859 protein-coding genes, 18 tRNA genes, 1 other RNA gene and 2 riboswitches (2 of these 880 running past the window's edge) are annotated in these 922746 nt (G+C 60.5%); of the genes, 480 read left to right on the top strand and 398 right to left on the bottom strand.

Annotated elements, in window-relative coordinates:
- From ABM428_RS12600 to ABM428_RS12570, 7 genes are all read right to left on the bottom strand, one after another.
- Positions 1-406, bottom strand: partial view of a 3-hydroxyacyl-CoA dehydrogenase NAD-binding domain-containing protein gene (locus ABM428_RS12600; RefSeq protein WP_353627990.1) — the 5' portion only. 1796 nt of this gene lie to the left of the window's left edge; the window shows 406 of its 2202 coding nt (coding positions 1-406); its start codon is at positions 404-406; its stop codon lies off the left edge, out of view.
- A 27-nt stretch (positions 407-433) separates the two neighbouring features.
- Entirely contained in the window at positions 434-733 is a 300-nt protein-coding gene (locus ABM428_RS12595; protein WP_005849467.1) for an acetyl-CoA acetyltransferase, read from the bottom strand.
- On the bottom strand, positions 733-1944 hold the full coding sequence (locus ABM428_RS12590; protein ID WP_353627989.1) for an acetyl-CoA C-acetyltransferase: 1212 nt from the start codon (positions 1942-1944) through the stop codon (positions 733-735). Before ABM428_RS12590 ends, ABM428_RS12595 begins: the two co-directional genes overlap by 1 nt.
- Positions 1945-1962: 18 nt before the next feature.
- The gene (locus tag ABM428_RS12585; RefSeq protein ID WP_074634677.1) at positions 1963-2601 is read right to left on the bottom strand and encodes a glutathione S-transferase family protein; all 639 of its coding nucleotides are present in this window, start codon (positions 2599-2601) and stop codon (positions 1963-1965) included.
- A 301-nt stretch (positions 2602-2902) separates the two neighbouring features.
- Entirely contained in the window at positions 2903-3115 is a 213-nt protein-coding gene (locus ABM428_RS12580) for a hypothetical protein (RefSeq protein ID WP_005849464.1), read from the bottom strand.
- A gap of 54 nt (positions 3116-3169) precedes the next feature.
- Entirely contained in the window at positions 3170-4951 is a 1782-nt protein-coding gene (locus ABM428_RS12575; protein ID WP_132997735.1) for an acyl-CoA dehydrogenase C-terminal domain-containing protein, read from the bottom strand.
- Between the two features lie 88 nt (positions 4952-5039).
- The gene (locus ABM428_RS12570; RefSeq protein WP_037944722.1) at positions 5040-5441 is read right to left on the bottom strand and encodes a MerR family DNA-binding transcriptional regulator; all 402 of its coding nucleotides are present in this window, start codon (positions 5439-5441) and stop codon (positions 5040-5042) included.
- A gap of 232 nt (positions 5442-5673) precedes the next feature.
- Here ABM428_RS12570 and ABM428_RS12565 point away from each other — a divergent pair, with 232 nt between their 5' ends.
- Both ABM428_RS12565 and ABM428_RS12560 read left to right on the top strand, forming a co-directional pair.
- Positions 5674-6420, top strand: coding sequence for a LuxR family transcriptional regulator (locus tag ABM428_RS12565; protein WP_132997734.1), 747 nt, complete (start codon positions 5674-5676; stop codon positions 6418-6420).
- Positions 6421-6518: 98 nt separating this feature from the next.
- The gene (locus ABM428_RS12560; protein WP_005849460.1) at positions 6519-6764 is read left to right on the top strand and encodes a hypothetical protein; all 246 of its coding nucleotides are present in this window, start codon (positions 6519-6521) and stop codon (positions 6762-6764) included.
- 119 nt (positions 6765-6883) lie between these two features.
- Here the strand turns inward: ABM428_RS12560 and ABM428_RS12555 are convergent, their stop codons facing one another.
- Positions 6884-7261, bottom strand: a complete 378-nt coding sequence (locus ABM428_RS12555; RefSeq protein WP_005849459.1) for a MerR family DNA-binding transcriptional regulator — start codon at positions 7259-7261, stop codon at positions 6884-6886.
- A 114-nt stretch (positions 7262-7375) separates the two neighbouring features.
- On the opposite strand from ABM428_RS12555, the gene ABM428_RS12550 reads away from it, so the two are divergent.
- From ABM428_RS12550 to ABM428_RS12540, 3 genes are read left to right on the top strand one after another with little or no spacing between them, the layout of a single operon-like run.
- Complete coding sequence (locus ABM428_RS12550) at positions 7376-7798, top strand: PaaI family thioesterase (RefSeq protein WP_005849458.1); 423 nt, start codon at positions 7376-7378, stop codon at positions 7796-7798.
- Positions 7795-8307 carry a PaaI family thioesterase gene (locus ABM428_RS12545; RefSeq protein ID WP_064217103.1) on the top strand — a complete coding sequence of 171 codons (513 nt, stop codon included), beginning with the start codon at positions 7795-7797 and terminating at the stop codon, positions 8305-8307. Before ABM428_RS12550 ends, ABM428_RS12545 begins: the two co-directional genes overlap by 4 nt.
- Positions 8300-9664, top strand: a complete 1365-nt coding sequence (locus ABM428_RS12540; RefSeq protein ID WP_132997733.1) for an MATE family efflux transporter — start codon at positions 8300-8302, stop codon at positions 9662-9664. The genes ABM428_RS12545 and ABM428_RS12540 overlap by 8 nt, the downstream gene beginning before the upstream one ends.
- Before the next feature lie 67 nt (positions 9665-9731).
- On the opposite strand, the gene ABM428_RS12535 is transcribed toward ABM428_RS12540, so the two are convergent.
- Genes ABM428_RS12535 through ABM428_RS12525 form a run of 3 tightly spaced genes read right to left on the bottom strand, consistent with a single transcriptional unit; the run spans position 9732 to position 11550 of the window.
- Positions 9732-10775 (bottom strand): quinone-dependent dihydroorotate dehydrogenase, encoded by a 1044-nt coding sequence (locus tag ABM428_RS12535; protein WP_132997732.1) that lies wholly within the window; start codon positions 10773-10775, stop codon positions 9732-9734.
- Positions 10772-11203 (bottom strand): DUF1330 domain-containing protein, encoded by a 432-nt coding sequence (locus ABM428_RS12530; RefSeq protein WP_005849454.1) that lies wholly within the window; start codon positions 11201-11203, stop codon positions 10772-10774. Before ABM428_RS12530 ends, ABM428_RS12535 begins: the two co-directional genes overlap by 4 nt.
- Complete coding sequence (locus ABM428_RS12525; RefSeq protein ID WP_009825146.1) at positions 11203-11550, bottom strand: DUF952 domain-containing protein; 348 nt, start codon at positions 11548-11550, stop codon at positions 11203-11205. Before ABM428_RS12525 ends, ABM428_RS12530 begins: the two co-directional genes overlap by 1 nt.
- A gap of 169 nt (positions 11551-11719) precedes the next feature.
- Between ABM428_RS12525 and ABM428_RS12520 the strand changes: the two genes are divergently transcribed.
- Positions 11720-13276 (top strand): bifunctional UDP-sugar hydrolase/5'-nucleotidase, encoded by a 1557-nt coding sequence (locus ABM428_RS12520; RefSeq protein WP_037944716.1) that lies wholly within the window; start codon positions 11720-11722, stop codon positions 13274-13276.
- A 98-nt stretch (positions 13277-13374) separates the two neighbouring features.
- On the opposite strand, the gene ABM428_RS12515 is transcribed toward ABM428_RS12520, so the two are convergent.
- Both ABM428_RS12515 and ABM428_RS12510 read right to left on the bottom strand, forming a co-directional pair.
- Positions 13375-13731, bottom strand: a complete 357-nt coding sequence (locus ABM428_RS12515) for a hypothetical protein (protein ID WP_005849451.1) — start codon at positions 13729-13731, stop codon at positions 13375-13377.
- A gap of 108 nt (positions 13732-13839) precedes the next feature.
- Complete coding sequence (locus ABM428_RS12510; RefSeq protein WP_037945092.1) at positions 13840-14733, bottom strand: LysR substrate-binding domain-containing protein; 894 nt, start codon at positions 14731-14733, stop codon at positions 13840-13842.
- 98 nt (positions 14734-14831) lie between these two features.
- Between ABM428_RS12510 and ABM428_RS12505 the strand changes: the two genes are divergently transcribed.
- Entirely contained in the window at positions 14832-16055 is a 1224-nt protein-coding gene (locus ABM428_RS12505) for an acyl-CoA dehydrogenase (RefSeq protein ID WP_005849449.1), read from the top strand.
- Between the two features lie 45 nt (positions 16056-16100).
- On the opposite strand, the gene ABM428_RS12500 is transcribed toward ABM428_RS12505, so the two are convergent.
- The 9 genes from ABM428_RS12500 to ABM428_RS12460 form a co-directional block, all read right to left on the bottom strand.
- Entirely contained in the window at positions 16101-17333 is a 1233-nt protein-coding gene (locus ABM428_RS12500) for an enolase C-terminal domain-like protein (protein WP_340241611.1), read from the bottom strand.
- A gap of 63 nt (positions 17334-17396) precedes the next feature.
- Positions 17397-18488 carry a zinc-binding dehydrogenase gene (locus tag ABM428_RS12495; RefSeq protein WP_132997729.1) on the bottom strand — a complete coding sequence of 364 codons (1092 nt, stop codon included), beginning with the start codon at positions 18486-18488 and terminating at the stop codon, positions 17397-17399.
- Positions 18489-18586: 98 nt separating this feature from the next.
- The gene (locus tag ABM428_RS12490; RefSeq protein ID WP_132997728.1) at positions 18587-19795 is read right to left on the bottom strand and encodes a TCR/Tet family MFS transporter; all 1209 of its coding nucleotides are present in this window, start codon (positions 19793-19795) and stop codon (positions 18587-18589) included.
- A 25-nt stretch (positions 19796-19820) separates the two neighbouring features.
- Positions 19821-21146 carry a lyase family protein gene (locus tag ABM428_RS12485; RefSeq protein WP_353627988.1) on the bottom strand — a complete coding sequence of 442 codons (1326 nt, stop codon included), beginning with the start codon at positions 21144-21146 and terminating at the stop codon, positions 19821-19823.
- A gap of 3 nt (positions 21147-21149) precedes the next feature.
- Positions 21150-21860, bottom strand: a complete 711-nt coding sequence (locus ABM428_RS12480; RefSeq protein ID WP_278425566.1) for an alpha/beta fold hydrolase — start codon at positions 21858-21860, stop codon at positions 21150-21152.
- Positions 21853-22641 carry a 3-oxoadipate enol-lactonase gene (gene pcaD / locus ABM428_RS12475; RefSeq protein ID WP_353627987.1) on the bottom strand — a complete coding sequence of 263 codons (789 nt, stop codon included), beginning with the start codon at positions 22639-22641 and terminating at the stop codon, positions 21853-21855. Before pcaD ends, ABM428_RS12480 begins: the two co-directional genes overlap by 8 nt.
- A 21-nt stretch (positions 22642-22662) precedes the next feature.
- Positions 22663-23634 (bottom strand): threonine/serine dehydratase, encoded by a 972-nt coding sequence (locus ABM428_RS12470; protein WP_341205480.1) that lies wholly within the window; start codon positions 23632-23634, stop codon positions 22663-22665.
- Entirely contained in the window at positions 23631-24455 is an 825-nt protein-coding gene (locus ABM428_RS12465; RefSeq protein WP_304950908.1) for an alpha/beta fold hydrolase, read from the bottom strand. The genes ABM428_RS12470 and ABM428_RS12465 overlap by 4 nt, the downstream gene beginning before the upstream one ends.
- Positions 24455-25141: a haloacid dehalogenase type II gene (locus ABM428_RS12460; protein WP_132997722.1), complete on the bottom strand. Its 687-nt coding sequence runs from the start codon at positions 25139-25141 to the stop codon at positions 24455-24457. The genes ABM428_RS12465 and ABM428_RS12460 overlap by 1 nt, the downstream gene beginning before the upstream one ends.
- A gap of 183 nt (positions 25142-25324) precedes the next feature.
- Here ABM428_RS12460 and ABM428_RS12455 point away from each other — a divergent pair, with 183 nt between their 5' ends.
- Both ABM428_RS12455 and ABM428_RS12450 read left to right on the top strand, forming a co-directional pair.
- Entirely contained in the window at positions 25325-25753 is a 429-nt protein-coding gene (locus ABM428_RS12455) for a peptidylprolyl isomerase (RefSeq protein ID WP_005849439.1), read from the top strand.
- A gap of 96 nt (positions 25754-25849) precedes the next feature.
- A complete protein-coding gene (locus ABM428_RS12450) occupies positions 25850-26962 on the top strand; it encodes a class I SAM-dependent RNA methyltransferase (RefSeq protein WP_132997721.1) in 1113 nt (370 codons plus the stop codon).
- 116 nt (positions 26963-27078) lie between these two features.
- On the opposite strand, the gene ABM428_RS12445 is transcribed toward ABM428_RS12450, so the two are convergent.
- From ABM428_RS12445 to fabA, 3 genes are all read right to left on the bottom strand, one after another.
- The gene (locus tag ABM428_RS12445; RefSeq protein WP_005849437.1) at positions 27079-27870 is read right to left on the bottom strand and encodes an enoyl-ACP reductase; all 792 of its coding nucleotides are present in this window, start codon (positions 27868-27870) and stop codon (positions 27079-27081) included.
- Between the two features lie 9 nt (positions 27871-27879).
- Positions 27880-29109: a beta-ketoacyl-ACP synthase I gene (gene fabB / locus ABM428_RS12440; protein WP_132997720.1), complete on the bottom strand. Its 1230-nt coding sequence runs from the start codon at positions 29107-29109 to the stop codon at positions 27880-27882.
- Positions 29110-29286: 177 nt separating this feature from the next.
- On the bottom strand, positions 29287-29796 hold the full coding sequence (gene fabA / locus ABM428_RS12435) for a bifunctional 3-hydroxydecanoyl-ACP dehydratase/trans-2-decenoyl-ACP isomerase (protein ID WP_132997719.1): 510 nt from the start codon (positions 29794-29796) through the stop codon (positions 29287-29289).
- Between the two features lie 193 nt (positions 29797-29989).
- On the opposite strand from fabA, the gene irrA reads away from it, so the two are divergent.
- Positions 29990-30409, top strand: coding sequence for an iron response transcriptional regulator IrrA (gene irrA / locus ABM428_RS12430; protein ID WP_005849434.1), 420 nt, complete (start codon positions 29990-29992; stop codon positions 30407-30409).
- 42 nt (positions 30410-30451) lie between these two features.
- On the opposite strand, the gene ABM428_RS12425 is transcribed toward irrA, so the two are convergent.
- Positions 30452-31327, bottom strand: a complete 876-nt coding sequence (locus ABM428_RS12425) for a glycosyltransferase family 2 protein (RefSeq protein WP_132997718.1) — start codon at positions 31325-31327, stop codon at positions 30452-30454.
- A gap of 114 nt (positions 31328-31441) precedes the next feature.
- Between ABM428_RS12425 and miaB the strand changes: the two genes are divergently transcribed.
- The 8 genes from miaB to metK all read left to right on the top strand — a co-directional run bounded on the left by miaB (position 31442) and on the right by metK (position 39311).
- Positions 31442-32761 (top strand): tRNA (N6-isopentenyl adenosine(37)-C2)-methylthiotransferase MiaB, encoded by a 1320-nt coding sequence (gene miaB / locus ABM428_RS12420; RefSeq protein WP_005849432.1) that lies wholly within the window; start codon positions 31442-31444, stop codon positions 32759-32761.
- Positions 32762-32981: 220 nt separating this feature from the next.
- Positions 32982-33557: an OmpA family protein gene (locus ABM428_RS12415; RefSeq protein WP_005849431.1), complete on the top strand. Its 576-nt coding sequence runs from the start codon at positions 32982-32984 to the stop codon at positions 33555-33557.
- Positions 33558-33572: 15 nt separating this feature from the next.
- Positions 33573-33884 carry a hypothetical protein gene (locus ABM428_RS12410; RefSeq protein WP_005849430.1) on the top strand — a complete coding sequence of 104 codons (312 nt, stop codon included), beginning with the start codon at positions 33573-33575 and terminating at the stop codon, positions 33882-33884.
- A 154-nt stretch (positions 33885-34038) separates the two neighbouring features.
- Positions 34039-35028 carry a PhoH family protein gene (locus tag ABM428_RS12405; RefSeq protein WP_009825126.1) on the top strand — a complete coding sequence of 330 codons (990 nt, stop codon included), beginning with the start codon at positions 34039-34041 and terminating at the stop codon, positions 35026-35028.
- 67 nt (positions 35029-35095) lie between these two features.
- Complete coding sequence (gene ybeY, locus ABM428_RS12400) at positions 35096-35620, top strand: rRNA maturation RNase YbeY (RefSeq protein ID WP_286759920.1); 525 nt, start codon at positions 35096-35098, stop codon at positions 35618-35620.
- Positions 35621-35640: 20 nt separating this feature from the next.
- The gene (locus ABM428_RS12395; RefSeq protein WP_005849427.1) at positions 35641-36549 is read left to right on the top strand and encodes a hemolysin family protein; all 909 of its coding nucleotides are present in this window, start codon (positions 35641-35643) and stop codon (positions 36547-36549) included.
- Positions 36549-38066 carry an apolipoprotein N-acyltransferase gene (gene lnt / locus ABM428_RS12390; RefSeq protein ID WP_353627986.1) on the top strand — a complete coding sequence of 506 codons (1518 nt, stop codon included), beginning with the start codon at positions 36549-36551 and terminating at the stop codon, positions 38064-38066. Before ABM428_RS12395 ends, lnt begins: the two co-directional genes overlap by 1 nt.
- A gap of 8 nt (positions 38067-38074) precedes the next feature.
- A riboswitch (SAM-SAH riboswitch) is annotated at positions 38075-38122 on the top strand.
- Between the two features lie 4 nt (positions 38123-38126).
- The gene (metK, locus tag ABM428_RS12385; RefSeq protein ID WP_005849425.1) at positions 38127-39311 is read left to right on the top strand and encodes a methionine adenosyltransferase; all 1185 of its coding nucleotides are present in this window, start codon (positions 38127-38129) and stop codon (positions 39309-39311) included.
- A gap of 65 nt (positions 39312-39376) precedes the next feature.
- On the opposite strand, the gene ABM428_RS12380 is transcribed toward metK, so the two are convergent.
- On the bottom strand, positions 39377-40987 hold the full coding sequence (locus tag ABM428_RS12380) for a BCCT family transporter (RefSeq protein WP_132997716.1): 1611 nt from the start codon (positions 40985-40987) through the stop codon (positions 39377-39379).
- A 55-nt stretch (positions 40988-41042) separates the two neighbouring features.
- Complete coding sequence (locus ABM428_RS12375; protein WP_340269510.1) at positions 41043-41189, bottom strand: hypothetical protein; 147 nt, start codon at positions 41187-41189, stop codon at positions 41043-41045.
- On the opposite strand from ABM428_RS12375, the gene trmB reads away from it, so the two are divergent.
- From trmB to ABM428_RS12335, 8 genes are all read left to right on the top strand, one after another.
- Positions 41188-41889: a tRNA (guanosine(46)-N7)-methyltransferase TrmB gene (gene trmB / locus ABM428_RS12370; RefSeq protein WP_235183805.1), complete on the top strand. Its 702-nt coding sequence runs from the start codon at positions 41188-41190 to the stop codon at positions 41887-41889. The two genes, ABM428_RS12375 and trmB, sit on opposite strands and share 2 nt — an antisense overlap.
- 92 nt (positions 41890-41981) lie before the next feature.
- Positions 41982-43334 carry a 3-phosphoshikimate 1-carboxyvinyltransferase gene (gene aroA / locus ABM428_RS12365; RefSeq protein WP_353627985.1) on the top strand — a complete coding sequence of 451 codons (1353 nt, stop codon included), beginning with the start codon at positions 41982-41984 and terminating at the stop codon, positions 43332-43334.
- Positions 43334-43948, top strand: coding sequence for a d(CMP) kinase (locus ABM428_RS12360; protein ID WP_005849417.1), 615 nt, complete (start codon positions 43334-43336; stop codon positions 43946-43948). Before aroA ends, ABM428_RS12360 begins: the two co-directional genes overlap by 1 nt.
- Before the next feature lie 92 nt (positions 43949-44040).
- Positions 44041-44418: a rhodanese-like domain-containing protein gene (locus ABM428_RS12355; RefSeq protein ID WP_260003470.1), complete on the top strand. Its 378-nt coding sequence runs from the start codon at positions 44041-44043 to the stop codon at positions 44416-44418.
- A 315-nt stretch (positions 44419-44733) separates the two neighbouring features.
- Positions 44734-46410, top strand: coding sequence for a 30S ribosomal protein S1 (gene rpsA, locus ABM428_RS12350; RefSeq protein ID WP_235183804.1), 1677 nt, complete (start codon positions 44734-44736; stop codon positions 46408-46410).
- A 275-nt stretch (positions 46411-46685) separates the two neighbouring features.
- Positions 46686-46970, top strand: coding sequence for an integration host factor subunit beta (gene ihfB, locus ABM428_RS12345; RefSeq protein ID WP_005849411.1), 285 nt, complete (start codon positions 46686-46688; stop codon positions 46968-46970).
- Entirely contained in the window at positions 46970-47320 is a 351-nt protein-coding gene (locus ABM428_RS12340; RefSeq protein ID WP_005849409.1) for a LapA family protein, read from the top strand. Before ihfB ends, ABM428_RS12340 begins: the two co-directional genes overlap by 1 nt.
- Positions 47321-47354: 34 nt before the next feature.
- Complete coding sequence (locus tag ABM428_RS12335) at positions 47355-47999, top strand: phosphoribosylanthranilate isomerase (protein WP_353627984.1); 645 nt, start codon at positions 47355-47357, stop codon at positions 47997-47999.
- Between the two features lie 18 nt (positions 48000-48017).
- Here the strand turns inward: ABM428_RS12335 and kdsA are convergent, their stop codons facing one another.
- The 5 genes from kdsA to ABM428_RS12310 form a co-directional block, all read right to left on the bottom strand.
- Positions 48018-48851 carry a 3-deoxy-8-phosphooctulonate synthase gene (kdsA, locus tag ABM428_RS12330; RefSeq protein ID WP_005849405.1) on the bottom strand — a complete coding sequence of 278 codons (834 nt, stop codon included), beginning with the start codon at positions 48849-48851 and terminating at the stop codon, positions 48018-48020.
- The gene (locus ABM428_RS12325; protein ID WP_353627983.1) at positions 48848-50557 is read right to left on the bottom strand and encodes a capsule biosynthesis protein; all 1710 of its coding nucleotides are present in this window, start codon (positions 50555-50557) and stop codon (positions 48848-48850) included. The genes kdsA and ABM428_RS12325 overlap by 4 nt, the downstream gene beginning before the upstream one ends.
- Positions 50535-51194 carry an ABC transporter ATP-binding protein gene (locus ABM428_RS12320; RefSeq protein ID WP_005849402.1) on the bottom strand — a complete coding sequence of 220 codons (660 nt, stop codon included), beginning with the start codon at positions 51192-51194 and terminating at the stop codon, positions 50535-50537. The genes ABM428_RS12325 and ABM428_RS12320 overlap by 23 nt, the downstream gene beginning before the upstream one ends.
- 202 nt (positions 51195-51396) lie before the next feature.
- Positions 51397-52299, bottom strand: coding sequence for a cation diffusion facilitator family transporter (locus tag ABM428_RS12315; protein WP_353627982.1), 903 nt, complete (start codon positions 52297-52299; stop codon positions 51397-51399).
- A gap of 12 nt (positions 52300-52311) precedes the next feature.
- On the bottom strand, positions 52312-52668 hold the full coding sequence (locus ABM428_RS12310) for a metalloregulator ArsR/SmtB family transcription factor (RefSeq protein WP_184581641.1): 357 nt from the start codon (positions 52666-52668) through the stop codon (positions 52312-52314).
- Between the two features lie 126 nt (positions 52669-52794).
- Between ABM428_RS12310 and ABM428_RS12305 the strand changes: the two genes are divergently transcribed.
- Genes ABM428_RS12305 through ABM428_RS12295 form a run of 3 tightly spaced genes read left to right on the top strand, consistent with a single transcriptional unit; the run spans position 52795 to position 55633 of the window.
- On the top strand, positions 52795-53382 hold the full coding sequence (locus ABM428_RS12305; RefSeq protein ID WP_353627981.1) for a uracil-DNA glycosylase family protein: 588 nt from the start codon (positions 52795-52797) through the stop codon (positions 53380-53382).
- Positions 53375-54160 (top strand): SseB family protein, encoded by a 786-nt coding sequence (locus ABM428_RS12300; RefSeq protein ID WP_353627980.1) that lies wholly within the window; start codon positions 53375-53377, stop codon positions 54158-54160. Before ABM428_RS12305 ends, ABM428_RS12300 begins: the two co-directional genes overlap by 8 nt.
- Positions 54161-54211: 51 nt before the next feature.
- Positions 54212-55633 (top strand): FAD-binding oxidoreductase, encoded by a 1422-nt coding sequence (locus ABM428_RS12295; protein ID WP_180827971.1) that lies wholly within the window; start codon positions 54212-54214, stop codon positions 55631-55633.
- Positions 55634-55650: 17 nt separating this feature from the next.
- Here the strand turns inward: ABM428_RS12295 and ABM428_RS12290 are convergent, their stop codons facing one another.
- Positions 55651-56181 (bottom strand): adenine phosphoribosyltransferase, encoded by a 531-nt coding sequence (locus tag ABM428_RS12290; RefSeq protein WP_074634648.1) that lies wholly within the window; start codon positions 56179-56181, stop codon positions 55651-55653.
- A 214-nt stretch (positions 56182-56395) separates the two neighbouring features.
- On the bottom strand, positions 56396-57268 hold the full coding sequence (locus tag ABM428_RS12285) for an S-methyl-5'-thioadenosine phosphorylase (RefSeq protein WP_009825108.1): 873 nt from the start codon (positions 57266-57268) through the stop codon (positions 56396-56398).
- 168 nt (positions 57269-57436) lie between these two features.
- Here ABM428_RS12285 and ABM428_RS12280 point away from each other — a divergent pair, with 168 nt between their 5' ends.
- Positions 57437-59098 carry a SulP family inorganic anion transporter gene (locus tag ABM428_RS12280; RefSeq protein ID WP_005849385.1) on the top strand — a complete coding sequence of 554 codons (1662 nt, stop codon included), beginning with the start codon at positions 57437-57439 and terminating at the stop codon, positions 59096-59098.
- A 79-nt stretch (positions 59099-59177) separates the two neighbouring features.
- On the opposite strand, the gene ABM428_RS12275 is transcribed toward ABM428_RS12280, so the two are convergent.
- Positions 59178-59783: a flavin reductase family protein gene (locus ABM428_RS12275; RefSeq protein ID WP_168592508.1), complete on the bottom strand. Its 606-nt coding sequence runs from the start codon at positions 59781-59783 to the stop codon at positions 59178-59180.
- A gap of 37 nt (positions 59784-59820) precedes the next feature.
- Between ABM428_RS12275 and ABM428_RS12270 the strand changes: the two genes are divergently transcribed.
- Together ABM428_RS12270 and ABM428_RS12265 are read left to right on the top strand one after the other, a co-directional pair.
- The gene (locus tag ABM428_RS12270; protein ID WP_009825105.1) at positions 59821-60354 is read left to right on the top strand and encodes a GNAT family N-acetyltransferase; all 534 of its coding nucleotides are present in this window, start codon (positions 59821-59823) and stop codon (positions 60352-60354) included.
- 53 nt (positions 60355-60407) lie between these two features.
- On the top strand, positions 60408-61172 hold the full coding sequence (locus ABM428_RS12265; RefSeq protein WP_005849379.1) for an EcsC family protein: 765 nt from the start codon (positions 60408-60410) through the stop codon (positions 61170-61172).
- Here the strand turns inward: ABM428_RS12265 and modC are convergent.
- The 3 genes from modC to modA are packed head-to-tail and all read right to left on the bottom strand — an operon-like array spanning position 61169 to position 63668.
- Complete coding sequence (modC, locus tag ABM428_RS12260; RefSeq protein WP_005849377.1) at positions 61169-62257, bottom strand: molybdenum ABC transporter ATP-binding protein; 1089 nt, start codon at positions 62255-62257, stop codon at positions 61169-61171. The two genes, ABM428_RS12265 and modC, sit on opposite strands and share 4 nt — an antisense overlap.
- The gene (modB, locus tag ABM428_RS12255) at positions 62254-62943 is read right to left on the bottom strand and encodes a molybdate ABC transporter permease subunit (protein ID WP_074634645.1); all 690 of its coding nucleotides are present in this window, start codon (positions 62941-62943) and stop codon (positions 62254-62256) included. The genes modC and modB overlap by 4 nt, the downstream gene beginning before the upstream one ends.
- The gene (gene modA, locus ABM428_RS12250) at positions 62940-63668 is read right to left on the bottom strand and encodes a molybdate ABC transporter substrate-binding protein (protein WP_132997706.1); all 729 of its coding nucleotides are present in this window, start codon (positions 63666-63668) and stop codon (positions 62940-62942) included. Before modA ends, modB begins: the two co-directional genes overlap by 4 nt.
- 108 nt (positions 63669-63776) lie before the next feature.
- On the opposite strand from modA, the gene ABM428_RS12245 reads away from it, so the two are divergent.
- The 12 genes from ABM428_RS12245 (at position 63777) to ABM428_RS12190 (ending at position 75947) form a co-directional block, all read left to right on the top strand.
- Positions 63777-64235, top strand: coding sequence for an NUDIX hydrolase (locus tag ABM428_RS12245; protein WP_243250566.1), 459 nt, complete (start codon positions 63777-63779; stop codon positions 64233-64235).
- A gap of 57 nt (positions 64236-64292) precedes the next feature.
- Entirely contained in the window at positions 64293-64766 is a 474-nt protein-coding gene (locus ABM428_RS12240; RefSeq protein ID WP_132997704.1) for a DUF1178 family protein, read from the top strand.
- 161 nt (positions 64767-64927) lie between these two features.
- On the top strand, positions 64928-66166 hold the full coding sequence (locus ABM428_RS12235; protein WP_037966259.1) for an aspartate kinase: 1239 nt from the start codon (positions 64928-64930) through the stop codon (positions 66164-66166).
- Positions 66167-66327: 161 nt separating this feature from the next.
- Positions 66328-68589 carry a phosphoenolpyruvate--protein phosphotransferase gene (gene ptsP / locus ABM428_RS12230; RefSeq protein ID WP_005849365.1) on the top strand — a complete coding sequence of 754 codons (2262 nt, stop codon included), beginning with the start codon at positions 66328-66330 and terminating at the stop codon, positions 68587-68589.
- A gap of 257 nt (positions 68590-68846) precedes the next feature.
- Positions 68847-70007, top strand: coding sequence for an iron-containing alcohol dehydrogenase (locus ABM428_RS12225; RefSeq protein WP_353627978.1), 1161 nt, complete (start codon positions 68847-68849; stop codon positions 70005-70007).
- Positions 70007-70450, top strand: a complete 444-nt coding sequence (locus ABM428_RS12220; protein ID WP_005849361.1) for a thioesterase family protein — start codon at positions 70007-70009, stop codon at positions 70448-70450. The genes ABM428_RS12225 and ABM428_RS12220 overlap by 1 nt, the downstream gene beginning before the upstream one ends.
- Positions 70451-70607: 157 nt before the next feature.
- Positions 70608-71768 carry a glutamate 5-kinase gene (proB, locus tag ABM428_RS12215; RefSeq protein WP_009825097.1) on the top strand — a complete coding sequence of 387 codons (1161 nt, stop codon included), beginning with the start codon at positions 70608-70610 and terminating at the stop codon, positions 71766-71768.
- A gap of 137 nt (positions 71769-71905) precedes the next feature.
- A tRNA-Cys gene (locus ABM428_RS12210) sits at positions 71906-71979 on the top strand.
- Positions 71980-72177: 198 nt separating this feature from the next.
- Positions 72178-72831, top strand: a complete 654-nt coding sequence (locus tag ABM428_RS12205; RefSeq protein WP_005849328.1) for a protein-L-isoaspartate O-methyltransferase — start codon at positions 72178-72180, stop codon at positions 72829-72831.
- A gap of 57 nt (positions 72832-72888) precedes the next feature.
- Positions 72889-74328 carry a TolC family outer membrane protein gene (locus tag ABM428_RS12200; protein WP_132997415.1) on the top strand — a complete coding sequence of 480 codons (1440 nt, stop codon included), beginning with the start codon at positions 72889-72891 and terminating at the stop codon, positions 74326-74328.
- A 74-nt stretch (positions 74329-74402) separates the two neighbouring features.
- Positions 74403-75452, top strand: coding sequence for a hypothetical protein (locus ABM428_RS12195; RefSeq protein WP_132997414.1), 1050 nt, complete (start codon positions 74403-74405; stop codon positions 75450-75452).
- Positions 75453-75611: 159 nt separating this feature from the next.
- Entirely contained in the window at positions 75612-75947 is a 336-nt protein-coding gene (locus tag ABM428_RS12190; RefSeq protein ID WP_037945089.1) for a DUF1992 domain-containing protein, read from the top strand.
- Positions 75948-76246: 299 nt separating this feature from the next.
- Here the strand turns inward: ABM428_RS12190 and ABM428_RS12185 are convergent, their stop codons facing one another.
- Positions 76247-76567: a DUF6280 family protein gene (locus ABM428_RS12185; protein ID WP_005849321.1), complete on the bottom strand. Its 321-nt coding sequence runs from the start codon at positions 76565-76567 to the stop codon at positions 76247-76249.
- A 220-nt stretch (positions 76568-76787) separates the two neighbouring features.
- Between ABM428_RS12185 and efp the strand changes: the two genes are divergently transcribed.
- A complete protein-coding gene (efp, locus tag ABM428_RS12180) occupies positions 76788-77351 on the top strand; it encodes an elongation factor P (RefSeq protein WP_009825091.1) in 564 nt (187 codons plus the stop codon).
- A gap of 214 nt (positions 77352-77565) precedes the next feature.
- On the opposite strand, the gene ABM428_RS12175 is transcribed toward efp, so the two are convergent.
- Positions 77566-78309, bottom strand: a complete 744-nt coding sequence (locus ABM428_RS12175; RefSeq protein ID WP_132997413.1) for a folate-binding protein YgfZ — start codon at positions 78307-78309, stop codon at positions 77566-77568.
- A 66-nt stretch (positions 78310-78375) separates the two neighbouring features.
- Between ABM428_RS12175 and ABM428_RS12170 the strand changes: the two genes are divergently transcribed.
- A complete protein-coding gene (locus ABM428_RS12170) occupies positions 78376-79050 on the top strand; it encodes a TIGR04283 family arsenosugar biosynthesis glycosyltransferase (protein ID WP_132997412.1) in 675 nt (224 codons plus the stop codon).
- Positions 79051-79070: 20 nt separating this feature from the next.
- On the opposite strand, the gene ABM428_RS12165 is transcribed toward ABM428_RS12170, so the two are convergent.
- Positions 79071-80930, bottom strand: coding sequence for an ABC transporter ATP-binding protein (locus tag ABM428_RS12165; RefSeq protein ID WP_132997411.1), 1860 nt, complete (start codon positions 80928-80930; stop codon positions 79071-79073).
- A gap of 149 nt (positions 80931-81079) precedes the next feature.
- Here ABM428_RS12165 and ABM428_RS12160 point away from each other — a divergent pair, with 149 nt between their 5' ends.
- A complete protein-coding gene (locus tag ABM428_RS12160) occupies positions 81080-82288 on the top strand; it encodes an aminotransferase class V-fold PLP-dependent enzyme (RefSeq protein WP_353627977.1) in 1209 nt (402 codons plus the stop codon).
- Here ABM428_RS12160 and ABM428_RS12155 read toward each other — a convergent pair.
- Together ABM428_RS12155 and ABM428_RS12150 are read right to left on the bottom strand one after the other, a co-directional pair.
- Complete coding sequence (locus tag ABM428_RS12155; protein ID WP_353627976.1) at positions 82285-82467, bottom strand: hypothetical protein; 183 nt, start codon at positions 82465-82467, stop codon at positions 82285-82287. The genes ABM428_RS12160 and ABM428_RS12155 overlap by 4 nt on opposite strands.
- A gap of 53 nt (positions 82468-82520) precedes the next feature.
- Entirely contained in the window at positions 82521-83624 is a 1104-nt protein-coding gene (locus tag ABM428_RS12150) for a pyridoxal phosphate-dependent aminotransferase (protein WP_353627975.1), read from the bottom strand.
- 137 nt (positions 83625-83761) lie between these two features.
- Here ABM428_RS12150 and ABM428_RS12145 point away from each other — a divergent pair, with 137 nt between their 5' ends.
- A complete protein-coding gene (locus ABM428_RS12145; RefSeq protein ID WP_353627974.1) occupies positions 83762-84553 on the top strand; it encodes a crotonase/enoyl-CoA hydratase family protein in 792 nt (263 codons plus the stop codon).
- A 207-nt stretch (positions 84554-84760) separates the two neighbouring features.
- On the opposite strand, the gene ABM428_RS12140 is transcribed toward ABM428_RS12145, so the two are convergent.
- On the bottom strand, positions 84761-87697 hold the full coding sequence (locus ABM428_RS12140) for a valine--tRNA ligase (RefSeq protein WP_353627973.1): 2937 nt from the start codon (positions 87695-87697) through the stop codon (positions 84761-84763).
- A gap of 194 nt (positions 87698-87891) precedes the next feature.
- Here ABM428_RS12140 and ABM428_RS12135 point away from each other — a divergent pair, with 194 nt between their 5' ends.
- Positions 87892-90189, top strand: coding sequence for a xanthine dehydrogenase family protein molybdopterin-binding subunit (locus ABM428_RS12135; RefSeq protein ID WP_165934329.1), 2298 nt, complete (start codon positions 87892-87894; stop codon positions 90187-90189).
- 44 nt (positions 90190-90233) lie between these two features.
- Here the strand turns inward: ABM428_RS12135 and ABM428_RS12130 are convergent, their stop codons facing one another.
- Positions 90234-90719, bottom strand: coding sequence for a PaaI family thioesterase (locus ABM428_RS12130; RefSeq protein WP_132997405.1), 486 nt, complete (start codon positions 90717-90719; stop codon positions 90234-90236).
- Positions 90720-90792: 73 nt separating this feature from the next.
- Positions 90793-91659, bottom strand: a complete 867-nt coding sequence (gene metF, locus ABM428_RS12125) for a methylenetetrahydrofolate reductase [NAD(P)H] (RefSeq protein ID WP_005849299.1) — start codon at positions 91657-91659, stop codon at positions 90793-90795.
- Positions 91660-91755: 96 nt separating this feature from the next.
- On the opposite strand from metF, the gene ABM428_RS12120 reads away from it, so the two are divergent.
- Positions 91756-92661 (top strand): LysR family transcriptional regulator, encoded by a 906-nt coding sequence (locus ABM428_RS12120; RefSeq protein WP_037963802.1) that lies wholly within the window; start codon positions 91756-91758, stop codon positions 92659-92661.
- Between the two features lie 12 nt (positions 92662-92673).
- Here the strand turns inward: ABM428_RS12120 and ABM428_RS12115 are convergent, their stop codons facing one another.
- The 3 genes from ABM428_RS12115 to ABM428_RS12105 form a co-directional block, all read right to left on the bottom strand.
- Positions 92674-93171 (bottom strand): RES family NAD+ phosphorylase, encoded by a 498-nt coding sequence (locus tag ABM428_RS12115; protein ID WP_005849296.1) that lies wholly within the window; start codon positions 93169-93171, stop codon positions 92674-92676.
- Positions 93168-93674 carry an antitoxin Xre/MbcA/ParS toxin-binding domain-containing protein gene (locus ABM428_RS12110; protein ID WP_037963804.1) on the bottom strand — a complete coding sequence of 169 codons (507 nt, stop codon included), beginning with the start codon at positions 93672-93674 and terminating at the stop codon, positions 93168-93170. The genes ABM428_RS12115 and ABM428_RS12110 overlap by 4 nt, the downstream gene beginning before the upstream one ends.
- A gap of 128 nt (positions 93675-93802) precedes the next feature.
- Complete coding sequence (locus ABM428_RS12105; protein ID WP_005849292.1) at positions 93803-94843, bottom strand: NADP-dependent oxidoreductase; 1041 nt, start codon at positions 94841-94843, stop codon at positions 93803-93805.
- Positions 94844-95003: 160 nt separating this feature from the next.
- Between ABM428_RS12105 and ABM428_RS12100 the strand changes: the two genes are divergently transcribed.
- Positions 95004-95789, top strand: coding sequence for an inositol monophosphatase family protein (locus tag ABM428_RS12100; protein ID WP_005849287.1), 786 nt, complete (start codon positions 95004-95006; stop codon positions 95787-95789).
- A gap of 62 nt (positions 95790-95851) precedes the next feature.
- On the opposite strand, the gene ABM428_RS12095 is transcribed toward ABM428_RS12100, so the two are convergent.
- The 3 genes from ABM428_RS12095 to putA all read right to left on the bottom strand — a co-directional run bounded on the left by ABM428_RS12095 (position 95852) and on the right by putA (position 100452).
- Positions 95852-96223, bottom strand: a complete 372-nt coding sequence (locus ABM428_RS12095; RefSeq protein WP_064216588.1) for a GFA family protein — start codon at positions 96221-96223, stop codon at positions 95852-95854.
- Positions 96220-96963, bottom strand: a complete 744-nt coding sequence (locus ABM428_RS12090; protein ID WP_289081221.1) for a rhomboid family intramembrane serine protease — start codon at positions 96961-96963, stop codon at positions 96220-96222. The genes ABM428_RS12095 and ABM428_RS12090 overlap by 4 nt, the downstream gene beginning before the upstream one ends.
- A 69-nt stretch (positions 96964-97032) precedes the next feature.
- Positions 97033-100452 (bottom strand): bifunctional proline dehydrogenase/L-glutamate gamma-semialdehyde dehydrogenase PutA, encoded by a 3420-nt coding sequence (gene putA / locus ABM428_RS12085; RefSeq protein ID WP_353627972.1) that lies wholly within the window; start codon positions 100450-100452, stop codon positions 97033-97035.
- A gap of 128 nt (positions 100453-100580) precedes the next feature.
- Between putA and ABM428_RS12080 the strand changes: the two genes are divergently transcribed.
- The 3 genes from ABM428_RS12080 (at position 100581) to ABM428_RS12070 (ending at position 102573) form a co-directional block, all read left to right on the top strand.
- On the top strand, positions 100581-101036 hold the full coding sequence (locus ABM428_RS12080; RefSeq protein ID WP_005849280.1) for an Lrp/AsnC family transcriptional regulator: 456 nt from the start codon (positions 100581-100583) through the stop codon (positions 101034-101036).
- A 97-nt stretch (positions 101037-101133) separates the two neighbouring features.
- Positions 101134-101220: transfer RNA gene (locus tag ABM428_RS12075), tRNA-Leu, on the top strand.
- 117 nt (positions 101221-101337) lie between these two features.
- Positions 101338-102573, top strand: a complete 1236-nt coding sequence (locus ABM428_RS12070) for a GAF domain-containing sensor histidine kinase (protein ID WP_353627971.1) — start codon at positions 101338-101340, stop codon at positions 102571-102573.
- A gap of 100 nt (positions 102574-102673) precedes the next feature.
- On the opposite strand, the gene metG is transcribed toward ABM428_RS12070, so the two are convergent.
- Both metG and ABM428_RS12060 read right to left on the bottom strand, forming a co-directional pair.
- Positions 102674-104386 (bottom strand): methionine--tRNA ligase, encoded by a 1713-nt coding sequence (gene metG, locus ABM428_RS12065; protein ID WP_132997402.1) that lies wholly within the window; start codon positions 104384-104386, stop codon positions 102674-102676.
- A 55-nt stretch (positions 104387-104441) separates the two neighbouring features.
- On the bottom strand, positions 104442-105671 hold the full coding sequence (locus ABM428_RS12060; RefSeq protein WP_005849273.1) for an MFS transporter: 1230 nt from the start codon (positions 105669-105671) through the stop codon (positions 104442-104444).
- A 166-nt stretch (positions 105672-105837) separates the two neighbouring features.
- Between ABM428_RS12060 and ABM428_RS12055 the strand changes: the two genes are divergently transcribed.
- Genes ABM428_RS12055 through ABM428_RS12035 form a run of 5 tightly spaced genes read left to right on the top strand, consistent with a single transcriptional unit; the run spans position 105838 to position 110728 of the window.
- A complete protein-coding gene (locus ABM428_RS12055) occupies positions 105838-106878 on the top strand; it encodes an aldo/keto reductase (protein ID WP_132997401.1) in 1041 nt (346 codons plus the stop codon).
- Positions 106879-106920: 42 nt separating this feature from the next.
- Positions 106921-107829 (top strand): 3-keto-5-aminohexanoate cleavage protein, encoded by a 909-nt coding sequence (locus ABM428_RS12050; RefSeq protein WP_114865376.1) that lies wholly within the window; start codon positions 106921-106923, stop codon positions 107827-107829.
- Positions 107826-108323 (top strand): lipocalin family protein, encoded by a 498-nt coding sequence (locus ABM428_RS12045; RefSeq protein ID WP_353627970.1) that lies wholly within the window; start codon positions 107826-107828, stop codon positions 108321-108323. The genes ABM428_RS12050 and ABM428_RS12045 overlap by 4 nt, the downstream gene beginning before the upstream one ends.
- Positions 108320-109795: a carnitine 3-dehydrogenase gene (locus ABM428_RS12040; RefSeq protein WP_353627969.1), complete on the top strand. Its 1476-nt coding sequence runs from the start codon at positions 108320-108322 to the stop codon at positions 109793-109795. Before ABM428_RS12045 ends, ABM428_RS12040 begins: the two co-directional genes overlap by 4 nt.
- Positions 109796-109810: 15 nt before the next feature.
- Entirely contained in the window at positions 109811-110728 is a 918-nt protein-coding gene (locus ABM428_RS12035) for a DMT family transporter (protein WP_353627968.1), read from the top strand.
- On the opposite strand, the gene ABM428_RS12030 is transcribed toward ABM428_RS12035, so the two are convergent.
- Both ABM428_RS12030 and ABM428_RS12025 read right to left on the bottom strand, forming a co-directional pair.
- Positions 110725-111420 (bottom strand): NUDIX hydrolase, encoded by a 696-nt coding sequence (locus ABM428_RS12030; RefSeq protein ID WP_009825059.1) that lies wholly within the window; start codon positions 111418-111420, stop codon positions 110725-110727. The genes ABM428_RS12035 and ABM428_RS12030 overlap by 4 nt on opposite strands.
- A 48-nt stretch (positions 111421-111468) precedes the next feature.
- Complete coding sequence (locus tag ABM428_RS12025; RefSeq protein WP_132997396.1) at positions 111469-111873, bottom strand: DUF983 domain-containing protein; 405 nt, start codon at positions 111871-111873, stop codon at positions 111469-111471.
- A gap of 213 nt (positions 111874-112086) precedes the next feature.
- Here ABM428_RS12025 and ABM428_RS12020 point away from each other — a divergent pair, with 213 nt between their 5' ends.
- The 5 genes from ABM428_RS12020 to ABM428_RS12000 all read left to right on the top strand — a co-directional run bounded on the left by ABM428_RS12020 (position 112087) and on the right by ABM428_RS12000 (position 114862).
- Entirely contained in the window at positions 112087-112734 is a 648-nt protein-coding gene (locus ABM428_RS12020) for an EF-hand domain-containing protein (protein ID WP_037944628.1), read from the top strand.
- 55 nt (positions 112735-112789) lie between these two features.
- Positions 112790-113392 carry an RNA polymerase sigma factor gene (locus ABM428_RS12015; protein WP_373276847.1) on the top strand — a complete coding sequence of 201 codons (603 nt, stop codon included), beginning with the start codon at positions 112790-112792 and terminating at the stop codon, positions 113390-113392.
- Positions 113379-113741 (top strand): hypothetical protein, encoded by a 363-nt coding sequence (locus ABM428_RS12010; RefSeq protein ID WP_235183798.1) that lies wholly within the window; start codon positions 113379-113381, stop codon positions 113739-113741. The genes ABM428_RS12015 and ABM428_RS12010 overlap by 14 nt, the downstream gene beginning before the upstream one ends.
- Before the next feature lie 3 nt (positions 113742-113744).
- Complete coding sequence (locus ABM428_RS12005; protein WP_132997395.1) at positions 113745-114254, top strand: periplasmic heavy metal sensor; 510 nt, start codon at positions 113745-113747, stop codon at positions 114252-114254.
- A 113-nt stretch (positions 114255-114367) separates the two neighbouring features.
- Positions 114368-114862 (top strand): hypothetical protein, encoded by a 495-nt coding sequence (locus tag ABM428_RS12000; RefSeq protein WP_005849249.1) that lies wholly within the window; start codon positions 114368-114370, stop codon positions 114860-114862.
- A gap of 59 nt (positions 114863-114921) precedes the next feature.
- Here the strand turns inward: ABM428_RS12000 and ABM428_RS11995 are convergent, their stop codons facing one another.
- The 3 genes from ABM428_RS11995 to ABM428_RS11985 are packed head-to-tail and all read right to left on the bottom strand — an operon-like array spanning position 114922 to position 117460.
- Positions 114922-115482: a TadE/TadG family type IV pilus assembly protein gene (locus tag ABM428_RS11995; RefSeq protein ID WP_132997394.1), complete on the bottom strand. Its 561-nt coding sequence runs from the start codon at positions 115480-115482 to the stop codon at positions 114922-114924.
- Positions 115482-116021, bottom strand: coding sequence for a TadE/TadG family type IV pilus assembly protein (locus ABM428_RS11990; protein ID WP_005849245.1), 540 nt, complete (start codon positions 116019-116021; stop codon positions 115482-115484). Before ABM428_RS11990 ends, ABM428_RS11995 begins: the two co-directional genes overlap by 1 nt.
- Positions 116018-117460 carry a TadE/TadG family type IV pilus assembly protein gene (locus tag ABM428_RS11985; RefSeq protein ID WP_132997393.1) on the bottom strand — a complete coding sequence of 481 codons (1443 nt, stop codon included), beginning with the start codon at positions 117458-117460 and terminating at the stop codon, positions 116018-116020. Before ABM428_RS11985 ends, ABM428_RS11990 begins: the two co-directional genes overlap by 4 nt.
- 344 nt (positions 117461-117804) lie before the next feature.
- On the opposite strand from ABM428_RS11985, the gene ABM428_RS11980 reads away from it, so the two are divergent.
- From ABM428_RS11980 to ABM428_RS11950, 7 genes are all read left to right on the top strand, one after another.
- Entirely contained in the window at positions 117805-119235 is a 1431-nt protein-coding gene (locus tag ABM428_RS11980; protein ID WP_005849243.1) for a Glu/Leu/Phe/Val dehydrogenase, read from the top strand.
- 254 nt (positions 119236-119489) lie between these two features.
- Positions 119490-119798, top strand: a complete 309-nt coding sequence (locus ABM428_RS11975) for a hypothetical protein (protein ID WP_005849241.1) — start codon at positions 119490-119492, stop codon at positions 119796-119798.
- 171 nt (positions 119799-119969) lie between these two features.
- Positions 119970-121943: a DNA primase gene (gene dnaG, locus ABM428_RS11970; protein WP_009825049.1), complete on the top strand. Its 1974-nt coding sequence runs from the start codon at positions 119970-119972 to the stop codon at positions 121941-121943.
- 134 nt (positions 121944-122077) lie between these two features.
- On the top strand, positions 122078-124060 hold the full coding sequence (rpoD, locus tag ABM428_RS11965) for an RNA polymerase sigma factor RpoD (protein WP_005849238.1): 1983 nt from the start codon (positions 122078-122080) through the stop codon (positions 124058-124060).
- A gap of 140 nt (positions 124061-124200) precedes the next feature.
- Positions 124201-124611: a hypothetical protein gene (locus tag ABM428_RS11960; RefSeq protein ID WP_132997391.1), complete on the top strand. Its 411-nt coding sequence runs from the start codon at positions 124201-124203 to the stop codon at positions 124609-124611.
- A 17-nt stretch (positions 124612-124628) separates the two neighbouring features.
- Positions 124629-125027 (top strand): hypothetical protein, encoded by a 399-nt coding sequence (locus ABM428_RS11955; protein WP_132997390.1) that lies wholly within the window; start codon positions 124629-124631, stop codon positions 125025-125027.
- A gap of 34 nt (positions 125028-125061) precedes the next feature.
- Entirely contained in the window at positions 125062-125475 is a 414-nt protein-coding gene (locus tag ABM428_RS11950) for a secondary thiamine-phosphate synthase enzyme YjbQ (RefSeq protein ID WP_132997389.1), read from the top strand.
- Between the two features lie 2 nt (positions 125476-125477).
- Here ABM428_RS11950 and ABM428_RS11945 read toward each other — a convergent pair whose 3' ends face one another.
- Positions 125478-126149, bottom strand: a complete 672-nt coding sequence (locus tag ABM428_RS11945) for an SDR family oxidoreductase (protein WP_005849231.1) — start codon at positions 126147-126149, stop codon at positions 125478-125480.
- A gap of 193 nt (positions 126150-126342) precedes the next feature.
- Here ABM428_RS11945 and nrdR point away from each other — a divergent pair, with 193 nt between their 5' ends.
- Complete coding sequence (gene nrdR / locus ABM428_RS11940; RefSeq protein ID WP_005849229.1) at positions 126343-126810, top strand: transcriptional regulator NrdR; 468 nt, start codon at positions 126343-126345, stop codon at positions 126808-126810.
- Between the two features lie 2 nt (positions 126811-126812).
- A complete protein-coding gene (ribD, locus tag ABM428_RS11935) occupies positions 126813-127916 on the top strand; it encodes a bifunctional diaminohydroxyphosphoribosylaminopyrimidine deaminase/5-amino-6-(5-phosphoribosylamino)uracil reductase RibD (protein WP_132997388.1) in 1104 nt (367 codons plus the stop codon).
- A gap of 81 nt (positions 127917-127997) precedes the next feature.
- Here the strand turns inward: ribD and ABM428_RS11930 are convergent, their stop codons facing one another.
- The 3 genes from ABM428_RS11930 to ABM428_RS11920 form a co-directional block, all read right to left on the bottom strand.
- Positions 127998-130034: a capsular polysaccharide biosynthesis protein gene (locus tag ABM428_RS11930; protein ID WP_132997387.1), complete on the bottom strand. Its 2037-nt coding sequence runs from the start codon at positions 130032-130034 to the stop codon at positions 127998-128000.
- 9 nt (positions 130035-130043) lie between these two features.
- Positions 130044-131129: a polysaccharide biosynthesis/export family protein gene (locus tag ABM428_RS11925; RefSeq protein WP_005849224.1), complete on the bottom strand. Its 1086-nt coding sequence runs from the start codon at positions 131127-131129 to the stop codon at positions 130044-130046.
- Between the two features lie 167 nt (positions 131130-131296).
- Positions 131297-132589 (bottom strand): capsule biosynthesis protein, encoded by a 1293-nt coding sequence (locus ABM428_RS11920; RefSeq protein WP_132997386.1) that lies wholly within the window; start codon positions 132587-132589, stop codon positions 131297-131299.
- Between the two features lie 135 nt (positions 132590-132724).
- On the opposite strand from ABM428_RS11920, the gene ABM428_RS11915 reads away from it, so the two are divergent.
- The 5 genes from ABM428_RS11915 to nusB all read left to right on the top strand — a co-directional run bounded on the left by ABM428_RS11915 (position 132725) and on the right by nusB (position 136169).
- A complete protein-coding gene (locus ABM428_RS11915; RefSeq protein WP_132997385.1) occupies positions 132725-133312 on the top strand; it encodes a riboflavin synthase in 588 nt (195 codons plus the stop codon).
- Positions 133309-133878 (top strand): hypothetical protein, encoded by a 570-nt coding sequence (locus ABM428_RS11910; protein ID WP_132997384.1) that lies wholly within the window; start codon positions 133309-133311, stop codon positions 133876-133878. Before ABM428_RS11915 ends, ABM428_RS11910 begins: the two co-directional genes overlap by 4 nt.
- 136 nt (positions 133879-134014) lie before the next feature.
- A complete protein-coding gene (gene ribB / locus ABM428_RS11905) occupies positions 134015-135139 on the top strand; it encodes a 3,4-dihydroxy-2-butanone-4-phosphate synthase (RefSeq protein ID WP_132997383.1) in 1125 nt (374 codons plus the stop codon).
- A 5-nt stretch (positions 135140-135144) separates the two neighbouring features.
- Positions 135145-135693 carry a 6,7-dimethyl-8-ribityllumazine synthase gene (locus tag ABM428_RS11900; RefSeq protein ID WP_132997382.1) on the top strand — a complete coding sequence of 183 codons (549 nt, stop codon included), beginning with the start codon at positions 135145-135147 and terminating at the stop codon, positions 135691-135693.
- Positions 135690-136169: a transcription antitermination factor NusB gene (gene nusB / locus ABM428_RS11895; RefSeq protein WP_005849213.1), complete on the top strand. Its 480-nt coding sequence runs from the start codon at positions 135690-135692 to the stop codon at positions 136167-136169. The genes ABM428_RS11900 and nusB overlap by 4 nt, the downstream gene beginning before the upstream one ends.
- A 277-nt stretch (positions 136170-136446) precedes the next feature.
- Here the strand turns inward: nusB and ABM428_RS11890 are convergent, their stop codons facing one another.
- Both ABM428_RS11890 and ABM428_RS11885 read right to left on the bottom strand, forming a co-directional pair.
- A complete protein-coding gene (locus tag ABM428_RS11890; protein ID WP_184581690.1) occupies positions 136447-137214 on the bottom strand; it encodes a hypothetical protein in 768 nt (255 codons plus the stop codon).
- Positions 137211-138539, bottom strand: a complete 1329-nt coding sequence (locus ABM428_RS11885) for a hypothetical protein (protein ID WP_353627967.1) — start codon at positions 138537-138539, stop codon at positions 137211-137213. Before ABM428_RS11885 ends, ABM428_RS11890 begins: the two co-directional genes overlap by 4 nt.
- Before the next feature lie 93 nt (positions 138540-138632).
- Here ABM428_RS11885 and ABM428_RS11880 point away from each other — a divergent pair, with 93 nt between their 5' ends.
- Positions 138633-139100 carry an MmcB family DNA repair protein gene (locus ABM428_RS11880; RefSeq protein WP_353627966.1) on the top strand — a complete coding sequence of 156 codons (468 nt, stop codon included), beginning with the start codon at positions 138633-138635 and terminating at the stop codon, positions 139098-139100.
- A gap of 91 nt (positions 139101-139191) precedes the next feature.
- Here ABM428_RS11880 and ABM428_RS11875 read toward each other — a convergent pair whose 3' ends face one another.
- The gene (locus ABM428_RS11875; protein WP_005849205.1) at positions 139192-139392 is read right to left on the bottom strand and encodes a DUF6324 family protein; all 201 of its coding nucleotides are present in this window, start codon (positions 139390-139392) and stop codon (positions 139192-139194) included.
- A gap of 148 nt (positions 139393-139540) precedes the next feature.
- On the opposite strand from ABM428_RS11875, the gene ABM428_RS11870 reads away from it, so the two are divergent.
- Positions 139541-139617, top strand: a tRNA-His gene (locus ABM428_RS11870).
- A gap of 89 nt (positions 139618-139706) precedes the next feature.
- Here the strand turns inward: ABM428_RS11870 and ABM428_RS11865 are convergent.
- Positions 139707-139991 carry a DUF6476 family protein gene (locus ABM428_RS11865; protein WP_037944608.1) on the bottom strand — a complete coding sequence of 95 codons (285 nt, stop codon included), beginning with the start codon at positions 139989-139991 and terminating at the stop codon, positions 139707-139709.
- On the opposite strand from ABM428_RS11865, the gene ABM428_RS11860 reads away from it, so the two are divergent.
- The 4 genes from ABM428_RS11860 to ABM428_RS11845 all read left to right on the top strand — a co-directional run bounded on the left by ABM428_RS11860 (position 139990) and on the right by ABM428_RS11845 (position 143504).
- A complete protein-coding gene (locus ABM428_RS11860) occupies positions 139990-141024 on the top strand; it encodes an RluA family pseudouridine synthase (protein WP_132997377.1) in 1035 nt (344 codons plus the stop codon). The genes ABM428_RS11865 and ABM428_RS11860 overlap by 2 nt on opposite strands.
- A 166-nt stretch (positions 141025-141190) precedes the next feature.
- Positions 141191-142087, top strand: coding sequence for an RNA polymerase sigma factor RpoH (gene rpoH / locus ABM428_RS11855; RefSeq protein WP_005849199.1), 897 nt, complete (start codon positions 141191-141193; stop codon positions 142085-142087).
- Between the two features lie 129 nt (positions 142088-142216).
- Complete coding sequence (locus ABM428_RS11850; RefSeq protein WP_132997376.1) at positions 142217-143182, top strand: Gfo/Idh/MocA family protein; 966 nt, start codon at positions 142217-142219, stop codon at positions 143180-143182.
- A gap of 52 nt (positions 143183-143234) precedes the next feature.
- A complete protein-coding gene (locus tag ABM428_RS11845; RefSeq protein WP_005849195.1) occupies positions 143235-143504 on the top strand; it encodes a DksA/TraR family C4-type zinc finger protein in 270 nt (89 codons plus the stop codon).
- 102 nt (positions 143505-143606) lie between these two features.
- Here ABM428_RS11845 and ABM428_RS11840 read toward each other — a convergent pair whose 3' ends face one another.
- The 5 genes from ABM428_RS11840 to ABM428_RS11820 form a co-directional block, all read right to left on the bottom strand.
- Complete coding sequence (locus tag ABM428_RS11840) at positions 143607-145427, bottom strand: M3 family oligoendopeptidase (RefSeq protein WP_005849193.1); 1821 nt, start codon at positions 145425-145427, stop codon at positions 143607-143609.
- 72 nt (positions 145428-145499) lie between these two features.
- Entirely contained in the window at positions 145500-147098 is a 1599-nt protein-coding gene (locus tag ABM428_RS11835; protein WP_132997375.1) for an ATP-dependent DNA ligase, read from the bottom strand.
- The gene (locus ABM428_RS11830; RefSeq protein WP_132997374.1) at positions 147095-148114 is read right to left on the bottom strand and encodes a ligase-associated DNA damage response exonuclease; all 1020 of its coding nucleotides are present in this window, start codon (positions 148112-148114) and stop codon (positions 147095-147097) included. Before ABM428_RS11830 ends, ABM428_RS11835 begins: the two co-directional genes overlap by 4 nt.
- Positions 148115-148228: 114 nt before the next feature.
- On the bottom strand, positions 148229-149173 hold the full coding sequence (locus ABM428_RS11825; RefSeq protein WP_064215649.1) for an alpha/beta fold hydrolase: 945 nt from the start codon (positions 149171-149173) through the stop codon (positions 148229-148231).
- 1 nt (position 149174) lies between these two features.
- Positions 149175-149465, bottom strand: coding sequence for an SCP2 sterol-binding domain-containing protein (locus ABM428_RS11820; protein WP_037944601.1), 291 nt, complete (start codon positions 149463-149465; stop codon positions 149175-149177).
- 75 nt (positions 149466-149540) lie between these two features.
- On the opposite strand from ABM428_RS11820, the gene ABM428_RS11815 reads away from it, so the two are divergent.
- The 5 genes from ABM428_RS11815 (at position 149541) to ABM428_RS11795 (ending at position 154653) form a co-directional block, all read left to right on the top strand.
- A complete protein-coding gene (locus tag ABM428_RS11815) occupies positions 149541-150107 on the top strand; it encodes a tetratricopeptide repeat protein (RefSeq protein ID WP_074634787.1) in 567 nt (188 codons plus the stop codon).
- A gap of 18 nt (positions 150108-150125) precedes the next feature.
- A complete protein-coding gene (locus tag ABM428_RS11810; RefSeq protein WP_132997373.1) occupies positions 150126-153053 on the top strand; it encodes a helicase-related protein in 2928 nt (975 codons plus the stop codon).
- Entirely contained in the window at positions 153054-153440 is a 387-nt protein-coding gene (locus ABM428_RS11805; RefSeq protein WP_005849182.1) for an RNA-binding S4 domain-containing protein, read from the top strand.
- Positions 153441-153492: 52 nt separating this feature from the next.
- Positions 153493-153831, top strand: a complete 339-nt coding sequence (gene fdxA, locus ABM428_RS11800; protein WP_005849180.1) for a ferredoxin FdxA — start codon at positions 153493-153495, stop codon at positions 153829-153831.
- 306 nt (positions 153832-154137) lie between these two features.
- Complete coding sequence (locus ABM428_RS11795; protein WP_009825020.1) at positions 154138-154653, top strand: CarD family transcriptional regulator; 516 nt, start codon at positions 154138-154140, stop codon at positions 154651-154653.
- A gap of 79 nt (positions 154654-154732) precedes the next feature.
- Here the strand turns inward: ABM428_RS11795 and ABM428_RS11790 are convergent, their stop codons facing one another.
- Together ABM428_RS11790 and ABM428_RS11785 are read right to left on the bottom strand one after the other, a co-directional pair.
- A complete protein-coding gene (locus tag ABM428_RS11790; RefSeq protein ID WP_005854327.1) occupies positions 154733-156670 on the bottom strand; it encodes a cation:proton antiporter in 1938 nt (645 codons plus the stop codon).
- 45 nt (positions 156671-156715) lie between these two features.
- Positions 156716-157174: an Lrp/AsnC family transcriptional regulator gene (locus ABM428_RS11785; RefSeq protein ID WP_005854326.1), complete on the bottom strand. Its 459-nt coding sequence runs from the start codon at positions 157172-157174 to the stop codon at positions 156716-156718.
- A gap of 133 nt (positions 157175-157307) precedes the next feature.
- On the opposite strand from ABM428_RS11785, the gene hppD reads away from it, so the two are divergent.
- A complete protein-coding gene (hppD, locus tag ABM428_RS11780) occupies positions 157308-158402 on the top strand; it encodes a 4-hydroxyphenylpyruvate dioxygenase (protein ID WP_037944596.1) in 1095 nt (364 codons plus the stop codon).
- Between the two features lie 66 nt (positions 158403-158468).
- On the opposite strand, the gene ABM428_RS11775 is transcribed toward hppD, so the two are convergent.
- Positions 158469-161129 (bottom strand): hypothetical protein, encoded by a 2661-nt coding sequence (locus ABM428_RS11775; protein ID WP_132997372.1) that lies wholly within the window; start codon positions 161127-161129, stop codon positions 158469-158471.
- A 224-nt stretch (positions 161130-161353) separates the two neighbouring features.
- Here ABM428_RS11775 and ABM428_RS11770 point away from each other — a divergent pair, with 224 nt between their 5' ends.
- Positions 161354-162052, top strand: coding sequence for an SIMPL domain-containing protein (locus ABM428_RS11770; protein ID WP_240790822.1), 699 nt, complete (start codon positions 161354-161356; stop codon positions 162050-162052).
- A 93-nt stretch (positions 162053-162145) separates the two neighbouring features.
- Here ABM428_RS11770 and ABM428_RS11765 read toward each other — a convergent pair whose 3' ends face one another.
- The 3 genes from ABM428_RS11765 to ABM428_RS11755 all read right to left on the bottom strand — a co-directional run bounded on the left by ABM428_RS11765 (position 162146) and on the right by ABM428_RS11755 (position 164770).
- The gene (locus ABM428_RS11765) at positions 162146-163438 is read right to left on the bottom strand and encodes an O-acetylhomoserine aminocarboxypropyltransferase/cysteine synthase family protein (RefSeq protein ID WP_074634557.1); all 1293 of its coding nucleotides are present in this window, start codon (positions 163436-163438) and stop codon (positions 162146-162148) included.
- 122 nt (positions 163439-163560) lie between these two features.
- A complete protein-coding gene (locus ABM428_RS11760) occupies positions 163561-164565 on the bottom strand; it encodes a hypothetical protein (protein ID WP_132997371.1) in 1005 nt (334 codons plus the stop codon).
- Between the two features lie 121 nt (positions 164566-164686).
- Positions 164687-164770, bottom strand: a tRNA-Tyr gene (locus tag ABM428_RS11755).
- A gap of 127 nt (positions 164771-164897) precedes the next feature.
- Here ABM428_RS11755 and rlmB point away from each other — a divergent pair.
- From rlmB to ABM428_RS11740, 3 genes are all read left to right on the top strand, one after another.
- Entirely contained in the window at positions 164898-165674 is a 777-nt protein-coding gene (rlmB, locus tag ABM428_RS11750; RefSeq protein ID WP_037944591.1) for a 23S rRNA (guanosine(2251)-2'-O)-methyltransferase RlmB, read from the top strand.
- Positions 165675-165684: 10 nt separating this feature from the next.
- The gene (locus ABM428_RS11745; RefSeq protein WP_132997370.1) at positions 165685-166002 is read left to right on the top strand and encodes a hypothetical protein; all 318 of its coding nucleotides are present in this window, start codon (positions 165685-165687) and stop codon (positions 166000-166002) included.
- A gap of 231 nt (positions 166003-166233) precedes the next feature.
- The gene (locus ABM428_RS11740) at positions 166234-166701 is read left to right on the top strand and encodes a CoA-binding protein (protein WP_132997369.1); all 468 of its coding nucleotides are present in this window, start codon (positions 166234-166236) and stop codon (positions 166699-166701) included.
- 50 nt (positions 166702-166751) lie between these two features.
- Here ABM428_RS11740 and ABM428_RS11735 read toward each other — a convergent pair whose 3' ends face one another.
- The 3 genes from ABM428_RS11735 to hisA form a co-directional block, all read right to left on the bottom strand.
- Positions 166752-167057 (bottom strand): phosphoribosyl-ATP diphosphatase, encoded by a 306-nt coding sequence (locus ABM428_RS11735; protein ID WP_132997368.1) that lies wholly within the window; start codon positions 167055-167057, stop codon positions 166752-166754.
- Positions 167054-167815 carry an imidazole glycerol phosphate synthase subunit HisF gene (gene hisF / locus ABM428_RS11730; RefSeq protein WP_064215639.1) on the bottom strand — a complete coding sequence of 254 codons (762 nt, stop codon included), beginning with the start codon at positions 167813-167815 and terminating at the stop codon, positions 167054-167056. Before hisF ends, ABM428_RS11735 begins: the two co-directional genes overlap by 4 nt.
- Before the next feature lie 90 nt (positions 167816-167905).
- Positions 167906-168622 carry a 1-(5-phosphoribosyl)-5-[(5-phosphoribosylamino)methylideneamino]imidazole-4-carboxamide isomerase gene (gene hisA / locus ABM428_RS11725; protein WP_132997366.1) on the bottom strand — a complete coding sequence of 239 codons (717 nt, stop codon included), beginning with the start codon at positions 168620-168622 and terminating at the stop codon, positions 167906-167908.
- Between the two features lie 143 nt (positions 168623-168765).
- Between hisA and ABM428_RS11720 the strand changes: the two genes are divergently transcribed.
- Positions 168766-169155 carry a DUF2147 domain-containing protein gene (locus ABM428_RS11720; protein ID WP_005854302.1) on the top strand — a complete coding sequence of 130 codons (390 nt, stop codon included), beginning with the start codon at positions 168766-168768 and terminating at the stop codon, positions 169153-169155.
- 130 nt (positions 169156-169285) lie between these two features.
- Positions 169286-169678 carry a DUF2147 domain-containing protein gene (locus ABM428_RS11715; RefSeq protein ID WP_132997365.1) on the top strand — a complete coding sequence of 131 codons (393 nt, stop codon included), beginning with the start codon at positions 169286-169288 and terminating at the stop codon, positions 169676-169678.
- Positions 169679-169693: 15 nt separating this feature from the next.
- On the opposite strand, the gene hisH is transcribed toward ABM428_RS11715, so the two are convergent.
- Together hisH and hisB are read right to left on the bottom strand one after the other, a co-directional pair.
- Positions 169694-170332, bottom strand: a complete 639-nt coding sequence (gene hisH, locus ABM428_RS11710; protein WP_005854298.1) for an imidazole glycerol phosphate synthase subunit HisH — start codon at positions 170330-170332, stop codon at positions 169694-169696.
- A 2-nt stretch (positions 170333-170334) separates the two neighbouring features.
- Positions 170335-170922, bottom strand: a complete 588-nt coding sequence (gene hisB / locus ABM428_RS11705) for an imidazoleglycerol-phosphate dehydratase HisB (RefSeq protein WP_132997364.1) — start codon at positions 170920-170922, stop codon at positions 170335-170337.
- Between the two features lie 150 nt (positions 170923-171072).
- Between hisB and ABM428_RS11700 the strand changes: the two genes are divergently transcribed.
- Entirely contained in the window at positions 171073-171312 is a 240-nt protein-coding gene (locus ABM428_RS11700) for an Lrp/AsnC ligand binding domain-containing protein (protein WP_005854294.1), read from the top strand.
- Positions 171313-171413: 101 nt separating this feature from the next.
- The gene (locus ABM428_RS11695; protein ID WP_235183796.1) at positions 171414-171644 is read left to right on the top strand and encodes a hypothetical protein; all 231 of its coding nucleotides are present in this window, start codon (positions 171414-171416) and stop codon (positions 171642-171644) included.
- A 2-nt stretch (positions 171645-171646) separates the two neighbouring features.
- Here ABM428_RS11695 and ABM428_RS11690 read toward each other — a convergent pair whose 3' ends face one another.
- Complete coding sequence (locus tag ABM428_RS11690) at positions 171647-172591, bottom strand: PleD family two-component system response regulator (RefSeq protein WP_132997363.1); 945 nt, start codon at positions 172589-172591, stop codon at positions 171647-171649.
- A gap of 252 nt (positions 172592-172843) precedes the next feature.
- Between ABM428_RS11690 and ABM428_RS11685 the strand changes: the two genes are divergently transcribed.
- A complete protein-coding gene (locus ABM428_RS11685; protein WP_132997362.1) occupies positions 172844-173569 on the top strand; it encodes a hypothetical protein in 726 nt (241 codons plus the stop codon).
- A 678-nt stretch (positions 173570-174247) separates the two neighbouring features.
- On the opposite strand, the gene ABM428_RS11680 is transcribed toward ABM428_RS11685, so the two are convergent.
- The 4 genes from ABM428_RS11680 to ABM428_RS11665 form a co-directional block, all read right to left on the bottom strand.
- Positions 174248-174322 (bottom strand) — tRNA-Gly (locus tag ABM428_RS11680).
- Between the two features lie 237 nt (positions 174323-174559).
- A complete protein-coding gene (ctaD, locus tag ABM428_RS11675) occupies positions 174560-176233 on the bottom strand; it encodes a cytochrome c oxidase subunit I (RefSeq protein ID WP_005854284.1) in 1674 nt (557 codons plus the stop codon).
- A 307-nt stretch (positions 176234-176540) separates the two neighbouring features.
- A complete protein-coding gene (gene lipB / locus ABM428_RS11670; RefSeq protein ID WP_353627965.1) occupies positions 176541-177218 on the bottom strand; it encodes a lipoyl(octanoyl) transferase LipB in 678 nt (225 codons plus the stop codon).
- Between the two features lie 36 nt (positions 177219-177254).
- Positions 177255-177926 carry a DsbA family oxidoreductase gene (locus ABM428_RS11665; protein WP_348656338.1) on the bottom strand — a complete coding sequence of 224 codons (672 nt, stop codon included), beginning with the start codon at positions 177924-177926 and terminating at the stop codon, positions 177255-177257.
- A gap of 173 nt (positions 177927-178099) precedes the next feature.
- On the opposite strand from ABM428_RS11665, the gene ABM428_RS11660 reads away from it, so the two are divergent.
- Positions 178100-178185 (top strand) — tRNA-Leu (locus ABM428_RS11660).
- Between the two features lie 68 nt (positions 178186-178253).
- On the opposite strand, the gene ABM428_RS11655 is transcribed toward ABM428_RS11660, so the two are convergent.
- Positions 178254-179402, bottom strand: coding sequence for a PLP-dependent transferase (locus tag ABM428_RS11655; RefSeq protein ID WP_353627964.1), 1149 nt, complete (start codon positions 179400-179402; stop codon positions 178254-178256).
- Between the two features lie 254 nt (positions 179403-179656).
- On the opposite strand from ABM428_RS11655, the gene purB reads away from it, so the two are divergent.
- The 3 genes from purB (at position 179657) to ABM428_RS11640 (ending at position 182694) form a co-directional block, all read left to right on the top strand.
- Entirely contained in the window at positions 179657-180961 is a 1305-nt protein-coding gene (purB, locus tag ABM428_RS11650) for an adenylosuccinate lyase (RefSeq protein WP_005854277.1), read from the top strand.
- A 179-nt stretch (positions 180962-181140) separates the two neighbouring features.
- Positions 181141-181665 (top strand): hypothetical protein, encoded by a 525-nt coding sequence (locus ABM428_RS11645; RefSeq protein ID WP_341205443.1) that lies wholly within the window; start codon positions 181141-181143, stop codon positions 181663-181665.
- 126 nt (positions 181666-181791) lie between these two features.
- On the top strand, positions 181792-182694 hold the full coding sequence (locus tag ABM428_RS11640; protein ID WP_306285024.1) for a lysophospholipid acyltransferase family protein: 903 nt from the start codon (positions 181792-181794) through the stop codon (positions 182692-182694).
- A gap of 28 nt (positions 182695-182722) precedes the next feature.
- Here ABM428_RS11640 and ABM428_RS11635 read toward each other — a convergent pair whose 3' ends face one another.
- The gene (locus tag ABM428_RS11635) at positions 182723-183421 is read right to left on the bottom strand and encodes a thioredoxin family protein (protein ID WP_037944578.1); all 699 of its coding nucleotides are present in this window, start codon (positions 183419-183421) and stop codon (positions 182723-182725) included.
- A 234-nt stretch (positions 183422-183655) separates the two neighbouring features.
- Here ABM428_RS11635 and acnA point away from each other — a divergent pair, with 234 nt between their 5' ends.
- From acnA to ABM428_RS11620, 3 genes are all read left to right on the top strand, one after another.
- The gene (acnA, locus tag ABM428_RS11630; protein WP_037963926.1) at positions 183656-186430 is read left to right on the top strand and encodes an aconitate hydratase AcnA; all 2775 of its coding nucleotides are present in this window, start codon (positions 183656-183658) and stop codon (positions 186428-186430) included.
- Between the two features lie 298 nt (positions 186431-186728).
- Entirely contained in the window at positions 186729-188552 is a 1824-nt protein-coding gene (locus tag ABM428_RS11625; protein WP_168593271.1) for an autotransporter assembly complex family protein, read from the top strand.
- A complete protein-coding gene (locus ABM428_RS11620) occupies positions 188549-192706 on the top strand; it encodes a translocation/assembly module TamB domain-containing protein (protein ID WP_240790821.1) in 4158 nt (1385 codons plus the stop codon). Before ABM428_RS11625 ends, ABM428_RS11620 begins: the two co-directional genes overlap by 4 nt.
- 109 nt (positions 192707-192815) lie before the next feature.
- Here the strand turns inward: ABM428_RS11620 and ABM428_RS11615 are convergent, their stop codons facing one another.
- Positions 192816-193334, bottom strand: coding sequence for a flavin reductase family protein (locus ABM428_RS11615; protein ID WP_051577585.1), 519 nt, complete (start codon positions 193332-193334; stop codon positions 192816-192818).
- A 281-nt stretch (positions 193335-193615) separates the two neighbouring features.
- On the opposite strand from ABM428_RS11615, the gene ABM428_RS11610 reads away from it, so the two are divergent.
- Positions 193616-194131 (top strand): DUF992 domain-containing protein, encoded by a 516-nt coding sequence (locus tag ABM428_RS11610; protein WP_037944573.1) that lies wholly within the window; start codon positions 193616-193618, stop codon positions 194129-194131.
- 62 nt (positions 194132-194193) lie between these two features.
- Here the strand turns inward: ABM428_RS11610 and acs are convergent, their stop codons facing one another.
- Entirely contained in the window at positions 194194-196149 is a 1956-nt protein-coding gene (gene acs, locus ABM428_RS11605) for an acetate--CoA ligase (protein ID WP_132997357.1), read from the bottom strand.
- 380 nt (positions 196150-196529) lie between these two features.
- Here acs and dctP point away from each other — a divergent pair, with 380 nt between their 5' ends.
- From dctP to ABM428_RS11590, 3 genes are all read left to right on the top strand, one after another.
- Positions 196530-197546, top strand: a complete 1017-nt coding sequence (gene dctP / locus ABM428_RS11600; protein WP_005854249.1) for a TRAP transporter substrate-binding protein DctP — start codon at positions 196530-196532, stop codon at positions 197544-197546.
- Positions 197547-197627: 81 nt separating this feature from the next.
- Positions 197628-198257, top strand: coding sequence for a TRAP transporter small permease subunit (locus ABM428_RS11595; RefSeq protein WP_005854247.1), 630 nt, complete (start codon positions 197628-197630; stop codon positions 198255-198257).
- 2 nt (positions 198258-198259) lie between these two features.
- On the top strand, positions 198260-199660 hold the full coding sequence (locus ABM428_RS11590) for a TRAP transporter large permease (RefSeq protein WP_005854245.1): 1401 nt from the start codon (positions 198260-198262) through the stop codon (positions 199658-199660).
- Here the strand turns inward: ABM428_RS11590 and ABM428_RS11585 are convergent.
- On the bottom strand, positions 199646-200743 hold the full coding sequence (locus ABM428_RS11585; protein ID WP_132997356.1) for an AI-2E family transporter: 1098 nt from the start codon (positions 200741-200743) through the stop codon (positions 199646-199648). The genes ABM428_RS11590 and ABM428_RS11585 overlap by 15 nt on opposite strands.
- Positions 200744-200991: 248 nt before the next feature.
- On the opposite strand from ABM428_RS11585, the gene ABM428_RS11580 reads away from it, so the two are divergent.
- Together ABM428_RS11580 and ABM428_RS11575 are read left to right on the top strand one after the other, a co-directional pair.
- On the top strand, positions 200992-201984 hold the full coding sequence (locus ABM428_RS11580) for an iron ABC transporter permease (protein ID WP_132997355.1): 993 nt from the start codon (positions 200992-200994) through the stop codon (positions 201982-201984).
- The gene (locus ABM428_RS11575) at positions 201981-202739 is read left to right on the top strand and encodes an ABC transporter ATP-binding protein (protein ID WP_132997354.1); all 759 of its coding nucleotides are present in this window, start codon (positions 201981-201983) and stop codon (positions 202737-202739) included. The genes ABM428_RS11580 and ABM428_RS11575 overlap by 4 nt, the downstream gene beginning before the upstream one ends.
- Here ABM428_RS11575 and ABM428_RS11570 read toward each other — a convergent pair.
- Positions 202736-203104 (bottom strand): peptidoglycan-binding domain-containing protein, encoded by a 369-nt coding sequence (locus tag ABM428_RS11570; protein WP_240790820.1) that lies wholly within the window; start codon positions 203102-203104, stop codon positions 202736-202738. The genes ABM428_RS11575 and ABM428_RS11570 overlap by 4 nt on opposite strands.
- Positions 203105-203488: 384 nt before the next feature.
- On the opposite strand from ABM428_RS11570, the gene ABM428_RS11565 reads away from it, so the two are divergent.
- Together ABM428_RS11565 and ABM428_RS11560 are read left to right on the top strand one after the other, a co-directional pair.
- Positions 203489-203812, top strand: coding sequence for a 2Fe-2S iron-sulfur cluster-binding protein (locus ABM428_RS11565; protein WP_005854231.1), 324 nt, complete (start codon positions 203489-203491; stop codon positions 203810-203812).
- Complete coding sequence (locus tag ABM428_RS11560) at positions 203812-204564, top strand: VCBS repeat-containing protein (RefSeq protein WP_353627963.1); 753 nt, start codon at positions 203812-203814, stop codon at positions 204562-204564. The genes ABM428_RS11565 and ABM428_RS11560 overlap by 1 nt, the downstream gene beginning before the upstream one ends.
- A gap of 87 nt (positions 204565-204651) precedes the next feature.
- Here ABM428_RS11560 and purD read toward each other — a convergent pair whose 3' ends face one another.
- A complete protein-coding gene (gene purD, locus ABM428_RS11555; RefSeq protein WP_353627962.1) occupies positions 204652-205917 on the bottom strand; it encodes a phosphoribosylamine--glycine ligase in 1266 nt (421 codons plus the stop codon).
- 84 nt (positions 205918-206001) lie between these two features.
- Here purD and xseA point away from each other — a divergent pair, with 84 nt between their 5' ends.
- Positions 206002-207537, top strand: coding sequence for an exodeoxyribonuclease VII large subunit (gene xseA / locus ABM428_RS11550; RefSeq protein ID WP_353627961.1), 1536 nt, complete (start codon positions 206002-206004; stop codon positions 207535-207537).
- A 3-nt stretch (positions 207538-207540) separates the two neighbouring features.
- On the opposite strand, the gene ABM428_RS11545 is transcribed toward xseA, so the two are convergent.
- Both ABM428_RS11545 and ABM428_RS11540 read right to left on the bottom strand, forming a co-directional pair.
- Complete coding sequence (locus ABM428_RS11545; protein WP_353627960.1) at positions 207541-207936, bottom strand: hypothetical protein; 396 nt, start codon at positions 207934-207936, stop codon at positions 207541-207543.
- 32 nt (positions 207937-207968) lie between these two features.
- Positions 207969-208982, bottom strand: coding sequence for an alkane 1-monooxygenase (locus ABM428_RS11540; protein WP_353627959.1), 1014 nt, complete (start codon positions 208980-208982; stop codon positions 207969-207971).
- 170 nt (positions 208983-209152) lie between these two features.
- Between ABM428_RS11540 and ABM428_RS11535 the strand changes: the two genes are divergently transcribed.
- Positions 209153-210865, top strand: a complete 1713-nt coding sequence (locus tag ABM428_RS11535; protein WP_132997347.1) for an NAD(P)H-dependent oxidoreductase subunit E — start codon at positions 209153-209155, stop codon at positions 210863-210865.
- A gap of 30 nt (positions 210866-210895) precedes the next feature.
- Here ABM428_RS11535 and ABM428_RS11530 read toward each other — a convergent pair whose 3' ends face one another.
- Complete coding sequence (locus tag ABM428_RS11530; protein ID WP_353628352.1) at positions 210896-211747, bottom strand: lytic transglycosylase domain-containing protein; 852 nt, start codon at positions 211745-211747, stop codon at positions 210896-210898.
- 144 nt (positions 211748-211891) lie between these two features.
- On the opposite strand from ABM428_RS11530, the gene ftsY reads away from it, so the two are divergent.
- The 8 genes from ftsY to ABM428_RS11490 all read left to right on the top strand — a co-directional run bounded on the left by ftsY (position 211892) and on the right by ABM428_RS11490 (position 220879).
- Positions 211892-213088 carry a signal recognition particle-docking protein FtsY gene (gene ftsY / locus ABM428_RS11525; protein WP_132997345.1) on the top strand — a complete coding sequence of 399 codons (1197 nt, stop codon included), beginning with the start codon at positions 211892-211894 and terminating at the stop codon, positions 213086-213088.
- 22 nt (positions 213089-213110) lie between these two features.
- Positions 213111-214013 (top strand): DMT family transporter, encoded by a 903-nt coding sequence (locus ABM428_RS11520; protein ID WP_005854206.1) that lies wholly within the window; start codon positions 213111-213113, stop codon positions 214011-214013.
- A gap of 12 nt (positions 214014-214025) precedes the next feature.
- Positions 214026-214631, top strand: coding sequence for an inner membrane-spanning protein YciB (locus tag ABM428_RS11515; RefSeq protein ID WP_132997344.1), 606 nt, complete (start codon positions 214026-214028; stop codon positions 214629-214631).
- A gap of 263 nt (positions 214632-214894) precedes the next feature.
- The gene (locus ABM428_RS11510) at positions 214895-216079 is read left to right on the top strand and encodes an aminotransferase class V-fold PLP-dependent enzyme (RefSeq protein ID WP_132997343.1); all 1185 of its coding nucleotides are present in this window, start codon (positions 214895-214897) and stop codon (positions 216077-216079) included.
- A 93-nt stretch (positions 216080-216172) separates the two neighbouring features.
- Complete coding sequence (gene folE2, locus ABM428_RS11505) at positions 216173-217261, top strand: GTP cyclohydrolase FolE2 (protein ID WP_037944553.1); 1089 nt, start codon at positions 216173-216175, stop codon at positions 217259-217261.
- Positions 217262-217488: 227 nt separating this feature from the next.
- The gene (locus tag ABM428_RS11500) at positions 217489-217725 is read left to right on the top strand and encodes a hypothetical protein (RefSeq protein ID WP_005854202.1); all 237 of its coding nucleotides are present in this window, start codon (positions 217489-217491) and stop codon (positions 217723-217725) included.
- Positions 217726-217838: 113 nt separating this feature from the next.
- On the top strand, positions 217839-219287 hold the full coding sequence (locus ABM428_RS11495) for a TrkH family potassium uptake protein (RefSeq protein ID WP_037945061.1): 1449 nt from the start codon (positions 217839-217841) through the stop codon (positions 219285-219287).
- Between the two features lie 44 nt (positions 219288-219331).
- Positions 219332-220879: a 5-guanidino-2-oxopentanoate decarboxylase gene (locus ABM428_RS11490; protein ID WP_240790825.1), complete on the top strand. Its 1548-nt coding sequence runs from the start codon at positions 219332-219334 to the stop codon at positions 220877-220879.
- A gap of 73 nt (positions 220880-220952) precedes the next feature.
- Here ABM428_RS11490 and ABM428_RS11485 read toward each other — a convergent pair whose 3' ends face one another.
- Positions 220953-222782, bottom strand: coding sequence for a serine protease (locus tag ABM428_RS11485; RefSeq protein ID WP_353627958.1), 1830 nt, complete (start codon positions 222780-222782; stop codon positions 220953-220955).
- Positions 222783-222939: 157 nt separating this feature from the next.
- On the opposite strand from ABM428_RS11485, the gene ABM428_RS11480 reads away from it, so the two are divergent.
- The 8 genes from ABM428_RS11480 to glmM all read left to right on the top strand — a co-directional run bounded on the left by ABM428_RS11480 (position 222940) and on the right by glmM (position 233401).
- Complete coding sequence (locus ABM428_RS11480; protein WP_353627957.1) at positions 222940-223878, top strand: glycine--tRNA ligase subunit alpha; 939 nt, start codon at positions 222940-222942, stop codon at positions 223876-223878.
- A complete protein-coding gene (locus tag ABM428_RS11475; protein ID WP_064215613.1) occupies positions 223875-224396 on the top strand; it encodes a DUF6446 family protein in 522 nt (173 codons plus the stop codon). Before ABM428_RS11480 ends, ABM428_RS11475 begins: the two co-directional genes overlap by 4 nt.
- A 98-nt stretch (positions 224397-224494) precedes the next feature.
- The gene (glyS, locus tag ABM428_RS11470) at positions 224495-226615 is read left to right on the top strand and encodes a glycine--tRNA ligase subunit beta (protein WP_353627956.1); all 2121 of its coding nucleotides are present in this window, start codon (positions 224495-224497) and stop codon (positions 226613-226615) included.
- Positions 226616-226719: 104 nt separating this feature from the next.
- Positions 226720-229242: a putative PEP-binding protein gene (locus ABM428_RS11465; protein ID WP_278425958.1), complete on the top strand. Its 2523-nt coding sequence runs from the start codon at positions 226720-226722 to the stop codon at positions 229240-229242.
- Between the two features lie 128 nt (positions 229243-229370).
- Positions 229371-230006 carry a cell wall hydrolase gene (locus ABM428_RS11460; RefSeq protein ID WP_353627955.1) on the top strand — a complete coding sequence of 212 codons (636 nt, stop codon included), beginning with the start codon at positions 229371-229373 and terminating at the stop codon, positions 230004-230006.
- A 108-nt stretch (positions 230007-230114) separates the two neighbouring features.
- Positions 230115-231038, top strand: a complete 924-nt coding sequence (locus tag ABM428_RS11455) for a dihydroneopterin aldolase (RefSeq protein ID WP_237279549.1) — start codon at positions 230115-230117, stop codon at positions 231036-231038.
- A gap of 3 nt (positions 231039-231041) precedes the next feature.
- Positions 231042-232058 (top strand): dihydropteroate synthase, encoded by a 1017-nt coding sequence (gene folP, locus ABM428_RS11450; protein WP_353627954.1) that lies wholly within the window; start codon positions 231042-231044, stop codon positions 232056-232058.
- Positions 232055-233401 (top strand): phosphoglucosamine mutase, encoded by a 1347-nt coding sequence (gene glmM, locus ABM428_RS11445; protein WP_037944541.1) that lies wholly within the window; start codon positions 232055-232057, stop codon positions 233399-233401. Before folP ends, glmM begins: the two co-directional genes overlap by 4 nt.
- Before the next feature lie 120 nt (positions 233402-233521).
- Here the strand turns inward: glmM and ABM428_RS11440 are convergent, their stop codons facing one another.
- Complete coding sequence (locus tag ABM428_RS11440) at positions 233522-234448, bottom strand: DMT family transporter (RefSeq protein ID WP_132997336.1); 927 nt, start codon at positions 234446-234448, stop codon at positions 233522-233524.
- A 104-nt stretch (positions 234449-234552) separates the two neighbouring features.
- Complete coding sequence (ilvC, locus tag ABM428_RS11435) at positions 234553-235575, bottom strand: ketol-acid reductoisomerase (RefSeq protein ID WP_009824953.1); 1023 nt, start codon at positions 235573-235575, stop codon at positions 234553-234555.
- 135 nt (positions 235576-235710) lie between these two features.
- Here ilvC and ABM428_RS11430 point away from each other — a divergent pair, with 135 nt between their 5' ends.
- Genes ABM428_RS11430 through ABM428_RS11420 form a run of 3 tightly spaced genes read left to right on the top strand, consistent with a single transcriptional unit; the run spans position 235711 to position 237801 of the window.
- The gene (locus ABM428_RS11430; protein ID WP_132997335.1) at positions 235711-236166 is read left to right on the top strand and encodes an Lrp/AsnC family transcriptional regulator; all 456 of its coding nucleotides are present in this window, start codon (positions 235711-235713) and stop codon (positions 236164-236166) included.
- The gene (locus ABM428_RS11425) at positions 236163-236624 is read left to right on the top strand and encodes an Lrp/AsnC family transcriptional regulator (protein ID WP_005854186.1); all 462 of its coding nucleotides are present in this window, start codon (positions 236163-236165) and stop codon (positions 236622-236624) included. The genes ABM428_RS11430 and ABM428_RS11425 overlap by 4 nt, the downstream gene beginning before the upstream one ends.
- A 49-nt stretch (positions 236625-236673) precedes the next feature.
- On the top strand, positions 236674-237801 hold the full coding sequence (locus ABM428_RS11420) for an aminotransferase class V-fold PLP-dependent enzyme (RefSeq protein WP_132997334.1): 1128 nt from the start codon (positions 236674-236676) through the stop codon (positions 237799-237801).
- Positions 237802-237819: 18 nt separating this feature from the next.
- Here the strand turns inward: ABM428_RS11420 and ABM428_RS11415 are convergent, their stop codons facing one another.
- Positions 237820-239022: a UbiH/UbiF family hydroxylase gene (locus ABM428_RS11415; protein WP_132997333.1), complete on the bottom strand. Its 1203-nt coding sequence runs from the start codon at positions 239020-239022 to the stop codon at positions 237820-237822.
- A gap of 9 nt (positions 239023-239031) precedes the next feature.
- Positions 239032-239679, bottom strand: a complete 648-nt coding sequence (locus ABM428_RS11410) for a pyrimidine 5'-nucleotidase (protein WP_132997332.1) — start codon at positions 239677-239679, stop codon at positions 239032-239034.
- A gap of 98 nt (positions 239680-239777) precedes the next feature.
- On the opposite strand from ABM428_RS11410, the gene ABM428_RS11405 reads away from it, so the two are divergent.
- Positions 239778-240431, top strand: a complete 654-nt coding sequence (locus ABM428_RS11405) for a GntR family transcriptional regulator (protein WP_005854182.1) — start codon at positions 239778-239780, stop codon at positions 240429-240431.
- Here the strand turns inward: ABM428_RS11405 and ABM428_RS11400 are convergent.
- Together ABM428_RS11400 and carA are read right to left on the bottom strand one after the other, a co-directional pair.
- On the bottom strand, positions 240428-242344 hold the full coding sequence (locus ABM428_RS11400; protein ID WP_240790819.1) for a glycosyltransferase family 2 protein: 1917 nt from the start codon (positions 242342-242344) through the stop codon (positions 240428-240430). The genes ABM428_RS11405 and ABM428_RS11400 overlap by 4 nt on opposite strands.
- 97 nt (positions 242345-242441) lie before the next feature.
- The gene (carA, locus tag ABM428_RS11395) at positions 242442-243602 is read right to left on the bottom strand and encodes a glutamine-hydrolyzing carbamoyl-phosphate synthase small subunit (RefSeq protein WP_005854180.1); all 1161 of its coding nucleotides are present in this window, start codon (positions 243600-243602) and stop codon (positions 242442-242444) included.
- Between the two features lie 199 nt (positions 243603-243801).
- Here carA and ABM428_RS11390 point away from each other — a divergent pair, with 199 nt between their 5' ends.
- Positions 243802-244260, top strand: coding sequence for a GatB/YqeY domain-containing protein (locus ABM428_RS11390; protein ID WP_005854179.1), 459 nt, complete (start codon positions 243802-243804; stop codon positions 244258-244260).
- Between the two features lie 3 nt (positions 244261-244263).
- On the opposite strand, the gene ABM428_RS11385 is transcribed toward ABM428_RS11390, so the two are convergent.
- The 3 genes from ABM428_RS11385 to ABM428_RS11375 all read right to left on the bottom strand — a co-directional run bounded on the left by ABM428_RS11385 (position 244264) and on the right by ABM428_RS11375 (position 248682).
- Positions 244264-244746, bottom strand: a complete 483-nt coding sequence (locus ABM428_RS11385) for a DUF2244 domain-containing protein (RefSeq protein WP_005854177.1) — start codon at positions 244744-244746, stop codon at positions 244264-244266.
- Between the two features lie 104 nt (positions 244747-244850).
- The gene (locus ABM428_RS11380) at positions 244851-245237 is read right to left on the bottom strand and encodes a VOC family protein (protein ID WP_132997331.1); all 387 of its coding nucleotides are present in this window, start codon (positions 245235-245237) and stop codon (positions 244851-244853) included.
- A 4-nt stretch (positions 245238-245241) separates the two neighbouring features.
- Positions 245242-248682 carry a pyruvate carboxylase gene (locus ABM428_RS11375; protein WP_132997330.1) on the bottom strand — a complete coding sequence of 1147 codons (3441 nt, stop codon included), beginning with the start codon at positions 248680-248682 and terminating at the stop codon, positions 245242-245244.
- 349 nt (positions 248683-249031) lie between these two features.
- On the opposite strand from ABM428_RS11375, the gene ABM428_RS11370 reads away from it, so the two are divergent.
- On the top strand, positions 249032-251452 hold the full coding sequence (locus ABM428_RS11370) for a UvrD-helicase domain-containing protein (RefSeq protein WP_353627953.1): 2421 nt from the start codon (positions 249032-249034) through the stop codon (positions 251450-251452).
- 220 nt (positions 251453-251672) lie between these two features.
- Here the strand turns inward: ABM428_RS11370 and ABM428_RS11365 are convergent, their stop codons facing one another.
- Positions 251673-251885, bottom strand: a complete 213-nt coding sequence (locus tag ABM428_RS11365) for a DUF1127 domain-containing protein (RefSeq protein WP_005854169.1) — start codon at positions 251883-251885, stop codon at positions 251673-251675.
- 513 nt (positions 251886-252398) lie between these two features.
- Here ABM428_RS11365 and ABM428_RS11360 point away from each other — a divergent pair.
- From ABM428_RS11360 to mraY, 8 genes are all read left to right on the top strand, one after another.
- Positions 252399-253469, top strand: coding sequence for an Mrp/NBP35 family ATP-binding protein (locus ABM428_RS11360; RefSeq protein WP_353627952.1), 1071 nt, complete (start codon positions 252399-252401; stop codon positions 253467-253469).
- A gap of 768 nt (positions 253470-254237) precedes the next feature.
- Entirely contained in the window at positions 254238-254741 is a 504-nt protein-coding gene (mraZ, locus tag ABM428_RS11355; protein WP_081781250.1) for a division/cell wall cluster transcriptional repressor MraZ, read from the top strand.
- 5 nt (positions 254742-254746) lie between these two features.
- On the top strand, positions 254747-255739 hold the full coding sequence (gene rsmH / locus ABM428_RS11350) for a 16S rRNA (cytosine(1402)-N(4))-methyltransferase RsmH (protein ID WP_037945057.1): 993 nt from the start codon (positions 254747-254749) through the stop codon (positions 255737-255739).
- Positions 255736-256089, top strand: coding sequence for a hypothetical protein (locus ABM428_RS11345; protein WP_005854161.1), 354 nt, complete (start codon positions 255736-255738; stop codon positions 256087-256089). The genes rsmH and ABM428_RS11345 overlap by 4 nt, the downstream gene beginning before the upstream one ends.
- Entirely contained in the window at positions 256086-257873 is a 1788-nt protein-coding gene (locus tag ABM428_RS11340) for a penicillin-binding protein 2 (RefSeq protein ID WP_005854159.1), read from the top strand. The genes ABM428_RS11345 and ABM428_RS11340 overlap by 4 nt, the downstream gene beginning before the upstream one ends.
- A gap of 16 nt (positions 257874-257889) precedes the next feature.
- Positions 257890-259371 carry a UDP-N-acetylmuramoyl-L-alanyl-D-glutamate--2,6-diaminopimelate ligase gene (locus tag ABM428_RS11335; RefSeq protein WP_132997326.1) on the top strand — a complete coding sequence of 494 codons (1482 nt, stop codon included), beginning with the start codon at positions 257890-257892 and terminating at the stop codon, positions 259369-259371.
- Positions 259368-260804 (top strand): UDP-N-acetylmuramoyl-tripeptide--D-alanyl-D-alanine ligase, encoded by a 1437-nt coding sequence (murF, locus tag ABM428_RS11330; RefSeq protein ID WP_353627951.1) that lies wholly within the window; start codon positions 259368-259370, stop codon positions 260802-260804. Before ABM428_RS11335 ends, murF begins: the two co-directional genes overlap by 4 nt.
- 31 nt (positions 260805-260835) lie before the next feature.
- Positions 260836-261918, top strand: a complete 1083-nt coding sequence (mraY, locus tag ABM428_RS11325) for a phospho-N-acetylmuramoyl-pentapeptide-transferase (RefSeq protein ID WP_005854153.1) — start codon at positions 260836-260838, stop codon at positions 261916-261918.
- A 160-nt stretch (positions 261919-262078) separates the two neighbouring features.
- Here mraY and ABM428_RS11320 read toward each other — a convergent pair whose 3' ends face one another.
- Complete coding sequence (locus ABM428_RS11320) at positions 262079-262990, bottom strand: glutaminase (RefSeq protein WP_289091200.1); 912 nt, start codon at positions 262988-262990, stop codon at positions 262079-262081.
- Between the two features lie 46 nt (positions 262991-263036).
- On the opposite strand from ABM428_RS11320, the gene murD reads away from it, so the two are divergent.
- Entirely contained in the window at positions 263037-264440 is a 1404-nt protein-coding gene (murD, locus tag ABM428_RS11315) for a UDP-N-acetylmuramoyl-L-alanine--D-glutamate ligase (RefSeq protein WP_353627950.1), read from the top strand.
- A gap of 260 nt (positions 264441-264700) precedes the next feature.
- Here the strand turns inward: murD and ABM428_RS11310 are convergent, their stop codons facing one another.
- The 3 genes from ABM428_RS11310 to ABM428_RS11300 form a co-directional block, all read right to left on the bottom strand.
- Positions 264701-265204: a hypothetical protein gene (locus ABM428_RS11310; protein ID WP_353627949.1), complete on the bottom strand. Its 504-nt coding sequence runs from the start codon at positions 265202-265204 to the stop codon at positions 264701-264703.
- A 12-nt stretch (positions 265205-265216) separates the two neighbouring features.
- The gene (locus ABM428_RS11305; protein ID WP_240790818.1) at positions 265217-266218 is read right to left on the bottom strand and encodes a YHYH protein; all 1002 of its coding nucleotides are present in this window, start codon (positions 266216-266218) and stop codon (positions 265217-265219) included.
- A gap of 175 nt (positions 266219-266393) precedes the next feature.
- Complete coding sequence (locus ABM428_RS11300) at positions 266394-266939, bottom strand: TetR/AcrR family transcriptional regulator (protein ID WP_132997321.1); 546 nt, start codon at positions 266937-266939, stop codon at positions 266394-266396.
- A 126-nt stretch (positions 266940-267065) separates the two neighbouring features.
- On the opposite strand from ABM428_RS11300, the gene ABM428_RS11295 reads away from it, so the two are divergent.
- The 4 genes from ABM428_RS11295 to ABM428_RS11280 all read left to right on the top strand — a co-directional run bounded on the left by ABM428_RS11295 (position 267066) and on the right by ABM428_RS11280 (position 270324).
- Entirely contained in the window at positions 267066-267746 is a 681-nt protein-coding gene (locus ABM428_RS11295) for a cupin domain-containing protein (RefSeq protein ID WP_132997320.1), read from the top strand.
- Between the two features lies 1 nt (position 267747).
- Positions 267748-267936 (top strand): hypothetical protein, encoded by a 189-nt coding sequence (locus tag ABM428_RS11290; RefSeq protein ID WP_353627948.1) that lies wholly within the window; start codon positions 267748-267750, stop codon positions 267934-267936.
- Positions 267936-269021: an FAD-dependent oxidoreductase gene (locus ABM428_RS11285; RefSeq protein WP_353627947.1), complete on the top strand. Its 1086-nt coding sequence runs from the start codon at positions 267936-267938 to the stop codon at positions 269019-269021. Before ABM428_RS11290 ends, ABM428_RS11285 begins: the two co-directional genes overlap by 1 nt.
- Before the next feature lie 100 nt (positions 269022-269121).
- Positions 269122-270324: an MFS transporter gene (locus tag ABM428_RS11280; RefSeq protein WP_353627946.1), complete on the top strand. Its 1203-nt coding sequence runs from the start codon at positions 269122-269124 to the stop codon at positions 270322-270324.
- Between the two features lie 218 nt (positions 270325-270542).
- Here ABM428_RS11280 and ABM428_RS11275 read toward each other — a convergent pair whose 3' ends face one another.
- Positions 270543-270926, bottom strand: coding sequence for a nuclear transport factor 2 family protein (locus tag ABM428_RS11275; protein WP_037964042.1), 384 nt, complete (start codon positions 270924-270926; stop codon positions 270543-270545).
- A gap of 171 nt (positions 270927-271097) precedes the next feature.
- Entirely contained in the window at positions 271098-272279 is a 1182-nt protein-coding gene (locus ABM428_RS11270) for an NAD(P)/FAD-dependent oxidoreductase (RefSeq protein ID WP_353628351.1), read from the bottom strand.
- Between the two features lie 113 nt (positions 272280-272392).
- On the opposite strand from ABM428_RS11270, the gene ABM428_RS11265 reads away from it, so the two are divergent.
- The 17 genes from ABM428_RS11265 to ABM428_RS11185 all read left to right on the top strand — a co-directional run bounded on the left by ABM428_RS11265 (position 272393) and on the right by ABM428_RS11185 (position 291290).
- Complete coding sequence (locus ABM428_RS11265; RefSeq protein ID WP_005854133.1) at positions 272393-272920, top strand: redoxin domain-containing protein; 528 nt, start codon at positions 272393-272395, stop codon at positions 272918-272920.
- A 111-nt stretch (positions 272921-273031) separates the two neighbouring features.
- A complete protein-coding gene (ftsW, locus tag ABM428_RS11260) occupies positions 273032-274201 on the top strand; it encodes a putative lipid II flippase FtsW (protein WP_353627945.1) in 1170 nt (389 codons plus the stop codon).
- Positions 274198-275298: a glycosyltransferase gene (locus ABM428_RS11255; protein WP_132997314.1), complete on the top strand. Its 1101-nt coding sequence runs from the start codon at positions 274198-274200 to the stop codon at positions 275296-275298. The genes ftsW and ABM428_RS11255 overlap by 4 nt, the downstream gene beginning before the upstream one ends.
- Positions 275295-276710 carry a UDP-N-acetylmuramate--L-alanine ligase gene (gene murC, locus ABM428_RS11250; protein WP_074634492.1) on the top strand — a complete coding sequence of 472 codons (1416 nt, stop codon included), beginning with the start codon at positions 275295-275297 and terminating at the stop codon, positions 276708-276710. Before ABM428_RS11255 ends, murC begins: the two co-directional genes overlap by 4 nt.
- Positions 276711-276742: 32 nt before the next feature.
- The gene (locus tag ABM428_RS11245; RefSeq protein WP_289082251.1) at positions 276743-276994 is read left to right on the top strand and encodes a DUF2484 family protein; all 252 of its coding nucleotides are present in this window, start codon (positions 276743-276745) and stop codon (positions 276992-276994) included.
- Positions 276991-277251 carry a DUF2484 family protein gene (locus tag ABM428_RS11240; protein WP_037944515.1) on the top strand — a complete coding sequence of 87 codons (261 nt, stop codon included), beginning with the start codon at positions 276991-276993 and terminating at the stop codon, positions 277249-277251. The genes ABM428_RS11245 and ABM428_RS11240 overlap by 4 nt, the downstream gene beginning before the upstream one ends.
- On the top strand, positions 277248-277529 hold the full coding sequence (locus tag ABM428_RS11235; RefSeq protein ID WP_009824920.1) for a hypothetical protein: 282 nt from the start codon (positions 277248-277250) through the stop codon (positions 277527-277529). The genes ABM428_RS11240 and ABM428_RS11235 overlap by 4 nt, the downstream gene beginning before the upstream one ends.
- A gap of 68 nt (positions 277530-277597) precedes the next feature.
- Positions 277598-278527 carry a UDP-N-acetylmuramate dehydrogenase gene (gene murB / locus ABM428_RS11230; protein ID WP_373276846.1) on the top strand — a complete coding sequence of 310 codons (930 nt, stop codon included), beginning with the start codon at positions 277598-277600 and terminating at the stop codon, positions 278525-278527.
- Between the two features lie 89 nt (positions 278528-278616).
- A complete protein-coding gene (locus ABM428_RS11225; RefSeq protein ID WP_353627943.1) occupies positions 278617-279537 on the top strand; it encodes a D-alanine--D-alanine ligase in 921 nt (306 codons plus the stop codon).
- Entirely contained in the window at positions 279525-280412 is an 888-nt protein-coding gene (locus ABM428_RS11220) for a cell division protein FtsQ/DivIB (RefSeq protein WP_005854115.1), read from the top strand. Before ABM428_RS11225 ends, ABM428_RS11220 begins: the two co-directional genes overlap by 13 nt.
- 4 nt (positions 280413-280416) lie before the next feature.
- Positions 280417-281751, top strand: a complete 1335-nt coding sequence (gene ftsA, locus ABM428_RS11215) for a cell division protein FtsA (RefSeq protein WP_037944512.1) — start codon at positions 280417-280419, stop codon at positions 281749-281751.
- 172 nt (positions 281752-281923) lie between these two features.
- Positions 281924-283564 (top strand): cell division protein FtsZ, encoded by a 1641-nt coding sequence (ftsZ, locus tag ABM428_RS11210; protein WP_037953765.1) that lies wholly within the window; start codon positions 281924-281926, stop codon positions 283562-283564.
- Positions 283565-283913: 349 nt separating this feature from the next.
- Positions 283914-284837, top strand: coding sequence for a UDP-3-O-acyl-N-acetylglucosamine deacetylase (lpxC, locus tag ABM428_RS11205; protein ID WP_037945053.1), 924 nt, complete (start codon positions 283914-283916; stop codon positions 284835-284837).
- Between the two features lie 211 nt (positions 284838-285048).
- On the top strand, positions 285049-285921 hold the full coding sequence (locus ABM428_RS11200; RefSeq protein ID WP_005854107.1) for an outer membrane protein assembly factor BamD: 873 nt from the start codon (positions 285049-285051) through the stop codon (positions 285919-285921).
- Positions 285922-285959: 38 nt separating this feature from the next.
- Entirely contained in the window at positions 285960-287621 is a 1662-nt protein-coding gene (gene recN / locus ABM428_RS11195) for a DNA repair protein RecN (protein WP_353627942.1), read from the top strand.
- A gap of 79 nt (positions 287622-287700) precedes the next feature.
- Entirely contained in the window at positions 287701-289386 is a 1686-nt protein-coding gene (locus ABM428_RS11190) for a chloride channel protein (RefSeq protein ID WP_005854103.1), read from the top strand.
- A gap of 143 nt (positions 289387-289529) precedes the next feature.
- Positions 289530-291290: a calcium-binding protein gene (locus ABM428_RS11185; RefSeq protein WP_353627941.1), complete on the top strand. Its 1761-nt coding sequence runs from the start codon at positions 289530-289532 to the stop codon at positions 291288-291290.
- 58 nt (positions 291291-291348) lie between these two features.
- On the opposite strand, the gene ABM428_RS11180 is transcribed toward ABM428_RS11185, so the two are convergent.
- The 5 genes from ABM428_RS11180 to ABM428_RS11160 all read right to left on the bottom strand — a co-directional run bounded on the left by ABM428_RS11180 (position 291349) and on the right by ABM428_RS11160 (position 297470).
- The gene (locus ABM428_RS11180) at positions 291349-291693 is read right to left on the bottom strand and encodes a DUF427 domain-containing protein (RefSeq protein ID WP_005854099.1); all 345 of its coding nucleotides are present in this window, start codon (positions 291691-291693) and stop codon (positions 291349-291351) included.
- A 40-nt stretch (positions 291694-291733) separates the two neighbouring features.
- Positions 291734-293524, bottom strand: coding sequence for an aminopeptidase P family protein (locus ABM428_RS11175; protein ID WP_132997304.1), 1791 nt, complete (start codon positions 293522-293524; stop codon positions 291734-291736).
- Positions 293525-293581: 57 nt separating this feature from the next.
- Positions 293582-295459 carry a cobaltochelatase subunit CobT gene (cobT, locus tag ABM428_RS11170; protein WP_132997303.1) on the bottom strand — a complete coding sequence of 626 codons (1878 nt, stop codon included), beginning with the start codon at positions 295457-295459 and terminating at the stop codon, positions 293582-293584.
- A gap of 155 nt (positions 295460-295614) precedes the next feature.
- Positions 295615-296619, bottom strand: a complete 1005-nt coding sequence (gene cobS, locus ABM428_RS11165) for a cobaltochelatase subunit CobS (RefSeq protein WP_009824910.1) — start codon at positions 296617-296619, stop codon at positions 295615-295617.
- 224 nt (positions 296620-296843) lie between these two features.
- The gene (locus tag ABM428_RS11160) at positions 296844-297470 is read right to left on the bottom strand and encodes a J domain-containing protein (RefSeq protein ID WP_005854091.1); all 627 of its coding nucleotides are present in this window, start codon (positions 297468-297470) and stop codon (positions 296844-296846) included.
- A 75-nt stretch (positions 297471-297545) separates the two neighbouring features.
- Between ABM428_RS11160 and ABM428_RS11155 the strand changes: the two genes are divergently transcribed.
- Positions 297546-297803, top strand: a complete 258-nt coding sequence (locus tag ABM428_RS11155; RefSeq protein ID WP_005854089.1) for a BolA family transcriptional regulator — start codon at positions 297546-297548, stop codon at positions 297801-297803.
- Positions 297804-297824: 21 nt separating this feature from the next.
- On the opposite strand, the gene ABM428_RS11150 is transcribed toward ABM428_RS11155, so the two are convergent.
- The 4 genes from ABM428_RS11150 to ABM428_RS11135 form a co-directional block, all read right to left on the bottom strand.
- Positions 297825-298394: a hypothetical protein gene (locus tag ABM428_RS11150; protein ID WP_353627940.1), complete on the bottom strand. Its 570-nt coding sequence runs from the start codon at positions 298392-298394 to the stop codon at positions 297825-297827.
- A 46-nt stretch (positions 298395-298440) separates the two neighbouring features.
- Positions 298441-298908 (bottom strand): thioesterase family protein, encoded by a 468-nt coding sequence (locus ABM428_RS11145; RefSeq protein WP_064215581.1) that lies wholly within the window; start codon positions 298906-298908, stop codon positions 298441-298443.
- Between the two features lie 80 nt (positions 298909-298988).
- Complete coding sequence (gatB, locus tag ABM428_RS11140; protein ID WP_005854083.1) at positions 298989-300500, bottom strand: Asp-tRNA(Asn)/Glu-tRNA(Gln) amidotransferase subunit GatB; 1512 nt, start codon at positions 300498-300500, stop codon at positions 298989-298991.
- Positions 300501-300622: 122 nt separating this feature from the next.
- Positions 300623-301936: a hypothetical protein gene (locus tag ABM428_RS11135; protein WP_353627939.1), complete on the bottom strand. Its 1314-nt coding sequence runs from the start codon at positions 301934-301936 to the stop codon at positions 300623-300625.
- A 207-nt stretch (positions 301937-302143) separates the two neighbouring features.
- Between ABM428_RS11135 and ABM428_RS11130 the strand changes: the two genes are divergently transcribed.
- Entirely contained in the window at positions 302144-302986 is an 843-nt protein-coding gene (locus tag ABM428_RS11130) for a transglycosylase SLT domain-containing protein (protein ID WP_353627938.1), read from the top strand.
- 32 nt (positions 302987-303018) lie between these two features.
- Here the strand turns inward: ABM428_RS11130 and ABM428_RS11125 are convergent, their stop codons facing one another.
- Entirely contained in the window at positions 303019-303480 is a 462-nt protein-coding gene (locus ABM428_RS11125) for a hypothetical protein (RefSeq protein ID WP_353627937.1), read from the bottom strand.
- Positions 303473-306025 (bottom strand): aminopeptidase N, encoded by a 2553-nt coding sequence (gene pepN, locus ABM428_RS11120; protein WP_353627936.1) that lies wholly within the window; start codon positions 306023-306025, stop codon positions 303473-303475. Before pepN ends, ABM428_RS11125 begins: the two co-directional genes overlap by 8 nt.
- 116 nt (positions 306026-306141) lie before the next feature.
- Here pepN and ABM428_RS11115 point away from each other — a divergent pair, with 116 nt between their 5' ends.
- The 5 genes from ABM428_RS11115 (at position 306142) to ABM428_RS11095 (ending at position 310319) form a co-directional block, all read left to right on the top strand.
- Positions 306142-306438 (top strand): hypothetical protein, encoded by a 297-nt coding sequence (locus tag ABM428_RS11115; protein WP_005854072.1) that lies wholly within the window; start codon positions 306142-306144, stop codon positions 306436-306438.
- Positions 306439-306550: 112 nt separating this feature from the next.
- Complete coding sequence (locus ABM428_RS11110; RefSeq protein ID WP_132997297.1) at positions 306551-306709, top strand: DUF2256 domain-containing protein; 159 nt, start codon at positions 306551-306553, stop codon at positions 306707-306709.
- A gap of 106 nt (positions 306710-306815) precedes the next feature.
- On the top strand, positions 306816-308957 hold the full coding sequence (locus ABM428_RS11105) for a malate synthase G (protein ID WP_132997296.1): 2142 nt from the start codon (positions 306816-306818) through the stop codon (positions 308955-308957).
- 85 nt (positions 308958-309042) lie between these two features.
- Entirely contained in the window at positions 309043-309468 is a 426-nt protein-coding gene (locus ABM428_RS11100) for a heme-binding protein (protein ID WP_005854068.1), read from the top strand.
- 74 nt (positions 309469-309542) lie between these two features.
- Positions 309543-310319, top strand: coding sequence for a gamma-glutamyl-gamma-aminobutyrate hydrolase family protein (locus tag ABM428_RS11095; RefSeq protein WP_132997295.1), 777 nt, complete (start codon positions 309543-309545; stop codon positions 310317-310319).
- A 4-nt stretch (positions 310320-310323) separates the two neighbouring features.
- Here ABM428_RS11095 and ABM428_RS11090 read toward each other — a convergent pair whose 3' ends face one another.
- Entirely contained in the window at positions 310324-310542 is a 219-nt protein-coding gene (locus ABM428_RS11090; protein ID WP_132997294.1) for a hypothetical protein, read from the bottom strand.
- A 49-nt stretch (positions 310543-310591) separates the two neighbouring features.
- On the bottom strand, positions 310592-311344 hold the full coding sequence (locus tag ABM428_RS11085; protein WP_005854063.1) for an SDR family NAD(P)-dependent oxidoreductase: 753 nt from the start codon (positions 311342-311344) through the stop codon (positions 310592-310594).
- 246 nt (positions 311345-311590) lie between these two features.
- Here ABM428_RS11085 and ABM428_RS11080 point away from each other — a divergent pair, with 246 nt between their 5' ends.
- From ABM428_RS11080 to ABM428_RS11065, 4 genes are all read left to right on the top strand, one after another.
- Positions 311591-313165, top strand: coding sequence for a Re/Si-specific NAD(P)(+) transhydrogenase subunit alpha (locus ABM428_RS11080; RefSeq protein WP_005854062.1), 1575 nt, complete (start codon positions 311591-311593; stop codon positions 313163-313165).
- 13 nt (positions 313166-313178) lie between these two features.
- Positions 313179-314612, top strand: a complete 1434-nt coding sequence (locus ABM428_RS11075) for an NAD(P)(+) transhydrogenase (Re/Si-specific) subunit beta (RefSeq protein ID WP_037944491.1) — start codon at positions 313179-313181, stop codon at positions 314610-314612.
- A 124-nt stretch (positions 314613-314736) separates the two neighbouring features.
- Positions 314737-315636, top strand: coding sequence for an MBL fold metallo-hydrolase (locus ABM428_RS11070; protein ID WP_132997293.1), 900 nt, complete (start codon positions 314737-314739; stop codon positions 315634-315636).
- Positions 315637-315757: 121 nt separating this feature from the next.
- A complete protein-coding gene (locus ABM428_RS11065) occupies positions 315758-317041 on the top strand; it encodes a DUF3422 domain-containing protein (RefSeq protein WP_353627935.1) in 1284 nt (427 codons plus the stop codon).
- 2 nt (positions 317042-317043) lie between these two features.
- Here the strand turns inward: ABM428_RS11065 and ABM428_RS11060 are convergent, their stop codons facing one another.
- From ABM428_RS11060 to ABM428_RS11045, 4 genes are all read right to left on the bottom strand, one after another.
- Complete coding sequence (locus tag ABM428_RS11060) at positions 317044-318078, bottom strand: YeeE/YedE family protein (protein WP_132997291.1); 1035 nt, start codon at positions 318076-318078, stop codon at positions 317044-317046.
- A 164-nt stretch (positions 318079-318242) separates the two neighbouring features.
- On the bottom strand, positions 318243-319241 hold the full coding sequence (locus tag ABM428_RS11055; protein ID WP_005854057.1) for an ABC transporter permease: 999 nt from the start codon (positions 319239-319241) through the stop codon (positions 318243-318245).
- A complete protein-coding gene (locus ABM428_RS11050) occupies positions 319234-320301 on the bottom strand; it encodes an ABC transporter permease (RefSeq protein WP_009824889.1) in 1068 nt (355 codons plus the stop codon). The genes ABM428_RS11055 and ABM428_RS11050 overlap by 8 nt, the downstream gene beginning before the upstream one ends.
- Positions 320302-320439: 138 nt before the next feature.
- The gene (locus ABM428_RS11045; RefSeq protein WP_005854055.1) at positions 320440-322161 is read right to left on the bottom strand and encodes a peptide ABC transporter substrate-binding protein; all 1722 of its coding nucleotides are present in this window, start codon (positions 322159-322161) and stop codon (positions 320440-320442) included.
- Between the two features lie 309 nt (positions 322162-322470).
- Here ABM428_RS11045 and ABM428_RS11040 point away from each other — a divergent pair, with 309 nt between their 5' ends.
- From ABM428_RS11040 to ABM428_RS11020, 5 genes are all read left to right on the top strand, one after another.
- Positions 322471-324303: an ABC transporter ATP-binding protein gene (locus ABM428_RS11040; RefSeq protein ID WP_132997290.1), complete on the top strand. Its 1833-nt coding sequence runs from the start codon at positions 322471-322473 to the stop codon at positions 324301-324303.
- Between the two features lie 12 nt (positions 324304-324315).
- Entirely contained in the window at positions 324316-325476 is a 1161-nt protein-coding gene (argE, locus tag ABM428_RS11035; protein ID WP_132997289.1) for an acetylornithine deacetylase, read from the top strand.
- A gap of 131 nt (positions 325477-325607) precedes the next feature.
- Positions 325608-326954 carry an FAD-binding oxidoreductase gene (locus ABM428_RS11030; protein WP_132997288.1) on the top strand — a complete coding sequence of 449 codons (1347 nt, stop codon included), beginning with the start codon at positions 325608-325610 and terminating at the stop codon, positions 326952-326954.
- A 21-nt stretch (positions 326955-326975) separates the two neighbouring features.
- Positions 326976-328139 carry a M20 aminoacylase family protein gene (locus tag ABM428_RS11025; RefSeq protein ID WP_037944485.1) on the top strand — a complete coding sequence of 388 codons (1164 nt, stop codon included), beginning with the start codon at positions 326976-326978 and terminating at the stop codon, positions 328137-328139.
- A 67-nt stretch (positions 328140-328206) separates the two neighbouring features.
- On the top strand, positions 328207-329370 hold the full coding sequence (locus ABM428_RS11020) for a M20 aminoacylase family protein (RefSeq protein ID WP_064215565.1): 1164 nt from the start codon (positions 328207-328209) through the stop codon (positions 329368-329370).
- Between the two features lie 34 nt (positions 329371-329404).
- Here ABM428_RS11020 and ABM428_RS11015 read toward each other — a convergent pair whose 3' ends face one another.
- The 3 genes from ABM428_RS11015 to moaA are packed head-to-tail and all read right to left on the bottom strand — an operon-like array spanning position 329405 to position 332761.
- Complete coding sequence (locus ABM428_RS11015; protein WP_132997287.1) at positions 329405-330466, bottom strand: glycosyltransferase family 4 protein; 1062 nt, start codon at positions 330464-330466, stop codon at positions 329405-329407.
- Positions 330463-331746, bottom strand: a complete 1284-nt coding sequence (locus ABM428_RS11010; RefSeq protein ID WP_132997286.1) for a 3-deoxy-D-manno-octulosonic acid transferase — start codon at positions 331744-331746, stop codon at positions 330463-330465. The genes ABM428_RS11015 and ABM428_RS11010 overlap by 4 nt, the downstream gene beginning before the upstream one ends.
- Positions 331747-331753: 7 nt before the next feature.
- Entirely contained in the window at positions 331754-332761 is a 1008-nt protein-coding gene (gene moaA, locus ABM428_RS11005; protein WP_005854034.1) for a GTP 3',8-cyclase MoaA, read from the bottom strand.
- Between the two features lie 85 nt (positions 332762-332846).
- Here moaA and ABM428_RS11000 point away from each other — a divergent pair, with 85 nt between their 5' ends.
- Positions 332847-333356, top strand: coding sequence for a hypothetical protein (locus ABM428_RS11000; RefSeq protein WP_037944481.1), 510 nt, complete (start codon positions 332847-332849; stop codon positions 333354-333356).
- A 74-nt stretch (positions 333357-333430) separates the two neighbouring features.
- On the opposite strand, the gene ABM428_RS10995 is transcribed toward ABM428_RS11000, so the two are convergent.
- Genes ABM428_RS10995 through glmU form a run of 3 tightly spaced genes read right to left on the bottom strand, consistent with a single transcriptional unit; the run spans position 333431 to position 337352 of the window.
- Positions 333431-334180 carry a DNA alkylation repair protein gene (locus tag ABM428_RS10995; RefSeq protein ID WP_353627934.1) on the bottom strand — a complete coding sequence of 250 codons (750 nt, stop codon included), beginning with the start codon at positions 334178-334180 and terminating at the stop codon, positions 333431-333433.
- Positions 334177-335997, bottom strand: coding sequence for a glutamine--fructose-6-phosphate transaminase (isomerizing) (gene glmS / locus ABM428_RS10990; protein WP_064215561.1), 1821 nt, complete (start codon positions 335995-335997; stop codon positions 334177-334179). Before glmS ends, ABM428_RS10995 begins: the two co-directional genes overlap by 4 nt.
- Before the next feature lie 2 nt (positions 335998-335999).
- A complete protein-coding gene (glmU, locus tag ABM428_RS10985) occupies positions 336000-337352 on the bottom strand; it encodes a bifunctional UDP-N-acetylglucosamine diphosphorylase/glucosamine-1-phosphate N-acetyltransferase GlmU (protein WP_005854026.1) in 1353 nt (450 codons plus the stop codon).
- 118 nt (positions 337353-337470) lie between these two features.
- Here glmU and ABM428_RS10980 point away from each other — a divergent pair, with 118 nt between their 5' ends.
- A complete protein-coding gene (locus ABM428_RS10980) occupies positions 337471-338142 on the top strand; it encodes an HAD-IA family hydrolase (protein WP_005854024.1) in 672 nt (223 codons plus the stop codon).
- A 1-nt stretch (position 338143) separates the two neighbouring features.
- Positions 338144-339349: an aminotransferase class I/II-fold pyridoxal phosphate-dependent enzyme gene (locus ABM428_RS10975; protein ID WP_353627933.1), complete on the top strand. Its 1206-nt coding sequence runs from the start codon at positions 338144-338146 to the stop codon at positions 339347-339349.
- Here the strand turns inward: ABM428_RS10975 and ABM428_RS10970 are convergent.
- Together ABM428_RS10970 and ABM428_RS10965 are read right to left on the bottom strand one after the other, a co-directional pair.
- On the bottom strand, positions 339346-339747 hold the full coding sequence (locus tag ABM428_RS10970; RefSeq protein WP_132997280.1) for a VOC family protein: 402 nt from the start codon (positions 339745-339747) through the stop codon (positions 339346-339348). The two genes, ABM428_RS10975 and ABM428_RS10970, sit on opposite strands and share 4 nt — an antisense overlap.
- Positions 339748-339886: 139 nt before the next feature.
- Positions 339887-340357, bottom strand: a complete 471-nt coding sequence (locus tag ABM428_RS10965) for a pyridoxamine 5'-phosphate oxidase family protein (protein WP_132997279.1) — start codon at positions 340355-340357, stop codon at positions 339887-339889.
- Positions 340358-340503: 146 nt separating this feature from the next.
- Here ABM428_RS10965 and ABM428_RS10960 point away from each other — a divergent pair, with 146 nt between their 5' ends.
- From ABM428_RS10960 to ABM428_RS10795, 34 genes are all read left to right on the top strand, one after another.
- Positions 340504-341667 (top strand): isovaleryl-CoA dehydrogenase, encoded by a 1164-nt coding sequence (locus tag ABM428_RS10960; RefSeq protein WP_005854015.1) that lies wholly within the window; start codon positions 340504-340506, stop codon positions 341665-341667.
- Positions 341664-342155 carry a lysozyme inhibitor LprI family protein gene (locus ABM428_RS10955; protein ID WP_009824872.1) on the top strand — a complete coding sequence of 164 codons (492 nt, stop codon included), beginning with the start codon at positions 341664-341666 and terminating at the stop codon, positions 342153-342155. The genes ABM428_RS10960 and ABM428_RS10955 overlap by 4 nt, the downstream gene beginning before the upstream one ends.
- Complete coding sequence (locus ABM428_RS10950) at positions 342155-343678, top strand: AMP-binding protein (RefSeq protein ID WP_132997278.1); 1524 nt, start codon at positions 342155-342157, stop codon at positions 343676-343678. The genes ABM428_RS10955 and ABM428_RS10950 overlap by 1 nt, the downstream gene beginning before the upstream one ends.
- Positions 343679-343730: 52 nt before the next feature.
- Complete coding sequence (locus tag ABM428_RS10945) at positions 343731-345335, top strand: carboxyl transferase domain-containing protein (RefSeq protein ID WP_005854009.1); 1605 nt, start codon at positions 343731-343733, stop codon at positions 345333-345335.
- A gap of 156 nt (positions 345336-345491) precedes the next feature.
- A complete protein-coding gene (locus ABM428_RS10940; protein ID WP_353627932.1) occupies positions 345492-347426 on the top strand; it encodes an acetyl/propionyl/methylcrotonyl-CoA carboxylase subunit alpha in 1935 nt (644 codons plus the stop codon).
- Positions 347427-347437: 11 nt separating this feature from the next.
- Positions 347438-348103: a glutathione S-transferase family protein gene (locus ABM428_RS10935; protein ID WP_005854006.1), complete on the top strand. Its 666-nt coding sequence runs from the start codon at positions 347438-347440 to the stop codon at positions 348101-348103.
- Between the two features lie 53 nt (positions 348104-348156).
- Positions 348157-349014 (top strand): hydroxymethylglutaryl-CoA lyase, encoded by an 858-nt coding sequence (locus ABM428_RS10930; RefSeq protein ID WP_037944468.1) that lies wholly within the window; start codon positions 348157-348159, stop codon positions 349012-349014.
- Complete coding sequence (locus ABM428_RS10925) at positions 349014-349799, top strand: crotonase/enoyl-CoA hydratase family protein (protein ID WP_353628350.1); 786 nt, start codon at positions 349014-349016, stop codon at positions 349797-349799. Before ABM428_RS10930 ends, ABM428_RS10925 begins: the two co-directional genes overlap by 1 nt.
- 56 nt (positions 349800-349855) lie before the next feature.
- Positions 349856-350755 (top strand): NAD(P)-dependent oxidoreductase, encoded by a 900-nt coding sequence (locus ABM428_RS10920; protein WP_353627931.1) that lies wholly within the window; start codon positions 349856-349858, stop codon positions 350753-350755.
- A 170-nt stretch (positions 350756-350925) separates the two neighbouring features.
- Positions 350926-351291, top strand: a complete 366-nt coding sequence (locus ABM428_RS10915; RefSeq protein ID WP_005854000.1) for an NADH-quinone oxidoreductase subunit A — start codon at positions 350926-350928, stop codon at positions 351289-351291.
- Positions 351282-351818, top strand: coding sequence for an NADH-quinone oxidoreductase subunit B family protein (locus tag ABM428_RS10910; protein ID WP_005853998.1), 537 nt, complete (start codon positions 351282-351284; stop codon positions 351816-351818). Before ABM428_RS10915 ends, ABM428_RS10910 begins: the two co-directional genes overlap by 10 nt.
- Positions 351819-351827: 9 nt before the next feature.
- Positions 351828-352433: an NADH-quinone oxidoreductase subunit C gene (locus ABM428_RS10905; RefSeq protein ID WP_037944466.1), complete on the top strand. Its 606-nt coding sequence runs from the start codon at positions 351828-351830 to the stop codon at positions 352431-352433.
- Between the two features lie 8 nt (positions 352434-352441).
- Entirely contained in the window at positions 352442-352606 is a 165-nt protein-coding gene (locus tag ABM428_RS10900; protein ID WP_005853995.1) for a hypothetical protein, read from the top strand.
- On the top strand, positions 352606-353829 hold the full coding sequence (locus ABM428_RS10895) for an NADH-quinone oxidoreductase subunit D (protein ID WP_005853993.1): 1224 nt from the start codon (positions 352606-352608) through the stop codon (positions 353827-353829). Before ABM428_RS10900 ends, ABM428_RS10895 begins: the two co-directional genes overlap by 1 nt.
- A gap of 78 nt (positions 353830-353907) precedes the next feature.
- The gene (locus tag ABM428_RS10890; RefSeq protein ID WP_132997273.1) at positions 353908-355218 is read left to right on the top strand and encodes an NADH-quinone oxidoreductase subunit E; all 1311 of its coding nucleotides are present in this window, start codon (positions 353908-353910) and stop codon (positions 355216-355218) included.
- A gap of 13 nt (positions 355219-355231) precedes the next feature.
- Positions 355232-356248 (top strand): endonuclease, encoded by a 1017-nt coding sequence (locus ABM428_RS10885; RefSeq protein WP_132997272.1) that lies wholly within the window; start codon positions 355232-355234, stop codon positions 356246-356248.
- Positions 356249-356269: 21 nt separating this feature from the next.
- Complete coding sequence (locus ABM428_RS10880; RefSeq protein ID WP_132997271.1) at positions 356270-356497, top strand: DUF5337 domain-containing protein; 228 nt, start codon at positions 356270-356272, stop codon at positions 356495-356497.
- 11 nt (positions 356498-356508) lie between these two features.
- On the top strand, positions 356509-357804 hold the full coding sequence (nuoF, locus tag ABM428_RS10875; RefSeq protein WP_009824861.1) for an NADH-quinone oxidoreductase subunit NuoF: 1296 nt from the start codon (positions 356509-356511) through the stop codon (positions 357802-357804).
- A gap of 6 nt (positions 357805-357810) precedes the next feature.
- Positions 357811-358218 carry an MAPEG family protein gene (locus tag ABM428_RS10870; RefSeq protein WP_037944459.1) on the top strand — a complete coding sequence of 136 codons (408 nt, stop codon included), beginning with the start codon at positions 357811-357813 and terminating at the stop codon, positions 358216-358218.
- Between the two features lie 131 nt (positions 358219-358349).
- Entirely contained in the window at positions 358350-358637 is a 288-nt protein-coding gene (locus ABM428_RS10865; RefSeq protein WP_009824859.1) for a hypothetical protein, read from the top strand.
- 117 nt (positions 358638-358754) lie between these two features.
- Positions 358755-359156, top strand: a complete 402-nt coding sequence (locus ABM428_RS10860) for a DUF5333 domain-containing protein (RefSeq protein WP_005853978.1) — start codon at positions 358755-358757, stop codon at positions 359154-359156.
- 4 nt (positions 359157-359160) lie between these two features.
- Complete coding sequence (gene nuoG / locus ABM428_RS10855; protein WP_353627930.1) at positions 359161-361176, top strand: NADH-quinone oxidoreductase subunit NuoG; 2016 nt, start codon at positions 359161-359163, stop codon at positions 361174-361176.
- An 11-nt stretch (positions 361177-361187) separates the two neighbouring features.
- Entirely contained in the window at positions 361188-361556 is a 369-nt protein-coding gene (locus tag ABM428_RS10850) for a hypothetical protein (protein ID WP_005853975.1), read from the top strand.
- Positions 361557-361562: 6 nt separating this feature from the next.
- Positions 361563-362603, top strand: a complete 1041-nt coding sequence (gene nuoH, locus ABM428_RS10845) for an NADH-quinone oxidoreductase subunit NuoH (protein ID WP_005853973.1) — start codon at positions 361563-361565, stop codon at positions 362601-362603.
- A gap of 1 nt (position 362604) precedes the next feature.
- Positions 362605-363099: an NADH-quinone oxidoreductase subunit NuoI gene (nuoI, locus tag ABM428_RS10840; RefSeq protein WP_005853971.1), complete on the top strand. Its 495-nt coding sequence runs from the start codon at positions 362605-362607 to the stop codon at positions 363097-363099.
- On the top strand, positions 363096-363497 hold the full coding sequence (locus ABM428_RS10835) for a carboxymuconolactone decarboxylase family protein (RefSeq protein WP_005853969.1): 402 nt from the start codon (positions 363096-363098) through the stop codon (positions 363495-363497). Before nuoI ends, ABM428_RS10835 begins: the two co-directional genes overlap by 4 nt.
- On the top strand, positions 363494-364096 hold the full coding sequence (locus ABM428_RS10830) for an NADH-quinone oxidoreductase subunit J (RefSeq protein ID WP_005853967.1): 603 nt from the start codon (positions 363494-363496) through the stop codon (positions 364094-364096). The genes ABM428_RS10835 and ABM428_RS10830 overlap by 4 nt, the downstream gene beginning before the upstream one ends.
- 180 nt (positions 364097-364276) lie before the next feature.
- Positions 364277-364582, top strand: coding sequence for an NADH-quinone oxidoreductase subunit NuoK (nuoK, locus tag ABM428_RS10825; RefSeq protein ID WP_005853964.1), 306 nt, complete (start codon positions 364277-364279; stop codon positions 364580-364582).
- Positions 364583-364586: 4 nt separating this feature from the next.
- Positions 364587-366698, top strand: a complete 2112-nt coding sequence (gene nuoL, locus ABM428_RS10820; protein ID WP_353627929.1) for an NADH-quinone oxidoreductase subunit L — start codon at positions 364587-364589, stop codon at positions 366696-366698.
- On the top strand, positions 366698-368254 hold the full coding sequence (locus tag ABM428_RS10815; protein ID WP_009824853.1) for an NADH-quinone oxidoreductase subunit M: 1557 nt from the start codon (positions 366698-366700) through the stop codon (positions 368252-368254). Before nuoL ends, ABM428_RS10815 begins: the two co-directional genes overlap by 1 nt.
- A gap of 11 nt (positions 368255-368265) precedes the next feature.
- On the top strand, positions 368266-369711 hold the full coding sequence (nuoN, locus tag ABM428_RS10810; RefSeq protein WP_005853955.1) for an NADH-quinone oxidoreductase subunit NuoN: 1446 nt from the start codon (positions 368266-368268) through the stop codon (positions 369709-369711).
- 7 nt (positions 369712-369718) lie between these two features.
- Complete coding sequence (locus ABM428_RS10805; RefSeq protein ID WP_081781252.1) at positions 369719-370510, top strand: biotin--[acetyl-CoA-carboxylase] ligase; 792 nt, start codon at positions 369719-369721, stop codon at positions 370508-370510.
- A gap of 21 nt (positions 370511-370531) precedes the next feature.
- Complete coding sequence (locus ABM428_RS10800; protein WP_009824851.1) at positions 370532-371305, top strand: type III pantothenate kinase; 774 nt, start codon at positions 370532-370534, stop codon at positions 371303-371305.
- A gap of 4 nt (positions 371306-371309) precedes the next feature.
- Positions 371310-372977, top strand: a complete 1668-nt coding sequence (locus tag ABM428_RS10795) for a ribonuclease J (protein WP_005853949.1) — start codon at positions 371310-371312, stop codon at positions 372975-372977.
- A 172-nt stretch (positions 372978-373149) separates the two neighbouring features.
- On the opposite strand, the gene ABM428_RS10790 is transcribed toward ABM428_RS10795, so the two are convergent.
- The 3 genes from ABM428_RS10790 to ABM428_RS10780 form a co-directional block, all read right to left on the bottom strand.
- Positions 373150-374769 (bottom strand): DEAD/DEAH box helicase, encoded by a 1620-nt coding sequence (locus ABM428_RS10790; protein WP_353627928.1) that lies wholly within the window; start codon positions 374767-374769, stop codon positions 373150-373152.
- Positions 374770-374906: 137 nt separating this feature from the next.
- Positions 374907-375851 (bottom strand): glycosyltransferase family 2 protein, encoded by a 945-nt coding sequence (locus ABM428_RS10785; RefSeq protein WP_132997266.1) that lies wholly within the window; start codon positions 375849-375851, stop codon positions 374907-374909.
- Between the two features lie 42 nt (positions 375852-375893).
- The gene (locus tag ABM428_RS10780) at positions 375894-377513 is read right to left on the bottom strand and encodes a peptide chain release factor 3 (protein ID WP_132997265.1); all 1620 of its coding nucleotides are present in this window, start codon (positions 377511-377513) and stop codon (positions 375894-375896) included.
- Between the two features lie 130 nt (positions 377514-377643).
- Here ABM428_RS10780 and ABM428_RS10775 point away from each other — a divergent pair, with 130 nt between their 5' ends.
- Positions 377644-378003, top strand: a complete 360-nt coding sequence (locus tag ABM428_RS10775) for a nuclear transport factor 2 family protein (RefSeq protein WP_132997264.1) — start codon at positions 377644-377646, stop codon at positions 378001-378003.
- Here the strand turns inward: ABM428_RS10775 and ABM428_RS10770 are convergent, their stop codons facing one another.
- Positions 378004-379017, bottom strand: a complete 1014-nt coding sequence (locus tag ABM428_RS10770; RefSeq protein ID WP_132997263.1) for a Hint domain-containing protein — start codon at positions 379015-379017, stop codon at positions 378004-378006.
- 183 nt (positions 379018-379200) lie between these two features.
- Here ABM428_RS10770 and ABM428_RS10765 point away from each other — a divergent pair, with 183 nt between their 5' ends.
- The 3 genes from ABM428_RS10765 (at position 379201) to ABM428_RS10755 (ending at position 382639) form a co-directional block, all read left to right on the top strand.
- Positions 379201-379980, top strand: coding sequence for an SDR family oxidoreductase (locus ABM428_RS10765; RefSeq protein WP_132997262.1), 780 nt, complete (start codon positions 379201-379203; stop codon positions 379978-379980).
- 153 nt (positions 379981-380133) lie between these two features.
- On the top strand, positions 380134-381492 hold the full coding sequence (locus ABM428_RS10760; protein WP_353627927.1) for a sodium:proline symporter: 1359 nt from the start codon (positions 380134-380136) through the stop codon (positions 381490-381492).
- Positions 381493-381535: 43 nt separating this feature from the next.
- Positions 381536-382639: an ABC transporter ATP-binding protein gene (locus ABM428_RS10755; protein ID WP_353627926.1), complete on the top strand. Its 1104-nt coding sequence runs from the start codon at positions 381536-381538 to the stop codon at positions 382637-382639.
- 49 nt (positions 382640-382688) lie between these two features.
- On the opposite strand, the gene ABM428_RS10750 is transcribed toward ABM428_RS10755, so the two are convergent.
- The gene (locus ABM428_RS10750) at positions 382689-383342 is read right to left on the bottom strand and encodes a YafY family protein (RefSeq protein WP_243250373.1); all 654 of its coding nucleotides are present in this window, start codon (positions 383340-383342) and stop codon (positions 382689-382691) included.
- A 219-nt stretch (positions 383343-383561) separates the two neighbouring features.
- On the opposite strand from ABM428_RS10750, the gene ABM428_RS10745 reads away from it, so the two are divergent.
- Genes ABM428_RS10745 through ABM428_RS10730 form a run of 4 tightly spaced genes read left to right on the top strand, consistent with a single transcriptional unit; the run spans position 383562 to position 386160 of the window.
- Positions 383562-383798 (top strand): twin-arginine translocase TatA/TatE family subunit, encoded by a 237-nt coding sequence (locus ABM428_RS10745; protein ID WP_005853930.1) that lies wholly within the window; start codon positions 383562-383564, stop codon positions 383796-383798.
- A 6-nt stretch (positions 383799-383804) separates the two neighbouring features.
- Entirely contained in the window at positions 383805-384443 is a 639-nt protein-coding gene (gene tatB / locus ABM428_RS10740) for a Sec-independent protein translocase protein TatB (RefSeq protein ID WP_353627925.1), read from the top strand.
- The gene (gene tatC, locus ABM428_RS10735) at positions 384440-385324 is read left to right on the top strand and encodes a twin-arginine translocase subunit TatC (RefSeq protein WP_005853927.1); all 885 of its coding nucleotides are present in this window, start codon (positions 384440-384442) and stop codon (positions 385322-385324) included. Before tatB ends, tatC begins: the two co-directional genes overlap by 4 nt.
- Positions 385321-386160 carry an ATP-binding protein gene (locus ABM428_RS10730; protein ID WP_132997257.1) on the top strand — a complete coding sequence of 280 codons (840 nt, stop codon included), beginning with the start codon at positions 385321-385323 and terminating at the stop codon, positions 386158-386160. The genes tatC and ABM428_RS10730 overlap by 4 nt, the downstream gene beginning before the upstream one ends.
- A gap of 77 nt (positions 386161-386237) precedes the next feature.
- Here ABM428_RS10730 and ABM428_RS10725 read toward each other — a convergent pair whose 3' ends face one another.
- From ABM428_RS10725 to alr, 11 genes are all read right to left on the bottom strand, one after another.
- On the bottom strand, positions 386238-387494 hold the full coding sequence (locus ABM428_RS10725) for a LysM peptidoglycan-binding domain-containing protein (protein ID WP_132997256.1): 1257 nt from the start codon (positions 387492-387494) through the stop codon (positions 386238-386240).
- Positions 387495-387570: 76 nt separating this feature from the next.
- Entirely contained in the window at positions 387571-388230 is a 660-nt protein-coding gene (locus ABM428_RS10720; protein WP_005853921.1) for a protein-L-isoaspartate(D-aspartate) O-methyltransferase, read from the bottom strand.
- On the bottom strand, positions 388227-389012 hold the full coding sequence (surE, locus tag ABM428_RS10715; RefSeq protein ID WP_005853919.1) for a 5'/3'-nucleotidase SurE: 786 nt from the start codon (positions 389010-389012) through the stop codon (positions 388227-388229). Before surE ends, ABM428_RS10720 begins: the two co-directional genes overlap by 4 nt.
- A 72-nt stretch (positions 389013-389084) precedes the next feature.
- On the bottom strand, positions 389085-389735 hold the full coding sequence (locus tag ABM428_RS10710) for an SDR family NAD(P)-dependent oxidoreductase (protein ID WP_353627924.1): 651 nt from the start codon (positions 389733-389735) through the stop codon (positions 389085-389087).
- Positions 389736-389807: 72 nt separating this feature from the next.
- The gene (locus tag ABM428_RS10705; protein WP_005853915.1) at positions 389808-390074 is read right to left on the bottom strand and encodes a hypothetical protein; all 267 of its coding nucleotides are present in this window, start codon (positions 390072-390074) and stop codon (positions 389808-389810) included.
- 219 nt (positions 390075-390293) lie between these two features.
- Positions 390294-391778: an amidophosphoribosyltransferase gene (gene purF / locus ABM428_RS10700; protein WP_037944446.1), complete on the bottom strand. Its 1485-nt coding sequence runs from the start codon at positions 391776-391778 to the stop codon at positions 390294-390296.
- Positions 391779-391964: 186 nt separating this feature from the next.
- Positions 391965-392519 carry a CvpA family protein gene (locus tag ABM428_RS10695; protein ID WP_005853908.1) on the bottom strand — a complete coding sequence of 185 codons (555 nt, stop codon included), beginning with the start codon at positions 392517-392519 and terminating at the stop codon, positions 391965-391967.
- Between the two features lie 28 nt (positions 392520-392547).
- Complete coding sequence (gene radA / locus ABM428_RS10690; protein WP_132997254.1) at positions 392548-393915, bottom strand: DNA repair protein RadA; 1368 nt, start codon at positions 393913-393915, stop codon at positions 392548-392550.
- A 60-nt stretch (positions 393916-393975) separates the two neighbouring features.
- Entirely contained in the window at positions 393976-394743 is a 768-nt protein-coding gene (locus ABM428_RS10685; protein WP_132997253.1) for a DNA repair protein, read from the bottom strand.
- Positions 394744-394908: 165 nt separating this feature from the next.
- Positions 394909-395382 carry a paraquat-inducible protein A gene (locus ABM428_RS10680; protein WP_353628349.1) on the bottom strand — a complete coding sequence of 158 codons (474 nt, stop codon included), beginning with the start codon at positions 395380-395382 and terminating at the stop codon, positions 394909-394911.
- Positions 395372-396406, bottom strand: coding sequence for an alanine racemase (gene alr / locus ABM428_RS10675; protein ID WP_353627923.1), 1035 nt, complete (start codon positions 396404-396406; stop codon positions 395372-395374). The genes ABM428_RS10680 and alr overlap by 11 nt, the downstream gene beginning before the upstream one ends.
- Before the next feature lie 237 nt (positions 396407-396643).
- On the opposite strand from alr, the gene ABM428_RS10670 reads away from it, so the two are divergent.
- Together ABM428_RS10670 and ABM428_RS10665 are read left to right on the top strand one after the other, a co-directional pair.
- A complete protein-coding gene (locus ABM428_RS10670; protein WP_353628348.1) occupies positions 396644-397960 on the top strand; it encodes a dienelactone hydrolase family protein in 1317 nt (438 codons plus the stop codon).
- A gap of 12 nt (positions 397961-397972) precedes the next feature.
- Entirely contained in the window at positions 397973-398698 is a 726-nt protein-coding gene (locus ABM428_RS10665; protein ID WP_353627922.1) for a sterol desaturase family protein, read from the top strand.
- Between the two features lie 45 nt (positions 398699-398743).
- Here the strand turns inward: ABM428_RS10665 and ABM428_RS10660 are convergent, their stop codons facing one another.
- The 4 genes from ABM428_RS10660 to ABM428_RS10645 all read right to left on the bottom strand — a co-directional run bounded on the left by ABM428_RS10660 (position 398744) and on the right by ABM428_RS10645 (position 403289).
- Complete coding sequence (locus ABM428_RS10660; protein WP_005853895.1) at positions 398744-400246, bottom strand: replicative DNA helicase; 1503 nt, start codon at positions 400244-400246, stop codon at positions 398744-398746.
- A 157-nt stretch (positions 400247-400403) separates the two neighbouring features.
- Positions 400404-401084, bottom strand: a complete 681-nt coding sequence (locus ABM428_RS10655) for an orotate phosphoribosyltransferase (RefSeq protein WP_005853893.1) — start codon at positions 401082-401084, stop codon at positions 400404-400406.
- A 96-nt stretch (positions 401085-401180) separates the two neighbouring features.
- Complete coding sequence (pyrC, locus tag ABM428_RS10650; RefSeq protein WP_353627921.1) at positions 401181-402218, bottom strand: dihydroorotase; 1038 nt, start codon at positions 402216-402218, stop codon at positions 401181-401183.
- Positions 402219-402287: 69 nt separating this feature from the next.
- Positions 402288-403289 carry a phosphoadenosine phosphosulfate reductase gene (locus ABM428_RS10645; RefSeq protein ID WP_353627920.1) on the bottom strand — a complete coding sequence of 334 codons (1002 nt, stop codon included), beginning with the start codon at positions 403287-403289 and terminating at the stop codon, positions 402288-402290.
- 213 nt (positions 403290-403502) lie between these two features.
- Here ABM428_RS10645 and ABM428_RS10640 point away from each other — a divergent pair, with 213 nt between their 5' ends.
- Both ABM428_RS10640 and ABM428_RS10635 read left to right on the top strand, forming a co-directional pair.
- A complete protein-coding gene (locus ABM428_RS10640; protein WP_037944437.1) occupies positions 403503-404414 on the top strand; it encodes a MoxR family ATPase in 912 nt (303 codons plus the stop codon).
- Between the two features lie 76 nt (positions 404415-404490).
- Positions 404491-405753 (top strand): VWA domain-containing protein, encoded by a 1263-nt coding sequence (locus tag ABM428_RS10635; protein WP_353627919.1) that lies wholly within the window; start codon positions 404491-404493, stop codon positions 405751-405753.
- Here the strand turns inward: ABM428_RS10635 and purL are convergent.
- Positions 405750-407909: a phosphoribosylformylglycinamidine synthase subunit PurL gene (gene purL, locus ABM428_RS10630; protein ID WP_005853882.1), complete on the bottom strand. Its 2160-nt coding sequence runs from the start codon at positions 407907-407909 to the stop codon at positions 405750-405752. The genes ABM428_RS10635 and purL overlap by 4 nt on opposite strands.
- 252 nt (positions 407910-408161) lie before the next feature.
- Positions 408162-409067, bottom strand: a complete 906-nt coding sequence (locus tag ABM428_RS10625) for a LysR family transcriptional regulator (RefSeq protein ID WP_005853880.1) — start codon at positions 409065-409067, stop codon at positions 408162-408164.
- A 261-nt stretch (positions 409068-409328) separates the two neighbouring features.
- Between ABM428_RS10625 and ABM428_RS10620 the strand changes: the two genes are divergently transcribed.
- From ABM428_RS10620 to ABM428_RS10575, 10 genes are all read left to right on the top strand, one after another.
- Positions 409329-412745: an indolepyruvate ferredoxin oxidoreductase family protein gene (locus tag ABM428_RS10620; protein ID WP_132997246.1), complete on the top strand. Its 3417-nt coding sequence runs from the start codon at positions 409329-409331 to the stop codon at positions 412743-412745.
- Positions 412746-412833: 88 nt separating this feature from the next.
- The gene (locus ABM428_RS10615; protein WP_240790815.1) at positions 412834-413733 is read left to right on the top strand and encodes a lysophospholipid acyltransferase family protein; all 900 of its coding nucleotides are present in this window, start codon (positions 412834-412836) and stop codon (positions 413731-413733) included.
- A gap of 12 nt (positions 413734-413745) precedes the next feature.
- Complete coding sequence (locus ABM428_RS10610; RefSeq protein ID WP_005853874.1) at positions 413746-414555, top strand: glutamate racemase; 810 nt, start codon at positions 413746-413748, stop codon at positions 414553-414555.
- Between the two features lie 36 nt (positions 414556-414591).
- Positions 414592-415620, top strand: coding sequence for an N-acetyl-gamma-glutamyl-phosphate reductase (gene argC, locus ABM428_RS10605; protein WP_005853872.1), 1029 nt, complete (start codon positions 414592-414594; stop codon positions 415618-415620).
- Positions 415621-415626: 6 nt separating this feature from the next.
- Entirely contained in the window at positions 415627-416070 is a 444-nt protein-coding gene (gene ccmE, locus ABM428_RS10600; protein WP_132997245.1) for a cytochrome c maturation protein CcmE, read from the top strand.
- 80 nt (positions 416071-416150) lie between these two features.
- Positions 416151-416762, top strand: coding sequence for a holin-associated N-acetylmuramidase (locus ABM428_RS10595; RefSeq protein WP_074634384.1), 612 nt, complete (start codon positions 416151-416153; stop codon positions 416760-416762).
- A complete protein-coding gene (locus ABM428_RS10590; RefSeq protein WP_132997244.1) occupies positions 416753-417328 on the top strand; it encodes a holin family protein in 576 nt (191 codons plus the stop codon). Before ABM428_RS10595 ends, ABM428_RS10590 begins: the two co-directional genes overlap by 10 nt.
- A gap of 92 nt (positions 417329-417420) precedes the next feature.
- The gene (locus ABM428_RS10585) at positions 417421-419382 is read left to right on the top strand and encodes a heme lyase CcmF/NrfE family subunit (protein ID WP_353627918.1); all 1962 of its coding nucleotides are present in this window, start codon (positions 417421-417423) and stop codon (positions 419380-419382) included.
- The gene (locus ABM428_RS10580) at positions 419379-419849 is read left to right on the top strand and encodes a cytochrome c-type biogenesis protein (RefSeq protein WP_243250358.1); all 471 of its coding nucleotides are present in this window, start codon (positions 419379-419381) and stop codon (positions 419847-419849) included. Before ABM428_RS10585 ends, ABM428_RS10580 begins: the two co-directional genes overlap by 4 nt.
- A 72-nt stretch (positions 419850-419921) precedes the next feature.
- Positions 419922-420698, top strand: a complete 777-nt coding sequence (locus tag ABM428_RS10575; protein WP_132997241.1) for an enoyl-CoA hydratase-related protein — start codon at positions 419922-419924, stop codon at positions 420696-420698.
- Between the two features lie 5 nt (positions 420699-420703).
- Here ABM428_RS10575 and ABM428_RS10570 read toward each other — a convergent pair whose 3' ends face one another.
- The 3 genes from ABM428_RS10570 to gltX all read right to left on the bottom strand — a co-directional run bounded on the left by ABM428_RS10570 (position 420704) and on the right by gltX (position 424171).
- Positions 420704-420997 carry a hypothetical protein gene (locus tag ABM428_RS10570; RefSeq protein ID WP_005853859.1) on the bottom strand — a complete coding sequence of 98 codons (294 nt, stop codon included), beginning with the start codon at positions 420995-420997 and terminating at the stop codon, positions 420704-420706.
- Between the two features lie 363 nt (positions 420998-421360).
- Positions 421361-422656, bottom strand: a complete 1296-nt coding sequence (gene gltA, locus ABM428_RS10565) for a citrate synthase (RefSeq protein WP_037944428.1) — start codon at positions 422654-422656, stop codon at positions 421361-421363.
- 114 nt (positions 422657-422770) lie between these two features.
- Positions 422771-424171, bottom strand: coding sequence for a glutamate--tRNA ligase (gene gltX, locus ABM428_RS10560; protein WP_037944427.1), 1401 nt, complete (start codon positions 424169-424171; stop codon positions 422771-422773).
- 126 nt (positions 424172-424297) lie between these two features.
- Between gltX and ABM428_RS10555 the strand changes: the two genes are divergently transcribed.
- Positions 424298-426346, top strand: coding sequence for a ComEC/Rec2 family competence protein (locus ABM428_RS10555; RefSeq protein ID WP_353627917.1), 2049 nt, complete (start codon positions 424298-424300; stop codon positions 426344-426346).
- 6 nt (positions 426347-426352) lie between these two features.
- Here ABM428_RS10555 and lexA read toward each other — a convergent pair whose 3' ends face one another.
- From lexA to ABM428_RS10520, 7 genes are all read right to left on the bottom strand, one after another.
- A complete protein-coding gene (gene lexA, locus ABM428_RS10550; RefSeq protein WP_184581900.1) occupies positions 426353-427051 on the bottom strand; it encodes a transcriptional repressor LexA in 699 nt (232 codons plus the stop codon).
- Positions 427052-427113: 62 nt separating this feature from the next.
- On the bottom strand, positions 427114-428286 hold the full coding sequence (gene glp / locus ABM428_RS10545; RefSeq protein ID WP_353627916.1) for a gephyrin-like molybdotransferase Glp: 1173 nt from the start codon (positions 428284-428286) through the stop codon (positions 427114-427116).
- Positions 428283-428756 carry a cyclic pyranopterin monophosphate synthase MoaC gene (gene moaC / locus ABM428_RS10540; RefSeq protein WP_037944424.1) on the bottom strand — a complete coding sequence of 158 codons (474 nt, stop codon included), beginning with the start codon at positions 428754-428756 and terminating at the stop codon, positions 428283-428285. Before moaC ends, glp begins: the two co-directional genes overlap by 4 nt.
- On the bottom strand, positions 428756-429580 hold the full coding sequence (gene trpC / locus ABM428_RS10535) for an indole-3-glycerol phosphate synthase TrpC (RefSeq protein ID WP_009824807.1): 825 nt from the start codon (positions 429578-429580) through the stop codon (positions 428756-428758). Before trpC ends, moaC begins: the two co-directional genes overlap by 1 nt.
- A complete protein-coding gene (locus ABM428_RS10530; RefSeq protein ID WP_132997238.1) occupies positions 429577-430245 on the bottom strand; it encodes a uracil-DNA glycosylase in 669 nt (222 codons plus the stop codon). Before ABM428_RS10530 ends, trpC begins: the two co-directional genes overlap by 4 nt.
- Positions 430242-431261: an anthranilate phosphoribosyltransferase gene (gene trpD / locus ABM428_RS10525; protein ID WP_180827812.1), complete on the bottom strand. Its 1020-nt coding sequence runs from the start codon at positions 431259-431261 to the stop codon at positions 430242-430244. Before trpD ends, ABM428_RS10530 begins: the two co-directional genes overlap by 4 nt.
- Positions 431258-431839 carry an aminodeoxychorismate/anthranilate synthase component II gene (locus ABM428_RS10520; RefSeq protein WP_005853838.1) on the bottom strand — a complete coding sequence of 194 codons (582 nt, stop codon included), beginning with the start codon at positions 431837-431839 and terminating at the stop codon, positions 431258-431260. Before ABM428_RS10520 ends, trpD begins: the two co-directional genes overlap by 4 nt.
- 158 nt (positions 431840-431997) lie before the next feature.
- On the opposite strand from ABM428_RS10520, the gene ABM428_RS10515 reads away from it, so the two are divergent.
- Positions 431998-433635, top strand: coding sequence for a divergent polysaccharide deacetylase family protein (locus ABM428_RS10515; protein WP_353627915.1), 1638 nt, complete (start codon positions 431998-432000; stop codon positions 433633-433635).
- Positions 433636-433700: 65 nt separating this feature from the next.
- Here the strand turns inward: ABM428_RS10515 and ABM428_RS10510 are convergent, their stop codons facing one another.
- The 6 genes from ABM428_RS10510 to fabI all read right to left on the bottom strand — a co-directional run bounded on the left by ABM428_RS10510 (position 433701) and on the right by fabI (position 440805).
- Positions 433701-434741: a succinylglutamate desuccinylase/aspartoacylase family protein gene (locus tag ABM428_RS10510; RefSeq protein WP_184581908.1), complete on the bottom strand. Its 1041-nt coding sequence runs from the start codon at positions 434739-434741 to the stop codon at positions 433701-433703.
- 2 nt (positions 434742-434743) lie between these two features.
- A complete protein-coding gene (gene trpE, locus ABM428_RS10505; protein WP_132997235.1) occupies positions 434744-436255 on the bottom strand; it encodes an anthranilate synthase component I in 1512 nt (503 codons plus the stop codon).
- 12 nt (positions 436256-436267) lie between these two features.
- The gene (locus ABM428_RS10500; protein ID WP_353627914.1) at positions 436268-438112 is read right to left on the bottom strand and encodes a peptidyl-prolyl cis-trans isomerase; all 1845 of its coding nucleotides are present in this window, start codon (positions 438110-438112) and stop codon (positions 436268-436270) included.
- A gap of 67 nt (positions 438113-438179) precedes the next feature.
- A complete protein-coding gene (locus ABM428_RS10495) occupies positions 438180-439346 on the bottom strand; it encodes an aminotransferase (protein ID WP_132997233.1) in 1167 nt (388 codons plus the stop codon).
- A gap of 135 nt (positions 439347-439481) precedes the next feature.
- Complete coding sequence (gene gpt / locus ABM428_RS10490; protein WP_005853828.1) at positions 439482-439994, bottom strand: xanthine phosphoribosyltransferase; 513 nt, start codon at positions 439992-439994, stop codon at positions 439482-439484.
- Positions 439995-439998: 4 nt separating this feature from the next.
- Positions 439999-440805, bottom strand: a complete 807-nt coding sequence (fabI, locus tag ABM428_RS10485) for an enoyl-ACP reductase FabI (RefSeq protein WP_005853827.1) — start codon at positions 440803-440805, stop codon at positions 439999-440001.
- Between the two features lie 219 nt (positions 440806-441024).
- On the opposite strand from fabI, the gene pdxH reads away from it, so the two are divergent.
- From pdxH to ABM428_RS10460, 5 genes are all read left to right on the top strand, one after another.
- Entirely contained in the window at positions 441025-441630 is a 606-nt protein-coding gene (pdxH, locus tag ABM428_RS10480; protein ID WP_037945043.1) for a pyridoxamine 5'-phosphate oxidase, read from the top strand.
- Between the two features lie 72 nt (positions 441631-441702).
- The gene (locus ABM428_RS10475; protein WP_174226609.1) at positions 441703-442251 is read left to right on the top strand and encodes a cold-shock protein; all 549 of its coding nucleotides are present in this window, start codon (positions 441703-441705) and stop codon (positions 442249-442251) included.
- A gap of 35 nt (positions 442252-442286) precedes the next feature.
- Complete coding sequence (locus ABM428_RS10470) at positions 442287-442715, top strand: DUF192 domain-containing protein (RefSeq protein WP_132997416.1); 429 nt, start codon at positions 442287-442289, stop codon at positions 442713-442715.
- Positions 442716-442789: 74 nt separating this feature from the next.
- Positions 442790-442866 (top strand) — tRNA-Pro (locus ABM428_RS10465).
- A gap of 640 nt (positions 442867-443506) precedes the next feature.
- Entirely contained in the window at positions 443507-447160 is a 3654-nt protein-coding gene (locus tag ABM428_RS10460) for a vitamin B12-dependent ribonucleotide reductase (protein ID WP_132997232.1), read from the top strand.
- 163 nt (positions 447161-447323) lie between these two features.
- Here the strand turns inward: ABM428_RS10460 and ABM428_RS10455 are convergent, their stop codons facing one another.
- Positions 447324-447794 carry an Lrp/AsnC family transcriptional regulator gene (locus tag ABM428_RS10455; RefSeq protein WP_005853822.1) on the bottom strand — a complete coding sequence of 157 codons (471 nt, stop codon included), beginning with the start codon at positions 447792-447794 and terminating at the stop codon, positions 447324-447326.
- 118 nt (positions 447795-447912) lie between these two features.
- On the opposite strand from ABM428_RS10455, the gene ABM428_RS10450 reads away from it, so the two are divergent.
- The gene (locus tag ABM428_RS10450) at positions 447913-451329 is read left to right on the top strand and encodes an indolepyruvate ferredoxin oxidoreductase family protein (RefSeq protein ID WP_353627913.1); all 3417 of its coding nucleotides are present in this window, start codon (positions 447913-447915) and stop codon (positions 451327-451329) included.
- 99 nt (positions 451330-451428) lie between these two features.
- Here the strand turns inward: ABM428_RS10450 and ABM428_RS10445 are convergent, their stop codons facing one another.
- Positions 451429-452136 carry an endonuclease/exonuclease/phosphatase family protein gene (locus tag ABM428_RS10445; RefSeq protein WP_353627912.1) on the bottom strand — a complete coding sequence of 236 codons (708 nt, stop codon included), beginning with the start codon at positions 452134-452136 and terminating at the stop codon, positions 451429-451431.
- Positions 452133-453497: a phosphatidylserine/phosphatidylglycerophosphate/cardiolipin synthase family protein gene (locus ABM428_RS10440; RefSeq protein WP_184581919.1), complete on the bottom strand. Its 1365-nt coding sequence runs from the start codon at positions 453495-453497 to the stop codon at positions 452133-452135. Before ABM428_RS10440 ends, ABM428_RS10445 begins: the two co-directional genes overlap by 4 nt.
- Between ABM428_RS10440 and ABM428_RS10435 the strand changes: the two genes are divergently transcribed.
- Positions 453474-453821, top strand: coding sequence for a hypothetical protein (locus ABM428_RS10435; protein ID WP_132996503.1), 348 nt, complete (start codon positions 453474-453476; stop codon positions 453819-453821). The two genes, ABM428_RS10440 and ABM428_RS10435, sit on opposite strands and share 24 nt — an antisense overlap.
- 47 nt (positions 453822-453868) lie before the next feature.
- Positions 453869-454477, top strand: a complete 609-nt coding sequence (locus ABM428_RS10430) for an outer membrane protein (protein ID WP_037944410.1) — start codon at positions 453869-453871, stop codon at positions 454475-454477.
- A gap of 151 nt (positions 454478-454628) precedes the next feature.
- Here ABM428_RS10430 and ABM428_RS10425 read toward each other — a convergent pair whose 3' ends face one another.
- On the bottom strand, positions 454629-455807 hold the full coding sequence (locus ABM428_RS10425) for a pyridoxal phosphate-dependent aminotransferase (protein ID WP_180827800.1): 1179 nt from the start codon (positions 455805-455807) through the stop codon (positions 454629-454631).
- A gap of 225 nt (positions 455808-456032) precedes the next feature.
- On the opposite strand from ABM428_RS10425, the gene cysS reads away from it, so the two are divergent.
- The 3 genes from cysS to ABM428_RS10410 all read left to right on the top strand — a co-directional run bounded on the left by cysS (position 456033) and on the right by ABM428_RS10410 (position 459992).
- Entirely contained in the window at positions 456033-457496 is a 1464-nt protein-coding gene (gene cysS, locus ABM428_RS10420) for a cysteine--tRNA ligase (RefSeq protein WP_353627911.1), read from the top strand.
- 106 nt (positions 457497-457602) lie between these two features.
- Positions 457603-459219 (top strand): citramalate synthase, encoded by a 1617-nt coding sequence (gene cimA / locus ABM428_RS10415; protein WP_132996506.1) that lies wholly within the window; start codon positions 457603-457605, stop codon positions 459217-459219.
- A 5-nt stretch (positions 459220-459224) separates the two neighbouring features.
- Positions 459225-459992, top strand: a complete 768-nt coding sequence (locus ABM428_RS10410; protein WP_005853814.1) for a squalene/phytoene synthase family protein — start codon at positions 459225-459227, stop codon at positions 459990-459992.
- A gap of 2 nt (positions 459993-459994) precedes the next feature.
- Here ABM428_RS10410 and ABM428_RS10405 read toward each other — a convergent pair whose 3' ends face one another.
- Positions 459995-461218 carry an MFS transporter gene (locus ABM428_RS10405; protein WP_037944406.1) on the bottom strand — a complete coding sequence of 408 codons (1224 nt, stop codon included), beginning with the start codon at positions 461216-461218 and terminating at the stop codon, positions 459995-459997.
- Between the two features lie 75 nt (positions 461219-461293).
- Between ABM428_RS10405 and ABM428_RS10400 the strand changes: the two genes are divergently transcribed.
- The 4 genes from ABM428_RS10400 to ABM428_RS10385 all read left to right on the top strand — a co-directional run bounded on the left by ABM428_RS10400 (position 461294) and on the right by ABM428_RS10385 (position 464141).
- Positions 461294-462052 (top strand): precorrin-6A/cobalt-precorrin-6A reductase, encoded by a 759-nt coding sequence (locus ABM428_RS10400; RefSeq protein ID WP_132996507.1) that lies wholly within the window; start codon positions 461294-461296, stop codon positions 462050-462052.
- The gene (locus tag ABM428_RS10395; RefSeq protein ID WP_132996508.1) at positions 462049-462681 is read left to right on the top strand and encodes a DNA-3-methyladenine glycosylase; all 633 of its coding nucleotides are present in this window, start codon (positions 462049-462051) and stop codon (positions 462679-462681) included. Before ABM428_RS10400 ends, ABM428_RS10395 begins: the two co-directional genes overlap by 4 nt.
- Positions 462678-463343, top strand: coding sequence for an alpha/beta hydrolase (locus ABM428_RS10390; protein ID WP_132996509.1), 666 nt, complete (start codon positions 462678-462680; stop codon positions 463341-463343). Before ABM428_RS10395 ends, ABM428_RS10390 begins: the two co-directional genes overlap by 4 nt.
- A 213-nt stretch (positions 463344-463556) precedes the next feature.
- Positions 463557-464141, top strand: coding sequence for an HNH endonuclease (locus ABM428_RS10385; protein WP_005853809.1), 585 nt, complete (start codon positions 463557-463559; stop codon positions 464139-464141).
- Positions 464142-464167: 26 nt separating this feature from the next.
- Here ABM428_RS10385 and xth read toward each other — a convergent pair whose 3' ends face one another.
- Positions 464168-464950 carry an exodeoxyribonuclease III gene (gene xth, locus ABM428_RS10380; protein ID WP_243250331.1) on the bottom strand — a complete coding sequence of 261 codons (783 nt, stop codon included), beginning with the start codon at positions 464948-464950 and terminating at the stop codon, positions 464168-464170.
- Positions 464951-465299: 349 nt separating this feature from the next.
- On the opposite strand from xth, the gene ABM428_RS10375 reads away from it, so the two are divergent.
- Together ABM428_RS10375 and ABM428_RS10370 are read left to right on the top strand one after the other, a co-directional pair.
- On the top strand, positions 465300-465530 hold the full coding sequence (locus ABM428_RS10375) for a hypothetical protein (protein ID WP_037964297.1): 231 nt from the start codon (positions 465300-465302) through the stop codon (positions 465528-465530).
- A gap of 56 nt (positions 465531-465586) precedes the next feature.
- Positions 465587-466678 carry a DUF6902 family protein gene (locus ABM428_RS10370; protein ID WP_353627910.1) on the top strand — a complete coding sequence of 364 codons (1092 nt, stop codon included), beginning with the start codon at positions 465587-465589 and terminating at the stop codon, positions 466676-466678.
- 83 nt (positions 466679-466761) lie between these two features.
- On the opposite strand, the gene ABM428_RS10365 is transcribed toward ABM428_RS10370, so the two are convergent.
- Positions 466762-467085 carry an iron-sulfur cluster assembly accessory protein gene (locus tag ABM428_RS10365; protein ID WP_009824761.1) on the bottom strand — a complete coding sequence of 108 codons (324 nt, stop codon included), beginning with the start codon at positions 467083-467085 and terminating at the stop codon, positions 466762-466764.
- Positions 467086-467169: 84 nt separating this feature from the next.
- On the opposite strand from ABM428_RS10365, the gene ABM428_RS10360 reads away from it, so the two are divergent.
- The 7 genes from ABM428_RS10360 (at position 467170) to ABM428_RS10330 (ending at position 473961) form a co-directional block, all read left to right on the top strand.
- Positions 467170-468312, top strand: coding sequence for a deoxyguanosinetriphosphate triphosphohydrolase (locus ABM428_RS10360; RefSeq protein ID WP_353627909.1), 1143 nt, complete (start codon positions 467170-467172; stop codon positions 468310-468312).
- 63 nt (positions 468313-468375) lie between these two features.
- Positions 468376-470118, top strand: a complete 1743-nt coding sequence (gene argS, locus ABM428_RS10355) for an arginine--tRNA ligase (RefSeq protein WP_353627908.1) — start codon at positions 468376-468378, stop codon at positions 470116-470118.
- A 135-nt stretch (positions 470119-470253) separates the two neighbouring features.
- Positions 470254-471198: an SPOR domain-containing protein gene (locus ABM428_RS10350; RefSeq protein ID WP_005853801.1), complete on the top strand. Its 945-nt coding sequence runs from the start codon at positions 470254-470256 to the stop codon at positions 471196-471198.
- Entirely contained in the window at positions 471198-472202 is a 1005-nt protein-coding gene (nagZ, locus tag ABM428_RS10345; RefSeq protein ID WP_353627907.1) for a beta-N-acetylhexosaminidase, read from the top strand. Before ABM428_RS10350 ends, nagZ begins: the two co-directional genes overlap by 1 nt.
- Positions 472195-472980 (top strand): ScpA family protein, encoded by a 786-nt coding sequence (locus ABM428_RS10340; RefSeq protein WP_005853799.1) that lies wholly within the window; start codon positions 472195-472197, stop codon positions 472978-472980. The genes nagZ and ABM428_RS10340 overlap by 8 nt, the downstream gene beginning before the upstream one ends.
- Before the next feature lies 1 nt (position 472981).
- The gene (gene scpB, locus ABM428_RS10335) at positions 472982-473635 is read left to right on the top strand and encodes an SMC-Scp complex subunit ScpB (protein WP_037964310.1); all 654 of its coding nucleotides are present in this window, start codon (positions 472982-472984) and stop codon (positions 473633-473635) included.
- 83 nt (positions 473636-473718) lie between these two features.
- A complete protein-coding gene (locus tag ABM428_RS10330; protein WP_005853797.1) occupies positions 473719-473961 on the top strand; it encodes a hypothetical protein in 243 nt (80 codons plus the stop codon).
- Positions 473962-473986: 25 nt separating this feature from the next.
- Here the strand turns inward: ABM428_RS10330 and ABM428_RS10325 are convergent, their stop codons facing one another.
- From ABM428_RS10325 to ABM428_RS10290, 8 genes are all read right to left on the bottom strand, one after another.
- Positions 473987-475066, bottom strand: coding sequence for a 2'-deoxycytidine 5'-triphosphate deaminase (locus tag ABM428_RS10325; protein ID WP_132996514.1), 1080 nt, complete (start codon positions 475064-475066; stop codon positions 473987-473989).
- Positions 475067-475130: 64 nt separating this feature from the next.
- A tRNA-Pro gene (locus ABM428_RS10320) sits at positions 475131-475207 on the bottom strand.
- A 69-nt stretch (positions 475208-475276) separates the two neighbouring features.
- Positions 475277-476287 carry a MerR family transcriptional regulator gene (locus ABM428_RS10315; RefSeq protein ID WP_132996515.1) on the bottom strand — a complete coding sequence of 337 codons (1011 nt, stop codon included), beginning with the start codon at positions 476285-476287 and terminating at the stop codon, positions 475277-475279.
- A gap of 4 nt (positions 476288-476291) precedes the next feature.
- A complete protein-coding gene (gene ihfA, locus ABM428_RS10310) occupies positions 476292-476594 on the bottom strand; it encodes an integration host factor subunit alpha (RefSeq protein ID WP_005853794.1) in 303 nt (100 codons plus the stop codon).
- A gap of 97 nt (positions 476595-476691) precedes the next feature.
- Positions 476692-477663: a beta-ketoacyl-ACP synthase III gene (locus tag ABM428_RS10305; protein WP_037944395.1), complete on the bottom strand. Its 972-nt coding sequence runs from the start codon at positions 477661-477663 to the stop codon at positions 476692-476694.
- The gene (gene plsX / locus ABM428_RS10300) at positions 477660-478736 is read right to left on the bottom strand and encodes a phosphate acyltransferase PlsX (RefSeq protein WP_037944394.1); all 1077 of its coding nucleotides are present in this window, start codon (positions 478734-478736) and stop codon (positions 477660-477662) included. Before plsX ends, ABM428_RS10305 begins: the two co-directional genes overlap by 4 nt.
- A gap of 42 nt (positions 478737-478778) precedes the next feature.
- Positions 478779-478985, bottom strand: coding sequence for a 50S ribosomal protein L32 (gene rpmF / locus ABM428_RS10295; RefSeq protein ID WP_005853791.1), 207 nt, complete (start codon positions 478983-478985; stop codon positions 478779-478781).
- A gap of 195 nt (positions 478986-479180) precedes the next feature.
- Complete coding sequence (locus ABM428_RS10290) at positions 479181-479735, bottom strand: DUF177 domain-containing protein (RefSeq protein WP_074634824.1); 555 nt, start codon at positions 479733-479735, stop codon at positions 479181-479183.
- 91 nt (positions 479736-479826) lie between these two features.
- Between ABM428_RS10290 and ABM428_RS10285 the strand changes: the two genes are divergently transcribed.
- From ABM428_RS10285 to ABM428_RS10275, 3 genes are all read left to right on the top strand, one after another.
- The gene (locus ABM428_RS10285) at positions 479827-480291 is read left to right on the top strand and encodes an outer membrane protein assembly factor BamE (RefSeq protein WP_037944392.1); all 465 of its coding nucleotides are present in this window, start codon (positions 479827-479829) and stop codon (positions 480289-480291) included.
- A gap of 9 nt (positions 480292-480300) precedes the next feature.
- Entirely contained in the window at positions 480301-481050 is a 750-nt protein-coding gene (locus ABM428_RS10280; RefSeq protein WP_132996516.1) for a GNAT family N-acetyltransferase, read from the top strand.
- An 84-nt stretch (positions 481051-481134) separates the two neighbouring features.
- On the top strand, positions 481135-482946 hold the full coding sequence (locus ABM428_RS10275) for an ABC-F family ATP-binding cassette domain-containing protein (protein WP_132996517.1): 1812 nt from the start codon (positions 481135-481137) through the stop codon (positions 482944-482946).
- A gap of 42 nt (positions 482947-482988) precedes the next feature.
- Here ABM428_RS10275 and tyrS read toward each other — a convergent pair whose 3' ends face one another.
- Positions 482989-484239, bottom strand: a complete 1251-nt coding sequence (gene tyrS / locus ABM428_RS10270) for a tyrosine--tRNA ligase (protein WP_132996518.1) — start codon at positions 484237-484239, stop codon at positions 482989-482991.
- 65 nt (positions 484240-484304) lie between these two features.
- Here tyrS and ABM428_RS10265 point away from each other — a divergent pair, with 65 nt between their 5' ends.
- Both ABM428_RS10265 and ABM428_RS10260 read left to right on the top strand, forming a co-directional pair.
- The gene (locus ABM428_RS10265) at positions 484305-485450 is read left to right on the top strand and encodes an anhydro-N-acetylmuramic acid kinase (protein ID WP_132996519.1); all 1146 of its coding nucleotides are present in this window, start codon (positions 484305-484307) and stop codon (positions 485448-485450) included.
- A 333-nt stretch (positions 485451-485783) separates the two neighbouring features.
- Positions 485784-486464, top strand: a complete 681-nt coding sequence (locus tag ABM428_RS10260) for a hypothetical protein (protein WP_132996520.1) — start codon at positions 485784-485786, stop codon at positions 486462-486464.
- 90 nt (positions 486465-486554) lie between these two features.
- On the opposite strand, the gene eno is transcribed toward ABM428_RS10260, so the two are convergent.
- Both eno and ABM428_RS10250 read right to left on the bottom strand, forming a co-directional pair.
- The gene (gene eno, locus ABM428_RS10255) at positions 486555-487832 is read right to left on the bottom strand and encodes a phosphopyruvate hydratase (protein WP_132996521.1); all 1278 of its coding nucleotides are present in this window, start codon (positions 487830-487832) and stop codon (positions 486555-486557) included.
- Between the two features lie 69 nt (positions 487833-487901).
- Positions 487902-488771: a DMT family transporter gene (locus tag ABM428_RS10250; protein WP_037944386.1), complete on the bottom strand. Its 870-nt coding sequence runs from the start codon at positions 488769-488771 to the stop codon at positions 487902-487904.
- A 134-nt stretch (positions 488772-488905) separates the two neighbouring features.
- Between ABM428_RS10250 and ABM428_RS10245 the strand changes: the two genes are divergently transcribed.
- Positions 488906-489949, top strand: a complete 1044-nt coding sequence (locus ABM428_RS10245) for an AbrB family transcriptional regulator (RefSeq protein WP_132996522.1) — start codon at positions 488906-488908, stop codon at positions 489947-489949.
- Between the two features lie 317 nt (positions 489950-490266).
- Positions 490267-491568, top strand: coding sequence for a DEAD/DEAH box helicase (locus ABM428_RS10240; protein WP_005853776.1), 1302 nt, complete (start codon positions 490267-490269; stop codon positions 491566-491568).
- A gap of 160 nt (positions 491569-491728) precedes the next feature.
- Here ABM428_RS10240 and ABM428_RS10235 read toward each other — a convergent pair whose 3' ends face one another.
- From ABM428_RS10235 to ABM428_RS10220, 4 genes are all read right to left on the bottom strand, one after another.
- Positions 491729-492964, bottom strand: a complete 1236-nt coding sequence (locus ABM428_RS10235) for a multidrug effflux MFS transporter (protein ID WP_132996524.1) — start codon at positions 492962-492964, stop codon at positions 491729-491731.
- A 90-nt stretch (positions 492965-493054) separates the two neighbouring features.
- Positions 493055-493537: an adenylyltransferase/cytidyltransferase family protein gene (locus ABM428_RS10230; protein WP_132996525.1), complete on the bottom strand. Its 483-nt coding sequence runs from the start codon at positions 493535-493537 to the stop codon at positions 493055-493057.
- Between the two features lie 115 nt (positions 493538-493652).
- Positions 493653-494294 carry a DsbA family protein gene (locus ABM428_RS10225; RefSeq protein ID WP_009824740.1) on the bottom strand — a complete coding sequence of 214 codons (642 nt, stop codon included), beginning with the start codon at positions 494292-494294 and terminating at the stop codon, positions 493653-493655.
- The gene (locus ABM428_RS10220) at positions 494291-495805 is read right to left on the bottom strand and encodes a class I adenylate-forming enzyme family protein (RefSeq protein WP_353627906.1); all 1515 of its coding nucleotides are present in this window, start codon (positions 495803-495805) and stop codon (positions 494291-494293) included. The genes ABM428_RS10225 and ABM428_RS10220 overlap by 4 nt, the downstream gene beginning before the upstream one ends.
- Before the next feature lie 64 nt (positions 495806-495869).
- Here ABM428_RS10220 and ABM428_RS10215 point away from each other — a divergent pair, with 64 nt between their 5' ends.
- Positions 495870-496493 (top strand): helix-turn-helix domain-containing protein, encoded by a 624-nt coding sequence (locus ABM428_RS10215; RefSeq protein WP_039912303.1) that lies wholly within the window; start codon positions 495870-495872, stop codon positions 496491-496493.
- A gap of 91 nt (positions 496494-496584) precedes the next feature.
- Here ABM428_RS10215 and ABM428_RS10210 read toward each other — a convergent pair whose 3' ends face one another.
- Positions 496585-498303, bottom strand: a complete 1719-nt coding sequence (locus ABM428_RS10210; protein ID WP_353627905.1) for an extracellular solute-binding protein — start codon at positions 498301-498303, stop codon at positions 496585-496587.
- A gap of 411 nt (positions 498304-498714) precedes the next feature.
- Between ABM428_RS10210 and ABM428_RS10205 the strand changes: the two genes are divergently transcribed.
- Both ABM428_RS10205 and ABM428_RS10200 read left to right on the top strand, forming a co-directional pair.
- Positions 498715-499500 carry a 3-hydroxybutyrate dehydrogenase gene (locus ABM428_RS10205; RefSeq protein WP_289081053.1) on the top strand — a complete coding sequence of 262 codons (786 nt, stop codon included), beginning with the start codon at positions 498715-498717 and terminating at the stop codon, positions 499498-499500.
- Between the two features lie 54 nt (positions 499501-499554).
- Complete coding sequence (locus ABM428_RS10200; RefSeq protein WP_005853766.1) at positions 499555-500586, top strand: patatin-like phospholipase family protein; 1032 nt, start codon at positions 499555-499557, stop codon at positions 500584-500586.
- Here the strand turns inward: ABM428_RS10200 and ABM428_RS10195 are convergent.
- The 4 genes from ABM428_RS10195 to ABM428_RS10180 form a co-directional block, all read right to left on the bottom strand.
- Positions 500579-501325 carry a DUF502 domain-containing protein gene (locus tag ABM428_RS10195; protein WP_051577588.1) on the bottom strand — a complete coding sequence of 249 codons (747 nt, stop codon included), beginning with the start codon at positions 501323-501325 and terminating at the stop codon, positions 500579-500581. The genes ABM428_RS10200 and ABM428_RS10195 overlap by 8 nt on opposite strands.
- Before the next feature lie 86 nt (positions 501326-501411).
- The gene (locus tag ABM428_RS10190; protein WP_132996528.1) at positions 501412-502326 is read right to left on the bottom strand and encodes a pseudouridine-5'-phosphate glycosidase; all 915 of its coding nucleotides are present in this window, start codon (positions 502324-502326) and stop codon (positions 501412-501414) included.
- The gene (locus tag ABM428_RS10185) at positions 502323-503207 is read right to left on the bottom strand and encodes a PfkB family carbohydrate kinase (protein ID WP_037964353.1); all 885 of its coding nucleotides are present in this window, start codon (positions 503205-503207) and stop codon (positions 502323-502325) included. The genes ABM428_RS10190 and ABM428_RS10185 overlap by 4 nt, the downstream gene beginning before the upstream one ends.
- A gap of 57 nt (positions 503208-503264) precedes the next feature.
- Positions 503265-504080: a DUF4198 domain-containing protein gene (locus ABM428_RS10180; RefSeq protein WP_132996529.1), complete on the bottom strand. Its 816-nt coding sequence runs from the start codon at positions 504078-504080 to the stop codon at positions 503265-503267.
- Between ABM428_RS10180 and ABM428_RS10175 the strand changes: the two genes are divergently transcribed.
- Positions 504079-505404: a HupE/UreJ family protein gene (locus ABM428_RS10175; protein WP_132996530.1), complete on the top strand. Its 1326-nt coding sequence runs from the start codon at positions 504079-504081 to the stop codon at positions 505402-505404. The two genes, ABM428_RS10180 and ABM428_RS10175, sit on opposite strands and share 2 nt — an antisense overlap.
- A 16-nt stretch (positions 505405-505420) precedes the next feature.
- Here ABM428_RS10175 and ABM428_RS10170 read toward each other — a convergent pair whose 3' ends face one another.
- Positions 505421-506041, bottom strand: coding sequence for a thiamine phosphate synthase (locus tag ABM428_RS10170; protein ID WP_009824730.1), 621 nt, complete (start codon positions 506039-506041; stop codon positions 505421-505423).
- Positions 506042-506197: 156 nt separating this feature from the next.
- Here ABM428_RS10170 and ABM428_RS10165 point away from each other — a divergent pair, with 156 nt between their 5' ends.
- The 4 genes from ABM428_RS10165 to ABM428_RS10150 all read left to right on the top strand — a co-directional run bounded on the left by ABM428_RS10165 (position 506198) and on the right by ABM428_RS10150 (position 510116).
- Entirely contained in the window at positions 506198-506950 is a 753-nt protein-coding gene (locus ABM428_RS10165) for an RNA methyltransferase (protein WP_005853757.1), read from the top strand.
- Positions 506951-507005: 55 nt separating this feature from the next.
- On the top strand, positions 507006-508157 hold the full coding sequence (gene ctaA / locus ABM428_RS10160; RefSeq protein WP_037944373.1) for a heme A synthase: 1152 nt from the start codon (positions 507006-507008) through the stop codon (positions 508155-508157).
- Positions 508157-509632: a carboxypeptidase M32 gene (locus ABM428_RS10155; protein ID WP_168592013.1), complete on the top strand. Its 1476-nt coding sequence runs from the start codon at positions 508157-508159 to the stop codon at positions 509630-509632. Before ctaA ends, ABM428_RS10155 begins: the two co-directional genes overlap by 1 nt.
- A 142-nt stretch (positions 509633-509774) precedes the next feature.
- Positions 509775-510116, top strand: coding sequence for a hypothetical protein (locus ABM428_RS10150; RefSeq protein WP_037944371.1), 342 nt, complete (start codon positions 509775-509777; stop codon positions 510114-510116).
- Positions 510117-510257: 141 nt separating this feature from the next.
- Here the strand turns inward: ABM428_RS10150 and gyrA are convergent, their stop codons facing one another.
- Complete coding sequence (gene gyrA / locus ABM428_RS10145) at positions 510258-513014, bottom strand: DNA gyrase subunit A (protein WP_037944370.1); 2757 nt, start codon at positions 513012-513014, stop codon at positions 510258-510260.
- 239 nt (positions 513015-513253) lie between these two features.
- On the opposite strand from gyrA, the gene ABM428_RS10140 reads away from it, so the two are divergent.
- Complete coding sequence (locus tag ABM428_RS10140) at positions 513254-514315, top strand: DUF2855 family protein (RefSeq protein ID WP_353627904.1); 1062 nt, start codon at positions 513254-513256, stop codon at positions 514313-514315.
- An 18-nt stretch (positions 514316-514333) separates the two neighbouring features.
- On the opposite strand, the gene ABM428_RS10135 is transcribed toward ABM428_RS10140, so the two are convergent.
- A complete protein-coding gene (locus ABM428_RS10135; RefSeq protein ID WP_353627903.1) occupies positions 514334-515281 on the bottom strand; it encodes a radical SAM protein in 948 nt (315 codons plus the stop codon).
- A gap of 177 nt (positions 515282-515458) precedes the next feature.
- Here ABM428_RS10135 and zwf point away from each other — a divergent pair, with 177 nt between their 5' ends.
- The 3 genes from zwf to pgi are packed head-to-tail and all read left to right on the top strand — an operon-like array spanning position 515459 to position 519182.
- The gene (gene zwf / locus ABM428_RS10130) at positions 515459-516928 is read left to right on the top strand and encodes a glucose-6-phosphate dehydrogenase (protein WP_064216451.1); all 1470 of its coding nucleotides are present in this window, start codon (positions 515459-515461) and stop codon (positions 516926-516928) included.
- Positions 516925-517596, top strand: coding sequence for a 6-phosphogluconolactonase (gene pgl, locus ABM428_RS10125; RefSeq protein WP_132996534.1), 672 nt, complete (start codon positions 516925-516927; stop codon positions 517594-517596). Before zwf ends, pgl begins: the two co-directional genes overlap by 4 nt.
- Positions 517593-519182 carry a glucose-6-phosphate isomerase gene (pgi, locus tag ABM428_RS10120; RefSeq protein WP_132996535.1) on the top strand — a complete coding sequence of 530 codons (1590 nt, stop codon included), beginning with the start codon at positions 517593-517595 and terminating at the stop codon, positions 519180-519182. The genes pgl and pgi overlap by 4 nt, the downstream gene beginning before the upstream one ends.
- An 86-nt stretch (positions 519183-519268) precedes the next feature.
- Here the strand turns inward: pgi and ABM428_RS10115 are convergent, their stop codons facing one another.
- Both ABM428_RS10115 and ABM428_RS10110 read right to left on the bottom strand, forming a co-directional pair.
- Positions 519269-519721, bottom strand: a complete 453-nt coding sequence (locus ABM428_RS10115; RefSeq protein WP_132996536.1) for a GNAT family N-acetyltransferase — start codon at positions 519719-519721, stop codon at positions 519269-519271.
- 36 nt (positions 519722-519757) lie between these two features.
- Positions 519758-520237, bottom strand: coding sequence for a thioesterase family protein (locus ABM428_RS10110; RefSeq protein ID WP_132996537.1), 480 nt, complete (start codon positions 520235-520237; stop codon positions 519758-519760).
- Between the two features lie 88 nt (positions 520238-520325).
- Here ABM428_RS10110 and ABM428_RS10105 point away from each other — a divergent pair, with 88 nt between their 5' ends.
- Complete coding sequence (locus tag ABM428_RS10105; protein ID WP_353627902.1) at positions 520326-521951, top strand: long-chain fatty acid--CoA ligase; 1626 nt, start codon at positions 520326-520328, stop codon at positions 521949-521951.
- Between the two features lie 606 nt (positions 521952-522557).
- Here ABM428_RS10105 and queF read toward each other — a convergent pair.
- The 6 genes from queF to ABM428_RS10075 all read right to left on the bottom strand — a co-directional run bounded on the left by queF (position 522558) and on the right by ABM428_RS10075 (position 526375).
- Positions 522558-523019, bottom strand: a complete 462-nt coding sequence (queF, locus tag ABM428_RS10100; protein ID WP_005853736.1) for a preQ(1) synthase — start codon at positions 523017-523019, stop codon at positions 522558-522560.
- A gap of 18 nt (positions 523020-523037) precedes the next feature.
- Complete coding sequence (gene queE, locus ABM428_RS10095; RefSeq protein WP_180827763.1) at positions 523038-523748, bottom strand: 7-carboxy-7-deazaguanine synthase QueE; 711 nt, start codon at positions 523746-523748, stop codon at positions 523038-523040.
- Complete coding sequence (gene queD, locus ABM428_RS10090) at positions 523745-524098, bottom strand: 6-carboxytetrahydropterin synthase QueD (RefSeq protein ID WP_037944358.1); 354 nt, start codon at positions 524096-524098, stop codon at positions 523745-523747. The genes queE and queD overlap by 4 nt, the downstream gene beginning before the upstream one ends.
- Positions 524098-524799, bottom strand: a complete 702-nt coding sequence (gene queC, locus ABM428_RS10085) for a 7-cyano-7-deazaguanine synthase QueC (RefSeq protein WP_132996541.1) — start codon at positions 524797-524799, stop codon at positions 524098-524100. Before queC ends, queD begins: the two co-directional genes overlap by 1 nt.
- A gap of 233 nt (positions 524800-525032) precedes the next feature.
- Entirely contained in the window at positions 525033-525629 is a 597-nt protein-coding gene (locus ABM428_RS10080; RefSeq protein WP_132996542.1) for an SDR family oxidoreductase, read from the bottom strand.
- A 71-nt stretch (positions 525630-525700) separates the two neighbouring features.
- Complete coding sequence (locus ABM428_RS10075; protein WP_037944355.1) at positions 525701-526375, bottom strand: type 1 glutamine amidotransferase domain-containing protein; 675 nt, start codon at positions 526373-526375, stop codon at positions 525701-525703.
- Positions 526376-526605: 230 nt separating this feature from the next.
- Between ABM428_RS10075 and ABM428_RS10070 the strand changes: the two genes are divergently transcribed.
- The 4 genes from ABM428_RS10070 (at position 526606) to ABM428_RS10055 (ending at position 532286) form a co-directional block, all read left to right on the top strand.
- A complete protein-coding gene (locus ABM428_RS10070; protein ID WP_353627901.1) occupies positions 526606-527841 on the top strand; it encodes a glutathionylspermidine synthase family protein in 1236 nt (411 codons plus the stop codon).
- A 43-nt stretch (positions 527842-527884) separates the two neighbouring features.
- Positions 527885-528466, top strand: coding sequence for a DUF1190 domain-containing protein (locus ABM428_RS10065; protein WP_005853722.1), 582 nt, complete (start codon positions 527885-527887; stop codon positions 528464-528466).
- Between the two features lie 111 nt (positions 528467-528577).
- Positions 528578-529954 (top strand): NAD-dependent succinate-semialdehyde dehydrogenase, encoded by a 1377-nt coding sequence (locus ABM428_RS10060; protein WP_353627900.1) that lies wholly within the window; start codon positions 528578-528580, stop codon positions 529952-529954.
- 235 nt (positions 529955-530189) lie between these two features.
- On the top strand, positions 530190-532286 hold the full coding sequence (locus ABM428_RS10055) for an ATP-binding protein (protein WP_184581992.1): 2097 nt from the start codon (positions 530190-530192) through the stop codon (positions 532284-532286).
- 107 nt (positions 532287-532393) lie between these two features.
- Here the strand turns inward: ABM428_RS10055 and ABM428_RS10050 are convergent.
- Positions 532394-532470, bottom strand: a tRNA-Ile gene (locus ABM428_RS10050).
- A gap of 136 nt (positions 532471-532606) precedes the next feature.
- Between ABM428_RS10050 and purM the strand changes: the two genes are divergently transcribed.
- From purM to rnd, 3 genes are all read left to right on the top strand, one after another.
- Positions 532607-533653, top strand: coding sequence for a phosphoribosylformylglycinamidine cyclo-ligase (gene purM, locus ABM428_RS10045; protein WP_168592030.1), 1047 nt, complete (start codon positions 532607-532609; stop codon positions 533651-533653).
- Positions 533650-534246, top strand: a complete 597-nt coding sequence (gene purN, locus ABM428_RS10040) for a phosphoribosylglycinamide formyltransferase (protein WP_005853715.1) — start codon at positions 533650-533652, stop codon at positions 534244-534246. Before purM ends, purN begins: the two co-directional genes overlap by 4 nt.
- A gap of 73 nt (positions 534247-534319) precedes the next feature.
- The gene (gene rnd / locus ABM428_RS10035; RefSeq protein WP_005853713.1) at positions 534320-535477 is read left to right on the top strand and encodes a ribonuclease D; all 1158 of its coding nucleotides are present in this window, start codon (positions 534320-534322) and stop codon (positions 535475-535477) included.
- A 37-nt stretch (positions 535478-535514) separates the two neighbouring features.
- Here the strand turns inward: rnd and ABM428_RS10030 are convergent, their stop codons facing one another.
- The gene (locus ABM428_RS10030; RefSeq protein WP_132996549.1) at positions 535515-536036 is read right to left on the bottom strand and encodes a hypothetical protein; all 522 of its coding nucleotides are present in this window, start codon (positions 536034-536036) and stop codon (positions 535515-535517) included.
- A 120-nt stretch (positions 536037-536156) separates the two neighbouring features.
- On the opposite strand from ABM428_RS10030, the gene ABM428_RS10025 reads away from it, so the two are divergent.
- The gene (locus ABM428_RS10025) at positions 536157-536567 is read left to right on the top strand and encodes a SufE family protein (protein WP_132996550.1); all 411 of its coding nucleotides are present in this window, start codon (positions 536157-536159) and stop codon (positions 536565-536567) included.
- 61 nt (positions 536568-536628) lie between these two features.
- On the opposite strand, the gene ABM428_RS10020 is transcribed toward ABM428_RS10025, so the two are convergent.
- Together ABM428_RS10020 and ABM428_RS10015 are read right to left on the bottom strand one after the other, a co-directional pair.
- Positions 536629-537282, bottom strand: a complete 654-nt coding sequence (locus ABM428_RS10020) for a DUF1638 domain-containing protein (RefSeq protein WP_373276845.1) — start codon at positions 537280-537282, stop codon at positions 536629-536631.
- Between the two features lie 50 nt (positions 537283-537332).
- Positions 537333-538031: a B12-binding domain-containing protein gene (locus ABM428_RS10015; RefSeq protein WP_132996551.1), complete on the bottom strand. Its 699-nt coding sequence runs from the start codon at positions 538029-538031 to the stop codon at positions 537333-537335.
- Positions 538032-538233: 202 nt separating this feature from the next.
- Between ABM428_RS10015 and ABM428_RS10010 the strand changes: the two genes are divergently transcribed.
- Positions 538234-539319 carry a PA0069 family radical SAM protein gene (locus tag ABM428_RS10010; protein ID WP_132996552.1) on the top strand — a complete coding sequence of 362 codons (1086 nt, stop codon included), beginning with the start codon at positions 538234-538236 and terminating at the stop codon, positions 539317-539319.
- Here ABM428_RS10010 and bmt read toward each other — a convergent pair.
- Complete coding sequence (gene bmt / locus ABM428_RS10005; RefSeq protein WP_005853702.1) at positions 539316-540329, bottom strand: betaine--homocysteine S-methyltransferase; 1014 nt, start codon at positions 540327-540329, stop codon at positions 539316-539318. The genes ABM428_RS10010 and bmt overlap by 4 nt on opposite strands.
- 224 nt (positions 540330-540553) lie before the next feature.
- On the opposite strand from bmt, the gene purC reads away from it, so the two are divergent.
- Genes purC through ABM428_RS09980 form a run of 5 tightly spaced genes read left to right on the top strand, consistent with a single transcriptional unit; the run spans position 540554 to position 545401 of the window.
- Positions 540554-541315 carry a phosphoribosylaminoimidazolesuccinocarboxamide synthase gene (gene purC / locus ABM428_RS10000; RefSeq protein ID WP_005853701.1) on the top strand — a complete coding sequence of 254 codons (762 nt, stop codon included), beginning with the start codon at positions 540554-540556 and terminating at the stop codon, positions 541313-541315.
- Between the two features lie 51 nt (positions 541316-541366).
- Positions 541367-541597 carry a phosphoribosylformylglycinamidine synthase subunit PurS gene (gene purS / locus ABM428_RS09995; RefSeq protein WP_064216464.1) on the top strand — a complete coding sequence of 77 codons (231 nt, stop codon included), beginning with the start codon at positions 541367-541369 and terminating at the stop codon, positions 541595-541597.
- Complete coding sequence (purQ, locus tag ABM428_RS09990; RefSeq protein WP_005853697.1) at positions 541597-542265, top strand: phosphoribosylformylglycinamidine synthase subunit PurQ; 669 nt, start codon at positions 541597-541599, stop codon at positions 542263-542265. The genes purS and purQ overlap by 1 nt, the downstream gene beginning before the upstream one ends.
- A 36-nt stretch (positions 542266-542301) precedes the next feature.
- Entirely contained in the window at positions 542302-544062 is a 1761-nt protein-coding gene (locus ABM428_RS09985) for an ATP-binding protein (protein WP_005853695.1), read from the top strand.
- Between the two features lie 4 nt (positions 544063-544066).
- The gene (locus ABM428_RS09980; protein WP_009824697.1) at positions 544067-545401 is read left to right on the top strand and encodes a sigma-54 dependent transcriptional regulator; all 1335 of its coding nucleotides are present in this window, start codon (positions 544067-544069) and stop codon (positions 545399-545401) included.
- A 22-nt stretch (positions 545402-545423) separates the two neighbouring features.
- On the opposite strand, the gene ABM428_RS09975 is transcribed toward ABM428_RS09980, so the two are convergent.
- The gene (locus tag ABM428_RS09975; protein WP_168592038.1) at positions 545424-545708 is read right to left on the bottom strand and encodes a hypothetical protein; all 285 of its coding nucleotides are present in this window, start codon (positions 545706-545708) and stop codon (positions 545424-545426) included.
- Positions 545709-546275: 567 nt separating this feature from the next.
- Here ABM428_RS09975 and ABM428_RS09970 point away from each other — a divergent pair.
- Positions 546276-549203 (top strand): Rne/Rng family ribonuclease, encoded by a 2928-nt coding sequence (locus ABM428_RS09970; protein ID WP_353627899.1) that lies wholly within the window; start codon positions 546276-546278, stop codon positions 549201-549203.
- Positions 549204-549302: 99 nt separating this feature from the next.
- Here the strand turns inward: ABM428_RS09970 and ABM428_RS09965 are convergent, their stop codons facing one another.
- On the bottom strand, positions 549303-549530 hold the full coding sequence (locus tag ABM428_RS09965; protein ID WP_037945031.1) for a sulfurtransferase TusA family protein: 228 nt from the start codon (positions 549528-549530) through the stop codon (positions 549303-549305).
- Between the two features lie 104 nt (positions 549531-549634).
- On the opposite strand from ABM428_RS09965, the gene ABM428_RS09960 reads away from it, so the two are divergent.
- From ABM428_RS09960 to ABM428_RS09945, 4 genes are all read left to right on the top strand, one after another.
- On the top strand, positions 549635-550387 hold the full coding sequence (locus ABM428_RS09960) for a cytochrome c biogenesis CcdA family protein (protein WP_037945030.1): 753 nt from the start codon (positions 549635-549637) through the stop codon (positions 550385-550387).
- Between the two features lie 56 nt (positions 550388-550443).
- A complete protein-coding gene (locus tag ABM428_RS09955) occupies positions 550444-551670 on the top strand; it encodes a hypothetical protein (RefSeq protein ID WP_353627898.1) in 1227 nt (408 codons plus the stop codon).
- Positions 551667-553019, top strand: a complete 1353-nt coding sequence (locus tag ABM428_RS09950; protein ID WP_353627897.1) for a cytochrome P450 — start codon at positions 551667-551669, stop codon at positions 553017-553019. The genes ABM428_RS09955 and ABM428_RS09950 overlap by 4 nt, the downstream gene beginning before the upstream one ends.
- 69 nt (positions 553020-553088) lie before the next feature.
- Entirely contained in the window at positions 553089-553982 is an 894-nt protein-coding gene (locus tag ABM428_RS09945; protein WP_064216469.1) for a fructose bisphosphate aldolase, read from the top strand.
- A gap of 48 nt (positions 553983-554030) precedes the next feature.
- Here the strand turns inward: ABM428_RS09945 and ABM428_RS09940 are convergent, their stop codons facing one another.
- The 9 genes from ABM428_RS09940 to ABM428_RS09900 all read right to left on the bottom strand — a co-directional run bounded on the left by ABM428_RS09940 (position 554031) and on the right by ABM428_RS09900 (position 560341).
- Positions 554031-554264, bottom strand: coding sequence for a hypothetical protein (locus ABM428_RS09940; RefSeq protein ID WP_005853679.1), 234 nt, complete (start codon positions 554262-554264; stop codon positions 554031-554033).
- 9 nt (positions 554265-554273) lie between these two features.
- Positions 554274-554507 carry a ribbon-helix-helix domain-containing protein gene (locus ABM428_RS09935; RefSeq protein ID WP_064216470.1) on the bottom strand — a complete coding sequence of 78 codons (234 nt, stop codon included), beginning with the start codon at positions 554505-554507 and terminating at the stop codon, positions 554274-554276.
- Complete coding sequence (locus tag ABM428_RS09930; protein ID WP_005853675.1) at positions 554504-554680, bottom strand: DUF4169 family protein; 177 nt, start codon at positions 554678-554680, stop codon at positions 554504-554506. The genes ABM428_RS09935 and ABM428_RS09930 overlap by 4 nt, the downstream gene beginning before the upstream one ends.
- Positions 554677-556071, bottom strand: coding sequence for a class II fumarate hydratase (gene fumC / locus ABM428_RS09925; protein ID WP_005853673.1), 1395 nt, complete (start codon positions 556069-556071; stop codon positions 554677-554679). Before fumC ends, ABM428_RS09930 begins: the two co-directional genes overlap by 4 nt.
- 113 nt (positions 556072-556184) lie before the next feature.
- Entirely contained in the window at positions 556185-556655 is a 471-nt protein-coding gene (locus ABM428_RS09920; RefSeq protein WP_005853671.1) for an SspB family protein, read from the bottom strand.
- Positions 556656-556727: 72 nt separating this feature from the next.
- Complete coding sequence (gene chrA / locus ABM428_RS09915) at positions 556728-557984, bottom strand: chromate efflux transporter (protein WP_132996557.1); 1257 nt, start codon at positions 557982-557984, stop codon at positions 556728-556730.
- A gap of 155 nt (positions 557985-558139) precedes the next feature.
- Positions 558140-558958 (bottom strand): glycosyltransferase, encoded by an 819-nt coding sequence (locus ABM428_RS09910; RefSeq protein WP_132996558.1) that lies wholly within the window; start codon positions 558956-558958, stop codon positions 558140-558142.
- Between the two features lie 262 nt (positions 558959-559220).
- Positions 559221-559567: a transfer-messenger RNA gene (gene ssrA / locus ABM428_RS09905) on the bottom strand.
- Positions 559568-559597: 30 nt separating this feature from the next.
- Positions 559598-560341 carry a FadR/GntR family transcriptional regulator gene (locus ABM428_RS09900; RefSeq protein WP_132996559.1) on the bottom strand — a complete coding sequence of 248 codons (744 nt, stop codon included), beginning with the start codon at positions 560339-560341 and terminating at the stop codon, positions 559598-559600.
- A gap of 189 nt (positions 560342-560530) precedes the next feature.
- On the opposite strand from ABM428_RS09900, the gene acuI reads away from it, so the two are divergent.
- The 10 genes from acuI to ABM428_RS09850 all read left to right on the top strand — a co-directional run bounded on the left by acuI (position 560531) and on the right by ABM428_RS09850 (position 570773).
- Positions 560531-561523, top strand: coding sequence for an acryloyl-CoA reductase (gene acuI, locus ABM428_RS09895; RefSeq protein ID WP_132996560.1), 993 nt, complete (start codon positions 560531-560533; stop codon positions 561521-561523).
- A 134-nt stretch (positions 561524-561657) separates the two neighbouring features.
- The gene (locus ABM428_RS09890) at positions 561658-563079 is read left to right on the top strand and encodes a deoxyribodipyrimidine photo-lyase (RefSeq protein WP_353627896.1); all 1422 of its coding nucleotides are present in this window, start codon (positions 561658-561660) and stop codon (positions 563077-563079) included.
- A 77-nt stretch (positions 563080-563156) separates the two neighbouring features.
- On the top strand, positions 563157-564365 hold the full coding sequence (locus ABM428_RS09885) for a cyclopropane-fatty-acyl-phospholipid synthase family protein (protein ID WP_353627895.1): 1209 nt from the start codon (positions 563157-563159) through the stop codon (positions 564363-564365).
- Between the two features lie 32 nt (positions 564366-564397).
- Positions 564398-564838, top strand: coding sequence for a TrgA family protein (locus ABM428_RS09880; RefSeq protein WP_184582015.1), 441 nt, complete (start codon positions 564398-564400; stop codon positions 564836-564838).
- Between the two features lie 4 nt (positions 564839-564842).
- Positions 564843-565976, top strand: a complete 1134-nt coding sequence (locus ABM428_RS09875; RefSeq protein WP_353627894.1) for an NUDIX domain-containing protein — start codon at positions 564843-564845, stop codon at positions 565974-565976.
- A 14-nt stretch (positions 565977-565990) separates the two neighbouring features.
- A complete protein-coding gene (locus ABM428_RS09870; protein ID WP_005853660.1) occupies positions 565991-567025 on the top strand; it encodes a cysteine synthase A in 1035 nt (344 codons plus the stop codon).
- Positions 567022-569364: a DUF3772 domain-containing protein gene (locus ABM428_RS09865; protein WP_353627893.1), complete on the top strand. Its 2343-nt coding sequence runs from the start codon at positions 567022-567024 to the stop codon at positions 569362-569364. The genes ABM428_RS09870 and ABM428_RS09865 overlap by 4 nt, the downstream gene beginning before the upstream one ends.
- Positions 569361-570080 (top strand): alanyl-tRNA editing protein, encoded by a 720-nt coding sequence (locus ABM428_RS09860; protein WP_353627892.1) that lies wholly within the window; start codon positions 569361-569363, stop codon positions 570078-570080. Before ABM428_RS09865 ends, ABM428_RS09860 begins: the two co-directional genes overlap by 4 nt.
- 82 nt (positions 570081-570162) lie before the next feature.
- A tRNA-Ser gene (locus ABM428_RS09855) sits at positions 570163-570252 on the top strand.
- 65 nt (positions 570253-570317) lie between these two features.
- Positions 570318-570773 carry a YqaA family protein gene (locus tag ABM428_RS09850; RefSeq protein WP_132996566.1) on the top strand — a complete coding sequence of 152 codons (456 nt, stop codon included), beginning with the start codon at positions 570318-570320 and terminating at the stop codon, positions 570771-570773.
- Positions 570774-570855: 82 nt separating this feature from the next.
- Here ABM428_RS09850 and ABM428_RS09845 read toward each other — a convergent pair whose 3' ends face one another.
- Positions 570856-571401 carry a YcbK family protein gene (locus ABM428_RS09845; RefSeq protein WP_373276844.1) on the bottom strand — a complete coding sequence of 182 codons (546 nt, stop codon included), beginning with the start codon at positions 571399-571401 and terminating at the stop codon, positions 570856-570858.
- A gap of 379 nt (positions 571402-571780) precedes the next feature.
- On the opposite strand from ABM428_RS09845, the gene ABM428_RS09840 reads away from it, so the two are divergent.
- From ABM428_RS09840 to ABM428_RS09825, 4 genes are read left to right on the top strand one after another with little or no spacing between them, the layout of a single operon-like run.
- Positions 571781-573367: a L,D-transpeptidase family protein gene (locus ABM428_RS09840; protein ID WP_353628347.1), complete on the top strand. Its 1587-nt coding sequence runs from the start codon at positions 571781-571783 to the stop codon at positions 573365-573367.
- A gap of 27 nt (positions 573368-573394) precedes the next feature.
- Positions 573395-574492: a UDP-3-O-(3-hydroxymyristoyl)glucosamine N-acyltransferase gene (gene lpxD, locus ABM428_RS09835; RefSeq protein ID WP_132996567.1), complete on the top strand. Its 1098-nt coding sequence runs from the start codon at positions 573395-573397 to the stop codon at positions 574490-574492.
- 35 nt (positions 574493-574527) lie between these two features.
- On the top strand, positions 574528-574785 hold the full coding sequence (locus tag ABM428_RS09830) for an acyl carrier protein (RefSeq protein WP_009824672.1): 258 nt from the start codon (positions 574528-574530) through the stop codon (positions 574783-574785).
- 3 nt (positions 574786-574788) lie between these two features.
- On the top strand, positions 574789-575997 hold the full coding sequence (locus ABM428_RS09825) for a beta-ketoacyl synthase (RefSeq protein ID WP_037964468.1): 1209 nt from the start codon (positions 574789-574791) through the stop codon (positions 575995-575997).
- Between the two features lie 85 nt (positions 575998-576082).
- Here the strand turns inward: ABM428_RS09825 and ABM428_RS09820 are convergent, their stop codons facing one another.
- Positions 576083-576721 carry an invasion associated locus B family protein gene (locus ABM428_RS09820; RefSeq protein WP_240790771.1) on the bottom strand — a complete coding sequence of 213 codons (639 nt, stop codon included), beginning with the start codon at positions 576719-576721 and terminating at the stop codon, positions 576083-576085.
- Between the two features lie 523 nt (positions 576722-577244).
- Between ABM428_RS09820 and ABM428_RS09815 the strand changes: the two genes are divergently transcribed.
- Positions 577245-578795 (top strand): helicase HerA-like domain-containing protein, encoded by a 1551-nt coding sequence (locus ABM428_RS09815; protein ID WP_132996568.1) that lies wholly within the window; start codon positions 577245-577247, stop codon positions 578793-578795.
- Positions 578796-578866: 71 nt separating this feature from the next.
- Here ABM428_RS09815 and ABM428_RS09810 read toward each other — a convergent pair whose 3' ends face one another.
- From ABM428_RS09810 to ABM428_RS09780, 7 genes are all read right to left on the bottom strand, one after another.
- Positions 578867-580171 carry a branched-chain amino acid ABC transporter permease gene (locus ABM428_RS09810; protein WP_340269833.1) on the bottom strand — a complete coding sequence of 435 codons (1305 nt, stop codon included), beginning with the start codon at positions 580169-580171 and terminating at the stop codon, positions 578867-578869.
- On the bottom strand, positions 580168-581178 hold the full coding sequence (locus ABM428_RS09805) for a branched-chain amino acid ABC transporter permease (RefSeq protein WP_005853635.1): 1011 nt from the start codon (positions 581176-581178) through the stop codon (positions 580168-580170). The genes ABM428_RS09810 and ABM428_RS09805 overlap by 4 nt, the downstream gene beginning before the upstream one ends.
- Entirely contained in the window at positions 581178-581606 is a 429-nt protein-coding gene (locus ABM428_RS09800) for a hypothetical protein (RefSeq protein ID WP_037964480.1), read from the bottom strand. The genes ABM428_RS09805 and ABM428_RS09800 overlap by 1 nt, the downstream gene beginning before the upstream one ends.
- 21 nt (positions 581607-581627) lie before the next feature.
- Positions 581628-582449 carry an ABC transporter ATP-binding protein gene (locus ABM428_RS09795; RefSeq protein ID WP_081781256.1) on the bottom strand — a complete coding sequence of 274 codons (822 nt, stop codon included), beginning with the start codon at positions 582447-582449 and terminating at the stop codon, positions 581628-581630.
- Positions 582450-582460: 11 nt separating this feature from the next.
- The gene (locus tag ABM428_RS09790; protein WP_184582029.1) at positions 582461-583027 is read right to left on the bottom strand and encodes a hypothetical protein; all 567 of its coding nucleotides are present in this window, start codon (positions 583025-583027) and stop codon (positions 582461-582463) included.
- Positions 583024-583803 carry an ABC transporter ATP-binding protein gene (locus ABM428_RS09785; RefSeq protein WP_005853630.1) on the bottom strand — a complete coding sequence of 260 codons (780 nt, stop codon included), beginning with the start codon at positions 583801-583803 and terminating at the stop codon, positions 583024-583026. The genes ABM428_RS09790 and ABM428_RS09785 overlap by 4 nt, the downstream gene beginning before the upstream one ends.
- A gap of 90 nt (positions 583804-583893) precedes the next feature.
- A complete protein-coding gene (locus ABM428_RS09780; protein ID WP_184582030.1) occupies positions 583894-585084 on the bottom strand; it encodes an ABC transporter substrate-binding protein in 1191 nt (396 codons plus the stop codon).
- A 159-nt stretch (positions 585085-585243) separates the two neighbouring features.
- Between ABM428_RS09780 and ABM428_RS09775 the strand changes: the two genes are divergently transcribed.
- Positions 585244-586353, top strand: coding sequence for a PQQ-dependent sugar dehydrogenase (locus ABM428_RS09775; RefSeq protein ID WP_184582032.1), 1110 nt, complete (start codon positions 585244-585246; stop codon positions 586351-586353).
- Here ABM428_RS09775 and ABM428_RS09770 read toward each other — a convergent pair.
- Entirely contained in the window at positions 586350-587354 is a 1005-nt protein-coding gene (locus ABM428_RS09770) for a GlxA family transcriptional regulator (protein WP_180827738.1), read from the bottom strand. The two genes, ABM428_RS09775 and ABM428_RS09770, sit on opposite strands and share 4 nt — an antisense overlap.
- Before the next feature lie 204 nt (positions 587355-587558).
- On the opposite strand from ABM428_RS09770, the gene ABM428_RS09765 reads away from it, so the two are divergent.
- A complete protein-coding gene (locus ABM428_RS09765) occupies positions 587559-588929 on the top strand; it encodes a class II 3-deoxy-7-phosphoheptulonate synthase (protein WP_039912024.1) in 1371 nt (456 codons plus the stop codon).
- Positions 588930-589026: 97 nt separating this feature from the next.
- Here ABM428_RS09765 and ABM428_RS09760 read toward each other — a convergent pair whose 3' ends face one another.
- The gene (locus tag ABM428_RS09760) at positions 589027-589686 is read right to left on the bottom strand and encodes a PAS domain-containing protein (RefSeq protein ID WP_353627891.1); all 660 of its coding nucleotides are present in this window, start codon (positions 589684-589686) and stop codon (positions 589027-589029) included.
- 229 nt (positions 589687-589915) lie between these two features.
- Here ABM428_RS09760 and ABM428_RS09755 point away from each other — a divergent pair, with 229 nt between their 5' ends.
- The 10 genes from ABM428_RS09755 (at position 589916) to phoB (ending at position 599375) form a co-directional block, all read left to right on the top strand.
- The gene (locus ABM428_RS09755; RefSeq protein WP_132996573.1) at positions 589916-590806 is read left to right on the top strand and encodes a YicC/YloC family endoribonuclease; all 891 of its coding nucleotides are present in this window, start codon (positions 589916-589918) and stop codon (positions 590804-590806) included.
- Positions 590807-590809: 3 nt separating this feature from the next.
- Positions 590810-591451: a guanylate kinase gene (gene gmk, locus ABM428_RS09750; protein WP_005853615.1), complete on the top strand. Its 642-nt coding sequence runs from the start codon at positions 590810-590812 to the stop codon at positions 591449-591451.
- A complete protein-coding gene (locus ABM428_RS09745; protein WP_184582038.1) occupies positions 591448-591969 on the top strand; it encodes a gamma carbonic anhydrase family protein in 522 nt (173 codons plus the stop codon). The genes gmk and ABM428_RS09745 overlap by 4 nt, the downstream gene beginning before the upstream one ends.
- A 2-nt stretch (positions 591970-591971) precedes the next feature.
- Positions 591972-593015, top strand: a complete 1044-nt coding sequence (locus ABM428_RS09740; RefSeq protein WP_009824654.1) for a cell wall metabolism sensor histidine kinase WalK — start codon at positions 591972-591974, stop codon at positions 593013-593015.
- Positions 593016-593167: 152 nt separating this feature from the next.
- Positions 593168-594208 (top strand): substrate-binding domain-containing protein, encoded by a 1041-nt coding sequence (locus ABM428_RS09735; RefSeq protein WP_132996574.1) that lies wholly within the window; start codon positions 593168-593170, stop codon positions 594206-594208.
- A 108-nt stretch (positions 594209-594316) separates the two neighbouring features.
- On the top strand, positions 594317-595816 hold the full coding sequence (gene pstC, locus ABM428_RS09730; RefSeq protein WP_184582040.1) for a phosphate ABC transporter permease subunit PstC: 1500 nt from the start codon (positions 594317-594319) through the stop codon (positions 595814-595816).
- The gene (gene pstA / locus ABM428_RS09725; RefSeq protein ID WP_132996576.1) at positions 595813-597153 is read left to right on the top strand and encodes a phosphate ABC transporter permease PstA; all 1341 of its coding nucleotides are present in this window, start codon (positions 595813-595815) and stop codon (positions 597151-597153) included. The genes pstC and pstA overlap by 4 nt, the downstream gene beginning before the upstream one ends.
- A gap of 17 nt (positions 597154-597170) precedes the next feature.
- Complete coding sequence (pstB, locus tag ABM428_RS09720; RefSeq protein WP_005853603.1) at positions 597171-597968, top strand: phosphate ABC transporter ATP-binding protein PstB; 798 nt, start codon at positions 597171-597173, stop codon at positions 597966-597968.
- A 5-nt stretch (positions 597969-597973) separates the two neighbouring features.
- The gene (phoU, locus tag ABM428_RS09715; protein WP_009824650.1) at positions 597974-598681 is read left to right on the top strand and encodes a phosphate signaling complex protein PhoU; all 708 of its coding nucleotides are present in this window, start codon (positions 597974-597976) and stop codon (positions 598679-598681) included.
- A gap of 4 nt (positions 598682-598685) precedes the next feature.
- Positions 598686-599375 (top strand): phosphate regulon transcriptional regulator PhoB, encoded by a 690-nt coding sequence (gene phoB / locus ABM428_RS09710; protein ID WP_005853599.1) that lies wholly within the window; start codon positions 598686-598688, stop codon positions 599373-599375.
- A gap of 5 nt (positions 599376-599380) precedes the next feature.
- Here the strand turns inward: phoB and ABM428_RS09705 are convergent, their stop codons facing one another.
- On the bottom strand, positions 599381-600220 hold the full coding sequence (locus tag ABM428_RS09705) for a fumarylacetoacetate hydrolase family protein (protein WP_353627890.1): 840 nt from the start codon (positions 600218-600220) through the stop codon (positions 599381-599383).
- A 286-nt stretch (positions 600221-600506) separates the two neighbouring features.
- On the opposite strand from ABM428_RS09705, the gene ABM428_RS09700 reads away from it, so the two are divergent.
- Both ABM428_RS09700 and aroQ read left to right on the top strand, forming a co-directional pair.
- The gene (locus ABM428_RS09700) at positions 600507-600905 is read left to right on the top strand and encodes a rhodanese-like domain-containing protein (RefSeq protein ID WP_237279266.1); all 399 of its coding nucleotides are present in this window, start codon (positions 600507-600509) and stop codon (positions 600903-600905) included.
- A 60-nt stretch (positions 600906-600965) separates the two neighbouring features.
- Positions 600966-601403, top strand: a complete 438-nt coding sequence (aroQ, locus tag ABM428_RS09695) for a type II 3-dehydroquinate dehydratase (RefSeq protein ID WP_353627889.1) — start codon at positions 600966-600968, stop codon at positions 601401-601403.
- A gap of 88 nt (positions 601404-601491) precedes the next feature.
- Here aroQ and tsf read toward each other — a convergent pair whose 3' ends face one another.
- The 5 genes from tsf to ABM428_RS09670 form a co-directional block, all read right to left on the bottom strand.
- Positions 601492-602367: a translation elongation factor Ts gene (tsf, locus tag ABM428_RS09690; RefSeq protein ID WP_005853593.1), complete on the bottom strand. Its 876-nt coding sequence runs from the start codon at positions 602365-602367 to the stop codon at positions 601492-601494.
- 126 nt (positions 602368-602493) lie between these two features.
- Positions 602494-603363, bottom strand: a complete 870-nt coding sequence (rpsB, locus tag ABM428_RS09685; protein ID WP_005853591.1) for a 30S ribosomal protein S2 — start codon at positions 603361-603363, stop codon at positions 602494-602496.
- A gap of 188 nt (positions 603364-603551) precedes the next feature.
- Positions 603552-604406, bottom strand: coding sequence for a 1-acyl-sn-glycerol-3-phosphate acyltransferase (locus tag ABM428_RS09680; protein ID WP_132996578.1), 855 nt, complete (start codon positions 604404-604406; stop codon positions 603552-603554).
- Positions 604403-605167 (bottom strand): GNAT family N-acetyltransferase, encoded by a 765-nt coding sequence (locus ABM428_RS09675; protein ID WP_074634896.1) that lies wholly within the window; start codon positions 605165-605167, stop codon positions 604403-604405. The genes ABM428_RS09680 and ABM428_RS09675 overlap by 4 nt, the downstream gene beginning before the upstream one ends.
- 99 nt (positions 605168-605266) lie before the next feature.
- Entirely contained in the window at positions 605267-605470 is a 204-nt protein-coding gene (locus tag ABM428_RS09670; RefSeq protein ID WP_132996579.1) for a DUF3553 domain-containing protein, read from the bottom strand.
- Between the two features lie 54 nt (positions 605471-605524).
- Here ABM428_RS09670 and ABM428_RS09665 point away from each other — a divergent pair, with 54 nt between their 5' ends.
- Positions 605525-606127, top strand: a complete 603-nt coding sequence (locus ABM428_RS09665; RefSeq protein WP_353627888.1) for a histidine phosphotransferase family protein — start codon at positions 605525-605527, stop codon at positions 606125-606127.
- On the opposite strand, the gene ABM428_RS09660 is transcribed toward ABM428_RS09665, so the two are convergent.
- From ABM428_RS09660 to ABM428_RS09615, 10 genes are all read right to left on the bottom strand, one after another.
- A complete protein-coding gene (locus ABM428_RS09660; RefSeq protein WP_005853583.1) occupies positions 606124-607401 on the bottom strand; it encodes a glutamate-5-semialdehyde dehydrogenase in 1278 nt (425 codons plus the stop codon). The genes ABM428_RS09665 and ABM428_RS09660 overlap by 4 nt on opposite strands.
- A 79-nt stretch (positions 607402-607480) precedes the next feature.
- Complete coding sequence (proB, locus tag ABM428_RS09655; protein WP_353627887.1) at positions 607481-608590, bottom strand: glutamate 5-kinase; 1110 nt, start codon at positions 608588-608590, stop codon at positions 607481-607483.
- On the bottom strand, positions 608578-609615 hold the full coding sequence (gene obgE, locus ABM428_RS09650) for a GTPase ObgE (RefSeq protein WP_353627886.1): 1038 nt from the start codon (positions 609613-609615) through the stop codon (positions 608578-608580). The genes proB (ABM428_RS09655) and obgE overlap by 13 nt, the downstream gene beginning before the upstream one ends.
- A 27-nt stretch (positions 609616-609642) precedes the next feature.
- Positions 609643-610179: a GNAT family N-acetyltransferase gene (locus ABM428_RS09645; protein WP_005853576.1), complete on the bottom strand. Its 537-nt coding sequence runs from the start codon at positions 610177-610179 to the stop codon at positions 609643-609645.
- Between the two features lie 2 nt (positions 610180-610181).
- Positions 610182-610784 carry a LysE family translocator gene (locus tag ABM428_RS09640; protein ID WP_132996583.1) on the bottom strand — a complete coding sequence of 201 codons (603 nt, stop codon included), beginning with the start codon at positions 610782-610784 and terminating at the stop codon, positions 610182-610184.
- The gene (locus tag ABM428_RS09635; protein WP_132996584.1) at positions 610781-611377 is read right to left on the bottom strand and encodes a GNAT family N-acetyltransferase; all 597 of its coding nucleotides are present in this window, start codon (positions 611375-611377) and stop codon (positions 610781-610783) included. Before ABM428_RS09635 ends, ABM428_RS09640 begins: the two co-directional genes overlap by 4 nt.
- 98 nt (positions 611378-611475) lie before the next feature.
- Positions 611476-611745: a 50S ribosomal protein L27 gene (gene rpmA, locus ABM428_RS09630; RefSeq protein WP_005853571.1), complete on the bottom strand. Its 270-nt coding sequence runs from the start codon at positions 611743-611745 to the stop codon at positions 611476-611478.
- Between the two features lie 12 nt (positions 611746-611757).
- Positions 611758-612471, bottom strand: coding sequence for a 50S ribosomal protein L21 (locus ABM428_RS09625; protein ID WP_005853569.1), 714 nt, complete (start codon positions 612469-612471; stop codon positions 611758-611760).
- 223 nt (positions 612472-612694) lie between these two features.
- Positions 612695-613504 (bottom strand): hypothetical protein, encoded by an 810-nt coding sequence (locus ABM428_RS09620; protein WP_132996585.1) that lies wholly within the window; start codon positions 613502-613504, stop codon positions 612695-612697.
- Between the two features lie 2 nt (positions 613505-613506).
- Entirely contained in the window at positions 613507-614349 is an 843-nt protein-coding gene (locus ABM428_RS09615) for a DUF2059 domain-containing protein (RefSeq protein WP_037964520.1), read from the bottom strand.
- 147 nt (positions 614350-614496) lie between these two features.
- Here ABM428_RS09615 and ABM428_RS09610 point away from each other — a divergent pair.
- Positions 614497-614586, top strand: a tRNA-Ser gene (locus ABM428_RS09610).
- 122 nt (positions 614587-614708) lie between these two features.
- Here ABM428_RS09610 and ABM428_RS09605 read toward each other — a convergent pair.
- From ABM428_RS09605 to ABM428_RS09580, 6 genes are read right to left on the bottom strand one after another with little or no spacing between them, the layout of a single operon-like run.
- Positions 614709-615173: an HAD family acid phosphatase gene (locus ABM428_RS09605; protein WP_243250173.1), complete on the bottom strand. Its 465-nt coding sequence runs from the start codon at positions 615171-615173 to the stop codon at positions 614709-614711.
- Positions 615170-615718 (bottom strand): histidine phosphatase family protein, encoded by a 549-nt coding sequence (locus tag ABM428_RS09600; protein WP_353627885.1) that lies wholly within the window; start codon positions 615716-615718, stop codon positions 615170-615172. Before ABM428_RS09600 ends, ABM428_RS09605 begins: the two co-directional genes overlap by 4 nt.
- Entirely contained in the window at positions 615715-616731 is a 1017-nt protein-coding gene (locus ABM428_RS09595) for an MBL fold metallo-hydrolase (RefSeq protein ID WP_254794805.1), read from the bottom strand. Before ABM428_RS09595 ends, ABM428_RS09600 begins: the two co-directional genes overlap by 4 nt.
- Positions 616732-616782: 51 nt before the next feature.
- Positions 616783-617826, bottom strand: a complete 1044-nt coding sequence (locus ABM428_RS09590) for an ABC transporter ATP-binding protein (protein ID WP_353627884.1) — start codon at positions 617824-617826, stop codon at positions 616783-616785.
- On the bottom strand, positions 617814-619517 hold the full coding sequence (locus tag ABM428_RS09585; protein WP_132996590.1) for an iron ABC transporter permease: 1704 nt from the start codon (positions 619515-619517) through the stop codon (positions 617814-617816). Before ABM428_RS09585 ends, ABM428_RS09590 begins: the two co-directional genes overlap by 13 nt.
- Positions 619517-620485 (bottom strand): ABC transporter substrate-binding protein, encoded by a 969-nt coding sequence (locus ABM428_RS09580; RefSeq protein WP_132996591.1) that lies wholly within the window; start codon positions 620483-620485, stop codon positions 619517-619519. Before ABM428_RS09580 ends, ABM428_RS09585 begins: the two co-directional genes overlap by 1 nt.
- A gap of 169 nt (positions 620486-620654) precedes the next feature.
- Between ABM428_RS09580 and ABM428_RS09575 the strand changes: the two genes are divergently transcribed.
- A complete protein-coding gene (locus ABM428_RS09575; protein ID WP_132996592.1) occupies positions 620655-621422 on the top strand; it encodes a DeoR/GlpR family DNA-binding transcription regulator in 768 nt (255 codons plus the stop codon).
- A gap of 3 nt (positions 621423-621425) precedes the next feature.
- On the opposite strand, the gene ABM428_RS09570 is transcribed toward ABM428_RS09575, so the two are convergent.
- The 5 genes from ABM428_RS09570 to ABM428_RS09550 form a co-directional block, all read right to left on the bottom strand.
- Positions 621426-622208, bottom strand: coding sequence for an amino acid ABC transporter ATP-binding protein (locus ABM428_RS09570; protein WP_353627883.1), 783 nt, complete (start codon positions 622206-622208; stop codon positions 621426-621428).
- The gene (locus ABM428_RS09565) at positions 622205-622879 is read right to left on the bottom strand and encodes an amino acid ABC transporter permease (RefSeq protein ID WP_005853555.1); all 675 of its coding nucleotides are present in this window, start codon (positions 622877-622879) and stop codon (positions 622205-622207) included. Before ABM428_RS09565 ends, ABM428_RS09570 begins: the two co-directional genes overlap by 4 nt.
- A gap of 6 nt (positions 622880-622885) precedes the next feature.
- Complete coding sequence (locus tag ABM428_RS09560; RefSeq protein ID WP_005853554.1) at positions 622886-623638, bottom strand: amino acid ABC transporter substrate-binding protein; 753 nt, start codon at positions 623636-623638, stop codon at positions 622886-622888.
- A 321-nt stretch (positions 623639-623959) separates the two neighbouring features.
- Positions 623960-624178 carry a DUF1127 domain-containing protein gene (locus tag ABM428_RS09555; RefSeq protein ID WP_009824624.1) on the bottom strand — a complete coding sequence of 73 codons (219 nt, stop codon included), beginning with the start codon at positions 624176-624178 and terminating at the stop codon, positions 623960-623962.
- Between the two features lie 83 nt (positions 624179-624261).
- Complete coding sequence (locus tag ABM428_RS09550) at positions 624262-624429, bottom strand: RSP_7527 family protein (protein WP_235183784.1); 168 nt, start codon at positions 624427-624429, stop codon at positions 624262-624264.
- A 377-nt stretch (positions 624430-624806) separates the two neighbouring features.
- Between ABM428_RS09550 and ABM428_RS09545 the strand changes: the two genes are divergently transcribed.
- Together ABM428_RS09545 and ABM428_RS09540 are read left to right on the top strand one after the other, a co-directional pair.
- Entirely contained in the window at positions 624807-625133 is a 327-nt protein-coding gene (locus ABM428_RS09545; protein ID WP_132996594.1) for a TfoX/Sxy family protein, read from the top strand.
- Between the two features lie 93 nt (positions 625134-625226).
- Positions 625227-625643, top strand: coding sequence for a DUF4112 domain-containing protein (locus tag ABM428_RS09540; protein ID WP_132996595.1), 417 nt, complete (start codon positions 625227-625229; stop codon positions 625641-625643).
- A gap of 91 nt (positions 625644-625734) precedes the next feature.
- On the opposite strand, the gene ndk is transcribed toward ABM428_RS09540, so the two are convergent.
- Entirely contained in the window at positions 625735-626157 is a 423-nt protein-coding gene (ndk, locus tag ABM428_RS09535) for a nucleoside-diphosphate kinase (protein WP_005853549.1), read from the bottom strand.
- 104 nt (positions 626158-626261) lie between these two features.
- On the opposite strand from ndk, the gene ABM428_RS09530 reads away from it, so the two are divergent.
- The 3 genes from ABM428_RS09530 to ABM428_RS09520 are packed head-to-tail and all read left to right on the top strand — an operon-like array spanning position 626262 to position 629449.
- Entirely contained in the window at positions 626262-628124 is a 1863-nt protein-coding gene (locus tag ABM428_RS09530; protein ID WP_037945024.1) for an ABC-F family ATP-binding cassette domain-containing protein, read from the top strand.
- Between the two features lie 53 nt (positions 628125-628177).
- The gene (locus ABM428_RS09525) at positions 628178-628813 is read left to right on the top strand and encodes a MarC family protein (protein ID WP_009824621.1); all 636 of its coding nucleotides are present in this window, start codon (positions 628178-628180) and stop codon (positions 628811-628813) included.
- A 51-nt stretch (positions 628814-628864) separates the two neighbouring features.
- Positions 628865-629449, top strand: coding sequence for a TIGR02281 family clan AA aspartic protease (locus tag ABM428_RS09520; RefSeq protein WP_132996596.1), 585 nt, complete (start codon positions 628865-628867; stop codon positions 629447-629449).
- Between the two features lie 17 nt (positions 629450-629466).
- Here ABM428_RS09520 and ABM428_RS09515 read toward each other — a convergent pair whose 3' ends face one another.
- Positions 629467-629925 (bottom strand): DNA polymerase III subunit chi, encoded by a 459-nt coding sequence (locus tag ABM428_RS09515; RefSeq protein ID WP_009824619.1) that lies wholly within the window; start codon positions 629923-629925, stop codon positions 629467-629469.
- A gap of 5 nt (positions 629926-629930) precedes the next feature.
- Positions 629931-631403: a leucyl aminopeptidase gene (locus tag ABM428_RS09510; protein WP_132996597.1), complete on the bottom strand. Its 1473-nt coding sequence runs from the start codon at positions 631401-631403 to the stop codon at positions 629931-629933.
- Between the two features lie 139 nt (positions 631404-631542).
- On the opposite strand from ABM428_RS09510, the gene lptF reads away from it, so the two are divergent.
- Genes lptF through rsmA form a run of 6 tightly spaced genes read left to right on the top strand, consistent with a single transcriptional unit; the run spans position 631543 to position 638972 of the window.
- Positions 631543-632673 carry an LPS export ABC transporter permease LptF gene (lptF, locus tag ABM428_RS09505; RefSeq protein ID WP_132996598.1) on the top strand — a complete coding sequence of 377 codons (1131 nt, stop codon included), beginning with the start codon at positions 631543-631545 and terminating at the stop codon, positions 632671-632673.
- Positions 632670-633767: an LPS export ABC transporter permease LptG gene (gene lptG / locus ABM428_RS09500; protein ID WP_037944279.1), complete on the top strand. Its 1098-nt coding sequence runs from the start codon at positions 632670-632672 to the stop codon at positions 633765-633767. The genes lptF and lptG overlap by 4 nt, the downstream gene beginning before the upstream one ends.
- Before the next feature lies 1 nt (position 633768).
- Positions 633769-635883: an LPS assembly protein LptD gene (locus ABM428_RS09495; protein WP_353627882.1), complete on the top strand. Its 2115-nt coding sequence runs from the start codon at positions 633769-633771 to the stop codon at positions 635881-635883.
- Positions 635884-635888: 5 nt separating this feature from the next.
- Positions 635889-637106 carry a peptidylprolyl isomerase gene (locus ABM428_RS09490; RefSeq protein ID WP_353627881.1) on the top strand — a complete coding sequence of 406 codons (1218 nt, stop codon included), beginning with the start codon at positions 635889-635891 and terminating at the stop codon, positions 637104-637106.
- Complete coding sequence (gene pdxA, locus ABM428_RS09485) at positions 637103-638089, top strand: 4-hydroxythreonine-4-phosphate dehydrogenase PdxA (RefSeq protein WP_353627880.1); 987 nt, start codon at positions 637103-637105, stop codon at positions 638087-638089. The genes ABM428_RS09490 and pdxA overlap by 4 nt, the downstream gene beginning before the upstream one ends.
- 40 nt (positions 638090-638129) lie before the next feature.
- Positions 638130-638972, top strand: coding sequence for a 16S rRNA (adenine(1518)-N(6)/adenine(1519)-N(6))-dimethyltransferase RsmA (gene rsmA, locus ABM428_RS09480; RefSeq protein WP_009824612.1), 843 nt, complete (start codon positions 638130-638132; stop codon positions 638970-638972).
- Positions 638973-639049: 77 nt separating this feature from the next.
- On the opposite strand, the gene ABM428_RS09475 is transcribed toward rsmA, so the two are convergent.
- The 3 genes from ABM428_RS09475 to prfA all read right to left on the bottom strand — a co-directional run bounded on the left by ABM428_RS09475 (position 639050) and on the right by prfA (position 641844).
- On the bottom strand, positions 639050-639733 hold the full coding sequence (locus ABM428_RS09475; protein WP_289081105.1) for a DUF4167 domain-containing protein: 684 nt from the start codon (positions 639731-639733) through the stop codon (positions 639050-639052).
- Positions 639734-639949: 216 nt separating this feature from the next.
- Positions 639950-640792 (bottom strand): peptide chain release factor N(5)-glutamine methyltransferase, encoded by an 843-nt coding sequence (prmC, locus tag ABM428_RS09470; protein WP_353627879.1) that lies wholly within the window; start codon positions 640790-640792, stop codon positions 639950-639952.
- On the bottom strand, positions 640789-641844 hold the full coding sequence (gene prfA, locus ABM428_RS09465; RefSeq protein WP_132997179.1) for a peptide chain release factor 1: 1056 nt from the start codon (positions 641842-641844) through the stop codon (positions 640789-640791). The genes prmC and prfA overlap by 4 nt, the downstream gene beginning before the upstream one ends.
- A 62-nt stretch (positions 641845-641906) precedes the next feature.
- Here prfA and ABM428_RS09460 point away from each other — a divergent pair, with 62 nt between their 5' ends.
- Positions 641907-642212 carry a hypothetical protein gene (locus tag ABM428_RS09460; protein WP_180827699.1) on the top strand — a complete coding sequence of 102 codons (306 nt, stop codon included), beginning with the start codon at positions 641907-641909 and terminating at the stop codon, positions 642210-642212.
- Here ABM428_RS09460 and ABM428_RS09455 read toward each other — a convergent pair.
- From ABM428_RS09455 to ABM428_RS09445, 3 genes are all read right to left on the bottom strand, one after another.
- Positions 642153-642584, bottom strand: coding sequence for a DUF1499 domain-containing protein (locus ABM428_RS09455; protein WP_132996603.1), 432 nt, complete (start codon positions 642582-642584; stop codon positions 642153-642155). The two genes, ABM428_RS09460 and ABM428_RS09455, sit on opposite strands and share 60 nt — an antisense overlap.
- A 72-nt stretch (positions 642585-642656) precedes the next feature.
- Positions 642657-643634, bottom strand: a complete 978-nt coding sequence (gene speB, locus ABM428_RS09450) for an agmatinase (RefSeq protein WP_132996604.1) — start codon at positions 643632-643634, stop codon at positions 642657-642659.
- A 1-nt stretch (position 643635) separates the two neighbouring features.
- A complete protein-coding gene (locus ABM428_RS09445) occupies positions 643636-644805 on the bottom strand; it encodes a M20 aminoacylase family protein (RefSeq protein WP_132996605.1) in 1170 nt (389 codons plus the stop codon).
- A 62-nt stretch (positions 644806-644867) separates the two neighbouring features.
- On the opposite strand from ABM428_RS09445, the gene mazG reads away from it, so the two are divergent.
- The 5 genes from mazG to ABM428_RS09420 all read left to right on the top strand — a co-directional run bounded on the left by mazG (position 644868) and on the right by ABM428_RS09420 (position 649570).
- The gene (mazG, locus tag ABM428_RS09440; protein WP_132996606.1) at positions 644868-645692 is read left to right on the top strand and encodes a nucleoside triphosphate pyrophosphohydrolase; all 825 of its coding nucleotides are present in this window, start codon (positions 644868-644870) and stop codon (positions 645690-645692) included.
- A gap of 72 nt (positions 645693-645764) precedes the next feature.
- The gene (locus tag ABM428_RS09435; RefSeq protein ID WP_132996607.1) at positions 645765-646706 is read left to right on the top strand and encodes a nucleoside hydrolase; all 942 of its coding nucleotides are present in this window, start codon (positions 645765-645767) and stop codon (positions 646704-646706) included.
- Positions 646703-647152 (top strand): N-acetyltransferase, encoded by a 450-nt coding sequence (locus ABM428_RS09430; RefSeq protein WP_005853523.1) that lies wholly within the window; start codon positions 646703-646705, stop codon positions 647150-647152. Before ABM428_RS09435 ends, ABM428_RS09430 begins: the two co-directional genes overlap by 4 nt.
- A 42-nt stretch (positions 647153-647194) precedes the next feature.
- On the top strand, positions 647195-648607 hold the full coding sequence (locus tag ABM428_RS09425; RefSeq protein WP_132996608.1) for a YdiU family protein: 1413 nt from the start codon (positions 647195-647197) through the stop codon (positions 648605-648607).
- 141 nt (positions 648608-648748) lie between these two features.
- A complete protein-coding gene (locus ABM428_RS09420; RefSeq protein ID WP_132996609.1) occupies positions 648749-649570 on the top strand; it encodes a DUF533 domain-containing protein in 822 nt (273 codons plus the stop codon).
- Positions 649571-649621: 51 nt separating this feature from the next.
- On the opposite strand, the gene mfd is transcribed toward ABM428_RS09420, so the two are convergent.
- Together mfd and ABM428_RS09410 are read right to left on the bottom strand one after the other, a co-directional pair.
- On the bottom strand, positions 649622-653110 hold the full coding sequence (mfd, locus tag ABM428_RS09415) for a transcription-repair coupling factor (RefSeq protein ID WP_132996610.1): 3489 nt from the start codon (positions 653108-653110) through the stop codon (positions 649622-649624).
- 31 nt (positions 653111-653141) lie between these two features.
- Positions 653142-653669, bottom strand: coding sequence for a hypothetical protein (locus ABM428_RS09410; protein ID WP_005853514.1), 528 nt, complete (start codon positions 653667-653669; stop codon positions 653142-653144).
- A gap of 153 nt (positions 653670-653822) precedes the next feature.
- Between ABM428_RS09410 and hemB the strand changes: the two genes are divergently transcribed.
- Entirely contained in the window at positions 653823-654821 is a 999-nt protein-coding gene (gene hemB, locus ABM428_RS09405; protein ID WP_132996611.1) for a porphobilinogen synthase, read from the top strand.
- A gap of 143 nt (positions 654822-654964) precedes the next feature.
- A complete protein-coding gene (locus ABM428_RS09400) occupies positions 654965-655531 on the top strand; it encodes a YSC84-related protein (RefSeq protein ID WP_005853509.1) in 567 nt (188 codons plus the stop codon).
- Positions 655532-655576: 45 nt separating this feature from the next.
- Here ABM428_RS09400 and ABM428_RS09395 read toward each other — a convergent pair whose 3' ends face one another.
- Positions 655577-656449 carry an NAD(P)-dependent oxidoreductase gene (locus tag ABM428_RS09395; RefSeq protein WP_353627878.1) on the bottom strand — a complete coding sequence of 291 codons (873 nt, stop codon included), beginning with the start codon at positions 656447-656449 and terminating at the stop codon, positions 655577-655579.
- A 98-nt stretch (positions 656450-656547) separates the two neighbouring features.
- Here ABM428_RS09395 and ABM428_RS09390 point away from each other — a divergent pair, with 98 nt between their 5' ends.
- Both ABM428_RS09390 and ABM428_RS09385 read left to right on the top strand, forming a co-directional pair.
- On the top strand, positions 656548-659016 hold the full coding sequence (locus ABM428_RS09390) for a penicillin acylase family protein (RefSeq protein WP_288960162.1): 2469 nt from the start codon (positions 656548-656550) through the stop codon (positions 659014-659016).
- Positions 659013-659576: a pseudouridine synthase gene (locus ABM428_RS09385; RefSeq protein WP_037944262.1), complete on the top strand. Its 564-nt coding sequence runs from the start codon at positions 659013-659015 to the stop codon at positions 659574-659576. The genes ABM428_RS09390 and ABM428_RS09385 overlap by 4 nt, the downstream gene beginning before the upstream one ends.
- A 75-nt stretch (positions 659577-659651) precedes the next feature.
- Here ABM428_RS09385 and ABM428_RS09380 read toward each other — a convergent pair whose 3' ends face one another.
- From ABM428_RS09380 to trkA, 5 genes are all read right to left on the bottom strand, one after another.
- Positions 659652-660053 (bottom strand): DUF2177 family protein, encoded by a 402-nt coding sequence (locus ABM428_RS09380; protein WP_132996613.1) that lies wholly within the window; start codon positions 660051-660053, stop codon positions 659652-659654.
- Positions 660054-660164: 111 nt separating this feature from the next.
- On the bottom strand, positions 660165-661403 hold the full coding sequence (gene hflX / locus ABM428_RS09375; protein ID WP_132996614.1) for a GTPase HflX: 1239 nt from the start codon (positions 661401-661403) through the stop codon (positions 660165-660167).
- 56 nt (positions 661404-661459) lie between these two features.
- Complete coding sequence (gene hfq, locus ABM428_RS09370) at positions 661460-661699, bottom strand: RNA chaperone Hfq (protein WP_005853497.1); 240 nt, start codon at positions 661697-661699, stop codon at positions 661460-661462.
- A gap of 141 nt (positions 661700-661840) precedes the next feature.
- On the bottom strand, positions 661841-663376 hold the full coding sequence (locus ABM428_RS09365; RefSeq protein WP_005853496.1) for a TrkH family potassium uptake protein: 1536 nt from the start codon (positions 663374-663376) through the stop codon (positions 661841-661843).
- 34 nt (positions 663377-663410) lie between these two features.
- Positions 663411-664787, bottom strand: a complete 1377-nt coding sequence (gene trkA / locus ABM428_RS09360; protein WP_005853494.1) for a Trk system potassium transporter TrkA — start codon at positions 664785-664787, stop codon at positions 663411-663413.
- A gap of 153 nt (positions 664788-664940) precedes the next feature.
- On the opposite strand from trkA, the gene ABM428_RS09355 reads away from it, so the two are divergent.
- Positions 664941-665411 carry a hypothetical protein gene (locus ABM428_RS09355; RefSeq protein ID WP_132996615.1) on the top strand — a complete coding sequence of 157 codons (471 nt, stop codon included), beginning with the start codon at positions 664941-664943 and terminating at the stop codon, positions 665409-665411.
- A gap of 9 nt (positions 665412-665420) precedes the next feature.
- Here the strand turns inward: ABM428_RS09355 and ABM428_RS09350 are convergent, their stop codons facing one another.
- The 5 genes from ABM428_RS09350 to dusB form a co-directional block, all read right to left on the bottom strand.
- On the bottom strand, positions 665421-666833 hold the full coding sequence (locus tag ABM428_RS09350) for a sigma-54 dependent transcriptional regulator (protein ID WP_037966344.1): 1413 nt from the start codon (positions 666831-666833) through the stop codon (positions 665421-665423).
- Entirely contained in the window at positions 666826-669048 is a 2223-nt protein-coding gene (locus tag ABM428_RS09345; protein ID WP_132997180.1) for a PAS domain-containing sensor histidine kinase, read from the bottom strand. Before ABM428_RS09345 ends, ABM428_RS09350 begins: the two co-directional genes overlap by 8 nt.
- 132 nt (positions 669049-669180) lie before the next feature.
- Positions 669181-670554 (bottom strand): response regulator, encoded by a 1374-nt coding sequence (locus ABM428_RS09340; RefSeq protein ID WP_005853488.1) that lies wholly within the window; start codon positions 670552-670554, stop codon positions 669181-669183.
- A gap of 2 nt (positions 670555-670556) precedes the next feature.
- Positions 670557-671648, bottom strand: coding sequence for a nitrogen regulation protein NR(II) (locus ABM428_RS09335; protein ID WP_005853487.1), 1092 nt, complete (start codon positions 671646-671648; stop codon positions 670557-670559).
- Positions 671648-672634, bottom strand: a complete 987-nt coding sequence (gene dusB / locus ABM428_RS09330; RefSeq protein ID WP_132996616.1) for a tRNA dihydrouridine synthase DusB — start codon at positions 672632-672634, stop codon at positions 671648-671650. Before dusB ends, ABM428_RS09335 begins: the two co-directional genes overlap by 1 nt.
- A 182-nt stretch (positions 672635-672816) precedes the next feature.
- Here dusB and ABM428_RS09325 point away from each other — a divergent pair, with 182 nt between their 5' ends.
- The 4 genes from ABM428_RS09325 to ABM428_RS09310 all read left to right on the top strand — a co-directional run bounded on the left by ABM428_RS09325 (position 672817) and on the right by ABM428_RS09310 (position 676255).
- The gene (locus ABM428_RS09325; RefSeq protein WP_132996617.1) at positions 672817-673959 is read left to right on the top strand and encodes a bifunctional 2-C-methyl-D-erythritol 4-phosphate cytidylyltransferase/2-C-methyl-D-erythritol 2,4-cyclodiphosphate synthase; all 1143 of its coding nucleotides are present in this window, start codon (positions 672817-672819) and stop codon (positions 673957-673959) included.
- On the top strand, positions 673956-674453 hold the full coding sequence (locus tag ABM428_RS09320) for a phosphatidylglycerophosphatase A (protein ID WP_132996618.1): 498 nt from the start codon (positions 673956-673958) through the stop codon (positions 674451-674453). Before ABM428_RS09325 ends, ABM428_RS09320 begins: the two co-directional genes overlap by 4 nt.
- Positions 674446-674913, top strand: a complete 468-nt coding sequence (locus ABM428_RS09315; RefSeq protein WP_132996619.1) for a CinA family protein — start codon at positions 674446-674448, stop codon at positions 674911-674913. The genes ABM428_RS09320 and ABM428_RS09315 overlap by 8 nt, the downstream gene beginning before the upstream one ends.
- Before the next feature lie 160 nt (positions 674914-675073).
- On the top strand, positions 675074-676255 hold the full coding sequence (locus tag ABM428_RS09310) for an ammonium transporter (protein ID WP_132996620.1): 1182 nt from the start codon (positions 675074-675076) through the stop codon (positions 676253-676255).
- A 52-nt stretch (positions 676256-676307) separates the two neighbouring features.
- On the opposite strand, the gene ABM428_RS09305 is transcribed toward ABM428_RS09310, so the two are convergent.
- Positions 676308-676763 carry a type II toxin-antitoxin system RatA family toxin gene (locus tag ABM428_RS09305; protein WP_005853481.1) on the bottom strand — a complete coding sequence of 152 codons (456 nt, stop codon included), beginning with the start codon at positions 676761-676763 and terminating at the stop codon, positions 676308-676310.
- 67 nt (positions 676764-676830) lie between these two features.
- Here ABM428_RS09305 and hpt point away from each other — a divergent pair, with 67 nt between their 5' ends.
- Together hpt and ABM428_RS09295 are read left to right on the top strand one after the other, a co-directional pair.
- Positions 676831-677367, top strand: coding sequence for a hypoxanthine phosphoribosyltransferase (gene hpt / locus ABM428_RS09300; RefSeq protein ID WP_037944251.1), 537 nt, complete (start codon positions 676831-676833; stop codon positions 677365-677367).
- Positions 677364-677537, top strand: coding sequence for a hypothetical protein (locus ABM428_RS09295; protein WP_005853479.1), 174 nt, complete (start codon positions 677364-677366; stop codon positions 677535-677537). The genes hpt and ABM428_RS09295 overlap by 4 nt, the downstream gene beginning before the upstream one ends.
- 141 nt (positions 677538-677678) lie before the next feature.
- On the opposite strand, the gene lipA is transcribed toward ABM428_RS09295, so the two are convergent.
- Both lipA and ABM428_RS09285 read right to left on the bottom strand, forming a co-directional pair.
- Entirely contained in the window at positions 677679-678626 is a 948-nt protein-coding gene (gene lipA, locus ABM428_RS09290; protein ID WP_005853478.1) for a lipoyl synthase, read from the bottom strand.
- 114 nt (positions 678627-678740) lie between these two features.
- A complete protein-coding gene (locus ABM428_RS09285; RefSeq protein WP_132996621.1) occupies positions 678741-679835 on the bottom strand; it encodes a DUF6456 domain-containing protein in 1095 nt (364 codons plus the stop codon).
- A gap of 192 nt (positions 679836-680027) precedes the next feature.
- On the opposite strand from ABM428_RS09285, the gene ABM428_RS09280 reads away from it, so the two are divergent.
- Entirely contained in the window at positions 680028-680465 is a 438-nt protein-coding gene (locus ABM428_RS09280) for a DUF6477 family protein (protein ID WP_327565527.1), read from the top strand.
- On the opposite strand, the gene ABM428_RS09275 is transcribed toward ABM428_RS09280, so the two are convergent.
- Positions 680372-681910 (bottom strand): trimethylamine methyltransferase family protein, encoded by a 1539-nt coding sequence (locus tag ABM428_RS09275; RefSeq protein ID WP_005853475.1) that lies wholly within the window; start codon positions 681908-681910, stop codon positions 680372-680374. The two genes, ABM428_RS09280 and ABM428_RS09275, sit on opposite strands and share 94 nt — an antisense overlap.
- Positions 681911-682110: 200 nt before the next feature.
- Between ABM428_RS09275 and guaA the strand changes: the two genes are divergently transcribed.
- The 8 genes from guaA to ABM428_RS09235 all read left to right on the top strand — a co-directional run bounded on the left by guaA (position 682111) and on the right by ABM428_RS09235 (position 690397).
- Complete coding sequence (gene guaA / locus ABM428_RS09270; protein WP_005853474.1) at positions 682111-683673, top strand: glutamine-hydrolyzing GMP synthase; 1563 nt, start codon at positions 682111-682113, stop codon at positions 683671-683673.
- A gap of 73 nt (positions 683674-683746) precedes the next feature.
- The gene (locus ABM428_RS09265; RefSeq protein ID WP_306284846.1) at positions 683747-684610 is read left to right on the top strand and encodes a DMT family transporter; all 864 of its coding nucleotides are present in this window, start codon (positions 683747-683749) and stop codon (positions 684608-684610) included.
- A gap of 143 nt (positions 684611-684753) precedes the next feature.
- Positions 684754-685869 carry an OmpP1/FadL family transporter gene (locus tag ABM428_RS09260; protein ID WP_037944246.1) on the top strand — a complete coding sequence of 372 codons (1116 nt, stop codon included), beginning with the start codon at positions 684754-684756 and terminating at the stop codon, positions 685867-685869.
- Between the two features lie 161 nt (positions 685870-686030).
- Positions 686031-686885: an ATPase gene (locus ABM428_RS09255; protein ID WP_168592110.1), complete on the top strand. Its 855-nt coding sequence runs from the start codon at positions 686031-686033 to the stop codon at positions 686883-686885.
- Positions 686886-686968: 83 nt separating this feature from the next.
- A complete protein-coding gene (gene metA, locus ABM428_RS09250) occupies positions 686969-687901 on the top strand; it encodes a homoserine O-succinyltransferase (protein ID WP_005853468.1) in 933 nt (310 codons plus the stop codon).
- A gap of 1 nt (position 687902) precedes the next feature.
- Positions 687903-688865: an alpha/beta hydrolase gene (locus ABM428_RS09245; RefSeq protein WP_353627877.1), complete on the top strand. Its 963-nt coding sequence runs from the start codon at positions 687903-687905 to the stop codon at positions 688863-688865.
- Positions 688866-688917: 52 nt separating this feature from the next.
- Entirely contained in the window at positions 688918-689787 is an 870-nt protein-coding gene (gene ppk2, locus ABM428_RS09240) for a polyphosphate kinase 2 (protein ID WP_132996626.1), read from the top strand.
- Entirely contained in the window at positions 689780-690397 is a 618-nt protein-coding gene (locus ABM428_RS09235) for a TetR/AcrR family transcriptional regulator (protein WP_005853462.1), read from the top strand. The genes ppk2 and ABM428_RS09235 overlap by 8 nt, the downstream gene beginning before the upstream one ends.
- On the opposite strand, the gene ABM428_RS09230 is transcribed toward ABM428_RS09235, so the two are convergent.
- The 4 genes from ABM428_RS09230 to ABM428_RS09215 form a co-directional block, all read right to left on the bottom strand.
- A complete protein-coding gene (locus tag ABM428_RS09230; protein ID WP_009824573.1) occupies positions 690394-691383 on the bottom strand; it encodes an LLM class flavin-dependent oxidoreductase in 990 nt (329 codons plus the stop codon). The genes ABM428_RS09235 and ABM428_RS09230 overlap by 4 nt on opposite strands.
- 177 nt (positions 691384-691560) lie before the next feature.
- Positions 691561-692061, bottom strand: coding sequence for a 30S ribosomal protein S9 (rpsI, locus tag ABM428_RS09225; RefSeq protein WP_005853459.1), 501 nt, complete (start codon positions 692059-692061; stop codon positions 691561-691563).
- 2 nt (positions 692062-692063) lie between these two features.
- On the bottom strand, positions 692064-692525 hold the full coding sequence (gene rplM, locus ABM428_RS09220) for a 50S ribosomal protein L13 (RefSeq protein ID WP_005853457.1): 462 nt from the start codon (positions 692523-692525) through the stop codon (positions 692064-692066).
- Positions 692526-692688: 163 nt separating this feature from the next.
- Positions 692689-694119: a PLP-dependent aminotransferase family protein gene (locus ABM428_RS09215; RefSeq protein ID WP_353627876.1), complete on the bottom strand. Its 1431-nt coding sequence runs from the start codon at positions 694117-694119 to the stop codon at positions 692689-692691.
- Between the two features lie 98 nt (positions 694120-694217).
- Between ABM428_RS09215 and ABM428_RS09210 the strand changes: the two genes are divergently transcribed.
- Positions 694218-694448, top strand: coding sequence for a DUF1127 domain-containing protein (locus tag ABM428_RS09210; protein ID WP_005853453.1), 231 nt, complete (start codon positions 694218-694220; stop codon positions 694446-694448).
- Between the two features lie 87 nt (positions 694449-694535).
- Here the strand turns inward: ABM428_RS09210 and ABM428_RS09205 are convergent, their stop codons facing one another.
- The gene (locus ABM428_RS09205) at positions 694536-694955 is read right to left on the bottom strand and encodes a PaaI family thioesterase (protein ID WP_005853451.1); all 420 of its coding nucleotides are present in this window, start codon (positions 694953-694955) and stop codon (positions 694536-694538) included.
- Between the two features lie 63 nt (positions 694956-695018).
- On the opposite strand from ABM428_RS09205, the gene ABM428_RS09200 reads away from it, so the two are divergent.
- The 3 genes from ABM428_RS09200 to gluQRS all read left to right on the top strand — a co-directional run bounded on the left by ABM428_RS09200 (position 695019) and on the right by gluQRS (position 698282).
- Complete coding sequence (locus ABM428_RS09200) at positions 695019-695798, top strand: enoyl-CoA hydratase (protein ID WP_009824570.1); 780 nt, start codon at positions 695019-695021, stop codon at positions 695796-695798.
- Positions 695799-696096: 298 nt separating this feature from the next.
- Positions 696097-697449 carry a methylenetetrahydrofolate--tRNA-(uracil(54)-C(5))-methyltransferase (FADH(2)-oxidizing) TrmFO gene (trmFO, locus tag ABM428_RS09195; protein ID WP_132996629.1) on the top strand — a complete coding sequence of 451 codons (1353 nt, stop codon included), beginning with the start codon at positions 696097-696099 and terminating at the stop codon, positions 697447-697449.
- Positions 697446-698282: a tRNA glutamyl-Q(34) synthetase GluQRS gene (gene gluQRS, locus ABM428_RS09190; RefSeq protein WP_353627875.1), complete on the top strand. Its 837-nt coding sequence runs from the start codon at positions 697446-697448 to the stop codon at positions 698280-698282. The genes trmFO and gluQRS overlap by 4 nt, the downstream gene beginning before the upstream one ends.
- A 3-nt stretch (positions 698283-698285) precedes the next feature.
- On the opposite strand, the gene hisI is transcribed toward gluQRS, so the two are convergent.
- Positions 698286-698651: a phosphoribosyl-AMP cyclohydrolase gene (hisI, locus tag ABM428_RS09185; RefSeq protein WP_353627874.1), complete on the bottom strand. Its 366-nt coding sequence runs from the start codon at positions 698649-698651 to the stop codon at positions 698286-698288.
- 75 nt (positions 698652-698726) lie between these two features.
- Between hisI and ABM428_RS09180 the strand changes: the two genes are divergently transcribed.
- Positions 698727-699182: an iron-sulfur cluster assembly scaffold protein gene (locus ABM428_RS09180; protein WP_005853441.1), complete on the top strand. Its 456-nt coding sequence runs from the start codon at positions 698727-698729 to the stop codon at positions 699180-699182.
- A 270-nt stretch (positions 699183-699452) separates the two neighbouring features.
- Here ABM428_RS09180 and ABM428_RS09175 read toward each other — a convergent pair whose 3' ends face one another.
- From ABM428_RS09175 to ABM428_RS09155, 5 genes are all read right to left on the bottom strand, one after another.
- Positions 699453-699581, bottom strand: coding sequence for a hypothetical protein (locus ABM428_RS09175; protein ID WP_005853439.1), 129 nt, complete (start codon positions 699579-699581; stop codon positions 699453-699455).
- Positions 699582-699679: 98 nt separating this feature from the next.
- The gene (gene recG, locus ABM428_RS09170; RefSeq protein WP_353627873.1) at positions 699680-701770 is read right to left on the bottom strand and encodes an ATP-dependent DNA helicase RecG; all 2091 of its coding nucleotides are present in this window, start codon (positions 701768-701770) and stop codon (positions 699680-699682) included.
- Complete coding sequence (gene ligA / locus ABM428_RS09165; protein ID WP_132996633.1) at positions 701767-703887, bottom strand: NAD-dependent DNA ligase LigA; 2121 nt, start codon at positions 703885-703887, stop codon at positions 701767-701769. Before ligA ends, recG begins: the two co-directional genes overlap by 4 nt.
- Positions 703888-703972: 85 nt before the next feature.
- Positions 703973-704692, bottom strand: a complete 720-nt coding sequence (gene ctrA, locus ABM428_RS09160) for a response regulator transcription factor CtrA (RefSeq protein ID WP_005853432.1) — start codon at positions 704690-704692, stop codon at positions 703973-703975.
- A 97-nt stretch (positions 704693-704789) separates the two neighbouring features.
- Entirely contained in the window at positions 704790-705068 is a 279-nt protein-coding gene (locus tag ABM428_RS09155) for a DUF1153 domain-containing protein (RefSeq protein ID WP_037944233.1), read from the bottom strand.
- Positions 705069-705235: 167 nt separating this feature from the next.
- Between ABM428_RS09155 and mnmA the strand changes: the two genes are divergently transcribed.
- Positions 705236-706378: a tRNA 2-thiouridine(34) synthase MnmA gene (gene mnmA / locus ABM428_RS09150; RefSeq protein WP_005853429.1), complete on the top strand. Its 1143-nt coding sequence runs from the start codon at positions 705236-705238 to the stop codon at positions 706376-706378.
- A gap of 148 nt (positions 706379-706526) precedes the next feature.
- On the opposite strand, the gene lpxB is transcribed toward mnmA, so the two are convergent.
- From lpxB to pyrH, 13 genes are all read right to left on the bottom strand, one after another.
- Positions 706527-707678: a lipid-A-disaccharide synthase gene (lpxB, locus tag ABM428_RS09145; RefSeq protein WP_240790774.1), complete on the bottom strand. Its 1152-nt coding sequence runs from the start codon at positions 707676-707678 to the stop codon at positions 706527-706529.
- Positions 707675-708466 carry an LpxI family protein gene (locus tag ABM428_RS09140; protein WP_132996635.1) on the bottom strand — a complete coding sequence of 264 codons (792 nt, stop codon included), beginning with the start codon at positions 708464-708466 and terminating at the stop codon, positions 707675-707677. Before ABM428_RS09140 ends, lpxB begins: the two co-directional genes overlap by 4 nt.
- Positions 708466-709248 (bottom strand): acyl-ACP--UDP-N-acetylglucosamine O-acyltransferase, encoded by a 783-nt coding sequence (gene lpxA / locus ABM428_RS09135; RefSeq protein WP_005853423.1) that lies wholly within the window; start codon positions 709246-709248, stop codon positions 708466-708468. The genes ABM428_RS09140 and lpxA overlap by 1 nt, the downstream gene beginning before the upstream one ends.
- Positions 709248-709706: a 3-hydroxyacyl-ACP dehydratase FabZ gene (fabZ, locus tag ABM428_RS09130; RefSeq protein WP_005853421.1), complete on the bottom strand. Its 459-nt coding sequence runs from the start codon at positions 709704-709706 to the stop codon at positions 709248-709250. The genes lpxA and fabZ overlap by 1 nt, the downstream gene beginning before the upstream one ends.
- Before the next feature lie 69 nt (positions 709707-709775).
- A complete protein-coding gene (locus ABM428_RS09125; RefSeq protein WP_037944231.1) occupies positions 709776-710327 on the bottom strand; it encodes an OmpH family outer membrane protein in 552 nt (183 codons plus the stop codon).
- Between the two features lie 7 nt (positions 710328-710334).
- Entirely contained in the window at positions 710335-712605 is a 2271-nt protein-coding gene (gene bamA / locus ABM428_RS09120) for an outer membrane protein assembly factor BamA (protein ID WP_353627872.1), read from the bottom strand.
- A 250-nt stretch (positions 712606-712855) separates the two neighbouring features.
- Positions 712856-712978: a hypothetical protein gene (locus tag ABM428_RS09115; RefSeq protein WP_005853414.1), complete on the bottom strand. Its 123-nt coding sequence runs from the start codon at positions 712976-712978 to the stop codon at positions 712856-712858.
- Between the two features lie 120 nt (positions 712979-713098).
- Positions 713099-714451 carry an RIP metalloprotease RseP gene (gene rseP / locus ABM428_RS09110; RefSeq protein ID WP_132996638.1) on the bottom strand — a complete coding sequence of 451 codons (1353 nt, stop codon included), beginning with the start codon at positions 714449-714451 and terminating at the stop codon, positions 713099-713101.
- 4 nt (positions 714452-714455) lie between these two features.
- Positions 714456-715628, bottom strand: a complete 1173-nt coding sequence (gene dxr, locus ABM428_RS09105) for a 1-deoxy-D-xylulose-5-phosphate reductoisomerase (protein WP_132996639.1) — start codon at positions 715626-715628, stop codon at positions 714456-714458.
- Between the two features lie 10 nt (positions 715629-715638).
- A complete protein-coding gene (locus ABM428_RS09100; RefSeq protein WP_064216563.1) occupies positions 715639-716433 on the bottom strand; it encodes a phosphatidate cytidylyltransferase in 795 nt (264 codons plus the stop codon).
- Positions 716434-716456: 23 nt separating this feature from the next.
- Complete coding sequence (uppS, locus tag ABM428_RS09095) at positions 716457-717200, bottom strand: polyprenyl diphosphate synthase (protein WP_005853406.1); 744 nt, start codon at positions 717198-717200, stop codon at positions 716457-716459.
- A 63-nt stretch (positions 717201-717263) separates the two neighbouring features.
- On the bottom strand, positions 717264-717827 hold the full coding sequence (gene frr, locus ABM428_RS09090) for a ribosome recycling factor (RefSeq protein ID WP_005853404.1): 564 nt from the start codon (positions 717825-717827) through the stop codon (positions 717264-717266).
- Between the two features lie 99 nt (positions 717828-717926).
- Positions 717927-718655 carry a UMP kinase gene (gene pyrH, locus ABM428_RS09085; RefSeq protein WP_074634962.1) on the bottom strand — a complete coding sequence of 243 codons (729 nt, stop codon included), beginning with the start codon at positions 718653-718655 and terminating at the stop codon, positions 717927-717929.
- 99 nt (positions 718656-718754) lie between these two features.
- On the opposite strand from pyrH, the gene miaA reads away from it, so the two are divergent.
- From miaA to ABM428_RS09060, 5 genes are all read left to right on the top strand, one after another.
- On the top strand, positions 718755-719645 hold the full coding sequence (gene miaA / locus ABM428_RS09080; protein WP_132996640.1) for a tRNA (adenosine(37)-N6)-dimethylallyltransferase MiaA: 891 nt from the start codon (positions 718755-718757) through the stop codon (positions 719643-719645).
- Between the two features lie 103 nt (positions 719646-719748).
- The gene (locus ABM428_RS09075) at positions 719749-720537 is read left to right on the top strand and encodes an AraC family transcriptional regulator (RefSeq protein WP_037944226.1); all 789 of its coding nucleotides are present in this window, start codon (positions 719749-719751) and stop codon (positions 720535-720537) included.
- Positions 720538-720798: 261 nt separating this feature from the next.
- Entirely contained in the window at positions 720799-721884 is a 1086-nt protein-coding gene (locus ABM428_RS09070) for an ABC transporter permease (protein WP_132996641.1), read from the top strand.
- A gap of 13 nt (positions 721885-721897) precedes the next feature.
- On the top strand, positions 721898-723322 hold the full coding sequence (locus ABM428_RS09065; protein WP_353627871.1) for an ABC transporter permease: 1425 nt from the start codon (positions 721898-721900) through the stop codon (positions 723320-723322).
- A gap of 97 nt (positions 723323-723419) precedes the next feature.
- Positions 723420-725507, top strand: a complete 2088-nt coding sequence (locus tag ABM428_RS09060) for an ABC transporter ATP-binding protein (protein ID WP_353627870.1) — start codon at positions 723420-723422, stop codon at positions 725505-725507.
- A 73-nt stretch (positions 725508-725580) separates the two neighbouring features.
- Here ABM428_RS09060 and ABM428_RS09055 read toward each other — a convergent pair whose 3' ends face one another.
- Together ABM428_RS09055 and ABM428_RS09050 are read right to left on the bottom strand one after the other, a co-directional pair.
- A complete protein-coding gene (locus ABM428_RS09055; RefSeq protein ID WP_353627869.1) occupies positions 725581-726108 on the bottom strand; it encodes a hypothetical protein in 528 nt (175 codons plus the stop codon).
- Positions 726109-726281: 173 nt separating this feature from the next.
- Complete coding sequence (locus tag ABM428_RS09050; RefSeq protein ID WP_064215715.1) at positions 726282-726866, bottom strand: lytic transglycosylase domain-containing protein; 585 nt, start codon at positions 726864-726866, stop codon at positions 726282-726284.
- A 220-nt stretch (positions 726867-727086) separates the two neighbouring features.
- On the opposite strand from ABM428_RS09050, the gene ABM428_RS09045 reads away from it, so the two are divergent.
- On the top strand, positions 727087-727611 hold the full coding sequence (locus ABM428_RS09045) for a single-stranded DNA-binding protein (RefSeq protein ID WP_005853386.1): 525 nt from the start codon (positions 727087-727089) through the stop codon (positions 727609-727611).
- 85 nt (positions 727612-727696) lie between these two features.
- On the opposite strand, the gene aroB is transcribed toward ABM428_RS09045, so the two are convergent.
- Both aroB and ABM428_RS09035 read right to left on the bottom strand, forming a co-directional pair.
- Positions 727697-728812: a 3-dehydroquinate synthase gene (gene aroB / locus ABM428_RS09040; RefSeq protein WP_353627868.1), complete on the bottom strand. Its 1116-nt coding sequence runs from the start codon at positions 728810-728812 to the stop codon at positions 727697-727699.
- A complete protein-coding gene (locus ABM428_RS09035; RefSeq protein ID WP_009826981.1) occupies positions 728812-729402 on the bottom strand; it encodes a shikimate kinase in 591 nt (196 codons plus the stop codon). Before ABM428_RS09035 ends, aroB begins: the two co-directional genes overlap by 1 nt.
- A gap of 80 nt (positions 729403-729482) precedes the next feature.
- Between ABM428_RS09035 and ABM428_RS09030 the strand changes: the two genes are divergently transcribed.
- From ABM428_RS09030 to ABM428_RS09020, 3 genes are read left to right on the top strand one after another with little or no spacing between them, the layout of a single operon-like run.
- Positions 729483-729632 carry a hypothetical protein gene (locus ABM428_RS09030; RefSeq protein ID WP_005853380.1) on the top strand — a complete coding sequence of 50 codons (150 nt, stop codon included), beginning with the start codon at positions 729483-729485 and terminating at the stop codon, positions 729630-729632.
- Positions 729629-731197: a hypothetical protein gene (locus ABM428_RS09025; RefSeq protein ID WP_353627867.1), complete on the top strand. Its 1569-nt coding sequence runs from the start codon at positions 729629-729631 to the stop codon at positions 731195-731197. Before ABM428_RS09030 ends, ABM428_RS09025 begins: the two co-directional genes overlap by 4 nt.
- Positions 731197-732171 (top strand): site-specific tyrosine recombinase XerD, encoded by a 975-nt coding sequence (locus ABM428_RS09020; protein WP_353627866.1) that lies wholly within the window; start codon positions 731197-731199, stop codon positions 732169-732171. The genes ABM428_RS09025 and ABM428_RS09020 overlap by 1 nt, the downstream gene beginning before the upstream one ends.
- Here ABM428_RS09020 and ABM428_RS09015 read toward each other — a convergent pair.
- A complete protein-coding gene (locus ABM428_RS09015) occupies positions 732108-732935 on the bottom strand; it encodes a metallophosphoesterase family protein (RefSeq protein WP_353627865.1) in 828 nt (275 codons plus the stop codon). The two genes, ABM428_RS09020 and ABM428_RS09015, sit on opposite strands and share 64 nt — an antisense overlap.
- Before the next feature lie 64 nt (positions 732936-732999).
- Here ABM428_RS09015 and ABM428_RS09010 point away from each other — a divergent pair, with 64 nt between their 5' ends.
- Positions 733000-734304 carry an HlyC/CorC family transporter gene (locus ABM428_RS09010; RefSeq protein ID WP_005853373.1) on the top strand — a complete coding sequence of 435 codons (1305 nt, stop codon included), beginning with the start codon at positions 733000-733002 and terminating at the stop codon, positions 734302-734304.
- 9 nt (positions 734305-734313) lie between these two features.
- Here ABM428_RS09010 and ABM428_RS09005 read toward each other — a convergent pair whose 3' ends face one another.
- Positions 734314-735675, bottom strand: a complete 1362-nt coding sequence (locus tag ABM428_RS09005; protein ID WP_037944216.1) for a DUF2254 domain-containing protein — start codon at positions 735673-735675, stop codon at positions 734314-734316.
- 173 nt (positions 735676-735848) lie between these two features.
- Here ABM428_RS09005 and ABM428_RS09000 point away from each other — a divergent pair, with 173 nt between their 5' ends.
- Positions 735849-736451: a nucleotidyltransferase family protein gene (locus ABM428_RS09000; RefSeq protein WP_353627864.1), complete on the top strand. Its 603-nt coding sequence runs from the start codon at positions 735849-735851 to the stop codon at positions 736449-736451.
- A gap of 115 nt (positions 736452-736566) precedes the next feature.
- On the opposite strand, the gene ABM428_RS08995 is transcribed toward ABM428_RS09000, so the two are convergent.
- Entirely contained in the window at positions 736567-742257 is a 5691-nt protein-coding gene (locus tag ABM428_RS08995) for a Hint domain-containing protein (protein WP_373276843.1), read from the bottom strand.
- Positions 742258-743519: 1262 nt separating this feature from the next.
- On the opposite strand from ABM428_RS08995, the gene ABM428_RS08990 reads away from it, so the two are divergent.
- The 7 genes from ABM428_RS08990 to ABM428_RS08960 all read left to right on the top strand — a co-directional run bounded on the left by ABM428_RS08990 (position 743520) and on the right by ABM428_RS08960 (position 751340).
- A complete protein-coding gene (locus tag ABM428_RS08990) occupies positions 743520-744551 on the top strand; it encodes a LacI family DNA-binding transcriptional regulator (RefSeq protein WP_289081141.1) in 1032 nt (343 codons plus the stop codon).
- A 114-nt stretch (positions 744552-744665) separates the two neighbouring features.
- Positions 744666-745967: a sugar ABC transporter substrate-binding protein gene (locus ABM428_RS08985; protein ID WP_037944212.1), complete on the top strand. Its 1302-nt coding sequence runs from the start codon at positions 744666-744668 to the stop codon at positions 745965-745967.
- 118 nt (positions 745968-746085) lie between these two features.
- On the top strand, positions 746086-746952 hold the full coding sequence (locus ABM428_RS08980) for a carbohydrate ABC transporter permease (RefSeq protein ID WP_005853360.1): 867 nt from the start codon (positions 746086-746088) through the stop codon (positions 746950-746952).
- Between the two features lie 10 nt (positions 746953-746962).
- A complete protein-coding gene (locus ABM428_RS08975; RefSeq protein WP_005853358.1) occupies positions 746963-747793 on the top strand; it encodes a carbohydrate ABC transporter permease in 831 nt (276 codons plus the stop codon).
- Between the two features lie 12 nt (positions 747794-747805).
- Positions 747806-748810, top strand: a complete 1005-nt coding sequence (locus ABM428_RS08970; RefSeq protein ID WP_064215727.1) for an ABC transporter ATP-binding protein — start codon at positions 747806-747808, stop codon at positions 748808-748810.
- Positions 748811-748860: 50 nt separating this feature from the next.
- Positions 748861-750417 (top strand): mannitol dehydrogenase family protein, encoded by a 1557-nt coding sequence (locus tag ABM428_RS08965; RefSeq protein ID WP_353627862.1) that lies wholly within the window; start codon positions 748861-748863, stop codon positions 750415-750417.
- Positions 750414-751340, top strand: coding sequence for a carbohydrate kinase (locus ABM428_RS08960; RefSeq protein WP_353627861.1), 927 nt, complete (start codon positions 750414-750416; stop codon positions 751338-751340). The genes ABM428_RS08965 and ABM428_RS08960 overlap by 4 nt, the downstream gene beginning before the upstream one ends.
- Before the next feature lie 171 nt (positions 751341-751511).
- Here the strand turns inward: ABM428_RS08960 and ABM428_RS08955 are convergent.
- A tRNA-Leu gene (locus ABM428_RS08955) sits at positions 751512-751595 on the bottom strand.
- Between the two features lie 123 nt (positions 751596-751718).
- Between ABM428_RS08955 and ABM428_RS08950 the strand changes: the two genes are divergently transcribed.
- Together ABM428_RS08950 and ABM428_RS08945 are read left to right on the top strand one after the other, a co-directional pair.
- Complete coding sequence (locus tag ABM428_RS08950; protein WP_009826966.1) at positions 751719-752297, top strand: YqaA family protein; 579 nt, start codon at positions 751719-751721, stop codon at positions 752295-752297.
- Positions 752297-752764 carry a disulfide bond formation protein B gene (locus ABM428_RS08945; protein ID WP_353627860.1) on the top strand — a complete coding sequence of 156 codons (468 nt, stop codon included), beginning with the start codon at positions 752297-752299 and terminating at the stop codon, positions 752762-752764. The genes ABM428_RS08950 and ABM428_RS08945 overlap by 1 nt, the downstream gene beginning before the upstream one ends.
- Positions 752765-752782: 18 nt before the next feature.
- On the opposite strand, the gene ABM428_RS08940 is transcribed toward ABM428_RS08945, so the two are convergent.
- Positions 752783-753220, bottom strand: a complete 438-nt coding sequence (locus tag ABM428_RS08940; protein ID WP_037944188.1) for an Lrp/AsnC family transcriptional regulator — start codon at positions 753218-753220, stop codon at positions 752783-752785.
- 111 nt (positions 753221-753331) lie between these two features.
- On the opposite strand from ABM428_RS08940, the gene rocF reads away from it, so the two are divergent.
- The gene (rocF, locus tag ABM428_RS08935; protein ID WP_005853343.1) at positions 753332-754252 is read left to right on the top strand and encodes an arginase; all 921 of its coding nucleotides are present in this window, start codon (positions 753332-753334) and stop codon (positions 754250-754252) included.
- A 21-nt stretch (positions 754253-754273) separates the two neighbouring features.
- Positions 754274-755323: an ornithine cyclodeaminase gene (locus ABM428_RS08930; RefSeq protein WP_009826963.1), complete on the top strand. Its 1050-nt coding sequence runs from the start codon at positions 754274-754276 to the stop codon at positions 755321-755323.
- Between the two features lie 24 nt (positions 755324-755347).
- Here the strand turns inward: ABM428_RS08930 and ABM428_RS08925 are convergent, their stop codons facing one another.
- Together ABM428_RS08925 and dksA are read right to left on the bottom strand one after the other, a co-directional pair.
- Positions 755348-756517: an FAD-dependent monooxygenase gene (locus ABM428_RS08925; RefSeq protein WP_132996656.1), complete on the bottom strand. Its 1170-nt coding sequence runs from the start codon at positions 756515-756517 to the stop codon at positions 755348-755350.
- A 113-nt stretch (positions 756518-756630) separates the two neighbouring features.
- A complete protein-coding gene (gene dksA / locus ABM428_RS08920) occupies positions 756631-757053 on the bottom strand; it encodes an RNA polymerase-binding protein DksA (RefSeq protein WP_037945012.1) in 423 nt (140 codons plus the stop codon).
- A gap of 163 nt (positions 757054-757216) precedes the next feature.
- Here dksA and ABM428_RS08915 point away from each other — a divergent pair, with 163 nt between their 5' ends.
- The 6 genes from ABM428_RS08915 (at position 757217) to ABM428_RS08890 (ending at position 762443) form a co-directional block, all read left to right on the top strand.
- Positions 757217-758056, top strand: a complete 840-nt coding sequence (locus ABM428_RS08915; RefSeq protein WP_037945011.1) for a MoxR family ATPase — start codon at positions 757217-757219, stop codon at positions 758054-758056.
- A 335-nt stretch (positions 758057-758391) separates the two neighbouring features.
- Positions 758392-759756 (top strand): DUF2927 domain-containing protein, encoded by a 1365-nt coding sequence (locus tag ABM428_RS08910; RefSeq protein WP_353627859.1) that lies wholly within the window; start codon positions 758392-758394, stop codon positions 759754-759756.
- Positions 759757-759774: 18 nt separating this feature from the next.
- The gene (locus ABM428_RS08905; protein ID WP_005853331.1) at positions 759775-759948 is read left to right on the top strand and encodes a hypothetical protein; all 174 of its coding nucleotides are present in this window, start codon (positions 759775-759777) and stop codon (positions 759946-759948) included.
- 3 nt (positions 759949-759951) lie between these two features.
- On the top strand, positions 759952-761139 hold the full coding sequence (locus tag ABM428_RS08900) for a VWA domain-containing protein (RefSeq protein WP_306284814.1): 1188 nt from the start codon (positions 759952-759954) through the stop codon (positions 761137-761139).
- A gap of 83 nt (positions 761140-761222) precedes the next feature.
- Positions 761223-761648, top strand: a complete 426-nt coding sequence (locus ABM428_RS08895) for an OsmC family protein (protein WP_009826959.1) — start codon at positions 761223-761225, stop codon at positions 761646-761648.
- 111 nt (positions 761649-761759) lie between these two features.
- Positions 761760-762443: a M48 family metalloprotease gene (locus ABM428_RS08890; RefSeq protein ID WP_009826958.1), complete on the top strand. Its 684-nt coding sequence runs from the start codon at positions 761760-761762 to the stop codon at positions 762441-762443.
- On the opposite strand, the gene ABM428_RS08885 is transcribed toward ABM428_RS08890, so the two are convergent.
- The 5 genes from ABM428_RS08885 to ABM428_RS08865 form a co-directional block, all read right to left on the bottom strand.
- Positions 762440-762985 (bottom strand): RSP_2648 family PIN domain-containing protein, encoded by a 546-nt coding sequence (locus ABM428_RS08885; RefSeq protein ID WP_037944182.1) that lies wholly within the window; start codon positions 762983-762985, stop codon positions 762440-762442. The two genes, ABM428_RS08890 and ABM428_RS08885, sit on opposite strands and share 4 nt — an antisense overlap.
- Positions 762985-764211, bottom strand: a complete 1227-nt coding sequence (locus tag ABM428_RS08880) for an RSP_2647 family RNA methyltransferase (RefSeq protein ID WP_353627858.1) — start codon at positions 764209-764211, stop codon at positions 762985-762987. The genes ABM428_RS08885 and ABM428_RS08880 overlap by 1 nt, the downstream gene beginning before the upstream one ends.
- A 57-nt stretch (positions 764212-764268) precedes the next feature.
- Positions 764269-764886 (bottom strand): DUF6778 family protein, encoded by a 618-nt coding sequence (locus ABM428_RS08875; protein WP_005853320.1) that lies wholly within the window; start codon positions 764884-764886, stop codon positions 764269-764271.
- Between the two features lie 148 nt (positions 764887-765034).
- Positions 765035-765307 carry a hypothetical protein gene (locus ABM428_RS08870; RefSeq protein WP_243250103.1) on the bottom strand — a complete coding sequence of 91 codons (273 nt, stop codon included), beginning with the start codon at positions 765305-765307 and terminating at the stop codon, positions 765035-765037.
- Complete coding sequence (locus ABM428_RS08865) at positions 765304-768117, bottom strand: bifunctional [glutamine synthetase] adenylyltransferase/[glutamine synthetase]-adenylyl-L-tyrosine phosphorylase (protein WP_353627857.1); 2814 nt, start codon at positions 768115-768117, stop codon at positions 765304-765306. The genes ABM428_RS08870 and ABM428_RS08865 overlap by 4 nt, the downstream gene beginning before the upstream one ends.
- 227 nt (positions 768118-768344) lie before the next feature.
- On the opposite strand from ABM428_RS08865, the gene ABM428_RS08860 reads away from it, so the two are divergent.
- The 3 genes from ABM428_RS08860 (at position 768345) to ABM428_RS08850 (ending at position 770159) form a co-directional block, all read left to right on the top strand.
- Positions 768345-768752: a DUF2852 domain-containing protein gene (locus tag ABM428_RS08860; protein ID WP_260002320.1), complete on the top strand. Its 408-nt coding sequence runs from the start codon at positions 768345-768347 to the stop codon at positions 768750-768752.
- Positions 768753-768823: 71 nt separating this feature from the next.
- The gene (locus ABM428_RS08855) at positions 768824-769270 is read left to right on the top strand and encodes an RDD family protein (RefSeq protein ID WP_005853312.1); all 447 of its coding nucleotides are present in this window, start codon (positions 768824-768826) and stop codon (positions 769268-769270) included.
- Between the two features lie 67 nt (positions 769271-769337).
- Positions 769338-770159 (top strand): arginyltransferase, encoded by an 822-nt coding sequence (locus ABM428_RS08850; RefSeq protein WP_132996663.1) that lies wholly within the window; start codon positions 769338-769340, stop codon positions 770157-770159.
- A gap of 98 nt (positions 770160-770257) precedes the next feature.
- On the opposite strand, the gene ABM428_RS08845 is transcribed toward ABM428_RS08850, so the two are convergent.
- The 3 genes from ABM428_RS08845 to ABM428_RS08835 form a co-directional block, all read right to left on the bottom strand.
- Complete coding sequence (locus tag ABM428_RS08845) at positions 770258-772612, bottom strand: TRAP transporter large permease subunit (protein ID WP_005853308.1); 2355 nt, start codon at positions 772610-772612, stop codon at positions 770258-770260.
- 15 nt (positions 772613-772627) lie between these two features.
- Positions 772628-773596, bottom strand: a complete 969-nt coding sequence (locus ABM428_RS08840; RefSeq protein WP_005853306.1) for a TRAP transporter small permease subunit — start codon at positions 773594-773596, stop codon at positions 772628-772630.
- A gap of 141 nt (positions 773597-773737) precedes the next feature.
- Complete coding sequence (locus tag ABM428_RS08835; RefSeq protein ID WP_005853304.1) at positions 773738-774826, bottom strand: TRAP transporter substrate-binding protein; 1089 nt, start codon at positions 774824-774826, stop codon at positions 773738-773740.
- Between the two features lie 260 nt (positions 774827-775086).
- Here ABM428_RS08835 and ABM428_RS08830 point away from each other — a divergent pair, with 260 nt between their 5' ends.
- The 4 genes from ABM428_RS08830 to ilvN all read left to right on the top strand — a co-directional run bounded on the left by ABM428_RS08830 (position 775087) and on the right by ilvN (position 779909).
- The gene (locus ABM428_RS08830) at positions 775087-776490 is read left to right on the top strand and encodes a cache domain-containing protein (protein WP_348655767.1); all 1404 of its coding nucleotides are present in this window, start codon (positions 775087-775089) and stop codon (positions 776488-776490) included.
- Positions 776491-776523: 33 nt separating this feature from the next.
- Positions 776524-777186 (top strand): response regulator transcription factor, encoded by a 663-nt coding sequence (locus ABM428_RS08825; protein ID WP_132996665.1) that lies wholly within the window; start codon positions 776524-776526, stop codon positions 777184-777186.
- 334 nt (positions 777187-777520) lie between these two features.
- Positions 777521-779272: an acetolactate synthase 3 large subunit gene (locus tag ABM428_RS08820; protein ID WP_353627856.1), complete on the top strand. Its 1752-nt coding sequence runs from the start codon at positions 777521-777523 to the stop codon at positions 779270-779272.
- Between the two features lie 76 nt (positions 779273-779348).
- Positions 779349-779909, top strand: coding sequence for an acetolactate synthase small subunit (gene ilvN, locus ABM428_RS08815; protein WP_005853297.1), 561 nt, complete (start codon positions 779349-779351; stop codon positions 779907-779909).
- 43 nt (positions 779910-779952) lie between these two features.
- Here the strand turns inward: ilvN and ABM428_RS08810 are convergent, their stop codons facing one another.
- Positions 779953-780297 carry a hypothetical protein gene (locus ABM428_RS08810; RefSeq protein WP_064215740.1) on the bottom strand — a complete coding sequence of 115 codons (345 nt, stop codon included), beginning with the start codon at positions 780295-780297 and terminating at the stop codon, positions 779953-779955.
- Between the two features lie 209 nt (positions 780298-780506).
- Here ABM428_RS08810 and ABM428_RS08805 point away from each other — a divergent pair, with 209 nt between their 5' ends.
- The gene (locus tag ABM428_RS08805) at positions 780507-781289 is read left to right on the top strand and encodes a helix-turn-helix domain-containing protein (RefSeq protein WP_005853292.1); all 783 of its coding nucleotides are present in this window, start codon (positions 780507-780509) and stop codon (positions 781287-781289) included.
- Between the two features lie 3 nt (positions 781290-781292).
- Here ABM428_RS08805 and ABM428_RS08800 read toward each other — a convergent pair whose 3' ends face one another.
- The 5 genes from ABM428_RS08800 to ABM428_RS08780 form a co-directional block, all read right to left on the bottom strand.
- Entirely contained in the window at positions 781293-782705 is a 1413-nt protein-coding gene (locus ABM428_RS08800; protein WP_353627855.1) for an amidase, read from the bottom strand.
- A 116-nt stretch (positions 782706-782821) separates the two neighbouring features.
- On the bottom strand, positions 782822-783946 hold the full coding sequence (prfB, locus tag ABM428_RS08795) for a peptide chain release factor 2 (protein WP_009826942.1): 1125 nt from the start codon (positions 783944-783946) through the stop codon (positions 782822-782824).
- 102 nt (positions 783947-784048) lie between these two features.
- A complete protein-coding gene (locus ABM428_RS08790) occupies positions 784049-786601 on the bottom strand; it encodes a penicillin-binding protein 1A (RefSeq protein ID WP_132996667.1) in 2553 nt (850 codons plus the stop codon).
- A gap of 128 nt (positions 786602-786729) precedes the next feature.
- On the bottom strand, positions 786730-787944 hold the full coding sequence (locus ABM428_RS08785) for an N-acetylmuramoyl-L-alanine amidase (RefSeq protein ID WP_132996668.1): 1215 nt from the start codon (positions 787942-787944) through the stop codon (positions 786730-786732).
- A 68-nt stretch (positions 787945-788012) separates the two neighbouring features.
- On the bottom strand, positions 788013-789155 hold the full coding sequence (locus ABM428_RS08780; RefSeq protein WP_132996669.1) for a pyridoxal phosphate-dependent aminotransferase: 1143 nt from the start codon (positions 789153-789155) through the stop codon (positions 788013-788015).
- Positions 789156-789294: 139 nt separating this feature from the next.
- Here ABM428_RS08780 and ABM428_RS08775 point away from each other — a divergent pair, with 139 nt between their 5' ends.
- Positions 789295-790038 (top strand): DsbA family protein, encoded by a 744-nt coding sequence (locus ABM428_RS08775; protein WP_037945007.1) that lies wholly within the window; start codon positions 789295-789297, stop codon positions 790036-790038.
- A gap of 1 nt (position 790039) precedes the next feature.
- Entirely contained in the window at positions 790040-790522 is a 483-nt protein-coding gene (locus tag ABM428_RS08770; protein WP_132996670.1) for a disulfide bond formation protein DsbA, read from the top strand.
- 3 nt (positions 790523-790525) lie between these two features.
- On the opposite strand, the gene ABM428_RS08765 is transcribed toward ABM428_RS08770, so the two are convergent.
- The 5 genes from ABM428_RS08765 to hemA all read right to left on the bottom strand — a co-directional run bounded on the left by ABM428_RS08765 (position 790526) and on the right by hemA (position 796094).
- Positions 790526-791065, bottom strand: coding sequence for a GIY-YIG nuclease family protein (locus tag ABM428_RS08765; RefSeq protein WP_037944166.1), 540 nt, complete (start codon positions 791063-791065; stop codon positions 790526-790528).
- On the bottom strand, positions 791062-792216 hold the full coding sequence (locus tag ABM428_RS08760) for a DNA cytosine methyltransferase (RefSeq protein WP_132996671.1): 1155 nt from the start codon (positions 792214-792216) through the stop codon (positions 791062-791064). Before ABM428_RS08760 ends, ABM428_RS08765 begins: the two co-directional genes overlap by 4 nt.
- A 60-nt stretch (positions 792217-792276) precedes the next feature.
- Complete coding sequence (gene ispG / locus ABM428_RS08755; protein WP_074635003.1) at positions 792277-793410, bottom strand: flavodoxin-dependent (E)-4-hydroxy-3-methylbut-2-enyl-diphosphate synthase; 1134 nt, start codon at positions 793408-793410, stop codon at positions 792277-792279.
- Positions 793411-793508: 98 nt separating this feature from the next.
- Entirely contained in the window at positions 793509-794753 is a 1245-nt protein-coding gene (locus ABM428_RS08750) for a helix-turn-helix domain-containing protein (protein ID WP_132996672.1), read from the bottom strand.
- Positions 794754-794870: 117 nt separating this feature from the next.
- The gene (hemA, locus tag ABM428_RS08745; RefSeq protein WP_132996673.1) at positions 794871-796094 is read right to left on the bottom strand and encodes a 5-aminolevulinate synthase; all 1224 of its coding nucleotides are present in this window, start codon (positions 796092-796094) and stop codon (positions 794871-794873) included.
- Positions 796095-796431: 337 nt separating this feature from the next.
- On the opposite strand from hemA, the gene ABM428_RS08740 reads away from it, so the two are divergent.
- Entirely contained in the window at positions 796432-797808 is a 1377-nt protein-coding gene (locus tag ABM428_RS08740) for a M20/M25/M40 family metallo-hydrolase (RefSeq protein ID WP_037944162.1), read from the top strand.
- Positions 797809-797882: 74 nt separating this feature from the next.
- On the opposite strand, the gene ABM428_RS08735 is transcribed toward ABM428_RS08740, so the two are convergent.
- The 10 genes from ABM428_RS08735 to ABM428_RS08690 all read right to left on the bottom strand — a co-directional run bounded on the left by ABM428_RS08735 (position 797883) and on the right by ABM428_RS08690 (position 806587).
- Positions 797883-797959 (bottom strand) — tRNA-Asp (locus ABM428_RS08735).
- Positions 797960-798175: 216 nt separating this feature from the next.
- Positions 798176-798252, bottom strand: a tRNA-Asp gene (locus ABM428_RS08730).
- Positions 798253-798438: 186 nt separating this feature from the next.
- Complete coding sequence (locus ABM428_RS08725; protein WP_005853264.1) at positions 798439-798798, bottom strand: Na+/H+ antiporter subunit G; 360 nt, start codon at positions 798796-798798, stop codon at positions 798439-798441.
- Positions 798791-799060 carry a K+/H+ antiporter subunit F gene (locus ABM428_RS08720; protein WP_005853262.1) on the bottom strand — a complete coding sequence of 90 codons (270 nt, stop codon included), beginning with the start codon at positions 799058-799060 and terminating at the stop codon, positions 798791-798793. The genes ABM428_RS08725 and ABM428_RS08720 overlap by 8 nt, the downstream gene beginning before the upstream one ends.
- Positions 799057-799548 (bottom strand): Na+/H+ antiporter subunit E, encoded by a 492-nt coding sequence (locus ABM428_RS08715; RefSeq protein ID WP_037966473.1) that lies wholly within the window; start codon positions 799546-799548, stop codon positions 799057-799059. The genes ABM428_RS08720 and ABM428_RS08715 overlap by 4 nt, the downstream gene beginning before the upstream one ends.
- A gap of 1 nt (position 799549) precedes the next feature.
- Positions 799550-801196 (bottom strand): monovalent cation/H+ antiporter subunit D, encoded by a 1647-nt coding sequence (locus ABM428_RS08710; RefSeq protein WP_353627854.1) that lies wholly within the window; start codon positions 801194-801196, stop codon positions 799550-799552.
- Positions 801193-801570, bottom strand: coding sequence for a Na+/H+ antiporter subunit C (locus tag ABM428_RS08705; RefSeq protein WP_005853256.1), 378 nt, complete (start codon positions 801568-801570; stop codon positions 801193-801195). The genes ABM428_RS08710 and ABM428_RS08705 overlap by 4 nt, the downstream gene beginning before the upstream one ends.
- Before the next feature lies 1 nt (position 801571).
- Positions 801572-804433, bottom strand: a complete 2862-nt coding sequence (locus ABM428_RS08700; RefSeq protein WP_132996676.1) for a monovalent cation/H+ antiporter subunit A — start codon at positions 804431-804433, stop codon at positions 801572-801574.
- A gap of 250 nt (positions 804434-804683) precedes the next feature.
- Positions 804684-805472 carry an RlmE family RNA methyltransferase gene (locus tag ABM428_RS08695; protein ID WP_005853253.1) on the bottom strand — a complete coding sequence of 263 codons (789 nt, stop codon included), beginning with the start codon at positions 805470-805472 and terminating at the stop codon, positions 804684-804686.
- The gene (locus ABM428_RS08690) at positions 805472-806587 is read right to left on the bottom strand and encodes a Ppx/GppA phosphatase family protein (protein ID WP_005853251.1); all 1116 of its coding nucleotides are present in this window, start codon (positions 806585-806587) and stop codon (positions 805472-805474) included. The genes ABM428_RS08695 and ABM428_RS08690 overlap by 1 nt, the downstream gene beginning before the upstream one ends.
- A gap of 261 nt (positions 806588-806848) precedes the next feature.
- On the opposite strand from ABM428_RS08690, the gene ABM428_RS08685 reads away from it, so the two are divergent.
- The 4 genes from ABM428_RS08685 to ABM428_RS08670 all read left to right on the top strand — a co-directional run bounded on the left by ABM428_RS08685 (position 806849) and on the right by ABM428_RS08670 (position 811344).
- Positions 806849-807145, top strand: coding sequence for a virulence factor (locus ABM428_RS08685; protein WP_005853250.1), 297 nt, complete (start codon positions 806849-806851; stop codon positions 807143-807145).
- A 48-nt stretch (positions 807146-807193) separates the two neighbouring features.
- Entirely contained in the window at positions 807194-808123 is a 930-nt protein-coding gene (locus ABM428_RS08680) for a methylenetetrahydrofolate reductase (RefSeq protein WP_132996677.1), read from the top strand.
- Between the two features lie 16 nt (positions 808124-808139).
- Entirely contained in the window at positions 808140-809216 is a 1077-nt protein-coding gene (locus ABM428_RS08675) for a methyltetrahydrofolate--corrinoid methyltransferase (RefSeq protein WP_005853246.1), read from the top strand.
- Positions 809217-809517: 301 nt separating this feature from the next.
- Positions 809518-811344: a histidine kinase N-terminal 7TM domain-containing protein gene (locus ABM428_RS08670; RefSeq protein ID WP_132996678.1), complete on the top strand. Its 1827-nt coding sequence runs from the start codon at positions 809518-809520 to the stop codon at positions 811342-811344.
- Between the two features lie 40 nt (positions 811345-811384).
- Here ABM428_RS08670 and ABM428_RS08665 read toward each other — a convergent pair.
- From ABM428_RS08665 to ABM428_RS08615, 11 genes are all read right to left on the bottom strand, one after another.
- Positions 811385-811461, bottom strand: a tRNA-Arg gene (locus ABM428_RS08665).
- 58 nt (positions 811462-811519) lie between these two features.
- Positions 811520-812740: a cysteine desulfurase gene (locus ABM428_RS08660; RefSeq protein WP_132997184.1), complete on the bottom strand. Its 1221-nt coding sequence runs from the start codon at positions 812738-812740 to the stop codon at positions 811520-811522.
- Positions 812733-813332: a Yip1 family protein gene (locus tag ABM428_RS08655; protein WP_132996679.1), complete on the bottom strand. Its 600-nt coding sequence runs from the start codon at positions 813330-813332 to the stop codon at positions 812733-812735. The genes ABM428_RS08660 and ABM428_RS08655 overlap by 8 nt, the downstream gene beginning before the upstream one ends.
- Complete coding sequence (locus tag ABM428_RS08650) at positions 813329-813814, bottom strand: YIP1 family protein (RefSeq protein WP_132996680.1); 486 nt, start codon at positions 813812-813814, stop codon at positions 813329-813331. The genes ABM428_RS08655 and ABM428_RS08650 overlap by 4 nt, the downstream gene beginning before the upstream one ends.
- Positions 813814-815097 (bottom strand): Fe-S cluster assembly protein SufD, encoded by a 1284-nt coding sequence (gene sufD, locus ABM428_RS08645; RefSeq protein WP_132996681.1) that lies wholly within the window; start codon positions 815095-815097, stop codon positions 813814-813816. Before sufD ends, ABM428_RS08650 begins: the two co-directional genes overlap by 1 nt.
- Entirely contained in the window at positions 815097-815852 is a 756-nt protein-coding gene (gene sufC / locus ABM428_RS08640; RefSeq protein WP_005853235.1) for a Fe-S cluster assembly ATPase SufC, read from the bottom strand. The genes sufD and sufC overlap by 1 nt, the downstream gene beginning before the upstream one ends.
- Positions 815853-815943: 91 nt before the next feature.
- Entirely contained in the window at positions 815944-816750 is an 807-nt protein-coding gene (locus tag ABM428_RS08635) for a polysaccharide pyruvyl transferase family protein (protein WP_353627853.1), read from the bottom strand.
- A 31-nt stretch (positions 816751-816781) separates the two neighbouring features.
- Positions 816782-816973 carry a hypothetical protein gene (locus ABM428_RS08630; protein WP_037944148.1) on the bottom strand — a complete coding sequence of 64 codons (192 nt, stop codon included), beginning with the start codon at positions 816971-816973 and terminating at the stop codon, positions 816782-816784.
- 5 nt (positions 816974-816978) lie between these two features.
- On the bottom strand, positions 816979-818517 hold the full coding sequence (sufB, locus tag ABM428_RS08625; RefSeq protein WP_132996683.1) for a Fe-S cluster assembly protein SufB: 1539 nt from the start codon (positions 818515-818517) through the stop codon (positions 816979-816981).
- A gap of 29 nt (positions 818518-818546) precedes the next feature.
- Complete coding sequence (locus tag ABM428_RS08620) at positions 818547-819671, bottom strand: aminotransferase class V-fold PLP-dependent enzyme (RefSeq protein ID WP_342579907.1); 1125 nt, start codon at positions 819669-819671, stop codon at positions 818547-818549.
- 51 nt (positions 819672-819722) lie between these two features.
- Positions 819723-820193: an Rrf2 family transcriptional regulator gene (locus tag ABM428_RS08615; protein WP_132996685.1), complete on the bottom strand. Its 471-nt coding sequence runs from the start codon at positions 820191-820193 to the stop codon at positions 819723-819725.
- Positions 820194-820366: 173 nt separating this feature from the next.
- Here ABM428_RS08615 and ABM428_RS08610 point away from each other — a divergent pair, with 173 nt between their 5' ends.
- The 8 genes from ABM428_RS08610 (at position 820367) to typA (ending at position 827316) form a co-directional block, all read left to right on the top strand.
- Complete coding sequence (locus ABM428_RS08610; protein WP_005853224.1) at positions 820367-821020, top strand: alpha/beta hydrolase; 654 nt, start codon at positions 820367-820369, stop codon at positions 821018-821020.
- Positions 821020-821253, top strand: a complete 234-nt coding sequence (locus tag ABM428_RS08605; RefSeq protein WP_005853222.1) for a hypothetical protein — start codon at positions 821020-821022, stop codon at positions 821251-821253. The genes ABM428_RS08610 and ABM428_RS08605 overlap by 1 nt, the downstream gene beginning before the upstream one ends.
- Positions 821254-821256: 3 nt before the next feature.
- Positions 821257-821838 carry an HD family hydrolase gene (locus ABM428_RS08600; RefSeq protein ID WP_132996686.1) on the top strand — a complete coding sequence of 194 codons (582 nt, stop codon included), beginning with the start codon at positions 821257-821259 and terminating at the stop codon, positions 821836-821838.
- Positions 821839-822011: 173 nt separating this feature from the next.
- Positions 822012-823229, top strand: a complete 1218-nt coding sequence (locus ABM428_RS08595) for an NADP-dependent isocitrate dehydrogenase (protein ID WP_353627852.1) — start codon at positions 822012-822014, stop codon at positions 823227-823229.
- Between the two features lie 147 nt (positions 823230-823376).
- The gene (locus ABM428_RS08590; protein ID WP_005853215.1) at positions 823377-823985 is read left to right on the top strand and encodes a YitT family protein; all 609 of its coding nucleotides are present in this window, start codon (positions 823377-823379) and stop codon (positions 823983-823985) included.
- A 92-nt stretch (positions 823986-824077) separates the two neighbouring features.
- A complete protein-coding gene (locus ABM428_RS08585) occupies positions 824078-824407 on the top strand; it encodes a multidrug efflux SMR transporter (protein ID WP_005853213.1) in 330 nt (109 codons plus the stop codon).
- A gap of 114 nt (positions 824408-824521) precedes the next feature.
- The gene (locus ABM428_RS08580) at positions 824522-825394 is read left to right on the top strand and encodes a mechanosensitive ion channel family protein (protein ID WP_243251808.1); all 873 of its coding nucleotides are present in this window, start codon (positions 824522-824524) and stop codon (positions 825392-825394) included.
- A 104-nt stretch (positions 825395-825498) separates the two neighbouring features.
- On the top strand, positions 825499-827316 hold the full coding sequence (gene typA, locus ABM428_RS08575; RefSeq protein WP_074635017.1) for a translational GTPase TypA: 1818 nt from the start codon (positions 825499-825501) through the stop codon (positions 827314-827316).
- A 179-nt stretch (positions 827317-827495) separates the two neighbouring features.
- Here typA and ABM428_RS08570 read toward each other — a convergent pair whose 3' ends face one another.
- The 3 genes from ABM428_RS08570 to recA all read right to left on the bottom strand — a co-directional run bounded on the left by ABM428_RS08570 (position 827496) and on the right by recA (position 831652).
- The gene (locus ABM428_RS08570; protein WP_009826907.1) at positions 827496-827783 is read right to left on the bottom strand and encodes a DUF1330 domain-containing protein; all 288 of its coding nucleotides are present in this window, start codon (positions 827781-827783) and stop codon (positions 827496-827498) included.
- A 3-nt stretch (positions 827784-827786) separates the two neighbouring features.
- The gene (gene alaS / locus ABM428_RS08565) at positions 827787-830447 is read right to left on the bottom strand and encodes an alanine--tRNA ligase (protein WP_353627851.1); all 2661 of its coding nucleotides are present in this window, start codon (positions 830445-830447) and stop codon (positions 827787-827789) included.
- 134 nt (positions 830448-830581) lie between these two features.
- Positions 830582-831652 carry a recombinase RecA gene (recA, locus tag ABM428_RS08560; RefSeq protein ID WP_005853202.1) on the bottom strand — a complete coding sequence of 357 codons (1071 nt, stop codon included), beginning with the start codon at positions 831650-831652 and terminating at the stop codon, positions 830582-830584.
- 206 nt (positions 831653-831858) lie between these two features.
- Here recA and ABM428_RS08555 point away from each other — a divergent pair, with 206 nt between their 5' ends.
- Positions 831859-832452: a gamma-glutamyl kinase gene (locus ABM428_RS08555; protein WP_289080448.1), complete on the top strand. Its 594-nt coding sequence runs from the start codon at positions 831859-831861 to the stop codon at positions 832450-832452.
- Between the two features lie 12 nt (positions 832453-832464).
- Here the strand turns inward: ABM428_RS08555 and ABM428_RS08550 are convergent, their stop codons facing one another.
- From ABM428_RS08550 to guaB, 3 genes are all read right to left on the bottom strand, one after another.
- The gene (locus tag ABM428_RS08550; protein WP_353627850.1) at positions 832465-834750 is read right to left on the bottom strand and encodes an ATP-binding protein; all 2286 of its coding nucleotides are present in this window, start codon (positions 834748-834750) and stop codon (positions 832465-832467) included.
- 114 nt (positions 834751-834864) lie between these two features.
- Positions 834865-836025 carry an RsmB/NOP family class I SAM-dependent RNA methyltransferase gene (locus ABM428_RS08545; protein WP_243250078.1) on the bottom strand — a complete coding sequence of 387 codons (1161 nt, stop codon included), beginning with the start codon at positions 836023-836025 and terminating at the stop codon, positions 834865-834867.
- 38 nt (positions 836026-836063) lie between these two features.
- Positions 836064-837512: an IMP dehydrogenase gene (guaB, locus tag ABM428_RS08540; RefSeq protein ID WP_064215768.1), complete on the bottom strand. Its 1449-nt coding sequence runs from the start codon at positions 837510-837512 to the stop codon at positions 836064-836066.
- 240 nt (positions 837513-837752) lie between these two features.
- Between guaB and ABM428_RS08535 the strand changes: the two genes are divergently transcribed.
- The 3 genes from ABM428_RS08535 (at position 837753) to ABM428_RS08525 (ending at position 840539) form a co-directional block, all read left to right on the top strand.
- A complete protein-coding gene (locus tag ABM428_RS08535; RefSeq protein WP_132996693.1) occupies positions 837753-839789 on the top strand; it encodes an ASKHA domain-containing protein in 2037 nt (678 codons plus the stop codon).
- Positions 839790-839878: 89 nt separating this feature from the next.
- Positions 839879-839952, top strand: a tRNA-Gly gene (locus ABM428_RS08530).
- Positions 839953-840116: 164 nt separating this feature from the next.
- Positions 840117-840539 carry a lysozyme inhibitor LprI family protein gene (locus tag ABM428_RS08525; RefSeq protein WP_289084777.1) on the top strand — a complete coding sequence of 141 codons (423 nt, stop codon included), beginning with the start codon at positions 840117-840119 and terminating at the stop codon, positions 840537-840539.
- Positions 840540-840560: 21 nt separating this feature from the next.
- Here the strand turns inward: ABM428_RS08525 and ABM428_RS08520 are convergent, their stop codons facing one another.
- Complete coding sequence (locus ABM428_RS08520) at positions 840561-841889, bottom strand: ATP-binding protein (protein ID WP_037944103.1); 1329 nt, start codon at positions 841887-841889, stop codon at positions 840561-840563.
- 45 nt (positions 841890-841934) lie between these two features.
- Here ABM428_RS08520 and ABM428_RS08515 point away from each other — a divergent pair, with 45 nt between their 5' ends.
- The 4 genes from ABM428_RS08515 to ABM428_RS08500 all read left to right on the top strand — a co-directional run bounded on the left by ABM428_RS08515 (position 841935) and on the right by ABM428_RS08500 (position 845887).
- Positions 841935-842846: an MBL fold metallo-hydrolase gene (locus tag ABM428_RS08515; RefSeq protein ID WP_353627849.1), complete on the top strand. Its 912-nt coding sequence runs from the start codon at positions 841935-841937 to the stop codon at positions 842844-842846.
- Between the two features lie 81 nt (positions 842847-842927).
- A tRNA-Asn gene (locus ABM428_RS08510) sits at positions 842928-843002 on the top strand.
- Positions 843003-843119: 117 nt separating this feature from the next.
- Positions 843120-845180: a site-specific integrase gene (locus tag ABM428_RS08505; protein WP_353627848.1), complete on the top strand. Its 2061-nt coding sequence runs from the start codon at positions 843120-843122 to the stop codon at positions 845178-845180.
- A 158-nt stretch (positions 845181-845338) separates the two neighbouring features.
- Positions 845339-845887, top strand: coding sequence for a hypothetical protein (locus ABM428_RS08500; RefSeq protein ID WP_353627847.1), 549 nt, complete (start codon positions 845339-845341; stop codon positions 845885-845887).
- A 337-nt stretch (positions 845888-846224) separates the two neighbouring features.
- On the opposite strand, the gene mcrC is transcribed toward ABM428_RS08500, so the two are convergent.
- The 7 genes from mcrC to ABM428_RS08465 all read right to left on the bottom strand — a co-directional run bounded on the left by mcrC (position 846225) and on the right by ABM428_RS08465 (position 858343).
- Complete coding sequence (gene mcrC, locus ABM428_RS08495; protein WP_353627846.1) at positions 846225-847286, bottom strand: 5-methylcytosine-specific restriction endonuclease system specificity protein McrC; 1062 nt, start codon at positions 847284-847286, stop codon at positions 846225-846227.
- Positions 847286-849094 (bottom strand): AAA family ATPase, encoded by a 1809-nt coding sequence (locus tag ABM428_RS08490; protein ID WP_353627845.1) that lies wholly within the window; start codon positions 849092-849094, stop codon positions 847286-847288. Before ABM428_RS08490 ends, mcrC begins: the two co-directional genes overlap by 1 nt.
- A gap of 1448 nt (positions 849095-850542) precedes the next feature.
- Positions 850543-851730, bottom strand: coding sequence for a GIY-YIG nuclease family protein (locus tag ABM428_RS08485; protein ID WP_353627844.1), 1188 nt, complete (start codon positions 851728-851730; stop codon positions 850543-850545).
- Entirely contained in the window at positions 851720-853765 is a 2046-nt protein-coding gene (locus ABM428_RS08480; protein ID WP_353627843.1) for a DEAD/DEAH box helicase, read from the bottom strand. The genes ABM428_RS08485 and ABM428_RS08480 overlap by 11 nt, the downstream gene beginning before the upstream one ends.
- Complete coding sequence (locus ABM428_RS08475; protein ID WP_353627842.1) at positions 853762-854175, bottom strand: hypothetical protein; 414 nt, start codon at positions 854173-854175, stop codon at positions 853762-853764. Before ABM428_RS08475 ends, ABM428_RS08480 begins: the two co-directional genes overlap by 4 nt.
- Before the next feature lie 104 nt (positions 854176-854279).
- Complete coding sequence (locus ABM428_RS08470) at positions 854280-855596, bottom strand: PD-(D/E)XK nuclease family protein (protein WP_353627841.1); 1317 nt, start codon at positions 855594-855596, stop codon at positions 854280-854282.
- On the bottom strand, positions 855593-858343 hold the full coding sequence (locus ABM428_RS08465; protein WP_353627840.1) for a DNA methyltransferase: 2751 nt from the start codon (positions 858341-858343) through the stop codon (positions 855593-855595). The genes ABM428_RS08470 and ABM428_RS08465 overlap by 4 nt, the downstream gene beginning before the upstream one ends.
- A gap of 1146 nt (positions 858344-859489) precedes the next feature.
- Here ABM428_RS08465 and ABM428_RS08460 point away from each other — a divergent pair.
- The 5 genes from ABM428_RS08460 (at position 859490) to ABM428_RS08440 (ending at position 872774) form a co-directional block, all read left to right on the top strand.
- Positions 859490-861784, top strand: a complete 2295-nt coding sequence (locus ABM428_RS08460) for a hypothetical protein (protein WP_353627839.1) — start codon at positions 859490-859492, stop codon at positions 861782-861784.
- 75 nt (positions 861785-861859) lie between these two features.
- Entirely contained in the window at positions 861860-862666 is an 807-nt protein-coding gene (locus tag ABM428_RS08455; protein WP_353627838.1) for a hypothetical protein, read from the top strand.
- 238 nt (positions 862667-862904) lie between these two features.
- Positions 862905-864734, top strand: a complete 1830-nt coding sequence (locus tag ABM428_RS08450) for a hypothetical protein (protein WP_353627837.1) — start codon at positions 862905-862907, stop codon at positions 864732-864734.
- 110 nt (positions 864735-864844) lie between these two features.
- Positions 864845-866107 (top strand): hypothetical protein, encoded by a 1263-nt coding sequence (locus tag ABM428_RS08445; RefSeq protein WP_353627836.1) that lies wholly within the window; start codon positions 864845-864847, stop codon positions 866105-866107.
- A 1123-nt stretch (positions 866108-867230) separates the two neighbouring features.
- Positions 867231-872774, top strand: a complete 5544-nt coding sequence (locus ABM428_RS08440) for a RecQ family ATP-dependent DNA helicase (protein WP_353627835.1) — start codon at positions 867231-867233, stop codon at positions 872772-872774.
- A gap of 671 nt (positions 872775-873445) precedes the next feature.
- Here the strand turns inward: ABM428_RS08440 and ABM428_RS08435 are convergent.
- Complete coding sequence (locus ABM428_RS08435) at positions 873446-875221, bottom strand: hypothetical protein (RefSeq protein ID WP_353627834.1); 1776 nt, start codon at positions 875219-875221, stop codon at positions 873446-873448.
- 624 nt (positions 875222-875845) lie between these two features.
- Here ABM428_RS08435 and ABM428_RS08430 point away from each other — a divergent pair.
- The 7 genes from ABM428_RS08430 (at position 875846) to ABM428_RS08400 (ending at position 886453) form a co-directional block, all read left to right on the top strand.
- Positions 875846-876709, top strand: a complete 864-nt coding sequence (locus ABM428_RS08430) for a hypothetical protein (RefSeq protein WP_353627833.1) — start codon at positions 875846-875848, stop codon at positions 876707-876709.
- 459 nt (positions 876710-877168) lie between these two features.
- The gene (locus tag ABM428_RS08425) at positions 877169-877750 is read left to right on the top strand and encodes a hypothetical protein (RefSeq protein ID WP_353627832.1); all 582 of its coding nucleotides are present in this window, start codon (positions 877169-877171) and stop codon (positions 877748-877750) included.
- Between the two features lie 245 nt (positions 877751-877995).
- Positions 877996-880056 carry a hypothetical protein gene (locus tag ABM428_RS08420; protein WP_353627831.1) on the top strand — a complete coding sequence of 687 codons (2061 nt, stop codon included), beginning with the start codon at positions 877996-877998 and terminating at the stop codon, positions 880054-880056.
- The gene (locus ABM428_RS08415; RefSeq protein ID WP_353627830.1) at positions 880053-881105 is read left to right on the top strand and encodes an OmpA family protein; all 1053 of its coding nucleotides are present in this window, start codon (positions 880053-880055) and stop codon (positions 881103-881105) included. Before ABM428_RS08420 ends, ABM428_RS08415 begins: the two co-directional genes overlap by 4 nt.
- A complete protein-coding gene (locus tag ABM428_RS08410; RefSeq protein WP_353627829.1) occupies positions 881102-882460 on the top strand; it encodes an EH signature domain-containing protein in 1359 nt (452 codons plus the stop codon). The genes ABM428_RS08415 and ABM428_RS08410 overlap by 4 nt, the downstream gene beginning before the upstream one ends.
- The gene (locus tag ABM428_RS08405; protein ID WP_353627828.1) at positions 882453-885569 is read left to right on the top strand and encodes a DEAD/DEAH box helicase; all 3117 of its coding nucleotides are present in this window, start codon (positions 882453-882455) and stop codon (positions 885567-885569) included. The genes ABM428_RS08410 and ABM428_RS08405 overlap by 8 nt, the downstream gene beginning before the upstream one ends.
- Before the next feature lie 23 nt (positions 885570-885592).
- The gene (locus ABM428_RS08400; RefSeq protein WP_353627827.1) at positions 885593-886453 is read left to right on the top strand and encodes a hypothetical protein; all 861 of its coding nucleotides are present in this window, start codon (positions 885593-885595) and stop codon (positions 886451-886453) included.
- Positions 886454-886986: 533 nt separating this feature from the next.
- Here ABM428_RS08400 and ABM428_RS08395 read toward each other — a convergent pair.
- Positions 886987-889299, bottom strand: a complete 2313-nt coding sequence (locus ABM428_RS08395) for a xanthine dehydrogenase family protein molybdopterin-binding subunit (protein WP_132996697.1) — start codon at positions 889297-889299, stop codon at positions 886987-886989.
- On the bottom strand, positions 889292-889762 hold the full coding sequence (locus tag ABM428_RS08390; protein WP_037962516.1) for a (2Fe-2S)-binding protein: 471 nt from the start codon (positions 889760-889762) through the stop codon (positions 889292-889294). The genes ABM428_RS08395 and ABM428_RS08390 overlap by 8 nt, the downstream gene beginning before the upstream one ends.
- A 323-nt stretch (positions 889763-890085) precedes the next feature.
- On the opposite strand from ABM428_RS08390, the gene ABM428_RS08385 reads away from it, so the two are divergent.
- Positions 890086-890631, top strand: a complete 546-nt coding sequence (locus tag ABM428_RS08385; RefSeq protein WP_064215780.1) for a YaeQ family protein — start codon at positions 890086-890088, stop codon at positions 890629-890631.
- Positions 890632-890691: 60 nt separating this feature from the next.
- On the opposite strand, the gene ABM428_RS08380 is transcribed toward ABM428_RS08385, so the two are convergent.
- Both ABM428_RS08380 and ABM428_RS08375 read right to left on the bottom strand, forming a co-directional pair.
- Positions 890692-891072, bottom strand: a complete 381-nt coding sequence (locus ABM428_RS08380) for a VOC family protein (RefSeq protein WP_037944097.1) — start codon at positions 891070-891072, stop codon at positions 890692-890694.
- A gap of 54 nt (positions 891073-891126) precedes the next feature.
- Positions 891127-891516, bottom strand: a complete 390-nt coding sequence (locus ABM428_RS08375; RefSeq protein WP_132996698.1) for a nuclear transport factor 2 family protein — start codon at positions 891514-891516, stop codon at positions 891127-891129.
- Between the two features lie 97 nt (positions 891517-891613).
- Here ABM428_RS08375 and ftrA point away from each other — a divergent pair, with 97 nt between their 5' ends.
- Positions 891614-892588, top strand: coding sequence for a transcriptional regulator FtrA (ftrA, locus tag ABM428_RS08370; protein ID WP_240790777.1), 975 nt, complete (start codon positions 891614-891616; stop codon positions 892586-892588).
- Positions 892589-892712: 124 nt separating this feature from the next.
- Positions 892713-893873 (top strand): amidohydrolase, encoded by a 1161-nt coding sequence (locus tag ABM428_RS08365; protein ID WP_132996700.1) that lies wholly within the window; start codon positions 892713-892715, stop codon positions 893871-893873.
- A gap of 33 nt (positions 893874-893906) precedes the next feature.
- Here the strand turns inward: ABM428_RS08365 and ampC are convergent, their stop codons facing one another.
- A complete protein-coding gene (gene ampC / locus ABM428_RS08360; protein WP_132996701.1) occupies positions 893907-895073 on the bottom strand; it encodes a class C beta-lactamase in 1167 nt (388 codons plus the stop codon).
- Between the two features lie 208 nt (positions 895074-895281).
- On the opposite strand from ampC, the gene ABM428_RS08355 reads away from it, so the two are divergent.
- From ABM428_RS08355 to bioB, 9 genes are all read left to right on the top strand, one after another.
- Positions 895282-896196 (top strand): ABC transporter substrate-binding protein, encoded by a 915-nt coding sequence (locus ABM428_RS08355; RefSeq protein ID WP_132996702.1) that lies wholly within the window; start codon positions 895282-895284, stop codon positions 896194-896196.
- An 11-nt stretch (positions 896197-896207) separates the two neighbouring features.
- Positions 896208-897380 carry an ABC transporter permease gene (locus ABM428_RS08350; protein ID WP_132996703.1) on the top strand — a complete coding sequence of 391 codons (1173 nt, stop codon included), beginning with the start codon at positions 896208-896210 and terminating at the stop codon, positions 897378-897380.
- Positions 897377-898312: an ABC transporter ATP-binding protein gene (locus ABM428_RS08345; protein WP_132996704.1), complete on the top strand. Its 936-nt coding sequence runs from the start codon at positions 897377-897379 to the stop codon at positions 898310-898312. The genes ABM428_RS08350 and ABM428_RS08345 overlap by 4 nt, the downstream gene beginning before the upstream one ends.
- Positions 898309-899043, top strand: coding sequence for an ABC transporter permease (locus tag ABM428_RS08340; protein WP_132996705.1), 735 nt, complete (start codon positions 898309-898311; stop codon positions 899041-899043). Before ABM428_RS08345 ends, ABM428_RS08340 begins: the two co-directional genes overlap by 4 nt.
- Positions 899044-899119: 76 nt before the next feature.
- Positions 899120-899770 (top strand): DUF1007 family protein, encoded by a 651-nt coding sequence (locus tag ABM428_RS08335; RefSeq protein ID WP_353627826.1) that lies wholly within the window; start codon positions 899120-899122, stop codon positions 899768-899770.
- Positions 899755-900687 carry a hypothetical protein gene (locus tag ABM428_RS08330; RefSeq protein WP_353627825.1) on the top strand — a complete coding sequence of 311 codons (933 nt, stop codon included), beginning with the start codon at positions 899755-899757 and terminating at the stop codon, positions 900685-900687. The genes ABM428_RS08335 and ABM428_RS08330 overlap by 16 nt, the downstream gene beginning before the upstream one ends.
- 45 nt (positions 900688-900732) lie before the next feature.
- Positions 900733-901401 (top strand): GntR family transcriptional regulator, encoded by a 669-nt coding sequence (locus ABM428_RS08325; protein ID WP_353627824.1) that lies wholly within the window; start codon positions 900733-900735, stop codon positions 901399-901401.
- Between the two features lie 83 nt (positions 901402-901484).
- Complete coding sequence (locus ABM428_RS08320) at positions 901485-902042, top strand: biotin transporter BioY (RefSeq protein WP_005853098.1); 558 nt, start codon at positions 901485-901487, stop codon at positions 902040-902042.
- The gene (gene bioB / locus ABM428_RS08315) at positions 902039-903022 is read left to right on the top strand and encodes a biotin synthase BioB (protein WP_005853096.1); all 984 of its coding nucleotides are present in this window, start codon (positions 902039-902041) and stop codon (positions 903020-903022) included. Before ABM428_RS08320 ends, bioB begins: the two co-directional genes overlap by 4 nt.
- Before the next feature lie 76 nt (positions 903023-903098).
- Here bioB and ABM428_RS08310 read toward each other — a convergent pair whose 3' ends face one another.
- Complete coding sequence (locus ABM428_RS08310) at positions 903099-903902, bottom strand: thioesterase family protein (RefSeq protein ID WP_037944080.1); 804 nt, start codon at positions 903900-903902, stop codon at positions 903099-903101.
- 195 nt (positions 903903-904097) lie between these two features.
- Between ABM428_RS08310 and ABM428_RS08305 the strand changes: the two genes are divergently transcribed.
- The 3 genes from ABM428_RS08305 to arsJ are packed head-to-tail and all read left to right on the top strand — an operon-like array spanning position 904098 to position 907195.
- Entirely contained in the window at positions 904098-904940 is an 843-nt protein-coding gene (locus tag ABM428_RS08305; RefSeq protein WP_353627823.1) for a helix-turn-helix domain-containing protein, read from the top strand.
- 6 nt (positions 904941-904946) lie between these two features.
- Positions 904947-905945 carry an ArsJ-associated glyceraldehyde-3-phosphate dehydrogenase gene (locus ABM428_RS08300; RefSeq protein WP_132996712.1) on the top strand — a complete coding sequence of 333 codons (999 nt, stop codon included), beginning with the start codon at positions 904947-904949 and terminating at the stop codon, positions 905943-905945.
- A complete protein-coding gene (gene arsJ, locus ABM428_RS08295; protein WP_132996713.1) occupies positions 905942-907195 on the top strand; it encodes an organoarsenical effux MFS transporter ArsJ in 1254 nt (417 codons plus the stop codon). Before ABM428_RS08300 ends, arsJ begins: the two co-directional genes overlap by 4 nt.
- Before the next feature lie 36 nt (positions 907196-907231).
- On the opposite strand, the gene ABM428_RS08290 is transcribed toward arsJ, so the two are convergent.
- Both ABM428_RS08290 and ABM428_RS08285 read right to left on the bottom strand, forming a co-directional pair.
- Positions 907232-909169, bottom strand: a complete 1938-nt coding sequence (locus tag ABM428_RS08290) for a TRAP transporter fused permease subunit (protein WP_353627822.1) — start codon at positions 909167-909169, stop codon at positions 907232-907234.
- A 101-nt stretch (positions 909170-909270) separates the two neighbouring features.
- Positions 909271-910461 carry a TAXI family TRAP transporter solute-binding subunit gene (locus tag ABM428_RS08285; protein ID WP_037944075.1) on the bottom strand — a complete coding sequence of 397 codons (1191 nt, stop codon included), beginning with the start codon at positions 910459-910461 and terminating at the stop codon, positions 909271-909273.
- A gap of 560 nt (positions 910462-911021) precedes the next feature.
- A riboswitch (TPP riboswitch) is annotated at positions 911022-911121 on the top strand.
- Positions 911122-911188: 67 nt separating this feature from the next.
- Here ABM428_RS08285 and thiD point away from each other — a divergent pair.
- The 10 genes from thiD to ABM428_RS08235 are packed head-to-tail and all read left to right on the top strand — an operon-like array spanning position 911189 to position 918634.
- On the top strand, positions 911189-911995 hold the full coding sequence (thiD, locus tag ABM428_RS08280; protein WP_353627821.1) for a bifunctional hydroxymethylpyrimidine kinase/phosphomethylpyrimidine kinase: 807 nt from the start codon (positions 911189-911191) through the stop codon (positions 911993-911995).
- Positions 911992-912987: an FAD-dependent oxidoreductase gene (locus ABM428_RS08275; RefSeq protein ID WP_353627820.1), complete on the top strand. Its 996-nt coding sequence runs from the start codon at positions 911992-911994 to the stop codon at positions 912985-912987. The genes thiD and ABM428_RS08275 overlap by 4 nt, the downstream gene beginning before the upstream one ends.
- Positions 912971-913168 (top strand): sulfur carrier protein ThiS, encoded by a 198-nt coding sequence (gene thiS / locus ABM428_RS08270; RefSeq protein WP_005853074.1) that lies wholly within the window; start codon positions 912971-912973, stop codon positions 913166-913168. The genes ABM428_RS08275 and thiS overlap by 17 nt, the downstream gene beginning before the upstream one ends.
- A 1-nt stretch (position 913169) precedes the next feature.
- Positions 913170-913943 carry a thiazole synthase gene (locus ABM428_RS08265; protein WP_132996718.1) on the top strand — a complete coding sequence of 258 codons (774 nt, stop codon included), beginning with the start codon at positions 913170-913172 and terminating at the stop codon, positions 913941-913943.
- Entirely contained in the window at positions 913940-914536 is a 597-nt protein-coding gene (locus ABM428_RS08260; protein WP_132996719.1) for a thiamine phosphate synthase, read from the top strand. Before ABM428_RS08265 ends, ABM428_RS08260 begins: the two co-directional genes overlap by 4 nt.
- Complete coding sequence (locus ABM428_RS08255; RefSeq protein WP_132996720.1) at positions 914515-915537, top strand: ThiF family adenylyltransferase; 1023 nt, start codon at positions 914515-914517, stop codon at positions 915535-915537. The genes ABM428_RS08260 and ABM428_RS08255 overlap by 22 nt, the downstream gene beginning before the upstream one ends.
- Positions 915524-916462: an ABC transporter substrate-binding protein gene (locus ABM428_RS08250; protein ID WP_005853063.1), complete on the top strand. Its 939-nt coding sequence runs from the start codon at positions 915524-915526 to the stop codon at positions 916460-916462. The genes ABM428_RS08255 and ABM428_RS08250 overlap by 14 nt, the downstream gene beginning before the upstream one ends.
- Positions 916459-917142 (top strand): thiaminase II, encoded by a 684-nt coding sequence (gene tenA, locus ABM428_RS08245; RefSeq protein ID WP_064215803.1) that lies wholly within the window; start codon positions 916459-916461, stop codon positions 917140-917142. The genes ABM428_RS08250 and tenA overlap by 4 nt, the downstream gene beginning before the upstream one ends.
- The gene (locus ABM428_RS08240) at positions 917139-917864 is read left to right on the top strand and encodes an ABC transporter ATP-binding protein (RefSeq protein WP_353627819.1); all 726 of its coding nucleotides are present in this window, start codon (positions 917139-917141) and stop codon (positions 917862-917864) included. The genes tenA and ABM428_RS08240 overlap by 4 nt, the downstream gene beginning before the upstream one ends.
- Positions 917861-918634 (top strand): ABC transporter permease, encoded by a 774-nt coding sequence (locus ABM428_RS08235; protein WP_353627818.1) that lies wholly within the window; start codon positions 917861-917863, stop codon positions 918632-918634. Before ABM428_RS08240 ends, ABM428_RS08235 begins: the two co-directional genes overlap by 4 nt.
- A gap of 12 nt (positions 918635-918646) precedes the next feature.
- Here the strand turns inward: ABM428_RS08235 and ABM428_RS08230 are convergent, their stop codons facing one another.
- Positions 918647-919456 carry a crotonase/enoyl-CoA hydratase family protein gene (locus ABM428_RS08230; RefSeq protein ID WP_317938030.1) on the bottom strand — a complete coding sequence of 270 codons (810 nt, stop codon included), beginning with the start codon at positions 919454-919456 and terminating at the stop codon, positions 918647-918649.
- Between the two features lie 370 nt (positions 919457-919826).
- On the opposite strand from ABM428_RS08230, the gene ABM428_RS08225 reads away from it, so the two are divergent.
- A tRNA-Val gene (locus ABM428_RS08225) sits at positions 919827-919902 on the top strand.
- Between the two features lie 194 nt (positions 919903-920096).
- Here ABM428_RS08225 and ABM428_RS08220 read toward each other — a convergent pair.
- On the bottom strand, positions 920097-920462 hold the full coding sequence (locus tag ABM428_RS08220; RefSeq protein ID WP_132996724.1) for an HU family DNA-binding protein: 366 nt from the start codon (positions 920460-920462) through the stop codon (positions 920097-920099).
- A 160-nt stretch (positions 920463-920622) separates the two neighbouring features.
- Positions 920623-922746: the 3' portion of an endopeptidase La gene (gene lon, locus ABM428_RS08215; protein ID WP_005853049.1), read on the bottom strand. 288 nt of this gene lie beyond the right edge of the window; 2124 of the gene's 2412 nt are visible here — the last part of the coding sequence; the start codon falls outside the window, past its right edge; it ends in the stop codon at positions 920623-920625.

Raw genomic sequence — 922746 nt, 5'->3', positions numbered from 1 at the left:
GCGTGGCCAGCGGCAGTTCAAGCCCGATGCCCGCGGCAGTGCCGGGCAGGGCAGAGGCAATCGGCTTGCCGCCCTTGTTGGTCTTGGCGTCCATGCCCGCGCGTTCGATCTTGCGCAGCAGGGCGTGCATTTTCATCGTGCCGTCAAACAGCCCCTGTGCGGGGTCATCGCCCGCGTCTTCGCGCATCTTGGCGAGCAGGTTCAGGTCCATACCACCGGCAAAGGACCCGTCCTTGCCAGAGGTGATCACGGCCCCCTTGATGGCGTCGTCGGACAGGACCGTTTCGATGATGCTGTCCAGCTCGGACAGGCCCTCGATCGACATGACGTTCATGGATTTTCCGGGCACGTCCCAGGTGATGATGGCGACGCCGTCGGCGTCTGTCTTCATGGTGAAATCGGTCATTTAAATCTCTCCCTGATTTGGAGTGTGTTACGAGCGCTGAGGCGTATAGTCAGCGAATTTTTCAAGCAGTGAGCGGATCAAGGCGATGGTGGCTTCGGGGCCTTTGTCGCAGTCTTCCTCGCTTAGCAGTATCCGTTTGAAGTCCTTAAAGCGCTCGCGGTCATAGCTGTCGCTTGGATCGTTGCGATGCTTGAAGAACAGCGGCGGCGTGGCCTGATACAGGCGCACATATTGCCCCCCGCGTTCTTCTGCGAGCTTAAGGTCCCTCAACCCACGCCGCGCTGCCAGATCGGCCACGGCGTGGAAAGGATGCGGCTGGTCGCCCATCAAACGCGCTCGATGATGGTGGCGGCACCCATGCCGGAGGCGATACAAAGCGTGGCCATCCCGACTTCCTTGTCCGAACGCTCAAGCTCGTCCAGCAGCGTGCCGATGATCATCGCGCCGGTGGCCCCCAAGGGGTGACCCATGGCGATCGACCCGCCGTTCACGTTGACCTTGCTTTCATCAACGTCGAACGCCTGCATGAAGCGCATGACCACGGCGGCAAAGGCCTCGTTGACCTCGAACAGATCGATGTCGTTGATGTTCATGCCATTGTCGGCAAGGATCTTTTCGGTCACAGGAACAGGGCCGGTCAGCATGATGGTCGGGTCGGTCCCGATCTTGGCGGTTGCACGGATGCGCGCGCGTGGCTTGAGACCGTATTTCTCGCCGAATTCCTTGTTCCCGATAAGGACAGCCGCCGCACCGTCCACGATGCCCGAGGAGTTCCCCGCGTGGTGGATGTGGTTGATCTTCTCGAGGTGCGGATATTTCATCAGCGCGACCTTATCAAAACCCGGCATGACCTCGCCCATTTGCTGGAACGCAGGGGTCAGCGACCCAAGCGACTGCATGTCGGTCTGGGGGCGCATGTATTCGTCATGGCTGAGGATCGACAGACCGTTCTGGTCCTTGATCTCGATCACGGATTTATCAAAGCGCCCTTCGTCCCAGGCTTTCTTGGCACGCTGCTGCGACTGCATCGCCAGCTTGTCTGCCTCGTCACGCGTAAAGCCGTATTCGGTCGCGATGATGTCAGCCGAGATGCCCTGCGGCACGAAATACCGCTCCATCGCGAGCGAAGGGTCAACGGCAATCGCAGCACCGTCGCTGCCCATGGCCACGCGGCCCATCATTTCAACGCCACCGGCGATATAGCCCATGCCCGCGCCGCCGCGCACTTGGTTGGCGGCAAGGTTCACAGCTTCCATGCCAGAGGCGCAGAAACGGTTGATGGCAAGGCCGGGGATGCGTTCATCCAGATCAGATGCGAGCACGGCAGAGCGCGCCAGACAGCCGCCCTGTTCCATCACCTGGGTCACGTTCCCCCAGATCACGTCCTCGACGGCGTGGCCTTCAAGGTTGTTGCGCTCTTTCATCGCATTGAGCGTCAGCGCGGACAGGCGCAACGAAGTCAGCTCGTGCAGGGCGCCGTCTTTGCGACCCTTGCCACGCGGGGTGCGCAGGGCGTCGTAGATATATGCTTCGGTCATGTGGTGTCTCCCTTTGGGTCAGGCGCGGTCAGCAGGGCTGCCGGGCATCAGGTCGTAGGGGGCTTTCCAGCCCGGTGTGTCGCTCAGACGCGTGAGCCACGCGTCGATATGGGGCCAGTCCTTGCGGACAAAGCCGAAAGGCTCGGGGTAATACAGATAGCCGCAGCAACTCAGATCGGCGTTGGTGATCCCGTCGCCGACAATCCAGTCGCGGCCGTTCAGATGGTCGTTCAGCACGGCATAGGCAGCAGACAAACGCCCCTGCATAAAGCCGATGACTTCTTTGGGCTGCTTGTCTTCGGGCAGGAAGTTCATCAAAAAACGCGTCATACCGGCGTTCGAGCTGAGCTTGTGGTTGTCCCACAGCACCCACCGCAGGATCTCTCGGCGCTCTTCGGGATTGCCCCCGCCGAATTTGCCGGATTGCTCCGAGACATAATCCTGGATCACGCCGGATTGGGTCAGACGGATGTCACCATCAATCATCACTGGCGCTTCGCCCATGTTATTGATCGTCGTGCGGTAATCCTGCGTGCGGGTTTCGCCGCCGAAGAAATCAACTTTCACCGGCTCCCAGTCGAGCCCCGACAGCTGCAGCGCAAGCGCCGCCTTATAGGCGTTTCCGCTTTCGCCGAAGCAATGCAGTTTGATGGTCATCTGAACCCTCCCTCAAGTCCTGTGTGTCGATGGTCGTCCCGTGGGGGGTTCACACCCCCACACCCCCGTGGAGTTTATCCGGCAAAATGAAGATGCGCGGGTTTGCGTTAATCAGTTACTAATCATCCTGTCGTATTCAACCCCCGCGCGGCAGGCTGGAGAGCTGAGCCGCGTGCAAAGTGAAGCCCTGCTCTGGTCGTGCGGGTCGCAGGATCAGGGCAGGGTGTTTGCGCTTCATTTTGCCCCTTAAACTCTCCCCGAAGGGTCGGGTTCGGCAGGGCGTTCGGGGTGTGGTGGTGTGCTACCTCTTTCGTCCGTCCAGTTCCGCGTTGAACAGCCGCAGTCGCGCGGTCAGGTTCTCTTCGTCGATCACGCTGTTGAAGTTCTCGAAGAGAAACGACAGCGCTTCGCCTTCATCCAATCCGGCCTCTGCCGCGAATTTCTTCAGGCGGCGGTAGCCGTCTTCGGTCATGGCGACAGGGAAGCGGCGGGTCAGGCGGAAACGTTTGGGCATCGGGCGTCCTTTCAGTCAGCATCGGGGTGGGGGATGTCCCCACCCCGGTGCAACCTAGAAGTTTGCCGCGTCCAGCGCCATCACAGTATCCGCGCCGGTTTCGATCCGCTTGAGGTGCAGCGCCGTCGCGGGCAGTTGACGGGCCATGTAGAAACGGCCGGTTGCCAGCTTGGTCTCGTAGAAGGACGCGTCGCCGGTGCCATCTTTCAACGCCCTCTTCGCGGCCAGACCCATTTTCGCCCACATCAGGCCCAGACAGACATGCCCGAACATATGCATGAAGTCATTCGACCCCGAGAGCGCGTTGTTGGGGTTCTTCATGCCGTTCTGCATGAAGTACATGCCCGCCGATTGCAGATCTTTGCTGGCAGCCTTCAGCGGCTCCATAAAACTGGCGTCGAATTCGGCGTCCTGGCCTGCGTTTTCCTTGATGAAGGTCTTGACCATATCAAAGAAGGCCATGACGTGTTTGCCACCGTCCTGCGCCAGTTTGCGGCCCACGAGGTCCAGCGCCTGAACGCCATTGGCCCCTTCGTAGATCATGGCGATACGGGCGTCGCGGGTGAACTGGGACATGCCCCATTCCTCGATATAGCCGTGGCCGCCATAGACCTGCTGCGCCTTGACCGTCATGTCATAGCCGATGTCGGTCAGGAAGCCTTTGATGACGGGGGTCATCAGCGAGACAAGCCCGTCGGCATCCTTGTCATCCGCGCGGTGTGCCGCGTCGATCAGGCTGGCTCCCCAGAGGATGAACGCCCGGGCCCCTTCGACAAAGGATTTCTGCTCCATCAGGCTGCGACGGATATCGGGGTGGACGATCAACGGATCGGCAGGCTTGTCGGGGTGCTCTGTCCCGGTGACGGCACGGCCTTGCAGGCGGTCCTTGGCGTAGGCCAGCGCGTTCTGATAGGCCACATCGGCCTGCGCCAGACCCTGCATGCCGACGCCCACGCGGGCTTCGTTCATCATGGTGAACATCGCGCGCATGCCTTTGTGTTCGTCACCCAGCAGGTAGCCGACCGCGCCATCATAGTTCATCACACAGGTAGAGTTGCCGTGGATGCCCATCTTCTCTTCGATGGAGCCGACGGACACCGCGTTGCGTTCGCCAAGCGAGCCGTCTTCCTTGACCATGAACTTGGGCACGATGAAGAGCGATACGCCCTTGATGCCTTCGGGGCCGCCTTCGATCTTGGCCAGCACCAGATGGATGATGTTACCGGCCATGTCGTGTTCACCGGACGAGATAAAGATCTTCTGGCCGGTGATCTTATAGCTGCCGTCTTCCTGTGGCGCTGCCTTGGTGCGCATCAGGCCCAGATCGGTGCCGCAGTGGGGCTCTGTCAGGTTCATGGTGCCGGTCCATTCGCAGGACACCATGTTGGGCAGATATGTATCCTTTTGGGCGTCAGAGCCGTGGGCGAGGATCGCCGAGGCCGCACCGTGGGTCAGGCCCTGATACATGGTGAACGCCTGGTTGGACGCCGAGAACATCTCGCCCACGGCGGTGCCGAGGATATAGGGCATGTTCTGGCCGCCGTATTGCTCTGGCATGTCCAGACCGGTCCAGCCGCCTTCCTTGACCTTCGCAAAGGCGTCCTTGAACCCTTTGGGGGTGTAGACGACGCCGTTCTCCAGACGGCAGCCTTCCTGATCACCCACCGCGTTCAGCGGAGCGAGAACTTCGGAGGTCAGCTTGCCTGCTTCTTCCAGAATGGCAGAGGTGAAATCCGCCTCAAGCTCGTCGTAACCGGGGGTGGACGACGCGGTGACGTTCAGCACGTCGTGCAGGACGAATTGCATATCCTTGATCGGGGCGGTGTAGCTCGGCATGTGGTGTTCTCCCTTGGCCATCTGGCCGTCGTTTGGTCAGTATATCTAGGTCGGTGTATCAGGTGTTCGGGTGCGCCGGACTGCGGGCCTATTCTGCCGCGTTGCGGGCGCTGTTGATGGAGGCGATCATTTTCTCTCCCCATTTCAACTGGTTTTGCAGGTCGTCGATGGCGTTGTTCAGATCCTCGCGCTGTGCTTCGAGGTCGGCCAGACGTTCGCGCGCGATGTCATAGGTGCGCGCCAATTGGGTCTGCTGCTGATCGCCCATGTGGTACAGGTCCAGCAACTGGCGGATTTCTTCGAGGCTGAAGCCAAAGCGCTTGCCACGCAGGATCAGTTTCAGCCGCGCACGGTCCCGTTTGGTAAACAGGCGCTTTTGTCCCTGACGTTCGGGGAAAAGCAGTTCTTTCGCTTCGTAGAACCGCAAGGTGCGCGGGGTCACATCGAAGGCGGTGCACATCTCGCGGATGGTCATCGTAGTGTTGGACATATCAGTTACTCGCTATTCTATCACTGCTGTAGAACGGTCAACTTCACCTAAACTGGGAGCGGTATAACCCAGAAACAAGCTTACGTAACTTGGACGCTACGTCAAACATTTGCTTTACGTTGAGTAAATCTGCGTAACCCCGCGGGGATTTTCCCAAGACGGTCATTGATCGGTATCTCGCGCCGACTAAGTGGTGTGGGGGAGCAAGTTTTATCGGCCGGGGGGAGGTGATATGTCCGAGGATATGGATCCGCGATTATTCACAGAGTGTCTGCGCGAGGTCAGCAGCGTTTCGGCGCTATGGCTGCTGGTGCAACGCTTTGCCAAAGCGCAGGATTTTCGCACGGTCACATATCACAGTATTGATGTGCAATCGCTTGGTGACTCCAGCTTTGGGGCTGTCGCGATCGGTATCCCGGCAGAGTTTCACCGGATGTATACCGAAGAGCACCTGTATCTGGACGATCCCTTTCCCCCCTTCGCGGCCTCACAGATCACCCCGTTCTTCTGGCGTGACCTGCCGCAGCTGACCACCTTGACCGAAAAGCAGAAAGCCTATCTGAACAGAGCGAGAGAATTCGGCTTTGCCGATGGCCTGGTCTGTCAGGTCTTTGGGCCACAGGCGCGCAATGCTTTGGTCAGTATCGGCTTCCACCACGGCAGGCCGCGCCCGACAGATGCAGAGGTTCTGGACCTGCACGTCGCCAGCCAGTTTGCCCATATGCGGTTTTGCGCGCTTGTGGCAGGCCCTGCTGCACCCAATCGGCGCTTGTCCCCGCGCGAGCTTGAATTGCTCCGTTGGATCGCGCGCGGCAAGAGCAACACCTCGATCGCGCAGATCATGGGGGTGTCGCGGCACACGGTCGATACGATCATGCGGCGTCTGTTTGGCAAACTGGACGTGACCGACCGGACTCGCGCGGCGGTGCGGGGCCTGGCCTTTGGCCTGATCGACCCGTCGCTGGATAACCTGTCGTAATGCAGGGAACGTGACCGGATGTCGCGCACTTACGGGACGTGCGCATCACCTGTCGGACGCATAGTCGTGGCGAATTCTCAACTGTAAGTGGACAGGCCGTGGCGCAGAACAAACCCCCGAAACCCTCAACAACACCGAATACCTATGATCTTGCACAAGGGCCGGTGATTTCCGCGTCTTCTGCATCGCGGGGGCTCAAGGATGCGGCCAAGCTTGTTGAAGACGTGGCGTATGAATTTGCTGCCTGTCTCGACGCTGATTCACTGTCGGAGCTGATTGTGACAGCCGCAGATCTTACCCGTCTTTCCGATGTGATGGGTCGGATGGCCGCGCGGCAGGCGTAAGCCGGCCCGCATCGCATCGGTTTCTCATACCATCGCTCGACGCTGCCAACGACGGCGTCATCCAGCCAGCGGTTGTCAGTTGTGGTAGCGCCCCGTAAACCCAAGGCGCTACGCAAATATCAGTCGCGCTTGGCCAATGCGGCCTCTGTATCGTCGCGCGATTTTTGCAGCTCTTCGATGGCTTCGTCCAACTGCTTGCGCTGTTCTGCCAGCTCTCCCAACTGGCGGTCCGCGCTCACGACCCACGCCCGCATTTGCGCTTCGGTGCCTTCGTTTTCATAGATCAGCAGCCACTGGCGGATGCCTTCCAGCGAATACCCGAACTTGCGTCCCCGCATGATCAGCTTCATGCGGGCGATTTCCCGCGCGCCATAGCTGCGCGATCGGCCTTCGCGTTCGGGGTGGAGCAGTTCAATGTACTCGTAATAGCGCAACGTGCGCGGCGTGACGTCAAACTCCGCACACATTTCTTTAAAGTTCAGGCGTTTGTCTGTCATCTTGGTCTCCTCAAGTTCGGAAACTATGCGGTTCACTTTCCAAGCGCAACACTGGGGTTGCTCTTGCTTGGCCGCTCGGTTGATATGGAGGGAATAACGCCAAGGAAGTAAAAAATGTCAGACAAACTTCGCATCGCCAAGCAGTTCATCGCGGCGCTGCCTTACAGCGGTGCCCTGGGGATGGAACTGCAAGAGCTGGACGGCGGCGTCGCCGTGATCGACATGCCGTATGATGAACGGCTGATCGGCGATCCGCGCACAGGTGTCTTGCATGGCGGGGCCGTGTCGGCGTTGATGGATACCTGCTGCGGGGCCGCGGTGATGAGCCACCCCAGCAATCCTGGTGGGACGGCGACGATTGATTTGCGCATCGAATATCTGCGCGCGGCTGTCCCCGGTCAACGGATCACGGCGCGGGCGGAATGTTATCACGTGACGCGGAATGTCGCCTTTGTGCGCGCCACGGCACAGGACGAAGAAGACGGCAGCCCGGTCGCCACCGCCACCGGCAGTTTCACGGTGGAGGGCAAACGATGAGCACACGGAGCAAACCCGAGGCGGTACAGGTCGTCAAAAAGCGTCGCGATGCGGCGCTGCGCGCGCTGGTGGACGGGGTGCCCTACATCAGCTTTCTGGGGATCGAGTTCGACCGCCGTGGCGACGAGTTGACCGGCGTTCTGCCGTTTTCCGACAAGCTGATCGGCAACCCGCTGTTGCAGGCGCTGCACGGTGGGGTCACGGCCTCGTTCCTTGAGGTAACGTCGATCATCACGCTCAGCTGGGAATACCTGTGGGAGGATCTTGAATCCGGTGCGCTGGCCGTCGACAAGATGGATGCGACGCATTTGCCACGGCTGCCCAAGACCATCGACTTTACCGTCGATTACCTGCGCTCGGGCCTGCCGCGCGATGCCTATGCGCGCGCGCGGATCAACCGGTCGGGGCGGCGCTATGCCTCGGTGCATGTCGAGGCATGGCAGGACAACCGCAGCAAGCTTTTCGCGCAGGCAACGGGCCATTTTCTGATGCCCCAACGCCGTGACTGACGCGATCCCCAAGGGCGAAGTCAGCGCCGTCGCCCAAGGCAAACTATCCGCGAAAGAGGTGGTGACCCACCGCCGCGTGCTGAATATCGCCATCCCGATTGTTATCTCCAACGCCACCGTGCCCATCTTGGGCGCGGTGGATACCGGCGTCGTCGGGCAGATCGGGTTGGCGGCCCCGATCGGAGCCGTGGGCATCGGCGCGATCATCCTGTCATCGCTTTACTGGGTATTCGGATTTCTGCGGATGGGCACCGTCGGGCTGACCGCGCAGGCGGCAGGCAACAACGACGCGGCAGAGGTCGCGGCACTGCTGACACGCGGGCTGCTGATCGGCGGGCTGGCGGGCCTTGCGCTGGTGATGCTGCAGATACCGCTGTTCTGGGCGGCGTTTCAGGTTTCTCCGGCCAGCGCAGAGGTCGAAAACCTCGCCCGGTCCTATATGGGGATCCGCGTCTGGTCCGCCCCGGCGGCGATTGCGATATACGCGATCACCGGCTGGCTGATCGCGCAGGAACGCACCCGTGCGGTGCTGGTGGTGCAACTGTGGATGAACGGGCTGAATATCGCGCTGGATCTGTGGTTCGTGCTGGGGCTCGGCTGGGGTATCCAGGGCGTCGCCATCGCGACCTTTCTGGCTGAATGGTCGGGTGCGGCGCTTGGGCTGTGGTTCTGCCGTGCGGCGTTTGGAGTGCCCGCATGGCGGGACTGGGCGCAGGTGTTCGACGGGCCGCGCTGGATCAACATGATGAAGGTCAACGGCGATATCCTTGTGCGGTCGCTTCTGTTGCAGGCGGTGTTCGTCTCGTTCCTGTTTCTGGGATCGGGGTTGGGGGACGTGAAACTCGCCGCCAACCAGGTGCTGCTGCAATTTCTGATGATCACGGCCTTTGCGCTTGACGGTTTCGCCTTTGCGGCCGAGGCGCTGGTCGGGCGGGCCATGGGCGGCAAGCAGCGTGATGTCCTGCGGCGCGGCGCGGTGCTGACCAGCGGCTGGGGTCTGCTGGCCTGTGCCTTGATGACCGTGGGCTTCGCGTGGGGCGGGGGCATGATCATCGACCTCATGACCACGGCCCCGCTTGTGCGCGCAGAGGCGCGGGTGTTCTTGCCCTATATGGTCGCGGCCCCGCTGCTGGGGTGGGCGTCATGGATGCTGGACGGGATCTTTATCGGGGCCACGCGGTCGCGGGACATGCGCAACATGATGGCGGTGTCTTTTGTGATCTACTGTGCAAGCGCGGCGCTGCTGGTGCCGTGGCTGGGCAACCACGGGCTGTGGATTTCGCTATTGGTGTCCTTTGTCGCGCGTGGGGTCACGCTGGCGCTGCGCTACCCCGCGTTGGAGCGTGCGGCGGGATAGGCCCCGCGCGCGCAAGGTCGGGGTGAAGTCGCGCGGATCGCGCCCCGATCTGCGCCGGGGCGTCCTGTCAAAGCCAAGAGCTGCGGTTGCTGCCCACGGCATCGGCCACGGTATCGAAGCCGTCCTGCTTCAGCAGTTTGTCGAGCCCCTTGGCGATATCCGCTGCCAGTGACAGCCCGCCATAGACGAGCGCCGTATAAAGCTGCACCGCCGAAGCGCCTGCGCAGATTTTGGCATAGGCATCCTCGGCCGAGCTGATGCCCCCGACGCCCACCAGCGGAATATCGGTAAGCGTCGACAGTCGCGCCAGCACGCGCGTGGATTTTTCGAACAGGGGCGCGCCCGACAGCCCGCCCGTCTGGTCACGCTGCGCGCTTTTCAGGCCGGCGCGGTCCAGCGTTGTATTCGTGGCAATGATCGCGGCCACATCTGCGTCATTGGCGACCTCGGCCACATCGGCGATTTCCGCCTCGGTGAGATCGGGGGCGATTTTCAGGAACACGGGCGTATCGCCGCGCACCTCCATCACGCCGGCCAGAAGTGCTGCGAGGGCGGCCTTGCCCTGCAGATCACGCAGCTTTTCGGTATTGGGCGAGGATACATTGACCGTGGCGAAATCCACGTGATCGCGGGCAAGCTCCATCACGCGGGCGAAATCGGCGGCGCGGTCGGTGCTGGTCTTGTTGGCCCCAAGGTTGAGCCCCACGGGCACGCCCGCGCCACGGCGCGCCAGACGCGTGCAGATCGCCTGCATGCCTTCGTTGTTGAAGCCAAAGCGGTTGATCGCCGCGCGGTCCTCGGTCAGGCGGAACAATCGGGGTTTGTCATTGCCGGGTTGGGGCAGGGGCGTGGCGGCCCCGACCTCGATAAAGCCGAAACCCGCGTTGGACAGCGGCGCGACGGCGGTAGCGTTCTTGTCAAACCCTGCGGCAAGGCCGACAGGGTTGGGCAGGCTCATCCCGGCAAGCGAGGTTTTCAGCCGTTTCGATGTGACCGGACCGGGTGTAGGGGCCAAGCCAAGCCGCAGTGCGGTGATCGCCAGACCATGGGCCGTTTCGGGGTCAACCTGATGCAGGGCGCGCAGCCCCAGCTGCTCGGCCATGCGCTTCATGCAAATTCATCCGTCAGGGGCAGCGGTGCGCTGCGGATCAGGCGCGATGTCACAACCGCGGCCTGACGGTGCACCACCGCCTGTTTGTACCGCGGGTCCGAGATCATCTGCAAAAAGGCGTGGGCGTTGGGGTATTGCGCGATGAACATCACATCCCAATCCTCGTCCGAGGGGCCGATCAGCGTCACCTCGAACTGGCCGCGCCACAGGATCGATCCGCCGACATCCGCCAGCACCGGACCGCTTTCGGCACCGTAGTTCTTATAGGCTTGCGCCCCTGTCAGCGCCTTGGCGGCCAGCGCGTGATCGTCGGGGTAGGCGGCCTTGTCGCGTAGTTTGACAAGGTTCACCATATTCAGCGGCGTGTCGCGGTCCAGCCCCTTGAAGGCGTCGAACTGTGCGCGATCCGGGTCGATATATCCTGTCATCATTGAGCTTCCTTAAAGCCAGCGGGAAAATCATGCGCCCCGTTCAGCAAGGGCAGGGGCTGGGCCCAAACCACATCCTCTAGCATAAGCATGCGGTACAGATGCGGGAACTCGGCGCCGCCGCGCGACACCTCCCATTTCAGTGCATCACCAAGGCGGTCGGTCTCTACGGCCAGAAGAAACAGGTCTGCCTCACCGGCAAAGTGTTTCGCAGCCGTTTCAGCCGCTTGTTCAGAGGTCGAGAAATGCACATAGCCATCGGCGACATCAACCGGCGCGCCCGTGGTAGAGCCGTCGCGGCGCAGGGCCTGCCATTCATCGGAGCGGAAAATTTTGTAAATCAACATAGCCGCTGTGATGCCTTGGTCGGTGCAAACGGTCAAGGGCTGTGCGCTTTGCGGCAGTGTAGGGCGGTGACCTTGGGGAAGGGCGGGTTTGCGCTCAGATGGTCTTTGACAAGGGGGCAAACTGGGGGTCACCATAGGTGCATAATTCAACCCAAAGGGGGGACCCATCATGAAACGATTCCTGACAGCCACGGCAGCGCTTGCGCTGACCTCGGGCATGGCAGCGGCGGATTATAGTCTGACCATCCTGCACACCAATGATTTCCACGCGCGGTTTGAACCGATCAGCAAATACGATGGCCCTTGTTCCGCCGAGGACAATACCGCCGGTGAATGTTTCGGGGGCACCGCGCGGCTGGTCAACGCGATCAAGGATGCCAAGGCCCGCACCAACAACTATGTGCTGGTCGACGGTGGGGACCAATTCCAGGGCTCGCTGTTCTACACCCACTACAAGGGCAAGATGGCAGCCGAGATGATGAACATGCTGGGCTATGACGGCATGACTGTGGGCAACCACGAATTCGACGATGGCCCCGAAGTGCTTGCCGGTTTCATGGAAGCGATCGACTTTCCCATCCTGATGTCGAATGCCGATGTCTCTGCCGAACCGCTGCTGGCGGACAAGCTGGCGAAATCTGCCGTGATCGAGCGTGGCGGTGAAAAGATCGGCCTGATCGGACTGACCACCGAAGACACCCACGAACTGTCGAGCCCCGGAGACAACGTTGTCTTTACCGATTCCGTGGCTGCCGTACAGGGCGAGGTCGATCTGCTGACCGCGCAGGGTATCAACAAGATCATCGTGCTCAGCCACTCGGGCTATGGGGTCGACCAGATGGTCGCCGAGAATACCACAGGCGTTGATGTGATCGTCGGGGGGCACACCAATACGCTGCTGTCCAATACCGATGAAAAAGCCGAAGGGGCCTATCCGACGATGGTCAAGGATACGGCGATCGTGCAGGCCTATGCCTACGGTAAATATCTGGGCGAGCTGAACGTGACCTTCGATGACGAGGGTAAGATCAAGGAAGCCTCGGGCGATCCGATCCTGATCGACGCAGGCGTCGCAGAGGATGAAACCACCGTCGCCCGTATCGGCGAGCTGGCCCAACCGTTGGAAGAACTGCGCAGCAAGGTCGTCGCCGAAACCACCGAGCCGATCGAGGGCGACCGGTCGGTCTGCCGCGTGCAGGAATGTCAGATGGGCAACCTCGTCGCCGATGCGATGCTGGCCCGTGTGGCGGATCAGGGGATCGAGGTCGCGATCCAGAACAGCGGCGGCTTGCGCTCTTCCATCGACGCCGGAGAGGTGACCATGGGCGAAGTGCTGGCAGTGCTGCCGTTCCAGAACACCCTGTCGACCTTTCAGGTCACCGGTGCGGCATTGGTAGAGGCGCTGGAAAATGGCGTGAGCCAGATCGAAGAGGTCGCAGGTCGTTTCCCGCAAGTGGCGGGGATGACCTTTACCGTGGACACCAGCGCCGAACCGGGCAGCCGCATCAGCGATGTCACCGTATCCGGCATGCCGCTTGATCCCGAAAAGACCTATGGCGTCGTGTCCAACAACTACGTGCGCAATGGCGGCGACGGCTATGCGCCGTTTACCTCTGCGCAGAACGCCTATGACTACGGTCCCGATCTGGCGGATGTGACGGCTGAATTCATCGCCGCCAACGGGGCCTATACGCCCTATACCGATGGCCGCATCACGGTGAAGTAAGCCACATCGCCATATTAACGCGAAACGGCGCGCCGCTGGAAACAGGGGCGCGCCGTTTTTATTTCAAGCACCTGCGACAAGCGCAGGGATGGACCCGATCACTCGCTCAGCGGTGCGGGGTCAAAGCTGATCTCGCCGGAGTAGCTTTTGGGGTTTTCCCCAAGCGACGTGCCGATAAAGGTCACTTGGCTGTTTGCCTCTACCGTTTGGCTAAAGCTGCTGCCGGTTTCCAGCGTGCCGGATGACCACGATCCGTCGCCCGCGCTGACGTTGCGCGCGGCGCTGGCGTTGTTGACAAAACGCAGTTCGTCCCCGGCGTCGACATAGATCACGGCAGGAAAGAAGGCGTCGTCAAAGATCACGACGTCGTGGGTTTGCGCGGTCGCTGCGGTGGCAGCCGCAAGTGTGACCGCTGTCGCGCCCGCAGAAATGAGTTTGGTAAGTGAAATTGGCATATCCATGCTCCCTTTCAAAAGGGGCCCCCCCCTAAAACTGATGAAGGGTGTGCTAATGCAGGATTGCGGCGGAAATAGGGCGGATATGCCTCAGAACCTTGGCCTATGCTAAAGAACCTGACCCGTTTGCCCGTCGAGCCACGTCTTGAACGACTGCAAGGCCGCGGTTTCGGCACGGTCCTCGGGCCAGACGAGGTAGTAATTCCCGATGCTCTGTGTCGTCTGCGTTGATGCCAGCACAAGCTGCCCGTCGCGCAGATAGGGCTCGGCGGAAAAGGTAGGAAGCAGCGCCACGCCTAATCCGTGCACCGCCGCCTGCGCCATGGTTGAGAACTGGTCGAACATCATGCCGGCTGGGGGTTCTTGCGTGACACCAAGCGCGCTCAGCCACCGCGACCAGCCGCGCGGGCGGGTATCCAGATGCAGCAGCGCATAGCGCAGGATCTGGCTGGGATCCTCCAGCGGTTCGGTGAGCAGCTCGGGCGCGCAGACGGGGACCACCGTCTCGGGCATCAGCGGCAAATAGCGCACACCGGGCCAGTCTTCCTTGCCAAAATGTATTGCAGCGTCAAAGGGGCTGTTCTGGAAGGAAAACGGATGTAGCCGCGTGCTGAGGTTCACCGTCACCTCCGGGTGGGACTGGGCAAAGTCGCGCAGCCGCGGGGCCAGCCAATGCATCCCGAACCCCGGCAGAATGGCAAGGTTCAGCGCCCCCGCAATCGGGTTCGTGCGCGCGGTGATGGAGGCCTGAGCCAGCCTGTTCAACACGTCACGCACCTGAATTACATAGCTTTTTCCCGCCTCTGTCAGTACCAGCTGACGCCCCTGGCGATCCAGCAGCGCCACATTCAACTGCGCCTCTAGCGTCTTGAGCTGCCGGCTGATCGCGCTTTGCGTCAGGGACAGTTCCTGCGCCGCCAATGTGGCGCTGCCCAGGCGTGCCACTGCCTCGAATGCGAGCAGGGCGTTGACCGACGGAAGGAAGCGACGCGGGGCGATCATATGACTTTGACTCATAGGTTCAGGAGTAACCAGCGATAGTCATTGCTGCCGGGCTTTGCAATACTGCGCCCAAATCCGAACCCCGAGGAGGACATACCATGAGCACCGAATTGCCCGTATTGAAAGCCAAAGACGCCCCCGACATGGGCAGCTTTGATTGGGCGGATGCGTTCCGCCTGAACGAACAGCTGACCGAAGACGAACGCATGATCCAGGAGAGCGCGCGCGCCTATGCGCAGGAAAAGCTGCAGCCCCGCGTGATCGACGCTTTCGCCAATGAAACCACCGACCCCGCGATCTTCCGCGAGATGGGCGACATGGGCCTTCTGGGTGTCACCGTGCCCGAACAATACGGCGGCTTGGGCGGCAACTATGTCTCTTACGGTCTGGTCGCGCGCGAAGTGGAACGTGTGGACAGCGGCTATCGGTCGATGATGTCCGTGCAGTCCAGCCTCGTCATGTACCCGATCTACGCCTATGGCTCTGAAGAGCAGCGGATGAAGTATCTGCCCAAACTGTCCAGCGGCGAATTCATCGGCTGCTTTGGCCTGACAGAACCTGATGCGGGCTCTGACCCTGCGGGCATGAAAACCCGTGCGGTGAAAACCGCCAACGGCTACAAGCTGACCGGCTCCAAAATGTGGATTTCGAACGCGCCGATCGCGGATGTCTTCGTGGTCTGGGCCAAGTCCGAAGAGCACGGCGGCAAGATCCGCGGCTTCATCCTCGAAAAAGGCATGAAGGGTCTGTCCGCGCCAAAAATCGGCAACAAACTGTCGCTGCGTGCCTCGATCACAGGCGAGATCGTGATGGACAACGTCGAAGTCGGCGAAGATGCCCTGCTGCCCCATGTCGAAGGTCTGAAAGGCCCGTTCGGCTGTCTTAACCGCGCCCGCTATGGCATCAGCTGGGGTGCACTGGGGGCGGCTGAATTCTGCTGGCACGCCTCGCGTCAATACGGTCTGGACCGCAAACAGTTCAACAAGCCGCTGGCGCAGACGCAGCTGTTCCAAAAGAAACTTGCCGACATGCAGACCGAAATCGCGCTTGGCCTGCAGGCTTCGTTGCAAGTGGGCCGTCTGATGGACAACGCCAACGCCGCACCGGAAATGATCTCTATCGTCAAGCGCAACAACTGCGGCAAGGCGCTGGACATCGCCCGCATGTCCCGCGACATGCACGGCGGCAACGGCATCAGCGGCGAATTCCAGGTGATCCGCCACATGATGAACCTTGAGACGGTGAACACCTATGAAGGCACGCACGACGTGCACGCGCTGATCCTGGGCCGCGCCCAGACCGGCCTGCAGGCGTTCTTCTAAATCTCTGGCAGAGGGGGCTTCGGCCCCCTCATACCACCGGACCCGTCAGGATTTGACCGACGGTGCCCCCCCTTCAAACGCATTCCCGTTGACGTAATCACAAGGCGCTTCCTGCATTTCCAGGTGCAGCCCGTTGCCGGTATACGGATGCGCGCGGGCCAATGCCTCGTCCACCTCTATGCCCAAACCGGCTGCGGTGGGGGCTGTGATGAACCCGTCCTCCACCTTGATCGTGCTTTTGATCAACTGGTCGTGGAAGGGCGTCTCGATACATTCGCACATCAGGATATTGGGGATCGACGTGGCCAGATGGATGTTGGCCGCCCATTCCACCGGGCCCGCATAAAGATGCGGCGCAATTTGCGCGTTATAGACCTCTGCCATGGCGGCGATCTTCTTGGCTTCCCAGATGCCACCGACACGGCCCAAGGCAGGCTGCAGGATCGCGGCTGCCCCAGACCGCAGCACCGGCGCGAACTCGGCCTTGGTGGTCAGCCGCTCTCCGGTCGCGACAGGGATCGGCACGGCCCGCGCCACGGCGGCCATCTGCTCCACGGCATCTGGCGGGATTGGCTCTTCATACCACAGCGGGCTATAGGGCGCGATGGCGTTCCCCAAACGGATTGCGCCTGCGGTGGTGAATTGCCCGTGGGTGCCGAACAGCAGATCGGCCTTGTCGCCAACGGCCGCGCGGATCGCTTTGCAAAAGGCGACAGATTGCGAGATGTCGGTCATCGCCGGCATATGCCCGCCGCGCATGGTATAGGGCCCTGCCGGATCGAACTTGATCGCGGTATAGCCCCGCGCCACACAGTCCAGCGCCGATTCCGCCGCCATCTCGGGCGAGGTCCAGAAAGCGGTCATATCGTGATGCGGCAGCGGGTATAGATAGGTATAGCCCCGCACGCGTTCGTTCATCCTGCCGCCGATCAAGGCATAGACCGGACGATCCCGATCCTTGCCCAGAATATCCCAGCAGGCGATTTCCAGACCCGAAAATGCGCCCATGACGGTCAAATCGGGTCGCTGGGTAAAGCCTGATGAATAGGCGCGGCGGTACATCAGCTCGATATTTTCGGGATTCTCGCCCTGCATATGCCGTGCAAAAACATCCTCGATCACCGCGCGCATGGCCTGCGGCCCAACCGACGCCGCATAACATTCGCCCCATCCCACAATGCCGGTATCCGTGGTCAGCTTGACCAATATCCAATAGCGCCCGCCCCAACCGGGGGCAGGGGGCGCTGTGACGATAACCTCAAGATCTTGCAATTTCATCGCGTGATCCTCTTTTCCAAATGGTTCAAAATCCCGGGGGTACGGGGGCTGGCCCCCGTGGCGCTAGTGGTCAAACAGGATGACATTGCGCCGCGCGGCACCGGTCTTGGTATCCTCGATTGCGTCGTTGATCTGCTCCAGCGACCACCGCCCCGAGATCAGCTCGTCCAGTTTCAGCCGTCCTTGGGCATATAGATCGACCATCCACGGAATATCGCGCTGGATCACCACATCGCCCATTTTGGAGCCGACCGTGCCCTGACCCATTGCGGCGAATGTGCCGGGGTCATAGGTCGCGCCGTCGCCGATATGAGGCATGCCGACCATGACCACACGCCCGCCCGCGGCAAGGTATTTCGGCGCGTCATTATAGGCAGGGATCGCCCCAACGGTCACGATCACCGCATCCACGCCCTTGCGGCCAATCGCCTGTTCCAACTGCCCCCAGGGTTTGTCTTCGGTGCCAAGGATACCATCGGTGGCCCCGAACTCCTTGGCGATCTCCAGCTTCTCCGCGCTCATATCCACGGCGACGATGCGGCGGGCCCCGGCGATGCGCGCGCCCTGAATGGCGTTCAGCCCGACGCCACCGGCACCGATGACCACGACGTCCTGACCGGCCCGTAACTGCGCAGCATTGACCACGGCACCGACGCCGGTGATCACCCCGCAGGCGATCAGGCTGGCGGCATCCTTGGGAATATCGGCGCTGATCCTGACGACCTGCGCCTGATCCACAACGACTTTTTCGGCAAAGGCACCGGATGCCATGGCCTGATGCAGCTTGCCGCCGTCCTTGGTTTTCAGCGGGCCGGTGTCGCCGTCATAGGGGGTTTCGCAGATCACAGGTCGACCGCTGGCGCAGTTGGGGCAGCTGCCGCAAGCGCGGATCAGCGTGACCACGACGCTATCCCCGACCGAGACGCCGCTTACCCTGTCGCCCACAGCGGTCACCCGTCCCGCGGCCTCGTGACCATAGACCGCGGGCAGCGATCCGCCCCAGCCCCCACTGGCAAAGGAAATGTCCGAATGGCAGATCGCTACGGCATCCAGCGTCACCTCGACCTCGGCCCCCTCGGGGGCGCGGAGTTCTACGTCTTCGATTTTCAGGGGAGCACCAAATTCATGGCAAACGGCGGCTTTGATCAACGGCATAACGGGTCCTTCCGGGCGCGTGAATTTAGGGAAGGGTGGCAAGCTCTGCCCCGTCCCGCAAGCCTATATGCGCCGCGCTGCGTCAGGCTTACGTTATGTCAGTCCACATGCGCGGGATTTATACGCACGCGCCGGAAGAGCACCAAGGCGACCACCGACAGGATCATCGACAGCACAAAAGGCGCGCCCGCAAAATAGACAGGGGTCGAAGCGCTGGTGAAGGCGGCAAAGACGGATGTCATAACCAAGGGGGCGACCACCATCGCCAGCGCCGATGCCGAGGTGAGCAGCCCTTGCAACGCGCCTTGCCGCTCGGGGGTGACGCGGGCTGACATCAGTGCCTGTAGCGCAGGCGGGATCACGCCCGCGAGTGCGGCAAGCGGGGTCAGGATCAGGATCGCGCTGCCCCATGTGACTGTTGCGATCAGCCCGAAAGTGGTGATGGAGCAGGCAAAGCCGATCAGCACGGTGCCGCGTTCGGCAAAGCGGTGCAGCACGGGCCGGATCAGCCCCCCCTGAACCACGGCCATCGCCGCGCCGAACAATGCCAGCGACCCGCCAATCATCGCAGGGGACCAGCCGAATTGCGCCTTGCCGAAATAGCTCCAGACCGACGGGTAGACGGCAAACGCAAGGTGATAGAGGAAATAGACAAGCAGCAGGCGCGACACCCCGGGCAGATCGCCCAAGGCCCGCAGCGCCCCCAAGGGGTTCGCGCGCCGCCATGACAGGGGCGCAGCGCTGCGGGTGTTTACGGTTTCGCGCAGGACGATCCAGCCAAAGATCACATTCCCCGCCGCCAGCACCGCCGCCGCCCAAAAGGGGGCACGTGTGCCAAACTCGGCCAAAAAACCGCCTGCTACAGGGCCCAGCACGAACCCGGCCCCGAAACCCGCGCCGATCATGCCGAAGGCGGCGGCGCGTTTCTCGGGTCTGGTGATGTCGGCCATATAGGCGCTGGCTGTGGCCCCCGTGGCTGCCGAGATACCACCGATCACCCGCCCCAAAAGCAGCAGCCAGATCGACCCCGCCAGCGCCATCAGAACATAGTCCAGCGCCATCACGCTCAGCGAGGTCAGCAGCACCGGCCTGCGCCCGAAGCGGTCGGACAGGCTGCCCACCAGCGGGCTGAACAGGAATTGCATCACCGCGAATGTCGTCGCCAACACACCGCCCCACAGCGCGGCGCGTGACAGATCGGCGGATTGGACCTGCGCGATCAGGTCCGGCATCACAGGGATGATCAGACCAATGCCCATGGCATCGATCATGACGGTCAGGATGATAAATATGACCGCCGGACGCATGGGCTATTGCGCGCCGGTTGCGCGGTTACAGCGCACGCGCACGGGCCACAAAAGCGGCTGCATCTGCGGGGGCCTGTCCCATCTGGGTTGACGGGTCAAAGAGGGTCTCGGCCAAGTCGGGGTAATCCGCGTGGACCAGATCGGCCAGCGGCACCTGTTTGGCCAGCGCATCCTGACAAAGCTGTTTGGTGATCTTCTGGGCCTCGGGGCGGGGCATCGTTTCGGCTAGGGCAAAGCTCAGCGCTTCGGCGTGGATCAGGCCCAGCCCGTCTGTCAGCGCGCTGCGCATTTTCACAGGGTGCGGCGTCAGCCCCGCGACAAGGCTTTTTGTGTGGTTCAGCGCGGCGGCAAGGCTCAGTGCCAGCTGAGGCACAGCCATCCATTCCGCGAACCACGCGCCGCCATCACGCTGATGCTGATGCGCCGCGGCGGCCTGTAGCGTGGCGCGCTGGCCGGTGAACTGGTGCCCGAGGGCGACAATCGCCGAGGGCCCCACGGGGTTCTGTTTTTGCGGCATGGTCGACGACGCGCCTGCCGCCCCAAGGGCAAGCTCGGCGGTTTCGGTCATGGTCAGCGCCAGCGTGCTTTGCGCGATATGCGCCAGCGCTGCCATCACGCGGCCCTGCCAATCGGCGATGCGCAGCACGGGGCCGCGGTCCACATGCCAGCTGCGCCCGGGGTCGTGCAGCCCAAGCGCTTGGGCGAGCTGCGCGCGGGTCTCGGCAGCCTTGGGGCCAAGGGCAGAGCCCGTCCCCGCCGCCCCTGACAGGGACACGAACAACGACCCTTCGCGTAGCGCCTCAAGCTGGTCGAGCGCATCGCACAGTGGCATGCCCCATTCCGCCAGCACCGCGCCCCAGCTGGTGGGGGTGGCGTGCTGGCCATAGGTGCGGGCAGGCATCGGCAGGGATTGGTGCTGTTCGGCCCCTGCCGCAAGGGCCGCGATGATCTCGCGCAGATCGGTTTCCGCCAGCTTGAGCGCCTGACGCAGGCGCAGCATCAGCGCGGTATCGATGATGTCCTGACTGGTCGCGCCCCAATGCACGTGCTGGGCAAATTCCGGTGCCTGCATCTCGGCGCGGAACTGCGCCAGAAGCCCCGGCACGGACACGCCGTTTTCTCCGGTAGAGGCGGCAATCGCCCCGGGGTCGACCTGAATCTCGAGAGAGGCGCGGTGGATCGCGGCGGCGCTCATCTCGGGGATGATACCAAGGCTGCCCTGCACCTTGGCCAGCGCCCCTTCGACCAGCAGCATCGCGCGGATCGCAGCGCTGTCCGAGAACAGGCGGCCTGCGTCACCGGTGTTGAAAAGCTGTGCGAACAGGGGGCTGTCAAAGACGCTGGCGGCCATGGGTTACCTCGGGATAATGTCGTCAATGATCCGCGCCAGACCGGCGGGATCGGTAAAGAAGGGTGAATGCCCGCAGGCCATCTCATGAACATCCGCGCTTGGCCAGTCTTTCGTCATCGTGACCTGATAGGCGGGCGGGATGGTGCGGTCGTCCATACAGCGGATATAGCTGCGCGGCATGGCGTCCGCACGGGCAGTATCTGGCAGAGGCTTGATCGTCGGGGCCACGGCCTGCGCGCAGAGGCGCGGTGCGGCAAAACCTGCGACATCCGGCGGGCAGTCGTGATAGAACAGCGCCTCTGTCATCGCGGGATCAAGGGTAAAGCTTTTGCCATCCGGGGCGAGGCGCACAGCGGGCATCAGCGGTTGCGACGGGGCTTGTTTGCGCATCTCGGCCAGCGATAGCCCCGCCGCAGGGACGTAGGCACATAGATAGATCAGCCGCGCCATGGCGCTTGGATCTTTCTGTGCCGCCGCCCCGATGGCAAAACCGCCCATCGAATGACCCACCACCACCGTATCGGGGGTAGAGGCCGCAAGCACCGCATCGGCATAGCTGTCGAGCGTGACCGCGTTGACCGGCGTCGTGTCGTCGCCGTGGCTGGGCAGGTCAATCGCACGGGGGCTGTGGCCCAATTCTTGCAACGCAGGGATCAGATCACGCCAGCACCACGCGCCGTGGCACGAGCCGTGGACCAAAAGGATGTCAGACATGGCCAACGCTTTGCAAAAATTCGGTCAGCAGCGCTGCATATTCCTGCGGGTGTTCGACGCAGGGCAGGTGGCCGGCCTTGCGGATGATCTTGAACTTAGATCCCGGGATCAGGTCGATGGTCTCGCGCACCAGATCAGGGGGCGTGGACCCGTCTTCGGAGCCCGCAATCCCCAGCACAGGCAGGCGCAGCGCCGCCGTGGGCGTGTAGAAATCCGTCCCCGAAATCGCGGCAGAGCAACCGGCATAGCCTTCGGCCGGTTGGCGTACGACCATATTGCGCCAAAGATCAAGCTCAGGCGTGGCGCGGAAGGGGGCGGCGAACCAGCGTTCCATGATGGTATCCGCCATCGGTTCGATCCCGCTGTCTTGCACGGCGCGCACCCGGTCTGCCCACATATCCTTGGTGCCGATCTTGGCGGCGGTATTGGACAGCACCATGGCGCGGATCAGGTCCAGCCGCTTGGTGGCGAGCCCTTGGGCGATCATCCCGCCGATGGACAGCCCGACAAAGACGCAGCCCTTTACGCCCAGATGATCCAGCAGCTTTTCCGTATCACCAATCAGCGCCCCCATCGCATAGGGCGCAGGTGGGCAGGACGACAGCCCATGCCCGCGTTTGTCAAAACGAATGATGCGCAGACCCTTGGGCAGCAGCGGCAGGATCGGATCCCACAGGCGCAGATCAGTCCCCAGTGAATTGGCAAAGACCACAGGCGCACCATCCTCGGGGCCATCCACACGGTAATGCAGACGCACGTCGCCAGTATCGAAAATCTTCATGTCAGAACCTCCTGTGGGGCGTCAGTCAAGCGTGGCAAGCGCCCGCGAGAAAATATCACTGTCTACATTCCCGCCCGAGATGGTGACGATCACATCGTCGCCGTCGATCTCGTCTTGCCGGAACAGCGCGGCGGCAAGGGCCACAGCCCCGCCGGGTTCGGCCACAAGTTTGAGACGGTTGAACGCATGGCCAATCGCCCGTAGCGCTTCGGTGTCGCTGACCACAAGGCCGGGGCCGCAAAGCCGCTTGAGGATCGGAAAGGTCAGATCGCCCGGTTGCGGCGTGACGATGGCATCGCAGATCGACCCGCCAAGGGCGGCGTTGCGCGTGATCTCTCCTGCGGCGAGCGACCGCGCGGCATCGTCAAAGCCTTCGGGCTCGGCGGTACGCGCACGCAGCCCCGGTGCCTCGGCTTCAAGCGCCAGCGCGATGCCAGAGGTCAGCCCCCCACCACCACAGCAGGCAATTACATCGGCACGGGCGATCCCCGCGTCGGCGGCCTGCTGCGCGATCTCGAGCCCCGTTGTCCCCTGACCGGCGATCACCAGCGGGTCGTCAAAAGGCTTGATCAACGTCAATTCGCGTTCCTCCGCCATAGCCGCGCCGATGGCGTCGCGGTCCTCCGTCATGCGGTCATAAAGTACGACTTCGGCCCCAAGCGCGCGGGTGTTGGCGATCTTCAGACGGGGGGCGTCGGCGGGCATAATGATCACCGCAGGCACCCCGTGCAGCTTGGCCGCATAGGCAACACCTTGGGCGTGGTTGCCACTGGAAAAGGCGATGACCCCCTTGGCGCGCACGGAGGGCTCCAGTGCCGACACCGCCGACCAGCCGCCGCGAAACTTGAAGCTGCCGGTGTGTTGCAGGCACTCGGGCTTGACCCAAACGCGCCGCCCCGCGATGTCATCCAGAAACGGAGAGTTCAGCAAAGGCGTGCGCCGCACGTGCCCCTCCAGCCGCCGCGCTGCCGCGCGGATCATGTCGATATTCATTGCATCTTCCCGATCCATTCGTTCAAGGCCGCAACCGCCTCAGGTTCGTCCAGAAACGGAATATGCCCACGTCCCGGCACCCGCGCGACCACCATATCGGGGCGGCGGCGTTCCATCTCTTGCAAGGTTTCCTCGCTCAGCAGATTGGACGCCATGCCACGGATGCAGGCAATTGGCAGCCCGTCAAGCGCGTCAAAGAACGGCCACAGGTCGGGGGAGGGGGCAGAGAACGCCTTGGCCACCGCATCGCGCAGGTGCTTGTCATACGTGATCTGCAAGCCGCTTTCGGTCTGGGTGTAATGCTTTTGCGCTTCTTCCATCCAACGGCTGTCGGGCACGTCGTCAAATTCGGGAAACACACGCGGCATGGCGGCGGCGGCCTCGGCATGGGTCTTGGCAGCAGGATTGCGGCCGATATAGCCCATGATGAAATCCAGCCCCTGCGGGTCAATATGCGGGCCAACGTCGTTAAAGGCGACGCCCAGCAACCTATCCTTGGCCCCTTTGGCCAGCCCCAATGCATTCAGCCCCCCGCGCGAGGTGCCAAGCACGGCGGCCTTGTCGATGCCCAGATGATCCAGCAGCTCCAGCGCATCACGACATTCAATAGGGGGGGAATAGTGTGACCAGTCAGGGTCGAAGTCAGAGCGCCCGCGCCCGCGATAGTCCATCTTGATCAGACGCACGTCTTCCAGATGGGGGGTGACATAGTCGAAATCCGCTGTGGTCCGCGTCAATCCTGCAAGACAGAGAATCGGCAGACCCGCCCCTTCGTCGGTGAAATAGAGCGATAGCCCGTCGGATGTGGTGAAATGAGCCATTATACGCCTGCCAGTTCTGGGATGCCGTTGAGGTCCTGCAGCACATGGGCCGGTTGCCACGGCAGCCGGTCCATCGGCTCTCCCGCGCGGTTGACCCAAGCGGTGGTAAAGCCAAAGCCTGTCGCCGCTGCTGCATCCCATCCGTTGGACGAGACAAACAACACCTCGGAGGTCGCGCAGGCAAAGCGCTGTCCGACCAGTTCATAGACTTTCGCATGTGGTTTGAAGACGCCGACGCTCTCCACCGACAGCACCGTATCCAGCGTGTCACCCAGACCGGCGGAGGAAACCGCACCGTCCAGCATGGCTGGTGATCCGTTCGACAAGATCGCGGTATTCAGCCCAGCTTCCTTTAGCGTTTTCAGCATCTTGGGTACTTCGGGGAAGGCCTGAAGTTCCCAGTAAAGCGCCAGCAGGCGTTCGCGCAGGGCGGGGTCGTTGTCGTTTCCGGTCTTTTCCAGTGCCCAGTCCAGACCCTCTTGGGTGACCTGCCAGAAATCGTCGTGGGCCCCGGTGACAGCGCGCAGCCAGGAATAGCCAAGCTGCTTTTGCCGCCAATGTTCGGCGACCTGCGGCCAGCTGTCTTTTATCGCTGCAAAATCCGGCTCTGACGCGGCTTGCCGTGCGGCGGCGGCCACATCGAACAAGGTGCCATATGCGTCGAACACGCATGTTGTAATCGCCATGATTTCCCCCCTGAATATTTCTTCCGCAAGACTGTCACGACCCGTCACGACAGAAAAGGCCGAAAAACTGGCCTCATGGGGGTTTACGACGGGACGCAGGCTTGAAACACTGCGCGCCGAACCCGGAGCACCCGCGCAGATACGCGGCCTCCTGTATTTTCCCTTTATGGATCGGAGCTTTCTATGACGCAGGTTAAATCCGGCGATACTGTTGCTATTCACTACACTGGTACCCTGCTTGACGGCAGCACCTTCGACAGCTCGGAAGGGCGCGAGCCTTTGGAGTTCACGGTCGGGTCCGGCCAGATCATCCCCGGCCTCGACAGCGCGATGCCCGGCATGGAAGTCGGCGACAAGAAAGTCGTCAAGATCGGCAGCGCAGAGGCCTACGGCGATGTGAACCCCGAGATGCGTCAGGCTGTGCCACGCGAAGGCATCCCTGCGGATATCCCGCTGGAAATTGGCACGCAGCTGCAGATGCAAACCCCGGACGGGCAGGCGATGCCGGTGATGGTTGTCGAGGTTGACGACGCCACTGTGACCCTTGACGCCAACCACCCGCTGGCGGGCAAAGACCTGCAGTTCGACATCGAACTGGTAAAAATCGCCTGAACCAGGCCCATACAGTCCGGCGCTTTTGATCGCGCCGGACTGTCTTGCTCCAAGAAACCGCTCGAAACCTCGCGCGCCGCGCAGTAAGCAGCGGTTATGGACAGTCAAAACACCTTCGACATTTTTATCGTGGCCACCCCCGGTCTGGAAGACATGCTTCTCGCCGAGGTGACAGAAAAAGGCTTTGCCAATCCTGTGGCCTCGCCCGGCGGGATCACGGTGCAGGGCGGATGGCCCGAGGTCTGGCGCGCGAACCTGCAACTGCGCGGAGCCTCGCGCGTGCTGGCGCGGATCGGGTCCTTCATGGCGTTCCATCTGGCGCAGCTGGACAAACGCGCGCGCAAGTTCCCCTGGGGCGATGTGCTGCGCGCCGATGTGCCGCTGCGGGTGCAGGTGACCACGAAAGCCTCTAAAATCTATCACGCCGGTGCCGCGACCCAGCGGATTGAAACCGCCTTGCGCGAAAGCCTCGGGGTTACGATCTCGCCCGAGGCGGCTCTCGTGCTCAAGGTCCGGATCGACGACAATGTGGTGACCATCAGCCTCGATACCTCGGGCGATGCGCTGCACAAACGCGGCCACAAGGAAGCCGTGGGCAAAGCGCCGATGCGCGAAAACCTGGCCTATTTGATGCTGCGTCAGGCGGGGTACACGGGCACCGAGACGGTGGTCGATCCCATGTGCGGCTCAGGGACCTTCGTGATCGAGGCGGCCGAGATCGCCATGGGCCTCAACCCCGGCCGCTCGCGCCATTTCGCTTTCGAAGACCTCGCGAGCTTTGACGCTGCCCAATGGGGTGCCATGCGCGACACCCCCACCACATCCACGCCACTGCGTTTCTATGGTTCTGACCGTGACGCGGGTGCCGTCCGGATGAGCCGTATGAATGCCGAACGGGCAGGGGTGGCCGATGCCGTAACCTTCGAAAACCACGCCGCGGGGGAGCTGTCCCCGCCCGATGGCCCCCCCGGCCTTGTCATGGTGAACCCGCCCTACGGCGGGCGCATCGGCAACAAGAAACTGCTTTATCCGCTTTATGGTACGCTCGGGCAAACGCTGCTGACCCGCTTTAAAGGCTGGCGCGTCGGCCTTGTCACGTCCGAGCCGCCCTTGGCCAAAGCCACCGGCCTGCCGTGGAAACCCCAAGGTCCCGCCATCGCCCACGGCGGCATGAAGGTCTGGCTCTACCAAACCTCGCCCCTACGCTAAACGCGACGGCCCTTTCCAGACGCGCCGCGCCATTTCCAAATGGTCTGAAATCCCGGGGTCCGGGGCAGAGCCCCGTAAATAGAACTTTGTGGCAGCGCCCCGGTCCGCCAGTACCGTTAAAGGTTCTCCGCCTGCGGCATCCCCAGCACATGGAACCCGCCATCCACGCGGATAATCTCGCCCGTTGTGCAAGCACCGGCATCCGAGGCCAGATAGACCGCGGTCCCGCCAACCGCTTCCAGTGTCGCATTGGCGCGCATGGGGGCGTTTGTGTCGGTGTGTTTATAGGTCTTGCGCGCCCCGCCAATCGCGGCACCGGCAAGCGTTTTCATCGGGCCGGGGCTGATCGCGTTGACGCGAATGCCTTCTGGGCCCAGATCATTCGCCAGATAGCGGGTGGCGCTTTCCAGTGCGGCCTTTGCCACGCCCATGACGTTGTAGTTGGGCGTCACGCGGTTTGATCCCATATAGGTCAGCGTCAGCAGGGTGCCGCCATTCTCGACCATCAGCGGATGCGCACGGCGGGCGATCTCGATGAAGGAATAGGCCGAGATATCCATCGAGTTCTTGAAGTTCGCGCGGCTGGTGTTCAGGAAGCGGCCAGTCAGCTCGGACTTGTCGGAAAAGGCGATGGCGTGGACGACGAAATCGATCGTGGGCCAACGCGCGCCCAACTGCTCGAACGCGGCATCAAGCGAGGCGTCGTCGGTGACATCGACATCGACCATGAAGTCCGACCCGACACTCTGCGCCAGAGGTTCGAGACGCTTCCCAAAGGCCTCGCCCTGATAGGTGAATGCCAGTTCCGCACCGGCTTCGGCCATCGCCTTGGCAATGCCCCAAGCGATGGAGCGTTCGTTCGCGACACCCATGATCAGGCCGCGTTTTCCTTTAAGCATGTCTGACATCTGCTGCCCTTACTCTTGGAATTTGGAAAGGATCATCGATCCGTTGGTGCCGCCGAACCCGAAGGAGTTGGTCATCACCGAATCCAGACCGGCATTGTCCACACGTTCCAGAGCGATTTCGGACGGGTCCAGTTTCGGGTCCAGATCAACGACGTTGATGGATTTGGCGATAAAGTCATTCTTGAGCATCAGCAGGCAGAAGATCGCCTCGAGCGCGCCGGCAGCGCCTTGGGCGTGGCCGGTCATCGACTTGGTCGAGCTGACGGGGGGCGTGGTGCCCTGGCCAAAAACGCGACGGACCGCTTCGATCTCGCCCACGTCGCCGACAGGTGTGGAGGTACCATGCGCGTTGATATAGCCGACCTTGCGGCCCTCGGGCAGGGTTTCCAGTGCCAAGCGCATGGCGCGTTCGCCGCCCTCGCCGGACGGGGCCACCATGTCGTGACCGTCCGATGTCGCCGCATAGCCAGTGACTTCGGCATAGATCGTGGCACCGCGCGCCTTGGCGTGCTCTAGCTCTTCGAGCACCAGCATGCCGCCGCCGCCCGAGATGACGAACCCGTCGCGGTTGGCGTCAAAGGCGCGGCTCGCGGTTTCGGGGGCGTCGTTGTATTTGCTGCTCATCGCGCCCATGGCGTCGAACAGGCAGGACAGCGTCCAGTCAAGCTCTTCGCCGCCGCCAGCGAACATCACGTCCTGTTTGCCCAGCATGATCTGTTCCGCCGCGTTGCCGATGCAATGCAGCGAGGTAGAGCAGGCCGAGGTGATGGAATAGTTGATGCCCTTGATCTTGAAGGCGGTGGACAGGTTCGCGCTGACGGTGGAGGACATGCATTTCGGCACGGCAAACGGTCCGATCCGCTTGGTCGCGCCGGTGTCGCGCACCACGTTATGCGCAGTGAACAGCGCCGATGTCGACGGCCCGCCAGAGCCCGCCACAAGGCCGGTGCGCGGGTTGCTGATCTGGTCTTCGCTCAGGCCCGCATCCGCGATGGCCTGCTGCATGGCGATATAGGCATAAGCCGCACCGCCGCCCATGAAACGCAGCGCGCGTTTGTCGATGTGGTCGGCCACATCAATCTTGAGCGTCCCTGCAACGCGGCTGCGAAAGCCGTGCTCTGTCATTTCGGGGCTGGCGACGATGCCGCTGGTCCCGTCTTTCAGCGATGCCAGAACTTCTTCTGCATTGTTTCCGATGGACGAGACAATTCCCAATCCTGTGACGACGACGCGGCGCATGGGCTGCACTCCCTTGATCTGTGTGGGGCGGGTGCCCTCTTGATGCTGCGCGGCCCGCACGCTTGTCGCGGGGCCGCACGTTCGTTTCCCGTTTGCCGCCTATGGGGCGACAAATCAAGCCATCAGTCTGTCTGGATGATCAGCAAGGTGATCCGAGCGATGATCTGACGGGTGGGCTTAGCTCTCGCTCAGCGCGACCTTCATGTCCTTGACCTGATAGATCACCTCGCCGTCGGCTTCGACGATGCCATCGGCAACGCCCATGGTCAGGCGGCGGGTCTGGATCGCTTTTGTAAAGTCGATCTTGTAGGTCAGCATCTTGCGGTCAGGGCGTACCATGCCGGTCAGCTTCACTTCGCTCACGCCAAGCGCATAGCCGCGCCCCTGCCAGCCGCGCCAGCCAAGGTTAAAGCCGGTCAGCTGCCACAGACCATCCAGGCCAAGGCAACCGGGCATGATCGGGTTGCCGGGGAAGTGGCAGTCAAAGAACCACAGGTCGGGCGTGATGTCGAATTCGGCCGTGATGTGGCCTTTGCCATGGGCACCGCCATCGGCGGAGACGTCTGTGATCCGGTCCATCATCAGCATCGGCGGGGCGGGCAGCTGCGCGTTGCCTTCGCCGAAAAGCTCGCCACGGGCGCATTTGAGCAGGGCTTCTTTGTCAAAGCTGGTGGGGTAGTCGGCCATAATATCGCGGCTCCTGAGGGCTGAATTTCAAATCCCGGCAGGTTTAGCATTGCGCGCCGCAGGCCCGCAAGGGCGCAGGCACACGACATTTACGCGACGGCGAAAGGCGGCGCTGGCAAGAGTTTCCGGATTTCCGTTTGAAAACCGCCCCCATTGCCCCTTATATATAGCACATGAGAGGTACTTATAGCCAATGACCCAAACAACACAGCAGATCAGTTCTGAGTGGCTTGCCAAGGCGGGCCTGCGCCCCACGCGGCAGCGCATGACGCTGGCGCATCTGTTGGTGGGCGACGGTCAGCACCGCCATGTCACCGCCGAAAGCCTGTTTGACGCGGCCAAGGGGCAGGGCGATGCCGTGTCGCTGGCAACCGTCTACAACACACTGCGCGCCTTTTGCGACGCGGGGCTGATGCAGGAAGTCACGGTTGACGGGTCCAAAAGCTACTTCGATACCAACACCCATGATCACCCCCATTTTTTCTGGGAGGACGAGGCACGCCTGTCTGATGCGCCCTCTGACCAGTTGGTGATCGCGCAGTTGCCCGACGCACCCGAAGGGGCCGAGATCGCCTCGGTCGATGTGGTGATCCGTCTGCGCCGCAAGGGCTAGGGTTGTTCGGTCTGGGGCACGGTTTTTTCCGGTCCCCTGCGTTCAGAACCACTGCCCCGGTTCCATCAACCCCAGATCCAGCAGTTGGCGAGAATGCCATTCAAACGGCGCGGAGTTGTGCCATTTGAAGCTGGCGATACTATCCCTGCTGCCCGGGTTGGACTTGAGCGCCTTGGCCGTGCGGAAAGAACAGATCGACGCCGTGATATTGTGGTGCCACGGGCAGGCGTAGGTGTTGTATTCTTCAACCGTGAAGGTGTGATCGTCCCGCATCCGCAAGCCGGGCTTGGCGCGGAACAGCGAGATACGGTCGATCTTGCGCCGCGCGGCGGGCACATGTTCCTCGAACCGCCAACGCAATCCGCCAAAGAAATCAAGCTGCCGTTCTTTGGGGTGGTTGTCCGGCGTGCCGTCAGGCCGCGCCAGCGCGTAATAGCCGGACCGGTCCAGAAAGGCGTTGTCCAGCGATACCGCGTTCGGGGCGGCACCTAGATCATCTGCATAAAGATCAACGACATAGGTGAGCATCGCATCGCGGCGCTCTTCCGTGTGAAAGGCCAGCAACTCCCCCACGGTGCGCGTTTCGCAGAAAGGGTAGAACAGATATTCGGCGTTGTAGCAGGTATAAAGCCATTGCCCCGGTGCGGCCTCGATCACGGCGTTTACGGCATTTTCCAGCGCGCCCTCGCGGTCCATGTCGTAGTCCACGCGCAGCACGCCTTTGCTTTCGGCGACATCACGGGCCAGCGCGAAGCTGGCGGGCATAAACGCGACAGCGGTGGCAAAGCCAAGCTGCTGGTGGTGGCGCAGCGTCGTCTCGATCTCTATCGCGTCCTCGACCATGATGAGGGCAATGGGCCCCTTGCTCAGCACCGCTTTGCTGTCACTGATAAAATGGTGAAGACTGCGGTACTGCATGACACCTCGGCTCTATTTGTACTGTGCCTTAAATCTGTCAAATCGGGACGCATTGCAAGAGAACGCTGGCGCTGTTAGACCGCGCTTTTGCACCTTTGATCAACGGACCCTGCCATGACCGCGCCAAAAAAGCTGTTCATCAAGACCTACGGCTGCCAGATGAATGTCTACGACAGTGAACGTATGGCCGAGTCTCTGGGCGACAACTACGTCGAGACAAAGACCGCAGCTGACGCCGATATGATCCTGCTGAACACCTGTCATATCCGTGAAAAGGCAGCAGAAAAAGTCTATTCCGAACTGGGCCGCCTGAAGCCTCTTAAGGAACTGAACCCCGATCTGAAGATTGGCGTCGCAGGCTGCGTGGCGCAGGCCGAAGGGGCAGAGATCATGCGCCGTCAGCCGGCCGTTGATCTGGTCGTGGGGCCGCAATCCTATCACCGCCTTCCCGCGATGGAGGCGCGCGTGCGCTCTGGCAAAACCGCGCTTGATACGGATTTCCCCGAAGAGGATAAATTCGAAAAGCTGAAAGGCCGCGGCAAAGCGACGCGTGCGCCTTCTGCGTTTCTGACCGTGCAGGAAGGCTGCGACAAATTCTGCGCCTTCTGCGTGGTGCCCTATACCCGCGGGGCCGAAGTCTCGCGCCCCGCGACCCGCGTGCTGACCGAAGCGCGCGAACTGGTAGAACGCGGCGTGCGCGAAGTCACCCTGCTGGGTCAGAACGTCAACGCCTATCACGGCGTGGGGGAAGAGGGGGCGGATTACACGCTTGCCCGCCTGATCAAGGAGTTGGCCAAGATCGACGGGCTAGAGCGTATCCGCTACACCACCAGCCACCCCAACGATATGGACGACGCGCTGATCGCCGCCCATGGCGAGATCGACAAGCTGATGCCCTATCTGCACCTGCCCGTGCAATCCGGCTCGGACCGTATCCTCAAGCGGATGAACCGCAGCCACACCGCCGAAAGCTATCTGCGGCTGATCGAACGCATCCGCGCCGCGCGCCCCGATATCGTGATGTCGGGTGATTTCATCGTCGGCTTCCCCGAAGAAACCGACGCGGATTTCGAAGCCACGATGGAGCTCGTCCGCGAGGTGAAATACGGCTACGCTTATTCGTTCAAATACTCGACCCGTCCCGGCACCCCCGCCGCCGAACGCCCGCAGGTAGAGCCCGCCATAGCCGACGAACGCCTGCAGCGCTTGCAAGGGCTGATCACCGGTCAACAGCGCGAGATCCAGAACAGCATGGTGGGGCGCGATGTTTCTGTTCTTGTCGAAAAAGCGGGCCGCGAGGCGGGGCAGATGGTGGGGAAATCCGAATACCTCCACTCTGTGCATATCGACGAGGCGCAGGCCGAAATTGGCGACGTTGTTCGCGTCAGAATCGTTGATGCCAAAACCAATTCGCTGACGGCACGTCAGATTTAGGTGTCACCGGTCGCGATTTGCCCGCAATGATTGTAGACCAAAACGACTGCAATGGCCGGAAAATGGCGTAAGTGTGGCAGTAATATAGTAAATATGGCCGCATTCGCGCTTCACAGAAGCGCGTTTACCTCTTAATCTCACAACATATAGCGGACGACCGTGGTGCCTGGGGTATCTGTGGGTCTTCCGACTGGGGGACAGTAAGAAAAGGACGAGGGCTGTGTTTAATACAATTTCCAAGGGGCTACGGCTGTTTGCGGGCACGATGATTGCCGCAACATTCGTGCTTCAGGCATCTGCTGCCGATGCACAAACAAGATCTCAACAGGGCCGTGACAAGGGCCAGTATATTCCAACGATCTGGGTTGACCCCGATGGGTGTGAACATTGGGTCATGGATGACGGTGCCGAAGGCTATATGACACCGCATGTCACCCGTCAGGGTATTCCGGTCTGCCGCCGGGGTAACGTCTGCGGCGTGATGAATACGGACCAGTTCTTCAACACCGACAGCTACCGTGTGCACCCGCAGGGCCGCGCCCGTCTGGCTGAATTCTTCAAGACTACGGGTGCCGTGTCCTATATCATCAGCGGGCACACAGACAGCCGCGCGTCGGATGCCTATAACATGAAGCTGTCGCTGAACCGTGCCAATGCGGTTGCCAGCATCGCCCAGCAATCGGGGGCCCGCATTGCGGATGTCCGCGGCTATGGCGAACGGATGCCAGCGGCGTCCAATGGCACAGCGGGCGGTATGGCCAAGAACCGCCGCGTCGAAATCATCTGCATTCGCTAAGGGGACAGTAACGTGATGAAAGCTAAGATTATGATGGTCACCGCCTGCGCCCTGACACTGGGTGCCTGCGCTGACTACGAAGGCCGGGGCTATCCCGCCGATAAAACCGTCGACCGTGGCTTTGACAAAAAGCACCTGAGCCAGCTTCAGGCCGGCATCTGGGTCGATCCCAATGGCTGCGACCACTGGATCATCGACGACGGCGTCGAAGGCTACCTGAGCCAGCGACTGGACAAATACGGCAAGCCGGTCTGCTCTGGCGTGGCCCAGCCCACATATACGGCGGGCGACTTCAAAGGCGGCTCGCGCGTCCGAGATCCCAACTGATCTTGCGACCACTCCTGCACATAGGATCGGGCCGGCGCGTTTTACGCTCCGGCCCGTTTTTGTCGGCTCAAAGGGGTACATAGTTTGAATATGGGACCCATATTAATCCAAAGACACCTCCAATTAGGAAAACGCTTTGCCATCTAGTGACACAATGACGCCTCCCGCTTCTCATGCGCAGCAGCTTGAATTTCCGGACAACCGGCTTCTGATCGATCTCTGCGGCCCCTATGACGCCAACCTGACCGCCGTAGAGACGGCGCTTGAGGTCCAGATCGTGCGCCGGGGCAACCACCTGTCGGTGATGGGAGAGGAAGACGCGACCACCCGCGCGGCCTCTGTGCTCGAAGGGCTTTACGCCCGACTGGAAGGCGGGCGCAGTGTGGAGCCCGCCGATGTCACCAGTTTGCTACGCATGGGCGATTCAGCGGCTGGGACGGGGGTGCGCCCGGGCGACCAGATCGAGATGCCGAATTTGGGCGGCGTCGAAATCCAGACCCGCAAGAAACGCGTCGAACCCCGCACGGCCGCGCAGAAAGCCTATGTGCAATCACTGTTCGACAACGAACTGGCCTTCGGCATCGGCCCTGCCGGTACGGGTAAAACCTATCTTGCGGTGGCCGTCGGCGTGTCGATGTTCATCGGGGGCCACGTGGACCGCATCATTCTGTCGCGCCCTGCCGTGGAGGCGGGGGAGAAGCTGGGCTACCTGCCCGGTGACATGAAAGACAAGGTCGATCCCTACATGCAGCCCCTTTATGACGCGCTGAATGACTTCTTGCCCGGTAAACAACTGGCCAAGCTGATCGAAGAGAAAAAGATCGAGATCGCGCCGCTGGCCTTCATGCGCGGGCGGACCCTGTCCAACGCCTTTGTTGTGCTGGACGAGGCGCAGAACGCGACCTCGATGCAGATGAAGATGTTCCTGACGCGTCTGGGCGAAGGCTCGCGGATGGTGATCACCGGTGACCGGACCCAGATCGACTTGCCACGCGGCGTGCCATCGGGCTTGCAAGACGCGGAACGGCTGCTCAAGACGATCCCCAAGATCAGCTTTAACTACTTCACCTCGAAAGACGTGGTGCGCCACCCGCTCGTGGCCGCGATCATCGAAGCCTATGAAGCAGATGCAGGCCACGCGTGATGGCCGGCTGCTTCATTTTGCCAGATAAACTCCGGGGGGCCGGGGGCTGGCCCCCGGTGGGGCGCTGATGCAGGCGCTTGACGTGATAGAGGAAGACCCCCGTTGGGCCGGTCTGGACCTTGATACCCTATGCCCCCGCGCGATGCGCGCCACATTGGCGCATCTGTCGCTGGATGCCGACACCGCCGAGGTGACGGTGCTGGCCTGCGACGATGCGCATATCGCCACGTTGAACGCAGATTTCCGCGACAAGCCCACGCCGACAAATGTGCTCAGCTGGCCCGCCGACGAACGCGGAGCCGCGCGCGACGGCGAACTTCCGCTGCCGGTCACGCCGGGGTTCGACAATATGCTGGAACTGGGCGACATCGCAATTTCATATGACACCTGCCACGCCGAGGCAGAGGCCGCAGGCCGCCCGATGGCCGATCACGTGACCCATTTGATCGTGCACGGGCTGCTTCACCTGTTGGGGTATGACCACGAACGGGACGGGGATGCGACCCTGATGGAACGGTTAGAGGTAGAAATACTTGGCAAATTGGGGTTGGATGACCCATATAGAGACGACGCAGTGCAACCGCCTGCCTAAACACATAAAGACAGGACCCGATGGGCGACACAGACGGATCATCTGAGGCGGCGCAGAGCGCGCAGTTGGAAGACATCATACCGGCCTCCGAGGCCGAAGAAACCGAAGACACCCCGAAATCCGGTGGCTTCTTTTCCCGGGTCATGGGCGCACTTAGCGCGTCGGACAACGAGGAAGAGGAGGAGATCACCGCGGCACAGGCTGACAGGCTGTCGACCCGCGGCATGATGAACCTGCGCCGGATGCGGGTGGATGATGTGGCGGTGCCCAAGGCGGATATCACCGCGGTGCCGGTGACCTCGACGCTGGATGAGCTGGTCGGCGTGTTCAAGGACAGCGGTCTGACGCGCCTGCCGGTATATGACGGCACGCTCGATACCCCCGTTGGCATGGCCCACCTCAAGGATCTGGCGCTGACCCACGGCTTTAACGGCCGAAACACCGAATTTGACCTTCAGGCGATGCTGCGTCCCTTGCTGTTCGTGCCGCCGTCCATGACCATCGGCGTCTTGCTGACCAAGATGCAGGCCGAACGGCGCCATATGGCGCTGGTGATTGACGAATACGGCGGGGTCGACGGGCTGGTCACAATCGAGGATCTGATCGAACAGGTCATCGGCGAGATCGAAGACGAACACGACGTGGACGAAGGCAAATATTGGACGGTCGAAAAACCCGGCTGCTACCTCGCGCTGGCCAAGACACCCTTGGATGACTTCGAGGCCGAGATTGGCCATTCGCTGACCGACCACGATGATGTTGACGAAGAAGAGATCGACACCCTTGGCGGGTTGGTCTTCATGCTGTCGGGACGGGTGCCGGCACGTGGCGAAGTGGTCGTGCATCCCGATGGCCCCGAGTTCGAGGTGATCGACGCTGATCCGCGCCGGATCAAGCGTTTGCGCGTGCGTATGGCCGGATCTCACTGATGACTTTGCGCAGTGCCGCTTGGATGCGGTTCGGGGCCGCGGTGCTTGCGGGCGTTGTCGCGGCCTTTGGGCAGGCACCCTATGATTTGCCGCTGGTCTTGATGGCTGCACTTGCGGCTGTTCTGTTGATCTACCGCGCTGCTGCAACGCCCCGGCAGGCCGCAGCCCTCGGCTGGGGCTTTGGCTTTGGCTATTTCTTGCATGGGTGGTCGTGGCTGATATCGCCCTTCATGGTCGACCCCGAACGCTATGCCTGGATGGCACCTTTTGCTGTGGCGGGGCTGACGGGCGGTTTGGCCTTGTATTGGGCTTTGGCGTTCTACGTGTCCCGCCGGTTGTCGGCACAGGTCTGGCCGCTGATCTTCGTCCTGCCCGCCGCCGAAATGCTGCGCGGTTATCTGTTCACCGGCTTCCCGTGGGGGATGTTCTCTCAGTCTTTGGTCAACCATTGGCCGGGGCAGGGGCTTGCGCTGGTGGGGCCCTACGGCATGACCCTTGCCTTTGTAGCGCTGGCTGTGGCGGTGGTACAGCGCGCGCGGGGCACATTGGTGCGGCAGGGCGCTGTCTGGGGCGCGCGGGTCTTGGGCGTGGCGGCGTTGACGGTACCCTTTTGGGGGGGCGACGCTCCGGTTACCGACCATATGATCCGTATGGTGCAGCCGAATGCGGCGCAGAAAGACAAATGGGACCCCGTCAAAATCCCCGAATTCTTTGATCGTCAGCTGGCGCTGACCGCTGCGCCGCCTGCGCAGGGGGATGCGGCGCCTGATCTGATCCTCTGGTCCGAAACCGCCATCGCGTGGCCGCTTGATTTGGCCCATGGCGCGCTGACCTATATCAGCGAAGCCGCAGCCGGTACGCCTGTGGTTCTGGGGGTGCAGCGGCGCGACGACATGGCCTATTACAACTCGGCCGTGTTGCTGGGGCCGGACGCCGAGGTTGTGCAGACCTATGACAAGCACCACCTCGTGCCCTTTGGCGAATATATCCCCTTTGGCGATCTGTTGGGCCGTATCGGTCTGCGCGGCATGGCGGCGCAGTTTGGCAGTGGGTTTTCCTCGGGTCCGGGGGCAGATCTGATGGATCTGGGGCCCTTGGGCCAGGCGCTGCCCCTGATCTGCTACGAGGCCGTCTTTGCGCGGGACGTCAACGCTGCACCTGCGCGGCCCGCGTTCTTGATGCAACTCACGAATGACGCGTGGTTCGGCAAGGGGCAGGGGCCGTTGCAGCATCTGGCTCAGGCCCGGATGCGCGCGATAGAGCAAGGCCTGCCCATGGCACGCGTCGCCAACACGGGCGTTTCGGCGATGATCGACCCCTGGGGCCGCGTCACAAAGAGTCTGGCCCTGAACGAGGCAGGCTTTCTGGATGCCCCTTTGCCCGCACCACGCCCTGCGACACCCTATAGCAGATGGGGCGAATGGCCGTTTCTTTTCATCACTTTGGCGGGGTTTGCCCTTGTTATCCTGCGCCGACGACGCAACTTAAAGTTTGACCAAAGGGGCAGGCAAAGCTAAGCCCCGTTAATCGGCCACAACGGCTTCCTGACGTGGCTAAGAAATCTATTGGAGCACTAAATGTCCCGCAAAAACTACACGTTCACTTCGGAATCCGTTTCCGAGGGCCACCCGGATAAGGTCTGCGACCGGATTTCCGACGCCGTACTTGATGCCTTTCTGACCGAAGAACCCGAAGCGCGTGTCGCAGCGGAGACCTTTGCCACCACCAATCGCGTGGTCATCGGCGGCGAGGTTGGCCTGTCGAACAAGGACAAGCTGGATGAATACCTTGGCAAGATCGACGGCATCGCCCGCGCCTGCATCAAGGACATCGGCTACGAGCAGGATGAATTCCACCACGCCACCTGCGAGATCACCAACTTGCTGCACCCGCAGTCGGCGCATATCGCGCAAGGCGTGGATGCCTCAGGCGACAAGGAAGAAGGCGCAGGCGATCAGGGCATCATGTTCGGTTTCGCCACTAACGAGACGCCAGAGCTGATGCCGGCGCCGATCCACTATGCCCATGCGATCCTGCGCCGTCTAGCCGAAGTGCGCAAAGACGGGACAGAGCCGACATTGCGCCCCGACGCCAAAAGCCAGCTTTCCGTGCGCTATGAAGACGGCAAGCCTGTTGGCGTGTCCTCTATCGTCTTGTCGACGCAACACGCCGATGCAGGCCAGACCAGTGCCGACATCCGCGACATCGTCGAACCCTATATCACACAGGTTCTGCCCGAAGGCTGGATCACCCCCGACACCGAATGGTGGGTGAACCCGACGGGGACCTTTGTCATCGGCGGCCCTGACGGCGACGCGGGCCTGACCGGGCGCAAGATCATTGTGGATACTTATGGCGGCGCGGCACCGCATGGGGGCGGCGCGTTCTCGGGGAAAGACCCGACGAAGGTTGACCGCTCTGCCGCCTATGTGGCGCGCTATCTGGCGAAAAACGTCGTGGCTGCCGGTCTGGCCGAAAAGTGTACGATCCAGCTGAGTTATGCCATCGGCGTGTCCAAACCCCTGTCGATCTACTGCGATACCTATGGGGGCGACGCGGATGTCACGGATGCGGCGATTGAAAAGGCGATCCGCCAGATCATCGACCTGACACCGCGCGGCATCCGCGAGCATCTGCAGTTGAACCGCCCCATCTTTGAACGCACCGCGGCCTACGGTCACTTTGGTCGGGCGCCCGAAGCGGATGGCGGCTTTAGCTGGGAAAAGACCGATCTGGTCGATGCGCTGAAGGCCGCGCTGTAAACACTGCTTCTTGGTACAACAAAGGGCAGCCCCGATGGGCTGCCCTTTTGCGTTGATGGGGGCTGCTATAGATCCCCTAGGCCGGGGCGTTTGCCGATAGAGACGTGGTCGATATCTTCGGTCCGGAACCCCTTGATCAGCGAAGGGATCATCGCAAAGACCAGCAGGAAGATCGGCAAGCCGACGACCGTGATCACCTGTTGCAAGGCGGTCAGCCCCAGATCGCCTGCAAGGATCAGCAGCATCGCGGCGACCAGCCCTTCGGACACGCCCCAGAACACCCGCTGGCGGGTGGGGCCGGGTTCGGGCGAACCGGTGCATAGCATGTCGACAACCAGCGACGCGGAATCCGAAGATGTTGCAAAGAAGATCGCCACCACCAGCACGGCGATACCCTGCACGATATCGGCGAAAGGGAAGCTTTCGAAAAACGCGAACATGGCAAGCGGGACTGAGTCAGCCACTGCGACGCTCAGCGAACCGGCCTGCGCGCCAAGAGCCGTGCGCGCGGCGGTGCCGATGCCGTCAATCTCCATCGCTTGCCAGCCGAAGATAGAGAACCAGATCAACGTGAACAGCGACGGGGCCAGCAGCACGCCAAAGACGAACTCCCGTATCGTGCGCCCCCGCGAAATCCGCGCGACGAAAAGCCCGATGAAGGGCGACCATGTGACCGTCCAGGCCCAGTAGAACACCGTCCAGCTGCCTTGCCAGCCCCAATCCCCATTCGCGGGATTGGTATCGGCAAGCATATCATTCCAGAAGGCGAGCCGTGGCAGGTTGCTTAGGTACAGGCCAAAGGTCTCGACCATGCCGCGCAGCAGGAACAGGGTCGAACCGGTCACCAGCACAAAGACCATCAACGCCACGGCCATGCCGATATTGAGGTTGGACAGCAGCTTTACCCCCTTATCCAGCCCCGCCACGATAGACACCACGGCAACGGCGGTCAGCGCGGTCAGGATGCCGACCTGCAGCGGCACGCCGTCGTTCCACCCAAACAGCGCCGACAGACCCGCTGCGATCTGCGATGACCCCAGCCCAAGCGAGACCGCGACGCCGAACAGCGTGCCGAGGATCGACGCAATGTCGATCGCCTTGCCCCAAGGGCCGTGGATGCGCTCTTTCAACAGCGGGTAAAAGACCGAACTGACCCGCACGGGTAGATCATAGCGGTTGATGAAATAGGCAAAGGCCAGACCGGGCAGCGCGAAGATCGTCCAGGTGTGCAGCGCAAGGTGGTATGTGGCGATAGAGATGGCGTCTTGTGCGGCCTGTTCCGTGAAAGGTTCAACGCCGGGCAGGGGCGGGTCCGAAAAATGACTGATCGGTTCGGCCACGCCCCAGAACATCAGCACGGTGCCGATGCCGCCCGCGAAAAGCATGGTGAACCACGACAGGTTTGTATACTCGGGCCGGCTGTCGCGCGGGCCAAGGCGGATATGGCCGTGACGGCTCATCGCGGCCCAGATCAGAAAGCCCAGCCAGACGTTGACGCCAAGAATAAAGAACCAGCCCAGATGCGATACGATCCAGGCGCGGCCTGCGGCGAAAGCATCCCCGATCGGTTCAGGGGCAAGGACAAGAGCCAGTACAAATAGGGCGGTACACAGGGCGGAAACAAAGAATATCGTAGGATCCGTTCGTAGTCCTAGTCGGCTTGCCAGTTCCCGCATTCGCATGTCCTCCGCTGCATTATGATCGGTTCTTGGTCAGGTAGAACCCTGTAGCTCAACGTAAAGTCCCCGTGATCGTTCCGGTTTTGCTGCGCTTCACAGGGGCGGCACCGCCGTTGCGCATGGGGCGCGTGGGCTTTTGCGGCGCAGGGTTACGCGAAATGTTGCGCCCGTGCCCCGCGCAGGCTAAAGCCAGCGCCATGACACATCCTGAACGCCCCCGCCGCAATTTCTACGGTCGCCTTAAAGGCAAATCGCTTAAGCAAAGCCAGAAAGGCTATATCGAAGAGGATCTAGAGGCGCTGTCGCCCGGTCCTGTCGATTGGGACGCGAACCCCGACCGTACACCGCTGGACCTGCCGACGCTGTTTGGCGGCAAGCCCGTCTGGCTGGAGGTCGGTTTTGGCGGCGGCGAACATATGGTGCATCAGGCGGCGCAAAACCCTGACGTGGGCATCATCGGCTGCGAACCTTACATCAACGGGGTCGCGATGCTGTTGGGCAAGATCCGCCGCGCGGGTGTCGATAACGTGGCGATCCATCCGGGCGATGCACGCGATATCTTTGACGTGCTGCCAGAGGCGTCGATTGACCGCGCTTTCCTGCTGTACCCCGATCCGTGGCCGAAAACGCGCCACCACCGTCGTCGCTTTGTGACGCCGGAACACCTTGAGCCGCTGGCCAAGGTGCTCAAGCCCGGCGCGATCTTTCGCGTTGCCACGGACATCGAAGACTATGTGCGCCAGACGCTTGAGCAGGTGCCACGCCACGGGTTCGAATGGCTGGCGGAACGCCCCGGCGACTGGAAAGAACCCTGGGGCGATTGGATTTCTACCCGCTACGAACAAAAAGCCCTGCGCGAGGGGCGCGTGCCGCACTATCTGACTTTCCGCAAGACCTAAGCGGGCGGGCGCGGGCCAAGAACGCTGGCAATGGACGGGGCGGGATCGCTGGTTTAAGACGGGCTTTCAGGAAGTTTTTTTGAGGGTTATCCATGTCCAGCCACGCCACGCCCGTCCCGATGACCTCTACCGCTTGCGGCCCGCTGTCCGGCGTGGCCGAGGTGCCGGGGGACAAGTCGATCTCGCACCGGTCCTTGATTTTGGGCGCGATGTGCATCGGCGAAACCACCATCAGCGGATTGCTTGAAGGCGACGACGTGCTGGACACGGCCAAGGCGATGCAGGCCTTTGGCGCGGAAGTCACCAATATGGGCGGCGGCAACTGGTCTGTGCGCGGTGTGGGCGTGGGCGGTTTCGCAGAACCGGACGGGGTGATCGACTGCGGAAACTCGGGCACGGGGGTGCGCTTGATCATGGGGTCAATGGCGACCTCCCCCATCACCGCGACATTCACCGGCGACGCCAGCCTGAACGGCCGCCCCATGGCACGGGTCACCGATCCGCTGGCCTTGTTCGGCACGCAATCTGTCGGGCGCAAGGGCGGACGCCTGCCCATGACCATCGTGGGGGCGGCTGACCCTGTGCCCGTGCGCTACACGGTGCCAGTGCCGTCCGCACAGGTGAAATCCGCCGTGTTGCTGGCAGGGCTGAACGCCCCCGGCAAGACCGTCGTGATCGAGGCCGAGGCCACGCGCGACCATACGGAGCGGATGTTGGCGGGCTTCGGTGCCGAGATCTCGGTGGAAGACACGGATGAGGGCCGTGTGATCACTCTGACCGGCCAGCCGGAGCTACAGGCCCAGCATGTGGATGTGCCGCGCGATCCGTCCTCGGCTGCGTTTCCGGTCTGTGCTGCCCTGATCGTGCCGGGATCCGACGTGCTGGTGCCGGGGATCGGGCTGAACCCGACACGGGCGGGGCTGTTCACCACGCTGCGCGAGATGGGGGCCAATCTGACCTATGAGAATGAGCGGATCGAGGGCGGCGAGCCCGTCGCCGACCTGCGCGCCAAATTCTCGCCCGACCTCAAAGGGATCGAGGTGCCGCCAGCGCGTGCGGCGTCGATGATCGACGAATATCCGGTGCTTTCTGTCGTGGCCGCCTTTGCGCAGGGCCAGACCATGATGCGCGGCGTGAAAGAGCTGCGGGTCAAAGAAAGCGATCGGATCGACGCGATGGCCAAGGGGCTGCGCGCCAATGGGATCGAAGTGGACGAGGGCCCCGATTGGTGGGCGGTCACCGGACGGGGGCACGGGAACGTGCCGGGCGGGGCCACCTGCGCCAGCCAGCTGGACCACCGCATCGCGATGTCCTTTATGATCCTTGGCATGGCCGCAACCTCGCCTGTCAGTGTGGACGACGGGTCGCCGATCACCACGTCCTTCCCGATCTTCGAGCCGCTGATGAAACGCCTTGGCGCGGATGTGACGCGGGGGGGTGCGTGATGCTGGGCTTTACCGTTGCGATTGACGGGCCGGCTGCGGCGGGCAAGGGCACTGTCGGGCGCGCAGTTGCGGCGCATTTCGGCTTTGCGCATCTGGACACCGGCCTGCTCTATCGCGCCGTAGGGGCGAAAGTGCTGGAGGGCATGACCGCCGAAGAGGCCGCCCTGACCCTGCAAGCCGATGATCTTGAGAATGACCAGCTGCGCACCAACGCCGTGGCAGAGGCCGCGAGCCGCGCGGCTGCGATCCCCGCTGTGCGGGCCGCCTTGGTCGATTTCCAGCGCAGCTTTGCCATGCGGGCAGGGGGCGCGGTGCTGGACGGGCGCGACATTGGCACGGTGATCTGCCCCGATGCGCCGGTCAAGCTGTTCATTACCGCCACGCCCGAGGTCCGTGCACAGCGCCGCTTTGCCGAGCTTAGCGCCAAGGGGGCCGAGGTCACGCTGGAAGGGGTGCTGGCCGATGTGCAGGCCCGCGATGCCCGCGACAGCACCCGCGCCGAGGCACCGTTGAAGCCCGCCGAGGATGCAGAGCTGATGGATACCTCGACCATGGATATCGAAACAGCCGTGGCCCGCGCCATCGAACTGGTGGCCGCACGTCGACGTGACTAAACGCGGCGGAACGAATGTCGCTGCCTGACGTTGGTCTGGGACGTGTCTGGCGATAGGCTGGGCACGATAGGAATAAACAAGAGGTGCTGACTATGAAGACCGCTCAAGACTATCTCGACGATGCGAATGCCGTTGTCCCCAAGATGGACGCCAAGGACGCGATTGCGAAACATGCCGAAGGCAAGGGCGTCTTTATCGACGTGCGCGATTCCGGCGACATCGCTAAAAGCGGGACCATCAAGGGCGCGCATCGTGTGCCGCGCGGCATGATCGAATTCCGCGCCGACCCCAACAAGGAAGAGATGTATAACCCGATCTTCGAAAAAGACGCAGAGATTTACCTGATCTGCGGCGCGGGCGGTCAGGCCGCGCTGTCGGGTAAGACGCTGCACGACATGGGCTATACGAATGTCACCAACATCGGCGGTTTTCCCGGCTGGAAAGAGGCGGGCGGCCCGACTGAAAGCTGATACCACATTGCGCGGATGACGGAATGGACAAGGGCAGGCTGCGGTCTGCCCTTTTTGCTGACATCGCCCTGTATGAACCTGTATGAACAGGGGATCACCTGTGCCAGCCCTTGCCTTTGCCCCGAAACAGGGCTATACGCGCGACTGTCTAAGGGGCGGATACACGTTTCGGGCGCGAGATATCAGGCAGGGTCGGTTTCATCCGGCCCTCTTTGTTTTGCGGATCGAATCCCATCGCGGATGACAATTTTAACCACAGACCGGCGGAGACAACCGCGCGGCCAGAAACCAAATGCTAAAGGAAAATCAAGCTACATGGCTATGAACTCAATGGAAGACTTCGAAGCACTTTTGGAAGAAAGCTTTGAAATGGACACGCCCGAAGAGGGCTCTGTTGTCAAAGGCAAGGTTATCGCGATCGAAGCGGGCCAAGCTATTATCGACGTAGGCTACAAGATGGAAGGCCGCGTTGAACTGAAAGAATTTGCCGAGCCTGGCGAAGCACCCAAAGTGGAAGTCGGCGACGAAGTCGAAGTATTCCTGCGTCAGGTCGAAAACTCCCGTGGTGAAGCTGTCATCTCGCGCGAGATGGCCCGTCGCGAAGAAGCCTGGGACCGTCTGGAAAAAGCCTATGCCGCAGAAGAGCGCGTTGAAGGCGCGATCTTTGGCCGCGTTAAAGGTGGCTTTACCGTTGATCTGGGCGGCGCAGTTGCCTTCCTTCCCGGTTCTCAAGTCGACGTGCGCCCCGTGCGCGATGCCGGCCCTCTGATGGGTCTGAAGCAGCCGTTCCAAGTTCTGAAAATGGACCGTCGTCGTGGCAACATCGTTGTATCGCGTCGTGCAATCCTTGAAGAATCCCGTGCCGAACAGCGTGCCGAAGTGATCGGCAACCTGACCGAAGGTCAGGAAGTTGACGGTGTGGTCAAGAACATCACCGAATACGGTGCCTTCGTTGATCTGGGCGGTGTTGACGGCCTGCTGCACGTCACAGACATGGCATGGCGCCGTGTGAACCACCCATCCGAGATCCTGTCGATCGGCGAAACCATCAAGGTTCAGGTCATCAAGATCAACAAAGAGACGCACCGCATCTCCTTGGGTATGAAACAGCTGCAAGAAGATCCATGGGATCTGGTTCAAGCCAAGTACCCGCTGGAATCCACGCACACTGGCCGCGTCACCAACATCACCGATTACGGTGCATTTGTTGAGCTGGAGCCAGGCGTTGAAGGTCTGGTTCACGTTTCCGAAATGTCCTGGACAAAGAAGAACGTACACCCCGGCAAGATCGTTTCCACCAGCCAAGAAGTCGAAGTCATGGTTCTGGAAATCGATGGCGCCAAGCGTCGCGTTTCCCTTGGTCTGAAACAGACCATGCGCAACCCATGGGAAGTGTTTGCTGAAACACACCCAGAAGGCACCGAAGTCGAAGGCGAAGTCAAAAACATCACCGAATTCGGTCTGTTTGTTGGCCTGCCAGGCGACATCGACGGCATGGTTCACCTCTCTGACCTGAGCTGGGACCAGCGCGGCGAAGAAGCGATCCAGGACTACCGCAAAGGTGACACGGTTCAGGCCGTTGTTTCCGAAGTTGACGTGGAAAAAGAACGCATCAGCCTGTCGATCAAAGGTGTGGGCGGCGACAAGTTCGCAGAAGCAGTGGGCGGCGTGAAGCGCGGTTCCGTTGTGACTGTGACCGTGACCTCCATCGAAGACGGTGGCATCGAAGTCGAATACGAAGGCATGAAAGCCTTCATCCGTCGCTCCGATCTGTCGCGTGACCGCGCCGAACAGCGCCCCGAGCGTTTCTCGGTCGGTGACAAGGTTGACGTACGCATCACCAACGTTGACGCGAAAGCGCACCGTCTGGGCGTGTCGATCAAAGCACGCGAAATCGCAGAAGAGAAAGAAGCAGTCGAGCAGTATGGCTCCTCTGACTCCGGCGCATCCTTGGGTGATATCCTGGGTGCCGCTCTGAAAGGCGACGAATAAGCCTTAGCGCTTGTTGCACAGATCAGGGGCCTCGCAGTGCAGACTGCGGGGCCCTTTTTCGTTGCGAATCGCAATCTGTGGCGAGGGGCAGGGAAGGGCGGCTGGCGGCGCTGTTCCGGGTGGCTGCGTGAAATGTGACTAAAAAATGACTGGAAAACAGCGACTTCCCGCTACTTAATCGCAATAATAGAAATATGCATGACTTCACGAACGCGTTTGGTTTGCTATAGTCCCATCTAGTTAAGACATTAATTGCGCACCTCGGAGGACGTTAAATGATCCGGTCAGAACTGATCCAGAAGATTGCCGACGACAATCCCCATCTCTATCAGCGCGACGTGGAACGGATCGTAAATACCATCTTCGAAGAGATCACCGGCGCGATGTCCGACGGTGATCGGGTAGAGCTGCGCGGCTTTGGTGCCTTTTCAGTGAAAAAACGTGACGCCCGTGTGGGCCGGAACCCTCGCACTGGGGAAACGGTTCATGTAGAAGAAAAGCACGTGCCGTTCTTCAAGACCGGTAAACTGCTTAGAGATCGTTTAAACGGGAATTCCTAATGCGTTATGTTCGCTACCTCTGCATCGCAATCTTCGCCATTGCACTGATCGCGGTTGCCTTGGCCAACCGGTCTATGGTGTCGCTGAAGTTGCTACCGACCGAGGTATCGGGCTGGTTCGCGTTGAACCCTGAAATCCAGGTGCCGCTGTTCCTTGTTATTCTGGGCAGCATCATCGCCGGTCTGCTGGTGGGTTTCGTCTGGGAATGGATCCGCGAATACGGCCAGCGTGCCGAAGCCGCACGTCAGGCCCGCGAAATGCGCCGTCTGGAACGTGAAGTCGCACGCCTGAAGGGCGAGAAATATCAGGACCAGGACGAGGTTCTGGCGCTGCTGGATCAAGCAAGCTAAGCGGGCCTATGCCCCTTAGCGCAGGAACCATCCGATGACCCAAAATTTGCACGTGAAATTCTGCGGATTGCGCAGCACGCAGGATATTGCGGCGGCCGCTGCGGCCGGTGCGCGCTATGTCGGCTTTGTCTTCTTTGAAAAATCCCCCCGGCACGTCACGATTGATCAAGCCGCTGAACTGGCCATAGAGGTGCCAACGGGGCTGTGTAAGGTCGCGTTGACGGTCAACGCGGATGACGCCTTTCTGGATGCGCTGACGGCGGCTGTGCCTATTGATATGCTGCAGCTACACGGCAAGGAAACGCCCAAGCGTGTCGCCGAGGTCAAGGCGCGCTATGGGCTGCCGGTGATGAAAGCAGTCGGTGTGGCCGATGCAGATGACCTGCCACAGATTGATGCCTATATGGCCGTGGCGGACCAGATCCTGATCGATGCGAAACCGCCCAAAGGGGCAGCGCTGCCCGGTGGCAATGGATTGTCGTTTGACTGGCGCCTGATCGCAGATCGCACATGGGACAAGCCGTGGATGCTGGCAGGGGGGCTGACCCCCGACAATGTGGCTCAGGCCGCCCGTATGACCGGCGCACGGCAGGTAGATGTCTCTTCCGGTGTGGAAAGCGCGCCGGGTGTAAAGGACGCAGGGCTGATCGCGGCATTCGGAAACGCCGCGAAGGTCTAGTATTGGCAGGATGGCCCCTTAGAAGGTGAGGGGGTATTCCTTGGCCAGCGCGTCGAATTTCATCAACGACGCAACCAGTGCAGGCATCTGATCCAGATAGATCATGTTCGGCCCGTCCGACGGTGCGTTGTCCGGGTCTTCGTGGGTCTCGATAAAGACCGCGCCCACGCCAATCGCGACCGCTGCACGGGCCATGACGGGGGCGAACTCGCGCTGTCCGCCGCTGGAGCCACCTTGCCCGCCGGGCTGCTGGACTGAATGGGTCGCGTCCATCACGACAGGGTATCCGGTTTGCGCCATCTGCGGCAGGCTGCGCATGTCAGCGACCAGCGTGTTGTAGCCAAAGGAGGTGCCGCGTTCGGTCAGCAGGATACGCTTGTTGCCGGTGGATTCGATCTTGGCGACGACATTGGGCATATCCCACGGGGCCAGAAACTGACCCTTTTTGACGTTCACAACCTTGCCCGTATTGCCCGCGGCCAGCAGCATATCGGTCTGGCGGCACAGGAAGGCGGGGATTTGCAGGATGTCGACAGCCTCGGCCGCGATGGCGCATTGCGCTTCGGTATGCACGTCGGTCAGGACGGGCACGCCGATGGATTTGCCCACCGATTGCAGCACAGCCAGACCTTCGTCGATGCCAAGCCCGCGTTTGCCACCAAGGGAAGTGCGGTTGGCTTTGTCATAGCTCGCCTTGAACACGAACTGGGCGCCCACGGCATCGCATGCCTCTTTCATCTGGCCGGCGATCATCTGGGCGTGGGTTTCGCTTTCCAGCTGGCAGGGGCCTGCGATCACCGTCAGCGGGCGATCATTCCCGATGACGACATTTCCAACGGTGACTTGGGTCATTTTGTTACCTGTTCTTTCAGAATGGAGGAGGTCAGCGATAGCATGAGGTAGATGCCCGCAAAGATCAGGAATGTCAAAATCGTGTTCTCGAACTTGCGTGGGTATGAGGCGCTTTGCGACGCCACCGGACGCACCGCGACGGTCAGATATCGGACCTGACGGCTGGCCTCTGTGCGGGCTTGTTCCATCTGGGTCTGGGACGCCTGCAAGGCGGCATCTGCCGCGGCCAGATCGGCCTGCGCCAGTTGCAAGCTGACCGCTTGTTGTGCAAGCGAGTTGGTGCCCTCGGTCGCGCTGTTCATGCGTTCGTTCAGCTTGTCCAGCTGCGCGCTAAGCCGGCGCACGTCGCCTTGGGCACCGTCCACCTTGGCGCGGTTCGGGCGCGGGTTGTCGAGCAGGGCGGCAAGTTCAAGCTCTTTTTCCAGCAGCAAGGTTTCATAATTGGTGATCTGCCCGCGGATCGACGCGATGACTGCCTGCGGGTCCACCCCGTTGTCGACCTGCAGCTTGATCAGCGCTTCCTGCGCCTCGCGGCGTTTGGCGACCGTCTGCTCATAGGCTTCGCGGGCGTCGCGCATGCCGTCTTCGCGCTTTTGCTGCGACAGGGCGTTCACGCGTTCTTCGGCATATTCCAGCAGGTGTTCGGAAAAGTCTTTCGCGACCTCGGGATCGGCGGCAATCACCTCCATCCGGATCATGCCTTCGGTCGGGTCGTAGCCGATTTTGACGTTGTCCTTATAGTGTTTATACGCTTCCTCGTTCGACGCGTCAGGGTTCATCCGCTGGATCGGGTCGATCGCGGGGTCCGAGAAATGCTTCATAAAGCCGACATCACGGTCCAGCCGCAGCATCGCGTCTTTTGACTGGAGGTAGCTTTGTGTCGCGATACTATCGGCGGAGTTGGCAAATTGCGTCGGCAGCAGCCCGCCAAGGGGGCCAAGCCCGCCTGTGCCTTCGTTCTGGATAATCAGGAACTGGCTGTCTGTCGCATACATCGGCGTGGCGATGTTGTAGAAATAATACCCGCCCATGATTGTGGGTAGCCCGACAAAGAAGGCCAGACGCACCATAAGCAGCCCCATCTTGCGACGGCGGCGCTTGGTGATGTCGCGCTGGATGTCCGAGATCTCGCGCATGCGGCGTTCCATCGGATTAACGTCGGTCGAGGGCAGATTGCGCCCCCCGGCAGGGACTGTCTGGGGAAGCTGGATGCGCCCTTTCTGCAGTGCCGTGCCGGTGGATTGCTTGTCCTGAGGAACGACCAGTTCCAGCATGTTGGAACGTTGGAACGGGTCGATCCCTTCGGCGCGCAGCAACCGCACCGCATCGAAGTCAGAGGTCGGGGCAAGCCCGTGTTTTTGCGCCACGCGACGGGCCATGCGCAATTGGCGGCCGGTCAGCCCTTCGCGGCGGATCGCGTCGATGTCCTGCTCTCCGCTGACTTCGGTCGCCGATGACACCTCGCCGCTGCGGGCGTCGGAGGGCGGGGTCGGGCGCGCAGCGGAGGCAGCGGCAGCTTGGCTGGGCGCTGCAGCTCTCGGTGCTTCGCCGCGCGATGCAGCCGCAGCGCGTGGGGCGTCAGGGGCCTGCGGCTTTGGCGTGGCTGACGCGGGGGCATCACGTTCGACCGCATCGTTCCCCTTGGGGGCCGCAGCGGGGGTCGCACGTTTGATGCGGAATTTTCTAGCCTTGGGTTTCGTAGTCATAAAGCTGTTTGGCCTCTTCCAAGGTGTCGAAGATATGTAGCTTTCCGCCAAGCAAGACAGCAGCGGACCGCGCGAATTGTTCCAACGTCTCGGCTTGGTGCGAAACGATGATGATCGTCGTCGTGCGCAGCCGTTCTTGCAGAATTTCGCCCGCCTTGCGGTTGAACTCCACATCTGTGGTGCTCGGCATGCCTTCGTCGATCAAATAGATGTCGAAATCAAGCGCAAGCAGCAGTGAAAACGAAAACCGTGATTTCATCCCGGCCGAATATGTCCCGACGGGCTGGTCAAAATATTCCCCCAACCCACACAGCCAGCGACAAAAGCTTTCGACGTAGTCAGGGTCCAGCCCATAGAGACGGGCAATATAACGGGCATTCTCTACCGCGGAAACCTTGTTGACGACACCGCCCATGAACCCCAGCGGGAAGCTGATGTTGCAGCCGCGCCTGATTTCACCTTCGTCCGGCTTTTCCAGCCCTGCCATCATATTGATAAGGGTCGTCTTGCCGGTGCCGTTCGGGGCGAGGATGCCAAGGGAATGCCCCAAATCCACACGAAATGACACATGGTCGAGAATGACCTTGTGTTGCGTGCCAGTCCAAAAGGACTTGGAGACGTTGTCGAATTCCAGCATGCCTGCTCCGATTGGTGCTGTTGCGGGTATGTCGCGCCCTGTTTCCCGAGCCTTGGGCGGTGTCTAGCCCTCTATTTTGACTATATTATGTCGTAGTTGAGGCCGAATTTACAAGGAGCCAAAACGACCCACGCGCCCGAAGGCGGTGCCATCGGCGATGGTTTGCAGGGCGCGCTATACGAAAGGTCGAGGGGTGCGGGTGTTAGTGACCGATCACCTTGGCATCGTGGCAATGGGCATCCTGGGTCTCAAGCTCCAGCGTGACGTGGTTCAGATCGAACTCGGACTTCAGGTAGGATTTCAAGGCTTGACGCAGGGCGCTTGGGTCGGTGCCTAGTTCGGCGACGATATGGGCGTCAAAGGCAGCGCCGTGTTCCTCCATCAGCCACAGGTGGACATGATGAACGTCTGTAACGCCAGGCTGGTCGCGCAGTGCCGCGATCACGTCTTCGGTGCGCAGCGCATCGGGCGAGGCAAGCATCAAGATCCGCGCCACCTGCGGCAGTTCGGTCGCGGATTGCCAAAGGATGTATCCTGCAATCAGCAGCGTGGCCAATGGGTCCACCCAAGCCCAGCCGAACAGTATCATCAGCGTCCCCGCCACGATCACGGCAACCGACCCCAAGGCATCGGCCACATTGTGCAAAAAGGCCGCGCGGATGTTCACGCTGGATTTCGATGCGCGAAAGGTCAACGCGGCGGTGCCCAGATCCACCAGCAAGGCGATGCCAGCGACGATCACCACGATCCAGCCCGCCACGGGTTCGGGATTGGCAAAGCGCATCGCGGCCTCATAGACCAGATACAGGCCGATCACGATCAAGGTGGTATAGTTGATCAGCGCCGCGACCGCCTCGATCCGGCCGTAACCAAAGGTCATATCTGCATTGGCCGGACGGCGGGCGATCTTGCGTGCGGCAAAGGCGATGATCAGCGCGATGGCGTCGCTGAAGTTATGCAGCGCATCGGCGATCAGCGACAGGCTGCCCGCGACGATCCCGCCGATGACCTGCGCGACCGTGAGGCCGAGGTTGATCGCCACCGCGAGGGCAATCTTGCCGTCGCCGCTGTCGGGATCGACGTGATGGTGGTGACCGTGTGACATGGGCGGCTTTCGCTATCTGTGGTGTGAACTGTGAGGATGATCAGGGCAGGGGACCGCGGCGTCGGCGCAACACTCTGTCATCAGGAACTCGGATAGATCCTGTACCGCATCATGGGATACCGCCGCGCAGATGATGCTGCGCCCCTGCCGCTGCTGGCGCACCAGCCCCGCGGCTACAAGCAGTTTCAGATGATGGGTCAGCGTGGACCCGGTGATGCCCGCGCGATCACCCAGCGTGCCAATGGTCAGCCCGTCAGGGCCCGCGCGCACCAGCAAACGGAGAACTTGCAACCGTTGCTCTGACCCGAGCGCGGCAAAGCGCGCAGCAGCCAAGGCAAGGTCATGGGGGGAGGCGGGATTCATTTTCATGTTTTTAGAAATATAGAAATGATTAGCTGCGTCAAGCTCATTTCGAAAGGTTTCGAAATGAGTGCTGGACACCACCGCGTCACCGCCCCCTTTGAAACCGGCGCGCCACCGCTTAGGTCTACCCCCATGACCGACATCCGCCCCGAACTCAGCCAATGCACCCTCTGCGCCGACCGCTTTGCGGCTACGGCGACGGGGCACCGGCCCAATCCGGTGGTCTGGTTCCAACCGAGCGCGCGGCTGCTGATCGCCTCGCAAGCGCCGGGGTTGAAAGTGCACGAGGCGAACACCCCCTTCTGGGATGCCTCGGGCAAACGGCTGCGCGACTGGTTGGGCGTGGACGAGACGACCTTTTACGACCGCAGCCGCGTGGCGATCATCCCCATGGCCTTCTGCTTTCCGGGCTATGACGCCAAGGGCAGCGATCTGCCGCCTCCGCCGATCTGTGCGAAAACATGGCGGGCCCGGGCGCTGGATACCGTGCCCGATGTCCGGCTGACCGTGTTGATCGGGGCCTATGCCATGCGCTATCACCTGCCCGGGTTCACCACAGTCACCCGCGCCGCCGCCGATTGGCAAAACCACCCCAAGGGCGTCTTTGCCTTGCCTCATCCCTCGTGGCGCAATACCGGTTGGCTCAAGAAAAATCCGTGGTTCGAGGAGGACGTGCTTCCCCGGCTCCGCGCTGCTGTAAGGAATGTACTGGATGACTGAAGCGACGCCCCTGGACATCGCCCATGCCGCCATGATGGCCGATGAAAGCGATGACGCTGCCCGCCTGCGGTTCTATGAACGCATGGCCGATGTGGAGCTTTTCCTGCTGCTCGAAGCCGAACCGGACGCCGATCAGGTCAGCCCTGTCCTGCTTGAGGACGCCTATGTGCTGGTCTTTGACCGGATCGAACGGCTTGCGGCCTATGTCGGGCAGCCTGCGCCCTATGTGGCACTGTCGGGGCGCGCGATTGCGGGGATGCTGGATGGCCAACCGCTTGGCATGGCGGTGAACCTAGATGTCGCACCTTCGGCGATCCTGCTGCCCGACAGCGCCGTGGCTTGGCTGCGCGACACACTCGCCCATGAAGCCGGAGAGGTCGAGGCGCGCATCGACCGTGTTCTGCCGCCCAAGGGCCTGCCCGAAACGCTGATTGCCGCGATTGATGCCAAGCTGGCGACCGCCACAGGCATGGCGGCAGGGGCGTGGCTGGTCGGGGTTGAATATGCCGGCGGCGGGCGCGGGCATCTGCTGGGCTTTGTCGGGGCCATCCCGCGCGCACAAGACGCGCTGGTTCGTGCCGCTTCCGAGGCGCTGACATTCTCGGGTATCGATGCGGGGGCGATGGATGTGGGCTTCTTCGCGCCCTCTGATCCGACGGTTGAAAAACTGTCGAAAGTCGGGCTGCGTTTTGATCTGCCCCAGATGGACCCGCTGGAAAAAACCCCGCGGATGGAGGCCCCCGGCTCTGACCCGTCAAAGCCGCCGATCCTGCATTAGCGAGGACCAAAGCCGCTTGCATCCCGCCCCGCTTGGCGCGATCAATAGGCCATGACATTGAACCCCGCCGATCCCGCATTCGAGGCCGCGCTGCGTGCCGATCTGTCGCCCGACGTCTTTCGCGCGGTCGAACCCCGATATCTGGAAGAACCCCGCGGGCTTTATGCCGGAAAATCGGCCGTGCTGGCCCTGCCACGCACGGTCGAAGAGGTCGCGATACTGATCCGCCATGCCAATGCAGCACGGGTCGGCGTAATCCCCTATGGCGGTGGTACCGGACTTGTGGGCGGCCAGGTGGCAGACTCTGGCCCCGCTCCGCTGATCCTGTCGCTGGAACGCATGAACAAACTTCGCGCCGTCTACCCCGATGAAAACGTGCTGGTGGCCGAAGCGGGGATGATCCTGTCCGACGTGCAAGACGCCGCCGAGGCGGCGGATCGCCTGTTTCCCCTGACCCTCGCGGCACAGGGTTCTGCCCGAATTGGGGGGAACCTCGCGACAAATGCGGGCGGCACCGGCGTGCTGCGCTATGGCAACGCCCGCGATCTCTGTCTGGGGCTAGAGGCCGTGCTGCCCGATGGCCAGATATGGAACGGCCTGACACGGCTGCGCAAGAACAACACCGGCTATGATCTGCGTCACCTGCTGGTCGGTGCCGAGGGCACGCTTGGCGTTATCACCGCCGCGGCGCTCAAGCTCTTCCCGCGGCCCGCCAAGACGGGGACCGCGCTGCTGGTCGTGAACTCTCCGGCGGCGGCGCTGAAGCTGCTGTCGCTCGCGCGCAGTCAATTGGGCGAGATGATCAGCGCGTTCGAGATCATGAACGGCGTCGGGCTGGATTTCCTCACCGAAAAGATGCCCGAACTCCGCCAGCCCTTCGACACCCCGCCAGAATGGAGCGTGCTGATCGAATTGGGCCTCAGCGGTGATCTGGACCCGATGGCGGCGCTCGAGACGCTGTTTGCCGCCGCCTTCGAGGCGGATCTGGTGACAGACGGGCTTATCGCGCAAAGTCAGCAGCAGTCCGAAGATTTCTGGGCCGTCCGCGAGATGATGCCCCACGCCAACCGCCAGATCGGGTCGATCTCCAGCCACGATATCTCGGTCCCCTTGGGCGCGCTGCCCGAATTTATCATCCGCGCGGGGGAAAAAATCGGCGCGCTGGGCGATTTCAGGATCAATTGTTTCGGCCATGTGGGCGACGGCAACCTGCACTACAACGTTTTCCCCGTGCAGGGCCGAAGCCGCGAGGATCATCTGGAGGATCGCTTGCCCATCAAGACGGCGATCCATGATCTGGTGCACGAGCTCGGCGGCTCTGTCAGTGCGGAGCACGGGATCGGGCGGCTCAAGGTCAAAGACCTCGAACGTTATAGCGATCCGGCGAAGCTCTCTGCGTTGCGCGCGATCAAGGCGGCGCTGGATCCGAACGGGATCATGAACCCCGGCGCGATGTTCCCCGCGCCGGAATAAAGTCTCGGCAACGCGGTTTATGCGCCGTCAAAGGCACAAAGCGCGTTGACCTCCATCCCCATCGCTTCCAGCCGCTTGCGCCCGCCAAGTTCCGGCAGGTCGATGATAAAGGCGCAGGACACGATCTCGCCGCCCAAACGCTGGATCAGCTTGATCCCCGCCTCGGCGGTGCCACCGGTGGCCAGGAGATCGTCGACAACCAACACCTTCTCACCGGGCTGGATCGCGTCGTCGTGCAGCTCCACAATCGCCTCGCCGTATTCCAGCTTGTAATCCTGAGAGATGGTGCGACCGGGCAACTTGCCCTTCTTGCGGATCGGCACAAAGCCGACGGACAGCTGATGCGCGATCGCGCCCCCCAGAATAAAGCCGCGCGCCTCAAGTCCGACGACCTTGTCGATGTCGATGCCGGCATAGGGGTGCAGCATCTGGTCGATGGCCATACGGAACCCGCGCGGGTCGGCGAAAAGCGTGGTCACATCGCGAAACATGATCCCTTCGTGGGGGAAATCGACAATGGTACGGATGTAATCTTGAACCTGTTTCATGCAGTGCTCCGGTCGTTGGGCTTTGGTCGGTCGCCACACCAGCGCAACAACCGCGCCACAGCGTTAAGCGACCCGCCCCCTGTCAGCAAGCATCTTCCACAGCGCGGCCCCGCGGGGCATCACATCAAAACCGCAAGGCCCCGCTTCATTTTGCCAAATAAACTCACCTGCCACAGCATCCGCCACGGGCGCTGCGTCAGCGTTTGCAGTGCGCCTAAAGCACGCGCCCCGCGACGGCATCCAGCTTGGCCACCAGTGCCGCGTCGCGCATTTCTGGCTGGGTCATGATCGCATATTCCAACGCACGGTCGCAGCCATGCGGGCAGGGGGCGCGGTCGGCTCCTAGCAGTTTGGGCAGGCGCGCGACCAGTTGACGGCCCTTGTCGGCATTGCCCATCAAGGTCTCGATGATCTTGGTCACATCGACCTCGCCGTGGTCCGGATGCCAGCTGTCGTAATCCGTGATCATCGCGACCGAGGCATAGCAAAGCTCTGCCTCGCGGGCCAATTTCGCTTCGGGCATATTGGTCATGCCGATCACATCCGCGCCCCAGCTTTCGCGGTACATCTTGGATTCCGCCAATGTGCTGAACTGCGGCCCCTCCATCGCAAGGTAGGTGCCGCCGCGGTGCACGTTAATGCCCGCGTCGCGCGCAGCGGTTTCGCAGGCGTCGCCCAAACGCGGGCAGGTGGGGTGCGCCACGCTGACATGGGCCACGCAGCCGGTGCCGAAGAAAGATTTCTCCCGCGCGATGGTGCGGTCGATGAACTGGTCCACGATCACGAAATCTCCCGGTGCCATTTCATCGCGGAACGACCCGCAGGCCGAGACGCTGATCACATCCGTGCAGCCGAGCCGTTTCAGCGCATCGATATTGGCACGGTAGGGAACGGTAGAGGGCGCATGCACATGTCCGCGCCCGTGGCGCGGCAGAAAGGCCATCTCTACCCCGTCGAGCGTCCCGGTCAGGATCGCATCGGAGGGCGGGCCCCAGGGGCTTTCCACGGTAAGCCATTCGGCCCCCTCCAGCCCGTTGATGTCATAGATGCCGGAGCCGCCGATCACGGCAATTTTCGTCTGAGTCATGAAGTCGCCCTTGGATTGAGTTGTGCGCAGAGTATCAAGCTTGGCCCATAGGAAAAGCCTTGAATCCGGCCCGCGCCGTCGCGTGCCTTCCATTTTGTTCACGTTTCAGCTAGGAGGCCGCAAAGACCTTTCCGACTTATTGATGCGATTTGACCCGAAGGATGCCCGATGGCGCGTACCACGTTCCGTAGTTTTACCAAAAATCTTGATGTGACCGACCTGAGATGGATGCCGGGAGAGGGGTTCTCTCCGTCGCGGCTGCGCATCGAATTGCTGTCGGGGCTGACCGTCGCCCTGGCCCTTGTGCCCGAAGCGGTTGCCTTTGCCTTTGTCGCGGGGGTCCACCCGTTGGTGGGTCTCTATGCGGCCTTTCTGGTGGGGTTGATCACCGCGCTGATCGGCGGGCGTCCGGGGATGATCTCGGGGGCGACGGGTGCTTTGGCGGTTGTGATGGTCGCATTGGTCGCGCAGCACGGTGTTGAATATCTTTTCGCCACGGTCGTGCTCATGGGGCTGATCCAGATTTTCGCGGGTGTCATGCAATGGGGCAAGTTCATGCGGCTGGTGCCGCACCCTGTTATGCTGGGGTTTGTGAACGGTCTGGCCATCGTGATCTTCCTTGCCCAGATGGGCCAGTTCAAAGTGCCGGGCACGATGGTTGATACAGGTCACGGCATGTCGGGTGGCGAATGGCTGTCGGGTGGGCCGCTTTACCTGATGCTGGCGCTTGTCGCCGCGACGATGGCGATCATCTGGGTCATGCCACGCATCACCAAGCTGATCCCCGCACCGCTGGCAGGCATCGGTATCATCGCCATTCTGGTGATCGCGACGGGCATGGATGTGCCACGGGTCGGCGATCTGGCCTCGATCGAGGGCGGCTTTCCGACGTTCCACATGCCGTTTGGCGAAGGTGTCGGCCTGTACGGCACCGCCTTGGCACCCTTCACGCTCGAGACGCTGTATATCATCCTGCCCTATGCGGTGATTCTTGCGGCCATCGGCCTGATTGAATCGCTGCTGACGTTGAACCTTGTCAGCGACTTGACCAACACCCGCGGCGGGGCCAGCCAGGAATGTATCGCGCAGGGCGTGGCCAATACCGTGACCGGCTTCTTTGGCGGTATGGGCGGCTGCGCCATGATCGGTCAGTCCATGATCAACGTGAAATCCGGCGGGCGCACGCGGGTTGCGGGGATTGCGGCTGCGGTGTTTTTGCTGCTGTTCATTCTGGTCGGCGCGCCGCTGATCGAACAGATCCCGCTGGCAGCACTGGTCGGGGTGATGTTCATGGTCGTGATCGGCACCTTCGCGTGGAACTCCTTTGGGATCCTGCGCAAAGTGCCCCTGACCGATGCCTTCGTGATCCTGCTGGTTACCGTCGTCACCGTCTACGAAGACCTTGCGGTCGCGGTGGTCGTCGGTGTGATCGTGTCGGCGCTGGCCTATGCGTGGAACAATGCGCGTCGCATCCACGCCAAGACATACACCACACCTGAAGGGGCCAAGGTCTACCAGATTCAGGGGCCGCTGTTCTTTGGGTCGTCCGAAGGTTTCGCCGAGCTCTTTAACGTCAAGGCCGACCCCAGCGAGGTGATCGTCGATTTCGAGGACAGCCGCGTTGTGGATCAATCGGCCCTGCAAGCGATCGAGACGATTGCCGCGAAATACGAAGGCGCGGGCAAGCGCATCCAGCTGCGCCACCTCAGCCGCGATTGTCACCGTTTGCTGAAGAAGGCCGGGCACCTGATGATCGATAGCGACGATGATCCCGATTACGAGATCGCGGCGAACTATCAGGTCCGTACCGGCATTCTTGGCGGTCACTAAACCGCCCGACCGACTGACACGAAAAAGCCCCCGATGCAGTCCGCATCGGGGGCTTTTTGCTTTTCGGGATGGGGCGGGATCAATCGTCGGGGCGGATGATCTCGAACACGTCGGTCACGCGGGCGTAATCACGGTAGCCCAAGCGGGACAGCGGTTGGTAGGTCGTCACGTCGAACCGCCCGTCCTTGATGCAATCGTCGCGCATATGGACGCCGACGACCTCGCCGAAGACGACAAAGTTATTCTCTCCCTCGATCTTGACCATCTGGGTCATGCGGCATTCCAGGCTGGCAGGGGCGGTCGCCACACGGGCGCAGTTGATCTGGTCGCAGTTCGCTTTTTCGATGCCAGCGTGGCCGAATTCATCCGCGCCATGGGGCAGCGTCGCAGAGGAGGCGTTCATCGCGTCGCGCATCGCGTACTCGACAATGTTCACGCAGAAGACGCCGGTCTCGCGGATGTTGGCCATGCTGTCCTTGGTCCCGTCCACATCGGCCTTGGTCCCGGTAGAGGCAAACATCACCTGCGGCGGCGTATAGGCGACCCCGTTGAAAAACGAATAGGGGGCCAGATTGTCGTTCCCGTCCGCGTCTCGGGTGGAAATCCATCCGATCGGGCGTGGGGTGACAATCGCGTTGAACGGGTTATGGGGCAGGGGGTGGCCGTCTTGCGGGCGGTAGAACATCAAACTCTCCTCATGGTTTGCACCTATGGCTAGCGCCATGATAAAGGCAGCGCCACAGGAAAACCGTCCAGAGGGCCACGCCTTGTATCATATTACCCCCGAGACGGCTGCCGATCACTGGGAAGTCGAAGCGTTATACGATACCTGCTTTGCGCCGGGACGCGAGGCGTTGTCGTCCTACCGCCTGCGCGATGGAGTGCCGCCGGTGGCAGGGCTGAACCATGTGGCACGTGACGCGGGCGGTATCCTTGCCGGGGCCATACGCTATTGGCCGATCTGTATCGGTGCCCATGCCGCGCTGTTGTTGGGCCCCGTTGCCGTGCACCCGACGCGGCAGGGCGAAGGCTTGGGTGCCTTGCTGATCGAGGGCAGTCTGGCGCAAGCGGCCCCGCTGGGGTGGTCGCGCGTGATGCTGGTGGGGGATGCGCCTTACTATAACCGCTTCGGCTTTACCTTGCTGACCGATGTGGTGATGCCGCCGCCAACGAACCCTGAACGGGTGTTGGGCCGTGCGCTGGTCGATGGCGCGTGGGAAGGCATCGCGGGCGATGTCACCGCTTGGCCACATTGAAAGCGGCGGCGGGATGGCCCACATTCTAGCCAAACAGGCGGAGGCCCCACCCCATGCAGATTGAAAGCAACCTACCCAGCACCATTGACGTAGAGGCACGGCTGGACCAGATCGCCAAGCGCTACAAAAGCGCGGGCGGTGTGGGTATCAATGTGTTGAACGTCATCGGCGGCAGCGCCGAGGGGTTGATCGACAAGCTTCCCTCGCCCGTGCGCCGCAATCTCGAAAGCGCCACCGTCAAGGCATTGGGCCAGGCGATGAAGGCAGCGACGTCGACGCGGTCGATGGTGCCGGACCAGAAAAGCTGGCTGAACCAGGCGGTCAGCGCGGCGATGGGGGCGGCGGGCGGCGCAGGTGGCCTGCCCACGGCACTGGCAGAACTGCCGGTGACGACGACCTTGTTGCTCCGCGTTATTCAGGGGGTAGCAGTGGAACACGGCTTTGATGCCCATGCCGAGAATGTGCAGTTCGATTGCGTGCAGGTGTTCAGCGCCGCGGGGCCCTTGTCAGAAGATGACGGGGCCGATCTGGCGTTTCTGTCGGCGCGGGTCGCGTTAAGCGGGCGCGCCATGCAGGCGGTGATTGCCAAAGTGGCTCCGCGTCTGGCGCTGGTCTTGGGGCAGAAGCTGGCCGCGCAGGCGGTGCCGGTGCTGGGGGCGGTGGCCGGTGCGGCGACCAACTATGCCTATACCAGCTATTACGAAGATATGGCCCATGTGCATTTCGGGCTGCGCAAGCTGGCGATTGATGCGGATGTCCCCCACGAAGAACTGGTCGAGCGGCTGCGCGCCAAGGTCGGGCTGCGCAAGATCGCCTAGCGCCCGATACTGCCCGGCGCGACCGTGGTGGCCTTGAGGATCGCATAGCAGGTCATGCCCGGTGTCAGACCAAGCTCGGCGACAGCGCGGGCCGTCACACGGCTGAGCAAACGGTCACGCCCCGCACGCAGGGCAATGGCCGCGCCCGGACCGTCGCCGGGATGAACCGCCTCGACCGTGACGGGCAGCACGTTGACCGAGCTTAGCCCCTCGGGGCGGGTCAGGGACAGGATCACATCTTGGGCCAGCACCCGCAGCCGCACGCGGGCACCGGCATCGGCGTGCACGCCGGGCAGCTCAAGCTCTCCGGCGCTGATCCGCAGGGTCGTGATCCCGTCATTCCCATGCTCGAGGACATCCGCCTCGATCACGGCACCCGCCTCGCGGACACCAAGCAGGGGCACGGCGGCGGGATCGGCCATGACATCGAACAGCGGGCCCTGCGCCTGAACCTTTCCGTTCTGGATCAGTACCAGCGTATCGGCCAGCCGCGCGATCTCGTCCACTGCGTGGCTGACATACAGGATCGGCAGCCCCAGCGGCCCGTCGCGCAGCCGTTCGAGAAAGGGCAAAATCTCTTGCTTGCGGGGCCCGTCCAGACTGGCGAGCGGTTCATCCATCAGCAACATGCGCGGGTGGCTCAGCAAGGCGCGGCCCAAGGCGACGCGCTGCTTTTGGCCGCCTGATAGCGTGGCAGGCGCGCGGTCAAGCAATGTCTCTAGCCCAAGCAGTGCCACCACGTCGCGTTGAGACGGGCCGCTGCTGCCCCGCGGCGCATAGCGGGCACCGAACATCAGGTTTTGCGCCACGCTGAGATGCGGGAACAGCCGCGCGTCCTGAAACACGGTGCCAAGGCGGCGCTTGTGCGGGGGGACGTAGATGCCGCCTTCGGTATCCAGCAGCACCTCGTCCTCGATCACGACGCGCCCGCGGTCGGGGTGGAGCAAGCCACCAACGGCGTTGATCACGGTGGATTTTCCGGCCCCCGACCGGCCAAACAGCGCGGTGATGCCGGGCCCGGCCTCAAGCGCGAGGTCCAGCGCGAAGCCGTCAAAGCGGTGCGACAGGGACAGGGAAAGCGTCATGTGCCCGCGATCCTTTTGGCAACGCGGCGGGCGAGCAGCTCGGACAGAAGCACGGCGCTGACCGCGATGGCCGAAGACATAAGCACCATCGCCACCGCCTGACCCTCGCCACCGGGTATCTGCAAGGCGGCCCAGATGGCGCTTGGCAGGGTTTGCGTCTGGCCGGGGATATTGGCGACAAAGGTGATCGTGGCGCCAAATTCGCCCATGGCTTTGGCAAAGCCCATCACGGTCCCCGCCAGCACACCGGGCAAGATCAGGGGCAGGGTGACACGGGCGAAAACCGCCGCGCGGGGGGCACCGAGCGTGGCAGCGGCGTCTTCAAGCTTGGGGTCCACCGCCTCTATCGCGAGGCGCATGGCGCGGACCATCAAGGGGAAGCCCATGATGATCGCCGCCAGCACCGCGCCGGACCAGTGGAACGCCAGTTGCAATCCGATGGCGTCCAGTGCGCGGCCCAAGGGCGCGTTCCGCCCGAATGCCATCAGCAGCAGATATCCCGTGACCACAGGCGGCAAAACCAGCGGCAGATGCACGGCGGCATTCAGCAGCGCCTTGCCCCAGAAATCCCGCCGCGCCAGCAGCCACGCCACCCAAAGCGCCAGCGGGATCGCCAGCAGCGTCGCCCAAACTGCAACCCAAAGCGACAGACGCAGCGCGTCCCAGGCGGCGGCGTCTGCGGTCATTCGGGCAGCGGCTTGAAGCCGTGGCGGGCAAAGACCGCGCGGGCGTCGTGGGACTGCAGATGCGCCATGAAGGCCGCGCCGCTGTCAGTAAGCGCGGCGGCGGGGTAGGTGATCGGGCTGTGTGTCTCCTGCGGGATATCGTAAAGGATGCGGACCTGTGGTTCGGCCAAAGCATCGGTGCGGTAAACCACGCCCAAAGGCGTCTCTGCCCGTGCGACCAAAGCCAGGGCGCTGCGCACGTTATCCGTCTCTGCCAGATGCGGGGCGATCGCCTCCCATTGTCCGGTAACCTCAAGCCATTCGCGCGCATAGATACCGGCGGGCACGGCGTCCCGTTGACCCGTCGCTAACCGCGCATCGCCAAGGGCACCCGCCAGATCGGCGGGGTCCGGGGCGATATTGCTGTCGGCGGGGGCGATCACCACAAGCGAATTGCCCAGCAGATCAACCACCGCGTCAGCCTCGATCGCGCCTCGATCCCGCAGCCATGTCATCCAGACCGGTGCGGCCAGCAAGACCACATCGGCAGGGGCACCCGCATCGATTTGCCGTGCCATCGTGCCGGACCCGCCAAAGGACAGCGCCACATCGCCGCCGTAGCCGCGCGCGACCTCGTCCAGGGCACCGCGCAGGCTGGCGGCCGCAAAGACCGTCACCGAAGGCTGCTCTGCCAGCGCGAGGGGGGGCAGCAGCGCTGCAAAAATGAGCGGCAAAAAACGTTTCATTGCCGCAGTATCCGCCATGCCGTAGGGGCGTGCAAGGGCGACTGGTCTTGTCATCACGGCACGGGTAGGCTTTTGTTGCCGTACCACCCCGGAGACAGAATGCCCCGCATGAAACAGCTGCCCATATCACTGCAAGGTGCCCGCAAGGGAGAGGTGCGAACACAGTTCGCCGCGCTGTGTTACCGCGTGCGCCAAGGCAAGGTGCAGGTGCTGTTGATCACGTCTCGGGGGGCGAAACGCTGGATTGTGCCGAAAGGCTGGCCGATGGATGCCAAAACCCCCGGTGCCGCCGCTGCGCGCGAGGCATGGGAAGAAGCGGGCGTGCGCGGGCGGGTCACGGGCGGCTGCCTTGGCGTCTATTCCTACACAAAGGAAATGGACGGTGGAGAGATGTTGCCGGTGGTGGCCATGCTCTATCCCGTAGAGGTCAAGATCACCGCCGATAAATACCCCGAAGCCGGCCAGCGGCGCCGCAAGTGGATGTCGCGCAAGAAGGCCGCCAAAATGGTGTCAGAGCCCGAGCTGGCGCGTATGATCCGGGACTTCGATCCGCGCGGGCGGAGTTGAGCCGCTTGACGGGACCGGCTTGCGCCCCCATTTTTAACATATCTTAACGACGAGAGGATGCCTGCGGGCGCGATGATCAAGTTTTCGCTGAAATGTGATCAGGACCACCAGTTTGAAAGCTGGTTCAAATCTGCCGCCGCTTTTGATGCGCTGGCGCAGGCGGGGCATCTGACCTGCGCGCTGTGTGGGTCGACCAAGGTGACCAAGGGCATGATGGCCCCCCGTGTCACAACCGGCGAGCGCCGCGAGAACCGCGGTGAGGATGGTCAAAAGCCGGACGCCGCAGTACCGGTGCTATCGAAACCTCAAAGCGCGTTGGAAGAGGCGCTGAAAGCGCTGCGCAAAGAGCTCGAAACCTCCTCGGAATATGTGGGCGATGATTTCGTGCGTGAAGCCCGTGCCATCCACATCGGGGATGCACCCGACCGCTCGATCTATGGCGAGGCGAGTCTGGACGAAGCCGTCGCCCTGATCGAAGAGGGTATCCCGCTGACGCCGCTGCCGTTTCGGGCCAAGCGCACCACGTCATAGACGGCGGGTCGCAGGCGACCCTGGGCGGGCGGATACCGCGCCGCGTCACCTTGCAACTTACGGTTCATACATAATTTCTTTGCGTTACGACAGCGGCCTGCGGGCTTGCTAAGGGCGGCGCTTGCGCGTACACCGCGCCGGAGTTTTGCAACGGGGGACATATGCCTGTTCTGGTGATGAAGTTTGGTGGCACGTCGGTGGCCACCTTGGACCGTATCCGCCGCGCGGCCAAACGCGTGGGCGTTGAAGTGGCCAAGGGCTATGACGTGATCGTCATCGTTTCCGCCATGTCGGGAAAGACGAACGAGCTGGTCGGCTGGGTGAACGAAACCTCTCCGCTATATGACGCGCGCGAATATGACGCTGTCGTCTCCTCGGGGGAGAATGTCACCGCGGGTCTGATGGCGCTGACCTTGCAGGAAATGGACGTACCGGCGCGCAGTTGGCAAGGCTGGCAAGTGCCGGTCAAGACGACCTCCGCGCATTCCTCGGCCCGGATCGAGGAAATTCCGCCTGCAAACATCATGGCGAAATTCGGCGAAGGCATGCGCGTCGCGGTTGTCGCGGGCTTTCAGGGCGTCTCCCCCGAGGGCCGGATCACCACGCTGGGGCGTGGCGGGTCGGACACCACCGCCGTTGCGTTTGCCGCTGCCTTTGATGCAGAGCGTTGCGATATCTACACCGATGTGGACGGGGTCTACACCACCGACCCGCGGGTCAGCGCCAAGGCGCGCAAGCTCGACAAGATCGCCTTTGAAGAGATGCTGGAACTGGCGTCGCTGGGGGCCAAGGTCCTGCAAACCCGGTCGGTCGAACTGGCCATGCGGTACAAGGTCAAGCTGCGCGTGCTGAGCAGTTTTGAGGAACAATCAGACGAGGCTGGAACGCTGGTCTGCGCCGAGGAGGAAATTATGGAAAGCAATGTAGTATCCGGTATCGCGTTTTCGCGTGACGAAGCAAAGATGACGCTGGTATCGGTCGCGGATCGCCCCGGCATTGCCGCCGCGATCTTCACCGCGCTCAGCGATGGTGGCGTGAACGTCGATATGATCGTTCAGAACATCTCGGAAGAGGGGCGCACCGATATGACGTGGTCCTGCCCCGTCGATCAGATCAAACGCGCGGAAGTCGCGATTGATGCCGCGAAAAAATCGGGCGAGCTGAATTTCGACGATCTGATCGCGGACACAGATGTGGCGAAAGTGTCGGTCGTGGGGATCGGCATGCGCAGCCACACCGGCGTTGCGGCGAAGATGTTTCAGGTGTTGTCGAACGAGGGTGTGAACATCAAGGTCATCACCACCTCCGAGATCAAGATCTCCGTTCTGATCGACCGCAAATACATGGAGCTGGCCGTTCAGGCGCTGCATGACGCGTTCGAGCTGGACAAACCCGCCTAATTCCCGGGCACCCCACCTGCGAAGATCACAGCGTTTTCCCGCAACAGGGGAAAACGCATCTTCCAGCCTCGGGGAGCAGATGATAGATGTCAATGATATCAGGCGTTTCAATTTTGGGACGCCTGTGATCTAAGCTGGCATCGCCGGGGGGAAATGATCACATGGCTGATGGGATAGAGACAGAAAGCCGCAAGCTGTTGGGTCGCTTACGCGATGCCATGGCCAGTGATGATGCAGGGCAGGCGCGGCTGGACAAGATCACGCATCTGATCGCGTCCTCTATGGGCTGCGAGGTCTGCTCTATCTACCTGTTCCGCGATGAAGACACGCTAGAGCTTTGCGCGACCGAGGGGCTGAAGGCCGATGCGGTCCACGAGACGCGCATGAAGATGGGCGAGGGGCTGGTCGGGCGCGTCGCCAAACGCAAACGCATTATCAACACGCCCAATGCCCCGCAGGCCCCCGGTTTCCGCTTTATGCCGGAAACGGGCGAAGAACTGTATTCAAGCTTTTTGGGTATACCGGTGCAGCGCTTGGGCGAGATGCTGGGCGTTCTGGTGGTGCAATCCAAGGCCGCGCGGGAATTCTCGGCTGACGAGGTCTATGCGCTGGAAGTGGTCGCCATGGTACTGGCCGAAATGACCGAGCTGGGGGCCTTTGTCGGTGAGGGTGCCGCGATGTCGGCGCGGCACAGTCAGGCGGTTCTGATCCGCGGCACCGTGGCGCAAGAGGGCGTTGCCGAAGGCCACGTCTGGCTGCACGAGCCGCGCGTTGTTGTGTCAAAGCTTGTCGCCGATGACCCTGCCAGTGAAACCGCACGCCTGAACGAGGCGGTCGATGATTTGCGCGTCAGCGTGGATCAGATGATGGCGATGGCGGGGGGGGACAAGGACCAGCAACAGGTGCTTGAAGCCTATCGGATGTTCGCCAACTCCAAAGGCTGGTTGCGCCGGATGGAGGAAGACATCGGCCGTGGCCTGTCTGCCGAAGCGGCTGTCGAGAAAGAGCAGTCTCTGGCGCGCGCCCGTATGGGGCAGGCCGCCGACGCCTATCTGCGCGAACGTCTGTCCGATCTCGATGACCTCAGCAATCGCTTGCTGCGCATCCTGACAGGGCAGGGGTCGAACACGGGGGCCGAGATGCCCACCGACCCTATTCTGGTGGCGCGCAACATCGGACCGGCTGAGCTGTTGGAATACGGCCGCTCTCTGCGCGGTATCGTGCTGGAGGGCGGGTCGGTTGGCAGCCATGCCGCGATTGTCGCACGGGCGCTGGCGATCCCGCTGATCGTGCACGCCAGCCGCGTGACCAATGATGCGCTGAACGGCGACCGGATCATGGTGGACGGCGAACAGGGTGTGGTGCATCTGCGTCCCGAGGAAACCGTTGCCTCTGCCTTCCGCGACAAAATCGCGATGCAGGCCGAGGCGCAGGAACGCTATGCGTCGATCCGCGACAAACCGGCGATCACCAAATGCGGCACGCGGGTCGGGCTGCATATGAACGCGGGTCTCATGGCGGATCTCCCCTCGCTTGACGGGTCTGGGGCCGAAGGGGTGGGGCTGTTCCGCACGGAGCTTCAGTTCCTTGTGCGCAGCCAAATGCCGAAACGGTCGGAGCTGTCCGCGCTTTATAGCCGTGTGTTGGATGCCGCGTCGGGTAAACGTGTGGTGTTCCGGACGTTGGATATCGGGTCGGACAAGGTGCTGCCCTATATGAAGCCCAACGACGAACCCAACCCCGCTTTGGGCTGGCGTGCGATCCGTGTCGGGCTGGACAAGCCGGGCATGATGCGGATGCAATTGCAGGCGTTGATCCGTGCGGCGAACGGGCGCCCCCTGTCGGTGATGTTCCCCTTTGTCGCGCAGTTCGAAGAATACCGCGCCGCCCGTGCCGAGATGGACAAGACGCTCGCCCGCGAGGCGCGCTTGGGCCATGTGCTGCCGTCGCAAATCGAAGTGGGCGCGATGCTGGAGACCCCATCGCTGGCCTTTGCCCCGACGAAGTTTTTCGAAGAGGTCGAATTCCTGTCGATCGGGGGCAACGATCTGAAGCAGTTCTTCTTTGCCGCCGACCGCGAGAACGAGCTGGTGCGCCGCCGCTATGACACGTTGAACGTCAGTTTCCTGACCTTCCTAGAGAATATCGTGGACCGTTGCCGCGAAACCGGTACGCCACTGTCATTCTGTGGCGAGGATGCGGGCCGCCCCATAGAGGCGCTGTGCTTTGCTGCCATCGGGATCACGACGCTGTCCATGCGTCCCGCGTCCATCGGGCCGGTCAAAAGCATGTTGCACCGCTCTGATCTGGGGGAAATCCGCGAGGTGATCCACGCCGCACGTGATCGCGGGGATCAATCTGTTCGCCCCGCGGTGATGGAGTATCTGCGCAGTCAGACCAACGAAGTCCGCCGCTTGCCCTGAAGGGCCCGACGGCTTGTCTGATTTGTCAAACGCGCCCGATTTATCCACGTGGGCGCTGGATGCCGCGTTGAAAAAGCCAATCGCGCAGGGCGGTTATGCACATAGGTTGCGTAGCGGGCCAAGCTCTTACCTCAGTTTCGCAGAGCGAAAAAAGTAACCGAAATAACGGCTATGCGCGTGCAGGATAATTCCCTTTAATGCCCCCAAGTCGCAGCGCGGAGGAACGCTGCAGCCAGCTATGGGAGAGGCGCGGGCATATGAACCCTTTTGTATTCAACACCACAAAATCCGTCGTATTCGAAAACGGGGCCGCCGAGCGTATCGCCGCGCTGGCAGGCGGGTTGCTGGGCAAGGCGTGCCTGTTGATCACCGACCCCGGTTTGCGCAAACTGAGCCTGTGCGACCCTTGCATCGATGCGCTTGAGAAAGCCGGTCATCAGGTCACCGTCTTCGATGATGTAGAGGCCGACCCCTCGCGCGAGACATTGATGCGCGCGGTAGAGGCAGGGCGCAGCGCGGGTGCGACCGGAGTCATCGGCTTTGGCGGCGGGTCATCGCAGGACGTGGCCAAGCTTGTGGCGCTTTTGCTTGGCTCTGACGAGGATCTGGATGCCGCTTGGGGGGTAGGGCAGGCCAAGGGGCCGCGCCTGCCGCTGGTGTTGGTTCCTACCACCGCTGGCACCGGGTCAGAGGTCACGCCTGTGTCGATCATCACCGTCGGGGCAGAGGAAAAGCGCGGCGTATCCTCGCCCGTGATCCTGCCTGACATGGCCATTCTGGACGCCTCCCTCACCGTCGGTCTGCCCGCGTCGATCACTGCGGCCACAGGCGTTGACGCGATGGTGCACGCGATCGAATCCTATGCCTCGGTCAATGCCAACAACAACCCTGTGTCCAAGCTACTTGCCCGCGAGGCGCTGCGCCTGCTGGGGGCCAATATCGAAACCGTTGTCGCAGATGGCAGCAACCTTGAGGCCCGCGGCGCGATGTTGCTGGGGTCGATGCTGGCGGGGCAAGCCTTTGCCAATGCCCCCGTCGCGGCGGTACACGCGCTGGCCTATCCCATCGGTGGCACCTTCCATATCCCGCACGGGCTGTCCAACGCGCTGGTGCTGCCCCACGTGCTGCGCTTCAACGCGCCCCAAGCGGGCAGTGTCTATGCCGAGATCGCTGCCGATGCCTTCCCCGAACTGGCAGAGGTCGAAGGCGGTCAGGCCCGCACCGCCGCCTTCGTTGATGCGCTGACGGATCTGTCCAGGCGGCTTGGGTTGCCGCCCCGCCTGCGCGATGTCGATATCCCCCGGTCCGCGATCCCCAAGATGGCCGAAGACGCGATGGTGCAGGCCCGTCTGCTTGTGAACAACCCGCGCGAGGTGACACAGGCCGATGCTCAGGCAATCTACGAGGCGGCTTGGTAATGGCCGCCCGCGCACCTGCCGCCACCCGTGCCGATTTCGCGGATTTCTATCCATTGCAGACGCGATGGAACGACAATGACACCTATGGGCATATGAACAACGTCGTGCACTATGCGCTGTTTGACACGGCCGTAAACGGCTGGCTGATCGAACGGGGGCTGCTGGACCCGCAGACCAGCCCCGCCTTCGGGCTCGTCGTGGAAACCGGTTGCCGCTATTTCGGAGAGATGGCCTTCCCCGACCGCGTGACAGCGGGGCTGCGGGTGGCGCAGCTTGGCAAAAGCTCCGTCCGGATGGAGCTGGGCCTGTTCCGGAACGACGAGGAAAACGCCTCTGCCGAAGGGTTCTTTGTGCATGTCTATGTGAACCGCGACGACCACCGCCCGACCGAGATTCCCACCGCGACCCGTACCGCGCTAGAAGGGCTGAAAACCACGGCCTGAGCGTGGCGTAATCCCGCGCGCCCTAGCTTGGCGGTTGCAAATGCTTGGTGTCCACATGTTATACATCCCCGAATCACAGCGTTTTTCTGCGTTGCGGCATTCTGTGTCGCGCGGGATGACGCGTTGAAATTTAACAATAAACCGGAGAAATCTCCCCGTGTCCAAGAAGAAACGTATCGTCGTTAAAATCGGATCCAGCCTGTTGGCCAATGAAGAAAAGCTGACATTGCGCTATGCTTTCATGAACGGTCTCATGGCGGATTTGGGGGACCTTCAGGACCAGGGATACGAGATCATCCTGACCTCGTCAGGCTCGGTCGCGCTTGGCCTGAACATGATCGGGAAACGCCCCGAAGAGGCCGGTATTCTGGACAAGCAAGCGGCGGCGGCCTGTGGTCAGCCCCTGCTGATGAACGCCTACCGTCAGGTTGCGAATGAATACAATTTTGACGTGGCGCAAATGCTGGTGACCGTCGAAGACATGGAAGAGCGTCGCCGCTTTCTGAACATCAAGAACACCATGCTGCGGCTGTTTGAAAACCAGATCTTGCCCATCATCAATGAGAACGATTCCATCGCCACACGCGACCTGAAAGTGGGCGACAATGACCGTCTCTCCGCCAAGGTGGCCCAGATGGTCGAGGCCGATCACCTGATCATCCTGACCAGCGTCGAAGGTCTGTATGACCGTGACCCCTCCGAACCCGGTGCCCAGTTCATCGAGGAAATCGAAGATGTGTCCGAACACCTCGAATCCACCAAAAGCATCAGCGAATTGGGCAGCGGCGGCATGCTGACCAAGATGCTGGCGGCCAATATGGCACAGAACGCCGGTGTCGAGACGATCATCGCCGACGGTATCATCGAACGCCCGATTTCCTCGGTACTGAACAACGAACGCCGCCACACCCGTTGTCTGGCGTCGGGCAAGGCCGCGTCGCCGCTGATGATCTGGCTAAGCAACCGTTTGCAGGTTGCCGGAACGCTGGTCGTCACGGACGAGGCTGTTCGCGCGATCACAGCCAAGGAGCGCGGCTTACAGCGTGATGATCTGGTGTCGATCCAAGGCGAATTCTCCAAAGGTGACGTATTGCACGTCTATGACGAGCAGGGGAACGAGTTCGCCCGCGGGCTGACCAACTTCTCGTCCGAAGAGACGATCCTGATGGCGCGTAACCCCGAGATGGAGATCGAAGACGTCATCGGCTACAAAACCAAAAGCGCGGTTGTGGGGGCGGAAAACATCCTGATCCTCGAAGATCACCACCTGCAGCTCGACGCGCCCGAAGAAGACGACAAGCCCGTCATTTCCCTGTAATTGTCCATTTCACGGCGGGAGATATTTTTCCCGCCGTTTTGCTTTAAACTGGGCTAGACATTTCCCGAGAAAATCGGGATAAGCGCCAAACGCATAGGGGCCAGCGGCCCATGTGCCAGCCGCGTCATCGCGGCCGAGGCGAGTTGGCGGAGTGGTTACGCAGCGGATTGCAAATCCGTGTACAGGAGTTCGATTCTCCTACTCGCCTCCACTATATTTCCCTCTCTAAATTACGTTTCTCACAGGCTGGTCGCGCGTGGCATGCGTCGTGGCTATGGCATCCTCTATGTTTTAACCGTATTATCCGCCAAACACGGAAAATTGCGCCTATTGACCCGACTGGCCGTTGCCCGGCGGGCGGTGATGTGGCATCTCACGAGACAAATAACTGAACGAAAGAGTTTAGCTGATGACAGATTTCACAGCCCGCCGCACCATGATGGTTGATACTCAGGTGCGCCCTTCGGATGTTACCAAGTTCCCGATCATTGATGCGATGCTCAAGGTGGCGCGCGAGGATTTTGTGCCGGTGGCCCGCCGCGAGGCAGCTTATCTGGGCGAAAACATCAGCTTGGGCGAAGGGCGCGTGCTGCTTGAGCCGCGGACGCTGGCCAAGATGCTGGACGATCTTGGGGTCGAGAATGACGAGCTGGTGCTCGATATCGGCTGTGGCTACGGCTATTCCTCTGCCGTGATCGCACATATGGCCGAAGCGGTCGTCGCCGTCGAGGATGACGAGCAGATGGCGAAAGAAGCGCAGGAAACCCTGATCAACGCGGATATCGACAATGTCATCGTGCACCACGGCCCGCTTGCCGAAGGGGCGCAGCAACATGGGCCCTATGATGTAGTAATCGTGCAAGGCGGCGTGGCTGACGTGCCCGAAGCGCTGTTGGCGCAGCTCAAGGATGGCGGGCGGATCGCTTGCCTGTTCATGGACGGCCCCCTGGGCGAGGTGCGTTTGGGCTACAAGAGCGAACGTGGCATCAGCTGGCGCAAAAGTTTCAACGCCGCCGCACCTGTCCTGGACGGGTTTACCCGCGCGAAAGAATTCCAGCTTTAAGCTATCAGAACTGCTGCAGATGACGGCAGATGCAGTGACACCGATGGAGTGTGAAATATGATGAATACGGGCAAGATGCGGTCCGTCCGCAGCATGATCGCGGCGTCCTGCGTCGGTTTGGGGCTGCTGGCACCGATGGCCACACAGGCAGAGACATTGGCCGATGCGCTGGTCGGGGCCTATAACAACTCGGGCCTGCTGGACCAGAACCGCGCCGTGTTGCGTGCCGCAGACGAAGATGTGGCGATCGCGAAATCCGCGCTCAAGCCGGTGCTACAGTGGACGGGAAACCTGACACAATCCTATAACCGGTCGGTCAGCGGGGGCACCAGCACTATCCCGGCGGGTTTCAGAAGCTCTACCGATTCACTGACGACATCGGTGAACCTTGTGGCGTCGCTGTTGGTCTATGACTTCGGGTCGTCGCGCTATTCGATCGAGGCGGCAAAAGAAACCGTGCTTGCCACGCGCGAAACGCTGGTCAGCGCCGAACAGCAGATTCTGCTGCGCGCTGTTGATGCCTATATGACCGTGATCCAGACGCAGCAGCTTGTCTCTCTGGCGGAGAATAACGTGCGGGTTCTGACGCAGGAGTTGCGCGCCGCCCGTGACCGTTTTGAAGTGGGGGAGGTGACCCGCACCGACGTATCGCTGGCTGAAGCAGAACTTGCCGCCGCACGCAGCAATCTTGCCGGTGCGCAGGGCGACTTCATCAGCGCGAAAGCCTATTACAAGGTGGCCGTGGGGCGTGAGCCCGGTCGTCTAAGCCCGCCACCAAGCCTGCCGAAGCTGTCCAACAGCATCGCGACCGCCAAAGCACTGGCGGTGCGGCAGCATCCCGATATCCTGACCGTCCAGCACCAGGTCGCGGCTGCCGATCTGCTGGTACGCAGCAACGAAACCGCGCTGAAGCCCAATGTCTCGGTGCAGGGGTCTTACGGTCTGACCGAGACGTTTGATTCCCAAGCCTCGACACGCAGCGGGTCGATCGGCTTTCAGGTCGGGCAAACGATCTATCAAGGCGGAGCCTTGTCGGCCGGTGTTCGCAAAAGCCAGGCGCAGCGCGACGCACAGCGCGGCAATCTGCATGTTGTGGTTAAAGACGTGGAACGCGCGGTCAGCGATGCCTATGCGGGGCTTGCCTCCGCCCGGGCGCAGATCGAAGCCTCCCAGCGTCAGGTTCGCGCCGCACAGATCGCCTTTGACGGTATCCGCGAGGAAGCCAGCCTTGGCGCGCGCACTACACTTGATGTGCTGGACGCAGAGCAATCCTTGCTCGACGCCCGTTCTGCCCGTGTGTCAGCGCAATCGCAGCTTTATGTTGCGGCCTATTCCGTGCTCTCCGCGACGGGTCAGCTGACCGCGCAGGACCTGAAACTGCCGGTGCAGATCTATGACCCATCCGCCTATTACAATATGGTCAAGGACGGCCCGACAAAATACTCCAAAGAGGGGAAGCAGTTGGATCGTGTGCTGAAGGCGCTGCAAAAAGACTGACATTTTCACCACCCCCATTGTGAGAAGCCAACCTTCGGGTTAGACTATTCGCGAAGAACGAGTGGTGATTAAATATGTCCGAAACCGTCACAAATGCAGAGGTCGAAGACGTTCTGTCTTCGATCCGCCGTCTGGTCTCAGAGGATCGCAAACCGGCGCAGAAGCCGTCGGAAGCGCCTGCGATTGAAGAGAAACTTGTGCTGACGCCGTCCTTGCGCGTGTCGAATGACGCGCCTGTGGCCGCCCCTCGGAAAGAGGCGACGCCAGAGGCGGTTCAGCCCCGGTCGGCGTCCTATCAGGATGCGATGCAGGACATGGATGCGGACGTTGAGACGGGCGAGGCGGCGGATTTGTCCGCCTCGGATCGCAATCAAGTTGCCGAAGATTTTAAGTTTATTTCCGGCCGCGAACCGCGTTTTCGCGCCCAGTTTGCTACGCCCGCAGGGGATGGCAAGCCGCAGGATACGACCGAGCCGCCGCGCAAGTTGGCCTTTAGCGCGCCACGTGCCGCGGCATACTCCACCGATATGCTCAACCTTGGCTCTTCCGAGCTGGTCGATGACGTGCCACCGACGCCGGACCGGTTGAGCGCGAAAATCGCTGCCCTCGAAACAGCGATCAGCCGCATTCCCGAAAACTGGGAACCTGACGAGCCCGGCAAAAGCGATTACTCCGGCAGCGAAGACCCCGCGATGGCCTGGGAAGACGACGTTGAATTCGACGCCACCGGCGCGCCTGTGTCCGATGTCACCCAAAACGATGCGGAAGAGGCCCTGCTGGACAAGGATTTGGGGTGGCACGATGCTGTCAAGTCCCATGCACCCCAAGAGCGTGCCGAACCCCAAGATCGTGTTGTGGACGGCCCCTTTGCCACCCGTGTGACCGCAGCAGATGCGACTGTGACCGATACCACCGACGCCCCTGCCGAAACGGCGCAGGATGATGATGCGACGCTTGGTTTCGGGCCGGATGAATATCTGGACGAAGAGATGTTGCGTGATCTGGTGTCCGAAATCGTCCGCACAGAGCTGCAGGGGGCCTTGGGTGAACGGATCACCCGCAACGTCCGCAAACTGGTGCGCCGTGAAATTCACCGCGCCCTGACGTCGCAAGATCTGGAATAAAGAGCTTTTGGCGCGAACGCGCATCTTAGTGGATAAAGGGGCAGGGCGTCACGCAAGCCCCTTGCCAGATGTGTTGCAGATCAGGCCAAGACGCCGCCGCCGCAACGTCCGCTTCGAGCCCGTAGTATCCGTTACCTTAACACTGTGCTATTGGTCAGCATGATCCGAAATCTTCAGAGACTCATCGAGCGCCAGATACAGAAGGCGAAGCTACAAGGTCAGCTTAAAGGTCTTGAAGGCGAAGGCAAACCACTGCCTGATCGCTCAGCAGATGCTTTTGTGGATGCGGGAGAAGCTGCGGGGTTCCGGATTATGGCTCAAGCCGGTGTCGTGCCCGAAGAAATCGAACTCAAAAAGAAGATGGCTGCGCATCAGAGCCATCTTGCCACGCTTGCGAACGGGCCTGAACGGAAGGAAGCGATGGCTGAACTCGCTCGCCTTGAACTGCGATACAATATCGCTCGTGAAGCTCGCCAGAAGTTCATGCGCAGATAAATTCTACTACCCAGCTTTTTTGGAAAGCAGCGCGAGCACTTTTCCTGATCGCGCACCCTCAGCGAACGCCAGCTTCGTCGCTACAACCTAGATTCAAGAACCCAGCACTCTCGCAGAAATCCGCCACTATCGGGGCTTTACCGTTTCGGCGCAACGCATCAGGTAGGGGGCTCGGGTGTCACACCTTGCCCTTTATCGCATCAAGCGGGCGAAACGCTTTCCGGCAGAACACAATCGCATTTAGCCAAAAAAAACGCGGCCCGTGAGCCGCGTCTTTTTGTTCAAACTTTTGGCAGTCTTCAGGCAGCTTCAGCCTGTTGTGCAGCGTGGCGACGCTCGGACTCTTCGCGGGACAGGGCGACAGAGGTACGGACACCTTTGCCAACAAAGTCCATCAGACCTTCGACAACACGCTCGTTGGGGTCGATGCCCGCGCAGCTCAATACTTCGCGGCCATCGCGGGAGCGGGCCCAACGGGCAATCTGTTCAGGACCGTTGCCGTATTTCTTGTCATCGGCAATCGCATCGTCCAATGCAGCCAGTACCACAGCTGCGAAAAGTTTGCGGGCACGGTTACCTTGTTCATTGTTAAAGGCAGTGCCATCAACGAAATCTTTCATCTCGTCGTCCTTTCTATTATTCTTGCTCTTGTCATTTAGGCGTGGGGTTCCTTATGACCGAAAGAGCTCGATTCGGATACACCTTTATTGCATAACACTCATGCATTTACTGCATGGCTTTCGCGGTTGCAGCATCGGGTGCGCTGTCTTGCGGGGGTCGACGTTGATATATATAGGTCGGTCCAATCTCTCTTCAACTTCATTGCTATGGTGCTGATACATGCCAAAGATTAACGGGAACGAAATTCGGCCAGGAAATGTGCTCGAGCATAACGGTGGTCTCTGGGCAGCGGTCAAGGTCGATCATGTCAAACCGGGCAAGGGCGGCGCCTTTGCTCAGGTCGAAATGCGCAACCTGCGCAACGGGTCGAAACTGAACGAACGCTTCCGCAGCGCCGACAAGGTTGAAAAGGTCCGGCTAGAGCAAAAAGACCAACAATTCCTGTATGAAGACGCAGGTATGCTGGTTCTGATGGACACCGAAACATACGAGCAAGTGCAGCTTTCAGCCGAGCTTCTGGGAGAGCGTCGCCCCTTCTTGCAGGACGGTATGATGGTCGTGGTCGAGTATCACGAAGAAGAGGCGCTGAACGCGTCCTTGCCACAAAAAGTAACCTGTAAAATTGTCGAAACTGAACCGGTCGTCAAAGGCCAGACAGCGGCGAATTCCTTCAAGCCAGCGGTGCTTGATAACGGCGTCAAAGTGATGGTGCCGCCCTTCGTCGGACAGGACGAAGAGATCATCGTGAACACCGAAACGATGGAATATTCCGAACGCGCGTAAGCTGTGGTGTGACGCTACGTCATAGCTTCGCTGCAGTGCAGAGCCCCGGTGAATGCCGGGGCTCTTTTGCGTTGCGGGGCTGCGGGGTATCGGATTTGGGAGCCTCAAAACTCCCCAATCACGGGTATTTGTTGCCGATATGCAACTTTTCCGACGGGCTGCGCACGCTGTCATCTTGGCCTGCCTAATATTTGCGCAGGGCCGTTGCGGGGCCTTAGCCGTCCGTCACCATGGTCACCGTGGCATCCCCCGCCTGCATCGCCGCCTTGGCGCGGTCATACCGCAGATAGGCCAGTGCATGGGTGCCGGTGCGGGTAAAGATCGTACCAGCAGGTTTGCCATCGGCGGTGATGTCCGTGCCGGGTTCTACCGGCGCACTGATCTCGACCTGGGCCAAGCCTTTGCGCAGTTCGGTCTTGTGCTTCATGCGGGCCGTTACCTCTTGTCCGACATAGCAGCCCTTGCGAAAATCCACGCCGTTCAGCCGCTCGAACCCCATTTCGAGGATGAAGCTGTCCGGGGTAAGCTCTGCCCCGGTTTCGGGGATCATATAGGTCACCCGCAGCGCGTCCCAATCGGTGGTGTCATCGGTTTGCGGCGTGTTGCGATAGGCGCGCCAGCCCATGCGGGCATCGCGGGGGTCGCTATAGGCATCGTCCGGTGCGCTCTCTAGCCCGCGGTGCAGATGCAGGCCGGTCGCGTCTATCGTGACATCAGCCCGCAGCTTGTACATGGTCAGACGTTGCACCAGCGCGTCGGCATCCGCCTCGGCCACGTCCAGCAAAACGCTGTCCCCGTCGGCGGACAGGAAGAAATCGGTGATGAATTTGCCTTGGGGCGTCAGGATCGCGGCATAGATCGGGGCCTGATCCAGCTTGCGGATATCGTTGGTCACAAGGCCCTGCAGAAACTCGCGGGTGTCGGGGCCTGACAGTCTGAGGATGCGGCGGCTGGTCATATCGCTTGTCCTTTCAATGGTTAACATGACATATAGCAGCGCAGTTCGAAGCTGAAAGGGGCAACCATGCGCGCGCCTATATCTGTTGTCATTCCGACCTTGAATGCCGAAGCGCCCCTGACCGGTTGCCTAACCGCCCTGATGGAGGGGCTGGAGGCGGGGCTCATCCGCGAGCTGATCATCAGCGACGGGGGATCAACCGACATGACCCTGACATTGGCAGAAGCATGGGGCGCAGAGATCGTCAGCGGTCCGGCATCGCGGGGCGGACAGTTGCGGCGCGGCTGTGCGAAAGCGCAATCCGACTGGCTGCTGGTATTACACGCCGATACGCGGCTGGCACCGGGGTGGACGGGGCCCGTCACCGCGCATCTGCAGGGGCAGAAAGCGGGCTGGTGCCAGCTTCAATTTGACCAAGGCGGCATGGCCGGCAAAGCGGTGGCCGCTTGGGCGAACCTGCGTAGCCGTTTGGGGCTTCCCTATGGGGATCAGGGGCTGCTGCTGCCACGTGCGCTGTATCAATCGGTTGGTGGGTATCCTGATCAGCCGCTGATGGAGGATGTAGCGCTGGCGCGTGCCCTGCGCGGCCATCTGCTGGGGCTGGAGGTCACCGCGGTGACGTCGGCCGACAAATACGCGCGGCAGGGCTGGTTGCGTCGCGGGGCGCGTAACCTATGGACATTGATCCGCTATTTCGCAGGGGTGGCCCCGGCCAAGCTGGCCGAGGGCTATGCCAAGTGACCCGCGTGCCGGGTGTTGGCCTAGTTGCCGAACAGCCGGAGCCCGATACGTTGCAGCAGGTTCGGCTCGACAGGTTTGAGGCCGCGTTCCATGCGCCGCATCGCCGCTAGATTGCGCCCGTCGCTGACGGTTTTTCCATCCTCGAACTGAAGCCGATAGAGATCGGCATAAATGCCGCCACGGGCCAGAAGGTCTTCGTGTTTGCCTTCGTCCATGACGCGACCACGGTCCATCACAACGATCTTATCCGCGCCGCGGATGGTAGACAGACGGTGGGCGATGACCAAGGTGGTGCGCCCCTGCGAGAGACGGTCCAGCGCTTGCTGCACGACTTTCTCTGACTGCGCGTCCAGCGCGCTGGTGGCTTCGTCCAACAGCAGGATCGGCGTGTTGCGCAGCAGGGCGCGGGCGATCACGACACGTTGGCGCTGCCCCCCCGACAGGGCAGAGCCGCGCGGGCCGACGCGGGTTTCAAGCCCGCGTTCAAGTTTGGGCAAAAAGTCCGACACATGCGCCGCATCCAGCGCGCGCTGCAGCTCTTCGTCAGATACATTCTCGCGGCCCAATACGATATTCTCGCGCAGGGTTTCATCAAACAAAAGCGCCTCTTGCGTCACGACAGAGAACAAGCCGCGCAGCGCGGGGATGTCCATCTCTGTCAGGGGGACGCCCGCGATGCTGACGTTGCCCTCTTGCGGGTCGATCAGACGGGTCAGCAGGTTGAATATCGTCGATTTCCCCGCGCCAGATGCGCCGACGAGCGCCGTCGTCTCGCCTGCCGCCGCATGCAGCGTGAGATTGTCCAGCACCTTGGCATCCCCGTAAGACAGGCTCACCCCTTCAAGCGCGATATGCGGTGGGGTGGTGGGCACAGGCGTGGGTTTGGCGGGCGAGGTGAGGTGTACCGGCTCGTCCATCAGCTCTTTCAGACGTTCCAGCGCGGCAGCAGCCGTCTGCCACAACCCGCTGATCGCCCCCAGACGGCGCAGCGGGTTAAAGGTGAACCCCATCGCGGTAAAGAAGGTCATGAACTGACCGATGGTTTTCTCGCCCTCGATGATTTCGTTGCCGCCATAAAGGATCACGGCCATGAACCCGAGGCCCGAGATGATGTCGATCATCCCCGGAATGGCCGAGTTCCCGAAAGAGGCACGTACCTCGGTACGGATATAGGTTCTGGTCAGGTCGCGGTATTGCTTGGCCTGATACTTCTCAAGCGCGTTGAGCTTAATTTGCACGATGCCGTGGAAAACCTCGTCCAGCCGTGTCGACAGGGTCGCGCCCAGATCCCGTGCCTCGCGCGACCGCGCGCGCACAAAGCGCTGCGCCAATGCTGCGGGCATGACCATCAGGGGCAAGCCAATGCAGGCCAGCAGCGCCCAGACCGGGTCGATAGAGATCGCGACGCCGAGCAACACGATCAGCCCGATCAAGTCGCGACCGGCACCGGTGATCACCGCCTGCCATACCGACCCGATGGCATTCACATCCGATTGCACGCGCTGGATCAGAAAACCCGGGGGGTTTTGTTGGTGAAAGGCCCCGTCTTGCACCATCATCCGGTCCAGCAGATCGATCCGCATATCAGCCGCCGACTTCTGCTTGATGCGTGTCAGCAGCACCTTTTGCACCACACCCGACACGGCGCGCAGGACGAAAATGCCCACCAGCATCAGACCAACCCACAGCAATGCGCCTTTCTCACCAGCGACGAAGACCTGATCGAACATCGGCTGCATCAGCTTTGCCAACCCGCCCATGGTCGAGGCCTCGATCGACATGAAGATGATCGCGACAAGCAACACCCACATATGCTTTTTCAGATAGTCGCGCCAAAGCCAGGTCAGCAGTTCGCGCGAGGTATAGGTCACATCACTCATATAAAGGCCGGTTCCTTTGGGCATATACAGCTACGGGTTTACGCAGCCCTTGGGGGCAGGGCAAGCTGCCTGCGCGCTTTGTGTGATTGACGCGGCGCTGGCTGCGGATAAGTTGCAAGAGATTTTTCCTGCTGAAGGGCCCCCGTGTCATGCCGAAACTTCCCAACCTGTCACAAGGGCGCGGCTACCTCGCGATCCCCGGTCCGTCGGTCATGCCCGAGGCTGTGTTGAACGCGATGCACCGTCCGGCCCCCAATATCTATGCCGGTGAGATCGTCGATATGATGCCGCCGTTGATGGAAGATCTGCGCCGTATCGCGGGCACGCAGCATCATGTGGCGATGTATATTGGCAACGGCCACGCCGCCTGGGAGGCATCGCTTAGCAATGTCGTAGCCCCCGGTGACAAGGTGCTGGTGCCCGCGACAGGACGGTTCGGTCACGGCTGGGGCGATGCCGCCACGGGGATCGGGGCAGACGTCGAGGTGATGGATTTCGGCCTGCAATCCACAATGGACATCGACCGGATCGCCGATCGTCTTGAGGCGGACACCAACCACGAGATCAAAGCCGTGCTGGCTGTGCATGTGGATACCTCGACCTCGGTGGTCAATGACATCGCCGGTCTGCGCGCGGCGCTGGATGCGGCGGATCACCCCGCGCTGCTGATGGTGGATTGTATCGCGTCCTTCGCCTGTGACCGCTTCGAGATGGACAATTGGGGGGGCGATGTCATGGTCACCGCCTGCCAGAAGGGGCTGATGGTCCCGCCCGGCGTGAGCTTTGTCTTTTTCAACGACCGTGCGGCTGCGGTGCGCGATGCGATGCCACGGGTCAGCCGTTTCTGGGACTGGATCCCGCGCGCCAATCCCGAGGAGTTCTACCAGTACCACTGCGGCACGGCCCCCACGCACCATATCTACGGCCTGCGCGCGGCGCTGGATATGATCCACGACGAGGGGCTGGAGGCCGTCTGGCAGCGTCACGAGACCTTGGCGCACGCGGTGTGGGCGGCCTGTGACGCGTGGGGGGCAGAGGGCGATCTTTCCCTGAACATCGCCGATCCCGCTTTGCGCAGCCATGCGGTGACAGCGCTGCGGCTCAAGGCCCCACAAGCGACAGAGCTGCGCGACTGGGTCGAAGGCAACATCGGCCTGACCCTCGGCATCGGTCTGGGCATGGCCCCCAAGGGCAGCCCCGAAAGCCACGGTTTCTTCCGTCTGGGCCACATGGGGCACGTGAACGGTCAGATGATCATGGGGATGCTCGGCGGGATAGAGGCCGGGATGTCCGCACTCGGGATCAAACGCGGCTCCGGCGCGCTAGAGGCGGCGGCGAAGGTGATCGGCGGGGCCTAGCCCCGTCGCGCGGCTATGCGATCGATCATGGCATTGACGGCCCAGCCCGACAGCACCACCGCCAACAAGCCCCATAGCGCCCAGATCACAACGAATAGCCACAGGATATTGACGCCGAACATCACGACACAGGCGCTGGTATAGTTAGGGGCCGATTGGCCGCGGTCGGAAGAGCGCATGATGCCACCTCGCAACTGGATCATGGCCCAGCATAGGCGGGATATGCGCTACGTCAGCCTTTTTTCGCATCCTCAAGGGCACCCGGCAACGCCGCGGCAAAGGCATCAAGGTTTTCTGCCGTGCCGCAGCTGACACGAATACAGCGGTTCTGCGGCGCAGCGAAGGGCATGCGCACAAAGACGCCGCGCGCCACCAAACCGTCCAGCACCGCCTTGGCAAAGCTGCCGTCCGCCCCGCAATCAATCGCCACGAAATTCGCGGCAGAGGGAAGGGCGATCAACCCGTTATCCGCAGCGATCTGCGCAATCCGGTCCCGCGCCTCAGCGATTCGAGCCTGCACATGGGCCAGCCAGTCGCTGTCCTGCAAGGCCGCAAGCGCCCCGGCCTGGGCCGCGCGGTTCATCCCGAAATGGTTGCGCACCTTCCCAAAGGCTGTGATCAGATCCGGTGCGCCGATGGCATAGCCGACCCGCGCCCCCGCCAGACCATGGGCCTTGGAGAAGGTCCGCATCCGGATCAGACGCGGGTCATCGGCGACAAGATCGGGGGCGGTGCCCTCGGGGGCGCAATCGATATAGGCCTCGTCCAGCACCAGCAGACAGCCCTTCGGCAATGCCTCTAGCGCGCTGGAAATGACGGGCCCTTCATGCCAGCTGCCCATGGGGTTGTCGGGATTCGCCAGATAGACCAGCTTGGCATCTACCTCGGCAGCTTTGGCAAATAGGGCCGCAGGATCCTCGTGATCACCGGCATAGGGCACCTTATGCAGCACACCGCCAAAGCCTGCCACGTGATAATTGAATGTCGGATAGGCCCCGTCCGAGGTCACGACCGCGTCCCCCTCCGTCACCATGAGCCGCACCAGATAGCCCAGCAACCCGTCGATCCCTTCGCCCACGATGATGTTGGCGGGCGAGATACCATGATGCGCCGCAAGTGCTGCACGCAGGTCGTGGCTTTCCGGGTCGCCGTACATCCACTGCTGGGCCTGCGCCATCGCCTCTATCGCGCGGGGAGAGGGGCCAAAGACGTTCTCGTTCGCCCCCAACCGCGCATCAAAGGCGCGCCCCATGGCGCGCTCCTGCGTTTCGGGGCCGACAAAGGGCACGGTAGAGGGCAGGGCGTCGGCAAGCGGGGTGAGGCGATACTGTGTCATGGGGATCAGCTACTGCATCTGCCATGCTTCGGGCAAGTGACATCAGCATGCCCGCGCGCGGTTTTGGGTGCCGTAGCGTTTCGCTTTGCAACACGCGGGCTTCGTGCCCAAACTCACGAAAATTCAAGGAGGACCCAATGAGCCGCGTTTCCGTTACCTATGACAATCACATCGCCCATGTGCGCCTGACCCGCGCCGATAAAATGAACGCCGTTGATCAGGATATGATCGACGCCGTAATCGCCGCCGGGAACGAGGTCGCTGCATCGAACGCGCGTGCCGTCGTGATCTCGGGCGAGGGCCGGGCGTTCTGTGCAGGCATCGACATCGGCAATATGGGGGCGCTGGCGGGCGGCGACCCGACGGAACGGATGATGACGCGCACCCATGGCGACGGCACCACCAACCAGTGGCAAGAGGTCGCGATGGTCTGGACCCGCGTCGGCGTGCCAGTGATCGCGGCGCTGCATGGCAAGACCTACGGCGCGGGCCTGCAGCTCGCGCTCGGGGCCGATATCCGCATCGCGGCCCCTGATACCGAAATGGCGGTAATGGAGATGAAATGGGGCATCGTCCCGGACATGGGCGGCATGGTCCTGCTGCCCAAACTGGTGCGCGGCGACGTGCTTCGCCTGATGACCTATACCGCCCAACCCATCGGGGCAGAGCAAGCCGAACGCTGGGGGCTAATCACCCAGATCGCCGAAGACCCGCTGGCCGCCGCGATGGCGCTTGCCACCACCATCGCGGGCAAAAGCCCAAGCGCCATCAAGGCCGCCAAACGTCTGACCGCCTTGGCAGAGACGGGAACCGAAACAAAGGTTTTGCGCGCGGAATCCCGTGAACAGGCGGCGCTGCTGGGACGCCCGCACCAAATGGAAGTCATCGCCGCCGAGTTCGGCAAACGCCCCGCGGTCTTCAAAGACTAGCGCCGCAAAAAAGTCAGCCCCGCCTGATCGCTCAGACGGGGCCTTCCAAATGGACGATCTTTGCTTCCCAGCGAGGACCGCAGGCGTATCTTGCGCCGGTATTCGTTTCCAAATGGTAAAAAAATCCTCGCCGAAGGCATCTTTTGGAGCGTCAAAAGAGATTTTTGCCTTCGGCGAGGATTTAAAGCCATTTGGAAGCGGTGCTGATTATCCCAGCTCGGCCAAACGGTTCAGAGCGGCCTGAAGCTGGTCTGCTTCTTCCTGACGCGCATCAAGGTTGCTTTGGGCTTCGGCGACGACCTCCGCCGGGGCGGAGGCGGCGAATTTGGGGTTGTTCAGACGCCCCTTCAGACCACCGATTTCTTTACCCAGCTTGTCGAGCGACTTTTGCAGACGGGCTTTTTCCGTGTCGATGTCGATCAGCCCCGCAAGCGGGAGGCCGAAGCTCGCGCCCGGTGCGGCGATGGAGACGGTGCCTTTGGGGAAGCTCTCTGTCTTCTCAAGGGTTTCGACCCGCGCCAGACGTTTGATCATCGCCTCGTTGCGGTCCCATGCGGTTTGGCCGGCGTCGTCCATATCGGTATAAAGCATAGGCACTTTGAGCCCCGCAGGCACATGCATCTGTGCCCGTGCCGAACGGATGGATTCGATCAGGCCGATCACCCAGTTGAGTTCGCGGTCGGCATCGGCATCCAGCATCTCGGCGGTGCTGTAGGTCGGCCAGTCGCCATGCACCAGCATCTTGGAACGGGTCGCCGTGGTCTGCCACAGTTCTTCGGTGATGTAGGGCATGATCGGGTGGAGCAGCACAAGGCATTGATCCAGCACCCAATTCAGCGTCTGGCGAGTCTCGGCGGCCTCTGGCGCGTCGTCTTGCAGCAGGGGTTTGGAGAGTTCAACGTACCAGTCGCAGACCTTGCCCCAGACAAAGGCATAAAGCGCATTGGCCGCGTCGTTGAAACGGTAGTTGTCCAATGCGGCGTCGACCTCTTCGCGGACGCGGGCGGTTTCGCCGATGATCCATTTGTTCAGCGTGTGATAGACTTGGGTGTGGCTGGTATAGGTCACTGCCGCGACGCTGTCCTCGAACACGCCGTTCATCTCGGCGAAACGGTGGGCGTTCCACAGTTTGGTGCCGAAGTTGCGGTAGCCGGCGATGCGTGCGGTCGACAGTTTCAGGTCGCGCCCCATGGCGGCCATTGCCGTCAGGGTAAAGCGCACCGCATCCGCGCCGTATTCATCGATCAGGTCCAGTGGGTCCAGCACGTTGCCAAGCGATTTGGACATCTTTTTGCCCTTCTCGTCGCGCACCAGCGCGTGGACATAGACTGTATCAAACGGCTTTTGATCGACCACGGCGTATTGCATCATCATCATCCGGGCGACCCAGAAAAAGATAATGTCAAAGCCGGTGATCAGCACTGAAGTGGGGAAGTATTTCGCCAGCTCATCCGTCTGTTCGGGCCAGCCGAGCGTGCCGATGGGCCAAAGGCCCGAGGAGAACCACGTGTCGAGAACATCAGGGTCGCGGGTGAGCGTCTTGCCGGGGGCCATCGCCTGCGCTTCGGATTCGGTTGCCGCGCAGTATTCCTTGCCCTCGTCGTCGAACCACACAGGGATCTGGTGCCCCCACCATAATTGGCGCGAGATGCACCAGGGTTCGATGTTTTCCAGCCAGTTGAAATACACCTTGCGGTCCTGTTCGGGCAGGATCTGTACCTCGCCGTTGCGCACGGCGTCGATGGCGGGTTGCACGATCTTCGAGGTCTCGACAAACCATTGATCGGTCAGCATCGGTTCGATCACCACTTTCGACCGGTCGCCGAAAGGTTGCATGATCTTTTTGGGCTCGACCAGTGGGACCAGCGTCTCGTCCCGCTCTTCGCCGCCTTCTTCGGGGGCGAGGGGGGCTTTGACGGGTTTGCCAAGGCGTGGATCGGTTGGCGGCACCATGACGGCCAATCCTTCGGCGGTGATGTCGGCAATGACCTTGGTGCGCGCCTCGAACCGGTCGAGGCCGCGGTATGCGTCGGGGACGAGGTTGATTTCTGTCGCGTCCGCGGGCGCGTCTTCGCGGCCTTCAGCGATGGCGGCCGCGCGTGCGGCGGCGGCGTCATAGGGCAGGCCGTCGGCGCGCATGGCACCGCGGGTGTCCATCAGCGCGTAGAGCGGGATATTATTACGTTTGGCGACGCCGTAGTCGTTGAAGTCATGCGCGCCGGTGATCTTGACCGCGCCCGAGCCGAAATTCTTGTCGGGGTATTCGTCTGTGATGATCGGGATACGGCGGCGCTGCGCCTTAGGGCCGACGGGGATTTCACACAGCTTGCCAACGATCGGCGCATAGCGCTCGTCAGAGGTGTGAACCGCGACCGCGCCATCGCCCAGCATCGTTTCAGGGCGGGTCGTCGCGATAGAGATATAGTCGCGTTCCTCGGAAAGCGTCACGTTACCGTCTTCGTCTTTCTCGACATAGGTATAGGTCGCGCCATCGGCCAGCGGGTATTTGAAGTGCCACATGTGCCCGTCGACTTCGGTGGATTCGACTTCGAGGTCGGAAATCGCGGTCTCGAAATGCGGGTCCCAGTTGACCAGACGCTTGCCGCGATAGATCAGGCCCTTGTTGTACATATCCACGAAGACCTTGATCACGGCGTCGTGGAAGTTGCCTTCCTCGCCCGCCGGCGCGCCGGGGGCACCGGACATGGTAAAGGCGTTGCGCGACCAATCAAGCGAGGTGCCAAGGCGTTTGAGCTGGCCGATGATCGTGCCGCCGGACTTCTGCTTTTGCTCCCACACTTTGGCGGTGAAATCCTCGCGGGTGAAATCGGTGCGGCGTTTGCCGTCTTTGGCAAGTTCGCGTTCCACCACCATCTGCGTCGCGATACCGGCGTGGTCCTGACCGGGTTGCCAGAGCGTGTCAAAGCCGCGCATCCGGTGCCAGCGTACCAGAATATCCTGCAATGTATTGTTGAACGCATGGCCCATGTGCAGCGATCCTGTCACGTTGGGCGGCGGGATCATGACCGAAAAGGTTTCCTTGCGCGAGGCATTGGCACCGGCCTTGAAGGCACCGGACTCTTCCCATGCGGCATAGAGGCGGGCTTCGGCCTGGGCGGCGTCAAAATTCTTGTCGAGGGCCATGATCAGCGTCCTTCTATTCACGTAGCGCTTTGAGCTTTGGGATGATCTAGCCGAGCGGGGCGTAAAGGGGAAGGCTGGGGTGCCGAAAACTTGGCGTAGCAGCGCCAGCTTTCGCCCCGCATCGTATGGACATCGCCGGTTTGGCGCTTAAGGTCGGGCGCAACACCAAGATGATGATCAAAGGATGCCGCCAGATGGAAAAATTCGGGAAAAGCCAACCTGTCAAACGGGTCGAGGATGTGCGGTTTCTGACCGGCGAGGGGCGCTATGTGGATGACATCGCGCCAACCGACGCGCTGCATGCCTATTTCTTCCGCTCGCCCGTCGCACATGGGGTGATCACGACGCTGGATGTCACAGATGCGGCCGAGGCAGAGGGCGTGCATGCGGTGCTCACGATCGAGGATCTGGAAGCGGCGGGGATGGATATCTCTATGGCGGCGACCGTGTTGCAGAACCGCGATGGCACGGAAGGGGCCAAGCCCTTGCGCCCGATGCTCGCCAAGGGGCGCGTGCGCTTCGTGGGGGAGCCCGTCGCGGTGGTGATTGCCGAGACATTGAACCAGGCGCGCGACGCGGCGGAGCTGATCGCATTCGACGTTGACGATCTGCCCACCCATATGACGTTGGAACGGGGCGGAGAGATGCTGCACCCCGAAGCGCCGGACAACATGGCGTTCGACTGGGGCATGGGCGACGAGGCGGCGACGCAAAAGGCATTTGATGCCGCAGCGAAAACCGTCAGCCTTAACGTGGGCGACAACCGTATCATCGTCAACGCGATGGAGCCGCGCGGCTGCTATGCGGAATGGAACGACGGCAAGGTGCATCTTGCGAACAACGGGCAGGGCGTCTGGGTGCACAAGGGCAACCTCAAGCGCGTTTTCGGGCTGGATGATGACCATGTGCAGGTCACAAACCCGGACACAGGCGGCGGTTTCGGCATGAAGGCAGCGGCCTATCCCGAATATTTCTCGGTCGCGCAGGCGGCGCGGGCCTTGGGGCGTCCGGTGCGCTGGATGTCGGACCGGACCGAAGCCATGCTCAGCGACAATGGCGGGCGCGATCTGACGTCGCTTGCGGAATTCGCCTTTGACGAAAACAACAAGATCACGGCCTACCGCGTCCGCACCAAATGCAACCTCGGGGCCTATAACAGCCAGTTCGGCCAGCCCATCCAGGCGCTGCTGTTCAGCAAGGTCTTGATGGGTGTCTATGATGTGCAGACCACGTGGCTGCAGGTCGAAGGCTACTACACCAACACGGTGCAGACCGATGCCTATCGTGGTGCCGGCCGACCCGAGGCGATCTATGTGCTGGAGCGCTTGATGGACCGCGCCGCGCGCGAGTTGGGCATCGACCCGTGGGAGCTGCGCCGGATCAACTTTATCAAGCCCGAGCAGTTTCCCTATACCTCTGCCACAGGCGAGCTTTACGATGTGGGCGAATTCAACCGCTTGCTGACCCGCGTCGCCGTCGAGGCGGATCATGATGGCTTTGCAGCGCGCAAGGCGGCGGATGCGGCCAAGGGGCTGCTGCGCGGGCAGGGGCTTTGCTATTACATCGAAAGCATCCTTGGCGATCCGGCAGAGGGGGCCAAGGTCGCGTTCAACGAAGACGGCACCGTGTTCATCTATGTTGGCACTCAATCGAACGGGCAGGGGCATGAAACCGTCTATGCGCAATTCCTGTCGGATCAGACCGGGATCCCGGCTGAATTGATCCATGTCATTCAAGGCGATAGCGATCTGATCAAACAGGGCGGCGGGACCGGCGGCTCGCGCTCTGTCACCACGCAAAGCACGGCAACGCTGGCGACGGTGGCCAAGATGACCGAAGCTTTCACCGCCTTTCTGTCTGACGAAATGGGCGTGCCTGCGGCGCAGATCAGCTTTGACGACGAACGCTTCCGCGCGGACGGGTCGAACATGACCCCCACCATGCTGGAGGTCGCCGAGATGGCCCGCCAGAAAGGCCGCGACGATCTGCTGGTGCACCACGAACGGGCAACCCTACCGGGGCGCAGCTATCCCAACGGGGCGCATGTGTCAGAAGTTGTGATCGACCCCGAAACAGGCGTTGTGACCGTTGATCGCTATACGGTGGTGGATGATTTTGGCAATCTGATCAACCCGATGCTGGCCGAAGGTCAGGTGCATGGCGGGGTGGTGCAGGGCATCGGCCAAGCTATTCAGGAGCATGTGGTCTATGACGAAGACGGCCAGCTGCTGACGGCCTCTTTCATGGATTACGCGATCCCGCGCGCGGCGGATGTGCCGTTCGTGTCCTTCAACTCCGAACCCGTGCCATCTACGGCGAACCTGATGGGGATGAAGGGCTGTGGCGAGGCGGGAACCGTGGGCGCACTGGCGGCCGTGTCGAACGCGGTACAGGATGCCCTGTGGGAGCGTGGCGTGCGTCAGGCCGACATGCCGTTCACGCCGCATAAAGTCTGGGCCTTGCTGAACGACAGCGCCATCGCGGCAGAGTGAGTTTGGCATGTCTCGGGGCGCATCACCCGCCCCGAGACAGGGGGTTAGCCCGCGATCTTCATCACGATGCAGGTGGTTGAGCCGGTGGCATACAGCTTGCCATCCTCGACCCCGCGAATCTCGCCATGTGCGACACCGGTAGAACGACCCACGTGATCGGTCGTGCCGATGCAGTCGATCTGCATGCCCAAGGGGATCGAACGCAGAATGTTAATCTTGTATTCTAGGGTCGTATAAACCGACCCGCGCGGGACTTTGGTCATCACGGCGCAGGCCATCGCGGAATCGAGCAAGGTGCCGTACCAGCCCCCATGCACGGTCCCCATCGGGTTGGTCACGTTGAACTCGGGCGTGCCGCGAAATACCGCGCGGCCCTCGGACACGTCATGCAGCGCATAGCCCAAGGTGCCGCCAATGGGCGGGCCGGGGTTGGTGCCGTCCAGAATCTTTTGCATGAATTCCAACCCGCTGAGAGAGAGCGCTTCGGACTGGCTCAGCAAATCTTCGGGTGTTTCGGCGAGGCGTGGCATAAAAAATCTCCGGCAGTTGAATGCCGGAGAAGACTGTTCTGTTCTTGACCCAAGGGCAAGTTGTGCGGTGGTTTTACGCCACGTCGGACAACGATGTTTGCGCCGTCACCCCAAGGGCACGACAGACGGCGCGGGTCAGCTCGGGCCGGTTGAGCGTGTAGAAGTGCAGGTTCTCGACACCTTCCGACACCAGCTCGCTGCACATTTCGGTGCAGAGCGCGGTGGACAGCAGATCGTGGCGGTCATCGCGGATCGCGGCGGCATAGGCTTCGTCCAGTGCTGCAGGCACGCTGGCCCCGCAGCGGGTGGCAAAGTTGCGCGCCGATTTCCAGTTTGTCACCGGCATGATGCCCGGGGTGATCGTCTTGGTGATCCCCGCCGCGGCACAGGCGTCACGGAAGCGCAGGAATGTTTCGGTCTCAAAGAAGAACTGGGTGATCGCCTCGTCCGCGCCAGCGTCGAATTTGCGTTTCAGCCATTCGACGTTCTGCGCCTGATCATGGGATTCAGGGTGCGGTTCGGGGTAGGCCCCGACGCGCAGGGTGAACTTGCCGGTCTTTGCCAGCGCCTCGATCAGCTCGACACTGTCGGCAAAGCCGTCCGCGTGGGGCGTAAAGGTCGGCGCACCGTTTTCGGGATCCCCGCGCAGGGCGACAATATCGGTCACCCCGATCTCGGCAAAGCTGTCGGCGACCTCAAGCGTCTCGGCCTTGCTGGCCCCCACGCAGGTCAGATGCGCGGCAACCGGCAGGCCAGAGGTGCGGCGCAGCACATGAGCAGAATCATGGGTCAGGTCGCGGGTAGACCCGCCCGCGCCGTAGGTCACGGAAAAGAAACGTGGGGCCAGCGGTGCCAGGGCCTGCGCCGTGTCCCAAAGACGGAACGACGCGTCCACGGATTTGGGCGGGAAGACTTCGAATGAAACGGCGGGACTGGTCATTTTTACGATCCTGTTTTTAGCTTTCGTCTCTTGTCGCACAGATGCGGTTGTGAAACAAACTCATAACTTTCATTTTCAACATGAGGAACGCCTCATATGCATATCGAGTTCCGTCACCTGCGCACCATTCAGGCGATCCACGAAGCAGGCGGGCTGGCCCGCGCGGCAGAGACGATGAACATCACCCAATCAGCCCTGTCCCATCAGGTAAAGGGGTTGGAGGATCAGGCCGGCGTGGAACTGTTCGTGCGCCGGTCCAAGCCGCTGAAGCTGTCGCCCGCCGGGTTGCGGCTGCTCAAGCTGGCGCAGCAGGTCTTGCCGCAGCTTGAAGCAGCGCAGGCCGAATTCATGGGGCTGCGCGCGGGCAGCACAGGGCGCATGCATATCGCGATCGAATGTCACGCCTGTTTTGAATGGCTGTTCCCCGTGCTCGAACAATTCCGCAAAAGCTGGCCCGATGTGGATGTGGATATCCGCCCCGGTCTGGCCTTTGACGCCTTACCTGCCTTGCTGCGCGAAGAGGTCGATCTGGTGGTGTCTTCCGACCCCGAAGAGCTGCCGGGCGTAAAATTCGTCGAGCTGTTTGATTACAAGGCGGTCTTTGTCGCCTCCAGCACGCATCCCTTGGCGCAGAAGCCCTTTGTTGAAGCGGCGGATTTCAGGGGCGAGACGCTGATCACCTATCCGGTGGAACGGACCCGTCTGGATGTGTTCAGCCAGCTCTTGATCCCCGCCAAGGTCGAACCGCTGGCGATCCGGCAGGTGGAGCTTACGGCGGTGATCCTGCTGCTGGTCGCGTCGAACAGGGGCGTGTCGGTGCTGCCCGATTGGGTCGTGCGCGAGGTGAAATACAGCAATGATTACGTCACCCGTCCGCTGACCGAGAACGGCATCACCCGCAGGCTTTATGCGGCGGTGCGCGAGGATGATCTGGAGAAACCGTTTATGACCAAGCTCTTGGGGTTGGCAGGGGAAGAGGCGCGCAAACTGCAGCGGGCCTGATCGCTGCTGCCCTTAGCGGTGCAGCCGCGGGTCGAGCGCGAAGTCTTCCTGTACCACATCGTCGTAGTGATCGGCTGCCTTTTGGGCGTCAAAGATCAGGTTCCAGCTGTGCCGCGATACCGTTGACGGGATCAGCACAAACAGGTGATCGCGCAGCAGCGCGTCGCCAAATCCCTTTTGCCCCGCACCATGGGCACCGGGCACCAGCCAGTTCGGGTTGGGGACATCCGCGGCTTGCACCATATGCACCGTCGTCGGGTCGATCACACGGCCCGATGTCAGCACGTGATGTGCGGTGTCCAGCGCCTTGAACCCCTTATGCACCGCAACCTCGAGGATCGCGGTGGCAGGGTCGAGCGCGGTATAGACCGCCCGCACACCGCTGCTGTTCCAGCGTCCACCGACGCGGTAAGCCCCTTCGCCGCTGTGCCATGTGGGCGCATGCTGCCGCTGATCCAGCCGCCAAAACCGCAGCTCGCCCGTCCCAAGCGGCGGGGGCAAAGGGGTCAAGCGTAGACCCCGTACTCCATCCGGGTGAGCGCGTTTTCAACGGCTTCCGCCCCCGCTGCCGACGACAGCAGGTCAATTGGACGGCGGTTATCAAGGCCGATGGCAGGGGCCAGCATCCATGCCTCTGCGGCGTCCTGATCGCCCAAGACATCCGTCGCCTGTGCCAGCAGCTCGGCAAAGCGCCACGCACGGCTGCTTTGTTCGGGGGACAGGCGGTCCTTGCCCTTGTCGGCTTTCTTGCGCTGAAGCGTGCGCAGGCTCATCCCGATCGCCTTGTTCAGCGCATCGCCCGAGGACAACACCGACACGGTATCGACCAGATGCAGCAGCGCTTTCGAGGAAATGCCTTTGACGATCACATCATGCGCATCAAGCGAGTTGCGCACCGTCTGGTTGATCACCTTGCGCCCGCCCAGCAGATGAAAGGCACGCACGGCGTCCTCTGCATCCACGTCGATCAGGGGGATAGCACTGCTGTCGGATTGAAAGGCCGTCGCACCCATGGCTGAACTCCTTTTCGTCATGTGTCGTCAAATATATGACACGTGTCGCGATGTTTTTCAAGGGGCGGGGGGAGGCTCGCATTCATGCGATGAAGGGCAGGGGCGCGCACGCCCCCGCCGGTAGGGTGTTAGCCAACCTTGACGATGGCCTTGCCTTGGTTGCCACCGGTCAACAGGTCCATGAACGCTTGTGGCGCGTTTTCCAGACCCTCGGTAATGTCCTCTTTCACCGCGATGGTGCCGTCGGCGACCTTGGGGGCGACTTCCTTGAGGAACTTGGGGAAGTTGTTCCAGTGGTTCGAGATGATGAAGCCGTTCACGCTGAGGAAGTTCACAAGGATCGTGCGCCAGAGCTTCGGCGCGGTCAGCGCCTCTTCGGCGGCACCAGCACCCAGACCACCGGCGTTATACCAAGCGATCATACCGCAGATCGGGATACGCCCATGCGGGTTCATCATCGGGATCACGGCTTCAAGCACTTTGCCACCGACGTTTTCAAAATAGATGTCGATCCCCTTGGGGCAGGCGTCTTTCAACGCGGCGCGCAGGGATTTCGCGTCGTCATAAGCGCGGTGGTCGATGCATTCGTCAAAGCCAAAGTGTTCCTTGGCCATGGCGCATTTGTCCGCGCCGCCTGCAATGCCCACGACGCGCAGCCCGTGTGACTTGGCGATCTGGCCGACCATCGAGCCGACCGGACCCGTTGCCGCCGCGACGACGAGTGTTTCACCCTCCTTCGGGCGACCATATTCCATCAAACCTTGCCAGCCGGTAAATCCGGGCATGCCCAGAACACCAAGCGACGTGGTGATCGACACCTGATCCGGATCGACCTTGCGCAGTTGGTTCGCTGGCAGCACGCCATGTGTGGCCCAGCCCAACATCCCGAAGGCATGATCGCCGGGTTTGAAGTCGGGGCTGTTGGAGGCGATGACCTCCCCGACCGAACCGCCCTCCATCGTGCCGCCGACAGGCACCGGGGCCGCATAGGATTTCGCGTCGTCCATGCGGCCACGCATGTAGGGGTCAAGCGACATGTATTTCACACGGACCAGCACTTCGCCGTCGCCGGGGGTGGGTACGGGCCCTTCTTCAAGGCGGAAGTTATCGGCGGTCGGGGCCCCGTCAGGGCGCGACGCAAGCACAATTCGTTTCATCTGGTCGGACATTTTGCTTTCCTCCTTAGCAATGTTTCTGGCACGTTATATGGAAATCGAAGGCAAGCAAGGCAACCGCGCGCGCCACGTTGCGTCAGATGCCGCTGCCCCCTTGGCAAATGCGGCATGGGGGCTTATACGCACGGCCTGATCCATCAAAGGACACGGAAATATGGTTGGCAGTGCAAATCTAAACATCATGATCAAGGCGGCCCGCCGGGCGGGACGCGGGTTGGTCAAGGATTTCCGTGAGGTCGAGAACCTTCAGGTGTCCATGAAGGGAGCCGGCGACTTTGTCAGCCGCGCCGATATTCAGGCGGAAAAGACGCTCAAGGCAGAACTAATGGGCGCACGCCCGACCTATGGCTGGCTGGCCGAAGAGGGTGGCGAGGAAGAGGGGCAAGACCCCACACGCCGCTGGATCGTCGATCCGCTGGACGGGACAACAAACTTTTTGCACGGTCTGCCCCACTGGGCGGTCTCCATCGCGCTGGAGCATAAAGGCCAGATCGTTGCGGGCGTCGTCTTTGATCCCGCCAAGGACGAGATGTTCTTTGCCGAAAAAGGCACGGGTGCCTGGATGAACGAAGGCCGTTTGCGCGTCTCGGGCCGTTCGCGGATGATTGAATCGGTTTTTGCCACCGGTCTGCCCTTTGGCGGTCGCGGAGATTTGCCGGACACCCTGCGTGATCTGGGCCGCATCCTGCCTGTCTGCGCCGGTGTGCGTCGCTGGGGCTCTGCCGCGCTGGATCTGGCCTATGTGGCCGCCGGTCGCTATGACGGCTACTGGGAGCGCCGGTTGAACAAATGGGATCTGGCAGCGGGCATGTTGATCGTGCGCGAAGCAGGCGGCATGGTCGAGCCACTGAACCCCGAAGGCAACATTCTGGACGATGGCGAGATCGTCTGCGCCAATGAGGCGTTGTTCAGCGGATTTTCAAAAATCGCACGCGGGTGATCCTGTGGCCGAGGGCGGGATGCCTTCGGCGAGGATTTAAACCATTTGGAAGCGCCCGTCGGCTATTTGTCTGACGGGTGGTTGATCCCGTCGGTGTAGGGGATCGGTTCCTGTGTCCAGGGCGCGGCCCCGTCGATACACCCCAGATTGACGCCGCATTGCGCGGGGTCTGAACGACGCTGGTGGTACATGTAGATGCCACAGATCCTGCAGAAATAATGTTTCGCCGTATGGGTGCCCCAGGTGTAGAGCGTCAGATGCTCGGCCCCTTTGGTCACCTTGAGCGTGCTGGTGAGCGCCGTCACCGCCGGTGCCGCGCGGCGGCGGCAAAAGGAACAGGTGCAGCGTGTGGCAGAGGAGAGCCCCTCCGGCAGGGTGGCGGTCAGGGTGACGCTGCCGCAGTGACAGGTCGCGCTATGGGTGCTGGCGGTCATTTTCGTTTCACTTTTGGGATCCGGCTGGCGGAGGTGGGGTAGGTCGCTTGCGGGTGCGGCGGGTGGCCATCCGTGGCCGACCAGAAGCGCGGCCCGCCCAAGCGCAGCCACAGTGGAATGGTCAGTACCATGCCTACGATAAACCCGCCCGCGTGCGCCCAATAGGCGACGCCGCCCACGGTCGGGTCCGCCCCGACGCCACCGATAAACTGCATCCCCAGCCACAAGCCCAGCATGATCCATGCGGGGATCGGGAAGATGCGGAAGAACACGATAAAGATGATCAGGATGTCGACCTTGGCTTTGGGGTAAAGCAACAGATAGCCGCCCATCACCCCCGCAATCGCGCCCGATGCCCCGACTGTCGGGACCGGCGAATAGGGGGCAGAGATCACATGGGCCAGCGCCGAGAGCAGCCCGCAGGCGAGATAGAACAGCAGATAGCAGCCGTGGCCCATCTCGTCCTCTATATTGTCGCCAAAGATGTAGAGAAACAGCATGTTACCCGCGAGATGCATCCAGCCGCCATGCAGGAACATCGAGGTGAGGATGCCGGTATAGCCATCCCCCGTGGTGACGCGGCCGGGGATGAGCGCCCAGTCGAAGAAGAAGATATTGAGCGCGCGGTCGTCGCTGAAAAGCCCGACATAGCTGAGGAAAACGCCGATATTCACCGCCATCAGCAGATAGGTGACATAGGGCGTGCGGCCGGACGGGTTGTGATCGCGAATGGGGAACATGGGCTGACCCTTAGCCATTGCGCGGGTGTGGTCAAGGGCGGGCGTCGGAACGCCCGCCCATGTGGCAGATCAGCCGGCAGCCCCCAGCAGCTGCGCATTCCCGCCAGAGGCGGTGGTGTCAACGCAGACATGGCGTTCGGCGCGGACGCGGGCGGTATCTGGAAGCCCGCGCAGCAGCGGGATGATCGGCCCGTCGCGTTCAGATAGGGCTTGTTCCAGTTTGCGCGCGGTCGCCTCGTCACCCCACCAGAGCACACCACCATAGGCTGGCCCATCGGTCAGCGCGGTCGCGTCGATGCTGCCCGACAGCTCCACCGCATTCCCGCCAAGGGCCGTAACCGCGCGGGCTTGCTCGGCTGCGGTGTCCTTGCCCGGCCCCATGCACAAGAGCGCCGGACGCGGCAGGGTGCTGAGCCGGTTGGATTCGCCCGTGGGCCCCGGCAGCGTGATGGTTTCAAGGAAGGCCCCACTGTGGCCGGGCAGCTTGGGCAGGTCTTTCTGCGTGCTGTCCCATGTGTCTTCCACCACCTTGAGGTCAGGCGCGCTGAAACGCGGGAGGTAGTTCGGACCGCCCGCTTTCGGACCTGTACCCGACAGGCCTTCGCCGCCGAAGGGCTGGCTGCCGACAATCGCGCCGATCTGGTTGCGGTTGACGTATATGTTGCCCGCCTCGATCCGTTCAGAGACATGCTGCACCCGGTCATCGATGCGGGTGTGCAGCCCGAAGGTCAGCCCGTAGCCCGTGGCATTGATCGCGTCGATGACCTTGTCGAGCTCGGTCGCCTTGAACGTGGCGATGTGCAGGACGGGGCCGAAAATCTCGCGCTCCAGATCCGCGATCCCGTTCACGCGGATCATGGTCGGCGCGATGAAAGTGCCGACGGTTGGGGCGGTCAGCTCGGCGATGATCCGGCCCTCGGCGCGGGCGGTCTCGATATGCTCGGCGATGCCTTTTTGCGCGGTCTCGTCGATCACGGGGCCCACGTCGGTCGAGATGTCCCAAGGGTTGCCCATGACCAGAGCGTCCATCGCGCCTTCCAGCATCTCGATCACATCTTCGGCGATGTCTTCCTGGATATAGAGGCAGCGCAGGGCAGAGCAGCGTTGCCCGGCAGATTGGAAGGCGCTTTCGACAACCGATTGCACGGCCTGTTCGGGCAGGGCGGTGCTGTCAACGATCATGGCGTTCAGCCCCCCGGTTTCCGCGATCAGGATCGCACCGGGGTCACAATGTTCAGCCATCGCGGACCGGATGCGCAGCGCTGTGGCGGTAGATCCGGTGAAGGCCACGCCGTTGATCCGTTTGTCCGAGGTCAGCGCCGCGCCGACCTCGCCACCGCCGGGCAGCAATTGCAACGCGTGACGGGGCACGCCCGCATCATGCAGCAAGGTCACGGCAAGGAAGGCGATCAGCGGGGTCTGTTCCGCCGGCTTGGCCAGCACCGCATTGCCCGCAGCCAGTGCCGCGCTGACCTGCCCGCAGAAGATCGCCAGCGGGAAGTTCCACGGCGAGATGCAGGTAAAAATGCCAGCGGGGGGCGTGTTGGTCGCCTGCTGTGCGTAGTAGCGCAGGAAGTCCACCGCCTCGCGCAATTCTGCCACGCAGTCGGGCAGGCCTTTGCCGGCCTCGCGCGACAGCAGGGCGAAAATCTCGCCGTAGTGCGATTCCAGCATATCGGCTGCGCGCAACAGGACCTCGCGGCGTTCCTCTAGCGGGGCGTCCCAGACGGCGGCATTGTCCAACGCTTTGGCGACATCAGCCTCGGACGCATTGCGCACGGTGCCGGGGCTGCGGCCAGAGGCAGCAGGGTTCATCAGGCGTGCCGATTTCTTGGGCTTTGCCTCGCCGTTCAACAGTGGCACGGCGGCCCAACGGTGGGCTTTCCACGGCGCGCGGGCGGATTCGATCACGTCCAGCGTCGGCGTATGCATCAGATCGAATCCCATCGAGTTCACGCGCGCAGGGGCATAAAGCTCGGGCCCGGTGGGGATGTGCAAACCGCTTTCCGCGAGGCTATCGAAGGGGTCGGCAGCAACGACCTCGGGTGCGACGTCTTCGTCGACGATCTGGTTCACAAAGCTTGAGTTCGCGCCGTTTTCCAACAGGCGTCGCACAAGATAAGCCAGCAGATCGGCATGTGCGCCCACGGGGGCGTAAACGCGACAATGGGTGCCGTGCTTGTCCATCACGATGTTATGAAGGGTTTCGCCCATGCCGTGCAGACGTTGGAATTCGAACTTCTCTTTATCCTCGGCCATATGCAGTACGGCGGCGACCGTATGCGCGTTATGTGTGGCGAACTGCGGATAGATCCGGTCGGTCATGTTCAGCAGTTTGCGCGCGTTGGCGATATAGGACACATCGGTCGCGGCTTTTTGGGTGAAGACGGGGAAACCTTCGACACCTTTGACCTGTGCGCGTTTGATCTCGGTGTCCCAGTAGGCGCCTTTCACCAAGCGGACCATTATCTTGCGATCATGACGGATCGCCATGTCATACAGCGCATCGATCACCACACCAGCGCGGGGGCCATAGGCCTGCACCACGATGCCGAAACCATCCCAACCGGACAGCGCAGGTTCAGAGAGCACTTTTTCGATGACATCCAGCGACAGGCCCAGACGGTCGGCTTCCTCGGCGTCGACGTTCAGCCCCATGCCGGCGGATTTCGCCAGCAAGGCAAGCGCCCGCAGACGCGGCACCAGATCACGCATGACGGATGCTTCTTGCGCGACCTCATAACGCGGATGCAGGGCCGACAGCTTGACCGAGATGCCGGGGTTCTTGCGGCTGTCCTTGTGCACGCAGGCCGTCGCGATGGCAGAGATCGCGCGGCTGTAGCTTAGGTGATAGCGTTTGGCATCGCTTTCGGTGCGCGCGGCTTCGCCCAGCATGTCATAGCTATAGGTATAGCCCTTCTTCTCCATGCCCTTGGCGCGTTCCATCGCGGCGTTGATGTTCTCGCCCAGAACAAACTGGCGGCCCATTTCCTTCATCGCGCGGCTGACGGCGGTGCGGATCACCGGTTCGCCCAGACGTTTGATGGCTGCGCGCAGGTGGCGCACGGGGCCGGGTTGGTCATCGTCCAACACGCGACCGGTCAGCATCAGGGCCCATGTGGACGCGTTCACCAGCGGCGAGGTGGAGTGCCCCATATGGCGGCCCCAGTCAGAGGGCGCGATCTTGTCCTCGATCAAGGCGTCGATGGTCTCGGCGTCAGGCACACGCAGCAGCGCTTCGGCAAGGCACATCAGCGCGACGCCTTCGTCGGTGGACAGACCGTATTCGGCCAGAAACACTTCCATGATACCGGGGGAGGTATGGCCGCGGATATCGCGCACGATCTGCGCCGCGTCTTGCGTGATCTTGACCCGTTCCTCTGGCGACAGATGCGCATTGCGCACCAGTTCACGCAAGACGTTGTCTTGGTCGGTGTAGGTGCCTGCGTCAATCTGGTGGCGCAAAATAGGGGAAGAATCGCGTGCCATGAGGTACTCCAACTGATAATTGCGCTAGAATAGCTCGGGAATAGTAGTATTAGTTCCTGATTCCGGCCAGTTTGGTGGGTAAACCGCTTTATTATTGGGCCTCTTGCGTGACAAACGACGACTTTAAAATGGACCGCTTCGATGCGGCGATTCTGACGGTACTGGCCGAAGACGGGCGCATCAGCATCACTGACCTCGCCAAACGGATCGGGCTGTCCAAATCCCCCACCCAAGCGCGGCTAAGACGGCTTGAGGATAGCGGCGTCATTCTGGGCTATCGCGCCCTGCTGGACCCGATCCGTCTGGGGCTGGATCACGTGGCTTTCGTAGAGGTCCGTTTGGAAGACACCCGCGAGGTCGCCCTGCGCGCCTTTAACGAGGCCGTGTCCCGTGTGCCTGAAATTGAACAGGCCCATATGATCGCAGGGAACTTTGATTACCTGCTTAAGGTGCGCACCCGTGACATGGCTGCCTACCGTCGTTTTCTGGGCGAAACGGTGACCACGCTGCCCTATGTCGCCAACACCTCTACCTATGTGGCGATGGAAGCGGTCAAGGAAATCATGCTCGCGGACATGGCGTAAGCCGCGAAGGCGCGCGGGGCCATTCGTGATTTTGATGCCGGCTGCCCTGCATCTGACCATTTACACCGCCCGCAACCTAGCTATTGTGCGCGGCACTGCGGGCGTGATGGAATGGTAGACATACCAGACTTAAAATCTGTTGGGCCTTGTGCCCGTGTGGGTTCGAGTCCCACCGCCCGCACCACTCATCCCTCCACTTAAATCCAGTCTCCGAAAAGCGTGACAGGCCGGTTATCATGGCATTGTCGTTGCTCGTGGCTGTGCATATGGTAGCGGATGCGAAACAAATGGGGGATATCGGGTGGACGACAAAACGAACATGCGCGCGATCATTCAGGATCATGAGGCCTACCTGGCCGGTGCGCATGATTTCCAGTCAGATATCGAAATGCTCGCGGCAAGCGAAACTGTGGGGACGTTGCTGGAAACGGTAATGCTGGCGACAGATATGCGCTTTGCTGCTGTGGCGCGGGTGACGACCGATCGCTGGGTCGCCTGTCGCACGGTGGACGAGGTGAACTTTGGCTTGTCCGAAGGCGACGAGATCGGGATCGACCAGACCTTCTGCCAATCGGTGCGCGAGACCTCCGAGAAGGTGATGTTCAACGATGTCGCCACGGATGATGTCTATCGTAATCATCCGATTGCCGCGCAATTCGGCATCGTCAGCTATGCCTCCATCCCGATCTTCCGCAGCAACGGGTCGTTCTTTGGCACCCTCTGCGCCATCGATACCGAACCGCGCGACGTCAAACATCCCCGCGTTGTTGCCATGCTCGAGATGTTTGCCGATATCATCGGGCGCAGTCTGGAAACCGAAGAACGGCTTGAGGCGCAGGAGCGACTGGTAGAGCACGAACGCCAGATGGGCGCGGTGCAAGAGGAGTTCGTCGCCGTCTTGGGCCACGACCTGCGCAATTCGGTCGCCGCGCTGAACGCGGGTGTGCGCCAGCTCGACAAGGAGCCGCTGTCAGACAAGGCGCGGAAAATTCTGCCGCTGATGGGGACCTCTATCCACCGGATGAGCGAGCTTATCGACAATATCATGCTGCACGCTAAATCGCGGTTGGGCGGCGGTATCCGCATCTCGGCCACGCCGGACGCGGGGCTGGAGGATGCGTTGAACCACGTGGTGGAAGAGGTGCGCGCCGCAGCACCCGATCACAAGATCACCGTCGATCTGGACTTTGACCGCCCCGTGAGCTGCGATGCCGCGCGCGTGGCGCAGGCGGTGTCGAATCTGTTATCGAACGCCGTGCGCTATGCCGATGACGGCAGCGAGGTCACGGTGCGCGGGCGCGTCAGCGGGGCGGAGGCCGTGATTTCCGTTGCCAACCGCGGCGCGCCGATCCCCGAAAGCCTGAAGCAAAAGCTGTTCCAACCCTACCAACGTGGCGACCAGACCAAGGGCGAGGGGCTAGGGCTTGGCCTGCATATCGCATCCTCGATCGCGGTGGCGCATGGCGGTCAGATCGACGTGACCTGCGATGACGGTCTTACCACATTTGCGTTCCGTGTGCCGTTGCTGGCGGCCTGAACGCCGTTCAGGGTTCTCTGGTGGGACTAAATCAAAGGCCAGCGCGATGCGCAGGCCTTTGATCGTTTTCGGAGTGGTCAGACGGCGGAGCCTTGGCAGATCAGCTGCGCCCGCCTGCGAATTTTTCGGCCCATTCGTCGCGCTGGTCGTCGGTGATTTTCGCGAACAGCACCTCTGGCACCTCGAAGGTGTGACCGGGGGCCAGTTGGGCCAAGGCGGCAGGCACATCATCCGGCCATGCGGCGTTTTCAACCTTCATACTGTCAAGCATGCTGGCGGCGGCCGTCGGGATGAATGGTGCAGACAAGACCGCGTAAAGCGGGATTAGGTTCAGCGCCAAACGCACCTGAGCCGCGGCTTTGTCGGGGTCTGTCTTGAAGGTCGTCCAAGGGGCCTGTGCTTGCAGGTATTCGTTACCCGCAGCCCAGATCGCCCGCAGTTCGGCGGCGGATTTGCGGACTTCCATCGCCTCCATCGCGGTTTGATAGCGGGCTACCCGTTCAGTCAGATCCGCGATCAGCGCGTGTTCTTCGGGCCCGTATTCGCCCGCCGCTGGCACGTCTTCGCTGAATTTCGAGCGGCAGAATTTGGTGATGCGGCTGATAAAGTTGCCCAAGACATCCGCCAGATCCTTGTTCACGGAGGACTGGAAATTCTCCCACGTGAACTCCGCATCCGAGGTTTCGGGCGCATGGGACAGCAGCCACCAGCGCCAGTAGTCCGCCGGCAGGATTTCCAGCGCCTGATCCATGAATACCCCACGCCCGCGCGAGGTCGAGAACTGGCCGCCGTCATAGTTCAGATAGTTGAACGATTTGATGTAATCGACCAACTTCCACGGCTCTTGCGAACCCATGATCGTTGCAGGGAAGCTGAGCGTGTGGAAGGGGACGTTGTCCTTGCCCATGAACTGGGTATAGCGCACATCTTCGGCGCCTTTGTCGGTGCGCCACCAGCTTTCCCAGTCCGATCCCTTGCCCGCATCGACCCATTCCTGCGCGCAGGCGATATATTCGATGGGGGCATCGAACCAGACATAAAAGACCTTGCCCTCCATCCCCGGCCAATCGGCGTCGCCGCGTTTGACAGGCACACCCCAGTCCAGATCGCGCGTGATACCACGGTCCTGCAGACCGTCACCGTCATGCAGCCATTTCTTTGCAATAGAGGTGGTCAGCACTGGCCAATCGGCCTTGCTGTTGATCCATTCGTCCAGCTTGTCCTTCATCTGCGATTGACGCAGGAACAGATGCTTGGTCGCGCGCATCTCGAGGTCGGTAGCACCGGAAACGGTTGATCGCGGGTTGATCAGGTCTTCGGGGTCTAGCTGTTTGGTGCAGTTGTCACATTGGTCGCCGCGGGCATCCTCGAACCCGCAGTTAGGGCAGGTGCCTTCGACATAGCGGTCGGGCAGGAACCGCCCGTCAGTCTCGGAGTAGATCTGGCGCTGTTCCACTTCCTCGATCAGGCCCTGCTCATAAAGCGCTGCGGCAAAATGTTGGGTCAGCGCCTTGTTCTGCGCACTGGAGGATCGGCCAAAGTGATCGAAGGACAGGCCAAACCCTTCCGCGATGCGGGCCTGAACCTCGTGCATCTCGGCGCAGTATTCCGCCACCGGTTTACCTGCTTTGGCAGCAGCCAGTTCAGCGGGCGTACCATGTTCATCCGTCGCGCAGAGAAACAATACCTCCTGGCCGCGCCCGCGCTGATAGCGGGCGTATAGATCGGCGGGCAGCTGGCTGCCCACAAGGTTGCCCAGATGTTTGATCCCGTTGATGTACGGAATGGCGGAGGTGATAAGGTGGCGCGTCATGACTTGGACCCCGAAACTGCTTTTGCACGTCTCTAGCGCAGCGGCGGGGCAAGGGCTAGGGGGCGTCGCGTTCGCGGCTGCGGCGCATCAGTCGGCCAATGGTAAAGGATGTGCGCGGCGCATAGACATAGGGGGTGCGTTTTGTCGCCGTAGGACGGGCGCGCATCCGCGTCAGCCCAAAAAGCACCAGCACCCCGTGCCCGACCGAGATCATGGTAAACAGCGCCGCGGGGCCAAAGCCTTCGATCAGCACCGAGGCGATGTAGGGTGCAAAGATCGCCCCGACCGCGAACCAGAACATCAGCGCCGCCGAAAGCTCTACCCGTTCCGAGCTGCTGGCAAAGTCATGGGCGTGGGACGCCGCCACGGAATAGATCGGAAAGGTCGTGAGGCCAAAGAAGGTCGCGGCGAGGAAGATCGCCTGCGTGCCCATGCCCGCCGACATCACGGTGACCGCACAGCTAAGCATTGATGCAGCCGACAGCCAGATCAGCACCCAGCGGCGGTCGAATTTATCGGCCAGCCAGCCCACGGGGAACTGCGCCAGCGCGCCCCCCAGCACGAAAGCCGACAGGAACCACGCGATCTGACCGGCGGTCAGCCCGACCTCTTGCCCATAGATCGGCCCGACCATCCGGAAGGACGCGCTGGACAGGGCCGCGACAACCACGGCGGCGACGGCCAGCGGGGATCGATCAATCGCGAGCTTGGGGCGCAGCCGCCCTTTTTCGGGGGTTTCGGGTTGGGGCAGGCGGGTCAGCACCAGCGGGATCAGCGCGGCACAGCACAGGATCGCCAACAGGTTGTAGGACACGTAGGACGCAGGCGCGAGCACGCCGATGATCATCTGCGCTGCCAATGACCCGCTGGTATCAACCACACGGTAGGCCCCCATGGTGCGGCCCCGCGTCTCGTTCGTGACCTTGGCCTGCAACCATGCTTCGACCACCGTATAGCATCCGGCGACGCAGAACCCGGACGCGACCCGCATGAGAGCCCAGGCATAGGGATCCAGCACCATCATATGCGACAGCAGCCCAATCGCGCCCGCAGCGGTAAAGGCGGCGAAGGCGCGGCTGTGCCCGACAGTGCCCAAAAGGCGCGGCGCGCCCCAGCAGCCCAGAAAAAAGCCGACGAAATGCGCCGAGCCCAAAAGACCGATCTGCTGGTTGGTGAACCCCAGTTGCGTGCCCGACAACACGTCCAACGGCCCCACACCGCCTGACGACAGTTGCAGCAGAATGACGGAAAGAAACAGGGCGGCGAAGGAAATGAGAAGGCGCATATCGTGGTACTCTGTGCCCATTTTCGGGCAAGACCAATGGCCAAAGCGACAGTCACGCGAAAATTTTTACCCTTCGGCTTTTGCACGGCACGGCTGCCCGGAAAATGCGCTTGCGGTGACGTGGCGGAACAGAAAGGGTAGGCGCAAATCTAAACGAGGAATTCCAATGCAAAAGAACACGCTGGGTCACACAGGTATCGAAGTGACTGATTTCTGTCTGGGCTCAATGACTTGGGGCACGCAAAACACCCCAGAGGAAGGCCATGCGCAGATTGAACGCGCCCTTGATGCGGGGATCAACTTTATCGACACCGCCGAGATGTATCCGGTTAACCCGATCAAGGCGGAAACCATTGGCCGCACTGAAGAGATCATCGGTCAGTGGATCGCCAAGACCGGACGGCGCGACGACTTTGTGTTGGCGACGAAGCACTCAGGCGCGGGGGCTCCGGTGCGTGACGGCGCGGGGATTTCGCCCGATACGATCCGCAGCACGCTTGAAGGATCGCTGAAGCGGCTCAACACCGATTATGTGGACCTCTACCAGTTCCACTGGCCCAATCGCGGCAGCTACATGTTCCGCAAGAACTGGGAATATGACCCCTCGTCGCAGAACCGTGCCGAGACGATGGCGCATATGGAAGACTGCCTTGGCGCGCTGGAAGACGAGGTGACCCGCGGCACCATCCGTGCCTTCGGGTTGAGCAACGAAAGCGCTTGGGGGCTGACCCAATGGGTGAATGCCGCCGAACGCACGGGCGGCCCACGTGCCGTTTCTGTCCAGAACGAATATTCGCTGCTGGCACGCATCGCTGATACCGACGTGGCCGAAACATGCCACAACGAAGATATCGGGATGCTGTCGTATTCTCCGCTGGCGGCGGGGCTGCTGACCGGCAAATACCAGAACGGCGCGCTGCCCGAAGGATCTCGCATGGCGATCAACGGGGATCTGGGCGGGCGCAAGACGGACCGCGCGTTCGATGCGGTGGACGCCTATCTGCAGATCGCGCAGAAACACGGGCTGGATCCGGTGCAGATGTCCTTGGCCTTCACGCGCCAACGGCCCTTCATGACCTCGGTGATCTTTGGCGCGACCTCGCTTGACCAGCTCGAGGTGATCCTCGGCGGGATCGACCTGCATCTGGATGACGAGGTGATGGCCGATCTGGATGCCGCGCATAAAGCGCATCCGATGCCGTTCTGACCCTTCAAACGCCACGCCGGCCCTGAACCCAAGGAGATTTAGATGCCTCTCACCATGAACAAGGACGTATTTATCACCTGTGCGGTCACGGGGTCGGGGGGCAGTCAGGACCGCAGCCCCCATGTGCCACGGTCGCCCGCACAGATCGCCGACAGCGCGATTGCGGCGGCCAAGGCGGGGGCTGCGGTGGTCCATTGCCACGTACGCGACCCCGAAACAGGCGCGCCGAGCCGTCGGCTTGATCTGTACCGCGAGGTGACGCAGCGCATCCGCGAGGCAGAGGTGGACGTGATCCTGAACCTCACAGCGGGGATGGGCGGCGACATCGTCTTTGGCTCGACCGAGCAGCCACTGCCCCCTGTGGCCGGGACCGATATGATCGGCGCGGCGGAACGGGTGCAGCATATCAAGGAATGCCTGCCCGAGATTTGCACCCTTGATTGCGGCACGATGAACTTTGCCGAAGCCGATTACGTGATGACCAACACCCCCGGTATGCTGACCGCCATGGGCCGGATGATGACCGAGCTTGGCGTGAAGCCCGAGATCGAGGCCTTCGATACGGGCCATCTGTGGTACGCCAAACAGCTGGTCAAGGACGGTGTGCTGGATAGCCCTGCGTTGGTGCAGCTATGCATGGGCGTGCCTTGGGGCGCCCCCGATGATCTGAACACCTTTATGGCGATGGTGAACAACGTGCCGGACGATTGGACCTTCAGCGCCTTCGGGCTGGGGCGTCACCAGATGGCCTATGTCGCCGCCAGCGTTTTGGCGGGGGGCAATGTGCGCGTGGGGCTCGAGGATAACCTCTGGCTCGACAAGGGCGTTCTGGCGGAAAACTGGCAGCTGGTCGAACGCGCCGGAACGATCATAGAGAATATGGGCGCACGGGTCATCGGCCCGGCGCAGGTGCGCGAACAGCTTGGCCTGACCAAACGGGCCGCCGCATGAAGCGCGCGCTGCTAGCGCTGGTGCTTCTGGCCGGATGCGGGGCTCAGGCCCTCGATACCGCGCAGGGCCTGCGGGATAGCAAAGCGCTGATTGGCGCGACCAGCCGCTATGACGCGGCGCGCTTCAAAGGACCGTGGCTGGTCCGCGACAGCTTTGGCGACGGCGTGGCGCAGGTGGCCTTGGTCGAGACGACGCAGGGCCCCGCGTTCCAGTTGTGCACACAGGTCGGCTGTGGCGACGGGGGGACGCTGTGGTTGGCGCAGCAGCAGGGGCAGGGGCGCTATGCGCTGTCGCGCCCCGATGGCAGCACGCGCACGCTTTGGGTGCTTTGGGTCGACGAAGGGTTCCGCACCGCGGTGGTCGGCAATCCCGCCGGCGACTTTGGCTGGATCCTTGACCGCAGCGCCAGCGGCGGCGCGGACCGGATCGCGGCCGCGCGCGAGATATTGGACTTTAACGGCTATGACACGGACCAGCTGAGGATACGACAATGACCAAAATCGCAGCAATCATCGGCGGTGGTGTGATCGGCGGCGGATGGGCCGCGCGTTTTGCGCTGAATGGCTGGCAGGTACAGGTGTTCGACCCCGACCCGCAGGCCGAACGCAAGGTGGCCGAAGTTCTGGCAAACGCCCGCCGCTCCATGCCCGGTCTGACCGATGTCGCCCTGCCCGCCGAAGGGGGGCTCCGGTTTTGCACCAGCATCGCCGAGGCGGTGGAGGGGGCCGTGTGGATACAGGAAAGCGTGCCCGAACGGCTTGAGGTCAAACACAGCACGCTCGCCGAAATCCAGGCCGCCTGTGATGCACAGGCGGTGATCGGATCGTCGACATCGGGGTTCAAACCGTCAGAACTGCGCGCGGGCAGTACGCGCCCCGATCAGATCATGGTCGCCCATCCCTTCAACCCCGTCTACCTAATGCCGCTGGTCGAGCTGGTCCCGGCCGAGGGGCAGGACGGCCCGCTGGTAGACCGCGCCAAGGAACTGCTGACGGGGCTTGGGATGTACCCGCTGCATCTGCGCAAAGAGATCGACGCCCATGTGGCAGACCGTTTGCTCGAAGCTGTCTGGCGCGAGTCGCTCTGGCTGGTCAAGGACGGCATCGCCACCACGGAAGAGATCGACGACGCCATCCGCTATGGCTTTGGCATCCGGTGGGCGCAGATGGGCCTGTTCGAGACGTATCGCGTTGCCGGTGGCGAAGCGGGGATGAAGCATTTCATGTCGCAGTTCGGTCCGGCATTGAAATGGCCCTGGACCAAGCTGATGGATGTGCCCGATTTTGACGAGACCCTTGTTGATCTGATCGCGGGGCAATCGGACGCGCAGTCGGGGGCCTATGGCATCCGCGACCTTGAACGCATCCGCGACAATAATCTGGTCGCGATGATGCGGGCGTTGAAACAGCAGGATTGGGGCGCAGGACGGTTGATGAAACAGCACGAGGCGGCCTTGCGCGCAGGCACCGTGCTTGAGGCGAGAGCGGCGGATATCGACGATCCGTTCCAGCCGGTGCCCACCGTCCATCGTGCCGTGCCGCTGGACTGGACCGATTACAACGGCCACATGACCGAGGCGAAATACCTTCAGGCCTTTGCCGACGCGACCGACCGTTTCATGGAGCTGATCGGCTGCGACGCGGCGTATATTGCCTCGGGCGGGAGCTTTTTCACTGCTGAAACCCATATCCGCCACGTGGACGAAGTGCATGCAGGCGCGGTGATCGACATACGCACCCGTGTGCTGCTGGGAGCGGGAAAGAAAATGCATCTGTGGCACGAGATGTACGAAGGCGACCGGCTGCTCGCCACGGGGGAACACTTTTTGCTGCATGTCAGCCTTGAAACCCGCAAACCCTCTGATCCGTCTCCGGAGATCGCGGCGGCGTTGACGCGCTTTGCCCAAGCCCATGCGGCCTTGCCGATGCCCGAGGGCGTGGGCCGCTTTGTGGGCGCGCCGCGGTGATCGGGGTCCGCGCCCATGGCTGACACGCTGCCGGATCTGTGGATCCTCGTGACGCTGGCCGCGGCGGTCTTTCAGACCGGACGGTTCATGCTGCAAAAATACCTCGCGACCGCGACCCTGTCGGCGGCGGGGGCGACATTCTCGCGGTTTCTGTATTCCGCGCCCTTCATTCTACTGGGGCTCGCGGCTTATCTGGCGCTCAGCGCGACCCCCCTGCCGCCGCTTGGGCCGGGGTTCTGGGCGCATGGGGTGGTCGGAGGCACGGCGCAGATCCTTGCGACGGTCTGTGTGGTGCTACTGTTCAAACAGCGCAACTTTGCCGTGGGCATCACCTTCAAGAAGACCGAAGTCATCCTGACGGTGCTGGTGGGTTGGATCATTCTGGGCGAGGGCGTCAGCGCCACCGGTTTCGCCGCGATTGCCCTTGGCGTGATCGGGTTGTTGCTGCTGTCCGGCGGGGCAGAGGCCAAGGGGTTTCACCTGCGCGACCTGCGCAATCGCGCGGCGGGGCTGGGGATTGCGTCAGGCGCGCTTTTCGCGGTGTCAGCCGTGTCCTACCGCGGGGCGTCGCTGGCGGTGGAGACCGATCTGCCGGTGCTGCGCGCAGGCGTGACCCTCGCGGCGGTGGTGACGATGCAATCGTTGATCATGGCGGTGTATCTGCGGTTGCGCGAACCGGGGCAGATCCGCGATGTCTGGCGCGCGCGCCGGGTCGCGCTCTGGATCGGGCTGACCTCGATGGGCGGATCGCTGTGCTGGTTCATCGCCTTCACCTTGCAGAACGCAGCCTATGTCAAAGCCCTTGGTCAGGTAGAGCTGATCCTGAGCGTCGCCGCCTCCACCCTGTTCTTCCGCGAGAAAATCAGCCCCCGTGAGGCGGCAGGCATGGCGGTGCTGATCGCGTCGATCCTGATGCTGGTGATGGTCGCCTAGCTTGGCATCGGGCGCCCGCGCAAACGCAGGAACAGGCTTTCTTCGTCGTTATTCTTGAAGAACGGAACCGAGGCGGGCGGGTCAAGCTGCCGCGCGCGGGCCTCGACTTCGGCCAGCACCACCTCGGTGATGAAGGGCATGTCGAATTTGCGCGCGTCCGACAGGGCCACCCATTGCAGATGCGAAAGCTCGTCACAGGCGTCGTCGAAATTGTCGAGATCGGTGGCGATATCCTCGGCATCGACCAGAAAGAAACGCGCGTCAAAGCGGCGCGGACGGCCAGGAGGCGTCAGCGCGCGGAAAACGAATTGCAGCGGGGCCGCGTGGGGGAGATAGCCGCGCTGTGCAAAGGTCAGCCAATCGGCAGGGGGCGTGCCCTCCCATGCGCCTTTCTGGCCAAGGATCAGGCCGGTCTCTTCCCAAAGCTCGCGGATCGCGGCTACCACCAGGGCATGTGCAAGGCTGCCATCGGCGTCTTCGGCCAGACGGTTCTGGCAGGTTTCATCGACCATGCTGGCCAGCGGCACCTGCGCATCGCCCAGATCGACCGCGCCGCCCGGAAAGACGAATTTATTGGGCATGAAGGCCGCTGTCGCGCCACGTTGCCCCATCAGGATCCGCGGCGCGGTATGCCGGTCGCGGATCACGATCACCGTGGCTGCGTTGCGGATTTTACTTTTGTCGATGGTCATCGCCTTGCCCCATATCCTGTTGTTCTAGCGGGGCTTTTGGGGTGCCGGTCAGCTGGTGCTGCCGAACCCGCCCATGCGCTTTGCCCATTGGAAGCCGATCATGGCTCCTTTCAGTCTGGGCAGAAGGTAGAGGGACAATCCGACGCAGCCAACCGAAAAGATTGTAAACAACGTCAGCGGCTCGGGTCGCCAGACCACAAAGGCGATGTGCAGCCCCGGGGCCAGCAGGTGCCCGACAAGCAGGATCGTCAGATAGGCCGGACCATCATCGGCGCGGTGGTGGAACAGTTCTTGGCCGCAGACGGTGCAGGTATCATTGACCTTCAGATAGCTTTTCAGCATCGGACCGGCCCCGCAGTTGGGGCATTTACGCCGCCAGCCGCGCAGCAGGGATTTCCTCATGCTGCGTTCATCTGTGTCTACGTGAGGCATATTTACGGTCTGGTCAGTCATCTGGGCTTCCTTGTTCCCATCCTACATGCGGCCAAAACGCCGCGAAATAAAGGGATCTCGGGGCAGTTGCGTCGCCATGTCGCAAAGCCCGCGCGGGGGTGCCCAAAACTTTTTCACATTTTTTGCGACGGAATGACGGGTGGCTGTCGTTTGAACCGGTATCGCCACGCTGAAAACGGCGGGCGTTAGATAGATCACCTAAGGAAGAAACAGATGACAAAACGAGCAAATCTTCAGATCGCACTCTTGAGCGGGTTGATCGCATTGGGCGGCACGACACTGGTCGCGCAGAATGCGGATAAGGCAGAGGGCGGCAAGCAAAGCCACTTTGTCCAGTTGGACACCGATATGAACGGTGAAGTCACTGCCGAAGAAATGAAAGCCCATGCCGCGGCACGTTTCGCTACTGCTGACGCGGATGGAGACGGCTTCCTGACACAGGATGAACTGGCCGCCGCAGCCAAGGCACGCCACGCCGAGCGCAGCCAGCGCATGCTGGAGAAGCTGGACACCGACGGCAACGGATCGCTTTCCGCGACCGAGCTTGAAGCCATGGGCAAAGGCAAAGGCGACCGGATGGCCAAGCGCCACGACAAGATGATGAAACGCATGGATGCCAATGAAGACGGCAAGCTGTCGATGGAAGAAATGGCCGGGCGTCACAGCCCCGAGCAGATGATCGAGAAGCTGGACACCGACAAGAACGGATCGCTGAGCGCGGAAGAGTTCGCTAAAGCCCGTATGGGTGGCAAGCATCACGGCAAACGCGGTGGTCATGACGGCAAGGACGGGCACGGCAAACCCGGCAAACACATGAAGCACGACAAGTCCGATGACGGCGACGCGGCTGCAACGGAATAAGGCAAGCATGCGGGCGCGCTTGAACGGCGCGCCCGCAAAGGCTACCTCCGGTTTGATGGATATGCACGATACGACGGATGCCGACGGGGTGGATGACCCCGAACGCGCCTTGCTGCACCGCTATGTGCAGGGGGATGCGGCGGCGGCACGGCTGTTGACGCTCCAATTGACACCGCGCATCTTTGGTCACGCCTTCCGCATTCTGGGCAACGCGGCCGAGGCTGAAGACGTGACGCAAGACGCGCTGATGCGCCTGTGGAAGATCGCTCCGGACTGGCGCGATGGCGAAGCGAAGGTGACCACCTGGCTGTACCGTGTGACCGCCAACCTGTGCACCGACCGCCTGCGCAAACGCGGCCGTGGTGTCCCGCTTGAGGACATCGCGGAACCCACCGATCCGGCGGAGAGCGCCGAGGCTCGGCTGCAGCGCACGGCGCGCGAGGATGCCTTGCAAGCGGCGCTGGACAGATTGCCCGAGCGGCAGCGGCAGGCGGTGGTGCTGCGCCACATAGACGGGTTGGCGAACCCCGAGATCGCCACCATTCTGGATGTCGGGGTCGAAGCGGTTGAAAGCCTGACCGCACGGGGCAAAAGGGCTTTGGCGAAACTTTTGGGCGCAAGACGTGACGCCTTGGGATACGATGATGACAAAACGTGAAACAGATACGCTAGAGGCGCATTTCGAACAGGCGCGGGCGACCCCGCCGCAGATGCCTGCGGGCATGATGGACCGGTTGATCGCCGATGCGCTGGCGGCACAGCCCGCCCCTGCGATAGGGGGCTGGCGTGGGTTCTGGCGCGCCATCGGCGGCGCACCTGCCTTGGGCGGGCTGATCACGGCAACGGCTGTCGGGTTCTGGATCGGGGTCGCCCCGCCAAGCGGCTTGCCGGATGTCGCGACGCAGATCATCACCGGCGGCGACGATTACATCGTCGCCGATGCGACATCGCTGGACACCTATACGTCAGATCTGACGGCGTTCGGCTGGGACTTGGACGAGGGATAGAAAATGGCAGGCTTTGCATTCAAAAGCACGAAGACACTGCGGTGGGCCTTGGGGCTGTCGCTGGGGGTGAATCTTCTGGTGCTGGGGCTGATTGCGGGGGCGGTCTATCGCTTTGACGGGCCGCATGGTGGCGCGATGCGGCACATGCGCGACTATGGCACGCCCTACGTCATGGCGCTGCCCGAAGAACGCCGCCGCGCCGTCTTTGCCGATGCGCGCAAGGGGCGCGAGGATAAATCCGTCAGCCGTGCCGCACGCCGCGCATTGTATCAAGAGGCGCTGACCGCCATCCGCGCGGAGCCCTTCGACCCCGCAGAGGCCCGCCGTGTGCTAGACCTGCAACGCGACGCCACGCTGACCGTTCAGCAGACCGTTCAAAACGCGTGGCTGGCCGAGTTGGCCGAGATGTCGGCGACCGAGCGTGCAGCCTATGCCGACCGTGTCGAGGAAATGCTCAAGCGCGGCAAAAAGGGCAAACGCGACGGCGCAAAGCCTCCGAAAGCCGGTCAATAGGCTGGCAACTGGCCCAAGCGGTCAGGGCCTGCCGTGCGGGATTGCGCGGCGCGGGCTTGCCAAATGCGCGCCCGGCGCGGTAGGCAAAGCGACCTTAACGAAAGTCGCGCCCCATGCTCCCTGAATTCAACGATCCAAACGAAGTTCTTGCCACCACGCGTGCCTCCTCTGGGCGGCGGGCCATCGGGCTGACGGCGCTTGGGATATTGGGGCTGTTCCTGATCTACGTCGCGTTCACCTCGTCGCCCGGTCTGGGCTGGCAGGTGTTCTTGCTGGCAATGGGGGGGCTGGCGCTTTGGATGGCTGACAAGATGCGCCGCGCAACCGCGGGCGCGATCGAGCTGACCGCCACCGAATTACGCGACAGCGACGGTACGGTGATTGCACGGGTCGAAGACATCATCGGGCTGGATCGCGGCGTTTTTGCGTTCAAGCCGTCTAACGGTTTTCTACTGCGCACCAAGCCGGGTACAGGCGGTGACCGCATCTGGCGCCCGGGCCTGTGGTGGCGGATTGGCCGGCGCATCGGTGTCGGCGGCATGACCCCCGGCAGTCAGACCAAGTTCATGTCCGAGATCATCTCTGCCATGATGGCAGAACGATCCTAAGCAAAAGGCCCGCAGGCAGATCGCCGCGGGCCTTTTCTGTTTATCGTGATCGTCAGCTTTTACGCGCCGTCCGAGTACAGCACCCAAGGGGCGTAGCGCGGGCGGGTAAAGACGAAGTTCTTCACCTCTTGCACCGGCAGCCCGATGTTGAAGGGCGGGGAGAATGACGTCCATGTCTCGGTGACGGTGATATATTCACCATCCTCCAGTTCCGGGATTTTATCCGTCCAGCCGGTCACATCCGCTTGGGTCGCGTCGCTCAGGCTGCCGCGGGCGCGGGACCAATGCAGCAGGAACCGTTTGTTCTTCTGATCGTATTTCGCCGAGGTGATGCGCACTGTCGTTTCACCCGAGGAACGGGTCATATAATCCAGTAGATCCTGAATGCCGTCCATATATTCGGTGTCCATTGGCAGCGTCTCGCGCGAGATCATATCGCCGATGGTATAGGCCGCTTTCTGGTTGGTGTAATATTCCTGATAGGTCTGGAAGAATGTAAACATCGCCAGATAGACCCAGAAGACCATCGGCATCATGATCACCGCTTCGATCGAGGCGCTGCCGTCCTGATCGCGCAGAAAGCGCGCCAGTACACGGCGTTTGAGATAAGTGATAACCATTAGCTTGGCTCCTGCACAAAGGAGGATACGGCGTACATGCTGCCCTGTCCCGCGCCATCAGTTTCGAACTTGAAGCCCATAGCGCTGCCCGGCAGCATCGGATCGAACTTGACGCAGGCCCGCAGCAGCATCAGCTGGTGCTGCGCCCCAAGGGTAAAACCGCGTTCCTGTTTGACGGGCAGGGATTTGTCCACGCAGTCGGGCGAGGCGTTCATCGCGGCGAAGTTGCGCGGGTTCACCAGCACCATCTCAAGGCGCAGGGTATCCTTGCAGTCGCCGATATAGCCCACGTTGTCACAGATCATCGTTTTGATCATGTCGTGGGTGATCGTCGTGCGTGTGTTCAGCCGGATATACCGTACTGCCGTTTCCAGCCCGCGGTTCAGGTGGAACTGCCGCAGGGAATAAAGGCTGACCTCGACCGACGCGAGGAACATGCCGAAGATGACCGGAAAGAGGATCACGAACTCGATCAGGACAACTGCGCCATCCTCACCCCGGCGGAACCGGCGCAGCGCTTGTGAAATGCGGGCGATCATTGGGTCAATCTCAACTGGTTGATCTGGCGGGCGATGGCGCGGAAGGCTTCGGAAAGCTCGACGCCTTCGACACGGAAGAAGTGGCTGGGCGAGGAGGCGCAATCCTGCATCGCGGGCACGTCCTCGTCATCGACCTCGAACCCGATGGACCAGATCACGATCCGCTTGGCTTTGGCGGCGTCGCAGATATTCGACAGCAAGGTGTTGCCCAGCGATTTGTTGTACTTCTGATAATAGAAGTAGCCCCAGTAGCGCGAGTTTACCTCGCGGCGTAGATACCACCAAAGGTTGTACCTATTCCAGTGAACATACTCGCTATCTTCGTTGTAGTACGTATTGCTGATGCGGAACGAGTTATCATTCGCGCCATCTGTCATAAGGATAACAGTCTTAAGCGTTTCTGAATCGGTATAGCTCGCGGGGCGGTTATAGAATTCACGGTCGACATGACCGGCATTCACCAGCGAGTTGTTGATGTCCCGGAACGCCGGATCAAGCATCGCCGCGGCCCATTTCATGCCAAGGAAGATCGACGTACCAGCGCGCGGTACAAGATCATCAATCTGGTTCTTCAACGTGCGTTTGTTTTGTGAAAACGGGGTAATACGCTCGTAATCGTAGCGCGGGCAAACCGTATCGTCACGGTAGTTGTTGCGGCCGTCGTAGTTCCACTGGAAGTGCTGCATCTGGTTATACCGTGTGCTGCTATTCATCGCGATCGAATCAAAGTCACCATTGTCGAAATCGATGCAGTGGGAATAGTCGTGCTTTCTGTTCACGTTCATACGGTCCATGATCAGCGGGCCCGCGTTCACTTGTTCCGAGTAGGGGACCAGGGAGACTGAAATCAGGTCTTCGTTCTCGTCCTTCAGCACGGTGTCCAAAAAGATATCGGCGGCATTCTGTACTTCGCCCAGACGGTTATTGGTGGCCATCGAACCCGAGATATCGAGCACGAGCGAAATTTCGACCTTTGCAACGCGTTCTTCCGCCTGACTATGGGCGGGCACTTCGAGCGTGGGGAAACCAAAGCGGCCAATAAACTGGGTGTCCATGTCCTTGCTTGCGTCGACCGTCACGGTGCGAAAGTTCAGACCGTCATCCACCACGACATTCGACAGAAACTCGGTCATGCCCGATTTGGCAAAGTAGTCTTCCACCACCGTTTTGGGGTCACGCATCTGATCCAGATCGGCTGCGGCCAGAACGGCACGGTCCGACACAGCTTGCAGACGCGAGCGTTCCATCTCGTGGCGCATGAAATCTAGCTGGATGCCACCCACGGCGATCATCATCATGATCATGAAAAGCGCGAGGATCGTCACCAACCCGTCGTCTTCACGGGCGAACCGCGTCAGCCGCTTGCGCAGGGGGAGGGTTACCCATTTACTCACTGTATCGTTCACCGGCATTTCCATGTCCTTATTCGTGCGACCCATGCGACAGACGCATTTCGGGCGGATCGGCGTTGCCAGCAGATATGCGGGGTGAAGTTGGCCGAAATAGGGCGAAATACGTTTAAAAAAGTGTATACTCAGACCGTTTTTGGGGCAGATCCCGCCGGAGCAGCCGGACTGTCCCCTGTCAGGAAACTTCGCGCAGGACTTGTCTTGTGTGCCGTGACTACTCGCTTTGGGCGATAAGTTTTTAAACTGATTAAAATTTGTGCGAAAACTTCGAAATATGGTGATTTACAGCTTTGCTTGACGCAGGTGCCATGTTCAAAAGGCGAGGCGATGAACCGGCCCGCATCAGGGTCGCAGAGCCAATTTAGGAGCGTAGAATGAACCCCGGAACCGAACCGAGCTTTCGCGATAGCGTCGACATCATGTTTAACCGGGCGGTGGCCCTGATGGACCTGTCGCCGGGTCTGGAAGAGAAGATTCGCGTGTGCAACGCGACCTACACGGTGCGTTTCGGCGTGCGCCTGCGCGGCGGTATCCAGACCTTCACCGGCTATCGCTCGGTCCATTCCGAACACATGGAGCCGGTCAAGGGCGGCATCCGGTACAGCCCCGGCGTGAACCAGAATGAGGTAGAGGCGCTGGCGGCGTTGATGACCTATAAATGCGCACTGGTCGAAGCGCCGTTCGGGGGCTCCAAAGGCGGGCTGTGTATTGATCCGCGCGACTATGATGAACACGAGCTGGAATTGATCACCCGCCGTTTCGCTTACGAGCTGATCAAGCGCGATATGATCAACCCCGCGCAAAACGTTCCCGCCCCCGACATGGGCACGGGCGAGCGCGAGATGGCCTGGATCGCGGATCAGTACAAGCGCATGAACACCACGGACATCAACGGGGTTGCCTGTGTGACGGGCAAGCCGATCAACGCGGGCGGCATCCATGGCCGCACCGAAGCGACGGGCCGCGGTGTGCAATATGCGCTGCACGCGTTCTTCCGCGACACCAAGGGGATGGAAAAGGCTGGTCTGGGCGGCGAGCTGGACGGTAAACGCGTCGTGGTGCAGGGCTTGGGCAATGTGGGCTACCACGCCGCCAAGTTCCTGAGCGAAGAGGATGGCTGCAAGATCACCGCGATCATTGAACGCGACGGCGCTTTGTTTGATGACCGTGGTCTTGATGTGGAAGAGGTACACCGCTGGATTTCCATGCATGGCACGATCAAGGGCTATCCCGATGCGCCCCTTGAAGAAGACGGTGCTAAGCTGCTGGAAGCGGACTGTGACATCCTGATCCCTGCGGCGCTGGAAGGGGTGATTAACCTGACCAACGCGCATAACATCAAGGCCCCGCTGATCGTCGAAGCCGCCAACGGCCCCGTAACCGCCGGTGCCGATGATATCCTGCGCGCAAAAGGCGTCGTGATCATCCCTGACATGTATGCCAACGCCGGCGGTGTGACGGTGTCATATTTCGAATGGGTCAAGAACCTGAGCCACATCCGTTTTGGCCGTATGCAGCGCCGCAACGAGGAAAGCCGCCACCAGCTGTTGGTGGACGAGCTGGAACGTCTGAGCGCCGATAGCGGTGTCGGCTGGCAGCTAAGCCCGAACTTCAAGGATAAATACCTGCGGGGTGCCGGGGAGCTTGAGCTGGTCCGCTCCGGTCTTTACGACACGATGAGCGACGCCTACCGATCCATGGCGGAAGTCTGGCACAGCCGCGACGATGTCGAAGACCTGCGCACCGCCGCCTATCTGGTGAGCATCGGCAAGGTCGCCGCCAGCTACCGCGCAAAGGGGCTGTAACCTCGCGCGGGCCCTATGCTGCGCCCCTGAAAAGTTCCCCGAAAGCCGCTGTGATAGCGGCTTTCGGCAAAGACGCGCCAAACCGCCAAGCGCGTACTGCGGAAAACCGCTCTGTCACTTGTATTCCAACGGGGGTTGGCTAGGTTCCTGCGCCATGAGCACCCGCTCTGGTGTCCTCTGCAGCCTTTAACTTTAAACGGCGCAGGCAGTGGAAGGGCGGCGGGCTTGCAAAGAAACATTTAGGAGATGTGACGATGAAATTTGGTAAACTCATGATTGCCGCAGCACTGGCCACGTCCAGCGCGCCTGTCTTCGCCGCCACCAGCGCTGAAACCGATTGCCAGTATCAGGCAGATGTCGTGCAGGCCGTCCGGCAAGCGCGCATCGACCGCGTGAAAGAGCGTGACGTGCCGGATCACATCGCCTCCAAGAACCCAGAATGGCCCGATCGCTATGACGCGGTTGTCCCGCTGGTCGCCCCTTGGGTCTATGAAATGAAAATGCGCGACGTGAAGGGCAACGACCTTTCTGCCGCCTGGAACGAAATGTGTTTGGGCCAATGACGCCCGCGCGCGTCGTTTGATCGTGCCGTAATCTCTGTCGGGGCGGTAGGACGGGGGCCAGCCCCCATCGCCCTGACGGACGATCCCCCCGGAGTTTATCCGGCAAAATGAAGCCCGTCGCGCAGGCTTTGGGTGCTGGACTTTGGCCCTGCCGACCCAATATAAAACAGTATGAGCCTGCCCCCTGGATTTTTGGATGAACTGCGCAGCCGTGCCAGCCTGTCACAGGTGGTGGGGCGCAAAGTGATGTGGGATCCGCGCAAGTCCAATCAGGGCAAGGGCGATATGTGGGCTCCGTGCCCGTTCCATCAGGAAAAATCCGCCAGCTTCCACGTCGATGACCGCAAGGGATTCTACTATTGTTTCGGGTGTCACGCTAAGGGGGACGCGATCTCTTTCGTGCGAGAGACCGAGAATGTCAGCTTTATGGAAGCGGTAGAGATTCTGGCGCGTGAGGCTGGGATGCCCATGCCAAAACAAGACCCGCGCGCGCAGGAGAAGGCGGATAAGCGCACGCAACTGGCCGAGGTGATGGAACTGGCGGTGCAGTACTTCCGGCTGCAACTGCGCACCGCTGCGGCAGGGGCCGCGCGCGACTATCTTGCCGGGCGCGGGCTGACGCCGCAGGCCTTGGAACAATGGGAAATCGGCTTCGCGCCGGACCAGTGGCAAGGGCTTTGGGATCACCTCAAGGCCAAGAATGTCGAGGATGCGTTGATCCTTGGGGCGGGGCTGGCCAAGCCTTCGTCCAAGGGCGGGCGGCCTTATGATACATTCCGGGGCCGGATCATGTATCCGATCCGGGATGCGCGGGGGCGGGCGATTGCCTTTGGCGGGCGGGCAATGGACCCGAATGACAACGCCAAATATCTGAACTCCCCCGAGACGGAGCTTTTTGACAAAGGCCGCAGCCTCTACAATGTGCGTGATGCGCGGACAGCGGCAGGGCAGGGCAAGCCGTTGATCGTGGCCGAAGGCTATATGGATGTGATTGCATTGGTGCAGGCCGGTTTCGGCGCGGCGGTGGCCCCCTTGGGCACGGCGATCACCGAGAGCCAGCTACAGATGTTGTGGCGCATCTCGCCCGAGCCGATCATCACGCTGGACGGGGATGCGGCGGGTCAACGTGCGGCCATGCGCTTGATCGATCTGGCGCTGCCGCTGCTTGAGGCGGGGCAATCCTTGCGTTTTGCCGTGATGCCTGACGGTCAGGATCCGGATGATCTGCTCCGCGCGCACGGGGCGCCGGCGTTGCAAAAGTTACTGGATAACGCGATGCCGATGGTGCGTCTGCTCTGGCAGCGCGAGACCGACGGCCGCGTTTTCGACAGCCCCGAGCGTAAGGCAGGGTTGGACAAGGCGCTGCGCGAAAAGATCATGATGATCAAAGACCCGTCGATCCGCAGCCATTATGGTCAGGAAATCAAGGATCTGCGCTGGCAGCTCTTCCGTCCGCAAAAGGCCAAGAGAGATTTTAGCCCCGTCGCGCGCGCTTCCGGTGGTGGCAAATGGGCCCCCGCGCCGCAGGGGCCGTCCCCGAGTGCGAAATCCTCTATTCTGGTGACCGCAGCCGGGCTGGGAGCGACGGAGCATCTGCGCGAGGCGGTGATCCTGATGGCCCTGCTGGGCTGTCCGCAGCTGGTGGAAGAGTTCGAGAACGGGCTGGCCGCGATGCGCTGTCAGGACCCGGATCACGGACGTATCCGCGATTTGATGTTGCGCCATGTGCATCACGATCCGGCGGTGTTGCGCGAAAAGATTTATGACGCAGTGGGGGAGTACACCCTTGAAAACATGCTGTCGCAGCGCCACGTAGCCATCACGCCCTGCATCCGAAGCCCTGGCAACCTGGAAAAGACGCGCATGACTGTCGCCGAAGAACTGGGCAAGCTGGAAGCCGTGCGCGGGCTGGACGAAGAGATTGCCGATGCGGTCGAAGATCTGACCGGCACCGCGGATGAAGGGCTGACATGGCGGTTGGGCGAAGCGGCACGCAACGCTGATCGCGCACAGCGCAGCGGGCAGGAAGATACCGCAGAATACGACATTGCCGAGAACGGTGCCCACATCAGCCGGGACGAACGCAGCGCTTTTGACGCATTGCTGGGGTCGATCCTGAAGGGTGATGCGAAAGACAAAAAATGAACCCGGCGTGGCTTTTTCGCCGGGATGTTTAACAAAATACAGGGTAACGGGTTTAAGAATCACCCAGAACCCCGCATGATTCGAACAACCGAATCACGTCACGTGATTCGCACCCATTCGCTGGAGGAAATTTCATGGCCGCCAAAGACACGAACGAAGACGCGAAGTCTGACGACCAGGATGCCGGCCATTCGCTTGATATGAGCCAAGCCGCCGTCAAAAAGATGATCGGCGAAGCCCGTGAAAAGGGCTATATCACCTACGATCAGCTGAACACCGTTCTGCCCCCTGACCAAGTCAGCTCGGAGCAGATCGAGGATGTGATGTCGATGCTGTCCGAAATGGGCATCAACGTGATCGAAGACGAAGAAGCCGAAGAAGAAGACGCCAAGGGCGGGACCGAAATTGCGACCACGGAAAGCAACCGTGATGTGGCGCTGTCCTCTGGCACGTCCGAAAAGCTGGACCGCACGGATGACCCCGTTCGCATGTATCTGCGCGAGATGGGATCGGTTGAACTGCTGAGCCGCGAGGGCGAGATTGCCATCGCCAAGCGGATCGAGGCAGGGCGCAACACGATGATCGCGGGGCTGTGTGAAAGCCCGCTGACCTTCCAGGCGATCACGATCTGGCGCGACGAACTTTTGTCCGAAGACATTTTGCTGCGCGATGTCATCGACCTCGAGGCGACATTCGGCACCCAGATGGGCGACGAAGAGGAAACGACTCCGGTCGTGCCAACCGCGGGCACCGAGACAAAGCCCGCCGAAAGCACAAGCGAAGTTGACGCCGACGGCAACCCGATCTCGAACGATGACGACGACGAGGATGACGACGAACAGGCCAACATGTCGCTGGCCGCGATGGAAGCCGCGCTGAAGCCGCAAGTGCTGGAAGCGCTCGACATCATTGCCGATGACTACGTCAAGCTGAGCCAAATTCAGGACAGCCGGATTTCGGCCACCCTGAACGAGGACGGCACCTTTTCGAAGACCGATGAGGAAGAGTACCAGCGCGTCCGCTCCGAGATCGTGGCTTTGGTCAACGACCTGCACCTGCACAACAACCGTATCGAAGCGCTGATCGACCAGCTTTACGGCATCAACCGCCGCATCATGCAGATCGACTCTGCGATGGTGAAGCTTGCCGACCAAGCGCGCATCAACCGCAAGGAATTCGTCGACGCCTATCGCGGCTATGAGCTGGACCCCAACTGGATGGAGCGGATGGCCGAGAAGTCCGGTCGCGGCTGGCAGATGTTCATCGAACGGTCCTCTGACAAGGTGGACGAGCTGCGGGCCGATATGGCGCAGGTGGGGCAATACGTCGGTCTTGATATCTCTGAATTCCGCCGCATCGTGCAGCAGGTTCAGAAGGGCGAGAAAGAGGCCCGTCAGGCCAAGAAAGAAATGGTCGAGGCGAACCTGCGTCTCGTGATCTCGATCGCCAAGAAATACACCAACCGTGGCCTGCAATTCCTTGATCTTATTCAGGAAGGGAACATCGGTCTGATGAAGGCCGTCGACAAGTTCGAATACCGTCGCGGCTATAAATTCTCGACCTATGCGACATGGTGGATCCGTCAGGCAATCACCCGTTCCATCGCGGATCAGGCGCGCACCATCCGTATTCCGGTCCACATGATCGAGACGATCAACAAGCTGGTTCGGACCGGCCGTCAGATGCTGCACGAGATTGGCCGCGAGCCGACGCCGGAAGAGCTGGCCGAGAAGCTGCAGATGCCGCTTGAGAAAGTGCGCAAGGTGATGAAGATCGCCAAGGAGCCGATCTCCCTCGAAACGCCTATTGGCGACGAGGAAGACAGCCAGCTTGGTGATTTCATCGAGGATAAGAATGCTGTGCTGCCGCTCGACAGCGCCATTCAGGAAAACCTCAAGGAGACCACGACACGGGTTCTGGCCAGCCTCACCCCGCGCGAGGAACGTGTGCTGCGGATGCGCTTCGGCATCGGCATGAACACCGACCACACGCTGGAAGAAGTCGGCCAGCAGTTCAGCGTGACCCGCGAACGTATCCGTCAGATCGAGGCGAAGGCACTGCGCAAGCTCAAGCACCCAAGCCGGTCGCGCAAGCTGCGGTCGTTCCTCGATCAGTAAGCGCGTGATCGCGAGAGTTTTGAAAGGCGGGTGTTCAGGCACCCGCCTTTTTTCATGGCTGAAGCGACGATCTCGAAGCTGTGAATTTAAAATCCCGCCGCGCAGCCTATCTGTGAACCACGCACCAAACAGGAGCCGCCATGAAACGTCTTGCCCTTGCCGCCATTCTCTCTGCCGCCCCGCTCGCCGCGTTTGCGCAATCCTTTACCGCGGTAAACGAGCTGCAGGTCATCCCGCTGTCGGGCGCATCCTTCGAGGTGATCGAGGATCATGGCGAAGGAGCCAGGGGCATGTGGTGTGCCGCCGCCGAATTTGCCGAGGAAAGGCTGGGCACGCCAAGCGCTGCTGAGATCTACGTCAAGTCGCCGCGCGGGCCATCTGTCAGCGGGGTAGGGCGCACGGGCGTCGCCTTTACCTTGAATGATGCAGAGCTGTCAGAGCCTGCGTTCAAATCCTATTCGGTATCGGTGCGCAACGCGGGGCAGGCCCTGCCCGTGGGCCACGCGATCCAGTTCTGCAAGGACTACATCCTTGAACTTAAAGACTTTTGAAAATTAGGAATACCACGATGAAAACCCTGACCACCGCTTTCGTACTGGCCGCATTGGCAACGACCCCGGCCTTCGCACAGGCCTATGTGCCGAATGACCGTCTGACTTTCACACCGACCGAGGGCGGCGTGCATATCAGCGGCAGCACCGGCTTTGGTGCGCGCGGGCATTGGTGCGCCGCGGCGGATTATGCGCTGCGGGAAATGGGCGCGCAGGACAGCCAAAAGCTGTATGTAAGCGAGCCGCGCGCGCGTGGTTTTGGCGGCGATGGTGGTGTCACCTTCACGCTGGATCCCGCGGGGCTGACCCCATCGCCCGTCGTTATCCTGGGCGGATCCTTGACCAAGGCCGGGTCGGCCATGACCATCAGCCACGGGATCACGCTCTGCGGTGGTTTGCAATCGCCCGGGCGTTGAGGCTAGCCTGACCCATCAGCACAAGGCGGGCGGAATGAATAGCGAGTTTACGGTCAAGACCGGCGGGCAGGGGCTCTACGAGGTGACGGATCAGGTGCATCGGGCGCTATCGGGGCACCGTTCTGACGGGTTGGTGACGCTGTTTCTGCGCCATACCTCCGCCTCGCTGCTTATTCAGGAAAACGCGGACCCGGATGTGCAGCGCGATCTGCTGGCCTATTTCTCGCGTCTGGTGCCGCCTGCGGATGACCCGTCAATGTCCTACCTCCGGCATACGCTGGAAGGACCAGATGACATGCCCGCGCACATCAAGGCGGCAGTGCTGCCCGTTACGCTCAGCATCCCCGTGGTTGCAGGCCGCATGGTGTTGGGCACATGGCAAGGCATCTATCTGTTCGAACACCGCGACGCGCCCCATAGCAGACGCATCGCGGTGCATTTCGCCTGACCTCAATCCACCGGCATCAGGTGGATCTCGCGCACGGCTGCGTGGGCCGGTGCCTCTAGCGCGTGCATCACGGCCGATGCCACGTCTTCTGGTTTCAGCTTGTCGGGCTTGGCTTCGTCAAAGAACGCCGTGTCCACCATCCCGGGGGAGACAACCATACAGCGCCCGCCCCATTCCGCCATTTCGTCGGCGAGGTTGCCCGCAAAGCCGTGGATAAAGAACTTGGTCGCGCCGTAGATCGACCCCTTGATGTGGCGGCGTCCTGCGGCGGAACCGGTCACAACATACTGCCCCGTGGTCTTGCGCAGATATGGCATCGCGGCATGGGCCGTATACAGCGCGCCCATCACGTTCAGATCGATCATCGATTTCCAGTCGTCCGGGTCACCCTTTTCGGTGCCGCCCGGCGATGTCCCCCGTCCTGCATTGGCAAAGACAGCATCGATTTGCCCGAACTTCTGCGCAAGGCGGCTCATGGCCTGTTCTTGGTCATCGTATTGCGTGGCATCTCCGGTCAGCACCAGCGCCTGATCCCCGATCTCGCGCGCGAGATCTTTCAGCTTGTCTTCGCTGCGGGCGAACAGCCCGACGTTCCAGCCGGCCTTGGCAGCAGCGCGGGCGGTGGCTGCGCCGATCCCGCTTGAGGCTCCGGTGATGAAAAGCGTCTTGGTCATAGTGAATTCCTTTCAGATCAGTCGTCTTGCAGGGACAACGCATGGTATCAGGCAAAGTTCAGGGCAGTTTTCCCCGCTACAACATATAGATGGGCATTTCGCCCCTACCCAAAACCTCGCGTTGGTCCTATAGTTTTGGGGAATGGGGGTGTTTCACCCCCTATTGAGCAGGTTTAAGATAAGGGGACCGGCCATGCGCTGCCCGTTTTGCGGAAATATCGACACCCAAGTTAAAGACAGCCGCCCGGCCGAGGATCACGTTTCGATCCGCCGCCGTCGTTTCTGTCCCGCCTGCGGGGGCCGGTTTACCACCTACGAACGGGTGCAATTGCGCGATCTGGTTGTCGTCAAAACCTCGGGCAAGCGCGAGGATTTCGACCGTGACAAGCTGGAACGCTCCATCCGGATCTCGATGCAGAAACGCCCGATTGATCCCGAACGGATCGATCAGATGATCAGCGGCATCGTGCGCCGTTTGGAAAGCATGGGCGAAACCGATGTCGGATCGAAACAGATCGGCGAGATCGTGATGGAGGCGCTGGCCCGCATCGACACCGTCGCCTACGTCCGCTTTGCCAGCGTCTACAAGAACTTTCAGGCGGCAGATGATTTCGATAAATTCGTGCAGGAACTGCGGCCCGACACCCCTGCGGACGAATAAGTATGTCTGACGACGCGCGCTTTATGGCGCTGGCCTTGTCGCTGGGCCGGCGCGGGCAGGGGGCTGTCTGGCCCAATCCCGCCGTGGGCTGCGTCATCGTGCAACAAGGCCGCATTGTCGGGCGCGGCTGGACCCAGCCGGGCGGCAGGCCCCATGCAGAACCCCAAGCGCTGCGTCAGGCCGGACCTGCGGCACAGGGGGCGACGGTCTATGTCACCCTCGAACCCTGCGCCCATACCGGCAAGACGCCGCCCTGCGCCGATGCGCTTGTCGCCGCCAAGCCTGCGCGCGTGGTGATCGCCTGCACCGACAGTGATCCACGCGTCAGCGGCAAGGGCATTGCGATCCTCCGTGCGGCGGGCATTATCGTTGACGTGGGCGTGCTCGAAGATGAAGCCCGCGCGGATCATCTGGGCTTTTTCCTGCGTGTCGACGAAGGCCGCCCGATGGTGACGCTCAAGCTCGCGAACAGCTTTGACGGTCGCATTGCGACCGCGTCGGGCGAAAGCCAGTGGATCACAGCCCCGCCCGCCCGCCGCGTGGTCCATGCCATGCGCAGCCGCCATGACGCGGTCATGGTGGGCGGTGGCACGGCGCGGCAGGATGACCCCAGCCTGACCGTGCGCGACCTTGGCACCACGCGCCAGCCGACACGGATCGCTGTGTCGAACGGGCTGGACATCCCCCTGAATGGCACGCTCGCCAGAACCGCCAATGACATCCCCCTGATCCTTTGCCACGGCCCCAAGGCCCCGGCAGAGCTGATCGAGACGTGGGAAAGCCTTGGCGCGACGCTGATCTCTTGCGCACCAAAGATGGGCCAGATCGACGCCGATGACATGCTCCAGCAGCTTGGCCGCCACGGTCTGACACGCATCTTCTGCGAGGGGGGCGGCGGACTGGCTGCGACGCTGCTAAAGGCGGATCTCGTGGATCAACTCGTCGGGTTTACGGCGGGTCTGGCCCTTGGCGCGGACGGCTTGCCCGCCATCGCGCCGCTGCAGCTTCCACGTCTGGCACAGGCCCCGCGCTTCACCCTGACCGAAACTTCGCGCATCGGCCCCGACCTCCTCCACATCTGGGCTCGCAGCAACACGCCCACCTAACCCCTTCCAAATGGCTTAAAATCCCGGGGGCGCGGGGGCTGGCCCCCGCCTCTGATCTGCACATGGGCTGGCCCCGCTGTGCTATCGCCGCCGCCACAAATGCGCCTGTGTGGCAAACACCCCCTGCAGCTTCGCCAGCACCCGGTTCGCCACCCCGCGCCGCGGCAGATCACCCGAGGCCAACCGCTCCACCACCACCTCGACCGGGCAGGCGGTACCGCTGCGCGGATCAAAGTAGCGCGGATAATCGATCAGGGCGGCATGGGCCAAACCTTCGATAGATACCTCCGCGCTGCGACGCGCCGGGATATCGCCGCGGTCTTCCGTCAGCCCCCAGCCCGCGTAGAAGGGGGCACCTAAGGTCACCACCTTGACGCCGCGCAGCAGGGCCTCGAACCCCAGCAGCGATGTCATGGTCCAAACCTCATCCACATGCGCCAGCAGGGCGATGGGGTCGGCATCGGTCAGCACTCGGTCCGCCAGCCCGCCTGCGTCAATCGCGCCAAGGCGCAGCCCGGCCTCTACGTCGGGATGGGGCTTGTACAGGATCACGGCGTCGGGATGCGCGGCGCGCGCGGCTTGTAGCAGCGCCAGATTGGTGGATACCGCATCGGTGCCCGCACGGATGGAGGCGTCGTCCTCCACCTGACCCGGTACCAGAATGCGCCGTCCGGCGGGCAGGGCGTCCAGATCGCCACCGCCGCCAAGGTTATACTTGCTCAGCCCCGCGTCGCGCAGCACCGCAATCAACCGTGCCGCGCGGCGCGACTGGTCGGGGCGCATTTTGGCGCGCGACGTGATCAACTGTTCCAGCCGGCTGGGGCTGCGCGGGTCATAGTAGATACCCAGATCATCGCAGACCAGCGACAGGGGCGGCACCAGATCGGCCCCCAATCCGCGCGAGCGCAGGAAACCGTCCTCGACCCGCAGGGCACCGGCATGGGCCTGCGTCGCTTTCGAGGCCCAGACCATCCAGGGCTTGCCTGTGGCGCGGGCGGCTTTTGGATCATTCTGGTAGGTCACCGGCGACCAGCGGCCAAAGAAACGCTGCAAGGGCTGACGTTTCCACAGGCGCATGTCAGAGGCGACCCAGCCCCGGTGGTCTTCGCGCCAGGCCCGGGTCTGCGCGGCCATCGCCTCTATCACGGTTTCCAGATCACACAGGCAGTCACGGTGCGGATCGTACCATTTTGGATAAAGGATCATCGCCCCCGCAAAAAGCTGCGCACGGGTCAGCACACGTTGGCGCCGCTGCACGGGGAATTCGTCTTCGGTCAGGCCCCATCCCGCATAGAAGGGCTGCCCGAAGACCCGGGGCTTGTGGCCTGCAAAGATCGCCTCGAACCCCATTTGCGAAGACACGGTATAGACACGCACAGCCCCTTCAAACAGGGTCCAGGGGCTGATGGGGGCGGTCAGCAGGGTGATGCGGCCGTTGGCGTCCTCAGGCCCGAAATGACCGCTGCGATAGCCCTTTGCGGTTTCCGGATGGGTCTTGATGATGATCCGCGCGCCGGGGTTCTCTTGCTGGGCAAAGACCAGCATCTCAAGGAACCGCGACCGGTCCGCGCCCGAGGCCGCGACCGACGCATCACCCAAGGTCTGGTCGATCACCAACACATAGCCGGGATCCGGCGCGGGGTGCGCGGTGTCGAACCCGCTGTATTTGGTCAGATGCGCCTCGGTGATGCGGTGGATGGCACCGCGCGCACGGTCCAGCAAAGCCGTGTCATCCAGCGGGTGGCTGGTCAGGATGTCCTCAAGCTCGGAGGGCTGTGTCGGGTCGAAATGCAGCCCCTTGTGATCGACCAGCAGCCCCAGCGGCGGCTCGCCTGCGCGACCGGGAAACAGCGACCGCAGCATCGCGTCTTCGACGCGGACAACGGGTAGCCCTTTTTTGGATGCGACGGCCAGCCCACGATGCGCGGTGCCAGCATTGCCCCAGACAGCGATGGCATCCCCGTCGCTCGGCATGCCCAGATGCAGGCTATAGCCCGACAGCTGCAAGATGCGCCGCACCCGCCGGTTGGTGATGAAGCCGCCGTTAAACACAAAAAGCCGCCGGTCCCGTGGGGAACCGGCGGCGGGTGTGTCGTATATTTCCGGCCCTAAAGCCATCGGCCCAGATCAGTTGCTCGACGCGAGCGACGACAGGTTGTTGACCGAGCTGGCCGACCCCGTGATCGAGGAGATGACCTTGCTCCACTGGGTGAAGGGGGCTTCGGTGACGTAGAGCGTATCACCATCACGGATCACGAAATCGCGGGCCATGAACATGCCGTTGGGCTTGGTCAGGTCAAGCACATAGACCATGCGCTGTGCGCCTTGCAGGTCATTGCGGCCCAGAACCTGTGCCACGACCGCTTCGGGTTCGTTGCGGAAGACGAAAACACCTGTCGGGTCAGCGGTGCCCGCGTTCAGGCCGCCCACCTGTGCGATGCCTTCAAGCGCCGACAGGTTCTTGGTCTCGAACGGGACTTTCTGCTGCGCGCCGGTGGCACCAAGGGCCACAAAGGACCGTGTGTCTTCCTCGATCAGGATGCGATCCCCGCCGCGCAGGGCGATGTCGAGCTCTGGGTGGCTGTAAAGATCTTCAAGCCAGATTTTGCCCCGCTGATTGCCACGCAGCACGGTGACCTGCGCGATCTGGGGGGTGATGGTCACACCACCGGCACGCGCCAGCATGGTGGCAAGCGTGCGCGTGGGGCGTTCAATCGCATAGACACCCTGTGCACCGACAGAGCCGACAAGCGACACGGTCGCCCCGTCACCGGCCAGACGGCGCACCTGAACCTGCGGGTCCGGCGTTTGTTCGGACAGTTTGTTGGTGATGATGCGACGGATCGCTTCGGGGGAATTGCCAGCGGCCTTGATCCGGCCCGCGTAGGGCACAAAGATGAACCCCGATCCGTCGACCTGCACTTCTTCCAGCACGGTGGCGTTGGCCCCTTGGGCGGCCAGCAAGCCATCATCGACGTTTTCCCAGATCGTCAGCCCCAGCGTATCACCGGGGTTGATCGTATCCGACCCAAGCTGACCGGCGTTGATGAACCCCGGGCTAAAGCCAAGCGCGGGGGCGACGGCGGTGGCGCGGGTTACACGGTCGTTGACGGCGACAACAAATGCGTCGCCTTCCTTCTGGACCGATCCGGCAAAGATCTGACGTTTGTTCGGGCCAACCTGCGGAAGGCCACATGAAGATACCACGGCCATAGCCGCAAGTAATGCGATGGGACGCGCCCACCGGAAGGGTACGGATTTCACTGCCCGGTCTCCTCGACCTGTTCTTGTTCTGCCTCGAATTCGCCGATTTTTTCGGCGTAATTATCATCGGCTTAGCGCAGATTGGATCGAAAAGCTACTGTCTGGGCGAAAAACGCTCAGGTGACGGCCCGCAACTGTTGCCTTGGTGCCGCGGTTCCCAGCTCTAGCGCGTCGTAGGGGTCTTCGGGGGCAAGCATCATATCGACCACTTGCCGCATCAACTGCGTGCGCGCGCGTGCCGCATAAAATCCGCCCGGCACCTGCGAGGTTTCCAGCAAATACCGGCGATAATCCTTGTAGGCCTTGTTATCGGGGCGCGAGGCGGCGGCAAAGAATTGCGCCAGCGGCTGGTCCGAGACGAATTCGGGTTTCGCATAGACGGCGCTGCCAAACACCTTGAGCGGAATTCCGCGCCACAGCACCTGCTGACCGGCGGTGGAGTTCACGGTAACGGCGGTGCGGGCATCGTTGAGCAGCTGCGCCAGCTTGCCGCCGCGCACGAAATGCACCCGGTCCGCGACACCCAGATCCCGCGCCACCTGTTTGACCACGCGGCGCAGAGGTGCGCGGCCGTCTTCCAGCGGGTGGGCCTTCACAACTAGATGATGGTGGCGCGGCGCGCCCTTGGCGAAGCCTTCCAGCACCACGGTCAGGAAATCGGTCATCGTCTCGAAGGGGGAGTGTTCCTGGAACGAGCTGTCGTGCTCTAGTTGCAGCAGCGCCAGATGGTAGGGGAAGCCGCCGAGCCGGATACGCAGCGTTGCGATCAGCCGGTCCAGCGCCAGCGCGGGCATCAGCAGCAGCCGCTTGAGGTACAGCTTGAACTCCTTGGTCACCGGCAAGCTCCGATGCGGGCGGAAGTTGCGGTAGTCGCCGTTCCGGAAGAGCACAAACCAGTGATAGAGCGCGCCATAGAACACATGCTGGCGCATATCACCCCAATGACCGGGGGGGAGGGGGGCCTCCATATCCGAATTGGCCAGTGCTGCCTGCATCTGTTCGATGGTCATGTCCATCAGCCGGGAATTGCCGTTGGACCCGCCGCGTTCATAGGTGACCCAATAGGGGCGCATGTAGCCTTCTTCAAAGACATGCACGGTCAGCCCGCGAGCCTTGGCCTCGGCCACGGCTTGGGCGTGGATCGGGCGGGTGTCGCCATAAAGCACGATATCTGTGACACCCTTGTCGGCGAGCAGCGCAACAAAGGTGTCTTTCCACGTGTCAGCTGTTCCGCGAAACGGGATATAGCTGCGCGGGTGGAACCAGAAGGCCCGATCGCCTGCGTTGAACCCCACACGCCAGACCTGCGCCCTCGCCAGACGGAGCATCTTGCCCAGACGGTTGAAGAAGGGGCCATGCGGCCCTTGCAGGAAAAGGAAGACCCGTTCACGGGGTGCTGCGGCGTTCATCGGTTGCTTTCGGTTTATCTTGGTCATCGGGCAGACAAACACCGGATACCGGCGAAAATGTGGCGTGTCTGTGGACTTGTCATGCTGCGGGCAGAGGTCTACTTCGGTAGCGACCAGTATAGAAGAGGCAGGCGCATGTTTACAGGCATTATCACGGACATCGGAAAGATCACCAAGCTTGAACAGCAAGGCGACCTGCGCGCGCGGATCGAAACGGGCTATGATACCAGCGGCATCGACATGGGGGCGTCTATCGCCAGTGATGGCGTGTGCCTGACCGTGGTGGATCTGGGGGCCGATTGGTACGAGGTGCAGATCAGCGCCGAGACCGTGGCCAAGACCAACCTTGGCGCATGGGAGGTCGGACGCCGTCTGAACCTTGAACGCGCGCTGAAGGTCGGGGACGAATTGGGCGGGCACATCGTGTCGGGCCATGTCGATGGCGTGGCCGAAGTGGTGGCGCTGCGCGACGAGGGCGACAGCACCCGCGTGACCCTGCGCGCGCCCGAAGACTTGGCGCGTTTCATTGCCCCCAAAGGCTCTGTCGCGCTGAACGGCACCTCGCTGACCGTGAACGAGGTCGACGGCTGCGACTTCGGCATCAACTTTATCCCCCACACCAAAGAGGTGACCACATGGGGTGATGTCGCTGTCGGGGACCGCATCAACCTGGAGATCGACACATTGGCCCGCTATGTTGCGCGGCTGGCGGAAATGTCATGATCGCGGGGATCGGACATAATCAGGGCCCCAGCCTTGAGCGCGGCCAGAAGTGGCGCGCTTTCCAGTGGCAAAAGGCACGCGAGGCGGCGATGCCTTCAGCGATCCCGCTGATGGTCGTCAAGATGCGCGTGGCGCGCGCCCGCGAGCTGGGGTTGGACTACAAGGCCTATGCCGCGATCCGTCAGGCCACCGGGCGCGATATTCTGGCGCTGCTGTTCTCGTCCAATGCGCTGCGGGTGGTCCGTGCGGGGGCACCGCATATCCCCCTGCGCGAGGCCGAGGTGCTGGACAAGGTGCAGCGCGCCCAAAAGCTGGCGCTGGTACATCGCCCGCTGCGGCCCGACAGTGTGGCACAGGCGAATCCCGCGCTGGATCACGTGGCCGAGGCCCCCAAGTTCACCGACAGCTGGAGCGCGATGCGCGATCATCTGGGGCAGGTGGTTCAAGGGCGCAAGCTGGTCGGCGATCAGGTGCTGATCATCGGCGACACCGGATTGGAACGGGACTGGGCCACTGCAAGCAAGGCGGCGGGCTATGTGGAGGCCGCGCGCTATTTTGGCGCTTAACGCGGACCGCCGCGCGCGGTGACGGTGCGGAATTGAGTTTATTTGGCAAAATGAAGCAGGGAGGGGGGCGGCCCTGCTCTGGCAAAGGCGCGTGGGGTGGGGTATGTGCCAGAGCAGCAAAGAGTGAGGTGACCCCATGCAATTTGAAACGCCCGGACCGGTCGAGGCTGAATTGGCGGATGCCATCGCGCCCATCGAAGAGATCATCGAAGAGGCCCGGCAGGGTCGCATGTTCGTGCTGGTCGACCACGAAGACCGCGAGAACGAAGGCGATCTGGTAATCCCTGCGCAATTTGCGGATGCGGATGCGATCAATTTTATGGCCACCCACGGGCGCGGGCTGATCTGTCTGCCGATGACCGAGGAACGGGTCAACACGCTGGGTCTGCCGATGATGGCGGTGAATAACTCTGCCCGCCATGAAACAGCCTTTACCGTATCGATCGAAGCACGCGAGGGGGTGACCACCGGTATTTCCGCCGCCGACCGTGCGCTGACCGTCAAGGTCGCCATCGACGAGGATAAAGGCGCGGTGGATATCGCCACGCCGGGGCATGTGTTTCCGCTGCGCGCACGCGATGGCGGTGTCCTGGTCCGCGCGGGCCACACCGAGGCTGCCGTCGATATCTCGCGCCTTGCGGGGCTGCATCCGTCGGGTGTGATTTGCGAGATCATGAAGGAAGACGGCACCATGGCCCGCCTGCCGGATCTGGTTGCATTCTGTCAGCAGCACGACATGAAGATCGGTACAATCAGCGATCTGATCGCCTATCGCCACAAGCATGACAACCTGCTGGTGGAGCGCGACAGCCGCACCGTGACCTCTGCCTATGGGGGCGATTGGAAGATGCAGATTTTCACCGACGAGATCAGCGGCACCGATCATGTGGTCCTGTCCAAGGGCGATATTGCCACAGAGGCTCCGGTTCTGGTTCGCACCCATGCGATCAACGCGCTTGAGGATATCCTCGGCCTCGGGCCAAGCCCCGCCGACGAATTGCCACGCGCGATGCAGATCATCGCGGACGAAGGCCGTGGCGCGGTGCTGTTGTTCCGCGATCCCGACCCGCGGTTGCGTTTCGAGGACGAAGAGGATGATCGCCCCCGTACCGTCAAACGCACCGGCCTTGGGTCGCAGATCATGGCGAGCCTTGGGTTGCACAAGCTGATCTTGCTGACGGATAACCCCGATACGCGCTATCTGGGGCTGGACGCCTATGACCTTAGCATCGTGGGCACGCGCCCCATCACGCAGGAGTAAATGCAATGGCTGCTGGAAATCATACGACGCTGACCACACCGCGTTTTGACACGCCGGTTAAGGTTCTGATCGTCATTTCGCCCTATTACTCGGACATCGCCGAGGGCTTGCTGAAAGGCGCCAAGGCAGAGCTCGAGGCCGCCGGGGCTGAATGGGACGTGGTAGAAATGCCCGGCGCGCTGGAAATCCCGACCGCCATCGGTATCTCTGACCGCAAGAGCAATTTCGACGGCTACGTGGCGCTTGGCTGTGTCATCCGCGGTGAGACCACCCATTACGAGACCGTGTGCAACGACAGCAGCCGCGCCTTGCAGTTGATGGGGTTGCAGGGCGTCTGTATCGGCAACGGCATCCTGACCGTCGAGAACCGCGAACAAGCCGCCGTGCGCGCCGATCCGGAGGGGCAAAACAAGGGCGGCGGTGCGGCAGCTGCGGCCTTGCATCTGATCGCGCTGAGCCGTAAGTGGGGCGACATTCGCAAAGACATCGGTTTCAAGCCGCGCTCGGATGAATATCTGATGGCGGGCGACAATGACGGACCCAAGACAGCATGACATCCTCCGCCGGCCTTTCGGGCAATCAAAAACGCAAGATGAAATCAGCTTCGCGGCTTTATGCCGTGCAGGCCCTGTTCCAGATGGAGCATTCCTCGCAAAGCTTTGACACCGTGCGCAAGGAGTTCCTTGAGCACCGCTTTGGTGCGAGCTACGACGGTCAGGAAATGATCGATGGTGACATCCGGCATTTTGCAGACCTGCTTGAGACGGCGGTGAACTATCAGGCCGCGATTGACCAGATGACCGACCGTGCGCTGGTGGCTAAATGGGCCATCGCGCGGATCGACCCTACTTTGCGTGCCTTGTTCCGCGCTGCCGGTGCCGAGCTGCGCGCGCAGGAAACGCCGCCGCGGGTTGTGATCAACGAATATGTCGACGTGGCCCGTGCCTTCTTTGAGGGGGGCGACGAGCCGAAGTTCGTGAACGCCGTTCTGGATCATATGGCCCGCGAAGCCCGTCCGGAAGAGTTCTGATCCGAAAAGGCTCAGCTCATCGTCTTTGGCCGACAGCGACAGACCAGCGAAAAACCGGATATTTTCGGGGAAGTGTGACGGGACCACCGCTGCCGTTCTGTTCTATATTCCCGAGGACCTGTATGTACAGGTGGGCGCCAGATAAACGAACCAGGGCTCGAACAGAGCCAGCTCCCTCGGATTTGCTTAAGGCCACTGGAATGTAACTTTTACAAACAGGGCAGAACCCGTCACCCCCGTTAAGTAGGCGCGACAATAGCCTGCGACAAGGGGTATTCTAGCTTGGCTCGGTGTTTTCGACAAAGCGGTAGCGGGTCAGCTCTTCGGGCAGCAGCAGATAGATTTCATCGGGCGGCGTGACCAGCGCGTGCTGCATGACCAGCGGGTCGATGCCCATCTGATCCAGATAGGTCATGACCTCGCCTTGGCCGCGCTGGATGTCCTCCACCGCGACAAAGGCGGGGAGCAGGGTGCTTTCACCGAAAAAATGCTGGTGCACCCCGACAGAGGCATCCTCCGGCACGTCGCGGCTGGTGCCTGCGGCCAATAGATAGGGGCAGGCGGAATAGCAGATATCGCCGCTGCGCAAGGCGGTCGTGAGCTCAGCATCCCGCAGATACCGCCCCAGACGCAGCGCGTCGCTGACCGACCCACCGGGCGAATTCAGGATCACGCCCTCGGGTTGGGGATCAAGCGCGGTGATCTGTTTCTCGATGCGTTCGGCATCACCCGCCATGATGCCCCCTTCCAGCAGCACGCGCGTGCCACCTTCGACAACGGTCAGGGTCAGCCGTTCGGGCAGGGGTGTATCCGGCATGGGGCGACCGCCGGGGCGGGCGCGGTCGGGTTGAAACCGGCGGGTCTGGTCGCCGGGGCGCGTGGGTTCGGTAAGCCCCGGGGCACGCGGGCCAAAGCCGGGCAGGCGCAGCCCCTCGTCCAGATCACCCCAGAAAAGCAGCCCCGCCAATCCCAGCTGAAAGATCAGAACGCCGCCCAGAACCCGTGCCACGGGAGGGCGTTTGGAAGGATCACGTCGCAGTTTCATGTGGTTTTCGAAGGCGTGCTAAGGGCAGGATTCTCGGTCACGATATCATGGGGCGCGCTTTCATCGCGGTCATTATGCGCGTCCTCATCAACAGATGTGCCCTTCATCGCCGCATCCATGTCACGCATTGCCAGCACCGCGGCCCGCAGTTCGGCAAGGGTGAGTGTTTCCTCGATCGCGCTGCCCTCGCGGCCTTCGCGGATCGCCCCTTGGGTGATGGCGAGAATGAAGACCAGCACGGCGGGCAACAGATCAATGGCAATCGCGCCAGCCCAGGAGGGCACGAAGTTGCGCGCGTATTTGATCACCGCATCGGCGCTGGAAATCGGGGTGTAGGTCGTCTCTGTTGGCGGGGCCATGGCCAGCACGTCTTGGGCCGCACGCTCCAGTGTGGCGGCACGTTGGGCCAGAACCTCAAGCACGGCACTGATGGTCGAGGCCTGATTGCCCCGCACCTCGACACTGCTGCCATCCAGTTCGGGCAGCACGACAGAGGCCGACAGATCCTGCGCGGCGCGTTCGACCAGCGGGGCGACCGACAGTTGCCGCAAGCGCGTGATCAACCCGGCAAGCCGTACCGCCTGTTCGGAAAATTCGACCGATCGCGCTTCCACCGGACCGGGCTCGACCGTCAGCGCGCGCATCCGGCTAAGGATCTGGTTGCCCTCGACAAAGGCGTCGTTGACCAGCGGGGTCTGGGTGGCGATCTGCGCCTCCAGCCCCGATAGCTCTGCCGATTTCTGTCGCAGCACGCGGAACACGGCGCCACGCCCCGCCAAGCCCGACAGCCCGCCCGTGGCCTCCTGTTCGCTCAGATCCTCGAAGCTTTGACGCACACGGGCAACGTCCCGCTCCAGCCCTTGGGCGGAAAGGGTGATCTCATGCGCGCGCTCCAAGGAGCCTTGGTAATCCTGCACGGTCTCGGCCAGATGCTGTTCCACCGCTGCAGATCCGGCAAGGGCGGCGGCGTTCAGCCAGCTCGACATCGCGATGATCGCGACGCTTCCCAGCGACATGGCCCCCAACAGCCCGACCCGCGCACGGGCGCTGCGCACCGCTGGAAACAGGCGCAGCATATAGGACCAGAACACAAAGATGCCCACGGAAACAGCAGCGGAATAGGCGATCGCGGCAAAGGCCGACATCGCCCCGTTGTCATCCAGCAAGGACGACACCCCAAGATAGGTGTAGATGCCCGACGCCACCGCCAGCACCCCAAGCGCTGTGCCCGAAAACGTATCGAGCCAGCCTAGATGCCCTTCAAGTTCGCGCGCATAGCGGATGCCGCGCTGTTGATGTGTCGAGTTTTCGCCGTCGCGCGCCATATGCCCACCCTGTTTTCTTTTGAACTAGATAGGTTGCGCGCTGCGGATTACCAAGCGCTTGCCTGATGTTCATGAATTGTTCATATTGCTCCCATGACCCAGACCGACCTGATGACCGCCCCGACCTTGCAACCCGGACAGTTGATTGCCCGTGGTGTGACCCGCCAGCTTGCCGCACTCGGTTTCGCGAGCGTTGAGGAACTGGTGCCCACGCGCGGCCTGCGGGTAGATGTGATGGCGCTTGGCCCCAAGGGGGAGATCTGGATCGTCGAATGCAAATCCAGCCGCGCCGATTTCATGTCCGACAGCAAGTGGGAAGGGTACCTCGAATGGGCCGACAGGTTCTTTTGGGCGGTGGATGCGGATTTCGACGTCGACCTGCTGCCCGAGGACACCGGCCTGTTTGTCGGCGACAGCTACGGGGCAGAGCTGGTGCGCATGGGACCGGAAACCCGACTGGCTGCCGCGCGCCGTAAAAAAATGACCCATCTCTTTGCCACCCATGCCGCGCGCAGGCTGCATATGTTGCGCGACCCGCATGCCATGCCGCAGTGGGGCTAGGGTACATCAGTATTCCAAATGGAAAATATCCCGGGGGTGCCGCGCAAAGGCGCGGCGGGGGCTGGCCCCCATCCCGACCGGGCAACATGCGTTATCGCTTGTTCTTGCCAGCTTTGCCCGCACGATGGGCGGCGGCCATAATCTCTTCCGCGATTTCAACGGCTTCATCCGTGGTGAAATCCATCGGGATCTCGATCCCGCCTTCCGCTTCGATGAACAGCCGGACCATGCCCTTATCGGTTGGCCCGATTTGCAGGTTGGCTTCAATGTCGCGTTCTGTGTCGATGCCCATGAGGTTTCTCCGAAACTGTGTCAGGTCCCGTACCCTGCGGCGGTGGAAATGGCAAGTTTTGCCATTCTCACCTGCGACAGGACAAATCGAAGTTTGCGACGGATATGTGCTTGCATTCCTTTTTCATGAACGCTAGATCGACCGCAGTGCCGCCTTAGCTCAGTTGGTTAGAGCGCCTGATTGTGGATCAGGAGGTCCCTGGTTCGAGACCAGGAGGTGGTACCACTCCCCCCCCCGAAAAAAGACCACATGTCTGATGGGCGTGATGTTTTCGTGCGCCGTGTCTCGGCACTGTGGCGCATAGGCTGCGCGCGTTACTCGATCGTAACGCGCTGCCGCAGCTCGCCTGTCATCCGGTCAAAGATCAGAATCACATCTTCCTGTGTCACCACAGCATACCAGTCGGGGCCTTGGGTGAAGGTCACCGCTTTTTCGCCGTCGGGCAGGGTGATAGAGGCCGGTAAATCGGGGCTCTTGTTCGAGAAGCGGATGACAAGTAGCCCGATCACGACTAGAAGGCCGAAAATCATTGTGGCGGTCAGCACCGTCACCAGCCGCCGCAGGAATTTGATGTTCGGGGGCTCGGAAGGATCAGTCATGTCGCACCGTCAAATTACGTTTACCATCGCGGACAGCCCGCCACCTCGCCTTGATAAGGCGCTTGCGCGCGATGTGCCAGAGGATGCGAACCTGTCGCGTACACGGCTGGGGCGTTTGCTGGAACAAGGTGCCGTGCGTGTCGACGGGGCAGTGGTAACCGATCCCCGCAGTCGCGCCGAAGCGGGGCAGCAGATCACCGTCGATGTGGAAGAGGCCGAAGACAGTCATATCCTCGCCGAGGAAATCCCGTTGGAGGTCGTCTTTGAAGACGCGGATTTGATCGTGATCAACAAGCCCGCAGGCATGGTGGTTCACCCTGCGCCGGGCAGCCCGTCGGGGACGTTGGTCAATGCGCTGCTAGCGCATTGCGGCGATGACCTGTCGGGGGTGGGCGGCATGAAACGTCCAGGCATCGTGCACCGGATCGACAAGGATACCTCGGGTCTGCTGGTTGTCGCCAAGTCTGACGCAGCCCACCACGGGCTGGCCAAACAGTTCGAGAAACACACCGTTGAACGCTATTATCAGGCCTTGGTCTACGGCGTGCCGGATGCCAACGATCCGCGCTTACGGGGGGTGAAGGGGGCCAGCTTCGAGCCGGGCAATATCCTCAAGCTCACCACGCAGCTGGCGCGTCACCGTACCGACCGTCAGCGTCAGGCCGTGTTCTTTCAGGGCGGCCGCCACGCCGTGACCCGTGCGCGCACCGTTGCGCGGCTTGGCAATCCAGAGGTTCTGGCGCTGATGGAATGCTGGCTTGAAACCGGCCGTACCCATCAGATCAGGGTGCATATGGCCCATGCCGGTCACGCATTGGTGGGCGACCCGACCTACGGTGGCAAACGTAAACTAGCAAAAGGCGCGGTCTCGGACGCCGCCGCCGAAGCGGTGCGTAGCTTTCCGCGCCAGGCCCTCCATGCGGCAGTATTGGGGTTCGACCATCCGGTCACGGGCGACTACGTTCGCTTCGAAGCGCCGCTGCCCGGTGACATGACCGACCTGCTCGAGGCCTTAGGCTACGACCTGGCCTAGTGCACAGTTGTGTGATCGACCTGTAGTAAAACGGTTTTTTAAGGATTATTGGGCCCAATTCACCGTCCCATGCGTTAGGCTGGGCACTTGAAACGGAGCGGGGCCCTCTCCATATCTATGTTAATCCAAATAACATGGGCCCCGGAAATTGGGGAAAGGGACAAAGATGGCTAATTACGCAAATCTGCCAGCGCCAACACCGGAAGGCGGATTGAACCGCTATATGCAGGAAATCCGCAAGTTTCCCCTGTTGGAGCCGGAAGAAGAATACATGCTCGCCAAACGGTGGGTCGAAGAACAAGACACCGAAGCCGCGCATCGCATGGTCACCTCGCACCTGCGTTTGGCGGCCAAGATCGCCATGGGCTACCGCGGCTACGGTTTGCCGCAGGCAGAGGTGATTTCAGAAGCCAACGTCGGCCTGATGCAGGCGGTCAAACGCTTCGACCCCGAAAAAGGCTTTCGTCTGGCGACCTACGCCATGTGGTGGATCCGCGCCTCGATCCAGGAATATATCCTGCGATCCTGGTCGCTGGTGAAGCTGGGCACGACCTCGGGCCAGAAGAAACTGTTCTTCAATCTGCGCAAGGCCAAGAACCGCATCGGCGCGCTGGAAGAAGGCGACCTGCACCCCGATAACGTCAAACGTATCGCGACGGACCTTGGCGTGACCGAAACCGAAGTCATCTCTATGAACCGCCGTATGTCGGGCGGTGATGCGTCCTTGAACGCCACTGTCGGCTCCGAAGGCGAGGGGACGATGCAGTGGCAGGACTGGCTGGAAGACGAAGACGCCGACCAGGCCACCGATTACGAGGAACGGGACGAGCTGGAAACCCGCCGCGAGATGCTGGCGGAGGCGCTGGATGTGCTCAATGACCGCGAGAAAGACATCCTGACCCAACGTCGCCTGTCGGACCAAACGGTCACGCTCGAAGATCTGAGCAGCCAGTATGACGTCAGCCGCGAGCGTATCCGCCAGATCGAGGTGCGTGCCTTTGAAAAACTGCAAAAACGCATGCGTGATCTGGCCCGTGAAAAGGGTCTGATGGGCACCGCCTGATCGCCAGCCACGGTTTTGAACATCGATCCCCGCAAGGCGCGTCGCTTTGCGGGGATTTTTTATGCGCCCCTTGATGATCTGCCGCGGCTCCCCCTACAGTCGCGCGACACCAAACATCAGGGGATCACGATGAAAACGCTACGCTGGGGCATCCTCGGGGCTGCCCAATTCGCACAAGAACAGATGGCCCCGGCTATCCACGCGGCGAAAGGGGCCGAACTGGTTGCCCTCGCCACATCTCATCCTGACAAAGCCGCGCCCTTTCAGGCATTTGCCCCGCAGCTTGCCGTGCACAACAGCTACGAGGCGCTGCTTGCCGATCCAGATATCGACGCGGTCTATATCCCGCTGCCCAACCATTTGCATGTGGAATGGACGCTCAAGGCGCTGAAGGCGGGCAAACATGTCTTATGTGAAAAGCCGATGGCGATGCAGGCGCAAGACTATGAGCAGTTGATCTCCGCACGCGATTCCACGGGCCTGCTGGCGGCCGAAGCCTTCATGATCGTCCATCACCCCCAATGGATACGCGCCCGAGAGATCGTGCAATCGGGCAGCCTGGGCCGTCTGCGCCACGTGGCGGTCAACTTCTCGTTCTTCAACGACGATACCGGCAACATCCGCAACGACCCCAAGGCCGGTGGGGGCGGGCTGCCGGACATCGGTACCTATGCCTTCGGCTGCACCCGTTTCGTCACGGGGCAAGAACCGACCGCGATCTCCCATGCCAAGATCGACTATGAAAACGATGTCGATGTCTTCGCGCAGGTCGCGGCCCGCTTCGACGGGTTTGACCTTTCCGCAACCGTGTCCATGCGCATGTTCCCGTTTCAGCAGGTCGTTATTCACGGCGAAAAAGGTATCCTGCGTCTGACCTGCCCGTTCAACCCGACGGTCTATTCCCAAGCCGAGCTGCATCTTGAGACCGCACAGAACAGCACCACCGTCGAACGCTTCCCCGGCGTCAACCATTATGTGCAGCAGGTCGAAAACTTTGGCGCGTCAGTGACCGAGGGCGCGGGCTATCCCTGTCCGCTTGAGTTCAGCCGCGGCACCCAACGCATGACGGATATGGCCTTTGCCGCCGGGGGTTGAGCCTTGGCACTTGCGACCTACCTATAAGGGGTAACACTCAAGGGGGATGATCATGGCCGGAGGATGGGCGAAAGACGGCGCTGTCAGTGAACAGATCGAAGCGTCGATCAACGATGAGCTGGCCCGCCTCAAGGCGCGCAAGGCCCCTCAGGGCGAAAGCCGCACCCATTGCGCCGAATGCGAAGAACCGATCCCCGAGGCGCGCCGGCAAGCCTTGCCGGGCGTAAAGCTCTGCATTGATTGCGTGCGCGAACGGGACGGTCTGGCGCAGGCCCGCGGTGGCATCAACCGGCGCGGCAGCAAAGATAGCCAGCTGAAATAGCCAAAAGCAAAACGGGGCGCTGCATCTGCACCGCCCCGACCAATTTCCAAATGGTCTTAAATCCTCGCCGAAGGCATTAAACTCTTACGCCTTCACGCCGGATCAATCCTCCATCGCTTCCAGTTCATCAATGAAACCCGAAATCATCGACAGGCCCTTATCCCAGAACGCGGGGTCAGAGGCATCAAGCCCGAAGGGGGCCAGAAGCTCCTTGTGGTGCTTTGATCCGCCCGCTTTCAGCATATCGAAATACTTGTCCTCAAAACCCGGCTCGCCTTCTTCGTAGACCGCATACAGCGCGTTTACCAAGCCGTCGCCGAAGGCGTAGGCATAGACATAAAAGGGCGAATGGACGAAGTGGGGGATATAGGCCCAGAAGGTCTCGTAGCCGTCCATGAATTCAAACGCTGGCCCAAGGCTCTCGCCCTGCACCGACATCCACAGCGCGTTGATATCGTCTGGTGTCAACTCTCCACCACGGCGGGCGTCGTGCAGTTTGCATTCGAAATCATAAAAGGCGATCTGGCGCACGACCGTGTTGATCATATCCTCGACCTTGCCGGCCAGCAGCACTTTGCGCTCGGCATTAGTTTTGGCGCCGTCCAGCATCTTGCGGAAGGTCAGCATCTCGCCAAAGACAGAGGCGGTTTCGGCCAAGGTCAGCGGTGTGGAAGATAACATCTCGCCCTGACCTGCGGCCAGCACCTGATGCACGCCGTGGCCCAGCTCATGCGCCAGCGTCATCACGTCGCGCGGTTTGCCCAAGTAGTTAAGCATCACATAAGGGTGCACGTCGGTCACGGTGGGGTGGGCAAAGGCACCGGGGGCTTTACCCGGTTTGACGCCTGCATCGATCCATCCTTCGGTAAAGAAGGGGGCCGCGATTTCGCCCATACGGGGATCGAAGGCGTTATAGGCGTCCATGACGGTCTTTTCGGCCTGTTCCCAGCTGACGGTTTTGGGATCTTCCATCGGTAGGGGGGCGTTGCGGTCCCAGACCTGCATGGTGTCGAGGCCCAGCCATTTGCGTTTCAGCTCGTAGTAGCGGTGGCTGAGCTTGGGGTAGGCGTTGACCACCGCATCGCGCAATGCTTCGACCACCTCGGGCTCAACGTGGTTTGACAGGTGGCGGCCGGTTTGCGGTGTGGGCATCCCGCGCCAGCGGTCGATGACCTCTTTTTCCTTGGCTTGCGTGTTATGCACGCGGGCAAAGGTCCGGATATTGGCCTGAAACACATCTGCCAATTCGCGCGCCGCGGCTTCGCGCAGATCACGCGACGGGTCGGTCAGCAGGTTCAGCACGCCTTCGATGTTCAGCGGCTCGTCGTTTACCTCGAATTCCAGGCCGGCGATGGTCTCGTCAAACAGACGTTCCCATGCGTCGCCGACGACGCCCAGATCATGCAGGAACTTTTCCATCTCGTCGGAAAGCTGGTAATCTTTCATCGCGCGGATACGGTCGAACACCGGCTTATACCGCGCCAGATCCGCTTTTTGGCTCAGCAGGTTGGCAAGGTGATCATCCTCCAGCCGGTTCAGCTCCAGCGTGAAGAACACCAGCGGCGTGGTAAAGTTGGTGATCTTCTCCTGCGCGTCCGACATGAATTTTGCACGGCCGGAATCGGTGGTCAGCTGGTAATAGCGCAGCCCCGCGTAAGACATGATGCGCCCGGCGATCTGGTTGATCTTCTCATTGCGCAGCACACAGTCCAGCAATTCGTTCGCATCCAGTTCGGCCAGTTTGCCTTCGTAATCTTCGGCAAAGCTGCGGCAGGCCTCTTCAAGCCAGTCCAGATCGCGCTTGAGCTCGGGGGCGTCTTCACCGGTGTACAGATCGTCAAGATTCCACTCAGGCAGCTTGCCGAAGGCAGAGGCCCCGGAACCGGCGTTGGCATCAAGGACGGGGACGGGCAGTTGAAACATGAAAAACCTCTTTTTGACGTTAAATCTACCTAAGCACGGGTCCGCGGCAAAGCAAGGCGATGGCAGCGCGGATTAGCCGTAAATCCGCAGCATTTCTTCAAGATCGGCCAATGTGTTGGCGTCTTGCAGGGGCTTGTCCTGCCGCCAGCGCAGCATCCGCGGAAAGCGCAAGGCGACGCCTGATTTATGCCGCGTGCTGCGCTGGATGCCTTCGAAGGCGATCTCGAACACATGATGCGGGGTGACCTTGCGCACGGGACCAAACCGTTCGAGCGTATTCTTACGCACCCAAGCCGTGATCTTGCGAAACTCGGCATCCGTCAGGCCGCTATAGGCTTTGGTAAAGGGCACCAGATCATTGCCGTTCCAGACCGCAAAGGTGAAGTCTGTGAACAGGTTGGCGCGTCGTCCTGATCCGGATTGGGCATAGATCATCACCGCATCGATGGTCAGCGGGTCCAGCTTCCATTTCCACCAATCGCCCTTCTTACGCCCCGCCAGATAGGGGCTGTCGGCACGTTTCAGCATGACCCCTTCGGCCTGCGCGTCGCGTGCCGTGGCGCGTTGGTCGGCCAGCGCATCCCATGTGGGGAAGGTCAGTTGCGGCGACAGGCGGATCGGCGCATCGTCGGGCAGGGCGGCGCAGGCCTGTTCCAGCAGCGCACGGCGCTCGGCGAAGGGGCGGGAGCGAATATCTTCGCCCTGCCATTCCAGCAGGTCGTAGGCGTGCAGCACCACCGGGGCTTCGGCCAGCAGTTTCTTCGGCACGGTCTTGCGGCCAATGCGGGCTTGCAGCGCATTGAAGGAGGATGGCGCAGGCTGTCCGTCAGGCCAGACCAGCAGCTCGCCGTCCAGAACTGTGCCGTCGGGCATGAAGTCCACTGCACGGGCGAGCTCGGGGAAGCGGTCGGTCATCAACTCTTCACCGCGCGACCAGACGAAATAGGCACCGTCCCGCAGGATCAACTGGCCGCGGATGCCGTCCCATTTCCATTCGGCACGCCAGTCTTGCGGATCCCCCAGCTCTTGCGGCCCGGCTTCCAGCCCATAGGCCAGATAGAAGGGATAGGGGCGCGATGCGTCGGCAGAGGCATCCTCTGCCTCTACCAGCCCATGCCATGTGGTATCGTCGGGGTGCCAGTTGCCCATGAGGCGATGCGCAAGCTCGGGTTCGGGTTTGCCCGTGGCACGAGACAGGGCGCGGGTCATCAGCTTTTGGCTGACGCCCACCCGAAACCCGCCGGTGATCAGCTTGTTGAAGATAAATCGTTCGGTCCCGCCAAGCGTCGCCCATGCGTCAAGGACAAAGGCTTTTCGGGCCTCTTCATCCTGCGTGTAAATCTCGCGCAGTGCCGCTATCCACGCGGCAAGCGGTTGATCATCCTGCGTCGGGTTGGGGGGCAGAACGAGCGTGATCGTCTCGGCCAGATCGCCAACGATGCTGTAGCTTTCCTCGAACAGCCACAGGGGGATGTTCGCGCGCTCGGCGGCCCATTCGCGCAGCTTGGTGGTGGTGACGGCGCGTTTGGGGCGGCGGCCGGAAAACAGGGCGATGGTCCATAGCCGGTCGTCATCCGGTGCCGCGCTAAAATAATCGGCCAGTGCGGCGACTTTCACTGTCGTCTTGGTGCTTTGGTCGATGGCGTTGAACAGCGCGGCAAACCGTTTCATTCGCTTGCGTCCTTATCCAGGGATTCTCCTTCGAACTGGGTGGGAACGACCTGCGCTTGCCAACCGCTATCGGCCAGAAACCGGCTGAAGACATCGGTGTAACCATGTGTCACATATATGTTTTCGGCTTCGGTTGCTCTGATCGCGGACAGCAGCCCATCCCAGTCCGCATGGTCCGAGATGATAAAGCCGCGATCACCCGCACGGCGTCGACGTACACCTCGCACGGCCATCCATCCGCTGGCAAAGGCGGTTTCCTGCGGGCCGAATTTCTTGGACCATGCACTGCCCAAGGCACCGGGTGGGGCCAGCACAATCGCGCCGGGGTGATCCTTGGGCTTCAGATCCGCATCGGCGAGGATCGTGTCGGGCAGGGTGATCCCCTGATCACGCATGACGCGGTTGGTGTTCTCGGTCGCCGTGTGGGTCAGGATCGGGCCGATGTCGGGGTCGAGCATCGATAGCAAACGTTGTGCCTTACCCAAGGCATAAGCCCCTAGAAACGCCGTTTTGCCCTGCGCCGCGCAGCCTGCCCACCATGCGTTGATCTCTGCCGCCACGGCAGTTTGCTCGGCCCAGCGAAACACCGGCAGGCCAAAGGTGCTTTCGGTGATGAAGTGATGACACCTCACCGGCTCGAACGGGTCGGACAGCCCGTCATCGACCACCTTGTAATCGCCCGAGGCAACCCAGACCTCGCCGTCGACCTCAACGCGTATCTGGGCGGAGCCGGGGACGTGGCCGGCGGGGTGAAACGATACCTGCGCCCCGCCGATCTGCCGCACCTCGCCATATGCGATGCCGTCAGCGGTAATATCGCCCAAACGATGGCGCATGACGGGCAGGGCGATGTCGGTGGCAAGGTAACGGTTCATGCCCCAGCGGGCGTGATCGGAATGCCCGTGGGTGATCAGAGCGCGGTCCACAGGCCGCCACGGGTCGATATAGAAATCACCCGCGGGGCAATAAATGCCGTTTTCGTTGAATGTCAGAACAGGTTGCTTGGCCATGCGCATAAGCTAGCGGGGCGCGCGCGTTTGAACAGGGTGAGCAAGAAAATCCTCGCGGATGCCAGGTTTTACGCTTAAATAACAGTAGGTTGTACGCGGAAGTTCATCTCGCGATCCGCGCTACTTTTTGGCGTTTCCAAAGAACAGGGCCGCCATCTCATCCACCGCTTTGTCGCGGGTGGCGGGGATTTCCATCAGCACTTCGTGCTCTGCGCCGTCAATGATATGCAGCTTGCCGCCTTTCCAAGTCTCCATACGGGCGTGGATGCGGCCCTTGTGCACGATACGTTCGTTGGACCCGAGGAATGTGGCGCAGGGCAGGCTAGGGGCAGCGCGCAGGGACAGATGCTTGGTCTCGGATAAAGCCTCGCGCAGCCAGATAAAGCTGGGCCCGCCCAAAGACAGGTCGGGATGGGCCGCCAGTTGCGTGCGCATCATCTCGTACATCTCGGGGTCGGTGGTGAGCATGTTGTTCTCGAACGGCGCGGTCGAGATATAGGATGCCGCCTGCGTGCCCATGGGCAGCTTGTAGCCCTGACCGATGCGCGGCATCAGGTTGGACAGCCCCGCGGCCACCAGACGCATATGCGGCGCGATATGGATCCCCCACATCGGCGCGGTAAAGGCGGCGGCCTGCACCGACAGACCCTCCATACAGGCGCGCAGGCCGATGGCCCCGCCCATGGAGTGCGCCAGCAGGAAATACGGGCGCGGCAGTTGCAAGGCGCGGGCTGTCCGCATCATGGCCGCCACGTCTTTTTGATAGTCAGAGAAGACATCGACATGGCCGATGTTACGGTCGGGGATCAACCGGTCCGACAGACCTTGCCCCCGCCAATCGATCGCCATGACCGCCAGCCCCTTTTTCGCAAAGGCGCTTGCGGTCATCGCATATTTTTCCACGTATTCGGTGCGGCCGGGGAAAAGCAGCACGGTGCCCTTTGCCCCGTCCAGCGGCCAATGCGCGACGCGCAGCTTTTTACCATCCGATGTCTCGGCCCAATGCGCCTGACCCGTTTCGGGCAGCGGCGCAATGTCGGTGAAAAAGGGCGCGGTTTCCAGCATATTAGGAGAGGACGGACGCCAGCTTCATCGCCATGCCCATGTCGCCGTCAATCTTGAGCTTGCCGCTCATGAAGGCACCGGTCGGGTTGGTGTCGCCGGACAGGATCGCCTGGAAAGTTTCTGCGTCAGCAGAAAGGGTTACATCCGCTTCTTCATCCGCGGCGCGTGCGCCGGTCGAATCCATCATGACAGTGCCTTCGTCTTCGATGTCGAACTTGGCTGTGCCGTCAAAGTCGGCCCCCGCCAGTTTTTCGTTCAGCACTGTTACAGCTTGGTTCACAATATCGCTCATCATAGGCCCTTTTCTTGGCAAATGGTGCCGACACGTCTGGAATTGTGGCGGCAGCCTGTTACATTCACTCTTGTTATGGGCAACCGCATCGTCAACCTCAAACATACCGTCGCGGCACTTGGTCTCTGGGTGTTGCTTGGGGGTATAAGTTTCGCGCAAGTGTCGCCCCCCGCGGCGGCGGAATTGCTGCAGGATTTACGCGATGCCCCCGCGGCAGAGGCGGCGCGAATCGAACGTGATGTGCAGCGCGCTTGGGCGCGGTCCGGCTCGGCCGCGATGGATTTGCTGTATTCCCGTGGCCGCGATGCCATGTCAGAGGGGGACACCACCTTGGCGATCGCCCATCTGACAGCTCTGACGGATCACGCCCCTGATTTTGCCGAAGGCTATCATGCCCGTGCACAGGCCTATTTCGCCGCAGGTCTCTATGGCCCTGCAATCGATGATCTGGAAACGACGCTTGCCTTGAACCCGCAGCAGTATAACGCCATCTTCGGTCTGGGGGCGATCCTGCAGGAGTTTGGCGATCTGCGGGCGGCTGCCGATCTCTATCGCCGAGTGTTAAGCATTAACCCTCACCATGATAACGCGCAAAGGGCGCTCGACGGGCTGCGGCGCGACGGCATCGGGCGCACGCTTTAACGATCTAAGGAATTTCTGGTGGCAGGTGACAGCAGGGTCGTGGCCGTTTTGGGCCCGACCAATACAGGCAAGACGACCTATGCAATCGAACGGATGTTGGCGCATCGCACGGGGGTGATCGGGCTGCCGCTGCGTTTGCTGGCGCGCGAGGTCTATGACCGCATCGTTGCCCTGCGTGGCCCGTCCATCGTGGCACTGGTCACGGGCGAGGAACGGATCGTGCCGCCACGCACCCAATATTGGGTCTGCACCGTCGAGGCGATGCCCGAAGGCATGGGCGCTGATCTGGTTGCGGTCGATGAAATCCAGCTTTGTGCGGATCCAGAGAGGGGGCATGTCTTTACCGACCGTCTTTTGCGTGCGCGCGGTCAACACGAGACGCTTTTCATGGGGTCCGACACCATGCGCGGCTCAATCGCGGCGCTGGTGCCAGAGGCGCAGTTCATCCGGCGTGAGAGAATGTCCGAATTGATCTATTCTGGTCAGAAAAAGATAAGCCGGATGCGTCCGCGCAGTGCGATCGTCGGGTTTTCGGTTGAGAATGTATATGCGATTGCAGAGCTGATCCGGCGTCAAAAGGGCGGTGCGGCGGTGGTTATGGGCGCGCTCAGCCCGCGCACACGCAACGCGCAGGTCGCCATGTATCAAAATGGCGAGGTCGACTATCTGGTGGCTACGGATGCCATCGGGATGGGGTTGAACCTTGATGTGGACCACGTCGCTTTCTCGGCACTCAGCAAGTTTGACGGGCGTCGGATGCGACCCTTGGCCCCGAACGAACTGGCGCAGATTGCCGGACGGGCAGGGCGCGGGTTCAAGAGCGGTACATTCGGTGTCACGGGCGATGCGTCTCCGCTTGATGATGGTGTCGCGCGGGCCATTATGGATCATCAGTTCACACCGCAGAACAAGCTCAACTGGCGCAACCCCGCGCTGCAGTTCGGGTCCATTGACCGGCTGATCCAGACGCTTGAAATGTCGCCGGACAATGAGCGGTTGTTCAAAGCGCGCGAGGCGGATGATCTGCGGGCGCTCAAGAATCTCGCCGTTGATGCCGAGATCGCGGCGCGCTGTACCGATGGGCCATCGGTGCGCCTATTGTGGGATGTCTGCCGGATTCCCGACTTTCGTGGTATAAGCCATGCAGAGCATGCCAGCCTGCTGGAGCAGATTTTCAACTTTTTGCATCAGCGCGGTTCCATCCCCGACGACTGGCTGGCGCGGCAAATTAAACGCATAGATCGAACCGATGGCGACATTGATGCGTTATCCAAACGATTGGCGTTTATTCGCACCTGGACCTACGTGACACAGCGCAAAGGCTGGACAGGTGACGAAAGCCATTGGCGACACGAGGCGCGTGTCGTAGAAGACAGACTGTCGGATGCGCTGCACGAGCGTCTGACCCAAAGATTTGTAGATCGGCGCACATCCGTGCTTTTGCGCCGGCTAGGACAGAAGGAAGCCATGGTGGCCGAAGTAAACGAGACCGGTGAAGTAACCGTTGAAGGCGAATTTGTTGGCAAGCTGGACGGGTTCCGCTTTCGCCAAGACAAAGGCGCAGGCGTTGCCGAAGATAAAACGATCAAAGCTGCATCGTTGCAGGCGCTGGCTCCTCAGTTCCATTTGCGGGCGGATCGTTTCTACAACGCGCCTGATACAGAGATTGATTTCACAGAGCAGGGCGGCCTCATGTGGGGCAGCTCTGCCGTGGGTAAATTGGTTGCGGGCTCCGATCCGCTGAAGCCCGGTGTCGAGGTCTTCGTCGATGACGTTGCGGGCCCCGAGGTCGCGCAAAAAGTGCAGCGCCGTTTGCAGCATTTCATCGATCGCAAGGTCGCAGCCCTGTTCGAGCCACTGATCGCCCTGTCAAAGGATGAGGCGCTGACTGGTCTGGCCCGTGGCTTTGCCTTCCGCATGGTTGAAAACCTTGGTATTTTGCCCCGCGCTGATGTGGCGGACGAGGTGAAAGCCCTGGATCAGGACGCCCGTGGCGCGCTGCGCAAGCATGGTTTGCGTTTTGGTCAATTCACCATCTTTATGCCGTTGTTGCTCAAGCCCGCGCCGACCCGTTTGCGTCTGGTGCTGTGGTCGATTTCCAAGGGGCTGAACGAATTCCCTGAATCGCCGCCCCCCGGTCTGGTCACCATCCCCGTAGACACCAGCGCGCCTGAAGGTGCTGCGACGATGGCTGGGTACCGCAACGCGGGTGAGCGCGCGATCCGTATCGATATGCTGGAACGTCTGGCCGATATGCTGCGCTCCGAAGATTCGCGCGGCGGGTTCGAGGCGAAGGCCGATATGCTGTCGATCACGGGCATGACGCTTGAACAATTCGCCACGTTGATGGAAGGTCTGGGCTATAAGGCCGAAAAGGCCGAGCGCACCAAGGTGAAAGCCGTTGATACCGTCGTGCCTCACGATGGTGCACCGATGGCTGCCGACAAAGGCGCAGATGCCGAGACGCCCGTGATGGATGTAGCGGACAAGCAACCAGCCGGTGGTATCGTCGAAGATCCGGCGGCTGCTCAGGCGGATGACATCGTGCCCGCAACTGCCGATATGCCCGACGACGGGATCGCCCCGATGGTCGAGGAACTGGCCGAGACACCAGAGGTCGACGACCACATCCCCGACACCCCTGCCGAGGAAAACCCCCAAGGCACAGCGCCTGACGCCGATATCGCGGGTGCCGAGCTTGAGACATATTATGTCTTTACCTGGGGGCGCACGCCCCGTGGCAATGCCCAAGGCCAGCGACGCGGCGGCGGGGATCGTCCACAAGGGAAGGGGAAACCCGGACCGCGTGGCAAGAAGGGTGCACCGCGTGGTGACAAGGGCGGCAAAGCGCAGAAGTTCAGCAGCAAGCCCGCCCGTGCCGAAAAGCCGATCGACCCCGACAACCCATTCGCCGCTGCGCTGATGGGGCTGAAAGACAACAAGTAATTGTCCGAAGCGCCGACAAAGCTGCGGCTTGATAAATGGCTGTGGCATGCGCGGTTTTATAAAACGCGTTCTCTGGCGGCTGCCCGCGTGCAAGCGGGGGCCGTCAGGGTCAACGGCAGCGTCGCGCAAAAGCGTGCGACACTGGTTGTGGTTGGCGACGTGCTGACCTTTGCCATGGGCGACGATGTGCGGGTGATCCAGATAGAGGGCATCGGCACCCGCCGTGGTCCGGCCCCCGAGGCGCAAACGCTTTACACCGATCTGTCCCCGCCGGTCCCCCGATCCGAGAAAAAACAACCTGAAAATCCGGCATTTGAGGGAAAAGGGCGCCCCAGTAAGCGTGATCGCCGCGTGCTTGATCTTTCTCGGGCGCGCCACCTTGAATGATACGCTGTGCTGACGTATCTCCTGCGTTAAACCTGCCATAAAAGATGATGTTATGACCTATATCGTTAACGATGCCTGTATCGCCTGCAAATACACTGACTGCGTTGAAGTATGTCCGGTGGATTGCTTCTATGAGGGCGAAAACATGTTGGTCATTCATCCAGATGAATGCATCGACTGCGGCGTTTGCGAACCTGAATGCCCCGCCGACGCGATCCGCCCCGATACAGAGCCGGACATGGAGAAGTGGGTTGAATTCAACCGCAAATACTCCGAACTGTGGCCCGTGATCATCACCAAGAAGGACCCGCTGCCCGAGGCAGAGGAACGCGATGGTGAAGAAGGCAAGCTCGAGAAGTATTTCTCTGAAGCACCCGGCGAAGGCGGCTAAGCGATTCGCACTTGGATGCATGGGGTCATCACTGCGCGTGACGCCACGTGATCCCCTTTATTTATTCGATTAACACGTATTTGATCGAATCTATGCGGCCCCCCGCTTTCGGGGGGGCTAATTTTGTGATATACCTTGTCGCAAATGATGATACCTACGCGCCAAATCTCAACCGTTTTGTACAGGTTGAACCAGAACATCTGAAGTTATGAAATGAGGCTGACGGCTCTTTGGGCCGGTCGGCCTTTGTCGTTGTGACAGCATATTTACCCATGCGGGCCGTCCCCGCGCCCAAGGAGCCACTGTATGAGCAAGTCGAAGAAGCTAGATTTCCGCCCGAATGAATTCGTTGTTTATCCGGCGCATGGCGTTGGTCAGATCATCTCGGTCGAAGAGCAGGAAGTCGCGGGCATCTCGCTGGAGCTGTTCGTGATCGCGTTCGAGAAAGACAAGATGACGCTGCGGGTGCCCACCCATAAGGCGACAGAAATTGGCATGCGCGCGCTCAGCAGCCCTGACGTGATCAGCCATGCGATGAAAACCCTGAAGGGTAAGGCCAAGGTCAAACGCGCCATGTGGTCGCGCCGTGCGCAGGAATATGAGCAAAAGATCAACTCCGGTGATCTGATCGCCATCGCCGAAGTCGTACGCGACCTGCACCGCACCGACGACCAGCGCGAGCAAAGCTATTCCGAGCGTCAGCTGTATGAAGCCGCGCTTGAGCGTCTGACCCGTGAAGTTGCCGCCGTCGCCGGTGGGGACGAACTGGCGGCCTCCAAGCAGGTCGGTGATGTGTTGGAAAGCCGCGTCGCCGCGGCCTGATCGCAACTGTTAAATTTAGAAAAGCCGCGCCTGATATCATATCGGGCGCGGCTTTTTGGTGTCTGAAGGGCGAGGGGGGCTACGACCCTTGGGTCTTATCCTCTTGGTCAATCCGGTTCAGGAACGCGGTTTCCAGATCCTTTTGCAGCTCTTTCGCGCGCGCCACATAGGCTTTGTTCTCGCTTGGCGGGATGTCAGGGCGCCACAGGGCCGCCAGCTCGCGCACAGACGCACGGTCGTGCGAATAGAACATCCGCTGCGCCTCTGCCGCCTCGTAGTCAGAGAGCCCGAGGTTTTCCAAAACATAGCGCCCCGCCCGAAGCGAGCTGTCGAACATTTCGCGCACGATGTCATTCGCGCCGGCCTGGTATTGTTGGTACACATCCGTTCGGTCATGGGCACGGGTTACGATATGCAGGTCGGGCCGTTCCTTGCGGGCATAGGCGATAAGCTGCAAGGCCGACTTGGGATCATCCAGCGCGACAACCAGAACCTTGGCATCGCGCAGACCGGCCTTGCGCAGAATATCAGCGCGGGTCGGATCGCCCAGAAACGCCTTGAAGCCAAAGCGGCGCATAACGGCGATGGTTTCGGGGTTGTGGTCAAGAACGACGGTGCGAAAGCCACTGGCTTGCACCAGACGGTTCACAATCTGCCCGAAGCGCCCGACACCCGCGATGATCACGGTGCCCTGCTCGTCAATCTCGTCCGCAACGATGGGGCCGGATTTCGTATCCATCCGTTTGCTGATCTGGTCATAGGTGATGAACAGCAGCGGTGTGATCAGCATCGATAGGGCGACGACCAGCAACAATGTCTCGGCCACGTCATTGGGCATGACCCCCGTGGCGACCGAGAAGCTGACCAGCACAAAGCCGAATTCACCCGCCTGCGCCAGACCAAGCGCAAAGAGCCAGCGGTCGCGCCCTTGCAGCTTGAACAGGGTGCCAAGCCCGTAAAGGATCAGGCCCTTCACCAGAATGACCAGCAGCGCCATCCCGACGATGATGATCGTATCGGCGAACAGCAGGTCAAAGTTGATACCCGCCCCCACGGTGATGAAGAACAGCCCCAGCAGCAGCCCTTTGAACGGCTCGAGGTCGGTTTCCAGTTCGTGCCGGAATTCGCTGCTGGCCAGCACCACGCCCGCAAGGAAGGCCCCAAGCGCGGGCGACAGGCCCACCAGCATCATCAGAAAGGAAATCCCGACGACGATCAGCAGGGCCAAAGCGGTATACATCTCGCGCAGCTTGGCAGCGTGGATAAACCGGAAAACGGGGCGGGTGAAAAACACGCCGGTGATGATGATCCCGGCAATGGCACCCAAGGTGACCAGCGTTATGGCCCAGCCCGGCAGACCCTGCACCAGTGAAATCGCCGCCTGCGCGGTTTCCGCACCATGACCCGCCGCCGCAGGACCATGCCCCGAGGCTGCTTCTGCCCCGTGGGCGGCATCCTCGGGGTTCACCGAGATCGATCCGTCGGGCCGCATTTGCGCGGGCAGCTGCGCCACAAGCAGCGGCAGGAACGCGAGGATCGGGATCACCGCGATATCCTGCGTCAGCAGCACCGAAAAGACGGACCGTCCGCCCGCTGTTTGCATCAAACCCTTTTCTGAAAGGGTTTGCAGCACGATCGCGGTGGATGACAGCGACAGCGTGAGACCGATCGCAATCGCCACACCCATCGGCTGGTCATAGGCCATCGCGATGCCCATCAGCGCCGCAGCGCTGAGCACGACTTGCATCCCGCCAAGCCCCAGCAGCCGGTGGCGCATGTTCCACAGGGCGCGGGGTTCAAGCTCTAGCCCGATGAGGAACAGCATCATCACCACACCAAATTCGGCGAAGTGCTGCAAATCCTTGGTTTCCGATCCGACCAGCCCGAAGGCCGGCCCGATCAGGATCCCCGCGGCGAGATATCCCAGCACCGACCCCAGCCCCAGACGCGATGCGATGGGAACCGCAATCACCGCCGCAGCGAGATAGATCGAGGCTTGAAACAGGAAACCTTCCATAAGGGGCATACTTTCTTTGTGTCGGGCAGGCCCCGAGCGGGTCAATCAGGTGGGCAAGGGCCCGTCTCGTTTAAGCTGATCCATAACGATCTGGCTATGCACTTTTGCGACAGCACCATGGGGGAGCAGCACATCATGGATGAGGCGGTTCAGGCTGGGCAGGTCTGCACAATAGACGCGCAGCAAATAATCCGCATCCCCCGTCATCGTCCACGCGCTAACGATTTCGGGGCGGGTGGCCAAAAGCCGCGCAAAACTGGCGGAATGTTCGGGCCCGTGGGTACCCAGATGGACCTGCACAAATCCCTGTACCGTCAGCCCCAACCGTTCGGGGTTGAGCCGGGCCGTATAGCCTTGAATATACCCTTCGGTTTCAAGTCGTTGCCGCCGCCGACCTGCTTGGGACGGGGATAGGTGCAGCTTCTCTCCCAACTCTTGAGCAGTGAGATGCGCGTTCTTTTGCAGCGCCGCCAGCAGGCGTTTATCGATATCATCTAATGTCATGCGGTATTCTCACATAGAATGATAAAACCATGCGTCAACCCCGCGCGAATAGCTAGTCACACTTGTATGTTTGCGCAAAGATAGCGTGGTTCCGGCGATAGACTGCGCACGAACGCTATCAAAGGAGCATCTTATGGGTCCGTTTCCGCATGACGCCGAAAAATCCAAAATCACCGATGAAAACCCGGCCGGCACCGACGGGTTCGAATTCGTCGAGTTCGCCAGCGCCGACCCGCAGGAGCTTCGCGATCTATTTACCCGTATGGGGTATGCCCATGTGGCGAACCACAAAACGCAGAAAATCGAACTCTGGCAGCAGGGGGACATCACATATGTGCTGAACGCCGACCCTGACAGCTTTGCCGCAGGCTTTGTGGCCGAGCATGGCCCCTGTGCGCCGTCGATGGGCTGGCGGGTTGTGGATGCGCAAAAGGCGCTGGATCACGCTGTTGCCAAAGGGGCGGAGGAATATACAGGCGCAGGCAAGGTGCTGGATGTGCCCGCGATCAAGGGGATCGGCGGGTCGTTAATCTACTTTGTGGATCAGTATTACGACACGTCGCCCTATAACGAGGAATACGACTGGATCGCGCAATCCAAACCCGCTGGCGTCGGTTTCTACTATCTCGATCACCTGACGCATAATGTCTTTAAGGGGAACATGGACGTCTGGTTCAAGTTCTACGGCGATCTGTTCAATTTTCGCGAGATCCGGTTTTTCGATATTGAAGGCAAGTTTACCGGCCTTACCTCGCGTGCGCTGACATCTCCCTGCGGCCGCATCCGTATCCCGATCAACGAGGATCGCGACGAGAAGGGGCAGATCGTGGCCTATCTCAAGAAATACAACGGCGAGGGGATCCAGCACATCGCCGTGGGCGCGCGGAACATCTATGATGCGACAGATGCCATTGCGGACAACGGGTTGAAATTCATGCCCGGCCCGCCCGAGACCTACTATAAGATGAGCAAGGATCGCGTCACCGGCCACCAAGAGCCGCTTGATCGGATGAAAAAACACGGCATCCTTATTGACGGGGAAGGGGTCGTCGATGGCGGCGAAACCCGCATTTTGCTTCAGATATTCTCGAAAACTGTCATCGGGCCGATCTTCTTCGAGTTTATCGAGCGGAAAGGGGACGACGGTTTTGGCGAAGGGAACTTCAAGGCGCTGTTCGAGAGCATCGAGCAAGAACAAATCGACAGTGGCGAGCTGAGCGAAGCCTGAAACGACAGAAAGCCGCATCTTCGGATGCGGCTTTTTCATGTAGCGAGCAGTCAGATCTTGCGGGGCTTAGCCGCGGGGCATCTTAAGCACGACATCGCGCCCGCGGCGGTTATACCGCAATTCGGCCTCGCCAATCGCGGAGACGCGGCCGCCATCCAGACGATCCCCGACGGCAACCTTTTGGTACCGCCCGTTGCTCAGCCGGATCAAGGCGCGGCGGCTTGAGGGTTTGCCGTAGACCCCGATCAGATTGATTTGACGCAGTTTGATCGCATTTTTCACAGTTGCCTGCTTCGATACGGAGGCTTTCGACGGCACCGAAGGCTGTACCACCTGTGGCGTGACCGCAGCCGGCGCACTGGCGACCGTCACAGGCGCAGGCTGCGCCCGTTCGGCCCGACGTACGATGCGCGAAAAGTTACCGGGGCGCGTGTCTGGTCGCTTGGACACTTCTGTCGCGTATTGCGTCGCGTTGTTCACGGGCTCTTGCGGCAAGGCGGCTTTGATCGCGGCGGCTGCGGCCTCTGCTGCGGCGTCAACCTCGGCTTGTTTGGCTGCAGCGGCAGCCTTGATGACGTCGGCGCTGCGCAGGGTCGGGCGGAACGCGGCAAGCTCGTTGCGGGTCACCCCGCCCAGATTGGCGCGCTCGTTCTGTTCGGGCAGATCCTCGGGGCGCAGCTTGGGGCGAAAGCCGAGCAGGGCGGCAACAACCGTATCCTCAACCTCTTCCTCTTCGACCGCACCGGGGCGGGCGAGGGTCGCCGGGGGCACACGGGCCGGTTGCCCGGCGAAAACCAAAACCCCATCCGCGTTCAACGTGCCATTCGGACTTGGAACAACCAGACCACGATCATCCAGCGTGAACGACGTGCCCGCCGCCGCCGGAGGGGCCGAACTGATATCGACCGTATCCCCGCCAAAGGACGCGAGCGTCGGCAGTGCAACAGCGTCATTCGAGGTGCTGACGGGATCGATGCTGGTCATGAACAGATCATCCAGCGTCACCATCGACGGCGCTTTTGGTGTCTTTGGCGCGATGGCCCAGATGCCGGTTGTCGCGTATTTCGCTTCGATTTCCTGCGCGGTCAGCTCGCGTGGTTGCAGCTGCTGTGGCACGCGCATCGCGTCCAAAACCGCACCGTCCTCATCGCTGAGCGTGGGATCAAGCGCGGCGACAGTGGTGTCAGCCGTGTTCTCGGGCGGGGTCTGCGGTACGATGGGGTCCTCGCGGCTTTCCACCTGCTGTTTGACCACCGGCTCCGGTGGGGCAGAAGCGGTCTGCGTGGTGTCACGACTGCCAAAAAGCCGCGAAAGCGCTAACCCATCATCAAGGAAGACAGACGCCCAAGCTGCGACGCCCGCGAGGAACACCAGCAAAGCTGCGGTCAGAACCAGCCCCAAAAAGCGCGGCTTGCCTCCGATGGACTGCTCTTTGCGGGCCCCGAAAACGGTCATCTGGTCGACTTCGCTGGCCCCCGTGGCAAGGGCCTTGCCGGGAATGGGGGCCGCTTTTGCGGCAATTGGTTTGGGCGGAGGTGGTGTCGCGCGGGGCTTGCGGCGTTTCAGAAAGCCGAAAGGCGACGACTTGGCAGGTTGTGTGTGTTTGGCACCGGTTAACGAACTGCTATCGGGGACCGGCCCGCCCGTGTGCGACAAGGGCTGCACGCTACCGCGCGCGGCGGCACCCGTAACGATGGGCGCGCTGCGTCGGCTGGAAAAATCCGCGGGGGCTTTCGGTGCGGCAGGTGCCGCGGGCGGGGCTTTGGAGACGGCGGGCGCGGGCTTGGGTGCCGCTGCCGCATTTTTTTCAACAGATGGGGCGGCTGGTTTCTGTACCGCGGGGGCCGATGCCTTTCCAGCTGACGCTTCGGGCGTTTTGGCGCGGGCGGGGGCCGACGCCTTGCTTGGCGGGGGCGTCACCGATGGGGACGCGGGTGCAACGCGAGGGGCGTCAAGCTTTACCGCTTTGGGCGCGGGGGCGTCTGCTGGTTTCTGGCTTGCAGGCTGAGGCGCATCAGCCGTCTTTGCTTCCGGCTTTGCAGCATCAGCCGCCGGAGCATCCAACGTGCTGTCACCCTCCTGCGACGCATCCGCCGTCACATCATCGGCCTTCCCGGGGCTTTCCGTCTCAGCAGCCGTATCATCTTTCGGGGGCGAAGTATCCTCCGGCGGCAGCTCCACATCGCCCAGGATAACGAAAGGCCCTTTGTCACGCTCCACAGAATCGCCCGGCTCCAACCACTTGGGGGCGGAGTCTGTTGGGCCGAAAAACGCCTCGCCGGTAAAATCATGATCGTCGGACTGGGCGGCAAAGCTGACGGGGTGAAAACGATGCTCGGTCGCGAAGGCTTCGGCCTCGGCCAGTGTTTCGCGGGCGACGGCGGCGATATGCGTGCGGGGGCCGTCATTGCTGATGTCAAAGACCAGATCTTCGACGGCATAGGGCGTCGCGCCATCAAGCGCCACCTCGGCCTGTTCGCGCCGCGCCTGATCGCTAAGCCCCGCGGTGTCGATCGTCATGTATTTGATTTGATCGTTCGGAATCAGCAGCTTACTGCGCAGGCCGCTCGGCTCTAGCGCGGTGGCGGTGCTGCGCAAGGCGGCTAGTTGGGCGGCCATATCCTCGGCGTCGACGGCCACTTCGCCCACCTGCCGCCATCCATCAGGGGCGCGGTGCAGTAGGCGAATACCTTCGAAGGAGAGAGACAGTGCAAAATTGGGCTTCATTGGAACGCTTTTGACTAGAGGCATTGGGACGGTGGGACATTCGGACGGCAGCAGATTGCCAATACCATGCGGATCGCCTGCAAAACAGAGCGCCCGTTCACAGCAAAAGAATAGAGCAGTAGTTTGCTCATGAAAAGAGTGGAGCGCAGAGGAGGCTTGCGGCAACTTAGGCGGGAGGTCACATATGTTGCCAAGGAATATCACAGTAAAAAAAGGTCATGAATATGCGAATGTTGAAAATTGCCGCGATCGTCTGCGCCGGTTTCGCGTCAGGGGCGTTGGCGCAACAAACGCCGCAGGGGATCACCGTGAATGGCGAGGGCATTGTATCGCTTGCCCCTGATACCGCGACGATCCGCTTGGGCGTGAGCGAGCGGGCGGCCTCTGCCTCGGACGCAATGGCGCAGACGTCTGAAAAAGTGCGCGGCATTCTAGACCAATTGGACACATTGAAGATCGCGGGCCTCGACCGTCAGACCAGCGGGCTTTATCTGCGGCCCGTCTATGACAATCGCCCCCGCGAAGATGCGTCCCCGGTGGAAGTATCGGGCTATGAGGCGGGCAACACCGTCAGTGTGACGGTTCGCGATCTGAGCAAACTTGGGCAACTTCTGGACGCGGTCGTGGCCGAGGGCGCGAATGATTTCAACGGCTTGCAATTCGGATTGCAGGATAATGCAGCGGCGCTGGCCAAGGCCCGAGAGAGGGCCGTTGAGGATGCGATGGCGCGTGCGCAGCAGCTTGCTGATGCCGCTGGCGTTAAGCTTGGTAAACTCACCAGCATGTCCGAATCGAGTCAGGGTTTCCGCCCGATGGAAATGCGGGGTGCCCAGATGAAAACTATGGATATGCCCATAGAGACCGGAGAGATCGACATCAGCGCGCAAGTCACGCTGCAGTTCGAAATCGCCGAGGCTGACTAACCCTCTGCTGCCTCGCGGCATTTGAAGGTTTGAATGGGTAAACATACCCCCGCCGAAGGGTTGCTTTGGCGGGGGTCCTTTATAGGTCGTAGCTTAAGCCGTCGCTTTGGACAGCGCTTGATCTAGATCGGCGATCAGGTCGGCGGCATCCTCTGTCCCGATGGAAACGCGCACAACATTCGCGCCGGCGCCCGCGGCTTCTTGCTGCTCGGGGCTAAGCTGACGGTGCGTGGTGGAGGCAGAGTGGATGATCAGCGACCGGGTGTCGCCAAGATTTGCGACATGGCTGAAAATCTCCAACGCATTTACCAATTTGACGCAGGCGTCGTATCCGCCCTTCACCGCAAAGGTGAACAACCCGCCGGCCCCTTTGGGGCAAACGCTTTTCGCACGCTCGAAATAGGGCGAGGATTCCAGCCCCGCATAGGTGACATAGTCGACGCGGTCATCATTCTCGAGCCAAGCCGCGATTTTCTGGGCGTTTTCTACGTGGCGTTCCATGCGCAGCGAAAGTGTCTCTGTCCCCATCAGCGTGTAATGCGCAGCCTGCGGGTTCATCGTCATGCCAAGATCCCGCAAACCGATGGCGATGCCGTGGAAGGTAAAGGCCAAGCCGCCAAAGGTCTCGTGAAAGTTAAGACCGTGGTAAGCAGGTTCCGGTTGGCTCAGCGACGGGAATTTATCATTCGCGGACCAATCGAACTTGCCTGAATCCACAATACAGCCGCCTGTTACCGTGCCGTTGCCGGTCAGGTATTTCGTCGTCGAATGTACCACCAGAGTCGCGCCAAGTTCGATTGGGCGGCACAGGTAGGGTGTCGCGGTTGTGTTGTCGATGATCAGCGGAACGCCTGCCGCATCCGCCACGTCGGCAATGGCACGCACGTCCATGATGTAGCCGCCAGGATTGGCAATGGCTTCGCCAAAGATCGCACGGGTATCGTCGTCAACCGCTGCTTTCACGGCATCAACGTCGTCAAAGTCGACAAACTTGCAAGACCAACCGAAACGTTTGATCGTTTGGCTGAACTGCGTCACCGTGCCCCCATATAGACGGGTAGAGGCGATAATATTTTTGCCCGGCCCCATCAGCGGGAACAATGCCATGATCTGTGCCGCGTGCCCGGAAGAGCAACACACGGCACCAACGCCCCCCTCAAGCGTGGCGATGCGTTCCTGCAAGACAGCAACGGTCGGGTTCGTCAGGCGGGAATAGATGAACCCCACCTCTTGCAGGTTGAACAACGCCGCCGCGTGGTCCGCATCGCGAAACACATAGGCCGTGGTCTGGTAGATCGGCGTCTGCCGCGCACCGGTCGCCGGATCAGGTTTGGCCCCTGCGTGTATCTGCAGGGTATCAAAACCATAGTTGGGGCTATCTGTCATCGTTGTTCTCCCTAAAATTGTCTTCAATATGGTTAGGTGAACCGATGTGAACGCACAAGCTGTAGGTCGCTTCTGTCACGCTTAGGAGGTTGTTTACCGACTCGGATGAAATGCGGTCGACGCTACCGCATCCAGTAGCCGTTTGATTTCAAACGATTCCGAATAGCCTGCTCTTTGCGCGGCAAGTTGTCCTGATCAAAGAGAGCCCGCGCCTTGCGACCGCGGCCTTGATAGACCATCCGCTTGATCGGCTCCGAACCCTTTAAAACTTTCTTCAGTTTATTTGGTGCTGCAATCGTTTCTAAAGTGTCAACGACGTGGTCCGGTTCGCGTGCGTAAAGCAACGGCAGCAGGCGATAGTGGCAGCTAACAGACCCGTCAATCAGCCCGTCGGGCAAGGTATCGCGCCCCCCACCAAGCGCATGAATAACCAGCGGCAACGCGACTTGGTCAAGCCAAGGGTCAAAAGACTGCGCGCACAGCTCTTCCGGCGCGTCATCGCGGATCGCCAGCGCATAGTGTAAAAACTTTTCACCAAATTCGTGAGGGCAGCGATAGAAAAAGAAGCCCGCGTTGAAATACAGATACCGTTGCCAATAATCGTCGGGTTGAGACAGGTCGAGGCTGCTGTCAAAATCTAGGTCAAACTTGTCATAAAGGGATTTCCACAGACCGGCGTATTGTGGTCCGTACAGCTGGGGAACAGGCCATGTGTTTGTCCGCCGCATGGATGCCATCGGGCGGTCAAAGTCGAAGGGAACCGACATCAGGTCGCCAGTGATCAACGTGTCCGTATCGAAGAAAACGAAGGGCTCAGCTTTTGGAAGCGCATTGAGCATTTCGATTTTATTTCCATATGGATAGCTCTCGCCGAAGTGCTTTGTGTCAAACGGGATCACCTCTGCGCCAAGGTTGTGGAGCGCGCTGATAACATCGGGGTTCTTGATTCGTGGATCATGCGACCAAAGCGGGCCGGGCTGAGGCTCCATCACATAGAGGTTGCCCGAAAAATGGGGGCTGTGGTGGCGCAGCGATGCGGCAAACAACAAAGCCTCATAAGCCAGCCGCCCGTGTTGCCCGACGATCGCGATGTTGAAAGCCTGATCCGGCCGGGAAGCATGGGACACGGGTCACCCCTATCATTTCGTATGCGTTCTAAATGCATAAGATGTGTCACAAATTCACATCGGAACACAATGTATCAAACGGCTGTGCCGCTATACTTGAGGATAGTCGAAAAGGGGAAAGTGGTGGGCGACCCTGGAATCGAACCAGGCGTGCGTCTCCGCGAGGGAGTTACAGTCCCCTGCCACACCTTGCGGCCTGTCGCCCACTTTCACCCTGTGCATTGCACCGGATGTGAAGGCGTGATTACAAGCGGGCAGTATAGGCGTCAAGGCGAAAACCGGCGCGAAATGCAGGGAATTTTACCTTGCGATGAAAGATAGAAGGTTCGGCGATGAAAAAACCTAAGTGGGTTGTGCAAAAAGAGCAGGAAAAGAAGGCGGATGCGAACCAAACAGTTTGGTTGTTTGGCCTTCATGCGGTGCGCGACGCGCTGGAAAATCCCGCGCGTGAAAAGATTAAGCTGATGGTGACGCCGAATGCTCAGATCAAGCTGGAAGAGGCGATTGCCAAAGCCGGCATTGAACCAGAGGTCGTTGATCCGCGAAAATTCCGCCCGCCGCTGGACCCCGGGTCGGTGCATCAAGGAGCCGTACTAGAGGTCAAACCTCTGAGTTGGGGGGCGCTCAAGGATGTCTGCATCGGGGCTGAAGCACCACGCGTGTTGCTGCTGGATCGGGTGACAGACCCCCATAACGTTGGTGCAATTCTGCGGTCCGCAGAGGTATTAGGCGCATCGGCGGTTGTGGGCATGCGTCATCACGCTGCGCCCGAGACCGGGGCGCTTGCGAAAACAGCGAGCGGCGCGCTGGAGCGGCAGCCGTATTTGCGTGTCCGGAACCTAGCCGACGCGATCAAGGAGCTGCAATCGATGGGGTATCTTGTTCTTGGTCTGGACGGCGAAGCCGATATGACCGTCGAATCTGCACTGGAGGGGAAGCGCGACCGTCCGGTGGCGCTTGTGCTGGGGGCCGAAGGGCCAGGTCTGCGTGAAAAAACCAAAGAAACCGTCGATGCGCTGGTCCGAATCGACGCAGGGGGTGGGTTCGGTTCGCTAAACGTGTCAAATGCAGCGGCAATCGCGCTATATGCGTCGCGGGATCACAGCTGAGCATAATTGCATGAATTACCCGACAAAAATCGCGACATGCTGTTTTTGCGGCAGCAAGGCAGCGCTGACATTGGGGGCAGGGCGGCACGAGCTGGCTTGCGCACAATGCGGCGCACCATTGCATGATCTGAAACAAATTCCGCTCCCTCGCGATTCTGAAAAGCCCAATACCAGCGGCAGGCCTGCGGCGGGGCTGCGGAAATTTGCACATGCCCAAGCGACAGCTGCTATTCGCAAGCCTAAGCATCGAAAAGTGAAGAAAAAGAAAACCTGGATCACAAAGATCGCGAGTGAGGTCGCGGATGTGATCGACGATATATTTGACTAGTTTACGCTGTCAGAAGCGAGATTCGGCGGAAAATGGCTGGCGCATTCATCGTTTCTTCACGGATTTGTCACATGCTCTTTGAATGGAGCAAATCGTTCCTACCTATCGTGTATGACGGCGAGTTTGGAACTCTCGCCGATCACCTAACTGTCCCTCGTTCCATACCTTTGCGCCCTCACGTTTATCGTCGAGGGCGCTTTTTTTTGAACCGTTAGAGGTTTAGTAAGAAGCATGACCTACACCGATACCCAATTGAAAAATATTCTGACGCAGACGAAGCGGATCGCGGTCGTGGGGGCTTCGTTGAACCCGGTTCGGCCAAGCTATTACGTCACGCGATATTTGAAGACCAAGGGCTACGATATTGTTCCGGTAAATCCGGTGCATGCGGGGAAGACGCTATTGGGGGTAACGGTGGTTTCGCAGCTGTCAGACATCGAAGGTGGCATTGACATGGTCGATATTTTTAGACGGTCAGAGACTGTGCCAGAAATCGTTGACGAGGCATTACAGGTGTTTCCTGATCTGGCGACGATCTGGATGCAAATCGGGGTGCAGCATCTTGAAGCTGCCGAAAAAGCGGAAGCAAAGGGCGTGACCGTTATTCAAAACAGATGCCCAAAGATTGAATATCAGCGCCTTTTCGGCGAATTGCGCATGGGAGGCTTTGCAACGGGAATAATCTCTAGCAAGCTTTGACCCCAGTTTGCTACGCATCACGAAATATACTGTGGTAAACGCGCCCCATGTTAGCGGGCGGCTTTTTCAGCGAGGCCACTTTGCGCCTGTCGGCGGCTCAGTTCACCCAGTACATCTGACAGCGCGACGTCGCGGGATGCGAGCATGACAAGCAGGTGGTACAGCACATCTGCGGCTTCCGATGTAAGACCAGCTTTATCGTCCTTCACGGCCTCAATGATCGCTTCGACCGCTTCTTCACCGAATTTTTCGGCGCATTTTTCGGGACCTTTTGCCAAAAGCTGCGCCGTCCAACTGCTTGATGGATCGGCATTTTTTCTTGATTGGATTGTTTCAAATAGATCGTCGAGCGTCATGAGAGCCTCATTGGGATACCGGCATCAGCCATGTGTTGTTTCGCCTGAGCGACCGTAAATTCGCCGAAGTGAAAGATCGAGGCTGCGAGCACCGCTGAAGCGCCGCCCTGAACGACGCCATCGACAAGATGATCCAGCGTTCCGACACCGCCAGAGGCGATGACAGGCACAGAAACCGCGTCGGAAATCGCGCGCGTTAGCGGAATGTTAAACCCTTGCTTGGTACCGTCACGATCCATGGAGGTAAGCAGAATCTCTCCCGCGCCTTTCTCTGTCACCGTCTTTGCGAATTCGACGGCATCTATGCCCGTGGGTTTGCGGCCACCGTGGGTAAAAATCTCCCATTTCCCGGGGGCGACGGTTTTCGCATCGATGGCACAGACGATGCACTGGCTGCCGAATTGGTCTGCTGCCTGCGCAATAATGTCCGGATTTGCCACCGCGGCAGAGTTAAAGCTGACCTTGTCGGCGCCAGCCAAAAGCAGGGCGCGAACATCTGCAACGGTGCGTACACCGCCACCTACAGTAAGCGGGATATAGCAGTGTTCGGCTGTGCGTGTGACCAGGTCGAACATGGTACCACGGTTTTCGTGTGTGGCGTGGATATCAAGAAAACAGAGCTCGTCCGCCCCTGCAGCGTCATATGCGATCGCTGCGTCAACCGGGTCACCGGCATCGCGCAAGCCAACAAAATTAACGCCTTTGACAACGCGACCATCGGCGACATCGAGGCAGGGAATAATACGGGTCTTAAGCATGTCTTCTTTCTCGCGACGGGGCAGCGGAAAAACCCGTTGGAGGGCTGTCTGCCCTCCAAACCACCCGAGGATTTGAAACCATTTGGAAACTCAGGCGAGGGCCTTCAAAGCTTCGCTCAGGTCGATCGCGCCATCATAAAGCGCCCGGCCGGAAATGGCACCGGATATCACGCCAGTTTCTTTCAACGCCTCAAGGTCAGCAAGGGAGCTGACGCCCCCGGAGGCGATGACAGGAATATTGACGGCACGCGCCAAAGCGGCGGTGGCGTCAATGTTTGGACCGCCCATGGCCCCGTCTCGCATGATATCGGTGTAGATCAGCGCCGCGACACCTGCATCTTCGAAAGATTTAGCGAGATCTGTAACCATTACGTCGGTTTCCTCAGCCCATCCCTTGGTTGCCACGCGACCATTTCTGGCGTCAATGCCGACCGCGACCTTGCCTGGAAAAGCTCGCGCTGCTTCACGCACCAAAGCGGGATTTTCGACCGCGACAGTGCCCAGAATGACGCGTGCGAGACCCTTGTCCAGCCAAGCTTCGATCGTCGCCATATCGCGAATGCCGCCTCCCAACTGGGCGGGGACGTTGCAAGACTTCAAAATCGCTTCCACCGGGGAGGCATTGACCGGCGTCCCTGCGAAGGCACCGTTCAAGTCCACCAAGTGAAGCCAAGTGCAGCCCGCATCCACAAACTCACGGGCCTGCGCCGCGGGGTCATCGTTGAAAACAGTGGATTTTTCCATGTCGCCGTGCACAAGACGGACGGCTTGGCCGTCTTTAAGGTCAATAGCGGGGTAGAGGATCATAGTGTTGCCCTTGGCATTGGGGGAGTTGGTTTCAATTGCCACGGCGGGCGGGTTTTTGCAACGCGGCAGAGGTGTCCCCTACGTCAAGCTTGCCTGAATCGTCGTATTCGCTTCAATCTGAGAGCATATCGGGAGGATATATCATGAAAAGAACGATTATTGCGGCCATCGTTGGCATTGGTTTTGCAGGAACAGCCATGGCTGCTGACCCGGCGGTTGGCGTTTGGAAAACGCAACCGGATGACGGGGCTTATGCGCATGTCAAAATGACCCCCTGTGGTGGGGCGATCTGCGGTACGATTCAGCGGACGTTCAACGCGTCGGGCGAATATAAGTCCGAAAATATCGGAAAGCAGTTGGTCATCGACATGAAACCTGACGGGAGCGGCAAATATGCAGGTAAGGTTTGGCGACCTTCAAACAACAAAATCTACATCGGCAAGATGACCGTCGCCGGTAACAGCCTGAAACTGTCGGGCTGTGTCGCGGGCGGGTTGCTGTGTTCAAAGCAGGACTGGCAGCGGGTCCAGTAACCTTCATTTCCATCCCAAATGAGTGGGATTTGCGCGAATCGGGACGCGGGTGTAGAATATGCCCGCGCCTTGGTTTTTTGGTGCGTTGCTAAAAAGCTGTAAGGCATGTGTCGCTTGGGGGAGTGATACGATGTTTTTAACAAAATATATTTTCTATGCTGCTATTTTTGCAGCTTCTTCGACGACTGTATTTGCTGATGTAGTTGAAGGTGTCTGGAAATCTGCGCCGGATGTTAACGGATTGGTTGTTCACGTACGGGCGAAGCCCTGCGGGCCTGCGTTATGCGGCACCGTCGAGCGTGCCAAGGATCGGCGTGGATATGACAAACGCTCTACAGCGGTTGGCAAACGGGTCTTCTGGGATATGAAGCCGCAACCTGACGGGAGCTATGTCGGCACGTTGCTGGAGCCTTCTGCATCGAAGAAATATAAGGCGAAGATGTTGGTCGACGGCAATGCGATGCGGTTACAGACCTGCACAGGAAATGCTTGCGACGAAATGATCTGGACCCGCCTTCGGTAGAAGGCGGTGCCCGGTTCAGGGGCGCCAGTTCAGAAAGTTCGCAATCATACGAAGGCCGGTTGTCTGGCTTTTTTCCGGGTGGAATTGCATGCCGATCATGGTGTCACGGCCGATAACAGCAGTGACGTCACCAGCATAATCGACATGCGCCAACCGCTCGGACTCGTCCTGTACATCCATATGGAAACTATGGACAAAATACGTGTGATCCCCGGTTTCGATTCCGTCGAAAACGGGGTGAGGGTGGTCTATGACAAGGTCGTTCCATCCCATATGCGGTACTTTTAGGGATGGGTCGCGTGGCGTGATCTTGGTCACTTCGCCACTGATCCAGCCCAGGCCTGCTGTGTCTTCATACTCGCGCCCCATGGATGCCATCAACTGCATGCCCACACAGATCCCGAGGAAGGGGCGGCCCTTGTCGACGGCGGATTCAACCATGGCTGCGTATATGCCGCTTTGGCCTTTCAGAGCGGCCATGCAGGAGGGGAATGCGCCGTCGCCAGGCAGGACAAGGCGGTCGGCGCGCGCCACGACATCGGCGTCAGCGGTGACAACTACATCGCCAGCATTACACTCACGCGCCATCCGTTCGAACGCCTTATGCGCCGAATGAAGGTTGCCCGATTCGTAATCGATAATCGCAGTTAACATCGTTACAGCGCACCCTTGGTCGAGGGGATATCAGAAGATTTCCGAGGGTCGGTTTCTACCGCTTCGCGCAGGGCGCGGGCGACAGACTTAAAGACGGCCTCGGCGATGTGGTGGCTGTTCAGGCCATGCAGCATATCAATGTGCAAGGTGATCCCGCCATGCGTGCTGAGCGCCTGGAAAAACTCCCGTACCAATTCGCTGTCGAACTTCCCGATTTTTGCAGTCGGCAGGTCCACATTCCAGATCAAGAAGGGCCGCGCCGACAGATCAAGCGCGGTACGCACCAAGGCATCGTCCATTGGGAGCAGGCACGCGCCGTATCGGCGAATGCCGCGTTTGTCGCCCAATGCGGTGCTTAGCGCTTGGCCCAGCGTGATGCCTACGTCCTCGACGGTGTGGTGATCATCAATGTGAAGATCGCCGTTTGCGCTGATTTTCATATCGATCAGCGAATGACGCGCCAATTGATCCAGCATGTGATCGAAGAACCCGATGCCCGTGTGGTTGGCGTAGGACCCTGTCCCGTCGAGGTTGATTTCGACGCTGATCTCGGTCTCTGCGGTCGAGCGATTGATGGTGGTCTGGCGCATATGAATATCTCCGTCTTTCGGGCTCTTATAGCAGGGCAGGCCGTCGCGCCAAGACAAAGCGTTTCGCTGCCGATCGGTCCCAATCAGCGATTGCGGCTGTTGCCCCCTTATGTCAGCTTGGACGTGTTGTAACCAGCCTAAGGCCTGTCCATGTCTACCTGCGTTTTTATCCAGATCCGGTGCCGGCCCGGCAGTACGTATCGCGTTGCCGAAGAGGTCGCGCTGCGGGAAATACACTCCGAGCTGTATTCAACCTCTGGTGATTACGATCTTTTGATGAAGCTTTATATTCCTTCGGGAAAAGATATTGGCGTTTACATCAACGATAACCTTCTGGACATCGAAGGGATTGAACGTTCGCTTACAACGATGACGTTCAAAGCGTTTTGAGGCTCCTGCTTTCTGCGCTTCTTTGCGGATCTGTTCTTTGGGGGCCAGCGCATGCGCTTACCTATGAAGGGGAAGAGGCTGCGGCGCTGCGCTGCGCCAATATGATCGCCTATACGGCGGTGACCTTGGCGCGTGCGGACATGATCGGTGAGGATGAGAAGACCATCATGCTGGGCGTAACGGTCCTGATCCTAGAACGCCATGTGAGCGGCACACGGGCGCAAAAGAAATCGGCCATGGGAAAAATGCGCGACCGCCGCTCGATCGATCAGACGCTAGAGGATTACCGCAAACATGCGGCGCAGTGTCTGGTGCAATTCCCGATCAACTAGGATCAGGCGGCGGCGCATTTGCTCGCATAGCGCATTTCAGCCCGCGATAGCGCCCGTTCGAAGGTCTTTTTCACCCGTTGCGTCCGGTTCGCATTCGGCGCAATGGGCGTGCCGACTGACAGGCTGATGCTCTCTTGCTTCAGATCATCGCTCAGCAAGTCCAGCGCATCCAGCTTGGCCTGTAGGCCAGCCTCCATCCGGTCCCATTCGGGCAGGTTCGGGTCGCGCGTGATACACAGGAAGGCACCGTTGCCTTCGTAGGACATCAGCAGATGGGGGCAAGTGATAAGGTCGGTCAGGGTCTCAGCCACGCTGGTGAGGATATGAAGGAACCCCTGTTGTGACGTTTCTTCGAAAATACGTTCCGCATCATCAATGGACACGCCGAAAACCTGATAGTTGTCCAGTTCGCTCCGATCGAGCTGCGTAATGTAGTTCCCAAGGGAGAATGACAGGATCAGCCTGCCGACATTCGCCAAAAAGACCTTGTCGGCCAGTGTGATATCTTCAGCTACCTGTGTGCCTTCTTTGGACAGGTCGCTCGCGTCGATGCGCTTGATGGTCTTGGACGACACCAACAGGCGTTCGGCCACGCGAATGCGGTTGTAGATGTCCTTCAGGTTAAATGGCTTGGCGATGTAGTCATTCGCACCGGCGGCAAACGCTTTCTCGATAGAGATCGAATCTGTCTTCGCCGTCAGCATTAATATCGGTTTGTCCTCATACCCGGGGACAGTGCGGATTCTTCGGCAAAGCTCGATCCCGTCCATTTCCGGCATATCGACGTCCAGCAGCATGCAATCGAATGGCACCTTCTGAGCTTTGATCATGTCGAGAGCAGCCGGACCCGAAGGGGCCGTGTGCAGATCGTTCAGGTCTGCCTGTTCAAACATCGCGGGAAGGAGTTCTAGAATGAATGGATCATCGTCGACTGCTAGAATTTTCAATGTGGTCTCCTTCCAAGATTTGCTTCGGGGCTCCGAGGCAACCTATGTCGAACTCCCTAAACGATAGTGAACAAAACCGGCAACAATATGACTTTTTAAAAAATTCACGCTGTGCGGGAACTATGGGCATTTGTGGCACGAAGGTGAATAGATAAACGTTAACGTCGGAAAACTTCATGGCGAACATGCCGTAAAATCGGCATAATTTTCGTCTATTGGTCGCGAATACGCCTAGCTCAACGGATCCATGTAATGAAAACCACTGTTCTAACGATTTCCCTCGCCGCTGCCGTTCTTGTTTCAGGATGTGCTGCGCCCACTGCCGATCGCGCTGCGCAATTCGGCCCTTCGTCCGGCAAGCTAAGCTTCAAGGAAAACCGTGAGAATGACGCCGGTATGGTGGAGCAAACCGCCGCGCTTGACGCGTTGATGCGCGATATTGTCCGCAACTCCACAATCAAGCATGCCGCGGTTGGTGCCGCGGTGGGCTGCGGTATCTCGGTGCTTGCCGCATCCGATGCCTCGGGCTGCCTGCGAGCCGCTACGGCCGGTGGCGTTGTTGGTGCGGTGAGCGGGAATCTCGCCGGAAAACGAGAAGTCGCCCAACGGATGGAGCTGGTTTCCGCGAATGACCTCGTGCGCAGTATCCGCAAGTCCAATGACCAGCTGGATGATATCACGACACATCTTCCCCAGATGCTCGCACAGCAGCAAGAAGATGTGGCGACGTTGAAACAGCTCAAGGCCTCAGGGGCGATTTCGGAGGATGCTTATGACGCGCAACTTGCCGATATACGCACCAGCCGCGCAGAGGTCGCCGAGGCGTTGGTTCTGTCGGCCGACCAGGCGAAGCTGGCGCAGAACAACTTGGCCGAAGCGGCCGATCAGGGTCAAACCGGTTTGGAGTGGCACATTCGCGCCATCGAACAGATGGAACGTGAAACCCTATCAGCACGATCGACGATATCTCTTCTTTGAACAGACAATAATTGCGTCACCGGCGTTTGCTGCATGGCGGTCGTGTTCGTAGTGCCATCATTCGAACGGGTATAAGCCGGCGCAGGCGGGTGCTTTCAGCGCCCGCTTTTTTCTTTTGATAACAGCGGTCTTTGACTGACGCTAGGCGTCGGCAGAAACTCGTTGGGTGCCATATAGAAACGTGCTCTGTGTTTGGCTCTGGCGCACGCGCCTGGGGCGTTTGATCCAACTCATCAGCGATGATCCACAAGGACAGCAGAGCGCGTAGAGCCTCGCGAATATCCACTTGTCCCAGCTTCGTTGGTACAGGCCTGAGACACCTCAGGTGCTCTCGTAGCAACGGGGGAGGGGTATCGGGCCTGTTGTGCTGCTGCCCTCAGAGAGTGGCCTAGGGAACCCTTGTAGGCCGCAGAGTGAGGGCATTCAGCGGTGAAAGCTTTGTCACGTGCCGCTTGGGCGTATCATTGTGGCGACAGTATATTTTGCGCCGTAGCCGTGCTTGCTTCAACCCTGATCGGAGTTCTAGACTGGGCACCAATGAACGGACCGTTGTCCGAACTGGTAAGTGTGCTGGCCCTTTGTAGGCCTGTGAGCAGTTTCATTGTTTTAGGGGCCCGGAACAGCAAAAGGCCACCCGAAGGTGGCCTTGCTGTCCTGCTGGGTAAGCAGAGAACCAGTTGGAGCGGGCGAGGCGATTCGAACGCCCGACCCTAACCTTGGCAAGGTTATGCTCTACCCCTGAGCTACGCCCGCATCCTCTGGTAGGGCGTGGAATACCCATAGCGGCGGTGAGCCGCAAGAGGAAAAATAACATTTTTCGAAATTAATTTCAGACAATTTTGGGAAGCCCTTATTTTACTGGGGGACGCGGTAAGATTTTGGCTAACCGCCGATAAACATTCGTCTTTATGAAACTGTACCGAGAGCCCGGGTAGAACGAAAAAAGGCCCCAACCGCCGTTGGAGCCTCTCATTTCAATGTTGTGCTAGCTTAGTGGCTAGGCTGTTTGTCCCATTCTTCCTGCTTGGGAAGAATTTCGAACGTATGCTCTGGTGGGGGGCTTGCCAGCGTCCATTCCAGAGTGTCCGCATATTCGTTCCAAGGGTTCGCAGCTGGGCTGCGGGCCCCACGTGTCAACGTGTAGAACATAACACCGAAGAAGAAGATAAAGGACGCAAAGCTGAGGAACGCGCCGATCGACGACCACAGGTTCCAATATGCAAACGCATCAGGGTAATCGATATAGCGACGCGGCATGCCCTGACGGCCTAGGAAGTGCTGTGGGAAGAACGTCAGGTTCGCGCCAATGAACATCGCCCAGAAGTGCAGCTTGCCAGCCCATTCAGGATACATGCGGCCCGTGAACTTCGGCAGGTAGAAATAAATACCGGCGAAGATCGCGAAGACGGCACCAAGGCTCATCACATAGTGGAAGTGCGCAACCACATAGTATGTGTCGTGGTAGTAGCGGTCCACAGCTGCCTGCGAGAGAACGATACCTGTCACACCGCCAACGGTGAAAAGAAACAGGAAGCCGAAGGCCCACAGCATAGGTGTTTTGAATTCAACCGAACCACCCCACATGGTCGCAATCCAGCTGAATACCTTAACGCCCGTCGGCACCGCGATAACCATGGTGGCCAACATGAAGTAAGCTTGTTGGTTCAGAGACATACCAACGGTGTACATGTGGTGCGCCCAAACGACGAAGCCCAATGCGCCAATCGCGATGATCGCCCAAACCATCGGAAGATATCCGAAGATAGGCTTGCGGCTGAAGGTCGCGATGACGTGGCTGATGATGCCGAAGCCTGGAAGAATAATGATATACACTTCGGGGTGACCAAAAAACCACAGAATGTGCTGATACAGAACCGGATCACCACCGCCTGCTGGGTCAAAGAATGCGAATCCGAAGTTGCGATCCATCAAAAGCATGGTGATGGCACCGGCCAAAACGGGCAGGGACAGAAGGATCAACCAGCTTGTAACAAAGATGGACCAGCTGAACAGCGGCACTTTGAACAACGTCATGCCAGGGGCGCGCATGTTGAGGAATGTTGTGATCATGTTGATCGCACCCAGGATCGACGATGCGCCGGATACGTGCACAGCGAAAATCGCGAAATCCATCGACATGCCGCCTTCACGAACAGAGAGCGGCGGATAGAGAACCCAGCCCACACCTGACCCAAGCTGGCCGCTGCCGCCGGGTGTCAGCACGGAGCAGACTGCAAGCGTTGTGCCGCCGACATATAGCCAGAAAGAGAGGTTGTTCATCCGCGGGAACGCCATGTCAGGCGCGCCAATTTGCAATGGCATCAAATAGTTACCGAAACCACCGAACAAAGCGGGAATAACCACGAAGAACATCATCAAGATGCCGTGCGCGGTAATCAGAACGTTCCACAGGTGGCCGTTTGGCGTACAGGTCGCTGCGCTATCAGCGATAAACCGCGCGCCTTCCATACACATATATTGCACGCCTGGGTGCATAAGCTCCAAGCGCATATATATGGTGAAGCATACAGAGATGAAGCCAACGAGGGCCGAAACGATCAGGTACAATAGCCCGATGTCTTTGTGGTTTGTGGACATGAACCAGCGCGTGAAAAATCCGCGCTCGTCGTGATGGTCTTGCCCGTGAATGGCTGCGTCTGCCATGCGGTGCCTCCTGAGATTGGGTTGTCAACTCACGCCCCGACAGGGGGCGCGCATTGAATTAAGGTTCGTTCTAGTGCGGCTTGCCAATATGGGCAATGGCCGCCTTTGACGCAGGGCACGAAAAAAGACAGATCATTTATCAAACTGTGTCGGAGGTGCACAGCCTCGTAGTGACGGGGGTAAGAGGTGTCAGAAGTGCTCATCAGGATCATCATGCTGAGTGACATACGCCTCTAGCGATGAAGAAACCGTAAAGCAGCGGCGGAAATAGCACAGGCGCAGTGAAACGTTTGAGCGGCGAGGTACATTATCCGTCTTTGGGCGCGTATTCAGACAGCGGAGGGAAAACCGTGTCGAACTGCGCTTTCAGGGCGATATCAACGTCTTCCATCGTAACTGGTATGCCAAGGTCAACTAAAGACGTAACGCCATGTTCTTGGATCCCACAGGGGACGATCCCGGAAAAATGCTCAAGATTTGGATCAACATTTATGCTGATTCCGTGAAAGCTGACCCATTTTCTAAGCCGGATACCGATCGCCGCGATTTTATCTTCGCGAATGCCGCCTTGCGCCGCGAGCGGTTTCTCGGGACGTTCCACCCAGACGCCGACGCGCCCCTCCTTGATCTCGCCTTTGATGGTAAAGCTTGCAAGGGTCGCAATCACCCAATGTTCAAGGTCTTGAACAAAACGTCTGACGTCCCGGCCTCGTTTACCGACGTCCAGCATTACATAAACAACCCGCTGCCCCGGCCCATGGTATGTGTATTGTCCGCCGCGGCGCGTTTCATATACCGGAAACCGATTGGGGTCGGTCAAATCTTCCGATTTTGCTGAGGTGCCGGCAGAATATAGCGGAGCATGCTCTACAAGCCAGACGCATTCATCGGCATTCCCCGCGGCGATAAGGGACGCGCGTTCCTCCATCCATGCTTCGGCTTCCCGGTAATCGACAAGCCCCTTGGAGGTGATCCATTCAACCATTCTGTGCGCACCGTTGAGCCGAGGTAAACGAAACAGTCATTCCGCGGCGCTTACCTCTTGAATTACTTTTTGGATAATTTGCACATAGTTATCGACACCCTGCGCACCAGTCACAAGGTATTTGCCTGCGAAGATCATGGAAGGCACACCAGAAATTCCCTGCGATGTCCAAACCGATTGGCGTTCGCGAACACGTTCTACATGGCTGCCGCTGTCGAGAACGTCCTGCGCAGAACTACGATCCAATCCGACATCTGCAGCGACATCAACAAGAACACTTTGGTCTGAAACATCCAATCCCTTCGTAAAATGTGCTTCAAACAAAGCAAGCTTAAGTGGGTGCTGCAGGTTCTGATCTTGAGCCCAATCCAGCAATTGGTGTGCAGCAAAGCTGTTGACGATGCGGCTATCGGCGTTGAAATTGAAGTCGATTCCAAGTTCAGTGCCAAGCTGCACAAGATGCGCGCGGTTTTGCGCCGATTGCTCAGGCGATGCACCATATTTTTCGGCAATATGTTCGGTCAGGTTCTGTCCTTCGGGGCCCATTTGGGGGTTAAGCTCGAAAGGGTGCCAGCGGATGAACGCGCCGATATTCAAGGCGGCTAACGCCTGCTCTAGCTGGCGGTACCCGACAATACACCAAGGGCACATTACGTCAGAAACGATGTCGATCTGCAGGGCAGGGGGATCTATGGGCGCTTGGGTCATATTGTTCCTCGATTCATATCCTCCTTTAAGTTTACGTCTTCGCACTGTTTTTCAAGCCACCCCGCCCGATTGAATGATAAATCACACGAATCTGAACAACGACTTAATCTGCGCAATTTTGCTCTTCACTTTGTGAAAGAGTTTGTCTAAACGACCCTCACCAACCATGGCGTGCGGTCGTGGCGGAATGGTAGACGCGCAGCGTTGAGGTCGCTGTGGGGTAACACCCGTGAGAGTTCGAGTCTCTCCGACCGCACCACTGGTTGTATCCTTCAAATCATCTTCGAAAGACATGGGGTCCCGGGGCGCGAGCGCCCCGAAGTATCTTTACGCATCAAGCGCTTGGCTCAAGTCGCGTTTTAGATCTTCGATATCTTCAATCCCCACCGATAAACGCAGCAACCCTTCGGGAATCCCGGTGTGGGGTTCGATCGTGTGGCGGTGTTCGACAAGGCTTTCGACCCCGCCCAAAGACGTTGCGCGATGGAAAACTTCCAGCTTGCCGACAACCTCCAGCGCCGCTGCGCCGCCACCCTTTACAATGCACGACAAAAGCGACCCAAACCCTCCTGACATTTGCCGCGTCGCCAATTCGTGGCCTGTATGTGAGGCAAGACCCGGATAGAGAACCTTTTCAATCTTCGGGTGATTTTGCAAAAGTTCTGCCAATTCCATGGCGTTGCACGACATTTGCTTGGCGCGCAGGGGCAGGGTGCGCATCCCGCGGACCAGCAACCATGCTTCAAACGGGCCGATAACCGCGCCTGCATCATGCCGGTCCGCTTTGATATCTTCCCACACGCGGCCCGTGACGTCATTGGTCGCCAGAACGCCCGCCAATACGTCCGAATGTCCATTAATGCCCTTTGTGGCAGAATGCATTACAACGTCGGCACCGTGTTTAAGCGGCTGTTGCAGAATCGGCGTCGCGGCCGTGCTATCCACCACGAGCAACCCACCCGCGCTATGCACCGCATCAGCCGCAGCTTGGATATCGACCACGCGAAGCCACGGGTTTGATGGTGTTTCGATGAGCGCCAAGGTTGGTCTAAAGCTCTCGCAGGCGGCGGCAAACGCCGCCATGTCAGAGGCTTCGACCTCTCGCAGTTCAATGTCACGCCGGGTGCAGAAATCTCGAATCCACTTGGTGGTGCCCCAGTAAATCTGGCTTTGCACCAGCACGCGCCCGCCATTTGGGACGGTACGGAAGACGGCGGCAAGCGCTGCCATGCCTGACGGGAACAGCAGCGATTCTTTCGCCCCCTCCAGTTGAGAGAGCACTTTTTCTGCAACGCGTACAATATCGCTCTGATCGCGCAGATAGATGTTGTCTGCACGCAGCGGTTGGTATGCTTCATCCCGCAGATAGGTCGTGGCCATAGGCAGCGCCGGGACCACCCCGCCGGTTTGCGCATCAACCGCTCCCGCTGCTTGGGCAGCAATCGTAGCGGGGCTTAAGCGAGACGTATCAGACATTTCTTAGCGATTCCCTAATGGCGTAATATATTCAATTTGCGGCACCTTTGCCTGTCCGAAGGTAAACTGCCAGACCTGAATGGGACAAACCCGCCCCTTCTTCATTTTGCTCTGAAAACTCCCGCCGGAGGTGCCTATCGGCGAGGCAGCAAGCGTCCCTGCCTTGGTGGCGCAAGGGTTCAGACTTGTTCTTTACCCCCCCGCGGTCTATCCCGCGCGTACATCAAAACACCCCAAAACAAAGGTATCACCACATGATTCCCCGTTATTCCCGCCCCGAGATGGTTGCGATCTGGTCCCCCGAAACCAAGTTCCGCATCTGGTACGAGATCGAGGCGCATGCCTGTGACGCTATGGCCGACCTTGGGGTGATCCCGCGCGAGAATGCGGAGGCGGTTTGGAAAGCCAAAGATGTCGAGTTCGACGTCGCGCGGATTGACGAGATTGAAGCCGTTACAAAACATGACGTTATCGCGTTCTTGACGCATCTGGCAGAGCATGTGGGTAGCGACGAGGCGCGTTTTGTGCACCAGGGGATGACCTCTTCTGACGTATTGGACACCTGCTTTAACGTGCAATTAACCCGCGCAGCGGATATTCTGATCGAAGACATGGGGTTGCTGCTGGCCGCGCTGAAACGCCGTGCCATGGAACATAAAAATACTGTGCGCGTGGGGCGCAGCCACGGGATCCACGCTGAACCCACAACGATGGGCCTTACCTTTGCGCGCTTTTATGCAGAGATGGACCGCAACCTGACGCGGCTGAAAACAGCACGCTCCGAGATTGCTACCGGTGCGATTTCCGGCGCTGTGGGGACATTTGCGAATATCGATCCGCGGGTCGAGGAACATGTCTGCGAAAAACTGGGCCTGTCGCCCGAACCCGTGAGCACGCAGATCATCCCCCGTGACCGTCACGCGGCATTCTTCGCAGCACTTGGTGTGATCGCCAGCTCTATCGAGAACGTTGCGACCGAAGTGCGGCACATGCAAAGGACCGAAGTCTTGGAAGGGGCTGAGTTTTTCTCGGCAGGTCAGAAGGGGTCTTCGGCGATGCCGCACAAGAAAAACCCTGTGCTGACCGAGAACCTGACCGGCTTGGCCCGTACAATTCGCATGGCTGTGATTCCAGCGATGGAAAACGTCACCATGTGGCATGAACGCGATATCTCCCACTCCAGCGTTGAGCGTGCGATCGGCCCCGACACCACCATCACCCTTGACTTCGCGCTGCATCGTTTGACCGGCGTCATCGACAATATGCTGATTTATCCTGACAACATGCTGGCAAATATGAACAAGTTTAGCGGTCTTGTGATGTCGCAACGTGTTTTGCTCGCGCTCACGCAGGCCGGCGTGAGCCGCGAAGACAGCTACAAGCTGGTTCAGCGCAACGCCATGAAGGTCTGGGAAGACGGCAAGGATTTCAAGACCGAGCTGCTCGCTGACGAAGAGGTTCTGGCCGCACTAAGTGCAGAAGAGATCGAAGAAAAATTCGATCTGGGTTACCACACCAAACATGTTGATACGATCTTTAAGCGCGTCTTCAAGGACTGATACACGCGCAGGCATTCAGGGCTGCATCGCTTGACGGCGGTGCAGCCTTTTTGATTCAAAAGCTGCGTATTCCGGCCCTATCTCGCGCTACATCGAGACGGTAGGTTTGAACCTAGTGCTTTACCTATGGCGTGGATCGTCTAACATCAGCCGTGTATTTAGTTCAGGAGTGTTTGAGTATGCGTGTTGTGTTTGCGTCCATCCTGTCATTGGCTATTCCTTTCGCGGCCTTTGCCGCTGGCTCCAATGATACGTCCCCACCGAAGCCCGTTGTGAAATGCGAAGACGGGCAGGTGTATGACAAGAAGTCAAAGACCTGTATCGATGCAAAGGATAGCCGGTTAACACCGGATGACCTTTATCAAACTGTTCGTGAACTGGCCTATGCAGGCGAATACTCGGATGCGCAGATCGTACTTGCCGCTATGCCTGAGCAGGACGATCGTCGATTGACCTACATGGGGTTCACGTCGCGCAAAATGGGCGACCAAGCTGGCGGAATGGCGTTCTATGCGCGTGCGCTGGCAGTCAACCCTGCGAATGTTCTCGCGCGGTCCTATCGCGGGCAAGCTTTGGTAGAGCAGGGCGATATCCCCGAAGCTTTGGCCGAACTTCGTGCCATTCGCGCGCATGGCGGGGCAGGGACATGGGCCGAAACCTCCTTGCGGACAGCGATCGCAACCGGTCAGACGTTTAGCTATTAACCAGCCGCTGTTGCACCCGGTGGCGCATTGCCGCCTGGGTGAAACACGCTTGTTGCGCGGGGCCCTGCGCGGTATGAACGGCAGGCCCCGCCCCGTAGGGGCGCTTTTCCTTGCAGGCAGATGCGCATGGCCAGTCCCAAATATCCCAAGAACGTTCGATTTAGCCGACGTGCAGGGCACTACCTGACCAATGCCTTTATCGTCGGCCTTATTCGACTGGCCTTGGTGCTGCCCTATAAAACGCGCATAGCGTTCGTCGGCTGGGTTGTTCAACATGTGATCGGGCCGGTAGCGGGATATCGGGCGCGGGCGCTTGAAAATCTTGCGATGATTTGGCCGCAGATGCCGCAAGAACGGCGCGCAGAAATTGCTTCAAAGTGCCTTAACAACGTGGGGCGCAGCTTTATCGAAAACTATTCAGCGCGCGACTTCCCCAAGCGTATGGCAAAGAATACGCCGACCGGCGCAGGCGTCGCGGCGCTGGAAAAAGCGGCAGAACAAGGCAAACCGGTCATTCTGGTGACGGGCCACTATGGCAACTACGAAGCGATGCGTGCCTGTCTTGTGGCGCGAGGGTATGACATCGGCGGGCTCTACCGCAACATGAAAAACCCTTATTTCAACGCGCATTACGTCCAAACGATGGAGGCTTTCGGCGGCCCTGTCTTCCCGCAAGGCCGACGCGGCACGGCGGGTTTCGTACGGCATCTAAAAGAGGGCGGGCAGCTGGTACTGCTGTTTGATCAACACGTCTTTGGCGCGCCGGCGCTCGATTTCTTGGGGCAACCTGCCAATACGGCGCTTTCTGCCGCCGAGCTGGCACTGCGCTATGATGCGCTGTTGATCCCGTTCTACGGCATTCGGCAAGCTGATGGGGTGTCATTCGACACGGTGCTGGAGGCACCTGTGCCACACAGCGATGCTGTCACGATGACCCAGGCTTTGAATGACAGTCTTACCGCACGGGTCAAAGCGGATCCCGAGCAATGGTTCTGGGTCCATCGTCGCTGGCGCATCCACGACAATTAATGCCTAAACATCTAGGTGTTTTGAGTGACTACTTGATCCGCGCCGCTGCCACGATCGGCCCTGCATTGCTGCGCTGCACCAGCACAACCACCGGCATATCGCCGGTGATGGCGGCAGAGAGTGATAGCGGCGCTTGCCCGTCCCACTGATCAACCGTCTGCCAGCCTTCGACGATGTTATAATTCTCGAACGTGTGGCCCGCGTTTTCGCCGCGTTTGACCTGCGTGACCGCCATCGGGTGATAGCGCAACATGTGCACGTCAAACGGTCCGGCGGCACCCGATACGGTATGTGCGTTAATGCGCAGGGTTTCCCCGTCGCGTGCGATAGATAGGTCGACCTGCGGGGCGTCTTCTTTGTGCTTGTTGATCGCCTCCATCAGCTTCATGGGTTTGGCACCGACCACATCGGACTGGCCGTTGACGATCATCTCGGGCGTGTAAATCGACGTCCGCCCACCAGTCAGCGCATAGGCGCGCTGGCGTTCGGCGTGCTCAGGCGCACCAAAGGGGTCTTGCCAGCCGATATAGTCCCAATAATCCACATGCAGCGCCAGCGCGATCACGTCGTCCCGTTTGGACAGCTCGGCAAACATCTCGTCAGCAGGAGGGCAGGAAGAGCACCCTTGCGAGGTATAGAGTTCGACGACAACGGGGCGATCCTGAGCAAAGGCGGGCGCTATGGACAGCAGGCCAGCGGCGATCAGGGACGTAAACAGGCGGGGCATCGCAGGGTACTTTCGGTTTGGATGCACAATTCGTAGACTGCACCCGTTGTAATTACCACTCAACCTTTGTTGAGGCGCTGTAACGTCACGGGATTGCGTATGAAATGCCTCAATCCAGTACACAACGGTATACAAAAGCGCCAGAAGCGCGTGTTTGCAGTTGAAACGACCCGCGCAATAAGGCATTTAGACCCCAAGTCACCGACCTTTTTTAACCCATAAAGGGAGCCATCCATGACCATCTTCGTTGGCCAGGACACCGCCAAAACCCGCAAAACTCTATCTTCGGGCAGCCAATCCATCGCTTATTATTCGATTCCTGCAGCGCAGGAAGCCGGTCTGGGTGATTTCTCCAATTTGCCAGCCGCGCTTAAGGTGGTGCTTGAGAACATGCTGCGTTTCGAAGATGGCAAAACTGTCACCGTCGATGACATCAAGGCCTTCGCCGAATGGGGTGCAAAGGGCGGCCAGAACCCGCGCGAGATCGCTTACCGTCCCGCACGCGTGTTGATGCAGGATTTCACCGGTGTTCCCGCAGTTGTCGACCTTGCGGCGATGCGCGACGGGCTGGTTGCCTTGGGTGGCGATGCCGACAAGATTAACCCGCTGAACCCTGTTGATCTTGTCATCGACCACTCGGTCATGATCGACGAGTTCGGCAACCCGCGCGCGTTCCAGATGAACGTTGACCGCGAATACGAGCGCAACATCGAACGCTATACCTTCCTGAAATGGGGTCAGAAGGCGTTTAACAACTTCCGCGTTGTACCCCCCGGCACCGGCATCTGCCACCAGGTGAACCTTGAATATCTGGCGCAGACCGTTTGGACCGACAAAGACCAAGACGGCGTCGAAGTCGCATATCCTGACACGCTCGTCGGGACCGACAGCCACACCACAATGGTAAACGGCATGGCCGTTCTGGGCTGGGGCGTTGGCGGGATCGAGGCCGAAGCCGCGATGCTGGGTCAGCCGATTTCGATGTTGATCCCCGAGGTGATCGGCTTTGAACTGACCGGTGCCATGATGGAAGGCACCACCGGGACCGATCTGGTACTGAAAGTGGTCGAAATGCTGCGCGAAAAGGGCGTGGTTGGTAAATTCGTTGAATTCTACGGTGCTGGCCTTGATAGCCTGCCTCTGGCGGACCGCGCGACAATCGCCAACATGGCCCCCGAATACGGTGCGACCTGTGGTTTCTTCCCGATCGATGCCGAAACCCTGCGTTACATGCGCACCACCGGCCGTGATGAAGACCGCATCGCGCTGGTCGAAGCCTATGCCAAGGAAAACGGCATGTGGCGTGGCGATGACTATGCGCCGGTTTACACCGACACACTGTCGCTCGACATGGGCACCATCGTGCCTGCGATCTCGGGTCCGAAGCGTCCGCAAGACTACATCGCACTGACCTCGGCACACACTGCATTTGCAGAATACGTGAAGGGCGTGCGCGAAGGTAAAGACACCACAGCCAACGCCGAAGTTCGTTGGGAAGGTGAGGGCGGCCAGCCCGAGCCACGCGACATCCCCGGTGACGAGGGCAACCACAAGCGTGGCTACGTCCAGACCGAAGATGGCAACTACCAGCTGCATGACGGGTCTATCGTCATTGCCTCGATCACATCCTGCACCAACACATCCAACCCCTATGTGATGATCGGTGCGGGTCTTGTGGCGCGTAAAGCCCGTGCCTTGGGCCTGACACGCAAGCCTTGGGTCAAGACGTCGCTCGCGCCCGGTAGCCAGGTTGTGTCCGCCTATCTTGAGGCCGCAAACCTGCAAGAGGATCTGGACGCCATCGGCTTCAACCTCGTCGGGTATGGCTGCACCACCTGTATCGGTAACTCCGGCCCGCTCGAAGCACCGATCAGCAAGGCGATCAACGACTACGACCTGATCGGGACATCGATCCTCTCGGGTAACCGGAACTTTGAAGGGCGGATTTCGCCTGACGTGCGCGCCAACTATCTGGCGTCGCCTCCCTTGGTCGTGGCATACGCGCTGGTCGGTGACATGAACGTCGATCTGGCCAACAGCCCGCTGGGTCAGGACAAGGACGGCAATGACGTCTATCTGAAAGACATCTGGCCAACATCCAAGGAAGTCGCTGATCTGGTCGAGCAGACCGTGACCCGCGAAGCCTTCCAGGAAAAATATGCCGACGTCTTCAAGGGCGATGAAAAGTGGCAGTCCGTCGAAACCACCGACGCCAAGACCTATGACTGGCCACCAACCTCGACCTATGTGCAGAACCCGCCCTACTTCCAGGGCATGTCGCCAGAGCCGGGTGTGATCACCAACATCGAGAACGCCAAAGTGCTTGCCGTTCTGGGTGACATGATCACGACCGACCACATCTCGCCTGCCGGTTCCTTCAAGGAAACCACGCCAGCGGGTCAGTATCTGGTGGAACGTCAGGTGCCTGTGCGTGAATTCAACTCGTACGGTAGCCGTCGTGGTAACCACGAGGTCATGATGCGCGGCACATTTGCCAACATCCGTATCAAGAACGAAATGCTGGACGGTGTTGAGGGCGGCTATACCAAAGGCCCCGATGGCGAACAGACCTCGATCTTTGACGCGGCTATGGCGCATCAGGAAAACGGCACGCCGCTGGTCATCTTCGGTGGTGAACAATACGGCGCGGGTTCGTCCCGTGACTGGGCGGCCAAAGGCACGGCGTTGCTGGGCGTCAAGGCGGTCATCGCCGAGAACTTTGAACGTATCCACCGCTCCAACCTGGTTGGCATGGGGGTTATCCCGTTCGAATTCACCAACGGCGACACCCGCAAGAGCTTGGGCCTGACCGGCGAGGAAACCGTTTCGATCAGTGGTCTGGACACCATCAAGCCGCTGCAAGAAGTGCCTTGCACGATCACAATGGCAGATGGCTCGGTCAAAGAGATCATGATCAAATGCCGGATCGATACCGCGATCGAGATTGAATACATCGAACACGGTGGCGTTCTGCACTACGTGCTGCGCAACCTCGCGAAATCGGCCTAACCACCGGCCACTGGCCGTTTCGCACGGCCTTGAAAAGAACGTCCGTCAGGTTCCCCCTGGCGGGCGTTTTGCATACACGCCCCCATTTTCACGGCAAACTTCCGCCTGCTTGCGTAAAATGACATAACCGGATGTGTTTTGCGGTTCACAATCGCGATTTTGGCCAACAGACTGTTTGCCGATGGCAGGCGCTTTCCGCTATGCACAAGGGAATAATAAACAAGTTTGCTGACGTTGCGGTCGCGCGCTCTATGTCTCACCCAACGGCACGTCGTTCTATGAGTACAGGGAGCACCGCATGGGGCATTTTCAATCAGACAGTTTTGCAAAGTTCTTGCGGGCGTCTACGGCCGCGGCAGCTTTGGTCTGGGGAGGATGCACGGCGGGTTTTGCGGCGACGCTCGACATCACCGGCATCGATAAGGACTCTGATCTATACGAGACGGTGCTCGGCGGATCGCTTCTGCGCGAACAAACAGACGAAGATGCAGACCCCACCACGCAAGAGCTTTTGGCCGCCGCGCAGGCCGATTATGCCCGCCTTCTGGCCGTGCTCTATGACGAAGGGTATTTTGCTGCGGTCATCAAGATTACCATCGACGGTGTAGACGCCTCTGCCATCGCGCCGGTCGCCCCGCCGCGCCAGATCAACCGCGCTGTGATCAATATCGAAACCGGTCGCAAGTTCAGCTTTTCCAAAGCCGAAATCGCCCCTGTCGCCCCCGAAACCGAGCTGCCCGATGAATTCGCCGCAGGTGAAACCGCAAGTCTCGGCGTCATGAAAGAGGCCGTCGCCGCCGGTATCGAAGGCTGGCGCGATCAGGGCCACGCCAAAGCCGAACTGGCCGACCAGCAGCTGACCGCCCGCGTGCCCGATGCCACGCTGGCGGCAACCCTGCGTCTGCGCCCGGGACCGCGCCTGCGTTTCGGAGAGTTGACGGTAAAGGGAAAAAGCGATGTGCGCCTGCGCCGGATCGTCAAAATCGCCGGCCTGCCCACCGGAGAGGTCTATTCACAAGAGCAACTTGATCTGGCCGCCACACGGTTGCGGCGCACGGGCGCTTTCAGCTCTGTCGCGATGATCGAGGCCGAACAGATCACCGCGCCCGATGTTCTGCCGATTACAGCGCAGATCACTGACGCGCCCAAGCGGCGCTTTGGTTTCGGCGGGGAACTGTCGTCGCTTGAAGGGCTCAGCGTCAGCACCTACTGGCTGCACCGTAACCTGCTGGGCGGGGCCGAAAGCTTACGCGTCGAAGGCGAGGTGTCGGGGATCGGCGGCGAGTCCGGCGGCACGGATTATCGCCTTGGCACCCGTTTTGAACGCCCTGCGACCTTTAATGCCGACACGAATTTCTACGCGCTGGCCGAGATCGAACAGCTTGACGAGGTGAACTATTTCTCGCGTCAGCTCGACCTTGAGGCCGGGATCGAACGCATCGCCAGCGAGGAACGGACCTATACGCTTGGCGTCGGTTTGCGTACCGCTGAAACCCGCGACGCTTTTGGCGAGAACAAATATACCTTGCTGACGCTGCCCCTAAGCGCGGAACATGATTACCGCGACAATCGGCTTGATGCGAAAGACGGCTATTATGCCAAGGCCAGCGTGACGCCTTTTGTGGCGCTGTCGGGGTCGGATAACGGCGTGCGCACCTACATCGACGTGCGCGGCTATAAAACCTTTGGCACCACGCGGCCCGTCACCTTTGCCCTGCGGGGACAGCTTGGGTCGGTCTATGGCCCGACACTGGCTGAATCGCCCGCGGACTATCTGTTCTATTCCGGCGGCGGCGGCACCGTGCGCGGGCAACCCTACCAATCGCTTGGCGTTGATCTGGCCAGTGGCGATACAGTAGGCGGTCGCAGCTTTGCTGGCCTGTCCGCAGAGGCGCGTTGGCAGGTACGCGACAAGATCGGCGTCGTGGCCTTTGCCGACGCGGGCTACATCGGTGCCGAGGAATTCTACGACGGGTCAGGCACTTGGCAGTCAGGTGCAGGGCTTGGTCTGCGCTATGCCACGGGCATCGGCCCCATCCGCGTGGACCTCGCGGTGCCTGTGTCAGGCCCCGAAACAGATGAGAATTTTCAAGTTTATATCGGTATTGGACAATCGTTTTGATCCACTTCATGCGCAGCTTTCTGGTTTTCGCCCTGATCTTTGTCGGCTCTGTCGCTTCGGCCCAAGAGGATGACAAAGGCTTCCTGACCCGCACGATCCAAGACGCCCTGAGCGGCGCGGGCCGCACGGTCAGTATTGACGGTTTCGCTGGTGCGCTCAGCTCGCGCGCGCGGTTCGACCGGATGACCATCGCCGACGACCAAGGGGTCTGGCTGACGCTGGAAGAGGTGGAGCTGGACTGGAACCGATCCGCACTGTTGCGCGGTCGGCTGGAGGTGCAGGCCCTGACCGCAAAGCGGCTGAGCGTGCCGCGATTGCCCGTGGCGCAGGAAGAAACGCTCCCCGATCCCGAGGCGAAACCCTTTACCTTCCCGGCGATCCCCGATCTGCCCGTCGCCATCGACGTGGCTGACTTTTCGGTCGAAGAGATCAATCTGGGCGCGCCAATTCTGGGCGAAGCGGCCACACTGACCGTTCAAGCCACGGCGCTGTTGAATGACGATACGGCGACGGTCGATATTCTGGCCGCGCGCACCGATGGCAAGAAGGGCGAGTTCAAAATCACCGCTGATCTGGATCGCAATGACAGCCTGCTGGACATGGCTGTAACCCTTTCCGAGGAAGCCAAGGGCATCATCTCGCGTACGTTGAAACTGCCTAATGAGCCGTCCGTCGATCTGGTGATTGCCGGGCAGGGGCCGCTTTCGGATTTCGCGACGGATATCAACCTGTCGACCGACGGGGAACAACGGCTCGCCGGTCAGGTTATCGTTGCCGCCCAAGGCGATAGCGCCGCGCCCAACCGCCGTATTCAGGCCGATCTGAACGGCGACGTGACTGCGCTGATCCTGTCGCAATACCGCGAATTTTTTGGCCCCGATGTCGCGCTGACCGTGGATGCTTTGGTACAGGCTGAAGGCGGTGTCGAGGTCAGCGATTTTGCCCTCAAGGCGCAATCCGCGGAACTGCAGGGCAAGGTCACACTGAACAGCGACAATTGGCCCAGCCTGATCGACATCACGGGCACTGTCGCCAGTGCCGATGGCACTCGCGTTTTGCTGCCAGTGGCCGGAGGCGATACTTACGTGCGGCGCGTCGGGCTTGATGTGAACTATAACGCGCAAGATGGCGATGCGATTGACGCCACCTTCGACGTGACCGAACTGGCCACAGACGCGCTGGCGATTGACGCGACACAACTGAAGTTGAATGGGACGTTGCAAGGTGCGGCAGGGACCGTCGGCGAATTCATGGGCGATCTGGCATTCTCGGCTGACGGGCTGACGCTGACCAACGCCGCGGTTTCCGAAGCGGTCGGCCGGTCCATCAAGGGGCGTACAACCATCGCCTATACCGAAGGCACACCGGTTCAGATCACGGGGCTTGATCTTTCTGGCGCGGATTATGGTCTGACCGGGGATGTCACGATTAGCGGGCCAGCCGATAGCTTTCTTACCCAGTTGAAAGCCCGCCTTGAAGCCACTGACATCAGCCGCTTTTCCGCTCTTGCCGGACGCGAGATGGACGGGGCCGCGAATGTAGAGATCGCGGGGCAGATCACGCCACTGGACGGGACATTCGACCTGAATATTTCTGGCCTGACGCAGGATTTGAAAGTGGGGATCGAACAGGCGGACGCATTGCTGGCCGGCGACACGACGCTAAGCCTTGGCGCATCGCGTGACGAGACGGGCACCTTCGTGCGTGACCTGCTGCTGGAAAATGACGCATTGACCGCCAGCGGTGGCGTCGAGCTGCGCAGCAATAATTCGCAAGCGCGGTTTGATGCAAAGCTGAACGACATCGCGACCGTGCTGCCGCAATATTCCGGTCCCATCACAATCAAGGCCGAGGCCGAGCAGAACACCCGTGGCTGGACTGTTGATGCCGTGACAGACGGCCCCTACGGTGCCGCGCTGACCGCCAAAGGGCTGGCAACGGGCGAGAATGCGGTGCTCAACTTCACCGCCGATGTGCCCGAACTGCGTGACTTTGTGCCCGACGCGCCGGTCGAGGGCCCTATCGCGTTGGATGGCGTGCTCCGCCAGACGCCGGGCGGGTGGCTGGTCGACACCAAAGCCTCCGCCCCCGAAGATGTGACCGCCTCTGTCCAGGGGCTGCTGACGCCGCTGGATCTGGACTTTAGCGCCTCGATCCCGCGGGTAGAGGCTTTTGCACCTCAGGTGACCGGCGCGGTAGAGGCGTCGGGCAACCTCAAGCAGTTGGAAGAAGGGTTCCAGATCGACGCGAAAGCCAGTGGCCCCTACGCCGCGCAGGTTGCCGTTCAGGGGATGTTAACACCTATGGTCGATATCTCTTTCGACGCATCGGTCCCGAATCTTCAGGCGGTGGTGCCACAGGTGAACGGGCCACTTGCGGCGACAGGGACCGTGCGTCAGACGGAAAAGGGGTTCTTCGTCGATACCAACGCGACAGGCCCATATGGCGCGCGCGCGATGGTGGAAGGCTTGGCCACTGGCCCCGATATGTCGCTGACGTTTGACGTGTCGGTGCCAAATGTACAGCCGCTGGTGCCGGGCGTGTCCGGCCCGCTGGCGGCAAAAGGATCGGTGCGGCAAACGCCCGCCGGCATCGCCGTAGATACAAACGCGACGGGCCCCTATGCCGCCCGGGCGTCTGTGCAGGGCGTTGTCACGGGGGATGCGCCCGCGCTGAATTATGATGTCACGATCCCCAATCTGGGGGCCGTGGTGCCAAAACTGTCCGGCCCGCTGAATGTGACCGGTACCGCACAGCAGGAAAGCGCTGGCTGGCGGGTCAATACGAACGCCACCGGACCAGCGGGCACCCGTGCCACGATCGCGGGGCTTGTGGGCAGCGATGGCAATCTGAACCTTGACGTGAACGGGAACGCGCCATTGGGGCTGTCCGCCCCGTTCATTGCGCCGCGGAGCTTGCAAGGTCAGGCACGGTTCGATTTGACGGTGAACGGCCCGCCGGCACTTGGGTCGGTCAACGGGAGCATTCAAACCTCTAACGCGTCGCTGTCCGCCCCCAACCTTCGGGTGACACTTCAGGACATCGCAGCGGATATCCGGCTGGCCAATAATCGCGCGCAAATCGACCTATCTGCGCGCAGCGCGGACGGGGGGCAGATCAAGGCGGGCGGGGCGGTGACCCTGACCGGATCACTGCCCGCCGATATCCAGATCGGATTGAACAACCTCGTGCTGATCGATCCATCGCTGTATCGCACGTCGCTTGATGGCACCCTGCGTCTTGCGGGACCGCTTTCGGGGGGGGCGAATATCAGCGGTCAGATCGACGTGGGCGAGACCGAGGTAAGCGTGCCGTCAACCGGTATGACCAGCATCGGTGATATTCCACAGATCGATTTCATCGGCGCGCCAGCAGATGTTGTAGCGACCCGTCGCAAGGCCGGTTTGACCGGTGCCGACGCGGGCACGGATCCCGCGGCAAGTGGCGACAGCGGGCCGGGGTTTGGCCTGAATGTTCGCATCAATGCGCCACGGCGGATTTTCGTGCGCGGCCGTGGTCTGGATGCGGAACTGGGCGGTAGCCTTTTGCTGACGGGATCGACCAATCGCATCATCTCTGCCGGTCGCTTCGACCTGATCCGTGGTCGTCTGGATATTCTTGGCAAACGGTTCGAGCTGGACGAAGGGGCCGTGCGCTTCCAAGGCGATCTGGTGCCCTACCTGAGGTTTGTAACCTCGACGACCACCAACACAGGCGAGGTTCGTATCGTGATAGAAGGCAAAGCCACATCGCCCGAGGTTTCCTTTGAATCGACCCCCGATGCACCGCAGGACGAGGTGCTGGCGCAGCTTCTGTTTGGGCGAAACATCTCTGAAATCTCGGCGTTTCAGGCGCTGCAACTCGCCAGCGCGGTGGCGACACTTGCAGGACGCGGTGGTGCGGGGGTGATCTCTAATCTGCGCACGGGGTTCGGGCTGGACGATCTGGATGTGACCACCACCGACAGCGGTGCCACGGCTGTCCGCGCGGGTAAGTACATTTCCGAGAATGTCTACACCGATGTGACCGCCGCCTCTGACGGGACAGCGGATGTGTCTATCAACCTTGATCTGACCAAGAACCTGACGGCGAAGGGGACGGTAGGGTCCGATGGGAACACCGGGATCGGTATCTTCTTTGAGAAGGACTATTGATCCGCCATTAAGCGCTTTGTTCTGCGGTTCAGCTAGGATGGGGGCCAGCCCCCGTCCCGGCGATGCCGGGACACCCCCGGGATTTTGACCATCTGGAAAGGCTTACGGGCTATTCCGTTAGCGGTGTAAAACGGCCATAGCGGCCTTGGTCATACATCAGGCCCGCAACGCTGTCATCTGGGTCATAAGCGGCGTGCGTGACCTGCCCGAGGACAATGGAATGGTCACCCGCCGGATGCACGCCGTAGGTGTCACAGTGGAAGCTGGCGAGGCAGCCTGCCAGTGTCGGCGCGCCATTGGGGCCAATCGTCCAGTCGAATTGGTCAAACGCGTCGCCAGAGACAGCAAAGGCATCTGCCAGTGCCCGCTGACCGCTACCCAGAATATGCACAGCGAACTGCGCCGCGTTGGTAAATGCGTCATGACGTTTGGAACTGAGCGCAGGGGACCACTGCACCAAGGGCGGGTCCAGCGAAACCGAGGAAAAGGAGTTCGCAGTCATCCCCAATGGGCCATTCGCGGTCTGCACCGTCACAATCGTGACCCCTGTGCCAAAACGGCCAAAGGCGCGGCGAAGCTCGACTGTGGCATCGGGCAGGGGAATGAAGTGGTGCAAAGGATCAGCCATGCCGCAGCGGTGCCACGGGGAGCCGGATTTGTCCAGACAGCAAACCCCGGCCCGTTGCGGCACGCCCTCTGCGGGTGGCGATGGTGGTCGCTAAATAATGCTGTGTGGAACCGAATAGCGCCTGCCGTGTTGTTCCCCCACTGAGAGGCATGACCGCGAAATTTCGGACTGCCTGTCGGAGAAGGGGTGTTGGGATATGAGGTTCCAGCTACCGCCAACAGGCACCCGAATGCCGACGCTCACGACTGTTATTGGCGGGTTTCCCGCCGGAAGGATTAACTATGACACTGAATCGTTTTGCCCCCATCAAGCTGACTGTCGCAGCCCTTGTCACCGGTGCTGCTTTGTCCACGCCTGCACTGGCCGACGACGGCGAGACTGTGGACCACACCGAGGTCGGCTCGCTGAGCTGTGACGTTGGTGATGGCACGGGCTTTATCTTCGGGTCTACCCGTGAACTGACCTGCACCTTCAATCCTGTGCAAGAGGGTCTGGCTGACGAGACATACATCGGCGACATCAAACGCTACGGTATTGATATCGGTAAGACCCAGAATGGTCAGATGTCCTGGTTGGTGCTGGCACCAACTGAATCTGAATATTACGAAGGCGGGTTGAACGGCGACTATCAGGGTGTTTCTGCTGAAGCCACTGTTGGTGTTGGCCTAGGTGCCAATGTCATGGTCGGCGGTTCGGAAGACACGCTGGCGCTGCAACCGGTGAGCGTCAACACGCAGAACGGCGTAAACTTTGCCATTGGCGTGGGTGAAATTACACTGCAACGCGTCGAAGGCTAATTCAGGCCAATAGATCGATATGCAAAAGGGGCACCATTTGGTGCCCCTTTCGCGTTATGTGGTCAGCGGTTCATCCGGTTCGCGATCAGATCGTCGACAACCTCGGGCTCTGCCAGGGTAGATGTATCACCAAGCGTGCCATAGTCGTTCTCTGCGATCTTGCGCAGGATGCGGCGCATGATCTTGCCTGAACGGGTTTTGGGCAAGCCGGGGGCCCATTGGATCATATCGGGCGAAGCGATCGGGCCAATCTCCGAGCGGACCCAGTTGCGTAGCTCGGCCCGCAGGTCCTCGCTCGGGCTTTCGCCGCTCATCAAAGAGACATAGCAATAGATACCCTGTCCCTTGATATCATGGGGGAACCCGACGACCGCGGCCTCTGCCACCTTAGGGTGCGCGACCAAAGCGCTTTCGACTTCGGCCGTGCCCATCCGGTGACCGGAGACGTTGATCACGTCATCCACGCGGCCCGTAATCCAGTAATCGCCATCCGCGTCCCGGCGGCACCCGTCCCCGGTGAAGTAGTAGCCCTTGTAGTCGCTGAAATAGGTCTGCTCGAACCGCTCGTGATCGCCCCAGACCGTGCGCATCTGGCCTGGCCAGCTGTCAGCGATACACAGAACCCCCTCGACGTCATTGCCCTCGATCTCGGCACCGGTGGTGGGTTCAAGTACGACCGGTTTGATCCCAAAGAAGGGCTTCATCGCGGCGCCGGGTTTGGTGGCGTGGGCACCGGGTAGCGGCGTCATCAGGTGACCGCCGGTTTCCGTCTGCCACCATGTGTCCACGATGGGGCAGTTCCCTTTGCCCACAACGTCATTGTACCAATTCCAGGCTTCGGGGTTGATCGGCTCGCCCACGGTGCCAAGCAGTTTCAGGCTGCTCAGATCGCAACCGTCAACAAAGGCGCGCCCTTTGCCCATCAGCGCGCGAATGGCGGTCGGGGCGGTGTAGAACTGATTTACCTTGTGTTTTTCACATATCTGCCAAAAGCGGCTGGCGTCGGGGTAGGTGGGCACGCCTTCGAACATGAGCGTTGTCGCCCCGTTGGCAAGAGGACCGTAGACGATATAGCTGTGGCCCGTCACCCAGCCCACATCGGCCGTGCACCAATAGACATCGCCATCGTGGTAATCAAACGTGACCTCGTGGGTCAGCGCGGCATAGACCAGATAGCCACCCGACGTATGCACGACCCCTTTGGGCTGACCGGTCGAGCCAGAGGTATAGAGGATGAACAGCGGATCCTCGGCGTTCATCACTTCCGGCGCGCAAGTGTCAGAAGCCTCTTTTTCAAGCGCGGTATAATCCACGTCGCGCGCATCATTCCATGCCACATCACCGCCAGTGCGCCGCACCACCAGACATTTGACCGATGGATCGCAGCCTGCCAAAGCCTTGTCCGCATTGGCCTTCAACGGTGTCGCCTTGCCCCCGCGGGGCGCATAATCTGCGGTGATCACAACCTTGGCGTCCGACCCCTGTACCCGTGCCGCCAGCGCATCCGGAGAGAACCCGGCGAAGACGATCGAATGGATCGCACCGATGCGTGCGCAGGCCAGCATGGCATAGGCGGCTTCGGGGATCATCGGCATGTAGATGATAACCCGGTCGCCTTTGCCGACGCCGATATCGCGCAGGATATTGGCCATTTTACAAGTCTTGGCATGCAGGGCGCGATAGCTGATGTGCTGCGCGTCTTCGTCCGGGCTGTCCGGCTCCCAGATGATCGCGGTCTGGTCGCCGCGCGTCTCAAGATGACGGTCGATGCAATTGGCGCTGACGTTCAGCGCACCGTCGGCAAACCAGTTGATCTTGACCTGACCGAAAGTGAAATCGACGTCCTTGACCTTGGTAAACGGCTTCATCCAGTCGATGCGCTGCGCCTGCTCCAGCCAGAACCCTTCGGGGTCCGCGATAGAGGCATGATACATCGCGTCGTATTTCGCGGCGTTCACATGGGCATTGGCCGCCATGTCGTCGGATGGCGGATAGGTCTGTGTGGCGACGTTGGACATGGTTCCTCCCTCAGAACTCTGTTCGTTTTCTGCCGCTCGGACGCATGGGCGTGGCGGCTCTCCCTTGGCAGATCATAACGGGAAGTGAAAAGAAGGAAATAAGCATATGGAAACACGCGGTTTGTCTGTAAATATTTTTCCGTCTGCTGCGCGGACTAGTAAATTTCACTGACAACCCTGCCAAAACCCTAGGAAACAGCACCGATTGCCTGTTAACGGGGCTGATCGCGCGCGGGGCATGGTTCCAAATGGTGAAAAATCCTCGCCGAAGGCTCCCACAGGGGCAATCAAGAGATATGTTCAGGGGTTGGCAGCAAGTTGCCCTAAGGATAGTATTTCGCCCAAGCGGGCCCCAAACAGCCCGCATAAGGGAGATATCAATGAACAATCTACTGAACGGCGCAGCTGTCTGCGCTTTGACTTTCGCTTTTGCCTCGCAAGCGGCCGCAACGGAATGGAACGCCTCTGTCTGGGGTAAACGTCGTGCCTTCACAGAGCATGTCGAAAAGATTGCCGAGCTTGTGTCCGAAAAGACCAATGGCGAATTCACCATCAATGTCAGCTATGGCGGTCTTTCCAAGAACTCTGACAACCTCGATGGTATTTCCATCGGTGCCTTCGAGATGGCGCAATTCTGTGCTGGTTACCACGCCGACAAGAACCGCGCGATCACCGTGCTAGAACTGCCCTTCCTCGGGGTTCAGAACCTTGAAGAAGAAGTCGCCGTATCCCGCGCTGTGTATGCACACCCCGCCGTGGCCAAAGAGATGGCACAGTGGAACGCCAAGATGCTGATGACCTCGCCAATGCCGCAGTACAATCTTGTTGGCACGGGCGAGCCTCGTGATACGCTGGAATCCTTTGACGGCATGCGCGTGCGTGCGACAGGTGGTCTGGGCAAAGCCTTCGAAACCGTGGGCGCTGTGCCGACCTCCGTGACCTCCTCCGAGGCATATAACGCAATGGAATCCGGTGTTGTGGATACCGTGGCTTTCGCGCAGCACGCACACTTGAGCTTTGGTACGATCAACAAGGCCGATTGGTGGACCGCGAACCTCAACCCCGGCACGGTGAACTGCCCTGTTGTGGTGAACATCGATGCCTATGAGGCCCTGTCGGACGCGGAAAAAGAAGCGCTGGACGGTTCTGTCGACGAGGCGCTGGATCACTATCTGGCGAACTATGGCGAGCTGCTGAACCGCTGGGACGCCGTGCTGGAAGAAAAAGGCGTTGAAAAAGTGATGTTCACGCCCGAAGTTCTGGCCGAGTTCAAATCCAAGGCAGCTGACCCCGCGCGTGAAGCCTGGATCAAGGATATGGAAGCCCAAGGCATCCCTGGCCAAGAGCTTTATGACCTGGTCGTCAAAACGCTTGAAGAAAAACGCGCGTCCAACTAATTGGCGCGGGGAGGGGGCTTGCCGATGCAGGCCCCCTTTGTTTGTACGATCTCCCTCCCACTCATTTGAAAGGAAAGCATCATGGCCGGTTCCTCCGCCGTGCTCGAAGACGGCAGTCTGCTTAGCCGTATCGACAAAGGGCTTTTACGCCTTGAAACCGTGTTTGCTCTGGTCTCTGGTATTGCCGTTTTCATGCTGATGGTGCTTGCCGTCTGGTCCGTTGGCGGCCGCAAGTTCTTTGGCACGCCGCTGGCAGGGTATGTGGACTGGATTGAATTCGCCATGCCGCTGATCGCGATCATGGGGATTTCCTATACCCAGCGGAACGGCGGCCATGTGCGCATGGACATCCTGATCGGCCAGCTCAAAGGCCGCGCGCTATGGGCCGCCGAGACATTCTCGGTCGTGCTGATCTTTATCCTTATGCTGGCGCTGATCTGGGGCTCTTGGGCGCATTTCCAGCGCAGCTTTGACTTCGCCGCCCCGATGTGGAGCCGTGACAGCTCCATCGATATCGGTCTGCCGATCTGGCCTGCGAAACTGATCGTGCCAATGGCCTTTACGGTGCTGGCTCTGCGGTTGCTGCTGCAGATCTGGGGCTATGGGCGGGCCTTCGTATTGGGGTTGGAAAACCCCGTTGCTGTACCCTTGGTACAATCCGCGGCCGAACAGGCGATGGCGGAAGCTGAACATCTAGACGGGCGGGACTGATTATGGATCCTATTGAAATTGGCCTATGGGTCTCGGGCGGGCTGCTGCTTATGGTGGTGCTCGGTATGCGCGTGGCTTTCGCCGCGGCAATGGCGGGTCTGGTCGGCCTGATCTGGATCTTTTGGTCCAAGAAAGGCATGCAGTGGTCCGAACTGGACTGGGCGCTGACGGTCGCGATCAAGACCGCGGGGCAGGTGCCACACTCCAAAGTGTCGAGCCAGACGCTAAGCTTGATTCCCACCTTCATTCTGATCGGCTTTCTTGCCTATTACGCCGGTCTGACCCGCGCCTTGTTCGAGGCCGCAAAACGCTGGATTGCGTGGCTGCCCGGTGGTCTTGCTGTGTCGACCGTCTTTGCAACCGCGGGCTTTGCAGCGGTTTCCGGTGCTTCGGTCGCGACGGCAGCGGTTTTTGCCCGTATCGCCATCCCCGAGATGCTGGCGATTGGGTACAACAAGAAATTCGCGGCGGGCGTCGTGGCGGCCGGGGGCACTTTGGCCTCGTTGATCCCGCCGTCAGCGATTCTTGTCATCTATGCGATCATCGTTGAACAAGACGTGGGCAAGCTGCTTCTGGCGGGCTTTATCCCCGGTGCGTTTTCGGCCATCGTCTATGCCGTCCTGATCGTGGGCATTGCGACCATCTGGAAAAGCGTCGGCCCCCCTGTAAGCGGCTTTACCTGGAAGCAACGGTTCGCGTCTCTCCCTGCCGCCATGCCGATCTTTGCGGTTGTGATCATCATTATTTTCTTTGTTTACAATCCCTTCGGCGACGCATGGGGCACCCCGACCGAGGGCGGGGCCGTGGGCGCGTTTATCGTGTTCCTGATGGCGCTTTATCGCGGCATGCGGTGGGCCGAGCTCAAGGACGCGCTGCTTGAAACCGCGAAGCTGACGGTGATGATCTTTACCATCATTTGGGGCGTGCTGATTTATGTTCGGTTCCTGGGCTTTGCCGATCTGCCGGGCGCGTTCGCCGACTGGATTTCGGGGCTTGAGGCCTCGCCGATCCTGATCCTCGTGTGCATCCTGCTGGCCTATGCGGTGCTGGGGATGTTCATGGATGCGATTGGCATGCTGCTTCTGACACTTCCGGTCGTCTATCCTGCCGTCATGGCGCTGAACGGGGGCGAGTTCGTCTCTGCCGCGGATAGCGCCTTTGGCATGTCGGGGCCGATGTGTGCGATCTGGTTCGGTATCTTGGTGGTGAAGATGGCAGAGTTCTGTCTGATCACGCCTCCCATTGGCCTCAACTGCTTTGTGGTTGCAGGGGTACGCCCTGACCTGAGCGTTCAGGACGTGTTCAAGGGCGTGACACCGTTCTTTATCGCGGATGCCGTTACAATCGCGCTGTTGGTGGCCTTCCCGTCCATCGTGTTGTGGCTGCCATCACTCGCTGGCTGACATGACTTCCTGATCCTTCATATCATCGGGTTTAACCTGCTCTGCGGACAGGAAATTCCCGATGGTATGAAGCGGTTCAAAGTTCTCGCAAACGACTTTGAACACCACAAGAAAGGGCACCGCGACCAATGCGCCGGGGATGCCCCATAGCCAGCCCCAAAACACGACCGTTAGAAATACCGCAACGGTATTCATTTCTAACCGGCGCCCGACCAGCCACGGGGTGATAATCTGCCCCTCTAAAAGAGTCAGCGTCAGGTAACCGATCGGGGCCAGCATCGCATAACCGATGGTATCAAACGTCACGAGAGAGAATCCCGCGACCAAGAGCACCCCCGCAAACCCGCCGATATAGGGCAGGAAGTTCAGCATGAACGCCGCGATCCCCCAGATATAGGCCGACGGCAAGCCCAGCACTGTCAGATAGGTCCCGACTAATATGCCGAGCACGGCATTGATCGTGGCAATCGTCAGCAGGTAGCGCGACACCCGCTTCTCCACGTCATAGACCGTATGCAGCGCACGTTTCTTTTCCGTTAACGTCGGCATGGATTGCACAAGTTTTAAGTAGAACAGCTCGCCGGAGCCAAGTAGGAACAGCGCCAGAATCAGGATCACCGCCAGCGACGCCCCTGTTTTGCTCACCGTATCCATCGCGGTATCGAGCAATCCAGGTTGGCGCACGACGACCTCTTGCGGTTTGCCGCCGGTTTCGGTGCCCAGTTTCTCTACCTCTTCCGAGGCAGATCGCATCGTTTCGACCGCATTGCTCACGCCGCTCAGCTTTATCTGGATCTCGCGGCCCATTTCCGGGATCTCGTCGCTCCAGATCGCCACGGTGCCGGCGGACAGTAAAACCACGGCAGCAATCACCAAGCTCGTCGCGGTCACCAGCAAAAAGGCCGACACAGGATGCGGCACGCCGATGCGATAAAGCGCACGGCCCACGGGCGACAGGGTCAGGGCAAGCAAAAAGCCCAGAACAATGGGCAATATCAAGTCCTTGGCGAAATACGCGGTGACGAAAAAGGAAATCAGGACCAGCAACTGAAGCGAGCGCCGGATTGAGGGCAGATGTTCCAAATATGGCTCCAGCAGCTGAAGGATTTAAACCTCAACGCCGTAGCGCGTGGAAAAGTTCACGGGTGTGTGAGCTTATATTCGGGCAGTATCCAAACGCCCCTCGAGGGTTGCGCGGAACTGTGATGAGACTAGGAGGGTCGGGTATAAATTATGAGCGGAACGATGAGCATATCCATTCACCCAATGTTAAGTGTTGCGCCCTATGCAGTGGGGCAAATGAAGTGCCTAAGTGCCCGGGGCGCTTGCTGATGGGGCGGTCAGCGGTCCTGGCGCTTGGTCTCGGCAGCCTTGTGGGTGTGTTATTTGTCGGGTCGCTGTTGATTGGCCCGTCCAGCGCTTCCGTGGGCGACAGTTTGAACGCGTTGGTCACCGGGCAGGGCGGCTCGCTGGCCACCGTCATGCGCGAGATACGGCTCCCGCGTGCGCTATTGGGCGTGATGATCGGCGGTGCCTTGGGGCTTTCCGGGGCTGCGATGCAGGGCTATCTGCGCAACCCCTTGGCGGATCCGGGGTTGATCGGGGTCTCGGGCTCTGCAGCGTTGGGGGCTGTGCTGGCGATACAGACCGGACTGGCCGCGCTTGCAGCGCTCGCGCTTCCCGCAATGGCGCTTGGCGGTGCGCTGCTGGGGGTGTTGTTGGTGCTGCTGTTGGCAGGCCCTCGGGGCACGTCACTGGCGCTGATCCTCGCTGGTATCGCAATATCGGCCTTTGCTGCGGCATTGACCTCGCTGGTGCTGAACCTGTCGCCGAACCCCTATGCGGCGAATGAGATCGTATTCTGGATGATGGGCTCCCTGGCGGACCGGTCCATGACCCATGTCTGGATCGCGATGCCCTTTCTGCTTGGGGGCGGTGTCCTGTTGGCGACCCTCGGGCGCGGGCTTGACGCGCTGACCTTGGGCGAAGACGCGGCAGAGGCGATGGGGATCAACCTATTCCGGCTTCGCCTCACGGTCATTATCGGTACGGCGGCGGTCGTTGGTGCCTCTACCGCCGTGGCGGGGGCGATCGGGTTTGTGGGGCTGGTCATACCGCACCTGCTACGTGGCTTTGTTGGCGCGCGACCGGGGGCGCTGCTATGGGCCGCGACACTTGGCGGCGCGGCGATGATCCTCGCATCGGATATCCTTGTGCGCCTTGTGGTGCCCGACCGTGATCTCAAGCTTGGGGTTGTGACGGCATTGGTGGGCGCGCCGCTGTTTCTCCACCTGATCTATCGCACGCGGAGGGAAGGGTTATGACCCTGCTATCACTGCAAAACCTCTCTGTTCATCGGGGGCGGAAAACCGTTTTATCCGACATCAACCTTACCATACGTGAAGGCGAGGTCGTAGGCCTGGTCGGGCCGAATGGTGCCGGCAAGACCACCTTGATGCGCGCGGCACTGGGACTGATCCCCGCTGAGGGCCAAAGTTCAATCGCCGCACTTGCCCCGCGCATGCGCGGGCGCGCCGCCGCGTGGATGCCCCAATCGCGCGAGATTGCATGGCCGGTCACGGTTGAAACGATCATCCGACTGGGCCGCACACCCCATCTACGGGGCGGGGAGAAAATACAGGCAGAAGATCAGGCTGCCGTAGATCGTGCCATTGCGCAGATGGGTTTGGACACCTTCCGCAATCGTCCCGCCACGCAGCTATCGGGTGGGGAGCAGGCGCGCGTGCTGATCGCCCGTAGCCTCGCGCAAGAGGCACCCTTGCTGATCGCAGACGAGCCCACCGCCGGGCTAGACCCCGCCCATCAAATCGCCGCGATGGAAAGCTTTTCCAAAGCAGCGGGCCAAGGGCGTGGGGTGCTCGTCTCGCTTCATGATCTGGGATTGGCAGCGCGGCATTGCACAAGGTTGATCGTGTTGCACAACGGCGCAGTTGTCGCAGACGACGTGCCACAGGTGGCGCTGACGACAGAGATTGTCAAAGCCGTCTTTGGCATTACTGCGTTCAGTGAAGTCACCGAAAAAGGGTTTGTTTTCCAACCGCTTGAGGTCGTTTCTTAACTGCTGCTGTCCCGAGAAACACCGGGGATGTCCACTGCGATGACACCCAATGATCGCGCGGTGGCCAGTGCAAGAACGGGGCTATCGGGCCCGCCAGTGCTGATCTGATACGCCCGCATTGCCCGCCGTGTCGCGTCGTCGAGCTCAGAATTAATGGCCCCGCCATAGAACCCTCGCGCCTCTAACGCGCGTTGCAGCGTTGCGATCACGTCGGGCGTAAGCGCGCTGGTGCAGGGGGTCTCGAACCAATTGTCCACACGGGGGGAGACGATCTTTTGCCGTGTTTCCGTGCGGTAGATCGGCAGCGACTGGATCTCGCCGGTAGAGCTGATCTGCGCCGGCTGCACCTGTACCTGCTCCGTCACCGTTTCGATCACTGCAGGTGATACGGTCCGCCCCCAACAGCTGCCCGGTGCAGCCCCTGCCGGGCCCTTGGTTGTCGCCTCGCGAACGCCAGGCTCGGGTGACTCTGCGTCTTGGGAGGCGGCATTACACGCTCCGAGCGAGACGAGAACCGTAAATGCGCAGGCAAATTGAACTAAATGTGATCGGGAGAAATACTGCACAGCCGGGCCTTGCGGGTCAAAGGGTCCGTCGCAGGCTAGCGGCTTTTCGCAGCAATGCCTAGATCATAGGCCCATAGGGATGTGAATAATGCCATCCCCTTGCCTGAGCCGTGAAAAGGGGCTGGCGAAGCCGCGGGCTGCTGTTTACATATGTCGAAATTCTAAATTCGAAGGGGCATTCAGATGGCCAAGATCACTTATGTAGAACACAATGGCACCGAACATGTCGTCGATGTGGCCAATGGCCTGACCGTCATGGAAGGGGCCCGTGACAATAACATCCCCGGGATCGAGGCCGACTGCGGCGGTGCCTGCGCATGCTCCACCTGCCACGTCTATGTGGATCCCGACTGGGTCGAAAAAGTGCCCGCCAAGGACGACATGGAAGAAGATATGCTCGACTTCGCGTTCGAGCCCGATCCCGCCACGTCCCGCCTGACCTGCCAGATCAAGGTCACAGACGCGCTGGACGGCCTGCGCGTGAAAATGCCCGAAAAGCAAATCTGATGCGACGGCTGGCGCGACATATCTCGTCGCGCCTTTTGCCGATCGTTGCGGCATGCGTGATCAATGCGCTGCCCGCTTCTGCGCAAGACATCGCCCGCGCTAGCTTTGGTGATCCGACCACACGCTATGATCACGGCGTATTGGGCGATGCGGTCGAATGGGGCAGCCTGACGCTGGGCTTGGCTGACGGCACCAGCCGCCGCATAATCTTGCCCCAAGTCCTTGTATTCGAAGACACATCGCCCCGGATTGCGGATCTGGATGGTGATGGCCAACCCGAAGTGATCGTGGTTGAAAGCCATCAGTCCAAAGGTGCGCGGCTTGCGGTCTATGGCGCGTCCGGGCGCATCGCGCAGACGCCTTTTATCGGGCGGAAAAACCGCTGGCTTGCCCCGATTGGTGCTGCGGACTTCACCGGCAATGGGCGGCTCGAGATCGCGATCGTCGTCACCCCGCATCTGTCCGGTTCGGTGCAGCTGCTCGCTTACGATAACAGCGGCCTCACCGTCATTGCTACGGCAGAGGGGTTCACCAACCACCGCATCGGTGATCCGGAAATCGCGGGGGGAATCCGCACATGCGGCCCACACCCCGAATTGATCCTTGCGCAGATGCCGTGGCAGCACAGTGCGCCATCGCAAATGGTGGCCCTTCAGCTTGACGGCAAAACGCTAAGCCCGCGAAGCTTCGACGTGCCCTTCACCGCCGGCAATATCGCCGCCGCCCAAGCCTGTACGCTCAGCCCAAACTAAGCACAGACCTGCTTCCAAATGGTTAAAAATCCTGGGGGTCCGGGGGCGAGCCCCCGGTCCGTCGCGTCAAACCAGCAGGCCGCGCCCTCAGGACAGCGCACGCCAGCCGATATCGCGGCGGTAGAACCCGCCCGGCCAGTCAATTGCCTCGACCATCTCATAGGCGCGTGCCTGTGCCTCGGCCAGGGTGTCGCCGCGCGCCGTGACGTTCAGTACCCGTCCGCCGATGGCCGTTATCGCCCCGTCTTTCTTGGCGGTGCCCGCATGGAACACCATGTTGCGGCTGTCTTCGGGGAGGGCATCCAACCCTTTGATAACGCTGCCCTTGTCATAGCTTCCGGGATAGCCTTGCGCGGCCATAACGATGGTGACAGCGTGATCGTCGGCCCAGTTCACGCGGGCCTCGTTCAGCCGCCCTTCGGCGGCGGCATGCATCAGGTCAAAAGCCTGCGCGCCAAGACGCATCATCAGGACCTGACACTCAGGGTCGCCAAAACGGGCGTTGTATTCGACCAGACGGGGGGCACCGTCCTTGATCATCAAACCGGCATAAAGCACCCCTTGGTAGGGCGTGCCGCGCTTGGCCATTTCGGCCATGGTCGGGCGGATTATTTCTGCCAACGCACGTTCGGCGATCTCGTCGGTCAGCACCGGCGCGGGCGAATAGGCCCCCATGCCGCCGGTGTTAGGGCCGGTATCGCCGTCGCCGACACGTTTGTGGTCTTGGGCTGTGCCGATCGGCAGTACGGTGTCGCCGTCACATAAAACAAAAAAGGACGCTTCTTCGCCGTCCATAAACTCTTCGATCACCACCTCTGCGCCCGCGTCGCCGAAGGTGCCGTCGAACATCGTATCGACGGCGGCCAGCGCCTCCGCATCGGTTTCGGCGATGATTACGCCTTTGCCCGCTGCAAGGCCGTCGGCCTTGATCACGATCGGAGCAGGGTGGTCGGCCAGATAGGCCCGCGCAGCCTCTGCGTCGGTGAAATGCCCATAGGCGGCAGTGGGGGCGTTTGCGGCGTCGCAAATCTCTTTCGTAAAGGCTTTGGAGGCTTCCAGCGCCGCGGCCGCTTTTGACGGGCCAAACACCAATACGCCGGCAGCGCGCAGATCATCGCCAACGCCTGCGGCAAGGGGGGCTTCTGGCCCGATGATGACGAAATCGATGTTGTTTTCATCGACAAAACCGACCACCGCCGCCCCGTCGTTGATGTCGAAACTGGCGCAATCCGCGATGGCGGCGATTCCGGCATTGCCCGGTGCCACGATCAGCTTGTCGCATTTAGGATTTTGCAATACGGCCCAGGCCAGGCTGTGTTCGCGCCCGCCGCTGCCCAGAATGAGGATGTTCATGGTTGCACTCCCTTGGCCTTGGTTGCTGCGCGTTCTAAGCTGGGACTGAGCCCGACACAAGATAAACACGGAAAGACACCGCTGATGGATCTGATCGACGACCCGCGCGAGGGGCAGAACAGCCCCGAATTCACCGTGACCGAGCTTTCGGGCGCGATCAAACGGGTGATCGAGGGCGAATTTGGCCATGTGCGGATTCGCGGCGAGGTGGGGCGTGTCAGCCGGCCACGTTCGGGGCATATCTATCTGGACCTCAAGGACGACAGTTCGGTTATTTCCGGTGTGATCTGGAAAGGCGTGTCAGCACGGCTTGAAACCCAACCTGAAGAGGGGATGGAGGTGATTGCCACGGGGCGCATCACCACCTTTGGCGGGCAGTCGAAATACCAGATCGTGATCGAGGATATCAAACCCGCGGGCATGGGCGCGCTGATGGCGTTGCTGGAAAAACGCAAGGCGGCGCTGGCGGCCGAGGGGCTGTTCGCCCCTGAACGCAAACGCCCGCTGCCCTACCTGCCAGAGGTGATCGGCGTCGTGACCTCGCCCTCGGGGGCGGTGATCCGCGATATCCTGCACCGTCTGCGCGACCGGTTTCCGCGCAAGGTGCTGATCTGGCCCGTCGCCGTGCAGGGGGCGAAATGCGCGCCAGAAGTCGCGCGGGCCATTGTGGGGTTCAACGCGCTGACCCCGGGGGGTGCCCTTCCACGGCCTGATCTGTTGATTGTGGCGCGCGGCGGCGGTTCGGTCGAGGATCTATGGGGGTTCAACGAAGAGATCGTCGCTCGGGCAGCCGCAGCATCCGACATTCCGCTGATTTCGGCGGTGGGGCATGAAACCGATACCACGCTGATCGACTATGTCTCTGACAAGCGCGCGCCGACACCGACGGCGGCGGCCGAACTTGCGGTGCCTGTGCGCCATGAACTTGTCGCCCTGCTTGATGGGCAGGAGGCACGGATGACCCAAGCGCTCAGCCAGGGCCTTGCGCGCCGCGACCAGCGGTTGCGCGACATGGCGCGCGCGTTGCCTCGGCCCGACAGCCTGCTTGATGGTCCGCGCCAACGGCTCGATATGCGCGGCGCCCGTCTGGGTCCGGCGCTGACCGCGGGTGTGCAGAAACGCAAGGTGCATCTCTCTGACATCTCTGGCGCGTTGCGCCCTGCCACCCTGCGCCGCAGTATTCAGGCAGAGCAACGCAGGCTGGCCGCCCTGGCCGATCGCTTCCGCCCCGAGGCATTGGGCCGCGAGCAAAAGCGCCGTCTTGAGGGTTTGATCGCCCGTTTCCGCCCCGACGCGTTTGAGCAGGACCGCAAGCGGAAAGAGGAAGCCTTTCAATCGCTTGCGCGGCGACTTTCAGATGCCGGGCAACGGCAGACCCAAGGCTGGCACAAACAGATTGCAGGGCTTGACCGTCTGCATGAAATGCTGAGCTATAAATCGACGTTGGCACGGGGGTACGCCGTGGTGCGCGGCGACGGGGGCGTGGTGACAACCAAGCAGGCGGCGCAGGATGCTTCGGCGCTCGAGATTGAATTTATCGACGGCAAGATGAAGATCGGCGGCGGGGCGGCGCCCAAAAAGACCCCCAAGAAAGCGCCCGAACAAGGCAGCCTCTTCTAGGTCTTAGACCCCTACTTTCGGGCCGAGGCAGGTGAAATCCTGACCGCTGTCTTGCGCCTCGTAAAGCTCGGTGGTGGTCGGGTCGTTTTCGAACTGCGCGATCAACCCGGACGCCCCTTCGCGAAAGCGCCAACACTGGGGTGTCGGGTTCTCGTCATAGGTAAAGCAAATCTTTCCCGTATCTTCGTACCAGCTGCCTGACTTGCATTCACCGTCCAGAAAGGACCATTCGACGCGCCGGTTGCTCAGATACCGCTCCGCACCGTAGGTCTCTCCGTTTTGGGCGTAGAACAGGGTTTTGCCCCGTGTATAGGCGTCAAATTCTGCCGCCGACATCATGGATTGCGCGGCCAGAGGGGCGGCCTGTGTCAGGGCGAGGATCAGGGCAAGCTGTTTCATAGCCGCAGCGTGCCAGAAACCCGAGGCGTGATCTAGTCTTGATCGCGAACCGGCTGCCAACGCGCAACACGGCGGTCCATCACCCGACGCCACAGCGGTGGGACCAGCGCCAGCACTGCCATCACCGGCAGGGATCGTGGTAGCATCGGCATGGTGCCAGGTGTCAGCTTTAGCGCCGGAAAGGCGCGCGAGGGGCGCATGTGATGGTCCGAATGGCGCGGCGCATTCAGCATCATCGCCGAGGAATACCACGCAGGCGCATTCCAACTATGCTGCGGGCCCACGGGCTCGGGCTTGCCATTTTCGGATATTTTGCGGCGCAGGCCATAGTGTTGCACATAGTCGGAAAGCAACAGCTGCATTTGCGCATAGACCGCCAGCGCCAGCATCGCAACGACCCCGCGTGCTCCGGCCACTGCAAAGCTGGCGGCGAGGGTGATCAACGCACCGGCGACATAGGTGACATAAGGGTGTGACAGCAGGTGCCGTTTTCCACGCCGCTGCCGCGTATCAGCCCGTAGCCCGGCCATAAACTCGCCTTTTAGGGCGCGCAGGGCATAGGTATAGAAGCCTTCGCCCAATCTGGCCGAATTCGGATCATGCTCCGTTGCGACGTAGATGTGATGCACGCGCAGGTGGGCCGACACGTGATGGCCGTGCAAAAGGCTGCAATAAATTGCGGTGCCGATCCGTCGGGGCCATTTCGATGCGGCGTGGATCAGCTCATGCGCGTTGGAGTTCGAGATCTGGCCAAGAAACAGACCAAGCCCGATATAAATCAACAGCTTGTCGGTCACCTTCAACGCGTCGCTTGCGCCCAGCGCCCAGACCCCAAGGGGTAAAAGCGTGAAATGCACAGCGCCCAGTGTCAGGCTTAGAACACGACCCGAAGAGTTTCGCACTGGCAGTCGGCGAGATAGCCTATCAAGGCAAAACACGACCACAGTGATCGACAGCAGCGCGATCAGGGGCCAGGGGCCGCCGCGTAGACAGGCGAGAAACAGAAATATCGCTGGGGTCAGGCTGGCGATGCTGTACCAGAACATAGGGCGGCTCCGCTGGGGACCCGTGTTTCTTATACGCGAAACGGCGCGTGGAAAAGGGCCTAGGTCGCCGCAGGTACCGCGTAAAGTGCTGCGGATTGGTCGCTTTTACTCTGCGCAAGCTGATGCGGCTTTGATAGCGTGATGCGAAAGCGATACAAAAGGGCAGCCCGATGGCGTTGGATAATCATGATACCTCAGATGCAAACGCACCGCGCAAAGGTGTGTGGAAATCCGGCAAGGGTAAGGGGCGTAGCCACACCAAGGGGCGCCAGCTGCAAGAGGACGCGTGGGATGAGGTGCGCGCCCTATTGGCGGATAAACCGCGACGCGCCGATCTGCTGATTGAGCATTTGCATCTTATTCAAGATAAATTCGGGCATCTTTCTGCGGCGCACCTACGCGCTTTGGCCGAAGAAATGCGCATGAGCATGGCCGAAGTTTACGAAGTCGCAACGTTCTATGCCCATTTTGACGTGGTGAAAGAGGGGGAAACACCACCGCCCGCGTTGACCATACGGATTTGCGATTCTCTGTCCTGCGAATTGGCCGGTGCGCAGGCGTTGAAAACCGCACTGGAAGATGGGTTGGACGCGTCAGAGGTGCGTGTCGTGCGTGCGCCTTGTATGGGGCGTTGTGATACGGCACCGGCGCTTGAGATCGGGCATAACTTTGTCGACCACGCAACGTTGGAAAAGGTGAAGCAGGTCATCGCGGCAGGCGATACCCATGTGCATGTGCCCGACTACGAAGCTTTCGACGCCTATGTCGCTGGCGGGGGGTATGAGGCGCTCAAGAAACTGCGCCGTGACGGCGATTGGGAGGACGTGCAGCAAAACCTGCTCGACGCTGGTTTGCGGGGCCTTGGCGGCGCTGGTTTCCCGTCGGGCAAGAAATGGGGGTTCGTGCGGGATAATGCGGGCCCGCGCTATATGGCGGTCAACGGCGATGAGGGGGAGCCCGGCACCTTCAAGGATCGCTGGTACCTGGAACGCGTCCCACATCTTTTCCTAGAGGGGATGCTGATCGCTGCCTGGGCCGTAGAGGCAGAGAAAGTGTTCCTCTATATGCGGGACGAATACCCGCAGGTGCTCGCGCTCCTTCGGACAGAGATTGCGGCGCTCGAGGCTGCAGGCATTGTTCCCGCAGGATACATTGATCTGCGGCGCGGTGCGGGGGCTTATATCTGCGGTGAAGAATCCGCGATGATTGAAAGCATCGAGGGCAAGCGTGGGCTGCCGCGGCACCGTCCCCCCTATGTGGCGCAGGTGGGTATCTTTGGTCGGCCCACCTTGGTGCATAACGTTGAAACCCTGCATTGGGTGGCGCGCATCTGCCGCGAAGGGCCCGAGGTGCTGAGCAGCACGGAAAAGAACGGGCGTAAGGGCCTGCGCAGCTATTCGGTATCCGGGCGCGTTGCCAAACCGGGGATGTATGAACTGCCTGCGGGATCCACGATCACCGATGTCATCGAGGCTGCGGGTGGCATGGCCGACGGGCACCGGTTCAAAGCCTATCAACCGGGTGGGCCATCCTCGGGGCTGCTGCCCGCTGCGATGGATGATATACCACTCGACTTTGATACATTGCAGCCGCACGGGTCTTTCATCGGCTCTGCAGCTGTCGTGGTGCTGTCGGACCAAGACAGCGCCAAAGCCGCAGCGTTGAATATGCTACGTTTTTTTGAGTATGAAAGCTGCGGGCAATGCACCCCCTGTCGCGTGGGCTGCGAAAAGGCCGTCAAGCTGATGCAGGCGGACCGCTGGGATAAATCCCTGCTGGAAGAGCTCTCGACCGCTATGGTCGATGCCTCTATCTGCGGGCTGGGGCAGGCAGCGCCGAACCCGATCCGCCTAGTGATCAAACACTTCGCGGACGAGGTTTAGAACGGGATAGCCACCGCGCCAGAGGGGGAATTAGTTCTGCACCACCAAACAGGTGCACCCGGTTGCGCGCATGCTGTCGCACAGGCGCTGGGCGTCGGTGCGGGTGTTGCTGCCGTATTGCCCAAAGTAGAATCCCTTGCGGCGCGACACGCGGTTTTTCTTGAACAGGAAATCCAGACGCCGTCCTTTCACCGCGCTGCGACAGCTTGCTGTCTGGGCATTGGCTTTATCCCGCGCGCGGTCCTTGCTGGTCCCGAAGGATACCTGAACCCCCCAGGGTTTGATCACCGGGGCAGGGGGTGTCACCTTTAGGGCGGTCACCCGACGATTGCGTGCCATCTCGTAGCAGGCGGAAAGGAAAGGTTGCGTTTTCGATAGCCGGAAATCGGGCGTTTTGGGCGGCGCATCGCGCCATTGCTCGGCGTCCAGACCGGTGATGATGGGGACATAGGCGACCGTCTCGGGGGCGAGCCCCTTGCCGTCCAGAAACCCCTCTGCACGTCGTTCGCCGCCATTGTAGCCGATCGCGGCCAGCCCTTCGTTCCCGTATTTCTGCGTCATTTCAGCCAGATACTGGGCAGAGTGTTCCAGTGCGTCAGCTGGATTATACGGGTCTTTCAGCCCGCGCAACGCGGCGGTGGAGGGGATAAACTGCGCAATGCCGCGCGCATTGGCGTGGCTCAAGGCGTTTTGGTCAAACCGGCTTTCTTGCCAGATGAGCCGCGCGAAAAATCCGCTGTCCAGCCCGTGCCGCTCGGAAAAGACCTTGGTCGCGTTGCACGTGTCATACACGAAATGCGCAGGGCGGATGCAGTGGGCATGGCCCCATTTGGTGCTGGAACAGTAACGCTGGTCCGGCTCGGCCTGCGCCGCCCCAGCCATCAGTATCACCCAGAGCACCCATAAAAACCGCATGCAGACTTGGTGCGCGACGGGCACCTTGCTGTCAATTGCTCTTGTCGCCCTTCCATCCCGCGGGTCGAGCCTATAGATCATAGAAAACGCCTGACAATTCGGAGAGCGCGCTTGGCCTTTTTTCAAAAGCTGAAATCCAAAATGTTCAAATCCTCGTCCAAGATCGACGAGGGGCTTGAGGCGATTGTCGAAGATGGCGGGGCGACGGATACCCCTGAAACGGTGGATGAAGTTCCCGTCGATCAGGTGATGGATGCGCCGCAGGCCGCGGCCCAAGCATTGCCCGAAGCGGTGGATGATGAACCCGCACCGATGCCCGCGGATGAAGAGGATACGCCCGCGCCCGTGCCGCTGCGCGAGACGATGACCCCCGTGGCCCCCGATCTGGTGCCCGCAACCCCTGAGCCTGCACCGGCCAAGCCCGGTCTGATGGGCCGCTTGATGGGACGCAGCGCCGCGGCCCCTGTTGTGCGGCGTGTGCTGGATGACGAGATGCTCGAACAGCTCGAAGAGCTGCTGATCTCGACCGATATGGGCGTGGATACGGCCCTGCGCGTCACCGCGAATATGGCTGAGGGGCGCTTTGGCAAGCGTCTGTCTGTGGACGAGATCAAGCGCCTCATGGCGACAGAGGTCGCGCGGATCATGGACCCGATTGCCAAGCCCTTGCCGATCTATGCCAAGACACCGCAGGTGGTGCTTGTAGTGGGGGTAAACGGGTCGGGCAAGACGACCACAATCGGCAAGCTGGCCAGCCAGTTCAAAGCCGCGGGCAAGAACGTCGTGATCGCCGCCGGTGACACATTTCGCGCCGCCGCTGTTGAACAATTGCAGGTCTGGGGCGACCGTGCCGACGTGCCGGTATTGACCGCAGGGCAGGGGTCTGACCCGGCGAGCCTTGCGTTTGACGCGATGACACAGGCGGAGCGTGACTGCGCTGATCTGCTGCTGATTGACACGGCCGGGCGATTGCAGAACCGCGGCGACCTGATGGAAGAACTGGCCAAGATCGTGCGGGTCATTCGCAAGAAAGACCCAAGCGCGCCGCATAATACTCTGTTGGTGCTGGATGCGACGACAGGGCAGAATGCGCTCAACCAAGTGAAGGTTTTTCAGGAAATTTCAGATGTTTCCGGTCTGGTCATGACCAAGCTGGACGGCACGGCCAAGGGCGGTGTGCTGGTGGCGCTTGCGGATAAGTTCGGGCTGCCGATCCATGCCATCGGCGTGGGCGAGCAGATCGACGATCTGCAGCCCTTTGACCCGCAGGAGTTTGCGGATGCCTTGATGGGGCTGGACCCGCAGTGACGCAGCATAAAGGTTCGGCGACATGACCGAATGGATCAGCCAGATTGAAGGCACCGCAGCGGGGCACCAAGCGGCGCTTTGGCTTGCGCTGGCCGCGGCTTTTCTGCACGCCGTTTTTGGCGCGCTTCAGAAAGGGCGGCATGATCCGTGGTTGACCCGCGGGGCGATCGACTTTTCCTATTGCCTGATGGCAGCCCCCTTTGCACTGTTTGTCGTGCCGTGGCCCGAGCCCCATATGTGGGTCATTTTTGCCGGGGCTTGGGCGATCCATATTGTGTACAAGCTGTTACAGGCCTGGGCCTACACCAAGGGGGCCTATACGGTCGTCTACCCTGTGGTGCGCGGCACGGGGCCCTTGTTCACCGTGATCGGCGCCTACCTCATTTTTGGAGAGAGCTTTTCGGGCGTGCAATGGTTGGGCGTTGCGGTGCTGGTGGCCGGCATCTTCGGGCTGGCGCTGTATAACTTTGTCTACCTCGTGTCCGAACGCGATACGCTGAACGCGGCCCTTGGGCTGGCGGTGCTGACGGGGCTTTTCGTGGCGCTTTATACCACGTTCGACGCCTATGGCATCCGCGCGACGGACAACCCGTTTACCTTTCTGGCGTGGTTTTTCATGATCGACGGGTTGGTCATGCCCGTGATCGCCGCGCGCCGCTGGCTGCGGATGGAGGATCGCCCCGAGCTTGGCCCGTTGATGACCCGTGGCGTGGCCGGTGGCTTTGTCGCCTTTTTCAGCTTTGGCTCGATCATGCTGGCGACCCGTCTGGACAAAGTGGGCGAGGCCGCGGTGCTGCGTGAAACCTCGACCGTGTTTGCGGCGCTGATCGGATGGTTGGTGCTGAAAGAAACCGTAGGCCCGCGCCGTATTGCCCTGATGGCGCTGATCGCGCTTGGCGCGGTGATCGTCGAAATGGGCGGATAACTGGAGAGCAAGATGAGCACGACACGCGAGATAAACCCTTTCGTCAAATCGGCGCTGGAATACGGGCCGGTGCTGATATTCTTTGTCGCCTATCTGCGCTTCAAGGACGAGACCTTCACCCTGTGGGGCACTGACTACAGCGGCTTTATCGTGGTCACGGCGGCCTTTGTGCCGCTGTTGATCCTCTCGACGGGCGCGCTGTGGGCGCTGACGGGCAAGATCAGCCGCATGCAGGTTGCCACAGTCATTCTGGTGACATTGTTCGGGGGCCTGTCGGTTTGGCTGAATGACGAGAGGTTCTTTAAAATGAAGCCGACCGCCATCTACCTTTTGTTTGCAGTGCTGCTCGCGATCGGTCTGGCGCGGGGGCAATCCTATCTCAAGTTCGTGATGGAGGAGATGATGCCTCTGAATGACGCCGGCTGGATGATCCTGACCAAACGGCTGATGCTGTGCTTTTTCGGTCTGGCGCTCGCGAACGAGCTGATCTGGCGCTTTGCCAGCACCGAGACTTGGGTGTATTTCAAGACATTCGGGCTGACGGCGGCGGTGTTTGTGTTTTTCATGACGCAAGGGCGGCTGTTCCAGACCTATGGTTTGGAAAAAGACGAAAACTAGGACGGGGGCCAGCCCCCGCTGCCCCGTATGGGGCAGCACCCCCGGGATTTACGGCCATTTGGAAGGCGGCTTTCTGTTAGAGTTGACGCGAGCGGGCGAGGGGCGTAGCAGATGACATGTGGCGATTTGATACCGGATTGCGGGCCACGGGCAGAGTAACCTGCCAAATTCCGCTAAAAGGTCAGGATGAAAGCCCCCTTTCGCTTGACCGCGTCTGGGGTTTTTTTACGCCCGCTGCACGGCGGGACAGGAAGGATGAGAGAATGAGCGTTGATTGGAAACCACGGACCAAGGCTGTTCACAGTGGCACCCGCCGCAGCCAGTATAACGAAGTGTCCGAGGCCGTGTTCCTGACACAGGGTTTTGTCTATGACAGCGCCGAACAGGCCGAGGCGCGGTTCCAGTCGCTGGGGGATGACGAGTTTATCTATGCCCGCTATGGCAACCCCACGGTGCGCATGTTCGAGGACCGGATCTCGGGCCTTTTGGGGTATGAGGATTGTTTCGCCTGTACCTCTGGTATGGCGGCGGTCAGCGGCGCGCTGACATCGCTGCTGAAAGCAGGCGATCACGTGGTCGCCGCGCGCGCCCTTTTCGGGTCGTGCCTATATGTGCTGGAGGATATCCTGGCGCGTTTCGGGGTCGAGGTGACCTTGATCGACGGCACGGATAACGCGGCCTGGGATGCGGCCATTCGCCCTGACACGACCATGGTCTTCTTCGAGAGCATTTCGAACCCCACCCTGGAAGTCGTTGACATGCGCCATGTGGTGAAAGCGGCCCATGCCGTCGGCGCGCTGGTGCTGGCGGATGACGCGATGGCGACGCCGGTATTTTCCTATGCCAAGGAATGTGGTGCGGATATCGCCATTATCTCGACCACGAAACATGTGGACGGGCAGGGGCGTATGCTGGGCGGTGCGATTTGCGGCCCCAAAGAGCTGATCCGCGGACCCGTCGAAGCCTATATGAAACACACCGGCGGCGCGATGAACCCGTTTACCGCCTGGACCCACCTCAAGGCGCTTGAAACCATCGACCTGCGTGTGCGTGCCCAAGCGGATGCCGCCTATAAGATCGCTGATGCGCTGAACGGGCACCCCAAGCTGAGCGCTGTGCGCTATCCGACGCACCCCAGCCATCCGCAGCACGCGCTCGCCACGTCTCATGCGCCGTCGGCGGGGACCGTCTTGGCGGTAGAGGTCAAGGGCGGTAAGGACGCGTGTTTTGCATTCCTTAATGCGCTCGAGATTATCACCATCTCGAACAACTTTGCCGATGCGAAATCCATCGCGACCCATCCGGCGACCACCACGCACCAGCGTTTGCCGGATGACCAGAAGGCCACGCTGGGGATCAGCCCCGGCCTTGTGCGCTTGTCTGCGGGGCTTGAGGACGTGGATGATCTGATTGCCGATATCCGTCAGGCGCTGGACACATTGAAGTGATCACTCGGGGGCTTTGCCTGCTTGGCTGGACGGAGCATTGGTAAAGCCCCCGATATCGCCTATATAGGGGGCAACTTGCGAAAGGGCCTTGCTATGAATATCGCCGCGACAGTGATACCGGACCGTGATGACGCGGTTGCCGCACTTGATACGTTGCGGGCCTGGGCGCGCAAGGCCAGCACCGCCGAGATTGAGACGCTGGACCCGTCGCTGGCCCGTCTGCTGCAAAGCGCCGAAAGCTACCCCCAGTTCAGCCGCGATTACCCCAGTGATTTCGCCGTGGGTGACAATTACAAGGCCACGCTACCCGATCTGCAAAACGGCCCGTCGAGCCTGATCCGTGGTGCGAAACAGCAGATCCAGCATGTGGGGATATCGAACTTCCGGTTGCCCATGCGGTTTCACACCCGAGAGGGCAGCGATCTGACGCTCGAGACATCGGTCACCGGATCGGTCAGCCTTGAGGCGGATAAGAAGGGCATCAACATGTCCCGCATCATGCGCAGTTTCTATAAACATGCGGATGAGGTGTTCAGCTTCGAGGTGATGGAAGCTGCGCTGGATGATTATAAGTCCGACCTCGAAAGCTATGATGCCCGCATCCAGATGCGGTTTTCCTTTCCGGTGCAGATTGATAGCCTTCGGTCGGGCCTGTCGGGCTACCAGTATTACGACATTGCGCTTGAGCTGGTCGAGGCCGAAGGCGCGCGCAAGAAGATCATCCACCTTGATTACGTCTATTCCTCTACCTGTCCCTGTTCGCTGGAGCTGTCCGAGCATGCCCGTGCGACACGGGGGCAGCTTGCCACGCCGCATTCGCAACGCTCTGTCGCGCGGATCTCGGTCGAGGTGAACTGCGAGGAAAGCTGCCTGTGGTTCGAAGACCTGATCGACGCGGCGCGGCGCGCGGTGCCAACAGAGACCCAGGTGATGGTCAAACGCGAGGACGAACAGGCGTTTGCCGAGCTGAACGCCGCTAACCCGATCTTTGTCGAAGACGCGGCGCGGCTGTTCTGCGAGCAGTTGCAAGCCGAACCGCGGGTGCGCGATTTTCGCGTTGTGGCCAGCCACCAGGAAAGTCTGCACAGTCATGATGCGATCTCTGTTCTGACGCAGGGCGATACCTTTGCGGCTCAAAGCATCGACCCCAGACTGTTCAGCACGCTGTTTCACGTCGGCTGATCTTCGCACGGTTTTAGGGCAGTTACTCTGACATGTTTTCATTCTGCGTATTTATTGCGCGGAGGTTTGTGGTGCTTGCTTGAAACATGCACAAAGCCATGCTGCGATGCGGCATCTTCGGGATGCTGCTATGCAGAAACGTCGGTTCTCATTGCGGATTGCTTCGTTATATTAAGAGGCAGAACAAGGTAACCGGCAGAAATGCCAAGATAAATCGAGAGTTTATTATGGCTTACAACAGCACAATTTCGCAAAGCAACGTCCCCACCATCAAAGCCCCCTTCGCCGTCATCGGCGGGTTTTTTGCTGCCATCTGGAACGGTTTGATCGCAGCGGGTGCGAATTCGGGCCGGATGCGTCAGGTGACATTCCTGCAGTCCAAGACCGACGAAGAGCTGGCCGCGATGGGTATCAAACGTGATGACATCGTGCACCATGTTTTCCGCGACACATATTACGTCTGATCGGTTCACAGGTTGAGTATTGACGGCCCGGGTGTGTCTTGCCCGGGCCGTTTTGCGTTTTACCGCAGGGCGCGTCCTTGACACCGGCGCGCCGCCGCGCCAACGCTGCGCAGATGTTGGATTTGCGCCCAGTTGGATATGTCATCGGCCTGTTGGTGTCGGTGCTTGGCATTGCGATGATTGTGCCAATGTTGGTCGATATTGCCGAAGGGCGCGGCCATTGGCCCGTCTTCGTCGAGGCCGGGCTGATCACCATGCTGGGGGGCAGCATGATCGCGCTGGCCTGTGCCAACGGGGTCAGGGAAGGGCTGACGATCCAGCAGACCTTTTTGTTGACGACGGCCGTGTGGCTGATGCTGCCGTTGTTCGGCGCGCTGCCGTTCATGCTGGGCGCGACAGAGGCGCGTTTCGTCGATGCGGTGTTCGAGGCCATGTCGGGCATGACCACCACCGGATCAACGGTGTTTTCCGGGCTTGATGATCTGCCCAAGGGGCTATTGTTGTGGCGTGCGATCCTGCAGTGGCTGGGCGGCATCGGTATCATTGTTGTGGCGATGGTGTTCCTGCCCGAGCTGCGCGTCGGTGGTATGCAGATTTTCAAGTCGGAAGCTTTTGATACCTTTGGTAAAATCCTGCCGCGGGCCGGGCAGATCGCCAGCCAGATCTCGGTCATATATGTCTGGCTGACCTTTGCCTGCGCGCTGACCTATCTGACCTTGGGAATGAACGTCTTTGACGCGACGGTCCACGCGCTGACCACCGTGTCTACGGGCGGGTTTTCAAACTATGACGCCTCTTTCGGGACCTTTAGCGGCAATGCGGAATATGCAGCGTCGATCTTCATGGTGCTCGCGGCGCTGCCTTTCGTGCGCTACGTGCAACTGCTGAACGGCAACCCTTTGGCCCTGCATCGTGATCCGCAGGTAAAGGGTTTCTTGCTGACGATTGCGGTGCTGGTGGGCCTGATCTTTATCTCTATCCAGTCGGTCTTTCCGCATCATTGGGAGCAATCCCTGCGCGAGGCGCTGTTCAACATCACTTCAATCATTTCGGGCACGGGCTTTGCCTCGGTCGATTATATGACCTGGGGGCCGTTTCCCGTGGCGCTGTTTTTCTTTACGGGGCTGATTGGCGGCTGCGCGGGGTCCACCGCCTGTTCGATCAAGATCTTCCGCTATCAGCTGTTGTTCGCATCCATTCGTGCGCAGTTGCAGCGAATCCGGTCACCCCACGGCATCTTTACCCCGCGCTATGACGGACGCCCGATCAGCGGCGATGTCATGATCTCGGTCATGTCGTTTTTTATGTTCTTCACGCTGACACTAGGGCTGGTGGCCGTGGCGCTCAGCATGACGGGGCTGGATTTCGTGACCTCGATCTCGGGGGCGGGGGCGGCCCTGGGGAACATCGGGCCGGGTCTGGGCAAGATCATCGGGCCGGCGGGTAATTTCAGCACCCTTAACGACACAGCCAAATGGATCCTGACCGCCGCAATGCTGGTCGGGCGGCTGGAGCTTATGGCGGTATACGTCATTCTGACATTCAAATTCTGGAGAGCATAATGAGCGCAGTACAAACCCGTCCTTTGGGGGCACAGATTTCTCATATGCTCAAGTCTCGCGGGGTAGAGGTGATCTTTGGCATCCCCGGCGTGCATAACCAAGAGATGTACCGCGGGATCGAGGAAGCAGGGCTGACCCATGTGCTGGCGCGGCACGAACAGGGGGCGGGCTTTATGGCAGATGGCTATGCCCGGGCAACAGGCAAGCCGGGGGTCGCCTATGTGATCACCGGCCCGGGGTTGTGCAATGTGATGACGCCGATGGGACAGGCCTACAGCGATTCCGTGCCGGTGCTGGTGTTGTCCTCCTGTCTGGATGAAACGGCGGCGCGTAAGGGGCAGCTGCACCAGATGAACGATCAGCGCGCGGCGGCCGAAACCGTGTGCGATTGGTCCGAAATGGCGCTGACGGCGCCGGCGGCCTACCAGCTGATCGACCGTGCCCTGACCGAATTTTCCACCAGCCGCCCGCGGTCCAAGCATATTTCTGTTCCCATTCACCTGCTGGAGGCAGAGGCCGCCCCCGCGCAGGCCCTTGCCGTCAGCGCGACCTTGCCGGCGGTGCCCTCTGCGCAGATCGACCTTCTGGCGCAAAAGCTGGCCGCAGCGCAAAAGCCGCTGTTCATCTTTGGCGGCGGTGCCGTTGGCATTCAAAACGTTGACGCCCTGCTGGCCCGCTGGCAGGCGGCGAGCCTGACGACTTATGCCGGACGCGGCATCGTCTCGCCCGGAGCGCCGCTGCATTTCGGGGCCTATCTCGCGCGGGAAAGCAGCGTGGATGTGATCGCGCAGGCGGATCTTGTGATCGCCGTCGGGACCGAGCTGGCAGAGGTGGACCTCTGGCGCGATCATCTGGGCCATTCAGGCGAGCTGGTGCGCGTTGATATTGATCCGTCGGTTCTGGCGGACCCGCAGGCAGCACCGTTTGCCATCCTTGGGGATGCGGTACAGGTAATGACCGCGCTTGACGCTGCCTTGCCGGACGAACGCACAGCAGCGGGTTGGAATGCGGCCGAGGTGGCAGGCTGGCGCAAACGCTGGCGGTCTGAGGTGGATATGGAACGTCCGGGCATCCTTGCCGTGGTGGAGGCGGTCAAGGCTGCGACGCCCGAAGGCACGATGATCTACTCGGACATGACCCAATTCGCCTATGCCGCGACAGAGGTCTGGGAGATGGACCGCCCCGGATATTGGCATCATCCTTACGGGTTCGGCACGCTTGGCTACGCAACACCTGCTGCGATTGGTGGGGCCATTGGCCGCCCCGGACTGCCGACCATGGCGATCATCGGGGATTATGGCTTTCAGTACACAGTGCAGGAACTGGGGGCTGCTGTAGAGCTGGGGCTGCCCCTGCCGATCATCCTGTGGGACAATGGCAAACTGGGCGAAATCGAAGACAGCATGACCCGCGCGCAGATCGCGCCAAATGCGGTCATCGCTCACAATCCCGATTTTTGCAAACTGGCCGAAGCCTATGGAGCCTATGCCGCGGCACCGAAATCGCTGGAGGAGCTGCCAGAGGTCTTGGCGCAAGCCTTCAAGGCCGACCGCCCGACGTTGATCTATCTGACACCCCAGACCGCAGTCTGATCAAGGGCGCTGCCCGAAGCGGTTCAAACGACTGACCCCGATCCCCCGTTAAACGGGAGATCGGGGGTTTTCTTTATTCCCAACAGCTGACCAGTACGGTCATGCCCTTGGCTTTTTCACGCAGGTCCTGCGGCTTGATCGTGGTGCTGCTGGCCGTGGTATCCACGGTGACACCGGCCTTTTGCGCAAGCTCTGCGATGACCTTGGATTCAACCGCAAACGCGACATCTTCGGGCAATTCGCGTGCGCCATTGGCACGGGGCAGCAACATGCCCAAGACCCGCCCGTCACGATCCAGAATCGGACCACCCGCGTCACCGCTGCGGGCTTCTAGCGCAAGGCGGGCGATGTTCTCTTCGCCTTGCAGCCCACGCACATCGGCCAGCGTGCCATAGGTCACGGTTGCAGATCCAAGCACGCCTTCATAGGGGAAGCCCGCAACCGCGATTTCGGATTGCAAACGGGGGGGCACGGTGTTGAACGCCGCCACATCCAATGGCGAAAGCGCTGCGCGGGGTTTCAGCAGGCTGATCCCGCTGGCCGCATCATCAACAACCACATCAAGCTCTGTCTCGTCGTCCAGCGTCAGCCGACCACAGCTTTGCACCGCCTCGGATGTGGTGGCAACAGTACCGCGCCCATCAATGAAGAAGCCCGAGCGCGAGATTTTCGGCGACCGGATTTGCAAACCCGACACCAGATCGACAGCCTGACGGTCGCCCCCCCCCGCTGCGGCATCCAGCGTACCGGGCAGGCGGGTGAAGGATTTCGTCATCTCGGCAATCACGCGGCGGCGGCGGTCTTCGTCCCCGGCGGGCCAGATGAGGGTGAAGCCCTTGATCTCGCCATTCTGCAGCGACACCTGCGTCTGGCTGACGATGCGGCCGTTCTCGCCGATCAGCTCGAAACTGTCGGATTTCCGCTCGCGCGGGCCTTCTTCGGGGACGATTTCAAGGGTCTGCATGATGTCATACAGGCCAAAGAGCGTATCCTGATCGCCCGCCTGACTGATCAGCAGAACCCGCGCGTCGATGTCGCCGGTGCCATTGTAATGGGCGAAGGGGGGCTCGAACCGGTCAAACCCCACGATCTTGGTCGGCATCACCATCTCGATCCCGGCGTCGGCGTTGCGCACGACCTGCAGGCCCAGACCTTCGAGCACGGCGTTATATTGTTTCAGAAGGGCGGCGCGTTGCAGCGTTGTCAGCACGCCGGTGGCGTCATAGCCGTTGGCCCCTTGCCAATCGGCCATAGACCCCCGCGTACCCCGCCCGAAGGCACCGTCGATAGAGGCATTGTAAAACCCGGCCCACTTCAGCGCGACCTGCAGCTGTTCGCGCGCCTCGCGGTCAAGCTCCCGTTCGCTGGCGCGCGCTTCGGCCAGGGTTTCGTCACGTGGTGGTTCGGGCAGGACGGGGACTTGCGTGGTTTCTGCCTCTAAGGTGGCGGTGTTCTCTTGCTCCAGCGCTTCGCTGGCGGGGGGCAGGGTGGTTTGCGTGATCTCACTGTCTGTCTGCGTATCGGTGGGGGATGCAGGGTCAACCGGTGCGATCAGCGGAATGTTCAGGACGTTCGCGCCCACGGGCCAGAACTGCTGCTGGAACCTTTCAGAAAGCTGGATAAAGCTGTCGCGCGGAATCACCCCGTCGCGGCGGTAGCGGCGCAACAACAGCTCTGCGTCATCACGACGATAGGGACCGACCGCGATTCCATACCAGCTGCCGCCCAAGGCAAAGCCGTTCACATCCTCAAGATTGGCGCTATAGGCACGTGCGCGATCTGTCGCCGCGGCCAGATTGGGCTGGGCTTCGACCTGTATCCAAACCACATCATCGGCAGACTGTGCAAAGGCAAACGGGGCAATAAACAAGGCGGCGATCAGGGCCGCAAACAGTCGCGTCATAGGTATGGGTGCTCTCAAGGATTTAAACTTGCAGTAGATAAGCAGGAACCTGTGCAAAATACCATGCTTGAGACAGCGCAAATCATCACAAAGCTGCCAATTGACCCTACCGCGACAGCACCTTAGGAAAGGCGCGCAGCAGCAAAGGCAAAATCTTATGTCCGACCCGGTCCAGCGCCCCCGTTCATTTCAGGAAATCATCCTCGCCCTACAGTCCTATTGGGCACGTCAGGGCTGTGCGGTCCTGCAGCCCTACGACATGGAAGTCGGTGCGGGTACGTTCCACCCGGCCACGACCCTGCGCGCGCTTGGCACCAACCCTTGGGCCGCCGCCTATGTGCAGCCCTCGCGCCGCCCGACCGACGGGCGCTATGGGGAAAACCCCAACCGTCTGCAGCATTACTACCAGTTTCAGGCGCTGATCAAACCCAGCCCGCCCAACCTGCAAGAGCTTTACCTCGGATCGCTTGAGGCGATCGGGATCGATATGGCGCTGCATGACATCCGCTTTGTCGAGGATGACTGGGAAAGCCCCACTTTGGGCGCATGGGGACTGGGCTGGGAAGTCTGGTGTGACGGCATGGAAGTGTCGCAGTTCACCTATTTCCAGCAGGTCGGCGGCCATGATTGCCATCCTGTATCGGGCGAGCTGACCTACGGGCTCGAGCGTTTGGCGATGTATGTTCTGGGCGTCGATCACGTGATGGACATGCCCTTTAATAGCCCCGACGCGCCGATCCCGCTGACCTATGGTGATGTGTTCAAACAGACCGAGGAAGAATACGCCCGCTGGAACTTTGATGTCGCCAATACCGACGTGCTGCTGGACCACTTTGTCGAGGCAGAGAACGAGTGCAAGGCGATCCTTGCGCAAGATGCCTTGGACCCCAAGACTGGCAAGCGCATCGTGATGGCGCACCCCGCCTATGACCAATGCATCAAGGCGAGCCACATCTTCAACCTGCTGGACGCACGCGGTGTCATCTCGGTGACAGAGCGTCAGGCCTATATCGGGCGGGTGCGCACCCTTGCCAAAGCCTGCGCTGACGCCTTTGTTCAGACACGGGCCGGCGGTTGGTCGGAAGACGCGGCATGAACGGTAAAATTGTAGGAGGCGTCATCTTGGTTGCAGCAGCCATTGCGGGTCTCGCGCTTTATTATCTACAGGTCTACGGCTACTATCACGAGGCACCGGCACCGGATGAGGGCGTCTCGCTGGTGTCGATCTCGAGCAATGCGTCCGAGCCGATCCTGACCGACAATTTCCGCGCCATCGACGCCGACAGCTCGCCCATCCGCTACCGCGCATGTTTCGACACCTCGCTTAGCCTCGCCATGCTGTCCGAAACCTATGTCGTCAGCGACGAGGTCACGCCGCGCAATGCACCGGGCTGGTTCGACTGTTTCGACGCCAAGGCCATCGCAGAAGAGATCGAGGCAGGCACGGCGCTGACCTTTCTGGGGCAGAAGAACGTGCATTTCGGCGTTGACCGTATCGTTGCGATCACTTCGGACGGGCGCGGCTATGTCTGGCACGAGCTGAACGATTGTGGCGACAAAGCCTATGATGGCACCGTGGTGGGCGAAGCTTGCCCGGAACGCCCCGCCGATTGATCCGCCCCGGATCGACCGGCCCTTTGACATAAGCGCTGTTTGCGCGACACATATTTAACCGCACCCAAGCGACACGCGGCCCCGAAAGGTACGAACCCATGCCCGACCTCCTGATAGAGCTTTTCTCGGAAGAAATTCCCGCCCGCATGCAAGCGCGCGCGGCGGATGATCTAAAGAAACTGGTGACGAACGGTCTGGTGGATGCGGGGCTGACCTATGCCTCTGCCGCGGCCTTTTCGACGCCGCGTCGCCTGACCCTGACGATCGAGGGGATGCTGGACGCCAGCCCGTCGCTGGTCGAGGAACGCAAAGGCCCCAAGGCCGACGCGCCGGAAAAAGCCATCGAAGGGTTTCTGCGCGGTGCGGGGCTGACCCGCGACCAGCTGGAAGAACGCGACACGCCCAAGGGCAAGATCCTGTTTGCCATGATCAACAAGCCGGGCCGCCCCGCAGCCGAGATCGTGGCAGAAGTGCTGGAAACCACCATTCGCAATTTCCCTTGGCCCAAATCCATGCGGTGGGGCAGTGGCAGCTTGCGGTGGGTGCGCCCGCTGCATTCGATCCTGTGCATCCTGTCGGCCGAGGATGGCGCGCAGACTGTGCCCTTGACCATCGACGGGATCACCGCAGGCGACACCACGCGCGGGCACCGCTTTCTGGCCCCCGATACAATCACCGTCAGCAGCTTTGACGACTACAGCGCCAAGCTGAAACGCGCCTTTGTCGTGCTCGACCCGGCAGAGCGGCGCGATACGATCTGGAACGACGCGACCAATATGGCCTTTGCCAATGGGCTTGAGGTGGTCGAGGATGCGGGCCTGCTGGCAGAGGTCGCAGGGCTGGTGGAATATCCCGTCGTGCTGATGGGGCAGATTGGCGATGACTTCCTTGGCCTGCCGCCCGAGGTGCTGCAAACCTCGATGAAAGAGCACCAGAAGTTCTTTTCCGTGCGCAACCCCAAGACAGGCCGCATCGAACGCTTTGTCACCGTCGCCAACCGCACCACCGCCGACGATGGCGCGACCATTCTGGCGGGCAATGAAAAAGTGCTTTCTGCGCGCCTGTCGGATGCTAAATTCTTCTGGGAAAACGATCTGCGCATCGCGCAATCGGAGGCCGGGATGCAGACCTGGGTGGACCGCCTGTCCAACGTGACCTTCCACAACAAGCTGGGCACACAGGCCGAGCTGATCTCGCGCATGGAGGCGCTGGCTGGGGAACTCGCCCCGATGGTCGGGGCCGACGCAGAAGAGGCCCGCGCCGCCGCCCGTTTCGCCAAGGCCGATCTGTCGTCCGAAATGGTCTATGAGTTCCCCGAGCTTCAGGGCCTTATGGGCAGCTACTATGCCAAAGCCGCCGGCAAGTCCGAGGCCATTGCCGCCGCCGCCCAAGACCACTATGCGCCGCTGGGGCCATCCGACGACGTGCCAACCGCGCCCGTGTCCATCGCCGTGGCGCTGGCAGAGAAAATCGACAAGCTGACCGGCTTCTGGGCGATTGACGAAAAACCGACCGGGAGCAAAGACCCGTTCGCGCTGCGACGCGCGGCCTTGGGCGTTATTCGGATATTGGTCGAGAATGATGTGTCAATGAAACTGCATGACACCATCCTTGAGCATTTGTCTCAAGCCCCTGCACCGGCTGCTGGAAGCGCCGAAGAGACGGCAGAAAACCTCCTCTCCTTCCTCCATGATCGCCTTAAGGTCTACCTCAAAGACCAAGGCGTCCGTCATGACATCATCGACGCTTGCATCAGTTCTTCTGATGGCGCACCTGCTGGTGCGACGGACGGCAACGACGACCTGACCCTGCTGGTCAAACGCGCCAAGGCGCTGAGCGAGACGCTGAAAACCGACGATGGGGAAAACCTGATCCAGGGGTTCAAGCGCGCCAACAATATTCTCAGTCAGGCCGAGGATGCGGATGGGGTGGAATACTCTTTCGGGGCGGATATCAAATTTGCCGAGACGGAAGAAGAGCGCGCGTTGTTTGCCGCCCTTGATACCGCAGAGGCGCAGATCAAACCGGCGATGGAGGCACAGGATTTCGGCACAGCCATGTCCGCGATGGCGTCCTTGCGCGGCCCGATTGATGCGTTCTTTGATGCGGTGCAGGTGAACGCGGACAATGCGACGGTCCGGCGCAACCGGTTGAACCTGCTCAGCCGTATCCGCACGATCTGTAGCTCGGTCGCGGATCTGACAAAAATCGACGGGTAACGCAGCAGACCCGACACGTGGGCAAGGCGATCACGCCTTGCCACACCACGGCGAAAGCCTATGCTGCGCAGGAACCAAAAGGTGCCGCAGTGCAGAAAACCGCCATGACAACCCTTGTGACCCAAACCGCCCCCATCGCGAATGATACGCATGGAGGGCGTGCGAAATGTCTGCAACGTCTGGTCCGTCTTGATCTGCCGGTGCCGCGCACCGTGGCGCTGCCCTTTGATGTCGTGCTCGAGATCGCGCAGGGGCAGATCCCCGATCTGCAAGCGGTCGCTGATGAATTCCCCCACGACGCGCTGCTATGCGTGCGCCCCTCTAGCCAGGACCCGGATTGGGGCGGGCCGGGGGCGGTGATGAACATCGGCATGAACGATGACCGCTATGCCGATTATTGCGAACGCATGGGCGAGGGGCCCGCATCGGCGCTTTATACCCGTTTCGTGCAATCCTATGCCGTCAATGTGGCGCGTTTGGACCCCGATATGTTCGACGACGTCGAAGGTGACGGGCGCGAGGCGCTGCTGCAATCCTTACGCGCCTACGAGCTTGAGACCGAAGAAAGCTTCCCCCAGGACCGTGTGACCCAGTTGACCGCCGTGCTCAGTTCCATGGCGCGGGCGTGGGAGGGTACCTCGGCGCGGCTGTTACGCCAGGCCAAGGGGGCACCTGCGGATGCGGGGCTGGGCCTGATCGTGCAGCAGATGGTGTTCGGTGTGGGCACGGGGATTTGCGGCTCGGGCGTGCTGCAGCTGGTGGACAGCACCACCGGCTTGCCACAGATCACCGGGCGGTACCTGAGCCAGTCGCAGGGGCGCGACGCCTTGCAGGACACGGCCGATGCGCTTTACCTGACGCGCGATCCACGCGGCCCGTCGCTTGAGGAGCACGCCCCCGAAGCTTTCGAGATGCTCAAACAGCACGCGGCGCTGATGCGGGTGCGGCTGCGCGCCGAGATGCAGGTGGAATTCGTCATCTCTGACGGAGAGTTGTTTATCCTTGATGGCGTGCGCGTGTCGCGGTCCTCGCGGGCGGCGGTGCGTATCGCGGTGGCGCTGGCGGACGAAGGGATCATCCCCCGCGAAGAGGCGCTGATGCGTGTCCAGCCCCGCACCCTGACAGAGCTGTTGCACCGACAGGTTGATCCACGGGTGAAACGCGATGTGATCGGGCGCGGCATTGCCGCCAGCCCCGGTGCCGCCACCGGCCGGATCGTGTTCAACGCGAATGACGCGCAAGCCAGTGCCGCACGGGGCGAGAAATGTATTCTGGTGCGCCGCGAAACCTCGCCCGAGGATATTCGCGGGATGCATGCCGCCCAAGCCGTGCTGACCGAACGCGGTGGCATCACCAGCCACGCCGCGGTGATTGGGCGGGGCATGGGCTTGCCCTGCGTCGTCGGTGCCTCGTCGATGCGGTTCGATCTCGTCAAGGGGGTGATCACGGCCCCTGACGGGCGGATGTTCAAGGCAGGCGATGAAATCACCCTCGACGGCACCTCGGGAGAGGTGCTGTGCGGGGCCGCGGATATGCTTGAGCCGCTGCTGGACGCGACCTTCCAAAAGCTCATGTCCTGGGCCGAAGACGCTGCCGACATCGGGATACGTGCCAACGCTGACACCCCTGCCGACGCGCAAACCGCGCGCAATTTCGACGCGCAGGGGATCGGCCTGTGCCGGACAGAGCATATGTTTTTTGACCCCAGCCGCCTGACCGTGATGCGCGAGATGATCTTTGCCGATACCAGCGAAGGCCGCCGCGCCGTGCTAGAGCGGTTGCTTCCTATGCAACGCGATGATTTCATACAGCTTTTCCGCATCATGCAGGGTCAGCCCGTGTGCATCCGTCTGTTCGATCCGCCCTTGCACGAATTCCTGCCCTCGACCCGCACTGGTCAACGTGATCTGGCCGAGGCGCTGGATTTGCCGCTGTCCAATGTGACCCGCCGGATCGAGGCGATGACCGAATATAACCCGATGCTCGGCCTGCGCGGCGTGCGTCTTGGCGTGACGGTGCCCGAAATCTACGAGATGCAGGCCCGTGCGATCTTCGAGGCTACGATCGAAGCCAGCCGCGATGGCGACCCCGTGGTGCCCGAGATCATGATCCCGCTTGTTTCGGCCAAACGCGAGGTTGAACTGATCAAAGCCAGCGTCGACAAGATCGCAACGGCGGTGAAATCCGAACGCGGCGCGAGCTTTACCTACCGTTTGGGCGTGATGGTCGAAACACCCCGTGCCGCCCTGCGCGCCGGAGAGATTTCGCCCCATTGTTCCTTCCTCAGTTTCGGGACAAACGACCTGACGCAGATGACCTATGGGTTGAGCCGAGATGACGCGGGACGGTTCATGTCGACCTACGTGCAGCAGGGCGTTTTCCCCGAAGATCCGTTCCATATGCTGGACCGTGATGGCGTCGGAGAGCTGCTTCAGCTTGGTGCCGCGCGGGGGCGGGAAGCACAACCTGGGATTACCTTGTCGATCTGCGGAGAGCACGGCGGCAACCCCGAATCGATTGCTTTTTGCCGTGCAGCGGGATTTGACTACGTTTCTTGCTCACCTTTCCGTGTTCCGGTCGCCAGATTGGCGGCGGCTCAACTCGCAATCGCGGACAAGATCGGGTAGTTTTGCGCGGCTGATCGCCTAGATGTTGTTTTCCTGTGCGGGTTCCCGCGCAGGCGGTTTCGGCAGGGTTTACGCTTGGGGCCAGTTTGGGTAGGGGGCGCTGTCCGAAACTACTTGCGAGGCGCTCAATGCGTTCTTTTCAGAAATTCTCGTCCTGCGCCCTGCTGGCGCTGTCTTTGCTTGCTCCTGCCGTGGCGACCGCCAGCCCGCAACAGGCCAAAGCACTGGCTGACATCGAAGCCAAAGGGCTGCGCTCTGTCGGGTCGGAACGTCTGGAAAGCATGATCGCATCGAACAACGCAAGCGAGGTGGAGTTCACCCGCGCATGGCTGGCTGAACAGCCGAAAGCATCGGGCGGCGAACAATGGCGCTGTCTGGCAGAGGCGCTGTACTTTGAAGCGCGCGGCGAGACGGTCAAGGGCCAGTTCGCTGTGGCCGAAGTGATCATGAACCGTGTGAAATCCGCGCAGTTTCCCGGGTCTTTGTGCAGCGTGATCAATCAGGGAACAGGTCGCAAGTACCAGTGCCAGTTCACCTACACCTGCGACGGCAATGCCGAAGTGATATCAGAGCCGCGCGCCTATGCGCAGGTCGGCAAGGTCGCGCGGGCGGTGCTGGACGGCAAGGCACCATCGCTGACAGGGGGGGCGACGTATTATCATACCACCGCCGTGAGCCCCCGCTGGTCGCGCGTCTTTACCCGCACCACCAAGATCGGCGTGCACATGTTCTATCGCGACGGCGTTCAGACCGCGTCGAACTAAGCGGCGTTTCTGTCGTCTTTGACGGCTGGCCAGCCGTGTCTGGCTTTGGTACATCCGCGCAAACGGTCTAGGATCGTTTGCGAGTGAGACAAGCAAAGGCCCAAACCCATGACAAGTGACACGCGGCTTGCCTTTGCGCACCCGTCCGAACGCGCTGCAGCGACGGCGGGGCCTGAACCTCTGGACCGAATTTCCCTGCGCGATCATATCGTTGAGGTCGAGATCGGCGCCTTTCAGGCCGAACGTGGTGTAACGCAGCGCATCTGTTTCAATGTCGTCGTCGAGGTGCAGCCGCTGACCGGCCCCGTGGATGACGATGTGGACCGTATCCTGTCCTACGACCGCGTGACCGAGGCCATCGCCTATGAGCTGTCGGACGAACGGCTGAACCTGCTCGAGACGCTGGCCGAACGGGTCGCGGATCGTATCCTGCTGGAACGGCAGGCGATGCGGGTGTTTGTGCGCATTGAAAAGCTGGACCGTGGCCCCGGTGCTTTGGGCGTCGAGATCGTGCGCGCCCGTGATGATACCCCCGACAGTCAGGCCGAAGCGCGCGAGGTGCCACACCCCGAGCTGGTCTATCTGAGCAATGATGCCATCGCCTCGCCGCATCTGGCGGGGTGGCTGGACCAGTTGCACCAGATGGGGCGGCCCCTGATCCTCTGTGTCGGCGCATCGGACACCGCCGCGCCGCAGGTCGGGCATAAAATGGCGCAGCGTCGCATTGATCTGCTGGCGATTGAACAGAACGCTTGGGTGCTGGCCGCAAAGGATGATCGCTGCGTTGTGGTGGCGACGCGGACAGAGCTGGATTGGGCAATGAAGAACGGCCAGACGAGCGTTTGGGCCCCGTCGAAGATCGTGCTTGATAGCGTTGATACCCCGTCGGCGCAACCGCGCGATGCCGTGGCCTTGGCCGCGTGGTTCGCCGCCAGCTTCGACGCGACAGAGATGTTGGTGATCGGGGCGGACCTGCCGGCTGACGCCTCTGTTCCGCTGCGCGCCGTAGCGGTGGACCAGGACAGGCTGTGAGTCATGACCGATTATTTTCGACCTCTCGTCCAGATCGGCCCCGCGCGGCCTGATACTGCGCTGCCTCTCGCGGGGGGGTGGGGCTGGTTCACCCATGCCGAGGTCTTGTCGCGTTACGCGCCGCCCCGTTTTGTGCCCGCGGCCGATATCCCGGCAAGCGTGATGGCACGGCTGACCGCGCCCAGACCCGCGATGGCAGGGCTGACGCTGGACCGCCCGCGCATCATGGGCATTCTGAACACGACGCCCGATAGTTTCTCGGACGGGGGGCAGCATAATGCCGTGCCCGATGCGCTGCGCGTCGCACAAGAGATGGTGACAGCCGGCGCGGATATTCTGGACATTGGCGGCGAGTCCACGCGCCCCGGCGCGGATTTTGTGCCCGTTTCCGAAGAGATCACGCGCACCGCTCCCGTCATTGCCGCACTGCGGGGTGCGGGGCTGCACACGCCGATCTCTATCGATACCCGCAAGGCCGCCGTTGCCGAGGCCGCGGTCAGCGCTGGTGCCAATCTGGTAAACGACGTGTCGGGGTTCACCTTTGATCCCGCCCTCGGGCCCCTGTGTCAAAAACTGGCGCTGCCGGTTTGCGTTATGCATGCCCAAGGCGATCCCGCGATCATGCATCTGGACCCACAGTATGATAACGTGCTGCTTGATGTTTTTGACGCGCTGGAGCGGCAGATCAGCATGCTGGAGGCATCAGGCATCCCGCGGGGGGCCATTCTGGCGGACCCGGGTATCGGGTTTGGCAAGACGCAGGATCACAATCTGGCTCTGCTGGCGCGGCTGAGCCTGTTTCACGCTTTGGGGACGCCTATTCTGCTAGGCGTTTCGCGCAAACGGTTTATCGGAACGATCGGCAACGCGCCGCAGGCACAGGACCGCGCGCCGGGGTCGATCGCCGTGGCGCTTGCAGGATTGGGGCAGGGTGTGCAAATGATCCGTGTGCATGACGTGGACGACACCCGCCAAGCGGTCGCTCTGTGGCATGCCGCATATTTTGGGAGCATTTTATGACAAAATTATTTGGAACAGACGGTATTCGCGGAAAGGCCAATGTGCATCCGATGACAGCCGAGGTCGCCCTGAAAATCGGGGCCGCTGTGGGGCGCTATTTTAGCGCGGGTCGTGATGGTGTGCACCGTGTGGTGATTGGTAAGGACACGCGGTTGTCGGGCTATATGTTCGAAAACGCGCTGACGGCGGGGCTGACGTCCTCGGGGATGAATGTGCTGCTGCTGGGGCCGGTGCCCACACCTGCGGTCGGGCTGCTGACGCGGTCGATGCGGGCTGATCTGGGGGTCATGATCTCGGCCAGCCACAATCCGGCGACGGACAATGGCATCAAGTTCTTCGGCCCCGACGGGTTCAAGCTGAGCGACGCTGTGGAGGCCGAGATCGAGGCGTTGATCGAAGGCGGCGTGGAGTTGAACCCCGCCGACAAGATCGGCCGTGCCAAGCGGATCGATGACGGGCGGTTCCGCTATGTCGAGCGGGTGAAGTCATCGTTCCCGCGCCAGATGCGTCTGGATGGGCTGAAGGTCGTGATCGACTGTGCCAATGGGGCCGCACACCGCGTCGCTCCCGAAACCCTGTGGGAGCTCGGGGCCGAGGTGATCGAGATTGGCGTGTCGCCGAACGGCTTCAACATCAACGAGAATTGCGGCTCGACCCACCCCGAACGCGCCGCAGCGGCGGTGGTAGAGCACGGTGCCCATGTGGGCATTTGTCTGGATGGCGACGCGGACCGCGTGATCCTGATTGACGAAACCGGCAAGGTCGGTGACGGGGATCAATTCATGGCCCTTATGGCGTCCCGTTGGGCGGCCGAAGACCGGCTGGCCAATGGCGCCTTGGTTGCCACCGTGATGAGCAACCTTGGCCTTGAACACTTCTTGCAGGGCAAGGGGCTACGGCTTGAGCGGACGTCCGTCGGCGACCGCTATGTGGTCGAGCGGATGCGCGAAGGCGGCTTCAATCTGGGCGGCGAGCAATCGGGCCATATCGTCATGACCGACCACGCCACCACGGGTGACGGTTTGATGGCGGGGCTGCAGTTTCTGGCAGAGATGATCCGGTCGGAAAAGACCTCGTCCGAGCTGCTAAACAACTTTGAACCCGTGCCGCAACTGCTTAAGAACGTAAGGTTTTCTGCCGGTCAGGTGCCGTTGGAAGACGCGCAGGTGCAAGGGGCCATTGCACAGGCCGAAGCCGATCTGGCTGGTCAGGGGCGTTTGCTGATCCGCAAATCCGGCACCGAGCCGCTGGTGCGTGTGATGGCAGAACATGAAGACGCGCAGCTGATGGAACGCGCGGTCGATTCCGTCGTGGATGCGGTCACAGCGGCTGTCGCACCTTAAGCTGATCGCAGGGCTGCTGGCGGGGATGTCCTGCGCGGCGGCCCTGCCTTGCCCTCGCGGGACGCGCCGCCTGCGGTGGCTGTGGGATGCCTTCGGCGAGGATTTAGGGCCATTTGGAAGCTAGGCGCGCGTGCGGGTGAACAGCCGGCGGAACGCGCCATACTGGCTGAGTGCGACGCCCGAGAGGATCAGCCCCATCGCGTAGAGCAGGGATGGCGGCAGCGGTTCATTCAGCAAGAGCGCGCCGAGGCAGACGGACCAGACGGGGACTTGGTAGTTCACCAGTGACATAAACACCGGGCCAGCACTGCGGATCACCAGCACGCGCAGGAAGTTTGCGGCGGCGGTGGGGATCAGGCCCAGAAACGCCAGCGCCGCGAAGATGGACGGCGAGGGGCGGGGCGGTAGACCTTCGATGATGATCGCCATGGGAATGGTGATGCAGGTGGCTATGATCAGCAGGATGGTCGCAAGGCCGATCGCATCCACCGCGGGCAGGCGGCGCATGATGATCGAGCTGGTGGCGTAGCATCCCGCCGCACCCAGGCAGGCCAGACGCCCCTGGGTTTCAAGCGCGGTGCCGGTGCTTTCAAAGGCTTGCGCGCCGATCAGGATGACAACGCCGACAAAGCCCAAGGCAAACCCGATCACCTTGCGTGGGCTCATCGCTTCGCCCGGCACGAAGAAATGGGCGAGCGGCAGGATGATCAGCGCCGTCGCCGCCATGGTCACCCCCGCGAATCCCGAGGTGACATATTGCTGACCCCATGCGAGCAGGCTGAACGGCACGGCAGAGCTGGCGGCACCGATAAAGATCACGGCCGCAATATCGCCGCGAGTGGGGGATTGGGTAAATAGCCGAAACCCGCGCAGACCCCAGATAACCACCATCACGGTGGCCGCGAACCCGACACGTGTGGCTGCGATCCAGAAGGGTGGCATTTCAGTCAGGGCGATTTCGGTCACCAGAAACGTGCCTCCCCAGATGAAGGCAAGCAGCAGGATCATCAGCCAGCTGGATTTGGTGATCTGGGGCGCGTCCGGCATGACATATCCTGTGGGAAAACTCGGCCCGCCAGATGTGACAGCCGGTTGCGCAAAAGAAAAGGCCCGGTGCAGAACCGGGCCTTTCCACATCGCTGCAATGGCGATCAGTTCTTGGATTTGTCGACCATCTTGCCGGCAGAGATCCAGGGCATCATTTCGCGAAGCTTGCCGCCGACGACTTCGATCTGATGTTCGTCATTGGCGCGACGCGAGGATTTCAGCGTGGGCTGACCGACGGAGTTTTCCAGCATGAAGTCACGCACGAATTTGCCCGACTGGATGTCGCTGAGAACGGCTTTCATGCGCGCTTTGGTCTCGTCGTAGGGCAGGATGCGCGGGCCGGAGACGTATTGGCCGTATTCCGCTGTGTTCGAGATCGAGTAGTCCATGTTGGCGATGCCGCCTTCATAGATCAGGTCAACGATCAGCTTGGTTTCGTGCAGGCATTCGAAATAGGCCATTTCGGGCTCGTAGCCAGCTTCGACCAGTGTTTCGAAGCCGCAGCGGATCAGTTCAACGATACCGCCGCACAGAACAGCCTGTTCGCCGAACAGATCGGTTTCACATTCTTCGCGGAAGTTGGTTTCGATGATGCCGGACCGGCCGCCACCGATGGCGGAGCAGTAGGACAGGCCGATTTCCAGCGCTTTGCCGGTGGCGTCGGTGTCTACCGCAACCAGGCAAGGCACGCCGCCGCCTTTGGTGTATTCGCCGCGCACAGTGTGGCCCGGGCCTTTGGGGGCCATCATGATCACATCAACGCCGGGTTTGGGTTCGATCAGGCCAAAGTGGACGTTCAGGCCGTGGGCGAATGCGATTGCAGCGCCTTCGCGGATGTTATCGTGCACGTATTTCTTGTAGGTTTCAGCCTGCAATTCGTCGGGCATGGTGAACATGATCACATCGGCCCAAGCCGCAGCTTCGGCGATTTCCATGACTTTCAGGCCTTCGCCTTCAGCTTTCGCTTTCGAAGCGGAGCCTTCGCGCAGCGCAACGACGAGGTTTTTCGCACCGGAATCACGCAGGTTCAGCGCGTGGGCGTGGCCCTGGGAGCCATAGCCGAGGATGGCAACTTTCTTGTCCTTGATCAGGTTCACATCGCAGTCACGGTCGTAATAAACGCGCATTGGGGCGTCCTTTCGGGTTCGTTAAAATCTAGGGAGACCATATCGAAGCTAGTGCGAGATGCTATTGCGGAATTGTGAGTTTATTTGGCAAAATGAAGATGGTAATGCGCGGTATGCAGTAAAAATGGAAAAATCATGCTTGATGATATGGATCGACGACTTCTGCGCCACTGGCAAGCGGATGCGGGGTTGTCGCCGGCGGAGCTGGCCGACCTTACGGGGCTGACAGCGGGTAAGGTGTCGCGGCGGATCACGCGCATGCAGGAAGCCGGTATCGTTCAGGGGGTGGCGGCTGTCGTCGATTGGGCGGCATTGGGCTACACGGTCGAAGTGTCCTTGCGGATCACCTTGGACAAGACGCAGGGCAATGCCTTTGACCGCTTTCTTGAAGAGGCACGCCAACTGCCTGAGGTGATCGAGCTCCAGACCTTTCTAGGGCGGGTGGATGTGCGCCTATCGGTAATTGCACGGGATATGGCGCATTATCAGCAGATTTACCGGGAGGGTATTCTGACCTTGCCGCATATTGCCGATATCGAGGCGCTGATGCATGTGGCGCGGATCAAGTCAGATGAGGCGTTGCCGCTATGATCACGCTCGATGAGGTGGACCACCGGCTGATCCGGTCGCTTGCCCGGGATGCCACACAAAGCGCCGGTGCCCTGGGGCGTCATCTGGGGCTGTCGCAGCCTGCCACTTGGCGGCGGATCAAACGGTTGGAGGAGGCAGGCATCCTGCGCGGCAAGAGGTTGCGCTTGAACCGGGAGGCATTGGGGTTCGGCGTCACCGTCTTTCTTGGCGTCAAGCTTGCGACCAAAGGGCGGGTTAGCCTGGAGGATTTCGAACGCGCCGTCAGTGCCATCCCCGAGGTCCAAACGGTGGAGCATGTTCTGGGGCTATATGACTACCGTTTACGGGTTGTTGCGCGGGATCTGGCGGATTTCGAACGGGTGCTGCGGCGGCGGATCATGACCCTGCCAGGGGCGGGGGCCGTCGAGGCAAATGTGCTTCTAAGCGAGGAACGACTGACCGGACCATTGGGCCTGTGACTTTACCACGCGAGCGGCTATGTTCGCGCGAAACCATCAGGAGGATATCATGCCCGCTTTGCTAAATTCAGTTGACCCGGAAGGGCTTGAAGAGTTTTCGGTCGTGTTCACCGACCGGTCCTTGAACCATATGAGCGCCGTGTTCCAAGAGGTCATGCGCGACATCAGCACTCTGCTCAAAGACGTATACAAGGCCGATGCCGTGGCTGTCGTCCCCGGGGGCGGCACCTACGGGATGGAGGCAGTCGCCCGTCAGTTCGCACGGGGGGCCGAGGTGCTGGTCGTGCGCAACGGCTGGTTTTCCTATCGGTGGAGCCAGATCATCGAGAGCGGCGATCTGACCGGCAATGCCACCGTCATGAAGGCGCAGATGCAGGGCAACAGCACGCCCGCGCCCTTTGCCCCGAGCCCGATTGATGACGTTGTCAAAGCAATCGAGACGCATAAGCCGCAGGTGGTTTTCGCACCTCATGTGGAGACCAGTGCGGGGGTGATCCTGCCCGATGACTATATCAAGCAGATGGCAGACGCGGCCCATGCCGTCGGCGCGCTGGTGGTGCTGGATTGCATCGCGTCGGGCTGCGCATGGGTGGATATGAAGGCGCTTGGCGTCGACGTATTGCTTTCAGCGCCGCAAAAGGGCTGGAGCGCATCGCCCTCTGCTGGGCTGGTCATGATGTCGGACCGCGCTGTTGCACGCATGGGAGAGACGACATCGGACAGTTTTGCCATCGATCTGGCCAAGTGGCATAGCATTATGAGAGCCTATGAAGATGGTGGCCACGCCTATCACGCGACCATGCCGACCGATGCGCTACGGCAATTCCGCGATACCATGCTTGAGACGAAATCCTACGGCTTTGACCGTCTGAAAGAGGCGCAGTGGCGTCTGGGGGATTCCGTGCGCAAGATGTTGGCGGAGAGGGGCGTTACCTCTGTCGCGGCGGAAGGTTTTGGCGCGCCGGGGGTGGTGGTGAGCTATACTGCGGATCCCTCCGTGCAAAACGGCAAGGCCTTTGCTGCCGAAGGGATGCAGATCGCCGCTGGCGTGCCCTTGATGTGTGACGAGCCGGAGGATTTCCAGACCTTCCGTCTGGGGCTGTTCGGTCTGGATAAGCTTTACGACGTCGATGCCACGCTGGCGCGGTTGGCAGCCGTGGTCGATAAGGTACTGTAAATAAAGGCGCGCGGCAGGTCAGCCCTGCCGCATGCCCAAGCCCATCTCCATCAACATGCGCCGTACGGGGGGCAGGGCATATAGCGCGCTGAGCCCTTTGGCACGGGCATCGCGGGCCAGTGGCGTTGTCGCCTGACTGGCGCGGTTCAAGAGGTCGATGCCGCGCAAGCGCAGCTGAATATCGCCAAAACGCGCCTTGTGGTAGGCGTCCAGCATGGGCTGGCTGCCCAGATCAGCGCCGTGCTTTTGCGCCAGTTCCAGCAGCGTTGCGATGTCTTGCAGCGACATGTTCAACCCCTGCGCGCCGATGGGGGGCATCACATGGGCGGCTTCTGCAATCAGGGCGATGCGTTCGGCAGAGAGACGCGCGGCATGCTGGCTGATGATCGGCCAGATCGCCCGTTCGGAGGCCAGCGTCAACGGGCCGAGCACATGGGCACTGCGGTCGGTCGCGGCTTGGGAAAACGCATCTGCGTCAAGCGCCATCCGCGCAAGGCAGGACGCGCCGTCATCCATCCACACCACGGCAGAGCAGGGCAGACCGTCGCGATCGGGCAGGGGTACAAGGGTGAAGGGGCCCCCGCTGCGGTGCACCTCGGTCGACACGTTTTCATGCGGGATCGGGTGTGTCACGGCAAAGGCAAGCGCCTTTTGGCCATAGCTTTGGCGGGTAACCTCAATGCCGGCGGCGTCGCGCATGGGGCTGTCGCGCCCGTCTGCGGCAATCACGAGCTTTGCCGAAATTTTCGTGCCATCGCTGAGGCTTACGCGTGCGCCGGTGGTGCGGGTGAACAAGCTGGTGGTTGCGGTGCCGGGGCGGAAATCGACGTTCGGCAAAGCCTCTAACCGCTCCAGAAGCGCGCGCCTTAGCAGCCAGTTCGGGAAGTTCCAGCCGAAAGGTTGGTCCGAGATATCGGCAGCATCAAAAGCGCGGCTGGTCACCGGTGCATCGCCGTCACCGCCCGCATCCACAATACGCATCACCTGCAAAGGTGCGGCATGTTCTTCCAGATGGGCCCAGATGCCCGCTGCCTCAAGCACGCGGCGCGCCGGTTGCAGCATCGCGGTAGAGCGCATGTCGGCCCCTTTCGCCGCACCATCGGTGACGGGGGGCGTGGGGTCGACGCAGACCACGTTGAAACCCGTGGTGCCGAAAGCCGCTGCCGCCGTCAAACCGGCAATACCGCCGCCCGAAATCAAGATATCACATGCCATGGTCATGCCCGTCAGTTAGCCCGTGATCTGTGCAAGAAAAGCCGAAAGATCAGCGGTGTGGAAATGGATATGCGGCGCGGGGGCGGGGTGCTCGGCCACATGGACGGTGCCCATCCCCATGTCATGCGGGGCGATTAGGTTGCGGGGGTCGTCCTCGAACATCACGGCGGTGGTTGGCGTCAATGCGTCGGCGGCAAATATCAGGTCGTAGGCCGCGCGTTCGGGTTTGGGTAAAAATGACGCGTGTTCAACGCCGTAGATGGCATCGAACAGGCCTGAAAGCCCCCGTGCGGCAATGACTTTTTCGGCGTAGGGGGCAGTGCCGTTGGTATAGATGATCCGGCGCCCCGGCAGGGCGGCGATGCGCGCGGCAAGCAGAGGATCCGGGATCAGCGCGTCAAAGGAGATCTCGTGCACCTCGTGCAGATAGGGGCCGGGATCAAGGTCGTGTTCGCGCATCAGCCCGGCCAGCGTGGTGCCATAGGTGTGCCAGTAATGTCTGCGCAGATAATCCGCGCGCTGCTCATCGACGTTCAAGGCGGTCATCACCCAGTGCGTCATCCGCTGTTCAATCTGGTCGAACAGGCGGGCTGATGGCGGGTATAATGTGTTATCAAGGTCAAAGACCCAAGTATTCACATGAGAAAAAGAGGCGTGTGGCATGGGGACTTGCTACGCTGACCAGATGATCTGCGCAAGATCACGGGGTTGCGCAATTGGACGCGGGGGCTAAGGTGCCGGAGCCTTTTGAAAGAGAACCAATGACGACGCCACGCTCCGGACCCACAGACGCCTATTCCATGATCCTGGACGCGATTGACGTGGGCACCTATCGCCCCGGTGATCGGTTGGTGGAAAGCGAATTGGCCGAACGCTTCGGTGTCTCAAGAACGCCGGTTCGTGAAGCATTACAACGGCTTGAGACGCAATCTTTGCTCGCGCGGGACGGGCGGAGCCTGATCGTTGCATCGTTGGACCACAATCAGGTGGCCGAACTTTACGTTGTACGCGGCGAGTTGGAGGGGTTGGCCGCGCGGCTTGCCGCCCGTCACGCCACCGCTGAAGAAGTCCGTGTATTGCGCGAAATGGTCGAGGAAGACGACGCATTTCGCGACAATCCAGCGGCGCTGGCGCGTGCGAACCGCCGATTTCACAAACAAATTCATCTCGCGTCCCACAACCGGTATCTGGTGCAGCAACTTGATCTGGTACACCGGTCCATGGCGCTGATGGCGACATCGTCGTTGGCCGTGGATGGGCGCGGTGCGATCGCGCAGGATGAACATGACCGCATTGTTCAGATGATCGAACAGCGTGACGAAGATGGTGCGGATGAAGCATTGCGCACGCATATTTCTGTCGCCTTCATGACGCGGCTCAAGCAAGAAGCGGCACAGCGCAAAGACGAAGGCTAGGGTGGACGAAGTGGTGGCACCTTAGAACCGATGGGGCTGGATTTATGTGGTACGCCATGTTCGGTCTTGTCCCAATAGAACGGCGTGACCACGAATTCGTATAGCGCCTTATAGGCCGCGAAAGAGCCGAGAATAAAGTAAAACGGCAGGGTGATCGCCCAGGGTATAAGGTGGCGATGCAGCGGACCCGAAACCGCCGTCATCGCGACAGATATATTGAGGATTTCCGCGAAGAGGAAATATCCGAAAAGCCCGTAGAACACGTCAGCGCCCAGTGTTGTCTGGACAGGATGTGCTGCGCCGAACAGCGGTAGGCAGAAAGACCAGAGCAGGGGGGCAAAGATGAACTGGCAGAACGTCGCGAGGAACAATACCTGCACGCCCAAAAACCGAATAAGCCCGACATCACGGATCAGCCGGAGGGGGGCACGGCTGTGCACGACCCATGTGATCAAGAAGCCTTTCAGCCATCGTGACCTTTGTTTGATCCACGGCCACGCACGGAAATTGGCCTCTTCGTAAGTGACAGTCGGCAGCAGGTCGGTTTTATACCCATGCCGTGCGAGGCGGACGCCAAGATCTGCATCTTCGGTGACGTTATGGGAATCCCAGCCCCGCAGTTTCTCCAAAGCGGCGCGGCGGAAAAATAATGTGGTGCCGCCGAGGGGAATGATCAGCCCCAGATGCGCGACACCGGGTAGGATCACGCGCCACCAAGTCGCATATTCCAGTGTGAAACAGCGCGAGATCCAGTTGGTGCGCGCATTATAAAAATCCAGAACGCCTTGCACACAAGCGACGTTTTTGTGCGCCTGATCAAAGTGTTGTACAACGCGGTTGATCTGGTCGGCCTCCGGCGCGTCCTCGGCATCCCACACGCCGATAATACTGCCGCTGCAAAATTCCAGCGCATAGTTCAGGGCACGGGGTTTGGTGCGCAGTTTGCCTGCTTGCGGTACTTCGATCACGTCGAACCAAAAGGGCAGTTCGGTTCGCGCGATGGTGTCACGGGTCATTTGATCGCCTTCCTCCAGTACCAGCACGACCTGCAGCAGCGCCTTGGGATAGCTGAGCTGCGACAGGCGTGCGATCAAGGCGCTGGCAATCTCCTCCTCGTGGAGAAGCGGGACAAGAACCGATACCTTTGGCCATCGTGTCGGGGGCGATGGCGCGGCGGGGTCTGAAGGAAGTGGTGTGTTCCCCCACAGGCAGCGCGCCAGAAAGGCCGATAATCGTAGCGTCATGATCATAGTACTGCAGAATAATGCCCATAGAACAAACGCCGTAAACGTCACCGCGGGGAGTAACGCGAACAGCATGCCCGCGACAAAAATGACACCGGCGGCCCAAATACGCCGACGCGGACCGGCAACCCGCCATGTTCGGCAGCTTTCATGAGAGGGCACACGCTCCGCCGCGCGTTTGGCCAGCTCGGACCCGTAAAGTGCGGTGATCTGACGGTTGATCTGCGCGGGTTCTGCCAGCACCGGTACGATGTCCAGATCGCTAGTACCGAAGGCGTCGCGGGTAAGGGTATGAAGGGTATCCGGCCGGCTGGTAGCTACAAACAGCGTTTGTCTCATCCGCCGCCACGGCACAATCTTATGGTGCAAGCTGGCTTCGGCAGACAGATGGCGCGCAAGCATCGGTTTGGGCGGGTCTGCGTTAAGGTCGACCTGCTGGATCTGATGTTGCAGCGCCAGTGCTTTGGTCACCTCACTGCGCGAGACAAGCCCTTGAGCCAGAAAGATTTCCCCAAGCGGTGCATTCAGACCGCGCTGCGCTTCAAGCGCGTGCACGAGATCGGCCTGATCGATCAACCCTGCGTCGACCAATATGCGCCCCAAGGGACGATAGCGCCCGCGCACACGCGCGGGACTGGGTGCTTTCAGCTCTAATCCAAGGTTGCTCAACGGGCGAATCCCTTCCTGTCGGAATAGGACCACCTTGGGAGAGATGCCTTAATGGGACGTTAATTGCGAATGAAGAGAACGCCCGCAATTATCAGGTTTAGCTGGCCCGCTCTGCCATCGCCGCGGCAAAGCGTTCAAACAGATAGAAACTGTCTTGCGGGCCGGGGCTCGCTTCGGGGTGGTGCTGAACGGACCAGACGGGCCGCCCCTCCATCCGGATGCCGCAGTTGGAGCCGTCAAACAGCGACTGATGCGTTTCAACCACTCCGCTTGGCAGGCTTTGCGCATCGACGGCAAAACCATGGTTCATCGAGGTGATTTCGACCTTGCCGGTATCAATGTCCTTAACGGGGTGGTTCGCACCGTGGTGACCGTGACCCATCTTGACCGTCTGCCCCCCAAGAGCCAGCGCAAGCATCTGGTGGCCAAGGCAAATGCCGAAAACCGGAAGCTCTGTCTTTTCGATGACATCCTTGATCATCGGCACGGCATACACGCCGGTCGCCGCCGGATCGCCGGGGCCGTTCGACAGGAAAACACCGTCAGGATTATGCGCCATCACATCTTCATACGTGGCAGAGGCGGGCAGCACCGTGACATCGCAGCCGGCCGAGGCAAGGCAGCGCAGGATGTTGCGCTTGGCACCGTAGTCGATCGCGACCACTTTATGAGGTGCGTTTTCCTGCGCAGTATAGCCGTCGGGCCATGCCCACCGCATTTCATTCCAGCGGTAGGATTGTTTGCAGCTGACATCTTTCGCCAGATCCATGCCTTCCAGGCCCGCGAAACCGCGTGCCGCAGCGACCAGCGCTTCGACGTCGAAAACGCCGTCAGGATTATGCGCCAATGCCGCGTGAGGGGCCCCTTGCTGCCGGATGGCGCGGGTCAGGCGGCGTGTATCAATACCACCAATCGCGATGCGCCCGCGCGATGCCAGCCATTCGGACAACGGCTGGACCGAACGCCAGTTGCTCGGGTCGGTGGGCATCCATTTGACAACCATCCCCGCTGCGACCGGATCGCCGGTTTCGTCATCTTCGGGGTTGGTGCCGGTGTTGCCGATGTGGGGGAAGGTAAAGGTCACGATCTGCCCCGCGTAGGACGGGTCGGTCATGATTTCCTGATAGCCCGTCATCGCTGTATTAAAGCAAAGCTCGGCCACGGTCTCTCCCGTTGCGCCAAAGCCCATGCCGTAGAAAATCGATCCGTCCGCTAGCGCCAGGCAGGCAGTCGGACGAGGTGATGTGGTCGCGGTCATGTCGGGGGCCTCCAGCGGCAGGTATATGGAGCTAAACGGTGGCAACCTAAAGCCGCAGTTCGTCGGGGTCAATAGCAGGTTGAAAATGAAATATCGTTAATTTCCAGTGGGTTGCGCGAGGGTTGTGGCATTGCCTGCGCCGCGCAATATCTCTATGTTGCACGGCTTAATACCCCCTAGGGTCAAAAGGACGATGGTAATGGTACTGCGCACTCGCATCTCGGATGCACTGAAACAGGCAATGAAAGACAAGGCGGCGGACCGGCTGTCGACCCTGCGGCTGATCAATGCGGCGATCAAGGATAAAGACATCGCGGCGCGTGCCGATGAAGGCGACACGGGTGTTGGCGATGCCGAAGTGCTCGCGATTTTAGGTAAAATGGCGAAACAACGTATGGAATCCGTACGCGCCTATGAAGAGGGCGGGCGGCTTGATCTTGCGGATCGCGAGCGTGAAGAGATCGCCGTGATCGAAGAGTTTCTGCCCCGTCAGCTGACCGAAGAAGAAACCGCCAAGGCCGTCGATGCCGCCATTGCCGAAGTGGGTGCGACATCGATCCGTGACATGGGCAAGGTGATCGGCCTGCTTAAAGGTAAGTACACGGGGCAAATGGATTTTGGCGCGGTTGGCCCCAAAGTGAAAGAGCGGCTGAGCTAAGGCTCAGCGCATCAGCGAACGGTTCAGCTCGTCATAAAGGGCGATCCGTTCTTCTTCGCTCAGGAAGGTCCCGATTTCGACCTCGCGGCCCATGCCGCGCAGGGTCACGTAATGGGGTACGGGGCCGTCTTTTTCATATTTCGTCACGACGGCCCAATGCCGGTTGCACTGCCATTCTTTGACCTCTCCGCGCGCGGTGCGATGGGATAAATGTGCTGTATTGTGGTCGAGCGTAAACACTTCTTCAATCTGTCTGGCCTTATGGTTGCGCTGTAGCGCCCAATACATCGCCGCGACGGCGGCCAGCATGAAAGGAAGAAGCCCCCACAGCAAAACAGTCCCCAACAGTGGTAGAACGGGGATCAGAATTAGGACGAACGTGACAAGGATAAAACTGGCGAATCCCTTTGCCGGCAGGGATTGGTGCGGCCGCAGGCAAAGAACCTGCGTCGAGGCGTCGGGTCGTGTTTTCCATTCGTAGGGCATGCGGGGTGTCCATCTGTCGTGCCAAGCCTGAACGTAGCAGCAGAACGGGCCTGATCAATGCGGCAGAATGCATCCGGCCCCAAGTGTCAGGGCCGATGTTTTTTCTAGGGGGTCGTGCGCGGTTCAATCAGATCCCAGCGATGGCCGAAAACGTCGCGGAACACGGCGACAGTGCCATAGGGTTCATGGCGGGGGGCTTCTTCGAATGTCACGCCCCCAGCCAAAAGTCGGGCATGGTCGCGGGCAAAATCCTCGGTCTCTAGAAACAACCAGACCCGGCCCGCACCTTGGTTCCCAATCGCTGCACGCTGAGTATCGTCGCCCGGTTCGGCGAGGATAAAGGCGGTGCCGCCACCCGAAGGGGTGACGCGCACCCAGCGTTTATGCCCCTGGTCCTCGTCCTGTGTCAGCTCGAACCCCATCGTGCCACAGTAAAAGGATATTCCTTCGTCGTAGCTGGGAACGATCAAAGTCAGGGCAGAAAGGCGCATAGGATCACTCCAGCTCGACCAGCAGATCCTTGGCGTCGATCTGGCCACCCGGCGTGACATGAACCGCTTTGACCACAGCATCGCGGTCCGCGTGGATACCGGTTTCCATTTTCATCGCCTCGATGGTCAGAAGCAGGTCGCCGGATTTGACCTTTTGACCCACCGTCGCCCCGACCGAGGCAACAACCCCCGGCATCGGTGCTCCGATGTGATTGACGTTACCAATCTCTGCCTTGGGACGCTGTGCAGTCGTCGCTTTGACCATCCGGTTGGGCACGCGCACCACGCGCGGCTGACCATTCAGTTCAAAAAAGACCTTAACGTCGCCGTCTTCATTGGTCTCGCTCAGGGCTTGCAGACGAATTTCCAGCGTCTTGCCCGGGTCGATTTCCGCGGTGATCTCTTCGCCCGGTTCCATCCCGTAGAAGAAGGTGCGCGTCGGCAATACACGGACAGGGCCGTAGGTCCGGTGACGGCCCATGTAATCCAGGAAAACCTTGGGGTACATGAGGTACCCCGACAGGTCATCGTCTTCAACCTGAGCCCCTTCCAGAAGGTCGCGCAGTTCCTTGCGTGTCGCTTCAAGATCGGCAGGGGGCAGATGGGCACCGGGGCGTTCCGTGTTCGGTTTTTCGCCTTTCAGGATTTTGTCGACAATCGCGTCAGGGAACCCGCCCGGAGGCTGGCCTAGATTGCCGCGCATCATGTCGATCACGCTGTCAGGAAAGGACATTTCTGCCTTCGGGTCTTCGACCTGCGCGCGGGTTAACCCTTGGGATACCATCATCAGAGCCATGTCGCCGACCACTTTGGACGACGGCGTCACCTTGACGATATCACCAAACATCTGGTTCACCTCGGCATAGGTCTTGGCGACCTCGGGCCAACGATCATCCAGCCCCATCGACGCGGCCTGCGCCTTGAGGTTGGTGAACTGCCCGCCGGGCATCTCGTGCAGATAGACTTCGGAGGAAGGGGCCTGCATGCCGGTCTCGAACGCGGCATATTCGCCACGCACGTCTTCCCAGTAGTTAGAGATTTCGCGCACCGCGTCCATCGACAGGCCCGTGTCGCGATCCGTGTGTTTCAGCGCTTCGACCACGGACCCGAGCGTCGCCTGAGACGTGTTGCCCGATAGCGCGTCCATGGCGCAATCTACCGCGTCCACGCCCGCCTCGGAGGCCGCCATGATCGTCGCGGTCGCCGTGCCTGCGGTGTCATGCGTGTGGAAATGGATCGGCAGACCGACTTCGGATTTCAGCGCTTTGATCAATACTTTGGCTGCATTCGGCTTGAGCACGCCGGCCATGTCTTTCAGGCCCAGAACATGGGCTCCGGCCGCTTTTAGTTCCTTGCCCATGGCAACATAATATTTCAGGTCGTATTTCGATCGGTCCGGATCAAAAATGTCGCCGGTATAGCAAACGGTACCTTCGCAGATCTTACCGTTTTCAATCACCGCATCCATCGCGACACGCATGTTTTCAACCCAGTTCAGGCTGTCAAACACGCGGAAAACATCGACACCCTCGGTCGCGGCCACGCGGACGAATTCTTGCACCACATTGTCCGGATAATTGGTGTAGCCCACGCCATTCGACCCACGCAGCAGCATTTGCGTCATCACGTTTGGCAGGGCAGCGCGTAGGTCGCGCAGGCGTTGCCACGGACATTCTTGCAAGAACCGGTAGGCCACATCAAAGGTCGCACCGCCCCAGCACTCCATCGAGAAAAGTTGTGGAAGATTAGCGGCATAGGCCGGGGCGACCTTGATCATGTCATGGCTGCGCATCCGCGTCGCAAGCAATGACTGGTGGCCGTCACGCATGGTGGTGTCGGTGATCAACAGCTGCCGCTGTTGCCCCATCCAATCGGCAACAGCCTGCGGCCCTTTTTGTTCAAGCAGGTTCCGGGTGCCCATCATCGGCTCGGCTCGGGCGGCGGGCGGCTGCGGCGCGCGGACGGCCGCCGCAGGGCGGTCGAACCCTTTGGTTTCAGGGTGCCCGTTCACCGTAATATCAGCGATATATGTTAATACTTTGGTCGCCCGATCGCGGCGCTTTTCAAAGGTAAAAAGCTCGGGCGTCTGGTCGATAAACTTGGTGTGGTAACTATTATCGAGGAAGGTCGGGTGTTTCAGCAAATTTTCGACAAAGGCGATGTTTGTCGACACGCCCCGGATGCGGAACTCGCGCAGGGCGCGGTCCATGCGGGCGATCGCTTGCTCGGGCGTTTGCGCTTTCGCCGTCACCTTGACCAAAAGGCTGTCATAATAGCGCGTGATCACCCCACCTGAATAGGCGGTACCGCCGTCCAAGCGGATGCCCATGCCGGTGGCCTCGCGAAAGGCGGTGATGCGGCCATAATCAGGAATGAAGTTGTTTTGGGGGTCTTCGGTGGTGATCCGAGTCTGCAACGCATGGCCGTTCAGCTGCACATCTGCCTGCGTGGCCTTGCCTGTCGCCTCGGCGATGGTCTTGCCTTCGGCAATTAAGATTTGCGCCTGGACGATATCGATGCCGGTGACCTCTTCGGTGACCGTGTGTTCGACCTGAACCCTTGGATTTACCTCGATAAAATAAAATTTGCCGTCGTCCATATCCATCAGGAATTCGACCGTACCGGCACATTCATAGTTAACATGTGCACAGATTTTGCGGCCCAATTCGCAAATCTCGGCGCGCTGTTCTTCGGTAAGATAGGGGGCAGGTGCGCGTTCGACGACCTTTTGGTTGCGACGCTGAACGGAACAATCTCTTTCAAATAGATGGTAGATTTCGCCGTGGCTGTCGCCCAAAATCTGCACCTCGACATGGCGCGCCTTCAGGATCATCTTTTCCAGATAGCCTTCGCCATTGCCAAAGGCCGCTTCTGCCTCGCGCCGGCCTTCCATCACTTTTTCTTTAAGTTCGTCTTCATTCGCGATGGGGCGCATGCCACGACCCCCGCCGCCCCAGGAGGCCTTGAGCATCAGCGGGTAGCCAACCTCTGCCGCCTGCTTGCGGACGACCTCCATATCATCGCCTAGAACGTCTGTCGCGGGGACTACCGGCACGCCGGCCTCCATCGCTACGCGTCGCGCGCTGGCCTTGTCGCCCAAGGCGCGCATTGTTTCCGCACGCGGCCCGATAAAAGTAATACCGTTCTGCGCGCAAGCATCTACAAAGTCGGGATTTTCTGACAGTAGCCCATAGCCCGGGTGGATCGCATCCGCGCCCGAGGCTTTGGCCACGCGGATGATTTCATCGATGTTTAAATAGGCGGCGACAGGCCCCAAACCGGCCCCGATCCGATAGGCTTCATCGGCCTTGAAACGGTGTAGGCCCAGCTTATCTTCCTCGGCGAAAACGGCGACCGTCTTTTTTCCCATCTCGTTGGCCGCGCGCATAATTCGAATGGCGATCTCGCCGCGGTTTGCGATTAGAATTTTCTTAAAGTCGGTCATAGCTAGGCCTTCCTGCTGGCGAGAAATCTTAATTTTCAAGCGTCTAGAGCACGCGCTAACGCTGCGCTGCGGCATTGTTGCGTCTGTTTGACACGGTGTGCAAGTAGAAGTTTTTTTGCGCTCCGCGGGGGATTTTTAACCATTTGGAAAGAGATGGGGTGCTACGTCGAGTCGAGGGCGCGATCGTACCTATGCAATGACATGAGTAATAAGGAGGAACAGATAGCAATAATTCCTGCGGCTTTGACGCTAGACGGCTAGCAAACCGCCGCCGCTTTATAGAAAATGCGGCGGGAACATTTTGCGAACGTGTCTTTTATTTGGTGCGTGCGCAGGATAGATTGGCCGCATGAGTGATTTCGACGAAATGGCCGCCTTTGAGGGCGCTTCCCTATCATTGCGCGCTATGGCTGCGCGTCCGCAACCCTATCTTGATGGGCTGAATCCGGCCCAGCGTGCCGCGGTGGAGCAGATGGATGGCCCTGTCTTGATGCTCGCGGGGGCAGGCACGGGCAAGACCAAGGCTTTGACGGCGCGGATCGTGCATCTGATGAACACCGGGCGCGCCCGCCCGAACGAGATTCTCGCGGTAACCTTCACCAATAAGGCCGCGCGCGAGATGAAAAACCGTGTGGGGCATATGCTGGGGCAGAGCATTGAAGGGATGCCTTGGCTGGGTACGTTTCATGCGATTTGCGTCAAGCTGTTGCGCCGCCATGCTGAATTGGTCGGGCTAAAGTCGAACTTCACCATTCTGGACACGGATGACCAGCTGCGCCTGCTCAAGCAGTTGATCAAAGCGGAAGGGATTGATGACAAACGTTGGCCCGCGCGTTTGCTGTCAGGCGTTATTGATGGCTGGAAAAACCGCGCATTGACGCCCGACAAAATTCCTACGGCCGATGCGGGGGCCTATAACCACCGCGGGGCGGAGCTTTATGCGCAGTATCAAGCGCGGCTTAAAGATCTGAACGCCTGCGACTTCGGTGATTTGCTGCTGCATATGGTCACCATCTTCCAGCAGCACGAAGACGTGCTGGGGCAATATCAGCGGTGGTTCAAATATATTCTGGTGGATGAGTATCAGGATACAAACGTGGCACAGTATTTGTGGCTCCGTCTGCTGGCCTCTGGTCACAAAAATATCTGCTGTGTCGGGGATGACGACCAGTCGATCTACGGCTGGCGAGGGGCCGAGGTTGGCAACATCCTGCGGTTCGAAAAAGATTTTCCCGGCGCTCATGTGGTGCGGTTGGAACAGAATTACCGGTCAACACCGCACATCCTGGCGGCCGCTTCGGGCGTGATCGCAGGAAACGAGGGGCGTTTGGGCAAGACCTTGTGGACGGAATCCCGTGAGGGTGAAAAGCTGCGTCTCATCGGCCATTGGGATGGCGAGGAAGAGGCGCGCTGGATCGGCGACGAAATCGAAGCGTTGCAGCGCGGCACACGCGAGCTTGATCCATACACATTGGACGATATGGCGATTCTTGTACGGGCATCACACCAGATGCGCGCGTTCGAGGATCGATTCCTGACCATTGGCCTACCGTACCGCGTGATCGGTGGACCGCGTTTCTATGAACGGTTAGAAATTCGCGACGCCATGGCCTATTTCAGGGTGGTTACCTCGCCTGATGACGATCTTGCTTTTGAGAGAATCGTTAACACGCCCAAGCGTGGTTTAGGCGATAAAGCGCAACAAAATATACAGAAAACCGCGCGCGAAAACGGTGTGAACCTGGTGGAGGGGGCGCGGATCTTGTTGGCGAATGGCGGGATTGGCGGTCGTGGGGCGGCGCAGTTGCGTCTGCTCATCGACGGGATTCAGCGCTGGTCCGAACTGGCGCGGGGCCCGCGCCTACAGACTGTGGTTGATGACGATAGCGTCATCGATGAAGGTGCGCCGCTGTTTCACGAGGAATATGGCCCGCCCGAGGTCAGCCATGTGGAATTGGCGCAGATTATTTTGGATGAAAGCGGATATACTGGTTTTTGGCAGAACGACAAAACGCCGGAAGCTCCGGGGCGGCTTGAGAACCTGAAGGAGCTGGTTAAAGCGTTGGAGCAGTTCGAGAATCTTCAAGGTTTTCTGGAACACGTCAGCTTGATCATGGATAATGAAAGCGACGATGGTGGCGCTAAAGTGTCGATCATGACGTTGCACGCGGCCAAGGGGCTTGAGTTTCCGGCGGTGTTTCTTCCCGGCTGGGAGGATGGGCTGTTTCCGTCGCAGCGATCGATGGACGAATCTGGCCTGAAGGGGCTGGAGGAAGAGCGGCGGCTTGCCTATGTCGGAATCACACGGGCCGAGCAGCTTTGCACGATCTCCTTTGCGGCCAACCGCCGCGTGTTTGGTCAGTGGCAAAGCGCCATGCCGTCACGGTTTATCGACGAACTTCCCGAAGCTCATGTGGATGTGCTGACCCCGCCGGGCCTTTATGGTGGCGGGTATGGCGCTGCGATGCCCAAATCGAATCTGCATGAAAAAGCCGCTGAAGCGAATGTATATAATTCTCCGGGGTGGCGAAGATTGCAGACGCGCAGCCAAGCGCGCAGCGTGAGCCAGCCTTCGGAAGCCCGAAATGTGACGATCGACATGTCCGCGGTCAGCAGTTTTGCGATGGGAGAACGGGTGTTCCACCAGAAATTTGGCTATGGCGAAGTTGTTGGAATCGAAGGGGATAAGCTTGAGATCAGCTTTGACAAGGCCGGGGTCAAGAAGGTCGTGTCGCGCTATCTGAGCGCATCGGGTGACGTTCCGTTCTGAACGGGCGTCATGAGTTTTACGAAATATCAAGAATTAGATGCAAGAACGGCGGTGCTTTGGGAGGAAAGCACCGCCGTCTTTATCTACGTCCCCAATCCAATCGGGAGGAAAGGGGGAAGGGGACGTTTATGAAAGCCGCCGGTCTCAGGGAGGAGGAGGAGACCCGAAGCTTTCTACAGGCACACAACAGGGAGGGTGCGTGTGCCCGATCCAGTATGATTTATGCAGCGTTGCGTGCTGTTTCCAGCGCGATGCCGCGGATTTGCGAGCGGCCCATGCCCAGGTCGTTCAGCTCGCGGTTGGACAAGGAACTCAGCTCGTTGAAAGTGGAGCGGTATACGCGGCGTTGCTTGCGGCGAGTCTCGAGTGTGGACATCAGCGCGGCAAAGCGGTCTGCCAGGGTCGGTGCGGTTGTAGCGTTCAAGTAGGCCATCGGATACCTCGTCTTGTTTCGTCTGTGTTCGTTATCATTCGTCTTGTGTTGGTTATGTAGTAAAATGCTGCATCTGCACAATAGTCAGATCGTCAATGCTGCTATGCAGAAAATGCATGGGCAAAAGATGACGTAACGTCTTGATCGGGAACAAAATAACCCTAGCGCAAACGCTTTTGCAGTCAGGAGGAATGGTATGAAAAAAATGGCGACGATACCAGGGAGGAGGAGGGTATCGCCGCCGAAAACAAACACATCCGGGAGGAGGATGGATGAGTTTGGTCTTATTCTTGGCTCGCAGTGTCTGCGTTCCTGAAACCTTTTTGACCTATTTGCTGCGTTTGCACAATTCTCAAATTGTGCATTGCTGCCATGCAGCGAAAACATAGGGGTTTTGCGTAATTTTTGGGCGCTAAATGTTCGTTTTGCCTTGGTGCTGTGCGGCATGCGAACGTAGGGTTGCGATTTGGCCAGAAACTGCCATGTCAAAAGCAGTCTCGAAAGGAATATGTCATGCCGCTCTCTAAATCCGACGTCGAATCTGCTCTGGCCCGGGTGATGCTGCCGGATGGGAAATCTATCCTTGATCACGATCTGATCCGCGCTTTGACGGTCGAGGGCGATGTGGTGCGCTTTGTTATAGAAGCCCCCAATGCGCAGATCGCCGCGCAGATGGCCCCGCTGCGCGACGCGGCAGAGGCCGTGGTGCGCGAGGTTGATGGCGTTGCCAGCGTAACAGTCGCCCTGACGGCCCATGGCCCCGCGCCAAAGCAATCGGCCCCAAGCCTCAAGATTGGCGGGCACCCGAAGGCGCAGGATGGCCCGATGAAACCGGCTGGCGTGCAGCGCATTCTCGCCATTGGGTCGGGCAAGGGGGGCGTGGGCAAATCGACCGTGAGCTCAAACCTCGCCGTGGCGTTGGCGCGGGCAGGTCGCAAGGTCGGTTTGCTGGATGCCGATATATATGGTCCCAGTCAGCCGCGTATGATGGGGGTGAACAAGCGGCCCGCCTCGCCGGATGGTAAAACGATCATCCCGCTGCACGCCCATGGTGTGACCCTGATGTCCATCGGCTTTATGATGGAGGAGGGGAAGGCGGTGGTCTGGCGTGGCCCGATGTTGATGGGCGCGCTGCAGCAGATGCTGGGGCAGGTAGAATGGGGCGAGCTGGACGTGTTGCTTGTCGATCTGCCGCCGGGCACGGGCGATGTGCAACTGACACTATGTACCAAATCCGAATTGTCCGGCGCGATCGTGGTGTCAACGCCGCAGGACGTGGCGCTGATCGATGCACGCAAGGCGATTGATATGTTCAATACGTTGAAGACGCCCGTGTTGGGATTGATCGAGAATATGTCGCTGTTTGTCTGTCCTGATTGTGGGTCCGAACATGAAATCTTTGGTCATGGCGGGGTTGCGGCCGAAGCTGCGACGATGGAGGTGCCTTTGCTCGGCAGTTTACCCATCGATCTTGATACCCGGCTTTCCGGCGATGGTGGCACGCCGGTGGCCGCGGGGGACGGGCCGATGGCTCAGGCCTATGCCCGCATCGCCGAAGGTTTGATCAAGGGTGGGATGGCCTAAGGGGCAACCTCCTTCACCATCCTATCTATACTCAACGCCGCGCAGCCCCCTGCGCGGCGTTTCGCGTTCCTCGGCGTCGTGTGGACGTGCCTATGGGATCCCATGGGAAAACCTCATGGGAAAACATGGGAGATCGCCGGCTGGACCCTGCCGGATTGGCAAGGTGATTCGGCGGAAAATGGCTGTCTGAGGCGCGGAATCCTCAGTTTGCGCGATAAAACAGTTGCAATTGGTGTTGCGATCGGGGAACAAGCCGCGAACACAGGTTGTGGATAACTCTGTGGTCTAAAATTGTTGGGAAATTGTGGGAAATTTCAGCACGCGTTTTTAACCTCAATATGTTGTGTCTGAATTTAGCATTTAGCCGACATAAGCTAAAAACGGCCGATATTTCTTTCCCACATGTTGATTTACAACCCTGTGCAAAACCAAATTTGGTGTGTATTTCCCAAAAAACTTATAGACGCCCATCAATTCCCATGGCATCCCTAGTACATCGGATGAGAACGAGACACGGGGCACCAAACGACCCCAACGACCAAATAAAACTCTAGCAGGTTCATACAGGCACCTCGCTTTCATCAGACCAAGAGATCCGGCGCGCGAGCGAGCAGACATCCCCCCAGGTGGCGCGCGCAGTCGGACTTCCCCGCCAAGGCGGGACGGGCGGCGGGTTGATCAGTGGCAGCAGATCAGCCCGCCGTTTCTACATCTACCGCCGGGGGCATGATTTTAGGGCGCACAAGCGTCGCAGGCAGGGACAAACACGTGAGCCGCAGGTTCAGAGGCGAAAGCCAACACAAGGTCGATACGAAGGGGCGGGTGTCTATCCCAGCCTCTTTTCGTCGTGTGTTGGAAGCCGGTGACCCGAATTGGCAAAACGGTGGCACGCCCGAGCTGGTGATCGTCTATGGCGACAGCCGCCGCAGCTATCTTGAATGCTATACCATGCAGGCCATCGAAGAGGTGGACGACAAGATCGACGCGCTGCCGCGCGGGTCAATGGAACGCAAGATGCTGCAGCGCCTGTTCCACGGTCAGTCCTTTCCCACATCGGTCGATGAAACGGGCCGCCTGGTTCTGCCAGCGAAGCTGCGCAACAAGATCGACCTGGAAAACGAAGCATTCTTTATCGCCGCCGGTGATACCTTCCAGATCTGGAAGCCCGAAACCTACGAGACCGAGGAAAAGGCCCGCGAAGAGGAGTGGCTGGACGATCTGCCAGAAGACTTTGATCCGATGGCCTTCCTGGACGGCAAGCCGGAGGCTTGATCGATATGAGCGGACCCAGCGATACCCCCTCCGCCCCGCACACACCGGTTCTGCTGCGCCCCTTGCTGGCGGCGGTGGCCCCTGTGTCGGGGCGTTGGCTGGATGGCACCTTTGGCGCGGGCGGCTATACCCGTGGCCTGCTGGACGCGGGTGCTGCGCAGGTGGTGGCGGTGGACCGTGACCCGCTTGCGTTTGAAATGGCGCAGGCCTGGGCCGGCGACTATGGCGACCGGATCGTCATGCAGCGCGGCGTCTTTTCCAAGATGGACGATTATGCGCAGGATCTGGACGGGATCGTGTTGGATCTGGGCGTGTCCTCCATGCAGCTTGATCTGGCAGAGCGCGGGTTCTCTTTCATGCGTGACGGGCCGCTTGATATGCGGATGAGCCAGGACGGCCCCTCGGCGGCGGATATCGTCAACGAGGCCGAGGAAGAGGTGATTGCCAATATCCTGTTCCAATACGGTGAAGAACGTGCCAGCCGCCGCATCGCCAAAGCGATCGTACGTGCCCGCGAAGAAGCCCCGATCACCACAACGCTGGCGCTTGCAGGCTTGGTCGAAGGCTGTTTGCCGCGTTCGAAACCCGGCCAGTCGCATCCCGCGACCCGCAGTTTTCAGGCGCTGCGCATTGCGGTGAACAATGAATATGGCGAGCTGTTCAACGGGTTGATGGCGGCGGAACGCGCGTTGAAACCGGGTGGCCAGCTGGCCGTTGTGACCTTCCACTCGGTCGAAGACCGTATGGTCAAACGCTTCCTGACGGCGCGTGCGGGGGCAGGGGGCAACGCCAATCGCTTTGCGCCCGAAATTGAAACAGAAGCGCCGCAATTCAAGATCCTCAAGCGCAAGGCCATCGGGCCGGATGCGCAAGAGCTGGAAGAGAACCCGCGCAGCCGCTCGGCCAAGCTGCGCGTCGCAATTCGCACTGATGCGCCTGCGGGCAGCATCGATGCCAAGGCACTCGGCATGCCTATGGTCAGGGGATTAACCGTATGAGAACCGTGCTTTACATCCTAACCACCTTTTCGGTGATCGGGCTGGCCTTCTGGGCTTACCGCGAGAATTACGCGACCCAGCAAGCCCTGAGTGATGCCGATGACCTGCGCTATGAAATCCGCGAAGCCTACAGCCGTCTGGCCGTGCTCAAGGCGGAATGGGCCTATCAGAACCGCCCCGACCGTCTGCGCGACCTGGCAGAGCTGAACTTTGACCGGCTGAACCTCTTGCCGCTGCATCCCGACCAGTTCGGATCTATCGATCAGGTGAGCTACCCGCCGCTGCCAGAACTGCCGCTGTTCGAGATCACCGACGGCGTTGACGTATCCTCGATGGAGGCCCCCGAATGATCCGCACCCCGCTGCGCCCGCTGGCCCGTATTCTTGAAGCCCGTCAAAAGGGCGAAAACCCCGATGCGATCGAGCGCGAGAACAAGCGTATCCGCCACGAGCAGATGCGCGACGCCTCGCGGCAGCGCGCCGAGGGGCGTTTGCTGGTTCTGGGTGTCTTCTTCTTCTGCGCCTTCACCGTTGTGGGTGCGCGTATGGGGGTCATGGCGACCACCGACCCGACAGAGCCGCGCGCGGCGGCACCCGGTTCCGTGATCTCGGCCACCCGCGCCGATATTGTGGATCGCAACGGCAATCTGCTGGCGACCAACTTTGAGACACATGCGCTTTATGCGCAGCCGCACCACATGATCGACCCGCAGGGGGCCGTGAAAAAGCTGATGGCCGTGTTCCCCGACCTGAACGAGGAACGCCTGCTGCGCGACTTTACCGGCAAGCGCAAGTTCTTGTGGATCAAGAAGAAAATTAGCCCCGAGCAGATGCAGGCCGTGCATGATATCGGCGAGCCGGGCTTGCTGTTTGCACCGCGTGACATGCGCCTTTACCCCAACGGGTCGCTTGCCGCGCATATCATGGGCGGGGCCAGCTATGGCCGCGAGGGCGTCCATGCCGCCGAGGTGATCGGCGTCGCGGGAGCAGAGAAATACTTTGACGATTATCTGCGCGATCCGGCCAATGGGAACAAACCGCTGGAACTGTCGATCGACATGACCGTACAGGCCGCGTCCGAGCGTATTCTTTATGGCGGCATGAAGCTGATGAACGCCAAGGGGGCGACCTCGGTCCTGATGGATGTCCACACGGGCGAGGTGATCAGCGCCGTATCCTTGCCCTCTTTCGACCCCAACGACCGGCCCCATGCCGCCGTCACGGGCGATGCGTCCGACAGCCCGCTGTTCAACCGGTCGGTGCAAGGCGTCTACGAGCTTGGCTCTGTCTTCAAGATTTTCACCGCGGCACAGGCGATCGACCTTGGCATTGCCACTGCGGATACGGTGATCGACACCTCTGGCCCGATGAAGGTCGGCGGCTTCCGCATCGGCGAATTCCACGGCAAGAACTATGGCAAGCAGACGGTGACGGGGATCATCGTGCACAGTTCCAACCGCGGGACAGGGCGGCTTGCGCTTGAGATCGGCGCGGAGCGTCAGCAGGAATTCCTGAAAAACCTCGGGTTCTTTGAGCCAACCCCCTTCGAGATCGTCGAAGCCTCTGGCGGCAAGCCCTTGCTGCCGCAGCGCTGGCAAGAGTTGAGCACCGTAACCGTCTCCTATGGCCACGGTCTGTCCTCCAGCCCGATGCATCTGGCGGCGGGCTATTCTGCTATCGCCAATGGCGGGCACAAGGTCACCCCGACGTTGCGCAAGCAATCCGGCCCCGTGGTCGGCCCTCGTGTGATGTCTGAACGCGCGGCGGCGGATGCCCGCGCAATGTTGCGTGCGGTGGTGACCGAAGGCACGGCCAGCTTTGCCGAAGTGCCCGGCTACCAGATCGGCGGCAAGACCGGTACGGCGGATAAACCCGGCCCCCGTGGTGGCTATCTTGAGGATACGGTCATCGCGACCTTTGCCAGCATGTTCCCGGCGCATGATCCCAAATACGTGCTGATCGTCACACTGGACGAACCTGTCGAGACCTCGGGCGACAAACCACGCCGCACGGCTGGTTGGACAGCTGTGCCCGTCGCCGCGGAAATGGTCCGTCGCGTCGCGCCTCTGCTGGGTCTGCGACCGACTGTTGAACCGGACAGCCTCGCTGATATAACGCTCTCCAGCAGCAACTAATATAAAGAGCGTCCCCATGGGCACACAGGCCGTCCCGTTATCCTCCCTTGGTCTGACCGCGAAAGGGGGGGGCAACCCGCCCATTACAGGTATCAGCGTCGACAGCCGTCAGGTCCAGCCCGGCACCCTGTTCGCCGCCATGCCCGGCAGCAAGGTCCATGGGGCCGAGTTTATCCAATATGCGCTGCGCATGGGCGCGGTGGCGGTGTTGACCGACGCCGAGGGGGCCACGCTGGCCGCTAACGCGCTGGCACAGGCTGACGCGGCCCTTGTCGTCACCGATGCCCCCCGCGAGGCGCTGTCGCGCGCGGCAGCCTTATGGTACGGCGCGCAGCCGCAGACGATGATTGCCGTCACCGGCACCAATGGCAAAACCTCTGTCAGCACCTTTGTGCGGCAAATCTGGATCGAGATGGGGGTGGCGGCTGTCAACCTTGGCACCACTGGCGTCGAAGGCGCATGGACCGCACCGCTGGCGCATACCACGCCCGAGCCCATCACCCTGCACCGCACCCTTGCCGAGGCCTCTGCCAACGGTATCACCCATGCCGCGATGGAGGCGTCAAGCCACGGGCTGGACCAGCGGCGGCTGGATGGCGTGACGCTCAAGGCGGCGGGGTTCACGAATTTTACCCAAGACCATCTCGACTACCACGAGACCTTCGACGCCTATTTCGACGCCAAGGCCGGACTGTTCTCGCGGGTGCTGCCCGAGGACGGCACGGCGGTGATCAATATCGATGATCCCAAGGGGGTCGATATTGTCGCCATCGCACGCGCCCGCGGCTGCGAGGTGATCACCGTGGGGCGCGACGGCGGCGATCTGCATCTGACCGGCCAGCGCTTTGATGCGACGGGGCAGGACCTGCGGTTCAGCTATCGTGGCAAGACCTACCAGAAACGTCTGAACCTCATTGGCGGGTTTCAGGCGGACAACGTGTTGCTCGCGGCGGGGCTGGTGATTGCCTGCGGGGCGGACCCCGCCCATGTGTTCGACACGCTGCCTCATCTGACCACCGTGCGCGGCCGCATGCAGCTTGCCGCCACACGGGACAATGGCGGGGCGGTGTTTGTGGATTACGCCCATACCCCCGACGCCATTGCCACCGCGCTGCAAGCGATGCGCCCCCATGTCATGGGCCGGCTGGTCGCTATCGTGGGCGCAGGCGGTGACCGTGACCGCGCCAAACGCCCGCTGATGGGACAGGCGGCGGCGGCCCATGCGGATCTGGTGTTCGTGACCGATGACAACCCGCGCTCCGAAGATCCGGCGACCATCCGTGCCGCCGTCATGGAGGGCGCGCCAGAAGCGACCGAGGTGGGCGACCGTGCCGAGGCGATCCTGCGGGGCATCGACGCCATCGGCACGGGCGACGCGCTGCTGATCGCGGGCAAGGGCCATGAAACCGGACAGACCATCGGTGACGATGTGCTACCCTTTGATGATGTGGAACAGGCCAGCGTCGCCGTCGCGGCGCTGGATGGGAGATTGGCATGAGCTTGTGGACAGCAAAAGAGGCCGAAAGCGCCACCGGTGGCCGCGCCATCGGGGACTGGGCCTGTGACGGCGTGTCGATTGATACCCGTACCCTTGCACCGGGGGATCTGTTCGTCGCGCTGAAAGACGTGCGCGACGGGCATGATTTTGTCGCCATGGCGCTGGAAAAAGGGGCGGGGGCTGCGCTGGTCACCCATGTCCCCGAGGGCGTGGCCGAGGATGCTCCGCTGCTGATCGTCGAGGATGTGCTCAAGGGCCTTGAGGCGCTTGGTGCCGCCGCGCGGGCCCGAACGCAGGCCAAGGTCGTCGCGGTGACGGGCAGCGTCGGCAAGACCTCGACCAAGGAAATGCTGCTTGCGATCTTTGCCGACCAGGGGCGGGCGCATGCCTCTGTCGACAGCTATAACAACCACTGGGGGGTGCCGCTGACGCTGGCGCGGATGCCTGCGGATACAGAATATGCCGTGATCGAGATCGGCATGAACCACCCCGGAGAGATCTCTCCGCTGGCGCAGATGGCCAAGCCGGATGTCGCGATGGTCACCACCGTCGCCGCCGTGCATCTGGAAGCCTTTGCCAATGTCGCGGAAATCGCGGTCGAGAAAGCCGCCGTTTTTGATGGGCTGCAACCGGGGGGCGTGGCGGTGATCAACGCTGACATCGAACACGCCGCGATCCTGATGGCCAAGGCCGTGGATCGCCGTCTGCGCGAGGTCGAATTTGGCGAGCATGGCTATCAGTACAAACTGCTGGACGTGCAGGTGCAGGGCGACACCACCGTCGTGCGCGCCGACGCGGACGGCACACCACTGCTGTTCAAGATCGGGACGCCGGGGCGGCATTTCGCGATGAACGCCTTGGGGGCCTTGGCCTCTGCACAAGCCATGGGCGCGGATCTGGCGCTGGCTGCTGCCTCCTTGGGACGCTGGACACCGTATAAGGGGCGCGGCGTGCGAGAGGTTATCCATCTCGACGTGGTCGACACCCATCTGACGTTGAACCTGATTGATGACAGCTATAACGCGAACCCCACGTCGATGGCCGCCGCCCTAGAGGTGCTGGCCGCTGCCGAGGTGACCCATGATATCGGCCGCGTCAGCAAGGGGCGGCGCATCGCCTATCTGGGCGACATGAAGGAACTGGGACCGGACGAGATCGCCCTGCACGCAGGGCTCGCGCATCTCGACGCCACCAAAAAGCTGGATGTGATCCACTGTGTTGGCCCGCTGATGAAGTCGCTCTATGACCTGCTGCCGGCGCATCAACGCGGGGAATGGGCCGAAACTGCCGCCGACCTGCTGCCCGCGCTTTCGTCGCATCTGGACAGTGGCGATGTTGTGCTCGCCAAAGGCTCCTTGTCCATGAAACTGGGGCTGATCGTTGACGCGATCCGCAAAATGGGCCATCCGGTCCCGAATGAACGACAGGGCTAAGCCCACAAGATTTTGAGTTAGGACGCGTACGATGCTCTATTGGTTGACCCTCCTGTCAGATGGCGGCGATTTCTTTAACCTTTTCCGCTACATCACCTTCCGCGCCGGTGGGGCCTTCCTGACAGCGCTGGTGTTTGGCTTTCTGTTCGGCAAGCCGCTGATCGCCGTGCTGCGCAAGCGGCAGGGTAAGGGCCAACCGATCCGGGATGACGGTCCCGAGGGGCATTTTGTCAAGGCGGGGACGCCGACCATGGGTGGGCTGCTGATTGTGGGGGCCTTGCTGACCTCTACCCTGCTGTGGGCGCGGCTGGACAACCCGTTTGTCTGGATGGTGCTGCTGGTAACAATGGCATTTGCCGCCATCGGGTTTGCCGATGACTACGCCAAGGTCAGCAAGCAAACGACCGCTGGTGTTTCCAGCAGAATGCGTCTGTTGCTGGGCTTTATCATCGCGGGCAGCGCGGCCTATTGGGCGGCGCAGTTCCACCCCGCAGAGCTGCAGAACCAACTGGCGCTGCCCGTGTTCAAGAACACGCTGATCAACCTTGGGTATCTGTTCGTGCCCTTCTCGATCATCGTGATCGTGGGGGCGGCGAATGCGGTGAACCTGACGGACGGGCTGGACGGGCTGGCGATCATGCCCGTGATGATCGCCGCCGGGGCGCTTGGCGTGATCGCCTATGCCGTCGGCCGCGTCGATTTCACCGAATATCTGGACGTGCACTATGTGCCGGGGACGGGCGAGATTCTGGTCTTTACCGCCGGTATCTTTGGCGGTGGCCTGGGCTTTTTGTGGTATAACGCGCCCCCCGCCGCGGTCTTTATGGGCGACACCGGATCGCTGGCCCTTGGCGGGGCCTTGGGGGCCATCGCGGTTGCCACCAAGCACGAATTGGTGCTGGCCATCGTTGGCGGCCTGTTTGTGGTCGAGGCGCTGTCGGTGATCATTCAGGTGCTCTATTTCAAACGCACGGGCAAACGGGTCTTCCTGATGGCACCGATCCACCACCATTATGAAAAGAAAGGCTGGGCCGAGCCGCAGATCGTCATCCGCTTCTGGATCATCTCTTTGATCCTCGCGATGATCGGGCTGGCGACGCTGAAGGTCCGCTGAGCCGTTTATCAAAGCGGAAAGAAACAAGAGGGCGCGCTGCAGGGATGTGGCGCGCTTTTTTTATGGCGGACGGGGGCCAGCCCCCGCGCGGCCAAGGGGCCGCGTCCCCCGGAGTTTATTTGGCAAAATGAAGGGCGGCGGAGGCTGGACGCGGGTGGCGTCAGAAGATCGACCAGCCCATTTCGCGCGCGAGGCGAGCCATGGCCTGGGTGCCTTTCTTCGAGTTGCCATAGCGGTTCAGGCCAGGGGACCAGACGGCGATGCTGGCGCGGCCGGGGACGATGGCAAGGATACCGCCGCCCACACCGGATTTCGCCGGAAGCCCTACGCGGTAGGCAAAATCGCCCGACCCATCATAATGCCCGCAGGTGAGCATCAGCGCATTGAGGCGCCGGATGCGGGGCGGCAGGATCATGCGGGGCAGCTTGTCGGTTTCGATCAGGAACCGTCCGGCCATGGCCAGTTGCCGCGCGGACATGTCGATGGCGCAGTGGTGAAAATAAGTGCCGAGCGTCTTCTCCGGCGGGTTGTTCAGGTTTCCGCAGGAGGCCAGAAAATGCGCCAAGGCAAAGTTGCGGTGGCCATGGGCGGTTTCAGAGGCCGCGACGGTTTCGTTGATGTGGATGTCGTCGTCACTGGCAGCGGCGCGCACGAATTGCAGGATTTCGGCAAGGGTCTCGCGCGGTTCGCGGCCCGTGAGCACCTCGTCCGTGGTGACAATGGCACCGGCGTTGATGAACGGATTGCGCGGGCGGCCCTGTTCGGCCTCAAGCTGCACGATGGAATTGAACGCACGCCCCGATGGCTCGCGGCCCACGCGCTTCCACAGCTGGTCGCCTGACCGTCCAAGGGCGATGGCAAGGGTGAAGACCTTGGTGATGGATTGCACGGAAAACGGCGTATCGGCATCCCCGGCAGTAAAGACCTCGCCGTCCGCGGTGGTGATCGCGATACCGAATTGTGCAGGATCGACAGAGGCCAGCTGCGGGATATAGGCTGCCACGTCTCCCCAGTCATCCGTGGCGCGCATGTCGGCGTTGAGCTGGGCTAAAATCTCTGGCAGATGGGGCATAAGGGGCTCCGAAAGTTTCAGGGTCATCGCTAACAGGAGAGCAGGCATGATACCAGTTCAAGGTTTGACCGGCGCAAAGGTCGCCATTCTGGGGCTCGGGCGGTCGGGGCTATCTGCGGCCCGTGCGCTGGCCGCCGGGGGCGCTGTGCCTATCTGTTGGGATGACAACCCCGCCGCCCGCGCCGCCGCGCAGGCCGAAGGGTTCGATTGTGCGGATCTGGGCAAAGCCGGCGTCTTTGATGATATCACGCGGCTGATCGTATCGCCCGGCATCCCGCATCTTTATCCGGCACCGAACCCGGTGATCGTCGCCGCGCAGGACGCAGGTGTGCCGGTGGACAATGACATCGGTCTGTTCTTTCAAAGCTTCGCGACGCTGGCCTGGGATAATTTTGAGGTGGTGCCCAAGATCATCGCGATCACCGGGTCGAACGGGAAATCCACCACCTCGGCGTTGGTGCATCACATTCTCAAACACGCAGGCCGCCCGACGCAGCTGGCGGGAAACATCGGTCGCGGCGTGCTGGACATAGAGCCTGCCATTGACGGCGAGGTCGTGGTGCTGGAGCTGTCTAGCTACCAGACCGATCTGGCGCGCAATCTGACGCCGGATGTCGCCGTCTTCACCAACCTTAGCCCCGATCATCTGGATCGCCATGCGGGCATGGGCGGCTATTTCGCGGCCAAACGGCGGCTCTTTGCTGAAGGCGGGCCGGATCGTGCCGTCATTGGCGTGGATGAACCCGAAGGGCGTTTTCTGGCGGGACAGCTCAGCGAAGGGGCGGCCGACGACCGGGTGATCCGCGTGTCGGTGGACCGCAAGCTTACAGGTCTTGGTTGGCAGGTCTTCGCGCGCAAAGGCTTCTTGTCGGAATATCGCGGCGGCAAGCAGATCGGGTCCATCGATCTGCGCAGCATTACCGGCTTGCCCGGCGCGCATAACCACCAGAACGCCTGTGCCGCCTATGCCGCCTGTCGCACACTGGGGTTCGCGCCCAAGATCATCGAAGCGGCGTTCCATTCCTTTGGCGGCCTGCCGCACCGCAGCCAGACCGTGGGCGAGGCGGGCGGCGTGCGCTTCGTCAATGACAGCAAGGCGACCAATGTGGACAGCGCGGTCAAGGCACTGGCGGCGTTCAGGAACATCCGCTGGATCTGCGGCGGGCTTGAGAAAGATGGCGGTTTGGGCAGTTTGTCAGAACCGCTGGAGACAGTGCGCAAAGCCTATGTGATCGGGCGCGAGGCGGCGCAGTTCGCCATGAAACTGGGGGTCGAGGCCGAGGTCTGTGGCACGATGGATGTCGCGGTCGCGCGCGCGGTCGAGGACGCCGAGGCGGGGGACGTCGTTCTGCTGGCCCCTGCGGCGGCGAGCTTTGACCAATACGACAGTTTCGAGCGCCGCGGAGAGGACTTTGTCGCGCAGGTCCAGAAGCATCTGACGGACACGTAACTGCGTTTATGGGGAAGGAGCGCCGAATGGGTAATGATTGCGGTGTTTCGGTCTGCTCCGGTCCAGATTGTGGCGCGTGACTGATTGTTTGATCGGGGTCATCGGATAATTGATGGCTTGTTCGGGGATGCAGATTTCGAGGCCGTCTATCGAAGAAAAAGGTCTTGATCCTAATCGTCTGCGGCCGAGAACCGACGAGATTTACTTGCGGCGTATCGGGCGTGCGCGACAAGAGGCTCGGCGTTCTTTCGAGGGACGACCTATGGGTTGGCCTCGGGGATGAAAACCTTGACGGTTGATGAAATTGGAACGCCGTTCACCGACCACGCGCTGTGATCATTTGCGTTCAATGTCACTCTGACTTCATTCTCGCCAGGCACCAGTGAGGTGCCCGACAGATGATACCAGTTGGAGTAGACCCGCGCTATTTTCGAGCCATTCACATAGATATGGGCATGGCCTTCGTTGTCTTTCGGTGCGTGATTGATCGCTGCGGGTGTGAACTTGAAATGAACGGGCAGTATCTGAACATTATACCCGCCCATCACGTCCGGAAATACCAGATGCGTGACGCTTGGCTGTGGCAGTTCGGCAGAGACGTCGCGCGGAGGATGCCGGTGCGCTGGCACCGCGCCGGGCGCGCTAGCCATATCCATCGTTGCCTTGCCGATGTCAGGTGACATGGGGGCGCGCGACATCGGAAAAAGCGTCATGACTACGACAGCCATCGACGCCCCGATTATGGCATAGGCGAGTTTTTCCACCAGATCCGGTCTTTACTGGCCAGGTGCGGGCATAGCTGCGCGCAGGTCGTCTTCGCTGACGCCAAGTGCCTGAGCCGCCGCGGCAAAGTCCGGCGGGCGCGTGTCACCAAGTGCCCCGACCAACTCAGCCTCTGTGATGCCCAGTTGATCGGCAACTGCGGCAAAATCCGGTGCGGCACCACCGCCACCGGGGCCATTGTTCGCGGCCACGTCGACCTCACCATGGTAGCAGTCGATCATATAGGGCGCTTCATCTGCCGTGAGGTGGTAGTGGTAAATCCCTTCCGGGAATTCAGGTGTCGGGCCGGAGTGGCCGCTGCACGCATCCAGATCGTCATTCACCACGACAATGCCACCGACATCATTGTTGCCATAGACAGGAAAGCCGTCGGCCAAAACACCGATCATCCGCGAATGTTGCCCGGCCTGCGCCGCGGCCTCGGCAATACAAACAGGGATGCCATGATAGTGGTAATTCGTCCCGTCCACGAGCGTGTGCCCGTTGCAGTTGTCCAGAAATGCCACGTGATCATGAACAACCTGATCGTCAATCGCAACGACGGAGCGGTCGGGGTTCTCATAGTCGTTGAAAATCTGTGCGCCGCTCAAGGCCACGCCAATTCTCCCCAGCGAGGTGTCCGTTGATGTATCCGAATAGACCGGCTGCGTTGTGATTGTCGCGTCGATCTCGGTCTCTTTGAAGTAGTCGGCAGAGTTCTGCACATCAAAGAATTCCAGTGGCTTGTCGGCAAAGGGTTGATCGTTGGGATCGCTTGGAATCAGATATTGTTCCGCGAAACCGTGGTCCGGGATGCCGTTGGATTGGAAGCGGAAGGTTTTTGCGTCAGCATCGACCGTGATCTTGACATGATCTGCCCAATTTGCCGCTTGAACGACCGCCGCAGTGTCATTCGACTGTTTCACATTCTGAGCCGATGAAGGCGAATAGATTAGGGATGCGGCGGCCAGCACAACCGATGCGGCGGCTGTCCCATAGAGAGTTTTCTTGGACATGATTTTCTGATCTCCCATGAGATGTCGGTATCTATACTTCCAACTTCGGGTCGAGGCGCTGCCAAGCCGAAGCTAGGTCTTAAACGGACGCGTGCCAACTTTCCGTCGTTTTTATTCAACAGAAATATAGAGAAATATAGCGCCCTAGAATTTTTCGAGCGCTGCCGTATCGACGTCAAATCTTGGCGATACTTCGGATAGCGGCCTTGGCAATCTGGTCGAACATCGCACGATCGTCGGAGGATGACGCAACGATCATGCCGCCTTCCAGCGCCGCGACGATGAGGCAGGACGTGTCCTCGGGGTTTTCGACGCCATTGCGTTGGAACAGGTCAAGCAGCCACATCCTGTTCATTTTGAAGAATGCCTTTGTTTTCTGGTTAACATTCTTGGGCAGCCCGATCGCTTCTGCGCCCATGATCGCGCAAAGGCAGATGGTTTCGTCCAAGACCAGCGCTTGAGAGTAAAGCGCGACGTAGCTGTCCAACGCCGTTTGCAAGCTGGCCGTATCGATCTGTTCAAGGTGCTCTTTGAACTGGCTGGTGTAGCGATCCACCAAAGCTTCGCCCAGATCGGGTTTGGTCGGAAAGTGATAGTGAACGCTTGCGCTTTTGATGCCGACATCGCTTGCCAGGTCGCGAAAGCTCATCGCCGAGAAACCGGCACCGCGGACACGCTTTTCAGCGGCGTCGAGGATTTTGTCTTTCATTGTCTGCGGCATTTGGGGCTCCTGTCTATCATGTGGTAGATAGGTGTTGACAGCGAGGAGGGCAATATCTAGCTGGAAGCCTATCAACTGATAGGTAGCTATGTAGCGCCGCTGCGCGCTGAACCGGAAGGATGTACCATGGACCTGAACGCAAATTTTGATGAACGCGCTGTTGTGCATTCGGACAGCCAGCCGTGGGTCGCATCTCCGATGAAAGGCGTGGACCGGCGGATGCTGGACCGGATCGGGGATGAGGTCGCGCGGGCGACGACCATCGTCCGCTATGCGCCGGGCAGCGCGTTTTCGGCGCATACCCATACGGGCGGCGAAGAATTTCTGGTGCTTGAGGGCGTGTTTCAGGATGAACACGGTGACTTTCCGGTCGGCACATATGTGCGCAACCCGCCGACGTCTTCGCACACCCCAAGCTCTGCCGAGGGGGCGGTGATTTTCGTCAAGCTGTGGCAGTTCGACATGGATGACCGTCAGCAGATCACCATAGACACCACCACCCAGACCCCGCAGCCGGTGCGTGCGGGTGTTTCAGAAATCCCGCTGTTCGCGGATGCGCACGAACGGGTGCGGATCGAGCTTTGGGAGCCCAACGTGGCAGTGACACAGGCCGGCCACAGCGGGTTCGAAGCCCTTGTGGTCGAAGGAAGCTTTATCGAAGGGGATGAGGTCTTCGGGGTCAATTCCTGGCTGCGCCTACCGCCCCACACGCCGCTGAGCGCCGTTTCCGGGCCCGAGGGCGCGCGGCTTTGGGTCAAATCCGGCCATCTTGCGGAAACGCCAACAGCCCCGAATGTCGGGGGCTGAGATGGCAGACCCACTTGCAATCATTGGCGGGGCGGGTGCCGGTCTTGCTAACCGCGCCCTGCACAGAATGGACCCCGCACGGATGATGAAACCAGCCGATATTGCCCGCACCTATCTGGCGCTGGCGGATCAACCTCGGTCCGCCTGGACGCATGAGTTGGACCTCAGGCCGATGGGAGAGGCGTTCTGATGCAGACCGATGTTCTGATTGTGGGCGGCGGCCTGTCGGGTCTTGCGCTTGCCGACCATCTGGCCCGCCAACGCCGCGATTTCTTGCTGGTTGAAGCGCAGGACCGCCTTGGCGGGCGCATCCTTACACAGGAGTTTTCGGGCGGTGCCTTCGACCTTGGGCCTGCGTGGTTCTGGCCGGGCCAGCCGCGCATGGCAGCTCTCGCGGAACGTTTTCAGATCCCGGTGTTCGGGCAGTTTTCAACTGGTGACTTGGTCTATCAAGAGCAAAACGGCACCGTGCAGCGCGGGCGCGGCTATGCCTCTATGGAGGGGGCCTACCGCTTGGCCGGTGGGATCGGCTCTGTGGTCGATGCTTTGGCCAAAGGGTTGGATCCGGCGAAGATCGTGACCAGCACGCGACTGACGTCGGTCGACCATTCGGCGGGCAACATCACGGCGCAGGTTGATCAAAACGGCACAGCGCAGATCATCAAGGCCAACTGGATCGTGATGGCCATGCCGCCTCGGGTCATTGCCGATACCGTCTCCTTTGACCCCGCGCTGGATGCGGCCCAAACGCAGGCTTTGCAAAACCTGCCGACCTGGATGGCTGGTCAGGCCAAGATCGTCGCGGTTTACGATCAGCCTCATTGGCGACATGCCGGGCTGTCCGGCGACGCCATGAGCCAGCAGGGGCCGATGGTCGAAATCCACGATGCTTCGCCAAGGCTGGGCGGTCCCTATGCGCTCTTCGGTTTTGTCGGGGTTCCTGCGGATGCGCGTGTCCAGCACAAAGATGAGATGATGCGCCTTGCGGTGACGCAGCTTACGGCGCTGTTCGGTCCGGAAATGGCCAACCCGATGCACCTTGTTTTGCAAGACTGGGCGACCATTCCCCACATCGCGCGCCCACAGGATCGACAGCCGGTCCGAAGCCACCCCCGCTATGGTTTGCCGTCCAACCTGCATGCCCTGTCAGCACGCGGGATGATATTTGCGTCGACCGAAACCGCCCCGGAATTCGGAGGCTTTCTGGAGGGCGCATTAGAGGCGGCCGAACATGCGGCAAGCACGCTGGCGCTGCACGACCCCATGCAGACCTGATCACAACCCGCCCGCATGACTTTGGGCATTCAATAGAAAAATGAAAACACGCCGCGCCAAGCCAATCCAACGGGCATGGTGGCCATACGGATGACATATAATGACTCGGACAATAGACCGGACTGAAACCGCCGGGTTCCGCCGCAACCTGACGGTGCTGATCCTCGCCCAATCTTTAGGGGCTGCCAGCGGACCGATTGTGATCTCGCTGGGGGGATTGGTTGGTCAGGATCTCGCGACTGACCCTGCTTTGGCGACCCTGCCGGTCAGCATCTATAATCTTGGGCTTGCCCTTGGAACGGTGCCTGCCGCTTGGATCATGCGACAATACGGGCGGCGCAGCGGTTATCTTCTGGGCGCGATGATCGGCGTGTTGTCGGGATTGGTCGCCGCTGGTGCGATATCCTTTGGGGCGTTCATATTCTTCTGTTTGGGAACGTTTCTGGCGGGGCTCTATGCGTCCTATGTACAGTCTTACCGTTTCGCAGCTGCCGACGGGCGCGAAGGGGCAGACAGGGGGCGCGCCATTTCATGGGTCATGGTCGGCGGGCTGATCGCTGCCATTATCGGCCCGCAACTGGTCATTGCCACGCGCGACGCTGTGCCGGGCGTGCCCTTTGCGGGCAGTTTCCTGAGCCAAGCGGCGCTGGCGCTCATCGCGTTTTTTGTTCTGACCCGGTTAAGGGGCCGCCAACCCGCAGCGACAGCCCAAACGTCTTCCGATGACGGGGGGCGCACCGTGCTCCAACTTCTGGCGTCGCCTAAATACATGCTTGGGGTCGCCGCTGGCGTGGTGTCTTACGGGCTTATGTCATTTATCATGACGGCCGCACCGCTGGCGATGGTCGGGTGCGGGCATTCGATTGACCACGCAGCCTGGGGTATTCAGTGGCATGTGCTGGCGATGTTCGCGCCAAGCCTTGTGACGGGCAAGCTGATCGCCCGGTTCGGCAAGGAAAAGGTCACCGCCGCTGGCCTGATCATCATCGGCATTTCAGGTGCTGTTGCGCTGACCGGTCTGGATCTGAGGCATTTCTTTATCTCTCTCATCCTGCTTGGGATCGGGTGGAACTTTGGCTTCATCGGAGCGACTGCGATGGTAGCTGCCGCGCATACAGAGGCCGAGCGCGGGCGTGCCCAAGGACTTAATGATTTCGCCGTCTTCGGCACAGTCGCGGCGCTTTCGTTCTTTTCCGGCGCGTTGATGCAGGCGTCGGGATGGCATCTCATCAATCTCTTGATGTTTCCCTTTATCGCCATCGTGCTTGCGCCATTGGTCTGGCAAGCGGCGCGACGCTTATAGGGCGGTGCCAATATTGTCTCAAAAACTGCAACGTACCGCCAACCTCAAGGAAGAACTTAACATGCCTGCGTCACAAGTTCTTATAACTGCGACGCTTGTTGGGGTTGGCGGCACGTTGATTGTCGACGCTGTTAAAGGGCTTGCGGCACGGCCCTGGGCAAAAATGCCAACGCATAGCTTTGGCCTTTCATTGCTGTGCTCGCACGGCATTCATTGCATCAAAACATCCCGTTGTCGTTGTTACTCTGTACAGGCATTTCCTGAAGCACGTCCCAATGCTCGACGATCTTGCCTTGATCATCGAGACGGAAAATGTCCATCCCTGCATAATCGGGACCGTTGGGCCATAGCTGATGGCAGTGCAGGATCACATGATTGCCGTCCACGAATGACCGCTTGACCTCGACATGTTTGCCCGGATGCTCGCGGGCCATCCGTTCGAAATAGTCAACGAAGGCCGCCTTGCCGTCCGCCACATGGGGATTGTGCTGAATGTACTGCGCTCCGGCGTAGCGCGCTATGGCGTCGGCGGGGCGGCAATCATTGAACATCATTTCGTAAAAGGCGATGACGTTGGCCTTGTCGGTTTCTGGGTCACGCATGGTCTTCCTTTCTGAATTTACCGATAGTGTGGCGCATGTCTGCATTGGGGAAGCTGCATTGCGGGGTCGCTTCCATGCTGTCGATGACAGCTTTGGGTCGTTGGTGTCGGGCTAGGGGCGCTGCCCCCGCCGCCTATGGCGGCTCCCCCGGGATTTAGGGCCATTTGGAAGCTATTCCTTCTGTGCGATATCTGCGGCGCAGGCCATGGCGGAGGACCAGGCCCATTGGAAGTTATAGCCGCCCAGCCATCCGGTCACGTCGACGGCCTCGCCAATGAAGTAGAGACCGGGGCGTGTCTTGGCCTCCAGTGTTTTGGAGGACAGCGCGTCGGTGTCGATCCCGCCGAGGGTGACTTCGGCGGTGCGGTAGCCTTCGGTGCCAGAAGGGGTCATCACCCAATGCGACAGCGTGTCGATCAGGGTGCCGAGTTTTGCATCCGACCAATCGGCGAGGTTGCCGCCAAGGTCCATGATCCCCGACAGATGATCCACCAGCCGCGCGGGCAGGTGGTGGGAAAGCTCTGTCGTCAGGTTGCGGCGGCCATAGGTCTGGCGTTGGCTACGTAGCTTGGTCAGCAGATCACTGTCTGGCAGCAGGTTCACCGTGATCGGCGCGCCTTCGGTCCAGTAGCTTGAAGCTTGCAGCACGGCAGGGCCCGAGAGGCCACGGTGGGTGAACAGCAAGGCTTCGTCAAAGGAGGGGCCTTGAGCAGTCACCCGCGCGGGCGTTGCGGTGCCCGATATGGGCGCGAAACGGGCGTCGGTAAAGGTGAAGGGCACCAGCCCCGCCCGTATGTCGGTGACGGGGATGCCCATCTGCGCGGCGATCTCATAGGCGCGCCCCGTCGCCCCCATCTTGGGGATGGATTTCCCGCCAGAGGCAACGACAAAGTTGCGCGTGGTGATCGGCGTGGTGCCGTCGGGCGTGTGCAAGGTCATGCTATATCCGGCATCACGCGCGGCGATATCGGTCAGCGTGCTGTGCAGCCGCAGGTCAACACCGGCTTTTTGCATCAGGCCGCGCAGCAAGGCGACGATCTCTTTGGCGGAAGTGTCGCAGAAGAGCTGGCCGAGGGTCTTTTCGTGCCACGCGATCCCATGCGCGTCTACCAGTTCGATGAAATCCCACTGCGTATAACGTGCCAGCGCCGATTTGGCGAAATGGGGGTTGGCGCAGATGAAGGCATCGGGCGTGCAGTGCATATTGGTGAAATTGCAGCGCCCGCCGCCCGAAATGCGGATTTTCTCGCCCGGTGCTTTGGCGTGATCCACGACCAGCACCGATCCGCCCACGTGGGCCGCGCACATCATGCCTGCGGCCCCTGCGCCTAAAATTACCGTGTCATATTGCATGGCCCCGCCATAGCCCCCGCCACGCAAGCCGGTCAAGTGGCCGTGAGCGGGGTGGTAACCCGGCGCATGAAGACTAATTCCGTGAGAGACGAAGCAATTAAAGGAGAGACCCGATGAACGTATTGGACGCAGGTAACGCATTCCCGAAACTGACCGTGGCAGAGCTGCAAGGCGGCATGCTGACCCTTGGCACCCCGCGGGGCGATCATGACTGGCAGCTGGTGGTCGTCTATCGCGGTCTGCATTGCCCGATCTGCAAAAAGTACCTGTCGACGCTGGACGGGCTGGTCGCGGATTTCAACAAGGCAGGTGTGGACGTTGTTGCCGTGTCGGGTGACCCGAAAGACAAGGCGCGCGAGATGGCGCAAGAGCAGGATCTATCCCTAACCATCGGCTATGACATGAGCATCGCACAGATGCGCGAACTGGGGCTCTATGTCTCTGACCCGCGCAGCCCGCAAGAAACCGATCAGCCTTTCGCAGAGCCCGGCGTTTTCGTGGTGAATGGCGACGGCAATATCCAGATCCTCGACATCTCGAACGCGCCCTTCGCGCGGCCTGATCTGGAGGGGCTGCTGAACGGGATCAAGTTTGTGCGTGACAACGACTATCCGATCCGCGGCACGCACGCAGGGGCATAGGCAGCTTTGCGCGGGGCTGATTAAAACAGACTAGCCCCGCGTGACCTTTCGCGCTACACTGCAAGATAGACCCCGAAAAGGGGCGGAACGAGGCAGTGTAAGGCAGGTCCCATGACAGAAATGGTCTATGGCGCGGTTCCCGTTCGGGATGGCGAACCGATTCTTCCCAAATGGTGGCGTACGATCGACAAATGGGCGATGTCCTGCATCCTCCTGCTGTTTGCCGTGGGCATGTTGCTGGGGCTGGCGGCCTCCCCGCCGTTGGCCGCGAAAAACGGCTTTGACTCTTTTCACTATGTGCAGCGACAGGCTATTTTCGGTGTGCTTGCCGTGATTGCCATGGTGCTAACATCGATGATGACGCCGGTGATGGTGCGGCGTCTGGCGATTGTCGGCTTTCTGGTGTCCTTTGTGGCGCTGGCCTTGCTGCCGTTCTTTGGCACCGACTTTGGCAAAGGTGCTGTGCGCTGGTATTCCATGGGCTTTGCGTCCTTCCAGCCGTCAGAGTTCCTCAAGCCCGGTTTTGTCGTTGTTGCGGCGTGGATGATGGCGGCCGCGCTCGAGATCAACGGCCCTCCGGGCAAAACGTGGTCCTTTGCGCTGTGTATTTCCATCGTCCTGATGCTGGCGTTGCAGCCCGACTTTGGTCAGGCCTGTCTGGTCCTGTTCGGCTGGGGGGTCATGTATTTCGTCGCCGGTGCGCCGCTGGTGCTGCTGGTGGGCATGGCCGGGCTGGTCGTCTTGGCGGGGACATTTGCCTATTCCAACTCTGAACACTTTGCCCGGCGGATTGATGGGTTCCTGTCGCCCGACATCGATCCGCGCACGCAGCTTGGCTATGCCACCGATGCGATCCGCGAAGGCGGTCTGTTCGGGGTCGGCGTGGGCGAGGGGCAGGTGAAATGGTCGCTGCCCGATGCGCATACCGATTTCATCATCGCCGTTGCTGCCGAAGAATACGGCCTGATCCTCGTGATGTGTGTGATCGCGCTTTACGCCGTGATCGTGGTGCGGTCGCTGCTGCGTCTGGTGCGCGAGCGGGATCCCTTTATCCGTCTGGCGGGCACCGGGCTGGCCTGCATGTTCGGCGTGCAGGCGATGATCAACATGGGCGTGGCTGTGCGGCTGCTGCCCGCAAAGGGTATGACGCTGCCTTTTGTCAGCTACGGCGGGTCGTCGGTGATTGCCTCTGGCATCGCCGTGGGCATGTTGCTGGCGTTTACCCGGACCCGACCACAGGGCCAGATCTCTGATCTATTGGGCCGGAGCCGTGCCCGATGACGGCGCCGCTGCTGGTCATCGCCGCAGGAGGGACAGGCGGGCATATGTTTCCCGCCCAAGCGCTTGCCGAAGTCATGCTGGCGCGGGGCTGGCGGGTAAAGCTGTCCACCGACGCGCGGGGGGCGCGCTATACCGGCGGTTTCCCCGAGGCGGTCGAGATTCAGCAGGTCAGCAGCGCCACTTTCGCGCGCGGCGGTCTGGTGGCCAAGGCCATCGCGCCGTTTCGTATTCTGGGCGGTGTGCTTGGCGGCATTTTCGGTATGCTGCGCGACAAGCCCGATGTGGTTGTCGGCTTTGGCGGGTATCCGTCGATCCCCGCGCTGACAGCGGCCTGGGTGCTGCGCAAGCCCCGGATGATCCACGAACAAAACGGCGTGCTCGGTCGGGTCAATGATCTGTTTTCGAAACATGTCGATGCCGTGGCTTGCGGCACATGGCCGACCACATTGCCCGATGGTGTCAGCGCCGAACACACCGGCAATCCGGTGCGTGCCGCGGTGTTGGAGCGTGCGGGCGCGGGCTATATCGCGCCGGGTGACTACCCGATGGAGCTGTTGGTGATGGGCGGCAGCCAGGGCGCGCGCATCTTGAGCGAGGTGATCCCCCCCGCCATCGCCGATCTGCCGATGGAGCTGCTGCGCAATATCCGCGTCAGCCATCAGGCGCGGGACGAGGACGGCCAGCGGGTCGCTACCTTTTACGCCGAAAACGGGATCAATGCCGATGTGCAACCGTTTTTCCATGACGTGCCGCGGCGCATGTCCGAAGCCCAACTGGTGATCAGCCGCGCTGGCGCGTCCAGCGTTGCCGATATCTCTATCATCGGGCGGCCCTCGATCCTGATCCCCTTTGCGGCGGCGACGGGCGATCATCAGACAGCCAATGCCCGTGGATTGGTGGACGCCGGTGCCGCGATCATGGTGCCCGAAAACATGGCCAACCCTGACAGTCTGCGGGCTCAGATCGAAATGGTGCTGACCCACGCAGAGGGCGCGCAGCAGATGGCGCGCGCCGCCCTGTCTGTCGCCAAGCCGGACGCCGCAGAAGAGCTCGCCCAGATGGTGGAAACCCTGGCAACCGAAGGAAAGAAACGATGAACGCAGCCACGAAACTCCCCACCGATGTGGGCCCGATCCATTTCGTGGGTATTGGCGGTATCGGCATGTCCGGCATTGCTGAAGTGTTGTTGAACCACGGCTACCGCGTGCAGGGGTCGGACCTGAAATCGACCAAGATCACTGACCGTCTGGTGGACCTTGGCGCGACGGTGTTCGAAGGGCAGGAGGCCGCGAATATCGAAGGGGCCGCGGTTGTCGTGATCTCTTCGGCGATCAAGCCGGGCAACCCTGAACTGGATGCCGCACGGGTGGCGGGCCTTCCTATCGTGCGCCGCGCCGAGATGCTGGCAGAGCTGATGCGCCTGAAATCCAACATCGCGGTGGCCGGAACACACGGCAAGACCACCACAACGACGATGGTGGCCGAACTGCTGGTCAACGGCGGGATCGATCCGACGGTTGTGAACGGTGGGATCATCCATGCTTACGGGTCGAACGCACGGATGGGGCAGGGCGAGTGGATGGTGGTCGAGGCGGATGAATCCGACGGCACCTTCAACCGTCTGCCCGCGACCATTGCCATCGTGACCAATATCGACCCCGAGCATATGGAGCATTGGGGCGACTTCGATACCCTGCGCAAAGGGTTTCTGGATTTCGTCTCGAATATTCCTTTCTACGGGCTGGCGGTCTGCTGCATTGACCACCCCGAGGTGCAGGCTTTGGTCGGCAAGATCACCGACCGCCGTGTCATGACCTATGGCTTCAACACCCAGGCCGACGTGCGGGCAGTCAACCTGCACTACAAGGCGGGCGTGGCGCATTTCGATATCATGTTCCAGACCGAAGGCATCACGATCAAGGATTGCAGCCTGCCGATGCCCGGGGATCACAACGTGTCAAACGCGATGGCGGCGGTCGCCGTGTCGCGCCACCTTGGCATGAAAACCGAAGAAATCCGTGCCGCGCTTGCCGGGTTCGGCGGCGTGAACCGTCGCTTTACCAAAGTGGGCGAAGTGGATGGCGTGACGATCATCGACGACTACGGTCACCACCCGGTCGAGATTACCGCCGTGCTGAAAGCCGCACGTCAGGCCACCGAAGGGCGCGTGATCGCGGTCCACCAGCCCCACCGCTACAGCCGTTTGCACCACCATTTCGAGGAATTTTGCGCCTGTTTCAACGATGCCGATGTTGTTGGCATCGCCGAGGTCTATGCCGCGGGTGAGGCCCCGATCGAGGGCGCAGGGCGCGATGATCTGGTCGCAGGGTTGATCCGTCATGGTCACCGCCACGCCCGCGCCGTCCAAAGCGAGGATGATCTGGCGCGGCTGGTCCGCGAACAGGCAGGGCCGGGGGATATGGTTGTCTGCCTTGGGGCAGGGACAATCAGCACCTGGGCCAACGCCTTGCCTGCCGCGCTTGAATCCTTGAAGAAGGAAGCCGTCTGAATGGCGCGGACCCCATCATACGGGGGCCGGTCATGACCTTGCTTTGGGCTTGCATCCTGTGGGTCTTTTGCTCGGCCACGGTGGCGACGCTGCCCATGCGTCTGCAATATATTCCCGGTGTGATCCTGCTGATTGTCGCACCGGTGCTGATCATCCTGATCGGTCTTCAGGTGGGCTGGCTCTATAGCCTGCTTGCTCTTGCTGCCTTTGTGTCCATGTTCCGCAATCCCTTGCGCTTTTTGCTGGCCAAGCTGCGCGGACAAAACCCGGAGGTTCCAAAATGAGTATATCACTGGTTCTTGCCTGTTTTTGGGCGGTCGTTGCCAATGTGTTGGCCATGACGCCCAGTTCTGACCAGCATTGGCGCAGCGCCTATGTGCTGATTGCCGTCGGCATACCCGTCCTGGGGTTTGTCACAATGCAGCATGGCCCTTGGGTCGGGATGCTGGTGTTCGCGGGCGGGTGTTCGGTGTTGCGCTGGCCGGTGATCTATCTGATGCGCTGGCTGCGCGGCGCCGCTGTGCGGAATGCCGCAAAGTGAACCTGACGCTGGTGATCCTGATCAGCATCCTCGTGGTGTGGATGCTTGCCGCGGGCTGGTGCGGTCTGATGCGCCGGTATGGCGGCTTTGTGCTGGTCCTGCTGGCGGGGCTCGCGCTGAACTGGGCGTGGATGATCTGGGGCCTTGGCGCGAAACCGCTGGAGCGTCCGGTGTTCATGGCGCAAGCCGCTGCCACGGGCTATGCGGTTTGCGCGTTTCTTGCAGGATGGCTGGCCGGACGTATCACGCGCGAGCTGCGGGCGAACCGACCTGATTGATTGGGCGGTTTATGGCGCGCTTCGGGCACATCTGGAAAATTGACCTCCCTCCCAAAGCGGGCTAGGCGATGGGCATGACAGATATTTCCTTTCCCGACATGCGCGGTAAGCTGACGCAAAACCGAGCCTTGGCTGATCTGACCTGGCTGCGCGTGGGCGGCCCTGCTGACTATTTCTACCAGCCTGCCGATGCCGATGATCTGGCGGCTTTCATGAAGGCGCTGCCCGCCGATGTCGTGGTCATGCCGATGGGGGTCGGGTCGAATGTGATCGTGCGCGACGGCGGCTTGCGCGCTATGGTGATCCGGCTGGGGCGCGGGTTCAACACCATCAGTTGCGAAGACGGAATCGTCACCGCAGGTGCCGCGGCGCTGGACGCCCATGTCGCGCGCAAGGCAGCGGATGCGGGGCTGGACCTGACCTTCCTGCGCACAATCCCGGGTAGCATTGGCGGCGCGGTACGGATGAATGCGGGCTGCTATGGTGCCTATACTGCTGATTATTTCATCAGCGCAGACGCGATCACCCGCACAGGCGAAAAGGTCACGCTTGGGCCGGACGATCTGCAATTTGCCTATCGCCAGACCGCTTTGCCAGAGGGATATGTCATCACCGCTGCCCGTTTCGCGCCCCCCAAAGGCGAGGCGCAAGCGCTGCACGCGCGGATGGAGGACCAGCTGCGCAAACGTGACGAAACCCAACCCACCAAGGAACGCAGCGCGGGGTCGACGTTCCGCAATCCGGCGGGGTTTTCCAGCACGGGGCAGGCGGATGACCGCCACGATCTGAAGGCGTGGAAGGTCATTGACGACGCCGGTTTGCGCGGTGCCACCTTGGGTGGCGCGCAGATGAGCCCGAAACACCCCAACTTCCTGATCAATACGGGTTCCGCGACGGCAGCAGACCTTGAAGCATTGGGTGAAATGGTGCGAAAAAAGGTTTACGATTCCAGCGGGATTACGCTAGAGTGGGAAATTATGCGGATCGGCGAAAAATAAACGTTCGAGCGTCATGATTTAGGGCCGACAAAAGGCCCGGAACAGAATGAATAAGGGTCGCAACAGGCCCGTTTAAAAAGGCAGATTGAGTGGGATTGTCGAGCAGGACACCCCCGAGAGTTGCAGTATTGTTGGGTGGCCCCTCGGCGGAACGCGAGGTGTCTCTGTCAACAGGGCGCGCCTGCGCAGCGGCTTTGCGGGACCGGAGTTTCGAAGTCATCGAGGTCGATTGCAGCCCCGACCTTTGTGCCGATCTGGGCGCTGCTCAACCCGATGTCGTTCTGAATTGTTTACATGGCCGCTGGGGCGAAGACGGCTGCGTTCAGGGCTTGCTGGAATGGATGGGCCTGCCCTACACACACTCCGGCGTGCTGGCCTCTGCCCTTGCGATGGACAAACAGCGCAGCAAGGAAGTTTTTCGTGCCGCGGGTTTGCCTGTCGTGGAAAGCTTGATCGTATCGGCGGCGACGGTGCGGGGATCCCATGTGATGGACCCGCCCTATGTGGTCAAGCCGAACAACGAAGGGTCATCCGTCGGTGTTTACCTTGTCGAGATTGAAAACAACGGCCCGCCACAGTTGGATGATGCCATGCCTGCCGAGGTCATGGTCGAGAAATTCATCCCCGGTCGCGAACTGACCACCACCGTGATGGGCGAACGTGCGCTGACTGTGACCGACATCCACACGACGGGCTGGTATGATTACGACGCCAAATACAAGGCGGGCGGGTCGACCCATGTGGTCCCTGCCGATATCCCGCACGAGATTTTTGAGCTCTGCATGGATTACGCCCTGCGGGCGCATAACGCGCTTGGCTGTCGCGGTGTCAGCCGCACGGATTTTCGTTGGGATGAAAGCAAGGGGGCAGCGGGGCTGTTCCTGCTGGAAACCAACACCCAGCCCGGCATGACCCCCACGTCGCTGTCGCCCGAACAGGCGCAGGCGGTTGGCATTTCCTTTGGCGAGCTCTGCGCCTGGATGGTCGAGGACGCGTCATGCAATCGTTGATCAAACGCGTCAAACCCGCCAAGCCGGCCAAGGCAGATCCCGCACCGTCACGTTGGGCGTGGCGCATGCAGCGTTTGATGCTGACGCCGACGTTCCGTTTCGGGCTGCGCGTCGGGGTGCCGTTCTGCTTGGCGTTGGCAGCGGGGACAATCTATCTGTCGGACGAAGCAAGGCGCGGCCAGTTGGCCGATGTCTATGCCAATGCCCGCACCAGCATCCAGCAGCGCCCCGAATTCATGGTCAAGCTGATGGCGATTGATGGTGTCGAAGGCGTTTTGGCCGCCGACGTGCGTGCTGCTGTGCCTGTCGAATTTCCAACCAGTTCCTTTGATCTTGATCTGCCTGCATTGCGGCAGGCGATCACCGATCTTCCCGGCGTCAAGCAGGCGTCGCTGCGGGTGAAGCCGGGCGGCGTGTTGCAGGTGTCGGTACAGCCACGGGTGCCGGTCGCCGTTTGGCGCAGCCAGGACGGGCTGCTGCTGATCGACGCCGAGGGAAGCCCCATCGGCCAGCTTGCATCGCGAGGCGATCGCACGGACCTGCCCCTTGTGGTAGGCGAGGCGGCGAACCAGCGCGTGAGCGAAGCGCTTGAATTGATCCGCACGGCGGCTCCGTTGGGGGAGCGGTTGCGCGGTTTGGTACGCATGGGAGAGCGGCGATGGGACGTCGTTCTTGACCGTGAACAGCGTATCTTGCTGCCCGAAACCCAGGCCGTTCAGGCGCTGGAGCGGGTGATCGCGCTGGAAGGCGCACAGGATGTGCTGGCCCGCGACGTCGCGCGGGTAGACATGCGGTTGGCCCAACGGCCCACCGTGCAAATGAACAAGGACGCCACACAAGAATTGTGGCGCATCAGGCAGATTTCGGGACAGTGAAAAGATGATGGACCTATACGATAGTCAGCGATCCATGCGCCACATGCGTAAGCTTGCGATGCAACGCGGCGTGGTGGCTATTCTGGATGTGGGCACGTCAAAGATCGCCTGCCTGGTGCTGCGGTTTGACGGCACGGGCCGCGTCTCTGAGGAGGGCGAGATCGGATCGCTTGCGGGGCAATCCGGTTTTCGTGTGATCGGGGCTGCGACCACACGGTCGCGCGGGGTCCGCTTTGGCGAGATCTGCGCCATGCAGGAAACCGAACGCGCTGTGCGTACCGCGCTGCAGGCGGCGCAGAAAATGGCGAACATCCGTGTGGATCACGTGATCGCCTGTTTCTCGGGGGCTGAACCGCGCAGCTACGGTCTGGATGCGGCGCTGGATCTGGAAGGGCAGGTCGTGTCCGAGCAGGATGTCGCGCAGGTTCTGGCCAATTGCGACGTGCCCGAATACGGCGAGGGCCGTGAAGTGCTGCATGCCCAGCCGGTGAACTTTGCGCTGGATAACCGGTCGGGCCTGTCCGATCCGCGCGGTCAATTGGGTAATACCCTGTCGGTCGATATGCATATGCTGACCGTGGACGCGGCGGCGGTTCAACACCTTGCCCATTGCATCAAACGCTGTGACCTCGAACTGGCGGGCGTTGCGTCTTCGGCCTATGTTTCGGGGATTTCGTCGCTGGTCGAGGACGAGCAGGAACTTGGCGCCGCCTGTATTGATCTTGGCGGCGGGTCGACCTCTGTTTCGATCTTCATTCGCAAACACATGATCTATGCCGACAGCGTGCGCATGGGCGGGGATCACATCACCTCTGACATCTCTATGGGGTTGCAGGTGCCGACGGCCAATGCTGAACGGATCAAGACCTTCTATGGCGGGGTGCATGCGACAGGCATGGACGACCGCGAGATGATTGATATCGGTGGCGACACCGGTGATTACGAGCACGACCGTCGCACCGTGAGCCGCGCCGAGCTGATCGGCATCATGCGCCCCCGTGTCGAAGAAATTCTGGAAGAAGTCCGCGCCCGTCTGGATGCCGCGGGCTTTGACCACCTGCCAAGCCAGCAGATCGTGCTGACCGGCGGCGGCAGTCAGATTCCTGGCCTTGATGGTCTGGCAAGCAAGATTTTGGGCCAACAGGTCCGTTTGGGCCGCCCGCTGCGCGTGCATGGCCTGCCACAAGCCGCAACCGGTCCGGGTTTCGCCTCTGCCGTAGGGTTGGCGCTTTTCGCCGCGCACCCGCAAGACGAGTGGTGGGACTTTGACATTCCCGCCGACCGCTACCCATCCCGGTCGTTGAAGCGCGCTGTCAAGTGGTTCCGCGACAACTGGTAACCCCCAGATGCGGTGCGCGCGTCGAAATCATGAGAAAACCGGCAAAAAAACGCCCATATAATGTGTCAAAACCGTGTTTTCTAGGTGACGCATGGGCGTTCTCCCTATACAATAAGGGGGATTGCACAAAAAATGCTCCGTAAGCGAGCTAAACAATACAGGCGGATGGCTCATGACCCTTAATCTTTCAATGCCCGGACAGGGCGACCTGAAACCCCGCATCACAGTGTTTGGTGTTGGCGGGGCAGGCGGCAACGCCGTGAACAACATGATCGAGAAAGAGCTCGACGGTGTTGATTTCGTGGTTGCCAACACAGACGCGCAAGCGTTGCAGCAAGCCAAAGCGGAAAGCCGCGTTCAGCTGGGCATCAAAGTGACCGAAGGTCTGGGTGCGGGCGCGCGGGCCTCTGTCGGTGCTGCCGCTGCCGAAGAAAGCATTGAACAAATTGTTGACCACCTGGCCGGCGCGCACATGTGCTTTATCACCGCCGGTATGGGCGGGGGTACCGGGACAGGGGCTGCGCCGATCATCGCGCAGGCTGCGCGTGAACTGGGTGTTCTGACCGTTGGTGTTGTGACCAAGCCGTTCCAGTTTGAAGGCATCAAGCGGATGCGTCAGGCTGAAGACGGTATTGAGGCGCTGCAAAAGGTCGTCGATACACTGATCATCATTCCCAACCAGAACCTGTTCCGTCTGGCGAATGAAAAAACCACCTTTACCGAAGCATTCTCCATGGCGGATGACGTGCTGTACCAAGGTGTCAAAGGCGTCACGGATCTGATGGTCCGCCCCGGCCTGATCAACCTCGACTTTGCGGACGTGCGCGCCGTGATGGACGAGATGGGCAAAGCGATGATGGGCACCGGCGAGGCAGAGGGCGAAGATCGCGCCATCCAGGCCGCCGAGAAGGCCATCGCGAACCCGCTGCTGGACGAAATCAGCCTGCGCGGTGCCAAGGGCGTTCTGATCAACATCACCGGCGGTCACGACCTGACCCTGTTCGAACTGGACGAAGCGGCGAACCGTATCCGCGAAGAAGTCGACCCAGACGCGAATATCATTGTTGGTTCCACGCTCGACACCGAACTGGGTGGCGTGATGCGCGTGAGCGTTGTTGCCACTGGGATCGATGCGGTTGACGTCAACACCGAGATGCCCGTGCCGCGCCGTTCCATGTCGCAGCCATTGCCTGCCAAAGCGCCAGAGGTTGAACAAGCCCCAGCCGCCGAAGCACCTGCACCCGTTGCCGCACAGGCCGAGTACGAAGAAGAGCCACAGCAGCAGCTGTTCAAGGAAGAAGCCGCGGTCAACCACAGCGGTTTCTCTGACACATCCTATGAAGACGAAGCGTCGGACGCAGATGATCTGCCCCCCCCCGCCTACCGTCCCGAGGTTGCGTCCTTCCAGCCGCGCCGCGAAGAGGTGAATGTCGACGCGCAAGAGCAAGAGGCGTTTGTCGCGCCACGCGCCCCTGCACCCGGCACCCCATCGCCCGAAGCACTGGCCCGTCTGCGCGCCGCCGCGCAAAAAGCGTCGCCAAGTCAGCAGCAACAGCGTCAGCCACAAGCGCAGCCGCAGCAGCAGCGTCAACAACCCGCCGCGGAGCAGGGCGAGAAGCGCTTTGGCATCAACTCGTTGATCAACCGCATGACCGGTCACGGTGAGGCGGAAACACAGCAGCAGCGTCCCGCACGTCAGCAGCCGCCGGTTCAGACCCGCGCGACCTCTGCCGCGCCACAGCCGCGCGACGTTCAGGACGAAGATCAAGAGCGGATCGAAATCCCCGCCTTCCTGCGTCGTCAGGCGAACTAAGCTTACCTAAGACGTCCTCGTAAACGTCCGAAAGGCCACCCTTAGGGGTGGTCTTTTTCGTTAGCGCCACAACTTTAAGCGTGCTGCGGTGCAGCAATTGATGGACGCAAGCCAGTAACATTCGTTGAAATATTGCTGTTATATGTTCACGCTTCGCAGGCATTTCAGGGACGATCGGGAGCCTGAAATATATATATAACAATGGCTTATTGGGGGTATGCGCACGTTAACGCCCAATTGTGACAGTGATGTTTCAGACGGTAGCAATGATTGAATTGAGCATTAGGAACGGCCCCGTTAGGACAGAGTTCAACTTAGACAGATGATCTTTGGACAGTGAGTATTGACCGTGCAGACAACCATTAAGACAGCGATCAGCTTTAGCGGCACCGGCCTTCATTCCGGCCGTCCTGCAACTGTGACGATCCGTCCGGCTGGCGCGCATCACGGTATCTGGTTCTCGCGCAGTGACGTGGATGTTGGCGATCGCCTGATCCCCGCCCGTTGGGACGCGGTGAATCGCTCGCCTCTCTGCACCAAGCTGGAAAATGCGGCGGGCCTGCAAATCTCTACTGTTGAACACCTGATGGCCGCACTGGCCGGTTGTGGCATCCACAACGCGCTGGTCGAGATTGACGGCCCCGAAGTGCCGATCCTCGACGGCTCTGCCGCGCCCTTCGTGCGGGGTATCATGCAGCGCGGCGTTCGCGTTCTTGCGGCCCCTGTGCGCGCTTTCGAAGTACTGAAAACGGTCACCGTGACGGATGGCGAAGCCTCGGCCACTATCGCACCGGCAGACACCCTGAAGATCGACTTTGTCATCGATTTCGCCGATGCCGCCATTGGCCATCAGGAAAAGTCGCTGGTCATGAACAACGGCAGCTTCGCCCGCGAACTTTGCGACAGCCGGACCTTCTGCCGTCAGGCGGATGTAGACGCGATGCAGGCGAACGGTCTGGCATTGGGCGGTCACGCTGGTGAAAATGCTGTCGTCTTTGACGGCGACCAAGTGCTGAGCCCCGGTGGTCTGCGCCACGCGGACGAACCCGTACGCCACAAGATGCTGGATGCTTTGGGTGATCTGGCGCTGGCCGGTGCACCGCTGATCGGCCATTACACCGGCGTGCGCGCCGGCCACAGCCTGACCAACACGCTGCTGCGGGCGCTGTTCGCGACCCCCGGTGCCGTGCGCATGGTTGAATGTGACGCGCAAATGGCGTCGCGGCTGCCCGGCTTTGGTCTTGAGTGGGACGAAATCCCCGCCGTTGCCTGAAAGCGGTAACGCGATGTCGCAGGGCAGGGCGTTAACGACGGTTGAAACTCCGGTGGGGCTTGGGTAATCCTTTGTTTACGATTTGGCCCGTCGACAGCCGCCCTTGCAGGGGACTGCCGAATGGTCGTTTTGTTGCGCGAAACCTTGTGCTAGTCACGGGCAAAGGCGTATCGTGAAACGTGACGCAGAGTTTAAAGCGAGGGTGAAACGCATGACGGGTACGATGTCGCGCAAGCGGGTGGTCGGTGCGGTGCTTTTGGCGGGCGTTCTTGGCGCGTGCGGTGGTGCTCAGGACACGGGTCGGACGACCAACAGCTTCTTCAACCCTCAGGAAATTCCGCTTGAAACGTACTCGGCCGAGCAGATTTACGAGCGTGGCGAATTTGAACTGAACCGCAAACGCCCTGCCGAAGCGGCTGAATATTTCTCCGAGATTGAACGCCTGTACCCCTATTCCGAATGGGCCAAGCGGGCGCTGATCATGCAGGCTTTCGCCTATCATCAGGATCAGGATTACCCCAACAGCCGCTCTGCCGCGCAGCGCTATATTGATTTCTTCCCCGATGATGATGACGCGTCCTATGCAAGCTACCTTCTGGCGCTAAGCTATTATGACCAGATCGACGAAGTTGGCCGCGACCAAGGGCTGACCTTTCAGGCGCTGCAAGCGCTGCGTCGCGTGATCGAGGATTATCCAGACAGCGAATATGCGCGGTCTTCCGTGCTGAAATTCGACCTGGCGTTTGACCATCTGGCGGGCAAGGAAATGGAAGTGGGGCGCTATTATCTGCGCCGCAAACACTATACCGCGTCGATCAACCGCTTCCGCGTCGTGGTCGAGGATTTCCAGACAACCACCCACACCGCCGAGGCGCTGCACCGTCTGGTAGAGGCGTATCTGTCGCTGGGTCTCACGGACGAGGCGCAGACCGCAGGCGCCATACTGGGGCACAACTACCAGTCCACCGAATGGTACGAGGCAAGCTATAAGCTGCTGACCGGTCAGGGGCTTGAAATGAAGTCCTTCGGCGATAACTGGTTGACCGCGATCTACCGCCAAACGATCAAGGGCGAATGGATCTGACCCAAGCGCCTTTTGACGGCCCACACGGATAGTGACCCATGCTACGCGGCCTAGATATTTCGGATATGCTGATCATCGACCGGCTGGAACTTGCGTTTCAGCCGGGTTTGAACGTTCTGACCGGCGAAACCGGGGCGGGTAAATCGATCTTGCTTGATAGTCTCGGGTTCGTGCTGGGCTGGCGCGGGCGCGCCGATCTGGTGCGTCAGGGCGCGTCTCAGGGCGAGGTCACGGCATGGTTCGACCTGCCCGAAGGTCACGCCGCCCACGTGGTGCTGGAAGAGGCGGGCCTGCCCGGCGGGGGAGAGCTGATCTTGCGCCGTATCAACGGGTCTGACGGGCGCAAAACGGCTTGGGTCAATGACCGCCGCTGCTCGGGCGAGGTGCTGCGCGCGCTGTCGGAAACGCTGGTCGAATTGCACGGCCAGCATGACGACCGCGGGCTGCTTGACCCCAAGGGCCACCGTGCCATTCTGGATGAATTCGCGGGCACCGCCCCGCTGCGCGACAAGGTGCGTCAGGCGTGGTCTGCCTTGGCTGCGGCGCGCAAGGCTGCCAAACAGGCCGCCGCCGAGCGCGAGGCCATTGCCGCCGAAGAAGAATACCTGCGCCACGCCGTGGCAGAGCTGGACAAGCTGGACCCGCAAGCGGGCGAGGAAGAACAGCTCGACGCGCGCCGCCGCCTGATGCAAAGCGCCGAAAAGATCCGCAGCGATGTGGTCAACGCCTACGAGATGATGGGGCAGGGCGGGGCAGAGACACAGCTGGGCGACGCCTTGCGCTGGCTCGACGGGGTGGCCCATAAAGCCGACGGCGCGCTAGAGGCCCCGATGGCCGCGCTTTCGCGTGCGATGGTCGAATTGGACGAGGCGATGGAAGGCGTGGTCGCCGCCATCGACACCATGTCGTTCAACCCGATCGAGCTGGAAGAAACCGAAGAGCGCCTCTTTGCGATCCGCGCCATGGCCCGCAAGCACGAGGTGCTGGCCGATGATCTGGCGGGCTTTGCCGAGACGTTGCGCGGCAAGCTGGACGCGCTGGACGCAGGCGAGGCCGCACAGGCGGGGTTGGAGAAAGCCGTGCGCGACGCCCAAGCCGCCTATGATGCCGCAGCCGACGCCCTGACCGACGCGCGCCGCAAGAAAGCGGGCAAGTTGGACAAGGCCGTCGCGGCAGAGCTTGCTCCGCTCAAGATGGAGCGCGCGGTTTTTGCCACGCAGATCACCGAGGAAACGCCCGGACCGGAAGGCCGCGATGCAGTGTCCTTTACCGTGGCCACCAATCCCGGCGCGCCTGCGGGCCCTCTGGGCAAGATCGCATCGGGCGGGGAGCTAAGCCGCTTTCTGCTCGCGCTTAAGGTCTGTCTGGCCAAGGGGCAAACCGGCCTGACGATGATCTTTGACGAAATCGACCGGGGTGTCGGCGGTGCGACTGCCGATGCGGTGGGGCGTCGTCTGGCGGCGCTGTCGCAGGGCGGGCAGGTGCTTGTTGTCACCCACTCCCCCCAGGTTGCCGCTTTGGGCGCGCATCACTGGCGCGTGTCCAAGACCGTGTCCAAGGGCATGACCCTATCGACCGTCACGCCACTGTCAGCGCCGGAACGCGTGGACGAGGTCGCGCGGATGCTGGCTGGGGATACGATTACCGAGGCCGCACGCGCCGCCGCGCGCGAGCTTTTGGGCGAAGAATTCGCCAGCTAGCGGCACAGTCTTGATTGCAGGGGTTTTAACGCAGGCGGCTCTGTCCTAGACATGGGTAAACCCTGACAGCAAAGCCGCCATGCCTTTGAAACCGCGCCCCTTTCTGAACCAGCAGTATGACACGTTGTGCAACCATGCGCGTTTGGGTTGGGATGTGTTGCGTGAAAAAGGGCCGGGCAAGGTCACCTTCTGGTTCATCGCGCTTGCAATCGGCATCTCGGCAGGCTTTGCTGCGCTGTTTTTTCGCAAAGGGATCAACGCATTACAGGCGTTTCTTTACGGCACCGAAGATGTGCAGCACCTGCATAGTTTTATCGGAAGCCTTGATTGGTATTGGGTTGTTCTGATCCCTACCATCGGCGGGCTGACCGTGGGGCTGATCTTGCATAATTTCACCCGAGACGCCCGTGTGCGCAGCGTCGGCGATGTGATCCTTGGCGCGGCATTGCACGAAGGTCGGGTGGAAACACGGGCTGGTATTGCGTCGGCGCTGGCGTCGCTGATCACGCTGAGCACCGGCGGATCGTCAGGGCGAGAAGGGCCGGTGGTCCACCTTGCGGGCGTGATCTCGACCCTGGTGAGCCGCCGGATCAATGCCAGCGGTATTACCGGTCGTGACCTGCTGGGCTGCGCCGTTGCGGCGGCCGTCTCTGCCAGCTTTAATGCCCCGATCGCAGGCGCGCTTTTCGCGCTCGAGATCGTGTTGCGCCACTTTGCGGTGCACGCCTTTGCCCCCATCGTGATCGCGTCGGCCGCCGGCACTGTGATCAACCGGTTGGAATTCGGCGGGCTGACCGAATTTGCCCTGCCCACCGTGGGCGATATGTCCTTCTATGCCGAGCTGCCCGCCTTCCTGCTGCTGGGTCTGACCTGCGGTGTGGTGGCGGTCTTTCTGATGCGCGGTATCTTCTGGGCCGAGGATTTCGGCAACTTCATACAGGCCCGCAGCAAGCTGCCGCGTTACTTGCGCCCTGCCGTGGCAGGGGCAATCCTTGGCGTGATTGCGCTGTGGTTCCCGCATATCATCGGCGTCGGTTACGAGACGACAACCCGTGCGTTAAGCGGTGATATGATCCTGCACGAAGCCGTTGTCTTTGCCGTGCTCAAGATCATCGCGGTGTCGATCACCCTTGGCGGGCGGATGGGCGGCGGGGTGTTTTCGCCCTCGCTGATGTTGGGGGCGCTGACGGGGCTGGCCTTCGGCTTGATCGCCACGGGCGTCTTTCCCACGATGTCGGGGGCCACGTCGCTTTATGCGCTGGCGGGCATGGGCGCGGTGGCAGCTGCCGTTCTGGGGGCGCCGATCTCTACCACCTTGATTGTATTCGAACTGACCGGAGACTGGCAGACGGGTCTGGCGGTGATGGTTGCTGTGAGCATGTCGACCGCGCTTGCCTCGCGTCTGGTGCACCGCAGCTTTTTCCTGACGCAGATGGAACGCCGTGGTATCCATCTAGCCGCCGGCCCTCAGGCCTATCTGCTGGGCATGTTCATGGTCGGCCGCATCATGCGCCGCCCCGACGACCTGCGCGCTGCGAACGAAGAAACCTGCTGGGATCTGATCGGCGAGGGTACCTATATCGACGGTACCGCCACGCTAGAGGCCGCGATGCCGATTTTCGAGCAGACCGGCGCGGCGTTTATTCCCGTGGTCACGCTCAAGCCCGAATCGCCGCCCGAACTGCTGGGCGCGCTGTTCCATGTGGATGCGCTTAAGGCCTATAACCGCGCCCTGGCCGAGACAGCGGCCGAGGAACACTCCTGATTGTCGCTTCATACGCGACAGTAGACGCAGCGGGGCTGAACTGTCCTAAATATTGAAATGTGTCTGAAATGCGGCGGTAATTTGTCTTTCTTGCGTTCCTCAGCGTAAGCTACACTCTGGGTATAGCTTAGGGGGATTTGAACATGCTTGGATTGACTTTACTACCAGTGCTCGCGCTTTTGGGATTTGCGGGATTGATTGATAGCAGCAGCGATGACGACGATACCAATGACGACATGCAAGACGTGGTAGAGCCCGAGGTGACAGACCCGCAGATCGCCACGCAGCAGGGCACCAACGGCCCTGATCTGGTCACGGGCACGGGCGCGGATGATGACATCGACGCGTTTGGCGGTGACGACACGGTAAACGGCTTTGGCGGCGATGACACGGTGCAGGGTGGCGCGGGCAATGACCTGCTGAACCTTGGCGGTGGCGACAATCTTGGCAATGGCGAAGAGGGTCGCGATACCGTCAACGGCGGGCCGGGTGCCGACACATTGCTGGGCGGGAACGGTGCCGACAGTCTTTCAGGCTTCGGGGGCACCGATGACCTGTCCGGCGGGCAGGGCAGCGATATGCTGCGCGGTGGTCTGGGTGATGATCTGCTCAATGGGAACAACGGCAGCGATACGCTTGATGGCGGTGCCGATAATGACACCCTGATCGGCGGCAGCGGCGACGATAGCCTTGGCGGTTTTGGCGGCGCGGATTCCCTCGTGGGCGGGCTCGGGTCCGACAATCTGGATGGCGGGGCCGATAATGATACGCTTTTGGGCGGCGGGCTGATGGACACGCTCTTTGGCGGTTCCGGCGATGACGTGCTGCGCGGTGGCACCAACAACGATCTGGTCAACGGCGGGTCGGGCGATGACGACGCCATGGGCAACTTTGGCGCGGATACCGTGCTGGGGGGGCGCGGCAATGACACGCTAAGCGGTGGCGAAGGCTTTGACTACATCGAAGGGAACGACGGCGACGACATCCTGATGGGCAACGAAGGCAACGACGGGCTCAGTGGCGGGCAGGGCAATGACACCCTGATGGGCGGGGTTGGCAGCGATACGCTGAGCGGGTTGGCGGGCGATGATATGCTCGACGGGCAGGGCGGCAACGACCTGCTGAACGGCAACACCGGGAATGACACGTTGATGGGGGGCGGGTTGAACGACACGCTGAATGGCAATGGCGGCGACGATGTGATCAGCGGCGGCACCCAAAGCGATCTGATCAACGGCGGCAGTGGCAATGATGCGCTGTCTGGCGACGCAGGTGCCGATACGATCAACGCGGGCCCCGGCAATGACACGCTGTCAGGCGGCGAGGGGCCGGACAAGCTGGCGGGCAACAGGGGCGACGACCTGATTGATGGCGACGCTGGCAATGACGCGCTGTTCGGCGGTATGGGCGACGACACGTTGAACGGCGGGGCGGGGAATGACTTTTTGATCTCGGGGCTGGGGACCGACAGTATTGACGGCGGTGCCGGTGACGATGTGATCCGCGCGTTCGACTTCAACCTCAACGGCAATGTGTCGGGCGATACCGATACGATGGCAGACGTCGTGCTGGGGGGCGATGGCAACGACACCATCAGCGCCAACGACGGCGATACTGTGACAGGGGGCGAAGGGGCCGATGTGATCAATGCCATCGGCTATGATCAAGTGGGCAAAGCCCCGGTCATCGTGACCGACTTTAATCTCGCCGAAGACGGGCTGTACCTGCAGGAAACCCAAGGCTCGCCTGCTCAATTTGCCCCCGGTGACGGGATGTTCGAAATCCGCGCCGCGGCCAATGGCACCGACAGTGAACTTGTGGTCAACGGCAATGTCGTGGTGATCGTGCAAAACACCAGCGCCGCCGATCTCAGCGCGGACACAAGCTGGCTGCTGAACGCATAAGAGGGGCCGCAGCCCCCCTTTGCTTCAATCGTGAATTTCCAGGGCCCTTTCGGGGGCCCTAGATTTGTTCTACCGCAACCTCGGGCAATTGGTAGAAGGCCAGATGGCCCTTGATCTCGGCGACATCCTCGCTGGGGTCCTCGTAGGACCATGCCACGTTTTCCAACGTCCGGCTTTTGGTCACGACCGAGAAATAATGCGCATCGCCCTTGTGCGGGCAGTGGGTGGTCTTGTCGGTCTTGTCCAGAAACGCCATGGCGATATCCGAACGGGGGATATAGATCACCGCGTCGTGGTCGCCTTCGCGCAGCTCAAGCGCATTACGTGTTTCGGCCAGTACCGCGCCCCCTGCGCGCACCGTCCATGTTCCGTTCGACTTCAATATCTTGATATGGTCTGCCATTGCTGACCGTCCTCCCTGAATGAACTGAAATATATCGCGCTCAAACCGGCGCTGTTGCCGCATCCAACCACAGTTTCGCAACCGGTGATAGCCGCGGCCCGATCTTTTCCGCAACGTCGCGATGATAGGCGTTCAGCCAGTCTCGCGCATCTTGGCTCAGCATCTGTGGCACGATCAGCCGCGTGTCGATGGGCGCAAAGCTCAGCGTCTCCCATGACAGCATGGCACGATGCGCGTCCCCGCCAGGCAGATCAGGCGCAGACCGCACCACGGCAAGGTTTTCGAGCCGGATGCCAAAGGCCCCCTCGCGGTAATAGCCGGGCTCGATGCTCAGGATCATCCCTTCGGACAGGGGCACCGTGCTCAGCTTGCTCAGACGTTGCGGCCCTTCGTGCACGCTAAGATAGGCCCCGACGCCATGGCCAAGCCCGTGATCGAAATCCTGCCCCGCCATCCAGAGCGGCAAACGCCCCACAGCCTCGATATCCCGCCCGGCCAGCCCTTGGGGCCAGCGCAGACGGCTCATGGCGATCAAACCGTTCAGCACACGGGTAAACGCCTCTTTTGCCTCGACCGGCGGCGTGCCGATGGCGATGGTGCGGGTGATGTCGGTGGTGCCATCCAGATATTGCCCGCCCGAATCCAGCACCAGCAGGTGCCCGTCTTGCAAAAGGCTATCGGTGTCCTCGGACACGCGGTAATGCATGATCGCACCATTGGGGCCGGTCCCGGCAATGGTCTCAAAGCTGATCTCTTGCAAGGCCGGATCACGGCGGCGCGCGGTCTCCAGCTGGGTCACCACCTGTGTCTCCGTCACGCTGCCCGCAGGCTGCGCATCCAGCCAGGCCAGCACCTCGACCAAGGCCGCCCCGTCGCGCAAATGCGCCGCGACAGAGCCTTCGATCTCCGCCGCGTTCTTGCAGGCTTTGGGCAGGGCGCAGGGGTCGTCGCCCCAGACGATCCTGTCGCCCAAAGCGTCCCAAACAGCCACAGGCACGGTGGCCTTCTCGACCAGCACGGGGCCCGACAGGTTGCCAAGAGCATCCAAAAACGCCTCTGGCGCATGCAGGGTCACATGCGCGCCCAAATGCGACTCTAGCCCCTCCAGCTTGGATGGGGCGACGAACGCGTCCACGTGACCCGCGCTGTGCAGCACGGCAAAGCCATGCACGACCGGATTGCGCGCAATATCGGACCCGCGGATGTTCAGCAGCCAACACAGACTGTCGGGCAGGGTGATCACCGCGGCCCCACGGCCCTTGTCGCGCAGCTCTTCGGCCAGCCGCGCGATCTTATCGCCATGGGCCTCGCCCGCATAGCCGATCGGGTGGACCTTGGCGGGGTTCATGGGCGGGGCGGGCTGGTCCTCCCAGATGCGGTCGACCAGATTATCGGTGCGGCGCAGCGTGATGCCGCTGCCGTCCAAGGCGTCCTCAAGCTGGGCGATCTGTCCGGCGGCATGCAGCCACGGATCAAAGCCGATCACGCCACCCTGAGGCAGCTGTGCGCGCAGCCATTCGGCCAACGAGACTTCGGGCCAGGCCACGGGCGTATAGACATCCGCTACCTGCGCCTTGACCTGCGTGCGATAGCGCCCGTCGATGAACACGCCCGCCACATCGCGCAAAGCGGCACAGAAACCGGCCGATCCGGTGAACCCTGTGAGCCATTTCAAGCGATCGTCACGGGGGGCAACATATTCCCCTTGATGCGCGTCGGCGCGGGGCACAAGAAACCCGTCAAGCGCCTCTGCCTGCAGCCCTTTGCGCAGCGCCGCCAGCCGTGGCGGCCCTTGTTCCGGCCGCGAGGTTACCTCGAACGATTGAAACATATCCCCACCCCATTCTTCATTTTGCTCTTAAAACTCCCCGCGGAGCGTCCCTGACCCTCAGCTTGCGCGGCGCATGCCCATGACACGGGCCCGCGCGCGGGGATCGGTATCAAACAGCGCCGCCAGCTGTTCGGTCATCGCACCGGCCAGCTGGTCCACATCGGTGATCGTGACGGCGCGGTCATAATAGCGGGTGACGTCGTGGCCGATGCCGATGGCCAGCAGTTCCACTGCCTTGCGTTTCTCGACCATGGCGATCACGTCGCGCAGGTGTTTTTCCAGATAATTCGCAGGGTTCACCGATAGGGTGCTGTCGTCCACAGGCGCACCATCGCTGATCACCATCAGGATCTTGCGCGCCTCGTGGCGGGCGATCATCCGGCGGTGCGCCCATTCCAGCGCCTCCCCGTCGATGTTCTCTTTCAGCAAGCCTTCCTTCATCATCAGCCCCAGATTGGGCCGCGTGCGCCGCCAGGGGGCGTCGGCGGATTTATAGATGATGTGGCGCAGGTCATTCAGACGGCCCGGCTGGACCGGACGGCCGTCGTTCAACCAGGCCTCGCGGGCTTGGCCGCCTTTCCAGGCGCGGGTGGTAAAGCCCAGGATCTCGACCTTGACGTTGCAACGCTCCAGCGTGCGGGCCAGAACATCGGCGCAGATCGCGGCGATGGAGATCGGCCGCCCGCGCATCGAGCCGGAGTTATCAAGCAGCAAGGTGACACAGGTGTCGCGGAATTCGGTGTCCTGTTCGACCTTGAACGACAGCGGGGTTGTGGGGTTGGCCACGACACGGGCCAGACGGCCGGCATCCAGTGTGCCTTCCTCTAGGTCGAATTCCCACGACCGGTTCTGCTGCGCCTGCAAGCGACGTTGCAGCTTGTTGGCCAGACGGCTGACCGCGCCTTTCAGCGGTTCGAGCTGCTGATCCAGATAGGCGCGCAGGCGTTCAAGCTCTGCCGGTTCGGCAAGGTCTTCGGCCCCGATCACCTCGTCATGATCGGTCTGGTACACCAGATAATTCGGGTCCGCGTCCGAGGCTTGCGGCGGGGCGGGCGGCTCCATCGGGGCATCGCCATCGGGCATCTCGGCCTCTTCGCCAAGCTCCTGATCGGCGGTGTCATCCATCGACACCTGCGCCTGCGATTCATCCTGCTGCTGCTCTTGCGACTGCTCGGGCGAGGCTTCTGCCTCGTCGTCGTCCTGATCGTCCTGACCGGTGCTATCGGGCTCTTGCTCTTCTTCGGTGCCTTCTTCCTCGGCGCTGTCTTGGTCGTCGTCGCCTTGGTCGGGGTCATCGCCCAGCTGATCGCCATAGCCCAGATCAACGATCATCTTGCGCGCAAAGCGGGCAAAGGCGGCCTGATCATCCAGCGTGTCGTTCAACGTCTCGAGCGTGCCACCGGCCTGATCCTCGATATAGCCGCGCCACAGGTCCATTGCGTTGGCGGCCCCGGCGGGCATGTCACGCCCCGTCGCCAGATGGCGCACCAGATAGCCTGCCGCCGTCGCCAAAGGCACGTCCGAGGGCTGCTTGGCCTGATCATAGCCCTTGCGCAGGGAGTCGTATTTGATCTTCGCGTCGATATTGCCCGCGGTGCCGGGCATGTCGCGGGCACCTACGGCTTCGCAGCGGGCGGTCTCCATCGCTTCATAAAGATCGCGTGCCATGTCACCGGCGGGCATGTATTTCGCGTGGGTCTGGCCGTTGTGATAGCGCCGGTTCAGCGCCAGCGCGTCGGCGGTGCCGCGGGCCAGCAGGACTTCCTCGCGGGTCATGCGACGGCTGACCTGTGGCAGGCGCATGGAATCCCCGCTTAGCCCCGAGGGATCAACGGAATAGCTGACCGTGAGATCAGGATCGTTCGACATGACCTTGGTCGCTTCGGCCAAAGCCTTTTTGAACGCGTCGGCGGGGTTATCTGATTGTTTGCTCATGTCATTCTCCCATCCGAGTGCGGCCGACCTGCGGCTTTGGTCACCGCGGCCACACGAAACGGGGCACTGCGGTCAGACTGTCGTCCACCGATCAAGCTGCCGGTGGACGTCTTGTTCTTCATCCCTGCCAACGCGGGCACGGGGTGGATCGTAGCTTAGCCAAGGCTCAGGCTGGCGGCGGATTCCGGTAGCTCTTCGTCGAACAGACGCTGATAGAATTCGGCCACGGTCTGGCGTTCAAGTTCATCACATTTGTTGAGGAACGACAGGCGGAAGGCATAGCCCACGTCGCGGAAAATCTCGGCGTTCTGGGCCCAGGCAATCACGGTCCGCGGCGACATAACGGTCGAGAGTTCGCCATTCATGAAGGCGGTGCGCGTCAGATCGGCGACGGTGACCATCTGTTTGATCGTCTTGCGGCCTTTTTCGGTGTTGTAATGCGGGTTCTTCGACAGAACGATCTGGGTTTCGGCGTCGATGCTCAGATAGTTCAATGTAGCCACCAGCGACCAACGGTCCATCTGGCCTTGGTTGATCTGCTGCGTGCCGTGGTAAAGACCCGTGGTGTCGCCCAGACCCACCGTGTTCGCGGTCGCGAAGATGCGGAAATAGGGGTGGGGTTCGATCACTTGGTTCTGGTCCAGAAGCGTCAGCTTGCCGTCGACTTCCAGCACGCGCTGGATCACGAACATCACATCGGCGCGGCCTGCGTCATATTCATCAAACACGATTGCTGTGGGGTTGCGCAGGGCCCAAGGCAGGATGCCTTCCTGAAAATCCGTGACCTGCTTGCCGTCTTTCAGCTTGATCGCGTCTTTTCCGATCAGGTCGATCCGGCTGATGTGACTATCAAGGTTGACGCGGACACAGGGCCAGTTCAGCAGGCTTGCCACCTGTTCGATGTGAGTGGACTTACCCGTCCCGTGGTAGCCCTGAACCATCACGCGGCGGTTATGGTTGAACCCCGCAAGGATCGCCATCGTGGTGTCGGGATCGAATTTATAGGTGCTGTCCAGATCGGGAACGCGGCTTGTACGTTCTTCAAAGCCATGCACCACCATGTCGGTGTCGATGCCAAAGACTTCGCGAACGGAGATCTCTTTGGTGGGTTTGGTTGTGAGGTCCAATGAGGTCTCGGCCATATTCTGTACGTCCTTCATGCTTCTGTCTTGCGCACCGCTTGCGGATCAAGGGTGGCGTCCACGGCAACATATCTTTCCTGAGCGCGAGGGAAAGGGGCAATTCGCACCTGCGGCAAAACCGCGAATCCCTGTGTCACATGGAAAAGGGGCGGCGCATTTGTCTGCACCGCCCCATCCCTATGGCTTTTCTGCCCCATCACAGGCGGTTGCCGATGCCCTCGGCCCACCGCAATGCCGCGGCGTCAGTCCTTGAAGTTGCGGCTGCCCTTCAGCTGGTCCCAGGCCCAGACGACGAGCTGAAGCTGCTCTTCCTGGCTGCGGTCCCCGCCGTTCATATCGGGGTGGAGCACCTTGATGAGCGCCTTATAGGCCTTGCGCACTTCGGGTTTGGTCCAGGTGTCCTTGGCTTCCAGAATTTCGAGCGCGCGGCGTTCCGTGGGGGGCAGGCGGCGACCTGCGGCAGGCCCTTTGCCGGGGTTCTGCGTCGCGTTCTTGCCCAGAACCTGATGCGGGTCCTCGATGCCCAAACGCGCCCAGGCCCGTGCTTCGGGGTCGCCAAGGGGCTTGGTCGTGCGCTCCCACACTTTGTCCTTGGACTGTTGGGCGTTCAATTCGGCTTCTGTGGTGCCGTCAAAGAAGTTCCACTTTAGGTTATATTCGCGCACGTGTTTCTGGCAGAACCAGAAATAATCATCCAGCACGTCCGGTGCTTTGGGGGCGCGGTACTTGCCCGGTTCTTCGCAGCCTTCGTGCGAACAGACGCGTTGCGATGTCTCGGACGCACCGGACATCCCGCGACGGCCACGGGGATTTTTCTTTTTCGAAGACGACACGGACATGTCGAATCCAAAGGGATCACTTTTGGGCATGATATGGACCTTTCCGACTCAGGCCGGTCAGTTTAGACCTTGGGCTGTGAGATTGAAGGGGGGCTGAGCTAAAAAATGTCAGTGACACAAGAAATTGCCGACCGGCTGGAAGAGGCGTTTGCCCCGTCGGAATTAAGCGTCGTTGACGATAGTGAAAGCCATCGCGGCCACGGGGGCTATCGCGAGGGCGGCGAAAGTCATTTTAATGTGAAAATCCGGTCGGCCCATTTCAAGGGGCTGAACCGTGTTGCGCGGCATCGTGCCGTGCATGGCGCGCTTGGCCCCGATCTGATTGGCCGTATTCACGCGCTGGCGCTGGATCTCGACGTTTGAGCCCTGCGTCACGGTTTGCGGCTAGCCTGCCGTCTTATCCGTCTTTGCCGTTTCCGTTTCGGGGGCCGTGGTGTCTGCCTCGGTCTTCGGGGCGGTCTCTGCGGCGGTGGCGCTTGGCTTGGCGGGCGTTTTCACGGTGGTTGATTTGCGGCGCGACGCCAGCGCGTTCAGCAGGGATGGGGCCACCACGGCGGTCTTGCCGTCGTCTTTCGTTTCGCCATGCTCATCCTCGAAATAGGGCGCGTCGCCTGTGTCCTCTGCTTGGGCGGTTTCAGCTTCGGGCTTGGGCGTGTCGGGCGGGTCGGGCTGCGGCGGGGGAAGCAGCTCTGTAGTGACGGCTTCGTCCTCGGGCTCGGCCTCGCGGAGGCGGCGAAACACCAGCACATTGCGCCACTCTGTCGTGCTGCCGGTCAGGCCCGCGCGTTCGATCGACGGCAGGGTCTCGGCCCGTTGATATTCCCATCCATACCCTGAAAGACCGTTCATAAGCTCTTGTAACGCATGGGAAAAACGCGCTTCTGCCCCTTTGACGTTCTTGGCTTTCAACCCTTTGGTCGGGGCGGGCACAACTTTGTATTCATAGCGTGGCATGACGGCTGGCTTTCAAATCAATACGGGGGTGGGCAACGGGGTACACTCAGCGTTTCAGACCAATCTTGCGGCCCGCCTGTTCAGGATAAGGCAAGCTGGCATGGGCTGTCTTCATCGCCTCAAGCCGCGCCATGAGGTCGGCGGGCATGGGGGCCACGCGGGGGCCGGACTGGTCAATGTGCAGCGTCAGCGCCTCGCCCGTGGCGGCAAGCCATCCGTCTTCGTGCCAAAGCTGCGTGAAGGAATGGAAACGTTTTTCATCAAAGTCGAGCAGCTGGAAGGTGCAGTAGGTCGACGCCCCTTCGTGCAGCTCGCGCAGATAGCAGATGTGGAATTCGGCGACATAGGTGGTGTGGCCGGTCTTCTGATACTCTGGCCCAAACCCGATCTGGTGATAGGCATCATCGACGGCGTTATCCATCAGCACCGAATAATAGGCCATGTTCAGGTGACCGTTAAAGTCGATCCATTCGGGCTGAACGATGCGCGGCGATGACCGGAAGGGCGTGTCCATAAATGACCTTTCACAGGATGTCAGATGGGGGAGCGTGGCAAGAAAAGGGCCGGGGTTTTGGTGAACCCCGGCCCGATGTCTTAGCCGTTCAGTTTTTGCGCGACGATCTGGTTGACCGCTTTGGGGTTCGCCTTGCCGCCCGTGGCCTTCATCGTCTGACCGACGAACCAACCGGCGAGCTTTGGATTCTCGCGCGCTTTGGCGACCTGATCGGGGTTCGCGGCGATGATCTCGTCCACGGCGGCCTCGATCGCGCTGGTGTCTGTGACCTGCTTCATCCCGCGTTCTTCAACGATCACCGCAGGATCGCCGCCTTCGGTATAGACGATTTCAAACAGATCCTTGGCGATCTTGCCCGAAATCGCGTCAGAGGCGATCAGATCAATCACACCACCAAGCTGAGCAGGGCTGACGGGGCTGTCGGTGATGGCTTTCTCGTCTTTCTTGAGGCGGCCAAACAGTTCGTTAATCACCCAGTTCGCCGCCATCTTGCCGTCGCGACCCTGTGCGGTCGCCTCGAAATAGCCTGCGCTGTCCAGATCCGAGGTCAGCACCGAGGCGTCATAATCGCTGAGGCCGAAGTCGTTGATGAAACGTGCTTTCTTGGCGTCAGGCAATTCGGGCAGGTTGGCACCAATGTCGTCCACCCACGCCTGTTCGATCACCAAAGGCAACAGATCGGGGTCGGGGAAATAGCGATAGTCATGCGCCTCTTCCTTTGAGCGCATGGAGCGGGTTTCCTGCTTGTCCGGATCGAACAGGCGGGTTTCCTGCACCACTTCGCCACCGGCCTCGACGATGGCAATCTGGCGTTTTGCCTCGACCTCGATCGCTTGCTGGATGAACCGCATGGAGTTCATGTTCTTGATCTCGCAGCGCGTGCCCAGATGGCTGAAATCCTGCGTTTCCTGATATTTTTCGTACTGACCGGGCAGACAGATCGACACGTTCACATCCGCGCGCATGGCACCGGATTGCATGTCGCCGTTGCAGGTCCCCAGATAGCGCAGGATCTGGCGCAGTTTGGTCAGATAGGCGGCTGCCTCTTCGGGGCCGCGGATGTCGGGGCGGCTCACGATCTCCATCAGCGCAACACCGGTGCGGTTCAGGTCGACGAAGGACATGTTCGGGTCCATGTCGTGGATCGATTTGCCTGCGTCCTGTTCAAGGTGGATGCGTTCAACGCGCACCAGTCGCGCCGTGCCGTCGCCCAGTTCCACCAGCACTTCACCTTCGCCCACAATGGGGTGATAAAGCTGCGAGATCTGATAGCCCTGTGGCAGGTCGGGGTAGAAATAGTTCTTGCGGTCAAAGGCGCTGTGCAGGTTGATCTCGGCCTTCAGGCCCAGACCCGTGCGCACGGCCTGTTCGACACAGTATTCGTTGATGGTGGGCAGCATGCCGGGCATGGCCGCGTCAACGAAAGCGACGTTATTGTTCGGCTCGGCCCCGAATTTGGTCGAGGCGGCGGAAAAGAGCTTTGCGTTCGACAGAACCTGCGCGTGCACCTCCATCCCGATGACCAGTTCCCAGTCATGTTTGGCACCCGCAATGGTGCGCACTTTGGGGGTGTCATAGGTCAGGTCAAGCATGGGGGCACCTTTGGCGTCAGAAACAGAACGCCTTGGTCATAAGACAGGGGGCGGGGTGCTGCAAGAGGCAGGCCGCGCCAATGCGCGCCGGACCGGCCAAGAGGTGCTGCCCAAAGGCGATCTTAGGCAGGCGTGGCCTGTGGCCCCTTGCTGGTGAACACGATCCGCTGCCCCGAGGCGAGCTCGGACCGGAATAGGCTGGTCATCACCTGCATCGCATCCTCGCGGCCGGACGCGGCGAATTTATGCGGCGACCGGATGCGCAGGTTGTTGTCAAAGCCGTGGGCGGCATGGGCCCAGATCATCGGGTGCAATTCTGTCAGATGTGCACGGATGATCCATTCGGTGCAGGCACCGATACGGGCGCGAATGCTGTCGGCGCGTTCGTTTCCGCCGCCGCCAAAGCTGGTCATATTGGCGCAATAGGCCGCCAGCAGGTTCGCGAAATAGGCGGTGGAGTGATGCGCAAGGATGTCGCGCAAGCCGTCGATGAAATAGTCAACGTCCAGATTGGCACAGGCCGTATCATCAGAGCAGATCGCGTCAAACATCACCCAGGTATAGCCACCGGCCCCCCAGACATTCTGTACCCGCGCGGCGGTGCGTCGGGCTTCAAGCTCAAGCTCTGAATAGCCGCCGTGATGGCGCGGCAGCAGATGGTTGCCCAAAGCGCGCATGGGGCGCGGGTTCAGCGGGTTGAGCATGATCAGCTTTTCGTAGCTTTCGCGCAGCCCGCCTTGGTGGTTGAACGGCCCGCTCGCATGAGCGCAGCAGGTGGCCGCGACAAGCGCGCTGGTGGGATGCTGGGCAATGAAGGGGGCGATGATCTCTCCGGCGCGTTCGAAATGGGCGATGCAGGCGTCGCGGTTGCGTTGCGGCAGCACGTTGCTTTCGCCTTTGCCGCGCCACGCCCAGCCGATGTCGATATGCGCCTGGGCCACGACGCAGGCGACGACGTAATCGTCTTGGTGCTCGTCCAGCACATGTTCGAAATCCTCGATCCCGCTCAGCAAGGCCTTGGCAAATCCGCTGTCCACGTCCTCGATCGCGTGCTCTGTCGCCATCACCACATCGGCGCGGGCACCATAGGCGATCAGCTCGGCCACAGGCATGGACCCGGGGGTGAGCGTGCTATCAGCGTCTGCCGCGCGGATCACCTTTGACAGGGGCGCCCAGTTCTCTTGCCGCACCAAGCCTTGGCCCAACTGGTGGTTTTCATCGCAAAGACGGTCCTCGGCGGTGGGATCAGGGCAGTCGATGCTGAGCATTTCATGGGGCGAAGGCGGCACAGCATCAGGGCGCGGCACGGCGGTTTGCGCGGTTTTCTGAGGCTGCGGGCGGGGTTCTTGCTTGCGCGGCGTTTGGCCAAGATCGTCAGAATCCAACAGCAGCGTCGGAACGCTTTTGCGTTTGAATAAATTCTTGAGGTGCCGCATCGTTTGTCCAGTCCTATATGAACCCGTCTTCTGCCACTGAAAATGGCGGGATAATTAGGCACCAAGATGGCATCGCGATGGTTAGTCTGGGATTTGCCAAGCGTCTGAACGCGGCTTTAAGGCTGAATAATGCCTGATTGTTCAAAGACCGGCGACGATGGCGCGGAACACGCTATGTTGTGCGCGAATACGACTGGGGGAGTAGGAATGTCAGCAAAGATAACAGCACGCCGCAGCGGCATGCGGCGCGGTGGTCTGGGGCGGGTGATTCTCGCGCCGGTGATGGTCGCGCTACTGTCCGGTGGCGTGGCACTGCCGTTGGCGGCCGAGACGGTGAATGTCCTGCGCCCTGTGGCCCGCAGCGCGGTCCCTGATCCTGACACCACGCCGCCGACCGCCGCCGCGCCGATTGAACCCGCGCCCGCCGTGCCCGGAGAGGGGGCCACAGCGGGCCCCGACCTTGCGACCGCCGCGCCGATCAATCTTTACGAGGTCTCGCCGCCTGCGCGCAACGGGGTGATCCCGCGCACAAGGTGGCAGCACCGGCGCGGGCATGCGGTCTGGACGCGCACGGCGCTGTCCGCGCTCAAGTCCCACGGCAAGCCCCTGGTTGATATGGTGCCCGCCGACATCGACGACTGGTGCCCGGCCTATCCCACCGCCTCGGACGCGGACCGCAGGGCGTTCTGGGTCGGGTTCATGTCGGCGCTGGCGAAACATGAGAGTACTTATAAGGCCCGCGCGGTCGGGGGGGGCGGTCTGTGGTACGGGTTGCTTCAGATCCTGCCTGCCACCGCGCGCGGCTATGGCTGCAACGTCGGCACGGGCGCGGGGTTGCAGAACGGGGCCGCGAACCTGAGCTGTGCTGTGCGGATCATGGCGGTCACCGTGCCCCGTGACGGGGTGATCTATGGTCGCGGCGGGCGTGGTGTCGCGGCGGATTGGGGCCCGTTGCGCAGCCCTGCGAAACGTCGGGACATGTCGCGCTGGCTGAAGCAGCAAGCCTATTGCAAACCACTGGATGCGACGCGCCCCAAGCCGCGCCCCTGAGCGAGACCCTGAACGCGCCGCCCGTGGCCGGCCTAGCCGCGCAGGCTAAAGTGGTGTCGCTGCGTGGGGACGTCAGCGGCGTGCAGCGCGTGCTCGAACGGGCGGTGCGGGGGCATGGTATCGGGGGGAACACGCAACCGCTGCCCCGAGTGCAGCACCACCGTCGCGCGGACAGAGAGGTCCAGCCGCGTATCAAGGCGGATGTGGTCGATTGTGTCGAGCGGGATCGTGACCTTATCCTTGCGCCGCTGCCAGACCAGCGCTTGCGGGGTGAGGCTCAGCCAAGCGATGGGGTTCGTCGCAAGTTCCCATAGCGCGGGCAGGGTGAAGAGGGCGACGATCGCCAGTATCACCGGGGACGCGTCAATCACGACATAGGCCGTGACCAGCGCCAGCCAGACAGCCGCGACCACCAAAGCCGTCCAAAGGCTGCGACCCGCACGCCGGTGGTGGAAGGTGCCCCGCGACGGGACACCTTCGGCGGCATCATGCACCGCGGATACGTGTCAGCATTTCGGTCGTGTCACGCGACAGGCCGGGTTGCGACAGGATGCGGTCCAGCTCTCCCTTGATCATGTTCTGACGGTCAGTGTCATAGCGTTTCCATGTCTGGAAGGCCGAACACATCCGCGCAGTGGTCTGCGGGTTCACCGGATCAAGCTGGATCAGCCAATCGGCAAGCAGACGATAGCCCGCCCCCGAAGCATGGTGGAAGCCTGCGTGATGCGCCGCAAAGGCCCCCAGCACAGCACGGAAGCGGTTGGGGTTCTTCCAGTTGAAGTCAGGGTGTTTGGTCAGCGTCTCGACCACCTCGTGGGCGTCTTCGGGGTCGGCTTCCATCACCTGCAGGCCGAACCATTTGTCCATGACCAGACGGTCCGCTTTCCACTGTGCCTCGAAGGCCTCCACAGCCTTGTTGCCGCGACCGGCGCGGACCAGATTGGCCAACGCGGAAAGCTGCTGGGTCATATTGTCGGCCGCGTCATATTGCTCTTGCGCGAGCACGCCGTCGTCATTGCGCGTCAGCAGGGACAGGGCGGCATTGGACAAGGCGCGCTTGCCCGCCTGTTTCGCGTTAGGCTCGAACGGGGCGTCGACGGTGTGGCGGCGATAAAGCGTCGGCAACAGATCGGCAAAGGCGTCGGCCATCGCGGCGCGGGTCGCCTCGGTCGCCGCATAGATGATGTCGGGGTCTGGGGTGTCGCCTGCCTCTGACAGCGCGCGCGCCAGATCGGATTGCGACGGCAGCCCCAGCATCAGCGCGCGATACGCCGGATCAAGGGTTTCATCCCCGATCACCGCGCGGATACCGGCCAGCCAATCCTTGTTCGGGGCCTTGCCCTCGCGGATCATCCCAAGCAGCGAGCCATAGGCCAGCATGCGCCCCTGTTCCCAACGGTTGAACGGATCGGTGTCATGGGCCAGCAGATGCGCGCGGTCTGCGTCCGACAGGTCTTGGGTCAGCACCACCGGTGCCGAAAAGCCGCGCAGCACGGATGCCACAGGGCGCGTCCCCAGATCGTCAAAGACAAAGCTTTGTTCGGCCTGCGTCATTTCCAGCACCGTGGTCTCGTGCACCTCGTCCCCGTCCTGACCGATCAGCCCGACAGCGATCGGCAGCACATAGGGCTGCGGGTCGGCGGTGGCCGCGCTGGCGGGGGTGTGCTGCTTGAAATGCAACGTCAATGTGCCGTGGTCCCAGCTTTCCGTGACCGACAGCTGCGGCGTGCCCGCTTGGGAATACCAGCGCTTGAACTGCCCCAGATCGCGGCCTGTGGTGTCCTCGAACACCTGTAGCCAGTCTTCGATGGTACAAGCCTGCCCGTCGTGGCGATCGAAATAGAGGTCAAGCGCTTTTGAATACGCCGCGTCCCCGACCAGCAGCTTGAGCATGCCAATCACCTCGGCCCCTTTTTCATAGACCGTGGCGGTGTAGAAGTTGTTGATTTCCTGAAAGCTCTCGGGGCGCACGGGGTGGGCCAGCGGGCCTTGGTCCTCGGGGAACTGGCGGGCGCGCAGGTCGATCACGTCACCGATCCGCTTCACCGCGGCAGAGCGCATGTCAGAGGTAAACTGGCTGTCGCGATAGACCGTCAGCCCTTCCTTCAGGCAAAGCTGAAACCAATCACGGCAGGTGATGCGGTTGCCGGTCCAGTTGTGGAAATACTCATGTGCGATGATCGCCTCGATCCGTTCAAAGTTCATATCGGTCGAGGTTTCGGGCGACGCGAGAACGGCGGAGGAGTTGAAGATGTTCAACCCCTTATTCTCCATCGCGCCCATGTTGAAGTCATCCACGGCAACGATGTTGAACAGATCAAGATCGTATTCACGGCCATAAACGTCCTCGTCCCATTTCATACTGTCTTTCAGCGCCTGCATGCCAAAGGCGCATTTGCCTTCGTCACCGGGGCGCACATAGAGGTTCAGGTCAACCTTGCGGCCTGATTTCGTGGTGAAGCTGCCGGGGTGTGCGACCAGATCGCCCGCGACCAGAGCAAACAGGTAGGCAGGCTTGGGCCAGGGATCATGCCATTCGGCGGTATCCTTGCCGCTGCTGACGGGGTTGCCGTTGGACAGCAATACCGGATGTGGTCCGTTGATGGTCACGGTAAACACCGCCATCACATCGGGGCGGTCGGGGTAATAGGTGATCTTGCGAAAGCCTTCCGCCTCGCATTGGGTGCAATACATGCCGTTCGACATATAAAGCCCCTCAAGAGCGGTGTTGCCCATCGGGTCGATCTCTACCTCCGCTTCCCAGACGAAGGGCGCGTCCGGCACGTCACACGTCAGCCCCTGGGGCGTCACCTCGGGCGAGACGGGCGTGCCATCAATCATGGCCGAGACAAGCGACAGGTTCTCCCCGTGCAGAAAGAACGACTTGTCGCTTGCATCGGGGTTGGGGCGAAAGGAGATACGGCTTTTGACGCGGGTCTTGCGCGGGTCCAGATCGAAATGCAGCGCGACATCGTCGATGATAAAGCCATAAGGCGTGTAGTCGGCCAGATATATCGTCTGGGGGGCAGCGTCGCGCATGTTTTTTCCTTCTGTTTGGAACCAGATGTCCAGCGCTCAAGTTAGTCTTGCAACACGGCACCTGCAAGGTCGCCACCCGAGAAGATCAACTTTCACCGAACCCATCGGAGGGCATCATGTCTGCACCCGACACAAATATCGACAAACAAGAGAAACAGCACAAACCCGCGCTGCTTGGCGTTAAAGGCGCGATGATTTTCGGCATCGTGATTACGGCCATTCTTGGCTTCATCCTGATCGACAACGGTCGCGAAGACCGTCAGCCCGCTGCCGAAGAAGGCACGCAGGCCATCACCACTGACAGCACCGTCCCCGCGGTGACCGAGGAAGACACAAGCGGCGCAACACAGGCGGACGATACCAACGCAGCGCCTGTTGATCCCGTCGCACCGGGGACAAACGAAAGCAACTGAGTTTTATAAGCGCTTTTAACGATTGAAGATTTAATGATTTGGACGGCAGGCTTTGGTAACAAGGCCTGCCGTTTTTTTATGATGATAAGGATTATCCGGGGGGTAAGGCGCAATGGCGAAAATGCGCAGGAAATCAGATCTGCCGACCAAAATATGCCAAAGCTGCGGGCTGCCCTTTAGCTGGCGTCGCAAGTGGGCGCGCGATTGGGAGACGGTGAAATACTGCTCTGACCGATGCCGTAGGGCGCGGGGGGCCGCTAGCGCTCAGTAGGGGCTGCATTGGTAAGATGTTTTTACCAATACATGTTGCTCCACGGGGGGATACCTTCTAAGTCTTGTCGCAAAGCAAATTCCACGCCAGCGACAGGAGCTATGAGATGACACAGCGTACCGACAAAAACGGCCTTCAGGTTGCCGCCGAACTGGTTGATTTTATCGAGGGTGCAGCACTGCCCGGCACCGGCATCGATGCGGGAACGTTCTGGGCGGGGCTCAGCGATCTGGTACATGACCTTGGCCCCAAGAACCGCGTGCTGTTGCAGACCCGCGCAGACATGCAGGTCAAGATCGACAGCTGGCACAAGGAACGGGCCGGCCAGCCTCATGATGCGGACGCCTACACAAGCTTTCTACGCGAGATCGGGTATCTGGTGCCCGAAGGCCCCGCGTTCGAGATTGACACGAAAGGCGTCGACCCTGAAATCGCACAGGTGCCTGGCCCGCAGTTGGTGGTGCCGATCACCAACGCCCGCTTTGCCCTGAACGCCGCCAATGCGCGGTGGGGCAGCCTGTATGACGCCTATTACGGCACCGACGCTTTGGGTGATCTGCCGCAGGGCAAGGGATACGATGCGGACCGTGGTGCACGGGTTGTGGCGCAGGCCAAGGCGTTTCTGGATGACGCGGTGCCGCTGGCGTCAGGCAGTCACGCGGATGTAACGGGGTATGCCGTGGTTGACGGCGCGCTGATCCCTGCGTTGAAAGATCCGGCGCAGTTTGTCGGCTACCGTGGGGACGCAGCCGCGCCCGAGGCGATCTTGCTGCGCAACAACGGGCTGCACATCGAGATCCGGATCGACTCCGCGCATAACATTGGCAAGACCGATCCGGCAGGCGTGGCGGATGTGCTGCTGGAATCCGCGATGTCCACGATCATGGATTGTGAAGACAGCGTTGCCGCCGTGGACGCCGAAGACAAGGTCGTGGCCTATGGGAATTGGTTGGGGCTGATGAAAGGCGATCTGTCGGAAACCTTCGAGAAGGGCGGCCAGCAGGTCACGCGCGAGATGCACGGGGATCGCGACTATACCGCGCCAGACGGCAGCGCGCTGACGGTCAAGGGGCGGTCGCTGATGCTGGTGCGCAATGTCGGCCACCTGATGACCAACCCTGCCATTCTGGACCGCGACGGGCGCGAGATTGGCGAAGGGCTGATGGATGCCATGGTCACCACGCTGATCGCGATGCACGATCTGCAAAAGACCGGGGGCATGCGCAACTCGGTCGCGGGATCGGTTTATGTGGTTAAGCCCAAGATGCACGGGCCCGAGGAAGTGGCCTTTGCCGATGAGATATTTACCCGCGTGGAAACCGTGCTGGGTCTGCCTGCCAATACGGTCAAGCTGGGCATCATGGATGAGGAGCGCCGCACCTCGGTCAACCTGGCGGAGTGTATCCGCGCGGCCAAATCGCGCGTGGCCTTTATCAACACTGGCTTCCTCGATCGTACCGGCGACGAGATCCACACCTCTATGGAGGCAGGGCCGATGGTGCCCAAGGGCGAGATGAAAAATGCCCCCTGGATCAGCGCCTATGAGGATCGCAACGTTGATATCGGTCTGGCCTGCGGCCTGCAGGGACGTGCCCAGATCGGCAAGGGCATGTGGGCCATGCCCGATATGATGGAGGCAATGCTGGAGGCCAAGATCGGTCACCCCAAGGCGGGTGCGAACTGCGCTTGGGTGCCATCGCCCACGGCCGCCACACTGCACGCGATGCACTACCACAAAATCGACGTGCTGGCGCGTCAGGATGAGATCAAACAGGGCGGGGCCCGTGGCACGCTGGCCGATTTGCTGACCATTCCTGTACTGGACGGGCGTAACCTGTCGGACGCGGATATCGCGCAGGAGGTTGAGAACAACGCCCAAGGCATCCTTGGCTATGTTGTGCGATGGGTCGATCAGGGTGTGGGCTGCTCGAAGGTGCCAGACATCCATGACGTCGGCCTGATGGAAGACCGCGCGACCTGCCGCATCTCGGCTCAGGCGCTGGCGAACTGGCTGCACCACGGGGTGATCTCGGAAGAGCAGGTCACGGCGGCTCTCAAGAAGATGGCCGCTGTTGTGGACCGGCAGAATGCGGGCGATCCGCTGTATCAGCCTATGGCACCGGGTTTTGACGGCATCGCCTTTCAAGCGGCCAGCGATCTGGTGTTGAAAGGGCGCGTGCAGCCGTCGGGTTATACCGAACCTGTCCTGCATGCCCGCCGGTTGGAACTGAAAGCCGCGCAGGGCTGAGTTTGAAGTTTCGGAAAGGGCGAGGGGCCAGCCCCTCGCGCTCCCCGGAGTTTAGTTGGCAAAATGAAGGAATAGTGAGGATAGCATGGCAGTCACATTAGAGCAGGCGCGGACGATGATCGCCGAGACGTTCAAGAAGGGGCATGAGCTGGGGCTGAAGCCCTTGTCGGCAGTGGTGCTTGATGCGGGCGGCCACGTGCAAGCCTTCGAGCGGGAAGACGGTGCCGCACCGGGGCGTTTCGGGATCGCCCACGGCAAAGCCTATGGTGCGGTGATGCTGGGGATGGCAGGGCGCGCGCAGATGGCGCGGGCCGAACAGCAGGCCTATTTCATGGCGGCAGTGAACGGTGTGTACGGCGGGGCGGTGGTGCCTGTGCCGGGCGGCTTGCTGCTGCGCGATGACGCCGGTGTGGTGATTGGCGCGCTGGGCGTGACGGGGGATACCTCGGACAACGACGTCAAGGCAGCGCTGGCAGGGATCGAAGCGGCAGGGCTGAAAGGCGAGGAATAACGCCCGCTTTGGGGTGTTGAGGTCGGATTGAGGACGCGGTAGGCTTTGAGCGAAATCAAACTCTGAGGCTGAATATGGCGCGTCCTGTTGTTGGTATTGTCGGAAACACCAGCCTGTTGAACGATCAATATCCGATCCACGCCGCCGGCACGATGAACACCATCGCGGTGGCGCAGGTATCGGGCTGTTTGCCCCTGATCATCCCGAGTGACCCGTCGCTTGTGTCGGTGGAAGAGCTGTTGGAGACCTGCGACGGCTTTTTGCTAACGGGCGGGCGGCCCAATGTGCACCCCGAGGAATACGGCGAACCCGCGACCGAGGCGCATGGCACCTTTGACCGTGCGCGCGACGCTATCGCCCTGGGGCTGGTGCGCGCCTGCGTTGAACGCGGGCAGCCGTTCTTTGGTGTCTGCCGGGGGTTCCAAGAGGTGAATGTCGCCATGGGTGGCACGCTTTACCCCGAAATCCGTGAGCTGCCCGGCCGTATGAACCACCGTATGCCCCCCGATGGCACGATGGAGCAGAAGTTCGAGCTGCGCCACGACGTGACCTTTACCCAAGGGGGCGTCTTCCACGAGGTCTTAGGGGCCCCGAAGGTGCGGACGAATACCTTGCACGGGCAGGGGATCAAGGCGGCGGGGCCGCGCGTGGTGATCGACGGTTTTGCCGAAGACGGCACGCCAGAGGCGATATATATCAAGGACGCGCCGGGGTTCACCCTTGCCGTGCAGTGGCACCCCGAATGGGACGCGGGCAATGATCCGGTGTCGCGTCCCCTGTTCGAACGCTTTGGTGCGGCGGCGCAGGCCTGGGCGGACAGCAGGCATCAGCGAATGTTGAAATCCGCCTGACAGGTTACCCCGACAGCGTGATGCGCGGCACATGCAAGGGGCCTGACCTTGCTAGATAGCGGGCGGTCAGCGTGTCGATCTTCTGCCAGAGGAAATCCGGCGGCGCGGCAGATCTTGGCTGCGCTGCGCGTGGTTTGCCCGCGTGCTGGGGGTGCCGTTTGCGGCAGCTTTGAAAAGCGACGGCGCTTGGGGGCGGGGCTATCGGGTATGTGATCTTGTGCATGAGGCGACCTTAGCCGCCCCAAAGTTAACAAATCATGACCGGTGGGGGATTACATTTCGCCGCCGGTGACCTGGATGCATTGGCCATTGATGCTTTGCGACCCCGGACCGGTGAGCCATGCGGCCGCGGCTGTGACCTCGGACACCTCGATCAGACGCTTGTGCGGGTTAGAGTTGACCATGATCGCGCGCGCTTTTTCTTCCGAGATACCAGCACGTTCCGAGATCGACGCCGTATTGCGCGACACGATGGGCGTGTCGACATAGCCGGGGCAGATCGCGTTGAACGTATAGGGTTGCCCCAGATAATCCGCCGCCAGCGATTTGACCAAGCCGATCATCCCGTGTTTCGACGCCGAATAGGCCGCCGCCCCGGGAAGCCCCTTCAGGCCCGCCATCGAAGAGATCGCGATGACGCGGCCCCAGTCGGTATCGCGCATGGTTTTCAACGATTCGCGGATGGTCAGAAAAGCACCGTCGAGATTGGTCGACATCATATTGCGCCAGAATTCCATATCGGTCTTATGCACGGCCTTGCCCTCGGCGATGCCGGCGTTGGGGATGCAGATCTGGATCGGACCGTGGGCTTTGACGGCGGCGGCGATCTTGGCGACCACGTCTTCCTCGCTGCGCACGTCCATTGCCATGCCGGTCATGTTATCGCCTGCGACCTCGTCCAGCACCTCTTGGCGTCGGCCTGTGATGGTCACATGTGCGCCCCGTGCGGCCAGATCCCGCGCGATGTCCAGCCCGATGCCGGTGCCGCCGCCCGTGATCAGCGCGTGTTTTCCCTGTAGGTCCATTCTGCTCTCCCTTATGAAATGGATCATCATGGGCGGCATGCTGTCGGCAGCAGGGGGCAGGCGCAAGGGCGCGCGGGTTTTCACGCAACGTCGTAAACCTAAAAATCGGGCTGTTAGCGCTATTGACGCTGCAAAACGCTGTTCTAATTATGTCCGTCTCTTGTACTATAGGAACCCAAGCGCTATCGCTCTGGGTAATATTATTGCGCCACACTGGGCGTAGAAGCACAAACGGGGGACTCTGGATTGAAGATCGGGACGCCAAAAGAAACATTTGAAGGGGAAAATCGCGTTGCGATGACTCCGGAATCAGCGTTGCAGCTGCAAAAGCTTGGTCATAGCTGTATGATCGAAGCTGGCGCAGGCGAGGCGGCTGGTTTTTCCAACGATAAATATGTCGAAGCCGGGGTAGAGGTGATCGACACGGCGGCCGAGCTTTGGGAGACGGCGGATGTCGTGGCCAAGGTCCGCGTACCCAACACCGAAGAAATGGCGATGCTGCGGTCCGACCAGACGCTGATCTCTTTCTTCAGCCCTGTGGCCGATGAGGCCAAGATGAAAGAGGCGGCCGAGAAAGGCACCACTGTCGTCGCGATGGAGATGATCCCCCGGATCAGCCGCGCGCAGAAAATGGATGCGCTGTCGTCCATGGCGAACATCGCGGGCTACCGTGCGGTGATCGAGGCAGGCAACAACTTTGGGCGGTTCTTCACCGGCCAGATCACGGCGGCGGGCAAGGTGCCTCCGGCGAAGGTTCTGGTTGTCGGTGCCGGTGTTGCCGGTCTGGCCGCGATCGGGACGTCCACATCCCTTGGCGCGATCACGCTGGCCTTTGACGTGCGTCCTGAAGTGGCCGAACAGGTTGAATCGATGGGGGCCGAGTTTGTCTACCTCGATTTCGAGGAAGAGCAGCAGGACGGCTCTGCCTCCGGTGGCTATGCCTCTGTTTCCTCGCCTGAATTCCGCGAGGCACAGCTGGCCAAATTCCGCGAGCTGGCCCCCGAGGTCGACATCGTCATCACCACTGCGTTGATCCCCAACCGCGAAGCGCCTGAGCTGTGGACCGAAGATATGGTCGCAGCGATGAAGCCCGGGTCGGTGATCGTCGATCTGGCGGCGGAAAAGGGCGGCAACTGCAAGTTGACCAAGATGGACGAGAAAATCGTGACCGAGAATGGCGTGACCATCATCGGCTACACCGATTTCCCCAGCCGAATGGCAACGCAGGCCTCGACGCTTTATGCGACCAATATCCGTCACCTGATGACCGATCTGACGCCGGAAAAAGACGGTGTGGTCAACCACAACATGGAAGACGACGTGATCCGTGGGGCGACCATCACCCATGACAAGGAAGTCACCTTCCCACCGCCGCCACCGAAAGTGGCAGCGATTGCGGCGGCTCCGAAGAAAGACAAGCCGAAAGAGCTGACAGCCGAAGAGAAACGCGCCAACGAAGTGGCGGCCTTCAAGACGCAAACCCGCAATCAGGTCGGCCTGCTGGCCATCGGTGGCGTGCTGCTGTTGGCGGTAGGTCTGGTCGCGCCGGCCAGCTTTATGCAGCACTTTATCGTATTCGTGCTGTCCGTGTTTATCGGCTTCCAGGTGATCTGGGGTGTGGCACACAGTCTGCACACACCGCTGATGGCTGTGACCAATGCGATTTCGTCGATCATCATTCTGGGGGCGGTCATGCAGATCGGGTCCGGGTCGTTCCTGGTGATTATTCTGGCCGCGCTGTCGGTCTTTATGTGCGGGATCAACATCTTTGGTGGCTTCCTCGTGACACGGCGCATGCTTGCCATGTTCCAAAAATCGTAAAGGGTTCAGGTAAATGGATTTTGGTTTTACAACAGCGGCTTACGTAGTCGCCGCCATCCTCTTCATCCTCAGCCTTGGCGGGCTGTCGGGGCAGGAAAGCGCCAAGCGAGCGGTATGGTACGGGATCGTGGGCATGGCTTTGGCCGTGGCTGCGACATTGATCGGGCCGGGGGCCGGCTTCTGGCTGCTGTCGCTGATCCTGATCGCGGGTGGCGGTGCCATCGGCTATCAACTGGCGACAAAAGTGCAGATGACGCAGATGCCCGAACTGGTTGCCGCGATGCACAGCCTTGTGGGTCTGGCGGCGGTCTTCGTCGGCTATAACGCGCATATCGAACTGGGCAACGTGCTGGCGATGGATGACACCGCCCGCAAGGCGACCGAAGGGTTCGCAGCGCTGCTGGCCAAGAAAGACAGCGTCGAGATCGCGATCCTGCGGGTCGAACTGTTCCTTGGTGTGTTCATCGGTGCCATCACCTTTACTGGGTCGGTCATCGCCTATGGCAAGCTGGCGGGGCGCGTGGATACGTCGGCGACAAAACTGCCCGGCGGTCACATCCTGAACGCAGCGGCTGCTGGCTTGTCGCTGCTGTGTCTGGTCTGGTACTTCAACACCGGTGGCTTCCTGCCGCTGTTCATCATGACCCTGGCGGCGCTGTTTATCGGCTACCACCTGATCATGGGTATCGGCGGCGCGGATATGCCCGTGGTTGTGTCGATGCTGAACAGCTACTCTGGCTGGGCTGCGGCGGCGATTGGTTTCTCGCTTGGCAACGATCTTCTGATCGTCGTGGGGGCGCTGGTCGGCTCGTCTGGTGCGATCCTGTCCTACATCATGTGTAAAGCGATGAACCGGTCGTTCGTCAGCGTGATCCTCGGCGGCTTCGGCGGGACATCCGGTCCGCAGATGGAGGTCGAGGGCGAGCAGGTTGCGATCGACACCGACGGTGTTGCCACCATGCTGAACGAGGCCGACAGCGTCATCATCATCCCCGGTTACGGCATGGCGGTCGCTCAGGCGCAGCAAGCAGTCAGCGAGCTGGTCAAGAAGCTGCGGGCAAAAGGCAAGAACGTGCGTTTCGCCATTCACCCCGTTGCGGGGCGTCTGCCGGGTCACATGAACGTGCTGCTGGCCGAGGCCAAAGTGCCCTATGACATCGTGATGGAAATGGACGAGATCAACGATGATTTCCCGTCAACCGACGTGGCGATCGTGATCGGGTCCAATGACATCGTGAACCCTGCCGCACAGGACGACCCCAACAGCCCCATCGCCGGTATGCCGGTTCTGGAATGCTGGAAGGCCAAGAACGTCATCGTGTCCAAACGCGGGCAGGGGACAGGCTATTCCGGCATCGAGAACCCGCTGTTCTTCAAGGACAACACGCGGATGCTTTACGGCGACGCCAAGGCGAGCCTCGATAAGCTGCTGCCGCTGATCGACTGATCACACGACAGACGACAAACCAAGGGGCGGTGCAGCAATGCGCCGCCCCTTTTGCTTTTGGGGCGAAGGCAGTGGAACTCAAGCCGGTGGCACGTGTTGAATTGTCATATAGGAGGATTTGAATATGAAGTTTTCGCGCACCAGCCCCTCGACCGGCCCCGGTTCCCCTGAAGTGACCGGTTTTTACGATGACGATACCGGCAGCATTCAATATCTGGTGGCGGATCCGGCGACCGCCAAGGCGGCGGTGATCGACGTGGTTCTGGGCTTCAGCCCACAAAGTGCGGCGACTGACACGCAGCATGTCGATACCATCCTGCGCCACGCGGAAGCCGCGGGCTACGAGATCGAATGGATCCTCGACACCCACCCCCATGCGGACCATCTCATGGCCTCGCACGTGCTAAAACAGCGGTTGAACAAGCCCAATGCCATCGGGGCAAAGGTGACAGAGATCGCAGAGCTCTGGCGTGACTATTACAACATGCCCGACGCCTTTGATCCCGCCGCCGATTTCGACCACCTGTTCGAGGATGGCGATACATTCACCATTGGCGAGCTGCCCGTGCGGGTGATGCTGTCGCCGGGGCATACGTTGGGGTCGATCACCTATGTTGTAAGCTCTGACGCGGCTTTTGTGCATGACAGCTTTATGCAGCCCGATGTGGGTACTGCGCGCGCCGATTTCCCGGGTGGCACCGCGGCTGAACTCTACCAGTCCCTGCAGGATATCCTTGCCCTGCCGGATGCCACGCGTCTGTTCATCGGCCATGACTATGGCACCGAGTATCGCAGCCAACCCAAGTGGGAATCCACCGTGGCCGAACAACGCCGGCACAACGCCCATATTGGCGGTGGCGTGTCGCAGCAAAGCTTTGTCGACCAGCGCGAGGCGCGGGACAAAACCCTCGCGCTGCCCGACCGGATGCTGCATGTCTTGCAGATGAACCTTCGGGCAGGGCGCTTGCCGGAGGCGGAAGATGACGGTCACGCTTACCTCAAGATACCGGTCAACCGGTTCTGAAACGGGTCCGGTATTCCGCGGTATACGGTTAACCCTATGAAAGATAAGTGAAATATCACTAGGCGAATGGCGGTGGTCACGATAGACTGCTTTGATTGACCCCTTGTAGAAAGCCCGCATCGTGCCCGCCCTCGACGATCACCCTCTGCGCTATACGCTCAATAGCGAGCTGCACGCCCGCCCGTTCCCCTCGCTCACCGCGCCCCATGTTGCGGCCTATCTGGCCGTGCGCCCATTGGGGGAGGCCGCGCGGCGGGACCGCTCTGTCGATCTGCAACAGCTCCGTGATCTCTTGGCCCATTATGGTGCGCCGCTACCCGCCGAGGACGCGACCCATTATTTCGGCCCGATGGGAAAATACACGCTGAAGTGGGAGCAGCATACCGAGTTCGTGACCTATACGGTGTTTCTGGATCAGCTCGGCCAGCGCCCCTTTGATCCGGCAGAGTTTGATGTCTTCCCGCAGGATTGGCGCGCGGGCCTGAACGCGCAGCGGATCACCTCTATTCTGCTGCGGCTGGTGCCCCGTCCTCAACAGGACGCGCAGATCGCCGAGGCGTTGCAAGACTGGTTCGTCCCCGAAAGCCTCGCCGTGGCATCGGTGCTTGAAGATGCTGCCGTCATCGCCAGCGATTTCCGTATCGACCCCGCGGGCCACATGCGCATGGCGGTCTTTGCCAGCGAAGGCACGGGCAGCCGCCGCTTGGGCCGCATCGTGCAACGTCTGTGCGAGATAGAGACCTATAAATCCATGTCGATGCTCGGCTTTGCCAAGGTGCGCGAATTCGCTGGGCAGTTGGACCGTATCGATGCAGAGCTGAATGATCTGATGGCGGGTATGGCAGGCACCTCTGCCATGGCCGAAGACACGCTGCACCGGCTGCTGGATATCTCTGTCGGGCTAGAGGCGCTTTCGGCGGATGCGTCTTACCGTCTGGGCGCGACAGAGGCGTATCAAGCCATCGTCGCACAGCGGATCGGAGCCCTGCGCGAAACACGGTTCATGGCGCGACAAGGGTTTGATGAATTCATGATGCGCCGCTACGAGCCTGCGATGCGTACGGTCACATCCTCGGAAACACGGCTCAATAAAATGTCCGCCCGCGCCAGCCGCGCGGCCGAATTGTTGCGGACACGGGTTGATGTGGAACGATCCGCGCAAAATCAGGCGATACTGGCAAGCATGGACAAACGCTCTGACCTGCAACTGCGCTTGCAACACACGGTCGAAGGGCTGTCCGTGGTCGCGATCAGCTATTACGCGGTGTCGCTGGTGGGCTATATGCTCTACCCGCTGGCCGACCGTATCGGGGTCAGCAAGGGCACGCTCACGGCAGTGACCGTCCCGGTGGTGGTGCTGCTGGTCTGGGGGCTGCTGCGCCGCCTGCGCCACAAGATCAAATAGGGTCAACTGCCCGCCGGGGTGGCACGCAGGAAGGCATGCATCGCCAGCACGCCGACACCGATCATCACAATCGCAAGGATCGCGGCAAGGGACAGAGTGGGCACGCCGGACAATCCGGCCCCCAGCGTGCAGCCGCCCGCCAGTACACCGCCCACACCCATCAGCGCTGCTCCGGTCAGATAGCGGCCCGTCTGGGCGGGTGTCTCGAAACTTTGCCAGCCAAAGCCGCCAAAGATCAGGCTCGACGCGCAGGCCCCCAGGGCCACGCCCCCCAAAAGCCCGACGCCAAAGCCCGCGGGGATCGAACTGCTGGCCACCACCCAGAACAGCGCATCGGCCGAAGGAGAGGTGAACGACAGGCTTTCCATCGCGATAGGGTCGAATGCGTCAAACAGTATAAACCCCGTCCCGACCCAGGCCAGCGGGACCAGCAGGCCAATCATCGCCGCCATCACCAGATGGGTCCAGCGGTTGCCCGATCGCAGCGCCACGGCAAGGGCCGCCACCACGATCAGCCCGCCCCACAGCATCACCCCCCCGGGCAGGGCGGCAAGGCTGACGTAATCGCCAAGCCCAAGCGTCACACTGCCAAGCGCCACGCGCATCGGAGCCAGCACGCCTTTCAACGTGGCATGGGCCACAACGGCAAAGACAACCACGACCAAGGCCGCGCGCAAATTGCCGGAGCCCGCCAGAATGGTCAGCCGAGAGATACAGCCCCGCGTCAACACCATCCCCGCGCCAAAAAGCAGCCCGCCGATGCCAATCGCCAGATAGGGCACATCCGGCACCATAAAGCGGTGTTCGGCAAAGCTGATCCAGCCCATGGCGACCGCGACCTGCGTCCCCAGCACGGCAAAGGCCAGCGCTGTCAGCCAGACCCCTTTTGCGGCGCGCCGATCCTCGCCAATCAGTGAGCGGCGAAAACAGAATTTGGTGATCTGCCCGAGGATGCCAAAGATCACCCCAATCGCCAGCGCGAACCAGACAGCCGCCTGTTGCGGTGTGGTGGTCTCGAAACCGAATTGTTCAAACATCCCCGTGATCCCCTTGACGACAGCACGACAGTTCCCTGACGCGGAAACCGCCTAAGTTCAAGCCTTTTGCGCCCCCACGACAAAGGGAGGCCGCAGCCCCCCTTCATCCTTTCTCAAATACTCAAACCCGACAGACGCCCCAAAAGGCGACGGGCCGATCCGGATCACCGTCCGCGCAACCGCGGGTCCAGCGCGTCACGTAGCCCGTCGCCCAGGTAGTTCACGCTCAGCACGGTCAGCGAGATCGCGACGCCGGGCAGGATCACCCGCTCGGGGAATTCCTGCATCCTTGACACGGCATCGGACAAGAGCTTGCCCCATGTCGGATAGTCCGACGGGAAGCCGACGCCCAGAAAGCTCAGCGCGCTTTCGGTTATGATGGCGGTCGCCAGTCCCAACGTGGCCGAAACCATGATCGGAGAGATGACGTTGGGCAGAAGGTGCTTGCGGATGATCTTGCCCGACCGCGTCCCGATGGACCGCGCGGCGAGGATGAACTCGCGCTCTTTCAGCGCCAGAATGTCGCCGCGCACGATCCGCGCGGTCTGCATCCATGACGTTAGCCCGATGATGCCGACGATCAGGATGAACATCCCGCCTTCGGGGCCAAACCGTGCGTTGAGCGGTTGGCGGAACAGGGTCACCGCCAGCAGCGTCAGCGGCAGGATCGGCAGCGACAGAACCAGATCGGTAAAGCGCATCAGCCAGAAATCGAGCCGTTTGAAATAGCCCGAGATGACGCCGATGGCCGAACCGATGACCAGCGCCAGTCCCATGGCCAGCCAGCCCACCGCCATAGACACACGCCCGCCGGCGATCATCTGTGCCATGATATCACGGCCCAGCTGGTCGGTGCCAAAGGGATGTGCCCAACCGGCCTTGGCCTCGCTGTCGAACAGCAGTTGATACACGGGGCGCCAGTTCTTGTTGCGGATATCCAACGCCTTGGGGTCGACATCCCAAAGGTAGGGGCCGAACAACACCGCGAGGGTGATGAACAGCAGGAAGCCTCCGCCAAAGACAGCGCCCTTGTGCTTGCGGAACTGCTGCCAGACGTCGATCCACTGGCTGCGCGGCGGCTTTTGCGGCTCTTTATCGACCAGCGCGCCATAGAGTTCGATGTCGGCCTCGATCGGGCTTGCGGGGGTGGCTTGCTCAGTCATAGCGGATCCTTGGGTCAAGCAGGCCGTATAGAACATCGGCAATCAGGTTGAATAGAACGATGAGGATGGCGAAGATAAAGGTCAGCGTCATCACCATCGGCAGGTCGTTGGCAAAAAGCGCGGTCAGCAGCAGCTGCCCGATACCATTCACCTTGAACACATTCTCGGTAATGATCGCGCCGCCAAAGATCGCGGGCATGCCAAGGGCAATCACCGTGACCACTGGGATCATCGAGTTACGCAGCACGTGGACCAGAACGACCGATTTCTCGCGCAGCCCCTTGGCGCGGGCGGTGCGCACATAGTCCTGGTTCAGGTTGTCCAGCATCGCGCCGCGCATATAGCGGCTGATCTGCGCGGTGGTTTGCAGCGCCAGCACCATCACGGGCATGATCATCTGCATGAACTGGAATTTGAAGCTCTCCCAGTCGGTCACCACATGGGTCGTGTCATAGATCGACGGCAACCACCCCAACGAGACCGAGAAAATCACGATCAGCAGCGGCCCGGTGAAGAAGGGCGGGATCGAAAAGCCGATCATCGTGACAAAGGTGCCCGCTTGATCGAATAGAGAATAGTGGCGGTAGGCCGAATAGATGCCAATCGGGATCGCGATCAGGATGCCCACGATATAGCTAAGCCCAACCACCCAAAGCGTCTGCGGCATCCGCTGGATCACGATATCCATGATCGGGCTGCGGGTCTGCCAGCTGATCGCACGCTGTACGGGACGCACAGCGCCAGTGTCGGGGTCAATGAAGGTCGACAGGCTGGTGTCGGGCAGCCAGCCCAGCAGGAAGCTATCGCGGGTGGCCCAGTCGATGAAGACCTGCGGTTCAACCCAGAAGAACTGGATCAGCCATTTATAGTATTGCACATAGATCGGCTGCCCGAGGCCAAGCGCCTCGCGCATTTTCTGTTTTACCTCTGGTGGGACTGTCAGCGGCACCTGGGCCATCGGATCGCCGGGGGCCAGTTGCAACAGCAGGAAGATTACCAGGCTGATAAACAAAAGCGTTGGTATCGACAAAAGTAGTCGACGAATGGTGAAGGTCAGCATGCACAGCGCCTTTGCAAGTCGGTCTAGGGGAGGGGAAGCATGTCAAAATCGAAGGGAGGCGCGATTTCGCACACATTCACACAGGCATCAAGTCATGAGGAGCACGCGCGCTGCGTGCTCCTCTGAGCTTGGGCGTGATTATTCTTTCACGCGGTACCAGTCGGCGGCATTCCACAGTTCGGAATCCCATGTGTTCAGGATCACGCCGCCCAGAGTGTTGGACGCAGCGGAAACCCGACCACGGTCGACCAGCGGAACGATGGTCATCGTGTCACGTGTGATGATGTTGTTCAGCTGCTTGGCGATCTCGCCGCGCTTGTCCAACTCGCCCGTGCGCGACAGTTCGTCCAGCAACGCGTCATATTCTTCGTTGCAGAAACGGTTGATGTTCTCACCCTGCCACTGGCTGGACGGCTTTGGCTCGTTGCCACAGCGATAGGCAGACAGGTAAGCCTGCGGATCGGTGCCGTCAAAGTTGTTCGCGTACATTTCGACGTCGGCATAGAACTTTTGGAAAGTATCGGGCGAACCGGGGTCGCCCCCAAAGAAGACCGACGCATCAAGGTTGCGCAGTTCGACTTCGACACCGATCTGGTTCCACCAGTCTTTGATCAGCGCCTGGAAATCCTGACGGACAGCGTTGGTCGAGGTCTGGTACAGCAGGGACAGTTTTTCACCGTCTTTGTCGCGGATGCCGTCGCCATTGGTGTCGGTCCAGCCGGCTTCTTCCAGCAGGGCTTTCGCGCCTTCCAGATCCTGCGTCAGACATTCGGTATTGTCGGAGGCATACAGCTCGGGCGCGGGCACGAGGTTACAGGTCGCGCGACCCGCCTGGCCATAGCCAACTTCGACCAGCAAAGGACGGTCGATCGCCATGGACAGCGCCTTGCGGACCTTAAAGTCGGACAGGATCGGATGCGGATGCGCCACGGTGGAGCGTTCGCCCTCTGGCAGGTCCGGCGATGGGTCTGTCAGGTTCATCTCGATCCGTTCGACCAATGTCCCGAATGCCGAGATCGCCTGACCCTTGCCGCCTTCGGCCATTTTCGCCAGCACATCAGGGGCCAGCTGCATGTTCCAGGCATAGTCGTATTCGCCGGTTTCCATCACCGCACGACCCGCGGCATTCGCATCACCACCGCCCTTGAGGGTCAGTGTCGCGAACGCAGGTTTGCTGGGGTCACGGTAGTTGGGGTTGGCTTCCATCTGGATCACGTCATTGGGACGGAAATCTGTCACGCGGAACGGGCCGGTGCCGATGGGGTTAAAGTTGGCTTCGGTACATTCGGGGGCTTTCGCGCCCAGGCAGTCCTTGAACTGCGCGGCCTGAATGATCGGTGATTGCGCGCCCATGAACGGGCCATAAGGGTTTGGCTTGGCGTCGGTGAAATGAACAGTAACCGTCAGATCATCCACGATATCGATGCTTTCAACGCCATCGAACTTCGACGCCTGCGCGCAGCCGCCTTCGGGGTGCATACAGTATTCAGCGGTGAATTTCAGATCCGCCGAGGTCACCGGCGTGCCGTCGGACCAAACCAGGCCCTCTTTCAGCTTCCAGGTGATGGATTTCAGGTCTTCGGCCACGCCGCCGTTTTCAACGGTGGGAATCTCGGTCGCCAGATAGGGGACCAACGCGCCGGTTTCGTCATAGCGGCCCATAGGCTCCAGCACGAGGCTCGCCGCCTCGAGGTCTTTTGTGCCGCCCGACAGATAGGGGGTCATGATCGAGGGCGCTTGCCAGTAGATAACTTTCACCTCGCCGTCGCGTCCACGCTCGCCCTCGTGGGCGGCGCCGAATGCGGCGGGGGCAATCGCTACCGAAGCCGCGGCTCCCAGTAACAGGGTTTTCATGTTCATAGCTTACTCCTTGTTGGACACCGTTGGTTTTTTGAGGTGCCTTTTTTTATGGTCTGTCTTTTCTGGCAATGCCAAAAACGTCAATCTTGATCACGGCCGGGGGCAGGGTGCTGCGACAGACAGGGATGCCCGCCAAAACGCCCGTTTTTCCAGCCACGCCAATAACGTCGAAGCATCGAAACAGGTTTGAAAAAAAATGCAAGCCTCCAAAGCAGCGGATGTTAGCGGTCCCTTGGACCGATTTGACACCAGATGACGAAGTGCCTTAGCGTCGTCAAATTGATTAAACGAGAAGCGCTGGAAAATACCATGCTAGACGAGGCAACGCCGACACCAATCGCGCAAATTCAAGAGCTTAGGGTCGAATTTCAAACCCAGGACGGTCCCGTTCTAGGTGTGGAGAACGTCAGCTTTGACATCAATGCGGGTGAAACTGTCTGCGTTGTGGGCGAATCCGGCTCGGGTAAATCGGTGTCCTCGCTGTCGCTGATGCGTCTGGTCGAGTTCGGCGGCGGAAAAATTGCGGGTGGGCGCCTATTATTTGAGCGCCAGAACGATCCCGCTGTCGATTTGGCGCGCACAGATCAGGATGTGATGCGCGATATTCGCGGCAATGAGATCGGGATGATCTTTCAGGAACCGATGACAGCGCTGAACCCGGTCTTTACCGTCGGTCGCCAGCTGACCGAAGGGCTACGCCTGCACAAGAATATGTCCAAGGCGCAGGCAGAGGCCCGCGCGCTGGAGCTTCTGACCCAGGTCCGCATCCCCGAACCGGCCCGCCGTCTTGCACAATACCCGCACGAGCTGTCGGGCGGGATGCGCCAGCGTGTGGTGATCGCCATGGCGCTGGCCTGTTCGCCGCGCCTGCTGATCGCGGATGAACCCACCACCGCGCTGGATGTGACCATTCAGGCCGAAATCCTCGCGCTGATCGACCGCTTGAAACGCGAGACCGGCACCGCCGTCATGTTCATCACCCATGACATGGCCGTTGTCGCCCAGATGGCCGATCGCGTCGTTGTCATGTTCCGCGGTAACAAGGTCGAAGAAGGCACGGTCGAGGAAATCTTCGAGAATCCCCAACACCCCTATACCAAGGCGTTGCTGGCCGCCGTCCCCAAGCTGGGTGAGATGCGCGGCAAACCCTATCCCGAACCGATGAAACTGCTCGGAACTGCGGAGAAAGAGATCAAACCCATCAAGGGCACAGAGGAAACGCTGCTGACGGTCAAGAACCTGACCACGCGCTTTCCGGTGCAGGGCGGCTTCCTGCGCCGCACCGTCGCCAATGTCCATGCGGTCGAGGACCTGTCGTTTACCATCAACAAGGGCCAGACGCTAAGCCTTGTGGGGGAATCCGGCTGCGGGAAATCTACGGCGGGGCGGTCCTTGCTGCGGCTGGTCGAACCCCAATCGGGCGAGGTTAACCTCGATGGCAAAGACATCATGGCACTGGATGCACGTGGCCTGCACAAGGCGCGACTGGACATGCAGATGATCTTTCAGGACCCGTTTGCCTCGCTCAATCCGCAGATGCAGCTGTCGGATCAGGTGGCCGAACCGATCCACAATTATGGCACGCTCAAGGGGGCCGAGCTGACCAAGCGCATCGAGATGCTGTTTGACCGTGTGGAACTGCCGCGCAGCTTCATGCGCCGCTTCCCGCACGAGCTGTCAGGCGGTCAGCGCCAGCGCGTCGCCATAGCGCGGGCCTTGGCGCTGAACCCCAAGCTGATCGTCGCGGATGAAGCCGTGTCGGCGCTAGATGTGTCGGTACAAGCGCAGGTGGTCAATCTGATGCTGGAGCTGCAAGCGGAAATGGGGCTGTCCTTCCTGTTCATCAGCCACGATATGGCTGTGGTCGAACGGGTCAGCCACCACGTCGGCGTGATGTATCTGGGCCGGATCGTGGAAATGGGCACGCGGTCGCAGGTGTTTGAAAACCCGCAGCACCCCTATACGCAGGCCCTGATGAAAGCCGTCCCCATCGCCGATCCTCGGCGTCGCAAAAAGGAAAGCGAGCTGAACTTCAAGCCGATCCCGTCCCCGATCCATCCGACAAGCTATGTCGCGGAACCCTCTGTTTACAAAACCGTATCCCCCGGCCATCAGGTCTTGATCACCGATAGCGGATACTAAAGGACCACATAAATGACTGCGCGCATGACCCCGTTCGAGCTGATGGAAAAACTCGTCAGCTTTCCCACTGTGTCGCGGGATACGAATATCCCGCTGATCGACTGGGTGGCCGATTACCTTGAAAGCCACGGCATCGCGTCCCATCGCTATATCCACCCCGATCAACCCAAACATGCGCTTTTCGCCCATGTGGGCCCGTGGGAAGAGGGCGCGGTGGTCCTGTCGGGGCATACCGATGTGGTGCCGGTGGACGGCCAGCCCTGGGACAGCGACCCTTTCACCGTGGTTGAACGGGACGGGCGCTATTACGGGCGCGGCTGCTGCGACATGAAGGGCTTTGATGCGCTGGCCATCTGGGCACTGGTAGAGGCACATTACGCCGACGTGCAACGCCCGCTCCAGATCGCGCTCAGCTTTGACGAGGAAATCGGCTGCACCGGTGCCCCTCCGATGATCGAGGCGATGCAACCGGTGTTGCCCAAGGGGGCGCTGGTGATCGTGGGGGAACCCTCGACCATGCAGGCCGTTACAGGCCACAAGGGCGGCACGGGCTTCAACACCCATGTGGTCGGCTTCGAGGTGCATTCCTCGCTCCTGCACACAGGCGTCAACGCGATCATGGCGGGGGCCAAGCTGATCGAATGGGCCAATGAGGTGAACACCGAGAACATGGCCCGCAAACCCAGCGAGCTTGCCGCGATGTTCAACCCGCCCTTTACCACCGCCCATGTGGGCGTGATCTCGGGCGGGACAGCGCATAATATCACCGCCAAGGATTGCCACTTCGCCATGGATTTCCGCGTCGTGCCGGGCGAAGACAAAGACGCCTGGGGCACCGCCTATCTGGAGAAGGTGCGCGAGGTCGAAAAGCAGATGCAAGAGGTCGTCCCCGAAACCTATATCGAGGTCACCCCCCGTTTCGACGTCCCCGCACTACAACCCGAAAAAGACGGGCTGGCCGAAACCTTCGTGCGCCAGATCACCGGCGACAATGCCAGCCACAAGGTCTCCTACGGGACCGAGGCCGGACAGTTCCAGGAAGCCGGATATAGCGCGGTGATCTGCGGCCCCGGCGATATCGCACAGGCGCACCAGCCCAACGAATATATCGAAGTCGCGCAATTCGAGGCCGGCCATACATTCATGCGCGACCTGCTTGACCGTTTGAAATGACACAGCGCAGCGGCCCCCTTCTTCCAAATGGCATCACATCCCGGGGGAGGGGCCGCAGCGCGGCACCGGGGGCTGGCCCCCGATCCAGGCCTGCTTTGCCCGCGACGCCCACGCAATATAAAGTCTGACCCATGCAGCCTTTCCCGATCCATACGACCACCCCCGTCACCTATCCCGGCCCCCAGCCAGCCACGTCGGATATCGTTGTTATCGGCGGCGGGATCATCGGGGTCTGCACGGCGCTGTTCCTCGCCCGGGAGGGTCACTCGGTCACCTTGCTGGAAAAGGGTCGCATCGCCGCTGAACAATCCAGCCGCAACTGGGGGTGGATCCGGCAACAGGGGCGCGACCCTGACGAGATGCCGATCATGGCCGAGGCGCAGGCGCTCTGGCGCGAACTTGCGGGGCAAACGAACGTGGATATCGGGCTGCGGCAGGGCGGCATTGCCTATCTGGCGCAAAGGCCGACACAGCTTGCGGGCTACGAAGACTGGCTGCCCCATGCGCGGGCCAATGGCGCGGACAGCCGGATGATGACGGCGGCCGAGGTCTCCGCCATGTTCCCCGGCCTTGCGACACCTCAGATCGGCGCGCTGATCACGCCGTCGGACATGCGGGCGGAGCCTTGGGTCGCGGTGCCCGCTCTCGCCGGTATCGCCGCGCGAGAGGGCGTTCAGATCATCGAGAATTGCGCCGTGCGCTGCCTGGATATCGCGGCGGGGCGGGTTGCCGGGGTGATCACGGAACAGGGGCGTATCGCGTCTTCGCAGGTGGTGCTGGCAGGTGGCGCTTGGTCGGCGCTGTTCCTGCGCAATCACGGTATCTCTATGCCGCAGCTGTCGGTACGCGAAAATGTGGCGGCGACCGAAAGCTTGCCTGAAATTTACGCAGGGGCGGTGTCGGACGGGCGGGTCGCGTTCCGGCGGCGCGAGGATGGCGGCTATACGCTGGCCCCTCCCGGCGCGCCCGAGCTTTTTGTGGGCCCTGACGCCTTTCGCGCCTTGCCCCACTACCTGACCCAGTTGCGCGCCGATCCCTTTGGTCAACGGCTTCACCCTTTTGCACCCAAGGGCTTTCCCGATGCCTGGACGACCAAGCGGCGCTGGCAGGCCGATACCCCATCCCCATTCGAGGCGATGCGCATCCTTAACCCCACGCCCAATATGGCCAAGATCCGCCGCCTGCTGCGTGATTTTTCAGCAATGTTTCCCGAGCTGGGGCCGATAAAGCTGAAATCTGCCTGGGCGGGGATGATCGACACCATGCCTGACATTGTACCTGTCGTGGATACTGTGGCAGCACTGCCGGGGCTGACCATCGGCACGGGCATGTCGGGGCACGGCTTTGGTATCGGGCCGGGCATGGGCCGCGTTCTGGCGCGTCTGGCCACGGGGCAAAGCGCCGGGCACGACCTGACCCGCTTTCGCCTTGCACGTTTCACCGATGGCAGCCCGATGATCCTGGGCCCGAACGTCTAGACACATAAAGGAACGCACGCGATGCCGATCAAGAACCGCTTTGCCGAAACCCATGCCGACATCACCGCGTGGCGGCGTCACCTGCATACGATCCCCGAACTGCAATTCGATCTGCCGCAGACCGCGGCTTTCGTCGAAGAGAAGCTACGCAGCTTTGGCATCACCGATATCACCACCGGCGTGGCGCAAAGCGGCATCGTCGCGGTGATCGAGGGCAAGACCAATGCCTCGGGGCGCAGCATCGGCTTGCGCGCGGATATGGACGCTCTGCCCATCACCGAGGCGACGGGGCTTGAGTATGCCTCCAAAACGCCGGGCAAGATGCATGCCTGCGGCCATGACGGGCACACCGCGATCCTGCTGGGGGCCGCGCAATATCTTGCGGAAACGCGCAATTTTGACGGGCGGGCGGTGCTTATCTTCCAACCCGCCGAAGAGGGTGGCGGCGGTGGCAACGTCATGGTCGAGGAAGGCCTGATGGAGCGTTGGTCCATCGACGAGGTCTACGGGCTGCACAATATGCCCGGCCATCCCGTCGGTGCATTCGCGATCCGCAGTGGCCCTTTGCTGGCGGCGGCGGATGAGTTCGACATCATCATCACCGGGCAGGGCGGCCATGCCGCAGCCCCGCACGAGGCGATCGATACCAACCTTGCCGCGGCGCATGTCGTTGTCGCGTTGCAATCCATCGCCGCACGCAACGTTGATCCGATCAAGAATGCTGTCGTGTCGGTCTGTACCCTGCGGTCCGATACCGACAGCCACAACGTCCTGCCGCAAACCGTGCGGCTGCGCGGCACGGTCCGGACGCTGGATGCGGGCATCCGCGATCTGGTGCAGGACCGGCTGGAGGCAGTCGTGACCCACACCTGCGCCGCCCACCAATGCACTGCCGACATCGCTTACGCGCGCGGCTATCCCATCACCGTGAACGCTGACGCGAACACCGCCTATGCCGCTGATGTGGCCGAGAATATCGCCCCCGGTGTGGACCGCGACACGCCGCCGATCATGGCCGGAGAGGATTTCTCGTATATGCTGAACCAGCGCCCCGGTGCCTATATCATGCTGGGCAATGGCGACGGGCCCACCGTCCACCACCCCATGTATAATTTCAACGATGACGCGATCCCCGCAGGTTGTAGCTGGTTCGCGGAAATGATTGAAACAAGATTGCCAGCCTAGCCGCCGGCTTTGCCCGAAAGGGGCGCTGCGCGTTCCCTTTTTTCACAGACTTCAAGGACTTCGAAAAATGCCCGTTAAGAACCGATTTGCCGAATTGCACACCGACATCACCGCATGGCGACGTGATTTGCACGAACACCCCGAGATCCTGTTCGAGACGCATCGCACCTCTGCCACCGTGGCCGAGAAACTGCGCGCCTTCGGCTGTGACGAAGTTGTCGAAGGCATCGGGCGTACCGGTGTTGTCGGCGTGATCAAGGGCAATGCCACCACCTCGGGCAAGGTCATCGGGCTGCGTGCCGATATGGACGCGCTGCCGATCCACGAACAGACGGGGCTGGACTATGCCTCCAAAACGCCCAATGCGATGCATGCCTGCGGCCACGACGGCCACACGGCGATGCTGTTGGGCGCGGCGCAGTATCTGGCCGAGACACGGAATTTTGACGGGACTGTTGTGGTGATCTTTCAGCCTGCCGAAGAGGGCGGCGGCGGCGGGCGCGAGATGTGCAAGGACGGCATGATGGAACGCTGGGGTATTCAGGAAGTCTATGGCATGCACAACTGGCCCGGCATTCCCGCCGGACAATTCGGCATCCGCCCCGGCCCGTTCTTTGCGGCCACCGACCTGCTGGAAATCGAAGTCGAGGGTCTGGGCGGCCACGCGGCCAAACCACACGAGACCATCGATACCGGTGTTGTCACCGCACATATCATCACCGCGCTGCAAACCATCGTCAGCCGGAACGCGGACCCCGTGGGCAATATCGTTGTCTCGATCACCTCGATCGAATCCTCGTCCAAGGCGTTCAACGTGATCCCCCAGCGGGTGAATCTGCTGGGCACCGTGCGCACCCTGTCCAATGACCTGCGCGATCTGGCTGAAAAGCGCGTGACAGAGATTTGCGAAGGCATCGCGGCAAGTTTTGGCGCGACGGCAAAGGTCAAATACGTGCGCAACTATCCGGTGATGGTGAACCACGACGAACAGACTGAATTCGCGGCAGATGTCGCGCGCGGCATCTCGGGGCAATGCGACGAAGCACCTTTGGTCATGGGGGGCGAGGATTTCGCCTTTATGCTCGAAGAGCGCCCCGGTGCCTATATTCTGGTCGGCAATGGCGACACCGCGATGGTGCACCACCCGATGTATAACTTTAACGACGATATCATTCCTGCGGGCTGCAGCTGGTGGGCGGGTATCGCCGAACAACGCATGCCCATCGGCTGACCACACAGGCATGGGGCGGGGGGAAACCCGCGCCCTATGCCGCCAGCAGCTTGCGATAGATTTTGACCAGCGCCGCCGCTTCGCGGGCGATAGAGAAATCCGACATCACATAGCTGCGCCCGGCCTCTGCCCATGCGGCCAGTCGGGTCCGGTCGGACAGGGCATCGCGCGTCGCGGCCTCAAGCGCTGGAATGTCATCGGGGTCCACCAGCAGGCCCGTCGTACCTTGCACCACCAGCTTTTCAAAGGCCCCCACACGGGTCGCGACCACGGGTACACCGCAGGCCATCGCCTCGATCGGGGTGAGGCCGAATCCCTCCCACCGTTGGGGGGCGACGTAAAGGTCCAGCACGCGGTAGAAATCCGCCATATCGCCCACAGGCACCTCTGGCAGGAACAGCATCCGGTCCGACAGCCCTTCGGCGCGGGCGCGGTCTTTCAGGCCCTTCTCGAAGCTCTCGTATTTCTCGGTCGCGCGTCCCATCACAAGGGCGACGACATCGGGGTTGTCTCGCAGGATCGGCAGCATCGCCTCGACAAAGGCATCGGTGCCCTTTTGTGCGCGGATACGGCCATAGCAACCCACCAGCGTCGCGTTCACTGGCAGCTTAAGCTCGGCGCGCAGGGCGGTGCGGTCGGGTGAGGGGGCAAAGCCCTCGGTGTCGATCCCGTGCATGATCACATGGCCGGGGTTTTCCAGATAGGCGTTGGTCCGGTCCGAGGTCGCCACAACGGCATCCATCCGCCGGATCAGCCAGCGCGTCAGGCCGGTCTGTTCGCGTTGGCTGGCCGAGGTGAACATCAGCTTGAGCCGCTTGCCCAGCAGATAGCGCAGCGCCAGCCCGCCCAGCATCTCGACGTTGCGCCGCGCGTGCCAGACCCGCCAGCCCGACGGCGACGGCCCGCGGCGCGACATGGTCACAAGCGAGGCCAGCGGCACCTGCGGCACGTCATCAGGCACGACGGGGCCCGTTGCCGCGATAGAGATATCGCGCGATTGGACCGGCACCAGCCGCATCACAGTGGCCGTGACGCCGCTGAGCCTGCGTTTGAAATTCGGCGCGATCACATCGGTGTGGGCAAGAGGGTGCGTCATGGGGTATCCAACTTCAATGTGGTGATCAGACGGCTGGCGATGGCATCAAGCTGGTCATCTTGTGCCGCGATGAAGCGGGCAGCGGCTGCGGTCATCGTCGCCAGCTCGTCCGGTTTGGTCAAGAGCGCGGCAACGCGGGTGGCCAGATCATCGCCATCCGCCACGATCCGCGCAGCGCCTTCAGCCTCGAGCTGGGCATAGGTTTCCGCAAAGGCCGCAACATGGTTGCCCGACAGCACCGCAGCACCCGATTGCGCCACCTCGAACGGGTTATGCCCGCCAATGGGCAGCAGAGATCCGCCCAGAAACACGACATCGGACAGGCTGTACCAGAGGCCCAATTCCCCCAACGTGTCGGCCAGATAGACCTGACCCCCGGGGGCGTACCCACGGCTGCGACGCTGCACGGTCAGCCCCGCGTCCTGAACCAGCGCCTCTACCGCATCGCCGCGTTCGGGGTGGCGGGGGGCAAGGATAAGACACAGATCGGGGATCTCGCGCAGCAGCTTCTTATGTGCGTCCAGCACGCTGCGTTCCTCGCCTTCGTGGGTGGAGGAGGCGACCCAGACCGCCCGCCCGCCAAGCGCTGTGCGCGCAGACGCCAACGCCTGTGCATCGACGGGAAGCGGGCCGGCCATGGATTTCAGGTTCACGCCCGGCGACACACGATCGGCGGGGGCATGCATGCGGATCATATTGCGCGCCATCGCGTCATTCTGCGTCACGATCAGCGTGAAGACATCGAACAGGTAGCGGGCAGTGCGGGGCCATTTCTCCCAGAACTCGACCGTTTTGTCGGACATGCGCGCATTGACCAGCGCCATCGGCGCGCCGGTCGCGTGGGTCCGTCGCAACATCTGCGGCCAGATCTCGCTTTCGACAAATATCGCGGCGTCGGGCTGCCAATGGGCCAGGAACCGCTTTAACGGGCCGGGGGCGTCCAGCGGGGCAAACTGGTGCAGGCTGCGCGGCGGCAGACGTTGATCCACCAGCCTGGCCGAGGTCGCGGTGCCCGAGGTGATCAGGAAATGCGCGTCGGGCAACATGTGCCCCATGCGGGTGATCAGCGCCAGCACCGACAGGCTTTCGCCCACGGAGGCCGCATGCACCCAGACGAGCGCGCCGCTTGGGCGCGGCTGTGTGGCGATGCCGCGTTTCTCTCCCGCGCGGGCGGCGGGCACGTCTTGCGCGTTCAGCTTGCGCGCCTCTGCGCTGGCGGCAAAGGGGATCAGGCAGCGGCTGGCAAGAACCCAGGCGCGGTACAGGAAAGGCGCGGACACGGTCGCGTCAGCCGCCTGTGTGGCTCATGTGGCGGGGCATCTGCCCATCCAGCTTTTGCCGTGAATAATCAAAGTCGTGGCCCTTGGGCTTAAGGTTGATCGCCGCGCGAATTGCGTCTTTCAAGGGTGCGTCGTCATCGGGGTGATTGCGCAAGGGCGCGCGCAGGTCGGCCACATCTTCCTGCCCCAGACACATGTAGATTTCACCGGTGCAGGTGATCCGCACGCGGTTGCAACTTTCGCAGAAATTATGGGACAGCGGCGTGATAAAGCCGATCTTCTGGCCGGTCTCTTCCAGCCGGACATACCGGGCAGGGCCGCCCGTATTCTCGGCCAGATCGGTGACGGTGTAGTGTTCCTCGTAGGTGCGGCGCACGTCCTTGAGCGACCAATACTGGCCCAAGCGGTCTTCGTTGCCCAAGTCGCCCATGGGCATCACCTCGATCCAGGTCAGATCAATCCCGCGATCCGCACACCATGCGGTCATCGACGGCAGTTCTGCCTCGTTGAAGCCTTTCAGCGCGACGGCGTTGATCTTGACCCGCAGCCCGGCATTCTGCGCCGCGTCGATCCCGCGCAGCACCTGCGGCAGACGCCCCCAACGGGTGATGTCGGCGAATTTCTGATCGTCCAGCGTATCAAGCGAGACATTCACACGGCGCACGCCCGCAGCATAAAGATCGGCGGCATAGCGTTCCAACTGGCTGCCATTGGTGGTCAGCGTCAGCTCTTTCAGCGTGCCGGCGTCCAGATGGCGGGTCATGCTGTCGAAGAAGGTCATGATACCTTTGCGGACCAAAGGCTCACCGCCGGTGATGCGCAGCTTTTGCACACCCAGATCGACAAAGTTGGTGCACAGCCGATCCAGCTCTTCCAAGGTCAGAAGTTCCTTCTTGGGGAGGAAATTCATATTCTCGGACATGCAATAAACACAGCGAAAGTCACAGCGGTCTGTGACAGAGACGCGCAGATAGGTGATGGCGCGGGCGAACGGGTCAATCAAAGGTGCATTCATATCCCATAGGTAAACATCGGCCCATCCCGGGGCAAGTAGCATTTAGGAGATTGAAGCGGCAGGGGGGGAGCGTTAGATTTAACCCATGAAACATTATATTATTCTAGGTGTCGCTGTCGTTGCTCTGGCCGGATGTGCGGGCGTAACGGATCGTTTGGGTTTGGGCAAACGCGGGGCGGACGCAGCCCCCCCCACGGCCGAGGCCGAGGCGCGTGCAGAGGCGTCCCTGTCCTCCGCCACCGCGGCTGCCCGTCCGCCTGCTGGGGCACGCACAGCCGATGCGCTTGACACCACCACGGCCGAACAACGCGCCGAGGCGTCAAAACCTGCTGCGGCAGGGGCAAAATCGTTGGGCACCACCGTCGCCTCGCTTGGCAGCGCGACGGAGCCGGGGCTGTGGATGAAAACACCGCTGGTGAAATCGGAAATGCAGGGCCGCGTGACGAACCCCGCGACGGGCAAATCCTCTACGGTAGAACTGATCCCGCTGGATGGGCCTGCCTCGGGCGGGAGCCGCATGTCGTTGTCGGCGCTGCGTCTGATTGGCGCGTCGCTGACGGATCTGACCAAGGTTGAAGTGTCCACCAACGGTTAAGCCGCGCGGTAATGGTGTAAGATACAAAACGGGCGTCCGAGGGGGGAACCTTGGACGCCCGTTTTCGGTAGGGATCAGCTGTCTGATGCGGGGGCTTCGTCTTCCGCCGTCACGTCCGCTGCCACTGGGGCGTCCAGCGGGAAGTCCGGCATATGGCGCGCGGCTTCCTTGATCGCATAGGGTTTGAGGGTGGCGCGGTTGTCCTCGATAAAGGCGGCGGCGCGCACAGGGTCATGACGGCTGAGGTCGCGGACCCACCACGCGATGGCCTTTTGCAGGATGCCGTTCTTGACCGGCAGATACCCCGCTGCCCAACCAAGGATACGCTCGCGCGCGTCCAGCTCTTCGGGCTTGGGGTTGTTCTGCTTGGTCCAGGGCAGGGTCGCGACAAGCGCCGCCCGCTTCGACCAGAGTTCGCCCGATTGGGTCCAGGTCTCGACCACATCCAGACGTTGAGGGTCTGCCATCAACCGTTTTTGCGCCGCCATGCAGGCATGATCCGCGATGGCCCAGCTGTCGAAGTCCGGTACCCAGCTTTGGATCAACTGCCACGCGGGTTCGTCATCCGGGCGCAGGCGGGCCTGGGTCAACAGTTTGGCCGCCGCCACCCGCGCCTCGAAGATATCCGTCTGCCACAGGGCATCGGCCAGCGCGATCCGGTCGGTCAGCGACAGCTCGGCCCGCCACCCTTTGGTCAGATCGTTGATCTGCGGATTGGCAACGCCCAGATAGGGGCGATCCACCTTGTGATAGGCCTGCATCTTCTCGACAGCGGCGGGATCAGCCAGTTCGTTCAGCTGCGCCATATACGGGGCAAGGTTCATTCCACAGTCACCGATTTAGCCAGGTTGCGCGGTTGGTCGACATCGGTGCCTTTGGCAATCGCGGTGTGATAGGCCAGCAACTGCGCCGGGATCGCATAGAGGATGGGGGCGAGCGCATCGGCAACGGGTGGCATCTCGATCTGCCCCCACGTGCCTTCGGCGGCTTCATCCAGCCCCGCACGATCCGAGATCAGGATAACCTTGCCCTTGCGCGCCATGACCTCTTGCATGTTGCTGACGGTCTTGTCGAAGAGCGTGTCGTTGGGGGCCATGACCACCACAGGCACGTTTTCGTCGATCAGCGCGATCGGGCCGTGTTTAAGTTCTCCTGACGCATAAGCTTCGGCGTGTATATAGCTGATTTCTTTCAGTTTTAGCGCGCCTTCAAGGGCAAGCGGGAACATCGCGCCACGCCCCAGGAACAACACGTCACGGGCCGAGGAAAGCTTGTAGGCTTCGTCCCGCAGGGCGGCGTTCTGTTCGAGCGCGGTGTTGATCAGCGACGGCATGGACCGCAGACCAGAGACATAATCGGCCAGCTCTTCCTTGGTGATCGCGCCGCGGTCGACGGCGGCTTTCAGCACCATCAGGAACAAGACGGTCAACTGGCAGGTGAAGGCTTTGGTAGAGGCGACGCCCACCTCGACACCGGCGTGGATCGGCAACGCCAGATTGCTTTCCCGCGCGATGGAGGATTCAGTCACATTGACCACCGAAGTGATGAGATCGGCCTTGCCCGCGCAATAGCGCAGCGCGGCCAGCGTGTCGGCGGTTTCGCCCGACTGGCTGACAAACAGCGCCATGGTCCGGTCCGAGATGGGCGGTTCACGGTAGCGGAATTCCGACGCGACATCGACCTCGACCGGCATGCGGGCGATCTGTTCGAACCAGTATTTCGCGGTCAGGCAGGCGTAGAAGGCCGTGCCGCAGGCGACCATGGTGATACGGTCGATCTTGGTGAAATCGAGCCCCGGATCGGGCAGCATGATCTCTCCGTCCGCGGTGAGATAGCGCGACAGGGCCTCGCCAATGACAGCGGGCTGCTCTGCGATCTCTTTCGCCATAAAGTGCTTGTGGCCGGCCTTGTCGATGCGGGTGGTATCCAGGCTGATCTTCTTGACCACTCGGTCAACAGGGGCATCATTGGCGTCGTAAATCTTGACCGACGTGCGGGTCAGCACGGCGCGGTCGCCTTCCTCGAGATAGGTAACACGGTCCGTCATGGGCGAAAGCGCAATCGCGTCGCTGCCCAGATACATCTCGTTGTCGCCATAGCCGACGGCTAGCGGAGCCCCCTTGCGCGCGCCGATCATCAGATCGTCTTCACCGTCAAACAGGAACGCCAGCGCGAAAGCCCCATGCAGCCGCGCAATGGTCTTGGTCGCGGCGTCTACAGGGCCCAACCCTTCGGCCATATATTTCTGGGTGAGCAACACGACCGTTTCCGTGTCCGTCTCGGTCACGAATTCAACGCCGTCCTTGGCCAGTTCAGCCCGCAGCTCGCGGAAGTTTTCGATGATGCCATTATGCACAACAGCCACGGGCCCCGCCTGATGCGGGTGCGCATTGGTGACCGATGGCGCGCCATGGGTCGCCCAACGGGTGTGCCCGATGCCCGACTTCCCGGCGAGCGGTTCGTGCACCAGCAGATCCGACAGGTTCACCAGTTTGCCGACCGCGCGGCGGCGGTCCAGCTTGCCCGCGTCAATCGTCGCGATACCGGCGCTGTCATAGCCGCGATATTCCAGACGTTTCAGGGCTTCGACAAGGGTAGGCGCAACTTCGTGTTGGCCAAGGATACCGACAATACCACACATGATTAGCTGCCTCTCTGCTGTTTGGCCTTCTTGGCCTTTAACATTTCCAACAATTTCCGCGCCATGCCCGGTTTCTCGACTTGATGCGCACGCGCCAGCGCCAATGCGTCAGCCTCCACATCCGAGGTGATGACCGACCCCGATCCCGTCATGGCCCCGTCGCCGATATGCACGGGGGCCACCAGCATGGTGTTCGACCCGATAAAGGCATTGGCCCCGATATGGGTGTGGTGCTTCATCACGCCGTCATAGTTGCAGGTGATCGTGCCCGCGCCGATATTGGCTTTGGCGCCGATGGTCGCGTCTCCGATATAGCTCAGGTGGTTCACCTTGGCCCCTTCGGCGATCTGCGCGTTCTTTACCTCGACAAAATTGCCGATGCGCACATCCTCGGACAGCTCTGCACCGGGGCGCAGGCGGGCGTAGGGGCCAATGACCCCGCCGCGTGCGACGTGGCAGCCTTCAAGGTGGCTGAACGCGCGGATGGTGGCACCGGATTCAATCGTCACGCCGGGGCCAAAGACCACATTGGGTTCGATCACCGTGTCGCGGCCGATATAGGTGTCGCGGGCGAAATAGACCGTTTCGGGGGCCATCAGCGTGATACCGTCCTCGAGCATGGCTGCACGGGCCCGCGACTGGAACGCGGCGTCGGCAGCGGCCAGATCCGCGCGGGAGTTCACGCCCATCGTCTCGGCCTCGTCACAGGTGACGGCAGTGGCTTTCAGCCCGCGTTCCCGTGCAATGCCGATGATATCGGTGAGGTAGTATTCTTCCGATGCGTTGTCGTTGCCGACCGCATCAATCAGGTCAAACAGCAGATCGGATTTGCACGCAACAACACCGCTATTACAAAGGGTTATCGCACGCTCTTCATCCGTGGCATCTTTGTATTCAACGATGCGGTCAAGGCTGTCGCCCTGCATCACCAACCGGCCATAACGGGCAGGATCAGCGGCGTCAAAGCCCAGCACGACGACATCATTCGTCTCAAGCGCTGCGCACATGTTTTCAAGCGTTTCGGTCTGCACGAAAGGCGTATCGCCATAAAGCACGATAGCCGTGCCGTCGAAGCCTGCCAGCGCCTCGCGCGCCTGACCAACGGCGTGGGCGGTGCCCAGTTGTTCCTCTTGCACGACGACCTGTGCTTCGTCGTCAAATGCCTGCGCAGCGGCGCGGACCTGATCTGCCCCGTGGCCAGCAACAACGACCGTGCGGGCAGGCGACAGTGCGGCACCTGATGCCATGGCGTGCTCTAACAGTGGTGCGTGGGCGACCGCATGCAGAACCTTGGGCAGATCCGATTGCATACGGGTACCTTTGCCTGCGGCCAAAAGGATCAGTGCAACTTCCATGTATAATCTCTTTAATCAATTTAATGTCTGCTCTCTTTACCTTGTTGGCGATTTTGCGCAAGGCTAGGGGTCATCAAAGAAGATTTCCGCCTGCAACACATTCAGCAAAGGAATGCCGATGAAAACAGTCGTATTCGACCTCGACGGGACGCTCGCGGACACCAGCGGAGACCTGATCGCCGCGGCCAATGCCTGTTTCCGCGACATGGGCGAGGGCGATGTGCTGGATGCCAAGACCGATGCAGGCACGGCGCTGAAAGGCGGCCGCGCGATGTTGCGGTTGGGCATGGAACGTTTGGGGCGCGCCGACGACGCCGAGACGATCGACCGCTACTATCCCATGCTGCTCGAAGCCTATGGCCGCGAGATCGACACCCATACCGTGCTGTATCCCGGCGCGATGGAGGCGGTGGAGGCATTGAAAGCCGCGGGCTACCGCGTGGCGATATGCACCAACAAACCCGAGGGGCTGGCCCATACGCTGCTGACCAAGCTTGGCGTGCGCGATGCCTTCGGCGCGATGGTGGGGGCCGATACGCTGGCGATCCGCAAGCCCGATCCGGAGCATCTGTTCGAAACCGCGCGGCGTGCCGGGGGCGACCCCGCGCTGTGCTTGCTTGTGGGCGATACCAATACCGACCGCGAGACGGCGCGCGCGGCGGGGGTGCCTTGCGTGTTGGTCTCCTTTGGTCCCTCGGGCGATGATATGGCGGCACTTGGCCCCGAAGCCCTGTTGGACCACTATGACGACCTGCCCGACATCGTCACCCGTCTGATCGGTGCCGTCTGACATGGTATCTGACACGGCAGAGGTGTTCTCCGGCAGCTTCACCCAGCAAGAACCGATCCCCGAGGACGCCATCGACGCCGCCGTCGCCGTGATGCGCCACGGGCGGTTGCACCGCTATAACACCGCGCCCGGCGAAACCGCCGAGGCCGCGCTGCTAGAGCAGGAGTTCGCCGCGATGGTGGGCGCGCACTACTGCCTTGCCGTGGCCTCGGGCGGCTATGCCATCGCGACCGCCTTGCGGGCCGTTGGCGTCAAGCCGGGGGATCGGGTGCTGTCTAATGCTTTCACGCTGGCCCCCGTGCCGGGCGCGATTGCCGCTGTCGGGGCCATGCCAGTCTTTGTCGATGTCACCCAAGGGCTGGTGATCGATCTGGACGATTTGGCCGCCAAGCTGGGTCAGGCGCGGGTGCTGCTGCTAAGCCATATGCGCGGGCATATCTGCGATATGGACCGGTTGATGGCGCTGTGTGATGCCGCCGGTGTCACCGTGGTAGAGGATTGCGCCCATACCATGGGGGCAAGCTGGAACGGCCTGCCCTCGGGGCGGCATGGGGCGGTGGGGTGCTATTCCTGCCAGACCTATAAACACGTCAACGCGGGCGAGGGCGGATTGCTGGTCACCGATGATGCCGCACTCGCGGCGCGGGCGATCATGCTCTCAGGGTCCTATATGCTTTATGACCGGCATTTGGCGGGGCCGCCGCCCGAAGCCTTCGAGACGGTGAAATACGACACGCCGAATATCTCTGGCCGGATGGATAACCTGCGCGCGGCGATCCTGCGGCCGCAGCTCAAGCGGCTTGAGGCACAGATCGACGGGTGGAATGCGCGGTATCATGTGGTTCAGGACGGCTTGCGCGACACGCCCGGCCTGACCCTCATCAACCGCCCCGCGGTGGAGCGTTTTGTCGGATCGTCGTTCCAGTTCCTGCTGTCTGGTTGGGCCCCCGAGGCCATCGTATCAGTGCTGACCCGCTGCGCCGCCCGCGGGGTGGAACTGAAGTGGTTCGGCGGGGCGGAGCCTGTGGGCTTTACCAGCCGCTACGATTCATGGCGCTATGCCGAACCCTCTGCGCTACCCGCCAGCGATGCGGTGCTCGCCAGTATCATCGACATGCGCGTCCCGCTGACATTCTCGTTGGACGACTGCGCGCTGATCGCACGGATCATTCGCGCGGAAGTCTCGGCGGTGTTCCAGCAGGGCTAGGCCGCGCCGGGGGTCGCCATCTGGATCAACTGGATGAGGTTCCCGCAGGTGTCATCCAGTACCGCCATGCGGACGGGACCGGCATCAATAGGGTCTTGGGTGAAGACGACACCGCTGTCGGTCAGCCGTTTGACTTCGGCATCCAGATCCTCAACCTGAAAGGAATGGGCTGCGATCCCGTCTTCCACCAGCGCCTGTTTGTAGGGGCCGACGGCGCGGTGATCGCTGGGCTCTAGCAAAAGCTCTGTCCCGTCGGGCTGTTCGGGCGATACCACAGTGAGCCAGCGGTGCGTCCCGAGGGGGATATCGTTCTTCACCTCAAATCCCAGCTTGTCGCAGTAGAACTTCTGGGCCTTGTCTTGGTCGTCAACGAAGATGCTTGTCACATAGATTTTCATATCAGTTCATCCGTTCGTGGCTGTATCGGGCCGGGTCTGGTGCAAAGCCCGCGGGTGTTCGGAAGCACCCTAGCATGGCATCGCGAAAAGGGCAGACACAACGGCCCGCCCTTCATGTGAATAGTGGCGTGTCCGCCGTTCAGAAGCGAATGGTCCCATGTTCGCCCGCATCCGGAACCTGTTTGGTCACATTGGCTTTGGCGATCTCGTACAGGAAGGACAGGCTGCCGCCGGTCAGCCAGACCTCCGCCTGTTTGAGGTCCATGCGCACAAGTTGCACGTCGTCATCCTTGCGCCCGTCCTTGAACCAGGCGGCGGCAAAGGCGTTCCACAGCTCGTCCAGTTTGGCAGGGTCGGTCACAGCCTGAACGGTACCGTCGATCCGGGCGTATAGGTGTTCGTCCTTGCTGGTCATCAGATATTCTGCCGCAGCACCGGTCTGGGCGGATTTCGCCAGATCGGTGTCCCGTGCGGTGATGAACCAAAGGCAATTGGCGTCGTGATCGGCATAGTGGCTCATGGGGATGGCGCGGGCGGTATCGGTGGCCAGCATCCCGATGCGGGTGTCGTCTACGCGGTCCCAGAATTCTTTCTTCAATGACGTGCTCATATCGGGGCGTCCTTTCTATCCTGTGTCACGGGGGTAACATCGGCGGCGCGGGTGCAGTTCCGCGCAGCCTGCGACATTTGCTTGACCGAATCCGCGAGAAGTGTAGTGTAATGAACAACTGTTCAATAAACTCGGGGGAGGGGTCTATGTTCAACACCACCATGAAATTCGATCTGGGCGACGACGTGAACGAGATGCGCGATATGGTGCACCGTTGGGCGCAGGAACGGGTCAAACCGATGGCCGCCGAGATCGACACCAAGAACGAATTCCCGCCCGCGCTCTGGGAAGAGATGGGCAGCCTTGGTCTGCTGGGCATGACGGTCGAGGAAGAATTTGGCGGCTCGGGCATGGGCTATGTCGCACACACCGTCGCTGTTGAAGAAATCGCACGCGCTTCCGCCTCGGTCTCGCTGTCCTACGGGGCGCATTCGAACCTCTGCGTCAACCAGATCCGTCTCAACGGCAGCCCCGAGCAGAAGGCGAAATTCCTGCCGGGCCTGTGCTCGGGTCAACATGTGGGCGCGCTGGCGATGTCCGAACCGTCTGCGGGCAGCGACGTGGTGTCGATGAAACTGCGCGCCGAAAAGCGCAACGATCACTACCGCCTGTCGGGCAATAAATACTGGATCACCAACGGCCCTGACGCCGACACGCTGGTGGTCTATGCCAAGACCGACCCCGATGCCGGATCGAAGGGCATCACCGCCTTCCTGATCGAGAAATCCATGAAAGGCTTCACCACCAGCCCGCATTTCGACAAGCTTGGCATGCGCGGGTCCAACACGGCAGAGCTGATCTTTGACGATGTCGAAGTCCCGTTTGAAAACGTTCTGGGGGAAGAGGGGCGCGGCGTGGCGGTGCTGATGTCGGGGCTTGATTACGAACGCGTGGTGCTGGCGGGGATTGGTCTGGGGATCATGGCCGCCTGTCTGGACGAGATCATGCCCTATATGGTCGAGCGTAAACAATTCGGGCAGCCCATCGGGAACTTCCAGCTGATGCAGGGCAAGATGGCGGATATGTACACCGCGATGAATTCGGCCCGCGCCTATGTCTACGAGGTCGCCAAGGCCTGTGATCGCGGTGATGTCACCCGTGCGGATGCCGCGGCCTGCTGTCTTTATGCCAGCGAAGAGGCGATGAAACAGGCGCATCAGGCGGTGCAGGCCATGGGCGGGGCGGGCTATTTGTCTGACAACCCCGTGGGGCGCATCTTCCGCGATGCCAAGCTGATGGAGATCGGGGCAGGCACCTCTGAAATCCGCCGGATGCTGGTGGGCCGCGAGATGATGGGAGCGATGGCGTGAAACCTCTGGCCCTTGCCTTGATGCTCTGCGCCTCACCGCTTGCCGCGCAGGATCTGCAATATACCGATCGCGGCACAGAGATTTGCCTCGCCGACGCAGATGGTTTTGCAGCCGAGATGGCCTGCGTCGGTGTCTCTGCCAACCAATGCATGGAGGATTCTCCGGGCGGGAGCAGCACCTATGGTATGGGCGGGTGTCTGGACCGTGAGCTGCAATTCTGGGACCAGCGGTTGAACGATAATTACGCCGCGGTGATGGTGCAGGCCAAACGGATGGATGCCGATGCGATCCCGGGGCCCGAGGGAAGCCCCGGCGTGGCGGATGCCCTGCGCGAGATGCAGCGGGCGTGGATCGTGTTCCGCGACAAGGCGTGCACCTACGAAGCCTCGCTTTGGCAGGGGGGCACCGGGCGCGGACCTGCGGCGATTAACTGTCTGATGCAACAGACCGCGCGTCAGGCTTTGTCGCTGGACGTGTGGGAAGGCTGATGGCTGACGTCTTGCCAGGTCTGGACGCAACGGGCGCGTGGGAGATTCCGGCGCGGCTGAACATGGCGGCGCAATGTCTGTCCCATGACCCCGCGCGGCGCGCGATCATTGATCTGACGGGCGATGCACGGCGCGATGTCAGCTTTGGCACCCTGTCCGATATGGTCGACGGACTGGCCCGCGCCTTGGCGCAGCGGGTGCAGGCAGGTGACCGTGTGGGCGTGCTGCTGGGGCAAAGCCCGTGGTGTGCTGCGGCCCATCTGGCGATCTGGAAAATCGGCGCGATTTCAGTGCCTTTGTTCAAACTCTTCAAGTATGATGCCCTCGCGTCGCGGGTGCGTGATGCGGGCGTGACGCTGGTGCTGACCGATCCCGAAGGGCGCGATCTGCTGGGGGGGCTGGCGACGCCCTTGATGGCAGATAGCGTCGGCGTGGCGGGCGATCCTGTCGCCTTTGCCGACACCGGCCCTGACGATCCGGCGGTGCTGATCTATACCTCGGGCACGACGGGGTCGCCTAAGGGTGCGCTGCATGGCCATCGGGTGCTGACGGGCCATCTGCCCGGCGTCTCGCTTAGCCATGATGTGCTGGGGCAGGACGGCGATTGCCTTTGGACGCCTGCGGATTGGGCGTGGATCGGCGGGCTGTTCGATGTGGCAATGCCCGCGCTGGCGCTTGGTGTGCCTGCTGTCGCGGCACGCTTGGCGAAATTCTCGTCCGACGCCTGTGCGCGCATCATCCGCGAGGGCGATGTGCGCAACGTGTTCTTCCCGCCGACCGCGCTGCGGATGCTCAAGGCCGAGGGAGCCACGGTCGCGGGGCTACGCTCTGTCGCATCGGGGGGGGAGCCTTTGGGGGCCGAGATGCTGGCATGGGGGCAACACGCCTTTGGCCTGAGTATCAACGAATTCTACGGGCAGACCGAATGCAATATGGTCGCCACCAGCGCCGGCAGCCGGTTCCCGCCGCGCCCCGGTTGCATCGGTAAACCTGTGCCGGGCCATGACGTCGACGTTTTGGATGATGACGGTGCGCCGACGGCAGACGAAGGCGATGTCGCCATCCGCAAGGGATCAGCCGCGATGATGCTGGGCTATTGGCAGCGCCCCGACGAGACAGCACAAAAATTCCGGGGTGACTGGATGCTGACCGGTGATCGCGGCGTGTTCGACGGGGAATACCTGCGCTTTATCGGGCGCGAGGATGATGTGATCACCTCAAGCGGCTATCGCATCGGTCCGGCAGAGATCGAGGATTGCCTGCTGACCCATCCAGAAGTCGCAACCTGCGGTGTGGTGGGCAAGCCCGACCCGCTGCGGACAGAGATCGTCAAAGCCTATGTCGTGCGCAAATCCGGTGCGACTGTCGATGAGCAGACCCTGCAAGACTGGGTGAAAACCCGCCTTGCCAGCTATTCCTACCCGCGCGAGGTGGCCTTTCTGGATGCCTTGCCGATGACCGTCACAGGCAAGGTGATCCGCCGCGCGCTGAAAGCCCGCGCCGCTGCCGAAGGGGCTGCGTAATGCAATACCCCCCTGTGACGTCCCCCCATTCCATCCGATCAAGGAGACCGACATGAAGCTGATTTCGCAAGCCTTGCCCTCGTCCGAAAGCTTCAAGGCGAATGAGGCCGCGCATCTGGCCGCGCTGCAAACGATCCGCGAGGCGGCGGATGCGGCGGAACTGGGCGGCGGCGAGAAATCTCGCGCGCGCCACGTGAGCCGCGGCAAGATGTTGCCCCGCGAACGGGTGGCCAATCTGCTCGACCCCGGATCGCCGTTCCTTGAGGTTGGTGCGCTGGCGGCGCATGGGCTTTATGGCGGGGCGGCCCCCGCGGCGGGTGTGATCGCGGGTGTCGGCAAGGTGCAGGGCATCGACTGCATGATCGTGTGCAATGATGCGACGGTGAAGGGCGGCACCTATTTCCCGATGAGCGTCAAAAAACACCTGCGTGCCCAAGAGATCGCCGAGGAAAACCATCTGCCCTGCATCTATCTGGTCGATAGCGGCGGCGCGAACCTGCCCAATCAGGACGAGGTCTTTCCCGACCGTGACCACTTTGGCCGGATTTTCTATAATCAGGCGCGGATGAGCGGCAAGGGCATCCCCCAGATCGCGGTGGTCATGGGATCGTGCACCGCGGGCGGGGCCTATGTGCCCGCGATGTCGGATGTGTCGATCATCGTAAAAGAGCAGGGCACAATCTTTTTGGCCGGTCCGCCGCTGGTCAAGGCCGCCACGGGCGAGGTGGTCAGCGCCGAGGATCTGGGCGGTGGCGATGTGCATACCCGTCTGTCAGGTGTGGCGGATTATCTGGCCGAGGATGACGCCCACGCGCTGGCGCTCGCCCGGCGTGCCGTGGCCGGTCTGAACCGCGCGGCCCCGATGAATGTGCAATGGCAACCCGCCGAAGACCCTGCCTATGATCCGGCCGAGATGCTGGGCGTTGTCCCCGCCGATCTGCGCACGCCCTATGACATCCGCGAAGTCATCATGCGGCTGGTCGATGGCAGCCGCTTCGACGAATTCAAGGCGCGCTTTGGCGAGACGCTGGTCTGTGGTTTCGCCCATGTGAAAGGCTGCCCCGTCGGTATCATCGCCAACAATGGCGTCTTGTTCTCGGAATCCGCCCAGAAAGGCGCGCATTTCGTAGAACTCTGCTCGCAGCGCAAGATCCCGCTGGTCTTCTTGCAAAACATCACCGGTTTCATGGTCGGCCGAAAATACGAGAACGAAGGCATCGCGCGGCACGGGGCCAAGATGGTGACGGCCGTGGCCTCGACCAATGTGCCCAAGATCACCATGCTGGTGGGCGGGTCGTTCGGGGCCGGTAACTATGGTATGGCGGGACGCGCTTATTCCCCGCGCTTCATGTGGACATGGCCGAACTCGCGCATTTCGGTCATGGGCGGCGCACAGGCGGCGGGCGTTCTGGCGACCGTCAAACGGGATGCAATTGAACGCGCGGGCGACAGCTGGACCGAGGAAGAAGAGACTGCCTTCAAGCAGCCCACAATTGATATGTTCGAGGAACAGTCGCATCCGCTTTATGCGACCGCACGGCTTTGGGATGACGGCGTGATCGACCCGCGCCACAGCCGCGAGGTGCTGTCGCTGTCGCTACGCGCCAGTTTGAACGCACCGATCGAGGATACGAAGTTTGGTGTGTTCCGGATGTAGGCTGCGGCGGGTCTTTATGCGGCCGGGGGCCAGCCCAAGACTTTTATAAGGCCGGGGGCCAGCCCAAGACTTTTATAAGGCCGGGGGCCAGCCCCCGGGGACCCCCGGAGTTTAAGGGGCAAAATGAAGATAAGATGGATGTGAGGGAACTGCGTGATGTTTGATACGATCCTGATTGCGAACCGGGGCGAGATTGCTTGCCGCGTGATGGAGACAGCGCAGGCCATGGGGGTGCGCTGTGTGGCGGTCTATTCCGACGCGGACCGCGCGGCGAAACATGTAGCGATGGCGGATACCGCGGTGCATATCGGCGGCTCGGCCCCTGCCGATAGCTATCTGCGCGGCGAGGTGATCATTCAGGCGGCACTGGATACGGGCGCGCAGGCGATCCATCCGGGCTATGGCTTTTTGTCCGAGAACCCCGATTTCGTGGATGCGGTAGAGGCGGCGGGGCTGGTCTTTATCGGCCCGTCGGCCAAGGCCATTCGCGCGATGGGGCTTAAAGATGCCGCCAAGGCATTGATGGTCGAGGCGGGCGTGCCGGTTGTGCCGGGGTATCACGGGGCCGATCAGGATGACGCGCTGCTGGCGGCAGAGGCGGGTAAGATCGGCTATCCGGTGTTGATCAAGGCCGTCGCCGGTGGGGGTGGCAAGGGCATGCGGCTGGTGGAGGCGGCGGACGGTTTTCAGGCCGCGCTGGAGAGTGCGCGCTCCGAGGCCAAGACAGCCTTTGGCAACGCCGATGTGCTGGTCGAGAAATTCGTCACCAAACCGCGCCATATCGAAGTGCAGGTCTTTGGCGACGGCAAAAAGGCCGTGCATCTGTTTGAACGCGATTGCTCGCTTCAGCGGCGCCACCAGAAGGTGATCGAGGAGGCTCCGGCCCCCGGCATGACGCCCGAAATGCGCGAAGCGATGGGGCAGGCGGCGGTCACAGCAGCCGAGGCGATTGGCTATGCCGGGGCGGGCACGATTGAATTCATCGTCGACGGCTCTGGCGGGTTGCAGACGGACGGCTTCTTTTTCATGGAAATGAACACCCGTTTGCAGGTGGAACATCCCGTGACCGAGGCGATTACCGGCGTTGATCTGGTGGCCTGGCAGTTGCGCGTGGCGGCGGGCGAGGGGCTGCCCCTGCGCCAGGACGAATTGTCGATCCACGGACATGCGTTTGAGGCGCGGCTTTATGCGGAGGATGTGCCAAAGGGTTTCCTGCCCGCCACGGGCACCTTGACGCATTTGCAGTTCACGCCCGCCTGCCGTGCCGACAGCGGTGTGCGCGCCGGCGATACGATCAGCCCTTTCTATGATCCGATGATTGCCAAGGTGATCGTGCATGGCGACACGCGCGAGATTGCCCTGTCGCGCCTGCGCGCCGCGCTGACCGGCTGCGAGGTGGCGGGGACGGTCACGAACCTTGCGTTTCTGGGCGCTTTGGCAGCGCATGAAGGCTTTGCCGCGGGGGATGTGGATACCGGGCTGATCGCCCGTGACATTGATGCTTTGACACAAGCGCCAGAGGTGGAGCCGCGCCATGCGGCGCTTGCCGGGATGGCGGCACTGTCGTTGCTGGATCCGGCCGGGGGCGCGGGATTTACGCTGTGGCAGCCGCTGCGCCGCGCGGTCGGATTGACCTGGGGCGGAGAGGATCATCTGCTACAGGTGCAGGTCGTCTTGGCGGATCACCAGATCTGGACCGTGGACGGGACAGAGGTGGTGGCGCAGCGCATCGGCGGGCGTTGGTCATTAGGCGGGCAACAGGCGGCGGCTGTATCTGTCGCCGAGGGGCGCGTGACGGTCTTTGACGGCTATGGGCTGGTGTTTGACGTCATCGACCCGCTGGCCCGTGCCGCGGGTGGTCACGGCGACGGCAATCTGATCGAGGCCCCGATGCCCGGACTGGTGCGTGTCGTGGATGCCAAGGTCGGCCAGACGGTGACCAAGGGCGACCGCCTTGCGGTGCTGGAAGCCATGAAGATGGAGCACAGCCTGCTTGCCGCGCGCGATGGCGTTGTCGCCGAGGTTCTGGCGCAGGCTGGTGATCAGGTCGAGGCGGGTGTAGCACTGGTGCGGCTAGAGCCCGAGGCATAGGAGACCGCACCATGATTACCCTGCACCACGTCGAACAGACCCGTTCCATGCGCACCCTTTGGTTGCTGCACGAGCTGGAGGTGCCCTTTGAGGTGTCGATCCACGCCTTCGACAAATCCTTGCGTGATCCGGGCTATCTGGCAATTTCGCCGGCGGGGCGTGTGCCCTCGCTCGAGATCGACGGGGAGCGTATGTTCGAGACAGGTGCCATCGCGGAATACCTTTGCGAAAGGTTCAGCCCAGACCGTTTGGGGCGGATGCCGGGGGCACCGGATCGCATGGCGTGGTTGGTGTGGATCCACTTTGCCGAGACGGTATCGCAGCATTGTGCCGCGCTGACCCAGCAGCATGTGGCGCTTCGCGATGATTCCATGCGCAGCCCCATCGTGATGAAGCTAGAAGCCGCGCGTTTGATGAAGTGTTACGACGCGATCGAGGCGCGTTTGGGTGGCGGGATACTGTCACAGGATTATCTGTTGATGAGCGGTTTCACGGCGGCGGATGTGAACGTGGGGCAGGCGGTCTATATGGCGCAGCATTTCGCCAAGCTCGACAATCACCCCAATGTGGCGGCCTGGTATGCGCGCATCACCGACCGCGAGGCGTTCCAGCTGTCGCTGCCCAAAGACGTGCCGTTGTTTGACCGGACGTTTTATGACCCGTGGCCGGTCGAGTGATGCTACCGTCACGTAGGTGAGTTTATTTGGCAAAATGAAGGGGAGGGGGCGTTATGGATAAAGGGGTCTGCGAGATATTCGAGGTCGGTCCACGGGACGGGCTGCAAAACGAGGCGCGCGAAATTCCGGTGTCGGAGAAGATCGCGCTGGTCGACCTGCTGAGCCGTGCGGGGTTTTCCCGGATCGAGGTGGCGAGCTTTGTCAGCCCCAAATGGGTGCCGCAAATGGCCGGATCGGGTGAGGTTCTGGGCGGGATTGCTCGGGTCGAGGGGGTGCGTTATGCCGCGCTGACGCCGAATATGCGGGGCTACGAGGATGCGGTCGCGGCGAAAGCGGGAGAGATCGCGGTGTTCGCCTCGGCCAGCGAGGGGTTCAGCCAGAAGAATATCAACGCCAGCATCGAGGAGGCGTTCGAGCGTTTCGCGCCGATCCTGGAGCAGGCACGCCATGTGGATATGCCGGTGCGGGGCTATGTCTCGTGTGTGGTGGAATGCCCCTATGACGGGGCGGTCGCGCCATCCAAGGTGGCGGAAGTGGCGGATCGTCTTTTCTCTATGGGCTGCTATGAGGTCTCGCTTGGTGACACCATCGGGGCGGGCACGCCGGATACGATTGCGCGCATGTTGCTGGCGGTGCGCGATGTGGTGCCTGTGGGGCGTTTGGCCGGGCATTACCATGACACCAACGGGCGGGCGATGGACAATATCGATGCATCCCTGTCCATGGGCGTGCGGGTGTTCGATGCCGCCGTCGGCGGTTTGGGGGGGTGCCCCTATGCGCCGGGGGCTGCGGGCAATGTTGCTACGGAAAAGGTCAACGCGCATCTGATGGCGCTTGGCTATGACACCGGGTTGGATCAGGCGGTGATCGAGGAAGCCGCCGAGATGGCGCGGCGGATGAGGGCAGGATGATGTACGAGACACTGAAGCTGGAGACCGACGCGCGCGGGGTCGCGACGTTGACGTTGGCGCGCGAGGAAAAGCACAACGCCATGTCCGCGCAGATGATAGCGGAGTTGACCGGAGCCACCGCCGCCTTGGCCGCTGATGACGCTGTGCGGGTCGTGGTGCTGACCGGTGCGGGCAAAAGCTTTTGCGCGGGCGGTGATCTGGGCTGGATGCAGGCGCAGCGCGATATGGATGGGCCGACACGATCGGCCGAGGCAGGCAAGCTTGCCACAATGCTGGGCGCGCTGAACACGCTGCCCAAGCCCTTGATCGGGCGGGTGCAGGGGAATGCCTTTGGTGGCGGTGTCGGCATGGCCTCGGTCTGTGATGTGGCGATCGGGGTTGATACGTTGAAGATGGGGTTCACCGAGACGCGGCTGGGGATCATTCCGGCCACCATCGGCCCCTATGTGCTGGCCCGCATGGGCGAGGGGCGCGCGCGGCGGGTGTTCATGTCGGCCCGTCTGTTTGACGCGGCAGAGGCGGTCGATCTGGGGTTGCTGGCCCGTGCCGTGCCGACGGATGCGCTGGACGCTGCGATCGAGGCCGAGGTCGTGCCCTATCTGTCCTGTGCGCCGGGGGCCGTGGCTGCGGCGAAACAGCTCGCGCGGGATCTGGGGCCGCGGATCGACGCTCAGGTCGTGGACCATACCATCGCCGCATTGGCCGACCGCTGGGAAACCGAAGAGGCGGCCGAGGGAATCGGTGCCTTCTTCGACAAGCGCAAGGCGGCCTGGGTTACGGGTTGAAGCGCGGCGGCAACGCTCTAGGCTTTGCCACGACATCAACGGCAAAAGGGGCCCCCATGCGTATTCTATTCACCGGCGGCAGCGGCAAGGCGGGGCGGCATGTGATCCCCTATCTGCTGGATCAGGGGCATCAGGTGTTGAACGTGGACCAGCAGCCGCTGGATCACCCCGGCGTTGACAACCGCATTGCCGATATTACCGACGCAGGCCAGATGCATGATGTGATGCATAGTCTGATGAATCTGGGCGAACTGGATGAGTGCACCGGCGTGCAGGGGTTTGACGCCGTTGTGCATTTCGCCGCCGTGCCGCGCATCCTGATCACGTCGGATACAGAGGTGTTTCGGGTCAATACGCTTGGCACCTATCATGTCATTGATGCCGCCGTGAAGGCGGGGGTGCCCAAGATCATCTTTGCCTCATCCGAGACGACCTATGGCGTCTGCTTTGCCCAGGGGGAGCGGAAGCCCGACTATATCCCCGTCGATGAAGAGCACCCGACCGTGCCCGAAGACAGCTATGCCATGTCCAAGGTCTGCAACGAGGCGACGGCGCGCAGCTTTCAGGCGCGCACGGGGGCGGATATCTACGGGTTGAGAATCAACAACGTGATCGAACCGCATGAATACGCCAGCCTTTTCCCCGGCTTCATTCACGACCCCGATCAACGGCGGCGCAATATCTTCGCCTATATTGATGCCCGCGATCTGGGGCAGATGGTGCAGCGCTGTCTTGATGTGGACGGCTTAGGCTACGAGGTGTTCAATGTGGCCAACGCGGACACCTCTGTCGCCGCACAAACGTCTGACTTGATTGATCGCTACTATAAAGACGTGCGCCAGACCCGCGATATGGACCATTTCGAGACATTCTACAGCATCGAAAAGGCGCGTGACCTGCTGGGGTTCGCGCCGCAGTACAGCTGGCGCGAGAGCCGCGATCTGCTGGAAAAATAGCGCCAATCACGCGGGCGCGGGCAGGGCGCGCCGCGCCCCACGATAGGATGACGCAAATATGGCGGGCTCGGTTGACCCTGACCGGACAGCGGAGTAAACCGACCAAAGCCAATAGTGCCGTTTGGCTGACAGGGCGCGTGGCGCGTCGCATACGCAAAAGGAGCTTCCCCTTGGACGACATGATGCGGGAATACCTGCCGATCCTACTTTTTCTAGCCGTGGCGATTGTCCTTGGCATTGTTTTGATCCTGGCCGCCGTCGTGCTGGCCGTGCGCAACCCGGACCCTGAAAAAGTGTCGGCCTATGAATGCGGGTTCAACGCCTTTGATGACGCCCGGATGAAATTTGACGTGCGGTTCTACCTCGTGTCGATCCTGTTCATCATCTTCGACCTCGAAATCGCTTTCCTCTTCCCCTGGGCCGTGGCCTTTCAGGACGTGAGCATGGCCGGTTTCTGGTCGATGATGGTCTTTCTTGCCGTGCTGACCGCCGGCTTTGCATATGAGTGGAAAAAGGGAGCACTGGAATGGCAGTAGCAGCCGCCGGGGCCAATGTGGCCGGGATGGACCGCGATGTGGCCACCCAGAACCTGAACAAGGAACTGCAGGACAAAGGCTTCCTGCTGACCTCGACCGAAGACATCATCAACTGGGCCCGTACCGGCTCGCTGCACTGGATGACTTTTGGTCTGGCCTGCTGCGCCGTCGAGATGATGCACACCTCGATGCCGCGTTACGATCTGGAACGTTTTGGCACCGCGCCACGCGCGTCTCCGCGTCAGTCCGACCTGATGATTGTTGCGGGCACGCTGACCAACAAGATGGCGCCGGCCCTGCGCAAGGTCTATGACCAGATGCCGGAACCGCGCTATGTGATCTCTATGGGGTCTTGCGCCAATGGCGGCGGCTATTATCACTACAGCTATTCCGTGGTGCGCGGCTGTGACCGTGTCGTGCCTGTCGATGTCTATGTGCCCGGCTGCCCGCCCACGGCAGAGGCGTTGCTTTATGGTATCATGCAGTTGCAGCGCAAAATCCGCCGCACCGGCACAATTGTTCGCTAAGGGGCTGATATGTCAGAACAACTGAACGAACTTGGCGCGTATATCGAAGCGAAACGCCCCGACTGTATCCTCGGCTGGGACATCGCCTTTGACGAGCTGAACATGGATGTCACCCAGGCCAATCTGCCCGGTCTAGTAGAATTTATCAAAAGCGACGCGACCTGCCGTTTCTCCTCGCTGGTGGATATCACCGCGGTGGATTACCCGGGCCGCGCCAAACGCTTTGATGTCGTCTATCATTTTCTGTCGATGTACCAGAACCAGCGCATCCGCTTGCGCGTCGCCGCGCGCGAAGAGGATATGGTCCCCTCGATCGTCGATATCCACCCGTCGGCCAACTGGTTCGAACGCGAGGTCTTTGACATGTTCGGCATCATCTTTGCCGGCCACCCCGACCTGCGTCGCCTGCTGACCGACTACGGGTTCCGCGGCTACCCGCTGCGCAAGGATTTCCCAACCACCGGCTATACCGAAGTCCGCTATGACGAGACGGAAAAGCGCGTGGTCTATGAACCCGTGAGCCTCGTTCAGGAATATCGCCAGTTCGACTTTATGTCGCCTTGGGAAGGGGCCGAATATATTCTGCCGGGCGATGAAAAGCCGGAGGCAAAATAATGGGGGGCATGTGGTGGTTCATACTGTCTGCCCTCACAATCATCCCGATGGTCAAGCTGTTGCCGTTTTTCGGGATCAATAAATACTGGTCTGTTGCCTGTATCGTGCCTTTGGGCACCGTCGCCCTTTTGTGGTGGATGGGCGTCAAACTGACCGAGCTGGAGCGTAAATGATGGACGGCACCAAAGGTTTCGAAGACGCCCTGACCGGCGAGCAGAAGATCCGCAACTTCAACATCAACTTCGGCCCGCAACACCCTGCGGCGCACGGGGTTCTGCGTCTGGTTCTCGAACTCGACGGCGAGATCGTCGAACGTTGCGATCCGCACATCGGCCTGCTGCACCGTGGCACCGAAAAGCTGATGGAAAGCCGCACCTACCTGCAGAACCTGCCGTATTTCGACCGGCTGGATTACGTGGCCCCGATGAACCAGGAACACGCCTGGTGTCTGGCCATCGAAAAGCTGACCGGTGTCGAAGTGCCCCGTCGCGCCTCGCTGATCCGCGTGCTCTATTCCGAGATCGGCCGCATCCTGTCACACCTGCTGAACGTCACCACGCAGGCGATGGACGTGGGTGCGCTGACACCGCCGCTCTGGGGCTTTGAAGAACGCGAAGATCTGATGATCTTCTACGAACGCGCCTGCGGTGCCCGTCTGCACGCGGCCTATTTCCGCCCCGGCGGGGTCCACCAGGATCTGCCGCCCGCGCTGCTTGATGATATCGAGGCATGGACCCACAAGTTCCTGTCGGGCTTCATGGTCGACGTGGATCAGCTGCTGACAGAAAACCGGATCTTCAAACAGCGTAACGCTGACATCGGCATCGTGTCTGAACAGGACATCCAGGATTGGGGCTTCTCGGGCGTGATGGTCCGCGGCTCTGGCCTGGCATGGGATCTGCGCCGTGCGCAGCCCTATGAATGCTACGATGAATTCGACTTCCAGATCCCGACCGGTGTGAACGGCGATTGCTATGACCGCTACCTCGTCCGGATGGAAGAAATGCGCCAGTCCACCTACATCATCCAGCAAGCCATCGAGAAGCTGCGCGCGCCCGAAGGGCAGGGCGATGTTTTGGCGCGGGGCAAGATCACGCCCCCCAGCCGGACCGCGATGAAAACCGACATGGAAAGCCTGATCCACCACTTCAAGCTCTACACCGAAGGGTTCCACGTCCCCGCCGGCGAAGTCTATTGCGCGGTCGAGGCCCCAAAGGGCGAATTCGGCGTCTACCTTGTGGCCGATGGATCGAACAAACCCTACCGTGCCAAACTGCGCGCGCCGGGCTACCTGCACCTGCAAGCGATGGACTATGTCGCCAAGGGGCACCAGCTGGCGGATGTCGCGGCGATCATCGGCACCATGGACATCGTTTTCGGAGAGGTCGACCGTTGAGCCGGGTCCTCTTCATTTTGCCAAATAAACTCCCGCCGGAGGCGCCCGCCGTTTCCGCAAGAACGAAAGCCTGATCTGATGCTGCGCCGTTTGCACCCTGACCAACCGACAAGCTTTGCCTTCACCCCTGCCAACCAGGCCTGGGCCGAAGCGCAGATCACGAAATACCCCGAAGGCCGTCAGGCCAGCGCGATCATCCCTTTGCTGTGGCGTGCGCAGGAACAGGAAGGCTGGCTGAGCCGCCCTGCGATCGAACATGTCTCTGAAATGCTGGGCATGGCCTATATCCGCGGGCTCGAGGTCGCGACATTCTACTTTATGTTCCAGCTTCAGCCTGTGGGCGAGGTCGCGCATTTCCAGATTTGCGGCACGACATCCTGCATGATCTGCGGGGCCGAAGACCTGATCGAGGTCTGCAAGGAACGCATCGCGCCCAAGGCACATCAGATCAGTGAAGACGGCAAATTCTCTTGGGAAGAAGTCGAATGTCTGGGTGCCTGTTCGAACGCGCCGATGGCGCAGATCGGCAAGGACTATTACGAAGATCTGACCGTCGACGGCTTCCGGGCCATGATCGACGAGATGGCGGCGGGGCAGGTGCCTGTGCCCGGCCCGCAGAACGGGCGCTATGCCTCTGAACCGCTGTCCGGGTTGACCAGTCTCACCGATCACGACAGCGGCAAGACACAATACAACGCCAGCGCGCAGCTGGCCGTGGACATCGGCGACACGCTCAAGCGCATCGATGGTACCGAAGTGCCGCTGACGGCACCCTGGCAGGGTAAAGATGCTGCAGACAGCGCCGGTTCTGACAAGGAACAGCCTGTTGCGCGCGATGACAATATGCCACCCGAAGGCCCTGACGGTGCCCAAGGCGGTCGTACCGCCGCAGAGGAAGACGCACCACGTGATGTGGGCGATGCCTCGGATCAACGCTCCGAAGCACCGGGGGAGGCTGACGGCACCGAAGCTGTGGGCAAACCCGAAGCAGGCAGCGTCGCACCCGGCGATCCGGCCCCTGCGCCCAAAGCCTCGACCGCGGGCACCAAAAAAGCATCGGTTGCAAAATCTGCAGAGGCCAATGCGGATGCGGCAGCCACCAAGCCCAAGACGCTGGATGCCCCCGAAGGCGGCGCGGCGGATGACCTCAAGATGATCAAGGGCATCGGTCCCAAGCTCGAAGCGCTGGTGAACAAGATGGGCTTTTACCACTTTAGCCAGATCGCTGACTGGGGCCCGAACGAGGTATCTTGGGTGGATCAGAACCTCGAAGGTTTCAAGGGTCGCGTGACCCGCGACAACTGGGTCGAGCAGGCGAAAAAGCTTGCTGCTGGTGAAGAAACAGAATTCTCGTCGCGCGCCACAAAAGATGGTATCTATAACACATAATAGATCATCTTGAATGGCGAACGAAGGGACGGACATGACTGATTTGACGCAAAAAGAGCAATGCAAACGCGGTTGCATGCGGTGGGGGGCGGGGGTCGGCCTTGTCCTCGCGTTGCTATTTTGGCTGGTTTTCGGCTGGGGCTTTATCGCCTCCCTGTTCCTTGGAATCATACTGGGGCTTGTGACCTTTGTGGTCCTGTCCAAATTCATGTGCGGGTCGCTTGGGGATGAGCCTATGCAGACGGCCAGCACTCCTGCGGCGGCTGCGGCCCCTGCAACGGCGGCCACAACCCAGGCGGCCAGCGCCGCACCAACCAGCGACGCCGAGGTAGAGCCTGAGCCGACGCTGGAGGCGGAACCCGCTGCCACCGAAACGGTAGAGACTCGCCCCGAAGACACGACCGGCGGTCAGGCAAAGGCCGATGTCGGCGGTGCCGCGTCAGAGGCGACAGCGGGCACCTCGCCGGCAGCCAAAGACGAACCCGCCGCTTTCTCGGGGATCAAGCCCACGGCCAAACTGAAGGGCCAAGAGGAACTCGCTGCGCGCAAGGGCAGCTACAAATACGAAGCCCCCGCAGCCGAGCCTGCAAAGGCCAAGGCGGCTCCGGCTCCTGCGCCCGTGCCCGAAGCGGCGGCGGAGCCTGTCGCCTCTATCCCGGAACCAACGCCGGCTGAAACACCGCAGGCACCGGCCACCGTCAAGGGTGCTACCTCGACCCGTTCGGGGATCGCGGATATTCCAGCGGGTACTGTGGAAAGCAGCCCCGAAACGCTAGACCAGCCGCGCGCTGGCGGTGCCGATAACCTCAAGCTTATCAGTGGGGTAGGGCCGAAACTTGAACAAACGCTGAATGAGCTGGGGATCTATCACTTTGATCAGATCGCCAAATGGACCGCGGCTGAAATCGCTTGGGTTGATGCCCGCGTGCGGTTCAAAGGCCGTATTCAACGTGATGACTGGATGGCGCAGGCCAAAACCCTCGCCTCCGGTGGAGAGACCGAATTCTCCACTCGTAGTAAAAAGACCTGAGCCTGACATGGATGCCGTGTGATGACAGATAAGGTAGAAATCGCGCTGGCCCGTAAGGGCCGGATGGTCGGCCTTGTCATTGCCGGCACCATGTTGCTTTGGATCGCGGCGCAATGGCTTGCGCCGCAGTTCGGCTTGCCCGGACGCTATGCGCTGCTGTTCGACTTTGCCGCGCTGGCAGCCCTGATCTGGGCGATGGTCAATATATATCAGATGAGGCGGGCCCGCGCGGCCAGCCGTGACACATAAAGGTTAGCTTCATGCTTCAGGATCAAGACCGCATCTTTACCAATATCTACGGTATGCACGACCGCACGCTGAAAGGCGCGCAGGCGCGTGGCCATTGGGATGGCACGGCGGGCATCCTCAAGAACGGGCGCGACTGGATCATCGACCAGATGAAAGCCTCGGGGCTGCGGGGCCGTGGCGGTGCGGGCTTCCCCACCGGTCTCAAGTGGTCCTTCATGCCCAAGGAAAGCGACGGTCGCCCCAGCTATCTGGTGGTGAACGCCGATGAATCCGAGCCCGGCACCTGCAAAGACCGCGAGATCATGCGCCACGATCCGCACACGCTGATCGAGGGCTGCCTGATCGCAAGCTTCGCGATGAATGCCAATGCTTGCTACATCTACATCCGCGGCGAATACATCCGCGAGCGCGAAGCGCTGCAAGCCGCGATCGACGAGGCCTATGACGCGGGGCTTGTGGGCAAGAATGCCTGCAAATCCGGCTATGATTTCGACATCTATCTGCACCACGGGGCAGGTGCCTATATCTGTGGCGAGGAAACCGCGCTGCTGGAAAGCCTTGAGGGCAAAAAAGGCATGCCGCGGATGAAGCCGCCGTTCCCTGCGGGGGCCGGTCTTTATGGCTGCCCGACCACGGTGAACAACGTGGAATCCATCGCGGTGGTCCCAACGATCCTGCGTCGCGGTCCAGAATGGTTTTCAAGCTTTGGCCGTCCGAACAATGCGGGCACCAAGCTGTTTGCGATCTCGGGCCATGTGAATAATCCTTGCGTCGTCGAAGAAGCGATGAGCATCACCTTTGAAGAGCTGATCGAAAAGCATTGCGGCGGTATCCGTGGCGGGTGGGACAACCTCAAGGCTGTGATCCCCGGCGGGTCGTCGGTGCCGATGATCCCCGGTGCGCAGATGCGCGACGCGATCATGGATTTCGACTACCTGCGCGAGCAACGCTCGGGCCTGGGGACGGCCGCGGTCATCGTGATGGATAACTCCACCGATGTGATCAAGGCGATCTGGCGTCTGGCGAAGTTCTACAAGCACGAATCCTGTGGTCAGTGTACGCCATGCCGCGAAGGCACGGGCTGGATGATGCGCGTGATGGACCGTTTGGTGCGCGGCGATGCGGAGCCCGAAGAAATCGACATGCTGCTCGACGTGACCAAGCAGGTCGAAGGCCACACGATCTGCGCCCTTGGGGATGCAGCGGCGTGGCCCATTCAGGGTCTGATCCGTCACTTCCGCGACGAGATCGAGGATCGAATCAAGCACAAACGCACCGGCCGCGTCAGCGCCGTCGCGGCGGAGTAAGCTTTGATGGAAAGCTTTGCCGCCTATAGCCACGCGCTGACTGCTTTGGCTTTTTGGGCCATTCTGATCAGTGTCCTTGGCGCGCTCTCTACCATGGGGCGCACGCCAGAGGGGCGCTGCGATTGCGGCAAGCCCAAGCGGAACTACGACGATGTGGTCTATCGCCGCGAACGCGCGTTCATGAACGCGATAGAGGCGTCGGGTCCGTTTCTGGCATCGACGCTTGCGGCGGTACTGCTTGGCGCGCCTGTGTTCTGGGTGAACCTGTTTGCGGCGCTATTCGTGGTGGTGCGGGTCGCGATGGCCGTGGTGCATATCGGGACGACCAACCAGCCGATGCGGTCGCTGTTCTTTATGCTGGGGCTGGTCTGTATTCTGGCCTTGGCGGTCCTGGCGATTTTCGCAGCCTTCTGAGGCACGACTGAAGAACGATAGCTTTCACCCGTTGATCGGGCAGGGGGCTGCACAAAAAGACGGGTCCGGCCACACCGGCAGAGTGAGGGAAGATGAAGCAGATTGTTCTATTTTGTATAACGGCCGCGGTCTTGGCTGGCTGTACCGCCCGCGAAGACCGTCTGGCCTTTGATGGTAAATATTTCCGCACCAAGCTAAGCAAAGTCGACGGGCAACGCGATGTCTTTACCCTGCGGGTGCGCAATGCGTCGCAGTCGATCAACGGTGCCCGCGAAGCGGCGCGCTATGAAGCGACGGTTTATTGTGTGACCAACTATGGCAGTTCGGATATCAAATGGGTCGTGGGGCCGGACACCCCGCCCGAGAATTTGCGCCTTGTGGACGACGCTTTGACGTTTCAGGGGGCTTGCCCTTCCTGACCGTTTGCGCGACATACCGCTGGCAAATGGCTGATCCGGAGATGTTATTGAATAACATCGGGGTCAGTTCCCATGTGTAGCAAGGGGCAGTCCGCCCCGCTACATGAGGAGAGTAAGATGCGTAACGTATTGATCGCCGTAACAACCGTGGCCTTGATGGCCAGCCCTGTCGCCGCAAAGCCGCCGCTGCGTGATGTACCGGCTGTTGATGATGCGCTGCTTGATCTTGGACTGGCCGACCGGATTCGCAAAGAATGCCCCGATATCTCGGCCCGTATGATCCGCGCGCTCAGCTATTTGAACAATGTGCACAATACGGCGAAATCTTTGGGCTATACGTCGGACGAAATTGACGCCTACCGCAAAAGCGATGCTGAAAAGGCGCGCATGAAGGCCCGTGGGGCAGCATATTTAAAGGCGAAGGGGGTCGATACTTCGGACCCGCAAAGCTATTGTGCGTTAGGGCGTGCAGAAATCCAAAAATCGAGCCGGATCGGTTCGTTACTGAGAGCGAAATAAGCATATGAGCGATACCCGCAAGATCATCATTGACGGCAAGGAAGTCGAAGTCGAAGGGGCGATGACGCTCATTCAGGCGTGCGAGGAAGCAGGGGTGGAAATTCCGCGTTTCTGTTACCATGAACGTCTGTCGATTGCCGGTAACTGCCGGATGTGTCTTGTGGAGGTCGTGGGCGGCCCACCCAAGCCTGCGGCGTCCTGCGCCATGCAGGTGCGTGACTTGCGTCCTGGCCCAGAGGGCCAGCCGCCTGTCGTCAAAACCAATTCGCCCATGGTAAAAAAGGCCCGCGAGGGGGTCATGGAATTCCTGCTGATCAACCACCCGCTTGATTGCCCGATCTGCGATCAGGGTGGCGAGTGTGACCTTCAGGATCAGGCGATGGCTTACGGCGTCGACTTCAGCCGCTACCGCGAGCCGAAGCGCGCGACCGAAGATCTGGATCTGGGTCCATTGGTCGAAACCCATATGACGCGCTGCATTTCCTGCACCCGCTGTGTGCGCTTCACCACCGAGGTCGCGGGTATTCACCAGATGGGCCAGACCGGCCGTGGTGAAGACGCCGAGATTACAGCCTATCTGGGGCAGACGCTCGATTCGAACCTGCAGGGCAATATCATTGATCTGTGCCCCGTGGGGGCGCTGGTCTCGAAACCCTATGCTTTCACCGCACGGCCGTGGGAACTGTCAAAGACCGAATCGATCGACGTGATGGATGCGCTTGGGTCGAACATCCGTGTGGATACCAAAGGCCGCGAAGTCATGCGCTTCTTGCCGCGCAACCATGATGGCGTGAACGAGGAATGGATTTCCGATAAAACCCGTTTCGTCTGGGACGGACTGCGCCGCCAGCGTCTGGACACGCCCTATATTCGTGAAAACGGAAAATTGCGCAAAGCTGACTGGCCCGAAGCATTGGCCGCTGCCGCTGCTGCGATGAAGGGTAAGAAAGTCGCCGGTCTGATCGGTGACCTTGCCTCGGTCGAGGCGACATATGCGTTGAAACAACTGATCGAGGGGCAGGGCGGCGTTGTCGAATGCCGGACCGATGGCGCGAAGCTGCCTGCGGGCAACCGTTCGGGCTATGTCGGGACCGCCAGGGTCGAAGATCTGGATCACGCGCAAGCCGTGATGCTGATCGGCGCGAACCCCGCAGTGGAAGCACCGGTGCTGAACGCCCGTATCCGCAAGGCGTGGACCCGCGGCGCGGATGTGGCGCTGATGGGCCCAGCGGTCGATCTGACCTACGATTACGATCATCTGGGCGACAGCCCGTCGCTGCTGAATGACCTGCTGAAAAAGGACCACGCCGACATTGCCGAGAAATCCTCGGTCATCGTTGTGGGCATGGGGGCCTTGGCGCGCGAAGACGGGGCAGAGGTTCTGGCCGCTGCCATGGCGCTGGCCGAGGCGACGCAATCCGGCTTTATGGTCTTGCACACTGCCGCATCCCGTGTGGGTGCGATGGACGTCGGTGCCGTTGCCGAAAATGGCATCAACGATGTGCTGGCCGCCGATGTGATCTATAACCTTGGCGCCGATGAGGGCGACATTCCTGCTGGCCCCTTCGTGATCTATCAAGGCTCGCACGGGGATCGCGGCGCGCACCGTGCCGATATCATCCTGCCCGGTGCCGCCTATACGGAAGAGGGCGGTTTGTTCGTCAATACCGAAGGCCGTCCGCAGCTTGCCGCGCGCGCCAGCTTTGCTCCCGGTCAGGCCAAGGAAAACTGGGCCATCCTGCGCGCGCTGAGTGCCGAGCTGGATGCCAAGCTGCCATTCGATTCGCTTGCGGCATTGCGCAAGGCGCTGGTCGCTGATGTCCCGCATCTGGGAAATATCGATCAGGTCGCTGAAAACGCATGGCAGCCGGTGGCCACAGGCGATCTGGGCGACAGCCCATTGCGCTTTGCGATTGCCGATTTTTACCTGTCCAACCCCATCGCCCGCGCCAGCCAGTTGATGGCAGAGCTTTCGGCCAACGCCAAAGCCCGCCGCGAAAAACCACTGGCGGCGGAGTGAGGATTTTGGGGATGATGTTGCCTTTGGTTCTGGGTGCCTGCGAGACGCAAGCGCCCATGGCCGAAGATTTCATTCCCGAGTATCGCGGTGTTGAAACCAAACTGCTGGACGGGGATCTTGTCCAGTTCGACGTGGCGATGACCAAAGCACAGTCATCCGAGAATGTAGCGGAATACGCGGAATGTGCCGCGGCGCGCTATACTTTGATCCGGGGCTTTGGTTTTGCCCGCCACGTGCGTACAAATGTTGAGATCGAGGGTGGTGTCTGGCACGCAGATGCTGTTTACACCATCTCGCCGAGCCTGCCTGCGGGCTTGAAGACAATAGATGCTGAAGTGACCGTGCAGAACTGCATGGAAAAAGGCATACCGACGGTGTGAGGACCTATGGCTGACTTCTTTTTCAACACCACGCTGGGGACGATCCTGCTGATTATTGGCCAGATTTTCCTTGTTGTGATTCCCCTGCTTCTTGCCCTTGCGTTCCTGATGTACGCCGACCGGAAAATCTGGGCGTCGGTACAGCTGCGCCGCGGCCCGAACGTTGTAGGCATCTACGGTCTGCTGCAATCCTTTGCGGATTTCGCAAAATACATCGTCAAAGAGGTGGTCGTGCCCGCCGGTGCGGACCGCGCCGTGTTCTTCATGGCCCCGATGGTCACATTGGTTATGGCGCTGGTTGCCTGGGCGGTGATCCCGTTCAACGACGGTTGGGTTCTGTCGAACATCAACGTTGCGATCCTTTATGTCTTCGCGATCTCGTCGCTTGAAGTCTATGGCGTGATCATGGGCGGGTGGGCGTCAAACTCCAAATACCCGTTTCTGGGCTCGCTGCGCTCTGCCGCGCAGATGATCTCTTACGAGGTGTCGATCGGTCTGATCATCATCGGCGTCGTCATCAGCTCTGGCTCGTTGAACTTTGGGGACATCGTGCTGTCGCAAAGCGGCGACTACGGTCTGCTGAACTGGTACTGGCTACCGCACTTCCCGATGCTGATCCTGTTCTTCATCTCGGCGCTGGCCGAAACCAACCGCCCGCCGTTCGACCTTCCCGAAGCGGAATCGGAACTGGTTGCAGGGTATCAGGTCGAATATTCCTCCACGCCCTTCTTGCTGTTCATGATCGGTGAACTGGTCGCCGTGGTGCTGATGTGCGCGCTGATCTCGCTGATGTTCTTTGGCGGTTGGCTGTCGCCGATCCCCGGCCTGCCGGACGGCATCTTCTGGATGGTCGCCAAAATGGGGCTGGTGTTCTTCTTCTTCTCGTTGGTTAAGGCGATCACCCCGCGGTACCGCTATGACCAGCTGATGCGTCTGGGATGGAAAGTGTTCCTGCCATTCAGCCTGTTCTGGGTTGTCTTCGTATCCTTCGCCGCGAAATTCGATTGGTTCTGGGGTATCTATGCCCGTTGGACAGTAGGGGGCTGATATGGCTAACACCGACTATACCCGTCACGCGAAATACTTCCTGCTGCAGGATTTCTATCAAGGCTTGAAGCTGGGCATTAAGTATATGTTCAAGCCCAAGGCGACGATCAACTACCCGCACGAAAAGGGCCCGCTCAGCCCTCGGTTCCGTGGGGAGCACGCCCTGCGCCGCTATCCCAACGGGGAAGAGCGTTGCATCGCGTGCAAACTGTGCGAAGCGGTGTGCCCGGCACAGGCGATCACGATCGACGCGGAACCGCGCGATGACGGCAGCCGCCGCACCACGCGCTACGACATCGACATGACCAAATGCATTTATTGCGGTTTTTGTCAGGAAGCCTGCCCGGTTGACGCGATTGTCGAGGGGCCGAACTTTGAATTCTCGACCGAGACCCGCGAAGAGCTGTTCTATGACAAGGCCAAGCTACTGGACAACGGCGAACGCTGGGAAGCTGAAATCGCGCGCAATCTTGAACTGGACGCGCCGTACCGATGACTGACAGCCAGAACCCTTTTGAAGAGATGATGCGTCAGATGCAGGATATGGCCAAAGCCTTTCCTGCAATGGATGCGTTTTCCCCCAAAGGGTTCGAGGCGATGATGGGCAAGATGCCCAAAGACATGATGGAAACGTTTTTTGGCAATACGATGAACCCCAACGGGTTGGATGCCAAAACACGGATGTTGCTGACGATTTCGGGGCTGACCATGCAGGGTGCCCAGAATGACGTGGCGCTGCGTCAGGCCGTGATCCACGCGGTAGAGGCAGGGGCCCACAAGCAGCAAGTGATAGAGACGATCGGGCAGATGGCGGTTTTCGCCGGCATCCCCGCCATGACCCGCGCAATGGAAATCGCGCAGGGTGTTTTGGATGACAAGGAAGGTGACGCATGAGCGTTTTCGCATTTTACCTCTTCGCGATCAGCGTGATCGCTGGCGGGCTGTTCACTGTGATCAGCCGCAACCCCGTGCATTCGGTGCTGTGGTTGATCCTGTCCTTCCTCAGCGCGGCGGGGCTTTTCGTGCTGCTCAACGCCGAATTCGTCGCGATGCTGCTGATCATTGTCTATGTCGGCGCGGTCGCGGTTCTGTTCCTGTTTGTTGTCATGATGCTTGATGTCGATTTCGCCGAGCTGAAGGCCGAAATGGCGCGCTATATGCCGCTGGCCCTGCTGATCGGTCTGGTGATCCTGATGCAATTCGTGATGGCGTTCGGCGCGTGGGATGCGAACTCTGCCGCCGAGGGGCTGCGCACGCAGGTGATCACCGACGAGGTGCATAATACCGCCGCATTGGGCCTGATCCTTTATGATCAATACTTCCTGCTGTTCCAGCTGTCGGGTCTGATCCTGCTGGTCGCGATGATCGGGGCGATTGTGCTGACGCTGCGCCACCGTGCGGATGTGAAACGCCAGAATGTGGTCGATCAGATGATGCGCGATCCGAAGCTGGCGATGAAACTGAATGATGTGAAACCCGGGCAGGGCCTTTAAGCGGCCTGCCCAATCAAGGATGTGATCCATGTCACGTAATACAATTGTGGTGCTTGTCGTGGTTTTGATCGTGGTCGTGGGCGGCTACAGCATTTTCTAGGTGCGACGGGATCGGGATGGAAACATCTCGCGACAAGAACTAAAGAACGCCTGAAACGGGCAAAAGAACCGAGGGACGACATGATCGGAATTGAACATTACCTGACAGTAGCGGCGACGCTGTTTGTCATTGGCATTTTCGGGCTATTCCTGAACCGCAAGAACATCATCATCATGTTGATGTCGATCGAGCTTATGCTCTTGGCGGTGAACATCAACTTTGTCGCCTTCTCCTATTATCTGGGTGATTTGGTGGGGCAGGTGTTCACGCTGTTCGTCCTGACCGTCGCTGCGGCAGAGGCCGCAATCGGGCTGGCCATTCTGGTCTGCTTCTTCCGCAATCGGGGTACGATCGCGGTTGAAGATGTCAACGTGATGAAGGGCTAAGATCATGGAAACGATCATTCTTTTCGCACCACTTGTCGGTGCATTGATCTGTGGTTTCGGCTGGAAGCTGATCGGGGAGAAGACCGGCCAATATGTGGCAACGGGTCTACTGTTCCTCGCGGCGCTGCTCAGCTGGATCGTGTTCCTTTCGTTTGACGGTGAAACACAGCACATCCAGATCCTGCGCTGGATCGAAAGCGGCAGCCTGTCGACCGATTGGGCGATCCGCCTCGACCGTCTGACCGCGATCATGCTGATCGTGATCACCACGGTCTCCAGCCTCGTGCATCTCTATTCCTTCGGCTACATGGCCCACGACGAGAATTTCTCGGACGCGGAGCCCTATCGCGCCCGTTTCTTCGCCTATCTGTCATTCTTCACCTTCGCGATGCTGATGCTCGTGACATCTAACAACCTTGTGCAGATGTTCTTTGGCTGGGAAGGCGTGGGCGTCGCATCCTATCTGCTGATCGGCTTCTACTATAAGAAGCCCTCGGCGAATGCGGCAGCGATCAAGGCGTTTGTGGTCAACCGTGTCGGTGACTTCGGCTTTGCGCTTGGTATCTTTGGCCTGTTCTATCTGACCGACTCGATCAAGTTCGACGATGTCTTCGCCGCAACACCCGAACTGGCGGAAACAACCGTTGGTTTCCTTTGGGCGGACTGGAACGCCGCGAACCTGATCGCGATCCTGCTGTTCGTCGGTGCGATGGGTAAATCGGCGCAGCTCTTCCTGCACACATGGTTGCCCGACGCGATGGAAGGCCCGACGCCTGTGTCGGCGCTGATCCACGCCGCGACGATGGTGACGGCCGGTGTTTTCCTTGTCTGCCGCATGTCTCCGTTGATGGAGGTCGCCCCCGAGGCAATGACATTCGTCACCTTCCTTGGGGCCACCACCGCCTTTGTCGCCGCGACCATCGGTCTGGTGCAGAACGACATCAAACGCGTCATCGCCTATTCGACCATGTCGCAGCTTGGGTATATGTTCGTGGCCGCTGGCGTTGGCATGTATTCTGCCGCGATGTTCCACCTGTTCACCCACGCGTTCTTCAAGGCGATGTTGTTCTTGGGGGCGGGGTCGGTGATTCACGCGATGCACCACGAGCAGGACATGCGTAACTATGGCGCGCTCCGTAAGAAAATCCCCTATACGTTCTGGGCGATGATGATCGGTACGCTGGCCATTACCGGTGTCGGTATTCCGTTGACGCATTTTGGCTTCGCGGGCTTCCTGTCCAAGGATGCGATCATCGAAAGCGCTTGGGGTGGCGGGTCCATGTATGGCTTCTGGATGCTGGTGATCGCGGCTGCGATGACAAGCTTCTACAGCTGGCGGCTGATGTTCCTGACCTTCTTTGGCAAGGCGCGCGGCGACAAGCATACCCATGACCACGCACATGAAAGCCCGATGGTCATGCTGGTGCCGCTTGGCGTGCTGAGCCTTGGCGCGATCTTTGCGGGTATGATCTGGTACAACAGCTTCTTTGGCCACGCCGAGGATGTGGGCGAGTTCTATGGCATCCCCATGGCCGAGATGGCCGCCGGTGGTGAAACCCATGTTGAAGGGGCGGAAGACAGCCACGCCGACGCAGGTGACCACGCTGAAGACGGCCACGGTGCCGACGCCGGTCACCACGGTCCCGCCTTCGCCGGTGCACCGGGCGAGGGGGCATTGTATATCGCACCCGACAACCACGTTCTGGACGACGCCCACGCCGCACCGGCATGGGTCAAGGTCAGCCCGTTCATCGCGATGGTCTTTGGCCTTGTGATGGCCCTGTGGTTCTACATCTGGAACCCGACCCTGCCGTCGCGTCTGGCGGCGAACCAACGGCCGCTTTATCTGTTCTTGTTGAACAAGTGGTATTTCGACGAGCTGTATAACGTGATCTTCGTCAAACCCGCGATGGCCGTCGGTCGCTTCTTCTGGAAGCGCGGGGACGGCAATGTGATCGACGGCACGCTGAACGGTGTCGCTATGGGGATCATCCCGTTCCTCACCCGACTGGCAGGGCGCGCGCAGTCCGGCTATATCTTTACCTACGCCTTTGCCATGGTGATCGGCATCGCGGTCCTTGTGACCTGGATGACGATGAGCGGGGGGGCACACTAATGGATCATCACTTGCTTTCCATCATTACCTTCATGCCCAGCTTTGCGGCGCTTATTCTGGCTGTGTTCCTGCGGGGCGATGACGCCGCAGCGGGGCGCAATGCAAAGTGGCTCGCACTGATTACGACGACGGTCACCTTCCTGATCTCGCTGTTCATCCTGTTCGACTTCGACCCGTCCAACACCGGGTTCCAGTTCGTCGACGAGGCGCAGTGGCTGATGGGCCTGAAATATCGCCTGGGCGTTGACGGGATTTCGATCCTTTTCGTGATGCTGACCACCTTTATGATGCCACTGGTCATTGCCGCCAGCTGGAACGTAGAGACGCGGGTCAAGGAATATATGATCGCCTTCCTGCTGCTGGAAACGCTGATGCTCGGCGTGTTCATGGCGCTGGATCTGGTGCTCTTCTATCTCTTCTTCGAAGCAGGTCTGATCCCGATGTTCCTGATCATCGGCATCTGGGGCGGGGCGAACCGCATTTACGCTTCGTTCAAGTTCTTCCTCTACACCTTCCTCGGGTCCGTCCTGATGCTGGTGGCGATGGTGATGATGTACGCGGATGCCGGCACAACCTGTATTGGCGGATGCGAGGTCAGCTTGCTGACCCATACCTTTGCCTCCGACAGCTTCTCGATTGCGGGGATCACCGTGGTCGGCGGGCTGCAGACCATGATGTTCCTGGCGTTCTTTGCGAGCTTTGCGGTGAAAATGCCGATGTGGCCGGTGCACACATGGTTGCCTGACGCACACGTTCAGGCCCCGACAGCCGGTTCCGTGGTGCTGGCGGCGATCCTGCTGAAAATGGGCGGCTACGGCTTCTTGCGCTTCTCGGTGCCGATGTTCCCCGTGGGGGCAGATGTGATGGCCCCGCTGGTGCTGTGGATGTCGGCGATCGCGATTGTCTATACCTCGCTGGTGGCGCTGGTGCAGGAAGACATGAAAAAGCTCATCGCCTATTCCTCGGTCGCGCATATGGGTTTCGTGACCATGGGTATCTTTACCTTTAACCAGCAGGGGCTGGATGGCGCGATCTTCCAGATGATCAGCCACGGCTTCATCTCGGCGGCGTTGTTCCTGTGTGTGGGCGTGATCTATGACCGGATGCACACCCGCGAGATTGACGCCTATGGCGGTCTGGTGAACCGGATGCCTGCCTATGCGCTGGTGTTCATGTTCTTCACCATGGCCAACGTCGGTCTGCCGGGGACATCGGGCTTTGTCGGGGAATTCCTGACGCTGATGGGGACCTTCCAGGTGAACACCTGGGTTGCGGCGGTAGCTACCTCCGGGGTGATCTTCTCGGCGGCCTATGCGCTGTGGCTCTATCGCCGCGTGGTGATGGGCGATCTGATCAAGGAAAGCCTGCGCACCATCACGGACATGTCGCGCCGCGAACGCTGGATCTTTGCCCCGCTGGTGGCAATGACGTTGCTGTTGGGTGTCTACCCGGCGCTGGTGCTCGACATGATCGGGCCTTCGGTTGCCGCCCTTGTTGATAGCTATGATACGGCCCTGGAGGCGGCAGGTGCCGCTGTCCAGACGGCCTCAGAATAAAGGACCGCGCGATGATTTCCGCTGATCTGAATGTCATCCTGCCCGAAATCCTGCTGGCGCTTTTCGCGATCCTGGCACTGCTTGGGGCGGTTTACACCAACAAGGACGCCGCCGCGGGGGTGATCGTCTGGGCCACGGCAATCGTGATGACGCTGCTGGCGATCTGGATCGGTATGACCAGCGGTGGCACCACGCGCATCGCCTTCAACGGTCTGTTCGTCGAAGACAGCTTTGCCCGTTTTGCCAAGGTCACCATGCTGCTCAGCGCGGCGGCGGTGCTGGCGATGTCCGAAGCCTATATGAAAAAGCGCGGGCTGCTGCGGTTTGAATATCCGGTGCTGATCGCGCTGAGCGTCGTCGGCATGATGATGATGGTCAGCGCAGGCGACCTGATGACCCTTTACATGGGCCTCGAGCTGCAATCGCTGGCGCTTTATGTCGTCGCGTCTTTGCGTCGTGACAGCGTGAAATCGACCGAAGCGGGTCTGAAGTATTTCGTTCTGGGCGCTTTGTCCTCTGGTCTGCTGCTCTACGGTGTGTCGCTGGTCTATGGCTACGCCGGCACCACGCAATTCGCGGGCGTCATGAGCCTTGCGAGCGCCGGGCAGACATCGATTGGCCTGTTGTTCGGGATCGTCTTTGTCGTCTCCGGTCTGGCGTTCAAGGTCTCGGCAGTACCTTTCCACATGTGGACGCCCGATGTCTACGAGGGCGCACCAACGCCGGTTACAGCATTCTTCGCCACCGCCCCCAAGGTTGCCGCGATGGCGCTGTTTGCCCGCGTGCTGCATGACGCCTTCGGCAATGCTGTCGCCGACTGGAGCCAGATCGTCGCGCTGCTGTCGGTCCTTTCCATGTTCCTTGGTGCCGTCGCCGCGATTGGTCAGACCAACATCAAACGCCTGATGGCCTATTCCTCGATCGCCCACATGGGCTATGCGCTGATCGGCCTTGCCGCCGGGACCGAGCTGGGTGTCAAATCCATGCTGGTCTATCTGGCGATCTACGTGACCATGAACATTGGCACCTTTGCCTTCATCCTCGGGATGGAGAAAGACGGCCAGCCGGTCACAGATATCTCGGCGTTGAACATGTATTCCAAACGCGCGCCGGGTAAGGCGCTGGCGATGCTGGTGCTGCTGTTCTCGCTTGCTGGTGTGCCGCCGATGCTGGGCTTCTTCGCCAAGCTAGGTGTTTGGCAGGCGGGTGTGGATGCGGGGCTGGTCTGGCTGGTTGTTGCCAGCGCCGTCGCCTCGGCCATCGGTGCCTATTATTACCTGCGTATCGTTTTCCTGATGTATTTCGGTGCCGAAGGCGATGACCGTCTGGACGAAGGCAAAAGCAGCCTGCTGTCGGGGTTCGTTGTTGCCTCTGCCGTGATCATGGTCGTGGGTATCCTGAACATGTTTGGCGTCGAAACTGCTGCGATCTCTGCAGCGGCGACGCTGATCAACTGATCTGCCGGTGACATCGGTGAACAATGGCGCTTCCACCGCGGGAGCAACGGGGGCCAAGGCGCAAAACGCGTCTTGGCCCGATGGCTATGGGCGGCAGGTTTTCGATAGCGTCGATTCCACGCTGAGCGAGGCGGCACGCCAAGCGAGCGAGCTGACGGGGTCCACATGGATCCTCGCGCAGGAGCAGACCGCCGCACGCGGTCGGCGCGGGCGGTCCTGGGCCACACCACGGGGCAATTTTGCCGCGACGCTGATGATGCGCCGGTCCGAAAGCCCCTCGACCGCGGCGCTGCGCAGCTTTGTCGCCTCGCTTGCCCTGCGCCGCGCCTTTGTCGCCACCACGCGGGACGAGGGGGCCTTTACCCTGAAGTGGCCCAACGACGTGCTGCTGAACGGCGGTAAGGTCGCGGGCATCCTGCTGGAAAGCATCGGTGATTTTCTGGCCATCGGAATCGGGGTGAACCTTGCCCATGCGCCCGGTGCCGATCAGGTCGAAGCAGGGGCCCTGCGCCCCGTTTCCGTCGTGGCAGAGACCGGCAAAGTAGTCCCGCCCGAGGTTTTTTTGGATGCGCTGGCGGCGGAATATGCGCAGCTGGAAACCCAGTTCCAGACCTATGGTTTTGCCCCCATCCGTACCGCGTGGTTGTCCCATGCCGCGCGTTTGGGCGAAGAGATCGTCGCCCGCACCATGAAGGACGAAACCCGTGGTGTGTTCGAAGACGTGGACGCGCAAGGCAACCTGATCCTGCGCACCCCTAAAGGCCGTGTGCCCATCACTGCGGCGGATGTATTTTTCTAAGCGCGAGCGGAGGGATGTGCCATGCTGTTGGCGATTGACTGCGGAAACACCAATACAGTCTTTTCGATCTGGGACGGGGCGCGGTTCCTCGGGACGTGGCGGACCTCTACCGAATGGCAGCGTACCTCTGACCAATATTACGTCTGGCTCAGCACCTTGATGAAGTTTCAGGGCGTCGAGGCAGATATCACCGATGTCATCATCAGCTCGACCGTGCCGCGGGTGGTGTTCAACCTGCGCGTTCTGGCGGACCGCTATTTTGACACGCGGCCCATTGTGGTGGGCAAACCCGATTGCCTGCTGCCCGTGGATGTCCGCGTTGACGAAGGCACCGCCGTGGGCCCTGACCGTCTGGTCAACACGGTGGCGGGGCATGATCTTTATGGCGGTGATCTGATCATTGTCGATTTCGGAACGGCGACGACCTTTGACGTGGTCGATACGGACGGGGCCTATATCGGCGGGGTGATTGCCCCCGGTGTAAACCTGAGCCTTGAGGCATTGCATAACGCCGCCGCGGCCTTACCTCATGTAGACATCTCGAAACCACAGGCGGTGATTGGTACAAATACCGTCTCTTGCATACAATCGGGCATTTTTTGGGGTTATGTTGGCCTCGTCCGTGAGATATGTGCCCGAATAAAGGCTGAGCGCGGCCGCGAAATGCGCGTGATTGCCACAGGCGGGCTGGCCCCGCTCTTTCAACAGACAGTCGATCTGTTTGATGCATACCAAGATGATTTGACGATGCACGGCCTGACCGTGATTTATAACTATAACAAGGATACCGCTTAGTCATATGAGCAGCGAAAGATTGATCTATCTGCCCCTCGGTGGGGCAGGTGAAATTGGCATGAATGCCTATGTTTATGGATACGGGAAACCCGGTAAGGAGCGACTGATTGTTGTCGACCTTGGCGTTGCCTTCCCCGACATGGACACAAGCCCCGGCGTGGATCTGATCATCCCCGATATCGCCTGGCTTGAAGAACGCCGCGACCAGATCGAGGCGATTTTCATCACCCACGCCCACGAAGACCATATCGGTGCCGTGGCCCATACCTATGACCGCCTGCGCGCGCCGATCTATACGCGGAAATTCACCGCCAATATCGCCAAGCGCAAGATGGACGAATACGGCCACCCCGACGATGCGGTGACCACCGTGGCCCCTTGGCCGCAGCAAACGACCGTAGGGCCGTTCAAAGTGGGCTTCCTGCCCATGTCCCACTCCATCCCTGAATCGTCGTCGCTGGTGATCGACGTGGCCGGCGATCGGCTGATCCACTCGGGCGACTTCAAGATCGACATGACACCCGGTGTTGGTGAACCCTACGACCCCGAACTTTGGGCCGACGTGTCCAAAGACGGCGTCAAGGCGCTGATCTGTGACAGTACCAACGTCTTCTCGCAACATGCAGGCCGGTCCGAAGCGACCGTCGGGCCAGAGATTGAAAAGCTGCTCGGCACCGCGCAGGGTATGGTCGTCGCGACGACCTTTGCCTCTAACGTCGCGCGTGTGAAGACGCTGGCGGATGCAGGCGAACGGGCAGGGCGGTCGGTTGTGCTGCTGGGACGTGCGATGAAACGCATGGTCGAAGCCTCGCTTGAAACCGGCGTGATGAAGGACTTCCCCCCGGTCGTGAGCCCGGAAGAAGCCCGCGGTATCCCGCGCGAGAACCTGATGTTGCTGGTGACAGGCTCGCAAGGGGAGCGTCGTGCGGCGTCGGCACAGCTGGCACGCGGCAAATACATGGGGCTGGAAATGAAGGAAGGGGACATGTTCCTGTTCTCCTCCAAAACCATTCCCGGCAACGAACGTGGCGTGATCAAGGTGATCAACGCATTCTCCGAGATGGGCGTTGATATCGTTGACGACAGCTCGGGTCTGTATCACGTGTCAGGCCACGCCAACCGTCCCGATCTGGAAACGCTGCATGACGTGGTCAAGCCGCAGATCCTGATCCCGATGCACGGTGAGCACCGCCACCTGCGTGAGCACACCAAAATCGCCAACGCCAAGGGGATGAAGGGTGTTCTGGCCGTTAACGGCATGATGATCGACCTGTCGGGCAACGAGCCCAAGGTCGTTGAATATGTCGACAGCGGGCGGACCTACCTTGATGGCTCGACCCAGATTGGCGCGATGGATGGCGTTGTGCGCGACCGTATCCGCATGGCGCTGAACGGCCACGTCACCGTGACCGTCATCCTGGACGAGAATGACGAAGCCTTGGGAGATCCTTGGGTCGATGCCATGGGTCTGCCAGAGCAAGGTCGGTCCAAGACATCGCTGGTTGACGTGCTGGAAGCCGATCTGGCCCAGTTCCTTGGCCGTGCTAATGCCAAGACCCTGCGCGACGACGACAAGCTGCACGATGGGTTGAAGCGCACTGTGCGTCAGTCCGCCAACGATGAGATCGGCAAAAAGCCCGAGGTTACCATCGTGGTCAGCCGCCTGAGCTAAAACGCTCTCACGCTAAATAGAAAACGCCGCGCAGTGCCCTGCGCGGCGTTTTGCGTTTGTAGGGCAGGGTGTGGCGCGTCGGAGCTGCTGCGAGGCAAAGCGGTAGCCACAAAGAAAAAGGCGCAGAGGATGCTCTGCGCCTTTAATCGTTTCTGTCAGTTGGTGCGCGGGGTTATTCGCGACGCTCGGCAAAGCTTAGGCCGATGAACTCGGGCGTGTGATCGCCCAGACCGACGACGCGGTTGTCGTTGCGGTTGTTCTGCTGACGGTTGTTGTCATTGCGGTTGTTATCACCGCGCCCGCCACGGCCACCGCGACGGTTGTTGGGTTTGTCGTCCTGAGCGGCGTCTGCCTTTTGGGCAGGGGCTTTGTCTGCGGACTCCTTGGCTGGTTTGTCCGACTTTTTGTCTTGCGGCTTTGCATCAGATTTGGCGTCTGCTTTGGCATCGGGTTTGTCAGCCTTGGGGCTGTCCGCCTGCGCCGTCTCTGTTTGTTCAGCGTCAACCTTAGCCACATCAGGCTTTTTACGGCTGCGCGTGCGGGTGCGTTTGGGCTTCTCAGATTTGGCCGCGTCATCGGATTTCGCAGCGGGGGCGTCGGCTGTCTTGGCCTCGGCCGCTGGGGCCGCTTTTGCCTCCGAACCGCCCAAGGGGTTGTCGAGGCGTGGGATCTCGCGCTGTACCAGACGTTCAACGTCCTCGAGGTTCTTTTCGTCCCGCGGGACGCAGATCATGATCGCCTTGCCATCACGTCCCGCGCGACCCGTGCGGCCGATCCGGTGCACGTAATCCTCGGCATGGGAGGGCACGTCGTAGTTATACACGTGGCTGACCGACGGCACATCAAGACCGCGCGCCGCCACGTCAGAGGCAACAAGGAAGCGCAGATCGCCGTTGCGGAACCCTTCCAGTGTTTTGGTCCGCTGGCTTTGATCAAGATCCCCATGGATCGGAGCCGCGTCATAGCCGTATTTTTTCAACGACTTAGCGACCGTATCCACATCCATCTTGCGGTTGCAGAAGATGATCGCGTTGGTGCATTTGTCGCCTTCAGCGTCGATCAACGCGCGCAGCACTTTGCGTTTCTCCGTCGCTTCGCGGTCCTTGCGCGAGGCTTTGAACATCAGCACGCCTTGCTCGATATTCTCGCTCGTGGTGGCCTGACGGGCGACTTCGATACGCTCGGGCGCAGAGAGGAAAGTGTTCGTAATCCGCTCGATCTCGGGGGCCATAGTGGCCGAGAAGAACAGCGTCTGACGGGTAAAGGGCGTCATCTGGAAGATGCGTTCGATATCGGGGATGAACCCCATATCCAGCATCCGGTCGGCCTCGTCTACGACCATGATCTTGACGTCGGACAAGATCAGCTTGCCGCGCTCAAAGTGGTCGATCAGGCGGCCGGGCGTGGCGATCAAAACGTCAACGCCCTTGTCGATCAGCTTGTCCTGCTCTCCGAACGACACACCGCCGATCAGCAGCGCTTTGGTCAGTTTCAGGTGCTTGGTATAGGTGTCGAAGTTCTCGGCCACCTGTGCCGCCAGTTCCCGCGTGGGGCACAGCACCAGGCTGCGCGGCATCCGGGCGCGGGCGCGGCCACGGGCAAGCAGGGTGATCATGGGCAGGGTAAAGCTGGCAGTTTTGCCGGTGCCTGTTTGGGCGATTCCCAAGACGTCCTTGCCTTCAAGGGCAGGGGGGATCGCGCCGGCCTGAATTGGCGTGGGGGTTTCATACCCGGCCTCATCAATGGCTTTCAGGACTTTAGGATTAAGGTTTAGATCAGAAAATTTTGTCATGTGTGTCCGATGATAGCGGACATACACTTGGCCCGCGGCAGCATTCATGTCGGCCCGCATGGCCCAAGGGGCGGAGGCTCTCCGCGACATGTTCTGCACCCATTAACAAAGACTCCCCGTCGCGTCAAATGGATGCGCTAAAGCCCTGTGAAACGGGGGAAATGTGTTGCCAGTTGGTTGGGCAGCGCCAGATCAACCTCGCGTAGCAGCCCGTGGTCGCGCAGGCGGCTGCGCAATTCCGGTGTATCTGCGCAGACTTCGTCGAAAAACGCGCGCAACCCGTCCTCGCCGCTTTCACTCTCTATCATCGAGAAAAGGTCATTTAGCGACAGACCGCCTTGGTCATAGGGACGGTTGGGGCGCAGTTCGGGGCGGTAGCTGCCCTTGGTGACGCGGTAGCGGTAAGCGGCGATCCAGTCGTCCCATGTTTTCGCATGGGCATGGGCCAGCGTGATGTCGGGCGGAGCGTCGTGACAGTCCAGCATCTCGCCCTTTTGAAAGACGTTGTGGATGCGCAGATGCATATTCGGCAGCCCCGTGCGGACAAATACCTTGCCCGCAAGATGGCTGAGAAACCCGCCCTTCAAATAAGCGCCATAGGTCGGATAAAGCTCTGCCACAATGCGCGCGCGGTCGGGGCCCGCGGGGATGAAGCCCTTGAACGCCGTCGGATCGCCTGAAAGCTGCTCCATCGGGCGGATGCGGGTGGCGGGCGCAGCTTGCGGGATATCGGCCAGAATGTCAGCGATCGGGCGGTCTGCGACCAGATACTCGTCCGCATCCATGTGGATCAGCCAGTCCACCTCGCGGCGGCGGTTGTAGGCATGGGTCGCATTTGCCGTCTGGCGTTGCTGGTGGGCGTCTGGCCGGTCACGTTTGCGCTGCTTCCAATAGCGCGAGTCGCAGGTGATGACGCGGATCTTGGGATTGGCGTCCAGATGGGCAAAGGCCTCGTCATTGGGCGCATCCAGATAGATGTAAAGCCGCTGCGCGCCCGCCGCCAGATGAAAGGCGGCGAACTGCAATATGTCGCGCGTCGGTGCCAGAATGGTAGAGGCGATGCCCCATGTCACATCAGTCATGGGGCCAGTTTGCGGTGCGTCGGACGGGCTGGCAAGCCCAAGTCAGACCATCATTTCCTTGGTCGCGGTCAGGCGCACATCGGGGTAATCGCGGTCCACACGGTCGATATCCCATTGCAGCCGCGTCAGGTAAACGATGTCGCCATCGTGGTCATGGGCGATATGCTGTTTGTTGGCTTCTGTAAACTTATCAACGGCTTGCCGGTCACCGTTCACCCAACGAGCAGAGGTGAACTGCGATTGTTCGAACCGCACCGGCAGCCCGTATTCCAGCTCGATCCGGCTGGCGAGCACTTCGAACTGTAGCTGCCCGACGACGCCCACAACAAAGCCCGAGCCGATGGCGGGTTTAAAGACCTTCGCCGCACCTTCTTCGGCGAATTGCATCAGCGCTTTTTCAAGGTGTTTCGATTTCATCGGATCGCCCGCGCGCACGCCCTGCAACAGCTCTGGCGCGAAGGACGGGATGCCACTGACGCGGATCGCCTCGCCCTCGGTCAGGGTGTCACCGATGCGCAGCTGCCCGTGGTTGGGAATGCCGATGATGTCACCGGCCCATGCTTCCTCGGCCAGCTCGCGGTCGGCGGCAAGGAACATCACGGGGTTGGTGACAGACATGGTTTTCTTGGACCGCACATGGGTCAGTTTCATGCCACGGGTAAAATGGCCCGACGCCAGACGGACAAAGGCCACGCGGTCGCGGTGCTTGGGGTCCATGTTCGCCTGAACTTTGAAGACAAAGCCGGAAACCTTTGGTTCTTCAGGTAAAATCTGTCTTGGCTCTGCCGATTGAATCTGCGGTTCAGGGCCGTAGGTGGCGATGCCGTCCATCAGTTCCTTGACGCCAAAGCTGTTGATCGCAGAGCCGAACCAGATCGGTGTCAGCGACCCTTCGGCCATCAGCGACGCATCCAGCGGCGGCATCAGCTCGCGGACCATTTCAAGGTCTTCGCGCAGTTTTTCAAGCAAGGCGGCGGGCACGTGTTCGGCCAGCTTCGGGTCATCCAACCCTTCGATCGCAATGCTCTCAGCGACCTTGTTCCGGTCGGCACGGTCCATCAGTTCAAGCCGGTCGCGCAGGATGTCGTAGCAGCCGATAAAGTCGCGGCCCACGCCGATGGGCCAGCTTGCAGGGGTCACATCAATGGCAAGGTTTTCCTGAATTTCGTCGATGATCTCGAAGACATCGCGGCTTTCGCGGTCCATCTTGTTACAGAATGTCAGGATCGGCAGGTCGCGCATGCGGCAGACCTCGAACAGCTTTTGCGTCTGGCTTTCCACGCCTTTCGCGCCGTCAATTACCATCACGGCCGCGTCAACGGCGGTCAGCGTGCGGTAGGTATCTTCGGAAAAGTCAGAGTGGCCGGGCGTATCCACAAGGTTAAAGCGGAAATTCGTGCCCTTGTTCATGAAATCGAACGACATGGCCGAGGCCGAGACAGAGATGCCGCGATCCTTTTCCATCGCCATAAAGTCAGAGCGGGTGCGTCGCGCCTCGCCCTTGGCGCGGACCTGACCGGCCATCTGGATCGCCCCGCCGAACAGCAGGAATTTCTCTGTCAGCGTGGTTTTCCCCGCATCGGGGTGGGAAATGATCGCAAAGGTGCGACGCCGAGCGATTTCGGCAGGCAAAGCGGGGCGGTTTGAGGGGGTATCCAACATGGATTGGCATATATCCACGCCCGAACACACGCGCAAGTCTGCTTGGATCAGCCGCGTGCTTGCATTTTCTTGGGGGTCGGCGCGAAACTGCGGTATGATGGGGGCAGATGAAACCAGAGTGGGTGTGACAATGGAATTGAAAGAGATCGCAGATGCGTTGGTAAAAGGCTGCCGCGAGGGCCATGAGGTGGCGAACCTTGATCGGCTTTACGCGCAGGACGCCGTGTCGGTTGAGGGGATGGACCACGGAAACGGGCGCGAGACGCAGGGCCTTGAGGGCATCAAGGGCAAGCATGCGTGGTGGGACAGCGCGATGGAGGTGACGCGTCAGAATGTCAGCGACCCGATGCTCCATGGCGATGACCGTTTTGCTGTCCTCTTTGATGTTGCGGCGCGCGAAAAGGAAAGCGGCACCGAGATGGAGATGAAAGAGGTCGCCATCTACCACGTGGCCAATGGCAAGATCGTGCGCGAGGAATTCTTTGGCTGATCAGCGCATGCTGGCGCGGCGCAGCAGTTCTGCCGCGTCGGGGCGGTCCAGCAGGGGTTCCGACACATCTAGCCCCGCATGGGGCAGGTCGGAATGGCCGGGGATGACATCGCCCATAGCGTCCGACAGCTCTTGCGGCAGCACGCCTTTGGTGCGGCTGTCGATCAGCATGGATTCCGCCGCGATGCCTTCGGCATAGATGATCTGGTGCCCGTCAAACAGCAGTTGGAAATAGTCGACAAAGCCGCCGTCCTGCACCCGTACCGTATCGCCGTTGACCAGATGGCGGGCCTTGACCAGCAGCTCTGACCGGCCGGCCCCCAGACGGTCTTCGCGCTGGTAGATGAACAGGCGGTGATCGGGGCTGACGATCAGGTCATTGTCGTTGTTCAACGTGCCCGCGTTGATGCAGATCGGGGCGAATTCGCCAACCGCGCGCACGGTGCTTTGTCCGATCCAGCGGATCGCCTGCACGCCGTCATCGCGGGTCAGGACCTTGTCACCGACGCAGAGCTCCTCGATCGGGCGCTGCTCACCGGTGGCCATGGTGATATGCGTGCCGCGGGTGAAGGACACACAGGCCACTTGTGCGAACTTCTGGCGCATCGTCTCGGTGTCGATGCCAACCAGCCGGTATTCCACTTTCGACGACAGCGCGCTGAGCGGGATGAGATAGATCGCTTCGGCATGGCCGTCATCGGCCACTTCGACCAGCAGGATCGCATCGTTGATCTGCCCGTCAGGCGACATGAAGGTCAGTGCGCAATCCAGATGCAGGGCGGCCCCGCTGGTGCCGGTTTGCGTATCGGGCGCGATCGACAGGCTGCCATCCGGTGCCGTCTGGATCGACAGGCGCACTGGTTCCGCCCCGTAGGACAGCTCGTACACATCATCCAGCAACAGTTCCGAGGCAAAAGACAGCGTGTCGCCCATATTCGCACCATCCGTCGCCGTGAATTGCGTCGCACGAAAGACAGGGACACTTTGCGGAGGGGAAGGGCGGGGCGAGGTCATGGGGCGGGCCTTTGCGCGCGAAAGATGAATGATATCGGGGTCGGCAGTCACACAACTGCCGGTGGTTCTTATGTCCTTGCCATAGGATTGTGTCCCATTCGGGTCAAGCCTTTGGCCTTTTGCTGGCATTGTCCGCGAAGACAGTGTTACGACTTGCGCGAACACTAACCGGGAGAGATCGCTATGGATCTGGGAATCAAGGGAAAACGCGCATTGGTTTGCGCATCGTCAAAGGGCCTCGGCCTGGGCTGCGCAGAGGCGCTGGCCGAAGCGGGTGTGGATCTGGTGATGAACGCACGCGGTGCCGCGGATCTGGAAACGGCCGCCGAACGCATCCGTCAGGACTATGGCGTCGAGGTCACCACCATCGCCGCCGATATCGCCACGGACGATGGCCAGAAGCTGGTGCTGGAGGCCGCGGGCCAGATCGACATTCTGGTCAATAACGCAGGCGGCCCACCCCCCGGCATGTGGAGCGATTGGGACCGCGAGGATTTCATCAAGGCGCTCGATGCGAACATGTTGGCCCCCATCGCGATGATCAAGGCGCTGGTGCCCGCGATGATGGACCGTGGCTGGGGCCGCGTCGTCAACATCACCTCGCAATCCGTGCGTGCGCCAATCGGCGTTCTGGGGCTCAGCAACTCGGCCCGTACCGGTCTGACCGGCTATGTCGCGGGCACCTCGCGTCAGGTCGCGGGCAAGGGTGTCACGATCAACAACCTGCTGCCCGGCATCCACGCCACCGACCGCGCCGATGCACTGGATGGCGGCGTCGTCAAACAAAAGGGCATCACGCTGGAAGAGGCCCGCACCGAGCGCGCATCGACGATTCCCGCAGGGCGCTATGGCACGCGGCATGAATTCGGCGCGGCCTGTGCTTTCCTGTGCTCGCAACACGCGGGATTTATCGTCGGGCAGAACTTGCTGCTGGACGGCGGGGCGACCAATATCACGATGTAAGGGCGAGGGCCGGGCGCTGCGATGCCCGCGCGGCACGCGCGCCCGTCTGACATATTTCATCACGTTTACGACAGACCGCCGCGCAACAGATAGCGCGGCGGTTTTTGCTAGGCTACCCATGGACGTTACTGTCCCTTTCAAAGGTATTCCCGGATGTCCCCTATTGTTCTGTTTGTCCTCTTCGGTGCCATCATCGCCGCAAGTCTGCTGGCCGCACCGCGCCGCGCCTCGGTCGAGGGGTTCTTTGGCGGGATGACGGCCCAAGGCGGTGCGCCGGGGCTTTGGACGCTGGTGCTCAGCCAGGTCACCACATGGATTTTCGCGCGCAGCCTGATGAACGCGGCGATCCTGGGATATTACTACGGCATCGCGGGCACGCTGGCCTATGCGGCCTACTATGGGTCTTTCCTGACCGGGGGCTTTATCGTCGGGCGTCTGCGCCAGAACGGCGCCATGTCGGTGCAGGATTGGCTGGGCGCGCGCTTTGGCGGAGCGGGCAATGCCTGCTATAATCTGGTCATCGCGCTGCGGCTCTTGTCCGAGGTGTTTGCCAATCTGCTGGTGGTGGGGCTGATCTTTAACGCCGTGCTGGCGGGCAGCGGCACGCCTGCGATCCTGATCGTGGCGCTCGTGGGGCTGGGCTATTCCGCTTGGGGCGGGCTAAGTGCCGCGCTGCGCACCGATGTGGTGCAGATGGTCGTGTTCCTCGTGGTTTTCGGTGTCGCCTTTGTGGCGCTGGTCGTGTCGCCCGGCTTTGATCTGGGGGCGGTTGTCACGGCACCGGGGACAGCAGGGGCCTATAACGGCTGGGTCTTGCTGGCCGTGGCGCTGTTGCAAGTGTTTTCCTACCCCGCGCATGATCCGGTGATGATGGACCGGGGCTTTATCGCCGACCCGGAGGTGACGCGCCGGTCCTTTCTGCATGCCTTCTGGATCTCGACCCTGTGTATCATCGGCTTCGGGTTCTTCGGCATTCAGGCGAGCCTTGTCGGTGCGGCCTACGAGGGCGAGCTGATCGGCACCTGGGCCACGATGTTTCCTGCGTGGGTGTTTGTGGCGCTGATGATCTCTTTGCTGGTCTCAGCGCTGAGCACGCTGGATTCCGCGCTCTCGTCTGCCGCGCGTCTGGTGGTTGAAGAGTTGAAGCTCGCACCGCGTAGCCTGAACGGCGGGCGGATCGTGATGCTGGGCTTTATGGCCGCAGGCACGATGCTGACGCTCTGGGGCAATGCGACGCTGTTCGATGCGGTGGCCGTGTCGGGTACTGCGTCGATGTTCCTGACGCCGGTGCTGGTGGTCGGGCTGGTGATGCAGCGGCAGATCGCCCTATGGGCCTATCTGGCAGCCTTCGGGGCGGCGATGATCGGGGCCTTTGCCTATTTTGCCCGCGCGTGGCCCGCCTTTGCCGCGGTGTTGCCAGAGGGGCATAAATACGAACAGCTTTTGGTAATTTGTGTGGTCGTTCTGGTCGCAGGCTTCGCGGCGGTGCTTGCGGGCGCGCGGCGGGGCTGATAGCGGTCGATCCCGAGCGAATTGATCGGATTAGACCGCGCCCATGACTGAAGTGACTGACGTGCACCCGAGACTGGAAATCAAGAACCTGCAGCGCGCCTATGGCGGGCGGGCCGTCGTGGATGATGTCAGCCTGAAAATCATGCCGGGGCAGGTGACCTGTCTTCTGGGGCCATCGGGCTGTGGCAAGTCGACCACCCTGCGGATGATCGCCGGCGTCGAGATGCAGGACAGCGGTACGATCCACGTTGATGGCAAGCTGATCTGTGACACGGTTTTCCGCGTGCCCCCCGAACGGCGCGAGATCGGGTTGATGTTTCAGGATTTCGCGCTGTTTCCGCATCTTAGCGTGGCCGACAACGTGGGCTTTGGCTTGAAAACCGGCACCAAGGCCGAACGCCGCGCCCGTATCGAGGAACTGCTTGAACGTGTGGACCTGCTGCGATTTATCGACGGCTATCCGCATCAACTGTCAGGGGGCGAACAACAGCGCGTGGCGCTGGCGCGTGCCTTGGCCCCACGGCCCAAGATCATGCTGATGGACGAGCCCTTCTCGGGGCTTGATAACCGGCTGCGCGATGACATCCGGGACGAGACTTTGGGCATCCTGAAAGAGGAAGGTACCGCCGTCTTGCTGGTCACCCACGAGCCCGAGGAAGCCATGCGCATGGCAGACGAGATCGCCTTGATGCGCGATGGCAGGATCGTACAGCAGGGGGCCCCCTATAACGTGTACACGCGTCCCGTCGACCGCGCGTCGGTGGCGTTTTTCTCGGACGCGAATGTGCTGCGGGCCGAGGTGTCTGGGGCGCTGGCGCATACGGTCTTTGGCCGGTTTCTGGCCCCCGGCGTGCCGGACGGGACGCAGGTGGATATCGTGTTCCGCCCCCAGCATTTGCGCATCGACTTTGACCGTGCGGGCAAGGGGCCGTTGCCAACCTCGACCGATGGCACCGCAGCCCGCGCCACTGTTGCGCGTGCGCGTTTCATGGGGAATGAGAGTCTCGTGGAATTTGTCATGGACCATGACGGCAGCACCCTGCGCGCCACCGTGCCCAATGTCTTCTTGCCGCAGCCCGGGGCCGTCATGTGGCTGACCGTGCGCCGCGATCGTTGTTTTGTTTTTCCGGTGCATGCGGCAGGGTAGACCGCTGGCGGCTGCCCCTGTGGCACCGCGGGATGCCTTCGGCGAGGATTTAATCCATTTGGAAGACGGGCGGCGCGGTGAATAGCGCGGGCAGCGGGTGTGTCGCCTCGATCAGGTCAAGCCGCAGGGTCGTGTTTTGCCCTTTGGTTTCATCCCAACCTGAGAGGGTCCAACTGCGGGCGGCATGGCTGAGCCTGTGGGGGTGGAGCACCAGCGTATCGAGCGTGCCATCGTCGGCGTTATAGACGATCCTGAGTTTCTGGCGCGCGCGAATTGCGGCGCGCAGCACGGGCAGATGCCCCATCCCCCGCGCGGCATTGGCGAAAGGGTGTTCGATGCGCTGCCAGTCCTGCGTTGCGGGCTGTGCGGTTTCGGGCAAGGCCGCGTCGATTTTTTGCGCCAGAGAGGTCGCGGCGGCCTGTAGGTCGGGGTCGGTTGTTTCAAGCACAACGGCGAGGGCGAGTTGAAGCGCCTCAATCTCTTCGGGGGAGAGGGATAGCGGCGGCAGCACCGTCGCCGGTGTCAGCCGGTAGCCTGCGCCACGGGTGCCGGTGATCGCAACGCCCGACGCCTGTAGCCGCGCGATGTCGCGGTAGAGCGTGCGCAAGGACACGCCCGCCGCCTGCGCCATATCCTCGGCCCGGTGAAGCTGGTGGTCGCCCAAGAGGGAGAGCAGGGAAAACAATCGATCGCTGCGGCGCATGGTTTCTATGTGCCACGCAGGCGGGCAGGGTGCAAGGCAACTGCCAAAAAACTGTCAGGAGTGTTGGGGCGGTCGTTGGAGGGCGTAAATTTTGCGGGGCCGCGCGGCGAGGGAAACGCTTTGGCCCTTCAAGCTGCCAGAGCAGGGGCCTAAAAAGAGACAGAGTTTACCGGCGGGGGCAGTCCCCCTGCCTCACATTCGGATTATGGAGTTGAGACTATGTTGAACAATATCGGCCTTCCGGGTCTTTTGCTGATTGCAGTTGTGGTGCTGGTCCTGTTCGGGCGCGGCAAGATTTCCAGCCTGATGGGCGAAGTCGGCAAGGGCATCACCAGCTTTAAGAAAGGCATCAGCGAAGGCGAAGATGACGTGAAAAACGGCGACAAGGACACTGCCGAGCTGAGCGATGACACCGTTGTTGTCACCGACACGAAGACCGACAAGGACCGGGTGTAAGCTCTCATGTTTGATATGGGGTGGTCAGAGCTGTTGGTCGTTGGCGTTGTCGCGCTGATTGTGGTGGGTCCCAAGGACCTGCCCGTGCTGTTTCGCAAGGTCGGCCAGTTTGTGGGCAAGGCCAAGGGGATGGCGCGCGAGTTCAGCAATGCGATGAATGATGCCGCCGATGACACGGGCATGCGCGAGATGTCGTCCAGTTTGAACAAGACGTTGAAAACCGCGACGAACCCGCTGGGATCGGCGATGGACGAAGTGAAGTCAGCGACCAAATCCCTGTCCAAATTCGACCCCGAAAGCGAGACGGGCAAACTGGCCTCGCAGCGGGCCGAGGATGTCAAGAAGATCCAGGCCGCCACCGCCCGTGCCGGTGCCGAGCGCAAACAGCGTGAAGCTGCCGAAGCGCTGGCACAGGCCGATGCGGCAGAAGCGAAACTCGCGACACCCGCCGCCGCGCCGCAGATCGAGAAGCCGGCGACGAAAGCTCCTGCCAAGAAAGCGCCAGCCAAGAAGGCAGCTGCCGCCAAAACGCCAGCCAAAGCCACGCCCGCCAAGAAGCCTGCCGCCAAGAAACCTGCCGCAGCGAAACCTGCGGCCAAGAAAGCCGCGCCCAAAGCGCCAGCGGCCAAAAAGAGTGACACATGAGTGCATCAGACGATATTGACGACAGCGCCGCCCCGCTGATCGAGCATCTGGCCGAGCTGCGCACGCGGCTGATCCATTCGGTGATCGCCTTTATCATCGGCATGGTGATCTGTTTTACCGTTTGGAATCCGATCTTTAACTTCCTGACAAATCCTTTGTGTTCGGCTATGGCCGAGCGCGGGCAGGAAGACTGCGGGTTGATCCTGATCAAGCTGCAAGAGGGCTTTTTCGTCGCCATCTCTATCTCTTTGCTGGGCGGGCTGGTTTTGGGCTTTCCCTATATCAGCTACCAGCTGTGGCGCTTCGTGGCACCGGGGCTTTACAAGAACGAGAAGGGCGCGTTTCTGCCCTTCCTGATTTCGAGCCCGCTGATGTTCTTTTTGGGCGCGTCCTTTGCCTTTTATGTCGTGACGCCGCTGGCTTTCGATTTCTTTCTTGGGTTCCAGCAGGCGGGCACGCTTGTCGGCGAGGGGACGGATAACGCAGGCGGAATCGCGGCCATCGCGTTCCAGGGGTCGGCTCAGGAGTATCTAAGCCTGACGATCAAGTTCATCGTGGCCTTTGGCCTGTGCTTTCAGCTGCCCGTATTGCTGACCCTGATGGGCAAGGCCGGTCTGGTCAGCGCCGAAGGGCTTGGCAACGTGCGCAAATATGCGGTGGTTGGTATTCTGGTGCTGGCCGCACTTGTCACGCCGCCGGATGTGATCACCCAAGGGATCCTGTTTGTTGTGGTCTACGGGCTTTACGAAATCTCTATCTTTCTTGTAGGGCGGGTTGAACGCAAACGAGAAGAGCAGCTGCGCGCAGACGGGTATTATGACGACGAATATGATGACCCGATCCTCGCAGAGTTCGAAGAGGATGAGGACGACCTGAAGTGAACCGTGACCCGATGGACCGTATTGCAGCGGCGTTGGAGAGGATGTCTCCTCCGCCGCTGAAAACCCCGGATTTTGATGTCGCGGGGGCCTTTGTCTGGCAGACAGGGCCGGACCATCTGGCACCGGTCGAAACGGTCAGCAAGGTTGATCTGTCGCTGCTGGTCGGTGTGGATCGCGCGCGCGACACGTTGCTGGCCAACACGATGCAATTCGCCGCCGGTCTGCCCGCCAACAACGCCCTGCTGTGGGGCGCGCGCGGGATGGGCAAGTCGAGCCTTGTGAAAGCCGTACACGCCCATGTCCGCGAGACGCACGACCGTCTGCGCATCGTGGAACTGCAACGCGAGGACTTGCCATCGGTGGGCCGTCTGCTGAGCCTGCTGCGCGGTGCGCGGCAACGGTTTATCCTGTATTGCGATGATCTGAGCTTTGGTCATGATGACGCGCATTACAAATCGCTGAAGGCGGTGCTGGATGGCGGGATCGAGGGGCGGCCAGAGAATGTCGTGCTTTATGCCACGTCGAACCGGCGTCATCTGATGCCCCGTGACATGATCGAGAACGAACGTGGCTCTGCCATCAACCCTGCCGAGGCGGTGGAAGAGAAAGTATCGCTGTCGGATCGGTTCGGGCTGTGGCTGGGCTTCCATCCCTGCGACCAGAAACAGTATCTGGATATGATCCGCGGCTATTGCGATGCCTATGGGGTCGATATCGACGCCAAGACCCTGCACGCCGAGGCGATCGAATGGCAAGCGACCCGTGGCGCGCGGTCGGGCCGTGTGGCCTGGCAGTACTTCGTTGATCTGGCAGGGCGTCGCGGCGTCGCGCTGTAAGCGATAAGCGGCCTGCACAAAAGCAAGCGGCCCCGAAAAGGGGCCGCATGTTAAAGCTGTTCAGTTTTCCAGTTGGCTTAGTTCAGGTAGGGCGTCGGATCGACGCTGTCAAAGCCTTTGCGCACCTCGAAATGTACGAATGAATCATCGCCCGGGCGCAGTTTGGCGATGCTTGCCCCTTTCGATACGCTATCCCCTTTGGCGACCGACACATTGGCGACATTGGCATAAACGGTCAGCAGGTTGTCAGGGTGGCGGATCACGACAATCGGCACGCCCTCGGCGCTTTTGGTGATCGCGGCGACGGTGCCGCTATCGGCGGCTTTGACCGCAGCACCCGGTGTGCCCTTGATGTTGATGCCCTCGTTCTTGCCCTTGGAATAGGCGCGGATGATGCTGCCCTGTACGGGGGGCGACATGCGGCCCGAAGAGGCGGGTTGCGTCGTCTTGCCCACATCGGCGACAGGTTTGGCTGCGGCGGGTTCGGGCTTTGGCGCGGCGGGCTTCTCGTCTACAGGCGGTAGCGGTTTCGCGGCGCTTGGCGGGGTCGGCGTTGGCGATCCGGTGCCGGGCAAGCTGGTCGTTGTCGGCGCAGTGGCCGTCGCGGCAGCAGGGACCGCGGCGCTGCGTTTCGGGGCGGCCTGCTGCGCCACGGGGATCAGCAGGAACTGCCCTTCGCGGACAGAGAAATCAGCGCCAAGCCCGTTCCATTCGGCCAGCGTTTCAACCGGCACGGCATAGAGACGCGCGATGGTATAGGCGGTTTCCCCACGTTCCACCTTGTGGCGCACAGGCTCGATCCCGGTCTGTTTCGCGGGGTTCTCGCGGGTGGTGGTCTGCGCCGAGGGCAGGGTGGTGGTCTGCACGCCGGGGGTGGCGGGCGCCCGGTTGATCGCGCCGCCTGCGATGGTCTGGATATCGACCGCTGCAGTGGTGATCGGACCGGTGCCCGACGCGCCAGTCGCGGGCGAGGGTTCGGCGACGCGGGTCGGTAGGGCGATGATCTCTCCCTTGCGGAGGGGGACAGTGGGGTCGATGCCGTTGTAGCGCGACAGGCTGCCCACATCGGTACCCACGCGGGTGGCCACGTCAGACAGCGTATCGCCACGCCGCGCCACGGCGACCTGATAGTTGGGGTAGGAAATCACACCGCGGTTGTCCGGTGCGGGGCGTTCATCCAGCGGGCCGGTGGCTGCGTGGGCGGTGGTGAAACCGTCGCCAAAGCCGCCGCGCAAATCCATATCAAGGGGCTGTTCACACGCGGCGAGCAAAAGCGCAGAGCTGCCCGCCAGTACCGTCAGCCTGAGGGTACGGGTCACGTTTGGTTGGGTCATCTGCTCGTCCTCGTCTTCGGTGCCGTCAGCGCCTTGGGGTCCCCGTTCGGGCGGAGTTCCCCTTGCTATACTGCATTTAGCCGTCTTTTCCCAGCCCTTCAAGCAAGGGAACAAAGCGGACCTTGCGCAGCTCGTCATATTCCAGCCCGGTCTCGGTTTTGCGTACACGTATGAGGTGTTGAACCGTGTCCGACTGGCCCACGGGCACGACCATGATGCCGCCCACCTTGAGCTGAGCCAGAAGCGGGCCGGGGGGGTCTTCGGCGGCGGCGGTCACGATGATCCGGTCAAAGGGGGCCTGTTCGGGCAAGCCAAAGCTGCCGTCGCCTATGATCGCCGTGATGTTGGACAGGGCCAGATCCTCGAAGATCTGGCGGGCCTCTACCACCAGTCTGCGGTGGCGGTCGATGGTATAGACGCGCCGCGCCAGTTTGCTGAGGATCGCGGCCTGATAACCTGATCCGGTCCCCACCTCGAGCACCTTGTCACGCGATGACACATCCAGCGCCTGCGTCATCAGCGCCACAACCGAAGGCTGGCTGATGGTCTGACCGCAGGCGATCGGCAGGGGCATGTCCTCGTAGGCGCGGGACGCGAAAAGGCCGCGGATGAAGGGACCACGGTCGATCTGCTCCATTGCGTTCAGGACACGGGCATCGGTGACGCCCTTGGAACGGAGTGCGTAAAGAAACTGCATCTTGCGTGTCGCGTCTGTGATGTCTTCTTCGTCGTTCATGTATTGATGGCTTTTAGCGCGTCAAATGTATCATGAGCGGTGAGGTCGGCGCGCATGGGCGTGACCGAGATATAGCCGTCAAGGTTCAGCGCGGCGTCGGTGCCGTCGTCCGTCGGGATCTGCTGGTCCGCGCCCTTGATCCACAAGAACCGCCGCCCCGAGGGCGACAACTGCGGGATCGTGGAAAAGCTGGTATCGCGGCGCATCCCCTGGGGGGCCAAACGGATGCCCTGAACCTCTGCCGCTGCGACGGGCGGAAAATTCACGTTATAGAACAGACGGTAGCCATCCCCATGCGCCGGTGTCGCATCCAGAATACGGCGGATCACATCGGCCCCGTGGCCGGCGGCTGCCTCGAACGGATCATCCAGATCACGGTTGGCAGGGCCGTAATATTGCGACAGGGCCACGGCGGGGATGCCTTGCAGCGCCGCCTCCATCGCGCCACCGATCGTGCCGGAATAGAGCGTGTTTTCAGCCGCGTTGTTGCCGCGGTTCACACCCGACAGCACCAGATCAGGGCGGGCATCCAGCATACAGTCATGCAGTGCGGCCATCACACAATCGGCCGGGCTGCCCTCGACCGAAAAGCGCCGGTCGCTGACCTTTTCGACCATCATCGGCTTGGTGTAGCTGATGCAATGCCCGACGCCGGATTGTTCATAGGCGGGGGCCACGATCCAGACCTCGCCATCGGGTCCGGCCAGGTCGGTGGCAATGCCCTGCAGGGTCTTCAGACCCGGAGCGTGAATACCGTCGTCGTTGGTGATCAGAATGCGCATAAATTCCCCTTTGCGCCTTGATAGGCGACGGGGCGCGGCGCGGCAAGGCAGGAGCCTTCACCGCATCATGTTTTAAGGCTGGGAAACAGCCAGTTGCGCCAGAATTTCAGCGGCTTGCGACTGTGGCGTGTTCAGCGCCTCACGATCTTCACCGGGGTGGAAACGCGCGCGTGTCGCGGTGGGCATGGGGGCGGGGGTCATGATGAGGACGCGCGGGCCGATTGCCACGGCTTCGGACTGCCAACTTTTGGCCAGCGCGATCTGCGCGGCCTTGGTGGCCCCGTAGCTGCCAAAGAACTTGGTCGCCACAACCGGATCGTCAAAAAACACGGCCTGACCCGACTGCCCCAGCAGCGGTGCCACATAGGTGATCAGGGTCGAGGTGGCGGTGACGTTACAGGCGACAGATTTGGCCATGTCTTTGGCGTCGATGTGATCGGTCGGGGCCAAGGGGGCGGCATGGACAGCGGTGTGCAGCCAAAGGTCAAGGCTGCCCCAGCGGTCATAGATGCCACGGCACAGGGTCGCCATCGCATCGGCATTGGTGATGTCCATCGGGGCCAACGTCGCGCTGCCGCCGCGGGACTGGATGCGGTCGTCCAGCTCTTCCAGGGCACCGGTGGTTTTGGCGACTGCAATGATGTGATGCGTGTCGCAAAGTGCTTCGGCCAGGGCGGCACCAAGACCGCGGGACGCGCCAGTGATAAGAGCTGTTTTTGTCATGGGGTGGCTTTGCCTGAGCCACCGCCCCCCGTCAAGAGGGGCGCGGCACCCGGGGTCATGTCGCGGGGCGTTTCACCCTTTGGGAAGTTTGAGCGTCACCGTGCGCCCTCGCTGCGCCAGAACTACGCTGTCGTCGCCAATGGCGGCGACGATGCCGTCGCTGATCTTGTCGTTCAAGGTCACGCGGTGAATGCGTCCGCGGCCATCGCGGATCAACGCGCCGGGGTCGGTCAGGCTGCCGAAGGTCCCAATCAGGGCGAGCTTGGGCAGGGACGCCTGCTGCGTTGCCAGATTAAGGGTTTTCTGCGGGGTCGGAGTGCCTTTTTCGTCAGTCGACATGGGTGCCTCTTGCTGCGCTTAGGGGGGCAAAGAATGGTTAGACCGAGGGGCTAACAAAGCTGCCTGACCGCCGAAAGAGGGCGCGGGGGAAGCTGGCAAAGACTGGCTTGCACGTCGGCAAAGCTTTGCCAGCGGCACGGGGGCGCAAAATAGCAAAAGGGCGGGCGAGGGGTTGAACCCTGCGCCCGCCCTTGCGGAACTTGTCGGAAAGCGGCGGCTTTACTCGGCGGCTGGCTTCATCTCGAACCCTTGATTGATCTGGTCGGCAGGGGTGACGGGGTAATCGCCCGAGAAGCAGGCATCGCAATATTGCGGGCACTTGTTGTTGCGACCCTCTGCCTCGCCCACGGCGCGGTAAAGCCCGTCGAGCGAAATGAACTTGAGGCTATCCACTTGCAAATGCTCGCGCATTTCCTCTTCGGACATGGTGGCCGCCAGCAGCTTTTCACGTTGCGGCGTGTCCACACCGTAGAAACAGGGCCACGCGGTGGGGGGCGACGCAATGCGGAAGTGGACCTCTTTCGCGCCGGCATCAAGGATCATCTCTTTGATCTTGCGGCTGGTGGTGCCACGCACAACCGAATCGTCTACCAGAATGACCCGCTTGCCCTTGATCAGCGCGCGGTTCACGTTGAGCTTTAGCCGCACGCCCATGTTGCGGATCTGCTCGGTCGGTTCGATGAAGGTCCGGCCCATGTATTGGTTGCGGATAATCCCCATCGCATAGGGAATACCCGATTCGAGGCTGAAACCGATGGCCGCAGGCGTGCCGCTGTCGGGGACGGGGCAGACAAGATCCGCCTCTACCGGCGATTCCTTGGCCAGCTCGCGCCCGATGGCTTCGCGGGTTTCATAGACCGAACGACCGCCAAGGATGCTGTCGGGGCGGCTGAAATAGACGTGTTCAAAGATACAGAAACGCGATGCGACACGGCGGAAGGGAAAATGGCTTTCGACGCCCGAAGGCGTGATCACGACCATCTCGCCGGGCTCGATCTCGCGGACGAATTCCGCACCGATGATGTCCAGCGCGCAGGTCTCGGAGCTGAGCGCCCAACCGTCGCCAAGCTTGCCCAGAACCAGCGGGCGCACGCCCAAAGGATCGCGCACGCCGATCAGCTTGGTGCGGGTCATCGCCACGACCGAAAACGCGCCTTCGACACGGCGCAGCGCGTCTTCCATGCGTTCGGGAATGTTGCGTTGCAGGGACCGCGCCATCAGGTGGATGATACATTCGCTGTCCGACGAGGACTGGAAGATCGACCCGCGTTCAATCAGCTCGCGGCGCAGGGCATTGGCGTTGGTGATATTGCCATTATGGGCAATCGCGGCACCGCCCATGGCGAATTCGCCAAAGAAGGGCTGCACATCGCGGATCGCTGTTGGGCCTTTGTGACCAGAGGTCGAATAACGCACATGCCCGATAGACAGTTCGCCGGGCAGCGTCTCCATCACCTTTTGCGAGGTGAAGTTGTCGCGCACATAGCCGAAGCGGCGGGCGGACTGGAAACCGGCAGCGGGGTCATAGCTGACGATCCCGCCGGCTTCCTGACCACGGTGCTGCAATGCGTGCAGGCCGAGGGCCACAAAGTTCGAGGCGTCTGCAACGCCGATCACGCCGAACACCCCGCATTCTTCTTTGAGTTTATCCCCGTCATCTGCATCACGCAGATAGGAGGAATCAAACGGGTGTGCGGGGGGCATGATCTTGGACAACGGGGCAACTCCGAATCCGATGAAGGGATAGGGGCTATGTAGGACTTTGGGCGGGCCTTGTCACCCCGCCGTTACATTTTGCCCCCGCATATGCTGCGATGCAACATATGGCAGAAACGCAAACGCCCCCGAAAACGGGGGCGCATGTTTAACTTTTGGCAGCGTCAGCGGCGATTAGGCACCGCAGGCCCCAACCAAAGCCTCGTAGCGGGTGGTGATCCAGCCCAATGCGGCTTCCGGGTTCTGCTCTTCGATCTGGCCGGTAAAGCGCCCGAAGACCTGTGCCGACCGGCTTTCGTCCACCATCGTGAAGGTCTGGCCGGTGATCACTGTGTCATACACAAAGAACGCGATGGCGACCAAAAGAATGCCGCGCGCCACGCCGAAAAGAAACCCGAGCCCCTGATCCAGACCACCCAGAACAGACCGCTGCACCAGCGACGAAAACAACGGGGTGAACAGCGAGACCACAATCAGCGCGATGGCAAAGACGATGGCAAACGCCCCGATAATCGATAGTTCACAACTGTCGGCAAGGAATTCGCCCACAACAGGGATCTCTGACACCAGCGGTTCAACCTGCGGCGCAAAAAGAAACGCAAGGATCGCGGCGGCAATCCAGCCCACGATCGCCATAAATTCGCGTACAAGCCCGCGGCCATAAGCCAGCAAAGCCGACAGAACGATGACAAGCGCCACAACCCCGTCAATGATGGTAAAACCTTCCATGGTCGTCTTGCCTTCCTTGAAGGGGCGGTTAGCCAGCCCCGAATATTTCGCCTACAAATCCGGTGAGATCGCTCATGGTGTTAAGCGTTATGCCGTTCTTGCCCACCGGTTTTCCGCCCGCGGGCGCGATGGCGCTGGTAAAACCAAGTTTTTGCGCTTCTTTCAACCTATTTTCGGTTTGACTGGCGGGGCGTAGCGCACCGGACAGGCTGATTTCGCCGAAAACAACGGTTTCCGCGGGCAAGGCCACGTCTTCGCGCGCGCTGAGCAAGGCGGCCGCGACCGCCAAATCCGCCGCCGGCTCCGAGATTTTCATCCCGCCTGCCACGTTGAGGTAAACATCAAGCCCCGCAAAGGGGATGCCGCAACGGGCCTCTAGCACGGCGAGGATCATCGCAAGCCGTCCCCCGTCCCAGCCCACGACCGTACGCCGCGCCTGCGAATGAGGCGACGGGGCCACAAGGGCCTGAAGCTCGCATAAAACAGGGCGGGTGCCTTCGATACCTGCGAAAACCACTGAGCCCGCGGCGGGTGTGCCGCGTTCGGACAGAAACAGCGCAGAGGGGTTGGTGACCTCTGCCAGCCCTTCGCCGGTCATCTCGAACACGCCGATCTCGTCGGCGGGGCCAAAGCGGTTTTTGACCGCGCGCAGGATGCGGAACTGGTGGCCGCGCTCGCCCTCGAAATACAGCACGGTGTCGACCATATGCTCGACCACGCGCGGCCCCGCGATCTGCCCGTCCTTGGTGACATGCCCCACAAGAATCACGGAAACGCCGCGGCGTTTGGCAAAGCTTGTCAGCTCGTGCGCGGCGGCGCGGACCTGACTGACGGACCCGGGGGCGGAATCGACGTTATCGGCCCACATGGTCTGTATCGAATCGATGATGACCAGATCGGGCTTCACCTCTTCAAGTGTGGTCAGGATATCGCGCAGATTGGTTTCGGCGGCCAACTGCACCGAGGCGTCGGACAGCCCCAAACGCTGCGCACGCATACGGACCTGCGCCGAGGCTTCCTCTCCGCTGACGTAGATTGTTTTCAAACCGCTGCGGGCAAAATGGGCCGCTGCTTGCAGCAGAAGAGTGGATTTCCCGATGCCCGGATCGCCGCCCACCAGAATGGCAGAGGACGGTACCAGCCCGCCGCCCAAAACGCGGTCCAGCTCGGCAATGCCGGAATGGCTGCGGGGCGGGGGCGTGTCCTTGGTGGTGAGGTCGGTCAGCACCATCGCCGCACCACGACGGGTGCCAAGCGATTTGCTGGGCGGGCCGGATGAAATGCCCTTGTCTTGCTGGATCGTGTTCCATTCGCCGCAGGCATCACAGCGCCCGGACCATTTGTTATAGGTCGCACCGCAAGCCGTGCATGAAAATGTAACGGGAGATTTAGCCATGCGTCTTTCTGGCCGAACAAAGGGGAAACGTCAAAGCAAAACCTTGGTGCCCGCGCAGGGTTACTCCGCTGCTTTGGGGGGCAGCTCTACCACGCGTGAATCGCGGGCCATTTCATCCGCCGATACCGTACGTTCGATTCCCAATTCGGGCATGATCTCGCGCATTTCAGCGCGCAGGCGGTCCAGCTGTGCTGCGGCCACGCTTTCTTCCAGCTCGACCTCGTGCAGCCAGTGTTTCATTTCGGATGTGATGCCTTTGGCCTGATCCAGACGGCTGTTGAACAGGTTCACTTCTTCCTGACGCTGCTTGAGGAAATTGCGCGCACGTTCGATTTTCTCGTCGGCATAGACGGTCGCCAGCTCTTTCGAGATGTGGCTCATCTGCGCGGCGACTTCCAGAAGGGCGGGTTCAAGCGTGCTGAGATCAGGGTGATCGCGCAGATAGGCCAGCCGTTCGCGGACCGAGTCGAATTCGGAAGACATGTGAAAAACGTCACCCCGATCCGCCGCATGCACCGCCCCGTAGGCGCGGGTGATGTCGTCCATGTTCAGCGCAAATTTGCGGTGCGATGTCTCAAGCTGCATGACGCGGCGGTTGGTGGGGATGAAAAAGCAGATGCCCACGGCCAGAATGGTCAGGCCGATCTGCGCATACATCCCTGCATTCTCAACGGGTTGCCCGTCATAGTTGAGTGGCAGTTCAATCCAGGCCCATTGGCCAAGCACGGCCATAACGGTACAGACGGTGATCGCCACGGCGGCAACAGCGAAAACCGCGAATGCGAGTCTTTGAAAAAGATACTGAATAAGTGCCGTCAACGCGTTCATCTGTCTCACCTTGTGCTTGAGTTGCTGTTGTAAGCAAGAATATGCCGATGTTGGCAAAAGGCGAAGAAAATCTTGAAATTTCCGTAAATGAATCGAATTTACTTGGGAAATTTCGGGTAATTCTACCCAGGCGGGTGGATTGGTCGCGTGAAAACGCCAGCTTGCTTAGGCGATTTTCTGCGCGCGGTGCCCGATAAACAGCGACGCGAGGATGCAGCCTGTGAACAGGTATAGCCCCCAAGCCGTCTCGATCCGCCCGATGCCGATTCCCTTTGATAGGGTCACATAAAGCGCGATCAGAAACACATCCGCCATCGCCAATTTGCCGATTGCCTGCAAGATGGGCAGGGCACGCGGGCCGATCAGGCGGAACTGAATCAGCGTCAGGCCGACTGTCTTAACATAGGGCGCGACAAGCGCAAAAACCGCGACGATCAGCGCCAGAAACAGGTCGGTGTCCCATAGGGATTTCAGCCCGCTCAGGACAGAGATTTCGGTGAGCCCGAACAGTGGCAGCACGCCCGCCCGCAACAAGGGTGCGGCCCATGCAACGGGGTAGAGGATCAGCAAAGACAGGTTTGCGACGCGCAGCACCATATCAAAGCGATCTGCGCGGGGGCGTGCCCCATCACTCCACATAGACCCGGTCATAGCGCGCGCCAAGCGCGGTCAGCACCTCGTAGCCGATGGTGCCCGCAAACCCGGCAACCGTATCAACAGACTGATAGTTTCCGATCAGCTGCAAATGCTCTGGCACCTCTGTCAGGCTGGTCACATCGACGGTGATCAGATCCATAGAGACACGGCCAACAACGGGCAGTTTGCGCCCCTCGTGGGTGAAAGTGGCCCCGTTGCCCAAGGCGCGGATCAACCCGTCGGCATAACCCGCTGCGATCGTCGCGACCATTGTCGGGCGGGGGGCCGTCCAGGCGCACCCATAGCCGACGGTCTGGCCCGTGGCGACTTCGCGCACCTGAATGACAGGCACATCCAGCGTCACAACCGGCATCGCATCGGCGAAGGGCAATCCGCCGTAGACCCCGATGCCCGGGCGGGTCAGGTCAAAGTGGTAGTCACGGCCCAGCATGATACCCCCCGTCGCGGCCAAGGATCGTGGCACGTTCAACCCATCCGTCATCTCGCGGAAGGTCTTGAGCTGTCGGGCATTCATCGGGTGGTTCGGTTCATCCGCGCAGGCCAAATGCGACATGATCAAGGTCGGGTTCTGCGCCAGGGCGATGTCGCGCAGCGCAGCCCATTCAGCCGGGTCCATGCCAAGGCGGTTCATGCCGCTGTTCAGCTGCACCCCGAAACGATCGCCGGGCAAGGCTTCGACATGGGCGATCATCTGGTCGACCGAATTGATCATCGGCGTCAGTGCGGCGCTCCGGATCATATCGGCGTCCCCGGGCATATGCCCCGCAAAGACGTTGATCGCAGGGCCGGGCCCCAACACGCGACGCAGGGCCACGCCCTCTTCCGCGACAGCGACAAAGAACTTGCGCGCGCCTTGGGCGGCGAGAACCGGGGCCACGCGGTCAATGCCCAGACCATAGGCATTCGCCTTGATCACGGCACCGGTGTCGCAGCCGGTCATTTTGTTCAGCGCCTGCCAATTGACGGCAATCGCATTGAGGTCGATAGAGAGGGTGGCTGTTGTCATGGGATTTGTTTTGACCGTATGCCCGCCAAGGTCAAGCCACGAGCAGGGCCACCGGCCAATAATCCCTCGCCATGCGGGAAGAGGGGCGGAATGTTTGGCCCATTTCCCTAACGTAACGAAACCTTCGCATGATGCTTGCATGGTGGCGCGAACGCGATAGCTTGGTTCCTGACAAAAGACAGGCTGCGCGCAGTAGCCGGATATAAAACGGGAGAGAGTTCAATGCGAGTTTCAACAATGACAACGGGGCCCGTGCTGGCGGTGGTCACGGCGATGGCCACGCCTATGGCGCTGGCCGAGAACCGGATCGATACCCAGATGCCCACAGCCCCTGATATGGCGGCGTACGGCGACGAAGCAATTGGCGTGCGCCAGCTTGACCTGGTGCATAAGGACCAGATCGATATCCTCTCCATCGATCCCGCAGCGGACAAGCCTGAAACCCTGCCGCGCTATGATCGCCCGCTGACTGTAGAGGTCTGGTACCCCGCCGCGGACGGGGCCACCGGCGACACCGCGATCAAGGCGTTTATCCGCGATGGCAAGACCGAGGTCACCTTGCAAGGCAAAGCCATGCGCGACGCGGACCCCGCACAGCCCGACGCGGCCTATCCGCTGGTCATCGTCTCCCACGGGTATCCCGGCAACCGCTTCCTGATGTCCCATCTGGCCGAGAACATCGCGTCGAAGGGCTATGTCGTGGCGTCGATCGATCACCTGGATTCGACCTATCGCACGCAGGCGGCCTTTGGCTCTACGCTGGTGAACCGCTCGCTGGACCAGCTTTTCGTGCTGGATGAAATGGCGCGTCTGTCGCAAGACGAAAGCTCTTTTCTCAATGGGTTGGTGGATGCGGAAAACACCGGTTTGATCGGCTATTCCATGGGCGGCTACGGCGCGGTGATCACCGCAGGTGGTGGCGTGACCGAAGCGTCGGTCGGCTATGGCTGGGGCGGGCCGCATGGCACCTTGGGCATCCATCAGGCGGGGTCCGAGACGCATAACAACCTGCCCGACCCAAGGATCAAAACCGCCATCGCGATTGGCCCCTGGGGCATGAACACGGGCTTCTGGGATGCCGAAGGCTTGAAGGGCGTGCAGATCCCCATGCTGTTCATGGCCGGGTCCGAGGATATGGTATCGCTGTACGAAAAAGGCGTGCGCGCCATTTGGGAAAACGCCAGCAGCGTCGACCGCGCCTTGCTGACCTTTGATAACGGCGGCCATAATGCGGCGGCCCCGATGCCTGCGCCTGCGGAATCCTTTCGCGATGACGCTGATCTGGGGTTCAACGTGTCGGGCCACTATACCGATCCGGTCTGGGACACGGTGCGCATGAACAACATCGCGCAGCATTTCGCCACCGTCTGGATGGCACAGCACCTCAAGGGCGATGCCGAGATGGGGGCCTATCTTGATCTGGTCGAAAACTCCAACGACGGGGTCTGGTCGATGAACGAGGATGGCACCCCGAAGGAGGATCACAGCTATTGGAAGGGGTTCGACAAGGACACCGCCAAAGGGTTGCGCTATGAAACCCTGTCGCCCGAGTAAGGAGCACCGCTGATGATGCGCTTGCGTATCATGTTCTCGCATGCGGCCGTCGTGGTGATGGCGGTCGCTTGTGGGGCGGGGCTGGTTGGCTTGGCGCTGTTTGCGCCGCTATGGGTCTGGGCGCTGATCCCCTTGGGGGTCGCCGCGCAAATGCTGAATGAATACAACCTGCACCGCTATGTGTTCCACCTGTCGCCCCCGCGGGCGCAATGGGTCTTTGACCTGCTGTACATGGCGCACTACGGTCATCATGATTTCCCGACCAACACCAAGCTGTTTTTTGTGCCGATCTGGATCGCTTTGCCGATGCTACTGGTGAACGGAGGGGTGCTGTGGGATGTTCTTGCCCTGTTTGCTGTGCCGCAGGCGGGCTGGATCGCCGTGGCCATCGTGCCAGTGGGCGGGGTGCTGACCTTTCTGGTCTATGAATGGTTCCACATGACCGCCCATGTGAACGTGCCCAAAACGCGGGTAGAGCGTTATGTGACCACGCTGCACAACCAGCATCACTTCCGTGATTTCAGCAAGTGGTTCCACGTCAGCCCCGGCGGGGCCGTGATTGACCGCGCGATGGGGACGGCGATTGACCGCGAGGCGCTAAAGCACCAGCAACGGATTGAATTCATTCGTACTTTGGGGATGCGACCCAATGACCCAAGGCTGATCGCGGCGCGGGAGCGCTTTGCCGCGAAATACAATCTGTCAGAGGCAGAGATCGCCCGCGCGGCGGTTGTCTGACCTCCGCACATAGCGTGTATTCATTAAATTAAAGGGGTGTGGCGATCAGAACTCCTGATCGCCGCCGCCATTTTCACTCTGCCACGGTTTCACAAGGTTACCAAAGCGGGTGTAACGCCCTTCAAAGCTGAGATCGACAGTACCAATCGGGCCGTGACGCTGCTTGCCGATGACCACTTCGGCGCGACCGTGCAGACGCTCCATCTCTTCTTGCCAGATCGCCATTTTATCCAGCTCGTGATCGCCGGGTTTTTCGCGTTCCTTATAGTATTCCTCGCGGAACACGAACATCACCACGTCGGCATCCTGTTCGATCGATCCGGATTCACGCAAGTCCGACAGCTGCGGGCGCTTATCTTCGCGGTTTTCCACCTGACGCGACAGCTGCGACAGGGCGATCACGGGTATGTTGAGCTCTTTCGCAATGGCCTTGAGGCCCATGGTGATTTCCGAGATTTCATTCACCCGGTTTTCGCCTTTGCCCGTCCCGCGCACCAGCTGGAGATAGTCGATAATCAACACGTCCAACCCGTGGGTCCGCTTGAGCCGCCGCGCACGGGCGGCCAGCTGGCTGATCGGCAGGGCGGGCGTGTCGTCGATATACAACGGGCAGGCTTCCAGCGCTTTGGCGGCATCGACGAAACGGCGGAATTCGGTCTCTGTCATATCACCCGACCGGATCTGGTGGGACGGGATTTCGGCCGCTTCGGACAGGATACGCGCGGCCAACTGTTCCGCGCTCATCTCGAGGCTGTAGAACCCGACAACGCCACCATCTACAGCGCCTTCGGTGCCGTCATGCAAGGTGCCCCGGCGGTAGGCTTTGGCGACGTTGAAGGCGATGTTCGTCGCAAGCGAGGTTTTCCCCATCGACGGACGACCGGCAAGGATCAAAAGGTCAGAGGGGTGTAACCCGCCCAGCTTTTTATCCATATCAATCAGACCGGTAGAGACACCGGATAGGCCACCGTCGCGCTGGTAGGCCGCATTGGCCACGTTGACCGCATCGGTCACGGCTTTCAGAAAGCTCTGGAAACCGCTTTCGGTCTGACCCTGCTCTGCGAGCTTATAGAGCTTTTGTTCGGCCTCGACGATCTGTTCGCGCGGCTCTGACGCGACATCGACCTGTGCGGCTTTGGCCGCGATGTCACGGCCCAGCTGGATCAGGTCGCGACGCACCGCCAGATCATAGATCATCTGCGCATAGTCGCGCACGGCAAAGGCGCTGATCGCGGCACCGGCAAGGCGCACCAGATAGGCGGGGCCGCCCAGTTCTTTCAGCCCTTCGTCATCCTCCATAAACGCCTTGAGCGTCACGGGGGAGGCAAGGTTGTTCTTGGCGATCCGCGCGGCGGCAATCTCGAAAATACGGGCGTGAACGGGGTCGTAAAAATGCTTGGGACCGATGACAGACGCCACGCGGTCGTAGATATCGTTGTTGGTCAGGATCGCGCCCAACAACTGCTGTTCCGCTTCGATGGAATGCGGCATTGTCTCGGCCGCTTGAACCGTTAGCTGGTTACCGTCGATGCTTGAAATCTCGTTCATGCTACGTGTTGCCCCACTGATTAATGACCCGAGGCTTATCTACCCGAGCCGCCCGTCATCCCGCAATCTTTATAAGCTGTGGATAACCTGATCTCTGCGCTAGCGTAGCATATGTCGCGTGATTTTACACCACGCGACACAATATCATGTGGATTTCTTAGGTTTTTTTCCGCGCATCCTGCCACGCTTCTGGCGCGTTCAGGAAGGCTTCGACTTCGGTCAGGGTTTCTGTGTCAAACGCGTTCTGCGCTTTGGCCTCGGCCAGCACATCCCACCAGGTGCACAGGCTGTGCAACGTAACCCCGTGATCGCCCAAGGTCTTTTCTGTCTGCGGAAAAATACCGTAGTAAAAGATCACAGCCGTATGCGCGCAGGTTGCACCGGTATCGCGAATCGCGTCGACAAAGCTGATCTTCGAGCCGCCATCGGTGGTTAGATCCTCGACCAGCAAAACCCGTTGGCCTTCGGTCATTTCACCTTCAATGCGGGCGTTGCGGCCATAGCCTTTGGGCTTCTTGCGCACATAGGTCATGGGCAGCGCCATGCGCTCGGCCACCATCGCGGCAAAGGGGATGCCCGCGGTTTCACCGCCCGCGATATTGTCAAACGCCTCGAACCCCGCTTCGCGCATCACTGTGACGGTCAGGAAGTCCATCAAGGTGGCGCGGATGCGCGGATAGCTGATCAGCTTGCGGCAATCGATATAGGTCGGGCTCGGCAGGCCGGAGGCGAGGGTAAAGGGCTCTGCCGCGTTGAAATGAACGGCCTTGATCTCCAGCAACATCCGCGCGGTCAAGCGCGCCATTTCGGTAGAGTCGGGGTAGCTGGTGGGGATCATGTCATGCGTTCCTTTTGGGGCCTTGGCGTTGAGGGCGGTGGTGGTCGGTCTCATCCTGCTGCGACCGGCAAACTGTCTTTGGTACTGGGGGGGGCGTCAGTCGGTGACGGACCAGTTCAGCGGCATCATCGGATCGAACACGGTGACCGGCCCGTCGGGCGTGTCGATGTGATCGGGGTAGGTCGCCGGTGTGCGGGTCAGCGTCATCGTCGCCTCGTTCGGGGCCAACCCATAGAAATCCGGCCCGTTCAGCGAGGTAAACCGTTCCAATTGGTCCAGCGCGTCTTCCTGTTCAAAGACCTCGGCCAGGATCGACATCGTATTGGGCGCGGTAAAGCAGCCGGCACAGCCGCAGGGCAGCAGCTTGTTCGCGTCCGTATGCGGCGCGGAATCCGTGCCCAGAAAGAAGCGCGCGTCGCCCGAAGTCGCGGCAGCGCGCAGGGCCAGACGGTGGCTCTCGCGTTTGGCGACGGGCAGGCAGTAGTAATGCGGTTTGATCCCACCGGCGAGGATATGGTTGCGGTTGATCACCAGATGGTGCGTGGTGATGGTCGCGCCCAGATTACCGGTGCTTTCCGTGACATATTGGGCGGCGTCGGCGGTGGTAATATGCTCTATGACGACTTTCAGCCCCGCATGACGGGTGCGGATCGGGTCAAGCACGCGGTCGATGAACACGGCCTCGCGGTCGAAAATGTCGATCTCGGGGTCGGTGACCTCGCCATGGGTGCACAGGGGCAGGCCGATCTCGGCCATGCGTTCCAGCACGGGCGCAACATTGTCAAAGTTCGACACGCCGCTGGCTGAATTTGTCGTCGCACCGGCGGGGTAGAGCTTGACCGCGGTGATCAACCCGCTGGCATGGGCGGCGGCCACATCGTCGGGATCGGTATCCTCGGTCAGATAAAGGGTCATCAGCGGTTTGAACTCCGCGCCCTCGGGCAGTGCCGCGAGGATACGATCGCGGTAGGCGGCCGCATCGGCACCGCGCACCACCGGGGGCACCAGATTGGGCATGATGATGGCGCGGGCAAAATGCGCGGCGGTATGGGGCAACACGGCGTCCAGCATCGCGCCGTCGCGCAGGTGCAGGTGCCAATCATCGGGGCGTCGAAGCGTGAGGGTCTGTGTCATGGGCTCCCCGCTAGCACAGGGCGTGCGGGCGCGCTAGTCTCGGGTTGCTCAAAGGGACCGCAGCAAACGTCAGCCGGTGGTTTTGGCTGCATCCTGAGATGGCGTATCCGGTTCCTCTGCAGTCCCGTTTTCCTGTGCGACGCGCAGGGCCAGTTCGGCCTCTAACTGCTTTTTGCGCCGGACAAACCGAGGGGCCGACATATGCCCTGTCACGAAATTGCATAGCGTGAGCGTCAACGGATCGCGCTGCTCGCGTTCCAGCGCGGCAAGCAGGCCCTTCAGATAGGGGCGGTGATCGCGGCGCGCCCGGGCGATGCGTGCAAAGCTCGCGATTGTCAGCTCGCCATCGGCTGCAAGGGTCAGCAGGTTTTCGAACTGGTCAAGCTCCAGCAGTTTCGATTGCAGCGCCGTGCCCATGCGCCGCATCCGAAGTTTGGTCACATTGGGGCGGGTAAAGAGGCTGGCGTGCATCGCGTCCAGCGGCACAGTCGGGTCATAGATCACAAAAGCGGCCTCGGCCGCGTCCAGCATATCGGGGGCATATCCGAACCGGGAGGTGAAATCCGTGCGCCGCATCTCGACAAAGCGATCGTCCCATTCGGTCACGCTGGGGTCCAGCGTCGCTTGCGGCTGGATGGCAACGACCATTGCGCCCGGTGCCGCGACAGAGAATGCCGCAGCCGCATAGCCGCCCGGACCCGCGCCATAAAAGACCACGCGGTCAAAGCCGTCGAAAAAGCCATCGTCGATCAGCCGGTCGAAAAACGCGTAAACTGGCGCGTCCCGGAACCATGTATCCCCTTCTGACGCCAGACAAAGATGCGACCAACCTTCGCTGCGCACCATTTCCCATCCCAAAGGATGCGCCATCGATGACAAGGCGCGCATCCCGTTGATGGTTTCAAAGCTGACCAGCAGGGTAGAGGATTTTTCCAGAAACATCGCGTGGTGTCGTGACCCGAGCGCTTCATAGAACCCGCCATTCTGCGCGACCTGCTTCACAGCATCCATCCACTCGCTTTTGGAATAGTCCTCAAAAGACGTGTCGAGCGTTACGGCGGTATCGATCATGGTAAACTTCCTCAATCGTATCTGGGCACAGGAAACCCCTGGCTTTTGGTCTGAGGTATCGGCGCATTAAGGCGAAAATGCGGAGATTTGAAGCACATTTATAGCACATTCTGTGGTCGCTCCAAGGCATAGAGTCTGTTGAACCCCGTGCAGACCCCTTGACCGCGCGGGATCAGAATGCACCACTCGTCCCAATCACAACCGGAGAATGCCATGCAACTGCCCCCTTCGATCGACGCCGTGCAAGAGCTGCTTGCGGGGCAGGGATATGTCTGCGGGCGGCCTTTGGCCACGGTGGTGTTCCTGAGCCTGACCTTGGGCCGGCCGCTGTTCCTCGAGGGAGAGGCAGGCGTCGGCAAGACAGAGATCGCCAAAGCATTGGCGCTGGCCTTGGACCGCAAGTTGATCCGGTTGCAATGCTATGAAGGGCTGGATGCCGCCACGGCGGTCTACGAATGGAACTTCCCTGCCCAGATGGTGGCAATCCGCACGGCTGAGGCCACCGGCGATCGCTCGCGACAGCAGCTCACAACAGAACTCTTTAGCGACGACTTTCTAATCGAACGCCCCTTGCTCGAAGCGATGCGCCCTGACGGCCGCGGCGCCCCCATCCTGTTGATCGACGAGCTTGACCGCACGGACGCCCCGTTCGAAGCCTTCCTGCTTGAGGCGCTCAGCGATTTTCAGGTCACGATCCCCGAACTCGGCACGATCAAGGCCCCCGAGCCCCCCATTGTGATCCTGACCTCGAACCGCACGCGCGAGGTGCATGACGCGCTCAAACGCCGCTGTCTGTATCACTGGGTCGACTATCCCGATTTCCCCCGCGAGATGGAGATCCTGGCCGCCCGCGCCCCCGAAGCCTCAGCCGCGCTCAGCCGCGAGGTCGTGGCCTTTGTCCAGCACCTTCGGACCGAGGACCTGTTCAAGAAGCCCGGCGTGGCCGAAACCATTGATTGGGCAAAATGTCTGCTGGCGCTGGATGTGATAAACCTCAGCCCCGAAACCATTGCGGATACGCTTGGGGCGATCCTGAAATACCAGGATGACATCGCCAAGCTGCAAGGATCAGAGGCGAAACGCATCCTCGATCAAGCCAAAGCCACGCTGGACGCGACCCCTTGACGGATACTGCCGCTTCCAAATGGTCTAAAATCCTCGGGGGTCCGGGGGCCGACAGCCCCCGGCGGCAGGCGACCTGATGGAACATCTGCCCCTGGAGCTGCCCGATAACCCCAAACTAGCCGGCAATATCACCCATTTCGCCCGTGCCCTGCGCCGCGCCGGTCTGCCCATTGGCCCCGGTCGCGTGATTGACGCGATCCGCGCGGTAGAGGTGGCGGGGTTCACCGACAAAACCGATTTCTACTGGACGCTGCACGCCTGCTTTGTGAACCGTCCTGAGCACCGGACCATCTTTGCGCAGCTCTTCCGGCTTTATTGGCGCGACCCGCGGTATCTGGAACATATGATGGCCGCGATGCTGCCCGCGATCCGTGGCGTGCAGGAAGACCGCCCCGCCCAAGCCGCCGAGAAACGCGCGGCAGAGGCGTTGCTGGACGGTGCCGAAGCGCCGGAACGCGACCGCGAAGAACCGCAAGACGAAGGCGAGACAGAGATCGAGGTCGATGCCAGCCTGACCATGTCCTCGCAAGAACGGCTGCGCAGTCTTGATTTCGAACTGATGAGCCTCGCGGAGGTGGCGGAGGCCAAGAAGATGCTGGCGCGGTTGCGCCTGCCGGTCAAACCCATGCCGTCACGCCGTGCCATGACGTCCCCGAGGGGGCGGATCGACGCGGGGCGCAGCCTGCGGGCCGCGCTGCGCCGGGGCGGAGAGATGGACAAGCTGGTGCTGAAAACCCCGCGCCCACGCTATCCCAATCTGGTGGTGCTGTGCGATATCTCCGGTTCCATGAGCCAATATTCCCGCATGGTGCTGCATTTCCTGCATGCGGTGAGCAATGCCAAGGGCGCGGGGTGGGCGCAGGTGCATGCGTTTACCTTTGGCACGCGGCTGACCAATATCACCCGCCATCTGGCGACGCGCGACGTGGATGCAGCGCTCAAGGCGGCGGGGGCAGAGGCGCAGGATTGGGAGGGCGGCACGCGCATCGGGGCCTGTATCGAGGCGTTCAACCGCGATTGGTCGCGGCGGGTTATGGGGCAGGGTGCGGTTGTGCTGTTGATCACTGATGGGCTGGACCGCGATGCGCCCGATGATCTGGCGCGACAGATGCAGCGGTTGCACCTGTCCGCACGTCGGCTGATCTGGTTAAATCCGCTGCTGCGGTGGGACGGGTTCGCGCCCAAAGCGGCAGGTATCCGTGCGATGCTGCCCTTCACCGACAGCTTTCGGGCCGGTCACTCGATTGCGTCGTTGCAAGAACTGGCAGAGGTGATCTCCCGCCCCGATGACCGGGGCGAGAAAACGCGATTGATGCAGATGATGGGGGCGGCCCCTTAGGCGAAGGTTTCAGCAAAAGCCCCGCGATAGGTCGCCGACAGGTCAGCCAAAGGCGCTTTGACGCCGCCAAAGTTCACTTGATCCCCGCCGAACTTGCCGACGCTTTCCAGATGCAGACCGGCGTTTTGCGCGGCGATCATCAGGGCTTCGGCCTGATCGAAGTTACAGGCGATCAGATAGCGCGCTTGATCCTCGCCAAACAGAACCTGCGTATCGGCAGAATCCAGGGTCACGCCGACGCCGGCCTCGTCCGCCAGTTCAAAGGCTGCCAGCGCCAGACCGCCGTCCGACAGGTCGGTGCAGGCTTTGATCAACGCGCGGTTGGCGCGGATGAATTCACCGTGGGCCTTCTCCAGCGCCAGATCTACATGGGGGGCGTCGCCATCGCGGCGGTTGAACACTTCAAGCAGCAGGGCGGATTGTCCGATGTGCCCTTCGGTGGCCCCCAGAACCAAAGCGACATGGCCCTCGCGGACCTCTTTGCCGATGATCTCGTCCGTATGTTTAAGCAGGCCGACCGCGCCAATGGTGGGGGTGGGCAGAATGCCTTTGCCGTCGGTTTCGTTATACAGCGACACGTTGCCGGATACGATGGGCATGTCCAACGCGGCAACCGCTTCGCCGATGCCTTTCAGCGCGCCAACGAACTGGCCCATGATCTCGGGCTTTTCGGGGTTGCCGAAGTTGAGGTTGTCGGTGGTCGCCAGCGGCAGTGCCCCTACGGCACAGAGGTTGCGGTAGGCTTCGGCCACGGCCTGTTTGCCGCCTTCGACAGGGTTCGCCTTGACGTAGCGGGGCGTCACATCCGAGGTAAAGGCGATCGCCTTGTCGGTGCCATGCACGCGCACGATGCCCGATCCCAGACCGGGGGTGCGGGCGCTGTCGCCCATGACCATCGTGTCGTATTGTTCAAACACCCACGCTTTGGACGCGTAGTTCGGGCTGGAGATCAGCGCGCTCAGCCCGTCGATGGGGTCGATGCCGGGAACATCCGATAGCGGTTCGGCTGCTGGTGTCTCGACATAGGGGCGGTCGTATTCGGGCGCGTTGCCGGACAGCGCTTTAAGCGGCAGGTCGGCTTTGACCTCGCCATTGTGCACGATTAAGAAACGGTCCTCGGCGATTGTTTCGCCTACGATGGCGAAATCGAGGTCCCATTTGTCGAAGACGGCTTTCGCCTCTGCCTCAAGCTCGGGGCGCAGGACCATCAGCATCCGTTCCTGGGATTCCGACAGCATCATCTCGTAGGCGGTCATGGCGTGTTCGCGGGTCGGGACCTTTTCGAGGTCGAGACGTACACCAAGGTTGCCCTTGTCGCCCATTTCCACGGCCGAACAGGTCAGACCCGCAGCGCCCATATCCTGAATGGAGATCACGGCACCGGTCGCCATCAGTTCGAGCGTGGCTTCCATCAGGCGTTTTTCGGTGAAGGGGTCGCCGACCTGAACGGTGGGACGTTTGTCTTCGATGGTGTCGTCGAACTCGGCCGATGCCATCGTTGCGCCGCCCACACCGTCACGGCCGGTTTTCGCACCAAGGTAAACGACCGGCATGCCGACGCCGGAAGCGGCGGAATAGAAGATCTTGTCGGTGTCGGCCAGACCGGCGGCAAAGGCATTCACAAGGCAGTTGCCGTCATAGGCGGTGTCAAAGCGCACTTCGCCGCCCACCGTGGGCACGCCAAAGCAGTTACCGTAGCCGCCCACACCCGCGACCACGCCATGCACCAGCTGGCGTGTCTTGCGGTGGTCGGGCGACCCGAAGCTAAGAGAGTTCATCGCCGCGATCGGACGCGCGCCCATCGTGAAGACGTCTCGCAGGATGCCGCCCACGCCAGTCGCCGCACCCTGATAGGGTTCGATGTAGGACGGGTGGTTGTGGCTTTCCATTTTGAAGACCAGCGCTTGGCCGTCGCCGATATCAACGATGCCCGCATTCTCGCCCGGTCCGCAGATCACCTGAGGGCCCTCGGTCGGCAGGGTACGCAGCCACTTCTTTGACGACTTGTAGGAACAGTGTTCGTTCCACATGGCCGAAAAGATGCCCAGTTCGGTAAAGGTGGGTTCGCGCCCGATGATATCCAGAATACGCTGATATTCTTCGGCATTGATGCCGTGGCTGGAAATCAGGTCTTGGGTGATGGCTGGTTCGGTCATGGTGCGCGTTTTCCCCTAGCAATATGCCACACCTCTTAGATCAAGCGCAGCGCGGGGAAAAGACCTAAGGCTCGTGAAGGGCCATAGCCAAAAAAAAGGCCGAGCACGAAGCTCGGCCGAGTCCAACAGGGAGGTATGAAGTAGCGGCGCGGAGCCGCCCGTCTTCATACCGCCCAATTAAGTGGCGTTCGTGCACGGTTCAAGGATGGAATCGTTAATCTATGACATGTCCGATATGCGGTTTTCGCATAGCTAGTGGGACTCTTTCTCGCGCAGCAGTTTGCGATGGGTAATGATCTCGTCCTGCACGAAGTCTTTAAAGGCCGCGACCCGCTTGGAGGCGCGCAATTCTTCGGGGTAGGCAAGGAATACGGGCACATCCGCCGACTCGGTCTCTGGCAGAACTTGCACCAGATCGGGGAAGTCTTGGATGAGGTAGTCGGGCAGTACGCCGATCCCGAGGTTGTTGATCACCGCTTGCAATACGCCAAAGTAGTTGTTCACCGTCAGCATCGACCGCACGTCATGCATCATAAGTTGCTGGATCAGGTTCAGACCCGCATGCACCTGGTTGCTGTCGGTGTTCTGGCAGATCAGACGGTGGTCCGACATATCCTCAAGCCGCTGGGGCGTGCCGTTCGCCGCAAGATAGGCGGGCGAGGCATACATGCACATCTTGATCATCATCAGCTTTTTGCGCACCAGATCGGCTTGCGACGGCTCTTTCATGCGGATGGCGACATCGGCTTCGCGCATGGGCAGGTCAAGGACGCGTTCTTCGAGCATCAGGTCGACCTTGAGGTCGGGGTATTTCTCGTAGAGCTTCGGCAGACGCGGGGCCAGCCATAGGGTGCCAAAGCCCGTGGTCGTGGTGACACGCAATTCGCCAAAGACTTCTTCCTCGCTGTCGCGGATGCGCGCAGCGGCGGTATCAAGCCGTTTGGACATGGCGACGGTGGCGTCGAACAGCAGCTCGCCTTGTTCGGTCAGGATCAAGCCGCGTGCGTGGCGGTGGAAAAGGTTGGTATTCAGCTGCTCTTCCAGTCCGCGGATCTGGCGGCTGACGGCAGATTGCGACAAATTCAGCTTGTCGCCCGCATGGGTCAAGCTGCCCGCGTCCGCCACGGCGTGAAATATTCTGAGCTTGTCCCAATCCATGAGGACTACCTTTATAATGAGCGCAGTGTTCGCAAGAACGGTCATCTTTGCGCGTTTTACAGTTTAAAAACAACCCTCCGACGCGGCGCATCGGTATATGTGCGGTTATCTTATCACGGATAGATCGGGCGGAGGTGCAAAAGATCAAGCCCCGCGCCTTGGCGCTTTATGACCTAGGGTCAGACACAACGCTAGACAGGTCAGCTTTTGTGACCTAGTGTGATGCCATAGCTATTGATTGCACGTAGGGGAGGACGCGCTATGGGTACGCAAAAAATTTCACTAACTGACCGGTATGACCTCGAGAAATCGCCCGTGTTGCTGAACGGCACACAGGCGTTGGTGCGCCTGACGATGATGCAGGCGGCACGGGACAAGGCGGCAGGGTTGAATACCGCCGGATACGTGACCGGATATCGTGGATCGCCACTGGGGGCCGTTGATCTTCAGATGGACCGCGCCGCCAAGACGCTGGCCGCGCATAACGTCGTGTTCGAACCGGGCCTGAACGAAGACCTTGCCGCGACGGCCCTATGGGGCAGCCAGCAGGCAGAATTGCGCGGTGAGGGGAAGTACGACGGTGTGTTTGGCCTGTGGTACGGTAAGGGCCCGGGTGTGGACCGCTCTGGCGATGTGATGCGCCACGCGAATATGGCGGGCTCGTCCGTGAACGGTGGTGTTCTGATGGCCATGGGGGATGACCACACGGGTGAATCCTCTACCGTGTTGCACCAGTCCGAATGGGCGATGGTGGATGCCTATATGCCCGTCGTTAGCCCCGCCGGTGTGCAGGAGATCCTTGATTACGGTATCTATGGCTGGGCGCTGAGCCGTTTTAGCGGGCTGTGGGTCGGGCTCAAGACGATGAAAGACACCGTAGAGGCGACATCGGTCGTGAATGGTGACCCGAACCGAATGAAACTGGTCACCCCGCAGTTCGATATGCCCGACGGTGGGCTGAACATTCGTCTGCAAGACACGCCGCATCTGCAAGAAGCGCGGATGATCGACTATAAGCGCTTTGCCGCAGAGGCGTTTAGCCACGCCAACAAGATGGACAAACGCATGTGGGGCAAGCGCGGGGCCAAGATCGGCATCGCGGCAGCCGGCAAGAACTGGCTGGATGTGATCCACGCCATGAGCTTGCTGAACATCGACGAGAACGAAGCCGAACGTCTGGGGATCACGCTGTATAAGATCGGGCAGACCTTCCCGCTGGATATGAAGGGGTTCCATTCCTGGGCCGAAGGGCTCGATCTGGTGATCGTCGTGGAAGAGAAGCGCAAGCTGATCGAGGTGCAGATCAAAGAGGCGCTGTTCTCGGATACGCATCGCCGCGTCTATGGCTGGCACAAAGGCGGTGGTGCCGGGATGGAGCATGGCGAAGAGCTGTTCCCCACCCGTGGCGCACTGGACCCGATCTGGATTGCCGAAAAGCTGGGCGGTATCTTTATCGAGGAAGGCCGCACCACCGATGGCATCAAGGCGGGTATGGAAGCGCTGGATACCGCGCGACGTGCCGATAACGCCGAAGACATCGCCGCGCGTGTGCCCTATTTCTGTTCGGGCTGTCCGCATAACTCGTCAACCAAGCTCCCAGAGGGGAGCCGCGCCTACGCCGGGATCGGTTGCCACTATATGGTGCAATGGATGGATCGCGAGACAACCGGCTTTACCCATATGGGAGGGGAAGGCGCGAACTGGATCGGTGAATCCAAATTCTCGACACGCGACCATGTGTTCCAGAACCTCGGGGACGGGACATACAACCATTCGGGCAATCTGGCGATCCGTGCGGCCATCGCGGCCAAGACGAACATCACCTACAAGATCCTTTATAACGATGCCGTTGCCATGACGGGTGGCCAACACAACGAAGGCGATCTGGACGCCCCGCGTATCGTGGCAGAGGTGAAGGCCATGGGCGTCAAGAATATCGCCGTGGTCTATGACGAGAAAGAAGACGTAGACGAAAAAGCCTTTGGTGGCGTGCCGATGTACGAGCGTGCAGACCTGCAGACCGTGCAAGAGAATTTCGCCAAACACAAAGGCGTCAGCGTCATCGTCTACATCCAGACCTGTGCCGCCGAGAAACGTCGCCGTCGCAAACGGGGGCTGTTCCCTGATCCCGACAAGCGCGTGTTCATCAATACCGATGTCTGCGAAGGCTGCGGGGATTGTGGTGTGCAGTCCAACTGCGTCTCGATCGTGCCCGAAGAAACAGAACTGGGGCGCAAACGGGCGATTGATCAATCCTCGTGCAACAAGGATTTCTCGTGCGTCAAAGGGTTCTGTCCGTCCTTCGTGACGCTGGAAGGGGCCAAGATCCGCAAGGACCCCACGACAGAGGTCAAGATCCCCGACCTGCCCATGCCGACCCTGCCTGCGATCAATGGCACGCATAACGTGGTGATCACCGGTGTCGGTGGGACCGGCGTTGTGACTATCGGCGCCGTGCTGGCGCAAGCCGCGCAGATTGACGGTAAGGGCGCTGGGATGATGGAGATGGCGGGCCTTGCCCAAAAGGGCGGTGCCGTACATATCCATTGCCGTATTGCGAACCGTCCCGAAGACATCAGCGCCATTCGCGTGGCAACGGGTGAAGCGGATGCGTTGATCGGGGGCGATCTTGTTGTCTCTGCCGGGACCAAGACGCTTGGCCTGACGCGCGCTGGGCGGACGGGGGCGGTTGTGAATTCGCACCAGATCATCACGGGCGAGTTTACCCGCGATACCGAGTTCCAGATGCCCTACGACCGGCTCACCCTCGCGCTTGAGGCGCGGCTCAAGGATGACGTCGCGCTGTTTGATGCCTCTGATCTGGCGAAGGCGACGCTGGGGGATTCAATCTATTCGAACATGATGATCTTCGGCGCGGCGTGGCAGCAGGGGTTGATCCCGCTGTCGCTGGACAGCTTGCAACAGGCGATCACGTTGAACGGTGCCGCGGTCGAGCGGAACCTGCGTGCGTTTGAACTGGGCCGTTGGGCCGTGCTGCACCCCGAAGATGCCAAGCGCGTGATGACGCCCAATGTCGTCGCCCTGCCGAAAACGCTGGATGAACGGATCGCCTTCCGCAAGGACCACCTGATCGCCTATCAGGGCAAGCGGCTGGCGAAGCGTTATGGCACCATGGTGGACAGCATTACCGACGCGCGCCTGAAAGAGGCCGTGGCCTTGGGCTACCACAAGCTTTTGTCCTATAAGGATGAATACGAGGTCGCGCGCCTGTTGAAATCCACCCGTGCCAAAGTGGCAGAGGCCTTTGAGGGGGATCCCAAGCTGACCTTCAATCTTGCGCCACCGATCCTGTCGAAAACCGGCGCGGATGGCCGTCCGATGAAACGGACCTTTGGCGCGTGGATGGAGGGGCCGTTCAACATGCTGGCGCGGATGAAATTCCTGCGCGGCACGCCGTTCGATCCCTTTGGCCGCACCGAAGAACGCCGGATGGAGCGGTCCTTGATCACGCAATACGAGGCCGACATGAAGGACGTTCTGCCCAAGCTGACTGACGCAACCCATGACGCGATTGTCGCCTTGGCAGAGCTTCCCTTGCAGATCCGCGGCTTTGGTCCGGTAAAACAGGCGAATGAAGCCAAGGCCGCAAAGCGGCGCGAAGAGCTGCTGGCCGTCATCCGGTCAGGAGGCACGCAAAACTCGCGCGCGGCTGAATAGGCAGAATAGGCTGAATAGGCTGTCTGTCACGCGACTGTCATGATCCACTGCTAGAGGGTAAGGCAAAGCCCGTGAAAAGGAACCGACCTTGACCCTCCTGCAGCCCGATCTTCTGCCTCTGACAGCGCGTGACATCAGCTATGCCTATTCCGCCAAATCGCGGCCCGCGCGTGCCTTCATCCGCCTGATGGAGAATAGCACAGGGCGGTTGGGGCTGATGAAACGCGCAACCGGCTATGAAGACGACATGGCGCGCGGGATGGGGTTTTTTGACGTGATGGTGCAGCGCTATGGGCTGACGCTTGACGTCGTGGGGGGCAGTCTGGCGAATATCCCTGAAACGGGGCCTGTCATCGCGCTGGCGAACCATCCTTACGGTATTCTGGACGGGTTGATGCTGGGGCATATGCTGTCGCGCCGCCGGGACGGGTTCAAGATCATGGCCCATTCGGTCTTTAACCGCGCGCCCGACCTGAACCGCCATTTGCTGCCGATCAGTTTTGACGAGGACAAGGCCGCGCTGGCGCTGAACCTGCGCACGCGCAAGACCGCGCTGGAGTATCTGGGGCAGGGGGGCGCGGTTGGTATCTTTCCGGGGGGCACCGTCAGCACCAGCGCACGGCCGTTTTCGCGCCCCATGGACCCGGGCTGGCGCAGCTTTACCGCCCGCATGATCGCGAAATCGGATGCCACCGTCGTGCCGATCTACTTTGATGGCCACACCAGCCGCCTGTTCCAGATTGCCAGCCATCTGCATCACACCCTGCGCATGGGACTGCTGATCAAGGAATTCCGCAAACGGGTCGACACGCCCGTGCGCGTGGTCATCGGCGAACCCATCGGCAGAAACGTGCTGGACCCCATGGCAAAAGACGCAAAAGCTATGATGGATTTCCTGCGCAAAGCGACGTATGAGTTGTCACCAGACCCGGCAAAATCCTTTGATCTGGGGTTTGAATTTGAAGATCGGCATCGTGCCGACAGGTGACGGCAAGGTGTTATGGCAGTTGGTATTTTCGATTCTGGGCTAGGCGGGCTGACCGTTTGGGATGCCGTGCAGGCACAGCTACCGGATGTGGATTTCGTGTATTTGGCCGATAGCGCCCATGCACCCTACGGCGTGCGTAACGCGGATGACATTTATAACCTGACCACTGCTGCAACCCAGCGTCTGTTCGATGCAGGCTGCGATCTGGTGATCTTGGCGTGCAACACGGCCTCTGCCGCGGCGCTACGCCGGATGCAGGAAGGGTGGATCCCGTCGGACAAGCGCGTGTTGGGCGTCTTTGTGCCGCTGATCGAGGCGATGACAGAACGCCAATGGGGCGACAATTCCCCCCCGCGCGAGGTGGATCTCAAGCACGTGGCGCTGTTTGCGACGCCCGCAACGGTGGCAAGCCGTGCGTTCCAGCGTGAGCTGGCCTTTCGGGCGATCGGCGTCGATGTCGAAGCGCAGGCCTGTGGGGGTGTCGTGGATGCGATCGAGGATGGTGATTTCATCCTCGCCGAAGCGCTGGTGCGCAGCCATGTGGACGCGCTGAAACGCAAGATGCCCGCGCCCGAAGCGGCCATTCTGGGCTGCACCCATTACCCGCTGATGCAGGAAACCTTTCAGGACGCGCTTGGCCCCGATGTCAAAGTGTTCAGCCAGGCCAATCTGGTCGCCCATAGTCTGAGCGACTATCTAAAGCGTCACCCCAATATGCTGGGCACGGGCGAGGCGGCTTTCCTGACCACGGGCGACCCCAAAAAGGTCAGCAGCCGTGCCACGCAATTCTTGCGACGACCGTTGACCTTTCAAGCGGCCTAACACGTATTTGCTAACACTTTCCGAACGGAACCCGACATGACCCATAATATCGCCATCCTTGGTGCCTCCGGCTATACCGGAGCCGAGCTGATCCGGCTGATCGCTGGCCATTCCTCTATGCAGATCAAAGCTTTGGGGGCAAACTCCAAGGCGGGGCAAACCATCGCAGAGGTGTTTCCACACCTGCGCCATCTCGACCTGCCCGCATTGGTCACCATTGAAGAGATCGATTTCTCGGACATTGACCTGTGCTTTTGCGCCTTGCCGCATAAAACCAGCCAAGAGGTCATCGCGAACCTGCCTAAAGACCTGAAAATCGTCGATCTTTCGGCAGATTTCCGGCTGCGCGACCCCGAGGCTTACGCCAAGTGGTACGGCAACCCCCATGCCGCGCTGGAGCAGCAGAAAGAGGCGGTCTATGGCCTCACCGAATTCTACCGCGAAGAGATCAAATCCGCGCGTCTTGTGGCCGGTACGGGCTGTAACGCCGCCACCGGTCAGTTTGCCCTGCGCCCCTTGATCGAAAAAGGCGTGATTGATCTGGACGACATCATCCTTGACCTCAAATGCGCCGTGTCCGGTGCGGGGCGGTCGTTGAAGGAAAACCTGCTGCATGCAGAACTGTCCGAGGGGTATCACGCCTATTCCCTTGGTGGGACGCACCGCCATCTGGGTGAGTTTGATCAGGAGTTTTCCGCCATTGCCGGCCGTCCGGTTAAGGTGCAGTTCACCCCTCATCTGGTGCCCGCCAACCGCGGGATTTTGGCGACCGTCTATGTCAAAGGCGACGCCGAGGTGATCCACAAAACCCTTGCCGCGGCCTATGATGCCGAGCCCTTTATCGAGGTGCTGCCCATGGGGGAGGCCCCGAGCACGCGCCATATTCGCGGGTCGAACTTCTGTCATATCGGCGTGGTGGCAGACCGGATCGACGGCCGCGCCATTGTGGTTGCCGCGCTCGATAATTTGACCAAGGGCTCCAGCGGGCAGGCGTTGCAAAACGCCAACCTGATGTTAGGTATTGACGAGGTCGAGGGGCTGATGATGGCTCCGCTATTTCCCTGAGGGCGCATGAAAAGTCTTAAAAAGCAACGGCGTATCCAGATCATCGGCGTCGCGGTCGTGGCACTTGTGCTGTCCACGGCGCTGATTGGATATGCCATGCGCGACGGGATCAACTTTTTCCGCGCGCCCAGTCAGGTGATCGCCGAACCCCCCGGCCCGACAGAGGTTTTCCGCATCGGTGGCCTGGTCGAAGAAGGCAGCCTTGTGCGCGGGAATGGTCTGACGATCCGCTTTTCCGTGACCGATGGCGGCGCGGCTGTGCCTGTGACCTACAGCGGGGTATTGCCCGATCTGTTCGAGGAAAATCAAGGCATGGTAGGGACAGGGCGTTACATCAACGGCACCTTCGAAGCGACTGAAATCCTTGCCAAACATGACGAGACCTACATGCCGAAAGAGGTCGTCGACGCCCTGAAAGAGCAAGGCGTTTATGTTGCCCCCGAGGGGTGATACGTACGGGCCTGCCGGGTTTCGTTAACATCTGAGACGTCATTCTTGCAGCAGTGCAACCTGCAAGAAGGGCCAATTTGATGCAAACTGTTGAGGAAATTGCAAAGTCCATCGTCGCGCGTGAGGGGGGCTTTGTGAATGACCCCGATGATCCGGGCGGGGCAACGAACCACGGCGTCACCATCCACACACTGCGTCGGCTGGGGCTGGATGTGAACCGTGACGGCGCAGTGAATCTCGCCGATGTTCAAGAGCTTACTCAAGATCAAGCGACCGAGATATTCATCACCCATTACTTCCACAAACCCAAGATCGCGCAGCTGCCCCGTCCGCTCCAGCCCTCCGTTTTCGACATGTACGTGAATGCGGGGGCGAATGCGGTGAAGATTCTTCAGCGATTGTTAAGAGATATGGGGTTTGATGTGGCCGTGGACGGGGTGCTTGGACCGCAAACGCTTGGCGCTACGGGGCGCGCCTATGCCGCTGCACCTGCGCAGATGGTGGACGCCTACGCCGTGGCGCGGCGCAACTATTACTTTGGGCTGGCGGATCAGCGCCCCGCAAGTCGCAAATACGCCCGCACAAGGGCCGGAAAGAAAGGAGGATGGATCAAACGGGCTGAGGAATTCATGTCGCCGCGGTACCATCTGAGCATCCGTGACTTTAACGAAAGGGTCGCGGCATGGGGATGATTGATACCGCGCTTGCGTTGGTCTTTGGTGACGGCCGCAATGTGGTGCGCGACACGGTCGAGGTGTTTCGCGCCAATGCGGAAAAGACGGCCGGCCGTGATGCAACCGCGCGGGAACAGGCTATGGTGCAATTTGGGGCGGAATTCGCTGTGCCCCGCAAGGGACGGTTTGACCGTTTCATGGACGGGCTGAACCGGCTTCCGCGTCCAGCGCTGGCGCTTGGTACCTTGGGCTTGTTCATCACGGCGATGGTTGACCCGGTCTGGTTTGCCAGCCGGATGCAGGGCGTGTCGCTGGTGCCGGAGCCGTTATGGTGGCTTCTGGGGGTTATCGTGTCTTTCTACTTTGGCGCGCGGCATCAGGTAAAAACACAAGAGTTCCAACGCTCTATCGCGCGCACCATTGCGCAGACACCAACGGTGATGCGACATATCAAAGAGCTGGAAACGCTACGTGTTGATGGTGTTGAAGAAGGGGCCCTGCGGGATCTGGAAGGCGTATCTAGCGCAGTGCGCGACAGATCGGACAACGCGGCGCTTGCGGACTGGCGCAGGGTTGCAGGCTAAGGGAGACCCTGCGACGCTTTGCTGCGCACAGTCGTGTGATTTCGCGGTGAATCGGCATGGTATGGGGCGGTGCTCCGCTCTATGATCGGGGTATGATTACAGAGCTCGGACATTTCGCCCTTATCCTCGCCTTCGGCGTTGCCATCGTTCAGATGGTCGTGCCCCTGATTGGTGCCCATAAACGCTGGCCCGGTTGGATGGCCGTGGCAGAGCCCGCCGCCGGGGCGCAATTCGCCCTGACATTGCTGGCGTTTGGGGCGTTGATGTGGGCCTTTGTCACCTCTGATTTCTCGCTGCGATTGGTGGTGTTGAACAGCCACTCGATGAAGCCGCTTTTGTATAAAATCAGCGGTACTTGGGGCAATCATGAAGGCTCAATGCTGCTGTGGGTGCTCATTGTCTCGCTATTCGGGGCGATGGCCGCGTGGTTCGGGGGGAATCTACCGCCGACTTTGCGGGCGCGGGTTCTTTCTGTGCAAGCCGCAATCGGTGTGGCGTTTTTTGCCTTCATCCTGTTCACATCCAACCCGTTCTTGCGGCTGGCGACGCCACCTTTTGACGGGCAGGATTTGAACCCGCTTCTGCAGGACCCCGGGCTCGCCTTCCACCCGCCGTTTTTATATTTAGGGTATGTCGGCCTTTCGATGACCTTCAGCTTTGCCGTTGCCGCCTTGATCGAAGGGCGGATCGATGCTGCTTGGGGCCGGTGGGTGCGCCCTTGGACCTTGGCGGCGTGGGTGTTTTTGACGATCGGCATCGCGCTCGGGTCCTGGTGGGCCTATTACGAACTTGGCTGGGGCGGGTTCTGGTTCTGGGATCCCGTTGAAAACGCTAGCTTTATGCCCTGGCTTCTGGCGGCGGCGCTGCTTCATTCCGCCATCGTTGTGGAGAAACGAGAAAGCCTGAAAAGCTGGACGATCCTGCTTGCGATCCTGGCTTTTGGCTTCTCGCTGATTGGGACGTTTATCGTCAGGTCCGGGTTGCTAACCTCGGTCCACGCCTTTGCGAATGACCCCGAACGCGGCGTGTTTATCCTGATGATCATGGCGTTTTTCATGGGCGGTGCGCTGGTTCTGTTCGCGGCGCGCGCCAGCGCGTTAGAGGCGAAAGGCGTGTTCAGCATGGTCAGCCGAGAGTCGGCTTTGCTGGTAAACAACGTATTGCTCGCCGTTGCCTGTTTCGTCGTGTTCATTGGCACGATGTGGCCGCTGCTGGCCGAAATGTTCTTCGACAGAAAATTGAGCGTTGGCCCCCCGTTTTTTAACGCCGCCTTTACGCCTTTCATGATTATGCTGGGGCTGATCCTACCGATCGGGTCGGCGATGCCTTGGAAGCGTGCGGTGATTTCGCGGGCGCTAAAGCCGCTACGCTACGCCTTTGTATTGGCGATTGCGATTGGGGGGCTGGCCTACGCGATGCAGTCGGGGCGCAGCTTGCTGGGGCCGCTCGGGTTGTTCTTGGGGGCGTGGATCGTGATGGGCACCGTTGTTGATCTGTGGGGGCGCACGGGGCGCGGTAGTAACCGGCTGCGCCGGCTTGGGCGGTTGCCGCGTGCGGATTGGGGCAAGATGGTGGCCCACGCCGGCCTTGGGGTGACCATGGCGGGGGTGGCTGGCCTGACCGCGTGGTCGATTGATGACATCCGCGCCGTTCCGCTGGGGGACTCCTACGATGTGGGGCGCTATACCGTGCAGCTGGACGATGTGACTCAGGGCCAGGGGCCGAATTATACGGCGACGACCGGCAGCGTGACATTGTTCCACGACGGGGAAGGGATTGCGCAGTTGCGACCGGAGAAACGCTTCTATCCCGTGGCGCAGATGCCCACGACCGAAGCGGCGATCGACTATAATCTGCTGCGCGATGTCTATGTCGTGATCGGGGATGAACAGGCAAATGGCGGCTGGGTGGTGCGCACTTATGTCAAGCCGCTGACCAACTGGATTTGGATCGGCTGCGCGCTGATGGCCCTTGGCGGCGTGTTAAGCCTTTCGGACCGGCGCTACCGCGTTGCGGCAGGGGCGGCGAAATCAAAGCCGGTGCCTGCAGAATGAGAGCGCTGATCCTTGCGCTAATGTTGCTTGTAGCACCTGTGCTATCGGTTGCGCCGACCTGGGCCGTGCAGCCGGACGAGGTGCTCTCGGATCCTGCACTTGAGCAACGCGCGCGCAGCTTGTCGAAAGGGTTGCGTTGCCTTGTGTGCCGGAACGAAAGCATCGACGAAAGCAACGCCAGCCTTGCGCGCGACCTGCGTATCCTGCTGCGCGAACGTCTGGTGGCCGGTGATAGCGACGAAGAGGCGGTCGCTTATATCGTCGACCGCTATGGTGAATATGTCCTGCTGAACCCGCCTGCGCGGGGATCGACCTGGGTGTTATGGGCGGCAGGGCCCCTCATGCTATTGATCGCGGCGGGGGTCGGGTTTGGCTACCTGCGCGGTCGTGCGAAGGCACCGTCCGCGGAACAGGCCCCGCTCAGCGCGCAAGAACAGGCGCGGCTGGACGACATTCTGAAGCGATAACGCGGGGTTTCACTGGCGGTGGCCTGTCGTATGGGTAAGGTGCGGGGGAAATCTAGATGAGGAACCCGTGCCATGGACTATCAAACCCTGACCTATGAACTGACCGACGGGCTGGCCGTGGTCACCATGAACCGCCCCGACAAGATGAACGCGCTGACCACGCAAATGCGGGCAGAGATCGAGCACGCGTTTACCCAAGCGGGCAAAGACGCGCGTTGTGTGGTCATCACCGGTGCCGGTCGTGCGTTTTGCACCGGTCAGGATCTCAGCGACAGCAGCAGCAAGGGCTCGCTGGATCTGGAACGCACCCTGCGCGAGGAATACGGCCCCATGCTGCGGGCGATCACAAACTGTCCGGTGCCAACGATCGCCGCGGTCAATGGTCCTGCGGCGGGGGCAGGGGCGAACCTCGCACTGGCGACGGATGTGGTCTTTGCGACGGAATCTTCCTATTTTCTGCAAGCATTTACGCGCATTGGACTGATGCCCGATGCGGGCGGCACCTATACGTTGCCCCGCCAGATGGGCACGGCCAAGGCTATGGGCGCGGCCTTGTTCGCGGATAAAATCTCTGCCCGTCAGGCGGATGACTGGGGGATGATCTGGGAAGCGGTGGCCGATGCCGCGTTTGACGCCCATTGGCGTGCCAAGGCGGCGCATCTGGCGCAAGGTCCGACCGCAGCCTATGCCGCTGCCAAGAACGCCATTCGCGCAAGCTGGGACAATACGCTGGAGGATCAGTTGTCGCTAGAGGCGCAGGAACAAGGCAAATGCGGGCAATCACGTGATTTCAAAGAGGGCGTGATGGCCTTTATGCAGAAACGCCCCGCGAGCTTCGAGGGCCGCTAATCCCACTAGACCGAGCGTTCGACCAACAACACGTCATCGGGGTTGAGGGTCGGACGCGAGGCGCTGGCAACCACAGCCACCGCTATCCCGTCGGCGAGCACCGTGTGCACGCTGCCTGACACTTGCTTGACCGTGATCCGCGGCGGCGTCTGGCCCTTGTCATAGACCACCGCGATCTGGTCACATTTCTGTTCGATATCATGCACGAACGATCCCTGCGGCGCGGGGTGATGCCGTGCGGTCTTGCAGCTTAGGCTGGTCGCGTTATCCCATTGCAGGCGAGGCCGAGGGTCGTTCATCCGGTCATCCTTTCCGCGGGGGGCAGCGGGCGTATTGGGTTCTGCCGTGCATCGCACAGGGTAAAGCTGCACTGAATTGACGATGAATCTGGGATGATCGGGGCGGTTGGTCAATCAATTTTGACCATTATGCGTAGCTTGGAAACAACAACACAAAACTGCCATATTTCGGACGCTATGGTTTCGAAATGGGGAAAAGTGAGTTGAAACAGTGGGCTGGAAAGAGGCGCTTTGATCACGGGACGCTTTCTGGCGAGCTTTCAGGTGATTCTCTTTGTCCTGGGTTTCAGGCAGCGGTAGCACACCGTGAAACGCAAAACGCCCCGCCGTGAGGGCGGGGCGTTTTGACTAATGTACTGACATTCAGCGCTTTTCGATATCCACATAGTCGCGTGGTGTTTCGCCAAGATACAGCTGACGGGGACGCCCGATTTTCAGCTGAGGATCGCTGATCTGCTCTTTCCACTGCGAGATCCAGCCAACGGTCCGTGCCAGCGCAAAGATCGGCGTGAACATCGACGTGGGGAAACCCATCGCTTCGAGGATGATGCCCGAGTAGAAATCGACGTTCGGGAACAGCTTCTTCTCTGCAAAATACGGATCTTCCAGCGCCTGTTTTTCAAGCTCTTTCGCGACCTGCAGGATTGGGTTGTTTTCGACACCCAGCAGCTCAAGCACTTCGTCCGCGCTTTCTTTCATCACGGTCGCGCGTGGGTCGTGGTTCTTGTAGACGCGGTGACCAAAGCCCATCAGGCGGAACGGGTCGTTCTTGTCCTTGGCGCGGGCGATGAATTCAGGGATGCGGTCCGGTGTGCCGATCTCTTTCAGCATTTCCAGACATGCCTGGTTCGCCCCGCCATGCGCCGGCCCCCAAAGGCAGGCGATGCCGGCAGCGATACAGGCAAAGGGGTTCGCCCCGGAAGAGGACGCCAGACGCACGGTCGATGTCGATGCGTTCTGTTCGTGGTCCGCGTGCAGCGTAAAGATGCGGTCCATCGCACGGGCAAGGATGGGGTCGACGACATAATCCTCGGCAGGGACGGCGAAACACATGCGCAGGAAGTTACCGGCATAGTCTACGTCGTTGCGCGGATAGATGAACGGCTGACCGATGGTGTACTTATAGGCCATCGCGGCAATCGTCGGCATCTTGGCGATCAGACGGATCGTTGCCACTTCGCGCTGGTGCGCGTCGTTGATGTCGGTGCTGTCGTGGTAGAAGGCAGACATCGCGCCCACAACGCCGACCATGATCGCCATCGGGTGTGCATCACGGCGGAAACCACGGAAGAAGTTGATCATCTGTTCGTGGATCATGGTGTGGTTGGTCACCAGATTTTCGAACTCTTCCAGCTGCGCGGCAGAGGGCAGTTCGCCATACAGCAGCAGGTAGCACACTTCGAGGTAGTGAGATTCGCTGGCCAGTTGGTCGATCGGATACCCACGGTGCAGCAACACGCCTTCGTCACCGTCAATGAAGGTGATCGTGCTGTCACAGGCCGCTGTCGAGGTGAAGCCAGGGTCATATGTGAACACATTCGCCTGAGAGAACAGCTTGCGGATGTCCATGACATCCGGGCCCGCCGACGGGGAATAGATCGGCAGTTCAAAGCTGTTCCCGTCAATGGTCAACGTTGCGGATTTTGTACTTTCGGCCATGAAGTCCCTTCCTATCGTTTTATCGACGTGCGTTATGCCGTCGACTGGGGAGATACCGAAACGGTCCGCCCCTCAGTTATTGTTGAGCATATCAGGAATATGCTTTTGCATATCTTAGATAGCCGCATCGTTTAAACGGGCAAGGCTTTCGTCACGCCCAAGTACCAGCATCATATCGAAAACTGATGGGGTTGCTGCCCGCCCGGCGAGTGCCGCGCGCAGCGGCCCCGCCAGTTTGCCGAATTTGGTGTCCCGCGCGGCGGCAAAGCCGTTCAGCGCCTCCTCCAGCGTTTCTCTGTCCCAAGTAACATTCTGCAACTGCGGCGTCAATTCAGTCAGCATACCACGGGATACATTGTCCAAGTGCTTGTCTGCCTTCTCGTCCGGTTGGATGGGGCGTTCGGCGAGGATAAATTCAGCTTTTTCAAGGAGATCAGGAAATTTCTTCGCGCGATCCTTTAAGCAATACATCGCCCGCTCCAACCCGTCAGCTTGCGCTTTTGTGAGCGCGGGCAGACCGGCAGCGGTCAAATAGGCCTCGATCTCGTGCCGCAATGCAGCATCATCCGCCGCGGCGATGTGCTGCCCACAGATGTTTTCCAGCTTCTTGAGGTCGAATTGCGCGGGGCTTTTGCGGATACCGTCCAGATCGAACCATTCTTGCGCTTGGGCGTCGGTGAAGAATTCGTCGTCCCCATGGCTCCACCCCAGACGGGCGAGGTAGTTGCGCATACCGGCCGCGGGAAAGCCCATTGCCTGATATTCCTGCGCGCCCAAAGCGCCGTGACGTTTCGACAGTTTCTTGCCATCCGCGCCGTGGATCAGCGGGATATGCGCCCAGACCGGCACGTCCCAGCCCATAGCGTTGTAAATCATCATCTGGCGCGCGGCGTTGTTGAGGTGATCATCCCCGCGGATCACATGGGTCACGCCCATGTCATGGTCATCAACAACAACGGCCAGCATATAGACGGGCGTACCATCGGAACGTAACAGCACCATGTCATCAAGCTGGTCGTTCCCGATCACCACGTCGCCCTGGACCGCGTCGCGGATGACGGTTTCGCCCGTCAACGGGGCCTTGATCCGTACGACATAGGGGGCGTCGGGGTGCGTTTCGGGCGCGGCGTCACGCCAGGGTGATTGGTAGAGGGTGCTGCGCCCCTCGGCCTTGGCCTGATCCCGGAACGCGGCGATTTCTTCTTGCGAGGCAAAGCACTTATAGGCCTTTCCTTCGGCAAGAAGCTGCAGCGCCACCTCGGCGTGACGGGGGGCGTTTTCGAACTGGCTGACCACGTCACCGTCGTGATCCAGTCCCAGCCACGCCATGCCCTGCAGAATCGCTTCGGTTGCCTCGGGGGTGTGGCGCTGGCGGTCGGTGTCTTCGATGCGCAGCAGGAATTTACCGCCCCGACCGCGCGCATAAAGCCAACTAAACAGCGCCGTCCGCGCGCCGCCGATGTGCAGATAACCGGTAGGAGACGGGGCGAAACGGGTAACGACAGGCGTTGTCATGAGCGGAGGATCCTTTGCAGCAGAAGTTCACGGAAAACGCCCGTTCGGGGTGCCGTTTATCATTTGCTAACTCCTTTGGAGATAGCGTCCCCGACTATCTACCCAGTGCAGAGAACGGGGGCAAGTATGGGGCTGTTGTCCTATATGGCGCAGAGCATGCGCGCACAGCGGGGGCATCTGATCGGCTGGGTGCCGGTGTGTCTGGCTGTGGGGATCGGCAGCTATTTTGCGCTGCGGGCCGAGCCTTCGCTAACAGTTCTGTTTTGGGTCGCGGGCGGGGCGGCGCTGCTGGGGGTTGCGGCCTTTCTGGCGGGCGAGGTCGCGGGGCCTGTTTTGTTGGGCGCGGCCTTGGCGTTGGTCGGTTTTGATCTGGCGGCGTGGCGGGCTCATGCTGTCGGCGGGCCGGTGCTGGGGTGGCGCTATTACGGCCCGATCGCGGGGCGCGTCGTGGCGGTGGATCGCAGCCAGTCCGACGCCTTGCGGCTGACGCTGGATCGGGTTGTGCTGGAACGGGTCTCTGCTGCGCGTACGCCGCTACATGTGCGCGTGTCCTTGCACGGCGACAGACGCTTTGACGCGGATATCACGCCGGGGTTGGGGGTGATGACCACGGGGCATCTGTCGCCGCCAAGCGGCCCGGTCGAGCCTGAGGGCTTTGATTTCCAGCGGCATGCATGGTTCGCGGGCTTGGGCGCTGTGGGGTACAGTCGCACCCCTTTACTGGCGGCGACACCGGCTGAGGCGGGGCATGGCGGGCTGGCGGTCTTTCGGGCGCGCATGGCGGCCTCGGCCCGGATTCAGCGGATCTTGCCGGGTGATATCGGCGGGTTTGCCACGGCGATCACCACCGGCGACCGCAGCGCCATCAGCCAGGACGCGCTGCAGGATCTGCGCGCCAGCAACCTTGCGCATCTACTGGCGATCTCGGGTTTGCACATGGGGTTGCTGAGCGCGGTGGTCTTTGGCGCGTTGCGGATCGTGCTGACGTTGGTGCCGTGGATCGCGCTGCACTGGCCCACGCGCAGTATCGCAGCGGCAGGGGCGCTGGTGGCGGCCAGCGGCTATCTGCTGTTGTCGGGGGGTAATGTCGCAACCGAACGCGCGTTCATCATGGTCGCCGTGGCCCTTGGCGCGTTGATCATCGGGCGACGGGCGCTGACCCTGCGGGCCGTGGCGATTGCAGCCACGGTCGTGTTGGTCCTGCGGCCAGAGGCATTGACGGGGCCGGGGTTCCAGATGTCCTTTGCCGCCACCACGGGGTTGGTTGCGATCTTTGGCTGGTTGCGCAACGCCGAGGTCTCGCTTGGGCCGAAGTGGCTGGCACCGGCTGTGGCGACGGTGATTTCCTCGGCTGTGGCGGGGGGCTTTACCGCGCCCATCGGGGCGGCCCATTTCAACACGATTGCGCAGTATGGCTTGGTCGCGAACCTGCTGTCGGTCCCGCTGATGGGGATCTTGGTGATGCCGGCCGCCGTGGCTGCCTTGGTCATGGCTCCGCTGGGGCTAGAGTGGATCCCCCTGCAGGTCATGGGCGCAGGGTTGCGCTGGATCTTGCTGGTCGCGCAAGGCGTGGCAGAGATCGACGGGGCGCAGGGGCATGTGGCCGCCCCCGGCCCTTGGGTGCTGCCGCTGCTGGCGCTCGGGTTTTTGTGGCTGTTGCTGTGGCAGGGTTGGTTGCGATTTGCCGGTTTGGGGGCCGTGATTGCAGCGGGGGTATTGTGGCACGGTGCAGAGCGTCCGACGGTGCTGATCTCGGACACCGGCAGTCTGGTGGGGGTGATGACCCCCACGGGCCGTGCGCTGAGCAAGGCAAAAGGCGCAGGCTTTGTCGCGCTCAACTGGCTGGAGAATGACGGCGACGGCGCCGATCAGGCCCAAGCCGCAGCGCGTTGGCCCACAAGGTCAAAGATCGGGGAACGAGAGGTGATCCACCTGTCCGGCAAGCGCGCGCGGGCGGCGTTCGGGGCGTGCCGTGCGGATCAGATCATCGTGCTGTCAGTTGTGCCCGATCCGCCGCTGACGGGCGGCTGCGATGTGTTTGACCCCGACCGGTTACGCTCCACGGGGGCAGTCGCACTCACCCTCGACAAGGGGTGGGTCACTATGCAAACGGCCCGCCAAAAGGCGGGCACGCGGTTGTGGACAGCATGGCCCAAGGACAGGCCGCCGCGGTAGCAAGCATCAGTAGGTGCGGATCAACCCGACCAGACGTCCCTGCACCTTGACCTTATCCGACGGCAGAACCCGCGTTTCATAGGCGGGGTTAGCGGCTTCGAGTGCGACAGAGCTGCCGTGACGGCGGAATTTCTTGAGCGTCGCCTCGTGGTCTTCGACCAGCGCAACCACGATATCCCCATCATCCGCGACAGAGGTTTCGCGGATGATCACCACGTCGCCATCATTGATCCCTGCGTCGATCATGGAATCACCCTGCACCTCCAAAGCGTAATGTTCGCCGCTGCCGCTGATCATCCCGCCGGGGACGGCGACAGATTGGGTCATGGTGCTGATCGCCTCGATCGGGACACCGGCGGCGATCCGGCCCATCATCGGCACATCAAAGGATGACGCGCTGACCGGCTGCGCGGCAGAGGGGGGCGGCCCATCGGGGCGGTCGCCGTCAATCACGCGCGGGGTAAAGCCCGCACCGGACAGTGTGCCCAAGCTATCGGGCAGTTTCACCACCTCTATCGCGCGGGCGCGATGCGCCAGGCGGCGGATGAATCCGCGTTCCTCAAGCGCTGTGATCAGACGGTGGATGCCGGATTTGGACCGCAGATCAAGCGCTTCTTTCATCTCGTCAAAACTGGGCGGCACGCCGTCGCGCTGCACACGTTTGTGAATAAAGGCCAGCAGATCGAGTTGTTTCTTGGTCAGCATCCGGACATTCCCCGTTTCTATTTGGGGTTTGTTCTAGGGATGTTCCTGTTTTGTGTCAACCGTCAGAGGGGAATACAGCCTATGATCGCTCCGGCAGTGCGGGCCCCATCGTGGGGCGGGCGGACCATCAGGACATCGGCGCGCGACAGGATACCCAGCAGCGAACTGTCCTGATTATCTTCGGGCAGGACGGCACCGTCACGGACCATCGCACGCATATAATGTTCGCGTGGCCCATTGGCGGGAAGATCAACGCCAAGCGGCAGATCGACCCGTGCGGCGGGCGCGGCGGGCAGGCCCAGCATCTTGCGCAGCACCGGCACGACAAAGACCGTCCCGCAGACCATCGCCGACACCGGATTGCCGGGCAGGCCGATCATCGGTACATCACGCAGCCGCCCCGCCATAAGAGGTTTGCCGGGGCGCATCGCGACTTTGTAGAAAGACTGCGCCATCCCCATCTCCGCAGCGACGGGGGCGACCAGATCGTGGTCTCCGACAGAGGCACCGCCGATGGTGATGATCAGATCGGCATCCTGCGCCATGGTGAAGGCTTGGGTCAGCGAGGGCACCGTGTCGCGGGCAATCGGGATCATGCGGCACTGCGCACCATGCTGTTCAAGCAGGGCGGCCAGACCATAGGTATTGGAGGCGATGATCTGGTCGGGGTTCGGCACTTCGCCGGGTTGCACCAGCTCGTCCCCGGTGGCGATGATTGCGACGCGTGGTTTGGCATAGACCGGCACCGTCGCCACATTCATCGACGCCAGCAGCGCGATATCGGCAGGGCGCAGCAGGCGCGGCGCATCCATCGTGTCGCCTGCATGGAAATCCCCACCGGCGGGGCGGATATTGGTCTTGGGGCCGATGTCATGGCCCAGCATGATCAGATCGCCACGCCGGGTCGTATCCTCTTGGATCACAACGAAATCAGCGCCTTCGGGGACTGGGGCGCCAGTAAAGATGCGCACGGCCTGACCGGCCTTGACCACGCCGTCAAATCGATGGCCCGCCGCCGCTTCGCCGATGACCTTGAACATCGCGTCGGGCTCGACCTCTGTCTGGCGCAGGGCATAGCCATCCATAGAGGAGGCCGCGAAAGGCGGCTGGGTGCGGGTGGCAACACCATCGCGCGCCAGCACACGGCCCGCGGCCTGACGCAGCGGGACCACTTCTACTTCGGTGGCGGTGACGAGATCAAAGAGATGCGACAGGGCGTCGCTGACAGAGATCATTCTGCCTCGTATCGGCCCGATTTGCCGCCGTCTTTCAGCACGACCCGCAGGCCGCCGATCTCCATGCCTTTGTCCACGGCCTTGGCCATGTCATAGACAGTCAGCGCGGTGACAGAGGCGGCGGTCAGCGCCTCCATCTCGACGCCGGTCTGTCCGGTGGTCTTGACGGTCGCGGCAATGCGCAGGCCAGGCAGGTCGGCATCGGGTGTCAGCTCAACCGACACTTTGGTGATCGGCAGAGGGTGGCACAGCGGAATCAGATCGGCGGTGCGCTTTGCAGCCATGATCCCCGCCAGACGGGCCACCCCCATGACGTCACCCTTTTTAGCGCGTCCTTCGGTAATGATATCAAAGGTTTCGCGCAACATCTTGATGTGGGTTTCAGCAACGGCCACCCGCGACGTCACGGGTTTGTCCGACACGTCGACCATATGCGCGTCACCCTTACCGTCAAAATGCGTGAGCGCCATTACATACCCCCCGGCCGCAGCGGTGTGGCCAGCAGATTGCGGGTTGCGACCTCTACATCGTCCTGACGCATCAGGCTTTCCCCGATCAGGAACACGCGCGATCCGTATTTCGCCATATCGGCCAGATCTTCGGGCGTGTTCAGCCCGCTTTCAGACACGATCATCTTTTCCACATCCACATGTTTCGACAGGCGGCGCGTGGTATCAAGCGTCGTCTCGAAGGTTTTGAGGTTGCGGTTGTTGATCCCCATCATGCGGCTTTTCAGCACGGCGGCGCGGTCCAGCTCTTCCTTGTCATGCACCTCGATCAGCGCGTCCATGCCCCATTGTGCGGCGGCGTCCTCAAGCTCGATCGCTTGAGCATCGCTGACAGAGGCCATGATGATCAGGATACAATCGGCCCCAAGCGCGCGGGCTTCGGCAACCTGATAGGGGTCGTACATGAAATCCTTGCGCAGCACGGGCAGGGTGCAGGCCTCGCGGGCGGCGACAAGATATTCCTTGGCCCCCTGAAAGCTGGGCGTGTCTGTCAGCACCGACAGACAGGTCGCGCCACCGGCGGCATAGGCAGCGGCCAGTGTGGCGGGGTCGAAATCGGCGCGGATCAACCCTTTGGACGGGCTTGCCTTCTTGACCTCGGCAATCAGCCCGTACCCCTCGCGCGAGGCGTCGAACAACGCGTCGGCAAAGGGGCGCACGGGCGAGGCGGCGCGCGCCTCTGCCTCTACGGCCTCAAGCGGTTTGGCGGCCTTGTCGGCGGCGATCTCTTCCAGCTTGTAGGCTTTGATCTTGTCTAGGATGGTGCCAGTGTTGGTATCGGTCATGATGTCTCCGGTGTTGCCCAGTTTATGGCCGCTTGGCCTTGGGCGTGCAACCAGTCATTGCAGCGCGAGAAGGGGCGTGACCCGAAAAACCCACGCCGCGCGGACAGGGGCGACGGGTGCGGGGTTTCGAGTTTGAAGTTCGATCCCCCGTCCACATCCCGCGCGACTTTTTGGGCATGCGCACCCCACAGCAAATAGGCGCGGGGACGGTCGGCCAAGTGGCCAAGAATTTGCGTGGTCAGCTGCTGCCAGCCCAGTTTTCCATGGCCGCCTGCGTCCCCCGCGGCCACGGTCAATGTAGTATTTAACAACAGCACGCCCTGATCCGCCCAGAACCGCAGATCGGCATCCGGTGGGCAGGCGCCGATGTCATCCACCATTTCCTTATAGATATTGGACAGAGAACGGGGCAGCGGTTTGGTATCGGCGCGCGCGGAAAAGGCAAAGCCGTGGGCGTGGCCGGGGGTGGGATAGGGGTCTTGCCCCAGGATCACCACGCGCACCGCGTCGGGCTGGGTATGTTCCAGCGCGGCGAAAACCTGCGGTCGGGGCGGCAGCGTCTCGCGCGGGTCCGCAGCCAGCGCGGCGGCGATGCCGGGCAGGGTATCGTCAAAGAACGCAAGGTCGCGCCAGGCCCCGAGGCGCGACAGGTCAAAACGGCTCATGCGGTCTGGGTGATCCGCGCGACTTGGGTGATCTTGTCACGGGCCGCACCGCTGTCGATGCTGTGGCGTGCCATCTCTACCCCCGCTTTCAGATCGGGTGCGGCATCGGCCACGACCAGCGCCGCCGCCGAATTGAGCAAGACCGCATCTCGGTAGGCCGATGGGGTTCCGTCCAGCAGCGCGTTGAAATCACGCGCGTTTTCTTCGGGTGTGCCGCCGATGATATCCTCGAACGGATGGACTGGCAGGCCCGCGTCTTCGGGCGTGATCTCGAATTCGGAAATGGTGCCATCAGGGTTCAGCGCGGCGATCCAGCTGGTGCCGGTGATCGTCAGCTCGTCCGTCCCGTCGGAGCCATGCACAAGCCACGCTTTTTCAGAGCCAAGCGCGCCAAGTGTTTCGGCCATCGGGCGGATCAGATCGCGGCGATAGGCACCGGTCAGCTGCCGTTTGACGCCCGCAGGGTTGGTTAGCGGGCCGAGGATGTTGAAGATCGTCCGTGTGCCCAGTTCGGACCGCGTGGGCATGACATGGGCAATCGCGGGATGGTGCATCGGGGCCATCATAAAGCCGATGCCCGCATCGCGCAGGGCGGCCTCGACCACCTTGGGCCCGACCATCACCTTGAGCCCCATCTGCGTCAGCGCATCCGCCGCGCCGGATTTGGACGACAGGTTACGGTTGCCATGTTTCGCCACCACGACGCCCGCGCCGGCCACGACAAAGGCCGTCGCGGTAGAGATATTCAGCGTGCCCTTGCCATCACCGCCGGTGCCCACGATGTCCATCGCGCCCTCGGGGGCGGTGACGGGGTTGCATTTGGCGCGCATGACATGGGCGGCGGCGGCATATTCATCCACCGTCTCGCCACGGGTGCGCAGGGCCATCAGGAAACCACCGATCTGGCTGGGAGTCGCTTCGCCCTCAAACAGGATCTGGAACGCGGTCTCGGCCTGATCCCGGGTCAGCGGGCCATTGGCGGCCGCATCGATCAGAGGTTTCAGAGCATCGCTCATGCGGGCACCTTTACGTTGTTCAGGAAGTTTTGCAGCATCTGGTGACCGTGATCCGAACGGATCGATTCCGGGTGGAACTGCACGCCATGCAGCGGCAGGTCACGGTGCTGCAGGCCCATGATCGTGCCGTCCTCAAGCTCTGCCGTGATCTCAAGACAGTCGGGCAGGGTGGCGCGGTCAACGATCAGCGAATGATAGCGTGTCGCGGCAAAGGGCGATGGCAGCCCCGCAAAGACGCCCTGACCCTTGTGGTGCATCATGCCCATCTTGCCGTGCACGATCTCGCCCGCGCGCACGACCTTGCCGCCGAACGCCTGACCCAGCGTCTGATGGCCAAGGCACACACCCAAAAGCGGCGTGCTTGTTTCGGCGGCGGCTGCCGTCAGCGCAAGGCAGATGCCCGCTTGATCCGGGTCGCAGGGGCCGGGCGACAGGATGATCCCCGCGGGGTTCATCGCCATCGCGGCCTGCACGTCGATCTGGTCGTTGCGGCGGATTTCGACTTCGGCCCCGAGGTCACCCAGATAGTGTACGAGGTTGTAGGTGAAGCTATCGTAGTTATCTATCAAGAGCAGCATGCAGCAATTCTTTGTATTGGGGCAGGGTTTAGGGCTAGAGGAACCGCGCAAAACCACGGTATAATGTCCGCTGATACATGTTCAGGGTTAAGACCTATCGTCAAGGGCAGCAGGCCGGAGAGCCGCACGAACCGGAACAAAAACAGGAGCGATCATCTATGTCACGCGGGTTTATTGGCGGCATCCTCATTGGTGCGGTATTCAGTGTCGGCGTCGCCGGTGTCGCGTCCTTCATGGTGCCGATGGGGCCCGCGCCCTTGCAAGACACGCCTGTGCCAAGTGACACGCCTGACGAAGAGCGCGCGACCAACGCGCCCGAAATGGCGGCCCCCCCGGTAGTAGCGGCTGATGAAACGCCCCTGACGGCGGCTGAGGACACTAACGAGGATGTGATCACGCCAGAGCCGGAGCCGGTTGTCGAAGAGCCTGTCGTCGAGGAGCCCACCGTTGAACCAGAGCCCGAGACTGTGCCGCGTGCCGAGGTCGCACCAGAAGTAGAAGCACCGGTCGCGCAAGAGGCTGTGCAAGATGCACCTTCAGAGGACGCGCCGGACGTCGCGGCAGCGTCTGAGACGGTAGAGCCTGAACCACAGCCTGAACCACAGCCCGAGCCAGAGGTCGCCCCAACGCCGCAACCCGCGCCGCAGATCGCGCAGGATATCGACGCGACAGCCCCCGTGGCCGTGCCCGATGCAGCTGCACCGAAGATCACGCTTGATGATCCTGTTTTGCCCAATCCGATGGCGCTCGCACCGATGGAACCGACCGAGCCGGATGCGCTTGGCATCGAGACCCGGACAGCACCGCCCGTCACCGCCGACGAAAGCGTCGACACCCCCGTGTCGCCCACGCCGGACACCACCCCCGTGTCGCCCACGCCGGACACCGATGTCGCCACCGCGCCAAGCGCGCCCGACGCGCAACCCGAAGAAGCCCCTGCCGATGTTGTCTTTGGCGCGCCCGAGCAACGCACAGACGGGCGGCCCACAATCGGCACCCCTGCGGCGATCACCTCTGAACGGGATACGGGCGTGACGATCAACCGCCTGCCGACCGCCCAATCGGGCGAACAGACCGCCCCCGAGGTGCAAGCCACCGCAGAAAGCCCCGCCATCACCCGTTATGGCCAGCCTTTCGCGAATCCTGATGACAAACCGCTGATGAGCGTCCTGTTGATGGACGTGGGCAGTGATCTGCAAGGGGGCGAGGTCGGTATCGCCGCGCTGCGCAGCTTTCCCTATCCGCTGAGCTTTGCCGTCGACGTCAGCCTGCCCGACGCGGCAGAGCGCATGCAGACCTACCGCAACGAAGGGTTCGAGGTGCTGGCGATGGTCGACCTGCCTCAGGGTGCGCAGCCAAGCGATGCAGAGACCACGCTGGCGGTCGCCTTCTCGCGTATGCCCGAGGTGATCGGCGTGTTGGAAGGGCAGGGTGCCGGGCTGCAACCCGACCGCGCGACAGCAGATCAGGTGACTGCGATCCTTGGGCAAGGCGGCTATGGCCTTGTGACCCAGGACAAGGGGCTGAACACGATGCCCAAGCTTGCGGTGAAAGAGGGCGTGCCCGCAGCACCCGTGTTCCGCGACTTTGACAGCAAGGGGCAGACGCCCACCGTGATCCGGCGGTTCCTTGATCAGGCCGCGTTCAAGGCGGGGATCGAAGGGTCGGTGATCATGATGGGGCGGATGCGGCCCGAGACGATCTCGGCGCTGTTGGTCTGGGGGTTGCAGGACCGTGCCGGCCAAGTTGCACTTGCCCCTGTCTCAGCCGTGCTGAAAAACGCCACGCCTGAATGATCTACCGGTAAAGCCGTCAAAACCTGCGCGCTGCGCGGGCTTCGACGTGCCTGGATGTGATCTGCCTAGATAATCTCGTCTTCGTCGAACAGCGGGTCGCTTTCGAGCTGCGTGATCATATCTTCGACCGTGTCTGCCACGGCCTTGGGCAGCAGCTTTGCCAAGTGGAAGACCGCGTCGCCCTCGTTCACCACGGGCAGGATCGCGCGGCCGATCAGGATACCGTCATGGGGGGCGATAATATCCTCTTCGGTCTTGCCGAACGGGTCAGAGACTGTCGCCAGCGCGTCGCCCTGTTTCACGGTCTCCCCCTCGGCCCTGAAGGTACGCAGCAGCCCACCCACGGGCGCGCGCAGCCAGGTCGAGCTAGAGCAGACATGGGATTGCCTGCGCGAAGGGGCGATGCCCTTGGCGGGCAGCATGTCTTCGGCATGCATGACCCGCAAGATACCCGCAACGCCCGCGCGCACGGCCATTTCGTCAAAGCGCAGCCCTTCGCCCGCCTCATACAGCAGCACCGGCGTGCCCTTGGCGGCGGCGACCGCGCGCAGCGATCCGTCACGCAGGGGCGAGGTCAGCACCACCGGTGCGGCAAAGCTGGCGGCCATGCGCCGCGTCACCGCATCTGAAGGAGAGATACGCACCTGCGGCAGGTTGGTCCGGTGGATCGCGGCCGAATGTAGATCGATTCCGAAATCACAGCGCAGCACCACGTCGTTCAGAAAGATATGCGCCAGCCGTGACCCCAAAGACCCCGACGGGTGCCCCGGAAAACAACGGTTCAGATCGCGCCGGTCCGGCAGGTAACGCGACCGGTTTAGGAAGCCGAAAGAGTTCACCACCGGGATCACCAGCAGTGTTCCCCGAAGGGATTTCAACTGCGGTGCGCGAAGCAGACGGCGCACGATCTCGACCCCGATCAGCTCGTCCCCGTGAACAGCGGCGCTGACAAACATAGTGGGGCCAGGGCGCTTGCCGTGGATCACTTCAAGCGAGAGCCCGACAGGCGTGTGGTCCGGCAGAATCGAGATCGGCAAGTCGATCTGTGCCCGAGTGCCGGGTGCCACATGTTGACCCGCAATCTCGAACGGGGCTTGGGTCGGCATCCTCAGCTGTTCCCTTGACCTGCGAAGCGTGCTGCATCGGCCGCCGCACGGCGGATCGCGTCGGATTTATGCACCGTTTCCATATATTCTGCCTCTGCGTCGCTGTCATAGACCACACCGCCACCGGCCTGAATATACAGGGTTTTATCCTTGATGACGGCCGTGCGCAGGGCGATGCACATGTCCATGTCGCCGCCCGCGCTAAAGTAGCCAACACCGCCGCCGTACAGCCCGCGTTTCTCGGGCTCCAGCTCGTCGATAATCTCCATCGCGCGGACCTTGGGTGCACCTGACACTGTGCCCGCGGGCATCCCCGCAAAGAAGGCATCCAGCGCATCGCGGTCCTCGCGCAGCTCGCCCACGACATTGGACACGATATGCATCACGTGGCTGTAGCGTTCGACGATGAATTCCTCGGTCGGGCGCACGGTGCCGATCTTGGCGACCCGGCCCACGTCATTGCGGCCCAGATCAAGCAGCATCAGATGCTCTGCCAGCTCTTTCTGGTCGGCCAGCAGATCAGCCTCCAGCGCGCGGTCTTCTTCCGGCGTGGCCCCGCGACGACGGGTACCTGCAACGGGGCGGATCGTGATCTCGTTGCCGAAGACGCGCACAAGGATCTCGGGCGAGGCCCCGACGACATGGAAATCACCGAAGTTGAAATAGAACATGAAGGGCGACGGGTTGGTCCGGCGCAAACTGCGATACAGCGCGAACGGCGGCTGTGAGAAGCCCTGCGCCCACCGTTGCGACGGCACCACCTGAAAGATGTCGCCCGCCACGATATATTCCCGCGCTTTTTCAACGGCGGATTTATAGCCTTCGCGGGTGAAATTGCTGACGGGGGCGGATTCTTCGTGGGCGTCGCCCAGATCACGGCTGGTGCCGGGCATCGACCGTTCCAGATCACGCACCGCATCCATCACGCGTTCGGCGGCTTGGGCATAAGCGGCCTTGGCCGATTGCCCGTCAGACACCCAAGCTGGCGATACGATCGTGACCTCGCCCTTGACCCCGTCAAGCACGGCAATCACCGAGGGGCGCACCATCATCGCATCGGGCAGCCCCATGGGATCGGGGTTCACATTCGGCAGATGTTCCACCAGCCGGATCATGTCATACCCCAGATATCCGAACAGCCCGGCGGCGGCTTGCGGCAGGTCATCGGGCAGGTCGATCTTCGACTCCGCGATCACCGCACGCAAAGTATCCAGCGGATCCCCCGCAACATCGTCGAAGGCATCTGCGTCATAGCGTGCCGAACGGTTGATGGCCGACGTGGTGCCCTGACAGCGCCAGATCAGATCGGGCTTCATCCCGATAATCGAATAGCGCCCGCGGACCTCGCCGCCGGTCACGGATTCCAGCACAAAGGCGTTTTGTGCCGCACCGGTGAGCTTGAGCATCAGCGAAACAGGCGTGTCCAGATCGGCAGCCAGACGGGTGTAAACGATCTGGTTCTTGCCCGCCGCATAGCCTGCGGCAAAGCTGTCATAATCGGGTGTCAACGACATGGGAGACCTAACTTAGGGGAAGTTCACGTGGACGGCGTTGATCGCCTGCTGATCGACACGCGGTGCCGTGCGGCGGATCACGTCGTCAGAGAAAGCGGCGAAAAGCGCTTGCGACAGCTGGTCATCCAGCTGGGTGGCGATCTGGGTTTTGACCTGCGTCATCCGGTCATTCTCGCCCGCGTCCTTGATGCTATCAAGACGGACTAGCGCGACCTCATCGGCACCTTCCAGCAGTTCTACCTCGCCGGGGGCTGCGTCAAACACAGCGGCGATGAACCCCTGCGGTGCGGCGCTGACCACGGCGTCGCGGGTCTGGTCGGTCCCGGTCTTGGGCTCCAGCCCCAGCTCGGCAAAATCAGCGCCATCGGCAAGCTCGGCCTGCAGGGTCTCGGCCTTGGCACGCAGGGCGGTGATCAATTGTTCGTTCTGCCACGCCTCGGCCACGTCAGCACGGGCGGCGTCAAACGGGTTGGGGCGTTCCTCCTTGGTGCCATCAAGACGCATGGCAAAAACGCTACCGTCATCCAGCTGTTGGATCTGGGGGAAGTCGCCTTCGGTCAGACGTGTCGCGGCCTCGCGGAAACCGGCATAGGCGGCGATGCTTTCGCTGCTGTCCTGCGTCCACTCGATGGTGCTGAGGGTCATTTTGCTTTCCTCGGCGATCTGTTCCAGCGTGGCACCACCGGCCAATTGGTCATCCAGATCCTGGGCGCGGACCTCAACCAGACGGGCCGCGCGGTCCGCGGCAAGGTCTTGCACCAGCGTCGGGCGGGCTTCTTCGAAGGTGGTGTTCAACGACGGCAGCACACCGTTCACACGGAACAATGCAGGCCCGAGGTTGCTGGGCAGCGGGCCGACAATATCCCCCACTTCGGCAGCAAATACGGCGTCCCCTGCGGCACCCAACTGTTGCTGGCTCAGATCGCCAAGATCCACATCCGACAGGGAAAGCCCACGGTCCGCGACCAGCCCTTCAAATGTGTTGCCATCAACCTCGAGCGCGGCGGCAGCCTGATCGGCGGCCTCCTGATCGCGGAAGACCAGACGTTCGACCAAGCGGCGTTCGGGCTGGATGTATTCATCCGCGCGGTCGTCATAGGCGGCCTGAAGCTCTTCGTCGGTCAGCTCTACTTCGTCCAGCAGATCCTGCGGGCCCATCGTGATATAGCTGATGGTCTTGCTGGCGGGCAGAATGAACTGGTCGGCGTTCTCGTCGTAATAGGCCTGCAGCTGCGCATCGGTGGCGTCGGGCAGGGGCGCATCCAGATCATCTTGCGTCAGTTTGGCCCAGGTAAAGCTGCGCTGCTCGCCCACATAGGAGACAAGCGTGTCAGCATAGGCGTCGGGCATCGCAATCCCGCCGGTGATCGCTTCCTGCAACAGGGTGCGGCCCGCTTCCTCGCGCAGGGACTGTTCGAATTCATTCTCGTTCAGACCGGCCTGCTGCAGCGCAAAGCGATAGCCCTCGCGGTCGAAATTCCCGTCAACGCCCTGGAACGACGGGATTTCCACAACGCGTTCGCGCAGGTTCGCGTCGCCGATGGACAGGCCCATCTCGTCGGCCTCATTGTCGAGCGCGCGCAAACGGACCAGACGTTGCAGCACGGCACGGTCCAGCCCGATGGCTTGGGCTTCTTGAAAGCTAAGCTGTTCGCCGGACTGGCTTTCGATGGCGCGGATCTGCTGCTGCAGCTCGCGGGCGTAATCGTCAACCGAGATAGACTTGTCGCCCACTTCGCCGACGGTGCGTGCGCTGCCGTTCAGATTGACCGCGCCAAAACCGCCCAGCCCCAGGATCAAAAGACCCATCAGCCCCCATACTGCGGTTTTCGTAAAGCTGTTGCCTTTGGCTTTCATGGTGTCATCCCTTAAACGCACGTTTTGCCCTGTCTATGCGGTGCGCGGCAGGGGGGCAAGAGCCGCGTTAGACCTGTGTCAGACGGTCAAACAGCACCTCAATGCCTGCGACATCCAGATTGGCAAAAGCGAGGCGCAGATGCCGCCCGCCGGTGATATCCTCTGCCGGATGGAACATGGTGCCGGGCAGGGTCAGCACGGCCGCCTCGCGCACCAGCCGCGGGGCCAATGTGGCAGAGCTTTCGTCAAAGGGATGCGAGAGATAGGCGAAATATCCGCCAAGCCCCAAAAGCTTCCAGCCTTTCGCGTCCAAACGGTGCATACTGTCGGCAATCGCCTGTCGCCGCGCCAGGATCTCGCGCCGCTCGCCGGCCAGCCATGTGTCAAGGTTCTGCATCCCCCAAAGGGCGGCATGCTGACCGATCTGGCCGGGGCAAATGGCAACGGTATCCAGGAACTTCTCAACCTCGGCGAGACGCGTCTGGGAGGCGACAATCGCGCCCACTCGGTGACCAGTCAGACGGTAGGCCTTTGAAAAAGAATATAAATGGATCAACGTATCGTGCCAGTCGGGGTCCTGAAACAGACGGTGCGGCGGGCCGGAACGACTGTCAAAGTCGCGATAGGTCTCGTCCAGGATCAGGGCGATACCGCGCGCACGGGCCAGATCGAAAAACGCCTGCACCAGCTCTTCGGGGTATTCAACGCCGCCGGGGTTGTTGGGCGTGACCAAGGCGATGGCACGGGTGCGGTCGGTGATCAGGGCGGCAGCCTGTTCCGGGTCGGGCAAAAGCGTATCGCCCACCGGCAGCGGCACGGCGGCGACGCCCGACATATCCAGCCACATCTTGTGGTTAAAGTACCACGGCACCGGCAGGATCACCTCGTCTCCCTCGGCACATAGCGTGGCAATCGCAGCGGCAAAGGCCTGATTGCAGCCCGATGTAATCGCCGCTTGCGCGGGCTCTACCGCGCCAGCGTAATGGGCGCTGACCTGCGCGGCCAGCTCGTCGCGCAATTCGGGCAGACCCAGCACCGGCCCGTAAAGATGCGCATCATCGTTGTTCAGCGCGACATCGGCCATGGCCTGACGCATCGCCTGCGGGGGCGGATCGACAGGGGCGGCTTGGCTCACGTTGATCAGGGGGCGGTCGGCGTCAAAATGGACGCCCGTCAACCAGCGGCGCGCCTCCATCACCGGAGGAGAGAAAGTCGCGGCGGTACGCGGGGTCATGGTCAATGCTCCTGACTGGGCGAGGGAGGGGGCGCTTCGGCGAGCGGACCAGCGCAAAGTCTGACACGGCGCGGGGCCGCTGCTTCCAAATGGTCCTAAATCCTCGCCGAAGGCAGGTATCTGCGGGGGTGCCGCTTAGTCTTTGCCGCGGTAGGGCTCTACATATTGCAGCGCCATATCCCAGGGGAAGAAAATCCACGTATCCTGGCTGACTTCGGTAATGAAGGTATCCACCTGCGGGCGGCCCTTGGGCTTGGCATAGACGGTGGCCAGATGCGCATTGGGGTAAAGCTGGCGCACGACTTCAAGGGTTTTACCGGAATCCACCAGATCGTCGATGATCAGGATACCGGTGCCGTCGCCCATCAGCTCTGCATCGGGGGCCTTGAGCACGACCGCGTCCGATTGATCCTGATGGTCATAGGACTTGATCGAAATCGTGTCGACGGTGCGGATATCCAGCTCGCGGGCGGCGATCATCGCGGGGGCCATACCGCCACGGGTGATCGCAACCACAGCACGCCAGCCGCCGTCATCGGGGCCCATGCCGTCCAGACGCCACGCCAGCGCACGGCTGTCACGGTGGATCTGGTCCCAGCTGATATGAAACCCTTTTTCATGGGGCAGGCGTGAGGCATCCTTGCTCATGTCGTTATTCCTTTGCCATGTCTGGGGCGTCGACGGCTTTCATGCCCACCACGTGATAGCCCGCGTCCACATGCAGATTCTCGCCCGTCGTGCCCGAGCCAAGATCGCTAAGCAGGAACAGCGCGGATTTACCCACATCGTCGATGGTCACGTTGCGACGCAGGGGCGAGTTATACTCGTTCCACTTCATGATATAGCGGAAGTCGCCGATGCCGGATGCGGCCAATGTCTTGATCGGGCCGGCGCTGATCGCGTTGACGCGGATGCCGTCCTTGCCCAGATCCTCGGCCAGATATTTGACCGATGCTTCCAGAGCGGCCTTGGCGACGCCCATCACATTATAATGCGGCATCACTTTTTCGGCACCGTAATAGGTGAGCGTGACCGCGCTGCCGCCGGACTTCATCATCTTTTCCGCGCGCTGCATCACCGCGGTGAAGGAGTAGACAGAGATATCCATCGACATCGCGAAATTGGCGCGGCTGGTGTCGACATATCGCCCGCGCAATTCGTTCTTGTCAGAGAACCCGATCGCGTGGACGATAAAGTCGATCCCGTCCCAACGTTCGCCCAAAGCGGTAAACAGCGCGTCAATCGACTCTTCCGACCCCACATCGCAGGGCAGGACCAGATCGCTACCCAGTTGCGCCGCCAGCGGATCGACCCGCTTTTTCAGCGCGTCGCCTTGATACGAGAATGCCAGCTCTGCACCGGCATCCGCGAGGGTGCGTGCGATGCCCCAGGCAATCGACTTGTCATTGGCGAGGCCCATGATAAGCCCACGTTTGCCTGCCATCAGGTCATTTGCCATTGTACTTCCTTCGACTATGTCACTGAACTTTTATCCGGTTTATGCTATTGATAGTTTGGCATCAAGGCTGCACGGTGATCGCGGCACTTGAGAGGACGCCGTGATAGACCGCCCTGGCGGTTTTTAGGCGCGACAGTGTGTTTAGTTGTTCTAGTATGTCATTTGATGTAAGGCATTGTCGCAAGTTTGCGTCGATGCGCAAGGAAGGGGATCATGATCATGGAAGTGCGCAAAGGCATTTTTGCCGGTGACGATCCCTTTGTGATTGCGCGCCGCTGGCTGGATGAGGCAACGCAGACAGAGGTCAACGACCCAAATGCCATCGCGCTATCGACCGTGGATGCCGACGGTTTGCCCAATGCGCGCATGGTGTTGCTAAAAGAAATCGAAGACGCGGCATTCGTCTTTTACACAAACTACACCAGCGCCAAGGCGCAAGAGCTGGATCACGCGGGCAAGGCTGCTTTCGTGATGCATTGGAAATCCCTGCGCCGCCAGATACGGGTGCGCGGCGTGGTTTCCAAAGAAGAAGGCCCACAGGCGGACGCATATTACAAGTCGCGTTCGCTCAAAAGCCGGTTGGGGGCTTGGGCCTCTGACCAATCGTCCCCTTTAGCCAGCCGTGCGTCATTGGTCGCCGAAGTGGCAAAAGTCACCGCCAAAAAGGGGCCAAACCCAGACCGTCCACCTTTTTGGGGGGGCTACCGGATCACCCCGGTCGAAATCGAGTTCTGGGCCGACGGAGAGTATAGATTGCATGACCGTTTTGTCTGGCGACGTGCCGAACAAAACGGTGATTGGAGCGTAACGAGATTGAACCCATAAGGCGGCTTTTGCCGCTGATATTTTGTACGCGGGCACGCTGTTGCCTGACCTAGAGAAGACCAAAGGACATTTGTGTCAGAAGTATCCAGCAATAGCTCTGCCATTTCCGGCGTGGTGAAATGGTTCGACCCCGCGAAGGGGTTCGGTTTCGTTGTCTCAGACGCTGGCGGGCCTGATATCCTGTTGCACGTCAATGTGTTACGTAATTACGGTCAAAGCTCTGTCGCGGACGGTGCGCGCATTGATCTGACGGTGCAAAAGACCGAACGTGGGGTGCAGGCGACCCAGGTCCATGCGGTACACCCGCCCGCTGCTGCTCAGGCGATGGCGTTGTCGGATATTGTGGGCATTGATCCCGCGCTGGTGGCCGCCGCACCGCTGGAACCCGCGCGGGTCAAATGGTTCGATAAATCCAAAGGCTTTGGTTTCGCGAATGTGTTTGGCAAAAGCGATGACATCTTTCTACATATAGAAGTGTTGCGCCAGTCGGGCCTGTCGGATTTGCAACCGGGCGAAGCATTGGCGCTGCGGGTCATTAACGGGGAACGCGGCCAGATGGCGGCAGAGGTACATGCATGGGAAACGGTACGACTCGATTCATCTGGCACCGCGCAAAGCTGATCCGCGCGGGTCTTTTGGCCTTAGCCTCTCTGGCGATGGCGGGGGCGGCCGCTGCCAAATGCAGCGACACCAGCGTGACGTTGCGCGGCGACTGGGGGCAGGCGCGCTTTAGCGTCGAGATTGCCGATGATGCCGGTGAACGTGCCCAAGGACTGATGCATCGCACCTCACTGGCGGGCAGCGCGGGTATGCTCTTTATCTATGAAGAACCGCAGCCGCTTAGCTTTTGGATGCGCAACACATTGATTCCCCTCGACCTATTGTTCATCGATTCCCGCGGTGTGGTGCAGCACATCCACCATAATGCGATTCCGCTCGACGAATCTCCGCTTGAGGGGGGCAGTGATGCGCTGCTGGCGGTGCTGGAAATCAACGGTGGGTTAAGCGCGCGGATGGGCATTACACCGGGGACAGAGCTGCGCCATCCCGCGTTTACAGGGCGCAATCCGGCATGGCCCTGTTAGTTCGTCAGAAACTATCATTTTCTGTGAACTTAGGGCTTTTCAATCCGATTGCTTGGGGCTAAGTAGGCCGCAGTCGGGGCGTGGCGCAGCCTGGTAGCGCACCTGTTTTGGGTACAGGGGGTCGGAAGTTCGAATCTTCTCGCCCCGACCACTTTAAGAACCACCACATATAGTGTTCCTGATCTGCTTCATGCAGATCAGAACGCTGTATTTGTGTGCAGTCGTTCTTTTTTACCACAGATGCACGCTCTAAATCTGGTGAGATGGCCGGGTTCGCGAACCTATATCTGGTGGCTGCATAAATTTTTATCATCCACAGTTCCGCCATGTTTATCCCCAGCCCGCTGTTTGGGATTTTGTGGATAACTCAAGCGATACATGAGCCAGCCGCGCTAAACCTTAGCGTTTATTAACTTTATCCGCAGTGTGGAAAATCACCCTCGTGATCCGCTGTCTGTGCATATCATTTCGCTGAATCACCGCGCCGACCGAAGCTTCAAAAAATGCCGATCCGGTCAAGATGCAACTTCCCTTATTTCGATAATAAAGCCGTTGACCCAATAGGGCTGCATACGCCAGTTTGTGTAAATCGACGGGCGGGCCACTACATCTGGTGATTGATCGGGGTGGCGTGCTGATCGGGTGAAATTGGGTTTCGCACATTTGCGCCGGTTAAACGGCTTGATCCAAGACCAACCTGATGCGGGTGCGGGGGACGATGCACACCGGCGATAGGTTTGGCGGCCCGATCATGCCGCTGGTTGAGAGTTTGAAAATTTGGGGCAGCACTTATGAAAATCGAGAGAAAATTCACGCGATCCGGTCAGGATGCCTACGCAGAACTGGACTTTGTGAGCACAGCCTCCGAAATCCGCAATCCTGACGGGTCGGTGGTCTTTCGCCTCGATAACGTCGAAGTGCCCTCCAGCTGGAGCCAGGTCGCCTCTGATGTGATCGCCCAAAAATATTTCCGCAAGGCAGGCGTCCCGTCCGAGACCAAGAAGGTCAAGGAAAAGGGCGTGCCAGAATTCCTCTGGCGCTCGGTGCCGACCGATGACGCGACCATGGGCGGCGAGACGTCGTCGAAGCAAGTGTTCGACCGTCTGGCAGGCGCTTGGGCCTATTGGGGTTGGAAAGGTGGCTATTTCACCACCGAAGAAGACGCCCAAGCCTATTATGACGAGATGCGTCACATCCTAGCCAGCCAGCGCGGCGCGCCCAACAGCCCGCAATGGTTCAACACCGGTCTGCATTGGGCCTACGGCATCGATGGTCCCGCGCAGGGGCATTACTATGTCGATTATAAATCCGGCAAGCTGACGCGGTCGACATCGTCTTACGAGCATCCGCAGCCCCACGCTTGTTTCATCCAGTCTGTCGCTGACGATCTGGTAGGTGACGGCGGCATTATGGACCTGTGGGTCCGCGAGGCGCGTCTGTTCAAATACGGTTCCGGCACCGGCACCAACTTCTCGAGCCTGCGGGCGGCGGGCGAGAAGCTGTCGGGCGGGGGAAAATCCTCTGGCTTGATGGGCTTTTTGAAAATCGGTGACCGTGCGGCAGGCGCGATCAAATCGGGTGGCACCACACGGCGCGCGGCCAAGATGGTTATCGTTGATGCGGACCACCCCGATATCGAGGATTTCATCAACTGGAAGGTCATCGAAGAGCAAAAGGTGGCGAGCATCGTCGCTGGCTCGAAGATGCATGAACGCGAGCTGAACAAGCTGTTTGCCGCGATCAAAGCATGGGACGGCGCAGAGGCCGACGCTTATGACCCCGCCAAGAACGACCAGCTAAAGGCCGCGATCCGCAGCGCGAAAAAATGCGCGATCCCAGAGACATACGTCAAGCGCGTGCTGGATTATGCCAAGCAGGGTCATACCTCGATCGAATTCCCGACCTATGACACAGACTGGGATTCCGAAGCCTATTCCTCGGTCTCGGGCCAGAACTCCAACAACTCGATCCGGGTGACCAACGCTTTCCTGCACGCCGTCGAAAAAGACGCCGATTGGGAGCTGCTGGACCGCACCACCGGGCGCGTGTCGAAAACCATCCGCGCCCGTGACCTGTGGGAGCAAGTCGGCCACGCGGCTTGGGCCTGCGCCGATCCCGGCATCCAGTATCACGACACGGTAAACGACTGGCACACATGCCCCGAAGACGGCGCGATCCGCGGGTCGAACCCGTGCTCCGAATACATGTTCCTGGATGATACGGCCTGTAACCTCGCGTCGATGAACCTGCTGACCTTCCTGCAAGACGGGGAGTTCATGGTCGAAGACTATATGCATGCCTCGCGTCTGTGGACCGTTACGCTCGAAATCTCGGTGATGATGGCGCAGTTCCCGTCCAAGGAAATCGCGCAGCGGTCCTATGATTTCCGCACGCTGGGTCTGGGCTATGCCAACATCGGCGGTCTGCTGATGAACATGGGCTTTAGCTACGACAGCGACGAGGGCCGTGCGCTTTGCGGGGCGCTGACCGCGATCATGACCGGCGTTTCCTATGCCACCTCCGCCGAGATGGCGGGCGAGTTGGGGGCCTTCCCCGGCCACGCCAAGAACGCCGACCACATGCTGCGCGTCATCCGCAACCACCGCAATGCGGCCCACGGCAAGACCGACGGCTACAAGGCGCTATCGGTCAAGCCCGTGCCACTGGATCACGCAAACTGCCCGCAAGCCAACCTGATCGACATCGCCACCGCGACCTGGGACGAAGCCCTGCGGCTTGGCGAAAAGCACGGGTACCGCAACGCGCAAACCTCTGTGATTGCGCCGACGGGCACCATCGGTCTGGTGATGGATTGCGACACCACCGGGATCGAGCCTGACTTTGCGCTGGTGAAATTCAAGAAGCTCGCAGGCGGTGGCTATTTCAAGATCATCAACCAGTCGGTGCCCGCAGCGCTTGAAAAGCTTGGCTACGGCTCGGCCCAGATCGAAGAGATCGTCGGCTATGCCGTCGGTCACGGCACCATCGGCAACGCGCCTGCGATCAACCACACCACGCTGGTCGGCCACGGTTTTGGCCCTAACGAGCTGGCCAAGATCGACGCGGCGCTGGCACAGGCCTTCGACATCCGCTTTGTCTTCAATCAATGGACATTGGGCGAGGAGTTCTGCACGCAAGTCCTTGGCATCCCAGCCGAAAAGCTGAACGACCCGACGTTTGACCTGCTGAAATCCCTGGGCTTTTCCAAGAAAGACATCGAAGCGGCCAACGACCATGTTTGCGGTACGATGACGCTGGAAGGCGCGCCGCACCTCAAGCCCGAACACTACGGCATCTTCGACTGCGCCAACCCCTGCGGCAAGAAGGGCAAACGCTACCTGTCCGTCAACAGCCACATCTATATGATGGCGGCGGCGCAAAGCTTCATCTCCGGCGCGATCTCTAAGACGATCAATATGCCAAATGACGCCACCATCGAGGATTGCCAGAACGCATACGAGCTGTCGTGGTCGCTTGGCGTCAAAGCCAACGCGCTGTACCGCGACGGGTCAAAACTGTCGCAGCCTCTGGCTTCTGCGCTGGTCGAGGATGATGACGAGGCAGCCGAAACGCTGGAAAGCGGTACCACTCACGAGAAAGCCACCGTGCTGGCCGAAAAGATCGTCGAGAAGGTCATCGTCAAAGAGATCATCAAATCGCACCGCGAAAAGATGCCTCAGCGCCGCAAGGGGTATACCCAAAAGGCCAATGTGGGCGGGCACAAGGTCTATTTGCGCACCGGTGAATACGAAGACGGCTCTTTGGGCGAGATCTTTATCGACATGCACAAGGAAGGCGCGGGCTTCCGTGCGATGATGAACAATTTTGCCATCGCCGTGTCCGTGGGGCTGCAATACGGCGTCCCGCTTGAGGAATTCGTCGACGCCTTCACCTTCACCAAGTTCGAACCCGCTGGCATGGTACAGGGCAACGACAGCATCAAGAACGCGACCTCGATCCTTGACTATGTGTTCCGCGAGCTCGCCGTGTCCTATCTGGACCGTACCGATCTGGCGCATGTGCAACCCGAAGGGGCCAGCTTTGACAGCCTCGGCCGCGGCGATCAGGAAAGCGTCGCCAATGTGGCGGAGATCTCCGAAACCGCCGCCAACCGCTCGCTTGAGGTGCTCAAGCAGATCAGCTCGACCGGGTATCTGCGCAACCGTCTGCCGCAGGACCTGGTGCTGCTGCAAGGCGGGCAGGGGCACGGCGACACGCAGACGCTTGACCGTGTGATGCCACAGGCAGGCCAGGCCTCGGTCGCGGCAAGCATGGGGTCGACCACAGCGGTGTCCAGCGGCGCGGTCAGCATGGACGCCCGTACCAAAGCAAAGATGCAGGGCTACGAGGGCGAAGCCTGCGGGGAATGCGGCAACTACACGCTGGTCCGCAACGGCACCTGCATGAAGTGCAACACCTGCGGCGGAACGTCGGGCTGCAGCTAAGACAAACGCCCCGGCCTTGCGGTCGGGGCTTTCTACATGGGGCAGGTGCGCTTGCCCCTGACGCTGGCCTTGCCGCAGGCATAAAACAAACGAGCGGTGAACGATGAGCAAGGTCAGGCGAAACTCAGGGTGCCCCATCGGGCACCCTTTCTTCGTTTGGGGGCTACATCGGAATGCTCGTATTCCGTTTGATCTCGCGCAGGACCACGTTGGTTTGCGCGCTTTCGACGGCGGGGAGGCGGAACAGGAAGTCTTCGAGAAAGCGATTATAGGCGGCGATGTCGCGGCAGAGGACGCGCATTTGGTAGTCGGCCTGTCCGGTGGTGGCATAGCATTCCAGCACCTCGGCGCGGTGCGCGATGGCTTTGATGAACTCGGCCAGCTTTTCCTGATTGTGACGCGCAAGCTGCACCTGCACCAGCGCCTGAAAGCTGTTGCCCGCCTTGGTCGGGGACACATCCGCGCGGTAGCGTTCGATCACGCCGGCGTCCTCGAACGCTTTCACCCGTCGCCAGCAGGCGGAGGCGGACATGCCGGCCCGCTCTGCCAGATCGGCGTTGGAGATGCGGCAGTCGCGCTGTAACAGCTCCAGTATCTTGCGGTCGCGGTCGTCAAAGCGCATTTGGTCAGACATTTCATCAATCCCCTATATGCTGAATAAAACATTCGTTTATTCCGCGTGCAGGCGCAAGAGGGGGCAGATATTTCACGGAAACGTGGTTTGATGGTCAAGACAGCCAAGGATTGCCATCATGACCAAAGAAACCCACGATTTTTACCCCTATGCCTTATCCGACCGCTACACGCGCACAGAAGGAACGGTGTTTTTGACCGGCACCCAAGCGCTGGTGCGGATCATGTTGGATCAGGCGCGGCGCGATAAGCAGCAGGGGCTGAACACCGCTGGGTTTATCTCGGGGTATCGCGGGTCGCCCTTGGGCGCGGTCGATCTTGAGCTGTGGCGCGCACGGGATGTGACCAAGGATAACAACATCACCTTTATGCCCGCGGTAAACGAAGACCTGGGGGCCACGGCGGTTCTGGGGGCGCAGCAGGCTGTGCTTGATCCCCATTGCGAGGTCGAGGGTGTATTCTCCATGTGGTACGGCAAGGGGCCGGGGGTGGACCGGTCGGGGGACGCGCTACGCCACGGCAACGCCTATGGCTCTTCGCCCAAGGGGGGCGTGCTGGTTGTGGCGGGGGATGATCACGGCTGTGTGTCGTCGTCCATGCCGCATCAATCGGATGTCGCCTTTATGACCTGGTTGATGCCGACGCTGAACCCCGCGAATGTGGGAGAGTTTCTTGAATTCGGGGCCTATGGGCTCGCGCTGAGCCGCTTTTCCGGCACATGGGTCGGGTTCAAAGCGATTTCCGAGACGGTGGAAAGCGGGCAATCGGTGGCGTTGCAGCCTGACCGCGCGTTTACGCTCCCCCAGATCACGCCACCGCCCGGCGGGCTACATGTGCGCCGCTCTGACATGCCAAGCCCCGAGATCGAGACCCGGTTGCAGCATAAGCTCAGCGCCGTCGAAGCCTTTGTCGAGGCCAACCCGATCGACAGGCGTATCTATAATCTGGACAATGCCACCTTTGGCATTGTCACCACCGGCAAGGGCCATCTGGATCTGATGGAGGCGCTGCGTCTGCTGGGTCTGGACGAAGCCGCCTGCCGCCGTCTTGGCATCGATATCTACAAAGTCGGCATGGTCTGGCCCTTGGCGCGGCGTGATGCGCTGGCCTTTGTTGCCGACACGGAAGAAGTGCTGGTGATCGAGGAAAAGCGCGGCATCATCGAAAGCCAGCTCAAGGAATATTTCTACGACTGGCCGGGGCACAAGCCCGGTCGCATGGTCGGCAAACACCGCGCGGCAGGTGATCCGCTGCTGCCCTGGACCGGCGAGTTAAGCCCGCTGGCGCTGGTGCCCGTGGTGGCCGAGCGGTTGGACGCGTTCTTCCCTGATGAAAACCTGCCGCAAAAAGCGCGCGCGCTGACGGAAAAGCCTCCTGTCCTGCTGAATGTGCCGGGGGCAAAACGCACGCCATATTTCTGTTCGGGATGCCCGCATAACACCTCGACCAAGCTGCCCGAGGGGTCGCAAGCCGCATCGGGCATCGGTTGCCACGTCATGGCGGGGTGGATGGACCGCGAAACCGGTGGCTATGCGCAGATGGGCGGCGAGGGTGTGCCGCATGTGGTGGCCTCAAAGTTCAACGGCGGCAAACACCTGTTCCAGAATTTGGGCGAGGGCACGTGGTACCATTCAGGGTCGCTCGCCATTCGGCAGGCTGTCGCGGCGGGGACGAATATCACCTATAAGATCCTCTATAACGACGCGGTGGCCATGACCGGCGGGCAACCTGTAGATGGGCCGATCAGCGTGACCGGAATCGCGCAGGCCTGTCGTGCAGAAGGGGTTCAGCGCATCGCCTTGGTGTCGGATGTGATCGACAAATTCGACCGCGGCGATTTCCCCCAAGGCACCAGCTTTCACCCGCGTGAAGAGATGGACACCGTGCAGCGCGAACTGCGCGAGGTCAAAGGCGTGTCGGTGCTGATCTACGAACAGACCTGCGCCACCGAGAAACGCCGCCGCCGCAAGCGCGGGCAGATGGAGGACCCCAAACGCTTTGCCTTGATCAACCCCGCTGTATGCGAGGGCTGCGGCGATTGCTCGCTTGAAAGCAACTGTCTGAGCATCGAGCCGCTAGAGACGGATCTGGGCCGCAAGCGCAAGATCAACCTGTCTAGCTGCAATAAGGATTTCTCGTGTCTGAACGGGTTCTGCCCCAGCTTCGTCACCCTTGAAGGGGCGGTGCGGCGCAAGAAAACCGGGGCAGAGGTCGATGTGGACGCGCTGCTGGCGGGTATCTCGCGTCCCGAACTGCCCAGCCTTGATGCGCCCTTTGATCTGTTGGTCACAGGCGTGGGCGGCACCGGCGTGATCACGGTCGGCGCGCTGATCACCATGGCCGCGCATCTGGAGGGCAAGGGGGCCAGCGTGCTGGATTTCACCGGTTTTGCGCAGAAGTTCGGCACGGTGCTTAGCTTTATCCGGATCGGGGCGCGCCCTGATGCGATCCATCAGGTGCGCATTGATCACGGGGCGGCGGATGCGGTGATTGGCTGCGATATCGTCGTTTCCTCTGCCGCGCAGGCGTCGGTCTACTACGGGCCCGCGACCAAGGTGGTGCTGAACCTCGCCGAAATGCCCACGGGCGATCTGGTGTTGCACCGCGACGCGCAGCTGCACACTGACCAGCGCGAGAGTGTGATCCGTGATACCGTGGGGGGTGAAAACCTTGCCGGTTTCGATGCCAATGCGATGGCAGAACGGTTTCTGGGCGATACGGTTTTCGCCAATATGATCATGCTGGGCTTCGCGTGGCAGAATGGGCTGGTGCCCGTATCCCACGGCGCGCTGCGGCAGGCGGTCGTGCTGAATGGCGTTGCTATCGACAAGAATCATCGCGCCTTTGATCTGGGCCGCGTGATGGCCGAAACGCCTGACGCGCTGGCCCTGCCGTCGAGCGAACAGCCAGTCTTGGACAGCGCCGCGTTGATCGCGGACCGGGCCGACCGGTTGCGGGCCTATCAAAACGACAGCTACGCGCAGCGCTACCGCGACAGGCTTGCGCAGTTCAGCGCCGCCTTGCCCGCCGCCCATGCCGACGCGCTGACGGAGGTCGCGGCCAAGGCCCTGTTCAAACTGATGGCGTTCAAGGATGAATACGAGGTCGCGCGGCTGCACCGCGATCCTGCCTTTGCCGAGATGCTGGCGCAGGAGTTCGAGCCGGGGTTCAAGATCAACTACCACATGGCTCCGCCGATCGTGTCTTTGCGCAAGGACGCGCGGGGGCGGCCCGTCAAGCGCGCGTTCGGTGCATGGTTCACGCCGGTATTGACCGCACTGTCGAGGCTGCGTCCGCTACGGGGCACGACGCTGGATGTGTTTTCCTACACTCAGGAACGTCGCGAAGAAGTGGCTTTGATCCGCTGGTACGAAGCCTTGCTGGCAGAGCTGCCCGCCAAGACCGGCGAGGCAACGGTCGAGACGGTGCAGAATCTGCTGGCGCTGCCAATGGATATTCGGGGCTATGGACCGGTGAAACACGCCGCGATCAAACAGGCGCGCGCAGAGGAGGCGCGGCTGCGGAAATCGCTCTGACGGTACTTCATAAATTGGTTTAAGTGTGGCGTTTGTGTATTGGGTATCAGTGGTTTAGGTTAAAATCCTCGCCTGATAAGTTAGCTGATTTCGCGCGCTCTACTGACCTGTAGAACGCGCGAAATCCAGCCAGATGGGCAGGTGGTCCGAGGCGCGGCGCGCATCGTCAGTCTCGCAGACGCCACCGTCAATCACATGCAGCGCGTCATCCACCGCGATGCGATCCAGTGCGGCCAAAGGCAGGCGCGCGTGATAGCTTTTACCCGGTGCATAGATGTCAAAGTGATGCGCCAGACGCCCGAGCCCGACGTTCAGCGACCATTCATTCATATCGCCTGCGATCAACGTCGGACGTTTGGACTGCGCATCCAGATGGGCAATGAGCGCGGAAAGCTGAGCGCGCCGCGACCGGCGCATCAGCCCCAGATGGGTGGCGATGATGCGCAGCGGGACATCGCGCAGGTCGAAATCCACCACCATCGCACCGCGCGGCTCCATCCCCGGCAGGTTCAGGTGTTTGACCTCGATCAGCTCTGCCTCGGGGCGCAGCAGGACGGCGTTGCCATGCCAGCCGATGCTGACCTCACCGGGGACGGGCACCGCGATCAAACCGGTCTGCGCCGTCACCTGATCCATGGGCAATGCCGAGGGGCGGGGGCCAAGGCGCATGTCGGCCTCTTGCAGCACGACGATATCCGCCGCGAGCGTCTGGATTACGCGCAGGATGCGGGCGGGATCCCGTTTGCGGTCGGTGCCCATGGCCTTGCGCATGTTATAGCTGGCGATGCGAAGGGGGGCTTGGGTCACAAGATCGGTGCTCCTATGCGAAAGACGCCCTCGGCCAGACGGCGGGGCAAATGCGGGCTTGGCATATTCTCGTGGCAGTCGGCCTCGCGGGCCGTGAACCAGTCCGACAGGGTTGACACGCTGCGTGCATCATAAACGAACAACATCGCCTCAAAGTTCAAAAGCATACTGCGCACGTCGAAGTTTGCCGTGCCCACAAGCCCCACATCATCAATCAGCGCGGCTTTCGCGTGGATCATCGCAGGTTCAAAGTATTTGACCTTGGCCCCTGCGGTGTGCGCATCGCGCAGATAGCCGCCACGGGCGAAGTCCGCGATATGCTGGTTCGACTTCTGCGGCACCAGAATACGCACATCCACGCCGCGCAGCGCCGCGATGCGCAACGCATTGGCCAGCGGCTCGGTCGGGACGAAATAGGGGGTGGCGATCCAGATACGGGTTTTCGCCAGATGCAGCGCGCGAATGATCCCGTCGTGCAGCGGGTCTTCGATAATATCAGGGCCCGAGGGGATCAACTGCACCGTCGCATTGCCCGCGGTGGTCGGGGCAGGCGTTTTAATATGATCCACGTCTTCACCACAGGCGACTTCCCAGTCCGAGCGGAAGACATCGCAGAAGGTCTGTACCGATTGCCCTTCAAGGGTGAAGGCCAGATCAACCCAATGATCGCTGTGCGGGTGGTCTGACATATAGTGTTCGCCAATGTTCATCCCGCCTGAAAAGACACGGGCATGATCGGCGATGATCATCTTGCGATGGTTGCGCAGGTTCAGGTGGCCACTGCTGGGCAGTTGCAGGATCGGCGAAAAGAACAGCACCTCGCCGCCGGCCTTGCGCAGCGCCTTGACCGCCTTGGAGGGGCCGCGCAGGGTGCCGAGCCGGTCCATCAGCAGGCGCACCTTGACGCCGTTGCGGGCTTTTTCGGTCAGGGCGTCGACCACGTGATTGCCGGTGTCATCGTCCGAGACGATATAGAACAGCACATCAATCGTCTGTGTCGCGCTCTCGATCACCTCCATCGCGGCGGCATAGGCGGTTTGGGGTGTATCATGCAGGTTCAGTCGCTGTGCTTCCAACGCGGGGGGCAGGTTGAAGCTCTGGAACATCTCGTCCAGCGCATGCACGGGCGTTTGCGGGTCTTCTTTCTGGGTAAATATGATCGGCTCGTAACGTTTGCCCTGTTTGCGAAAGCCAAGCGCCAGGAACAAGGGCGCCGCGACATAGGGCATCACCACCAGAAACAGGATCCAGGCGGCAGTTGATTGTGGGCTGCGGCGCTGCTGAAGCAGGATGAAGGCCACGCCGAGGGTCAAAAGGATGACGCCAACGACCTCTATATGGGTAATGAAGAATTCGATCATGGTCGTTTCGCCTCGATTATGCCGGACATGCTGTCATCCGCGCCGCATCGCTACCTAGCACATAGGGGGGTAAACGCCACTTTTTGCACCATTTTCGCGGGATTCCTGCTGCAGCATGCGGGCAGATTGTTCCATCTTCTTGAAAATTTAATTTCGGGTGATTTTGGCGCATCTCCGCGGAACCGCGTTTTGGCCTTGGTAAAAAGGGTTAATAGCGGCGACGGGCCGCCGAGACGCCGTGCATTTGAGCAACAATTTTCCGATCACCAACCCGTGATTGGGAAATCCCGAAACCAGATCTTAGCTGCCGTGTTGTGTCGATGAAGCGGGAAGCGCCCGCTCCGGTACAAACTGATCGAGGAGTTACGATTATGAAACGCACTATGAAACTTGCATCCGCAGCCGTTCTGGCATCCACAGCATTCGCTGGCGCAACATACGCCGGTAGCCTGGCAGAGCCAGTGGTTGAGCCCGTGATGACCGCACCTGTTCCTGCACCCGACCTGGGTGGCGACTGGACAGGCTTCTACACCGGTCTGCAACTGGGCTATTCCGACGCTGAGATCGACAACGGTCTGGAAGGTGACAACGGGTCCTACGGTTTCCACGCTGGTTACAACTACGACTTCGGTCGCTTCGTACTGGGCGGTGAGCTTGACTACGACAAAACAGACATCGATCTGGACGACGCTGCAGGCGTAACACAGGGTTCCATCGACTCCGTTGCTCGTGCGAAAATCAAAGGTGGCTACGACTTGGGTAGCACTCTGATCTACGCAACCGGCGGTTACGCTCGTGCCGACACATCCTTGGGTGACGAAGACGGTGCCTTCTACGGTATCGGCATGGATTACAAAATCACCGAGCAATACAGCGTTGGCGCAGAACTGCTTGAGCACAAGTTTGACGACGTAAACGGTGTTTCCGGTGACGACGCGGACGTAACCACATTCAACATCCGTGGTTCCTACCGCTTCTAAGCTGACACGCTGACAACTGGCGGTGTATCTGCCGAGGGTGTCGCATAACGGTGCTCTCGGCAGGAAATAAGAATGTGCCAGTCAAAAAGGCCGGAGGATGATCCTCCGGCCTTTTTCGTATGTTGGTAGCTGCGGCCGCGCGACGCTTTCGTCAGGCGGCGAGGCTTTCCGCGAAGTCGCATACTGTCGCCAGCGCTTGGGCAAAGCGCGTGTCCTCGATGGTCATCGCCACGCGGATATGCCCTGCCGCTGCCGTCCCGAAGCTTTCGCCGGGCATCACCGCGATGTGGTGTTTTTCCAGCAGCGCATAGGCGAAATCCTCGCCACTCATGCCGGTGCTGCGCACATCCAGCATCAGATACATCGCGCCTTGGGCGGGTACGAGGCTGACGGCGTTCTGTCGCGCAAGAATATCCTGCGCCAGCAGACGGCGGCGCTGGAACGGCGCGGCGATCTCTGTCTCGAAACCGGTGCCTTGGTTCAGCGCGAACAGCGCCGCGTCCTGAATGTACCCGGGCACGCCATAGGTCGTGTGGGTCGCCAGATTGGTCAGATGCTCGATCGCATCCACGGGCCCGACGATCCAGCCGCAGCGCGACCCGGTCATCGCGTGGCTTTTCGACATCGACCCCACGACCAGAGTATGCTCCGCCATCCCGTCCAGCGCGCGTGGCGAGAGGTGCGCGCCCTCCCAGACCTGCGTGTCGTAAACCTCGTCCGAGATCAGCCACATGTCGTGATCGCGGCAGACCTGCGCGATGCCTTCAAGCGTCTTGCGGGAATAGACAACGCCGGTGGGGTTGTTGGGCGAGTTCACCAACAGCGACGCCGCGTTGGTCTGTTTCGCAGCGGCGGCAATCACGTCCGCACGGGGCTGGAACGCATCCTCCGCACGGGCGGCGATCGCATGGGGCAGGGCGCTGACACCGCGGATCGTACCGGGGTAGGTGGCGTAATAGGGATCGATATAAAGCGCTGTATCGCCGGGGTTGCAGGTCGCCATATGTGCGGCAAACAGCGCGCTTTGTCCGCCCGGCGTGATCAGCACATTGTCGCGCGTCGTCGGCACACCGGTACGTTCCTGCAACCGCGCAGCCACGGCATCGCGCAGACCCGTGGTGCCGGGGATGGCCGCATACCCTGTGTGACCGGCCAAAGCGGCGCGGTGCATATCTTGCAGGATCGGTGCGGCGGTGCGGATGTCATGTTCGCCAATCGTCAGCTCTGTCACCTGCGTACCCTGTTCAATCATCTGGCGGGCGCGCAGGAAAACGCCCCAGCCGTCTGACCCGCCGCCAAGCAGCCCTGTGATGCGCGATGATAGTTGCATGCCGTCTCTCCCTCGTAACTTGAAGACGCAGGGGCGCAGAGCATGGTTGATTTGTCAATCAGGCTTGACCGCCAGTGGCGGGTCGGGCTACGCAGACGGCATGAAGATGATGCCACTCATTATTTGCTGTATTACCTGCTAAGACCTTCCGGCGGGCTTGCTCACATCGTTTTCTTCCCGAGATTTCTGTGCCATGCCCGCGCAATCCTTGCGTAAGGACGCGCCATGACCACAATCAAGCTGCACAACACGAAAACCCGCAAACGCGAGGATTTCACCCCGATTGATGATAAAAACGTGCGGATGTATGTCTGTGGGCCCACGGTGTACGACCGCGCCCATCTGGGCAATGCGCGCCCCGTGATCGTGTTTGACGTGCTCAACCGGTTGCTGCGCCATGTCTATGGTGACGCCCATGTGACCTATGTGCGCAACTTCACGGATGTGGATGACAAGATCAACGCGCGCGCAGCACAAAGCGGGCGGTCTATCGGAGAGATCACCGCCGAGACAACCCAGTGGTTTCTGGACGATATGGCCGAAGTCGGCGCGCTTGAGCCCGACCACATGCCACGCGCTACCGCCTATATTCCGCAGATGGTCGCGATGATCGAAGATCTGATCGCCAAGGGACACGCCTATGCCGCCGAGGGACATGTGCTGTTCTCTGTCGAAAGCTACAAAGCCTATGGCGCGCTGTCGGGCCGGTCGATCGACGATATGATTGCCGGCGCGCGGGTCGAGGTTGCGCCCTACAAGCGTAACCCGATGGACTTCGTGTTGTGGAAACCGTCTGACGACGCAACGCCGGGGTGGGACAGCCCCTGGGGCCGAGGCCGCCCCGGATGGCACATCGAATGCTCCGCCATGGCGGACGAGCTGCTGTGGAAAGAGCCCCTGCGTCAGGACCGTCTGTCGGATGAGGCGAAGAGCCAGCCCCATGTCTTTGACATCCATGGCGGCGGTCTGGACCTGCAATTCCCGCACCACGAGGACGAGATCGCCCAAAGCTGCTGCGCCAATGGCACCGATGAGATGGCGCGCTACTGGCTGCATAACGAGATGCTGCAGGTCGAGGGCAAGAAAATGTCCAAATCGCTTGGTAACTTCTTCACCGTACGCGATCTGCTGGATCAAGGCGTGCCGGGAGAGGTGATCCGGTTTGTGATGCTCAGCACGCATTACCGCAAGCCGATGGACTGGACCGAGAAGAAGCGCGACGAAGCGGAGAAGACGTTGAGGAAGTGGATGGATCTGACGCGAGACTTAGAGCCTTGCGACCCTGCCGCCTTTAAGCCCGATCAGAAACTGATCGACGCGCTTGCCGACGACCTGAATACGCATCTCGCGCTGACCTATTTGAACGCTCTGACCGCGCAGCCGCAGAAACTGCTCGATCATGCGCGATGGCTAGGGTTTCTCAGCGACAAATTGCGGGAGGATGATGCGAAAGCACGTGCCGCCTACACGACAAGTTTCGGGAGCGGTGGCTCTGAGGTCGAGACCGAGCTGGCCAATCGCGTGGACGAGCTGCGGCAGATGGCTATGAAAACCAAGGATTTTTCTGATGTCGACGCCCTCAAGGCTGCATTGCTGGCAGCGGGGTGTGAGGTGAGGATAAGCAAGCAGGGAACCGAAGTTATAGCGGGCCCCACCTTCGACCCTGCCAAGCTGGATGTGTTGAAGTGATCTGCGTCGCCTCCAGCGCTGGTGCTCGTGTGACGTGCGGGGGTGAGGGGCCAGCCCCTCACGCTCCCCGGAGTTTATCTGGCAAAATGAAGGAGGGATCGCTGCGATGACCCGCGAACGCCTTTATCTGTATGACACGACTTTGCGCGACGGGCAGCAAACCCAAGGGGTGCAATTCTCGACCGCGGAAAAGATCACGATTGCGACCGCGCTCGATACGCTGGGGGTGGACTACATCGAGGGCGGCTGGCCCGGCGCGAACCCGACGGACAGTGCCTTTTTCGACGCGGCACCGACCACGCGGGCGAAGATGACGGCCTTTGGCATGACCAAGCGCAACGGCATGTCGGCGCAGAACGATGATGTGCTGGCGGCGGTGATGAATGCGGGCACGCGGACGGTCTGCTTGGTGGGAAAGACCCATGATTTTCACGTCTCGGCAGCGCTCGGGATTACGCTGGACGAGAACACGGATAATATCGCGAAATCCATCGCGCATCTGGTGGCGCAGGGCCGCGAGGCGCTGTTCGATGCGGAGCATTTCTTTGACGGCTACCGCGCCAATCCCGATTATGCGCTGACCGCGATCAAGGCGGCCTATGAGGCGGGCGCGCGGTGGATCGTGCTTTGTGATACCAATGGCGGCACCATGCCCGCCGAGGTCGGGCGCATCACAGCCGAGGTCATCGCCGCAGGTATCCCCGGCGATCATCTGGGTATCCATACCCATAACGACACCGAGAACGCGGTCGCCTGTTCGCTGGCCGCCATTGATGCGGGCGCGCGGCAGATACAGGGCACGTTGAACGGCTTGGGCGAACGCTGCGGTAATGCCAACCTGACCACGCTGATCCCGATTTTGCTGCTGAAAGAGCCCTATGCCAGCCGGTTCGACACGGGAATACCGATAGATGGTCTGGCGAACCTCACCCAGATCAGCCGTGCGCTGGACGAGATCTTGAACCGCGTGCCGACCAAACAGGCGGCCTTTGTCGGGTCGTCGGCCTTTGCGCATAAGGCGGGGCTGCATGCCAGCGCGATCCTGAAAGACCCGTCCACCTATGAACATATCGACCCCGCGCTGGTCGGCAACACGCGCATCATCCCCATGTCGAACCAGGCGGGCCAGTCAAACCTGCGCCGGCGTCTGGAAAGTGCGGGCTTGACCATCGCCAAGGGGGATCCGGCCTTGGGGCGGATCCTTGATGAGGTGAAGGCGCGCGAGGCCGAAGGCTATAGCTATGACACCGCTCAGGCCAGCTTTGAGCTGCTGGCGCGGAAGGCTCTGGGGCAGATGCCGGACCTCTTCGAGGTAAAACGCTATCGTGTGACGGTCGAGCGGCGCAAAAACAAATACGACCAGATGGTCAGCCTGTCAGAAGCGGTTGTTGTCGTGAAAGTGGATGGCGAGAAACGTCTGTCGGTGAGCGAGAGCATGGATGCCGAAGGCTGCGACCGCGGGCCGGTGAACGCGCTCAGCAAGGCGCTGGTCAAGGATCTGGGGCAGTACTCGGCGCTGCTGGAGGATATGCATCTGGTGGATTTCAAGGTGCGGATCACGCAAGGTGGCACAGAGGCGGTGACGCGGGTGATCATCGACAGCGAAGACGGGCAGGGGCGGCGCTGGTCTACTGTGGGTGTGTCGGCCAACATCGTCGATGCGTCTTTCGAAGCACTGTTGGACGCGATCCGCTGGAAGCTGATCCGCGACCGCAAGGGATAGGACCCATGGAATTTGATGCCGATCTAAGCGCCTGCGCGGCCATTATCGAGCGTGCCGATCCGCTGCGCTTTCGCGCCAGCATGGCGGCCCCTGTGGCCGCACGCCGTGTGTTGTTCCCGCTTTATGCCTTTAATATCGAGGTGGCGCGCGCGCCCTGGGTGACGCAGGAAACCATGATTGCGGAGATGCGTTTGCAGTGGTGGCGCGATGTCTGTGACGAGATCGCGAACCGCGGCGTTGTGCGGCGGCACGAGGTTGCGACACCCCTTGCACTGGCTATCTCGCCCGAAGACGCGGTGTTGCTGGACACGCTGGCCGCCGCGCGGCGGTGGGATATCTACCGCGACGCCTTTGAAGATGCCGCGCATTTCGACGCCTATATCGACCAGACCGCGGGCCATCTGATGTGGGTGGCCGCGCGGTCTTTGGGACCAGCGGAGGAGACCACGGTGCGCGATGCGGCCTATGGGGCAGGGGTGGCGGCTTGGCTGCACGCGATCCCGCAGCTGGTAGAGCAGGGGCGTGTCCCGTTGTTGGACGGCACCGACGCTGGCGTTGTGGCGCTGGCCCAAAAGGCGCGGGCGCGGTTGCGACAGGCGCGGGCCAACCGTGGCAAAATCTCGAAAGCGGCGCGACCGGCGATGTATAGCGTCGGCGCGGCAGACAAGGTGCTGAGCGCGGCCATCGCCGCCCCCGGGCGTGTCAGCGCCGCAGAACTGCCGCCGATGAATGATTTCGCCTTGTCGTGGCGGGCTTTGTCGGGGCGTTGGTAACGCTAGACCCGCGCGCTTCGTTGCCGCAGCATCAGCCAGATCAGCGACCCGCCTGCCAGCACCAGAAACGGGATCATCGCGATATTGACGGCGGCCCAGCCTTCGACGGGGTTGCCGCCCGAGCAGTTCATCAGCCCGCCGCTTGACAGCGACGCAAAGGTCACCCCGCCAAACACCAGCAGATCGTTCAGACCTTGCATGCGGCCACGCTCGTGCGGTTCATGGGCACCGGCCAGCATGGATGTCGCGCCGATAAAGCCGAAGTTCCAGCCGATCCCCAGCAGGATCAGCGCGATGTAGAAGTTGTTCAGCTCCACCCCCTGCAGCGCGACCACACCGGCCCCCGCAAGGATCGCGATGCCAAGGCCGAGGATCTTTTCGACCCCGAATTTCGCGATCAGGTGGCCGGTGAAAAACGACGGCGCATACATCGCCAGAACGTGGCCTGTGACCACATGGGACGCATCCACGATGTCATAGCCGCAGCCCACAACCGCCAGCGGCGTCGAGGTCATGACAAGGTTCATCAGCGCATAGGATACCATGCCGCAGATCACAGCGACGGCGATGCGCGGGGTTTTCAAAAGCTCCATCCGGCTGCGGCCCTTGGGGGCATCCACGGCAGGCACGGGCGGCTTGGGGATGTTGAGGAAGGCGAAAAGCACCATGCCCACAGCGTTCAGCGCAATCGCGGCGAGGTAGACCGGGAAAAACCGCATCATCGTCGCATCGCCGTTGGCACCGGTCAGAAAACCTACCAGCTGCGGCCCGATGATGGCCGAGATCAGCCCGCCCGCCATGACATAGGAAATCGCCTTGGGCCGGAACGCGTCAGATGCGGTGTCCGTCGCTGCAAAGCGGAAAAACCCTTGCGAGCACATGTAGATGCCGATCAGATAGCTGCCCAGCAGGAAGGTCATGAAACTCTGGATCGTCAGGGCATAGGCGCAAAGCGCGGCCCCCGTCATCCCGCCAAATGCGCCCGCCACAAAGCCCGCGCGACGGCCAAAGCGTTGCATCACCGTCGACAGCCACGGGGCCGTGGTCATCGACCCGAAGACGATCATAGAGATCGGCAGCGTCGCGAGGCAGACGTTCGGCGACAGTTGTTGCCCCGCCAATCCGCCGACCACAAAATACATCGGCATCTGGCTGCCAAGAAAGGCCTGCGCGGTCACCAGCACGGCGACGTTGCGCTTGGCGCGGGTGTCATCAATCACTGTCATGGTGAATGCGTAGACCGGGCTTTGGGGGGCTGCAAGGGCCTTGCGTCCGGCGGCGGGGTCAACGATGGTCGCGCCATGAACCGGGGCCCCCATATTCTGCTGATCGCTGGCAGCGCCGAAGCGCATGAGATCGCCGCTGCGATGTCGGCCTCTGACGTCTCTGCACGCGCCGTGTTAAGGCGGGCGGAGCGCAGCTTTGGCCCGCTGGCCGTACCGTCCGAGATCTGGTCGCCGGGCACCGTGGATGAGATGGCAGCCTACCTGCGCGCCCATGAGTTTACCGCGGTGCTGGACGCAGGGCACGGGTTTGACGCGGATATTTCGCAGATCGCTTATGACGCCACCGCGCGGTTGGGGCTGCCTTATCTGCGTGTCCTGCGGCCCATGTGGGACATCTCGGCACCGGTGGAACGGGCCGCGTCGGTCGCGGCGGCGGCACGGATGATCCGACCCAAAGCACGGGTCTTTGCCGCGACGGGGCGCGGGACGGTGGAGGATTACGCCCCCTTCGCAGGCGCGCGGCTTTATCTGCGGCAGACCAACGCGCAGGCCCGAACCAAGCTGCCCCCCTTTGCCGAAGCCGTCTATGGCCAGCCCCCCTTCACTCGGGCGGCGGAGGAGGCGTTGTTTCGCGCCTTGCAGATCGATACGCTGGTCCTGCGCAACGTCGGTGGCGTGCCAAGCCGCCCCAAACTGGACGCAGCGTGCGCGATGGGTCTGCGGGTGATTGCCATTGACCGTCCGGCGGCCCCCGTCGGCGCGCAGGTTCGCGCTGCGCCGGATGCGGCGATCCACTGGGTCGAGACGCTGACAACGGGGGGCACAACCGGATGAGCATCGGGCGGATTATCACTGGCGACGCGGATGTCGCCGAAGGGGCGGATTGGCTCGCTGCGCATGTGCCGCAGTTTGCTACCGCCTTGTCCGCGACTGGCCCTTTGCCTCTGCGGTTACGTGCGGACGGGTTTGACGCGTTGATCGGGGCGATCATCAGCCAGCAAGTCTCTGTCGCGTCGGCAAATGCCATGCGTGCCAAGATGGATGCGGCGGGACTGACCCATGAGACGGCGATACTCGCCGCGGGCGAGGAAGGTCTGCGCGCGGCGGGGCTGAGCCGCCAGAAAATCCGCTATGCGTTGGCGTTGGCCGAGGCCGGGATCGACTATACCGCGTTGCGGGACGCGCCTGATGCCGTGGTGATCGAGAGGCTGACCGCGGTGCCAGGTGTGGGGCTGTGGACGGCGCAGATCTATGCGATGTTTTCGCTGGGCCGCGCCGATATCCTGCCGCAGGGCGATCTGGCCTTGCAAGAGGCCGCGAAAATCCTGTTTGATCTGCCCCAGCGACCAAAGCCGAAGCAGCTTGCGGACATGGCGCAGGACTGGTCGCCCTGGCGATCGGTTGCAGCCCGCATCCTGTTTTCGTACTACCGCGTGGCAAAACAACGGGAAGGGATTTCATGACACGAGTACTAAACGCAGAGCGCCGCGAACCGGTCTCGGGGGAAACGCGGTCTGCCGTCGTGTTCCTGCATGGCTATGGCGCGAATGGTGCCGATCTGCTGGGGCTTGCCGGCCCGTTGGGGGAACATCTGCCCGACACGCTGTTCGTGGCCCCCGATGCGCCCGAAGCCTGTGCCGGTGCGCCCATGGGGTTCCAGTGGTTCCCGATCCCCTGGATCGATAATTCCTCTGAGGAAGAAGCCGAACGCGGGATGATGCAGGCGGTCGACGACCTGAACGCCTTTCTCGATGCGCTGATGGTGGACGAAGATCTGCTGCCCGAACAGGTCGTGCTGTTTGGCTTTTCCCAAGGTACGATGATGGCGCTGCATGTCGCGCCGCGCCGCGAAGATGCTGTGGCCGGTGTTGTCGCGTTTTCGGGCCGCTTGCTGTCGCCCGAAAGCCTGAAAGACGAAGCGGTCGTGCGCCCTCCGGTCTTGCTGGTGCACGGCGACGCCGATGATGTTGTCCCGCCGCAATCCCTGCCGCAGGCCGCCGAAACCTTGCAAGAGGCCGGATGGACGGACGTTTTCGCCCATATCATGAAGGGGACAGGCCACGGAATCGCCCCCGACGGGCTGAGCGTGGCGCTGGCCTTTATGCGCGACAAACTGGGTCTTTGATCCCATCCCCTGCGGGCGCATGCGCGACCCGCAGGAAGGCCCCGGCCGGATTGGCCGTTTCCGTCACATGCCTGTTACGTAATCAGCTTACGCATTCTGCGACATCTTGTACCCGTTTGCGACTTGTCAGACGCAAACCACGAGATATAGTCGAAAGCATCAGCGGGGCTGTCCCGCTGGACCGGACGCGGAACGGCAAGGGGCTATCGAACAATGGACGGCGACTTTAGAACTGAATTCACCCGAAGCCCGGCAGGGCTGAAAAACAAACCGGCCCTTGTGCTGAACGCGGATTACAGGCCCTTGTCCTACTATCCGCTGTCGCTGTGGCCATGGCAGGAAGCGGTGAAGGCCAAATGGCTGGATCGGGTGGATATCGTCGCTGAATATGACGACTATGTTCACAGCCCGTCGATGCAAATTCGCATCCCGTCGGTGGTCGTTCTCAAAGATTATGTCAAACCTCAAAAGCGCGTGGCCTTCACGCGCTTTAATTTATTTCTGAGGGACGAATTCTGCTGCCAGTACTGCGGTGCACGGGGGGATCTGACCTTTGACCACGTGGTACCCCGTGCGGCGGGCGGTATCACAAGCTGGCAGAACGTTGTTGCGGCTTGTAGCCCGTGCAATCTGAAAAAAGGGTCCAAGGCGCTGCACCAGACCGGATTCCAGCTGCGCAAACCACCGCGTCAGCCGCAAGCCGAGGATTTACGCAATATGGGCCGGAAATTTCCGCCCAACTACCTGCATGATAGCTGGATGGATTTTCTTTATTGGGATGCCGAGCTTCAGGCGTGATCTAGGGCCGCGCTTGTGCGTCCGCGTTAGAGGTCAAGCTCCACCCAGACGGGCACGTGATCGGAGGGTTTCTCGCGTCCGCGTACATCCTTGTCGATCTGGCAGTCGCGCAGGCTGTCCGCGATGGCAGGGCTCAGCAGGAAATGGTCGATACGGATGCCGTTGTTGCGGTTCCATGCGCCTGCTTGATAATCCCAAAAGCTGTAATGCCCCGGCCCTTGGGTCCGCGCGCGGAACGCCTCTGTCAGGCCAAGGGCCAGCAGACGTCGCCAGGCGGCGCGGGATTCAGGGCGAAACAGCGCATCTTCACGCCAGGCATCCGGCGTTGCCGCGTCTTCGGCTTGGGGGATGATGTTGAAGTCGCCAGTCAGCAGAAACGGTGTTTCCTCGGCCAAGAGTGTGCGCGCACGGTCTTCAAGACGCTGCATCCACGCCAGTTTGTAATCATACTTCGGGCCCGGCGCGGGGTTGCCGTTGGGCAGATACAACCCACAAAGCCGCACAGATGAATGATCACCCACGACCGTCGCCTCGATATAGCGCGCCTGTTCGTCGCTGTCGTCCCCGGGCAGGCCACGGGTCACATCCTCAAGCGGGAGCTTTGACAGGATCGCGACGCCGTTAAAGGATTTCTGCCCGTGGGTCTCGACGTTATAGCCGCGATCCTCGAACAGCTCGCGCGGGAAGCCCTCGTCGACGGATTTGATCTCTTGCAGAATGGCGACATCGGGCTGCGCTTCGTCGAGCCATTGAGGCAGGGCGTCGATCCGCGCTTTGATCCCGTTGATGTTGAACGTGGCGATTTTCATGGCGGCCCCCTGCATTGGTCCCCGCAGCTATCGCGCATACCGCAATATGGGGCAAGGGGGCTGCACCGGTTTGGGCAGGTTTCGCCTGCGATTCGAAGGAGAGCCGACAGTGCCTGCGCCGCCGCGGGGCGCTTTGCCAGCGTTCCGTTACAATTGTCGCTATTGTGGAGAACACGGCATCGCTGCGTGGTTTCAACCGGATCAAACACGCAGCGCATGTGGATGATTTACATCATTAAAATGCGATCTTTTTGTCGCCTAGGTCAAAGCCCTGAGGTGGTGATTGATGAAAGGAGTGCAGCTTGAGGTTTAGTTGCCGATTTCAAAATCACGTCAAAAAGGAAAACTCATGACCGCTATTGCTTACGTCGAAACTGCTTTCTCGAATGTTCACGCCGCGACGGCATCGCTCCATCAGGGGGCGGGGACCGCGCTTTATACCACCGGCTGTATCCGTGCAGGGCAAGACCCCCTTTGCGGCCACGGCACCGGGCTGTTCACCACAGGGCTACAGTCGGGACCGCACGCAGGCGGCATGGCGACTGGGACGCTTACCGGTTTGTTTACCACCGGCTGCTAATCCAAACACACCCTGCGCTGGAACCGGCGCAGGGGTTTCTTGCCGAAGGGGGGCCTATGTCGAATGTTATACCGCTGTCATCCGTACGTGCGCGCAATAGCGGTCGCAAACACGCCGATGCCGCCGCGATCAGCCTTATGTTTGCGGTGCAGCGACGCCGTGCGGGGGATGTGTTCTGGTTGAAGGAAAACGCGGAATGGCTGGGAATTCTGGCAAGCGCGGACATGCCTGTCGCGCCAGACGCTCTGGTGCCCTATGCGTCCTTCTATGACCGCATCGAAGAGACGATCCGCTTCTTTCCGCAGTACTACCGATTTTTCCTGTCCCTCGCGCTGGACCTTGAGGATCTGGGCTTGCCCGGCGACGCGGGGGAGCGGTTGGTGCATTGGGTCGCCCGTATGCGGCTGGCGGATGGGGAACTGTCTGACCTGCAACGCGCCGAAGCGCAGCGCCTGCTGGCGCGTCGGATGTCCGTGCCGCGCGACGACGTCCTGCAATCCCGCTTGCGCCGGTTTTTCACGCGATCCGAAACCTTTGCGCTGCCCAACAAGAAAGCATCCTATGAGCTGGCACATATCGTTTTCTATCTTTCAGACTACGGTCAGCGCGACCCCCAACTGCCGGCGACAGCGATCAGAAGCCTGAATTTTGCCGGTATTCTGGCGTATCTTGATCAGGATATGGATCTGCTGGCCGAGCTTTGTGTCGCGCTCCGGTTTGCAGGCGCTGCGGCACCTGCACTGTGGGAGGATGCGGTTCAGTCCGCTGCGCGTGCCTGCCGGATCGTACCGCAGCAGGGGGGCGGACCGGTGGACGGGTATCACGCCTATCTGGTGACCGGCTGGGCCGCGCAGATGTCCGGAGGGGCGGCATTTTGCCAACCGGTGCCACAAGGGGCTGTGGCCATCCGCTATACCCCGCCTAATGGGGCGCTGCAGGCGCTATCGGCGGCGCTTTTTGACATGGGAGAGACGCGGCATGCGCAGTGGTCGCTTATGCGTGGACGGGTCATGAGGGCGCTAGACCCTGAGGCGCAAGAGATACTGACCGAGGCAGAGGCGTCCTGCCCGCAATTTGAAGCGTTTTTCGCGCGGTTTGCGCGGGCACCGATCCCGGCCGTGGCTTCTATGGTGCAGCGACGGCACTAGAATGGCCTCATGCGGGCATGAGGCCAGCCTCCGGCGGGAGTTTACTTTGGCAAAATGAAGCGGGCGCGTGTATCGGGCGCCTGTTACATCGAGAAAGACGTGCCGCAGCCGCAGGCGCTGGTGGCATTGGGGTTTTCGATCACGAACCGCGCGCCGATCAATTCCTCGGAAAAGTCGATGACGGCATTGGCAAGAAAGGGCAGGGAGATGCTGTCGACCACAACTTTCTGGCCGGCCCCTTCAAGGATCAGGTCATCGTCTTTGGGATCATCCAGCGCGATGTCATACTGAAAGCCGGAGCAGCCGCCGCCCTCTACGGCGACGCGCAGGGCTTTGCCCTCTGCGGCGGCACCGATTTCGGCAAGGCGGTCAAAGGCGCGCGGGGTAACTTGGGGGGGCAGGTTCATTTTCGGGCTCCGGTGTGATCGGTTTCCATCTGTGTTGTCTTACAATATAGAAACCCGCAGGACAGGCCACAAGGACCACCGACTATGCGCGCTTCTTTTGCCTCTGATCCGGCATTAACCCGGGGACGGTTGATACCGGAAGAGGAAAGCACCTTTCGTTCCTGCTTTCAGCGGGACCGCGACCGGATCATCCACGCCAGCGCCTTCCGGCGGCTCAAGCACAAGACGCAGGTCTTTATCGAACATGAGGGCGATTACTATCGCACGCGGTTGACCCATTCGATCGAGGTGGCGCAGGTGGCGCGGACGATCGCCGGTGCGTTGGGTCTGAATGCCGAGCTGACAGAGGCGGTCGCCCTGGCCCATGATCTGGGGCATCCGCCCTTTGGTCATACGGGCGAGGACGCGCTGGAAGCCTTGATGGCCCCCTATGGCGGGTTTGACCACAACGCCCAAGCCATCCGCATCGTCACCCATCTGGAGCGGCATTACGCGGATTTCGACGGGCTGAACCTGACTTGGGACACGCTGGAGGGGCTGGCCAAACATAACGGGCCGGTGACGGGAGAGCTGCCGTGGGCACTTGCGGCCTATGAGCGTCAGCATGACCTTGAGCTGGAGACATTCGCCAGTGCCGAGGCGCAGGTGGCGGCGATTGCCGATGATGTGGCCTATAACCACCACGACCTGCATGACGGTTTGCGGGCCGAACTGTTCTCGACGGACGAGCTGGCCGAGCTGCCGATCCTGAAGCAGAATTTCGTCGAAGTTGACAGGCTGTATCCCGGTCTGAACTACTACCGCCGCCGCCACGAGGCACTGCGCCGTTTCTTTGGCGTGCTGGTGGAGGACGTGATCAGCGTCGCGCGGCACCGTCTGGCCGAGATGAAGCCCGAAACCGCCACCGATATTCGCATGGCCGGGCGCACGTTGATCCAGTTCTCCGATCCGGTTTTCCAGGATCTCAAGGTCATCCGTGCCTTTCTTTTCGACCGCATGTATCGCGCGCCATCCGTGGTGATCATGCGCAAGCAGGTGACGCAGGTGGTCGAGGATCTTTTCCCCTATTTCTGCACGCATACGGACCAATTGCCCAAGCAATGGCGCAAGGATGTAGAGGACGCGGACGGCGATACGGCGCTTGCGCGGATCGTCAGCGACTATATCTCGGGGATGACAGATCGCTTTGCCTTGCAGGAACATGAGCGGTTGATCGTTAAAGGCTGAACCGCCCTTGATTATGGGCGCATATTCAGGTGATACACGGGGCCAAGTCGAAGGAACCCCGTTATGAACCTATTTGCCGATATCCGCAGCCTCGTGCTGTCCACCCTTGATACGCTGGTTGCCGACGGGTTTCTGCCCGAGGGGCTGAGCTTTGACGCCATCACCGTAGAGCCGCCGCGCGATGCGGCGCATGGGGATATGGCGACCAATGCCGCGATGGTGCTGGCGAAACCGGCCCGTATGAAACCGCGCGATATCGCTGAAAAGGTGGCCGAAAAGCTGGCCGAGGATCCACGGATCACCGCGGCGGATGTGGCGGGCCCGGGGTTCTTGAACCTGCGGCTGAGTGCTGCGGTCTGGCAGGGCGTTGTCGGTGCCGTTCTGGGGCAGGGCACAGACTTTGGCCGGGGCGATCTGGGGCAGGGCAAGCGGGTCAACGTCGAGTATGTCTCGGCCAACCCGACGGGGCCGCTGCATGTGGGGCACACCCGCGGAGCGGTCTTTGGCGATGCGCTGGCGTCCTTGCTGGATTTCGCGGGTTTCGATGTCACGCGTGAATATTACATTAACGACGGCGGCGCGCAGGTCGATGTTTTGGCGCGCTCTGTCTATCTGCGTTATCTCGAAGCGCATGGCCAAGAGGTCGCCTTTCCCGAAGGCACTTACCCCGGCGACTATCTGATCGATGTGGGGGCTGCGCTGAAAGATAAGGTGGGCGACGCCTATATCGACGCCGATGAATCCGTCTGGCTTGAAGAGGTGCGCAATTTTGCCACCGACGAGATGATGAAGCTGATCCGCGATGATCTCGCCTCTCTCGGGGTGGAGATGGATGTGTTTTATTCCGAAAAGTCGCTTTATGGCACGGGCCGGATCGAATCCGCGATTGATGACCTGAAAGCCAAAGGGCTGATCTATGAGGGCGTGCTTGAGCCGCCAAAAGGCAAGAAGCCCGAGGACTGGGAGCCGCGCGAGCAGACCCTGTTCAAATCCACCGCCCATGGCGATGACGTTGACCGTCCGGTGATGAAGTCCGACGGCGGCTGGACCTATTTCGCGCCCGATATCGCGTATCACTACGACAAGGTGCAGCGTGGCTTTGACATGCTGATCGACGTCTTTGGCGCGGATCACGGCGGCTATGTCAAACGGATGAAAGCCGCTGTTTCGGCGCTGTCCGAGGGGGCGGTGCCGCTCGACATCAAGCTGACGCAGCTGGTCAAGCTGTTCAAGAACGGCAAGGAATTCAAGATGTCCAAACGGGCAGGGACATTTGTCACCCTGCGCGATGTGGTTGATCAGGTAGGCCCTGATGTGACGCGTTTTGTCATGCTGACCCGCAAGAATGACGCGATGCTGGACTTTGACTTTGCCAAGGTGCTGGAACAGTCGCGCGAGAATCCGGTGTTCTACGTGCAATATGCCCATGCGCGGGTGCATTCTGTCCTGCGCAAGGCGGCAGAGGCGGGTGTTGCCACGGATATGGAAACCTTGCAGCGTGCCGACCTGAGCCAGCTTGACCACGAAGCAGAGCTGAAACTGGCGCAAAAGCTGGCCGAATGGCCCCGGATGGTAGAGACCGCGGCGCGCAGCAACGAACCGCACCGGATCGCCTTTTATCTCTACGAGCTGGCGGGCGATTTCCACGGGCTGTGGAACCGCGGCAACGACGTGCCTGAACTGCGTTTCCTGCAGGATGATGCGGCCCTGTCCCAGTCAAAAATCGCGCTGGCCCAAGCCGCAGCGATTGTAATTGCGTCAGGTCTTGGTATTCTTGGGGTCAAGCCAGCGGAAGAGATGCGATAACGCACCATTGCTGGTCAGGCAGGTTCAAAAAACAGACCCGCGCGGGTGATATCTGACGCGGGCAGTGAGGCAGAAATGGCAGATTACACGTCCTCCTCCCAGGGTGGGGGGTACTCCTTTGAACATGACGCAGGGATGGCACCGCAAGTTGCGGCCAAGCCCTTGACCAAGTTTGCAAATTTCGCGGGCGCGGCGCTTTCCATCACCTTGATCGTCGGCATCGGGGTCTGGGGCTACAAGCTGCTGGTGCGCGATGTTACCGGTATTCCGGTGGTGCGTGCGGCCCAGGGCGATATGCGCGTGCGGCCCGAAAATCCGGGCGGCCAACTGGCGGACAATCAGGGTCTGTCGGTCAATGCTGTGGCCTCTGAAGGGACGGCGAACCAATTCGCGGAACAGCTGATTTTGGCCCCGAAGCCACTGGATCTGGAAGAAGAAGACCAGCCCATTCCCGTCGCGATGGTTGCACCTGCGCAACAGGCACCAACGCAATCATCGCCCGCGGCGGACGTGGCAGAGGCGCTGAAAAACGGCGATGTGGACGATCTTGTCGCCTCTCTCACCGATGGGGTGGAACCACTGGAAGACGAAGAAGACGGCACCGCCCTGCCAGAGCCGATGAACGCAAGTGCCACGATGGATGTCGATCCGCTTGAGATGGCGGTGTCGAACGCGGTGGCCGTTGCCATGGGCGAAGAGCCGGGCGTGCGCGCCTCCTTGCGTCCTCAAACGCGCCCCGGTGGCCGTGCCGTCGCGACCAAAGCGTCGTTTGAACCGGCACCGGTCGCCGCCGCCGAAGTGAAAGAGCTTTCGCCCGACAGCCTGCCCACAGGTACGCGTCTGGTGCAGCTTGGCGCATTCGATTCACCGCAGATCGCACGGGCGCAATGGGTCCGTCTGAACGCGCGTTTCGGGGCCTATATGGAAGGCAAGGACCGCATCATCCAAGAGGCCAGCAGCGGCGGGCGCACCTTCTACCGTTTGCGTGCGCATGGGTTCTCGGACATCGCGGATGCGCGACGCTTCTGTTCGGCGCTGGTTGCTGAAAACACCGACTGCATTCCCGTCGTTACACGCTGATGCGATACGGGGCGACGATACTGGACGCGTCGGGGCTTCGGCTGACGGCGCAGGAAAAGGCGTTGTTTCGCGCCGTAAAGCCCTTTGGGTTCATTCTCTTTGCGCGCAATATCGACACGCCGGATCAGGTCCGCGCGCTGTGTGATGAACTGCGCGAGGCGGCGGGCCACGAGGCTGTTATCACCGTGGATCAAGAAGGCGGGCGGGTGCAGCGTTTGCGCGCACCACATTGGCGCGACTGGACGGCACCGCTGGACTTCGTGCAAGCGGCAGGCCCCAACGCGGCAGAGGCAATGTATCTGCGCTTTCGACTGATCGCGGACGAGCTGCACCGCGTGGGCATCGACAGCAATTGCGCGCCGATGGTCGATGTCGCCGGGGCGCAAACCCACGCTTTCCTGCGCAACCGCTGTTACGGCACGACGCCCGATGCGGTGGCAGCTTTGGGCCGTGCGGCGGCAGATGGCATGCTGGCGGGGGGCGTCTTGCCCGTGGTCAAACATATGCCCGGACATGGGCGCGCCACGATGGATAGTCATTTTGACTTGCCGCAGGTTGATGCGCCGCGCGCCGCGTTGGACTCCCATGATTTCGCCCCGTTCAAGGCGTTGAACGACCTGCCGATGGGGATGACGGCGCATCTGGTCTATGACGCGATTGATCCGCGCCCTGCCACGCTGTCGCCCGTGATGATGCAGCTGATCCGCGAGGATATCGGCTTTGATAACCTGATCATGACGGATGACATCTCGATGAAAGCATTGACGGGCGAGGTGGATGCCATCGCCGCCGGTGCCTTGGCCGCAGGCTGTGATGTGGTGCTATATTGCAACGCCACACTTGAGGATCGCACCCGCGTTGCCGATGCTGCCGGAGAGATGTCCGAGGCTGCGCAAACACGGGCCGTGCGCGCCCTTGCCATGCGCCGGACGCCTGATGATGTTGACATTCCTGCCCTGACTGCAAAGCTCGACAGGCTTTTGGGCGGGACGGTATATGGCTGAAACGCAGTTGGAAGACGGGCAAACGAAAGTTGCTGAACGGCTCGCGGCCGAGGCGCTTATCGTGGATGTCGACGGGTTCGAGGGCCCGTTGGACCTGTTGTTGACCCTCAGCCGCACCCAGAAGGTCGACTTGCGCAAAATCTCGGTGCTGCAGCTGGCACGCCAATATCTGATGTTCGTGGACAAGGCCAAGGCGCTGCGGCTTGAGCTTGCGGCGGATTATCTGGTCATGGCTGCGTGGCTCGCCTTCCTGAAATCCCGCCTGTTGCTGCCGCCTGATCCGCAGGACGATGGCCCCTCGGGCGAGGAACTGGCCGCGCATCTGGCGTTCCAGCTGGAACGTCTTCAAGCGATGCGCGACGTGGCGGCCCAGCTGATGGCCCGTGACCAATTGGGCCGCGACTTCTTTGCCCGCGGCCAGACCCAGGAAATGCGCCAGACCCGCCGCGTGACCTATACCGCGACCTTGCTGGACCTGATGCAGGGCTACGCGCGTATCCGTACGCGCGACGATTTCCGCCCCTTCGTGATGGACCGTGACAAGGTCTTTACGATGGAGCAGGCGCTGGAGCGCATGCGCGGCTTGATTGGCTTTTCGGGCGATTGGTCTGACCTGACCAGCTACATGCCCGATGGATGGGGCGAAGAACCGGCAATGCGCCGCTCGGCCACGGCATCGACGTTTGCGGCGTCGCTTGAATTGGTAAAGGAAGGGCATCTGGAAATCCGCCAAGAGGGCGTGTTTGCCCCGATCCAGTTGCGCAAGAAGGATATCTGACGTGGCCGAACCCGTTGAACAAACAGAAGAAAGCCTGTTCGAGGCCCCGCCATTGGCCGAACAGGAGCGCATGATCGAAGCGATCCTTTTCGCCACCGCAGAGCCGATGACCCTGCGCGAGATCACGGCCCGTCTGCCGCATGGCTGTGACCCTGCCGAAGCGATGGTGCATCTGCGCAAACGCTACACCGGCCGCGGTGTGGAGCTGTGCCGCATCGGGGATGCCTACGCCATGCGCACGGCGGCGGATCTGGGGTATCTCATGCAGCACGAAACGGTCGAGACGCGCAAACTGTCGCGCGCCGCGATCGAGACCTTGGCGATCATCGCCTACCACCAGCCCGCCACCCGCGCCGAGATCGAAGAGATCCGCGGCGTATCCGTATCGCGAGGCACGCTGGATCAGCTCCTTGAGCTGGACTGGATTCGCTTTGGCCGCCGCAAAATGACCCCCGGTCGTCCGGTGACCTTTGTCGTGACACAGGAATTTCTGGCCCACTTCGGTCTTGAAAGCCCCCGCGACCTACCGGGGTTGAAAGAGCTCCGCTCTGCCGGACTGCTGGAAAGCCGTCCCGCCTTTGGCGAGATGCCGGGTGTCGACAGCGAGGAAGAGCCAGAAGCGACCGAGGGCCAGAGCGAGCTGTTCGAGGATTAATCACGCAGGTGGCCTGAAAATCGCCGCAATAGGTGCTATATTAGCCTCAGACACAGTTTAACGCGCGGTAAAGAGGTCAGGACATGAACCAGATAATTAATATGATCATGCGTCGCGTGATGGGGCGTTTGATCAACAAAGGCGTTGATATCGGCTTTGATCAGGCGTCAAAGCTGGGCAAGGGGCGTCGAGCGTCAGTGGACCGTGACGGCAATCCTGTCCAACCAAGCGCCGAGGAAATGGCCCGTCGTGACAAAAGCAGCCGCGAGCAGGGCAAGCAGGCGCGCAATATGGTTAAGAATATGCGCAAGCTGACGCGTTTCTAACGCACGTGATCAGGCGCTGCGAAGTTTAACGCGGCGCGCTGAAATGCTTGCTGAGCTTGAGGCCCTGACCCTGATAGTTCGACGCGATTCCCGACCCGTAAAGCTGGGTCGGTACGTCGGTCATTTTCTCATAGACCAACCGTCCGACGACCTGACCATGTTCCAGCACAAAAGGGGCCTCGTGGCAGCGGACCTCAAGTACGCCCCGTGATCCCGCACCCCCTGCAGAGGCATGGCCGAAACCGGGGTCAAAGAAACCCGCGTAATGCACCCGGAATTCGCCCACCATCGCCAGATAGGGGGCCATTTCTGCGGCGTATTCGGGCGGGATGGTCACGGCTTCGCGGCTGACCAGAATGTAGAATGCACCGGGGTCGAGGATGATCTGACCGTTGTCGCTGTGGACCTCTTCCCAGTATTGCGCGGGGTCATAATGGCCGATCTTGTCCAGATCGATCACACCCGTATGCGGCTTGGCGCGGTAGCCGACCAGCGTGGTGTCAGGCAAGCGCAGATCAACCGAGAATCCCAGACCATCATCGATCACGGCCTCGCCATCCACCAGCGGGCTATCGGCGTGCAATGCGCGCAGCGCGGCATCGTCAAGCGTGGCGGCACCGGTGGAAAAACGGATCTGGTTCAGCCGCATGCCCGGACGTACGAGCACCGAAAAAGAGCGCGGACAAATCTCTGCGTAAAGCGGGCCGGTATAGCCCGGCGCGATGCGATCAAATTCGGTCCCGCCGTCGGTGATGGTGCGCGTGAGCAGGTCCAGCCGCCCGGTGGAGCTTTTGGCATTGGCCGCCGCAGAGGTGCCTTGGGGCAGGGCGAGGCTTTCCATCAGCGGGACAACGTAGACGCAGCCCTTTTCCAGCACCGCCCCATTCGTTAGGTCGACGCGGTGCATCTCGAACTCTTCCAGACGGTCGGCGACCTTGGCCCCATGCCCCGCAAGAAAAGACGCACGCACGCGGTAAGCCACTGTTCCTAGACGAAGATCAAGGCTCGCAGGCTGGATCTGGGCGCTGTCGACAGGCGGTGTGCCGATGATCTGACCCGAAACGATCATGTCGGTGATATGCTGGTTGGGAACTACGCCGATCATATCCGGGCCTTTCAAATGCAAACACCCGCACCCATTAGGGTACGGGCGTTTGTTTTATGTCGGTTGGTCGGGCTAGCAGGACTCGAACCTGCGACCTTCCGTCCCCCAGACGGACGCGCTACCAGGCTGCGCCATAGCCCGACATGAGGCGTTTCATACCTGATAAAACCGTGCGTGCAAGGGGGAATTGTCGCAAATCGCACGCGCGGCTTAGACTTTTGTGCCGCGGACCACATCGGCCCGAATGGAATCGCGCAGTTCGCCCAAACGGCTCAGCAAAGGCGCGATATCGCGGGCCGAATCCTCGGGCAGATCGCGGCACAGCAGTGCAGCAGAAAGCACAGAGGGTTTGGCGGGGAAGTCTTCTTCTGCCGTCAGAGGTGGCAGATCGATCACACGCGGCTTGGGACTTGCAACAACAGGGTCTTTCGGCGCCTCGTTGATCTCTGGCGCTTCGACGTCTCGCGTTTCGGCGGTGCTGTCTTCCGGCGCTGCCTCTGGCGTGCTGTCGATGGTCGGCGCGGGCGCGTCCTGATCCGGGGCGCGTGTTTGCGCTGCGGCAGGGGCGTCGTCCGGCGTGTTATCGCTTGGCGGCACCGGTGCGTCGGTCATCGGGTGGCGCAGGAAGCCGGGCAGGGTGGCACCGTCCTCAGCAGAGGTATCGGCGGGGGCGACGGTGGTCTCCTCCGGCTCCGGCTCTGTCGCGTCGAGGGTCGGTTCGTCGGCAGGCAGGGGTGGGGTATCCTCGGCCGACATCTCGGGCGCGGAAACGGCTTCTACGTGTGTTTCGGGCGCTTCGACAGGCGCTGGCTTGGCCGCTTTGCTCCCGCGTTGCTCGAACGGGAGAACAACACCCTCGTGGGTCTGTTCTGCGTCTTCATGCATCGGCGCGGGGGGCATGTCGATGGTGTCGCCACCGGCATCCAGATCATCCTGCGTGACCCCGTCAAGAGGCGCGGACAGGGCCGCGACATGGCCCATGCCTTCTTCGCGCAATACCTTCTGGACGCCTTTGATCGTCAGCCCGTCTTCATGCAGCAAGCGTTTGATACCGCCAAGCAGCAGCATATCGTTGGGGCGATAATATCGCCGCCCGCCTGCGCGTTTGATCGGTTTGACTTGCGTGAACTTGCTTTCCCAGAAACGCAGGACATGCGCCTGAATTTCAAGCCATTCTGCAACTTCGGAGATGGTTCTGAATGCGTCCGGAGACTTGGGCATTAGGTTATCGCTTGTTCCCGTCTGCAACCCGGTCCTTCATCAGATGGGACGGGCGGAATGTGAGCACGCGGCGCGGGTTAATCGGGACCTCTTCGCCGGTTTTGGGGTTCCGGCCAACGCGGGCCGACTTGTCGCGCACCGAGAAAGTGCCGAAAGATGAAATCTTGACCTGTTCGCCTTTGACCAGCGCGTCGGACATATGTTCAAGCACCGCTTCGACCAGCTGTGCGCTTTCATTGCGGGAAAGACCTACTTCACGAAAGACTGCTTCGCTCAAATCCATCCGGGTCAACGTTTTGTCGGCCATATCTTCCCCCCATGTGTTTTAAGCAGCATAGGCTGTGATTTTTCCGCAAGTCAACAACTATGGGGCGTAACGTGCTGTTCGCGCGAAGAAAAGCCGCTTACCAGCGCAGAACGATCGCGCCCCAGGCCAGCCCGCCGCCGATCGCCTCGGTGACCAGCAGGTCGCCTTTCTTGATCTGGCCACGCTCTTGCCCGACGGAAAGGGCCAGCGGAATCGACGCGGCAGAGGTGTTGCCGTGGTCTTGAACCGTCACGACGACGTTATCCATCGACAGGTTCAGCTTTTTGGCAGTGCCTTGAATAATACGGATATTCGCCTGATGCGGGACGATCCAGTCGACGTCCTCGGCGCTGACACCGGCACGGTCCATCGCGGTGTTTGCCGACGCGGCGAGCTTTTCAACCGCGTGACGGAACACCTGATTCCCCTGCATGCGCAGATAGCCGGTCGTGCCCGTGCTGATGCCACCGTCGACATACAGCAAGTCTTTGTAGCGCCCGTCCGAATTCAGATCGGTGGACAGGATACCGCGGTCGGCTGCGGTGCCGTCGCCGTCTTGCGCTTCAAGCAGGATCGCGCCGGCACCGTCACCGAACAACACGCTGGTGCTGCGGTCGGTCCAGTCCATGATTTTCGAGAACGTCTCGGAGCCGATGACCAGCACGCGGTCAGCCTGACCCGAGACGATCAGCGCGTTGGCATTGGCCAGCGCATAGACAAAGCCCGCGCATACAGCCTGTACATCAAAGGCAAAGCCGCGCTCCATCTCAAGCTGCGCCTGCACCATCGTTGCGGCAGAGGGGAAAGTCAGATCGGGGGTAGAGGTGGCGACAATCACGGCATCCACATCGGCGGCTGTCTTGCCCGCGTCGGCCAATGCGGCCTTGGCAGCAGCGGTGGCCATGGTCGACGTGGTTTCGCCTTCGCCGACAAAGTGACGCCGTTCAATGCCGGAGCGTGACCGGATCCATTCGTCACTGGTGTCGATCTTGCCTTCAAACTCTGCGTTTTCGACAATGCGTTCCGGAAGGTAGTGTCCGGCACCAATTACGACGGCTCTTTTTGTCATTCTTCGGTCTCTTTCGTCGGCTTTGCTGCGGCAACACGCGCAGCCAACCGATTTGTAAATTCACTTTCCGCTAATCGCGCGGCCAGTTTGATCGCCGAGGAAACCCCCGTCGCGTCAGCGGCACCGTGGGATTTAACGACCGTGCCGTTCAACCCCAAAAACACACCGCCATTCACACGGCGCGGGTCAAACCGTTTGCTGACGCGGCGCAGCGAGGTATAGGCCAGCAGCGATGCCGCGCGGGACCAGATCGAATTCTTGAACGCTTGGCGCAGGCCATTGCCGATCAGCGTCGCGGTGCCTTCACCGGTCTTGATCGCAATATTACCTGTAAATCCATCGGTGACGATCACATCTGCGACATCACCCGAGATATCGCCGCCTTCGACGAAACCGACAAATTCAAAGCCCGCGTCATCCGCGGCGTCGCGAATCAACTCGTGGGCTTCTTTCAGTTCGGTCCGGCCTTTGTGTTCTTCGGTGCCGACATTCAGCAACCCGATGCGCGGGCGTTCGATGTCCATACCGTTGCGGGCGTAGGATTTGCCCATCAGCGCATAGCGCAACAGGTCATCGGCATCCGCACGCACATCCGCACCCACATCCAGCAGAACGTTGAAGCCCTGAGGGTTGGTGGAGGGATAGAGCACGGCGATGGCAGGGCGGTTCACACCCGGCAGCTTTTTCAGGCGGATCATCGACAGCGCCATCAGCGCGCCGGTGTTCCCGCAGCTGACCGCGACCGAGGCTTCGTTATCGCGCACGGATTCGATGGCGGACCACATCGATGTGTCCTTGCCATTGCGCACGACATTACTGGGCTTGTCATCCATTGTGACAACCCCTTGGGCATCCCGAATGGTGCAGCGCCCTTTCAGTTCGGGCCGCTTTGCCACCAGCGGTTCCAGCGTTTCGGCAGGGCCGTGCAGGATAAAGCTGATATCGGGATTTTTTAGCGCGGACGCAGAGCACCCGGCAACAACGATTGCCGGGCCCTGATCGCCCCCCATCGCATCAACTGAGATAAGGGTGCGCTGAGTTCTCGCGCTAGGCTGATCGGACGTGGCCGTCATCTGGTGCGATGCCTCTTATGAACTGCGGTTGACGTGACGAGCTTACGCCGCGTCTTCGTCGAGGTCGATCTCTTCGTTCAGAGAAACAACTTCGTTGTCGTCATAGTGACCGCATGCTGCGCAAACGTGGTGCGGGCGCTTCAGCTCACCACAGTTGGAGCATTCGTTCGGGTTCGCTGCAGTCAGCGAATCGTGTGCGCGGCGGTTGTTGCGACGCGATTTGGAAACTTTATTCTGTTGGACAGCCATGTCTGGTGCCTTTGCCTTCGGGGTCGTTCATCGGCTTCCTGCCAAAGACGACCGTGTTTCAGATCAACTCCCGGTTTGGGCGTGACGTGCGTTTAGGCCGAAGCCTATCCGATGTCCAACCTTAATTGGGGTGAAGGGCGCAAAATACTGCGAAAACCCGCCGAAGCAACCCTTTTTTCACCCAAACCGGCAGGGTTATTCGGTGGTATCGTCCTTAAGCTGGTTCTTGAGACCGGCCAGCCCCGCAAAGGGGCGGGCGTCTTCGTCGGTCATCGGGGTGTCGCCGGGTTTGGTATAGACCGCTTGCCCCAGTTCAGCCCCGTCGGCGCGGGGATATTCGGGAATCTCAAGCGCCAGCGCTTCGATCATGATGGCCGCGGGATCAATCCACGCGCCAAGCGGTTCGGTGCGATCATCCTCGGGCATCTCGACCTCGGCTTCCTCGGGTTCTTCGTAATCCTGCACGAAAAGCCGTGTGACATCGACGTCGATCCGCGTCTGTACTGGCTCCAGCGTCACCACGCAGGGCTGCACCACGGTGGCCCCCAGACGCGCCTTGAGTTCCCAATCACTGCGACCAAGCGCCTTGAGACGCCCTTCGAATGAAAGTTTACGTAATGCTGAAAGATCAAGTTCTTCTGCGATCATCCGCAAGCTGTCGGCGTCGGGACGCAGGGAGAAAGGGGTTTGCGCATTCTGCGACAGCTCTGCGACGCGCAATGCTGTGGGGCTTGGGGGCGTGCGAGACATGTTAGGGGTACTTTCGTTTCTTGAACCATGGGGCGTGCTTAGTGTATGCGAGATAAAAGCCATGATCCCCAAGGGCAAGAGGGCACCAAGAATGCGTATCGACCGCCATGTCAAAAAGACACTGCTGACCGCCACAGTTCTCGCTGCTGGTCTGACGCTTGGGGCCTGCTCCCCGCAATACTCCAACCACGGCTATATCCCGCCGCAAGAGGATCTTGAGAAGATCACCGTGGGCCAGGACACACGCGACACCGTGGCCGAAACCGTGGGCGTGCCCGCGTCGGCAGGGTTGCTGACCAATTCGGGGTATTACTATGTCCGGTCGCGCCGTCAGGCGATGTGGTTCATGGCCCCGCGCGAGACAGAGCGCGAAGTTGTCGCTGTCAGCTTTGACAGCAACGGTGTGGTGCAGAACGTCGAACGTTTCGGGCTGGAGCGTGGCAATGTCGTCACCCTTGACCGCCGCGTCACCAGTTCGCCGATCTCGGATAAATCCTTTATCCGCCAGCTTCTGGGCAACATTGGCCGCTTGAACCCTGCGGCGCTGGCTGGCTAGGGCAGGCCTGTGACGGTGCCACAGGGTGCTGTGATCAAGCCGCTTTTACGCGGTCCGTACCGCGCCTATTGTGCCACCACAGCCGAGGATATCGAGGCCGCGCAAGCATTGCGCGCGCGGGCCTTTGGGCTGGTTCAGCCGCGCGATATCGACGGGTTTGATGCGCAAAAACATCATATCCTCGTGCGGCATCAAGGCAGCGGTGACCTGCTGTGCTGCTACCGGATCGGGCTGATGGGGGGCGCGTCGCTGGATCAAAGCTATGCCGCGCAATTCTACGATCTGACCAAGCTTACATATTTCCCCGGCGCGATGATGGAGCTGGGGCGGTTCTGTCTGGCCCCCGGGGTCACAGACCCGGATGTCGTGCGCATGGCCTGGGCCGCGCTGGCGCAGTTTGTGGACGCCCATAGGGTCGCGTTGCTCTTTGGCTGCACCTCCTTCAAGGGCACAAATCCGGCACCCTATAGCGATGTCATGGCGCTTTTGCACAGCCGCCACCTTGCGCCACTGCACTGGCTGCCGCAGGTCAAGGCCCCCGATACGGTGGGCTTTGTGGAACGGACGTTGGATAAACCGGCCGAGAAAGCCGCGCTACAAATGCTGCCGCCGCTGCTGCGGAGCTATCTGATGATGGGGGGCTGGGTGAGCGATCATGCGGTGATCGACCACCAGATGAACACGCTGCATGTGTTTACCGGCCTTGAAATCGCGGCGATCCCCGAGGGGCGTAAGCGCCTGCTGCGCGGTGCCGCCTAAGAGTTTCATGCCTTCGGCGAGGATTTTAGCCCATTTGGAAGAGGGGTCATTGACGCTGACGCGGCGCGGCGCTAGCTGGCTGTCATGGCACGCGCACCCCTTTTACAAGTTAACGAGATCTCGCTGACATTCGGCGGAGATCCCGTATTCGAAGACATGTCCCTTGTGGTTCAATCCGGCGACCGACTGGCGCTGGTGGGCCGGAACGGGTCAGGTAAATCCACCTTAATGAAGGTTATGGCCGGATTGGTCGAGGCCGACAGCGGCGACGTGATCGTCGGGCCCGGCGTTTCGGTAGGCTATATGGAGCAAGACCCGGATCTGACCGGATTCGAGACTTTGGGCGACTTCGCGGCCCATGGCCTGGACCCGTCAGAGATGTACAAGGTCGAACGCGCCGGAGAGGGGTTGAAATTCGACCCCGCGCGCCCTGTCAGCACCGCATCCGGCGGGGAACGTCGCCGCGCGGCATTGGCGCGTCTGATGGCCTCCGAGCCCGAGCTGATGTTGCTGGACGAGCCGACGAACCACCTGGATATCGAAGCGATCCGCTGGCTTGAAGACGAGCTGAAAGCGACGCGGGCCGCTTTTGTGATTATCTCTCACGATAGGGCGTTCCTGCGCGAATTGACCCGTGCGACGCTGTGGGTCGACCGCGGTGTTGTGCGCCGGCAGGACATCGGCTTTGGCGGGTTTGAAGCCTGGCGCGACCAGATGTGGGAAGAAGAGGACATGCAGCGCCACAAGCTGAACCGCAAGATCAAGGCGGAGGCACGGTGGGCTGTCGAAGGCATTTCGGCGCGGCGCAAGCGTAACCAGGGCCGCGTGCGCGCCCTGCAAGACCTGCGGGCCGAACGCGCCAGCCAAATCAAACGTCAGGGCACCGCCGCCATGGCGCTGGAAGCGGGTCCGAAGTCGGGCCGCAAGGTGGTCGAGGCTATGGGCATCACCAAGGCCTTTGGCGACAAGACGATTCTACGCCCCTTTGGCATCACGATCCAGCGCGGGGATCGGATCGCCCTGGTCGGGCCGAATGGTGTGGGCAAGACGACGTTGCTGAATATGCTGATCGGGAAAGAACAGCCCGACGGGGGCGAGATCAAACAGGGTACCAACCTTGAGATCGCGCTGTTCGACCAGGCGCGCGCGCAGCTTGATGGCGATATGTCGCTGTGGGACAGTCTGACCGGGGATCCGGAAATGCGTGTATCGGGCAAGGCGGACCAGATTCTGGTGCGTGGGCAGCCGAAACACGTGGTTGGGTACCTGAAAGAATTCCTGTTCGACGAGGGGCAGGCCCGTGCGCCCGTGCGGTCCTTGTCGGGGGGTGAAAAGGCGCGGTTGCTGCTGGCCAAGATCATGGCGCGCTCCAGCAATCTCTTGGTTCTTGATGAACCGACCAACGATCTGGATGTCGAAACCCTTGATCTGATGCAGGAGCTGCTGTCGACCTATGACGGCACCGTGCTGCTGGTCAGCCACGACCGTGACTTCCTTGACCGTGTTGCCGCGACCACCATTGCGATGGAGGGTGACGGCAAGGCGACTGTCTATGCGGGCGGTTGGACGGATTATCTGGCGCAGCGCCAGCAGGATGATTTTGACCAAAGCGTCGTCGCCAAATCAAAGCCCGGGGCGAAATCCGAAAAGCCCAAGGCGGCGCAGCAATCGGGCCTGAGCTTTACCGAAAAGCACCGGCTTGAGGCGCTGCCCGCCGAGATTGCGCGACTGGAAGCTGAAATCGCGAAACTGGAAGAGTTGATGAGCGATCCGACGCTCTATTCCGACAATCCGGTGAAATTCCAGAAAGCGACCGATGCCTTGGTCGAGCGGAATGAAAAGCTGCAGGACGCAGAGGCCGAGTGGCTGATGCTGGAAGAAAAAGCCGAAAGCTGAAGGGGGCAGGGCGACCCGCCCCCCTCGCATACTGTGGGGGGCTTAGCCCAGTTGTACCAGCGCGTGGCGTTTCTTGCCCGCGCTAAGCTTGATCGGTGTGGCCAGCGTGGCGGCATCGACCATCAGGCCTGCGTCTGTCAGCGGTTCGTCATTATAGCGGGCACCGTTTTCGGTGATCAGACGTTTTGCCTCTTTGCCCGAACCGGCCAGACCGGATTTCACGATCAACTGCACGATAGAAATGCCGTCGCCGATATCCTCAGCGCTGAGCGTCAGGGTGGGTAGGTCATCGCCGACGCCGCCTTTTTCAAACACTTCGCGTGCCGTGGCTTCGGCATTCTTTGCGGCTTCGGCACCGTGCAGCAGGGTCGTGACCTCGTTCGCCAGAATGATCTTGGCCGCGTTGATGTCGGAGCCTTCCAGTGCGCCCAGACGGTCGCATTCCTCGACTGGTAGTTCGGTGAAGATCTTGAGGAACTTGCCCGTGTCCGCATCGGTGGTGTTGCGCCAGAACTGCCAGAACTCGTAAGGCGACAGCATGTCCCCGTTCAGCCAGATCGCGCCGCCTTGGGATTTGCCCATTTTGCGGCCGTCGCTGGTGGTGAGCAAAGGCGTGGTGAGGCCGAAAATCTCTTGATCCAGCACGCGGCGGGTCAGGTCGATCCCGTTGACGATATTACCCCATTGATCCGAGCCGCCCATCTGCAGCAAACAGCCATAGCGGCGGTTGAGTTCAAGGAAGTCATAGGCCTGCAAGATCATGTAGTTGAATTCGAGGAAGGACAGCGACTGTTCCCGATCAAGACGGGATTTGACGCTTTCGAACGACAGCATCCGGTTCACGCTGAAATGCCGCCCGATGTCGCGCAGGAATTCGAGGTAGTTCAGATTGTCCAGCCATTCGGCATTGTTCAGCATGATCGCGTCGCTGTCGCCGTCACCGTAGGACAGGTATTTCTCGAACACCTGCTGCATGCCGGCGATATTGGCTTCGATGGCGGCATTGTCGAGCAGGGGGCGTTCATCCGACCGGAAGGACGGGTCGCCCACTTTGGTGGTGCCGCCGCCCATTAGGGTGATCGGTTTGCCGCCGCATTTCTGCAACCAGCGCAGCACCATGATATTCATCAGATGCCCCACATGAAGGGATTTCGCTGTCGCGTCATAGCCGATATAGGCAGGCACAGCCCCGTTGATCAGCGCGTCATCAAGGCCCTGATAGTCCGTACAATCGGCGAGAAAGCCGCGCTCCATCATGATGCGGATGAAATCGGATTTGGGGTGGTATGTCATGGTGCTTGCCCTCAGCTTGGGTGGTGGTGCACTCTATAGGTGCTGAGCAGACAAAGGAAAAGGCCATGAATAAGGCCCAAGGGGCAAGAACCCCGACACGGATCGCAAAAACAGGCCCGCTGTTGGCCGCAGGCGCGATGAGCGGCACTTCGCTCGACGGTGTGGACGTCGCGGTGATCGAGACGGACGGCCGCGATATCATGGGTTTCGGCACATCGAGCTACCGCAGTTATTCCGCCGAGGAGCGCCGCACTATCGCGGCCGGTTTCGGCAAATGGTCAGGGCCAGAGGTGGCGGCGGCGACGCAGGTGGTCGAGGCGGCGCATATCGATGCACTTGGCGCGTATACCGATGTCGATCTGATCGGCTTTCACGGGCAGACGCTGGCCCATGCACCGCGCATGCAGGGGACGTTGCAAGTGGGCGATGGTGCAGCGCTGGCGGATCATCTGGGGCTGCCCGTCGTGTGGGATTTCCGAAGCGCCGATGTGCATCTGGGCGGAGAGGGCGCACCGCTCGCGCCGTTCTTTCACCACGCCTGCGCCCGCTATGCGGGGCTGACGGGGCCGGTGGCCTTTTTGAATCTTGGCGGGGTGGGGAACCTGACCTGGGTGGATCCGGCGATCCCCTTGCCCGAGGCGGAGGGGGCGCTGCTGGCTTTCGACACGGGGCCCGCCAATGCACCCATCAACGATCTGATGCAGGCGCGTCTGGGGTTGCCCTTTGACGAGGGCGGCAAGACCGCGTCGCGCGGGCAGGTAGAGACCGGCGCGCTTGAGCTGTTTCTGGCTGAGCCCTATTTCGCACGGATGCCCCCCAAGTCGCTGGACCGGAACGATTTTGACGAGATGGTCGCGCTGGTGACCGAACTGTCGGACGCAGATGCCGCCGCGACGCTGACGGCCATGTGTGCCGCTGGCGTGGCCGAAGCGATGCAGCATTGTCCGCGTCTGCCCGATCGTGTGCTGGTCACAGGGGGCGGGCGGCACAACCCTGTGTTGATGAAGATGCTCAGTGTCAGTCTGGATTGTCCGGTCATGCCGATAGAAGAGATCGGGCTCGACGGTGATATGCTAGAGGCGCAGGCCTTCGGATATCTTGCCGTGCGGGTGGCGCGCGGGCTGCCGACCTCTTGCCCCGGCACCACGGGGGTGCGGGCTGCGGTCGGGGGCGGCACCGTCAGCATGCCGACAGAGGCGATCAGCGTTTAGAATAAAGCCCTTTGATGGGTTTTGCGCCAGCGTATCGTCGCCCTTGTGACCTGCGTTTTTCGCTGGACAGCACGTGTTGTGGCGTGAGTCGCCCGTTGGCTTTTCGCGCTATGGTCGTGCGTATTCTTCGTTTTTCCCGAATAGGTTAGCTACGCGCCACGGGTTTCTGGCGTTGCAAAGGGCTGTTGCCTGCTTGCACAGCGGCGTTCCGTAAACAGTCTGTTTCCTTGCTTGGGATCGGGGTGGTTCTACCTTGAATTGTACTACCTCAGAACGGTGGCGCATAAAGTGGGGGCTTTGCTTGCGCCGTTCCTTTTCAAAAGGAGAATGACCATGACGAGTATGTTTCTTAAAAACGCCGCAACTTCGGTTGCAACGGTATTCATCGCCACGTCGGCCTTTGCGCTGGATGTCGGCGTCGGTGCCAGCGTGGGCGGTATTGGCGCGGGCGTAGGGGCCAGTGTCGGCCACGGGTCCGCCGCGGATGTCGGTGTTGGTGTGGGCGCAGGCAGCGTCGGCGTGGGGGCGGGTGCCTCTGTCGGTGGCGGTTCGGTTGCGGATGCGGGCGTAGGTGCCTCTGTCGGTGGCGTGGGCGCTGGTGTCGGGGCCTCGGTTGGCGGGGGTTCCGTCGCGGGCGTTGGCGTGGGTGTCGGCAGCACCGGCGGGTCCAACAGCGGCGGCGGCACGACGACCGACGACAGCGGGACGACCAGCAGCACGACTGCCGCGGTATCGCGCAGTGTCAGCGGCGATGTGTCCCGCGCCGCGGCCTCTGTCCCGATCACGGCGGCATTGGGCGCTACGGTCATGACCACCGACCGCGAGGTCGTGGGTATGATCGAAGACGTGCGCCCGTCGACGCAAGGCAAATTCGTGGCCACCATCCGGATGAACGTCGCCTTTGGCGCGCAGCCGCGGACGATCCAAATCAAGATGCCGATGCTGAAAAGTGACACGGATATGATCCGTGTGGGCTTTACCAAGTCGGGCTTGTTGCGTCAGATCCAAAGCTGACACTGGACGCGACACCGCAAGCACCAAAAAAAGCGCGCCTTGATCGGGCGCGCTTTCGTATCTTCGGGCGGGGCGAACTGCCCCCCGCGATCAACCTTTCAGGATCGAACGACCGGCGTATTCCGCTGTCACGCCAAGCGATTCCTCGATGCGGATCAGCTGGTTGTATTTCGCCAACCGGTCGGACCGCGCAAGCGAGCCCGTCTTGATCTGACCGCAGTTCGTCGCAACAGCAAGATCCGCAATCGTCGCGTCTTCGGTCTCGCCCGAGCGGTGGGACATCACGTTGGTAAAGCCCGCACGATGCGCCATGTCGACCGCTTGCAGCGTCTCGGACAGGGTGCCGATCTGGTTGACCTTGACCAGCATGGAGTTGGCAGACCCCCGTTTGATGCCTTCGGCCAGACGTTCGGGGTTGGTCACGAACAGATCGTCGCCCACCAGCTGGATCTTGTCGCCCAGACGGTCGGTCAGCAGTTTCCAGCCATCCCAATCGTCTTCGGACATGCCGTCTTCGATAGAGATGATGGGGTAGTCGGCGCATAGGGCCGCCAGATAATCCACATTCTCGGCGCTGGTCAGGGTTTTCCCTTCTCCAGAAAGGACATAGCTGCCGTCCTTGAAGTATTCCGTTGCCGCACAATCCAGCGCGAGGTAGATTTCCTCGCCCGGTTTGTAGCCTGCTTTTTCGATGGATTTCAGAATGAAATCAAGCGCATCTCGGGTGGAGCTGATGTTGGGTGCGAAGCCGCCTTCGTCGCCGATACCGGTGGACAGACCTGCGGCCGAAAGCTCTTTCTTCAGCGTGTGGAACACCTCGGAGCCCATGCGCACCGCGTCGCGGATATTCTCTGCCGCGACGGGCATGATCATGAATTCCTGAATGTCGATCGGGTTATCCGCGTGCTCGCCCCCGTTGATGATGTTCATCATCGGGACGGGTAGCATGCGCGCGGAGGTGCCGCCCACATAGCGGTAGAGCGGCTGCGAGCAATAATCAGCCGCGGCCTTCGCCGTCGCGAGGGAGACGCCCAGAATGGCATTGGCCCCCAGACGCGACTTGTTGTCGGTACCGTCCAGCTCGATCATCGTGCCGTCAATCTCGACCTGCTCTGTCGCGTCGATGCCGACCAGCGCATCCGCGATCTCGCCATTGACCGAGGCGCAGGCTTCCAGAACGCCCTTGCCCATATAGCGATCTTTGTCGCCATCGCGACGCTCTACCGCCTCATAGGCACCGGTGGATGCGCCAGAGGGAACGGCCGCACGGCCCATTGTGCCGTCTTCAAGCGTCACATCGACTTCGACCGTGGGGTTGCCCCGGCTGTCAATGATTTCGCGGGCGTGGATGTCGATGATCGTGCTCATAAGGGGCTATCCTTTTGCAGATGACAATTGCGCAGCGGTTTAGCGCGCCGGGGGGAGGATGGAAAGTGTTCAGGCCTGTTCTTTGACCTTTCGCTCACGCCATACCGTATAGATGCCCGAGGCAACAATGATGGTTGCGCCAACATAGGTCAGCAGATCGGGGCGTTCGCCAAAGATCGTGATGCCCACAACCATCGCGAACAGCAGGCGCGCATAGCGGAACGGTGTGACAAAGCTGATTTCGCCGATACGCATGGCCGCGACAATGCCGTAATAGGCGACCATGCCGGTTGTCAGCGCGGCCCCCATGAACAGCCATTGCACCCCCGACATCGGCGCAAAAGCCGTGCCCGTGCCCAGCATGAAAAGCAGGCTTGCAGGGACCAGCGCCAGAAACGCAAGGAACGACAGCTGGAACGTAGAGGTCGATTTCGGTACCCGCCGCGTCGCCAGATCGCGCAAGGACAGCCCCAGCACCCCAAGAACCGCCAGCAGGGACAGCGCCTGAAAGCTGTCCATCCCGGGGCGGATCACCAGCAAGACGCCCAGCATACCAACCAGAATAGCGCTCCACCGGCGCCAGCCGACGGGATCGCCCAGAAACAGCGCCGCGCCTAGGGTCACCACCAGCGGTGTCGCCTGCAAGATGGCCGAGGCAGAAGAAATCGGCGTCAGCACAATGGCCGATACAAACCCCAAGGTGCCGACGATCTCGCCCAAGGCGCGCAGCAGGATCGGGCGGGTCAGCATCGCGCGATCCATCAAGGGCTCGCCCTTCATCACCACCATCGCGCCATAGCAAAGCGCGCCACCGGTCCCGAGCATAAAGATAATCTGCCCGATCGGGATATCCGTCCCGATCAGCTTGATGAACATGTCCTCAATGGCAAAGCCCAACATCGACAGCACCATGATCAAAGCGCCGCGCAGATTGTCCATATCCTATTCCTTCATACAATCGTTCTATAATTCCGTCAGAGGATGCATGTCCCTTTGTCGGGGGATGTGCAAGCCTCGCGGCGCATCGCGTGGTGGGGCTGGTGGCGGAAGGGACCAACTGCTAGCACAAGCGTATGAAATGGCCGCGCCCCCCGTCTGATACGCTTACGACCGTTTTCACCGTCTGTATCGGCGCGGTGGGGGCCGGAATCGGCTGGCTGCTGAACGCGCCGATCTACATGCTGCTGGGGCCTGCGGTGCTGGTGTCGCTGGCCGGTCTGGCGGGCGCGCGCATGGGGGTGTCGCTGCCGCTGCGCAACATCTGCTTTGTCGTCATTGGCCTGTCGGTGGGGGCGGGGTTTGACCAGAATGCGGTCGATGCCATGCTGCGCTGGCCGCTGGCTTTTGTAGTGATGGCCGTGCTGGTCTGGGCGATGCTGGTGCTCAGTCGGTGGCTGCTGGCGCGGTTCTTTGGCTTTGACCGTCGTGCAGCACTGCTGGCTTCGGCCCCCGGACACCTCAGCTTTGTGCTGGCGATGGCGGCCGATGGCGGGGATAATGTGGTGCGTATCTCGACCACGCAGTCGGTGCGGCTGTTGTCGCTCACGCTGGTGGTGCCCTTTGTCGCGCTGGCGATGGGGGTTGATCTGGGCGGGTCCATCGTACCCGACGGCACCGTTATGGGCGGGGTGACATTGCTGGTGATGGCGGTGCTCTCCGTCGGGGCAGGGCTGCTGCTGGGGCGCATCCGGGTGCCCGCGCCGATGTTGATCGGGCCGATGCTGGTGTCATCGCTTGCGCATGTGACAGGGATCGCCCCCGGTGTGCTGCCCCTGTGGCTGGTGATGCCCGCCTATGTGGTGCTCGGTGCCTTGATCGGCACGCGGTTCTCCGGCGTGCGGCTTGACGATCTGACCAAGGGGCTTGCCGCGGGGCTGGCTGTGACCTGCCTTGCCGTGGGGTTGGCCTTGTTGGGGGCGATCCCGGTCGCTATGGCGCTTGGCATGCCGCTGGCGCATATCCTCGTGGCCTTTGCGCCCGGTGGGTTCGAGACAATGATCGCCATGGGCAGCGTGCTGGGGATCAGCCCGGGTTTCGTCGCCGCCTGCCACATGATGCGCCTGTTCATCCTCAGCGCTGTGCTGCCCCTGATGCTGGCACGCAGCACCCCGCGCTAGGCTATCTTTCACAGCACCGTTGACTTTGCCGCCCAAACAGCCCATCTGGGGCGCAAGCGATGCCTTCTGCCGCGTGAGCAGACCAGCCCTTGACCTGTCGACCTAAAATCGTCGCGTCTTATGACAGCTGAACAAAAGGCCGCCGATGTTCCCAAAATCACGCGTGGGGCCAAGCGCAACAGACAGGGTGTTGGCACTAGGCTGCCCCCTGCGATCTGCTTTGCGTCCCTCGCGGTTTCCCTGCATCGACGGGGCCCGCGTGATTGCTATGGCGGGAAGGGGCTTTGCCCCGCATCCCGCGGAAAGACGACAAAACGATGAGCGATTTTGAAATGATGGGCCTGCCGCGCCGTCTGGTCAAAGCCTTGACCAACATGGGCATGACCGATCCGACCCCGATCCAGAAACAGGCGATCCCCCACGGGATGAATGGCCGCGACGTGATGGGGCTGGCACAGACCGGCACCGGCAAGACCGCCGCCTTCGGTATCCCGCTGGTGGCCCAGATGCTGGAACGCGAAGCCCGCCCCGAGCCGCGCACCGTGCGCGGGCTGGTGCTGGCCCCGACCCGCGAGCTGGCCAACCAGATCATGGAGAACCTCAAAGGGTTCTGCGAAGGGACCCAGTTGAAAACCATGATGATTGTCGGCGGCCAGTCGATCAACCCGCAGATCAAACGGATGGAGCGTGGCGTCGACCTGCTGGTGGCCACACCCGGGCGCTTGCTGGACCTGATGGACCGCCGCGCGGTGCTTTTGCACAAGACCACTTTCCTTGTGCTGGATGAAGCGGACCAGATGCTCGACATGGGCTTTATCCACGATCTGCGCAAGATTGCGGCGGTGCTGCCGAAAGAGCGTCAGACCATGCTCTTCTCGGCAACCATGCCGAAACTGATGAACGAGATTGCCAACAGCTACCTCAACAGCCCGATCCGCATCGAAGTCTCGCCTCCGGGCAAGGCGGCGGATAAGATCACCCAAGAGGTGCATTTCATCGCCAAGGCGGAAAAGAAATCCCTGCTGATCGAACTGCTTGGCAAACACACCGAGGAACGCGCCCTGGTGTTCGGGCGGACCAAACACGGCTGTGAAAAGCTGATGAAAGATCTGGTCAAAGCCGGTTTCAAAGCCGCATCGATCCATGGCAACAAAAGCCAGGGTCAGCGGGACCGCGCCATCGAATCCTTCAAGAAAGGCGAGGTCACTGTGCTGGTGGCAACGGATGTCGCCGCCCGCGGTTTGGATATTCCCGACGTGAAGCACGTCTACAACTACGAGCTGCCCAATGTGCCCGACAACTATGTCCACCGTATCGGCCGGACCGCGCGCGCGGGCAAAGACGGGGCGGCGATCGCTTTCTGCGCGCCGGATGAAATGGGCGAGCTGAAAGATATCCAGAAGACGATGAAAATCTCGATCCCCGTGGCCTCCGGCCGTCCGTGGGAAGCGATTGACGAACCCGCCAAGCCAAAGGGTCGCGGCGGACGCGGTCGTGGTCGCGGTGGTCGCCCCGGTGGCGGTGGCGGTAACGGTGGCGGTGGCAATGGCGGCGGTGCGGGCAAACCCGCCGGTGCCGCGCGGCGTCGTCGCAAACCAGCCGGGCAGCGCGCCGCATAGGGGCACAGCGACCGACGCACGATCAAAAGGGACACCGCTATCAGCGGTGCCCCTTTTTGTTACCTCTCTCTAAAGCGCCTTAGTCCGCGCTTCCAAATGGCTCTAAATCCTCGCCCGAAGGGCGAAACCGGCGCCACCAGCCACACGTGGTCGCTCAGCCCTATTCCGCGGGGCCTGCTGCCGCCTGCCGGTTGACCCGCGCCAGAAGCAGCATCAGCGCGAAGGCGAGTGTCGCCAGCGTCAGTACCGCGCCGATCAGCGGGGTGATCGTGCCGTTGAACATCAACCCGATGGGCGAGGCGAGCATGGCAGCCATCACCGTCGACACCGCCCCGATGACCGACGCCGCCATGCCGGCGATATGACCCAAAGGCTCCATCGCCAGCGCGTTGAGGTTGCCCATCACCAGCCCCACCTGAAAGAACAGCGACGCCTGCCACATCAGGAAAAAGACAAAACCATAGGGCTCTGGCAGATCGCCCAGACCAAGACCCAGCATCAGGCCCGACAATACGATCTGCAGCCCAAGCGCAAGGATCACGATCCGCTGCATCCCTAGCCGGACGACCAGCAGCGCGTTCAGCAGGCTCGACGTCCCCGAGATCAGCGCCGCGACGCCAAACCAGAAGGGGAAGCTTTCGGCGCGGTCATAGACTTGGTCGTAAATGGGTTGCACCAGCATCAGCGTCGAGAACAAGAACCCCATCACCAGCGTCTGCACCGTGATCGAGAGACACACCATCGGGTTGCTGAAAATCTCTTTCACCGCGTTCCACAGCAGGCCGATCTGCAAAGGTCGACGCTTGGGCTTGGGCAGGGTTTCGGGCAGGCGGAGCATGGCCCAGACCACACAGGTTGCCGAGAAAACGATGAACGACAAGAATACGCCACGCCAATCGGACAGGGCGATGATCACAGCCCCCATTGCAGGGGCAAAGGCGGGCACCACGACAAAGATCATCATCACGAAAGACATGATCTTGGCCATTTGCCGACCCGAATAAAGGTCGCGGATCACCGCAAGCGCCACAACCCGAGGGCCCGCAGCCCCCACGCCCTGCACGACCCGCGCGATCAGCATCACCTCAAGCGATTGGCTCAGCCATGCCACCACAGCCCCCGAGATATAGATCGCAGACCCGAGGTAGATGATATTCTTGCGCCCGAAAGCATCCGACAGCGGGCCGGTGACAAAAGTGCCCATCCCCATGCCCAGGATAAAGGCGGTCACAATCAACGGGACTTTGGTCATATCCAAAGGCGACAGCTCTGCGCCGATCTCGGGCAGGGCAGGCAGCATTGCATCGGTCGAGAAAGCAATGATTGCAAACATCATCGCAATCAGCGCCACAAACTCGGGGCGGCTCATGTTGATGTCGGGGCGGTCGTCGGTCATCCATCGGCTCCATCGTGACGGTGGGCCGCAGGGCGCAGCCTATGGTGTTCATAAGGCTGCCTTACAGATAGTGCAATCGGCGTCGCGCCGTCAGCTGGCTCGGGCGCGCTGGCGCGGCTCTGTCTCGCGGGTGGTCACCGGCAAACGCAATACTTGAACGATCTCGTCTAGTCCCGACACCGGCAGGGGAAGATGCGCGGGCAGGGCCAATACCGAGACGTTGTAATTCACGATATCGCTGCGCACCTGATCCCATGTCTCAAGCGGAATGACCCGCGAGACATAGCGGCACCGCTCCAGCACTGCACGGCGGGCGGCAAAGCCCAGATGCGCCGGACGCCCCGCACGTTGACAGAACTGTTCGCTCTGGCAGCCGACGACCAGATCGCTGCCCATACGGGCCAACTGCCGTAGCCAGTCGGCGTGACCGGTGTGGAATCCGTCGAACCCGCCATAGGTCAGGATCGTCCGCGTGATTGGCGTGGAGGGTGTGATGCTGGACGGACGCGCCGCCGGTGTCACCACCGTCGCCCGCCCGCGTCTCATAGAGGGAAAGGGGATATCGTATTTCATGCTGCCCGCTCGATCTGGATAGGGGTCTTTGCCCCTTTATCCGATTGATTCTAGGCGGGTTTCAGCACAAAGGCAAAGCCTTTCTGCCGCATATTGCCAGTGCGGGCGCGTGGCCTCAGCCTTCGTTGCGCAGTTCGGCCAGTACTTTTTTCCAAAGCTCAGGCGGCTGCGCGCCCGGCACCGCGTGACGCCCGCCCACGATAAAGGTCGGGACGGAGTTGATGCCCATCTCGCGGCTGTGCGCATCGCGTTTGCGGATGTCTTCCATATCCTCATCCGTCGCCAATAGACGCGTCACAACAGAGGCATCCATCTCGATCCCGTCGGCGATATCGGCGAGCACCTCGGCATCGCCAATATCGCGCGCATCAACAAAATAGGCTTTGAACAACGCCGATACCGCTGCGGTTTGGCGCCCTTCGATCCCGGCCCAGTGGATCAACCGATGGGCGTTCAGCGTGTTGGGGGTGCGCTGCATCGCCTCGAAGTTGATCTTGAGACCGGCTTTCTCGGCATGTTCCACCACAGGGGCATAGGCCCGCACCGCACCTTCCTTGCCGCCGAACTTGCCTTCCAGATAGGCACGGCGGTCCATCCCTTCGGCAGGCATGTCGGGGTTAAGCTGGAACGGGTGCCATTCGATCGCGAAAGGGTGGTCCGGCTCGCTTTCCAGTGCGCGGTCCAGATGGGCCTTGCCGATATAGCACCAAGGGCAAATCGGGTCGGACATGATATCAAGCTTGATCGTCTGGGTCATCGTTGTGCCTCATAGGCTGCACGCAAGGACCGGCGCAGCAGTTTGCCATTCGCGCCCATCGGCAGCTCTGGCAGGTGGATGAAAAGGCGCGGCTGCTTGTAGCGCGCCATGTTGTCTTGTGCATAAAGGGCCAGCGCGGCCTCGTCCAGCGGGCTGTCGGCGGTATAGAAGGCCGCGATCACGGTCACGTCGGGTTTAACCTCGACCTCCGCCGCGCCGACAGCATGGATGCCGGGGAATTTGGCGAGGGTTTGTTCCACCTCGATCGGCGAGACGCGGAAACCGCCCGCGTTCATCATATCGTCATTGCGCCCCAGATAGGTGATCTGCCCATCGGTGCCCATGACACCTTGATCACCGGTCAGGAACCAGTCACCCTGATATTTCTGGGCCGTTTGATCCGGCGCGCCAAGATAGCCGAGCATCAGCCCCGGGTCGCTCTTGTGGATCGCGATGGTGCCTTCCTGGCCGATCTCTACCGGGCCTTCCGTCCCGATCAACGCGATGCGACGCCCGTCCTGAGGCTGGCCCAATGTGCCGGCCCGCGCCGGACGGTCGGGAGAGGCGGAGAGAAAGGTCGAACACTCCGACATACCGTAGGCCTCGAAGATCGGCGTGCCACTGGCAGCCTGCCACGCGCGGGCAATGGCCGAGGGGAGCTTTTCCCCCGCGCTCAATCCGTGGCGCAGGCTTGGCACATTGATCTGGTCGTGGTGTTTCAGGATTTGACGGTACACCCCCGGTGCGGCTGCAAAAAGGCTCGCGTCATGCCGCGCCATCAAGGCAGGGAGATCCGCAGGTACCACGCCCGCAGCCGGGATCAGGGCGGTGGCACCGGCGGTCCAGGGGTCCATCAGGCCGGTCCCCAGCGTATAGGTCCAATTGAACGCGCCTGCATGCATGACCCGATCCTCGGGCTTCAGATCATACCAGCCGCGCACCATCATCTGCCGTGCCCAGATGGCGCGATGTGCGTGCATCACCGCGCTCGGCCGGCCCGACGTGCCAGAGGTATAGATGATATAGCCCAGCCGGTCGGGGTCTCCCATATGCCAGGGGGCCGCGGGCAAATCGCGCATGGACCTGAGCTGGGCCAGATCGACGGTGGTGTCATTCGGCGGGCAGGGCACGGCGGGATCACGCAAGATCGCCTTGGGCGCGAGGGTGGCGATGATCGCGGCGACCTCCGGTTCTGTCAGTGCGGCGGCGGTGGGGACAGGCACCAAGCCTGCGGCCAGCGCGCCCAGATAGGCCAGCGGGAAATCCACAGTATTGCCAAGGCGCATCAGCACGATGTCCCCCGGGCGCAGCCCCATGCCCAGCAACCCCGTCGCGGTGCCGCGCACGGCGGCCTCAAGCTGGTCGAAACGCCACGCCTCAACGCGATCGGGCCCGACAATGGCAAGCGCCGTCTTGTCACCCAAATCGGCGGCGCGGCCCAGAACATGGGCGGCAAGATTGAACGGGGCGGGGCAAGGCGCAAAGCCGGAGGACGCAGAGACGGACAGCATGCCCAATCGCTACCCCGCGCGCAGCAGCGTTGCAAGCGCTCCGGCGCGGCGCTATAGCCTGCGCATGACGCAAGATGGCCCGAAATCCATGATCCAGATCGCCCGCGAAAGCGGCGAGACGGAAACCGCCCCGCCTGTTGATCTGGGTGCGCGCGTGCGCGAGTTGCGCAAGGCGCGCAACTGGACGCTGGAGCAAGCCGCCAATCAGGCCGGACTGGCCCGTTCCACGCTCAGCAAGATCGAGAACGGCCAGATGTCGCCCACCTATGAGGCGCTGAAAAAGCTCGCCGTGGGGTTGGAAATCTCGGTGCCACAGCTCTTCACGCCCCCCTCGGCGGGGCAGATAAACGGGCGGATGGCGGTCACCAAATCGGGCGAGGGGGCGGCCAAGGCGACGACCACCTACGAGCACACGATGCTGGCCGATACGCTGCGCAAAAAGCAGATGCTGCCCTACCGCGCGCGTATCCGTGCCCGCCGGATGGATGAGTTCGACGGCTGGGTGCGCCACGACGGGGAAGAGTTCCTTTACGTGCTGACCGGCGTCATCACCTTATACACCGAATTCTACGAACCCGTCGAAATGCGCCGCGGCGACAGCGCCTATTATGATGCGACGATGGGGCATAACGTCGTCTCTACCAGCGATGAGGACGCCACGATCCTTTGGGTCACATCGCTCACCTAACCGACGTGCCCGCGCTTCATTTTGCCAAATAAACTCTCCCCGAAGGGCCGCCACGCCACAGGCACCGCCGCCTGATACCGATACGCATCGCTTACTGGGCCGGTTCAATCCACCAGACTTCCGGCATATAGTTCGGCCCGTCGCCATAAAGCGGCACGTGGGAGGGGTATTTCATCGCTGCGACATGCGCGATGCGGTCTTCGGTGAACTGCCAGAACGGGATGACATAGCGCCCGGCGGTCAGCACGCGATCCAGCGCGCGGGTGGCGGCGGTGAAATCCTCGGCGCTGCTGGCCCCGACCATCGTATCGATCATCGCGTCAATGGCAGGGGATTTCACCCCCATCAGGTTGCGGCTGCCTTCCTGATCGGCTGCCTCCGACCCCCAGTAATAGCGTTGTTCGTTGCCCGGGCTCAGCGAAAGGGCGCGGCGGAAGATGGCCATGTCAAAGTCGAAGGCCGCGTTACGCGCGACGAATTGCGCGTCATCCACAGCGTCCACGCGGGCGGTGATGCCCAGACGGGCCAGCGCCTGGATGTAAAGCTCGGCAATGGCGATATTCTCGCTACTACCTTTGGACAGTAGGATGCTGAACGACAAAGGCTGCCCGTCAGGCCCCCGCATGGTGCCGCCATCGGCGCTGAATCCCGCGTCGGCCAACGCGCCCATGGCGCGGCGGATGCCCGCGCGGTTGCGGGCGGATCCGTCGGACACGGGTAGCGCATAGCCGTCAAGCGCGCCGGCAGGCAGGTCATCAGCAAAGGGGGTCAACAACTCGGCCACGCGGCCGGCGGCGGGGCCGTCTTGCATCGCCAGCGGAGAGTTCGAGAAATAAGAGGTAATGCGCGGTTGCGCCCCGCCGGTCAGCGTCTCGTTGATATACTCGAAGTTAAAGGCCGCGATCAGCGCCTCACGCACACGGATGTCGTCAAAGGGCGCGCGGCGGGTGTTCATGACCAATCCGGTCATGCCCGAGGGTTTGCTATGGGCGAAGGTGGATTTGACCACATCACCGCGCTGCACGGCGGGGAAGTCATATTGCGTCGCCCAGCTTTCGGCGTTGAATTCGCGCAGGGCGGAAATCTCTCCGGCCTTGAACGCCTCGAACAGGACATTCGCGTCGCCATAAAAGTCGAGCTTTATCTCGTCGATGTTATGGGTGCCTTTGCGAAACGGCACATCCTTGCCCCAGTAGTCAGGGTTGCGCGTCAGGGTGACCTGTTTGCCCGCCTTATAATCGCTGACCACATAGGGGCCGGAGCCCAGCGGTATCTCCGCCAGCGGGGCATTGGCGAAATCGCGGCCTTCCCATTGCGCCTTGCTCAGGATCGGGCGCATCCCTGCCAGCAGGGCCAGCTCTCGGTTATCGGTGTTGAACACCATTTTGACGCTGCGCGGACCGGTCTGGGTGATGCTGTCGATCTGGGCATAAAGCCCGTGGTAGCGCGGGTGCCCCTCTGTGCCGAGCATGTCGTAGCTAAAGATCACATCCTCGGGGGTGACCGGACTGCCATCAGAGAAGCGCGCGTCGGGTCGCAGGGTGAATTCGACCCATGACCGGTCCTCCGGGACCTCAATCGATTCGGCCAAAAGCCCGTAAAGCGCGAAAGGTTCATCCCACGAACGGCCCATCAGGCTTTCATGGGTAAAGAACGGCAACTGCCACGGCGAGGTGCCCTTGCGCACGAAGGGATTGAGGCTGTCAAACCCGCCGGTGTTGCCCAGAACGATCGCACCGCCTTGGGGCGCGTCCGGGTTGGCATAGGGCAGCGACACAAAATCAGGTGGGAGAGCAGGGTCCCCATACATAGATATACCATGTGCGGGCTCGGCGCGGGCGAATCCACCGAGAAGAATCAGTGAAGAAACAGCTGCAACTGCCCGACAGCTTTGGAAAAATTTAAACGCCATTTTAGCAACAATCCCGCTCTGCCCTTGTTTTATTAGCGTATTCCTTAGCGATGCGGCAGCTACAGTTCAAACTTTAAGCTTGGATTACGGCGGCGAATTGCGTATAACGAACTCACTGCTCGATAGGTTTCTTGCCTGTATGAAACCTGCCTCAATAACTTAACGTCCGCTTCGTGCGGACGTTTTTTTTTGCCCGTGATCCGGCATATGTCCGGGCAGCAGGGGCATTCCGCCGGGGTGCGGAATTAGCCGTTTCCATTCGTTTCGCAGCCCGCCATGATGCACCTGCAGAAACGCTAGGAGATTTTCATGGCTTACAGCATCGATCTTTCAGGAAAAACAGCAGTCATCACGGGGTCCAATTCCGGTATTGGGCTTGGCATCGCTTGGGCATTGGCGCGGGCGGGGGCGGATGTTGTGCTGAACTCCTTTACCGACAGCGACGAAGACCACGCTATTGCGAAAGACATCGCCGCCGAAACCGGCGTTACCGCGCGCTATATCAAGGCGGATATGTCGAAAGCCGAAGAATGCCGCCAGCTGATCACCGATGCAGGGCGCTGCGATATTCTGGTGAACAACGCGGGCATCCAGCATGTCGCGCCGATCCCCAGCTTCCCGACCGAGAAATGGGACGCGATCATCGCCATCAACCTCAGTTCTGCGTTTCACACCACGGCGGTGGCTCTGCCAATGATGCGCGAGGCGGGCTGGGGCCGCGTGATCAACGTCGCTTCGGCGCACGGGCTGACAGCCTCGCCCTATAAATCCGCCTATATTGCGGCCAAGCACGGGATCGTAGGGCTGTCCAAAACCACCGCGCTGGAAACGGCCGAAGACCCGATCACCTGCAATGCCATCTGCCCGGGCTATGTGTTGACCGATATCGTCGAAAAGCAGATCCCCGACACGATGAAAGAATACGACATGTCGCGCGAAGAGGTGATCAAGAACGTCATGCTCAAGCGCCAACCGTCGAAAGAATTCGCCACGGTCGAACAACTGGGCGGCACCGCGACCTTCCTATGTTCCGAGGCGGGGGACCAGATCACCGGTACAACGATCAGCGTCGATGGTGGCTGGACCGCCCTGTAATATAACACGCGGGCGCGGGGATACCTCGCGCGCGCCGACTGGCGGAGCGTCTAGATGCAGAAAAAACAGATCAACCTTGCCCTACAGGGCGGCGGCGCGCATGGGGCCTATACCTGGGGCGTGCTTGACCGGCTGCTGGAAGAGCCAGAGCTTGAGATCAGCGGTATTTCCGGCACATCGGCTGGCGCGCTGAACGGCGCTGCGTTGAAGGCGGGGCTGATCAAGGGCGGGCATCAGGCCGCGCGCGATAATCTGGATTGGCTGTGGGACAAGGTCGCCGGTGTCGGGAACCTGCATCTGAACGGCTGGATGGCCCCCTTTGGCGTCGGTGCGCTTAGTCAGGCGATGGCCTATAGCTGGCCGGTCATGCTTAGTACGGCGATGACGCAGATCGTGTCGCCCTATGTCTACGGCCCGCTCTATCGCAACCCGCTGCGCGATATTGTCGAGACGTTTGATTACGAACATATCTGCGAGGCGGCGGGACCACGGCTGTTTGTCAGCGCGACCAAAGTGCGCGACGGCAAGATCCGCGTCTTCGAGAAAGAAGAGATCACGCCGGATGCGATCCTCGCCTCGGCCTGTCTGCCGACGCTGTTTCAGGCGATCGAGATGGAGGATCCGAAATCGGGCCGGCGCGAGGCGTTCTGGGACGGGGGCTATACCGGCAATCCGGCGCTTTTCCCGCTGTATTCCTCGGACCTGCCGGGGGACATCGTCATCATCAATATCAACCCGCTTGAACGGGACGAACTGCCCACCACGCCGCAGATGATCCACAATCGAGTGAATGAAATCAGCTTTAATTCCAGCTTGTTACGTGAACTTCGTGCGATCCACTTTGTGCAGAACCTGCTGGATCAGGGACGTGTCGAGGAAGGTCAGATGCAGCGGTTGCGGATTCACATGATCGCTGACGACGATCTGATGTCGCAGCTGTCCACCGCTACCAAAAGCGTGCCGAACGGGGCGGTGATCACCGCGCTTAAATCCGCGGGCCGCACCTCGGCCGAGCGGTTTTTGCAAACCGATATCGACAGTGTAGGCAAGTGCAGTTCAGTCGATCTGCGCAAGATGTTCAGCTAGGGGAAATGCGGTCGGGTCGCGGGGTCGCGGATGGGTCCACCGGCACCGGTTTCTTTGGCGGATAGACCAGCCCGGCAGAGATCACCAGCTTGGCCGCGTCCTCGACCGACATGTCGAGCTCGGTCACATCCTTTTGCGGCACGAACAACAAAAAGCCCGAGGTGGGGTTGGGCGTGGTCGGCACAAACACCCCCACAAGGTTCGACCCTTCACCCCCTGCGGCGGCGACCTCTCCCTTTGCGGGGATAGAGATAAAACCAAGCGCCCACATACCTTTACGCGGGTATTCTATCATGCAGGCGGTTTCAAAGCTGCGCTCTGACTGGGCGAAAATCGTCTCCGAGATCTGCTTGATTCCGGAATAGATGGTCCGCACCACAGGTGTACGCTCTACCAGACTTTCGGCGAAACGGATGAACGACCGGCCGATAATGCCCTTGGCCAGCCAACCGACGATGACCGTGAACAGCAAGAAGATGATCACACCGATGCCGCGCACGTTGATCTGGGCAGAGGGGTCCAACCCGAAATACGTCTGGATCAGCCGATCAGGGTGATAGGCCAGCGGCACCATCGGCAGCACGATCCCGTCGATCCAGCCGATCACGGTCCAGATCAGCCAGATCGTGAGGCCGACCGGCGCAATCACCACCAGCCCCGTCAGGAACGAAGCCCTGATCCGCGCGAACAAAGTCCGGCGCGGTGCGGGAGGAAGGGGCGGCGTAAACGGTGTGTTCATGAATGAAGGTTATCCCACTGCAGCAATGCGTTAGAGCTAGGGCGTTTCACGCGTTGCTACAATGGAGGACGCATAATAATTAAGCTTTATGCGTCTTTTGACATAAGTGCAGCCGCAATTTTGGACGCAAAACGGGCGTTGTTACGCACCAATGCGATGTTCGCGGTCAGCGACCGGCCTTCGGTCAGTTCGAAGATGCGCTGCAACAGATAGGGGGTTACGGCCTTACCGCTGATGCCGTGGGTATTGGCATCGGCTTGGGCGGCCTTGATGATGGGTGCCAGATCAGCGGCGGCGATTTCATCCTCTTTCGGGATCGGGTTGGCGACCAGCTGCCCCCCGGGCAAACCCATGTGGCCGCGCACTTTATGGGCGGCGGCGATATCAGTCGCGTTATCCATGCGCAGGGGCGATTTCAGCGGGGAGGTGCTGCTCCAGAAGGCGGGGAAGCTGTCTTGGCCGACGGTGATCACCGGCACACCTTGGGTTTCCAGCACCTCCAGCGTCTTGGCCACATCCAGAATGGCCTTGGCCCCCGCGGCGACAACGGTCACCGGCGTTTGGGCAAGTTCCATCAGGTCGGCAGAGATATCAAAGCTGTCTTCTGCGCCCTTATGCACGCCGCCGATACCGCCAGTGGCGAAAACCGCGATCTCGGCCAGATGGGCGGCGATCATCGTCGCGGCAACCGTGGTGGCACCGGTGCCGCCTGTGGCGATGCAGGCCGCCATATCGGCACGCGACAGTTTGGCGACATTCTTGGCCTGCGCCAATGCTGTCAGCTCGTCGTCCTCGAGCCCGATGTGCAACCGTCCGTCGATCACAGCGATGGTCGCGGGGATCGCACCGGCCTCACGTACATCTGCCTCGACCTGACGCGCGACCTCTAGGTTTTGCGGATAGGGCATCCCGTGGGTGATGATCGTGCTTTCCAGCGCAACAACGGGGGTGCCATTCGCATGGGCTTTGGCGACTTCGGCAGAGCGGTGCAGGGGAATCATATTTTGGTCTCTCCAGAAACATATTGGGCAGCGGCACTAAGCGCTTGGGTCAGGGCCGCGTCTGGTGCCGCCCCTTTGATTTCAGCCGCGATATGGGCAGCCATGAACGTATCACCGGCACCGGTGACGCGGGTGACAGAGACGGGCGGCGGGTTCTGGGTGATCAGACCTCTTGGCGCACCCACCGTCGCGGGATTGCCGCCATCGGTGACCACCGCGCGCACGGCACCGCGCGACAGCAGCGCCGTGGCCGCATCGCGCGAATTGTCGAATGTCGCCTGACACAGCAGACCCGCTTCTTCGAGGTTGACGTAAAGCGTGCCGCGTTCCGCCTGCAAAAACGGTGTGAGCCGTTGCGCCTTGCCCGGCGACGCAGGAGCGACGCGCAGATCGGCATGCTCAAGCAGCGGGCTACGGGCCATTTGCGACAGCAGGTCCAGCGTCAGGTTGCCATCCAACGCAACGGCCCCGCGGTAGGGGGTGGGCAGCGATCCGTCTTCGAACGGGCGCAAGATTTTATCGCCCGCAGCCTCAAGCGAATGAGCATCGGCAATGGCGGCGATCAGGCCGTTGGTGCCCTCGACCGCCATATAGCGGTCCGTGGGCAGATCATCCGAGCGGTACACATGATCCGTATGCAGCCCGCGCAGCTTGCACGCGGCGATCAGCTCGTCCCCTTCGGGGTCGCGCCCGACGGCGCTGATGAGGGCAGGGGACAGCCCAAAGCGGGCCAGCGCCATCGCGATATTCAGCGCAACGCCACCGGGCAGACGCGAGATGCGACCGGGCATATCAGAGCCCTGCCGCATGACCGTATCGCCACGGCCGATAATGTCCCAAAGCACGGAACCGATGCAGAGAATGTCAGGTGTATGTGTCATGCCGCCGGTATGGCCCAACCGATATGGCGGGCGCAAGGCGCGGCGGCGCGAAAAGGCCTATTCCGGCACGGCAAATGTCAGCGATGCCCAAAGGCTCTCCCATTGGGGGCTGGTGGGGGTGGTTTCCACGTCCGGGGCAGGGCGCAGCACCACGGCATCCACCAGATAGGTCATCCCCGCGGTAACCGGAAATTGGACGTGCCCCGCGTCATCCGTCCGGTATTTGGTCACAGTGACGTTCTTGTCGGCGTCGCGTTCATAGACTTCAACCTGCACATCGCGGCGCGGCTCTTGCTGGTAGGTCAGCGCGACCTCCATCTGCTGATCGGCCTCAAGCGTGTAGGGGTTGGTGAGCGCGACAAGTTCGGTTTCAAGCCCCAAGGCTTTGTCTTCACCTTGTCCGTCGCCGACAGCGATCAGCGCCTTGGAATAGCGGCTATAGCGTTCGCGGACCTTGTCTTGGGGGTAGCCCTTCGAGCGGTGCTCGGCCAATGCCTGCATGAAATCCTTGTGCACGGTAAATCCGACGAATGTTTGCCAGTCTTTATAGGTCAGCATTGTCGCCTTTGCCTGATGCGCGACGATTGCCAGCCCTTCCTGATCCGGCGCGGTCATCTTCAGCGCCGGGATATCGCCCATGCGCGCTGAGACCGGTGTGGTTTCCCCGTCAAAAGTCACGTCAAACCGTTCGGTGCTGTTCGGGAAATAGGCGAGGCGTGTGCCCTCAAACAACTCACCGTTGCGGATGTCGGTTGTTATTTCGGTGCCGGTCTGTACTTGATACGCGGGCGCGTCCAACCAGAATTCATGCGCAGTGACAGCCGAAGTTGGTAATAAGAATGATAGTACGAGTACGAAACGGGACAGAAACATGACAACAACCTTTTATAAACTGATACTCAAGCTGGCCTATGCGCTGGTTTTGTCAAGTGGGATGGCAGGGCTCGCGCAGGCGCATGAAGTCGTGCCGACCATCGCCGACGTGCAAAGCAGCGACGGTCAGGTCACGCTTGATCTGCGCGTGAACCTAGAAGCGCTGATGTCCGGCATTGATCTGGACGCGGTGGCCGATACGAATGATGCCGAAAATGCCAGCGATTACGACAGCTTGCGTGCCTTGCCCGCCGATGAGGTCGCGGCCCGTGCGCCGGAATTGCTGGCCCAGTGGAACGCGCTACCGCTGCTGCGCGCCGATGGGGAGCCTGTGGCGCTGGAGGCAGTCGCGCTGACGCTTCCCGAAGATGTGAACCCCGAACTGCCCCGCATCGCCGAATGGTCGCTGCAAGGAATGGTGCCGCAAGACACGCGCGGGCTGGTGGTGTCATGGCCCGATGGATCGGGCGCGCTGGTCCTGCGTCAGCAAGGGGTGGAAAACCCCTATACCGGTTATCTGGACGGTGGCGCGGAAAGCCCCGAAATTTTGCTTGCGGGCGGCGGACAGCAATCCGCGTGGGAGGCGTTTGCCAGCTATATTCCCGTCGGGTTTGACCACATCCTGCCCAAGGGGCTGGATCATATCCTGTTCGTGCTGGGCCTATTTTTCCTGTCGACACATCTGCGCCCGCTGATCTGGCAGGTTACCGCGTTTACGGCAGCGCATACGGTGACATTGGCGCTTGGCGCGCTTGGCTGGGTGTCTGTCCCCGGTAGCATTGTCGAGCCGTTGATCGCCGCCTCTATCGTCTATGTCGCGGTCGAGAATATCTTTCTTGCAGGGCTCAGCCCGTGGAGACCGCTGGTGATCTTTGGCTTTGGTCTGTTGCACGGGCTTGGTTTTGCCTCGGTGCTGGGGGAATTCGGCTTGCCGCAAGACCAGTTCATCCCGGCGCTCATCGGGTTCAACATCGGGGTAGAGATCGGGCAGCTCACCGTGATTGCCGTCATGTTCCTCTGTGTCTGGCAAGCGCTGCGGGTGATGCGCGGGCAGGGTGACCCGCGTGCGGCCAAGGGGCTTTATGTGGCGCTGACGGTGATTGCGCTGGCGCTGTGCATCGTGCCGATGCCCGCCGTGGCCGCGCTGCTGGAGGCACCGGTGCCGGTGTTCCTGATCCCGCTGGCGCTGGTCTTTACCGGGTGTTTCCTGTCGGTGCAGTTCCGTCAGGTCGCGGCACCCTACCGTCGCTTTGTCGCCATACCGGCGTCGGTCGCGATTGCGGTCATCGGGGCCTATTGGTTCGTAGAGCGGGTGTTCCTGTAACACCCGCCCTGCGCGGTTACTTCATCGCGGCAATCAGATCAGCGAGCGCCTGCTGGGGTGTTTCGCTGGTCCAGATTTCATCCCCGATGCCGAAAAAGTCGGTAACGGGGGTGAGCGCGCGGATCAGATCAGTGTTGAGCCCGCCTTCGGCGACGACCGGCACTTCGATCACTTCGGACCACCATTGGAACAGGTCTTGTTCGGCGTGGGTGCCATCGTCCAGCAGGGACGCGTTCACCGGACCAAAGCTGATGTAATCCGCACCCGCTTCGCCTGCGGCCATGCCGTCGTGACGCGAGCCGTTGCAAAAGCTGCCGACAATGGCGTCATCGCCCAAGGTCTTGCGCGCATGACGCACGGAGCGTGCCGCATCCGACAGATGCACGCCATCAAGCCCCAACCGTTCCGCCAGCAAAGTGTGATCCGCAATCACCAGCGCAATGTCACGCGCGTCGGTGACCCCCCGCAGCGCATCCGCCGCGCGCATCACGCGATCTTCGTCACGCGTGCTGAGCGCCAGACGCACGCAGGCCACATCATGCGCATCCAGCACACGCGCCAGCTGGTCGGGAAAGCTGGAGAGTTCAAGCTCGGGCGGGGTAATCAGGTAAAGCTGCGGCTGTTCGGGCGTATCCATGGCTTGCTGTCCTTTGCGTTATTGCGCGTCAATTAGCGGATCACGCGGGGAAAGAAAAACTTTTATGCCTTCGGCGAGGATTTTTTCCCATTTGGAAGGCGGATGGAGCGCCCGGTCGTTCTTGCGAGGTGCGCGCCGCGCGCGTATGAGGTGCCCATGAATGATACAGTAGAACACCCGCAGATCCCGGCCTTTGTGCTTGTGCGCCCGCAGATGGGCGAAAACATCGGTGCCGCCGCTCGGGCCATGTGGAACTTTGGCCTTGATCGCATGCGCATTGTCGCGCCGCGTGACGGCTGGCCGAACCCTTCGGCCGTTGCTATGGCATCCGGTGCGGGGCGGTTGCTGGATGAGGCGGTGATCTATGATGATCTGGCCGGTGCTGTGGGCGACGCTGCCTTTGTTTTTGCCACCACGGCGCGCGATCGAGATCTGACCAAGCCAGTTTATAGTCCTGAAGCGGCTATGGCCAAAGCCGCGCAGATGATCCGCGAGGGCCGCCGTGTGTCGGTGCTGTTCGGGCCGGAACGGGCAGGGCTTGAGAATGATGATATCAGCCGCGCGAATGCGATTGTCTCGGTCCCGGTAAACCCTGCCTTTGCCTCGCTTAACCTTGCGCAATGTGTGTTGTTGATGGGCTATGAGTGGATGCGCGCGCAGGGCGACGTCGTGGCCGAACAAGTCGAGATGGCGGGCACCGACTGGGCCGACAACAGCGAGATCGAACATCTCGCACGGCATTTCGAGGACCGTCTGGACACCGCCGGCTTTTTCTATCCCGAGCACAAGGCCGCCAGCATGAAGATCAACCTGCGCAACATGTGGTCGCGTTTGCCGCTGACCCGTGCCGACGTGCAGACCTTGCACGGCACCCTGCGACAGATGGTACGTTGGAAAGAGCGCGGCTAGACCTTTGTGCGCTTGTGTCCTACTTCTGCACAAACCCTAGCAGACGAGAGGCACCATGGCCGAAAAACGAAAGCTGTTCGAGGACGTAGGCGAGGCGCAGGCCACGCGCCCCGTGGCACAGGCTGGCGGCATTGACCGCGGGCGGGGTGGGGCACGCCGTGGCATCCGTATCTGGCTGTTCATCCTATTCGCATTGGTCTTTGTGATGATCGCCGTAGGCGGTCTGACCCGATTGACCGACAGTGGCCTGAGCATCACCGAATGGAAGCCTTTTACCGGAGCCATGCCGCCGATGAACGAGGCGGACTGGCAATCGGAATTCGCCAAATACCAAGAGATTGACGAGTTTCAGGTCCAGAACTCCTGGATGGAACTGTCTGATTTCAAAGCAATCTACTGGTGGGAATGGGGCCACCGGCAGTTGGGCCGGGTGATTGGTCTGGTCTGGGCTGTCGGGTTCTTGTGGTTTCTCTTGCGTCGCCAGATCCCCGTTGGCTGGTCCGGACGTTTGCTTGTCTTGGGCGGTCTTGGCGGTCTGCAGGGTGCGATCGGTTGGTGGATGGTGTCGTCGGGCGTCACCACCGGAGAGGCGGTTCTGGATGTCGCCAGCTACCGTTTGGCCACGCATCTGGGGCTTGCCTTCGTCATCCTCGGGTTCATCACCTGGTATGCGTTGCTCTTGGGCCGGAGCGAGCGTGACCTGATGCAGGCGCGACGCGCCAAGGAGGCGAAGCTTTTCGGCATGTCCACGGGCCTGTTGCATTTTGCCTTCCTGCAGATCCTGTTGGGCGCGCTGGTCGCAGGGATCGATGCGGGGCGGTTCTTTGTCGATTGGCCGTTGATGCAGGGGCAGTTCTTTCCGCCTGACGCCTTCAGCATCACGCCGGTCTGGCGCAACTTCTTTGAAAACCCCGGGCTGGTGCAGTTCATGCACCGCATGGCGGGCTATCTGCTGTTTGCCTTCGCTATCGTGGTCTGGCTGCGGGGCCGTAAGTCGGCGCATCCCAATACGCGCAAAGCGTTTAACCTGATGATGATCGCGATGCTGGGGCAGATTGCCTTGGGCATTGTGACCGTGATCAACGCCGCACCGGTACATATCGCGATCTTCCATCAGGTGCTTGCCGTGGTGCTGTGGGTGCTGATCCTGCGCGCCCGCTTCCTGAGCGCCTATCCCATTCCGACATCTGTACGAGGTAAATCCTGATGAGTGCTTTTGATGAGCTGATGGCGTTCCAGCGCGAAACCGAGGCGCTGGCACAGGTCGCAGGCCGGTTGGGCTGGGATCAGGAGACCGTCATGCCACGCGGGGCCGCCCCGCAGCGTGGTGAGGAGATGGCGGCAATGGAAGGCGTGCTTCATGCGCGCCGTGTTGATCCGCGCATTCCCGAATGGCTGGACAGGATCGACGAATCGGCGCTGAACCCCGTCGGACAAGCGCAGCTGCGTGACATCCGTCGCAGTCACGCGCGCAGCTCTAAAGTGCCCGCCGCCCTTGCCGCGCGCATCGCGCGGGTCACCTCGGAAGCGCAGGGCATCTGGGCCGAGGCGCGCGCCGCCGATGATGTCGCGGCCTTTGCGCCAACCTTGGCCGAGGTGATCGCGTTGAAGCGCGAAGAGGGGCAGGCGCTGGCTGCTGGCGGCGATGTCTATGACGCGATGCTGGATGATTATGAACCCGGTGCACGTGCTGCCGAGCTGGAGGCGATGTTCGGCGCATTGCGCCCCGAGCTGACGCGCCTGCGCGAAGCGGTGCGCGCCGCCGAAGCACCGCCGGTGCTGGAGGGCCGCTTTGACGCGGAGACCCAGATGAAGCTGACACGTCAGCTCGCCACCACCTTCGGCTATGATATGGCTATGGGGCGTGTCGACAAGGCCGTGCATCCGTTCTCAAGCGGGTCGGGGCTTGATGTGCGGATCACCACACGCACCAACGAGCTGGACCCGTTCAACTGTTTCTATTCCACCATCCACGAGGTCGGGCATGCCTGCTACGAGCAGGGCATCGACAAGGACTACCTTTTGACACCGCTTGGGGCGGGGGTGTCTATGGGGGTCCACGAAAGTCAAAGCCGGATCTATGAAAACCAGCTTGGACGTAGCCGTGCCTTTACCGGCTGGTTGTATGGTCAGATGCGCGATGCCTTCGGTGATTTTGGCGTAGCGGATGAAGAAACCTTCTACCGCATCGTGAACCGTGTCTCTGATGGCTATATCCGGACCGAGGCCGACGAGCTGCAATACAATCTGCACGTGCTTTTGCGGTTTGATCTGGAACGCGCTTTGATGGCGGGTGATCTGCAGGTCGGTGATCTGGAAGCCGCGTGGAACGACAGGTTCGAGGCCGATTTCGGCTATGCGGTTGACCGGCCCTCGAATGGCGTGTTGCAGGATGTGCATTGGTCGGTCGGTTTGTTCGGCTATTTCCCGACATATTCCTTGGGCAACGTCTATGCCGGGTGCCTGAATACGGCGCTGCGCCGCGATGTACCGGAACTGGATGCGCAATTGGCGCAGGGCGATACCTCTGCGGCGACGGGCTGGTTGCGCGAGAATGTCCAACGCCACGGCGGGCTTTACGCCCCGCGGAATCTGATCACGCGCGCCACCGGGGAGCAGCCGAGCGAGGCCCCCTTGCTTTCCTATTTGACGGAGAAATTCAGCACTCTATATGCATTATAGTCTGGCCGAGCCCGAAAACGGTCGATTGAATTGCATTTACTTGATCTGATGACCCTAGCGTCAATATCAAGTTTGCTATTGCGCCTGAAATATGCGATATGAGGATCAAGATTTTTGACCTTCGCAAACTGGAGAAATTATTATGACACGCTTCACAGCATTTGCCGCCGCGCTTTTGATGACTGCCGGCGCAGCTTCCGCCCAAGTTACAACCCAAGCCGCTGTTGGTGGTGATTCCGGCGTTGCCGGCTACCCAACCACAGTTGTTGGCGAAAACGGCGTTACCTACGCTTGCCAAGCACCTACCGAAATCGATGGCATCATTGCACGTCGTTGCATCGATCCAAGCGCCGCTGGTGGCGTTGGCTTTGAGGGCCTGAGCCCCGCCGCAGCCGGTGGTATCGCAGCGGTTATCGTTGCAGTTGCAGTTATCGCAAGCAACGATGACGACGCAAACGGCACAAACGGTTCCAACGGTACGTAAGCAATACAGATCTGACGATCTGAGAGTTTCGAAAACGCCCCCTCGGGGGCGTTTTTTTATGGGTTTGCAATCCGTAGCGCGCAAAGGAAAAAAGCCGCCCACTCAGGAAGAGGGGCGGCTTTGAGCATTCTGGTGGGCGACTTACGCTTCAGGCGTTGCGATCTCGTCGTCGCCGGTTTCATCACCTTGGTCTGCAATCCAGGCAACGCTTACCACAACTTCGCCGCGGCCGGTGTCAAAGACTTTGACGCCACCGGCACTGCGCGACCGGAAGGAAATACCCTCTACCGGGACGCGAATCGATTGCCCTTTAGAGGTCGCGAGCATGATCTGATCATCCATCTCGACAGGGAAGGAGGCGACGATATCGCCACCGCGCATCGCTTTGTCCATCGCGGTCACGCCCAGGCCACCACGCCCGCGCACGGGATAGTCGTGGCTGGAGGACAGTTTGCCCGCGCCTTTTTCGGTGATCGTTAGCAGCAGGTTCTCGGCCGCGGACATTTCGGCGTAGCGCTCTTGGGAGAAATTCGGATCGGCGGGGGCTTCGTCTTCGTCGCCTTCCGCATCATCGGCCAGACCGGCCATCGCGCGCCGCATCTTGAGGTAGGCCGTCCGCTCTTCCGAGCTGGCGTCGAAGTGACGGATGATCGACATGGAGACGACCTTGTCATCGCCGTTCAGCTTGATCCCACGCACCCCGACAGAGGCGCGGCTGTTGAAGACGCGCACATCCGTCGCAGGGAAGCGGATCGCGCGGCCCGAATTGGTCACCAGCATGACATCATCGTCATTCGACGCGATGCGTGCGTTGATCAGCGTGGTGTCGGCGTGGTCGTCCTCGAACTTCATGGCGATCTTGCCGTTGCGCATGACGTTGGTGAAATCCGACAGCTTGTTCCGGCGCACGGTACCGGCGGATGTCGCAAAGACCACCTGCAGATCGTCCCATTCTTTTTCGTCGCGGTCCACGGGCATAATCGCCGCGATGGAAACGCCGGTCGGGATGGGCAGGATATTGACGATCGCCTTGCCTTTTGACGTGCGCCCGCCTTGGGGCAAGCGCCAGGTCTTGAGCTTGTAGACCATGCCGTCGGTCGTAAAGAACAGCAGTTGGGTGTGGGTATTGGCAACGAAGAGGGTGGTGACGACGTCCTCTTCCTTCGTTTGCATGCCTGAAACACCTTTGCCGCCGCGGCGTTGGCTGCGGAAATCGACCAGTGGGGTGCGTTTGATATAGCCACCGGAGGTTACGGTCACGACCATATCCTCGCGCGCGATCAGGTCTTCGTCGTCCATGTCGCCGGACCAGTCGACGATCTCTGTGCGGCGCGGCACGGCAAACTGGTCTTTCACTTCGGCCAGCTCGTCCGAGATGATGCCCATGATCCGTTCGCGGCTGCCCAGAATTTCAAGGTATTCCTTGATTTTCTTGGCCAGTTCTTCCAGCTCGTCGGTGACCTCTTTCACCCCGATCTGTGTCAGACGCTGCAAACGCAGTTCCAGAATGGCGCGGGCCTGTGCTTCGGACAGGTTATAGGTGCCGTCGTCATTGGCGGTATGTGTCGGATCGTCGATCAGTGCGATATATTGCAGGATCTGTTCCGCGGGCCAACGGCGGGTCATCAGCTTTTCGCGTGCTTCCGCGGCATCGGCAGAGGATCGGATGGTGGCGACGACCTCGTCGATATTGGTGACTGCCACTGCCAGACCACACAGGATGTGGCTGCGTTCACGCGCCTTGCGCAGCAGATAGGCGGTGCGGCGGGCGACGACATCTTCGCGGAAATCGATGAAGGATGTCAGGAACTTGCGCAGGGTCAGCTGTTCGGGCCGGCCGCCGTTGAGCGCCAGCATGTTACAGCCGAAATAGGTCTGCATCGGGGTGAAACGGTAAAGCTGGTTCATCACCACTTCGGCGGTGGCGTCGCGCTTCAGCTCGATCACAACCCGCACGCCGTTGCGGTCAGATTCGTCCTGAACATGGGCGATGCCGTCGATCTTCTTCTCGCGCACCTGCTCGGCGATCTTTTCGATCATGGTGGATTTATTCACCTGATAGCAGATCTCGTCGATGACGATGGCGAAACGGTCTTTGCGAATCTCTTCGACACGAGTCTTGGCCCGCATAATCACACTGCCACGCCCCTCAAGATAGGCTTTGCGCGCGCCCGAACGACCCAACATAATCCCACCGGTGGGGAAGTCGGGGCCGGGGATATATTCGATCAGCTCTTCCGAGGTCAGATCGGGGTTCTCGATCAGGGCCTGACAGGCGTCGATCACTTCGCCCAGGTTATGCGGCGGGATGTTGGTCGCCATACCAACGGCGATACCGCCCGCGCCATTGACCAGCATGTTCGGGAAACGTGCAGGCAAAACAGTAGGTTCGCGTTCTTTGCCATCGTAGTTGTCGATGAAATCAACGGTTTCCTTGTCCAGATCGCCGGTCATGAAGGACGCGACCTTATCAAGGCGCGATTCCGTATAACGCATTGCCGCAGCGCTATCGCCGTCCATCGACCCAAAGTTACCCTGACCGTCAATCAGCGGCAGCGACATAGAGAAGTCCTGCGCCATGCGGACCAGAGCGTCATAGATCGCGCTGTCCCCATGCGGGTGATAGGAACCCATCACGTCGCCCACGGACTTTGCCGACTTGCGGTAGGCTTTTTCGTGGGTGATGCCTTTTTCATACATCGAATAGATGATGCGGCGGTGAACCGGTTTCAGCCCGTCTCGCAGGTCGGGAATGGCGCGCGAAACGATGACCGACATGGCGTAATCCAGATAGGATGTCCGCATCTCGTGTTCGATATTGACCGACGGGCCATCATACACAGGGCGCGTAGCCGGGATTTCGTCATCGTTTTCAGGGGTTTCTGGCGTGTCGTTCACGTAATCTGCCTAGCTCTTGCTGGTTCTATATCTTGCGGTTTTGTATAGCAGACGGGGCATATCGGGTGCAATGCCTGCGGCCTTGGCAGGCGGGGATTCACTTGCTCATCAGGCTAAGTTGTTGAAATGTAATGATACTAAATCCGGCGTGATTTTTGTGGCGTAACGTCAATGTCAATTGGTGGTTCAAGCCCGCGCGTTTGGGGTAGGCTAAAGCAAAACGAGGGGGAGGCATCTACGTGCAACAGATATTGGTCAATCAAAACGCAATCACCGAAACCCGCATGCTCGAGGCGGAGGGAGAGCCGCTGGCACCGGGGCAGGCGCGTCTTGCGATCGAAAACTTCGCGGTGACATCGAACAATGTGACCTATGCGGCGGCGGGTTTCGATATCGGCTATTGGCAGTTTTTCCCGACATCCGAGAACGGATGGGGGATTGTGCCCGTGTGGGGGACTGCAAAAGTCGTCGAAAGCCGCACAGATGTGCTTGAGGTCGGCACGCGGTTGTATGGATTTTATCCAATGGCATCCGAGCTGGTGATCACGCCTGAAAAAGGCGCGGCGGGTCTGGTGGATGCGGCGGCACATCGCGCGAAACTGCCCTTGATCTATAATCAGTACACGCCCGTCAAAACCGCCCCCGCATCAGAGGATCACCTGCGCGCCTTGCTGCAACCGCTGCTGGCGACGTCGTATCTGATCTACGACTGGCTGCTGGATAACGAATTCTTCGGTGCCAAGCAGATTATTGTGGGCAGCGCCTCGTCCAAGACCGGATTGGGCCTGTGCAGCTACCTCGCCGAGGCAAAGGCGCGCGGGGTCAAGGTCGTGGGCCTCACGTCTTCTGGCAATCGCGCGTTTGTCGAAGGTTTGGGGCATTGCGATACGGTGCTGACCTACGACCAGATCGACGCGCTGGCCCATGTCCCATCCGTCTATGTCGATATGTCCGGCAATAGTACGGTCAAAGCCAAACTGCACAGCACGTTGAAAAATCAGTTGAAACATTCCGCCGCTGTCGGGCTGAGCCATTGGGATCAGTTCACCCCGACAGCCCCGTTGGATGGCCCCAAGCCGCAATTCTTCTTTGCGCCCTCACAGGTCGCCAAGCGGCGCGAGGAATGGGGCCCCGGCAAGATCGAGGCGCAGATCACCGCCGCGTGGAAACGCATCGCGGCCAGCGCATCCGATTGGATGGAGGTGCAGGTACATGACGGCGTGGCCGATGCGGAAGAGGTCTATGCCACCCTCGCACGGGGGGAGGCCGACCCCAAGGTCGGCGCGATCATCCGCCCCTAGTGCTGTGCGGGCGCGGGGTCAGGCCGAACAGCTTGCCCCGCCCAAGACGCAGAATTTGGCGCAATGAGGGTGGTTCAGGGCAACGTCTTTTTCCGCCTCTTCCAGCGAATGGCCCAGCTCGAACTCTTCGGTGTAGGGCAGCAGGGTGCAGGCCAGCACGGCAGGGGTCGCGGCACCTTTGCGCTTTACCACCATACGCGAGCTTGAACACATCACCGCGTCGGGAGATTTATCAAGGATTCCCCAGCAGGCGGTGGTGATTTCGGGCACTTCGACGGTTTCATCCATCTCAGGAAAAAGCACTGTCATCCCAGGGTCTTGCGGGTCGATGTCAAAGCTGTGTTCCGCGTAAAATGCTCCGTATCCGACGCGGCTGTCTTCGTCCGTCGCGCCAAAGACCGACCGCCCCGCAACGGCCATGCGGATGTTATTGTCGCGCAGCCATTTCATGCCGGTCACTGTCTTTTCCAGCGCGCCCGCGCCGCGCTCTGCGTCATGCAGATCGGTGCGGTAGTGATCGACGGAAATGCGCAATGTCAGCTTGCCGGGATAGGCTTCGTTCAGGCGCACCAGCCCCGCTTGCACCGATTTACGCATCATCGGGCGCATGGCGTTGGTCAGGATCAGCACGTCATATCCGGCGGCCAGCGAGGCTTCGGTGATCTCGATCATTTGCGGGTTCATGAACGGCTCGCCGCCGGTAAAGGCAATCTCTGTCACCGGCCAGTTGCGCTGCGTGATTTGCCCCAAATAATCGCGCACCTCGTCGGCGGTGATATACACCAGAGCATCATTCGTCGGACTGGACGCGATATAGCAGTTCACGCATTCAATGTTGCACAGGGTGCCGGTGTTGAACCACAGCGTCTGCGGGTTTGTCAGGCTGACAGTCGCGCGGGGTTCACCCTTGGCCGTCAGGGCAGGGTCCTGAAATTTACCGATATTTGCGTCGACAACGTCTTTCATAGGAAACCGGGCCTCACCTGTATAAATTACTTTTCTTTGTTTATGCGAATGGTATGCGCAATAAAACCCCGTGTCATTTGGTGCACAGACTTGTGAAAAACGGAAATCTCAGTATGTTTGCGCTAACATCACATCTCGGCACCCAAACGTCGTAGCCTCGCGACAAGGAGCATCCACATGGTATCACGCGTCATTCCGGTCGATCCTTTTGATCTGGTGATTTTCGGCGGCACAGGCGATCTGGCGCGCCGCAAGATCCTGCCGGGCTTGTTCCGGCGCTTTTGTGCAGGGCAAATGCCCGAAAACGCCCGTGTCATCGGTGCCGCGCGTACAGAAATGGACCGCGCGGGCTACCAGCAGATGATCCGCGAGGCGATTGCCGAATTCAACGGCGACTTCGAGCACGAGAAGGCGCAGCTGGACGGGTTTATCGACCGGCTGGAATATGTCGCGATTGACGCCAAAGGCGAGGACGGCTGGGCCGAGCTGCAAAAGCTCATGGCCGGGACCGAACGGGTAGAGGCCTATTATTTCTCCGTCTCGCCTGCGTTGTTCGGTGATCTGGCGGAACGTCTGCAACAATGGGGCATGGCGGACGCGCAAAGCCGGATCGTCGTCGAAAAGCCCTTTGGCCGCGACCTGAAAACCGCGCAGGCGCTCAACGCCACGCTGGCCAAGTATTTCGACGAAAGCCAGATCTACCGGATCGACCACTATCTGGGCAAAGAGACGGTACAAAACCTGATGGCTGTGCGGTTTGGCAACATGCTGTTCGAGCCGCTGTGGAACAGCCAATATGTCGATCACATCCAGATCACCGTGGCCGAAACCGTCGGCGTCGGGGGCAGGGGCGAATATTACGACAAATCGGGTGCCATGCGCGATATGGTGCAAAACCACCTGATGCAGCTTTTGTGCCTGATCGCGATGGAGCCGCCCGCGCGGTTTGACCCCGACGCGGTACGCGATGAAAAGCTCAAGGTGATCCGCGCGCTGGACCCTGTGCTGCCGCATCACATCGCCCGCGGTCAATATCAGGCAGAACCGTGCAACGAGGCCGAACAACCCGGTTACCGTACCGCTGTGGGGGATCCACGCTCGCGCACCGAAAGTTTCGTCGCGCTGAAAACCCACATCAGTAACTGGCGGTGGGCTGGCACGCCCTTTTATCTGCGCACCGGCAAACGCATGGCGGCGCGGTCCTCCGAGATCACGGTCGTGTTCAAGGAAACGCCCCATTCGATTTTTGCAGAAGACGCAGGCCGCCACCGCAATGTTCTGTCGATCCGGTTGCAGCCGAACGAAGGCATCACCCTTGGCGTGACGATCAAGGAACCGGGCCCGGGCGGCATGCGTTTGGTGGACGTGCCCTTGGATATGACATTCGCCGACGCTTTGGGGCCTGAAGGCTCCGAACAGGTAGACGCCTATGAACGTCTGATCATGGACGTGATCCGTGGCAACCAGACCCTGTTCATGCGCGGCGACGAGGTAGAGGCCGCTTGGGCCTGGACCGACCCGATCATCCAGGGCTGGGAAGCGCGCAATGACGTGCCCAAACCCTACGACAGCGGGTCCGACGGCCCGACAGATGCCAACGAACTGATGCGCCGTGACCAGCGCCAATGGCGGGAGTATTCTGCATGAGGTTGATCGAATATGCCGACCGCGAAGTCCTTGCGATGGACCTCGCCAATCTGATCGCGGGGGAGCTGAAGAACGCCCTGTTGTCCCATGACACGGTCAGCTTTGCCGTGCCGGGCGGAACAACCCCGGGGCCGATCTTTGACAGCCTGAGCGCGGCCAATCTTGATTGGTCGCGGGTGCAGGTCATGCTGGGTGACGAACGCTGGGTCGCCCCCGACCACGAGATGTCGAACGCGCGGCTCTTGCGCAATCGCCTGCTGGTGGGTCGCGCGGCCGAGGCAGCGTTCACCCCTTTCTACATCGACGGGCTGACCTCGGCCGAGGCCGCAGAAACACTGTCCCCCCAGATCGAATCCCGATTGCCGCTGTCGGTGCTGTTGCTGGGCATGGGCGCGGATATGCACACGGCCTCGCTCTTTCCCGGTTCAAACGGGCTGGAGGCGGCGATGGCCGCGGACGCGCCGGCGCTCTGTCCGATCGATGTCGACGGGCAGGACATCGGGCGCATCACCCTGTCGCGCAGGGTGCTGGAAGGCGCCATGTCAAAACATCTTGTGATCTTTGGCGATGAAAAACGTGCAGCGGTGGAACGGGCGCAAAGCCTGCCGGCCCTCCAGGCCCCCATCGGCGCAGTATTGAACGAGGCAACAGTACATTGGGCACCATGACGCAATTTGATGATTTGATCCGTATGCAGGCGGCGGTGCAAGACCGCTCTATCCTGTCGTTGTTCGACACAGCCGATCGCGCCCAGACGTTCAGCGCGCAGACCGGCGACATGTTGTTCGACTTCTCCAAAACCAATCTTGACCGCGATACGATGGATGCGCTGCTGGCGCTGATCGATGCCGCGGACGTGCCCGCGCGTCGCGATGCGATGTTCGCAGGCGAAAAGATCAACGAGACCGAAGACCGCGCGGTACTGCACACGGCGCTGCGCAATCTTGATGGCGGGGCGGTGATGGTGGATGGGGCGGATGTGATGCCCGGCGTTCATGATACGCTCGACCGGATGCGCGGTTTCGCGGATCAGATCCGCAGCAGCGACATTACGGATGTGGTGAATATCGGTATCGGCGGGTCCGATCTTGGGCCCGCGATGGCGGTGCAGGCGCTCTCGCCGTATCATGACGGGCCGCGCTGCCACTTCGTGTCGAATGTCGACGGCGCGCATATTTCGGACACGCTCCGCGGGCTCGATGCGAAAACCACGCTGGTAATCGTCGCTTCCAAGACCTTCACCACGATCGAGACGATGACCAACGCCCGAACCGCGCGCGCGTGGATGACAGAGAATGGCGGCGATCCGGCAAAGCAGTTTGCCGCCCTGAGCACAGCGCAGGACAAGACCAGCGATTTCGGTATCGATGCGGATCAGGTCTTTGGCTTCGAAGACTGGGTCGGTGGGCGCTATTCTGTCTGGGGGCCCATCGGCCTGTCGCTGATGATCGCCATTGGCCCACGCGCCTTTGATGCGTTTCTGCGCGGCGGGCAGGCGATGGACCGTCACTTCTGCGCGGCCGCCCCTCACGAGAACATGCCCATGCTGCTGGCCCTGGTCGGCATCTGGCACAATCAGATCTGTGGCTATGCCACCCGCGTCGTGCTGCCCTATGACCAGCGGTTGGGGCAACTGCCCGATTACCTCCAGCAGCTTGAAATGGAATCCAACGGCAAGTCGACCCTGATGGATGGCAGCACCGCGCCCTATCACACGGGTCCCGTCGTCTGGGGCGCAGCGGGCACCAATGGCCAGCACGCGTTCTACCAGTTGATCCACCAAGGCACCCGCGTCATTCCTTGCGAATTCCTGATCGCGGCCAATGGGCACGAGCCGGACCTGACACATCACCACAAGCTGCTGATCGCCAATTGCCTTGCGCAATCCGAAGCTTTGATGCGCGGTCGATCCTTACAAGAAGCGTCAGAGATGATGGCGGCAAAAGGTCTGACCGGTGCCGAGCTGGACCGTCAGGCGCGCCACCGCGTCTTCCCCGGCAACCGCCCGTCGACCACGCTCAGCTACCCTCTGCTCGACCCGTTCACCCTGGGGCAGATCATCGCGCTGTATGAACATCGCGTCTTTGTGGAAGGCGTCATTCTGGGCATCAATTCCTACGACCAATGGGGTGTGGAACTGGGCAAAGAGCTCGCCACCTCTTTGCAACCCATCGTCGAGGGCGCGGCACCTGCGACCGATAAAGACGGCTCGACCGCCGCTCTTGTCGCCTTTATTGCAAAACACGCCGATTAGGATCACGGCTTCATTTTGCCAAATAAACTCCGGGGAGTGTGAGGGGCAGCGCCCCTCATCCCCAACCTCGCGCACAGCGCTGCAGCCTACCCCTTCAGCGCGATGTCATAGGTCACCCAGTCCGTGCGGGTCGCCAGCTTGTCGTAGGCCCCACGCCCGCGATAGTTATCCTCTGCCGTGATCCAGCGCAGCGTGCCCCAGCCGTTGTTTTTCGCCACCGTCTCAACCGCTTTGATCAGCGCCTGCGCGGCCCCGGTACCGCGGGCCTGCGGGCTGACGAACAGATCATCCAGAAAACAATTCGTCGCCGCGCGTAGCTGGCTGACAAAGGGGCGGTAATGGGTAAACCCGACAAGCGTGCCGCTGGCATCCTGTGCCACGATGCAATTGCTGCCGTGATCGGGGTCCATCAGCCAGCCAAAGACGGTTTCACGCATCTGCGGCGTCTGATCGACCTTGTAGAAGGCGGCGTAGCCGGCAAAAAGCGCTTCCCAAGCACTGCGATCCGCGGCGTCCATCGGGCGGGTGGTGATTGTCATATCTTATGTTCCTTTCGATGCATGCGCGCGCGGCGATTACCCCTCGGGGCGGGCGTTTTCAGTCTGCTCAAAATATTGTTTCAAGCGGTCGGGCAGGGGATACCGACCGGAGCCGTCCCGTTCCAGCAGCACTAAAATACACTCGAACGTCGCCCGAAGCTCGCGGCCCACCCACACCTCTTGTGCCAAAGCGTAAGAGGTGTTGCGAAAGCTGGTGCAGCGGCAGGTCACGATGTAATTCTCGCGCTCCAGCATCTCTTGCAGATAACGGATCGACCCTGACCGGATCACCACGCGCGGGCCGGGGCTGTCGATCAGCCCGCGTTCCACCAATGACTGCGTATAGCGGATGCGCAGCCGTTCGAACCATTCGAAATAAACGGTGTTATTGACGTGGTCATTGGTGTCCAGATTAGAGAAGCGGACCTGATCTGCCATGGCCAGCGGTTGCGGTGTCGGCATACCGGCGGCGCGTTGCTGATCGGGGGAAAGGGGCGTGTGATAAATAACTGTCATGAACCCTGCGTAAGCAGCAATGAGGGCGCTTGCAAGACTGGGGTGATTTGTCCATTTTGCACCCAACGACTAATTGGGAGGATGCGCCATGCTTGGCCAAATGATGAATAAACCGCTGCTGATTTCGAGCTTGATCGAACACGCACAACGCTTTCACGGCGAGACAGAGATTGTCTCTGTCAAGACCACCGGCGGGTTGGAGCAGACCTCTTGGGGTCAAGTCGCGCGCAACGCCCGTGCGCTGGCCTCTGCGCTGACAAATCTGGGGCTGGACCCGCAGGCGCGCTGCGGCACCATCGCCTGGAACAACCGCCGTCACCTCGAAATCTACTTTGGTGCATCGGGCGGCGGCTTCGTCTGCCACACCATCAACCCGCGTCTCTTCCCCGAACAGCTTGTCTATATCCTGAACCACGCCGAAGATAAGGTGCTGTTCATCGACAAGACGTTTGTGCCGCTGATTGCGGGCATTCAGGACAAGCTTGAACATCTTGAGCATGTCGTTCTGATGGAAGGCACCGACGAAGAAGCCGCCGCGCAACTGCCCGGGATCAAGTTCTATGACGACCTGATCGCCAGCGGCGACCCCGAGTTCATCTGGCCGGATCTGGACGAGAACACCGCCTCCAGCCTGTGCTACACCTCGGGCACCACGGGTAACCCCAAGGGCGTTCTTTATTCGCACCGTTCGACCGTGTTGCACAGCTTCGGGATCAACCTGGCCGACAGCATTGCGATCACGGCCAAGGATGTGGTGCTGCCCGTCGTGCCGATGTTCCACGTCAACGCCTGGGGCGCGCCCTATGCCTGCGCTATGGTTGGCGCGGCGATGGTAATGCCCGGTCCCGGTCTGGACGGCCCGTCGCTGGTGAAACTGATCGACACCAACCATGTGTCGCTGGCGCTTGGCGTTCCAACCATCTGGCTGGGGCTGCTGAACGAGGCGGATAAGATCGGCAGCAAGCTTAAAAGTCTGCAGCGTACGGTCGTTGGCGGCTCTGCCTGCCCGCCGTCGATGATGACCGCCTTCCGCGAGAAATACGGGGTAGAGACGATCCACGCCTGGGGCATGACAGAGATGTCGCCCGTCGGCAGCATCAACCAACTGCTGGCCAAACACACCAAGCTTCCTGCCGACGCGCAAAACAAGCTGCGCGAAAATCAGGGTCGTCCCGTCTTTGGTGTGGATCTTGAAATCCTTGATGACGACGGTAATCCCGTGGCGCATGACGGCGTGACGCAGGGCGATCTGGTCACCAAGGGTTACTGGATTCTTGACAGCTATTTCCGCAAGACCCGCAGCGAGACGCTGAACAAGGACGGTTGGTTCGACACGGGCGATGTGGCGACAATGGACCCTGACGGCTATGTCACGATCCGTGATCGGTCAAAAGATATCATCAAGTCGGGCGGCGAATGGATCAGCTCGGTCGAGCTTGAAAACATCGCGATCGGTCACCCGCAAATCGCGGATGCGGCCGTCATCGGGGCCCGTCACGAGAAATGGGACGAACGTCCGATCCTGATTGCGGTGAAAGCCGAAGGCCAGGACCCGAGCGAGGCAGAGATTCTGTCGATTTTCGAAGATAAGATCGCCAAATGGCAGATCCCGGATCGCGTCGTCTTTACCGACGCATTGCCGCGCAACGCGACCGGCAAGGTGTTGAAACGTGATCTGCGCGAAAGCTTCGGCGAAGTGCTGATCAACGGCTGATGGATGCTTCACCGGGGCAGGCTACTGCCCCGGTGACTGAGCTTTCTTCTGTCCCACAGTATAGAATATATGCGGGGCAGGAGCGTTATATGTGGTCTTCAGAAGGGCGCATTATGAAGCGGAGACATTGACCTTAAACGTAGGTCTGTCGCCGACAGTGGCACCTCGTACAGACTTTTTGCGGCATGGTCGTACTGTCACGCCAGCGATGAATACCAAATTTGCACGGCACGCGCGAAAGCGCCCGGACGAGCTTCGAAAACATGTGTCACCTGAAATGTCTGCCAAAAAAACTTGGCGAAGTGTAAAAATCGATACTCGTACTGAAATCACTCGCTATCGAAATATTAACGCAATTTAAAAGTGCAATGTCTAGCGATAAATGACCTTTAAGGCTAACAGCTTACGTGCGGTAACAAGTTTTAGTTGTTCTTGGTCTTGCGAGACGGGGCTAACTGATCGCCGGGCTTTGCGCTCATATCTAAAGGTAATCGGCAGGTTTGGCATAAGAATATGCCGAGAAATCCGAGCACAAAAAAGCCGCGCAGCGAGGCACTCGTTGCGCGGCTGTGATCTACCTTGGGTAGTGTTGGGGATTCTCTCGCTTCACCCGCGCCCGCGATAGGGCGGCACGCCTTGATCGGGAATCCAGACGCTTTTGGGGGTCTCGCCCGTTTGCCAGAACACGTCGATGGGGATGCCCCCGCGCGGATACCAGTAACCGCCGATGCGCAGCCAGCGGGGCGACAGCAGCTCTACCAGACGGCGCCCGATCGAGACGGTGCAATCCTCGTGAAAGGCGCCGTGGTTGCGAAATGCCCCCAGGTAAAGCTTGAGCGATTTGGACTCGACCAGATACTGATCCGGTACATAGTCAATCACCAGATGGGCAAAGTCGGGCTGGCCGGTCATCGGGCAAAGCGAGGTGAACTCGGGCGCGGTGAAGCGCACGCAGTAATCGACATCGGCCTGAGGGTTCGCGACTTTCTCGAGCATCGCTTCTTCGGGCGAGGCGGGAAGCTCTGTCTTGCCGCCAAGCTGCTGCAAATCGCTGTAAATCGTTTCCATAAATCCTCCGGTGGCGGGTCAGACCCCGCGTTTGTTGCCCCATAGCAATACGTGAAGTTGCGGCAGCAGGCGCGGCGTGAACCAGCGATCTGCCATGGTTTTGTCCACCAGCCACAATAACTTATCCGCCAGCGCCTGCGGATCGACAGCGACGCTGGGGTCGACCTCGTCGTTGCCCGGTTGTAGATAAAGCGGCAGTTGGGCGTAGCGGGTGGCGGCGTCGCGGGCCCAATCGTAATCCGCGTCGTCGAATATGACGATCTTCATCACCGTCTGGGCCGCCGTTTCGCCAGCCGCAACACAACGGTCGAAAGCGGCCCAATCCACCGTCTCGCCGCTGGATGGTGGTTTCGGGCTAAGCACAAGACAATCCAGCTGACCGAACCACGGTTTCGCGATGGAGCCTTGCGTTTCGCAGGCAAAACGGTAGCCGGCAGCATGACCCAATTGGATCAAGGGCGCGAAGTCCTGAATGGCGGGGTTGCCGCCTGACAAGGATACGGTCAGCGGCGTGTTATCCGACAGGCGCTGCACCTCTTGCCAGACCGCGTCGGTCGACATGCTGGCCCAGTCATGGCGGAATGCGGGGTCAACCGCGTGCATGCTGTCACACCACGCGCAGCGATAGTCACAGCCGCCCGTGCGCACAAAGACGGTGGGTTCCCCGATCAGCGCGCCTTCGCCCTGTATCGTGGGGCCGAATACCTCGGCGATGCGCAGCTGGCTCATGGCCGGTACTCTGCCCAGGTTTTGGGCGTCTCGCTGACCTTGACGGCGGTGGTTTCGGGCCAGTGCTGCGCGCACCATTCATAGAGATGACGCGCCATATTCTCGCCGGTGGAGGCAAAATCCAGCACGTCGTTGAGGTGACGATGATCGAAAGTCTCGTCTATATAGGTCTTGAGAGGCTTCAGCTCACCGTAGTCGCGAACGAAACCGTCGGCGTTCAGCTCTTTGGCCCGAAGCTCGACCACCACGACATAGTTATGCCCGTGCAGGCGGGCGCATTGGTGGCCATCGGGCAGATGCGACAGCTGATGCGAGGCGGAGAAATGGAACTCTTTCGTAATTGTATACATCAGGCGAGGATCTTCCGCTTGACCGCTTCGGCCCAGAAATCGGGATCGTCATAATGGGTCGGGTCGGCAACCCCCGCCAGATCGAAAGCCTCGCGCCGTTCCACGCAGGTGCCACAGCGCCCGCAGTGATGCACACCGCCTTTGTAGCAAGACCACGTTTCGGCAAAGGGGGTGTTATGGCGCTGGCCCTCGGTCACGATATCCGCTTTTGAGCGGTGCACGAAAGGTGTGTAAAGCGATACATCGGCATAGCCGTCCAGCGCCATATATTGCATGAACTCAAACGCTTGGGTGAAATCGGGGCGGCAGTCGGGGTAGATGAAGTGATCGCCCCCATGCACCGCGGTTGCGACGGCCTGATCCCCCCGTGCGGCGGCAATGCCATAGGCGACCGTCAGCATGATCGCATTCCGGTTGGGGACAACGGTGACCCGCATCGTTTCTTCGGCATAATGCCCGTCGGGTACATCCACATCATCAGTCAGCGCGGATCCTGTCAGCGCCGCACCGATCCCGCGCATATCGATGATGTCATGGGGAACATCCAGACGTTTGGCGCAGAGCGCGGCATAGTCCAGTTCCTTGCGGTGACGCTGACCGTAGTCGAAAGACACCAGCCCCGTCAGCTTGCGATTTGCCGCCACCATATGAGCGAGCGACACAGAATCCAATCCGCCGGAGCAGATGACAATCGTTTTCATTTCTTAACCCTTGTTTTGATACCCGGGTAGGCTGCGACCGGGAAGGCGCCTGATAGACGAGACGATCAGGGATGCCAAGGGGGCCAATGCGGCGGATTTGGCGCAAAATGTCGCTTTCGCAGCGTCACTCATAGAAAAACCGCCAGGCCGATGGGGTCTGGCGGCATAGCGCATTCTTTCCGCGAACGGGTGGGAGGTGCCCGCGCGTAGTCAGATTATACGCAAACCCGTGATCAGGCGGATTGCATCAGCAAAGCCTGGTTCTTCCATTCGGGGTCGGTGACGGCATCGACCAAAGCGGCGGCAACATCGCCACGGGCGGCCTTGGCTTTGACGTCAACGCTGTCGCCAAAGATCATATTCCGATTGCCCGCATCATCCGTCAGCGCGACGGGCCGCAGGATGGCGTATTCGAGGCCGGAGTTTTGCAGATGCACGTCGGCGTCGTGTTTGGCTTGCAGATAATGCGCAAGCTCGCTGTCTGGGTCGGGGTTGTCTGCGCCGACACTGCTGAGCATCACAAAGCGCGAAATGCCGGCCTTGGCGGCGATATCAACCAGATCTTTGGCACCATCGCGGTCGACCTTGTCGGTCATCTCTGGCCCTGTGGACCCGCCTGAGCCCGCGGCAAAGATCACCGCATCGCAGCCTTCGCAGGCGTCAGCGGTCAGATTGGTCAGGTCCCCCTTGCGCAGCACCACGTCAGAGGCCAGCGCACTGGTGTCAGAGGAATCGCGGACAAGGGCGATCGGCGTGTGACCCTGTTCGCGGAGTTGTTCAGTGACGCGGATACCGGTTTTGCCGGTCGCGCCGGCGACGAGAATATTCATGGTTGTAATCCTTGTTATACGTGTCGCGGAAAAACTGCCCGCCGCGCGGCCTTCGCGCAGCGGGCGGCACCTTACAGCAGCGACAATAGCTTATGGGCGGCCTCTTCCGAAGACGCGGGGTTCTGGCCGGTGACAAGCTTGCCATCGGTCACCACGAAGGATGCCCAGTCGTCACCCTTCTTATAGGTCCCACCATTGGTTTTGAGCATGTCTTCGACCAGAAAGGGGACCACATCGGTCAGGCCCACGGCCTCTTCCTCGGTATTGGTGAAACCGGTGACGGTTTTGCCCGATACCAGTGGTTTGTCGTCGGTGCCTTTGGTGTGCTTGAACACTGCTGGCGCGTGGCAGACGGCCCCGACGGGGCGGTCGCTGGCGGCAAAGCTTTCGATCAGGTTGATGCTGGCCTTGTCTTCCGCCAGATCCCACAGCGGGCCGTGGCCGCCGGGGTAGAAGATCGCGTCGAAACCGTCGGCCGAAACGCTCGAAAGCACCTCGGTATTGGCCAGCTCTTTCTGTGCGGCGTCGTCGCCCTTGAACCGTTTGGTCGCGTCGGTCTGCGCATCATCTGCATCGCTGGACGGATCAAGCGGCGGCTGTCCGCCTTTGGGCGATGCCAAAGTGATCTCTGCACCAGCGTCCTTGAACACGTAATAGGGGGCCGCGAACTCTTCGAGCCAGAAACCGGTTTTGTTACCAGTGTCGCCCAGCTTGTCGTGGGAGGTGAGTACCATGAGAATTTTCATGTTTTTGGGCCTTTCAATTCATTTCTTATACCGGTCAGGGCGTCATTGAGGACGCCGCGATCACGACCGCGTAGACCGTTCAACGAATGGGCGCGCCCGTTGTTCCGCGATATGTCTGACGTTTTTGTGAATGATGCGGGTGCGGGTACGGCAATGGTGGATATGCTCTGGCACCACAGGGGCAAAGCGATTAAACCCGCGGTAGTTTTTCGCGGGAAAGGTCGGGCCGGATGCATAGAGTAGAACTAGCCGAACGGCCCCATTGGCGCGACCACGCCAAAGAGGTCGGTTTTTCCTTCGCGGACATGCACGGGGAACCCTATTGGGACGAAACCTCTGTCTATGCGTTCTCGCTTGACCAGATCGAAAATGACATCGAAGACCCCGCGACCGCGCTGCATGGTATGTGCCGCGAGGCGGTGGATCACATCCTTGCCAGCGAAGAGCTGTTGGACAAGCTTGCCATTCCCGAAGCGCACCGTGACCTCATTGCGAACAGCTGGAAGCAAGGCGACCCCGAGATCTATGGCCGCTTCGATCTGGCATATGACGGGCAGGGGCCTGCCAAACTGCTGGAGTATAATGCCGATACGCCGACCTCGCTTTATGAATCGGCGTCCTTCCAGTGGCAGTGGTTGGAAGATCAGCTAGAGGCAGGCAACCTGCCCGAGGGGGCGGATCAGTTCAACGGCATCCACGAGGCGCTTGTCGCCCGTTTCGCCGATGTGTTTGAACCCGATAGCGATCTGCATTTCACCGCCGTGGCGGGCAATCCCGAAGATTACGGCACGGTAGAGGCAATGGGCTGGGCCGCGCGCGAGGCGGGGTTGGGCGCGCATTATTGCGACCTTGATAAAATCGCGCTGAGCGATGACGGGCAGTTTCTGGATGATGAGGACCGCCGCATCGCCGTCTTGTTCAAACTCTACCCGTGGGAAGACCTGCTGCGCGACGATTACGCGGACCACATCGAAGGCTCTGGCTGTCTGTTCCTTGAACCCGCGTGGAAAGCGCTGCTGTCCAACAAGGGCCTGCTGCCCGTGCTGTGGGAGATGTTCGAGGATCACCCGAACCTGCTCCCTGCGTTCTTTGAACAGGATGTGGGCGAGGCGATGGCGGGGCGCGGCTCTGTCACGGGGCGTGCGGCGGATGCCTTTGACCGTGCGCGGGCAGGGCTTGCACGGGCCCATGTGCGCAAACCGATCCTGTCGCGCGAAGGGGCCTCGGTCGAGATCATGAAATCCGGCCAGATCATCGAAAGTGCCAGCAACACGGCGTATGCCGAACACCCGCGTATCCTTCAGGCCTATGCGCCCTTGCCGCAGTTCGACGGGATGCGCCCCGTGGTCGGCGCGTGGATCATCGGGCAGACCTGTGCGGGCATCGGCCTGCGCGAGGACAGGTCTAGGATCACGCAGGATCTGTCACGTTTCAAACCCCATTACATTGCGCCATATTCCGGTTAGCATCGTCGCCTAATCGCCGAACCACAGCAGAAAGCAGATCATCATGACAAAACGGTCAAAACGCGTCGCCATCGCGATCATCGGGGCCACCGCCTTTACGCTGGCCGGTTGCCGCGACGAAAAGATTGATGCCGCTGCCTTTCCCGATGTGCAAAGCTGCAAGAACGAGGCGTCTTTTGGGGGCACATTCACCGCCGCCGATTGTGAAACCGCCTTTGCCGAGGCAGAGACACTGCATGTGGAATCCGCACCGCGCTACAACAGTCTGGATGTCTGCGAAGAACAACACGGCGAAGGGGCCTGCGGGTCAGAGGCGCAGCAAACACAGGGCGGGTCGGGCGGTATCTTTATGCCGTTGCTCGCAGGCTATCTGATCGGGAACATGCTGGGCGGGCGGTCGGGGATGGCCGCAAGCCAGCCGATGTATAAGACGGCGGATGGCAAGTTCACCAATGCGGCGCGCACCAGCACCTATTCCAGCAACAAGGGGGCCGCCAAGCTCAGCACCTCGCAATTCACCCGCCCCGCGACGACCGTGGGCAAAACCCCGATGACCCGCGCTACGGCGAAATCCCGCGGCGGTTTCGGGAAGGTGGGCAGCGGGCGCACGGGCTTCGGCGGCTAAGGGCGCGGGGGCCGCACACGCAGACGTGACCGCTACAGCCGCAACCGCAGGAACTTGATACGACGGCCATGTGTTTGCCCTTCGACGCGAATAAGCGAAGAAGGAGCAGACATGTCCAAGATCACGACAATCAATCCCGCCACCGAAGAAGAGATCCAATCCTACGATCTGATGAGCGAGGCAGAGGCGATACAGCGGGTCGAAGCCTGTCATGACGCGCATCTTGAATGGCGCAAGCTGTCGCACAAGGAACGCGCGCCCTATCTGACCAAGATCGCCGCCAAGCTGCGCGAGAACGCGGATGAATTAGCCGCCCTCATGACGCGCGAGACAGGTAAGCTGCTGAAGGATGGCAAGACCGAGGTAGAGATTTGCGCGGCCATCTTTGAATATACCGCCAAGAACGGCCCCGACGTGCTCGCGGATGAAGAACGCACCCACGGTGCCGACGGCAAGCGTGGGGTCGTGAGCTATCAGCCCATTGGCGTGATCTATTCGATCCAGCCGTGGAACTTCCCACTGTATCAGCCCACCCGCGTGCTTGCGGCGAACCTGATGACGGGCAACGGTTGTGTTCTGAAACACGCGAGCATCTGCACCGGCTCGGGCCTGCGCCTGCGCGAACTTTGTATCGAGGCAGGGCTACCCGAAGACCTGTTCCAAGTGATCCTCATCGACCACGACACCAGCGACAAGCTGATCGAGCACCCCAAGGTGCGTGGCGTGACAATGACGGGCAGCGATGGCGCAGGCCGTCACATCGGGTCGGTCGCCGCGAAGTCGCTGAAAAAGACCGTGCTCGAGCTCGGGTCCAACGACGCCTATCTGGTGCTTGAGGATGCTGATATCGAAACAGCGGTCAAATTCTCGGTTATGGGTCGGCTCTATAACAACGGGGAAACCTGTGTATCGGCGAAACGCTTTATTGTCGCCGATAAGGTGCATGACGCCTTTGTCGATGCATTCGTCGCCGAGATGAAAAAGATCAATATGGGCGATCCGACCGACGAAAACGTTCAGCTGGGCCCATTGTCCAGCCAAGACCAGTTCGAGACCGTGCGCGATCAGGTGAAAGAAAGCGTTGATAAAGGGGCCAAGGTGCTGTGCGGTGGCGAGGTGCCTGACCGTACGGGGGCCTATTATCCCGCGACCGTTCTGTCCGACCTCAAACCCGGTATGCCGGCGTTTGACGATGAAATCTTCGGGCCCGTTGCGTCGATCATCCGTGCGAAGGATGACGAAGACGCGATGCGTCTGGCGAATGACAGCCGCTACGGTCTGGGCGGCGGAATATTCTCGAGGGACGAGGACCGCGCGTTGAAGCTCGCGAGAGAGCATTTCGACACAGGCATGATCCGCATCAACTCCTTCGGGGCTGCCGATCCGAATATGCCCTTTGGCGGGGTGAAAGATTCCGGCTATGGGCGTGAGCATGGCGGATTCGGCATGAAGGAATTCGCCAACGCCAAGGCGATTTTCCTGCCCTAAGCCTGCGAGGCAACGGTAAACGTGGTGCGCGCGTCGGAGATATGTCCGGCGCGCGCAACTTATTTGGGCACGAAGGTTAAGGTTTACGCAAAGTTAACGAATGCGGCGCGCGCGCCACAGCTCACGGGTAACATTTGGTCGGCAAATTCTCGCCCTGCCGCCGCATAGATTGATCTCTTAGACTTGGATGCTTCAGGTAATCCGCAGCTACGCTGCGCTTCAGGCGGAACAGTGCTTGCCCTTAAGTAGAACAAAGCGCACCCACATCGGCGGTATATGGTCACTGGTCGCATTCCTCGTCGCGGCAGTCATCATTACCTACGCCGCCGGCCGTCTGGATCGTCTGCTCTCCGAAGCTTTCGTATACGAAGCCCGCGCCCAGACATATCTGGACCTGCTTGAGGTGCGCGAACAGTTTGAAGAAATCATTCACGAACGGTCCCTCGCGCTGCGCGAACTTGCGACGTTCATCGGCGAGAACCCCTTTGCCAAACAGGAAGAGTTTACCCAGCGGGTTCAAAATATACGTGAAGTCGACGACACGGTCATCAATATCGCTGCCGCGCCTGACCTCGTCGTGACCCTGATCCACCCGCTCGCGCCGAACATGGGCGCGCTTGGGTTAGATTACCGCACAAACGAAGACCAGTTTCCCGGCATTGAACGGATGCTGAACCTGGGCAAAGAACTGATGACCGGCCCCGTCGATCTGGTGCAAGGCGGTAAGGGGCTGATCCTGCGCGCCCCGGTCTATTGGCCCGATCCCGACTTTGCCACCGAAGGCGATGTTGACGGCAGCAAACGCCAGCTGTGGGGGATCGTATCGCTCGTGCTGGACTATGATCAATTCCTGATCAATTCCGGCATACGTGAGGCCGAAGAACGCTATGATATCCTCATTCATGCGGCGTCTCCGCAGGTGGGGGTAGGGCCGCAGATGTTCACCTATGGCGATCGGGGCCTGCTGGAGGCGGATACTGTTACGTTGGAATTCGATTTCTCCTTCGAGGAATGGATGTTGGAAGCGCGCACCAAGGGCGGATGGCCCAAACACGCGCCCGATCAATGGTCAAAACGCGCGCTGATCGCGTCGGCCGGGCTGATGCTTTTGGGCACGCTGCTTTATGTACTGCAGGTGTCAGAGCGGCGCAAACGTGCCGAAGTCCTGCTAAGCAGCGGGATCGAAGCGCTGAACGACGGGTTTGTCATGTTCGACGCGCAGGATCGTTTGCTTCTGAGCAACTCGAAATACAAAGAGATGTACGATCTTCCCTCTGAAGTGCTCAAGCCCGGAACACCTTTTGCCGAGCTGCTGCGTATCGGTGTTAAAAGCAAGCAGTTTCCCATGGGGCGCTATAACGAGGAAGAGTGGATCGAGCGTCGCTTGGCCATCCATCGCGAAAACAGAACCTCCGAGACAGAACAACATCTGTCGGGCGGGCGCGTGATCAAAGCCTCTGACCGGCCTTTGGCAGACGGTAGCTATGTCGGCCTGCGCGTGGATGTGACCGAGCTGAGCCACGCCAAGGATGCCGCCGAAGCTGCCAGCAAGGCCAAGACGGATTTCATGGGCGTCCTCAGCCACGAACTGCGCACGCCGCTGACGGTGATCATGGGCGTGGCGCAGCTTTCCCGCAACGCGCGTATGCTGTCGTCTTCCAAAGCGCTGCTCAAGGGCTATGAGGACGGAGAGATCAGCCACGCAGAGGCAAAGCGCCTGCTGGATGAGATGTACGACCAGCTGTCCGGCCTGATGAACCGGTTGGTGCAATCCGGCGAGCATCTGTTGCATCTCATCAACGAGATCCTCGACGTGGCCAAGATCGAATCCGGCAGCCTGGTGATCGAACCCAGCCATTGTGCGGTGCAGGATATTGTCGACCCGGTAATCGAACAGCTTCGCACACTTTCAAGCAAGAAGGGGCTGGCGTTTGATGTGGTACAAGAGGCGGATATGGTCTTTGCCGATAAAGTGCGCGCGCGGCAGATCCTGTTCAACCTCATCGGCAACGCGATCAAATTCACCGACACCGGTTTCGTCCGTCTGGTGGTGAAACCCGTGGGCGATGTCGTCAGCTTCGAAGTGCATGACAGCGGTGCCGGCATCCCAGAAGCCGAACTCCAAAGCATTTTCGAGGTCTTCTATCAGGTCGATTCCACCGCCACGCGTCGGGCAGGCGGCACGGGCATGGGGCTCGCGATTTCGCGCAGTCTGGCAGAAATGCAGGGCGGCAGCCTCAGCGTGTCCAGCGTCGTCGGGCAGGGCAGCTGCTTTATCCTGACACTCCCCATCCGCGCCGCGCAAAGCCTCGAGGTAAACGCCGCCGCCTAAGGCCACGCGAAACAGCGCGATCGCCTCGCAGATCGTAGCGTGCAACCCCGGAGTAACCCTGTATTTTCAAAGGGAATGCGGCGGTTTCAGTTTGAATACTGAAAGTTTGGTAGGCCCGGCAGGACTTGAACCCGCAACCAAAGCGTTATGAGCGCTCTGCTCTAACCAATTGAGCTACAGGCCCGCCTGCGCGGTTTGGTAAGCGGGCGGGCGCGGCGCGTCAAGGGATAGAAACGCGCAGATGTGGCTTAGGTGCATTGCACGCCTGCGCAACCTGCTATAACCCACTTTCGCAAAGGGAACAGGCAGCGGGATGCGTCATGACCAACTCCAAGAACTCGATCACCTATGCAGACGCTGGTGTGGATATTGATGCAGGCAACGCGCTGGTAGAACGTATCAAACCGGCGGCCAAACGGACCAAGCGTCCGGGCGTGATGTCGGGGCTTGGCGGTTTCGGCGCGCTGTTCGACCTCAAGGGGGCGGGCTATACCGACCCGATCCTCGTCGCTGCGACGGACGGTGTAGGCACCAAGCTGCGGATCGCGATTGATACCGGCAACGTCGATGGCGTGGGGGTCGATCTGGTCGCCATGTGCGTCAACGATCTGGTCTGCCAAGGGGCGGAGCCTCTGTTTTTCCTCGATTATTTCGCCACCGGCAAGCTTGAGACCGAACAGGCCGCGCGGATCATCGAAGGCATCGCCAAAGGCTGCGAAGGCTCTGGCTGCGCGTTGATCGGGGGCGAGACGGCAGAGATGCCTGGCATGTATTCCGAAGGTGATTTCGACCTCGCGGGCTTCTCTGTGGGCGCGATGGAACGCGGCGCGGACCTGCCCCGTGATGTGGCGGCGGGGGATGTGCTGCTGGGGCTTGCCTCGGACGGGGTGCATTCGAACGGCTATTCTCTGGTGCGTAAACTGGTCGAGATCTCTGGCCTTGGCTGGGATGCGGATTGCCCCTGGGCAGACGGAACATTGGGCGAGGTGCTGCTGACGCCGACGCGGCTTTATGTGAAACCCGCGTTGCAGGCCGTACGGGCAGGGGGCGTGCATGCGTTGGCCCATATCACCGGCGGCGGTCTGACGGAAAACCTGCCCCGCGTTCTGCCCGATGATCTGGGCGCGAAGATTGATCTGGACAGCTGGGAGCTGCCCGGCGTGTTCAAATGGATGGCCGATGTGGGCGCGATCTCGGAAACCGAGATGCTCAAGACCTTCAACTGCGGCGTGGGTATGATCCTTGTGGTCAAGGCGGATGAGGCCGAGGCGCTGACCAAACTGCTGCGGCAGGCGGGCGAAACGGTCTATCCGATGGGCAATGTCACCGAGACCACGGGCGTTGCCTATACCGGCAGCCTGCTGTGACCAAACGGGTTGCGATTTTCCTTTCGGGTGGCGGGTCGAACATGCGGGCGCTGGTCGAAGACATGACCGGCGACCACCCCGCGCGTCCCTGTGTGGTGGTGTCGAATGTGGCGGACGCGGGCGGGATTGCCTGGGCCAAAGAACGTGGCATCCCGACCGAAGTCGTGGATCACAAGCCCTTTGCAGGGGATCGCGCTGCCTTTGAAAACGAATTGACCGCGCGGCTGATGCCCCATGCGCCCGACATCATCTGTCTGGCCGGGTTCATGCGCAAACTGACCGGTGGCTTTACGGATGCTTGGGCGGGGCGGATGATCAATATCCACCCGTCTTTGCTGCCGCGCTATAAGGGGCTGCACACCCATGCCCGCGCGCTTGAGGCCGGCGATACCCAGCATGGCTGCACCGTGCACGAGGTCACGGCAGCGCTGGATGACGGGCCGATCTTGGGGCAGGCGACCATTCCCGTCATGGCCGGCGACACGCCAGAGGATCTGGCAGCGCGGGTTCTGGTGCAGGAACATCGTCTTTACCCTGCGGTGCTGCGGCGGTTTGCCAGCGGCAACCGTGATCTTTTAATGCTGGAAAGCTGACCGCGCGGCCTATTGCGCTGAAACCATGCGCTTTTCCATTGCCTGAATGGCTTCCTCTGTCCAAAGTAGCGCTATGAAAACAATCACCACCACCGCCGAGCTTGAAGCCTACTGCACAGAGGCCGCCAAGCATGATTACGTGACCGTCGATACCGAGTTTCTGCGCGAACGGACCTATTATTCCAAGCTCTGTCTGATCCAGTTGGCGATGCCCGGAACCGACGATAGCAATGCCGTTCTGGTGGACCCGCTGAGCGAGGGGCTGTCACTTGACCCGCTGTACACGCTGTTCCGTGATACGTCGGTGGTCAAAGTCTTCCACGCCGCGCGGCAGGATCTAGAGATTTTCTATGTCGATGCGGGCGTCTTTCCCGAACCCTTGTTCGACACACAGGTCGCGGCGATGGTGTGTGGCTTTGGCGAACAGGTGGGATATGAAACTCTGGTGCGCAAGATCGCCCATCAACCTCTTGATAAGACGTCCCGTTTTACCGATTGGTCGCGCCGCCCGCTGAGCGATGCGCAGGCGAAATACGCGCTGGCCGATGTCACGCACCTGCGCCAGATCTACGAATTCCTTGCGCGTAAGCTTGAACAGACGGGCCGCGCCCGCTGGGTTCAGGAAGAGCTTGAGATACTGACCAGCCCTGACACCTATGTCACCCCGCCGCGCGAGGCATGGCGTCGGGTCAAGACGCGCACGAATTCGCCAAAGTTCCTGGCGCTTGTGCGCGAATTGGCCGCGTTCCGCGAGGAGTACGCCCAGACCCGCAACATCCCGCGCAGCCGCGTCTATAAAGATGACGCGATGGTAGAGCTGGCGAGCAACAAGCCGAAAAACCACGAGGAACTGGGCCGCGCCCGTCTGCTTCTGCGCGAGGCCCGCAAGGGCGAGATCGCGGATGGTATCCTCAAAGCGGTGGCCGCTGGCGTGAATTGCCCGCCCGGCGATATGCCGCAGCCCGATCGCAGCCGCGACAAGCTTCAGGTCAATCCGGCGCTGTCCGATCTGCTGCGTGTCTTGCTAAAGGCCAAGTCCGAAAGCGCAGGCGTTGCGGCCAAGCTGATCGCCCCCGCTGCGGATCTTGACGGGATCGCCGCAGGGCTGCGTGATGTGGCCGCCCTGAAAGGGTGGCGACGCGAGGTATTCGGGGAAGATGCGCTGCGACTGTGCAACGGCGAGATCGCTTTGACCGCGGTCGGGTCCGATCTGAAAGTGGTTGAGCTTTAACGCTCAACCTTTTGGTTTTTATTGATTTTTGTTGGGGTTAGCGGCGCGATGTCATCGCGTTGCGCAGCCCTTCGACGCGGATGGTCGTCACCCCAGCCAGCGTCTGGTTGGTCAGCTTGCGGCCGGCCGTAACCTCGCGGGTGGGAGGCGTGCCGATGGCGGTTGCCTCGCTTGGTTCTACCCCTTCAAGACGGTAGGTCAGAACGCCGTCCACTGGCAGTTCGTCTTCGTTCGCGGGGGTCAGCTGCACCTCGTAAATGCCCTGACGATCCGCGCGACCGGTGGCGCGCACGACGGCACCGCCTGGTACTTCTTCGATCGTCAGATCAATGATCTGGTCGAAGGGGCGACCGGCATATACCACCTCTTTATTCCGCGAGGAGGAGAACAATCCGGTCCGCTGCGGGATCAAAGGGTTGGTCGAGGCTTGCTGACGGGTGATCGGTTCAGACCGCGCGGTCCCGAACCAGTTGAACGGGTTCACACGGCTGTCGCGCACGGTCGCGCAGCCTGTCAAAACAAGGGTCGATACCAGGATGGCTGAAAAGGTCTTGCGCATGGGGTCCGCCGTAGAAATTTCGGTAATATTTGACTAACCCATCCCAGACCCGTTGGGAAGGGGGTGGACCTTTGGCATCGTGCAACCTACCTGTTTGGCAAGCGAAAAGAGGGACGCACCGTGGCGACAGAGGCATTTGAAGAACTGGTCGAGGATTTCGAGTTTCTGGACGATTGGGAAGACCGCTATCGCCATGTGATCGATCTGGGCAAGGCGATGGAGCCGCTGACCGAAGAGCTGCGCGTGCCCGCAACCAAAGTAGATGGGTGCGCCAGTCAGGTCTGGTTGCATACGCAGTTCGAGGATGGCGTGCTCCATTTCGACGGGGCCAGCGATGCGATGATCGTTTCAGGCCTGATTGCCGTGCTTCAAAAACTGTATAACGGCGTGCCGGCGGCGAAGGTCAGCGCCATCGATGCCCGTGCCGAGATGGGGCGCCTTGGGTTGAACGAACATCTGTCGGCGCAGCGGTCGAACGGCCTGACGGCAATGATCGAACGGATTCGCGGTGAGGCTGCACAGCAGGGTTGAACGCGTGCCTGCGGGCTGTGGCGACGGCTGTGCCAGTTGAGTTTATTTGGCAAAATGAAGATCAGAGCGTCTTGAGCGTGCGCGCCAGATCACCGTAGCCGGTAAAGCGCCGTTCAAAGGCAAGGCCGAGCCTATCAGCGCATGTTTTCGCCTTGGCGGTGAGCGCGGGATCATCTGTTTGCGCCTGATACACAAGCTTTTCGTAGTTCCCGAAGTACATATCGCGCAGGTCGGGGTGCCGGTCGAGCCCCATGGGTTTTATAATGAAAGCGTCGAACTGGCGGACCAGAAAATCAGTGAGATAGAAGGTGGTAATCTCGTCCTCCGAGATCTTGGCAAAGCGGTCGTTGCCCTCAAAAAAGCTATAGCAATGCGGCCCTGCGACCATCTGCACGCCAAGTTTCTCACACTCCACCTCTAGCAATCCGCCGGTGCCGCAGTCGGCGTAGACAACGAATATATCGTCGTATTTGCCGCGGTGTTTCTTAACGGCTGCGCGGACTTCGTCGGTGATTTTTTCTGGGTAGAGATGCAGCTTGGCGGGCAGGCAGGTCAGGTCCAGGTGCGACCAGCCGTTCGCCTCTTTCAGGTCGAGAATTTCCCGCGCCAGCGCCCCGCAGGCGATCAGCAGAATGCGGTCCGTCTGCGGGGCGAGCGGCAGGCCTTTTTCTGTCAGATCACGGTCCGAGGGCGGCTTCATCTCACGCTCCGTCATGCAAAAGGCCCCTCCGGTAGGGAAGGGCCTTTATGTTCTAGATCAACTGTTTACGCCTTGGCGGCGTTGTGTTTCCGCCCGACCCATTCCTTGGCGGTTTCCACCGCGACGGCGGCATCGCGGCAATAGGCGTCGGCACCGATGGCCTTGCCGAATTCTTCGTTCAACGGGGCCCCGCCGACCAGCACGATATAGTCATCGCGGATGCCCTGTTCGACCATCGTGTCGATCACGACTTTCATATAGGGCATTGTCGTGGTCAGCAGCGCGGACATGCCAAGGATGTCCGGCCCTTCGGTTTCCATCGCTTCAAGATAGGCTTCGACCGAATTGTTGATGCCAAGATCCACAACCTCGAAGCCCGCGCCTTCCATCATCATCGACACAAGGTTCTTGCCGATGTCGTGGATGTCGCCCTTGACCGTACCGATCACCATCTTGCCCACGCGCGGCGCGCCGGTTTCGGCCAGCAGCGGCTTTAGGATCGCCATGCCGCCTTTCATCGCGTTCGCAGCCAAAAGCACTTCGGGGACAAAGAGGATACCGTCGCGGAAGTCGGCCCCGACGATGGTCATGCCGCCAACAAGCGCCTTGGTCAAAATGTCATAGGGTGCCCAATCGCGTTCGATCAGGATATTGACCCCTTCTTCGATCTCTTCGCGCAGACCGTCATAGAGATCATCAAACATCTGCTGAACAAGTTCTTCGTCGTCCAGTTCGGCAAGGATAATTTCGTCTTCATCCGACATAGTCGTTCCTCATCGGTTAACTCACCCGCGCGGGCTTGTGCCTTTTTGTCACATACGCGTCGAAAGCTTCGTGCTTTTTGCGACAAACCCGGCACCGCGTGCGACGCTTTGGTTGATGGGAAATTACGCTCAATCGTGCTGTAAAACAATGGCTTGGGCCAATATACTTGACCATGTTCCTAATTTGTTCCAAAAGATTTGAATGGATCAGGCACAGCGCAAATACAGACTGCCCGGACGGGGCACATCCAGCAACCGCCCGGGCCGGTTCGAGCCGCTGACCGTCAGCGCTGTGTCCGATGGATGGGCGGGCGATGATGACCCTTTGCCGGTCTTGCGCACCCAGGTAAGCGTTGAAATTCCGCGCTCCGTGATCAGCTACAACCAGTCGCCGGACCTGCCGTTTGACCGGTCGATCAACCCGTATCGCGGGTGCGAACACGGTTGTGTCTATTGTTTCGCGCGGCCAAGCCACGCCTATCTGGGGTTGTCGCCGGGCCTGGATTTCGAGACGCGGCTGATCGCACGGCCCGAGGCACCCGAGGTGTTGAAACGAGAATTGGCGGCGAAGAAATACCAGGTCGCCCCCATTGCGATTGGCACGAACACCGACCCCTATCAGCCGATCGAGAAAGAGCATCGGATTATGCGCGCGCTGCTAGAGGTGCTGTCAGATGCGAACCATCCCGTTGCCATTGTGACCAAGGGCAGTCTGATCGAGCGGGATATTGATATTCTGTCGGATATGGCGGCGCGCGGGCTGTGCCGCGTGGGCGTGTCGGTGACGACGCTGGATGCGACGCTTTCGCGGTTGATGGAGCCGCGGGTGCCTGCCCCGAAACGCCGGTTGCAGGTGATCGAACGTTTGGCAGAGGCAGGCATTCCGGTGCGGGTCATGGCGTCCCCCATGGTGCCGGCGCTGACCGATCCCGAGCTTGAGGCGATTTTGGAAGCGGGGCGCGATGCGGGGGCCGTCGCGGCCAGTTGGATCATGCTGCGCTTGCCGCGCGAGGTGTCGCCCTTGATGCAGGAATGGTTGGCGGTGCATTACCCTGACCGCGCGGGTCGCATCATGGCGCGGCTGCGCGAGATGCACGGGGGGAAGGAATATGACGCAAATTGGCACACGCGCATGCGCGGAGAGGGGCCTTATGCCGAGATGATCGGGCAACGGTTCAAGCTGGCGGTCAAACGGTTGGGGCTGGATACGCTCCTGCCGCCGATGCGCTGCGATCTGTTCCGCCCGCCCAAACGGGCGAGCGCGCAGTTGGATCTGTTCGGGGATTAACCCCGGCGGCGGCCACGGCGTGGTGCGCGGGTGGGGCCTTCGCCATCGGTGCCGTCACTGGCCGAAGAGAACGGACCAAGGGCCTCGACGATCTGTTCCAGCGTGGGGGCGTCACCCTTGGGCCGGCTGTCGAGAGCGGCGCGCATATGCACCAGATGTTCCGGCATGGTGCCACAGCAACCGCCGATGATCGACGCGCCGCAGTTGCGGGCCATCTCAGCGTAATCGGCCATCAGTTCGGGCGTGCCGTCATAGTGGATGTGGCCTTCGACGTATTTCGGAATGCCCGCGTTGCCTTTGGACACGATCGGCGTCGGCATGCCTTTGGAGGCGAACCCCAACACCGTGCGCAACACATCCGACGCGCCGGTGCCGCAGTTGGCCCCATAGGCCAGCGGGCCATAATCGAGGTCATGCACCATGTCGACCATCGCCTCGGATGTCATGCCCATCATGGTGCGGCCTGCGGTGTCAAAGCTCATCGTGCCAACCCAGTCGAGCCCTGCCAGCTTGAAGCCTTCGGCGGCGGCGCGGTATTCCTCGGGGGCGCTGATCGTCTCCAGCCAGCCCACATCGGCACCACCGGCTTTCAGCCCGTCCGCGGTTTCATGGAACATCTCCACCGCCAGCGCGTGGGTGAGGGGGCCGACCGGCTCCATGATCTCGCCTGTGGGGCCGACGGAGCCCGCAACGATGACCTTGCGACCGGCCTTATCCGCGACCTCGCGCGCGAGCTCGGCGGACACGCGGCTCAGCTCATGGGCGCGTTTTTCGGCATTATGCAGTTTCAGACGCGAGGCATTCGCGCCGAAGGAGTTGGTCAGGAAGATATCGCTGCCCGATTGCACCGCACCCTGATACAGCTTGATGATGTTTTGCGGCTGTTCGGTGTTCCACATCTCTGGCGCGTCACCGGACATCAGGCCCATATTGAACAGGTTCGTGCCAGTGGCACCATCGGCCAGCAGCGTGCCTTTTTCAGCCAGAAGATCGGTGAGGGGGTTGGACATCAAAACGCTCCGCTAAATGGGTGATTTTGCCGTTTCCCACAACGCCCCTGTTGACGCAACTTCATTATTCTCATGATCGTCATGAGCCGCCGCCATGGTTTCTGCGTGCATGACCGCCATGAGGGCAGGGCGCGCGCTTGCGTGGCAGGGGCGCTTGGACTATGTGACAGGCTAGAAATGGCTGATGGGTATTCCAACCGGCCTGTTGTCTGGAAGGGATGTGCATGGCCCGTCGCACGAAAATCTATGAAGGTACGGCGAAGATCCTGTATGAAGGACCGGAACCGGGGACCATTGTCCAGCACTTCAAAGACGACACAACCGCCTTTAACGCCGAGAAAAAAGCGGTGATCGAAGGCAAGGGCGTACTGAACAACCGCCTGTCCGAATTCTTCATGACCGGCCTGAACAACATCGGCGTGCCCACGCATTTCATCAAACGTCTGAACATGCGCGAACAGCTGATCCGTCAGGCAGAGATTATCCCGCTCGAGATCGTCGTGCGCAACTATGCGGCGGGGGATCTGTCTACGCGGCTTGGCATTGACGAGGGCATGCAACTGCCGCGCCCGATTGTGGAATATCACTTCAAGAACAACGACCTTGGCGATCCGCTGGTCACCGAAGAACATATCGCCGCCTTTGGCTGGGCCGGTCAGCAAGATATGGAAGACATCCTGAGCCTGTCGCTGCGGGTCAACGATTTCATGTCCGGCGTGATGATGGCCGTGGGCATCCGGCTGGTGGACTTCAAGCTTGAGGTGGGCCGGATCTACGAGGGCGATTTCCAGCGTCTGATCGTCGCCGACGAGATCAGCCCCGACAGCTGCCGTCTGTGGGATATCGAAACCGGCCAGAAACTGGACAAGGATGTGTTCCGCCGCGATCTGGGGTCGCTGACGGATGCCTATACCGAAGTCGCCCGACGTTTGGGGGTCATGCCCAAGACGTCGACACCGATGATGAAACCGACGTTGATCAACTAGGCTGGCGTCGCAGATGAGTTTATTTTGCAAAATGAAGATAGGGGACGCGTCATGAAAGCACGGGTGCATGTGATGTTGAAAAACGGTGTTCTGGATCCGCAGGGCGAGGCCGTGCGCCACGCGCTTGGGGCCATGGGCTTTGAAGGCGTCAATGGCGTGCGTCAGGGCAAGGTGATCGAGCTGGACCTGAACGAGGGCGTAACCAAGGCCGACGTCGAGGCGATGTGTGAAAAGCTGCTCGCGAACACGGTGATCGAATCCTACACAGTGGAGATGAGCTGATGCACGCAGCGGTCATCGTTTTTCCCGGCTCTAACTGTGACCGCGATCTGGCGGTGGCATTCAAGGCGGTCGGTGCCAAAGTGTCGATGGTCTGGCACAAGGACACGAGTCTGCCCGAGGGCGTCGATATTGTGGGTGTACCCGGCGGCTTTTCCTATGGCGACTACCTGCGCTGTGGTGCCATCGCGGCGAATTCTCCGATCTGTCGCGAAGTGGCGGCCCATGCGGAGCGTGGCGGTTATGTCATGGGGATCTGCAACGGCTTTCAGGTGCTGACCGAAACCGGTCTGCTGCCCGGTGCCCTGCTGCGCAATGCGGGGCTGAAATACATCTGTCGCACCGTGCCGCTGCGCGTGGCCACGGCGGACAGCGATTACACATCGGGCTACGAGGCCGGTGCGATGATCGACATCCCGATCGCACACCACGATGGCAATTATTTTGCCGATGGCGATACAATTGCCAAACTGCATGGCGAAGATCGTGTTGCCTTTACCTATGGCGATAACCCCAACGGGTCGCAGTCCGACATCGCGGGCATCCTTTCGTCGAACCGTCGTGTGCTGGGGATGATGCCACACCCCGAACGCGCAGCGGATGCGGGGCATGGGGGCACGGACGGGGCGGCGCTCTTCCGCGCATTGGCGGGGTCTCTGGTCACAGCGTGACTTGAGTGCACCGGTGAGGACGCGTAGATTGCCGCCATGTTTCGGTCTGCGTCCTCTAGTGAAGCCCCTTTATCTGTCAGCTGGCGCGTCCGGCTGGCGGTTGCTTTGCTTTTGGTCATTGCGGTGGCCACGATTTCGGTCACCAACAAGCTGCTGACGGATCGTTTTACCGAAAGCACACGTAACCGGGCCGAGCTTCGGATCGCGCTCTACAGCGGCAACCTGCTGGCCGAGCTGCGCCAGAACGCGATTGTGCCACAGCTTTTGTCGCGTGATCCCGCCTTGATCGAGGCGCTGACCCGATCTGATTATTCCCTGTCGACCCAGCGATTGATCTCTTTTGTAGAGGAAATCGGCGCGGCGTCCTTGATGCTTTATGATATCGATGGGCGCACGGTGGCAGCGACCGACCGCAACCGGTTGGGGGCCTCGCACCGGCAAGAGGCTTATTTTGTTGACGCGCTGCGATCGAATTCGACCGTGTTCAGCGTTATTCCCCGTGATACCGGCGGCTATCGGTTCTTCTATTCGCGCCGTATTCAGGAAGGCGGTACCAACCTTGGGGTGATCGCGGCCGAGGTGGATCTGCAGCGGTTTGAACGGGCCTGGGCCGGTATCTCGGATGCGGTGATTGTCACTGATAGCACGGGTGACATCATCATGGCGACCGAACCGCGCTGGCGCGGTCTGACGGAAAGCGAGGCTCTGTCGAACCAAACCCCGCAAAGCGCCATCGAGCGCGCGATCAAGGCCACCGCCGATTGGACCGCATTGCCCGCCGATGCCTATCTGCAGGGCGAGGCGGTGATGCGTCTGTCGTCGCGGATACCGTTTCGGGGCTGGCGGATCACGAGCTATACCACCTATGCCTCGGTCCGCGAGAAGGTGAACGGGGTACTGGCGCTTGAGGTGATGGGCTTTGCGATCCTGCTGGCGCTGACGTTTTATGCTCTCAGCCGTCGGACGGCGGGGCGCGCGGCGCTGTTTCAGCGTGAATCCGCCGAGCTGCGCGCGCTGAACGCTGCCCTTCAGCGCGAGGTGGCGGAACGCAAACGGGTGCAGCAGACCTTGGCCGTGGCCGAGCAGACGTTGGAACAATCCAGCAAGCTCGCCGCCTTGGGCGAAATGTCCGCCGCCGTCAGCCACGAGCTGAACCAGCCGTTGGCCGCGATGAAGACCTATCTGGCGGGCGCGCGTCTGTTGATGCAGCGCAACCGGCTGGAGGAAGCGCTGGCGTCATTCGGGCGCATCGACGATCTGATCGAACGCATGGGGGCCATCACGCGGCAGCTGAAAAGCTATGCACGCAAGGGCCAGCAGCAGTTTTCGCCCTTTGATATGGGGGAGGCGCTTGCCTCTGCCTTGTCAATGATGGAGCCGCAGCTACGTCAGCGTCAGGTGCAGATCAACCGTATCCTGCCCGCAGAGCCTGTTCAGGTGATGGGGGACCGCATGCGGATCGAACAAGTATTGGTCAATCTCTTGCGCAACGCATTGGATGCCACCAAATCGGAACGAAACCCGACGGTAGAGATTATACTATCAGCGGGTGAGACGGCGACGCTTACCGTGCGCGACAATGGCCCCGGGATCGAAGATCTCGATAGCCTGTTCGAGCCGTTTTACACGACCAAGCAGCCCGGCGATGGTGTCGGGCTGGGGCTTGCGATCTCGTCGGGTATTGTATCCGATCTGGGGGGCAGGCTGACAGCCCGCAACGGCCAACATGGCGGTGCGGTTTTTGAAATGCAGCTGCCCATTATGGACAGCACAGAGAAGACACAGGCGGCAGAGTAAACCAATGGCTCAGGCAATGAAAATCGCGATCGTTGATGATGAACAAGACATGCGTCAGTCGATCAGCCAGTGGCTGGCGCTTTCGGGCTATGACACAGAGACGTTCGGCAGCGCCGAGGACGCGCTGAAAACGCTGGGGCCGGATTACCCCGGTATCGTGATTTCCGACATCAAGATGCCCGGCATGGGCGGGATGCAGTTCCTGAAAAAGCTGATGGGGACCGACAGCGCGCTGCCCGTGATCATGATCACCGGCCACGGCGATGTGCCCATGGCGGTCGAGGCGATGCGCGTCGGCGCGTTCGACTTCCTTGAAAAGCCCTTTAACCCCGACCGGATGAGCGAACTGGCCAAGAAGGCCACCAACGCGCGCCGTCTGGTCATGGACAACCGCGCCTTGCGTCGTGAACTGTCTGACGGCAGCCAGTTGATGAAAAAGCTCATCGGCGGCTCGCCCGTGATGGAGCGGCTGCGCGAGGATATTCTGGATCTTGGTCAGGCCGACGGTCACGTGCTGATCGATGGTGAAACCGGTACGGGCAAGACATTGGTGGCGCATGCGCTGCATGCCGTGGGATCGCGCGCGGGCAAGAAGTTCGTGCTGGTCAGCTGCGGCGCGCTAGAGGAAGACGCGCTGAGCAAGCGTTTGTTCGGGCCGATGATGCCTGAAGACGCCCAGCTTCCCGCGATCGAGGAGGCCCGCGGTGGTACCTTGGTGCTGGAAGGTGTGGAATCGCTCAGCGAGACGCTGCAAGCCCGTCTTCTGAGTGCGATCAACGACCAAGGCACGCCAGCGGAAACGCGGATCGTCGCGATTTCGAACCTGCAGGAGGCGGGGCGCACCTCCGAAGATGCGCTGCGTTCTGACCTTTTCTATCGTCTGGCCGCCCTGCGCATCACCGTGCCGCCGCTGCGCCAACGGGGCGAGGATATTCTGACGTTGTTCACACGTTTGTCCGAAGAATTCGCGGATGAATATGGCTGCGAGACTCCGCAGGTTTCCGCGCAAGAGGCCGCGCAACTGTTGCAAGCGCCCTGGCCCGGGAACGTGCGCCAATTGATCAATGTGGCAGAACGCGCCGTGTTGCAGTCGCGTCGCGGGTCCGGTTCTATCGCATCACTGCTGATGTCGGACCACGAAGAGATGCAGCCCGTGATGACCACCGACGGCAAGCCGTTGAAAGAATACGTCGAGGCGTTCGAACGTATGCTGATCGACAATACCATGCGCCGGCACAAAGGGTCTATCGCCAGTGTGATGGAGGAGTTGTGCCTGCCACGCCGGACGCTGAACGAGAAGATGGCGAAATACGGTTTGCAGCGCTCGGATTACCTCTGAGCGCCGCATTTTGCAGACAGGCTCAGCCGAGCCGCGTCTCGATCAACTCGCGTGCTGCACCGGTTTCATCGGTGTAGCAGGTCCACGACGGGCCGCCGGGGATATCGACAATATACTGGCCAGTCTCGACGATAGGGATGGTCGTGTTGAGCGTACCGCCCGATTTGCCGGTGTGTTTTTCCACGGCACGGATGCAACTGCGCTTGGACGGGCCCTCGGGGTCGCTGCCGCCGGTTGCGCTCATGTCTTCGCAGGCGGCAAGCGCCAGAAACGGCAGGCACAGGGCTGCGCGCAGGGAAATATGCATTCGTATCATCCTTATCTGTCTTATTTTTGTGCATCCCGTCACAGGGCTGCGGCACGGGCATAAACCCGCTGGCAAAGCTTTTCCCATAGCACCGACGCTTGTCAAGCAAGGCGGCGGGGGGCGTGATACCGCTATCGGCCCCCGTATCTGCATAGCCGCTAAACGCGATTTCCCATTGTCATTTGGTGCCTTCTGCCGTTAATTGTAGATAGGGCTGTTTGCCTCTTTGGATGGCAAACCAGACCCCAGACAGTTTCGATGCCTCGGTTCCCCGGCATGTGGTGACCAGGCAGACCGATTAGGCCCTTAAAAAAGGCTCAAGAACCGCTGACGATTGCGCCGTGCCTTTGGCCGGACAACCGCAGTAAATTAATGGATATGGGGGCGCGGTACGCACCACCCATGTCGGAGAAGAACCGCGATGACGCGCGCAGACGCCAAGAGCAGACAGACAGGCGGCCTTTTGGGCCCTGTTTTAGCCGCGTCACCCATCGCCCTGACAAGACATACCCTGCCTCGCAGCGCCCCACCGGGGCTGCTGTTTGCGCAGCTGTGCAAAATGGATTTATGCCTAAGAAAATGCTTATCGATGCCACCCACGCTGAGGAAACTCGCGTTGTTGTGGTTGACGGAAACAAGGTCGAAGAATTTGACTTTGAATCAGAGAATAAACGCCAGCTAGCTGGCAATATCTACCTCGCGAAAGTCACGCGGGTCGAACCTTCGTTGCAGGCCGCGTTTGTGGATTATGGCGGCAACCGTCATGGTTTCCTCGCCTTTTCGGAAATTCACCCCGATTACTACCAGATCCCCGTCGCCGACCGTCTGGCGCTGATGGAGGAAGAGCGTGCCTATGCCGAAGCGCAGGCCGCCAAGGAAGACGAAGACGAAAAACCCAAACGCCGCACACGCTCGCGCAGCCGCAGCAAGTCCAAGGCCGAAGACACCGTGTCCGATGACGCGACGGTCAGCAAAGACGCGGATGCGACCGACAGCGACCAGATCAACGGCATGCAGACCGTCGATCTGGACGATGAAGAAGGCTCCTCTCCGATGGAGCGGGTTGCCGAAACGCCTGTCGAAGAGCCAGACGGCGATGATAGCAAGGCAGAAGGTGACACGCCCAAGGCCGCCAATGCAGATGCGAAAGACGCCGCGAAACCTGATGCCGATGATCAGGACGACAGCGACGACGCGGATGACAGCGACGATAGCCCCAAGGCTAAAGATGCGTCCTCCAAGGATGACAGCATCGAATCCGTGGCGGATGACGATGACCACGACGATCTGCGCACCGCGCGCAAGCCACGGCCCAAGCGCTATAAAATCCAGGAAGTCGTCAAGGTGCGTCAGATCCTGCTGGTGCAGGTCGTTAAAGAGGAACGTGGCAACAAGGGTGCCGCGCTGACAACCTATCTGTCGCTGGCCGGCCGCTATTGTGTGCTCATGCCCAACACCGCGCGTGGGGGCGGCATCAGCCGCAAGATCACCAACGCCGCGGACCGCAAGAAGCTGAAAGAGATCGCAAACGAAATTCAGGTGCCAAAAGGTGCCGGTCTGATCGTGCGCACCGCCGGTGCACAACGCACCAAGGCCGAGATCAAGCGCGACTACGAATACCTGCAACGCCTGTGGGAACAGATCCGCGAGCTGACGCTGAAATCCATCGCGCCCGCCAAGATCTACGAAGAAGGCGACCTGATCAAACGCTCGATCCGCGACCTTTATAACCGCGAGATTGACGAGGTGTTTGTCGAAGGTGAACGCGGTTACCGCATCGCCAAGGACTTCATGAAGATGATCATGCCGTCCCACGCCAAGAACGTGAAGCTCTATAGCGAAACATTGCCCTTGTTCGCGCGCTATCAGGTCGAAAGCTACCTCTCGGGCATGTTCAATCCCACGGTGCAGCTGCCTTCGGGCGGGTATATCGTGATCGGTGTGACCGAAGCGCTTGTTGCGATCGACGTGAACTCGGGCCGGGCCACCAAGGAAGGCTCCATCGAGCAGACCGCGACCAAGACTAACCTGGAAGCCGCCGCCGAAGTCGCCCGCCAGCTGCGTCTGCGCGATCTGGCCGGTCTGATCGTCATCGACTTTATCGACATGGACGAGCGTCGCAATAACGCCGCCGTTGAAAAGCTTATGAAGGAAAAGCTGAAAACCGACCGTGCGCGTATTCAGGTGGGCCGTATTTCCGGCTTTGGTCTGATGGAAATGTCGCGCCAGCGTTTGCGTCCCGGTATGATCGAGGCGACGACACAGCCGTGCCACGCCTGCCACGGCACCGGCCTGATCCGGTCGGACGACAACCTTGCGCTGTCGATCCTGCGCCAGATCGAGGAAGAGGGCACCCGCAAACGGTCGCGCGAGGTATTGATCACCGCGCCTGTGGGCATCGCTAACTTCCTGATGAACCAGAAGCGCGAACATATCGCCCATATCGAAGGCCGCTATGGCATGGCCGTGCGCATCGAAGGCGACCCCGCTTTGGTCAGCCCCGATTTCTCGCTTGAAAAGTTCAAGACCGCGACACGCGTTGTCACGCCGATCGAACATGTGGTGTCGGTTGATACCTCCATCATGGACGAGGTCGACGATCTGGATGTCGATGCGGAAGCAGATGCGGACAATGCTGACAATGAACCTACCGGCAACGGCAATGGCGGGCAGAACCAGCACAATGGCTCTGACGATGACAATGATGGCGAAGGGAAACCCAAGCGTCGTCGTCGTCGCCGGCGGCGTCGGGGTGGCAAATCCAACGGGGATGATGCGGCCAACGGTGAAAACAACGGCGATAGCAACACCAACGGTGACAACGGCGATAGTGACGCGCCCGCGGAAATTGCGGATGCCAAGGATGACGCGAAAACGGATGCGACTGCAGACGCCGCTTCTGATGACGCGAAACCGCAGGACAAACCCAAGCGCACCCGTAGCCGGACCCGCAAACCCAAGGCTGATGCCGCGGCAGAAGCGACCGTAGACGCGGATGCCAAGACCTCTGAAGACGCGAAACCTGCCGACGCGGCTCCTGCCGACGCGGACGCCGCCGAAGACGCGCCCAAGCCAAAACCCAAGCGGACCCGCACGCGCAAGCCCAAGGCCGCTCCGGTTGAGGCTACCGAAGAGGGCTCGCAAGAGGCACCCAAGCCCGAGGAAACACCTGCGCCAAAAGAGCAGCCAACCCCCGAGCCCAAGCCCGAGCCTGAGGTGACACCAGACGCGCCGACGCCCGAGCCCGCAAAGGAGCCGACGCCGATCCCGACGCCGGAACCCACGCCCGCGCAGCCGTCCCAGCCCGCCGAGGTGGAGCAAACGCCGGCCCCGACCGAGGTGCCCGATAGCACCCCGACGGAAATGCCGCCCGCGCAGGAAATCCAGCCGGAGCCACCGGTCACCGAAGTATCTCAGCCCGAGGCGACCCCGCAGGCGGAGCCCGAAAAACCCGCCAAGCCCAAGCGGCGCGGCTGGTGGTCCTTGGGCGGCTAAGCAGCGCCCTTGCGCCGACATATAGAAACGAAAAAAGGCAGACCTTCGCGTCTGCCTTTTTTATCTGCGGTATCCGCGGCACGTGGGGCGGCGGGACCGTTACTTTTTGCGGATCACATAGGCCTGCGGCGTTTCGTCCATCGCGGCGCTTTCAAGGCTGTGACCGGCCTCGGCACAGAAATGCGGGATGTCGATGATCGCGGCGGGATCATCCGCATGCACGGTCAGAAGATCGCCAGACGCTAATGATTGCAGGCGTTTACGGGCTTTGAGCACGGGCAGGGGGCACAATAGCCCCGTCGCGTCGAGAAAGTTTTTATCTGTCATGATCCTCAGATAAGCCACATGTTTCAACGCGTCCACAACCTTGTGACGGGGATCACGCGCAACAGCAGGTGACGCGCCGGACAAAGCAGATTATGGCTGATGTCATGTTTGGATTTGACCTGATCGACGCGGGACTACTGCCCGCCATACTCATCGCGCTGACCGCCGGGATCATCAGCTTTCTGAGCCCCTGCGTACTGCCCATCGTCCCCCCGTACCTCGCCTATATGAGCGGGGTAACCCTGAACGACATGTCATCGGTCGCCGCCGCGCGCCGCAAGGCTGTCATCGCGGCCCTGTTTTTTGTTATGGGGCTTAGTACGGTGTTCCTGATTCTGGGGTTCACGGCCTCGGTCTTCGGGGCGTTCTTCCTACAAAATCAGGTGCTCTTCGCGCGGCTGTCGGGCATCGTGGTGATCATCTTTGGTCTGCATTTTCTGGGCGTCTTCCGAATTCCTTTTCTGGATCAAGAGGCGCGACTGGATGCGGGCGACAAGGGCGGCACATCCTTTGGGGCCTATATCCTTGGGCTGGCCTTTGCCTTTGGCTGGACACCCTGCATCGGGCCACAGCTTGGCGCGATCCTGTCGCTCGCGGCGTCCGAAGCCTCGGTCACGCGCGGCACGCTTTTGCTGGGGGTCTATGCGGCGGGCTTGGGTATCCCCTTCTTGCTGGCGGCGATGTTCATCACCCGCGCCACCCACGTCATGAACCGGATCAAGCCCTATATGAAGCTGATCGAACGCGGCATGGGGATCTTGCTGGTGGTCGTCGGTCTGGCGCTGCTGACGGGGGCGTTTACGACCTTCTCTTTCTGGTTGCTGGAAACATTTCCTGCCTTGGGATCCTTGGGTTAGGCGCCTTACTCTTGCCGGAAAACCTGTTTAAGCTGCGGCGAAATACAGGGTGAACGATGGCCGAGAACATAGAGCAGACAGTCAAGACGCGACGGGTTTTCTATATCCCGGGCTACGACCCCATTCATCCGCGCCGCTACCGCGAGCTTTACCGCAAGGAAGGCAGCGCACAGGCGCGGATCTCGGACTATCAGATCGCGCTGTCGCCCAAGACGGGCGGCGGGAACTACGGCTGGAACGTCGCCGCGCATATCGATGGCGTTGATGTAGAGGCTCAGGTCGACGTGCTCGTCTGGTCCGACATCGTGCGCATCTCCATGAGCAATTCGATCCTCGCGACCTATGGGCAGTTGGTGCAGACGGCTTGGGTCTATATCGCATCGGGTGCGCTTTGGCGGTTGATGAAGCTGCGCAAGGGGCCGGTGATTGCGGCGCTTTATCCGGTGGGGATGTTGCTGCTGCAACTCCTGATCGCTGCCCTCGCGGGCAAGCTGCTTTACGCGGGGCTGACCTTCTTTGGCGGGCCTGCGTGGTTCAAGGGGATCGTCGCCGCCGCTGGCGTGGGGCTGGGCTGGCAGGTGCTGCGCTGGTTCAAGAAACACGATGGCAAGCTTTTCGCCTATTACCTGATGCATGATTACGCCTTCGGGGCCGCGACGCGCGGGGCGAACCCGCCCGCGCTTGAAACGCGCATGACCGAATTCGGGGATGCCATCGCACAGGCGCTGAGGTCTGATGTGGACGAGGTGCTTGTCGTCGGTCATTCCTCGGGCGCGCATCTGGGGGTGTCGATCCTTGCCGATCTGATCCGGGCGGGCCGTGTCCCTGCTGACGGGCCTGCGCTGGCCTTTATGACCTTGGGGCAGGTGGTGCCGATGGTGTCCTTCCTGCGCGATGCCCACCGTCTGCGCGCCGATTTGCGCTTTCTGTCCCAATGCGAGGGTCTGACATGGGTCGATGTGACCGCCCCCGGCGACGGTTGTGCCTTTGCGCTTTGCGATCCGGTGGCGGTGTCGGGCGTTGCCCCCGAGGATAAACGCTGGCCGCTGGTGTTTTCCGCGGCCTTCACCCAATCGCTGACCCCCGCCCGCTGGAAAGAACTGCGCTGGCGGTTCTTCCGGCTGCATTTCCAATACCTCTGCGCCTTTGATGCGCCCAAGGATTATGACTATTTCCAGATCACCGCCGGCCCGCACAGTCTGGCCGAACGCTATGCCGGACGGCCTGCATCCCGGTCGCGCATTGTCAAACCGGTGAATAAATTCACCTCTACCGCGCCATGACGCTGCCCCCCAAACCCGAGAGCCGCCCCGCGAAAGTGTCGCTTTGGCGCTATGCGCGGCTCTTTCGCCAAGACATCCTGTCGGCGCAGCCCGCACGCCTGTATCGGGCCTGGATGGCAGAGTTCAAAACGCCGTTCTTCCGCAGTTATCTGATAAACCAGCCCGATCTGATCCAGACCGTGCTCAAGACGCGCCCCGACGATTATCCCAAGTCTGACCGGATCGGCGAAGGATTGCGCCCGCTGCTTGGCAACTCGGTATTCCTGACCAACGGGGCGATATGGAAACGACAGCGGCGCATCATTGACCCCGCGTTTGAAGGGGGCCGCTTGCGCGAAACCTTCCCCGCCATTTGGGACGCGGCAGAGGCAGCCGCGGCACGGCTTGCCCCTCATGATGGCGCGTCGCTAGAGGTGGAGGCGCAGACCAGCCACGCGGCGGCGGATGTGATCTTTCGCACGTTGTTTTCGATTCCCATCGAACACCACATGGCGCGCGAGGTCTTTGACGAATTCAAAACCTATCAGCGCAGCCAGCCGATCCTGAACATCGCGGCCTTTGTACCGCTGCCCCGCTGGCTGCCACGGCTGTTCCGCCGCGACACCAAACGCAGCGCTGCCAAGATCCGGCGACTGATCACCGCGCTGACGGCCGAGCGGATGGAGGCGATCAAGGCGGGCACCGCCCCCGACGATCTGGCGACCAAGATCATGACCACGCCCGACCCCGAAGACGGCTCTACCTTTACCACCGATGAAATGGTCGATCAGGTCGCTATCTTCTTTCTTGCAGGCCACGAGACGAGCGCCTCGGCGCTGGCATGGGCGATGTATCTGGTAGCGACCCATCGCGACTGGCAGGACCGTCTGGCCGAAGAGGCACTGGCGATCGACCAGTGCGATTTTACGGTCATGGGCAAGCTTAGGCAAAGCCGCGATGTCTTCCGCGAAGCGCTGCGGCTTTATCCCCCCGTGCCGATGATGGTGCGCGAAGCAAGCTGCCCCGCGACGTTCCGCGACCGAACCGTGGCGCGTGGGGCACAGGTGGTGATCAGCCCGTGGCATCTGCATCGTCACGAACGACTGTGGGACAACCCCGACGGGTTTGATCCGGCGCGATGGCACAGCGAGAACGGCAAGAAATGCCAGCGCGAGGCCTATCTGCCGTTCAGCGCCGGTGCACGGGTCTGCCCGGGGGCGGGCTTTGCCATGGTCGAAGGCCCGTTGATCCTGTCACGTATCCTGCGCGATTACCGCATAGAGGTTGTCGGCGAAAAGCCACCTGTTCCCGTGGCGCATCTGACAGTTCGTTCAAAAGACGGCATTTTGCTGCGCTTTGTCCGGCGCTAACGATATATCATCGCGGGAATAGATGCGTTAAACGAACATTCGACGGAATCAATAAGGGCCAGGATCATCATGACCACGACAGACGCACAGCGCACACAAATGGAAACAGGGCAGGGGTTTGTGGCCGCATTGGACCAGTCGGGCGGATCGACCCCCAAGGCGCTGAGCCTTTATGGCGTTGAACCCTCTGATTACTCGGGCGATGCCGAGATGTTTCAAGCCATGCACGACATGCGCGCGCGGATCATTCTGGCCGATGATTTCACCTCTGACAAAGTTCTGGGCGCGATCCTGTTTGAACGCACGATGGACAACACGATTAACGGCAAACCTGTGGCCCAACTGCTATGGGAAGACCGCGGCGTCGTGCCTTTCCTGAAGATCGACAAAGGTCTGGAAGACGAAGCAAACGGCGTGCAGCTGCTCAAACCCATGCCCGAGCTGGACGATCTGCTGAAACGCGCGAAAGCCGCCGGAATCTTTGGCACCAAGGAACGGTCGGTCATCCAATCCGCCAACGCCGAAGGGATCGCGTCGGTCGTGGCGCAGCAATTCGCCGTTGCCAAAACCGTCTGCGCTGCCGGTCTGGTCCCGATCATCGAGCCAGAGGTGAACATCCATTCCGAGAGCAAGGCGGAAGCCGAGGACATCCTGAAATCCGAGCTCGAGAAACACTTGGCTACGCTTTCGGCGGAGGAACTGGTGATGCTCAAGGTGACCCTGCCAGAACGCGCGGGGCTTTATGACAGCCTTGCGGATCACCCCAATGTGCTGCGGGTCGTGGCGCTGTCGGGCGGGTATTCGACCGAAGACGCCTGCGCGCGTTTGACGCAAAACCCCAAGATGATCGCCAGCTTCTCGCGCGCGCTGACCGAAGGGTTGAACGTCAAGATGTCGGATGCCGAGTTCAACACGGCACTGGGGCAGAACATCAGCAAGATCTACGACGCCTCTGTCGCCTAAATTGGATTTTTCCTAAATTCCGCGGGGGTTTTCTTGGGAAGAAAACCCCTAAACAATAATGCGGATCGGTTCCTGATTGCAAAAGATCACGAGCTGGCCCGCATTCTCCACAGCGTGATAACCGCGGCGTAGAAGTTCTTGCTCGAACGCGTGGCGGCCCACATATCTTTCGACATCCCTGACGTTCCGCCGCACGACACACCCGCTGCGGGCGGCCTTCGAACTGAATAGGGCGAGCATCCAGCCCTCGGGCGACAATGGAGAGAACTGTTGTTTGACCATGGGGGAAACTTACCCCCGCGAAGGTAAACGTTCCTTTAATGCACGCAGCACATACACGCGGATCGCAGAGGCCAGCCCCGCTTCAACGCCGCGCTCTGCATCGATCTGCGCCACCAGCGCATTGATCGGCATGTCCATCTCTTGCGCAAGGTCGCGCAATTCCTGCCAGAATTCATCCTCCAGCGAGATCGACGTACGGTGACCCCGAAGGGTCACCGAATGTTTCACCGGTCGGGCGCTCATGTGTCGCGCTTATGGGCTTCCAGATTGCGCGAGATTTGCGCCAGACGGGCTTTCAAAACCTCTTTCTGGTCCTTGCTTTGGCCGAACTGTACCGCGTTTTCATCGGCACGGGCCTTGCGCGAGGCGCGGTTGCGCTCTTTCTTGACCTTGTTGAGGTTGATGGGGGCGCTCATTCTTTGGGTCCGATCATTTGCTCCGGCCGCACCACGCGGTCGAATGTTTCGGCATCGACAAAGCCCAAGGCGATTGCTTCTTCCTTGAGCGTCGTGCCGTTCTTGTGGGCCGTCTTCGCGACTTTGGTCGCGTTGTCATAGCCAATCGTGGGGGCCAGCGCTGTGACCAGCATCAGGCTTTCTTTCATCAGCTTGTCTATACGTTCGACATTGGCCTGTGTGCCGACAACCATATTGTCCGTGAAGGCCGAGGCGCTGTCGCCCAAAAGCTGCATGGATTGCAAGACGTTATAGCTCATCATCGGGTTGTAGACGTTAAGCTCGAAATGCCCTTGCGAGCCGGCAAAGCCGACAGCAGCGTCATTGCCCATGACATGCGCACAGACCATTGTCAGCGCTTCGGCCTGCGTCGGGTTCACCTTGCCCGGCATGATCGACGACCCGGGCTCGTTCTCGGGCAGGATCAACTCGCCCAGACCCGAACGCGGGCCGGACCCGAGCAAGCGCATGTCATTGGCGATCTTGAACAGCGATCCCGCCACGGTTTTCAACGCACCCGAGAACATGACCATCGCGTCATGGGCGGCCAGCGATTCAAACTTGTTCGGCGCGGTGACAAAGGGCAGGCCGGTGATCTCGGCCATATGCGCGGCCACGGCTTCGGCCCAGCCTTTCTTGGTGTTCAGGCCGGTGCCAACGGCAGTACCGCCTTGGGCCAGTTCATAGATGTCGGGCAGGCAGGCGTTGACCCGTTCGATCCCCTTTTTCACCTGATGCGCATAGCCCGAGAATTCCTGACCCAAGGTCAGCGGTGTCGCATCCTGGGTATGGGTCCGGCCGATCTTGATGATGTCCTTGAACTCTTCGGACTTCGCGACCAAGGCGTCGTGCAGTTTTTGCAGGCCGGGCAGCAGTACATCGCGGGCCTGCATGCCGATGGCCACATGCATCGCGGTGGGGAAGGTATCGTTGGACGACTGTCCCATGTTGCAGTGGTCGTTGGGGTGGACCGGATCTTTCGACCCCATCTCGCCGCCCAGCATCTCGATCGCGCGGTTCGAGATCACCTCGTTCGCGTTCATATTCGACTGGGTGCCGGAACCGGTCTGCCAGACGACCAGCGGGAAATTGTCGTCGAACTTACCCTCGATCACCTCGGTCGCCGCGGCGGTGATTGCATCGGCCAGCTTCTGGTCCAGATTGCCCTGGTTCAGGTTTTCCATCGCACAGGCTTTTTTCACGACGCCAAGGGCGCGGATGATCGGCACGGGCTGTTTTTCCCACCCGATGGGGAAGTTGATGATCGACCGCTGGGTCTGCGCGCCCCAGTATTTGTCGGACGGCACTTCCAATGGGCCAAAGCTGTCGGTTTCTGTACGGGTATCGGCCATGAAAAGGCTCCTGATCTTGGGCTTATGTCTGATCAGGGTTTACCCCGCGGGCCGCAGCGGTGCAATGAGCCGATGGCGCTAACCTTGGCGACAAGGCAGCGCTGACCGGTCGATTACTTGCGGAAGCTGTCCAGCGATACGATCTCGGCGGCTTTGGGGGCTTCTTCCTCGACCTCAAGCTCGCTTTCGTCTTGTTGGGGCAGGTCTTCGTCCTCGTCCTGCTGGCCGGGTTCTTGCTGTTCGAACTTCAGGCCGAATTCCACCGACGGATCCACAAAGGTGCGGATCGCGTCATAGGGGATATACATCGGTTCGGGCGCATCGCCAAAGTTCAACGTGACCGAGAATCCTTCCTCGGTGACCTCAAGCTTGTCGTACCAATGCTGCATGACAACGGTCATCTCGCCGGGGTAGCGGTCGGACAGCCAATCGGCCAGTTCCGCATCCGGATGAGAGGTGTCGAACGTGATGAAAAAGTGATGGTTGCCGGGCAGTCCATTGGCTGCAACGTCAAGTAATACCTGACGAATTAACCCGCGCATGGCATCGTGCATCAGATTGCCATACTCAATGCTTCGGCTCATTACTTCTCTCCGGCCTTGGTTGATGGCGATAGCATACGGCATTTCGCACCAGTGAAAAGGGGGCGCAAAAATTTATAGCAACAGGCGCCAGCAAAGGGCCAATGCAGCGCTTATCGTCATCGTCAGGACAAAGCCGAACCGCAGCCCCAGCATCGACACTCCCGCCACACCGGTCAGCACAGCGGCCAGGGGATCAAAGCTGCTCCAATCAGGCAGAGGTACGGCCAGATGCGCCATAGGCAGCACGCGTTCAAACATCACATGCAGCGCGAACCAGACCGATAGATTGGCAATCACGCCGACGACGGCGGCGGTAATCGCGCGCAAGGCCCCCGCCAGCCGCGGCTGCGCCGAGATCGCCTCCAGATACGGGCCTGCAAGAAATATCCATAGAAAACAGGGCGTAAATGTCACCCAGAGCGCCAGAGCCCCGGCCGAGACCGCGCCCCATGGCCCCGATTGGGCAAAACCCGCCAGCAGGGCGACAAACTCCGTCACCAGAATGAGAGGGCCCGGCGTCGTCTCGGCCAGCCCCAAGGCGTCGATCATCTGTTCGGTGGTGATCCACCCGTGATCCTGCACCACGGTCTGCGCCATATAGGCCAGCACCGCATAGGCGCCACCAAAGGTCACCACCGCGAGCTTCGAGAAGAAGAGCCCGATCTTGAGCAGGAATTCTTGCCCCATACCCCAGACAAACAGCAGCGGCGACGCCCATAGCGCGACCCAAAGTCCGATGACGCCGAAGGGGCGGGCAGGGCGGTGATGTAGCCCCTCAATCTCGGCCATGCTGCCGTGCCCGGTGGCACCGAAAGCGCCCCAAAGGCCCGCACCCATAATGATCAGCGGAAAGGGCAGACCAAAGACGAACAGAGCCACAAAGGCCAGCGCGGCCAGCACCCATCCCGCGCGCCCGTGCAACGCTTTCCGTCCCAGATTGCGTAAGGCTTGAAAGACCACGACAATGACCGCCGCCTTAATCCCCATGAACGCGGCTTGAACCAAGGGAAGCTGGCCGAAATAGGCATAGCCAAAGGCCAGCGCCAGAATGACCGCAGCCCCGGGGAGTACAAACAAAAGTCCCGCCAACAGCCCGCCAAGGGTGCCGCGCAGCCGCCATCCGGCATAGGTCGCCAGCTGCATCGCCTCTGGTCCGGGCAATAACATGCATAAGGACAGCGCGCGCAAAAAACCGTCTTCCGAAAGCCAGCGATGACGCTCGACCAACTCTTTGTGCATCAGGGCGATCTGTGCCGCTGGCCCCCCAAAGGACAGCACCCCGATCCGCCCGAACACACGCGCCAGCAGGCCCCATTCCGGTACACTCATATCTCGCATATGCCTCTCACGATGCCCCGCGTCAGAGGTCGCAGTACCGGCCCCCGAGGTCAAGCGCCGGTGGGGCACCGATTGGCACTGCCCGCACATACGCGCGGCGGGTTTCAAAGGATGCGGATTGTCAGGTTAGGGGGCGCAGGTTGCTATCACGCCAAACTATCGAAATCGTTGAACTCTTTGAACGGCACGCCCAGCATCCAAGGGAACCTTGATTTAAAGTCCTCGTCGTCGCGCCAATTCTCGACCTCTTTCCATCTTTCACCGACGCTGACACGCGAGTCGTTCACGTCGCTCAACGTGCGGATATACATGAGTTTCCGAGTGTCGCTGGTGTAGCCGAACCGTTTCGGTGCATCCATATGGCCGATGCCGAATATGTTTTTATGGTCTTTCCTGCCAACCATCGTCAGACCCAAATTAATGAATTTGAAGCGATGTGCCCATAACTGAACCTCGTCGTCACGCAGGCCCAATGCGTAGCCCTTTGGAAAGGTGTAAAAATGGGGCGTGCCCTCTGCTTCGAGCGGCTCGGCTTGCGCTAGATGCGCTCTGAGCGTTGCGATGAAATCCGAAGACAGCCCGTCATCATCATCAAGGACGACTTGCGCTACCGGATCGCTCCCTGCGAATTTTGCGATTGCGTGGCGCTGAAACTTCCTCGCCGGGCCCTGCGGCGCGAATTGTATCGTGAACTTACCAGCCCCTAAACGGTCTTCGCACATATCGGTCAGCTCTGATTTTGCCCAATCGGGCATCTGATCGCTGGAGAGGATGAAATGGTGAAAGTTATCATCCGTTTGCGACGCGAGGCTCGCCAACGCGATATTGTTGAACAGCCACAGCCGCCGCAATAGCCTGTTTTTATCGAACAGCATCGCCGCATCTTTGGAAAAGTCGCTTTGCCATCCTGACGCCCCTAGAAACGAGAACCGGGTTGAGACAAGGATTTCAGTCGATTGGGACATTGAGCGGCTTCTCTGCTTTGTGGGCGGTTAATGTATCTTATTAAAAATTATGGACTTTTTTACCGCAAGTCAAACAAACCCGAAGTGCGCGTTGAAAGTCAGGGTTCAAGGGGCTTGGGTGTTCTGCCGTTCATTCTGAAGCGGACGAAGTGCTTATGCAAGCTGCCGATTGATTGCAGCACAGGCGATGACCCGCCTGACCATGAGCAGGCGAAAACTGCATGTCATGCGCTTGAAAGTGGAAAATTACGGGGGAAATGTAAGTGCAGGTTTCTGTTGCCAGGTACCTGCGAACCCCGCCTTAGGTCGCTAAACGTAAGGACTTAAGTTTCAATAGTTCCGGTCGCTTACGCGGCCATCGCCATTGGAGCACGATTGTCATTTGCAATTGTACATTTTACGCCGATAACGGTGGCAGTCAGCCGAGATAAAGCAACATCTTTAGACGTTCGTCGATCCTATTTCGACCCCATGATCCGCAAATGACGGATGTTTGGTGGAGTCGCCGGGTACCGCCCCCGGGTCCGAACCGCTTATTACATGCGCGTTTATACCCATAGTCCCGAAGGACACCCCAGATATAAGGGGCGTGATTTGCTTTGCAAGGGGAAAGCTTTGAAAACGAAAGCTGACCCGCGGCTATCGGGCCGCGTCACTCTGTTTGCTGCGGCGGGCAAAGACGGTGCGGGCGAGGGCCTGGGTCTCTTCCTCAAGCAGGGTCAGCCCTTGGGCGGCGGCGCCGGCGTCGCGGGCGGCGATCGCGGTGGCAATGTCACGATGGCGCGCGACGATGGCGTCGCGGGACCATGCGGTGAAGGTGATCATGTTCATCAGCGGTTGCATCGCTTCGACCGCACCGGCGAGTTGATAGGACAGCACCGGATTGCACGCGCCATCGACCAGCGCGCGGTGAAACGCGACATCAGCCGCGCAAAAGCCCGCGTCCGACAGATCGGGGGCAGATTGCGCTGCAAGCGCGTTTTGCATCGCGTCCAGATGATGATCCTGCCTGCGTGCCGCCGACAGGGGGGCGCAGGCGCGCTCTAGCGCGAAGCGGGCCTCGCAGGCGGTCTCGAAGCTGACGTCGTTCATCGACAAAAGCAGGGTAGAGGTGGTGATCTGCTGCGCTTGGGCGGCTTCAAAGCTGATGCGATTGACGAAAGCGCCGCCCGTTGCGCCCCGTTGCGTACGGATCAGTGATTGTGCCGCCAACCGCTTGAGCGCCTCGCGCACCGTCGCGCGCGAGACGTTGAACTGCGCCGACAGCTCCGCCTCGGAGGGGAGGCGTTCGTCGACGATCAGCACACCCTTGATGATTGCATCACGGATGTTCGCGGCAATATGGCTGGACAGATCAGAGGCGGTTTCTGGCGTGGAATTCATATGTCTTACATTTATGGTTTGGAAAAACTTTAATTGTCTGACATTAATTTTGCAAGATGCGAGTCGGCGGGCACCCCCACTGGCGCGCAGCTTGAACCCATGGAACCGAGGGGCCAGCCCCTCGGGCTCCCCGGAGTTTACTGGCAAAATGAAGCGGGCCCTGAACAGCGGTCCGAGACAGGAGAAATGATGTTTGATGCGTTGATGGTGAATAAGGATGAGGACACCGGCAAGACTCATGCCGAGGTTACCCAGATCGACCTTGACCGTTTGCCCGAGGGGGATGTGACCGTTGCTGTCGAATATTCGACCGTGAACTACAAGGACGGGCTGTGCATCGGGCCGGGCGGCGGCTTGGTGCGCAAGTATCCCCATATTCCCGGTATCGATTTCGCAGGCACCGTGGAGGCATCGGACGATGATCGCTACAAACCCGGCGATAAGGTCGTGCTGACCGGCTGGCGTGTGGGCGAGGCCCATTGGGGCGGCTATGCGCAAAAGGCGCGTGTGAAGGCAGACTGGCTGGTGCCGCTGCCCGAGGGGCTGGATACCCGCCAGGCCATGGCCGTGGGCACGGCGGGCTTTACCGCGATGCTTTCTGTCATGGCGCTGGAGGATCACGGGCTGGTGCCGAGCAATGGGCCGGTACTGGTGACGGGTGCCGCCGGTGGCGTGGGGTCGGTCGCGGTCGCCATCCTTGCTGCATTGGGTCACGAGGTCGCCGGTGTGACGGGCCGCCCGGATACGGCGGATTATCTGAAATCGCTGGGTGCCACGCAGATCGTCGCGCGGGAAGAGCTGAACGAAACCGTTAAACGTCCGCTGGAATCCGAAACCTGGGCCGGTTGCATTGACGCTGTGGGTGGCGAAATGCTGGCGCGGGTCTTGGGGCAGATGAAATACGGCGGTTCGGTCGCAGCTGTCGGGCTTGCAGGTGGGGCAGGGTTGCCGGCCACGGTGATCCCCTTCCTGCTGCGCGGTGTGAACCTGCTGGGGATCGATTCCGTCATGCAACCCTATGACAACCGTCTGCGCGCATGGCAGCGGATCGGGAAAGACCTGCCACTGTCCAAGCTTGAGGATATGGTCGTGCCTGCGACGCTGAGCGATCTGCCCAAGCTGGGGGCAGACATCCTGAACGGTCAGGTGCGGGGTCGTGTTGTGGTTGATGTGAACGGCTAAACCACCGGCACGACGGCTACGATTTGTCTGGCGGCGGCCCCTTGGGGTCGCCGTTTGGCGTATTTAGGGACTAGTACGGCCTTGACCTTGCGAGGGCAGCACTAGCTTTGCATCACCTTAACGCAAAGTGTGACATGTCCGATAAAAGCCCCATCCTTCTTTGGTATCGCCGCGATCTGCGGCTTAGTGATCATCCGGCCCTATCTGCCGCTGCAAACGCGGGGCGGCCCGTGATACCCGTCTTTATCAAGGACAAGAGCGTCAACGCCCTTGGCGCGGCACCGAAATGGCGTCTTGGTTTGGGGATCGGGGCGCTGGCGGACAGTCTTGAGGGGGTGTCGAGCAGGCTGCTCTTGCGTGAAGGCGATGCGCTTGAGGTACTACAGGCTCTGATCAAGGAGACGGGCGCGGGCACCGTCTATTGGTCGCGGCTTTATGATCCGGACAGCGTGCAGCGCGACAGCAAGATCAAAGAGACCCTGTGCAGCGACGGGATAGAGGCGAAATCCTTTGGGGGGCACGTCATGTTCGAACCCTGGACGGTCGAGACAAAGGCGGGCGACTGCTATAAGGTCTACACGCCGTTCTGGAACAACGTCAAAACCCGCGATGTTGAGCCGCCGCTGTCGGCACCTTCAGAACTTCCCGCGCCGGGAAGCTGGCCCGAAAGTGATGCGCTGGACGGGTGGGGCTTGGGGGCTGCGATGGACCGTGGTGCCGATGTGGTGCGCCGGTTTGTCTGTCTGGGCGAAAAAGCCGCGCAGTCGCGGCTGGGGGCGTTTATGGCGCATGGGGTGGCCGACTATAAGCAGACCCGTGACATTCCCGGCACCGATGGCACGTCGAACCTGTCGGAAAACCTGTCGCTGGGTGAGATCAGCCCGCATCAATGCTGGCACGCCGCACAGCGCGCCTTGCATGACGGCAAACAGGGGGCGGAGACCTTTCTGAAAGAGCTGGTGTGGCGCGAGTTTGCCTATCACCTGATGCATCACACGCCACGGATGCTGACCGATAACTGGCGCGAGGAATGGGATGCCTTCCCCTGGAACGAGGATGAACGCCGTGCCGAGGTGAAGGCCTGGAAGCAGGGTCGCACGGGCGAACCCTTTGTCGATGCCGCTATGCGCGAGCTCTATGTCACCGGCCGCATGCATAACCGGGGCCGCATGATCGTCGCGAGCTATCTGACGAAACATCTGATGTGTCACTGGCGCATCGGGCAGAAGTGGTTTGAACATTGCCTGATCGACTGGGACCCCGCGAGCAATGCGATGGGGTGGCAATGGGCGGCGGGGTCGGGGCCGGATGCGTCTCCGTATTTTCGAGTGTTCAACCCCGAGACACAGCTGGATAAATTTGATAAGAATAGAGACTACGCCAGTCGCTGGATCGCCGAGGGGCGCGCCAATCCGCATAAGGACGCGCTTGCATTCTTTGATGCGATCCCGCGCAGTTGGCCCTTGTCGGCGGATGATGACTATCCCGAGAAGATCATCGCGCTGGATGAAGGGCGCGAACGGGCCCTTGAAACCTACAAGGGACGAAACTTTTAACCTTTATGAAACGTGGATCTCCCACGTAACACCCATAAACCAATAAGATACGCGTCCAAGCGCATACAGGAGAGCGAATGATTTTGACCAGCACCGAGGGGCAGACTGCCCTTCCACGATATTTCTCGCGTGTTTTTGCGATGGCGCAGGAAATGCAAAACGGGCAGGTCGACTTTGTTTTGCCCGACGGGCGGTGCTTTCGCGCAACCGGAAAGAACCCGCTGCCCGTTGCGGAAATCCGTATCCATAACAATGACTTGTTCGCGCGTCTTATCAGGGAGGGTGATCTTGGTTTCAGCGATGCCTACCTTGACGAATGGTGGAGCACACCGGACCTGCAGGCCTTTATGGACGTGGCCCATGCGAATGAGGATATCTACGATTCATTCCCCGGCATGGGGTTGATCCGCAAATTTGAATCCCTGCGCTTCTGGTTGCAGCGCAACAGCAAGAAGCAAGCGCGTAAGAACATCAGCTATCACTATGATTTGGGGAATGATTTCTACAAATTGTGGCTTGATGACACGATGACCTATTCAAGCGCGCTTTTCGAGGACGGCTTTCAACAATCGCTAGAGGCGGCGCAGACCGCGAAATATGCCTCTATGGTGGATCAGATGGGGGTCTCGGCTGGGGACCATGTGCTGGAAATCGGCTGCGGCTGGGGCGGTTTCGCTGAATATGCAGCGAAGGAACGCGGGCTCAAGGTCACCTGCCTTACGATCAGCAAAGAGCAGTTTAACTACGCCAAAGAACGTATTGAAAACGCGGGCTTGGCCGATGTTGTTCAGTTCAAGCTTCAAGATTACCGTGACGAGCGTGGCACTTACGATGGTATTGCCAGCATCGAGATGTTCGAAGCCGTTGGGGAACAGTATTGGCCGTCGTATTTCAATACGTTGCACGCCTGTCTTAAACCTGGATGTCAAGCGACCTTGCAAATCATCACCGTGCCGGATCGTCGCTGGAAGGTTTACAAGCGAGGCGTTGATTTCATTCAGAAATATATCTTTCCGGGGGGTATGCTACCAAGCCCCGCGGTGTTGAAGCAACAGGTTGAGAATGCCGGACTAGCCGTTGAAAAGTCTATCGAATTTGGGAAAAGTTACGACGTCACGCTGCGCCGTTGGCATACAACCTTCAATGAGAAGTGGGAAGAGATCGCGCGCATGGGCTTTGACGAACGCTTCAAGCGGATGTGGGATTTCTACCTCACCTCTTGCGCGTCTACCTTTGACAGCGGCAATTGCGATGTGACACAGATTACCGTGAAGCGTCCGGCCTGAGGGCGCATTGCTTGTAGTCTAAGGAAATCCCGATGCCGACCGCTGCCCGCCTGACAGCCGCTTTTTGCCTGGCGCTGATGGGCTTTGCCCTTTCGCGCATGATCATGCCCCTGATGCCTGAATCCACCCAGTTCGGGTATTTCATTCCCACCAATATTGCCCTCGGGCTCGCGGTCGGGTGGCGGGTCATGGGGGCACGTGCGGGCGGTGGCGTTTCCGAAGGGATCACCATCGGGCTGACCGGTGCCGTGGTTCTGGTGTTCTGGGGGCTGTTCATCCAGGCAGGCCGCGAGATGATCGAGAATGCGATGATGCACCGCTATGGCGGTGTCGGAGAGGCGCTGGTGGGCATGATCGGTATCGGTGCCGAATACTTCCTGGTCATGGCGACGGTGCCGATCATCGCGGTCGTGTTGATTGGCGGTGCCGTCAGTGGCGTGATCACAAACCTCATCGACAGCAAGTTCCCTTAAGCCGATGACAGATCTTTTTCTCTATGGGTCGTTGCGGCATGTGCCGCTGCTTGAAATCGTGATGGGGCGCGCGGCGGACCGGCTTGACATCTCGCCGGACCGTTTGCCGGATCACATCGCCTTGTCCGTGGTCGAGGGGCCGTTCCCCTGCATCGTGCCGGCACCGGGCCAATCCGCCGAAGGGGTGTTGCTGCGCGGGCTGGGGCAGAACGATCTGGACCGGTTGAATTTCTACGAGGGCAGCTTTGCCTACGACCTGCAAGAAATCACGTTGGAAAGCGGCGCAAAGGCTTTGGGCTATTTCGCGCGGCCCGATCAATGGACGACACGTGACCCGTGGTCGCTGACGCAGTGGCAGGCAGACTGGGGTGCGCTCAGCTGCTTTGCTGCGCGCGAGGTGATGGATTATTTCGGCGTCTATACTGCCGACCGCGTGGCGCAGATGTTTCCGATGATCCGGTCACGGGCCGCGGCGCAGGTGAATGCGCTTCGGTCGAAACACGGGGCAGGGACGCTGGACGGCAAGGTCCGGATCGACCGGATTGACCGCGCCTATACCAATTATTTCGCGCTGAACGAATATCACCTCGCGCACGAGCGTTTCGACGGCACGATGACCGATGTGCTGGAGCGTGCGGTCTTCGTCGCAACCGATGCCGCCTTGGTGCTGCCCTATGATCCGGTGCGGGATCGGGTGATGCTGGTAGAGCAGCTGCGCATGGGGCCGGTGGCGCGGGGGGATCGCGCGCAGTGGCAGCTTGAACCCATCGCGGGCCGTGTTGATCCGGGCGAAAGCCCCGAAGACGCCGCGCACCGCGAGGCGCAGGAAGAAGCGGGGCTGACCCTGCGCAAGATTGAAAAAATCGCGGAAGTCTATTCCTCTCCGGGGGATTCTACGGAATTTTTCTATATCTATCTGGGCCTTGCCGATTTGCCCGATGATAGCACCGGCGTGAACGGGCTTGAGGCCGAAAACGAGGATATCCGGTCCCATCTCATCGGCTTTGATGCGCTGATCACGATGGTAGACCAGCTTGAAGCTGCCAATGCGCCCCTGGTGATTGCCGCTTACTGGCTTGCGCGGCATCGGGAACGCTTGAGGTTGGAAGCGCCCGCCGCTACACCGGATGTAACTTGATTTAGGAGCATCCCATGCACGTCGCATCTGATCTGGCGCAGGCCATTGGCAACACCCCTCTTATTCGTCTGCGCAAGGCGAGCGAGGAAACCGGCTGCGAGATATACGGCAAGGCAGAATTCATGAACCCCGGTCAGTCGGTCAAGGACCGTGCCGCGCTGTTCATCATTCAGGATGCCATCGCCAAGGGCACGCTGAAACCCGGCGGCACGATTGTCGAAGGCACGGCAGGCAACACCGGTATCGGGCTGGCACTGGTCGGCGCATCGATGGGGTTCAAAACCGTGATCGTCATTCCTGAAACCCAAAGTCAGGAAAAGAAAGACATGCTGCGCCTTGCCGGGGCCGAGCTGGTGCAGGTGCCCGCGGCACCCTACCGCAACCCCAACAACTTTGTGCGCTACTCGGAACGGCTCGCCAATGAACTGGCGCGCACCACGAACGAAGGTGTGATCTGGGCCAACCAGTTCGACAACGTCGCCAACCGTCAGGCGCATATCGAAACCACCGGCCCCGAGATCTGGGAGCAGACCGGCGGCAAGGTTGACGGGTTCTGCTGTGCGGTGGGATCTGGCGGCACGCTGGCCGGTATCGGCATGGCGTTGCAGCCCAAAGGCGTGAAGATCGCGATTGCCGACCCGGACGGGGCCGCGCTGCATAACTATTACACCAAGGGCGAACTGGTCGCTGAAGGCGGATCAATCGCAGAAGGTATCGGTCAGGTCCGCATCACCAAGAACCTCGAAGGGTTCACGCCCGATTTCAGCTACAACGTCTCGGACGCAGAGGCGCTTCCCTATGTCTTTGATCTGCTGCAACACGAAGGGCTTTGCCTTGGGGCGTCGTCGGGTGTGAACGTGGCCGGTGCGGTGCGTCTGGCCAAGGATATGGGGCCGGGGCATACCATCGTGACGATCCTGTGCGATTTCGGCACGCGCTATCAGTCGAAGCTGTTCAACCCCGACTTCCTGCGCGAAAAAGATCTGCCTGTGCCCGCTTGGCTGGACCGCGCCCCACAATCCATTCCCGGCGTCTTCGAAGACCAATGATCGCGACGCTCAGGGGGCTTCTGGCCTGCGGTCTTCTGGCGCTTTGCCTGACGACCGCGGCTTTCGCGCAGACCGACGTCGAAGAAACGGCGGAGCAATGGGATAGTGTTGCGGTCAAGGCGGAACAATCGGTTGAAGAGGCCGACACACCGACTTCCGAACTCGACAGCCTGCGCGGGCGTATCGTCAACTACCGGTCCGAGTTCGAGGCCGCGCGCACGCTGAACGCTGAACGTATCGCCGCGCTGCGCGACCAGCTTGCCGCCTTGGGCACAGCGCCCGAGGGCGAAAATGCCGAACCCGAAGCGCCAGAGGTGGCCAAGACCCGCGCCGACATCAACCAGCAGCTGAACACCCTGCTGGCCCCCGTGCAGATCGCAGAGCGCGAGTTTCTGCGCGCAGACGGGCTGGTGCGCGAGATCGACAAGATCATTCGCGAACGCCAGACCGAACGGCTGTTACGCACCACGCCGTCGCCGCTGAACCCCGTCTATTGGGGGCCCGCGCTGGTCGAGATGCAGGATGCCTTTGCCGCTTTCTGGCAGGAAAGTGCTGAACAGGATACGGACAGCGCGCTGAACACGTTGGAAAACAACCTGCCGACCGTTTTCTTCGCGGGTATTGCCGGCTTGCTCTTGCTGTTCCGCGGCCGTGTCTGGGCGATGAAGATTGCGCATACCCTGCGCGTTCATCAGGCGCGCGGCATGGGAATCTGGCGCTTTGTCGTTTCCCTGTTGCGCATTCTGTTCCCGCTAGTGGGGCTCTACCTGCTGACCATCGCGGCACGGCAATCGGGTTTTCTGGGCACACGCGCGACACAGGTCGTTGAACTGCTGCCGCTGATTGGCCTGCTTATCTTCGGGTTCCGCTGGGTGTCCGAACGGGTCTTTGCCCGCGAAGAAGACGAAGCGCTTTTGCCGCTGTCTGCACAGCAACGTAAAGCCGCACGGTTCTACGTGAACGCGATCACCTTCGTGATGATCCTGTCTATCGTGGCGCTGACGGTGCTTGAAATCGGCGACCCCAGCTTGGCGACACGCGCGGTGGTGCAATTTCCGCTGGCGGTGCTGACCAGCCTCGCGCTGTTCCAGATCGGTCGGATCCTGCGCAGCTACCGTGAACCCGAAGAGGATACGCCAGACGCGGATGGCATGACCAAAGCATCGTCCCATGCGCGGGTTGTACGCGGTGCCGGGCTGGGGGCTATTGCGGTCTCTGTGGTGGCACCGCTGCTGTATGCCTTTGGCTATCAAGATCTGTCGGATGCGATCCTGCGCCCCTATGTGACGACACTGGCTGTGCTGGGGCTGGTCATGGCGCTGCAACGCTTTTCCGCGGATGTCTATGGCGCGATCACGGGGCAGGGCATTGCCGCACGCGAAGCGCTGATGCCGCTGTTCTTCGGTCTGATTTTGCTGTTGTTGGCGATGCCCGTGCTTGCGCTGGTCTGGGGCGCACGGGTCGCGGACCTGACCGAGTTATGGGCCGCATTCTCGCGCGGGTTCACCATCGGGGAAAGCCAGATCTCGCCGTCGAACCTGCTGGCCTTCGCGGTGATTTTTGCGATCGGCTATCTGCTCACGCGGCTGCTGCAAGGGGCGCTGCGCAGCAATGTCCTGCCCAAGACCAAGATCGACATCGGCGGGCAGAACGCGCTGCTGTCGGGGCTGGGCTATGTCGGGATCTTTCTCGCCGCGCTGGCCGCGATCACGGGGGCGGGCATTGACCTTAGCTCGCTTGCCATCGTCGCCGGTGCGCTGTCGGTCGGTATCGGTTTCGGTCTGCAGAACATCGTGAGCAACTTCGTCTCGGGGATCATCCTGCTGATTGAACGCCCCATTTCCGAAGGCGACTGGATCGAGGTCGGTGGCAAGTCCGGCTATGTGCGCGATATTTCGGTACGGTCCACGCGGATCGAAACCTTTGACCGCACCGATGTCATTGTCCCGAACGCCGATCTTGTCAGCGGTACGGTGACCAACTTTACCCGTGGCAATACCGTGGGGCGGGTCATTGTCTCGGTCGGGGTAGCCTATGGCACCGATACCCGCCGCGTCGAGGCGATCCTGCGCGAGATCGCGGAGGACCAGCCGCTGGTGCTTGCGAACCCCGCGCCAAATGTGCTGCTGGTGCGTTTCGGGGCCGACGCGCTGGAGTTCGAGATCCGTGCCTTCCTGCGGGACGTGAATTGGATGATGTCGGTCAAAAGCGATATCAACCACGCCATCGTCGAACGCTTTGCCGCCGAAAACATCGAGGTGCCCTTTCCCCAGCGGGACGTATGGCTGCGCACCCGCGCCGGCGAAAAAACCTCTAAGCCGGATGGAGAGGACAGTTGAACGAGCCGATCTACCTCACCGACGCCTATGCCCGCGACAGCGCCGCCAAAGTCATCGCCATCACCGACGAGGGCGGGATCGTGCTGGACCGGACGGTGTTCTATCCCACGGGCGGCGGGCAACCGGGGGACAGCGGTTGGCTGAACTGGGACAAGCAGCGCATGCCGATCGCGACAACGGTCAAGGGGCTGGACGGGTCCATCATTCTGGTTCCGGCCGAGCCCGAGGAAATTCCCCAGCCGGGCACCCATGTCACGCAAAAGCTGGATTGGGACCGCCGGCACCGGCATATGCGGGTGCACAGCCTGCTGCATCTGTTGTCCGTGGTCGTGCCGTTTCCCGTGGTGGGAGGGCAAATCTCGGCCACGCATGGGCGGCTCGACTTTGACCTTGCCGATGCGCCAGAGGATCGCGACGGCATCGAAGACGCGCTGGCGTCCTATATCGCGCAGGATTTGCCGATTACGGATCACTGGATTACCCAAGCGGAATTGCAAGCCGCGCCTGAGTTGGTCAAGACGTTATCCGTCGCACCACCGGTCACGGCGGCCAACGTACGTCTGGTGCAAATCGGAGAGAGTGACGCATGGATCGACCTGCAGCCTTGCGGTGGTACCCACGTTGCCCGCACCGGAGAGATTGGCGCGGTACGCCTTGGCAAGATTGAGAAAAAGGGGCGCGGCACCCGTCGGATCTACGTCCATCTCGACGGCTGAACGGCGCATTGAAATCTTGTTGAATTTCGCGCGTTTTACCCCTTGCACCCCGCCTGCAGGTCACGTTAAACACCCCCTCAATGGACAGGTGGCCGAGTGGTCGAAGGCGCACGCCTGGAAAGTGTGTAGGCGGGAGACCGTCTCCAGGGTTCGAATCCCTGTCTGTCCGCCATACCCCCCTTACGATATATTCCGCCTGTACGGTGATCGGTTCCGACGCCCCGAACGGGTCGCCAGATGCCCGTTGGTTCGGGCGGGTCGATGACGGGTTACCTGAGCCTTTTCGCGGTCGCCTTTCTTGCAGCGACGATTCTACCGATGCAATCCGAAGCGTTGCTGGTCGGTCTGATGATCCATGGTCAGCACGGGGTTCTGGCTTTGCTGGCGGTTGCCACGGTGGGCAATGTCTTGGGGTCGGTGGTGAATTGGGGGCTGGGGCATGCGGTGCTGCGGTTCCAGCACAAGCGCTGGTTTCCTGCGTCCCCGTCGCAAATGGCGCGGGCCGAGACGTGGTACGCGCGCTATGGCCGCTGGTCGCTGCTGGTCAGCTGGTTTCCGGTTGTCGGCGATGCGCTGACCGTCACCGCAGGGGTGCTAAGAGAGCCGCTGTGGTCCTTCGTCGCAATCGTCGGCATCGGCAAGGCGCTGCGCTATGGGGTGCTGGCCTGGGTGACGCTCGTGTGGATCGGCTGAGCGAAAGAGACCGAATAGCGCGTTGTCTTAAAACGAAAAAAGCGCCCGAGGGCGCTTTGTTTCCGTGGTCGTCCTTAGCTGCTTAGCCGCCCCAGTTACGCACCTGACCGCAATCCATATGCACGAAGTTCGAGCCGGAATAGCGACCAACACCGCCACCGTTACAGGCAATCGCCGCACGTGCCATCTGGTTCACCGAACGCGATGCCAGACGCAGATCAGCCGCCTGACCACGCATATGGAGGGAGTTCTTGGCCACACCGCGCGATCTGGAACGCAGCATCGCGTTGGTCTGCGGGCTGCGGTAGCCGGATAGAAGCATATAGGGCTCGGACACATCCAGAAGGTTATGCGACGCGGCCATGATGTCCACGGTGCGCAGGTCCATCGACTTGACGCCATCTGTACGCCAGTCACGCATGAAATAGTTCAGCTCGGATACGGCATCTTTGATGTAGTTGCCTTCGATCCAATAGATCATGTCGATGCGTTCGCCGGTCCGGCCGGAATACATCTTGATGCGACGAATATCGCCGGCCCCACGCAAAAATCCTGCTGCGTTTGCGAAGGTCGGTGCCGCTGCTATGGCCGTCGCTGCGAATGCGCCCAATACGGAGCGCCGGGTCATGCCCGAAGTGCTCTTACCAGTCATTGATTGTATGTCCCGTCTTCTGCCTTTGGTTCCATGATGTTACACGGAGTTTTCCATCGATCCCCAGATGCAACAATTTATGGCATAGCGCGATTCTTGAACCAAGTGCTGAATCGAAAAGGTTCCATCCATCAACAAATTTAGGCGAATTTTTGCGCAACCCTTAGTTGGTTGTTCATTTTTGCCACTGGGGCGATGCCGATAAGCATCAATTTATCCTTAGTTTTCAGTTCACGGGCATTGTTATTGGACAAGAGCATAGGGTTCCCTGCCTATCTAGGAAATCCAAAGCTCACCGATTTCGGGGGAATCAATGACTCGTATTTTAAGCATTCAATCGCGGAAATTTCGCCGCATGGCCGGTTTTCTGGGGGCTGCTGCTACAGCTCTGACACTCTTTACCGCGCCGCAACCCGCTTTTGCGCAGGTGACCGCGTTCAAACAGGCCGTTGCCGAAGCCGCCGCGCGGGATGAGGATATCGCCGCCTACTACCGGACCCACGGCTATGCACCGATCTGGACCGAAGCGACAGAGACACAGCGCGCCCGACGTGCCGCACTTATGTCAGCGATCCGCGCGGCTGATTTGCACGGGCTGCCCGTCGCACGCTATGACCCCCAAGGGCTGATGGAAAAGCTCAAAAACGCGCAGACCCCGCGGGATCGCGGGCTGGCCGAGGTCGAGATGACCCGCGTTTTCCTGCAATACGCCCGTGATCTGCAAACCGGTGTGCTGGTGCCGTCGCGCATTGATCCGTCCATCGTGCGCGAAGTGCCATACCGCGACCGTCAGACCTATATCACCGATTTCATTTCTTCCGATCCGACGCCGTTCCTGCGTAATCTGCGCCCGCGGACGATGGAGTATAACGCCTTGATGCGTGAAAAGCTGCGGATGGAGCATTTGCTGACCCAAGGCGGTTGGGGGCCCGCGGTGCCTGCATCCTCGCTCAAGCCCGGGGCGCAAGGAACGCAAGTGGTCGCGCTGCGCAACCGGTTGATGTCGATGGGGTATCTGAAGCGGTCCAACGTGATGACCTATGACGCCACTTTGCAAGAAGCGGTGCGCAGCTTTCAAAAAGATCACGGTCTGAATGAGGACGGCGTTGCCGGCTCCGACACCATGGCCGAGATCAACAAGAGCGTCGAGACGCGGCTGCAATCCGTCATCGTCGCGATGGAGCGTGAACGCTGGCTGAACAAGGAACGCGGCGCACGTCACGTGCTGGTCAATATCCCCGCCTTCACCGCGTCCGTCGTCGACAACGGGCAGGTCACTTTCGAGACACGCTCGGTCGTGGGGGCGAACCAATCGGACCGTCTGACGCCTGAATTCTCGGATGTGATGGAATATATCGTCATCAACCCGACGTGGACGGTGCCGCGGTCGATCGTGACCAAGGAATATCTGCCGTCGATGCAGCGCAATCCCAATGCAGCGGGTCATATTGATCTGATCGATAATCGTGGCCGGATCATCAGCCGCGGGTCGGTGAACTTTAGCCGTTATACAGCGCGTACCTTCCCCTATGGCATGCGCCAAAAGCCGGGACGGACCAATGCGCTTGGGTTGGTGAAGTTCATTTTTCCCAACAAATACAACATCTACCTGCACGACACGCCCTCCAAGAGCCTGTTTGACCGCGACGTTCGTGCCTTTAGCCACGGCTGCGTGCGGCTCGCCGATCCGTTTGATTTCGCCTATACGCTGCTGGCCCCGCAAGCGGCTGATCCTGTCGCCTATTTCAAACGGCAACTGGCCACAGGCCGCGAGACTTTCGTCCATCTGGATACCGAAGTGCCGGTCCACATCATCTACCGCACCGCCTTCACCACACCGCGCGGCCATACGCAGTATCGCGCCGATATCTATGGTCGCGATGGCCGTATCTGGGATGCGCTGAGCAAGGCGGGGGTGGCATTGGGCGCGGTTCAGGGTTAACTCGTCCCTGACAAGGGGAGACCGCACATGACCTACACCATCCAACAGATCGCCGACGCGCTTGGCTTGCCAGCGGTCGGCGATACCTCCATTTCGATTGCCAAACTGGCAGAGCCGGCAGACGCGGGCCCCGACGATCTCGCGCTCGCCATGAGCCCCAAATACGCACAATCGCTGTCTGACGGATCGGCCCGCGCGGCCATGCTCTGGCCCGATGCCGATTGGCAAGAGATGGGGTTGAAGGCCGCCATCCTGCCGGACCGTCCGCGCTTTGCCATGTCGGGGCTGACCCGCATGATGGATCCGGGGCAGGGGTTCGGGGCTGGCATCCACCCCTCCGCCATTATTGATGAGACTGCCGAACTGGCCGAGGACGTCTCTGTCGGGCCATTGGCGATTGTGGCGGCGGGCGCGAAAATCGGCGCCGGCTCTGTCATCGGGCCGCAGTGCTACATTGGTACAGACGCGGTTCTGGGAAAGAACGCCTATCTGCGCGATCACGTCAGCATCGGCGCGCGGGTGCGCATCGGCGATGATTTCATCGCGCAACCGGGCGCGCGGATCGGCGGCGACGGGTTTTCGTTCGTGACGGCTGAGCCCAGCACGGTGGAACAGACCCGCAAGACCCTTGGTGATCGCGGCGACACAAAAGCGCAACAATGGACCCGTATTCACACCCTTGGAAGTGTGACCATCGGGGACGACGTGGAATGCGGTATGAACTGCACGGTTGACAGCGGCACCATTCGCAACACCGCGATTGGCGACGGCAGCAAGCTCGATAACCTCGTGCATCTGGGGCATAACGTCGTGGTCGGCAAAAACTGTCTGCTGTGCGGGCAGGTCGGTATCGCCGGTTCCGTGACCATCGGCGACAACGTGGTGCTGGGTGGTCAGGTGGGCGTCAGCGACAATATCACCATCGGCGACGGGGTGATCGCGGGCGGCGGCACCAAGATCCTGTCCAACGCGCCCGCGGGCCGGTCCTTGCTGGGCTATCCCGCGACCGAAATGGGCAAGCAGATCGAAGGCTACAAAGCGCTGCGCCGTTTGCCGCGCTTGCTTCGCGATGTGGCGGCGTTAAAATCCCAGATGGGCACCTCCAAAGACAGTGAGACAAGCTAGGGCCGAGGCATGGCCCGTTCTGACGGAGACTTAGGATGAACATCAAAGATCAGGTCATCAGCATTATCGCCGATCAAGCGTTTCTGACGCCATCGGATGTCACCATGAACAGCACGCTCGAAAGCCTTGGCATCGACAGCATGGGCATCGTCGAAAGCATCTTCGCGATTGAAGAGACATTCGACGTATCGGTGCCGTTCAACGCGAACCAGCCGGATGCCACGGGGTTCGATATCTCTAGCGTGGCCAGCATTGTCGCAGGGGTGGAACGGCTGCGCGCCGAGCAGGCCTGACGCGTGAAACGTGTCGTGATTACGGGTGCGGGCACGGTTAATCCGCTTGGGTTGAACGTGCCCGATACGCTTGCGGCCATGCGCAACGGAGTGTGTGGAATAGGGCCGCTTGATTTCCGCGACGTGGACCGGCTGTCGATCAAGATCGGCGGTCAGGTCCATGGGTTTGACGGCGAAAGTCAGTATAACCGTCAGAAGATCGCGCTTTATGACCGGTTCACCCAGTTCACCCTTGCCGCCGCGGCGGAGGCGATCCGCCAATCAGGGCTTGAGTTCAAGGGAGAGCTCTCGGCGAAATCCGGCGTGGTGCTTGGCACGGCGGGCGGCGGGGTCAGCACATGGGACGATAACTACCGTGCGGTCTATGCCGAAGGGAAGAACCGCGTGCATCCCTTTGTGGTGCCGCGCCTGATGAACAACGCCGCCGCCAGCCATGTGAGCATGGAGCATCACCTCAAGGGGCCATCCTTCACCGTTTCCACCGCCTGCGCATCCTCGAACCACGCGATGGCGCAGGCGTTTTCGATGATCCGCAGCGGGATGGCACCGGCGATGGTCACGGGCGGCTCGGAATCCATGATGTGCTTTGGCGGGGTCAAGGCGTGGGAAGGGCTGCGCGTGATGTCGCGCGACGCCTGCCGCCCGTTCTCTGCCAATCGCAATGGGATGGTGCAGGGCGAAGGCGCAGGCATTTTCGTGTTCGAGGAGTATGACCACGCCCGCGCCCGCGGGGCTGATATCCTGTGCGAAGTATCGGGCTTTGCCATGTCCTCTGACGCGTCGGACATTGTGATGCCGTCCAAGGCGGGGGCCGCCCGCGCGATCAAAGGCGCGTTGGACGACGCCCGGATCAACCCGGAGGAGGTGGGTTATATCAATGCTCATGGCACGGGCACGGCAGCCAATGATAAAACCGAATGTGCGGCGGTGGCAGATGTGTTCGGCACCCATGCAGACCGGCTGATGATCAGCTCGACCAAATCGATGCATGGGCATCTGATCGGCGGCACCGGCGCGGTAGAGCTTTTGGCCTGCATCATGGCCCTGCGCGACGGGGTGATCGCCCCTACCATCGGCTACGAAGAGCCCGACCCCGACTGCGCCTTGGATGTGGTGCCCAATGTGGCCCGCGATGCGCGGGTCACGGTGGCGCTGTCCAACGCCTTTGCCTTTGGCGGCATGAACGCGGTACTGGCGCTGCGCGCGATTTGACGGCTGCGATACCGCCCATGAAAAAGCCGCCCACGTCAAACGGGGCGGCTTTGTCGTCTTAACGGCCCGAGGGCCAAGCGTCTGCTTACCGGTCTTCAACAACCGAGGATTTGTCGAAGCTTGCGGTGAACCCGTCCAGCGACAGCGACAGTTCGACCTTCTGGTCAGGTGCCAGCGCGGGCACGATGGTGATCACGGCCTCTTTCCCGCGTTTGAACGCGGCGACATCGGCTTCGGTCAGGCCCATGCGGACGTAGCAACCAACGGGGTTACAGAAAGCGAAAGGATAGCGGCGCGCTTTGCCACCATCGACGGTCAGCGTCAGCTGCGAGGGCAGGGCCGTTTCCAACGGCACAACCACAGTGGCACCGGCTGTCGCCTTGCCGCCCGCTGGCAGGCGGAACAGCGAGAATTCGGCGACAGGCGCGCCTTGGCCATCATCCATCAGCTGGTACATCTGGCAGGGGTCGACATCTTCTTCGGTCTTGATGCAGCGCATCTCCCAGGCACCGATCACCTCTTTGGTGTAGGGCTTGCCCAGGGTCGGCTCCCCGTCGGCATCTTCACCAAGGCTCAGCTGCGACTGCACGTCGGTGCTGCTGCCGGTGGTGGTGTTTTCTTCCGTCGCGGGTGGCGCTTCAGCGGTCGGCTGCGCCGTTTCCGGGGCGTCTGTTGCTGCGGGTGTTTCCGTGGCTGCAGTCTGTGCGTAACCGGAAACGGGCATAGTCAGGGCCATCGCCGCGCAGAGAGGGAGAAGTGTGATATACTTTTTCATGCTCGTTCCAAATCAGTTAAATTCGACGCCATCTACCATGCGCCAATGCCAATGTCAGGACGATAGCGCTGAAACCATCGTGATTTAAGGCAAAATTTTGCCTATTTCATCAGGTTTTCACGGGGAAGAGGCCGGGCGCGGGGGGCTGAAATAGAAAAAAGGACGCGATGCGTCCTTTTCCCTGTTCTTCGTTCTCCCCATCGGACTTGGCCGACTTATTGAAAGCACGTTACGAAAGCATTCGGGCACCGTCAACATAAAATATCACAGCGGTTTCAAGCGCGTAAAATGGACCTCAAACGTAAAAAGGGCCGCACCCGAAGGCGCGGCCAAGTCTGACAGGGAGGAAGTGCCGCCAGCACGAAAAGGACATCACGACCGGCGACAAAATCACTATGGTGTGAAAAGGTTAAGTTTGTATGCTCGCTCTGCACTTTGGCTGCAGGTTATTGGCCCAAAAGGAATTAAATACGTGACAAATGATATCTTCATCGGCGGCGGTGGCGAAGACTACGCGACGAAACAGTTTCTCAACATCGGCTATGCCAACCGCCATGGGCTGGTCGCGGGGGCCACGGGCACAGGCAAAACCGTCACGCTGCAAATCCTGGCCGAAGGGTTTTCCGCCGCAGGGGTTCCGGTGTTTCTGTCCGACGTCAAAGGCGATCTGTCAGGGCTGGCGCAGGCAGGCTCTGCCAGCCACAAGCTGCACACCCCCTTTTCAGAGCGCGCCCAGACCATCGGCTTTGACGATTTCGACTACAGCGCCTTTCCGGTCACCTTCTGGGATATGTTCGGCAAACAGGGGCATCCTGTGCGGACGACAATCTCGGAAATGGGGCCCTTGCTGCTGGCGCAGCTTCTCGATCTGACGGAGGCCCAGGAAGGTATCCTCAACATCGCCTTCCGCGTCGCTGACGAAGACGGGCTGCCGCTGCTGGACCTCAAGGATCTACAGGCGCTGCTGGTCTGGATCGGGGAAAACGCTTCGACGCTGGCGCTGCGCTACGGCAATGTGTCGTCGGCCTCGGTCGGCGCGATCCAGCGACGCTTGCTGGTGCTGGAAAACCAAGGCGCGGCTGATCTCTTCGGGGAACCTGCGCTCGCGCTCACCGACCTGATGCGCACAGACACGGACGGGCGCGGTTTTATCAACATCCTCGCGGCCGACCAGCTGATGCACTCGCCCAAGCTCTACGCGACCTTCCTGCTGTGGTTGTTGTCAGAACTCTTCGAGGAACTGCCCGAGGTCGGCGACCCCGATAAACCCAAACTGGTGTTCTTCTTCGACGAGGCGCATCTGCTGTTTGACGACGCCCCCAAAGCGCTGGTCGACAAGGTGGAACAGGTGGCGCGGCTGATCCGCTCCAAGGGCGTAGGCGTGTATTTCATCACACAGAACCCCGCAGACGTGCCCGAAGATATCCTTGGCCAATTGGGCAACCGCATCCAGCACGCCTTGCGCGCCTTCACCGCGCGTGATCGCAAGGCGCTGCGCCTTGCCGCCGAAACCTACCGCGAGAACCCGCGTTTTGAGACCGAAGACGCGATCCGCGATGTGGGCGTGGGCGAGGCGGTGACCTCCATGCTGCAGAAAAAAGGGATCCCCGGCATTGTGGAACGCACCCTGATCCGGCCACCATCCTCGCAGCTTGGCCCGATCGATCCGGCCACCCGCGCCGCCCTGATGGCGCAAAGCCCGATGGCGGGGAAATACGACACCCGCCTTGATCGCGCCTCCGCGTTCGAAATGCTGGCCAAACGCGCCGAAGACGCCGCGAAAGAGGCAGCACAGGCCGAGGAACAAGCCGAGGCCGAAGACACATCCCCCGCCTTGCGCGAATTCAACGCAGCGCGGCGCTATGCAGGCAAACGGGTCACGCGCTCGACCTCGAAACGCACGACCAAAAGCGACGACAGCTTTGGCGGTGCCATCGCGAGTGTGGTGATCAAGGAGTTGAAAGGCACAACCGGCCGGCGCATCGTGCGCGGAATCCTGGGCGGGTTGTTCAAAGGACGCTGAATGCGCTTCCAAATGGTCCTAAATCCTCGCCGAAGGCTGGCCTTATCCCGCAAGGGATAAGGCCTTTTCTTTTACTTCTCGGGGATCAACCCGCGCGGGCTGAACCGCAATACCAGCAGTAATACCGCACCCATTGTCATCAGCCGCATATGGGCCGCGGATTCGATCAGGTGGTCTTTCAGCCAATAGCCGTCGGACATGCCCGCGGTGACCAATTGCATCAGCCACAGCCCCATGGGTTCAACCATCACCCAAAGGTACCACATCAAAAAGCCCCCCAGCACGGCCCCTAGATTGTTGCCGGACCCGCCAACGATCACCATGACCCAGATCAGGAAGGTGAAGCGCAACGGCTGGTAGGATCCGGGCGTCAACTGGCTGTCCAGCGTGGTCATCATCGCGCCGGCAATCCCGCAGATGGCAGAGCCGAGAATGAACACCTGCAAGTGCCGTGCGGTCACGTCCTTACCCATGGCTTCGGCCGCGACCTCGTTGTCGCGGATCGCGCGCAGCATGCGGCCCCAGGGCGAATTCAGCGCCCGCTGGCTTAGCCACATCAGCACCAAGAGCACCACGGCGAACAGACACACATACAGGAATTTCACCCAAAGCGTCGATGCCTCTACCGGGTTCAGTCCGAAGCCGGCCGCCTGTTCGACAAAGCCCGCGTTATTTTGCAGGTCGATCTCATAGGGGACGGGGCGCGGGATGCCGATGACGTTCTTGACGCCCCGCGACAGCCAGTCTTCGTTCTTGAGCACGGCGATGATGATCTCGGCGATGCCCAGGGTCGCGATCGCAAGGTAATCAGACCGCAACCCAAGCGCGGTTTTCCCGATCAGCCAGGCCGCTCCGGCTGCAAACAGCCCGCCCACGGGCCAGGCGATGATCACCGGCAGGCCAAGCCCGCCAAGATAGCCGGTGGTCGCGGGGTTCACGCCCTCGACCGCGCTTACCGATGGGTCGAGCAGGGCGCGGAAGATAAAGAAACCTGCCACCAGCACCACCAGAACAACCAGCGTGCGCAGCCATCCCTTGGCCATGCGTTTCATCACCTGAACCGCCAGAATGATCGTCGCGGCCCCCATCAGCAGGGCGGTGAGGATCCCCCAGCCCCCCGCGGACCAAGCGCCTTGCGTGGGGGGCATGCCGATCAGCACAGCGGCCAGACCGCCAAGGGCGACAAACCCCATGATGCCCACATTGAACAGCCCCGCAAAGCCCCATTGCAGGTTCACGCCAAGTGCCATGATGCTGGAGATCAGCCCCATCGCAATGATCAGCAGCGCCGCGTTCCAGCTTTGCGCCAGCCCGGTCAGTACGATCAGCAGCGCGACAATGGCGAAAAGAGCGGTGTTTTTCAGTGTCTCGTTCATACCGATTGCCCCTTGAACAGACCTGTGGGTTTGAACAGCAGCACGATCAACAAGATCACGAAGCTGACGGCGAATTTATAGTCGGTGGACAAAAGCTGCACCAAGCCGTCGGGGGCCATCCCCTCGGGAGCGAGGTAGCCAAAGACCTTTTTCCACGCGTAGGTGATCGTCACCTCGGAGAATGCGATAACAAAGCCCCCCGCGATGGCGCCGATCGGGCTGCCAAGACCGCCCACGATCGCGGCGGCAAAGATCGGCAGCAGCAGTTGGAAATAGGTGAAGGGTTTAAACGACTTATCCAAGCCGTAAAGCACGCCGGCGGTGGTCGCCAGACAGGCCACAATGATCCAGGTGATCATGACCACGCGTTCAGGATTGATGCCCGACAGCAGTGCCAGATCCTCGTTGTCAGAGTAGGCGCGCATGGATTTGCCCGAGCGTGTCTTGTTCAGGAACCAGAACAGTGCGGCAACCACGATGACAGCCGTCACCACGGTCAGCCCTTGGGTTGTTTTGATCGCCAGACCTTCCTCAAGCCCCGTCATCTCTTTGAAGTCGCGGGCCGAGATGATGAAGCGTTCGCCATCCAGAAACCGTTGATCCTCTGCGCCGATGATGAAGCGGGTGATACCGTTATAGACGAATGTCACCCCCAGCGAGACGATGACAAAGATCACCGGCTTGGCCTTCTTTTCGCGGTAGAAGCTATAGACAAGTTTGTCCGTGCCAAGCAGCAGCCCGATGGTGATGATGATCGCGAATGGCAGCGCCAGCAGGGCAGTCGGCAGGACTCCCAGGCTCAGCCCCAGCGACTGGAAACCCCAAGTGATCAGCACGGCGGACATCGCGCCAAGCGCCATCGTGTCGCCATGGGCAAAGTTCGAGAACCGCAAGATGCCATAGACCAGCGTCACCCCAAGCGCACCAAGCGCCAGCTGCGACCCGTAGGCGATGCCCGGAACCAGCACATAGTTGGCCAAGGCGATGAAAGCGTTGAGTAAATCCATTATTTGCATGTCCCTAGATAGCTGATGACAATCGGCCCATCAGCGTAATGCACGGTATAACGGGAGGCCCCGTCGGCGGCGATGCTCAGCAGGTGGCGGGCATCAAACCCACCCCCCGTAAGGGACAGCGCCTTGACCTGTTTCGTGCCAGTCATGTCGACGGTTTCGGCGTCGCTGACCATTTGTGATTGAACCGTCAGCGCATCGGCAGAGGCTCCGCCTGCGTTGCCGGTGATGTCGGGGGTGAACTCTGTCTCGGTGCAGGGCTCGTTCTCGACGCATTCCCACGTAAAGCGGCAGGCGATCGCAATCGTCTGCTGGAACGGCTCTGCGGGGGCCGTAGCGGCTGCGGCGGTCGGGGCTGTTGCAGCGGTCGTGGCAACGCTGTCCTGCGCCAAGGCTGGCGCCGTGGTTGCCAATAGGGCCATCGGAAGGGTCCATCGCATCGCTTAACCCCCCAGAAAGGATTTGCGAACTTCGGGGTCTTCCAAAAGTTCTTTTCCCGTGCCGGTAAAGGCATTGGCCCCTTGCACCAGAACATAGCCCTTATCCGCAATTTCCAGCGCTTGGCGGGCGTTCTGTTCCACCATCAGGATCGGGATACCGGTCCGCGCGACCTCGATGATGCGGTCGAATAGTTCGTCCATCACGATGGGGGACACGCCAGCGGTGGGTTCGTCCAGCATCAGCACCTTCGGCTGCGTCATCAACGCGCGGCCCACCGCGACCTGCTGGCGTTGCCCGCCCGACAGTTCGCCCGCGGCCTGATAGCGCTTTTCCTTGAGGATCGGAAAAAGGTCATAGACCTGCGCCATCGTATCACGGAAATCATCGCGGCGGATGAACGCCCCCATCTCGAGGTTTTCTTCCACTGTCATCGAGGTAAAGATGTTCGAGGTCTGCGGCACGAACCCCATGCCCTTGGCCACACGGTCCTGCGGCGACAACGAGGTGATGTCTTCGCCGTCCAGCCGCACATGGCCCTGGCGCACGTCGAGCATGCCGAAAACCGCCTTCATCGCCGTGGATTTGCCTGCGCCATTGGGGCCGACAATGACGGCGATCTCACCCTTTTCGACGGCGATGGTGCAGCCGTGCAGGATATCAGGGCCCTTGCCATAACCGCCCGTCATCGTGTCGCCGATCAGGAAGGGGCCCCCCGGCGCGGGGTGGCTTTTGCCGCCCCCTTTGACCGGCTGCGCGGTGCCTTGCCCTTTGGGGTTCGCGATCGACAGGTCCTTGTTACCCCGGTCGCCGTATGGGTTGCTCATGTCGTTCTCTTTCATTCGGTGTCCAGGGCTGCCGCGGGGATGGGCGCGGCGCAGGATATCTCATCCGCACATGTGTCGCGCAGCATCATGGCCACCTCAAAGGACATCTTGTCCATTTCATCCAAAGGCATTGTATCGGTGGTATCGAGATACAGCATAATCCGCGCTGTTCCGACATCCGACAACATGACCGCGCTCATGGTGCGGTCGCCTTCGATCTCGTCATATTGCAGGTGGCGCAGGGTCGTGCCCATCGGGGTGTCGATCCGGTCGACCTTCAGCACCTCGGGGGCAGGGCCGCCATCCGCCGCGATCCAGGCGCTATAGGTCTCGTATTGCTCTTCCAGCGTCGAGGTGCCGTCGGCGATGTCGTACCCGGGCCATTCTTGGGTGAAGTTCAGGATCACCTCGCCCAGATAGCGGGTGGAGCCGTCGCCGACCGTGTCCCAGGTTGCTTCTTCCCACGGGGTGCCCCGATCGCACATCCAGACCTGCGCCGACAGCTGCGCACAGGCCGCAGCGGCCTGCGGCAGGACAAATCCCGCGCAGAGCGTCAATGCGGTGGCCATCCGTCTCATGCAGACACGGCCTTGTTCTTGAGCCCGGTGCCGAGATAAGCCTCGATCACCTGTTCGTTGGCCTTGATCTCGGGCAGGGTGCCTTGAGCGAGAACCTTGCCCTCGGCCATACAGATCACCGGATCACACAGACGGCCGATGAAATCCATGTCGTGTTCGATCACGACAAAGGTATAGCCGCGTTCCTTGTTCAGACGGATGATCGCGTCACCGATGGTATTGAGCAGCGTGCGGTTCACACCGGCCCCGACCTCGTCAAGGAACACGATCTTGGCGTCGACCATCATGGTCCGCCCCAGTTCTAGCAGCTTTTTCTGACCGCCGGATATCTGACCCGCTTTTTGCTCGGCCAGATGTTCCACCGTCAGAAACTCAAGCACTTCGTCGGCTTTGGCGCGCAAGGCGCGTTCCTGATCGGCGATGCGCTTGCGCCCGAACCACGTGTTCCACAGCGTCTCGCCCGCCTGATCGCCGGGCACCATCATCAGGTTCTCGCGGCATGTCATCGATGAAAATTCATGCGCGATCTGAAAGGTCCGCAGCAGCCCTTTGTGAAACAGCGTATGGGGGGGCAGGCCGGTGATATCCTCGCCGTCCATCGTCACGCGCCCCGAGGTCGGTTTCAACACCCCCGCGATCACGTTGAATAGCGTCGTTTTGCCAGCACCGTTCGGGCCGATCAAACCGGTGATCGTGCCTTTGCCAATGGTCAGATTGGCCCCGTCCACGGCGTGGAACCCGCCGAAATGTTTATGGATGTCGTCTACGACGATCATTTTGTAGTCTCCCCGTGCGGTGCCGAAGCCCCGTTGCAAAAACAGCCCGGTCGCAATGCACCGGGCTGCTTTCTGTCACGTCATGTGATGTTAGCGGTATTGAACCGTCGTGATCTTGCCGTCTTCGATCTTGATCTGACGGTAGCTGCCAGCGGATTCACCGGGGCCGATCAGTTCAACCGCGGTTGCGCCTTCATAGTCGACTTCGCCGCCGTCCTTGAGGATTTGCAGCGCTTTGGCCAGCTCACCCGGATAGATCTTTTCGCCGGGGGCGTTCGCAACCGACATGACCTGATCCTTATAGACCTGCGGATCGGAAGACCCTGCGGCCTGCATCGCCAGCATCAGTAGCGCTGCCGCGTCATAGCTTTCCGGTGCGAAGGGCGAAGTGGTATCGAAGGCACCGTCGACCAGCGCGGTGAATTTGTCAGCGCCGGGGCTATCGGTGCCGGGGTGCTGGCCGGTGGAGCCGTCCAGCTCGGAGCCGAAGTTGTTTTCAAGGTTCGCCGCGATCATCCCGTCGGGGAAGTGGAACGTGTCGAACGCGCCTGAATCAATCGCTGCACGCACAACGCCCGATCCACCCTGATCGACGTAGCCCGCAACCACCAGACGGTCGCCACCGGCAGAGGCCAGCGCGCCAACCTCGGCAGAGTAATCGGCCTTGCCGTCTTCATGTGCGGCAGAGATGGTGATCGTCCCGCCCGCGGCTTCATAGGCCTGCTGGAACGCGTCCGCCAAACCCTTGCCGTAGTCGTTGTTGGTATAGGTGACCGCGACTTCCTTGATGCCTTCTTCCATCAGCACCTCTGCCATGACCTCGCCCTGACGGGCGTCGGAGGGGGCGGTGCGGAAGAACAGGCCATCGTCTTCCATCGTGCTCAGGCCGGGCGATGTGGAGGATGGCGAAATCATCACCATGCCGTTGGGCAGTGCCGCGTTCTGCAAGATCGCGCCGCTCACGCCAGAGCAGGCCGCGCCCACAATGCCGTTGATCCCTTCGGCGATCAGGCGTTCCGCACTGGATACCGCAAGCGCGTTATCGACGCAGCCCGTGTCAGCGCGCGAGGGGGTGACTGTCGCCCCGTCCATCAGCATGCCGCTGTCGGTGACTTCTTTCATGGCCAGCTCGGCGCTGGATGCCATGATGCCGGTCAGCGATTCAATCGGGCCGGTGTAGCCAAAGATCACGCCGAGCTTCACGTCCTTGCTATGCGCGTCGGCATAGGCATTGGTGGCCAGCAATGCTGCAGCCGTTGTGGCCATAAGCATCTTTTTCATGTTTCTCTCCCTGTTGAACATGGTGTTCTGCGCCAGAGCCTATGCGGCGATTTTGAAAAAGAAAAGCGTTATCCCTAGGTAAAGTGGCGCAAGATGATGTGGATCGACGCTTTGTCTGCGCTAGGTTTGCAGGGATAGGTTGTATGAAGGGGGAAAGCCATGTTTCTCGGGGGGATGATGCATCAGGCCGCACGGGCCATCGGGGCGTTGGTCATAGCTGGATCGGTCATCGGCGCGTCGGGCGTTGGTGCGCAAGAGCTTCGGATTACCCAGCAGGTGTCAGGGCTGGAGACGCCTTGGGCGCTGGCGATTTTGCCGAATGGGGACGTGCTGGTTACCGAACGCGACGGCCGCTTGCTGCGGGTCCGTGAGGGGGCTAGCCACGAGGTCGCCGGTACCCCGCAGGTCGTTGACGCAGGGCAGGGCGGCTTGCTGGACATCACGCTGGCACGGGATTTTGACAGATCGCGCACCGTTTTCCTGACCTATGCCAAGGCGCTTGAGGGCGGGGCCGGTACCGCGCTTGCCGCGGCAGAGCTGTCGCAGGATGGTGCGCGGCTCGAAAATCTACGCGATCTCTTTACCATGTCACGCGGGTCTGCCGCCGGTCAGCACTTTGGCAGCCGCGTGGTCGAGGCGCGCGATGGCACGCTTTTCGTCACCGTCGGAGAGCGCGGCGACCGTCCGGCGGCGCAGGATCTGGGGCAGCACAACGGCTCTGTCGTGCGGGTCAACCGTGACGGTACTGTGCCCGCCGATAACCCGTTTGTCGGGCGCGACGACGTGCTGCCGGAAATCTGGTCCTACGGGCATCGCAACCCGCAAGGGGCAGCGCTTGATCTGGAGGGCAACCTGTGGGTGTCAGAACATGGTGCGCGCGGCGGAGACGAGGTTAACGCGGTCCGCAAGGGCGCGAATTACGGATGGCCGGTGATATCCTACGGGCGTCACTACTCCGGTGCCAAGATCGGCGAAGGCACCACGAAAGAGGGGATGGAGCAGCCCGCCTTCTACTGGGACCCGTCTATCGCGCCCTCGGGATTGCTGATCTATTCGGGCAAGATGTTTCCCGACTGGCGGGGCGATATCTTCGTCGGCTCGCTCAAGTTCAATTATATCGCGCGGCTACAGGGCGACCCGCTGGCCGAGGTGGCGCAAATCTCTGCCCCCGCCACGGCACGGGTGCGCGACATCATAGAGGCACCGGACGGCGCGATCTGGTTTATCTCGGTCGGGAACGGTGCGGTGTACCGGATCAGTAACGATTAGGCGACGGGCTTGGCCGCATGCGACCCGCGTTCGCGGTAAGGTGTGGTGTTATAATGCGCACGGTAGCATTTGGAAAAATGCGACGGCGAGGCAAAGCCACAGGCCAGCGCCACGTTGATCACGCTCATATCCGTTTGCATCAGCAGGTTACGCGCCTTTTGCAGGCGCAGTTCCATGTAATAGCGTTTGGGGCTGCGGTTGAGGTAGCGGCGGAACAGCCGTTCAAGCTGCCGCGTGGACATGCCGACATCGCGCGCCAATGAGGACGGGCTGATCGGCTCTTCGATATTGGCCTCCATCATCTGGATGACCTGACCCAGCTTGGGATGCCGCACGCCGATACGGGTGGGCACCGACAGACGCTGCGTGTCCTGATCCGTGCGGATGGAGCTATAGATCAGCTGGTCGGCGACGGCATTTGCCAGATCCTCGCCCAGATCGTCGGCAATCAGCTTGAGCATCAGATCGATCGAGGATGTCCCGCCCGCTGTCGTCATCCGGTTGCCGTCCACCACAAAGACCGATTTCGTCAGGGTGACGTCCTCGAAGTCTTCGCTGAAACTATCCTGATTTTCCCAGTGGATCGTGGCTTTCTTCCCGTCCAGCAATCCGGCCTTGGCCAGCGTAAAGGCGGCTGTGCACAGACCGCCGACCATCATGCCCTTGCGCGCCTCCCGGCGCAGCCATCCCAGCAGCTTCTTGGTCGTCGCCGCCTGCACGTCGATGCCGCTGCACACCACCAGCGTGTCGTCGCGGCCCAGATCGTCAAGATCGCCATCCAGCGTGAATTCTGCCCCTGCCGAACAGCGCACGCGCCCGCCATCCTCACCGATCAGACGCCAGTCATAGGCCGGACGACCCGCCATGCGGTTGGCGATGCGCAGACATTCCACCGCCGAGGCAAAGCTGAGCATGGTAAAGTTTTCCAGCAGCACAAAGACAAAGCGCCGTGTCTTTTCAGCGTCAGGAAGAATGCGGTTGGCCAGACGGGTGTCGCTCATCACGTCGCCTTTCAGGTTTGCGTTATACGTTGGGGCAAAGTGGGCGCTGCCCTCAAAAACCTGCCGAAAACCTTGCCCACGGGCGGGGGCGAAGGTCAATAGGGTGAATTTCGGTTCTGGTCACTTGGGTCAGACCTTTATATACCACAATTTCACAATGTTTGCGCCTGACACTTCGGGCGCTGCGGACTTCGGAGAAAAATGATGACCGATTGGACAAAATCAAGCTGGCGCGACAAACCGCGGATCCAGATGCCCGACTATCCTGATCAGGACGCGCTGCGCGCGGTCGAAGCTGAATTGTCCCGTTATCCATTGTTGGTCTTTGCGGGTGAAGCGCGGCGGCTGAAAAAGCATCTGGCGGCGGCGGGCCGTGGCGAGGCGTTCTTGCTTCAGGGCGGCGATTGCGCCGAAAGCTTCGAACAATTCAGCAGCGATATGATCCGCGACACCTTCAAGGTGATGTTGCAGATGGCCATCGTGCTGACCCACGGTGCCAAAGTGCCGGTGATCAAGCTGGGCCGCATGGCGGGTCAGTTTGCCAAGCCGCGTTCAGCGCCCACGGAAACCGTGGATGGGGTGGAACTGCCAAGCTACCGCGGTGACATCATCAACGAGCTCGCCTTTACCGCCGACGCCCGTATTCCCGACCCTAAAAAGATGCTGCGCGCCTACACACAGGCCGCCGCGACCCTGAACCTGATCCGGGCGTTCTCGACCGGCGGCTATGCCGATGTGCATCAGGTGCACGGTTGGACTTTGGGCTTTACCGAAAGCGAAAAGGCGGAAAAATACCGCGAGATCGCGAACCGCATTTCAGACACGCTTGATTTCATGGCGGCGGCTGGTGTCACGTCCGAGACGGCGCATACGCTGCAATCGGTGGAATATTATACAAGCCACGAATCGCTGCTGCTGGAATACGAAGAGGCGCTGTGCCGTCAGGACAGCCAGACCGGCAAATGGCTGGCGGGCTCGGGTCACATGATCTGGATCGGTGACCGGACACGTCAGCCTGATGGCGCGCATGTGGAATTTGCCCGCGGCGTTCAGAACCCCATCGGCCTGAAGTGCGGCCCGACGATGACCAGCGATGACCTCAAGCTGTTGATGCACAAGCTGAACCCCGAAAACGAAGAGGGTCGCCTGACCCTGATCGCGCGTTTCGGGGCCGGCAATGTGGGGGAACATCTGCCGCGTCTGATCAAGACCGTGCAGGAAGAGGGCGCGAATGTCGTCTGGACCTGTGACCCTATGCACGGCAACACGATCAAATCCTCAAGCGGCTATAAAACGCGGCCCTTTGATTCCGTGCTGCGCGAAGTGCGTGAATTCTTTGCGGTACATGGGGCTGAGGGCACCGTGCCCGGTGGTGTCCACTTTGAGATGACCGGTCAGGATGTGACAGAATGTACTGGTGGTGTCCGCGCCGTTCAGGACGAAGACCTGTCGGACCGCTACCACACGGCCTGCGACCCGCGTTTGAACGCCAGCCAGTCGCTGGAGCTTGCCTTCCTCGTGGCCGAGGAACTGTCGGCACGCCGGGCGAACCAACAGGTCAAAGCCGTCGGCTAACTGCCGCAGCTCATGCAATAAGAAAGGCCGCGCATATCATCATGCGCGGCCTTTTTCGTTTGCGGCATCGGGGGGCGTCCCATCGGGGATACCCCGTTTACTTCACGACCCGTAGATAGGCTGGCCGGTTGCGACCGGACCGCGCGGCAAAACGCGCGGCTGGATCGGCGAAACCTTCGGGGCAGGGCGCGTGCATATCCTCTGCCACGTCCGCCCGTGGCGGGCGCGGGATCGGTGTGGTGGCAAGATCTCCGATCCGATACAACCCCGGATGCTCGATGGCATTGGATGTGATCTCCAGACAGCCAAGCATCCGGTCGATCTGCCCCATGTCACTGCGCAGCGGCAGCACCAGCATACGCGCCTGAACGGCCGCATCCCCCGCGGTGAGCGTCATCTCTCCGGTGGCGGGCTGTGACAGAATGTGATCCAGCCAATCACTGCATCGGCGACGCTCGGACGGGTCGAACAGAGAGATCATCGGCATCCCGCGCAGGTCCATTCCCATGGCAGTGCACAGCTGCGATCCGGCGACGCGAAACCGCGCCAGTTCAGACCGCCTACGTTCCAGAACAAAGGCGCGATCAAGCACGGAGGTGATCTGTGCAGGGTCTATCTGCGACCGGAACGGGACCGGCTGACCACGGCAGAGCCCCTGCCAATAGGCCCGCACGTCAACCATCGCGGGTGTCGGCGGCGGCATCGCGCGGCGAGAGCCGGTCTGGGGCATGTCATCCAGAGGGGGAAGATGTTTCATCGGGCAGCCTTATTGCGGTCGGGACAAAAGCAGGACAGGGGGGCGGCAGCGGGGCCGCGAAGTATTGCCTGAGTTTAGTCAAATCAGCGGTAATTTGTAGATATAACAGCAAACTTGGTTAACAGACCGTTAAGGGGAGACCTCGCGCGGCAGAATGGCTTTTTACTTGCCCCATTTGCGAGTTTCCCTTTTAAGGCGCGCAACAATCGCAATCGACAAGGACCATGCCATGATACGTTCAATGACGGGTTTCGCCTCGGCCAGTGGTGCGTCCGGCCCGCATAGTTGGGGGTGGGAATTGCGATCGGTCAACGGCAAGGGGCTCGACCTGCGCCTGCGTGTGCCCGACTGGATCGACGGGCTGGAGGCGGGCCTGCGCAAGACGCTAAGCGCCGCCATCGCCCGCGGTAATGTCACCTGCAACCTGAGGATCACCCGCGAGGATGGCTCTGGCGCATTGACGGTGAACGCGGATCAGCTTGAGGTCGTGCTGGACGCGCTGCACCAGATCGAAGCGCGGGCGATGGATGCGGGGATCTCGCTTGCGCCCTCCAAGGCGACCGATATCGTCACCATGCGCGGCGTGCTTGAGCAGGCGACAACGGTGGATGATGTGGCCGCCCTTTGCGCGACACTGCTGGCGGAATTCCCCACGGTGCTTGCCGATTTCAACGACATGCGCGCCCGCGAAGGGGCTGCCTTGGCGCAGGTGCTCGAAGCGCAGTTGGCGCAGGTGGCAGAGTTGACGACACAGGCCGCCGCGCTGGCCGAGACGCGCAAGGACGAGATGGCACAGACGCTGCAGCGCAATCTTTCGCGGGTGCTGGACAATGCCGAAGGCGTGGACGCTGACCGGCTGGCGCAGGAACTGGCGCTGATCGCCGTCAAATCTGACATCACCGAAGAGATCGACCGCCTGCACGCCCATGTGGATGCCGCCCGCGCCTTGCTGGCGCAGGACGGGGCCGTGGGGCGCAAGCTGGATTTCCTGATGCAGGAGTTCAACCGCGAGGCCAATACACTGTGCGCCAAGGCACAAAACACCGCGCTGACCCAGATCGGGCTGGCCTTGAAGGCGGTGATAGACCAGATGCGCGAACAAGTGCAAAATGTGGAGTAAGACATGAGCGACCGACGCGGCCTATTGATTATCCTCAGCTCGCCCTCGGGGGCGGGTAAATCGACGCTGGCCCGCAAGCTGCGCGATTGGGATACCTCGCTTGAATTCTCTGTCTCGGCCACCACCCGCGCCCCGCGTGTCGGCGAGGAAGACGGAAAGGACTACTTTTTCACCGCCGAGGATGATTTCCGCGCCATGGTGAACGATGGCGATATGCTGGAGCACGCCCGCGTCTTCAACAACTATTACGGCTCGCCCAAGGGACCGGTGCAAAAGGCGATCGACAGTGGCCGCGATGTGCTGTTCGACGTGGATTGGCAGGGCGCGCAGCAGATCAGCAACTCGACGCTCAAGCAGCACGTGCTGTCGATCTTCATCCTGCCGCCCTCGATCAAAGAGCTGCGGCGGCGTCTGGAAACCCGTGGTCAGGACGCCCCCGATACCATCGCGCTTCGAATGGAGAAAAGCTGGGACGAGATCAGCCACTGGGACGGCTACGACTACGTGCTGGTCAATGACGACCTGACCGAAACAGAGGCCAAGCTGAAGTCGATCATCACCGCCGAAAGATTGCGCCTTTCGCAGCAGCCGAAACTGGTGGATCATGTGCGCGCGCTGCAATCAGAATTCGAGGACACGAAATGACGCTTTACACTCTGGCCGATATCACCCCGCAGGTTCACGCGGATGCATGGGTTGCCCCCGATGCCAATGTCATCGGGAATGTGACGCTCGAGGCAGATGCCTCTGTCTGGTTCGGCTGTACGCTGCGCGGCGATAACGAACTGATCCTCGTGGGCAAGGGCAGTAATGTGCAGGAAAACTGCGTCTTTCATACGGACCCGGGCTGCCCGCTGACCGTGGGGGAAAACTGTACGATCGGTCACAAGGTCATGCTGCACGGCTGCACCATCGGGGATAACTCGCTGGTCGGGATGGGGGCGACGATCCTGAACGGGGCCAAGATCGGCAAGAATTGTCTGATCGGGGCAGGGGCGTTGATCACTGAAAACAAGGTGATCCCTGACGGGTCGCTTGTGATGGGCGCACCGGGCAAGGTCGTGCGCGAGCTGGACGCGGCGGCGATTGCCGGGCTGACCGCCAGCGCGAAACACTATCAAGACAACGCGCGGCGCTTTGCCAGCCAGCTTAAACCCGTCTGAGCATGGTGCTGCGCCCGCATCTGCCGGATCTGCTGGCAGCGCTGCCTTTGCCTACGCTTGCCGTTGATCGGGCTGAACGTATCGTCGCGATGAATGCGCCGGCCCAAGCCCTGCTGGGCCGTGGCGCGCTGGACCGCCATTACATCAACGTCTTGCGCCAGCCGGCGGTGGTCGATGCGGTCGAGCAATGCCAACAGGATGATACCCCGCGCGAGGCGCAATATCTGGCCAGCGACAACGGCAATGACACGACCTTTCGGGTGCACGTCCGAAAGGTGACCGGCATGGACTACGTCTTGCTGAGCTTTCAAGACATCACACAGGTCACCAACGCCAGCCAGATGCGCCGCGATTTCGTCGCCAACGTCAGCCACGAATTGCGCACCCCGTTGACGGCGATGATGGGGTTCATCGAAACCTTGCGCGGCCCTGCGCGTGACGACGCCCCCGCACGGGACCGGTTTCTGGGGATCATGACCGGAGAGGCCGAGCGCATGAACCGGCTGGTGGGCGATCTGCTGTCGCTGTCCCGCGTCGAATCGGACGAACGGGTGCGCCCGACGGATAAGGTCGATCTGCGCTATGTGCTCCAATCGACCATGCGCAACCTCAACCCCTTGGCCGTAGAGGCGAATGTGACGCTGGTCGCGACTATGGGGGACGATCCGCTGCCCTTGATGGGGGATACGGACCAGCTGTTGCAGGTGTTCACGAATCTTATTGAAAACGGCATCAAATATGGGGGCGTGGGCAAAGACGTCGAAATTTCGGTCGAGACGACCTTGCGTGACCCTTCCTTGCGTGGGCCTGCGGTGCGGGTCACCATCCGCGACCACGGTCCGGGGATCGACCCTGTGCACCTGCCGCGCCTGACCGAACGCTTCTACCGCGCCGACAGCCACCGCAGCCGCGCGCTTGGCGGGACGGGGTTGGGGCTGGCGATTGTAAAACATATCCTGAACCGGCACCGCGGACGGCTGAAAATCACCTCTGATCTGGGAGATGGGGCGCGATTCACGGTGATCTTGCCTATGGATGTGGCGTGATCGGGCGCATTTTGGTCAAAAAGAAATTACAATTTCCGTCCGTGTCATAAAACTGTAACATGACTGTCACAAAAGCTCAGTGTCGCCCGCCTATTGGTGCGGCAAGATCACCATGGGGGTGGTCAGACAAATCTAAGCTGACAGGAGACATCATGTCGCTCGTTAAACTCACCACTTCCGCGCTGGCCATTGCCGCCGTATCCGCAACCGCCGCTGCCGCGCGTGATCAAGTACAGGTTGCCGGTTCCTCCACTGTTTTGCCCTATGCGTCCATCGTTGCCGAAGCCTTTGGCGAAAACTTCGATTTCCCGACACCTGTTGTTGAATCCGGTGGCTCCTCGGCGGGTCTGAAGCGTTTTTGTGAAGGTGTTGGCGAGAACACAATCGACGTGGCAAACGCCTCGCGCAAGATCAAGAGCTCCGAAGTCGAAGCCTGCGCCGCGAACGGTGTGACCGACATCATCGAAGTCCAGATCGGCTATGACGGCATCGTGTTTGCCTCCGACATCAATGGCAACACATTCGAATTCACCCCCGAAGACTGGTACAAAGCCCTGTCCGCCGAAGTCGTTGTCGACGGCGAGATCGTGGCGAACCCCAACAAAATGTGGTCCGACGTGAACGCCAGCTTCCCTGAGCAGCCGATCCAGGCCTACATCCCCGGCACCAAGCACGGCACACGCGAAGTTTTCGAAGAAAAAGTGATCCTGGCAGGCTGTGAAGCCACCGGCGACTTCGAAGCGTTCAAGGCGGCCAATGGCGACGACAAGAAAGCCGCTGAAAAAGCATGTATCGCGCTGCGCACCGATGGTGTGTCCGTGGACATCGACGGTGACTACACCGAAACGCTGGCGCGCATCGAAAGCAACAAAGACGGCATCGGCGTCTTCGGTCTGGCCTTCTACGAGAACAACACCGACAAGCTGACCGTTGCCAACATGAGCGGCGTTGAGCCCACCGTTGAAACCATCTCGAGCGGCGACTACCCCGTATCCCGCCCGCTGTTCTTCTACGTCAAGAAAGCGCACATCGGCGTGATCCCCGGCTTGAAAGAATATGCCGAGTTCTTCGTGGCAGACGAGATTGCCGGCCCCGACGGTCCTTTGGCTGAATACGGTCTAGTCTCTGACCCGGAACTGGCGAAAACACAGTCGGTTGTTGCTGAAGAAACTGTAATGGGCAGCGGTTCCTAAACCCTGTCTGACGATCCGGAGGCGCTGCGAGGTGCCTCCGGATTTTTGCTGCCGACTGATACTTTCCAAACAATGATAGCCTGAAATAGGCTGCGACCGGGGGCCACCATGCGCGATATTTTCAATGTGGGATCTACCACGCTCTTAGTTGTCGTTGTTTTGATATTAACAGTCCTTGCCTATGGTCTGGTGCGCAGCCGGGCCATGTCGTCCGTCTCGGGCGATGCGCGCAAGCTGCATTCCCTTCCGAATTACTACGGCTATAATGCCGCCATGCTCACCGCCATTCCGGCGCTGTTTGTGCTGGCGATCTGGATGCTGGTCCAGCCGATGCTGATCCAGAACGCGGTCATCGACATGATCCCGCAAAGCGCCGTGAACGAAGGCTCTTCGGTCAATCTGGTGATGAGCGACGTGCGCCGCGTGGCCAACGGGCTGGACGCGGCCGTGCAATCGGGCGCGCTGGATGCGCAAAGCGCCCGTGATCTTGACGTGACCGGCACCGATGTGCGCGCGCTGCTGGCGGGCACCGGCGTGGCGCTTGGGTCTGACGTCACGCCCGAGGTGCTGGCCGCCGCGCAGCGCTACCGGTCAATGGAATACACCGGCCGCTGGCTGATGATCGCGGTGATCTCTGTGTTGGCGCTGGCCGGTCTGTTCATCGCGATGCGCACCGCACGGGCCGATTTTCGCGCGCGCAATACGGTGGAACGTTTTCTGCTGGGGTTGCTGGTGCTCGCTGCGTCGCTGGCGATCCTGACCACCGTGGGGATCGTCCTGTCGATGCTGTTCGAGACGCTGAACTTCTTCCGTCTGCATCCCTGGCAGGATTTCTTTCTGGGCACCACATGGGCCCCGAACTTCCGCGGGGACAGTGACCTGTCGATCCTGCCGCTGCTCTGGGGGACGCTCTATATCTCGATCATCGCGCTGCTGGTGGCCGTGCCGATCGGCCTCTTTGCCGCGATCTACCTGTCGGAATACGCCAACAACAAAGTACGCTCTTTCGCCAAGCCTTTGCTGGAGATCCTCGCCGGTATCCCGACCATTGTTTATGGTCTGTTTGCCTTGCTGACAGTGGGGCCGTTCCTTGTGAACATCTTTGGCCGCGGCGATAATGGTCTGCTGGGCGTCGACTGGATGAGCGGGGCGACATCGGTCCTGACGGCGGGGCTGGTCATGGGCATCATGCTGATCCCCTTCGTTTCTTCGCTAAGCGACGATATCATCAACGCTGTGCCGCAATCGATGCGCGACGGGTCATTTGGCCTGGGCGCGACCCATTCCGAAACCATCCGCCAGGTCGTGCTGCCTGCCGCTTTGCCGGGGATCGTGGGGGCTGTGCTTCTCGCCGCGAGCCGGGCCATCGGCGAGACGATGATCGTTGTTCTGGGGGCAGGGGCCATCGCCCGCATCTCGGGCAACCCGCTGGAAGCGATGACCACCATCACCACCCGTATCGTCAGCCAGCTGACCGGGGATACCGACTTTGCCAGCCCTGAAACGCTGGTCGCCTTTGCCCTTGGTCTGACGCTGTTCGTGCTGACCCTGGGGCTGAACGTTCTGGCGCTTTATATCGTGCGCAAATACCGGGAGCAGTACGAATGACCGACATGCCCAACACCGCAACGCCGCGCCATTCGCTGCTGAAGCCCGACGCGCGCACCGTCAAACGCAACCGCGCAGAGGCCCGTTTCAAATCCTACGGTATCGCGGCCATCGCCGTGGGCCTGCTGATGCTGGCGATCTTGCTGACCACAATCATTGGTCGCGGCGCAGGGGCCTTTCAACAGACGTTCCTGACGCTGAACGTGCAACTGCTTGAGGAAAAGCTGGACAAGAACGGCAACCGTAATCTGGACGAGATCAAGAAGGTATCGACCTTCGGCTACGCGCCGCTGATGGCCGCCGCGCTTGAGGCCAAGGTGGCCGAGACCGGGATTACCACGGACCTAAAGCCCAAGGATATGGCGGGCATCCTGTCCAAGGATGCGGCGGCACAGCTGCGTGACTTTGTGCTGGATAACCCCGAGCTCATTGGCACCGCGGTTGAATTCGAATTCCTGACCAACAGCCGCGTCGATGGCTATATGAAGGGCCGCGTCACACGCGACAGCATCGCCAACGACAAAAGCATCAGCGCAGAGCAGCTTGATCTGGTGGACGCCCTTGTCGCAGATGGGGCGCTGGAAAAACGCTTTAACATCGATTTCATCACAGGTGCCGATGCGTCTGATGCCCGACCCGAGGCGGCAGGCATGGGGGTCTCGATGCTTGGCTCGCTCTTTATGATGCTGGTGGTGCTGGCGCTGGCGCTGCCCATCGGGGTCGCCGCGTCGATCTACCTTGAAGAATTCGCCCCCAAGAACCTGCTGACCGATATCATCGAGGTGAATATTTCTAACCTCGCGGCGGTGCCGTCGATTGTCTTTGGTATTCTGGGTCTGGCGGTTTTCATCAACTATATGCACCTGCCAAACTCGGCCCCGCTGGTGGGCGGGCTGGTGCTGACGCTGATGACGCTGCCGACGATCATCATCTCGACCCGCGCCTCGCTGAAATCTGTCCCGCCCAGCATCCGTGACGCGGCACTGGGGGTAGGGGCGTCGAAGATGCAATCAGTGTTCCACCACGTGCTGCCCTTGGCTGCCCCGGGTATCCTCACTGGCACAATCATCGGTCTGGCGCAGGCGCTTGGTGAAACGGCCCCGCTGCTGCTGATCGGGATGGTGGGCTTCATCGCCTCGAACCCGCCCGACGGCATCGCATCGGGGCTGATGGATCCGAACTCCGCCATGCCGGCGCAGATCTACGAATGGGCCAAACGCGCCGATCCCGCGTTCTATGAACGCGCCTGGGGCGGTATCATCATCTTGCTGGTCTTTTTGATCACCATGAACGCCATCGCCGTAATGCTGCGGCGCCGGTTCGAGCGGCGCTGGTAAGAATGAAAGGCAAGGCTATGAAAGACAACGTAATTTCGGAGACGGACGTGACAACGAACCAAACAAAAATCGCCGCCCGCAACGTGCAGGTTTTCTACGGGGACACCCACGCGATCAAGGATGTCTCTGTCGATATCCAAGACAAAACCGTCACCGCCTTTATCGGACCATCGGGCTGCGGGAAATCGACTTTCCTGCGGTGTATCAACCGGATGAACGACACGATTGATATCTGCACCGTCAAGGGCGATATCCTGATCGATGGCGAAGACATCTATGACAGCGCGGTCGATCCGGTGCAGCTGCGCGCCAAGGTCGGTATGGTGTTCCAGAAGCCGAACCCGTTCCCCAAATCGATCTACGACAACGTGGCCTACGGCCCCCGCATCCACGGTCTGGCCCGCAACAAGTCCGAGCTTGACGATATCGTTGAACGCGCCCTGAAACGCGGTGCCATCTGGAACGAGGTCAAGGACCGTCTGCACGCGCCCGGCACCGGCCTCTCTGGCGGGCAGCAGCAGCGTCTGTGCATCGCCCGTGCCGTTGCGACCGAACCCGAAGTGCTGCTAATGGACGAACCCTGTTCCGCGCTTGACCCGATCGCCACTGCGCAGGTCGAAGAGCTGATCGACGAGCTGCGTCAGGACTATTCGGTCGTGATCGTCACACACTCCATGCAGCAGGCCGCACGGGTGAGCCAGAAGACGGCGTTCTTCCACCTTGGCAATCTGGTGGAGTTTGGCGAGACCGACAAGATTTTCACGTCGCCCGAAGACCCTCGGACGGAAAGCTACATCACTGGCCGGATTGGATAAGTATCATGCAAGATCAACATATTGTCTCTGCCTTTGACCGTGACCTCGAAAGCGTTCAGGCACAGATCATGAAAATGGGTGGCATGGTCGAAGATGCCATTCGCCTTGCCGCACAATCGCTTGAAACCCGCGACGAAGAGCTGGCCGATCAGGTCCGCGGCGGGGACAAGGCGATTGACGCGCTCGAAGAGCTGATCAACGAACGCGCCGCCCGCATCATCGCCCTGCGTGCACCCACAGCCGTGGACCTGCGTCTGATCCTGAGCGTGATCAAGATCAGCGCCAGCCTGGAACGTATTGGCGACTATGCGAAAAACATGGCCAAGCGTAATTCAGTGCTCGCGCAGCTTCCGGCAGTTGCCGATAGCGCCGGTGCCATCCGCCGCATGTGTAAAACGGTTGAATCCATGCTCAAGGACGCGCTGGATTCCTATGTGCAGCGCGACGCAGAACTGGCGATGGACGTGATTGCCCGCGATGAAGACGTCGATCAGATGTACAACGCGCTGTTCCGTGAATTCCTCACCTTCATGATGGAAGACCCGCGCAACATCACATCGTGTATGCACCTGCATTTCATCGCGAAAAACGTGGAACGCATGGGCGATCTGGTCACATCGATCGCGGAACAGGTCGTCTATCTGGTGACCGGCACCCATCCGGACGAGGACCGCCCAAAGGCGGATAACACCTCCACCAAGCTGAAGGGGTAGAACCATGTCGGCGGCGCAGCCCCAGATCCTGTTGGTGGAAGACGAACCCGCACAGCGCGAAATTCTGGCGTATAACCTTGAATCCGAAGGGTTTGACGTAAGGCGGGCCGAGAATGGTGAAGAAGCGATCCTGCTCGTGGCAGAGGCGCTGCCGGACCTGATTATTCTGGACTGGATGATGCCGCTGCTGAGCGGGATCGAGGTGTGTCGGCAGCTCAAGACCCGCGAAGATACGCGTAATATCCCCGTGATCATGCTCTCGGCACGGTCAGAAGAGGTGGACACTGTGCGCGGGCTAGAGACGGGGGCGGATGATTACGTCGTCAAACCCTATTCCATGCGCGAGCTCATGGCCCGTGTGCGCACCCAATTGCGCCGTGTGCGCCCGGCATCCTCGGGCGCGGCGCTCAGCTATGCCGATATCACGCTGGACACCGAACGCCACCGCGTGAACCGCGCCGCGAACGAGCTGAAACTGGGCCCGACAGAATACCGGCTGCTGGTCACCCTGTTAGAGCGTCCGGGCCGTGTGTTCAGCCGCGATCAGCTGCTGGATCACGTCTGGGGCCGCGATATATATGTCGACACGCGCACCGTGGATGTGCACATCGCGCGGCTGCGCAAGGCGCTGACATCTCACGGTGGCGATGACCCAATCCGCACGGTGCGCGGTGCAGGTTATGCATTAGGGTAGGGCGCTTACCCGTTGAATTTAATGACTTCTTGGCGTTGATCACCCAAGCCTTCGATGCCCAGTTCAACGACATCGCCCGGCTGCAGGTACACCGGCGGCTTAAAGCCCATGCCAACGCCGGGCGGTGTGCCGGTGGCGATCACGTCTCCGGGCAGTAAGGTCATGAAACGGCTGAGAAAAGAGATAATCTCGGCCACCGAGAACACCATCGTGCGGGTATTGCCCGTCTGGCGACGGGTGCCGTTCACATCAAGCCATAGATCAAGGTTCTGCGGGTCCGGCACTTCGTCTGCGCTCACCAGATACGGGCCAATGGGCGCGAAGCTGTCGCAGGACTTGCCCTTGACCCACTGACCGCCGAATTCGATCTGAAAAGCGCGCTCTGACACGTCGTTGAAAGTCGCATAACCCGCCACATGGGACAGCGCGTCTGCCTCGGACACATGCTGTGCCTTGGTACCGATCACGACCGCAAGTTCAACTTCCCAATCGGTTTTCTCGGAATCCTTGGGGATGATGATCGGGTCGTTGGCACCGGTGGCCGCGCAGAGTTTGCTAAACAGGATCGGGTGATCGGGCACGTCCATGCCAGCTTCTGCCGCGTGGTCCGAGTAATTCAGCCCGATACACAGAATACGACGTATGTCATTGATCACAGGGGCAAACCGGCCCGTGATGACAGGCAAGGACGTGACGACCACATCGCGCAGTTGGTCCAGCGCTGCGGGTGCCATTGTGACAAGCTCGATATCCGTCAGATGCTGCGTCAGATCGCGCGCGGCACCATCTGCGTCAATCATCGCAGGTTTTATCCCGTCAGGGGTTTCGATACGGCAGAGTTTCATTAGCTAATCCTGTGTTTGTGAGGGGTGCGTATGGGCCTAACCTGAATCTCATAATCAGTATTATGTAAATAATTAATGTGCTTCGGATGATGTTATGCTGTTAAAGTGCGCCATAAGTCACTGAAAACCAGTATAAAAAGACGCTTCTTCATCCAGATTCTTCATTCTCCCATCCGCGTGGCTTCTTGCTTTACCCCGTTGTTCTGCATGCCATAATCCACATGCGCCAAGCCGATGCAACTGTAAGCGATCGGCGCTTTGGCGGCTGCTGAACGAAAGGAAGAATATGACGCTCAAGATGTCTTCGGCGGATATGGTTGCCGCTGCCCGTGCGCGTATCCGCGAGATCGAAACGCCTGATCTGATGGCCATGCTGACGGATCCGGATGTTGTTGTCGTTGACTTGCGCGATATCCGTGAACGCCAGCGCAGCGGCTATATCCCCGGCAGCTTTCACGCACCGCGCGGCATGATCGAATTCTGGGTCGACCCTGACAGCCCGTACTTCAAAGAGATCTTCGGACAGGACAAGACCTTTGTCTTTCACTGCGCCTCTGGCTGGCGCTCGGCGATCACCACGGCGACGCTGCAAGACATGGGCTTTGACGCGGCGCATCTGCGCGAAGGCTTTTCGACATGGGAAAAGCACGGTGGTCCGGTCGAATACCCTGAAAAGAAAGACTAACGACGCCGAGGCGCCTATGCTACGTCTGCGCCACCACATCGTAACAACAAGGTCCTCGCTATGACATCCATTCTGATCCTGAACGGTCCGAACCTGAACCTGCTGGGCACGCGCCAACCCGAGGTCTATGGCAAGACGACTTTGGCCGATGTCGAGGCGCTGTGCCGCGAGAAAGCGAAGACGCTTGGGTTTGATGTGGCGTTTGAACAGTCCAACCACGAAGGCGCGCTGATCGATCTGATCCACGCGGCCAAAGGCAAACATGCCGGGATCGTGCTGAATGCCGGTGCCTATACCCATACGTCGATTGCGTTGATGGATGCGATCGCTTCAGTCGAGCTGCCGGTTGTCGAGGTACACCTGAGCAACATCCACGCACGCGAGGCATTCCGGCACCGGTCTTACATCGCGCCTGTGGCTCTGGGGCAGATCTGCGGGTTTGGTGCGGAAGGATATCTGATGGCATTGGATGCGCTGAAAGCTCACCTAAAGGATTAGGTTTCATCGCTTAGTAACTGATTTGTAATAAAAAAGGGCGAAGGTGCTGATGCGCCCTCGCCCTTTTCCTCATCTGCTGTGTGATAGCTTAGCCTTTGGCGGCTTTTGCAACTTCTGCTGCGAAGTCTTCTTTGACGACTTCGATGCCTTCGCCAACTTCAAGGCGGACGAAACCAGTGATGGTCGCGCCAGCTTCTTCCGCGGCTTTGCCGACGGTCAGGTCAGGGTTCACAACGAATGCCTGGTTCAGCAGTGTCACTTCGGACATGTATTTCTGCATTCGGCCGGTGATCATTTTCTCGATCACAGCTTCCGGCTTGCCGGACTCGCGTGCGATGTCCATTTGAACCTGCTTTTCTTTTTCAACAACAGCCGGGTCCAGATCCGCTTCGGACAAGGACGCAGGGTTCACAGCGGCGATGTGCATCGCGATCTGTTTGCCCAGTTCTTCGTTGCCGCCGGTCATTGCGACCAGTACACCGATTTTGCCCATGCCGGGTGCTACAGCGTTGTGCACATAGGACACGACCTGGTCGCCATCGATGGACTGCATGCGGCGCACCGACATGTTCTCGCCGATTTTCGCAATGGCATCGGTGATCACGGTGGAAACGGGCTTGCCGCCCATGTCAGCCGCGTTCAGCGCGTCAACGTCGGACACACCGGTTGCAACATCTGCGATGCCGGAAACCATTTTCTGGAAGTCGGCGTTTTTGCCAACGAAGTCGGTTTCGGAGTTCACTTCGACAGCAACACCGTGGCCGCCTTCGACTTTAACGGCAACAAGGCCCTCGGCTGCGGTGCGGCCGGATTTCTTGGCTGCTTTCGCCAGACCCTTGGTGCGCAGCCAGTCAACGGCTGCTTCCATGTCGCCATCTGTTTCAGTCAACGCTTTTTTCGCGTCCATCATGCCGGCACCGGTTGTGTCGCGCAGTTCTTTGACCATGGATGCTGTGATTGCCATCGCTTTGGTTCTCCTTGAATTGGGATAAATTGAGGGGCAGAGCGTCCTGCACCACTGTCTCAATCATGTAATGGTTTTGTGACAGGCAGAGGGAAACATGCCCCCTGCCCGTCTCTTTCGCGTCGCTTACGACTTGGCGTCGGCCAGCGTTTCCTTCTTGGATTCGATATCCAGAGGTGCGTCTTTTGCCATTGCGTCGTTCGAAACGGTTTCTTCCGAAGCGTTGCCAACTTCGACACCACCGTCGATCAGGGCTTCTTCTTCGGGCGCTTCTTCCATCGCACCGATATCAACACCTGCGGCACCCAGCTGCGCGGACATACCGTCAAGTGCGGCACGTGCGGCCAGATCGCAATACATGTGGATCGCGCGGGCGGCGTCGTCGTTGCCCGGGATGATGTAGTCGATCCCGTCGGGGGAGCAGTTGGTGTCGACAACAGCGATAACCGGAATGCCCAGTTTGTTCGCTTCGGCCACGGCCAGTGCTTCTTTTTTCACGTCGATGACGAAGATCAGGTCAGGGCGACCGCCCATTTCACGGATACCACCCAGCGATGCTTCCAGCTTCGCTTGGTCACGTTCCATGCCAAGACGCTCTTTCTTGGTCAGACCGGAGAAGCCACGCTCGGACTGTTCGTCGATGGACTTCAGGCGCTGGATGGATTTGGAAACGGTCTGCCAGTTTGTCAGCGTGCCGCCCAACCAACGGTGGTTCATGTAGTACTGTGCGCATTTCTCTGCGGCTTCTGCGATCGGCTGTGCAGCCTGACGCTTGGTGCCAACGAAAAGAATGCTGCCGCCTTTGGCGACGGTGTCACGGATGACTTGCAGCGCCTGGTCCAGCATTGGAACAGTCTGTGTCAGGTCCATGATGTGGATGCCGTTACGCGCGCCGTAGATGAACGGACCCATGCGTGGGTTCCAGCGCTGTGTTTGGTGACCAAAGTGTACGCCTGCTTCAAGCAGTTGGCGCATGGAGAACTCAGGAAGAGCCATGTCTTTATACCTTTCCGGTTTTGCCTCGTCGGGGGTCTCGATCCCGGAATGGGACCAACCGGCGGACGTTCAAGGATTTCTCCCTCAAAGGCCCAACCCCGACTGCGGGTTTAAGTGACGCGCGTATAGTCCGGATTTTCACGCTTCGCAAGGTCCAAGGCGCATGTTTTAGCCATTGGGGCCTTATATCAGCGCAATTCAGCGGGGTTTGGCGCTGCAATCCCGCCCGAGGGATGGGCCGCGCGCACCTGCGCTTCACAGGCTTGGGCCAGGGCTTTGCGGTTCTCGAAATCGGCGACGGCCAGCGGCGTGTGATAGATCGTTGTCACCTGCCCCTGCCGCAGGGACGCCAAGGTGCGCAGCAGATGGCCGCCAAAGCTCATGTCGCCCCACCAGCCATAAAACCGCGGGTCGGTCCCATCGGGAGCGGTATAGAGCACGGTCACAGGCTGAACCCAGATCACGTCGCGCAGTTCGGGCGCGAAGAAGGACTGGAAGAGCGTGGTTTTGAACGGCAAGACCTGCAGGCCATCGGTGCTGGTGCCTTCGGGGAAGAACAACAGCCGGTGGTTGTCGAGCAAGCGACGTTGGAACACCTCGGTCTGTTTGCGCGCGTGTTTCGGGTTGCGTTCAATAAACAATGTGCCGGTCGCCTTGGCGAGCCAGCCAATGCCGGGCCAGCTGGCGACTTCGGACTTGGACACAAAGTATATCCGCTGCGCCGCGTTCAAACTGAAGATATCAAGCCAACTGGTGTGATTGGCGACGACAGCGCCCCTGTGGCGCATCGGGGTGCCGATAACCGCGCGGCGTAAGCCCATGATCCAGAATGCGATTTTGCAGACGATCTGGGTGATATGCGGGGTCACGGGGCGACCCTGCCCATACAGCGGGCGCTCTATCAGGCGGATCGCGAGCAGGATCACCAGCCCCACAAGAACCACCGTCGCCAGCGTCATGCCACGCAGCAGCATCAGCACCCAGCCAAGGGGCCCGACAGATACCGGTGTCGGGTGGTCGGCGCTGTCCCAGGCCGCGCTCATCCTTGCTGTCCGCTGTAGATCTTGGCCTGCCGCTCGCTAAGCCGGGCGGTGTCGAGCATCAAAAGCACATCCGTGGTGTTGAAGTCATGGTCGATAAAGGCCCCCTCGCCCACACATCCGCCAAGCCGCAGATAGGCTTTGATCAGGCTGGGCATCTGCACCATCGCCTGACGCCGGTTCAGGATGTCGGCGGGGATCAGGTTCATCTCTTGGCGTGCCTTTGGCAAGGCGGTGACGCGCAGATCGGGCGGCGCGAGGTAGGTGTGATGCAGCAGCGACAAGGGCTGCGCCAATGCTTCGGCCTGGGTGCCATGAAAGCTTGCGACGCCAAAAAGAATCTCTATCCCGTGTTCCGCCACATAAGAGGCAAGCCCCGCCCAAAGCTGGTGCATCGCGATGCCGCCGCGATAGGACGGATGCAAACAGGACCGCCCCAGCTCGAGTATCTCGCGGCCAGAGGATTTGAGCGCGGTCAGATCATATTCGTTTTCCGAATAGAACCCGCCTGCCCGATCCGCCATATCGCGGCGGATCAGCCGGTACACGCCAACGGTTTGCTGGGTTTTGCGATCGATAAGCAGCAGATGGTCCACGAAATCGTCGTATTGGTCGACCTCTCGCCGGTTTTCGTGATCCACCAAAGGTCCGCCCGCCCCCAGCTCGGTGACAAAAACGTCATACCGCAGCCGCTGCGCCGCATGAAGATCCGCTTGGGTGCGCGCCAGACGGACTTCGAACTCTGCCGCTTTTGCAATGATCATGGGCTGGTTTCGTCTCCGGTCGCAATCACGCGGATAAATAGGCAGTTGCCGCCCGTTGCGCAATGCTTGCCCCGCGTCGCGGTGGTTTTCGGCGAAAAATTAACGATTTGCTAACGAAGAGCCTTCATCAAAGGCGGGGGTGAGCATCACCCGATGACTATCGACCACGATTTTGCCCTCGCTGCGGAAGTTTACCGTGACCTTGCCGCTGATATTGCTTTGCACCTGCCCCACGCCCCAATCGGGATGTGCGGGGTGGCGTACAAGCATTCCGGGTGTCAGTATCGCATTCAGGTCTTCCAAGCGTGCGTCCTTTCTGCGGCGCGGTGTGGGGGGCAGCTAATTAGGGGGTGTCCCATGGTAGAAACCGACACTGATCTTGCCGCCTTGATCGGCAGCCGCATCTGCCATGACTTGATATCGCCGGTGGGCGCGATCAACAATGGGCTTGAGCTGCTTTTGATGTCGGGCATGAATATGAGCCCCGAAGTCGCGCTGATCGATGAAAGCGTGCGCAACGCCAGTGCGCGGCTGCGGTTCTTTCGCGTGGCTTTCGGCTCGGGCGACGCGCAGCCTGTCCCTGCCCTAGAAACAAGCGGTATCCTGCGTGATCTATATGCTCAGTCCAAATGGCAGGTATCCTGGCCCGACGGCGTCGCCGCGCCGCGCAACGCGCTGCGGATGGTATTCCTGAGTCTGCTGTGTCTGGAAACGGGGATGCCCTACGGTGGGCAGATCACCATAGATCACCGCGATGCGGGATGGGACATCACCGGCACGGCCGACCGGCTAAGCATCAACGCTGCGCTTTGGGGCGTGCTGGCAGGGCAGTCCCGGGCAGAGCGTCTAACAGCTTCGCAGGTCCAGTTCGGGCTGTTGCCCGCCATCGTGAAAGACAGCGGGCAACAGTTAACATCCATCGTGACAGAAACGACCATCACCCTTGGGATCACGGCTTAGCTGCGCACAGCCCCATCGCCGCGCACCAGATACTTGAAGCTGGTCAGCTGCTCGGCACCGACGGGCCCGCGCGCGTGCATTTTGCCGGTGGCGATCCCGATTTCGGCACCCATGCCAAACTCTCCACCATCGGCGAATTGGGTGGAAGCATTGTGCATCAGGATCGCAGAATCCAGCCGCGTCATGAATTTGGTCGCCGCCGCATCGTCTTCGGTGATGATGCAATCGGTGTGGTTCGAACCGTAGGTGCGGATATGGGTGATCGCATCGTCGATGCTACCCACGGTTTTCGCCGCGATGATCATATCAAGGTATTCGTGACCCCAATCATCCGCCGTGGCCGGCACGGTGCCTTCGATCTCGGTCAGCGCGCCATCGGCGCGCACTTCGACGCCAGCGTCGAGCAGCGCCTTGATCACGCCCTTGCCAATCGTCCGCGCCACCTTTTCATGGATCAGCAGACATTCAGCCGAGCCGCAAATCCCGGTGCGGCGGGTCTTGGCGTTCAGCACGACTTTCAAGACCTTCTCGGGGTCGGCGTTTTCATCGATATAGATGTGCACGATGCCTTCGAGGTGCGCAAAGACCGGCACCCGCGCTTCGCGTTGCACCAGCCCGACCAACCCCTTGCCGCCGCGCGGGACGATCACATCAATCGTGTCGGTCATGGTCAGCATCTCGCTCACTGCGGCGCGGTCGCGCGTGGGCACCAGCTGGATTGAATCCGCAGGCAGATCAGCGGCTTCGAGCCCCTGTTGCAAGGCGGCATGGATCGCGCGCGAGGAATGAAAGCTTTCGGAGCCGCCCCGCAGGATCACGGCATTACCCGCCTTGAGGCAAAGCGCACCGGCATCCGCGGTCACATTCGGGCGCGATTCATAGATCACACCGATGACACCCAAAGGCGTGCGCACGCGCTGGATGTTCAGCCCCGTCGGCTGATCCCATTCGGTCAGCACCTGCCCCACAGGATCATCCTGTGCGGCGATGCTGCGCAGGCTATCAGCAATGGCGCTGATACGCGCATCATCCAGCAAGAGCCGGTCCATCATCGCGTCAGAGAGACCCTTGTCGCGGCCAAACTCCAGATCTTTGGCGTTCGCGTCCAGAATATCGGCGCTGCTGGCCATCAGCGCGTCGGCGGCTTTTTCAAGCGCGGTCTGCTTTTGGTCGGCACTGGCAAAGCCCAATGTCGCGGCGGCGGCTTTGGCGCGCGCGCCAATATCCGCCATCAACGCGGGAATGTCGTCTGTCTGTGTCATATCCAAGGTCATAACCTAATTACTGCTTTTTTGTCATTTCGGGTTGCCCTCTACCTATAGCCTTCGGCGAGGATTTTAAACCATTTGGATGTCAGGAAAGCGCAAGATCGTCCCGATGGATCAAAGCAGCACGCCCCGGCGCGCCCAAAATGGCCTCGATCTCCGAGGATTGCCGACCTTTGATCAGCTCTGCCTCTGCTGAGGTATAGCGTGTCAGCCCGTGCCCGATGGGGCGCCCGTCAGGGGCAAGCAGCGCGACGGAGTCGCCGCGCCCGAAGGGACCGGAAACAGCGGTGACACCGGCGGGCAAAAGCGACTTGCCCTTGGACATGGCAGCCACCGCGCCGGCATCCAATGTGACGCTGCCGCGTGGTTTGATTGCCGTAATCCATTGTTTGCGCGCGGTTTGGGGGTCGGATTGCGCGGTGAACCAAGTGGCGTTGGCCCCGTTTTCGAGGGTCAGCAAAGGCCGCAACGGTGATCCTTCGGAGATGGCCATGGCGCAGCCCGCGGCGGTCGCGGTTTTCGCGGCCATCAGCTTTGTCTTCATGCCGCCCTTGGACAGGCCAGAGCCCGCATCGCCCGCCTGCGCCTCGATCTCTGGGGTGATCGTGTCGATCACATCATAGCGGATGGCATCGGGGTCGTCATTGGGATTGGCGGAATAGAAACCATCCACATCCGACAGCAGGATCAACCGGTCTGCCGCCACGGTCACGGCGATCTGCGCCGCGAGCCGGTCATTGTCGCCAAAGCGAATCTCGTCCGTGGCGACGGTGTCATTCTCGTTGACGATGGGTACCGCCCCCATAGACAACAGCTGCTCCATCGTAGCGCGGCTGTTGAGATACCGCCGACGATCCGCGCTGTCTTCTAGGGTGACAAGCACCTGCGCGGCGGTGATCCCATAGGGTTCCAGCGCCTCTTCATAGGCGCGGGCGAGACGGATTTGCCCCACCGCGGCCGCGGCTTGGGATTGTTCCAGCGCAAGCGTGGTTTGCGGCAGCCCAAGCACACCACGCCCCAATGCAATGGAGCCCGAAGACACCAGCACCACATCCTTGCCCTGCCCCTTGAGCCACGCCACATCCTGCGCGAGACTTTGCAGCCAATCGCGGCGCAGCTGGCCGGTGGCCCGATCGACGAGCAGCGCCGAGCCGATTTTTACAACGATACGGGTGCCGTCGCTTAGGGTTGCCAAGGTGCCTCTTCTTCATCTTCGGGCCGGAAACGCAGCCGGTCGTCGTCAATCTGGCCACGCAAAGCCCGCAGCACCTCGGTGACGCCTTCGCGGGCGACGCCAGACATCATCATGACCTCTCCGCCGCAGGCTTTTTCCAATTCCTCGCGGGCGGTTACGCGGTCATCTTCATCCAGTGCATCAATTTTATTCAGCACGGTGATCCGCGGTTTATCCGCCAGCTCGCCGCCATAGGCTTCGAGTTCGTTGATGATGGTCTGGTAATCTTCGGCAATGGTGTTCGACGTGCCATCAATCAGGTGGAGCAGCACCGCGCAGCGTTCGACATGGCCCAGAAACAGATCGCCCAGACCGCGCCCTTCGGACGCGCCTTCGATCAGGCCAGGGATATCGGCGACGACGAATTCGGTATTATCCACCCCCACAACGCCCAGATTGGGGTGCAGTGTGGTAAACGGATAATCGGCAATCTTTGGCCGCGCGTTCGATGTCGCGGCGAGGAAAGTCGATTTTCCCGCGTTCGGCAGGCCGAGCAGACCCACATCCGCGATTAGCTTGAGACGCAGCCACAGCGTGCGGTCCACGCCTTCCTGTCCGGGATTGGCACGGCGCGGTGCCTGGTTCGTCGCGGATTTAAAATGCAGGTTCCCCCAGCCGCCGTTGCCGCCACGCGCCAATTCGACCCGCTGACCAAGCTCTGTCATATCGGCCAGCACGGTTTCCTGATCCTCATCAAGGATCTCGGTGCCCACGGGGACGCGCAGGATGATGTCATCGCCATCCTTGCCGGTGCGCTGCTTGCCCATGCCGGGCTGGCCGTTCTTGGCAAAGAAGTGCTGCTGGTAGCGGAAGTCGATCAGCGTGTTCAGCCCGTCGACGGCTTCGGCCCAGACCGATCCGCCCGAGCCGCCGTCCCCGCCATCGGGACCACCGTATTCAATGTATTTTTCGCGCCGGAAAGACACGCAACCGCCCCCGCCTGCGCCAGAGCGGATATAGACTTTGCACAGGTCAAGAAACTTCATCAAAAGGGCCTTTCGGGGCACGTGTGGTCATAGTTTATGGCTATACGTCCAGGTTGGTACGCAGGTCTCGCGCGCCAGACAATAGGTTTCCGCATTGCCAAGATAGCGGAAGCCCGCATTTGTCAACACTTTGGCAGAGGCAGGGTTGTCGCGAAACACCGAGGCGAACATATTTTTGTTGCGCAGCGGATTGGCCTGCACCAGCGCCTGTACCGCCTCGGACGCGAGATGCGTGTTCCAGAACGCAGGGGCGACCCAATAGCCGACTTCGGATTGATCGCGGTCCATCCGGATGAGGGAAATCACGCCCATCACCTCGGAGCCGCCGGTTTTCAGCCCATCCATGACCCAGACATCTTCTGTCCGGGGGGTGCTGGTGGCGCGGGTGATGAAGCTTTCGATCACGCCGGGCGGTAGCGGGTGTGGGATGGATGCGGTGCGCATCGCAACCCGTGGATCGCTGGCATAATGTTCGATCATCCCACGGTCCGACATGCGCACAGGGCGCAGATCAAACCGTTCTGTTTCAATCACTTGCTGTTGCGACACTGTTAAATCTTCCATCGTTATGTCCCTCCTCCGAACAGCACGAACAAGACAGAGGCCACCGTCAAAGCGGCCAAGGTCCACATCAAATATTTCTCCCAAACGCTGCCGGCGACCGTCTTTGCGATCCCCGCACCGGCCAGCGTCCACAAGGGGTGCAGCACGATCTGGCATCCCAGCAGCACGGCGGCCACCGTGACCGTCGCCGCCAGCGCAGGCGTTCCGGGCGCGATGAAGGCTGTGAAACTGCCCACGATCATCGCCCAGGCCTTGGGGTTCAGCGGGTGGACGATCAGCCCGGCCAGAAAGCCCGGTGCGGCCTCGGTTCGCGCGCCCTGCCCCAGCCGCAGGTTCGCAACCTTCCACGCCAGCCAGATGATATAGGCGGCTGAGGCGAATTTCAGCGCGACGAAAACCCCCGGCGCGCGGTCGGCCAGTTGCATCAACCCGAAACCCACTGGCCAGATCACCAGCTGTTTGCCAAGTGCCACGCCCGCGACAAAAGGCAATGCCGCGCGAAAGCCGAAGCGCGCGCCAGTGGCCATCAGCGCCATATTCGCCGGTCCTGGTGTGCCGATCTGGCTTGCAGCGAAGACGATAAAGGATGTCAGGGCGACGCTCATGACTGGCTCTTCTTCTTGCGCTTTTGCCGCGGCTTGGCGTCATAGACGGGCGGAACGTAATCAGGTTTGATCAGCCCGAACAACAGGGTGTCGTGCCATTCGCCCCCCAGAAAAGACGACTGCCGCGCACGCCCTTCGGCGGCAAAGCCGACTTTGGTGAAACAGGCCGTAGCGCGTTCGTTGATGTCGAGCACACGGGCAGAAAGGCGGTGCAGCGCCAGCGGGCCAAAGGCGTGGGCCGCAAGCAGATGCAGCGCACGTGTGCCCAACCCCTTGCCCAGTTTCTTGGGGGCGAGAATGCCGATCGCGACATCGGCGCTGGCGTCCCACGGACGCAGACTGTGCAGGCGCAGCGCACCGATCATCTTGCCGCGATGTTCGATGACCCAGGCCAGCGGTTCAACCAGTTGCGTTTCATACCAACGTTCGGCCAGCGCCTTGGTCATCACCGGCACGGCGTTCAGCTCTGCCCCGAACATGTGGTGGATTTCGGGCGTGTTTCCAAGCTTGAACCGGGCGTCGATGTCACGGTGTTCGGGCGCGCGCAGACGGATGGTGCCATCGCTCAGCTCGGGGCGGTTTGATCGTGACATAACGGCCCCTCCCTTCCTGGGTGAACACTGGGCGATAAAATGGAAAAGGGACCGGCGTTTCCGCCGATCCCTAAATTTTCAAACCTCTCGGGTGCGGCTTATTCTGCGGCTTCTGCCGCTGGCAGGACCGAGATAAACGTACGGTTCTTCAGCCCCTTGTGGAACTGGACCTTGCCGTCAACGGTTGCGAAGATCGTGTGATCCTTGCCCATGCCAACGCCTTCAGCGGGCCAGTACTTTGTACCGCGCTGACGCACCAGAATGTTGCCGGGAATGACAGCTTCGCCGCCATATTTTTTCACGCCAAGACGACGACCTGCTGAGTCGCGGCCGTTACGGGATGAGCCGCCTGCTTTTTTATGTGCCATTGGTGTCTCTCCTTAGCCTTTTGCGAGTTCTTTGGCCTGTGCGATCCAGTCTTCACGACCGACGCGACCTTTGAACGACAGTTTCTCTTCGATAGCTTCGACGTCAGCGTCTGTCCAAGCAGCGATCTGTGCGAAGGTTGTGATGCCTTCACCGTTCAGCTTGCCAACGATGACGGGGCCAACACCGGAGATCTTGCTCAGATCGTCGGCACCTTCGGCTGCTGGTGCAGCTTTAGCCTTCTTCGCCTTGGCAGGCTTGGCCGATTTCTCTTCGGCCTGGTTGTTCTTCACGCGCTTGGCCATTTCGGCCTGATCGGTTTTGTTCAGCGCATAACGCTCTTCCATGGCTGTCACGGCAGCAGCGCTGACGGAACCGGTGCCAATTGCCGCTTTGACGTCGGATTTATCCGCGCCGGAGGACAGGATCTCGCCGATCTTGACCAGTGTCAGCTTTTGACGGTGGCCTTTGGTACGCTTGGAAGAGTGCTTCCGGCGGCGCTTGACGAAGTGAATGACTTTCTCGCCCTTGATCTGATCGACGACCTCGGCTTGAACGCCGGCCCCTGCGACCAAAGGAGCACCCAGCTTGGGGGAATCGCCGCCCAGCATGAGAACTTCGTTGAATTGGACTGTTTCGCCCGCGTCAGCAGCCAAACGTTCTACCCGCAGCATATCGCCGGATTGAACTTTGTACTGCTTGCCGCCTGTCTTGATGACCGCAAACATGCGTCTTCCTTTACTGTTTCCGCATCCTGTGGTCCCCGTTCGGGAGTTTGTCGGGCCTTGGCCCACCTCGGACAGCGCATCCCGTTTCGGGATGTTCATGAAATAACAAAGGCACCCGAAACGGGCACCCTTAGGTTGAGGCTTGCCGTATGATGCACCGCCCCTCTGATGTCAAGGGCCAGCACGGGCCTCGCAGGACATATCGCAAAGGCGGTGCGGCCGGCTATAATTCCTCGGCCACCATGTTCAACGCAACTGCGCGACCAAGGGCATAGGACACGTCTTCGTACGCGGCGCCAAAGCCTTCGAACAGCGCTGTGTTCAGGCTGCGCCCCGCATCGCTTTGCGCAAAGGCGATATAGCGGTCAAGCTCTGCATCCTCCAGCGGAGAATACGCCAGCAGCAGATAGCCATAAAGCCAGCCGCGCGTGTCTTGTGCGATCTCTTCTTGCTGCTGCGCCACGTCGGCCAGCATCTCGGCCTCTGTCATTTGCAGCGCGTTGCCATCTGCCATCCCGCGCATGAATTGAAAGTTGGAATTCATCGCGGCGGTGACATTGCGATCGATCATATCGCCACTGTCGATCAATGCGGTGATCTGCGCCAGACGAGGGTCGTCGCTGCCCTCAAGGTCATGGAACCCTGCGCGGGCGGCGTCTTCCACCTCGGGGTCGGTGATGGCGGCGCGGGCCTCGTTCTCGAGCGTGATGATCCTTGCGCCCGTTTCTTGCGCGAAAAAGGCAATGACATCCTCGCGGGCCTGCCCTTGCAAGCCCGCATCCAATGCCCCGCGCAGAGTTTCGACGATCCGTTCGGGGTTGTAGATGGCACGCACCTGCAGCGCCCACCCCGCGCCGCCCTGCCCGCCCAGCATATCGCGATCAAGCGTTTCCGCGTTCTCCAACCCCTCGCGCTGCAAAATCTCGGCCAGCTCGCCAAGACGCAGGACATCCACCAGCACGGTTGACCGCGCGTCGGCCCATAGCGGCAGCGCCAGCATCCACAGGCCAGCAGCAAGAACAAAGGCGCGCATGGTTACAGGTCCTGACTGGGTTGCATGGTGCCAAGCCGCTGTGCGACCTCTTCAAACCGGTTCGCCATGATCTCGAACTGCACGGCGTTCATCAGCGCGTAGACCTCCTGCATCTGCGGATCTTCCAGCGCCTTGGCATAGACCAGCACTTCTTCATCGGAAAACGCCTGGTAGGTATAGGCCGCCCCCGCCAGCGCATTCTCTTTGATAGAGGCGCGCATCTCGGGCTCTTGCGCGCGCATCGCTTCGCGCAGGTCGGGCTCTTCCATCTGTAATTCGATCACACCCGCGCCTGCCGCTGCCATCAGGAACCGGATCTGCACCTCTTGCAGCGCCTTGATCGAGCTCTCCTCGACATCGCTTGCCCCGTTCAGACGCGCCAACAGATCCACACGCGGAGAATCGATCCCGCGTAGCCCGTTCAGGATCGCATCGCCCGCCTCCGCCTTCGCGGCATCGTCTTCCTCCATATGCGACGCGTTTTCGGCGGCCACCAGGCGTTGGCCCAGATCACTGGCATAGAAATCCGACGCATGTTCCAGCGCCTCATCGCTGAGCGCCTGCGCCAGAATACCGGCCCCCATGTCCAGCATCAAATCCGTCTCGAATACCTCGCGCACCAGACGCGACCATTCAGAACCGAAGGCATCCGCATCAATCCCCAGCATTTGCGGCGCGGAATCAGCAGACAGCCGGATGCTTTCAAGGGCGACATCAAACCCTGTGACTTCCAGAAATGCATCGACCCTTTCTCTGTCGGCGGCCCGCGCCATCGGTGCAATCAGCGACACCATGACCGCCAATCCAAAACATAAAGTTAACGGCAAACGGGACAGTCGGCGCATCAGGGCATTCCTTTCAAGTTGATCCACCCCAAGAGCTTAGGCGAAATCCATCTGTCAGCAATGAAATTCCCCGTGTCCGCGAAAACTGGCCTAGCCCCCCTTGCCACCCCGCAAAATCCATCCTAAACGGACGCACCACACCGATGCGGAGAGGTGCCGGAGTGGTCGAACGGGGCGGTCTCGAAAACCGTTGAGCCTTCACGGGTTCCCAGGGTTCGAATCCCTGTCTCTCCGCCATTTCACCCTGACAGTTTAGGCCCACCCCTTGCGGGACAAACCGTCGCCTTGGTCGCACGCCCCTGTGGGGCGGTGCGCTGTCAAAATCCGCGATCAGGGGCGTGATGCTGCACCCGCACGCGTCAGAAATCTCCCGGCGCGCATTGCAGGCAGGCAAGCCCCTCGGCCCGCCATGCGTCAACGACCGAACTGCGATCATCGATGACCAGCCAGGGGGCCAGCCCGTCCGCTTGCATTTGCGCCAGCGCCTGGCGTTTGACGTCCGGATCGCTTGCGGCGTCCTGATCCTTGGCGCGCAGGTAAACGCCGTCGAAGGGCAGTTCGTGCTTGTGCAGCCAGGCGATCGTGTGTTCCGCCCAACCGTCAGGGCGGCCCGAGCAGATGACGATCGTCTCGCCGCTTTGCTTCAGGCGGCGCATCAGTTTGGCGATGGGTGCAATCAGCGGGGCGTCGGCCATCGCCATGTGGAACGCATCCCATTGCTTCTCGACGCCATGCACCAGATGACCCAGCTTTGCCGCGTCGAACTCGGCCAGAGTGCCGTCGACGTCGAATACCACGCAAGGTTTCAGGGGGGCGGATGTCATAGCTCTTTCTCCTCAAAAAATGTGCCCGACCGCTGAAACAGGATCGGGATGGCGTTTGGCGGGCGTGTGCCCGCGTCATGGGGTGTCCACAGCACGCGCGCGGCGCGGATGATACCGGAATGGCAGACCAGCACCGGTAGGTGTCCGGCGGGTGTGGCGGCACAGGCTGCGTGGATCGCGCCTGCGACACGATCAAGCATGGCGGGCCAGCTTTCGCCGCCTTCGGGGGTGTCTTCGCGTATGGGTTGCTGCGACAGCGGCTGCCCCTCGAACGCCCCCCAATCGCGTTCGCGCAACGCGGAAATCACGGTAAAACCGCGCTGCGCAAAGGCAAGCTTGCAGGTGTCTCGCGCCCGTGCGGCGGGGCTGGCGAAAAGCGTGACCGGCTGCGGCCAGCGACGACGGGCCAGCGCGCGCGCCTGATCGCGGCCGCGGGCGGTCAGCGCTACATCGGTCACCCCTGCGATGATGCTTTGCGCATTGGCGGTCGTCTCGCCGTGGCGGATCAGGCAAAAGTCCGAGGGCGGAAGCGCGGCCCCCCTCACAGGCGCACCGGATCATGCATGAAAACCTCGACGCCCAGATCCTCGATCAAATAGTCTTCTGGCTGGGTGCAGAAGGCTGGCGCAAAGCGTTTCGCGCCAAGCCGTTCCAGCATACGCACCTGATCACGCAGCGGCGGGTGTACGTTCCAGCGTTGGAAATATCCCCCCGGCACGCTGCAGATCCCGCGGGCATGGGCGGTCATATGGCCGGTAAAGACCACATGCGCGTCGCGCCCCAAACGGCCGCTTTCATGCCAGGCGCGCACATAGCCCCAGGCGGCACCGCCATCGGCATTGGGGGTGTCGCAGACCAGAAACCGCGCCTCGTCCAGCGGGCCGCGCGCCAGCAGCGGGGCGATCTCTGCCGCATCCACGCCAAGCGTGCCGCTGCGCAAACCCGTCGCCAACACCGCCTGACATTCAGGGTCCAGCATGACGCTGGCGTGACCATAGCGCCGGATCAGGTGCAAGGCCATTTCGCCCGCCCTGCCCGATGGCGGCACTGGCAAAAGCACCTGCCCCTCAAGCCTGTCCAGCAAGGCGTCAAGTGCTGCAAATCTTTCGGTCTGCGGCACATCGTCAAGCTGGTAGGAACAGTCCAGGATCGCCGTTGCCGCGGGGGGCGGAAGATCCAGCGGGAACCAGTCGGATTCCTCGGACCAGTCGCCCGAGTAGAACAGCCCCTCGCCCAAGGCGAAATGCATCCAGACACCGCCCATGGCGTGCCCGTTACGCCCCGTGGTCAGCTGCACGCCGTCGATCACAGATACCCCCTGTTCGGGCAGCAGGTTGACCTTGGCGGCAGGGGGCAGCGCCTTGGCGGTTTGCGCAGTGGCATAGATCGGCAGCCCCGCCTCTACCGCATAGATCGCCCCGCCGATGTGGTCGATATGGTCGTGGGTGATAAAGACCGCATCCGCGCCCTTCAGCCAGCGCGGGTCAAAATGGGCGTGGGCCTCGGGGCCAAAGCCGCAGTCGAGCAGCCAGCGCCGATTGCCCGTGTTCAATTGCATGCATGCGGGGCCCTTGTCCCCGATGCCGGAAAGTACTCTTACGCTTTGCATTTAATCCTCGGAGAAAGCCCATGGGGTGGTGATCGTCAGGCCAAGCTGCATGCCGACATCAAACCGTGCCCGTGTTTCAGCCAGCAGACGCGTGCCGCAGTCCGCGACGGTTTCCAGAAGGTATTTGCCGCCCAGATAGGTCACCCGCGCCACTTTGGCGCGCAGGTCGCCGGTTTCGCTGATGGTCAGGTTTTCGGGGCGCAGGCAGACATGGCTTGGCAGGTCATCCCCGCTTTGCACCGCGATCCGCGTCCCCAGGACATGGCCGTGCAGGGCGCTATCGCTCTTTTCGACCCCGCGCATAGGCACCACCGTGCCGCGCCCGACGAATTCGGCGACAAAGCGGTTCCTGGGGCGTTCATACAGCGTTTGGGGCGTGTCGAACTGCTGGATGCGGCCCTTGTCCATAACGGCGATGCGATCGGCCATGGCCATCGCCTCTGATTGATCGTGGGTGACATAGACCATCGTCGCGCCGGTGCGCTTGTGGAAATCGGTGAACACTGTTTGCATCGATGCCCGCAGCGCCACATCAAGGTTGGCCAGCGGTTCGTCCAGCAGTACCGCATCGGGGTGCGACACCAGACAGCGCGCCAAAGCGACCCGCTGACGCTGCCCGCCCGACAGTTCGGACGGCATCCGGTCGGCATAGTTCGTCAGCCCCGTCGCCTGTAACGCCTGATCGGTCTGCGCGGTGATCTCGGCCTTGGAAAAACGCCGGATCTCCAGCGGATAGGACACATTGCGCCGCACGTTCATATGGGGCCAAAGCGCGTAGGACTGGAACACGAAACCGATGTTGCGATCCTCGGGCGGGACCATGCGGTTGCCGGCCACATGCGCGACCTCGCGCGGGCCGATGGAAATCTGCCCCGTCGTCGGCATCTCGAACCCCGCAAGCAGGCGCAGCAGCGTGGTCTTGCCGCAGCCCGACGGCCCCAGCAGGGCGACGAATTCGCCATCCTTGAACGTGGTGGTGATGTCATGCAGCGCGGGGGCTCCGGCGAATGATTTGCCAAGCGCGGACAGGCTTATGTCTGCCATGGGACTACTCCTTTGGGGAAACGTCGGGACATCAGCTGCACCAGCACCATCAGCGCCATAACCACCAGCACGATGGTCATCGCCAGCGCGCTGGCCATCGCGGTCTCGCCGCTGTCGTCCAGATTGAAAATGACCACGCCCAACGTCTCGGTCCCCGAGGACCAGAGCAGCGCGGAAACCGTGAGCTCGTTAAACGCGGTGAGAAACACAAGGATCGCCCCTGCCGCCGCCGCCGGTGCCGAGAGCGGCACGATCACATCGCGCAGCCGCTGGAACAGCGATGCTCCCACCGATTGCGCGGCTTCGCCCATGGCAGGATCCAACTGCTTGAGGCTCGCTTGCACGGGGCGGAACATCACCGCAAAGAACCGCGCCAGATAGGCCAAGAAGATGATCCAGATCGTGCCGTACAGCGTCGCATCGGTGAACGGCAGCTTGATCAGCAGCAGGATCATCGCAATCGACAACACCACTCCGGGCAAGGCATAGGGCAGATCCAGCAGGCTGTCGAACAGCCGCGACAGCCGCGTCGGGTTCCGCTCCATCAGCCACGCCAGCGGCAGGCAGAGCAGCATGAGAACAACCGCCGCGCCGATCGCCAGACCAAAGGAGTTCGCAAAGGCCCGCGCCGTGACCGGCTGGCGCAGCAGGACCTCGGTCCACGCCTGAAGGGTTACGGTGTCAAGCCGCAGTGGCACGCCATAGGCAGGCACCAGCGACGTCGCCAGCAGGCCGAACATGGGCAGCACAAGGATCGTGCAGACCACGGCCCATAGCAACACCTCGACCGGCAGACGCGCCGCCCCAAGCGGGATCGCCAAGGGGCGCGACGTGGCCCCCACCAGATAGACCCGTTGGCGCGATTGAAAGAACCGTTGCGTCAGGATGCCCGTTACAGCCACCGCACCGATCAGCATGGCGAGGATCGATACCTCGGCCAGCACGCTGGTGCCCATGCCCGCCAGCTTTTGGTAAACCAGTGTCGGCAGGGTCGCATAGCCCGCCGGAATACCCAGCATCGCGGGAATGCCAAAGTTGCCAAGGGCGGTGACAAAGGTGATCGCCGTTCCTGCCGCCAAACTGGGTAGGGTCAGGGGCATGACCACCTGCCACCACGTGCGCAGCCCCCGCGCGCCACTGATGCGCGCCGCCTCTACCACCTCTTGCGGGATGGCGCGCAGACCTGCACGCAGGGTCAGGAAAATGATCGACATATGCTGGATGCCCAGCAACAAAATGATACCTTGCGCCGAATAAAGCGGCTGCGGCGACCCCAGTGGCGGTGCCAGCCCCAAGGTCTTGAGCAACACCGACGACGGCCCCATGATCTGGGTCCAGGACAGCGCGGTGATCTGGGGCGGGATCATCATCGGGATCATCAGGCAGAACACCAGCGCCGCCTTGGCGCGCAGATCGGTCAGCGCCACCAGAAACGCAAAGGCAGACCCCAGAACCACCGAGACCAGGGTGCCGAACCCTGCGGTCACCAGCGAATGTTTCAGCGCGCTCAGCGTCGATGGCTGGCGCAGCACCTCGCCCGCGAGCGACAGGCCAACCGCGCCCTGATCCGTCACCCCTTCGACAAACAGGCGCAGCACCGGCGCAAGGGTCAGGCTGATCGCCACAATCAAAATGGTAGAGAGCAGCCACCCCTCGGACCGGCTGCCCCCGTTTTTTGTCAGAACGCCCATTACTCGGCGCCAAACAGCTCTGTGAATTTGGCCTTGTTGGCTTCGGCGTCCTTCAACGCGGTCGCGGGATCGAAGTCCATCAGTTTGATGTCTTCGCGCGCAGGGAAACCGGCGGGCACGCCCATGCCGTCGCGTGCGGGGATATAGCCCATCTCAAGCACCACATCCTGACCTTCCGCGCTGAGCAGGAAATCGACGAACTTCTGTGCGCCTTCGACGTTCTTGGCGGTCGACATGATCGCCACAGGCTCGGTCACATAGGATACGCCTTCGGTGGGGAAGACGAATTCGACAGGCGACCCTTCGGCCTTGTTGCGGATCGCGAGGAAGTCGACGACCATGCCATAAGGTTTCTCGCCCGAGGCCACGGCCTTGAACGTGCCGCCGTTGCCGCCTTGGGCGCGGGCATCGTTTTCCGCCAGTCGTTCGTAATAGCCCCAGCCAAGGCTGTCATCGCCGGTCAGGGTTGCCAGATGGATCAGTGCCGCGCCGGAATACAGCGGGGATGGCATGGCCACCTGCCCTTTCAGGGCCGCATCGCTCAGGTCGTTCCACGAGGTCGGAGCCGTCTCGACGCCGGTGTTATAGACGATGCCTGTCGTGATCAGCTTGGTCGAGTGATAGAAGCCGTCGGCAGAATACAGCGCGCTGTCATAATTGGCAGCCTCGGGGGATTGGTAGGCGGTCAGCAGACCGTCTTGGGCCATGCCCTCCAGCGTCACGGTGTCGGCGATCAGCAGCACGTCGGGCTGCGGGTTGCCTGCCTCGATCTCGGCGCGCAGACGGGCCATCAGTTTGGTCGTGCCGTCGCGGACCCATTCGACATCGGTATCGGGGTTGGCGGCTTTGAAGGCGTCCACAGTCTGCTGCGCATCTGCATTGGGCTGCGAGGTGTAAAGTGTGATTGTATCTGCAAGGGCCGTGCTGGCCATCAGGGCAAAAGCGGTGGTGGTGAGGATGGTTTTCATGGGGCTCTCCTGAAAAGGTAGCTTTCGTACGAAAGCATTTCACGCTCGCCTTATTCCCATCTTACGCTACAGATTTATGACATTTACGTAACAGATTTAATTATATTGCGCCGTGGACGGGGTCGCTCTAGTGTCCGGCTAACCTTGAGTTGTTTTCGAAGGAAAATAGATGGCGCGACCTACTCTGACCGACCGGCGCGATAGGATCATTGCGCTGCTGTCGCAGAACGACGCTTTGTCCCCTGCCGAACTATCGCAGCGTTTAGACGTCTCGGTGCAGACCATCCGCGCCGACCTGCGCGACCTTGATGACGCAGCACTGGTGCAGCGCCGCAAGGGAAAGGTGCAGCTGCGCCAGCAAAGCGAGAATATCGGCTACCTGCCCCGCGAAACCATCGCGCGACAGGAAAAGCAGCGCATCGCCTTGGCGGTCAAGAACCTGATCCCTGATGGCGCACGGGTGGCGCTTGGGACGGGGACCACGGTTGAGCATTGCGCGCGGTTTCTGTCGTCGCACAAAGACCTGTTCGTCGCGACCAATAGCATCCACGCGGTGTGCGCCCTGCAGAATGCCGCGGGCGTGATGGTGGAGCTGGCGGGCGGCAATGTACGGATGCGCGATCTGGATCTGATCGGCGCTGCAGCGCTGGCGTTTTTTGCGGGTTACCGCATGGATTACGCCGTGTTCAGCTGTGGCGGGCTGTCGGGGTCGGGCGCGGTGATGGACTATAACTCGGACGAGGTGCTGGCGCGCAAGGCGATTGCGGGCTGCGCGAAGATAACGATCCTGGTGGCCGATCAGGGCAAGGCGGATTTGGACCTTGCCTGCCAGCACGGGGAGATCTGGGCCTATGATTACCTTGTCACAGGGGCCGCGCTGTCGCCCGATCTGCTGTCCCGCGCCGCCGCCCATGGGTGCACGGTGATCAAGGTCTAGTCCCTAGCCCGTGACACGCCGTAGAAAGGATTGGGTGCGCGGGTCTTTGGGTGCATCAAGCAGTTCTGCCGGTGGGCCCTGTTCGACAATCCGCCCCTCGTCCATAAAGACGATCCGATCCGCAATCTCGCGCGCGAACTGGATCTCGTGCGTGACGATCAGCATGGTCTGTCGTTTCTCGGCCACGCGCCGCATGAGGTCGAGCACCTCTCCCACCCATTCGGGGTCCAGCGCCGAGGTCGGTTCGTCAAACAGCATCAGATCCGCATCCAGCGCCATCGCACGGCCGATGCCCACCCGTTGCTGCTGGCCGCCCGACAGCGCTGCGGGGTAGCTGTCGGCTTTCTCGAACAGACCGGTTTCGCGCAGCGTCGCGTCGGCACGGGCGTTGGCCTCGGCCTTGCTATAGCCCTGAACGGTAATCAGCGCCTGAGTGATATTCTCGCGCGCGGTCTTGTTGGCAAACAGCGCGTAGTTCTGGAACACGAAGGACGTGCGCCGCCGCAGCGCGAGAATATCGGCGCGTTTCGCCGTAGCTGCATCGACAGACATATCGCCAATGTGGATGATGCCTGCGTCAGGCGCATCTAGAAAGTTAAGGCAGCGCAGCAAGGTAGACTTCCCCGTGCCCGACGGCCCGATGATCACCACCCGTTCGCCTTGGGCAATATCAAGCGAGATGTCTTTCAGCACGGCGGTGCTGCCAAAGGATTTGGTCAGGCCGGATATGGTGATCCCGTCACCCGTCGCCCTGCCCGTCTCTGGAATGCTCTGTGTAATGGTCATCGCGCATGTGCCTTGTTCAGATATACCTCTAGGTGACGCTGTGCGAAGGCCAATGTCTCTACCATGACCCAATAGATCGCGGCGACGACGAGAAAGGCTTCGAAGTAGAGGAAGCTGCCCGCCGCCTCTTTCTGGGTCGCCCCCATCAGTTCGGTCACGCCAAGGGTAAAGGCCAGCGAGGTGCCTTTGATCATATCGATAAAGTAATTCACCAACGTCGGTGCCGCGACCCGCGAGGCCTGAGGCAGAATAATCTGGCGCATCATCTGGCCTTGGGTCATGCCAACGGCCTGTGCGGCTTCCCACTGGCTGCGGTCCACACCCAGAATGGCGGCGCGGATGCTTTCCGCCATATAGGCCGAGAAATGCAGCGTCAGCCCCATGATGGTCGCGGTGACGCCGTCGATCTTGCCCAGAAAGCTCAGGACTTGCGGCAGGCCGTAGTAGAACAGGAACAACTGCACCAACAACGGCGTGCCGCGAAAGAAGCTGATGAACAGCCGCACAAAAACGTCGAGGACCGGAACCCGAAACACCCGTTCAACCGCGAGCACAGAAGCCAGCACCAATGCGCAGACCATGCCCACAAACGCCATGAACAGCGTCAGCGGGACATAGCCCAGCAACACGGGCAGCAAGCCCCACATATATTCGAAATCCAGTCCCCGCATCTTGTGTTACTCGGCTGTTGTGATGTCAGAGCCGAACCATTTTTCCGAAATCTCGGTCAGGGTGCCGTCTTCTTTCAGCTTGGTGATCGCGGCGTCGAACCGGTCACGCAGGGCCTGACCTTCATCATCGTTGCGGAAGGGCAGCGCATTGCGGATCTCGCTGAAGGGTTTGCCCGCAAGCGCCAGCGGCAGCGGGCTTTCCGCGATCAGCTGGGCCGAGGAAACGCGGTCCATCACAAAAGCATCCACGCGACCAAGGGCCGTGTCTTGCGCAATGTTGCTTTCATAGGTGCGAATGTCGATCTCGCCCGCGTTCGGCAGCTCGTTCAGCAGTTCCTCGAAGTTGGAGCCGAGGTTGACCGCAACGGTCTTCCCGCTCAGATCCTCGACACTGCCGATGGTGTCTTCGTTGCCCTCTTTCACCACGACCTGCGCCCCGTCAAAGACATAGGGCTGCGAAAAGGCGAATTTCGCCTCGCGTTCGGGGGTGATGGTGATCTGGTTGGCGATCGTGTCGATGCGGCCAGATTCCAGCGCGCCGATCAGGCCGGAAAAGGACATGGTGACAAAGTTCACCTCGTCGCCGGTTTCCTTGGCGACGGCGTTGATGAAATCGACCTCGAACCCTTGAAGCTCGTCAAGCTTTACGAAGGTAAAGGGAAAGTACCCGCCCGACATGCCGACATTCAGCGTCTCTGCCTGAGCAGCACTGACGCCGGTAGCAAGGGCGATTGCGGTAAGTGTGGCGTGTTTGATCATGATATTCTCCGTTACGTCTAAGGGGGAGGTAACATGACGCAGCCGCGCTTCAATGGCGCAGCGTCAAGCAAGTCCGCGGTGGTGTCATTCATCCTTGGTCAGGAATAAAATTCTGGCAAGGGCTTTGATCGCGAAACGCTGTTTTGGGGGCCGCAGCGGCGGAAGGGGTTTTGGGGGAAGAGATCAAGCGATGCAGCACCTGATTGGGGGAATCACCAGCGCCGGATTGCACCGCATAAGCATCTGATCAGACAAAATAAAACCGCCGCAAAGTGGGAGAACTTTGCGGCGGGAAAATTCTTGTGGCTTTAGGCGTCGTGGTTAGCGCAGGGCAACCGCTTGCGAAGCAATATGGCGGATCTCGCCACGTGCAACACCGATATCTGCCAGATCCCGGTCATTCATCGCCGACAGCTCGCGGAAGGTCTGGCGTTTGGCGCGTTGGTCAGCGCTGTAGGCACGGAATGCATCAAGCGACTGGCGCAGCTTGGGCATCAGACCCGCAACAGGTGCGGCGGTATATGTGGATGTATAGCTCATTTCTTATTCTCTCTTTCACGTCTATGCGGCGGCCTATCCACCGCATTCGGTTTGGTATGTTCCGTCAGCGAAGCGCTGGCGGTTTAGGCTGCTGCCGTGCCGCGGGGTGCGGTGCGGAACAGGCCGGTAAACTTGCGCGATGCTTTGGCAACAGCGGCAGAGATATAGGCACTGCGCAGCGCGTTGGCTTCGGCAAGAAGACGGTCGACTTCGACCGGAGTGGCGGTTTTGTATGTAGCTTCGGTTTTCATTTTCCAGCTTTCCATTTCAGGGCTTCAATGCCCGTGACCGTCATATGTGCGCGGTGCAGCAAAGGTGCAAACCATAGTGGATATGCGGAAAACGCATGGCTCAAATGGCACAGTTTCGCCCTAAAACCGCCCATATCCGGCCCTTAAACCGGCAGTTTTCGACTTCACCGTGAACGAAAGGGCCGCCCGAACGTTGGTAGCCCCTGAAACGGAGAGACCAACACAAGCCGGAGAAGACCCATGACCAAGCAATCGCAGCAGCCGCAACAATCCGCCCCACCCAAACCCGCGCCGGAAAAACCCCAGCCGGTGATATTTACGGATTACGCCAGCATCTGAAAGTGACAGGCGGCACGCTGCGGTATAAACAGCCCGGTATGACCGACCCTGTTTCTTCCATCCGCAATCTCGGCCCCGCGTTCGAGGAAAGCTGCGCCCGTGCTGGCATCCACTCTGCGCAAGAGCTGCGCGATCTTGGTGCCGATGCGGCCTACGAGAGATTGCTGCAAAATGGTCAGCGCCCCCACTTCATCGGGTACTATGTTCTGGTGATGGGGCTTCAGGGGCGCCCGTGGAACGACTGCAAGGGGGAAGAAAAGAAAGCCCTGCGGGTCAAGTTCGACGCGATCAAGGCCCGTGCCCATGATACCGGACGCTGTGAATTCGAACGCATGATGAACCTGATCGGTGTGCGCGAGGCGTAACGCGTCCCTGCGAAACCTGAAGGCGGCAGCGGAACGGCACTGCGCCCATAGGCGTTGGGTCGCTAACGTAGCCCCAACAGGACACCCTGCCCCATGCCACATACCCCCGATGTTCAACACGACCTTGACCGGCTGCGTGGCCTTGCCCGTACGATGGATAGCGCCCTACGGGTGCCTGTTTTGGGCGTTCGGCTGGGCTGGGACAGCATCCTTGGCCTGATACCCGGTGTTGGCGACGTTCTGGCTTTGGCACCGGCGGGCTATATCTTGAAGGAAGCGCATCGCATGGGCGCAAGCCGGTCGGTTCTGGCGCGTATGGGGGCGAATGTAGGCATCGACCTTGCGATCGGTGCGATCCCCCTGATCGGTGACATCTTTGACGTGGGCTGGAAGGCAAACATCCGCAACGTCGATCTGTTGCACCGTCATCTTGAACAAACGGCACCGATGAAAACCGTGAGCCCTGTGGACGGTGAACTGTCGTCACACCATCCGACCCTTAAAGGTTGAACAGGTCGGTCGCCGCTATGTGATCCCCGTTGCATGAAAAAAGGGCCGCAGTTGCCTGCGACCCTTTTCCTCTGTCCAAACCTGTGAAGGCTTAGCCAACCAGTTCCAGACCGGAGAAGAAATACGCGATTTCGACTGCGGCTGTTTCAGGCGCGTCGGACCCGTGAACGGAGTTTTCGCCAACGGATTCGGCGAATTCTGCGCGGATCGTGCCTTCGGCTGCGTCTGCCGGGTTGGTTGCGCCCATCACTTCGCGGTTTTTCGCGATGGCACCTTCGCCTTCGAGAACCTGAACAACAACAGGCTCGGACGCCATGAATTCGCACAGTTCGTCATAGAAAGGACGCTCGGCGTGCACGGCATAGAAAACGCCGGCTTGTGCCTTTGTCATGTGAATACGCTTTTGTGCGACGATGCGCAGGCCGGCTTCTTCGAATTTGGCGTTGATTTTGCCGGTCAGGTTGCGGCGTGTTGCGTCTGGTTTGATGATCGAGAATGTGCGCTCAAGGGCCATGATAGCTCTCCTAGGTGGGGTTGATTTGGCCGCTCCCTAGCATGGGTCATGCCCCGTGAAAAGCCGCGATTGACGCTGGGCCAGACATGGTTCACACCGCGTCCATGTTAAGCATTTCAGAAATCAACTATTCCGTCGAAGGCCGTCCCTTGTTCGAGGAAGCCAGCGCGGTCATCCCCGAAGGCCACAAAGTGGGTCTGGTCGGGCAAAACGGTGCGGGTAAAACCACGCTGTTCAAAATCATTCGCGGAGAGCTGTCGCTGGACGCGGGCGACATCAGCCTGCCCTCGCGCGCCAAGATCGGGGGCATCGCCCAAGAGGTCCCGTCCTCTGACGTGTCGCTGATCGATACGGTGCTGGCCGCCGATGTCGAACGCGCCGCCTTGATGCACGAGGCAGAGACAACGGATGATCCCGCGCGCATCGCCGAGGTGCAGACCCGCCTTGCCGATATCGACGCCTGGTCCGCCGAAGGCCGTGCCGCCGCGATTCTCAAGGGGCTCGGCTTTGACGACCATGATCAGCAGCAGCCCTGTTCGGCCTACTCGGGCGGGTGGCGGATGCGCGTGGCGCTGGCGGGCGTTCTGTTCGCACAGCCGGATTTGCTGCTGTTGGACGAACCGACCAACTACCTCGACCTTGAAGGCGCGTTGTGGCTGGAAAACTACCTGTCGAAATACCCGCATACGGTGATCATCATCAGCCACGACCGTGGTCTGTTGAACCGTGCCGTCGGTGGTATCCTGCACCTCGAAGACCGTAAGCTCACGTATTATCAGGGTAATTACGACCAATTCGCGAAAATGCGGGCCGAAAAGCGTGCGCAGCTGACGGCGCAGGCGAAAAAGCAGCAAGCGCATAAGGCGCATATGCAGGCCTTTGTGGACCGCTTCAAGGCCAAGGCGTCCAAGGCGAAACAGGCGCAATCGCGGATGAAGGCCATCGAGAAGATGGTGACAATCACGCCGCCGGAGGAAGCCGCGCGCAAGGTCTTTACCTTCCCGCAGCCCGATGAGCTTTCGCCACCCATCATCAGTATCGAAGGCGGATCGACCGGTTATACCGAGGGCCAGCCCGTCCTGTCGCGCCTGAACCTGCGGATCGACCAAGACGACCGCATCGCGCTGTTGGGCAAAAACGGTCAGGGTAAATCTACGCTGTCAAAGCTGCTCTCCAACCGTTTGGTGTTGTTCGAGGGCAAGGCGATCAACTCCAGCAAACTGCGCATCGGGTTCTTTGCACAGCATCAGGTGGACGAATTGATCGTCCATGAAACGCCGCTGCAGCATATGATCAGCGCGCGCCCCGGTGTGATGCAATCCAAGCTGCGCGCACAGCTGGCGGGGTTCGGTCTGGGGCCGGATCAGGCCGATACCGAAGTGGGGCGTTTGTCGGGGGGGCAAAAGGCGCGTCTGTCACTGCTGCTCGCCACATTGGACGCACCGCATCTGCTGATCCTCGATGAGCCGACCAACCACCTTGATATCGAATCGCGCGAAGCGCTGGTCGAGGCGCTGACGCGCTATTCCGGTGCTGTGATCCTTGTCAGCCACGATATGCACCTTTTGTCGATGGTCGCGGATCGTCTGTGGCTGGTGTCGAACGGCACGGTCAAGCCCTATGAGGATGACCTCGAAGCCTATCGCAAGATGCTGTTGACCGTGGAAAAGCCCGTCAGCAAGAACCCCAAACCGGTCAAGGAAGCGCCAAAACCCAAACGCGCCAACCGCGAAGACATCCTTGCCCTGCGCGCCGAAGTGCGCACGGCCGAGGCGCGGGTGACCAAGATCAACGACATGCGCGACAAGCTTGCGAAAAAGCTCGCGGACCCTGCCCTTTACGAGAAGGACAAAGTCGGCGAACTTGAGGTCTGGAACAAGAAATACGCCGAAGTCATGGCCGCGCTTGAACGGGCGGAAGCGATCTGGATGGGCGCGTTGGAAAAACTGGAAACCGCGTCGGCGTAATGCCAGCGCGGCGCAAGGGATAAGGACGGGGCTGGCCCCGGTGACGTTTTATGATGGCACTTGATCTGGCATTCATGATCACCGCGTTCGCGACGATGATCGTGATCATTGACCCCTTTGCGATTGGCCCGATGTTTCTGGCCCTGACCCCCGGTATGACCCCGCGCCAGCGCCGGTTGATTGCGTGGCGGTCGGTGGTCATCGCGGGGCTGCTGCTGCTGGTCTTTGCCGCCTTTGGCGAGGCTGTGCTTGGCTTTATCGGCATCTCGATGCCCGCCTTCCGTGTCGCGGGGGGCGTGCTGCTGTTTCTGACCGCGCTTGATATGTTGTTCGACCGCCGCACAAAACGCCGCGAAGGCCATGCCGAGGCGGATGACGATCACGACGACCCATCGGTATTTCCGCTGGCCATCCCATTGATTGCGGGCCCCGGCTCTATCGCGTCGGTGATCCTGCTGACGGGCGAGAAACCGGGCCTTGAAGGGCTGGTGACCGTCGTCGCGATCACTTTTGCCGTCCTGATCATCATGGGCATCACGATGCAGGCCAGCGGTTACCTTGAAAACGCTTTGGGCAAGGTCGGGATCAACGTGATCACGCGGCTTTTGGGTATGCTGCTTGCCGCGCTGTCGGTGCAATTCGTCCTCGACGGGCTCAGCGCCTTTGGTTTCGGGCCGGGTCCGGGCTGACTTTTTCGCACCCTGCCCCCATATCTTTGGAAGATTGCCAAAGGATATACGATGCCGGACATTGAAACAGGACGTTTGATCTATCTGATCGTGCTCATGGCGATGGTCGCGGGCTGGTTCTTTATGCAAAGCCGTCAGGGCTGGAACAAGACGCTGCAACAGGTCGCGGTCTGGGCCATGATCTTTACCGGTGTCGCTGCGGGCTACGGCCTGTGGGAGGATATCAACCGGCAGGGCGACATCCCGCGCCAAGCCTATGAGGCCAGCACCGGCAGCGTCACCCTGCCGCGCGCCCGCGACGGGCATTATTATCTGACGGCGACGATCAACGGCACGCCGCTCCGCTTTGTGGTGGACACCGGCGCGACGGATATGGTGCTGACCCGCGCCGATGCCGAAGCCGCAGGGCTCTCGCCAGACAACCTGAACTATCTGGGCCGTGCCAGCACTGCCAACGGCGAAGTGCGCACTGCCTATGTGCGGCTGGACGAGGTTGAACTGGGCGGGGTGCGCGATACCGATGTGCCCGCGGTCGTGAACGAAGGCGAGATGCGGCAATCCTTGCTGGGGATGGGCTATCTGCAACGCTGGGGCCGGATCGAGATCACCAACGGAGAGTTGATCCTCACCCGTTAATGGGCGGCGTAACGCCCTCAGGTCTCTGCCTTTTTCTCCCACCGACCCGATTCCTCGGACCAGTATTGCGCAGAGGCTCCTGCGGCTTTCAGCGATTTCCACTGGTCCCGCGCGACATTCAAGGCGTGGTCGTCCAGCCCGTCGAACAGGATACACACCCGATCCAGCGCCGCGACTTCCTGTGCCGACACAGCCGCGCCATGGATCGAGAACACGCAGCTTGCGTTATTCGGCGCGTGGGTGTCCGTGGTCAGCAAAACCGGCTGTTCGGCATCATGGGGCCCACCGGCCAGTCCATGGGGCAGAAAGCCATCCTCGGGCCCGCGCCACAGGGCAACGTCAAGCTGTTCCAGCAAGGATTGATCGGTGCCGCGTACCGCCACACGCCAGCCCGCGCCTTGGGCCTTGCCCAAAAGCATCGTCAGCGTTTCGACCAGCGGTCGCTGGGTCAGATGGTAGAAATACGCGGCACCCATCAGGTTTACTCTGTCTCGTAGAGGTTTGAAATCAATCGGTTCAATGCGGCAACGCCCCAGCCCGTGGCCCCGACGGGTGCCAGCGCCGTCTCGGATTTGACGGAGGCCACACCGGCGATATCAAGGTGAATCCAAGGCGTGCCGTCCTTGATGAACCGTTGCAGGAATTGCGCCGCCGTGATCGACCCGGCAGGCCGCCCGCCGATGTTTTTCATGTCGGCGATGCGGCTTTTCAGCAGCTTGTCATACCCCGCGCCCAGGGGCATCCGCCACGCGCCTTCGCCCTCGGTCTGCGCGGCCTTGAGGAAGGCGTTGCACAGCGTATCGTCGTTCGAGAAAACCCCCGCATTGTCATGACCCAGGCCGATGATAATCGCGCCGGTCAGCGTCGCCAAATCGATCACGCCCGCGGGGTTGAACCGTTCTTGCGCGTACCAAAGCACATCACAAAGCACCAAACGGCCTTCGGCGTCGGTATTGATCACCTCGACCGTGTCGCCCTTCATCGTCTTGATCACGTCACCGGGGCGGGTTGCCGTGCTGGATGGCATGTTCTCTACGATGCCGACCAGCCCGACGACATTGGCCTTGGCCTTACGCAGGGCAAGACTGCGCATCACGCCCGAGACAACGCCCGCGCCGCCCATGTCCATTGTCATGTCTTCCATGCCCGCGCCCGGTTTCAGGCTGATGCCGCCGGTGTCGAACACCACGCCCTTGCCGACCAACGCCAGCGGGGCCGCATCTTTCTCGCCGCCGTTCCATTTCATCACCACGACGTAGGACGGGCTGGCCGACCCCTGCCCGACGCTAAGCAAGGTACGCATCCCCAGTTCTTCCAGCTTGGCTTCGTCCAGCACTTCGACCTCAAGGCCGATTGACTCCATCTCGGCCAGACGGTCGGCGAATTCGGTGGTGGTCAGGATATTCGCAGGCTCGTTCGTCAGGTCGCGGGTCATAAAGGCGCCGTCGGCGATGGCCAGCAGGGGCGCCGCAGCGGCTTCGACCTCTTCGGGTTTGGAATTCATGATCACGACCTGCCCCTTGCGTGGCTTGCCGTTGCTTTTGCGATCCTCGAACGTGTAGTCGCGCATGGCCAGTCCAAAGCAAAGCTCGGCCGCTTTGCGCAAACCGCCCGTCAACACCAGCAGATCCGCATCGCCGCGCCGTTTCGCAAGCGCCCCACCGGCTGCGCGCAGGGCTTCCTGATCGGCGTTATTCGCCAATTGCACCACATCCACGGCCTCGGCCGCCATGCCGGTGGGAAACCCGAGGCTGACCGCATCGCCCGCTGACAATTTCGTGAAGCTGTCGCTGGCCACCAGACGTTCCAGCGCGCCTTTGGTCAGCTTGTTGATGCGCCGCGCGGAGGGGTTGAGCTTGCCATCCGCGCCCACAGTCACAGCCACACGGCCCGTGTGACCCGCGATCTGGTCAATATCGGTTTCGGTAAATGTCATTGGCGTCAATGCGGTCATCAGGTGAACCCCTTTTGTCTGAATTTCGCTTAGACGTATCCTGCGTGCGCCGTTAAGGCCAGATAGCAGTTTTCGTGGGCGGAAATTTACTTTATCGTCGGGCGAAAGTTCACCCGTGTTGATACCCAAGGGATGCAGATTGGCCAAGTTCGACCGCTATATGTTGTCCCAGTTCCTGATTTTGTTCAGTTTCTTTGCGTTGATCCTGGTGGCGATTTTCTGGATCAACCGCGCCGTGGTGCTGTTTGACCGGCTGATCGGCGACGGCCAGACGGCACTGGTGTTTCTTGAATTTACCGTGCTGGGGCTGCCCAAGCTGATCACCACCGTCCTGCCGATCGCGACCTTTGCGGGGTCGGTCTATGTGATCAACCGGATGACCAGCGAATCCGAGCTGACTGTGTTGCAGGCAACGGGCACCAGCCCTTGGCGTCTGGCGCGGCCCGTGTTCGTCTATGGCCTATGCGTCGCGATCATGATGTCGGTGCTGACCCATCTGCTGTTGCCCCTGTCCAACGGACAGCTGTCTGAACGCGAGGCCGAGATTTCGCAGAATGTCACCGCGCGACTGCTAACCGAAGGCACATTCCTGCATCCGACCTCTAAGGTCACGTTCTATACCCGCGTGATCGACGCCGACGGGGTGTTGCGCGATGTGTTTCTCTCGGACCGGCGCAACCCCGACGAGGGCGTGATCTATACCGCGTCCGAAGCCTATCTGATCCGCAATGGCGATGGTACGACGCTGATCATGGTCGATGGCATGGCGCAACGACTTGAGATGGCCGGCAAACGCCTGTCGACAGCCAAGTTCCGCGATTTCTCGTTCGATATCTCGTCCTTGGTCAGCAGCGACAAACCCCGCACCCAATCCATCGACGCCATGACCACGGCAGAGATGTTTGCCCAGTGGGATCAGCTTGAGACGATCACCAAATCCAGCGCGGGCGAGATCGCAGAAGAGCTGACGGCGCGCTTTGCCTCGGCGGCGTTTTGTATGATCGCCGCGATGATCGGCTATGCGACACTGGTGCTCGGAGGGTTTTCACGCTTCGGGGTCTGGCGCGAGATCGTGATCGCCTTTGGTCTGCTCATCGCGATTGACGGGTTGCGCGGCACTTTGGTCGAAACGGTGCGCGACGATGCCAGCCGCTGGCCGCTGCTGTTCCTGCCCAGCCTGATTGGCGCTGTGATTGTGATCGGGATGATCTGGCAAACGGCCCATCCGGGCTGGACCAAACGGATGGGCAAGCAAAGGGGCGTCGCATGATCCTGCATCTCTATTTCGCGCGCCGCTTTATTATGGGGTTTATCCTCATTTCCGCTGTGCTGTTCTCTCTGCTCGTGTTGGTGGATATGGTCGATCAGGCGCGCCGGTTCAGCAGCTACGATATCGGCTGGCTGCGGCTCTTCGGGATGACGTTGTTAAACACGCCTGAAACCATGAACCTGATCCTGCCGCTGATCATGATCCTTGCGACCGTGGTGTTGTTTTTGTCGCTGGCACGCTCGTCAGAACTGGTGGTGACCCGTGCCGCCGGCCGCTCAGCGCTCAGCGCGTTGCAGGCCCCGATCTGGGTGGCGTTCATCATTGGCGTGATGGCTGTGGGCATGTTGAACCCCATCGTTGCGGCGACCGCGAAACGATACATTCAACTCAGCGACAGCATTCGCGCGGGCGGGACCTCTGTCCTGTCGGTCAGTGACGAAGGGCTGTGGCTGCGCCAAGGCAGTGACGAGGGGCAGACCGTGATCCGCGCATGGCGGTCAAACAAGGACGCCTCGGTGCTTTATGATGTCACATTCCTCAGCTACGCGCCCGAGGGCGGTCCCGCACGGCGGATCGAAGCGGACAGCGCCGCGCTGGAAGATGGTATCTGGACGCTAACCGATGCGAAGTCATGGCCGCTTGAAGTGGGGGTGAACGCCGAAGGCGCGGCCGAGACATTTGACACGCTCACCCTGCCCTCGACCCTGACGCTCGACCGTATCCGCGACAGCATCACCGACCCCGGTGCCGTCTCGATCTATGATCTGCCTGATTACATCAAGCAGCTTGAACTGGCAGGCTTCAGCCCGCGCCGCCACAAGGTCTGGCTGCAGACCGAACTGGCGCGCCCGTTCTTTCTGGTTGCGATGGTTCTGGTTGCGAGCGCGTTTACCATGCGCCATACGAGGTTCGGAGGCACGGGCGTCGCGGTGCTGGCCTCTGTTCTGATGGGGTTCGGCTTGTATTTTATTCGCAGTTTTGCGCAAATTCTGGGGGAGAACGGGCAGATTCCGGTTCTTCTTGCGGCTTGGGCACCGCCTGTCGCGTCCATTCTTCTGGCGCTTGGTCTTCTACTTCATTCAGAGGATGGCTGACATGCGCCGTTTGCTCCTGACCCTTCTTGTCGCCCTTGGTCTGCCCGCTGCCGCTCAAGACAGTGATCGCCCTGCCGTTCTGGTGGCCGATGACCTGTTCATCACCCGTGACCGGGAACTGGTCGCCCAAGGTAACGTAGAGGCGTTTCAAGGCACGACCCGCATCCGTGCCTCTGCGATCCGCTATAATGACGAAACCGGTGCCTTGGTGATCGAAGGCCCGATTGTGCTGAACGACGGTGATGGCACCGTCATTCTCGCGGATGCGGCAGAGCTGGATCAGGGGTTGCAGAACGGTCTGCTGCGCGGCGCACGTATGGTGCTGAACCAGCAGGTGCAGATGGCCGCCGTCCAGATCGACCGTGTCGAGGGGCGCTATAGCCAGCTGTACAAGACCGCCGTGACCTCATGCAAAACCTGCAATGACGGCGAGCTGCCCCTATGGCAGATCCGCGCGCGCCGCGTGGTGCATGATACCGAGGCGCAGCAACTGTATTTCGATGATGCGACTTTTCACATCCGGTCGGTGCCGGTGTTCTACCTGCCCCGTTTGCGGCTGCCCGACCCGACGCTGGACCGCGCAGACGGGTTTTTGGCCCCATCTATTCGCACCACGTCGTTGTTGGGCACGGGGCTGAAGCTGCCCTATTTCATCACCTTGGGCGAAAGCCGCGACCTGACCCTGACGCCCTATCTGTCGTCCTCGACCCGCACGCTTGAATTCCGCTATCGACAGGCGTTCACCAACGGTGATATCGAGTTTGACGGGGCCTATACCCGCGATGACCAGCTGCCAGATGAGACCCGCGGCTATCTGTTCGGTGAAGGCAGCTTTGAGCTTGAGCGCGGCTACAAGCTGAGCTTCACGATCGAGGCCGTCAGCGACAGCTCTTACTTTACCGAATACGGCTATTCGGACGAGGACCGTTTGCGCAGTGATCTCACACTGTCACGCGCGCGGCGTGACAGCTTTGTGCGTACCAGCCTTTACAACTTTGAAACCCTGCGTCCCGGAGAGTTGAACAGCACCCTGCCCACAGTCGTGATCGACGGCGAATTCGAACGGCGCTTTTTCCCCAAGGCATGGGGGGGCGAACTGCGGTTCGGGCTGGAGGCGCATAGCCATTGGCGATCTTCTGATGTGGATGTGATTGGACGCGATGTATCGCGGATCAACGGGTCGCTGAAATATCTGCGTCGCTTCACCCATCGCTCCGGCTTGGTCACCGATGCGCAGGTCGGCGCGACGTTCAATTTCTTCGACATCACCCAAGACGATACCTTTGCGCAGAACCACAGCGACATCGCGCCCTTCGCAGCGGTTGGTCTAAGCTACCCGATGGCACGCCGCGAGGCTGGTGGTGCGTCGCAGGTGCTGACGCCTGTGGTGCAACTGGGGTGGACCGATGGCAGCCGGCTCGACATTCCGAACGAGGAAAGCACCCGCGTGGAATTCGACCAGGGCAACATCCTGTCGCTCTCGCGCTTTCCGCGCCCCGACCGGCGCGAACGCGGCACAACCGCGGCGGTGGCGGTGAACTGGTCGCGCTTTGACCCCAATGGCTGGGACACCTATGTCGCGGTCGGTCAGGTGTTCCGCAGCATCAGCGACCCTGCCTTTACCGATACGTCCGGCCTGTCGGGCGTGCGCTCTGACGTGCTGCTGGCGGGGCAGATCAAGAATAACGCCGGTCTTTCGCTGACGGCGCGGACCTTGGTCGACTCCGATTTTGACATCTCCAAGGCGGAACTGCGCGGCGGGTGGAGCTTTGGTAAAACCACCGTCGAAGGCACCTATGTCTGGCTCGAGGCGGATACTGCCGAAGATCGAACCGAAGCGATTTCCGAGGTGTCGCTTGACGGCAGCTACGACATCAACAAGCAATGGTCCGCCAGCGCCGACGTGCGCTATGACGTCCAAAACAGCACAGCGGCGACGGCGGGGCTTGGCCTGACCTACAATAATGAATGTGTGAGCGTCGACCTTTCGGTGCGCCGCCGCTATACCTCCTCAACAAGTGTTGAGCCCTCTACCGATATCGGGTTTAACATCGGCCTGCGGGGCTTCTCGGCCTCCAACGGAACAGAAAGATATGAGCGATCATGTGGGAAATAAGTAAGATGAACCTGAACCGTCTGACACGAAGCATCGCCGTCCTTGGGCTTGGTCTGATGACCGCCGCCCCCGTTTCGGCGCAGAACCTCTTTGCGCCCGTCGCCAAGGTGAATGAATCCGTTGTAACCGAATTCGAAGTCCAGCAGCGCCAGCGCTTTCTCGAGGTGTTGAACGCACCGGGGGCGACCCGCGAAGGGGCGCTGACCTCGCTGATCGACGAACGCCTGCGTAACGAGGCCGTGGCCGAAGCGGGCATCGAACTGACGCCGCAGGGCATCGACGACAGCCTTGCCGAATTCGCCTCGCGCGCGGATCTGAGCACCGAAGAATTCACCCAGGCGCTTGGTCAATCCGGCGTCTCGCGCGAAACGTTTCGCGATTTTGTCGTAAACTCGGTCGGGTGGCGTGAACTGGTGCGTGCCCGCTATGCCAGCCGCGTGCAGATCACCGACGCTGAAATCAACCGCGCTTTGGGCGAAACACAAGGTAGCGGTGTGCGCGTTCTCGTGTCCGAGATCATCATTCCTGCCCCGCCCCAGCAAGCCGCACGCGTGAACGCGCTGGCTGAACAAATCTCGCAATCCAAATCAACGGCAGAGTTTTCAAACTACGCCAGCCGCTATTCCGCGACCGCCTCGCGCGGGCGTGGCGGTCGGCTGCCGTGGCAGAACCTGACCGATCTGCCGCCAAGCCTGCAGCCGCTGATCCTGAACCTCGCCCCGGGCGAGGTTACCGACCCGTTGCCGATCCCCAACGCCGTGGCGCTGTTCCAGCTGCGCGACATCGAGGAAACCAGCGTCGCCGCGCCGACCTATTCCGAGATTGAATACGCAGCCTATTACATACCCGGTGGCCGCACAGAACCCGCGCTGGCACAGGCGGCGCAGATTCGTGGTCGCATCGATACCTGCGATGACCTTTACGGTATCGCCAAAGGCCAGCCCGCCGAAGTGTTGGAGCGTGTGAAAAAGGCCCCCTCGGACATCCCGCAGGACGTGGCGATTGAACTGTCCAAGCTCGACACGGGCGAGGTTTCGACCACGCTGACCCGTGCCAATGGTCAGACGCTGATGCTGCTGATGATGTGTGGGCGTACCGCCGCCGCCAATGCCTCCGCCTCGCGCGAGGATGTGACCAACGCGCTGCGCCAGGAACGGCTGACCGGCTATGCCGAACAGCTGCTGGAGCAATTGCGGGCCGACGCGCGCATCGTTCGCAAATGACCCAAGCCAAGACGGGCTTGGCCGACAAGCCGGTTGTGATCTCTTGCGGCGAACCCTCTGGCATCGGGCCAGAGGTCGCCGCACGGGCCTGGGCGATGCTGGCGGGCGAAGTGCCGCTCGCCTGGATCGGTGATCCGCGCCACCTGCCCCAAGACATTCCCCATTGCATTATCGACAGCCCGTCGGACGCGCTTGCCGCGGGCAGCGACGCTTTGCCCGTGCTGCGCCACGATTTTGCCGCCGGTGCCGTCGCGGGCAAGCCGGACCCCGCCAATGCGCAGGGGGTAATCGACGTGATCGCGCGCGGTGTTGACCTGGTGCGCAGCGGGGCCGCATCTGCGCTGACCACCGCGCCCATTCACAAAAAGGCGCTGAAAGACGGGGCCGGTTTTGCCTATCCGGGCCACACCGAATACCTTGCCGCGCTGGCGGGCGGAAGCGATGTGGTGATGATGCTTGCCTCTGACCAACTGCGGGTGGTCCCGGCCACGATCCATATCGCGCTGGATCAGGTCCCCATTGTGCTGACCCCCGCCCATCTGCGCCGCGTGATAGAGATTACGGCGGCGGGGCTTCGCTCTCAATTCGGGATCAAGGCCCCCAGGATTGCCATCGCAGGTCTGAACCCCCATGCGGGCGAAGGCGGTACGATGGGCCGTCAGGAAGCAGATTGGATGACGGCGCTGGTCACCCGGATGCAGGACGAAGGCTATGACCTGAGCGGCCCGCACCCTGCTGATACGATGTTCCACGCCGCCGCACGTGCGCGCTATGACGCGGCGATTGCCATGTATCACGATCAGGCGCTGATCCCGATCAAGACGCTGGATTTCGACCGCGGCGTCAATGTGACGCTCGGTCTGCCGTTCATCCGCACCTCTCCCGATCACGGCACCGCCTTTGACATCGCGGGTCAGGGCATCGCAAACCCCACCAGCATGGTCGAGGCCCTGCGCATGGCCTATTGCATGGCGCAATCATGATCCCGCGCCCCCAGAACCCTTCTGTTTCACAGGTCCAAGAATGAGCACAATCGACAACCTGCCGCCCCTGCGCGAGGTGATCAACACCCATGACCTGAAGGCGCGCAAATCGCTGGGCCAGAACTTTCTGCTCGACCTGAACCTCACTGCCAAGATCGCGCGACAAGCGGGTGATATGACCGAATGTGATGTGCTTGAAATCGGGCCGGGCCCCGGGGGGTTGACGCGCGGGTTGCTGTCCGAAGGCGCGCGCCGCGTGCTGGCGATCGAGAAAGACAAACGCTGCCTGCCCGCTTTGGCCGAGATCGCCGAGGCCTATCCCGACCGTCTGACGGTGATCGAAGGCGACGCCCTTGAAATCGACCCGCTGGCCCATCTGACCCCACCGATCCGTATCGCGGCGAACCTGCCCTATAACGTGGGGACAGAGCTGCTGGTGCGTTGGCTGACCCCGCAGGAATGGCCGCCGTTCTGGCAAAGCCTGACGTTGATGTTCCAGCGCGAGGTGGCAGAGCGGATCGTGGCCAAGCCCGGCTCAAAGGCCTATGGCCGTCTGGCGCTGCTTGCACAGTGGCGGGCCGATGCGCGTATCGTGCTGAACCTGCCACCAGAGGCGTTTACCCCGCCGCCCAAAGTCTCCTCCGCTGTGGTGCATCTGACGGCCCTGCCCGAACCCCGCTTTCCTGCGGACCCTGATGTGTTGAACCGCGTTGTGGCGGCCGCCTTTAATCAGCGGCGCAAAATGCTACGCTCTGCCCTCAAAGGAACCGCACCGGATATAGAGGATCGTTTGCGTGCGGCCGGATTGAAACCGACGGAGCGCGCCGAACAGGTGCCGCTGGAAGGCTTCTGCGCGCTGGCCCGCGAAATCGCCAAGGGCTAAGGCCACCACAACACGCTTACCGTCCGAAACGCAAAAGGCCCCGCAATCGCGGGGCCTTTGTTACGATGTCAAAGCGTTTATTCGGCCGCTTCGGGCTGATCGCCACTGTTGTCCTTGGCCGGTTCGCTCGTCTCTGCTTTGGGGGCAGGTTTGCGGCGCGGCGCGCGTCGGGGCTTGGGCTTGTTCTCGGGCGTGTCGACCAGATTGTCCTCTGCCGCATTGCCATCTTGCGCGTCATCGCCATCCGACTTGGGTGCGCTGTCCGACTTGGGGGCGTTGTCATTCTGGTTGTTGCTGCGGCTGCGGCGGCGCTTGGGGGCATCGCCCTTGGCGTTGTCCTGCTGGGGTGCGTCGGGTTTGTCGCCCGTATCTGCTTCCGTGGCTGGTTGATCCGCAGTGTTCTGACCGGCTTGAGCGGCTTCGCGCTCCTGACGCTCTACCCGCTCGCGGTCCCGCTCTGCCTGACGTTCGCGGTTCTCGCGTTCTTGCTGATCGCGACGCTGGTCAATCTCGCGTTGTGCTTCGGACAGCATCCGCAGGTAATGTTCGGCGTGCTGCTGGAAGTTCTCTGCCGCCACGCGGTCGTTGCTCAGCTGGGCATCACGCGCCAACTGGTTGTATTTCTCGATAATCTGCTGCGGCGTGCCGCGGACCTTGCCTTCGGGGCCAGAACTGTCGAAAACGCGGTTAACGACGTTGCCACCTTGCGGCTGACGGTTGCGATTATTCTTGGACCGGGACCGTGATCTGGAAGATTTCATGTAATCAGTTCAGCCTTGTTATGCTGGGCTTCGGAATAAGCTGCCGGACGCAGTCGCGTCCCTGAAAAGCTAGCTTTACGCTCTGTTGGGCTTAACGCCGCGCGGGACCGCCCAAAAGGCATCCACCGCTGCAACATCCTTGAATAAGCACGGCAAATGATTTGGAGCAAGTGGAAATTGGCGAAAAACACCGCGAAATGACAAGTTTTGGCGTGTTTATGCTGGCGTATCGGCCCAAAGGACACGGTCGCGCCCGCCCAGATCGGGCAAGATGCGCACCCGGCCCCAACCGGCTGCCTCAAAGATCGCTTTCACATCGGCACCCTGTTGCCAGCCGATCTCTGCCAGAACGCGGCCTGTGGGCGTCAGATATCCCTGTGCCTGCGCCGCGATGATACGGTACACACTCAACCCGTCCTGCCCGTCGGTCAATGCCATCTCGGGTTCATGCAAGCGCAGTTCGGGCGACACATCCGCCATCTCGCTTTGGGCCAGATATGGCGGGTTGGAGACGATCAGATCGAACCGCCCCTCGGCCGCGCTGAACCAATCCGATTGCTTGACCTCCGCGCGTGCCTGCACCCCGTGCAACACTGCGTTGGCGCTGGCCTGCAGACAGGCAGCTTCGGACAGATCAAGGCCCAGGCCGCGAGCGACTTGCTGTTCGGCCAGAAGCGTCACCAGAATACAGCCCGATCCGGTGCCCAGATCAAGCACCCGTTCAAAGGGCTCGGACAGCGCCAGTTCAATAAGGGATTCGGTCTCGGGCCGCGGGTCGAGCACATCGCGGCTGACCTTGAAGTCGCGCCCGTAAAACGCCCGCTGCCCTACCAGATGCGAGACCGGCACGCGCACCGCCCGCAAGGCGATCAGCTTTTCATAGCGTTCGGCAATATCCGGCGCGATTTCCTCGGGCGCGATCAACGTCACCCGCGCCGCATCGACTGACGCCGCATGCGCCAGCAAGATCCGCGCATCCCGTGCAGGGTCAGGCACGCCCGCTGCGCGCAATCGCGCTGTGGCGGCGACCATGGCTTGCGCGGCGGTTGGCGCGCTCACTGCCCCATCTCGGCCAGCAGCTGCGCCTGCGCATCCGCGGTCAGTGCATCGACAATCTCGTCCAGATCGCCCTGCATCACGGCTTCAAGCCGGTAGAGGGTGAGGTTGATCCGGTGGTCGGTCAGGCGCCCTTGCGGGAAGTTATAGGTCCGGATCCGTTCAGACCGGTCCCCCGACCCCACCTGCGCCGCACGGCTGGCCGACCGTTCACTGTCCACCCGCTGACGCTCCATATCATAAAGCCGCGCTTTCAGCACCTGCATCGCGATCTCGCGGTTGCGGTGCTGCGATTTCTCGGAAGACGTCACCACCAGCCCCGTCGGCAGGTGGGTGATGCGCACGGCAGAATCGGTGGTGTTGACGTGTTGCCCGCCCGCCCCTGAACTGCGCATCGTATCGATCCGCAGATCATTGGCGTCGATGTGAATATCCACATCCTCTGCCTCTGGCAGAACGGCGACAGTCGCGGCAGAGGTATGGATACGCCCGCCGCTTTCGGTAGAGGGCACACGCTGCACGCGGTGCACACCGGATTCGTATTTCAAACGGGCAAAGACATTCTCGCCCTTGATATGGGCCACGACCTCTTTGACGCCGCCAAGCTCGGTGAACTGTTGTTCGATCAGCTCGACCTTCCAGCCCCGCGCCTCGGCATAGCGTTGATACATGCGCAGCAGATCAGCGGCGAAAAGTGCTGCCTCATCCCCGCCGGTGCCGGGGCGGATCTCCAGCATTGCAGGATTCTTATCGGCCTCGTCCCGTGGCAGCAGCGCGAGCTGCAAATCAGCCTCCGCTTGTGGCAAGGCGGCCTTCAGGCGCGGCAGCTCTTCCTCCGCCAGCTCCGCCATCTCGGGGTCTTTCAGCATGGCGCGGGCGTCGTCCATGTCTTGCAGCAACTGGCGATAGGCGTCGATCTGTTCGACCACAGGGCGCAGATCGGCGTATTCCTTGGCCAGCTTGGCAAAATCCGCCCCGTCAGAGCCAGCAGACATCGACGCCTCCAGAAACTGGAAACGTTGGGTGATTTGGGCAAGGCGGTCCATGGGGATCATACCGCTGGATGTCGCTGATGAAGCGGCTATGGTCAAGACCCAGCCTGTGCTATGATGCCCCTATGAAACGCATTTCGCTGGTTTTCAGTCTGATCTGCCTTGCCCCGTCGCTTGCGGCGGACCCTGCGCCCTCGGGGCGCAAAACGGTGGAGTGCTATTGCACCGACCGCAACGGCCAGCGGGTCGAGCTGGGGCAAACGATCTGCCTCGACGTCAACGGTCGCCGCTTTGCTGCGCAATGCCAGATGTCGCTGAATGTGCCCATGTGGCGCGATATCGGCGAGGCCTGTCCCGGCCTCGCACAGCGCCTAGACCCCGGCTTGCGCCAGAACCCGCTTCAAACGCTTGGCGTTCACACCCATATCTGACCGGCCAAAACGCAGCCGCCCATAGACCACCGCGCGGCTCTGGTCCGCCCCGTCAACGGGGGTGACCGCGACGCTGGTGTAGTCGGGAAAGCCCCAGAAGCCCGAGCGTGTGACATAAAGAGCCTGACCTGCGTTGCTTTCGATCCGCTGGGTTCGGGGCAACGACAACATCGCGTCCTCAAACCGGTTCAAGAACGCCGTACCGTCGCCTTCAACCTCGCGCACGGCCATAAGGCCCCCCTCCGACGGGTAATCACCGGGGGCCTTGTCTACCGCGCCCAATTCCCAGCGGGCCGCGGGGGCGGGTGCAAGGCGGATGTACGCCTGCAAAGCGACGAAAATCGCCAGTGCGATCCAGAAAAATGCCATCATTGTCTTTACCTTCATTTTGCCAAATAAACTCCCCGCGGAGCGTCCTGCCGTCGCAAACTGCGCCGCCGGTGGTTATGCGCGGGCTTTGGTCTGCCGCATGTTCCACCCCAGCAAACACAGGATCTCGGTCGCCACATGGGCACCGGCGATCGCTGTCGCACCGGTCGTGTCAAAAGGCGGAGAGACTTCAACGATGTCGCCGCCCACGATGTTGATCCCCGCCAGATCCCGCATCATGATCGCCGCCTGCGCTGACGTGAGCCCGCCCCATACAGGCGTGCCTGTGCCCGGCGCAAAGGCCGGATCAAGCGCATCGATATCGAATGTAAGATAGCAAGGACGGTCGCCAAGTACCTGTTTTATTTTGGCAACGGCTGCCTGTGGCCCTTTCTCGTGGACCTCGCGCGCGTCGATGGTTGTCACGCCAAGCGTATCGGGGTTGGTCGTGCGGATGCCCACCTGAACCGAGGTTTTCGGATCAACGATGCCTGATTTCACCGCCTTGTAGAACATGGTGCCGTGGTCGATCCGGTCCATATCATCGTCGGGCCATGTATCCGAATGCGCATCGAACTGTAACAGACTGATAGGACCGTATTTTTCGGCATAGGCCTTGAGGATCGGGAAACTGATGTAGTGGTCTCCGCCCAGGGTCACACTTGCTGCACCTGCGTCCAGTATCCCTTTGATATGGCTAGTTAACGCGGCGGGAAACTGGCTTGTGTGACCATAGTCGAACGCCAGATCGCCATAGTCGGCGATGGCAAACTCGCTGAGCACGTCGAAATCCCAGCCATAGGGCGGGTCGTAGGGCTGCAAGGAAGACGCTTCGCGGATCGCGCGCGGGCCCAGACGGGTGCCGGTACGGTTGGTCACGGCCTGATCAAAGGGCACGCCGGTCACGGCGATGTCCACGCCGTGCAGGTCTTTGGTATAGCGCCGCCGCAGAAAGGACGTGGCCCCGCCAAAGGCGTTCTCGAAGCTCGGCCCTTTTAGATCATCGCGGGTAAAGGCTTGATCAACCTGATTTTTCGCGTCTTCCAAACCCATGTTACTTGGCTCCTAATGGTTGGGCCCGCTCGACGATGCGGGCAAAAAAGGATGCACCCACGGGCGCGATCTCATCGTCGAAGTTGTAGGCGGCGTGGTGCAGCCCTGCGGTATCACCCTGCCCGATGAACAAATAGGCACCGGGGCGTTTTTCCAGCATATAACTGAAATCCTCGGCCCCCATCTCGCGGCCGTTATCGGCAATCACGCGGTCCGCGCCCGCAATCTCGGTAGCAACGGCGGCGGCAAATCCGGCCTCTTTTGGGGTGTTCACCGTGGCGGGATAGCCCTTTTCATATTCCAGTGTCGCGCTGACATCATAGCTGGCGGCCTGCCCGGCGACGATCTGCTCCATCCGGCGGATCACCATGGCCTGCACCTCTTTGTCAAAGCTGCGTACCGTGCCGTTGATATAGGCCGTTTCGGGGATCACGTTGTCGGTCGTGCCCGTGTGGATCTGCGTGACCGAAACGACAAGATCATCCTGCGCATAGTGGTTGCGGCTGACGATGGTTTGCAATGCTGTCGCAATGCCACAGGCGGCAACGACCGGATCGCGGGTCAGATGCGGTGTGGCGCCATGGCCGCCCAAGCCCTTGATGTGGATGTGAAACTCATCGACCGCCGCCATCATCGCGCCGGGGGATGTGTAAAAGCCCCCTTTCTCGAAGCCGGGCGCATTGTGCAGCGCATAGACCTGGCCGATGTCGAAGCGATCAAGGATCCCTTCCTCGACCATCACCTCGGCCCCGCCGCCGGTTTCTTCAGCAGGTTGGAAGATCAGCGCCACGCGGCCCGCGAAATTGCGCGTCTCCGCCAGATATTTCGCCGCCCCCAGCAGCATCGTTGTATGCCCGTCGTGCCCGCAGGCGTGCATCTTGCCTGCGTGGGTGCTGGCATAGTCCAGCCCGGTTTCCTCGGGGATCGGCAGCGCATCCATATCGGCGCGCAGCCCGATGGTCGGCCCTTCGGCCTGACCGTTGATAATGGCGACGATGCCCGTGGTGGCAAAGCCTTCGTGCAGCTCATCCACGCCGAAGTCCCGCAGGCGTTCCGCCACGAAAGCCGCGGTCTTGAAGCAGTCGTTCCCCAGTTCCGGGATCGTGTGCAGATATCTGCGCCATTCGGTCATCTGGGGGGCATAATCCGCGATACGGTTCACGACGGGCATTACTGGACTCCTGTGGGGATGTTGGTCAGGTTGCATCTGACATCAGACACATGGGGGCTGCAATGGCCGAGACAAGAAATGATGCGTTGATCCACGATCGCGACGCCGGGATCGAACGCTTGCTGGAAATCATGCGCCGCCTGCGTGACCCGAAAACCGGGTGCCCTTGGGATATCGAACAGGATTTCGACAGCATTGCCCCCTATACCATTGAAGAAGCGTATGAAGTCGCCGATGCGATCGAGCGTCGCGACTGGCCCGAGCTCGAGGGAGAGTTGGGCGATCTGCTGCTCCAGACCGTGTATCACACGGCCATGGGCGAAGAGGACGGGCGGTTCAGCTTTCAGACGGTGGTGCGCAATATCTCGGACAAGATGGTCGCGCGGCACCCGCATGTTTTCGGCGATGAAAGCCGCGATAAATCAGCCGAACAGCAGACCGCGGATTGGGAAAAGATCAAGGCGGCAGAACGCGCGGGTAAGGCCCAGGGGGGAACGCTTGACGGTGTGGCCGTTGGCCTGCCCGCGCTGCTGCGCGCCTACAAGCTGCAAAAACGCGCGGCCCGTGTCGGGTTTGACTGGCCGCAGGTAGATGATGTGATCGCCAAGATCACCGAGGAAGCGACCGAACTGGTCGAGGCGCGCGAGAGCCTGTCCCAGGCCGAGGTAACCGAGGAATACGGTGATCTGATGTTCGTTATGGCCAATCTGGGACGGCATCTTGGGGTCGAACCCGAAGCCGCCCTGCGCGCCGCCAACGCCAAATTCATGCGCCGCTTCAACGGCGTAGAGGCACGGTTGGCCGCACGAGGTAAATCCCCCTCGGACAGTGATCTGGCCGAGATGGATGCCCTGTGGGAGGATGTAAAACGGGCGGAACGCAGCTAGGACCGCCTGTGCCTGCTGGACAAGTCGCGGCACTTGCGGCAAGGCTCTGGCACAGCCAAGACAGGAGAGCCCATGACACCGCGCAAGATCATTATCGACACGGACCCCGGTCAGGATGACGCCGTAGCGATCCTTGTCGCTTTGGCCAGCCCCGAAGAGCTTGATGTTCTCGGGATCACCTGCGTCGCGGGCAATGTGCCGCTGGACCTCACCTCGCGCAACGCGCGGATCGTGTGCGAATTGGCAGGCAAACGGGATGTCAAAGTCTTTGCCGGATGCGACCGCCCCTTGGGCCGGGCGCTGGTCACGGCAGAGCATGTGCACGGCAAGACCGGGCTGGACGGCCCCGATCTGCCCGAGCCTACCATGCCGATGGCCGAAGGCCATGCGGTGGATTTCATCATCGACACGCTGCGCGATAACGCTCCGGGCACCGTCACGCTATGCCCGCTGGGGCCGCTGACCAATATCGCCACCGCGTTGCAAAAAGCACCCGATATCGCCGATCGCATCGCCAAGATCGTGCTGATGGGCGGCGGCTATTTCGAAGGGGGTAACATCACCCCAACGGCGGAGTTCAACATCTACGTTGACCCGCAAGCGGCTGATATCGTGTTTAAATCCGGCGCGCCTATCGTTGTCATGCCGCTGGACGTTACCCATAAGGCGCTGGTGACCAAAGCGCGCAACGACGCTTTCCGCGCCCTTGGCACGCCCGTGGGCATCGCCGTGGCGGAAATGACCGATTTCTTCGAACGGTTCGACAAAGAGAAATACGGCTCTGACGGCGCGCCGCTGCATGACCCTTGCGTCACCGCCTATCTGATCAACCCCGATCTGTTCAAAGGCCGCCACATCAACGTCGAGATCGAGACAGAGTCAGAGCTGACCATGGGCATGACCGTCGCCGATTGGTGGGGCGTGACCGACCGCGCCCCCAATGCGACCTTTATGGGCGATCTGGAATCTGATGGCTTCTTTGCCCTGCTGACCGAACGGCTGGCCCGTCTATGAGCGCGGCCTTCACCCTTGCCAAGCCAGAGCATCTGGACCGTCTCGTTGCCCTCGTGGGCAGCTTTCACGCCGAGACGGGGATCGAGCAGACGGATGACGACCGCCGCAACGGGCTGGCACCTCTGCTTGAAGGCACGCCCTATGGGGTGGCCTATCTGATCGGCCCTGCCCGTGCGCCCATCGGCTATATCATCATCACCTTCGGCTGGTCGGTTGAATTCGGCGGTCTGGACGCGATCATCGATGAAATCTACGTGCGCCCCGGCGTGCGTGGCCGTGGCATCGCGACAGAGGCATTGCTGGCCGTCCCGAATGCGCTGGCGGGCGGCGGTCTGCGCGCGATCCATCTTGAGGTAGAGCGCAGCAACGAGATCGCGCAGAAGCTTTACCACCGTGCAGGCTTTCGCCCCCGCGAAAACTACATGTTCATGTCGCGCAAATTCTGACGCGGACTGGCAAGGTGGGGCCGCGGCCCCTATATCTGCCCTATGACAGTATCAGCCCCCTTCGATAACAGCTACGCGGCCTTGCCCGATGGCTTTTTCACCCGCACCACGCCGACGCCGGTGGCCGACCCCAAACTGCTGGCTTTCAACGCGCCGCTGGCAAAGACTCTGGGGATCACCCACGGATCGACCGAGGATCTGGCCTTTATCTTCAGCGGCAACGAACTGCCCGCCGGTGCCGACCCGCTGGCGCAGCTTTATGCGGGGCATCAGTTCGGCAATTACAACCCGCAGCTTGGCGATGGTCGCGCGATCCTCTTGGGCGAAGTGTTGGATGCAAAGGGCCAGCGCCGCGATATCCAGTTGAAAGGATCAGGGCGCACGCCCTATTCCCGTGGTGGCGACGGGCGCGCCTGGCTTGGGCCGGTCTTGCGCGAATATGTGGTGTCCGAGGCGATGCACGCCCTTGGCATCCCCACCACCCGCGCCCTGGCCGCTGTGCAAAGTGGCGAGGATGTCTTTCGCGAAACCGCCCTGCCCGGTGCCGTGCTGACCCGTGTCGCCGCGAGCCATCTGCGTGTGGGGACGTTTCAGGTCTTTGCCCATCGGGGCGAGGTCGAAAACCTGCGCCGCCTCACCGACTATGCGATCCAGCGGCACTACCCGCAGGCGGACGGGCCCTTGGGTCTGCTGCGCGCGGTCTGCGCAGCACAGGCGGATCTGGTCGCGGCGTGGATGTCTGTGGGCTTTATTCACGGGGTGATGAACACCGATAACTGCGCCATCTCGGGCGAGACGATTGATTACGGCCCCTGCGCCTTCATGGATGCGTTCCACCCCAACCGTGTGTTCAGTTCCATCGACCGGCAGGGGCGCTATGCCTATGCCAATCAGCCGCAGATCGTCGTGTGGAATATGGCGCAGCTTGCAACCTCGTTGTTGCAGCAGCTTGATGATCCCGAAAGCGGTGTGGCCGAGGCGACAGAGATCGTGCACGCCATGCCCGCGTTGATCGAGCAAGCCTGGCTAAGACGCTTTGCCGCCAAGATCGGGATCACGGCGCCCAAGGCTGAAGATACTGCGCTGATCGACGCGCTGTTGTCGCTGATGCAAACGGATGGCGCGGATTTTACCAATGCTTTCCGCGCGCTGTCAGGGGATGATGCCGCCGGCCAATTCACCGACCGCGCGGCCTTTGCCAACTGGCGCGACGCGTGGCAGCAGCGCATCGCGTTTGAGCCTGACCCTAAATCGGTCATGGATGCCGCCAACCCCGCCGTGATCCCGCGCAACCACCGGATAGAGGCGATGATCAACGCCGCCGTTGCCGGTGATATGGACCCGTTCCACCGGCTGATGACAGCGCTTGCCCACCCGTACCGCGAAACCGACGCCGATCTGCACCGCGCGCCGACGACGCAGGAAATCGTGCCGGCCACCTTCTGCGGCACCTGAGCGGCCAGCGGGTGGCAGGTGCCACCCGTTGTCCCACCGTTAAGCACGTCGACAAGCGGGAACCCCCGCGATCTTTTGGTTGTTTTGCACAGTAAACTGCAACAGACTTGCAGGCGATTTGACCCAAAAGGATTATCGATAATGAGCTTGATGAAAACATTGGCCAAAGTGGCGATCGGCGTGGCTGTGGCCAAAGGGGCCAGCGCCATGATGAACAAAAATAAATCCACGACCGGCAGCGCCAGCAGCGGCGGCGGTCTAGGCGGATTGCTGGGCGGTCTGACCGGCGGCAGCACGGGCGGCTCGGGCGGTAACCTGCAGGATATGCTGGGTGGTTTGATGGGCGGATCCTCCGGTGCCAGCAGCGGCGGCTTGGGCGGTTTGCTGAACCAGCTTGGCGGCGGCACAGGCACCAGCGCGTCTGGCAGCTCGGGTGGCCTTGGCGGGCTGCTGGGTGGGCTTGCAGGTGCCGCAGGTGCGGGCGGTTTGCTGTCCAGCCTGGGCGGTGCCAGCCAAAAAGCCCCCGAACGGCCAGAGGCAGACTTTGGCGCGGTGCTGAACTCGCAATTCGATAGCAACCCTGCCCCCGAAATCACCCCCTCGCGCGAGCAGGAGGCCACCGCCGCGCTGATGATCGCCGCAATGATCCAGGCCGCGAAATCCGACGGCACTTTTGATGAGAACGAGCGTGAAAAGCTGCTGAACCATCTGGGCGACGTGGACGCCGACGAGGCCGCATTCGTGCAAGGCCAGATGGAAGCCCCTGTGGATGTCGACGCGCTGGTCGCCCAGACCCCCGACGGCATGGGCCCGCAAATCTACGCAATGTCGCTGCTGGCGATCGATCTGGATACGCAGGAAGAGGCGCAATATCTGCACAAGCTGGCCAGCGCCTATGGGATGCAGCCCGACGCGGTGAACGAGATCCACGCGCAGATGGGGGTGCCGTCGCTTTACACCTAAAGCGGCGCGGCCTGACCACAGACGGTTGTGAAAGCCTGATCCGGCAACGGGTCAGGCTTTTGCTTTCTTGGCCTTCTTTTCCTTGGCGATCACATGCTCTGCCAGATCACGAGCGATGGCAAAGGCCCCTTTGATCTTGTCGGCATCGGTTTTCCAGTCGCGCTTGACGACGATCTTGTTCTCTTTGACCTTTGCCAGCCCGCGTTGGTCCTGAATGAAGGTGACCAACCCCTCGGGCGAGGCGAATTTGTCGTTGTGGAACTGGATCGTGACCCCCTTGGGTCCGCCATCCAGCTTGGCAATACCGGCGCGTTTGCACATCGCCTTGATCCGCACGACCAGCATCAGTGTGTTCACCTCTTTCGGCAGCTTGCCGAAACGGTCGATCAGCTCGGCGGCAAAGCCTTCCAGCTCGACCTTGGTGGTCAGTTCGGACAGGCGACGGTAGAGCCCAAGCCGCACATCCAGATCAGGGACGTAATCCTCGGGGATCAGCACCGGCACGCCCAGATTGATCTGCGGTGCCCACTGCCCATCGTCGTCGATCACGCCTTCCAACTCGCCCGACTTGATCTTGGCAATCGCGTCTTCCAGCATGGATTGATAAAGCTCGAACCCCACGTCACGCATCTGGCCGGATTGTTCCTCGCCCAGCAGGTTGCCCGCACCGCGAATATCAAGATCCTGCGACGCCAGCGTAAAGCCTGCCCCAAGCGTGTCGAGGCTGCCCAACACCCGCAAACGCTTCTCTGCCGTGGCAGTCAGCTTGGCACGGGGTTTGGTTGTCAGATAGGCATAGGCGCGGGTTTTTGATCGGCCCACCCTGCCCCTGATCTGGTAGAGCTGTGCCAGACCGAACATATCGGCACGGTGCACGATCATCGTGTTGGCCGTCGGGATATCCAGACCGGATTCCACAATCGTCGTGGCCAGCAAGATGTCATATTTCCCGTCGTAAAAGGCGTTCATCCGGTCGTCGAGCTCTCCGGCGGCCATCTGCCCATGGGCAACAAGATAGGTCAGCTCGGGCAGTTGCTCTTTCAGGAACGCTTCGATTTCGGGCAGATCGGTGATGCGGGGCACCACATAGAAGGACTGCCCGCCGCGATAATGTTCACGCAACAGCGCCTCGCGCAGGGTGACGGCATCAAATTCGCTGACATAGGTGCGGATGGCCAGACGGTCGACTGGTGGTGTGCCGATGATCGACAGGTCGCGCACGCCGGTCAGGCTAAGCTGCAGGGTGCGCGGGATCGGCGTGGCGGTCAGGGTCAGCACGTGAATATCCGTGCGCATCGCCTTCAGACGTTCTTTGTGACCCACGCCAAAGTGTTGTTCTTCATCAATAATCAGCAGGCCGAGGTTCTTGAACTTGACCGTCTTTGCCAGCAGCGCGTGGGTGCCGACCACAACATCGACGGTGCCGCGATTGATGCCGTCGCGCGTGGCTGTGGCCTCTTTCGCGGTGACAAAACGCGACAGTTGTCGCACCTCAAGCGGGAAGCCTCGGAAGCGTTCGGCGAAAGACTTATAGTGCTGACGTGCCAGCAGGGTCGTCGGCGCAACAATCGCCACCTGTAGCCCTGACATGGCCGCGACAAAGGCGGCGCGCATGGCGACCTCTGTCTTGCCAAAGCCTACGTCGCCGCAGATCAGCCGGTCCATCGGGTTGCCGCTGGTCAGATCGTCCAGCACATCCGAGATGGCATTCAACTGGTCGTCGGTCTCGGTATAGGGGAAGCGCGCGGAAAACGCGTCCCACATGCCGGGGGGCGGATCCATGACAGGCGCTTTGCGCAGCGCACGTTCGGCGGCGATGCGGATCAGCTTGTCCGCCATCTCGCGGATGCGTTCCTTGAGCTTGGCTTTCTTGGACTGCCACGCGCCACCGCCCAGTTTGTCAAGCAGCCCCTCGTCATGGCCATAGCGCGACAGCAGTTCGATATTCTCGACCGGCAGATAGAGCTTCGAGCTTTCGGCGTATTCCAGGAGCAGACATTCATGGGCGGCACCGGCGGCGGTCACCACCTCCATCCCCAGATAGCGGCCGACACCGTGATCCACATGCACGACCAGATCGCCGGGGCTCAGCGATTGTGTCTCGGTCAGGAAATTCTCGGCCCGCCGTTTACGTTTCGGCGCGCGGATCAAGCGGTCGCCAAGGATGTCCTGTTCAGAGATGACGGTCAGTTTCGACGCGCTGCTGCCGCTTTCCCACGGGGCTTCGAACCCGTGTTCCAACGCCCAAACCGCCAGATGCAGCCCGCGTTTGCCGATGCGGGTGCCGTTCTTGATGGCGATGGTCTCGCCCATGCCTTCGTCTTCGATCAGCCCAGTCAACCGTTCGCGCGCACCGTCGGAATAGCTGGCGATGACCACCGGCCCTTCTTGAAGTTTTGCTTTAATATGTGCGGCCAAAGCACCGAAAAGGCTGATGGTTTCCTGTTGCCGCTCGGGCGCGAAATTGCGCCCCAAGCGTCCGCCCGCATCCAGCACATTCGGACCCGTCGGCTGTGGGAGCGGCTTGAAACTGATCACGCGTTTGCCGATCAGCGCAGTTTCCCACGCGGTGTCGGTCAGGTACAGCCCTTCGGGCGGTGCGGGCTTGTAGACGCTGTCCATCTTCGACCGGTTCGCCATCGCCAGCCTGCGGGTTTCGTATTGATCCGCGATACTCTCCCACCGCGACAGACGTTGCGCGGTCAGTTGGTCGTCCAGCGTGATCGTCGCCCGCGGCACATAGTCGAACAAGGTCTCGAGCGTCTCGTGAAAGAACGACATCCAGTGTTCCGCGCCCTGATGCTTGCGCCCTGCGCTGATTGCCTCGTATAGCGGATCATCGGTGCCCGCGGCCCCGAATTCGATCCGGTAGTTCTGGCGGAAACGGGTGATAGCACTTTCGTCAAGGATGACTTCGCTGACGGGGGCAAGCTCCACGAGCTCCAGCTTTTCTGTGGTGCGCTGCGTCACCGGATCAAAGCGGCGCGCCCCGTCCAGCGTATCGCCAAAGAGGTCCAGCCGCACAGGGCCAAGATCACCGGGTGGGAAAATGTCGATGATGCCGCCGCGGATCGCATAGTCGCCCGGTTCGGTCACCGTCGGGCTCTGGACAAAGCCCATGCGGACAAGGAACCCGCGCAAAGCCGCCTCGTCTATCCGGTCGCCCACACGGGCCGAAAACGCGGCATCGCGCAGGACATCGCGCGCAGGCACCCGCTGGGTCGCGGCGTTCAGCGTGGTCAGCAGGATAAAACGGTCCGGCATTCCATGCACCAGTCCCGCCAGCGTCGCCATCCGCTGCGCCGAGATATCGGCATTGGGCGACACGCGGTCATAGGGAAGGCAATCCCATCCGGGGAAGACCACCACAGGCACATCCGGCGCGAAAAAGCGCAGCGCCGCCTGCATTGCCGCCATGCGTTTGTCATCGCGGGCAATATGCAACACCGGTGTGCCGTTTTTGCCCAGTTCGTTCAGCACCGCCTGTGCGTCAAAACCTTCGGGAACGCCGGACAGCGTGATTTGGGATTTCTCTGACATCAGCAGCTACCTGTATCCGATCGCGGTTTTTTCAACCGCCAAACGGACCTGTATAAAGGTTTTGGTACATGCCCCACATCGATGTGATGAAAATCGAAATCATCCCGATGATCTGGGTATAAAGACGGTGACGGTTCAGCCGTTTGATCAGGCGGTCGCCGGTGCCGGAATCCTCGCGGATCTGCTGCGCGGTCGACACGCTCAGCACCCCTACCAGACACAGCGGAAACGCCAGCAACAGCACGGCTTGGGCGAATTCGAAACGATAGAAAACCGCCAGCGTAAAGAGCATCGTCATGAAAAAGCAGGTGAACCCCAAAATCCAGATGCCGGACACTTGGGTGATATATAGAATACGGTTCACGTTGATGCGTGCCATATCCTCTAGGTCGACCAGCGCCTGTTCACCGTTGCGCCGCGCGCGCAGCACCATATCAAAGGGTACGCCCAAGACCCAATGGCTGGCAGAAGACCAGATCACCGCAACGGCGATCCAGTACCACAGGTTGGAAAAAGACCGCATGTCGATGACTTCGAAAATTGTCTGATAGAGGGTCAAGGTGCGCTCATCTTTGAAGTGAAATCATTGTGTTCAGACGTGCTGCCCTACAATCGTCTGCCTGTCATAGCGGCGCGTTCGCGAAATTCCTAGCCTTGAGCCGTGCAAAAATACGTGGCAAGCCTTGCCCGATAGCATCTGAGGTATTTTTGCATGAGACCCCAACAAGCCCCCTTTCCCGCCACCCGCCTGCGCCGCACCCGTCAATCCGAGGGCGTCCGCGCATTGGTTCGTGAAAATGCGCTGTCTTTGGGAGATCTGATCTGGCCGGTGTTCGTGCGCAGCGGTGAGGGCGTGGAAGAGCCCGTCCCCTCCATGCCCGGCGTCTATCGGCGCAGCGTTGACAAGCTGGTCGATGCCGCGCGCGAGGCTTCTGATCTGGGGATCGGGGCGATGTGTATCTTTCCTTACACCGGTATCGAGGACCGGACAGAGGATTGCGCCGGCGCCTGGGATCCTGAAAACAACGCCAACCGCGCCCTTCGCGCGATCCGCGAGGCGGTGCCCGATATGGTCCTCATGACCGATGTCGCGCTGGACACCTATAATATCAACGGCCATGACGGCTTTGTCGAAGACGGGATCATCGTCAACGACCGCACGGTCGAGGCATTGGTCAAGATGGCGCTGGCACAGGCCGACGCGGGGGCGGATATCATCGGGCCGTCCGATATGATGGACGGGCGCATCGCCGCGATCCGCGCGGGCCTTGAAGGGGCGCGCCATTCGGATGTGATGATCATGAGCTACGCGGCGAAATACGCCTCGGCCTTCTATGGTCCGTTCCGCGATGCCGTGGGGGCCTCGGGGGCGCTGACCGGCGACAAGAAGACCTATCAGATGGATTACGCCAACAGCAACGAGGCGATCCGCCTGATCGAGCGTGATCTGCGCGAAGGGGCCGATATGGTCATGGTCAAACCCGGCATGCCGTATCTTGATATCTGCCACCGCGTGAAATCCAGCTTCGGGGCGCCGACTTTTGCCTATCAGGTGTCGGGTGAATACAGCATGGTGAAAGCCGCCGCCCAGAATGGCTGGATCGACGAAGACCGCGTGATGATGGAAAGCCTGATGGGGTTCAAACGTGCGGGCTGTGACGGGGTCTTGACCTATTTTGCCCCCGCCGTGGCGCGGTTGATGAACGGATAACGCGGCTTCGATGCGCAAATAGCACGCCACTTGTGGCAAATCACCGCCGATTCAAGCCCTAAATTCGTGACACCCGCGGGTTTTGAGCATAAGATCGCGCAGAAACCGGATGAACCGGCACAGGCAATTACAGGCAGAAGACTATGACAAACAACACTTTCTCGCGCCGGGCTTTCGCTTTGGGTGCGATTGCAAGCGCGGGTGCCGTTGCGGCATGTGGCAACGGTGTCGGCAGCCGTGGCAGCGGGATGATCGACGCCCGCGTCGATGCGACGCTCAACGCGATGTACCGCAGCTTCCCCAACACGCGGCAACTGGCGGAAAAATCCAACGGTATGCTGATCATGCCGCTGGTGACCGAGGCGGGCCTTGGCTTTGGCGGTGCTTATGGTCGTGGTGCGCTGCGGGTGAATAACGTGACTGTCGACTATTACTCGGTCACCAAGGCGACGGGCGGCTTGCAGATCGGGGCGCAGCAATATGCGCATGTGCTGTTCTTCATGACTGAAGCCGCGCTCAGCGATTTCCGCCGCTCCCCCGGTTGGGCTGCGGGTGCCGATCTGGAATATGTCATCTCGGATCGTGGTGAAAGCGTCGAAGCGGATACCACAACCGTGCTTGCCCCCGTGCTGGCCGCCGTCTTTGGCCGCGCCGGTCTGCGTATCGGTGCCACGCTTGAAGGCACGAAATATTCGCGCATCATTCCTTGAGCAAAACGCCCGATCCGCACCATCGCGGATCGGGCAGCTTTGGGCTTAAGCCAAGGCGTTCAGACGTTTGAACAGCGCCGACGTGTCCCAACGTCCGCCCCCCATTTTCTGCACATCCTTATAGAATTGATCGACCAGCGCCGTGACAGGCAGGCTCGCGTCAATCTCGTTGCCGGTGTCCAGACAAATCCCCAGATCCTTGCGCATCCAGTCCACGGCAAACCCGTGGTCGAATTTATCGTCCAGCATTGTCTCGTAGCGGTTGGCCATCTGCCAGCTGCCTGCGGCACCCTGGCTGATCACCTCGACCACATCGCGCCCGTCCAAACCGGCCTTCTGGGCGAAATGCAGCGCCTCGCTCAGGCCCTGCACCAGACCGGCAATGGCAATCTGGTTGCACATCTTGGTCATCTGGCCGGCACCACTGTCGCCAAGCCGACGGCAAATCTTGGCGTAAACCTCCATCACGGGCAGCGCGCGATCAAAGGCACCGGAATCGCCACCGCACATGATGGACAGCTGGCCATTCTCCGCCCCCGCCTGCCCGCCGGAAATCGGCGCATCGACAAAGCTGATCTGGCGCGCATCCGCCGCCGCGTGCAATTCGCGCGTAACCGCTGCCGAGACTGTGGTGTGATCGACAAAAATCGTGCCCTCACCCATTCCGGCAAAAGCGCCGTCGTCGCCAACGCAGACGGATCGCAGATCGTCATCATTGCCGACGCAGGAAAAAACGATCTCTGCCCCTTCAGCGGCGGCTTTGGGCGTCTCTGCCATCTTGCCACCGTGGGTTTCTGCCCAAGCGCGCGCCTTCTCTGTGGTGCGGTTGTACACGGTCACGTCATGCCCCGCTTTTTGCAGATGCGCGGCCATTGGCGCGCCCATCACGCCCAATCCCAAAAATGCGAGCTTTGCCATCGTCTTTTCCTTGTCATTCAGTTGCGCTATTGCCTGAGAGGAACCTATCACCCTGCGCGCATTGGTCAATCGCGCGTAGATATACCCAGGAGCGTGACATGGCAGTGGTTTTTCGGTGGCTGATGCGAATTGCAACGCTCTTGGTGGTGCTGGCGGTGATTGGTGTCGGCGGTGCTTACTGGCTGGCCTCGCGGTCGCTGCCTGACTACGACGATACGGTCCGCGTGCCCAACCTCGGGGCCGAGGTGGAGATCGTGCGCGACAACGCCAATGTGCCGCATATCTTCGGGGAAAGCGACCAAGATGTGTTCTACGGGCTGGGCTTTGCTCATGCGCAGGACCGTCTGTGGCAGATGATCACCATGCGCCGCACGGTCCAAGGCCGCTTGTCCGAGGTTTTCGGCACCACGACCGTCCGTATCGACCGCCTGCTGCGGCGCTTTGATCTTTATACCTTGTCGGTGCAATCGCTTCAGGCGCTCGACCCCAAGACCCGCGCAGCGCTGGATGCCTATGCCGCCGGGGTGAATGCCCGGCTGGACCAGATCAACACCGAAGCCCTGGGCCGCGGTGCCCCCGAAATGCTGCTGTTTGACGCCCCCGTCGCCCCCTGGCGCGCCGCGGATTCCGTCGCGCTGGTCAAGCTGATGGCCTTGCAGCTGTCGGGGCATCTGGATGCCGAGGTCAAGCGCGCCCGCACCTCGCTGGCGCTGCCCGATCAAAAGCGCCTGTCCGATATCCTGCCTGACGCCCCCGGCAGTGGCATCGCCGCCCTGCCCGAATATGCGCAGCTGGCCCCCGGCCTGCCGCAGTTCGCCGCCAATATCCCGCTTGATCCCTCGCCGCTGTCGCCGTTCAAATCTTTTGATCTGGCGGGTGCCTCCAACGCTTGGGCTGCCGCACGGGATCGCTCTGCCTCGGGCGGGACGCTGATCGCCAATGACCCGCATCTGGGCTTCACCGCGCCAACCATCTGGTACCTCGCGCGGCTCGAGTTGCAATCGGGCGGTGTCATCGGCGGCACGATCCCCGGTATCCCCGTGGTGCTGACAGGGCGCAGCAGCGCGCTTGGCTGGGGGATCACCTCATCCTATGCCGACGATCAGGACGTCTATATCGAAGAGCTGAACCCCGACAATAGCGAGGAATATCGCACCCCCGACGGGTTCAAGAAATTCGCCAAACGCGCGTCAATCATCACGGTCAAGGATGCCGATCCGATCACCCTGACCCTGCGCTGGACCGACAATGGGCCGGTGCTTCCCGGCAGCCACTATAACCTTGCCGCGATCACCCCGCCCGGTCATGTCGCCGCGCTGAACTGGACCGCGCTTGACCCCGCCGATACTTCGATCGCCGCGGCAATGCAGCTGATGGAGGCCAAGACCGTCGAGGAAGGGATCACCGCGGGCGAGGCCTATATCGCGCCGTCGCAAAACCTGACGCTGGTGGATGTGAATACCATCGCGATGAAAACCATCGGCGCGCTGCCCGCCCGCGACGCCGCGCATCAAAGCCAGGGGCGCATGCCCACACCGGGCTGGATCGCCGCGAACCGCTGGCAGGGCCGCCTGCCCTATAGCGCAAACCCCGAATTCCTGTCGCCCCGTGGCGGGATTATCGGCAATACCAACAACAAGACGGTGGACCGCCCCTTCCCCAACCACGTGTCCTTCCTCTGGGGCGATACGCAACGCATCCAGCGGTGGCGCAACCTGATGCAGCGCCGCCAGGTGCACACCCGCGACAGCTTTATCGAAGCGCAACTGGATACGGTCAGCTTCACCGCGCGCTCTCTGCTACCGCTGATCGGGGCCGAGCTTTGGTTCACCGGCGAAACCGCGCCCGAAGGCACGTCTGAGCGCCAACGCCAACGGGCGCTGACCCTGCTTGCCGGCTGGTCGGGCGAGATGAACGAACATCTGCCCGAACCGCTGATCTATGCCGCCTGGCTGCGCGCCTTGCAGCAACGGCTGATCCAGGATGAGCTTGGGGCCCTGGCGCAGGAATTCGATCATGTCGATCCGCTGTTCATCGAACGTGTTTTCCGCGATGTGGACGGTGCGGCCGCATGGTGCGACGTGCTGCAATCCGCCCCGAAAGAGACCTGCCCCGACATGGCCCGCATGGCGCTGGACGACGCGCTGATCTGGATCAACGAAACATGGGGCACCCAGCTGGAATCCCTGCGGTGGGGCGACGCACACCAAGCCACCCACGACCACCAGACCTTGGGCGAAGTTCCCGTGCTGCGCTACTTCATGAACATCCGCCAATCGACCTCGGGCGGTGACAACACCCTGCTGCGCGGCCGCACCCGTGGCACGGGGCCGGACCCTTTCGCCAATGTCCACGGCGCAGGCTTTCGCGGGGTTTATGACTTCGCCGATCCGGATTCATCGGTGTTCATCACATCAACGGGCCAATCGGGCCACTTCCTGTCGCATCACTACGACGATCTGGCACAGCTCTGGCGGCGCGGCGAATACATTCCCATGTCGCTGGACGAAGAGCTCGCCCGCGCCGCCCCCGTCGGCATCACCAAGCTGATACCGGAGGCAGAATGAACCGCGTGATCCTTTTCAACAAACCCTTTGGCGTCTTGTCCCAATTTACCGACAAGGGCACCGAAGGCTCGCCGCGCCCGACCCTGTCGGCCTATATCGATGAAAAAGGCTTCTACCCCGCCGGACGGCTGGACCGCGACAGCGAAGGGCTGATGGTGCTGACCGATAGCGGCCCGCTGCAAGCCCGTATCTCGCATCCGAAATATAAACTGGCCAAAACCTATTGGGTGCAGGTCGAAGGCACGCCGGATGAACAAGCCCTCGCCGCTTTGCGCAGCGGTGTCACGCTCAAAGACGGCAAGACCGCCCCCGCCAAGGCGCGGCTGATGGACCCGCCCGACCCTCTGTGGGACCGCGACCCGCCAGTGCGGTTTCGCAAATCCGTCCCTGATGCCTGGCTCGAGATCACGATCACCGAAGGTCGCAACCGTCAGGTACGGCGCATGACGGCCCATGTCGGCCTGCCGACACTCCGCCTGATCCGCGCGCGCGTCGGCGACTGGGAACTGCACAAGCTCCAACCCGGCGCATGGCGCTTCTCGTCCGAGCTTGGACGCTGATTCCAAATGGCCCAAAATCCCGGGGGGCGGCCAAAGGCCGGGGGGCTGGCCCCCCCTTCCTTGACCCCTGAACCGTCAGGAAAACAGCCGCGTGCCCCAGACCCCCAAGGTGGCAGAGGTCCCGGTCAGCACCACCCCCCAAGAGAAATCGGTCGCCACCATTTGCGGTGTCCAGTCTTTCAACGTCGCGAGGTTGGTGAACTCATAGGTGCCATAGCCCAAAGCCCCGATCAGCGCGGCATTGCCAAAGACCCACAGCAAGGATTTATCCTGTGCAATCGCGGGCCAGCTTACGAAGTACAGCAGCACAGCGATATAGAAGGCATAGAAGACAAAGGCGGGCAAAAGCCGGAACTGGTCCAGCAGCAAGGGGCCGATATCGCGGCTGAAAACCGGTTTGATCAGATAGCTCAGGCCCAGAAAGTCGAGCCCCAGAAAGATCGCGAATGTCAGCACATAAAGAATAATCAAAGTCATCGGGGGCTCCTGAAAAATCAACGCTCCCCAATCATATGCAGCAGCGCCCGGAAAATGCGACTTTTCCGGGCGCTTTTTATTTCATTCGAATGGTCCCGAAAGCTGCCGGCCTTACAGCCGCTGGTATTGCGCTTCTTGCTGTGCCGACCAACGCACGATCAAGTTAAACCCGTCTTCGGTTTGGGTTTCCTCGATCACGACGTCCTGTTCGAACAGCCAGGCGCGTTTCTTGCCGTCGGCAAAGGCCAGCGTCAGCTCGGCTTCACGCACCGCACCTTGCAGCGCTTCGGCGATGACCGCTTGCAACTCCTCCAACCCCTCACCCGTGATGGCAGAGATGGCAAGAACACTGTCGTCGCGCTGCGCACGGGCGCGTACGGCGGCGGCACGGTCGTCATCCAGTTGGTCGAGCTTGTTCCAGACCTCGAAGCTGCGCGTATCCTTGGGCACGCCCAAGGACGTCAGGATATCGCGCACATTGCGGGCCTGACTTTCCGTCTCTGCATGAGAGATATCGCGCACGTGGCAGATGATATCGGCGGCCAGAACTTCTTCCAGTGTCGCGCGGAACGCGGCGACCAGTTCGGTCGGCAGGTCAGAGATGAAGCCCACGGTGTCGCTTAGAATGATCTCTGGCCCGTCGGGCAGCACAAGGCTGCGCATGGTCGGGTCCAGCGTCGCAAACAACATGTCTTTCGCCATCACATCGGCCCCGGTCATCCGGTTGAACAACGTCGATTTGCCTGCGTTGGTATAGCCCACCAGCGCCACGATGGGGAACGGTACCTTGGCACGCGCGGCGCGGTGCAAGGCGCGAGTCTTTACGACCTTGTCCAACTGCCGGCGCAAGCGCACCAACTGTTCGTCGATGGCGCGGCGGTCCGATTCAATCTGGGTTTCACCGGGGCCCCCGACAAAGCCCAAACCACCCCGCTGCCGTTCAAGGTGGGTCCAGGCGCGGACCAGACGCGTGCGCTGGTAGTTCAGCGCGGCCATTTCGACCTGCAGCACCCCTTCGCGGGTGGCGGCGCGATCGCTGAAAATCTCGAGGATCAGACCGGTACGGTCAAGCAGTTTGACGCCCCATGCTTTTTCAAGGTTGCGCTGCTGGACCGGCGTTACCGGTCCATCGACCAGCACCAGTTCAACCTCGGCCTCTTCAAAGACAAGCCGAAGCTCCTCGATCTTGCCAGAGCCGAACAGCATGCCCGCGCTGACGGTGCGCAGGGGCACGATATTGGCCCCTTCCACGTCCAGATGCGGCAGGGCACGGGCCAAGGCAACGGCTTCCGCCAAGGCGGGCTCCGCGATGCGGCGGTCATTGTCTGACTTGATGTCAGGGTGAATCACCCAAGCCCGGGTACGCTTCGGGCCTGCGGTGTCATCAATTTGAAACGGAGGACGGCTCAATTAGCGTCTTCACCCTCGTATAGCGAGATCGGCGTGCTTGGCATGATCGTGGAAATCGCATGTTTGTACACAAGCTGCGATTGGCCATCACGGCGCAGAAGAACACAGAAATTGTCAAACCATGTGATGACGCCTTGCAGCTTCACACCGTTGATCAGGAAAATCGTTACCGGCACCTTTGTCTTGCGCACATGGTTCAGGAATGCGTCTTGCAGGTTTTGTCGGTCAGCCGCCATTGTTGGTCTCGCTCTTATTCTTGCTGTTGTTCTTGCTGGCAACCGCGGATCGGTTCACCCCTTCGGAAGACTATGAAGACCCGCGCACAGAGTTTCCACCCCAAAATGTCAGAACTGTTGCGCGCAAAGCCGCATCCCGTGTCACGCGCGCCACAGATCAGGGGTGAGCAGCGCAATAATCGCCAAAGTTTCCAGCCGCCCCAGCACCATTGCCGCACATAGGATCATCTTGGCCCCGTCGCCCAGCTGGATCAACGCGATCGGGGCATCGGCGGCAAACTCCATCAACGGGCCGGTTGTCGCCAGTGTGGCCACCGACATCACCAGCGCATCGGCGAAGGGCGCGCCGACAAAGGTCAGCAGCAGGGTCACCCCCGCCAGCGACAGGGCGAAAAGCATAAAGAAGATCCAGGCGATAAACGCCCCGTTACTTTGCAGCCGCCGCCCCGCTTGACCGGCGCCTGAAACAGAGTGCGGATGGACCAGCCGTTCCATCTCGCGGACGCCATTGCGATACAGTGCAAAGACCCGCAGCAGCTTGACCCCGCCCGCCGTGGTCGCCACCCCGCCGCCGATCAGCGCCAGCCCCATGAGGATCAGCCCCGGCGTCTCGAGCCCCGACCAGCTTTGGGCTTCGGCCCAGGACGCGCTGACAAATCCGGTGGTGGTCAGAAAGGAGGTGACTGTGAACATGGCCCCCCAGAAGGCGCTGCCGGTCTCAAGCGCTTCGGCGCTGGCATCCACATCGAAAGCGCCAAGGAAATGACGTACGAACAGCACCACAGGCACGCCGAGGATCAGCGCCAGCCCCATGCGGAATTCCGGATCGGTAAAAAGCCCCCCTTGCGTCGCCGTCACCGTGTCTTTGGAAAAGGTCAGCCGCGACAGCGCGAACAGCATGAACAGCATCATCATCGCCTCGGCCCCGAAACCGACACCGGTGTCATGCGTCCCCCCAAGTGGCGAGATGCCCGAGGTCGCCAGCACCGACATCGCATGGCACAGCGCGACCAGCGATCGATCTCCGTTGGCCAGCAGCAGCAGCCACAGCATCAGCGTCAGCGCTAGATAGGTGGGCGTCAGCGCCGCCGCCGACCTGAGCAACCGTTGGCGCGGGTCGATCTGGCCCATATTGCTGCGGCGTTCGTCCGGGTTGCCGGGTTCGGCCTGCGAGGTCACCTCGAATCCGCCAAGGTGTAAGGGTGCGAGAATGGCCGACGCCGCGATCCACATCAGCAGGCCGCCCATCCAGGCGACCTGCGCGCGCCACAGATGTAGCGTGTCACTGATCCGCCCGGGATCATCGAACAGCGTCGCGCCGGTCGTGGTAATCGCGCTGACCATATCGAAATAGGCGTGCAGGAACCGCGTGGTCGGCAGGGCCTCAAGAAACGGGATCGCCAGCAGCGCGGGCAAGAAGACAAAGCTTGAAAACAGCGACATCAACGGCCCCAAGGCCCCGTGCCGCGCGCGCCGTCCGGCATGGGCGACCGCAATCAGGGTAAAGATAATCACCCCCAGCAGCCCCGAATAGAAAAACGCCCGCGATGCCAGATGGTCTTGGGTGGTCAGTGCAAAGATCGCCGGGAAGATAGTCGAGGCGCTGAACACACCGAAAATCAGCAAGAACAGCGGCAGTTCAAGGATCTCGCGGCGGATATAGGATTTGCGTCTCACGTGCGGCGCTCCGGTAATTTGGACGCGGGCACCATCAGAAAAAGTCGATGGAGACCTGCATCAGCTGTTCGACCTGCGGCACGTCTTTGGCCAGACAGAACACAGCGATGACGTCGCCTTCTTCGATGCGTGTGGTGCCAAGGGGGCGCATGACCTCGTCCCCCTTGCGGACCATGCCCATCAATGCCCCTTCAGGGAAATCAATGTCGGACACACGTTTGCCCGCAATCGGAGAGGTCGACAGCACTTCGGCCTCGATCACCTCTGCCTCGGCGTCGCCGATGGAATAGACCGACCGCACCCGCCCGTGACGGATGTGCCGCAGGATAGAGCTGACGGTGGTGGAACGCGGGTTGATATAGGCGTCGATGCCCAAAGGCTCCATCAGCGGGACCAGCGTGGGGTCATTGATCAGCGCGATGACATAGGGGCAGCCTTCGGATTTGGCGCGCACGCAGGCCAGCATGTTGGTCTTGTCATCATCGGTGATCGCCATCATCGCATCGGCCCGGCCAATGCCCGCTTCGGCCAGCAGGGACGCGTCCAGCCCGTCACCGTTAAGCACGATCGTCCGCTCCAACGCCTCGGCGGCGCGTTCCGCGATGCGGCGGTTCTTCTCGATCATCTTGGTGCGTACCCGCTTGCCGCGCGCCTCGAGGTTCTGGGCCACGGCCAGCCCGACATTCCCCCCGCCCACAAGCACGACGCGTTCAAGCTTGCTGGTGGTCTTGCCAAAAATCTCGAGCGTGCGGGGGATGTCATCGCGGTGGCAAAAGACATAGCAGGCGTCACCAACAAAGAGCTGGTCCTTGGATTCCGGCGCAAACAGCGTGCCATCACGGCGCACCCCGACGACAACGGCGCGCAGCGTCGAGAACAGATCGGTCAACTGTCGCAGCGGCGTGTTCACGACCGGGCAGTCTTCGTCGATCTGGATACCGATCAGATGGGCCATCCCGTCCATAAAGGTCTCTGTATCGAAGGCTGCGGGGGCCGAAAGCCGCTGCAAGGCCGCATTCGCCACCTCTTTCTCAGGCGAGATTACAACGTCGATCGGCATGTGATCGCGACGATAAAGATCGGAATAGATTGCCGTCAGATAGGATTGGCTGCGCAGCCGCGCGATCTTGCGGTTGATGCCAAAGACCGAATGGGCCACCTGACAGGTGACCATGTTCACCTCGTCCGAATGGGTGGCGGCAATGATCATCTCGGCATCGCGGGCACCGGCGCGGTCCAGCACGTCAGGGTAGCTTGCAAAGCCGGCGATCCCTTGCACATCCAGCGTATCGGTGGCGCGGCGCACCAGATCGGCGTTGCTGTCAACGATTGTGACGTCGTTGCGTTCGCCCGAAAGATGGCGGGCAATCTGCCACCCGACCTGCCCTGCGCCGCAAATGATCACTTTCATAAATGGGGTTCCTTTGGCGTGAAGCCTTGCCTTGCGTCACCAGCTGGGGCGTGCCCGCGTGACCCGTGATATGCCAGTGATTTGAATGACAGATGGCTATGCAAGGGTCAATTCAAATGTCAGACTTGCTTCCATAGCAAGACGGGGGCGCATATGCGGAAAACGGCATTGATCATCTGGGGTGGCGTGGCACTGGCAGCCTGCGCACCGTTGAACACCTACTACAAGCCCGGTGCCACTGTCGCGATGGTCGAACGCCAGACCACGCAATGTCAGGTCGATGCCTTGGCGCAGGTGCCTGTGGCGCTTCAAACGCTGCGCACCCCGCCCCGTTTCATCCCGCCGCGCCGCGTCTGCCGGTCCGATGGCCGTTGCACTTCCCGCGCGGGATATTTCGAGCCCGGACAGACCTATACGGTCGATCCCAGTGCCGATCTGCGCAAAAGAGTTGAAACGCAATGTATGGCCGATGCCGGCTTTGCGCCGGTGTCGATCCCGCAATGCCCCGCCGGCATCGCCAAGGCCGCGCCGCAAGGGCGCACGACCGCCCTGCCCGCGCTGACTGAAAACGCCTGCGTGATCCGCAATGACGACGGCAGTTTCCAGATCGTTACGCGGGGGTAGCGAACGCGGTCAGCTATCGGCTGCCCCGTCATCATCCACATGCGCCACCCGCGTGCCCGACTTGGCCGAGGTCACCACCCCGAGGCTTTTGAGCTTCCGGTGGAGCGCCGACCGTTCCATGCCGACGAAATTCGCGGTGCGGCTGATGTTGCCGCCGAAGCGGTTGATCTGGGTCAGCAGGTATTCGCGTTCGAACGCCTCGCGGGCCTCGCGCAGGGGCAAGGTCGCCAAGGCACCGGACAGCACCACGCGGCCCTCTTCGTCGGTGGTTTCTTCCTCGCCCGGCAGCTCGCGCGCTTCGATCGGGCCGGTGCCGTCGCCAAGGATCAGCACACGTTCCACAAGGTTCTTGAGCTGACGCACGTTGCCCGGCCAGACCATCGTCTGCAACAACGCCTCTGCATCGCCCGAGAATTCGCGCAGCGGCAACCCCTGCGAGGCATTGAAATCCGCGATAAAGTGGCGCGCCAAGACGGGGATATCCTCGCGGCGGTCCTCTAGCGACGGGACAGAGATCGGCACGACGTTGAGCCGGTGAAATAGTTCCTGCCGGAAGGTGTCCGCTTTAATCGCGGCGTCCAAGTCCTTGTTTGTGCTGGATATCACGCGCAGATCGACACGCACCTTGTCGTTGCCACCGACGCGGGTGAATTGCTGGTCCACCAGGACACGGAGGATTTTCGATTGTGTCCCCAGCGGCAGATCGGCCACCTCGTCAAAGAAGATCACCCCGCCATGCGCCTGTTCCAGCAAGCCCGGCTCTACCCCACGGTCAGGGGTTTCACGGCCGAACAACACTTCTTCCATGCGGTCCGGCGCGACACTGGCGCAGTTGACCGTCACGAAAGGGGCCGAGGCACGGTTGGAATTGGCATGGATATAGCGCGCGGCGATCTCTTTGCCCGCCCCCGCAGGGCCGCGCAGCATCACCCGACCGTTCGATTTCGTGACCTTGTCAAGCTGCCCCATCAGCGTTTTGAAGGCGGTCGAGCTGCCGATCATATCGGTGCTGGCGACCTCGCGCCGTTTGAGGCTGTGGTTCTCGCGACGCAGGCGCGAGGTTTCCATCGCGCGGCGGATCACCACCATCAACTGGTCGATATTGAAGGGTTTTTCGATGAAGTCATAGGCACCCTGCTTGATCGCCGCGACCGCGATTTCGATGTTCCCATGCCCCGAGATGATGACGACAGGCACATCCGGATTGTCCCGCTTTACCGTCTTCAGAATATCGATCCCGTCCATCCGGCTGTCTTTCAACCAGATATCAAGGATCATCAGCGCTGGCGGTTCCGCGTTGATGGCCGAGATCGCCTCGTCCGAATTGCCGGCCAACCGCGTGACAAAGCCCTCGTCTTCCAGAATGTCCGAAATCAACTCGCGGATGTCGCGTTCGTCGTCAACGATCAGGATGTCACTCATTATGGGTCTCCAGTTCTGGGGTTCCGGTGGGGGCAGCAAGGGGTAGCGTGATAACCGCCATTGCGCCGAAATGTGTTTCGCCCGCGAAGACCGGCGCGTTTTCCAACGACAACGTCCCGCCGTGTTCTTCGATGATCTTTTTCACGATGGGCAGGCCAAGGCCAGTCCCTTCGGATCGGGTGGTGACATATGGCTCGAACAGTCGCGCGCGGTCTTCCGGCAATCCGATGCCATTATCCGCTATGGTGATTTGTAGCGCTGTTTGGGTTGTGGTCAACTGCACCTCGATGCGCGGGTCTATGTCGGCCTCTGGGTCATTTTGCTTACGGCTTTCAATGGCTTCGCCCGCGTTCTTAATCAAATTTGTTAAGGCTTGCGACAGCATTGTCTGGTCCACCCGCGCCAGTATCTCTTGTGTCGGCAGATTGGCGCTGATGGTCACATCGGGCTGGCCCGACTGCTGCAACACGACCGCATCCTGCAACACCTGAACGACATTCTGCACAGAGGTTTCAGGCTCTGGCATGCGCGCGAATTTGGAGAATTCGTCGACGATACGCCGCAGGTCACCAGTCTGGCGGATGATCACGCCGGTCATCTGGTCAAGGCTGGCTGCGTCGTCGGGCAGCTTGGGGCCGAACTTGCGTTTGATCCGCTCGGCGCTCAGCTGGATCGGGGTCAGCGGGTTCTTGATCTCGTGGGCAATGCGCCGGGCCACGTCGCCCCATGCGGCCATGCGCTGCGCGCTTACTAGATCGGTCACATCGTCAAAGGCCACAACATAGCCCTCTAGCCGCCCGTCTTCGCTGCGCCGTGTGGCGACGCGCACCAGCAGATTTTCCATCTGCCCCTGTCGCGAGACCTTGATCTCGCCCTGCGCGACCTCGTTCTGCCCTTTGACGACCGAATTGAACAGCGGGCCGAACTCCGGCACAGCAACAGAGAGCGCCAGCGATTGCTGGTCCTCGCTCCAGTCCAGCAGCCGCGCGGCAGAGCGGTTGACGAAGGTCACCCGCCCTTCGGGGTCCAGCCCCACGACGCCCGAGGTGACGGAGCTAAGCACCGAATCGAACAGGCGGCGGCGGCGTTCGATCTGGCGGGTGTTATCCAGCAACGTCTCGCGCTGGCCTTTCAACTGTTTGGTCATCTGGTTGAAGTAGCGGCCAAGCATGGCGATCTCGTCATCGCCTTCTTCCTCGCGGACCTGAACCTCAAGATCACCGGCACCGACCTGCTGCGCCGCGCCCGTCAACCGGCCCACCGGCCCTGACAGACGTTCGGCAAACCACAGCCCCAGCCAGACCGCTGCGAGAATCAGGATCACCGCAAAGCCCACATAAAGCAGCCCGAATTCGAACAGCAGCTTGCCGCGCTCGTTTTCAAGCTGTTGGTACAGCCGCACCGTCTCCTTGGTGTCGTCCAGCAGCGACAGGATTTTTCCGTCCACATCGCGGCTGACGTAAAGATAGCGGTCGACAAAGGCTTCCATCAGCACCAGCGCGCGGAATTCGTTGTTATCCCAATCCTCGATCACCAGCGGCGCGCCGTCGAGCTCTTGTGCCTCGCGGATCTGTTCGGGTGTCGGTTCTTCGAAATCGAACAGATAGGACCGGTCGCCGCGCGCGCGGATCTGGCCGGTGCCGTCGATCATATAGGCCTCGCGCAAGCCGCGCTGGATCAGGCGTTGCCCGTCCGCCAAAAGCTGGGTGTCAGGCACATCAACGCCCTGCGTGCGCGCTTGATCAATCGCGCGGGCCAAGGCGATGGCATCTTCGCGCAGATCGTCGCTTTGCTCGTTCTCATAGGCTTCGGCGGCGGCCAGCGAATTGCCCACCACGGACCGTACCCGATCCGAGAACCAGCCTTCAAGCCCGACGTTGATCGTCAGCCCCGCGAAGATCGCAACACTCACCGTCGGGATCAGTGCCATCAGCGCGAACACCCCCGTCAGACGCAGGTGCAACCGCGAGCCCGCAGACTTCGCCCGCCGCGCCGCCACCAGCCGCGCGACCTCGCTCAGCACAAGGGCGGCGACGAGCAGGATATAGACCAGATCGATCAGCAGAATGATGCGCAGGCTGGGGGTGTTTCCGCCTTGTTCAAGCGGGCCGAGCACCAGATAGGTGACAAGCGCCAGCACCGGCCCCAGAACGACAAGGCCCAGGGTCGCCAGATTGCGCACGCGCCTGATCCGGCGCAGGCGCTCAAGCCGCATAAGATAGTAGCTGCGTGACCGGGTAAGCACCCGCTATCCTCACCGATGATGTGATGCACCTATGCATCAACCGCCCATTTTTGTGGTCCTGATCCGGCTTTGAGGCTAGATGGCCACGGTTATGTGGCGCTTTTACATCATTTTTCGACCGCGTGTCACCTCAATATCGAGGTCCGTGATCTTTTTTCTCAGCGTATTGCGGTTGATTCCCAGAAGGTCTGCACATTTCGCCTGATTACCAGCGGTTGCGGCAAGGGCGATCTCGATCAACGGGGCTTCGATCTCGCGCAGGATACGGGCATAAAGACCGGGGGGCGGTAGCATGGATCCGTGCTGGTCAAAGTATCGCTGTAGGTGACGTTCGACCGACGCGCCAAGCTTTTCGGTATTGGCCTGCGCGCGCAGCGGTTCGGGGTCGGGTTGCGCCCCCAGCACATGCTCTGCCTCGGATTGGGTGATTTCGGGCGCGCGGCTGGTCAGCGCCAGTTGCCGCATCGCGTGTTCCAACTGTCGCACATTGCCGGGCCATTGATAGTTGGCAAAGACTTTCGCCGCCCCTTCGGACAGGGCGCGCGGCGCGGTATTGCCGGTTTCGGACCGTTCAAGGAAATGCGCGGCAAGCAAGGCAATATCATCCACGCGGTCGCGCAGCGCGGGGACATGCAGCGTCGCCCCCGAGAGACGATAATACAGATCGCGCCGCAGGGTGCCCGCCTTCATCGCGGCGGCTAGATCCGATTGGCTGGTGGCAAGGAACCGCGGCGCATGTTCACCGGGCGTGTCCATCATGCGCGCGATACGGGCCTGAATCTCTTCCGAGAAATCACCGATCTCGTCAATCAGCAGCGTCCCGCCGCGGACCCTGGCCAAGACTCGTGTCGGGCCCTCAAGGTCTTGCAACTCTGCCGAGGTGACGGTGACAAAGGGCAGGTTCCGCCGGTCAGAAAAATCGTGGATCGCCTTGCCGATCAACGATTTGCCCGTGCCGGATTCGCCCCAGATCAACACCGGCAGATCCGTGTTCATCACCCGCGCTACTACGCGGTAGAGCGCCTGCATCACCGGCGTGCGCCCCACCAGCGGCAGATCATCCCGATCCCCATCGCTGTCAGAGCTGGTCTGCGCCGGACGGCGCGCCGGTCCGCTGCGCTCCAGCGCGCGGGCGGTGCGTTTCATCAGGTCAGGCAGGTCGAAAGGCTTGGGCAGGTAGTCATAGGCTTCCGCCTCTGCCGCCTTGATCGCGGTCATGATCGTGTTCTGCGCCGAGATCACGATCACGGGCAAACCGGGTCGGTCCTGCGCGATCTTGGGCAGCATCTCGAGCCCATTGCCGTCGGGCATCACCACATCCGAGATCACAACGTCGCCTTTACCCTCGCCCACCCAACGCATCAGGGTGGTCAGGCTGGATGTCGCGTGCACCTTGCAACCCGCGCGGGTCAGTGCCTGTGTCAGAACGGTGCGGATTGTGCGGTCGTCATCAGCGACCAGAACGGTGCCATCCATCGTTAATTCTCCTGATCGGAAGCGGTATTTTCAATTTGGGTCTTATCGGCCCGTGGGAGTGAGATGCGGAACACGGTCTTGCCGGGCACAGACTCCACCGTGATCCAGCCGCCGTGGTCGGAAATGATCTTGCTCACCAGCGCCAGCCCCAGCCCGGTGCCGTTCTCGCGCCCGGATACGAAGGGTTCGAACACGTCAGCGCGGATCGCCTCTGGTAGACCGGGGCCGTCGTCGATGACTTCGATCTGCAAGGGCAGCGATTGCGCCGTGCCGTCGGATCGGCGCATGCGGAATGAATGTTCATAGTAGCTGTGCAACCGGATCGTGCCGCCCGAGGGGCCCGCCGCCTCTGACGCGTTCTTGATCAGGTTCAGCACCACCTGCAACAACTGGTCCTTGTCGCCCAAGGCTGGCGGCAGCGAGGGGTCGTAATCCTCGATGATCTTCATGCGCGCGCCAAACCCCAGCAGCGCAGACCGGCGCGCGCGGTCCAGCGCGTCATGCAGGTTCACCGCCTTGCGTTCCGGCGGCATCAGGTTGCCGAATTGTTCGACCTGTTCCAGCAGCTTCACGATCCGGCGCGATTCCGCGACGATCAGGTCTGTCAGCTCCAGATCCTCGGTGCTGAGATTCATGCTGAGCAGTTGCGCGGCACCGGTGATCCCTGCCAGCGGGTTCTTGATCTCATGGGCCAGCATCTCGGCCATGCCGATGGCGGATTTGGCGGCGGATTTGACCGAATTATTCTGCGTCATCCGACCGGCCATCTCGCGGGGGGTGATCATCAGGATCATCTGCCCCGCCGCATCGATCAGCGGCGCGAAGTGCAACGCACATTGCACCGGCGGGCGTTGGCCGCTGCCGACATCCACATCGTTGACGAACAAGGGCGTGCCATTGTCGCGGGCGCGGGTGAACGCCTCTTCCAGCGGGGCATCGACGGCGATCATGTCCCACACCGGCACACCGCGCACGGATTTTGCAGAGGCGTTCAGAAACCCTTCGGCTTCCGAGTTCAGCTCGGCGATCGTGTCGTCGGTATCGATCAGAATGGCGGGCACAGGCAGCGATGCGAAAACAGTATCCAGCGACATCAAGCGGCCTCCAACTGGTGGTCCGGCAGACAGGCGGACGGGATAAGACGGTGGACCTCGGCGGGACTGGCCGCGGTCAGTACCGCGCGGCGCAGATCAGCGGGGGTGTTGCTGGTGTCCATGTACCACCCCAGATGTTTGCGCGCGACGCGCAGGCCGATCACCTCGCCATAGAACCGGATGATCGCCTCGTAGTGGTCGGATACCATGCGCGCGAAATCGGCGCCCTGCGGGATGACCGGTGCGGGCGCGCCGAACAGATCATGGGCCACCTGAGCGAGCAGCCAGGGTTTGCCTTGCGCACCGCGCCCGATCATCACACCATCCGCCCCCGACCGCGCCAGCGCTTGTCGCGCGGCATCGGTGCTGATGATATCGCCATTGGCAATGACGGGAACAGAGACCGCCTGTTTGACACCCGAAATCGCGGCCCAATCGGCGGACCCCTTATAGAACTGGCAGCGCGTGCGCCCGTGGATGGTGATCATGGTGATCCCCGCCGCTTCGGCGCGCGCGGCGATCTGTGGCGCGTTCAGCATATTGTCGTCCCACCCCAGCCGCGTCTTGAGCGTGACGGGCACGTTCACCGCGTTCACCACCGCCTCGATCAGGCGCAGCGCGTGGTCGGGCGTTTTCATCAGCGCAGAGCCGGAATAGCCTTGGGTCACCTTCTTGGCAGGGCAGCCCATATTGATGTCGATCACCCGCGCGCCCTGCCCTTCGACCATCCGCGCGGCCTCGGCCATGGGGGCGGCCTCGCGTCCTGCCAGCTGTACCGCAGTGCCTTCGACACCAAGCCCTAGTTCGGCCTTTTCCAGCGTCCCGGGGCGGGCGTTGATCATGTCGACGCTGGCAACCATCTCTGACACCACCAACCCTGCGCCAAAAGACGCCACCAATGTGCGGAACGGCAGATCAGTGATCCCCGCCATCGGAGCCAGCAAAACAGGCGGGTCGAGTTTGAAGGGCAGATCCGAGAGATCCAAACGCTTAATCCTTGTGCAATTGCCTTTGGTTTACCGAGGGGTGGGCCGAAACTCAATCAAACCAAAAGCTTTTGCTGGTGAGAAACTGACCTATTGCCTAAAATTTAGGCATAGGGCGCGGGCGATTGCGCAGGCCGCTTTGCAGGCTTAGAACGGGGCGAGTTTATCAAAGGGGGCGCGCGATGGCGTCGACACCGAAAATCGCAGCGCTCATCGTGGCCGCCGGACGGGGCACCCGTGCGGGGGGCGCCGTGCCCAAACAATGGCAGCCGCTGTGCGGGAAACGCGTGATCGACCACACGCTTGCGGCTTTCCAGCGGCATCCGCAGGTCGACCGGATCATCATCGTATTGAACGCCAGTGACATGGCTGAGGCCGACGGGTTCACCTACCAAGGCTGTCTTGTCGCCGAAGGGGGCGCGGATCGTGCAGCATCGGTGCGCAACGGTCTGGCGCTGTTGGGGGATGCGGATCTGGTGCTGATCCATGACGCCGCCCGCCCCTGTGTCACGCCGCAGATCATCGACGGTGTGATCGACGCGCTGGCCACAGATGCCGCAGCCGCCCCCGGCCTGCCTGTCACCGACGCGCTTTGGGTCGCCGAAGACGGAGCCGTCGCAGGCACGCAGGACCGCACCGCGCTTTATGCCGCACAAACCCCGCAAGGCTTCGATGCGGCCACGATCCGCGCCGCCCATGCCGCCTTTGAAGGCATCGCCGCCGATGATGTAGAGGTCGCCCGCGCCGCCGGTGTTGCGGTTGCCATCACCCCCGGCAGCGTCGATAACCTGAAAATCACGGTGCCGGGCGATTTGACCCGCGCCGCCCGCATATTGGAGTCTTCAATGGATATTCGCACCGGCAACGGGTTTGATGTACATGCTTTCGGTCCGGGGGATCATGTCACACTTTGCGGCGTTGATATTCCGCATGATCAGGGGCTGGTCGGCCATTCCGACGCCGATGTCGGTATGCATACGGTCACCGATGCGATCTATGGCGCGCTGGCTATGGGCGACATCGGCCAGCATTTCCCCCCGTCCGACCCGCAGTGGAAAGGTGCGCAAAGCCATATCTTTCTGCGCCATGCCGCCGACCTGGCGCGCAGCGAAGGGTTCACCCTCACCCATGTCGATTGCACGCTGATCTGCGAATACCCCAAAGTGGGGCCTCATGCCGCAGAGATGCGCCGCGTGATGGCGGATATCCTGTCCCTTGAGGAAAGCCGTGTGTCGGTCAAGGCGACGACCTCGGAACGTTTGGGATTTACCGGCCGCGGCGAAGGCATCGCCTGCATGGCCACAGCAACATTGGTGAAACTATGACTTTGGCAAAGCTGATCGCGACCGTTCTGGGGGTGGGCTACATCCGCCCTGCCTCGGGCACATGGGGGTCGCTGGTGGCGCTGCCCTGGGCCTGGCTGCTTCATGTCATCGGTGGGCTGCCGCTGTTGATCGCAGGCATCGTGCTTACCTTTACCGCAGGTTGGTGGGCCACCGCACGCATGACCGCGGGAAGTGCGGATCATGATCCGTCGGAAATCGTGATCGACGAGGTTGCAGGCCAATGGGTCGCGCTGCTGCCGCTCAGCTATGCCAGTTGGACGATGGACATGAACATCCTTGTGATGTGGCCCGGCTGGATCGCGGCGTTTGCGCTTTTCCGTCTGTTCGACATCTGGAAGCCGCTGATCATCGGCAGGGCCGACCGGCGCGGCGATGCGCTTGGCGTGATGCTGGATGATATCTTTGCAGGTATTTTCGCCCTGCTGGGGGTGATCGCACTGGCCGTGCTGTATCACGTGTATCTCTTTGCCTGATTTGCACGCCCTTCTGGACCGCGCCCGCGCGCGCGAGGTCATGATCGCCTGCGCCGAAAGCTGCACGGGCGGCATGGTCGCCGCCGCCCTGACGGACCTCCCCGGATCCTCCGCGATCTTTGACCGTGGGTTTGTCACCTATACCAATGCCGCCAAGATCGATCTTCTGGGCGTCAGCCCCGAGACGCTTGCCGCCCACGGCGCGGTGTCCGAGCAGGTCGCCCTTGAAATGGCGCGTGGTGCCTTGGCACGATCCGGCGCGCAGATTGCCGTGTCGATCACCGGTATCGCAGGCCCCGGCGGGTCAGAGCATAAGCCCGAAGGCCGCGTCTGTTTCGGCCTCGCCACGACGTCCGGTATCACCACCCAAACGCAAGAGTTCGGCGCATTGGGCCGCGATAAGGTCCGCCGCGCTGCCCGCGATTTCGCCTTGGGGCTGATTTTTGAGGCGATTACATAACGCCCGCAAAACAGGCGGCATGGCTAAATTGCTGCCTAAATATGTGGCGAATGTAGAAATGCCCGTTTAATCACCGGCTTTGCCCACTTTTTAACTTTTGTCACGCGCGCACATCCGTTTCACCCGTCTGCAATCAAAAACCTTTCGGGAGGAAACCAAGATGAACGCAGCTGATACGGCCTGGATCATGACCGCCACGGCCTTGGTCCTGTTCATGACATTACCGGGGCTCGCGCTCTTCTATGGCGGGCTGGTGCGCAGCCGCAACGTGCTGAGCGTTTTCATGCATACCTACGGCGTCGCCTGTCTGATGAGCGTGCTGTGGTTCTTCGCCGGATACTCCATCGCCTTTGGTCCCGACACATCGGGCCTCTGGGGCGGCTTGGGCAAGATCGGCCTGTCGGGGGTCACTGCTGACAGCCTGTCAGGCTCCCTGCCCGAGATCCTGTTCTTCGCCTTCCAGATGACATTCGCAGTGATCACCCCCGCGCTGATCGTCGGTGCCTATGTGGAGCGTATCGGCTTTGGCTTTGTAATGCTCTTCTCGGGTCTCTGGATGCTGCTGTGCTACGCGCCCGTGGTGCATTGGGTCTGGGGCGGCGGTTTCCTGGCCGATGGTGGCATCTTTGGCGAGGTCGGCGTGCGCGATTTCGCGGGCGGCATCGTGGTGCATGAAACAGCCGGCCTAGCGGCGCTGATCCTCGCGGTCTTCCTTGGTCCACGCCTCAACCACAACACCCCGCCGCATAACCCGGGCTTCGTGATGATCGGTGCGGCGATGCTCTGGGTCGGCTGGTTCGGCTTTAACGGCGGCTCGCAACTGGCCGCAGACGGTGGTGCGGCAATGGCGATCACGGTGACCCATATCTCTGCCGCCACCGCCTCGCTCACCTGGGCGCTGTGGGAGCGGATCAAATTCGGCAAGGCATCGTTGGTCGGCATCGTCACAGGCACCATCGCGGGGCTGGCCTCCATCACGCCTGCGTCGGGCTTCGTCGGCCCTTGGGCGGCGCTGCTGATCGGCGCGGTTGCCGGGATCCTGTGCCAGGAAGCGGTCGTCTTGATCCGCAACAAGGCCAAGATCGACGACACGCTTGATGTATTCGCGGTTCACGGCGTGGGTGGTATCTTCGGCACCATCATGATCGCGGCCCTCGGGGCGGGGTCCTGGGCCGCACAACTGGGGTCGCTGGCGATTGTCGGTGTCTATACCACTGTGGTGACCGTTGTGCTGGTGGTGGTCTGCAAGGCGATCACGCCGCTGCGTGTCAGCAAAGAGGTCGAGGTCAACGGGCTTGATCTATCCGTCCACGGTGAACGGGCCTATGATCTAAGCAGCTGATCCGGAACCCAAAGACCCACACAAAGGCCCCGCATTGGGGCCTTTGTTGTTTCTAGGCCCCGGCCCCATAGAGCGCGGCCGCGCGTTTCTCGAACGCCCGCACCACTCGCTGCATCGCCTCGTTAAAGACGACGCCGATGATCTTTTGCAAAATCGCGTTCTTGAATTCGAAATCGACGAAGAAATGCACCTTGCAGCTGCCGTCGCCATTGTCCTCGAACGCCCAGTTCGATTTCATGTATTTGAACGGGCCATCCAGATATTCGGTGTCGATCTTCTTGGCCTCTGGCCACAACACCACCCGACTGGTGAAACGTTCGCGAAACACTTTGAAACTGATGACAAGATCGGCGTCCATCACCTCGTGATCACCCTTATCCTCACGGCTTTTGATCCGCGCGGCGGCGGTCCAGGGCAGAAAATCTGGGTATGACGCCACATCGGCCACCAGATCATACATCTGTTGGGCGGTGTAGGGCAGTTCGCGGGTCTCTGAATGGGTAGGCATTGATTTCCATCTGTCATGAAGTTAGCCCTTATGAAATCCTATCTCCCCCTTTTTCAAGGTAAAACCCATGACGACGCGACCTTATGTCATCGATGAAATGATCTCGGCCAAGGCAATCGCCGCGCGGATCGAAACCCTTTGCCGCGAAATCCAAAGCGAATTCGCAGGCACCGAAAAGCTGACAGTGGTGGGGCTGCTGCGCGGATCTTTCGTGTTTATCGCCGATCTGGTGCGCGAGCTTGACCTCCCGATCGAGGTCGATTTCCTCGAAGCCTCCAGCTATGGCGATGGCATGGAAAGCAGCAGAGAAGTACGTATCCTCAAAGACTTGCGCGGCGCAATCGAAGGGCGCGATGTGCTGGTTGTCGAAGATATCGTCGACACGGGCCACACCCTGCATCACGTGCGCAACCTGCTGATGTCGCGCGACCCCGCACGGCTGAAAACCATTGCCCTGCTCGACAAACCCAGCCGCCGCGAGGTGGACATGAAGGCCGATTGGATCGGCTTTGAAATTCCCGATGAATTTGTTGTGGGCTACGGCATCGATTTCGCACAGCGCGACCGCAACCAGCCCTTTATCGGCAAGGTCCGTTTTACATGAACGTCGCTTGGCTGATGCGGATGAAACGGTGGGTGCAGCACCCGCCCTCGGCGGGCCGCGTCAAATTCGTCTTTGCTGTGGTCCTGGCCGGCGCGCTGATCTTTGCCGCAGAATACTTTGGCTACTGGCCCGAATGGGCCACGACTCAACGGATCAAAAACCCGTTCTAACCTTTCCAAATGGATGTAAATCCCGGGGAGTTTGAGGGGCAGCGCCCCTCATTATATCGCGTGAGTTTGAGGGGCAGCGCCCCTCATTGTACCGCGCGAGTTAGAGGGGCAGCAGCACCCCTCAAACTCACTGCAACACAGTTACCCTAACTTCGCCAACCGCGCCGCCTGCAGCCGCGCAAAGTCATCCCCTGCGTGGTAGCTCGACCGCGTCAGGGGCGTCGCAGAGACCATCAAGAACCCTTTGCCATAGGCCGATTTTTCATAGGCGGCGAATTCATCGGGATGCACAAAGCGGTCCACCGCGTGGTGCTTTGGTGTCGGCTGCAGATATTGCCCGATGGTCAGAAAATCGATGTCCGCCGCGCGCATGTCTTCCATGACCTGCATAACCGACTGACGATCCTCGCCCAGACCGACCATGATGCCGGATTTGGTAAACATCGTCGGATCAAGCTCTTTGACCCGCTGCAACAGACGCAGCGAATGGAAATACCGCGCCCCGGGGCGGACCTCGGGGTAGAGGCCGGGCACTGTTTCCAGATTGTGGTTAAACACATCCGGGCGCGCCTCGACCACGGTTTCCAGCACTTTGGGATCACAGCGGATGAAATCGGGGGTCAGGATTTCGATCGTGGTGCCCGGGGACCGTTTGCGGACGGCGCGGATGGTCTGGGCAAAATGTTCTGCCCCGCCGTCTTCGATGTCGTCGCGGTCCACGCTGGTGATCACCACGTGGTTCAGCCCCAGTTTGGACACAGCATCGGCCACACGCCCGGGTTCAAAGATGTCCAGCGCTTCCGGTGGGCGCCCTGTTGCGATGTTGCAGAAGGTACAGGCGCGGGTGCAGACCTCGCCCATGATCATCATGGTGGCATGGCCCTGCGACCAGCATTCGCCCACATTCGGGCAGCCCGCTTCTTCGCAGACAGTCACCAGTTTGTTCTCGCGCATGATCTTTGCGGTATCCGCATAGCCTTTGCCACCCGGCGCCTTCACCCGGATCCACGACGGCTTTTTCGGCTGTGGATTGTCGGGGCGTCGGGCCTTTTCAGGGTGGCGCTGCTCGGGGATTTTCAGGTCTCGCATGATCAGGCTCCGTTTGGAATACGCCCCTTATGTAGTCGGTTCGCGCGGCGCATGAAAGAGGCAGTTGTCATCTGCGGGGCAGCCATGCGGTGCGCGCCGATCCGGATCCGCCGTCTAGCCGATCATCGCACTCCCGGGGCCAAGCGTTTCCGCATAGTGTTTGCGCAAGCGCATCAGGGCGATACGCAGAACGATCTTTCCCGACCGTGCTGACCAGCCTAGGCGCTTTTCCGTGGTTTCCAGCCCTTCCAGATAGCAGCAGCACCGCAGCACAATATCCGACAGACCCGGCCCCAGATCCGCCAGCGCCGATCCCACCCGTGCCCGGGCTGCAGAAGGTGCGCTGCCTTCAAAGCTGACGCTGTCGCCCTGCCCGCCCGGTGCCAGAAACCGGTCCCAGTTCTGCGTCACCGCCTCGCCCATTTGCGCCAGTTCGAAATCCTCGCGCAGGCGCTCTCCGGCTTGGACGAGACTGTCGGACAGGAATGGCGCGCCTTTCGCGTCGCGTCTGCGGGCGAGCGCGGCCAACGGGCTTTCTGCCAGAGTGTAGCGCAAGCGCCGCGCTGTCTTCTGCCGCGCCCCCTCTGGCAGCGGCGGCGCAGGGGCATAACTGGTTTGGGCGTCGGCAAAACCGTTCTGTGGCCCCTGACCCAGCATCTCTTCCAGCGCATGCCGTCCGGCCGCGGTGATGTGATAGCGCAGGATGCGCCCCTCGCCATCGGTTGCGATCCAGCCGTTAAGCGCCATCGCCTGCGCGACACAGCGGTCCACCACGGCAGTCCGCGTCTGTGCGCCATCCGGACCACTGCGCACGACAACGGCCTTGTCCATCTCGGCCGCGACCGCCAGCAGCGCACCGGTTTCGCACAAGCGCCGCAAAATGCGCTGCGCCTCGCTGCTCAGAGTTTCATCATCGGGCATCATGGGGGGTGAGGTGTCATTCATCGCGGCGGGCTCCTGCATGGGGTGGGTTTCAAAACGGCTGACCTGCCCCAGCAGATCAAGGGCGTCGTCCACCAGCGGATCATCACGCCGCGTTTCCAGCCGTCGGATCTGGCGCAGGATGGTAGAGGCGTGACACTCAGCTGATCGCGCCAGCGCCCGGATCGGCTGGCCCATCTCCACATGCGACACATAATGCCGCGCGGCATCCGGCACCCATCCGGGCAATCCCCGCCCGTGCGGCGGCGTATTCAAAACTTGGGTCATGCGGTCTCCTTTCTTCAGGCGGCGCGGTTATCCACAGCCTTATCCACAATACCAAAAGGTTAATTGGTTATGGATTTGTTAATATTTACCGATACAACCCATAATTGTTTCCAATGGGTAAACAGTCGTAACCGCGACGCACGCTGACCCCGCTGCGCGAGCAACACCAGTATCCTGCGTGAAATCCTGCCCATGAGCGGCCATGCGTTTGCATGCAGCCGCAGTCAGCAAGGATTTGATTTTATGCAAGATATTCTAGCGCGTCTTCGCGGTATTCGCCGTCCCGCCATATTGGTGCAGGCAGGCTCCATCGGGGCCCGCAGCTATCGCCGCGGCCCGGCCCTGCGACGGATACTGGGGAAAGCGCCCCCACCGCGCAGCGCCGTGGTGCTGGTGCAGCTGATCGATATAGAGGCAGACCTGAACGCCAGACGTAAGAAGACGGACGCAGGCTATAACCTGGTCCGTCATATAGAGGTAATGATCGCCCTCATTGCCGAGGCCGCGATCTTGCGCGAAACCCATCAAAGATGCGGCTACATAAAGCTGTCAGGCTCCGCCGCCTTGCGTTCCGCGACAAAGGCATCAAGCGCCGCACGCGTCTCGGGGTCCATAGGCGGTTGCACATAGTCGCCCAACAGCTTTTCGACCCGCGCCGCCGCCAGCGACTGGGTATCGCGCGCGCCCTCATCTGACCATGTTTCAAATGGCTTGTAGTCCAGCAGATCGGATTTCCAGAAGGCTTCCTTAAAGTTGGCCTGTGTGTGCGCGCATCCCAGATAATGCCCGCCGGGACCAACCTCGCGGATCGCATCCAGCGCTTGCGCGTTTTCGTCAATCTCTACACCGCGCGCCAAATGGTGCAACGCGCCCAGTTGATCGGCATCCATCACAAATTTCTCGAACGAGGCGACCAGCCCCCCTTCCAGCCAGCCACAGGCGTGGAGCATAAAGTTCACCCCCGACAAAAGCCCCATGTTCAGACTGTTCGCCGTCTCATAGGCTGCTTGCGCGTCGGGCAGTTTTGACCCGCAGAACGACCCCGAGGACCGGAATGGCAGGTTCATCCGCCGCGCCAATTGCCCCGCCCCATAGGTGATATGCGCGGCTTCCGGCGTGCCAAAGGTCGGCGCACCCGAGTTCATGTCGATCGAGGTCACAAAGGCCCCGAAAATCACCGGCGCGCCCTTACGGATCAGCTGGCTATAGGCGATGCCGGCCATGACCTCGGCCAGAACCTGCGTCAATGTCCCTGCCACGGATACCGGTGCCATCGCGCCGCCAACGATAAAGGGGGAAATGATCGACGCCTGATTGTTCTCGGCAAAGACCTTCAGCGCCCCCATCATCACATCATCAAACGTCATGGGTGAGTTGATGTTCACCAGCGACGTCATCACCGTGTTCTGGTCGACGAAATCCGCCCCGAACAGAATCTTGCACATGTCCACGGAATCCTGCGCGCGGCTCGGTTCCGTGACGGATCCCATGAAGGGTTTATCGCTTAGCGTCATATGCGCATGGAGCATGTCCAGATGGCGCTTGTTGACGGGCACGTCGGTGGGCTCACAGACGGTGCCGCCGGAATGGTGCAACCACTTGGACATATAGCCAAGCTTCACGAATTTGTTGAAATCGTCCATCGTGGCATAGCGACGGCCCCCGGCGGTGTCGCGCACGAAGGGCGGGCCATAGACCGGGGCCAACACCAGATTGCGCCCGCCGATCTCGACGTTGCGCGCGGGGTTACGCGCGTGCTGGGTGAACTGCGACGGCGCGGTCTTGCACAGCTCGCGTGCCAGCCCGCGGGGGATACGCACGCGGTCGCCGGTCACATCCGCCCCGGCCGCGCGCCACAGCGCCAGCGCCTCGGGATTGTCGGGAAAGTTCACGCCGATCTCTTCCAACACCGTATCGGCGTTATACTCGATGATCTGCAGCGCCTCTTCGGTCAGCACCTCGTAGTTGGGAATGTTGCGTTCGATGTATTTCGCTGTCTCGAAGGACACAGCCGAGCGTGCCGCCCGACGTGCCGCACCGCCACCACCGCGCCCGCGTCTTGCTGATTCCGCCATGAGGTCTTCCTTTCCGCCAAAACTGACGCCTAGCTACCCCATTCACGCAGCGGGCTTTACGCGGTTTACGGCCTTAGAGGTCAAAAACCGACATCATGATCCGCCGACCCCTTCATTTTGCCAAAATAAACTCCGGGGGTCTGGGGGCTGGCCCCCACTCCACTCTTGCCACGCAGGCCATCCGCCCATAATCAGTCAGCATGACAGATATCTCCCATGACCGCCTTCTCATCATCGACTTCGGCAGCCAGGTCACCCAGCTGATCGCCCGCCGTTTGCGTGAACTTAATGTGTTCTGCGAAATCCACCCGTTCAACACGGTGGATGATGCCTTTCTCAAGGATTTTGCGCCCAAGGCGGTGATCCTGTCGGGGGGGCCGTCCTCGGTCTTCGCCGAAGGTGCGCCCATGCCACCGCAATCGGTGTTCGAGCTTGGGGTTCCGATCCTTGGCATCTGCTACGGCCAGCAGGTCATGATGCATTGCCTGGGCGGCAAGGTTGAACGCGGTCACGGCACCGCTGAATTCGGACGCGCCTATGTGACCCCCTCCGAGGCCCGTCTTGAGCTGTTGGAAGGCTGGTTCCTCACCGAGAAAGAGCAAGTCTGGATGAGCCACGGCGATCACGTCAGCGCCATCGCGCCCGGTTTCGAAGTCTACGGCACCTCGCCTCACGCGCCTTTCGCGGTCACCGGCGATGTGTCGCGCAATTTCTATGCCGTGCAGTTCCACCCCGAAGTGCACCACACCCCCAATGGCGCGCGCCTGTACGAAAACTTTGTGCGTCTCGCGGGTTTCAAGGGCGACTGGACAATGAGCGCTTACCGCGACGAGGCCATCGCTGCGATCCGTGAACAGGTCGGTGATCAAAAGGTCATCTGCGGTCTGTCCGGCGGGGTCGATTCCTCGGTCGCGGCCGTGCTGATCCACGAAGCGATTGGGGACCAGCTCACTTGCGTCTTTGTCGACCACGGTCTGCTGCGCAAGGGCGAGGCCGAAGAGGTCGTCACCATGTTCCGTGACAACTACAACATGCCGCTGATCCACGCAGACGAACAGGAACTGTTCCTGGGCGAGCTGGATGGCGTGTCCGACCCCGAAACCAAGCGCAAGATCATCGGCAAACTGTTCATCGACGTGTTCCAGAAGCACGCCAAGGAAGTCGGCGATGCCACCTTCCTCGCACAGGGCACACTGTACCCCGATGTCATTGAATCCGTGTCCTTTTCCGGCGGCCCGTCGGTGACAATCAAATCGCATCATAATGTGGGCGGCTTGCCCGAAAAGATGGGCCTCAAGCTGGTCGAGCCGCTGCGCGAACTTTTCAAGGACGAGGTGCGCGAGCTTGGCCGCGAGCTGGGTCTGCCGCCGTCGTTTATCGGCCGCCATCCCTTCCCCGGCCCCGGCCTCGCAATCCGCTGCCCCGGCGAGATCACCCGCGAAAAGCTCGACATCCTGCGCGAGGCGGACGCGGTCTATATCGACCAGATCCGCAAGCACGGACTTTACGATGAAATCTGGCAAGCCTTTGTGGCGATCCTGCCTGTCCGCACCGTGGGGGTGATGGGCGACGGGCGGACCTATGATTTCGCCTGTGCCCTGCGGGCCGTGACCTCGGTCGATGGGATGACGGCGGATTACTATCCGTTCACCCACGAATTCCTTGGCGAGACCGCGACGCGCATCATCAACGAGATTCCGGGCATCAACCGGGTGACCTACGACATCACGTCGAAACCTCCCGGCACGATTGAATGGGAATGATCTGAATGGCTGTGATCGGCCGCATGACAAAGATGCCTCCGGCGGGGATTTTTTTCCATTTGGAAGAGAGACCATGACCCCGACGCTAAGGGCGGCTTTGTGGATGATGGGGTCGATCACGTCTTTCTCTGCGATGGCCGTCGCCGGGCGCGAGCTTGGCGGCAGCCTCGATACGTTCGAGATCATGATGTACCGGTCGCTGGTGGGCGTGATCGCTGTGTTTACGCTCGCGACCGTTTACGGGACCTGGGGGCAGATCAACCGGCGCGACTTCGGCACGCAGATCGGGCGCAATCTGGCGCATTTCACCGGACAGAATCTGTGGTTCTACGCGGTTACCGTGATCCCGCTCGCGCAGGTCTTTGCGCTTGAATTCACTTCTCCGCTTTGGGTGATTGTCCTGTCGCCGCTGATTTTGGGCGAACGGCTTACCAAGGTGCGGGCTTTGGCGGCGGTTCTTGGGTTTATCGGCATCCTTTGTGTCGCCCGCCCGACGATTGCCGGGCTGAATGCCGGCGTGATCACGGCGGCGTCCTCGGCGATCTTCTTTGCACTGACGATCATGCTGACCAAGCGGCTGACGCGCAGCCAGACGATCACCTGCATCCTGTTTTACCTGACCGTGACGCAACTGGTTTTTGGCGTGATCATGGCCGGTTACGACGGGGATATCGCGGTGCCCGAGGTGCCACAGATGCCGCTTTTGTTGCTGATCGGCGTCGCAGGGCTTATGGCGCATTTCTGTCTGACCAACGCCTTGTCCATTGCGCCTGCGACGGTGGTCGTTCCTATCGACTTTGTCCGCCTGCCCCTGATCGCCGTCATCGGAATGCTGGTCTATGCCGAGGCCTTGGATATCTGGGTTTTCATCGGCGGCGCGATTATCTTTGCCGGCAACTACATGAACCTCTGGATCGAATCTCGCCGCGTTTCGTAACGAAACTGCAACAGTTCTGGCATAGGGGCGCAGACTTCCCCTTGGTCAAGAATTGACAGATTGACGCACCCTGCTCTTCAGTTGCTGTATAAAATGTGGCTGCGTGTTGTGGCTGCATCGCTTCTGGGGAGGAGTATTTAGAGATGACGTATCGAGTAATCGCAATGGCGGCCCTGTTGGGCAGCGCATCGACGGTGCACGCGGGGGGGATCGACCGGTCGGGTCAGTCGATCACGGCCCTGTTTGAAAGCGGCCGTTATGCTGAGTTCAGCCTTGGGTCGGTGTCGCCGAATACATCGGGGGTGGGTGCAGGGCCTGCGTCCCCAGTCACGCCGACGCCAGGCGCAAACTCCGGCAACATGACGGATAATTTCTTTACCTTTGGTGCGGCGTACAAAGCTGACATCAACGATCAGCTGTCCTACGCGATTATCTATGACCAGCCTTTTGGTGCTGATGTGGAGTACCCTACGGGAACTGGGTATTTCGCCCAAGGGTCCACGGCCGAGTTCAACAGCCATGCGCTGACAGGCCTGTTGCGCTACAAGATGCCGAACAACTTCAGTGTGCATGGCGGTATTCGGGTGCAAACCATTGAAGCCAGCGCTGCCATCCCCTTCATCGCGAACTACAGCGTGGACGGAGACCGTGATACAGGCGTCGGGTATGTTGCCGGTGTCGCGTACGAAAAGCCTGAAATCGCGCTGCGCGTGTCTTTGACTTATAATTCCAAGATCAGCTACGATGTCCGCACATCCGAGAATTCGCTTATTGGATCCAATGTAACTGAAACAGAGGTAGAAACACCTCAGTCGGTTAACCTTGAATTCCAAACCGGCGTTGCAGCAGACACGCTTGTCTTCGGTGGTGTCCGTTGGGTTGACTGGTCATCATTCGAAATCGCGCCAAACGATTACTCAACCCTTACAGGCGGTGGAAAACTGCTGAGCTACGAAGACGACGTCTACACCTACTCCTTAGGTGTCGGTCGCCGACTGAGTGACACGTGGTCCGTTGCGGCGTCCGTCGGTTACGAGAAATCCAACGGTGGCTTTTCGAGCAACTTGGGACCGACTGACGGCAACAAGAGCCTTGCATTGGCAGCGACCTATACGCGCGACAGTATGAAAGTTACGACCGGCATCCGCTACATCAACATCGGTGACGCGGAGACGACGCTCGGTGGCGGTCAGACCGCAGCGACATTCGAAGATAACGACGCTGTCGCGATCGGTGTGAAAGTCGGCTTCACCTTCTGAGCCCTACCACAGCAACGCTCTATCAGCCCGCCCCAGCAATGTGGCGGGCTTTTTCTTGGGGGCGCGATGTCTGATGTCTCGTGGCCGATGGCTCGCGTCTGGTGTCTCGGCACAGGCTAGGCTACTCATTGCGAAACAAGACGTTCCAAGGATGACGACCCATGCTCTACCCCTCTGCCGATGCGTGGCGTGCCGCGCCGCATAAACATGTGCTGGTCTTTGGCATGTCGGGTCTGGGAAAAACGCATATGGCGCATCTGCTGCGGCAATCGGGGGGGTGGTTCCACTACTCCATCGACTACCGGATCGGCACGCGATACTTGGGTGAAACCATCGCCGACAACGCCAAGGCCGAAGCGATGAAGGTGCCGTTCCTGCGGGATCTTCTGCTGAGCGACAGCATCTACATCGGGTCAAACATCACCTTCGATAATCTCTCGCCCGTGGCGACCTGGCTGGGCAAGCCCGGCGATGCGGCCAAGGGGGGATTGCCGATGGCGGAATATGCGTCCCGACAGGAAGCGTTCAAACAGGCAGAGATCGCAGCCCTGCGCGACACCGGCCATTTTGCCCGCCGTGCGCAGGCGCTTTATGGGTATCCGCATTTCATCTGTGACACCGGCGGCTCGATCTGTGAATGGGTGGACCCCGATGACGACAATGATCCGCTGATGCAAACCCTGTCGGCGGAATGTCTGCCGGTCTGGATCAAGGGCGACGATGCCCACACCCAAGAGCTGATCCGCCGCTTTGACAAAGCCCCCAAGCCGATGGCCTATCAGCCCGAGTTCCTGCTGCGGGTGTGGCAAGAATATCTGCGCGAAAACAACTGCCAAGAGGATGATGTCGATCCGGATGCCTTTATCCGCTGGACCTACGCCCAAGCGCTTGCCCACCGACAGCCGCGCTACGAGGCGATGTCGCGATGGGGCGTGACCGTGACAGCAGATCAGGTGGCCGGGCTCAAATCCGAGGATGATTTCAACGACCTGATCGCGGGGACGTTAAGCGCGTGACCCTTGGCGCCCTCTGCGCGGGCGCTTATCTAAATCCGGCGCAGATGATGCAAGACCTGAGCCCCTAGACGTGGAATACCGACATGCCGATTAAACTGCCTTCCGACCTGCCTGCCTATGACGTGCTGACGCGCGAAGGTGTCATGGTGCTGGATGAGGAAATGGCGGCGCGTCAGGACATCCGGCCTTTGCGCATTGCCTTGCTGAACCTGATGCCGAAAAAAATCCAGACAGAAAACCAGTTCGCGCGGCTGATCGGGGCCACGCCCTTGCAGATCGAATTCAGCCTGATCCGCATGTCCGACCACCAGTCGCGCAATACGGCCGCAGATCACCTTGAAAGCTTTTACCGCCCGTTCGAGGAAGTCACCCACGAGAAATTCGATGGGCTGATTATCACCGGTGCCCCGATAGAGCATCTGGACTTTGACGACGTCACCTATTGGGAAGAGCTTACCCGCGTCTTTGACTGGACCCAGACCAATGTCCATTCGACCTTCGGCGTGTGCTGGGGGGGCATGGCGATGATCAATTATTTCCACGGTATCAAAAAGCATCTGTTGGAGGAAAAGGCCTTCGGCTGCTTCCGCCACAGCAACCTTGAACCGTCGTCGCCCTATCTGCGCGGGTTCTCGGATGATCTGGTGGTGCCGGTCAGCCGTTGGACCGAAATGCGCGCGGCAGAGGTCGACGCCGTGCCCAGCCTGACCACCCTGCTCGGCAGCAAGGAGGTCGGCCCCTGTCTGGTCGAGGATGCAGGGCATCGGGCGCTCTATATCTTCAATCACCTAGAATATGACCGCGACACATTGAAGGACGAATATGACCGCGATGTCGCCCAAGGCACGCCGATCAACGTGCCCTGCAACTATTACCCCGATGATGACCCCGCGCAGGTGCCGCTGAACCGCTGGCGTAGCCATGCGCATCTGCTCTACGGCAACTGGATCAACGAGATCTACCAGACCACCCACTACGATCTGAACGACATCGGTCGCAGCAATTTTGGGACGTAGCATGCTGTTGATCCTGACGCTGGTCGCCGTGGGCTTGGTGATCGTGGTTCAATGGCGGGCCAGCGCGCGCGAGGCTGCGGCCAACGCCGCCTACCCGCCGATTGGCGAGCTTATCGATATCGATGGCGTCAAGGTCCATGCCAAGGTGCAGGGCAGCGGGCCGGATCTGGTGCTGATCCACGGGGCGTCAGGGAATATGCGGGATTTCACCTTTGATATGGTGGACCAGCTGAGCGACCGCTACCGCGTTATCCTGTTCGACCGACCGGGGCTCGGCTGGACCGACAACCTGCCCCAACACGCGGGCGCATGGAATGCCACTGCGGCCACACCCCATGAACAGGCCGCGCTGTTGCAAAAGGCAGCGGACAGGCTTGGGGTGAGCAACCCGATCGTCCTGGGGCACAGCTATGGCGGCGCGGTGGCGCTGGCGTGGGGGCTGTCGCGGCCCGATGACACGGCGGCGCTGGTGCTCGTATCCGCCGTGTCCGAGCCGTGGGAAGGTGACCTTGGCTGGCAGTACAAGATCACCGGTTCTGCCTTCGGGTCGGGTATTGTGATCCCGCTGGTCACCGCCTTTGTGCCGCAGGGATTTGTGCGCGCCAGCGTCGGCGCGATCTTTGCCCCGCAACACACGCCTGACGGCTATAGTGACCACATCGGCACCGGCCTGTCCCTGCGCCGGATGTCCATGCGCGCCAATGCGCAACAGGTGAACACGCTGCTGCCCGAGATCAAGAAGATGGTCCCGAAATATGATACGCTGACCATGCCGGTCGAGCTGATCCACGGCACCGCAGACACTATCGTCCCGCTGGATGTCCACGCGGCAATCGCCACGCCGCAACTGCCCGACGCGGTGCTGACCACCCTGCCCGGCATTGGCCATATGCCACAACATGTGACCCAACCCGACGTCATCGCCGTCATTGACCGCGCAGCGACACGTGCGGGTTTGCGCTAGGGGGCAGAACGCTCCATAAGTTAGGGTGAACAGGATATTTGAGGAGGCCCCCATGGACCTGCCCTTTGACGGTGCGATCAGCGCCTATTTCGAAAACGACGCGCCCGCGCCCATCAACAAGGCGATCAAACGCGCCGACAAGGACGATATCCTGAGCGACAGCTACCCCCATTCCGAACGTCTGGGGCGCAAGCAATATGACCGCGAGATGGATCGGCTCCAGATCGAACTGGTCAAGCTGCAAGCATGGGCGCGCGACACCGGCACGCGGATCGCGATGATCTTTGAAGGCCGCGACGCTGCGGGCAAAGGCGGCACCATCTCGCGCTTCCGTCAGAACCTGAACCAGCGTGCCGCCCATGTGGTAGCCCTGCCCAAACCCACCGAAACCGAAGCAGGTCAGTGGTATTTTCAACGCTATATCAAGCATTTGCCGACCGTCGGCGACATGGTGTTCTTTGATCGCAGCTGGTACAATCGCGGCGTCGTTGAACCGGTTTTCGGCTTTTGCACCGAGGCCCAGCGTGAAGCTTTCTTCGATCAGGTTGTCCCGCTGGAAAAGATGCTGGTGGACGACGGGCTGCACCTGTTTAAATTCTGGCTCAACGTAGGCCGCGGTGAACAGCTGCGGCGGATGCTCGCGCGCGAAGGCGACCCGCTGAAACAATGGAAGCTCAGCATCATCGATGTCAAAGGGCTGGCGAAATGGGACGCCTATAGCGCCGCGATCAAGGACACCCTGCAGCGGTCCCATACGCCGCAGACCCCGTGGACGGTGATCCGCTCTGACGATAAACGCCGCGCGCGGCTGGCAGCGATCCGGACCGTGCTCCACGCGTTTGAATATACGGGCAAAGATAGCAAAGCGATCGGCGCGATTGATGACCAGATTTGCGGCGGGCCGGATATCTGGGATGCCTAAACGCGGCTATCACCACGGCAACCTGCGACAGGCGTTGATCGACGGCGCGCTCAAACTGATCGAGGATCGCGGCCCCACGGGGTTCACCCTATCAGAGGCGGCGAAACAGGCGGGTGTCACACCCGCAGCCGTCTATCGGCATTTCGAAGGCCGCGAAGACCTGATCGCCGAAGGCGCATTGCAAGGCTATGATATCTTTGCCGAATTGATGGAAGCCGCGTATCAATCCGGCCAGCCTTCCGCGCTCAAGGCGTTCGAGGCGACGGGCCGCGCCTATCTTGCTTTCGCCCGCGATTATCCGGGCCATTACATCGCGATGTTCGAAAGCGGCATTTCCGTCAACCGCACCCCCGATCTGGCCGCCGCTGCGGCGCGGGCCAATGGGGTGCTGGAACAGGCCGCAAGCGATCTCAGCCAGCATATCCCGTTGGAAAAGCGCCCGCCCGCCTCGATGTTCTCGGCCCATATCTGGGCGCTGAGCCACGGGGTGGTTGAACTCTTCGCCCGGAATTCGCCCGGCAGGGCCTCGCCCTTTCCCGCAGATGATCTGCTGGAAAGCGGCATTGGCATCTACCTGCGCGGCCTTGGTCTGGTAGGACCGGACGACTAGGCGGCGATCTCCGCCAAGGCCTGCGCCGCGATCTCGAAGGATTTGACCCGCGCGGCGTGGTCGTGGATCTGCCCTGTCAGGATCAATTCATCCGGTTGATATGTCTCAATCATCTGCGACAGTTGACGCGCGACGCGCTCGGGGCTGCCCACGGCAGTGACCCGCAGGGCCTGATCGACGGCCTGACGCATCTGAACGCCAACCTCGGCATCAATATCGCGCACGGGACGCGGCAGCTTGCCCGGTTTGCCGGTGCGCAACCGCACAAAAGCCTGCTGCATGGAGGTCCGAAGGTAGGCACCCTCTTCATCGGTATCCGCCGCGAAAACATTCGCCGCCAACATGAAATGCGGTTTCTCCCACTGCGCCGAGGGTTTGAAATCGCGACGGTAAATCGCCACGGCGTCTTCCAACGCATCGGGGGCAAAATGCGAGGCAAAGGCATAGGGCAGCCCGAAATGCGCCGCCAGCTGCGCGCCATAAAGCGAAGAGCCCAATATCCACACCGGCACATGCGTGCCCTGCCCCGGATGCGCCATCACACGCGCCCCCGCAGGGGCCTCACCAAGATAGCCGATCAGCTCGGCCACATCTTCGGGGAAACGGTCGCCCCCTTGCATCCCGCGCCGCAAGGCATGGTACACGGCCTGATCCCCACCGGGCGCGCGGCCAAGGCCCAGATCAATCCGGTCTCCGTGGATCGTGGCAAGCGTGCCAAACTGCTCTGCAATCGCAAGTGGCGCGTGGTTCGGCAACATGATGCCCCCCGCGCCCACACGGATGCGAGAGGTGTGATCCGCCACATGGCCGATCAACACCGATGTCGCGGCAGAGGCGATCCCCGGCATGTTGTGATGCTCTGCCATCCAGTAGCGATAATATCCCGCCGCTTCGGTCCGCTTTGCCAGATCAATCGTGTTCGCAATGGCCTGGCGGGCATCTGACCCTTCGGGCACGGGGGAAAGATCAAGGACTGAATATCGCATGGGGCGGCTCCGTTTCTAACGCATCCATTACCTAAGCACGCGGCCTGGAAAACAAAACCACCCCGCCGGCTTCATTTTGCGAAATAAACTCTCCCCGAAGGGTCGGCTGGCCTCAGGCGCATACGAAAAAGGCCGCCCCGGCAGGAGCGGCCTTTTCCAAAAACTGTAAAGTAAAGCTTAACGCTTGGAGAACTGGAAGCTCTTACGCGCTTTCGCACGACCGTACTTCTTACGCTCAACAACGCGGCTGTCGCGTGTCAGGAAGCCTGCCGCTTTCAGCGCGCCGCGCAGGGAGGGATCGTAGAGCTGCAGTGCTTTGGAAACACCGTGCTTCACCGCGCCCGCCTGACCGGACAGACCGCCACCTTTCACAGTTGCAACAACGTCGAACTGACCGTCGGTGCCTGTGATGGTGAATGGCTGTGCCAGGATCATCTGCAGAACGGGGCGTGCAAAATATTCGTTTTGCGCTTTGCCGTTTACGATGACTTTACCGGAACCTGGTTTGATCCAGACGCGGGCAACCGCATCTTTACGCTTACCGGTTGCATAGGCGCGGCCTTGCGCGTCACGCACGGGCTCGCGTGGGGTCATTTCAACTTCTGTCCCCTGAACGCCACCGATGTTCTCGGTTACGGCCGCTTCGAGGCCTTCGAGTGTTTTGATTTCATCAGCCATGCTTATGCACTCCGCGTGTTTTTAGAGTTCATGGATTTCACGTCCAGAACCTCGGGGCTTTGCGCCTCGTGGGGGTGTTCGGAACCGGCGTAAACGCGCAGGTTGGTCATGATCTGGCGGCTCAGGCGGTTGCCGGGCAGCATGCGCTTGACCGCTTGGGTCACAACACGCTCGGGGTGCGCACCTTCAAGGATCTGAGCTTTGGTACGCTCTTTGATCCCGCCGGGGTGGCCAGTGTGCCAGTAGAAGTTTTCTTCGCGCTTCTTGCCGGTCATCTGGATTTTCTCGGCATTGATCACGATGACGTTGTCGCCGCAATCCATGTGAGGTGTGTAGGAAGGCTTGTGCTTGCCGCGCAGACGCATGGCAATGATCGACGCAAGACGGCCAAGGACGACGCCTTCAGCGTCGACGATGATCCATTTCTTGTCGATATCTGCCGGTGTTGCAGAAAAGGTTTTCATGGAGGGAATTCCCGTTACTTTGGTGAAAGGGTCCGAAACCGAACCCCGCTATCTGATGGCTGGGTTATAAACACGCTCTTCGCCACGTCAAGCGCCACATTCCCTATTTTTCTTCACAAAAACAATGCCTTGCAAATTAGGTATTATTATACCCCAAAAAAAATCACACGCTCAACTGCTCGGGTGGAGAGTCCAGCAGATGTCGCAGGCGCATGATCGCATCCTCAAAGCTGTGCAGCGCCACGCCTGCGTTGATCGCAAGCCGCACCGCATGGGGCGCGCGGGCATCGCGGCAGACGAATTCCTCGGCCGAGCGGATTTGAACACCCTGCCCTTCAGCAGCCTGACAGAACGCACCCGCCCGCCAGCCAACCGGCAGGCTCAGCCACAAAAACGGCACGTTGGTGCGCCACGCCACATCATATCCGCCCAGTATATTCACCGCGCTTTGGACATAGGCGTTAAAGCCCTGACGCGTGCCTTCGGCGATGGCGTCGATATCGGGATGCACCAGCAGCTTGGCACATAGGTCGATCAACGGGGTGGCAAGTCCGAAGCAATTGTACTCGGCCACGCGACGCAGATCGGGTGTGCGCTGGCGCGGGCCGATGGCGAAACCGATACGCAGCGCAGGGGTCAGTGTCTTGGCCAGTGACGAGACATACCAGCCGCGTTCGGGCGCAAGCATCCGGTAGGTCGGCGCACGCTCAACGCGCATGCGATAACAATCGTCCTCGACAATTTGAAAGTCATGTTTGCGCGCTACTTCAACCAGCGCCTCGCGGCGCGCCACAGGTGTGAAACCGGCGGTCGGGTTATGGACTTCGGGCGAGGTGCAGAAAATCTGAAGATCATGGTTCCGCGCCACCTCGTCCAGCGCTTCGGGGATCACGCCGTCTTTATCCATGGCCACCGGAATGACATCGGCGCGCAGCAGCTCGCCCGCGCGGCGGAAACCGGGGTACGACAGCTCTTCAATCGCTATGGCGGGGCGTCGGCCTTGCAGGATGGACTGGAAAACGAGCGACAGACCGTTTTGCCCGCCGTGAGACAGGATCACATCGGCTTCGGTAAAGGATCCCAGCGGCGTGCCGGCCAGCCATTTGACCACGGCTTCGCGGGCGGGGCGCGCCCCGGTGCGGCTGGGATAATGCATCACACCTGACGCCGGATCCTGAGCGACCTCGGCCATCAGATTGCGGATCAGCGTCGCCTGCCCCGCCGATGGGAGGTGCGGCGAAAACATGTTCACGGCATAGGTATCCGCGGGGTAGTTCTTGGTTCCTTGATGCACGTGGTGGGCGATCACATCCATCTCGATCGGGCTGTTGCGATCGGGGGTCGTGGGCGGCAGCGCGACAAAGGTGCCGCGCCCGACCTCGGCCTGCAACGTCCCGCTTTCGGTCAGCATCGTATAGGCTCGTGCCACAGTCCCCGGCGTAACGCCAAGCTTCCATGCCAACTCCCGCACCGGTGGCAGTTTTTCCCCCGCCGATAAAGCGCCGTTCGAGATACCGTTTCGTATCATTGTAACAACGGCTTTGTATTTGGGGCCAGGCCCGTCAATTTGATCAGGATGCCAAATTGTACCCATTACAATGTTTTCCTTTTCAAAATGTATCGCATTTTGTACCCCTTTGTTACGGCAAAACGTAACATTGTGTCAATACAATTCAGAAATAGGAGATTCTCATGACACAGACCCTGACCCTCAACCACGAAACTGTGGCAATCCTGAACCAGCGCAGCACACCGTTTGCCGCTGTTCTTGCGGTCAAATTTGCGGTCTGCGTCACGAAGATGGCATCGCGTCGCCGGACACGCAAAGCGCTCGCACAGCTTGAGCCTTGGCAGTTGGCAGACGTGGGACTCACACCGCGACAGGCTCATGATGAGTCTATTCGGGTGTTCTGGAAGGCGTAACGTCCCTGTGGCGCAGTCCAGACCTCTTCACTCGGGCCGGTAAATACCGGCCCTTTTTTTGATTGTACCCGTCAGTGTGGGGTACAATCAGCGTGGCGGAATGGCATAGGTCAGCGATGCCCGCGCGACAGGGTCGTCCAGCCCTTCGGAATAGACCAGCACATCACAAATCGACAGAAGTTTGCCAAGCTTGAGCAACCGCGTCTTGGCGATCAGATCGGTGTTGGCCGCAGGCTTGCGCATGAAATCGATCGAACAGTTTGTGGTCACCGCAAGCGCCTTGGGCCCGATTCGCGCCAAGGTCATCAGATAGGCGCTGACATCGGCCAGCGCGAAGATCGACGGGCCGGACACGGTGCCGCCGGGGCGCAGGTGCCGGTCCGCGGTGAGCAAACGTGTGGTCAGATCCGTCTCTCCGACATGGTCGATGGCGAAATCATCGGCGACCTGCTTGAACACGTCTTTCATAAAAACCGCGAGCGCATCGGCATCCATCATAATTGGCATACTTGTCCTCCCTCATATGTCGCGGCTAGGCTCAGGGAAAAGCGGGAGGGGTTCAAGATGACAATGGTCGAAATGGCATGTGACGGTGCGGTAGTCCGGTTGACGATGAACGCGCCGGACCGGTTGAACGCGCTGTCGGACGAGATGCTGGCCGCGTTGCAGGCGCGTCTGGACGAGATCGCGCATCGTCCTGATATACGGGTCGTCATCCTTGCAGGGGCGGGTAAGGCGTTCTGCGCCGGCCATGATCTGAAGCAGATGACCGCGTTGCGCGACGCCAAGGATGGGGGTGTCGCCGGCTTCCAAGACCTGTTCGAACGCTGCGCCCGTCTGATGGCGCGCATCCAGTCCCTGCCCCAGCCCGTGATCGCGCAAGTCCACGGCATCGCCACGGCCGCGGGATGTCAGCTGGTCGCGACCTGCGATCTTGCGGTCGCGGCCGAGGATACGCGCTTTGGCGTGAACGGGGTGAATATCGGCCTGTTCTGCTCGACCCCGATGGTCGCGCTCAGCCGCAATATCCCGCGCAAACAGGCGTTCGAGATGCTGACCACGGGCGAGTTTATCGATGCAGCCCGCGCCCGCGAGCTGGGGTTGATCAACCGTATCGCCCCACCAGACGAGCTTGCGACGCAGACGACAGCGCTGGCCCAGCAGATCGCGGACAAGCTGGGCACAGCGGTCAAGATCGGCAAACAGGCTTTCTATGCGCAGCTCGCCATGCCGGTCGCGCAAGCTTATGTCTACACGGGCGACGTGATGGTGGAAAACATGCTCAACCCCGACACAGCCGAGGGCATCGCGGCCTTCCTGGAAAAACGCACCCCTGAGTGGGATCAGTAGGCCGGAAACAGACTGTTTCCGATGGTGCCGCACAGATCACGAATTCGTGCTTTCAATTCGGGCGCTTTTGTGGCACAAATAAGACAAGGCAGATGCCTTGATGATTTTGGGTCGCCGCCGGCGGAAGGTCCCTCCAGGTCAGCCTCTCACTGACCGACCGTTCCCGCAGTGGCGACCCCAAAAATCCCCCTTCACATTCAGTCGATATGTTTGATGGCCCAAAGGGCGGCGGTCACGCGTTTCACGACAGGCACCGCTGGCTATTGCACCGCGACAGCCCCTGCCCTACATCGCTGGCATGACACATACACTCCATATCATCGGCGGCGGCATGGCCGGATCAGAGGCCGCCTGGCAGGCGGCGAACGCGGGCATTCAGGTTGTGCTCCATGAAATGCGGCCCAAGGTCGGCACCTTCGCGCATCAGACGGGGCTGCTGGGGGAAATGGTCTGCTCCAACTCCTTCCGCTCGGATGATAATGAACAGAACGCCGTGGGCCTGCTGCATTGGGAGATGCGTGCCGCCAACGGGCTGATCATGGCAACAGCGCAGAAACACCGGCTGCCCGCCGGCGGTGCCTTGGCGGTGGACCGTGATCCCTTCGCGCAATCGGTGACAGACGCGCTGATGGCGCATCCCAATATCTCTGTCGAATATGGCGAGATCACCGATCTGCCGCGCGAGGGTCACTGGATCATCGCGACCGGCCCGCTGACCTCGGGCGATCTGGCGCAGTCTATCGCCGCCGAAACCGGTGCCGAGGCACTGGCCTTCTTCGACGCGATCGCGCCGATCATCTACCATGACAGCATCGATATGAGCAAAGCGTGGATGCAATCGCGCTATGACAAGGGCGAGACCGAGGAAGAGCGTACCGCCTACCTCAACTGCCCGATGACCAAGGACCAATACGAGGCGTTCATCGACGCGCTGCTGGCCGCGGACAAGACAGAATTCAAGGAAGGCGAGACGGCGGGCTACTTCGACGGCTGCCTCCCGATCGAGGTCATGGCCGAACGCGGGCGCGAAACGCTGCGCTTTGGCCCGATGAAGCCCGTCGGCCTGACCAACCCCCATGATCCCGACAATAAACCCTATGCCGTGGTGCAGCTGCGCCGCGATAACAAGCTGGGCACGTTGTATAATATCGTCGGCTTCCAGACCAAGATGAAATACGGGGCCCAGACAGAGGTGCTGCGGATGATTCCGGGGCTTGAAAATGCCTCCTTCGCGCGGCTCGGCGGTATCCACCGCAATACTTTCCTGAACTCGCCCACGCTGTTGGACGATCAGATGCGTCTGCGCAGCCAGCCGAACGTGCGGTTTGCTGGGCAGATCACCGGCGTCGAAGGCTATGTGGAAAGCGCTGCGATGGGTCTGCTTGCCGGGCGTCTGGCCGTGGCCGAGATCAAGGGCGAAGCGGCCACCCCGCCGCCGCCAACCACTGCGACCGGCGCCTTGATCACCCATATCACCGGCGGCGCGGATGCGAAAACCTTCCAGCCGATGAACGTCAACTTTGGCCTGTTCCCACCGGTCGAGGGGCTGAAATCCGGCCGTCGCGGCCGCAAGGATCGCTATAAAGCCTACACCGACCGCGCCAAGACAGACTGGCAGGGCTGGTTGGACGGCACCACGCCAGCAGCATGAGCTTTCGCACCCGGTTCGCGCCGTCGCCCACCGGGCCACTGCATCTGGGGCACGCCTATTCGGCGCTGGTGGCCCACGATATGGCGCGCGCGCAAGGTGGCAGCTTTTTGCTGCGGTTCGAGGACACGGATCTGGAGCGATCAAAACCCGAATACATGCGCCAAGCGTTGGACGATCTGGCGTGGCTGGGCATCACATGGGATGCACCGCCTCTGATGCAATCCGAAAACCTTGATGTGTATAATCAAAGTGTTGAGGCGCTTTCTTCACGTGGATTGACCTATCCCTGCCGCTGTAGCCGCAAAGATATTGCCGCCGCACTCGCCGCGCCGCAGGAAGGGGCACCGCATAGCGTCTATCCGCAGACCTGCAAAACGCGCAGTATGGACGACCGCGGACCGAATGACGCGATCCGCCTGCATATGGACCGCGCGGTTGAACAGGCGTCAGACAGGCTGGGGTTCATAGAGGACGGGCCGCTACGCGCTGGCCCGCATCCCCTTGATCACGCAGCGCTTTTGGCGAAGATCGGTGATATCGTGGTGGGGCGCAAAGACATCCAGACCGCCGCCTACTTCCTTGCCTCTGCCATCGACGATATCCGCGAGGGGATCACCCATGTAGTGCGCGGCGTGGACCTGTTTGACTTCACTCAGGTGCAGGTGTTGCTGCTGGATTTGCTGGGCCACAAACCCCCGCGCTATTTCCACCACGATCTGATCCGTGATGAAAATGGCAAGCGGCTGGCCAAACGCGATGACGCGCGCGCAATCTCCTTGTACCGGAGTGAAGGCGCGTCACCACAAGATATTCGTGCAATGATAGGGCTTTAGCGCCTATTCATCATCCAGTACGTCAAGCGTGATGCGTTCGACACCGTCTTCGACCAGCGTATAAAAGCAGCTTCGCCGTCCTGTGTGACAGGCCGCCCCCGTCTGATGCACCTTCACCAGCAGGCAATCGCGGTCACAGTCGATGCGCAGCTCGACCAGCTCTTGCACGTGGCCGCTGGTGTCGCCCTTTATCCAGAACGACTGACGCGAGCGGCTCCAATAGGTGACGCGGCCGGTTTCCAGCGTTTGGGTGACGGCCTGCGCATTCATCCACGCCATCATTAACACGTCGCCCGTGGTCGCATCCTGTGCAATCGCGGGGATCAGCCCTGCTTCGTTGAATTTCAATGTGCTGGTGTCAAAGTCCATCGCCGTGCCTTCAGTTTGTTTTTGCATCATCCGCGTGAAGGCTTATGTAAGGGTTAACGACACAGAGGAACAGCCATGAGTGACGAGACAGACCTGATCAAGCTATACTCAGCGCGGATTTTGGGGCTTGCGGCTGACATCCCACATCTGGGGCGCTTGGAAAATCCCGATGCCAGCGTCACGCGGCGCTCGCCCCTATGTGGGTCCACCGTCACGGTCGATGTCGTGGTCGAAGATGGCAAGCTGGCGCAGATGGGTCAGGATGTGAAAGCCTGCGCCTTGGGTCAGGCCTCTGCCGCTGTGGCCGGTGCAGCGGCAGTTGGTGCCACGTTGGATCAGATCCAGACGGCGCGGGATCAGTTGAAAGCGATGTTGAAAGGCCAAGGCCCCGTGCCCGACGCCCCCTTTGACGGGTTCGAGGTGCTGACCCCCGCGGTGGCCTATAAAAACCGTCATGCGTCCATCCTGCTGACGATAGAGGCGTTGGCCGAAGCGATGGAACAGACCCAAGAGGTTGCGCAAAACGGCTAGGCCCGTTCCGCGGCGATCTGCCCAAGTAGCGCCGCTGCAGCGATGCCGCCCTATCAGCGAACGCCCCCCCGAACGCCTACACAAAAAAACGCCGCACATCCGGGCAGGATGGCGGCGTAAGGGTGCGGTGACCGTGAAGGCTCGTTTTGATCCGTGACAGAGGGGACAACTCGGGCACAGGGACGAAGGTATTGCGGACTTCGCCAACGCATAGAGTTTGGGACAGATGCGCGGGCTAGATCAAAACAACACGGATTACGCAGGCAGAAGTCAAACGAAGGCGGGAAGGTGCAGACCGACCACGAGGATGACAACCAAGGCAGCCGCCCCTGCGGCATCTTGCAACAACGTGTCTTTCGACCGTTTGGCAATGGCTTTGACTGTAAGGATCGTGGTCATGTGCGTTCTCCCGTTTCCGTTGCCTATTTGTTCTCATTTTCAAACCCCTGTGTAAAGAACTTTATGAGAACAAAAGAGAACAAAATGGGATTAAATTGCTAACCCACTGATATCAAACGGATCGCCTCGTCCTGGCGCATCAGCCATAACAGCAGCCGGGCGGCTTTGCCGCGCGGGGTGGTCAGATCAGGGTCCACAGCCAGCAAGGCGCGCGCATCCGATTGGGCGACCTGCATCAAAGCCGCCTGTTTTTCCAGATCCGCGACCCGAAACCGCGGTACGCCGGATTGCGCCGTGCCGATCAGATCACCGGTTCCGCGCATCTTGAGGTCCGTCTCGGCGATCACAAACCCATCCTCGCTTTCGCGCAAAACCTCCAGCCGTTGGCGGCCGCTTTCGCTGAGCGGGGCTTGATACATCAGCAAGCAGGTAGAGGCCGCCTGCCCCCGTCCCACGCGCCCGCGCAGCTGGTGCAGCTGTGCCAGCCCGAAACTTTCGGCGCGCTCGATCACGATGATGCTGGCGTTCGGCACGTCGACGCCCACCTCGATCACCGTGGTGGCGACCAGCAGCTTGGTCTGCCCTTGCTGAAAGGCACGCATGGCCGCGTCTTTATCGGCGGGCGGCATCTGCCCATGGACCAGCCCGACCACGCCTTCGCCCAATGCCGCACGCAGGTGTTTGAACCGCGCTTCTGCGGCGATCAGATCGCTGACCTCGCTTTCTTCGACCAGCGGGCACACCCAATAGCATTGCCGCCCTTCGCTGATGGCGGCGCGCAAGCGGGTCACGACCTCCTCCATCCGGTCGGTGGCAATCAGGGCGGTGCGGATGGGTTTGCGCCCGGGCGGTTTTTCATCCAGCACAGACACGTCCATATCGCCATATTGCGCGAGGGCCAGCGACCGCGGGATCGGCGTCGCGGTCATGACCAAAACATCGACGGCCTGCCCTTTTTTGCCAAGCTCAAGCCGCTGGCGCACCCCAAAACGGTGCTGTTCATCCACCACCGCAAGGCGCAGATCGCCAAAGGCGACACCGGCCTGAAACACCGCATGGGTGCCCACAAGGATCTGGATCGCGCCGCTTTCCAGCGCGCTCAGCTTGGCGCGCCGTTCGGGCCCTTTATCGCGTCCGGTCAAGAGCTCAAGCACCACACCCGCCTGTTCGGCCAAGGGGCGTAAGCCTTCAAGATGTTGACGCGCGAGGATTTCTGTCGGGGCCATCAGCACGCCCTGCCCGCCTGCCTCGACCGCCCGCAACAATGCCATGAAGGCGACCAGCGTTTTGCCCGCGCCCACATCCCCCTGCAGTAAGCGGTTCATGCGCGCCCCGCTGGCCATGTCTTTTGCAATCTCGGCGATGGCGCGGGTCTGTGCACCGGTGGGCGCGTAGGGCAATGCGCCAAGCACGCGCTGCTGCAACTGGCCATCCCCAACCGTCTTGCGCCCCGCCTTCCGCCGGTCCTTGGCGCGCGCAAGGGCAAGCGTCAGTTGATGGGCGAGCAATTCATCATAGGCCAGCCGCGCCCGCGCTGGCGCCGCGGCAGAAAGGTCAGCCATGTCGTTCGGGGCGTGCGCCTGTTGAAGCGCATCGGAAAAATCTGGCCAGTTCTCTTGGTTTTTCTGATTGGGGTCAATCCATTCGCCGACCTCTGGCACCCGCGACAATGCGGCCCGCGTGGCCTTATACATCAGCTTTTGCGTGATCCCGCTGGTCAGCGGATAGACCGGTTCAAACGTCGGAATATCGCCCGCCTCGGCCTCGGGCACGACGAAATCCGGGTGCACCATCTGGGGGATGCCGTCAAAAAGCTCTACCCGCCCCGACACCACGCGCCGTGACCCTTCGGGCATCTGTCGTTTCCAATAATCCCCGCGCGCGTGAAAGAAGACCAGCTGAAAGGCGGTGGCGCTGTCTTCGACATGAATACGGTAGGCCCCGCCCTTGTTTGCAGGTGCCCGATGCGCGCCAACGGTGACCGCCACGGTAACAGTGGCGGGCAGGATTGCATCCTTGACACTGGGCTGCAGCCGTCGGTCGATGCCGGAATACGGCAGCGTAAACAACAGGTCCCGCGGGGCCATCACCCCAAGCTGGGCAAAGTTCTGCGCGGTTTTCGGCCCGACCCCTTCCAGCGTTTCGAGCTTGGCAAAGAGGGGGAAAAGCGCCTCGGGCCGGCCGGTCATGCGCCGTCGATCAGCGCAAGCCAGCCGTCCTCGTCCAATGTCTGAATGCCCAGATCCGCCGCTTTCTTGGCCTTGGAGCCAGCCCCCGGCCCCGCGACCAGAATATCGGTTTTCGCACTGACCGAGCCAGAGACCTTGGCCCCCAAACGTTCGGCGCGCGCCTTTGCCTCGGCACGGGTCATTTTTTCAAGCGTACCGGTGAAGACCACGGTTTTTCCCGCCACGGGGGACCCTTCGGTATCGGGGCGCGCCACATCCTGCACCGACAGTTCCGCCACCAGCCGGTCGATCGAGGCACGCTCGGCCTCTTGCGCAAAGGTGCTTATCAAGCTTTGCGCCATGACCTGACCGACGCCGTCCACACCGATCAGATCGTCCCAGGCGGGGCCATCCCCGGATTTTGCATGCCCCATCGCAGCCTCGAACGCGGTCCAGCTGCCGTAATGCTGCGCGATCAGGTTCGACGCCGCTTCGCCCACATGGCGGATGCCAAGCGCAAAAATCAGCCGCGACAGGGGAATTTTGCGTTTATCCTCAATGGCCTGAAACAGTTTATCGGCAGATTTCTCGCCCCAGCCCTCGCGGTTCTTGAGCTGCTGCATGCCGCTGCCATAGCGGGTCTTGAGCGTGAAGATATCCGCCGGTTCCGCAATCCAGCCATCGCCATAGAATTGTTCGACCTGTTTCGCGCCCAGACCGTCAATATCAAAGGCCGCGCGTGATACGAAATGTTTCAGCTTTTCAACCGCTTGGGCGGGGCAGATCAAACCACCCGTACAGCGACGCACCGCATCGCCTTCCTCGCGGATGGCATCGCTGCCACATTCCGGGCAGGTCGTTGGATAGACATAGGCTCTAGCGTCCTCGGGTCGTTTGCCAAGGTCCACATCCGCGATCTTGGGGATCACGTCCCCCGCACGGTAGACCTGCACCCAGTCGCCGACGCGGATATCCTTGCCCTCGCGGATACGGGCCCCCTTACTGTCGAGCCCTTTGATATAATCCTCGTTATGGAGCGTCGCATTCGAGACAACGACGCCCCCCACGGTCACCGGATGCAACCGCGCCACCGGCGACAGCGCGCCAGTGCGGCCGACCTGAATGGTGATATCCTCCAGCCGGGTCCAGGCCAGTTCCGCAGGGAATTTATGCGCAATTGCCCAACGGGGGGTGGTTGAGCGAAAGCCAAGCCGGTCTTGCAACGCCAGATCGTTCACCTTGTAGACGACGCCGTCGATATCATAGCCAAGCGTCGCGCGTTGCTCTTCGATCTTGCGGTAATGCGCGATCATCTCTTGCGGGCCATCGCAGAGCGTCGTCAGCGGGTTGGTGTCAAACCCGAATGCCTTAAGCCGCTCTATCGCTTGAAACTGCGTTTCGGCCAGCGGCGCGGACAAGGCCCCCCAGGCATAGGCGAAAAACGCCAGCGGCCGTGCGCGGGTAATCTCGGCATCCAACTGGCGCAAAGATCCGGCGGCGGCGTTGCGCGGATTGGCAAAGGTCTTGCCCCCGTTGGCCGTCTGTCGGGCATTCAGCGCATCAAAGTCGTCGTGGCGCATATAGACTTCGCCGCGCACCTCAAGCAGCGCCGGTGCGCCCTCGATCCGCGTCGGAATAGTATCAATCGTGCGCGCATTGGCGGTGACGTTTTCCCCGACGGCACCATCCCCACGGGTCGCGGCCTGCACCAGATCCCCGTTTTCATAGCGCAGCGACAGCGACAGCCCGTCAATCTTGGGCTCTGCGGTGAAGGCCAGCGGCGTCCCGCCCGGGAGTCCCAGATATTTGCGGATGCGCGCATCGAAATCGACAACATCCTCATCCTCGAAGGCATTGCCCAAGGACAGCATCGCCACGTCATGCCGGACCTTGCCGAACCCTTCCGCCGGGGCGGCACCGACCTTGTCGCTGGGGCTATCAGCGCGTTTGAGGCCGGGGAACCGTTCCTCAATCGCCTGATTGCGACGTTTCAGGCGATCATATTCCGCGTCTGACAGGTCGGGCGCGTCCTGCGTGTGATAGGCCGCATTCGCCCGCCCCAACAGGTCAGCCAAGCGCGCCAATTCGGCTTTGGCCTCCTCCTCGGAAAGCTCCTGAAGTGCGGTTTTCTCAGTCACGGTAAGCCCCAGCCTGCTGTTTCAACTGGGGTCTAGATACGCAGGGAACTCCCCCGCGTCTAGAATATTTCCCTTGCCTTTGTGGCTAGCCGCCGACGGCCAATCTTTCCTGTTCGGGGTAGCCCATGGTGGCCGGATCGCGCAGCACATATCCCCTGCCCCAGACCGTCTCGATGTAATTCTCGCCACCCGTGGCATTGCTAAGCTTTTTACGCAATTTGCAGATGAAAACATCGATAATCTTGAGCTCGGGTTCATCCATGCCGCCGTAAAGATGGTTCAGAAACATCTCTTTCGTCAGGGTCGACCCTTTGCGCAGGCTCAGGAGTTCGAACATCTGGTATTCCTTGCCGGTCAGATGCACGGGCTTATCCCCCACCGTCACCGACTTGGCGTCCAGATTGACCGACACGCGCCCGACGTTGATCACCGATTGCGAATGGCCCTTGGACCGCCGGATGATCGCATGGATCCGCGCCACCAGTTCTTCGCGGTGGAAAGGTTTGGTCAGATAGTCATCAGCACCAAAGCCGAACCCCTTGATCTTGTTTTCTGTGTCGTCAGAGCCGGAGAGGATAAGGATCGGCGTCTGGATCTTGCTCAGCCGTAATTGCCGCAAGACGTCATGCCCGTTCATATCCGGCAGATCCAGATCCAGCAGGATCAGATCGTAGTCATAGAGCTTTGCCAGATCGATGCCCTCTTCCCCCAGATCGGTGGTATAGGTGTTCAGGTTGGCATGGGTCAGCATCAGTTCGATGCTTTTGGAGGTGGTTGGGTCATCTTCGACCAACAGTATTCGCATGTGTCTCACTCCGCTCAAATGGATTTGGTATAAAAGGCACCGTGAACAAAATAGTTTAACCACTCGTTAATAGTGCTCAACTTGTTAGGCGAGCAACTTAAAGTTGTCTATACTTTTGTAGCGCTGTGGCCCGCAAAGCCGCTTCCCCATGTTCAGAGACAGCGCGCACCCATTCGACAAATTCCGCCCGCCCCACACCATAGCGTTCTTCCGCATCCGCCTCAGTGATCAGCCCGTATAACACGCCACGCACCACCGCAGCCTTGCGCGATGCGACCCACCGGCGGGTATTGCGATCCGGCAGATCCGCAAGGCTAAAGCTGGACCCGTCGGGCAAGGTCACCGCCCTGGGTCGTTCGACCTTTTTCAAATACACTCGTTTTCCCCTTTTCACCCCTTACACATAAGACGCGCGCCCCTGTTCACGGCCCGTTCTTGATCCGGTGCAGGCTAGGTCGCCGCATGTTAACGACCCGTGAAGTCGCCCCTTGAGAGTACCGCTAATTTTCCTATATTAAGCCTCAAACCTCCCGGAGTATTCTCATGCCGCTTGATCGCACCCCGCCGCTCAATTCGTTGGGCTTTGCCAAAGCACCTGCCGACACCCGCGTCGTTGTGGCGATGTCGGGCGGTGTCGACAGTTCCGTGGTCGCCGCCATGCTGGCCGAGGAAGGCTATGACGTCGTCGGCGTCACCCTGCAGCTGTACGACCACGGTGCGGCACTGGCGCGCAAAGGGGCTTGCTGTGCGGGCATCGATATCCATGATGCGCGGCGTGTCGCAGAATCCATGGGGTTCCCGCATTACGTTTTGGATTATGAAAACGTGTTCAAGGACGCCGTGATTGACGAATTCGCCGACAGCTATCTGGGCGGGGCCACGCCCGTTCCCTGCATCCGCTGCAACGAACGGGTGAAGTTCAAGGATCTGCTGGAAACAGCCAAGGATCTGGATGCCGATTGCATGGCGACCGGTCACTATATCCAGCGCAAGATGGGCCCCGACGGGGCCGAACTGCATTGCGCCGCCGATGCCAATCGTGATCAAAGCTACTTTCTGTTCTCGACCACGCCCGAACAGTTGGACTATCTACGTTTCCCCCTTGGCCACCTGCCGTCAAAAAACGACACGCGGGCGCTGGCGGCGAAATACGGGCTGAGCGTGGCGGACAAGCCCGACAGTCAGGATATCTGCTTTGTCCCGAATGGCGACTACGCCTCGGTGATCCGCAAACTGCGCCCCGAAGCCGCCAACCCCGGCAATATCGTCGACACCGACGGCAATGTGCTGGCGCAGCATGACGGGGTGATCAACTACACCATCGGGCAGCGCCGTGGCCTTGGCATTGGCGGCTTGGCCGACCCGCTCTATGTGGTGAAACTCGATGCGGATAACGCGCAGGTCGTCGTGGGGCCGAAATCGATGCTGGCCACCCGTACCGTGCCCGTGAAAGAGATTAACTGGCTTGGTGACACCCCGCTCATGTCGCAAAGCGAATGGCCCATTGCTGTGCGCGTACGCTCTACCCGCCCTCCGACAGACGCGATCCTGCGTCCGATCTCGGATACCGAAGCCACGGTAGAGCTGCTCACCCCCGAGGAAGGGATCTCGCCGGGTCAGGCTTGCGTCTTCTACGACCCCGAAAGCACCCGCATCTTCGGCGGCGGCTGGATCCACAAAGGCTAACCCCTTCCAAATGCTTTAAAATCCCGGGGAGTTTGAGGGGCAGCGCCCCTCATATGGCGCCGTGAGTTTGAGGGGCAGCGCCCCTCATTTAGCGTCGTGAGTTTGAGGGGCAACGCCCCTCATTTTACTCTAAAGCCAGTCTCTAGACCTACAGATTTGCTAATACCGCCCGCGCCGCACGCAGACCCGGGCTCTCGCCCCCCTTGCCAAGCCGCTCCATCGTCAGCGCCATCGCATCCTTTTGATCCTCGGGATGCGCAAAGACATGCGCCAAACCGCCAGCGATCTTATCGGCGGTGCAATCGGGGCCCAGAAACTCCGGCACGACGCGGGTGTCGGACACAAGGTTCACCAAAGTCACCGTATCAATCAGCGCCATCGCTTTGATCAGACGGAAGCTGAGCCAGTTCATCCGGTAGGCGATCACCATCGGCAGCGATGCGGCGGCCAGTTCCAGCGACACGGTGCCAGAGGCCGCAAGTGCCACGTCCGCGGCGGCAAACGCCGCCCGTTTCATCGCGGCACCTTCCTCCCTGCTGCCCGCACGCGGGTCCAGCACGATGGGGCGCACCGTCCAGCCTTGGGTCTGCGCAATCACCGCGTCTGCCACAGGACCGGCGGCGGGAATGACCACGCGCAGATCAGGATGTGTCCGGGCAAAACGGGCCACCGCATCGCCGAACACATCCGATAGACGCGCCACCTCTGACCGCCGAGATCCGGGCAGGACGAGCATCAGGGGGGCATCGCCGATCTCATGGGCTTGACGAAAGGCAGCGGCTTCGCGGTGTGTAGCGATTTTCTCGCCGACCACGGGATGGCCGACGAAATCGCAGGCCATGCCCTCGGCCTCCATCAGGGGCGGCTCGAAGGGGAAAAGTGCAAGCACGTGATCGATATACCGCGCCATCTTTTTCGCGCGCCCGGGACGCCAGGCCCAGACTGTGGGCGCGACATAATGCACCGTGCGAATATCCGACGCCGCTTTGACCCGCTTGGCCACGCGAAGCGAGAAATCGGGGCTGTCGATGGTGATCATCACATCGGGCTTGGCGTCGATCACGGCCTGCGCCGTCTCGTTGATCCGCGCCATCAGAGATTTGTATTTCGGCAGAATCTCGGCGATGCCCATGACAGAGAGTTCGGACATATCAAAACGGCTGGTCAGCCCTTCGGCGGCCATATCTGTCCCGCCGATCCCGTCAAAGGTGATGTCGGGGCGCAGGGATTTCAGCCCTGCCATCAGCGCGCCCCCCAATCGGTCACCCGAAGGTTCGCCCGCAATGATGAACACCTTCATGGCGCGGCCCTTGCCCATAGCACGAGGTCTAATTCATCCGCCAAGGCGACGCAGGCGTCTGGTTCCAGCAGGATCACAGACCCCGCCTCGATCACGACACCCGCCAGCCCTGCCGCATGGGCGCGGCGCAGGGTGTCGGGCCCGATGGTGGGCATATCGACAAGATGGCTTTGGCCCGGTTTCGGACCCTTAAACAGCACCGCGCTGGCCGAGCGCGCACGATCAGGCAGGGTCGACAGCAGGTGGTCCGTGCCGCCAATCGCCTCGATCCCCATGACCTGCCCCTGCCCGACGACGCAGCATTGCCCCACATCCATAGGCGCAAGGCAGCGCACCAGGGCAGCACCGCGCGCGGCGTCATCGCGCATCTGCGCATCCGGCTGACGCTGGCTGAGCACGCCTTCGCGCGCCATCAAGTCGGGCGCGAGGTCATGCGCGGCAACGACGGTCAGCCCCGCTGTCTGGAAAATATCGACCAAGGCGCGCAGGGCACCGTCGTCCCCCGCAGCAAGGGCTTTCTGGAACACCGGCACCAAGGGCAGCGTTGCCGCATCCAGTTTGGACGGATCGAAGGACGGCCGTGCCACGGCACCGCAGAAACACACCTGTGTCACGCCGCGCGCGGTCAGCTCGGCCAGCAAAGTGCCAAGCGTTTCAAGGCGGAACACCAGATCCGGCACCAGCCCGACGGGTGTCGTCCCCTCGTAGGCGCAGATCAAAGGCGCATCGGCCAGCGCGCCGGCCACTCGTTGAGGCAGTCCGCCGCCCCCTGCGATCAGCGCCAGCATCAACCCGGTGTCAGAAAGTGACGCCCCGTGTCGGCCAGCACGAAGTCGACGATCTCGCGGACGTAGTCGCTGCCGGTTTCCTCGCCCAAACGGCGGGCGCGGTCGTGGAAGGTTCCCTCGCCCTGCGCCAGCATCTGGAACGCCGCGCGAAGGGCCGTGATGTCGGCGCGGGTGACACCGCGACGCTTCAGCCCGACAAGGTTAAGCCCGTCCAAGACCCCACGGGGCGCTTGCACCAGACCGTAGGGGATCACGTCATTCGTTACCATCGTCACAGCGCCGATGATGGCACCGCGACCGATGCGCACGAATTGGTGGATACCGGCCAGCCCGCCGATCAGAACATCGTCTTCGATGATGCAGTGCCCCGCGACGGCGGCGTTGTTCACCACAATTACCCGATCGCCAAGGATCGCATCATGGGCGATGTGGCAGCCCGCCATAAACAGCCCGTCATCGCCAATTCTGGTCACGCCGCCACCGCCTTCGGTGCCGCCGTTCATGGTGACATGCTCGCGGATGCGGTTGCGTTTGCCAATTTCCAGACGGCTGGATTCCCCTTTGAACTTAAGGTCTTGGGGGATTTCACCGATCACCGCGAAGGAAAAGATCACCGTACCTTCGCCGACTTCGGTGTCGCCGGTGACGATCGCGTGGGACTTCACCTCAACGTTGTCATGCAGCACGACCCGAGGGCCGATAACGCAGAACGGGCCGACCTTGGCAGAGGCCGCGATCTGCGCCCCTTCCTCGATCACGGCGCTTGGGTGGATGTTGCCCATCAGGACAGGTCCATCATCGCAGTGAATTCAACCTCGGCCGCCATTTCGCCCTCGACCGAAGCGACGCCGCCGAATTTCCAGACTTTACCGCCGGGTTTGCCGCGCAGGGTGTTCAGCTCCATCCGGACGACGTCACCGGGAACGACCTTGCGGCGGAATTTGCATTTGTCGATGGCCATGAAATAGACTTTCATATCCTTATCCGCCATTTCCAGCGTGACACCAACCATCACCGCAGCGGTCTGCGCCATCGCCTCTACGATGGTGACGCCGGGCATAATCGGCATTCCGGGGAAATGCCCCTGAAAATGCGGTTCGTTCATCGTGACATTCTTGATCCCGACAGCGCTTTGCGTGCCCTGGATATCGACCACTTTATCGACCAGCAAAAAGGGATAGCGGTGCGGAATGATCCGCTGGATCATCTGGATATCGGCACTTGGCAGGGTGTCAGTCATTGCATGTCCTGTCTGTTAAAAGCTGTATGCTGGCTACCAATTCTGGCCGCCATGGGCAAGCGGGGGGGATCAGTTCTTGCCGCTGCCGACCGACGCGTCAAGCCGCTCGATGGCTTCGTCGGTGATGTCGATGGCGTTGGCGCTGACGAAGACCGACCGGCGTTCAAGGATCACGGCCGCCCCGGCTTCACGCATCATCTGTTCCAACACGGGGCCGGCAGCGGCCAGGAACACCTGGCGCTCTTTCTCGACCAATTCGTTCAACGCCCGCCCCTTTGCCGCTTGCGCCGCGCGGGTTTTCTGCACCTTTTCGTCAAAGGCATCCGCCAGCCCGCTAAAGGCGTCGGGGCTGAGCTTGCTGCGCTGATCGGTGAGCTTGCGCTCCTCGGCCTTCAAATCCGCTTCGATCAGGCGGTTTTCGGCAGATATTTCAGCGCTTTGGGTTTCCACGTCATCCGCCACCCGCAGACCGAAGGCGCTTTCGTTGAACACACGATCTGAATCGATGGTCAGGATCGGGCTTTGCACCACGCGCCGTTCAGACTGCTGTTGTGCAAAAACCGGCACCGCCGCAAGGGGCAGTACCGGCAGAAGGCAAATCAAGAGTGCCCGCAGTTTCATAACGGCCTCAGAAATCGGTCCGCAGGGTCACTTCGAACTTCTGTTCTTCGTCGTAGTCCTCTTTTTTCAAGGCTTTAGAGACGTTGAACTGCAAAGGACCAACAGGCGTATCCCAGAAGAGCGAGACACCGATCACGTGGCGGAACGAACCGGATTCACCAACGATAGACGAGCCCGTAGGGATCTCTACATCGTCGAGGTTCCAGACGTTGCCGACATCATAGAAGACGCCGCCGCTGATGCCGTATTCTTCGGGCAGGCCCAGCGGGAATTCCGCCTCAAGACTACCAACCACAAAGAGGTTACCCCCAAGGGAGTCGTCCGACCCGTTGCTTTGATCGCGCGGGCCGATCCCGCCGGTTTCAAAGCCGCGCATGATCGATGGGCCGATCAAGAAACGGTCGGAAACGCGGTTGTTGCCCTCGCTCCATGCCAATGCCCCACCTTGCAAGGTAGCACGCAGGGTGACTTCCTCGTTGAAGATACGCTTTTCGCCGATGGCTTTGGCGGTGGTTTTCACGAATTTAGTGTCACCCCCTAGGCCTGCGAAATCCTGCCCGAATTGCAGCAGCACACCCGATGTCGGGTCAAGGCCGGCGCGGCGGGTGTCGTAGCTGTAGTTATACCCGATCGAAGAGGTCACCTGACGGCCCGCGGCGATGTCATTAGCAACGACGAAACCGGTTGTGGTATCGTCCCGCTCTGACATCTCAAGGTCGTCATAGGTATAGTTGAGGCTCAACCGCCCGTTTTCGCTGACAGGGAACGACAGGGTCGGCTGGAAGACGATACGTTCGGTGTCGAAGGAGTTATAGGACGAGCTTGTTTCGGCATAATCGAGGTTCAGGCCGAACGCCACATCACGCCCCAAGAGGCTCGGCTCGATAAAGTTGAAGCCATAGCGCTGTGCATCTTCAGCCGTGCTGACCGTCAGCTTGAGCTTTTGGCCGCGTCCCAGGAAGTTATCCTCGGCAAAGCTGACCGCGACGCCGATCCCGTCACTGGACGAGAACGACCCACCGAAGTTGAGCGAGCCTGTCGGCTGTTCCACAACATTCACGTCAACGACGACCTGCTCGGGGGAAGACCCCTCGCGGGCGTTGACTTCGGCGCTTTCAAAATAACCAAGGGCGCGGATGCGCTCGGCGCTTTCACGGATCTCGCGCGGGTTGAACGGGTCACCCTCTACGCTGTCGAACTGCCGGCGCACAACGCGGTCAAGCGTGGTGGTGTTACCTTCGATGTCGATCCGTTCGACAAAGACACGTGGACCACGAGAGATGCGATATTCGACGTTCAGCGTCAGGTCGCGATCATTGCGCGTGACAACCGGTTCGACCCGCAGAAAATCAACGCCGTCACGGATGGCTTTGCGTTCCATCCGGGCGATATCCGTCTCGACCAGCGACGGCGAATAGACGGCACCGGATTTGGTCTTGATCACGCCACGATAATCTTCAGCGTTCACCCCGTTGATGGTCGAGGTCACGGTCAGCTCGCCAAACTTGAACTGTTGCCCCTCTTGCACGTTGAACTGCACGAAATAGCCGTCGCGTTCTTCGGTCAGCTGAGCGTTCGTCGCCGAAATACGCATGTCGACATAGCCGCGCGATAGGTAGAAATCGCGCAGCATCTGCTGGTCGGCCTCGATGCGTTCGGGCACAAAAGTGTCGCGTTTGATCAGACGGCGGAACAGGCCCGCTTGCTTGGTCCCCAGCACGCGGCGCAGACGACGGTCCGAATATTGGCGGTTGCCGACAAAGCTCAGACGTTCAATCTCGACGTTGTCGCCTTCGAAGACTTCAAACACCAGATCAACGCGGTTCTGGTCGCGGCGGATGACCTTGGGCTGGACGCGGGCGGCGATACGGCCGTCGTTGCTATAGGCCTGCGCGATGGCATTGGCGTCTTTTTCGGCTTGGGTCGGGTTAAAGACGCGGCGTTCGTCTGAATCAACGACCGAAGCCAGCGCTTCGTCGTCGATGCGCGCGTTGCCTTCAAAGCTGATGCGGTTGATCGTGGGGAATTCTACGACCGTGATCACCAATGTCCCGCCGCGCGGTTCAAGTGCTACGCTTTCAAACAGGCCGGACGCCTGAAGGTTCTGGTAAGCATCGTTCAATTCGCCCGCGCTGATCGCCCGACCGCGTGCGATTCCTGCGCGGCTTAGAATGGCGCTGTCGCCGATCCGTTCGTTACCGTCGATCTGAACTGTGTTGAATTGATAGCTTTGCGCGTCAGCATGTGGCGCTGGAACCAGCCAAGCCACTGATAACATTACGCAAAAAGAAGCGCTGCGCAAGGATTTCGCAAAAGGAGTGAAAACCGCTGTTTCGGTGGGCTTATTCCACCTGTCGTTGTGCATCATTTGCCCTACCCGCTGTCAAAAAACTCTTTCGTCCTGACTAGACAGGTTAGCGGCCTTTGTCAAAACGAAGAGACCGCCATACACCTATATAGTGTGTATGACGGCCAGTTGGATCACGATAGAGTGCGGGAGGGCACCGGGATGGGGAGAGAGAACGCCGTTATGCGCCGATCCACGCGCCGGCGGTCAGCGCGATGATCAGGAAGCCGAAGTACAAAGCGCGGTCCCAGTTCAGATCAACCAAAAGGCTTAAACCGCGATAACTTGTCTTGAACGTCTGCATACTCGTATCCTTTGTAACTTGGATCGAATATCGCAGGCGATTGCGGCGCTCGTTTGACCAATTAAGGCAGCAATAAGACTTTTGTAACTTTTTACCCCCCTTTAGGCGGCAAAATATCGCCTAAGGGCAGAATAAATCGTTACCCAAGGCAAAGACCATTAACCCCAGTACCAAGGTCAGACCAATGGTCATCAGAATGCGCAACGCGCCATCGCTGGGTGGTTTGCCGGTCACGGCTTCATAGGCGTAGAACACCAGATGCCCGCCATCCAACGCCGGAATCGGGAAGAGGTTCAGCAGACCGACCGCCGTCGACAGCACCGCGATAAAGTAGATGAAGCTTTGCGCGCCCTGCGACGCCATCGCGCCAGAGGTTTGCGCGATCCCCACAGGGCCGCTCAGGTTACAGGTGCTGATATTGCCCACGATCATATGCTTAAGACCCGACAGCGACCCGCTGATGATCCGGCCTGTGTTCTCTACCCCACCCCAGAGCGCTGTCAGAACGCCGGGGTTCGTGGTGGCGGTGTCAAAGGCGGTGCCGCCCACGATGCCAATGCGCATCTGCGACTTGAAGCTGCCGTCCGGCTGCGGTTCGTCCGTCACTTTGGGGCGCAGGGTGATGTCCAGCGTTTCCCCGTCGCGCCAGATATCAAGTTCAAGCGGCGTGCCTTCAGAGGCTTCAACAGCGGTCTTCAACTGGCGGAAGGCGAAAATCTCTGCCCCGTCAACCGAGGTGATCACATCGCCGCTTTTCAGACCGGCCTCATAGGCCGCCGATTGCGGCATCACCTGCTTGACCAGCGATGGCATGACATAAGGCCCATCCACGGTCACGATCTCCCCGCCACGGTTCACCTCATAGGGCAGCGGCTGGTCCAGCGGGATGCTGGCGAAAGCATCGGCATAGGCGGTGGCATCGGACACCGGCGGCAGGGTCACCCCGCCGATAGAGACGATCTCGTCCCCTTCGACCAGTTCATTCTGGTCAAACGGCAGCGGGTGCAATTCCCCGACGGTCATCGGGTCACGCGGAACGCCGACCGACAGCCCGATGGCCGCGAAAACCAGAATGGACAGGGCAAAGTTGAACACCGGCCCCGCAGCGACCGTGGCCGCACGCGCCCATAGCGGCGCACCATGCATGGTGGCACGCAACCGCTTCGGGTCCGCCTCGGCCGCTTCCATCGCGGCCACATCCTTGCCCGATGCCGCATCCGCATCGCCCGCGAATTTCACGTAGCCGCCAAAGGGCAGCGCCGCGATCTGCCACTTGGTGCCGCGTTTGTCGTAGCGGCTGTAGATCACCGGGCCAAACCCGAGAGAGAAAACATCGGCATGGATGCCGGACCAGCGTCCGACGATATAATGACCGTATTCATGGATCGCGACGATCACCGACAGGGCAATCACAAAAGCCAGAAGCGTCCAGATCAGCCCGCCAAACTGCGGGATCAATGCCATAATATCCAAAACTCTACCCTGCCCTCTTTGTTATTGCGGCCCATGCGGCCTGCCTTGCCAGATGGTCCACCTGTGCGACGTTATCAAGTGTGATGGCCGCATCGATCACCCCATTGTCAGGGAAAAGCGCTTCCATCGTGTCTTCGACGATCTCTGCCATCTGGGGAAAGCGCAGCTTGCCGCCGATAAACCCGTCCAGCGCGACCTCTTTTGCGGCGTTGAACACCGCACCGGCCATGCCACCACGCGCCATCACCTCGCGCGCGAGGCGCAGGGCGGGCCAACGGATGTCATCGGGGGCGCGGAAGTCAAAGCTGCCGATCTTCGCCAGATCCAGCCGCTCTACCGGCAAATGCGTTCGGTTGGGGTGATGCAGGGCAAAGCCGATGGCGTGGCGCATGTCGGGCGGGCCGATATGCGCCATCAAGGCACCGTCATTGAACCCCACCAGCGCATGGATCATCGACTGCGGATGCACCAACACTTCGATCTGGTCGGGGTTCACGCCAAAATATTCACGCGTTTCAATGACTTCCATCGCCTTATTGAACATTGACGCGCTGTCGATGGTGATGCGCTGGCCCATGTCCCAGTTCGGATGGCTCGACGCCTGCTCTAGCGTGGCATCGGCGAGCTTTTCCAGCGGCCAATCCCGAAACGCCCCGCCGCTGGCGGTGATGATGATCCGTTCCACCGCCGAGATATCCTCGCCGATCAGGGCCTGAAACACGGCGGAATGCTCGCTATCGACCGGCAGCATGGTGGCCCCATGTGCCATGGCCGTATCCAGCATCAGCTGACCGGCGCAGACCAGCGACTCTTTATTCGCAAGGGCTAGCGTCGCGCCTTGTTTCAACGCCTCCACCCCCGGTGCCAGACCCGCGGCCCCGATGATGGCGGACATGACCCAATCGGCGGGGCGTGCGGCGGCTTCGTTGATGGCTTGTGTTCCGGCGGCGGCCTCTACCCCCGTGCCTGATAGCGCGTCGCGCAGGTCGTCCAGCAGATGCTCATGGGCCGTGACGGCAAGCTGCGCGTTCAACCGCTGCGCATCCTCTGCCAGCTGCGCGATATTGCTGGCACCGGTCAACGCGACGACATCATAGGCGTCGGGCGCGCGCGCGATCAGATCAATGGTATTCTGCCCGATAGAGCCCGTGGCCCCGAAAATACTGACTTTCTTCATAGGGTGAAGATCAGCTTAGCGCGGGTGTGATGGTCAGGAAACGACCAATGATCAGCAGGAACAGCGCCGCCCCCAGCATACCGTCGAACCGATCCAGCAAGCCGCCATGACCGGGGATCAGGTTAGAGCTGTCCTTGACCCCCAAGCGACGCTTCATCCCGGATTCCGCCATATCCCCCATCTGCGACGCCATCGACATGGCGACAGAGACACCGACCAGCTGCAAGCCCACACCGGTGTTGATCGAGAACAGGAAACCGACAGCCGCCGCCCCGATCCAGCCCGCAGCCGTACCGGACCATGTTTTCTTGGGGCTGACCTTGGGCCAGAACTTCGGCCCCCCGATGGCACGTCCGGCGAAATAGCCAACGACATCGGTGATCACCACAACCAGCACCAGCCACATCAGCCAGCCAAAGCCGAAATCATCGCGGACCTGCGTCAGCCCGAAACCGGCCAGCATGATCATCACGGTGAAACACATGAAAATCGTACGGTGCTTTTCCAACTGGCCAAAGCCCACCAACGCGGGGGCCAGCAGCACCGGCAGGGCAAAGCCCACGGGCAGGTAGATCGCAGCGAGCGTCGCCGCGCCGACCAACAAGCCCATCTGCCTCCGTGCGCTGCGGTTTGACGGGTTCAACATCCCCACCAGTTCCCACGCCATGACGCCGCAAATGATCGCGACGAGAACGTGGAACACGGGCCCGCCCAGATAGATGCCGCCCAGACCGACCACAATCATCGCCAGCGCCGAACCGACGCGCGCCGTGAGGTCAGACCAGCGTTCCGAAGAAGGTGTCATAGTGCTTTCCTTTCGTCGTACGATCAGGAGGACACGGCACCAAAGCGCCGGTCGCGATTGCCAAAGGCCGCACAAAGATTGCCAAACTCGGCCTTGGTGAAGTCGGGCCAGAGCGTATCAATGAATTCATATTCGGCATAGGCTGATTGCCACAGCAGAAAGTTCGATATCCGCGCCTCGCCACTGGTGCGGATCACCAGATCGGGGTCCGGCAGAACATGGGTGTCCAGATAGCGCGGCAGGGTCTCTTCGTCGACGTCCTCAGGGCTGAGCAGACCCGCTGCAACGTCCTGCGCCAGCCGCTGTGTCGCGCGCGCGACCTCGTCGCGACCGCCGTAGTTCAGCGCAATCGTCAGATGGGTACGGGTATTTTCCGCCGTCTCTGCCTCTAGCACATTCATCAGCTTGACCAGTTTCGCATCCAGCCGGACACGGTCACCGATAAACCGGACGCGCACGCCCTTGGCTTTCAGCGCCTTGGTCTCTTTGGTGATATAGCGGCGGAACAGGCTCATGAGTCCTGCCACCTCGACCTGTGTACGCTTCCAGTTCTCGGTCGAGAAGGCAAAGATCGTCAGATACTCGACGCCGAAATCGGGACATGCCTCTACGATTTCACGCACGCGTTTGGCACCGGCATGATGCCCGAACAGACGCGGACGCCCCCGCTGGGTCGCCCAACGGCCGTTTCCGTCCATGATGATCGCAACATGGCGCGGTGCCCCTGGGACAAGCTGGAAGGTCTGGTCGGTCGCAGCAGGCATCATCTATCCTTATCGAACTGCAGGCCGATGCGCGGACCTTGGGGGCGCGCGCATCGAATAAGGTACTTAAACCTGCATGATCTCGGCTTGTTTGCTTTCAAGCTGCTCGTCGATCTGGGCGATGAACTTGTTGGTCATGTCCTGAACCTCACCCTCCCAGACTTTCTGATCGTCTTCCGACATGCCGTCGGCCTTGGCTTTCTTGATCTGGTCCATCCCGTCGCGACGCACGTTGCGGATCGATACACGGGCGCTTTCGGCATATTGCCCCGCGACCTTGGTCAGCTGGGTGCGGCGTTCCTCGTTCAGCTCGGGGATCGGCAGCATGATGATCGTGCCATTCAGCTGCGGGTTGATACCCAGACCGGATTCACGGATCGCCTTTTCGACCTTGCCGACCAGCGCCTTGTCCCAGACGTTGATGGTGACCATCCGCGGCTCGGGCACGTTGACGGTGCCCACCTGGTTGATCGGCGTGCTGCTGCCGTAGGCGTCGACCATCACAGGCTCCAGCATAGAAGCGGACGCGCGGCCTGTGCGCAAAGAGGCAAATTCGGTGCGCAACGATGCGATTGCGCCGTTCATGCGCCGCTCAAGATCGTCTGTGTCCAGCATAAAATCGTCTGACATGATGTCCCCGGTGGTTTTGTAACTATCTAGATTTGAACCGATATAACGCGATCAAGCCCCCCTTGTATAGGGAGCCCCGCATCTATCGTAGGTTGGGGCCTAGCCCTGAACCCGTGTGTATGTGCCCTCGCCCGCGAGAATCCCCTTGAAGCCGCCCGGCTCGTCCAGAGAGAAGACGATGATCGGCAGGTTGTTGTCGCGCGCCAAGGCGATGGCAGAGGCATCCATGACCCCCAAGCGCTTTTGCAGCACATCGTCATAGCTCACGTCATCATAGCGGACCGCATCGTCGAATTTGGCGGGGTCTTTGTCATAGACACCATCGACCTTGGTGCCCTTGAAGATCGCTTCGCAGGCCATTTCATTGGCGCGCAGCGTCGCGGCGGTATCGGTGGTGAAATAGGGGTTGCCGGTGCCCGCGGCAAAGATGCACACGCGCTTTTTCTCAAGGTGGCGCACGGCGCGGCGACGGATGTAGGGTTCGGCGACCTCGTTCATCGTGATCGCGGAAATCACCCGCGTGTGAATGCCCAGTTCCTCCAGCGCGGATTGCATCGCCAGCGCGTTCATCACGGTGGCCAGCATCCCCATATAATCGGCGGTGGTGCGTTCCATCCCCTGAGCCGATCCTTGCAGCCCGCGGAAGATATTACCGCCCCCGATGACCATGCAGATTTCGACGCCAAGATCGTGAACCGATTTGACCTCGTTCGCGATGCGTTGCACGGTTGGCGGGTTCAGCCCGAACCCCTGATCGCCCATCAATGCTTCGCCTGAAATCTTCAGCATGACCCGGTTGAATGTTACTTTTGACTGGCTCTCGGGCATGGGCGCACCTTTCAGGGTGTGGGAGGGGTTTTCATTGCGCCGTAAAATGTCGCAAATAGCGCAAACATTCAATGCTCCGTCAGAGGTTCACGCAAAGAAATGCCAGATGCCCCGCTGTCCCGCGTCTCTGACGTGGTTTCCTCTATCGACCCTACTGCGCCTGTCCTGATTGCGGGGCCCACGGCGTCGGGTAAATCGGCGCTGGCGCTGGCGATTGCGCAGGCTCAGGGCGGGGTGATTGTGAACGCGGATGCCAGTCAGGTCTACGGCTGCTGGCGCGTGATCTCGGCCCGCCCCTCGGCCGAGGAAGAGGCTTTGGCACCGCATCTGATGTATGGCCATGTCGCGGCACACGACCCCTATTCGGTCGGCCACTGGCTGCGCGAGGTGACCGAGGTGCTGCGCCAGCCCGCACGCCCGATCATTGTCGGTGGCACGGGGCTTTATTTCGCGGCGCTGACCAAGGGGCTGGTGGACATTCCCCCGACCCCCGATGCGGTGCGCGCCGTGGGCAACACCATGACCCGCGCGGCGATGATCGACGCGCTTGATGCAGAGACGGCGCGCCGCATCGATCTTTATAACCCCATGCGCGTCCAGCGTGCGTGGGAGGTGCAGCAAGCGACAGGGCGCGGGCTGGCCGCGTGGCAAGATGATACGCCGCCCCCCATCCTGCCGATGGAACGCTGTCAGCCTGTCGCCGTTGCCGCGTCAAAGGACTGGCTGAACGACAGGATCATCCGTCGCTTTGACCAGATGCTGGACCAAGGCGCGCTGGACGAAGTTGCCGCCGTGCGCCCCGATTACGACCCCACCCTGCCCGCGCACCGTGCCATCGGCGTACCCGAGCTGATGCGCTACCTTGACGGCGCGACACCGCTTGACGTGGCGCGACAGGATGCCATCATCGCGACACGGCAGTATGCCAAACGGCAGCGCACGTGGATGCGCAAGAACACCGCCGATTGGCTGCAATATGTGCCGGGGTAGCACGCGGCTGCCAAAACGGCGAAATTATCTTTTACTGCCTTTATCTTTCCGTATCTCTGTATAACGATAGTGTTTACTTGTCTTTTGCTGATAGGGTCATGCAATGACAGAGAACACGATCGAATTGCTGACACTGGCGCAACTGTCGCAAGGGCAGGACTGGCGCGTTCAGCTTTGTCATGACCGGCCTGTGCATATGCTGATCTGGATCACCCGCGGTCAGGGGTTGCTGCAGCTTGACGGCCAGCGGCGCGGCTTGGGGGCGCATAACGCGGTGTTTATCCCTGCCCGTGCGCTCTTTGCCCTTGATATGGGGCGGCAGGGCATCGGGCAAGCGGTGGTGATCCCTGACGGCACCGAGCTGCGCCTGCCCCAAATGCCGCGCCACCTGCGTATTCGGGATGTGCAGGCCCAGACCGAACTGACCGGACTGATCGAAGCCGCGCAGCGCGAACAACAGGCCAAGCGCCCGCTGTATCATGACGCGTTAGAGGGGCACGCGGCGCTGATGTCGGTCTGGCTGCGGCGCCAGATCATGCAGGACGAACATGTCCCCAACCGGCGCAACGCCGCCGCACGGCTCAGCGCGCGGTTCTGCCAGATGGTCTGTGAACACTACAGCAGCGGCGCGCCGATGGCGCAATACGCCGAAAGCCTGGAGGTCACGCCGACGCATCTGTCACGGGCCGTAAAATCCGCCACCGGCAAGACTGCAGCGGATATCCTGACCGAACGGGTGGTGCATGAGGCACGGCATCTGCTTGGCACGACAGAGCATTCCGCACAGGATATCGCGCGCCACCTTGGCTTTGGCTCTGCCGCCTATTTCACACGGTTCATGCAGCAACACACGGGCCTCACACCCTCGCGTCTGCGGGCAACTGCGGCCTGACGCGTCAGGGCCGGTGGCCGCAAGGACGCTCGGGTTAGCGCCCTTTTCCAAAGTACCGAGTTGACCTGCCACCGCGACCTGTGGCTGACTGGTACTCAAGAAAAACACATCCGCACCGCCCATGTCATGGTGGAAAGCGGACAATAAGGGAGCCGCGCAGCGCGCAACGTATCGGCAAAAGCCGGACCGCGCTGCGACAAATTCAAACGCAGCCGCGCGCCTTCGAGGTGTCGCCGTACCGCCGCGCAACAGGGTCATCACATGGGTATTTTCATATTGCGCCGTTTGGGCGTGATGGTGGTAACAGCGCTATGCCTGACCTTTATCGTGTTCTGGCTGACCAACCTCTATCCGAACCTCGAAAAGCTCGCCAAGACCCAAGGCAACTTCCGCATGTCGGACGAAGCGGTCGCAAGCTATCTGGGGGATCGCGGCTATCTTGACCCGCTGCCGGTCAAATTCGGCCAATGGCTGGGCGTCATGCCCGGATGGGTGACGCAAGAGGATGACGGCACCAGTTTCGGGCGGTGCTACACCAAAGACACGCCCGAGGGCGACCGCCGCCGCTTTTGCGGTATCTTTCAAGGGGATTGGGGATTTTCGACTGTTTTCCAAGAGGATGTCGGCCCCACCGTCCTGACGCGATTGGCGCTGACGGGCAAGTTGATGGGCTGCGTGATCCTGCTGATGGTGCCGATGGCGCTGATTGTGGGCGTGCTGGCGGGGATGCGCGAAGGGTCGCGGACGGACCGGACCCTGTCGACCTTTTCAATCCTGACAACCGCGACGCCTGAATATGTGTCTGGTGTCGTGTTCATCGCCCTGCTCGCCTCCTCGCGATTTGGGCTGTCGCCCCTGCTGGCCGACTGGGGCTGGATCGACAGCAAAACGCTGTTTCTGGGCTCCGCTGCCAGTGCGATGAAAGACGCGACCTTCTGGAATTTCTTTTTGCCGGTGCTGACCATCTCGCTTTACGGGATGGGCTATATCGCGCGCATGACCCGTGCCTCGATGACCGAGGTGATGACCGCGCAATACATCCGCACGGCGCGGCTGAAGGGGGTGAGCTTTGGCAACATCGTCCTGAAACACGCCCTGCGCAACGCATTGATCGCGCCGTTCACGGTGATCATGCTGCAAATTCCGTGGCTTCTGAACGGAGTCGTCATCGTCGAGACCCTCTTTAACTACAAGGGCTTCGGCTGGCTGCTGGTCCGCGCCGCGTCGAATAATGACATCGAGCTGTTGCTGGCCGTGTCGGTCGTGTCGGTGATCGTGGTGCTGACAACGCAGCTGATCTCGGACATCGGCTATGTCGTGCTGAACCCGCGCATCCGGATCACCTGAGGAGACAATGCAGATGGACCCCTTGACATGGACAGGTGCGCTGGACTGGGTGAACCCATTGCTGGGGGGCGCGGTGTTGGTCGTGCTGCTTGGCATCGCGATGCAGATGGTCTGGCCCCTGCTGCCGACTTCCCCTGCGGGAGCGCGCCGCATGGGGCAGATCACCACCGCGGGTATTGCGGCGGCGACGGCGTTGCTGATGGTCTATGTCGTCGGGGGCATTTTCATAGGCGCCGAGGCCGGCATCTTTGGCGGCATGGCGCAGCGTCTGCTGCCGGTCTGGATTGCGCTGATCGTGACCTTTGCCCTGTCGATCACTTTCAAACGCCGGCTGGGGCTTTATGGCAAACTGTTTGACAGCACCGTTGGCATGATTGGCTTTGGGCTGGTGATGTTCTGGGTCTATACGGGGCTGTTCGGCGGGGTGTTCGACATGATCGTGACCCATGACAGCCTCAGCCAGACCTCGGGCATGAAGAACAAGCTTCCCGGCACACCGCTGGCCCGTGCCGAGGACGGCGACTACCCGTGGTTCCTGCTGGGCGGCGATAACCTTGCCCGCGATGTGTTCAGCCGCCTGATCAAGGGGGCCTGGGTGGTGATCCAGATCGCGCCGATGGCGACGGTCTTTGCCTTTATGGTGGGGATCACGCTGGGGCTGCCTGCGGGCTACTATGGCGGTAAACTGGACGTATTCCTGAGCTTTCTAGCCAATCTGATCCTCGCCTTTCCGGTGATCTTGATCTTTTATCTTCTGGTCACCCCCGAAATCGTGCTGACCGGACTGCCGAATTACATGGCAATTGTGCTGTTCATCTTTCCGCTGGTGTTCCTTGGAGTGCTTCTCAACACGCGCCTGCGCACGCAGCCAAGCACCCGCACGCCGGTGCTGGTCGTGGTACTGGGGCTGGTGGGCTGGCTTTACCTCGCGATGATCTCGGACGATGGGGCGCTGGTGCGGACCCAGACCTACGAGATCCCGGGCCTGCCTGCGTTTGTGGATTTCCTCGACATCGGGCCGGGGTTGCTGGTGGTCTTTGTCGCGGTGGTTTTCGTCAACGCGCCCACAGTATTCCGGATCGTGCGCGGGCTCGCACTGGACATCAAGACACGCGACTATGTGGCGGCCGCGCAGACCCGCGGCGAAGGACCGTGGTACATCATGTTATGGGAGATCCTGCCCAATGCCCGCGGCCCCCTGATCGTCGATTTCTGCCTGCGCATCGGCTATACAACGATCCTGCTTGGCACGCTGGGGTTCTTTGGGCTGGGACTGGAATCCGAAAGCCCCGATTGGGGCACCACGATCAACGCAGGGCGGCGCCTGCTGGCGCTCTACCCCCATGCGGCAATCGCGCCGGCGCTGGCCTTGCTGAGCCTTGTGCTGGGGTTGAACCTGCTCGCGGATGGGCTGCGTGAAGAGAGTTTGCGGGATTGATTTGGGGGAACCGCCGCCGGGGGCCAGCCCCCGCACCCCCGGAGTTTACTTGGCAAAATGAAGTATATGGTTGCGGTTGAAGCTAAGGGAGTTGGACATGGGCGAGGCATATGACGGGCCAATTCTGGAGATCGACGGGCTGTCGATCTCTTTCTTCACACGGCTGCGCGAAATTCCAGCGGTGATGGATTTTTCGGTCTCGGTCAAACCGGGCGAGGCTGTGGGGCTGGTTGGTGAATCCGGTTGTGGTAAATCAACTGTCGCTTTGGGCGTGATGCAGGACCTTGGGGTGAACGGGCGTGTCGTGGGCGGGTCAATCAAATTCAAGGGGCGCGATCTGTCCCAGATGAGCGCCGCTGAGTTGCGTCAGATCAGGGGCAGCGAGATCGCGATGATCTATCAAGAGCCTATGGCCTCTTTGAACCCCGCCATGCGGATCGGGCAGCAGTTGATGGAAGTGCCGATGATCCACGGTGGCATGTCGAAACGCGAGGCCCATGCCCGCGCCTTGCAATTGGTGACCGACGTCAAGCTGCCGGACCCCGAACGTATCCTCAAGGCCTATCCGCATCAGCTGTCAGGCGGGCAACAGCAGCGTATCGTCATCGCTATGGCCCTGATGTCAGAGCCGTCCTTGCTGATCCTGGACGAGCCCACCACAGCATTGGATGTCACGGTCGAGGCGGCGATCATTGATCTGGTCAAAGATCTGGGGCGCAAATACGGCACCTCTATGCTGTTCATCAGCCACAACCTCGGGCTGGTGCTGGACACCTGCGATCGCATCTGTGTCATGTACTCCGGCGAGGCGGTCGAGCGCGGGTCGATTGCGGATGTGTTCGACGGCATGCGCCATCCCTATACACAGGCTCTGTTCCGGTCGATCCCGCTGCCCGGTGCCGACAAGACCGCGCGCCCGCTGGTCGCTATCCCCGGCAATTTCCCCCTGCCCCATGAACGCCCCGAGGGCTGCAACTTTGGCCCGCGCTGCTATTACTTTGTCGCAGGGCGCTGCGATCAGGGCGCCATTCCGATGCTGGATGTGCCCGAAAACACGCGACACGCGACCCGCTGTATCCGGCACGATGAAATCGACTGGGCCGCGCCGATGGCGCATGCGGCGACCAAGTCGAAGGGCGAGGTTGGCGACGTCGTTCTGAAAATGGACAAGCTCAAGAAATACTATCAGGCGGCGGCGCATTCCATGTTTGGCGGCACCGGTACCAAAGTGGTTAAAGCAAACGAAGAGCTGAGCTTTGAAGCGCGTGCGGGTGAAACCCTTGCCATCGTGGGGGAATCCGGTTGCGGCAAGTCCACTTTTGCCAAGGTTCTTATGGGGCTGGAGACGGCCACAGCCGGTCATCTGCTGCTGGATGGCCGTGATATCGGGACCATCGCGATCGAGGATCGGGGGACACAGACCGTCGCTGATATCCAGATGGTGTTCCAGAACCCTTTCGACACATTGAACCCGTCAATGACCTTGGGCCGCCAGATCATCCGCGCGCTTGAAGTGTTTGGCGTGGGCACATCCGCGCGTGACCGTAAGGCGCGTATGCTGGAGCTGCTGGATCTGGTCAAACTGCCGCGGGAATTCGCCAGCCGCATGCCGCGCCAACTGTCGGGCGGGCAGAAACAGCGCGTGGGGATTGCCCGTGCCTTTGCCGGAGACGCGCGGATCGTGGTGGCGGATGAACCCGTCTCGGCGCTTGATGTCTCGGTTCAGGCGGCGGTGACGGATCTTTTGATGGAGATCCAGCAGGCGCAACAGACCTGTGTGTTGTTCATCAGCCATGACCTGAGCATCGTGCGATACCTTAGCGACCGGGTGATGGTGATGTATCTGGGACATGTGGTCGAATTGGGCACCACGGATCAGGTGTTCTCTCCGCCCTACCACCCCTATACCGAAGCGCTGCTGTCTGCGGTGCCGATTGCCGACACGCGGGTGAAGAAAAAACATATCGTGCTGGAAGGCGATGTTCCCTCGGCGATGAATCCTCCGTCCGGGTGCCCCTTTCAGACGCGCTGCCGATGGAAATCTCAGGTGCCGGGAAATCTGTGCGAGACGCAGGTGCCAGAGTTGCGGGCGCTGGCGGCGGGGCATACGGTGAAATGTCATCTGGATGACGCGCAGCTTGCGGCGATGGAGCCGGTGATCGAGATGGACGTTACGGCGCGCTGAACCCTTCGCTACGCATCAAAAAACGGCCACCGCATGTGCGATGGCCGCTTCTGCCTGATCGAGGCAGGGTGGCTTATTTGCTGACGCCGCTACCAGCGGTGTTCAGATTGCCGACCTGTTCGGCCACCTCATCGGCAAAACCGTTGATCATGACTTCGTAAAAAACACCCTCGGTCGGGGACACAGCGACATAGCCCTCGGGCACGACCTGGTCGACCGAATAGGCGGCGACATTCACAGGGAAGCTGCGCGCGCCGATCGATTCATTGGGCGATGAGATGTTCACCACACCTTCGATCTCGTTGAATTCCTGACTGTCGCTCAGCATCGTGTCCCCATCCAGCGAGATTTTGCGGATGTCGATGTTGATCGTCGGATCGCTAGCGTCATCGCTGCCCAATACCCGGGCGGCCACGGCGGCTTTCAGGTCCTCGGTGATCTGGGGGTAGTATTCCATTGCATTGGCGTCCTGCGCGGCGTTGATCGACGAGCTTACGTCAATCGCGGAGAAGGCAACGCTGTCGTCCGCAAATGCGGCAGAGGACAATGCGGCCAAGCTGACACCCGTGGCCAAGGCGATCGATTTAACTGAGTTGAACATGCGAATGCTCCTTATCTTTCTGATGCGCGCAGACCGTAGAAGACGACCTGCTGACGCTGTGGAAAGGGAACATCAGCCGTGGCGATATGGTTCCATCGCCGCGAAAAACGGCAAGCGGAAATCAGTATAAAGCGGCGAAATATATAGTATTCACAGCCACTTATCGCGGTGCATCACAGACCCGCGATCACCTTCACATAGTTCTTGGTTTCGGCGTAGGGCGGGATGCCACCGTATTTCTTCACCGCCCCCGGCCCCGCGTTATAGGCCGCAAGCGCAAGGTTCCATGACCCGAACGCCTGATATTGACGCTTGAGGTATCGTGCACCGCCATCAAGGTTCTCGTAGGGGTCGGTCGGGTCCACACGCAGGATCCGCGCCGTTTCCGGCATAAGCTGCGCCAGACCAAGCGCGCCTTTATGCGACCGCGCCGCAGGGTTCCAGCCGCTTTCCTGCTGCACGAGACGCAAGAATAGATCCGCCGGAATGCCGTGACGCATCGCGGCTTCGCGCGCCATGCCAAGATAGACGCCCTTGTACTTGCCGCGATATTTGGGTGTGTCCCATTTTGTCGGGGTGACCACGCGTTGTGGCTGCAACCGGACAGAGGCCGCATATTGTTTTGACGCCCGTGTGTCCAAAATCTTGGTCTGGGACGCAAAAAGCTTGGTCCGGTTCTTGGATGAAAACACATCGGCGGCAACCGGTGCTGCGCCCACAGAAAGGCAGCACAGCGCCGCCGTTAGTAAAATTCGCATATTGTCCCTGCCCCACGCAGTCTCAATTCCCGCAGACCATATCAAACTGACCCGTTGGTGCCACCCTTTATTGCCCCCTGTCACATCTGCGTGGGTCGCAAGGGCGATAATCCCGCCTCCCCCCTGTTTATCGCAAACCCTGCTGGGTATAACGTCGGCCAATCCAAGGTGCGTGCGGGATTCGCGCGTGGCCCGTAAACTTGCAGCAAATGGGGGCATCATGGCCGGCTCAGTGAATAAAGTGATCCTAATCGGGAATCTGGGGCGCGATCCCGAAGTGCGTTCGTTCCAGAACGGCGGCAAAGTGTGCAACCTGCGCATCGCGACATCCGAGACATGGAAAGACCGCAACACCGGCGAGCGCCGCGAAAAGACCGAATGGCATTCGGTGGCGATCTTTCAGGAAGGGCTTGTGCGCATTGCAGAGCAGTACCTGAAGAAGGGTTCCAAAGTGTATATCGAAGGCCAGCTGCAAACCCGCAAATGGCAAGATCAGTCCGGTCAAGATAAATACAGCACAGAAGTTGTCCTGCAGGGCTTTGGCGGTACGCTGACCATGCTTGATGGCCGCGACGGTGGTGGTTCCGGTGGTGGTGGCAACTACGGCGGCGGCGGTGGCGGCTACGACAGTGGACCGTCGGATCAGGGCGGCTACGGTGGCGGCTATGACAGTGGCCCCTCGGGCGGCGGCAACGACGGTGGTCGCGGCTCCTCGCGCGATCTGGATGATGAAATCCCATTTTGATATCAATTGGATACCAAACATAGTTAAGGCGGGGAATTCCCCGCCTTTTTCTTTGTCGTGACTTAAGCCGGGTGGGCGACGCCCCCTAGTGGCGTTCAGCCAGCGCGTCATCCAGCAGCTGCAGCACCGCTTCCTTGGGGACATCGGCGGTGACAAAAGCATCGCCAATGCTGCGGGCCAGAATAAAGCGCAGCTTGCCGTCGATGACCTTTTTATCCTGCCCCATCAGATCAAGCAGATAGGCGGCGTCCGGCAGATCTCCGTCGATGTCGCGCAGGTCGGTTTTCATCCCCATGGCCCGCAGATGCGCGCGGACGCGGCTGGGGTCCTCTTGCGCGCAAAGCCCCAAACGGGCGGACAATTCGAACGCCATCGCACAGCCGATCGCCACACCTTCGCCATGCAGCAACCGGTCGGAATAGCCCGTCGCCGCCTCAAGCGCGTGACAGAAGGTATGGCCAAGGTTCAACAGCGCGCGGTCGCCATGTTCTTTTTCGTCGCGCAGCACAATATCGGCCTTCATCTGGACAGACCGGCGCACCGCCTCTACGCGCAGCGCCATATCGCCAGCGGCCATCGCGGGAGCGTTCACCTCGAGCCAGTCAAAGAAGGCCGCATCCCCCAGCAGCCCGTATTTGACGACCTCGCCATATCCGGCGAGGAAATCGCGCGTCTGCAATGTGCCAAGCACGGCCGTATCGGCCAATACAAGTGACGGCTGATGAAACGCGCCGACAAGGTTCTTGCCCTGCGATACGTTGATCCCCGTCTTGCCCCCGACCGAACTGTCGACCTGTGCCAGAAGCGAGGTCGGGATTTGCACAAAGCGTACACCACGGCGCAGAATTGCGGCGGCAAAGCCCACCAGATCACCGATGACACCGCCGCCAAAGGCAATCACGACATCGTTGCGTTCGACCTTTTGATCCATCAGCCAATCGACCGTGCGGGTCAGCTCTGCCCAACATTTTGTGGCCTCGCCCGGCGGCAATGCCAGCGCCTCGACGCTGATGTCAGCGGCGTCCAGTCCGGCGCGCAAACTGTCCAGATGGTGCGCCGCAACCGTTTCATCGCTGACCACCACAACACGTTTGCGGCGCAACAGCGGGGCAATCAACGCGCCTGCTTGCGCCAGCAGATCGGGGCCGATCACCACATCATAGGCGCGGCCCTCAAGACCGACATGAACCGTTTCTCGCATCACAGCACCTCAAGTACATCTGGACGATCCGCCAGCGCATCCACCACGCGCTGCGCCATCGCGTCAATCGACAGCGCCGGCGTGCTGGCAACTGTCATATCCGCAAGCCGGTAGATCGGCACACGTTTTTCGTAAAGCTCGGTCAGGGTGCCGCGCGGGTCAGCGGTGCGCAGCAACGGGCGCGAGGTCTTGTACCGCACGCGGTTCCACAGCAGGTCAAGATCCGCATCCAGCCACACCGACACCCCGCGGGCCGAGATATTCTCGCGGTTGGCTTCCGCCAGAAAGGCGCCCCCGCCGGTCGACAGGATGCCGGGCTCTTTATCCAGCAGACGCGAGATCACTTCGGTCTCGCGCTTGCGAAAGAAGGGTTCGCCGTCGCGCTCAAAGATTTCGGGCACGGTCAGATTGGCAGCGGCCTCAATCTCGTGGTCGCTGTCCACAAAGGGCACGCCGAGTTTCGCGGCCAAAGCGCGGCCCACGGCGGTTTTACCTGCGCCCATCATACCCACCATGACAACCGTCTTCTTAAGATGGTACCGAGGGGTGTTTTGGGCCGTATCGGCTGGGGATTGCTGAATTTCGCTCATTCTTGTGTGAATGACGTGATCTTGCCCAAAAGGCCATATATAGAATAGTCAAAAGATGCAGAAGAAAGCAGGCGGATTCCATGGGCAAGCTGATCAAGTTTCTGATTTACCTCGCAATTATCGGGTTCATCGGCCTTGCGGTCTATGCCTATGTGGGGCCGTTCTTCGGGGCGGACTTTGCACCACCCCAGGTCGAAATCCGCGAATCCGTGACGTTGGAGCAGCAATGATCCGATTTGTCAGGCAGCTAAGCGTTTTTTGCCTGATTGCCCTCCCCCTTGGTGTCGCCGCGCAAACCGCGGCGCAGAATGACCGCAACGCGCCTTTGTCGGTGATCGACTGGCTCGGCGAACGTCCCAAGACGCCGCAACCAACGCGCAAGGCCCCCGTAAAGCCGGACGAGGCCCCCGTGGCGCAGACCGCGCTGCCCCCTGTCGTGACCGTGGCCCCCTTGGGCAAAGGCGGGCCGCGCGCCATCGGGTTGGTGCCAACCAAGGTGACAGGGCTGCCGCAGGATGTATGGACGGGCAGCACAGCGGAAGACATCGCCCATCAGCTCGACCGTCTGCCAGAGCTTCACCTGCCCGTGGCCCATTCGCTGCTGTTTACCCTGCTGCTGGCGCAAGCAACCGCGCCGCAGGGGGATGCGAAACAGGGCGATGCGCTTGCCCTCGCCCGTGTGCGCACCTTGATGGATGCTGCGGCGCTTGACCCTGCGATGTCGCTGATCGAACAGGCGGGTGTCGAGACTTCGCCGGATCACTTTGGCCTATGGATGCAGGTGAGCCTGCTTTTGGGCACAGAAGATCGTGCCTGCCTACGACTAAAGGACAAGCCCTTCCTGACAACGGATTACGGCGTGCGCATCCTGTGCGCTGCGCGGTCGGGGGAATGGGACACAGCGGCGCTGACGTTGGGGTCTGCCCAAGCGCTGGCGCTGCTGCCCGAAAGCGATCTGTCGCTGCTGGACCGGTTCCTTAACCCTGACCTTTACGAAGGGGCCGCGCCCCTGCCCGGCCCGCGCGAGATGACGCCGCTCAAGTTCCGGCTGCTCGAAGCGATCGGAGAGCCGCAGCCCACGCGGAACCTGCCCGCCGCCTATGCTGTGGCCGATCTGCGCGATATCGCGGGCTGGAAAGCGCAGCTAGACGCGGCGGAGCGTCTGACCCGTATCGGTGCCCTGCCCGACAACCGGTTTCTAGGCATTTATACCGACCGTGAGCCTGCGGCCTCTGGCGGGGTGTGGGACCGTGTCGAAGCGCTCCAGCGGTTCGACACGGCCATGTCCAGCGGCAATACAGAGGCAATCGCCAAAGCCCTGCGCCCCGCGTGGCGCGCCATGCAGCAGGCCGAGACCGAAGTGACCTTCGCGACCCTCTATGCCGAGGATTTGCAGGACACCGACCTTACCGGTGCCAGCGCCGCCCTGCGTGACCGTATCCTGCTGCTGTCACCGCTCTACGAGCAGGTTACCAGCACCGATACGACACCGGCAGAGATTGCATTCCTGTCGCAGATCGCGCGCGGCGAGGCCCCGAAAACCACGCCCGACATCCCCCACGCACAGGGGATTGCCAGCGCGTTCACGACGCCAACACCACGTGAGGGGCTGGTTGAAATGGCGCAATACGGTCAGTTGGGCAGCGCCATCCTGCATACGATTGCCCTGCTAGAGGACGGTGCCCGCGGCGACACGGCTGCCCTGCGCGATGCGATCTCTACCCTGCGGGCCTTGGGGCTGGAAGATGCCGCGCGGCGGGCTGCCTTGCAAACGTCTTTGCTGGAGCGTGACTGATGCAGACCGAGTTGCTGCACTGGATTTCAACCTTCCTAGAGGCGCAGGCGGCGGAACTGGGCGCGGCCACGAACACGCAACTCGCCTATGGGCGCGACCTGAAGGATTTTGACAGTTTTCTCGCCCGCCGCGCATTGGATTTCGTCACGGTCGGTCGCAAGGATATCGAAGCCTATCTGGTCTGGTGCGACGCGCAGGGGCTTGCCAAATCCACCCGCGCACGGCGGCTGTCGGCGATCAAACAGCTGTACCGTTTCGCCTTTGAAGAAGGGTGGCGCACCGATAACCCCGCGATCCAGATTGCCGGTCCGGGGCAGGACAAGCGTCTGCCCAAGGTGCTGTCGGAAGACGAGGTTGACCAGCTGCTCGACGCGGCGCGCCACTCGGGGCGCAACACTGCGGACCAGCTGCGCAACACCTGTTTGATGGAGCTGCTCTACGCCACCGGCATGCGGGTGAGCGAGCTGGTGAGCCTTAGTGTCAGCGCGGCCCGCGGCGATCCGCGTTTGCTTTTGATCATGGGCAAAGGCGGCAAGGAACGTCTGGTGCCCCTGTCTGACCCGTCTCGCGAGGCGTTGGCGGCATGGCTGGTGCAGCGCGATAAAACCGACGAGGCCGCACAGGCCAAGGGCAAACCCGCGTCGATTTACCTCTTCCCCAGCCGCGGCAGCGCCGGATATCTGACGCGCCACCGCTTCTATCTGCTGATCAAGGAATTTGCCCTGACCGCCGGTGTTGATCCGTCCAAGGTCACCCCCCACACATTGCGCCACGCCTTTGCCACGCACCTGCTGGCCAATGGGGCCGATTTGCGGGCGATCCAGACGATGCTGGGCCATGCCGATGTCGCCACGACCGAAATCTACACCCATGTGCTAGAGGCACGTCTGTCCGAGCTGGTGCTGGAAAATCATCCGCTGGCCAAGGCGGGGCGGCGCAGTTCCGGCGGCAAGACATCCTCTGACGGCCAGTGACCGGTCTCTAGCGCTTTATGGTAGCCTTGGGTCAGCCCCGCCTGCACCATCGCGCGGCCGGCGGCGGCATAGTCATAGTCAAGCCTGTGAAACGACACCTGCCCCGCATCAAGCACCGCAAAACGGGTCTGCGGTGCGCCGTCGTTGGGCGGCATGCCGATGACACCGGCGTTGATCCACCTCCCCCGCGCTGTCTGCCGTTCAAACGCCACCCCGCAATGCCCTGCGATGATCCCGTCCACCGGACCGATGCTGTGCTCCACCGCCTGCCATTCCGCGTCGAAAACGGCCTTGGGCGAGACGGGCCAGATAAAGCGGGCGATATCGTGGTGCCCCCCGTGGATCACGGCATAGCGCTTTCCGGCGTGGTGAAAACTGAGGATGTCCGGCACCTGCCCCATCCAGTCGCGCTGCGCTTGGGTGATCTGCGCGCTGGCGTAGCCGTACCAGCCGACCGACAGCAGATCGCAGGCGCTGCCATCCTCGAACCCGCAGCCGCAGTCCATCGCACCTGCGGCAAGCTGCTTTTCACAATTCCCCGCCACTACCGCGATGCCACTGTCCTGCATCCTGTCGCTGACGGCATGGGCATCGGCGCAATAGGCCACCACATCGCCGGTGCAAATCATCCGGTCCGGCCCCAGCCCTAAGGCCCGCACGCGGTCAAACAGCGCGTCAAGCGCCTGCAGGTTGGAATACGGACCGCCGAACAGCACAATCGGCCCGTTCAATTGTCCCAAATCTTGATGGTTCACCCTGCTCATCCCTTGAATGAAACCGCACACACGCCCATAACCCTATGAGCAAACGGATAAGGTATACTCACAAATGGACACGGCCCCCGCAATCCTAGACGGCGCATTTTGGATCAGCAGCGGTATCATCCTGTTTCTTCTGGTGCTTTCCGGCTTCTTCTCGGGGTCGGAAACGGCGCTGACGGCGGCATCGCGGGGCAAGCTGCGGGGTCAGGCGGATAAAGGGTCCAAGGGGGCGGAACGTGCGCTCAAGATCACTGAGGATAACGAGCGGCTGATCGGCTCTGTCCTGCTGGGCAACAATCTTGTGAACATTCTTGCAGCCTCGCTTGCTACGGCGCTGTTCACGCGGGTCTTTGGCGAATCCGGTGTGGCGCTGGCGACGCTGGTGATGACGCTGCTGGTCCTGATCTTTGCCGAGGTTCTGCCCAAGACCTATGCGATCACCAATGCTGAAACCGCCGCCGCCGCCGTGTCGCGGCCCATTGCGCTGGTGGTGCTGATCTTCAGCCCCGTGGTGTCAGCCGTGCGGTTTCTGGTCCGCGGCATCTTGCGCCTTTTCGGCGTGACCATCGACCCTGACAGCAACATCCTTGCCGTGCGCGAGGAAATCGCGGGCGCGCTGCAAATCGGCCGCTCTGAAGGCGTGGTAGAGAAAGAAGACCGCGACCGTATTCTAGGCGCGCTCGACCTGCGCGAACGTATGGTGGAAGAGGTCATGCTCCACCGGTCAGGGATCGAGATGATCGATGCCGCCAATGACCCTTCGCAGATCCTTGAACAGATCCTTGAAAGCAACCACACCCGCCTGCCCGTCTACCGCGATGATCCCGAGAACATCATCGGTGTGATCCATGCCAAAGACCTGCTGCGTGCCATGTACAAGCACATCAGCGGTGCCGAGGATGACAAACCGTTCAAGACGTTCAAAATCGCCGATATCGCGATGAAACCCTATTTCGTGCCCGAGACATCTACGCTTGACGAACAGATGCGCCAGTTCCTGCGGCGCCGCACCCATTTTGCGCTGGTGGTGGATGAATATGGTTCGCTTCAGGGGTTGATCACGCTCGAGGATATCCTTGAAGAAATCGTCGGCGAGATCACCGATGAATTCGACCCAGATGCTGACCACGGCGTGACCAAGGCCGAGGACGGGCAGTATTTCGTCGATGGGGCCATGACGATCCGCGACCTGAACCGCGCTACGGAATGGGATTTGCCCGACGAAGAAGCCAATACCGTCGCCGGTCTGGTGATCCACGAAGCGCAGATGATCCCGACGCCCAATCAGGTATTCTCTTTCCACGGGTTCCGGTTCGAGGTCATCGCCCGCGATGGCAACCGGATCACACAGCTGAAAATCCGCCCCCTGTAAAAGCCGCCCTCAGGTGGTGTCATTGTCCATCTTTGGCGCGTCATCCTCTGTATCGCTGCGCTTTACCGCGTCACGGACCGCATCGCGCACGTCTTGGCTGGCGCTTTCCATCAACTGCGCCCGGTCGGGTTCAAAGTCGATCTTGGCAAGCGCGCGTCTGAGGTGACGTTCGGCAGCTCTGCGCGCGGCGATGCGCAGCCCCTCGTCAGGGTGCCGCATCAGGCCGTTCAGCGTGGCTTGAAGCCGCTGCTGCACCTCGACCACCGTACACCCGTCCCGCGCCAACGCGCCAAAAGCGTCCTGCATCAGGTCAGACGGGTCCAGCGGTGCGACATAGATGTGGTCCAGCACCTCGTCGCGGTCCCTTTCGGTCTCGTCCTCGTAAAAGCTCAGAATGCGGCCAATGCGGGTGATCACGTCGATCGCGGTGCCGGGGTCATTCACGCCGGGCGACAGCGCCTTTGACGCGACCTCTCCCATCACGATGAGACCAAAGCGCGGATCTTGATCATAGGTTCGCAAATCGCCGATGGTGATACTGGCATTGATCCCTGCATGCAGCGTTTCATCGGTGTGTTCATCGTCCTTGGGCTGCCCCACGCGGTCGATCATCATCAAAGGTTCGTTGACGAAAACAAAGCTGCCGATGTTGCGCTTGAGATAGATCTTCACCCCGTGGTTTTCCGCCACGGTATTCAACGCTTCGGGATAGATATGCTGGATATAGCCGTTTTCATCCGCGGTGAACGGCTTTGCACTGTCGGGAATATCACCTGTCAGCGGATTGGCCCCGAGGCAGGGATTATGCAGGCGTTCCTTGAAGGTGCGGCGTGTCTGATCCTCCACCTGTCGCGAGGTATCGATCAGGCTGCCAAAGGTCTGCAAATGCAGCACCCAGCGGATCAGGCTGAACACGATCACCGTCAATACGATCACCGTCATCACGAACAACACGAAAGACCGCTTGTCGTCGAACACCCCAAGCTCGCGCAGGATGATGGCGATCAGCGCATACACATAGGCCCCGATGAAGACGGCCAGCGTATTCTGGGTGGTGCGGTCCTGCACGATCAAGCGGTGAATGCGCGGCGTCCATTGGGTCGAGGTGCTGCGATATACCGTGACCATGACGCTAAGCGAAAAGGTGGTGACCGCAAGCATCGCGTTGGCGATGATCGACAGCAACCGGTCCGCCGCACTGCCGGTCAGATAGGTCGCGAGCGATTGCGGGATCCAGCGTTCGATCAACATGCTCAGCAGCAGCGACAAGACCGCCAACAACCCCATGATCAGCACACGCACCCAAAGCTTGCGGCTGTATTCACGGCCCTTGCGGAGCAGTGTCGATGGCAGAAGGAAGTCAAAGTTCATAGGGTATGTCCGCGTCATGAAGTGCCATGTTCAACAAGCTTGCGCGGAGATCACCTGGCTTACAAGCCCAACGCCCTATGCCGCCCGATGGTTCAAAAATGCCGGGCTAAATCAGCGGGCGGGTCTGATGCTATGCTCTTACGGTGGTTGAACAATCTGGCTATGGTCGGTGTATGAGCCATGACATCCCCATCATCCTGCTGGCCGCGGGGCAATCCTCGCGGATGCGGGGGCGCGACAAACTGCAAGAGATCGTGGAGGGCGAACCCCTGCTGCGCCGACAGGCACGGATTGCGCGGGCGGCGACGCGAGGCGCGGTCATTGTGGCGCTGCCACCTGCGCCCCACCCGCGCTACGCGCTTGTGGCTGATTTGGAGGTTGAAGCGCTCCCCGTTCCGGATGCGGCAGAGGGGATGAACGCCTCGCTCCGCGCTGGGTTTGCGGCCCTTCCCGCCGGGACGCCTGCCGCGATGGTGCTGCTTGCCGACCTGCCAGAACTGACTAAAGATGACTTGAACACCGTCTTTCACGCCGTTGATATCAAATCAAATTACACGATATGGCGCGGTGCGACGGCGGATGGAAAGCCGGGTCACCCGACGGTTTTTGCCGCCTGCCATTTTGATCATTTTGCACGGATGCAAGGTGACACCGGCGGGAAAGAGATCATCGCTCAGGCCCAGGACCAGACGCTGCTGATCCCCCTGCCGGAGAACCGCGCGCGACTGGACCTTGATACGCCCGAAGCATGGGCCGCATGGCGCGCGACACGCTGACCGGCACCTGACCACATAACCCTGAACACGAAAGAACGGGACAGTCGCCTGCCCCGTTCTTCGCCCCGCACCCCCTCTAGGGGATGCAGGCATGTTGCTGCATATAATGTGGCGCTTACTTCGTCAGAAGTTTCGCCTCGTGCTTTTTCAGCGTGCGGCGTGCGGCGACATAGCCGTCCACCCCTTCGCGCGTTGCCAGTTCCGGGAAAAGCTCCAAGATCTCGTTGCGTTGCGCGTTGCCGACACCTGCAAGGCTCATATCGCCCGGCTGGAAGCTTTCGGTCCATGTGCCGTCAGACAGGATCACCTCGTGCTGGTCGAACATCACGTGGATGTAAGTCGTGCCAGAGGTTTCAACGATATCAACGCCTTCCAGACCGGTCAGATGTTTCGCCGCGACCAGAACTTCGCGCTCTTCAAAGTAGAGCGCTGTCTTGTCGTTGGCCACCAGAACGCGGTGGTTGGGGCTGACCAGCATGTCACGCTCGGGCAGATTGTTGCCCAAAGCACCCTGACGGATCAGAACCGGCAGCAGATGCGCTTTATGCGCCAGCTCTTGTCCGGTCATCTCGCGGGCACCGACCCAGCGGATTTCCTGAATACCGTTGTCACGTGTGATGACACGGTCGCCCACCACCAGATCTTCGACCCGACGTTCCCCTTTCGGCGTAGCGATCAAGGTGCCCGGCGTGAAGCAGGGAATGATCTCTTCGATGTTGGTGAAGTCGAGACGACCGGTCTCAGTGCCGGACGCATCCGTAAAGACGATCGTACCGTCGATGCCATCGTTGGGGCTGTCGCCGTCGATGGTGTCACCGGCATCATTATCCGGCGTGACGTTTTCAAGACGATAACCGCCGCCGGGGCTCAGCGCGCCTCTCAGATCGATGACGTCGTAGTCGGAGGCATCTGTGCCGGCACCGCCGTCGATGGTGTCGCCACCGTTGACGTTGGTGAAGGTATCGCGCCCGTCGTTACCTTGCAGGCTGTCATTGCCCGCGCCACCGCTGATGATGTCGTCGCCGCCACCTGCGCTGATGGTATCGTCGCCTTCACCACCTTCAATGGTATCGTCGCCAAAGCCACCAAGCAGGCTGTCGTCGCCGTCGCCGCCGTCGATGCTGTCGTTGTCTTCACCGCCGTCGATGGTGTCGTCACCCTCGCCACCGAACAAGATGTCGTCGCCTCGCACACCGCTGATGGAGTCGTCACCGGTCCCACCGTCTACGGTATCATTGTCACCGGCCGCGATGATCGTGTCGTTTCCGGCACCCCCGAGGATGGAGTCATCGCCAAAGCCCCCGAGGATGGAGTCATCGCCGTCACCGCCGTCGATGGTGTCGTTGCCCTGACCACCGTCGATGGTGTCGTTCCCGGCACCGCCTTTAACGTCGTCGTCGCCATTACCCGCGAGGATGGAGTCGTCACCGTCCCCCCCATCGATCTCATCATGGCCCTGTGCGCCGCGGATGGTGTCGTTGCCTTGACCACCCAAGATCGTATCATCGCCCTGGCCGCCATCCAGGCTGTCGTCGTCAATGCCACCGTCGATGTAGTCGTCATCGGCACCACCCAGGATGGTGTCGTTGTCGTCTTCACCGTACAGCACGTCATTGCCCGCACCGCCTTCGATATAGTCCTTGCCGTTGTTCGGCTGCGGATCGGTGGCGTCGACTTCCTCGCCCTCGTAGCCGGCGATCGGTTCGTTGCCAAAGCCACCATAGATGGTGTCATTGCCTTCGCCGCCATACAGGCTGTCGGACCCGTGGCTGCCGATGATGCTGTCGTCGCCGTCGTCGCCGTGGACCTCATCGTCATCGATACCCGCGTTGATAGAATCGTCGCCCGTGCCGCCGTAGATGGTGTCAGAGTCGTCGCCGGTGCGGATCGTATCGTTGCCGCTGCCGCCATCGACAAAATCACGACCATCGTCCTTGTTCGGATCGCCGGAGTTGAAGAAGGGGTTGGGTCGTCCACCGACGGTCGGCTGATCATTCGCATAATCAGAGAAGGTGTCGATACCCGCTTCGATCAGATCGTCACCGTCACCGCCATAGATTTCGTCCGCACCTTGGACATCGGTGATGGTGTCGTTGCCGCTGCCGCCATAGATGGTGTCGTTGTCGATGCCGCCTTCGATGACATCATCATCGTCGCCACCGTCGATATAGTCGGCATCATCGCCGCCATCGATCGTATCATTCCCCGCGCCGCCGATCAGCGTGTCTTTGTCGTCGTTGGGGTTGGTATCCTGATCGAAGGGTGTAGAGACCAGTGGAACGTCTGTGTCGGGCACGCCAATCGCACCGGGCTTGTTGCCGATCAGGACGTCGTCACCCTCACCACCGACGAGGGAGTCGTTGCCGTCACCACCGATCAGGCTGTCGTCATATTTACCACCGTCGATGGTATCATTGCCGCCCTGGCCATCGATGGTATCATCACCACCGCCGGCATTCACCACGTCGTTGCCGTCACCGGTCATGACATTCTCGTCACCGCCGGAGCCTGTGACCGTATCGTCACCGCCACCCAGTTCGAGTCTCTCGATCTCCGAGAATTCGGTGGTGCCGGACCCGTTGGTCAGTGTCCCTTCCTCTTTGTCGGTGAAAGTGACTGTCAGGTCGTCATCCACAGCCGTACTGTCAATCACATCGCCGTCGGTTTCGCCGCTTTCGCCGCCGATGATAACGTCATTGTCGACGCCATCGGTCAGTGTGAACGTGTCGTCACCCGCGCCGCCGTCAACGGTATCGTCGCCCAACCCGCTGTCGATCGTGTCGTCGCCACCGTTGCCAAAGATCGTATCGTTGATCCCGTCTGTGCCGTCGATCTGGTCGCCTTGGGCATCGGTGTAGCCCGGGGCCATATCCTCGCCACTGTCCAGACCATCAACAGGGCCGGCCATCTCTTCGCCGATGATGTTTTCGATCTCGGTGAATTTGAACGAGCCCGCGGATGTGCCGTCGTCGTTGTAAAGGTCAACAGTACCGTTCTGACCATTGCCGTTGCTATCTGGTTCCAGATCACGCAAGCGGAAATTGAGGCCAGTCAGATCAAGCGTGTCATCGTCGGTATTCAGCGCAGGGTCGGCATTGAAGCCGCCGGCACCACCGTCAACCGTATCGCCATCGGTGCCGCCAAAGATCGTATCCTTGCCCGCGCCGCCGCTGATGTTGTCTTTGCCTTCGCCGCCAGTGAGCTGGTCATCACCGTCGCCGCCGATCAACGTATCGTCATCATTGCCGCCAAACAGCGTGTCGTCGCCTGCGCCGCCGTCGATCAGGTCATCGCCCTCGTCGCCCATCAGCAGGTCATTGCCGGCACCCCCGTCAACGCCGCCCACAGGCGCGTCGAAATAGACATCGGTGATGTTGATGCCCGCGTGGTTCCCGGGCGACAGGCTTTGATCCATCGTGTGGGTGATTTCGAGGTAATCCACCGGACCCGAGATGTTCACCAGCGCAGAGTGGCTCGGATCTGTATCCGGGCCATCGGCACCGCGGCTGATCAGCGTTTCATTCCCGCCAACGCCGTCCTGGTTCTGTGCCTGAATGCCGCCGCCTGTGCTGACGTTGATCGGCGTGCGCGCGCCATCGGGGCCAACGGCCACGATCACAACTTTCGACGCATTATCAATGTCATTGATGCGGAAGCTGATGTTGGTCACATCCTTCGAGAAGTCCAGGCGATAGGTCGCGCTTTCGCCATCCTGGTTCGCCAGAGACGCCAAAGAGCTGTTCGCATTGGTCGCCTGACCGTCGCCGGTGATCGAATGCACCTTCTGCTGGTCAGTGGAGAATGTCGTCTCGGGCGTTTTGCTGCTGCCGGTGACCGAGAAGGTCACATTGACGTTGCCCGTGTCCTGAACAAAGCCACCGCCCAGATTGTCGTTATTATCGACAGCCGAGTTGTCATGGGGGTCTGGTGCCTTGTCCCACTCAAAGCTCTCACGCTCTGTCGTGCCACCGGGCGTAGAGGCGCCGCCGGTGTTGTTGTCGCCATAGATCGTGTCATTGCCGGTGCCACCGGAAATGGTGTCATCGCCGTGGTTGCCCTCGATCGAATCGTAGCCCGCGTTGCCTTCGATGCTGTCGTTGCCGCCTTCACCAAAGATCGTGTCGTTGCCATTCCCGCCGGTCAGCACATCGTCGCCACCAACGGTGCCATCGGTCGGGGACGTGCTGTCATCGGTCACGGTGTAGGTTTTGGCGATGTGGTCGTATTTGATCGACGGCAGGTTAGAGTTGTGGCTGACGAAATCGTAGGATTTTCCAACTTCCAGCGGTTTGTCTGTCACGAAACCGACGGCATCGTTCCCGTCAAAGTTCACGACGTAGACTGTCACATCCTGCGAGGAATCCACCGCGCCTTCGGGGCGCACGATATAGGAATACTCGGGGATGATCTTGTCGCCGGCGTATTCGGTGTTGCCATCCAATTTGGTGGTCTTTGCCAGGGTTTGCGAGTTGTCGTTGTCATTCAACTTATCGTCGTCATCATTGATGCCAACCGCAACAGGTGCTGAATTTTCGTTGATGGTGAACGACTTGCCAGACAGATCGCCGGAGCCCACATCGCTGTTCTGGAAGGGGCTTGAACCGCCAGCCACCGTCACATTCGCCAGATCCCACGTCAGAACGGTATGATCCGCACCCGATACAGGCTCAACAGTCTTCGAGACGGGCTGCGCTTTGGTCAGGCCGGCGCTGTCGCCAAAGATGATGTCATCGCCTTCGCCGCCGTGCAGCGTGTCGTTCCCGACAGTGCCGTCGTCATCCGCCAGCAAAGCCGCTGGGTTGTCAAAGAACACGTCTGTTACGTTCACGCCCGAGTTGCCGCTTGTCGCACCGGTGTGGATGAACTCGATCCGCGACACGGGACCGTCGATGGACACGTTGACGGAATACTTGCTCGACGAGGGGGAATCGTCGCCGCCCTCGCTGGTGGCCGTGTCCACGCCGAACTTGCCGTCACTGTCCGTCAGCTTCACTTTGCTGGAGCTGCTGTTGGCGATCATATCGACGTCGATCATCTTGCCGGATGCGTCGTAGGCCAGCACTTTCACCGCGCCTCTGTTGTCGATGTCGTTCACATTGAACGACACATTGCCAACGGCCTCGTCAAACCGCAGTTCGAACTTTGTTTCACCGGTGCAGTTGGCCAGCGATTCAAACGAGCTGTTATCGTTCACGCCATGGGCATCGCCCTCGACATTGCCGGTGAACTGCTTGCTGTCGCTGAATTCCTGATCCGCATTGTTACGCGGCGAAAAGCTCTTGAGCTCGAACGTGACGTTGACGGTGCCGGTATTCTGGGTGAACCCGCCCTTGAGGTTGTCATTGTCGTCGATCGCGGAACCGTCGCCCGATGGGTCGGGTGCCTTGGACCATTCAAAGCTTTCGCGGGTGTCGCCGTAGTTGCCCTTGGTCGCGCCATCACCGATCAGGATGTCGTTGCCCTTGCCACCGTCGGCATAATCATTGCCCGACCCTGCGACGACCGTATCGTTCCCCAAACCCGCGTTGACCGTATCATTGCCGCCACGTGCGAGGATGATGTCATCATTGGACCCGACGTTGCCGAAGACCGCGTCGTTACCGTCAACACGGTCTCCGCTTGGGTCATCATTATAGCTGGCGTCGATCTTGTTGCCCTGCTGGTTACCGTCCACGATCCCGTTCGGCCCGTCGGCCGGAGCCTCGGTCGCGGTTTTCTCGGCCTCGGCGGTCGAGGTTTTTCCAAAGAGCCACAGTTTATTTAAAAAGATGGTCATATCGGTCGTCTCCAAAATCAGGTCAGGCACGCTACGGTTGTACCGTCAGCCGTAAAACGAGGGTGCCCAGTCATGGGCGAAGCTAATTAATTCACATGGCACCAATTCTGTGCCGGGGTACTAAGGCGGGACAAAGCAACGCCCTGCCCGCGACGCTGCTGCAATGAGACATACGGCGCGCGGACGGGTGCATCGCGTGACACGCCCAAATCTGCAGCCGTTTGGATACGGGTCATTTGTGTTCTTGTTGTGATCCGAAAACGGCGCTTCGGGGAAGAAATCAAGACGGTCTCGGCAGCGGCGGAGCAACGCAGAGTTGCAACATCACCCATACCCGAACGGTCCGGCAGTCGTGGTCTGTAGATACAGTTTCCCATCAGTTTCTCCTCCTTCCGCCAACGTGGCGGGCCGTTAAAAAACGGCGCACAATACCCCTAACAAAGCTCCGCGGTCACAGACGACACACAAAGAACTCTACCGTCCTGAAGGGAGGATCAGCCGCAGACAGCTGCCCGCTGCCGCGCAACCGACAGTGGTATATTCATCGGCTCTTTAGAGCCAAGCGAACACATCTTCCCCGCACAACATGTGCGTTCGATGCGGTCGCCCCCGAAACCTAAAAAACTTTGCCCCCCAGTTGGGCATGTTCTTATTACCTACCCGTTGACGTTGCTGGAAGGAAAAAATGGCAAGAATTCGCAGGCGCGCCTCTTTTCCGCCTTTTTTGACTCGACGGCGGCGCGGAATATGCACTCATAGGTAGCATATTGTTTCCCATCTCAGGGCGCGAATTTCGATAGAGCGGATGGTTTCCGGGGTTTTTCACTTAATTTTAATGATTTCCCAAACCCAGCCCTCGGCACTGTTTCGCAGGCAGACACAATAAACCATCTTTGCGATTAAATTCGGCGTGGCGGGACTGTGGCGGCGCGTAAATTCGCGATTTGGAACCAATAGCTTGCGACCGCGCCCATTTTTTCGAAAACGCCGCCAGTTTGCCAGCACGAAACCGAATCGCAATACCACCTAAAGGATAGTCGTCGGCACCTCAGGTGGGGTGCCATATGCCGATTATTTAGGCCCGACACCACAAGTTTGACACGAGGACATGCGTTTGAGCGAACATCTGCCGCTACAACCGCAAGAGGGTATTTTGGTCAAATTCGCAGCAAAATCCCACTGTCTCATGATGTTAGGGGGTGATATTTACCGCGCGACAAGTATGCTGATCCAACAGATACAGGAACATGGCGTCGTCACTTGGCCTCTGCCACCACCAGAAGAAGCGTTTGATGAGCAGTCGGAAAATCAAGAATATGGAAGAGTTTGCCGCCGTCAGCGGGATCTCCCGTCCGACGCTTTCCAAGTTCTTCAACGACCCCACCAGCGTGCGTAGCAGCACCCGCAAACGGGTTGAGGCAGCGCTGGACCGATATGACTATCGGCCCAATCTTTACGCGATGAACCAGAATCGCCGTTTGACAAAGAACATCGGCGTCGTGGTGCCGCATCTGGCCGACCCTTTCTTTGCCAAGATTGCCCGCACGATCGAAGAACACATCCTGCGGCAGGGCTTCCGGCCCGTTTTGCTCGGGTCGCACGGCAGCCCCGAGATGGAGCTGGAGAATCTCGAAAACCTCCGCATGTTGAAACCGGCGGGCGTATTGCTGGCCGCTTTCGGGCGCAGTTCTGATCACGCGCAGATCCAGACCTTTACCGAAGACGTCCCTACCGTCCTGTTCGATGCGAACATCGATAAGGTCGGCAAGGCGTTCATAGGCTCCAACAATGAACAAAGCGTTGATCTGATCGTAGACTACCTGTGCCGCACGGGCGAGCCGCCTGCGTTTTTCGAGATGAAAGACCCGATGAACCCCAACGCCTACAAACGGCGAGCGGCCTATGTCAGGGCGATGGAACGACTGGGCCAAACGCCGCATCTGATCCAGGTCGGCGGCGAGGGATGGGAATTCGAAGAGATCGGGTTTCGTGAAGGCACCCGCGTAATCCGCGACCGAAGCCTACCGTCAAAAACCATACTGTGCAGCAACGACCGTTTGGCCATCGGGCTGTTGTCCGCCATTTTCGAGGCGGGGATGAGCGTCGGGATCGAAGCAGGCCACGACTTCCGCGTCGCGGGCCATGACGACCATCCTTTCTCGCGCTTCACCTGCCCGCGCCTGACCACCGTGTCCCAAGACTACGAAGCCATTGCCGAGAAAAGCGCGACCACCCTGCTGGCCCTGATCGAGGCAGATGATTCTCTTGATTCGCGGACAGAGACGCTGTTTGACGGCAAGCTTGTGCTCAGGGGCTCTGCCTAGATTATTGAAAACACGAACCTAAATCGCAAAACTAGACGCGCGTAAAATTCAAATTGACGCGAGTTCACCAATAGCCGTAAGCTTGTCGCTAACATCTCATCAGGGAGGTAGAAGATGTTTGTTTTGAACGCGTTTCGAACGGCGACCGCCATTTCACTTTTGACGGCAGCCGCTGCTTCTGCGGATACGATCACAATCGCTACAGTCAACAACGGCGACATGATCCGGATGCAGGGTTTTACCGATGATTTTACTGCCAAAACCGGCCACGAGGTTGAATGGGTCACGCTGGAGGAGAATGTCCTGCGTCAACGTGTGACCACGGACATCACCACTAAAGGTGGGCAGTTCGACATCATGACCATCGGCATGTACGAGACCCCGATCTGGGGCAAGCAAGGCTGGCTGGTGCCGCTGGACGATCTGTCGGCGGAATATGACACCGACGACATCCTGCCCGCGATGCGCGGCGGTCTGAGCGTCGACGGCACGCTTTATGCGGCCCCTTTCTACGGCGAAAGCTCCATGATCATGTACCGCAAGGACCTGATGGAGAAAGCCGGACTGGAGATGCCCGACGCGCCCACATGGGAATTCGTCGCTGAGGCCGCCCGCGCCATGACCGACCGTGACGCCGGCATCAACGGCATCTGCCTGCGTGGCAAGGCCGGTTGGGGCGAGAACATGGCGTTCCTCACCGCGACAGCAAACGCCTTTGGGGCACGCTGGTTCGACGAAAGCTGGACCGCGCAGTTTGACCAGCCCGCATGGAAAGAAACGCTTGAGTTCTATGTGAACCTGATGAACGACGCGGGCCCTCCGGGTGCGGCGAACAACGGGTTCAACGAAAACCTGTCGCTGTTCCAACAGGGCAAATGCGGCATGTGGATCGACGCGACTGTTGCGGCGTCCTTTGTGACCAACCCGACAGATTCCACCGTCGCGGATCAGGTCGGCTTTGCGCTGGCACCTGACACCGGCAAAGGCAAACGCGGCAACTGGCTGTGGGCTTGGGCGCTTGGCATCCCTGCCGGCACCGATAACGAAGCCGCCGCGAAAGAATTCATCGAATGGGCCACGTCCAAAGAGTATCTTGAACTGGTCGCCGAGAAAGATGGTTGGGCAAATGTTCCTCCCGGCACGCGGACATCGCTGTACGAAAACGCCGAATACAAAAAGGTGCCTTTCGCGCAGATGACACTGGACAGCATCCTGTCGGCTGATCCCACCGCGCCAACCGTGGATCCGGTGCCCTACGTCGGTGTGCAGTTTGCAGCTATCCCGGAGTTTGCAGGCATCGCCACACAGGTCGGACAAGAGTTCTCTGCCGCGTTGGCAGGACAACAGTCCGTCGATGAAGCCCTGGCCAACGCTCAAGCGTTGACCACCGATGAGATGGAAGCCGCCGGCTACTGATCTGATCGCCCTCGGGGTCAGTCAGCAAAGCTCCCCCTTGCTGACTGGCCCCTTTTTTTTCAACACGTGCATGATCGTCCGGGACGGCCCTAGCCCGTCAACGGAGGAGGTATATTCAATGGCAACGCAACACTCACGATCGGCCGCCCGTCTGATGATGGCCCCCGCTGTCGTGCTGCTTCTGGGATGGATGCTCGTCCCCCTGACGATGACGCTGTATTTTTCCTTTCGCAAATACCTGCCCCTGCGCGGCGGTGATCTGGGGTGGGTCGGCTTTGACAACTACGTCCGCTTCGTATCGTCCAGCGCCTTCTGGCCGTCGGTTCAGGCGACACTGGTGATTGTGGGCGGCGTCCTGTTCATCACCGTCGTTCTGGGTGTGTTGCTGGCCGTCTTGCTGAACCAGCCGATGTGGGGTCAAGGGATCGTTCGGATCCTCGTGATTGCCCCGTTCTTCGTGATGCCGACCGTATCGGCGCTGGTCTGGAAGAACATGTTCATGGATCCGGTCAACGGGCTGCTCGCCCACCTGTGGGGCCTGTTCGGGGCTGAACCGCTGGTGTGGCTGACCGAAGCCTCGACCCAATCCATCATTCTCATTGTCAGCTGGCAGTGGCTGCCCTTTGCGACACTGATCCTGCTGACCGCGATCCAGTCGCTGGACAGTGAACAACTTGAGGCCGCCGAGATGGACGGCGCATCGCCCGTCAAACGCTTTGGCTTCATCACCCTGCCCCACCTGTCGCGGGCGATCACGGTGGTGGTGCTGATCCAGACGATCTTTTTGCTCTCTATCTTCGCCGAAATTTTCGTGACCACCCAAGGCGCCTTCGGCACCAAAACCCTGACCTATCTGATCTTCCAGCGCGTGCTGGAAAGCCAGAACATCGGGCTCGGCTCTGCCGGCGGTGTCTATGCCATCATCCTCGCCAATATCGTTGCCATCTTCCTGATGCGCATGGTTGGCAAGAACCTCGACGCATAAGGAGCCCGTCATGGCACGTGCAACGACCACACAACGCAAGGCTCTGAACACCGCACTCGCATGGGGCGTCGGGCTGCTGATTTTCTTCCCGATCCTCTGGACCATCCTGACCAGCTTCAAGACCGAAGCCCAGGCGATTGCAGACCCGCCGGTGTTCCTGTTCTTTGACTGGACACTGGAGAACTACGCCGCGGTGCAGGAACGCTCGAACTACGGCCGCTTCTTGTGGAATTCGGTGGTGATCGCGGGGGGCTCTACCCTTCTGGGCATCCTGATCGCCGTTCCCGCCGCCTGGTCGATGGCCTTTGTCCCCTCCAACCGGACCAAAGATATCCTGCTGTGGATGTTGTCCACAAAGATGCTGCCAGCAGTCGGGGTGCTGTATCCGATCTACCTGATATTTATCAAAATGGGTCTGCTGGACAGCAAGCTGGGGCTGGTCGTGGTGCTGATGCTGATCAACCTGCCGATCATCATCTGGATGCTTTACACCTACTTCAAGGAAATCCCCGGCGAGATCCTTGAGGCAGCCCGGATGGATGGTGCCAGCCTGCGCGAAGAGGTGCTGTATATCCTCACGCCGATGGCGATCCCCGGCATCGCCTCCACGCTGCTTCTGAACGTGATCCTCGCCTGGAATGAAGCCTTCTGGACCCTCAACCTCGCCGCCGCCAAGGCGGCCCCTCTGACGGCCTTTATCGCCAGCTATTCCAGCCCCGAGGGGTTGTTCTACGCCAAGCTCAGCGCGGCCTCGACCATGGCCATCGCGCCGATCCTCATCCTTGGCTGGTTCAGCCAGAAACAACTTGTCAGCGGCCTGACCTTTGGCGCAGTGAAATAAGGAAACAACACCATGGGACGCATCACATTAGACAAGGTTTCCAAGCGCTTCGGTGACGTCGAAGTCATCCCGCCGCTGGACCTGACCATCGAAGACGGCGAATTCACCGTCTTTGTCGGCCCCTCGGGCTGTGGCAAATCCACCTTGCTGCGCCTGATTGCAGGGCTCGAAGATACCTCGGGCGGGCAAATCCGCATCGACAAGCAGGACGCCACCCATGTGCCCCCCGCCAAGCGCGGTCTGGCAATGGTGTTCCAGTCCTACGCGCTGTATCCGCATATGTCCGTGCGCAAGAACATCGCCTTTCCGATGCGCATGGCAGGCATCCCCGTGGACGAACAGAACCGCCGCATCGATGCTGCGGCGAAAGCGCTGAACCTGACCGCCTATCTGGACCGCAAACCCGGCCAGCTGTCGGGCGGGCAACGCCAGCGTGTGGCGATTGGTCGGGCGATTGTCCGTGAACCCGCGGCCTTCCTGTTCGACGAACCGCTGTCCAACCTCGACGCTGCTTTGCGCGTGGGCATGCGGCTTGAAATCTCCGAGCTGCATAAACGGCTTGAGACGACAATGATCTACGTGACCCATGATCAGGTCGAAGCGATGACCATGGCCGACAAGATCGTGGTGCTTCAGGCCGGTGTGATCGAACAGGTCGGCTCCCCGCTTGAGCTTTACCACACCCCCCGCAACACCTTTGTCGCGGGCTTTATCGGCTCGCCCAAGATGAACCTGATCTCGGGCCCCGAGGCGGCCAAACACGGTGCGCATACCATCGGCATCCGCCCTGAACACATCGACGTATCGACAACCGAAGGCACCTGGAGCGGCGTCGTCAAAGTGTCTGAGCATCTGGGGTCGGACACGTTCTTCCACGTCTATGACACCGGCCTGACCGAGATGATGACCGTCCGCGCCCGCGGCGAAGTGGGCTTGCGCCACGGCGACCGAGTGTTCCTGACCCCGCGCGAGGACTCGCTTCACCGCTTCGACGCCAACGGCCTACGCATCGCATGAAGCGCCGCGTGCCCCTGCCCTTTAACTTTGCTTCCTACGAAAGCGGTCTCATGAATGAACCGACCATAACAAACACCGACGCGCCGCCTCCGGTGCCGCTGTCCCTGGATCGCCTTGGTGACCTGCCCGCCCGTATCGGTACGCCCGACTACGATCGCGCCGCGCTCACGGCGGGGATCATCCACATCGGGCTGGGCAATTTCCACCGCGCCCATCAGGCGTGGTATCTGCACAAGCTGATGCAACAGGGTCTGGCGCAGGATTGGGCGCTGATCGGCGCCGGTGTGCGGGCCTATGACAGCGCGATGCGCGACAAGCTTAAAGCGCAGGACTATCTGACCACCTTGATCGAGCTTGCCCCCGGTCGTGTCACGGCAGAGGTCGTCGGCTCGATGATCGACTACACTCCCATCGCCGAAGACAACGCGCCGCTGATTGCCGCGATGGCGGATCCCGCGATCCGCATCGTGTCGCTGACCGTGACCGAGGGCGGCTATTTCATCGACCCCGAAACCGGCGGGCTTGATCTGACCCATGCCGATATCCAGCATGACCGCGCGCAGCCCGATCAGCCCAAGACGGTTTTCGGGGCGATCATTGCCGCGCTCAAGCTGCGGCGCGATGCGGGCCACGGTCCGTTTACCGTCCAAAGCTGCGACAACCTGCGCGGCAATGGCACCGCCACGCGCCAGGCCGTCGTGACCCTCGCCCGCCAAGGTGACGCGGCGCTTGCCCAGTGGATCGAGCAAAACTGCAGCTTCCCGAACTCTATGGTGGATTGCATCGTGCCCGCCACCGGCCCTGACGAAATCGCGCTGGCGCAAAGCCTTGGCGTCGATGACGCGGCACCGGTGACCCACGAGAACTACCGCCAATGGGTGATCGAAGACGACTTCTGCGCCGGACGCCCCGACTGGGACAAGGCGGGGGCGATCTTTACCGACGCGGTGCATGACTACGAGGCGATGAAAATCCGCATCCTCAACGCAGGACATCAGGTCTTGGCCAACGCCGGAGAGTTGCTGGGCTTGGAAACCATCGCCGATTGCATGGCGCACCCCTTGACCTCTGCCATGTTCCGCAAGATCGAGGCAGAGGAAATTGCCCCCTACGTCGCCGCCGTGCCCGGTCAAGACCCGGCGGCCTATGTCGAACTGATTGCCAAACGTTTCGCCAACCCCGCGATCCGCGACACCACACGGCGCGTGGCCTTTGACGGGTCATCACGACATCCGGGGTTTGTTCTGCCGGTCCTGCGCGACGCCTTGGCGGCCAAGGGCAGTTGCTCCGGTCTGGCTTTGGTAGAGGCGCTATGGGCCCGTATGTGTGCAGGCTCCCGCATGGACGGGACAGAGATCGAGCCGAACGACCCGCAGTGGGCGCGCCTCAACGCTGTGGCCCTGGCCGCGCGCGAAGCGCCGCAGCTTTGGCTTGCGCAGCGTCATATCTATGGCGATCTGGCCGAGCATCAGGCCTTTGCCGAGGCGTTTGAACACTGGCTCTCGCTCATCTGGGCAGAAGGCTGCGAGGCCGCGCTTGCGGTCTATACCGATCAGCCGGATGTGGCCGCCGCATTGGCCGGTGACCGCGCGGGGATGGGGCAATGATCCTGTGTTGCGGGGAGGCATTGATCGATATGGTCGCGGCCCCGTCGCTCGACGGACCGGACGGGTTTGTGCCCCATTCGGGCGGCGCGGTCTTTAACACCGCTATCGCGCTTGGCCGATTGGGTGCCCGCACGGGCATGATTACCGGATTGTCGCGCGATATGTTCGGCGATCAGCTCGCCGATGCGCTGAAGGCCAGTGACGTGGATACCACGCATATCATCCGCTCTGACCGTCCTAGCACATTGGCTTTTGTGAAACTTGAAGATGGGCAGGCAAGCTATTCATTCTTCGACGAAAACTCCGCCGGTCGGATGATCCGCGCCGAGGATATGCCAGAGCTGCCGAGCGATATCACCGCGCTTTTCTTTGGCGGTATCAGCCTTGCCAGCGATCCCAGTGCCAGCGCCTATGCTGCCTTGCTGGAACGTCAGGGCGGGTCGCGGGCGGTGATGATCGACCCCAACATCCGCCCGCTGTTTATCACTGACGCAGAGGGCTACCGCCGCCGGATGGCGGCGATGATTAGCCAGGCGGATATCGTCAAAGTCTCGGACGAGGATGTTAACTGGCTGAACCCCGCCCCGTTGACGCAAGCCGAAAAGATCAGCGCAATGCTCGACACCGGCCCGTCGGTTGTGATTGTCACCCAAGGGGCCGAGGGTGCCATCGCAACGCTTGCCGACGGTACATCCATCACGGTGCCGGCGGTAAAGACCCACGTCGTCGATACAATCGGTGCCGGTGATACGTTCAATGCGGGATTTCTGGCGAAGCTGTCCGAACTGGACCTGCTGACGCCCGAAGCCCTTGGCACACTTGATCCCGACGCTTTGCGCGACGCGATGACTTATGGCGCCCGCGTTGCGGCCATCACCGTGTCACGCGCCGGTGCCAACCCGCCTTGGGCGAACGAGCTTTAACGCAGACCACACCCCCAGACGGACCCTTTCGCAAAGCCGCGCAGCAATTCCCTGCGCGGCTTTTGACATGCAACGGACAAGATGACGCGACATCGCCAAGGCTGCAACAGCAACCTTCACACCTATCGACGATCAAAACTGAATTTTACGGAAAGCCTTGCAAGAACAAGGTGGTACCCAAGGCCGGACTCGAACCGGCACGCCTCGCGGCGGGGGATTTTGAATCCCCTGCGTCTACCATTCCGCCACTTGGGCACAATGGGGGTCTGTTACCGTGCCACGCGCCCCACGGCAAGAGCAATTTTACCGCTTTTGCTTGACCCCGTCCGATTGTTCTGGTGTTGCCATTGAACAGAAAACAATACCGGAGACCGCAGTATGATCCGACGGCTATATGACTGGGTTCTGGGCCTGGCAAACCACCCGCACGCGCTTTGGGCCCTTGCGGTTGTGGCATTCCTTGAAAGCTCTGTTTTTCCCATTCCGCCGGATGTGCTGATGATCCCGATGATCCTTGCGCGCCCGAACCGTGCATGGCTCATCGCGGGGATCGCGCTGGTCGCGTCGGTCTTGGGGGGCCTGCTGGGATACGCCATCGGTGCGCTGGCTTTTGAACAACTGGGCCAACCGATCCTTGCCAGCCTTGGCAAAGGCGACGCGATGGCGGCATTCTCGGACCGGTTCAACGGCGTCGGCTTCTGGGCTGTGCTGACCGCAGGCGTCACGCCCTTCCCCTACAAGGTGATCACAATCATGTCGGGGTGGACGGGGATGCCACTGGCGACCTTTATTGTGACCTCGATCCTTGCGCGCGCGCTGCGGTTCTTCATCGTGGCGGCGCTGCTGTGGAAATTTGGCGCACCCATCCGCGACTTTATTGAACGCCGTCTGCCTTTGGTATTTACGGTCTTTGTCGTGCTGCTGTTCGGCAGCTTCTTCTTGCTGAGGTATCTGTGATGACGCGAAACACCTATGTCCTGATCGCTACGCTGGGGTCTGCTGCGCTGCTGTTGGGGGCCTTTGGGTTCCAACATATCGGCGGCTATGCGCCTTGCAAAATGTGCCTATGGCAGCGGTGGCCCCATGCGGCGGCGATTGCCATCGGGGTGATCGTGCTCTTTGGTGCGCCGCGGGCGTTGATCTGGCTTGGCGCGTTGTCGGTGGCGATCACGGGGCTGATCGGGGTTTATCATGCGGGTGTGGAATGGAAATTCTGGCCCGGACCGTCGTCCTGCACCGGCGGCGGCATGGACCTTGGCGCGATGAGCGGTAGCGATCTTCTGTCCACCAGCGCGCCGTCCGGTCTGGTCATGTGTGATGACATCGTATGGCAGCTTTTCGGCCTGTCCATGGCGGGTTGGAACGCGGTCATTTGTGCCATCCTGCTGGCGTTCTGGGTTTCTGCCGCGCGCACACCGCGCTGAACCATCTCGCAGGCCGCTCTATGAGGCGGCCTGCCCTGCTTTTCGCGTCTTGAGCAGAAGACTCGTCTCGCTCGCGACCACCCCGTCGAGCTTGCGGATGCGGGCCAGAACCTCGTCGAACTCCTCAAGCGTTTTGGTGCCGATCTCGACGATCACATCCCATCTGCCATTGGTCGAATGCACGGCACGCAACGCCGCCATTCCAGCCAGCGTGCGGGTGATGCGGTCAGCGCCACGGCCCTCGATCTCGATCATCATCAATCCGCGCACCGGATCGGCACGCACGTCCGAGCGCGTCACGACGGTAAAGCCCAGGATCTCTCCGCTTTGTTGCAAACGGGCGAGACGCGCGCGCACGGTGGTACGTGACAGCCGCAAGGCCGCCGCCAGATCAGACAGAGACGCCCGTGCATCGTCGCGCAGCGCTGCCAGAATTGCTTCGTCCGTTGTGTCCATATTGACTGTCCAGTTTGGTCAAATAATCTCCGATTTGGTCACTTTAGATGATTGTTTCTGACCAGACCAGCTAGATATCGTCTTGGAAACGTTGACGAAAGGATCTCACCCATGTCTGGACAAAACTGTATTCTTCTTGGGGCCCCGCTGGATAGCGGCAAGCGCCGGTTGGGCTGTCTGATGGGCCCCGATGCCTATCGCACCGCAGGATTGGCGGGCGCGCTGACCGACCTGGGCCATAGCGTCACAGACCGTGGCAATGTCGCGCCCGCGCCCTTCACGCCCGGCCAGCACCCGAAACTGCACGCGCTTGAGGAAACCATCGCCTGGACTCACAGTCTGGCCGAGGCCACCCAAGCCGCGTTACAAGACGGCACCCCGATCATCATGGGCGGCGATCATGCGCTTGCCTCCGGCACCGTCCTGGGCGCGATGCGCCATGCGCAGGCGCAGGAACGCCCCCTGTTTGTGCTGTGGCTGGACGCGCATAGCGATTTCCACACGCCCGAAAGCACCGACAGCGGCAACTTGCACGGCACGCCTTTGGGCTATGTGACGGGGCGCGAAGGCTTTGATGCCTTCCCCGATCTGCCCTACCCGCTGCCCCACGATAATATCGCCATCATTGGCCTGCGCTCTGTCGACGCGGCAGAGCGTGCGGCGCTGCAGGAAACCACCATCCAGCGCGTCGACATGCGCGAGATCGACGAGACGGGCATCGCCACGCCGCTGAACACCTTCCTTGAAAAGGTCGCTGCGGCGAACGGGATGCTGCATGTCTCGCTTGATGTGGATTTCCTTGATCCTTCCGTTGCCCCCGCGGTTGGCACGACTGTCCCCGGCGGTGCGACCGTGCGCGAAGGCCATCTGGTGATGGAAATGCTGCATGACAGCGGGCTGATGACCTCGCTTGATCTGGTAGAGCTGAACCCCTTTCTGGATGAACGGGGCCGCACCGCGCAGCTGATGGTCGATCTGGCCGCCTCTGCCTTTGGCCGCCGCGTATTCGACCGCCCAACCCGCGCCTATTGATTTGAGTAAAGGACCACGACCATGACCAATCTGACCCCCTCTGACAAGGCGCTGGTGCCCTTTGTTTCCGTCGACAATATGATGAAGCTGATCCATCACATCGGGATTGAACCCATGCTGATCGGGCTTGGGGAGTATATCGAGGCGGATTTCAAACGGTGGGAGCTGTTTGACAAGACCCCGCGCGTGGCCAGCCATTCGGAACAGGGCGTGATCGAGCTGATGCCTACCTCGGACGGCGAGGTCTACGGGTTCAAATACGTGAACGGCCACCCCTCGAACACCGCAGACGGATTGCAGACCGTGACCGCCTTTGGCCTGCTGGCGAATGTGGCCAACGGGTATCCTGTGTTGCTGTCCGAGATGACGATGCTGACGGCGCTGCGCACGGCGGCAACCTCTGCTGTGGTGGCGCGGTTGCTGGCCCCCAAGGGCGCGCATGTCATGGCGATGATCGGCAACGGGGCGCAATCCGAATTCCAGACCCTCGCCATGAAGGCCATCGTCGGCATCGACGAGGTGCGTCTGTACGACATCGACAAAGATGCCACCGCCAAATGCGCCGCCAACCTGCAAGGTCTGGGCATCAAGGTCGTGCCCTGCGACACCGCGGAAGAAGCGATGCTGGGCGCGCAGATCGTCACCACATGCACGGCGGACAAGCAATATGCCACCATCCTGACGGATAATATGGTCGGCAGCGGCATCCACATCAACGCCATCGGCGGCGACTGTCCGGGCAAGACCGAACTGGCACCCGCGATCCTGCACCGCGCAGGGATTTTTGTGGAATACCCCGAACAGACCCGGATCGAGGGCGAGATACAGCAGCTTGAACCGGATCACCCCGTGACCGAAATCTGGCAGGTGCTGACCGGTCAGGCGCAGGGGCGCACCGATGACAAGCAGATCACCCTGTTCGACAGCGTCGGCTTCGCGATCGAGGATTTCTCGGCGCTGCGCTATGTGCGCGACCAGATCAAGGCGACCGATCTGTTCGACCCGCTTGACCTGCTGGCCGACCCCGAAGATCCGCGGGATCTGTTCGGCATGTTGCAACGGGCCAAGTAACGGCGAAGTAAAGACGAAGTCAGCCTATTTCGGCGCGGTCACATCATGGTGGTACAGCCAGTTGAACGCGGCGACCATCGCCCAGGGTGCAAGGGTGCTGCCTAGTTTCAGTCCCAGATGCGCGGCCGACCGCAAAGGCCCGGGGCGCAAGTGATAGCGCGCGGCATTGCCTGCCGCCGCTTTGACAACACGGGTAACGCGGGGTCGGCGCAGGTTTTGATAGCGGGCGAGCGCCTGTTCTGCGGGGTGGTTCAGCACGCTGTCGGCCAGCACCCATGCATCTTCAAGCGCCATATTGGCCCCCTGCGCAAGGAACGGCAGCGTCGGATGCGCGGCATCCCCCAGCAAAGCAACCCCGCCCTGATGCCACGTCTGCGCAACCGGATGCAGGTGGAGCCCCCAAAGCGTGCAGGCCTCAGCCGCATTGATCATCGCGGCAGCCCGCCCGCCAAAACCCGCAAAAGCATTTCGCAGGTGTGCCGGATCGTCCGCATGGTTCCAGCCTTCGGCGGCCCAGCTGTCACGCTCTTCTACCGCGACCAGATTGACCAGCCGCCCGCCGCGCAAAGGGTAGCTGACCAGATGACGGCCCGGCCCCATGGTGACATGGGCTTCGTCGGGGTGGTTGAAATCATTGCGCACAACGGCGCGCCACGCGACCTGACCGGTGAACTTTGCCTGATCCGCGCCATTCAACACCGCACGCGCAGGGCTGTGGATCCCGCTGGCATCAACGATCAGCTCTGCCCGTCGACGCGACCCATCGGTCAGGCGCAGTTGCGGTGTGGCACCGGGGGTCACCTCTGCCACCTCGGCCCCGAGCTCTACCGTCACATTGCCCCTTTTGGCCGCGCCCAGCAGGATGTCCACCAGATCGGCGCGGTGCACGAACACATAGGGATATGCGCCCTGCCCGCGCATCAGGTCCAACCGCGCCACCCGCGCGCCGGCCTTGTAATCCTGCAAGACCACCGCCTGCCCGCGCACCGCCGCGCGTTCGGTCAGCTTGGCGTCGAGCCCCATGGCTCGCAACACCGCGATACCGTTAGGGCTGATCTGGAGACCGGCACCGACCTCGGTGATCGCCGGAGCCTGCTCCAGCAGCGTGACAGCCATGCCGCGGCGCGACAAAGCCGCTGCGGCGGCCAAGCCGCCGATACCCCCACCAATAACGATTGCGTTGCTGATGCCCATTTCGCTTTAGCCTGTCTTGCCAGCTTCATACACAAAAGCGCCGGGCTCTCACCGCGGCGCTTTCATTATCATTCTCGCGCAAATGCGACCATTTGCGGCCCGTTACCGGACGATCAATCGTCGCGGTGGACTTTCTCGCGGCGCTCGTGACGCTCTTGCGCCTCAAGGCTCATCGTGGCGATTGGACGCGCATCCAGACGTTTCAGCGAAATCGGCTCTCCGGTGACAGAGCAGTAGCCGAATTCACCCTCATCGATGCGGCGCAGCGCCCCGTCGATCTTGCTGACCAGTTTGCGGGCGCGGTCCCGTGTGCGCAGTTCCAGCGCGCGGTCCGTTTCCTCGGAGGCGCGATCGTTCACATCGGGGATGTTGCGTGTCCCGTCTTGCAAGCCCTCGATCGTGTCCCGGCTTCCCGCCAGCAGCTCGGCTTTCCAGTTCAATAGTTTGCGTCTGAAGTATTCGACTTGCCGATCATTCATGAACGGCTCGTCTTCGGCAGGTGTATAACCATCCGCCAAAAAAACTTCCTGCTTCATATCATTCCCCATCGCGGTCTTAAATCCTGTCATGAAGGCGCGTCTCCCGACATCACTCCCGTGGCGTGCATCTAACGCAGCGTTAGCGGATTGTCACTACACAATGCTTATGTTTGTTGGTTTAAGGACCAAGAATAGCGCGTTGAAGAAGGTTGAAAACAAGATGAAATTCCAAGGTACTCAAGATTACGTCGCCACAGATGACCTCACGATTGCGGTGAATGCGGCTGTAACGCTGGAACGACCTCTGCTTGTAAAAGGTGAGCCCGGCACAGGCAAAACGGAACTAGCCCGACAAGTGTCAGCCGCCCTTGGCCTGCCCATGATCGAATGGAACATCAAATCAACCACCCGTGCGCAACAGGGTCTATACGAATATGACGCCGTCAGCCGCCTGCGCGACAGCCAGCTTGGCGAAGAGCGTGTGCATGATGTCAAAAACTACATCCGCAAGGGCAAGCTGTGGCAGGCGTTTGAGGCCGAAGGCAAAACCGTGTTGCTGATCGACGAGATCGACAAGGCCGACATCGAATTTCCCAACGACCTTTTGCAAGAGCTCGATAAGATGGAGTTCTTCGTCTACGAGACTGGCGAGACGATCAAAGCCGAAAACCGCCCCATCGTCATCATCACCTCGAACAATGAAAAAGAGCTGCCCGACGCCTTTTTGCGCCGCTGCTTCTTCCACTACATCCAGTTCCCCGAGATGGACACGCTGCGCAAGATCGTCGAGGTCCACCACCCCGGCATCAAGGAATCCCTGTTGACCACGGCGCTGACCCAATTCTACGAAATCCGCGAACAGCAAGGGCTGAAGAAAAAACCATCCACGTCGGAAGTGCTGGATTGGCTTAAGCTGTTGCTGGCCGAAGATATGGATGCCGCCGATCTGAAAAAAGACGGCAAGTCCGCCCTGCCAAAGCTGCACGGGGCGCTGCTGAAAAACGAACAGGACGTGCATCTGTTCGAACGGCTTGCTTTCATGGCACGCGCGCAAAAGTGACCCCAAAGGGGCGCGGTGCGCCGCGCCCCGATCCCGCATAAAGCGAATATCCAACCGCCCGCGCGTTATTTCACGGCTGCAAACGCGCCCGTCCTATTTGTGACGTCTAAGCAACGATGGTCATAAGCCTGCCTTATTTGTTAACATTTTTCTCTGTTTTGACATGGTTGCTCCCTAGAATGGTCTGGATGGCGGGCGAAAAACACCTGTAATCAGCTCAAAAGGGCAGTCAGGTAGATGATGGATATGATTTTTGCACCGTTCGTGCGCCGCGTGTTGGAGACTGTTAAAGTTGTCCTTGCGGTACCTGCACCTGCCACAACGGGGTCGCATCCATGAAGAAATACCTTTTGCTGCCCTTGATGCTCGCGATCAGCGCCTGCGTTCCGGCCTCGCATCCCGGTGTGGTGACCCGCGCCGCGATGGAACCCGCCTCAACCTCTTCTTTGCCCGCGATGAAACGGTTCACCGTGCATCAATCGCTGCCGGCACCGCGATCCAACAACGACCTCAGCCTCGATTTTATCGAACTGTCGTTCCGCATGGAAAGCGGCAAGGAACTGCCCGTTTTCACCCGTTTCGAAGGTCCGGTCACCGTGCGCGTCATCGGTGCGCCGCCCCCGACCCTTGGCCCCGATCTGACCGCGCTGCTCAATCGCTTGCGGCAAGAGGCCCGGATCGACATCAGCCCCACCAGCGGCCCGAATGCCAATATCACCGTCGAAGCTGTCAGCCGTCGCACCATCAGCAAGGTGCTACCCCAGGCCGCATGCTTTGTGGCCCCGAATGTCAGCAGCCTTGATGAATACAAGAAAGTTCGCCGCACCGCGCAGACCAACTGGTCCTTGCTGAAAACCCGCAGCCGCGTGTCGATCTTCATCCCCAATGACGCCAGCCCGCAAGAGGTCCGCGATTGTTTGCACGAAGAACTGGCCCAAGCGCTTGGTCCTCTCAACGATCTGTATCGCCTGCCGGATTCCGTCTTTAACGATGACAACGTGCATACGGTGCTGACCGGATTTGATATGATGATCCTGCGCGCCTACTACGATCCGGCGCTGCGGTCGGGCATGACACGGGGCCAAGTGGCAAACGCCCTGCCGGGTATTCTGGCGCGGATCAATCCGGGCGGCACATCGACCAAAGCACGCTTCCTGACCCGCACCCCCCGCGCCTGGAATGCCGCCGTTCAGGGCGCGCTCGGGCCCGGACGCTCCAGCGGGCAACGCCAGGACGCGGCCTATAGCGCCATCAAGATCGCACAAAGTCTGGGCTGGCAGGATCACCGCCGCGCGTTTGCCCATTACGCCATGGGACGCGCGTTGCAATCGGGTGATGCCGAAGCCGCGCATGAACAATACAAGATGTCCGACCTCTTCTACGCCCGCACCCCCGACACCGATCTGCACCGCGCCTATGTGGCGACGCAACTGGGGGCCTATTCGGTCTCAAAGGGTCAGGGTGCCGAAGCGCTACGTCTGATCGCGCCGCATATCGACACCGCACGTCGCCGCGAGAACGCCGCCCTGCTCAGCACCCTGCTGTTGCTGCGTGCCGAAGCGCTCGAGCTTGAGAACCGCGCGGCCGAGGCACAGGCCGTCAGGGTGGACAGTTTGGGCTGGGCACGGTACGGATTTGGCTCTGACTGGGCTGTGCGGGCCAAAATGCGCGAGATCGCGTCGCTTAACCCGCTCAAATAACTAGCGAAACGGGTTAAAATGATCGTCATACTTCTCGCCGTGATCGGCGCTGTTATCGGGGGGCTGACCGCCCGTAAACGCAACGGCAACCGCAAGGATATCGCACAATACGCAGCCGGGTTTGCGATGGCCTTTATCATCGTCGGCATGATCCTTACAGTCGTTCTGGACCGAGTCCTAACCGGAGCGTAATTCATGTTTCTGCCGTTCTTTGACCAACTGCGCCAACACAAGGTGCCGGTGTCCATGCGCGAGTTTCTCGCCTTTCTCGACGGGATGGCAGCCGGGCTCGCGACCTATGATGTCGATGCCTTCTACTATCTCGCGCGCACCAGCATGGTTAAAGACGAACGCAACATCGACAAGTTCGACCGCGCCTTTGCGGCTGCCTTCTCGGGCCTCGAAAACATCAGCCTCGACGATGTGATGGAGGCCGTGGACATCCCGCACGAGTGGCTGGAAAAAATGGCCGAAAAGCACCTCACCCCCGAGGAAAAGGCCGAGATCGAAGCCGCAGGCGGTTTTGACAAGCTGATGGAGACGCTGCGCAAACGGCTCGAGGAACAGAAAGGCCGCCATCAGGGGGGCAATAAATGGGTCGGCACCGCAGGCACCTCGCCCTTCGGGGCCTATGGCTACAACCCCGAAGGCGTCCGCATCGGCCAGAATGAATCGCGCCACCAGCGCGCGGTCAAGGTCTGGGACAAACGCGAATTCAAAAACCTCGACGACACGGTCGAACTGGGCACCCGCAACATCAAGGTCGCGCTGAAACGTCTGCGCCGGTGGGCCCGTGACGGCGCCAATGACGAACTTGATCTGGGCGGCACCATCCGTGCGACGGCGGAACACGGCTACCTCGATGTCAAAACCCGCCCCGAGCGGCGCAACGCGGTCAAGGTGCTGCTGTTCTTGGATGTGGGTGGTTCGATGGACCCGCATATCAAAACCGTTGAAGAACTGTTCAGCGCAGCCAAGTCCGAATTCAAACACCTCGAACACTTCTACTTCCACAACTGCCTGTATGAAGGCGTCTGGCGTGACAACCGCCGCCGCTGGACGGAACAGTTGGACACGATGGAAGTGCTGCGCACCTACGGGCCGGATTACAAATGCATTTTCGTGGGCGACGCGTCCATGTCCCCTTACGAAATCGCCTACCCCGGTGGCGCCAATGAACACTGGAACGCCGAGGCCGGATCGGTCTGGCTCTCTCGGGCGCGCGAACAATGGAACAGCAACCTCTGGATCAACCCGATCCCCGAGAAATACTGGCCCTACACACAATCCATCAAGATGGTGCAGGAAATCTTCGGCGCAGAGGCCATGGTGCCCATGACCCTCGACGGGCTGAGCCGCGGGATGAAGACCCTGACCCGGTAATCAGCCGCCACCCCACCACAGATCGGAACATTCCACCGCGCCCCGCGTTTTCACCATGAACCCAAATGGTGAAAGGAATTCCCATGATCAAGAAATCAGGCTCCGCAAAATGGACAGGCAACCTCAAAGAGGGCAAAGGCCATGTCTCCACCCAGACCGGCGTGATCAGCGACCAGCCCTACGGCTTTAACACCCGTTTCGAAGGCAAAGACGGCACCAACCCCGAAGAGCTGATCGGCGCGGCCCATGCGTCCTGTTTCTCCATGGCGCTGTCGATGATCCTTGAAGACTACGATCTGGTCGCCGATAGCATCGAAACCAAGGCCACGGTCTTCCTTGAACAAAAAGACGGCGGCTTCCATGTGCCGAAGATTCACCTTGATGTGGAATGTGTCATCCCCAACGCCACACAAGAGCAGTTCGAAGAGGCGACCAAAACCGCCAAGGAGAACTGCCCCATCTCCAAACTGATGACCGCCGAAATCACGATGGACGCAAAACTGTCCTGACCCTGCCCCAGGGGCCGCGCCCGCCCGCGGCCCCTACCACGCCCCCTTCACCCTTTTCCCAAATACTCATTCCACCCTTGCACCCCGCGTACCTGCGTCCATATTGGGTGGATGATCCGCATCCTCCCCATACTTCTCGCCGTGCTCTACGGGCTTGCCATGTATCGCTTTTCCGCTTGGCGCACCGCGAAGGAACTGGATGAAAAATCGACTGAACTGCTCGACCCTGCCCTGCGCGAGATGACATCGAAACTGGCCAGCGCCCTCGATCTGCCGCGGATCAAGGTCCATATATACGAAGTCGCCCCCGTCAATGGTCTTGCCGCCCCCGATGGGCGGATCTTCATTACCCGCGGTTTTTACGAGAAATTCAAATCCGGTGCCGTCACCGCCGAGGAACTCGCGAGCGTGATTGCACATGAGCTCGGCCATGTGGCCTTGGGGCATTCACGGCGACGGATGATCGATTTTTCCGGCCAGAATGCCATGCGCGCGGCGCTTGGGATGATCTTGGGGCGTATCCTCCCCGGTGTCGGCATCTGGATCGCCAATATGCTGGCGACGCTCCTGGCCGCGCGCCTGTCGCGCAGCGATGAGTACGAGGCGGACGCCTATGCCGCCGCCCTGCTGACCAAAGCGGGTATCGGCATCGCGCCACAGATTTCCTTGTTCGAGAAGCTGGAGGCACTGACCCAAAGCAACCACGGCACCGCCCCCGCCTGGCTGCTGAGCCACCCGAAGACGGCTGACAGGATCGGTGCGCTTACTGCGCTGCAAACCGCCTGGGACCGTTAACCAAGCGCCTTTGCCAGCCGCGGCAGCCGTGCTTTCTTCAGCAACGGTCGCATCTCCCACGGATGGCCTGACAGGCGGCGTGCCTCTTCCAGAACATGTGCGGCTACAGCTTCCATCACCTGCGGCTGCGCCAGCCAGACGCCGTGCAGATAGCTGTCGGGATCGACCCGCGCCAACCCCTCCTCAGCCAAGGTGCCACGGGGGAAATCCTTGGCATTCAGTGTCATTATAATATCGGCATGGCCGGTGATCGCGGCGGCCAGCACATGCACATCGTTTTCATCCGGCAGGTACAGCCGTGCCGCCACACCGGGGCTCGGGGGCACTTCCGCCTTGGGCCAGGCGGCGCGCAGCAAGGCGATCTCTGCGCGGGCCTGTGCCTCGCCCTCGGGGCCAAGCTTGATCGCGGCGCGCGCCCATTCTTCCAACAGGCGCGCGGACCACAGCGGTTCAAACACCCCCGCCCGCGCCGCGCCCATCACCATCTCGCGCATGACGGTGGGATAGAGCACGCAGGCGTCAATCAGGATGCGCAGCGCCATTACAGGCGGAAGAACAACGACTTGAGGTATCCCGTCTCCGCCAGTTGCGGCAGCTGCGGGTGGTCAGGTCCGGCGAAACCGGTGTGCAGCAGCGCTGCGCGCCGTCCCGCACGACCGATACCGCGCACAGATGCGGTGCGGAACTGCGTCAGATCCGCCGCATGGGAACAGGAACACAGACCCAGCACGCCGTTTTCGGCCACCAGTTGCGCCGCCAGACGCGCCACACGTTCATAGGCGCGCAGACCGGCTTCAAGCGCGGGTTTACCGGGGGCAAAGGCGGGCGGATCGCAGATCACCACGTCGAACTCTTCGCCCTCGGCCCGCAGTGCTGTCAGGATGTCAAAGGCATCGCCTTGGCGCGTGGCAAAACGGTCCGTGACGCCCATAGCCTCCGCGCCCTGCTGCGCCAGCTCAAGCGCGGGTGCCGATCCATCGACCGCAACCGCAGAAGACGCGCCATTTGCCAGCGCGGCGAGTGAGAACCCGCCAACATGGGCGAAGACATCCAGCACGCGTTTGCCTTTGGACAGGTTCGCCGCGAAGGCGTGGTTCGGGCGTTGGTCGTAGAACAGGCCGGTTTTCTGGCCGCCGGTGAGGTCAGCCATATAGATAGCACCATTCATCGGCACTTGCACAGGCGCGCTTGGTGCCTCGCCGTGCAACACTCCGCTTACGTCATCCAGCCCTTCAAGGCTGCGGGTCCGGCCCGACGCGTTCTTGAGCACGTGGCGCACGCCGGTTTGTTCCACCAACGCTGCTGTCAGCGCATCGATATGCACATCAGCCCATGCGGCGTTGGCCTGAATGACGGCTGTATCGCCAAAGCGGTCGATCACCACACCGGGCAACCCATCGGCTTCGGCGTGGATCAACCGGTAATAGGGTGCGTCATACATCTGGTCACGCAGCTGCACGGCGCGATTGATATGGGCCTCGAACCAGTTCTGGTTCACCACGGCTTGCGCGTTCTGGTCCAGCATCCGGCAGAAGATCTTGGAGGCCGGGTTCACCGTGACCACCCCCATCACCTGACGGGCACTGTCTTCCAGCAGCGCGAGACTGCCGGGCGCAAGCGCCTTGGTGCGGCGGTCGGTGACCATTTCATTGGCATAAACCCAGGGAAACCCGTGCCGGATGGCGCGGGCATTCGCCTTGGGCAGCAGGCGCACCACAGGCAAATCGGAAGGGTCGGTCGAAGCGGGAGGGGAAAGGGGCGTTGTCATACCGCCCCCATTAGTCGGTTCCGCGCGTTTGGGGAAGCGCAGAGTTCGATTGCTGCCTTAATAGGCGGCAAGTTTCGTGCGTTTATAGCTGCCCGGTGTGGCGAGCTGCTGTTCGATCGCACGGGCCAGATCATGGATCATAACCGCATTGTCCGGCTGCGCCTCTGCGACGGGGGGCGCAAAGCTGCTCAGCTCTACCGCGACCTGACGGGGTTCGGCCAACGGGTTGCCATTGCGGGCATCGACAACGGTCAGGATAAACTCTGCCGACGGGGCTTCCGAGGCGGGGTTGTAGAACCGCAAGACCTCGACCTCCAGCGCGGCGGGCACGGGACCATAGGCGGTCACTGCCCCTTGGCGGATTGCGGCCTCGAAGATCGCGCGCACCTGATCGCGGCGGTCAGTGTCTGCTTCGCCATGCCAGACGATGTCGGCCGATTGCAGCAGGCTTGGCGCTTGTGCGACCCGCAGGTGGTCGGGCACAGAGACGTTGGTGTGCTGGATATGCACCGCGTCCAGCAACGTATCGGGCTGGTAGGCGTTCAGATTGTCCAGCAAGGACATGCGGGTCGAGGATGTGTCATACATCGCATTCCGGCTGGCAATATCCGCCGGTGCACAACCGGACACGGCAGCGGCACAGGCCAAAGCGATCAACAGTTTATGATGTTTCATTTACCCCTCCAAAAGCTGCTGACGATACGGATTGTGCAGCCATGTAACGGTAATGCTGCTCAATTAAGGCAGGAATGGGGCAAGAATGTTCAAAACCTAAGGCATCATTAGGGTATTTCGGCACGTTTACGCCTTAATGTCGGCCTGTCTAGCTGCGCGGTCGGGTGCGCCAGCCGCCGCGCCGCCGGGGCGTGGCCATGTCGATCAACCCCTCTTGCATCACCTGGGTCATGGGATGGTCTTGGTTCTCTGCTGTCACGCTGTCCAACAAGGCGCGCAGGGCGGCTTTGGTATCTGCTTCCGCTGGCAGGCTGAGCGCCCAATCCAGAAAGATTGATCGACACTCCGCCTGTGTGATCCCCTCTATGCGGTAGGATTCAAAGATCAGCCCTTTGGGATCGTTGGGGTCCCCTTTGCTCATGTCCCGCCCCCATCCGCCTTGTCCACGTAAGCGGCCAGTGCATCGGCGATGATCGTCGCGGCCTGATCGTAGCTTTGCGCGAGATGCGCGTGCAGTTCTTCGGGCGTGTCCACATCGAGGGAGCGGCACAGAAACCGCAAACCCGCCTGCCCCAGAGAATCCTCGCGCAGAACAGAGGATGACAGCAGCCGCGTCGCGGATTGCAGCGCCCAGCAGGTGCGGTAGACGCGGCGCAGCACCTCTGCCTGATCGGCAGTGATGACGTTCTGCGCCTCCGCATCCCCGAGCGCAGAGGTGATATCCCGCGCCGTGGTGCCCGCCAGCAAGGCCCCGGCCTGCGCCAGCAATTCGATATCCTGCAAGCGCCCCGGCCCGTTCTTGGCATCCCAGATGCCGCCGGCCACCTTGGCTGTTGCCAGACGTGCGCGCATCGCCGCGACCTCGTGCAGGGTATCGGCACGGTCGCGCGAACGGGCGAGCACCCTGTCGCACAGGCGCGCAACATCCTGCATCAGATCATCGGGGCCGGTCACACAATCGGCGCGGGTCAGTGCCAGATGCTCCCACACCCAGGCCTGCCCCATCTGATAGCTTTCAAAACTCGCTAAACTGGTCGCGACCGGCCCCTGCGTCCCCGACGGGCGCAAGCGCATGTCCACTTCGTAGAGCTTGCCCTGGGCCATCGGCGCGGTCATCGCGGTGATCATCGCCTGCGTCAACCGCGCATAATACAGCCGCGACGCCAGCGGGCGCTTGCCGTCAGAGCTTTCGACGCCAGCGGAATCGTAGACCACAATCATATCCAGATCAGAGGCAGCGGTCAGGCGGCGCGCGCCAAGTGACCCCATCCCGACCAGCACCGCACCGCGCCCGGGCGGCGGCCCGTGACGGCGCGAGAATTCGTCGATCACCACCGGCCAGAGCCCGCGCAACACCGCCCGCGCCAGATCGGCATATTGCGCTCCAACCGTCGCGGCATCAATCAGCCCGCGCAGGTGATGCACCCCGATCCGGAAATGCCATTCCTTGGCCCATCGACGACAGGTATCCAGCCGCGTCTCATAATCCTCTTCGGCCTCCAGCACCTCTGTCAGACTGTCGACCAAAGCGTCCTCTGCCGGCCATTCGCTGAAGAAATCACCGCCGATCACCGCGTCGAACACCTGCGCATTACGCGACAGATAGGCAGCGAGCGCAGGTGACGCGCTGACGATATCAACAAGCAAATCAGAGAGTTGCGGGTTGATCTTCAACAAAGAGAATAACTGCACCCCCGCGGGCAGACCGCCAAGAAAGCCGTCGAAGGCCAGCAATGCCTCGTCCGGTTTGGTGGCCCGTGCGAGACGCGCCAGCAATCCGGGTTTCAGCTCTGCAAAAAGCTCCGCCCCCCGGGCGCTGCGCAAGGCGGGGTAGTTCAGCCACCGATCCACGATCGCGGCGTCAAAGACATGTTCCTCGGGCGCGGCAGCCGCTTCAGGGCGTGAGGTCGAGCCCGCAAAGAACCCTTCGGTCAGTTGGTGAACCTCTTCGAGCCGCCGTTCAAGGTCACTGCGCAGCGCGGGGACATCCATATCCATCATCGCGGCCAGCCGGTCGAACCCCTCTTCGGTTTGGGGCAACGTATGGGTCTGGGCGTCACGGATCATCTGCACGCGGTGCTCCACGGTACGATGCGCCAGGTAGTGATCGCACAGCGTCTCGGCCACTTCTGAGGGGATCCATTCCTTTTCCGCCAGCACGGCCATGCCTTCGCAGGTGCCGCGCACGCGCAGATCTGCGTCGCGCCCACCGGCGATCAGCTGACGGGTCTGGGTGAAAAATTCGATCTCGCGGATACCGCCGCGCCCCAACTTCATATTATGCCCCGAAAGCGAGACACTGCCCCCCAACCCTTTGTGCTCGCGGATCGCAAGGCGCATGTCATGGGCGTCCTGAATCGCGGCAAAATCCAGATGCTTGCGCCAGACGAAGGGCCGCAGCACCGAGAGGAACTGATCACCCGCCGCCAGATCGCCCGCCGCAGGGCGTGCCTTGATATAGGCGGCACGCTCCCATGTGCGGCCCAGACTTTCGTAATACCGTTCTGCCGCTTCCATCGCGATGCACACGGGCGTCACACCGGAATCGGGCCGCAGCCGCAGGTCTGTGCGAAAGACATAGCCCTCGCCCGTGAGATCGTTGAGCGTCCCGCTCATCGCACGTGTGGCGCGAACAAAGGCGGTGCGGGCGTCGTGAAAATCGCTGGCGTCAAAGCGCGTTTCGTCGAACAGGCAGATCAGATCGATATCGGACGAATAATTCAGCTCGCGCGCGCCCATCTTGCCCATAGCCAGCACGACCATGCCTGCGCCGCTGTCGGCGTCCTCTTCCGTCATGCCGGGCAGCTTGCCGCGTTTGATCTGCGCTTTCAGACCTGCGGTCAGCGCGGCTTGGGCGGCGGCGTCGGCGAAATCGGTCAGCGCGCCGGTCACCTCCTCCAGCGACCAAGCCCCTGCCAGATCAGCCAGCCCCGTCATCAGCGCCACGCGCCGTTTGCCCTGCCGTAGATGACTGGACAACTGGTCTGGGGGCACCGCGCCCGCGCTGTCGATCACCTGCTGCACCGCCCCTGCGGGATCATCGAAGGCCACACGACACCAGTCGGTTTCCTTTTGCATCAACCCCAGAAGATAGGGCGACGTCGATCCCGCCCCCGCCACAAGCGCGGCAATTTCGGACGGCGCATCGGGAAAGAGGGCGCGCGCATCCTGCGCCTGATCGGCCGTAAAGATGCGGGGACAGCGGGTGATCTGACTGGCAAGTGTTCTCATACGCCAAGCATTCGCTGGTTCTATGCCCGTCGTCAATGGCGCCGTGACACCTGCTAACCCCCACCAAACACGTGCAAATCCAAATAATGTAAAAAAGATTTACATTATCCCTTGCAAACCACAGGGCGCACCCCGATCTAATGTAATGTGAAAGGCATTTACATTGCCCGCCACCGCACCGGCCCGCAGCGTTCAGGGCCACCACACTCTGACCGAAAGGGAACTTGATGACACAGACCTATGCACCCACCTACACCGCACAACGCAGTTGGCTGGGCCGTACCGAGGACTTTCTTGACGACAAGGGCAAAGGGGCCTGGATCGCCGCCATGGTTGTCGGTTTCATTCTTTTCTGGCCGCTTGGCCTCGCCCTTCTTGCCTATATGATCTGGAGCAAACGCATGTTTAAATCTTCGTCTTGCAGCAAACGCGCCCGCCGTGGGTCTATCACCGGGCGTTCAACCGGAAACGCCGCCTTTGATGCCTATAAGGCCGACACCCTGGCCCGTCTGGAGGAAGAGCAAACCAATTTTGAAGCCTTCCTGAGCCGTCTGCGCGAAGCCAAGGACAAGGCAGAGTTCGACCAGTTCATGGCCGAAGGCTCCAAAAACGAAGATGATGCGCAAAAGGCCTAAAGCCTGCGCGTTCAATCAACACCCCCTCCGCCTTGGCGGGGGGGGCCGATTTTCTCAAGGGACAGGACATGATGACCCCCACCACCCCCGATCCATTCGACCAGCCTGAATTCTATAGCGGCATTCCGACCAAGCGGTTCATGGCTTGGGTTGTGGACGCCCTGCTGGTGCTGATCGCCAGCGTGTTGATCCTGCCGTTCACCGCCTTCACCGGCCTGTTCTTTTTCCCGCTGCTGATGCTGATGGTGGGCTTTACCTACCGTGTCGCGACACTTGCCAGCGGGTCGGCCACTTGGGGCATGCGCCTGTTCGGCATGGAGTTGCGCACGGCGCGCGATGAACCGCTGGATCTGGCCTCGGCGTTTTTGCATACCTCGGGCTATACGGTCAGCGTTGCCATGATGCCTTTGCAGGTGATTTCGATCATTCTCATCTGTGCGACCTCGCGCCATCAGAGCCTGAGCGACGTGATCCTCGGCACAGTCCCGCTGAACCGTCGTGTCGAAAGCGTGAACTGACCCAAACTTGTGCTTGGCGCGCTTTGGACCAGTTGTTAGAATTTCCTCCGAACAACAACGGATTTTCATGCGCCATACACTTCCCATCGCTCCGCAGTTCTATGTGACTGCGCCCCAGCCCTGCCCGTATCTGGACGGCCGGATGGAACGTAAACTGTTCACCGCGCTGCAGGGCGACTCCGCGACCAAGCTGAATAACAGCCTGTCGGGGCAAGGCTTCCGGCGGTCGCAGAATGTACTGTATCGCCCGTCTTGCACGGATTGCGCGGCCTGTCTGTCAGCGCGTATCAACGTCGCCGACTTCACCCCCAGCAAAAGCCAGAAGCGCACGATCAAGCGCAACGCGGGGCTGACGCGGCGGGCGACGTCGCCTTGGGCCACGGAAGAGCAATACGACCTCTTCCGCATCTATCTTGACAGCCGCCATGCGGACGGTGGCATGGCCGATATGGATGTCTTCGAATTTGCCGCGATGATCGAGGAAACCCCGATCCGCAGCCGTGTGATCGAATATACCGATACCCAAACCCGCGAGTTGATTGGCGTCTGCCTGACAGATGTGCTCGATGACGGGGTGAGCATGGTCTATTCGTTCTACAGCCCTGACCGGCCCCGCGACGGGTTGGGCAATTACATCATCCTTGACCACATCGAAATCGCCCGCGCGGCGGGTCTGCCTTATGTATACCTGGGCTATTGGGTGCCCGGCAGCCCCAAAATGGGCTATAAGGCCAAGTTCTCGGGGCTTGAGGTCTATATGGGCGGCGCGTGGCAGAAGATGCGCAACCCCGATGATTTCGAACCCGAACAGCATCCGCTGAACACCGACCCGATTGCCGAACAGGTGGCCAATATCGCCCTCCCCGATCTGAGCCCCACCAAAGGGTAAATCGTACCGCTGCGGCATATTCGACCGCTGTCACCCGCTGAAACGAAAAAGGCACCCCGCGGGGGTGCCTTTTGTTTTTGTGGAGGCCTGACCCCAGATCAGTTGGGGATCAGGTCCGGCACGATGGTCACGATGACCGGGAACATCCACAACAGCGCCAGTGCCCCGACCTGGATCAAGACGAAAGGAATGATCCCGCGGTAGATATGCGAAGTGGTGACGCTCGCGGGGGCTACGCCGCGCAGGTAGAAGAGCGCGAAGCCGAAGGGCGGTGTCAGGAACGACGTTTGCAGGTTCACCGCAATCATGATCGTCACCCACTTCGGGTCGAAGGTGCCGCCGTAGATCACCGGCCCGACAATCGGGATCACGATGTAGATGATCTCGAGGAAGTCGAGCACGAAGCCCAGCACAAAGAGCACCAGCATCACGATCAGGAAGACCGTCAGCTCGTTGTCGAAGCTTTTCAGCCACTGCTGGATGTAGTGTTCGCCACCAAAGGAGATCACCACAAGGTTCAGCAACTGCGACCCGATCAGGATGGTAAACACCATCGAGGTCACCTTGGCCGTCTCGCGGACCACGGGGCTTAGCACGCCCGAGGTATAAAGGATCCAGCACGAGAACAGCAGACCGAACACCGCGTATAGATACGCGCCATAGGCGACGAAGAAGGCAAACCAGCTTTCGACGCTCACGCCCTCTTGGTTGATGCGCAGGTCAAAGTTCACGCCGACAAGGATCGCGATCAGGATGGCCAGGGTGGACCAGATGATCACCTTGGGCGACCGGTCCATATCCTTGAGCTTGCGATAGGCGGCCAGCATGATCGCGCCACCTGCCCCCAAGGCCGCAGCGGGCGTCGGGTTGGTGATCCCTCCAAGGATCGACCCCAGGACCGCAACGATCAGGACCAGCGGCGGGAAGACCACGCGGATCAGCTCGTTACCGGCGCAAAGCTTCAGCGCATAGACCACGCCATACATGACAGCCACGAAAGGCAGCGCCATCAGCAGCACCATCGCGCCCGAGGACGTGGCCGGACCGACCAGCAGGATATCGACCAGCAGTGTCAGCACCAGACCGATGCCACCGATGATCAGCGGCCGTTTGTCCGCCGATGGGGCGACACCGCGACCGGTGGTCATCACCAGCGCCAGCAGGATCAGGATGATCGCAACACCGGTCCCGATCGGGGCGGCATTGGCGATCTTTTCAGCCTGCTTGGCGGCCAGCGCTTCTTCGGTCAGCTTTTCGCTGGCCTGTTGACCGCCCGCCGCCTCGATCGCGGCTTGCTCGGTTACCGCTTGATCCCATGCGCTTTGCCCGTGCAGTTCGATCATCGCGGCCTGACAGGCCTCGCCTACGTTGGTGCGCAGGCTGGCACCCTGCCCGATGTCGCTAAAGCTGGACACAACAGTCGACTGGCTGCCCACGATGCCAAGGTTGCCCAGAACAATCGTGCCCACGATCAGCAGGGCTGGCATGCCAAGGAACCAGGTAAAGCCTTCGCCCCGTGTGATGGGTTCGGCATTGGTCGCCCCCATCGGCACGGCGGGGGCTTTTTCAGGGTTCAGCAGCGCATAGACAAAGGCGTAAAGCGCATAAAGCAGCGCCAGCATGATCCCCGGCAGCAACGCGGCCTGGAACAGTGTCCCTACAGACACAACCGCGGGCTGGCCCAAGTAGGTCAGCGCATCGGTACAGCCTACGGCGGTTGCACGCGCTTCCTGGGCGGCGGAGTATAGATCGCCCGCCAAAGTGCCCAGAAGGACGATAACGATAGACGGCGGAATGATCTGGCCCAAAGTACCGGAGGCTGCGATGACGCCTGTCGCGATTTCAGGCGAATAGTTGTTGCGCAACATCGTCGGCAGCGCCAGCAGCCCCATGGTGACAACCGTCGCGCCCACGATCCCGGTAGAGGCCGCAAGAAACGCGCCCACAACCACAATCGACACCGCCAGACCGCCGGGCAGCGGGCCGAAGACGCGCGCCATAGTGGTCAACAAGTCGTTCGCGATCTTCGACCGTTCAAGCGTGATGCCCATCAGAACGAACATCAGAACCGCCAGCAACGTCTCGATCGACTGCCCCGCCAGAACGCGTTCGTTCATACGGTTCACGATAAAGCTGACGTTCCGGTCCAGCGCGACTTCCCAGCCTTGGGGGAAGACAGATTCACCGATCAGCGGCAAATCCGGATAGCGGAATTTCGATACCGCGTCATTGGGAACGCCCGAGTTCACCAGATCGCGATAGGCTTGCGACGATTGGTCAATCGCCTGATGCACCATCAGACCCGCACTATCGAGTGCGGCGATGATACCGAAAGAGATGATGCCAGCACCGCCGATGGCAAAGGCCACCGGGAAACCGGACAGGATGCCGCCAAAGAGGCAGGCAAAAACAATGATCAGGCCAATTTCGACCCCGTCGAGACCAAATAGCATGGGACGCCCCTTGAATTAATGTGTGCCCTCATAGGCTTCTTCGCCCTCGCCCAACGTATCGCGGTCGAGATATTTATCTTCGCTTTCAGGCCCTTCACGGAACTCTAACAAAGCGCGATAAAACACTGATATTGCTTGCAAGATCACCATTGCGCAGAAGGCACACAGCAGGATCTTGAACAAGAAGTAGCCGTTGAACCCGTTGGGCGAAAAGCCGATGGTTTCCACGTTCCACTTAAGCAAGCGCGCCTTGCGCAGCAGCAGCTCCAACCGGTCAGAGGCCGATGGGTTCGGTGTCACCAGATGGCGCCACAGGAAGAACCAGCCATAAAGCCATGTGACAATCGCAAAGGGGATCATGAAGAACAGCGCGCCGAACATGTCGATCACGCGCTTGGTACGGAATTTTGCGCCGGCATAGAAGAGGTCAACGCGCACATGCCCGCCTTGTACAAAGGTGTAGGACACACAAAGACATACGACCAACGCATTGAAAAGCTTCAACTCTTCCGCGAACCAGCTGATGTCGAACTGCAGCGGAATACCAAAGCCGATAGAGATATCAGGCCGGGTGAAAATACGTTGCATGAAGACGATGATGATCTGTTGCAGCACCATCAAAAGCCCGGCCCAGGCAAAGAAACGCCCGGTGACATTGGCGAAGCCTTCAAGCCCGCGCACACATCCCCACATAAAACTGCGTTTCCAGATGCCGACAGCCGTGACAATCAGCAGTCCGACGAGCAAGACAAAGAACAGCTCTACCGAGGCACCGTAATAGATGAACCGCATCAAGGCTTCGCTGTTGGACCAGTCCAGCCACATGGACGGGTTCAGCACCGCTGCAAAGAAATTGTAGAACGCTTCAAGTAGGTTGCCCAGAATGAAGCTGATCAGGTTGCCTTCTTGGAATTGGTCCAAGCAGCTGATCTTGGCCCCTTCCGCCGCGCGGAAAAATCCAGCGCATACTGCATCTTCTGCCATTGATATCCCCCCTTCGCCCGCCCGGTTTCAGTGTGGGCTTGGTGCGAAAATTATCCTCGCTTTGCGCGCCCGTGTTCCGGATCGCAAAGTCGCGTGTGGGGCCGCCCAAAGGCAGCCCCCCTGTCATCCCGTGGGGATGGCTTACATTTTGCCCAGAACGCGCTGGCGCTGTTCGACATAGTAGGCGTCGGATTTGGACAGCCATTCAGCCGATGCGGACAGCGAGGATTCAAAGCTGTTGCGGATGTCGGCGAACAGGGAGTCGTCCATGTTCTCGTCCATAACCTCTTTGGAGGCCGCACCGAATGCATCCCAGACATCATCGGGGAACTGCATGGTTTTCACGCCCTGCTGCTGCAGACGCGCCAAGGCGGCACCATTGTTGGCCAGTGTTTCGGCCAGACCGGTGTGCGTGGTCGCCATCGATGCGTATTCGATGATCTTCTGCTGTGCCGGTGTCAGGTCGTTGAACACATCAAGGTTGACCGATGCGGTCAGGCCCGACCCTGGCTCGTGGAAACCAGCGGTGTAGTAGATCTTGGCGACTTCCTGGAAGCCCGCGCGCTCATCCGCGAAGGGGCCAACCCACTCCAGCCCGTCAAGCGCGCCGGAGGACAGCGCCTGATACAGTTCGCCACCGGGGATGTTCTGAACAGACGCGCCCAGTTTACCCAGCACCTTGCCACCCAGACCGGGCATACGGAATTTCAAGCCGTTGAAGTCCGCGGCAGAGTTGATTTCCTTGCGGAACCAGCCACCGGACTGCGAACCGGAGTTACCGGCGAGGAACATCTTCATGTTGAAGATTTCACCGATCTGGTTGTGCAGGTCATGGCCGCCACCGTGCAGATACCAGTTGGTCAGCTCTTGTGCTGTGGCACCGAAAGGCACGGCGGTGAAATACGCCAGACCGGGGTGCTGGCCGATGAAGTAGTAGTCAGCCGCGTGATACATATCCGCCTGACCGGAGGAAACCGCGTCAAAGACCTCGAACGCGCCGACGAGCTCGCCCGGGGCTTTCTTTTCGATGGTCAACGTGCCGTCAGACATCTCGTTAACCATGTTGTTGAGGTAGGTCGCGGCGTCATCAAGCACGGCAAAGCCACGGGGCCATGCGGTGACCATGGTCAGCGTGCGTTTGCCTTGGGCGTACAGCGGTGCGGCCAGTGTCGATGCAGCGGCGGCAGACCCGCCAAGCGCGGATGTCTTCAGAAATGAACGACGGTCCATATTGGATACTCCTCCCGAGTTATATGAGGGTGCCCGCGCTTCATTATATGCGCGCGGGTCATTTCAAGTGTCGTTCACTCTACGCAAAAGCGAATGGTTGAAAATACCAACTACTGCGTAGAGGGTGCAGATTTACCGCCCAAATATGCGGCAAATGTCCCGCCGCACCTGCCATATGTTGTGCATACACGCGTATAGCGGGTGATTTGTGACTGCATCTAGCACTTTGATTCGTGTGGATTTCCCAGTATCAGCGCTGCATGCGCCGCCCGTCTTTCATGATCGCCCCCACCTACGCCCAAAAGCTGACGCTCATCGCCTCTGTGCCGCTGGTGCTGGCGGTGACGGCGATTGCCTTTGTCGTGGCATTGCAGGCGCGCGCGGTGGCCGACCGCGAGATTTCAACGCTCGAGCAGCAGTTGCTGGACGCCAAGAAGGTAGAGCTGCGCAATTATGTGACACAGGCGCGCAACGGCTTTTACTTCGTCTACGGGTCCGCCTCTCCTGATGACGGGGCGGCGAAATCGCAGGTGGCGCAGATCCTCGCGGCGATGATCTATGGCGAGGAAGGTCAGTTCTTTGTCTATGACTACGACGGCACCGCCCTTGTCAGCCCGCGCCAGACCGACCGGATCAACCGCAACTTTGCCGGCGAGACGGACAGCGACGGCACGCCCGTGGTGGACGAGCTGATCCGCATCGCGCGTAGTGGCGGCGGGTATCACACCTATATGTGGCCCAAACCCTCTACCGGAGAGGATGCGCAGATGATCACCTATGTCACCTCTTTCCCCAGCTGGCAGTGGGCCGTGGGGACGGGTGTGTTCATCGACGACGTGCTTGCCAGCGGGGCCGCGGCGCGATCCGATGTGCAGGCGCGGGTGCAACGTACGTTCTTCTATATTGGCGTTATTACGGTGACCGCCCTGCTGCTGGTGTTTGGCACGGGCATGCTGGTCAACCTGCGTGAACGGCGGCTTGCGGATGCGAAGCTCAAAAAGCTGACGCAGCGGGTATTTGACGCCCAAGAGGAAGAGCGCGGCCGCGTGGCGCGCGAACTGCATGATGGTATCAGCCAGATCTTGGTGGGGGTGCGCTATGCGCTCGACAACGCGCGACGCCGGCTGGAAAGGGGCGACGCCCGCGCGGCAGAGCCTTTGGCAAAGGGGATCGACAGCCTTGCACAATCAATCGCCGAAGTGCGCCGCATCAGCCGCGACCTGCGCCCCAGTATTCTGGATGATCTGGGCCTTGGTCCCGCGCTGAAAACGCTGGTCGAACAATTCGCCCTACGCACTGGTATTCAGTGCCGCTTCGACACCGTGGTCTTCCGCAACCGCCTGGACGACGAGGCTAAGATCGCGCTTTACCGGATCGCGCAAGAGGCGCTGACCAATATCGAACGTCACGCCCGCGCTACCGAAGTCATCGTCGATCTGCGCGGTCACCGACAGGGCGCGACGCTGTCGATCTCTGACAACGGGCTGGGGCTGGCCAAGACACGCTCCACCGCCGGAGGGTTGGGCCTGCGCAATATGCAAGAGCGGATCGAACAACTAGACGGTACGCTGACCATGCAAACCTCTGCCCAAGGCGGCACCGAGATTACCGCCACCGTCCCGCTGACCCATATGCTGCGCCCGCCGCCCATTGCCTTGCCCTGAGCCCTGATATTCTTCCTTCCCGAAAGCTGCCCAATGACCCTTTCAGACACCCAGCCGCCCGAGTTGATCAAAGTGATGATCGTGGACGATCACCCGATGGTCGCCGAAGGCATCCAGTCCATTCTTGAAAGCTATGACGATATCAATGTGGTCGGCTGTCTGCCCAATGGCCGCGCCGCGATCGAGAGCGTCGCGGAACTGGACCCAGATGTGATCCTCATGGACCTCAACATGCCAGAGATCGGCGGGCTGTCCGCGACCGAGATCTTGCTGGAACGCCAGCCCGACACCCGCATCGTGATCCTGTCGATGCATGATAACCCCGAATATATCTCTTCGGCGCTGAGCCACGGTGCCATGGGGTATATCCTCAAGGATGTGCCGACAGACGAGATCAAGCTGGCGATCGATACGGTGATGCGCGGCGAACGATATCTGTGCACCGGCGCGCAGGGCTCGCTTGAACCCAAGGATGCCGCACGTGAATCCCTGACCGAACGCGAACAGACGATCCTGTTGCAGCTGGCACAGGGGAAATCCAACAAAGAGGTCGCGCTGACCTTGGATATCTCTGTGCGCACCGTCGAAACCCACCGCAAGAATATCAAGCGCAAGCTTGGCATCTCTTCCACCGCAGGGCTGACGCGCTACGCGATGGAACACGGCGTGCTGCAGGGAACCGGAGTGCGACTCTAGCTGATATCGGCCCGAGAAATGCCCCCATTTTTGCAAAAATTAGAAAATTCACGATTTCGCGCAATAAATGAAAAGATTTTTTGCACCCAGCGACACTTTTATCGACAATAGAGCATTGACGCCCCTTTGTGGCGCTCATAATGTCCATGCACGCAATGAGGGGCCTTTGGCTATGACAGATCTAGCTTTGACAGATATCGTCGTCATTCTAAGACACACGCGCATGGGCCGGTAACGGCAGACCATAATAGTCACCATGCGCCCCCGTCAAAATCGGGGGCTTTTTTTTGCGCAACGTATTTTTTGATAAACCACCGCCTGACGGAGCACCAAGATGACACGTAAAATGACCGGAGCGAAAATGATCGTTCAAGCCCTGATTGATCAGGGTGTCGATACCGTATTTGGCTATCCCGGCGGCGCTGTCCTACCGATCTATGACGAGGTGTTCCAACAAAACAGCATCAAACACGTGTTGGTGCGTCACGAACAAGGGGCGGTGCATGCCGCCGAAGGCTATGCGCGTTCGACCGGAAAACCGGGCGTTGTTCTTGTAACCTCGGGCCCCGGTGCCACCAATGCGGTGACCGGCCTGACGGATGCCTTGCTCGATTCCATTCCGCTGGTGGTCCTGACAGGTCAGGTGCCGACCTTCATGATCGGCTCTGACGCGTTTCAAGAGGCCGATACCGTTGGCATCACCCGCCCCTGCACCAAGCACAACTGGCTGGTGAAAGAGACCGACAAGCTGGGCGGCGTCCTGCACGAGGCTTTCCACGTGGCCACCAGCGGGCGCCCCGGCCCCGTTCTGGTCGACATCCCGAAAGACGTGCAATTCGCCACGGGGGAATACACGCCCAAGAAGCCGTCCACCTCGCATTACCAGCCGCCCGTCAAAGGCGACATGACCGAGATCACCGAACTGGTGGCCGCCATCGAGACCGCCAAGCGCCCGATATTCTATACCGGCGGCGGCGTCATCAACTCCGGCCCTGCGGCGTCGCAACTTCTGCGCGAATTGGTCGAGGCGACAGGCTTTCCCATCACCTCTACCTTGATGGGGCTTGGCAGCTATCCGGCGTCGGGTGACAAATGGTTGGGGATGCTCGGCATGCATGGTCTTTACGAGGCCAATATGGCGATGCACGACTGCGATCTGATGATCAACATCGGCGCGCGCTTCGACGACCGGATCACCGGCGTTGTCGACATGTTCAGCCCGAAATCCAAGAAAGCGCATATCGACATCGATCCCTCGTCGATCAACAAGATCATCCGCGTGGACATCCCTATCGTCGGCGACGTGGGCCATGTGCTTGAAGACCTGCTGAAGGTCTGGAAATCGCGCGGCCGCAAGACAAACACCGAAGCCCTTGGCAAATGGTGGAAGAAGATCGAGGAATGGCGCAATGTTGACTGCCTCAAATTCGAGCAAAAAGGCAAGATCATCAAACCGCAATACGCGCTCTCGCGGCTTGAGGCGTTGACCAAAGGGCGTGACCGCTATGTCACCACCGAGGTGGGCCAGCACCAGATGTGGGCCGCGCAATACCTTGGTTTCGAGGATCCGAACCGCTGGATGACCTCTGGCGGGTTGGGGACGATGGGCTATGGTTTCCCTGCGTCCATCGGCGTGCAGATGGCGCATCCTGACGCGTTGGTCATCAACGTTGCGGGCGAAGCGTCTTGGCTGATGAATATGCAGGAAATGGGCACCGCCATGCAATATGGCCTGCCGGTGAAACAGTTCATCCTGAACAACGAACGCTTAGGCATGGTCCGCCAGTGGCAAGAGCTGCTGCACGGCGAGCGCTATTCCCAAAGCTGGTCTGAATCCCTGCCCGATTTCGTCAAGCTCGCCGAAGCCTTCGGGGCCAAGGGGATCATCTGTTCGGACCCCGACGATCTGGACGACGCGATCATGGAAATGCTCGACTATGACGGTCCGGTGATCTTTGACTGTCTGGTGGAAAAACACGAAAACTGTTTCCCGATGATCCCGTCGGGCAAAGCGCATAACGACATGATGCTGGCCGGTGTCGATACACAAGGTGTGATCGACGCCAAAGGATCGGTCTTGGTCTAAGCCGCCAACGGCACAAGGAAACACATCGGCGCGGGGTCGCGCGCCGAGATTGAACAAATCTTAGAAGGACAGTGTCATGTCAGCCCTAAAGATCAAAAAAGGCTCCAACAGCCATTCCGCCTATAACCTACGTCCCAATTTCTCGGATGTGATCGAACGCCACACGCTGGCCGTACTGGTCGAGAACGAACCAGGTGTGCTGGCGCGCGTCATCGGTCTGTTTTCGGGCCGTGGATACAACATCGACAGCCTTACCGTGGCAGAGGTCGACCACACAGGCCACCTTAGCCGCATCACAATCGTCACTTCGGGCACGCCGCAGGTGATCGAGCAGATCAAGGCGCAGTTGGGGCGGATTGTGCCAGTACACGACGTGCATGACCTGACCGTCGAAGGCCCCGTGGTCGAGCGTGAGCTTGCGATGTTCAAGGTGAATGGCACCGGCGACAAACGTGTCGAAGCGCTGCGTCTTGCGGATATCTTCCGCGCCAACGTTGTCGATAGTACCTTGGAAACATTCGTATTCGAGATCACCGGCGCGCCCGAGAAGATTGACGCATTTGCCGAATTGATGCGCCCCTTGGGGCTGGTGTCCGTGGCACGGACGGGTGTGGCAGCCCTGTCGCGCGGCGACTGATACGCTAAGGTGGCAGGTTGACGTCTGGCCGGCTCCGGCCGGACTAGGCCTGACCGCGGTGACGGAACTCTACCGGCGGGGCGGCTTTTGGGCGGAATGGAAGCACCTCGCCGCCGGTTTGCTTTCGCGTAATGCCGGCGGAATGGCGCAGCAGTTTGTTAGGCAAATCAGCATCCGCCTTGGATCGCACGACCTTGGGGTTAAGCGCCTTACGCAATTTGGCCTCGTGGTAGACCTCGAACTGGACCAGATCACCAGCATCGAAACAGCTTGTCGTCTGGTTCACTGTCGCGGGGTCACCCTGGAAATATGCAAGGTCGCCGTGATCCTCGCACCAGAACACAGCTTTGTTGGCTCGGGCATCGCTCCAAAGTACCACACCGTACATTTAACTGTTCCTTCCAGATGCTTGCAGACATGAGAGATAATCATGTCATTTTTACAAATTGTCGATTTTTTTACGAAATCAATTTGTGTCGCGCGCACCGAAATTTGACGCTGAATAGCGTCATTAAACAGCCCTATATTGCAAATCTCCTTGCAAATTCGTTCAAAGGTTGTGAAGTTTAGTTCAATTAATTTTAACGGACTGATTTCATGACGAACCCCGCCGATATCAGGACAATTTTCGGGTCAAATTTAAAAAAACTTTCAGTAGGTTACCCCTCCATCACCTACCTCGCGCAGGAACTGGGGATCAATCGCACACAGTTCAATCGATATCTGTCGGGGGAAAGCTTTCCGCGCCCCGATATTCTGGACCGGATGTGCAAGTTTTTCGACGTTGATGCGCGTGTCCTTCTGGAGCCCTTGGAAGAGATCAAGAAGATCGAACCCACCCCCCCGGATTTCATGGGCGACTTCATCGTTTCGGGCGCGCTGGACCTGCCCGAAGCCACGTTTCCCAGCGGTTTCTACCGTTTCTCGCGTCGTAGTTTTCTTTACCCCGAGAAATTCGCCTTGGGATTGGTTATGGTGTTTCGCAGTGGCCGGCATACCTATCTGCGCGGCTACGAGGCCCCTCACGCCATGCGCATCCAAAGCCTGCCCACCCATTCGGAATTGCGCGAATATCGCGGCGTGGTGCTGCAGCAGGAAGAAGGCATCGCCATTATCGCCTCGCGGCGCGGCGCGATGACCTCTTCGTTCAATTATCTGGGGCGGATCGCGTCGTTCAACAATAATTTCTGGGTCGGATATATCACCCGCACGGTGCCGGAAAATTCGATCGGGCTGCGGGCGACGCGGCTGGTCTATGAATACCTGCCGCAAACCCCGTCGGCCGTGTTGCAGGCCGCCCGCTTGAAGGGGCTGTGCGAGGCAAGCGATCTTGAACCCTTTCACCGCCACCTTCTGCGCACCGAATTCGCCTTTGAATGACCGCTACGCCAGCGGCGGCGGGCGCATCTGGGGCCACTGCGTTGCCGCGTGCCACTGTTGCGCCAGTTGAAGCAGCGCCGTATCGCTGCCCCGCGGTCCGATCATCTGTAGCCCCGCAGGCAGCCCCCCTGCGCCGAAACCGGCGGGGATGTTGACAACCGGCAGCCCCACCAGACCGGCAGGCACCACGACCTGCATCCAGCGGTGATAGGTATCCATGTCCCGTCCGGCGATCTGTGTCGGATGCACCTGATCCACGTCAAAGGGCCAAAGCTGCGCCGAAGGCAGCACCAGCACGTCAACCTCGTCAAACAGCGCGGTGACACGGCGATACCAGTCCGACCGCGTCAGGCTGGCTTGCTGCACCTCCTGCCCCGTGAACCCGAGCCCGCGCTCGATCTCCCATTGAGCGGCGGGCTTGAGCTTGTCGCGGGTTTCCGGATCGCGGTAAAGCGCGCCCAAACCGGCAGCAACGGCAAAAGATCGCAGCGTGGTCCAGCTGTCCCAAATCGCGTCCGCGTCAAAGGGGGCTGGCACAGCGGTCACCTGATGCCCCAGGGCGGCCAGTTGATCCAGGGCCGCTTTGCTCACGTCCTCGATCCCGTCTTCATAGGCATAGGCCCCGCCCCAATCGCCCAGCCACCCGATGCGACGCGCGGTCGACGGGGTGTCCATCTGCGGCAAGCTCGGCGCGGGTGACAGGCCGAGGGGTTGTTTGGGGTCCTCTCCGGTCATCGTGTCCAGCAAAGCCGCCAGATCGCGGGGGCAGCGCGCCATCGGGCCTGCCATGCTCAGCTGATGCAGGAACATATCGCCCTCTGGCTCTGCCGGTACTGTGCCCCAGCTGGGGCGCATGCCGTAGACGTTGTTCCAGCCCGCGGGGTTGCGCAGACTGCCCATCATGTCGGACCCGTCCGCGATGCTCAGCATCCCCGTGGCCAAAGCAGCCGCCGCCCCGCCCGAAGACCCGCCAGCCGAACGTGTGTGGTCATAGGGGTTCCGCGTCGGGCCATAGACGGGGTTAAACGTATGGCTGCCCAACCCGAATTCAGGCGTGTTCGTCTTGCCGATGATGATTGCCCCAGCCGCGCGGATGCGGCTCACGAAGACGCTGTCCTTCTGGGCAATCGTTCCGGCGAACAGCGGTGATCCCTTGGCGGTTGGCAAGCCTTTGGCATCGGATAAATCCTTGATCGCAATGGGAATACCGTGCAGCCATCCGACCCGAGGCGTGGCATCGGCCCTATCGGCTTCGGCCAAAAGCTCCGCGCGCGGGCGCAGCGCGACGATGGCGTTGACCGCGCCGTTCACGGCGTCGATGCGCTCTAGCGTGGCCTCCATCAAAGCGCGCGCCGTCAGGCTGCCGTTCGCCAAAGCCTCCGATTGGGCCAAGGCCCCGATGTCTAGTATGTTCATGGCCGAGCCCTCCGTTCGGGGTCATAGAACGGAAGGCCGCAGCGGGATGCAAGGGGCGCCGGCAAAACTGCTGCACGAGACAAGGCCGCCCGCGCGCAGTTGCCTGATATTTGGCCTTAGCCTTCTTGCGCCTCGGCGCGGGTCTTGCCCGACACGGCAAGCGCCAGCGCGGCCCCCATCAACCCGTCAAGGTCACCATCCAGCACCCCTTTGGTATCCGAGGTTTCAAAGTTGGTGCGCAGGTCTTTGACCATCTGGTAGGGCTGCAAGACGTAGGACCGGATCTGGTTGCCCCAGCCCGCGTCGCCCTTGTTTTCATGGGCTTCGTTGATGGCCGCGTTGCGGCGGTCCAGCTCCATCTGATACAGCCGCGATTTCAGCGCCTTCATCGCGATGTCGCGGTTCTGGTGCTGCGATTTCTCAGAGCTGGTAACCACGATGCCGGTGGGGTGGTGCGTGATCCGCACGGCCGAGTCGGTGGTGTTTACGTGCTGACCACCGGCCCCCGAGGACCGATAGGTGTCGATGCGGATGTCGCTGGGGTTGATGTCGATTTCAATGTTGTCGTCCACCACCGGATACACCCAGATAGAGGTAAAGGACGTGTGCCGTTTGGCGGCGCTGTCAAAGGGGCTGATCCGCACCAGACGGTGCACACCGGATTCCGACTTGAGCCAGCCATAGGCATTCGGACCGCTGATCTTGTAGGTCGCCGATTTGATCCCCGCCTCTTCGCCGGGGCTTTCGGATTGCAGCTCGACCTTATAGCCCTTTTTCTCGGCCCAACGGACATACATGCGCGACAGGATATTGGCCCAGTCACAGCTTTCGGTGCCGCCTGCCCCCGCGTTGATTTCAAGGAAGGTGTCATTCCCGTCGGCCTCGCCGTTCAACAGCGCTTCCAGCTCTTTCTGGGCGGCTGTCTCGGCCAGCTTTTTCAACGCGGTCTCGGCCTCTGCGATAACCTCGTCGTCGCCTTCCATCTCGCCCAATTCGATCAGCTCGATGTTATCGGCCAGCTCTTGTTTGATGCCCTCGTAGGTGGCGATGGAATCGACCAGCGCCTGACGGTCGCGCATCAGTTTTTGCGCCGCATCGGGATCATCCCACAGATTGGGGTCTTCGACACGGGCGTTGAATTCTTCCAGACGGTATGGCGCGGTTTCGACGTCCAGACGCTGTGCCAACAGCTCCAGCGATTTGCTGATCTTATCCGCTGTATTTTGTGCATCTGCGCGCATGGTATCCTGCCTTTAAATAGATCGCGGCCCCGAATAGCCGGGGCCGCGTTTCAAATAGACCAGCGCCGCAACTTGGGCAAGCGCTGTAGAATGGGGTCGGGCCTAGTACAACCCGCCGGAGCTGATGCTGCCAAAGCTTGCCTTGGGTCCGACACGCGCCTTCTTACCGGTAGAGGTTGTGACCTCGCGCGCGCCGCCGCCGGCTTCTTCGACCAGCGGCAGATCCGCACCCATCGCAAAGCCACCATCAAAGGTGATCCCGAACAGCGGCTCTTCGCCGTCACGGAAGTATTCGGCCACAACGTTGGGACCTGCGGCGCTGTCAGACAGACGCGCACCGGTGAAGCGGTCGATCTTGATGAAGTGACCGCCGGGGGGCACTTCGAAGGGGCCGCCGCCGTATTTCTTGATCGCTTCGCTCATGAACCGCTGGAATACAGGGCCACACATCCCCGCCCCATAGGCACGACGCCCCAGCGAGCGCGGATTGTCAAAACCGATATAGCAGCCCGCCACGATATTGCTTGAGAAGCCGACGAACCAGACGTCTTTGGCGTCGTTGGTGGTGCCGGTCTTGCCCGCGATTGGCACGGGCAGGTTCACCGCCCCACGCGCCGTGCCGCGATCCACCACGCCCTTCATCATCGATGTCAGCTGGTAAGCCGTGATCGGGTCCATCACCCGTTCGCGGTTCGAGATGATGCGCGGCCCCACACCGGGGGCCAGCGTTTCTAGCTGGCAATCGTTACAGATGCGTTGGTCGTGTTTGTAGACAGTGCGGCCGTAGCGGTCCTGCACACGGTCCACCAGCGTCGGCTGCACCCGTTCGCCACCATTGGCGAACATCGCATAGGCCGACACCATCTGGTAGAGCGTGGTTTCCTGCGAACCAAGCGCGTTGGCCAGTACCGGCGAGAGGTTGTCATAGACGCCGAACCGTTCGGCATAGTCGCCAACGGTGTTCATCCCGACCTCTTGCGCCAGACGGATGGTCATGAGGTTCCGCGACTGTTCGATACCCGTCCGCAGGGGCGTCGGCCCGTAGAACTTGTTCGACGAGTTTCGTGGCCGCCACATGCCTTGGGGTGTGTTGATCTCGATCGGGGCATCCACAACGATGGTCGCAGGGGTATAGCCGCTGTCCAATGCCGCGGCATAGACAAAGGGCTTGAAGCTCGACCCCGGCTGGCGTTTCGCCTGCGTCGCACGGTTGAACACCGACGCCTGATAGGAGAAACCGCCCTGCATCGCGATCACCCGCCCTGTATTCACGTCCATTGCGACAAAGCCGCCCTGCACTTCCGGGATTTGACGCAGGGTCCAACGGATGAACGACCCGTCACTATCCGCCGTCATGCGGCGCACCAGCACCACGTCGCCGACCTCAAGCAGGTCAGCGGGCACTTGGGCGCGGTTGCCGAGCTTGCCGTTCTCAAGACGTTTGCGCGCCCATTGGACATCCTTGGCGGGGATGAAATGACCGTCTGCGTCCTCGTCCACGCCTTCGATCCCGATGCGGGCGGCGTCATTGGTCAGGCTCAGCACCACGGCGGGATACCACGGGTTTTCCAGATCAACGTCACGTGGCACACGGGTGTCCGACAGCGCTTCGCGCCAATCTGCCTCGGTGGTCAGCTTTTCGGGCGCAATCTTCTTGCCGGTGCCGCGGTAGATACCGATGCCGCGGTCATATTCCTCAAGCTGCTGCTGCAAGGATTGTGCGGCAATGGGCTGCATCTCATTGTCGATGGTCGCACGCACGGTCAGACCGCCGGTAAAGAATTCGCCCTCGCCGAAGTTCTCGGACAGCTGGCGGCGGATTTCATCGGTAAAGTAATCGCGTGGCGGCAGTTCGGCCTTGAAGCTTTCAAAGTCCCCGTTCTGCACCGATCGCAAAGGCTGTGCTACCTCGGTCTCGTAGACAGCGGGGGTGATATAGCCGTTTTCCTTCATCTCGCGCAGCACGAAGTTCCGGCGTGACAGCAACCGGTCCTTGCGGCGCACAGGATGATAATCAGACGGCGCTTTGGGCAGCGAGGCTAGGAACGCAGCCTCATGCGGGGCCAGCTCCCCCAATGTCTTGTTGAAATAGGTCTGCGACGCGGCGGCCACACCGTAGGAGTTCTGGCCCAAGAAGATCTCGTTCAGATAAAGTTCAAGGATCTTTTCCTTGGGCAGCGTTTCCTCAAGCCGTGCGGCGAGGATGATTTCCTTGATTTTCCGTTCGGCCCGACGGTCGCCGGACAGAAGAAAGTTCTTCATCACCTGCTGCGTGATGGTCGATGCCCCGCGCACGTCCTTGCCCCTTGTGCGCACCGCATCTACGGCCGCCGCCCCGATGCCGCGCAGGTCATAGCCTTCGTGGGTATAGAAGTTCTTGTCCTCGGCCGAGATGAACGCCTGTTTGATCAGCGGCGGGATCGTGTTGGCCGGCGCGAACAGGCGGCGTTCCTTGGCGAATTCGTCAATCAACCGCCCCTGCCCCGAATAAATCCGGCTGATCGTCGGGGGCGTGTATTGCGCAAGGGATTCGTGGCTGGGCAGATCGCGGCCATACATCCAGAACACCGCGCCGATGGTCAGCGCGACCATACCGATGCTCATGGTGAGGGTGGTAAAAATACCCCCGAAGAAAGACAGGATCAAACGAAACACGGCTGGCAGTTCCTTGCAAGGAGGGTTGGTGACCCGTCTATACGCAACCCTGCGGGAATCGTCAAAACACGATGCAGTGGCCCTGTGCGGTAACCCGCGCAACACCTAGAGGGGCGTTCGGGTGCGGTTTACTGGCGAATCAAGGGCTTGAGCGCGGCATCCGCGTCGCGCCATTTGGCGATGGAATCTGCAATCGCCGACACCATGACCGCCCGCCAGATCGGGTCTCGAAGATTGGCAAGATCACGCTTCGAGCTGAGGAACCCGATTTCGATCAGGACCGAGGGGATGTCAGCCGATTTCAACACCGAAAAGCCCGCGTTGCGCAGCGGGTGGCGGTTCATCGGCCCGCCGGCGGCTTTCATCCCTTCAACCAGCACTTTAGCGGCGGCGACCGAACGCGGCTCTGTCTCTTGGCGGGCAAGATCAAGCAGCACGCTGGCAACCTCGTCATCCGATCCGGTCAGATCGGCCCCCGCGATAATATCGGCGCGGTTGTGGCGTGCGGCCAGATGGTCGGTGGCAGTATCGCTGGCGTCGTCCGACAGCGTATAGACCGTCGCCCCCTTTGCGCCGCCGTGCTGCAAACTGTCCGCATGGAGCGAGATGAACAGATCGCCTTCGGCCTGATGCGCAATGGCGACGCGGGTTTCAAGCGCAACAAAATGATCCGTGTCGCGCGTCATCACCACATCGATCCCGTCGCGGACCAATGTGTCGCGCAGGGCTTGGGCAAAGGACAGCATGAGGTCTTTCTCCAGGATACCATCTGTCTCTGCCCCCGGATCAACGCCCCCGTGACCGGGGTCCAGCACCACACGAAACGGCACCTCTTTCATGTCTGCAACCGCTTTGGGTGGTGCGGCCAGCGCCATGGTCCACGCCGGATCAACGGGCGCACCGGCGGCGGCGGCAAATTCCTCGGGGGTGACGGATGTCAACGCGATCTCAAGCGTGGCGTGACCGGAGCCCTTGTTGACCGGCATCCCGATCTCCCGCGGGATCATCGGTTCGGCCAGATCCGCGACAAGCCGCGACCAACCGGGCTGGAACGGGCCGAAGCGCAGACCGGTAATCCGTCCGGGTTCAGGCAGCAGGTCTTTGGTGTTCACACCGCTCCAGTCGGCCTCGCGGAAATCCACCACCAGCCGCGCAGGATCATCCAGCAAGAACACCCGAAACGGCACCCCTTGGCTCAGCCCAAGCGTCAGCGTCGTGCCCCCGAACCAACCATCCGAGATGGCGCTTTTGGTAGGGTCCACGCGCGCCAGCGCGGTCAGATCCTGCGCGGACGCTGGCAAGGACAGCGCGCAAACCGTTGCGATAATGGGAAGAATACGCATGCCTGTCACCGTTCTGCTCGGGGTGGTTGCGGCAGGTATAGCACCCTGCCGCGACCCGAGCCAGCCTTTCAGCGGGCCGCCATATAGGTCTTGAGCCGTCCCAGCCCCTCGGCAATATCCTGGGTGCTGCGCGCATAGGAAAACCGCAACCAGTGATGCCCGCGCACCGGATCGAAATCGAGCCCCGGGGTCACGGCCACACCCGCCTTGTCCAGAATATCGCGCGCCAATGCGCGGCTGTCATCCGTCAGCTCGGACACATCGGCGTAGACATAGAAGGCCCCGTCGGGGGGCGCGAAACGGGTGAAGCCCGCCTCGCGCAGGCCGGTGATCATCATCGCGCGGTTGGCGCGGTAGACATCCATATTCGCCTCAAGCTCATCGGTGCAATCCATCGCGGCAAGGGCGGCGACCTGACTGGCGTGGGGGGCGCAGATGAACATGTTTTGCGCGATCCTTTCGACCACCCGCACGTGATCCTCTGGCACAACCATCCAGCCGACACGCCAACCGGTCATAGAGAAATACTTGGAGAACGAATTGATGACATAGACATCATCGGTGATCTCAAGCGCGGTCACGGCCTTTTTCTCGTATTCGATGCCGTGGTAAATCTCGTCCGAGATGAAGGATGCCCCCTGCGCGTTCGTCGCGTCGATCAGGGCGGACATGGCAGCGTGATCCAGCATCGTGCCCGTCGGGTTGCCCGGAGACGCGACCAGCAGCCCCTGCAGGTCCATGCCCGCGAAATCCGCAGGCACCGGCTGCAAGCGGTTGTCGAGCGAGGTGGGCAGATCGACGGGGGCAAGGTCCAGCGCCTTGAGGATCTGGCGGTAGCTGGGATACCCCGGTGCCCCGATGCCCACACGGTCCCCGGTATCAAAAAGCGACGTAAACGTCAGGATGAACCCGCCCGAAGACCCAGAGGTGATCACCACGCGGTTCGGGTCCAGATCGACATTGTACCACTCCCCGTACATCCGCGCGATCCGCTGGCGCAGCGCAGGCAGCCCCAATGCGACGGTATAGCCAAGCGCGCCCTGCTCCATCGCGGCGGTCAATGCGGTGCTGGCCCCTTTGGGCGCGCCCGTGCCGGGTTGGCCGACCTCCATATGGATGATGTGGCGGCCCTCCGCCTCGGCGGCGGCGGCGGCCTGCATCACATCCATCACGATAAAGGGATCGACCTGAGATCGGGTTGAAATGCGCATGGGCTTGATCCTACTGTTGAGCCCGAACCTTTCACCGCACCCCGCCGGTGCCGTCAACCCTTGTGCGCGCTGGCAAAATCGCGCACCACCCTTGCAACCGGTGCCTGCACCCCTGCGCAACAACAAGCGAGTGACCCTGATGAAAAAGCTGATCGCCCCCGCCCTAGTGGCCCTTTCCCTGACAGCCCCCGCCCATGCGATGGACCTGACCGAACTGACCGATGCCGAACGCGCGCAATTCCGCGCCGAGGTCCGCGCCTATCTGATGGAAAACCCCGAAGTGATCATGGAAGCGGTGAACCAGCTGCAGGCCCGTCAGGCCGAAGCACAGGCGCAGGCGGATTTCACGCTGGTGTCCGACAATGCGGCCGCGATCTTTGACGACGGCTATTCCTATGTCGGTGGCAACCCCGAAGGCGACATGACCATCGTTGAGTTCATGGACTACCGCTGCGGCTACTGCAAAAAAGCGTTCTCCGAGGTTGAAAAGCTGGTCAATGGCGACGGCAACATCCGCTTTATCGTGAAAGAACTGCCGATTCTGGGCGAACAATCCATGGTCGCCTCGCGCTTTGCCATCGCAACCAAGATCGTTGCGGGGGACGAGGCCTATAAATCCGTACATGACGCCTTGATGAGCTTTAACGGCGACATCACCCCGACGTCGCTGGGACGCTTGGCCAACAGCTTTGATCTGGATGCCGAGGCCATTCAGGAAAAGATGGACAGTGCCGAAGTCACCGCCGAGATCGAAAAGACCCGCGCACTGGCACAGACGCTGCAGATTTCCGGCACACCGACCTTTGTGATGCAGGACGAACTGCTGCGCGGCTATCTGCCTTACGACCAGATGAAAGCCATTCTGGAAGAAAAACGCGGCTAAGATGCGACTGGCATTGGCTTGTTGCGTGGCGGCCTTTCCGGTGGCCGCGCAGACCGACTTTGGCGCGCTGACCCATGCAGAACGGCGCGCCTTGGGGGAAGAAGTGCGGGCGTTGCTCCTGGCAGAGCCCGAGCTTGCAGCACCCGCTGTGGCCCCCCGCAACTATGCTGCCGAAGCCTATCAAGAGAAGGCGCAGGCGGATCTCGCGCTTATCTCATCCCTGACAGATCAAGTATTGGCCGGAGCGCCGATTGCGCTGTTTACCGGCGACGACTGCGCAGACTGCGGTCGCGCGCTGTCGGAATTAGAAGCGATAACAGATACATATAGAACCACCTTCACGCACCACATGATGTCTGATCCTGCCAGCGCCGCCCTTGCGGCAGAGCTTGGCATGACCGATCCTCCCTTCTACGTCATGGCAGACCGCATCTTGCGTGGCCATATGCCCGACATCGTGCTGCGGCGGTATCTGGCCCCGTAGCGCCTAGAGAAACCGCTGATGATAGCGCACCATTCGTTTGAAATGCGCATCAAGCGACCGTTTGAGATGCGGTGCCTCTTTCACGTTGAGGATATAATCGACCAGCAAGTCATACTGCTTGATCTGGCGCGGCAGCCGGTTTGACGGGGTCAGGCGCGACTGTCGTTCCTCTTCGTCGATGACCTGCACCACCTGCTTTTCCGGCCAGTCGAACAGCGGCGCATCGGCCACCATCGCCTTGCCGTTCATCAACGGCAATTCAGCGTCGTAATGAGCAAAGATCGCGCGTTCCAGCGGTTCTACCTCTGCCTTCGTGGTCACCGGCCAGGCCCAGACAAAGGCGATCTCCCACACGTCGATCTGACGGTTGGCAATCACATCGGACCGCGCCGATGTCAGATGCCGGCGCACCCGCGTGCGGATACCATCAACCGACTGGCCCACATAAATCGGGTTGCCGTCCAGATCGCACAGAGCATAGACGCCGATCTGGTTGGTCAGCGCCGCCAGTGCCTTGCCCCGAAACGCCTGCGCCGCGTTCACGCGACGGCCCCCAGTGACTGACGTTCCAGCAGGGGCGCGAACAACACCTCGTCGAGATAGCGTACCACGGGCACGGCGACCCCATCCCCCGCCACGCGGTAGGCGTTGTTGTAGGTGTCGGGCATCTTGTAGCTGTCCGGCAACCCCATCAGCCGCGCCACCTCGCGCGAGGAGACAAGCCGGGCTTTGGTCTGGTTGCCCTTGATAAACATCAGAATTTGCCGCGAGGACCCGCCCGCAGGGGTCCGCAAGCAGCCCGCAATCCCGTCGGTGCGCAGCTCTGCCCGTTGGCGGACATTCCCATCCGCATCGGGGCGCCCGCGTTTATAGATCGTGCCCACCACCGTACGCCCCGCCTTGCGCGCCACGCGCAGCCGTTCAAGGCTGGGGGGCGACATCAGCGTGAGCAGACGGTCAGTATCCGCGGCACTGAACCACGGCATGGTGGCACGCCGTTCAAGCACGCGCTCAAGCGCCTGTTCGTCGGCAGGGGCGTCCCCCAGCTTCCACCAGACCCAGTTCGACCGCACAGGACGCGACGCAGAGGCCAGGAACTTCTGCAGCTTCTTGCCGTGAAAGACGTGGGACGGTTTTGGCACCGTCAGCCCCGAGATGTCGATATCCTCGCGCACGCACACAACGAACAGCCGCGGCCGGCTTTGCGGCAGGAAACGCCGCGCGTCGATCTCGAGCGCGCCGACCTTATAGCCAAGCCGCACAAAGGTCGCGAGTACGGTGTTCATATCCGCCCCACCGTTGCGCGACACCAACCCGACGACGTTTTCAAAAGCGATGATACGCGGCGCAAATCCTGCTTTTATGGCCGTGGCGATCTTGTCGGCCCAATGGGCAAAGACACCGCTGCGCGCGCCGCCCAATCCCCGCCCCTTGCCCGCAAGGCTGAAATCCTGACAAGGGCTCGACGCCCAATACATATCGATCTGACGCGTCAGAAAGTCATCGGGCATGGCCGCGATATCGCCCTGATGCAATGCCGCCTGCCCCCAATTCTGGGCATAGACCTTGCATTTCATCGCGTCGATATCATTGGCCAGCACGCAATCCCAGCGGTCCTGCAATGCCGCGCGCACCATGCCACCGCCGCAGAAAAACTCGGCGTATGTCGGGGTCTTGGCGGCGTGATCAGGCATATCTATTGATATGGAATACGCAAATATCTGTCGATGGCAAATGCGCCGCTTCGGGCAAAGTCACTCGGCTGCTTGCTCTGCCGCTTGGGTCTCTGCTTCGATGGCGGCGGCGCGGGCTTCGACCTGTTCGACGATGTGATCGATCATCGCGTCATTGCCCAGCTTGTGGCTTTGTTTGCCGGCAAGATAGACCATGCCCGACCCGTTGCCCCCGCCGGTAAAGCCCACATCCGTCATCAGCGCCTCACCGGGGCCATTGACGACGCAACCGATGATGCTCAGGCTCATCGGGGTCTTGATATGCTCCAGCCGTTGTTCCAGCGCCTCGACGGTCTTGATCACGTCAAACCCCTGCCGCGCGCAGCTAGGGCAGCTGATGATGTTCACACCACGGTGACGCAGACCAAGGGATTTCAGGATCTCATAGCCAACCTTGACCTCTTCCACGGGGTCCGCAGACAGGGACACACGGATCGTGTCACCGATGCCCATCCACAATAGATTGCCCAGGCCAATGGCCGATTTGATCGTGCCAGAGGTCAGCCCCCCCGCCTCGGTGATGCCAAGGTGGATCGGAGCATCCGTCGCCTCGGCCAACTGCTGGTAGGCAGCGGCGGCCATAAAGACGTCAGAGGCTTTGCAGCTGATCTTGAATTCGTGGAAATCATTGTCTTGCAGGATCTTGATGTGATCCATCCCGCTTTCGACCATCGCATCGGGGCATGGCTCGCCGTATTTCTCAAGCAGGTGACGTTCCAGCGATCCAGCATTCACGCCGATGCGGATTGAACAATTATTGTCCCGCGCGGCTTTGATCACCTCTTTGACGCGCTTTTCGTCGCCGATATTGCCTGGGTTGATCCTCAGACAGGCGGCCCCCGCCTCGGCGGCTTCGATCCCGCGTTTGTAGTGGAAATGGATATCCGCCACGATCGGCACCGATACCTCGCGCACGATCTCTTTCAGCGCCTTGGAGCTTTCGACATCCGGCACCGACACACGCACGATATCGGCCCCCACATCGGCAGCAGCCTGAATCTGCGCGATGGTCGCTTTGACATCCGTCGTCAGCGTGTTCGTCATCGTCTGCACTGTGATCGGCGCATCGCCCCCGACCGGCACATTCCCCACCATGATCTGACGGGACTTCCGGCGGTAAATGTTGCGCCACGGGCGAATGTGATTGAGGGACATGCAAAGCTACCTTTGGCAATGAAACAGTCGAAGGGTCTGTCAGGTTCGGTTCGCCCTACACCTATTCAGCCCGTCGCGTTGTTGCAATGGTATCCGGCTTATTCCGTCGGCGAAGTCGCCGCATTCTTCAGCTCGGCCACCATTGTCGCGAGCGCGGAATTCTCTTCCAGTACGGCTGGCTCGTAAAGCTCCGCCAGCGCCTGACGGTGCAGCGGCAAGTTCGACGTCACAGCACCACGATCGCCAACAGGCCCGAAGTACTGCCCGTCCATCGCGAAATACAGCGCGCCGGATTCGCCGGTGCGCAGCGTCGGGGGCTCTTCGGTCGCGGGGATATCCCAGCTGTCGCCCTTGTTCATGATGCCTTCAAAGATAACCTTGCCATCTGCGGCGCGTACACGCACCCAAGATGGATAGGCTGCAACCATACGCAGCTGCGGCGCGGGCCCTTCGACCACCTGCGGCACGGCACCCGGCAACACATCGGGCGTATCCCGTTGGACCACGGTGTTTTCAGCGGTGCGCAGCGCATCTCCGACGGAAGGCGAAGGCGAGCTGGAGGCAAAGCTGCCGATACTGCGCGGATCAATCGAGGAAATCGGCGCATCCCGCGCGACCAGAACAGGCACATCCAGTGCGGCAGGACGATAAAGCCGGTCCAGCGCGTCCGAACGTGGCACAGCCATCGCGGTCGGCGCATCGGGGTCTTCTGTCGTTTCGGGAGCGGAGGCAAGCGCGCCTTGCAGCGGATCAAGATCAGACAGCACAACAGGGGTTTCATCCACCGGAGAGACCTGTACGCGCTGCACTTCTTTCAGAACGCTCCACCCGCCATAGCCAATCCCGCCGATCAAAGCGACGAGCACCAGCAGCGAGCCCAAAGCACCGGGCTCTATGCGCGCCAGAAGGGAATCACCGACGGGTGTGAAGGGCGTCGCAGGGCGGGCAAAAATATCGCTCTCGCCATTGCGGGTCATACGCTCTTCGCGGGTGGGCTTTTTGACGACCGACGCTTTGGAGGACATGCCATGCGCCACGGCAAAACCGGATTCAGCACAGAAGGCCGCGAACGCCTTGTCCGGGTCCATGTTCAGATAGCGCGCATAAGACCGCACATAACCGGCAATAAATCCAGGTGTATCAAAGGCTTCCGGGTCGGCGTTTTCGATCGCGGCAATGTAGGAGGCTTTGATCCGAAGCTCGCGTTGGACATCCAGAAGCGATTTACCAAGCGTCGCGCGTTCACCGCGCATCAGGTCACCAAGGCGCAAGTCGAACGCGTCGAAACCTTTGGCTTCAACTTGCTCGTTATCTGCCGACTTGGAAGACCACCGCCCAATCATAAAAATGTCCCGTAGCTATGCCCGCTGCCCTTAATCGAAACAACATGTTGATTCGAGATTAAGCTTTTCTTTCGATATCGGTAGCATAAATCAACGGACTATACGAAATATTCGGGGTCACCCCGCCATTTCGGCACGATTCAGCGCACAATGGGACCACAAAGCGTCCATCGCGTGGACCAGCCCTTCGATTTCCAGCGGGCCATGTACGGGCGACGGGGTAAAGCGCAAACGCTCTGTCCCGCGGGGCACGGTGGGGAAGTTGATCGGCTGCACATAGATACCGTGATCCTCTAGCAGGCGATCCGACAAAATCTTGGTGTGTACGGGGTTTCCGACAATCACAGGGACGATATGGCTGCCGTGATCAATGATCGGCAGACCCAAGCCCTTGAGCCGCAGTTTCAGCACTTTGGCCTGCTGCTGGTGCTTCTCGCGCAGTTCGGGCGCGGTCTTGAGGTAGGCGACCGAGGCCGCAGCACCGGCGGCAACCGCTGGCGGCAGGGACGTGGTAAAGATGAACCCCGGCGCGTAAGACCGGATGGCGTCGCACATCTTGGCCGAGGCCGCGATATAGCCACCCATCACGCCGTAGGCCTTGGCAAGCGTTCCGTTGATGATATCCAGCCGGTGCATCAGGCGATCACGCTCGGCGACCCCTGCCCCACGCGGGCCGTACATCCCCACGGCGTGGACCTCGTCGATATAGGTCAGCGCGCCGAATTCATCGGCAATGTCGCAAATCGCCTCGATCGGGCCGAAATCGCCATCCATCGAGTAAATCGATTCAAAGGCGATCAGCTTGGGTGCGGCGGGATCATCGGCGGCCATAAGCGCGCGCAGGTGGTCCACGTCGTTGTGCCGGAAGATACGCTTGGCCCCGCCATTGCGGCGGACCCCTTCGATCATCGACGCGTGGTTCAGCTCGTCGGAATAGATGATCAGACCGGGAAACAACTTGGGCAGCGTGCTGAGCGTCGCGTCATTGGCGATATAGGCACTGGTGAACAGCAAGGCGGCTTCCTTGCCGTGCAGATCCGACAGCTCTTCCTCGAGACGTTTGTGGTAAATCGTAGTACCCGAGATATTGCGCGTCCCGCCCGACCCTGCACCCGTCGCCTCAAGTGCTTCGTGCATCGCGGCCAGAACGACAGGGTTTTGCCCCATCCCTAGGTAATCATTCCCGCACCAGACGGTGATATTCTTCTCTTGCCCGTCGGGTTGGGTCCAGACAGCGTGGGGGAATTGACCATTGCGGCGTTCAATGTCGATAAAGGTGCGGTAGCGACCTTCCTCGTGCAGCCGGTCAATCGCCTGATCAAGCTGTTTGGTATAGTCCATTGCGCCTTGCTCCTTCGTCGGTGGCGGGACCAGCAAAGGCAACCGGATCATTCGCCATATTCGTGCTTTAGAATGAATATAGTTTAGAGCCATTCAATTCAATGCCTTAATAGGAACCGATTGTCGCAGGTGCCGCCCCGGGGCGCGTCGCATCGCGGTCGGATGTCGCGCATCGGAAACCTGCAGGCTGTCCCGCTTGCGTCAAAGCCCTGATTCTCAAGCGATTCTCACGCGGTATGGCGCGCAAGCTGCGGGCACCTCGGCCGCACCACTGGACACGGCCAAGCGCGCTGATACGGTCGCGGCAATCTTCACCCTGACAGAAAGGTTTACCCCCATGTCCCTACCCGACGTATTGGCACGGATCGATCATGATCTGGATGCGGCCACCGACCGGCTGCTCGATCTGCTGCGCATCCCCTCTATCTCGACTGACCCCGCGTTCAAGGAAGACTGCGACCGCGCCGCCGATTGGCTGGTCGAAGATCTGAACAGCATCGGCATCAAGACCACCAAACGCCCCACCCCCGGTCACCCGATGGTGGTGGGCCATGTGGACGGCCCCGCCGACAAGCCGCATATCCTGTTCTACGGTCACTATGACGTCCAGCCTGTCGATCCGCTGAACCTGTGGCACCGCGATCCCTTTGATCCTGCCGTCGAGGACACTGCAAAAGGCCGCGTGATCCGCGGACGCGGTGCCGCAGATGACAAGGGCCAGCTGATGACCTTTGTCGAGGCGCTGCGCGCGTGGAAAGCGGTCAATGGCGATTTCCCCTGCCGCATGACCTTCTTCTTCGAGGGCGAGGAAGAATCAGGCTCCCCGTCGCTGGTACCCTTTATGGAAGAGAATGCAGACGAGCTGCGCGCCGACTATGCGATGATCTGCGACACGGGCATGTTCCAATCCAAGGTGCCGTCAATCGTGACGATGCTGCGCGGCTTGATGGGCGAAGAGGTCACCATCACCGGCCCTGATCTTGATCTGCACTCTGGCATGTACGGCGGCGTGTCGATGAACCCCGCGCGCGTCCTGTCCAAGGTCATCGCCTCCCTCCACGATGACACGGGCCGCATCACGGTGCCCGGTTTCTACGACGGGGTGCCAGAACTGCCCGACGATATTCAGGCGCAGTGGCAAGGGCTTGCCTTTGATCACGACAGTTTCCTTGGCGATGTGGGCCTGTCGAAACCCGCCGGCGAACAGGACCGCATGCCGATCGAGATGATCTGGTCGCGCCCCACGTGCGAGGTCAACGGCATGTGGAGCGGATACACAGGTGCCGGCTTCAAGACCGTGCTGCCCTCGCAGGCCCACGCCAAGATCAGCTTCCGTCTGGTGGGCACCCAGGACCCGCACGTCATCCGCGAAAGCTTTCGCAAGATGGTGACAGACATGATGCCCGAGGACTGCGAAGCGACTTTCCACGCCCACGGGTCGAGCCAAGGATCGGTCTTCGAGACCACCGCCCCCGCATTTGAAGATGCCCGCAAAGCGCTGACCGATGAATGGAACGTCCCCGCTGCCTATGTCGGATGTGGCGGATCGATTCCCATTGCGGGGCATTTCCAGAAAATTCTGGATACCACGCCGGTGCTGATCGGATTCGGCAAAGACGACGACGCCATCCACTCCCCGAACGAGAAATACGACCTCGAAAGCTTCCACAAGGGAATCCGAAGCTGGGCACGTATTTTGGATGCGATGACGTAAGCAAACGGGCGGGCCTAACGGCCCGCTTTTCCCTTTTTAGGACGAGGTAAATCATAAATCTAAAAAGGGAGAAGTGGCGCGGTTGACGGGGCTCGAACCCGCGACCCCCGGCGTGACAGGCCGGTACTCTAACCAGCTGAGCTACAACCGCGCAGTAAGGGCGGAATAAGATAACCAGCGCAGAGCGTCAAGCGATTAACCGCAGAAAACTACAAAGAATTTTGGAAATTTTCATCGCCGCATTTTGCGCATGAATCAGCACCCGAAATCCCCTGCCCTAGGCGGAAATCAGGGGTCTGAACGCACAAGCAAACCACGCCCCGAAGGGCGTGTGCTTGTTATCAAAATATCTGATAAAATGCAGCGGTGGCGCGGTTGACGGGGCTCGAACCCGCGACCCCCGGCGTGACAGGCCGGTACTCTAACCAACTGAGCTACAACCGCCCACTGCGTACTTCGTCGTTGCCGTCGAAGCGTTTGGTGGTGATAGGGTTTGCTCGCGATGGCGTCAAGCGGGGTTTTGCATGGATCGGCAGGAAAATTGAAATTTTCTTTGATCCGCCGTCAGACGCCCTACCCGACCTTCCTTGCGCCCAAGAAAAAACCCGCGCTTTGGGGCGCGGGCTTGGCTTATTTGTCGGAGTATGTGCCCCAGACGTGATCACTGGGCGCTGGCGGCATATCCTTGGTCTGATGCAGCCTGTGCAAATTCACCTTGGCGATAAAATTGCCGGTGATGGGGGCTGTGACGAACAAGAACGCCATTACCAGAATCTCGTGCAGCGACCCTGTGCCGGAGACGAAAGAATAGATCATCGCCGCCATCAGCAGCGATCCCACGCCCAGTGTCGAGGCTTTGGTCGGTGCGTGCAGACGGGACATGCAGTTGTCCAGCTTGATCAGACCGATGGAACCGACAAGGGTAAAGAACCCGCCCACGATCAGCAGGGCCGAGATGATGATTTCGGGGATTAGGGGTAGATCACTCAATGATATCACCTCGCAGCACAAAGCGCGCGATGGCCACGGTCGACACAAAGCCAAGCATGGCAAAGATCATCGCACTTTCAAAATAGATGTCGGTGCCCAAACGCATCCCCAGCAGGATGATCAGGGCAATCGCATTCACCACCATCGTATCCAGCGACAGGATACGGTCGCCGGTATTGGGGCCTTTCAACAACCGCAGCATCGCCAGAAGCTGCGAGACCGCGACAGCGACAAAGGCGATATTCAGAGCAATCAGAATCATTCGAAAATCTCCTTCAGGCGACGCTCGTAGCGCTGTTTGATATCGTCACGCACCGCGTCAGGGTTTTCTGCATCCAGCGCATGGACCAGCAAAGCTTTCCCGTCTTCGGACACATCCGCCGACACCGTACCGGGCGTCAGGGTGATTGTCCCCGCCAGCATGGTGATCGCCTCGGGGGTGCGCAGTTCTAGCGGGATCACGACCCAGGCGGGGCGCATGTTCTTGTTGGACTTGAACAGGACGATCATCGCAACCACGACGTTGGCGACCAGAATATCCCACATGACCATGATCAGATAGCCCAGAAGCTTGACCGGTTTCGCGACCGGCGGGCGGTCAGGCCAATAGGCCGCGGTGGCAATCGGGATCAGCAGCCCCAGAATGACACCAAAGACCACGGTGCCAAGCTTGATTTCATTGACCAGCAGACACCAGGCAATCGCGAGGATCGCCGTCAGCATCGGGTGCGGAAGCAGTCGGGACAACATATCAGTGATCCTTTTCTGGTGCGGCGGCATCCTCTGCGCCGTGGTCCTCTGTCGCATCGGCTGATCCCTCGGCATCGCCGTGGTCATCCTCTGCGTGATGGTCCGTGATCTCTTTACCCGGCGTGGTCAGGACCACCGCAAGATAGCGTTCGGGGTTAAACAGCTGGGCAGCGGTCGCATTCAGCACGCGGGTCATGGGCCCCGCCGCAACGGTCAGCGCGACAAGCAGGGCCAGCAGCCCGCCAATGGCCACCATCGGCAAAACGCCCTGCCCCTCGGCAACGACCGGTGCCTCATCACCCTCGGCTGCCTCTGGGGCGGACTGGTGCGCTTTCCAGAAAATCTGGCTCCCCGCGCGGGAAAAACCGACAACCGCGATCAGCGACCCGACAAGGATCACACCCCAGACCCACCACATCAGATCAGCGCTGCGTGCCGCGTCAAGGATCAGCAGTTTGCCCAGAAAGCCCGAGAGCGGCGGCAAACCGGTCATGGCAATCGCCGCGACAAAGAACATACCCGCGACAAGCGCCCCACCTGCCAGCGGCGGCGCATCGACAAAGGACACCTCGGCCGCGCCGCGACGGCTGCGGATCACGTCGATCAGCAAGAACAGCGCTGCGGCGGCAAAAGTGGAATGGATCGCATAATAAAGGGCGGCGGAAATACCGGCAGGGGTAAAGACCGACACGGCAGCGAGCAGCATGCCCATCGACCCAATCACCGAGAACGCGACCATGCGGTCGGCTCTTTTGGCCCCCAACACGCCCGCCATACCAAGGGCGACGGTCAGCAGCGCGGCGGGCATCAGCCAGACATCAAACAGCCCCTGCGTGATCTCAAGATCGGGGGGGAAAACCAGCGTGTAGAAACGGATGATACAATAGGCCCCGACCTTGGTCATGATCGCGAACAGCGCCGCCACCGGGGCCGGTGCCTCGCTATAGCTGGCGGGCAGCCAGAAATGTAGCGGCAAGATCGCGGCCTTGACCGCAAAGACCAGCAGCAACAGCACCGCCGCGACGCGAATACCCGCACCATCGCCCGCATCCAGCGTCGCCACACGCATCGCCAGATCGGCCATGTTCAGCGTGCCTGTCTCGGCATAGATCGTGCCAAGGGCAAAGAGGAACAGGGTCGAGCCCAGCAGGTTATACAGCACATATTGCGTCCCCGCGCGCAGACGCCGTTGCCCGCCCGCGTGGATCATCAACCCGTAAGAGGCGATCAGCAACACTTCGAAGAAAACAAACAGGTTGAAGGCGTCGCCGGTCAGGAAGGCCCCGAGAATGCCCATAAGCTGGAATTGGAACAGCGGATGAAAATGCCGCCCACGGTTATCCCAGCCCGACCCGATCGCATAAAGCAGCACCGGCACGGCCAGCACACAGGTCAGCAAGACCATCAGCGTCGACAGACGATCCGCGACCAGCACGATACCGAAAGGTGCCGCCCAGTTGCCAAGCTGGTACAGGCTGACCGTCCCGCCAGAGGCTTGCCAGAACAGCCCAAGCGCCAGTGCCAGCAGCCCCAGCGTGCCCGTAACGGACAGCACCCGTTGGATCAGCAGGTGATAGCGCGCGGCCAGCACCATGAACGCCGCCAGCATGGCTGGCAGAACGATCGGAAGAATAAGCCAATGGGTCATGCCGGGCCTCCTCCGCGTGGGGAGGGTTCTGCGGTATCGGCTCCGGCCAGCGTGTCGGGTTCGTTGACCAGATCATCGCCCGCGCTGAGGTAGGACCCGACCGCGATCATCACGACCACGGCTGTCATCCCAAAGGAGATCACGATCGCCGTCAGCACCAGCGCTTGGGGCAGCGGATCGGTATAGACCTCGACCCCGTCGCGCAGGATCGGCGGGGCGTTCAACGCCAGCCGTCCCGAGGCGAACAGGAACACATTGACCGCATAGCTGATCAGCGAGGTGCCGATGATCACGGGAAAGGTACGCAGGCGCAGGATCAGATAGATCCCGGCAGCGGTGAGAACGCCAATGGCGGACGCGACTAAAAGCTCCATATCAGGTCTCCGTCTCGGTTTTCGGTTCATCCCGTGACGGGTCGATATCCATAGCGTGTTCGCTTTCCTCGATGCCGGCGCGACGGCCCAACCGCGAGAAACTTTCAAGCGACAGCATCACCGCGCCGACAACAGCGAGGAAGACCCCAAGGTCAAAGCCCATAGCGGTGGCGAGCTCGAATTTCTCCATCGGGGGGATGCGGAAGTAGCCAAAGGCAGAGGACAGGAACGGCGCACCGGCAAACCACGCACCGATACCGGTCAGACCCGCGCAAAGCACCCCTGCCCCGATGATCCCGTGGTAATGATAGCGTTGGCGCTTGTCCGCCCAGGCAAAGCCGCTGGCCATATATTGCATCACGACCGCGATCGCGACCACCAGACCGGCGACAAAACCACCGCCCGGTTCGTTGTGACCGCGCAGGAAGATATAGACACCGACCAGCAGAACGACAGGCATCAACACGCGTGTCAGCACCACCATCATCAGCGGATGCGCATCGCCCGCGCGCTCTTCCTCATAGCCACGGTTCAACAGACGCGCGCGCACAGGGCCGGACATCAGCGCCTCTGTCAGCGCATAGATGACCAGCGCGGCGATTCCCAGAACGATGATCTCGCCAAAGGTGTCGAAGCCACGGAAATCCACAAGGATCACGTTGACCACATTGGTGCCGCCGCCGCCTTTGTAGGAATTGGCAAGGTGGTAGTCCGCGATAGAGGCAATCGGGAAATCCGACATCAGGATCGAATAGATCAAGCCGGCTGCCGCCAGCCCTGCCACACCCGATACCACGATATCGCGGCTGCGGTGCAGAATGGTGCTTTCCTTAGGCGTGCTGTTGGGCATGAAGTTGAGCGCCAGCAGCAACAGGACAATCGTCACCACCTCGACCGAGATCTGCGTGAGCGCCAGATCCGGGGCCGAGAAATAGTTGAACCCGACCGATACCATCAAGCCGATAATCCCCATCAGGATCAGAACCGCCAGACGGTTGCGGTGCACCGTCACAAGGAAACCCGTCGCGATCATCAGCATCAGCCAACCGGCAAAGCCGACGGGCGTGATGGGTAGCATCTCGCGCGCGGGGGCGCCATCTGTGCCGGTAAACCACGCATGCGCCCCGATGGCGACGACGGCGGTCACGAAGACGGCGGCGTAGCGGGTAAAGGACCCGTTGTGCAGACGCTCCGATACCAGACCGGCAAGACCCACGGCCGCGGCGATGATACGGTCAAAGATGTCCTTGGCCTCGGGGCGCGGGGTGGCGGCCCAAAGACGCGCCAGCGGGCCGAAGGCGGCGAGCAGCAGCAAACCACCCACCACAGCAATCGCCGACATGCCGAGCGCGGGCACGAAGCCGTGCCACAGCTTGATATGCGCGCTTGGCATCTCGGCGGCAGAGCCGATGACCGCTTGGGTCACGGTGCGCACAAAGGGTTCCGCCAGGAACGGTGCCACACCGATGACGATCACGGGGATGATCAGCAAAGCCGGGGAAATCCACAGGCCAAACTCGGGGTCGTGGGGTTTGGCGGGGTAATCGTTCCGCTCTTTGCCCAGGAAGGTATGCGCAATAAACCGGAAGCTATACGCGGCCGAGAAAAGCGCGCCGAGCGTTGCCACTGCCGCCACCAGATAGGGCGAGCCGAACAGCGTGGTGTGCAGCGCCTCTTCCAGCATCATCTCTTTGGACAGGAACCCGTTCAGCAACGGAATACCCGCCATCGACAATGCGGCCAACGTGGCAATCGCGAAGGTGATCGGCATCAGACGGCGCAAGCCGCCCAGTCGGGTCATATCGCGGGTATGGACCGCGTGATCGACAATACCCGCGCTCATGAACAAGGCGGCCTTAAAGCTCGCGTGGTTCAGAATGTGGAACACCGCCGCCATCGCCCCAAAGGAGGTGCCCGTGCCCAGCAGGAAGGTGATCAGCCCCAGATGCGACACGGTGGAAAATGCCAGCAGCGCCTTGAGGTCGTTTTTGAAAATCGCGATCAGCGCGCCAAGCACCATCGTGATCAACCCGGCAGAGCAGACCAGCACGATCCAGATTTCAGTGCCCGACAGCACCGGCCACATGCGCGCCATCAGGAACAGCCCCGCCTTCACCATCGTGGCAGAGTGCAGATACGCCGACACAGGCGTCGGGGCCGCCATCGCGTGCGGCAGCCAGAAGTGGAAAGGGAACTGCGCGGATTTGGTGAAACAGCCCAGCAGGATCAGGATCAGCGCAGGCAGATACAGCGGCGACGCTTGAATAAGCTCGCGGTTCTCGAGGATCACGGTCAGGTCATAGCTGCCCACGATCTGCCCCAGCAGCAGCATGCCACCGATCATTGCCAGACCGCCCATCCCCGTCACGGTCAACGCCATACGCGCGCCTTGACGCCCTTCGGGCAGATGCTTCCAGAACCCGATCAGCAGGAAGGACGACAGCGACGTCAGCTCCCAGAAAATGAGCAACATCAAGATGTTATCCGACAGAACAATCCCGACCATCGCACCTTGGAACAGCAGCAGATAGGTGAAGAACGCGCCCATATTGTCGTCACGCGACAGATAGAACCGCGCATAAAGGATGATCAGCATCCCGATCCCAAGGATCAGACCCGCGAACATCAACCCCAGCGGGTCGAGGAACAGGTTCACGTTCAACCCCAGCTGCGGCAGCCACGAGAGGCTGGCGGTCACGACCTCGCCTGCAAGAACGGCCGGTGCATGTGTCGCAAGACCGATCGCGGCGCAGGCCGTCACCAGAAAGGTCACCAAAAAGCAGCTTTGACGGCCTGCCTGATACATCAGGCCGGGCAGCAAGGCGCCAAGAAACGGGAGGGCTATAATCAGGAACAAAGACATGGCCGCAACTATGTCATGAGCCACGCCAAAACGACCAGCCCTCTTTTCGCAAATTGCGATGGAAAAATACGGATTTATGAGGGCTTCTTGTCGCAGCAATTGAACTTTGCCGCGGCGCGATGATCCAATTTAGGTCCATTTCACGAATATGTAAGAGAGCAAACGCATCCGCCGCACAAAAAAAATGCGGCAGTCGTCTAACTGCCGCATCACATTTGATAATTCCGTACGTCTTAGGGCGGTGCGGGGCCTACAGATTCTCCTGGTCTTCGGGTAGCGCCCCTTTGAAACCGGTGGCGACCACGAATTTCTCGGAACTGTCGGACCGGCTGGCGGGAGGTTTGATATTGGCGACCTTGGTAAACCGACGTTTGAGGAGCTGTTGCAAGTCGCCCTCCGCCCCGCCGGCCAGCACTTTCGCGACAAACGTGCCGCCATCCTCAAGCACGTCAAAAGCAAAATAGGCCGCGGCTTCGCACAGCGCGATGATCCGGTTGTGGTCGGTCTGCTTGTGGCCCGAGCTGGACGCCGCCATGTCGGACATCACGACATCGGCCTTGCCCCCCAGCCAGCCTTTGACGATCTCGTCCGCGTCGTCTTCCATGAAATCAAGCTGGTGCAATTCGCAGCCTGCAATCGGCTCCATCTCTTGCAGGTCGATCCCCAGAATGGTGCCGACGTTCTTGCCCTTTTTCTCGCCAAGAACGTTACAGCGTTTGACCGCGACCTGACACCAGCCGCCGGGGGCAGCGCCAAGGTCGACAACCCGCGCACCGGGCACCAGAAAGCGGTATTTGTCGTCGAGCTCCATGATCTTGTAAGCCGCGCGCCCGCGATACCCTTCGGCATTGGCGCGTTTGACATAAGGATCGTTCAACTGGCGCTGCAACCAACGGGTCGAGCTGAGCTTGCGCCCGCGGGCCGACTTGACCTTGACCTTGAGGTCACGCTGGCCGCGCCCTGATGTATTCTTGCCAGTGGGGGTCTTCCCGCCCGACGCACCGCCCGTGGGCGTCTTGCCTGTCGGAGTTTTCGCCATCAGCCTAATCCTTCTTCCAAAACGCCATCCGCGCTCATCTGGGCATAGAGCAGCCCCTCGCGCAGACCACGGTCTGCAACACTTAATCTATCCGTCGGCCAGCACCGCATCAACGCCTGCAAAATCGCGGCCCCTGACATGATCAACGCCTGACGGTCCAGCCCGATACGCGGATCGGCACGCCGCCCGCCCGGCCCCATCGCAAGATAGGAATGGATCACCTTGTCGATCTGCGCCGAGGTCATGCGAAGCCCGTCCACCTTTGTCCGGTCGTAGCGCTTTAGCCCCAAATGGCTGGCAGCAACAGTGGTGACCGTGCCCGAGGTGCCTACAATCTGGAAATGGTCCTGCGACTGGATCGACTGATAGGGGGTGAAGTCGGTCAGGTTCTCCTCGAAGAACCAGCTCATCAAGGCAAAGCGTGCGGCGTCGTCTTCCACGTCAGAGAATTGATCGCGCAGGGTCGCCACGCCCAGGGGTACGCTGATCCAGTCGACCACACGCGCGGCGGGCACGTCTGTTTTCGCCTGATGGAAGCCCCCATGCAGCCGCATGATGGATTGCGCACGATCCGCCTTTGGCACCTTCGAGATGTCGATCCAGACCAATTCGGTCGAGCCGCCGCCAATGTCCACCACCAGCAGGTTGTGTGTCTTGCGGTTTACCAGCGGCGCGCAGGAAATCACGGCAAGCTGCGCTTCTTCCTCGGGCTTGATGATATCAAGCTTTAGCCCCGTCTCGCGCTGGATACGCTGCATGAATTCCGCACCGTTGGCGGCACGGCGGCACGCCTCGGTCGCGACAAGCCGCATGCGCCGCACCTTGTTACGGCGCAGCTTTTGCTGGCAGATGCGCAATGCCTGAATGGTACGCGTCATCGATCCGCGCGACAATCGCCCGGTTTTCTCAAGCCCCGCCCCAAGCTGGACGGACTTCGAGAAGCTATCGACGACATGGAAACCGCTGCCTTTTGGCTGTGCGATCAGCATGCGACAACTATTTGTGCCCAGATCAAGGGCCGCATAAAGTTCGGTCGATCTGGGCGGAACTGGCGCGGGGCTCAGAGCCGGCGGTACATCGAGCGCGCCCGCACCTTTGGGACGCTGTGGCGCCATGATTGCGCCTTTCATATTGAGTTGCCCCCAAGGTAATGTTTCTGCGGGCAAGGGGCAAGCGGGAAACCAGAGATCCGGCAGCGTAAGCTTATAGTCGCCCTCACAACCATCTTGAGAATTATGACGCCCCGCCCCCCTCGCCTGTCGCGGTTGCCCGCTGTAGTGTGACCACGTCGCAGACGCCGTTCTGAATGTCGAAAAACGGCGACGGGGACAGATCAACAGCCGCTAAGAAAAACAAGCACAGCAGAGGAATCAATCATGCCCGAAGTTACCATCGTCTATTGGCGTGATATTCCTGCGCAGGTCATCGTCGGCAAAGGCCGTCGCGGGTCCAAGCGTCCGCTGCCTGAACGCTTCGAACAGGCCATCGACCGTGCCGCGATGAAAATCGGCGCGGATGACAGCGATGCCTATCTGGCCGAATGGCGCAAGGCCGATCCCTATACGGTCGACGGCGAACCCGACGCCGTGGCCGATGCAGAGGTCGCGCGCATCGACGCAGAGTTCGACCGTGACCGCATCAAGACGCTGATTGCCAATGACGGCTGGGCCTGACCGCCTGTTGCCGGTGCAAAAGTTGATCCCTTCATGAAAGAAATGCTCATGTCCCTTTTGAACTTCCGGCGCAAAGAAGCCCCAGTGTCCGATCTGCCTACCCCCGAGGTCGCGGATTTTTTGCGCGACTACTCGATCGAGGTGATGCCCCGCACGGCGGAAAAGGTCGAAGACTTCCGCGATCTGCTGCCCGAGGGGACACGGGTCTATATCGCGCATATCGATGGCACCCCGATCGAAGACATGGTTGCCACCGCCGCGCGGCTCAATGCGGACGGCTACAAGGTCATGCCGCACTTTCCCGCCCGCATCATCAAGGATCGTGCCACGCTGGAAAACTGGATCGCCATGTATCAGGGCGAGGCTGACGTACGCCAAGCCTTGCTGCTGGCCGGTGGCGTTGCGACGCCCCACGGCGATTTCAGCGACTCCATGCAGTTGATGGACACCGGATTGTTCGACAAACACGGGTTTGAACGGCTGCACATCGCGGGCCACCCCGAAGGCAACCGCGACATCGACACCGATGGATCACGTCTACGGGTGGATGATGCGCTGCGCTGGAAGCAGGGTTTCTCCGAACGGACGGACGCGAAGATGGCCATCGCCACACAATTCGCTTTCGAGGCGCAGCCGATCATCGAATGGGCCGATAGCCTGAAACACGCGGGCATCGATCTGCCGATCCACATCGGCATTGCAGGCCCCGCCAAGCTGCAAACCCTGATCAAATTCGCCATCGCCTGCGGGGTCGGCCCTTCGCTGAAGGTGCTGCAAAAGCGCGCGATGGATGTCACCAAACTGCTGTTGCCCTACGAGCCGACAGATGTGATCACCGAACTGGCCGCCCACAAAGCCGCCAACCCAGATTTCAACATTACCCATGTGCATTTCTTCCCGCTGGGTGGGATCAAGACGAATGCCAATTGGGCCATTGAAAATGGCGGACCCGCTGCTCAGCCAGCCAACTCCGTCTAAGGAAAGACTGAACACCATGACCAGAACTGTCGTCGAATCCAAAACAAAAACAGCGATCATCGGCTTTGACGAGCCCTTCTGCGTGATCGGGGAGCGGATCAACCCCACCGGCCGCAAGATCCTCGCCGAAGAGCTGGAGCGTGGCGATTTCAGCCGCGTCGAGGCGGACGCCATTGCACAAGCCGCGGCGGGCGCGAATATTCTGGACGTGAACTCGGGTGCCGTTTTCTCGAACAAGATGGCCGAAGACCCCCGCTATGCGGATAATAACTTTGTCGAACCGATGCTGATGCCCGAACTGATCCGCGTCGTGCAAAACGTCGTCGACATCCCGCTGTGCATCGACAGCTCGGTCCCCGGTGCGCTGGAAGCCGGTCTTGAGGCCTGCGAAGGACGCCCGCTGCTGAACTCGGTCACCGGCGAGGAAGAGCGGCTGGAGCTCGTGCTGCCGCTGGTCAAGAAATACAACGTGCCGGTGGTTGCGATCTCGAACGACGACACGGGCATTTCCGAAGATCCCGACGTGCGTTTCGACGTTGCCAAGAAGATCGTAGAACGCGCAGCCGACTTCGGTATTCCCGCCCATGATATCGTGGTCGACCCGCTGGTCATGCCCATCGGCGCGATGGCGACGGCGGGGCATCAGGTCTTTACCCTTGTGCGCCGTCTGCGCGAGGAACTGGGCGTGAACACGACCTGCGGTGCCTCCAACATCAGTTTTGGCCTGCCCAACCGTCACGGGATCAACAATGCTTTCCTGCCGATGGCAATGGGCGCTGGCATGACCTCCGCGATCATGAACCCGATCACCCTGCCCGTGAACCAGACCAAGATCGCCGAGAAGAAGGCCGAACTGGTGACGGCGGGCATCATCCTGCCGGACGAGATCGACGACGAAACCTTTGTGACGCTCTTCGGGATGGGATCGACCAAGCCCACCCCCGGCAAAGAGATGGAGGCGATCCGCGCCGCCAACTTCCTGTTCGACCGCGACCCTCACGGCACCGAATGGATCAAGTTCAACAAGGTCGCGCCCAAGGCCGGTCAAGAGGGGCGTGGGCGCGCTGGCCGCAAGGGTGGCCGCCGCCGCTAATGGGGATTCTCCCTACCCCCAAGTTCAAAATCCCCGCAAACCACGGTTTTGCGGGGATTTCTTTTGCGTTCAGGCCAGTGTTTAACCCGTCCAGCGCTTGACCCCACATCCCACACACGCATGATCACGGCACAAAGCTATACTATGCCTTGTATTGTCTTTGACACAGAACGAGGGCCCCGAACGCACGGGCCCGCTGTCTAACTTCTGTCAAAGTTTCAACACATCCGTATGCCTAGATTGCTTTGCAAAGACGCAGTCCGTGGGTGAATTGATGACAACGTGCTTTGAAGGTGTAGCTATGCAGCCCGTGTTCTGGGCTGCCGCAAGCGTGAGCGCTGTCGCCGCGGTCGTTATGGTCTGCATGCTGAAATACCAGCACTTCCACGGCAAGCGGTTCTACGCCCTGACCTTCATCGCAATGATCTGGACCCTGATCACCGTCGGGGCCGAAGCCTCCACCCCGTCCTTTGCCTGCCAGTTCGACATGGCCGTCGTCGCATGGCTGGGAAATGCGCTGGTACCTGTGGCGTGGTGCTTCTTTGTCTTCGCCTATGTGCATCAGGCCGAATGGCTGTCGAAAAAGCGTGTGATGGCCGCGCTGGTGCTGGTGCCCGTGGGCTGCTTTGTTTTTGCTGCAACCAATAGCATGCACCAGCTGGTCTATACCGCCGAGACGGCCATCCTGCCCGGTGACCGGCAGATCACCTATATCCACGGGCCGGGGTTCTTTGCGATCACGGCCGTGCTGTATACTTTCGTCGCCGCGACCTTCTATGCGCTGATCAAGGCCTTTGCCCGCGCCCGCCGCTCTGCCTGGCCGCTGCTGACGATGCTGGCGGTCGTCACGATCACCCCGCTATCTGCCAATGCGGCTTACGTTATTTTCGGCTTCACCGTCTTCGGGCTGGACCCGACGGCGTTTATGTTCACCGTCGGTATCCTGGCCTTTACCTTCATGCTGCTGACAAACAAGACGATGGACATGGCGTCGATCGGGCAGTCGATCCTGTTCAATACGACCAGCGAACCGGTGATCCTGATCGACAACAACCGCCGTGTCACGTTGATGAACTCTGCCGCGAAACGCAGCGGCTTGTGCAACCTGTCCAAAGCCGAAGCCGACGCCCTTTTGGCCAAGATCGACACCCGCAGCCCCCGCACGACGGACGCATCCCTGACCATCGAACAGCGCATCTATGACCCGCGTATTCAGGAAATCGAAAGCCCGCTGGACCCGAACGGTGCCATTCTGGGGTGGAGCATTACTCTGGTCGATATCACCGACCGTATCGTCATCACCCGCGCCCTCGAAGACGCGCTGCTGCGCGCCGACGAGGCCAACCGCGCCAAGGATGAATTTATCTCTGTCGTCAGTCACGAGCTGCGCACGCCGCTTACCTCGCTCAAGGGCGGGCTGGCGCTGGCGCTTAGCGGGCGTTTGGGCGAGATCGACGCGCGCATCCGCTCCCCCCTCGAAATCGCGCAGCGCAACGGGATGCGCCTGTCCCGTCTGGTCGATAACATCCTGCTGGCGCAAAAGATCGACGTGGACGCGCTGTCGCTTGACGCGCTGCCGGTCGATTTGGGGGCGCTACTGAAAGAAAGCCTGGAAGAGAACAAGATGTTCGCCGCCGAGCAGAAGATCGACCTCGTGCTGCCGAAGGGGGATCAGACTGCAACGATCACCGGTGACGCCTTTGCCCTCCGCCAGATCATCGACAACCTCGTGTCCAACGCCATCAAATTCTCCGAACAGGGCAGCACCGTTGAAGGCAGCCTATCCATCCGCAACGGCCATGTGCGCCTGTCAATCAAGGACAGCGGCCGTGGCATTCCCGACGGGATGGAGGGGCAGGTCTTTGGCCGCTTTGAACAGGTCAAGAACGGCGGGCAATATGCGACACAGGGGTCCGGTCTGGGGCTCCATATCTCGCAACAGCTGGCCCGGCAGATGTCTGGCAAATTGTTCTACGACAGCGTTGTCGGCGAAGGCACGACCTTCCACATGGAATTTGCCACCGTCGCCGCACAGCAGCCCGCCGTGATCCTGTCAGCCGCTGACAACACGGACGACACCCCTACCCCTGCAACGACAGGCGACACGCCAGAAGCCGTGCAGGCCTGAGGGCGAAGCCCCACACAAACATAGCTCATTTAAGGGAAGATGGCGGACCCTAGAGGATTCGAACCTCTGGCCTCTGCCTTCGGAGGGCAGCGCTCTATCCAGCTGAGCTAAGGGTCCATCTAGGGGCGGTATAGCCAGACTACCCGCCCCCTGCAATTACAAAATCAGCCTTGGGTCACGCAAACAAATCATGCGCCAGTTCAAGCGCCTCGATCAGCGTGTCGATCTCGGCATTGGTGTTGTACATCCCGAAGGACGCGCGGCAGGTGGCGGTCTGGCCTAGGTGCTGCATCAGCGGCCCGCAACAATGCTGCCCCGCACGTACCGCCACGCCCTTTTTATCAAGAATGGTAGAGATATCATGCGCATGCGCCGCTCCGTCCAGTGTAAAGCTGAAGATCGCGGCCTTATCCGGCGTGGTGCCCTGAACCTGCACCCAGTTCAGACCCGACAGACGCGACACGGCATAATCGCGCAAGGATGCCTCATGGGCGGCGATATTCTGCATCCCGATGTTCATCATATAATCCAGCGCCACCCCCATGCCGATGGTCTGCACGATGCCGGGGGTGCCCGCCTCGAACTTCATCGGGGCATCGTTATAGGTGATGCCGTCTTTGGTGACCTCGCGGATCATATCGCCGCCACCCAGAAACGGGCGCATCTCGGCCATGCGATCGGGGTTGATATAGATCGCGCCGGACCCCGAGGGACCATAAAGCTTGTGACCCGTGATCGCGTAGAAATCGCAGCCGATATCCTGCACGTCCACAGGCATGTGCACCGCCGCCTGCGACCCGTCAACCAAGACGGGCACGCCTTTGGCATGGGCCCCTGCGGTGATCGCCTTGATGTCCACCACCGTGCCCAGAACATTCGACACCTGCGTCACGGCAATGAGCTTGGTCTTGGGGGTGATGGCGTCAATCACGGCTTGCGGATCAAGCGCGCCAGAGGCGTCCACATCGACCCATTTGATCACGACGCCCTGACGCTCGCGCAGGAAATGCCACGGCACGATATTGGCGTGATGTTCCATCACCGACAGGATGATCTCGTCCCCTGCCTGCAGGTTCGGCATGGCCCAACCGTAAGCGACCAGATTGATCCCCTCTGTCGTGCCGGAGGTAAAGACGATGTGATCCTCGTTTCCGGCATTCAGGAACCGTGCCACAGTGCCGCGCACGGATTCATACTGATCGGTTGCCAGATTAGAAAGATAGTGCAAGCCGCGGTGAACATTGGAATATTCATGGCTGTACGAGCGGCTGATCGCATCAATCACGACCTGCGGCTTTTGAGCCGAGGCCCCATTGTCGAGATAGACCAGCGGCTTGCCGTTCACCTCGCGCGACAGGATCGGAAAGTCGCTGCGGATGGTGTTTACGTCATACATCAAGAAGCACTCCTTGGGCGGCAACGCCCACGATAGAGAGAAGCAGGCTAAGCCCCAGAACGATGGCCGCCATAGAAATCAGCAAAACGCCGACAGCCTTGCCCAGTCCGGTAAAGTTGAAGGCGGCGGCGATGAAGTTGACCAATATCCAAAGCCCGATAAGGCCCGTCGCCAAAGATGCCAGCACCGACACCCCCGGAGAGACGAACATCAGCAGGAAAATCGCCACCTGCGCGATGATGCGTAGGATCTGCAAGAACACCACCAGGGCCAGCACATCGCCAAGGTCGCCTTCGCCCCCAAGCGCACGCCCGGCCCAGTAAAGCCCGTGGGTCGTGATCACCAGGACGCCCGAGAGCAGGACAAACATCGCCAGCGGACTGGTAAAGAACGCAGGCATCGCGGGCGTCGGTTGCAGCACCAGACTGACCGAGAAGATCAACGTATTGATCGCCGCCGCCAGCGCCAGCGCGGTCCACAGCACGTCCCGCCCTAGGCGCCACCCCATGATCTGGTTCGCGGCGGCACGCGGGTCGCGCAGGCTAAGCACGACCAGCTCGGTCAGAACCGATCTTGTATCAGGGGCATTCATGAGCGTGTCCGATATGCGACCAGCAACCCGCTGATCCAAAACCATAAAAACACGCAAAGCCAGACCAGACCGACGATGCGCAATTCGATCCCTTCGCCGACGAACCCCGCCGTCAGACCGTGCAATAGCACAAGCGGGCTGGACGCCAGCAAGGCCCAGAACAGCGCCAGCCGCGTGCTATAGCCGCTGGGGCGACCGCGCATCACCTTGAGGATGATCTGCGTCCCCGCCGCCAGCATGTAGAAAATCAGCGGCGCGATGAACAGCCATGCCAGCAGGGTCGCCCCCAGCAGCATGTCAAGCTCGGTGCCGTTGACATGGGCTTCGCGGGCCAGACGCGGGGTCTGGGCCACGAAAAAGATGAGACACGCGACCATCAGATAGACCAGGTTGCGATCCTCCCGCGGGCCCTGCCCCAACAACCGCCGCACAACGGCGGCGGGGTTGCGGTAGCTGGCCACGATATCGCGTGTCGCCGCCATCAGGCTGCGTGCCGCTCAAGCCACGCGGCAAGCCGTGCGGTGATCTCTTCGCGCAGGGTCTCGTCCTCGATCTCTTCCACGGCCTCGGCCAGGAAGGACAATGTCAGCAGATCCGTCGCGACGTTGTGCGGCACACCGCGCGAGCGTAGATAGAACAGCGCGTCCTCGTCGATCGCCCCCGAAGTGGAGCCGTGCGAACAGGCCACATCATCGGCGTAGATCTCAAGCTCTGGCTTGGCAAGGAACTGGCTGTCTTCGTCCAGCAGCAACGACTGGCTGATCTGGTAGCCGTCGGTCTTTTGCGCGTCGGCCTTGACCAGGATCTTCCCTTGGAACACACCGGTCGCCCCGTTGCGCAGTACCTTCTTGAACACCTGACGGCTTTCGCAGTTCACCGCGTCATGGGTGATGAACACCGTGTCGTCGTGGTGGAAATCCCCCCCGTCGCCCACACAGGCCCCCGCCACATGGGCGGCAGCATCGTCACCCGTCAGCTCGATCACGCAATCGTTGCGTGTCATCACGCCATTGGCGGTCAGGGTAAAGGATTTGAACGCGGATTCAGTCCCCAAACGGGTAAAGATATGCGTCGCGGCACGTTGTTCGTGATCGCGGCCTTGGGCGCGCACATGGTGGAAAGACGCGTTATCCGCGACTTCAACCTCAAGCACACCGTTAAAGCGCGCGGCGACGGGGCCGTTCTCCAGCAGCGTGAATTCAGCGCCGGCGTCCAGCTTGACGACGTGGTGCAGCATGACATCCGCTGTCTCGGAGGTCCGGCGATAGACGATATTCACCGGCTTCGAAACTTTGTCTGTTACATGGATCAACACACCATCCGCGGCAAAAGCCGTGTTCAGCGCCGCCAAGGGCCGTGCCACAGGCGTCTGGCCGTTCTTTTCCAGCGTCCCGTAAAGATCACGCGCCCAATGCAGATCGGCATCCGCCTGGGCCAGCCGTTCGATGGTGATGCCCTCAAGCGCCAGATCGTCCGACGCATCGGCATCAAACACACCGTCGACGAACACCAGCTTCAGCCGGTCGATCTGATCAAACAGGGCCACGTCTTCGGACGCGCGCACCGCGGCAGAGACAGCCTGCGGCTGGGTCAGCGTATCGGGGCGGGTGTATTTCCAGTATTCGTCACGACGCTCGGGCAGACCTGCCTGTTGCAGACGGGACAACGCATCCTTGCGCGCCGCATTGGACCAGCCCCCTTGGGGCAGGTCCAACGTGGCGATCAACGCCTCGGTCGGGGTTTGTTGTGTCGCTGCTTCGGCCATTACGCCACCTCGGACAGGATGTCGGCATACCCGTTGTTCTCGACTTCCAGCGCCAGCTCGGGGCCGCCGGTCTTGATGATGCGGCCATCTGCCATGATGTGCACCACATCGGGTTTGATGTGGTCCAGCAGACGTTGGTAGTGGGTGATCACAAGGAAACCACGGCCTTCGGTGCGCAGCGCGTTCACGCCGTCAGCAACCAGTTTCATCGCATCGACGTCCAGACCGGAGTCCGTTTCGTCGAGGATGCACATTTTCGGCTCAAGCATCGCCATCTGCAAGATCTCGTTACGCTTCTTCTCACCACCCGAGAAGCCCATGTTCACGGGGCGCTTCAGCATGTCAGCGTCGATCTTCAGCTCTTTGGCGCGGGCGCGCACAACCTTGAGGAATTCCGCGGCAGACATCTCTTCTTCGCCACGGGCCTTGCGCTGCGCATTCACAGCGGTGCGCAAGAAAGTCATGTTGCCAACGCCGGGGATTTCAACGGGGTACTGAAAGGCGAGGAACAGGCCAGCGGCCGCGCGCTCTTCCGGCTCAAGGTCCAGCAGGTCGATGTCACCCAGATGGGCGGAACCTTCGGTGACCTCGTAGCCGTCTTTGCCCGACAGCACATAGGACAGGGTGGATTTACCGGACCCGTTCGGCCCCATGATCGCGTGGACCTTACCGGCTTCGACTTCCAGATCGACACCCTTCAGGATTTGCTTGTCTTCTTCTTCCAGTTTGACCTTCAGGCCTTTGATGCTCAGCATGATGGGTTCCTTTTCTTGCGCTTTGGCGCTGCAATGACAGTGAATTGAGTGAATGAAAACCCCGTCGAGGGGCCGTCATCGGTGTAAGATTTCATGCCGCCCTCCCCGCCTGTAAGGCTTTGGGAAAACGGGCATAAAGAGCGGTGCGGCAGGCATCTATGCCCGCCTGATAGGAAAGCGGTGACAGCGGGTCGGGCAGAACCGCCGTCGGGATGTCCTCGACGTTGATCGGGGCCCGCAGGGGCCGGCCGACCGAGGCCGCGTAATCCAGATATTTCAAGCGCGACTGCCCGATCGGGGCCAGCCAGCTGTTGGGCACGCCGTAGGCATCGGCCACGATCAACCCGTGCAGGGAAGACGCAAACACATGATCACACGCAGCAATCGCCGCGCAGACATCCTGCGCTTGCCCGCGCGGGTCAATCAGCTGATACCGCGCGTCACTGGCGATCAGAGCCTGCAACACAGGGTCATCCACCAGCGAATGATGCGGCACGATGCCGATCTTGCCATTGGGCGCGCGGTCCTGCGGCCACACGGCGTTGATCAACAGACCGGGATCGCCAAACTCTGACAGCTCCAACCCCAGCAGCGCGGCAGTGATCGGCCCACGGACCAGAGCGATATCGACATGATCGACAAACCCCGTCCCCTGCACCGGATGCAACAGGCCCGCCCCCCAGATCACCGGGCGGTGATCCTGCGGCTCGCTGAAGTTGCGCTTGACCACCTGCAAAAGCGACCCGATGGCCCAGACCTCCGCCTTGCGCACACCGGCATGTTCCACAGGCCGGCCCGCGACATGGGCGAGCACCACAGGGCTGATGGCGTCCCCGAAATTCGGGACCGCCTTCCACCAGTGCAGGCGCAAGGGAGTGGTATCCGCCGATGCCTGCATCAGAGCGCTGCGCCTTTGGTCCCTACGGTGATCATTCGCCATCCCCCTTGCGCAGCACCAATAGGGCCACACGGATCGCAGCGTAGATCATCGCAAAGATCAGCATCTGGAAGAACGTGTTCTCGAAGGCGACGCGCGTCAGCCCGCCCCCGCGAAACAGCGCCATCAGCACCCAGAAAACGAGCGCGGCAATGGTCACGTCCCATGTCAGCTTGCGCATCATCGTGATTACCCCACGGACCCTTCAAGCGAGATCGCAACCAGCGCCTGCGCTTCCATCGCGAACTCCATCGGCAGCGCCTGAAGCACGTCTTTACAAAAGCCGTTCACGACCAGGGCAACCGCCTCTTCCTCGTCCATGCCACGCGAACGGCAGTAGAACAGCTGATCGTCGTCTACCTTTGATGTGGTCGCCTCGTGCTCCACCCGGCTGCTGTTATTCTTGACCTCGATGTAAGGCACCGTGTGGGCCCCGCATTTGTCGCCGATCAACAAGCTGTCGCACTGGGTATAGTTGCGCGATTCCTTGGCTTTGGGGTGCATGGTCACCAAGCCGCGATAGGTGTTCTGCGCCTTGCCCGCCGAAATCCCCTTGGACACGATGCGCGATTTGGTGCGCTTGCCCAGGTGGATCATCTTAGTGCCGGTGTCGGCCTGTTGCATGTTATTGGCGATAGCAATGGAATAGAACTCACCCTGGCTGTCGTCGCCGCGCAGAATGCAGGACGGGTATTTCCACGTCACGGCAGAGCCGGTTTCGACCTGCGTCCACATCACCTTGGCACGGTCGCCACGGCAATCTGCACGCTTGGTCACAAAGTTGTAGATCCCGCCCTTGCCGTCTTCGTCACCGGGGTACCAGTTCTGAACGGTCGAATATTTCACCTCGGCGTCTTCCTCGATGATGATTTCAACCACCGCGGCGTGCAGCTGGCTCTCGTCGCGCTGCGGCGCGGTACAGCCTTCAAGGTAGGACACATAGGACCCCTTGTCGGCGATGATCAGCGTGCGTTCAAACTGACCGGTGTTTTCGGCGTTGATACGGAAATAGGTCGACAGCTCCATCGGACAGCGCACGCCCGGTGGCACGTAAACGAACGACCCATCGGAAAAGACGGCCGAGTTCAGCGTCGCATAGAAGTTGTCATTCACCGGCACGACCGAACCAAGGTATTTCTTGACCAACTCGGGGTGTTCGCGGATCGCCTCGGAGATAGAGCAGAAGATCACACCCGCCTTTTTCAGCTCGTCCTGGAAGGTGGTGCCGACCGAAACAGAGTCAAAAACCGCATCCACAGCCACCTTGCGGGGCTCGTCGCCAATCTTCTCTGCGCCTTCGACGCCTGCCAGAATCGCCTGCTCTTTCAAAGGGATACCCAGCTTCTTGTAGGTCTCCAGCAGCTTGGGATCGACGTCATCCAGGCTCTTGGGTTTTTCCGCCATCGATTTCGGACGCGCATAGTAATACTGCTGCTGAAAGTCGATTTCCGGATAGTCGACCATCGCCCAGTTCGGCTCTTTCTTGGTCAGCCAGCGTTCATAGGCCGCCAGACGCCATTCCAGCATCCATTCGGGTTCGTCGTTCTTCTCCGAGATCAGCTTGACGATATCGGCGTTCAGACCCAAGGGGGCATAGTCCATCTCGATATCTGTGGACCACCCGTATTTATAGGCACCGCCGACTTCGCGCACGGCATCCACGGTTTCCTGATCAACGCCTTCTTTAACGCCGGTGTTCGGGTCGTCCTTGACCAAAGTGCTATCCATGCTTTTCATCCTTCAACTGGCGGTGCGCATCAAGCGGCCCGCGCCTCGTGTTTCTTCAATTTCGCGGTCCAGGCGTCTGCAAAACGCAAGACCTGTTCTTCTGTGGTGTCCGGCCCAAGCGATACGCGCACGGCACAGGATGCCTCAGCGTCGTCAAACCCCATCGCCGTCAACACCCGGCTTGTCGCCACCTTACCGCTAGAGCACGCAGACCCCGCGCTGATCGCAAAGCCCGCAAGGTCCATCTGCATCACCTGCGTCTCACCACGCCACCCGGGTGTGATAAAGCAAGAGGTGTTCGGCAAACGCGCCACGTCTTTCCCAACAAAAATAGTCTTCTTTGACGCAGCCTCAAGAGCCTTCTCTAGAACATTTCTAAGTTCTGCAACCCGTTCCCATACGCCATCCGCCAAATCCTGGGCTGCGGCAGCACACGCAGCCCCAAAACCGGCAATGCCGATGACGTTCTCTGTCCCCGCACGACGGCCCAATTCCTGCCCGCCCCCGCGCAACATCGGCTGCATCAATCCGGGCGTATATTCCGGCCCCGCGATCAGCGCACCGATGCCCTTGGGACCGCCCAGCTTATGCGCCGAGACAGCCAATGACGCATGACGACCCACATCCGAGCGCCAGCGCCCCAGATCCGGCAATTTACCCGCCGCTTGCACCGCGTCACGGAACACGCTTGCGGGCGACGCGCCCAAACGCGCCAGCTCGTCCAACAGGCTTTCCGGCTGCAACACCCCTGTCTCGCTATTGGCACGTTGCAAAAACAGTGTTTTGCCCGCCAAGGCTCCGTCCGGCAGCGCGTTCAAATCCACGTGACCATTGCGATCCACAGGCAATTGCTCGGCCTCCGGGCACCAGATGCGTACTGCTTCATGCTCCACGGCTGCACCGGTCACATTGCCCGCGTCCTGCACCACACCCGCAATCGCCTCGGTGGCACCGCTCGTGAAAATCACCTCCGACACATCGCAGCCGACCAAAGCTGCCACCTGCCCGCGTGCTTTCTCGACCATCATCTTGGCCGCACGCCCTTCGGCATGGACGCTGGACGGGTTGCCCGCCACATCCATCGCCGCCAGCATGGCCGCGCGCGCCTCTGCCCGCAGGGGCGTGGTCGCGTTATGATCAAGATATACTCTCACATCAGCTTCCAAATGGTCCTAAATCCCAGGGAGTGTGAGGGACAGCGTCCCTCATTCCGCATCCGCCTCGTCCACGATGGCAAAGAGGTTCGGCACCGCCGGACAGGGGGCAAGCTCGTTCGCAACAACATCCGACAGGCGCGTCTGGTGCAGAAAGACATAGACCTGTGCGCTCAGCCCTTCCCACAAACGGTTGGTCAGCGACTGCGCCCGGCTGCCCGATGACCCGCCAGAGGCACCGGCCCCCACATGCATCGCATCGACCTTCTCGTCGACCGCCGCCAGAATATCGACAACGCGAATGTCCGACGCGGGCCGCCCCAAGCGGTAGCCCCCGCCCGGACCACGCACCGAAGACACCAGCTCGGCCCGGCGCAGCTTGACGAAAAGCTGCTCTAGGTACGGCAGGGAAATGGACTGACGCGTCGCGATATCGCCCAGATTGACCAGACGATCCGCAGGCTGAAGCGCTATATCGGCCAAAGCGACCATCGCATACCGCCCCTTGGTTGACAGCTTCATCGCAGTGTTCCCTTCCCCATAAGCGCCTGTTTGATTGACGACGACGCCTGAAATGCCTAAACGCAAAGTCTGACCCCCAGAAACGGGGATCACACAAGTTAGAACCGTTCTAAACTGCCCTAGCGAATTCGTCAACTATTCCGCTGCACTTAGAACCCCAAGCAGGGACGCTCATGCCCGAGGTTATTTTTCCCGGACCCGAAGGCCGCCTCGAAGGCCGCTACCATCCACAAAAAGAACGCGACGCACCCATCGCCATTCTGCTCCACCCGCACCCACAATTCGGCGGGACGATGAACCATAAGGTCGTGTATAATATGCACTATGCCTTCTACAATATGGGTTTCACCGTTCTGCGCTTCAATTTCCGCGGCGTGGGCCGGAGCCAGGGTGAATACGATCAGGGGGTTGGTGAACTCTCCGATGCGGCGTCGGCGCTGGATTACCTGCAATCGATGAACAACAACTCCAAGCACTGCTGGGTTGCCGGTTTCTCGTTTGGCGCATGGATCGGGATGCAGCTGCTGATGCGCCGCCCCGAGATCACGGGCTTCATCTCTGTCGCACCACCGGCGAATATGTATGACTTCAGCTTCCTCGCACCCTGCCCGGCCTCCGGTCTGGTGATCAACGGGACCGCTGACCGTGTGGCACCACCCGCAGATACCGTGAACCTCGTGAACAAGTTGCACGAGCAGAAAGGCATCACCATCACCCACCAAGAGATCGAGGGTGCCGGCCACTTCTTTGAAGAGCCGCATATGGAGACGTTGATCACCTCTACCACAGACTACGTGAAGCGCCGCCTGACGGAGACAACCCGCTAATGGCGGATCCGACAGTCGTCGAATTGGCCAACCAAATGGCCGAAGAATGTCTGGCGGTCCAACGCGAAACCGGACAGGAGCGGCTTTTTATGGAAGTCGCTGCTGTTCTGGGCGCGTCGTCGCAGACGATGGAAGAAGCCTTTGTCACGGCGATCCGCACGCGGCTTGCCGCCGCACAGGGGCGTGACTTTATGGCCAAGGCGCTTGCCGCTCACCGTGCAAAGGAAAGCTGACGAATGACCACCAGACTTGAGCAGCAGATCGCCTTTCTGAACGAAGCGGACAAGCTCAAGTCGGTCACACGCGGGACGTTGCTTTGTGATGCGTCGCGGGCCGAAAACTCGGCTGAACATAGCTGGCACCTGACGCTTTATGCGCTGGTGCTGGCGGATCAGGCGGGCCCCGATGTCGACATCACCCGCGTGATCAAGATGCTGATCCTGCATGATCTGGTAGAGATTGACGCAGGCGACAACCCGATCTTTGGCAGCTACGACACTGCCGATATGGAAGCGCAGGAACAGCTTGCCGCTGATCGTATTTTTGGCCTCCTTCCCAACGACTTGCGCGATGATCTTCGCGCAACATGGGAAGAGTTCGAAGCCAATGAGACCCCCACAGCCCGCTTTGCGAAATCGCTCGACCGCTTCCAGCCTCCGATGCAGAACCTCGCGGCGGGCGGCGGCAGCTGGGTTGAATACAACGTAACCGAAGCGCAATTCGTGGAAAAAGTGGGCCGCAAAATCCAGACCGGCGCGCCAGGGCTTTGGGAGTTTGCCCGCGCCCGTGTCTCTGCATGGTTTGCCGCGCGGAGCTAACTGCCCGCCCCCTCTACCCATCATCCCCCACCACGCGTGTCACACGCCTGTCGCAGCGCGATGATATGGGCTAAGCTGCGCAACTCTTTTCAGTATACCATTGCATACCGACTAGGCATTCATGCCTGAATAGGCTATGCGGGTATCAGTATCATTTCAAAGGACCGCAGATGATGACCAAGATCAAAGTGGAAAACCCGATCGTTGAGCTCGACGGTGATGAGATGACCCGCATCATGTGGGATTTCATTAAGAAAAAGCTGATCCTTCCCTATCTCGATGTGGATCTGAAATATTACGATCTGGGGATGGAGGTCCGCGACGAGACCAACGACCAGATCACCATAGACGCGGCCCATGCGATCAAGGAATATGGCGTTGGCGTCAAATGCGCGACCATCACTCCTGACGAGGCTCGGGTCGAGGAATTCGGCCTGAAAGAGATGTGGCGCTCCCCCAACGGGACGATCCGTAACATTCTGGGCGGCGTGATTTTCCGCCAGCCGATCATTTGCAAGAACGTCCCCCGCCTTGTGCCCGGCTGGACCAAACCGATTGTCGTGGGCCGTCATGCCTATGGCGACCAGTATAAAGCGACCGATTTCAAATTTCCCGGCAAGGGCAAGCTGACCCTGAAATTCGTCGGCGAGGACGGGACAGAGATTGAACGCGAGCTTTTCGACGCCCCCGACGCCGGTGTCGTGATGGGGATGTACAACCTTGATAAATCCATCATCGACTTCGCCCGCGCCTCGCTGAACTACGGTTTGAACCTTGGCTGGCCGGTGTATCTGAGCACCAAGAACACGATCCTCAAACAGTATGACGGCCGCTTCCTTGAGCTGTTCCAGCATATCTACGAGACCGAGTTCGAAGATAAATTCAAAGCTGCGGGCATTACCTATGAACACCGTCTGATCGACGACATGGTCGCCTGCGCGATGAAGTGGAACGGCGGCTATGTCTGGGCCTGCAAGAACTATGACGGCGACGTGCAGTCAGACACCGTTGCGCAGGGGTTCGGCTCTCTCGGGTTGATGACATCCGTGCTGATGACCCCCGATGGCCAGACGGTCGAGGCTGAAGCTGCCCACGGCACGGTCACCCGCCACTATCGTCAGCACCAGAAGGGCGAGGAAACCTCGACCAACTCCATCGCGTCGATCTACGCATGGACCGGCGGGCTGAAGCACCGCGGCAAGCTGGATTGCAACGCCGAGCTGACACGCTTTGCCGAGACGCTCGAGAAAACCGTGGTGGACACAGTGGAATCGGGCTTCATGACCAAGGACCTCGCGCTGCTGGTCGGCCCCGACCAAGGCTGGCTGACCACAATGGGCTTCCTTGAAAAGGTGGATGAGAACCTGAACAAGGCGCTTGGCGCGCAGTAAGCCGAATGCTTAAAATAAGGGCCATTCCTACCGGGTGGCCCTTTTTCTGTGCACGATCCCCCGCGTGACGTGATGTCATGGGGAAAATTATTATTCTGCACTGCAGCACCCCTAGACAGGTCAACATAGCTGCCCTATCTGGGCGATATGACATATGCTGATCCCCTCCACCATTCTTCGCTAGATGATGTTCAAGGCCTCAGCCTCGGGGTCTTTCTCTGCGGTATCGGAATTTTTGTGCTGACCTCTGCCGGTCTGATCACCGGACAGACGGCGGGCTTGGCGGTGATCATCGCCTATCTGACAGGCTATTCCTTCGGCACGGTCTTCTTCCTCATCAACCTGCCGTTCTATTTCCTTGCGTATAAACGGCTTGGGGCCGAGTTCACGATCAAGTCGCTGATTTCCGTGACCATGCTGTCGGTCGTGACCGAATTCCTGCCCTATGGTTTCGCGATCCAGTCGCTCAGCCCTGCTCTCGCGGCAGTGATCTTTGGCGCGCTGGTGGGTCTGGGGCTGCTGGCGATGTTCCGCCACAACGGGTCGCTTGGCGGCCTTGGGGTGGTGGCCCTGCTGGTGCAGGACACCACGGGGTTCAAAGCCGGATGGGTCCAGCTGATTACCGACGCCGTAATCTTTTCGGTCGCATTGTTCCTGTTTCCAGCCTCTGTCGTGGGCTATTCGCTGCTTGGCGCACTCGTGCTGAACCTGATCATCACCTTTAACCACCGCCGCGACCGCTATATCGCGACCTGATCCACAGGCGTGTAGCACCCAGCCCCGCTCTTGACAGCGGCCCGTGACCGCCTCAGGACTGGGCCGGAAAGCAGCAACGGGGGCGTCAGGATATGCATTACTTTTGGTTGATGATCGCGATCCTGACAGAAACGTTGGGCACCAGCGCTTTGCAAGCCTCGCAACAGTTTACGCGGCTTTGGCCCTCGGTCGGCGTCGTTGTCTGCTATGCGATTTCTTTCTACCTGATGGGGCTGACGCTTAAGGTGATGCCCGTGGGGATCGTCTATGCGATCTGGTCGGGCCTTGGCATCGTCTGCATCGCGGGCATCGGCTATATCGTGTTCGGGCAAAAGCTCGACCTCGCCGCGGTGGTGGGCCTGTCGATGATCATCGGCGGCGTGCTGGTCATCCACCTGTTTTCCCATAGTGCGACCCACTAAGGCGCGCTATCTCGGAACCTGCCGCTGCTTTTAGGCGTTAGCGTGTAACGCAACGACCGAAAGTGCCGCATGTTAGACTCACTAAGCTCCGTTTGGGGCACCCTCCCCGACCCTTTGCGCAATCAGCTAGAAGGCTACGCCATCGGTTTCTGGAGCGTCCTGCCGCAGCTTATCCTGTCGATCGTTTTCCTGTGTTTTCTCTGGGCCATCATCCGCATCGTTCAGGCCGTTGTGCCCGGCGCCCTGCGCCGCGCCCATATGCGGCGGTCGCTTGTCGACGTGATCATGATGCTGATCGTGGTGGGCATGTGGCTCTTCGGGGTGCTGATCGCGGTGACCATCGCCTTCCCCACAATCACCCCCGGCAAGGCGCTGACCGCCCTGGGTGTGGGCGGTGTCGCCATCGGTTTCGCTTTCAAGGATGTATTCGAAAACTTCCTCGCCGGTATCTTGCTGCTGATCCGCGAGCCCTTCGCGGTGGAGGATTACATCGAATGCGAAGGGTTTGAGGGTCAGGTCGAAGAGATCACGATCCGCGATACCCATGTGCGCCAGACCGACGGGCAGCTTGTGGTCGCCCCGAACGCGATGTTCTTCAAGAACCCCGTCACCATCCGTACCGCCCGCGATGTGCGCCGGACCACGGTGATCTGCGGCGTGGCCTACGGCGAGGACGTGGATGCTGCGCGCGAAGTGATCGCCAATGCGGTGCGCGGTGTGGATGCGGTACGCGACGACGTGCGCGACGTCGAGATCTTTGCGCAGGAGTTCGCGGATAGCGCGATCAACTTCGAGGTCACATGGTGGACCGGCTCGCGCCCCATCGACATCCGCAGCAGCCGTGACAAAGTCGTGGCCGCCGTCAAACGCGCGCTGGATGATGCGGGCATCGAGATCCCCTTCCCCTATCGCACGCTGACCTTCAATGAACCGCTGCCCATCGACGACCGCCGCGACAGCACAGAAGACACAGGCACCGGCGGCTAATCGCCTTTAGGGCTAGCTTTCTGATGCCGGGCACGGTAAGCGCTGCGCAAATGCTGCGGTGCGAGAGCGTGCGCGGCCCCCTCCCGTATCAAAGGCATACCCCAATGGACATGCGTAACATCGCAATCATCGCTCACGTTGACCACGGCAAAACGACGCTGGTTGACGAGCTTCTGAAACAATCCGGCACCTACCGCGAAAACCAGGCCACAACCGAACGCGCGATGGACAGCAACGATCTGGAGCGCGAGCGCGGCATCACGATCTTTGCCAAGCCGACCTCTGTCGTCTGGAACAACACACGCATCAACATCGTCGACACGCCCGGCCACGCCGACTTTGGCGGCGAGGTGGAGCGCATCCTGTCGATGGTCGACGGTGTCGTCCTGCTGGTCGACGCGGCTGAAGGCCCGATGCCACAGACCAAATTCGTGACCTCCAAAGCGCTGAAACTGGGCCTGCGCCCGATCGTCGTGCTGAACAAGGTCGACAAGACCGACGCCGAGCCTGACCGCGCACTGGACGAATGTTTCGACCTTTTCGCCAGCCTTGACGCGACAGACGAGCAGCTTGAATTCCCGCATATGTACGCCTCCGGCCGCTCTGGCTGGGCCGATGCAGAGCTGGACGGCCCGCGCAAAGACCTTAGCGCGCTGTTCGAGCTTGTGCTCAAGCATGTGCCTGCGCCCAAGCAGATCGAAAACGCCGACAAGCCCTTCACCATGCTGGCAACCACATTGGGCGGTGACCCCTTCTTGGGCCGTCTGCTGACCGGTCGCGTTGAAACAGGCACGCTGAAAGCCGGCCAAAGCATCAAGGCGATGTCGCGCGACGGCAAACTGATTGAAAACTTCCGCTGCACCAAGATCCTCGCCTTCCGCGGGCTGGAGCAGACGGCCATCGACGTGGCTGAAGCAGGTGACATCGTTTCCATCGCCGGTATGTCCAAGGCAACCGTGGCCGACACGCTGGCCGATACATCGGTGAACGAAGCCATCCCTGCCCAGCCGATCGATCCGCCCACCATCACCGTGACTTTCGGCATCAACGACAGCCCGCTGGCCGGTCGTGACGGCAAGAAAGTTCAGTCCCGCGTGATCCGCGAGCGCCTGATGAAGGAAGCCGAATCCAACGTCGCGATCAAAATCTCCGACACCCCCGGGGGCGACGCCTTCGAGGTTGCCGGTCGTGGCGAATTGCAAATGGGCGTTCTGATCGAGAACATGCGCCGCGAAGGGTTCGAGCTTTCGATCTCGCGCCCGCAGGTTCTGTTCCAGGAGATCGACGGTGTGCGTCACGAGCCCATCGAAGAAGCCACCATCGACGTGGATGACGAATACTCCGGCGCGGTCATCGAAAAGATCACAGGCACCCGTAAGGGCGAGTTGGTCGAGATGAAACCTGCCGGTGCCGGCAAAACCCGCATCATCGCCCATGTCCCGTCGCGCGGGCTGATCGGCTACCACGGTGAATTCCTGACCGACACACGCGGCACAGGCGTCATTAACCGCGTGTTCCATTCCTGGGCACCGCACAAGGGCACGATTCCCGGCCGTCGCGCGGGCGTCCTGATCTCGATGGAGAACGGCACCTCGGTAGCCTTCGCCCTGTGGAACCTTGAAGAACGCGGCAAGATGATGATCGGCGCACAGGCTGACGTCTATACCGGCATGATCATCGGCGAACACAGCCGTGAAAACGATCTTGAGGTGAACCCGCTGAAGGGCAAAAAGCTGACCAACGTCCGCGCCTCGGGCACCGACGAGGCCGTCCGTCTGACCACACCCATGACCCTGAGTCTGGAAGAAGCCATTGCCTATATCGATGACGACGAGCTGGTTGAAGTCACGCCAAACGCAGTCCGTCTGCGCAAGCGCTATCTGGACCCGCACGAGCGGAAACGGATGGCAAAGTCGGCGTAAACAAAGCGACGCTGGACCGGGGCTTTGCCCCGGACCCCAGGATTTTATACCATTTGGAAAGCGGGGCTGGTTTGGCCCTGCTTTTTTATGTCTGGCGAAGTGTGGGGGGAGGTTTGGTGGGGTCAGCGGCCTTTCTTGGCTGCTGACAAGAGCTTGGGTGCGGGCTTGGCCAGCTGGGCTTAGCCGTCGATCTCTACGACCATCAACTCGCGTTCTGACGCGTCTTTGGCGTGGCTCAGCGCCTCTTGGTAGGCGTCGGAGTTGTAGCAATCGACCGCATCCTCGACAGAGGCGAAACGGGCCACAACATTGCGCGGGCGTTCCTTGCCTTCAAGCTGCACGAAGCGGCCACCACGGGCCAGGAAGCTGCCCCCATGCGCCGCGATGGCGGGGCCAGCAAGCTTGGCGTATTTACCGTAGGCGTCCTCGTCAGTAACCGTGACATGTGCAATCCACAAAGCGGGCATCGTTTATCCTTTCAGAACATTTTCGGCTGCGGCAATCGCGGCCTCGGCATTTGCGACATCTTTGGCACCGCCCTGGGCCATTTCAGGACGGCCACCGCCACCCTTGCCGCCCAGTTCGGCAACGACTGTCTTGACGATATCAACCGCCGAGATCGTGGCGGCCAGATCGGCGGTCACACCCGCCGCAACCGCTGCCTTGCCGTCTGCATCAGCGATCAGCAGCACCGCGCCGGACCCGAACTTGGCCTTATGTTCGTCGATCAGCGCGGGAAGATCCTTGCCGGTCACACCGTTGACCACCTGCGCGATGAACTTGATCCCGTTCACCTCGCGCGGGGCCGCGGCACCGGCATCGCCACCGCCCGACATGGCCAGCTCGCGGCGCAGCTGAGCGACCTCATTCGCCAAGGCGCGGCGTTCGTCCAGCAAGGCACGGACGCGATCGGGCACATCCGCGGTCGAGGTCTTGAGCTCTGCCGCGACGCGGGTCAGCGCGGTTTCCTGTGTGCGCAGCCACTTCAGGGCTTCGGTGCCGGTCAGCGCCTCGATCCGGCGGATGCCGGAGCTGCTGGAGCTGTCGCCCAACAACACAAAGGCCCCGATGTCACCGGTCTGGCGCACGTGGGTACCACCGCAGAGTTCCAGCGAATAGGTCTGTTTGTCCGCGCCCTTGCCCGAACCGGCCTCGCGGCCCATAGAAACAACCCGCACCTCGTCGCCATACTTCTCGCCAAAGAGCGCCTGCGCCCCCATCTCGCGCGCGTCATCCGGGGTCATGATCCGGGTTTCCACGGCGGTGTTCTGGCGGATGTAGCTGTTCACCTCTTCCTCGACCGCGGCCAGTTGGTCGGCCGTCATCGGGTGGTTATGGCTATAATCAAAACGCAAACGATCCGCCGCATTCAAAGAGCCGCGCTGCATCACGTGATCTCCCAAGGTCTTGCGCAGCGCCTCGTTCAGCAGGTGTGTGGCGGAGTGGTTCGCACGGATCGAGGTCCGGCGCGCGTGGTCCACATCCAAGACCGCGGCCTGAGAGGTCTTGACTGTGCCCTCTGTCACCTCGCCGATATGGATGAAGACACCCGCGGTCTTGCGCGTGTCGGTCACCGTGACCACGCCACTGTCGGTTTTGATCGTGCCGGTGTCCCCGACCTGACCGCCGCTTTCGGCATAAAACGGTGTCTGGTTCAGCGCGATCTGAACGGCGTCGCCCTGTTTCACCTCGGCCACCTGCGCACCGTCCTGGATCAGCGCAACGATCTGCCCCTCGGCGGTTTCGGTGTCATAGCCCAGAAAATCGGTGGTGCCGGATTTTTCAGCCACATCGAACCAAACGGTCGCATCCGCCGCTTCGCCCGAACCGGACCACGCGGCACGCGCCTTGGCCTTTTGCGCATCCATCGCGGCGTTGAAGCCTTCAAGATCAACCTTGCGGTCCTGTTCGCGCAGGGCATCTTGGGTCAGATCGACCGGGAAGCCGTAGGTGTCATAGAGTTTGAACGCGGCCTCGCCCGGCAGATCGGCACCGGCGGGCAGGCCCTTGAGTTCGTCATCCAGCAGCTTCAGACCGCGGTCCAATGTTTGTTTGAAGCGCGTTTCTTCCAGCAGCAGTGTCTCTGTAATCAGTGACTGCGCCTGCCCCAGCTCGGGGTAGGCCCCGCCCATCTGACGCACCAGTTCGGGCACAAGGCGGTGCATCAACGGGTCTTTCAGCCCCAGCAAATGCGCGTGACGCATCGCCCGGCGCATAATCCGCCGCAACACATAGCCCCGCCCGTCGTTCGACGGCATCACCCCGTCCGCGATCAGGAAGGAGGTCGACCGCAGGTGGTCGGCGATCACGCGGTGGTGCGTCTTGCCCGGGCCATCCGGATCGGTGCTGGAGGCATGGGCGCTCGCCTCGATCAGGTTGCGCATCAGGTCGGTGGCATAGTTGTCGTTCGTGCCCTGCAGCAGCGCTGCGACCCGCTCGATCCCCATGCCCGTGTCGATCGATTGGTTCGGCAGTGCGGTGCGGCTGCCATCCTCGAACTGTTCATACTGCATGAAAACGAGGTTCCAGATCTCGACAAACCGGTCGCCGTCTTCCTCTGGCGATCCGGGAGGGCCGCCCCAGATATGATCCCCGTGGTCGTAAAAAATCTCGGAGCATGGGCCGCAAGGGCCGGTCGGCCCCATCATCCAGAAGTTGTCATCTGTCGCGATGCGAATGATCCGGTCGTCCGGCAGCCCGGCGACTTTCTTCCAGATGTCCGCAGCCTCGTCGTCGGTATGGTAAACGGTCACGTAAAGACGGTTGGGATCAATGCCCAGTTCTTTGGTAATCAGCTCCCATGAAAAGGCGATGGCCTCGGCTTTGAAATAATCGCCAAAGCTGAAATTCCCCAGCATTTCAAAGAAGGTATGGTGGCGCGCTGTATAGCCCACATTGTCAAGGTCATTATGTTTGCCCCCGGCGCGCACGCATTTCTGCGCTGTTGTCGCACGCGAATAATCGCGGGTTTCGACGCCGGTAAACAGGTTTTTGAACTGCACCATGCCGGAGTTCGCGAACATCAGCGTGGGGTCGTTTCGCGGCACCAGCGGGCTGGACGGCTGGATCGAGTGACCCTGCTTTTCAAAATAACCAAGGAAGGTTGATCGGATATCGTTGAGCGTCTTCATATGCGGGGCCTTTCGAGGGGCAAAAACAATTACCTTCGAATACCCTCGCGACAGAGCACTGTCCACAGGCAGCCCCCATGAAAAAAGGCGCGCCCTGGGGGCACGCCTTTTCTAACCACTTGCGGTGCAAGCCTTTACGCTTCGAGAATATCCGCGTCGTCGCTGTCGGAGCCGTCGAAGTCCAGCCCATGGGCCGCGCGGATCTTGTCTTCGATCTCATTTGCCATGGCGGTGTTCTCTTTCAGGAAGGTCTTGGCGTTTTCACGCCCCTGCCCGATCCGCTCATCGCCATAACTGAACCACGATCCCGATTTATCAACCACGCCAGCCTTGACCCCAAGATCCAGCAGCTCGCCCATCTTGGAGATCCCTTCCCCATACATGATGTCGAATTCGACCTGCTTGAATGGTGCGGCCACCTTGTTCTTGACGATCTTGACCCGTGTGGCATTGCCGACCACCTCGTCACGATCCTTGAGCGCGCCAATGCGGCGGATGTCCAGACGCACGGAAGAATAGAATTTCAGCGCGTTCCCACCGGTCGTCGTTTCGGGAGACCCGAACATAACGCCGATTTTCATCCGGATCTGGTTGATGAAAATCACCATGCAGTTCGACCGCGAGATCGAGCCTGTCAGCTTCCGCATTGCCTGGCTCATCAGACGGGCCTGCACCCCGACAGAGCTGTCGCCCATATCGCCTTCCAACTCGGATTTGGGCGTCAAGGCCGCAACGGAGTCGACCACCACCATATTCACCGCACCGGAGCGGACCAACGTATCCGTAATTTCGAGCGCTTGTTCGCCGGTGTCAGGCTGGGAGATCAGCAGCTCGTCGATATCAACGCCCAGTTTGCGCGCGTATTGCGGATCAAGCGCGTGTTCCGCGTCAACAAAGGCACAAACGCCGCCGTTTTTCTGCTGCTCCGCAACACAATGCAGGGTCAATGTGGTCTTACCCGAGGATTCCGGGCCGTAAATCTCGATGATCCGCCCCATGGGCAGACCGCCGATACCAAGTGCGATATCCAGCCCCAACGAACCAGTCGAGCTCGCCTTGATGTCCTGAATGGCCCCTTCGGCCCCCAGCTTCATGATCGACCCTTTGCCGAACTGGCGTTCAATCTGTGCCAGCGCGCTGTCCAAGGCCTTTTGCTTTTCAGCTTGTTTCTTGTTGTCCATAGTCAAAAGATCTGCCGTTGCCATGATAGGTTATCCTCTTACTGTCACAGTGGTCTGCAAGCCGCAATCATCATGCCCCGACCATCTTGATGTTCTTTCTATGTTCCATATGAGATCAAAATGAGAACATTACAATGTATTTGTTTGCCCTTTCATCTATTTATTGAACTGATTAACATTCGGTTGATACGCGAAAATTACTATTCGACTGACGAAAGGTTTTCTTTCAAGTGCTTGTTTTCTTTAAGGAACGCCTTGCGTTTTTGTCGGTTCCAAAAACCGGAACCACAGCCTATGAAACCGCTTTGGCCCCCCGGGCGGATATGGTCATTTCCGAACCGCCCATGCTGAAACATGCGCCGGTCTATCGCTACAACCGGTTTATTCGCCCGATGTTTCTGAAAGTCTGTGACACGGAGCTTGAATTGATGGCCGTCATGCGCGAACCGATCAGTTGGCTGGGCAGTTGGTATCGCTATCGCCAGCGGCCTTTTATGCAGGGCAAGCCCAATGCCACCTTTGATGTGAGTTTTGATGAATTCATCCTTGCCTATATGAAGGGGAAAAAACCAGGATTTGCCGACGTGGGCAGCCAGCTAAACTTTATGGCAGCGCAACCGAACGGAACGGGCATAACCCATTATTTTCGATACGAGAATCAGGATCGGTTAAAAGGTTTTCTTGAACAAAGGCTCGACGTAACGCTTGATCTGAAACAAGAAAACGTGTCCCCCCAAATAGACCTGCATCTTTCCCCGGAGATAGAGCAACGTTTCAAACGCAAATTCGCGGATGAATTTTCGCTTTACGACTCGATCAAGTAACGACCAGCCAGCCTATTGGATCTGACTGTTCACAGTGTTCGTCAGCTCCGTCAGCGAAAACGGTTTAGGCAGGAAAACAGAATTGGGAATCGTCATCTGGGCATCGCCGAAACTATCCTCGGCATAGCCAGAGACAAAGACCACAGGCACCCCCGGTCGTGCTTTCAGCGCCTCGCGTACCCAAGTGGGGCCATCCATCCCCGGCATGATCACGTCGGTCACAAAGACATCAATATTAAGCGCTTGGTCCTCAAGGGTTTTTAGTGCCATCTCGGCCGAGTCGGCTTCTAGAACAGTATAGCCGCGCATGCGCAGCGCGCGGCTGGCAAATGCACGCACCGGTGCTTCGTCTTCGACCAGCAAGACGGTCCCGTCCTCTCTTTTCGATCCGGTCGGGGAAGCGGTTAGTTTCATCGGCGCTGATGCCTCCGCGCCCTTACTATGGCACGGGAAATACAGGGTGAAGGTGGTGCCTTCCCCGATCGTGCTATCGACGAAAATATAGCCCCCCGACTGTTTAACAATACCGTAGGCAGTAGACAGCCCCAGCCCCGTCCCCTCGCCGGTCCGTTTGGTGGTGTAGAAGGGTTCAAACACTTTTTGCAACCGATCCTGCGGGATGCCTTCGCCCTCGTCGGTGACCTGAACAGTTACGTATTTCCCGACGGGCACGGCCACCCGATCACGTGTAAGCGGTTCAGCCAGCTGGGTATTTTCTGTCGTGACTTTGATTTCCCCGCCCATGGGCATCGCATCGCGCGCGTTCACGATCAGGTTCATCAGCACTTGTTCCAACTGCCGTTTATCTGCACGGATAGGTTGCAAGATCGGGTCATGGCTGAGGGTCAGGGTCACCGTTTCACCAACAAGACGATTAAGCAAATGGGTCAGGTCGGCAAGCGTGTCGCGCATATTGACCGTCTCGGGACGGAGCGTCTGCTTGCGTGAAAAGGCGAGCAACTGCCCCACCAAAGCCGCAGCGCGGTTGGCATTCTGGTCGATCTGTACCAGATCGCTGTAATCACGATCGCCCGGGTCATGGCGCAGAAGGAGCAGGTCACAGTGGCCGGAAATAGCGGTGAGCAGATTGTTAAAATCATGGGCAACGCCCCCAGCAAGCTGCCCGATAGCCTGCATTTTTTGACTTTGGGTAAACTGCGCTTCCAGCGATTTAAGCTCGGTCGCGTCATGTAGCACGGCGATAAGCGTGGGCGTGCCGCCTTCGGAAATCAGGCTTAACCTTATCTGGACAAACACTTCCCGATCGCTGCGTTTGAGCCTGAGGAACTCGGGCTTTTGCAGCAATCTCCCTTCCAGCGTGTCTTGCAACCAGTCCGAGATTGATCGCCCCAGCCCCTCCATCACGTCGGCAAGCGACACGCCTTCCGTCAATTCCGCGCCCACCAACTGCTCTGCCGGCGCGTTGAAGGACAAAACCTCGCCGCTCGGGGCGACTTTGATGAGCGGGATCGGCAGGTTTTGAAGCGCGGACCATCCTGCGTCCTGAAACCGGTCGTTTGCATGGGGCAGAAAATACAGTGCGCGGCGGTTGGCCGAGGCTCCGATCTCGGCGACGGTCATGCATATGGGGCCTTTGGCAGTCTGCACGGTGACCATTTCCCCCGAAGCGATGGGGATATCGCCGATGATCTGGTTCAATGCCGTCACGCGCCTGCCGACAAGGCTGCGCGCCGCGGCGTTCATAAACAAAATGACGTTCGAGTTGCTGGCCATGACCATTGGCAACCCGTGGTCGCTCGTGCCAGCGCCGTTTTCGGACGCGTCCCACAAGGTTTCGAGCCGCCAAAATAGATCTTCCCCCACGCGGTGCGCGGACAGGCGCATGGTGCCGTCACGGGTGTTGATGTCTTCTTTCGCAGCGCCCCCTTCCGTCGCTTTGGCCGCGAGCCGAGACGACAGCGCCTCAGGGTCCGCGAAAAGCGGCGCGAGCAGGTCGGCGATTGTGGGCTGTGCCGGACGCAGAAAGGTGGTTAACGCAACGTTGTTCTGCGCAACGATATCGCCTTCCTTGGTGGTAAGCACACAGGGGTTCGGATCATTAGCCATCGTGGTTTTTGCCGCCGCACGCTGCGCGCGTTGCACGCGCTGGCGGCGCAGCGCGACCACAAAGTTAACCAAGACAGCAAGGCCGACAGTGGCGCTGGCGGCCTGTAGAACGATGGCCAGAGAGCGCGCTGGAGCGATTGAACCAAGGATGGCGGCGAAGATAACAAAGGCTGATAGAACCAGCCAACGCTTACCAAAGACGATCTGACGAGCCGCACTTTCTTGAGCCAACACTTTCCCCCTAAATCATGAAACCGAGTTCATTTAGACTTAGGAGGGTTAATGTGCTGTTAATTTGGTATCAGGTCAAAGGAAATAACATCTTCAAGTTGTTTCAAAGATCCTTCAACGACGTTTAAAATGTGCCGTGAAAAATCCGTCACCATGCGCATCTACTTGGAAACGCTTGGTAAATACCTGCGTCCAGTCCGGGTTCCGCGCCAGAAACGCCGCAGCCCGATCTTCGTTTTCAGAGTGCAGAACCGAGCATGTCGCATAGGCCAGCGTCCCGCTTTTGGCGGTTAACGTGGCGGAGTGATCCAGGATTTTATCCTGAATTTGTGTCAATTCTTCCAGACGACCGGCTGTAAACGTCCACTTGCCTTCGGGCGACCGGCGCCACGACCCGCTCCCCGAACAGGGAGCGTCACATAGAACGACGTCAAAGGGGCCGGCCCCGTCCAGTTCATCGGTTGTCACCTGTCTGACGGTTGCACCAGCGCGGTCTGCGCGCGCGGGCAGGTCGACCATTCGGCGCGGATCGATGTCGTGGGCGAAGACAGTCGCATCGCGCCGCGCGGCCATCGCCAGCGCCTTGCCGCCGCCACCTGCGCAATAATCAAGCATCCGCTCAGCATCGGGAAGCGATGCCACAACCGCTTGGCTGGCCGCATCCTGAAGTTCAATATCACCGTGTAAGTAGCTGTCAGAGTTGCGAAGTTTCCGCTCCCCCTCTGTCACCGTCAGGGCGGTGGTGCAAAGGTCATTCGTGCGTGTTTCGATGCCGGCTTCGGCCAGTGCCTCTGCCACATCCGCGACCGTTGCCTGTGCCGTATTCACCCGGACCGAGATCGGTGCCCGCGATTGCAGAGCCTGCGCGACAGCTTCGGCGTCTGCCCCGAGCGACGCCTGAAACAGCGGTATGATCCAGTCCGGCAGGTTCCACAGGGTCGCCATATCACTTGGCGCGTTGGGGGCCGTGGCCTCTGCGTCCGACAACGGCAGTGGCGCGTGACCTTGCCCGTTGAACAGCGGCGCAAGGTCGATGCCCTGCGCCCGCAAGACGCCAATCATCAGCGCCCGCCCCGTGTCACCCCCCCCAAGGTGCGCGGCCAGCCGCCGCTGCCGCAAGACATCGAACACATGATCGCGCACCGCAGCACGGTCCTTGGACCCTGCATAGCGGCTGCCACGGGCCCAACGGGTCAAGGCTTGCTCCGCCGGGACGCCGTCCGCCATTGTGTTCAAAATCTCGATGGCGGCAGAGATGCGCGCGCCGGGGGTCATGCTTGGGTCACGTAGATTACGCCTTTGATTTAAGGGAGTTACCCGATGCGGTAGTTCGGGCTTTCGCGGGTGATCTGCACATCATGCACGTGGCTTTCAGACAGACCCGCGTTGGTGATCTTGACGAAAGTGCAGTTCTTGCGCATCTCTTCGACCGTGGCGCAGCCGGTATAGCCCATGGCCGCACGAAGCCCGCCGACCAATTGGTGCACAACGGCATTGGCAGAGCCTTTATACGGCACCTGACCTTCGATCCCCTCTGGCACCAGCTTGTCCGATGCGGCGTCTTTCTGGAAATACCGGTCGGCAGAGCCGCGCGCCATGGCACCAAGGCTGCCCATGCCACGGTAGCTTTTGAAGCTACGGCCCTGGTACAGGATCACCTCGCCGGGAGATTCATCGGTGCCCGCAATCATGCTGCCGACCATCGCGCAGGACGCGCCTGCCGCAATCGCCTTGGCGAAATCGCCCGAGAACTTGATCCCGCCGTCTGCGATGATAGGCACATCGCCCGCAGCTTTGGCGCAATCCATGATCGCCGTCAGCTGCGGCACCCCGACACCGGCTACCATTCGCGTTGTGCAGATCGACCCGGGCCCGATGCCAACCTTAACGGCATCCGCCCCCGCATCGATCAACGCACGGGTCGCGTCCCCTGTCGCGACGTTGCCCGCAACGATCTGCACGTCGGACGACAGGTCGCGGGCACGGCGCACCGCCTCTGCCACGCCGGCGGAATGGCCATGCGCGGTATCGATTACGATCATATCAACGCCCGCCTCGACCAATGCTTGCGAGCGTTCATAGCCCGCGTCGCCAACGGTCGTTGCCGCGGCAACGCGCAGACGGCCAAGGTTGTCTTTGCAAGCGGTGGGGTTCAGCACGGCCTGTTCGGTGTCTTTCAACGTCAGCAGACCAGTCAGCTTGCCCTTGGCGTCGGTGACCAACAGCTTCTCGATCCGGCGCGCCTTCATCAGGCTGATCGCCTCGTCGCGGTCGGCGGGCTCTTGCAGCAGCGCCAGATTGTCGGAGGACATCATCAGGCGTACCGGCGTGGCATCGTCAGAGGCAAAGCGCATATCGCGGTTTGTCACTATGCCCACAACACGGCCTGCTTCATCAACAACGGGGAAGCCCGTGACACGGTAGCGTTCCTGTAGCGCCTTGGCATCGGCCAGCGTCTGGTCGGGGCGCAGGGTGATCGGGTTGTAGACGATGCCGGATTCAAACCGTTTGACGCGGCGCACTTCCTTGGACTGTTCGTCGATCGTGAGGTTGCGGTGGATGACCCCCATGCCCCCCGCCTGCGCCATGGCAATCGCCATGCGGCTTTCGGTGACCGTATCCATCGCAGAGCTGAGCAGCGGAATGTTCAGCGCGATCGATTTGGTAACGCGGGTCCGCGTGTCAGCGGTAGACGGCAACACGTTGGATGCCGCAGGCACCAGTAGTACATCATCAAAGGTCAGAGCCTCACGAATCTCCATTTTGCACCTCGGCTTGCATGGGTTCATTTGGCGGTTTCATATTTCATGGATGGGTTTGATTGGAAAGACCCATTTGCACGCTAACTGCATTGCTCGACGCGCATACGTGATCCGCGCAGCCACTGTCATGGGGGTACAGGGGGCACAGACAGGCGCAGATGGCAGGAATTATGCCGCATCGCGGCTTTCACCTGCCGCCTGCTTCGCTATGGTGCGCCAAAGTGTTGAGGATAAAGATAGATGAGCAACGATCCCCTTGTGGTATTCACGCCTTCGGGCAAACGCGGTCACTTTGCCAAGGGCACGCCGGTGCTCACGGCGGCGCGGCAGTTGGGCGTTGATCTGGATTCCGTCTGCGGCGGGCGTGGCATCTGTTCGAAATGTCAGGTCTCGCCCGGATATGGGCAGTTCTCTAAGCACGGAGTCACCGTGGCACCGGATGCGCTGTCCGAATGGAACAGCGTCGAACAACGCTACAAGGACAAGCGCGGTCTGATTGATGGCCGCCGTCTGGGCTGTCAGGCGCAGATCATGGGCGACGTGGTGATCGATGTGCCCGCCGAAAGCCAGGTGCACAAACAGGTGGTCCGCAAACGCGCCGAGGCGCGCGATATCGTGCTCAACCCGTCGACCAAGCTCTTTTACGTCGAGGTGCAGGAACCCGACATGCACGACCCCTCGGGCGATCTGGAGCGGCTCTGCGACGCCCTGCGCGATCAGTGGCAGCTTGAAAATGTCACCGCCGATCTGCAAATCCTGCAAACGCTGCAACCTGCGCTGCGCAAGGGCGCATGGAAAGTCACCGTCGCCGTGCATTTGGGCGATGATGAGAACCCGGCCCGCATCATGCATCTTTGGCCCGGCTTCTACGAAGGCTCACTTTACGGGCTGGCGGTCGATCTGGGCTCCACCACCATCGCCGCGCATCTGTGCGACCTGCAGACCGGAGAGGTCGTGGCCTCTTCCGGCGTGATGAACCCGCAGATCCGCTTTGGCGAAGACCTGATGAGCCGCGTCAGCTATTCGATGATGAACGAAGGCGGCGCGGCAGAGATGACCCGCGCGGTCCGTGCCGGCATGAACACATTGTTCGATGAAATCAGCACCGAGGGCGGCATCGACAAGGGCATGATCGTGGATGCGGTGTTTGTCTGCAATCCGGTCATGCACCACCTGTTTCTGGGCATCGACCCGTTCGAGCTGGGTCAAGCGCCCTTTGCGCTGGCCACGTCAAACGCGCTGCGCCTGCGCGCCATGGACCTGGACCTGACCATCCACCCCTCTGCCCGCGTCTATCTGCTGCCCTGCATTGCGGGCCATGTGGGCGCGGATGCCGCCGCCGTCGCCCTATCGGAAGCCCCCGACAAATCCGACGATCTGGTGCTGGTGGTCGATGTGGGCACCAACGCCGAAATCCTGCTGGGCAACCGCAATAAAGTGCTCGCCTGTTCGTCCCCCACCGGTCCCGCCTTCGAGGGGGCGCAGATCAGCAGCGGCCAGCGCGCCGCCCCCGGCGCGATCGAACGGGTAGAGATTGACCCCGTTACCAAGATCGCCCGGTTCAAGGTGATCGGCAGCGACCTGTGGTCCGACGACCCCGCTTTCCTATCCGAGATCGGTGCCAGCGGCGTGACCGGCATCTGCGGCTCGGGCATCATCGAAATGGTCGCTGAAATGCGCATCCACGGGATCGTTGACGCCCCCGGCCTGATCGGCACGGCTGAACAAACCGGATCGGCCAATGTCTTTGCCGACGGGCGCACCAATTCCTATCTGGTCTATGATGGCACCGCCGATGGTGGCCCGCGCATCACTGTGACCAACCGCGACATCCGCGAAATCCAGATGGCCAAGGCAGCACTTTATTCCGGCGCGCGGTTGCTGATGGATAAATTCGGCGTCGATCACGTGGACCGCGTTGTGCTGGCCGGTGCCTTTGGCGCCCATATCAGCCCCAAGCATGCAATGATCCTCGGCATGATCCCCGACGCCCCGCTCGACAAGGTGACATCCGCCGGGAACGCCGCAGGCACCGGCGCGCGCATTGCCCTGCTCAACACCTCCAGCCGCGCCGAGATCGAAGAGACCGTCCGCAATATCCACAAGATCGAGACCGCCATCGAACCCCGCTTCCAAGAGCATTTCGTCAACGCCTCTGCGATCCCCAACGCGGTAGAGCCCTTCCCGATCCTCAACAGCATCGTCACCCTCCCGACCGAGACCTTCAACACCGGCGGCGACAGCTCCGGCGGCACCCGCCGCCGCCGCCGCCGCTAAGGTCTGCCCGCAACCATCGGCAAAGGGCGCGTCAGGCAAAAACCCCGCTTGACGCACCCGCCACATCGGATTAAGTCACCTCACGGCGCGCGGGTATGGTGAAAAGGTATCACGGCAGCTTCCCAAGCTTTAGTTACGAGTTCGATTCTCGTTACCCGCTCCAACATTCCCTAAAATCATCTCAATCCTTTTTGGGGATCGCGGCATGTCTCGCCGCTAAGGGCCGTTTGTCGATCATCGCCCTTGTCCCCACCGGTAGCATTCCGCCGTGCTTTGCGGCAGTATCTCTTTCGTAGCTTTGCCATGTCGCCCGAAAGGATACGCCAGATGTTGAAATACATGTTCTTTTCGCTGCTGTTGATCCCGGCAACGGCCACCGCTGACAAACTACCCCCTTCATCAGAACTTTTGTCAGACTGCACCGCGCCGCAGACAGATCCGGACGCCGTGCATCAATGTTTGTTTGCAATGGGCGATCAGGTGGAGCGCGACATGGTGCGCGCCTATCTCGATGCCCAAGCGGCGCTGGCTGCGTTTGATCAGGCGTTTTCTCGAAAGGCCGATGCCTCGGCGAGCGCGTTGCTGCAAAGCTCTCAGATCGCATTTGAAGAATACCGCAAATATCACTGCGCGTTTCCCGAGCGTTTGTCGTTGGGGGGAACGGCCGCGATCAACGTGACGCTGAGCTGCCGGATTGACCTGACGCGATCGCGTATTGAGCAGTTGCAAGACTACGCCACCGCACGCTGACGCCACCGGTGCCTTGGCGCATTACCGTGCAATGACGATATCGGCACGCAGACCGCCCAGAGTATCCGAGCTGCCCAACCTCAGCACGCCGCCATGCGCGCGGGCGATGTCGGTCGCGATGGCAAGGCCAAGGCCCACGCCGCCGCTGCCACTGTTCTGATTGCGCGCGGGGTCAAGCCGCGAGAACGGGCGCACGGCCTCGATGCGGCGATCCTCGGGGATGCCGGGGCCGTCGTCCTCCACCCTGATCCGCAGGGTTTTATCCGTCAGCAGCACAGATACCTCGGCCCGCGCCCCATAGCGCACCCCGTTCGAGATCAGGTTATCCACCGCGCGCAAAATCGCCATGCGGCGCAGGCGGACGGTGCCGGTGCCGTCGCCTTCGGGCGGGAGCAAGGTCACATTGCGACCAGCGCGTTGCGCATCCTCGACCGCGGTCTGCATCAGCGCGTGCGGGTCCAGGGGTTCGGCGTCCCCCTCTGCGGTGCCTTTGGCGAAATCAAGGAAGGCATCCAGCATGCCTTGCATATCATCGACGTCCTGCAACAGCGGCTCCGCATCGTCTTCGTCGATCATCGACAGGCCAAGCCGCATCCGCGTCAGGGGCGTGCGCAGGTCATGGCTGACCCCCGACAACATCAAGGTGCGCTGTTCAATCTGCCGCTCGATCCGTGCGCGCATATCGACAAAGGCCGCCCCCGCCGCACGCACCTCGACAGCGCCTGTGGGGGTATATGGCACGTGACGCCCGCGGCCAAAGGCTTCGGCTGCGCGGGCCAGCCGCTTGATCGGGCGCAGCTGGTTGCGCAGGTAAACGAAGGAGATCAACGTCATGACAAAGCCGAAGCTGAAGGTATACACAAACAGCTGATGCGGGTTCTGCGCCGAAATCCGGCGCCTCTCGAACTGGAGATCAAGCGGGCCAAAGCGCGACTGCACATAAAGATGCACCCCCGTGGGCCGCGTCAGATCAAGGCTCAGGAAGGATGGCAGATACTCATCGAACCGCGCCACCATCACCCGACCGGAATAATCATACCACGACATCCGGTTGCGCGTCGGCACCTCACTGGCGGATACAGGCGTCACCCCCATGTCCAGCGCGGCCAGCCGATCTTGCACCGTGGCCGGCACGGCAGCGGCGGACGGGGCATCATCGACCACCTGCATGACAAGTTCGACCTCGCGCAAGACCGTATCGGTCATCTGGTTGGTGACCCCCTCATAGTTCCGCTGTGCAAAGATCACGGTCATCACGAGTTGCAAGATCACCACCGGCAAAAGCAGGATCAGGGCAGCGCGCCCATAGATGCCACGGGGCATATATCGTTTGAGCCAGACGAAGAACATGGGATAGACCTTAGCCAGCCCCCTGCCCCAGCGAAAGGCCAAACCATGCTGCCCCCTGACGACTTCGACCCCGCCATCGGTATTGCCGAGATCTTGGAACCGGGCCTGCGCCGCATCGTGGCCGACAACCCCTCGCCCATGACCTACCGTGGTACGAATACCTATCTTCTGGGCACACGCGGCATCGCCGTGATCGACCCCGGCCCCGCGTCGCCGCGGCACCTGCAAGCGATACGTGATGCCATCGGACCCGACCAGCACATCAGCCACATCATCGTAACCCATACGCATCTGGACCATTCGCCCCTCGCGCGCGACCTTGCCCGTGCCTGCGGCGCGCCGATACTGGCCTTTGGCGACGCGTTTTCTGGCCGCTCTGCGGTGATGCAACAACTGGCCGCCGTGTCCGATATTGGCGGCGGCGAAGGCATTGATGCAGAGTTCATCCCCGATCGCCCCCTAACTCACGGAGAGACCATCGCCGGCGACGACTGGACGCTGAGCGTGATTCACACCCCCGGCCATATTGGTAACCACATCAGCCTTGGCTGGAATGACGCCTGTTTCACCGCGGATCACGTCATGGGCTGGGCCAGCTCGCTGGTGTCGCCGCCGGATGGGGATCTGACCGATTTCATGGCATCTTGTGCGGAACTGCAAAAAAACGACTGGCGGGTGTTCTATCCGGGACATGGCGCGGCGGTGACCGACCCTGCGGCAAGGCTCGACTGGCTGGTGTCGCACCGCCTATCGCGCGAGGCTGATATCCTGCGCGCCCTCGACCAAGCCCCCGCCACCGCCGCCCAACTTGCTGCCGCGATCTACACCGAAACCCCGCCTGCGCTACTGGGTGCCGCGACCCGCAACGTCCTTGCGCATCTGATTGACCTTACAGGCAAAAACCGCGTCGCCCCGGTTGAATCCCTCACTGCGACAGCCACCTTTCGCCGGGTCTGAAAATCTTTTGAAAAAATCTGGAAAAAAGTGGCAAAACCCTCTGGACGCCGGAAATTACCATAGCTATACGGTGCAGACCGTTCCGACGTAGCTCAGCGGTAGAGCAGTTGACTGTTAATCAATTGGTCGTAGGTTCGATCCCTACCGTCGGAGCCATTAAATCTTAAATACCTGATTTATATGGCATTTCTCTCCCTGGATTCGGAGAGATATCCCCTTGGCACAAAGCCTGTCCCTCCGCTTGGCACAATTGCTGGCACAGGAGTCGCAGACTTGCGCACCTCAATTACATCACAGATTCATCTCGAATACCGGAAAACCGGTTTTCATTGGCGCAGACGCCTGCCCCAGGCCCTACGGGCCTGGGGTGAACCCCCTTCAAACAAAAAAATGTCACTGATCTTTCCACTTCGTTCCCATGTCATTCCTGAGGCCAAGGCACTTGCTCTGAAACTGACCCTTCTGAGCGAGATCGCCTTCGCCGGGTTGACGGAGAGAACGATGGCGATTGCGCCCCACACAATGGAATCAATTCTGACCGAGCTCTGCCGCTTCATCATTGATGCAGCCGAAGCCGCGCGCGAGATTGCACCATGCCGCACTCCTGAAATCGCAGCTTATGAGTTGGCCTGCGTAAATGCCGCCATCGATACACTTCGCCATGCAATTGCAATGCGCGACCGCCAATCAGCAAGAGGCCCACTACAGGAGGTCGCACATCGCCTCGGTCTAATCCTCGATGAGAACGACCCTGACTGGCAACGGCTTGCCTTTCGGGCCCTTCGGGTCATGGTGGAGGCACAAGAAGAGATCTTGAGCCGTGAACAGGGAATATATGGAGGCTCAACGCAATGTAGATCCCTGCCCGATCAACCGATGATGCAACTGCAACGTACAGTTAAAGTTCCCGCCCCCCGTCCCTCACCACTCACCAACCCTTCTGAGTATGCACACCAACCGGCTGTTGACGTTACACTCTACGAACGAGCTGCCCCTCTTCAAACTCAGACCTGTGCTCCCATTGCCAAAGGTGCTTCACCAGCTGAACCGGATCCCACCCCGCAGATGCCTCAAAACGCCAAAAAAGGACGCAAAATCAACGCAATTGCAGAACACTATGTCGACCTGAGGTCCAAAGGGCACTCTACGTTCAAAGCAAACGAGACGCTCAGCAAAGACGCCGGAAAAAGCTGGGAGAAGAACTCCAGCGGGAACGTATACTCAACAGGACGGTTAATGGCCCTGGCATTGAATGACATCCCTTTGGACCAGGTTTCGGATAGCGAGTTAACCGCCGCATTCAACTTGCTCCAACGGGTCCCACGAAACTATCAGGCCGCGACAAGCAAACTCAGCCCGCAACAAGCGGCAGACGAAGCCGACACACAGGAACAGCACAACGCCCAGCTCACCCGCGCAAGAATGGAAAGCCAGGGTGCAAGTCCAGGCAAAATTGAGGTCACCATTTTAAGAGAGCGCATCAGACGGCTGAGCCCGAATACGATTTACCGCCACATGCAGGATTTCCAGCGCATCTGTAGGTTTGCTGTCATCCAAGGCGATCTCGCTGAAAACATCATGGCGGAGCATATTTGGAAGAAAACAGACGTTGATCAACGGACTTTAGAGGCCGAAGATACAGAACGACAGACGTGGGTCGGTCGCTTGGATAAGCTGTTCCGAACCCCTATCTTTCAAGACAAACTCGACGATATTGGCGACCCGCTATTCTGGGCCCCCTTGATCGCGGTCCATATGGGTTTTCGCAGCGAAGAGATCTTGCAGCTGAACTTAGCAGATATCGAAACCATCGGGGACGTGCCGTGTATTTGCCTCAAGCAAGGCCCAGGGCAAAATCTGAAGAGCCGAGCCGCCCGTCGTATTGTCCCAATCCATCAGAACCTTATTGACATCGGCTTTTTGGCTCTTGTCGTTAAACGCAAGCGTGACGGCGAAGAACGTCTTTTCCCCTGGCTGCAGCGAAGTGCATCGAAAGAGACTTTCACGGAAAATTTTTCGAAAAAGTTCACGCGCTACCGGAAAGACGTCGAGTGCTACGATCCCCAGCGCGACTTTCACAGCTTCCGCACGACCTTTAACCACCTTTTGATTGAAAGCAGATGCTTCGATAGCCACCGTCGCTACATTATGGGGCATGTCGATCGGGATGTTGGTATTACAAACTACAACCCGGACGGTTTTTCCAAGGCGCTTTTGTTGGACGATGTCAATGCCGTCGAGATCGACATTTCGATGATCCGTAGCCCGTTCGAAAATGCCAAACCGAGCAGCGTAACCCATTTGGCTGATCACCGCCTGGCAATGCCCTCATAGCCCCTCCATTGCGGCACCGACACAAACCCTAAACCGCAATTTATTGCTTTAGCGGGAGGTCCCGAATAGCCAATTAGCCCCCCCCTTTATCCAAAGTGTTTGGTAAGAAATGAAGCCTACCGCCAATGGACCAACACGCGTTAAACAAAGGACATTTCATGACAAAAACCACTGTAGAACAATACGCTGTACTCGATTTTGAAGCTTCAAGCCTCTCACTCGACAGCTGGCCGATTGAAGTCGGCATATCTTGGATCGAGCAGGGAAAGGTGCAAACATGGTCTTCATTGATTTACCCTGCCCCTGAATGGGATCTTTTGGATTGGTCAATCCAAAGCGCTGCAGTTCACAAAATATCCTTCGCTCATTTACGCGGCGCACCAGTCGCGGCGGAGATCGCGCCTGAGGTAATAAAACAGATGCACGGCAAGACCCTTGTGTCAGACGCCCCGAACCACGAGCAACACTGGCTCTCCAAACTGCTGGAAACTGATCCAACGTGTGATGTCCCAACTGTTGCGAACTTTGACAGCGTCAGCGCTGCGCTTTTCGATGGGTATGCGCTCGACATGCTCTACGAGGCCTTGGAGCGGACCACGGCCCCGCATCGCGCAGGCCCCGATAGCGCAAGACTTACCAAAGCATGGTTGAAGGCAAAGGAAATCGACGCCGAACTAAAGGGAGGAAAAACAGACAGAAAAAACTGACAGCCAGCATATACTAAGTTCGGCCGGCACTCTCGATATTCTTCGGTAAATTGACATTGCGAGCCTCAAAAAGCCGTAACATTGGAGGTCGCTTCCGGTAAAATGTCAAAACTTCAATTAGTTCAAAAAACTCCGGTTTACGACCGAAAGCAAGGTGCGCAGCTTACTGCGCTCCTACCCTCAACGCCTCACAGCTGAAACTGTCACATGGACCTTATTTGACTGGCGGCGCTGATTTCTCACAAGACACCAGAAAGGGCTGCTACCAAAGGCAGCAAAACTAATCTTCACATAGTGATTTGTGATCAGCTCGACTGGTCACAGATCAAACAACGTTTTAACTTCCGTAAACACTCTGCAGCTGCATCTCGAATGATTTAGCATCCCCCATGAGGTCAATCGTTTTGAAACGCATTCTGTGACCCTGAACAACCATCACCTCATCGATGGAACCTCCCGTTTGTGGATGCAAGAGCATCCCTTCTGCTGTTAGGCTGGCCGCGTCCTCGGGCCGTTCTTGGCTGCGCAAGTATGCGTAAATCTGATAAAGATAGCCACTTTTCAGGATGTTTTCTCGGTATGTCGACGCGGTGAAAATTGCTGTAAATTTAGTGTCGATTACTATCCGATGCGTAAATCCGACATTGGTTAGCTCAATATCAGTCTGCATCCCGGGCAGGACTGCAGCTATTCCAGCTGATGCGCTTTCGACTGGCCATGACAAACGCTTGCCCGTGTTGACGATCCAACCTTTGGGTTGCAGTTCGAGACGTAGCGCATTCCCCATAGCCTTTTCAAACAACCGGCGGATAAGGTGGTCGCTGGCGTCAGGCAAGGTGCCAGTGACACGTCCTGCGTCCTCGGTCGGAATGATGGTGTCAAACACCATCTTGGCCAGAGCCACCATGAAGCGATCTGCAGTCTCATTACGCCCTATCTGGTCACTGGCCAGTTCCGCCCAAGACGGACGTGGTCCGGTCACGCCCAAACGCGTAAAGTCCCCCGACAACTGTCGGCAGCGATGGGCCACCAGATCGTCCGATACCCGGCTGGCCAGATGGTCAAGGGCGGCCCGAACAACTCTGTTTCGAGGAGTTTGCATGGTATGCTCTTCAAAAAGACATGCAACTCGGCCCCTATCCATCAAACGCCGAGTTGTGGTTTCAAGCATGTCGATGCGCCCACGCACCCGCGAAAGAATTGCAGTCTTTGAACTGTACCCGCGCGAGAGGTTACGCCGTAAGCGTTCTTCCACCACATCAGTCAACAACCGAGCTACCAGATCAGGCAGGTCCCGAGCGACTTCCACCTGATGATCGAACCTCCCCTGATATTGGACAAGATCGGAAGCATAAAGAAAGAGAAGCCAAATATTCCGAAGTGGGATCGGTTCTGCCATTACAGCCCTACGCGCAGGGCTTGGGTCGCGTCCCGCGCTCGCTCTGGGGCATCGAACCAATACTCTTCCAACAATGGGGCGATTTCAGTATCGATTACCTCGGAGAACCAAACGCGAGCATCGGAACAGTCATCATCGCTTGGTGTGACGTACGAGTGACCTACCCTAAATTGAGGACCCAACGCACGATCTCGCGCAATCACTTCATTCAAAGCGCCTACTCGGTCACGGATCAAGGCGATCACATCCTCCGGAAAACTCTTGTCGCGGCACCAGTCTGCCCAGGCATCATTCAATAGAGGCTCCAGCGTCACAAAAGCAAACCTGCGCCTCAGGGCCAGGTCAACCAGCGCAAGTGAACGGTCGGCGATATTCATCGTGCCGATGATATACAAGTTGTCAGGCACATGGATTTTCTCGCCAGGAATTTTCCGGTATGCGAGTTCCATAGCATCGGCCCTGTTGCGCTTGGTGTTTTCCAGTAAGGTCAACATTTCACCAAAGACCTGCGCAGGATTTCCCCTGTTGATTTCTTCGATGATCAGCACGTGCGCCAGGTCTGGCTGGGCGCGTGCAGCCTCGATCACTTGCAGAAATATCCCGTCGGTCAGGGTCAACCCATTACTTGACGGGCGATAACCACGGACAAAATCTTCGTAGGACAATGATGGGTGAAACTGAACCGACCGTAGCTGATCTGGCAGAGGCGACTTGCGGTCGATCAAGGCCTTTGCCAGGCGCTTGGCTAACCATGTTTTTCCCGTGCCAGGCGGCCCTTGCAAGATCATATTTTTTTTGGAGGACAGACGGTCGACAAGACCAGTAAGCGTTTCGCGTTCAAGAAAACCGCCTTCAGAGATGATGTTGTCCACCGTGTAAGGCAAGATTTCCTGCTCTGAAAGGTTGTCGTCTTCCGCGGCATCTTCCGCCTCGCTAATGCTCATGGGATCAACGTTGGGGGCAAAGCGTTCGGCCCAGTATGAGTGGCCAAGGAAATATCCATAATCCTGTTCTGCTCCATCGAACGTGAATGCTACCAACCGGCGGGCCATGTCGTCTTCTTCGACACGTGCCCGCGCAACCGTTGTACGATAGGTATAGAAATACCATTCTTTGGGCGGATCGATTTCTTCCCAGTTCACTTCGACGGTCAGGCCGTCGCCTCGGTTGCCCATGATCGTACCAATAGCCTTGATCCGCATTACGCTTGCGGCACGGCCATAGTTTTCGAAAGGAACATCATTCTTTCGAGTAAAGGACGACTTAATCGCAATTCGGTCTCCGGATTTCATCTGTCGGACAAGCTTTGAAAATTTGTCTTCGTAGCCATTCTGCCAGATCCCATCGCGCAGGAAACGTTCTGTCTGGTCACCCTCTGACCATGACGCGCCCACAAACCAGAAACCTAAGCTGTCGGAAACCACTCCATCTTCGGGTGCCTTCTCCTCTTCGTCGTCCACGGCAAAGCCTTCGCGGGCAATACGAAAAATATTCGCAGCCCATTCATCAGAAAGGGTGGCTTTCCAACCAGCGTCAGACAGGCCCCAAATCCCTCTCGCTGGAGCTGTCATAACACCAGCCTTGACGAGGTAAGCCCGAGCGAAAGAAACCTTGTTCTCGAACTGTGACCCACCTTTTTTATGGGTGAGAGCCAAGAACTCGGCTGGGATTTCATAGTTTCCGATTATCTTCTGAAATACCTGCTTAGGCCGTGCCTGACCTTCAAATTGTCTCATAGATTCGATTACAGGAACAAAATAGCTCACGAACTGAGGCACACCCGCAATTTTTTTCTCATGCAAGCCCATAATACGAACCTCCGCTTTTCATCAATTTTCATGACGATCGCAGGGTTTCAATTAAAGGCCAAGTTGATAGTGGTCTCTGACTATCGGGACCGGATTGATATGGAGGATTCACCGTATTCATTTTAGGGCCAGTCCAGACATTGGATTCTTCCAAGCCTACCAGCTAACATTTGTAGAACTGCCGCAGAACAGGCCAGTTATACAAAGTCTTCAATAACCCACTTTTCGGAAAGAGAGCGGATGCAAAATCGGACATATAATACTACATCATTTTAGCGGGGAATTTTTGCGTCTTTACGGGGATTTTTTGCGTCATTTTGAGGAATTTTTGCGTCTTTACGGGGATTTTTTGCGTCCCAACGGGGAACTTTTGCGTCGCACCCTCTGTAACAGATTGATTTAGAATAGCTAATTCGCCCCCGAATCTTTTAGAATCTTGAATCTATTAGAAAGAGCCGTCACGCCGGTATTCTAAAACGTTTTTCTCTTCGAAAAATCGCTCCATATACTTCTTGTGCCGAGGCAGATGCATCCGCTGAACGAGGTACTGGAATGAGGCACTGCGGCGCGCAGCGGTGCAACGTTCCAAAATCTCGTTCAAACGCACAACTTGTCGCCATGGCGACCATGAAACCGCTTGATCCCGTTGGGGGCCAGGCAACCGCCTGAGGCTCAACGCCTCAGAACTATGGCGAAGACCGACGGCCGGCGGCTTCGAGGAAAACAGGCTTTTGTGGGGCCCAACGAGAGCCTGTTTTCCTTTCCATTCCACGAAGCTAAACGAGTATGGCGATGGGTATTCATTCTCACAAATATAGACCGTTTACAGATATCCAACGTCGGTTCAAAATTCATGTTAAGGTATGAGCGAAGAAATCTCGTTCTTCAATTCATCTGGGATCGCTAAGCACAGGCTCGATATCCAATTTAACGATACTGGCTTGATGAAAGTTATTGATTTGCAGCGAAATACCAGTGCCAACGTCTACAAAGCTAAGAGCTGCTAAACTGCCAAAAACTGCATGAAACACAGCCAGTTCGCTGCCAAATTGCAGTGACGGATATATAACAAAGGCCCCACTTAACTTTGGAGCAATACGATGAATGGATTTGAATTCGCCCTGACAATAACGTCTGGTGTGACCGCTATTTTTGGATTATTTTATGTTGCGCACTTGGTAAAGGTCAGCGGTCGAGACCGCCCCCGAGATCCCGAGAGCGTCAGAAGACTTGTTCGCAATGCACCATTTGAACGATTAGCGTTGGTTCTAAACGACTACGACGTTGGCACAAATTCACCTTAAGCACCTTAGCTGTTCAATCAAGCGCCGATGTTAACATTCCTGCTCATCAACGACTTCGAGAAGAAGGCGCGCTGGCTGCGATCGGCATTAGAGGTAGAGGTTTGCTATGTCTGGTCGCTCAGCCCTCGATACGTCCATATGCAATCAGGCTTCTCTTAGAATAAGTTTGGCTTGGCGAGGATCATACACGTATTTCGTTATCGTACCCTCTTTGATCTTTTTTACCGCCTCACCGATTGCGAAGAGTGGCACCAGGAACCACTCGCGTGGCACCACAGGGCGTCCGAAACGGTCTTCAATTTGGATGTCGAGCCGTGCGCTGTCAAATATCCGGTGGATCAGGTTTTCGAGCCTGGTTTGGTTTATGTTGTAAAGCTCGTATGTTGCCACGATGTCGACCGGTGCCATCAAGAATGTTGGCTGCAAATGTGCTCCCGCGACCCTTTTTTCGACGCTCATTGTCGTTACACCAATCTTGTGCACTAAATCGCGGTTCGCAGCGACTATCGGATTGTCTGACCTACTGCGCAGCACATAGATTACCCCGGTCGTATCGTCCCCCTCCTCAGGGGCGTCAGAGAACAGGGGGCCAGCCAGAGGCTCTGTGATGCGCCGGCCTGCTTCATCGCTGTTCAACGCCCTTTGCAAAGAACGCATGAGCATTTTGCTTTCGGTGCCATTGTCAAAGACAACCCGGAGCCGGGCATCTGTTCGACCTTGGTCCGTGAGGGTCACTTCTCCCATTTCGGCGACGTAGGCTTTCTGCCCGTGAACAATGAAGAACCGTCCAGGCTCAATTTCGGCTTTCAGCTCAAATGGACGGGTCTCCCTTTGACCATTGTCCAACTCTCTCTGGACCTTTTCAAACAGAGGTTGGAATTCATCAAAATCCTTGCATGTTTCCCGATTTGCAACGGTCTCTGCAGCCTTCTTCTCTGCTGCTGATCGAACATGTTTCAGCTCGGTTATCGGAGATGGCGCGATGTCCACACCGAGTTCCGCGAGCAGGGCGTCATCATCCAGATCGTCGCTTTGATCTATAGCAGGCGGCGCGCTCAGCAGCCCTTGATGGTCAAGAGGTTCAAGGAGGCCACGTGCATCTGACAACTCGCGCAGGCGGTCTAACCTAACTGCGTATAGTCGCTCGAAGATATCCCCACCTGGTGAATGCCCAGGCATGCGCTCATGATCTGCGACAAACTTCTGGATATCCTCGAACCCCGCGATGATGCGCTCTTCACGCGGCGTTCTTTTGACCTGCTTCTTCTTCTCGATCTCAACGCCGAGCTCAGCAAGAAGCGCATCATCGTCATCTGTGAAATCACTGGGCATTCATCGCCTCCTGCTTCATCCGCGCCAGAAATGCGACACCTTCAGCCATCTTCTTTTCCCAAGCATCCGAAGAGGACAATGACGGCAAAACACCCCGCTCTTGCTTGAATTTCAAAGCTCGCTTGGCGAGATCACGCGCCTCCTCCGGGGATAGCTTGATCTTCTTGGCTTCGATGACAGCGGCAACCTGTTTCAGGCTTTCCTCACTCATAGTTTTTGCCAGGATTGCATAGGCTTCGCTGAAGGGGTTTATGCGATCGATGAGGTCGATATCGAGATCGCGGACATTCATTGCGAACTGCCGGACCCCAGTCACAAAGGCCGTGTTAGCCTGCGCTTCTGGGTCATCACCCAGCAAGGTCTGCTTGGCTTGTTGCGTGAAATTCAGCGCCGCGACAGCATGTTGCCGCACGGCCTCTTGATCCTCCGCATCAAGTTCGGGAAATTTGGATTGCACGATTTTGCCCATCCGGACCTGGGTGAGTTCTTCCGGTACAAGCTCTTCATCAAACAGCCCGCGCTCTATGGTGGTTTTATCCTGGACAAAGGCGATGATGACCTCATTCAGATCATTCTCGCAGATCCGGCTGGCCTCCGGGCTCTTGGGTTGGGTCAGGCCCTTGATCTCGATTTGAAATTTGCCGCTGTCGTCATTGAAACCGACATTGCACTTTTCCGGATCGAAGCCACCCTCACCATAGTCAAAACCTTCCTGCGCCGTATTGGTCGCGACTTTGGGCTTGAACTCAAATTTCGGCGTCAGCACCTGTTCCATCAAGAGGCTGGCGGCAATGGCCTTGAGGGTGTCGTTCACGGCTTCCTTGACGGCCTCCTCAGAGGCATCAGGCTCCGCGATAAGATTAGTGAAGCGAGAATGTGTCTTACCCTTGGCATCCCGCGTGGCACGCCCGATGATCTGCACGATCTCGGTCAGACTGGACCGATAGCCAACCGTCAGCGCATGCTCACACCAGATCCAGTCGAACCCCTCCTTGGCCATCCCAAGCGCGATGATGATGTCCACGTGGTCGCGGTTGTTCTTCTGACCCGGATCCTTCAACGCCGCGGAAACACGCTCGCGCTTGGCGGCTTCATCATCTACCAAATCCGCGACCCGCAGCACACGCCCATCAGGCCGTTTGATCAGTTGAAACCCAGTGTCAGCATCTGTCCCCTGCCATTCCCCCAAAGCATCCAGGATATGCTCAACCTCCCGATGCTTGTCCTTGGTGCTCTCGCGGGAGTTAACATTGGGGATGTGCAAGATTGTTTTCTCATCAGGTTCCAAGACCTTCAGCAGGTCATCCGCATAGGAGCCACTGTAAAAGAAATACCCGATGTCCAGCGTCTTGAGATAAGTATAGCCGCTGAGCTGTTCGTAATAGGTATAGGTGACCGTCTCGAACTTGGCCTCATCCTCTGGCCCCAACACAGCCTCTGTATCGCCGCGAAAATAAGAACCCGTCATAGCGACCACGTGCAGCTTGTCACGGGCGATCATCGCCCCCAGATGCGCGCCCAGCTTGTTGTCAGGGTTGGCAGAGACATGGTGGAATTCATCCACCGCGATCAACCGATCGTCAAAGGCCTCGATCCCGAATTTATCGACCGCAAAGCGGAAGGTGGCATGGGTGCAGACAAGGATCTGATCATCGCTATCGAGGAAAGAGCGTACCGATCCGACCTTACCATCATCGCCGCCTGGCGCATTGCACAGGTTCCAGCGCGGCGCGACGGTCCAATCGGCCCAAAAGCCAAACTTGCTCAGCGGTTCATCGGCAAAGCTTGATCCAATGGATTTCTCAGGCACCACGATGATCGCCTGTTTGAGGCCCTGATTGTGGAGCTTGTCCAGCGCAATGAACATCAACGCCCGGCTTTTCCCCGAGGCGGGCGGCGATTTGATCAGCAGATACTGCTCGCCCCGCTTTTCATAGGCGCGTTCCTGCATGGCGCGCATGCCCATTTCGTTGGACGTCGTGGAGCTGCCATTGGCTGGATAGGAAACACAGACAGAGGGGACGGGTTTGGTCATTGGGAAATCCTGTAATCTTGTAGAAATCGTATGGCCCATGCCGGCGGGGTCGGCCAATGGCGATACCCCTTTTCGTGCCAAGTTATACTGGCATCTCCGATCAGGTTGCTATCCTGCAAATGCTGCACCAAGGCATCATGATCGTAAAGGTAAGCATCGTCACCATGTAAAAACGCCACGTGGATCTGCTTACCCAGATATTTGCGGTCGATCATCAACCGCCCCTTGAGTTGCACCTTTAGAAAGGTCTCACCATCAACATGCACGGCAATGAAATCGGCACCCTGCCAGTCATCAGTCAAACGGATGCAGTTAAAACCATAATCTGCCATACGCGCCGCGATCTTGTGGAAATTGTAGTTTTCCTGCTGACGTGAATTCAACTCGGTATAGGGTACAGCCGTGAACATATCAGGCAGACACCATCGTGGTTATCTTAATGGACATGTTGAACAGCTCTCCATCCGTCCATTGTTGTTCTTGATACGACCCACATCGCGGTTGGAACACCCAATCATTCCGAACTTTCTTCCTGGCCGTGCGATACGAACTGAGGCAAAACCTTAGCAACAGCGTCCATCTCGGCCTCAAAAGACTTGAGCGCCTTCTTGATGGCATTTGCGATCTTGTCGTGGTCATGAATGTCATCAACTGCAAAGAAGTTCTTTTTGAAGAACTTTGAATACTTTTTGCCCTCGTCGGCCGCGCCACGTTGAAAACCAATTGTTGTCAGTGATTTCTTTTTGGCCACTTCCGTAATGGCAGCAATCAAGTCGCGCCGGAAATCATGATCGCTCAGTGGGCCGACCTCTGCGTACAGGCGAACCTGACCACTGGCCCCATTTGCATCACTTGTAAGCTGGACCCAAGTGATGAGGGGGAAGCCTGCCCACCAGTTTTCACGGAGGTCCCACCAATATTTTTCACCACCTAAGGCATCATACCAGACCCTTGGCAGGAAGCCGAATACATGAGCATCCCCGTAGGTATATACGAATTCCTGCCTTCCGACTTTGAATAACTGCTTTTCTTCAAGGCCCTCCCCAAACACAGCATCACAAGCAAAAGAGAAGTCCGTGCTTTTCCCGTGCTCCACAATAAAATCAAGCGCGCGCCTGTTATCACGGTAGAGTTGCCGGGCCAGTTTCTCCATTTCGGCTTGCTCATTGCTCATGCCTGTCGCCTCTCGAATAACGTCTAAATAATGCTTCAAAAATGTTTGTACTTCCGGCGTCAACGGCTGCCGACCCGACAACGCGGTCTGACGTAACAACTCGCAGATAGTGCCGTATTCAATTGCCGCGTATCGATCGTCTTCGGGCTTTTCTTCCCAAAGGGTTAAAAAGATCCCGCGCACCAAATGAAAGCTATCCGATCCCATGAAAGTCGCATCCACTACGTCCATATATCGTTTCAGCTGGTTGCTATGCTGACCACTGTCGAATTTGTTCTCGATCACAAAAACCCAGCCGTTGCGTGGGCTTAGAACAAGCAGATCAATGTTGCGCCACTCACGCCTAATTTCGGCGTCCAGCATATCGGCTTGCGAGACATCCAACGCTGTTGGTCGTGCCTTACTGTCATCGCCGCGCAACGCTTGAGCCAGAAACGCCTTGAGAAAGGTGTCGCCCAGCCCATGGGTTTCTTGAGGGTTCAACAGCCAGCCCAAAATCGCGGAGTGTCGGATTTCCATCCGTTCCATGCCCATGGTTTTGATGGGATTGAAGCGACTGAGGTGGGCACGAATATTGTCCAGATCGGCATTGTTGACAAACAGGCTTTCCAAATCGTCCAATGTCGGCAAATGGGCGTCGTTGTTGTCGAGGCTCATCCCGATACCTTCGTGGTCATTTTGGTGTACATGTCGAACAGCTTCTCGAGCCGTTCGGTGTCGTTCTTGAAGCGCCGGCCGATGTAGATGCGCTCAAGTGTCTCGTCGTTGCGGTCGTGGGCGGCGCGGAGGTTTTCGGGCATGGTTTCGGGGTTGTAGAGATCGGCGATGGTGGCGGGGAAATGTGCCTCGCGGGCCAGAAGGATATCTTCGGCGCAGCGTGTCAGATCCTCGCGGTTCTTTTCGGTGAGTTTGGGGACGGGGAAGGTGTTCCAGCCGAGGGTGTTGGAGTAGGAGAAACGCATCTCAAGCCGGACGCAGACGGTGCCGATCCAGACCCAGTGCAGGCGCGAGGCGATGAAGGCCATGTTCCAGAGGGGGGCGTCGTAGAGGGCGAAGACCTTGTCCGACATAATAGCACCCGGTTTCATTAAGGCGCAGGGAAGATAATCCCTCCCTTCAGAGGAAACACGAGGAACTACTATTAGTTCTTCATTGCCTGACTGCCTGACTTGTTGAAAAGCATGAGGTCGATCTGCAGTGTCGCGGGTCATCTTTTTTGTGCTTTTCAATCGATCAGTTCGAACAGATTCGATCCGGCGCCTAATCGATGGTATTTCTTCTGCCTGTGCTCTCTCACTATCGCTTATCCAAAGGCAATATCTCATTTTCCCGTTGATGGCTTCCTGCGAGCCTACATATTGCCTTACAAACTTTGTCTCATCTTCTTTAGAGAGGTGCAGATCAGCTACTTCGTCCGTTTCCAGCAACAAGTTCCCACCATCAACCGGCTTATTCCCATTATCCATCTTATTAATGCCACCGAGTATTTTGTCGCTTGGTTTCACAATGACATTCGGAGCCACCACCAAATATGCATTGATATTCTCACCCTCTTTTAACACGGTCTCGCCTTGAGCATTTAGCCCATAGAGTTTTCGCCCCAATCCTGAATGATTGGATATTGCGACAATCACCACCGTCACGCCTGCATTGTGGTTGGCGAGATTGGCCCATTTGAAAGAGGTATGGGCAAAAGAAATTTCATGTCCTGTTCCAAAAATCAGCGGCCACAGGGTCGGCACTTGCTGCCCCTGGCAAATGGAGTTCGTTGAAACGAAGGCCGACACGGTTGGTGTGTGTAACCCGTAATCAGCGGCCTTCATGAACCAGCCCGCGACATAGTCCAAGGACTTCCAAGTTTTGGTGCGCCCATCAAAGATACGCTGCAAATCGGCCTTTTGCTCTTTGCTTTGCCATGTAGATCCAAGATACGGCGGATTCCCGCAAATATACGTCTCGCCCCCCTCATTCTCGAAATCAATCTGCGCCTGATCCAGCGGGCTTTGGAACAAATCCTCGGATTGGAACTTCACCCCCGTCCCCGTGGGCGGGCAGATCGACAGCCAGTCGAGCCGCAGGGCGTTGCCGCAGGTGATCCAGTTCTGACTGTCCAGTGGCAGGAACTCGGCCAGCGCCTCTTTCTGACCCCTATACGTCACATCGCATTGGTATTCCGCAATGATCAGCGCCAGCCGCGCAATCTCGGCCGAGAAATCGCGCAATTCGATCCCGCGGTAGTTGGTCAGGGGGATGTCCGTCTTGCGGTCCGCCTCCCCTCGCCGCTCATTGATCACCGCCTCGATCGCGCGCAGTTCCTTGTAGGCGATGACCAAAAAGTTGCCCGATCCGCAGGCCGGATCAAACACACGGATCTTGGCAATGCGAGCGCGCAGGTTGGCCAGCTTGCGACGGTTGTCGCCTGCCTCCTCCAGCGCTGCGTTCAGATTATCCAGAAACAATGGGTTCAGCACCTTCAGGATGTTCGGGACAGAGGTGTAGTGCATGCCAAGGACAGAGCGTTCATCCTCATCCGCGACGGCCTGGATCATGGAGCCGAAGATGTCGGGGTTGATCTTGGTCCAGTCCAGTCCACCGATATGGCTCAGATAGCGCTGTGCGATCTTGGAAAAGCGCGGAACCTCGGTGCTGCCCGAAAACAGCCCGCCGTTCACATAGGGAAAGGCATCGGCCCAGCGGGGCAGATTGGCGGCGGTCCGGTCCTTCGGCGCTACGTTCATCGCACGGAAGATGCCGGAGATGACCTGATGCGTGTTACTGCCATCGCGGTTTGACATACGGTCGATCGTAGAGGTGAACAGGTCGTCGCCACCGAAAATATCGGTATCCTCAGCAAAGAAGCAGAAGATCAGCCGCGCCATGAAGTGGTTCAGATCATGACGGCGCTCAGAGGTACCCCAATCAGGGTTATCTTTCAGCAGCTCCATATAAAGACGGTTAAGGCGGCCTGTGGCCTTAATATCAAAGGCGCTCTCGCGGATTTGTTTGACAGTCGAGATACCCGCAAGCGGCAGGAAGACGCCAAAGTGATCAGGAAACTGCTGATATGTGCAGGCGACCGTTTCTCCACCGATCAGGTCTTCTGCCTCGAAATCCTGACCATCGGTGGCGAGGATGAACTTGGCTTTGAACTTGGTGGTGGACGCGCTGTTTTTGAGCGCCACGAGGGTGTCGGAGACAGCACCAGGGGCGCAGGTGGCGATGTGGATGTTGTTGCGCTGTAGGACGCCACCCAGATCGGATTTATTCGTGTCGCCCTTGCGAAGCTTCTTGACCTCGGTCGGCTTGCGCCCAAAAGCCTCAAGAAAAGCAAAAGGGAATTCAGCTGGGTCGAATGGTACTTCGGCGAGTTCGGAGATAGCTTGTTCGATCTCGACGGGGTTCATTTACGCTTCCTTATTCAGCAACGCCCCTCCTGAGTGATAAGAACGTCTGCATTTGATCCAGCTATCCGGACCTCTTTGTCTGTCTTTCCACTGAGTGTGGTTGTTGTGTTCTGACACTGACTGTTTGGCATAAGTTCGGACATGCAGCAGACTGCTGGCAGCAACACCTGCTCACATACAACTGCTATTTTTGTATCGGTACAACATATCGTTAGCAATCGCTGTTACTTGCAATTTTTTCAAATTGGCCAGTGGTCTGATCCAACCGCCAGCAGTACCTTTTCCTTGTGTTCGCACCCTAACGAAGCGGCATGACAAGACCTCCGGTGTCTTTCCCGGGCAGCTGCTCGCTCGTTCAAGTAATAACCGCTCCCCGACATTTCTCTCCTTCGTCCTTTTCGCGATCGACCAATCTAATTGATACCAACAGACAGGACACCCTTAGAAACCAACAAGATGCACACGCTACGAAAAGACCGCCTCAAGCCCTGCTGTGATCGTGACCCCGAAGAATAGGCACCCAATCCAGTCGATTTCCCGCATAAACAGGAAGTTTCTCATGCAAAACAACATTACAGAAAACACCAATCAGGCCGCATATGACCGCATAGCGGACACCGAACGCCACTTACGCCGTCACGGTCATGCCCTTTGAGATCTATTTAGCGTTTTTGAAGCACCAGCAGGTTTCGACGCACTTTGCGATTTGCATGGTATCTTAGGGAGCCGGCACCCAGATGCAGCAGTAATCAAAACAGGGCTTCAGGAGATCGAATGCGCTCTGGGAAATCAAACGTCGCATGCCGCCGACAGCGCCGCAAGCGAACGAGGTTTTGATGCTTCTGCGGCTCTGCGTTCGCACGGCGCACGGATCAGTGAACTGCAAGCACGCTTCCGGAATGCTGGCTAAGACAAAATCTGCCGATCAACTGCACATTGCAGGTCGCCGGGGATATTCCCTCGGCGACTACATCCTCAGTTCGGACGTTCGTTAAGTCTCAAGCTGGCTTATGAAAAGCTTTCCAAGTGCCATCGATTCATCCGCGGAGAGACTAATGTCACTATAAGTGCGATTGTCCAGTGACTGAATCTCCTATTGAAGTGCCAGAATTTCCGGACGCTCCAAAAAGAACACATATCCACTACATGAAAAAAACAAAACACAGTTTAAGTCTTGCCGAGCTGCATGAGCGCATTGAAAATGGCATCGTACCCACGTCAAGTGTACAGTCTGCGCTGGCATTCCTCGGACTTGCGAAGGCAGTTACGGGATCAGCGTTCTATGACGCCAAGGTACTTGCATCGGAAGAGGATTTCGCGACCTGGTTTCCACACAGCCCAAATGGCGATTTGGTTGAAGCTTTCGGCGATGCGATACTGTACAATCGCTGCCGAGCCAGTGTCCTTCGGCACGCCAAACTTGCAGGCGCTTGGCCTGAAAAGGATCCGTATACCTTGTTGAACCTGCTTGCTAAAAAGCAGCGCCTTCCCGGAGTGAACCGAAAACAATTTGAACTATTCTTCCCTGGATTGGCCTTACGTGATCTGACGCGAAACCAAGCAATAGTTGCTGATCGCCCTCTACGGGGAAATAACAGGATGGTCTTCAGGAGATCTCTTTCGACTATCGATCGTTTGAGGTCCGATCCTCGGGTTTTAGCGGCGAATATCCTTTGTTCCGAAGACATAGGGCCCATGCCAATCTACCGCGACGGCGACAAGGTGCGCATCGAGCTGCCGAAAGCGCTGGCGATAGTAATTGGACAGCTTCCTATCAGCTACGCGATTCACGCTCGGCGTGCGTTTGAACTTGGGGTGGATTTCGGCATACTTGGCGTGAATGGACCACGTCCTGGCTGGTCTTTAGGAATCGCGGAAGCTGCGCGATACCACGCGGCCGTGCAAAGGATGGTTTCTTCAGGCACCGCTACTCTTTATCTGAGCGCTCTTCTCTCATTGCTTCGCACCGCGGATTCTGCGTTCGTGCATGCAGACGTCACTACCGATCGGGTGCGGCGACCCGAGATATATGTGCCAAAAGCTAAATCTCAGCCAACACATGCAAGAAGAAAGAAAATTGTGCTGCCGGCCTTTGTCGAGACAGAGGTGGCTTCATTTGCCCAAAATCGCTCTGCAAGCCCAAGACGAATAAAGGATTTACGCTGGCTCCTCAGCGAACTCCTTAAAGCTGGGTATGAGATTGATAGCCAAAGATCTTACGGAGATACGCAGACTATTTTCGAAACTACATTCCCTGATTTCGCTGATCTAACACTGAGATCATACCAGACCGTTCTTCGCACATTTCTCGCCCATACTAACCGTCTATCTCCTTGGGAAAGTTTGATCACTCGCGCCCAAGCGACTGATGTGAATGGCATCGACCTATCTGGCCTTCTGTTGATAAAAAGATATGCTGAGAATGTTGAACCACCGGTGCCACCTGCTAAAGTAGATGAAGATATTGCGAGACAGTTTCTTACGATAGCCTTCAAGGCCCGCGAAACGCCCAAATTATTAAAGGGGCTCGCATCCCTTGACTACTTGCGCACAGCGCTTCCTGATTTCTTGCCAGGACCTACCATCGGCGACCAGCGAGACTGGCTCCAGAGTAAAAGCGGAAAGCCACCTGAGGCACTTGAGAATGCACTGCGGTCTGACGCGCAAAAAGCAGGATATACCAAAAACGGCGTGAGAGCGATGATCGTCGCGGTTCGAAGCCTTTATTCCCTGACACCCGACAAAACCAAGTTCGCTGCAGACTACGCTGCCATTCCATGGCGTGCTTTGACCGCGGAGGCCATGGCCACGCACGAACAGAAGTTGACGCACTACCGGACAGAGTTACTTCGACTCGCAGATCGTCTGGATCAGATAAAGACAGTTGGCTGGCAAAACTTACAGGTCGCAATTGTAGCGGCAGGCATTCCGCGCGCTGACAATCCGATAGACACACTTATGAGCGTTGCTGCCAATACAGGGCTCGAGCCATGGCACTTGGACAGAGAATGGGCGTGGATTTACGAGCGGTCTCTTCGGCCGGACCTGCGGCGCAAATGGAACCGTGCGGTAACTAACTTTGACGCATTGTACGACACAGTAGGCATTGCACAGACCAAACTTTTGCCTTCAGACCGTCTCGGGCCGATGCCCCAGATAGGCGCACGTCTGAAGAACGCCCACTTCCCCCTTCCACGTAGGTTTGAAGCGGCACTCGAAGGCGGATCAAAACAGCTTTTAGAGGCTGGGCATTTCGTGTGGCGATGCTTACGGACCTTCGGCGTTTGTTCGCGCGGAGATGATCCTGCGCCTGGCGATCTGGTCGCCGACGATTATCTTGACTTAATCGAAAAGGAACAATGCTTCATGCGGGCACAAACGGCTCGATTGCATATAGAGTGTATCCGCGACTGGCGCGACAGCCGGATCGGGTTGCTATAGGTCAGTGTCTCCCACTTTCGTGGATAATATTTTTCCGTATCTTCCTAATCAGCACCATTTCCTGAAAAACAGGAGATGCCATTGCTACCATTATCGAAATTCCATTTCGCAACCCGTCTCGAACTGCACAAGTGGTCAACTCTGTCGCGGAATGAGATTGGCCCGTTCCTCGCCCGGTTCGGCATTGCACCACTGGGCACCAAATTCCCGATGATGCGTGTATACGAGCATCTATTGGGTTTGGAGCCCGCCACCGCCGCTGAGGAAGAAATGCTTGGGCAAGGCTTCGTACGCATCAGTACGGTCGCAGAGCGTTTTGGCACAACCAGCGACCACCTTTTGAGCCGACTTCGCGCACCAGGCAATAGCTATCCTCCGCTCTACGCGTTTGGGCCCAACCGTCATGTTATGCTCCGCGCTCAGATAGAACAAATGCTGTCGAGTCCGAAAAACGCGTGGGATGCTCTTAAGCCAATCAAGGGGCATGCTGTCGCAGCATCGTGCCTGGCGCGGAATCTGAACGTCCCGCAATCGCGGATTGACACGCTGCTTAAAGTAAAACGCGACTTGCCTGCACGTATACTTATGCAAGGCCGTGTCCGTTACATCATCGCTGATGTGACCAACAGCCTCGCGTCCTCATGTTCCAATTTGGTTACGGTTACGGATGGTCCGACACAAAGTGCAGAACCACAACACAGCACATCGAAAGCCTCGCCCATTTTCGCACGCAATAGCGATGGTGGCTTGTTCTCCAATGCAGCGGATCATGCAACTCTCCAAGCTTCCGCGGGTAGAATCTGCACGGGATCCGGTGCCAACGCACACGGAGGCGATTGCGCGCACGGGTCCCCGGTCGAGGCGAAACTGTCGGAAACATAAGGCGTGGCTTAGTTTTCGATAGTTTCGACTCCAGCGCACATTCTCACTTCGTATGCACGCTAAGCGGCCAATATCCCCCTCCGACCAGTTAAAAGGATATTTCATCGCTCTCGAAACAAAAAATCTGAAAATCACGCACATTTCCTAAGGGCATATTCCGACCCTAAATTCCACTCAACTACGCAAACGCACAGCCGTCATGACGGCTGTGCAACACCCTCCTAAAAAGGATTTCTAAATGGGAATTTTTTCCAGCGCATCGCAGACAGCCTTAACAGCTACCATTTTGCCAGTCGCAAAAACAATGCAAACGGTCTTCGATGAAACCAAAGATGAAACTGAACGCAACCGCATCGCGCGCATTGGAGACTTTTTTAATACGCCGCTATCGGCCTTCAGTGGTGATATTCTCAAGTGGTTTGACGATCATTTTCCTTTGTTGAAAGAAATTGGAGGAGGACCATTGCCAGGAGCGGATCGTAATTTCTGGTCTTCGAAGAGTAGCTACGCGAAGTGGCGTGAAGTTGTCCGCCGCCGCATCAAGACAACGCTCGGCATGGTCGGTGCCAAAGCTGAGATTCGCGCCCGCGATGATGGCTGGACCCCGTTTCTAATCCTCCTTGATCAACTATCAAAAGATCGAGGCCCTGTGTATCCGGCTACATTTGCAGCCATACGGACGTTTTCAGATAAGGCGCGAGCAGCCGGTATCGACCCTGTAGATTTAACGCCGCAAATTGTGCCAGGATTTCTCAAAACGATGCCATTTCATGAACAGGTGAAGTCATCGAACGCCCTCAAGGCGATTATGCGCCTAATGACATTTCAAGTGATTGCTGCGCATCTTCCGCCAGGCTACGACACGGCATATCTTGTTCCGGCCGCGTGCACACCGGTCCCGGACCCCGTCCGTGCTATGATCGCCAACATGGTCGAGAACGCGCGCTTCGACCGTACCACCTACGACGATGTATCGGAATCTTGTTCGGAGAATTTCAACGAGAAAACGGCCACGACTTACAGGGCCGCGCTGATAGCACTTGCCCGCGCCGCCCAAGAAACGAACCAGGCGGATCTGGCTTCGCTGGATTGTCTCGATCCCTTGTTCGGTAACGAGATCCGCATCAGTGCAATCCGGCATTGGATTGGTCTTTCGGAAAAGGACCCCCGATTTAGTCTCCGTACCGCAGCAGACTACGTACGGATCGTCGCGCAGATCGGCAATGCCAACGGTCTCAAGACCAAGAAGTGGCTTAAGAGTCTGAAGAAAAATCCGCACCTGCGGGAAGGACAAACCGTCGGAAAAAAGATGTCCCCCAAGAACCGGGTATTTTGCGAGCGCCTGATCCACAATCCTTCCGATGTCCGAATATTCCTAAGTCAGCATGTTCTTTACAAAGAACGGGCGCAAGATATCCTCGCCACAGACAAACTCCTTTCTACCCAGCAGCTCCGCGATGCAAGGCGGTTTGCAAGCTGCGCAGCCTTTTCCGCGCTCGAGATCCGCGGGGCGGGCCTTAGAAAAGGCAGCGCCCTTGCGATCGAATGCGCAGGCGTAAACCAGAACTTGTTCCGAAAGACGACAGGCGACAAAAGAATCTTTGAGTTGCGGATCGCGCAGAAAGATATGAAGGGCGCATATGTTGATCTGCCCCCCATTCACGTCAGGGATGATAAATATTGCGGGTACGAGGTCCTGGACTGGTATCTGAAAACCGCGCGACCGCTCTTCAACTATGCCAACCCCAAGTTTTGTAAACATCTGGAATGCCCGATGGCTACACACCTCTTTGTCTCGGAACAGTCGCCTAACCCTGTAGCCGGTGCGATGCTATACAAGTGGCTGACCCGCAGTAGCGCCGAGATTGGTCTACCGATGTTTCCGCATAATTTCAGGCACGGGTTTGCAACCCTGCTTCTGGCACGATCATGGAGCAATCGTGGCCGAGCCGCTGCGTATTTGGGCTGCTCAGTGGGTGTGTTGGATACGTATTATGGCTGGATCGACAAGCAGCAGAAACTGGAGGAAGTTCAAGACTTGCTCGCAGAGGCGCTCGCCGGAAAATGAACAGACACTCAATCCTTTCGAAACCGCATTGGCAACCGAATGCGGCATCCCCCGTCCTACTTAGCATGCCGCTCAATGAGCTATGGGCACTCGACAGTTTGATCGAATTCATGACCCAACATAACTGCCCCGAGCTCACGCCATCCGACTGCCATGTTTGGGCACGCCTGAATGAAAACGCGTCAGCAATTGATCATGCTATTAAAGCTATGATCAAGACCGATGGCACTGGCGCACCGCCGCTTGCAGCACTGCGCGTGGCACAAGAGATGCGCACTGCCTGCGTGCGTTTTGCCGGCATCTCAAAAGAAGCCCGTCGTGACTATAAACGTCTGATCTCTCTGTATCCCGAAGACCTTCCTGAATGCTGGCAACAACATCTTATCTCTATTCGGAACCGCATGGAAGGCGGTGAGATCAGGCTGGTCTCGGATCTCTACGAGCGAATGACGCGCAAGGTCTGCCAGTACGGTTGGTTTCTTCAGGAAAACGGCTTGGCGCTGGAATTTGAAACAGCGAAACTTCACTCGTTCTATGTCTACGAGACGACACGGATATCTAACAGGGGAAGACCTCTGTGCCCCTCAACGCTCGTAGCAACATTCTCGGACCTCCGGGAATTTATAAAGCTCTCAAAAGAATTTTCACCAAAGATTATCGAAGACTTGAACCGGCTTCTAAAAAAGCTGCGTGATGGCTCAGATATAGTGACTTCGCAGAAATTTACTGCTCTCGCAAAAATCGACATTATCACAATCCTTCCTCGTGCCGATAATATTCGGCACCAAGTTCAAAAATACAAAAATCCTGCACAACGTCACATTCAACGCAACCGTGCGATGGCGATTGCGATACCACCGCTGACGCCACTTCGAAGGGAGTGGCACGATCTGCGTTTCGGCCGTGATTTAGTTTGGGCAGAGGGACGCTACCGTTTGCGCGACTATAAACTTCGTAAAACCCGGCACCGGGTTGGACGAGAGGCCTATCCGGGGTCGGTTCATCCGAGCGTCCAAGGTTTTGTGGATGCGCGGCTGCTACAAGATGACAACGAAAAATACCTGAACGCACTGCGAGCCACGGCTGAAGAAGACGAGTGGCCCCTTTTCGTCCACCCCAATGGATTATCAGTATCCGAAAATTATGTTTCTCAGATCTGGTCGAGGGAATTCGGAACAGGCGCGCATATCTGCAGGTCTATCGTTTACGATGTTGTATTTGCGATCAGCGAGGATGCGACGTTGGCCGGTATGCTTATGAATGATCACACATCCCAGCAAGCACGGAAGAAGTACACCGGCGATCAAGCCAAGCAAGCAGCGCTCGCCGCTGCAGGAAGGGAGATGGAGGATATCTTCGACAAGCTCTTTTAGAAAGACAGCAATGTGAGGTGGTTTCACTTAATGGGAAAGATCTGCGGTTCAGCTAAGATGATATAGCGTTAGTGCCATGCCTGCCCTTTGCATTTCATTTTGCAGTTATTCGTTTCAAAGCCTTTAAGCGACACGTCCGCTTCGAGCCCAATGTAACCGATGCTGCGCGATCCATGGATATCCGCTGTTGCGAGACAGCCAAAAATAGATCGTTTCTCAGCCGTGCCAATACCGCGCGTTTTTGAACGGACGCTGAAGGCAGCTGAACGCCAGTTCAGCAACCTTTTCGTAAAACCTTGATCTGAAGCTTACCAAGCGCAGATTGAAAGCTCATCGTTTTCCCAACACGCCGGGTCCTCAGTGGAACGATTAAGGTCGTGCAACTGACCGTGCATATGGCTCGCGTAAGCTTCTTCGGTCCACATACCCTGAGCGTAATTACCTTCGATTGGACCCACAGTGACTGCATATTTTGCGTTTCCGGTTACTACCGTGAAGGAACCTCCAACATCAGCCTGAAAATAGCAGGATCCACTATGATAAATAGTGCCATGGTCCGCTATACGGCATTGGATTTCCCGAGGCGCAGTTCCATCAGGATCCATATAGGGCATGAAGGGTTCATCGGCTTGAGACGCACCAGGCATTACTATGATCAGCGTGGCAAAGAATGTCACAAAGGTTTTATACCGCATTGTAGCTCCAACATTATTTCGAGATTACTTGGCAGCGTATTATGGAAAAATTATGGCAATATATTCGCTTGAGAAAGTCGGCGATTACTTTGCGAATATTTGACAAGCAACTTCGAGTTTAAGTTAGCCTGAAAGATCTGACAAAAAACGACCGCTTGTTGAACGGTTCGCTGACCCCGACATTGGCCCACTTGCAGCGAAGGTCTGAAAGGTCCCACACAGCTGACATCTATGCATGGTGTAGCAAAGGGCCGCTTCCCGCCCCTTGTGTTTATCTTCGCAAACGGCCCATAGCGGTCATTACTCAAGATCACCATTGCCGCAGCGCTGCTTCCCCATACCGGACCTTCACCCATACTTGGTCGCAACCTACTTTTTCGATTGAATTCGGCTTGTAGTTTCTATTTCCTCCCCAATGGAGGTATCACTTGCTCAAGCGTTTTTTGTCCGAGGGGTTTCAAGTAGTTAGGGAGCACAGTGGCACCACCGCATCGGCGACGCCAAATGCAACCATTGATGACCTACTTTCCGCCTCAGTTGGCTTCGATCTCGAAATCATCGATGACGCCAAGGGTCTGGCGCGTCTTCGTGACGCCGCCGCATTTCCTGCCGACGCTGAGCCAGAGGAGGCCGCTAACAAGTGCGGACTGTCGGCCGCGAAAATCGAGGCCGAACTGCGCCGTCATCGCTTCGCGATTGGCCACAATGCAGCGATCCACGATCTCCCTGAACTCGAAGCTCTGACAGGCAGGTCATTCGACGATCTTCAGCTCGTCGATACGATCTGGCTCAGCCCCCTCGCCTTCCCCGGCCTCAAGTCGCATGCGTTGAACAAGCCATATCTGGCCCAAACAGGCTTGGCAGATCCCGTCCAGGACACGCTCGAAACCATCGCCCTCCTCCGCTCCGAGGCCTTGGCTTTCGAGACGATGGACCGCGAGTGGGTCGAGGTCCTGCGTTGGCTGTGCGGCCTTGGCGCAAACCACAAAGGCTACGAGGCTTTCTTCGATGCCGTCTTGGGGCGTGCCTCTGCCTCTTCAGGCGATGATCTGGAGGAAGCCAAGCCGATCGTCGACACGATCGTCCGGATGTTCCAGGGCCAAGTCTGCATGCGTGGGCTGCACGGCCAGCTCCTCCATGCCTTCGAGACGAAGAACGGCTGGCCGCTGGCATGGGTCCTGAGCTGGGTTCGGCATCGCGACCAGCGGCCGGCACCGGCCGAGTGGCTCCTGAAGGGAGAGCTCGGCTTCCGGGAGGCGCTGGATGAACTGGGCAGGCGGCGATGCAGCCAATCCGGCTGCCGCCGCTGCCGGGACCACGAGACATCGCTCCATAGCATGAGCCGGTGGTTTCCGCCGGCCGAGGGCGAGACCCCGCGCTTCCAGCTGCCCCTCGACGAGAAGGGCATCGCCTATCAGCAGCGCGTGATGGATGCAGCTCTGGCCCGGCGCTCTGCCCTGGGCATTCTGCCCACCGGCACCGGCAAGTCGCGCTGCTTCCAGGTGCCCGCCCTCGAGCATCACGAGCGCACCGGCGATCTCACCGTGGTGGTCTCGCCCCTCAAGGCGCTGATGGAGGACCAGGCTGCCAAGGCGGAAGAGGAAGGTCTGCCCGGCGTCGCACGGCTGCATAGCGATCTCGATGTCGTAACCCGCGACGAAATCCTCTCGGATATCCGCGAGGGGCGGATCGCCCTACTTTACCTCGCACCGGAAAGCCTCGGCTCCAAATCGACACGCTCTGTGCTCAAGAGCCGACGCATCGGTATGTGGGTCTTCGACGAGGCACATTGCATTCCAGCATGGGGTAATGGCTTTCGCGGCGACTATCGGCGTGCGCCCAAGTGGATCGCCGAGTGCGGCGGGCGCGGCAGTGAGGAGGCCGTAATTTTGTGCCTGACCGCCACTGCTCGGCCGGAAACCCAAAAGGCCATACGTTTGGCCTTCCAGACCGGAATGGGACGATCGCTTGCGGTTATCGACGGCGGAGCGGAGCGTCCGAACCTCACCTACCGCGTGCTGCCCCGTAATGACGAGACGCATGAGCAACTGAGCGACATGCTCCGCGACCCGGAGCTGTTGCCCGAAGGCGGCCAGGCAATCATCTATGCCTACAGCCGCAAAGACACCCAGCAGATCGCGTCCAGCCTCGACGCTCTCGGCCACAGCGTCGAGTTCTACCACGCCGATCGCACCCCGGAGGACAAGGCGCGCGTCGAGCGCGACTTCGCCGAGGGACGCTTACAGGTCATTGTCTCAACCATCGCATTTGGCATGGGGGTCGACTGCCCGCGGGTGCGTCTGGTGCTCCATACCGGACCGTCTGCCTCTCTCGAAGCCTATGCCCAGGAAGCAGGGCGCGCCGGGCGCGACAAAAAGCCAGCCACCTGCATTCTCCTGCACGACCTAAATGAGCATGACCGCCGCCTTGATCTTTGCGCTCAGGGGCATCTCCATAAGGAAGACATCGATGCTGTCTTGGCCTATGTGCTCGACATCCAGCGCCGCGTGCAGCGCAAGACCAACCGCTTCCCTCCGATCTCATTGCCCTATCAAGTGGTCGCTGAAGATCTGCTCGGGTTTCTGAAGAGCTCGACCTACGAGCGCGCCGAGGAACTTCAGAGATCACGGGTCGACCGCATCGTTGATGAACTCGAGGCCCATGGCCTCATTCGCAAGGTGCAGGCTCAATCCGGATTCTCTCATCTCCGGGTCAAAAGGCAGGTTCTGGACGCGCTACACCGCGATCCCCACGGCCTCAGCCGCATCCAGACCCGGATCGTCCAGCACCTCTTCTCGCAGGCCGCCAGAGGCGACGAGCCCCAGCTTCCCGACGAGCTCGAAGAACTCGCGGATATCTGCGGCCTGCGAAAGACCGGCCGATTGAAGATCGTGCGCAAAGCCGTAGGCGCGCTCCGTGATCGGCGTGATCTTCTACACTTCGACAAGACCGTCGACATCAAGCTCGGAGGTGCGCGGATTGCGCCGCGCCTCGTCTCGTCCTGGGCGGAAAAAAGCAACGCAGTGGTCGAAGTCATCATCGCCCTGTTCGAGGCCCGGACTGCGGCGGAGGAGGAAACCTTCGACGACACCCAGGAGGTCGAGGAAGGCGAGCAACCCGACAAGCCCGCGCCGCGGCCATTCCAGATCACGCTCGCAGCGCTTCTTCAAAAGGTTCAGAGCGAGCTTGAAGAAGGCGTGCGCCTCACCGCCAAGGAGGCTCTTCAGCTCCTTGAAGAGCTGCGCCGGCTCAAACTCATCGGCGTCAAAGTGACGCCGGCCCAACTGACGAGACAGCTTACGATCTTCGCCCCTGAGCTGGAGCCGGACGACCTTCGGCCCCGGCTTGAACAACACCGTGCGCAAACAGCCCGCGTGTTCGAAGTGCTCGAGAAGCTCGCTGACGACGAGCGCCACTTGCGTATCGAAACGGATCACCTCGCTGAAGAAGTGGCAAGTTTCGATATGGATGTCGAAGGGACCTGGCGCGCTCCGGACGGCTCCAGGCTCGCAGCGGGCGCATCAGAGCGTCTCGTGCGGCGTCATCTGCGCCTGCTGACACGGATCAAGGCGCTCGACATCTCGGCCGGGCTCTACACCAAGAGTGAGGCCGTCCGCGTCGAGATCGCACGGCGCGATACCAACCTGACCGTCCGCTCCTACACTCAGGAGATGTTCCGCACCGGGGTTGAAGCCTTCCAGGAGGAAGAGATCCGCCAGCTGCACCTCATGGACGGCTATGCCCAGCGAGTGCTCGATGTGCCGGATGAGGCACCCGAGCTTCTCAAGTCCTACTTCGCGACGCCGTCCAAGGAGAGCCTCGCGACCTTCTTCGAAGGCGAAGAGTTGAAGGTGGTTCGTGAAAACCGCCCTGCCCCGGTCCAGCGGCAGATCGAGCTGCACAGCAGGCTCGACCCCGAGCAATCGAAGATCGTGCATGACGACACAAGCCTGAAAGATCTGCTGGTTTTGGCCGGCCCAGGCGCCGGCAAGACACGGGTGCTGGTGGAGCGCATCGTCTGGCTCGTCGGCGTCGAGCGCGTGCCGCCCGACCAGATCCTGGCTTTGTGCTACAACCGGCATGCCGCGGAAGAAATCCGCTCGCGCCTGCGTGCGAAGACTGCACTTGGCCGACGCGGCGCGGTCGTCTCGGTCTATACCTATCACTCCTTTGCCTTGCAGGTGCTCGGCCAGTCCTTCGGCGAGCTCTCGGATGAGGCGGTGGGCGAGGAAGTCGGGCTCACCGACACCGAGGCCGACAGCGGCCGCAAGGCCAGCGCTTTCGATCGCATCCTGTCGCACGCCAGCGCGCGGCTGAACCAGCAACGCGATGACGGCGGCAATCTCTCGGACCTCATCTTGCGGCGCTTCCGCTGGGTCTTCGTCGACGAGTTCCAGGATGTGACCGAGGACTCCTTCGCGTTGATCAAGGAAATCTCGCAGCAGAGCCAGAAGAAGGCCGCGAGTGAAGCACGCAGTGCGGCCGATCTCGTCGATGTCCGCTTCATTGCAGTCGGAGACGATGACCAGAATATCTATGACTTCGGCGGTGCCAGCGGACAGCATATCCGCGCCTTCGATCGGCTGTTCAACACGCCCAAGAAGATGCCCGAGCTGACATGGAACTACCGCTCGAGCGGTGCCATCTTGCGCTGTGCCGCTGAGATCATCTCCCATTGCTCCGATCGCCTGAAGACCCGGGAAATCGAAATCGATCCAGACCGGGTCCATGATCCACTGCAAGGCCGCTATCACCGACCGCGCGATCCCGACCTCGGACGGGTAACGATCCTCGAGAATGCCGATCGAACCATCGACAGCCATGCGGCCCTCGCGACGGCCGAGCTGCTCCGTCTTCGCGCAGCGGTAGGCAAGGAGAATTGGCGCTGGGCATCTACCGCCGTGCTGGTGCGCCGACGCGCGCATATCCCGGTGGTCGAGCGCGCGCTGGTGAGCGCCGGGATCGAGGTCTCACGCGACCTCCAAGGGCTCGTGCCCATGGCGCGCGTCAAGGAAGCAGTCCGGGTCAGGGAGTGGTTGGAGAAGAAGGAACGCGTCGGCCGAGTGCTGCTGCCGGAGGATATCGAGCGGGTCGCCGGGTGGCTGGGGGCGCATTACGGAAGCCTCTGGGCGCGTGCCGTGGCCCAATGGCTGAGAGACTACCTGCGTGACCAGATGGATGCGGCCGAAGAAGGCCCCGAGGGAAGTTCCGAGAGAAGCGAGGCCACCGAAGATCAGCCGGTGGAGATTTCGCCGCGCCTGGCGCTCGAGGAGTTCGTAGAATGGGCGCATGGCTGGCGGCCCGAGCAGAACGGGGTGAAGGTGCTCACCGCGCACAGTTCCAAGGGTCTCGAGTTCGACAATGTCGTCGTCTGCGATTGCGACTGGCTTCACGGCCTACCGATCACGGGCGCAGATCGACGGCTCTTCTATGTCGCCGCAACCCGGGCCCGATACAGCCTGAGCCTGACAACAGGGGGCCTCATGGCGCCGACAAGGCGGTTGATCTCGGTTGAGAGATCAGAGCATCTCGCGCCGCTCAAACTCGAGCCGCACCGACCTCCACTGGCATCTCAAGCCAAGGCACCACTGATCCCCTGCTCTGTCCGGGATGTATTTCTGTCTTTCCCAGCCTGGAATGGGCCGTGGTGCTATTCCAGCGAGAGCGGTCGGCAAAAGACCAAGGCCGTCATCGCCGGGCTGAAGCCCGGAGATCGCATCGTGATCAAGAAAACGCAGAACCAGAGCGATCAAAACCCCTGGCATGTCTTTGCGCCGATCGAGAACGGTCTGCATCAGATCGGCAAGATGCAAAGAGGCTTCTCGCCGGGTGTCGCTGGAGAGGGGTTCTACGCCGAGGTTTTTGCCCTCGTCTCTTGGCGCAAGACCGACAGCGACGAAGATCAACACGGTAAGATCTGCCTCGATCATTGGTTCACTGTCATCCCCGAATGGCGGTCCATCGGCAGCTAAGGCAATACGAAAAGGTTAACATAGCTTTGATGATGTGACCGCCCCCTGACGGCATCGATGTGCCAAGGTGGGTGTGCACTCGCGCAATAGTAAATTTCGTTAGGACAACGTCGACTTTTGATGTCGCGCTGCCCGCCGAAGGCACGCGCAGCGAAAATCGGCTCACCGCCCATGGTGTAGATCAGCACTAACGGCCCATTGCTGCCGTTCGTGCAAAACACGTCTAACGACCGCTCCCAGCCCAACCACGACATTCATTTCAGACGTAGCCAAGACTTTAACGCAGGTGCGAAAAGACCTGCCAGTTTTCCGGTCGTGGCCTACGGATCCGCTCCGTGGAACAAGGTGATACTCCACCCCGCCCAATGGCTCCTCCTTGTGGAGCCTTCTCAGGTGGATCATCGCTGAGGTAAGGGCATGAAGGCAAAACACCTTCTCGCTGCAGAGGCGCAGCAGAAGTCGTCGACTGTCCACGTTTGGGGACGTTTATGTAGAACATACAGACCCAGATCGCATACGAAACCGACGCAAGCGCGAACACCAAATGAAATAGCTTCTTCTCACCTGAGCGCGACAGCAAATACTCAGATGTCAAGAAGTCATAAAAAAATAGGTGATGCAGAGATGGTCCCGTTCTCGCACGATAAACTATTCTGAGCTGGTATCGTATGCTATTTTACTGAGTAAGTCCAAACTATCTTGGATGCACTTTCTTGGTCAATATTCTCTATTTTTTCCAAGTTTCGCTTGTAATTTTCAAACGACATTCTTGCGAAATTAAAGCAATCGGCGTAATTCGAAAATCCAAATGGAGAGCCGCACATTTCAGAAGACAGCGAAAATACTTGATCAAAATAATCGTGCGCGCTAACAATCAGGTTTTCAATTCCAGCGGGGTCGGTGGCTGAGTGCACGATTGAATTTCTGGTTCGGTATATCCTATAAAGCTGATGTTCAACTCGTTTCTGATGGCTTTCAAGCCATGTGCTAAACTCTTTCCCAGATTGCGCTTTCTTATTAATTGAGTATATCCGGTTCCTCAGTAGAGGAAATTCGTTCATCTTCTCCAACAGTTCGGTGCAGTGCGCATCATTTTCCTTTAGCATGGTTAGATGAAAGGCTTTTTCGGCAATCGATGTATGGACAGGGATTTCAGCCCTTTTTAGAGCATCCTTGAATGCATCATCGTCCCATCTCTTGATGTCTCTCGCAAGGTTTGTGAATATTTTTGAAAAATATTGCAGACATATGAACGGGACTACTCCCCCGATTACGCTCCCGATTATGCTATTTCCCTTCTGAGATGGCGCGATTGTCTCAAGAGATGTCCATAGGTTGATCAACTGATTTTCGGGCACCTTCGATCCAAGACTCATTCCGTGAAAATCGACAACCCTAAAGAATTTCTCTGAGTCTTTTCCGCCCGGTAGCATTACATTCTTGATCAGGCTTTCCAGCTTTCGGTCAGCTCTTCCCCGTCGATTGTCCTTAATGAGCTCCATACTGTTCGCATCTGCTCGCAGCACGTAGCTGCTATTTTTCTCGTCTTTAGCTTGTTCGTCGGTGTTATCAACTGCTATAGCATGTGTGCCAATCTGGTAGCTTCCCTTATGATAGAAAAGGCCGTACAGATCATGCATTCTTGCAATATTGCGTTTTGCATTATTAAGCGCAGTGAATGGATCTGGGGCTGTAACGTTGTCTATCGAAACGTATATTTCCCCGGCAGCTGCTGATAGTCCTTCTGGATGCTCAGAGATCTCTTTAGGTTTGTCATCACTGAACTCTATGTCAAAAATTCCCCTGATATCTTTTTTAATTTTTCCTGCGTCAGTCTTGATGGTTGTGTGAATTGTGTACACACTTCTGTTTGGCATGAGTTTCTTGAAAAAACTGTCTACTGAATCTTCGCCCTCAGGGGCCTCTTCCCTGAAGAAGTGCTCATCCAGAAGCCAAGATACCCATTTTACGTCTACGCCACAGTTTACTATTGTGGTACATATTTCTCGTGCAAGAAAATCAAAGTTCTTAAGGTGGGACTGTGGGTTAGTTTTTACTATATCGAAGCAGCGCTTTAGGTATTTTATTGGCTGAACTTCAACCTTTAGGACTTGGAGCGTCCCCTTGAGAGCTTCAAGATTTTTACGGTCAACCTTTCCATATTCTTCCCAAGGCATTGTTAGCATGGAATTTGCAACGAAGTTGCCGGACATGCGGTCTTCGAGTTCTTCCCAAATTCTTTCAATGTGTGCGGGGTTGATATCGTGGTCTTCATGATCCGAAAGCACTCGAAGGCTCTCAAGAATAAGAAAAGGAGCGTTGGTCGTTGCGGCCCGATAGCTATCCATTGTGTAAGGATAAATTAATTCATCCATTCTCTGAATAAAAAATAGTGTTCCCAGGTTTTCGCTTTTATTGATCCAACTTTTGGTTTTTTTTAGTAGCATGTAAAATCTCGCGTTCAAGTTTACGCGAAAACTTTCACATAGGTCTCTTGGTTTCAATCAGTAATAACAGTGCAACGGCCGATCGACCTGCTGATGTCATTTTGAACATCTTCACCGCGACAATGTAAGTTCTTCCGAGGCTCTGTCATTCGTCTTGTCCTGAACGTCCGTTGGGGTGGACGGGCGTAGGTTTGGGAAAGTGTAGAAAACGCAATTTTTAGTCCGCTGAGCGCTTAATCAGTGGATTCCCAAGGTCGCTATGACGGGCCGACAGAGTGACGTTGCCAATTCCACTCGCTGCGCAAAGCTGACCTTGATACAGAACGCAGCGAAGGTCGGCAATCCGCCGTTGCTGTCGTTGAACATGAACGGCCTACAGCGCCTGTTTATGTTCCCAGCACATCCGTTCGATGAAGATTTTGATCCATTGCACCGGCAAAGTGATGCTCAGCAAGATCCCGAAAAGGGAGAGCGACCTTTACCGTCGGCCGTAGTGTGCAATAGCGACCATCACAGCCGATATCACAAGCTCGAATAAGTCCATTTGCGCAGTCCTCTCGGCGGATCGCATCAAATCATCATATCAGATTTCCGGCCAGATCGACATGGACCCAAGTCCTTTCCATGACGATCTATCACAATCAAAAATCATTCACACCCGCCCCGTTCGATCTTCCGATCAACAGTAAAGAGCTGTCTCGAAATCTCGACAAATTTTACACAAAGCCAGAGGTAGCACGCCAGTGTGTAAGTGACCTCGAAAATTGGACAGGTATAAATCTGAACACCACGAAAACTGACCTATTGGAGCCGAGCGCTGGTGCAGGCGCGTTCCTTGACTTCTTGCCTTCGTGCACATTGGCCTATGACCTTCTGCCGGAAGATCGAAGGATTGCGCGACAAGACTTCTTGAAGCTGGAGCGTAGTGAACCCGCCATTGTAATCGGCAACCCCCCATTCGGTAAGAGCTGCAGTCTTGCAATCTTGTTTTTCAATCACGCGGCAACATTTGCTGAACAAATAGCGTTCATTGTTCCGCGAACATTTGAGAAGGACAGCATAAAAAACCGCCTTTCCCCTCAATTTCATCTACTTAATCAGCGCGTGCTTGAGCGCGATAGTTTTATGTTCGAGGGTAAGAGCCACCCTGTTTCTTGCGTCTTCCAGGTTTGGGAGCGACGGCATGACTTGCGACCCAAAACTAAGTTGCCAACTGTGCATCCAGATTTCGACTTCGTCGTCCGTGAGGAGGCAGATTTTGCAATACAGCGTGTCGGCGAGCATGCGGGCACAGTGAAGACATGCCTCAGAGGGGTTTCGAAAAACTCACACAACTTTCTACGCGCGAATATATCAATCGAAGAGCTACTTGCCAAATTCCGGGCGATCGATTTTACTGAAGCAAAAGCGAGAACGGCGGGACAAGCCTCGATAGCGAAGACCGAAATCGTTGCACTTTACTCCGATCTCAAGGCCAACTTGCGTTGAAATATTTACATTTTCGGTAGAGATTTCTTCATTCTCTGATTGCTGGGTGAAAGTGCTCTATAGACCCTGACCTGCCCCCCACCGATCACTCATTCATAGCGAGATTTTGCGGGTATGGGTTTCACATTCTTCGTCGACAGTTCGGGCAATGGCTTCGTGCGCAGTATCCTCAAATCGCTCAAGCGCTCGGCAGGCTTTTGGTTGGCCCGCGACAAGCCTGGTCTTCATTGGATACCCCCATTCACGGACCGTGGCCTGCACGCTTAGCGAGCTTGATATAAAGCTTAACCGCGCGCATTCTCTCTTCGTAGCTGTACATAGACTATCTCCAAAATAGTCTAACTTTTTTATCTGCACCCCTACTGGATCAGTTTTAGCTTACAGCCTACAGCGTTGAACAAAAAGCCAAACCTGATACCTATCAATCAGACAAATTTCAATTTTGGACTATACACAGCCATGCCCCTTACTAAGACCACTCCAGACGACATAGAACTTGAAAAGCTGGCAAAAGTGAGCCCTGAAACTTTATTTTATTTGCATATTGGTCCCTCCGCGCTGTCAAAGGTAAAAGCAAAATCCAAAACCATGGACCTAAATAATGTCGAGATGGATGCTGCCTGCGGTATGTACCTTGCGACTGCATTGGATGCTTATGCTGACATGTATCACATCGGCCGCATGGAGGGAGTTCCAACACGCCAGGACCTGCAGTTCAGCATGAACAAAGGCGAAGCCTTCTGGCGCGGTTACCAGATTGCTCGTGGCGAGATCATCTTGAAAAGCGGCTTTAGAAGCAAAATCCAGAACGAGGAAAGACTGGCAAGCTGGTTGTATGCCAAATCATTGAATTATGATTGTGCGATGGAAGGTTTTGCTTTTGCTGTTTCGACCGATCCGTCACGCACAAAACCGATGCTGAATGAGCTTCTTGGGGCAGATGCGCATGCAGCATATACGCCTTCTAAATATCTCAAATCCATCAACGATTTGGTAACTGCAATTAAGCAGTTAGATCGGTCGTATTTCCTAAAAATGTAAGGCACAACTACGAGCAGAAATGCTGGTTATTTTGCCGGTGACCTGCTTGATGTGCATATTTGCACCAATCCTCCTGTACCTCAACCAAGATAGATGTGCCGACCCTTTCTAAGAGAACGGCAGCTGCGTTTCCTATGGCAAATTTATTATTTAAGATAGATCAACTCAGCCTTGAAGTAACCTAAGATGGAAAATAGCATCGAATTCTTGAGCTACGGCTGTTGATATATTTCAGGAAGAATTTGGTGTTTCAGACATTTAGCGACCAGTTGGGACTTTTTCTCAAAAATGGAATCATTTCTGTTGCGGAGGCGTTAACTCTCTCTGACAGCCGACCCGGCCAGATCGCAGGAATGATCATTTTTGCTACGACTATCTTTGCCGTTTGGTATTTTATTCGGTCGAGCCGCCAACTGAGTGCTGTTAATTTGTTGGACAAAAAAGTTAGAGCTTTTGCGGACATCTCGGCATTTGCGGATAGCCATTCCGACCTCATCCATGAACTTCGAAACGACTATCGTAAAAAAGGTCCACGAGAGACTGTTTGGGAAGCTTTCGATGAGTTTAATGAGACCATTGTACACGATGATGTAGATGGCCCCCTTAGCCTGCGTAACTCGATCCGGCCCGCATCATTTCTAAACGTCGATGACTTGGGGTTTGGTCCAGGGATCTTTCGTATCTTGCCGAATACATTGGTCTCAGCTGGCCTGTTGTTGACATTCTTGGGGTTGGTAGCAGCGTTGCACCAATTTTCGCAGTCAATGAACGCTGGGACAGGTGGAATGGATAGGGCGATGCAGGACTTTATGCAAATTGCCTCTGCTAAGTTTGTCATGTCGCTTGTTGGCCTGTTCTGCTCGATCTTGTTCACGTTCCTGCTTCGCGCACGTCAAAACACGATGGATGCAGCCCTGCATCGCCTTTGTATCGGTATAGAACGACGTCTCGTGTTCGTCAGCTTGGAGGATATCGGATTTCGCCAGCTGCGCGCAGCAACCGAACAACGCGAACATCTGCGCGAAATCGGCATGGGTATGGTCGCGGAGCTTCAAAAGCCCCTTGAGGCTTTGCCAGAACAAATCACAAGCGCTATCGCGGATCGGATGGACCCGATTTTCGACCGTGTCACCTCCATGGGCACAAGTAGCATGGAAGGAATGGTCGGAGATCTCTCTCAACAGCTCTCCCACTCTGTCGGGAACGCGTTAACACGCGCCAGTGAGTCGCTGGGTGAGGCGACTGACCGCATAGGCACGATGGTTGATCGAATGAGCTCAACCAACACTCAAGCAGGTGACGGGCTGCGGGACGCGCTGGATCAGATGGCGCGCGCCATGGCGGAGATGCGCACCGAAGTGGCAGCCAGTGGTCGCACAGCATCGAAAGCAATGAATGAGGGTGCAGATCGCTTGCTGTCCGTCATGAATGACACGTTGGAAGGCATACGCGACAACACCGGCCAAGGAGCGGAAGCTATGCGCACTGCCGCCGAACAAATGCGGTCTGCCGCCGAAGGGTTCCGCGACACCTTAGCCAGCGCAAGCGAAGAAAGTAGCCAGGCCGCGCGAGACCGCATGGCTCAAACCAGCGCAGAGGCTGGTCAAGCAATTGAAGGCGTCAGTAAAAGCTTGGTGGACAGCTTCCATAAAACCAGCACGGATATTGCAAAGCTTGGCTCCGAAATGGGTGGTGTAATTGGCGAAGAACTTTTGTCGCGGCTCGATACGATCAGCACACGGCTGGAGACTATGGCCGAAGCAGTACAGCGCGGAGCGGCCGGAGCCCAAAGCGCGGCGCAGGGCATGAACACCGGCGCAGATGCGATACACGGCGCATCCGAAGGGTTCCGCAATGCAAGCCAAAGCCTCACATCTGCGGCAGACCCAATCCGCGCCTCGCAAGAACGCATAGAAACAACCCTGCGGCGGGTTGGTGAACTGGTTGAGACTGTCTCAGAGACCCTGATGCAAAACTCAGCTTCTATTGCTGAGAATGCCACACATGTTCTGGATACTGCTCAGACCGCCCTTGGGAACGAACGGGAAGGAATCCGCCGCTCACTTGAGGCGACACATGCCGCAATGTCACAGCTTTCCAGCGAAGCAGAGAAGCTTGACCAAATCGATGAAATGCTTGGCCGTGCGCTGACAGAGTACAATTCGCAACTGGAGGCTGCTCTCGGGTCGGCGCAAGATCACGTTGGGCAAATGCGCGATGCCCTTGCTCCTGGACTGGACACCCTCAAAAGCGTCGTTGAACAGGCCGAGGCGTTCCTTCCTTCACAACGGCAGCAGCGAACATGAGAGCGCAGGCAAAACGCATACGCCACGAAGAGGAAGAAGAAAGCGCCTTCGTATCAATGACCGACATGACGGTCGGGTTCCTATTCATCATGATGATTTTGCTTGCATTTTTCGCGAGCCAAGCCGGGGATCCAGATGCGGTGTCAAAGATTGAATACGACCGAGTTGTTGAAGCGCGCGATAGCTGGCAACAGATAGCCGAAACACGTGAACAAACAATTGGACGGCTTGAGACCCAGCTTGCAAAGCTCTTGCAGGAAAAAAGGCAATTGGAGGCTCTGGTCCTGCAGCTGACCGCCAACCTCACAACCGCAAAAACGCGGATCAAAAACCTCGAAGAGCGTCTCCGGCAGTTGATCGCAGAGATTGAGCAGAAAGATGCCGAGATCGATCAACTCCACCAGGAGCTTGCCGAATTAAAAAAGATTGACCCGCTTGAGGCATATCTGGCGCAGGTAACTCAGACGAGGCGTAAGGTGCTGACGCAACTACGGGACGCAATCAAGGCTGATTTCCCTGACTTACAAGTCGAATTGAGCGAAGAATCCGACGCGTTGCGCTTTCAGGGGGAGGGCCTTTTTGGCTCCGGCCGGTCAGATTTGGCCCGCGACAGACGCGAGATCGTCGCCCGGCTCGCGCAGCGGCTGAATGAGGTACTGCCCTGTTTTACAATTGGTCGAGCATCGCAGTTTGATCGCACATGTAATTCCGAATTTGTTATGGTTGAGGCCGTCCAAATTGAAGGTCATACTGACAATGTTGGGACAGATCGACTGAACCGCACGCTGTCGGCTGCACGTGCCAACAACACTTTCTTTGCCATGACACAAGCAGCCCAAGGGGTTATGGAGCACCTAAACCTGAAGAATCAGCCCGTTCTTTCAGTCGCCGCTTATGGGCCCGATCGCCCTGTCGCGCCCAACGCCACACAGGAAGGCCGGGCAACCAACCGCAGGATTGATCTTCGCTTCATAATGGTGACGCCTCAGGATACCGACGGGATCGAAGTTGTACGAGAGGCGCTGGAAAACGTCGTGGTGCAGCCATGAACGCCCCTGAGACAAACCGCCCCCGCGAATCGACGCGAGCCTTACTGCAACGAGGCCAATCTTTCCGCACACGAGCCCTGCCACCGCTCGGTCAGATCAAGCGCTCCGTCGACAACATCCTGAGCCGCTGGCCCGATGCTGTCCGCATCCCAGAGGATCGGGATCGCGAAAAGCTGGCCCAAAATATGCGATTGCGTGTCTCTGAGTGGAACTGGGAAAACATTACCACCCAGAGGGTAATCTCGGCTGCGGTTGCTGTCTTTGACAAGGAACGCTGCAATCGGCCCGACCTAAGCGACGTGCGTGAATTTTACTTCGATGAAATCGCCACTCGGGAACCAGGGGCCTTTCTCGACGGTATGGTGGGGGTCTATCTGGACAGCTTTACGGTTGACGCAGACCACACCCGCGATCTTGCAAAATCCCTGTCTGCCCGCAGCAGCGACTTGGGAGGGCGGCATCGGAAATTAATCACCGCCCTGCCCCAAGTGTTCACGCCTGATGCTGCGCCGAGAGGTATGGCGCACCTCATGCTTGAAACAGACGATGCATATGCCAAACTTCAATCCATCGGATTGAGCAGTCCCCACACCTCTGGTCTGGCAAAAGCCGCACAAAAGCTCTTTGTAAAATCTCTCGCGCCCGATCTTGTAAATACTTCGGCCCGTCATAAACTTTTCAACTGGCTGACCCCGCAAAATGGGCCGGTACTGCAAGCAGGTGCGGGTCCGGCGGTTGAGGCCCTATTGTCGGTCTGGCGTACCAAAACGCCCCCCGATGCCCTGCGCAATGAACTCAGCGAGGCAATCATCGCCGCATGGAATGACCCGCGACTGCATGCCGGGGGCATTTGGTCTGGCTTTGACCCGGAGCTGCGCGCCATCCTGTTGCGATGGTTGACCCATCAGGACATGAAGTTCTTCTGCAACATGGTCACTGCCACCCAAAACAGTCACATGTGGCCACCACGGCGCGATTTCTGGCTCAAGCTATATGACGATAAGATGATCGACGAGGCATGGGTCGCTTTCGGCACGGAGGCACGTCATTATGCCGAAAACAATCTGTTACGGGGCGGCAAAACGGACATGAACCGGCGGTTCGCACGGCAACTTGATCGCGGCGGCAGCACATCGCTGCTGATCATGCGCATTGGCAACAAAATAGTTGTAGATGGATGTCACAGTTACAAAACGCATATCTTCAAAATCGACGACCCAAACGCCCCAGCCCTGTATAAGGGCCAATATTACTGCGACGACATTATGCGAAGGTCTCGCTTATCCCAGACCCACTATTGGAGTGAGAGCCGTAAATTGGCAGTATGGGAGAATTGGGTAGAAAAACATGTCTAACAGCGCACCCAGCCCTATTATAACCGACAACCACGTCGAAATTCGTTTTCCACAACAAAGACAAGGCATCCTTTTACGCCTGATCTCAAAACCAACCGCGCGCAGCTTTACCGATCTTGCCCCCGAAGATCGCAACCTTCTGTTTGCGATCGGTGATTTGCGTGCTTGGGAGGACGCGCACCCAGAAGATGTTGAAATCGCGCCTGATCACCTGCGCATCTCCCATGATGCTGCGGCCCAACTTTCTGCACCGTCTGCCGAGGCCCTCGGCCTTCCTGCAACTGTCGATCTGATGCTGAAAACCGATGTGACAGGCGTATTGGGACGACCTGATTTTCGACTTCACTATGAATGGTCTCGTGAGGGCCGGCGCGAAATCCCCAAAAGAACCGGCGCAATTTTGCACACGTCAAATGGACCACGCCGGCTCCCCCTATGGATGAAACGCGCTCTGGATCTGGCTGACACATTTGACGCGACACAACCGGTTGAACAGCATTGGCGTGCGCTGGCCGATTTTCGCCGCGCCATTGAACCCGAAGACATTATTGAAAGCGAAATGCCCGCCAACAAGGAAATGGCAGGCCTTTCTATGACGGCCTTTCTGCGGGGGCTTGAGGTACGCATCGCAGACCGGTTTTCAGTGTCCCCAGATGCCTCCCTGGGACAATTTGAAATCGTGCCATATTCCGCACAACAGCTCGACGATGCTGGGCTGTCGGATGATGATATCTCTGAGCAAAACGCTGAGCTCAACGGCGAAGCTTTGGCGGTTTTTCAGCATCGCTTGCATGCCCGCGGTGCTCGGCCAGCTTACCAGCTTGGCAACAATTCCTACCTGGTGATCGACAAAGGGTCCGCCCCAGTTCTTGAAGAGATGGTTCGCATGCAGAATGCACCGCGTGAAGAACGGCAAGCTTTCATTGAAAATCCACGCGCCTTCATCACCGAAGCTGTTAACCGCCACCTTGAACAGACCGAAGGCTTCCAGAACCTTGACGCTGCGGCACAAGAGGAGATGGTTGAACAGATTGCAGGCCCTGCGCTGATTGAGAGCCGAGAATATTCTGAAAGAGTGACAGGCGTTGTCGTCTATGAACGACCGCAAGACCAGATCGAGAGCAGCGGAACCACATGGCTGCCCGAAGCTTTTGCCGAACATTTAGCCGAAGCAATCAAGGCCCTGCCCACCGCAGAACTAAATGACTTGCGCGATCACATGGTCGATGTATTGGAAACCGGCAAGGATCTACCAGCAGAGATCGCTGGCGAAACTGTGCAGATCACGCCAGCCCGTCTTGCCGCGATAAATGGCGAAATCGAACACCGCGAAGCGCAGGTCTCTCCGACTGAGGTGCCCGAAGCAGCGCCAGAAACCGATGGCCCGATCATCCTTGATACGCTCGACAATTATGAAGATCTTTCGTGGGAAGCTAAATTTGCACCGCGAATTGCAACCGTTCCAACCGACTTACCCAGCTCGGTCCGTACCCCCCTGCATCAACACCAATTGGAAAGTTTCGATTGGGCGCAAAAGGCATGGCAAGCAGGGTTGCCCGGAATTTTGAATGCGGATGAACAAGGCCTGGGTAAGACGCTTCAGACCATTGCCTTTTTGACTTGGCTGAAAGAGCACATGAAACAACCAGATGCGGCGAACCGTGGGCCAGTTCTCATCGTGGCGCCCACCTCGCTTTTGCGCAACTGGGAACAGGAGGTCGAACACCATGTCGAAGGGCGTGGATTCGGATCTTTGATCCGCCTCTATGGTGGGGCATTGGGATCTCAAAAACGCCATGACGCACAGGGAACAGAAACGCAATCGGGCCTGCCACTGCTGGATCTCGATTGGCTGGATGAGGCCTTTGAGGATGGTCGCGCCCACCGATACTGGATGCTCACCACCTATACAACACTTGCAAATTATCAGCATTCCCTTGGCAAGGTTCGTTTCTCTGCCATCGTTATGGATGAAATCCAGAACATCAAAAACCGCTCAACCCTTGCCTCAAAAGCTGTTGAGGCGATGAACGCCGACTTCCGAATTGGCCTAACCGGTACACCAATTGAAAACGCAGCTATTGATCTATGGACCATTATGGATCGTATCGCGCCTGGCTGCCTTGGCTCTGGCGTTGAATTTCGCGAGCGATATGCAGCGCCTGATGCTGAAAATATGGCCGAGCTACACACAAGAGTCTTTAAGGACCGCGGCCCGATGCCTCCTCTCGGATTGCGCCGCCTGAAAGAAGAAGTCGCGCGTGACCTGCCCGTTAAACGGCGCTACCTGCACCCGCGCTTGATGCCCAAGGTGCAGGCAGATGCATATGACTTGGCGCAGCTTAAACTGGCCAATGGCGGCCCAGGAGCTGCGTTAAAAATGCTGCATCATATCCGATCAGTTTCGGTACACCCTGGTGATACAGAAGCCACACCACCTGACCAGTTCATCGCAAAGAGCGCACGTCTCGACGCTGTCATCGACATCCTGCGCAAGATTAAAGAAGCAAACGAGCGTGTGTTGGTTTTCATCGAACACCGGGACATGCAGTTCCGTTTCGGTGAAATCGTGCGTCACATGTTTAGTCTCGAGAAAATTGACGTGATCAATGGCGATACCCCTATCCCTCGCCGGCAGGACATCGTGAACCGCTTTCAACAACATCTGAAGACAGACGGCGGTTTTGACATGTTGATCCTCGGTCCGAAGTCGGCGGGCACAGGGTTGACCCTGACAGCCGCAACCCATGTCATTCACCTATCCCGCTGGTGGAATCCTGCGGTAGAAGAGCAATGTAACGACCGCGTTCACCGCATCGGTCAAACGCAGCCCGTTTCCATTCATATCCCCATGGCGCTGCACCCGGAGCTGGGAGCTCAAAGCTTTGACAGCCTGCTTCAGAGCCTGATGCAACGCAAACGGCGCCTGGCAGAACAGGCGCTTTGGCCAATGGGAGACAATAAAGCAGATGTGACCGGCCTCACGCAGGCTGTGGCACAACCGAACCGTGGCCAACATGCGGCCATCGTAGACATTATGGCCGAACAGTTTAATCGAGACAGCTTGCCCCCTATCTCCCCTAATTCAGAGGGGGCTTACGAAATATAATGAACATGCAAACAGACACAAAAATGAATGTAACCCGCGGACTTATCATCGCCGATCCCTGGATCGGCCACATTCTTGAAGGCCGCAAAGATTGGGAGATGCGATCACAAGCGACCTCGATACGCGGGTGGTTTGGCCTTATCCAAAAAGGTAGCGGCCATGTCGTTGGCCTCGCCCGCCTCGTTGATTGTGGGAAAGCACTCACCCCGTCAGAGATGATTGCAAATATCAACCATCATCAAATTCCGGAGGATATGATCCGACGCGGTGAAGTTGCAAAATGGGTCATCCCTTGGAAACTCGCGGACATCATTCCTTTGGAGCGCCCTGTCCCCTACCAACATAAGTCAGGCGCGGTCACTTGGGTCACTTTTTCCTCAGAGGAGACGCGAGAACTGAACCGTATTCGCCATGAGACTGGAGCTTCATCCAGCTCGGTCATATCAACGCCAACGCGATTGCTACAAGAAAGCGTAAAGCTCTCTGAGGTGGAACGCCCTGTTGCGAAGCCCGTCTCAAAGAGATCGGCAATTGATCCTATGCCACCTCTACCAGAAGGCAGGTATAGATTTCTTGGCCGGAGCCGCCTGACGGGTGGAAATGTACGGAACAATCACATCAATCTTTCGAAGTTCTTGAATGCCTTTCCACAAGACGTGATTGGCGGCAAAAACAAATCTGACGTAGCCCCACGGCAGATTGAGATTGACTGGGGCGGACCGAAACCAATCCTGACCGATATCGATGGATCCAAATCTATCTTTCGTGGGCGCGGCTGGGTACGGCGCTTCTTTGAAGCGTCGAAAGCACAAGAAGGTGATTATGTGCTGATTACGGAGACTGCCACCTACAAAGTTTCGGTGCGCTTGGAGCGAGGAGACTGATCAGTGCAATAGGAAAGCTGTTCGGAGCCATCCCGTTTTTGAACAGCCGTCTAACACCGTGGGTCAACCCATAAACTAATTGGGCAGAATGACTTCATCAAACGGCTTGATGAAAAAAACTTCTTGCGTACTGGCACAAATCAGTACATCGATTGTGGCACACCGTGGATTCGGACAGGAATCACGCCAAGAATATCATTTGATTTCAGTTCGTTAGAATTGAGGTTACGGTCCCTACCGTCGGAGCCAACTTCCCCTTAGGTGGTTGGCGGTAAACGAAAAAGCGCTCCTTCGGGGGCGCTTTTCGCGTTCTGGGGGCCTGCGTGGCACATCCTTTGCGTTTTAGCTGATGGGGTGCCAATCCCACGCAACACGGTGCGCAGAACGGCGCGATGCGCAACGACGCAGCGCGTTGGGAAAACGAACAAATTTCGGGAAATATGGGCAACGGTACCCGACGGATTTGAATCAGCCGCGGGCACTTGGTTTGTCGGTACGGGCGGGCGCGATGACTGCGCCCGCCCGATCTGTTTTTAGGACTTCATCGCGGCAAGCACAGCATCGCCGGTGATCGGCAGATGACGCACGCGCGCGCCCGTCGCGTTGAAGATCGCGTTGGCAATCGCGGGTGCGATCACGGTGGTGCCGGGCTCGCCCAGACCAACGGGAACTTCGGTGCTTTCGACAAAGTCGATTTCAAGCTCGGGCACATCGGCCAGACGCAGTGGCGTATAGGCCCCGAGGTTCAGGTCGATGACGTTGCCATTCTCGATCCGGGTGCCTTCATGCAGCGCCATCGACAGCCCCCAAAGGGCCGCACCTTCGCATTGTGCGCGCGCGCCGTCGGGGTCCACCACGGTGCCACAGTCAAACGCCAGCCACATCTTCTGGACATCGACCGCGCCCGTTTCAGGATCAACCGCCAGCTTGACCGCCGCCGCTGTCCAGGTCGGCATGCTGCGCGACTGGCCATAGGTGGTGGCAATACCGATTGCGGTGCCCTCGGGCAGCTCTGCACTGCCATAACCCGACATCTCTGCCACGCGCTGCAAAACAGCGGCCTGACGTGATGCCCCACCAACCGCATTGGGCGCAGAGCCCGCGTTGATGCCTTCGGCCTTTAGGTGATCCAGACGGAACTGCAACGGATCGGCACCGACTTTATGCGCCGCTTCATCCATGAAGCTTTCCACGGCAAAGTTGGTCCAGCCCGGTCCGACAGACCGCAGCCAGCCGGGACGGAAGGTCGCATTCGCCAGATCGTTCGAGATCGCCCGCACCTGATGCGCACCCACCGTGTACCAGTGATCGGCACCGTCGATGGCAAAGGGGTCATAGGGTTCTTCGTTGACACCTTTGGGCATGAAACCCGGTGCCATCACCTGCGTCGGCCAACCGGCTGCGGCGTGGTGTTCCATACCCGTGACCGATTTGGCATCGTCGAACGCCATGCGCAGTTTTTGCACGGACGGCGACCGGATGCTGTCGAACTGCGCGTCTTCCTCGCGCGAGAACACCAGCTTGACCGGCTTGCCAACCGCTTTCGAGGCGAGCGCTGCAGGCACGATATAGTCGCCATTCAGGCGACGGCCAAAGCCCCCACCCAGCATATAGCTGCGCATCACGATCTTATCGGCGGGTACTTCCAAAGCGGCGGCCAACGTGGGCAGGATCAGCGATTGCCACTGGTTGCCCGCGTGGGTTTCCCAAACACCATCGGCGTTCTGGAAAACGGTGGCGTTCACCGGCTCCATCTGGAAGTGCAGCACGGATTGCGTGGTGTATTCGGCTTCGAGCATGTCGGCGGCGGCATCAAAGGCAGCGGTCGTGTCGGGCTGCTCTGTGTGCAGGATCGACCCTTCCTCGCCCTGGATCAGCTCGCGCGAGCGCGCCTGGATATCCTCTTCCGAGACATTCGCCGTCTCGCCCGAGGTCCAGTCGACGCTGATCTCGTAGGTCGCCGTGCGCGCGGCGTGCAGCGTTTTGCCCAGCACCACAACCCAGCCCGGCACAGTGCCCGACGGGTCCTCGATCACCACGGTTTCAAGGTAACCCTTGATGTCCTTGGCACCGCTATCGTCCACGGCATTCACCTTGGAGCCATAGCGCGTCGGCGGCAGCATCGGCACGCCGTACACCATCCCGTCGACCTTGGCATCCAGACCATAGATCGCCTGACCCGTGGTTTTCGTATCCAGATCAAGCGGATGCACGTCCTGGCCCACAAGGCGCAGGTCAGCGTGGGGTTTCAGCGGAAGGGCTGCCAGCTCTTCTTCGGTGAAGCTGCGGTCAAGCCCCTCGGCCACCAGATCACCATAGCTGATGGTTTGCGTGCCATCGGTCACCGCACCATCGCGTGCGGTCAGACCCGAGGCATCAACACCCCATTTGGCCGCTGCGGCTTCGATCAAGGCGGTCCGGCCAGCGGCCCCCGCTTGACGGTAGACAGGCCAGCTTTGCCAGATCGACCAGCTGCCGCCGGTGACCATCAGGCCCCATTTCTCGGCTGTATCGACATGGGTGATGTGTACGTTTTCCCATGCGACTTCCAGCTCGTCCGCCAGAATACGCGCGATGGCGGTGCCGACGTGTTGGCCCATCTCGGCGCGGATGATGTTGACGTTGACCTGACCCTCGGCGTCGATCCAGTACCACATCGACGGCTCGAACGTGTCGCCATTGGGCGTGACCGGCGTGCCATCCGGCACCGCAGGGTTCATTGCGGCGTTCGACGCCTGCGGGAAGCCGAATGCAACGCCAACGGCCGTCATGGAGACAAGGAACCCACGGCGGGTCATCTGGGGTTGCGTCTCTGCGCCTGTGAGGCGGGAAATCAAATTAGCCATTGTCGGAGCCTCCCATAGCGGTGGCGGCATCGCGCACGGCTTGACGGATTCGGGTATAGGTCATGCAGCGGCACAGGTTGCCGGTCATCACCGCGTCGATGTCGTCATCGCTGGGGTTGGGCGTGTCTTTCAGCAGCGACGCTGCCTGCATGATCTGACCCGACTGGCAATAGCCGCACTGGGGCACGCGCAGGTTCCGCCACGCTTCTTGCACAGGGTGGTTGCCGTTTTCGTCCAGCCCTTCGATGGTGGTGACCTTCATACCTTCGACATCCGAAAGATAGGTGATGCAGGACCGTGTGGCCGTCCCGTCGATATGCACGGTACATGCGCCACAGGCGCCGATGCCACAGCCGAACTTGGTGCCGGTCAGCCCGATCTCGTCACGGATCGCCCACAACAGGGGCGTATCCGGCTCTGCGTCGACAGAGACCTGCCGTCCGTTCAATTCGAATTCAATCATTAAGTCGTTGTCCTTGGGTAATTTTTGCCTAGGGCGGAGCGCGCGTATAACAGCGTGGTTTCGAACTGGTCAACATAGGTTTCATGGCACCCTTTGACAGGTCTGGACCAAGATGATCACGGGATTGTCAGACGTCCGTGCGCGATACGCGTTTGATGATCTTACACGGAAAGCACGCTTGGCGAAAGAATATTTCGCCACCACTCATACACGCATGATTTTCCACAGCGCAGTCTCGCCTTGTTTATCCAGTCACCGGCAGGTACTGCCCCCCATCACCAGACTGTAAAGGACAGTCCGGTCATCAAGGGTCCGGCAACGTCATGGCGCAAAATTCTCTGATCTACAAAGTCGAGCTTTCGGTCTCGGACATGGATCGCCACTACTACGAGACCCACAAGCTGACCGTGGCCAAACACCCGTCGGAAACCGATGAACGTCTGATGGTGCGCCTGCTGGCCTTTGCCCTGAACGCGCATGAGCACCTTGAGATGACAAAGGGCCTGTCGACCGATGATGAACCCGATATCTGGCAAAAAAGCCTGAGCGACGAGATCGACGTTTGGGTGGCTCTCGGCCTGCCAAGTGAAAAGATCATCCGGCAGTCGTGCAACAAATCCGCGCGGGTCGTGATCTATTCTTATGGCGGCAAAACGGCAGAGGTCTGGTGGGACAAGGTCCGTAGCGGCACCGCCCGTTTCGACAAGCTCGAGGTCGTTAATCTGGCAGAGCATGACACCGCGGCGCTGGCAAAGCTGGCCAGCCGCGCGATGAAGCTTGGCGTGCATATTCAGGACGGTGACGTGATGGTCAGCGTCGATGACAGCGTCGTCTACCTGACGCCCCAGACGTGGAAAGAAGCGGGCTGACGCGCCACTGGCGTGGGGGGTGACCCCTCGCCAGCGCGCATTTAAGCGATACTTGCGCCGCTACTGCATGGAGTGGAAGCCGACCATATTGCCCTCGGTATCCTGACACACGAGGATCCAGCCAAACTCACCGATGGATGTTTTCGGCTGCGCGACGCTGCCGCCAGCGCTGGTCGCGCGTTCCTCTTGGGTGGCGCAATCCTCGACCATGAAATAGACAATCGTGCCCCCGACCCCGGGCCCCGCATAAGGCGCTTTGGTCAATGCGCCCCCCGCGCCATAGGCTGTCATCTCGGTCGGAAAGCTCATCATCTGCATCTCACCGCTCGGGTCTGGCATCGGCTCCAGCTTGGTGTCGAGCATGGCTTCGTAGAACCCGACCGCCCGATCAAGGTCGTCCACATAGATATCGAACCATCCTACGGCATTCATCTTGGTCATTTCCTATCCCTTTCAAATGTTTGGTGTTGTCGTAAAATCGAATTGCCCCGCCGCTCAGACCGCATTGGACGCGTCAATGCGCCGCTCAAGATGCCAGATCTTCGATACAATCTGCCACCCCTGCGCGCCCTTCACGAAACCAAGGTGATCGACGAAGACATTGTCATGGGCGCGGATGCGGATTTTCACCGTAGCACTCAGCGGCGACAGCATGTCGATCATCAACACCTCTGCCTCGCGCGGTTGCCCGATGCTGGCAGGAGAGACGCGGGCCCCGACATCGCGGCTGAAACTGTCGATCGGCTCTACAAAGACCGTCCCATTGTCGCCGTCAAACAGGCTTGAGCTCGGGTGGAACACGGCATTCAGCTTGTCGGTGTCACACTCGTGTATCGCGTCAAAATAGGTCTCTATCGCGCTCAGCAGTTCAGGGTGCAGGGTCATGTCAAACCTCCGGTATGTGTTGGTGATCCAAGATTGCCATTTCTGCGAAACCCGCGATACTGGCTATATTGACAACCTTCGGTCGGATTCTGCCAAAATGTCCCAAATTGCGCCCCGAAATGCCCCCTTGGTCTGTGCGCTTGCCTATGACGGGCTGTGCACCTTCGAATTCGGCATCGCGGTAGAGCTTTTCGCCCTGCCCCGCCCCGAGTTCGCGGATTGGTACAGCTATGCGACCGTTAAGGCCGAACCCGGTCCGATCCGCGCCACGGGCGGCATCACGATCGAGGCGCAGGACGATCTTGATCTGCTGCGGCAAGCCAGCCTGATCATCGTGCCCGGCTGGCGCGGTGCCGATGCCCCCGTCCCGCCCGCGCTATGCGCCGCCTTGCAAGACGCCTATGCCCAAGGCGCGCGGATCGCGTCGATCTGTTCAGGTGTCTTTGTCTTGGCCGCGGCGGGGCTGCTGACAGGCAAAAGCGCCACAACCCATTGGCGCTACACCGATAAACTGGCCGCGCGCTATCCTGACATATCCGTGGACCCTGATGTGTTATTCGTGGAAGACGACAGGGTTTTCACCTCCGCCGGATCGGCGGCGGGGCTGGATCTGGGGCTGCATATCATTCGGCAGGATCACGGCGCGCAGGTCGCTGCGTCTGTCGCCCGCCGGCTTGTCCTTCCCGCACAACGCGATGGCGGGCAGCGTCAGTTCGTGCCCCGCCCCGAGCCCAAGGCGCGGATGGGGTCGGATCTTGCAGTGCTACAGGATATGATCCGCGCCACACTTGACGAGGACTGGCCGATGGCCCGTATGGCACAAACCGCCGCGACCAGCGGACGCACGCTGGCCCGCCGGTTCCGCGAAGAGACAGGCGACACCCCCCTCAACTGGCTCAAGCTTGAACGGGTGTCCCGCGCCGCTGAGCTGCTGGAAAATAGCGCCATCCCGCTGGCCGATATATCAGACGTCTGCGGCTTCGGCTCGGCCGAGAGTTTTCGCCGCGATTTCCGCAAACTGATGGGCGTTCCTCCGATCCGGTATCGCGAAAGGTTCGGGGCTGCCGCTTAGTCCCGACCCCTACGCTCGGTTTCCCGCACCGCCCGCACAAACGCGGCTACCCTGCACCCGTCGCGTTTGTTAGGGTTTTGACGTAGCATACCAGAAAACCCCGAAGCAGAAGGCGTCGCGTTTTATGTTGACCAATAGTGATCTTGTGGAACTGACCGAATTTCGCCGCGCGCTGCACCGCCATCCAGAAGTCTCTGGTGAAGAGGTAGAGACCGCAAAGACGATCGTTAGTGCGCTAAAGCCCCTGTCGCCCACCCGCATCCTGACAGGTCTTGGGGGTCATGGCGTCGCGGCGGTGTTTGACAGCGGCACGGCTGGCCCGACGGTCCTGTTCCGCGCCGAACTTGACGCCCTGCCGATTGAGGAACGCAACAGCGATATCGACTGGCTGTCCGAGGTTGCGGGCAAAAGCCACGTGTGCGGGCACGATGGTCATATGACGATGCTGCTGGCTTTGGGGCGCATGATCGCGCGCAAACCGGTTGCCACGGGGCGCGTGGTGCTGATGTTCCAACCCGCGGAAGAAGACGGCAGCGGGGCCAAAGCGGTGGTCAGCGACCCCGCATTCGATGCGATCAAACCGGATTGGGCCTTTGCGATCCACAATGAACCGGGCAGCCCCTTCGGCTTTGTCTCCACCCGCGTGGGGCTGATCAACTGCGCGTCGATGGGGCTCAAAGTCAAGCTCAGCGGGAAAACGGCCCATGCCGCCGACCCGCAAGACGGGGTATCGCCCGCGCTCGCGGTGGCACGGCTTATTCCCGCGCTGGATGATCTGGGCCACGGCGACGGCGGCCCGCGCAACGACGACTTCCGGCTGGTCACCGTCACCCACGCCACTATAGGAGAGCCGACTTTCGGCATCGCGCCGGGTGCAGCAGAGGTGTTTGCCACCCTGCGCACCGCCGGCGATGCGGGGCTGGAAAACCTTGAGGCCGCCGCGCGCGATCTCGCATCAACGATTGCCGCTGAATACGGTCTGGGCGTCTCTTTCGAGGTGCATGACCATTTCGCCGCTTCGATCAATGACGCAGACGCCTATGCCGTAGCGACCAAAGCGATGGAGGCGATCGGCGTGCCTTTTGGCGAGGAAAACGTACCCATGCGCGCCTCTGAGGATTTCGGCGTATTCGGCTGGGGGGCCAAAGCCGCGATGCTATGTCTCGGACCGGGGGAGGATCACGCGGCCCTGCACAACCCCGACTATGACTTCCCCGATGACCTTATCCCCATCGGCAGCGGGATCTTTGACCGCATCGCCCGAGATCTTCTGGGGACGGCGTAACCCGCCCCCTCCTGAACGCGCCGCCCAAGCCCGCTAGTCCTGCGTCGCCAGCAAATCGGTGATCAGCGCATGGGTCGCACGGACCCGCGCCTCGTTCGGGTAGTTACGGTTGGCAAGCACAACGATCCCAAGGTCTTGCCCCGGTAGCAGCGCGACATACCCGCCGAACCCGTTGGTCGCGCCGGTCTTGTTCAGGATCACATCGCGCTGCGGTGGCAACGGTGGGGTCAGGCGGGTCGCGGGCTGGGGCGACAGGATAAAGTCATAGCCGTTGCCCGCCTCCATCTTGGCGACATCGGCAGGCCAAGGGTACTGCTCCCATATCATGTCTTGGGTGTAATAGGCCGTCTCTGCCTGCCCCTGCCGTGTGCGTTCAAGCGCTGCGGTCAGCGCGGGATCTGCCCCGCCGCGGCCCAGCTCCAGATCCAGCAGGCGCAGCATATCGCGGGCGGTCGATTTCACCCCATAGGCCTCATCTGCCAATACGCCGGGGTTAACGCGAATGGGCGCATCCGTCTTGCGGTCATAGCCAAAGGCATAGCGATCCATCGCGTCATCCGGCACGTCGACATAGGTGCTGCCAAGCCCCATCGCGGGAAACAGCACATCCTCCGCCGCTTGGGCAAAGGACATACCCATGGTCTGTGCCGTAATATGCCCCAGCAAGCCGATGCTGACATTGGAATAGCTGCGTGTCCCCGGTTGCGGCGGTTGCCAGCTCTCTAGCCAGCGGATCAGCTCGGGCGTATTGCCAACCTTGCCGGGAACCTGAAGCGGCAAGCCACCGGTGACATGGGTGGACAGATCAACCAGCCTTATCGCGCCGAAAGCGGCCCCCTCAAGCTGGGGTATGCTGTCCGACACAGGCGCATCCAGATCAAGCATACCGCGGTCTTCAGCCAATGCGGCCAACGTGGCAGTGAAAATCTTGCTGATCGACCCGAGCTCAAAGATCGTATCCGGCGTCGCCGCGACATTGCCTTTGCGCGCCGCCACACCCGTCGCATAGAAGCTATGCTGCCCCTGCCAGGTGATGCCCACGACCAATCCGGGGATTCGATACTGCTCGATTACCGGCGCAAAGCTGGCACCTGCGATCTCGACAATCTGCTCGCTTGTGGCGCTTTGTGCGAACAGCGACGCGGGAAGAGCAAAGGGGACCGACAGCACGACTGCCAGCGCGAGGTTGGGGGATTTCATATCTGCTTCGACCTATTTATGGGTGTTGCCGATGTCATTAAGCGGCACGCCTTCGATGCACAAATGCGAAAATGCGCGGACGGACCGGTGCGCGCCCCGCCGCTTGCCGCTTTCACAGTAATTTCCCTTGGCTTCCCGGCTTTGCCCGCTACCTTGATCCCCAAGTTGTACAAACCAGTTACTTTTTACGCCAAGGAGCCTGCATCTCATGAAAAATTCCCTTCGTATCACCGTATCCGCCGCGACCCTTACCGCGGCACTGGCCTCGGCCGCGGCCGCCGACATCACCGTATCGTCCAAGATCGACACCGAAGGCGGGCTGTTGGGCAATGTCATCGCCCTTGCGCTCGAGGACGCGGGCCTGCCTGTCGAACGCCGCCTGCAACTGGGCGGCACGCAGGTTGTCCGCGAGGCGCTGCTGTCCGGCCAGATCGACATATACCCCGAATACACCGGCAACGCGGCCTTCTTCTTTAACGAAGCAGACAGCGACGTGTGGAAAGACGCCGAAGCCGCACACGCCCGCGCGGCCGAGCTCGACTCCGCGCAAAACGATGTCACATGGCTGACCTCGGCCCCTGCCAATAACACATGGGCAATCGCGGTGACCGGCCCCGTGGCGCAAGACAACAACCTGACCACCATGTCCGATTTCGGCGCATGGGTCGCGCAGGGCGGCACGGTCAAGCTCGCGGCCTCGACCGAGTTTGTGTCCTCCCCCGCGGTGCTGCCCGCGATGCAGGACACCTACGGGTTTGAACTGAACGCGGACCAGACCGTGATCCTGTCCGGTGGTGATACAGCGGCCACGATCCAGGCCGCCGCACGGGGCACATCGGGTGTGAACGCCGCGATGGTCTATGGCACCGACGGCGGTGTCGGTGCCACAGGTCTGGTGGTGATGGAGGATGACAAGGGCGTGCAGCCCGTCTACGAGCCCGCCCCCATCGTCCGCGCCGAGGTACTGGCCGAATACCCGTCGATCCCCGAGGTGCTGAACCCCATTTTTGAAGGGTTGGACATGGCGACGCTGCAAAAGCTCAACGGGCGGATTCAGGTTGGCGGTGAACCGGCAGAGGCCGTGGCCCGTGATTACCTCACCCAAGCCGGGGTGCTGGACTGATCCGGGGCACGATGTCCTTGCAGACCTCTCGGGCGCGGCTATCCGCGCCGGGGGTTCTATTTGCCGTTCTGGGGGCCGCAGCGATGCTGGCCCCCTTTATGACGCTGGCCGCAAACCGCATCGTGGCGGGGGACGCGGTGCCGATCTGGGCGGTGGTCCCCGTATCGCAGACGATCCCCGGATTGGCAGCGATCTTGGCGGGGCTGGCCTTGGGCCTGCCTGCAAGGCACGTGGGGCTGCGTCTGGCGGGGCCGCTTGTGGGGCTGGCGGGGTTGCTGTGGCTGCTCGTCCAAGGCGCGCCAGCGCTGCTGGAAGGCGCGGGCGATTACGCAAGGGTCTCTCCGGCGGCGGGGTTCTGGTGCTTGCTGGTGATCTTTGCCCTACTCATGGCCGATGCGATCACCGCGATGAAACCGGGGCCCTTTCAGCGCGCACTGTTGCTGACAGCGGTGCTGGGTGCCATGTCCGTCGTGCTCGGCTCTGGCGCGCTGGCACCGATGTCGGTGATGCAGGAATTTGCCGCGCGCCGTGACGCCTTCGCGTCCGAGGCGACGCGTCACCTGTGGCTGGCCTTCGGGTCGCTTGGCATGGCGGGGCTGATCGGCTTTCCCATCGGCGTTCTGAGCCACCGCAAACCCGCGCTGCGCAGCGCGATCCTGCCGGTGCTGAGCTTTCTGCAAACCATCCCCTCGCTCGCCATGTTCGGGCTGATGATCCCCCTGCTGGGCTGGGTCGGTGCCACCGTGCCCGGTGCGCGCAGCATTGGCATCGCGGGCATCGGATTTGCACCGGCCTTTGTCGCACTGGTGCTCTATTCGCTGCTGCCCGTCGTGGGAAACACCGTGGCCGGACTGGCCGCCACGCCGCCGCAAGCCCTGAACGCCGCGCGCGGAATTGGCATGACAGCGGCGCAACGCCTGTGGCGCGTGGAACTGCCCATCGGCCTGCCCGTGATCCTCACCGGCTTGCGTATCGTGCTGGTCCAAAACATCGGGCTGGCGGTCATCGCGGGGCTGATCGGCGGCGGCGGCTTTGGCACATTCGTGTTCCAAGGGCTGAACCAGACCGCGACAGACCTGATCCTGTTGGGCGCGCTGCCCACGGTCGCGCTGGCCCTGACGGCGGCTATCGTGATGGATATTCTGGTCGACCTGACCCGCCGCCTCCCCAAGGAGACCCCATGATAGAGATCGACAATATCACCAAAATCTACGACAGCGCCCGCGCCGTCGATGGCGTGTCGATGACCATTGATACCGGCACGATCACCGTTATTGTGGGCACATCCGGTTCGGGCAAGACAACGCTTTTGCGGCTGATCAACCGGCTGGAAGAGCCCACCTCGGGAGAGGTGCGGATCAACGGACAATCAACCCTCGACGTCAAACCGCATATCCTGCGGCGGCGGATCGGATATGCCATTCAGGGGCACGGGCTGTTCCCGCATCACACGGTCGCGCGCAATATCGGCGCGGTGCCGCAACTGCTGGGCTGGACCCGTGACAAGATCGACGCCCGCGTGGACGAACTGCTTGATCTCTTCTCGATGGCACCGCAAGAATTCCGCCACCGCTACCCCTCTGAACTGTCGGGCGGGCAACAACAACGTGTCGGCGTGGCACGGGCCCTTGCCTCGCGCCCTGATCTGATCCTCATGGATGAACCCTTTGGCGCGCTCGACCCGATCATCCGTACCCGCGCGCAAGAGGATCTGCGCCGCATCCAGCAGACGCTCGGCTCCACCATCATCCTCGTGACCCATGATATGGAGGAAGCCATTCGTCTGGGCGACCGCGTGGCGGTGATGGATGGCGGCAAGCTGGTGCAACACGCCACCCCGGCAGAGATCATCACCCACCCCGCAACAGATTTTGTGGCCGATATGGTGGGCGATGTCGAACGCCCGCTGCGGCTGCTGTCCCTGACGCCACTGGCTGAGGTGATGGAGGACGGTCCTGCCAACGGCGCGCCCCTGCCCCGCGAGGCAAATCTGCGCGACGCGCTGTCGGCCTGCCTGTGGACAGGGCGCAGCGCCGTGCCGATCACCGACAAGGGCAAGATCATCGGCCGCGTGACGCTGGACGCGATCCGCGCCCGCGCCGAGGTGCACGCATGACAGCGGGCAACCTGCTACGCGCCGGCTTGCTGGCGCTGTTGCTCGCTCTGGTGCTACGGCCCGATTGGTTCGCGCAGCTCTTTGCCCCGCTGGCCCCGGCGGGCGGACCGGTCATTTACGCACGCAGCTCTTTGCTCTCGCTCTCGCTCAGCCATCTCGGGCTGGTGGCCCTTGCCTCTGTTTCGGCGACGCTGGTGGCGGTGACGTTGGCGATCTTTGTCACCCGTCCTGTGGGCGCGTCCTTCCTGCCGCTGTCGCGCACGATCACCAACATCGGTCAGACCTTCCCCCCCGTCGCGGTGCTGGCGCTTGCCGTGCCTGCCTTGGGGTTCGGGGCGGGGCCGACGCTGGTGGCGCTGTTTCTCTATGGGCTGCTCCCGATCTTCGAGAACGCGATCACCGCCCTATCAACCCTGCCCCCCGCCACGATGGAGGCTGCACGTGGCATGGGGCTGAACCGCTGGCAACGCCTGTGGCGGGTGGAGCTTCCCCTCGCCGTGCCCGTGATCCTGACCGGCATCCGCCTGTCCGTCGTCATCGCCCTTGGCACCGCCACCATCGGCTCTACGGTTGCCGCGCGCACCCTTGGCGAAGTCATCATCGCCGGGCTGCTGACCAACAACACCGCCTATGTGCTGCAAGGCGGGTTGATCGTGGGACTTTTTGCGGTGCTTATCTATGATGCGATGGCCCAGCTTGAACGCTACCTGAGCCGTCGCATGGGTGGGTAAACCGCGCCGAGTGGAAGCACGCCGATCCGCCGCCCGCGCAATTGCGCCCCCTGTCCAAGACTTGTATCACACCCCTATGATCCGACAGCTTGCCCCTTTTGTCCTCACCCTCTGGGCCGCGCCGCTGGCCGCGCACCCCCATGTGTTTATCGACACGCAGCTCTCGCTTGTCGCCGACGATCAAGGGCAACTGACCCATGTGCGGGTGACCTGGGAATATGACGCGCTCTATTCCTTGCTGGTGACCGAGGATATGGGCCTTGATGCCGACGGCGACGGGGCGCTCACGGAAACGGAGCTTGCGACGCTGAACGGCTTTGACATGCAGTGGGTCGACGGGTTCAACGGCGATCTGGTTATCAGCGCGGAGGCGAACACCATCGCGCTGTCCGGCCCGACCGAGATTGCGACGCAGTTTGAAAACGGACAGATCACCACGATGCACACCCGCGCGCTGGAAACCGCAGTTCCCGCGGGGACAGCGATCACGATCAAACCCTATGATGCGACCTATTACACCGCCTACGATATCACGACCGCAATAGACACCACGCGCGCGCCGACCTGTCGGGCCCGCGTCGCCATGCCCGACGTCACCGCCACGATGGAGGCGCTGCAACAGCAGCTCGCCCAGCTTGATGCCCAGACCGATCCTTCCGACGCGGGTCTGCCGGATATCGGCGCGCAAATGGCCCCGACGGTGAATGTGACATGCGCCGCGCCCTGACTGTGATTGCCTTGGGCGTGGTCATCGCCCTTGCCGCGCTGTGGTGGACCGGCGGCTTTGACCGGCTGGCGCAATGGGCTGCCGCGCATCAACGCGCGTTTCAAAATAGCATCGCCCTCTCGCTTCGCGCCGTACGTGCGGGCCAGCCAGAGGCGATAACCGCCCTGCTTTCCGCCTGTTTCGCCTATGGCGTGGTGCATGCCGCAGGCCCCGGTCACGGCAAGGTGTTGATCGGCGGCTATGGCGCGGCCAAGGCTGTGCCGATGCTGCGCCTGTCGGTGATCGCGCTGCTGTCCTCGCTGGGTCAGGCCGTGACGGCGGTGGCTCTGGTCTATACCGGCGTGAGCCTGTTGCACTTGGGGCGCGAGCGTATGATTTCGCTGACAGAGGCGATTATGGCCCCCGTCAGCTATGGCGCGATTGCCTGTGTCGGGCTGTGGCTGTTCTGGCGGGGCCTGCGCCATTTCCGCGCGACGCTTCCCGCGCCGCTAGACCATCACCACCATCACCACGATCACCACGATCACCATCATCACGACCACGACGGTATCTGCGCCACCTGTGGCCATGCGCATGGCCCCACCGCTGAACAGGTTCGACAGGCAACCACCCTGCGCGAGACGCTGCTGCTGATCGGATCTATCGCGGTGCGGCCCTGCACGGGGGCGTTGTTCGTGTTGATCATCACGCTTCAGATGGGGATCGCAGGCGTCGGGATTGCCGGTGCTTTCGCGATGGCCTTTGGCACCGCGACCATCACCATCGCCGTGGGTCTGGGGGCCGGCGCGTTGCGTGGCGGCGTGCTTGCCGGACGGGCGAGCACCCCCCGTGCAGCCCAGATCGCCGCCCTGATCGAGCTTGCCGCGGGGCTTGGTGTGGCCCTGTTGGCGGGCGGTTTGCTGCTGCGGGCGATCTGAGTTTACCCGCTCGACAAGCGGGGCGGTCAAAACTATCTATAATCCATGACCCAGTCTAGATCAGAGACCCACTCCGCCCGGATTGCGCGCATATTGGCCGACCGCATCATCTCGGGGCAGTTGGCCCCGGGCGCGCGGTTGCGGCAAGACCACATCGCGCAGGAATTCGGCGCAAGCCATGTGCCCGTGCGCGAAGCCTTTCGCCTACTAGAGACACAATCACTTGCAGAAAGCCTGCCAAGACGTGGATTTCGCGTCACTTTCTTCGATATGGCAGAGCTGCGGGAAGTCGCTGAAATGCGCGCAAGCCTCGAAGCGCTCGCCCTGCGGCACGCCGCACCCAACCTGACGCCCGATATCCTCGCCAAGGCGCATAAGGCCAACCTCCAAGGCGACAGCGCCCAGAATGTACATGAATGGGAAGAGGCAAACCGCTGTTTTCACAGATTAATTCTTGAACCCTGCCAGATGCCGCGGCTGATGCGGTCGATTGACGACCTGCAAGCGGCAAGCGCGCGGTTCATTCTGCGGGCGTGGCGGACAAATTGGGAAGCCCGCACCGATCACGACCACCGTCTGATCCTCGACGCGCTGCGTAAAGGTCAGGTGGATCTGGCCTGCACCACGCTCTCGCGCCATGTGGGATGGATCGGCAAGCGCAGTCGCACCCTAAAAAATCAAATCGGCTCAGGCACTTCCGAGTTTTTCAGATAATTATCTATAATCTGAATTGTCAGCAGGCGCGTCCTTCGTCCTACTGGGGTAGACCTTGAAAGCTATCACTCGGAGGAAACCAGATGGCACTTGCGATTACATCCCTACCCCGTAACCCGTCCTTCGCGCAGGGGCTTGGCCTCGCGCTGGCCGGTGCCGCGCTGATCACGCTGGGGGCCAAGGTCCAGATCCCGTTCTGGCCAGTGCCCATGACCCTGCACACGCTATCGGTCTTTCTTGTCGCCCTCACCCTTGGGCCGCGTCTGGGGCTGGCGGCGATGGCGGCCTATCTTGGTGCCGGTGCAGCGGGGCTTCCGGTGTTTTCGGGCACGCCTGAACGGGGCATCGGGCTTAGCTATATGGTCGGGCCGACGGGCGGCTATCTGCTGGGCTACCTTGTGGCGGCAGGGCTGACCGGCTGGCTGGCGATGGGGCGCGGCTGGATCGGGCGCGTGCTGGCGATGCTGGCGGGTCTGACCGTGGTCTATGCCGGTGGTCTGGCGTGGCTGGCGCTGTTCGTGCCCGCACCCAAGCTGCTGGCCGCAGGGCTGACCCCCTTCCTGCTGGGCGATGTGGTCAAGGTGCTGCTGGTGGCGACACTGCTGTCGGGCCTGTCGCGGCTGAAAGGGCGTGATCAATGATCCGCACGGACTGGACCCTTGACGAAGCGGCAGCGATCCACGCGCTGCCCTTCCCCGACCTGATCCATCAGGCGCAAACGCTGCACCGTGCGCATTTCGACCCCACGGCGATCGAAACCGCCAGCCTGCTGAGCATCAAGACCGGCGGCTGCCCCGAGGATTGCGGCTATTGTTCGCAATCGGCGCATTACGACACCGGCGTCAAAGCGACCAAGCTGATGGGCGCGGAAGAGGTCATCGCCGCTGCCAAACGCGCCAAGGACGCGGGCGCACAGCGGTTCTGCATGGGGGCTGCATGGCGCAGCCCCAAGGACCGCGACATGGACAAGCTGACCGATATGGTGCGCGGCGTGGCCGATCTGGGGCTCGAGACCTGCATGACGCTGGGGATGCTGTCGCCCGAGCAGGTGACCAAGCTCAAGGATGCCGGGCTCGATTTCTACAACCACAACATCGATACCTCGCCCGAATATTACGCCGAGATCGCCTCGACCCGCACGATGGAAGACCGCCTTGAGACGGTGGAACATGTGCGCAAGGGCGGGATCAAGGTCTGCTGCGGCGGTATCCTTGGCATGGGCGAGGCAGAGGCGGACCGGATCAGCATGCTGGTCACCCTCGCCACGCTGCCCAGCCACCCAGACAGCGTGCCGGTGAACCTGTGGAACGCGGTCAAAGGCGTGCCGGTGCAGGGAAAATCCGAAAAGGTCGACCCTTTTGCGCTGGTCCGGCTGGTGGCCTTGGCGCGTATCCTGATGCCCGCCTCGGTCGTGCGCCTCTCCGCAGGCCGCACGGGGATGAGCGACGAGCTGCAATCGCTGTGCTTTCTGGCGGGGGCTAATTCGATCTTTGTGGGCAACCAGTTGCTGACCACCGAAAACCCGGCCACGTGGAAAGACAACGACCTGCTGCAACGGCTCGGCATGCATGTGGCACCGGCCAAGCCCGCGTCCAGATCGGCCAAGATCGCGGCGCAGTAGATCCGCCCCTGACACGTGCAAAAGCCCGGCCTGATATCCTCGGGCCGGGCTTATCCTATCGGGCGACAGCGTGGCGTCAGGCGAAGATGATCACCGACTGCATGCCGTCTGCGACCATATCCCCATCCGTATTCCAGACCCGCATGACCTGAGAGCTATAGCCGCCGTTACCGGCGGTCAGCTGTGTCTCCATCATATACCAGCCGTCGCGGGTGTTGGCGTGATCGGACAGCAGGTTGATGATCCAGTTCATTGACGAGTTCGGCCCCGGCCGCGTCATCATCGGGAAGGCCGCAGGGGGTAGCACGTCGCCAATGGCGATCAGCCCCTCGAGCGTGCCCCACATCGCCGGATCACGGTGCCGCGCCCAGATCCGGACATAGCCGCGATCGGCACCGGAGAACGGCAGGCTGCCCTCGATCAGCTTGACCTCGAAGTTGACAAAGAACCGCACCGGCGGGCGTTTCAATGCGGGCGGGAAATAAGATGGCGTGTCGTCCGGCCCTTGGGGGGCGGCGGGCGCGGTATGGCCCACGCTCAATTGGCTTTCCTGCGCATGCCCGAAAGAAAACGTGCCCGTTGCCGCGACCTTGCCGTCGATTTCAGCGCGGGTGGCAATGGTGGTGATGTTGCGCCCTTCGCGCAGCACTTCGGCATGGATCGTGGGCGGCTGCGACACGGGCGCGGTAAAGTTGATCAGCGCAGACCGCAGCGCGGGCAGATCGGGGCGGTCCCGACGGGCCGCATTGACCAGCAAGGCACCGGTAAATCCGCCAAAGGCCGTACGCCCCTGCGCCCAGTTCTCTGGCACCTGATAGCGCGGCGCGGTGCCGTCCTGCTCTGCTGTGGCCAATACTTCGGCCAGGGTCACGTCTGTCATGTCGGGTCCTTTATACGTCTGTCACCGCGCGCGGGCGCGCTGTTTCCCAATCGATGCCCGCAAAGCCAAGGGCGCGCAAGACACCCTGCCCCTGAAACGCCACGTCACCCGAAATGCGGCCCCGCGGCAAAAAACCTTTGGCGGGACCGAACAGAGGTGTTGACGCCCAATCTGTATTTCACATATTCATGAAATATGGAATCACTACTCACAGATCGACTCGCCACCCTGAGCCACCCGCAGCGGCTGGCCGTGTTTCGGCTGCTGATGCGGCGCTATCCGGATGCTTTGCCTGCGGGGGAAATCGCGCAGGTACTGGCCCTGAAATCCAGCACGGCGTCGGTATATCTGTCGGCGCTGACGCAAGTCGGGCTGATCTCGCAGCGGCGCGACGGGACGCGGCTCTTGTATACCATCAACCTTGATGCGGCGGGCGAGGTCGTATCGGGGTTGTTCGTGGATTGTTGTCGGGGGCGCGCTGATCTCTGCCCGCCCCCGTTCTCTGACCTCATTAACAGGACGCAGATGATGACCCAGACAAAGTTCAACGTACTTTTCGTATGTACCGGCAACTCCGCCCGTTCCATCTTTGCAGAGACGATCCTGCGGGACATGGCGGGCGACCGGTTCACTGCCTATTCCGCGGGCACCCTGCCCCGGTCCGAGCTTAATCCCCTTGCGGTCGAGATGCTGCAAGCCAAGAGCCACAGCATCGATGCGCTGCGGTCCAAACATATCTCTGAATTCCAGACCGCCGATGCGCCGCAGATGGATTTCGTCTTTACCGTCTGTGACCATGCCGCAAACGAGGAATGTCCCACCTGGCCCGGCCAGCCCGTGTCGGGGCATTGGGGCATGCCCGATCCCGTCAAAGCCGAAGGGACAGAAGCGGAACGCCGGCTGGCCTTCCAGCAGACATATGGCGCGCTGCACAACCGGCTGCTGGCCTTTACCGCCCTGCCTTTCGAAGCGCTGGACCGCGCTGCCTTGCAAAAACGGGTCGATGCCATCGGGGCCGACCCAGTGACCACAGGATAAACCACCATGACAACCTATGCGTTGAACGGCCTTGGCCGCATCGGAAAACTCGCCCTGCGGCCCTTGCTGGAACAGGGGGCCAAGATCGCCTTTATCAACGACGCGGTTGGCGACCCCGAGATGCACGCCCATCTGCTGGAGTTTGATTCCGTTCACGGGCGCTGGCCTGCGACCTTCAGCGCAGAGGATCATGCGATCACCATCAATGGCACGCGTATCCCCGTGACCAGCACCAAATCGATCACAGACCTGCCGCTGGAGGGTGTGGATGTGGTGATCGACTGCACCGGTGCGTTCAAGACAGAGGCCAAGCTTGCCCCCTATTTCAAGGCGGGCGTGAAAAAGGTTGTGGTCTCTGCCCCCGTCAAGGACGGGCCGACGGCGAATATCGTCTATGGCGTGAACGACGACACCTATGATCCTGCTACCCACAGCATCGTCACCGCGGCGAGCTGCACCACCAACTGCCTCGCCCCCGTCGTCAAAGTGCTGCTGGAAGGGATCGGGATCAAACACGGGTCGATCACCACGATCCATGACGTGACCAACACGCAAACCATCGTGGACCGCCCCGCCAAGGACATGCGCCGCGCCCGATCCGCGCTGACCAACCTGATCCCTACCACCACGGGGTCCGCCACGGCGATCACGCTGATCTATCCGGAACTGACCGGCAAGCTGAACGGCCACGCCGTGCGGGTGCCCCTGCTGAATGCGTCGATCACCGATTGCGTGTTCGAGGTGGAGCGTGAGACGAGTGTGGAAGAGGTCAACGCCTTGTTCAAAACCGCCGCCGAGGGGCCGTTAAAGGGCATTCTGGGCTTTGAGGAACGCCCGCTTGTGTCGTCGGATTACACCAATGACACCCGCAGCGGGATCGTGGATGCGCCGTCGACGATGGTGGTGAATGGCACGCAGGTCAAAATCTATGCGTGGTATGACAATGAAATGGGCTATGCGCACCGTCTGGTGGACGTGGCGCTGATGGTGGGCGGCAAGCTGTGACACGCCCTGCCGGTTTTACCGCCTATATCACTGTCACCGCCGCCTATTGGGCCTTTATGCTGACCGATGGCGCGCTGCGGATGCTGGTGCTGCTGCATTTTCACACGCTCGGCTTCTCTCCGGTGCAGTTGGCCTATCTGTTTGTGCTCTACGAGATCGCGGGCGTGGTCACCAACCTGTCGGCGGGCTGGATCGCGGCGCGCTTCGGACTGACCTCGACGCTCTATGCGGGGCTGTCGTTGCAAGTGGTCGCGCTGCTGGCGTTGACACAGCTTGATCCGGCATGGAGCGTCGCCGCCTCGGTCGTCTTTGTCATGCTGGTGCAAGGGCTGTCGGGCGTGGCCAAGGATCTTGCCAAGATGAGCTCTAAATCCGCGGTCAAGCTGCTGGCCCCAACCACAGGGGGCGGCTTGTTCCGCTGGGTCGCGCTACTGACCGGATCGAAGAACGCGGTCAAGGGCGCTGGCTTTCTGCTGGGTGCGGGGATGCTGGCGTTGCTGGGGTTTGTGCCGTCGACGCTGGTGATGGCCGCGATCCTGTTTGTGATCCTGATCGGCGTTATCATCGGTATGCCCGCGGGCCTGCCCGTGGGGCGCAAGGATGCCAAGTTCACCGAAGTCCTGTCCAAGAACCGCAATATCAACTGGCTCAGCGCCGCGCGGCTGTTCCTCTTCGGCGCGCGCGACGTGTGGTTTGTCGTGGGCATCCCGATCTATTTCTATGCCGTGCTCTCCGATGGCAGCGTCGAAAGCAAGCGGGAGGCCTTCTTTATGATCGGCAGCTTTATGGCGGTGTGGACGATCCTTTATGGGGCCGTGCAAGGCTGGGCCCCCAAGATACTGCGGGCCACAGGCCGGACGGAAGGCGACACGCTCGCGCAGGCCCGACACTGGAACCTTGCGCTGGTCGTCGTGCCTGCCCTGCTGGCCGCGCTGGTCTGGATCACGCCTGCGCCATCCCCCGCGCTGACGGTCACGATTGTCATCGGTTTGCTGGTGTTCGGTGCGATTTTCGCGGTGAATTCGGCGCTTCATTCCTATCTGATCCTCAGCTTCACGGATGCAAATCGGGTCACGATGGATGTGGGGTTCTACTATATGTCCAACGCGGCCGGTCGGTTGGTAGGCACGCTTTTGTCAGGCTTCACCTATCAACTGGGGGGGCTGGCGCTGTGTCTTGGCACCGCGGCGCTGATGCTGGCGCTGAGCGCCTTGGGGACGGCACAGCTGCGCCCCTCGCAAACGTCATGAACTGCGGCGCGCGGGGATGTCCCCGCGCGCCCAATCTTATGGGACCGCAACCACGCCGTTGCGGTTGTCCCGCCAGATCACCGCGACAAGCGCGGCCGAGACGACCCCCGCGACCAGCGTCGTCGTCAGCCCCGGAAAGCTGAAGGCAAAGCCCGCGATCCCCAGCGGCAGGCGCAGCCAAGGCCGCACCATACCGACGCCCAGCAGATAGCCCTCAAGCCCGCCGGACAGCAGCGTGATGCCGATGATGATCGACGGCAGCACATAGATCAGCGGCGTCAGATCGCCCTGCAGCACCAGCGCAGGCTGGAACAGGAAGAACAGCGGCACAAAGTAGATCACCACCCCCAACCGCATCGCGGTGAAGGAGGTCAGCATCGGCTTGGCCCCCGCAATCGTCGCCGCCAGAAACGCCGCAGCCCCTACCGGAGGCGTGATCACCGACAGCATCGCGTAGTAGACGATGAAGAAGTGCACCGCGACCGTGTTCAACCCGCCGATTTCGATGATCGCGGGTGCCAGCGTCACCGCAAGGAAGATGTAGGCGACAATCGCAAGCCCCGCCATGCCCATGATAAAGCAGGCCAAAACCCCAAGCGCGATCACGAGATAGACGTTATCCCCGCCCAAAGCGACCAGCCCCGAGGTCATCGACCCAGTCACACCGGTGATGGTCAAGGCGCTGACCACAAAGGCGATCGGCAGGATGATCGCTGCGGTCTGTGTGACCAGCGTGCCCACTTGGCGCAGCGTTTCAAAGATGCGCGCAGGTGTCATCATGGTCTCGCGTTGCAGGAAGCTCAGCGCGATCATCAGCGCACTGGCGTACCACGGGGCGTAATACTCCCACCGCATATAGAGCAGGCCCCAGACCAGAAAGATCATGACCAGCAGGAAGGGCCAGCCGCGCTTCATCACCTCGCGGGCCGAGGGCAGGTTTTCGGGTTTCATCCCCACCAGCCCCTTGCGCGCGGCATAGGCGTCGACTTGCAGGATCAGGCCAAAGTAGAACAACGCCGACGGCAGGATCGCGGCCACCATCACGGTCGCGTAATCCACACCGATGGTGATCGCCATGACAAAGGCAATCGCCCCCATCACCGGCGGCATCACCACCCCGCCGGTCGAGGCACAGGCCTCGATCGCGCCAGCGTAATGGGGCGGGTAGCCGACCTTTTTCATGGTCGGAATGGTGATCGACCCGGTGCCCGCGATGTTCGAAAAAATCGACCCCGACAGCGACCCGAAAAAGGCGCTGGCCACGATCGATACTTTCGCTGGACCGCCGCGGTACTTGCCAAAGCCCGCATTGGCCAGATCGATAAAGAACTGCCCCGCCCCCGTAGCGATTAGCACACCCGCAAAGACCAGAAAGCCCAGCACGATCTCGGCGACGATCTTGGTGGTGATGCCCATCAACCCTTCGGTGCGGAAGACATGCGCCTCGATCATGCGTTCAAACGTATAGGGGATGCCCATCAGCAAACCGGGGAAGTAATCGGCCACCAACGGATACAGCCCCAGCACCAGCACCACGAGCAAGAAGGGGATGCCCCCCGACCGGCGCGCGATTTCAAGCATCAGCAGCCAAAGCACGACGCCCGCGTAGAAATTGGTCCAACCCGCCTGCACGATCTCCCATGCATACATGGAGAACCACATGCAGATGCCAAAGCTCACGGCGGCCGCCACGATGTCATAGATCGGCACATGGGTGTGCGATTTCACCGCTGGCAGCGCGATGAACGCCGCCGCAAGGAAGGTGCCGATGAAGACCCAGTAATACTGCCCCTCGATCAGGCGCCGCCCGCCGATGGGAACGCCGAATACATAGGCCAGCCCCATCCCGAGGCCAAAGGTACACAGCAACACAAAAGCGATGCTGGTGAACGAGAATAATCCCCCCAGTCGCGTCGTCTCGGACGAGGGTTCGACAGCCGTTTCAGCCGCCGGAGGGTGTTGTGTTGCTGACATGGATGATCCTGAAAATAAGGGCGCTGTGGCAGTGTCTTAGGAGGACGGAGCACGCTGTGCTCCGCCCTGTCTTATGCCGTCGATGACGGTCCGGCGCGGCGTTACAGACGCGAGCGGAACGGCTCCAGCCCGTCGGTGTGCTTGGCCAGAATGTCGAGATACTCCTGGTTCTCGAAATTCATCTCGACGCCCTGCTCCATCGCCTCTTTCATGCCGGCGTTGCGGGCCGCGATCCACGCGTCCATCTTCTCGATGGCCTCGTTGTTCCAGGCATCGTCTTCTTCGGTCCACGCCCCGATTTCACGCAGGTATTTCACCGTGCCTTCGTGCACAGGGATCGGGTTGGCATCCAGGAAGTTGCGGAAATGCTCCAGCGACATGCGGGTCGCCAGCGCGTGCGATCCTTTGTAGTTGTCGTGGGATTCATTCATCCACTTCGCCATGTTATAGACGAAGTCCTCTTCTGCCGTGACCGGCACGGCATAAACGAAGTTCGACGTCATGGACTCGACACCCTTGGCGGTGCTCACCCCCATAGAGATGGTCGAGGGGATGGTCATGGGGCGGTAGCTCAGGTAGCCGTCCCAGCCTTCTTTGTTGGCGGGGTCCATTGGCAGCCAGCGGATGCTGCCCGGTGCGCCCTCCATTTCGGACAGGACCGAGGAGATCGGCGAGCAATAGGCCACATCGGACTTCCCCTCGACAACCGAACGACAGTTTTCACCGTAGCTGGAGGCCGGGACGAATTCGATCTTTTCCTGCGCTTCTTCGGGCGTCATGCCGATAAAGGCAGGCAGGGCCTGTGTGATCGCAGAGACAATCGCGGGCGAGAACACGCCAGAGGTGACACGCACGCCGCCTTTGCCAATGTCTTCAAGGCTTTGCAGCTCGGAATCGCCAGCCACAACAAAGCCCCAAGGCGTGTCGTTGTGGTGCCACAGGATCCGCTGCGGCATGGGTTTCGCCGAGGCGTAGCCGCCGACCCCTTCCGCTTGCAACGCCATTTCCGACGCGGAAACCGACGCGATCGCGATATCTTCGCGGTCGGTCAGACGTTTGTAGCGCATGGGCTCGCTGTCTTCGGGAACGATCCGCACGGTGGTGCCTGTTTCCTTTTGCAACGCAGGCCCCCAACCGTTGGTCGAGGCAAAGCTGCCTGTCGACGTGCCCGGCGTGGCAATCACGAGCATGCGCGGCCACTCATACTCCTGCGCCATCGCGACGCCCGAAAGCGCCATGGATACCGCAAAGGACCCGACAGCGGCCTTGGCAAAACGTGTCATATTCTTCATGTGGTCTCTCTCCCTGTTGTACATCTTTGGATTGTTCGGGATCGCAGGATCGCAGGCACCGCAAAAGCTGCGGATGCCCATGCGCAGGACGCAGATGTGATCTTTGCAGATGTCACGCAGCACCTCCCAATGCTTGTCGCGACGCGTCCGAAATGACCCGTAAAACGGGCCAGAAAACGCATCCTCCCGAGTGTCGGCCCCCTCCTCCCGAGGGTATCCGACTCAATCTGTCAATCAGCCTAGGGGCAAGATATTTCGATGCCAATACCGCAGAACAGAACTTGATACCGCAGCCGTTCGGGGTCTTTGCACGATCACCCCTAGTTTGCTGATGCCAAAGGGTTAACGCCGCAGAATATGGGAAATGTGACGTTACGTTGCTTTGGGTTACGAGGCGTTGTTTCGGCTGACAAGCGTCAGGAGGGCTGTCCAAACCGCGCCCGTTTTGCCCAAAATTGCGCCACCTTTGGTTGAATATTTTGCGGCTTGCACCGTTTGCCGAACTTGGCTACGCCTAAGGTAACGACGCTGCACGCCCCCACAGGGGCCGCAGTTCCAACATCTATCCGTCGGGGTGCCCTAGGGGCTGAGAGGTGCGTGCACCGACCCGTCGAACCTGATCCGGGCAATACCGGCGTAGGGAACGGGTATCTTTGTGCAACGGCCTTGGGTCCACGCCACAAAGCTCATTCTTGCGTCTGCTTGCCCACCACCGAAAGGCGAGCATGTGACCAAGACGACCCCCATTTCCCTGACCATCGCCGGATCCGACAGCGGCGGCGGTGCCGGTATTCAGGCCGATATCAAGGCGATGTCGGCCAATGGTGTCTATGCCGCCAGCGTGATCACCGCCGTGACCGCGCAGAACACGCGCAGCGTCAGCGCCGTGCACGAGATCCCCGCGCCCATCGTCGCGGCCCAGATCGATGCGGTGCTGTCCGATCTTTCGGTGCAATCGATCAAACTGGGCATGTTGTTTTCTCCGCAGATTATTCAGGCGGTGGCATCCGCGCTCTCCGCGTTTCGGGGGGCCGTCGTGGTCGATCCGGTGATGATCGCAAAATCCGGCGATGCGCTGTTGCAAGAAGACGCCGTCGCAGCGTTGGTCGCGGATATCCTGCCGCGCGCCGATCTGCTGACCCCCAACCTGCCCGAAGCCGCCCGCCTGTTGAACCAGCCCGAGGCCGACAGCGCCGACCAGATGGTCACGCAGGCCCGCGCGCTGCTAAAGATGGGGCCGAAGGCGGTGCTGATGAAGGGCGGCCATAGCGCGGGCAATATCTGTAGCGACGCGCTGGTCACCGCAGAGCGTGTCATATGGCTCAGCGCGCCGCGCATCGACACGCGCAATACCCACGGGACGGGATGCACCTACGCCGCGGCCATCGCTGCGGGGCTGGCCCACGGCAAACCCCTTGGCGCGGCGGTACAGGCTGCCCATGACTATCTGCACCGCGCCATCATCGCCGCGGATCAACTTGAGATCGGCACGGGCCACGGGCCGGTGCATCACTTCCACGCGGTCTGGTCATGACGCAGGTCACCATCATCGGCGCGGGCGTCGCGGGGCTGTGTACCGCGCGTGTCTTGCAGGATCGCGGGATGCGCGTGCATCTGATCGACCGCGCCCGCCAGCCCGGCCCGCAAGGGTGTTCTTGGTGGGCTGGCGGCATGCTCGCCCCGTTTTGCGAAGGTGAAAGCGCCGAGGAACCGGTGATCCGGCTGGGGAAAAGGGCGGCGGATTGGTGGGGCCAACACACCACATCGCTGCACCGACGCGGGTCGCTTGTAATCTCTCCGGCGCGGGACAGCAGCGATCTGACCCGCTTTGCGCGCCGCACGACAAGCTACCAAACCCTGACCGGCGCAGAGATCGCGGCGCTTGAACCCGACTTGGGCGACCGCTTTGCCAAAGCGCTCTATTTCCAGACCGAGGCCCACCTGTCGCCCCGCATTGCGCTGGCAGAGCTGTGGCGCGGGCTGGTGGCCGATGGGGCCAGTTTCGAACAGGGTGAGGCCGATCCCGAAACGCTGGCGCAAGACGGCACCGTCATTGATTGCCGCGGCTATCACGCGCGCGCCGATCTGCCTGATTTGCGCGGCGTGAAGGGGGAAATGGCGCTGCTGTCCTGCCCCGACATCGAGATCACCCGCCCCATCCGCGTGCTGCACCCACGTGTGCCGATCTACCTCGTGCCGCGCGGTGACGGGATTTACATGCTCGGGGCCACAATGGTCGAAGGCCGCGCCGGTGCCCATGCCAGCGTGCGGTCCGTGCTTGAACTGCTGAGCGCGGCCTACGCACTGTCCCCCGCCTTTGGCGAGGCCGAGATCCTAGAGATCGGCGTCGACAGCCGCCCCGCCTTCCCCGACAACCTGCCGCGCATCGAACGGCAGGGCAATCTGATCCGCGCCAACGGTCTGTATCGCCACGGTTTCCTGCTCGCCCCCGCGCTGGCGACCATGGTGGCGGACCTGATCCTTGAAGCCAAAACACCGGAGATTTTCCATGAAACTACAGCTTAACGGTGCCCCGCTTGATAGCGACGCGCCCACGCTTGCCGCCCTGCTAGAGGCCGAAGGATTTGGCGGCGCGAAAGTCGCTACCGCCGTCAATGGCAGCTTTATCCCCGCCAGCCTGCGGGCCAGCCACCCCCTGTCCTCCGGCGACAGCATCGAAGTGCTCGCCCCCATGCAGGGAGGCTAAGATGCGCCCCTTTTACGGAGAAACCCTTGCCAATGGTCTGATGCTTGGCACCGCGCAATACCCCTCGCCCAAGGTACTATCAGACGCCTTTGCGCGCAGCGGGGCGGCGGTGGCGACGGTATCGCTGCGGCGGGAAAGCGGACGGGATCGCGCCGGTCAGGACTTCTGGGAACTGATCCGCGCGCTTGACGTCCATGTGCTGCCCAACACCGCCGGATGTCACAGCGTCAAAGAGGCCGTCACCACCGCCCATATGGCCCGCGAGGTGTTCGACACGCGCTGGATCAAGCTCGAGGTCATCGGCGAGGAGGACACGTTGCAGCCCGATGTCTTCGGTCTGGTCGAGGCCGCCCGCATCCTGAGCGAGGACGGGTTTCAGGTCTTTCCCTACACCACCGAAGACCTTGTGGTCGCGGATAGATTGCTGCGGGCGGGCTGCGAGGTGCTGATGCCCTGGGGCGCGCCCATCGGGTCGGGGATGGGGCTGAACAACCTTTTCGGGCTGCGCGCCATGCGGGCGCATTTTCCCGACGTGCCGCTGGTGATCGACGCGGGCATCGGCCTGCCCTCGCACGCCGCACAGGCGATGGAGCTGGGGTTTGACGCGGTTCTGCTGAACACCGCTGTTGCCAAAGCCGGTGACCCCGCCGCCATGGCCGAAGCCTTTGCCACCGCGGTCCGCGCCGGACAGCTTGCCGCCGATGCGGACCCGATGCCGCCCCGCGATATGGCCGCGCCCTCTACCCCCTTGATCGGAAAGGCGTTTCTGGAATGACCCTGGACCGTTTCTACCCGATCTTCGACAGCGCCGCCTGGTTGGAGCGGCTGGTGCCCCTTGGCATCAAACTGGTGCAACTGCGGATCAAGGATACGCCCGACCCTGCCTTGCGGCGCGACATCCGGCAGGCCAAGGCGATCTGCGCCAAGCACGGCTGTACCCTCGTGATCAACGACCACTGGCGTATCGCGCTCGACGAAGGGTGTGATTTTATCCATCTGGGGCAAGAGGATCTGGACAGCGCCGACCTGACCGCCATCCGCGATGCGGGCGTACGTCTGGGCATTAGCACCCACGACAAGGCCGAACTGACCCGCGCCCTGGACCTGCGCCCCGATTATATCGCCCTCGGCCCGATCTATCCGACGATCCTGAAGCAGATGAAGTGGCACGCGCAGGGGCTGGACCGTCTGCGCGACTGGCGTGAGCGGGTGGGGCAGACCCCGCTTGTGGCCATCGGTGGCATGTCGGTCGACCGCGCGGCGGGAGCCTTTGACGCCGGTGCCGATTGCGTCGCGGCGGTGACCGACATCACCCTGAACCCCTCGCCCGAGGATCGCATCACCGCATGGCTGGGGGCAACCCGATGACCCGCTATGCCCGCCAGATGATCCTGCCGCAGGTCGGCCCATCGGGCCAAGAGGCGCTGGCGGCGGCGCGTGTGGTGGTGGTCGGCGCGGGCGGGCTGGCGGCACCGGTACTGCCCCTGCTGGCGGGGGCCGGTGTGGGGCATATCACGCTGGTGGACGGTGATGACGTGGCCCTGTCGAACCTGCACCGCCAGACGCTCTTTACCGAAGCCGATATCGGCACGCCCAAGGTCACCGCTGCCGCCCGCGCCCTAACCGCGCGCAACAGCGCGTGCACCGTGGTGGCCCACCCCGTGACCCTTGGGCCGGATACCGTGGCAAAGCTGTGCCATGATGCGACGCTCGTGCTGGATTGCGCCGACAGCTTCGCAGCGAGCTATGTGCTGTCGGATCATTGCCTGAACGCGGGTCTGCCCTTGATCAGCGCCTCGGCCCTTGGGTTTGGCGGCTATGTCGGCGGGTTCTGCGGCGGCGCGCCGTCGCTGCGGGCGGTATTCCCCGATCTGCCGGACCGCGCGGCCAGCTGTGACACAGCGGGGGTGATGGGCCCGGTCGTCGCCACGATCGGTGCCGCACAAGCACAGATGGCGCTGGCCTGCCTCCTTGGACTGTCGCCGTCCCCTTTGGGGCAATTGATCAGCTTTGATCTTGCCTCCTATCGCTTTGGCGGCTTCCGCTTTGATACCGCGCCGGAGCCTGACCACGGTTTCGGCTTTGTCGCGCCCTCGCAGATCCGCGCAAGCGATTGGGTCGTCGATCTGCGCGGCCCGGATGAGGCCCCCACATCCGCGACACCCACAGCGCAGCGCATCACCCTGCCCGATTTCCTCCGCAACGCTCCCCGCCCCACACATCAGCCCCGCGCGGTGATCGCCTGCCGTTCGGGCCTGCGCGCGTGGCAGGCGGCGACCCATCTGGCCAGCTACTGGCATGGCCCCATTACCCTGCTCGCTGTGGGCGAGCCTTCCCCATTGAAAGGACAAACCGATGAAACTTCGTAACATTCTGGCCGCACTGGCGCTGACCTCTGGCCCGGCGCTGGCGCAGGACGAGATGGTCTTGCTGCTGGACTGGTTCGTGAACCCCGACCACGGGCCGATCATCGTGGCGCAGGAAAAAGGGTATTTCGCCGAACAGGACCTGAGCGTAGAGGTTATCGCCCCCGCTGATCCCTCCGACCCGCCGAAACTGGTCGCCGCAGGCAAGGCGGATCTTGCGATTTCCTATCAGCCGCAGTTGCACCTGCAAATCCACGAAGGTCTGCCCCTGCAACGGGTCGGCACGCTGGTGGCCACGCCGCTGAACTGCCTGCTGGCGCTGACCGATGGTCCCATCGCCTCTCCTGCGGATCTGGCGGGCAAAAAGGTCGGATTCTCGGTCGGCGGTGTCGAAGAGGCCGTGCTTGGCGCGATCCTGACGCATCACGGGCTGTCACTGGATGATGTGGAGCTGGTAAACGTCAACTGGTCGCTGTCACCGTCGTTGATGTCCGGTCAGGTGGATGCGGTCATCGGGGCCTTCCGCAATTTCGAGCTGAACCAGATGGATATCGAAGGCGTCGATGGCACCTGTTTCTACGTCGAGGAAGAGGGCCTGCCGCCCTATGACGAGCTGATCTACGTCGCGAACCGCGACACGATGGACAAGGACATGATCGCGCGGTTTCTGGCCGCGACCGAGAAAGCGACGCAATATATCGTCAACCACCCCGAAGAAAGCTGGGAGGTTTTCGCCGCCACCTCTGCCGATCTGCAGGACGAGCTGAATGCCCGCGCGTGGAAAGACACGCTGCCCCGTTTCGCCCTGCGCCCCACGGCGATGGATGCCGGACGCTACGCCACATTCGAGACGTTCTTGCATGACGCGGGCCTGATCCCCGACATCTCGCCCGTGTCGACCATCGCCATTGATGTGACCGCCCGATGACCGCGCCGGACTATGGCCGCAGCTTCGCGATTTGGCGCGCTGCTGCGGCGGCGGATTGGCAAGACTATACCCACCATGCTTTTGTCGAAGGGTTGCGCGACGGCAGCTTGCCGCGCCGTTGTTTTGTGAACTATCTGATCCAAGACTATGTTTTCCTTGTTCATTTCTCTCGCGCTTGGTCGATGGCGGTGGTCAAATCGGAAACGATGGAAGAGATGAAGACCTGCGCCGCCACGGTGGATGCGCTGGTCAATCACGAGATGGCGCTGCATATCCGCACCTGCGCTGCGGCGGGTATCGACGAAGCGGCGCTTTTCACCGCGACGGAAGCCCCCGCCAACCTCGCCTATACGCGCTATGTGCTGGATGCCGGAATGCAGGGGGATTTCCTTGATCTGATGGCGGCGCTGCTGCCATGCGTCATGGGCTATGGGGAGATCGGTCAGCGCCTGGCCCAGACCCGCAGCGCCGACACGCCCTATGCCGAGTGGATCGAGACCTACGCCGACCCCGACTATCAGGCGCTGTGCCAGACGGTGGGCGCGATGGTCGACGCGGCGGTTGCGCGGCGGATCGGTGACCTTGAAACCGCCCCCCGTCGCGCGGCACTGCAGAACCGCTTTTCCACGGCCACACGGCTAGAGGTCGGCTTTTGGCAGATGGGGCTGGACCTGCCATGACCCCGCCGCCCGCGCTGCGTCTGACGGGACAACACCGGATTGACGCGCGCCCCCTGTTTGACGTGGATATGACTCTGGCCGCGGGGGCGTGGACCTGCTTGCTCGGCCCGTCGGGGGTGGGCAAATCCACGGTGCTGCGCCTACTGCTGGGGCTTGAGACGGGCGGCGCGTTTGACGGCACGATCACCGCCTCTGACGGGCAACCGCTGGCGGGGCGGATCAGCTATATGGCGCAATCCGACCTGCTGTTACCCTGGCTTACGGTGATCGAAAACATCATGATCGGCGACCGGCTGCGCGGAACCACGCCTGACAGGGAACGTGCCTCCGCCATGCTTGCACGGGTCGGCCTGCAGGATCATGCCCATAAGAAACCCGCCGCGTTGTCGGGCGGGATGCGGCAGCGGGCAGCGCTGGCGCGGACCTTGCTGGAGGATCGCGCGGTGGTCTTTCTGGACGAGCCGTTCTCGGCGCTGGACGCGGGCACCCGCGCCGCGATGCAAGAGCTCGCGGCAGAGCTGTTGCACGGGCGGACCGTGCTGCTGGTCACCCATGATCCGGCAGAGGCGGCACGGCTGGCCGACCACATCCTGATCCTCTCTGCCACCGGCGTGCAAAGCTGGCCCGTCCCCGCGCTTCCCGCGCCGCGCCCCGTAACCGCGCCCGAGGTTTGGGCCTGCCAAAGCGCGCTGCTGTCCCATCTGCGGGGGGTGCCTGCATGAGGCGATACGACATACTGCTTGCGATCCTGCTGGGGCTTGGTCTTTGGCAGGCCGCAGTGCTGCTGACCAACGCGCCGCACTATATCCTGCCCTCGCCGTGGCGCGTGGCGCAGGCGGCCTATCGCGCCCGTGAGACGCTGATTGAGAACGCATGGGTCACCACCGTCGAGGTGCTGCTGGGGCTGCTGATCGGCACCGCCCTGGGGGCTGTTACCGCGATCCATCTGGCGCTGTCCAAAACGGCAGAGCGTTTGCTGCTGCCGCTGCTGGTCTTTACCCAAGCCGTGCCGGTTTTCGCGCTCGCACCGCTGCTGACCCTGTGGTTCGGCTATGGCATGGGGTCCAAGATCGTGATGGCGGTGTTGATCATCTATTTCCCAGTGACATCTGCCTTTCACGACGGGCTGACCCGCGTGCCTGATGGCTACCGCGATCTGGCGCAATCGATGGGGACGCGGCCGTTGCGGTTCATGCGCTACGTACAAATCCCTCACGCGCTGCCAAGCCTTGCAACGGGGCTGCGGCTGGCGGCGGTCTATGCGCCGATCGGGGCGGTGATTGGCGAATGGGTCGGCGCGGCAAAGGGGCTGGGCTATCTGATGCTGCTGGCCAATGGCCGCGCCAAGATCGACCTGATGTTCGCCGCGTTGATCATGCTCGCCTGTTTGACAGTGCTGTTGCATCTCTCCGTCGGGCTGCTGGCGCAACGCCTGACCCGCTATGCCGAAGGGCGCAGCGAAAGCGGGATCACGCGCAGCACCCGAGCGTGATCCTTTCGGTTCTTATTCCGCGTTCGGCCGCACCCGCGCGCCGCTTTTGTCGGCAAAGGCCGCAAGGCGCGCGCGCGCGTCAGGCTGCGTATTGACCACACCGGCGACCACAGCTTCGGCATAGGCGGCATCCATCGCCGACATGTTCTGCATATGGCTCACCGCGCTACAGATCGCGAAGTTCGACAGCGGCAGGTTCTGCGCCGCCTTGCGCGCCAGGTCCATCGCCTTGTCCATGCTGGACCCTTCGACGATATACTGCGCAAGGCCCAGATCGACGGCCTCTTGCCCCTGATAGACGCGCCCGGTGAGCATCATGTCGATCATCCGCGCCTTGCCGACCAGATCAGTCACACGGATCGTAGCCCCCCCGCCGGTGAACAGCCCGCGCTGGCCTTCGGGAAGCGCGAAATACGCGCTTTGGTCCATCACCCGCACGTGGGCAGAGCTGGCAAGCTCTAGCCCGCCGCCGACAACGGCCCCTTGCAATGCTGCGATCACGGGCACGCCGCCGTATTCCATCTTGTTGAACGCCTCGTGCCAGCGCAAACAGACGTGCATGAAATCGGCGGGGCTGCGGTCTTCGTCATGGTGTTCGATCAGATCAAGCCCGGCGCAAAAGTGATCCCCCGCGCCCGCCAGTACCACTGCACGTACACCCGCGCGCGGTGCGGCGGAAAAGAAGGTGACCAGCTCTTCGATCGTGTCGATGTCCAAGGCATTCCGTTTGGTGGGACGGTTCAGGGTCACCACCCAGACGCCATCGTCATGCGCCTTGATGTCCAGGTTACGGTAGCTGGTCGGATCAATCTGAACGGCCATGTGAATTCCTCCTCCTATGGGGCCGGCAATTGTGGTCGGCCCCGGTGCCTTGCTGCTGCAAGGGCTTGCTGAATATATGCAAAAGGCTCTCCCACCTTTTACGTGACTGTGCATTGAGTAGCGCGCCAAACACAGCCCGTCTATCGGTCATCCGCCGATTTCAGCGCGGTGACTTCCCCAAGGGCAACGGAGGCGCGAGGATTCGCCCCGTCGCAATCTGCCGGAGGCAGCAAAACCGTTTGAAAACGCAATGTTACCGTGTGAATCCACGCCAATCCGGGGCGTCGTCAGAAAAAAATCGAAAATAATCACCGGGGCGGCAAAAATGGGGTTGAACCCCGGCTGAACCTTGGGGTAGTAGAGCGCTACCGGGTCGTTAGCTCAGTTGGTAGAGCGCTTCGTTTACACCGAAGATGTCGGGAGTTCGAGCCTCTCACGACCCACCATTTACCACCACAATTCAGTTCTACCAACGCAACCTGCGGCGACGGGGTTTTATGCGTTTGATGTCAAGGGATTGCCCGCGCGGCCCGTGGCATCAGCAAGGCAAAGCCCTTGATACGACAAAGCCCCTCACCAAGGTGAAGGGCTGCTGCGGGCGACGTAGCTTTGCGCCAGAGATCTTGAGCGATTTTCGCCCTCAGTCCTCGGGTTGATCAGCGGTATCGCCGCCGCCCTGCCCCTGTGTCACCTGCCGCACTTTGACGCGGATCATCTTGCCGTTTTTCAGCTCTTTCTCGTTGATCACTTTCAGCTTGCCGAACGGCAGCAAGTTCAGCTCGCGACTGTCCGACAGTGCTTCGCCCAATACGGCGAGCATGGCATCAACGACGGGTTTCGCATCGCGCTTTTTCACGCCCGACCTTTCGACCACTGTGTCGATCAGCTCTTTCTTGCGCATCACGGGGCCGAGGATCACAGGGCGCGGTGCTTCGACCACAGCGGGTGCTGCGGCGGAGTCGGGTGCGGCTGGTTTAGGCGTGGTGGTTTTCTTGGGCGTGGCCATTTGACGTCTCGTCCGTTGGGGAGGTTTCACCAAACCCTAGCGGGGCCACCGGGGGAAATCCAGCCGTGCTTGGGGATGACGCAACCCTGCGCGAAAATCGGGGACGTGCCCACGAAAAAGGCCGCCCCGAAGGGCGGCCTGATGTCGGTTTGATCATTGCTTAATGCGCTGTGGCGCTATCGCCTGCAGCGTTGCGACGGGCCAGCGCGGCGGCTGCGGCGGCATCTTCTGCCTCCTGATCCCATTCGATCGCTTCGGGCTCGCGGACCAGCGCATGTTTCAGCACCTCGGACACGTGTTTGACGGGAATGATGGTCAACCCTTCTTTCACGTTATCCGGGATATCCGGCAGGTCCTTTTCGTTCTCGGTCGGGATGAGAACCGTTGTGATCCCACCGCGCAGCGCCGCCAACAGCTTTTCTTTCAAGCCGCCGATTGGCATCGCATTCCCGCGCAAGGACACCTCCCCCGTCATCGCGATATCGCGGCGCACGGGGATCTGGGTCAGCACCGACACGATCGATGTCACCATCGCCAGACCGGCAGAGGGGCCGTCTTTCGGCGTCGCACCATCGGGCACGTGGACGTGGATATCCAGCGTGTCGAACTTGGGCGGCTTCACCCCAATCTTGGGGCTGATCGACCGCACATAGCTGCTGGCCGCGTCGATGGATTCCTTCATCACATCGCCAAGCTTGCCGGTGGTTTTCATCCGACCTTTACCCGGCAGGCGCAGGGCTTCGATTTGCAGCAATTCGCCCCCGACCGAGGTATAGGCCAATCCGGTTACGACACCGATCTGATCCTCAAGCTCGGCCAAGCCGTAGCGGTGCTTTTTCACGCCGAGGAAATCCTCGATGTTGTCGCCCGTCACGGTGATCTCGTCGGCTTCCTTCTTGACGATCTTGGTCAGCGATTTCCGCGCAACCTTGGCGATCTCGCGCTCAAGGTTCCGCACGCCGGCCTCGCGGGTGTAGTAGCGGATCATGCTGGTCAACGCACTGTCTTCGATGGCAAATTCCTTTGCCTTCAGACCGTGGTTCTTGACCTGCTTGGCCACAAGGTGCTGTTTCGCGATCTCGCGCTTCTCATCCTCGGTATAGCCCGACAGAGGGATAATCTCCATCCGGTCAAGCAAAGGCCCGGGCATGTTGTAGCTGTTCGACGTGGTCAGGAACATGACATTCGACAGATCGTATTCCACTTCCAAGTAGTGGTCGACGAATGTGCCGTTCTGTTCCGGATCAAGCACCTCGAGCATGGCCGACGCAGGATCGCCACGGAAATCCTGACCCATCTTGTCGATTTCGTCGAGCAAGATAAGCGGGTTCGTGGTTTTCGCCTTTTTCAGCGCCTGAATGATCTTGCCGGGCATGGAGCCGATGTAGGTCCGGCGGTGACCGCGGATCTCGGATTCGTCACGCACGCCCCCCAGCGAGATGCGAATAAATTCGCGCCCCGTCGCCTTGGCAACAGACTTCCCGAGCGATGTTTTACCCACACCGGGAGGGCCGACAAGGCACATGATCGGGCCTTTCAGCTTGCTGGACCGTTGTTGCACGGCAAGATATTCGACGATGCGTTCTTTAACCTTTTCAAGGCCATAGTGATCATCATCCAGCACCTGCTGTGCCTTGGCGAGGTCTTTTTTGGTGCGCGATTTCACGCCCCAAGGGATCGACAGGATCCAGTCGAGGTAGTTGCGCACAACAGTAGCTTCGGCAGACATCGGCGACATGTTCTTGAGCTTCTTCAGCTCGGCGTCGACCTTTTCCTTGGCCTCTTTGCTCAGCTTGGTGTCCGCGATGCGGGCTTCCAGTTCGGCGACTTCATTCTTGCCGTCTTCACCATCGCCAAGCTCGTTCTGAATGGCCTTCATCTGCTCGTTCAGATAGTACTCGCGCTGCGTCTTCTCCATCTGGGATTTGACGCGGGTCTTGATCTTTTTCTCGACCTGCAGAACGGACATTTCGCCCTGCATCAGCCCGTATACTTTCTCGAGCCGCTCGGAGACGGACAGGGTTTCAAGCAGGTCTTGTTTCTGCTCAACCTCGATGCCGAGATGCCCCGCGACCAGATCGGCCAGACGTGCAGGCTCGGACGCTTCGGTCACCGCCGACAGCGCTTCTTCGGGGACGTTCTTCTTGACCTTGGAATAACGCTCAAATTCTTCGGCCACGGATTTCAGCAGCGCCTGAGTGGTGGTCTCGTCACCGGGCTCTTCCGTCAGATATTCGGCAGAAGCTTCAAAGAAGCTATCATTTTCAAGGTATTCCGTGATGCG

The organism is Sulfitobacter sp. TCYB15, from assembly GCF_040435955.1.
In the GTDB taxonomy this organism is placed as follows: Bacteria; Pseudomonadota; Alphaproteobacteria; order Rhodobacterales; family Rhodobacteraceae; genus Sulfitobacter; species Sulfitobacter pontiacus.
This window is presented reverse-complemented; position numbering and strand designations above follow the sequence as displayed.

Coding starts and splice junctions, on each gene's coding strand:
- ABM428_RS12595 (WP_005849467.1), bottom strand. CDS start 733: ATGGGCGACCAGCCGCATCCTTTCCACGCCGTGGCCGATCTGGCAGCG.
- ABM428_RS12590 (WP_353627989.1), bottom strand. CDS start 1,944: ATGACCGAAGCATATATCTACGACGCCCTGCGCACCCCGCGTGGCAAG.
- ABM428_RS12585 (WP_074634677.1), bottom strand. CDS start 2,601: ATGACCATCAAACTGCATTGCTTCGGCGAAAGCGGAAACGCCTATAAG.
- ABM428_RS12580 (WP_005849464.1), bottom strand. CDS start 3,115: ATGCCCAAACGTTTCCGCCTGACCCGCCGCTTCCCTGTCGCCATGACC.
- ABM428_RS12575 (WP_132997735.1), bottom strand. CDS start 4,951: ATGCCGAGCTACACCGCCCCGATCAAGGATATGCAATTCGTCCTGCAC.
- ABM428_RS12570 (WP_037944722.1), bottom strand. CDS start 5,441: ATGTCCAACACTACGATGACCATCCGCGAGATGTGCACCGCCTTCGAT.
- ABM428_RS12565 (WP_132997734.1), top strand. CDS start 5,674: ATGTCCGAGGATATGGATCCGCGATTATTCACAGAGTGTCTGCGCGAG.
- ABM428_RS12555 (WP_005849459.1), bottom strand. CDS start 7,261: ATGACAGACAAACGCCTGAACTTTAAAGAAATGTGTGCGGAGTTTGAC.
- ABM428_RS12550 (WP_005849458.1), top strand. CDS start 7,376: ATGTCAGACAAACTTCGCATCGCCAAGCAGTTCATCGCGGCGCTGCCT.
- ABM428_RS12545 (WP_064217103.1), top strand. CDS start 7,795: ATGAGCACACGGAGCAAACCCGAGGCGGTACAGGTCGTCAAAAAGCGT.
- ABM428_RS12535 (WP_132997732.1), bottom strand. CDS start 10,775: ATGAAGCGCATGGCCGAGCAGCTGGGGCTGCGCGCCCTGCATCAGGTT.
- ABM428_RS12530 (WP_005849454.1), bottom strand. CDS start 11,203: ATGACAGGATATATCGACCCGGATCGCGCACAGTTCGACGCCTTCAAG.
- ABM428_RS12525 (WP_009825146.1), bottom strand. CDS start 11,550: ATGTTGATTTACAAAATTTTCCGCTCCGATGAATGGCAGGCCCTGCGC.
- ABM428_RS12520 (WP_037944716.1), top strand. CDS start 11,720: ATGAAACGATTCCTGACAGCCACGGCAGCGCTTGCGCTGACCTCGGGC.
- ABM428_RS12515 (WP_005849451.1), bottom strand. CDS start 13,731: ATGCCAATTTCACTTACCAAACTCATTTCTGCGGGCGCGACAGCGGTC.
- ABM428_RS12510 (WP_037945092.1), bottom strand. CDS start 14,733: ATGATCGCCCCGCGTCGCTTCCTTCCGTCGGTCAACGCCCTGCTCGCA.
- ABM428_RS12505 (WP_005849449.1), top strand. CDS start 14,832: ATGAGCACCGAATTGCCCGTATTGAAAGCCAAAGACGCCCCCGACATG.
- ABM428_RS12500 (WP_340241611.1), bottom strand. CDS start 17,333: ATGAAATTGCAAGATCTTGAGGTTATCGTCACAGCGCCCCCTGCCCCC.
- ABM428_RS12495 (WP_132997729.1), bottom strand. CDS start 18,488: ATGCCGTTGATCAAAGCCGCCGTTTGCCATGAATTTGGTGCTCCCCTG.
- ABM428_RS12490 (WP_132997728.1), bottom strand. CDS start 19,795: ATGCGTCCGGCGGTCATATTTATCATCCTGACCGTCATGATCGATGCC.
- ABM428_RS12485 (WP_353627988.1), bottom strand. CDS start 21,146: ATGGCCGCCAGCGTCTTTGACAGCCCCCTGTTCGCACAGCTTTTCAAC.
- ABM428_RS12480 (WP_278425566.1), bottom strand. CDS start 21,860: ATGTCTGACATCCTTTTGGTCCACGGCTCGTGCCACGGCGCGTGGTGC.
- pcaD (WP_353627987.1), bottom strand. CDS start 22,641: ATGAAGATTTTCGATACTGGCGACGTGCGTCTGCATTACCGTGTGGAT.
- ABM428_RS12470 (WP_341205480.1), bottom strand. CDS start 23,634: ATGAATATCGACATGATCCGCGCGGCAGCGCGGCGGCTGGAGGGGCAC.
- ABM428_RS12465 (WP_304950908.1), bottom strand. CDS start 24,455: ATGGCTCATTTCACCACATCCGACGGGCTATCGCTCTATTTCACCGAC.
- ABM428_RS12460 (WP_132997722.1), bottom strand. CDS start 25,141: ATGGCGATTACAACATGCGTGTTCGACGCATATGGCACCTTGTTCGAT.
- ABM428_RS12455 (WP_005849439.1), top strand. CDS start 25,325: ATGACGCAGGTTAAATCCGGCGATACTGTTGCTATTCACTACACTGGT.
- ABM428_RS12450 (WP_132997721.1), top strand. CDS start 25,850: ATGGACAGTCAAAACACCTTCGACATTTTTATCGTGGCCACCCCCGGT.
- ABM428_RS12445 (WP_005849437.1), bottom strand. CDS start 27,870: ATGTCAGACATGCTTAAAGGAAAACGCGGCCTGATCATGGGTGTCGCG.
- fabB (WP_132997720.1), bottom strand. CDS start 29,109: ATGCGCCGCGTCGTCGTCACAGGATTGGGAATTGTCTCGTCCATCGGA.
- fabA (WP_132997719.1), bottom strand. CDS start 29,796: ATGGCCGACTACCCCACCAGCTTTGACAAAGAAGCCCTGCTCAAATGC.
- irrA (WP_005849434.1), top strand. CDS start 29,990: ATGACCCAAACAACACAGCAGATCAGTTCTGAGTGGCTTGCCAAGGCG.
- ABM428_RS12425 (WP_132997718.1), bottom strand. CDS start 31,327: ATGCAGTACCGCAGTCTTCACCATTTTATCAGTGACAGCAAAGCGGTG.
- miaB (WP_005849432.1), top strand. CDS start 31,442: ATGACCGCGCCAAAAAAGCTGTTCATCAAGACCTACGGCTGCCAGATG.
- ABM428_RS12410 (WP_005849430.1), top strand. CDS start 33,573: ATGAAAGCTAAGATTATGATGGTCACCGCCTGCGCCCTGACACTGGGT.
- ABM428_RS12405 (WP_009825126.1), top strand. CDS start 34,039: ATGACGCCTCCCGCTTCTCATGCGCAGCAGCTTGAATTTCCGGACAAC.
- ybeY (WP_286759920.1), top strand. CDS start 35,096: ATGCAGGCGCTTGACGTGATAGAGGAAGACCCCCGTTGGGCCGGTCTG.
- ABM428_RS12395 (WP_005849427.1), top strand. CDS start 35,641: ATGGGCGACACAGACGGATCATCTGAGGCGGCGCAGAGCGCGCAGTTG.
- lnt (WP_353627986.1), top strand. CDS start 36,549: ATGACTTTGCGCAGTGCCGCTTGGATGCGGTTCGGGGCCGCGGTGCTT.
- metK (WP_005849425.1), top strand. CDS start 38,127: ATGTCCCGCAAAAACTACACGTTCACTTCGGAATCCGTTTCCGAGGGC.
- ABM428_RS12380 (WP_132997716.1), bottom strand. CDS start 40,987: ATGCGGGAACTGGCAAGCCGACTAGGACTACGAACGGATCCTACGATA.
- trmB (WP_235183805.1), top strand. CDS start 41,188: ATGACACATCCTGAACGCCCCCGCCGCAATTTCTACGGTCGCCTTAAA.
- ABM428_RS12375 (WP_340269510.1), bottom strand. CDS start 41,189: ATGGCGCTGGCTTTAGCCTGCGCGGGGCACGGGCGCAACATTTCGCGT.
- aroA (WP_353627985.1), top strand. CDS start 41,982: ATGTCCAGCCACGCCACGCCCGTCCCGATGACCTCTACCGCTTGCGGC.
- ABM428_RS12360 (WP_005849417.1), top strand. CDS start 43,334: ATGCTGGGCTTTACCGTTGCGATTGACGGGCCGGCTGCGGCGGGCAAG.
- ABM428_RS12355 (WP_260003470.1), top strand. CDS start 44,041: ATGAAGACCGCTCAAGACTATCTCGACGATGCGAATGCCGTTGTCCCC.
- rpsA (WP_235183804.1), top strand. CDS start 44,734: ATGGCTATGAACTCAATGGAAGACTTCGAAGCACTTTTGGAAGAAAGC.
- ihfB (WP_005849411.1), top strand. CDS start 46,686: ATGATCCGGTCAGAACTGATCCAGAAGATTGCCGACGACAATCCCCAT.
- ABM428_RS12340 (WP_005849409.1), top strand. CDS start 46,970: ATGCGTTATGTTCGCTACCTCTGCATCGCAATCTTCGCCATTGCACTG.
- ABM428_RS12335 (WP_353627984.1), top strand. CDS start 47,355: ATGACCCAAAATTTGCACGTGAAATTCTGCGGATTGCGCAGCACGCAG.
- kdsA (WP_005849405.1), bottom strand. CDS start 48,851: ATGACCCAAGTCACCGTTGGAAATGTCGTCATCGGGAATGATCGCCCG.
- ABM428_RS12325 (WP_353627983.1), bottom strand. CDS start 50,557: ATGACTACGAAACCCAAGGCTAGAAAATTCCGCATCAAACGTGCGACC.
- ABM428_RS12320 (WP_005849402.1), bottom strand. CDS start 51,194: ATGCTGGAATTCGACAACGTCTCCAAGTCCTTTTGGACTGGCACGCAA.
- ABM428_RS12315 (WP_353627982.1), bottom strand. CDS start 52,299: ATGTCACACGGTCACCACCATCACGTCGATCCCGACAGCGGCGACGGC.
- ABM428_RS12310 (WP_184581641.1), bottom strand. CDS start 52,668: ATGAAAATGAATCCCGCCTCCCCCCATGACCTTGCCTTGGCTGCTGCG.
- ABM428_RS12305 (WP_353627981.1), top strand. CDS start 52,795: ATGACCGACATCCGCCCCGAACTCAGCCAATGCACCCTCTGCGCCGAC.
- ABM428_RS12300 (WP_353627980.1), top strand. CDS start 53,375: ATGACTGAAGCGACGCCCCTGGACATCGCCCATGCCGCCATGATGGCC.
- ABM428_RS12295 (WP_180827971.1), top strand. CDS start 54,212: ATGACATTGAACCCCGCCGATCCCGCATTCGAGGCCGCGCTGCGTGCC.
- ABM428_RS12290 (WP_074634648.1), bottom strand. CDS start 56,181: ATGAAACAGGTTCAAGATTACATCCGTACCATTGTCGATTTCCCCCAC.
- ABM428_RS12285 (WP_009825108.1), bottom strand. CDS start 57,268: ATGACTCAGACGAAAATTGCCGTGATCGGCGGCTCCGGCATCTATGAC.
- ABM428_RS12280 (WP_005849385.1), top strand. CDS start 57,437: ATGGCGCGTACCACGTTCCGTAGTTTTACCAAAAATCTTGATGTGACC.
- ABM428_RS12275 (WP_168592508.1), bottom strand. CDS start 59,783: ATGTTCTACCGCCCGCAAGACGGCCACCCCCTGCCCCATAACCCGTTC.
- ABM428_RS12270 (WP_009825105.1), top strand. CDS start 59,821: ATGATAAAGGCAGCGCCACAGGAAAACCGTCCAGAGGGCCACGCCTTG.
- ABM428_RS12265 (WP_005849379.1), top strand. CDS start 60,408: ATGCAGATTGAAAGCAACCTACCCAGCACCATTGACGTAGAGGCACGG.
- modC (WP_005849377.1), bottom strand. CDS start 62,257: ATGACGCTTTCCCTGTCCCTGTCGCACCGCTTTGACGGCTTCGCGCTG.
- modB (WP_074634645.1), bottom strand. CDS start 62,943: ATGACCGCAGACGCCGCCGCCTGGGACGCGCTGCGTCTGTCGCTTTGG.
- modA (WP_132997706.1), bottom strand. CDS start 63,668: ATGAAACGTTTTTTGCCGCTCATTTTTGCAGCGCTGCTGCCCCCCCTC.
- ABM428_RS12245 (WP_243250566.1), top strand. CDS start 63,777: ATGAAACAGCTGCCCATATCACTGCAAGGTGCCCGCAAGGGAGAGGTG.
- ABM428_RS12240 (WP_132997704.1), top strand. CDS start 64,293: ATGCCTGCGGGCGCGATGATCAAGTTTTCGCTGAAATGTGATCAGGAC.
- ABM428_RS12235 (WP_037966259.1), top strand. CDS start 64,928: ATGCCTGTTCTGGTGATGAAGTTTGGTGGCACGTCGGTGGCCACCTTG.
- ptsP (WP_005849365.1), top strand. CDS start 66,328: ATGGCTGATGGGATAGAGACAGAAAGCCGCAAGCTGTTGGGTCGCTTA.
- ABM428_RS12225 (WP_353627978.1), top strand. CDS start 68,847: ATGAACCCTTTTGTATTCAACACCACAAAATCCGTCGTATTCGAAAAC.
- ABM428_RS12220 (WP_005849361.1), top strand. CDS start 70,007: ATGGCCGCCCGCGCACCTGCCGCCACCCGTGCCGATTTCGCGGATTTC.
- ABM428_RS12205 (WP_005849328.1), top strand. CDS start 72,178: ATGACAGATTTCACAGCCCGCCGCACCATGATGGTTGATACTCAGGTG.
- ABM428_RS12200 (WP_132997415.1), top strand. CDS start 72,889: ATGATGAATACGGGCAAGATGCGGTCCGTCCGCAGCATGATCGCGGCG.
- ABM428_RS12195 (WP_132997414.1), top strand. CDS start 74,403: ATGTCCGAAACCGTCACAAATGCAGAGGTCGAAGACGTTCTGTCTTCG.
- ABM428_RS12190 (WP_037945089.1), top strand. CDS start 75,612: ATGATCCGAAATCTTCAGAGACTCATCGAGCGCCAGATACAGAAGGCG.
- ABM428_RS12185 (WP_005849321.1), bottom strand. CDS start 76,567: ATGAAAGATTTCGTTGATGGCACTGCCTTTAACAATGAACAAGGTAAC.
- efp (WP_009825091.1), top strand. CDS start 76,788: ATGCCAAAGATTAACGGGAACGAAATTCGGCCAGGAAATGTGCTCGAG.
- ABM428_RS12175 (WP_132997413.1), bottom strand. CDS start 78,309: ATGACCAGCCGCCGCATCCTCAGACTGTCAGGCCCCGACACCCGCGAG.
- ABM428_RS12170 (WP_132997412.1), top strand. CDS start 78,376: ATGCGCGCGCCTATATCTGTTGTCATTCCGACCTTGAATGCCGAAGCG.
- ABM428_RS12165 (WP_132997411.1), bottom strand. CDS start 80,930: ATGAGTGATGTGACCTATACCTCGCGCGAACTGCTGACCTGGCTTTGG.
- ABM428_RS12160 (WP_353627977.1), top strand. CDS start 81,080: ATGCCGAAACTTCCCAACCTGTCACAAGGGCGCGGCTACCTCGCGATC.
- ABM428_RS12155 (WP_353627976.1), bottom strand. CDS start 82,467: ATGCGCTCTTCCGACCGCGGCCAATCGGCCCCTAACTATACCAGCGCC.
- ABM428_RS12150 (WP_353627975.1), bottom strand. CDS start 83,624: ATGACACAGTATCGCCTCACCCCGCTTGCCGACGCCCTGCCCTCTACC.
- ABM428_RS12145 (WP_353627974.1), top strand. CDS start 83,762: ATGAGCCGCGTTTCCGTTACCTATGACAATCACATCGCCCATGTGCGC.
- ABM428_RS12140 (WP_353627973.1), bottom strand. CDS start 87,697: ATGGCCCTCGACAAGAATTTTGACGCCGCCCAGGCCGAAGCCCGCCTC.
- ABM428_RS12135 (WP_165934329.1), top strand. CDS start 87,892: ATGGAAAAATTCGGGAAAAGCCAACCTGTCAAACGGGTCGAGGATGTG.
- ABM428_RS12130 (WP_132997405.1), bottom strand. CDS start 90,719: ATGCCACGCCTCGCCGAAACACCCGAAGATTTGCTGAGCCAGTCCGAA.
- metF (WP_005849299.1), bottom strand. CDS start 91,659: ATGACCAGTCCCGCCGTTTCATTCGAAGTCTTCCCGCCCAAATCCGTG.
- ABM428_RS12120 (WP_037963802.1), top strand. CDS start 91,756: ATGCATATCGAGTTCCGTCACCTGCGCACCATTCAGGCGATCCACGAA.
- ABM428_RS12110 (WP_037963804.1), bottom strand. CDS start 93,674: ATGGGTGCGACGGCCTTTCAATCCGACAGCAGTGCTATCCCCCTGATC.
- ABM428_RS12105 (WP_005849292.1), bottom strand. CDS start 94,843: ATGTCCGACCAGATGAAACGAATTGTGCTTGCGTCGCGCCCTGACGGG.
- ABM428_RS12100 (WP_005849287.1), top strand. CDS start 95,004: ATGGTTGGCAGTGCAAATCTAAACATCATGATCAAGGCGGCCCGCCGG.
- ABM428_RS12095 (WP_064216588.1), bottom strand. CDS start 96,223: ATGACCGCCAGCACCCATAGCGCGACCTGTCACTGCGGCAGCGTCACC.
- ABM428_RS12090 (WP_289081221.1), bottom strand. CDS start 96,963: ATGTTCCCCATTCGCGATCACAACCCGTCCGGCCGCACGCCCTATGTC.
- putA (WP_353627972.1), bottom strand. CDS start 100,452: ATGGCACGCGATTCTTCCCCTATTTTGCGCCACCAGATTGACGCAGGC.
- ABM428_RS12080 (WP_005849280.1), top strand. CDS start 100,581: ATGGACCGCTTCGATGCGGCGATTCTGACGGTACTGGCCGAAGACGGG.
- metG (WP_132997402.1), bottom strand. CDS start 104,386: ATGACGCGCCACCTTATCACCTCCGCCATTCCGTACATCAACGGGATC.
- ABM428_RS12060 (WP_005849273.1), bottom strand. CDS start 105,671: ATGCGCCTTCTCATTTCCTTCGCCGCCCTGTTTCTTTCCGTCATTCTG.
- ABM428_RS12055 (WP_132997401.1), top strand. CDS start 105,838: ATGCAAAAGAACACGCTGGGTCACACAGGTATCGAAGTGACTGATTTC.
- ABM428_RS12050 (WP_114865376.1), top strand. CDS start 106,921: ATGCCTCTCACCATGAACAAGGACGTATTTATCACCTGTGCGGTCACG.
- ABM428_RS12045 (WP_353627970.1), top strand. CDS start 107,826: ATGAAGCGCGCGCTGCTAGCGCTGGTGCTTCTGGCCGGATGCGGGGCT.
- ABM428_RS12040 (WP_353627969.1), top strand. CDS start 108,320: ATGACCAAAATCGCAGCAATCATCGGCGGTGGTGTGATCGGCGGCGGA.
- ABM428_RS12035 (WP_353627968.1), top strand. CDS start 109,811: ATGGCTGACACGCTGCCGGATCTGTGGATCCTCGTGACGCTGGCCGCG.
- ABM428_RS12030 (WP_009825059.1), bottom strand. CDS start 111,420: ATGACCATCGACAAAAGTAAAATCCGCAACGCAGCCACGGTGATCGTG.
- ABM428_RS12025 (WP_132997396.1), bottom strand. CDS start 111,873: ATGACTGACCAGACCGTAAATATGCCTCACGTAGACACAGATGAACGC.
- ABM428_RS12020 (WP_037944628.1), top strand. CDS start 112,087: ATGACAAAACGAGCAAATCTTCAGATCGCACTCTTGAGCGGGTTGATC.
- ABM428_RS12015 (WP_373276847.1), top strand. CDS start 112,790: ATGGATATGCACGATACGACGGATGCCGACGGGGTGGATGACCCCGAA.
- ABM428_RS12010 (WP_235183798.1), top strand. CDS start 113,379: ATGACAAAACGTGAAACAGATACGCTAGAGGCGCATTTCGAACAGGCG.
- ABM428_RS12005 (WP_132997395.1), top strand. CDS start 113,745: ATGGCAGGCTTTGCATTCAAAAGCACGAAGACACTGCGGTGGGCCTTG.
- ABM428_RS12000 (WP_005849249.1), top strand. CDS start 114,368: ATGCTCCCTGAATTCAACGATCCAAACGAAGTTCTTGCCACCACGCGT.
- ABM428_RS11995 (WP_132997394.1), bottom strand. CDS start 115,482: ATGGTTATCACTTATCTCAAACGCCGTGTACTGGCGCGCTTTCTGCGC.
- ABM428_RS11990 (WP_005849245.1), bottom strand. CDS start 116,021: ATGATCGCCCGCATTTCACAAGCGCTGCGCCGGTTCCGCCGGGGTGAG.
- ABM428_RS11985 (WP_132997393.1), bottom strand. CDS start 117,460: ATGGGTCGCACGAATAAGGACATGGAAATGCCGGTGAACGATACAGTG.
- ABM428_RS11980 (WP_005849243.1), top strand. CDS start 117,805: ATGAACCCCGGAACCGAACCGAGCTTTCGCGATAGCGTCGACATCATG.
- ABM428_RS11975 (WP_005849241.1), top strand. CDS start 119,490: ATGAAATTTGGTAAACTCATGATTGCCGCAGCACTGGCCACGTCCAGC.
- dnaG (WP_009825049.1), top strand. CDS start 119,970: ATGAGCCTGCCCCCTGGATTTTTGGATGAACTGCGCAGCCGTGCCAGC.
- rpoD (WP_005849238.1), top strand. CDS start 122,078: ATGGCCGCCAAAGACACGAACGAAGACGCGAAGTCTGACGACCAGGAT.
- ABM428_RS11960 (WP_132997391.1), top strand. CDS start 124,201: ATGAAACGTCTTGCCCTTGCCGCCATTCTCTCTGCCGCCCCGCTCGCC.
- ABM428_RS11955 (WP_132997390.1), top strand. CDS start 124,629: ATGAAAACCCTGACCACCGCTTTCGTACTGGCCGCATTGGCAACGACC.
- ABM428_RS11950 (WP_132997389.1), top strand. CDS start 125,062: ATGAATAGCGAGTTTACGGTCAAGACCGGCGGGCAGGGGCTCTACGAG.
- ABM428_RS11945 (WP_005849231.1), bottom strand. CDS start 126,149: ATGACCAAGACGCTTTTCATCACCGGAGCCTCAAGCGGGATCGGCGCA.
- nrdR (WP_005849229.1), top strand. CDS start 126,343: ATGCGCTGCCCGTTTTGCGGAAATATCGACACCCAAGTTAAAGACAGC.
- ribD (WP_132997388.1), top strand. CDS start 126,813: ATGTCTGACGACGCGCGCTTTATGGCGCTGGCCTTGTCGCTGGGCCGG.
- ABM428_RS11930 (WP_132997387.1), bottom strand. CDS start 130,034: ATGGCTTTAGGGCCGGAAATATACGACACACCCGCCGCCGGTTCCCCA.
- ABM428_RS11925 (WP_005849224.1), bottom strand. CDS start 131,129: ATGGCCGTGGTATCTTCATGTGGCCTTCCGCAGGTTGGCCCGAACAAA.
- ABM428_RS11920 (WP_132997386.1), bottom strand. CDS start 132,589: ATGAACGCCGCAGCACCCCGTGAACGGGTCTTCCTTTTCCTGCAAGGG.
- ABM428_RS11915 (WP_132997385.1), top strand. CDS start 132,725: ATGTTTACAGGCATTATCACGGACATCGGAAAGATCACCAAGCTTGAA.
- ABM428_RS11910 (WP_132997384.1), top strand. CDS start 133,309: ATGATCGCGGGGATCGGACATAATCAGGGCCCCAGCCTTGAGCGCGGC.
- ribB (WP_132997383.1), top strand. CDS start 134,015: ATGCAATTTGAAACGCCCGGACCGGTCGAGGCTGAATTGGCGGATGCC.
- ABM428_RS11900 (WP_132997382.1), top strand. CDS start 135,145: ATGGCTGCTGGAAATCATACGACGCTGACCACACCGCGTTTTGACACG.
- nusB (WP_005849213.1), top strand. CDS start 135,690: ATGACATCCTCCGCCGGCCTTTCGGGCAATCAAAAACGCAAGATGAAA.
- ABM428_RS11890 (WP_184581690.1), bottom strand. CDS start 137,214: ATGAAACTGCGACGTGATCCTTCCAAACGCCCTCCCGTGGCACGGGTT.
- ABM428_RS11885 (WP_353627967.1), bottom strand. CDS start 138,539: ATGGCGCGCGACGGCGAAAACTCGACACATCAACAGCGCGGCATCCGC.
- ABM428_RS11880 (WP_353627966.1), top strand. CDS start 138,633: ATGACCCAGACCGACCTGATGACCGCCCCGACCTTGCAACCCGGACAG.
- ABM428_RS11875 (WP_005849205.1), bottom strand. CDS start 139,392: ATGGGCATCGACACAGAACGCGACATTGAAGCCAACCTGCAAATCGGG.
- ABM428_RS11860 (WP_132997377.1), top strand. CDS start 139,990: ATGTCGCACCGTCAAATTACGTTTACCATCGCGGACAGCCCGCCACCT.
- ABM428_RS11865 (WP_037944608.1), bottom strand. CDS start 139,991: ATGACTGATCCTTCCGAGCCCCCGAACATCAAATTCCTGCGGCGGCTG.
- rpoH (WP_005849199.1), top strand. CDS start 141,191: ATGGCTAATTACGCAAATCTGCCAGCGCCAACACCGGAAGGCGGATTG.
- ABM428_RS11850 (WP_132997376.1), top strand. CDS start 142,217: ATGAAAACGCTACGCTGGGGCATCCTCGGGGCTGCCCAATTCGCACAA.
- ABM428_RS11845 (WP_005849195.1), top strand. CDS start 143,235: ATGGCCGGAGGATGGGCGAAAGACGGCGCTGTCAGTGAACAGATCGAA.
- ABM428_RS11840 (WP_005849193.1), bottom strand. CDS start 145,427: ATGTTTCAACTGCCCGTCCCCGTCCTTGATGCCAACGCCGGTTCCGGG.
- ABM428_RS11835 (WP_132997375.1), bottom strand. CDS start 147,098: ATGAAACGGTTTGCCGCGCTGTTCAACGCCATCGACCAAAGCACCAAG.
- ABM428_RS11830 (WP_132997374.1), bottom strand. CDS start 148,114: ATGCGCATGGCCAAGCAACCTGTTCTGACATTCAACGAAAACGGCATT.
- ABM428_RS11825 (WP_064215649.1), bottom strand. CDS start 149,173: ATGCTGGAAACCGCGCCCTTTTTCACCGACATTGCGCCGCTGCCCGAA.
- ABM428_RS11820 (WP_037944601.1), bottom strand. CDS start 149,465: ATGAGCGATATTGTGAACCAAGCTGTAACAGTGCTGAACGAAAAACTG.
- ABM428_RS11815 (WP_074634787.1), top strand. CDS start 149,541: ATGGGCAACCGCATCGTCAACCTCAAACATACCGTCGCGGCACTTGGT.
- fdxA (WP_005849180.1), top strand. CDS start 153,493: ATGACCTATATCGTTAACGATGCCTGTATCGCCTGCAAATACACTGAC.
- ABM428_RS11795 (WP_009825020.1), top strand. CDS start 154,138: ATGAGCAAGTCGAAGAAGCTAGATTTCCGCCCGAATGAATTCGTTGTT.
- ABM428_RS11790 (WP_005854327.1), bottom strand. CDS start 156,670: ATGGAAGGTTTCCTGTTTCAAGCCTCGATCTATCTCGCTGCGGCGGTG.
- ABM428_RS11785 (WP_005854326.1), bottom strand. CDS start 157,174: ATGACATTAGATGATATCGATAAACGCCTGCTGGCGGCGCTGCAAAAG.
- hppD (WP_037944596.1), top strand. CDS start 157,308: ATGGGTCCGTTTCCGCATGACGCCGAAAAATCCAAAATCACCGATGAA.
- ABM428_RS11775 (WP_132997372.1), bottom strand. CDS start 161,129: ATGAAGCCCAATTTTGCACTGTCTCTCTCCTTCGAAGGTATTCGCCTA.
- ABM428_RS11770 (WP_240790822.1), top strand. CDS start 161,354: ATGCGAATGTTGAAAATTGCCGCGATCGTCTGCGCCGGTTTCGCGTCA.
- ABM428_RS11765 (WP_074634557.1), bottom strand. CDS start 163,438: ATGACAGATAGCCCCAACTATGGTTTTGATACCCTGCAGATACACGCA.
- rlmB (WP_037944591.1), top strand. CDS start 164,898: ATGAAAAAACCTAAGTGGGTTGTGCAAAAAGAGCAGGAAAAGAAGGCG.
- ABM428_RS11745 (WP_132997370.1), top strand. CDS start 165,685: ATGAATTACCCGACAAAAATCGCGACATGCTGTTTTTGCGGCAGCAAG.
- ABM428_RS11740 (WP_132997369.1), top strand. CDS start 166,234: ATGACCTACACCGATACCCAATTGAAAAATATTCTGACGCAGACGAAG.
- ABM428_RS11735 (WP_132997368.1), bottom strand. CDS start 167,057: ATGACGCTCGACGATCTATTTGAAACAATCCAATCAAGAAAAAATGCC.
- hisF (WP_064215639.1), bottom strand. CDS start 167,815: ATGCTTAAGACCCGTATTATTCCCTGCCTCGATGTCGCCGATGGTCGC.
- hisA (WP_132997366.1), bottom strand. CDS start 168,622: ATGATCCTCTACCCCGCTATTGACCTTAAAGACGGCCAAGCCGTCCGT.
- ABM428_RS11720 (WP_005854302.1), top strand. CDS start 168,766: ATGAAAAGAACGATTATTGCGGCCATCGTTGGCATTGGTTTTGCAGGA.
- ABM428_RS11715 (WP_132997365.1), top strand. CDS start 169,286: ATGTTTTTAACAAAATATATTTTCTATGCTGCTATTTTTGCAGCTTCT.
- hisH (WP_005854298.1), bottom strand. CDS start 170,332: ATGTTAACTGCGATTATCGATTACGAATCGGGCAACCTTCATTCGGCG.
- hisB (WP_132997364.1), bottom strand. CDS start 170,922: ATGCGCCAGACCACCATCAATCGCTCGACCGCAGAGACCGAGATCAGC.
- ABM428_RS11700 (WP_005854294.1), top strand. CDS start 171,073: ATGTCTACCTGCGTTTTTATCCAGATCCGGTGCCGGCCCGGCAGTACG.
- ABM428_RS11695 (WP_235183796.1), top strand. CDS start 171,414: ATGATCGCCTATACGGCGGTGACCTTGGCGCGTGCGGACATGATCGGT.
- ABM428_RS11685 (WP_132997362.1), top strand. CDS start 172,844: ATGAAAACCACTGTTCTAACGATTTCCCTCGCCGCTGCCGTTCTTGTT.
- ctaD (WP_005854284.1), bottom strand. CDS start 176,233: ATGGCAGACGCAGCCATTCACGGGCAAGACCATCACGACGAGCGCGGA.
- lipB (WP_353627965.1), bottom strand. CDS start 177,218: ATGGTTGAATGGATCACCTCCAAGGGGCTTGTCGATTACCGGGAAGCC.
- ABM428_RS11665 (WP_348656338.1), bottom strand. CDS start 177,926: ATGACCCAAGCGCCCATAGATCCCCCTGCCCTGCAGATCGACATCGTT.
- ABM428_RS11655 (WP_353627964.1), bottom strand. CDS start 179,402: ATGTCTGATACGTCTCGCTTAAGCCCCGCTACGATTGCTGCCCAAGCA.
- purB (WP_005854277.1), top strand. CDS start 179,657: ATGATTCCCCGTTATTCCCGCCCCGAGATGGTTGCGATCTGGTCCCCC.
- ABM428_RS11645 (WP_341205443.1), top strand. CDS start 181,141: ATGCGTGTTGTGTTTGCGTCCATCCTGTCATTGGCTATTCCTTTCGCG.
- ABM428_RS11640 (WP_306285024.1), top strand. CDS start 181,792: ATGGCCAGTCCCAAATATCCCAAGAACGTTCGATTTAGCCGACGTGCA.
- ABM428_RS11635 (WP_037944578.1), bottom strand. CDS start 183,421: ATGCCCCGCCTGTTTACGTCCCTGATCGCCGCTGGCCTGCTGTCCATA.
- acnA (WP_037963926.1), top strand. CDS start 183,656: ATGACCATCTTCGTTGGCCAGGACACCGCCAAAACCCGCAAAACTCTA.
- ABM428_RS11625 (WP_168593271.1), top strand. CDS start 186,729: ATGGGGCATTTTCAATCAGACAGTTTTGCAAAGTTCTTGCGGGCGTCT.
- ABM428_RS11615 (WP_051577585.1), bottom strand. CDS start 193,334: ATGGCTGATCCTTTGCACCACTTCATTCCCCTGCCCGATGCCACAGTC.
- ABM428_RS11610 (WP_037944573.1), top strand. CDS start 193,616: ATGACACTGAATCGTTTTGCCCCCATCAAGCTGACTGTCGCAGCCCTT.
- acs (WP_132997357.1), bottom strand. CDS start 196,149: ATGTCCAACGTCGCCACACAGACCTATCCGCCATCCGACGACATGGCG.
- dctP (WP_005854249.1), top strand. CDS start 196,530: ATGAACAATCTACTGAACGGCGCAGCTGTCTGCGCTTTGACTTTCGCT.
- ABM428_RS11595 (WP_005854247.1), top strand. CDS start 197,628: ATGGCCGGTTCCTCCGCCGTGCTCGAAGACGGCAGTCTGCTTAGCCGT.
- ABM428_RS11590 (WP_005854245.1), top strand. CDS start 198,260: ATGGATCCTATTGAAATTGGCCTATGGGTCTCGGGCGGGCTGCTGCTT.
- ABM428_RS11580 (WP_132997355.1), top strand. CDS start 200,992: ATGGGGCGGTCAGCGGTCCTGGCGCTTGGTCTCGGCAGCCTTGTGGGT.
- ABM428_RS11575 (WP_132997354.1), top strand. CDS start 201,981: ATGACCCTGCTATCACTGCAAAACCTCTCTGTTCATCGGGGGCGGAAA.
- ABM428_RS11565 (WP_005854231.1), top strand. CDS start 203,489: ATGGCCAAGATCACTTATGTAGAACACAATGGCACCGAACATGTCGTC.
- ABM428_RS11560 (WP_353627963.1), top strand. CDS start 203,812: ATGCGACGGCTGGCGCGACATATCTCGTCGCGCCTTTTGCCGATCGTT.
- purD (WP_353627962.1), bottom strand. CDS start 205,917: ATGAACATCCTCATTCTGGGCAGCGGCGGGCGCGAACACAGCCTGGCC.
- xseA (WP_353627961.1), top strand. CDS start 206,002: ATGGATCTGATCGACGACCCGCGCGAGGGGCAGAACAGCCCCGAATTC.
- ABM428_RS11545 (WP_353627960.1), bottom strand. CDS start 207,936: ATGAAACAGCTTGCCCTGATCCTCGCCCTGACACAGGCCGCCCCTCTG.
- ABM428_RS11540 (WP_353627959.1), bottom strand. CDS start 208,982: ATGTTCTGGTACAGCATCGCCAGCCTGACCCCAGCGATATTTCTGTTT.
- ABM428_RS11535 (WP_132997347.1), top strand. CDS start 209,153: ATGGCGTTGGATAATCATGATACCTCAGATGCAAACGCACCGCGCAAA.
- ABM428_RS11530 (WP_353628352.1), bottom strand. CDS start 211,747: ATGGCTGGGGCGGCGCAGGCCGAGCCGGACCAGCGTTACTGTTCCAGC.
- ABM428_RS11520 (WP_005854206.1), top strand. CDS start 213,111: ATGACCGAATGGATCAGCCAGATTGAAGGCACCGCAGCGGGGCACCAA.
- ABM428_RS11515 (WP_132997344.1), top strand. CDS start 214,026: ATGAGCACGACACGCGAGATAAACCCTTTCGTCAAATCGGCGCTGGAA.
- ABM428_RS11510 (WP_132997343.1), top strand. CDS start 214,895: ATGAGCGTTGATTGGAAACCACGGACCAAGGCTGTTCACAGTGGCACC.
- folE2 (WP_037944553.1), top strand. CDS start 216,173: ATGAATATCGCCGCGACAGTGATACCGGACCGTGATGACGCGGTTGCC.
- ABM428_RS11500 (WP_005854202.1), top strand. CDS start 217,489: ATGGCTTACAACAGCACAATTTCGCAAAGCAACGTCCCCACCATCAAA.
- ABM428_RS11495 (WP_037945061.1), top strand. CDS start 217,839: ATGTTGGATTTGCGCCCAGTTGGATATGTCATCGGCCTGTTGGTGTCG.
- ABM428_RS11490 (WP_240790825.1), top strand. CDS start 219,332: ATGCTCAAGTCTCGCGGGGTAGAGGTGATCTTTGGCATCCCCGGCGTG.
- ABM428_RS11485 (WP_353627958.1), bottom strand. CDS start 222,782: ATGACGCGACTGTTTGCGGCCCTGATCGCCGCCTTGTTTATTGCCCCG.
- ABM428_RS11480 (WP_353627957.1), top strand. CDS start 222,940: ATGTCCGACCCGGTCCAGCGCCCCCGTTCATTTCAGGAAATCATCCTC.
- ABM428_RS11475 (WP_064215613.1), top strand. CDS start 223,875: ATGAACGGTAAAATTGTAGGAGGCGTCATCTTGGTTGCAGCAGCCATT.
- glyS (WP_353627956.1), top strand. CDS start 224,495: ATGCCCGACCTCCTGATAGAGCTTTTCTCGGAAGAAATTCCCGCCCGC.
- ABM428_RS11465 (WP_278425958.1), top strand. CDS start 226,720: ATGACAACCCTTGTGACCCAAACCGCCCCCATCGCGAATGATACGCAT.
- ABM428_RS11460 (WP_353627955.1), top strand. CDS start 229,371: ATGCGTTCTTTTCAGAAATTCTCGTCCTGCGCCCTGCTGGCGCTGTCT.
- ABM428_RS11455 (WP_237279549.1), top strand. CDS start 230,115: ATGACAAGTGACACGCGGCTTGCCTTTGCGCACCCGTCCGAACGCGCT.
- folP (WP_353627954.1), top strand. CDS start 231,042: ATGACCGATTATTTTCGACCTCTCGTCCAGATCGGCCCCGCGCGGCCT.
- glmM (WP_037944541.1), top strand. CDS start 232,055: ATGACAAAATTATTTGGAACAGACGGTATTCGCGGAAAGGCCAATGTG.
- ABM428_RS11440 (WP_132997336.1), bottom strand. CDS start 234,448: ATGCCGGACGCGCCCCAGATCACCAAATCCAGCTGGCTGATGATCCTG.
- ilvC (WP_009824953.1), bottom strand. CDS start 235,575: ATGCGCGTTTATTACGACCGTGACTGCGATGTGAACCTGATCAAGGAC.
- ABM428_RS11430 (WP_132997335.1), top strand. CDS start 235,711: ATGCTTGATGATATGGATCGACGACTTCTGCGCCACTGGCAAGCGGAT.
- ABM428_RS11425 (WP_005854186.1), top strand. CDS start 236,163: ATGATCACGCTCGATGAGGTGGACCACCGGCTGATCCGGTCGCTTGCC.
- ABM428_RS11420 (WP_132997334.1), top strand. CDS start 236,674: ATGCCCGCTTTGCTAAATTCAGTTGACCCGGAAGGGCTTGAAGAGTTT.
- ABM428_RS11415 (WP_132997333.1), bottom strand. CDS start 239,022: ATGACCATGGCATGTGATATCTTGATTTCGGGCGGCGGTATTGCCGGT.
- ABM428_RS11410 (WP_132997332.1), bottom strand. CDS start 239,679: ATGCCACACGCCTCTTTTTCTCATGTGAATACTTGGGTCTTTGACCTT.
- ABM428_RS11405 (WP_005854182.1), top strand. CDS start 239,778: ATGACGACGCCACGCTCCGGACCCACAGACGCCTATTCCATGATCCTG.
- carA (WP_005854180.1), bottom strand. CDS start 243,602: ATGACCGCGACCACATCACCTCGTCCGACTGCCTGCCTGGCGCTAGCG.
- ABM428_RS11390 (WP_005854179.1), top strand. CDS start 243,802: ATGGTACTGCGCACTCGCATCTCGGATGCACTGAAACAGGCAATGAAA.
- ABM428_RS11385 (WP_005854177.1), bottom strand. CDS start 244,746: ATGCCCTACGAATGGAAAACACGACCCGACGCCTCGACGCAGGTTCTT.
- ABM428_RS11380 (WP_132997331.1), bottom strand. CDS start 245,237: ATGCGCCTTTCTGCCCTGACTTTGATCGTTCCCAGCTACGACGAAGGA.
- ABM428_RS11375 (WP_132997330.1), bottom strand. CDS start 248,682: ATGACCGACTTTAAGAAAATTCTAATCGCAAACCGCGGCGAGATCGCC.
- ABM428_RS11370 (WP_353627953.1), top strand. CDS start 249,032: ATGAGTGATTTCGACGAAATGGCCGCCTTTGAGGGCGCTTCCCTATCA.
- ABM428_RS11365 (WP_005854169.1), bottom strand. CDS start 251,885: ATGGCCTACTTGAACGCTACAACCGCACCGACCCTGGCAGACCGCTTT.
- ABM428_RS11360 (WP_353627952.1), top strand. CDS start 252,399: ATGCCGCTCTCTAAATCCGACGTCGAATCTGCTCTGGCCCGGGTGATG.
- rsmH (WP_037945057.1), top strand. CDS start 254,747: ATGAGCGGACCCAGCGATACCCCCTCCGCCCCGCACACACCGGTTCTG.
- ABM428_RS11345 (WP_005854161.1), top strand. CDS start 255,736: ATGAGAACCGTGCTTTACATCCTAACCACCTTTTCGGTGATCGGGCTG.
- ABM428_RS11340 (WP_005854159.1), top strand. CDS start 256,086: ATGATCCGCACCCCGCTGCGCCCGCTGGCCCGTATTCTTGAAGCCCGT.
- ABM428_RS11335 (WP_132997326.1), top strand. CDS start 257,890: ATGGGCACACAGGCCGTCCCGTTATCCTCCCTTGGTCTGACCGCGAAA.
- murF (WP_353627951.1), top strand. CDS start 259,368: ATGAGCTTGTGGACAGCAAAAGAGGCCGAAAGCGCCACCGGTGGCCGC.
- mraY (WP_005854153.1), top strand. CDS start 260,836: ATGCTCTATTGGTTGACCCTCCTGTCAGATGGCGGCGATTTCTTTAAC.
- ABM428_RS11320 (WP_289091200.1), bottom strand. CDS start 262,990: ATGCCCCATCTGCCAGAGATTTTAGCCCAGCTCAACGCCGACATGCGC.
- murD (WP_353627950.1), top strand. CDS start 263,037: ATGATACCAGTTCAAGGTTTGACCGGCGCAAAGGTCGCCATTCTGGGG.
- ABM428_RS11305 (WP_240790818.1), bottom strand. CDS start 266,218: ATGTCCAAGAAAACTCTCTATGGGACAGCCGCCGCATCGGTTGTGCTG.
- ABM428_RS11300 (WP_132997321.1), bottom strand. CDS start 266,939: ATGCCGCAGACAATGAAAGACAAAATCCTCGACGCCGCTGAAAAGCGT.
- ABM428_RS11295 (WP_132997320.1), top strand. CDS start 267,066: ATGGACCTGAACGCAAATTTTGATGAACGCGCTGTTGTGCATTCGGAC.
- ABM428_RS11290 (WP_353627948.1), top strand. CDS start 267,748: ATGGCAGACCCACTTGCAATCATTGGCGGGGCGGGTGCCGGTCTTGCT.
- ABM428_RS11285 (WP_353627947.1), top strand. CDS start 267,936: ATGCAGACCGATGTTCTGATTGTGGGCGGCGGCCTGTCGGGTCTTGCG.
- ABM428_RS11280 (WP_353627946.1), top strand. CDS start 269,122: ATGACTCGGACAATAGACCGGACTGAAACCGCCGGGTTCCGCCGCAAC.
- ABM428_RS11275 (WP_037964042.1), bottom strand. CDS start 270,926: ATGCGTGACCCAGAAACCGACAAGGCCAACGTCATCGCCTTTTACGAA.
- ABM428_RS11270 (WP_353628351.1), bottom strand. CDS start 272,279: ATGCAATATGACACGGTAATTTTAGGCGCAGGGGCCGCAGGCATGATG.
- ABM428_RS11265 (WP_005854133.1), top strand. CDS start 272,393: ATGAACGTATTGGACGCAGGTAACGCATTCCCGAAACTGACCGTGGCA.
- ftsW (WP_353627945.1), top strand. CDS start 273,032: ATGACAGAAATGGTCTATGGCGCGGTTCCCGTTCGGGATGGCGAACCG.
- ABM428_RS11255 (WP_132997314.1), top strand. CDS start 274,198: ATGACGGCGCCGCTGCTGGTCATCGCCGCAGGAGGGACAGGCGGGCAT.
- murC (WP_074634492.1), top strand. CDS start 275,295: ATGAACGCAGCCACGAAACTCCCCACCGATGTGGGCCCGATCCATTTC.
- ABM428_RS11245 (WP_289082251.1), top strand. CDS start 276,743: ATGACCTTGCTTTGGGCTTGCATCCTGTGGGTCTTTTGCTCGGCCACG.
- ABM428_RS11240 (WP_037944515.1), top strand. CDS start 276,991: ATGAGTATATCACTGGTTCTTGCCTGTTTTTGGGCGGTCGTTGCCAAT.
- murB (WP_373276846.1), top strand. CDS start 277,598: ATGGGCATGACAGATATTTCCTTTCCCGACATGCGCGGTAAGCTGACG.
- ABM428_RS11220 (WP_005854115.1), top strand. CDS start 279,525: ATGCAATCGTTGATCAAACGCGTCAAACCCGCCAAGCCGGCCAAGGCA.
- ftsA (WP_037944512.1), top strand. CDS start 280,417: ATGATGGACCTATACGATAGTCAGCGATCCATGCGCCACATGCGTAAG.
- ftsZ (WP_037953765.1), top strand. CDS start 281,924: ATGACCCTTAATCTTTCAATGCCCGGACAGGGCGACCTGAAACCCCGC.
- ABM428_RS11200 (WP_005854107.1), top strand. CDS start 285,049: ATGACGGGTACGATGTCGCGCAAGCGGGTGGTCGGTGCGGTGCTTTTG.
- recN (WP_353627942.1), top strand. CDS start 285,960: ATGCTACGCGGCCTAGATATTTCGGATATGCTGATCATCGACCGGCTG.
- ABM428_RS11190 (WP_005854103.1), top strand. CDS start 287,701: ATGCCTTTGAAACCGCGCCCCTTTCTGAACCAGCAGTATGACACGTTG.
- ABM428_RS11185 (WP_353627941.1), top strand. CDS start 289,530: ATGCTTGGATTGACTTTACTACCAGTGCTCGCGCTTTTGGGATTTGCG.
- ABM428_RS11180 (WP_005854099.1), bottom strand. CDS start 291,693: ATGGCAGACCATATCAAGATATTGAAGTCGAACGGAACATGGACGGTG.
- ABM428_RS11175 (WP_132997304.1), bottom strand. CDS start 293,524: ATGTTTCAATCGTTCGAGGTAACCTCGCGGCCGGAACAAGGGCCGCCA.
- cobT (WP_132997303.1), bottom strand. CDS start 295,459: ATGAGCAAACAATCAGATAACCCCGCCGACGCGTTCAAAAAGGCTTTG.
- cobS (WP_009824910.1), bottom strand. CDS start 296,619: ATGAAGGACGTACAGAATATGGCCGAGACCTCATTGGACCTCACAACC.
- ABM428_RS11160 (WP_005854091.1), bottom strand. CDS start 297,470: ATGCCCAAAAGTGATCCCTTTGGATTCGACATGTCCGTGTCGTCTTCG.
- ABM428_RS11155 (WP_005854089.1), top strand. CDS start 297,546: ATGTCAGTGACACAAGAAATTGCCGACCGGCTGGAAGAGGCGTTTGCC.
- ABM428_RS11150 (WP_353627940.1), bottom strand. CDS start 298,394: ATGCCACGCTATGAATACAAAGTTGTGCCCGCCCCGACCAAAGGGTTG.
- ABM428_RS11145 (WP_064215581.1), bottom strand. CDS start 298,908: ATGGACACGCCCTTCCGGTCATCGCCGCGCATCGTTCAGCCCGAATGG.
- gatB (WP_005854083.1), bottom strand. CDS start 300,500: ATGCTTGACCTGACCTATGACACCCCCAAAGTGCGCACCATTGCGGGT.
- ABM428_RS11135 (WP_353627939.1), bottom strand. CDS start 301,936: ATGCGGCACCTCAAGAATTTATTCAAACGCAAAAGCGTTCCGACGCTG.
- ABM428_RS11130 (WP_353627938.1), top strand. CDS start 302,144: ATGTCAGCAAAGATAACAGCACGCCGCAGCGGCATGCGGCGCGGTGGT.
- pepN (WP_353627936.1), bottom strand. CDS start 306,025: ATGCGCGACGCTGCCCCCCAGACGATATATCTGGCCGACTACACGCCT.
- ABM428_RS11115 (WP_005854072.1), top strand. CDS start 306,142: ATGTCTGCACCCGACACAAATATCGACAAACAAGAGAAACAGCACAAA.
- ABM428_RS11110 (WP_132997297.1), top strand. CDS start 306,551: ATGGCGAAAATGCGCAGGAAATCAGATCTGCCGACCAAAATATGCCAA.
- ABM428_RS11105 (WP_132997296.1), top strand. CDS start 306,816: ATGACACAGCGTACCGACAAAAACGGCCTTCAGGTTGCCGCCGAACTG.
- ABM428_RS11100 (WP_005854068.1), top strand. CDS start 309,043: ATGGCAGTCACATTAGAGCAGGCGCGGACGATGATCGCCGAGACGTTC.
- ABM428_RS11095 (WP_132997295.1), top strand. CDS start 309,543: ATGGCGCGTCCTGTTGTTGGTATTGTCGGAAACACCAGCCTGTTGAAC.
- ABM428_RS11090 (WP_132997294.1), bottom strand. CDS start 310,542: ATGCACAAGATCACATACCCGATAGCCCCGCCCCCAAGCGCCGTCGCT.
- ABM428_RS11085 (WP_005854063.1), bottom strand. CDS start 311,344: ATGGACCTACAGGGAAAACACGCGCTGATCACGGGCGGCGGCACCGGC.
- ABM428_RS11075 (WP_037944491.1), top strand. CDS start 313,179: ATGGATTTTGGTTTTACAACAGCGGCTTACGTAGTCGCCGCCATCCTC.
- ABM428_RS11070 (WP_132997293.1), top strand. CDS start 314,737: ATGAAGTTTTCGCGCACCAGCCCCTCGACCGGCCCCGGTTCCCCTGAA.
- ABM428_RS11060 (WP_132997291.1), bottom strand. CDS start 318,078: ATGTTTGAACAATTCGGTTTCGAGACCACCACACCGCAACAGGCGGCT.
- ABM428_RS11055 (WP_005854057.1), bottom strand. CDS start 319,241: ATGACTGAGCAAGCCACCCCCGCAAGCCCGATCGAGGCCGACATCGAA.
- ABM428_RS11050 (WP_009824889.1), bottom strand. CDS start 320,301: ATGCTGACCTTCACCATTCGTCGACTACTTTTGTCGATACCAACGCTT.
- ABM428_RS11045 (WP_005854055.1), bottom strand. CDS start 322,161: ATGAACATGAAAACCCTGTTACTGGGAGCCGCGGCTTCGGTAGCGATT.
- ABM428_RS11040 (WP_132997290.1), top strand. CDS start 322,471: ATGCTAGACGAGGCAACGCCGACACCAATCGCGCAAATTCAAGAGCTT.
- argE (WP_132997289.1), top strand. CDS start 324,316: ATGACTGCGCGCATGACCCCGTTCGAGCTGATGGAAAAACTCGTCAGC.
- ABM428_RS11030 (WP_132997288.1), top strand. CDS start 325,608: ATGCAGCCTTTCCCGATCCATACGACCACCCCCGTCACCTATCCCGGC.
- ABM428_RS11025 (WP_037944485.1), top strand. CDS start 326,976: ATGCCGATCAAGAACCGCTTTGCCGAAACCCATGCCGACATCACCGCG.
- ABM428_RS11020 (WP_064215565.1), top strand. CDS start 328,207: ATGCCCGTTAAGAACCGATTTGCCGAATTGCACACCGACATCACCGCA.
- ABM428_RS11015 (WP_132997287.1), bottom strand. CDS start 330,466: ATGACGCACCCTCTTGCCCACACCGATGTGATCGCGCCGAATTTCAAA.
- moaA (WP_005854034.1), bottom strand. CDS start 332,761: ATGAATGCACCTTTGATTGACCCGTTCGCCCGCGCCATCACCTATCTG.
- ABM428_RS11000 (WP_037944481.1), top strand. CDS start 332,847: ATGAAACATTATATTATTCTAGGTGTCGCTGTCGTTGCTCTGGCCGGA.
- ABM428_RS10995 (WP_353627934.1), bottom strand. CDS start 334,180: ATGAACCTTGCCCCGTATATGGCGCAGCTGAACGAACTGGCTGATCCC.
- glmS (WP_064215561.1), bottom strand. CDS start 335,997: ATGTGTGGTATTGTCGGTATCCTTGGCCAACACGAAGTTGCGCCTACC.
- glmU (WP_005854026.1), bottom strand. CDS start 337,352: ATGGAAGTTGCACTGATCCTTTTGGCCGCAGGCAAAGGTACCCGTATG.
- ABM428_RS10980 (WP_005854024.1), top strand. CDS start 337,471: ATGAAAACAGTCGTATTCGACCTCGACGGGACGCTCGCGGACACCAGC.
- ABM428_RS10975 (WP_353627933.1), top strand. CDS start 338,144: ATGGTATCTGACACGGCAGAGGTGTTCTCCGGCAGCTTCACCCAGCAA.
- ABM428_RS10970 (WP_132997280.1), bottom strand. CDS start 339,747: ATGAAAATCTATGTGACAAGCATCTTCGTTGACGACCAAGACAAGGCC.
- ABM428_RS10965 (WP_132997279.1), bottom strand. CDS start 340,357: ATGAGCACGTCATTGAAGAAAGAATTCTGGGACCGCGTAGACGACACC.
- ABM428_RS10960 (WP_005854015.1), top strand. CDS start 340,504: ATGTTCAACACCACCATGAAATTCGATCTGGGCGACGACGTGAACGAG.
- ABM428_RS10950 (WP_132997278.1), top strand. CDS start 342,155: ATGGCTGACGTCTTGCCAGGTCTGGACGCAACGGGCGCGTGGGAGATT.
- ABM428_RS10945 (WP_005854009.1), top strand. CDS start 343,731: ATGAAGCTGATTTCGCAAGCCTTGCCCTCGTCCGAAAGCTTCAAGGCG.
- ABM428_RS10940 (WP_353627932.1), top strand. CDS start 345,492: ATGTTTGATACGATCCTGATTGCGAACCGGGGCGAGATTGCTTGCCGC.
- ABM428_RS10935 (WP_005854006.1), top strand. CDS start 347,438: ATGATTACCCTGCACCACGTCGAACAGACCCGTTCCATGCGCACCCTT.
- ABM428_RS10930 (WP_037944468.1), top strand. CDS start 348,157: ATGGATAAAGGGGTCTGCGAGATATTCGAGGTCGGTCCACGGGACGGG.
- ABM428_RS10925 (WP_353628350.1), top strand. CDS start 349,014: ATGTACGAGACACTGAAGCTGGAGACCGACGCGCGCGGGGTCGCGACG.
- ABM428_RS10920 (WP_353627931.1), top strand. CDS start 349,856: ATGCGTATTCTATTCACCGGCGGCAGCGGCAAGGCGGGGCGGCATGTG.
- ABM428_RS10910 (WP_005853998.1), top strand. CDS start 351,282: ATGGCAGTAGCAGCCGCCGGGGCCAATGTGGCCGGGATGGACCGCGAT.
- ABM428_RS10905 (WP_037944466.1), top strand. CDS start 351,828: ATGTCAGAACAACTGAACGAACTTGGCGCGTATATCGAAGCGAAACGC.
- ABM428_RS10900 (WP_005853995.1), top strand. CDS start 352,442: ATGTGGTGGTTCATACTGTCTGCCCTCACAATCATCCCGATGGTCAAG.
- ABM428_RS10895 (WP_005853993.1), top strand. CDS start 352,606: ATGGACGGCACCAAAGGTTTCGAAGACGCCCTGACCGGCGAGCAGAAG.
- ABM428_RS10890 (WP_132997273.1), top strand. CDS start 353,908: ATGCTGCGCCGTTTGCACCCTGACCAACCGACAAGCTTTGCCTTCACC.
- ABM428_RS10885 (WP_132997272.1), top strand. CDS start 355,232: ATGGCGAACGAAGGGACGGACATGACTGATTTGACGCAAAAAGAGCAA.
- ABM428_RS10880 (WP_132997271.1), top strand. CDS start 356,270: ATGACAGATAAGGTAGAAATCGCGCTGGCCCGTAAGGGCCGGATGGTC.
- nuoF (WP_009824861.1), top strand. CDS start 356,509: ATGCTTCAGGATCAAGACCGCATCTTTACCAATATCTACGGTATGCAC.
- ABM428_RS10870 (WP_037944459.1), top strand. CDS start 357,811: ATGGAAAGCTTTGCCGCCTATAGCCACGCGCTGACTGCTTTGGCTTTT.
- ABM428_RS10860 (WP_005853978.1), top strand. CDS start 358,755: ATGCGTAACGTATTGATCGCCGTAACAACCGTGGCCTTGATGGCCAGC.
- nuoG (WP_353627930.1), top strand. CDS start 359,161: ATGAGCGATACCCGCAAGATCATCATTGACGGCAAGGAAGTCGAAGTC.
- ABM428_RS10850 (WP_005853975.1), top strand. CDS start 361,188: ATGATGTTGCCTTTGGTTCTGGGTGCCTGCGAGACGCAAGCGCCCATG.
- nuoH (WP_005853973.1), top strand. CDS start 361,563: ATGGCTGACTTCTTTTTCAACACCACGCTGGGGACGATCCTGCTGATT.
- nuoI (WP_005853971.1), top strand. CDS start 362,605: ATGGCTAACACCGACTATACCCGTCACGCGAAATACTTCCTGCTGCAG.
- ABM428_RS10835 (WP_005853969.1), top strand. CDS start 363,096: ATGACTGACAGCCAGAACCCTTTTGAAGAGATGATGCGTCAGATGCAG.
- ABM428_RS10830 (WP_005853967.1), top strand. CDS start 363,494: ATGAGCGTTTTCGCATTTTACCTCTTCGCGATCAGCGTGATCGCTGGC.
- nuoK (WP_005853964.1), top strand. CDS start 364,277: ATGATCGGAATTGAACATTACCTGACAGTAGCGGCGACGCTGTTTGTC.
- nuoL (WP_353627929.1), top strand. CDS start 364,587: ATGGAAACGATCATTCTTTTCGCACCACTTGTCGGTGCATTGATCTGT.
- ABM428_RS10815 (WP_009824853.1), top strand. CDS start 366,698: ATGGATCATCACTTGCTTTCCATCATTACCTTCATGCCCAGCTTTGCG.
- nuoN (WP_005853955.1), top strand. CDS start 368,266: ATGATTTCCGCTGATCTGAATGTCATCCTGCCCGAAATCCTGCTGGCG.
- ABM428_RS10800 (WP_009824851.1), top strand. CDS start 370,532: ATGCTGTTGGCGATTGACTGCGGAAACACCAATACAGTCTTTTCGATC.
- ABM428_RS10795 (WP_005853949.1), top strand. CDS start 371,310: ATGAGCAGCGAAAGATTGATCTATCTGCCCCTCGGTGGGGCAGGTGAA.
- ABM428_RS10790 (WP_353627928.1), bottom strand. CDS start 374,769: ATGACAAAATTTTCTGATCTAAACCTTAATCCTAAAGTCCTGAAAGCC.
- ABM428_RS10785 (WP_132997266.1), bottom strand. CDS start 375,851: ATGACTGATGTGACATGGGGCATCGCCTCTACCATTCTGGCACCGACG.
- ABM428_RS10780 (WP_132997265.1), bottom strand. CDS start 377,513: ATGTTGGATACCCCCTCAAACCGCCCCGCTTTGCCTGCCGAAATCGCT.
- ABM428_RS10775 (WP_132997264.1), top strand. CDS start 377,644: ATGGAATTGAAAGAGATCGCAGATGCGTTGGTAAAAGGCTGCCGCGAG.
- ABM428_RS10770 (WP_132997263.1), bottom strand. CDS start 379,017: ATGACCTCGCCCCGCCCTTCCCCTCCGCAAAGTGTCCCTGTCTTTCGT.
- ABM428_RS10765 (WP_132997262.1), top strand. CDS start 379,201: ATGGATCTGGGAATCAAGGGAAAACGCGCATTGGTTTGCGCATCGTCA.
- ABM428_RS10760 (WP_353627927.1), top strand. CDS start 380,134: ATGTCCCCTATTGTTCTGTTTGTCCTCTTCGGTGCCATCATCGCCGCA.
- ABM428_RS10755 (WP_353627926.1), top strand. CDS start 381,536: ATGACTGAAGTGACTGACGTGCACCCGAGACTGGAAATCAAGAACCTG.
- ABM428_RS10750 (WP_243250373.1), bottom strand. CDS start 383,342: ATGCGCCGCAGCGATCGATTGTTTTCCCTGCTCTCCCTCTTGGGCGAC.
- ABM428_RS10745 (WP_005853930.1), top strand. CDS start 383,562: ATGTTGAACAATATCGGCCTTCCGGGTCTTTTGCTGATTGCAGTTGTG.
- tatB (WP_353627925.1), top strand. CDS start 383,805: ATGTTTGATATGGGGTGGTCAGAGCTGTTGGTCGTTGGCGTTGTCGCG.
- tatC (WP_005853927.1), top strand. CDS start 384,440: ATGAGTGCATCAGACGATATTGACGACAGCGCCGCCCCGCTGATCGAG.
- ABM428_RS10725 (WP_132997256.1), bottom strand. CDS start 387,494: ATGACCCAACCAAACGTGACCCGTACCCTCAGGCTGACGGTACTGGCG.
- ABM428_RS10720 (WP_005853921.1), bottom strand. CDS start 388,230: ATGAACGACGAAGAAGACATCACAGACGCGACACGCAAGATGCAGTTT.
- surE (WP_005853919.1), bottom strand. CDS start 389,012: ATGCGCATTCTGATCACCAACGACGACGGTATTCACGCTCCGGGTCTG.
- ABM428_RS10710 (WP_353627924.1), bottom strand. CDS start 389,735: ATGACAAAAACAGCTCTTATCACTGGCGCGTCCCGCGGTCTTGGTGCC.
- ABM428_RS10705 (WP_005853915.1), bottom strand. CDS start 390,074: ATGTCGACTGACGAAAAAGGCACTCCGACCCCGCAGAAAACCCTTAAT.
- purF (WP_037944446.1), bottom strand. CDS start 391,778: ATGCCCCCCGCACACCCGTTTGATTCCTCCTATCTGCGTGATGCAGAT.
- ABM428_RS10695 (WP_005853908.1), bottom strand. CDS start 392,519: ATGGAAGGTTTTACCATCATTGACGGGGTTGTGGCGCTTGTCATCGTT.
- radA (WP_132997254.1), bottom strand. CDS start 393,915: ATGGCTAAATCTCCCGTTACATTTTCATGCACGGCTTGCGGTGCGACC.
- ABM428_RS10685 (WP_132997253.1), bottom strand. CDS start 394,743: ATGAACGCGTTGACGGCACTTATTCAGTATCTTTTTCAAAGACTCGCA.
- ABM428_RS10680 (WP_353628349.1), bottom strand. CDS start 395,382: ATGTGGAGTGATGGGGCACGCCCCCGCGCAGATCGCTTTGATATGGTG.
- alr (WP_353627923.1), bottom strand. CDS start 396,406: ATGACAACAGCCACCCTCTCTATCGACCTCAATGCGATTGCCGTCAAT.
- ABM428_RS10670 (WP_353628348.1), top strand. CDS start 396,644: ATGACAACGGGGCCCGTGCTGGCGGTGGTCACGGCGATGGCCACGCCT.
- ABM428_RS10665 (WP_353627922.1), top strand. CDS start 397,973: ATGATGCGCTTGCGTATCATGTTCTCGCATGCGGCCGTCGTGGTGATG.
- ABM428_RS10660 (WP_005853895.1), bottom strand. CDS start 400,246: ATGAACGAGATTTCAAGCATCGACGGTAACCAGCTAACGGTTCAAGCG.
- ABM428_RS10655 (WP_005853893.1), bottom strand. CDS start 401,084: ATGATCCCCACCAGCTACCCCGACTCTACCGAAATGGCGCGCTTGACC.
- pyrC (WP_353627921.1), bottom strand. CDS start 402,218: ATGACACAGACCCTCACGCTTCGACGCCCCGATGATTGGCACCTGCAC.
- ABM428_RS10645 (WP_353627920.1), bottom strand. CDS start 403,289: ATGATCGATACCGCCGTAACGCTCGACACGTCTTTTGAGGACTATTCC.
- ABM428_RS10640 (WP_037944437.1), top strand. CDS start 403,503: ATGCAACTGCCCCCTTCGATCGACGCCGTGCAAGAGCTGCTTGCGGGG.
- ABM428_RS10635 (WP_353627919.1), top strand. CDS start 404,491: ATGGAACATCTGCCCCTGGAGCTGCCCGATAACCCCAAACTAGCCGGC.
- purL (WP_005853882.1), bottom strand. CDS start 407,909: ATGACCGAACCAGCCATCACCCAAGACCTGATTTCCAGCCACGGCATC.
- ABM428_RS10625 (WP_005853880.1), bottom strand. CDS start 409,067: ATGGATTGGGACAAGCTCAGAATATTTCACGCCGTGGCGGACGCGGGC.
- ABM428_RS10620 (WP_132997246.1), top strand. CDS start 409,329: ATGGGTACGCAAAAAATTTCACTAACTGACCGGTATGACCTCGAGAAA.
- ABM428_RS10610 (WP_005853874.1), top strand. CDS start 413,746: ATGGCAGTTGGTATTTTCGATTCTGGGCTAGGCGGGCTGACCGTTTGG.
- argC (WP_005853872.1), top strand. CDS start 414,592: ATGACCCATAATATCGCCATCCTTGGTGCCTCCGGCTATACCGGAGCC.
- ccmE (WP_132997245.1), top strand. CDS start 415,627: ATGAAAAGTCTTAAAAAGCAACGGCGTATCCAGATCATCGGCGTCGCG.
- ABM428_RS10595 (WP_074634384.1), top strand. CDS start 416,151: ATGCAAACTGTTGAGGAAATTGCAAAGTCCATCGTCGCGCGTGAGGGG.
- ABM428_RS10590 (WP_132997244.1), top strand. CDS start 416,753: ATGGGGATGATTGATACCGCGCTTGCGTTGGTCTTTGGTGACGGCCGC.
- ABM428_RS10585 (WP_353627918.1), top strand. CDS start 417,421: ATGATTACAGAGCTCGGACATTTCGCCCTTATCCTCGCCTTCGGCGTT.
- ABM428_RS10580 (WP_243250358.1), top strand. CDS start 419,379: ATGAGAGCGCTGATCCTTGCGCTAATGTTGCTTGTAGCACCTGTGCTA.
- ABM428_RS10575 (WP_132997241.1), top strand. CDS start 419,922: ATGGACTATCAAACCCTGACCTATGAACTGACCGACGGGCTGGCCGTG.
- ABM428_RS10570 (WP_005853859.1), bottom strand. CDS start 420,997: ATGAACGACCCTCGGCCTCGCCTGCAATGGGATAACGCGACCAGCCTA.
- gltA (WP_037944428.1), bottom strand. CDS start 422,656: ATGGCCGAAAGTACAAAATCCGCAACGTTGACCATTGACGGGAACAGC.
- gltX (WP_037944427.1), bottom strand. CDS start 424,171: ATGACAACGCCTGTCGTTACCCGTTTCGCCCCGTCTCCTACCGGTTAT.
- ABM428_RS10555 (WP_353627917.1), top strand. CDS start 424,298: ATGGGGCTGTTGTCCTATATGGCGCAGAGCATGCGCGCACAGCGGGGG.
- lexA (WP_184581900.1), bottom strand. CDS start 427,051: ATGCTGACCAAGAAACAACTCGATCTGCTGGCCTTTATTCACAAACGT.
- glp (WP_353627916.1), bottom strand. CDS start 428,286: ATGATCTCTGTCAGCGACGCCCTGTCGCATCTCTTTGATCTCGTCACC.
- moaC (WP_037944424.1), bottom strand. CDS start 428,756: ATGGCGCTCACGCATTTTGACGGTAAGGGTGACGCGCATATGGTCGAC.
- trpC (WP_009824807.1), bottom strand. CDS start 429,580: ATGACCGATACCAACACTGGCACCATCCTAGACAAGATCAAAGCCTAC.
- ABM428_RS10530 (WP_132997238.1), bottom strand. CDS start 430,245: ATGAGCCGTTTTGACCTGTCGCGCCTCGGGGCCTGGCGCGACCTTGCG.
- trpD (WP_180827812.1), bottom strand. CDS start 431,261: ATGAGCGATGCTCTGAAACCTCTGATCGATGCGGCCGCCAATGGCCCG.
- ABM428_RS10520 (WP_005853838.1), bottom strand. CDS start 431,839: ATGCTGCTCTTGATAGATAACTACGATAGCTTCACCTACAACCTCGTA.
- ABM428_RS10515 (WP_353627915.1), top strand. CDS start 431,998: ATGTCACGCGGGTTTATTGGCGGCATCCTCATTGGTGCGGTATTCAGT.
- ABM428_RS10510 (WP_184581908.1), bottom strand. CDS start 434,741: ATGCCGACCCAAGCCCCGTTCGAGATTGCGGGTCAACATGTGGCACCC.
- trpE (WP_132997235.1), bottom strand. CDS start 436,255: ATGTCGTTGACACCCGATTATGACAGCTTTGCCGCAGGCTATGCGGCG.
- ABM428_RS10500 (WP_353627914.1), bottom strand. CDS start 438,112: ATGAAAGCCAAAGGCAACAGCTTTACGAAAACCGCAGTATGGGGGCTG.
- ABM428_RS10495 (WP_132997233.1), bottom strand. CDS start 439,346: ATGACCCCGCGTACCGCCGCGACTTTCTCTCCTCCGGTGATGGAGGCG.
- gpt (WP_005853828.1), bottom strand. CDS start 439,994: ATGAGCAAGGATGCCTCACGCCTGCCCCATGAAAAAGGGTTTCATATC.
- fabI (WP_005853827.1), bottom strand. CDS start 440,805: ATGGCAAATGACCTGATGGCAGGCAAACGTGGGCTTATCATGGGCCTC.
- pdxH (WP_037945043.1), top strand. CDS start 441,025: ATGGAAGTGCGCAAAGGCATTTTTGCCGGTGACGATCCCTTTGTGATT.
- ABM428_RS10470 (WP_132997416.1), top strand. CDS start 442,287: ATGGCGGGGGCGGCCGCTGCCAAATGCAGCGACACCAGCGTGACGTTG.
- ABM428_RS10460 (WP_132997232.1), top strand. CDS start 443,507: ATGAAAATCGAGAGAAAATTCACGCGATCCGGTCAGGATGCCTACGCA.
- ABM428_RS10455 (WP_005853822.1), bottom strand. CDS start 447,794: ATGTCTGACCAAATGCGCTTTGACGACCGCGACCGCAAGATACTGGAG.
- ABM428_RS10450 (WP_353627913.1), top strand. CDS start 447,913: ATGACCAAAGAAACCCACGATTTTTACCCCTATGCCTTATCCGACCGC.
- ABM428_RS10435 (WP_132996503.1), top strand. CDS start 453,474: ATGGGTAATGAAGAATTCGATCATGGTCGTTTCGCCTCGATTATGCCG.
- ABM428_RS10440 (WP_184581919.1), bottom strand. CDS start 453,497: ATGATCGAATTCTTCATTACCCATATAGAGGTCGTTGGCGTCATCCTT.
- ABM428_RS10430 (WP_037944410.1), top strand. CDS start 453,869: ATGAAACGCACTATGAAACTTGCATCCGCAGCCGTTCTGGCATCCACA.
- ABM428_RS10425 (WP_180827800.1), bottom strand. CDS start 455,807: ATGCAACTATCATCGCGCATCACAGGGCTGCTTGGCGGCGGGTCAGAC.
- cysS (WP_353627911.1), top strand. CDS start 456,033: ATGACCACAATCAAGCTGCACAACACGAAAACCCGCAAACGCGAGGAT.
- cimA (WP_132996506.1), top strand. CDS start 457,603: ATGACCCGCGAACGCCTTTATCTGTATGACACGACTTTGCGCGACGGG.
- ABM428_RS10410 (WP_005853814.1), top strand. CDS start 459,225: ATGGAATTTGATGCCGATCTAAGCGCCTGCGCGGCCATTATCGAGCGT.
- ABM428_RS10405 (WP_037944406.1), bottom strand. CDS start 461,218: ATGACAGTGATTGATGACACCCGCGCCAAGCGCAACGTCGCCGTGCTG.
- ABM428_RS10400 (WP_132996507.1), top strand. CDS start 461,294: ATGAACCGGGGCCCCCATATTCTGCTGATCGCTGGCAGCGCCGAAGCG.
- ABM428_RS10395 (WP_132996508.1), top strand. CDS start 462,049: ATGAGCATCGGGCGGATTATCACTGGCGACGCGGATGTCGCCGAAGGG.
- ABM428_RS10390 (WP_132996509.1), top strand. CDS start 462,678: ATGACACGAGTACTAAACGCAGAGCGCCGCGAACCGGTCTCGGGGGAA.
- ABM428_RS10385 (WP_005853809.1), top strand. CDS start 463,557: ATGGACGGCGACTTTAGAACTGAATTCACCCGAAGCCCGGCAGGGCTG.
- xth (WP_243250331.1), bottom strand. CDS start 464,950: ATGAAAATCGCCACGTTCAACATCAACGGGATCAAAGCGCGGATCGAC.
- ABM428_RS10375 (WP_037964297.1), top strand. CDS start 465,300: ATGACCGCTATTGCTTACGTCGAAACTGCTTTCTCGAATGTTCACGCC.
- ABM428_RS10370 (WP_353627910.1), top strand. CDS start 465,587: ATGTCGAATGTTATACCGCTGTCATCCGTACGTGCGCGCAATAGCGGT.
- ABM428_RS10365 (WP_009824761.1), bottom strand. CDS start 467,085: ATGAACCTGCCCCCCCAAGTTACCCCGCGCGCCTTTGACCGCCTTGCC.
- ABM428_RS10360 (WP_353627909.1), top strand. CDS start 467,170: ATGCGCGCTTCTTTTGCCTCTGATCCGGCATTAACCCGGGGACGGTTG.
- argS (WP_353627908.1), top strand. CDS start 468,376: ATGAACCTATTTGCCGATATCCGCAGCCTCGTGCTGTCCACCCTTGAT.
- ABM428_RS10350 (WP_005853801.1), top strand. CDS start 470,254: ATGGCACCGCAAGTTGCGGCCAAGCCCTTGACCAAGTTTGCAAATTTC.
- nagZ (WP_353627907.1), top strand. CDS start 471,198: ATGCGATACGGGGCGACGATACTGGACGCGTCGGGGCTTCGGCTGACG.
- ABM428_RS10340 (WP_005853799.1), top strand. CDS start 472,195: ATGGCTGAAACGCAGTTGGAAGACGGGCAAACGAAAGTTGCTGAACGG.
- ABM428_RS10330 (WP_005853797.1), top strand. CDS start 473,719: ATGAACCAGATAATTAATATGATCATGCGTCGCGTGATGGGGCGTTTG.
- ABM428_RS10325 (WP_132996514.1), bottom strand. CDS start 475,066: ATGATCGGCGTAGTTCCCAACCAGCATATCACCGACATGATCGTTTCG.
- ABM428_RS10315 (WP_132996515.1), bottom strand. CDS start 476,287: ATGCCCAAGTCTCCGGACGCATTCAGAACCATCTCCGAAGTTGCAGAA.
- ihfA (WP_005853794.1), bottom strand. CDS start 476,594: ATGGCCGACAAAACGTTGACCCGGATGGATTTGAGCGAAGCAGTCTTT.
- ABM428_RS10305 (WP_037944395.1), bottom strand. CDS start 477,663: ATGACAAAAAGAGCCGTCGTAATTGGTGCCGGACACTACCTTCCGGAA.
- plsX (WP_037944394.1), bottom strand. CDS start 478,736: ATGACGGCCACGTCCGATCAGCCTAGCGCGAGAACTCAGCGCACCCTT.
- rpmF (WP_005853791.1), bottom strand. CDS start 478,985: ATGGCTGTCCAACAGAATAAAGTTTCCAAATCGCGTCGCAACAACCGC.
- ABM428_RS10290 (WP_074634824.1), bottom strand. CDS start 479,735: ATGTCTCGCACGCCCCCAAGCCCCACAGCATTGCGCGTCGCAGAGCTG.
- ABM428_RS10285 (WP_037944392.1), top strand. CDS start 479,827: ATGCGTATCGACCGCCATGTCAAAAAGACACTGCTGACCGCCACAGTT.
- ABM428_RS10275 (WP_132996517.1), top strand. CDS start 481,135: ATGGCACGCGCACCCCTTTTACAAGTTAACGAGATCTCGCTGACATTC.
- tyrS (WP_132996518.1), bottom strand. CDS start 484,239: ATGACATACCACCCCAAATCCGATTTCATCCGCATCATGATGGAGCGC.
- ABM428_RS10265 (WP_132996519.1), top strand. CDS start 484,305: ATGAATAAGGCCCAAGGGGCAAGAACCCCGACACGGATCGCAAAAACA.
- ABM428_RS10260 (WP_132996520.1), top strand. CDS start 485,784: ATGACGAGTATGTTTCTTAAAAACGCCGCAACTTCGGTTGCAACGGTA.
- eno (WP_132996521.1), bottom strand. CDS start 487,832: ATGAGCACGATCATCGACATCCACGCCCGCGAAATCATTGACAGCCGG.
- ABM428_RS10250 (WP_037944386.1), bottom strand. CDS start 488,771: ATGGACAATCTGCGCGGCGCTTTGATCATGGTGCTGTCGATGTTGGGC.
- ABM428_RS10245 (WP_132996522.1), top strand. CDS start 488,906: ATGAAATGGCCGCGCCCCCCGTCTGATACGCTTACGACCGTTTTCACC.
- ABM428_RS10240 (WP_005853776.1), top strand. CDS start 490,267: ATGAGCGATTTTGAAATGATGGGCCTGCCGCGCCGTCTGGTCAAAGCC.
- ABM428_RS10235 (WP_132996524.1), bottom strand. CDS start 492,964: ATGACCGACGACCGCCCCGACATCAACATGAGCCGCCCCGAGTTTGTG.
- ABM428_RS10230 (WP_132996525.1), bottom strand. CDS start 493,537: ATGAAATACGATATCCCCTTTCCCTCTATGAGACGCGGGCGGGCGACG.
- ABM428_RS10225 (WP_009824740.1), bottom strand. CDS start 494,294: ATGACCCAGACGATCAAGCTTGATATCATGTCCGACCCGATTTGCCCT.
- ABM428_RS10220 (WP_353627906.1), bottom strand. CDS start 495,805: ATGCTGTCCGTCTCTGCGTCCTCCGGCTTTGCGCCTTGCCCCGCCCCG.
- ABM428_RS10215 (WP_039912303.1), top strand. CDS start 495,870: ATGACGCAAGATGGCCCGAAATCCATGATCCAGATCGCCCGCGAAAGC.
- ABM428_RS10210 (WP_353627905.1), bottom strand. CDS start 498,303: ATGTATGGGGACCCTGCTCTCCCACCTGATTTTGTGTCGCTGCCCTAT.
- ABM428_RS10205 (WP_289081053.1), top strand. CDS start 498,715: ATGGCTTACAGCATCGATCTTTCAGGAAAAACAGCAGTCATCACGGGG.
- ABM428_RS10200 (WP_005853766.1), top strand. CDS start 499,555: ATGCAGAAAAAACAGATCAACCTTGCCCTACAGGGCGGCGGCGCGCAT.
- ABM428_RS10195 (WP_051577588.1), bottom strand. CDS start 501,325: ATGAACACACCGTTTACGCCGCCCCTTCCTCCCGCACCGCGCCGGACT.
- ABM428_RS10190 (WP_132996528.1), bottom strand. CDS start 502,326: ATGATTCCCCTGCACCGCTCTGCCGAAGTCGCCAAAGCCCATGCGAAT.
- ABM428_RS10185 (WP_037964353.1), bottom strand. CDS start 503,207: ATGACACATACACCTGACATTCTCTGCATCGGTTCCGTGCTTTGGGAC.
- ABM428_RS10175 (WP_132996530.1), top strand. CDS start 504,079: ATGACAACAACCTTTTATAAACTGATACTCAAGCTGGCCTATGCGCTG.
- ABM428_RS10180 (WP_132996529.1), bottom strand. CDS start 504,080: ATGTTTCTGTCCCGTTTCGTACTCGTACTATCATTCTTATTACCAACT.
- ABM428_RS10170 (WP_009824730.1), bottom strand. CDS start 506,041: ATGGATACGCCCGAACAGCCGCAGCTTTACCTGATTACCCCGCCCGAG.
- ABM428_RS10165 (WP_005853757.1), top strand. CDS start 506,198: ATGAATGATACAGTAGAACACCCGCAGATCCCGGCCTTTGTGCTTGTG.
- ctaA (WP_037944373.1), top strand. CDS start 507,006: ATGGCCGAAAAACGAAAGCTGTTCGAGGACGTAGGCGAGGCGCAGGCC.
- ABM428_RS10155 (WP_168592013.1), top strand. CDS start 508,157: ATGAGTGCTTTTGATGAGCTGATGGCGTTCCAGCGCGAAACCGAGGCG.
- ABM428_RS10150 (WP_037944371.1), top strand. CDS start 509,775: ATGACACGCTTCACAGCATTTGCCGCCGCGCTTTTGATGACTGCCGGC.
- ABM428_RS10135 (WP_353627903.1), bottom strand. CDS start 515,281: ATGAAAGACGTTGTCGACGCAAATATCGGTAAATTTCAGGACCCTGCC.
- zwf (WP_064216451.1), top strand. CDS start 515,459: ATGGTATCACGCGTCATTCCGGTCGATCCTTTTGATCTGGTGATTTTC.
- pgl (WP_132996534.1), top strand. CDS start 516,925: ATGAGGTTGATCGAATATGCCGACCGCGAAGTCCTTGCGATGGACCTC.
- pgi (WP_132996535.1), top strand. CDS start 517,593: ATGACGCAATTTGATGATTTGATCCGTATGCAGGCGGCGGTGCAAGAC.
- ABM428_RS10115 (WP_132996536.1), bottom strand. CDS start 519,721: ATGACAATCACCACCCGCCCGATGGACGCCGCGGATCGCAGTGCTTGG.
- ABM428_RS10110 (WP_132996537.1), bottom strand. CDS start 520,237: ATGACAGTTATTTATCACACGCCCCTTTCCCCCGATCAGCAACGCGCC.
- ABM428_RS10105 (WP_353627902.1), top strand. CDS start 520,326: ATGCTTGGCCAAATGATGAATAAACCGCTGCTGATTTCGAGCTTGATC.
- queF (WP_005853736.1), bottom strand. CDS start 523,019: ATGGAAACGATTTACAGCGATTTGCAGCAGCTTGGCGGCAAGACAGAG.
- queE (WP_180827763.1), bottom strand. CDS start 523,748: ATGAGCCAGCTGCGCATCGCCGAGGTATTCGGCCCCACGATACAGGGC.
- queD (WP_037944358.1), bottom strand. CDS start 524,098: ATGTATACAATTACGAAAGAGTTCCATTTCTCCGCCTCGCATCAGCTG.
- queC (WP_132996541.1), bottom strand. CDS start 524,799: ATGAAAACGATTGTCATCTGCTCCGGCGGATTGGATTCTGTGTCGCTC.
- ABM428_RS10080 (WP_132996542.1), bottom strand. CDS start 525,629: ATGAATATTCTCGTCGCCGGCGCGACCGGCAAAACCGGTATCCGCGTC.
- ABM428_RS10075 (WP_037944355.1), bottom strand. CDS start 526,375: ATGAAAATTCTCATGGTACTCACCTCCCACGACAAGCTGGGCGACACT.
- ABM428_RS10070 (WP_353627901.1), top strand. CDS start 526,606: ATGCATAGAGTAGAACTAGCCGAACGGCCCCATTGGCGCGACCACGCC.
- ABM428_RS10065 (WP_005853722.1), top strand. CDS start 527,885: ATGACAAAACGGTCAAAACGCGTCGCCATCGCGATCATCGGGGCCACC.
- ABM428_RS10060 (WP_353627900.1), top strand. CDS start 528,578: ATGTCCAAGATCACGACAATCAATCCCGCCACCGAAGAAGAGATCCAA.
- purM (WP_168592030.1), top strand. CDS start 532,607: ATGACCAACTCCAAGAACTCGATCACCTATGCAGACGCTGGTGTGGAT.
- rnd (WP_005853713.1), top strand. CDS start 534,320: ATGAAAACAATCACCACCACCGCCGAGCTTGAAGCCTACTGCACAGAG.
- ABM428_RS10030 (WP_132996549.1), bottom strand. CDS start 536,036: ATGCGCAAGACCTTTTCAGCCATCCTGGTATCGACCCTTGTTTTGACA.
- ABM428_RS10020 (WP_373276845.1), bottom strand. CDS start 537,282: ATGACGGAGCGTGAGATGAAGCCGCCCTCGGACCGTGATCTGACAGAA.
- ABM428_RS10015 (WP_132996551.1), bottom strand. CDS start 538,031: ATGTCGGATGAAGACGAAATTATCCTTGCCGAACTGGACGACGAAGAA.
- ABM428_RS10010 (WP_132996552.1), top strand. CDS start 538,234: ATGGATCAGGCACAGCGCAAATACAGACTGCCCGGACGGGGCACATCC.
- bmt (WP_005853702.1), bottom strand. CDS start 540,329: ATGTCCAACCCCCTCACCGATCTTCTGGCTGAAAAAGGCACGCTGCTG.
- purC (WP_005853701.1), top strand. CDS start 540,554: ATGGCCCGTCGCACGAAAATCTATGAAGGTACGGCGAAGATCCTGTAT.
- purS (WP_064216464.1), top strand. CDS start 541,367: ATGAAAGCACGGGTGCATGTGATGTTGAAAAACGGTGTTCTGGATCCG.
- purQ (WP_005853697.1), top strand. CDS start 541,597: ATGCACGCAGCGGTCATCGTTTTTCCCGGCTCTAACTGTGACCGCGAT.
- ABM428_RS09985 (WP_005853695.1), top strand. CDS start 542,302: ATGTTTCGGTCTGCGTCCTCTAGTGAAGCCCCTTTATCTGTCAGCTGG.
- ABM428_RS09980 (WP_009824697.1), top strand. CDS start 544,067: ATGGCTCAGGCAATGAAAATCGCGATCGTTGATGATGAACAAGACATG.
- ABM428_RS09975 (WP_168592038.1), bottom strand. CDS start 545,708: ATGCATATTTCCCTGCGCGCAGCCCTGTGCCTGCCGTTTCTGGCGCTT.
- ABM428_RS09970 (WP_353627899.1), top strand. CDS start 546,276: ATGCCTAAGAAAATGCTTATCGATGCCACCCACGCTGAGGAAACTCGC.
- ABM428_RS09965 (WP_037945031.1), bottom strand. CDS start 549,530: ATGACAGATAAAAACTTTCTCGACGCGACGGGGCTATTGTGCCCCCTG.
- ABM428_RS09960 (WP_037945030.1), top strand. CDS start 549,635: ATGTTTGGATTTGACCTGATCGACGCGGGACTACTGCCCGCCATACTC.
- ABM428_RS09955 (WP_353627898.1), top strand. CDS start 550,444: ATGGCCGAGAACATAGAGCAGACAGTCAAGACGCGACGGGTTTTCTAT.
- ABM428_RS09950 (WP_353627897.1), top strand. CDS start 551,667: ATGACGCTGCCCCCCAAACCCGAGAGCCGCCCCGCGAAAGTGTCGCTT.
- ABM428_RS09945 (WP_064216469.1), top strand. CDS start 553,089: ATGACCACGACAGACGCACAGCGCACACAAATGGAAACAGGGCAGGGG.
- ABM428_RS09940 (WP_005853679.1), bottom strand. CDS start 554,264: ATGGTCAAACAACAGTTCTCTCCATTGTCGCCCGAGGGCTGGATGCTC.
- ABM428_RS09935 (WP_064216470.1), bottom strand. CDS start 554,507: ATGAGCGCCCGACCGGTGAAACATTCGGTGACCCTTCGGGGTCACCGT.
- ABM428_RS09930 (WP_005853675.1), bottom strand. CDS start 554,680: ATGAGCGCCCCCATCAACCTCAACAAGGTCAAGAAAGAGCGCAACCGC.
- fumC (WP_005853673.1), bottom strand. CDS start 556,071: ATGGCCGATACCCGTACAGAAACCGACAGCTTTGGCCCATTGGAAGTG.
- ABM428_RS09920 (WP_005853671.1), bottom strand. CDS start 556,655: ATGAGCCGAAGCATTGAGTATGGCAATCTGATGCACGATGCCATGCGC.
- chrA (WP_132996557.1), bottom strand. CDS start 557,984: ATGAGTGTACCGGAATGGGGCCTGCTGGCGCGTGTGTTCGGGCGGATC.
- ABM428_RS09910 (WP_132996558.1), bottom strand. CDS start 558,958: ATGTCCCAATCGACTGAAATCCTTGTCTCAACCCGGTTCTCGTTTCTA.
- ABM428_RS09900 (WP_132996559.1), bottom strand. CDS start 560,341: ATGAATTCCACGCCAGAAACCGCCTCTGATCTGTCCAGCCATATTGCC.
- acuI (WP_132996560.1), top strand. CDS start 560,531: ATGTTTGATGCGTTGATGGTGAATAAGGATGAGGACACCGGCAAGACT.
- ABM428_RS09890 (WP_353627896.1), top strand. CDS start 561,658: ATGTCCGATAAAAGCCCCATCCTTCTTTGGTATCGCCGCGATCTGCGG.
- ABM428_RS09885 (WP_353627895.1), top strand. CDS start 563,157: ATGATTTTGACCAGCACCGAGGGGCAGACTGCCCTTCCACGATATTTC.
- ABM428_RS09880 (WP_184582015.1), top strand. CDS start 564,398: ATGCCGACCGCTGCCCGCCTGACAGCCGCTTTTTGCCTGGCGCTGATG.
- ABM428_RS09875 (WP_353627894.1), top strand. CDS start 564,843: ATGACAGATCTTTTTCTCTATGGGTCGTTGCGGCATGTGCCGCTGCTT.
- ABM428_RS09870 (WP_005853660.1), top strand. CDS start 565,991: ATGCACGTCGCATCTGATCTGGCGCAGGCCATTGGCAACACCCCTCTT.
- ABM428_RS09865 (WP_353627893.1), top strand. CDS start 567,022: ATGATCGCGACGCTCAGGGGGCTTCTGGCCTGCGGTCTTCTGGCGCTT.
- ABM428_RS09850 (WP_132996566.1), top strand. CDS start 570,318: ATGCCCGTTGGTTCGGGCGGGTCGATGACGGGTTACCTGAGCCTTTTC.
- ABM428_RS09845 (WP_373276844.1), bottom strand. CDS start 571,401: ATGACCCGGCGCTCCGTATTGGGCGCATTCGCAGCGACGGCCATAGCA.
- ABM428_RS09840 (WP_353628347.1), top strand. CDS start 571,781: ATGGCCGGTTTTCTGGGGGCTGCTGCTACAGCTCTGACACTCTTTACC.
- lpxD (WP_132996567.1), top strand. CDS start 573,395: ATGACCTACACCATCCAACAGATCGCCGACGCGCTTGGCTTGCCAGCG.
- ABM428_RS09830 (WP_009824672.1), top strand. CDS start 574,528: ATGAACATCAAAGATCAGGTCATCAGCATTATCGCCGATCAAGCGTTT.
- ABM428_RS09820 (WP_240790771.1), bottom strand. CDS start 576,721: ATGCCCGTTTCCGGTTACGCACAGACTGCAGCCACGGAAACACCCGCA.
- ABM428_RS09810 (WP_340269833.1), bottom strand. CDS start 580,171: ATGAACGAGACACTGAAAAACACCGCTCTTTTCGCCATTGTCGCGCTG.
- ABM428_RS09805 (WP_005853635.1), bottom strand. CDS start 581,178: ATGGATTTACTCAACGCTTTCATCGCCTTGGCCAACTATGTGCTGGTT.
- ABM428_RS09800 (WP_037964480.1), bottom strand. CDS start 581,606: ATGGCCCTATTGGCAACCACGGCGCCAGCCTTGGCGCAGGACAGCGTT.
- ABM428_RS09795 (WP_081781256.1), bottom strand. CDS start 582,449: ATGAGCAACCCATACGGCGACCGGGGTAACAAGGACCTGTCGATCGCG.
- ABM428_RS09790 (WP_184582029.1), bottom strand. CDS start 583,027: ATGAGACGGATGGCCACCGCATTGACGCTCTGCGCGGGATTTGTCCTG.
- ABM428_RS09785 (WP_005853630.1), bottom strand. CDS start 583,803: ATGATCGTCGTAGACGACATCCATAAACATTTCGGCGGGTTCCACGCC.
- ABM428_RS09780 (WP_184582030.1), bottom strand. CDS start 585,084: ATGAAAAAGATGCTTATGGCCACAACGGCTGCAGCATTGCTGGCCACC.
- ABM428_RS09775 (WP_184582032.1), top strand. CDS start 585,244: ATGTTTCTCGGGGGGATGATGCATCAGGCCGCACGGGCCATCGGGGCG.
- ABM428_RS09770 (WP_180827738.1), bottom strand. CDS start 587,354: ATGAGCGACACCCGTCTGGCCAACCGCATTCTTCCTGACGCTGAAAAG.
- ABM428_RS09765 (WP_039912024.1), top strand. CDS start 587,559: ATGACCGATTGGACAAAATCAAGCTGGCGCGACAAACCGCGGATCCAG.
- ABM428_RS09760 (WP_353627891.1), bottom strand. CDS start 589,686: ATGAAACATCTTCCCCCTCTGGATGACATGCCCCAGACCGGCTCTCGC.
- ABM428_RS09755 (WP_132996573.1), top strand. CDS start 589,916: ATGATACGTTCAATGACGGGTTTCGCCTCGGCCAGTGGTGCGTCCGGC.
- gmk (WP_005853615.1), top strand. CDS start 590,810: ATGAGCGACCGACGCGGCCTATTGATTATCCTCAGCTCGCCCTCGGGG.
- ABM428_RS09745 (WP_184582038.1), top strand. CDS start 591,448: ATGACGCTTTACACTCTGGCCGATATCACCCCGCAGGTTCACGCGGAT.
- ABM428_RS09740 (WP_009824654.1), top strand. CDS start 591,972: ATGGTGCTGCGCCCGCATCTGCCGGATCTGCTGGCAGCGCTGCCTTTG.
- ABM428_RS09735 (WP_132996574.1), top strand. CDS start 593,168: ATGTCGCTCGTTAAACTCACCACTTCCGCGCTGGCCATTGCCGCCGTA.
- pstC (WP_184582040.1), top strand. CDS start 594,317: ATGCGCGATATTTTCAATGTGGGATCTACCACGCTCTTAGTTGTCGTT.
- pstA (WP_132996576.1), top strand. CDS start 595,813: ATGACCGACATGCCCAACACCGCAACGCCGCGCCATTCGCTGCTGAAG.
- pstB (WP_005853603.1), top strand. CDS start 597,171: ATGAAAGACAACGTAATTTCGGAGACGGACGTGACAACGAACCAAACA.
- phoU (WP_009824650.1), top strand. CDS start 597,974: ATGCAAGATCAACATATTGTCTCTGCCTTTGACCGTGACCTCGAAAGC.
- phoB (WP_005853599.1), top strand. CDS start 598,686: ATGTCGGCGGCGCAGCCCCAGATCCTGTTGGTGGAAGACGAACCCGCA.
- ABM428_RS09705 (WP_353627890.1), bottom strand. CDS start 600,220: ATGAAACTCTGCCGTATCGAAACCCCTGACGGGATAAAACCTGCGATG.
- ABM428_RS09700 (WP_237279266.1), top strand. CDS start 600,507: ATGACGCTCAAGATGTCTTCGGCGGATATGGTTGCCGCTGCCCGTGCG.
- aroQ (WP_353627889.1), top strand. CDS start 600,966: ATGACATCCATTCTGATCCTGAACGGTCCGAACCTGAACCTGCTGGGC.
- tsf (WP_005853593.1), bottom strand. CDS start 602,367: ATGGCAATCACAGCATCCATGGTCAAAGAACTGCGCGACACAACCGGT.
- rpsB (WP_005853591.1), bottom strand. CDS start 603,363: ATGGCTCTTCCTGAGTTCTCCATGCGCCAACTGCTTGAAGCAGGCGTA.
- ABM428_RS09680 (WP_132996578.1), bottom strand. CDS start 604,406: ATGAGCGCGGCCTGGGACAGCGCCGACCACCCGACACCGGTATCTGTC.
- ABM428_RS09675 (WP_074634896.1), bottom strand. CDS start 605,167: ATGATCATTGCAAAAGCGGCAGAGTTCGAAGTCCGTCTGGCGCGCACC.
- ABM428_RS09665 (WP_353627888.1), top strand. CDS start 605,525: ATGGTAGAAACCGACACTGATCTTGCCGCCTTGATCGGCAGCCGCATC.
- ABM428_RS09660 (WP_005853583.1), bottom strand. CDS start 607,401: ATGACCTTGGATATGACACAGACAGACGACATTCCCGCGTTGATGGCG.
- obgE (WP_353627886.1), bottom strand. CDS start 609,615: ATGAAGTTTCTTGACCTGTGCAAAGTCTATATCCGCTCTGGCGCAGGC.
- ABM428_RS09645 (WP_005853576.1), bottom strand. CDS start 610,179: ATGGAAGATTTAACAGTGTCGCAACAGCAAGTGATTGAAACAGAACGG.
- ABM428_RS09640 (WP_132996583.1), bottom strand. CDS start 610,784: ATGAGCGTCGCCCTGACATCCTTTATCGTCTTCGCTGCAAGCCAGATC.
- ABM428_RS09635 (WP_132996584.1), bottom strand. CDS start 611,377: ATGTCACGATCAAACCGCCCCGAGCTGAGCGATGGCACCATCCGTCTG.
- rpmA (WP_005853571.1), bottom strand. CDS start 611,745: ATGGCACATAAAAAAGCAGGCGGCTCATCCCGTAACGGCCGCGACTCA.
- ABM428_RS09625 (WP_005853569.1), bottom strand. CDS start 612,471: ATGTTTGCGGTCATCAAGACAGGCGGCAAGCAGTACAAAGTTCAATCC.
- ABM428_RS09620 (WP_132996585.1), bottom strand. CDS start 613,504: ATGCGCGCCTTTGTTCTTGCTGCTGGCCTGTGGATGCTGGCGCTGCCG.
- ABM428_RS09615 (WP_037964520.1), bottom strand. CDS start 614,349: ATGCGCCGACTGTCCCGTTTGCCGTTAACTTTATGTTTTGGATTGGCG.
- ABM428_RS09605 (WP_243250173.1), bottom strand. CDS start 615,173: ATGACATCCGCCCCCCTGAAACCTTGCGTGGTATTCGACGTCGACGGC.
- ABM428_RS09595 (WP_254794805.1), bottom strand. CDS start 616,731: ATGCAATTGAACACGGGCAATCGGCGCTGGCTGCTCGACTGCGGCTTT.
- ABM428_RS09590 (WP_353627884.1), bottom strand. CDS start 617,826: ATGGCAGACATAAGCCTGTCCGCGCTTGGCAAATCATTCGCCGGAGCC.
- ABM428_RS09585 (WP_132996590.1), bottom strand. CDS start 619,517: ATGGGCGTTCTGACAAAAAACGGGGGCAGCCGGTCCGAGGGGTGGCTG.
- ABM428_RS09580 (WP_132996591.1), bottom strand. CDS start 620,485: ATGAAAACCATCCTCACCACCACCGCTTTTGCCCTGATGGCCAGCACG.
- ABM428_RS09575 (WP_132996592.1), top strand. CDS start 620,655: ATGGCGCGACCTACTCTGACCGACCGGCGCGATAGGATCATTGCGCTG.
- ABM428_RS09570 (WP_353627883.1), bottom strand. CDS start 622,208: ATGACCATTACACAGAGCATTCCAGAGACGGGCAGGGCGACGGGTGAC.
- ABM428_RS09565 (WP_005853555.1), bottom strand. CDS start 622,879: ATGCGGGGACTGGATTTCGAATATATGTGGGGCTTGCTGCCCGTGTTG.
- ABM428_RS09560 (WP_005853554.1), bottom strand. CDS start 623,638: ATGATCAAACACGCCACACTTACCGCAATCGCCCTTGCTACCGGCGTC.
- ABM428_RS09555 (WP_009824624.1), bottom strand. CDS start 624,178: ATGAGCTATACATCCACATATACCGCCGCACCTGTTGCGGGTCTGATG.
- ABM428_RS09550 (WP_235183784.1), bottom strand. CDS start 624,429: ATGAAAACCGAAGCTACATACAAAACCGCCACTCCGGTCGAAGTCGAC.
- ABM428_RS09545 (WP_132996594.1), top strand. CDS start 624,807: ATGACCGACCCTGTTTCTTCCATCCGCAATCTCGGCCCCGCGTTCGAG.
- ABM428_RS09540 (WP_132996595.1), top strand. CDS start 625,227: ATGCCACATACCCCCGATGTTCAACACGACCTTGACCGGCTGCGTGGC.
- ndk (WP_005853549.1), bottom strand. CDS start 626,157: ATGGCCCTTGAGCGCACATTCTCGATCATCAAACCAGACGCAACACGC.
- ABM428_RS09530 (WP_037945024.1), top strand. CDS start 626,262: ATGTTAAGCATTTCAGAAATCAACTATTCCGTCGAAGGCCGTCCCTTG.
- ABM428_RS09525 (WP_009824621.1), top strand. CDS start 628,178: ATGGCACTTGATCTGGCATTCATGATCACCGCGTTCGCGACGATGATC.
- ABM428_RS09520 (WP_132996596.1), top strand. CDS start 628,865: ATGCCGGACATTGAAACAGGACGTTTGATCTATCTGATCGTGCTCATG.
- ABM428_RS09515 (WP_009824619.1), bottom strand. CDS start 629,925: ATGGGTGCCGCGTATTTCTACCATCTGACCCAGCGACCGCTGGTCGAA.
- ABM428_RS09510 (WP_132996597.1), bottom strand. CDS start 631,403: ATGACCGCATTGACGCCAATGACATTTACCGAAACCGATATTGACCAG.
- lptG (WP_037944279.1), top strand. CDS start 632,670: ATGATCCTGCATCTCTATTTCGCGCGCCGCTTTATTATGGGGTTTATC.
- ABM428_RS09495 (WP_353627882.1), top strand. CDS start 633,769: ATGCGCCGTTTGCTCCTGACCCTTCTTGTCGCCCTTGGTCTGCCCGCT.
- ABM428_RS09490 (WP_353627881.1), top strand. CDS start 635,889: ATGAACCTGAACCGTCTGACACGAAGCATCGCCGTCCTTGGGCTTGGT.
- pdxA (WP_353627880.1), top strand. CDS start 637,103: ATGACCCAAGCCAAGACGGGCTTGGCCGACAAGCCGGTTGTGATCTCT.
- rsmA (WP_009824612.1), top strand. CDS start 638,130: ATGAGCACAATCGACAACCTGCCGCCCCTGCGCGAGGTGATCAACACC.
- ABM428_RS09475 (WP_289081105.1), bottom strand. CDS start 639,733: ATGAAATCTTCCAGATCACGGTCCCGGTCCAAGAATAATCGCAACCGT.
- prfA (WP_132997179.1), bottom strand. CDS start 641,844: ATGATCCCCATGGACCGCCTTGCCCAAATCACCCAACGTTTCCAGTTT.
- ABM428_RS09460 (WP_180827699.1), top strand. CDS start 641,907: ATGAAACGCATTTCGCTGGTTTTCAGTCTGATCTGCCTTGCCCCGTCG.
- ABM428_RS09455 (WP_132996603.1), bottom strand. CDS start 642,584: ATGATGGCATTTTTCTGGATCGCACTGGCGATTTTCGTCGCTTTGCAG.
- speB (WP_132996604.1), bottom strand. CDS start 643,634: ATGGGTTTGGAAGACGCGAAAAATCAGGTTGATCAAGCCTTTACCCGC.
- ABM428_RS09445 (WP_132996605.1), bottom strand. CDS start 644,805: ATGCCCGTCGTGAACCGTATCGCGGATTATGCCCCCCAGATGACCGAA.
- mazG (WP_132996606.1), top strand. CDS start 644,868: ATGGCCGAGACAAGAAATGATGCGTTGATCCACGATCGCGACGCCGGG.
- ABM428_RS09435 (WP_132996607.1), top strand. CDS start 645,765: ATGACACCGCGCAAGATCATTATCGACACGGACCCCGGTCAGGATGAC.
- ABM428_RS09430 (WP_005853523.1), top strand. CDS start 646,703: ATGAGCGCGGCCTTCACCCTTGCCAAGCCAGAGCATCTGGACCGTCTC.
- ABM428_RS09425 (WP_132996608.1), top strand. CDS start 647,195: ATGACAGTATCAGCCCCCTTCGATAACAGCTACGCGGCCTTGCCCGAT.
- ABM428_RS09420 (WP_132996609.1), top strand. CDS start 648,749: ATGAGCTTGATGAAAACATTGGCCAAAGTGGCGATCGGCGTGGCTGTG.
- mfd (WP_132996610.1), bottom strand. CDS start 653,110: ATGTCAGAGAAATCCCAAATCACGCTGTCCGGCGTTCCCGAAGGTTTT.
- hemB (WP_132996611.1), top strand. CDS start 653,823: ATGAGACCCCAACAAGCCCCCTTTCCCGCCACCCGCCTGCGCCGCACC.
- ABM428_RS09400 (WP_005853509.1), top strand. CDS start 654,965: ATGACAAACAACACTTTCTCGCGCCGGGCTTTCGCTTTGGGTGCGATT.
- ABM428_RS09395 (WP_353627878.1), bottom strand. CDS start 656,449: ATGGCAAAGCTCGCATTTTTGGGATTGGGCGTGATGGGCGCGCCAATG.
- ABM428_RS09390 (WP_288960162.1), top strand. CDS start 656,548: ATGGCAGTGGTTTTTCGGTGGCTGATGCGAATTGCAACGCTCTTGGTG.
- ABM428_RS09385 (WP_037944262.1), top strand. CDS start 659,013: ATGAACCGCGTGATCCTTTTCAACAAACCCTTTGGCGTCTTGTCCCAA.
- ABM428_RS09380 (WP_132996613.1), bottom strand. CDS start 660,053: ATGACTTTGATTATTCTTTATGTGCTGACATTCGCGATCTTTCTGGGG.
- hfq (WP_005853497.1), bottom strand. CDS start 661,699: ATGGCGGCTGACCGACAAAACCTGCAAGACGCATTCCTGAACCATGTG.
- trkA (WP_005853494.1), bottom strand. CDS start 664,787: ATGAAAGTGATCATTTGCGGCGCAGGGCAGGTCGGGTGGCAGATTGCC.
- ABM428_RS09355 (WP_132996615.1), top strand. CDS start 664,941: ATGCGGAAAACGGCATTGATCATCTGGGGTGGCGTGGCACTGGCAGCC.
- ABM428_RS09350 (WP_037966344.1), bottom strand. CDS start 666,833: ATGAGTGACATCCTGATCGTTGACGACGAACGCGACATCCGCGAGTTG.
- ABM428_RS09345 (WP_132997180.1), bottom strand. CDS start 669,048: ATGCGGCTTGAGCGCCTGCGCCGGATCAGGCGCGTGCGCAATCTGGCG.
- ABM428_RS09340 (WP_005853488.1), bottom strand. CDS start 670,554: ATGGATGGCACCGTTCTGGTCGCTGATGACGACCGCACAATCCGCACC.
- ABM428_RS09335 (WP_005853487.1), bottom strand. CDS start 671,648: ATGTCGCTGGATACTGTTTTCGCATCGCTGCCTGTGCCCGCCATTCTG.
- ABM428_RS09325 (WP_132996617.1), top strand. CDS start 672,817: ATGGCGTCGACACCGAAAATCGCAGCGCTCATCGTGGCCGCCGGACGG.
- ABM428_RS09320 (WP_132996618.1), top strand. CDS start 673,956: ATGACTTTGGCAAAGCTGATCGCGACCGTTCTGGGGGTGGGCTACATC.
- ABM428_RS09310 (WP_132996620.1), top strand. CDS start 675,074: ATGAACGCAGCTGATACGGCCTGGATCATGACCGCCACGGCCTTGGTC.
- ABM428_RS09305 (WP_005853481.1), bottom strand. CDS start 676,763: ATGCCTACCCATTCAGAGACCCGCGAACTGCCCTACACCGCCCAACAG.
- hpt (WP_037944251.1), top strand. CDS start 676,831: ATGACGACGCGACCTTATGTCATCGATGAAATGATCTCGGCCAAGGCA.
- ABM428_RS09295 (WP_005853479.1), top strand. CDS start 677,364: ATGAACGTCGCTTGGCTGATGCGGATGAAACGGTGGGTGCAGCACCCG.
- lipA (WP_005853478.1), bottom strand. CDS start 678,626: ATGCGAGACCTGAAAATCCCCGAGCAGCGCCACCCTGAAAAGGCCCGA.
- ABM428_RS09285 (WP_132996621.1), bottom strand. CDS start 679,835: ATGACCCAAGTTTTGAATACGCCGCCGCACGGGCGGGGATTGCCCGGA.
- ABM428_RS09280 (WP_327565527.1), top strand. CDS start 680,028: ATGAGCGGCCATGCGTTTGCATGCAGCCGCAGTCAGCAAGGATTTGAT.
- ABM428_RS09275 (WP_005853475.1), bottom strand. CDS start 681,910: ATGGCGGAATCAGCAAGACGCGGGCGCGGTGGTGGCGGTGCGGCACGT.
- guaA (WP_005853474.1), top strand. CDS start 682,111: ATGACAGATATCTCCCATGACCGCCTTCTCATCATCGACTTCGGCAGC.
- ABM428_RS09265 (WP_306284846.1), top strand. CDS start 683,747: ATGACCCCGACGCTAAGGGCGGCTTTGTGGATGATGGGGTCGATCACG.
- ABM428_RS09260 (WP_037944246.1), top strand. CDS start 684,754: ATGACGTATCGAGTAATCGCAATGGCGGCCCTGTTGGGCAGCGCATCG.
- ABM428_RS09255 (WP_168592110.1), top strand. CDS start 686,031: ATGCTCTACCCCTCTGCCGATGCGTGGCGTGCCGCGCCGCATAAACAT.
- metA (WP_005853468.1), top strand. CDS start 686,969: ATGCCGATTAAACTGCCTTCCGACCTGCCTGCCTATGACGTGCTGACG.
- ABM428_RS09245 (WP_353627877.1), top strand. CDS start 687,903: ATGCTGTTGATCCTGACGCTGGTCGCCGTGGGCTTGGTGATCGTGGTT.
- ppk2 (WP_132996626.1), top strand. CDS start 688,918: ATGGACCTGCCCTTTGACGGTGCGATCAGCGCCTATTTCGAAAACGAC.
- ABM428_RS09235 (WP_005853462.1), top strand. CDS start 689,780: ATGCCTAAACGCGGCTATCACCACGGCAACCTGCGACAGGCGTTGATC.
- ABM428_RS09230 (WP_009824573.1), bottom strand. CDS start 691,383: ATGCGATATTCAGTCCTTGATCTTTCCCCCGTGCCCGAAGGGTCAGAT.
- rpsI (WP_005853459.1), bottom strand. CDS start 692,061: ATGGCTGATGAAATCAAAACACTCGAAGGCCTCGAAGCGGCCGTAACC.
- rplM (WP_005853457.1), bottom strand. CDS start 692,525: ATGAAAACCTTTTCTGCAACACCGGCAGATATCGACAAGAAATGGATC.
- ABM428_RS09215 (WP_353627876.1), bottom strand. CDS start 694,119: ATGGGTACAATTTGGCATCCTGATCAAATTGACGGGCCTGGCCCCAAA.
- ABM428_RS09210 (WP_005853453.1), top strand. CDS start 694,218: ATGACACAGACCCTGACCCTCAACCACGAAACTGTGGCAATCCTGAAC.
- ABM428_RS09205 (WP_005853451.1), bottom strand. CDS start 694,955: ATGCCAATTATGATGGATGCCGATGCGCTCGCGGTTTTTATGAAAGAC.
- ABM428_RS09200 (WP_009824570.1), top strand. CDS start 695,019: ATGGTCGAAATGGCATGTGACGGTGCGGTAGTCCGGTTGACGATGAAC.
- trmFO (WP_132996629.1), top strand. CDS start 696,097: ATGACACATACACTCCATATCATCGGCGGCGGCATGGCCGGATCAGAG.
- gluQRS (WP_353627875.1), top strand. CDS start 697,446: ATGAGCTTTCGCACCCGGTTCGCGCCGTCGCCCACCGGGCCACTGCAT.
- hisI (WP_353627874.1), bottom strand. CDS start 698,651: ATGGACTTTGACACCAGCACATTGAAATTCAACGAAGCAGGGCTGATC.
- ABM428_RS09180 (WP_005853441.1), top strand. CDS start 698,727: ATGAGTGACGAGACAGACCTGATCAAGCTATACTCAGCGCGGATTTTG.
- ABM428_RS09175 (WP_005853439.1), bottom strand. CDS start 699,581: ATGACCACGATCCTTACAGTCAAAGCCATTGCCAAACGGTCGAAAGAC.
- recG (WP_353627873.1), bottom strand. CDS start 701,770: ATGACCGGCCGGCCCGAGGCGCTTTTCCCCCTCTTTGCCAAGCTCGAA.
- ctrA (WP_005853432.1), bottom strand. CDS start 704,692: ATGCGAATACTGTTGGTCGAAGATGACCCAACCACCTCCAAAAGCATC.
- mnmA (WP_005853429.1), top strand. CDS start 705,236: ATGCCGCTTGATCGCACCCCGCCGCTCAATTCGTTGGGCTTTGCCAAA.
- lpxB (WP_240790774.1), bottom strand. CDS start 707,678: ATGAAGGTGTTCATCATTGCGGGCGAACCTTCGGGTGACCGATTGGGG.
- ABM428_RS09140 (WP_132996635.1), bottom strand. CDS start 708,466: ATGCTGGCGCTGATCGCAGGGGGCGGCGGACTGCCTCAACGAGTGGCC.
- lpxA (WP_005853423.1), bottom strand. CDS start 709,248: ATGGGCAACATCCACCCAAGCGCCGTGATCGAGGAAGGGGCGCAGATC.
- fabZ (WP_005853421.1), bottom strand. CDS start 709,706: ATGACTGACACCCTGCCAAGTGCCGATATCCAGATGATCCAGCGGATC.
- ABM428_RS09125 (WP_037944231.1), bottom strand. CDS start 710,327: ATGAAACTGCGGGCACTCTTGATTTGCCTTCTGCCGGTACTGCCCCTT.
- bamA (WP_353627872.1), bottom strand. CDS start 712,605: ATGTTATCAGTGGCTTGGCTGGTTCCAGCGCCACATGCTGACGCGCAA.
- ABM428_RS09115 (WP_005853414.1), bottom strand. CDS start 712,978: ATGCAGACGTTCAAGACAAGTTATCGCGGTTTAAGCCTTTTGGTTGAT.
- dxr (WP_132996639.1), bottom strand. CDS start 715,628: ATGAAGAAAGTCAGTATTTTCGGGGCCACGGGCTCTATCGGGCAGAAT.
- ABM428_RS09100 (WP_064216563.1), bottom strand. CDS start 716,433: ATGACACCTTCTTCGGAACGCTGGTCTGACCTCACGGCGCGCGTCGGT.
- uppS (WP_005853406.1), bottom strand. CDS start 717,200: ATGATGCCTGCTGCGACCGACCAGACCTTCCAGCTTGTCCCAGGGGCA.
- frr (WP_005853404.1), bottom strand. CDS start 717,827: ATGTCAGACGATTTTATGCTGGACACAGACGATCTTGAGCGGCGCATG.
- pyrH (WP_074634962.1), bottom strand. CDS start 718,655: ATGCCCGAGAGCCAGTCAAAAGTAACATTCAACCGGGTCATGCTGAAG.
- miaA (WP_132996640.1), top strand. CDS start 718,755: ATGCCAGATGCCCCGCTGTCCCGCGTCTCTGACGTGGTTTCCTCTATC.
- ABM428_RS09075 (WP_037944226.1), top strand. CDS start 719,749: ATGACAGAGAACACGATCGAATTGCTGACACTGGCGCAACTGTCGCAA.
- ABM428_RS09070 (WP_132996641.1), top strand. CDS start 720,799: ATGGGTATTTTCATATTGCGCCGTTTGGGCGTGATGGTGGTAACAGCG.
- ABM428_RS09065 (WP_353627871.1), top strand. CDS start 721,898: ATGGACCCCTTGACATGGACAGGTGCGCTGGACTGGGTGAACCCATTG.
- ABM428_RS09060 (WP_353627870.1), top strand. CDS start 723,420: ATGGGCGAGGCATATGACGGGCCAATTCTGGAGATCGACGGGCTGTCG.
- ABM428_RS09055 (WP_353627869.1), bottom strand. CDS start 726,108: ATGTTCAACTCAGTTAAATCGATCGCCTTGGCCACGGGTGTCAGCTTG.
- ABM428_RS09050 (WP_064215715.1), bottom strand. CDS start 726,866: ATGCGAATTTTACTAACGGCGGCGCTGTGCTGCCTTTCTGTGGGCGCA.
- ABM428_RS09045 (WP_005853386.1), top strand. CDS start 727,087: ATGGCCGGCTCAGTGAATAAAGTGATCCTAATCGGGAATCTGGGGCGC.
- aroB (WP_353627868.1), bottom strand. CDS start 728,812: ATGCGAGAAACGGTTCATGTCGGTCTTGAGGGCCGCGCCTATGATGTG.
- ABM428_RS09035 (WP_009826981.1), bottom strand. CDS start 729,402: ATGAGCGAAATTCAGCAATCCCCAGCCGATACGGCCCAAAACACCCCT.
- ABM428_RS09030 (WP_005853380.1), top strand. CDS start 729,483: ATGGGCAAGCTGATCAAGTTTCTGATTTACCTCGCAATTATCGGGTTC.
- ABM428_RS09025 (WP_353627867.1), top strand. CDS start 729,629: ATGATCCGATTTGTCAGGCAGCTAAGCGTTTTTTGCCTGATTGCCCTC.
- ABM428_RS09020 (WP_353627866.1), top strand. CDS start 731,197: ATGCAGACCGAGTTGCTGCACTGGATTTCAACCTTCCTAGAGGCGCAG.
- ABM428_RS09015 (WP_353627865.1), bottom strand. CDS start 732,935: ATGAGCAGGGTGAACCATCAAGATTTGGGACAATTGAACGGGCCGATT.
- ABM428_RS09010 (WP_005853373.1), top strand. CDS start 733,000: ATGGACACGGCCCCCGCAATCCTAGACGGCGCATTTTGGATCAGCAGC.
- ABM428_RS09005 (WP_037944216.1), bottom strand. CDS start 735,675: ATGAACTTTGACTTCCTTCTGCCATCGACACTGCTCCGCAAGGGCCGT.
- ABM428_RS09000 (WP_353627864.1), top strand. CDS start 735,849: ATGAGCCATGACATCCCCATCATCCTGCTGGCCGCGGGGCAATCCTCG.
- ABM428_RS08990 (WP_289081141.1), top strand. CDS start 743,520: ATGAGCAGTCGGAAAATCAAGAATATGGAAGAGTTTGCCGCCGTCAGC.
- ABM428_RS08985 (WP_037944212.1), top strand. CDS start 744,666: ATGTTTGTTTTGAACGCGTTTCGAACGGCGACCGCCATTTCACTTTTG.
- ABM428_RS08980 (WP_005853360.1), top strand. CDS start 746,086: ATGGCAACGCAACACTCACGATCGGCCGCCCGTCTGATGATGGCCCCC.
- ABM428_RS08975 (WP_005853358.1), top strand. CDS start 746,963: ATGGCACGTGCAACGACCACACAACGCAAGGCTCTGAACACCGCACTC.
- ABM428_RS08970 (WP_064215727.1), top strand. CDS start 747,806: ATGGGACGCATCACATTAGACAAGGTTTCCAAGCGCTTCGGTGACGTC.
- ABM428_RS08965 (WP_353627862.1), top strand. CDS start 748,861: ATGAATGAACCGACCATAACAAACACCGACGCGCCGCCTCCGGTGCCG.
- ABM428_RS08960 (WP_353627861.1), top strand. CDS start 750,414: ATGATCCTGTGTTGCGGGGAGGCATTGATCGATATGGTCGCGGCCCCG.
- ABM428_RS08950 (WP_009826966.1), top strand. CDS start 751,719: ATGATCCGACGGCTATATGACTGGGTTCTGGGCCTGGCAAACCACCCG.
- ABM428_RS08945 (WP_353627860.1), top strand. CDS start 752,297: ATGACGCGAAACACCTATGTCCTGATCGCTACGCTGGGGTCTGCTGCG.
- ABM428_RS08940 (WP_037944188.1), bottom strand. CDS start 753,220: ATGGACACAACGGACGAAGCAATTCTGGCAGCGCTGCGCGACGATGCA.
- rocF (WP_005853343.1), top strand. CDS start 753,332: ATGTCTGGACAAAACTGTATTCTTCTTGGGGCCCCGCTGGATAGCGGC.
- ABM428_RS08930 (WP_009826963.1), top strand. CDS start 754,274: ATGACCAATCTGACCCCCTCTGACAAGGCGCTGGTGCCCTTTGTTTCC.
- ABM428_RS08925 (WP_132996656.1), bottom strand. CDS start 756,517: ATGGGCATCAGCAACGCAATCGTTATTGGTGGGGGTATCGGCGGCTTG.
- dksA (WP_037945012.1), bottom strand. CDS start 757,053: ATGAAGCAGGAAGTTTTTTTGGCGGATGGTTATACACCTGCCGAAGAC.
- ABM428_RS08915 (WP_037945011.1), top strand. CDS start 757,217: ATGAAATTCCAAGGTACTCAAGATTACGTCGCCACAGATGACCTCACG.
- ABM428_RS08910 (WP_353627859.1), top strand. CDS start 758,392: ATGAAGAAATACCTTTTGCTGCCCTTGATGCTCGCGATCAGCGCCTGC.
- ABM428_RS08905 (WP_005853331.1), top strand. CDS start 759,775: ATGATCGTCATACTTCTCGCCGTGATCGGCGCTGTTATCGGGGGGCTG.
- ABM428_RS08900 (WP_306284814.1), top strand. CDS start 759,952: ATGTTTCTGCCGTTCTTTGACCAACTGCGCCAACACAAGGTGCCGGTG.
- ABM428_RS08895 (WP_009826959.1), top strand. CDS start 761,223: ATGATCAAGAAATCAGGCTCCGCAAAATGGACAGGCAACCTCAAAGAG.
- ABM428_RS08890 (WP_009826958.1), top strand. CDS start 761,760: ATGATCCGCATCCTCCCCATACTTCTCGCCGTGCTCTACGGGCTTGCC.
- ABM428_RS08885 (WP_037944182.1), bottom strand. CDS start 762,985: ATGGCGCTGCGCATCCTGATTGACGCCTGCGTGCTCTATCCCACCGTC.
- ABM428_RS08880 (WP_353627858.1), bottom strand. CDS start 764,211: ATGACAACGCCCCTTTCCCCTCCCGCTTCGACCGACCCTTCCGATTTG.
- ABM428_RS08875 (WP_005853320.1), bottom strand. CDS start 764,886: ATGAAACATCATAAACTGTTGATCGCTTTGGCCTGTGCCGCTGCCGTG.
- ABM428_RS08870 (WP_243250103.1), bottom strand. CDS start 765,307: ATGAGCAAAGGGGACCCCAACGATCCCAAAGGGCTGATCTTTGAATCC.
- ABM428_RS08865 (WP_353627857.1), bottom strand. CDS start 768,117: ATGAGAACACTTGCCAGTCAGATCACCCGCTGTCCCCGCATCTTTACG.
- ABM428_RS08860 (WP_260002320.1), top strand. CDS start 768,345: ATGACACAGACCTATGCACCCACCTACACCGCACAACGCAGTTGGCTG.
- ABM428_RS08855 (WP_005853312.1), top strand. CDS start 768,824: ATGACCCCCACCACCCCCGATCCATTCGACCAGCCTGAATTCTATAGC.
- ABM428_RS08850 (WP_132996663.1), top strand. CDS start 769,338: ATGCGCCATACACTTCCCATCGCTCCGCAGTTCTATGTGACTGCGCCC.
- ABM428_RS08845 (WP_005853308.1), bottom strand. CDS start 772,612: ATGCTATTTGGTCTCGACGGGGTCGAAATTGGCCTGATCATTGTTTTT.
- ABM428_RS08840 (WP_005853306.1), bottom strand. CDS start 773,596: ATGGCAGAAGATGCAGTATGCGCTGGATTTTTCCGCGCGGCGGAAGGG.
- ABM428_RS08835 (WP_005853304.1), bottom strand. CDS start 774,826: ATGGACCGTCGTTCATTTCTGAAGACATCCGCGCTTGGCGGGTCTGCC.
- ABM428_RS08830 (WP_348655767.1), top strand. CDS start 775,087: ATGCGCCGCCCGTCTTTCATGATCGCCCCCACCTACGCCCAAAAGCTG.
- ABM428_RS08825 (WP_132996665.1), top strand. CDS start 776,524: ATGACCCTTTCAGACACCCAGCCGCCCGAGTTGATCAAAGTGATGATC.
- ABM428_RS08820 (WP_353627856.1), top strand. CDS start 777,521: ATGACACGTAAAATGACCGGAGCGAAAATGATCGTTCAAGCCCTGATT.
- ilvN (WP_005853297.1), top strand. CDS start 779,349: ATGTCAGCCCTAAAGATCAAAAAAGGCTCCAACAGCCATTCCGCCTAT.
- ABM428_RS08810 (WP_064215740.1), bottom strand. CDS start 780,297: ATGTACGGTGTGGTACTTTGGAGCGATGCCCGAGCCAACAAAGCTGTG.
- ABM428_RS08805 (WP_005853292.1), top strand. CDS start 780,507: ATGACGAACCCCGCCGATATCAGGACAATTTTCGGGTCAAATTTAAAA.
- ABM428_RS08800 (WP_353627855.1), bottom strand. CDS start 782,705: ATGAACATACTAGACATCGGGGCCTTGGCCCAATCGGAGGCTTTGGCG.
- prfB (WP_009826942.1), bottom strand. CDS start 783,946: ATGCGCGCAGATGCACAAAATACAGCGGATAAGATCAGCAAATCGCTG.
- ABM428_RS08785 (WP_132996668.1), bottom strand. CDS start 787,944: ATGCGTATTCTTCCCATTATCGCAACGGTTTGCGCGCTGTCCTTGCCA.
- ABM428_RS08780 (WP_132996669.1), bottom strand. CDS start 789,155: ATGCGCATTTCAACCCGATCTCAGGTCGATCCCTTTATCGTGATGGAT.
- ABM428_RS08775 (WP_037945007.1), top strand. CDS start 789,295: ATGAAAAAGCTGATCGCCCCCGCCCTAGTGGCCCTTTCCCTGACAGCC.
- ABM428_RS08770 (WP_132996670.1), top strand. CDS start 790,040: ATGCGACTGGCATTGGCTTGTTGCGTGGCGGCCTTTCCGGTGGCCGCG.
- ABM428_RS08760 (WP_132996671.1), bottom strand. CDS start 792,216: ATGCCTGATCACGCCGCCAAGACCCCGACATACGCCGAGTTTTTCTGC.
- ispG (WP_074635003.1), bottom strand. CDS start 793,410: ATGTCCCTCAATCACATTCGCCCGTGGCGCAACATTTACCGCCGGAAG.
- ABM428_RS08750 (WP_132996672.1), bottom strand. CDS start 794,753: ATGATTGGGCGGTGGTCTTCCAAGTCGGCAGATAACGAGCAAGTTGAA.
- hemA (WP_132996673.1), bottom strand. CDS start 796,094: ATGGACTATACCAAACAGCTTGATCAGGCGATTGACCGGCTGCACGAG.
- ABM428_RS08740 (WP_037944162.1), top strand. CDS start 796,432: ATGTCCCTACCCGACGTATTGGCACGGATCGATCATGATCTGGATGCG.
- ABM428_RS08720 (WP_005853262.1), bottom strand. CDS start 799,060: ATGATTCTGATTGCTCTGAATATCGCCTTTGTCGCTGTCGCGGTCTCG.
- ABM428_RS08715 (WP_037966473.1), bottom strand. CDS start 799,548: ATGTTGTCCCGACTGCTTCCGCACCCGATGCTGACGGCGATCCTCGCG.
- ABM428_RS08710 (WP_353627854.1), bottom strand. CDS start 801,196: ATGACCCATTGGCTTATTCTTCCGATCGTTCTGCCAGCCATGCTGGCG.
- ABM428_RS08705 (WP_005853256.1), bottom strand. CDS start 801,570: ATGGAGCTTTTAGTCGCGTCCGCCATTGGCGTTCTCACCGCTGCCGGG.
- ABM428_RS08700 (WP_132996676.1), bottom strand. CDS start 804,433: ATGTCTTTGTTCCTGATTATAGCCCTCCCGTTTCTTGGCGCCTTGCTG.
- ABM428_RS08695 (WP_005853253.1), bottom strand. CDS start 805,472: ATGGCGAAAACTCCGACAGGCAAGACGCCCACGGGCGGTGCGTCGGGC.
- ABM428_RS08690 (WP_005853251.1), bottom strand. CDS start 806,587: ATGGCGCCACAGCGTCCCAAAGGTGCGGGCGCGCTCGATGTACCGCCG.
- ABM428_RS08685 (WP_005853250.1), top strand. CDS start 806,849: ATGCCCGAAGTTACCATCGTCTATTGGCGTGATATTCCTGCGCAGGTC.
- ABM428_RS08680 (WP_132996677.1), top strand. CDS start 807,194: ATGTCCCTTTTGAACTTCCGGCGCAAAGAAGCCCCAGTGTCCGATCTG.
- ABM428_RS08675 (WP_005853246.1), top strand. CDS start 808,140: ATGACCAGAACTGTCGTCGAATCCAAAACAAAAACAGCGATCATCGGC.
- ABM428_RS08670 (WP_132996678.1), top strand. CDS start 809,518: ATGCAGCCCGTGTTCTGGGCTGCCGCAAGCGTGAGCGCTGTCGCCGCG.
- ABM428_RS08660 (WP_132997184.1), bottom strand. CDS start 812,740: ATGTATGACGTAAACACCATCCGCAGCGACTTTCCGATCCTGTCGCGC.
- ABM428_RS08655 (WP_132996679.1), bottom strand. CDS start 813,332: ATGAATGCCCCTGATACAAGATCGGTTCTGACCGAGCTGGTCGTGCTT.
- ABM428_RS08650 (WP_132996680.1), bottom strand. CDS start 813,814: ATGGCGGCGACACGCGATATCGTGGCCAGCTACCGCAACCCCGCCGCC.
- sufD (WP_132996681.1), bottom strand. CDS start 815,097: ATGGCCGAAGCAGCGACACAACAAACCCCGACCGAGGCGTTGATCGCC.
- sufC (WP_005853235.1), bottom strand. CDS start 815,852: ATGCTGAGCATCAAAGGCCTGAAGGTCAAACTGGAAGAAGAAGACAAG.
- ABM428_RS08635 (WP_353627853.1), bottom strand. CDS start 816,750: ATGCAGGCATCGGCGGATACCACTCCCTTGCGCCTGCACTGGTGGAAG.
- ABM428_RS08630 (WP_037944148.1), bottom strand. CDS start 816,973: ATGATGCGCAAGCTGACATGGGACGTGACCATTGCCGCGCTCGTTTTC.
- sufB (WP_132996683.1), bottom strand. CDS start 818,517: ATGGATAGCACTTTGGTCAAGGACGACCCGAACACCGGCGTTAAAGAA.
- ABM428_RS08615 (WP_132996685.1), bottom strand. CDS start 820,193: ATGAAGCTGTCAACCAAGGGGCGGTATGCGATGGTCGCTTTGGCCGAT.
- ABM428_RS08610 (WP_005853224.1), top strand. CDS start 820,367: ATGCCCGAGGTTATTTTTCCCGGACCCGAAGGCCGCCTCGAAGGCCGC.
- ABM428_RS08605 (WP_005853222.1), top strand. CDS start 821,020: ATGGCGGATCCGACAGTCGTCGAATTGGCCAACCAAATGGCCGAAGAA.
- ABM428_RS08600 (WP_132996686.1), top strand. CDS start 821,257: ATGACCACCAGACTTGAGCAGCAGATCGCCTTTCTGAACGAAGCGGAC.
- ABM428_RS08595 (WP_353627852.1), top strand. CDS start 822,012: ATGACCAAGATCAAAGTGGAAAACCCGATCGTTGAGCTCGACGGTGAT.
- ABM428_RS08590 (WP_005853215.1), top strand. CDS start 823,377: ATGACATATGCTGATCCCCTCCACCATTCTTCGCTAGATGATGTTCAA.
- ABM428_RS08585 (WP_005853213.1), top strand. CDS start 824,078: ATGCATTACTTTTGGTTGATGATCGCGATCCTGACAGAAACGTTGGGC.
- typA (WP_074635017.1), top strand. CDS start 825,499: ATGGACATGCGTAACATCGCAATCATCGCTCACGTTGACCACGGCAAA.
- ABM428_RS08570 (WP_009826907.1), bottom strand. CDS start 827,783: ATGCCCGCTTTGTGGATTGCACATGTCACGGTTACTGACGAGGACGCC.
- alaS (WP_353627851.1), bottom strand. CDS start 830,447: ATGAAGACGCTCAACGATATCCGATCAACCTTCCTTGGTTATTTTGAA.
- recA (WP_005853202.1), bottom strand. CDS start 831,652: ATGGCAACGGCAGATCTTTTGACTATGGACAACAAGAAACAAGCTGAA.
- ABM428_RS08545 (WP_243250078.1), bottom strand. CDS start 836,025: ATGACCCCCGGCGCGCGCATCTCTGCCGCCATCGAGATTTTGAACACA.
- guaB (WP_064215768.1), bottom strand. CDS start 837,512: ATGGAGATTCGTGAGGCTCTGACCTTTGATGATGTACTACTGGTGCCT.
- ABM428_RS08535 (WP_132996693.1), top strand. CDS start 837,753: ATGAGCAACGATCCCCTTGTGGTATTCACGCCTTCGGGCAAACGCGGT.
- ABM428_RS08525 (WP_289084777.1), top strand. CDS start 840,117: ATGTTGAAATACATGTTCTTTTCGCTGCTGTTGATCCCGGCAACGGCC.
- ABM428_RS08520 (WP_037944103.1), bottom strand. CDS start 841,889: ATGTTCTTCGTCTGGCTCAAACGATATATGCCCCGTGGCATCTATGGG.
- ABM428_RS08515 (WP_353627849.1), top strand. CDS start 841,935: ATGCTGCCCCCTGACGACTTCGACCCCGCCATCGGTATTGCCGAGATC.
- ABM428_RS08500 (WP_353627847.1), top strand. CDS start 845,339: ATGACAAAAACCACTGTAGAACAATACGCTGTACTCGATTTTGAAGCT.
- mcrC (WP_353627846.1), bottom strand. CDS start 847,286: ATGGCAGAACCGATCCCACTTCGGAATATTTGGCTTCTCTTTCTTTAT.
- ABM428_RS08490 (WP_353627845.1), bottom strand. CDS start 849,094: ATGGGCTTGCATGAGAAAAAAATTGCGGGTGTGCCTCAGTTCGTGAGC.
- ABM428_RS08485 (WP_353627844.1), bottom strand. CDS start 851,730: ATGCCCAGTGATTTCACAGATGACGATGATGCGCTTCTTGCTGAGCTC.
- ABM428_RS08480 (WP_353627843.1), bottom strand. CDS start 853,765: ATGACCAAACCCGTCCCCTCTGTCTGTGTTTCCTATCCAGCCAATGGC.
- ABM428_RS08475 (WP_353627842.1), bottom strand. CDS start 854,175: ATGTTCACGGCTGTACCCTATACCGAGTTGAATTCACGTCAGCAGGAA.
- ABM428_RS08470 (WP_353627841.1), bottom strand. CDS start 855,596: ATGAGCCTCGACAACAACGACGCCCATTTGCCGACATTGGACGATTTG.
- ABM428_RS08465 (WP_353627840.1), bottom strand. CDS start 858,343: ATGAACCCCGTCGAGATCGAACAAGCTATCTCCGAACTCGCCGAAGTA.
- ABM428_RS08460 (WP_353627839.1), top strand. CDS start 859,490: ATGAAAAAAACAAAACACAGTTTAAGTCTTGCCGAGCTGCATGAGCGC.
- ABM428_RS08455 (WP_353627838.1), top strand. CDS start 861,860: ATGCCATTGCTACCATTATCGAAATTCCATTTCGCAACCCGTCTCGAA.
- ABM428_RS08450 (WP_353627837.1), top strand. CDS start 862,905: ATGGGAATTTTTTCCAGCGCATCGCAGACAGCCTTAACAGCTACCATT.
- ABM428_RS08445 (WP_353627836.1), top strand. CDS start 864,845: ATGACCCAACATAACTGCCCCGAGCTCACGCCATCCGACTGCCATGTT.
- ABM428_RS08435 (WP_353627834.1), bottom strand. CDS start 875,221: ATGCTACTAAAAAAAACCAAAAGTTGGATCAATAAAAGCGAAAACCTG.
- ABM428_RS08430 (WP_353627833.1), top strand. CDS start 875,846: ATGACGATCTATCACAATCAAAAATCATTCACACCCGCCCCGTTCGAT.
- ABM428_RS08425 (WP_353627832.1), top strand. CDS start 877,169: ATGCCCCTTACTAAGACCACTCCAGACGACATAGAACTTGAAAAGCTG.
- ABM428_RS08415 (WP_353627830.1), top strand. CDS start 880,053: ATGAGAGCGCAGGCAAAACGCATACGCCACGAAGAGGAAGAAGAAAGC.
- ABM428_RS08410 (WP_353627829.1), top strand. CDS start 881,102: ATGAACGCCCCTGAGACAAACCGCCCCCGCGAATCGACGCGAGCCTTA.
- ABM428_RS08405 (WP_353627828.1), top strand. CDS start 882,453: ATGTCTAACAGCGCACCCAGCCCTATTATAACCGACAACCACGTCGAA.
- ABM428_RS08400 (WP_353627827.1), top strand. CDS start 885,593: ATGAATGTAACCCGCGGACTTATCATCGCCGATCCCTGGATCGGCCAC.
- ABM428_RS08395 (WP_132996697.1), bottom strand. CDS start 889,299: ATGGCTAATTTGATTTCCCGCCTCACAGGCGCAGAGACGCAACCCCAG.
- ABM428_RS08390 (WP_037962516.1), bottom strand. CDS start 889,762: ATGATTGAATTCGAATTGAACGGACGGCAGGTCTCTGTCGACGCAGAG.
- ABM428_RS08385 (WP_064215780.1), top strand. CDS start 890,086: ATGGCGCAAAATTCTCTGATCTACAAAGTCGAGCTTTCGGTCTCGGAC.
- ABM428_RS08380 (WP_037944097.1), bottom strand. CDS start 891,072: ATGACCAAGATGAATGCCGTAGGATGGTTCGATATCTATGTGGACGAC.
- ABM428_RS08375 (WP_132996698.1), bottom strand. CDS start 891,516: ATGACCCTGCACCCTGAACTGCTGAGCGCGATAGAGACCTATTTTGAC.
- ftrA (WP_240790777.1), top strand. CDS start 891,614: ATGTCCCAAATTGCGCCCCGAAATGCCCCCTTGGTCTGTGCGCTTGCC.
- ABM428_RS08365 (WP_132996700.1), top strand. CDS start 892,713: ATGTTGACCAATAGTGATCTTGTGGAACTGACCGAATTTCGCCGCGCG.
- ampC (WP_132996701.1), bottom strand. CDS start 895,073: ATGAAATCCCCCAACCTCGCGCTGGCAGTCGTGCTGTCGGTCCCCTTT.
- ABM428_RS08355 (WP_132996702.1), top strand. CDS start 895,282: ATGAAAAATTCCCTTCGTATCACCGTATCCGCCGCGACCCTTACCGCG.
- ABM428_RS08350 (WP_132996703.1), top strand. CDS start 896,208: ATGTCCTTGCAGACCTCTCGGGCGCGGCTATCCGCGCCGGGGGTTCTA.
- ABM428_RS08345 (WP_132996704.1), top strand. CDS start 897,377: ATGATAGAGATCGACAATATCACCAAAATCTACGACAGCGCCCGCGCC.
- ABM428_RS08340 (WP_132996705.1), top strand. CDS start 898,309: ATGACAGCGGGCAACCTGCTACGCGCCGGCTTGCTGGCGCTGTTGCTC.
- ABM428_RS08335 (WP_353627826.1), top strand. CDS start 899,120: ATGATCCGACAGCTTGCCCCTTTTGTCCTCACCCTCTGGGCCGCGCCG.
- ABM428_RS08330 (WP_353627825.1), top strand. CDS start 899,755: ATGCGCCGCGCCCTGACTGTGATTGCCTTGGGCGTGGTCATCGCCCTT.
- ABM428_RS08325 (WP_353627824.1), top strand. CDS start 900,733: ATGACCCAGTCTAGATCAGAGACCCACTCCGCCCGGATTGCGCGCATA.
- ABM428_RS08320 (WP_005853098.1), top strand. CDS start 901,485: ATGGCACTTGCGATTACATCCCTACCCCGTAACCCGTCCTTCGCGCAG.
- bioB (WP_005853096.1), top strand. CDS start 902,039: ATGATCCGCACGGACTGGACCCTTGACGAAGCGGCAGCGATCCACGCG.
- ABM428_RS08310 (WP_037944080.1), bottom strand. CDS start 903,902: ATGACAGACGTGACCCTGGCCGAAGTATTGGCCACAGCAGAGCAGGAC.
- ABM428_RS08305 (WP_353627823.1), top strand. CDS start 904,098: ATGGAATCACTACTCACAGATCGACTCGCCACCCTGAGCCACCCGCAG.
- ABM428_RS08300 (WP_132996712.1), top strand. CDS start 904,947: ATGACAACCTATGCGTTGAACGGCCTTGGCCGCATCGGAAAACTCGCC.
- ABM428_RS08290 (WP_353627822.1), bottom strand. CDS start 909,169: ATGTCAGCAACACAACACCCTCCGGCGGCTGAAACGGCTGTCGAACCC.
- ABM428_RS08285 (WP_037944075.1), bottom strand. CDS start 910,461: ATGAAGAATATGACACGTTTTGCCAAGGCCGCTGTCGGGTCCTTTGCG.
- ABM428_RS08275 (WP_353627820.1), top strand. CDS start 911,992: ATGACGCAGGTCACCATCATCGGCGCGGGCGTCGCGGGGCTGTGTACC.
- thiS (WP_005853074.1), top strand. CDS start 912,971: ATGAAACTACAGCTTAACGGTGCCCCGCTTGATAGCGACGCGCCCACG.
- ABM428_RS08265 (WP_132996718.1), top strand. CDS start 913,170: ATGCGCCCCTTTTACGGAGAAACCCTTGCCAATGGTCTGATGCTTGGC.
- ABM428_RS08260 (WP_132996719.1), top strand. CDS start 913,940: ATGACCCTGGACCGTTTCTACCCGATCTTCGACAGCGCCGCCTGGTTG.
- ABM428_RS08255 (WP_132996720.1), top strand. CDS start 914,515: ATGGCTGGGGGCAACCCGATGACCCGCTATGCCCGCCAGATGATCCTG.
- ABM428_RS08250 (WP_005853063.1), top strand. CDS start 915,524: ATGAAACTTCGTAACATTCTGGCCGCACTGGCGCTGACCTCTGGCCCG.
- tenA (WP_064215803.1), top strand. CDS start 916,459: ATGACCGCGCCGGACTATGGCCGCAGCTTCGCGATTTGGCGCGCTGCT.
- ABM428_RS08240 (WP_353627819.1), top strand. CDS start 917,139: ATGACCCCGCCGCCCGCGCTGCGTCTGACGGGACAACACCGGATTGAC.
- ABM428_RS08235 (WP_353627818.1), top strand. CDS start 917,861: ATGAGGCGATACGACATACTGCTTGCGATCCTGCTGGGGCTTGGTCTT.
- ABM428_RS08230 (WP_317938030.1), bottom strand. CDS start 919,456: ATGGCCGTTCAGATTGATCCGACCAGCTACCGTAACCTGGACATCAAG.
- ABM428_RS08220 (WP_132996724.1), bottom strand. CDS start 920,462: ATGGCCACGCCCAAGAAAACCACCACGCCTAAACCAGCCGCACCCGAC.